The 896,492-nt window shown below is 67.0% G+C and carries 827 protein-coding genes, 7 tRNA genes, 3 rRNA genes, 1 other RNA gene, 17 pseudogenes and 2 riboswitches (2 of these 857 cut by a window edge); of the genes and pseudogenes, 459 read left to right on the forward strand and 396 right to left on the reverse strand.

From position 1 onward, the window contains the following. Window positions 1–169 carry the start of an Lrp/AsnC family transcriptional regulator gene (locus tag BCR55_RS08740; RefSeq protein ID WP_065494461.1) on the reverse strand. The gene continues 323 nt to the left of window position 1, outside the view, so the window shows 169 of its 492 coding nt (coding positions 1–169); its start codon is at window positions 167–169; the stop codon falls past the left edge of the window. Window positions 170–283: 114 nt separating this feature from the next. On the opposite strand from BCR55_RS08740, the gene BCR55_RS08745 reads away from it, so the two are divergent. Then, window positions 284–1,189 (forward strand): DMT family transporter, encoded by a 906-nt coding sequence (locus tag BCR55_RS08745; RefSeq protein WP_006407143.1) that lies wholly within the window; start codon window positions 284–286, stop codon window positions 1,187–1,189. A gap of 208 nt (window positions 1,190–1,397) precedes the next feature. On the opposite strand, the gene BCR55_RS08750 is transcribed toward BCR55_RS08745, so the two are convergent. The 5 genes from BCR55_RS08750 to BCR55_RS08770 are packed head-to-tail and all read right to left on the reverse strand — an operon-like array spanning window position 1,398 to window position 4,489. Continuing rightward, window positions 1,398–1,604, reverse strand: coding sequence for a DUF1289 domain-containing protein (locus BCR55_RS08750; protein WP_006407142.1), 207 nt, complete (start codon window positions 1,602–1,604; stop codon window positions 1,398–1,400). Next, on the reverse strand, window positions 1,601–2,107 hold the full coding sequence (locus BCR55_RS08755; RefSeq protein ID WP_006398069.1) for a YbaK/EbsC family protein: 507 nt from the start codon (window positions 2,105–2,107) through the stop codon (window positions 1,601–1,603). Before BCR55_RS08755 ends, BCR55_RS08750 begins: the two co-directional genes overlap by 4 nt. Window positions 2,108–2,140: 33 nt before the next feature. Beyond that, a complete protein-coding gene (locus BCR55_RS08760) occupies window positions 2,141–3,073 on the reverse strand; it encodes a hydroxymethylglutaryl-CoA lyase (RefSeq protein WP_065494462.1) in 933 nt (310 codons plus the stop codon). A 32-nt stretch (window positions 3,074–3,105) separates the two neighbouring features. Further along, the gene (locus tag BCR55_RS08765) at window positions 3,106–4,047 is read right to left on the reverse strand and encodes a glyoxylate/hydroxypyruvate reductase A (RefSeq protein WP_065494463.1); all 942 of its coding nucleotides are present in this window, start codon (window positions 4,045–4,047) and stop codon (window positions 3,106–3,108) included. Window positions 4,048–4,051: 4 nt separating this feature from the next. Continuing rightward, a complete protein-coding gene (locus BCR55_RS08770) occupies window positions 4,052–4,489 on the reverse strand; it encodes a VOC family protein (protein ID WP_006407139.1) in 438 nt (145 codons plus the stop codon). Window positions 4,490–4,698: 209 nt separating this feature from the next. Between BCR55_RS08770 and BCR55_RS08775 the strand changes: the two genes are divergently transcribed. Further along, a complete protein-coding gene (locus tag BCR55_RS08775; RefSeq protein ID WP_065494464.1) occupies window positions 4,699–5,322 on the forward strand; it encodes an alpha/beta hydrolase in 624 nt (207 codons plus the stop codon). 21 nt (window positions 5,323–5,343) lie between these two features. Here the strand turns inward: BCR55_RS08775 and BCR55_RS08780 are convergent, their stop codons facing one another. Continuing rightward, a complete protein-coding gene (locus tag BCR55_RS08780; RefSeq protein ID WP_053297765.1) occupies window positions 5,344–7,461 on the reverse strand; it encodes a phosphocholine-specific phospholipase C in 2,118 nt (705 codons plus the stop codon). 44 nt (window positions 7,462–7,505) lie between these two features. Further along, on the reverse strand, window positions 7,506–7,784 hold the full coding sequence (locus BCR55_RS08785; RefSeq protein WP_065494465.1) for a hypothetical protein: 279 nt from the start codon (window positions 7,782–7,784) through the stop codon (window positions 7,506–7,508). 531 nt (window positions 7,785–8,315) lie between these two features. Between BCR55_RS08785 and BCR55_RS08790 the strand changes: the two genes are divergently transcribed. Genes BCR55_RS08790 through BCR55_RS08800 form a run of 3 tightly spaced genes read left to right on the forward strand, consistent with a single transcriptional unit; the run spans window position 8,316 to window position 12,301 of the window. Further along, window positions 8,316–9,065, forward strand: a complete 750-nt coding sequence (locus BCR55_RS08790; RefSeq protein ID WP_065494466.1) for a (2Fe-2S)-binding protein — start codon at window positions 8,316–8,318, stop codon at window positions 9,063–9,065. A 15-nt stretch (window positions 9,066–9,080) separates the two neighbouring features. Further along, complete coding sequence (locus tag BCR55_RS08795; protein WP_065494467.1) at window positions 9,081–10,082, forward strand: xanthine dehydrogenase family protein subunit M; 1,002 nt, start codon at window positions 9,081–9,083, stop codon at window positions 10,080–10,082. Continuing rightward, window positions 10,079–12,301, forward strand: coding sequence for a xanthine dehydrogenase family protein molybdopterin-binding subunit (locus tag BCR55_RS08800; RefSeq protein WP_065494468.1), 2,223 nt, complete (start codon window positions 10,079–10,081; stop codon window positions 12,299–12,301). The genes BCR55_RS08795 and BCR55_RS08800 overlap by 4 nt, the downstream gene beginning before the upstream one ends. 8 nt (window positions 12,302–12,309) lie before the next feature. Here the strand turns inward: BCR55_RS08800 and BCR55_RS08805 are convergent, their stop codons facing one another. Next, window positions 12,310–13,230, reverse strand: coding sequence for a LysR substrate-binding domain-containing protein (locus BCR55_RS08805; protein ID WP_006407128.1), 921 nt, complete (start codon window positions 13,228–13,230; stop codon window positions 12,310–12,312). A gap of 112 nt (window positions 13,231–13,342) precedes the next feature. Here BCR55_RS08805 and BCR55_RS08810 point away from each other — a divergent pair, with 112 nt between their 5' ends. Together BCR55_RS08810 and BCR55_RS08815 are read left to right on the forward strand one after the other, a co-directional pair. Then, on the forward strand, window positions 13,343–13,981 hold the full coding sequence (locus BCR55_RS08810; RefSeq protein WP_065494469.1) for a glutathione S-transferase family protein: 639 nt from the start codon (window positions 13,343–13,345) through the stop codon (window positions 13,979–13,981). Between the two features lie 131 nt (window positions 13,982–14,112). Then, window positions 14,113–16,314 (forward strand): TonB-dependent siderophore receptor, encoded by a 2,202-nt coding sequence (locus tag BCR55_RS08815; protein ID WP_065494470.1) that lies wholly within the window; start codon window positions 14,113–14,115, stop codon window positions 16,312–16,314. Between the two features lie 9 nt (window positions 16,315–16,323). Here the strand turns inward: BCR55_RS08815 and BCR55_RS08820 are convergent, their stop codons facing one another. Beyond that, complete coding sequence (locus tag BCR55_RS08820) at window positions 16,324–17,577, reverse strand: MFS transporter (protein ID WP_065494471.1); 1,254 nt, start codon at window positions 17,575–17,577, stop codon at window positions 16,324–16,326. A gap of 97 nt (window positions 17,578–17,674) precedes the next feature. Between BCR55_RS08820 and BCR55_RS08825 the strand changes: the two genes are divergently transcribed. Continuing rightward, window positions 17,675–18,709 carry a LysR substrate-binding domain-containing protein gene (locus tag BCR55_RS08825; protein ID WP_065494472.1) on the forward strand — a complete coding sequence of 345 codons (1,035 nt, stop codon included), beginning with the start codon at window positions 17,675–17,677 and terminating at the stop codon, window positions 18,707–18,709. Window positions 18,710–18,764: 55 nt separating this feature from the next. On the opposite strand, the gene dapA is transcribed toward BCR55_RS08825, so the two are convergent. Further along, window positions 18,765–19,664 (reverse strand): 4-hydroxy-tetrahydrodipicolinate synthase, encoded by a 900-nt coding sequence (gene dapA, locus BCR55_RS08830; RefSeq protein WP_065494473.1) that lies wholly within the window; start codon window positions 19,662–19,664, stop codon window positions 18,765–18,767. A gap of 437 nt (window positions 19,665–20,101) precedes the next feature. On the opposite strand from dapA, the gene BCR55_RS08840 reads away from it, so the two are divergent. Then, on the forward strand, window positions 20,102–21,121 hold the full coding sequence (locus tag BCR55_RS08840) for a sulfate ABC transporter substrate-binding protein (protein WP_065494474.1): 1,020 nt from the start codon (window positions 20,102–20,104) through the stop codon (window positions 21,119–21,121). A gap of 117 nt (window positions 21,122–21,238) precedes the next feature. On the opposite strand, the gene BCR55_RS08845 is transcribed toward BCR55_RS08840, so the two are convergent. Next, window positions 21,239–21,853, reverse strand: a complete 615-nt coding sequence (locus BCR55_RS08845; protein WP_065494475.1) for a glutathione S-transferase family protein — start codon at window positions 21,851–21,853, stop codon at window positions 21,239–21,241. A gap of 2,498 nt (window positions 21,854–24,351) precedes the next feature. Between BCR55_RS08845 and BCR55_RS08850 the strand changes: the two genes are divergently transcribed. Continuing rightward, window positions 24,352–25,611: an IS256-like element IS1356 family transposase gene (locus BCR55_RS08850; RefSeq protein WP_065494115.1), complete on the forward strand. Its 1,260-nt coding sequence runs from the start codon at window positions 24,352–24,354 to the stop codon at window positions 25,609–25,611. A gap of 1,174 nt (window positions 25,612–26,785) precedes the next feature. Then, the gene (locus BCR55_RS08855; RefSeq protein ID WP_065494476.1) at window positions 26,786–30,358 is read left to right on the forward strand and encodes an indolepyruvate ferredoxin oxidoreductase family protein; all 3,573 of its coding nucleotides are present in this window, start codon (window positions 26,786–26,788) and stop codon (window positions 30,356–30,358) included. Between the two features lie 106 nt (window positions 30,359–30,464). On the opposite strand, the gene BCR55_RS08860 is transcribed toward BCR55_RS08855, so the two are convergent. Continuing rightward, on the reverse strand, window positions 30,465–32,132 hold the full coding sequence (locus BCR55_RS08860; protein WP_065494477.1) for a Na+/H+ antiporter: 1,668 nt from the start codon (window positions 32,130–32,132) through the stop codon (window positions 30,465–30,467). Between the two features lie 306 nt (window positions 32,133–32,438). Here BCR55_RS08860 and BCR55_RS08865 point away from each other — a divergent pair, with 306 nt between their 5' ends. Both BCR55_RS08865 and BCR55_RS08870 read left to right on the forward strand, forming a co-directional pair. Then, entirely contained in the window at window positions 32,439–33,710 is a 1,272-nt protein-coding gene (locus BCR55_RS08865) for an EAL domain-containing protein (RefSeq protein WP_065494930.1), read from the forward strand. 68 nt (window positions 33,711–33,778) lie between these two features. Beyond that, window positions 33,779–34,501: a copper homeostasis protein CutC gene (locus BCR55_RS08870; RefSeq protein WP_065494478.1), complete on the forward strand. Its 723-nt coding sequence runs from the start codon at window positions 33,779–33,781 to the stop codon at window positions 34,499–34,501. Window positions 34,502–34,539: 38 nt separating this feature from the next. On the opposite strand, the gene BCR55_RS08875 is transcribed toward BCR55_RS08870, so the two are convergent. Together BCR55_RS08875 and BCR55_RS08880 are read right to left on the reverse strand one after the other, a co-directional pair. Then, window positions 34,540–34,941 (reverse strand): hypothetical protein, encoded by a 402-nt coding sequence (locus tag BCR55_RS08875; protein WP_065494479.1) that lies wholly within the window; start codon window positions 34,939–34,941, stop codon window positions 34,540–34,542. Window positions 34,942–35,128: 187 nt separating this feature from the next. After that, window positions 35,129–35,458 (reverse strand): annotated as a pseudogene (locus BCR55_RS08880) (biotin synthase BioB); the annotation flags it as partial. Here BCR55_RS08880 and BCR55_RS30445 point away from each other — a divergent pair. Beyond that, window positions 35,458–35,583 (forward strand): annotated as a pseudogene (locus BCR55_RS30445) (copper homeostasis protein CutC); the annotation flags it as partial. The pseudogenes BCR55_RS08880 and BCR55_RS30445 sit on opposite strands and share 1 nt — an antisense overlap. 9 nt (window positions 35,584–35,592) lie before the next feature. On the opposite strand, the gene BCR55_RS08885 reads toward BCR55_RS30445, so the two are convergent. The 6 genes from BCR55_RS08885 to BCR55_RS08910 all read right to left on the reverse strand — a co-directional run bounded on the left by BCR55_RS08885 (window position 35,593) and on the right by BCR55_RS08910 (window position 41,579). Further along, window positions 35,593–36,948 (reverse strand): cytosine permease, encoded by a 1,356-nt coding sequence (locus BCR55_RS08885; protein WP_053296772.1) that lies wholly within the window; start codon window positions 36,946–36,948, stop codon window positions 35,593–35,595. A 236-nt stretch (window positions 36,949–37,184) separates the two neighbouring features. Next, on the reverse strand, window positions 37,185–38,180 hold the full coding sequence (locus BCR55_RS08890) for a biotin-dependent carboxyltransferase family protein (RefSeq protein ID WP_006407113.1): 996 nt from the start codon (window positions 38,178–38,180) through the stop codon (window positions 37,185–37,187). Next, window positions 38,170–39,045: an allophanate hydrolase subunit 1 gene (locus BCR55_RS08895; RefSeq protein WP_006407112.1), complete on the reverse strand. Its 876-nt coding sequence runs from the start codon at window positions 39,043–39,045 to the stop codon at window positions 38,170–38,172. Before BCR55_RS08895 ends, BCR55_RS08890 begins: the two co-directional genes overlap by 11 nt. After that, window positions 39,042–40,532: an acetyl-CoA carboxylase biotin carboxylase subunit gene (locus BCR55_RS08900; protein ID WP_065494481.1), complete on the reverse strand. Its 1,491-nt coding sequence runs from the start codon at window positions 40,530–40,532 to the stop codon at window positions 39,042–39,044. Before BCR55_RS08900 ends, BCR55_RS08895 begins: the two co-directional genes overlap by 4 nt. A gap of 4 nt (window positions 40,533–40,536) precedes the next feature. Next, window positions 40,537–40,779 (reverse strand): acetyl-CoA carboxylase, encoded by a 243-nt coding sequence (locus tag BCR55_RS08905; RefSeq protein ID WP_006407110.1) that lies wholly within the window; start codon window positions 40,777–40,779, stop codon window positions 40,537–40,539. 17 nt (window positions 40,780–40,796) lie between these two features. Next, window positions 40,797–41,579, reverse strand: coding sequence for a 5-oxoprolinase subunit PxpA (locus BCR55_RS08910; RefSeq protein ID WP_006407109.1), 783 nt, complete (start codon window positions 41,577–41,579; stop codon window positions 40,797–40,799). A gap of 256 nt (window positions 41,580–41,835) precedes the next feature. On the opposite strand from BCR55_RS08910, the gene BCR55_RS08915 reads away from it, so the two are divergent. Continuing rightward, window positions 41,836–42,753: a LysR family transcriptional regulator gene (locus tag BCR55_RS08915; protein WP_006407108.1), complete on the forward strand. Its 918-nt coding sequence runs from the start codon at window positions 41,836–41,838 to the stop codon at window positions 42,751–42,753. A gap of 103 nt (window positions 42,754–42,856) precedes the next feature. Here the strand turns inward: BCR55_RS08915 and bioB are convergent, their stop codons facing one another. From bioB to aceK, 9 genes are all read right to left on the reverse strand, one after another. Further along, the gene (gene bioB / locus BCR55_RS08920; protein ID WP_006407107.1) at window positions 42,857–43,876 is read right to left on the reverse strand and encodes a biotin synthase BioB; all 1,020 of its coding nucleotides are present in this window, start codon (window positions 43,874–43,876) and stop codon (window positions 42,857–42,859) included. A 40-nt stretch (window positions 43,877–43,916) separates the two neighbouring features. Beyond that, window positions 43,917–44,636 (reverse strand): dethiobiotin synthase, encoded by a 720-nt coding sequence (bioD, locus tag BCR55_RS08925; RefSeq protein WP_053296774.1) that lies wholly within the window; start codon window positions 44,634–44,636, stop codon window positions 43,917–43,919. Then, a complete protein-coding gene (bioF, locus tag BCR55_RS08930; RefSeq protein ID WP_053296775.1) occupies window positions 44,633–45,817 on the reverse strand; it encodes an 8-amino-7-oxononanoate synthase in 1,185 nt (394 codons plus the stop codon). The genes bioD and bioF overlap by 4 nt, the downstream gene beginning before the upstream one ends. Continuing rightward, on the reverse strand, window positions 45,814–47,160 hold the full coding sequence (gene bioA, locus BCR55_RS08935; RefSeq protein ID WP_065494482.1) for an adenosylmethionine--8-amino-7-oxononanoate transaminase: 1,347 nt from the start codon (window positions 47,158–47,160) through the stop codon (window positions 45,814–45,816). The genes bioF and bioA overlap by 4 nt, the downstream gene beginning before the upstream one ends. 514 nt (window positions 47,161–47,674) lie before the next feature. Next, complete coding sequence (locus BCR55_RS08940) at window positions 47,675–48,946, reverse strand: dienelactone hydrolase family protein (RefSeq protein WP_053296777.1); 1,272 nt, start codon at window positions 48,944–48,946, stop codon at window positions 47,675–47,677. 106 nt (window positions 48,947–49,052) lie between these two features. Then, on the reverse strand, window positions 49,053–49,490 hold the full coding sequence (locus tag BCR55_RS08945) for a YchJ family protein (protein ID WP_053296778.1): 438 nt from the start codon (window positions 49,488–49,490) through the stop codon (window positions 49,053–49,055). 39 nt (window positions 49,491–49,529) lie between these two features. Continuing rightward, the gene (locus BCR55_RS08950; RefSeq protein WP_053296779.1) at window positions 49,530–50,207 is read right to left on the reverse strand and encodes an SDR family oxidoreductase; all 678 of its coding nucleotides are present in this window, start codon (window positions 50,205–50,207) and stop codon (window positions 49,530–49,532) included. A 94-nt stretch (window positions 50,208–50,301) separates the two neighbouring features. Then, window positions 50,302–51,069, reverse strand: coding sequence for a carbonate dehydratase (gene can, locus BCR55_RS08955; protein ID WP_035488935.1), 768 nt, complete (start codon window positions 51,067–51,069; stop codon window positions 50,302–50,304). Between the two features lie 53 nt (window positions 51,070–51,122). Next, a complete protein-coding gene (gene aceK / locus BCR55_RS08960) occupies window positions 51,123–52,940 on the reverse strand; it encodes a bifunctional isocitrate dehydrogenase kinase/phosphatase (protein WP_012212617.1) in 1,818 nt (605 codons plus the stop codon). Between the two features lie 315 nt (window positions 52,941–53,255). Here aceK and BCR55_RS08965 point away from each other — a divergent pair, with 315 nt between their 5' ends. Beyond that, window positions 53,256–54,335 carry an MBL fold metallo-hydrolase gene (locus BCR55_RS08965; RefSeq protein ID WP_006410863.1) on the forward strand — a complete coding sequence of 360 codons (1,080 nt, stop codon included), beginning with the start codon at window positions 53,256–53,258 and terminating at the stop codon, window positions 54,333–54,335. A gap of 82 nt (window positions 54,336–54,417) precedes the next feature. Here the strand turns inward: BCR55_RS08965 and BCR55_RS08970 are convergent, their stop codons facing one another. The 5 genes from BCR55_RS08970 to argS all read right to left on the reverse strand — a co-directional run bounded on the left by BCR55_RS08970 (window position 54,418) and on the right by argS (window position 60,725). Then, window positions 54,418–56,013, reverse strand: coding sequence for an ABC transporter substrate-binding protein (locus BCR55_RS08970; protein ID WP_006407097.1), 1,596 nt, complete (start codon window positions 56,011–56,013; stop codon window positions 54,418–54,420). Between the two features lie 391 nt (window positions 56,014–56,404). Continuing rightward, the gene (locus BCR55_RS08975; RefSeq protein WP_006407096.1) at window positions 56,405–57,178 is read right to left on the reverse strand and encodes an SDR family oxidoreductase; all 774 of its coding nucleotides are present in this window, start codon (window positions 57,176–57,178) and stop codon (window positions 56,405–56,407) included. 19 nt (window positions 57,179–57,197) lie between these two features. Then, window positions 57,198–57,836, reverse strand: coding sequence for a thiol:disulfide interchange protein DsbA/DsbL (locus BCR55_RS08980; RefSeq protein WP_006398112.1), 639 nt, complete (start codon window positions 57,834–57,836; stop codon window positions 57,198–57,200). Window positions 57,837–57,905: 69 nt separating this feature from the next. Further along, window positions 57,906–58,790 (reverse strand): SPOR domain-containing protein, encoded by an 885-nt coding sequence (locus BCR55_RS08985; protein WP_035488825.1) that lies wholly within the window; start codon window positions 58,788–58,790, stop codon window positions 57,906–57,908. Window positions 58,791–58,928: 138 nt separating this feature from the next. After that, window positions 58,929–60,725 (reverse strand): arginine--tRNA ligase, encoded by a 1,797-nt coding sequence (argS, locus tag BCR55_RS08990; protein ID WP_006407094.1) that lies wholly within the window; start codon window positions 60,723–60,725, stop codon window positions 58,929–58,931. Between the two features lie 201 nt (window positions 60,726–60,926). Here argS and BCR55_RS08995 point away from each other — a divergent pair, with 201 nt between their 5' ends. Then, window positions 60,927–61,250: a DUF1840 domain-containing protein gene (locus BCR55_RS08995; RefSeq protein WP_006407093.1), complete on the forward strand. Its 324-nt coding sequence runs from the start codon at window positions 60,927–60,929 to the stop codon at window positions 61,248–61,250. A 106-nt stretch (window positions 61,251–61,356) separates the two neighbouring features. Here BCR55_RS08995 and metH read toward each other — a convergent pair whose 3' ends face one another. The 5 genes from metH to BCR55_RS09020 all read right to left on the reverse strand — a co-directional run bounded on the left by metH (window position 61,357) and on the right by BCR55_RS09020 (window position 68,287). Beyond that, the gene (metH, locus tag BCR55_RS09000; RefSeq protein ID WP_065494483.1) at window positions 61,357–64,074 is read right to left on the reverse strand and encodes a methionine synthase; all 2,718 of its coding nucleotides are present in this window, start codon (window positions 64,072–64,074) and stop codon (window positions 61,357–61,359) included. Window positions 64,075–64,120: 46 nt separating this feature from the next. Then, window positions 64,121–65,191 carry a homocysteine S-methyltransferase family protein gene (locus BCR55_RS09005; RefSeq protein ID WP_065494484.1) on the reverse strand — a complete coding sequence of 357 codons (1,071 nt, stop codon included), beginning with the start codon at window positions 65,189–65,191 and terminating at the stop codon, window positions 64,121–64,123. A gap of 383 nt (window positions 65,192–65,574) precedes the next feature. Next, window positions 65,575–65,832, reverse strand: coding sequence for a DUF3567 domain-containing protein (locus BCR55_RS09010; protein ID WP_006398119.1), 258 nt, complete (start codon window positions 65,830–65,832; stop codon window positions 65,575–65,577). Window positions 65,833–66,074: 242 nt separating this feature from the next. Next, on the reverse strand, window positions 66,075–67,328 hold the full coding sequence (locus tag BCR55_RS09015; RefSeq protein WP_172820304.1) for a DUF3108 domain-containing protein: 1,254 nt from the start codon (window positions 67,326–67,328) through the stop codon (window positions 66,075–66,077). A gap of 92 nt (window positions 67,329–67,420) precedes the next feature. After that, window positions 67,421–68,287, reverse strand: coding sequence for an IclR family transcriptional regulator (locus BCR55_RS09020; RefSeq protein WP_053296784.1), 867 nt, complete (start codon window positions 68,285–68,287; stop codon window positions 67,421–67,423). Between the two features lie 125 nt (window positions 68,288–68,412). Between BCR55_RS09020 and BCR55_RS09025 the strand changes: the two genes are divergently transcribed. The 6 genes from BCR55_RS09025 (at window position 68,413) to rfaE2 (ending at window position 74,618) form a co-directional block, all read left to right on the forward strand. After that, complete coding sequence (locus tag BCR55_RS09025; protein WP_053296785.1) at window positions 68,413–69,405, forward strand: fumarylacetoacetate hydrolase family protein; 993 nt, start codon at window positions 68,413–68,415, stop codon at window positions 69,403–69,405. Between the two features lie 118 nt (window positions 69,406–69,523). Continuing rightward, window positions 69,524–70,351 carry an enoyl-CoA hydratase/isomerase family protein gene (locus BCR55_RS09030; protein ID WP_053296786.1) on the forward strand — a complete coding sequence of 276 codons (828 nt, stop codon included), beginning with the start codon at window positions 69,524–69,526 and terminating at the stop codon, window positions 70,349–70,351. A gap of 75 nt (window positions 70,352–70,426) precedes the next feature. After that, a complete protein-coding gene (locus BCR55_RS09035; protein ID WP_045594286.1) occupies window positions 70,427–71,221 on the forward strand; it encodes a PhaM family polyhydroxyalkanoate granule multifunctional regulatory protein in 795 nt (264 codons plus the stop codon). Between the two features lie 21 nt (window positions 71,222–71,242). Then, window positions 71,243–72,634, forward strand: coding sequence for a patatin-like phospholipase family protein (locus BCR55_RS09040; protein WP_065494485.1), 1,392 nt, complete (start codon window positions 71,243–71,245; stop codon window positions 72,632–72,634). A 450-nt stretch (window positions 72,635–73,084) separates the two neighbouring features. Next, window positions 73,085–73,960 (forward strand): ferritin-like domain-containing protein, encoded by an 876-nt coding sequence (locus tag BCR55_RS09045; protein WP_012212630.1) that lies wholly within the window; start codon window positions 73,085–73,087, stop codon window positions 73,958–73,960. Window positions 73,961–74,135: 175 nt separating this feature from the next. Then, window positions 74,136–74,618 carry a D-glycero-beta-D-manno-heptose 1-phosphate adenylyltransferase gene (gene rfaE2 / locus BCR55_RS09050; RefSeq protein WP_006409907.1) on the forward strand — a complete coding sequence of 161 codons (483 nt, stop codon included), beginning with the start codon at window positions 74,136–74,138 and terminating at the stop codon, window positions 74,616–74,618. 10 nt (window positions 74,619–74,628) lie between these two features. Here rfaE2 and BCR55_RS09055 read toward each other — a convergent pair whose 3' ends face one another. The 3 genes from BCR55_RS09055 to BCR55_RS09065 form a co-directional block, all read right to left on the reverse strand. Next, the gene (locus BCR55_RS09055) at window positions 74,629–74,874 is read right to left on the reverse strand and encodes a hypothetical protein (protein ID WP_012212631.1); all 246 of its coding nucleotides are present in this window, start codon (window positions 74,872–74,874) and stop codon (window positions 74,629–74,631) included. 90 nt (window positions 74,875–74,964) lie between these two features. Then, window positions 74,965–75,753 (reverse strand): type III pantothenate kinase, encoded by a 789-nt coding sequence (locus BCR55_RS09060; RefSeq protein WP_053296789.1) that lies wholly within the window; start codon window positions 75,751–75,753, stop codon window positions 74,965–74,967. Beyond that, the gene (locus BCR55_RS09065) at window positions 75,750–76,673 is read right to left on the reverse strand and encodes a biotin--[acetyl-CoA-carboxylase] ligase (RefSeq protein WP_006409904.1); all 924 of its coding nucleotides are present in this window, start codon (window positions 76,671–76,673) and stop codon (window positions 75,750–75,752) included. Before BCR55_RS09065 ends, BCR55_RS09060 begins: the two co-directional genes overlap by 4 nt. 310 nt (window positions 76,674–76,983) lie before the next feature. On the opposite strand from BCR55_RS09065, the gene BCR55_RS30465 reads away from it, so the two are divergent. From BCR55_RS30465 to BCR55_RS09075, 4 genes are all read left to right on the forward strand, one after another. Beyond that, the gene (locus BCR55_RS30465; RefSeq protein WP_006407080.1) at window positions 76,984–77,172 is read left to right on the forward strand and encodes a hypothetical protein; all 189 of its coding nucleotides are present in this window, start codon (window positions 76,984–76,986) and stop codon (window positions 77,170–77,172) included. Continuing rightward, entirely contained in the window at window positions 77,169–77,762 is a 594-nt protein-coding gene (locus BCR55_RS33370) for a PAAR domain-containing protein (RefSeq protein ID WP_223852575.1), read from the forward strand. Before BCR55_RS30465 ends, BCR55_RS33370 begins: the two co-directional genes overlap by 4 nt. A gap of 111 nt (window positions 77,763–77,873) precedes the next feature. Then, a protein-coding gene (locus BCR55_RS30475) for an IS5-like element IS402 family transposase (RefSeq protein ID WP_085964347.1) occupies window positions 77,874–78,691 on the forward strand; the annotation gives its coding sequence in 2 pieces (ribosomal slippage) (window positions 77,874–78,222 and window positions 78,222–78,691; 819 coding nt in all). Next, window positions 78,688–79,296, forward strand: a complete 609-nt coding sequence (locus tag BCR55_RS09075; protein ID WP_065494486.1) for a type VI secretion system amidase effector protein Tae4 — start codon at window positions 78,688–78,690, stop codon at window positions 79,294–79,296. Before BCR55_RS30475 ends, BCR55_RS09075 begins: the two co-directional genes overlap by 4 nt. A gap of 509 nt (window positions 79,297–79,805) precedes the next feature. Here the strand turns inward: BCR55_RS09075 and BCR55_RS09085 are convergent. Beyond that, window positions 79,806–80,654, reverse strand: coding sequence for a tetratricopeptide repeat protein (locus BCR55_RS09085; RefSeq protein ID WP_053296790.1), 849 nt, complete (start codon window positions 80,652–80,654; stop codon window positions 79,806–79,808). Window positions 80,655–80,662: 8 nt separating this feature from the next. Then, window positions 80,663–82,732 (reverse strand): bifunctional 2',3'-cyclic-nucleotide 2'-phosphodiesterase/3'-nucleotidase, encoded by a 2,070-nt coding sequence (locus BCR55_RS09090; RefSeq protein WP_053296791.1) that lies wholly within the window; start codon window positions 82,730–82,732, stop codon window positions 80,663–80,665. A gap of 339 nt (window positions 82,733–83,071) precedes the next feature. On the opposite strand from BCR55_RS09090, the gene BCR55_RS09095 reads away from it, so the two are divergent. From BCR55_RS09095 to BCR55_RS09140, 10 genes are all read left to right on the forward strand, one after another. Further along, window positions 83,072–84,196: an ABC transporter permease gene (locus BCR55_RS09095; protein ID WP_012212635.1), complete on the forward strand. Its 1,125-nt coding sequence runs from the start codon at window positions 83,072–83,074 to the stop codon at window positions 84,194–84,196. Then, the gene (locus BCR55_RS09100; RefSeq protein ID WP_006408950.1) at window positions 84,193–85,071 is read left to right on the forward strand and encodes an ABC transporter ATP-binding protein; all 879 of its coding nucleotides are present in this window, start codon (window positions 84,193–84,195) and stop codon (window positions 85,069–85,071) included. The genes BCR55_RS09095 and BCR55_RS09100 overlap by 4 nt, the downstream gene beginning before the upstream one ends. Window positions 85,072–85,083: 12 nt before the next feature. Next, window positions 85,084–86,013, forward strand: a complete 930-nt coding sequence (locus tag BCR55_RS09105) for an MlaD family protein (protein WP_006408952.1) — start codon at window positions 85,084–85,086, stop codon at window positions 86,011–86,013. Window positions 86,014–86,068: 55 nt separating this feature from the next. Then, window positions 86,069–86,692: an ABC-type transport auxiliary lipoprotein family protein gene (locus BCR55_RS09110; protein WP_065494934.1), complete on the forward strand. Its 624-nt coding sequence runs from the start codon at window positions 86,069–86,071 to the stop codon at window positions 86,690–86,692. 19 nt (window positions 86,693–86,711) lie between these two features. Next, entirely contained in the window at window positions 86,712–87,863 is a 1,152-nt protein-coding gene (locus BCR55_RS09115) for a VanZ family protein (RefSeq protein ID WP_045594368.1), read from the forward strand. 188 nt (window positions 87,864–88,051) lie between these two features. Then, the gene (locus BCR55_RS09120) at window positions 88,052–88,369 is read left to right on the forward strand and encodes a ferredoxin (protein WP_006407072.1); all 318 of its coding nucleotides are present in this window, start codon (window positions 88,052–88,054) and stop codon (window positions 88,367–88,369) included. A 13-nt stretch (window positions 88,370–88,382) separates the two neighbouring features. After that, on the forward strand, window positions 88,383–89,027 hold the full coding sequence (locus BCR55_RS09125; RefSeq protein WP_006407071.1) for an alpha/beta hydrolase: 645 nt from the start codon (window positions 88,383–88,385) through the stop codon (window positions 89,025–89,027). A 609-nt stretch (window positions 89,028–89,636) separates the two neighbouring features. Then, window positions 89,637–90,953 (forward strand): D-alanyl-D-alanine carboxypeptidase family protein, encoded by a 1,317-nt coding sequence (locus BCR55_RS09130; protein ID WP_006407069.1) that lies wholly within the window; start codon window positions 89,637–89,639, stop codon window positions 90,951–90,953. A 49-nt stretch (window positions 90,954–91,002) separates the two neighbouring features. Continuing rightward, window positions 91,003–91,929: a D-amino acid aminotransferase gene (locus tag BCR55_RS09135; protein ID WP_006407068.1), complete on the forward strand. Its 927-nt coding sequence runs from the start codon at window positions 91,003–91,005 to the stop codon at window positions 91,927–91,929. After that, window positions 91,929–92,237 carry a YbeD family protein gene (locus BCR55_RS09140; protein WP_006398148.1) on the forward strand — a complete coding sequence of 103 codons (309 nt, stop codon included), beginning with the start codon at window positions 91,929–91,931 and terminating at the stop codon, window positions 92,235–92,237. The genes BCR55_RS09135 and BCR55_RS09140 overlap by 1 nt, the downstream gene beginning before the upstream one ends. Here BCR55_RS09140 and BCR55_RS09145 read toward each other — a convergent pair. Beyond that, complete coding sequence (locus BCR55_RS09145) at window positions 92,221–93,267, reverse strand: transcriptional regulator GcvA (RefSeq protein WP_006407067.1); 1,047 nt, start codon at window positions 93,265–93,267, stop codon at window positions 92,221–92,223. The two genes, BCR55_RS09140 and BCR55_RS09145, sit on opposite strands and share 17 nt — an antisense overlap. A 102-nt stretch (window positions 93,268–93,369) precedes the next feature. Here BCR55_RS09145 and BCR55_RS09150 point away from each other — a divergent pair, with 102 nt between their 5' ends. The 6 genes from BCR55_RS09150 to BCR55_RS09175 all read left to right on the forward strand — a co-directional run bounded on the left by BCR55_RS09150 (window position 93,370) and on the right by BCR55_RS09175 (window position 98,581). Then, entirely contained in the window at window positions 93,370–93,696 is a 327-nt protein-coding gene (locus BCR55_RS09150) for a DUF2917 domain-containing protein (RefSeq protein WP_012212640.1), read from the forward strand. An 84-nt stretch (window positions 93,697–93,780) separates the two neighbouring features. Next, the gene (gene lipB, locus BCR55_RS09155) at window positions 93,781–94,527 is read left to right on the forward strand and encodes a lipoyl(octanoyl) transferase LipB (protein WP_053296792.1); all 747 of its coding nucleotides are present in this window, start codon (window positions 93,781–93,783) and stop codon (window positions 94,525–94,527) included. Next, the gene (gene lipA / locus BCR55_RS09160) at window positions 94,520–95,512 is read left to right on the forward strand and encodes a lipoyl synthase (RefSeq protein ID WP_006407064.1); all 993 of its coding nucleotides are present in this window, start codon (window positions 94,520–94,522) and stop codon (window positions 95,510–95,512) included. The genes lipB and lipA overlap by 8 nt, the downstream gene beginning before the upstream one ends. A 255-nt stretch (window positions 95,513–95,767) precedes the next feature. Then, on the forward strand, window positions 95,768–96,784 hold the full coding sequence (gene tauA, locus BCR55_RS09165) for a taurine ABC transporter substrate-binding protein (RefSeq protein ID WP_006412685.1): 1,017 nt from the start codon (window positions 95,768–95,770) through the stop codon (window positions 96,782–96,784). Window positions 96,785–96,815: 31 nt separating this feature from the next. Further along, window positions 96,816–97,613 (forward strand): taurine ABC transporter ATP-binding protein, encoded by a 798-nt coding sequence (locus BCR55_RS09170; RefSeq protein ID WP_065494487.1) that lies wholly within the window; start codon window positions 96,816–96,818, stop codon window positions 97,611–97,613. Beyond that, window positions 97,613–98,581 (forward strand): ABC transporter permease subunit, encoded by a 969-nt coding sequence (locus BCR55_RS09175; RefSeq protein WP_065494488.1) that lies wholly within the window; start codon window positions 97,613–97,615, stop codon window positions 98,579–98,581. Before BCR55_RS09170 ends, BCR55_RS09175 begins: the two co-directional genes overlap by 1 nt. Before the next feature lie 21 nt (window positions 98,582–98,602). Here the strand turns inward: BCR55_RS09175 and ggt are convergent, their stop codons facing one another. Together ggt and BCR55_RS09185 are read right to left on the reverse strand one after the other, a co-directional pair. Beyond that, on the reverse strand, window positions 98,603–100,474 hold the full coding sequence (gene ggt / locus BCR55_RS09180) for a gamma-glutamyltransferase (protein WP_006411005.1): 1,872 nt from the start codon (window positions 100,472–100,474) through the stop codon (window positions 98,603–98,605). 78 nt (window positions 100,475–100,552) lie between these two features. Beyond that, window positions 100,553–101,479 carry a LysR family transcriptional regulator gene (locus tag BCR55_RS09185; RefSeq protein WP_006407059.1) on the reverse strand — a complete coding sequence of 309 codons (927 nt, stop codon included), beginning with the start codon at window positions 101,477–101,479 and terminating at the stop codon, window positions 100,553–100,555. A gap of 242 nt (window positions 101,480–101,721) precedes the next feature. On the opposite strand from BCR55_RS09185, the gene BCR55_RS09190 reads away from it, so the two are divergent. From BCR55_RS09190 to BCR55_RS09230, 9 genes are all read left to right on the forward strand, one after another. After that, complete coding sequence (locus BCR55_RS09190; protein ID WP_006411006.1) at window positions 101,722–103,854, forward strand: 3-hydroxyacyl-CoA dehydrogenase NAD-binding domain-containing protein; 2,133 nt, start codon at window positions 101,722–101,724, stop codon at window positions 103,852–103,854. A gap of 61 nt (window positions 103,855–103,915) precedes the next feature. Then, window positions 103,916–105,118, forward strand: a complete 1,203-nt coding sequence (locus tag BCR55_RS09195; protein ID WP_065494489.1) for an acyl-CoA dehydrogenase family protein — start codon at window positions 103,916–103,918, stop codon at window positions 105,116–105,118. A gap of 15 nt (window positions 105,119–105,133) precedes the next feature. Further along, window positions 105,134–106,270 carry an acyl-CoA dehydrogenase family protein gene (locus tag BCR55_RS09200; RefSeq protein WP_006407055.1) on the forward strand — a complete coding sequence of 379 codons (1,137 nt, stop codon included), beginning with the start codon at window positions 105,134–105,136 and terminating at the stop codon, window positions 106,268–106,270. Between the two features lie 28 nt (window positions 106,271–106,298). Then, a complete protein-coding gene (locus tag BCR55_RS09205; protein WP_053296801.1) occupies window positions 106,299–107,504 on the forward strand; it encodes a CaiB/BaiF CoA-transferase family protein in 1,206 nt (401 codons plus the stop codon). Window positions 107,505–107,591: 87 nt separating this feature from the next. Further along, window positions 107,592–107,897, forward strand: coding sequence for a DUF485 domain-containing protein (locus BCR55_RS09210; RefSeq protein WP_006398164.1), 306 nt, complete (start codon window positions 107,592–107,594; stop codon window positions 107,895–107,897). An 11-nt stretch (window positions 107,898–107,908) separates the two neighbouring features. Beyond that, window positions 107,909–109,594, forward strand: a complete 1,686-nt coding sequence (gene actP, locus BCR55_RS09215; RefSeq protein ID WP_053296796.1) for a cation/acetate symporter ActP — start codon at window positions 107,909–107,911, stop codon at window positions 109,592–109,594. Window positions 109,595–109,962: 368 nt separating this feature from the next. Continuing rightward, complete coding sequence (locus BCR55_RS09220; protein WP_006398167.1) at window positions 109,963–111,252, forward strand: dicarboxylate/amino acid:cation symporter; 1,290 nt, start codon at window positions 109,963–109,965, stop codon at window positions 111,250–111,252. Between the two features lie 4 nt (window positions 111,253–111,256). Next, on the forward strand, window positions 111,257–113,263 hold the full coding sequence (locus tag BCR55_RS09225) for an ATP-binding protein (protein WP_006411078.1): 2,007 nt from the start codon (window positions 111,257–111,259) through the stop codon (window positions 113,261–113,263). A gap of 91 nt (window positions 113,264–113,354) precedes the next feature. Then, a complete protein-coding gene (locus BCR55_RS09230) occupies window positions 113,355–114,707 on the forward strand; it encodes a sigma-54 dependent transcriptional regulator (protein WP_006407050.1) in 1,353 nt (450 codons plus the stop codon). Between the two features lie 91 nt (window positions 114,708–114,798). Here BCR55_RS09230 and BCR55_RS09235 read toward each other — a convergent pair whose 3' ends face one another. Continuing rightward, window positions 114,799–115,338 carry a TlpA disulfide reductase family protein gene (locus BCR55_RS09235; RefSeq protein ID WP_006407049.1) on the reverse strand — a complete coding sequence of 180 codons (540 nt, stop codon included), beginning with the start codon at window positions 115,336–115,338 and terminating at the stop codon, window positions 114,799–114,801. Between the two features lie 159 nt (window positions 115,339–115,497). On the opposite strand from BCR55_RS09235, the gene BCR55_RS09240 reads away from it, so the two are divergent. Next, entirely contained in the window at window positions 115,498–116,073 is a 576-nt protein-coding gene (locus BCR55_RS09240; protein WP_045594276.1) for a hypothetical protein, read from the forward strand. 322 nt (window positions 116,074–116,395) lie between these two features. On the opposite strand, the gene BCR55_RS09245 is transcribed toward BCR55_RS09240, so the two are convergent. Together BCR55_RS09245 and BCR55_RS09250 are read right to left on the reverse strand one after the other, a co-directional pair. After that, on the reverse strand, window positions 116,396–118,012 hold the full coding sequence (locus BCR55_RS09245; RefSeq protein WP_053296798.1) for a YifB family Mg chelatase-like AAA ATPase: 1,617 nt from the start codon (window positions 118,010–118,012) through the stop codon (window positions 116,396–116,398). A 221-nt stretch (window positions 118,013–118,233) separates the two neighbouring features. Then, window positions 118,234–118,485 (reverse strand): accessory factor UbiK family protein, encoded by a 252-nt coding sequence (locus BCR55_RS09250; RefSeq protein WP_006398174.1) that lies wholly within the window; start codon window positions 118,483–118,485, stop codon window positions 118,234–118,236. 353 nt (window positions 118,486–118,838) lie between these two features. Here BCR55_RS09250 and BCR55_RS09255 point away from each other — a divergent pair, with 353 nt between their 5' ends. The 7 genes from BCR55_RS09255 to ptsP (BCR55_RS09285) all read left to right on the forward strand — a co-directional run bounded on the left by BCR55_RS09255 (window position 118,839) and on the right by ptsP (BCR55_RS09285) (window position 126,248). Continuing rightward, on the forward strand, window positions 118,839–119,177 hold the full coding sequence (locus BCR55_RS09255) for a P-II family nitrogen regulator (RefSeq protein WP_006398175.1): 339 nt from the start codon (window positions 118,839–118,841) through the stop codon (window positions 119,175–119,177). A gap of 32 nt (window positions 119,178–119,209) precedes the next feature. Further along, window positions 119,210–120,712, forward strand: a complete 1,503-nt coding sequence (locus BCR55_RS09260) for an ammonium transporter (protein ID WP_006408625.1) — start codon at window positions 119,210–119,212, stop codon at window positions 120,710–120,712. Window positions 120,713–120,953: 241 nt separating this feature from the next. Beyond that, a complete protein-coding gene (gshA, locus tag BCR55_RS09265) occupies window positions 120,954–122,243 on the forward strand; it encodes a glutamate--cysteine ligase (protein WP_006398178.1) in 1,290 nt (429 codons plus the stop codon). Between the two features lie 27 nt (window positions 122,244–122,270). Then, window positions 122,271–123,227 (forward strand): glutathione synthase, encoded by a 957-nt coding sequence (gene gshB, locus BCR55_RS09270; protein WP_006407043.1) that lies wholly within the window; start codon window positions 122,271–122,273, stop codon window positions 123,225–123,227. Between the two features lie 230 nt (window positions 123,228–123,457). After that, window positions 123,458–123,928 (forward strand): PTS sugar transporter subunit IIA, encoded by a 471-nt coding sequence (locus tag BCR55_RS09275; RefSeq protein WP_006398180.1) that lies wholly within the window; start codon window positions 123,458–123,460, stop codon window positions 123,926–123,928. A 75-nt stretch (window positions 123,929–124,003) separates the two neighbouring features. Beyond that, window positions 124,004–124,273, forward strand: coding sequence for an HPr family phosphocarrier protein (locus BCR55_RS09280; protein ID WP_006398181.1), 270 nt, complete (start codon window positions 124,004–124,006; stop codon window positions 124,271–124,273). 202 nt (window positions 124,274–124,475) lie between these two features. After that, window positions 124,476–126,248 (forward strand): phosphoenolpyruvate--protein phosphotransferase, encoded by a 1,773-nt coding sequence (gene ptsP / locus BCR55_RS09285; RefSeq protein WP_006407042.1) that lies wholly within the window; start codon window positions 124,476–124,478, stop codon window positions 126,246–126,248. A 51-nt stretch (window positions 126,249–126,299) separates the two neighbouring features. On the opposite strand, the gene BCR55_RS09290 is transcribed toward ptsP (BCR55_RS09285), so the two are convergent. The 3 genes from BCR55_RS09290 to gpmA form a co-directional block, all read right to left on the reverse strand. Next, window positions 126,300–127,052: a molybdopterin-synthase adenylyltransferase MoeB gene (locus BCR55_RS09290; RefSeq protein WP_006411336.1), complete on the reverse strand. Its 753-nt coding sequence runs from the start codon at window positions 127,050–127,052 to the stop codon at window positions 126,300–126,302. A gap of 121 nt (window positions 127,053–127,173) precedes the next feature. Further along, window positions 127,174–128,721, reverse strand: a complete 1,548-nt coding sequence (locus BCR55_RS09295) for a S41 family peptidase (RefSeq protein WP_006411337.1) — start codon at window positions 128,719–128,721, stop codon at window positions 127,174–127,176. 257 nt (window positions 128,722–128,978) lie between these two features. Then, window positions 128,979–129,725, reverse strand: a complete 747-nt coding sequence (gpmA, locus tag BCR55_RS09300) for a 2,3-diphosphoglycerate-dependent phosphoglycerate mutase (RefSeq protein WP_006398185.1) — start codon at window positions 129,723–129,725, stop codon at window positions 128,979–128,981. Window positions 129,726–129,860: 135 nt separating this feature from the next. Here gpmA and BCR55_RS09305 point away from each other — a divergent pair, with 135 nt between their 5' ends. The 5 genes from BCR55_RS09305 to BCR55_RS09325 all read left to right on the forward strand — a co-directional run bounded on the left by BCR55_RS09305 (window position 129,861) and on the right by BCR55_RS09325 (window position 132,768). Continuing rightward, entirely contained in the window at window positions 129,861–130,283 is a 423-nt protein-coding gene (locus BCR55_RS09305) for a rhodanese-like domain-containing protein (RefSeq protein ID WP_006398187.1), read from the forward strand. Next, window positions 130,280–130,540: a glutaredoxin 3 gene (gene grxC, locus BCR55_RS09310; protein WP_006398188.1), complete on the forward strand. Its 261-nt coding sequence runs from the start codon at window positions 130,280–130,282 to the stop codon at window positions 130,538–130,540. Before BCR55_RS09305 ends, grxC begins: the two co-directional genes overlap by 4 nt. A gap of 101 nt (window positions 130,541–130,641) precedes the next feature. Continuing rightward, entirely contained in the window at window positions 130,642–131,124 is a 483-nt protein-coding gene (secB, locus tag BCR55_RS09315; RefSeq protein ID WP_006398189.1) for a protein-export chaperone SecB, read from the forward strand. A 26-nt stretch (window positions 131,125–131,150) separates the two neighbouring features. After that, the gene (locus BCR55_RS09320) at window positions 131,151–132,149 is read left to right on the forward strand and encodes an NAD(P)H-dependent glycerol-3-phosphate dehydrogenase (RefSeq protein WP_006398190.1); all 999 of its coding nucleotides are present in this window, start codon (window positions 131,151–131,153) and stop codon (window positions 132,147–132,149) included. 94 nt (window positions 132,150–132,243) lie between these two features. Beyond that, window positions 132,244–132,768: an O-acetyl-ADP-ribose deacetylase gene (locus tag BCR55_RS09325; protein WP_006398191.1), complete on the forward strand. Its 525-nt coding sequence runs from the start codon at window positions 132,244–132,246 to the stop codon at window positions 132,766–132,768. Between the two features lie 22 nt (window positions 132,769–132,790). On the opposite strand, the gene trmL is transcribed toward BCR55_RS09325, so the two are convergent. Both trmL and BCR55_RS09335 read right to left on the reverse strand, forming a co-directional pair. Then, window positions 132,791–133,261 carry a tRNA (uridine(34)/cytosine(34)/5-carboxymethylaminomethyluridine(34)-2'-O)-methyltransferase TrmL gene (trmL, locus tag BCR55_RS09330; RefSeq protein WP_006398192.1) on the reverse strand — a complete coding sequence of 157 codons (471 nt, stop codon included), beginning with the start codon at window positions 133,259–133,261 and terminating at the stop codon, window positions 132,791–132,793. A 110-nt stretch (window positions 133,262–133,371) separates the two neighbouring features. Then, entirely contained in the window at window positions 133,372–134,145 is a 774-nt protein-coding gene (locus tag BCR55_RS09335; RefSeq protein WP_053296804.1) for a ComF family protein, read from the reverse strand. Window positions 134,146–134,229: 84 nt separating this feature from the next. Between BCR55_RS09335 and BCR55_RS09340 the strand changes: the two genes are divergently transcribed. From BCR55_RS09340 to BCR55_RS09370, 8 genes are all read left to right on the forward strand, one after another. Next, entirely contained in the window at window positions 134,230–135,195 is a 966-nt protein-coding gene (locus tag BCR55_RS09340; RefSeq protein WP_035488836.1) for a methyltransferase domain-containing protein, read from the forward strand. 195 nt (window positions 135,196–135,390) lie between these two features. Further along, window positions 135,391–135,915, forward strand: a complete 525-nt coding sequence (locus BCR55_RS09345) for a DUF2244 domain-containing protein (protein ID WP_012467715.1) — start codon at window positions 135,391–135,393, stop codon at window positions 135,913–135,915. Window positions 135,916–135,969: 54 nt separating this feature from the next. Next, window positions 135,970–137,568 (forward strand): cytochrome c oxidase subunit II, encoded by a 1,599-nt coding sequence (coxB, locus tag BCR55_RS09350; RefSeq protein ID WP_053296805.1) that lies wholly within the window; start codon window positions 135,970–135,972, stop codon window positions 137,566–137,568. A gap of 43 nt (window positions 137,569–137,611) precedes the next feature. Further along, window positions 137,612–139,219, forward strand: coding sequence for a cytochrome c oxidase subunit I (gene ctaD, locus BCR55_RS09355; protein ID WP_006398198.1), 1,608 nt, complete (start codon window positions 137,612–137,614; stop codon window positions 139,217–139,219). 69 nt (window positions 139,220–139,288) lie between these two features. Beyond that, window positions 139,289–139,429 carry a cytochrome oxidase small assembly protein gene (locus BCR55_RS32995; RefSeq protein ID WP_006398199.1) on the forward strand — a complete coding sequence of 47 codons (141 nt, stop codon included), beginning with the start codon at window positions 139,289–139,291 and terminating at the stop codon, window positions 139,427–139,429. Window positions 139,430–139,464: 35 nt separating this feature from the next. Continuing rightward, a complete protein-coding gene (locus BCR55_RS09360; RefSeq protein WP_006407032.1) occupies window positions 139,465–140,076 on the forward strand; it encodes a cytochrome c oxidase assembly protein in 612 nt (203 codons plus the stop codon). Between the two features lie 16 nt (window positions 140,077–140,092). Beyond that, window positions 140,093–140,293, forward strand: a complete 201-nt coding sequence (locus tag BCR55_RS09365) for a DUF2970 domain-containing protein (RefSeq protein WP_006398201.1) — start codon at window positions 140,093–140,095, stop codon at window positions 140,291–140,293. 130 nt (window positions 140,294–140,423) lie between these two features. Next, complete coding sequence (locus BCR55_RS09370) at window positions 140,424–141,281, forward strand: cytochrome c oxidase subunit 3 (protein WP_006398202.1); 858 nt, start codon at window positions 140,424–140,426, stop codon at window positions 141,279–141,281. Between the two features lie 171 nt (window positions 141,282–141,452). Here BCR55_RS09370 and BCR55_RS09375 read toward each other — a convergent pair whose 3' ends face one another. Then, entirely contained in the window at window positions 141,453–141,662 is a 210-nt protein-coding gene (locus BCR55_RS09375; protein ID WP_006763330.1) for a twin transmembrane helix small protein, read from the reverse strand. Between the two features lie 84 nt (window positions 141,663–141,746). Here BCR55_RS09375 and BCR55_RS09380 point away from each other — a divergent pair, with 84 nt between their 5' ends. From BCR55_RS09380 to BCR55_RS09400, 5 genes are read left to right on the forward strand one after another with little or no spacing between them, the layout of a single operon-like run. Further along, a complete protein-coding gene (locus BCR55_RS09380) occupies window positions 141,747–142,457 on the forward strand; it encodes an SURF1 family protein (protein ID WP_053296829.1) in 711 nt (236 codons plus the stop codon). A 60-nt stretch (window positions 142,458–142,517) separates the two neighbouring features. Beyond that, on the forward strand, window positions 142,518–143,144 hold the full coding sequence (locus tag BCR55_RS09385; protein WP_170933546.1) for a cytochrome C oxidase subunit I: 627 nt from the start codon (window positions 142,518–142,520) through the stop codon (window positions 143,142–143,144). A 19-nt stretch (window positions 143,145–143,163) separates the two neighbouring features. Beyond that, the gene (locus BCR55_RS09390) at window positions 143,164–144,276 is read left to right on the forward strand and encodes a heme A synthase (protein ID WP_053296806.1); all 1,113 of its coding nucleotides are present in this window, start codon (window positions 143,164–143,166) and stop codon (window positions 144,274–144,276) included. A 7-nt stretch (window positions 144,277–144,283) separates the two neighbouring features. Beyond that, complete coding sequence (cyoE, locus tag BCR55_RS09395) at window positions 144,284–145,186, forward strand: heme o synthase (RefSeq protein WP_012212666.1); 903 nt, start codon at window positions 144,284–144,286, stop codon at window positions 145,184–145,186. A gap of 18 nt (window positions 145,187–145,204) precedes the next feature. Beyond that, window positions 145,205–145,822 carry an SCO family protein gene (locus BCR55_RS09400; protein ID WP_006412121.1) on the forward strand — a complete coding sequence of 206 codons (618 nt, stop codon included), beginning with the start codon at window positions 145,205–145,207 and terminating at the stop codon, window positions 145,820–145,822. Between the two features lie 178 nt (window positions 145,823–146,000). Here BCR55_RS09400 and BCR55_RS09405 read toward each other — a convergent pair whose 3' ends face one another. Next, on the reverse strand, window positions 146,001–146,291 hold the full coding sequence (locus BCR55_RS09405) for a YciI family protein (RefSeq protein WP_006398209.1): 291 nt from the start codon (window positions 146,289–146,291) through the stop codon (window positions 146,001–146,003). Between the two features lie 196 nt (window positions 146,292–146,487). Between BCR55_RS09405 and BCR55_RS09410 the strand changes: the two genes are divergently transcribed. Both BCR55_RS09410 and BCR55_RS09415 read left to right on the forward strand, forming a co-directional pair. Continuing rightward, on the forward strand, window positions 146,488–148,137 hold the full coding sequence (locus tag BCR55_RS09410) for a methyl-accepting chemotaxis protein (RefSeq protein ID WP_053296807.1): 1,650 nt from the start codon (window positions 146,488–146,490) through the stop codon (window positions 148,135–148,137). 254 nt (window positions 148,138–148,391) lie between these two features. Next, window positions 148,392–149,207, forward strand: coding sequence for a MetQ/NlpA family ABC transporter substrate-binding protein (locus BCR55_RS09415; protein ID WP_006407024.1), 816 nt, complete (start codon window positions 148,392–148,394; stop codon window positions 149,205–149,207). A 207-nt stretch (window positions 149,208–149,414) separates the two neighbouring features. Here the strand turns inward: BCR55_RS09415 and BCR55_RS09420 are convergent, their stop codons facing one another. Then, window positions 149,415–149,741, reverse strand: a complete 327-nt coding sequence (locus tag BCR55_RS09420) for a VF_A0006 family four-cysteine protein (RefSeq protein ID WP_053296808.1) — start codon at window positions 149,739–149,741, stop codon at window positions 149,415–149,417. Window positions 149,742–150,005: 264 nt separating this feature from the next. Between BCR55_RS09420 and BCR55_RS09425 the strand changes: the two genes are divergently transcribed. The 11 genes from BCR55_RS09425 to nagE all read left to right on the forward strand — a co-directional run bounded on the left by BCR55_RS09425 (window position 150,006) and on the right by nagE (window position 166,051). Then, complete coding sequence (locus tag BCR55_RS09425) at window positions 150,006–150,971, forward strand: ABC transporter substrate-binding protein (protein ID WP_006411769.1); 966 nt, start codon at window positions 150,006–150,008, stop codon at window positions 150,969–150,971. Between the two features lie 137 nt (window positions 150,972–151,108). Further along, window positions 151,109–152,005: an ABC transporter permease gene (locus tag BCR55_RS09430; protein ID WP_006398214.1), complete on the forward strand. Its 897-nt coding sequence runs from the start codon at window positions 151,109–151,111 to the stop codon at window positions 152,003–152,005. A gap of 1 nt (window position 152,006) precedes the next feature. Beyond that, a complete protein-coding gene (locus tag BCR55_RS09435; protein ID WP_053296809.1) occupies window positions 152,007–152,801 on the forward strand; it encodes an ABC transporter ATP-binding protein in 795 nt (264 codons plus the stop codon). 191 nt (window positions 152,802–152,992) lie between these two features. Further along, window positions 152,993–153,700 (forward strand): translesion DNA synthesis-associated protein ImuA, encoded by a 708-nt coding sequence (gene imuA, locus BCR55_RS09440; protein WP_035488950.1) that lies wholly within the window; start codon window positions 152,993–152,995, stop codon window positions 153,698–153,700. Next, window positions 153,633–155,120 (forward strand): DNA polymerase Y family protein, encoded by a 1,488-nt coding sequence (locus BCR55_RS09445; RefSeq protein WP_035488848.1) that lies wholly within the window; start codon window positions 153,633–153,635, stop codon window positions 155,118–155,120. Before imuA ends, BCR55_RS09445 begins: the two co-directional genes overlap by 68 nt. A 6-nt stretch (window positions 155,121–155,126) precedes the next feature. Beyond that, window positions 155,127–158,342, forward strand: a complete 3,216-nt coding sequence (locus BCR55_RS09450; protein WP_065494490.1) for an error-prone DNA polymerase — start codon at window positions 155,127–155,129, stop codon at window positions 158,340–158,342. A 319-nt stretch (window positions 158,343–158,661) separates the two neighbouring features. After that, window positions 158,662–159,396 (forward strand): GntR family transcriptional regulator, encoded by a 735-nt coding sequence (locus BCR55_RS09455; RefSeq protein ID WP_053296811.1) that lies wholly within the window; start codon window positions 158,662–158,664, stop codon window positions 159,394–159,396. Window positions 159,397–159,479: 83 nt separating this feature from the next. Next, on the forward strand, window positions 159,480–160,583 hold the full coding sequence (gene nagA / locus BCR55_RS09460) for an N-acetylglucosamine-6-phosphate deacetylase (RefSeq protein WP_053296830.1): 1,104 nt from the start codon (window positions 159,480–159,482) through the stop codon (window positions 160,581–160,583). Then, window positions 160,576–161,583: an SIS domain-containing protein gene (locus BCR55_RS09465; RefSeq protein ID WP_053296812.1), complete on the forward strand. Its 1,008-nt coding sequence runs from the start codon at window positions 160,576–160,578 to the stop codon at window positions 161,581–161,583. Before nagA ends, BCR55_RS09465 begins: the two co-directional genes overlap by 8 nt. 15 nt (window positions 161,584–161,598) lie before the next feature. Further along, a complete protein-coding gene (gene ptsP, locus BCR55_RS09470) occupies window positions 161,599–164,181 on the forward strand; it encodes a phosphoenolpyruvate--protein phosphotransferase (RefSeq protein ID WP_053296813.1) in 2,583 nt (860 codons plus the stop codon). Window positions 164,182–164,260: 79 nt separating this feature from the next. Then, complete coding sequence (nagE, locus tag BCR55_RS09475; RefSeq protein WP_053296814.1) at window positions 164,261–166,051, forward strand: N-acetylglucosamine-specific PTS transporter subunit IIBC; 1,791 nt, start codon at window positions 164,261–164,263, stop codon at window positions 166,049–166,051. A 139-nt stretch (window positions 166,052–166,190) separates the two neighbouring features. Here the strand turns inward: nagE and cydX are convergent, their stop codons facing one another. The 5 genes from cydX to rpoH all read right to left on the reverse strand — a co-directional run bounded on the left by cydX (window position 166,191) and on the right by rpoH (window position 170,612). Further along, window positions 166,191–166,313 carry a cytochrome bd-I oxidase subunit CydX gene (gene cydX, locus BCR55_RS09480; RefSeq protein ID WP_006406646.1) on the reverse strand — a complete coding sequence of 41 codons (123 nt, stop codon included), beginning with the start codon at window positions 166,311–166,313 and terminating at the stop codon, window positions 166,191–166,193. A 59-nt stretch (window positions 166,314–166,372) separates the two neighbouring features. Next, window positions 166,373–167,509 carry a cytochrome d ubiquinol oxidase subunit II gene (cydB, locus tag BCR55_RS09485; protein ID WP_053296815.1) on the reverse strand — a complete coding sequence of 379 codons (1,137 nt, stop codon included), beginning with the start codon at window positions 167,507–167,509 and terminating at the stop codon, window positions 166,373–166,375. A gap of 31 nt (window positions 167,510–167,540) precedes the next feature. Further along, entirely contained in the window at window positions 167,541–169,121 is a 1,581-nt protein-coding gene (locus BCR55_RS09490; protein WP_006406644.1) for a cytochrome ubiquinol oxidase subunit I, read from the reverse strand. Then, entirely contained in the window at window positions 169,111–169,368 is a 258-nt protein-coding gene (cydP, locus tag BCR55_RS09495) for a cytochrome oxidase putative small subunit CydP (RefSeq protein WP_053296816.1), read from the reverse strand. Before cydP ends, BCR55_RS09490 begins: the two co-directional genes overlap by 11 nt. 308 nt (window positions 169,369–169,676) lie before the next feature. Next, window positions 169,677–170,612, reverse strand: a complete 936-nt coding sequence (gene rpoH, locus BCR55_RS09500) for an RNA polymerase sigma factor RpoH (protein ID WP_006406641.1) — start codon at window positions 170,610–170,612, stop codon at window positions 169,677–169,679. 357 nt (window positions 170,613–170,969) lie between these two features. On the opposite strand from rpoH, the gene BCR55_RS09505 reads away from it, so the two are divergent. Both BCR55_RS09505 and BCR55_RS09510 read left to right on the forward strand, forming a co-directional pair. After that, complete coding sequence (locus BCR55_RS09505) at window positions 170,970–171,539, forward strand: acyloxyacyl hydrolase (RefSeq protein WP_006406639.1); 570 nt, start codon at window positions 170,970–170,972, stop codon at window positions 171,537–171,539. Window positions 171,540–171,584: 45 nt separating this feature from the next. Further along, window positions 171,585–171,968, forward strand: a complete 384-nt coding sequence (locus BCR55_RS09510; protein WP_006398232.1) for a nuclear transport factor 2 family protein — start codon at window positions 171,585–171,587, stop codon at window positions 171,966–171,968. Window positions 171,969–172,103: 135 nt separating this feature from the next. Here the strand turns inward: BCR55_RS09510 and leuA are convergent, their stop codons facing one another. Beyond that, window positions 172,104–173,750: a 2-isopropylmalate synthase gene (leuA, locus tag BCR55_RS09515; RefSeq protein ID WP_053296817.1), complete on the reverse strand. Its 1,647-nt coding sequence runs from the start codon at window positions 173,748–173,750 to the stop codon at window positions 172,104–172,106. A 391-nt stretch (window positions 173,751–174,141) separates the two neighbouring features. Next, complete coding sequence (ybiB, locus tag BCR55_RS09520) at window positions 174,142–175,113, reverse strand: DNA-binding protein YbiB (protein ID WP_053296818.1); 972 nt, start codon at window positions 175,111–175,113, stop codon at window positions 174,142–174,144. Window positions 175,114–175,285: 172 nt separating this feature from the next. Here ybiB and maiA point away from each other — a divergent pair, with 172 nt between their 5' ends. Then, window positions 175,286–175,930 (forward strand): maleylacetoacetate isomerase, encoded by a 645-nt coding sequence (gene maiA, locus BCR55_RS09525; RefSeq protein ID WP_053296819.1) that lies wholly within the window; start codon window positions 175,286–175,288, stop codon window positions 175,928–175,930. Between the two features lie 70 nt (window positions 175,931–176,000). Here maiA and ftsY read toward each other — a convergent pair whose 3' ends face one another. Next, window positions 176,001–177,143, reverse strand: a complete 1,143-nt coding sequence (ftsY, locus tag BCR55_RS09530) for a signal recognition particle-docking protein FtsY (RefSeq protein WP_006416170.1) — start codon at window positions 177,141–177,143, stop codon at window positions 176,001–176,003. Window positions 177,144–177,356: 213 nt separating this feature from the next. Here ftsY and rsmD point away from each other — a divergent pair, with 213 nt between their 5' ends. From rsmD to BCR55_RS09545, 3 genes are all read left to right on the forward strand, one after another. Next, window positions 177,357–177,971 carry a 16S rRNA (guanine(966)-N(2))-methyltransferase RsmD gene (rsmD, locus tag BCR55_RS09535; protein ID WP_053296820.1) on the forward strand — a complete coding sequence of 205 codons (615 nt, stop codon included), beginning with the start codon at window positions 177,357–177,359 and terminating at the stop codon, window positions 177,969–177,971. 111 nt (window positions 177,972–178,082) lie between these two features. Further along, entirely contained in the window at window positions 178,083–178,580 is a 498-nt protein-coding gene (gene coaD / locus BCR55_RS09540; protein WP_006398238.1) for a pantetheine-phosphate adenylyltransferase, read from the forward strand. A gap of 307 nt (window positions 178,581–178,887) precedes the next feature. Continuing rightward, on the forward strand, window positions 178,888–179,151 hold the full coding sequence (locus BCR55_RS09545; protein ID WP_006406632.1) for a YfhL family 4Fe-4S dicluster ferredoxin: 264 nt from the start codon (window positions 178,888–178,890) through the stop codon (window positions 179,149–179,151). 68 nt (window positions 179,152–179,219) lie between these two features. Here the strand turns inward: BCR55_RS09545 and hisC are convergent, their stop codons facing one another. The 8 genes from hisC to BCR55_RS09585 form a co-directional block, all read right to left on the reverse strand. Beyond that, complete coding sequence (gene hisC, locus BCR55_RS09550; RefSeq protein ID WP_006406631.1) at window positions 179,220–180,287, reverse strand: histidinol-phosphate transaminase; 1,068 nt, start codon at window positions 180,285–180,287, stop codon at window positions 179,220–179,222. Between the two features lie 111 nt (window positions 180,288–180,398). After that, window positions 180,399–180,998: an aminoacyl-tRNA hydrolase gene (gene pth, locus BCR55_RS09555; RefSeq protein ID WP_006406630.1), complete on the reverse strand. Its 600-nt coding sequence runs from the start codon at window positions 180,996–180,998 to the stop codon at window positions 180,399–180,401. A 108-nt stretch (window positions 180,999–181,106) separates the two neighbouring features. Next, window positions 181,107–181,712 (reverse strand): 50S ribosomal protein L25/general stress protein Ctc, encoded by a 606-nt coding sequence (locus BCR55_RS09560; RefSeq protein WP_012212698.1) that lies wholly within the window; start codon window positions 181,710–181,712, stop codon window positions 181,107–181,109. Window positions 181,713–181,873: 161 nt separating this feature from the next. Then, window positions 181,874–182,830, reverse strand: a complete 957-nt coding sequence (locus BCR55_RS09565) for a ribose-phosphate pyrophosphokinase (RefSeq protein WP_006398244.1) — start codon at window positions 182,828–182,830, stop codon at window positions 181,874–181,876. A gap of 44 nt (window positions 182,831–182,874) precedes the next feature. Next, window positions 182,875–182,951 (reverse strand) — tRNA-Gln (locus tag BCR55_RS09570). Window positions 182,952–183,003: 52 nt separating this feature from the next. Next, window positions 183,004–183,885, reverse strand: coding sequence for a 4-(cytidine 5'-diphospho)-2-C-methyl-D-erythritol kinase (ispE, locus tag BCR55_RS09575; RefSeq protein WP_053296821.1), 882 nt, complete (start codon window positions 183,883–183,885; stop codon window positions 183,004–183,006). 26 nt (window positions 183,886–183,911) lie between these two features. Next, the gene (gene lolB, locus BCR55_RS09580; protein ID WP_006398246.1) at window positions 183,912–184,532 is read right to left on the reverse strand and encodes a lipoprotein insertase outer membrane protein LolB; all 621 of its coding nucleotides are present in this window, start codon (window positions 184,530–184,532) and stop codon (window positions 183,912–183,914) included. After that, the gene (locus tag BCR55_RS09585) at window positions 184,532–186,355 is read right to left on the reverse strand and encodes a tetratricopeptide repeat protein (RefSeq protein ID WP_006398247.1); all 1,824 of its coding nucleotides are present in this window, start codon (window positions 186,353–186,355) and stop codon (window positions 184,532–184,534) included. Before BCR55_RS09585 ends, lolB begins: the two co-directional genes overlap by 1 nt. 88 nt (window positions 186,356–186,443) lie before the next feature. Here BCR55_RS09585 and mutM point away from each other — a divergent pair, with 88 nt between their 5' ends. Together mutM and mutY are read left to right on the forward strand one after the other, a co-directional pair. After that, complete coding sequence (mutM, locus tag BCR55_RS09590) at window positions 186,444–187,271, forward strand: bifunctional DNA-formamidopyrimidine glycosylase/DNA-(apurinic or apyrimidinic site) lyase (RefSeq protein ID WP_035488858.1); 828 nt, start codon at window positions 186,444–186,446, stop codon at window positions 187,269–187,271. Between the two features lie 25 nt (window positions 187,272–187,296). Continuing rightward, window positions 187,297–188,409, forward strand: coding sequence for an A/G-specific adenine glycosylase (mutY, locus tag BCR55_RS09595; protein WP_053296823.1), 1,113 nt, complete (start codon window positions 187,297–187,299; stop codon window positions 188,407–188,409). 30 nt (window positions 188,410–188,439) lie between these two features. Here the strand turns inward: mutY and BCR55_RS09600 are convergent, their stop codons facing one another. From BCR55_RS09600 to kdsD, 11 genes are all read right to left on the reverse strand, one after another. Further along, entirely contained in the window at window positions 188,440–189,075 is a 636-nt protein-coding gene (locus tag BCR55_RS09600) for an LON peptidase substrate-binding domain-containing protein (protein WP_053296824.1), read from the reverse strand. Window positions 189,076–189,102: 27 nt separating this feature from the next. Further along, the gene (rapZ, locus tag BCR55_RS09605) at window positions 189,103–190,011 is read right to left on the reverse strand and encodes an RNase adapter RapZ (protein WP_006409809.1); all 909 of its coding nucleotides are present in this window, start codon (window positions 190,009–190,011) and stop codon (window positions 189,103–189,105) included. A 78-nt stretch (window positions 190,012–190,089) separates the two neighbouring features. Beyond that, on the reverse strand, window positions 190,090–191,058 hold the full coding sequence (gene hprK, locus BCR55_RS09610; RefSeq protein WP_006398252.1) for an HPr(Ser) kinase/phosphatase: 969 nt from the start codon (window positions 191,056–191,058) through the stop codon (window positions 190,090–190,092). A 128-nt stretch (window positions 191,059–191,186) separates the two neighbouring features. Then, on the reverse strand, window positions 191,187–191,699 hold the full coding sequence (locus BCR55_RS09615; protein ID WP_035488861.1) for a PTS sugar transporter subunit IIA: 513 nt from the start codon (window positions 191,697–191,699) through the stop codon (window positions 191,187–191,189). A gap of 194 nt (window positions 191,700–191,893) precedes the next feature. After that, a complete protein-coding gene (gene hpf, locus BCR55_RS09620) occupies window positions 191,894–192,253 on the reverse strand; it encodes a ribosome hibernation-promoting factor, HPF/YfiA family (protein WP_006398254.1) in 360 nt (119 codons plus the stop codon). Between the two features lie 158 nt (window positions 192,254–192,411). Continuing rightward, window positions 192,412–193,917, reverse strand: coding sequence for an RNA polymerase factor sigma-54 (locus BCR55_RS09625; protein WP_006398255.1), 1,506 nt, complete (start codon window positions 193,915–193,917; stop codon window positions 192,412–192,414). Between the two features lie 152 nt (window positions 193,918–194,069). Next, the gene (gene lptB / locus BCR55_RS09630) at window positions 194,070–194,846 is read right to left on the reverse strand and encodes an LPS export ABC transporter ATP-binding protein (protein WP_006398256.1); all 777 of its coding nucleotides are present in this window, start codon (window positions 194,844–194,846) and stop codon (window positions 194,070–194,072) included. Then, window positions 194,843–195,508 carry a lipopolysaccharide transport periplasmic protein LptA gene (lptA, locus tag BCR55_RS09635; protein ID WP_006398257.1) on the reverse strand — a complete coding sequence of 222 codons (666 nt, stop codon included), beginning with the start codon at window positions 195,506–195,508 and terminating at the stop codon, window positions 194,843–194,845. Before lptA ends, lptB begins: the two co-directional genes overlap by 4 nt. A 20-nt stretch (window positions 195,509–195,528) precedes the next feature. Then, window positions 195,529–196,143, reverse strand: a complete 615-nt coding sequence (lptC, locus tag BCR55_RS09640) for an LPS export ABC transporter periplasmic protein LptC (protein ID WP_006398258.1) — start codon at window positions 196,141–196,143, stop codon at window positions 195,529–195,531. A 3-nt stretch (window positions 196,144–196,146) separates the two neighbouring features. Beyond that, window positions 196,147–196,683: an HAD family hydrolase gene (locus tag BCR55_RS09645; protein WP_006398259.1), complete on the reverse strand. Its 537-nt coding sequence runs from the start codon at window positions 196,681–196,683 to the stop codon at window positions 196,147–196,149. Then, window positions 196,683–197,666, reverse strand: a complete 984-nt coding sequence (gene kdsD / locus BCR55_RS09650) for an arabinose 5-phosphate isomerase KdsD (protein ID WP_006398260.1) — start codon at window positions 197,664–197,666, stop codon at window positions 196,683–196,685. Before kdsD ends, BCR55_RS09645 begins: the two co-directional genes overlap by 1 nt. A gap of 126 nt (window positions 197,667–197,792) precedes the next feature. Here kdsD and BCR55_RS09655 point away from each other — a divergent pair, with 126 nt between their 5' ends. The 5 genes from BCR55_RS09655 to purU all read left to right on the forward strand — a co-directional run bounded on the left by BCR55_RS09655 (window position 197,793) and on the right by purU (window position 202,898). Next, a complete protein-coding gene (locus BCR55_RS09655; RefSeq protein ID WP_006398261.1) occupies window positions 197,793–199,799 on the forward strand; it encodes a monovalent cation:proton antiporter family protein in 2,007 nt (668 codons plus the stop codon). A gap of 77 nt (window positions 199,800–199,876) precedes the next feature. Further along, entirely contained in the window at window positions 199,877–200,443 is a 567-nt protein-coding gene (locus BCR55_RS09660) for an adenine phosphoribosyltransferase (protein ID WP_012212706.1), read from the forward strand. 26 nt (window positions 200,444–200,469) lie between these two features. After that, window positions 200,470–201,084: a LysE family translocator gene (locus BCR55_RS09665; protein ID WP_065494491.1), complete on the forward strand. Its 615-nt coding sequence runs from the start codon at window positions 200,470–200,472 to the stop codon at window positions 201,082–201,084. Window positions 201,085–201,089: 5 nt separating this feature from the next. Then, complete coding sequence (locus tag BCR55_RS09670) at window positions 201,090–201,947, forward strand: NUDIX hydrolase family protein (RefSeq protein WP_065494492.1); 858 nt, start codon at window positions 201,090–201,092, stop codon at window positions 201,945–201,947. Window positions 201,948–202,013: 66 nt separating this feature from the next. Beyond that, window positions 202,014–202,898: a formyltetrahydrofolate deformylase gene (gene purU, locus BCR55_RS09675; RefSeq protein ID WP_006398265.1), complete on the forward strand. Its 885-nt coding sequence runs from the start codon at window positions 202,014–202,016 to the stop codon at window positions 202,896–202,898. 89 nt (window positions 202,899–202,987) lie between these two features. Here the strand turns inward: purU and BCR55_RS09680 are convergent, their stop codons facing one another. Together BCR55_RS09680 and uvrA are read right to left on the reverse strand one after the other, a co-directional pair. Next, complete coding sequence (locus BCR55_RS09680) at window positions 202,988–204,073, reverse strand: AI-2E family transporter (protein WP_006406616.1); 1,086 nt, start codon at window positions 204,071–204,073, stop codon at window positions 202,988–202,990. A gap of 260 nt (window positions 204,074–204,333) precedes the next feature. After that, the gene (gene uvrA, locus BCR55_RS09685) at window positions 204,334–207,219 is read right to left on the reverse strand and encodes an excinuclease ABC subunit UvrA (protein ID WP_065494493.1); all 2,886 of its coding nucleotides are present in this window, start codon (window positions 207,217–207,219) and stop codon (window positions 204,334–204,336) included. Window positions 207,220–207,484: 265 nt separating this feature from the next. On the opposite strand from uvrA, the gene BCR55_RS09690 reads away from it, so the two are divergent. The 13 genes and pseudogenes from BCR55_RS09690 (at window position 207,485) to BCR55_RS09745 (ending at window position 219,640) form a co-directional block, all read left to right on the forward strand. After that, entirely contained in the window at window positions 207,485–208,672 is a 1,188-nt protein-coding gene (locus BCR55_RS09690; protein WP_006406614.1) for an MFS transporter, read from the forward strand. Between the two features lie 102 nt (window positions 208,673–208,774). Beyond that, on the forward strand, window positions 208,775–209,317 hold the full coding sequence (locus BCR55_RS09695; RefSeq protein ID WP_065494494.1) for a single-stranded DNA-binding protein: 543 nt from the start codon (window positions 208,775–208,777) through the stop codon (window positions 209,315–209,317). A 290-nt stretch (window positions 209,318–209,607) separates the two neighbouring features. Further along, entirely contained in the window at window positions 209,608–209,832 is a 225-nt protein-coding gene (locus BCR55_RS32340) for a hypothetical protein (protein ID WP_139094028.1), read from the forward strand. Window positions 209,833–209,923: 91 nt separating this feature from the next. After that, window positions 209,924–210,205: a hypothetical protein gene (locus tag BCR55_RS09700; RefSeq protein WP_080560722.1), complete on the forward strand. Its 282-nt coding sequence runs from the start codon at window positions 209,924–209,926 to the stop codon at window positions 210,203–210,205. A 267-nt stretch (window positions 210,206–210,472) separates the two neighbouring features. Further along, window positions 210,473–211,099 carry a DNA-3-methyladenine glycosylase gene (locus BCR55_RS09705; protein WP_065494495.1) on the forward strand — a complete coding sequence of 209 codons (627 nt, stop codon included), beginning with the start codon at window positions 210,473–210,475 and terminating at the stop codon, window positions 211,097–211,099. A 260-nt stretch (window positions 211,100–211,359) separates the two neighbouring features. After that, window positions 211,360–212,124 carry a ParA family protein gene (locus BCR55_RS09710; RefSeq protein ID WP_065494496.1) on the forward strand — a complete coding sequence of 255 codons (765 nt, stop codon included), beginning with the start codon at window positions 211,360–211,362 and terminating at the stop codon, window positions 212,122–212,124. A gap of 457 nt (window positions 212,125–212,581) precedes the next feature. Next, window positions 212,582–213,175: a TIGR01841 family phasin gene (gene phaP / locus BCR55_RS09715; RefSeq protein ID WP_006406593.1), complete on the forward strand. Its 594-nt coding sequence runs from the start codon at window positions 212,582–212,584 to the stop codon at window positions 213,173–213,175. A 271-nt stretch (window positions 213,176–213,446) separates the two neighbouring features. Further along, window positions 213,447–214,628: an acetyl-CoA C-acetyltransferase gene (locus tag BCR55_RS09720; RefSeq protein ID WP_065494497.1), complete on the forward strand. Its 1,182-nt coding sequence runs from the start codon at window positions 213,447–213,449 to the stop codon at window positions 214,626–214,628. Between the two features lie 217 nt (window positions 214,629–214,845). Then, window positions 214,846–215,589 (forward strand): acetoacetyl-CoA reductase, encoded by a 744-nt coding sequence (gene phbB / locus BCR55_RS09725; protein WP_045594263.1) that lies wholly within the window; start codon window positions 214,846–214,848, stop codon window positions 215,587–215,589. An 89-nt stretch (window positions 215,590–215,678) separates the two neighbouring features. After that, a pseudogene (locus BCR55_RS09730) lies at window positions 215,679–215,873 on the forward strand (hypothetical protein); the annotation flags it as partial. A 162-nt stretch (window positions 215,874–216,035) separates the two neighbouring features. Continuing rightward, window positions 216,036–216,797 (forward strand): M48 family metalloprotease, encoded by a 762-nt coding sequence (locus tag BCR55_RS09735; protein ID WP_006406591.1) that lies wholly within the window; start codon window positions 216,036–216,038, stop codon window positions 216,795–216,797. A 264-nt stretch (window positions 216,798–217,061) separates the two neighbouring features. After that, a complete protein-coding gene (locus tag BCR55_RS09740) occupies window positions 217,062–218,711 on the forward strand; it encodes a phospholipase D family protein (RefSeq protein ID WP_065494937.1) in 1,650 nt (549 codons plus the stop codon). Window positions 218,712–218,866: 155 nt separating this feature from the next. Beyond that, complete coding sequence (locus BCR55_RS09745) at window positions 218,867–219,640, forward strand: class II aldolase/adducin family protein (protein WP_006406588.1); 774 nt, start codon at window positions 218,867–218,869, stop codon at window positions 219,638–219,640. Window positions 219,641–219,661: 21 nt separating this feature from the next. Here BCR55_RS09745 and BCR55_RS09750 read toward each other — a convergent pair whose 3' ends face one another. Then, window positions 219,662–220,663 (reverse strand): hypothetical protein, encoded by a 1,002-nt coding sequence (locus BCR55_RS09750; RefSeq protein ID WP_065494498.1) that lies wholly within the window; start codon window positions 220,661–220,663, stop codon window positions 219,662–219,664. A gap of 510 nt (window positions 220,664–221,173) precedes the next feature. Here BCR55_RS09750 and BCR55_RS09755 point away from each other — a divergent pair. Both BCR55_RS09755 and BCR55_RS09760 read left to right on the forward strand, forming a co-directional pair. Then, a complete protein-coding gene (locus BCR55_RS09755) occupies window positions 221,174–221,608 on the forward strand; it encodes a CHRD domain-containing protein (RefSeq protein WP_006406584.1) in 435 nt (144 codons plus the stop codon). A gap of 89 nt (window positions 221,609–221,697) precedes the next feature. Beyond that, complete coding sequence (locus BCR55_RS09760; protein ID WP_006398285.1) at window positions 221,698–222,666, forward strand: alpha/beta hydrolase; 969 nt, start codon at window positions 221,698–221,700, stop codon at window positions 222,664–222,666. Here BCR55_RS09760 and BCR55_RS09765 read toward each other — a convergent pair. After that, window positions 222,636–223,481 (reverse strand): EcsC family protein, encoded by an 846-nt coding sequence (locus BCR55_RS09765; protein WP_006398286.1) that lies wholly within the window; start codon window positions 223,479–223,481, stop codon window positions 222,636–222,638. The genes BCR55_RS09760 and BCR55_RS09765 overlap by 31 nt on opposite strands. A gap of 107 nt (window positions 223,482–223,588) precedes the next feature. On the opposite strand from BCR55_RS09765, the gene BCR55_RS09770 reads away from it, so the two are divergent. Beyond that, on the forward strand, window positions 223,589–225,184 hold the full coding sequence (locus BCR55_RS09770; protein WP_006406581.1) for an MDR family MFS transporter: 1,596 nt from the start codon (window positions 223,589–223,591) through the stop codon (window positions 225,182–225,184). A gap of 27 nt (window positions 225,185–225,211) precedes the next feature. After that, entirely contained in the window at window positions 225,212–225,658 is a 447-nt protein-coding gene (locus BCR55_RS09775) for a MarR family winged helix-turn-helix transcriptional regulator (protein ID WP_006406580.1), read from the forward strand. A 124-nt stretch (window positions 225,659–225,782) separates the two neighbouring features. Here the strand turns inward: BCR55_RS09775 and BCR55_RS09780 are convergent, their stop codons facing one another. Next, complete coding sequence (locus BCR55_RS09780) at window positions 225,783–226,364, reverse strand: DJ-1/PfpI family protein (protein ID WP_006398289.1); 582 nt, start codon at window positions 226,362–226,364, stop codon at window positions 225,783–225,785. 156 nt (window positions 226,365–226,520) lie between these two features. Then, window positions 226,521–227,801, reverse strand: coding sequence for an amino acid deaminase (locus tag BCR55_RS09785; protein ID WP_035948015.1), 1,281 nt, complete (start codon window positions 227,799–227,801; stop codon window positions 226,521–226,523). A gap of 119 nt (window positions 227,802–227,920) precedes the next feature. Between BCR55_RS09785 and BCR55_RS09790 the strand changes: the two genes are divergently transcribed. The 3 genes from BCR55_RS09790 (at window position 227,921) to BCR55_RS09800 (ending at window position 230,820) form a co-directional block, all read left to right on the forward strand. After that, window positions 227,921–228,862, forward strand: a complete 942-nt coding sequence (locus BCR55_RS09790) for a MurR/RpiR family transcriptional regulator (protein WP_006398291.1) — start codon at window positions 227,921–227,923, stop codon at window positions 228,860–228,862. 2 nt (window positions 228,863–228,864) lie between these two features. Further along, window positions 228,865–230,346: an amidohydrolase family protein gene (locus BCR55_RS09795; RefSeq protein ID WP_006410504.1), complete on the forward strand. Its 1,482-nt coding sequence runs from the start codon at window positions 228,865–228,867 to the stop codon at window positions 230,344–230,346. Window positions 230,347–230,433: 87 nt separating this feature from the next. Beyond that, entirely contained in the window at window positions 230,434–230,820 is a 387-nt protein-coding gene (locus BCR55_RS09800; RefSeq protein ID WP_006398293.1) for a RidA family protein, read from the forward strand. A gap of 96 nt (window positions 230,821–230,916) precedes the next feature. Here BCR55_RS09800 and queF read toward each other — a convergent pair whose 3' ends face one another. From queF to BCR55_RS33865, 3 genes are all read right to left on the reverse strand, one after another. Next, on the reverse strand, window positions 230,917–231,741 hold the full coding sequence (gene queF, locus BCR55_RS09805) for an NADPH-dependent 7-cyano-7-deazaguanine reductase QueF (RefSeq protein WP_006406576.1): 825 nt from the start codon (window positions 231,739–231,741) through the stop codon (window positions 230,917–230,919). A 10-nt stretch (window positions 231,742–231,751) separates the two neighbouring features. Beyond that, the gene (ilvA, locus tag BCR55_RS09810; protein ID WP_006398295.1) at window positions 231,752–233,275 is read right to left on the reverse strand and encodes a threonine ammonia-lyase, biosynthetic; all 1,524 of its coding nucleotides are present in this window, start codon (window positions 233,273–233,275) and stop codon (window positions 231,752–231,754) included. Window positions 233,276–233,413: 138 nt separating this feature from the next. Next, window positions 233,414–233,911 (reverse strand): hypothetical protein, encoded by a 498-nt coding sequence (locus BCR55_RS33865; protein WP_006398296.1) that lies wholly within the window; start codon window positions 233,909–233,911, stop codon window positions 233,414–233,416. On the opposite strand from BCR55_RS33865, the gene BCR55_RS09815 reads away from it, so the two are divergent. The 18 genes from BCR55_RS09815 to BCR55_RS09900 all read left to right on the forward strand — a co-directional run bounded on the left by BCR55_RS09815 (window position 233,897) and on the right by BCR55_RS09900 (window position 255,976). Then, window positions 233,897–237,931: a DUF3683 domain-containing protein gene (locus tag BCR55_RS09815; RefSeq protein WP_006410500.1), complete on the forward strand. Its 4,035-nt coding sequence runs from the start codon at window positions 233,897–233,899 to the stop codon at window positions 237,929–237,931. The genes BCR55_RS33865 and BCR55_RS09815 overlap by 15 nt on opposite strands. A gap of 85 nt (window positions 237,932–238,016) precedes the next feature. Next, complete coding sequence (locus BCR55_RS09820; RefSeq protein WP_006406573.1) at window positions 238,017–238,460, forward strand: HIT family protein; 444 nt, start codon at window positions 238,017–238,019, stop codon at window positions 238,458–238,460. After that, window positions 238,457–238,870, forward strand: a complete 414-nt coding sequence (locus BCR55_RS09825) for a gamma-butyrobetaine hydroxylase-like domain-containing protein (protein WP_006406572.1) — start codon at window positions 238,457–238,459, stop codon at window positions 238,868–238,870. The genes BCR55_RS09820 and BCR55_RS09825 overlap by 4 nt, the downstream gene beginning before the upstream one ends. Window positions 238,871–238,922: 52 nt before the next feature. Beyond that, window positions 238,923–239,654, forward strand: a complete 732-nt coding sequence (gene ubiE / locus BCR55_RS09830) for a bifunctional demethylmenaquinone methyltransferase/2-methoxy-6-polyprenyl-1,4-benzoquinol methylase UbiE (RefSeq protein ID WP_006398300.1) — start codon at window positions 238,923–238,925, stop codon at window positions 239,652–239,654. 41 nt (window positions 239,655–239,695) lie between these two features. Then, on the forward strand, window positions 239,696–240,718 hold the full coding sequence (locus BCR55_RS09835) for a Tim44 domain-containing protein (protein ID WP_065494499.1): 1,023 nt from the start codon (window positions 239,696–239,698) through the stop codon (window positions 240,716–240,718). Between the two features lie 132 nt (window positions 240,719–240,850). Continuing rightward, the gene (locus BCR55_RS09840) at window positions 240,851–241,477 is read left to right on the forward strand and encodes an SCP2 domain-containing protein (RefSeq protein ID WP_053296837.1); all 627 of its coding nucleotides are present in this window, start codon (window positions 240,851–240,853) and stop codon (window positions 241,475–241,477) included. 12 nt (window positions 241,478–241,489) lie between these two features. Continuing rightward, the gene (gene ubiB / locus BCR55_RS09845) at window positions 241,490–243,067 is read left to right on the forward strand and encodes a ubiquinone biosynthesis regulatory protein kinase UbiB (protein WP_006398303.1); all 1,578 of its coding nucleotides are present in this window, start codon (window positions 241,490–241,492) and stop codon (window positions 243,065–243,067) included. 17 nt (window positions 243,068–243,084) lie between these two features. Continuing rightward, the gene (locus BCR55_RS09850) at window positions 243,085–243,711 is read left to right on the forward strand and encodes a methyltransferase domain-containing protein (RefSeq protein WP_065494939.1); all 627 of its coding nucleotides are present in this window, start codon (window positions 243,085–243,087) and stop codon (window positions 243,709–243,711) included. Between the two features lie 95 nt (window positions 243,712–243,806). Then, window positions 243,807–244,130, forward strand: a complete 324-nt coding sequence (locus BCR55_RS09855; protein ID WP_006406567.1) for an FmdB family zinc ribbon protein — start codon at window positions 243,807–243,809, stop codon at window positions 244,128–244,130. A gap of 61 nt (window positions 244,131–244,191) precedes the next feature. Further along, on the forward strand, window positions 244,192–244,842 hold the full coding sequence (locus BCR55_RS09860) for a DUF502 domain-containing protein (protein ID WP_006398306.1): 651 nt from the start codon (window positions 244,192–244,194) through the stop codon (window positions 244,840–244,842). A gap of 67 nt (window positions 244,843–244,909) precedes the next feature. After that, complete coding sequence (gene aspS / locus BCR55_RS09865; RefSeq protein ID WP_006398307.1) at window positions 244,910–246,712, forward strand: aspartate--tRNA ligase; 1,803 nt, start codon at window positions 244,910–244,912, stop codon at window positions 246,710–246,712. A 166-nt stretch (window positions 246,713–246,878) separates the two neighbouring features. After that, window positions 246,879–247,373: a dihydroneopterin triphosphate diphosphatase gene (gene nudB, locus BCR55_RS09870; RefSeq protein ID WP_035488955.1), complete on the forward strand. Its 495-nt coding sequence runs from the start codon at window positions 246,879–246,881 to the stop codon at window positions 247,371–247,373. Next, window positions 247,370–248,644, forward strand: a complete 1,275-nt coding sequence (locus BCR55_RS09875; RefSeq protein WP_065494500.1) for a phosphatidylserine/phosphatidylglycerophosphate/cardiolipin synthase family protein — start codon at window positions 247,370–247,372, stop codon at window positions 248,642–248,644. The genes nudB and BCR55_RS09875 overlap by 4 nt, the downstream gene beginning before the upstream one ends. A gap of 254 nt (window positions 248,645–248,898) precedes the next feature. Further along, window positions 248,899–249,498 carry a TetR/AcrR family transcriptional regulator gene (locus BCR55_RS09880; RefSeq protein ID WP_006398311.1) on the forward strand — a complete coding sequence of 200 codons (600 nt, stop codon included), beginning with the start codon at window positions 248,899–248,901 and terminating at the stop codon, window positions 249,496–249,498. Window positions 249,499–249,555: 57 nt separating this feature from the next. Next, entirely contained in the window at window positions 249,556–251,343 is a 1,788-nt protein-coding gene (locus BCR55_RS09885) for an acyl-CoA dehydrogenase C-terminal domain-containing protein (protein WP_006398312.1), read from the forward strand. Window positions 251,344–251,455: 112 nt separating this feature from the next. Then, window positions 251,456–253,891, forward strand: a complete 2,436-nt coding sequence (locus BCR55_RS09890) for a 3-hydroxyacyl-CoA dehydrogenase/enoyl-CoA hydratase family protein (RefSeq protein WP_006406564.1) — start codon at window positions 251,456–251,458, stop codon at window positions 253,889–253,891. A gap of 26 nt (window positions 253,892–253,917) precedes the next feature. Next, the gene (locus tag BCR55_RS09895) at window positions 253,918–255,117 is read left to right on the forward strand and encodes an acetyl-CoA C-acyltransferase (RefSeq protein ID WP_006398314.1); all 1,200 of its coding nucleotides are present in this window, start codon (window positions 253,918–253,920) and stop codon (window positions 255,115–255,117) included. A 91-nt stretch (window positions 255,118–255,208) separates the two neighbouring features. After that, complete coding sequence (locus tag BCR55_RS09900; RefSeq protein ID WP_083211814.1) at window positions 255,209–255,976, forward strand: enoyl-CoA hydratase; 768 nt, start codon at window positions 255,209–255,211, stop codon at window positions 255,974–255,976. A 54-nt stretch (window positions 255,977–256,030) separates the two neighbouring features. Here BCR55_RS09900 and fdhD read toward each other — a convergent pair whose 3' ends face one another. Next, a complete protein-coding gene (gene fdhD / locus BCR55_RS09905; RefSeq protein ID WP_371089351.1) occupies window positions 256,031–256,861 on the reverse strand; it encodes a formate dehydrogenase accessory sulfurtransferase FdhD in 831 nt (276 codons plus the stop codon). 111 nt (window positions 256,862–256,972) lie between these two features. On the opposite strand from fdhD, the gene BCR55_RS09910 reads away from it, so the two are divergent. Then, window positions 256,973–257,455: a nitrate reductase associated protein gene (locus BCR55_RS09910; RefSeq protein WP_065494502.1), complete on the forward strand. Its 483-nt coding sequence runs from the start codon at window positions 256,973–256,975 to the stop codon at window positions 257,453–257,455. 38 nt (window positions 257,456–257,493) lie between these two features. On the opposite strand, the gene BCR55_RS09915 is transcribed toward BCR55_RS09910, so the two are convergent. Beyond that, window positions 257,494–257,889, reverse strand: coding sequence for an acyl-CoA thioesterase (locus BCR55_RS09915; protein ID WP_006398318.1), 396 nt, complete (start codon window positions 257,887–257,889; stop codon window positions 257,494–257,496). 172 nt (window positions 257,890–258,061) lie between these two features. On the opposite strand from BCR55_RS09915, the gene BCR55_RS09920 reads away from it, so the two are divergent. Next, window positions 258,062–259,933 (forward strand): ABC transporter ATP-binding protein/permease, encoded by a 1,872-nt coding sequence (locus tag BCR55_RS09920; RefSeq protein ID WP_065494503.1) that lies wholly within the window; start codon window positions 258,062–258,064, stop codon window positions 259,931–259,933. A gap of 50 nt (window positions 259,934–259,983) precedes the next feature. On the opposite strand, the gene murU is transcribed toward BCR55_RS09920, so the two are convergent. Beyond that, complete coding sequence (murU, locus tag BCR55_RS09925; RefSeq protein WP_065494504.1) at window positions 259,984–260,706, reverse strand: N-acetylmuramate alpha-1-phosphate uridylyltransferase MurU; 723 nt, start codon at window positions 260,704–260,706, stop codon at window positions 259,984–259,986. A gap of 25 nt (window positions 260,707–260,731) precedes the next feature. Further along, window positions 260,732–261,778 (reverse strand): aminoglycoside phosphotransferase family protein, encoded by a 1,047-nt coding sequence (locus BCR55_RS09930; RefSeq protein ID WP_065494505.1) that lies wholly within the window; start codon window positions 261,776–261,778, stop codon window positions 260,732–260,734. A 213-nt stretch (window positions 261,779–261,991) separates the two neighbouring features. On the opposite strand from BCR55_RS09930, the gene BCR55_RS09935 reads away from it, so the two are divergent. From BCR55_RS09935 to rsmA, 4 genes are all read left to right on the forward strand, one after another. Beyond that, window positions 261,992–264,352 carry an LPS-assembly protein LptD gene (locus BCR55_RS09935; protein ID WP_006409861.1) on the forward strand — a complete coding sequence of 787 codons (2,361 nt, stop codon included), beginning with the start codon at window positions 261,992–261,994 and terminating at the stop codon, window positions 264,350–264,352. A gap of 48 nt (window positions 264,353–264,400) precedes the next feature. Next, a complete protein-coding gene (locus BCR55_RS09940; protein WP_035488903.1) occupies window positions 264,401–265,756 on the forward strand; it encodes a peptidylprolyl isomerase in 1,356 nt (451 codons plus the stop codon). Between the two features lie 7 nt (window positions 265,757–265,763). Then, window positions 265,764–266,753, forward strand: coding sequence for a 4-hydroxythreonine-4-phosphate dehydrogenase PdxA (gene pdxA / locus BCR55_RS09945; RefSeq protein WP_065494506.1), 990 nt, complete (start codon window positions 265,764–265,766; stop codon window positions 266,751–266,753). A 95-nt stretch (window positions 266,754–266,848) separates the two neighbouring features. After that, a complete protein-coding gene (rsmA, locus tag BCR55_RS09950; protein ID WP_065494507.1) occupies window positions 266,849–267,676 on the forward strand; it encodes a 16S rRNA (adenine(1518)-N(6)/adenine(1519)-N(6))-dimethyltransferase RsmA in 828 nt (275 codons plus the stop codon). A gap of 90 nt (window positions 267,677–267,766) precedes the next feature. On the opposite strand, the gene BCR55_RS09955 is transcribed toward rsmA, so the two are convergent. After that, a complete protein-coding gene (locus BCR55_RS09955) occupies window positions 267,767–268,702 on the reverse strand; it encodes a DMT family transporter (protein WP_053296846.1) in 936 nt (311 codons plus the stop codon). Between the two features lie 343 nt (window positions 268,703–269,045). Between BCR55_RS09955 and gloA the strand changes: the two genes are divergently transcribed. Then, on the forward strand, window positions 269,046–269,435 hold the full coding sequence (gloA, locus tag BCR55_RS09960; protein ID WP_006398327.1) for a lactoylglutathione lyase: 390 nt from the start codon (window positions 269,046–269,048) through the stop codon (window positions 269,433–269,435). Window positions 269,436–269,532: 97 nt separating this feature from the next. On the opposite strand, the gene BCR55_RS09965 is transcribed toward gloA, so the two are convergent. Genes BCR55_RS09965 through glyQ form a run of 5 tightly spaced genes read right to left on the reverse strand, consistent with a single transcriptional unit; the run spans window position 269,533 to window position 274,993 of the window. Next, window positions 269,533–270,438 (reverse strand): M48 family metallopeptidase, encoded by a 906-nt coding sequence (locus BCR55_RS09965; RefSeq protein ID WP_006406552.1) that lies wholly within the window; start codon window positions 270,436–270,438, stop codon window positions 269,533–269,535. Window positions 270,439–270,484: 46 nt separating this feature from the next. Next, a complete protein-coding gene (locus BCR55_RS09970) occupies window positions 270,485–271,249 on the reverse strand; it encodes a 1-acyl-sn-glycerol-3-phosphate acyltransferase (RefSeq protein WP_053296847.1) in 765 nt (254 codons plus the stop codon). Window positions 271,250–271,292: 43 nt separating this feature from the next. Beyond that, entirely contained in the window at window positions 271,293–271,856 is a 564-nt protein-coding gene (gene gmhB, locus BCR55_RS09975; protein WP_006398330.1) for a D-glycero-beta-D-manno-heptose 1,7-bisphosphate 7-phosphatase, read from the reverse strand. A 10-nt stretch (window positions 271,857–271,866) separates the two neighbouring features. Further along, window positions 271,867–273,966, reverse strand: coding sequence for a glycine--tRNA ligase subunit beta (gene glyS / locus BCR55_RS09980; RefSeq protein WP_065494508.1), 2,100 nt, complete (start codon window positions 273,964–273,966; stop codon window positions 271,867–271,869). A gap of 22 nt (window positions 273,967–273,988) precedes the next feature. Further along, entirely contained in the window at window positions 273,989–274,993 is a 1,005-nt protein-coding gene (glyQ, locus tag BCR55_RS09985) for a glycine--tRNA ligase subunit alpha (protein ID WP_083211782.1), read from the reverse strand. A gap of 302 nt (window positions 274,994–275,295) precedes the next feature. On the opposite strand from glyQ, the gene BCR55_RS09995 reads away from it, so the two are divergent. Next, complete coding sequence (locus BCR55_RS09995) at window positions 275,296–276,945, forward strand: tetratricopeptide repeat protein (RefSeq protein WP_065494509.1); 1,650 nt, start codon at window positions 275,296–275,298, stop codon at window positions 276,943–276,945. Window positions 276,946–276,997: 52 nt separating this feature from the next. Here the strand turns inward: BCR55_RS09995 and lnt are convergent, their stop codons facing one another. The 8 genes from lnt to BCR55_RS10030 form a co-directional block, all read right to left on the reverse strand. Further along, entirely contained in the window at window positions 276,998–278,659 is a 1,662-nt protein-coding gene (gene lnt / locus BCR55_RS10000; protein WP_065494510.1) for an apolipoprotein N-acyltransferase, read from the reverse strand. A gap of 58 nt (window positions 278,660–278,717) precedes the next feature. Continuing rightward, complete coding sequence (locus tag BCR55_RS10005) at window positions 278,718–279,605, reverse strand: HlyC/CorC family transporter (RefSeq protein ID WP_006410267.1); 888 nt, start codon at window positions 279,603–279,605, stop codon at window positions 278,718–278,720. Window positions 279,606–279,943: 338 nt separating this feature from the next. Next, window positions 279,944–280,093, reverse strand: coding sequence for a hypothetical protein (locus tag BCR55_RS33000; protein WP_169330966.1), 150 nt, complete (start codon window positions 280,091–280,093; stop codon window positions 279,944–279,946). 116 nt (window positions 280,094–280,209) lie between these two features. Next, window positions 280,210–280,842: a gamma-glutamylcyclotransferase gene (locus BCR55_RS10010; RefSeq protein WP_065494511.1), complete on the reverse strand. Its 633-nt coding sequence runs from the start codon at window positions 280,840–280,842 to the stop codon at window positions 280,210–280,212. A 12-nt stretch (window positions 280,843–280,854) separates the two neighbouring features. Next, a complete protein-coding gene (ybeY, locus tag BCR55_RS10015; protein WP_065494512.1) occupies window positions 280,855–281,631 on the reverse strand; it encodes an rRNA maturation RNase YbeY in 777 nt (258 codons plus the stop codon). A 154-nt stretch (window positions 281,632–281,785) separates the two neighbouring features. Next, window positions 281,786–282,832, reverse strand: a complete 1,047-nt coding sequence (locus BCR55_RS10020) for a PhoH family protein (RefSeq protein ID WP_006398340.1) — start codon at window positions 282,830–282,832, stop codon at window positions 281,786–281,788. Between the two features lie 69 nt (window positions 282,833–282,901). Continuing rightward, window positions 282,902–284,275, reverse strand: coding sequence for a tRNA (N6-isopentenyl adenosine(37)-C2)-methylthiotransferase MiaB (gene miaB / locus BCR55_RS10025; protein WP_006406545.1), 1,374 nt, complete (start codon window positions 284,273–284,275; stop codon window positions 282,902–282,904). A gap of 221 nt (window positions 284,276–284,496) precedes the next feature. Next, a complete protein-coding gene (locus BCR55_RS10030) occupies window positions 284,497–285,429 on the reverse strand; it encodes a LysR family transcriptional regulator (protein WP_053296853.1) in 933 nt (310 codons plus the stop codon). 142 nt (window positions 285,430–285,571) lie between these two features. On the opposite strand from BCR55_RS10030, the gene BCR55_RS10035 reads away from it, so the two are divergent. The 3 genes from BCR55_RS10035 (at window position 285,572) to ribB (ending at window position 288,818) form a co-directional block, all read left to right on the forward strand. Then, window positions 285,572–286,747, forward strand: a complete 1,176-nt coding sequence (locus BCR55_RS10035) for an MFS transporter (RefSeq protein ID WP_006406543.1) — start codon at window positions 285,572–285,574, stop codon at window positions 286,745–286,747. A gap of 247 nt (window positions 286,748–286,994) precedes the next feature. Continuing rightward, window positions 286,995–287,678: a helix-turn-helix domain-containing protein gene (locus tag BCR55_RS10040; protein WP_006412517.1), complete on the forward strand. Its 684-nt coding sequence runs from the start codon at window positions 286,995–286,997 to the stop codon at window positions 287,676–287,678. Window positions 287,679–287,840: 162 nt separating this feature from the next. After that, window positions 287,841–287,989, forward strand: a riboswitch (FMN riboswitch). A 118-nt stretch (window positions 287,990–288,107) separates the two neighbouring features. Further along, window positions 288,108–288,818 (forward strand): 3,4-dihydroxy-2-butanone-4-phosphate synthase, encoded by a 711-nt coding sequence (gene ribB, locus BCR55_RS10045; RefSeq protein ID WP_006406542.1) that lies wholly within the window; start codon window positions 288,108–288,110, stop codon window positions 288,816–288,818. Between the two features lie 99 nt (window positions 288,819–288,917). Here ribB and BCR55_RS10050 read toward each other — a convergent pair whose 3' ends face one another. The 5 genes from BCR55_RS10050 to BCR55_RS10070 all read right to left on the reverse strand — a co-directional run bounded on the left by BCR55_RS10050 (window position 288,918) and on the right by BCR55_RS10070 (window position 293,859). Further along, window positions 288,918–289,604 (reverse strand): HAD family phosphatase, encoded by a 687-nt coding sequence (locus tag BCR55_RS10050; protein ID WP_006406541.1) that lies wholly within the window; start codon window positions 289,602–289,604, stop codon window positions 288,918–288,920. Between the two features lie 97 nt (window positions 289,605–289,701). Continuing rightward, the gene (gene iolG, locus BCR55_RS10055; protein ID WP_035946270.1) at window positions 289,702–290,688 is read right to left on the reverse strand and encodes an inositol 2-dehydrogenase; all 987 of its coding nucleotides are present in this window, start codon (window positions 290,686–290,688) and stop codon (window positions 289,702–289,704) included. Between the two features lie 46 nt (window positions 290,689–290,734). Beyond that, entirely contained in the window at window positions 290,735–291,562 is an 828-nt protein-coding gene (locus tag BCR55_RS10060; RefSeq protein ID WP_065494513.1) for a TIM barrel protein, read from the reverse strand. Next, window positions 291,559–292,635 (reverse strand): xylose isomerase, encoded by a 1,077-nt coding sequence (locus BCR55_RS10065; protein ID WP_232356611.1) that lies wholly within the window; start codon window positions 292,633–292,635, stop codon window positions 291,559–291,561. The genes BCR55_RS10060 and BCR55_RS10065 overlap by 4 nt, the downstream gene beginning before the upstream one ends. 162 nt (window positions 292,636–292,797) lie before the next feature. Then, on the reverse strand, window positions 292,798–293,859 hold the full coding sequence (locus tag BCR55_RS10070; protein WP_065494943.1) for a LacI family DNA-binding transcriptional regulator: 1,062 nt from the start codon (window positions 293,857–293,859) through the stop codon (window positions 292,798–292,800). A 143-nt stretch (window positions 293,860–294,002) separates the two neighbouring features. Here BCR55_RS10070 and BCR55_RS10075 point away from each other — a divergent pair, with 143 nt between their 5' ends. The 3 genes from BCR55_RS10075 to BCR55_RS10085 are packed head-to-tail and all read left to right on the forward strand — an operon-like array spanning window position 294,003 to window position 296,702. Further along, entirely contained in the window at window positions 294,003–295,118 is a 1,116-nt protein-coding gene (locus BCR55_RS10075; RefSeq protein WP_371493334.1) for a fatty acid desaturase family protein, read from the forward strand. 35 nt (window positions 295,119–295,153) lie between these two features. Then, window positions 295,154–295,462 carry a non-heme iron oxygenase ferredoxin subunit gene (locus BCR55_RS10080; RefSeq protein WP_006406535.1) on the forward strand — a complete coding sequence of 103 codons (309 nt, stop codon included), beginning with the start codon at window positions 295,154–295,156 and terminating at the stop codon, window positions 295,460–295,462. Window positions 295,463–295,466: 4 nt separating this feature from the next. After that, window positions 295,467–296,702: an NAD(P)/FAD-dependent oxidoreductase gene (locus BCR55_RS10085; protein WP_065494516.1), complete on the forward strand. Its 1,236-nt coding sequence runs from the start codon at window positions 295,467–295,469 to the stop codon at window positions 296,700–296,702. A gap of 108 nt (window positions 296,703–296,810) precedes the next feature. On the opposite strand, the gene BCR55_RS10090 is transcribed toward BCR55_RS10085, so the two are convergent. The 3 genes from BCR55_RS10090 to glpD all read right to left on the reverse strand — a co-directional run bounded on the left by BCR55_RS10090 (window position 296,811) and on the right by glpD (window position 300,733). After that, window positions 296,811–297,527 carry an MIP/aquaporin family protein gene (locus BCR55_RS10090; RefSeq protein ID WP_006398355.1) on the reverse strand — a complete coding sequence of 239 codons (717 nt, stop codon included), beginning with the start codon at window positions 297,525–297,527 and terminating at the stop codon, window positions 296,811–296,813. Window positions 297,528–297,608: 81 nt separating this feature from the next. Then, entirely contained in the window at window positions 297,609–299,111 is a 1,503-nt protein-coding gene (gene glpK, locus BCR55_RS10095) for a glycerol kinase GlpK (RefSeq protein WP_006406533.1), read from the reverse strand. Between the two features lie 98 nt (window positions 299,112–299,209). After that, window positions 299,210–300,733: a glycerol-3-phosphate dehydrogenase gene (gene glpD / locus BCR55_RS10100; RefSeq protein ID WP_053296860.1), complete on the reverse strand. Its 1,524-nt coding sequence runs from the start codon at window positions 300,731–300,733 to the stop codon at window positions 299,210–299,212. A gap of 181 nt (window positions 300,734–300,914) precedes the next feature. Between glpD and BCR55_RS10105 the strand changes: the two genes are divergently transcribed. Next, complete coding sequence (locus tag BCR55_RS10105) at window positions 300,915–301,271, forward strand: hypothetical protein (protein WP_006406531.1); 357 nt, start codon at window positions 300,915–300,917, stop codon at window positions 301,269–301,271. An 89-nt stretch (window positions 301,272–301,360) separates the two neighbouring features. Here BCR55_RS10105 and BCR55_RS10110 read toward each other — a convergent pair whose 3' ends face one another. Next, window positions 301,361–301,558, reverse strand: coding sequence for a phage tail assembly chaperone (locus BCR55_RS10110; RefSeq protein ID WP_006398360.1), 198 nt, complete (start codon window positions 301,556–301,558; stop codon window positions 301,361–301,363). 301 nt (window positions 301,559–301,859) lie between these two features. After that, window positions 301,860–302,639 (reverse strand): DeoR/GlpR family DNA-binding transcription regulator, encoded by a 780-nt coding sequence (locus BCR55_RS10115; RefSeq protein WP_006406529.1) that lies wholly within the window; start codon window positions 302,637–302,639, stop codon window positions 301,860–301,862. A gap of 202 nt (window positions 302,640–302,841) precedes the next feature. On the opposite strand from BCR55_RS10115, the gene BCR55_RS10120 reads away from it, so the two are divergent. From BCR55_RS10120 to BCR55_RS10130, 3 genes are all read left to right on the forward strand, one after another. Further along, window positions 302,842–304,482, forward strand: a complete 1,641-nt coding sequence (locus tag BCR55_RS10120) for a gamma-glutamyltransferase family protein (protein ID WP_065494517.1) — start codon at window positions 302,842–302,844, stop codon at window positions 304,480–304,482. Window positions 304,483–304,772: 290 nt separating this feature from the next. Further along, window positions 304,773–305,600, forward strand: a complete 828-nt coding sequence (locus BCR55_RS10125; protein ID WP_006398364.1) for a ferritin-like domain-containing protein — start codon at window positions 304,773–304,775, stop codon at window positions 305,598–305,600. A 67-nt stretch (window positions 305,601–305,667) separates the two neighbouring features. Beyond that, on the forward strand, window positions 305,668–306,174 hold the full coding sequence (locus BCR55_RS10130; protein WP_065494518.1) for a hypothetical protein: 507 nt from the start codon (window positions 305,668–305,670) through the stop codon (window positions 306,172–306,174). Here the strand turns inward: BCR55_RS10130 and BCR55_RS10135 are convergent. From BCR55_RS10135 to BCR55_RS10145, 3 genes are all read right to left on the reverse strand, one after another. Next, entirely contained in the window at window positions 306,168–307,610 is a 1,443-nt protein-coding gene (locus BCR55_RS10135; protein WP_039219966.1) for a DEAD/DEAH box helicase, read from the reverse strand. The genes BCR55_RS10130 and BCR55_RS10135 overlap by 7 nt on opposite strands. Before the next feature lie 132 nt (window positions 307,611–307,742). Beyond that, window positions 307,743–309,041: a cytochrome c gene (locus BCR55_RS10140; RefSeq protein WP_006398367.1), complete on the reverse strand. Its 1,299-nt coding sequence runs from the start codon at window positions 309,039–309,041 to the stop codon at window positions 307,743–307,745. A gap of 19 nt (window positions 309,042–309,060) precedes the next feature. After that, window positions 309,061–309,825, reverse strand: coding sequence for a cytochrome c (locus BCR55_RS10145; protein WP_012467697.1), 765 nt, complete (start codon window positions 309,823–309,825; stop codon window positions 309,061–309,063). Between the two features lie 387 nt (window positions 309,826–310,212). Between BCR55_RS10145 and BCR55_RS10150 the strand changes: the two genes are divergently transcribed. Beyond that, window positions 310,213–311,145: a CopD family protein gene (locus tag BCR55_RS10150; RefSeq protein ID WP_065494519.1), complete on the forward strand. Its 933-nt coding sequence runs from the start codon at window positions 310,213–310,215 to the stop codon at window positions 311,143–311,145. A 116-nt stretch (window positions 311,146–311,261) separates the two neighbouring features. On the opposite strand, the gene dgoD is transcribed toward BCR55_RS10150, so the two are convergent. After that, window positions 311,262–312,410 carry a galactonate dehydratase gene (dgoD, locus tag BCR55_RS10155; protein ID WP_006411652.1) on the reverse strand — a complete coding sequence of 383 codons (1,149 nt, stop codon included), beginning with the start codon at window positions 312,408–312,410 and terminating at the stop codon, window positions 311,262–311,264. 118 nt (window positions 312,411–312,528) lie between these two features. Between dgoD and BCR55_RS10160 the strand changes: the two genes are divergently transcribed. Further along, a complete protein-coding gene (locus tag BCR55_RS10160; RefSeq protein ID WP_006398371.1) occupies window positions 312,529–313,239 on the forward strand; it encodes a FadR/GntR family transcriptional regulator in 711 nt (236 codons plus the stop codon). Between the two features lie 166 nt (window positions 313,240–313,405). Here BCR55_RS10160 and BCR55_RS10165 read toward each other — a convergent pair whose 3' ends face one another. Further along, window positions 313,406–313,651, reverse strand: coding sequence for a DUF1272 domain-containing protein (locus BCR55_RS10165; RefSeq protein WP_006406521.1), 246 nt, complete (start codon window positions 313,649–313,651; stop codon window positions 313,406–313,408). A gap of 107 nt (window positions 313,652–313,758) precedes the next feature. Further along, window positions 313,759–315,144, reverse strand: a complete 1,386-nt coding sequence (locus tag BCR55_RS10170) for an MFS transporter (RefSeq protein ID WP_065494520.1) — start codon at window positions 315,142–315,144, stop codon at window positions 313,759–313,761. 309 nt (window positions 315,145–315,453) lie between these two features. Here BCR55_RS10170 and BCR55_RS10175 point away from each other — a divergent pair, with 309 nt between their 5' ends. Further along, a complete protein-coding gene (locus BCR55_RS10175) occupies window positions 315,454–315,801 on the forward strand; it encodes a GFA family protein (RefSeq protein WP_006406519.1) in 348 nt (115 codons plus the stop codon). Between the two features lie 24 nt (window positions 315,802–315,825). Here BCR55_RS10175 and BCR55_RS10180 read toward each other — a convergent pair whose 3' ends face one another. From BCR55_RS10180 to BCR55_RS10195, 4 genes are all read right to left on the reverse strand, one after another. Continuing rightward, complete coding sequence (locus BCR55_RS10180; protein WP_065494521.1) at window positions 315,826–318,933, reverse strand: transglycosylase domain-containing protein; 3,108 nt, start codon at window positions 318,931–318,933, stop codon at window positions 315,826–315,828. A gap of 84 nt (window positions 318,934–319,017) precedes the next feature. Continuing rightward, window positions 319,018–319,347: a hypothetical protein gene (locus tag BCR55_RS10185; RefSeq protein ID WP_065494522.1), complete on the reverse strand. Its 330-nt coding sequence runs from the start codon at window positions 319,345–319,347 to the stop codon at window positions 319,018–319,020. A gap of 27 nt (window positions 319,348–319,374) precedes the next feature. Then, window positions 319,375–319,686 (reverse strand): cupin domain-containing protein, encoded by a 312-nt coding sequence (locus tag BCR55_RS10190; RefSeq protein ID WP_006406516.1) that lies wholly within the window; start codon window positions 319,684–319,686, stop codon window positions 319,375–319,377. Between the two features lie 79 nt (window positions 319,687–319,765). Then, entirely contained in the window at window positions 319,766–320,449 is a 684-nt protein-coding gene (locus BCR55_RS10195) for a DJ-1/PfpI family protein (protein WP_065494523.1), read from the reverse strand. Between the two features lie 113 nt (window positions 320,450–320,562). Between BCR55_RS10195 and BCR55_RS10200 the strand changes: the two genes are divergently transcribed. Both BCR55_RS10200 and BCR55_RS10205 read left to right on the forward strand, forming a co-directional pair. Continuing rightward, entirely contained in the window at window positions 320,563–321,531 is a 969-nt protein-coding gene (locus BCR55_RS10200; protein ID WP_053296868.1) for a GlxA family transcriptional regulator, read from the forward strand. Window positions 321,532–321,681: 150 nt separating this feature from the next. Further along, window positions 321,682–322,650 carry a LysR family transcriptional regulator gene (locus tag BCR55_RS10205; RefSeq protein WP_059937311.1) on the forward strand — a complete coding sequence of 323 codons (969 nt, stop codon included), beginning with the start codon at window positions 321,682–321,684 and terminating at the stop codon, window positions 322,648–322,650. Between the two features lie 110 nt (window positions 322,651–322,760). Here BCR55_RS10205 and BCR55_RS10210 read toward each other — a convergent pair. From BCR55_RS10210 to BCR55_RS10225, 4 genes are all read right to left on the reverse strand, one after another. After that, a tRNA-Met gene (locus BCR55_RS10210) sits at window positions 322,761–322,837 on the reverse strand. A 157-nt stretch (window positions 322,838–322,994) separates the two neighbouring features. After that, window positions 322,995–324,653, reverse strand: a complete 1,659-nt coding sequence (locus BCR55_RS10215) for an MFS transporter (protein ID WP_035488914.1) — start codon at window positions 324,651–324,653, stop codon at window positions 322,995–322,997. Between the two features lie 226 nt (window positions 324,654–324,879). Next, window positions 324,880–326,424, reverse strand: a complete 1,545-nt coding sequence (locus BCR55_RS10220) for a sensor histidine kinase (protein WP_006406511.1) — start codon at window positions 326,422–326,424, stop codon at window positions 324,880–324,882. Between the two features lie 18 nt (window positions 326,425–326,442). Continuing rightward, window positions 326,443–327,201 (reverse strand): response regulator transcription factor, encoded by a 759-nt coding sequence (locus tag BCR55_RS10225; protein ID WP_006406510.1) that lies wholly within the window; start codon window positions 327,199–327,201, stop codon window positions 326,443–326,445. Between the two features lie 188 nt (window positions 327,202–327,389). On the opposite strand from BCR55_RS10225, the gene recA reads away from it, so the two are divergent. The 9 genes from recA (at window position 327,390) to BCR55_RS10275 (ending at window position 336,654) form a co-directional block, all read left to right on the forward strand. After that, window positions 327,390–328,463 carry a recombinase RecA gene (gene recA / locus BCR55_RS10230; RefSeq protein ID WP_006398386.1) on the forward strand — a complete coding sequence of 358 codons (1,074 nt, stop codon included), beginning with the start codon at window positions 327,390–327,392 and terminating at the stop codon, window positions 328,461–328,463. Then, entirely contained in the window at window positions 328,463–329,320 is an 858-nt protein-coding gene (recX, locus tag BCR55_RS10235; protein WP_006406509.1) for a recombination regulator RecX, read from the forward strand. Before recA ends, recX begins: the two co-directional genes overlap by 1 nt. A 146-nt stretch (window positions 329,321–329,466) precedes the next feature. Beyond that, window positions 329,467–330,066: a DUF2889 domain-containing protein gene (locus tag BCR55_RS10240; protein WP_035488916.1), complete on the forward strand. Its 600-nt coding sequence runs from the start codon at window positions 329,467–329,469 to the stop codon at window positions 330,064–330,066. Between the two features lie 68 nt (window positions 330,067–330,134). Further along, window positions 330,135–331,301, forward strand: a complete 1,167-nt coding sequence (gene sucC, locus BCR55_RS10245) for an ADP-forming succinate--CoA ligase subunit beta (RefSeq protein WP_006406507.1) — start codon at window positions 330,135–330,137, stop codon at window positions 331,299–331,301. A 64-nt stretch (window positions 331,302–331,365) separates the two neighbouring features. Then, window positions 331,366–332,247, forward strand: a complete 882-nt coding sequence (gene sucD / locus BCR55_RS10250; protein ID WP_006398391.1) for a succinate--CoA ligase subunit alpha — start codon at window positions 331,366–331,368, stop codon at window positions 332,245–332,247. Window positions 332,248–332,404: 157 nt separating this feature from the next. Then, window positions 332,405–333,109: a TerC family protein gene (locus tag BCR55_RS10255; protein WP_006398392.1), complete on the forward strand. Its 705-nt coding sequence runs from the start codon at window positions 332,405–332,407 to the stop codon at window positions 333,107–333,109. 101 nt (window positions 333,110–333,210) lie between these two features. Next, entirely contained in the window at window positions 333,211–333,810 is a 600-nt protein-coding gene (locus BCR55_RS10260) for a pilin (RefSeq protein WP_006411816.1), read from the forward strand. Window positions 333,811–333,933: 123 nt separating this feature from the next. Beyond that, entirely contained in the window at window positions 333,934–335,715 is a 1,782-nt protein-coding gene (locus tag BCR55_RS10265) for a Wzy polymerase domain-containing protein (RefSeq protein ID WP_065494524.1), read from the forward strand. 588 nt (window positions 335,716–336,303) lie between these two features. Then, window positions 336,304–336,654, forward strand: a complete 351-nt coding sequence (locus tag BCR55_RS10275; protein WP_006406502.1) for a TonB family protein — start codon at window positions 336,304–336,306, stop codon at window positions 336,652–336,654. Between the two features lie 118 nt (window positions 336,655–336,772). Here the strand turns inward: BCR55_RS10275 and moaC are convergent, their stop codons facing one another. Further along, window positions 336,773–337,252, reverse strand: a complete 480-nt coding sequence (gene moaC / locus BCR55_RS10280; protein WP_065494525.1) for a cyclic pyranopterin monophosphate synthase MoaC — start codon at window positions 337,250–337,252, stop codon at window positions 336,773–336,775. Between the two features lie 325 nt (window positions 337,253–337,577). On the opposite strand from moaC, the gene BCR55_RS10285 reads away from it, so the two are divergent. Next, the gene (locus BCR55_RS10285) at window positions 337,578–339,284 is read left to right on the forward strand and encodes a M48 family metalloprotease (protein ID WP_065494526.1); all 1,707 of its coding nucleotides are present in this window, start codon (window positions 337,578–337,580) and stop codon (window positions 339,282–339,284) included. A gap of 88 nt (window positions 339,285–339,372) precedes the next feature. On the opposite strand, the gene BCR55_RS10290 is transcribed toward BCR55_RS10285, so the two are convergent. The 6 genes from BCR55_RS10290 to BCR55_RS10315 all read right to left on the reverse strand — a co-directional run bounded on the left by BCR55_RS10290 (window position 339,373) and on the right by BCR55_RS10315 (window position 343,937). Then, on the reverse strand, window positions 339,373–339,969 hold the full coding sequence (locus BCR55_RS10290; RefSeq protein WP_006406497.1) for a DUF2946 family protein: 597 nt from the start codon (window positions 339,967–339,969) through the stop codon (window positions 339,373–339,375). Continuing rightward, a complete protein-coding gene (locus tag BCR55_RS10295) occupies window positions 339,962–341,002 on the reverse strand; it encodes a hydrolase (protein ID WP_065494527.1) in 1,041 nt (346 codons plus the stop codon). Before BCR55_RS10295 ends, BCR55_RS10290 begins: the two co-directional genes overlap by 8 nt. A gap of 27 nt (window positions 341,003–341,029) precedes the next feature. After that, window positions 341,030–341,476 (reverse strand): nuclear transport factor 2 family protein, encoded by a 447-nt coding sequence (locus BCR55_RS10300; RefSeq protein WP_006398400.1) that lies wholly within the window; start codon window positions 341,474–341,476, stop codon window positions 341,030–341,032. A 115-nt stretch (window positions 341,477–341,591) separates the two neighbouring features. Further along, window positions 341,592–342,629 (reverse strand): lipopolysaccharide heptosyltransferase II, encoded by a 1,038-nt coding sequence (gene waaF / locus BCR55_RS10305; RefSeq protein ID WP_053296876.1) that lies wholly within the window; start codon window positions 342,627–342,629, stop codon window positions 341,592–341,594. A 139-nt stretch (window positions 342,630–342,768) separates the two neighbouring features. Next, entirely contained in the window at window positions 342,769–342,963 is a 195-nt protein-coding gene (locus tag BCR55_RS10310; RefSeq protein WP_006398402.1) for a zinc-finger domain-containing protein, read from the reverse strand. Window positions 342,964–343,013: 50 nt separating this feature from the next. Continuing rightward, window positions 343,014–343,937 carry a branched-chain amino acid transaminase gene (locus BCR55_RS10315; protein ID WP_006398403.1) on the reverse strand — a complete coding sequence of 308 codons (924 nt, stop codon included), beginning with the start codon at window positions 343,935–343,937 and terminating at the stop codon, window positions 343,014–343,016. 191 nt (window positions 343,938–344,128) lie between these two features. Between BCR55_RS10315 and BCR55_RS10320 the strand changes: the two genes are divergently transcribed. The 3 genes from BCR55_RS10320 (at window position 344,129) to BCR55_RS10330 (ending at window position 346,679) form a co-directional block, all read left to right on the forward strand. Further along, window positions 344,129–344,884 carry an AzlC family ABC transporter permease gene (locus BCR55_RS10320; protein ID WP_006398404.1) on the forward strand — a complete coding sequence of 252 codons (756 nt, stop codon included), beginning with the start codon at window positions 344,129–344,131 and terminating at the stop codon, window positions 344,882–344,884. Beyond that, a complete protein-coding gene (locus BCR55_RS10325; protein ID WP_006398405.1) occupies window positions 344,881–345,204 on the forward strand; it encodes an AzlD domain-containing protein in 324 nt (107 codons plus the stop codon). Before BCR55_RS10320 ends, BCR55_RS10325 begins: the two co-directional genes overlap by 4 nt. A 278-nt stretch (window positions 345,205–345,482) precedes the next feature. After that, complete coding sequence (locus tag BCR55_RS10330; RefSeq protein ID WP_006406492.1) at window positions 345,483–346,679, forward strand: phosphoglycerate kinase; 1,197 nt, start codon at window positions 345,483–345,485, stop codon at window positions 346,677–346,679. 157 nt (window positions 346,680–346,836) lie between these two features. Here the strand turns inward: BCR55_RS10330 and BCR55_RS33765 are convergent, their stop codons facing one another. Beyond that, window positions 346,837–346,965, reverse strand: a complete 129-nt coding sequence (locus BCR55_RS33765; protein WP_254914405.1) for a hypothetical protein — start codon at window positions 346,963–346,965, stop codon at window positions 346,837–346,839. Here BCR55_RS33765 and pyk point away from each other — a divergent pair. The 6 genes from pyk (at window position 346,964) to BCR55_RS10360 (ending at window position 353,733) form a co-directional block, all read left to right on the forward strand. Next, window positions 346,964–348,400: a pyruvate kinase gene (pyk, locus tag BCR55_RS10335; RefSeq protein WP_006406491.1), complete on the forward strand. Its 1,437-nt coding sequence runs from the start codon at window positions 346,964–346,966 to the stop codon at window positions 348,398–348,400. The two genes, BCR55_RS33765 and pyk, sit on opposite strands and share 2 nt — an antisense overlap. A 299-nt stretch (window positions 348,401–348,699) precedes the next feature. Next, window positions 348,700–349,764: a class II fructose-bisphosphate aldolase gene (fba, locus tag BCR55_RS10340; RefSeq protein WP_006398409.1), complete on the forward strand. Its 1,065-nt coding sequence runs from the start codon at window positions 348,700–348,702 to the stop codon at window positions 349,762–349,764. Window positions 349,765–349,982: 218 nt separating this feature from the next. Beyond that, window positions 349,983–350,873: a phosphoribosylaminoimidazolesuccinocarboxamide synthase gene (locus BCR55_RS10345; RefSeq protein ID WP_006398410.1), complete on the forward strand. Its 891-nt coding sequence runs from the start codon at window positions 349,983–349,985 to the stop codon at window positions 350,871–350,873. A 16-nt stretch (window positions 350,874–350,889) separates the two neighbouring features. After that, window positions 350,890–351,411, forward strand: coding sequence for a 5-(carboxyamino)imidazole ribonucleotide mutase (gene purE / locus BCR55_RS10350; protein ID WP_006413303.1), 522 nt, complete (start codon window positions 350,890–350,892; stop codon window positions 351,409–351,411). Between the two features lie 85 nt (window positions 351,412–351,496). After that, entirely contained in the window at window positions 351,497–352,693 is a 1,197-nt protein-coding gene (locus tag BCR55_RS10355) for a 5-(carboxyamino)imidazole ribonucleotide synthase (protein ID WP_065494528.1), read from the forward strand. Window positions 352,694–352,704: 11 nt separating this feature from the next. Further along, window positions 352,705–353,733 (forward strand): L-threonylcarbamoyladenylate synthase, encoded by a 1,029-nt coding sequence (locus BCR55_RS10360; RefSeq protein ID WP_006406488.1) that lies wholly within the window; start codon window positions 352,705–352,707, stop codon window positions 353,731–353,733. Window positions 353,734–353,850: 117 nt separating this feature from the next. On the opposite strand, the gene BCR55_RS10365 is transcribed toward BCR55_RS10360, so the two are convergent. The 3 genes from BCR55_RS10365 to dacB all read right to left on the reverse strand — a co-directional run bounded on the left by BCR55_RS10365 (window position 353,851) and on the right by dacB (window position 357,717). After that, the gene (locus BCR55_RS10365) at window positions 353,851–354,978 is read right to left on the reverse strand and encodes an SGNH/GDSL hydrolase family protein (RefSeq protein WP_006406487.1); all 1,128 of its coding nucleotides are present in this window, start codon (window positions 354,976–354,978) and stop codon (window positions 353,851–353,853) included. An 87-nt stretch (window positions 354,979–355,065) separates the two neighbouring features. Then, window positions 355,066–355,980: a sterol desaturase family protein gene (locus BCR55_RS10370; RefSeq protein ID WP_065494529.1), complete on the reverse strand. Its 915-nt coding sequence runs from the start codon at window positions 355,978–355,980 to the stop codon at window positions 355,066–355,068. A gap of 204 nt (window positions 355,981–356,184) precedes the next feature. Further along, on the reverse strand, window positions 356,185–357,717 hold the full coding sequence (gene dacB, locus BCR55_RS10375) for a D-alanyl-D-alanine carboxypeptidase/D-alanyl-D-alanine-endopeptidase (RefSeq protein WP_035488964.1): 1,533 nt from the start codon (window positions 357,715–357,717) through the stop codon (window positions 356,185–356,187). 175 nt (window positions 357,718–357,892) lie between these two features. On the opposite strand from dacB, the gene BCR55_RS10380 reads away from it, so the two are divergent. From BCR55_RS10380 to BCR55_RS10405, 6 genes are all read left to right on the forward strand, one after another. Further along, a complete protein-coding gene (locus tag BCR55_RS10380) occupies window positions 357,893–358,555 on the forward strand; it encodes a response regulator (RefSeq protein WP_006398417.1) in 663 nt (220 codons plus the stop codon). A gap of 3 nt (window positions 358,556–358,558) precedes the next feature. Further along, entirely contained in the window at window positions 358,559–359,905 is a 1,347-nt protein-coding gene (locus BCR55_RS10385; protein WP_006406484.1) for an ATP-binding protein, read from the forward strand. A 98-nt stretch (window positions 359,906–360,003) separates the two neighbouring features. After that, a complete protein-coding gene (locus BCR55_RS10390; RefSeq protein ID WP_006406483.1) occupies window positions 360,004–361,488 on the forward strand; it encodes a DegQ family serine endoprotease in 1,485 nt (494 codons plus the stop codon). Between the two features lie 103 nt (window positions 361,489–361,591). After that, window positions 361,592–362,032, forward strand: coding sequence for a carboxypeptidase-like regulatory domain-containing protein (locus BCR55_RS10395; RefSeq protein ID WP_006406482.1), 441 nt, complete (start codon window positions 361,592–361,594; stop codon window positions 362,030–362,032). A gap of 127 nt (window positions 362,033–362,159) precedes the next feature. Beyond that, window positions 362,160–362,519 (forward strand): DUF427 domain-containing protein, encoded by a 360-nt coding sequence (locus BCR55_RS10400; RefSeq protein WP_006398422.1) that lies wholly within the window; start codon window positions 362,160–362,162, stop codon window positions 362,517–362,519. A 28-nt stretch (window positions 362,520–362,547) separates the two neighbouring features. After that, on the forward strand, window positions 362,548–363,255 hold the full coding sequence (locus BCR55_RS10405) for a CoxG family protein (protein ID WP_065494530.1): 708 nt from the start codon (window positions 362,548–362,550) through the stop codon (window positions 363,253–363,255). 37 nt (window positions 363,256–363,292) lie between these two features. Here the strand turns inward: BCR55_RS10405 and BCR55_RS10410 are convergent, their stop codons facing one another. Continuing rightward, entirely contained in the window at window positions 363,293–364,285 is a 993-nt protein-coding gene (locus tag BCR55_RS10410) for a helix-turn-helix domain-containing protein (protein ID WP_065494531.1), read from the reverse strand. 197 nt (window positions 364,286–364,482) lie between these two features. Then, a complete protein-coding gene (locus BCR55_RS10415; protein ID WP_006398425.1) occupies window positions 364,483–365,121 on the reverse strand; it encodes a TetR family transcriptional regulator in 639 nt (212 codons plus the stop codon). 399 nt (window positions 365,122–365,520) lie between these two features. Between BCR55_RS10415 and BCR55_RS10420 the strand changes: the two genes are divergently transcribed. From BCR55_RS10420 to BCR55_RS10430, 3 genes are read left to right on the forward strand one after another with little or no spacing between them, the layout of a single operon-like run. After that, window positions 365,521–366,801 carry an efflux RND transporter periplasmic adaptor subunit gene (locus BCR55_RS10420; protein WP_006406478.1) on the forward strand — a complete coding sequence of 427 codons (1,281 nt, stop codon included), beginning with the start codon at window positions 365,521–365,523 and terminating at the stop codon, window positions 366,799–366,801. A 15-nt stretch (window positions 366,802–366,816) separates the two neighbouring features. Then, window positions 366,817–370,017, forward strand: a complete 3,201-nt coding sequence (gene bpeB, locus BCR55_RS10425) for an efflux RND transporter permease BpeB (RefSeq protein WP_006406477.1) — start codon at window positions 366,817–366,819, stop codon at window positions 370,015–370,017. Beyond that, window positions 370,017–371,540 carry an efflux transporter outer membrane subunit gene (locus BCR55_RS10430; protein ID WP_006406476.1) on the forward strand — a complete coding sequence of 508 codons (1,524 nt, stop codon included), beginning with the start codon at window positions 370,017–370,019 and terminating at the stop codon, window positions 371,538–371,540. Before bpeB ends, BCR55_RS10430 begins: the two co-directional genes overlap by 1 nt. 415 nt (window positions 371,541–371,955) lie before the next feature. On the opposite strand, the gene BCR55_RS10435 is transcribed toward BCR55_RS10430, so the two are convergent. Continuing rightward, window positions 371,956–373,332: a nucleobase:cation symporter-2 family protein gene (locus BCR55_RS10435; protein ID WP_006398432.1), complete on the reverse strand. Its 1,377-nt coding sequence runs from the start codon at window positions 373,330–373,332 to the stop codon at window positions 371,956–371,958. A gap of 422 nt (window positions 373,333–373,754) precedes the next feature. On the opposite strand from BCR55_RS10435, the gene BCR55_RS10440 reads away from it, so the two are divergent. The 3 genes from BCR55_RS10440 to fghA all read left to right on the forward strand — a co-directional run bounded on the left by BCR55_RS10440 (window position 373,755) and on the right by fghA (window position 377,372). After that, window positions 373,755–375,191, forward strand: coding sequence for a xylulokinase (locus BCR55_RS10440; protein ID WP_065494532.1), 1,437 nt, complete (start codon window positions 373,755–373,757; stop codon window positions 375,189–375,191). A 209-nt stretch (window positions 375,192–375,400) separates the two neighbouring features. After that, the gene (locus BCR55_RS10445) at window positions 375,401–376,507 is read left to right on the forward strand and encodes an S-(hydroxymethyl)glutathione dehydrogenase/class III alcohol dehydrogenase (RefSeq protein ID WP_006406473.1); all 1,107 of its coding nucleotides are present in this window, start codon (window positions 375,401–375,403) and stop codon (window positions 376,505–376,507) included. A 16-nt stretch (window positions 376,508–376,523) separates the two neighbouring features. Beyond that, complete coding sequence (fghA, locus tag BCR55_RS10450; protein ID WP_053296887.1) at window positions 376,524–377,372, forward strand: S-formylglutathione hydrolase; 849 nt, start codon at window positions 376,524–376,526, stop codon at window positions 377,370–377,372. Between the two features lie 138 nt (window positions 377,373–377,510). On the opposite strand, the gene BCR55_RS10455 is transcribed toward fghA, so the two are convergent. Genes BCR55_RS10455 through BCR55_RS10470 form a run of 4 tightly spaced genes read right to left on the reverse strand, consistent with a single transcriptional unit; the run spans window position 377,511 to window position 380,618 of the window. After that, window positions 377,511–378,293, reverse strand: a complete 783-nt coding sequence (locus tag BCR55_RS10455; RefSeq protein ID WP_006406471.1) for a metal ABC transporter permease — start codon at window positions 378,291–378,293, stop codon at window positions 377,511–377,513. Then, entirely contained in the window at window positions 378,286–379,173 is an 888-nt protein-coding gene (locus BCR55_RS10460; protein ID WP_006410050.1) for an ABC transporter ATP-binding protein, read from the reverse strand. The genes BCR55_RS10455 and BCR55_RS10460 overlap by 8 nt, the downstream gene beginning before the upstream one ends. Then, a complete protein-coding gene (locus tag BCR55_RS10465) occupies window positions 379,170–380,111 on the reverse strand; it encodes a metal ABC transporter solute-binding protein (RefSeq protein ID WP_006406469.1) in 942 nt (313 codons plus the stop codon). Before BCR55_RS10465 ends, BCR55_RS10460 begins: the two co-directional genes overlap by 4 nt. A 45-nt stretch (window positions 380,112–380,156) precedes the next feature. Next, the gene (locus BCR55_RS10470; protein WP_006398440.1) at window positions 380,157–380,618 is read right to left on the reverse strand and encodes a Fur family transcriptional regulator; all 462 of its coding nucleotides are present in this window, start codon (window positions 380,616–380,618) and stop codon (window positions 380,157–380,159) included. A 341-nt stretch (window positions 380,619–380,959) separates the two neighbouring features. Between BCR55_RS10470 and BCR55_RS10475 the strand changes: the two genes are divergently transcribed. The 8 genes from BCR55_RS10475 (at window position 380,960) to BCR55_RS10510 (ending at window position 389,303) form a co-directional block, all read left to right on the forward strand. Beyond that, window positions 380,960–381,736, forward strand: coding sequence for an L-iditol 2-dehydrogenase (locus BCR55_RS10475; RefSeq protein WP_006406468.1), 777 nt, complete (start codon window positions 380,960–380,962; stop codon window positions 381,734–381,736). A gap of 93 nt (window positions 381,737–381,829) precedes the next feature. Then, window positions 381,830–382,786, forward strand: a complete 957-nt coding sequence (locus BCR55_RS10480; protein ID WP_065494946.1) for a sugar kinase — start codon at window positions 381,830–381,832, stop codon at window positions 382,784–382,786. Further along, on the forward strand, window positions 382,774–384,114 hold the full coding sequence (locus BCR55_RS10485; protein WP_065494533.1) for a D-tagatose-bisphosphate aldolase, class II, non-catalytic subunit: 1,341 nt from the start codon (window positions 382,774–382,776) through the stop codon (window positions 384,112–384,114). The genes BCR55_RS10480 and BCR55_RS10485 overlap by 13 nt, the downstream gene beginning before the upstream one ends. Before the next feature lie 62 nt (window positions 384,115–384,176). Beyond that, window positions 384,177–385,502, forward strand: coding sequence for a sugar ABC transporter substrate-binding protein (locus BCR55_RS10490; protein ID WP_006406465.1), 1,326 nt, complete (start codon window positions 384,177–384,179; stop codon window positions 385,500–385,502). Window positions 385,503–385,602: 100 nt separating this feature from the next. Beyond that, window positions 385,603–386,550 (forward strand): carbohydrate ABC transporter permease, encoded by a 948-nt coding sequence (locus tag BCR55_RS10495; RefSeq protein WP_065494534.1) that lies wholly within the window; start codon window positions 385,603–385,605, stop codon window positions 386,548–386,550. Next, window positions 386,547–387,398 carry a carbohydrate ABC transporter permease gene (locus tag BCR55_RS10500; protein ID WP_006406463.1) on the forward strand — a complete coding sequence of 284 codons (852 nt, stop codon included), beginning with the start codon at window positions 386,547–386,549 and terminating at the stop codon, window positions 387,396–387,398. Before BCR55_RS10495 ends, BCR55_RS10500 begins: the two co-directional genes overlap by 4 nt. Then, the gene (locus tag BCR55_RS10505) at window positions 387,395–388,138 is read left to right on the forward strand and encodes an HAD family hydrolase (RefSeq protein ID WP_371492864.1); all 744 of its coding nucleotides are present in this window, start codon (window positions 387,395–387,397) and stop codon (window positions 388,136–388,138) included. The genes BCR55_RS10500 and BCR55_RS10505 overlap by 4 nt, the downstream gene beginning before the upstream one ends. 55 nt (window positions 388,139–388,193) lie before the next feature. After that, window positions 388,194–389,303 carry an ABC transporter ATP-binding protein gene (locus tag BCR55_RS10510; protein WP_006406461.1) on the forward strand — a complete coding sequence of 370 codons (1,110 nt, stop codon included), beginning with the start codon at window positions 388,194–388,196 and terminating at the stop codon, window positions 389,301–389,303. A 13-nt stretch (window positions 389,304–389,316) separates the two neighbouring features. Here the strand turns inward: BCR55_RS10510 and BCR55_RS10515 are convergent, their stop codons facing one another. Beyond that, the gene (locus BCR55_RS10515) at window positions 389,317–390,201 is read right to left on the reverse strand and encodes a LysR family transcriptional regulator (RefSeq protein ID WP_053296896.1); all 885 of its coding nucleotides are present in this window, start codon (window positions 390,199–390,201) and stop codon (window positions 389,317–389,319) included. A 118-nt stretch (window positions 390,202–390,319) separates the two neighbouring features. Between BCR55_RS10515 and BCR55_RS10520 the strand changes: the two genes are divergently transcribed. Then, window positions 390,320–391,510: a serine hydrolase gene (locus BCR55_RS10520; RefSeq protein WP_059937345.1), complete on the forward strand. Its 1,191-nt coding sequence runs from the start codon at window positions 390,320–390,322 to the stop codon at window positions 391,508–391,510. Then, the gene (locus BCR55_RS10525; protein WP_059937348.1) at window positions 391,507–392,709 is read left to right on the forward strand and encodes an MFS transporter; all 1,203 of its coding nucleotides are present in this window, start codon (window positions 391,507–391,509) and stop codon (window positions 392,707–392,709) included. The genes BCR55_RS10520 and BCR55_RS10525 overlap by 4 nt, the downstream gene beginning before the upstream one ends. Window positions 392,710–392,734: 25 nt before the next feature. Here BCR55_RS10525 and BCR55_RS10530 read toward each other — a convergent pair whose 3' ends face one another. From BCR55_RS10530 to BCR55_RS10545, 4 genes are all read right to left on the reverse strand, one after another. Further along, entirely contained in the window at window positions 392,735–393,688 is a 954-nt protein-coding gene (locus BCR55_RS10530; protein ID WP_006406457.1) for a sugar-binding transcriptional regulator, read from the reverse strand. 103 nt (window positions 393,689–393,791) lie between these two features. Beyond that, the gene (gene xylB / locus BCR55_RS10535) at window positions 393,792–395,273 is read right to left on the reverse strand and encodes a xylulokinase (RefSeq protein ID WP_065494535.1); all 1,482 of its coding nucleotides are present in this window, start codon (window positions 395,271–395,273) and stop codon (window positions 393,792–393,794) included. Between the two features lie 119 nt (window positions 395,274–395,392). Then, complete coding sequence (gene dalD, locus BCR55_RS10540; protein ID WP_059937351.1) at window positions 395,393–396,787, reverse strand: D-arabinitol 4-dehydrogenase; 1,395 nt, start codon at window positions 396,785–396,787, stop codon at window positions 395,393–395,395. A gap of 512 nt (window positions 396,788–397,299) precedes the next feature. Next, window positions 397,300–398,211, reverse strand: a complete 912-nt coding sequence (locus BCR55_RS10545) for a LysR family transcriptional regulator (protein ID WP_006406453.1) — start codon at window positions 398,209–398,211, stop codon at window positions 397,300–397,302. 98 nt (window positions 398,212–398,309) lie between these two features. On the opposite strand from BCR55_RS10545, the gene mdlC reads away from it, so the two are divergent. The 4 genes from mdlC (at window position 398,310) to BCR55_RS10565 (ending at window position 403,993) form a co-directional block, all read left to right on the forward strand. Further along, window positions 398,310–399,920 (forward strand): benzoylformate decarboxylase, encoded by a 1,611-nt coding sequence (gene mdlC, locus BCR55_RS10550; RefSeq protein ID WP_006406451.1) that lies wholly within the window; start codon window positions 398,310–398,312, stop codon window positions 399,918–399,920. Window positions 399,921–399,949: 29 nt separating this feature from the next. Beyond that, window positions 399,950–401,401, forward strand: a complete 1,452-nt coding sequence (locus BCR55_RS10555) for an aldehyde dehydrogenase (protein ID WP_035488613.1) — start codon at window positions 399,950–399,952, stop codon at window positions 401,399–401,401. Between the two features lie 13 nt (window positions 401,402–401,414). Next, entirely contained in the window at window positions 401,415–402,347 is a 933-nt protein-coding gene (locus BCR55_RS10560) for a ketopantoate reductase family protein (protein ID WP_065494536.1), read from the forward strand. Window positions 402,348–402,595: 248 nt separating this feature from the next. Continuing rightward, on the forward strand, window positions 402,596–403,993 hold the full coding sequence (locus BCR55_RS10565) for an MFS transporter (RefSeq protein ID WP_065494947.1): 1,398 nt from the start codon (window positions 402,596–402,598) through the stop codon (window positions 403,991–403,993). Between the two features lie 93 nt (window positions 403,994–404,086). On the opposite strand, the gene kynA is transcribed toward BCR55_RS10565, so the two are convergent. From kynA to kynB, 3 genes are all read right to left on the reverse strand, one after another. Further along, a complete protein-coding gene (kynA, locus tag BCR55_RS10570; protein WP_006406446.1) occupies window positions 404,087–405,019 on the reverse strand; it encodes a tryptophan 2,3-dioxygenase in 933 nt (310 codons plus the stop codon). 83 nt (window positions 405,020–405,102) lie between these two features. Then, complete coding sequence (gene kynU / locus BCR55_RS10575; protein WP_232356621.1) at window positions 405,103–406,356, reverse strand: kynureninase; 1,254 nt, start codon at window positions 406,354–406,356, stop codon at window positions 405,103–405,105. A gap of 26 nt (window positions 406,357–406,382) precedes the next feature. Next, window positions 406,383–407,024 (reverse strand): arylformamidase, encoded by a 642-nt coding sequence (gene kynB, locus BCR55_RS10580; protein WP_006406444.1) that lies wholly within the window; start codon window positions 407,022–407,024, stop codon window positions 406,383–406,385. Window positions 407,025–407,154: 130 nt separating this feature from the next. Between kynB and BCR55_RS10585 the strand changes: the two genes are divergently transcribed. Continuing rightward, window positions 407,155–407,655: an Lrp/AsnC family transcriptional regulator gene (locus tag BCR55_RS10585; protein WP_006398465.1), complete on the forward strand. Its 501-nt coding sequence runs from the start codon at window positions 407,155–407,157 to the stop codon at window positions 407,653–407,655. Here the strand turns inward: BCR55_RS10585 and BCR55_RS10590 are convergent. The 3 genes from BCR55_RS10590 to BCR55_RS10600 all read right to left on the reverse strand — a co-directional run bounded on the left by BCR55_RS10590 (window position 407,642) and on the right by BCR55_RS10600 (window position 410,448). Next, the gene (locus tag BCR55_RS10590) at window positions 407,642–408,151 is read right to left on the reverse strand and encodes a flavin reductase family protein (protein ID WP_006398466.1); all 510 of its coding nucleotides are present in this window, start codon (window positions 408,149–408,151) and stop codon (window positions 407,642–407,644) included. The two genes, BCR55_RS10585 and BCR55_RS10590, sit on opposite strands and share 14 nt — an antisense overlap. Before the next feature lie 216 nt (window positions 408,152–408,367). Then, the gene (locus BCR55_RS10595) at window positions 408,368–409,045 is read right to left on the reverse strand and encodes a hypothetical protein (protein WP_053296902.1); all 678 of its coding nucleotides are present in this window, start codon (window positions 409,043–409,045) and stop codon (window positions 408,368–408,370) included. Beyond that, complete coding sequence (locus BCR55_RS10600; protein ID WP_053296914.1) at window positions 409,042–410,448, reverse strand: selenium-binding protein SBP56-related protein; 1,407 nt, start codon at window positions 410,446–410,448, stop codon at window positions 409,042–409,044. The genes BCR55_RS10595 and BCR55_RS10600 overlap by 4 nt, the downstream gene beginning before the upstream one ends. A gap of 357 nt (window positions 410,449–410,805) precedes the next feature. On the opposite strand from BCR55_RS10600, the gene msrA reads away from it, so the two are divergent. Next, window positions 410,806–411,366, forward strand: a complete 561-nt coding sequence (gene msrA / locus BCR55_RS10605) for a peptide-methionine (S)-S-oxide reductase MsrA (RefSeq protein ID WP_006411420.1) — start codon at window positions 410,806–410,808, stop codon at window positions 411,364–411,366. A gap of 37 nt (window positions 411,367–411,403) precedes the next feature. Here the strand turns inward: msrA and BCR55_RS10610 are convergent, their stop codons facing one another. The 3 genes from BCR55_RS10610 to pdxH form a co-directional block, all read right to left on the reverse strand. Further along, a complete protein-coding gene (locus tag BCR55_RS10610) occupies window positions 411,404–412,711 on the reverse strand; it encodes a DUF72 domain-containing protein (protein ID WP_053296903.1) in 1,308 nt (435 codons plus the stop codon). A 23-nt stretch (window positions 412,712–412,734) separates the two neighbouring features. Next, window positions 412,735–413,955, reverse strand: a complete 1,221-nt coding sequence (locus BCR55_RS10615) for a cyclopropane-fatty-acyl-phospholipid synthase family protein (protein WP_006410800.1) — start codon at window positions 413,953–413,955, stop codon at window positions 412,735–412,737. A gap of 117 nt (window positions 413,956–414,072) precedes the next feature. Next, on the reverse strand, window positions 414,073–414,717 hold the full coding sequence (gene pdxH, locus BCR55_RS10620; RefSeq protein ID WP_006406437.1) for a pyridoxamine 5'-phosphate oxidase: 645 nt from the start codon (window positions 414,715–414,717) through the stop codon (window positions 414,073–414,075). A gap of 126 nt (window positions 414,718–414,843) precedes the next feature. On the opposite strand from pdxH, the gene tcdA reads away from it, so the two are divergent. Further along, the gene (gene tcdA, locus BCR55_RS10625) at window positions 414,844–415,701 is read left to right on the forward strand and encodes a tRNA cyclic N6-threonylcarbamoyladenosine(37) synthase TcdA (protein ID WP_006410798.1); all 858 of its coding nucleotides are present in this window, start codon (window positions 414,844–414,846) and stop codon (window positions 415,699–415,701) included. Window positions 415,702–415,843: 142 nt separating this feature from the next. Here tcdA and trxA read toward each other — a convergent pair whose 3' ends face one another. Next, window positions 415,844–416,692, reverse strand: coding sequence for a thioredoxin (gene trxA / locus BCR55_RS10630; RefSeq protein ID WP_006406435.1), 849 nt, complete (start codon window positions 416,690–416,692; stop codon window positions 415,844–415,846). A 52-nt stretch (window positions 416,693–416,744) separates the two neighbouring features. Continuing rightward, the gene (locus BCR55_RS10635; protein WP_065494537.1) at window positions 416,745–417,626 is read right to left on the reverse strand and encodes a pirin family protein; all 882 of its coding nucleotides are present in this window, start codon (window positions 417,624–417,626) and stop codon (window positions 416,745–416,747) included. 177 nt (window positions 417,627–417,803) lie between these two features. On the opposite strand from BCR55_RS10635, the gene BCR55_RS10640 reads away from it, so the two are divergent. Next, complete coding sequence (locus BCR55_RS10640) at window positions 417,804–418,682, forward strand: EamA family transporter (RefSeq protein ID WP_175403825.1); 879 nt, start codon at window positions 417,804–417,806, stop codon at window positions 418,680–418,682. 43 nt (window positions 418,683–418,725) lie between these two features. Here BCR55_RS10640 and BCR55_RS10645 read toward each other — a convergent pair whose 3' ends face one another. Next, complete coding sequence (locus tag BCR55_RS10645; RefSeq protein WP_006406432.1) at window positions 418,726–420,243, reverse strand: N-acetylmuramoyl-L-alanine amidase; 1,518 nt, start codon at window positions 420,241–420,243, stop codon at window positions 418,726–418,728. Further along, window positions 420,225–420,779, reverse strand: a complete 555-nt coding sequence (tsaE, locus tag BCR55_RS10650) for a tRNA (adenosine(37)-N6)-threonylcarbamoyltransferase complex ATPase subunit type 1 TsaE (RefSeq protein ID WP_065494539.1) — start codon at window positions 420,777–420,779, stop codon at window positions 420,225–420,227. Before tsaE ends, BCR55_RS10645 begins: the two co-directional genes overlap by 19 nt. A gap of 17 nt (window positions 420,780–420,796) precedes the next feature. Between tsaE and queG the strand changes: the two genes are divergently transcribed. From queG to xerD, 3 genes are all read left to right on the forward strand, one after another. Then, complete coding sequence (queG, locus tag BCR55_RS10655) at window positions 420,797–422,011, forward strand: tRNA epoxyqueuosine(34) reductase QueG (RefSeq protein ID WP_065494540.1); 1,215 nt, start codon at window positions 420,797–420,799, stop codon at window positions 422,009–422,011. A gap of 104 nt (window positions 422,012–422,115) precedes the next feature. After that, window positions 422,116–422,586, forward strand: coding sequence for a methylated-DNA--[protein]-cysteine S-methyltransferase (locus BCR55_RS10660; protein WP_006406429.1), 471 nt, complete (start codon window positions 422,116–422,118; stop codon window positions 422,584–422,586). Next, complete coding sequence (gene xerD, locus BCR55_RS10665) at window positions 422,583–423,533, forward strand: site-specific tyrosine recombinase XerD (protein ID WP_065494541.1); 951 nt, start codon at window positions 422,583–422,585, stop codon at window positions 423,531–423,533. Before BCR55_RS10660 ends, xerD begins: the two co-directional genes overlap by 4 nt. A gap of 132 nt (window positions 423,534–423,665) precedes the next feature. Here the strand turns inward: xerD and BCR55_RS10670 are convergent, their stop codons facing one another. Next, complete coding sequence (locus BCR55_RS10670; RefSeq protein WP_065494542.1) at window positions 423,666–425,225, reverse strand: class I adenylate-forming enzyme family protein; 1,560 nt, start codon at window positions 425,223–425,225, stop codon at window positions 423,666–423,668. 230 nt (window positions 425,226–425,455) lie between these two features. On the opposite strand from BCR55_RS10670, the gene BCR55_RS10675 reads away from it, so the two are divergent. Together BCR55_RS10675 and plsY are read left to right on the forward strand one after the other, a co-directional pair. Beyond that, window positions 425,456–425,947 (forward strand): aminoacyl-tRNA deacylase, encoded by a 492-nt coding sequence (locus BCR55_RS10675; protein ID WP_039219817.1) that lies wholly within the window; start codon window positions 425,456–425,458, stop codon window positions 425,945–425,947. 172 nt (window positions 425,948–426,119) lie between these two features. Beyond that, the gene (gene plsY, locus BCR55_RS10680; protein WP_012212836.1) at window positions 426,120–426,758 is read left to right on the forward strand and encodes a glycerol-3-phosphate 1-O-acyltransferase PlsY; all 639 of its coding nucleotides are present in this window, start codon (window positions 426,120–426,122) and stop codon (window positions 426,756–426,758) included. A gap of 63 nt (window positions 426,759–426,821) precedes the next feature. On the opposite strand, the gene BCR55_RS10685 is transcribed toward plsY, so the two are convergent. Further along, the gene (locus tag BCR55_RS10685; protein WP_060113674.1) at window positions 426,822–427,307 is read right to left on the reverse strand and encodes a YajQ family cyclic di-GMP-binding protein; all 486 of its coding nucleotides are present in this window, start codon (window positions 427,305–427,307) and stop codon (window positions 426,822–426,824) included. A gap of 142 nt (window positions 427,308–427,449) precedes the next feature. Between BCR55_RS10685 and murB the strand changes: the two genes are divergently transcribed. Then, on the forward strand, window positions 427,450–428,499 hold the full coding sequence (gene murB, locus BCR55_RS10690) for a UDP-N-acetylmuramate dehydrogenase (RefSeq protein WP_065494543.1): 1,050 nt from the start codon (window positions 427,450–427,452) through the stop codon (window positions 428,497–428,499). Window positions 428,500–428,625: 126 nt separating this feature from the next. On the opposite strand, the gene argF is transcribed toward murB, so the two are convergent. Next, on the reverse strand, window positions 428,626–429,555 hold the full coding sequence (argF, locus tag BCR55_RS10695) for an ornithine carbamoyltransferase (RefSeq protein ID WP_012212838.1): 930 nt from the start codon (window positions 429,553–429,555) through the stop codon (window positions 428,626–428,628). A gap of 414 nt (window positions 429,556–429,969) precedes the next feature. Here argF and BCR55_RS10700 point away from each other — a divergent pair, with 414 nt between their 5' ends. Further along, window positions 429,970–430,290: a DUF3579 domain-containing protein gene (locus tag BCR55_RS10700; protein ID WP_035488618.1), complete on the forward strand. Its 321-nt coding sequence runs from the start codon at window positions 429,970–429,972 to the stop codon at window positions 430,288–430,290. Between the two features lie 95 nt (window positions 430,291–430,385). Here the strand turns inward: BCR55_RS10700 and BCR55_RS10705 are convergent, their stop codons facing one another. Together BCR55_RS10705 and rpsT are read right to left on the reverse strand one after the other, a co-directional pair. After that, window positions 430,386–431,708 carry an IS4 family transposase gene (locus BCR55_RS10705; RefSeq protein WP_065494898.1) on the reverse strand — a complete coding sequence of 441 codons (1,323 nt, stop codon included), beginning with the start codon at window positions 431,706–431,708 and terminating at the stop codon, window positions 430,386–430,388. Between the two features lie 159 nt (window positions 431,709–431,867). Next, on the reverse strand, window positions 431,868–432,140 hold the full coding sequence (rpsT, locus tag BCR55_RS10710; RefSeq protein WP_006398494.1) for a 30S ribosomal protein S20: 273 nt from the start codon (window positions 432,138–432,140) through the stop codon (window positions 431,868–431,870). Window positions 432,141–432,444: 304 nt separating this feature from the next. Between rpsT and murJ the strand changes: the two genes are divergently transcribed. After that, window positions 432,445–433,995, forward strand: coding sequence for a murein biosynthesis integral membrane protein MurJ (gene murJ / locus BCR55_RS10715; protein ID WP_059940164.1), 1,551 nt, complete (start codon window positions 432,445–432,447; stop codon window positions 433,993–433,995). 8 nt (window positions 433,996–434,003) lie between these two features. Further along, window positions 434,004–434,846, forward strand: coding sequence for a SirB1 family protein (locus tag BCR55_RS10720; protein ID WP_006406420.1), 843 nt, complete (start codon window positions 434,004–434,006; stop codon window positions 434,844–434,846). Between the two features lie 68 nt (window positions 434,847–434,914). Here BCR55_RS10720 and adk read toward each other — a convergent pair whose 3' ends face one another. The 5 genes from adk to BCR55_RS33005 form a co-directional block, all read right to left on the reverse strand. Continuing rightward, window positions 434,915–435,577 (reverse strand): adenylate kinase, encoded by a 663-nt coding sequence (adk, locus tag BCR55_RS10725; protein WP_006398497.1) that lies wholly within the window; start codon window positions 435,575–435,577, stop codon window positions 434,915–434,917. Window positions 435,578–435,784: 207 nt separating this feature from the next. Further along, complete coding sequence (kdsB, locus tag BCR55_RS10730; protein WP_065494544.1) at window positions 435,785–436,576, reverse strand: 3-deoxy-manno-octulosonate cytidylyltransferase; 792 nt, start codon at window positions 436,574–436,576, stop codon at window positions 435,785–435,787. Window positions 436,577–436,689: 113 nt separating this feature from the next. Next, window positions 436,690–436,884: a Trm112 family protein gene (locus BCR55_RS10735; RefSeq protein WP_006398499.1), complete on the reverse strand. Its 195-nt coding sequence runs from the start codon at window positions 436,882–436,884 to the stop codon at window positions 436,690–436,692. After that, a complete protein-coding gene (lpxK, locus tag BCR55_RS10740) occupies window positions 436,865–437,893 on the reverse strand; it encodes a tetraacyldisaccharide 4'-kinase (RefSeq protein ID WP_006406418.1) in 1,029 nt (342 codons plus the stop codon). Before lpxK ends, BCR55_RS10735 begins: the two co-directional genes overlap by 20 nt. Before the next feature lie 289 nt (window positions 437,894–438,182). Next, a complete protein-coding gene (locus tag BCR55_RS33005) occupies window positions 438,183–438,344 on the reverse strand; it encodes a hypothetical protein (RefSeq protein ID WP_006406417.1) in 162 nt (53 codons plus the stop codon). Between BCR55_RS33005 and xseA the strand changes: the two genes are divergently transcribed. Together xseA and sodB are read left to right on the forward strand one after the other, a co-directional pair. Further along, window positions 438,343–439,725 (forward strand): exodeoxyribonuclease VII large subunit, encoded by a 1,383-nt coding sequence (gene xseA / locus BCR55_RS10745; protein ID WP_045594234.1) that lies wholly within the window; start codon window positions 438,343–438,345, stop codon window positions 439,723–439,725. The two genes, BCR55_RS33005 and xseA, sit on opposite strands and share 2 nt — an antisense overlap. 243 nt (window positions 439,726–439,968) lie before the next feature. Then, a complete protein-coding gene (sodB, locus tag BCR55_RS10750; protein ID WP_006398503.1) occupies window positions 439,969–440,547 on the forward strand; it encodes a superoxide dismutase [Fe] in 579 nt (192 codons plus the stop codon). Between the two features lie 96 nt (window positions 440,548–440,643). Here the strand turns inward: sodB and chrA are convergent, their stop codons facing one another. Then, window positions 440,644–441,855: a chromate efflux transporter gene (gene chrA, locus BCR55_RS10755; protein ID WP_065494545.1), complete on the reverse strand. Its 1,212-nt coding sequence runs from the start codon at window positions 441,853–441,855 to the stop codon at window positions 440,644–440,646. A 110-nt stretch (window positions 441,856–441,965) separates the two neighbouring features. Further along, window positions 441,966–442,673, reverse strand: coding sequence for a Crp/Fnr family transcriptional regulator (locus tag BCR55_RS10760; protein ID WP_006411349.1), 708 nt, complete (start codon window positions 442,671–442,673; stop codon window positions 441,966–441,968). Window positions 442,674–442,753: 80 nt separating this feature from the next. Here BCR55_RS10760 and BCR55_RS10765 point away from each other — a divergent pair, with 80 nt between their 5' ends. Both BCR55_RS10765 and BCR55_RS10770 read left to right on the forward strand, forming a co-directional pair. Further along, on the forward strand, window positions 442,754–443,278 hold the full coding sequence (locus BCR55_RS10765; protein ID WP_006411348.1) for a DUF962 domain-containing protein: 525 nt from the start codon (window positions 442,754–442,756) through the stop codon (window positions 443,276–443,278). Between the two features lie 89 nt (window positions 443,279–443,367). Continuing rightward, the gene (locus tag BCR55_RS10770; protein ID WP_065494546.1) at window positions 443,368–443,973 is read left to right on the forward strand and encodes a bifunctional 2-polyprenyl-6-hydroxyphenol methylase/3-demethylubiquinol 3-O-methyltransferase UbiG; all 606 of its coding nucleotides are present in this window, start codon (window positions 443,368–443,370) and stop codon (window positions 443,971–443,973) included. Between the two features lie 9 nt (window positions 443,974–443,982). On the opposite strand, the gene BCR55_RS10775 is transcribed toward BCR55_RS10770, so the two are convergent. Continuing rightward, window positions 443,983–445,257 (reverse strand): EAL domain-containing protein, encoded by a 1,275-nt coding sequence (locus BCR55_RS10775; protein WP_006405907.1) that lies wholly within the window; start codon window positions 445,255–445,257, stop codon window positions 443,983–443,985. 136 nt (window positions 445,258–445,393) lie between these two features. After that, complete coding sequence (gene mdtD, locus BCR55_RS10780) at window positions 445,394–446,830, reverse strand: multidrug transporter subunit MdtD (RefSeq protein WP_006405905.1); 1,437 nt, start codon at window positions 446,828–446,830, stop codon at window positions 445,394–445,396. A gap of 198 nt (window positions 446,831–447,028) precedes the next feature. Between mdtD and BCR55_RS10785 the strand changes: the two genes are divergently transcribed. Further along, window positions 447,029–447,340 (forward strand): DUF2917 domain-containing protein, encoded by a 312-nt coding sequence (locus tag BCR55_RS10785; RefSeq protein ID WP_065494547.1) that lies wholly within the window; start codon window positions 447,029–447,031, stop codon window positions 447,338–447,340. On the opposite strand, the gene BCR55_RS10790 is transcribed toward BCR55_RS10785, so the two are convergent. Next, window positions 447,313–448,545, reverse strand: coding sequence for a citrate/2-methylcitrate synthase (locus tag BCR55_RS10790; RefSeq protein ID WP_065494548.1), 1,233 nt, complete (start codon window positions 448,543–448,545; stop codon window positions 447,313–447,315). The genes BCR55_RS10785 and BCR55_RS10790 overlap by 28 nt on opposite strands. A 139-nt stretch (window positions 448,546–448,684) precedes the next feature. Here BCR55_RS10790 and BCR55_RS10795 point away from each other — a divergent pair, with 139 nt between their 5' ends. Next, complete coding sequence (locus BCR55_RS10795; RefSeq protein WP_065494549.1) at window positions 448,685–450,076, forward strand: CoA transferase; 1,392 nt, start codon at window positions 448,685–448,687, stop codon at window positions 450,074–450,076. A gap of 25 nt (window positions 450,077–450,101) precedes the next feature. Here the strand turns inward: BCR55_RS10795 and BCR55_RS10800 are convergent, their stop codons facing one another. Further along, window positions 450,102–450,848, reverse strand: coding sequence for a GntR family transcriptional regulator (locus BCR55_RS10800; protein ID WP_006398515.1), 747 nt, complete (start codon window positions 450,846–450,848; stop codon window positions 450,102–450,104). Window positions 450,849–451,014: 166 nt separating this feature from the next. Between BCR55_RS10800 and BCR55_RS10805 the strand changes: the two genes are divergently transcribed. Further along, window positions 451,015–451,860: an aldo/keto reductase gene (locus BCR55_RS10805; protein ID WP_053296921.1), complete on the forward strand. Its 846-nt coding sequence runs from the start codon at window positions 451,015–451,017 to the stop codon at window positions 451,858–451,860. A 19-nt stretch (window positions 451,861–451,879) separates the two neighbouring features. On the opposite strand, the gene BCR55_RS10810 is transcribed toward BCR55_RS10805, so the two are convergent. From BCR55_RS10810 to BCR55_RS10825, 5 genes are all read right to left on the reverse strand, one after another. Then, window positions 451,880–452,893, reverse strand: a complete 1,014-nt coding sequence (locus BCR55_RS10810) for a HoxN/HupN/NixA family nickel/cobalt transporter (RefSeq protein WP_065494949.1) — start codon at window positions 452,891–452,893, stop codon at window positions 451,880–451,882. A gap of 159 nt (window positions 452,894–453,052) precedes the next feature. Next, window positions 453,053–455,158, reverse strand: coding sequence for an elongation factor G (gene fusA / locus BCR55_RS10815; protein WP_006398518.1), 2,106 nt, complete (start codon window positions 455,156–455,158; stop codon window positions 453,053–453,055). Between the two features lie 222 nt (window positions 455,159–455,380). Beyond that, complete coding sequence (locus tag BCR55_RS10820; protein WP_006405897.1) at window positions 455,381–455,881, reverse strand: DUF192 domain-containing protein; 501 nt, start codon at window positions 455,879–455,881, stop codon at window positions 455,381–455,383. A 158-nt stretch (window positions 455,882–456,039) separates the two neighbouring features. Next, the gene (locus tag BCR55_RS30540) at window positions 456,040–456,252 is read right to left on the reverse strand and encodes a hypothetical protein (RefSeq protein WP_006398520.1); all 213 of its coding nucleotides are present in this window, start codon (window positions 456,250–456,252) and stop codon (window positions 456,040–456,042) included. A 280-nt stretch (window positions 456,253–456,532) separates the two neighbouring features. Further along, a complete protein-coding gene (locus BCR55_RS10825; protein ID WP_006405896.1) occupies window positions 456,533–457,111 on the reverse strand; it encodes a pseudouridine synthase in 579 nt (192 codons plus the stop codon). 270 nt (window positions 457,112–457,381) lie between these two features. On the opposite strand from BCR55_RS10825, the gene icd reads away from it, so the two are divergent. Beyond that, the gene (gene icd, locus BCR55_RS10830; RefSeq protein WP_006398522.1) at window positions 457,382–458,638 is read left to right on the forward strand and encodes an NADP-dependent isocitrate dehydrogenase; all 1,257 of its coding nucleotides are present in this window, start codon (window positions 457,382–457,384) and stop codon (window positions 458,636–458,638) included. A gap of 276 nt (window positions 458,639–458,914) precedes the next feature. Continuing rightward, a complete protein-coding gene (locus BCR55_RS10835; RefSeq protein WP_053296923.1) occupies window positions 458,915–461,140 on the forward strand; it encodes an NADP-dependent isocitrate dehydrogenase in 2,226 nt (741 codons plus the stop codon). 125 nt (window positions 461,141–461,265) lie between these two features. Here BCR55_RS10835 and BCR55_RS10840 read toward each other — a convergent pair whose 3' ends face one another. Next, window positions 461,266–461,490 (reverse strand): hypothetical protein, encoded by a 225-nt coding sequence (locus BCR55_RS10840; RefSeq protein ID WP_035488625.1) that lies wholly within the window; start codon window positions 461,488–461,490, stop codon window positions 461,266–461,268. A 566-nt stretch (window positions 461,491–462,056) separates the two neighbouring features. Between BCR55_RS10840 and BCR55_RS10845 the strand changes: the two genes are divergently transcribed. Continuing rightward, the gene (locus BCR55_RS10845) at window positions 462,057–463,658 is read left to right on the forward strand and encodes a multicopper oxidase family protein (RefSeq protein WP_065494550.1); all 1,602 of its coding nucleotides are present in this window, start codon (window positions 462,057–462,059) and stop codon (window positions 463,656–463,658) included. Between the two features lie 486 nt (window positions 463,659–464,144). Further along, on the forward strand, window positions 464,145–465,977 hold the full coding sequence (locus BCR55_RS10850; protein ID WP_244104615.1) for a YadA-like family protein: 1,833 nt from the start codon (window positions 464,145–464,147) through the stop codon (window positions 465,975–465,977). Between the two features lie 249 nt (window positions 465,978–466,226). Here BCR55_RS10850 and BCR55_RS10855 read toward each other — a convergent pair whose 3' ends face one another. Then, window positions 466,227–466,430: a cold-shock protein gene (locus BCR55_RS10855; RefSeq protein WP_004196460.1), complete on the reverse strand. Its 204-nt coding sequence runs from the start codon at window positions 466,428–466,430 to the stop codon at window positions 466,227–466,229. A gap of 542 nt (window positions 466,431–466,972) precedes the next feature. Between BCR55_RS10855 and clpS the strand changes: the two genes are divergently transcribed. The 4 genes from clpS to BCR55_RS10875 all read left to right on the forward strand — a co-directional run bounded on the left by clpS (window position 466,973) and on the right by BCR55_RS10875 (window position 471,951). Next, window positions 466,973–467,287, forward strand: coding sequence for an ATP-dependent Clp protease adapter ClpS (gene clpS / locus BCR55_RS10860; protein ID WP_006398529.1), 315 nt, complete (start codon window positions 466,973–466,975; stop codon window positions 467,285–467,287). After that, window positions 467,284–469,584, forward strand: a complete 2,301-nt coding sequence (gene clpA, locus BCR55_RS10865; protein ID WP_006398530.1) for an ATP-dependent Clp protease ATP-binding subunit ClpA — start codon at window positions 467,284–467,286, stop codon at window positions 469,582–469,584. The genes clpS and clpA overlap by 4 nt, the downstream gene beginning before the upstream one ends. Window positions 469,585–469,686: 102 nt before the next feature. Further along, window positions 469,687–471,066, forward strand: a complete 1,380-nt coding sequence (locus BCR55_RS10870; RefSeq protein WP_065494552.1) for an amino acid permease — start codon at window positions 469,687–469,689, stop codon at window positions 471,064–471,066. 114 nt (window positions 471,067–471,180) lie between these two features. Next, entirely contained in the window at window positions 471,181–471,951 is a 771-nt protein-coding gene (locus BCR55_RS10875) for a hypothetical protein (RefSeq protein ID WP_059940199.1), read from the forward strand. Between the two features lie 71 nt (window positions 471,952–472,022). Here the strand turns inward: BCR55_RS10875 and dut are convergent, their stop codons facing one another. From dut to BCR55_RS10900, 5 genes are all read right to left on the reverse strand, one after another. Next, entirely contained in the window at window positions 472,023–472,469 is a 447-nt protein-coding gene (gene dut, locus BCR55_RS10880) for a dUTP diphosphatase (RefSeq protein WP_006410973.1), read from the reverse strand. A 53-nt stretch (window positions 472,470–472,522) separates the two neighbouring features. Continuing rightward, window positions 472,523–473,734 carry a bifunctional phosphopantothenoylcysteine decarboxylase/phosphopantothenate--cysteine ligase CoaBC gene (gene coaBC / locus BCR55_RS10885; protein ID WP_006405884.1) on the reverse strand — a complete coding sequence of 404 codons (1,212 nt, stop codon included), beginning with the start codon at window positions 473,732–473,734 and terminating at the stop codon, window positions 472,523–472,525. Window positions 473,735–473,802: 68 nt separating this feature from the next. Then, window positions 473,803–474,303, reverse strand: a complete 501-nt coding sequence (gene lspA / locus BCR55_RS10890; protein ID WP_006398534.1) for a signal peptidase II — start codon at window positions 474,301–474,303, stop codon at window positions 473,803–473,805. Window positions 474,304–474,305: 2 nt separating this feature from the next. Beyond that, window positions 474,306–477,143, reverse strand: coding sequence for an isoleucine--tRNA ligase (gene ileS / locus BCR55_RS10895; protein ID WP_053296927.1), 2,838 nt, complete (start codon window positions 477,141–477,143; stop codon window positions 474,306–474,308). 102 nt (window positions 477,144–477,245) lie between these two features. Next, window positions 477,246–478,238 (reverse strand): bifunctional riboflavin kinase/FAD synthetase, encoded by a 993-nt coding sequence (locus BCR55_RS10900; protein ID WP_006405882.1) that lies wholly within the window; start codon window positions 478,236–478,238, stop codon window positions 477,246–477,248. 121 nt (window positions 478,239–478,359) lie between these two features. Here BCR55_RS10900 and purN point away from each other — a divergent pair, with 121 nt between their 5' ends. The 6 genes from purN to nadC all read left to right on the forward strand — a co-directional run bounded on the left by purN (window position 478,360) and on the right by nadC (window position 485,300). After that, window positions 478,360–479,022, forward strand: coding sequence for a phosphoribosylglycinamide formyltransferase (gene purN, locus BCR55_RS10905; RefSeq protein WP_006405881.1), 663 nt, complete (start codon window positions 478,360–478,362; stop codon window positions 479,020–479,022). Next, entirely contained in the window at window positions 479,019–480,284 is a 1,266-nt protein-coding gene (locus tag BCR55_RS10910; protein ID WP_053296930.1) for an RsmB/NOP family class I SAM-dependent RNA methyltransferase, read from the forward strand. Before purN ends, BCR55_RS10910 begins: the two co-directional genes overlap by 4 nt. A gap of 18 nt (window positions 480,285–480,302) precedes the next feature. Beyond that, entirely contained in the window at window positions 480,303–481,691 is a 1,389-nt protein-coding gene (locus tag BCR55_RS10915) for a mechanosensitive ion channel family protein (protein WP_053296932.1), read from the forward strand. 197 nt (window positions 481,692–481,888) lie between these two features. After that, window positions 481,889–483,082, forward strand: a complete 1,194-nt coding sequence (locus BCR55_RS10920) for an acyl-CoA desaturase (RefSeq protein WP_006398540.1) — start codon at window positions 481,889–481,891, stop codon at window positions 483,080–483,082. A gap of 203 nt (window positions 483,083–483,285) precedes the next feature. After that, window positions 483,286–484,422, forward strand: a complete 1,137-nt coding sequence (nadA, locus tag BCR55_RS10925; protein ID WP_006398541.1) for a quinolinate synthase NadA — start codon at window positions 483,286–483,288, stop codon at window positions 484,420–484,422. After that, the gene (gene nadC / locus BCR55_RS10930; RefSeq protein WP_053296935.1) at window positions 484,419–485,300 is read left to right on the forward strand and encodes a carboxylating nicotinate-nucleotide diphosphorylase; all 882 of its coding nucleotides are present in this window, start codon (window positions 484,419–484,421) and stop codon (window positions 485,298–485,300) included. The genes nadA and nadC overlap by 4 nt, the downstream gene beginning before the upstream one ends. Before the next feature lie 86 nt (window positions 485,301–485,386). Here nadC and nadB read toward each other — a convergent pair whose 3' ends face one another. From nadB to radC, 4 genes are all read right to left on the reverse strand, one after another. Then, a complete protein-coding gene (gene nadB / locus BCR55_RS10935; RefSeq protein WP_053296937.1) occupies window positions 485,387–486,973 on the reverse strand; it encodes an L-aspartate oxidase in 1,587 nt (528 codons plus the stop codon). 161 nt (window positions 486,974–487,134) lie between these two features. Then, window positions 487,135–487,302 carry a 50S ribosomal protein L33 gene (gene rpmG, locus BCR55_RS10940; protein ID WP_004185395.1) on the reverse strand — a complete coding sequence of 56 codons (168 nt, stop codon included), beginning with the start codon at window positions 487,300–487,302 and terminating at the stop codon, window positions 487,135–487,137. Window positions 487,303–487,319: 17 nt separating this feature from the next. Beyond that, on the reverse strand, window positions 487,320–487,553 hold the full coding sequence (rpmB, locus tag BCR55_RS10945) for a 50S ribosomal protein L28 (protein WP_004186391.1): 234 nt from the start codon (window positions 487,551–487,553) through the stop codon (window positions 487,320–487,322). A gap of 238 nt (window positions 487,554–487,791) precedes the next feature. After that, window positions 487,792–488,562, reverse strand: a complete 771-nt coding sequence (radC, locus tag BCR55_RS10950; protein ID WP_053296938.1) for a DNA repair protein RadC — start codon at window positions 488,560–488,562, stop codon at window positions 487,792–487,794. A 134-nt stretch (window positions 488,563–488,696) separates the two neighbouring features. Here radC and BCR55_RS10955 point away from each other — a divergent pair, with 134 nt between their 5' ends. The 8 genes from BCR55_RS10955 to BCR55_RS10990 all read left to right on the forward strand — a co-directional run bounded on the left by BCR55_RS10955 (window position 488,697) and on the right by BCR55_RS10990 (window position 495,933). Next, complete coding sequence (locus BCR55_RS10955; protein ID WP_006405874.1) at window positions 488,697–489,152, forward strand: peptidylprolyl isomerase; 456 nt, start codon at window positions 488,697–488,699, stop codon at window positions 489,150–489,152. 2 nt (window positions 489,153–489,154) lie between these two features. Further along, on the forward strand, window positions 489,155–490,132 hold the full coding sequence (gene ispH / locus BCR55_RS10960) for a 4-hydroxy-3-methylbut-2-enyl diphosphate reductase (protein ID WP_006398548.1): 978 nt from the start codon (window positions 489,155–489,157) through the stop codon (window positions 490,130–490,132). Between the two features lie 227 nt (window positions 490,133–490,359). Beyond that, window positions 490,360–491,157, forward strand: coding sequence for a hypothetical protein (locus BCR55_RS10965; protein WP_053296939.1), 798 nt, complete (start codon window positions 490,360–490,362; stop codon window positions 491,155–491,157). A gap of 211 nt (window positions 491,158–491,368) precedes the next feature. Continuing rightward, window positions 491,369–492,319, forward strand: a complete 951-nt coding sequence (locus BCR55_RS10970) for a branched-chain amino acid ABC transporter permease (protein ID WP_006405872.1) — start codon at window positions 491,369–491,371, stop codon at window positions 492,317–492,319. An 18-nt stretch (window positions 492,320–492,337) separates the two neighbouring features. Beyond that, window positions 492,338–493,507, forward strand: a complete 1,170-nt coding sequence (locus BCR55_RS10975; protein ID WP_006398551.1) for an ABC transporter ATP-binding protein — start codon at window positions 492,338–492,340, stop codon at window positions 493,505–493,507. 23 nt (window positions 493,508–493,530) lie between these two features. Beyond that, window positions 493,531–494,307: an ABC transporter ATP-binding protein gene (locus BCR55_RS10980; protein WP_006398552.1), complete on the forward strand. Its 777-nt coding sequence runs from the start codon at window positions 493,531–493,533 to the stop codon at window positions 494,305–494,307. Then, window positions 494,307–495,023, forward strand: a complete 717-nt coding sequence (locus BCR55_RS10985) for an ABC transporter ATP-binding protein (RefSeq protein ID WP_012212865.1) — start codon at window positions 494,307–494,309, stop codon at window positions 495,021–495,023. Before BCR55_RS10980 ends, BCR55_RS10985 begins: the two co-directional genes overlap by 1 nt. A gap of 238 nt (window positions 495,024–495,261) precedes the next feature. Continuing rightward, the gene (locus tag BCR55_RS10990; RefSeq protein WP_053296940.1) at window positions 495,262–495,933 is read left to right on the forward strand and encodes a DUF2278 family protein; all 672 of its coding nucleotides are present in this window, start codon (window positions 495,262–495,264) and stop codon (window positions 495,931–495,933) included. Window positions 495,934–495,955: 22 nt separating this feature from the next. Here the strand turns inward: BCR55_RS10990 and BCR55_RS10995 are convergent, their stop codons facing one another. From BCR55_RS10995 to BCR55_RS11005, 3 genes are all read right to left on the reverse strand, one after another. Then, on the reverse strand, window positions 495,956–496,411 hold the full coding sequence (locus BCR55_RS10995; protein ID WP_006405869.1) for a GNAT family acetyltransferase: 456 nt from the start codon (window positions 496,409–496,411) through the stop codon (window positions 495,956–495,958). A gap of 13 nt (window positions 496,412–496,424) precedes the next feature. Continuing rightward, window positions 496,425–497,609 (reverse strand): acetylornithine transaminase, encoded by a 1,185-nt coding sequence (locus BCR55_RS11000; RefSeq protein ID WP_053296941.1) that lies wholly within the window; start codon window positions 497,607–497,609, stop codon window positions 496,425–496,427. A gap of 289 nt (window positions 497,610–497,898) precedes the next feature. Further along, entirely contained in the window at window positions 497,899–498,930 is a 1,032-nt protein-coding gene (locus BCR55_RS11005) for a CDP-6-deoxy-delta-3,4-glucoseen reductase (protein ID WP_053296942.1), read from the reverse strand. Window positions 498,931–499,036: 106 nt separating this feature from the next. Between BCR55_RS11005 and BCR55_RS11010 the strand changes: the two genes are divergently transcribed. After that, on the forward strand, window positions 499,037–500,068 hold the full coding sequence (locus BCR55_RS11010; RefSeq protein WP_006405866.1) for an NAD-dependent epimerase/dehydratase family protein: 1,032 nt from the start codon (window positions 499,037–499,039) through the stop codon (window positions 500,066–500,068). Here BCR55_RS11010 and BCR55_RS33010 read toward each other — a convergent pair. Then, a complete protein-coding gene (locus BCR55_RS33010) occupies window positions 500,051–500,227 on the reverse strand; it encodes a hypothetical protein (protein WP_035488641.1) in 177 nt (58 codons plus the stop codon). The genes BCR55_RS11010 and BCR55_RS33010 overlap by 18 nt on opposite strands. Before the next feature lie 105 nt (window positions 500,228–500,332). Then, a complete protein-coding gene (locus tag BCR55_RS11015; RefSeq protein WP_006405864.1) occupies window positions 500,333–501,049 on the reverse strand; it encodes a pseudouridine synthase in 717 nt (238 codons plus the stop codon). A 98-nt stretch (window positions 501,050–501,147) separates the two neighbouring features. Here BCR55_RS11015 and copC point away from each other — a divergent pair, with 98 nt between their 5' ends. The 4 genes from copC to BCR55_RS11035 all read left to right on the forward strand — a co-directional run bounded on the left by copC (window position 501,148) and on the right by BCR55_RS11035 (window position 504,096). After that, window positions 501,148–501,522, forward strand: a complete 375-nt coding sequence (gene copC / locus BCR55_RS11020; protein ID WP_006405863.1) for a copper homeostasis periplasmic binding protein CopC — start codon at window positions 501,148–501,150, stop codon at window positions 501,520–501,522. Window positions 501,523–501,578: 56 nt separating this feature from the next. Then, the gene (locus BCR55_RS11025; protein WP_053296943.1) at window positions 501,579–502,079 is read left to right on the forward strand and encodes a DinB family protein; all 501 of its coding nucleotides are present in this window, start codon (window positions 501,579–501,581) and stop codon (window positions 502,077–502,079) included. Window positions 502,080–502,253: 174 nt separating this feature from the next. Continuing rightward, entirely contained in the window at window positions 502,254–503,027 is a 774-nt protein-coding gene (locus tag BCR55_RS11030) for an SDR family oxidoreductase (protein ID WP_006398564.1), read from the forward strand. A gap of 139 nt (window positions 503,028–503,166) precedes the next feature. Beyond that, complete coding sequence (locus tag BCR55_RS11035) at window positions 503,167–504,096, forward strand: LysR family transcriptional regulator (protein ID WP_053296944.1); 930 nt, start codon at window positions 503,167–503,169, stop codon at window positions 504,094–504,096. Between the two features lie 79 nt (window positions 504,097–504,175). On the opposite strand, the gene BCR55_RS11040 is transcribed toward BCR55_RS11035, so the two are convergent. After that, a complete protein-coding gene (locus tag BCR55_RS11040) occupies window positions 504,176–505,072 on the reverse strand; it encodes a LysR family transcriptional regulator (protein ID WP_006405857.1) in 897 nt (298 codons plus the stop codon). A gap of 102 nt (window positions 505,073–505,174) precedes the next feature. Between BCR55_RS11040 and BCR55_RS11045 the strand changes: the two genes are divergently transcribed. Continuing rightward, window positions 505,175–506,065 (forward strand): alpha/beta fold hydrolase, encoded by an 891-nt coding sequence (locus tag BCR55_RS11045; protein WP_053296945.1) that lies wholly within the window; start codon window positions 505,175–505,177, stop codon window positions 506,063–506,065. Between the two features lie 10 nt (window positions 506,066–506,075). Here BCR55_RS11045 and BCR55_RS11050 read toward each other — a convergent pair whose 3' ends face one another. After that, window positions 506,076–506,813 (reverse strand): SDR family oxidoreductase, encoded by a 738-nt coding sequence (locus BCR55_RS11050; RefSeq protein WP_053296958.1) that lies wholly within the window; start codon window positions 506,811–506,813, stop codon window positions 506,076–506,078. A 116-nt stretch (window positions 506,814–506,929) separates the two neighbouring features. On the opposite strand from BCR55_RS11050, the gene BCR55_RS11055 reads away from it, so the two are divergent. Next, window positions 506,930–507,832 (forward strand): LysR family transcriptional regulator, encoded by a 903-nt coding sequence (locus BCR55_RS11055; RefSeq protein WP_006405854.1) that lies wholly within the window; start codon window positions 506,930–506,932, stop codon window positions 507,830–507,832. 148 nt (window positions 507,833–507,980) lie between these two features. Here the strand turns inward: BCR55_RS11055 and BCR55_RS11060 are convergent. From BCR55_RS11060 to BCR55_RS11070, 3 genes are all read right to left on the reverse strand, one after another. After that, window positions 507,981–508,065: transfer RNA gene (locus tag BCR55_RS11060), tRNA-Leu, on the reverse strand. An 87-nt stretch (window positions 508,066–508,152) separates the two neighbouring features. Further along, entirely contained in the window at window positions 508,153–509,310 is a 1,158-nt protein-coding gene (locus tag BCR55_RS11065) for an ABC transporter substrate-binding protein (protein WP_053296946.1), read from the reverse strand. Window positions 509,311–509,374: 64 nt separating this feature from the next. After that, the gene (locus tag BCR55_RS11070; RefSeq protein WP_006398571.1) at window positions 509,375–510,316 is read right to left on the reverse strand and encodes a CysB family HTH-type transcriptional regulator; all 942 of its coding nucleotides are present in this window, start codon (window positions 510,314–510,316) and stop codon (window positions 509,375–509,377) included. 213 nt (window positions 510,317–510,529) lie between these two features. Here BCR55_RS11070 and BCR55_RS11075 point away from each other — a divergent pair, with 213 nt between their 5' ends. From BCR55_RS11075 to cobA, 6 genes are all read left to right on the forward strand, one after another. Continuing rightward, on the forward strand, window positions 510,530–512,209 hold the full coding sequence (locus BCR55_RS11075) for a nitrite/sulfite reductase (protein WP_006405852.1): 1,680 nt from the start codon (window positions 510,530–510,532) through the stop codon (window positions 512,207–512,209). 25 nt (window positions 512,210–512,234) lie between these two features. After that, window positions 512,235–512,792: a DUF934 domain-containing protein gene (locus BCR55_RS11080; protein ID WP_006405851.1), complete on the forward strand. Its 558-nt coding sequence runs from the start codon at window positions 512,235–512,237 to the stop codon at window positions 512,790–512,792. Further along, window positions 512,789–513,532, forward strand: coding sequence for a phosphoadenylyl-sulfate reductase (locus BCR55_RS11085; RefSeq protein ID WP_006398574.1), 744 nt, complete (start codon window positions 512,789–512,791; stop codon window positions 513,530–513,532). Before BCR55_RS11080 ends, BCR55_RS11085 begins: the two co-directional genes overlap by 4 nt. 77 nt (window positions 513,533–513,609) lie before the next feature. Next, the gene (gene cysD / locus BCR55_RS11090; protein WP_006405850.1) at window positions 513,610–514,572 is read left to right on the forward strand and encodes a sulfate adenylyltransferase subunit CysD; all 963 of its coding nucleotides are present in this window, start codon (window positions 513,610–513,612) and stop codon (window positions 514,570–514,572) included. Window positions 514,573–514,594: 22 nt separating this feature from the next. Beyond that, a complete protein-coding gene (locus tag BCR55_RS11095) occupies window positions 514,595–515,911 on the forward strand; it encodes a sulfate adenylyltransferase subunit 1 (protein ID WP_006405849.1) in 1,317 nt (438 codons plus the stop codon). A gap of 71 nt (window positions 515,912–515,982) precedes the next feature. Further along, the gene (cobA, locus tag BCR55_RS11100) at window positions 515,983–516,735 is read left to right on the forward strand and encodes a uroporphyrinogen-III C-methyltransferase (protein ID WP_006409271.1); all 753 of its coding nucleotides are present in this window, start codon (window positions 515,983–515,985) and stop codon (window positions 516,733–516,735) included. Window positions 516,736–516,835: 100 nt separating this feature from the next. On the opposite strand, the gene BCR55_RS11105 is transcribed toward cobA, so the two are convergent. The 3 genes from BCR55_RS11105 to lptF are packed head-to-tail and all read right to left on the reverse strand — an operon-like array spanning window position 516,836 to window position 519,491. Then, on the reverse strand, window positions 516,836–517,216 hold the full coding sequence (locus BCR55_RS11105) for a sirohydrochlorin chelatase (RefSeq protein ID WP_006405847.1): 381 nt from the start codon (window positions 517,214–517,216) through the stop codon (window positions 516,836–516,838). Window positions 517,217–517,244: 28 nt separating this feature from the next. Next, window positions 517,245–518,393 (reverse strand): LPS export ABC transporter permease LptG, encoded by a 1,149-nt coding sequence (gene lptG / locus BCR55_RS11110; protein WP_006405846.1) that lies wholly within the window; start codon window positions 518,391–518,393, stop codon window positions 517,245–517,247. A 3-nt stretch (window positions 518,394–518,396) separates the two neighbouring features. Next, the gene (gene lptF, locus BCR55_RS11115; RefSeq protein ID WP_006398580.1) at window positions 518,397–519,491 is read right to left on the reverse strand and encodes an LPS export ABC transporter permease LptF; all 1,095 of its coding nucleotides are present in this window, start codon (window positions 519,489–519,491) and stop codon (window positions 518,397–518,399) included. A 122-nt stretch (window positions 519,492–519,613) separates the two neighbouring features. On the opposite strand from lptF, the gene BCR55_RS11120 reads away from it, so the two are divergent. From BCR55_RS11120 to BCR55_RS11130, 3 genes are read left to right on the forward strand one after another with little or no spacing between them, the layout of a single operon-like run. Continuing rightward, on the forward strand, window positions 519,614–521,125 hold the full coding sequence (locus BCR55_RS11120; protein ID WP_006398581.1) for a leucyl aminopeptidase: 1,512 nt from the start codon (window positions 519,614–519,616) through the stop codon (window positions 521,123–521,125). A 34-nt stretch (window positions 521,126–521,159) separates the two neighbouring features. Continuing rightward, window positions 521,160–521,576, forward strand: coding sequence for a DNA polymerase III subunit chi (locus BCR55_RS11125; protein WP_006398582.1), 417 nt, complete (start codon window positions 521,160–521,162; stop codon window positions 521,574–521,576). 25 nt (window positions 521,577–521,601) lie between these two features. Then, entirely contained in the window at window positions 521,602–522,384 is a 783-nt protein-coding gene (locus BCR55_RS11130) for a DUF2486 family protein (protein WP_065494553.1), read from the forward strand. An 88-nt stretch (window positions 522,385–522,472) separates the two neighbouring features. Here the strand turns inward: BCR55_RS11130 and BCR55_RS11135 are convergent, their stop codons facing one another. Together BCR55_RS11135 and ilvD are read right to left on the reverse strand one after the other, a co-directional pair. After that, window positions 522,473–522,799, reverse strand: a complete 327-nt coding sequence (locus tag BCR55_RS11135) for a c-type cytochrome (protein ID WP_035488727.1) — start codon at window positions 522,797–522,799, stop codon at window positions 522,473–522,475. 158 nt (window positions 522,800–522,957) lie between these two features. Beyond that, window positions 522,958–524,631 (reverse strand): dihydroxy-acid dehydratase, encoded by a 1,674-nt coding sequence (gene ilvD, locus BCR55_RS11140; RefSeq protein ID WP_065494554.1) that lies wholly within the window; start codon window positions 524,629–524,631, stop codon window positions 522,958–522,960. A 144-nt stretch (window positions 524,632–524,775) separates the two neighbouring features. Between ilvD and BCR55_RS11145 the strand changes: the two genes are divergently transcribed. Further along, on the forward strand, window positions 524,776–525,690 hold the full coding sequence (locus tag BCR55_RS11145) for a LysR substrate-binding domain-containing protein (protein WP_065494555.1): 915 nt from the start codon (window positions 524,776–524,778) through the stop codon (window positions 525,688–525,690). An 89-nt stretch (window positions 525,691–525,779) separates the two neighbouring features. Further along, window positions 525,780–526,673 carry a prolipoprotein diacylglyceryl transferase gene (gene lgt, locus BCR55_RS11150; protein WP_006398588.1) on the forward strand — a complete coding sequence of 298 codons (894 nt, stop codon included), beginning with the start codon at window positions 525,780–525,782 and terminating at the stop codon, window positions 526,671–526,673. A gap of 121 nt (window positions 526,674–526,794) precedes the next feature. Here lgt and BCR55_RS11155 read toward each other — a convergent pair whose 3' ends face one another. The 5 genes from BCR55_RS11155 to BCR55_RS11175 all read right to left on the reverse strand — a co-directional run bounded on the left by BCR55_RS11155 (window position 526,795) and on the right by BCR55_RS11175 (window position 529,249). Next, window positions 526,795–527,535: an SIMPL domain-containing protein gene (locus tag BCR55_RS11155; protein WP_006398589.1), complete on the reverse strand. Its 741-nt coding sequence runs from the start codon at window positions 527,533–527,535 to the stop codon at window positions 526,795–526,797. A 179-nt stretch (window positions 527,536–527,714) separates the two neighbouring features. Further along, the gene (locus tag BCR55_RS11160; protein WP_006405841.1) at window positions 527,715–528,176 is read right to left on the reverse strand and encodes an EVE domain-containing protein; all 462 of its coding nucleotides are present in this window, start codon (window positions 528,174–528,176) and stop codon (window positions 527,715–527,717) included. 147 nt (window positions 528,177–528,323) lie between these two features. Further along, window positions 528,324–528,505: non-coding RNA, 6S RNA (gene ssrS / locus BCR55_RS11165), on the reverse strand. A gap of 82 nt (window positions 528,506–528,587) precedes the next feature. Then, window positions 528,588–528,902: a cell division protein ZapA gene (locus BCR55_RS11170; RefSeq protein ID WP_006398591.1), complete on the reverse strand. Its 315-nt coding sequence runs from the start codon at window positions 528,900–528,902 to the stop codon at window positions 528,588–528,590. Further along, on the reverse strand, window positions 528,899–529,249 hold the full coding sequence (locus BCR55_RS11175) for a hypothetical protein (protein ID WP_006398592.1): 351 nt from the start codon (window positions 529,247–529,249) through the stop codon (window positions 528,899–528,901). The genes BCR55_RS11170 and BCR55_RS11175 overlap by 4 nt, the downstream gene beginning before the upstream one ends. Window positions 529,250–529,414: 165 nt before the next feature. After that, window positions 529,415–529,669: riboswitch (cobalamin riboswitch) on the forward strand. 506 nt (window positions 529,670–530,175) lie between these two features. On the opposite strand from BCR55_RS11175, the gene BCR55_RS11180 reads away from it, so the two are divergent. The 5 genes from BCR55_RS11180 to cobC are packed head-to-tail and all read left to right on the forward strand — an operon-like array spanning window position 530,176 to window position 534,447. Then, entirely contained in the window at window positions 530,176–531,189 is a 1,014-nt protein-coding gene (locus BCR55_RS11180) for an iron ABC transporter permease (protein WP_065494951.1), read from the forward strand. Then, complete coding sequence (locus BCR55_RS11185; RefSeq protein ID WP_006405838.1) at window positions 531,186–532,001, forward strand: ABC transporter ATP-binding protein; 816 nt, start codon at window positions 531,186–531,188, stop codon at window positions 531,999–532,001. The genes BCR55_RS11180 and BCR55_RS11185 overlap by 4 nt, the downstream gene beginning before the upstream one ends. 52 nt (window positions 532,002–532,053) lie before the next feature. Then, window positions 532,054–533,109 carry a nicotinate-nucleotide--dimethylbenzimidazole phosphoribosyltransferase gene (gene cobT, locus BCR55_RS11190; RefSeq protein ID WP_065494556.1) on the forward strand — a complete coding sequence of 352 codons (1,056 nt, stop codon included), beginning with the start codon at window positions 532,054–532,056 and terminating at the stop codon, window positions 533,107–533,109. Beyond that, window positions 533,102–533,875, forward strand: coding sequence for an adenosylcobinamide-GDP ribazoletransferase (locus BCR55_RS11195; protein ID WP_006409915.1), 774 nt, complete (start codon window positions 533,102–533,104; stop codon window positions 533,873–533,875). The genes cobT and BCR55_RS11195 overlap by 8 nt, the downstream gene beginning before the upstream one ends. Next, the gene (gene cobC / locus BCR55_RS11200; RefSeq protein WP_006409914.1) at window positions 533,860–534,447 is read left to right on the forward strand and encodes an alpha-ribazole phosphatase; all 588 of its coding nucleotides are present in this window, start codon (window positions 533,860–533,862) and stop codon (window positions 534,445–534,447) included. The genes BCR55_RS11195 and cobC overlap by 16 nt, the downstream gene beginning before the upstream one ends. 66 nt (window positions 534,448–534,513) lie before the next feature. Here cobC and BCR55_RS11205 read toward each other — a convergent pair whose 3' ends face one another. From BCR55_RS11205 to cobU, 4 genes are read right to left on the reverse strand one after another with little or no spacing between them, the layout of a single operon-like run. Continuing rightward, a complete protein-coding gene (locus tag BCR55_RS11205; protein WP_006405834.1) occupies window positions 534,514–535,431 on the reverse strand; it encodes a cobalamin-binding protein in 918 nt (305 codons plus the stop codon). Beyond that, window positions 535,428–536,447, reverse strand: a complete 1,020-nt coding sequence (cobD, locus tag BCR55_RS11210; protein ID WP_065494557.1) for a threonine-phosphate decarboxylase CobD — start codon at window positions 536,445–536,447, stop codon at window positions 535,428–535,430. Before cobD ends, BCR55_RS11205 begins: the two co-directional genes overlap by 4 nt. Further along, on the reverse strand, window positions 536,440–537,384 hold the full coding sequence (cbiB, locus tag BCR55_RS11215) for an adenosylcobinamide-phosphate synthase CbiB (RefSeq protein ID WP_065494558.1): 945 nt from the start codon (window positions 537,382–537,384) through the stop codon (window positions 536,440–536,442). Before cbiB ends, cobD begins: the two co-directional genes overlap by 8 nt. Next, window positions 537,378–537,938 carry a bifunctional adenosylcobinamide kinase/adenosylcobinamide-phosphate guanylyltransferase gene (gene cobU / locus BCR55_RS11220; protein ID WP_065494559.1) on the reverse strand — a complete coding sequence of 187 codons (561 nt, stop codon included), beginning with the start codon at window positions 537,936–537,938 and terminating at the stop codon, window positions 537,378–537,380. Before cobU ends, cbiB begins: the two co-directional genes overlap by 7 nt. Window positions 537,939–538,015: 77 nt before the next feature. Here cobU and BCR55_RS11225 point away from each other — a divergent pair, with 77 nt between their 5' ends. From BCR55_RS11225 to BCR55_RS11235, 3 genes are all read left to right on the forward strand, one after another. Continuing rightward, complete coding sequence (locus BCR55_RS11225) at window positions 538,016–539,521, forward strand: cobyric acid synthase (protein WP_065494560.1); 1,506 nt, start codon at window positions 538,016–538,018, stop codon at window positions 539,519–539,521. Window positions 539,522–540,015: 494 nt separating this feature from the next. After that, complete coding sequence (locus BCR55_RS11230; RefSeq protein WP_065494561.1) at window positions 540,016–540,429, forward strand: DoxX family protein; 414 nt, start codon at window positions 540,016–540,018, stop codon at window positions 540,427–540,429. Between the two features lie 153 nt (window positions 540,430–540,582). Next, on the forward strand, window positions 540,583–541,242 hold the full coding sequence (locus BCR55_RS11235) for a ParA family protein (protein ID WP_006398604.1): 660 nt from the start codon (window positions 540,583–540,585) through the stop codon (window positions 541,240–541,242). Window positions 541,243–541,350: 108 nt separating this feature from the next. Here the strand turns inward: BCR55_RS11235 and panD are convergent, their stop codons facing one another. The 4 genes from panD to BCR55_RS11255 form a co-directional block, all read right to left on the reverse strand. Next, the gene (gene panD / locus BCR55_RS11240) at window positions 541,351–541,737 is read right to left on the reverse strand and encodes an aspartate 1-decarboxylase (RefSeq protein WP_006398605.1); all 387 of its coding nucleotides are present in this window, start codon (window positions 541,735–541,737) and stop codon (window positions 541,351–541,353) included. A 41-nt stretch (window positions 541,738–541,778) separates the two neighbouring features. Then, a complete protein-coding gene (panC, locus tag BCR55_RS11245) occupies window positions 541,779–542,618 on the reverse strand; it encodes a pantoate--beta-alanine ligase (protein WP_006410543.1) in 840 nt (279 codons plus the stop codon). 185 nt (window positions 542,619–542,803) lie between these two features. Continuing rightward, complete coding sequence (locus BCR55_RS11250; RefSeq protein WP_006398607.1) at window positions 542,804–543,676, reverse strand: ScpA family protein; 873 nt, start codon at window positions 543,674–543,676, stop codon at window positions 542,804–542,806. A 4-nt stretch (window positions 543,677–543,680) separates the two neighbouring features. Next, entirely contained in the window at window positions 543,681–543,869 is a 189-nt protein-coding gene (locus BCR55_RS11255; protein ID WP_006398608.1) for a DUF3460 family protein, read from the reverse strand. 253 nt (window positions 543,870–544,122) lie between these two features. Between BCR55_RS11255 and BCR55_RS11260 the strand changes: the two genes are divergently transcribed. Continuing rightward, entirely contained in the window at window positions 544,123–545,940 is a 1,818-nt protein-coding gene (locus BCR55_RS11260; RefSeq protein WP_065494562.1) for an autotransporter assembly complex family protein, read from the forward strand. Between the two features lie 28 nt (window positions 545,941–545,968). Further along, on the forward strand, window positions 545,969–550,009 hold the full coding sequence (locus BCR55_RS11265) for a translocation/assembly module TamB domain-containing protein (protein ID WP_065494563.1): 4,041 nt from the start codon (window positions 545,969–545,971) through the stop codon (window positions 550,007–550,009). Between the two features lie 89 nt (window positions 550,010–550,098). Here the strand turns inward: BCR55_RS11265 and metG are convergent, their stop codons facing one another. Further along, a complete protein-coding gene (metG, locus tag BCR55_RS11270; protein ID WP_065494564.1) occupies window positions 550,099–552,282 on the reverse strand; it encodes a methionine--tRNA ligase in 2,184 nt (727 codons plus the stop codon). A gap of 365 nt (window positions 552,283–552,647) precedes the next feature. Further along, window positions 552,648–553,292 (reverse strand): OmpA family protein, encoded by a 645-nt coding sequence (locus BCR55_RS11275; protein ID WP_006398612.1) that lies wholly within the window; start codon window positions 553,290–553,292, stop codon window positions 552,648–552,650. A 334-nt stretch (window positions 553,293–553,626) separates the two neighbouring features. On the opposite strand from BCR55_RS11275, the gene apbC reads away from it, so the two are divergent. The 5 genes from apbC (at window position 553,627) to BCR55_RS11300 (ending at window position 559,235) form a co-directional block, all read left to right on the forward strand. Continuing rightward, on the forward strand, window positions 553,627–554,718 hold the full coding sequence (gene apbC, locus BCR55_RS11280; protein WP_006410263.1) for an iron-sulfur cluster carrier protein ApbC: 1,092 nt from the start codon (window positions 553,627–553,629) through the stop codon (window positions 554,716–554,718). A 134-nt stretch (window positions 554,719–554,852) separates the two neighbouring features. Next, window positions 554,853–555,389 (forward strand): superoxide dismutase family protein, encoded by a 537-nt coding sequence (locus BCR55_RS11285; RefSeq protein ID WP_006398614.1) that lies wholly within the window; start codon window positions 554,853–554,855, stop codon window positions 555,387–555,389. Between the two features lie 118 nt (window positions 555,390–555,507). Then, complete coding sequence (dcd, locus tag BCR55_RS11290) at window positions 555,508–556,077, forward strand: dCTP deaminase (RefSeq protein WP_006398615.1); 570 nt, start codon at window positions 555,508–555,510, stop codon at window positions 556,075–556,077. Between the two features lie 81 nt (window positions 556,078–556,158). Beyond that, the gene (locus BCR55_RS11295) at window positions 556,159–558,438 is read left to right on the forward strand and encodes an arginine/lysine/ornithine decarboxylase (RefSeq protein WP_006398616.1); all 2,280 of its coding nucleotides are present in this window, start codon (window positions 556,159–556,161) and stop codon (window positions 558,436–558,438) included. Then, window positions 558,438–559,235 (forward strand): lysozyme inhibitor LprI family protein, encoded by a 798-nt coding sequence (locus BCR55_RS11300; RefSeq protein WP_035488648.1) that lies wholly within the window; start codon window positions 558,438–558,440, stop codon window positions 559,233–559,235. Before BCR55_RS11295 ends, BCR55_RS11300 begins: the two co-directional genes overlap by 1 nt. A 121-nt stretch (window positions 559,236–559,356) precedes the next feature. Here BCR55_RS11300 and BCR55_RS11305 read toward each other — a convergent pair whose 3' ends face one another. From BCR55_RS11305 to BCR55_RS11315, 3 genes are all read right to left on the reverse strand, one after another. Beyond that, window positions 559,357–560,037, reverse strand: coding sequence for an HAD family phosphatase (locus BCR55_RS11305; RefSeq protein ID WP_065494953.1), 681 nt, complete (start codon window positions 560,035–560,037; stop codon window positions 559,357–559,359). Window positions 560,038–560,124: 87 nt separating this feature from the next. Next, window positions 560,125–561,534, reverse strand: coding sequence for an argininosuccinate lyase (argH, locus tag BCR55_RS11310; RefSeq protein ID WP_006405819.1), 1,410 nt, complete (start codon window positions 561,532–561,534; stop codon window positions 560,125–560,127). A 126-nt stretch (window positions 561,535–561,660) separates the two neighbouring features. Beyond that, window positions 561,661–562,470, reverse strand: coding sequence for a helix-turn-helix transcriptional regulator (locus BCR55_RS11315; protein ID WP_006398620.1), 810 nt, complete (start codon window positions 562,468–562,470; stop codon window positions 561,661–561,663). A gap of 221 nt (window positions 562,471–562,691) precedes the next feature. Here BCR55_RS11315 and BCR55_RS11320 point away from each other — a divergent pair, with 221 nt between their 5' ends. Next, window positions 562,692–563,444 (forward strand): class I SAM-dependent methyltransferase, encoded by a 753-nt coding sequence (locus BCR55_RS11320; RefSeq protein WP_006405817.1) that lies wholly within the window; start codon window positions 562,692–562,694, stop codon window positions 563,442–563,444. Between the two features lie 158 nt (window positions 563,445–563,602). Here BCR55_RS11320 and ppc read toward each other — a convergent pair whose 3' ends face one another. Then, window positions 563,603–566,617 carry a phosphoenolpyruvate carboxylase gene (ppc, locus tag BCR55_RS11325; RefSeq protein ID WP_006408797.1) on the reverse strand — a complete coding sequence of 1,005 codons (3,015 nt, stop codon included), beginning with the start codon at window positions 566,615–566,617 and terminating at the stop codon, window positions 563,603–563,605. Window positions 566,618–566,825: 208 nt separating this feature from the next. Between ppc and hemC the strand changes: the two genes are divergently transcribed. Genes hemC through BCR55_RS11340 form a run of 3 tightly spaced genes read left to right on the forward strand, consistent with a single transcriptional unit; the run spans window position 566,826 to window position 570,987 of the window. Further along, complete coding sequence (gene hemC, locus BCR55_RS11330) at window positions 566,826–567,827, forward strand: hydroxymethylbilane synthase (RefSeq protein ID WP_006408798.1); 1,002 nt, start codon at window positions 566,826–566,828, stop codon at window positions 567,825–567,827. After that, on the forward strand, window positions 567,827–569,797 hold the full coding sequence (gene hemDX / locus BCR55_RS11335; protein WP_006408800.1) for a fused uroporphyrinogen-III synthase HemD/membrane protein HemX: 1,971 nt from the start codon (window positions 567,827–567,829) through the stop codon (window positions 569,795–569,797). Before hemC ends, hemDX begins: the two co-directional genes overlap by 1 nt. 2 nt (window positions 569,798–569,799) lie before the next feature. After that, on the forward strand, window positions 569,800–570,987 hold the full coding sequence (locus BCR55_RS11340; RefSeq protein ID WP_006405813.1) for a heme biosynthesis protein HemY: 1,188 nt from the start codon (window positions 569,800–569,802) through the stop codon (window positions 570,985–570,987). Window positions 570,988–571,117: 130 nt separating this feature from the next. On the opposite strand, the gene BCR55_RS11345 is transcribed toward BCR55_RS11340, so the two are convergent. From BCR55_RS11345 to BCR55_RS11355, 3 genes are all read right to left on the reverse strand, one after another. Then, complete coding sequence (locus BCR55_RS11345) at window positions 571,118–572,422, reverse strand: MFS transporter (RefSeq protein ID WP_006405812.1); 1,305 nt, start codon at window positions 572,420–572,422, stop codon at window positions 571,118–571,120. A gap of 117 nt (window positions 572,423–572,539) precedes the next feature. Beyond that, on the reverse strand, window positions 572,540–573,298 hold the full coding sequence (locus BCR55_RS11350) for an SDR family oxidoreductase (RefSeq protein WP_035488651.1): 759 nt from the start codon (window positions 573,296–573,298) through the stop codon (window positions 572,540–572,542). Between the two features lie 106 nt (window positions 573,299–573,404). Next, the gene (locus tag BCR55_RS11355; RefSeq protein ID WP_065494565.1) at window positions 573,405–574,844 is read right to left on the reverse strand and encodes an aldehyde dehydrogenase family protein; all 1,440 of its coding nucleotides are present in this window, start codon (window positions 574,842–574,844) and stop codon (window positions 573,405–573,407) included. 273 nt (window positions 574,845–575,117) lie between these two features. Between BCR55_RS11355 and ppa the strand changes: the two genes are divergently transcribed. Then, window positions 575,118–575,645 (forward strand): inorganic diphosphatase, encoded by a 528-nt coding sequence (gene ppa / locus BCR55_RS11360; RefSeq protein ID WP_006398629.1) that lies wholly within the window; start codon window positions 575,118–575,120, stop codon window positions 575,643–575,645. Between the two features lie 55 nt (window positions 575,646–575,700). Here ppa and BCR55_RS11365 read toward each other — a convergent pair whose 3' ends face one another. Together BCR55_RS11365 and BCR55_RS11370 are read right to left on the reverse strand one after the other, a co-directional pair. Next, complete coding sequence (locus tag BCR55_RS11365; RefSeq protein WP_065494566.1) at window positions 575,701–576,405, reverse strand: GIY-YIG nuclease family protein; 705 nt, start codon at window positions 576,403–576,405, stop codon at window positions 575,701–575,703. Window positions 576,406–576,680: 275 nt separating this feature from the next. Continuing rightward, a complete protein-coding gene (locus tag BCR55_RS11370; RefSeq protein WP_065494567.1) occupies window positions 576,681–577,859 on the reverse strand; it encodes a GNAT family N-acetyltransferase in 1,179 nt (392 codons plus the stop codon). 100 nt (window positions 577,860–577,959) lie between these two features. Here BCR55_RS11370 and BCR55_RS11375 point away from each other — a divergent pair, with 100 nt between their 5' ends. Both BCR55_RS11375 and BCR55_RS11380 read left to right on the forward strand, forming a co-directional pair. Continuing rightward, window positions 577,960–579,672: an NAD+ synthase gene (locus BCR55_RS11375; RefSeq protein WP_065494568.1), complete on the forward strand. Its 1,713-nt coding sequence runs from the start codon at window positions 577,960–577,962 to the stop codon at window positions 579,670–579,672. Between the two features lie 75 nt (window positions 579,673–579,747). Next, window positions 579,748–580,086 carry a P-II family nitrogen regulator gene (locus tag BCR55_RS11380; RefSeq protein WP_006398637.1) on the forward strand — a complete coding sequence of 113 codons (339 nt, stop codon included), beginning with the start codon at window positions 579,748–579,750 and terminating at the stop codon, window positions 580,084–580,086. Window positions 580,087–580,231: 145 nt separating this feature from the next. Here BCR55_RS11380 and BCR55_RS11385 read toward each other — a convergent pair whose 3' ends face one another. Beyond that, window positions 580,232–581,311: a porin gene (locus tag BCR55_RS11385; RefSeq protein ID WP_065494955.1), complete on the reverse strand. Its 1,080-nt coding sequence runs from the start codon at window positions 581,309–581,311 to the stop codon at window positions 580,232–580,234. Between the two features lie 549 nt (window positions 581,312–581,860). Next, window positions 581,861–582,781: a LysR family transcriptional regulator gene (locus BCR55_RS11390; protein ID WP_065494957.1), complete on the reverse strand. Its 921-nt coding sequence runs from the start codon at window positions 582,779–582,781 to the stop codon at window positions 581,861–581,863. A gap of 133 nt (window positions 582,782–582,914) precedes the next feature. Here BCR55_RS11390 and BCR55_RS11395 point away from each other — a divergent pair, with 133 nt between their 5' ends. Then, complete coding sequence (locus BCR55_RS11395; protein WP_048805849.1) at window positions 582,915–583,412, forward strand: GNAT family N-acetyltransferase; 498 nt, start codon at window positions 582,915–582,917, stop codon at window positions 583,410–583,412. A 66-nt stretch (window positions 583,413–583,478) separates the two neighbouring features. Here BCR55_RS11395 and BCR55_RS11400 read toward each other — a convergent pair whose 3' ends face one another. The 4 genes from BCR55_RS11400 to BCR55_RS11415 all read right to left on the reverse strand — a co-directional run bounded on the left by BCR55_RS11400 (window position 583,479) and on the right by BCR55_RS11415 (window position 586,667). Continuing rightward, a complete protein-coding gene (locus tag BCR55_RS11400) occupies window positions 583,479–584,258 on the reverse strand; it encodes an ABC transporter ATP-binding protein (protein ID WP_006398641.1) in 780 nt (259 codons plus the stop codon). Between the two features lie 18 nt (window positions 584,259–584,276). Further along, a complete protein-coding gene (locus BCR55_RS11405; protein WP_006398642.1) occupies window positions 584,277–584,990 on the reverse strand; it encodes an ABC transporter permease in 714 nt (237 codons plus the stop codon). Continuing rightward, window positions 584,987–585,676 (reverse strand): ABC transporter permease, encoded by a 690-nt coding sequence (locus tag BCR55_RS11410; RefSeq protein ID WP_006398643.1) that lies wholly within the window; start codon window positions 585,674–585,676, stop codon window positions 584,987–584,989. Before BCR55_RS11410 ends, BCR55_RS11405 begins: the two co-directional genes overlap by 4 nt. Before the next feature lie 214 nt (window positions 585,677–585,890). After that, window positions 585,891–586,667, reverse strand: a complete 777-nt coding sequence (locus tag BCR55_RS11415) for an ABC transporter substrate-binding protein (protein WP_035947805.1) — start codon at window positions 586,665–586,667, stop codon at window positions 585,891–585,893. A gap of 358 nt (window positions 586,668–587,025) precedes the next feature. Between BCR55_RS11415 and BCR55_RS11420 the strand changes: the two genes are divergently transcribed. Further along, on the forward strand, window positions 587,026–587,733 hold the full coding sequence (locus tag BCR55_RS11420) for a pirin family protein (protein WP_006405800.1): 708 nt from the start codon (window positions 587,026–587,028) through the stop codon (window positions 587,731–587,733). A 70-nt stretch (window positions 587,734–587,803) separates the two neighbouring features. On the opposite strand, the gene BCR55_RS11425 is transcribed toward BCR55_RS11420, so the two are convergent. Beyond that, the gene (locus BCR55_RS11425; protein WP_006405799.1) at window positions 587,804–588,364 is read right to left on the reverse strand and encodes a periplasmic heavy metal sensor; all 561 of its coding nucleotides are present in this window, start codon (window positions 588,362–588,364) and stop codon (window positions 587,804–587,806) included. Between the two features lie 225 nt (window positions 588,365–588,589). On the opposite strand from BCR55_RS11425, the gene BCR55_RS11430 reads away from it, so the two are divergent. Both BCR55_RS11430 and BCR55_RS11435 read left to right on the forward strand, forming a co-directional pair. Beyond that, entirely contained in the window at window positions 588,590–589,315 is a 726-nt protein-coding gene (locus tag BCR55_RS11430) for a response regulator (RefSeq protein ID WP_006398647.1), read from the forward strand. Then, window positions 589,299–590,615, forward strand: a complete 1,317-nt coding sequence (locus tag BCR55_RS11435; RefSeq protein ID WP_006405798.1) for an ATP-binding protein — start codon at window positions 589,299–589,301, stop codon at window positions 590,613–590,615. Before BCR55_RS11430 ends, BCR55_RS11435 begins: the two co-directional genes overlap by 17 nt. 42 nt (window positions 590,616–590,657) lie before the next feature. Here BCR55_RS11435 and BCR55_RS11440 read toward each other — a convergent pair whose 3' ends face one another. Beyond that, window positions 590,658–590,924 carry a hypothetical protein gene (locus BCR55_RS11440; RefSeq protein ID WP_006398649.1) on the reverse strand — a complete coding sequence of 89 codons (267 nt, stop codon included), beginning with the start codon at window positions 590,922–590,924 and terminating at the stop codon, window positions 590,658–590,660. 466 nt (window positions 590,925–591,390) lie between these two features. On the opposite strand from BCR55_RS11440, the gene BCR55_RS11445 reads away from it, so the two are divergent. The 10 genes and pseudogenes from BCR55_RS11445 to BCR55_RS11480 form a co-directional block, all read left to right on the forward strand. Further along, window positions 591,391–593,145, forward strand: coding sequence for an ABC transporter permease subunit (locus tag BCR55_RS11445; RefSeq protein WP_006398650.1), 1,755 nt, complete (start codon window positions 591,391–591,393; stop codon window positions 593,143–593,145). Between the two features lie 22 nt (window positions 593,146–593,167). Further along, the gene (locus BCR55_RS11450; protein ID WP_006398651.1) at window positions 593,168–594,505 is read left to right on the forward strand and encodes an AAA-associated domain-containing protein; all 1,338 of its coding nucleotides are present in this window, start codon (window positions 593,168–593,170) and stop codon (window positions 594,503–594,505) included. A gap of 153 nt (window positions 594,506–594,658) precedes the next feature. After that, window positions 594,659–596,023 (forward strand): integrase family protein, encoded by a 1,365-nt coding sequence (locus tag BCR55_RS11455; protein ID WP_006482144.1) that lies wholly within the window; start codon window positions 594,659–594,661, stop codon window positions 596,021–596,023. 27 nt (window positions 596,024–596,050) lie between these two features. Continuing rightward, the gene (locus BCR55_RS32355) at window positions 596,051–596,992 is read left to right on the forward strand and encodes a hypothetical protein (protein WP_012492806.1); all 942 of its coding nucleotides are present in this window, start codon (window positions 596,051–596,053) and stop codon (window positions 596,990–596,992) included. A 615-nt stretch (window positions 596,993–597,607) separates the two neighbouring features. After that, on the forward strand, window positions 597,608–597,820 hold the full coding sequence (locus tag BCR55_RS11460; protein ID WP_006482147.1) for an AlpA family transcriptional regulator: 213 nt from the start codon (window positions 597,608–597,610) through the stop codon (window positions 597,818–597,820). A 63-nt stretch (window positions 597,821–597,883) separates the two neighbouring features. Then, window positions 597,884–598,231 carry a hypothetical protein gene (locus BCR55_RS30595; protein WP_006482143.1) on the forward strand — a complete coding sequence of 116 codons (348 nt, stop codon included), beginning with the start codon at window positions 597,884–597,886 and terminating at the stop codon, window positions 598,229–598,231. A 223-nt stretch (window positions 598,232–598,454) separates the two neighbouring features. Further along, window positions 598,455–599,924 carry a YfjI family protein gene (locus BCR55_RS11470; protein ID WP_006482148.1) on the forward strand — a complete coding sequence of 490 codons (1,470 nt, stop codon included), beginning with the start codon at window positions 598,455–598,457 and terminating at the stop codon, window positions 599,922–599,924. A gap of 1,496 nt (window positions 599,925–601,420) precedes the next feature. Then, the gene (locus tag BCR55_RS11475; protein ID WP_034178584.1) at window positions 601,421–602,566 is read left to right on the forward strand and encodes an inovirus-type Gp2 protein; all 1,146 of its coding nucleotides are present in this window, start codon (window positions 601,421–601,423) and stop codon (window positions 602,564–602,566) included. Window positions 602,567–602,749: 183 nt separating this feature from the next. After that, window positions 602,750–602,908: pseudogene (locus BCR55_RS33870) on the forward strand (transposase); the annotation flags it as partial. Then, a pseudogene (locus BCR55_RS11480) lies at window positions 602,894–603,462 on the forward strand (IS3-like element ISBam2 family transposase); the annotation flags it as partial. The pseudogenes BCR55_RS33870 and BCR55_RS11480, both read left to right, overlap by 15 nt. Before the next feature lie 44 nt (window positions 603,463–603,506). Here BCR55_RS11480 and BCR55_RS11485 read toward each other — a convergent pair. After that, a complete protein-coding gene (locus tag BCR55_RS11485) occupies window positions 603,507–604,889 on the reverse strand; it encodes an IS1182 family transposase (protein ID WP_006489043.1) in 1,383 nt (460 codons plus the stop codon). Window positions 604,890–605,046: 157 nt separating this feature from the next. Then, the gene (locus BCR55_RS11490; protein ID WP_012492805.1) at window positions 605,047–605,922 is read right to left on the reverse strand and encodes a transporter; all 876 of its coding nucleotides are present in this window, start codon (window positions 605,920–605,922) and stop codon (window positions 605,047–605,049) included. Window positions 605,923–606,150: 228 nt separating this feature from the next. Between BCR55_RS11490 and BCR55_RS11495 the strand changes: the two genes are divergently transcribed. Further along, a complete protein-coding gene (locus BCR55_RS11495) occupies window positions 606,151–607,104 on the forward strand; it encodes a helix-turn-helix domain-containing protein (RefSeq protein WP_006489036.1) in 954 nt (317 codons plus the stop codon). Window positions 607,105–607,155: 51 nt separating this feature from the next. Here the strand turns inward: BCR55_RS11495 and BCR55_RS11500 are convergent, their stop codons facing one another. Both BCR55_RS11500 and BCR55_RS11505 read right to left on the reverse strand, forming a co-directional pair. Continuing rightward, complete coding sequence (locus BCR55_RS11500; protein WP_012492804.1) at window positions 607,156–608,205, reverse strand: carbon-nitrogen hydrolase family protein; 1,050 nt, start codon at window positions 608,203–608,205, stop codon at window positions 607,156–607,158. 743 nt (window positions 608,206–608,948) lie between these two features. Further along, entirely contained in the window at window positions 608,949–609,740 is a 792-nt protein-coding gene (locus BCR55_RS11505; RefSeq protein WP_006489005.1) for an MBL fold metallo-hydrolase, read from the reverse strand. 160 nt (window positions 609,741–609,900) lie between these two features. Between BCR55_RS11505 and BCR55_RS33770 the strand changes: the two genes are divergently transcribed. The 4 genes and pseudogenes from BCR55_RS33770 to BCR55_RS11520 all read left to right on the forward strand — a co-directional run bounded on the left by BCR55_RS33770 (window position 609,901) and on the right by BCR55_RS11520 (window position 612,012). Continuing rightward, window positions 609,901–610,029: a hypothetical protein gene (locus BCR55_RS33770; protein WP_021033494.1), complete on the forward strand. Its 129-nt coding sequence runs from the start codon at window positions 609,901–609,903 to the stop codon at window positions 610,027–610,029. 64 nt (window positions 610,030–610,093) lie between these two features. Continuing rightward, window positions 610,094–611,216 (forward strand): annotated as a pseudogene (locus BCR55_RS11515) (IS3-like element IS407 family transposase). Between the two features lie 228 nt (window positions 611,217–611,444). Next, entirely contained in the window at window positions 611,445–611,567 is a 123-nt protein-coding gene (locus BCR55_RS33775; protein WP_006489040.1) for a hypothetical protein, read from the forward strand. Next, complete coding sequence (locus BCR55_RS11520; RefSeq protein ID WP_197535351.1) at window positions 611,527–612,012, forward strand: hypothetical protein; 486 nt, start codon at window positions 611,527–611,529, stop codon at window positions 612,010–612,012. Before BCR55_RS33775 ends, BCR55_RS11520 begins: the two co-directional genes overlap by 41 nt. Window positions 612,013–612,255: 243 nt before the next feature. Here the strand turns inward: BCR55_RS11520 and BCR55_RS30605 are convergent, their stop codons facing one another. Next, the gene (locus tag BCR55_RS30605) at window positions 612,256–613,173 is read right to left on the reverse strand and encodes a LysR family transcriptional regulator (protein WP_006405735.1); all 918 of its coding nucleotides are present in this window, start codon (window positions 613,171–613,173) and stop codon (window positions 612,256–612,258) included. Between the two features lie 160 nt (window positions 613,174–613,333). On the opposite strand from BCR55_RS30605, the gene BCR55_RS11525 reads away from it, so the two are divergent. Both BCR55_RS11525 and BCR55_RS11530 read left to right on the forward strand, forming a co-directional pair. Next, on the forward strand, window positions 613,334–614,137 hold the full coding sequence (locus BCR55_RS11525; RefSeq protein WP_006405734.1) for an alpha/beta fold hydrolase: 804 nt from the start codon (window positions 613,334–613,336) through the stop codon (window positions 614,135–614,137). Window positions 614,138–614,223: 86 nt separating this feature from the next. Further along, the gene (locus BCR55_RS11530; protein WP_006405733.1) at window positions 614,224–614,985 is read left to right on the forward strand and encodes a DJ-1/PfpI family protein; all 762 of its coding nucleotides are present in this window, start codon (window positions 614,224–614,226) and stop codon (window positions 614,983–614,985) included. 291 nt (window positions 614,986–615,276) lie between these two features. Here the strand turns inward: BCR55_RS11530 and BCR55_RS11535 are convergent, their stop codons facing one another. From BCR55_RS11535 to BCR55_RS33020, 7 genes and pseudogenes are all read right to left on the reverse strand, one after another. Continuing rightward, window positions 615,277–616,104: an ABC transporter permease gene (locus tag BCR55_RS11535; RefSeq protein WP_006488996.1), complete on the reverse strand. Its 828-nt coding sequence runs from the start codon at window positions 616,102–616,104 to the stop codon at window positions 615,277–615,279. Then, window positions 616,097–617,287 (reverse strand): annotated as a pseudogene (locus BCR55_RS11540) (ABC transporter substrate-binding protein). Before BCR55_RS11540 ends, BCR55_RS11535 begins: the two are co-directional and overlap by 8 nt. An 11-nt stretch (window positions 617,288–617,298) precedes the next feature. Beyond that, entirely contained in the window at window positions 617,299–618,093 is a 795-nt protein-coding gene (locus tag BCR55_RS11545; protein WP_006489020.1) for an ABC transporter ATP-binding protein, read from the reverse strand. Continuing rightward, window positions 618,090–619,205, reverse strand: coding sequence for an acyl-CoA dehydrogenase family protein (locus tag BCR55_RS11550; protein ID WP_006489046.1), 1,116 nt, complete (start codon window positions 619,203–619,205; stop codon window positions 618,090–618,092). The genes BCR55_RS11545 and BCR55_RS11550 overlap by 4 nt, the downstream gene beginning before the upstream one ends. Further along, window positions 619,178–619,744, reverse strand: coding sequence for a carboxymuconolactone decarboxylase family protein (locus BCR55_RS11555; RefSeq protein ID WP_006489008.1), 567 nt, complete (start codon window positions 619,742–619,744; stop codon window positions 619,178–619,180). Before BCR55_RS11555 ends, BCR55_RS11550 begins: the two co-directional genes overlap by 28 nt. A 122-nt stretch (window positions 619,745–619,866) precedes the next feature. After that, window positions 619,867–620,826 carry an AraC family transcriptional regulator gene (locus BCR55_RS11560; protein ID WP_006405727.1) on the reverse strand — a complete coding sequence of 320 codons (960 nt, stop codon included), beginning with the start codon at window positions 620,824–620,826 and terminating at the stop codon, window positions 619,867–619,869. A gap of 202 nt (window positions 620,827–621,028) precedes the next feature. Continuing rightward, entirely contained in the window at window positions 621,029–621,607 is a 579-nt protein-coding gene (locus BCR55_RS33020) for a hypothetical protein (RefSeq protein WP_034178583.1), read from the reverse strand. A gap of 437 nt (window positions 621,608–622,044) precedes the next feature. Here BCR55_RS33020 and BCR55_RS11570 point away from each other — a divergent pair, with 437 nt between their 5' ends. Continuing rightward, window positions 622,045–622,446, forward strand: a complete 402-nt coding sequence (locus BCR55_RS11570) for a DUF4113 domain-containing protein (RefSeq protein ID WP_006405725.1) — start codon at window positions 622,045–622,047, stop codon at window positions 622,444–622,446. 18 nt (window positions 622,447–622,464) lie between these two features. Here BCR55_RS11570 and BCR55_RS11575 read toward each other — a convergent pair whose 3' ends face one another. The 3 genes from BCR55_RS11575 to BCR55_RS11585 all read right to left on the reverse strand — a co-directional run bounded on the left by BCR55_RS11575 (window position 622,465) and on the right by BCR55_RS11585 (window position 624,685). Further along, window positions 622,465–623,253 carry a UPF0489 family protein gene (locus BCR55_RS11575; protein WP_006405724.1) on the reverse strand — a complete coding sequence of 263 codons (789 nt, stop codon included), beginning with the start codon at window positions 623,251–623,253 and terminating at the stop codon, window positions 622,465–622,467. A gap of 86 nt (window positions 623,254–623,339) precedes the next feature. Next, window positions 623,340–624,122, reverse strand: coding sequence for a UPF0489 family protein (locus BCR55_RS11580; RefSeq protein WP_006489001.1), 783 nt, complete (start codon window positions 624,120–624,122; stop codon window positions 623,340–623,342). A gap of 47 nt (window positions 624,123–624,169) precedes the next feature. Next, entirely contained in the window at window positions 624,170–624,685 is a 516-nt protein-coding gene (locus BCR55_RS11585; protein ID WP_012492801.1) for a hypothetical protein, read from the reverse strand. A 599-nt stretch (window positions 624,686–625,284) separates the two neighbouring features. Here BCR55_RS11585 and istA point away from each other — a divergent pair. The 3 genes and pseudogenes from istA to BCR55_RS11600 form a co-directional block, all read left to right on the forward strand. Beyond that, window positions 625,285–626,841 (forward strand): IS21-like element IS408 family transposase, encoded by a 1,557-nt coding sequence (istA, locus tag BCR55_RS11590; RefSeq protein ID WP_065494569.1) that lies wholly within the window; start codon window positions 625,285–625,287, stop codon window positions 626,839–626,841. Between the two features lie 16 nt (window positions 626,842–626,857). Continuing rightward, window positions 626,858–627,607 carry an IS21-like element IS408 family helper ATPase IstB gene (gene istB / locus BCR55_RS11595; protein WP_006397350.1) on the forward strand — a complete coding sequence of 250 codons (750 nt, stop codon included), beginning with the start codon at window positions 626,858–626,860 and terminating at the stop codon, window positions 627,605–627,607. A gap of 82 nt (window positions 627,608–627,689) precedes the next feature. Further along, window positions 627,690–628,172 (forward strand): annotated as a pseudogene (locus BCR55_RS11600) (integrase); the annotation flags it as partial. A 27-nt stretch (window positions 628,173–628,199) separates the two neighbouring features. Here the strand turns inward: BCR55_RS11600 and BCR55_RS11605 are convergent. Next, window positions 628,200–628,823: a LysR family substrate-binding domain-containing protein gene (locus BCR55_RS11605; protein ID WP_006489045.1), complete on the reverse strand. Its 624-nt coding sequence runs from the start codon at window positions 628,821–628,823 to the stop codon at window positions 628,200–628,202. Between the two features lie 104 nt (window positions 628,824–628,927). Here BCR55_RS11605 and BCR55_RS11610 point away from each other — a divergent pair, with 104 nt between their 5' ends. The 4 genes from BCR55_RS11610 to BCR55_RS11625 all read left to right on the forward strand — a co-directional run bounded on the left by BCR55_RS11610 (window position 628,928) and on the right by BCR55_RS11625 (window position 631,232). After that, the gene (locus BCR55_RS11610; protein ID WP_009618091.1) at window positions 628,928–629,227 is read left to right on the forward strand and encodes a helix-turn-helix domain-containing protein; all 300 of its coding nucleotides are present in this window, start codon (window positions 628,928–628,930) and stop codon (window positions 629,225–629,227) included. Window positions 629,228–629,347: 120 nt separating this feature from the next. Then, window positions 629,348–629,797 carry an Rrf2 family transcriptional regulator gene (locus tag BCR55_RS11615; protein ID WP_009618094.1) on the forward strand — a complete coding sequence of 150 codons (450 nt, stop codon included), beginning with the start codon at window positions 629,348–629,350 and terminating at the stop codon, window positions 629,795–629,797. Further along, on the forward strand, window positions 629,794–630,717 hold the full coding sequence (locus BCR55_RS11620; protein WP_006489015.1) for an NAD(P)/FAD-dependent oxidoreductase: 924 nt from the start codon (window positions 629,794–629,796) through the stop codon (window positions 630,715–630,717). The genes BCR55_RS11615 and BCR55_RS11620 overlap by 4 nt, the downstream gene beginning before the upstream one ends. Beyond that, window positions 630,714–631,232: a class I SAM-dependent methyltransferase gene (locus BCR55_RS11625; RefSeq protein ID WP_006489022.1), complete on the forward strand. Its 519-nt coding sequence runs from the start codon at window positions 630,714–630,716 to the stop codon at window positions 631,230–631,232. The genes BCR55_RS11620 and BCR55_RS11625 overlap by 4 nt, the downstream gene beginning before the upstream one ends. A gap of 64 nt (window positions 631,233–631,296) precedes the next feature. Here the strand turns inward: BCR55_RS11625 and mobH are convergent, their stop codons facing one another. Then, window positions 631,297–633,093: a MobH family relaxase gene (mobH, locus tag BCR55_RS11630; protein ID WP_006489004.1), complete on the reverse strand. Its 1,797-nt coding sequence runs from the start codon at window positions 633,091–633,093 to the stop codon at window positions 631,297–631,299. A 321-nt stretch (window positions 633,094–633,414) separates the two neighbouring features. On the opposite strand from mobH, the gene BCR55_RS11635 reads away from it, so the two are divergent. The 3 genes from BCR55_RS11635 to BCR55_RS30615 are packed head-to-tail and all read left to right on the forward strand — an operon-like array spanning window position 633,415 to window position 634,434. Next, complete coding sequence (locus BCR55_RS11635) at window positions 633,415–633,633, forward strand: AbrB/MazE/SpoVT family DNA-binding domain-containing protein (RefSeq protein WP_006489017.1); 219 nt, start codon at window positions 633,415–633,417, stop codon at window positions 633,631–633,633. Next, on the forward strand, window positions 633,633–634,046 hold the full coding sequence (locus BCR55_RS11640; RefSeq protein WP_006489018.1) for a putative toxin-antitoxin system toxin component, PIN family: 414 nt from the start codon (window positions 633,633–633,635) through the stop codon (window positions 634,044–634,046). Before BCR55_RS11635 ends, BCR55_RS11640 begins: the two co-directional genes overlap by 1 nt. A gap of 55 nt (window positions 634,047–634,101) precedes the next feature. Beyond that, a complete protein-coding gene (locus BCR55_RS30615) occupies window positions 634,102–634,434 on the forward strand; it encodes a DUF3742 family protein (RefSeq protein ID WP_254661822.1) in 333 nt (110 codons plus the stop codon). On the opposite strand, the gene BCR55_RS11650 is transcribed toward BCR55_RS30615, so the two are convergent. After that, window positions 634,404–635,663, reverse strand: a complete 1,260-nt coding sequence (locus BCR55_RS11650) for an IS256 family transposase (protein ID WP_065494571.1) — start codon at window positions 635,661–635,663, stop codon at window positions 634,404–634,406. The genes BCR55_RS30615 and BCR55_RS11650 overlap by 31 nt on opposite strands. Window positions 635,664–635,758: 95 nt before the next feature. Between BCR55_RS11650 and BCR55_RS33875 the strand changes: the two are divergent. Next, window positions 635,759–635,842, forward strand: a pseudogene (locus BCR55_RS33875) (DUF3742 domain-containing protein); the annotation flags it as partial. A gap of 17 nt (window positions 635,843–635,859) precedes the next feature. Here BCR55_RS33875 and BCR55_RS11655 read toward each other — a convergent pair. The 12 genes and pseudogenes from BCR55_RS11655 to BCR55_RS11705 all read right to left on the reverse strand — a co-directional run bounded on the left by BCR55_RS11655 (window position 635,860) and on the right by BCR55_RS11705 (window position 646,310). Further along, a complete protein-coding gene (locus tag BCR55_RS11655) occupies window positions 635,860–637,377 on the reverse strand; it encodes a conjugal transfer protein TraG N-terminal domain-containing protein (protein ID WP_006489021.1) in 1,518 nt (505 codons plus the stop codon). 13 nt (window positions 637,378–637,390) lie between these two features. Then, window positions 637,391–637,741 (reverse strand): hypothetical protein, encoded by a 351-nt coding sequence (locus tag BCR55_RS11660; protein ID WP_012492798.1) that lies wholly within the window; start codon window positions 637,739–637,741, stop codon window positions 637,391–637,393. After that, entirely contained in the window at window positions 637,738–639,135 is a 1,398-nt protein-coding gene (locus BCR55_RS11665; RefSeq protein WP_006488999.1) for an integrating conjugative element protein, read from the reverse strand. The genes BCR55_RS11660 and BCR55_RS11665 overlap by 4 nt, the downstream gene beginning before the upstream one ends. A gap of 11 nt (window positions 639,136–639,146) precedes the next feature. After that, window positions 639,147–640,050, reverse strand: a pseudogene (locus BCR55_RS11670) (TIGR03756 family integrating conjugative element protein). Next, complete coding sequence (locus tag BCR55_RS11675) at window positions 640,047–640,484, reverse strand: TIGR03757 family integrating conjugative element protein (RefSeq protein ID WP_012492797.1); 438 nt, start codon at window positions 640,482–640,484, stop codon at window positions 640,047–640,049. Before BCR55_RS11675 ends, BCR55_RS11670 begins: the two are co-directional and overlap by 4 nt. A gap of 294 nt (window positions 640,485–640,778) precedes the next feature. Continuing rightward, window positions 640,779–640,950 (reverse strand): annotated as a pseudogene (locus BCR55_RS33375) (type I methionyl aminopeptidase); the annotation flags it as partial. A 38-nt stretch (window positions 640,951–640,988) separates the two neighbouring features. Further along, entirely contained in the window at window positions 640,989–641,195 is a 207-nt protein-coding gene (locus tag BCR55_RS11680) for a hypothetical protein (RefSeq protein WP_006489029.1), read from the reverse strand. 23 nt (window positions 641,196–641,218) lie between these two features. Next, window positions 641,219–642,538, reverse strand: a complete 1,320-nt coding sequence (locus tag BCR55_RS11685) for an MFS transporter (protein ID WP_006489044.1) — start codon at window positions 642,536–642,538, stop codon at window positions 641,219–641,221. Between the two features lie 54 nt (window positions 642,539–642,592). Continuing rightward, on the reverse strand, window positions 642,593–643,219 hold the full coding sequence (locus tag BCR55_RS11690; protein WP_006489013.1) for a TetR/AcrR family transcriptional regulator: 627 nt from the start codon (window positions 643,217–643,219) through the stop codon (window positions 642,593–642,595). A 143-nt stretch (window positions 643,220–643,362) separates the two neighbouring features. Beyond that, window positions 643,363–643,998 (reverse strand): 3-isopropylmalate dehydratase small subunit, encoded by a 636-nt coding sequence (gene leuD / locus BCR55_RS11695; RefSeq protein ID WP_006489026.1) that lies wholly within the window; start codon window positions 643,996–643,998, stop codon window positions 643,363–643,365. After that, on the reverse strand, window positions 643,995–645,413 hold the full coding sequence (leuC, locus tag BCR55_RS11700; protein WP_006489039.1) for a 3-isopropylmalate dehydratase large subunit: 1,419 nt from the start codon (window positions 645,411–645,413) through the stop codon (window positions 643,995–643,997). The genes leuD and leuC overlap by 4 nt, the downstream gene beginning before the upstream one ends. Before the next feature lie 18 nt (window positions 645,414–645,431). After that, window positions 645,432–646,310, reverse strand: a complete 879-nt coding sequence (locus BCR55_RS11705) for an alpha/beta fold hydrolase (protein ID WP_012492794.1) — start codon at window positions 646,308–646,310, stop codon at window positions 645,432–645,434. 103 nt (window positions 646,311–646,413) lie between these two features. On the opposite strand from BCR55_RS11705, the gene BCR55_RS11710 reads away from it, so the two are divergent. The 3 genes from BCR55_RS11710 to BCR55_RS11720 all read left to right on the forward strand — a co-directional run bounded on the left by BCR55_RS11710 (window position 646,414) and on the right by BCR55_RS11720 (window position 649,183). Continuing rightward, window positions 646,414–647,307, forward strand: coding sequence for a LysR family transcriptional regulator (locus BCR55_RS11710; protein ID WP_006489030.1), 894 nt, complete (start codon window positions 646,414–646,416; stop codon window positions 647,305–647,307). A 531-nt stretch (window positions 647,308–647,838) separates the two neighbouring features. After that, window positions 647,839–648,522, forward strand: a complete 684-nt coding sequence (locus BCR55_RS11715) for a glutathione S-transferase (RefSeq protein WP_006489007.1) — start codon at window positions 647,839–647,841, stop codon at window positions 648,520–648,522. An 85-nt stretch (window positions 648,523–648,607) separates the two neighbouring features. Further along, window positions 648,608–649,183, forward strand: a complete 576-nt coding sequence (locus BCR55_RS11720; RefSeq protein ID WP_006489025.1) for a TetR/AcrR family transcriptional regulator — start codon at window positions 648,608–648,610, stop codon at window positions 649,181–649,183. 141 nt (window positions 649,184–649,324) lie between these two features. Here the strand turns inward: BCR55_RS11720 and BCR55_RS11725 are convergent, their stop codons facing one another. Then, window positions 649,325–650,251 (reverse strand): LysR family transcriptional regulator, encoded by a 927-nt coding sequence (locus tag BCR55_RS11725; RefSeq protein ID WP_006489014.1) that lies wholly within the window; start codon window positions 650,249–650,251, stop codon window positions 649,325–649,327. A gap of 129 nt (window positions 650,252–650,380) precedes the next feature. Between BCR55_RS11725 and BCR55_RS30630 the strand changes: the two genes are divergently transcribed. After that, window positions 650,381–651,169 (forward strand): alpha/beta fold hydrolase, encoded by a 789-nt coding sequence (locus tag BCR55_RS30630; RefSeq protein ID WP_083211785.1) that lies wholly within the window; start codon window positions 650,381–650,383, stop codon window positions 651,167–651,169. A gap of 472 nt (window positions 651,170–651,641) precedes the next feature. Here BCR55_RS30630 and map read toward each other — a convergent pair whose 3' ends face one another. The 3 genes from map to BCR55_RS11740 form a co-directional block, all read right to left on the reverse strand. Further along, complete coding sequence (map, locus tag BCR55_RS11730) at window positions 651,642–652,409, reverse strand: type I methionyl aminopeptidase (protein ID WP_006486504.1); 768 nt, start codon at window positions 652,407–652,409, stop codon at window positions 651,642–651,644. Further along, window positions 652,406–652,618 carry a ParD-like family protein gene (locus BCR55_RS11735; protein ID WP_001554376.1) on the reverse strand — a complete coding sequence of 71 codons (213 nt, stop codon included), beginning with the start codon at window positions 652,616–652,618 and terminating at the stop codon, window positions 652,406–652,408. The genes map and BCR55_RS11735 overlap by 4 nt, the downstream gene beginning before the upstream one ends. A gap of 242 nt (window positions 652,619–652,860) precedes the next feature. After that, window positions 652,861–653,253, reverse strand: coding sequence for a nuclear transport factor 2 family protein (locus BCR55_RS11740; RefSeq protein WP_001554375.1), 393 nt, complete (start codon window positions 653,251–653,253; stop codon window positions 652,861–652,863). A gap of 99 nt (window positions 653,254–653,352) precedes the next feature. On the opposite strand from BCR55_RS11740, the gene BCR55_RS11745 reads away from it, so the two are divergent. After that, a complete protein-coding gene (locus BCR55_RS11745) occupies window positions 653,353–654,252 on the forward strand; it encodes a LysR family transcriptional regulator (protein WP_012492791.1) in 900 nt (299 codons plus the stop codon). 306 nt (window positions 654,253–654,558) lie between these two features. Here BCR55_RS11745 and BCR55_RS11750 read toward each other — a convergent pair whose 3' ends face one another. Both BCR55_RS11750 and BCR55_RS11755 read right to left on the reverse strand, forming a co-directional pair. Continuing rightward, window positions 654,559–655,497, reverse strand: a complete 939-nt coding sequence (locus tag BCR55_RS11750) for an alpha/beta fold hydrolase (RefSeq protein WP_012492790.1) — start codon at window positions 655,495–655,497, stop codon at window positions 654,559–654,561. 22 nt (window positions 655,498–655,519) lie between these two features. Then, entirely contained in the window at window positions 655,520–656,428 is a 909-nt protein-coding gene (locus tag BCR55_RS11755) for an alpha/beta fold hydrolase (RefSeq protein WP_012492789.1), read from the reverse strand. A gap of 89 nt (window positions 656,429–656,517) precedes the next feature. On the opposite strand from BCR55_RS11755, the gene BCR55_RS11760 reads away from it, so the two are divergent. Continuing rightward, window positions 656,518–656,883 (forward strand): MerR family transcriptional regulator, encoded by a 366-nt coding sequence (locus BCR55_RS11760; protein ID WP_012492788.1) that lies wholly within the window; start codon window positions 656,518–656,520, stop codon window positions 656,881–656,883. A gap of 84 nt (window positions 656,884–656,967) precedes the next feature. On the opposite strand, the pseudogene BCR55_RS32375 reads toward BCR55_RS11760, so the two are convergent. Beyond that, a pseudogene (locus tag BCR55_RS32375) lies at window positions 656,968–657,162 on the reverse strand (IS3 family transposase); the annotation flags it as partial. 429 nt (window positions 657,163–657,591) lie between these two features. Between BCR55_RS32375 and BCR55_RS11765 the strand changes: the two are divergent. Continuing rightward, a pseudogene (locus BCR55_RS11765) lies at window positions 657,592–658,817 on the forward strand (MFS transporter). Between the two features lie 216 nt (window positions 658,818–659,033). On the opposite strand, the gene BCR55_RS30635 reads toward BCR55_RS11765, so the two are convergent. After that, window positions 659,034–660,035 (reverse strand): GlxA family transcriptional regulator, encoded by a 1,002-nt coding sequence (locus BCR55_RS30635; protein WP_077181384.1) that lies wholly within the window; start codon window positions 660,033–660,035, stop codon window positions 659,034–659,036. A gap of 157 nt (window positions 660,036–660,192) precedes the next feature. Here BCR55_RS30635 and BCR55_RS30640 point away from each other — a divergent pair, with 157 nt between their 5' ends. The 3 genes from BCR55_RS30640 to BCR55_RS11770 all read left to right on the forward strand — a co-directional run bounded on the left by BCR55_RS30640 (window position 660,193) and on the right by BCR55_RS11770 (window position 661,983). Next, complete coding sequence (locus tag BCR55_RS30640) at window positions 660,193–660,561, forward strand: DUF3817 domain-containing protein (protein WP_027350538.1); 369 nt, start codon at window positions 660,193–660,195, stop codon at window positions 660,559–660,561. Then, window positions 660,561–660,986 carry a CopD family protein gene (locus BCR55_RS30645; RefSeq protein WP_201267304.1) on the forward strand — a complete coding sequence of 142 codons (426 nt, stop codon included), beginning with the start codon at window positions 660,561–660,563 and terminating at the stop codon, window positions 660,984–660,986. Before BCR55_RS30640 ends, BCR55_RS30645 begins: the two co-directional genes overlap by 1 nt. A gap of 94 nt (window positions 660,987–661,080) precedes the next feature. Continuing rightward, window positions 661,081–661,983, forward strand: coding sequence for a LysR family transcriptional regulator (locus BCR55_RS11770; protein ID WP_012492785.1), 903 nt, complete (start codon window positions 661,081–661,083; stop codon window positions 661,981–661,983). Between the two features lie 567 nt (window positions 661,984–662,550). Here BCR55_RS11770 and BCR55_RS11780 read toward each other — a convergent pair. The 5 genes and pseudogenes from BCR55_RS11780 to BCR55_RS11800 form a co-directional block, all read right to left on the reverse strand. Next, window positions 662,551–663,342 (reverse strand): thioredoxin domain-containing protein, encoded by a 792-nt coding sequence (locus BCR55_RS11780; RefSeq protein WP_012492784.1) that lies wholly within the window; start codon window positions 663,340–663,342, stop codon window positions 662,551–662,553. Window positions 663,343–663,354: 12 nt separating this feature from the next. Next, window positions 663,355–665,310, reverse strand: a pseudogene (locus BCR55_RS11785) (conjugative transfer ATPase); the annotation flags it as partial. Then, window positions 665,205–665,510 (reverse strand): hypothetical protein, encoded by a 306-nt coding sequence (locus tag BCR55_RS33025; protein WP_063828757.1) that lies wholly within the window; start codon window positions 665,508–665,510, stop codon window positions 665,205–665,207. The pseudogene BCR55_RS11785 and the gene BCR55_RS33025, both read right to left, overlap by 106 nt. Before the next feature lie 117 nt (window positions 665,511–665,627). Continuing rightward, window positions 665,628–667,382, reverse strand: coding sequence for a hypothetical protein (locus tag BCR55_RS11795; RefSeq protein ID WP_012492783.1), 1,755 nt, complete (start codon window positions 667,380–667,382; stop codon window positions 665,628–665,630). A gap of 191 nt (window positions 667,383–667,573) precedes the next feature. Beyond that, on the reverse strand, window positions 667,574–669,583 hold the full coding sequence (locus BCR55_RS11800) for an acyltransferase family protein (RefSeq protein WP_006486546.1): 2,010 nt from the start codon (window positions 669,581–669,583) through the stop codon (window positions 667,574–667,576). Window positions 669,584–669,783: 200 nt separating this feature from the next. Between BCR55_RS11800 and BCR55_RS11805 the strand changes: the two genes are divergently transcribed. The 3 genes from BCR55_RS11805 (at window position 669,784) to BCR55_RS32385 (ending at window position 671,448) form a co-directional block, all read left to right on the forward strand. After that, window positions 669,784–670,113: a helix-turn-helix domain-containing protein gene (locus tag BCR55_RS11805; RefSeq protein ID WP_012492782.1), complete on the forward strand. Its 330-nt coding sequence runs from the start codon at window positions 669,784–669,786 to the stop codon at window positions 670,111–670,113. Between the two features lie 311 nt (window positions 670,114–670,424). Continuing rightward, window positions 670,425–670,976, forward strand: coding sequence for a hypothetical protein (locus tag BCR55_RS32380; RefSeq protein WP_012492781.1), 552 nt, complete (start codon window positions 670,425–670,427; stop codon window positions 670,974–670,976). A gap of 202 nt (window positions 670,977–671,178) precedes the next feature. Next, window positions 671,179–671,448: a hypothetical protein gene (locus tag BCR55_RS32385; RefSeq protein ID WP_127837584.1), complete on the forward strand. Its 270-nt coding sequence runs from the start codon at window positions 671,179–671,181 to the stop codon at window positions 671,446–671,448. 199 nt (window positions 671,449–671,647) lie between these two features. Here the strand turns inward: BCR55_RS32385 and BCR55_RS11810 are convergent, their stop codons facing one another. The 10 genes from BCR55_RS11810 to BCR55_RS33385 all read right to left on the reverse strand — a co-directional run bounded on the left by BCR55_RS11810 (window position 671,648) and on the right by BCR55_RS33385 (window position 678,992). Continuing rightward, window positions 671,648–672,286, reverse strand: coding sequence for a hypothetical protein (locus BCR55_RS11810; RefSeq protein ID WP_006486517.1), 639 nt, complete (start codon window positions 672,284–672,286; stop codon window positions 671,648–671,650). Between the two features lies 1 nt (window position 672,287). After that, window positions 672,288–672,587 carry a hypothetical protein gene (locus BCR55_RS11815; protein WP_012492779.1) on the reverse strand — a complete coding sequence of 100 codons (300 nt, stop codon included), beginning with the start codon at window positions 672,585–672,587 and terminating at the stop codon, window positions 672,288–672,290. Window positions 672,588–672,689: 102 nt separating this feature from the next. Continuing rightward, complete coding sequence (locus tag BCR55_RS11820) at window positions 672,690–673,496, reverse strand: DUF4942 domain-containing protein (RefSeq protein WP_006486559.1); 807 nt, start codon at window positions 673,494–673,496, stop codon at window positions 672,690–672,692. 65 nt (window positions 673,497–673,561) lie between these two features. Further along, entirely contained in the window at window positions 673,562–674,689 is a 1,128-nt protein-coding gene (locus tag BCR55_RS30655) for a hypothetical protein (protein ID WP_006486492.1), read from the reverse strand. After that, the gene (locus tag BCR55_RS11825) at window positions 674,686–675,600 is read right to left on the reverse strand and encodes a hypothetical protein (RefSeq protein ID WP_006486561.1); all 915 of its coding nucleotides are present in this window, start codon (window positions 675,598–675,600) and stop codon (window positions 674,686–674,688) included. The genes BCR55_RS30655 and BCR55_RS11825 overlap by 4 nt, the downstream gene beginning before the upstream one ends. Window positions 675,601–675,651: 51 nt before the next feature. Next, entirely contained in the window at window positions 675,652–675,867 is a 216-nt protein-coding gene (locus BCR55_RS11830) for a hypothetical protein (RefSeq protein ID WP_006486507.1), read from the reverse strand. Between the two features lie 11 nt (window positions 675,868–675,878). Next, entirely contained in the window at window positions 675,879–676,874 is a 996-nt protein-coding gene (locus BCR55_RS11835; RefSeq protein WP_006486515.1) for a YqaJ viral recombinase family protein, read from the reverse strand. A 70-nt stretch (window positions 676,875–676,944) separates the two neighbouring features. Then, on the reverse strand, window positions 676,945–677,145 hold the full coding sequence (locus BCR55_RS30660) for a hypothetical protein (RefSeq protein WP_041494520.1): 201 nt from the start codon (window positions 677,143–677,145) through the stop codon (window positions 676,945–676,947). After that, entirely contained in the window at window positions 677,142–678,110 is a 969-nt protein-coding gene (locus BCR55_RS11840) for a DUF932 domain-containing protein (protein WP_006486525.1), read from the reverse strand. Before BCR55_RS11840 ends, BCR55_RS30660 begins: the two co-directional genes overlap by 4 nt. 117 nt (window positions 678,111–678,227) lie before the next feature. Continuing rightward, window positions 678,228–678,992, reverse strand: coding sequence for a hypothetical protein (locus BCR55_RS33385; RefSeq protein WP_012492778.1), 765 nt, complete (start codon window positions 678,990–678,992; stop codon window positions 678,228–678,230). Between the two features lie 719 nt (window positions 678,993–679,711). Here BCR55_RS33385 and BCR55_RS11850 point away from each other — a divergent pair. From BCR55_RS11850 to BCR55_RS11885, 8 genes are all read left to right on the forward strand, one after another. Beyond that, the gene (locus BCR55_RS11850; RefSeq protein ID WP_371493342.1) at window positions 679,712–680,830 is read left to right on the forward strand and encodes an NAD(P)-binding domain-containing protein; all 1,119 of its coding nucleotides are present in this window, start codon (window positions 679,712–679,714) and stop codon (window positions 680,828–680,830) included. 303 nt (window positions 680,831–681,133) lie between these two features. After that, on the forward strand, window positions 681,134–682,045 hold the full coding sequence (locus tag BCR55_RS11855; RefSeq protein WP_006481906.1) for a LysR family transcriptional regulator: 912 nt from the start codon (window positions 681,134–681,136) through the stop codon (window positions 682,043–682,045). Window positions 682,046–682,414: 369 nt separating this feature from the next. Next, complete coding sequence (gene dld / locus BCR55_RS11860; RefSeq protein ID WP_012492768.1) at window positions 682,415–684,163, forward strand: D-lactate dehydrogenase; 1,749 nt, start codon at window positions 682,415–682,417, stop codon at window positions 684,161–684,163. Window positions 684,164–684,219: 56 nt separating this feature from the next. Beyond that, window positions 684,220–684,963 carry a (Fe-S)-binding protein gene (locus BCR55_RS11865; protein ID WP_006481907.1) on the forward strand — a complete coding sequence of 248 codons (744 nt, stop codon included), beginning with the start codon at window positions 684,220–684,222 and terminating at the stop codon, window positions 684,961–684,963. Continuing rightward, on the forward strand, window positions 684,960–686,333 hold the full coding sequence (locus tag BCR55_RS11870; protein WP_006481909.1) for a lactate utilization protein B: 1,374 nt from the start codon (window positions 684,960–684,962) through the stop codon (window positions 686,331–686,333). Before BCR55_RS11865 ends, BCR55_RS11870 begins: the two co-directional genes overlap by 4 nt. Next, window positions 686,330–686,929: an LUD domain-containing protein gene (locus BCR55_RS11875; protein ID WP_006481910.1), complete on the forward strand. Its 600-nt coding sequence runs from the start codon at window positions 686,330–686,332 to the stop codon at window positions 686,927–686,929. The genes BCR55_RS11870 and BCR55_RS11875 overlap by 4 nt, the downstream gene beginning before the upstream one ends. A gap of 16 nt (window positions 686,930–686,945) precedes the next feature. Continuing rightward, window positions 686,946–689,129, forward strand: coding sequence for an FUSC family protein (locus tag BCR55_RS11880; RefSeq protein ID WP_065494572.1), 2,184 nt, complete (start codon window positions 686,946–686,948; stop codon window positions 689,127–689,129). Then, complete coding sequence (locus BCR55_RS11885) at window positions 689,126–690,298, forward strand: porin (RefSeq protein ID WP_012492765.1); 1,173 nt, start codon at window positions 689,126–689,128, stop codon at window positions 690,296–690,298. Before BCR55_RS11880 ends, BCR55_RS11885 begins: the two co-directional genes overlap by 4 nt. 249 nt (window positions 690,299–690,547) lie before the next feature. Here BCR55_RS11885 and BCR55_RS11890 read toward each other — a convergent pair whose 3' ends face one another. Both BCR55_RS11890 and BCR55_RS30670 read right to left on the reverse strand, forming a co-directional pair. Beyond that, window positions 690,548–690,802 carry a XapX domain-containing protein gene (locus tag BCR55_RS11890; protein WP_065494573.1) on the reverse strand — a complete coding sequence of 85 codons (255 nt, stop codon included), beginning with the start codon at window positions 690,800–690,802 and terminating at the stop codon, window positions 690,548–690,550. 143 nt (window positions 690,803–690,945) lie between these two features. After that, a protein-coding gene (locus BCR55_RS30670; RefSeq protein ID WP_085964347.1) for an IS5-like element IS402 family transposase occupies window positions 690,946–691,763 on the reverse strand; the annotation gives its coding sequence in 2 pieces (ribosomal slippage) (window positions 690,946–691,415 and window positions 691,415–691,763; 819 coding nt in all). Between BCR55_RS30670 and BCR55_RS11895 the strand changes: the two genes are divergently transcribed. The 6 genes and pseudogenes from BCR55_RS11895 (at window position 691,756) to BCR55_RS11905 (ending at window position 696,292) form a co-directional block, all read left to right on the forward strand. Further along, entirely contained in the window at window positions 691,756–693,363 is a 1,608-nt protein-coding gene (locus tag BCR55_RS11895; protein ID WP_254661823.1) for an ATP-dependent helicase, read from the forward strand. The genes BCR55_RS30670 and BCR55_RS11895 overlap by 8 nt on opposite strands. Before the next feature lie 364 nt (window positions 693,364–693,727). Continuing rightward, a pseudogene (locus BCR55_RS11900) lies at window positions 693,728–693,874 on the forward strand (site-specific integrase); the annotation flags it as partial. A 97-nt stretch (window positions 693,875–693,971) separates the two neighbouring features. Continuing rightward, window positions 693,972–694,967: pseudogene (locus tag BCR55_RS33880) on the forward strand (muramidase); the annotation flags it as partial. Window positions 694,968–694,977: 10 nt separating this feature from the next. After that, window positions 694,978–695,505, forward strand: a complete 528-nt coding sequence (locus BCR55_RS30680; protein ID WP_230847181.1) for a hypothetical protein — start codon at window positions 694,978–694,980, stop codon at window positions 695,503–695,505. A gap of 28 nt (window positions 695,506–695,533) precedes the next feature. Next, window positions 695,534–695,785, forward strand: a complete 252-nt coding sequence (locus BCR55_RS30685) for a PAAR domain-containing protein (protein WP_012492761.1) — start codon at window positions 695,534–695,536, stop codon at window positions 695,783–695,785. A 72-nt stretch (window positions 695,786–695,857) separates the two neighbouring features. Further along, window positions 695,858–696,292 carry a hypothetical protein gene (locus tag BCR55_RS11905; protein WP_052288951.1) on the forward strand — a complete coding sequence of 145 codons (435 nt, stop codon included), beginning with the start codon at window positions 695,858–695,860 and terminating at the stop codon, window positions 696,290–696,292. A 538-nt stretch (window positions 696,293–696,830) separates the two neighbouring features. Here the strand turns inward: BCR55_RS11905 and BCR55_RS11910 are convergent. Both BCR55_RS11910 and BCR55_RS11915 read right to left on the reverse strand, forming a co-directional pair. Continuing rightward, window positions 696,831–697,325 (reverse strand): hypothetical protein, encoded by a 495-nt coding sequence (locus tag BCR55_RS11910; RefSeq protein ID WP_006405718.1) that lies wholly within the window; start codon window positions 697,323–697,325, stop codon window positions 696,831–696,833. After that, a complete protein-coding gene (locus BCR55_RS11915) occupies window positions 697,322–697,873 on the reverse strand; it encodes a hypothetical protein (RefSeq protein WP_006405717.1) in 552 nt (183 codons plus the stop codon). Before BCR55_RS11915 ends, BCR55_RS11910 begins: the two co-directional genes overlap by 4 nt. A gap of 355 nt (window positions 697,874–698,228) precedes the next feature. Here BCR55_RS11915 and BCR55_RS11920 point away from each other — a divergent pair, with 355 nt between their 5' ends. The 3 genes from BCR55_RS11920 (at window position 698,229) to BCR55_RS11930 (ending at window position 700,564) form a co-directional block, all read left to right on the forward strand. Then, window positions 698,229–698,426 carry a hypothetical protein gene (locus tag BCR55_RS11920; protein WP_006398655.1) on the forward strand — a complete coding sequence of 66 codons (198 nt, stop codon included), beginning with the start codon at window positions 698,229–698,231 and terminating at the stop codon, window positions 698,424–698,426. Between the two features lie 127 nt (window positions 698,427–698,553). Then, window positions 698,554–699,975, forward strand: coding sequence for an alpha,alpha-trehalose-phosphate synthase (UDP-forming) (otsA, locus tag BCR55_RS11925; RefSeq protein WP_006405715.1), 1,422 nt, complete (start codon window positions 698,554–698,556; stop codon window positions 699,973–699,975). Then, entirely contained in the window at window positions 699,968–700,564 is a 597-nt protein-coding gene (locus BCR55_RS11930; RefSeq protein WP_006409168.1) for an AAA family ATPase, read from the forward strand. The genes otsA and BCR55_RS11930 overlap by 8 nt, the downstream gene beginning before the upstream one ends. Before the next feature lie 24 nt (window positions 700,565–700,588). On the opposite strand, the gene BCR55_RS11935 is transcribed toward BCR55_RS11930, so the two are convergent. Continuing rightward, complete coding sequence (locus tag BCR55_RS11935) at window positions 700,589–701,956, reverse strand: MFS transporter (RefSeq protein WP_006398658.1); 1,368 nt, start codon at window positions 701,954–701,956, stop codon at window positions 700,589–700,591. A gap of 175 nt (window positions 701,957–702,131) precedes the next feature. Beyond that, on the reverse strand, window positions 702,132–702,512 hold the full coding sequence (locus BCR55_RS11940; RefSeq protein WP_006398659.1) for a DUF5594 family protein: 381 nt from the start codon (window positions 702,510–702,512) through the stop codon (window positions 702,132–702,134). A 155-nt stretch (window positions 702,513–702,667) separates the two neighbouring features. Here BCR55_RS11940 and BCR55_RS11945 point away from each other — a divergent pair, with 155 nt between their 5' ends. Further along, window positions 702,668–703,042, forward strand: coding sequence for a hypothetical protein (locus tag BCR55_RS11945; protein WP_065494574.1), 375 nt, complete (start codon window positions 702,668–702,670; stop codon window positions 703,040–703,042). A 132-nt stretch (window positions 703,043–703,174) separates the two neighbouring features. Here BCR55_RS11945 and BCR55_RS11950 read toward each other — a convergent pair whose 3' ends face one another. Next, window positions 703,175–703,519: a hypothetical protein gene (locus tag BCR55_RS11950; RefSeq protein WP_006398661.1), complete on the reverse strand. Its 345-nt coding sequence runs from the start codon at window positions 703,517–703,519 to the stop codon at window positions 703,175–703,177. Between the two features lie 143 nt (window positions 703,520–703,662). On the opposite strand from BCR55_RS11950, the gene eco reads away from it, so the two are divergent. Further along, window positions 703,663–704,160: a serine protease inhibitor ecotin gene (eco, locus tag BCR55_RS11955; protein ID WP_065494575.1), complete on the forward strand. Its 498-nt coding sequence runs from the start codon at window positions 703,663–703,665 to the stop codon at window positions 704,158–704,160. 28 nt (window positions 704,161–704,188) lie between these two features. Here the strand turns inward: eco and BCR55_RS11960 are convergent, their stop codons facing one another. Next, window positions 704,189–704,824 carry a TetR/AcrR family transcriptional regulator gene (locus BCR55_RS11960; protein WP_006405711.1) on the reverse strand — a complete coding sequence of 212 codons (636 nt, stop codon included), beginning with the start codon at window positions 704,822–704,824 and terminating at the stop codon, window positions 704,189–704,191. Between the two features lie 115 nt (window positions 704,825–704,939). On the opposite strand from BCR55_RS11960, the gene BCR55_RS11965 reads away from it, so the two are divergent. After that, window positions 704,940–705,680, forward strand: coding sequence for an SDR family NAD(P)-dependent oxidoreductase (locus tag BCR55_RS11965; protein ID WP_006405710.1), 741 nt, complete (start codon window positions 704,940–704,942; stop codon window positions 705,678–705,680). A gap of 125 nt (window positions 705,681–705,805) precedes the next feature. Here the strand turns inward: BCR55_RS11965 and BCR55_RS11970 are convergent, their stop codons facing one another. Continuing rightward, window positions 705,806–707,833 (reverse strand): protein-L-isoaspartate(D-aspartate) O-methyltransferase, encoded by a 2,028-nt coding sequence (locus BCR55_RS11970; RefSeq protein ID WP_065494576.1) that lies wholly within the window; start codon window positions 707,831–707,833, stop codon window positions 705,806–705,808. Between the two features lie 159 nt (window positions 707,834–707,992). Between BCR55_RS11970 and BCR55_RS11975 the strand changes: the two genes are divergently transcribed. Then, entirely contained in the window at window positions 707,993–708,763 is a 771-nt protein-coding gene (locus tag BCR55_RS11975; protein ID WP_065494577.1) for an SDR family NAD(P)-dependent oxidoreductase, read from the forward strand. Window positions 708,764–708,785: 22 nt separating this feature from the next. Here the strand turns inward: BCR55_RS11975 and BCR55_RS11980 are convergent, their stop codons facing one another. The 3 genes from BCR55_RS11980 to BCR55_RS11990 form a co-directional block, all read right to left on the reverse strand. Then, window positions 708,786–709,031 carry a hypothetical protein gene (locus BCR55_RS11980; protein ID WP_035488675.1) on the reverse strand — a complete coding sequence of 82 codons (246 nt, stop codon included), beginning with the start codon at window positions 709,029–709,031 and terminating at the stop codon, window positions 708,786–708,788. 339 nt (window positions 709,032–709,370) lie between these two features. Continuing rightward, window positions 709,371–709,445 (reverse strand) — tRNA-Arg (locus BCR55_RS11985). A gap of 148 nt (window positions 709,446–709,593) precedes the next feature. Next, window positions 709,594–709,776: a rubredoxin gene (locus BCR55_RS11990; RefSeq protein ID WP_006398668.1), complete on the reverse strand. Its 183-nt coding sequence runs from the start codon at window positions 709,774–709,776 to the stop codon at window positions 709,594–709,596. A gap of 199 nt (window positions 709,777–709,975) precedes the next feature. Here BCR55_RS11990 and BCR55_RS11995 point away from each other — a divergent pair, with 199 nt between their 5' ends. The 5 genes from BCR55_RS11995 to BCR55_RS12015 all read left to right on the forward strand — a co-directional run bounded on the left by BCR55_RS11995 (window position 709,976) and on the right by BCR55_RS12015 (window position 717,811). Beyond that, entirely contained in the window at window positions 709,976–710,380 is a 405-nt protein-coding gene (locus BCR55_RS11995) for a DUF4399 domain-containing protein (protein ID WP_065494578.1), read from the forward strand. 139 nt (window positions 710,381–710,519) lie between these two features. Further along, window positions 710,520–712,469, forward strand: a complete 1,950-nt coding sequence (locus tag BCR55_RS12000) for an ATP-binding cassette domain-containing protein (protein WP_065494579.1) — start codon at window positions 710,520–710,522, stop codon at window positions 712,467–712,469. A 266-nt stretch (window positions 712,470–712,735) separates the two neighbouring features. Next, complete coding sequence (parE, locus tag BCR55_RS12005) at window positions 712,736–714,718, forward strand: DNA topoisomerase IV subunit B (protein WP_006405650.1); 1,983 nt, start codon at window positions 712,736–712,738, stop codon at window positions 714,716–714,718. 67 nt (window positions 714,719–714,785) lie between these two features. Further along, window positions 714,786–717,107, forward strand: coding sequence for a DNA topoisomerase IV subunit A (parC, locus tag BCR55_RS12010; RefSeq protein ID WP_065494580.1), 2,322 nt, complete (start codon window positions 714,786–714,788; stop codon window positions 717,105–717,107). A gap of 245 nt (window positions 717,108–717,352) precedes the next feature. Then, window positions 717,353–717,811, forward strand: a complete 459-nt coding sequence (locus tag BCR55_RS12015; protein ID WP_006398674.1) for a CopD family protein — start codon at window positions 717,353–717,355, stop codon at window positions 717,809–717,811. A 37-nt stretch (window positions 717,812–717,848) separates the two neighbouring features. Here the strand turns inward: BCR55_RS12015 and BCR55_RS12020 are convergent, their stop codons facing one another. Continuing rightward, window positions 717,849–718,733: a LysR family transcriptional regulator gene (locus BCR55_RS12020; protein WP_006405648.1), complete on the reverse strand. Its 885-nt coding sequence runs from the start codon at window positions 718,731–718,733 to the stop codon at window positions 717,849–717,851. A gap of 114 nt (window positions 718,734–718,847) precedes the next feature. Between BCR55_RS12020 and BCR55_RS12025 the strand changes: the two genes are divergently transcribed. Continuing rightward, the gene (locus BCR55_RS12025) at window positions 718,848–719,294 is read left to right on the forward strand and encodes a multidrug/biocide efflux PACE transporter (RefSeq protein WP_053296990.1); all 447 of its coding nucleotides are present in this window, start codon (window positions 718,848–718,850) and stop codon (window positions 719,292–719,294) included. 48 nt (window positions 719,295–719,342) lie between these two features. On the opposite strand, the gene BCR55_RS12030 is transcribed toward BCR55_RS12025, so the two are convergent. The 7 genes from BCR55_RS12030 to BCR55_RS12060 all read right to left on the reverse strand — a co-directional run bounded on the left by BCR55_RS12030 (window position 719,343) and on the right by BCR55_RS12060 (window position 727,688). Continuing rightward, the gene (locus BCR55_RS12030; protein ID WP_006405646.1) at window positions 719,343–720,545 is read right to left on the reverse strand and encodes a chromate transporter; all 1,203 of its coding nucleotides are present in this window, start codon (window positions 720,543–720,545) and stop codon (window positions 719,343–719,345) included. A 223-nt stretch (window positions 720,546–720,768) separates the two neighbouring features. Further along, on the reverse strand, window positions 720,769–723,105 hold the full coding sequence (locus tag BCR55_RS12035) for an EAL domain-containing protein (protein ID WP_006405645.1): 2,337 nt from the start codon (window positions 723,103–723,105) through the stop codon (window positions 720,769–720,771). Between the two features lie 205 nt (window positions 723,106–723,310). Further along, the gene (locus BCR55_RS12040) at window positions 723,311–724,192 is read right to left on the reverse strand and encodes a PhzF family phenazine biosynthesis protein (protein WP_006405644.1); all 882 of its coding nucleotides are present in this window, start codon (window positions 724,190–724,192) and stop codon (window positions 723,311–723,313) included. 7 nt (window positions 724,193–724,199) lie between these two features. Continuing rightward, window positions 724,200–724,658 (reverse strand): RidA family protein, encoded by a 459-nt coding sequence (locus BCR55_RS12045; RefSeq protein ID WP_006398680.1) that lies wholly within the window; start codon window positions 724,656–724,658, stop codon window positions 724,200–724,202. A 43-nt stretch (window positions 724,659–724,701) separates the two neighbouring features. Further along, complete coding sequence (locus BCR55_RS12050) at window positions 724,702–725,883, reverse strand: PLP-dependent aminotransferase family protein (protein ID WP_006405643.1); 1,182 nt, start codon at window positions 725,881–725,883, stop codon at window positions 724,702–724,704. A 152-nt stretch (window positions 725,884–726,035) separates the two neighbouring features. Further along, window positions 726,036–726,944 carry a DMT family transporter gene (locus BCR55_RS12055; protein ID WP_065494581.1) on the reverse strand — a complete coding sequence of 303 codons (909 nt, stop codon included), beginning with the start codon at window positions 726,942–726,944 and terminating at the stop codon, window positions 726,036–726,038. 51 nt (window positions 726,945–726,995) lie between these two features. After that, window positions 726,996–727,688 carry a VOC family protein gene (locus BCR55_RS12060; RefSeq protein ID WP_065494582.1) on the reverse strand — a complete coding sequence of 231 codons (693 nt, stop codon included), beginning with the start codon at window positions 727,686–727,688 and terminating at the stop codon, window positions 726,996–726,998. Window positions 727,689–727,893: 205 nt separating this feature from the next. Between BCR55_RS12060 and BCR55_RS12065 the strand changes: the two genes are divergently transcribed. The 4 genes from BCR55_RS12065 to BCR55_RS12080 all read left to right on the forward strand — a co-directional run bounded on the left by BCR55_RS12065 (window position 727,894) and on the right by BCR55_RS12080 (window position 732,522). Then, on the forward strand, window positions 727,894–729,354 hold the full coding sequence (locus tag BCR55_RS12065) for a PLP-dependent aminotransferase family protein (protein ID WP_059940736.1): 1,461 nt from the start codon (window positions 727,894–727,896) through the stop codon (window positions 729,352–729,354). A gap of 158 nt (window positions 729,355–729,512) precedes the next feature. Next, window positions 729,513–731,411 (forward strand): molecular chaperone HtpG, encoded by a 1,899-nt coding sequence (gene htpG / locus BCR55_RS12070; protein ID WP_065494583.1) that lies wholly within the window; start codon window positions 729,513–729,515, stop codon window positions 731,409–731,411. 8 nt (window positions 731,412–731,419) lie between these two features. Continuing rightward, window positions 731,420–732,034, forward strand: coding sequence for a chorismate lyase (locus BCR55_RS12075; RefSeq protein ID WP_006398690.1), 615 nt, complete (start codon window positions 731,420–731,422; stop codon window positions 732,032–732,034). Then, complete coding sequence (locus BCR55_RS12080; protein ID WP_053296985.1) at window positions 732,031–732,522, forward strand: DNA-deoxyinosine glycosylase; 492 nt, start codon at window positions 732,031–732,033, stop codon at window positions 732,520–732,522. Before BCR55_RS12075 ends, BCR55_RS12080 begins: the two co-directional genes overlap by 4 nt. A 22-nt stretch (window positions 732,523–732,544) precedes the next feature. Here the strand turns inward: BCR55_RS12080 and BCR55_RS12085 are convergent, their stop codons facing one another. The 3 genes from BCR55_RS12085 to BCR55_RS12095 all read right to left on the reverse strand — a co-directional run bounded on the left by BCR55_RS12085 (window position 732,545) and on the right by BCR55_RS12095 (window position 734,030). After that, window positions 732,545–732,868, reverse strand: coding sequence for a helix-turn-helix domain-containing protein (locus BCR55_RS12085; protein ID WP_006405635.1), 324 nt, complete (start codon window positions 732,866–732,868; stop codon window positions 732,545–732,547). Further along, entirely contained in the window at window positions 732,868–733,245 is a 378-nt protein-coding gene (locus BCR55_RS12090) for a type II toxin-antitoxin system RelE/ParE family toxin (RefSeq protein ID WP_065494584.1), read from the reverse strand. Before BCR55_RS12090 ends, BCR55_RS12085 begins: the two co-directional genes overlap by 1 nt. Window positions 733,246–733,775: 530 nt before the next feature. Beyond that, window positions 733,776–734,030 carry a hypothetical protein gene (locus BCR55_RS12095; RefSeq protein WP_059940739.1) on the reverse strand — a complete coding sequence of 85 codons (255 nt, stop codon included), beginning with the start codon at window positions 734,028–734,030 and terminating at the stop codon, window positions 733,776–733,778. A 227-nt stretch (window positions 734,031–734,257) separates the two neighbouring features. On the opposite strand from BCR55_RS12095, the gene BCR55_RS12100 reads away from it, so the two are divergent. The 3 genes from BCR55_RS12100 to mctP all read left to right on the forward strand — a co-directional run bounded on the left by BCR55_RS12100 (window position 734,258) and on the right by mctP (window position 737,152). Then, window positions 734,258–735,175: a spermidine synthase gene (locus BCR55_RS12100; protein WP_053296988.1), complete on the forward strand. Its 918-nt coding sequence runs from the start codon at window positions 734,258–734,260 to the stop codon at window positions 735,173–735,175. A 196-nt stretch (window positions 735,176–735,371) separates the two neighbouring features. Continuing rightward, window positions 735,372–735,605 (forward strand): DUF3311 domain-containing protein, encoded by a 234-nt coding sequence (locus BCR55_RS12105; protein WP_006398697.1) that lies wholly within the window; start codon window positions 735,372–735,374, stop codon window positions 735,603–735,605. Next, the gene (mctP, locus tag BCR55_RS12110) at window positions 735,602–737,152 is read left to right on the forward strand and encodes a monocarboxylate uptake permease MctP (RefSeq protein WP_006398698.1); all 1,551 of its coding nucleotides are present in this window, start codon (window positions 735,602–735,604) and stop codon (window positions 737,150–737,152) included. The genes BCR55_RS12105 and mctP overlap by 4 nt, the downstream gene beginning before the upstream one ends. A gap of 103 nt (window positions 737,153–737,255) precedes the next feature. On the opposite strand, the gene BCR55_RS12115 is transcribed toward mctP, so the two are convergent. The 5 genes from BCR55_RS12115 to BCR55_RS12135 all read right to left on the reverse strand — a co-directional run bounded on the left by BCR55_RS12115 (window position 737,256) and on the right by BCR55_RS12135 (window position 742,358). Then, on the reverse strand, window positions 737,256–737,702 hold the full coding sequence (locus BCR55_RS12115; RefSeq protein ID WP_006405630.1) for a VOC family protein: 447 nt from the start codon (window positions 737,700–737,702) through the stop codon (window positions 737,256–737,258). 236 nt (window positions 737,703–737,938) lie between these two features. Continuing rightward, window positions 737,939–738,892 carry a transaldolase gene (gene tal, locus BCR55_RS12120; RefSeq protein ID WP_006398700.1) on the reverse strand — a complete coding sequence of 318 codons (954 nt, stop codon included), beginning with the start codon at window positions 738,890–738,892 and terminating at the stop codon, window positions 737,939–737,941. A 157-nt stretch (window positions 738,893–739,049) separates the two neighbouring features. Next, complete coding sequence (locus tag BCR55_RS12125; protein WP_065494585.1) at window positions 739,050–740,258, reverse strand: benzoate/H(+) symporter BenE family transporter; 1,209 nt, start codon at window positions 740,256–740,258, stop codon at window positions 739,050–739,052. Between the two features lie 57 nt (window positions 740,259–740,315). Then, window positions 740,316–741,491: a VWA domain-containing protein gene (locus BCR55_RS12130; RefSeq protein WP_006405627.1), complete on the reverse strand. Its 1,176-nt coding sequence runs from the start codon at window positions 741,489–741,491 to the stop codon at window positions 740,316–740,318. 24 nt (window positions 741,492–741,515) lie between these two features. Further along, entirely contained in the window at window positions 741,516–742,358 is an 843-nt protein-coding gene (locus BCR55_RS12135) for a MoxR family ATPase (protein WP_006405626.1), read from the reverse strand. A 246-nt stretch (window positions 742,359–742,604) separates the two neighbouring features. On the opposite strand from BCR55_RS12135, the gene BCR55_RS12140 reads away from it, so the two are divergent. Next, window positions 742,605–742,964, forward strand: coding sequence for a c-type cytochrome (locus tag BCR55_RS12140; protein WP_006398704.1), 360 nt, complete (start codon window positions 742,605–742,607; stop codon window positions 742,962–742,964). Window positions 742,965–743,004: 40 nt separating this feature from the next. Further along, window positions 743,005–743,364, forward strand: coding sequence for a c-type cytochrome (locus BCR55_RS12145; protein WP_006398705.1), 360 nt, complete (start codon window positions 743,005–743,007; stop codon window positions 743,362–743,364). A 166-nt stretch (window positions 743,365–743,530) separates the two neighbouring features. Here the strand turns inward: BCR55_RS12145 and BCR55_RS12150 are convergent, their stop codons facing one another. Next, window positions 743,531–743,965 carry a DUF1841 family protein gene (locus BCR55_RS12150; RefSeq protein WP_006398706.1) on the reverse strand — a complete coding sequence of 145 codons (435 nt, stop codon included), beginning with the start codon at window positions 743,963–743,965 and terminating at the stop codon, window positions 743,531–743,533. 279 nt (window positions 743,966–744,244) lie between these two features. Between BCR55_RS12150 and BCR55_RS12155 the strand changes: the two genes are divergently transcribed. After that, the gene (locus BCR55_RS12155) at window positions 744,245–745,174 is read left to right on the forward strand and encodes a DMT family transporter (protein WP_006405624.1); all 930 of its coding nucleotides are present in this window, start codon (window positions 744,245–744,247) and stop codon (window positions 745,172–745,174) included. A gap of 68 nt (window positions 745,175–745,242) precedes the next feature. Here the strand turns inward: BCR55_RS12155 and nth are convergent, their stop codons facing one another. Together nth and rsxB are read right to left on the reverse strand one after the other, a co-directional pair. Continuing rightward, window positions 745,243–745,887, reverse strand: coding sequence for an endonuclease III (nth, locus tag BCR55_RS12160; protein WP_006412000.1), 645 nt, complete (start codon window positions 745,885–745,887; stop codon window positions 745,243–745,245). Further along, window positions 745,884–746,846: an electron transport complex subunit RsxB gene (gene rsxB / locus BCR55_RS12165; RefSeq protein ID WP_035488695.1), complete on the reverse strand. Its 963-nt coding sequence runs from the start codon at window positions 746,844–746,846 to the stop codon at window positions 745,884–745,886. The genes nth and rsxB overlap by 4 nt, the downstream gene beginning before the upstream one ends. A 154-nt stretch (window positions 746,847–747,000) precedes the next feature. Here rsxB and BCR55_RS12170 point away from each other — a divergent pair, with 154 nt between their 5' ends. Beyond that, entirely contained in the window at window positions 747,001–747,633 is a 633-nt protein-coding gene (locus BCR55_RS12170; protein WP_006398710.1) for a TetR family transcriptional regulator, read from the forward strand. 85 nt (window positions 747,634–747,718) lie between these two features. Here BCR55_RS12170 and BCR55_RS12175 read toward each other — a convergent pair whose 3' ends face one another. Together BCR55_RS12175 and BCR55_RS12180 are read right to left on the reverse strand one after the other, a co-directional pair. Beyond that, window positions 747,719–749,215, reverse strand: coding sequence for a polyhydroxyalkanoate depolymerase (locus tag BCR55_RS12175; RefSeq protein WP_006411843.1), 1,497 nt, complete (start codon window positions 749,213–749,215; stop codon window positions 747,719–747,721). A 209-nt stretch (window positions 749,216–749,424) separates the two neighbouring features. Beyond that, window positions 749,425–751,254: a glycoside hydrolase family 15 protein gene (locus tag BCR55_RS12180; RefSeq protein WP_065494586.1), complete on the reverse strand. Its 1,830-nt coding sequence runs from the start codon at window positions 751,252–751,254 to the stop codon at window positions 749,425–749,427. A 233-nt stretch (window positions 751,255–751,487) separates the two neighbouring features. On the opposite strand from BCR55_RS12180, the gene BCR55_RS12185 reads away from it, so the two are divergent. Further along, window positions 751,488–752,660 (forward strand): lactonase family protein, encoded by a 1,173-nt coding sequence (locus BCR55_RS12185; protein WP_053296992.1) that lies wholly within the window; start codon window positions 751,488–751,490, stop codon window positions 752,658–752,660. A 96-nt stretch (window positions 752,661–752,756) separates the two neighbouring features. Here the strand turns inward: BCR55_RS12185 and BCR55_RS12190 are convergent, their stop codons facing one another. Next, on the reverse strand, window positions 752,757–756,977 hold the full coding sequence (locus BCR55_RS12190) for a DNA translocase FtsK (RefSeq protein ID WP_244104616.1): 4,221 nt from the start codon (window positions 756,975–756,977) through the stop codon (window positions 752,757–752,759). A gap of 247 nt (window positions 756,978–757,224) precedes the next feature. Between BCR55_RS12190 and BCR55_RS33390 the strand changes: the two genes are divergently transcribed. Further along, the gene (locus BCR55_RS33390) at window positions 757,225–757,416 is read left to right on the forward strand and encodes a hypothetical protein (protein ID WP_217086238.1); all 192 of its coding nucleotides are present in this window, start codon (window positions 757,225–757,227) and stop codon (window positions 757,414–757,416) included. A 35-nt stretch (window positions 757,417–757,451) separates the two neighbouring features. Beyond that, window positions 757,452–758,096, forward strand: coding sequence for a hypothetical protein (locus tag BCR55_RS33395; RefSeq protein ID WP_200053128.1), 645 nt, complete (start codon window positions 757,452–757,454; stop codon window positions 758,094–758,096). Here BCR55_RS33395 and BCR55_RS12195 read toward each other — a convergent pair. Continuing rightward, on the reverse strand, window positions 758,090–758,635 hold the full coding sequence (locus BCR55_RS12195) for an META domain-containing protein (protein WP_006409045.1): 546 nt from the start codon (window positions 758,633–758,635) through the stop codon (window positions 758,090–758,092). The two genes, BCR55_RS33395 and BCR55_RS12195, sit on opposite strands and share 7 nt — an antisense overlap. Before the next feature lie 201 nt (window positions 758,636–758,836). On the opposite strand from BCR55_RS12195, the gene purT reads away from it, so the two are divergent. The 4 genes from purT (at window position 758,837) to BCR55_RS12215 (ending at window position 762,573) form a co-directional block, all read left to right on the forward strand. After that, window positions 758,837–760,051: a formate-dependent phosphoribosylglycinamide formyltransferase gene (gene purT / locus BCR55_RS12200; protein WP_006409046.1), complete on the forward strand. Its 1,215-nt coding sequence runs from the start codon at window positions 758,837–758,839 to the stop codon at window positions 760,049–760,051. 17 nt (window positions 760,052–760,068) lie between these two features. Then, window positions 760,069–760,254, forward strand: a complete 186-nt coding sequence (locus BCR55_RS12205; protein WP_006398719.1) for a DUF6726 family protein — start codon at window positions 760,069–760,071, stop codon at window positions 760,252–760,254. Window positions 760,255–760,345: 91 nt separating this feature from the next. Then, complete coding sequence (locus BCR55_RS12210; protein ID WP_006405617.1) at window positions 760,346–760,729, forward strand: MliC family protein; 384 nt, start codon at window positions 760,346–760,348, stop codon at window positions 760,727–760,729. A gap of 380 nt (window positions 760,730–761,109) precedes the next feature. After that, window positions 761,110–762,573 (forward strand): DEAD/DEAH box helicase, encoded by a 1,464-nt coding sequence (locus BCR55_RS12215; protein WP_006409057.1) that lies wholly within the window; start codon window positions 761,110–761,112, stop codon window positions 762,571–762,573. 204 nt (window positions 762,574–762,777) lie between these two features. Here the strand turns inward: BCR55_RS12215 and gluQRS are convergent, their stop codons facing one another. Next, window positions 762,778–763,674 (reverse strand): tRNA glutamyl-Q(34) synthetase GluQRS, encoded by an 897-nt coding sequence (gene gluQRS, locus BCR55_RS12220; RefSeq protein ID WP_065494588.1) that lies wholly within the window; start codon window positions 763,672–763,674, stop codon window positions 762,778–762,780. A 22-nt stretch (window positions 763,675–763,696) separates the two neighbouring features. Next, window positions 763,697–764,554, reverse strand: coding sequence for a sulfurtransferase (locus tag BCR55_RS12225; RefSeq protein ID WP_006398724.1), 858 nt, complete (start codon window positions 764,552–764,554; stop codon window positions 763,697–763,699). Window positions 764,555–764,783: 229 nt separating this feature from the next. Here BCR55_RS12225 and dnaE point away from each other — a divergent pair, with 229 nt between their 5' ends. Continuing rightward, the gene (gene dnaE, locus BCR55_RS12230) at window positions 764,784–768,323 is read left to right on the forward strand and encodes a DNA polymerase III subunit alpha (protein ID WP_006405613.1); all 3,540 of its coding nucleotides are present in this window, start codon (window positions 764,784–764,786) and stop codon (window positions 768,321–768,323) included. Window positions 768,324–768,495: 172 nt separating this feature from the next. After that, window positions 768,496–769,674: a glycosyltransferase family 9 protein gene (locus BCR55_RS12235; protein WP_006409042.1), complete on the forward strand. Its 1,179-nt coding sequence runs from the start codon at window positions 768,496–768,498 to the stop codon at window positions 769,672–769,674. A gap of 104 nt (window positions 769,675–769,778) precedes the next feature. Here BCR55_RS12235 and BCR55_RS12240 read toward each other — a convergent pair whose 3' ends face one another. The 3 genes from BCR55_RS12240 to BCR55_RS12250 all read right to left on the reverse strand — a co-directional run bounded on the left by BCR55_RS12240 (window position 769,779) and on the right by BCR55_RS12250 (window position 772,872). Next, window positions 769,779–771,059 carry an O-antigen ligase gene (locus BCR55_RS12240; RefSeq protein WP_065494589.1) on the reverse strand — a complete coding sequence of 427 codons (1,281 nt, stop codon included), beginning with the start codon at window positions 771,057–771,059 and terminating at the stop codon, window positions 769,779–769,781. Between the two features lie 103 nt (window positions 771,060–771,162). Then, window positions 771,163–772,005 (reverse strand): glycosyltransferase family 2 protein, encoded by an 843-nt coding sequence (locus tag BCR55_RS12245; RefSeq protein ID WP_006409051.1) that lies wholly within the window; start codon window positions 772,003–772,005, stop codon window positions 771,163–771,165. Between the two features lie 114 nt (window positions 772,006–772,119). After that, window positions 772,120–772,872 carry a glycosyltransferase family 2 protein gene (locus tag BCR55_RS12250; RefSeq protein ID WP_035488749.1) on the reverse strand — a complete coding sequence of 251 codons (753 nt, stop codon included), beginning with the start codon at window positions 772,870–772,872 and terminating at the stop codon, window positions 772,120–772,122. A 224-nt stretch (window positions 772,873–773,096) separates the two neighbouring features. Here BCR55_RS12250 and msbA point away from each other — a divergent pair, with 224 nt between their 5' ends. Both msbA and BCR55_RS12260 read left to right on the forward strand, forming a co-directional pair. Beyond that, the gene (msbA, locus tag BCR55_RS12255) at window positions 773,097–774,848 is read left to right on the forward strand and encodes a lipid A export permease/ATP-binding protein MsbA (protein ID WP_035945889.1); all 1,752 of its coding nucleotides are present in this window, start codon (window positions 773,097–773,099) and stop codon (window positions 774,846–774,848) included. Between the two features lie 89 nt (window positions 774,849–774,937). Then, window positions 774,938–775,327, forward strand: a complete 390-nt coding sequence (locus BCR55_RS12260; RefSeq protein WP_006409050.1) for an RcnB family protein — start codon at window positions 774,938–774,940, stop codon at window positions 775,325–775,327. Between the two features lie 44 nt (window positions 775,328–775,371). Here the strand turns inward: BCR55_RS12260 and BCR55_RS12265 are convergent, their stop codons facing one another. From BCR55_RS12265 to upp, 13 genes are all read right to left on the reverse strand, one after another. Further along, on the reverse strand, window positions 775,372–775,941 hold the full coding sequence (locus BCR55_RS12265; RefSeq protein ID WP_006398733.1) for an aromatic acid exporter family protein: 570 nt from the start codon (window positions 775,939–775,941) through the stop codon (window positions 775,372–775,374). Window positions 775,942–775,981: 40 nt separating this feature from the next. Further along, on the reverse strand, window positions 775,982–777,244 hold the full coding sequence (locus BCR55_RS12270) for an MFS transporter (protein WP_006405606.1): 1,263 nt from the start codon (window positions 777,242–777,244) through the stop codon (window positions 775,982–775,984). Then, window positions 777,241–778,203, reverse strand: a complete 963-nt coding sequence (locus tag BCR55_RS12275; RefSeq protein ID WP_006409054.1) for a PRC-barrel domain-containing protein — start codon at window positions 778,201–778,203, stop codon at window positions 777,241–777,243. The genes BCR55_RS12270 and BCR55_RS12275 overlap by 4 nt, the downstream gene beginning before the upstream one ends. Before the next feature lie 328 nt (window positions 778,204–778,531). Beyond that, the gene (locus BCR55_RS12280) at window positions 778,532–778,867 is read right to left on the reverse strand and encodes a YggL family protein (protein ID WP_006405604.1); all 336 of its coding nucleotides are present in this window, start codon (window positions 778,865–778,867) and stop codon (window positions 778,532–778,534) included. A gap of 92 nt (window positions 778,868–778,959) precedes the next feature. Then, window positions 778,960–780,432 (reverse strand): ribonuclease G, encoded by a 1,473-nt coding sequence (gene rng / locus BCR55_RS12285; RefSeq protein ID WP_006398737.1) that lies wholly within the window; start codon window positions 780,430–780,432, stop codon window positions 778,960–778,962. 8 nt (window positions 780,433–780,440) lie between these two features. After that, a complete protein-coding gene (locus BCR55_RS12290) occupies window positions 780,441–781,073 on the reverse strand; it encodes a nucleoside triphosphate pyrophosphatase (protein ID WP_006398738.1) in 633 nt (210 codons plus the stop codon). Window positions 781,074–781,124: 51 nt separating this feature from the next. Continuing rightward, window positions 781,125–781,595, reverse strand: coding sequence for a 23S rRNA (pseudouridine(1915)-N(3))-methyltransferase RlmH (rlmH, locus tag BCR55_RS12295; protein ID WP_006415290.1), 471 nt, complete (start codon window positions 781,593–781,595; stop codon window positions 781,125–781,127). A 9-nt stretch (window positions 781,596–781,604) separates the two neighbouring features. Further along, window positions 781,605–782,054: a ribosome silencing factor gene (gene rsfS / locus BCR55_RS12300; RefSeq protein ID WP_006398740.1), complete on the reverse strand. Its 450-nt coding sequence runs from the start codon at window positions 782,052–782,054 to the stop codon at window positions 781,605–781,607. Window positions 782,055–782,058: 4 nt separating this feature from the next. After that, window positions 782,059–782,772 (reverse strand): nicotinate-nucleotide adenylyltransferase, encoded by a 714-nt coding sequence (locus BCR55_RS12305; RefSeq protein WP_080559081.1) that lies wholly within the window; start codon window positions 782,770–782,772, stop codon window positions 782,059–782,061. 36 nt (window positions 782,773–782,808) lie between these two features. Then, window positions 782,809–783,732: an oxygen-dependent coproporphyrinogen oxidase gene (gene hemF / locus BCR55_RS12310; RefSeq protein WP_012212983.1), complete on the reverse strand. Its 924-nt coding sequence runs from the start codon at window positions 783,730–783,732 to the stop codon at window positions 782,809–782,811. Between the two features lie 118 nt (window positions 783,733–783,850). Beyond that, a complete protein-coding gene (gene purD / locus BCR55_RS12315) occupies window positions 783,851–785,128 on the reverse strand; it encodes a phosphoribosylamine--glycine ligase (RefSeq protein WP_006405599.1) in 1,278 nt (425 codons plus the stop codon). Between the two features lie 104 nt (window positions 785,129–785,232). Then, window positions 785,233–785,961: a YebC/PmpR family DNA-binding transcriptional regulator gene (locus BCR55_RS12320; protein WP_006398745.1), complete on the reverse strand. Its 729-nt coding sequence runs from the start codon at window positions 785,959–785,961 to the stop codon at window positions 785,233–785,235. 217 nt (window positions 785,962–786,178) lie between these two features. Then, a complete protein-coding gene (gene upp, locus BCR55_RS12325; protein WP_006398746.1) occupies window positions 786,179–786,829 on the reverse strand; it encodes a uracil phosphoribosyltransferase in 651 nt (216 codons plus the stop codon). Window positions 786,830–787,045: 216 nt separating this feature from the next. Between upp and BCR55_RS12330 the strand changes: the two genes are divergently transcribed. The 16 genes from BCR55_RS12330 (at window position 787,046) to BCR55_RS12410 (ending at window position 804,451) form a co-directional block, all read left to right on the forward strand. Next, window positions 787,046–787,825, forward strand: coding sequence for an SDR family oxidoreductase (locus BCR55_RS12330; RefSeq protein ID WP_006398747.1), 780 nt, complete (start codon window positions 787,046–787,048; stop codon window positions 787,823–787,825). Window positions 787,826–787,884: 59 nt separating this feature from the next. Further along, window positions 787,885–788,277, forward strand: a complete 393-nt coding sequence (locus BCR55_RS12335) for a methylglyoxal synthase (protein ID WP_006398748.1) — start codon at window positions 787,885–787,887, stop codon at window positions 788,275–788,277. A gap of 349 nt (window positions 788,278–788,626) precedes the next feature. Next, window positions 788,627–789,601 carry a quinone oxidoreductase gene (locus BCR55_RS12345; protein WP_059940748.1) on the forward strand — a complete coding sequence of 325 codons (975 nt, stop codon included), beginning with the start codon at window positions 788,627–788,629 and terminating at the stop codon, window positions 789,599–789,601. Between the two features lie 343 nt (window positions 789,602–789,944). Beyond that, a complete protein-coding gene (kdpF, locus tag BCR55_RS12350; RefSeq protein WP_012212987.1) occupies window positions 789,945–790,037 on the forward strand; it encodes a K(+)-transporting ATPase subunit F in 93 nt (30 codons plus the stop codon). Continuing rightward, on the forward strand, window positions 790,034–791,839 hold the full coding sequence (kdpA, locus tag BCR55_RS12355; protein WP_065494591.1) for a potassium-transporting ATPase subunit KdpA: 1,806 nt from the start codon (window positions 790,034–790,036) through the stop codon (window positions 791,837–791,839). Before kdpF ends, kdpA begins: the two co-directional genes overlap by 4 nt. Window positions 791,840–791,876: 37 nt before the next feature. Beyond that, window positions 791,877–793,961 (forward strand): potassium-transporting ATPase subunit KdpB, encoded by a 2,085-nt coding sequence (gene kdpB / locus BCR55_RS12360; protein WP_065494592.1) that lies wholly within the window; start codon window positions 791,877–791,879, stop codon window positions 793,959–793,961. A gap of 22 nt (window positions 793,962–793,983) precedes the next feature. Continuing rightward, on the forward strand, window positions 793,984–794,565 hold the full coding sequence (gene kdpC, locus BCR55_RS12365) for a potassium-transporting ATPase subunit KdpC (protein ID WP_065494593.1): 582 nt from the start codon (window positions 793,984–793,986) through the stop codon (window positions 794,563–794,565). A gap of 151 nt (window positions 794,566–794,716) precedes the next feature. Continuing rightward, entirely contained in the window at window positions 794,717–797,572 is a 2,856-nt protein-coding gene (locus BCR55_RS12370; RefSeq protein ID WP_065494594.1) for a DUF4118 domain-containing protein, read from the forward strand. Continuing rightward, window positions 797,565–798,263: a two-component system response regulator KdpE gene (kdpE, locus tag BCR55_RS12375; protein WP_006398756.1), complete on the forward strand. Its 699-nt coding sequence runs from the start codon at window positions 797,565–797,567 to the stop codon at window positions 798,261–798,263. Before BCR55_RS12370 ends, kdpE begins: the two co-directional genes overlap by 8 nt. A gap of 145 nt (window positions 798,264–798,408) precedes the next feature. After that, the gene (locus tag BCR55_RS12380) at window positions 798,409–798,696 is read left to right on the forward strand and encodes a DUF333 domain-containing protein (protein ID WP_035488708.1); all 288 of its coding nucleotides are present in this window, start codon (window positions 798,409–798,411) and stop codon (window positions 798,694–798,696) included. A 112-nt stretch (window positions 798,697–798,808) separates the two neighbouring features. Beyond that, window positions 798,809–799,129, forward strand: a complete 321-nt coding sequence (sugE, locus tag BCR55_RS12385; RefSeq protein ID WP_006398760.1) for a quaternary ammonium compound efflux SMR transporter SugE — start codon at window positions 798,809–798,811, stop codon at window positions 799,127–799,129. Between the two features lie 214 nt (window positions 799,130–799,343). Beyond that, complete coding sequence (locus tag BCR55_RS12390) at window positions 799,344–799,961, forward strand: DUF4126 domain-containing protein (RefSeq protein WP_006411039.1); 618 nt, start codon at window positions 799,344–799,346, stop codon at window positions 799,959–799,961. 92 nt (window positions 799,962–800,053) lie between these two features. Continuing rightward, on the forward strand, window positions 800,054–802,549 hold the full coding sequence (locus BCR55_RS12395; protein ID WP_244104617.1) for an ABC transporter permease: 2,496 nt from the start codon (window positions 800,054–800,056) through the stop codon (window positions 802,547–802,549). A 43-nt stretch (window positions 802,550–802,592) separates the two neighbouring features. Then, the gene (locus BCR55_RS12400) at window positions 802,593–803,003 is read left to right on the forward strand and encodes a group II truncated hemoglobin (protein ID WP_006398765.1); all 411 of its coding nucleotides are present in this window, start codon (window positions 802,593–802,595) and stop codon (window positions 803,001–803,003) included. 102 nt (window positions 803,004–803,105) lie between these two features. Then, on the forward strand, window positions 803,106–803,837 hold the full coding sequence (locus tag BCR55_RS12405) for an alanyl-tRNA editing protein (protein ID WP_065494596.1): 732 nt from the start codon (window positions 803,106–803,108) through the stop codon (window positions 803,835–803,837). Next, a complete protein-coding gene (locus BCR55_RS12410) occupies window positions 803,834–804,451 on the forward strand; it encodes a DUF924 family protein (protein ID WP_065494597.1) in 618 nt (205 codons plus the stop codon). Before BCR55_RS12405 ends, BCR55_RS12410 begins: the two co-directional genes overlap by 4 nt. 22 nt (window positions 804,452–804,473) lie before the next feature. Here the strand turns inward: BCR55_RS12410 and BCR55_RS12415 are convergent, their stop codons facing one another. From BCR55_RS12415 to BCR55_RS12465, 11 genes are all read right to left on the reverse strand, one after another. Then, the gene (locus BCR55_RS12415; RefSeq protein ID WP_065494598.1) at window positions 804,474–806,375 is read right to left on the reverse strand and encodes a glycosyltransferase family 39 protein; all 1,902 of its coding nucleotides are present in this window, start codon (window positions 806,373–806,375) and stop codon (window positions 804,474–804,476) included. 242 nt (window positions 806,376–806,617) lie between these two features. Next, on the reverse strand, window positions 806,618–807,379 hold the full coding sequence (locus tag BCR55_RS12420; protein WP_006405584.1) for an SDR family oxidoreductase: 762 nt from the start codon (window positions 807,377–807,379) through the stop codon (window positions 806,618–806,620). Between the two features lie 25 nt (window positions 807,380–807,404). Further along, window positions 807,405–807,986 (reverse strand): TIGR00730 family Rossman fold protein, encoded by a 582-nt coding sequence (locus BCR55_RS12425; protein WP_006405583.1) that lies wholly within the window; start codon window positions 807,984–807,986, stop codon window positions 807,405–807,407. Further along, a complete protein-coding gene (locus BCR55_RS12430; protein WP_006411041.1) occupies window positions 807,983–808,717 on the reverse strand; it encodes a TetR/AcrR family transcriptional regulator in 735 nt (244 codons plus the stop codon). The genes BCR55_RS12425 and BCR55_RS12430 overlap by 4 nt, the downstream gene beginning before the upstream one ends. 190 nt (window positions 808,718–808,907) lie before the next feature. Beyond that, window positions 808,908–809,444, reverse strand: a complete 537-nt coding sequence (locus tag BCR55_RS12435) for a diacylglycerol kinase (protein ID WP_006398773.1) — start codon at window positions 809,442–809,444, stop codon at window positions 808,908–808,910. Beyond that, window positions 809,441–810,475, reverse strand: a complete 1,035-nt coding sequence (locus BCR55_RS12440; RefSeq protein ID WP_006405580.1) for a glycosyltransferase family 1 protein — start codon at window positions 810,473–810,475, stop codon at window positions 809,441–809,443. The genes BCR55_RS12435 and BCR55_RS12440 overlap by 4 nt, the downstream gene beginning before the upstream one ends. A gap of 29 nt (window positions 810,476–810,504) precedes the next feature. After that, window positions 810,505–811,443, reverse strand: coding sequence for a UDP-2,3-diacylglucosamine diphosphatase (locus BCR55_RS12445; RefSeq protein ID WP_006411031.1), 939 nt, complete (start codon window positions 811,441–811,443; stop codon window positions 810,505–810,507). A 222-nt stretch (window positions 811,444–811,665) separates the two neighbouring features. Further along, window positions 811,666–812,172 (reverse strand): RDD family protein, encoded by a 507-nt coding sequence (locus BCR55_RS12450; protein ID WP_006411042.1) that lies wholly within the window; start codon window positions 812,170–812,172, stop codon window positions 811,666–811,668. A gap of 6 nt (window positions 812,173–812,178) precedes the next feature. Further along, window positions 812,179–812,946 carry a DUF3106 domain-containing protein gene (locus BCR55_RS12455; RefSeq protein WP_006405577.1) on the reverse strand — a complete coding sequence of 256 codons (768 nt, stop codon included), beginning with the start codon at window positions 812,944–812,946 and terminating at the stop codon, window positions 812,179–812,181. Window positions 812,947–812,972: 26 nt separating this feature from the next. Further along, window positions 812,973–813,398, reverse strand: a complete 426-nt coding sequence (locus BCR55_RS12460; protein WP_006398778.1) for a DUF3619 family protein — start codon at window positions 813,396–813,398, stop codon at window positions 812,973–812,975. Next, window positions 813,395–813,958 carry an RNA polymerase sigma factor gene (locus tag BCR55_RS12465; protein ID WP_012213003.1) on the reverse strand — a complete coding sequence of 188 codons (564 nt, stop codon included), beginning with the start codon at window positions 813,956–813,958 and terminating at the stop codon, window positions 813,395–813,397. Before BCR55_RS12465 ends, BCR55_RS12460 begins: the two co-directional genes overlap by 4 nt. 354 nt (window positions 813,959–814,312) lie before the next feature. Here BCR55_RS12465 and BCR55_RS12470 point away from each other — a divergent pair, with 354 nt between their 5' ends. The 6 genes from BCR55_RS12470 to BCR55_RS12495 all read left to right on the forward strand — a co-directional run bounded on the left by BCR55_RS12470 (window position 814,313) and on the right by BCR55_RS12495 (window position 821,320). Next, complete coding sequence (locus BCR55_RS12470; protein WP_035488715.1) at window positions 814,313–816,076, forward strand: acetolactate synthase 3 catalytic subunit; 1,764 nt, start codon at window positions 814,313–814,315, stop codon at window positions 816,074–816,076. A gap of 111 nt (window positions 816,077–816,187) precedes the next feature. Next, window positions 816,188–816,679 carry an acetolactate synthase small subunit gene (ilvN, locus tag BCR55_RS12475; protein WP_006398781.1) on the forward strand — a complete coding sequence of 164 codons (492 nt, stop codon included), beginning with the start codon at window positions 816,188–816,190 and terminating at the stop codon, window positions 816,677–816,679. A gap of 106 nt (window positions 816,680–816,785) precedes the next feature. Further along, window positions 816,786–817,802, forward strand: a complete 1,017-nt coding sequence (gene ilvC, locus BCR55_RS12480) for a ketol-acid reductoisomerase (RefSeq protein ID WP_065494599.1) — start codon at window positions 816,786–816,788, stop codon at window positions 817,800–817,802. Between the two features lie 127 nt (window positions 817,803–817,929). Further along, on the forward strand, window positions 817,930–818,574 hold the full coding sequence (locus BCR55_RS12485; protein WP_059940759.1) for a phosphatidylserine decarboxylase: 645 nt from the start codon (window positions 817,930–817,932) through the stop codon (window positions 818,572–818,574). Between the two features lie 15 nt (window positions 818,575–818,589). Next, complete coding sequence (gene pssA / locus BCR55_RS12490; RefSeq protein WP_006398784.1) at window positions 818,590–819,462, forward strand: CDP-diacylglycerol--serine O-phosphatidyltransferase; 873 nt, start codon at window positions 818,590–818,592, stop codon at window positions 819,460–819,462. A 313-nt stretch (window positions 819,463–819,775) separates the two neighbouring features. Then, window positions 819,776–821,320: a 2-isopropylmalate synthase gene (locus BCR55_RS12495; protein WP_006405574.1), complete on the forward strand. Its 1,545-nt coding sequence runs from the start codon at window positions 819,776–819,778 to the stop codon at window positions 821,318–821,320. A 70-nt stretch (window positions 821,321–821,390) separates the two neighbouring features. On the opposite strand, the gene BCR55_RS12500 is transcribed toward BCR55_RS12495, so the two are convergent. The 3 genes from BCR55_RS12500 to BCR55_RS12510 all read right to left on the reverse strand — a co-directional run bounded on the left by BCR55_RS12500 (window position 821,391) and on the right by BCR55_RS12510 (window position 824,505). Beyond that, on the reverse strand, window positions 821,391–822,941 hold the full coding sequence (locus BCR55_RS12500) for a SulP family inorganic anion transporter (RefSeq protein ID WP_035488718.1): 1,551 nt from the start codon (window positions 822,939–822,941) through the stop codon (window positions 821,391–821,393). 32 nt (window positions 822,942–822,973) lie between these two features. Further along, window positions 822,974–823,615 (reverse strand): carbonic anhydrase, encoded by a 642-nt coding sequence (locus BCR55_RS12505; RefSeq protein ID WP_006405572.1) that lies wholly within the window; start codon window positions 823,613–823,615, stop codon window positions 822,974–822,976. 377 nt (window positions 823,616–823,992) lie between these two features. Further along, window positions 823,993–824,505, reverse strand: coding sequence for a hypothetical protein (locus BCR55_RS12510; protein ID WP_053297007.1), 513 nt, complete (start codon window positions 824,503–824,505; stop codon window positions 823,993–823,995). 175 nt (window positions 824,506–824,680) lie between these two features. On the opposite strand from BCR55_RS12510, the gene BCR55_RS12515 reads away from it, so the two are divergent. From BCR55_RS12515 to BCR55_RS12650, 28 genes are all read left to right on the forward strand, one after another. Further along, the gene (locus tag BCR55_RS12515) at window positions 824,681–825,940 is read left to right on the forward strand and encodes a branched-chain amino acid ABC transporter substrate-binding protein (protein WP_065494600.1); all 1,260 of its coding nucleotides are present in this window, start codon (window positions 824,681–824,683) and stop codon (window positions 825,938–825,940) included. Window positions 825,941–826,048: 108 nt separating this feature from the next. Then, on the forward strand, window positions 826,049–826,318 hold the full coding sequence (rpsO, locus tag BCR55_RS12520) for a 30S ribosomal protein S15 (RefSeq protein ID WP_006398792.1): 270 nt from the start codon (window positions 826,049–826,051) through the stop codon (window positions 826,316–826,318). A 292-nt stretch (window positions 826,319–826,610) separates the two neighbouring features. Further along, on the forward strand, window positions 826,611–828,758 hold the full coding sequence (pnp, locus tag BCR55_RS12525) for a polyribonucleotide nucleotidyltransferase (protein ID WP_006405567.1): 2,148 nt from the start codon (window positions 826,611–826,613) through the stop codon (window positions 828,756–828,758). Window positions 828,759–828,900: 142 nt separating this feature from the next. Beyond that, window positions 828,901–829,920: an NAD(P)H-quinone oxidoreductase gene (locus BCR55_RS12530; RefSeq protein WP_006410110.1), complete on the forward strand. Its 1,020-nt coding sequence runs from the start codon at window positions 828,901–828,903 to the stop codon at window positions 829,918–829,920. Between the two features lie 132 nt (window positions 829,921–830,052). Beyond that, entirely contained in the window at window positions 830,053–830,808 is a 756-nt protein-coding gene (tpiA, locus tag BCR55_RS12535) for a triose-phosphate isomerase (protein ID WP_035946806.1), read from the forward strand. A gap of 72 nt (window positions 830,809–830,880) precedes the next feature. Then, window positions 830,881–831,258, forward strand: a complete 378-nt coding sequence (gene secG / locus BCR55_RS12540; protein WP_006398797.1) for a preprotein translocase subunit SecG — start codon at window positions 830,881–830,883, stop codon at window positions 831,256–831,258. A 110-nt stretch (window positions 831,259–831,368) separates the two neighbouring features. Beyond that, a tRNA-Leu gene (locus BCR55_RS12545) sits at window positions 831,369–831,453 on the forward strand. A 154-nt stretch (window positions 831,454–831,607) separates the two neighbouring features. After that, a complete protein-coding gene (locus BCR55_RS12550; RefSeq protein ID WP_006398798.1) occupies window positions 831,608–831,967 on the forward strand; it encodes an NADH-quinone oxidoreductase subunit A in 360 nt (119 codons plus the stop codon). A 62-nt stretch (window positions 831,968–832,029) separates the two neighbouring features. After that, a complete protein-coding gene (locus BCR55_RS12555) occupies window positions 832,030–832,509 on the forward strand; it encodes an NADH-quinone oxidoreductase subunit B family protein (protein WP_006398799.1) in 480 nt (159 codons plus the stop codon). Between the two features lie 19 nt (window positions 832,510–832,528). After that, window positions 832,529–833,131, forward strand: coding sequence for an NADH-quinone oxidoreductase subunit C (locus BCR55_RS12560; RefSeq protein WP_006398800.1), 603 nt, complete (start codon window positions 832,529–832,531; stop codon window positions 833,129–833,131). A gap of 9 nt (window positions 833,132–833,140) precedes the next feature. Then, the gene (locus tag BCR55_RS12565) at window positions 833,141–834,394 is read left to right on the forward strand and encodes an NADH-quinone oxidoreductase subunit D (protein WP_006398801.1); all 1,254 of its coding nucleotides are present in this window, start codon (window positions 833,141–833,143) and stop codon (window positions 834,392–834,394) included. A 167-nt stretch (window positions 834,395–834,561) separates the two neighbouring features. Then, window positions 834,562–835,047, forward strand: coding sequence for an NADH-quinone oxidoreductase subunit NuoE (nuoE, locus tag BCR55_RS12570; protein ID WP_006398802.1), 486 nt, complete (start codon window positions 834,562–834,564; stop codon window positions 835,045–835,047). Continuing rightward, on the forward strand, window positions 835,044–836,354 hold the full coding sequence (gene nuoF / locus BCR55_RS12575; protein WP_006398803.1) for an NADH-quinone oxidoreductase subunit NuoF: 1,311 nt from the start codon (window positions 835,044–835,046) through the stop codon (window positions 836,352–836,354). The genes nuoE and nuoF overlap by 4 nt, the downstream gene beginning before the upstream one ends. A gap of 82 nt (window positions 836,355–836,436) precedes the next feature. After that, complete coding sequence (nuoG, locus tag BCR55_RS12580) at window positions 836,437–838,767, forward strand: NADH-quinone oxidoreductase subunit NuoG (protein WP_006405564.1); 2,331 nt, start codon at window positions 836,437–836,439, stop codon at window positions 838,765–838,767. Then, a complete protein-coding gene (nuoH, locus tag BCR55_RS12585; RefSeq protein ID WP_006398805.1) occupies window positions 838,768–839,835 on the forward strand; it encodes an NADH-quinone oxidoreductase subunit NuoH in 1,068 nt (355 codons plus the stop codon). A gap of 12 nt (window positions 839,836–839,847) precedes the next feature. Next, entirely contained in the window at window positions 839,848–840,336 is a 489-nt protein-coding gene (nuoI, locus tag BCR55_RS12590; protein ID WP_006398806.1) for an NADH-quinone oxidoreductase subunit NuoI, read from the forward strand. Window positions 840,337–840,458: 122 nt separating this feature from the next. Continuing rightward, window positions 840,459–841,109 (forward strand): NADH-quinone oxidoreductase subunit J, encoded by a 651-nt coding sequence (locus BCR55_RS12595; protein ID WP_006405563.1) that lies wholly within the window; start codon window positions 840,459–840,461, stop codon window positions 841,107–841,109. A gap of 18 nt (window positions 841,110–841,127) precedes the next feature. After that, complete coding sequence (gene nuoK / locus BCR55_RS12600) at window positions 841,128–841,433, forward strand: NADH-quinone oxidoreductase subunit NuoK (RefSeq protein WP_004185739.1); 306 nt, start codon at window positions 841,128–841,130, stop codon at window positions 841,431–841,433. 17 nt (window positions 841,434–841,450) lie between these two features. Next, window positions 841,451–843,505: an NADH-quinone oxidoreductase subunit L gene (nuoL, locus tag BCR55_RS12605; protein WP_006405562.1), complete on the forward strand. Its 2,055-nt coding sequence runs from the start codon at window positions 841,451–841,453 to the stop codon at window positions 843,503–843,505. A 16-nt stretch (window positions 843,506–843,521) separates the two neighbouring features. After that, on the forward strand, window positions 843,522–845,012 hold the full coding sequence (locus BCR55_RS12610; protein WP_006398809.1) for an NADH-quinone oxidoreductase subunit M: 1,491 nt from the start codon (window positions 843,522–843,524) through the stop codon (window positions 845,010–845,012). A gap of 36 nt (window positions 845,013–845,048) precedes the next feature. Then, window positions 845,049–846,512: an NADH-quinone oxidoreductase subunit NuoN gene (gene nuoN / locus BCR55_RS12615; RefSeq protein WP_006410118.1), complete on the forward strand. Its 1,464-nt coding sequence runs from the start codon at window positions 845,049–845,051 to the stop codon at window positions 846,510–846,512. Next, on the forward strand, window positions 846,512–846,808 hold the full coding sequence (locus tag BCR55_RS12620) for a DUF2818 family protein (protein ID WP_006398811.1): 297 nt from the start codon (window positions 846,512–846,514) through the stop codon (window positions 846,806–846,808). The genes nuoN and BCR55_RS12620 overlap by 1 nt, the downstream gene beginning before the upstream one ends. 142 nt (window positions 846,809–846,950) lie before the next feature. Further along, a complete protein-coding gene (locus BCR55_RS12625) occupies window positions 846,951–847,541 on the forward strand; it encodes an NUDIX domain-containing protein (RefSeq protein ID WP_006405558.1) in 591 nt (196 codons plus the stop codon). Between the two features lie 136 nt (window positions 847,542–847,677). After that, a complete protein-coding gene (locus BCR55_RS12630) occupies window positions 847,678–848,100 on the forward strand; it encodes a DUF1178 family protein (RefSeq protein ID WP_006410122.1) in 423 nt (140 codons plus the stop codon). A gap of 150 nt (window positions 848,101–848,250) precedes the next feature. Continuing rightward, a complete protein-coding gene (locus BCR55_RS12635) occupies window positions 848,251–849,447 on the forward strand; it encodes an acyl-CoA dehydrogenase family protein (protein ID WP_006410117.1) in 1,197 nt (398 codons plus the stop codon). 27 nt (window positions 849,448–849,474) lie between these two features. Then, window positions 849,475–850,608, forward strand: a complete 1,134-nt coding sequence (locus BCR55_RS12640; protein ID WP_065494601.1) for an acyl-CoA dehydrogenase family protein — start codon at window positions 849,475–849,477, stop codon at window positions 850,606–850,608. 40 nt (window positions 850,609–850,648) lie between these two features. Continuing rightward, on the forward strand, window positions 850,649–851,110 hold the full coding sequence (locus tag BCR55_RS12645) for a MaoC family dehydratase (RefSeq protein WP_006405555.1): 462 nt from the start codon (window positions 850,649–850,651) through the stop codon (window positions 851,108–851,110). Next, entirely contained in the window at window positions 851,107–851,583 is a 477-nt protein-coding gene (locus BCR55_RS12650) for a MaoC family dehydratase (protein ID WP_006405554.1), read from the forward strand. Before BCR55_RS12645 ends, BCR55_RS12650 begins: the two co-directional genes overlap by 4 nt. Before the next feature lie 50 nt (window positions 851,584–851,633). On the opposite strand, the gene BCR55_RS12655 is transcribed toward BCR55_RS12650, so the two are convergent. Then, window positions 851,634–852,326 carry a glutathione binding-like protein gene (locus BCR55_RS12655; RefSeq protein ID WP_065494602.1) on the reverse strand — a complete coding sequence of 231 codons (693 nt, stop codon included), beginning with the start codon at window positions 852,324–852,326 and terminating at the stop codon, window positions 851,634–851,636. Between the two features lie 140 nt (window positions 852,327–852,466). Then, a complete protein-coding gene (locus BCR55_RS12660) occupies window positions 852,467–853,258 on the reverse strand; it encodes an oxepin-CoA hydrolase, alternative type (RefSeq protein WP_065494603.1) in 792 nt (263 codons plus the stop codon). Window positions 853,259–853,455: 197 nt separating this feature from the next. On the opposite strand from BCR55_RS12660, the gene BCR55_RS12665 reads away from it, so the two are divergent. After that, window positions 853,456–854,112 carry a glutathione S-transferase gene (locus tag BCR55_RS12665; protein ID WP_065494604.1) on the forward strand — a complete coding sequence of 219 codons (657 nt, stop codon included), beginning with the start codon at window positions 853,456–853,458 and terminating at the stop codon, window positions 854,110–854,112. Between the two features lie 114 nt (window positions 854,113–854,226). Here BCR55_RS12665 and BCR55_RS12670 read toward each other — a convergent pair whose 3' ends face one another. Continuing rightward, entirely contained in the window at window positions 854,227–855,399 is a 1,173-nt protein-coding gene (locus BCR55_RS12670; RefSeq protein WP_053297014.1) for a pyridoxal phosphate-dependent aminotransferase, read from the reverse strand. A 31-nt stretch (window positions 855,400–855,430) separates the two neighbouring features. Continuing rightward, window positions 855,431–855,928, reverse strand: a complete 498-nt coding sequence (locus BCR55_RS12675) for a putative toxin-antitoxin system toxin component, PIN family (protein ID WP_006398822.1) — start codon at window positions 855,926–855,928, stop codon at window positions 855,431–855,433. Window positions 855,929–855,985: 57 nt separating this feature from the next. Between BCR55_RS12675 and yaaA the strand changes: the two genes are divergently transcribed. Beyond that, window positions 855,986–856,768 (forward strand): peroxide stress protein YaaA, encoded by a 783-nt coding sequence (yaaA, locus tag BCR55_RS12680; protein WP_065494605.1) that lies wholly within the window; start codon window positions 855,986–855,988, stop codon window positions 856,766–856,768. Window positions 856,769–856,856: 88 nt separating this feature from the next. Then, entirely contained in the window at window positions 856,857–858,011 is a 1,155-nt protein-coding gene (locus tag BCR55_RS12685) for a M14-type cytosolic carboxypeptidase (protein WP_006405547.1), read from the forward strand. An 81-nt stretch (window positions 858,012–858,092) separates the two neighbouring features. On the opposite strand, the gene BCR55_RS12690 is transcribed toward BCR55_RS12685, so the two are convergent. From BCR55_RS12690 to BCR55_RS12705, 4 genes are all read right to left on the reverse strand, one after another. Next, window positions 858,093–858,743 carry a BspC domain-containing protein gene (locus BCR55_RS12690; RefSeq protein ID WP_080559082.1) on the reverse strand — a complete coding sequence of 217 codons (651 nt, stop codon included), beginning with the start codon at window positions 858,741–858,743 and terminating at the stop codon, window positions 858,093–858,095. A 132-nt stretch (window positions 858,744–858,875) separates the two neighbouring features. After that, a complete protein-coding gene (locus BCR55_RS12695) occupies window positions 858,876–859,550 on the reverse strand; it encodes an energy-coupling factor ABC transporter permease (RefSeq protein ID WP_006405544.1) in 675 nt (224 codons plus the stop codon). Between the two features lie 75 nt (window positions 859,551–859,625). After that, the gene (locus BCR55_RS12700; RefSeq protein ID WP_065494606.1) at window positions 859,626–860,462 is read right to left on the reverse strand and encodes a response regulator transcription factor; all 837 of its coding nucleotides are present in this window, start codon (window positions 860,460–860,462) and stop codon (window positions 859,626–859,628) included. Between the two features lie 217 nt (window positions 860,463–860,679). Beyond that, the gene (locus BCR55_RS12705; RefSeq protein ID WP_006398828.1) at window positions 860,680–861,897 is read right to left on the reverse strand and encodes a DUF2863 family protein; all 1,218 of its coding nucleotides are present in this window, start codon (window positions 861,895–861,897) and stop codon (window positions 860,680–860,682) included. A gap of 568 nt (window positions 861,898–862,465) precedes the next feature. Here BCR55_RS12705 and BCR55_RS12710 point away from each other — a divergent pair. The 8 genes from BCR55_RS12710 to BCR55_RS12740 all read left to right on the forward strand — a co-directional run bounded on the left by BCR55_RS12710 (window position 862,466) and on the right by BCR55_RS12740 (window position 869,299). Beyond that, window positions 862,466–863,998 (forward strand): 16S ribosomal RNA (locus tag BCR55_RS12710). 61 nt (window positions 863,999–864,059) lie between these two features. Then, a tRNA-Ile gene (locus BCR55_RS12715) sits at window positions 864,060–864,136 on the forward strand. A 38-nt stretch (window positions 864,137–864,174) separates the two neighbouring features. Next, window positions 864,175–864,250 (forward strand) — tRNA-Ala (locus BCR55_RS12720). A 407-nt stretch (window positions 864,251–864,657) separates the two neighbouring features. Continuing rightward, a 23S ribosomal RNA gene (locus BCR55_RS12725) occupies window positions 864,658–867,538 on the forward strand. 152 nt (window positions 867,539–867,690) lie between these two features. Continuing rightward, window positions 867,691–867,803, forward strand: a 5S ribosomal RNA gene (gene rrf / locus BCR55_RS12730). Together the 16S, 23S and 5S rRNA genes with 2 tRNA genes alongside form the textbook arrangement of a ribosomal RNA operon. 230 nt (window positions 867,804–868,033) lie before the next feature. Continuing rightward, the gene (gene cueR / locus BCR55_RS12735; RefSeq protein WP_006415577.1) at window positions 868,034–868,438 is read left to right on the forward strand and encodes a Cu(I)-responsive transcriptional regulator; all 405 of its coding nucleotides are present in this window, start codon (window positions 868,034–868,036) and stop codon (window positions 868,436–868,438) included. A 215-nt stretch (window positions 868,439–868,653) separates the two neighbouring features. Further along, entirely contained in the window at window positions 868,654–868,800 is a 147-nt protein-coding gene (locus BCR55_RS30725) for a DUF3563 family protein (RefSeq protein WP_006402056.1), read from the forward strand. Window positions 868,801–868,945: 145 nt separating this feature from the next. Continuing rightward, window positions 868,946–869,299, forward strand: a complete 354-nt coding sequence (locus tag BCR55_RS12740) for a hypothetical protein (protein WP_043279850.1) — start codon at window positions 868,946–868,948, stop codon at window positions 869,297–869,299. A 6-nt stretch (window positions 869,300–869,305) separates the two neighbouring features. Here the strand turns inward: BCR55_RS12740 and BCR55_RS12745 are convergent, their stop codons facing one another. Then, window positions 869,306–870,151 carry a 23S rRNA (adenine(2030)-N(6))-methyltransferase RlmJ gene (locus BCR55_RS12745; protein WP_065494607.1) on the reverse strand — a complete coding sequence of 282 codons (846 nt, stop codon included), beginning with the start codon at window positions 870,149–870,151 and terminating at the stop codon, window positions 869,306–869,308. Between the two features lie 106 nt (window positions 870,152–870,257). After that, on the reverse strand, window positions 870,258–871,229 hold the full coding sequence (locus BCR55_RS12750; RefSeq protein WP_006407924.1) for an aldo/keto reductase: 972 nt from the start codon (window positions 871,227–871,229) through the stop codon (window positions 870,258–870,260). A 165-nt stretch (window positions 871,230–871,394) separates the two neighbouring features. Here BCR55_RS12750 and BCR55_RS12755 point away from each other — a divergent pair, with 165 nt between their 5' ends. Continuing rightward, the gene (locus BCR55_RS12755; RefSeq protein ID WP_065494608.1) at window positions 871,395–872,183 is read left to right on the forward strand and encodes a 3-hydroxybutyrate dehydrogenase; all 789 of its coding nucleotides are present in this window, start codon (window positions 871,395–871,397) and stop codon (window positions 872,181–872,183) included. 118 nt (window positions 872,184–872,301) lie between these two features. Here BCR55_RS12755 and BCR55_RS12760 read toward each other — a convergent pair whose 3' ends face one another. Next, window positions 872,302–873,501: an amino acid aminotransferase gene (locus tag BCR55_RS12760; protein WP_006407927.1), complete on the reverse strand. Its 1,200-nt coding sequence runs from the start codon at window positions 873,499–873,501 to the stop codon at window positions 872,302–872,304. A gap of 240 nt (window positions 873,502–873,741) precedes the next feature. Between BCR55_RS12760 and uvrB the strand changes: the two genes are divergently transcribed. From uvrB to BCR55_RS12785, 5 genes are all read left to right on the forward strand, one after another. Further along, window positions 873,742–875,832 (forward strand): excinuclease ABC subunit UvrB, encoded by a 2,091-nt coding sequence (uvrB, locus tag BCR55_RS12765; RefSeq protein WP_006402050.1) that lies wholly within the window; start codon window positions 873,742–873,744, stop codon window positions 875,830–875,832. Between the two features lie 220 nt (window positions 875,833–876,052). Further along, a complete protein-coding gene (locus tag BCR55_RS12770; RefSeq protein ID WP_006407929.1) occupies window positions 876,053–876,604 on the forward strand; it encodes an iron transporter in 552 nt (183 codons plus the stop codon). A gap of 51 nt (window positions 876,605–876,655) precedes the next feature. Continuing rightward, window positions 876,656–876,988 carry a cupredoxin domain-containing protein gene (locus BCR55_RS12775; RefSeq protein ID WP_006402048.1) on the forward strand — a complete coding sequence of 111 codons (333 nt, stop codon included), beginning with the start codon at window positions 876,656–876,658 and terminating at the stop codon, window positions 876,986–876,988. A 55-nt stretch (window positions 876,989–877,043) separates the two neighbouring features. Next, window positions 877,044–877,886, forward strand: coding sequence for an FTR1 family protein (locus BCR55_RS12780; protein ID WP_006409594.1), 843 nt, complete (start codon window positions 877,044–877,046; stop codon window positions 877,884–877,886). Then, complete coding sequence (locus BCR55_RS12785) at window positions 877,883–879,280, forward strand: 4Fe-4S binding protein (protein WP_065494609.1); 1,398 nt, start codon at window positions 877,883–877,885, stop codon at window positions 879,278–879,280. Before BCR55_RS12780 ends, BCR55_RS12785 begins: the two co-directional genes overlap by 4 nt. A gap of 297 nt (window positions 879,281–879,577) precedes the next feature. Here BCR55_RS12785 and hemP read toward each other — a convergent pair whose 3' ends face one another. The 3 genes from hemP to BCR55_RS12800 form a co-directional block, all read right to left on the reverse strand. Continuing rightward, window positions 879,578–879,823, reverse strand: a complete 246-nt coding sequence (gene hemP, locus BCR55_RS12790) for a hemin uptake protein HemP (protein WP_006402044.1) — start codon at window positions 879,821–879,823, stop codon at window positions 879,578–879,580. A 138-nt stretch (window positions 879,824–879,961) separates the two neighbouring features. Then, the gene (locus BCR55_RS12795) at window positions 879,962–880,444 is read right to left on the reverse strand and encodes an SRPBCC family protein (protein WP_006407933.1); all 483 of its coding nucleotides are present in this window, start codon (window positions 880,442–880,444) and stop codon (window positions 879,962–879,964) included. Between the two features lie 105 nt (window positions 880,445–880,549). Continuing rightward, window positions 880,550–881,422: a pirin family protein gene (locus tag BCR55_RS12800; protein ID WP_006407934.1), complete on the reverse strand. Its 873-nt coding sequence runs from the start codon at window positions 881,420–881,422 to the stop codon at window positions 880,550–880,552. Window positions 881,423–881,543: 121 nt separating this feature from the next. On the opposite strand from BCR55_RS12800, the gene BCR55_RS12805 reads away from it, so the two are divergent. Next, window positions 881,544–882,518, forward strand: a complete 975-nt coding sequence (locus BCR55_RS12805; protein WP_006407935.1) for a LysR family transcriptional regulator — start codon at window positions 881,544–881,546, stop codon at window positions 882,516–882,518. Between the two features lie 335 nt (window positions 882,519–882,853). On the opposite strand, the gene BCR55_RS12810 is transcribed toward BCR55_RS12805, so the two are convergent. The 9 genes from BCR55_RS12810 to BCR55_RS12850 all read right to left on the reverse strand — a co-directional run bounded on the left by BCR55_RS12810 (window position 882,854) and on the right by BCR55_RS12850 (window position 890,163). Next, complete coding sequence (locus tag BCR55_RS12810; RefSeq protein ID WP_006402040.1) at window positions 882,854–883,285, reverse strand: biopolymer transporter ExbD; 432 nt, start codon at window positions 883,283–883,285, stop codon at window positions 882,854–882,856. Between the two features lie 14 nt (window positions 883,286–883,299). Further along, window positions 883,300–884,031 carry a MotA/TolQ/ExbB proton channel family protein gene (locus BCR55_RS12815; RefSeq protein ID WP_006407936.1) on the reverse strand — a complete coding sequence of 244 codons (732 nt, stop codon included), beginning with the start codon at window positions 884,029–884,031 and terminating at the stop codon, window positions 883,300–883,302. Window positions 884,032–884,066: 35 nt separating this feature from the next. Continuing rightward, window positions 884,067–884,813 (reverse strand): energy transducer TonB, encoded by a 747-nt coding sequence (locus BCR55_RS12820; RefSeq protein WP_065494610.1) that lies wholly within the window; start codon window positions 884,811–884,813, stop codon window positions 884,067–884,069. A 216-nt stretch (window positions 884,814–885,029) separates the two neighbouring features. Continuing rightward, window positions 885,030–885,266, reverse strand: a complete 237-nt coding sequence (locus tag BCR55_RS12825; RefSeq protein ID WP_006402037.1) for a bacterioferritin-associated ferredoxin — start codon at window positions 885,264–885,266, stop codon at window positions 885,030–885,032. Between the two features lie 145 nt (window positions 885,267–885,411). Further along, complete coding sequence (gene murI / locus BCR55_RS12830) at window positions 885,412–886,290, reverse strand: glutamate racemase (RefSeq protein ID WP_065494611.1); 879 nt, start codon at window positions 886,288–886,290, stop codon at window positions 885,412–885,414. Between the two features lie 26 nt (window positions 886,291–886,316). Further along, window positions 886,317–886,793 carry a bacterioferritin gene (gene bfr / locus BCR55_RS12835; RefSeq protein WP_006402035.1) on the reverse strand — a complete coding sequence of 159 codons (477 nt, stop codon included), beginning with the start codon at window positions 886,791–886,793 and terminating at the stop codon, window positions 886,317–886,319. 210 nt (window positions 886,794–887,003) lie between these two features. Beyond that, window positions 887,004–888,527, reverse strand: a complete 1,524-nt coding sequence (locus BCR55_RS12840; protein ID WP_065494612.1) for a fumarate hydratase — start codon at window positions 888,525–888,527, stop codon at window positions 887,004–887,006. A gap of 43 nt (window positions 888,528–888,570) precedes the next feature. Continuing rightward, complete coding sequence (locus BCR55_RS12845) at window positions 888,571–889,155, reverse strand: TIGR00645 family protein (protein WP_006407941.1); 585 nt, start codon at window positions 889,153–889,155, stop codon at window positions 888,571–888,573. A gap of 108 nt (window positions 889,156–889,263) precedes the next feature. Next, the gene (locus tag BCR55_RS12850) at window positions 889,264–890,163 is read right to left on the reverse strand and encodes a DMT family transporter (protein WP_053297024.1); all 900 of its coding nucleotides are present in this window, start codon (window positions 890,161–890,163) and stop codon (window positions 889,264–889,266) included. Window positions 890,164–890,443: 280 nt separating this feature from the next. Here BCR55_RS12850 and acs point away from each other — a divergent pair, with 280 nt between their 5' ends. The 3 genes from acs (at window position 890,444) to BCR55_RS12865 (ending at window position 894,875) form a co-directional block, all read left to right on the forward strand. Then, window positions 890,444–892,426 (forward strand): acetate--CoA ligase, encoded by a 1,983-nt coding sequence (gene acs / locus BCR55_RS12855; protein WP_006407944.1) that lies wholly within the window; start codon window positions 890,444–890,446, stop codon window positions 892,424–892,426. Between the two features lie 85 nt (window positions 892,427–892,511). Continuing rightward, a complete protein-coding gene (locus BCR55_RS12860; RefSeq protein ID WP_065494613.1) occupies window positions 892,512–892,856 on the forward strand; it encodes a DUF4212 domain-containing protein in 345 nt (114 codons plus the stop codon). A gap of 3 nt (window positions 892,857–892,859) precedes the next feature. Then, window positions 892,860–894,875: a sodium:solute symporter family protein gene (locus tag BCR55_RS12865; protein WP_065494614.1), complete on the forward strand. Its 2,016-nt coding sequence runs from the start codon at window positions 892,860–892,862 to the stop codon at window positions 894,873–894,875. 170 nt (window positions 894,876–895,045) lie between these two features. Here the strand turns inward: BCR55_RS12865 and BCR55_RS12870 are convergent, their stop codons facing one another. Continuing rightward, window positions 895,046–896,299: an IS256-like element IS1356 family transposase gene (locus BCR55_RS12870; protein WP_065494615.1), complete on the reverse strand. Its 1,254-nt coding sequence runs from the start codon at window positions 896,297–896,299 to the stop codon at window positions 895,046–895,048. An 84-nt stretch (window positions 896,300–896,383) separates the two neighbouring features. On the opposite strand from BCR55_RS12870, the pseudogene BCR55_RS30745 reads away from it, so the two are divergent. Next, a pseudogene (locus BCR55_RS30745) lies at window positions 896,384–896,492 on the forward strand (transposase); its annotated part runs 134 nt beyond the window's last position; the annotation flags it as partial.

Consider the following 896,492-nt stretch of genomic DNA (forward strand, 5'->3'; position numbering starts at 1 on the left):
CCTGTGCCTCGAGGCGCCGCACGCGATCGGCCGTGGCCGGGGCCGATAGCCCGATCTGCCGCGCGAGCTCGCTCGTCGCGATGCGCGCGTCGTCGGCGAGCGCCGCAACGATCGCGCGGTCGATCGCGTCGAGCGACGCGACGGCCGGAGGGGAAAGGCGTTTCGGCATGATCGCTTTGCTTTCTAAGGTGAATCGTTGGATTCGCTTCAGTTTAGTCGTGGCCGGCGCGATTGCAAGTTTCTAGAATCGAAGTCATCCGATTCCGCTTAACGGAGTATCACGATGGTCTCGAATGAAATCCGCCGCGGCGCCGCCGAGATGGTCGTCGCGATGGTGATGTCCGGCTCGATCGGCTGGCTCGTGATGTCGTCGCAGCAGCCGCTCGCCAACGTCGTGTTCTTTCGCTGCGTGTTCGGCGCCGCGACGCTCGCGATCGTGTGCGCGGCGCTCGGCCTGTTGCGCCGCGCGCTGTTTTCGCCGCGCATGCTCATCCTCACGGCGCTCGGCAGCATCGCGATCGTCGCCAACTGGCTGCTGCTGTTCGCCGCGTACTCGCGTGCGTCGATCTCGATGGCGACGGCCGTCTACAACACGCAGCCGTTCATGCTCGTCGCGCTCGGCGCGATCGTGTTCCGCGAGCGGATCACGGCGTCGACGCTCGTCTGGCTCGCGCTCGCCTTCGTCGGGCTCGTGTGCGTCGTGCGTGTCGAGCCGGCCGTGCTCGCGGTGCCGGGCGAATATCTCGAAGGCGTCGCGCTCGCGCTCGGCGCGGCGTTTCTGTACGCGGTGTCGTCGATCATCACGAAGCACCTGAAGGGCACGCCGCCGCATCTGCTCGCGCTATTGCAGGTCGCGCTCGGGATCGTGCTGCTCGCGCCGTTCGCGCACTTCGACACGCCGCCCGCGACGCCCGCGCAGTGGGCCGATCTCGTCGTGCTCGGGATCGTGAACACCGGCGTGATGTACGTGCTGCTGTACGGCGCGATCCAGAAGCTGCCGACCGCGATGACGGGCGCGCTGTCGTTCGTCTATCCGATCGTCGCGATCGTCGTCGATCGAATCGCGTTCGGCCAGACGCTCGCATGGGCGCAAGTGTTCGGCGCGCTGCTGATCCTGCTCGCGGCGGCCGGCGTCAATCTCGGCTGGCGCATCGTGCCGACGCGCCGTCGCGCGCACGCCGGCAACTGAAACGGTCGTACGCTTTTCGTGCGCCGCGAGCGTGCGCGAACGGCCGTTCGCGGTGCCCGCACGCGTGCGCGGCAGCGCTGTAAGAAGTTGTAGGGAAACACCCGATGCGATGCCGGCGCGTCGCTCGTATCATCGCGGCTGTGACGTTGATCACGTTCACAGGATTCCGATCTCGACGCCGTTCGCCCGCAGGCTGAACGGCTTTTTTTTATTCGCCGCTTCGCGCAAGCATGCGCCGCCGCGCATCGAGCCGCGCGAGCACCACGCGTCGCGCGTCGTCGTCGGCGCTGCGCCATGCGCGGATCTCGTCGCGCGTGCGCAGGCAGCCCGCGCACCACTCGGTGCGCGGATCGATGCGGCATACGTCCGTGCAGGGCGAACCCACGACACCGACCGGCACCGGCACGTCGCTCATGCCGGGTCCCGCAGCGCGACGTCCGCGACCGGCGCGCCCGTCAGTGCGAGGAGCTCCTGCGGCGACAGGTTGAACACCGCATGCGGATGGCCGGCAGCTGCCCACAGGCTGTCGAGCGCGAGCAGATCGGCATCGATCAGCGTGACCGGTTCGACCAGATGACCGATCGGGCAAACGCCGCCGATCGCATAGCCGGTGTTGTCGCGCACGAACTTCGCATCCGCGCGGCCGACCGGGCCGACCTGCGCGGCGACCTTTCGTTCGTCGACGCGGTTCGCACCGCTCGCGACGACGAGCACCGGCGCGCCGTCCGCCTGCCGGCGAAACAGAATCGATTTCGCGATCTGCGCGACCGAGCAGCCGAGGCCGGCCGCGGCCTCCGCGGAAGTCTTGCCGGTTTCGGCGAGCATCACGATGTCCTTCGTGTGGCCGCGCTCGCGCAGCAGCAGCGCGACGCGGCGCGCGGAATCGGGGAGCGTGTCGAGTGAAGCGGGTGTCGTCATGTTCAGGAATCCATCCAGTCGTCGAATGTCGGGTCAGGTGCAGCTCGGCGCATCGGCCGCGCTCTGCGCTTTCGCGAGCAGCGCGCGCCCGGCGCGCGACACGTTCGCGCGGCCGATCGCGTTCGAGATGAAGTCGCCGGCGGCGACCACCTGCGCGAGATCGATGCCGGTGTCGATGCCGAGGCCCTGCATCAGGTACAGCACGTCCTCGGTCGCGACGTTGCCGGTCGCGCCCTTCGCGTACGGGCAGCCGCCGAGCCCCGCGACCGACGCGTGAAAGATCTCGATGCCTTCGAACAGCGCCGCATAGATGTTTGCGAGCGCCTGGCCGTACGTATCGTGGAAGTGGCCCGACAGCCGCTCGCGCGGGAACACGCGGGCGACCGCGTCGAGCACTTCGCGCGTGCGCTTCGGCGTGCCGACGCCGATCGTGTCGGCGATGTCGATCTCGTCGCAGCCGAGCGCCGCGAAGCGCTCGACGACGTCGACGACCGACGCGACCGGCACCTCGCCCTGGTACGGGCAGCCGAGCGCGCACGACACGCTGCCGCGCAGCCGCAGGCCCGCCTCCTTCGCGGCCTTCGCGACGGGCTCGAAGCGCGCGATGCTCTCGGCGATGCTGCAGTTGATGTTCCGCTGCGAGAACGCCTCGCTCGCCGCACCGAAGATCACGACTTCGTCGGCACGCGCGGCGAGCGCGTTCTCGAAGCCTTTCAGGTTCGGCGTGAGCACCGAGTAGACGGTGCCCGCGCGGCGCTCGATGCCGGCCATCACGTCGGCGCCGTCGGCCATCTGCGGCACCCATTTCGGCGACACGAACGATGCGGCTTCGATGTTGCGAAAGCCCGCGCGCGACAGCTTGTCGACGAGCGCGACCTTCACGTCGGTCGGCACGAAGGTCTTTTCGTTCTGCAGCCCGTCGCGCGGGCCGACTTCGACGATCTTGACGGCGGTGGGGAACGTCATGGTTGTCTCCTGGTTGCTTGGTATGGCGGGCGTCAGTAGCCGCGCGCGTAGTCGACGATGCCGCCGACCGGCTCGCCGCGCTCGAAGGCGCGGATCTTCGCGGCGATCTGCTCGACGGCTTCGTCGCGCAGCGTCTCGGCCGAGCTGTGCGGCGTGATCGTGATGCGCGGCGTGTGCCAGAACGGATGATCGGCGGGCAGCGGCTCGTGCTGGAACACGTCGAGCGTCGCCGCGGCGATCCGGCCGCTCGCGAGCGCGTCGAGCAGATCGGCTTCGACGAGATGCGCGCCGCGCGCGACGTTGATCAGATAGGCACCCGGCGCGAGCCGCGCGAACGTGCGCGCGCACAGCAGGCCGTCGGTGGCCGGCGTGCTCGGCAGCAGGTTCACGAGCACCTTCGCGCCGTCGAGGCAGGCGTCGAGCGCTTCGTCGCCCGCGAATGTCTCGATGCCGTCGATGCGTTTCGGGCTGCGGCTGTAGCCGCGCACCGGCAGGCCGAGCGCCGCGAGCGCACGTGCGACCTGCGTGCCGAGCACGCCGAGGCCGAGCACCGCGACGACGAAGCTCGCGCGCGGATGCGCGTCGAGCACCTGCCAGCGACGCTCGCGCTGCAAGGCGTCGTATTCGTCGAAACGGCGCAGGTAGCGCAGCACCGCGTGCGTCACGTATTCGATCATCTGCTGCGCCATGCCGGAATCTTCGAGCCGCACGAGCGGCACGTGCCGCGGCAGCGTGCCGGGGTGAGCGCGTTCGAGCGCGAGCAGCGCGTCGACGCCCGCGCCGAGATTGAAGATCGCGCGCAGTCCGTCGCGCGGCGCGAAGAACGCGGGCGGTGCGCGCCATACGAGCGCATAGTCGGCCGCGGCCGTATCGCCGGGCTGCCACGCGCGCAGTTCGGCCTCGGGCAGCACGCGCGCGAACGCGTCGCGCCACGCGGCGGCGTCCTGGTGCGGCGAATGGAACAGGATCTTCATGCGCTCACTTCGCGAACAGCTGGCCGATGTCGGCGAATGCCTTGAATTCGAGCGCATTGCCGCACGGATCGAGGAAGAACATCGTCGCCTGCTCGCCGACTTCGCCCTTGAAGCGCACGTGCGGCTCGATCACGAAGCGGATCTGCGCGGCGCGCAGCCGGTCGGCGAGCGCGTGCCATTCGTCCATCGACAGCACGACGCCGAAGTGGCGCACCGGCACGTCGTCGCCGTCGACCGCGTTCACCGCGCTCGCGCCGGTTTCGTCGGGCGCGAGGTGCGCGACGAGCTGATGGCCGAAGAAGTCGAAATCGACCCAGTGGTCGGCGCTGCGGCCTTCCGGGCAGCCGAGCAGGCCGCCGTAGAACGCGCGCGCGTCGGCGAGGCTCGATACGGGAAAGGCGAGATGGAAGGGGCGCAGCGCGCGGGAAGGCGTAGCGGACATCGGGCGTCTCCTGACGATCGGACGCGCGCGCGGCGGCGCGCGGTCCGGCTCCATGCATAGCTGACGGGAAGCCCACATTCTACGGTGTCGGCGCCTATCGCGCGCCGTCGCGCGGCGGCGTGCGCAAAAGCAAAGCACAAAATATTGGTTCGGCTGCCGCGCGCCGCACGCGACAATCGGCCTACCTGTACAAGCAAGCGAGGGCAATCATGCGCGGATGCAGCAAATCGGCGTGGCCGCCGCGGCTCGTGACGGTTCCGGGCCTGCACGGCAGCGAAGGCGCTCATTGGCAGACCTGGCTCGAACGGCAGTTTCCGCGCGCGCTGCGCGTCGAGCAGGACGACTGGGATGCACCCGATCTCGCGCGCTGGGCGCAGGCCGTGCGCGCCTTGCTCGAACGCGAGCGCGGGCCGTTCGTGCTCGCCGCGCATAGCTTCGGCTGCCTCGCGGCCGCGCATGCGCTCGCGCAGTGGCCGCTCGCCGCCGAAGTCGCGGGCGTGCTGCTCGTCGCGCCCGCGAGCCCGCGCAAATTCACGTTCGCCGGGCCGTTCGACGCACGCCGCCTGCCGGTGCCGTCGATCGTGATCGGCAGCGAAACCGATCCGTGGATGCCGCTCGCCGACGCGCGCACGCTCGCGCAACAGCTCGGCAGCGCGTTCGTCAATCTCGGCGATGCCGGTCACATCAACACGGCGGCCGGCTTCGGGCCGTGGCCGCGCGCGAAATACTTCGTCGATACGCTCGTGCACTGCGCGGCGCCGCTGCGTTTTCGCGAGGCGGAGCCGGAGGTGGCGGCCGCGCGCGTCGAACGCGCGCTCGCGCACGCGTTCTGATGCCGCGCGCGGCGCCGCTGGCTATGCCGCCACCGGCCGCACGGCCGCCGGATCCGAATAGCTCGGCCGGCCGTTCTCGACGTGTCCCGCGAAGCGGCGCGAGAACGTGCCGTTCGCGCCGTCGCTGACCGTCACGTCATACCACTGGTGGCTCGAGGCCAGCAGCCACTGCTCGACGCGCTCCTCGCCGCCGTGCAGCGTGACCTCGCGTGACGGTGCGCCGTACGCATTGTCGGTCAGCGTGAGCGTCACGCGCGCCGTGCCGTGGTTGTGCAGCTTCAGATACAGATTGCCGTTGGCGACGTCGTAGCCGGCCTTCACTTCGGGCTGCGCGTCGTTGCGCCGCCGCGCGGCCGCCGCCGATACGTCGCCCGCGAAGATCCGCACGAAGCCGTTCGGCCCGTACACCGAGAACGCATACGCGCCGTTCGTCACGGTCAGGTCGAATTCCGCATGCAGCACGCGGCGCGCGCCGACCGTATAGCGCCACGGGCCGTCGGTCCGGTTCGTCCCGTACACATAGAAGTGCGCGCCCTGATCGCCGCGGTTCGCGAACTCGATGCGCAGCGTGTGTGCGCCGCGCAGCGTCGCGTTCACGTGAAGCTCGTACGGCAGCGCGCGTGCGGGACGCACGCCGGGCTCCTGCGGATCGATCGGCGACGGCGTCGCGGGCACCGTCGGCGCCGGCTGCGACGTGCATTGCTGATCGGCGAGCGAGCGGTACTGGCTCGTGTCCGGCAACGGCGGGAACGTCGCGTCGGACGAGCGGAAGTCGAACGCCGACGTCAGATCGCCGCACACCGTGCGGCGCCACGGCGTGATGTTCGGCTCGTCGACGCCGAAGCGCGCGCCGATGAAGCGGATCACCGACGTGTGATCGAACACCTGCGAACAGACGAAGCCGCCCTTGGTCCATGGCGACACGATCGTCATCGGCACGCGCGGGCCGAGGCCGTATGGCAGGCCGTCGGCCGTGTAGCTGCCGCCGCGGCCCGGGTTCACGACCGTGTGCAGCTCGCCGTCGGTCGTCACCGTCGAGGCGCCCTGCGCGTCGGACGTCGGCGGTTGCGGCGGCACGATGTGGTCGAAGAAGCCGTCGTTCTCGTCGTACATGATGAACAGCACGGTCTTGCGCCAGACGTCCGGATTCGCAGTCAGCGCATCGAGGATCTGTGACGTGTAGTTCGCGCCGTACGCGGGCGTGTACTTCGGATGCTCGGAGAACGCGGCGGGCGGCAGCAGCCACGACACCTGCGGCAGCCGGCCCGCGAGCACGTCCGCCTTCAGGTCGTCGAGCGTGCGCACCGTCTGCGCGCGCTGGTACAGCGACGAGCCCGGCTGCGCGTTGATGAAGTTCGCGAAGTTCTGCAGGATGTTCGTCCCGTAGTTGCCGTTGTACGGATCGCTGCCGGTCGTTCCCTGCTGGTAGACCTGCCACGACACGCCGCGCGCCTCGAGCCGCTCGGGGAAAGTCGTCCACGACAGCAGCTGATAGGTGGGCGGGCCGTCGCCGTCGACGTAGTCGTTGTTGTCGAGCAGCGGGCCGCCGAACTTGCCGGTCGGATCGACCGTACCCGTCATCAGATACGCGCGGTTCGGGTGCGTCGGCCCCGGCAGCGAGCAGAAGTAGTGATCGCAGACGGTGAACGCGTCGGCGAGCGCGTAGTGGAACGGAATGTCCTCGCGCACGTGATAGCCCATCGTCATGTCGGTCTTGTTGGCCGGCCACTGGTCGTAGCGGCCGCCGTCGATCGCCGCGTGCGTCTTGTACCACGAGTGATCGAGATCGCCGACGCACTGCGCGCTCGTCGTCAGCGTGTTCAGCCGAAACGGCAGCACCGCGCGCGACGGATCGGCCTTCGACGGCTGATACCAGACCGGCTTGCCGTTCGGCAGCGGGATCGGGAAGCGGTCGTTGTAGCCGCGCACGCCGCGCAGGTGTCCGAAATAATGATCGAACGAGCGGTTTTCCTGCATGAACACGACGATGTGCTCGACGTCGCGGATCGTGCCGGTTCCGCGCGCGGCCGGAATCGCGAGCGCGCGACGGATCGATTCGGGAAACGCGTTGAGCGCGACGGCGGCGCCCGCGGATTGCGCGACGGTATGCAGGAAACGGCGGCGGCTGGATGACGTCATGTTGTTCACCTCGGTTCTGCGATGCGGGGAAGGGGACGGCGAAATCAGTGCGAGGGCGCGGCGGCGGCGTCCGATGCGCGTACATCCGTCGCGGCTTGCGCATCGTCGTCGTCGGGCGGGTAGTGCACGACCGGCGGCGCGAGCGGCGCGGCCGCCGACGCGGCGACGTTCGAAGGCGCGCCGCCGTTGAACGCGTTCGCGCTGCCGGCGGACGCGCCGGCCTGTTGCGATGCGTCGGCGGCCTGCGTGTCGTGCGGCGCGTCGTCGCTGCAGGCGGCCAGCGCGGCGACACAAAGAACGACGACGAACGCGACGCGATGCATGAGGACTCTCCTGGCGGGTCGATCGGGAACGTTTTCGAGTATGCCGTCGCGATGCGACGTTTCGGTGAATCGTTTGCGACGGCCGCGTGATCGCAAAACGCTTTCGTGCGGCTGACCGAACGCTTTCGCCACGCCGGATTTCCAACGTGCGGTAAATCGCGCATGCATCGGCATCGACGTTCGGCGCAACGCACGCACGTGTCGCTGCCTGTCGCGCGATCGCGCGACGCGCGCGGCAGTCGGTCGAGATGTCCGCAAACGGCGGCCGTACGTGCATTTTTTGCCGCATCGACCGTGCGGCGACCGTCGCGCGTCAGCGGCGCGTCATGTTCGCGTCAGGAACGGCGACGCGAGCCGCGCACGCATCGCCCAAGCGCTTGCGGTGCGCGAACCGCACGATGCGCGGCGCACGCGCGCCATGCGCGGCATCGCGATTGCTACGGCAGCCGATACGCGTGCTTCGTCCGCGTCGCCATTGCGCGAGCGGATGTCCACATCTGCGTCCCTCAATTCATGGAGCGAGCAGAAGTCATGTCCAGCGATCGACCTCTTTCCCCGTCATCCGCGCCGCGCGGCCCATGTTCGCCCGCGGCGCCTTGCCAGCACGGCGCGACGCCGCCCGTTCACGATACGCCGTCGAGCGCCGCGCGGCGCCGCTTCCTGCAATCGGCGGCGGCCGCCGCAACGGTCGGCGCGGCGCCGGCCATGCATGCGCAGCCACCGCATGCGAGCGCGGCGTCGGCCCCGCCGGCGCTCGCGACAGTGCCGGCGCGCCCCGTTCATCTCGACATCAACGGTCATGCCTATACGTTGCAGCTCGAACCGCGCGTCACGCTGCTCGACGCGCTGCGCGAATACGCAGGGCTCACTGGCACGAAGAAGGGTTGCGACCGCGGCCAGTGCGGCGCGTGCACGGTGCTCGTCGACGGACGGCGCATCAACGCGTGTCTGACGCTCGCGGTGATGCACGAAGGGCAGCGCATCACGACCGTCGAAGGGCTCGCGCGCGACGGCGTGCTGAGCCCGGTGCAGCGTGCGTTCGTCGAACACGATGCGTTCCAGTGCGGCTACTGCACGCCGGGCCAGCTGTGTTCGGCGACGGCGTTGCTCGACGAATTCGCATCGGGCGCGGCGAGCGCCGCCACGGCGGACGTGCGGCAGCGTCCGGCGCAGCTGTCGGACGACGAGATCCGCGAACGCATGAGCGGCAACCTGTGCCGCTGCGGCGCCTATTCGAACATCGTCGCCGCCGTGCGTGCCGCGCACGCGCGCAACGCGTAAGCGGAGGGCCGCGTCATGGAAGCGATCTCGTACGAACGCGCGACCGACGTCGCGGACGCCGTGCGCGCCGCGCAGCAGCCGGGCGCCGCGTTCATCGGCGGCGGCACGAACCTGCTCGATCTGATGAAGGGCGGCGTCGCGCGGCCCGTCATGCTGATCGACGTCACGCATATCGCGGGCCTCGACACGGTCGACGCGTTGCCGGACGGCGGGCTGAGGATCGGCGCGCTCGTGCGCAACAGCGACGCGGCCGATCATCCGCGCGTGCGCAGCGGTTATCCGCTGCTGTCGCAAGCGCTGCTGGCCGGCGCGTCCGCGCAGCTGCGCAACATGGCGACCGTCGGCGGCAACCTGATGCAACGCACGCGCTGCCCGTACTTCTACGATCCGGCGTTCGCGCAATGCAACAAGCGCGATCCGGGCAGCGGCTGCGCGGCGATCGGCGGCGACAACCGGATGCACGCGATTCTCGGCGCGAGTGCGCATTGCGTGGCCGTCAATCCGTCGGACATGAGCGTCGCGTTCGCGGCGCTCGACGCGGTCGTGCGCACGAGCGGCCCGCGCGGCGAGCGGCAGATTCCGTTCGCGTCGTTTCATCGGCTGCCCGGCGACCGCCCCGATCTCGACACGACGCTCGAGCCGGGCGAACTGATCACCGCGGTCGACCTGCCGCCGCCGCAGTTTGCCGATCATGCGCACTACGTGAAGGTGCGCGACCGCGCGAGCTATGCGTTCGCGCTGGTGTCGGTCGCCGCCGCGCTGCGGATGGACGGCGCACGGATCGAACACGCGCGCATCGCGCTCGGCGGCGTCGCGCACAAGCCGCTGCGCGCGACGGCCGCGGAGCAGCATCTCGCCGGTCGCGAGCCGACGGATGCGGCGTTGCGCGAAGCGGCCGCACTCGCGCTGCGCGATGCGCAGCCGCTCGACGGCAATGCATTCAAGGTCGCGCTCGCGCAGCGCGCGATCGTGCGCGCGGTGAAGACGGCCGCGCGATCGACGGGAGGACACGCATGAACACGCTGACCGGACAGCCGCTCGACCGCGTCGACGGCGTACTCAAGGTGACGGGCGGCGCACGCTACGCAGCCGAATTCGACGATGCGCGGCTCGCGCATGCGGTGCTCGTGACGAGCACGATCGCGAGCGGCCGCGTCGAGTCGATCGACACGGCGCGCGCCCGCGCGATGCCCGGCGTGCTGCTCGTGATCACGCACGAAAACGCGCTGCGCCTGCCGAACGCGGGCCGGCCGCCGCTGTCGCCGCCGGCCGGCCGCCGGCTCACGCTGCTGCAGGACGACGCGGTGCGCTACAGCAACGAGCCGGTCGCGGTAGTCGTCGCCGATACGCTCGAACATGCGACCGACGCCGCGCAGGCGGTGCGCGTGCGTTATCGCGCGAGCGAGGCGGCGCTCGATTTCGCGCGCGAGAAGGGCCGCGCGCGCGTGCCGCCGAAGCAGCAGGGGCGCGAGATGGACACGCAGCGCGGCGACGTCGAGGCAGGGTTGCGCGCGGGCGACGTGCACGTCGACGCGACGTACACGACGCCGATGCAGCATCACAACCCGATCGAGCCGCACGCGACGATGGCGCGCTGGGACGGACCGACGCTCACGCTGCACGACGCGACGCAGGGCGTGACCGGCACGCGCAACGCCGTGGCCGCCGTGTTCGGAATCGCGCCGGAGCACGTGCGCGTGATCTCGCCGTTTCTCGGCGGCGGGTTCGGCTGCAAGGGTTCGTCGTGGTCGCACGTGTCGCTGTGCGCGATGGCCGCGAAGCAGACCGGGCGACCGGTGCGGCTCGTGCTGACGCGGCCGCAGATGTTCGGCCCGGTCGGCGGACGGCCGCTGACCGAGCAGCGCGTCGTGCTGGCCGCGCGGCGCGACGGCACGCTGACCGCGATGCGCCACGATTCGATCGTCACGACGTCGACCTTCGAGGACTGGACCGAGATGTGCGGAATGCCGTCGCGGATCATGTATGCGGTGCCGAACCAGGCGACCACCCATCGGATCGTGTCGCTGAACGTCGGCACGCCGACGTTCATGCGTGCGCCCGGCGAAGCGTCCGGCTCGTTCGCGCTCGAATCGGCGATGGACGAGCTCGCGTGGCAGCTCGGCATGGATCCGGTCGCGCTGCGGCTCGCGAACTATGCGCAGGTCGATCCGGAGGACGGCAAGCCGTGGTCGAGCAATGCGCTGCGCGAGTGCTATCGCGTCGGCGCGCAGCGCTTCGGCTGGTCGCGCCGCACGCAGGCGCCGCGCACGCTGCGCGACGGCGATACGCTGATCGGCCTCGGGATGGCGGCCGCGACGTATCCGGGAAACCGCAGCGAGGCATCGGCGCGCGCGCGGATCCTGCCGGACGGCACGGCTGAAGTCGCGTCGGGCACGCAGGACATCGGCACCGGCACCTACACGGTGATGACGCAGGTCGCGGCCGACGCGCTCGGCTTTGCGCCGCAGAACGTGCGCTTCTCGCTCGGCGATTCGGGGCTGCCCGGTGCGCCCGTGTCGGGCGGCTCGCAGTCGGCGGCGAGCGTCGCGCCGGCCGTGCGCGAGGCGGCGCTGCAGGCGCGTGCGAAGCTGATCGCGATGGCGATCGCCGATGCGGGTTCACCGCTGCACGGCGCCGCGGCGGACGACGTGACGGTCGACGACGGCTGGGTCGTGCATCGCGCGGACCGATCGCGACGCGACCCGGCGGCCGCGGTGATCGCGCGCGCGGGCGGGCAACCGATCGAGGCGCTCGCGACGACGAAGCAGGGCGACGAGAAGCAGCGTTACGCGTTCCATTCGTTCGGCGCGGTGTTTGCGGAAGTGCACGTCGACGCGGAGCTCGGCACGATACGCGTGCCGCGCATCGTCGGCGTGTACAGCGTCGGCGCGCTGCTGAACGCGAAGACGGCGCGCAGCCAGCTGCTCGGCGGCATGGTGTGGGGGCTCGGCACCGCGCTCGAGGAGGGCTCGCATCTCGACCTGCGTGCCGGCCGCTTCACGAACGCGAATCTCGCCGAGTATCACGTGCCGGTGAATGCCGATATCGGCGAGCTGGACGTCACGTTCGTCGACGAGCGCGATGCGCATTTCAATCCGCTCGGTATCCGCGGGATCGGCGAGATCGGCATCACGGGCGTGCCGGCCGCGATCGCGAATGCGGTTTATCACGCGACCGGCGTGCGCGTGCGCGATCTGCCGATCACGCTCGACAAGGTGATGGCCGCCTCCGCTTGAGGCACGCGTCAGCGTCGCGGCGTGCGGCGCCGCACTTCGCTGCGCAGCCAGTCGAGCCAGGTGCGGATCGCCGCTTCGCGCGGATGGCCGGGGCGCCACACGACGTAGTGTGCGTAGACGTCGGTGATGCGCACCGTCGATACGCGCACGAGCGCGCCGCTCGCGAGTTCGCGCTCGATCAGCGAGCGGCGCGCGAGCGCGACGCCGCGTCCTTTCAGCACCGCGTCGATCAGCGCGTTCGCGTCCGCGAAGCGCGGCGCGCGCGCCGATTCGGTCAGATCGAGCCGCGCGGCCTGAAACCACGGTTCCCACGGCTGCGCGGGATGGCGCAGCAGCGTCGCGCGCACGAGATCGGCCGGCGCGCGCGGCGCGATGCCGTCGCGGTTGCGGTACGCGGGGCTCGCGACCGGAAACACGGTCTCGTTCATCAGCTTCTCGGCGACGACGCCCGGCCACGTGCCGGGCCCATAGCGCAGCGCGACGTCGATGCGGTCGCGCTTGCGAAGCGGCGCGAGCGCTGTGTCCGGATGCAGCACGATCGAGATCTGCGGGTGCGCGGCCGCGAAGCGCGGCAGCCGCGGCGCGAGCCAGCGCTCGGCCACGCTCGGCAGCACGCTGACGTTGAGCGTGACGTCGCAGGCGCGCGGCCGGGCGCGCACTGCGTGCGTCGGCTCGAACGCGCGCTCGAGCACGCTGAGCCCCTGGCGCACCTGCAGCGCGAGCGCATGCGCGGCGTGAGAAGGCGTTGCGCCGCCGCGTTCGCGCGTGAATAGCGGATAGCCGAGCTGCGCCTCGAGCGCGCGGATGTGCTGGCTCACGGCGCCTTGCGTGAGCGCGAGTTCGTCGGCTGCGCGCGTGAAGCTTTGCAGCCGGACGGCGGCCTCGAACGCACGCAAAGTCTGCAGCGGAGGGAGATGGATGCGTCGCATTGCGCATTAGTAACACTAATGTCCGAGCACGACAATTCATCGTTTGCGGCCGCGGGCGCGGCATTCCTACACTCGTGCTCGTCTTTCACAGGCCCGCCGGGGCAATGCCACCATGAACGCCTATCGTCTCTATCTTTCGCCGGGCGCGTGTTCGCTCGCCGCTCATATCGCGCTCGAAGAAACGGGCGCACCGTTCGACGTCGAGATCGTGCAGGTCCGCAAGCAGGAGAACCTCACCGACGGCTATCTCGCGATCAACCCGAAAGCGCGTGTGCCGGTGCTCGCGATTCCCGGCGAGTCGCGCGTGCTGACCGAAACGCCGGCGATCCTGACGTATCTCGCGCGCCGCCATCCGGATGCGCAGCTGCTGCCGCTCGACGATGCGCTGCGCGAAGCGCGGTGCCACGAATGGCTCGCCTGGCTCGTCGGCTGGGTGCACGGCGTCGGCTACGGCACGCTGTGGCGGCCCGGCCGCTTCGTCGGCGATCCGGCGCTGCACGGTGCGATCAGCGAGCATGGACGCAGCGTGATCGACGCGGCGAACGCGACGATCGAGGCGGCGCTCGCGGACGGACGCACGTGGGCGGAGCCGGGTGGCCATTCGATCGTCGATCCGTTCCTGCTGGTGCTGTACCGGTGGGGTGGCGCGATCGGCTTCGACATGACGCGGCATCGCGCCTGGAGCGCGCATGCGCAGCGCGAAGCCGAACGGCCGGCCGCGCGGCGCGCGCTCGCACGCGAGGCGGCCTGACGGCCTGACGCCGCTCGACGCGCCGAAGCGGCAGGCGCCGCTTCCACGGAAATTTCGTTTCCGTCCGATTGCCATGTCGCGCCCTTTTATTTTGAATGAGAACCATTCTCATTGATGAAGGGGAAGTGACCATGACGAGCCCGATCCAGTCGAGCGCGACGCCGCCGCGTCGCCCGGCTGTTTCCGTCGCATTCGCGATGATGACCTGCGCGGCCGCGCCGGCCGCTGCGGACGACACCGATCCGCGGCGCGCGCCGCACCTGAGCCCGATCGTCGTGCAGGGCGAGCGCGACACCGGCTCGCGCGTCGATCGTTCGGGCTCCGCGAAATACGCGACGCCGCTGCTCGACGTGCCGCAGACGATCACCGTCGTGCCGCGCGAGGTGCTCGACGAGCAGCAGGTCACGAGCCTGCGCGAAGCGCTGTCCAACGTCGCGGGCATCACGTTCAACGCGGGCGAGGGCGGCGGCGGGTCGGGCGACATGCTGCTCATCCGCGGCTTCAGCGCGCACGCGAACCTGCAGCTCGATGGGTTGCGCGACAGCGCGCAGAACAATCGCAGCGATCTGTTCAACATCGACGCCGTCGAGGTCATCAAGGGGCCGAATTCGGTGTTCGGCGGCGCGGGCACGACGGGCGGCTCGGTCAACCTGATCAGCAAGGCGCCGCAGCGCAAGGCGTTCATCGAGGCCGGCACGGTGCTCGGCACGTCCGGCTACCGGCGCGCGACGCTCGACGCGAACCGCCCGCTGCCCGGCAGCGACGGCAGTTCGGTGTTCCGGCTCAATGCGATGGCGCACGTGAACGACGTGCCCGGCCGCAACGACATCCGCAAGCGGCGCTGGGGCGTCGCACCGTCGCTCGGCTTCGGGCTCGGCACGCCGACGCGCGTGACGCTCGGCTATTTCCACCAGTACGACCACAACCTGCCCGACTACGGGCTGCCCGCGCGCAACGGCCAGGTGCTCGGCGGCGTCGCGCGCGATGCTTATTTCGGCTGGCGCAACCTCGACCGCGAGCGGATCGAGTCCAATACGTTCACCGTGAAGGCCGAGCACGACGTGTCGCCGCAGCTGAAGCTGCAGAACCTGAGCCGCTACGCGCATCTGAATCGCGACACGGTGGTTTCCGCGTCGCATGCGAACCTCGACGGGATGCCGCGCGGGCGCTACAAGCCGGCGGGGCCGCAGGGCTACGGGCGCGACGCGTCCACCGCGATGTGGATGAACCAGACGAACGCGACCGGCGAATTCAGCACGTTCGGCGTCGGCCATACGCTCGTCGCGGGCTTCGAGATCTCGCGCGAGACGTACGCGCGCAGCACCTACTCGCACGGGCTCGCGCGTCACTTCCCGAAGAACGGCTATGCGCTCGCCGCGCCGCCCGGCTACTGGTCGGGCCCCGCGCGCCGCGAGAACACCGCGCGCACCGATACGGCGCTCGACGTGAAGGCGCTGTACGCGTTCGATACGATCTCGTTCGGCCGCTACTGGGACCTCGACGTCGGGCTGCGTCACGACTGGATCGACGGCTGGGCGCGCAATACGCCGGCCGGCAAGCCGACCGAGCGCGCGGACACCGCGGACCGTCATCTGAGCACGCGCGCGGGGCTCGTGTTCAAGCCGACCGACAACGGTCGCATCTACGCGGCATACGGCACGTCGTTCAATCCGTCGGCGGAATTCCTCGTCACGACGGGCAGCGGCGTGAACCCGGCATCGGGCGGCCTCGCGCCCGAGAAGAACGAGAGCGTCGAACTTGGCGCGAAGTGGGAGGGGCTCGCCGGTCTCGCGGTGAACGGCGCGCTGTTCCAGACGTACAAGCACCACGCGCGCGAACGGATGTCCGACGGCAGCTACCTGCTCGCCGGCAAGCAGCGCGTGCGCGGCGTCGAGCTCGGCGCGGCTGGCAAGATCACGCCGAAGTGGGATCTGTTCGCGAACTACACGTATCTCGCGAGCGCGACGCTCGACTCGCCGTCGTCGCCGCGTCGCAACGGGAAGGCGCTCGGCAACACGCCGCGGCACGCGTTCAATCTGTGGACGACCTATCGGCTGCCGGCCGGCTGGACGATCGGCTATGGGTCGCATTTCGTCGGCCGGCGCAACGTGACGTCCGAAGGCGACGGGACGCTCGGCGCGTACTGGGTGCACAACCTGATGGCGAGCTACGACGTGAACCGGCGGCTGCGGTTTCAGCTGAACGTCGACAACCTGTTCGATCGCGCGTACGTGGAGCGCGTGCGGCAGCAGCCGGGCAACGCGTCGCGCTCGTCGGCCGTCGAGTTCGGCGACCGGCGCGCGGCGATGCTGTCGGCCGTCTACACGTTCTGAGTCCGTGCGCTACGCGGGCCGTTTCGGGAACAGCGGCAGCGTCGCGCACGCGCACGCGCCGGCCGCGAGCCACACGACGCTCCACGTGCTGGCCGCGAGCAGCGGCGGGATCGCGAGCGGCGTGACGAACAGCCCGACATAGACCATCGTGTTGGCCATGCCGAGCGCGGTGCCGGCATGGTCGGCGCCGGCCAGCGTCGCGAGTTCGGTGTAGGCGACGCCGTGCCAGGCCGATACGCAGATGCCCGCGAACACGAGAATCGCGACGATCGCCGCGACCGGCACCTGCGGGCTGCCGGCCGTCGCGGCCGCGAGCAGCGCGAACGAGGCGCCCGCCACGAGCACCGATCCGCGCAGATATGCGCGCCGGTTCCGATGGCGGTCGGTATGGCGGCCGCTCCATACGCGCATCGCCATCGCGCCGAGCTGCAGCGCGACCATCGCCGCGCTGATGCCGGCCACGCCGAGCCGGCCGAAATCGTGCAGGAACACCGTCGCGAATGTCAGCACCGCGAACTGCGGCACGCAGAGCACGCCGATACCGATCACGAGCCGCCAGACCGCGCGGTTCGCGAGCGGCGTCGTCGCGCGCGGGGCGGCCGGTTGCCGCGCGTGCGGCTGCGCGGCGTCTGCCGCGGCGGGCGGCTCGCGCAGCCAGCGCCACGTCAGCACGGCCGAGCCCGCGCACAACAGCATCAGCGTGCCGTACACGGCGCCGAAACCGGCATGCGACGCGAGCCACGGCAACAGTGCCGCGCCGACGCCGCCGCCCATCGGCACGGCCGTCTGCCGGATGCTCATCGCGAGCCCGCGTTCGCGCTCGCCGAACCAGCGCATCACCGCGCGCCCGCTCGACCCGTTCACGCTGCCGCCGAGCAGCCCGACGCCGCACATCATCGCGACGATGTGCGCGAGCGGCGGCACTGCGTCGGGCGTCGGCACGATCGCGACGGCCATCAGCGCGAGCATCGCGGCGGTCGCGATCAGCCCGGTCAACAGCACGCGGCGATCGCCGAAGCGGTCGGCGGCGATACCCCACGGCAACTCGGACAGCGCGACGCCGAACCCGAGCGCGCCGAGCACGAGGCCGAGCGAGCCGTTGTCGAGCCGATACGCGCTGCGCATCCAGACCGCGGTGGTCGGAATGCCGGCCGCGGCGGCCGAGAAACTCATGTTCGCGGCAACGCCGGCTGCGAGCACCAGCCAGCGGGCGGCGCAGCGGCGCTCGGCAGACGAACGGGAAAGGGCAAGCGAGCGTTCCATGGCGAAAGACCGGGACGGAAATTGACAGTCACAGTGTCGTCGCCTACATTCATCCTGAAAATCGGAAAGTTTTTGACGGATCGTTCGATAAAACAGGATGATCGACATGACCGAACACGAACACGCCCTTGAGCCGCGCGGCGACACGACGCTCGCGCAACCGAACTTCGACATCGCGGCCTTGCGCAGCCTGGTCGCGGGCGTCGATCTCGGCAGCTTCGCGAAGGCGGCTGACCGCGTCGCGCGCTCGACGTCGGCCGTCAGTGCGCAGATCCGCAAGCTCGAAGAGCAAGCGGGCACGCCGCTGTTCGTGAAGGCCGGCCGCGGGCTCGCGCTGACCGACGCGGGCGAGGCGATGCTGCGCTATGCGCGGCGGATCGTCGAGCTGAACGACGAGGCGGCCGCGGCCGTGCGCGGCGTGAACCTCGACGGCCGCGTGCGCGTGGGCCTGCAGGAGGATTTCGGCGAGGCGATCCTGCCGGACGTGCTCGGCCGCTTTGCGCGCGCGCATCCCAAGGTGCGGATCGACGCGCGCGTATCGCGCAATGCCGATCTGTTCGACCGGCTCGAGGCGAACCAGCTCGATCTCGCGCTCGTGTGGGGCGATCCGGCGTCGGCGGAGCGCGCGTCGCGGCCCGGAATCGACAGCGAGACGATCGCGCACGTCCCGATGCGGTGGATCGGCGCCGCCCATGCGAGTCAACCCGAGTTCGACGGCGGCGCGGTGCCAGGCGCGCAGGATCGAGCCGGCCCGCGTGCGATCGCGGCGACACCCGAACCGCTGCCGCTCGTGATGTTCGACCGGCCGTGCCGGTTCTTCGGCGCGGCGACCGATGCGCTCGACCGAGCGGGCGTGCCGTGGCGCGTCGCATTTACGACGCCGAGCCTCGCCGGGCTGTGGGCGGCCGCCGCGGCCGGCCTCGGGCTGACCGTGCGTTCGCACTACGGGCTGCCGGCGTCGGTGCGCGTGCTCGACGCCGCCGCATGCGGCCTGCCGGCGCTGCCGAGCGTACCGCTCGTGCTGCTGCGGCGCACGTCGTCGGCGACGCCGACCGTCGATCGGCTCGCGCGGATCGTCACGCAGGCCGTGCGCGAAGCGACACATTCGGCGGCGGCCGCACTCGCCGCGTAGCGCGCAGCGGCGCGCGCGCAAGACGTATCGCCGATTCGATGCGCGCCGCGCCGCGCTACGCCATCGCGCTCGCCGGCGCATGCGCGTCGAGTTCCGCGCACAGCGTGCGCAGCCGCGCGCGCAGCGCGTCGCTCGCCGGCACGAACGGCAGACGCAGGCCGTCGTCGCACCAGCCTTGCGCGGCCAGCACGGCCTTCACGGGCGCCGGATTCGGCTCCGCGAACAGCGCCGCGACGAGCGGCTGCAACGCGACCGCGATACGCCGCGCGTCGGCGAGACGGCCGTCGCGCAGCAGCGCGTGCATCCGCACATGCCATTCGGGCAGCACGTGTGCGCTGCTCGCGATCGTCCCGTGCGCGCCCGCGCAGAGCGCGGCGAAGTTCTGGTTGTCGTCGCCGGACAGCACCGCGAGCGGCGTCTCGTGCACGAGCCGGCTCATGCGCTCGAGCGTGCCGCCGCATTCCTTGATGCCGGCCACGCGCGCATCGCGCGCGAGCGCCTGCAGCGTGTCGAGTTCGACGTTCACGCCGGTGCGGTACGGGATGTTGTAGACGAGCACCGGCAGGTCGGCCGCCTCGACGATCGCTTCGACGTGGCGCCGAAGGCCGTCCTGCGTCGGCCGCACGTAGACGGGTGGCGTGACGAGCAGCCCGTCCGGGCGCAGCGCCGCGAGTTCGCGGGCGCGCGCGGCCGCGGCGTGCGTTGCGCTCGCGGTCAGCCCGACGACGATCGGCCGGTCCGGCACCGCGTCGCGCAGCGTCGCGAACACGGCGTCCTGCTCGCGTGCATCGAGCAGCACGCCTTCGCCGGTCGTCGCGCCCGCGACGAAGCCTGCGATGCCGGCGGCCGCATAGTGCCGCGCCAGGCGCGCGAGCGCGCGATGATCGACGTCGTCGCGGTGAAACGGCGTGACGATCGGCAGCCAGATACCTTCAAAACGGGGTGATGTGTGCATGCAAAGCCTCATGGTGAGAACGGGAGGGAGACAACCGTTCCGCCGGCGCTATGCCGGTGCGAGGCGTGCGAGCAAGGAAAAGAAACGACCTGCGGGCATCCCGTCCGGCATTCGCCTGACGGGACGCGACATCCCCGTCAGTCGAGGAGTCGTTTTTTCAGTTTCAGCCCGGCCGCGCGCGCGCCGGCCGCGAGGGCGGCGGAAATCGACGGCGAGCGGAGGATGGCGGACATGGATGAACCGTGCGTGGGCTGAGCGGCGATCTTAGCATTGCGGCGCGCGGGCGTGGGACGCTGCTTGCTTATGACGATTCGTGATTTGCTTTGCACGACAGATTGGAAGGCGCGCGGGGCGCGGCCGCTAGAATGCCCGCTTACGTTTCGATGACGGCGCAGCGCCGTCGCGCATCCACCACCAAGGAAACGGGGCATATCACGATGGCAAGCATCAAGGGGATCGGCCGCTGGCTGCATACGGGCGCGGCGGCGGCACTCGTCGCGGCGGCAACGGTCGCGCACGCGGACACGTCGATCCTGAACGTGTCGTACGACGTGACGCGCGAGCTCTACAAGGACATCAACGCGAGCTTCGCGGCCGCCTACAAGCAAAAGACCGGCGAGACCGTGACGATCAAGCAGTCGCACGGCGCGTCGAGCGCGCAGGCGCTGTCGGTGCTGCAAGGGCTGCAGGCCGACGTCGTCACGATGAACCAGCCGAACGACATCGACCTGCTCGCCGAGCGCGGCCTGTTGCTGCCGAAGGACTGGCGCGCCCGCTTTCCGGACAACAGCTCGCCGTACTCGACCACGATGGTGTTCCTCGTGCGCAAGGGCAATCCGAAGGCGATCAAGGACTGGAGCGATCTCGCGAAGCCGGGCGTGCAGGTGATCATCGCGAACCCGAAGACGTCGGGCAACGGCCGCTACGCGTATCTCGCCGCATGGGGCTATCAGAAGCAGAAGGGCGCGACCGATCAGCAGGCGCTCGAGTTCGAGAAGGCGATCTTCCGCAACGTGCCGGTGCTCGACTCCGGCGGCCGCGGCGCGACGACGACGTTCACGCAGCGCGGCATCGGCGACGTGCTCGTCACGTTCGAGAACGAAGTCGCGCTGATGGACACCGGTGCATCGGGTGCGCAGTTCGATGCCGTCTATCCGTCGGCGAGCATTCTCGCGGAGCCGCCGGTCGCCGTCGTCGACAAGGTCGTCGACAAGAAGGGCACGCGCAAGGTCGCGCAGGCGTATCTCGACTACCTGTACACGCCCGAGGCGCAGGAGATCATCGCGCAGCATCATCTGCGTCCGCGCGACGCGAACGTGCTGAAAAAGCATGCGGCCGAGTTCAAGCCGCTGAAGACGTTCAGCGTCGAGCAGATTTTCGGTAGCTGGGCGAACGCGCAGAAGACGCACTTCGCGGACGGCGGCACGTTCGATCGCGTGATCGTCGACCGGAAGTAACGGCGGCGCGTCGTCGAGCGCGCGAGACGAAACCGGCGGCCGAGGCCGCCGTTTTTCATGGGCAACGGGCGCGAGCCGGTGCGACGGCGAACCTGGCCGCCGGCGCGCCGCCGTGCATTACGCGTGCAGCAGCCGTGCCGATTCGCGCTGCTCGACCGCGACCGCGCGACGGTATCCGTCGCGGTCCTCGGCGCGCGCGACGTAGTCGCCGAGCACGCCTTCGTGCGGCAGCAGATGCGCGTCGAACGCGATCTTCAGCGTGCTCGCGAGCAGCAGATCGGCGGCGGTGAAGCGGTCGCCGACGAGCCATCGGCTATGCGCGAGCGTCTGCGCGAGCGCGCGCTGCACGCGCGTGATGTTGCCCCAGCCGAACGCGACCGGGTTGCCCGACGCGCCGGTGAATTTTTCCGCCATGGCCGGCTCGAGACAGGTGGGCGTGAAGAACATCCACTGCAGGAAGCGGCCGCGCTCCGGGTCGTCCGGCGCGATGCCGAGGCCCGCGTCGGGGCAGCGGTCGGCGAGGTAGAGCAGCACCGCGCCCGATTCGGCGAACGGCGCGCTGCCGTCGTCGAGCGCCGGTAGTTTCGCCATCGGGTTGACCTGCACGAACGCGTCGCTGCCCTGTTCGTGCGAGCGCAGGTCGATCGGCACCAGCTCGTAGACGGCGCCGATTTCCTCCAGCATCCACAACGCCCGGAACGCCCGGGTTTTCGGCCAGTAGTAGAGCTTCATCGCGCCTCCGTGCAGGGTGTCGAAATCGACGGATGCTCAAGCGTAACCGAGCGGTGCGGGTGGGCGGCGATTCCGCGGGGAAAAATGTCGGGGGTGGGGCTTTAGGGTTGGTGTGCTTGAATAACTAGTTATATACGAACTATGTGCGCAGATCGGGACGAGAGAGCGTAAGCGCGCGAGCGCCAGGCGCGTTTCGCGGTAGTATCCGTGCCCCGCGATTTGGCGGGGCTGTCGGCGTTTCGACGATGAATCGTGTTGGCGTGGGCGAGGACGTCGGCGGCGTGTGTGGATAGGTCGGCGTTGAAGGGACTCGAAGCGCTGTGCTTTTTGTCGGTGAGCGGCGGCGTCGAAGCGAAGCGGGACGCGGGCGCGCGGGAGATTGGGAGCCTTTGGGCACACTGGCGGGCGGCGCGGATTTTTCGCGCGATTGCGAGCACGAGGCCTTCCGCTTGTATACGGCTTTGACGTCGGCATGGCTGCCGCGAGGAGAGTCGGCTTGCTGTGCGTTCGACCGGTGAGCGCCAAAAGGTCGGTTCTCGGTTACGGTGCGTCCGACGTGGATATGTCGGCTGTACGGACACTCGGATCGCTGTGCGTTGCGACGGTGAGCGAGAGCAACCGCATCGCGAGGCACGGTTTACGGTGCGCAGATGTCGGCTGCGAAAAGGCTCGACTTTGTTGCGAAGCTGATCGGCGGCCGTCGGCTAACGATCCATCGAAGCGCGGTTCGGGATGTGGATAGGTCGGCGGCACAGGCACTCGGATCGCTGCGAATTTCGACGGTGAGTGCGAGGCGGTTGACCCGGCGAAGCAGGGTTTTCGGTTGTGGAGACGTCCGTTACGGAAAGGCTCGAGGCGTTGCGAACCTGAATAGCGAGTGCGGACGAGCGAATCCGTCCATATGGGCTCAGCGATGTGGATATGTCGACAGCGAAGAGACTCGAATCGCTGTGAATTTCGATGGTGAGGGTGAGACGATCGATTCGCCGAAGCGCGGATTTTTGTTGTGGAGACGGGCATCGCGTGGACGATCGAACCGCAAGGAACCGGAGCGCTGAGTGCCCGCGAGTCATCATCGAACTGCCGTTTATTCATGTGGATAGGTGAGCACGGGAGCGACTCCAATTGCTGTGAATTTCGATGGTGAGCGCCACAAAGCGATTCACCGAGGCGCGGTTTTTGTTGTGTAGATGGGCAGCGCGTGGTCGATCGAATCGCAGGAAGCCCGAGCGCTGAGTGCCGGCGAGTCATCGTTGAACTGCCGTTTATCCATGTGGATAGATGTGTCCCGGAGCGACTCGAATCGCTGTGAATTTTGATGGTGAGCGCAAGGCGGTCGATCTGCCGAGGCGCGGATTTTGTTGCTGAGATACGCGTCGTGTGGACCGTTGAATCGCCGTGAGCCTGAACGGTGAGTGTCGGCGAGTCATCATCGAAGCACCCTCTATCCATGTGGATAGGTCGGCCTCGGAGCGACTCGGACCGCTGTGAATTTCGATGGTGAGCGCCACAAAGCCGATTCGCCGAGGCGCAGATTTCGTTGTGGAGATGGGCATCGCGTGGACGATTCAATCACCGGGAGCCAGAGCGGTGAGTGTCTCCGACTCATCATCGAAGTGCCGTCTATCCATGTGGATAGGTGAGCCTCGGAGCGACTCCAATCACTGTGAATTTCGATGGTGAGTGTGAGGCGACCCATCCGCCGAAGCATGAGCTTGCCGCGAAAATGCGCGGCGTGTGGACGACCGATTCGCCGTGAGCCAGCACGGCGAGCGTCGGTGAATAATCATCGCCACGCTGCTGATCAGTGTGGACAGCTGGGCAACGAGGCGACTCGAATCCCTGTGCGTTTCAACGGTGAGTGTCGGCGACCCTGCGATCGCGGCACCGATTTTGATGTGGCGATGCCAGGTCGCGACTAGAATCGAGCCGCTGTGGATCCGAACGGTGAGCGCCGGCGCGCAATCCATCGAGGCGCGATCCGCGATGTGGATATGTCGGCAGCGAAGCGACTCGCATCGCTGTGAATCTTTACGGTGAGGGGAGGAAACGCCCCACCGCCGCGCGGCTTTCGATACGGCGATCTCCGTCGCGAGGTAACACGCGCTACGGTGAATCGCGAGCTATCAAGGCGCGATCCGCGATGTGGACATGTCCGCCGTAAAGCGACTCGGATCGCTGTGAATGTCAGAGGTGAGTGCGAGCGGCAAACCGGCCGACAGGAGGCATCCGATGTGGATATGTCGACCGCGAAGCGACTCGAATCCCTGTGCATTTCAATGGTGAGCACCGGCCGCCAATCGCTCGCAAAGCCTTTTCCCACGGTGCGATGCGTTCAATATCGCGATCGTTCGTCGCGGGTCGCCAGCGCGCGCCGTCGAGCGATTCCGACCGAATGCGGTCGCCACGATCGCGGACGCGCCGACGTTCCGCGGGCCAGCCGAGCCTATCCGAACTTTTGTGTGTGAGGCATAAACTGATGGCCAAGGAGCCACGTTATGCCACGCAAACGCAAGGAAGAAGTGCCGGTAGAACCGGGCAAGGGATTGAACCTGGACCCGGAACTGATCAAGCAACTGGTGCCCGGGACGCTGGATCGGGCGACGATCAACGAACAGCTCGCGGCGCTCAAGAAGGCAATCTTCGAGCGTGCACTGGGCGGCGAACTGACCCACCACCTGGGCTACGAGAAGGGCGATGCCAAGCCGGCGGGCCGCACGAACCATCGCAACGGCACCAGCCGCAAGCGCATCGCAACCGACAATGACCTGCTCGACGTCGAGATTCCGCGCGACCGCGAAGGCACGTTCGATCCGGTGCTGATCGCCAAGGGCGAGCGACGCTTCACAGGCTTCGACGACAAGATCATCGCGATGTATGCCCGCGGCATGAGCGTGCGGGAGATTCAGGGCTTCCTGCTGGACATGTATGGCATCGAGGTGTCGCCGGACTTCATCAGCACGGTGACTGATGCCGTGATCGACGAAGTGCGCGAATGGCAGCAGCGACCGCTCGAGCCGATGTACCCGGTCGTGTTCTTCGATGCCTTGCGAGTCAAGATCCGCGACGAAGGCGTGGTGCGCAACAAGGCGATCTACCTGGCGCTGGGCGTGCGCCGCGACGGCACACGCGACGTGCTCGGCCTTTGGATCGAGCAGACCGAGGGCGCCAAGTTCTGGCTGCGGGTGGTGAACGACCTGAAGCTGCGCGGCGTGCAGGACATCCTGATCGCCGTGGTCGACGGCCTGAAGGGCTTCCCCGAAGCGATCAACACGGTGTTCCCGGAAACGACGGTCCAGACCTGCATCGTGCATCTGATCCGGAACTCGCTGGACTTTGCCAGCTGGAAAGACAGGAAATCGGTCGCAGCGGCGCTCAAGGAGGTCTATCGGGCACCGTCGGCCGAAGCGGCCGCCGTGGCGCTGGACGCGTTCGATACGAGCCCGTGGGGTACGAAATACCCTCCGATTGCCGCGCTCTGGCGCCGGGCCTGGGATCAGGTGATTCCGTTCTACGCCTTCGCGCCTGACATCCGGAAAATTGTATATACGACCAACGCGATCGAGTCGCTGCACATGCAGCTTCGAAAGATCATCAAGGCGCGCGGCCACTTCCCGTCGGACGAGGCCGCGCTCAAACTGATCTGGCTGGCGCTGCGCAACGTCGTGGCCAAGTGGACCGGCTCTCGGCACGATTGGAAGAGCGCGATGACCCAGTTCGCGCTGCTTTACCCGGAACGATTCAACATTGGAATCTGAATCTCAACCCGCCTCACACACGGAATTCCGGATACCTCCGGCCAGCCCGGGATACGCATTGCCGCGGCGTAACTCGAATGAATCGGTGTTCGCGCGGTCAGTCCTTTCGATCCAGTTCCATTAGTCGCCCACGTCGTCGTTCTATCGCGTACACTCCGACGCCCGCGTGCAATATCGGTCAGCGACATGAACGATGCGGCGGACTCTGCGGGGCTGACGACGTTCCGGCGCGCAGTCGCTTCAAGCACTGAACAAGCGTAACGGCCGGCATATAGCCCGCGCGCCGACCGCGACGCTCACCGTCGAAATGCACAGTGATTCGAGTCCTTGGGTGTGCCGGTTGTCCACACCCGAACGGACGGTGGCATTCGCGCCGAAACGACCGATGTGGATATCCGGCCGACCAAACCACTCGCCGTACTGTGTATTTCAACGGTGAGCGCCGTCGGCGGCCCCGGCAAACGCCGCTGCCAGGCCCGCCGCAACACGCAGCAGCCAATCGCAGGCGCGTTTGCCGATCGCTTCACGACGCAAACGGGATGTGGACATCCTGCGCGTCAACTCACTCGAATGTCTGTGAATCCGAACGGTGAGCATCGGACGCATCCACTCGAATCGAGCGATCGCGATGTGGATATATGCCTCCACCGACGACTCGAAACCCTGTGCATTCGAACGGTGAGCCTCACCGCGCGCGGACGAAAAAACCGGTCGAAACGCTGTGCAACCGAACGGTGAGTGCGAATGCCGGCGTGACGTGGCGGGACAGCCGGGATGTGAATATCCCGCGCGCCACGCCAGTCGAAACGCTGTGCATTTCAACGGTGAGCGCACGCGCGAAAACCGCTAAAACCCGCGCCAGTCGGGCCACAGCCGCCCTTGAAGTCCGCCATTGCGCACGACCGCCGGCATCGCACGCACGGCACCGCCTATCGCACCGCGCACCCTGATCCGCCGGTCCGCCGTTTCCCCCAACGCCACCCGCCGAGCGAGAACTCTCTCAAAACCGCACCAAAACCTTCGCGGTTTTTCTCGCCATCGCCCACCCCGAGCACGATGAGAAAAAACATTCTCGTCGCTGCGAGAAAAAATAGAGCCATCCCGCTGCCGCCGGCCAGCGTCGCCCGACGCGCCCGTGCCGCAGCCCAGAACAGCACAATCAGGAGACGTCCCCATGACCGCCCGCCTGCCGATCGACGGCACGCCCGCCCTATCCGACTATCGTCTGACCGACAACCTGACCGCGACGCGCGGCCGGATCTTCCTGACCGGCACGCAGGCGCTGGTGCGCCTGCTGCTGATGCAGCGCGCGGCCGATAGCGCGCAGGGCCTGAACACGGCCGGCTTCGTCAGCGGCTATCGCGGCTCGCCGCTCGGCATGGTGGACCAGCAGCTGTGGAAGGCGAAGAAACTGCTCGACGCCAGCGGCGTGCGCTTCCTGCCCGCGATCAACGAGGAACTCGGCGGCACCGCGGTGCTCGGCACGCAGCGCGTCGAGGCCGATCCCGAGCGTACCGTCGACGGCGTCTATGCGATGTGGTACGGCAAGGGCCCAGGCGTCGATCGCGCGGGCGATGCGCTGAAGCACGGCAACGCGTACGGCTCGTCGCCGCACGGCGGCGTGCTCGTCGTGGCGGGAGACGATCACGGCTGCGTGTCGTCGTCGATGCCGCACCAGAGCGACTTCGCGATGATCGCTTGGCACATGCCGGTCGTGAACCCGTCGAACATCGCCGACATGCTCGAATTCGGCCTGTACGGCTGGGCGCTGTCGCGCTACTCGGGCGCCTGGGTCGGCTTCAAGGCGATTTCGGAGACGGTTGAATCGGGGTCGACCGTCGATCTCGACGCGCTGCAGACGCAATGGCCCGCACCGCAAGGCTTCACGCCGCCCGCAGGCGGTCTGCACAACCGCTGGCCCGATCTGCCGAGCCTCACGATCGAAGCGCGTCTCGCCGCGAAGCTCGACGCCGTGCGTCACTTCGCGCGCACGAACAGCATCGACAAGTGGATCGCGCCGTCCGCGCGTGCGAACGTCGGCATCGTCACGTGCGGCAAGGCGCATCTGGATCTGATGGAGGCGCTGCGCCGTCTCGATCTGACGGTCGACGATCTCGACGCGGCCGGCGTGCGGATCTACAAGGTCGGCCTCTCGTATCCGCTCGAGCTGACGCGCATCGACACGTTCGTCGACGGGCTCGACGAAGTGCTCGTCATCGAAGAAAAGGGCCCGGTGATCGAGCAGCAGATCAAGGATCACCTCTACAACCGCACGGAAGGCGCGCGCCCGCGCGTGCTCGGCAAGCACGACGCGGCCGGCGCGTGCCTGCTGTCGGAACTCGGCGAACTGCGTCCGTCGCGCATCCTGCCCGTGTTCGCGGAATGGCTCGCGCGTCACAAGCCGGCGCTCGATCGCCGCGAGCGCGTCGTCGATCTGGTCGCGCCGCAGATCCTGTCGAACGAGGCGGACGCCGTGAAGCGCACGCCGTATTTCTGCTCGGGCTGCCCGCACAACACGTCGACGAAGGTGCCGGAAGGCTCGATCGCGCAGGCGGGGATCGGCTGTCACTTCATGGCGTCGTGGATGGACCGCGACACGACCGGTCTGATCCAGATGGGCGGCGAGGGCGTCGACTGGGCCGCGCATGCCATGTTCACGAACACGAAGCACGTGTTCCAGAACCTCGGCGACGGCACCTATTTCCATTCGGGCATCCTCGCGATTCGCCAGGCGGTTGCCGCGAAGGCGAACATCACCTACAAGATCCTCTACAACGACGCGGTCGCGATGACGGGCGGCCAGCCCGTCGACGGCAGCATCTCGGTGCCGCAGATCGCGCGGCAGGTCGAGGCCGAAGGCGTATCGCGCTTCGTCGTCGTGTCCGACGAGCCGCAGAAGTACGACGGCCATCACGGGCTGTTCCCGGCCGGCACGACGTTCCATCACCGCAGCGAACTCGACGCCGTGCAGCGCGAGCTGCGCGAGACGCCGGGCGTCACCGTGCTGATCTACGACCAGACCTGCGCGGCCGAGAAGCGCCGCCGCCGCAAGAAGGGCGAATTCCCCGATCCGGACAAGCGGCTGTTCATCAACGACGCGGTTTGCGAAGGCTGCGGCGACTGCGGCGTGCAGTCGAACTGCCTGTCGGTCGAGCCGCTGGAAACGCCGCTCGGCCGCAAGCGCCGCATCGATCAATCGTCCTGCAACAAGGACTACTCGTGCGTGAACGGCTTTTGCCCGAGCTTCGTGACGGTCGAAGGCGCGGCGCTGAAGAAGGCGGCCGGCGCGGCATTCGACGAAGCGGCGCTCGCCGCGCGCGTCGACGCGCTGCCGGTGCCGGCCACGCATCTCGATGCGGCGCCGTACGACATGCTGGTGACGGGCGTCGGCGGCACGGGCGTCGTGACGGTCGGCGCGCTGATCAGCATGGCCGCGCATCTCGAAGGCAAGAGCGCGTCGGTGCTCGACTTCATGGGCTTCGCGCAGAAGGGCGGCTCGGTGCTGTCGTTCGTGCGGATCGCATCGAGCGACCGCTGGCTGAACCAGGTGCGCATCGACACGCAGCAGGCCGACGTGCTGCTCGCCTGCGACATGGTCGTCGGCGCGAGCGCCGAGGCGCTGCAGACGGTGCGTCGCGAGCGCACGCGGATCGTCGTCAACACGCACAGCATTCCGAACGCCTCGTTCGTGCAGAACCCGGACGCGAACCTGCACGCGGACGCGCTGCTCGCCAAGATGCGCCACGCGGCCGGCGACGGCTTCATGTCGAGCTGCGACGCGCAGGCGCTCGCGGCGAAGTTCCTCGGCGACACGATCGGCGCGAACATCCTGATGCTCGGCTACGCGTGGCAGCTCGGCCTCGTGCCGGTGTCGCTCGCCGCGATGATGCGCGCGATCGAGCTGAACAACGTCGCGGTGCCGATGAACAAGCTCGCGTTTTCGGTCGGCCGGATGGCGGCCGGCGATGCGCCGGGCCTCGATGCGTTGTGGAACGCGCGCCATGCGGTGGCCGTGCATGCCGCGCCGCAGACGCTCGACGAATTGATTGCCGATCGCGAAGCGCGCCTGCACGCCTACGGCGGCGCGCGCTACGTCGAGCGCTACCGTGCACTCGTGAGCGCCGCGCGCGCGAAGGGCGACGATGCGCTGACGCACGCGGTCGCGACGACGTTCTATCGGCTGCTCGCGGTCAAGGACGAATACGAAGTGGCGCGACTGTATGCAGACGACGCGTTCCGCGCATCGCTCGAAGCGCAGTTCGAAGGCGTGCCGGGGACGGACTATCGCGTGAAGTTCAACCTCGCGCCGCCGACGGTCGCGAAGGCCGGCAGTGACGGCAGCGCGCCGAAAAAGCGCGTGTTCGGCCAGTGGATGTGGCCGGTGCTCGGGATGCTCGCGCGTGTGCGCGGCCTGCGCGGTACGTGGCTCGATCCGTTCGGCCGCACGGTCGAGCGCCGCATGGAGCGCGCGCTCGCCGACGACTACGAAACGACGCTCACGCGTGCATTCGCGGCGATGACGGCCGACAACGCCGCGCGCGTCGTGCAGCTCGCGGATCTGCATGCGCGCGTACGCGGCTTCGGCCACGTGAAGCTGCGCAATCTTGCCGGCGTGAAGCGCGCGGAACGCGAACTCGCGCTGCAGCTCGGCATCGATGCGGCGACCAGCGCGGCCGTGCGCGAGGCGCTCGACGAGCTCAAGGGCGCCGGGATGCTGAAGGGCATTCCGGTCGTCGTCGCGAAGTAAGCGCGGCACGCGGCGCCGGCGCGCCGCAAACGAAAAACGGCGATGCGCGCGTGCGGCATCGCCGTTTTTTTTCATGGCGGGCGCGGCGCGTGCCGCGCGTCGCCGTTCAGACGATCCCTTTCTTGCGCGTCGACAGCGCGGTTTCCGACAGATCGATTTCGCGGATCAGCTTCGTCAGCGTCTCGTCGGAGATCTTGCTTTCGGTACGCAGCCGATACAGCATCGAGCGCTCCGCGCGCACGGCGGCGATCCGCATCTGCAGCTCCATCGTTTCCGCCTGCTTCGCTTCGGCGCGCGGCGTCGGGCCGTCCTCGGCGAGCGCGGCGAGCCGGCGCCGATACTGATCCATCACGCGCGCGGAGATGTCCGCGCAGCGCGCGGCGCCCGATTCGTCGAGTTCGGCCGAGATTGCGTCGTGCGACGCGTCGATCGCGCGGATCGCGGCTTGAGCGGCCGCGGCGCGCGCCGCGCGCTCCTCGCCGGCGAGCGGATTGCGCGTCGTGCGCACGCCGCGCAGCAGCAGCGGCAGGCCGACGACCGCGACGATCAGCGAACCGAGAATCACGGCCGACGCGATGAAGATCGCGGTATCGCGGCCCGGCAGCGGTGCGCCGCTCGACAGCGCGACCGGAATCGACAGCACGCCGGCGAGCGTGACCGCGCCGCGCACGCCGCCGACCGTCATCACCGCGATCGTGCGCACGCCGGCCATCGTGCCCGCGAGGCCCTGCCGTGCTGCGCGGCGGCTCGCGAACCAGCGCAGCAGCCATACCCACAGAAAGCGGATCGCATACAGCGAGAGCATCATCGCGCCCACGTTGAACAGCATGCGGCCGACCAGCGCGTCGCTCGTATGGTGCGCCTCGACGAGTGCGCGGCCGATGATGTGCGGCAACTGCAGCCCGAGCATGATGAACACCATGCCGTTGAACACGAACTCGATCATCGCCCACGTGCTTTCCGCGCGCACGCGCGACGCGACCGTGCTTTTGCGCGAGAAGCTCGTGTAATTCATCATCATTCCGGCCGACACGGCCGCGAGCACGCCGGACAGATCGAAGTGCTCGGCGAACAGGTACGCGGCGAACGGCACGAGCAGCGTCATCACGATGCCGGGCGCCGGATCGCCTTCCTGCTCTGCGTTGAGGAAGCGCGTCGACAGCGCGCTGAACAGCCAGGACACGGCCGCGCCCGTCGCGAGTCCGCCGGCCGCGACGACGACGAACGTCAACGACGCGTCGCGCAGCGAGAACACGCCGGTGAGCGCGGCGGCGATCGCGAACTTCAGCGCGACGAGGCCCGACGCGTCGTTCATCAGCGCCTCGCCTTCGAGGATGTGCATCAGTTGCGGCGGGATCCGGCCCTTTCCGGCGATGCCCGACAGCGCGACCGCATCGGTCGGCGACAGCACGGCCGCGAGCGCGAACGCGATCGGCAGCGGCAACTCGGGAATCAGCCAATGCGCGAAGTAGCCGACGGCGAGTACCGTCATGAACACGAGGCCGAACGCGAGCATCAGGATCGCGCGCCGCTGCAGATACAGCTCGCGTTTCGGAATCCGCCAGCCGTCTGCGAACAGCAGCGGCGGAATGAACAGCAGCATGAAGATTTCAGGGTCGAACGTCACATGGAGGTTCAGTTGCGGCCACGCGAGCGCGGCGCCGAAGGCGATCTGCATCAACGGCAGCGGCAGCCGCAACGGCAGTACGCGCGTGAGCGCGCCGGACAGCGCGACGGTGAGCAGCAGGATGAGGACGGTGAAGACGATTTCCATCGATACGGCAAAGGCGGGGAATGAAACGACCGTACGGAGTGTAGCGTGCTCGCGCGAGCGCTGCGCTCCGGTGCGCCGGTGCGGATGCACGCAAACGGTGCAACCGCGCTGCGCCGTGCTGGTGCAGCACCGCGTGCGCCGTGCGAAGCGCGCGTGATCGACGCTTGCACGGAGCTTGCTTGATGCTTGCTCGCCGTCCGGCGCAGGCCGGATAAACCGAGGGTTCATCGACATGGGCCGATGCCGCGCGCCGTCCGGTTCGTCAGCCGCCGCGTTGCCGATGCAGACCGATTTCAGGAGGAACGCATGACGACCGAGCAACAGGAGCGACCGGTTGTCGCGTCGCCGTACCGTTTCGAGCGGGAAGTGAGTTCCGGCTTCGAGCGGTTCGCGACGCGGCACCGCGAGCTGACGCTCACCACCGTGTTCCAGCCGATCTTCAGCCTCGCGCATCAGCGGGCAGTCGGCTACGAAGCGCTTTTGCGCGCACACGACACGCTCGATCGCGCGGTGTCGCCGCTCGACGTGTTCGGCGATGCCGCGCGCCACGGCGAACTGCTGCAGCTCGACCGGCTCGCGCAGGCGCTGCATCTCGAGAATTTCGCGCTGCTCGGCGCGTCGCGCGAGTGGCTGTTTCTGAACGTGCACCCCGGCGTGCTCACCGACCCGTTCCAGGCGGCCGCGCTGCTCGCGAACCTGAAGCGGCTCGGTATTCCACCGCGCCGGATCGTGCTCGAAGTGCTCGAACAGCGCGCGGACGACGTCGAGCGGCTTGCCGACGCGGTGCGCGCATGCCGCGCGCAGGGCTTCCTGATCGCGCTCGACGATTTCGGCGCCGGGCACGCGAACGTCGAGCGGATCTGGCAACTCGATCCCGACATCGTCAAGCTCGACCGGATCCTGCTGTCGCAGGCCGCGCATCGCACGGGGCCGACCGCGATCCTGCACGGGCTCGTCGCGCTGCTGCACGAAGCGGGCAAGCTCGTGCTCGTCGAAGGGATCGAAACGGAGCACGACGCGCAGGTCGCGCTCGCATGCGAAGCCGATTTCGTGCAGGGCTACTACTTCGGCCGGCCGGCGCCCGGCCTGCCCGATAGTGCCGCTGCGACCGGCTGCATCGGCGAGCTGACCGAGCGCTTTCGCGAGCAGGCCGATGCGCGCGAGCGGCGCGACGCGCAGCGGCTCGCGCCTTATCTGCGCGCATTCGAGCGCGCAGCCGAACGGCTTGCGGCCGGCGAGCCGCTCGACGACGTGTGCTGGAACTTCCTCGCGCTCGACGATGCGGCGCGCTGCTTCCTGCTCGATGCGCGTGGCCGGCAGGCCGGCCGCAACATCGTGCTGCGCGCCGATCGCGCGCCGCGCGAGACGCGTTTTTCGCCGCTGTCCGAGGCGCAGGGCGCGAACTGGCTGCGGCGGCCGTATTTCCGCACGGCGATCGCGGAGCCGGGGCGCGTGCACGTGACGCGGCCGTATCTGTCGATCAACGAGGCGCAGCCGTGCGTGACGCTGTCGATCGCGATCCGGATCGGCGATGCGCAGTGCGTGCTGTGCGGCGACATCGACTGGACAGAGGGCTGACGCGCAGGGTGGCGCACGGTACGCGGCTCGGCTAGGATGCGCGCATTGTCCCGACGAATCGCGCTGCCATGAACCGACCCGCTGCTGCTGCCGTGCTCCTCGAAGTGATCGCCACGACCGTCGCCGATGCGAAGGCCGCCGCGCGCGCCGGCGCCGACCGGCTCGAACTCGTGACCGCGATCGGCGAAGGCGGACTCACGCCGAGCATCGGGCTGATCGAAGCGGTCGTCGCCGCTGTGCCGATTCCGGTGAACGTGATCGTGCGTCCGCACAGCCGCGCGTTCGTCTACGATGCGGACGATCTGCGCGTGATCGAGCGCGACGTGCGCGCGGCCGTCGCGGCCGGTGCCAACGGCGTCGTGTTCGGTGCGCTCGACGCGCGCGGCGACGTCGATGTCGATGCGCTCGCGCGCGTGGCGGCGGCAGCGGACGGGCGCGATCTGACGTTCCACCGCGCATTCGACGTCGCGCGCGATCTGAATGCGGCGTTCGACACGCTGCTGCGCGTGCCGGCCGTCACGTCGGTGCTGACCTCGGGCGGCCATCCGTCGGTGCTCGATGCGACGGCGACGATCGCGCGCATGGTGCGGCACGCCGCGGGCACGACCTGCACGGTGCTCGCCGGATCGGGGCTGACCGTCGATGCGGTCGGAGAATTCGTGCGGACGACCGGCGTGCACGCCGTGCATTTCGGCTCCGGCGTGCGGCCGCGCGGCGAGGTGCTGGCGCCGGTCGACGAGCGGCTCGTTGCGAAAGTGCGGGCGGTACTGGATCGCGCGAAGCAGGCGTAAGCGTGTATCGGCCACATCGACGTCCGGCGCCGCGTGCGTCAGTCGTAGCGGATCTTCAGGTCCTTCAGGATGTCGACATTGCCCCACTTGAACGCGCAGCGGCGGCCGACCTCGACCGCGGTGCCGTCGCGTATTTCACTGACAGGCGTGCAGCCGCCGGCAATCGTCACCGTCGGCGTGCCTTGCCGTGACAGCGGGAACTCGATCGCCGCATCCTGCGGAATCGTATGCGTGAGCGCGACGTCTTCGATGTAGTCGTCGGGCAGCGTGAAGATCAGCGCGCGGTCGACCTTCAGCGTGTAGTAGTCGTGCTGGAACGGAATGCTGACCACGCAGAGCTCGGTGGTGTGGCCGTTCAGCGTCTGCGACGAACATTTCGGTTCGGCGGCATGTGCGGTAGCGGCGGCGATGCCGAGCACCGCGACGGCGATGTGCTTCATCGTTGGTTATCCCCGTAACGTGATGATGGAACCGCCGACGAGGCCGACGCGCGCAGCGTCCGGCGATCGCGGCGAAGCGCACATGTTAGTGCGGACGCGGCGCCGATGCACGCGCTTCGCCCCGCCGCGCCAATGAAAAAAGCCGGGACGTGTCCCGGCTTTCGTCATGCGGCGCAGCGTGCGACGCTCATTCGCGTTCCGCCAGGGCATCGGCCTCGCTCGCACGAATCCCGAGACGCTCGAACAGCGCGCGATCTTTCTGCGTCTGCGGGTTGCTCGTCGTGAGCAGCTGGTCGCCGTAGAACATCGAGTTCGCGCCGGCGAGGAAGCACAGCGCCTGCAGGCCGTCGTCGAGCTGTTCGCGGCCGGCCGACAGTCGCACGACCGCCTTCGGCATCGTGATGCGCGCCACCGCGATCGTGCGCACGAATTCGAACGGATCGAGCGGCGCGGTGCCGGCGAGCGGCGTGCCTTCGATCGCGACCAGATTGTTGATCGGCACCGATTCCGGATACGGAATTCGTGCGGACGACCGGCGTGCGCGCCGTGCATTTCGGCTCGGGCGTACGGCCGCGCGGCGAGGTGCTCGCGCCGGTCGACGAGCGGCTCGTTGCGAAAGAGGGGGCGGCGATCGATGGCGCGCCCGCGCCGTCACGTGTTCCGCACGAACCAGGTCCGCTTCGCGCTCGCGAGCAGCGCGCGATAGACGAGCCACGACACGGCGAAGGTTGCCGGCGCCGACAGCGACGCGGCAAACCCGCTCGCGTGGTTCAGTGCGAGCCCGGCGAACGCGCCCGCGAACCATGCCGCGAGCCCGCCCGGATTGAAGGTCGGCACATGCGCGTCGCGGCATTCGACGTCGTCGCCGACGAGCTCGCCGTAGCGCGCGGACAGGATATGTGCGAGCGCGACGCCGACCCACGCGACGACGAAGATGCCCTGATACGCGAGCGCCTGCAGGATCCGCGAGAAGACGTCGGCCATCATCAGCGCATAGACGACCGCACCCACCACGAGCGCCCATACGAATTTCGGCGCACGCAGGCCGGCCACCTTCTGGAAGAACGCCTGCATGTTGACCGTCGCGAGGTAGTAGTTCGCGGTGTTGATGCGCGACTGCGTGACCCAGACGAACAGCAGGCCCCACAACCCCATCAGCTTCAGCAGCGCGAGCACGACCGACACTTCGGATAGCGTACCGAGTCCCGGAATCGTGCCGACCAGATAAATGCCGGCCGCACCGTTCAGCAGGAACGTGACGAGGTAGAACGGCATCCCGAAGTTGAAGCGGCCGTGATAGCGCGCGTCCTGCCTGCGGCCGAAGCGCGCGTAGTCGAACGTGAACATCATCAGCACCCAGACGCCCATGTAGTAGACGAAGCAATGCCACCATCCGCCGGCCGGCGCGCCGCCGGCCGGGCCGATGTCGAGCCACGCGGCGTGATAGCCGTATTCGGCCGTCGCGAGCCCGACCGCCGCGAGCAGCCCGAGCAGGTAGAACGGCAGCAACACGCCGTTGAACTTGTCGAGCCAGTGCTGCACGCTGCCGAACACGAGCGGCACGCTGTAGCCGACGACGAGCAGCGCGGCCCATTTGTAGTCGAGCGCCGGAAACAGGTGATGCGCGGCAATCGCGATCACCGAGCCTTCGAACACCGCGTAGTAGATGGCCGTCGCGAAGAAGATCAGCGTCGCGAGCGCAGCGCCGGCGCTGCCGAACAGCACACGCGAGAATAGTGCGACCGACAGCCCGGTGCGGATCGCGTAGCGGCTGATGATCGTGTTGACGGCGCCGTACGACACCACCGACAGCGCCATGCCGATCAGCGCGTTGCGCGCGCCGTAGGTAAGCGCGAGCGTCGCGCCGACGACGATGTAGAACACCGCGCTGCACACGGCCCACCACGCCATCGTCAGCGAGAAGGGCGGCATGCGCGCGTGATCGGGAATGGCGAGCGTCGACAGGTCGAGATCCTCGTCGGTGCGGGCCTGAGCCAGGTTGGCCATGAGCGTGCTCCTTGGTGAGCGAAACGGCGAACGACGTCGCGGCTGCGGTGCATGCGCTCCGCAGGGTTGCCCCGACGTCGGGCGGGCAACCGGTCCGGCAGAAACGACGCGCAAGCGTCCCCGCCGCGCGCCGCGCGGTCGCGCGGGCGGGAAACGGAATACGTAGTCGGAAAATGAACCGCGCAGGCGGCCGTGCCGCGGCGCGGGGCCCGGTACGGCGGCCGGGCGTCCTGCGTTCAGTCCTGCAGCATGGCGCGCAGCAGCGCGAGGCGTCGCTGGTACTCGCGGCGCGCGGCGAGCGCGTCGGCCATCGTCACGCGCACGAAGCGCGCGCGATGGTTGGGCTGCATCTGGCCGATCAGGTCCATGTCGGCGCTGATCACGGTGCCGATCGTCGCGTAGCCGCCACCAGACACCGCGTCGCGATGCAGGATGATCGGCTCGAGCCCTGCCGGCACCTGGATCGAGCCGATCGGATAGCACGCGTCGACGATGTTCGACGGATCGGCGCCCGCGCCGAACGGCTGCTCGCGCGGCCGGAACTGCAGCGGGCGGCCGTTCTTGTAGCGATAGCCGATGCGGTCCGCCTCGGGCGCGACGGTCCATTCGTCGTCGAAGAACGTATGCGCCGATTCGTCGCTGAGACGGTAGTGGTAGAGGCCGGTCAGCACGCGCAGCTCGACCTGGCTGTCGAGCGGCCGGCACACGGCGGACGGCAGCTCGCGGCCTTCGCGGCCCGGCTCGCGCGCTGCGCCGACCGGCAGCCGGTCGCCTTTCTGCAGACGCCGGCCCGCGTGGCCGCCGATCGCGCCGAGCGCATACGTCGAGCGGCTGCCGAGCACGACCGGCACGTCGATGCCGCCCGCGACGGCGAGATACGCACGCGCGCCACCCTTCACGTAGTTGAACGACAGCACGCTGCCCGCGCGGATGCGCAGCGCCACGTTGCAGCGCTGGCCGACGCCGTCGATTTTCGGCGTCATTTCCGCGCCGGTCACGGCGATCAGCGCGTCGGTGTGGAACAGCAGCTCCGGGCCGAGCAGCGTGCATTCGAGCACGGCCGCCTGCTCGGGATTGCCGACCAGCAGGTTCGCCGCGCGCGATGCGTACTGGTCGAGCGAGCCCGACGGCGGAATGCCGACGTGGTAGTAGCCTTGCCGGCCCATATCCTGGACCGAGGTCGCGAGGCCGGGCTTCACGACCTCGATCAGCTTGTGCGCGTCAGCTTGCATGCAGCACCTCGACGAGAGAACGGTTGTATGCATCGGGATCGCGCCGGAATGCGTCGAGCGAGAATTTCACGGGGCGCACGCGCAGCGAGAACGTGCCCGCTTCGACGGCCGCGACGGCCGCGTCGTACGCGGCGCGATCGATCGGCTGGAACTTCACGATGTCGCCGGGGCGGAAGAACACCATGAAGTCGCGCAGATAGTCGAGCCGCTGTTCGGGGTCGAAGATCGGCGCCGGCGTCACGCCGAACATCTGGTAGCCGCCCGCGCCGCGCACCGAGTAGATGCAGCCGAAGCAGCCGCCATGGCCGACCGTCAGCTTCGGCGTGTCGGTGCGCGGCCGCAGGTATTTCGGCACTTCGAGCTGGCGTTCGCGTTCGACCATCTGGTACATGAACGGCAGGCCCGCGACGAAGCCGACCATCGACACGAACCACGGCGCGCCCGAGTGCGCGGCGATGAATTCGTCGACGTCGCGCTTGCCGTTGATGCGCGCCGCGTATTCGAGATCGGTCGACGACGGATCCTGATGACGCTCGCGGAACCGCATCATCGTCTCGTGCGTCCACGGATCGTTGTAGAGCACCGGCACCTCGACGATGCGCGTGTCGAGGTCGAGCGACGCTTCGCCGACGTCGGCTTCGATCGACTTCAGCAGCGCGACGAGCGCGTCGGGCGCGATCGTGTCCGGGTCGTAGCGCACCTGGTAGGACGCGTTGGCCGGGCAGATCTCGGTGATGCCGGGCACCGCGCGGCGCTGCAGCTCGCGCGTGATCGCGGTGCCCTTGAAGAAGGCGTCGAGCGACATCGCTTCGCTGATCTCGACGAACACGAACTCATCGCCGCCGAACGTATAGCGGGTCGTCACAGCGCCTCCCCGACGCGTGTCGCGTCTGCGTTTACGTTGAGGTTTGCGGATTCGGATTCGGACCGGCTCGCGGCGGCGGCCGCCGCGTCGAGCGCCGCACGCCATCGCGGCATCCACGCCTCGAGGAAATTCGTGTGATAGCGGCCGGCGCGGACGTCGGCGTCTGCGAGCAGCGCGGCGTGCAGCGGCGCGGTGGTCTTCATGCCGCCGACCTGCAGTTCGCCGAGCGCGCGCGACAGACGCTGCAGCGCCGCTGCCCGGCTCTCGTCGTGCACGATCAGCTTTGCGAGCAGCGAGTCGTAGAACGGCGGCACGACGCAGCCCGGATAGAGCAGCGAGTCGACACGCACGCCAGGGCCGGTCGGCCACACGAGCGCATCGATTCGGCCGGGATTCGGGCGGAAGTCCTGCAGCGGGTCTTCCGCATTGATCCGGCATTCGAGCGCCGCGCCGCGCATCGCGATGTCCTGCTGCGCGAAACGCAGCGGTTCGCCGTCGGCGATGCGCAGCGTTTCGCGTACGAGGTCGATGCCGGTGATCGCTTCGGTCACCGGATGCTCGACCTGGATGCGCGTGTTCATCTCGATGAAGTAGAACTCGCCGCGCGTGTCGTCGAACAGGTATTCGAGCGTGCCCGCACTGCGATAGCCGACTTCGCGCGCGAGACGCGTCGCCGATGCGCACAGCTCGGCGCGCAGCGCCGGCGTCAGCGAGGGCGACGGCGCTTCCTCGAGAATCTTCTGGCGGCGGCGCTGCAACGAGCATTCGCGTTCGAACAGATGGACGACGTCGCGCCCGTCGCCGAGCACCTGCACTTCGATGTGCCGCGCGCGCGCAATGAAGCGCTCCAGATAGACGCCGCCGTCGCCGAACGCGGCCTGCGCCTCGCGCTGCGCGAGCGGCAGCTCGGCCTCGAGTTGCGCCGCATCGTGCGCGACGCGAATGCCGCGCCCGCCGCCGCCGGCGGCCGCCTTGATCATGACCGGATAGCCGATGCGCGCGGCCACGTCGCGCGCGGCGTCGAGCGACTGCACGACGCCGTCGCTGCCGGGCACCGTCGGCACGTTCGCGCGCCGCGCGGTGTCGCGTGCACGCGCCTTGTCGCCCATCGTCGCGATCACCTGCGCGTCCGGGCCGACGAAGACGAGGCCGGCCGCTTCGACCTGCGCGGCGAATGCGGCGTTCTCGGAGAGGAAGCCGTAGCCCGGATGGATCGCATCCGCGCCGCATTGCCGTGCGGCGTCGAGGATCGCGGCCGGATTCAGGTAGCTCTTCGCGGCGTGCGATGAGCCGATGTGGATCGCTTCGTCGGCCATGCGCGCGGCGAGGCTGTCGCGGTCCGCATCGCTGACCACGGCGACCGCGCGCATCCCGAGCTCGTGCGCGGCGCGAATCACGCGCACCGCGATTTCGCCGCGGTTCGCGACCAGCACGGTGCGGATGCGCGACGGGCGATAGAACGCGTCGCAGGAAATTGCCCGATTCATCGCGTCACCCCTCGATCCGCATCAGCACCTGCCCCGCGTCGACGGGCTCGCCGTCTTCGACGAGCAGCTCGACGACGCGCCCCGGCACCTCCGACTCGATCTCGGTGAACTGCTTCATCACTTCGACGAGGCCGACGACCGCGCCGGCGGCCACCGTCGCATCGAGCGCGACGTAGTAGTCCGCATCGGGCGACGGGCGCCGGTAGAAGGTGCCCGGCAGCGGGCTGACGATGTCGTGCAATGCCATCTCTGTGTCTCCTTGAATCAGTGTTGGGCGGCGAGCGGCCGCGGGCCGGCGGTGCGGATGCCTTCGCGGGTCAGCGCGTCGCGCGTCTCGCGCACGAGCGCGAGTGCGCCCGGCGTATCGCTGTGGATGCAGACCGAATCGAAATCGATGTCGATGTCGTCGCCATCGACCGTGCGCACCTTGCCGTCGACGCAGGCGCGCAGCACCTTGTCGGCGACCTGGCGCGCATCGAGCCGGCCGACGCGGCGCGTAAAGACGATCGAGCCGCTGCGGTCGTAGTCGCGGTCCGCATAGAACTCGCGCACCACCGGCTGGCCGTATTCGGCGGCGACGCGGTACGTGGCCGACGCTTCCATGCAGTACAGCAACAGGCCCGGATCGATGCGCTGCAGCGTTTCGATCAGCAGCCGCGAGAACGTCTCGCTGGCGGCCGCGTGCATGTACAGCGCACCGTGCGGCTTCACGTGCTGCAGGCTCACGCCGTTCAGCCGCGCGAACTCGCGCAGCGCGCCGAGCTGATACACGATGTCGTTGACCAGTGCCTGCGGCGATTCGGCGATCGTGCGGCGACCGAAGCCGACCAGGTCGCGAAAGCCGGGGTGCGCGCCGATGCCGACGCCGGCGTCGCGCGCGAGCTGCACCGTGCGCGCCATGATGTTCGGGTCGCCGGCATGAAAGCCGGTGGCGATGTTCGCCGAGCTGATCAGCGGCATGATCTGCTCGTCGACGCCGTCGCCGATCGTCCACGGGCCGAAGCCTTCGCCCATGTCGGAATTCAGGTCGACGCTGTGCTTCCTCATACGGTGTGTTCCTCCAGGTTCTCCGGTTCGCCGGCGTCGGTACGCCTGTCGAAACCGTGTGACCCGAGGTTAGCCGCGCGCAGCGAGTCAAAATAGTTCTATTTTTATATGCCGGTGTATCGATTTTTTCGATATCGCCGAAAATGCGCCGTGAGGGCCGCCGCAGCGGGCGCGGCAGGGTTTTCACGGGGCCCGCTTCTGCGTCGCGGCACGGTTGATATGATGTTTATCGCGCTCCATCAGTTTTCCGTCGACCATGGCCCTGACCCTCAGACAGCTCAAGTACTTCGTCGCGACCGCCGAGCTCGGTCAGATCTCGCAGGCCGCGATCCAGCTGACGATCTCGCAGTCCGCGGTGACGAGCGCCATCAAGGAACTGGAGGACAGCCTCGGCACGCAGCTGTTCCTGCGCACGTCGGCAGGCGTCACGCTGACCGATACGGGGCGGCGCTTCCTGAATCACGCGTACGCGATCCTCTCGTCGGTCGACGAGGCGATGCGGATCCCGAACCTCGAGAGCACGCTGACGGGCACGCTCGCGATCGCCGCGAGCTACACGGTGCTCGGCTACTTCCTCCCGCATCACGTGCTGCGCCTGAACACGCTCTATCCGCGGTTGACGATCCATCTGCACGAGCTGAACCGCGAGTCGATCGAGGAAGGGCTGATCGCGGGCCGCTACGACATGGCCGTGCTGCTCACCTCGAACGTGTCGAACCCCGAGCTCGTACTCGAGCCGGTGATCCATTCGGTGCGCCGGCTGTGGGTCGGCGCGCACCATCCGCTGCTCAGGCGCGAGAGCGTCACGTTCGCCGAGGTTGCGCGCGAACCGTTCGTGATGCTGACGGTCGACGAGGCCGGGCAGACGGCGATGCGCTACTGGAACGAGACACCGTATCGGCCGAATGTGATCCTGCGCACGTCGTCGGTCGAGGCCGTGCGCAGCATGGTCGCGAACGGCACCGGCGTCGCCGTGCTGTCCGACATGGTATATCGGCCGTGGTCGCTGGAAGGGCGGCGCATCGAGACGATCCTGCTGCGCGACCCGGTACCGCCGATGAGCGTCGGCCTCGCATGGCGCAAGAACATCGAGCTGAGCCCCGCGATGCATGCGGTGCGCGATTATTTCCGGCACACCTTCATGGAGCCGAGGACGATCGGCGGCGGCGCGTGAGTGCCGCCGTGCCGTGCAGGTATGCGAACCGTACGGCAACGAAAAAGCCGGGACGCATCCCGGCTTTTTCATCGGGCGGGCGAACCCGCGGTGCGCGGCGCGCTTACGCGTCGGCCGACATCGCATCGGCCTCGCTCGCACGAATCCCGAGACGCTCGAACAGCGCGCGATCTTTCTGCGTCTGCGGGTTGCTCGTCGTGAGCAGCTGGTCGCCGTAGAACATCGAGTTCGCGCCGGCGAGGAAGCACAGCGCCTGCAGGCCGTCGTCGAGCTGTTCGCGGCCGGCCGACAGTCGCACGACCGCCTTCGGCATCGTGATGCGCGCCACCGCGATCGTGCGCACGAATTCGAACGGATCGAGCGGCGCGGTGCCGGCGAGCGGCGTGCCTTCGATCGCGACCAGATTGTTGATCGGCACCGATTCCGGATACGGATTCAGGTTCGCGAGCTGCGAGATCAGCCCCGCACGTTCGCGGCGCGATTCGCCCATTCCGATGATGCCGCCGCAGCACACGTTGATCCCCGCGTCGCGCACGCGGTCGAGCGTGTCGAGGCGGTCCTGGTACGTGCGCGTCGAGATCACCTGCCCGTAGAACTCCGGCGACGTGTCGAGGTTGTGGTTGTAGTAGTCGAGGCCCGCGTCGGCGAGCTGCTTCGCCTGCTCGTCCTCGAGCATCCCGAGCGTCATGCAGGTCTCGAGGCCGAGCGCCTTCACGCCGCGCACCATCTCGGTCAGCGCAGGCATGTGGCGCTCCTTCGGGTTGCGCCATGCGGCGCCCATGCAGAAGCGGCTCGCGCCGTTCGCCTTCGCGGCGCGCGCGGCGTCGAGCACCGCGTCGACGTCCATCAGCTTCTCGGCCTTCAGGCCCGTGTCGTGGTGCGCGGACTGCGAGCAATAGCCGCAGTCTTCCTCGCAGCCGCCGGTCTTGATCGACAACAGCGTCGACAGCTGCACGGCATTCGCGTCGAAGTGCTCGCGATGCACCTGCTGCGCACGGAAGATCAGATCGTTGAACGGCAGCTCGAACAGCGCGACGACGTCGGCGACGCGCCAGCGCTGCGGCGACGGCGCTGCCACGGGAATCGCGTCGGGTTGCGCGGCGGCGGTCTGGGCTTGGGTCATTTCGTTTTCCTGTCCTGACTGGAGGGGTGAGATCGGGGAGTCAACGCTGCGCGGCGCGCAGCGTGTCGACGAGCGCGGCGATGTCGAGCGTCGCCGCGGCGGATTCGGGGTCGGCCGGCGCCATGTGGGCGATGCGGCCGAGCAGCGGTGCGCGATGCTCGCGCGCGAGCCAGTCGCGAATCGTCGCGACGTTCTCGTCGGCGTAAGTCATCGCCGGATCGACGTGGTTCGCGACCCAGCCGGCAAGCGTGAGCCCGCGCGCCGCGATCGCGTCGGCCGTCAGCAGCGCATGGCTGATGCAGCCGAGCCGCATGCCGACCACGAGCACGACCGGCAGGCCGAGCGCGACCGCGAGATCGGCGGTGTCCTGCGTGTCGTTCAGCGGCACGCGAAAGCCGCCGACGCCTTCGACGACGACGATGTCCGCACGCGTCAGCGCGTCGCGATGGCACGCGACGATCGTGTCGATGTCGAGCGTCACGTGCTCGTGCGCGGCGACGATGTGCGGTGCGGCAGGCGCCTTCAGCAGGAACGGCGTGCGCAGCTCGGGCGGCAGCACGACATTCGCGGCCGCATCGAGCTGATCGGCGTCTTCGTTGCGCCACACGCCGTCGCGCTCATAGGCGCCGGCCGCGACCGGCTTCATCGCGGCCGCGCGTAGCCCGTGCCGCGCGAAGCCGTGCAGCAGCGCGGCCGACACGAAAGTCTTGCCGATCTCGGTGTCGGTGCCCGTGACGAACAGCGAAAGCGGTGTGCTCATGCGGCCTCCTCGCTTGCACGCAGCAGCGCGGTTTCGAGCCGCGCGAGATCGTCGAACGAATGCGCGGCCGACAGCGAGATGCGCAGCCGCGAGGTGCCGGCCGGCACCGTCGGCGGGCGGATCGCGGGCACCCACAGGCCGTGCGCGTCGAGCGCACGCATCGCGGCGAGCGTCGCCTCGTTGCTGCCGATCACGAGCGGCTGCACGGCCGTGTGCGAGTCGACCGGCTGCCAGCGCGTGCGGCGCAGCAGGGCGCGCGTGCGTTCGATCAGTGCGGCGAGGTGCGCGCGCCGCGCATCGCCTTCGTCGCCGGCGATCACCTTCAGGCTCGCCGACACCGCATGCGCGACGGCCGGCGGTGCGGCCGTCGTGAAGATGTAGCTGCGCGCGCGCTGGATCAGCCACTCGATCACCGTCTCGTGCGCGACGACGAATGCGCCCGCGACGCCGGCCGCCTTGCCGAGCGTGCCGACATAGACGAGATGCGGCGAACGCAGCGCGGCCGCCGCGAGCGCGCCGCGGCCTTGCGGGCCGAGCACGCCGAAGCCGTGCGCGTCGTCGACGACGAGCCATGCGCCGTGGCGTTCGGCAAGCGCGAGGAGTTCGGCGAGCGGCGCGATGTCGCCGTCCATGCTGAACACCGTATCGGTGACGATCAGCTTCGTCTGCGACGTGCACGCCTCGAGCAACGCGCCGAGCGCGGCCGTATCGGCATGCGGATAGACCTGCACGGTGGCGCGCGACAGCCGCGTGCCGTCGATCAGCGACGCGTGGTTCAGCGCGTCGGAGAAGATCGTCGCGTCCTTGCCGGCGAGCGCGGTGACCGCCGCGAGGTTCGCCATGTAGCCGGTGCTGAAGTACAGCGCGCGCGGCGCGTCGGAGAAGCCGCCCGCGAAGCCCGCGAGTTCGTCCTCGAGCTTCGCGTGCGCGCGCGAGTGACCGCCGAGCAGATGCGAGCCGCCGCTGCCGGAGCCGTAGCGCTGCGCGCCTTCGGCGAACGCGGCGACGAGCGCCGGATGCGCGGCGAGGCCGAGGTAGTCGTTGCTCGCAAACCCGACGATCTCGCGGCCGTTCACGATCATGTGCGCGTCGCAGGCGCTGTCGGCCGTGCGGCGCACACGGCGCAGCCCTTGCGCATCGAGATCGGCGAGGCCGCGCTGCAGCGTATCGAGCAGGTTCATCGTGCACTCTCCGCGAGCGTGGCCTCGAGCGTGTCGCGCGTGCGCTGCGCGAGCCAGGCGATGTCGTCGTCGCTCATCACGTACGGCGGCATCAGGTAGACGGTCGTGCCGATCGGCCGCAGCAGCAGTTCGCGCTCGAGTGCGCGCTCGAAGAAGCGCCGCGAGAAGCCGCGCGCCGCGTCGCCGTCGAGCGTGACGTCGAACGCGAACAGCGTGCCGCGCTCGCGCAGGTGGCGCACCTCCGGATGGGCGGCGAGCGGCGCGAGCGCGGCGCGCAGCGCGGCCGACTTGCGCGCGTTGCTCGCGAGCACGTCGTCGCGTGCAAACAGGTCGAGCGTCGCGACCGCCGCGCGGCATGCGAGCGGATTGCCGGTGTACGAGTGCGAGTGCAGGAAGCCGCGCGTCGTGTCGTCGTCGTAGAACGCGGCGAACACGTCGTCGCGCGTCAGCACGAGCGATAGCGGCAGATAGCCGCCGCTGATGCCTTTCGACAGGCACAGGAAGTCGGGCCACACGCCGGCCTGCTCGCACGCGAAGAACGTGCCGGTGCGACCGCAGCCAACCGCGATTTCGTCGGCGATCAGATGCACGTCGAATTCGTCGCAGAGCGCGCGCAGCCCGCGTACGTACGACGGATCGTGCATCGCCATCCCGGCCGCGCACTGCACGAGCGGCTCGACGATCAGCGCGGCGATTCGCTCGCCGCGTTCGATGAACAGGCGGCGCACGTCGGCGAGCGCGCGGCCCGCGACGTCGGCGGCCGTTTCGCCCGGCAGCGCGCCGCGCGCGTCGGGCGACGCGACGACGTGCGCGTGGCGGATCAGCGGATCGTACGCGTCCTTGAACAGCGCGACGTCGGTCACGCCGAGCGCGCCGATCGTTTCGCCGTGATAGCCGTTCGCGACGCACGCGAATTCGCGCTTATCGGCGCGGCCGCGGTTGCGCCACGCGTGAAAGCTCATCTTCAGCGCGATCTCGACGGCCGACGCGCCGTCCGATGCGAAGAACGCATGGCCGAGCGTGTTCGCAGTCAGCGCATGCAGTCGCTCGGCGAGCTCGATCGCGGGCTCGTGCGTGCAGCCGGCGAGCATCGCGTGTTCGAGCGTATCGAGCTGGTCCTTCAGTGCGGCGTTGATGTCGGGATTCGCATGGCCGAACAGATTGACCCACCACGAGCTGATCGCGTCGAAGTAGCGGCGCCCGTCGCGGTCGTACAGCCATACGCCCGCGCCGCGCGCGACGGGAACGAGCGGCAGGCGCTCGTGGTGCTTCATCTGGGTGCAGGGATGCCAGACCGCGCGCAGGCTGCGCGCGACCCAGTCGTCGGGGGCTGACGTACTCAAGGCGACTCCGGGAGTAAAACGGCGGCGCGCGGCATCGTCGGACGCGGCGCGCACACGGGGACAGCCATCGTGCGGCCGACGGCGCGCACGACACGAAAACGCGCAGAGATTAGCGTGTTCCGCGGCCCCTTGCACTAGCGGTTACAAACGCCGCAAAGCCTTGTGGGACGGGAGTTCGGCGCAGATCGGGACCGCTCGCGACGGTACGCTCGAGATCGCCCGAAATGGCCGCAGATGACGACGTTCGAGTGACACCGCCCGTCAGAAAAAAATCGTGGGTGGCGCGGTGCCGCGGCGTGCGGGAATAAGGGGAACGATTAGGAAACAGCGGTGGAAGCAGCGACGGTTATCGCGAGTGCGCGTCAAGCGACGGTGTGCGATCGAAGACGACGACGGTGAAGGCGACGACGCCGGACACGCGCGCGGCGCAGCACGGCGCGCCACGCCACGTACCGCGTACGCTGGCGCGCGCCGTCGAAAACGAAACGAAAGGGAAGGGGAAAGGAAGCGCGCGTCAGCGCGACGCGAGCGCGCGCGTATCGGCGCCGTGCGCGCCGGTATCGCCGTTGTCGGCCGTTTGCGTGTTCGCGTTCCATACGACGCGATCGTTCACCGCATACAGCCGGCACGGGCCGGCGCCCTGCTTGGCGCAGTTGTCGAGCGCGAGCGCCATCGGATCGTCGCCGCCTTCGGCCCACGACCATGCGCCTTCGGACGACACCGCGAACGCGCGGCTCGGATGCTGGTTCAGGAAGCGGCGATAGCCTTCGCGGCCCGCTTCGTCGACATAGGGCACCGCGTCGACGGCGTCGATCGACGCGTAGCCGGTCGCCTTCGGTTCATGCGGGCTCGCGACCGCATAGCGTACGGCGGTCGGCAGATTCAGTTCCGCGAGGAACGCATGCACGGCCGGCCACCAGACGGGCACGCCGTCGCGATCGACGATCAGCCGGTGCGCGTCGTCCTTGTAGCGGCCGAAATCGATGAACTGCGCCTGCGTGCCGTGCGCCACGTATGCATCGTGCATTTGCGACACGAGCGCGGGCGTCCACACCGAATCGTTGTCGCCGTACAGCCAGAGCGAACGCACGGCCGTGTGGGCGCCGTACTGATCGAACGCGTCGACGAGGTTCTTCTGCCAGCCGTCGCAGAGATCCTGGCGCAGCCCGCCGGAGAAGTTGATGATGCCGCGCACACCGGGCGCCGCTTCGGTGCCGTACGCGACCGACACGAGGCCGCCGTGCGACGTGCCCGCGACGACGATGCGCGATGCGTCGACGTACGACTGCTGCGACATGTAGCGGATCGTCGCGGCGACGTCGGCGGCCTGCGCGAGGCCGTTTTTCTCGACGTTGCAGCCTTCCTGCCGATAGGTGCCGCCGGAGCCGGCAAAGCCCTGGCGGTTCGGCGCGATCACCGCATAGCCGCGGCGCACGAATTCGCGCGCGAACGCGAGCGGGCGGCTGCGCGGCTGCTGATGGAGATCGCCGGTGTTCTTGCCGTGATTGAAGACGACGAGCGGGAACGGGCCGGGGCCGTCCGGCTTGAACAGCGTCGCTTCGAGCGTGACGGTGCCCGACGCGTCGGCCGGGATGCGCAGAATGCGCTCGTTGAGATCGGCCGCGACCTGCGGCAGGCCCGAGTCGCCGTAATCGAAGCGCTCGGCATGGGCGAGCGACTTGCCGGCCGCGCCCGCATCGGCATTTGCGTTCGGCAGCGTACCGGCCTGAGCGGCCGACAGCGCGCACGCCGCCATCCATCCCACCACTACCTTGCTGAACGCCATTCGTAAGCCCTGCCATGCAACAGACCCGATCGAAGGCCATCCTAGCCCGACAAATTCAGGTTGTGCAATGCAGGAATTACCCGGCGTCTGACACAGCAAGTATTTGTCAGCGCTCGCTTACATCGCCGTCGACATAGCGCCAGAAACCGTGTTCGTCGCGCGTGAAGCGGCTCGTCTCGTGCAGCCGGTACGCGCGGCCGCCCACCTTGTAGCGGGCCACGAATTCGACCTCGGCATGCGTTTCGTCGAGCGTCGCGTGGCGTTTGATCGCGAGCCCGAGCCAGCGCGGCGCGTCGGGCGCGTCGGGGTCGATGTCGAGATCCGGCGGGCAAGTGCGCGCGTCCCAGGTCGCGCGCAGGTAGTCGACGGCGCCGAGCACGTAGGCGGTATACCGCGAACGCATCAACTCGAGTGCGCTCGGCGCGGGCGCGCCGCCGTCGATGAAGCGGCCGCAGCAGTCCGCATAGCGCGGCGGCGTGGCTTTGCCGGACGTTGCGGGGGACGCGCCGCCGCACGGGCAGGCATCAGGTCGGTTCGGAATCATGCGTAACAGGAATTAACGACGAAGCGTTGTGAATGGCGCTCACCAGCTCAGCTCTACGCCGTCGTACTGGAAGAATCGGCCGTTCGACTGCGAGACGTCGGCGCCGGCCTCGGCAATGACGCGGCGCATGCCCGTCACGCTCGTCGCCGGATCGATTGCGGCCTGCGCGCCGCCCATGTCGGTGCGCACCCAGCCCGGGTGCAGCGAAATGCAGGCGGCATGGCGCGTCTGCAGCGACGCGATGCGCAGCACGTCGTTCAGTGCGGCCTTGCTCGCGCGATAGAGCCAGCCAGTCGTGCCGGTCGCCTCCGAGATGCTGCCCATCCGGCTCGACACGACGGCGAGTACGCCGCGCGCGTCCTCGACGAGCGGCAGCAGGATCGGCAGCAACTGCATCGGCCCGCGCACGTTCGTATGCATGACCGTATCGAAATCGTCGGAGGCGATCGTTTCGACGCCTTCGGTGCGCGGCCCGTAGATGCCCGATACGACGACGGCTACGTCGAGCCGTTCGCCGTCGAGCTGCCAGCCGAGCGCGGCGATCCGCTCGGGCTGCGTGATGTCGAGCGCATGCGCGTGCGCGCCGAGCGCGCGCAGCGCTGCGAGCGACGCGTCGTCGCGCGCGGTCGCGATCACGTTCCAGCCGTCGCGCCGGTATTGCCGGACGAACTCGCGGCCGAGGCCGCGCGATGCGCCGACGATCAGTACGGTTTTCATGTTCGCCGCTCCTTTTACGGTGCGATGCCGGCGCGTCGCGGGACGATCGCGGCGCGCGACGCGATGGGTGCGTCGCGACGCACGCGTTCGGCGCTCAGCAGTTGCCGTCGCCGTGCTTCAGCGTATCGGCGACCGACTGCGCGACCGCATCGAGCCGCGCGGCGTCGGCCGCGATGATGTCGTTGTCCGGCGCGTGTTCGCCGCGCGCGGTCAGCGACGCGACGCAGCGCCGATACGTCTCCTCGAGCGAATCGAAGTTCGACACGGCCATCCCGAGGTTGCGCATCCGGCCGTCGTGCACGCCGTACACGAGTGCATGCACGGTCAGCGACTGGCCGCGCGCCCATGCGTCGTTGACGATCGTCGTGCGGCAGACGTTGACGACCTGCTCGATCGCGTTCAGCTCGATCAGGCGGCGATAGCGCGCTTCGCCGACCGGCCATTCGTCGAGCAGCGCCGCGTGGCGCTCGCGCACGTCCTGCACGTGGTGCAGCCAGTTGTCGGCGAGGCCGACGCGGCGGTTGTGCAGGGCCGCGTTCACGCCCGAGCAGCCGTAGTGGCCGACCACCATGATGTGCTTCACGCGCAGGATGTCGACCGCGAACTGGATCACCGACAGGCAGTTCAGGTCGGTGTGAACGACGACGTTCGCGATGTTGCGGTGGACGAACACTTCGCCCGGCGGCAGGCCGATGATCTGGTTCGCCGGCACGCGCGAGTCGGAACAGCCGATCCACAGGTACTCCGGCGCCTGCTGATCGGCGAGGCGCGCGAAGAACTGCGGATCGTCGGCGAGTTGGCGCTTGACCCAGGCGTCGTTGTTGTCGAACAGGTGGGAGAGCGGGTGATCTTGGGTATTCATCGTGGTGGTGTCCGTCATCGTGAATCGTTCGATATCGGTTCGGGTGAAACACATCAGGCCGCACGCTGCGCGCCGCGCGCCGGCGCACGCTCGTCCGTCGCGCGAAAGCGCTCCGGATAGCGTACGCAGAAGCGCAGAGACGCATCGTACGGAAAGAAATCGGGCAGTTCGCCCTGCAGCAGCTTGTCCTTGCTCGCCTGCCACAGCGCCGGATCGAAGAAGTCGGCGTGATGCTTGAGGAACGCGGCGCGCACGCGCGGATCGCCGAGCAGGAACGGACCGTAGGTCTCCGGAAAGATATCGTGCGGGCCGACGGTATACCACGGTTCGCCGGACAGCTCGTCTTCTTCGTTGCGCGGCGGCGGCACGCGGCGCACGTTGCAGTCGGTCAGGTACTCGATCTCGTCGTAGTCGTAGAACACGACGCGGCCGTGGCGCGTGACGCCGAAATTCTTGTACAGCATGTCGCCGGGGAAGATGTTGGCCTTCATCAACTCCTTCACCGCGTTGCCGTATTCCTTCACGCCGTGCTCGACTTCCGCGTCGGTGCCGTTCTGCAAATAGAGGTTCAGCGGCGTCATCCGGCGCTCGATGTACAGATGCTTGATCACGAGATTGTCGCCCTCGTACTCGAGCAGCGACGGGACTTCCTTCTCGAGTTCGCGCACCAGCGCGTGATCGAGCCGCGCGAGCGGCAGCGCGACGCTCGAATATTCGAGCGTGTCGGCCATGCGTCCGAGCCGGTCGTGGCGCTTCACGAGCAGATACTTCTCCATGATCTGCCGGCGTGTCGTTTCCTTCGGCGGCGGGAAGTGATCCTTGATGATCTTGAACACGTACGGGAACGACGGCAGCGTGAACACGAGCATCACGAGGCCCTTGATCCCCGGCGCGACGATGAAGCGGTCGCTCGAATGCGACAGGTGATGCAGCAGGTCGCGGTAGAACAGGTTCTTGCCCTGCTTCTGCAGCCCGACCGACGTGTAGATCTCGGCCTTCGGCTTGCCGGGCATGATCGTGCAGAGGAAATCGACGTACGCGGACGGCACGTCCATGTCGACGAGGAAGTACGAGTGCGAGAAGCTGAAGATGATCTGCAGCAGGTCGCGGCGCAGCAGCACGGTGTCGAGCGCGAGCAGTCCGGGCCGCACGTGGCGGATCGGCACCGCGAACGGCAGCACGCGATCGGCGTTGATGATGCGGCCGACGATGTACGCGCTCTTGTTGCGGAAGAACAGCGACGACAGCACGTGGATCTGGAAATTCGGCGCTTCGTCGAAGCGGCCGAATTCGTCGTGGATCGCCTGCATCACGCACGCGATGTCGCGCGCGAGATCCTCGAACGGCGGCTCGAGCTGGAAGTTCGTGACGATCCGTTCGAGCGTGACCGCCAGCCCGTCGGTGCCCGGATAGTACGCGCGATACGTCGGCTTCGCGGCCGGCTCGTCGTTCTCGAGGTATTCGGTCGAGATCGCCGGGCGCACGAAGATGAAGTCGTTGTTGAAATACGACCGGTGCAGGATCTTGCAGCACACCGAATTGAAGAAGGTTTCCGCGCACTCGGGCTGGCGGTGCGACGTCAGCAGACCGATGTAATGGAGCTTGATCTGCTGCCAGACTTCGTCGTCGATGCTCTCAGCGTCGTATTCGTCCTGCAGCACCTCGACGCACTCCTGCACGCGCTCGTCGTACGACGTGATCCGCTCGCGCGCGAGCCGCTGCAGCCCATGCCAGTCGGCGCGCTCGAACAGCGCCTTCGCTTCGACGGCCGCTTCGCGGAAGATCCGGTAGTGGCGGTCGAAGTACTCGAGCATCGACTGTGCGACGTCGAAGCCGATCTGCGACGACAGCAGTTTGGGGAAGTGATTCATTGCGTGCAGGCTCGCTCAAAAGGGGCGGGGGACTGTTCGCTCCAGGCGCCATTTTAGCGCCCAAGTCGCCGTTTCCATGACACCCGGCGCGGCACGCCCGCGTGCGCGAATCGGCATGTTGGCGGCCGTTCGGCGCCGTTCGGAGCATCTTCGCGCAATGATGCCGCTACTGAGCCGATTCCGGCACGAACTTTTTTCGTGCGTCGGCGCCGCGCCCGCTACGGGTTTTGCGCCGCAGCGATAGAATCGACGCAACGCCCGCGGCGGCTTGGCCGTCCGCGCTTCGCACCGACATAACGACGAGACGCCCCACCGATGAACGCACTGGAACACCAACTCGACTATCCGTTCGCCGACACGCTGCCCGCTGCGGGCGACACGTTCGAGGTCGCGCCCGGCGTACGCTGGCTACGCATGCCGCTGCCGTTTTCGCTCGATCACATCAACCTGTGGCTGCTGCGTGACGAGATCGACGGGCAGGCGGGCTGGACCGTGGTCGACTGCGGGATCGCATCGGACGCGATCCGCACGCATTGGGAACAGATCTTCGACGCGCACCTCGACGGCCTGCCGGTGCTGCGCGTGATCGTCACGCACTGCCATCCCGATCACTTCGGTCTCGCGAACTGGCTCTGCGAAGGCGGCGACAAGCGGCGCTGGAACGTGCGGCTATGGATGACGCTCGGCGAATACATGTTCGGCTGCCTGATGGCGGCCGGCAACGGATCGAACGCAGGCGGCGCGGCTGCGGCCGACCATTTCGCGCGCCACGGGCTGACGGACGCCGCGTCGCTCGACAAGCTGCGCAACCGCCGCAGCTATTACTCGGACCTCGTGCCGGCCGTGCCGCCGCGCTACCGGCGCCTGCGCGACGGCGACGCCGTGACGATCGGCACGCGCACGTGGCGCGTCGTGACCGGCTACGGCCATTCGCCTGAACATTGCGCGCTGCACAGCGAAGCGGACGGCGTGCTGATTTCGGGCGACATGGTGCTGCCGCGGATCTCGACGAACGTGTCGGTGTTCGATCTGGAGCCGGAAGCGAACCCGCTCGCGCTCTATCTGCAGTCGCTCGGCCGCTACGAGACGATGGCGCCCGACACGCTCGTGCTGCCGTCGCACGGCAAGCCGTTTCGCGGCGTGCGCACGCGCATCGCGCAGCTGCGCGCGCATCACGACGCGCGGCTCGACGAAGTGCGCGTCGCGTGCGCGGAACGGCCGATGAGCGCGGCCGACATCGTGCCGATCATGTTCCGCCGCCGCGAGCTCGATATCCATCAGATGACGTTCGCGCTCGGCGAAGCGATCGCCCATCTGAACCTGCTGTGGCTGGCCGGCGAACTCGTACGCGAGCAGGGCGACGACGGCGTGCTGCGGTTCCGCATCGCGCGCTGAGCGCGCGCGCTTCTCGCCTCACGCGTGCACGGGCTGCATCGCGCCGCAGCGGCGCGAGCCGCTGCCCGCGCGTGCCGCGGCGTTACTGCACCGCGACCGTCGCGAAGTTCTGCCGTCCGAACGGACTCACGCGATAGCCGCTGACGTTCGCGCGCGTGAGGGCGGCGGCGGTCGGATAGCCGAGGGGAATCCACAGCGCCTGGTCGTGAATGATCTTCTGCGCGGATTCGTACAGTTTCGTGCGCTTGCCCTGATCGGCCGTCGCCTTGCCCTCGGCGATCAGCTTGTCGAGCTGCGCATCGCAGAAGCGCGCGAAGTTGATGCCCGACTTCACCGCGTTGCAGCTGAACAGCGGCGTCAGATAGTTGTCCGGATCGCCGTTGTCGCCGGCCCAGCCCATGAACAGCATGTCATGCTGGCCGAGCTTCGCCTGCTTGATCAGCTCACCCCATTCGATGACCTTCACGTCGGCCTTCACGCCGATCTTCGCGAGGTCGGCCTGCAGCAGCTCGGCGCCCGCCTTCGGGTTCGGGTTCAGCACGCTGCCGGTCGGACGCGTCCAGATCGTCGTCGAGAAGCCGTTCGGGAAGCCGGCCTGCGCGAGCAGCTGCTTCGCCTTCGCCGGATCGTACGGATACGGCGCGACGTCCTTCGCGTAGCTCCACGTGTTCGGCGGATACGGGTTGTTGGCGGCCGTCGCGGTGTTGTCGAACACGACCTTCAGGTAGGTCGCGCGATCGAACGCGAGGTTCAGCGCTTCGCGCACCTTCGCGTTGTCGAGCGGCTTCTTCTGCGTGTTCAGCGCGACGAACGCCGTCATGAACGCGGGCGTCTGCACGACCTTCAGCGCGCTTTCGCCCTTCGCGGCAAGTACGTCCTGCGGCTTCGGCGACAGCGCGATCTGGCATTCGCCGGCCTTCAGCTTCTGCAGGCGAACCGACGGATCGGGCGTGATCGCGTAAATCAGCCGGTCGACCTTCGGCTTTGCGCCCCAGTACGACGGATTCACGTCGTAGCGGATCAGCGCGTCCTTCGTGTAGCTCTTCAGCACGAACGGGCCGGTGCCGATCGGCTTCGCGTTCAGGTCGACCTGCTTGCCGGCCTTCAGCAGCTGGTCCGCGTATTCGGCCGAGTAGATCGACGCGAAGCCCATCGTCAGGATCGGCACGAAGGTCGCGTTCGGTTCGTTCAGCACGAACTTCACCGTGAGATCGTCGACCTTCGAGACCGACTTCACGAGCTTCGCGAGCCCCATCGACTGCGCGTGCGGGAAGCCGCTCGCGCCGGCGACCTTGTGCCACGGATTCGCGTCGTCGAGCATCCGGCTGAACGTGAACACGACATCGTCGGCGTTGAGCGGGCGGCTCGGCTTGAAGTAGTCGGTCGTCTGGAACGCAACGTTCGGACGCAGATGGAACGTGTACGTGAGGCCGTCCGCGCTCGCTTCCCACTTGTCGGCGAGCGCCGGCGCGACCTTCTTCGCGGCTTCGTCGTACGACACGAGCGTGTTGAAGATCACGTCGGCCGACGCATTGGTCGTGACGAGCGAGTTGTACTGGACGACGTCGAAGCCGTCCGGGCTCGACTCGGTGCAGACGGTGAGCGGCTTGGCCGCGACGAGGCCGGGGGCGGCGAGTGCGGCGGCGACGGCGGCCGCGGCGAACAGCTTGACCTGCATGGAATCTCCCTCGTGACTTGTGCGTTCTGCGGATGACGAATGGCCGGCGCGCGATCACGGCGGCGGGCCGGCGCGGCTGCCGGATAGCATACCGTCAAAGCGCGCGCGGCGTGAAAAAAGGCGACCGAACGCGGCGAATTGGCGGGAATACGGCTGCGTTGGCGCCGGAACGGCTGCCGGGGCGGCGAAAGAGCGGTGGGTAGCGGTGCGGACAGCGGAGCGAGTAGCGGCGGTGCAGGGCCGTTGCGAACAGCGGAAAAGCGATCACACGGCAGTGCGACGAGATGCGATTCGGCAGGAGGAGCGCAAGCGTGAGAGGGCAACACCGCCATTGCACGCCCGCGTTCGACGCGCGTTGGTCGACGGCGCGCACGCCGAGCGGCGGGGAAAGTCAGTGCGCGCGGGCTCTCGGCTTGCGCGGCGCCTTTTCGAACAGACGGTCGTACAGCCAGCGCGGCAGCACGTGCAGCACCTTCGCGACGACGCCCATCTGCCACGGAATCACGCGGAACGCGTGCTTGCGCGCGATCGCGCGGGCCGCTTGGGCGGCGAACCGGTCGGCGTCCATCAGGAACGGCATCGGGTAAGGGTTGTGCTCGGTCATTGGCGTGCGGATGTAGCCGGGCGCGATCGTCACGACCGCGACACCGGCCGGGCGCAGTTCCACGCGTAGTGCCTCGAGATACTTGATCGCCGCCGATTTCGACGCGCTGTACGCACCGGAGCCGGGCAGCCCGCGCACGCCGGCAACGCTCGCGACGCCGACCAGCGTGCCGTGGCGCGCGGCCGTCATCGGACCGACGAACGGCTCGAACGTCGCGACCATGCCGTAGTAGTTGATGTCCATCACGTCGCGGAACGCGGCGAGATCGCCCTGGCCCGTCACCGCGCCCTGGCTGATGCCGGCGTTCGCGATCACGACGTCCGGGCAGCCGTGCGCGGCGATGAACGACGCGGCCGCGGCGGCGAGCGCGTCGGCATCGCGCACGTCGGCGCGGTAGACGGAAACGGAGAGCTTCGGAAAGCGTCGCGCGAACGCATCGAGTGCGTCGGTGCGTCGCGCGACGAGGGCGAGGACGGCGCCCTGGCGGGCGTATTCCTCGGCCATCGCGAGGCCGAGGCCGCTCGACGCGCCGGTGATGAAGACCTTCAGCGGAGTAGTCATGCCGGCGCGCGGGCGGGGATCAGAGTTTCTTGTCCTGAACCTGCTTCACGAGGAAGTCGAGCACCTGCGCGGTACCCGGGATGCTGTTCGTGTAGGCGGGGCCCGTCTTGTACTTGCCCTGGACGACGATCGTCGGCACGCCGTCGATCGCGTAGTTCTTCAGCAGCTCGGCCGACTGCTTGACCTGGCCTTGCACGCTGAACGAGTTGTACGCATCCATGAACTGCTTCTTGTCGACGCCCTGCGTCGCGAGGAAGTCGGCCTGTGCCTGCGGCGTCAGCAGATAGTTCTTCTGCTTGTGGATCGCGTTGAAGATCGCCGGCGTGACCTTCTCGGCGATGCCGAGCGCGGACACCGCGTAATAGAGCCGCGAGTGCGGCACGAAATCGTCGCGGAACGCGACCGGCACGCGCTTGAACTCGATGTTGCCGCCTTGCTTCTTCACCCACGCTTCGATCGTCGGCTCGAACTCGTAGCAGTGCGGGCAGCCGTACCAGAAGAACTCGATCACTTCGACCTTGCCGGCCGGCGCGGACACCGGCTGCGGCGACTTCATCACCTCGAAGTCCTTGCCGGCGACGGGCGCCGCCGGCGACGCCTGCGCGAAGCCGGCCGCGAGGCCCAGGGACAGAAGAAGCGTGCTAAGCAGTTTTTTCATGTTGTGTACGTCGAATCGGTTGTTCGGGTTACGAAACGTAACGGGTTCTGCGTGGGCGCGGCCGGATGCTTACTGCTTCGTGAAACGGATCACTGCCGTGTCGACACCAGCGTCGGACAGGCGCTGACGGGCCGAGTTCATATCCTCGAACTTCGAGAACGGGCCGACACGCACGCGGAAATACGTGACGCCGCTCACGTCGCGCTTCGACACCTTCGATTCGAAGCCCTGGAAGCCGAGACGCGCACGCTGCTGCTCGGCGTCGCTTTCGGTCTTGTAAGCGCCGACCTGCAGGAAGTAGCCCGTGTTCGCATCGTTCGCGGTCGGCGGCTTCGCCGCAGCGGTGGTCGACGAGGTCGACGAGGTCGGCGACGTCGGCTTCGCCGTGTTCGCCGCCTGCTGTTGCTGCTGCTGTTGCTTCTGCGCGGCGGCCTGCTGCTGCGCCTGCTTTTGTGCGGCGAAACGTCCGAGGTCGTCGTCGGCCGCGGGCGGCTGCGGCTTCTTCGGCGGCGGATTGTCGGCGGTCTTCGGCGGGACCGCGACACCGTTGTTCGACCCGTTGTTCGACGCCGTCGTGCCGCTCGAACCGGTGCTGCCGGTGTTGCCCGACGGCGGCACTTCGACGATCTGCGGCTCGGGCAGCAACCCGCCTTGCGTCTGGTTCGCGGCCTGGCCCGGCGCGGTGTTCGGCGGTGCCGGCTGCGCGGCTTGCGGCACCGGCTGGCCGGGCGTCTTGCCTTGCAGCGCGCGGTTCGGATCGAACGGCTGCGCCTGGCTCGCGCCGTTGTCGGCGGGCGGCGGCGCGACCTTCGACACGAACGGCGACGGCGAACGCGTGATATAGAGCGCCACCACCACGGCGATCGCGAGGCCGACGATCAGGCCCAGCACGATGCCCAGAAATGTTCCTCCGGCTTGTTTCGATTGCTTCGACGTGCGGCGTGGTTGTGCCATTGCTTGAGTCACCTGCAAAAAGAATCGTGAAAAGGTCGCGGCACGCACACCTGCGCACGCGTGCCTGCCGGAGGCACGCATGCGGCGCGTGCGCGCCGCGGGCGCTGCCGCGGCCGTTCGCCGGCCGCGTCGGGCCGCTTACATCTTGGCGGGCGCGGACACGCCGAGCATCGCCAGCCCGTTCTCGAGCACCTGCCGCGTGGCCGCGAGCAGCGCGGCGCGCGCGTTGCGCGGCGCTTCGTCGTCGACCAGCACGCGCTCCGCATTGTAGAACGAGTGGAATTCGCCAGCGAGATCGCGCAGGTAGAACGCGACCGCATGCGGCGCGAGCTCGTTCGCCGCGTGCGTGAGCATGTCCGGATACTCGGCGAGCTTCTGCATCAGCGACGCGGCCTGCGGGCTCGTGAGCTGCGACAGGTCCGCCTGCGGCAGTTGCGCGAGCTCGCCGTTGTAGCGCGACTTCCACTCGTTGAGCACCGAGCAGATCCGCGCATGCGCGTACTGCACGTAGTAGACCGGGTTTTCGTCGTTCTGTTTCAGCGCGAGATCGATGTCGAACACGAACTCGGTATCGGCCTTGCGCGAGATCAGGAAGAAGCGCACCGCGTCGCGGCCGCGCGTGATGGTCGCTTCGTCGATCAGATCGGGCGCCGCCTCCTGGCCCGGCGCCGCGCCGCCCGACCATTCGATCAGGTCGCGCACCGTCACGTAGCTGCCCGCGCGCTTCGAGATCTTCACTTCCTGGCCGTCGCGCATCACGGTGACCATCTTGTGCAGCACGTAGTCGGGGTAGCCCTTCGGGATGCCGATGTGCAGCCCCTGCAGGCCGGCGCGCACGCGCGCGATCGTGCCGTGGTGGTCGGAGCCCTGGATGTTGATGACCTTCGTGAAGCCGCGCTCCCACTTCGTCACGTGATACGCGACGTCCGGCACGAAGTACGTATACGTGCCGTCGGACTTGCGCATCACGCGGTCCTTGTCGTCGCCTTCGTCGGTCGTGCGCAGCCACAGCGCGCCGTCCTGCTCGTAGGTCATGCCGGCCTTGATCAGCGCGTCGACCGTCTTCTCGACGCGGCCCTCGCTGTACAGCGACGATTCGAGATAGTACTGGTCGAACTTCACGCCGAACGCCTGCAGATCCATGTCCTGCTCGCGGCGCAGATACGCGACCGCAAACTTGCGGATCGCGTCGAGATCGTCGACGTCGCCGGCGCCCTTCACGGGCTCGCCGTCCTTCGCGGCGACCGTCTCGCCGTTCATGTAGTCGCGCGCGATGTCGGCGATGTATTCGCCGTTGTAGGCGGCTTCCGGCCAGCCGGCGTCGCCGGGCTTCAGCCCGCGCGCACGCGCCTGCGTCGAGATCGCGAGGTTGCCGATCTGCGCGCCCGCGTCGTTGTAGTAGAACTCGCGGTGCACCGCATAGCCCTGGCTCGCGATCACGTTCGCGAGCGCATCGCCGAGCGCTGCCTGACGGCCGTGGCCGACGTGCAGCGGGCCGGTCGGGTTCGCCGACACGAATTCGAGCAGCACGCGCTTGCCCTTTTCGCGATCCGACGTGCCGAACGCGCGGCCCTGCTCGAGCACCGCGCCGATCACGGCCTGCTTGGCCGCGGCGCTGAGCCGCAGGTTGATGAAGCCGGGACCGGCGATCTCGGCGCTCTCGACGAGGCCTTGCGCGCCCGGCTGCGCGGTCAACGCCGCGACGATTTTCTCGGCGAGCTGGCGCGGATTCGTGCCGAGCGGCTTCGCGAGCTGCATCGCGACGTTGCATGCGACGTCGCCGTGCGCGGCAACCTTCGGTCGCTCGAGCGTGATCGCGGGGGCGACGAACGCGACGCCGGCGTTTGCCGCGTCGGCGCCTTTCAGCGCGTGTGCGACCTGCTGAACGCTATCCGCGAGCAGGGCTTCGAGGGTCTGTTTTTGTGCTGGCAGCATGCTGATAGGAGGCTTCGTTGGTGGCGGACGGCCGGGCCGGCCCGCCGGCGCGCCGCAGCGGCGCGCGTTTCAGGGATCGCAGAATTTTAACAGGTGCTAATATGCCGCTCAGGCGCCCCGCGTCCGCGAGGCCGGACGCCGGTCTGCCGGCGTTCCGCAACGCGCGCCCCGCAGGCACAACAAGATGAAAAGGGAATTGTCATGATTACGTTCAAGAGCAAGGCGGCACAGGATCTCGACGTGCTGAAGGATTTCGCCGTGTATGTGCTGGGCCTCGTCGGCAAGCAACTCGGCGAACGCGGCGTGATTACGCACGACGAACTCGATCACGCGATCGCGAAGCTGGAAGACGCGGTCGCGCAGGCGAAGCAGGAGCGCGCCGAGCACGCCGGCCATTTCCATGAAGACGACGCCGACCACGCGCACCACGAAGTGCCGCCGAGCCTCGCGCAGCGCGTCGCGCCGTTCCTCGCGATGCTGCGCGAAGCGAAGGCCGCTCAGGCCGACGTGCACTGGGGCTTCTGAGCGCCACTGCGACCGCCGCCGTCCGCACGAGCCGCAACGAAGCAAAAAGCCCGCGTTCGCGCGGGCTTTTTTTGTCTGACGAAACGGCCGCGGCGCGCGGCCGCATTCAGAGCTGCGGCGCGAGCGCGCGGCGCGCGTCGTCGAGCGACAGCGCCATCCGGCGCGCGTAGTCCTCGAGCTGATCCTGACCGATTTTCCCGACCGAGAAGTAGCGGCTGTCCGGATGCGCGAGATAGAAACCCGACACGCTCGCGGCCGGCAGCATCGCGAGCGAATCGGTGACGCTCATGCCGATCTCGTCCGCGTGCAGCGCGGCAAACATGTCGCGTTTGACGAGGTGGTCCGGGCATGCCGGATAGCCGGGCGCGGGGCGGATGCCCGTGTACTTTTCGGCGATCAGTGCGTCGTTGTCGAGCGTCTCGTCGCTCGCATAGCCCCACAGCTCGCGGCGCACGCGCGCGTGCATCGCTTCGGCGAACGCTTCCGCGAAGCGGTCCGCGAGCGCCTTCAGCATAATCGCGCTGTAGTCGTCGTGATCGGCTTCGAACTGCTTTTCCTTCGCATCGACACCGAGGCCGGCCGTCACCGCGAACATCCCGATGTAGTCGGCGACGCCCGATTCCTTCGGCGCGATGAAGTCGGCGAGCGAGCGGTTCGGCCGCATCACGCCGTCGACGACGGGACGCACGCTCTGCTGGCGCAGGTTGCGCCACGTGAGCAGCACGTCGGTGCGCGATTCGTCGGTGTAGATCTCGATGTCGTCGTCGTTGACGCTATTCGCCGGCAGCAGCGCGATCACGCCGTTCGCGGTCAGCCAGCGACCCTGGATCAGCCGCGCGAGCATCGACTTCGCGTCGGAGAACACGCGGCGCGCCGATTCGCCGACGATCTCGTCGTTCAGGATCGCCGGGTACGGGCCCGCGAGATCCCAGGTCTGGAAGAACGGACCCCAGTCGATGAAGTTCGCGAGTTCGTTCAGGTCGTAGTTCCTGAATACGCGGCGGCCGATGAATTTCGGCTTCACCGGCGTGTAGTTCGCCCAGTCGATCTTCGTCTTGTTCGCGCGCGCCTCGGCGAGCGTCACCATCGGCTGCGCCTTGCGGTTCGCGTGCTGATCGCGGATCCGCTCGTAGTCGGCCTTCAGCTCGTCGAGGTACTTGGCCGCGCCTTCGTCGGACAGCAGGCTCGATGCGACCGACACCGAGCGCGACGCATCGGGCACGTAGACGACCGGGCCTTCGTAGTTCGGCGCGATCTTCACGGCCGTGTGCACGCGCGACGTCGTCGCGCCGCCGATCAGCAGCGGAATCTTCTTCACGCGGAAATAGTCGTCGCGCTGCATTTCGGACGCGACGTAGGCCATTTCCTCGAGGCTCGGCGTGATCAGGCCGGACAGCCCGATGATGTCCGCGCCTTCGACCTTCGCCTTCGCGAGGATCTCGTTGCACGGCACCATCACGCCCATGTTGACGACCTCGAAGTTGTTGCACTGGAGCACGACCGACACGATGTTCTTGCCGATGTCGTGCACGTCGCCCTTGACGGTCGCGATCACGATCTTGCCCTTCGCGCGCACGTCGCCGCCCGCTTCCGCGAGCAGCCGCTTTTCTTCCTCGATGAACGGGATCAGATGAGCGACCGCCTGCTTCATCACGCGCGCGGACTTCACGACCTGCGGCAGGAACATCTTGCCCTGGCCGAACAGGTCGCCGACGATGTTCATGCCGTCCATCAGCGGCCCTTCGATCACGTTGATCGGGCGGCCGCCGGCCGCGGCGATCTTCACGCGCGCTTCCTCGGTATCCTCGACGATGAAGTTCGTGATGCCGTGCACGAGCGCGTGCGCGAGCCGCTTCTCGACCGGCTGGTTGCGCCACTCGAGGTTCTCTTCCTTCTTCGCGGCGCCGGTCTTGAACTTGTCGGCGATCTCGAGCAGCCGGTCGGTGGAGTCGGGGCGGCGGTTCAGGATCACGTCCTCGACGCGCTCGCGCAGCTCCGGATCGAGATCCGCATACACGCCGAGCTGGCCTGCGTTGACGATCCCCATGTCCATCCCGGCCTGGATCGCGTGGTAGAGGAACACCGTGTGGATCGCCTCGCGCACCGGATCGTTGCCGCGGAACGAGAACGACACGTTCGACACGCCGCCGCTCACCTTCGCGTACGGCAGGTTCTGCTTGATCCAGCGCGTCGCTTCGATGAAGTCGACCGCGTAGTTGTTGTGCTCCTCGATGCCGGTCGCGACCGCGAAGATGTTCGGATCGAAGATGATGTCCTCGGGCGGAAAGCCGCAGCGGTTCACGAGCACGTCGTACGAACGCCGGCAGATCTCGGTCTTGCGCGCGAACGTGTCGGCCTGGCCCTGCTCGTCGAATGCCATCACGACGGCCGCCGCGCCGTAGCGGCGGATCAGCTTCGCGTGATGGAGGAACGCGTCCTCGCCTTCCTTCAGCGAGATCGAGTTCACGATCGCCTTGCCCTGCACGCACTTGAGACCGGCCTCGATCACGTCCCACTTCGACGAGTCGATCATGATCGGCACGCGCGCGATGTCCGGCTCCGACGCGATCAGGTTCAGGAAGCGCACCATCGCCGCCTTCGAATCGAGCATCGCCTCGTCCATGTTGACGTCGATCACCTGCGCGCCGTTTTCGACCTGCTGGCGCGCGACCGCGAGCGCCTCGTCGAACTGGCCGTTGAGGATCATCCGGGCGAACGCCTTCGAGCCGGTGACGTTGGTGCGTTCGCCGACGTTGATGAAGAGCGTTCCGGACGTGACGTTGAACGGCTCGAGGCCGGCAAGGCGCATCGTGTGATCGGTCATGGCGGTGCGAATTCGTGTAATGAGGGGCGTGCTTCGGGCAGTCGGATCAGGCGGCTTCGCTGTACTGGCTCGGCCAGCGGCGCGGCTTCACGTCGGCGAGCGCCTTTGCGATTTCGGCGATGTGCTCGGGCGTCGTGCCGCAGCAGCCGCCGGCGAGGTTCACGAGGCCGGCTTGCGCGAACTCGCGCAGCAGCCCCGACGTGACGTCGGGCGTCTCGTCGAAGCCGGTTTCGGCCATCGGGTTCGGCAGGCCCGCGTTCGGATAGCACGAGACGAACGTGTCGCAGAGCTTCGCGAGCTCGGCGATGTACGGGCGCATCAGCGCCGCGCCGAGTGCGCAGTTCAGGCCGAACGTGAGCGGCTTCGCGTGGCGCAGCGAATTCCAGAACGCCTCGACCGTCTGGCCCGACAAGATGCGGCCCGACGCGTCGGTCACGGTGCCCGAGATCATGATCGGCAGACGCTCGCCGGTGTCCTCGAACAGCTGGTCGAGCGCGAACAGCGCGGCCTTCGCGTTCAGCGTGTCGAAGATCGTCTCGACGAGGAACAGATCGACGCCGCCGTCGAGCAGCGCCTTCGCCTGCATGTAGTACGCTTCGCGCAGCTCGTCGAACGTCACGTTGCGCGCGCCCGGATCGTTGACGTCGGGCGAGATGCTCGCCGTCTTCGGCGTCGGCCCGATCGCGCCGGCGACGAAGCGCGGCTTGTCGGGCGTCGCGTACTGCGCGGCCGACGCGCGCGCGAGCTTCGCCGATTCGACGTTCATCTCGACGACGAGGTCTTCCATCCCGTAGTCGGCCTGCGCGACCGTCGTCGCGCCGAACGTATTGGTTTCGACGATGTCGGCGCCCGCCGCGAAGTACTGGTCGTGGATCTCGCGGATCACCTGCGGCTGCGTGATCGACAGCAGCTCGTTATTGCCCTTCACGTCGCGCGGGAAATCCTTGAAGCGCTCGCCGCGATACGCGGCTTCGTCGAGCTTGTAGCGCTGGATCATCGTGCCCATCGCGCCGTCGAGGATCAGGATCCGCGATTTCAGCAGCGCGGGCAGTTCGGCGCCGCGCGTGTAGGACGCGTCGAGCGGGGCGGCGGAAGCGGCGGTAGGAGTCGCGGACATGGCGAAAGAGCGGCGAAGACGGGAAACCGACATTGTAGCCGGTGCGCCGCGCGGCCGCCTGGCCTCGCGCGGCGCGGCGGGCGGTGCGTGGGCGCTGGGCGTATGGTGCGTGGTGCGTGACGTGGCGTGGCGTGGCGTGGCGTGGCGTGGCGTGACGCGCGACCGGCGCGGCTCAGGAGGCGGGGCGTGCCGCAGCTGCACGATCACGCGTTCGACGGCGGCGTGCGACGCGCGATGCGTTGCCCGCGCAACCGATGCGCGGCGCGGCCATCAAACGAAAAGCCCCGGCCCGGCGAACCGGGCTGGGGCATGATCGGAGTGCTCGCACGCCGCGCGATGCGCGGCAAATGGCCCGGTCGCGCGAAGCGCCGGGCCGTGAGCCGTCAGTGGAGAACGACGGGCATCATCATCAGGCTGTCGAACTGTCCGAGGAATTCGTCGACTTCATCGAGCGTCGGCTCTTCCTCGATCAGCTGCTTCACGTGCTCGCGGAACCGCTCGGCCAGTTCGCCGTCGATGAAAATCTCGCGCTGCGCGTTCTTGTCGACGATTTCGTATCCGCCGGCATTCATCAGATGGTGGCCGGCCTGCGGCGCAAATTCGACGACGCAGTAGTTGGGGCTGTTGTAGATCATTTGCATGGCGGCACTCCTCTTCGCAGTGGCATCTGGCCTTGTTGTCCCCTACGTGGGGCAGCCTTCGCCGGTTTCAAGGGGCTTGTGCTGCACACCCCGTTCCCGTGTTGCGGGGTGTCTCGGTTAGAAACCGATACTTATCAAACGTTTCCTATTGTCGGCCGGTGCACTGAAATAGTTGTTAAAGAATGTCATCGGCCATTTCACGACGATCTTTAATCGGTCGAAATTGCCGATTTCGCGTCGTTTTACGGCGTGCCGGGTGCCGATGCGACCGGCTCGGCCGGCGCGGGCGGCGGTTGCGCGGGCACCGATGCGGACGCGACAGGCGTCGATGCGTCGGCCGTCGCCGGCTCGGGCGGCGTCGCAGCCGCAGGCGCGTTCATTGCGGCGGCCGGTGCCGCGTCGGCGGGCTTGTCGGGCGGTGCGAGCGGGCCGTGCCACAGCAGTTCGATCTGCGCACCGTTCGGCTCGGTCTGCACGAGCCGCACCGGCAGCCACCCGACCGACGGCGCGAGCCACATGTCGATGCGTCGCGTGTCGCCGTCGCGGCGCGGCAGCCGCATGAAATGGCGCGCCTGCACGATGCCGCCCTGCGTCTGCACCGATTCGTCGCCGATCACCGCGATCGGCCAGTTCTCGCCGCTGTTGTTGTCGATCACGAAGAACTGTTGCGTGACGCCCGGCTTGTACGCGGACGGATTGCCGCGCACGAGGCTCGACAGCTGGATCAGCATGCTGAAGCGGTCCTGCACGCCGTCGGGCAGCGGCGCGTTGTTCGGCGTGCGCGTGAATACGACCTGATGCTGCTCGCGATTGAAGACCGCGATGTCCTCGGGCCGCCGGCCGCGCTTTTCGACGTAGCGGTCGGGCGCGAGGCCGAAGGCGTCGATGCGGCCCTCGCTGCGGTAGTCGAACGGCCCGATGAACGGCACGGGCATCGACACCGACAGATCGTACGTGCGTCCGTCGGTGCGCCAGTGGATCGTACCGATCATGTTTTGCATCCCGTTGTAGAACGTGTCGTATTGCAGGTCGCCGGACGGCGGCACCGCGAACTTCACGCCGTGCGTCGCGGGGCCGGGCGTGGCCGCGCCGCTAGCGCCGGCGGGCGCCGATGCGGGCTGCGCCGACGATGCGCCGGGCACGCCGCTCGCGGCCGACGCGGCGGCCGGCGGGGCGCCGTGCGCGTCGGTCTGCGTCGACGTCAAGACCTGCTCCTGCGCCGCCGCGGGCGCCGGCTTAGGCGCGGCCGGCCCAGGCGCGGCCGGCGCTGCATGCGCAGGCGGCTGCGGCGCGGGCGCACGCTCGATCGGCTGCGTTTTCAGCAATTCGGCCTGGACCGGCACGTCGGCCGGCGGCGTCGGTGTGAACGACTCGCGGTTGCGCACGAGCCACAGCGCGGCGAGCGCGTGCAGCACGAGCGCGACGACGAGCGCAACGCCCACGCGCCGCCAGCGGCGGAGCGAAGCGGGACGAGGACGGGTGTCGGCGTGCGGCATCGGCAGTCGGAACGGGGTTGGGACGCGCGACGCGCGCGTCATCGCACGTCGGACCGTCGGATGCGCCGCGCGTTCGCGGCGCGTCGCGCGCATCAGGCGTCGCGCGCGACCGGACTATAGCCGAGTTCGTACGACAGCTTGCGCGCGCATGCGCGCAGCGCGGTGTCGATTTCGCCGCCCCACGCGATGTCGAACGTGCCTTCGTGGCCGAGTGCGACGATCCCGAGCGCGAGTTCGCCGACCGCATCGAACACCGGCATGCAGAACGCGTGAATGGTCGGCAGCAGCATGCCTTCGACGCGCGCGGCCTCGTGCGCGCGCACGTCCGCGAGCATCGCTTCGACCTCGTCGAGCGTGCGCGGGCCGCCGTGATGCGGCGAGCGCCGCGTGTCGGCGAGTTCGCGTTCGAGCATCGCGGCGGTCTTGCTGCGCGGCAGATAGGCAGCGAACAGCAGGCCCGTCGCGGAGCCGAGCAGCGGCATCACGTCGCCGAGCTTCAGCGACGCCTTCGCCGGATGGCTCGATTCCATCCAGTGCACGATCGTCGGCCCCTGATTGCCCCATACGGCGATGCCGACCGTCTGGTCGAGCCGATCGCGGAATTCGGTCAGCGCGATACGCGCGAGCTTCACGCCGTCGACGCGCGCGAGCCGCGCGAGCCCCATCTGCAGCGCGAAGCCGCCGAGCTCGTAGCGCCCCGACACAGGGTCCTGCGACACGACGCCGAGCCGCAGGAAGCTCACGAGATAGCGGTGCGCCTTCGCAGGGCTCATGCCCGCGCGCTGCGCGAGATCGCGCAGCATCATCGCGCGCGGCTCGCTCGTCAGCACGTCGAGCAGCCGGAAGCCGACCTCGATCGACTGGATGCCCGAGCGCACCTTCTCGCCGTGCTCGCCGGCTGCGGCGTCGTCGGTGTCGGAATCGGCGAGATCGTCGTCGGGAAGCGTGCTGGCGGACATGGAAGCAGGGCGCGGAGCGCGGCAAGGATCGGGACGGAAGCGGCGCGCGAGAGACTCCCGCGCCGCGCGGATTCACCATCGTAAAATAGATTCCCTCCATCGTCACCACAACGGCAGATTCCCTTATGAAACTTGCTTCGCTGAAGGACGGCACGCGCGACGGCCAGTTGATCGTCGTGTCGCGCGACCTGCACACCGCGGCGATCGCCGACACGATCGCACCGACGCTGCAGCGCGTCCTCGACGACTGGGCGTTCTACGCGCCGCAGCTGCGCGAGCTGTACGACGCGCTGAATCACGGCCGCGCGCGCCGCGCGTTTCCGTTCGATCCCGCTCACTGCATGGCGCCGCTGCCGCGCGCGTTCCAGTGGGCGGACGGCTCCGCGTACGTGAACCACGTCGAGCTCGTGCGTCGCGCGCGCGGCGCCGAGATGCCGCCCGAGTTCTGGACCGATCCGCTGATGTACCAGGGCGGCAGCGACGATTTCCTCGGCGCGCGCGACGACATCGTGTGTCCGTCCGAAGCGTGGGGCATCGATTTCGAAGCGGAAGTCGCGGTGATCACGGGCGACGTGCCGATGAGCGCCTCGCCGGACGAGGCGTTGAAGGCCGTGCGGCTCGTCACGCTCGTGAACGACGTGTCGCTGCGCAACCTGATCCCGGCCGAGCTCGCGAAGGGATTCGGCTTCTTCCAGAGCAAGCCCGCGACCGCGTTCGCGCCGGTCGCGGTGACGCCGGACGAACTCGGCGACGCGTGGAGCGACGGCCGCGTGCACCGCCCGATGATCGTCCACTGGAACGGCAAGAAGGTCGGCCAGCCCGACGCGGGCACCGACATGGTGTTTCATTTCGGCCAGCTGATCGCGCACGCGGCGAAGACGCGCAATCTGCGCGCGGGCTCGATCGTCGGCTCCGGCACCGTATCGAACAAGGACGCGAAGCGCGGCTACTGCTGCATCGCCGAGAAGCGCTGCCTCGAGACGATCGAGCACGGCGCGCCGCAGACGGAATTCATGCGCTACGGCGACACCGTGCGCATCGAGATGTTCGATCCGGCCGGCAAGTCGATCTTCGGTGCGATCGAGCAGTCGGTCGCGCCGCCCGACGGCGTCGCGTGACGCGTGCGGTGTCCGGCGACGCACGGTCGCCGGGCCGGCCCGCGCCGGGTTTCGCCCGATGTTTGCGCGCGCGGGCTTGACTACACTCGATTCGACAGCCTCGACCCAGGAGCAGCGCATGGCCGATCTCGCCGCGTACGGCGGTTATCAAGCATTGAAGGTGACGCGCCGCGAACACGGCGTGCTCGACATCGTGATGAGCGGCGAGGGCGCGAACCGCAGCGGCCTCGCGACCGCGAACGCGCAGATGCATCGCGAGCTCGCGGACATCTGGCGCGACGTCGATCGCGATCCCGACACGCGCGTCGCCGTGATTCGCGGCGAAGGCAAGGGCTTCTCGGCGGGCGGCGATCTCGCGCTCGTCGAAGCGATGGCCAACGACTATGACGTGCGCGCCCGCGTATGGCGCGAAGCGCGCGACCTCGTCTACAACGTGATCAACTGCAGCAAGCCGATCGTGTCCGCGATGCACGGCCCGGCGGTCGGCGCGGGGCTCGTCGCGGGGCTGCTCGCCGACATCTCGATCGCCGCGAAGGATGCGCGGATCATCGACGGCCATACGCGGCTCGGCGTCGCCGCCGGCGATCACGCGGCGATCGTGTGGCCGCTGCTGTGCGGGATGGCGAAGGCGAAGTACTACCTGATGCTGTGCGAGCCGGTGAGCGGCGAAGAGGCGGAGCGCATCGGCCTCGTGTCGCTCGCGGTCGAGCCGGCCGATCTGGTGCCGAAGTCCTACGAGGTGGCCGAGCGGCTCGCGAACGGGTCGCAGTCGGCGATCCGCTGGACGAAGTACGCGCTCAACAACTGGCTGCGCACGGCCGGGCCGACCTTCGATACGTCGCTCGCGCTGGAATTCATGGGCTTTTCGGGGCCCGACGTGCAGGAGGGCCTTCGTTCGCTGCGCGAGCGGCGCCCGCCCGCGTTTCCCGGCGACGCGCCGTTCTGACGCGCGCTATGATCGAAACACGCGATCGTGCTCGGATGCCGGCCGCGTGCTCCCCAGTCCAATCAGGATGCCCGTATGACGACCGATGCCCCCGGCTCCAACCCCTTCGCCGGCTTTGCCGGCTTCAAGCCCGCCGACATGCTCGAGCGCATGTGGGACATGATGCGGATGTCGCCGTTCGGCGCGATGGCGCCGTTTCCGGGCGCCGCGTCCGGGCTGCCGCCGTCGCTGTCGAGCATGTCCGACATGATGGCGCCGCTCACGAACGTCGAGGAGCTCGACAAGCGGATCACCGATCTGCGCGCGGTCGAGCAATGGCTGAAGCTGAACCTCGGCATGCTGCAGTCCGCGATCCAGGCGCTCGAAGTGCAGCGCGCGACGCTCGCGACGCTGCGGGCGTTCGGCGCGTTCGCGCAGAGTTCGATGTCGGCGGCAGAGGATGCGGCCGTCGCGGCCGCCAAGGCCGCGACCGCGCCGCTCGGCGAGACCGCGCAGCCGAAGCCGCAGGCGGGCGACGCGTCGGCCGGCGCCGATGCGCCGCCGGAGCGCGACGCCGCGCAGCAGCCGAATCAGTCGTTCGATCCGGCCGGCTGGTGGAACCTGCTGCAGGCGCAGTTCAATCAGCTCGCGAGCCTCGCGATGGCGCAGCCCGGAATGGCGCCCGGCGCGGCGTCGCCCGATGGCGCGGCCGCCGCGGAAGGCGCCGAGGAGCCGGGCGACGCACCGGAGTCCACACCCGAGCCCGCACCCGCGGCCGCGGCCGCGCCGCGCAAGCCGGCGGCGAAGCGCGCGAAGCCGGCCGGCTCGGCGGCGGCGCGCGCGGCAGCCGCTTCGTCGCCCGAAACGCGTCCGCCGAAACGCGCGACGTGATGCGCGACTAGCAGCCCGATCATGCGACTCGCGCTCGTTCTGATGGGAGGCGGCGCGCGCGCCGCGTATCAGGTCGGCGTGCTGAAGGCACTGGCCGAGATCGCGCGCGAGGCCGATCCGCATCGGCATACGCTGCCGTTCGCGGTCGTCTGCGGATCGTCGGCCGGCGCGATCAACGCGACGTCGATCGCGAGCCACGCGGACGACTTTTCGCACGGCGTGCGGCGGTTGCTCGAGTTCTGGGAGCATCTGCGCGCCGACTACGTGTATCGCACCGACTGGCTCGGCATCGCGGCGGCCGGCGCACGCTGGCTCGCGACGATGACGTTCGGCTGGGCCGCGCGCCGCTCGCCGCGCGGGCTGCTCGACAACACGCCGCTCGCGCATCTGCTGCAGCGCGAGCTCAGCTTCCACCGGATCGAGCAGATGCTCGAAGCGCGCCTGCTGCATGCGCTCGCGGTGACGGCGCTCAGCTATTCGAGCGGCCGCCACCTGACCTTCTACCAGGCGGCCGAGCCGATCCAGGCATGGCGGCGCGCGCAGCGCACCGCGCGGCTCGTCGATCTGTCGGCGTCGCACCTGCTCGCCTCGTCGGCGATTCCGTTCGTGTTCCCCGCCGTGCCGCTCGTGCTCGACGGCCAGATCGAATACTTCGGCGACGGCTCGATCCGGCAGATCGCACCGCTGTCTCCTGCGATCCATTTCGGCGCGCAGCGCATCGTCGTCGTCGGCGCTGCCGATCCGCGCCCGGAAATCCCCGCCGCGAACGGTGCGGGCCGCGTGCGCGGCTATCCGACGCTCGCGCAAATCGGCCAGCAGGTGCTCGCGAGCGTGTTCCTCGACTCGATCGGCTCGGACATCGAACGGATCGAGCACATCAACCGGATGATCGAGCACCTGCCGCATCAGGTCGAAGTCGACAGCGGCTGGCGGCACGTCGACGTGCTCGCGATCGCGCCGTCCGAGCGTATCGAGCTGATCGCCGCGAAGCACCTGAAGCAGATGCCGGCGACGATGCGCGGGCTGCTCGGCGCGATCGGCGGCAGCCAGCCGGCCGGTGCGTCGTTCGCGAGCTATCTGCTGTTCGAGGAGCCGTTCACGCGCGAACTGATCGAGCTCGGCTACCGCGACGGGCGCGCGCAGCGCGACACGCTTGCGGCGTGGATCGCCGCGGCGGATGGCGGCGGAATGGGGAACGGCGGCATGGCGGGCGGTGCGATGGCGGGCGGCGGCTCGATGGTCGGCGGCTCTGCGGTCGGCGGCTCGACGGTCGGCAGCTCGGCGGTCGGCAGCTCGGCGGCTCGCGGCGATGCGCCCTCCGACGTGCCCGCCGCCGAAACGCGCGACGCCAGCGCAACGGCGCCCGATGCCCGCGTCGGCGACGATCGTGCGGCCGGCGAAATGCGGGTCTGACACGTCACGGTTGCGGATTCGCGACGCGCTACCGCGACCGATCGCCGCACCTGCACGCCGCTCGGCGCGGTGCCGTGCGCGTCGCGGAACGGTCATGCGTGCGTGCTATCATGGCCGCCGCCGAATACACCATATCGAGCAGCCCGCCGCGCCGGCAGCCGTACGGGGAGCCCGTTCGGGCGACCGGAACGGGCGCGGGTTCGCCAGCGAGCCGGCCAGCGCCGGCCCCCCAATTCAGGCACGCGCGGCCGGCTCCGTTCGAGCGGAGCGTGGCGGCGGCGTGTACCACGGCGGCACGCGGCCGCCCGGCTGCCGGACGCGCAAGCAGCGTCCGGGAGGCCGGTTTCCCGCGTAAAATTTGAGTCTTGGCTGCACAAGGCGCGCATGCGCCCGCGCGGCATCAGTCACGTTGAAAGAAGTCGCATTGCGCAGAACAGGGGTGGGACCATCATGAACACCATGCTTTATCCGGAACTTTACCGATCGCTCGAAGCTGTCCGCTGGGACATGGAGAAAGACATTCCGTGGGACAAGTTTGACGCTTCGCTGCTCACCGACGAGCAGGCGAAGACGATCAAGATGAATGCGATCACCGAGTGGTCGGCGCTGCCGGCGACGGAAATGTTCCTGCGCGACAACCAGCACGACAGCGATTTTTCCGCGTTCATGAGCGTGTGGTTCTTCGAGGAGCAGAAGCATTCGCTCGTGCTGATGGAATACCTGCGCCGCTTCAAGCCGGAGCTCGTGCCGACCGAGGAAGAACTGCACGCGGTGCGCTTCGAGTTCGACCCGGCGCCGCCGCTCGAGACGCTGATGCTGCACTTCTGCGGCGAAATCCGCCTGAACCACTGGTATCGCTGCGCGGCCGACTGGCACACCGAGCCCGTGATCAAGCACATCTACGAGACGATCTCGCGCGACGAAGCGCGTCACGGCGGCGCGTATCTGCGCTACATGAAGAAGGCGCTGAACAACTGCGGCGACGTCGCGCGCGCGGCGTTCGCGAAGATCGGCGTGCTGATGGCGTCGGCGCGCCGCACCGAGAAGCCGCTGCACCCGACGAACCTGCACGTGAACCAGGCGCTGTTCCCGCGCGACACCGTGCAGTCCCGCCTGCCCGATCCGGAATGGCTCGAGCGCTGGCTCGACGAGCAGATCCGCTTCGACGGCGAGTGGGAGAAGAAGGTCGTCGACCGCATCCTGCACAACCTGTCGATCCTGTTCGAGCGCACGTTCGCGACCGCGCAGGAACTGAACCGTTACCGCAAGGAAGTCACGAACCGTCTGCAGTCGGAAAGCGGTTCGTCGTCCGCGCAACCGGCCTGACGGCCGTCGCGGCGCGGCGGCGGGCGCATCCGCTCGGCCCGCGCGGCGCCCGCGATCCGAAGCCCGTCCGGCCTGCCCGACGGGCTTTTTCTCAGGCATCGCGCGGGCCGATTGCGCCTGCGGCGCGCAGGACGTCCCGCTCGATCCGTTTCATCCCATCCGCCCGACTTTCATCATGCCCGCTTCCTTCGAACGCAAGCTGATCACCCGCGACGCACTCGTCGCGCTGCGCGCATCGCTGCCGGCGCCCGTCGTCTTCACGAACGGCGTGTTCGACATCCTGCATCGCGGCCACGTCACCTATCTCGCCGATGCGAAGGCGCTCGGCGCGTGCCTGATCGTCGGCGTGAACAGCGACGCGTCGGTGCGCATGCTCGGCAAGGGCGACGACCGCCCGATCAACCGCGAAGACGACCGGATGGCGCTGCTCGCGGCGCTGGAAAGCGTCGATTGGGTCGTGAAGTTCGAGGAAAAGACGCCGGTGTCGCTGATCGAAGCGGTTCATCCGGACGTCCTCGTGAAGGGCGGCGACTACGATATGGACGCGCTACCCGAATCGGCGCTCGTGCGCGGCTGGGGCGGCCGCGCGCTCGCGATTCCGTTCGAGCACGATCGGTCGACGACCGCGCTGTTGAAGAAGGTGCGCGCGCAGCAGTAACGCCCGCGCGCTAGCGCGCCGACGACGCGGCCAGCGGCTCGGCCGCCACGGCCGGCGGCGCGATCGGCCCGCCGACGACCGGTTGATCGGTCGCTTGCGCGAGTGGCGTCGCGCGCAGCGCGTCGGCGCGTACCTGGCGCGCGACTACGCCCGGTTCGCGCGCGCCGGCGGCCGGCCGCGGCCCGACCATCTCGGTCGCGAGCGCGAACGCGATCAGGTTGGCGAGAAAGAGAACAGCGATCAGCCAGCGCAGCATCGTCGAAACTCCCTGTCGTCATTCAGTTGAAGCGGCCCCGTGCGGCCGGTTTTCGTCCGCGTCGCGGCTTCGGCACGCGTACGCGACCCGTCAGTCCTGCGCGCTCGCTTCGGCGGCAATCAGCGCGAGGCCGGACAGGATCAGCGCGTCGTGCCGCGTATGCGGCAGCGTCAGCGCGCGCGCGATCTCGTCGGCCGCGCCGCCGGCCAGCACGAGCCGCACCGGTGCCTGCCAGGCCGCCGCGAGATCGCGCCACGCGCGCTCGATCAGCCCCGCCTGCGCATAGAGGCAGCCGGCCGACAGCGAGCGCGGCGTGTCGACCTGGAACGGCTGCGCCTGTGTATCGGCGAGCAGGCCGCTCGCGATGTCGGTCGTCAGCGTCGGCAACTGCGCGGTATGCGTGCCGAGCGCGCGCATCATCAGCGCCCAGCCCGGCGCGATCAGTCCGCCGGTGAAACGGCCGTCCGCGCGCAGCGCCTCGAGCGTCGTCGCGGTGCCGAACGTCGCGATCAGCAGATGTTCGTCCGGAAACGCCGCGCGTGCGCCGATCAACCCGGCCCAGCGATCGCTGCCGAGCTGTTCCGGCGTCGTGTAGCCGTTCGTCACGCCGCATTGCGCGGGCCGCGACCGGATCGTCGTGCGCGGCAGCCCCGGCCAGCGTGCATCGAGCAGCGCGTCGAGCCGCGCGCCGACATCGGCGCCCGCCACGTTCGAGATCCATGCGCCGCGCGGACGCGGCAGGTCGGCCCAGTCGGGATCGGCGCCGCCGTCGCGCGTATGGCCGAACGCGCCGGTGCGCACCAGCGTGCGCTGCGCATCGGCGAGCGCCCATTTGATGCGGCTGTTGCCGGCATCGATCAGCAGCTGCGGTTCGCTCATTGCGCTTCGCGCAGCGACACGTCGCCCGCCGCGATCGCCTGAATGCCGTTCGGCGTGTCGAGCAGCAGCTGGCCGGCCGCATCGATGCCGGTCGCGATGCCGCGCGCGCGTTCGACGCCCTGTTCGAGCAGCACGACTTCGCGGCCCGCGTATGCGTGCAGCGCATGCCAGCGCGGCAGGAACGGCGCGAGCCCGTCGGTCGCGAACTGCGCGAGTGCGGGCGTGAGCGCGTTCAGCGACGCGGCGAGCGTATCGGTGAGATTCGCGCTTGCGCACGCCATCGACAGCGCGGCCGGCGGCAGTCCGCTCGCCAATGCGGCTTCGCGCGCGCGCAGCGCGTCGACCTGCGCCGCGACGGCTTCCGCGCCGCGCACGTTGATGCCGAAGCCGATCACGACGGCGGTGGCGTCGGCGGTGGTCCACACGGTTTCGATCAAAATCCCGGCGAGCTTGCCGACGATGCGCGACGTGCCGCCGTCGTCGGCGGCGGTCAGCAGCAGGTCGTTCGGCCATTTGAGCGCGACGCGCGAGCGTGCGTCGAGCGGCAGCGTCGCGAGGCCTTCCGCGAGCGCGACGCCGATCGCGATGCTGAGGCCGCCGAGCGCCTCGACGGGGCGCGGCACGATGCAGCCGACCGAACACAGCAGCGCGTTGCCCGGTTGCGCGAACCACGGCCGGCCTTGCCGGCCGCGGCCGGCCGTCTGCTCGAACGCGACGCGCACGAGCGGCGCGGGCAGTGCGTGCGCGGTGCGCGGCAGCGTCTTCAGGCGGGCGGCGAGGTCCGCGTTGGTCGAGCCGGTCGCGGCGACGATGTCGAGCGGCCACGCGCGCGGCGCGGCGTCCAGGTGCGCGTCGAGCCGGCTGCGCGCGATGTGTGCGCCGTCGGTGTCGGGCGTGTCGGGGGAGGTGGGGGTGTTCATGGCGCTTATTGTAGCGACAGGGGCGGTGCTCGGACGTTTGAGGAGAACGTCGTCGTCGCGAATCTTACTGAACAGCGAAAAGCGCAGCCGCTCCGAGCGGGCGGCGTGGTGTCCGGTGTAGTCGAACACAAGTGCCAGTCGCAACTGAGTTGGCCAGCTGCGTCTCGAACAGTGTGTCCGTTATTGCGTAACCGTACTGCAGCGGGCCTTATTGATAAGTATTTCGAATTCGTCTCATTGAGCTTCCTTTCTTGATTGCGCAAATTTGGGTGCGGCAACTTTCGCCGAGTCGTCGAGAAAGGAGATTCCGATGAATAACAAGTGGGCGGTGCCACCCCATCTTTTTGCCACCAACGGCGCGTTTACCGAACGCGTTGCTAGCGCACAGGATAACGGCGACACCTCTATGGACAGTCCGGACCGTAACGGTCCTATATCTGCCGAAACCTTCACGGTCGTGAAACGTGCGGCCGTGATTCGCCGAGGTGGCACAGAATGATTCGCTATTTTCTCGCTAAGGGTGATCGAGGCGGTAGCGCGGTGATTATCGAAGGGCTCGAGACTATGACCTATTCGAACCCGCCGCCGAGCGTGAATATCGCCACGCTTTATATGAAGACTTACTGCTCCGCCTGCAATCAGGAAGGGTTTATTTCACCGACAGGGGTACGCTGGCCAGGCACCGCGTCGAACGGCCAGCCATGGGCGCTGAGCGGCGATATCAATGTCTGTGGGTGCAATCCGCCGCCGGTTTTCTATGCCGAACGTAACATGATGATGGTCTTCGAATCGCACGAGAGAGCGATGCTGGAGGCAGCCAAAAGGGTCTCGGCTGCAAGTGTTGCGATGGTCGAAGAGGCGCCGGGGGCACAGGTCGATATATGCGCCAGTTTCGACGAACAGGTGCGTGTTGGCATCGGTACCACGATACCGCGGAGCTACCCATACCTGATCGAAATGAGTAACGGGCGTACCGTCGCGGGGCGCGTGAACAGCAATGGCCTGTTGCCGCGAATTCATTCGGAAAGAGCCGACAGTTACACAATTTATTGGGGCGAAGACGCCCTGCTGCACAAGGGGTGGACGTGATGCCAAACAGGCCGACAACGATAAGAGACGGTTTCAAAAAGGCCCGGTGGGGCTGTTAACTTGCGCGGCGAGCTGTTAACCTCAGGCATCGGAACAACTGAGACCGAGGAGATGGCCAAGCCGATCATTGACGACGAACTGTGGACATTGATCGAGCCGTTATTGCCGCCACCCAAGCCGCGGCGCGAGAAAAACCCAGGCCGCCTGCCTGTTTCGAATCGCGCCGCGCTGACCGGCATCCTGTTCGTTCTCAAGACCGGACTGCGCTGGCGCGACCTGCCCGCCGAGATGGGCTGCGGCTCGGGCGTGACTTGCTGGCGACGGCTACGCGATTGGCAGGCTGCGGGCGTATGGGATCGCCTGCACGAATTGCTGCTTGCGAAGCTGCGAGCAGCAGACCAAATCGATTTCTCGCGAGCCGCAGTCGATTCCTCATCGATTCGCGCCGTTGGGGCGGGCCAAAAACTGGGCCAAACCCCACCGATCGCGCGCGACCAGGTTCTAAGCACCACATCGTCACCGACGCCAATGGCACGCCGCTCGCGGCGATCCTGACCGGCGCGAACGTTCACGATGTCACGCAGCTGCTGCCGCTGATCGATGCGATTCCGCCAATTCGTGGGTTGCGCGGCCACCCACTGCAGAGACCGCGCGTGGTCTACGCCGATCGCGGTTACGACTCTGAGCGGCATCGACGCGCGTTGCGCGATCGCGGTATCGAGCCGGTTATCGCCAAGCGCCGCACCGAACATGGCAGCGGCCTTGGAAAATATCGCTGGGTCGTTGAACGCACGCATGCCTGGCTGCATCACTTCCGTCGTCTCCGCATTCGTTTCGAGCGCCGTGCAGACATTCACGGCGCGTTCCTCAAACTCGGTTGCTGCCTGATCTGCTGGAATACCCTTCGGCGGGCCGACCAGTCTTTATGAAACCGTCTCTAAGAACGAACACGACACCTGATTCCATCAAGGGCGTGCAACTGAGGGCGATAACATTCAAGGAACTGTGGGACGCCTATCCGTCGGGAAATCCCTATGAGAATCCCGCGTATACCAACCAATGTGCCATTCGCATGAGCGTTGCCTTTCATCGCGTCGGCATCGAAATGAAGTCTTTCTCGTCAAGGCTGATCAAACCGCTTGGGGGGCAGTCAAGCATCGGAAGGATCCTGCTCGATGGGAAAGCGACCGCCACGCGCGCCAACGAGCTCGGCGCGTGGTTGGAATTGCAGCCGTTCGCGGGGTTGGGGAGGAGCGAGGACATCACCGGGCGAGACTGGGAGACGAAAATTGAAGGTCGAACCGGTATTGTGATGTTCGACGGTTATTGGGCCCGAGCCGGTGAGCGCGCGGAAAACGCCAGTGGCGGGCATATCGATCTTTGGAACGGCGCGCGGCTGACCATAAGCGGTCCGCTCAACGCATTAGCCGTGATGGGGCGTCTGCTCGGCCGGCGATCGTTTCGGCCGGGAAGTGCAATGGGCTGGTCCGACTTGGGAAATGCGAATCGAATCCTGTTCTGGGAAGTACGATGAGGCGTCAGGGCGTTGCGATTATCTTCGGGATACTCGGACTGGTCAGTTGGTGGGGGTGGGCCGGTGTCGATATCGAGATCTGTCAGCGCTTCCCGCAGCACTGTATGACGCGTGGCTGCAAGGAAATTGGCGCGTGCCCGGTCGGTTTCTGGGAGGGGCTCGGGTTTCTCTCCTCCATTTTCGGTCCATCGGTCCTGTTTTATGTCGCAGCCGTATCGTTCGGAAGCAGGCGACGTAACGCGACTCAATGGGCAGTCTTGTTGAGCGCGCTCGTGGCCGCGCACTGGCTGACGATGCTGTCGATCAGGCTGATATAGGCGACGTTCGGGTAGCGTGTCCTATGTACTGCGGGGCTCGCCGGCCGGCGCGTTCGCGCATCGACCGGTATGTGCCCCGCACCCCGTGCATCGATCGCGCTCGAGGGCAATCGATGCGCAGGGCGTCAAGTCAGGTGCGGCGGGCTATCGCCGTGCGGCGGCCCGCGCCGGACGGGGCAGCTCGCTGAGCTATCACGGCCCCACTACCGGATGCTTCAACGCATGCGCGGTCTCGATCCACTGCGCATGGAACGCGTCCGCATCGGGCCGCAGCCCGAGTTCGCCGTTGCGATACGCCATCGCGAGCGTTTGCACGGCCTCCGGTAGCTCGTGCTCGGCCGCGCGCCGATAGAGCGCGAGCGCGCGCGCTTCGTCGCGCGGCACGCCGCTGCCGTCGCGGTAGGCGTTCGCGAGCATGAAATCCGCGGCCGGAATTTCCGCTTGCGACGCGATTTCGAACCAGCGCGCGGCCTGCACGGGATCGGCCGCCGTGCCGTAGCCGCTGCGATAGATCAGGCCGAGGTAGTACGCGGCGGCCGCGTCGCCGTGCTCGGCCGCGGCGCCGAGCAGCGCGCGGGCACGTGCATAGTTCTTCGGCATGTCGCCGCTGCCGAGCAGCAGTGCCTTGCCGAGCGCCAGCTGCGCGCGCCGCGCGGCCGGCGCGTTATCGGCGCCTTGCGCCTGCGCGGCCGTTTCCAGCCAGCCGCGCCCTTCGTCGCGCAGCCCCGGTTCGCGCGCGGCGACGAGCGCGATGCCGAGCGCCGCCTGCGCGGCGCCCGAGCCCGCGCGCGCGAGATCGCGCAAACGCGCGAGCGCATGCGGCTCGGCGGCCTGCGCGACCATCGCCTGCCATTCGTCGAGTTGCGCGGCGCTCGGCGTGAGGGCGGTCGTGCTGCGCCAGCCGGCGGCGGCGACGGCGATGGCGACGGTTGCCGCGGCCGCCGCGAGCAGCGCGGCGGGCGGCAGCTTCACGCGCAGCAGGCGACGCGCCGCGGCGGCGAAGCCGGTTTCGGCCGGCCGCATCGTCCGGATCGGTTGCATTGCATGCCTCATTGCGTCAGGTCGATCTCGTAGGTCGCGAGGTTCTTGCCGGAGCCGTCGTCGGCCGCGACCTGCGTGATGCCGGTCAGGCCGGCCGCGGTGGCGTCCGCGACGCGGTTCGGCGCCGATGCGAACCGCACGTGCGCGACCGAGCTCGCGAGCTTCGTGAAGCGCCAGCTGCGATGCGAGCCGTCGGTCGCGCGCGCGATCGTGCCGCGCTGCTTGATGTAGGCGATCAGCACGTCGCGGTTCGCGTCCGGCGACGCAAAGATCGTCTTGCTGCCGTCGAGGCCCGGGAAGTTGCCGCCGCCGCTCGCGCGGTAGTTGTTCGTCGCGACGATGAACTCGGCGTTCGGATCGATCGGCGCGCCCTTGTACGTCAGGTTCCGGATCCGGCTGCCGACCGGCTGCGTGACGTCGATCTCGTACTTGAGGTCCGTCGACGTGAACATGTCGAAGTTGTAGCCGGGGAAGCTGCTGACGAGCGGCTGCACGGTCGCCTTGGTCGGATCGATCGTGTTGAAGCGCTTCGCGGCCGTCTCGAGCCAGTTCTTCACGTCGGCGCCGTTCACCTTCACCGCATACACGGTGTTCGGATACAGGTAGAGGTCGGCCGCGTTGTTGATCGCGAGCGCGCCCGGCGCGACGTCCGTGTAGTCGCTGCCGCCGCCGAAGCCGCTCTTGAACGGCGCGCTGACCGACAGCACCGGCAGCGACGCGTATTGCGGCAGGTTCGCCTGCACGTAGCGCGCGACGTAGTCGGCCTGCGCGTCGTTGACGATCTGGATCGCGCCCGGATCGCCGACGTCCGCGAAATACGTGTTCATCCGGTAGTCGGTCGAGCCGATCGGCGTCTTCACGTAGTCGATGGTCGCCTGATGTTCGGCGGCGATCGCGGCCGCTACCGACGGATCGGCGGCGACGTAGCTCTTGTCCGCGTTCTGGATCGGGCGTGCCTCGACGGTCGTCTGCGACTTGTCGACGGTCCACGTCTTGCCGTCGAACTTCAGGCCGAGCTTGATCACGCCGAGGTGCTTGCCCCAGTAGTTCGCCATCACGGTCGGCACGCCGTTGACGGTGCCCTTGACCTTGTCGACGCCGGGCAGATTGAACTGCGGGACCGTGCTCGTTGCATCCGGGAACACCTGGTGCGAATGGCCGATCAGCATCGCGTCGATGCCGGGCACGGTCGACAGCCACCAGCTGCCGTTTTCCATCGTCGGCGAATAGGCGGAATTGTCGAGGCCGCCGTGCGAGATCGCGACGATCAGCTCGGCGCCCTTCGCGCGCATCTCGGGGATGTACTTCTGAGCGGCTTCCTTCAGCCCCGTGGTGTAGACCTTGCCGTCGAGCCAGCGCTTGTCCCAGTTCATGATCGCCGGCGGCGTGAAGCCGATGATGCCGACCTTCACCGGCGCGCTGACGGTCTTGCCGTCGGGCGTGGTCGCCGTCAGCGTGCGCGTGAGGATCGTGTACGGCGCGAACAGCGGCTCGCCGGTCTTCGCGCTGATCACGTTCGCGAGCACCTGCGGGAAGTTCGGCCCCGCGCATTTCTTCTGCTGCGCGGGGGCGGGGAGCCCGTCGACGTCGAACGTGCTGCCGGTCACCTGCGACAGATACGGCAGCCCGTAGTTGAATTCGTGATTGCCGATCCCGCCGCCGTCGAATTTGGCCGCGTTCATCACCTTGTAGATCGCCAGCGTCTGATCGCAGCCGATCGGCTTCACGAGCGCCTGATAGTCGGACAGCGCGGTACCCTGGATCGTGTCGCCGTTGTCGAGCAGCAGCGTGTTCGGATACTGCGCGCGCGCCTGCGCGATCAGCGTCGACACGCGCTCGAAGCCGAGCGAGTTGTCGGCGGCGAGCTTGAAGTAGTCGTACGACAGCACGTTGGTGTGCAGGTCGGTCGTCTCGAGCACGGCCAGCGTCGCGGTCGTGCCGGCCGGCGCCTGCGCCGGCTGCTGCGACGCGGGCGGCGACGTGACGTCGTCGCCGCCGCATGCGGCGAGGGTGAACGCGACGCTCGCGAGCGCGGCGGCGGCCGGCACGCGACGGCGGGGAAGCGCGGGGAATCGCATCGAATGTCCTGTTGGGTGTTTTATCGTGACGAGGTGCGCAACGAGATGGCGGCGCGGGCGCCGACGGCCTGAGGTGCGGCGCGTGAGAGTATCGAAAGCGAACGTGACGGCAGAATGAAAGGCGCCGTCGAATCGGCGCTCGAATCGGTGCCGCCGCCGCCGCCGCCGCCGCCGCCGTGCCGGAGCGCATTGCGCCGCGATGCGGCGGCCTCGGCCCGGCATCCCGCCCGCGCCGCCGCCGGCAGTCCGGGCGCGCGTCGGCGCGCGGAAATCCTCACGTCGCGGCGCCGGACGGTTCGCTACAATGGCCGCTGTCATTCATTTGCAAACAAACCGCCCTTGGACTTCGAGACCCCTCCCGGCCTGTCGGTCGACGCCGGCGGCCAGGGCCAGACCGTGCGCCTGACCGGCCAGTGGACCGCGCTCGCCCTCGCCCGCAATCGCGGTGCGGTGGTGCGCCGCGCCGAGAGCGTCGCCACAGGCAGCGTGAGCGAATGGGACTTGTCCGGCATCGGGCGGCTCGACCACGTCGGCGGCCAGGCGCTGTGGCGCGTATGGGGCCGCAAGCTGCCGCCGGGCATCGCGCTCACGGCCACGCAGCGCACGATCTTCGAGCGCATCGAACGGCTCGACAGCCAGCGCGAGGCGCCCGAGCGCATCGTGCGCGTCGGGCCCGTCACGCGGCTCGGGCTGATGCTGTTCGCGTTCGCCGAGCATCTGCACGGCGGCATCGCGATGTTCGGCCGTGTGATCCTCGACGCGCTGTCGGTGCTGCGCCGCCCGCAGACGATGCCGTGGAAGGAAACGTCGGCGAACATCTACAGCGCGGGCGCGCAGGCGCTGCCGATCACGGCGCTTGTCGCGTTCCTGATCGGCATCGTGCTCAGCTATCTGTCCGCGCAGCAGTTGCAGATGTTCGGCGCGAACCGCTACATCGTGAACATCCTCGGCCTCGCGGTGATTCGCGAGCTCGGCCCGGTGCTGTCGGCGATTCTCGTCGCGGGCCGCTCGGGCTCGGCGATTACCGCGCAGATCGGCGTGATGCGCGTGACCGAGGAGCTCGACGCGATGCGCGTGATGGGCATTCCGCACGGGCTGCGGCTGATCCTGCCGCGCGTGCTCGCGCTCGGTGTCGCGATGCCGCTGCTCGTGATGTGGACCAACATCGTCGCGCTGACGGGCGGCGCGCTCGCCGCGAAGATGGTGCTCGGCATCGACGTCAACTATTTCGTGCGCTCGCTGCCGGGCGTCGTGCCGATCGCGAACCTGTATATCGGTCTCGGCAAGGGCGTCGTGTTCGGGATGCTGATCGCGCTCGTCGCATGCCATTTCGGCTTCCGGATCAAGGCGAACTCGCAGAGCCTCGGCGAAGGCACGACGACCTCCGTGGTCACGTCGATCACGGTCGTGATCCTCGCGGACGCGGTGTTCGCGATCCTGTTCCAGAACGTGGGGCTCGGATGAGCGTATCGAACGAACCGGCTTCGCCTTCCGCCGTGGCCGACGCGCACGACGATCGCGTGATCGAGGTGCGCAACCTGACCAAGCGCTACGGGCGCAACATCGTTCACCAGAAGCTCGATTTCGACGTGCGGCGCGGCGAGATCGTGTCGATCGTCGGCGGCTCGGGCTCCGGCAAGACGACGCTCGTGCGGCAGATCCTGGGCCTCGAGCGGCCGACGTCGGGCACGATCAAGGTGTTCGGCCAGGACACGTCGACGATCGACGCGGCGAGCGCGCGGCTGATGCGCACGCGTTCCGGCATGCTGTTTCAGCACGGCGCGCTGTTCTCGTCGATGACGGTGTTCGACAACGTCGCGCAGCCGCTGCGCGAGCTCGGCCGCGTGCCGCCGGACCTGCTGCACGACATCGTGATGCTCAAGCTCGAGATGGTCGGGCTGCCGTGCAAGCACGCATCGAAGATGCCGGCGGCGCTGTCGGGCGGGATGGTCAAGCGCGTCGGCATCGCGCGCGCGATCGCGCTCGAGCCCGAGCTGCTGTTTCTCGACGAGCCGACCGCGGGCCTCGATCCGCAGGCATCCGACGAATTCGTCGAGCTGATCGCGACGCTGCACCGCACGCTCGGGCTGACCGTCGTGATGGTCACGCACGATCTCGACACGATGGTCGCGCTGTCGACGCGCGTCGCGGTGCTGGCCGATCGCAAGGTGCTGGTCGCCGCGCCGGTCGAGGAGGCCGCCAACGTCGATCATCCGTTCATCCACGAGTATTTCCTGGGGCTGCGCGGACGCCGCGCGCTGCAGGCCTTGCCGCCCGAGCGGCGCGCGAAGCTGCCGAAGGCGGCCCTCGAACCGGCGCTGTCGAGCGTCGAGCTGTAAAGGAACCCGCGAATGGAAAACAAATCACATGCGTTCTGGGCCGGCCTGTTCACGATCCTGCTGACGCTCGCGATCGTGGGGGCCGTGTTCTGGTTCAACGTCGACCGTACGGTACGCGTGCCGTACGACCTGATCGCGCGCACCAACGTCACGGGGCTGTTCCCGGACGCCGCCGTGCGCTTTCGCGGCCTCGACGTCGGCAAGGTGCAGTCGATCGGCTTCGACCGCTCGCATCCGGGGCAGATCCGGATCCGGATTCTCGTCGATCACGACGCGCCGATCACGCAGTCGACGTACGGCAGCCTTGGTTTTCAGGGCGTGACGGGCATCGCGTTCGTGCAGCTGGAGGACACGGGCCGCGATCTGTCGCCGCTGCCGTCGTCGCCGAAAGCGATCGCGCAGATCCCGATGCGTCCGAGCCTGTTCGACCAGCTCCAGTCGCGCGGCGACGTGCTGCTGCGGCAGCTCGAGCTCGCCGCGAAGAGCGTGAACGAGCTGATGTCGCCGGAGATGCGTGAGCAGCTGCGCGCCACCGCCGAGAGCCTGCAGCACGCGGCCGACGGCGTGACGACGCTGTCGAAGCAGCTCGGCCCGGCCGTGACCGCGCTGCCAGGCACGATGACCGAGGTGAACCGGACGATGGCGTCGGCGAACCGGCTGCTGCAGCCGAACGGGCCGCTCGTCGCGAATCTGAACAAGGCCGGCACGGCCGCCGAGCAGGTCGGCACCGCGCTGAACGACCTGAACGCGCGCGTGCAGTACGACACGCTGCCGCGCTTCAATGCGCTCGCGGGCAGCGTCGGCGATGCGTCGCGGCAATTGAAGGACGTCGCCGGTGAACTCGGCCGCAATCCGAGCAGTCTGCTGTTCGGTTCGCCCGGCCCCGCACCGGGCCCCGGCGAATCGGGCTTCGTGTGGCCCGGCGCGGCCGCCGGCCATTGACGCGCGGCCGTGCCGCGCTTTGCAACCGACCATTCGATTGATGCAGGAATACGCCATGTCCCGACTCCTTGATCGCGCGCTGCGCCCGGCCGCGACCGTGCTCGCGGTGCTGACGCTCGTGCTCGCCGCCGGCTGCGCGGCCGACCGCGCGGCACTGTCGAACATCCGCTACGACCTCGGGCCGGCCACGCCGGTCGGCACGGTCGGCAGCGGTCCCGCGCTGAAGGTGCTCGACGTGTCGGCGCCCGAAGCGTTCGACTCGGACAAGTTCGTCTATCGCCTTGCGTACGCGGATGCGCAGCGCATGGCCGTCTATCGCGACAGCCGCTGGATCGCGCCGCCCGCGCAACTGCTCACGCAGCGGCTGCGCGGCGCGCTGTCCGCGCGCGGCGCGGTGCTCGAAGGCTCGGACGGCGTGCGCGCGCCGACGCTGAAGGTCGACCTGAGCGAGTTCGAGCAGGTGTTCGACGGACAGTCGCAGAGCCACGGCGCCGTCACCGCGCGCGCGACGCTGATGCAGGACGGCAAGGTGCTCGGCCAGCGCACGTTCGTCGCGCGCGCGCCGTCGAGCACGCCCGATGCGGCGGGCGGCGCGCGTGCGCTCGCCGCCGCGAGCGACGAGCTCGTGTCGCAGATCGCCGCATGGGTCGGCGTGCAGGCCTACGCAGGCACGCCATGACGTGCGACGCGCGGCGGCGATGAACGCGCCCGGCACGCATCGCGCGTCGTCGCTCGCGCGGCAGGCATTTGCCGCGTATGCGGCGCTCGTCGTCTACGCGTCGCTGTACCCGTTCGAAGGCTGGGTGTCGTTCGGCATCGGTCCGTTCGACTATCTGTTCGCGCCGATGCAGCGCTACGTGACCGCCTTCGACGTGGTCACCAACGTGCTCGGCTACATGCCGTTCGGCGCACTCGCGGTGCTCGCGCTGCATCCACGGCATCGCGGCATCGCCGCGACGCTGATCGCGGGCGTGCTCGGCGTGCTGCTGTCGGGCGCGATGGAAGCGCTGCAAACCTATCTGCCGACGCGTGTCGCGTCGAATCTCGATCTCGGCGCCAATGCGCTCGGCGCGCTGCTGGGCGCGGCGCTCGTCGCGCCGGCTACGGGCGCGCTGCTCGACCGCGGCGCGCTGCGGCGGCTGCGCACCGCATGGTTCGAGGCCGACGGCGCGACGCCGCTGCTGCTCGCCGCGGTGTGGCCGTTCGCGATCCTGTTTCCGTCGCCGTTCCTGTTCGGTATCGGCGACTGGCCGGCCGCGCTGTGGGCGCGTGCGGATGCGTCGATGCAGGACGCGCTGCTCGCGTGGCTGCCCGCCGCGTGGCACGTCGGCGAATGGCCGGAGCGCGTCGACGGCTGGCTGTCCGACTCCGCGTGGGAGGCCGTGATCGGCGCGCTGATGCTGTTCGCCGCACTCGCCGTCGCATCGCTCGCGATGCGGGCGCAGGCGCCGCGGATCCGGCTGCTGGCCGCCTTCCTCGGCGCGGCGCTCGTGCTGAAGGCGGCCGCGACGTTCATGCAGTCGGCGACGGGGCTCGTCGTCGTCTGGGCGACGCCCGGCGCGCGGCTCGGCATCGAGCTCGGCTTCGCGGCGGCGCTCGTCGCGCTGCGCGTGCCGGCGACGTGGCGCGCGGCGCTCGCAGCCGTCGCGCTGCTCGCGGGCATCGCGCTCGTCAATCTGCTGCCCGTCAATCCGTTCTTCGATTTCACGCTGTCCGGCTGGCGGCAGGGGCGCTATGTGCACTTCAACAGCCTCGCGCGCTGGCTCGCGTGGATCTGGCCGTACGCGGCGCTGATCTGGCTCGGGCAGCGCGTCGAGCGCGCGTGGCTGCCGGCCTTCGCGCGCCGGTGACGGGCGGCGGGGGCGGGCAGCCTTCGTCGGTGGCGGGCAGCCTTCGTCGGTGGCGGGCAGTCGGGCGGACAGCGGTGCAGGCAGCGGCGCGCGCCGCTCGTTATAATCGTCCGCACCGTCCGAGCGCCGCGCAACGGCGTTCCGCCCACCATCCGTCCGGCATCGCCGGGCCGCTCGTCGTCATCACCATGGATTCCTACTACCAGCACCACGTCTTCTTCTGCCTGAATCAGCGCGAGCCCGGCGCCGACCGCCCGAGCTGCGCGCAATGCGACGCGCAGACGATGCAGGAATACGCGAAAAAGCGCGTGAAGGAACTGGGCCTCGCCGGCGCCGGCAAGGTCCGCATCAACAAGGCCGGCTGCCTCGACCGCTGCGAGGAAGGGCCGGTGATGGTCGTGTATCCGGAAGGCACGTGGTACACGTACGTCGACAAGGCCGACATCGACGAGATCGTCGAGTCGCATCTGCGCGACGGAAAGATCGTCGAGCGCCTGAAGATCTGAGCGGGCCGGCGTCATGAACGTACATACGCAGAAATCGCTGATTGCCGGCCCGGTCGGGCAGATCGAAATCGCGGTCGACATGCCCGACGCGGTGCGCGAAGGCAGCGCCGCGCCGCGCGGGATCGCGCTCGTCGCTCACCCGCATCCGCTGTTCGGCGGCACGATGGACAACAAGGTCGCGCAGACGCTCGCGCGCACGCTCGTGCAGCTCGACTATGTGGTCTACCGGTCGAACTTCCGCGGCGTCGGCGCGACCGAAGGCGTGCACGACAACGGCATCGGCGAGGCCGACGATCTGCTCGCGGTGCTCGCGCACATGCGCGCGCAGCCCGCGTATGCGGACCTGCCGCTCGTGCTCGCGGGCTTTTCGTTCGGCACCTTCGTGCTGTCGCATGTCGCGAAGCGGCTGCGCGACGCGGGCGAGGCGATCGAGCGGATGGTGTTCGTCGGCACGGCCGCGAGCCGCTGGCAAGTGGCCGACGTGCCGGAGAACACGCTCGTCATTCACGGCGAACTCGACGACACGGTGCCGATCGCGTCCGTGTACGACTGGGCGCGCCCGCAGGAACTGCCGGTCGTCGTGATTCCGGGCGCCGAGCATTTCTTCCATCGCAAGCTGCATGTGCTGAAGCGCATCGTCATCGATGCGTGGCGGTAGACGGTATAGCGGCCTGCATTCGAAACCGCGCCGTGCTTCGAGCGACATCGTGTCGCGCTCGAAGGCACGGCAGCCGAGCGAAGCGACGTGCTCGAGGCGGCGATTTCATTCCTTTTCCGATCGCTGTTCCATCTTTGTCGTGCCGTCCGTCACGCTCCATCTTCCGCTGCCGCCGTCCTGACGGGACAAGCTTCTGGCCGCGCGTGTGCGCCTATAAAAACCTGTACGCGCATTCATGGCGGCTTACTCGCGGGTCGGTCGAGTCGCATTGCAAATGGCATCTCCACCGAGTTGTCGCGCGATGCGGCCGCACGATGCCTGCCGGCCGCATGCACGGCCTTTCATCCTCCGCTTCGCGAAAACGCGTTTCGCGGCCACGTATAATGGCCGCATTTCGCGTCGCCCGCGGCCCGGCTGGGCCCATGCGGCGCTCGTTTCGCCGCCGCTTTGCCCGCTCGCGACGGCCGCGAACCGAACGCGTCCGCACGAGTCCAACCGGCGCGTTTCGCGTCGTCCGAGGTATCGGGCGAGTGCCCGAAACGCCTGCCGCCTTGCCGTTCAACCGTGCGCGTTTCGCGCCGCACTTTCTGCCATCAGCCTGAATCGATCATGCGTCTGTCTTCCCAAGGCCTCAAGTCCCTCGCTTCCTCCATCGCCTTCGGCACCGCCGCGCGCAACGTCGCGCTCGGCGTGATGCTGCCTGTCGCGCTCGCGTCGACGATCGTCGTCGCCGAGGCGAAGCCGGCCGCCAAGGCCAAGGCCGCGCATGCGGCGCCGGCCGCCGCCGAGCAGTCGACCGGCGCACCGGCGACTTTCATGCCGGGCGCAGTGCCGCCGCCGGGCGTGAACGCGCGCTCGTGGGTGCTCGTCGATGCGACGAGCAACACGGTGCTCGCCTCGGGCAATGCGGACGAGCGTGTGGAGCCGGCGTCGTTGACGAAGCTGATGACCGCGTACCTCGTGTTCGAAGCGCTCGACAAGAAGAAGATCTCGATGGAGCAGATCGTCACGCCGAGCGAGGCCGTGCGCCGTGTCGGCCGCGACGAGTCGCGGATGTTCATCGAGGCGAACAAGCCGGTGTCGGTGCACGACCTCGTGTACGGGATGATCATCCAGTCGGGCAACGACGCGGCGATCGCGCTGGCCGAACTGGTCGGCGGCAGCGAAGCGCAGTTCGTCACGATGATGAACGACGAGGCGCAGCGCCTCGGCATGAAGGGCACGCACTTCGCCGACGTGAACGGCATGCCTGACCCGAACCACTACACGACGGCCGGCGACCTCGCGAAGCTGTCCGCGCACCTGATCCGCGATTTTCCGCAGTACTACGGCATCTTCTCGGAGAAGGAATTCAAGTACAACAACATCCGCCAGGGCAACCGCAACCGTCTGCTGTGGCTCGATCCGACCGTCGACGGCCTGAAGACCGGCCACACGCAGGCAGCCGGCTTCTGCCTGATCTCGTCGGCGAAGCGCCCGATTCCGGGCGCTTCGGACGCACAGCGCCGTCTGGTCGCCGTGATGATGGGCGAGCCGAAGGAGAGCGACCGCACGCAGGACAGCATGAAGATGCTGAACTACGGCTATAGCGCGTTCGACGCGGTGCGCCTGTTCAAGGGCGGCCAGGCGATCTCGACGCCGCGTCTCTACAAGGGCAAGGAGAACACCGTGCAGGTCGGCGTCGCGAGCGACCAGTGGGTGACCGTGCCGCGCGGCCTCGGCGACAAGGTCAAGCCGGAAGTCGACGTCAACGCGCCGCTGATCGCGCCGCTCGCGCAAGGACAGCAGGTCGGCACCGTGAAGGTCGTCGCCGACGGCAAGACGCTGTCCGAATTCCCGGTCGTCGCGCTGCAGGCCGTGCCGGAAGCGGGTATCTTCGGCCGTATCTGGGACTCGATCCTGCTGATGTTCAGCAAGAAGAAGTAACGCGCGGCGGGTCTTTCTTTCGACGACTTCATCCCCATCTGGTATAGCCATGAGCCCAACCGAATTCGAACCGATCGTCTATCTGAGCGTAGCGTCTCAAGAAGAAATGGTGCCGCTGTCGCAAGCACGCGTGCCGGTGCTCGATCGCGGATTCATCTTCGGCGACGGCGTGTATGAAGTCGTCCCCGTCTATGCGCACGACGGCGCGCACGTGCCGTTCCGGATCGCACAGCATCTGGAGCGGCTCGAGCGCAGCCTGAAGAAGATCGGCATCGACAACCCGCACGACGCGGCGGGCTGGCGCGCGCTGATCGAGCGCCTCGTCGACGCGAATGCGCAGGCGCTGGGCGACAGCCACGCGCTCGTGTACCTGCAAGTGACGCGCGGCGTCGCGAAGCGCGGCCATGCGTTCCCGGCGAACGCGGTGCCGACCGTATTCGCGATGACGAGCCCGCTGCGGCTGCCGTCTGCGGAGGAGCGCGCGAAGGGTGTGCGCTGCGTGACGGCCGAAGATCGGCGCTGGCTGCATTGCGACATCAAGTCGACGTCGCTGCTCGGCAACGTGCTGATGGCACAGCATGCGGCCGAGCGCGACGCGTTCGAAACGGTGCAGCTGCGCGACGGCAACCTGACCGAAGGATCGTCGTCGAACGTCTGGGTCGTGAAGAACGGCGAGCTGTATGCGCCGCCGCGCAGCAACAAGATCCTCGAGGGGATCCGCTATGCGCTGCTCGAGGAGCTCGCCGACGAATGCGGCATCCGCTTCATCGCGCGCGAGATCAGCGAAAGCGAGCTGCGCGCCGCGGACGAAATCCTGATTACATCGGCGACGAAGGAAGTGCTGCCGGTGACGTCGCTCGACGATCTGCCCGTACAGGGCGGCAAGCCGGGCCCGGTATTCGCGGCGTTGTACGACGCGTACCAGCGCGCGAAAGCGCGCGAGTTTGAACAGTTTGACCTTTCCCGGAGGAAGTGATGAGCGAACCGACCAAAACCGTCGAGGTGACTGGCGCGATCGAAACGCCGAAGGAGTCGCTGCTGGAGTTCCCGTGCGACTTCCCGATCAAGATCATGGGCAAGGCGCACCCCGAGTTCAAGGACACCATCTTCAAGGTCGTGAGCGTTCACGACAACGAGATCGACCTCGAGAAGATCGAGGAGCGCGCGTCGAGCGGCGGCAACTATACGGGGCTGACCGTCACGGTGCGTGCGACGAGCCAGGAACAGCTCGACAACATCTACCGCGCGCTGACCGGCCATCCGATGGTCAAGGTCGTGCTGTAACGGCCGATGCCGCGTGCGTTTCGTCCTCCGTTCCGCCGGTGCCGGCGGAACGGGCGGCAATCCCCTTCCACCCGCCTTCTCGCGCACACTCCTGCGGACACTTGCCGGCCGCACGCCGCGCATCGAGTTCGTCGCAGAGCAGCTTGAACTGCGCGACTTCCTGAAGAATCCACGTCCTGAATGCCTGCACGCGCGGCGTACCGAGCAGCGGCGGCGGGCACACGAAGAAGTAGTGCCACGGGCTCGGCCCGTCGATGTCGAACAGCCGCACGAGCCGGCCGTCGAGCAGATCGTGCAGCGCGAGCGAGCGGCGCACGAGCGCGATGCCCTGACCCTCGATTGCGGCCTGCAGCAGATTCGACGAGTCCTGATAGAGAATGCCGCGCTTCGGTTCGGTCAGCGTATCGAGGCCCGCCGCGTCGAACCACGGGCGCCACAGCTCGTCGTCCGAGCGCAGCAGGTTGTAATGGACGAGATCGGCGGGCGTCTGTGGCAGCTTGCCGCCGTTCAGCGTCGGCGCGCACGCCGGAAAGAACGCCTCGTCGAGCAGCGGCTCGACATACAGCCCCGGATAACTGCCGAAGCCGAAGCGGATCGCGAGATCGACGTCGTCGCGTGCGAAGTCGGTCAGCGCATTCGTGGACTGCAACTCGACGTCGATTTCCGGATGGCGTTCGATGAACGTGCCGATCCGCGGCGTGACGAAGCGCGCGGCGAACGACGACAGCATCGACACGACGAGCCGGCGATCGCGGTCGCTCGCGCGCACCTGGCGCGTCGCGTCGGCGAGCATCATCAGCGCGGTGCGGACCTGCTGCGCGTAGCGCATCCCGGCGTCGGTCAGGCACAGACGCTTGCCGTTGCGCGTGAACAGCTTCACGCCGAGCTCGTCTTCGAGCGCGCGCACCTGATGGCTGACCGCGCCGTGCGTGACGAACAGTTCGTCGGCGGCGCGCGAGAAATTCTCGTGCCGGGCAGCGGCTTCGAACGCGCGAATCGCGTTCAGCGCGGGCAGCTGGCGCAGGTCCATTTGCTAATTTTCCTCACATCGACGTGAAAATTGGTCGTTTGGTCGGACGTGTCGCAATGACTACGATTGTAGCCATCGAAGCGTTTTTTGGCGGAGTCGATCATGCAAGAAATTTCCACAAGCGTCACGTTCGAGATTCCCCCCGGCGAAACGGTGCCGATGAAGGTGCAGCGCAGCACGCGGCTGACGGTCCAGTGCGGGCCGGTGTGGGCGACGCGCAGCAACGATGTCGACGACTACTTCCTCGTCGACGGCGAGACGCTGCGGCTGCGTCGCGGCGAGCGGCTGTGGCTCAGCGCGGAAGGCGGGCAGAGCGCGTGCGTCGCGTTTTCGGTGTCGCGGCCCGCGAAGGACGTCGCGCTCGGCGGACTCGCACGGCTGCGCGAACGCGTGAGCGCGCTGTTTCACGACGGCTGGCGAACCGTCTGACGCGCGCTTTCCTCGGACGGATCGCCGCGATCCGTCCCTTTCCGCGGCCGGCGAGACCCATGGGTTTTCGGTAAACTACCGCCCATGTCCGTTTCGCCGGTTGCCATTGTGTCCACGCCCGTCGCCGCTCCCGAATCGTCCGCCGCCGTCGCGGTCCCGCCGGTCGTCGTGCGCTGGCGCGGCGTCGAGCCGTACGAGACGAGCTTCGACGCGATGCGCGCATTCACCGACGCGCGCACGGCCGACACCGTCGACGAGATCTGGATCGTCGAACATCCGCCCGTCTACACGCTCGGCCAGGCCGGCGATCCGGCCCATCTGCTGGTGGCCGATAGCGGCATTCCGCTCGTGAAGGTCGACCGCGGCGGGCAGATCACCTATCACGGCCCCGGCCAGATCGTCGCCTACCTGCTGCTCGACTTGCGCCGGCGCAAGCTGATGGTGCGCAGCTTGGTGACGAAGATCGAGGAGGCCGTGATCGAAACCCTCGCGGCGTATAATCTCGCTTCGGTCCGCAAGGCGGGCGCGCCGGGGATCTACGTGGCATCCGGCGTGCACGAGGGCGCGAAGGTTGCCGCCCTCGGCCTGAAGATCCGCAACGGCTGCAGCTATCACGGGCTGAGCCTGAACGTGAAGATGGATCTGCGCCCGTTTCTCGCGATCAATCCGTGCGGCTATGCCGGACTGGAAACCGTCGACATGGCGAGCCTCGAGGTTGCCGCCGACTGGAACGACGTGGCCCGCACGCTGGTGCGGCGTCTGATCGCCAACCTCGACGGCGAATCCGCGGCCGCCGACACGCCGCACGCACTGGAACATTCGAATGACTGACGTTACCGCTTCTCCCGCACCGGCCGATTCGGCCGCGACCCCTGCGTACGACCCGACCGCCAAGCAGAAGGCGCAGGCGAAGACGGCGCGCATTCCGATCAAGGTCGTGCCGATCGAGAAGCTGAAGAAGCCCGAGTGGATCCGCGTGAAGGCGGCCACCGGCAGCTCGCGCTTCAACGAGATCAAGACGATCCTGCGCGAGCACAACCTGCACACCGTGTGCGAGGAAGCGAGCTGCCCGAACATCGGCGAATGCTTCGGCAAGGGCACGGCGACGTTCATGATCATGGGCGACAAGTGCACGCGCCGCTGCCCGTTCTGCGACGTCGGCCACGGCCGTCCCGATCCGCTCGACGCCGACGAACCGAAGAACCTCGCGCGCACGATCGCCGCGTTGAAGCTGAAGTACGTGGTGATCACGAGCGTCGACCGCGACGACCTGCGCGACGGCGGCGCGGCCCACTTCGTCGAGTGCATCCGCGAAGTGCGCGAGCAGTCGCCGGAAACGCGCATCGAAATCCTGACGCCGGACTTCCGCGGCCGCCTCGACCGCGCGCTGTCGATCCTGAACGCGGCGCCGCCCGACGTGATGAACCACAACCTCGAAACGGTGCCGCGCCTGTACAAGGAAGCGCGCCCCGGTTCGGACTATGCGCACTCGCTGAAGCTGCTGAAGGACTTCAAGGCGCTGCATCCGGACGTCGCGACGAAGTCGGGGCTGATGGTCGGCCTCGGCGAGACCGAAGAGGAAATCCTGCAGGTCATGCGCGATCTGCGCGCGCACGACGTCGACATGCTGACGATCGGCCAGTATCTGCAGCCGTCCGAGCACCACCTGCCGGTGCGGGCGTACGTGCATCCCGATACGTTCAAGATGTACGAGGAAGAGGCGTACAAGATGGGCTTCACGCACGCGGCCGTCGGCGCGATGGTGCGCTCGAGCTATCACGCCGATCTGCAGGCGCATGGGGCGGGGGTGGTTTGAGCGTCCGCGCTGCCTGTTCTGCATGAAGTCGTGCAACCGAAAAGCCCGCAGCGATGCGGGCTTTTTCATTGGTGCGGCCGCCAAGCGCGTATTCGCACGACAATCGCCACTCGACCGGACGCGCGATCCAATTCAGCGTGAAAAGCAAAGCTGAAACGCCGTCGATAGCTTCGCAGGATAAGTTCGCTCCCGCCGCGCGCAAACCTCCTATAGTCGGCTCTCCGCCGCAACACCCGCATTCCGAAGGAGAGCCGCATGTCCCGTTTCAGCTTCGTCCGCCGCGCCGTCGTCGCGCTGACCGCCTTCGCCGCGCTCGGCGCGGCACACGCCGAATCGCGCGAAGTCGTGATCGCGTATCAGGACATGGTCGTGCCGTGGCGCTATGCGCAGGCGAGCGGTGAAGTCGAAAAGGCGACCGGCTACAAAGTCACGTTCCGCAAGCTCGACAGCGGCGCCGACGTGATCCGCGCGCTCGCGTCGGGCTCGGTGCAACTCGGCGAGGCAGGTTCGAGCCCGATCGCGGCCGGCTTGTCGCAGGGGCTCGACATCTCGCTGTTCTGGGTGCTCGACAACATCAACGACGCGGAGGCGCTCGTCGCGCGCAACGGCTCCGGCGTGACCAGCATCGCGGCGCTCAAGGGCAAGAAGATCGGCGTGCCGTTCGTGTCGACCTCGCACTTCCATACGCTCGTCGCGCTGCAGGCCGCGGGCGTCAATCCGAACGACGTGAAGATCGTCAACCTGCGTCCGCCCGAAGTCGCGGCCGCATGGACGCGCGGCGACATCGATGCGACCTACATCTGGGATCCGGTGCTCGCGAAGGTCAAGCAGTCGGGCACGGTGCTGACGACGTCGGGCCAGGTCGCGAAGGAAAGCGGCAAGGCGACCTTCGACGGCTTCGTCGTGAACCGCAAGTTCGCGCGCGAGAATCCGGAGTTCGTCACGCGCTTCGTCAAGGTGCTCGCCGCGGCCGACGCCGACTACCGCGCGCATACGGCCGCATGGAAGGTCGGCTCGCCGCAGGTCGCGGCCGTCGCGAAGGTGTCGGGCGCGAATGCGCAGGACGTGCCGGCGAGCCTCGCGCTGTACGCGTTCCCGACGCCGGCCGAGCAGGCATCGTCGACCTGGCTCGGCGGCGGCGCGCAGTCGGGCGCCGCGAAATCGCTCGCGGCCACGGCCGCGTTCCTGAAATCGCAAGGCACGATCCAGACGGTGCTGTCCGACTATTCGGTCGGCGTCGATCCGCAGTTCGTGCAGAAGGCCGCGCGCTGAGCGCGGCGCCGATCGCGGAGCCGTCGACATCATGAGCACACTCGAAGTCCGTCAGCTGTCGGTCGCCTATCCGGGCGAGCGCGGGCGCGCATCGACGCAGGCGCTCGCGCACGTCGACCTGCGCATCGAATCCGGCGAATTCGTCGTCGCGCTCGGGGCGTCCGGTTGCGGAAAGACGACGCTGCTGAACTGCATGGCCGGTTTCGTCGCGCCGACGACGGGCGAGGTGTGCGTCGACGGCGTGCCGATCGAGGGGCCCGGCGCCGATCGCGGCGTCGTGTTCCAGAAATACGCGCTGCTGCCGTGGCTCGACGTGCTCGGCAACGTTGCGCTCGGGCTGCGCTTCGCGCGCGTGTCGAAGACCGAGCGCGAGGCACGTGCGCGCGACATGCTCGCGCTCGTCGGGCTCGAGCACCACGCGCATGCGCGTGTCTACGAACTGTCGGGCGGGATGCAGCAGCGCGTCGGCATCGCGCGTGCGCTCGCGAGCGATCCGCGCGTGCTGCTGATGGACGAGCCGATGGGCGCGCTCGATGCACTGACGCGCGGCACGATGCAGGCGCTCGTGCTCGACGTGTGGGCGCGCACCGGCAAGACGGTGTTCTTCATCACGCACGACGTCGAGGAGGCGCTGTTCCTCGCGACGCGCCTCGTCGTGATGACGCCCGGTCCCGGCCGGATCGCGGAAACCTTCGAGCTGCCGTTCGCGCGCCGCTATGTCGAATCGCGCGATGCGCGCGCGGTGAAGTCGTCGCCGGAATTCATCGCATGGCGTGAGCGCCTGATCGCCTATCTGCATCGCGACGAAACGCTCGGCGAGGTCGCGTGATGGGCGAGCTCGCACGGCACGGCGTGTCTGTCGGGCGTCGCCGGATCAGCACTTTGCACAGGCAGGACAGCATGAGCACACAGGATTCGTGGGCGGCCGATCGAACGGCCGCGCACTTCAAGCAGGATGACGGCGCGGCGCAACGCCACGAGGCATCACGTCGTCCGGCGCGCACATCGCACCGCTACCGGCTGCCGGGGCACGGCAACACGGCTGTACTCAGCGCGGCGACCGTCGCGGCGCTCGCCGTGCTCTGGTGGGTCGCAACGCATCGGCAGTGGCTGCCGCCGTTGTTCCTGCCTGCGCCCGAAGCCGTGTGGACTGCGCTCGTCGACGCATGGCACGGTCGCATCCAGGGCGGGCTGCCGCTGTCGGAGCATCTGCTATGGAGCGCCGCGCGCGTATTCGGGGCGTTCTTGCTCGCGACCGCGATCGGCGTACCGGTCGGCATCCTGATGGGCGTGAGCCGCATCGCGCGCGGCGTGCTCGATCCGCTGCTCGAGTTCTACCGGCCGCTGCCGCCGCTCGCGTATCTGCCGCTCGTCGTGATCTGGTTCGGCATCGACGAGACCGCGAAGCTCGTCGTGATCTTCCTCGCCTGCTTCGCGCCGATCGCGATGGCGGCGCGCGCCGGCGTGCGCGCGGCGACCGTCGAGCAGATCAATGCGGCGTATTCGCTCGGCGGTAGTTTCGCGCAGATCGTGCGCCACGTCGTGCTGCCGGCCGCGCTGCCGGAGATTCTCACGGGGCTGCGGATCGCGATCGGCTTCGGCTGGACGACGCTCGTCGCGGCCGAGATGGTCGCGGCGACGGCCGGGCTCGGGCAGATGGTGTTGAACGCGTCGAGCTTTCTGCGCACCGACATCGTCGTGATGGGCATCCTGATCATCGGCGCGATCGCGTGGCTGTTCGATCTCGCGATGCGCTGGATCGAGCGGCGCGTGGTGCCGTGGAAGGGGCGGGCGTAAGCGTCGCCGCTGCGCGGCCGCTCACTCGCCCATCGCAACGCCTTCCCGCCGCGGATCGGCGCCGCCGAACCACACCGTTTGCCCCTGCACGTTGAGCCGCTGAATGCCCTGCAGCCCCGAGTTCATCTGGACGATCTGCACGTCGTGCCCGCGGCCTTTGAGCCCTTCGACGAGCGCGTCCGACACGCGACCGCGTTCGAGCTGCGTCGGCCCGTTCATCGAGCCGAAATTCGGCAGTGCGATCGCCTGCTGCATCGTCATCCCCCAGTCGAGCACGCCGACCAGCGCCTTCGCGACGTGATTGATGATCGCGGGGCCGCCGGCCGAGCCGACGATCAGCGTCACCTGCTTCGTCTTCTTGTCGAACACGAGTTCGGGCGACATCGCCGAGCGCGGCCGCTTGCCGGGCTGCACGCGATTCGCAACCGGCCGGCCGTTCTCGGTCGACACGAACGAGAAGTCGGTGAGCTGGTTGTTGAGCAGGAAGCCGCGCACCATCAGCCGCGAGCCGAATGCATCTTCGATGCTCGTCGTCATCGATAGCGCGTGACCGTAGCGGTCGACGATCGCGATGTCGGACGTCGACGGCAGTTCCGGGCTGCGGTCGTCGGCCATCGCGAGCGTCGCGCCCTGCGGCGTGCCGGCCTGCGCGACGCCCATGCTGTTGTCGCCGATCAACTGCGCGCGCTGGGCGAGATAGGACTTGTCGATCAGACTCGCCCAGTTGCCGCCCGGCAGCGGCACGAAGTCGGGATCGGCGACATAGCGCGCGCGATCCGCATACGCGAGCCGCCCGGCTTCGCTGAACACGTGCGCGGCGAACGGCGTCGGCTCGTAGCCGACCTCGTTGCGCACCGGCTTCTGCGCGCCGATCTGCTGCCAGTCGGGCATCGCCTCGAGGATGCCGAGCATCTGCGCGATCGCGAGGCCGCCCGACGACGGCGGCGGCATCCCGCAGACGATCGAGCGCCGGTAGTCGGCGCACAGCGGCGCGCGCACCTTCGCCTTGTAGCGCGCGAGATCCTGCATCGACAGCAGCCCGGGATTGGTCGGGTGCTTGCGCACCTTCGCGACGATGTCGCGCGCGATCGCGCCGGTATAGAACGCGTTCGCGCCGCGATCGGCGACCTGCCGCAGCACGACCGCGAGCGCCGGGTTCTTCAGCACGGTGCCGGCCGCCTTCGGCGTGCCGTCCTTGTTGTAGAAGTACGCGCGCGCGGCCGGATCGTTCGCGAGATAGCGATCGTTCGCGATCAGCGTCGCGAGCCGCGGGCTGATCGTGAAGCCATGCTCGGCGAGCCGGATCGCCGGCTGGAACAGCCGCCGCCACGGCAGCTTGCCGTTCGCGCGATGCGCGGCCTCGAGCATGCGCAGCACACCGGGCGTGCCGACCGAGCGCCCGCCGACGACGCCTTCGTAGAAACTCATCGGCTGGCCGGTCGGGCCGTAGAACAGGCGGTCGGTCGCGGCGGCCGGCGCCGTTTCGCGGCCGTCGTACGCCTGCGTCGTCTTGCCGTCGAAGTACAGCATGAACGCGCCGCCGCCGATGCCGGACGACTGCGGCTCGACGAGCGCGAGCACCATCTGCGTCGCGATCGCCGCATCGACCGCAGTGCCGCCGGCCTTCAGCATCTCGTAGCCGGCCTGCGTCGCGAGCGGATTCGCGGCCGCGATCATGTAGCGCTGCGCGGTCCAGCCCGGCTTGTCGGTCCAGCCGGTCGCGAGTTCGGGCGCATGCATGCCGGGCAGCGGCGCGGCGGCGCCGGAGGCCTCAACGGGCACGACCGCGGCGGGCGGCGCGGCGGGCGACGTGCAGGCGGCATTGAACGCGACGAGCGCGATGGCGGCGATCAGCGTCCACGGACGCGAAGACGGACGAAGCCGGTCGAACATGGAACCCTCTGCAGCAATGAAGTCGAAGGAGGCGGCGGGCGCGCTATTGTCGCCGCGCGGCGCGCCGATTGTCATCCGTCAGGAACCCTGACGCAGCGCGTCGGGCCCGCGCCGGCCGGTCTTTCCGGCCTGTTCGAGGATGAACTCTATGAAGGTCGAGGTCGCGCGCGTGTGATGACGGTTCGGCATGTAGAGCATGTACATGTGCGTGCCGAAGATGCTGAGCCGATATGCGTCGAGCGACGTGACGATGGCGCCGCGCCGCATGTCGTCCTGCACGACGTAGTCGGGCACGATGCCGACGCCGATGCCGGCGAGGATCGCCTGCCGCAGGAACAGGAAGTTCTCCGATACCAGCGTCGGCTCGAGCAGCACCTCGTGACGTTCGTCGCCGAGATACGCGGCGATCCGTAACTGCCGGCCCATCACCGTCGCGGTGACGACCGGGCCGGCCGACAACGCGTCGAGGCTCGCCGGCATCCCGTGCTCGGCCGCGAACGCGGCCGACGCGCAGGCGACGTAGCGCACCGCGCCCATGTCGCGCGCGACGAGATTCGGCGGCGGCTCGGGCATCACGCGCACCGCGATGTCGATCTCGTCGCGCATCAGATCCTCGACGCGGTTCTCGAACACGACGTCGAGCACGATGCCCGGATGCAGCCGCTTGAACGCGAGCAGCCAGTCGGCCATCACCATCTGCCCGTAGCCGCTCGGTACCGACAACCGCACGCGGCCCTGCAGGTCCTGCCCGAGCGTCGTCACCGATTCCTGCGCGGCGAGCAGTTCGTTGCGGATGCGCCGGCCGTGCTCGTACAGCTTCAGCCCGATCTCGGTCGGCTCGATGCGTCGCGTCGTGCGCCGTACGAGCTGCTGACCGATCGAGCGCTCGAGCTGGTTCAGCCGATAGCTGACGTTCGCGCGGCTCATCTTCAGCCGCTGCGCGGCCTTGCTCAGATTGCCGGCGTCGAGGATCTCGACGAGCAGCGTCAGCGCGTTCAGGTCCATCCGGGCGTCTCCGTACCGGCTCGCACACGGGCCGGCAAACGTTCAATGTCAAGTCGGACTTGACAGCTTGTAAAAGCTCGCTGGAATTGTCAATGAATCTCGATCAATCGAGAATCGAGTCATGCCCCCGGCATGCCGCCGGATCTGTCCCGCCATCGCGTGATGCGCGGGATCGGAGCGGGCGTCCCGGCCCGGCCGCGCGCCGGCCGCCGCGACGCCGGCCGCCGCCTCAAGGAGACACGATGAACTCGCCCGCTTTTTCCGCCCCGTCCAACGGCACCGTCACGCGCGAACGGCGCGACAAGGTGCTCGTCGTCACGATCGATCATCCGCCCGTCAACGCGCTGTCGGCCGACGTGCGCCGCGGCCTCGCGGACGCGCTCGACGCCGCGCAGGCCGACGACGCGATCCGCGCCGTGCTGATCGTCGGCGCCGGCCGCAACTTCATCGCCGGCGCGGACATCCGCGAATTCGGCAAGCCGCCGGTGCCGCCGTCGCTGCCCGACGTGTGCGCACGCATCGAGTCGAGCGCGAAGCCCGTCGTCGTCGCGCTGCACGGCGCGACGCTCGGCGGCGGCCTCGAAGTCGCGCTCGCCGCGCATTACCGGCTCGCGGTGCCCGGCGCGAAGCTCGGGCTGCCCGAAGTCACGCTCGGGCTGCTGCCGGGCGCCGGCGGCACGCAGCGCACGCCGCGGCTGATCGGCGCGAAGGCGGCGCTCGACCTGATGCTGACAGGCCGCCACGCGAGCGCTGAGGAAGCGCTCGCGCTCGGCCTCGTCGATCGCCTCGCGCACAGCGACGACACGCTTGCCGAAGGGCTTGCCTACGCGCAGGAGCTGGTGTCGCTCGGCGCGCCGGCCCGGCGTACGCGCGACGCGCAGGCGCTGGCGGATCGCGCGGCCGCGCAGGCCGCGATCGACGCCGCTCGTGCCGAGCTGCCGAAGAAGTCGCGCGGGCTGTTCTCGCCGGCGAAGATCGTCGACGCGGTCGAAGCCGCGCTGGCGCAGCCGTTCGACGCGGGAATGAAACTCGAGCGCAGCCTGTTCCTGCAATGCATCGACAGCCCGCAGCGCGCGGGCCTCGTACACGCGTTCTTCGCCGAACGCGAAGCCGCGAAGGTGCCGGAGGCGCGCCGCGGCACCGCGCGGCCGATCGAGCGGATCGGCGTGGTCGGCGGCGGTACGATGGGGGCGGGGATCGCGATCGCGGCGCTCGACGCCGGGCTGCCGGTCACGATGATCGAGCGCGACGAAGCCGCGCTCGCACGCGGCCGCGCGCATGTCGAGAAGGTCTACGACGCGCTCGTCGCGAAAGGGCGGATGACGCCCGCCGCGCAGGCCGCACGCATCGCGCGGCTGAAGGGCAGCACGTCGTACGACGCGCTTGCGCAGGTCGACGTCGTGATCGAAGCCGTGTTCGAGGACATGGCCGTGAAGCAGGCCGTGTTCGCGGAACTCGCACGCGTGTGCAAGCCGGGCGCGGTGCTCGCGACCAACACGTCGTATCTCGACATCGACGCGCTCGCGGCCAGCATCGATCGCCCCGCCGACGTGATCGGCCTGCATTTCTTCTCGCCGGCCAACGTGATGAAGCTGCTCGAAATCGTCGTGCCGGCCCGCGCGAGCGCGGACGTCGTCGCGACCGCGTTCGCGCTCGCGCGCCAGCTGAAGAAGATGCCGGTGCGCGCGGGCGTCTGCGACGGCTTCATCGGCAACCGGATTCTCGCCGTGTATCGGACGGCGGCCGACTACCTGATGGAAGACGGCGCGTCGCCGTACCAGATCGATCGCGCGGTGCGCGAATTCGGCTTTCCGATGGGGCCGTTCCAGGTCGTCGACCTGGCCGGCGGCGACATCGGCTGGGCGACGCGCAAGCGCCGCGCGGCGACGCGCGACCCGCGCGCACGCTACGTCGAGATTTCAGACCGGCTCTGCGAGCGCGGCTGGTTCGGCCAGAAGACCGGCCGAGGCTACTACCTGTATCCGGACGGCGCACGCGTCGGCACGCCGGACCCGGAAGTCGAAGCGATCGTCGAGCAGGAGCGCGCGAAGAAGGGCATCGTGCCGCGCGCGTTCACCGACGACGAGATTCTGCGCCGCTATCTCGCCGCGATGATCAACGAAGGCGCGAACGTCGTGCACGAGAAGATCGCGCTGCGGCCGCTCGACGTCGACGCGGTATTCCTGCACGGCTACGGCTTTCCGCGCTATCGCGGCGGCCCGATGCACTACGCGGACACGGTGGGTCTCGCGAACGTGCTCGCCGACATCCGCGCGTTCGCCGAAGAAGATCCGCTGTTCTGGAAGCCGTCGCCGCTGCTCGTCGAGCTCGTCGAGCGCGGCGCCAATTTCGCGAGCCTGAACCGCATCGACTGAATGCTTTCGCACGCGTCCGTACCCGGACGCGCACACCCCTTGGATTGGACACGGATTCACGATGGACCTCAATTTCACGCCTGAAGAGGAAGCGTTTCGCGCGGACGTGCAGCGCTTCCTGCGAACCGCGCTGCCCGAGCGCACCGCGCACAAGGTGAAGCACGGCCTGCCGCTGACGCGCGACGACCTGCAGGAATGGCACGCGATCCTGAACGCGCGCGGCTGGCTCGCGAGCCACTGGCCGCGCGAATACGGCGGCCCCGGCTGGAGCGTCGCGCAGAAGTTCCTGTTCGACAACGAATGCGCGCTGGCCGGCGCGCCGCGCATCGTGCCGTTCGGCGTCAACATGCTCGGGCCCGTGCTGATCAAGTACGGCAGCGAAGCGCAGAAGCGCCACTGGTTGCCGCGCATCCTCGACGGTACCGACTGGTGGTGCCAGGGCTATTCGGAGCCCGGCGCGGGATCGGATCTCGCGTCGGTGAAGACGAGCGCCGTTCGCGTCGGCGATCACTACGTCGTGAACGGGCAGAAGACGTGGACCACGCTCGGCCACTACGCGAACATGATCTTCTGCCTCGTGCGTACGGCGACCGACGTGCGCAAGCAGGAAGGCATCAGCTTCCTGCTGATCGACATGAACACGCCGGGCGTCGAGGTGCGGCCGATCATCACGCTCGACGGCGAGCACGAAGTGAACGAGGTGTTCTTCACCGACGTGCGCGTGCCGGTCGAGAACCTCGTCGGCGAGGAGAACCACGGCTGGACCTACGCGAAATACCTGCTCACCTACGAGCGCACCAACATCGCGGGCGTCGGCTTTTCGACGGCCGCGCTCGACCGGCTGCGCGCGGTTGCCGCGAAAGTCGAGAAGAACGGCCGGCCGCTCGCCGACGATCCGTTCTTCGCGGCGCGCATCGCGCGCGTCGAGATCGAGCTCGAGAACATGCGCACGACGAATCTGCGCGTGCTGGCCGCGGTCGCCGGCGGCGGCGCGCCGGGCGCGGAAAGCTCGATGCTGAAGATCCGCGGCACGCAGATCCGCCAGGAAATCACGTCGCTGATGCGCCGCGCGATGGGGCCGTACGCGCAGCCGTTCGTCGACGACGCGCTCGACGCGGACGCCGGCGACGGCGCCGAGCCGATCGGCCCGGACGGTGCCGCGCGCGCCGCGCAGCAGTACTTCAACAACCGCAAGCTGTCGATCTTCGGCGGCTCGAACGAGATCCAGAAGAACATCATCGCGAAGATGATGCTCGGGCTGTAACGAGGGAACGCGACGATGGATTTCCAGCACACAGAAGACCGCCGGATGCTGGCGGACACGTTGAACCGCTTCATCGCCGAGCAGTATCCGTTCGCGGTGCGCGACCGCATCGCGCAGTCGGCCGACGGTTTCGACCGCACGATGTGGCGGCGCTTTGCCGAACTCGGTGCGGTCGGCGCGCTGTTTCCCGAAGCCGACGGCGGGTTCGGCGGCGCGGGCTTCGATATCGCGGTGGTATTCGAATGCCTCGGACGCGGGCTTGTCGTCGAGCCGTTTCTCGGCACGCTGCTCGCGGGGCGCGCACTGTCGCTCGCGGGCGGCGACGCGCATCGCACGATGCTGGCCGCGCTGATCGACGGCAGCGCGAGCGCCGCGTTCGCGCACGACGAGCCGGGCTCGCACTACGAACTGACGACGGTGCGCACGCGCGCCGAGCGCACGAGCGACGGCTGGGTATTGACGGGTGCAAAGGGCGTCGTCGACCAGGCCGCGCAGGCGGCGTTCTTCGTCGTCAGCGCGCGCGTCGCGGGCCGCGACGACGACGCGGCCGGCATCGGCCTGTTCGTCGTGCCGGCAAACGCGGCGGGCGTGTCGCTGCGCGACTATCGCAAGATCGACGGCGGCCGCGCGGCCGAGGTGCGCTTCGAGCGCGTCGTATTGCCGGCCGATGCGGCACTTGGCGAGCACGACGGCGAGCAGGGCGCGGCGCTGCTCGAGCGCGTGCTCGGGTACGGGCTGCTCGCGCTGTCCGCGGAAGCGCTCGGCGCGATGGACGTCGCGAAGGCGCACACGCTCGAGTATCTGCGCACGCGCAAGCAGTTCGGCATGCCGATCGGCAGCTTCCAGGCGCTGCAGCACCGGATGGCGGACCTGCTGCTCGAAGTCGAGCAGGCGCGCTCGGCCGTGATCAACGCGGCCGCGCAGCTCGACGCGCCGCGCGACCTGCGGGAGCGCGCGCTCGCCGCCGCGAAATACACGATCGGCCGGATCGGCACGCTCGTCGCGGAGGAGAGCATCCAGCTGCACGGCGGAATCGGGATGACGTGGGAGCTGCCGCTGTCGCACTACGCGAAGCGGCTCGTGATGATCGATCACCAGCTCGGCGACGAGGATCATCATCTCGCGCGCTATATCGCGCTGTCGAAACGATAACGCGCGATCGCAAATGGAGGAGACGAACATGACGAACGAACCGCGTGCGCTGCCGCTCGCCGGCGTCAAGGTGCTCGACGTGTCGCGCGTGCTCGCGGGCCCGTGGTGCGCGATGGTGCTCGCCGATTTCGGCGCGGAAGTCGTGAAGGTCGAGCATCCCGCGCGCGGCGACGATACGCGCGACTGGGGCATCCGGATCGGCGACACCGAAACCACGTACTTCAACAGCGTGAACCGCAGCAAGCGCTCGCTCTGCATCGACCTGCAGACGGAAGCGGGGCAGCGGATCGCGCAGGACCTCGCCGCGCAGGCCGACGTGCTGATTCACAACTTCAAGCTCGGCGGCGCGGAAAAGCTCGGGCTCGGCTATGACACGCTCGCCGAACGCAATCCGCGTCTCGTGCATTGCGCGATTTCGGGCTACGACCGCTCGGGGCCGGAAGCCGCTCGCCCCGGCTACGACCTGGTCGTGCAGGGCGAGGCGGGGCTGATGGCGCTGAACGGCGAAGCGGGCCAGCCGCCGCTGAAGTTCGGCGTCGCGGCAGTCGACCTGTTCACCGGCATGTATTCGGCGCAGGCGATTCTTGCCGCGCTGTACGAGCGTCACGCGACCGGGCGCGGCCGGCGCATCGAGATGGCGCTGTTCGACTGCGGGCTGATGATCACGGCGTACTACGGGCTCGACGCGCTGCTGATGGAGAAGGACCCGCCGCGTTACGGCAACGCGCATCCGTCGATCGTGCCGTACGGCGTGTTCGATGCGGCCGACGGCCCGCTCGTGATCACGGTCGGCAACAACACGCAGTTCGCGCGCTTTTGCGACGTGCTCGAACGGCCCGATCTCGCGGCCGATCCGCGCTATCGCACCAATCTCGGCCGCTCGGAGAATCGCGCGGACCTGCTGCCGGAACTGCGCCGCGAGCTGGCACGCCGGCCGCGCGCGGCGCTGCTCACCGCGCTCGCCGACGCCGGGATCCCCTGCGGAGAGGTGCTCGGGCTGCACGAGGCGCTCACGTCCGAGCGTGCGACGCGCGCGGGGCTCGTCACGCGGCAGCCGCATCCGGTCGCGGGCGGCGTGCACGTGCTCGCGCCGCCGTACCGCTTCGACGGCGCGCGATTGCCGGTGCGCGGTGCGCCGCCGGTGCTCGGCGCCGATACCGATGCGGTGCTCGGCAGCTGGCTCGGGCTGTCCGCCGACGACGTCGCGCGGTTGCGCGCGGACCGCGTCGTGTAACCGATCATGCCGCCGCGGCGCGGGCGGCTCGGTTCACGCGCCGGTCATCGACAAGACAGCGTCGCGAGACGACGCACAGGAGACACCATGGAGCTTTCCGTCATCGAATCGGTCACGGCGCGCCGTGACTATCAGCAGCTCGTGCGCGCGCGGCGCCGCTTCAGCTTCGCGCTGACGGCGCTGATGATCGCCACCTACTACGGTTTCATCCTGCTCGTCGCGCTCGCGCCGCAAGTGCTCGCCGCGCCGCTGTACCGCGGCGCGACGACGACGGTCGGCATTGCCGCCGGCGTCGCGATCATCGCGATCGCCGTCGCGCTGACCGCGTGCTACGTGCTGCGTGCGAACCGCGCGTTCGACCGCCGCGTCGACGCGCTGCTCGGCCGTTCGTGAGGGAGGCTGCGATGCGACGCTCATCGATCGCGCTCGGCGCGCTGTCCGTCTTCGTTTCGTCTGCCGCGCATGCGGTATCGGTCGCCGGCCCGATGCCGGACAAGGTCGAGCTGAACCCGGTCGCGATCGCGATGTTCTTCGCGTTCGTGTTCGCGACGCTCGCGCTCACGCGCTGGGCCGCGCGCCGCACACGCTCGACACGCGACTTCTACACGGCCGGCGGCGGCATCACGGGGCTGCAGAACGGCCTCGCGATCGCGGGCGACTACATGTCGGCCGCCTCGTTCCTCGGGTTGTCCGGCATGGTGTTCATGTTCGGCTTCGACGGGCTCATCTACTCGATCGGCTTTCTCGTCGGCTGGCCGTTCGTGATGTTCCTGATCGCCGAGCCGCTGCGCAATCTCGGCAAGTTCACGTTCGTCGACGTCGTCGCGTACCGCTTCGCGCAGCGCCCGATCCGGCTGCTGACGTCGGCGAACGCGCTGACGATCGTCGTGCTGTATCTGGTCGTGCAGATGGTCGGTGCGGGCAAGCTGATCCAGCTGCTGTTCGGGCTGTCGTACGGCAGCGCGGAGCTGATCGTCGGCGTGCTGATGGTCGTCTACGTGTTCTTCGGCGGAATGACCGCGACGACCTGGGTGCAGGTCATCAAGGCCGTGCTGCTGCTGGCCGGCGCGTCGCTGCTCGCGTGGCTCGCGCTTGCCGAATTCGGCTTCAGCGTCGACGAGATGTTCCGCCGCGCCGTGGCCGTGCATCCGGGCGCGCTCTCGATCATGGGGCCCGGCAAGCTGATCCGCGATCCGGCCAACGCGCTCTCGCTCGGCATCGCGCTGATGTTCGGCACGGCCGGCTTCCCGCATATCCTGATGCGCTTCTTCACGGTGCCGAACGCGAAAGAGGCGCGCAAGTCGGTGCTGTACGCGACCGGCTTCATCGGCTATTTCTACCTGCTGACCTTTGTGATCGGTTTCTCGGCGATCGTGCTGCTCGCGCAGCATCCCGAGTTCTTCCGCGTCGCCGCGAACGGCACGTTCAACCTCACGCACGACCTGCTCGGCGGCTCCAACATGGTGGCGGTGAAGCTTGCGCAGGCGGTGGGCGGCAACGTCTTCTACGGCTTCATCGCGGCCGTCACGTTCGCGACGATCCTCGCCGTCGTCGCGGGGCTCACGCTCGCCGGCGCGACGACGATCTCGCACGACCTGTACGCGCAGATGTGGGCGCGCGGCAAGCCCGACGAGCGGCTCGAGATGCGCATCTCGCGCGCGGCGACGATCGTGCTGTCGGCGCTCGCGATCGGGCTGTCGATTCTGTTCGAGCATGTCAACGTCGCGTTCATGGTCGGGCTCGTCGCGGCGGTCGCGGCGAGCGCGAATTTCCCGGTGCTCGCGATGTCGATCTTCTGGCGCGGAATGACGACGCGCGGCGCGGTGCTCGGCGGCGGCCTCGGCCTCGTGTCGGCCGTCGTGCTGACCGTGCTGTCGAAGTCGGTGTGGGTCGACGTGCTGCACCATGCGCACGCGCCGGTGTTCCTCGACAACCCGGCGCTCGTGTCGGTGCCGCTCGCGTTCGTGGCGATCGTCGTCGGCTCGCTCGCGGATCGCAGCGAGCGTGCGCGGCGCGAGCGCGAGGCGTTCACGCAGCAGGAGTTCTACGCGCAGACGGGCGTGCTGGCGGGCCCGGCCGTGCGCCATTGATTCGTCCGATGAATCGCCGCATCCGTCCGGATCGCCGGACGGATGCTTTCCGGATTTCCGGAATCCCGGATTCCGCGCGCCGCGCGCGGAGCGGGAAACTCAACGAAAACAACGGCTTGCAGGCTTGCGAAAGCCTGGCATCGACCTTGCAATAAAAAACGCACGGCCTTCCCCGGGCCCGACGATTAAACCAAGGAGACAATCGATGACCGACGCCTTCCTCCCCCTCCGGATGTCCTGAGGCATCGCTTGTTGCGGCATGGCAGCCGCGCGGGCGCGTGCCGCGGCGGGCATTGCCCTCCGTCCTCGTCCCTTGCCGCGCGCGTGACGCCGTGTCCCCCGGCTCATCTACTTCAGCAGGAACCATCGTGAAGAAGAAACCCTTCTACAAAGTGCTTTATGTGCAGGTGATCTTCGCCATCGTCGTCGGCGTGATCCTCGGTCACTACTATCCGTCGCTCGCCACCGAGATGAAACCGCTCGGCGACGGGTTCATCAAGCTGATCAAGATGGTGATCGGTCCGATCATCTTCTGTACGGTCGTCACCGGCATCGCCGGCATGGAGGACATGAAGAAGGTCGGCCGCGTCGGCGGCAAGGCGCTGCTGTACTTCGAGATCGTGTCGACGTTCGCGCTGGTGCTCGGTCTCGCGGCGACGCACATCCTGCGTCCGGGCGTCGGCTTCAACATCGATCCGGCGACGCTCGACGGCAAGGCCGTCGCGTCGTACGCGGCGAAGGCGCACGGCCAGTCGACGGTCGACTTCCTGATGCACATCATCCCGAACACGATGGTCGACGCGTTCGCGCAGGGCGAGATCCTGCAGATCCTGCTGATCGCGCTGCTGTTCGGCAGCGTGCTCGCGCACCTCGGCGAGCGCGGCAAGGTCGTCACGGACTTCATCGACGGCCTCACGCGCGTGCTGTTCGGCATCGTGCACATCGTCACGAAGCTCGCGCCGATCGGCGCGTTCGGCGCGATGGCGTTTACGATCGGCAAGTACGGCGTCGGCTCGCTGGTGCCGCTGCTGAAGCTGATCGGCACGTTCTACCTGACCTCGGTCGTGTTCGTGCTCGTCGTGCTCGGCGCGATCGCGCGCTTCACCGGCTTCTCGATCATCCGCTTCGTGTCCTACATCAAGGAAGAGCTGCTGATCGTGCTCGGCACGAGCTCGTCGGAAGCCGCGCTGCCGCAGCTGATGGAGAAGCTCGAGAAGGCCGGCTGCTCGCGCTCGGTCGTCGGCCTCGTCGTGCCGACCGGCTATTCGTTCAACCTCGACGGCACCAACATCTACATGACGATGGCCGTGCTGTTCATCGCGCAGGCCACCAACATCGAGCTGACCTGGATGCAGCAGCTCACGCTGCTTGCGGTCGCGATGCTGACCTCGAAGGGTGCGAGCGGCGTCACCGGCGCGGGCTTCATCACGCTCGCCGCGACGCTTGCCGTCGTGCCGACGATCCCGCTGTCGGGCATGGTGCTGATCCTCGGCATCGACCGCTTCATGAGCGAATGCCGCGCGCTGACGAACATCGTCGGCAACGGCGTCGCGACCGTCGTCGTGTCGGCATGGGAAAAGGAACTCGATCGTGCGAAGCTGCGCCAGGCGCTGAAGGGCGGCGGCGAAGTCGCGGCGACCGAGACGGCCGGCGTCTGATGCGATGAACGGGCAGGCGGCCGCGCCGTCCGCGCGCGCCGCGCCGCGCGGCGGCGATCGCGATCGGGACGCGTATGACACAATAGGCGATCCGCATCGCCAGGAAGTCTCGACCGTGAAGCGCCGCCTGCTCGTCCTCGCCGTGCTCGCCGCGATGCTCGCGGCAGCCTGCGCGCTGACGTGGACCGTCACGTGGCGGCGCGGCATCGCCGAGCTGCAGCGCAACGCGGCCGTGCGCGTCGACCGCACGACCAACGCACTGAAGAGCACGCTCGATCGCTACGAATCGCTGCCGTATCTGCTCGGCAGCCATCCGTACGTGCAGGAGCTGCTCGCCGCACCGAAGCGCGCCGATTACGTCGCGCGCACGAACCGCTACCTCGAAGACCTCAACGAACACGCGCATGCGACCGTCACCTACGTGATCGGCACGGACGGCCTCTGCGTCGCCGCGAGCAACTGGCGCGCGCCCGACAGCTTCGTCGGAATCGAATACCGCTTCCGTCCGTATTTCATCGACGCGATGCACGGCCGGGTCGGCCGCTTCTTCGGCATCGGCACGATCTCGCGCGACCCCGGCTACTACATCTCGCAGCCTGTCTGGCGCGACGGCGGGATCGCGGGCGTCGTCGTCGTGAAGCTCAATCTCGAATGGTTTCAGGGCGCCGACGCGTCCGAGCCGCTCGTCGTCGCGGACGAGCACGGCGTCGTGTTCCTGTCGTCGGTGCCTGCCTGGAAATACCACACGCTGAAGCCGCTGACGGAGCCCGTCGCCGCGTCGATCTTCGAGACGCGCCAGTACGCGCAGCAGCCCGTCACGCCGTTGCCGATGCGCGTCGAGCAGGTGCTCGGCGGCGATGCGGAGATCGTGCGCGTCGGTTCGGGCCGCCGTGCGCCGCGCTTTCTCGCGACGCGGCGCCGCATCGGCGAGCCCGACTGGCAGCTCGTCACGCTCGCGCCGATCGCGCCTGTCGACGCGGACGCGCGCAACGCGACGATCGTGACGGGCTTCGGCTTCGTGTCGGTCGCGCTGCTCGCGTTCTACTGGCGCATGCGCCGCGCGCGCGTGCGCGAGATGATCCGCAGCCGCGCGCTGCTGCAGCAGGCGTACGCGGAACTGAACCGGCGCGTCGAGGAACGCACGGCCGACCTGTCGGAGGCGAACGAGCAGCTGCAGAAGGAAGTCGGCGACCGGATCCGCGCGGAGCAGGAGCTGCGCGCCGCGCACGACGAACTGATCCAGGCGAGCAAGCTCGCGGCGCTCGGTCAGATGGCGGCCGGCATCACGCACGAGCTGAACCAGCCGCTCGCCGCGCTGCGCAGCTTCTCCGACAACACACGTGTGCTGCTCGACCGCGGCGAACAGGCGGCGGCGCGCGAGAACCTCGAGGCGATCGCCGCGCTGACCGAGCGCATGGGCAAGATCACAAACCAGCTGAAGCTGTTCGTCGGGCGCGCGCGTCCGCGCAACGAGCGCGCGCTCGTCGTGCGCGCACTGCGCGGCGTGCTCGCCCTGCTTGGCGAACGGCTGCGCGGCGTCGCGCTGACGCTCACGCTGCAGGACGCGACGGTCTCGCCCGCGCGCGACGCGCCGCTCGACATCGCGCACGACCATCCGGAACTCGTCGCGCGCTGCGAGGACCTGCGCCTCGAGCAGGTGCTGATCAACCTGCTCGGCAACGCGCTCGATGCGGTCGCCGCGGTCGCGGCGCCGGCGATCGAAGTAACGGTCGCGGTGTCGAGTGCGACCGTCGCGATCGAGGTGCGCGACAACGGCCCCGGCATCCCGCCCGAGCTGCTGCCGCGCCTGTTCGAGCCGTTTTTCACGACGAAGGAGATGGGCAGCGGCCTCGGCCTCGGCCTCGCGATCTCGTCGTCGATCGCGAGCGACGCGGGCGGCTCGCTGACCGCGCGCAATGCGCCCTCGGGCGGCGCGCTGTTCGTCTTGACGCTGCGGCGCGCGCACACGCATCATCCGGACTCCGTGTCCGAGCCGGCCGGCCTGCAGTGAGCGCACGCGCGACGCGCACGGCCGGCGCCCGGCGGCATCAACGACGCCGTGCGCGCGACGGCGCGTGCTGCGCGAGGAGTGAGTGAGTACGATGGCCAACCGGCTGCAAGTGATCTACATCGAAGACGACGCGCTCGTTCGCCGGGCGAGCGTGCAGAGCCTGCAACTCGCGGGCTTCGACGTCGCCGGCTTCGAATCGGCCGAGGCGGCCGACAAGGCGATCGTCGCCGACAACGCCGGCGTGATCGTCAGCGACATCCGGCTGCCCGGCGCGAGTGGGCTCGACCTGCTCGCGCAATGCCGCGCGCGCGTGCCCGACGTGCCGGTGATTCTCGTCACCGGTCACGGCGACATCTCGATGGCCGTGCAGGCGATGCGCGACGGCGCATACGACTTCATCGAGAAGCCGTTCGCGGCCGAGCGGCTGATCGAGACCGTGCGGCGCGCGCTCGAGCGGCGCGAGCTCGTGCTCGAGAATCACGCGCTGCGGCGCGAGCTGGCCGGCCAGAACGTCGTCGCGCCGCGCATCATCGGCCGCAGTCCGGCGATCGAGCAGGTGCGCAAGCTGATCGCCAACATCGCGCCGACCGACGCGTCGGTGCTGATCAACGGCGACACGGGCGCCGGCAAGGAGCTGATCGCACGCAGCCTGCACGAGCTGTCGCCGCGCCGCGACAAGCCGTTCATCGCGGTGAACTGCGGCGCGCTGCCCGAGCCGATGTTCGAGTCCGAGATGTTCGGCTACGAGCCCGGCGCGTTCACCGGCGCCGCGAAGCGCCGCATCGGCAAGCTCGAATACGCGTCCGGCGGCACGTTGTTTCTCGACGAAATCGAAAGCATGCCGCTCGCGCTGCAGGTGAAGCTGCTGCGCGTGCTGCAGGACGGCGTGCTCGAGCGGCTCGGCTCGAACCAGCCGATCCGCGTGAACTGCCGCGTCGTCGCGGCGGCGAAGGGCGACATGAGCGAGCTTGTCGCGGCCGGCACGTTCCGCCGCGACCTGCTGTATCGGCTGAACGTCGTGACGATCGCGCTGCCGCCGCTCGCCGAGCGCCGCGAGGACATCGTGCCGCTGTTCGAGCACTTCATGCTCGATGCGGCCGTGCGCTACGGCCGGCCCGCGCCGGTGCTGAGCGACCGGCAGCGCGCGAGCCTGATGCAGCGCGACTGGCCCGGCAACGTGCGCGAGCTGCGCAACGCGGCCGACCGCTTCGTGCTGGGCGTCGCGGAGATGCCGGCCGAGGCCGACGTGGCCGGCGATGCGGCGAGCGAGCAGACGCTGAAGGAGCGCGTCGAGCAATTCGAGCGTGCGGTGATCGCCGAGGCGCTGAACCAGACGGGCGGCGCCGTCGCGGCGACTGCCGACCGGCTGCACGTCGGCAAGGCGACGCTGTACGAGAAGATGAAGCGCTACGGGCTGTCCGCGAAAGGCGAATCGGAGCGCTGAAATGAAAACGGACCGCGGAACCGGCTGTGCCGGCGATGCGATCCGTGTGCGGCGCGGCGCGCGGCGAGGGTGCCGCGTCGGGCGGCGGCGCTTATGCCGCGTTGCCGTCGAGCGCCTTCTTCAGCAGCGCGTCGAGCTCCGCGAATTGCGGCGCGCCGACGTAGCGCTTCAGGATCTTGCCGTCCTTGTCGACGACGAACGTGGTCGGCGTGAGCTGCACGTTGCCGAACTGCTTGGCGACGCTGCCGTCGTCGAGCGCGACCTTGAACGGCAGCTGGCGCGTCTGCGCGTAGTTCGCGACGTACATCGGCGGATCGTAGTTCATCGCGACCGCGACGAATTCGAGCCCCTGTCCCTTGAAGCGGTTATAGGTCTCGACCATCTGCGGCATTTCCTGCATGCACGTCGCGCAGCTCGTCGCCCAGAAGTTGACCAGATAGACCTTGCCCTTCAGGTCGCCGGCCGTCGAAATCTTCTGGCCGGAGAGCAGCGTGAACGTCGCATCCGGCACGCTCGACTTGCCGTTGAACGCGAAAAAGCCCGCGACGGCGATCGCCGCGACGACGACGGCGGCGACGATGTAGCGGGCGGGGCCGGCGCGGCGGCGCGGCGCGGAAGGCGTGGTATTCATCTGCGGGCTCTCGGAGTCGGTCGGTCGCACCCGGCGGTGCGGGACGTCGAAATTCGGCGCTCATTTTAGCGCGAATGCGGGGCATGCATCGCCGGCCGCCGCGCATCCCGACCTTGCCGTTGGACGGATAATGGCGGTTTTACCGTGCCAACGTCCGCGATGCCGAAGCCTCTTGCCGACTCGTTTCGTCACCTTTTTCGCCCGCTGCGACACTTCGCCGCGCTGCTGTGCGCCAGCGCCGCGCTGGCCGCCTGTTCGCCGTCGTACGACTGGCGCACGCTGCACAACGATGCGGGCTACACGATCGATCTGCCTGCGAAGCCGACCGTCGACGAGCACGCGGTGGCCGTGGGCGGCACGCCGATGCCGATGCGGATGCAGGCCGCGCACGTCGACGGTGCGGTCTTCGCGGTCGGCACGCTGACGTTGCCGGACGACCGCGACGCTACGCGCCGCGCGGCGCTCGAGTTCCTGCGCGCCGGCCTGTCGCGCAATCTGGCCGGCGCGCCGCAGACTGCCGCGGTGCCGGTGCCGCTTGCGGCCGGCGGCGCGGTGAACGGCCTCGAGCTGCGCGTCGCGGGCACGGCGGCCGGCGGCGACGACACGGCGCGCAAGACGATCGTCGCGCGGCTCGTCGCGCGCGGGCGCCATGCATATCAGGCCGTCGTGATCGCCGACCGCCCGCTGCAGCAGGAGCAGCTCGACCAGTTTTTCGGGTCGTTCAAGCTCGACTGACGCAGCCGGCGAGGGCGCTTCAGACTGCCCTCGCCAACTGAAAGTTCATTCGCAGCTTTCTACGCTAATTGCCGGATTTTGCGGGGCTTTTTCGGCTATCCACAGCGGATGTGGATAACTTTGTTGAAAAGTTCGCCCGATTGCCCGCTCAGCCGCGCCGGACGGCCTTCCGGCCGATTTTGGTGCACGCCGGCGTTTTCGGAAAATTCAATAAAAACAATGACATACGAATCCGACGTCGCGCGCCTGCGCACGCAGCCTCGATCGGGGCTGGATGCGTGGAATTGTGCATAAGTCAAGTCTTGACACGCGGATTTTGTCCTCAGAGGGCGGCGAGCGCGCGCCGATAGCGGATCGCTTCCGCGATGTGGGAGGCGGTCGGCAGCGGCTCGCCGGCCAGATCGGCGATCGTGCGTGCGACCTTCAGCACGCGGTAGTAGGCGCGCGCCGACCATCCGAAGCGCTCGCCGGCCTCGCGCAACAGCCGCTCGCCTTCGTCCGTCGGCCGGCACAGGTCGTCGGTTTCGCGCCCGCTCAGCATGTGGTTCGTCTTGCCCTGCCGCGCGAGTTGCAGCGCGCGCGCCTGCGCGACGCGCGCGGCCACCGCGGCGCTCGGCTCGCCCGGCGTCGACGCGCGTGCGGCGAGTTCGGCCGGCGAGAGCGCCGGCAGGTCGATCTGGATGTCGATCCGGTCGAGCAGCGGCCCGGACAGCTTGCGCAGATAGCGTGCGGCGACGTCCGGCGAGCAGCGGCAGCGGCCGGACGGATCGCCGAGCCAGCCGCACGGGCACGGATTCATCGCGGCGATCAGCTGGCATGCGGCCGGGAAGTCCGCCTGCTGCGCGGCGCGCGAAATCGTGATGCGGCCCGCTTCGAGCGGCTCGCGCAGCATTTCGAGCACGTGGCGATCGAATTCGGGCAGTTCGTCGAGAAACAGCACACCGAGGTGCGCGAGCGTGATTTCGCCCGGCTGCGGCGGATTGCGTCCGCCGACCAGCGCGGCGGCGCTCGACGAATGGTGCGGCGACCGAAACGGCCGGCGGCGCCATTGCGCGGGCGAGAAGCCGATGCGGCTCGCCGACAGCAGCGCGGCCGAGGTCAGCGCCTCGTCGTCGGTGAGCGGCGGCAGCAGCCCCGGCAGCCGCGCGGCCAGCATCGACTTGCCGGCGCCCGGCGGGCCGACCATCAGCATGTGGTGCCCGCCCGCGGCCGCGACTTCGAGCGCGCGCCGCGCGGCGCGCTGACCGACGACGTCCGCGAGATCGGGCGCCGCGGGTGCCGGCAGGCCATCGAGGCACGGCGCATCGACGGGCGACAGCCGGCTGTCCGGCGCACCGGCAAGGTGCGCGCAGAGCGCCGGCAGGTCCGGCGCGCCGAACACGGTCACGCCGGGCACGAGCGCCGCCTCGGCCGCACTGGCAAGCGGCAGGTACAGCTCCGGCGTGCGCGATGCACCGGCCGCTGCGTACGCTGCGCGCGGCGCGGCGCCGCCGCCGGCCTGCGTGTCGTGAGCGATGTCGCCGTCCGCGCTGCCTGACTGCGCGTCGCGCGCGAGGCCGCACGCCATCGCGAATGCGCCGCGCATCGGCCGCAGCGCGCCGGTCAGCGACAGCTCGCCGGCGAATTCGCGGCCCGCCAGCGCATCGACGGGAATCTGCCCGTTGGCCGCGAGGATGCCGAGCGCGATCGGCAGATCGAAGCGGCCCGACTCTTTCGGCAGGTCGGCCGGCGCGAGATTGACGGTGATGCGTCGGACGGGGAATTCGAATCCGCAGTTCTGCAGCGCGGCGCGCACGCGCTCGCGGCTTTCACGGACTTCGAGATCGGGCAGGCCGACGATCGAGAACGACGGCAACCCGTTGGCGAGATGGACTTCGACGGTGACGTCCGGCGCACGGCCGGCCGCCGGCGCACGGCTGCGCACCACGGCGAGCGACATGGCGAGGCTCCTGTAAACGGTCGGGCGACGGCCGTACGGGGCCGCATGCCGCGGGAAACGGAACGATCGGAGCGCGCTTGCCGGCGTGGCGCGGGGAACAACGATATAAAAGCGGTGAAGACGGAACGACGGACTGCGACGAACGACGCGACGGCTTCGGGGCGGCGGGCGCGAGCCGCAGCGTGCGGCCCGCGCCCGGACCTGTCGGTCGGGGTGGGGTGTCAGGCCTGGGACGCGGCGAGCTTCTGCTCGAGTTCCGCGACGCGCTTTTCGAGCTCCTCGAGACGCACGCGGGTGCGGGCGAGCACCTGGGCCTGCGTGTCGAATTCTTCGCGCGTGACGAGATCGAGCTTCGAGAAGCCTTGCGACAGCATGGCCTTCACGTTGCGCTCGACGTCCTTGGCCGGCGAGTTTTTCAGCAGGTCGCTGACGCGCGACTGCAGATCGTTGAAAACGTCGCTGGGTTGCTTCATGTGATTCCCCTTCCTTGCACAAAAAATGTGCATCTTCAGTTGCGTACGTGCCCATGATGCACGCATGACCGGAATTGGTGCGCCGGTGGCGCGGATTCCGGGCATGGCGCCCGCATGGGTGAAAGCTCCGGCGAGCCGGAACGTGCCTGCACTCTAGCAACGATCCTTTCACGGCGCCAGCAAAGCCGGCCGATGTTGGCCGTTCGGCCGGGCTTTGCGCACCTTTCGCCGTCCGATACGACCCTCGTTTGAAACCGCCTGCGACGGCGTTCGCGTGCACATGGCATGCGAGTTGCTGAGGAGAACGCGCCAAGCATCCAAATCATTCGACGGGAAACCAGCGAGAGGACTTCATGAAACTCATTACCGCAATCATCAAGCCGTTCAAGCTCGATGAGACGCGCGAGGCGCTGTCGGCCCTCGGCGTCTCGGGCATCACGGTGACCGAGGTCAAGGGGTTCGGGCGCCAGAAGGGGCACACCGAGCTGTATCGCGGCGCCGAATACGTGGTCGATTTTCTGCCGAAGATGAAGATCGAGGCGGCCGTGTCCGACGATCTGGTCGACCAGGCCGTCGAGGCGATCGAGCGCGCGGCGCGCACCGGCAAGATCGGCGACGGGAAGATCTTCGTCACGCCGATCGAGCAGGTGATCCGGATTCGGACCGGGGAGACGGGCGCCGACGCGCTGTAACAAACAAGACGAGCGACAAGAGGAAACCTAAGATGCGCAAAGTTCTGATGTCCCTGCTGATGGCCGGTTCGCTGATCGCGGCCGGTGTCGGCCCCGCGCTCGCGGACGACGCGGCGTCCGCTGCGGCTGCGTCCGCGCCCGCCGCTTCGGCGCCCGACGCGTCGGCTGCCGCCGCACCCGCGGCCACGGCCTCCGCCGCGCCCGACGCGTCCGCCGCCGCAGCCGCGCCGGCTTCGGCCGCCGCTTCGGCTCCGGCCGATGCATCGGCCGCCGCCGCTCCCGCGGCGCCGAGCGCGCCGTTCTCGGTCGATTCGTCGAAGATCAGCGCGGGCGACACCGCGTGGATGCTGACCTCCACCGCACTCGTGCTGTTCATGACGATTCCCGGCCTCGCGCTGTTCTACGCGGGCATGGTGCGCAAGAAAAACGTGCTGGCGACCGTGATGCAGAGCTTCGCGATCACCGCGCTGATCACGGTGCTGTGGACCGTGATCGGCTACAGCCTCGCGTTCACGCCGGGCAACGGCTTCATCGGCGGCCTGTCGCGCGTGTTCCTGCACGGCATGAACTACATCAAGGGCGACAAGGCGACGACGCTGACCGTCAGCCACCTCGCGACGACGATTCCGGAATCGGTCTACTTCGTCTACCAGATGACCTTCGCGATCATCACGCCGGCGCTGATCTGCGGCGCGTTCGCCGACCGCATGAAGTTCTCGGCGATGCTCGTGTTCATGACGCTCTGGTCGCTGATCGTCTATGTGCCGATCGCGCACATGGTGTGGGAGCCGACCGGCTGGCTGTCGGCGGACGGCGTGCTCGACTTCGCGGGCGGCACCGTGGTGCACATCAACGCCGGTATCGCGGGCCTGATGTCGTGCCTCGTGCTCGGCAAGCGCGTCGGCTACGGCCGCGAATCGATGGCGCCGCACAACCTGGTGCTGACGATGATCGGCGGCTCGATGCTGTGGGTCGGCTGGTTCGGCTTCAACGCGGGCTCGGCGGTTGCCGCCGACGGCCGTGCCGGCTTCGCGATGCTGACGACGCAGGTCGCAACGGCTTGCGCGGCGCTCGGCTGGATGTTTGCCGAATGGATCGCGAAGGGTAAGCCTTCGGTGCTCGGCATCGTGTCGGGCGCGGTCGCGGGGCTCGTCGCGATCACGCCGGCCGCCGGCTTCGTCGGCGTCGCGGGTGCACTCGTGATCGGCATCGCCGCGGGCGTCGTCTGCTTCTGGTCGGCGACCTGGCTGAAGTCGAAGCTCGGCTACGACGATTCGCTCGACGCGTTCGGCGTGCACGGCGTGGGCGGGATTCTCGGCGCACTGCTGACGGGCGTGTTCGCGGTCAAGGACATCGGCGGCTTCGACGGCAGCCTGCTGCTGCAGGCGAAGGGCGTGCTGATCACGCTCGTCTACAGCGGCGTGCTGAGCTTCGTGCTGCTGAAGCTGATCGACCTGACGATCGGCCTGCGCGTGACCGAAGAGGAAGAGCGCGAAGGCCTCGACGTGATCCTGCACGGCGAACACGTCGAATAAGCGCTCCCAATCCGGCGGGGCGCCGCGACGGCGGCCCGCCGCACACGATGAGCGCAGCGACTTCGGCCCGCCTTCCGGCGGGCCTTTTTTCTCCCCACGGTCGAGAACGGGACCGATAACCCTTCACACTATCGGGTCAATAGCGACAAACTTTCTCCAAATCCTTGTGAAAGCGGGCGCAATCCCCAAATGGGCAAGGCAATTGCTCTACAATCTTCATTCTCCCGCTCGCGAGTGATTCATGGTTCCCCACCTCGTTACCGCGTTGAACGGTCCGCTGCTCGAGCTCGAGCAGAAGATCCTCGACGCGACGCCTGCGATCGAACGCTGGTTCAGGCTCGAATGGCAGGAACATACGCCGCCGTTCTATTGTTCGGTGGACCTGCGCAACGCCGGCTTCAAGCTGGCGCCCGTCGACGCGAACCTGTTCCCCGGCGCGTTCAACAATCTGCCGTCCGAAGTGCTGCCGCTTGCCGTGCAGGCGGCGATGGCCGCGATCGAGAAGATCTGCCCGGACGCGAAAAACCTGCTCGTGATTCCCGAGTTGCCGACGCGAAACGCCTTCTATCTGGAAAACGTCGCGCGGCTCGCCACCATCATGCGCCAGGCCGGCCTGAACGTGCGTTTCGGCTCGCTCGATCCGAGCATCACCGACATCACGCCGATCACGCTCGCCGACGGCCAGAAGATCGTGCTCGAACCGCTCGAGCGTTCGCAGCGCCGCCTCGGCCTGAAGAACTTCGATCCGTGCTCGATCCTGCTGAACAACGACCTGTCGGCCGGCATTCCGTCGGTGCTCGAAAACCTGCACGAGCAGTATCTGCTGCCGCCGCTGCATGCGGGCTGGGCCGTGCGCCGCAAGTCGACGCACTTCTCGTGCTACGACGACGTCGCGAAGAAGTTCGCGAAGATGGTCGGCGTCGATCCGTGGATGGTGAATCCGTATTTCGCGCACGTCGAAGGCGTCGACTGGCAGGCGCATGAAGGCGAGCAGGCGCTCGCCGACGCGATCGACGGCGTGCTGAAGAAGATCGCGCGCAAGTATCGCGAATACGGCATCAGCGAAAAGCCGTACGTCGTCGTGAAGGCCGATGCGGGCACTGCCGGGCGCGGCGTGATGACCGTGCACGATGCGGCCGAGATCGGCCGGATGTCGAAGGCCGAGCGCGCGCAGATGGCCGAGTCGAAGGCCGGCCTTGCCGTGCGCGACGTGATCGTGCAGGAAGGCGTGTATACGTTCGAGCGCGTCGGCGACGAAGTCGCGGAGCCGGTCGTCTACATGATCGACCGCTACGTCGTCGGCGGCTTCTATCGCACGCACGGCGGCCGCGAGCGCGACCAGAACCTGAACGCACCGGGCATGCACTACGTGCCGCTCGGCTTCGAGCACACCGCGCTGCCCGATGCCGGGGCGAAGCCCGGCGCCGCGCCGCCGAATCGCTTCTACATGTACGGCGTCGTCGCGCGCCTGTCGCTGATCGCATCGTCGATCGAACTCGAAAAGACCGATCCCGAAGCCATTCAGGTGTAACCGGGCTTCGCTACGTACAGGACCCGCATGGACATTCTCTTTATCGCCGACCCGCTCGAGCGCTTCAAGATCTACAAGGATTCGACCTACGCGATGATGGCCGAGGCCGCGCGCCGCGGCCATGCGATCTACGCGTGCGAGCCGCGCGAGCTCGCCTGGACGGGCTCGGCGGTCGAGGCCGACGTGCGGCGCATCACGTTCGTCGGCGAACTGGACGATCTGCATCGCGAGACCTGGTACGAGGCGGGGCCCGTCGACGCGCGGCGCCTCGAGTCGTTCGGCGCGGTCCTGATGCGCAAGGATCCGCCGTTCGACATGGAATACGTGACGTCGACGTGGCTGCTCGAACTGGCCGAGCGCGCGGGCGCGCGCGTGTTCAACCGCGCGCAGTCGATCCGCGACCATTCGGAAAAGCTCGCGATCGGCGAGTTCCCGCAGTTCGTCGCGCCGACGCTCGTCACGCGCGACGCGAAACGGCTGCGCGCATTCCATGCGGAGCACGGCGACGTGATCCTGAAGCCGCTCGACGGGATGGGCGGCATGGGCGTGTTCCGCGTGAAGCCGGACGGCATGAACCTCGGTTCGATCATCGAGATGCTGAGCCACGACGGCACGCGCTCGGTAATGGCGCAGAAGTTCATTCCCGAGATCAAGGCCGGCGACAAGCGCATTCTGCTGATCGGCGGCGAGCCGGTGCCGTATTCGCTGGCGCGGATTCCGCAGGGCAGCGAGGTGCGCGGCAATCTCGCGGCCGGCGGCCTTGGCGTCGCGCAGCCGCTGACGCCGCGCGACCGCGAGATCGCCGAGACGCTGGGCCCGGTGCTCGCCTCGCGCGGGCTGCTGCTGGTCGGCCTCGACGCGATCGGCGACTGGCTCACGGAGGTGAACGTGACGAGCCCGACATGCTTTCGCGAAATCATGGAGCAGACGGGCTTCGACGTCGCCGCGATGTTCATCGACGCGCTGGAGCGGGCGGCCGCATAGGCGCCCGCCGCGTCACACCGGCGGCGGCCGCGCAGGCCCGCCGCCGCCGGATCGGCATGACCGGCCTGCTACAATGCCCGCTCGTCCGGCGCCGCGATCGGCGCGCCGAAGGCCCGGCGGTCGGGCCGACACTGTTGCAAGGCTGAACATGAAACGATCCCCTCATTCGCTACGCCCGCTGCCCCGCCGCGGGCTGTCGGCCCGCCAGGGGCGGGCGGGAGCGGTCTGACATGGCCGGGATTCTGATCATCGCGCACGCCCCGCTCGCCACCGCGCTGCGGGACTGCATTGCGCACATCTACGGCGGCGTGCCCGCCCGCATCGGCTGCATCGACGTGCAGGCGGACAGCGATCCCGCCCAGGTGATGGCGTTCGCGCATGCGGAGCTTGCGCGCCTGAAGGAAGAGAACGGCGCGGTCGTGCTGACCGACATGTACGGCGCGACGCCGGCCAACATCGCGGGCCAGCTCGCGAAGATCGCCGACGTGCGCGTGCTCGCGGGCGTGAACCTGCCGATGCTGGTGCGCGCCGTATGCTATCGGACGATGCCGCTCGACAAGCTCGTCGACAAGGCGCTGTCCGGCGGCGCGAAGGGCGTGCACGAGGTGGCGGCCGGCACGCCGCCGCCGCCGTCGGAAGTCGGTTGCGGGCAGTGCGCGCCGATTCCGCCGGAGCCGCAGCCGCGCACCGAATCGCACTGACCGTTATCCGCTTTCGTTTTAGACCGTGCAGCCGGCGCGCGCCGCCGGCAGCCTCGACCGACCCGACCGATCATCATGCTTCAACAAGAAACCACCATCGTCAACAAACTGGGGCTCCATGCACGCGCATCGGCCAAGCTCACGCAACTGGCCGGCAATTTCCAGTCGGAAGTCTGGATGTCGCGCAACGGGCGCAAGATCAATGCGAAGAGCATCATGGGCGTGATGATGCTCGCGGCGGGCATCGGCAGCACGATCACGATCGAGACCGACGGCCCCGACGAGAAGGAAGCGATGGATGCGCTGCTGAAGCTGATCGCCGACAAGTTCGGCGAAGGTCAGTAAACCGACGCACGGAATCGTTGCCGATTCCAGTCAGAATGCCGCGGATTCCGCGGCTTTTTTTTCGCCGGCAGCATTGATGCGAAACGCGCAATGCTGCGCTGCATGCAGTCAGCGGACACGCGCGGAATTTATAATCGCTATCCGGGGTCATAAGCGCATCGCAGCAGTGTGCCGCGGCTTTTCATGTACAGAGGAGGTGCGCGTGTCCTTCACGCTGCATGGCATTCCCGTCTCACGTGGTATCGCGATCGGGCGAGCGTATCTGATCGCGCCGGCGGCGCTCGACGTCGCCCATTACCTGATCGAGGCGAACCGGATCGAGGCCGAGGTCGAGCGCTTCCGCGCGGCGCTCGACGCCGTGCATCGCGAGCTCGAAGCACTGCGCGCCGACCTGACCGACGACACGCCGTCCGAAGTCGGCGCATTCATCGACGTGCACGCGATGATCCTCGGCGACGCGATGCTCGTCCAGGAAACGATCGACCTGATCCGCACGCGTCGCTACAACGTCGAATGGGCGTTGACCGAACAGCTCGATCTGCTCACGCGCCACTTCGACGACATCGAAGACGAATATCTGCGCGAGCGCAAGGCCGACATCGAGCAGGTCGTCGAGCGCGTGCTGAAGGCGCTCGCGGGCGCACCGTCGGCCGCCCAGGCGCTCGACGGCGCGGCGGCGAACGGCACGAGCGAGATGATCGTCGTCGCGCACGACATCGCGCCGGCCGACATGATGCAGTTCAAGACGCAGTCGTTCCAGGCGTTCGTCACCGATCTCGGCGGCCGCACGTCGCATACGGCGATCGTCGCGCGCAGCCTCGGCATTCCGGCCGCCGTCGGCGTGCAGCATGCGAGCGCGCTGATCCGGCAGGACGATCTCATCATCGTCGACGGCGATCAGGGCATCGTGATCGTCGATCCGGCGCCGATCGTGCTCGAGGAATATTCGTACCGGCAGTCGGAGAAGCTGCTCGAGCAGCGCAAGCTGCAGCGCCTGAAGTTCTCGCCGACGCAGACCTTGTGCGGCACGCCGATCGCGCTGTACGCGAACATCGAGCTGCCCGACGACGCGAAGGCGGCGGTCGACGCGGGCGCGGTCGGCGTCGGGCTGTTTCGCTCCGAATTCCTGTTCATGCATCAGAAGGAGATGCCGGAAGAGGAGGAGCAGTTCGCCGCGTACAAGCGTGCGGTCGAGTGGATGAAGGGCATGCCCGTCACGATCCGCACGATCGACGTCGGCGCGGACAAGCCGCTCGAAGCGCTCGACGAAGGCTACGAAACCGCGCCGAACCCGGCGCTCGGGCTGCGCGCGATTCGCTGGAGCCTGTCCGAGCCGCAGATGTTTCTCACGCAGTTGCGCGCGATCCTGCGCGCGTCGGCGTTCGGTCAGGTGAAGATCCTGATCCCGATGCTCGCGCATGCGCAGGAGATCGACCAGACGCTCGACCTGATTCGCGAAGCGAAGCGCCAGCTCGACGACGCGGGGCTCGCGTACGATCCGAACGTGCGCGTCGGCGCGATGATCGAAATTCCGGCCGCCGCGATCGCGCTGCCGCTGTTTCTGAAGCGCTTCGATTTCCTGTCGATCGGCACGAACGACCTGATCCAGTACACGCTCGCGATCGACCGCGCCGACAACGCGGTCGCGCATCTGTACGACCCGCTGCATCCGGCCGTGCTGCACCTGATCGCCTATACGCTGCGCGAAGCGAAGCGCGCGGGCGTGCCGGTGTCGGTATGCGGCGAAATGGCTGGCGATCCGGCGCTCACGCGGCTGTTGCTCGGCATGGGGCTCACCGAATTCTCGATGCATCCGAGCCAGTTGCTCGTCGTGAAGCAGGAGATCCTGCGCGCGCATCTGAAGTCGCTCGAAAAGCCGACGGCGGACGTGCTCGCCGCATTCGAGCCCGAGGAAGTGCAGGCGGCGTTGAAGCGCCTCGCAGTCGCCGAACCGCGCGCGGACGCCGCCGCATAGTCGTCGGCGGCTAGTCCTCGACGATCATGACGATCGTTGTGCACATGCGCGTCAGTGCCGCTTGCCGCACACCGGGCAGTCGGGCTGGCGCGCGATCTTCATCGTCGTCCATTCCATGCGCAGCGAATCGAGCATCATCAGCCGGCCGTTCAGCGTCGTGCCGATCGCGCCGATCACGCGCAGCGCTTCGGCGGCCTGCATCGCGCCGATGATGCCGACCGTCGGCGCGAACACGCCCATCGTCGCGCACGCGACTTCCTCGAACGGCTGATCCTCCGGAAACACGCACGCGTAGCAGGGCGCGGCCGCGTCGCGGAAGTCGAACGTGCTGATCTGCCCGTCGAAGCGCAGCGCGGCGCCCGATACGAGCGGCACGCCGTGCGCGACGCAGGCGCGGTTGATCGCATGGCGCGTCGCGAAGTTGTCGGTGCAGTCGAGCACGACCGTCGCGCTCGGCACACGCGCGTCGAGCCATGCGTCGTCGACGCGCTGGGCGACCGCCTGCACGACGACGTCCGGGTTCAGCTGCGCGAGCGTGTCGCGTCCCGATTCGACCTTGCTGCGGCCGACCGACGCGGTGGCGTGCAGGATCTGCCGCTGCAGGTTCGTCAGGTCGACCGTGTCGGCGTCGACGAGCGTGATCGTGCCGACGCCCGACGCCGCCAGATACATCGCCGCCGGCGAGCCGAGGCCGCCGGCGCCCACGACGATCGCATGCGCGTCGAGAAAGCGCTGCTGCGCCTCGATGCCGATTTCGTCGACGAGGATGTGGCGGGAATAGCGAAGGAGTTGATCGTCGTTCATGGTGTGTCGTCAGCGATGCCGCCGCGCGAGCGGGCGCGGGCGTACCGGTCTATTCTAGGCGCGCATGAAAAACGGGCCATCGCGGTCTTCCCGCGATGGCCCGTCCGATGTCGGCCGACGCTTACTGCGGCGCGGACGCGGGCTTCGGTGCGGCGGCCGGCTTCGCGGCGGCGCCCGATGCCTTGGCTGCCGCAGCCGGCTTGCCTGCCGGGTTCTTCGTGCTCTCGGCGAGCAGCGACTTCGACTCCTGGACCGGCTTGCCTTCGAGCTTGTTGAGCGCCTGCTGCATCATGAAGTCGTCGGCGCTGCCGAACTCGATCGGCTTGCGATCGCGATCCTTCTGGCGCTGCTCCGGCGTCTTCTTGTCGTTCTGCTCCTCGAGGATGCGCAGCTGATCCATCCGGCGCTGCTCGCGCTCTTCCTGTTCCTTCTTCTCGTTCGGATCCTGCGTGTTCGCGAGGTGGTTCGTATAGTCGACTTCGCGCGTGACGAGCACGTCGTCCGGATCGCCGTCGGCGTACTGATCGACCGGCAGATCGGGCGTGATGCCCTTGTTCTGGATCGAACGGCCGCTCGGCGTGTAGTAGTACGCCGTGGTCAGGCGCAGCGCGGTGTCGGCCGTCATCGGGCGGACCGTCTGCACCGAGCCCTTGCCGAACGTCGTCTTGCCCATGATCAGCGCGCGCTTCGAATCCTGCAGCGCGCCGGCGACGATTTCCGACGCGGATGCCGAATACGCGTTCGTCAGCACGACCATCGGCACCGTCTTGAAGATCGGCGGCAGGCCCTTCAGCGGATCGCCGTCGAAGGACGGCAGCCGGTAGTTGTCGTAGGTGTCGCGATAGACCTGCTTCGAATCCGGAATCTGGCCGTTGGTCGACACGACGACGGAGTCGGGCGGCAGGAACGCGCCGGCGACGCCGACCGCGCTCTGCAGCAGGCCGCCGCCGTTGTTGCGCAGGTCGAGGATCAGGCCCTTCAGGTTCGGCTGCTGGCGCGCGATGTCCTGCAGCTTCGCGGCGAGATCGGGCGTCGTGCGCTCCTGGAAGCTCGTGATGCGGATGTACGCGTAACCCGGATCGAGCATCTTCATCTTGACGCTCTGAACCTTGATGATCGCGCGCGTGACCGTGACCGGGAACGTGCGGTCGTCGCTCTTGCGGAAGATCGTGAGCGTGACCTTCGTGCCCGGCTCGCCGCGCATCTGCTTGACGGCCTTGTCGAGCGTCATGCCGCGTACCGGCTTGTCGTTGATGCGCGTGATCAGGTCGCCCGGACGGATGCCGGCGCGGAATGCAGGCGTGTCTTCGATCGGCGAGATCACCTTGACGAGCCCGTCTTCCTGCGAGATCTCGATGCCGAGACCGGCGAAGCGGCCCTTCGTCTGCTCCTGCAGCTCGTCATAGTCGGTCTTGTCGAGGAACGACGAATGCGGGTCGAGGCTCGACACCATGCCCTTGATCGCCGCCGTCAGCAGCTTCTTGTCGTCGACCGGCTCGACGTACTCGCGCTTGATCTGGCCGAAGACTTCCGCGAACAGGCGGAGCTGGTCGAGGGGAAGCGGCGCCGTGACGGTCTGCTCGGCCGATGCGGAAATCTGCAGCGTGGCGAACACGCCAGTGGCGAGGCCCGCGGCAATCAGGCCGATGTTCTTCAATTTGATTCGCATAGAGAGTCTGGTGCGGTCGGGAAGCGCGTGGCGGTAGCGGGGATGTAGCGGACAAGTATAACTGTTCGTCCGACAGGTCAGGGGGAACGGCGCGAAACGGGCCGCGGCTCGGACGGCTGGCCGGGCCGCTCGCGCCGGCCGCGCGCACGGGCAGCGCGCGCGACGGCTTCGAAAGCGGATTCGACAGCGCGCGGCCCGCGAAGGTTCGCGCGGCCGTGACACGCCGCGCCGGGGAGGCCGGCGCGACGCGCCGGGCGTCAGCCCGCCTTGCCCTGCTTCGCGACCGCGGCTTGCGCCTTCGCGATCGCTTCCTGGTCGCCGAGGTAATAGTGCTTGATCGGCTTCAGGTTCTCGTCGAGTTCGTAGACGAGCGGCACGCCGTTCGGGATGTTCAGGCCGACGATGTCGCTGTCCGAGATGCCGTCGAGGTATTTGATGAGCGCGCGCAGCGAGTTGCCGTGCGCGGCGATCAGCACCTGCTTGCCCGCACGGATCGCCGGCGCGATCGACTCGTTCCAGAGCGGCAGCACGCGGGCGACCGTGTCCTTGAGGCACTCGGTGAGCGGCAGCTGCTCGCGCGGCACCTTCGCGTAGCGCGGATCGTTGTACGGCGCGCGCTCGTCGGTCGGTTCGAGCGCGGGCGGCGGCGTGTCGTAGCTGCGGCGCCAGACGAGCACTTGGTCGTCGCCGAACTTCGCGGCCGTTTCGGCCTTGTTCAGGCCCGACAGCGCACCGTAGTGGCGCTCGTTCAGCCGCCACGAATGGACGACCGGCAGATACATGAGATCCATCCGGTCCTGCACGTGCCACAGCGTGCGGATCGCGCGCTTGAGCACCGACGTATACGCGATGTCGAACGTGTAGCCGGCTTCCTTGAGCAGTTCGCCGGCCTGATAGGCCTCGTTGCGACCCTGTTCGGTGAGGTCGACGTCGACCCAGCCGGTGAAGCGGTTTTCCTTGTTCCACGTCGATTCGCCGTGGCGGATGAGAACGAGTTTGTACATGGATCTTGCGGTCGGTAGTGAAGGAAGCGGTGCGCGTCGCGCGGGGCCCGCAGCCGGGTCCGCCATCGCGCAAGACGGTTATTTTATAATGGCGGGATTGCCCTTTTCCGATTTCTCTTTTTTCGGCGGAATTCCGTGACGTTCTTTACCGATTACACGAACCTGGCCCTCATCGCGATCCTGCTCGTCTCGGGCGGCCTGCTCGCGTGGCCCGCGCTGCGCCGCGGCCGCGGCGGGGTGTCGGCTGCCGAGGCGACGCAGCTCATCAACCGCCGCAACGCGGTCGTGATCGACCTGCGCGCGCCGGCCGAATTCGCGGCGGGCCACCTGCCGTCCGCGCGCCAGGTCGCGGCCGGCGAGCTCGGCGCGAAAATTGCGCAAGTGGCGAAGAACAAGAGCACGCCGGTGCTGCTCGTCTGCCAGAACGGCCAGCAGTCGCAGAAGGCCGCGCGCGAAGTGCAGGCGGCGGGCTACGCCGAAGTGCATGTGCTCGACGGCGGCGTCGCCGCCTGGCAGCAGGCCGGCATGCCGGTCGTCAAACAAGGAGTGGCGAAGTGAACAAGGTTCTGATGTACAGCACGCAAGTGTGTCCGTATTGCATGCAGGCCGAGCGCCTGCTGAAACTGCGCGGCGTCGAGCAGATCGAGAAGGTGCTGATCGACCGCGATCCGGCGCGCCGCGAGGAAATGATGGCCCGCACGGGACGCCGCACGGTGCCGCAGATCTACATCGGCGAGACGCATGTCGGCGGTTACGACGATCTGTCGAAGCTCGACCGCGAAGGCGGCCTCGTGCCGCTTCTGCAAGCGGCCTGATTAGGGCAGAATGGCCGCCGGCTGCGCCGCGGCCCGCGCAGGATCCATCCGGGGCTGCCGGCATGCGCCGTGCGGCCCGTTACCACTTTTAGGGAAACACCATGTCCGACGTCGAAAACCAACCGTTCTTCAATATCCAGCGCGTCTACCTGAAGGATATGTCGCTCGAGCAGCCGAATTCGCCGGCGATCTTCCTCGAGCAGGACATGCCGTCCGTCGAAGTCGAAGTCGACGTGAAGGCCGAGCGCCTGGCGGAGAGCGTGTTCGAAGTCGTCGTGTCGGGTACCGTCACCGCGAAGGTGAAGGACAAGGTCGCGTTCCTGATCGAAGCGAAGCAGGCCGGCATTTTCGACATTCGCAACATCCCGGACGAACAGCTCGATCCGCTCGTCGGCATCGCCTGCCCGACGATCCTGTTCCCGTATCTGCGTTCGAACATCGCCGACGCGATCACGCGTGCGGGCTTCCCGCCGATCCATCTCGCGGAGATCAACTTCCAGGCGCTGTACGAGCAGCGTCTCGCCCAGCTTCAGCAGCAGCAGGCCGGCGCCGCAGGCGCACCGAACGGCACCGCGCTGAACTGACACGCCACGACCGACCGGTGCTGGGTATGAAAGTAGCCGTCCTCGGCGCCGGCGCCTGGGGCACCGCGCTCGCGGGCCATCTGGCCGCGCGGCACGACACGCTTCTCTGGGCGCGCGACGCCGCGCTGATCGCCGGGCTGCAGGCCCGGCACGAAAATTCCCGCTATCTGGACGGCATCGCGCTGCCCGACGCGCTGCGCTACGACGCCGATCTCGGCGCCGCGCTCGCGCACGGCGCCGCAGACGACGCGCTATGCGTGATCGCCGCGCCGGTCGCGGGGCTGCGCACGCTGTGCCGCGCGATGCGCGATGCCGGCTGCGTGCCGGCGCACATCGTGTGGGTGTGCAAGGGCTTCGAGGCCGACACGCATCTGCTGCCGCATCAGGTGATCGCGGCCGAACTGCCCGAGCAGCTCAGCAACGGCGTGCTGTCGGGGCCGAGCTTCGCGCGCGAGGTCGGGCAGGGGCTGCCGGTCGCGCTGACGGTCGCGAGTGCGTCGGCCGCGTGTCGCGACCGCACGCTGGCCGCGTTCCACCACGGCGCGATGCGTATCTATACAGGCGACGACGTGATCGGCGTCGAGGTCGGCGGCGCGGTGAAGAACGTGCTTGCGATCGCGACCGGCATCGCCGACGGCCTCGGTCTCGGGCTGAACGCGCGCGCGGCGCTGATCACGCGCGGCCTCGCCGAAATGTCGCGGCTCGGCGCGGCGCTCGGCGGGCGCACCGAAACCTTCACGGGGCTCACGGGCCTCGGCGACCTGATCCTGACCGCGACCGGCGACCTGTCGCGCAACCGCACGGTCGGGCTGCAGCTGGCCGCCGGGCGCTCGCTGAGCGACATCCTCGGTGCACTCGGCCACGTCGCCGAAGGCGTACGCTGCGCGCAGGCCGTGCTCGCGCTCGCGCGTGCGCAGTCGATCGAAATGCCGATCACCGAAGCCGTCTGCGGCGTGCTGTTCGACGGCGTCGCGCCGCGCGACGCGGTCAGCGGGCTGCTGCGGCGCGACGCGCGCGCCGAGTAATGTCTACGGCGCAACGCGCGCCGACGCGCATTCGCGCACGGCGCGCGAATGCGCACTACGCTTGAACCGTCTCCGGCGTTTTCGGGAGGGTGTCATGCTGCAGATCGGTTCCACCACGCTCGACGCGCAATGCGTCGACATCACGACGCTCGAGGTCGACGCGATCGTCAATGCCGCGAACGGCTCGCTGCTCGGTGGCGGCGGCGTCGACGGCGCCATCCATCGGGCGGCCGGCCCGGGCCTGCTCGCCGAATGCCGCACGCTCGGCGGCTGCGATACCGGCGACGCGAAACTCACGCGCGGACATCGGTTGCCGGCGCGCTACGTGATCCACGCGGTCGGGCCCGTATGGCACGGCGGCGATCGCGGCGAGCCGCGTCTGCTCGCATCGTGCTACCGGCGCGCGATCGAGCTGGCCGACGAAGCGGGCGCCACGTCGATCGCGTTTCCGGCGATCAGCTGCGGGATCTACCGCTATCCGGCGGACCGCGCGGTCGACATCGCGGTCGGCACGGTCGTCGAGATGCTGCCGCAGGCGCCCGGCATCACGCGCGTGATATTCGCGTGCTTTTCTCCCGACATTTACGACCTGTATCGCGCACGGCTCGCACGCGCGTAGCGGCGCCCGCGCGCGCGCCGTGTCATGCGCCGCCTTCGAAGCCGGCCTGGCGCCAAGCTTCGAACACGACCACGGCGACCGTATTCGACAGGTTCATGCTGCGGTTGCCCGGCCGCATCGGCAGCCGCACGCGCTGCTCGGCGGGGAAGCGCTCGAGCAGTTCGGCCGGCAGCCCGCGCGTTTCCGAACCGAACACGAACCAGTCGCCCGGCAGGAACGCGCGATCGTGGAAGCGGCTCGAGCCGCGCGTCGTGAACGCGAAGATCCGTGCGGGATCGGGCGATTCGGCTGCGACGAACGCGTCCCAGTCGCGGTGGACGCGCATCTGCGCGTATTCGTGATAGTCGAGCCCCGCGCGGCGCATTTTCGCGTCGTCGAGCGGGAAGCCGAGCGGCTCGATCAGATGCAGGCGCGCGCCCGTATTGGCGCACAGACGGATCACGTTGCCGGTGTTCGGCGGAATTTCGGGAGCGACGAGGACGACGTTGAACATGTTCGGGTTCGGCTGTGCCGTACGGCCCGGGCGCGTACGCCCGCGCCATACGGCCGGTTCATCACGGCCGCCCGCGCGTGAGGCGGGCGGCATTCGTATCTGCAATCCAGTCAATCTCGCGCCGTGCGCAACGCGACCAGATTCGTCACGCGCGCGGCGCCGGCGGCCTTCAGCGCGTGGGCGCTCGCCGCGAGCGTCGCGCCGGACGTCATCACGTCGTCGACGAGCGCGACGTGGCAGCCCGCGACATCGCCGCAGACCGCGAACGCGGCGGCGACATTGTCGCGCCGCGCGCGCCGGTCGAGCCGCGACTGCGGCGCGGTGTCGGCCACACGCACGAGCAGCGCGGCGTCGGCGCGCACGCCGAGCCGCCGCGCGAGCGGCCGCGCGATCGCCCAGGCCTGGTTGTAGCCGCGCCGCACGAGCCGGCTGCGCGACAGCGGCACCGGCGCGACGACGTCGATCGTGCCGGCGCCGGGCGTGTCGTCGATCAGCCGCGCGAGCCGCGCCGCGAATTCCGTGCCGAGCGCGAGCCGCGCATGGAACTTCAGATCGCGCGCGAGTCGGTCGAGCGGCGGCCGATAGTCGGCGAGCGCGAGCGTCGCATCGAACGGCGGCGCGGCATTGCGGCACGCGTCGCACCGATACGCGTGCGCGCCGCGCGAACGCGGCCGTCCGGCACCGAGCGGCATCGCGCAGACGGCGCAGCGCAGCCGCGCTTCGTTCCAGTACGCGGCGTCGCAGGCGACGCATATCACGGCATGTGACAAATTGCCGCACAGCGCGCAGCGGTTCGGCAGCGCAGCCGCGACGATGCGCGCGGCGAGCTGACCGACCTGCGACAAAACGACGCGCAGCGGATGCGGAACGGAACGGCGGACCATCGCGAACACTCCTTGCGGCCCCGGCTTCGCTGAAGCGTGCAGGGCGAGCGAGTATACTTCGGGCTCTTCGCCAGTGTGCCCGACATGTCCCCAGCTTCGACTCCAACCGGCCGTCCGGCCAATGACGCACGGCGCCTGCGGCGGATCTTCGATCGCCGTGCCGCCGCGTTCGACGCGGTTGCGTTCCTGCCGCGCGAGATCGCGCAGCGCATGTGCGAACGCCTCGAATACATCAAGGTGAATCCGACGGCCGTGCTCGACGCGGGCTGCGGCGCGGGCGACGACCTGCCGGCGCTGCGCGCGCGGTTCCCGGAGGCGCCGGTGTTCGGCGTCGACCTGTCGCACGCGATGCTCGCGCGCGCCGCGCAGCGCGAGCTCGAGCAGACGAGCTGGCGCCGCTGGCTGCCTGCATCGCTGGGCCGGGCGCTCGGACAGCGCGGGCCGCGCGTCGCGCAGGCCGATTTCTCGGCGCTGCCGTTCGCGGACGGCGGATTCGAGCTGGTCTGGTCGAATCTCGCGCTCCACTGGCATTCGCGTCCCGACACGGTGTTCCCCGAATGGCAGCGCGTGCTGCGCGTGAACGGCCTGCTGATGTTCAGCACGCTCGGCCCCGACACGCTGCGCGAACTGCGTGCCGCCTGCGCGGAGGCGGAAGCGGCGCTCGGCATCGCGCCGCCGGCCGCACGCGTGATCGATTTCGTCGACATGCACGATCTCGGCGACATGCTCGTCGAAAGCGGCTTCGAGATCCCCGTGATGGACCAGGAAGTGCTGACCGTCACGTACAAGTCTGCCGAATCGCTGCTCGCCGACGTGCGCCGCTGGGGCGCGTATCCGTTTGCGCGCACGGCGCCGCTGCACGCGTCGCGGCGCTTTCGCGACGCGCTCGCGAACGCGCTGGAAGCGCGCCGCCGCGCGGACGGCACGATCCCGCTGACGTTCGAAGTGATCTACGGCCACGCCTGGAAGGCGGTGCCGCGCACGACGCCGGAAGGGCACGGGATCGTGCGTATCGAAGACATCGGAAAGGGGCGTCCGAAGAATCGGTAAGGCGGTAAAGAGGGGTTTTGTTATGTCTGAAATTAGCGGCGTGAAGCGGGGTCGAATTGACGCCGGAAATGGCCGGAAAGCTTGTCGCGCTTGGCTCGCGGGCCGATAGGCGCTTGCTTGTGGATGCCATTGAACCCGCCTATAATGCGTCAGCTTGTCGTCCCGGGGTCCCCGCAATACGGGGCGGCAAGTCCGATGCAGGCATGCATCGCATGCCATTCGCGTGAGGCGGCGATGGAAGCAGCGAGGGTGTTGGCGGAGACGGCGAATGGCGAACCGGTCCTGAAGGACTGGCTCATGAAGCGCAACTGTTCGGTGTCGCCGCGCCAGTTCGTGCTGTTTTACGCGTCGCTCGCATGCTTCTCGCTGGCGATTGCGGCATTGCTGATGTGGCGTGGGGTATGGCTCGTCATGCCCTTCACCGGAATCGAGCTGCTGGTCGTGGGCGTCGCGTTTGCGATCTATGCCCGCCATGCGGTCGATTACGAGCGCATCAGGCTGTTTCCGCACCGGCTCGTGATCGAGCGGATGGATGCGGAGCGGTTCACGCAGATCGAATTCAACCCGCGCTGGGTGCGGGTCGAACCGGGCGCGACGCCACGCGATCCGATTCGGCTGGTGTCGCGCGGGCAGACCGTCGTAATCGGGCAGCATCTCGCGCAGTACAAGCGTGCGCAGTTCGCCGACGAACTGCGCGTAGCGCTCCGGCGCTGCGGCTGATGAAGCGCTCGCCGGGAGGCAACCGCAGGCGGCTTGCGACGGGGGAGGGTTTGAATGGAAATTTTGGGTAAGGATGCTATGAAAACAATCAAGCGAGCCCTCACGGGCGTGCTGGCATGCAGCGGATTGCTCTTTGCCGGTGCCGCTCTGGCGGTCGGTGACAGCCCGGGCGGCCCCCGCGTCAACGAGATCAACCTGCAGCCGCCCGTCACGAAGATCGCCGAGGAGCTCTACGATCTCCACACGATGATGCTGATCCTCTGTACGGTGATCTTCGTCGGCGTGTTCGGCGTGATGTTCTATTCGATCTTCGCGCACCGCAAATCCAAGGGCCACAAGGCCGCCAATTTCCATGAAAGCACGACCGTCGAAATCATCTGGACGATCGTGCCGTTCATCATCGTCGTGCTGATGGCGCTGCCGGCCACGAAGGCCGTCGTCGCGATGAAGGATACGACCAACGCCGACCTGACGATCAAGGTCACCGGTTATCAGTGGAAGTGGGGTTACGACTACGTGAAGGGCCCGGGCGAGGGCATCAGCTTCCTGTCGACGCTCACGACGCCGCGCGACGAAGTGATGGGCAAGAAGCCGATCACCGAAACCTATCTGCAGGAAGTCGACAACCCGCTCGTCGTGCCGGTCAACAAGAAGATCCGCATCATCACGACCGCGAACGACGTCGTGCACTCGTGGTACGTGCCCGCGTTCGGCGTGAAGCAGGACGCGATTCCGGGCTTCGTGCGCGACACCTGGTTCAAGGCCGACAAGGTCGGCACGTTCCGCGGCTTCTGTACCGAACTGTGCGGCAAGGAGCACGCGTACATGCCGGTCGTCGTCGAAGTGCTGTCGGACGACGACTACGCGAAGTGGGTCGGCGCGCAGAAGGCGAAGCTCGCCGGCGCGGCAGTCGATCCGAACAAGGTCTATACGATGGCCGAACTCGTCGCGCACGGCGAGGAAGTCTACAAGGCGAACTGCGCGGCATGCCACCAGGTGAACGGCAAGGGCCTCGGTGCCTTCCCGGCGATGGACGGCAGCCCGATCGTGAACGGCCCGATCGCCGGCCATCTCGAACGTGTGCTGCACGGCAAGGGCGCGATGCCGTCGTGGGCGTCGCTGTCGGATCTCGACATTGCGTCGGTCGTCACCTACGAGCGCAATTCGTGGGGTAACCACAAGAACGATCTGCTGCAGCCGAAGCAAGTGGCCGACGCGCGCAACGGCAAGATGCCGGAAGACACCGCGGGCGGCGCAGCGACCGCATCGGCACCGGCCGAAGCGGCTTCGGCGCCGGCGCAGGCCGCGTCGGGCGCGGCGCAACAGCCGGCGGCATCGGCTGCGCTGTCGACGATCTACTTCGAGACGGGCAAGAGCGCGCTGCCGGCCGACGCGAAAGCGGCGATCGCCGCAGCGGCCGACTATGCGAACGCGCATCCGGACGCGAAGCTCGCGCTGTCGGGCTTCACCGACAAGACGGGCTCGGCCGACGCGAACGCGGAACTGGCCAAGCATCGGGCGCAGGCCGTGCGCGACGCGCTGAAGGCGGCGGGCGTGGCGGAAGACCGCATCATTCTCAAAAAGCCGGAAACGATCACGGGCGGGGCGGACGCGAAGGAAGCCCGGCGGGTCGAGATCGGGCCGGCGGCTTGACGTGTCGCCGAGTTTGTCGACGTATTCGCATTAGGAGATTCTCATGTCTAGCATCGGGCACGACGTAGCCGCGGGCCACGCGCACGACGACCACGCGCACGAAACGCCGCACGGCTGGCGGCGCTGGCTGTTCGCCACCAACCACAAGGACATCGGTACGCTGTACCTGCTGTTCTCGTTCATCATGTTCCTGTCGGGCGGCGTGATGGCGCTCGGCATCCGTGCCGAGCTGTTCCAGCCCGGCCTGCAGATCATGCGTCCGGAGTTCTTCAACGAACTCACGACGATGCACGGCCTGATCATGGTGTTCGGCGCGATCATGCCGGCGTTCGTCGGCTTCGCGAACTGGATGATTCCGCTGCAGATCGGCGCGTCCGACATGGCGTTCGCGCGGATGAACAACTTCAGCTTCTGGCTGCTGCCGGTCGCGGCGGTGCTGCTGGTCGGCTCGTTCTTCGCGCCGGGCGGCGCGACGGCCGCCGGCTGGACGCTGTACGCGCCGCTGTCGACGCAGATGGGCCCGGGCATGGACTTCGCGATCTTCGCGGTGCACATCATGGGCGCGTCGTCGATCATGGGCGGCATCAACATCGTCGTGACGATCCTGAACATGCGCGCGCCGGGCATGACGCTGATGAAGATGCCGATGTTCGCGTGGACCTGGCTGATCACCGCGTACCTGCTGATCGCCGTGATGCCGGTGCTGGCAGGCGCGATCACGATGGTGCTGTTCGACCGTCACTTCGGCACGTCGTTCTTCAACGCGGCAGGCGGCGGCGACCCGGTCATGTACCAGCACATCTTCTGGTTCTTCGGCCACCCCGAGGTGTACATCATGATTCTGCCGGCGTTCGGGATCGTGTCGCAGGTGATCCCGGCGTTCTCGCGCAAGACGCTGTTCGGCTATAGCTCGATGGTGTACGCGACGGCCTCCATCGCGATCCTGTCGTTCATGGTCTGGGCGCACCACATGTTCGCGACCGGCATGCCGGTCACCGGCCAGCTGTTCTTCATGTACGCGACGATGCTGATCGCGGTGCCGACCGGCGTGAAGGTGTTCAACTGGCTCGCGACGATGTGGCGCGGTTCGATGACGTTCGAAACCCCGATGCTGTTCGCGATCGGCTTCCTGTTCGTGTTCACGTTCGGCGGCCTGACGGGCCTGATGCTCGCGATGGCGCCGCTCGACATCCAGTATCACGGCACCTACTTCGTGGTCGCGCACTTCCACTACGTGCTGGTCGCGGGTTCGCTGTTCGCGCTGTTCTCGGGCTGGTACTACTGGTCGCCGAAGTGGACGGGCTGGATGTACAACGAGACGCGCGGCAAGATCCACTTCTGGGCGTCGATGATCTTCTTCAACCTGACGTTCTTCCCGATGCACTTCGTCGGCCTCGCGGGCATGCCGCGCCGCTATGCGGACTACCCGGCGCAGTTCACGGACTTCAACCAGGTCGCGACGATCGGCGCATTCGGCTTCGGCCTCGCGCAGGTGTACTTCCTGTTCGCGGTCGTGCTGCCGGCCTACCGTGGCGGCGGCGAGCTGGAGAAGGCGTCGGACAAGCCGTGGGACGGCGCGACCGGCCTCGAATGGACGGTGCCGAGCCCGGCTCCGTTCCACACGTTCGAGCAACCGCCGCACGTCGAATAAGTTTCACCGCGCGTTCCGCCGCCGCCTGCCGCGCAGGCAGGCGCGGCGGACGCCGAACCGAAGTATCAGATGACCCGGAATCCACAACAAAGACGTACGCCCGAGCAGATCCGCGCGGGCAACAAGCGGCTCGGCCTGATCCTGCTCGTGATCGTCGCCGTCTTTTTTGTGGGTGTCGTGATCAAGCAGTGGTGGCTGTCCACTCACTGACGCAGAAACCGATGCAGTAGCGAGGAAGTTGTCGTATGTCGAAGCCGGAAGCGGGCGCCGCCGATCGCGCGTTCAACCGTTCGATGCTGGTGAAGCTGTTCGTCGTCGCCGCGCTGATGTTCGGGTTCGGCTTCGCACTGATTCCGATGTATCGCGCGATCTGTCAGGTCACGGGCATCAACAATCTGTTGCAGCGCGACGTCAGCGAGCGCGAGGCGAAGAACACGCAGGTCGACACCAGCCGGACGGTGTCGGTCGAGTTCGATGCGAATGCGCGCGGGCCGCTCGGCTTCAAGCCGGAGCACAACAGCCTCGACGTGCATCCGGGCGAGCTGACGACGATCGTGTACGACGTGACGAACGGGCAGGGCCGGCCGGTCGTCGCGCAGGCGATTCCGAGCTACGCGCCGAAGCAGGCGACGGAGTTCTTCAAGAAGATCGAGTGCTTTTGCTTCACGCAGCAGACGCTGGCCGCGAACGAGTCGCGCAAGATGCCGGTGGTGTTCGTGATCGATCCGAAGTTGCCGAAGGACGTGAAGACGATCACGTTGTCGTACACGTTCTTCGAACTGAATACGCCGGCAGTCGCAGCGCCGGCCGCGCCCGGAACGTCCGCGCAGCGTGCGGCGGCGAAGCCGGATGCATGACGACGGAGGCGGGACGATGACGGAGCCCACGCGCAGCGGCGGGTTCGGCCAGGCGCTCAGAGCGGTGCTGTGGTCGTTTTTCGGCGTGCGCAAGCGACGCGATCTCGAAGCCGACGCGACGCAGCTGAATCCGCTGCACGTGCTGATCGTCGCGCTGCTCGCCGCGGCCGCGTTCATCGGCGTGTTGATCCTGATCGTGCGCGCGGTGGTCGGCTGACGGACGGAACGATGCAATGCGCGGTGCCACGGCGCCGCGTGCAGGAAAGAGCGGCGGCGGTCGCGCCGCGCAAGAAATAAAGCCGGAGCGGTTTCCGGTACACAAATTGGACTGAAGTGGAGAATCAAGCATGAGCGGTCAAAACCAGACCCCGTACTATTTCGTGCCGCATCCGTCGCAGCATCCGATCAGCGCGGCCGTCGGCCTGCTGGTCATGCTCGGGTCGGTGGCGCTGTGGATCAACGGTCATGACTGGGCACCGTACACGGCGCTGCTCGGCCTGCTGTGGCTGCTCTTCACGCTGTACCACTGGTTCGGCGATTCGATCGCCGAGTCCGAAGGCGGGCACTACGGCAAGAACGTCGACAAGTCGTACCGCTGGAGCATGAGCTGGTTCATCTTCTCGGAAGTCATGTTCTTCGGCGCGTTCTTCGGCGCGCTGTTCTATGCGCGCGAAATCGCGCTGCATCAGCTCGGCAGCCTCGACTACAAGCTGATCTGGCCGGATTTCTCCGCCGTGTGGCCGAACGAAGGCCCGGCCGCGCTCGCCGGTCACTTCAAGACGATGGGCCCGTGGCCGATCCCGACGCTGAACACCGCGCTGCTGCTGTCGTCGGGCGCGACGCTGACGGTGTCGCACCACGCGCTGCGCGACGATCACCGCAAGAAGGCGATCGCATGGCTCGCGGCAACGCTCGTGCTCGGCGTCTGCTTCCTGTTCCTGCAGGGCTTCGAGTACTTCCACGCGTACAACGAACTGAACCTGACGCTCGGCTCGGGCATCTACGGCTCGACGTTCTTCCTGCTGACGGGCTTCCACGGCTTCCACGTGTTCCTCGGCGGCACGATGCTCGCGGTCGTGCTGGTGCGGATGATCCGCGGCCACTTCAAGCCCGATCATCATTTCGCGTTCGAAGGTGCCGCGTGGTACTGGCACTTCGTCGACGTCGTCTGGCTCGGCCTGTACGTCGTCGTCTACTGGCTGTAAATGGACGAACGGCCCGCGCAGCGATGCGCGGGCCGTTTTCATTGGTGCGGACGGGGCAGCGGCTGGCTGCCGGCGATCAGCACCGCCCCGGCGCCGCCGCGACTCAGTCAGGCGGCGCTTTTGCTTGGCGGCGCGGCGATGCGGCGAAATGCCACAGCGGCCACGGCGGCATCAACGTCCGATCGGCAGCCCGGTCGAATGGATCCAGCCCATCCAGTTCGCGAACAGGATGAACAGGAACAGCGAGATCGACAGCCCGACGCGGGTGGCGAGCGACCAGACCATGCGCTTCGTATGGCCGCGGTCGTGCATCATGAAATAGAGCGCCGAGCCCATGCTGGCAATGATGAGGACGAAGGCGATGGGAACGAGTATGTGCATGACACGAGCCGGACGACGGCAATTCGAAAGGAAGAGGATAATTATCGCACTTCGCTTTTGCGCGTGCGCCTCGCGGGCAGTGCGATGAAGATCCGCTGGCTGCCTGCGCTGCTGATTCTCGCCGTCGTCGCGGTCACGATCCGGCTCGGCTTCTGGCAGCGCGACCGCGCACACCAGAAGGAAGCGTTGCAGGCGAACATCGTGCGCTACGAGCACGCGGCGCCCGTCGACGTCGGCGCGCAGCCGATTCCGCTCGCGGAGATCGAGTTTCACCGCGTCCGCGCGAAGGGCCGCTTCATTCCCGAGCAAGCGGTGTTCCTCGACAATCGGCCGTATAACGACCAGCCGGGCTTTTACGTCGTGATGCCGTTTAAACTCACGGGCGGCGGCTACGTGCTGGTCAATCGCGGCTGGCTGCCGCGCAACATCGCGGATCGCACCGCGATCGAGCCGTTCGCCACGCCGGCCGGCGACATCGAGATCGAAGGCATCGCGCGCGCCGACGCAACGCGCGCGTTCGAACTCGGCGAAGGCGGTTCCGCGCCGCATCAGAAGATTCGGCAGAACCTGGACGTCGCCGCGTATGCGAAGGAAACCGGGCTGCCGCTGCAGCCGTTCGTGATCCAGCAGACGAGCGACGACGGCGACAAGCTCGTGCGCGACTGGCCGGCGGCGACGACCGGCGTCGAGCGCAATTACGGTTACATGTTTCAGTGGTGGGGCATGGCGGCGGCCGCGCTGGGTTTCGGCCTGTACGCGGCGCGGCGTGCGGCGAAGAAATCGGCCGGCGCGTGAGCGCGATGCCCGGACGCGGCGCCTGCGCCGCGCGTTCGTTTCGAGAGGTCTGATTTGTCGATCCAATCTTCCCGTCGGGATCCGGCGGCCACGCCGGTTTCGCCGGCGGCCCGCAAGCGCGGCCGCTGGATGCTCGTGCTGCTCGGGCTCGTTTGTGCGGCGCCGATGCTCGCGTCCTACTTCACCTACTACGTGATCAAGCCGAAGGGCGGCTCGACCAACTACGGCACGCTGATCGAGCCGCAGCGGCCGATTCCGGCGAACCTCGTCGTGACCGACGAGACCGGCAAGCAGGTGCCGCTCGCGTCGCTGCGCGGCGTGTGGCTGTTCGTGATGACCGACCGCAGCGCCTGCGACGAAGCGTGCGTGAAGAAGCTCTATTTCATGCGGCAGATCCGCGTCACGCAGGCGGGCGAGCGGCACCGGATCACGATGGTGTGGCTGCGCAGCGATGCGGGCGCGGTCCCGCAGAAGGTGCTCGACGCGTATCCGGATACACGGCGCCTCGTCGCCGATCCGGCTGCGGTCGCCGCGTGGCTGCCCGCCGATACCGGCACGCAGGATACCGACCATCTGTACCTGGTCGACCCGAACGGCAATCTGATGATGCGTTTCCCGAAAGACCCGAACCCCAGCAAGATCAAGACGGACGTCACGAAGCTGCTGAAGTGGTCGAGCATCGGTTAACTCGACACGACGAGGCACCATGTCCTATTTGCTGCAACTCGGCCTGATCGGCATCTGCATCGCGCTGCTGCCGCTGTCGCACGTGTGGGTGAAGGCCGACGACGACAAGTTCCGCAAGCTCGTGTGGGTCACCACCTTCCTGACGCTCGACCTCGTGATGTTCGGCGGCTTCACGCGGCTGACCGATTCGGGCCTCGGCTGCCCCGACTGGCCCGGCTGCTACGGCACGTCGTCGCCGTTCATCGCGCATGCGGCGATCACGGCAGCGCACCAGGCGATGCCGACCGGCCCCGTCAGCATGACCAAGGCGTGGATCGAGATGATCCACCGCTATTTCGCGATGGCGATCGGCGTGCTGATCATCGCGCAGGTCGTGATCGCGTGGTCCGCGAAGCTGCGCCGCCGCCCGCTGCACGTGTCGCCGTGGTGGCCGACGAGCCTGCTGCTGCTGATCGTCGTGCAGGGCATCTTCGGTGCGTGGACGGTCACGATGAAGCTGCAGCCGGTGATCGTCACGACGCACCTGCTGCTCGGCCTCACGCTGCTTGGCACGCTCGGCTGGCTCGCCGCGCGCCAGACGCCGCTGCCCGCGCACGACCCGGAAGCCGGCCGCTATCGTGCGGCCGCGCTCGCGGCGCTCGTGCTGCTCGTCGTGCAGATCGCGCTCGGCGGCTGGGTCAGCACGAACTACGCAGTGCTTGCCTGCACCGACTTCCCGACCTGCAACGGCCAGTGGATTCCGCCGATGAACTTCGAGCAGGGCTTCCATCTGTGGCGCGCGCTCGGGATGACGCGCGACGGCGAGGCGATCACGCAGGACGCGCTCGTCGCGATCCACTGGACGCACCGGACGTTCGCGTTCGTCGTCGTCGCGTATCTGATCGCGTTCGCGCTGAAGATGCGCCGCTTCGCGTCGCTGCGGCGGCCCGCGAACGGCGTGCTGCTGGTCGTCGTACTGCAGTTCGTGACCGGGCTGACCAACATCGTGCTGCAGTGGCCGCTGCCGGTCGCGGTCGCGCACAACGGCGGCGCCGCGATCCTGCTGCTGCTCGTCGTCATGTTAAACTTTCGCATCCTTTCAAGCCGCCCCGGCCGTGTCGTGCAGCCTGCGCGCGACGCCGCCGCGGCGTGACCGTCCCATGCAAAGCACCCTCTCCCAATCGCCCGGTAGCCGCTTTTCCCAGTACATGGCGCTGACGAAGCCGCGTGTCACGCAGCTTGCGGTGTTCTGCGCGGTGATCGGCATGTTCCTCGCGACGCCGGGCATGGTGCCGTGGCATGTGCTGATCGGCGGCACGGTCGGCATCTGGCTGCTGGCCGGCGCCGCGTTCGCGATCAACTGCCTCGTCGAACAGAAGGTCGACGCGATGATGCGCCGCACCGCGTGGCGCCCGTCCGCGCGCGGCGAGATCACGACGCCGCAGATCCTGCTGTTTTCGGCCGTGCTCGGCAGCCTCGGCGCATGGACGCTCTACACGTTCACGAACGCGCTGACGATGTGGCTGACGATCGCGACCTTCGTCGGCTACGCGGTGATCTACACGCTGCTGCTCAAGCCGATGACGCCGCAGAACATCGTGATCGGCGGCGCGTCGGGTGCGATGCCGCCGGCGCTCGGCTGGGCGGCGGTCACGGGCGCCGTGCCGGGCGACGCGTGGATCCTCGTGCTGATCATCTTCGTGTGGACGCCGCCGCATTTCTGGGTGCTCGCGCTGTATCGCCGCAAGGATTACGAAAACGCGGGCCTGCCGATGCTGCCCGTCACGCACGGCGAGAAGTTCACGCGGCTGCACATCCTGCTCTACACGGTGATCCTGTTCGCAGTCACGATGATGCCGTTCATCTCGGGGATGAGCGGCGCCGTCTACCTGACGAGCGCGGTGCTGCTCGGCGCGGTGTTCCTCGCGTATGCGTGGAAGATCTACCGCGATTATTCGGACGAACTCGCCCGCAAGGCCTTCCGTTATTCGATCGTCTATCTGTCGCTGCTGTTTGCCGCGCTGCTCGCCGATCACTACGCGCGCCCGCTGCTCGGCGTGTAACCGCACGGTTTGAACGCAATGCTCCACTCATGGTTCGGGCGCCGCACGCGCCAGCGCTGGGCGCTCGTCTGCGCATTCGCGGCGGCGCTGCTGCTCGCCGCCTGCGACAACGCGCCGAAATTCCAGAATCTCGACATCACCGGCAACACGCAGTTCGGCAGCGATTTCGCGTTGCCCGATACGACCGGCAAGGTGCGCACGCTCGCCGACTTCAAGGGCAAGGCCGTCGTGATGTTCTTCGGCTATACGCACTGCCCTGACGTGTGCCCGACGACGATGGCCGAATTGTCCGAAGCGCTGAAGCAGCTCGGGCCCGATGCCGCGAAGCGCGTGCAGGTGCTGTTCGTGACGGTCGATCCCGAGCGCGACACGCCCGCGCTGCTCGGCCAGTATGTGCCCGCGTTCGATCCGTCGTTCATCGGGCTGCGTCCGGCCGACGACGCGCAGCTGAAGAAGGTGACGAAGGATTTCCGCGTCTATTACGCGAAAGTGCCCGGCAAGACGCCGGGCAGCTACACGATGGATCACACGGCCGCGAGTTACGTGTTCGATCCGGACGGCAAGCTGCGCCTGTTCGTGCGCGACGGCCAGGGCCCCGGCCCGTGGGTGCACGACCTGAAGCTGCTGATCGGCTGATCGGCCGGCATGCCGTGCCTGTCCGGGCGTTCGACCCGGCAGGCGCGTGACGGCCGCGAGCCGCCGTCACGCATTCCTTCTGTTCCTTCTTTTTCTCCCGCCTTTTTGCTCATCGCCCTTGTCGGTGCATGCGCGCCGTACATGCAGGGCGGCGCCGGCGCGCATCGCCCGTATCGCGTTACGGCAGCGCCGGCACGTTGAAGCCGGTCGCCGCGCGCGTGATGCGGAATTCCGTCACGCGATAGGTCGCGAGCCCTTCGGTGACGAACGGATCGGTCTGCAGGATCGCTTCCAGCGCGTCGCGATCGATGCGCGCCGCGAGGATCACGCCGCCTGCGCGCGGCACCTTCGGCCCGGCCGCGATGAAGATGCCCTTGTCGAGCAGCGGCTGCAGATACGCGCGGTGGCGTTCGAGCGCGTCGTCGATGCGCTCGAGCGACGCGGTGTAGTGGATGTCGATGACGTACATGTCGAAATGGCCTCGGAGTGTCGCCGGCGCATTGCGCGCACCGGCCAGCGGACCTTTGTAGCACAGCGGGCGTTCGCTGTCGTGCCGGGCGCCCGCGTCGTATTCAAGTTGTAAGCGCCACTGCCGTAAATACGGGGGCAACCGTTTGCGCGCGGCGGCCTGCGCGCGCATCGACATCGACAACAGGGCACCTCCGATGAGCAGAATGAGTTTGAATCGCAAGCTATGGCTCGCGCTTGCGCTGGTATGGATCGGTCTGCTCGGCGTTGGCGCGTGGAGCGCGTACGAAACGCGCGCGACGATGCTGGCCGAGCGCAAGGAAGGGATCACGAATCTCGTCGACGCGGCGGCCGGCATCGTGAAGTCGTACTACGCGCTCGCGCAGAGCGGCACGCTGCCGGAGGCCGATGCGAAGCGCGACGCGCTCGCGAGCCTCGCCGCGATGCGCTACGGCGACGCGGGCTACGTCTTCGTGATGGATTCGAAGCCGGTCGTGCTGATGCATCCGACGCTGCCGAAACTCGTCGGCACGCAGGTCGGCGATTATCTCGACCCGGACGGCAAGCCGTTGTTCGTGACGATTTTGAATGCCGCGAAGGCGACCGGCAGCGGCTTCGCCGAATATCGCGGCCGGCTGCCGCACAGCGAGACCGCGGTGCCGAAGATCAGCTACGTCACGCGCTTCGCGCCGTGGGACTGGAACATCTCGAGCGGCGTGTTCGTGAAGGACATCGATACCGTCTACTACCGGACGCTCGCCGGCCACCTCGTCGTCGTGCTCGTGATCGGCGTCCTGATCAGCGCGGCGATGTTCGTGATCATCCGCAACGTGCGCGGCAGCCTCGGCGGCGAGCCCGATGCGGCGGCCGCGCTCGCGATGCGCATCGCGCAGGGCGACCTGACGCAGCCGGTGCCTGTGCGTACCGGCGACCGCACCAGCATGATGGCCGCGATGCGCGACATGCAGGCGCGGCTGCAGGCGACGATGCGCGGGATTCGGCAGTCGGCCGAGTCGATCGCGGCCGCGAGCCGCCAGATCGCGGCCGGCAACGACGATCTCTCGCAGCGTACCGAGGAGCAGGCCGCGTCGCTCGAGGAAACGGCCGCGAGCATGGAGCAGCTGACGGCGACCGTGAAGCAGAACGCGGACAACGCGCGGCAGGCGAGCGGACTCGCGAACAACGCATCGGAGATCGCGCGCACGGGCCACGACGTCGTGAGCCGCGTGATCGTCACGATGGGCGAGATCGACGACAGCTCGCACAAGATCGCCGACATCATCGGCGTGATCGAAGGGATCGCGTTCCAGACCAACATCCTCGCGCTGAACGCGGCCGTCGAGGCGGCGCGTGCGGGCGAGCAGGGGCGCGGCTTTGCGGTCGTCGCCGGCGAAGTGCGTTCGCTTGCGCAGCGCAGCGCGACGGCCGCGAAGGAAATCCGCGAACTGATCGTCGACTCGGTCGAGCGCGTGCGCAACGGATCGACGCTCGTCGGCCAGGCCGGCACGACGATGGGCGAGATCCTGCAGGCGGTCGCGCGCGTGACCGACATCATGGGCGAGATCGCCGCCGCGTCGGAGGAGCAGGCGAGCGGGATCACGCAGGTCGGACGCGCGGTCACGCAGATGGACCAGGTCACGCAGCAGAATGCGGCGCTCGTCGAGCAGGCGGCCGCGGCGGCCGCGTCGCTGCAGGAGCAGGCCGGGCGGCTGCGCGATGCGATCGGCGCGTTCCGTGTCGGCGATTCGGCCGAAGCGGCGCCGCGTGCGTCGCGTCCCGCGCGTCCGCACGCCGACGAACCGGCCATCGAGCGGCACGACGCCGACAGCGAGACGGTCGCCGCCTGACGCGCGGCGTGCCGCGCGCACCGGGACACGGCGACACGGCCCGGCCGGGCGGGGCGGAGCGGAGCGGCCGGGGCGGCGGCTCTGACGAAACGGCCGGCGCTGCGGCCCGCGCCGGCACCGTCGCGGTGCATACCCATATGAGCGGGATGTATTTCACTTCCCGCCGATCCTGTGACACCATTTGCCCCTTGCTGCGAGTCGGGGGATACCCGTATCGCGCCCCATTTCCAGTTTGCAAGAAAGCGAGAAACCAGATGAAGCGTCGCAGTCTCCTGAAAGTCTTTTCCGTGCTGGCCGCCGGTGCCGCGCTGACGATGTCGGCGGGCGCGCACGCCGAAGACAAGGTCATCAAGGTCGGCACGGTCGCCGGTCCGGATGCCGAGGTGTGGCAGGTCGTGCAGAAGGTGGCGAAGGAGAAGGAAGGCCTGAACGTGAAGGTCGTCGAGTTCAACGACTACGTGCAGCCGAACGCGGCGCTCGACGCGGGCGATCTCGACGCGAACAGCTTCCAGCACCAGCCTTATCTCGACAGCCAGGTGAAGCAGCGCGGCTACAAGATCGTGACGGTCGGTCTGACCTACATCTCGCCGATCGGCGTTTATTCGAAGAAGTTCAAGTCGCTGAAGGAGCTGCCGCAAGGCGCGAAGATCGCGGTGCCGAACGATCCGTCGAACGAGAACCGCGCGCTGCTGCTGCTGCAGGCGCAGGGCGCGATCAAGCTGAAGGCCGGCGCCGGCACGGGCGGCAACAACGCGACGGTGCTCGACATCGCCGACAATCCGAAGAAGCTGAAGATCTCCGAGCTCGACGCCGCGCAACTGCCGCGCGTGCTGCCGGACGTCGACGCGGCCGTGATCAACACGAACTACGCGCTCGCCGCGAACCTGCAGCCGACGAAAGACGCGATCGCGCTCGAGTCGCTGACGAGCCCGTACGCGAACGTGATCGCCGTGCGCACGAAGGACAAGGATCAGCCGTGGGTGAAGAAGCTGGTCAAGGCGTACCAGTCGCCGGAGGTGAAGGAATTCATCAAGAAGCAGTTCAAGGGTTCGATGGTCGCGTCGTTCTGAACGCGATCGGACGATCGAACGAAGGCCTGCCTGCGTGCAGGCCTTTTTTTCGTCCGGCGGCGGGCAGGGCGTGCCCGTCCGCTACGCATGATCGGGAGCGGCCGACAAGGCCCGAAGGGCCGCCGAAACGACAGGGCCTGCCTCGTGCAGCCGCCCTTTTCGCGAACGACAAGCGCCGCGCGGCCGGCCGTGTCTGCATGACGGCGCTCACATCTCGCCGCGCCGCGAGCAGATCGCCATGATCTGCTGGATCGCATAGTTGTCGCGCACGCCGGGCAGCGACTGCACGATGCACTCGTGATAGCGCCGCTCGCGCGGCAGCAGCATCGCGCTGTTGCGGTACAGCGCGTCGCACGAGCGCTGGATCAGTTGCGCCGCCGCGCCGTTGCGGCTCTCGCGCAGCGCCTGCAGCATGCACTGGTCGTATTGCGCGTCGCCGTCGGCGAGGCCGGATGCGGCGGCCGGCGGCGGCGACAGCGCGGCGGCGATCGAGATCGCGGCAACGGTCGCGATCGAGCGGAGATCCGGAGGCATGGGCGTCCCGATGACATGAAAGGGCCGCCGACAGCATAGCGTAAAGCGCTGCACGCGTCGGGCCGCGTCGGGCCGCGGCGGCGGCGCGGCGCACGAAAGCGCGGAGTCAGGCGGTGGTCTGCGGAAATGGTATGCTCGTGCGTTCGCCGCCGCGTGCCTTCCCGGGGCACGCACGCGGGCCGGCCGCCGCCGTTTCGCGCGGGCGGTGCCCGCCGCGGCGCGAAATCCATCATCCAGAACCGACAATACGGGGGAGACTCACCCATGAAGCGTTTCAAGACTTTCGCGATCCGTTCGATCACGGCCGGCGTGGCCGCACTCGCGCTCGCCGGCGCCGCGCACGCGCAAACCGTCAAGGTGCTGTCGATCGTCGATCACCCGGCACTCGATGCGATCCGCGACGGCGTGCGTGCCGAACTGAAGGCGGAAGGCTACGGCGACGACAAGCTCAAGTGGGAATACCAGAGCGCGCAGGGCAACACCGGCACGGCCGCGCAGATCGCGCGCAAGTTCGTCGGCGACCAGCCCGACGTGATCGTCGCGATCGCGACGCCGGCCGCGCAGGCGGTCGTCGCGGCCACCAAGAGCGTGCCGGTCGTCTATTCGGGCGTGACCGATCCGGTCGCAGCGCAGCTCGTGAAGGGCTGGGGTCCGTCGGGCACCAACGTGACGGGCGTGTCGGACAAGCTGCCGCTCGATCGCCAGGTCGCGCTGATCAAGCGCGTCGTGCCGAAGGCGAAGACGGTCGGCATGGTCTACAACCCGGGCGAGGCGAATTCGGTCGTCGTCGTGAAGGAGCTCAAGGAGATTCTCGCGAAGCAGGGCATGACGCTGAAGGAAGCGGCCGCGCCGCGCACCGTCGACATCGGCCCGGCCGCGAAGAGCCTGATCGGCAAGGTCGACGTGATCTACACGAATACCGACAACAACGTCGTGTCCGCGTACGAAGCGCTCGTGAAGGTCGCGAACGAGGCGAAGATTCCGCTCGTCGCCGGCGACACCGACAGCGTGAAACGCGGCGGCATCGCGGCGCTCGGCATCAACTACGGCGACCTCGGCCGGCAGACGGGCAAGGTCGTCGCGCGTATCCTGAAGGGCGAGAAGCCGGGCACGATCGCCTCCGAGACGAGCAGCAACCTCGAGCTGTTCGTGAACACGGGCGCGGCGGCGAAGCAGGGCGTGACGCTCTCGCCGGATCTCGTGAAGGAAGCGAAGACGGTCATCAAGTAAGCCGCAGCCTGCCGGCTGCGCCCGAAGGCCCGATCGGGGCCTGCTCGACACCGCCGGACGGGCGGCCCCCACCGGGGCCGCTCGTTCGCTTGGCCCGGCCGCACACGTCCGGCCGGGAGGCAACAGGATTTTCCATCATGTCTCTGTTCTCGTTTCTGGGTGCGCTGGAGATCGGCCTGATCTTCAGTCTCGTCGCCCTCGGGGTGCTGATCTCGTTTCGCATCCTCAATTTCCCCGACCTGACCGTCGACGGCAGCTTTCCGCTCGGCGGCGCGGTCGCCGCGACGCTGATCTCCGCCGGCTACGACCCGTTCACGTCGACCTGTCTCGCGATCGTCGCGGGCGCGCTCGCCGGGTTCGTGACGGGCTGGCTCAACGTGCGCCTGAAGATCATGGATCTGCTCGCCAGCATCCTGATGATGATCGCGCTCTATTCGGTGAACCTGCGGATCATGGGCCGTCCGAACGTGCCGCTGATCACCGAGCCGACCGTCTTCACGGTGCTGCAGCCCGACTGGCTGCCCGACTACGTGCTGCGTCCGGCGCTGCTCGCGCTCGTCGTCGTGGTCGCGAAGCTCGGCCTCGACTGGTTCTTCTCGTCGCAGCTCGGTCTCGCGATGCGCGCGACCGGCGCGAATCCGCGGATGGCGCGCGCGCAAGGCATCGCGACGGGCCGCGCGACGCTCGCCGGGATGGCGCTGTCGAACGCGCTCGTCGCGCTCGCCGGCGCGCTGTTCGCGCAGACGCAGGGCGGCGCCGACATCTCGATGGGGATCGGCACGATCGTGATCGGGCTCGCGGCGGTGATCATCGGCGAGACGCTGCTGCCCGCGCGCCGGCTCGTGCTGACGACGCTCGCGGTCGTGCTCGGCGCGATCGTCTATCGCTTCTTCATCGCGCTCGCGCTGAACAGCGAATTCATCGGCCTGAAGGCGCAGGACCTGAACCTCGTGACGGCTGCGCTCGTCACGATCGCGCTGGTGCTGCCGGCGACGCGCAAGAAGCTGTTCGCGCGCAAGAACGGAGGGGCATGACATGCTGTCCGCACAAGATCTCAAACTCACGTTCAATCCCGGCACGCCGATCGAGACGCGCGCGCTGCGCGGGCTGTCGCTCGAGATTCCCGACGGCCAGTTCGTCGCGGTGATCGGTTCGAACGGCGCCGGCAAGTCGACGTTCCTGAATGCGATCAGCGGCGACCAGCGCGTCGATTCGGGCCGCATCGCGATCGACGGCACGGACGTCACGCGCCAGCCCGCATGGGACCGTGCGCATCTCGTCGCGCGCGTGTTCCAGGATCCGATGGCCGGCACCTGCGAGGCGCTGACGATCGAGGAGAACATGGCGCTCGCGATGGCGCGCGGCGCGCGGCGCGGGTTTCGCGCGGCGCTCGATCGTCCGTCGCGCGAGCTGTTCCGCGACAAGCTGCGCCTGCTGAACCTCGGCCTCGAGAACCGGCTGACCGACCGGATCGGGCTGCTGTCGGGCGGCCAGCGTCAGGCGGTGAGCCTGCTGATGGCGTCGCTGCGACCGTCGCGGATCCTGCTGCTCGACGAGCACACGGCCGCGCTCGATCCGAAGACGGCCGCGTTCGTGCTGGAGTTGACCGCGCGCATCGTCGCCGACAGCAAGCTGACGACGATGATGGTCACGCACAGCATGCGGCAGGCGCTCGATTACGGCGATCGCACGGTGATGCTGCATCAGGGGCAGGTCGTGCTCGACGTGTCGGGCGACGCGCGTCGCGGGCTCGACGTGCCGGATCTGCTGCAGATGTTCGAGAAGGTGCGGCACGAGCAGCTCGACGACGACGCGCTGCTGCTGGGCTGAGCGCCCGCTCGGCCGATCGGGCCGCCGCGGCTGGCGCGCAGCGTGCGCGTCGCCGCGGCGGCCCGCGTCGTTTGCGGGCGCATAGCCGCCTGGGGGCGGCTCCGGCAATCTGCATGACCCTTTTTGTTGAGGCCTGACAGCGCCCAACGCGATCCTCTATACTGTATATCTATACAGCATCGAGTCGCATGATGTCCGCTTCATCCCTGTCCCCCGAATCCCTTCATCCGTCGCTCTGGCGCGGCTCGCAGCTCGCGCGCGGCGGTCCGCGCACGATCGACACGGGCTTCGCGCCGCTGTCCGCCGAACTGCCGGGCGGCGGCTGGCCGGTCGGCGGGCTGATCGAGCTGCTGGCCGCGCAGCCGGGCTGCGGCGAGATGCGGCTGCTCGCGCCCGCGCTCGCGCGCACCGTCAGCGCGCGGCGGCCGCTCGCGCTCGTCGCGCCGCCGCAATGGCCGCATGCGGCCGCGCTCGCCGCGCTCGGCGTGCCGCCGGAGTCGCTGCTGTGGCTGCGCGCCGGCAGCCGCATCGATGCGTTGTGGGCCGCCGAGCAGGCGCTCAAGACCGGCTGCTGCGGCGCGCTGCTGCTATGGCAGGATGCGCGGCCCGACGCGCTGCGGCGTCTGCATCTCGCGGCCGCGCGCACCGGCGACACGCTGTTCGTGATGCTGCGCCCGCTGTCGGCCGCGCGGCAGCCGTCGCCTGCGGTGCTGCGCGTCGCGCTGTATCCGGCGCCGGGCGGCGTGTCGCTCGACATCGTGAAGCGCCGCGGGCCCGCGCGCAGCGAGCCGCTCGAACTCGACCTGCCGTCGCCCATCGTGGAGAGCCGCTATGCGCGTCTTGCTCGGCATCCATCTGCCGCGCCTGCCGCTCGACGTGTGCGCCGCGCCGCCGTCTGACGGCGATGCGGGCGGCGCCGGCTGTGCGGTGCTCGAGCAGGGCGTCGTGCTGATCGCCGATGCGGCCGCGCGGCGGCAGGGCGTGCGCGCGGGCATGAAGCGCGGCGGCGTGCTGACGCTCGCACCCGACACGCAGCTCGTCGAACGCGATCCCGCGCGCGAAGCCGATGCGCTGCGCGCGGTCGCGCTCGCGCTGCTGCGCTTTTCGCCGAACGTCGCACTGGCCGACGAAGCGACGCTCGTCGTCGACGTCGGCCCGAGCCTGCGCCTGTTCGGCGGCTTGCCGTCGCTGTGCCGGCAAGTGCGCGCCACGCTCGCGGCGCTCGGCTATGCGGCACGCATGTCCGCCGCGCCGACCGCCGGCGGCGCGTGGCTGCTTGCGCGCGCGTCGGCCCGTATGCGCAGCCGGCGCCGCGTCGCGCGCCGCGCATCGCTCGTTCGCGCGCTCGACGCGCTGCCCTGCGTGCTGCTGCCCGACGCGCGTCCGTATGCGGGCTGGTTCGACGGCCTCGGCTGCCGCACGCTCGCCGATCTGCGCGGGCTGCCGCGCAAGGGGCTGCAGCGCCGTTGCGGGCCGGCGCTGCTGGCCGCGCTCGATCGCGCCTATGGCGAGGCGGTCGAGCCGCTGGCATGGATGGCGGTGCCGCCGGTGTTCGACGTGCGGCTCGAATTGGCGGAGCGCGTCGACTATGCGGAAGCCGTGCTGTTCGTCGCGCGGCGTCTCGTCGTGCAGTTGTGCGGCTGGCTCGCCGCGCGGCAGTTGTCGCTGGCTGCGATGACGTTCGATCTCGAGCACGAGCGCGGCCGTCAGGCCGTGCCGCCCACGTCGCTCGAACTCGCGTTTGCGGCGCCCGTGCGCGACGAAGCGCATTTCATGCGGCTGCTCGGCGAACGGCTTGCGCGCGTCGAATTGCCGGCCGCGGTGATCGCGGTGCGCCTGAAGGCCACGCGCGTCGAATCGGTCGCGCCGCCGGCCGACGATCTGTTTCCCGAGCCGGGCGGCACGAAGGAGACGCGCGCGCGGCTGCTCGAACTGCTGGTCGCGCGGCTCGGCGCCGAGAACGTGCTGTGCGCGGCGCCGGTGGCCGATCATCGGCCCGAAGCCGCGAATCGCTGGCTGCCGCTCGATGCGCAGGCCGGCAAGCCGCCGGGCGCGCCGCCGGCGGTGCCGCCGCGTCCCGTATGGCTGCTGCCCGAGCCGTTGCCGCTGCTGATGCGCGAGAACCGGCCGGTGTTCCATACGCCGCTCAGGCCGATGTCATCGCCCGAGCGGATCGAGGCAGGGTGGTTCGACGGTCAAACGATCGCGCGCGATTACTACGTGGCGCAAGACGAAGAGGGCGCGTGCTACTGGATATTCAGGGAACGAATGAGCAGTCAGGCAGACCCGCACTGGTTTCTGCACGGCCTGTTCGGGTGAGCGGCGATGGTTGCGGAATCCCGGTTGCTGCCCGCTTATGCGGAGTTGTTCTGCCGTTCGAACTTTTCGTTCCTGCATGGCGCATCGCATGCAGAGGAACTGGTCGCGCGCGCCGTGAAGCTCCGCTATCGCGGCATCGCGATCACCGACGAATGCTCGCTCGCGGGCGCACCGCGGATGCATGTCGCGGCGCGGGCCGCCGGCTTGCCGCTGATCATCGGTTCGTACTTCGAGGTCACGCCGGATGAGGCTCCGCCCGGTCACGACCCGGGGCCCGGCGCATTCGGGCTGGTGCTGCTCGCGCAGAATCGCGAAGGCTACGGCAACCTGTCCGAGCTGATTTCATGGCGACGGATGGCCGCGCCGAAAGGCACGTACAAGCTGACGCCGCGCATGCTGTCGAGGCCGCCCGAGGAATTCGCGCACCTGCGCGGGATGCCCGACTGTTTTGCGATTCTCGTGCCCGTGTATCCGGTGCGCGCAGATGTACTCGACGCGCAGGTCGCGTGGTTTCGCGCGACGTTCGGCGAGCGTGCGCGGCTCGGGCTCGTGCAGCTGCAACGCGCGCTGGACGGCCCGCAGCGCGACGAGATTCGTGCGGCCGGCGCGCGGCGCGGCGTGCGCGTCGTCGCGCTCGGCGACGTGACGATGCACCGGCGCTCGTGCAAGCCGCTGCAGGACGTGATGACGGCGATCCGGCTCGGGACGCCGGTGTCCGAGTGCGGCTATGCGCTCGCGCCGAATGCGGAGCAGCATCTGCGTTCGCTTGCGCGTATCGCGAAGCTGTTTTCGGCGGACGAGATCGCGCAGACGTGTGCGATTCTCGATGCGTGTCATTTCGAACTCGATACGCTGCGCTACGAGTATCCGGACGAGATCGTGCCTCCCGGACATACGCCGACCAGTTATCTGGAACAGGAGACCAAGGCCGGCGCGATTGAACGTTATCCGCAGGGTGTGCCGGAGAAAGTGGAACAGCAGATCCGGTATGAACTCGATCTGATCGCGAAGCTGAGCTACGAACCGTTCTTCCTGACTGTCTACGACATCGTCAAATACGCGCGCAGCCGGAACATCCTGTGCCAAGGGCGCGGTTCGGCGGCGAATTCGGCCGTCTGTTATTGCCTCGGCATCACCGAGGTGGATCCCGAGCAGAGCACGCTGCTGTTCGAACGCTTCATCAGCGAGAATCGCGGCGAGCCGCCCGACATCGACGTCGACTTCGAGCATCAGCGGCGCGAGGAAGTGATTCAGCACATCTACGAAAAATACGGCAAGCATCGCGCGGCGATCGCGGCGGCCGTCTCGACCTATCGGCCGCGCGGCGTGCTGCGCGAAACCGGCAAGGCGCTCGGTGTCGATCCGATGCTCGTCGATCGTGTCGCGAAAGGGCATCGATGGTTCGACGGCAGCCGCGATCTGCTGCAGCAGTTCGAGATGGTCGGGCTCGATCCCGCGACGCCGCTGATCCGCACCTGGGCGGAGCTCGCCGCGCGGCTGCTCAATTTTCCGCGCCATCTGTCGCAGCACTCGGGCGGTTTCGTGATCAGCCGCGGCAAGCTCACGCGGCTCGTGCCGGTCGAGAATGCCGCGATGGACGGGCGGCGCGTGATCCAGTGGGACAAGGACGATCTCGAAGCGCTCGGCTTGCTGAAGGTCGACGTGCTCGCGCTCGGGATGCTGTCGGCGCTGCATCGCGCATTCGACATGATCACCGCGTGGCGCGGCCTGCAGCCGGACGGGAAGCCGTTCGGGTTCGACCACATTCCGCGCCACGACGACGACACCTACGACATGATCTGCCGCGCCGACACGGTCGGCGTGTTCCAGATCGAGTCGCGCGCGCAGATGTCGATGCTGCCGCGCCTGAAGCCGCGCGAATACTACGACCTCGTGATCCAGGTATCGATCGTGCGGCCTGGGCCGATTCAGGGCGGCGCCGTGCATCCGTATCTGAAGCGGCGCAGGATCGTGGCCGGCGAAGAAGAGGGCGAGGTCACGTATCCGAGCGACGCGCTCAAGGCGGTGCTCGAACGCACGCTCGGCGTGCCGATCTTCCAGGAGCAGGTGATGCAGATCGCGATCGTCGCGGCGGGCTTCACGCCGGACGAGGCCGATGCGCTGCGGCGCGCGATGGCCGCATGGAAGCGCAAGGGCGATCTCGGCAAATATCACGACCAGATCGTCAACGGGATGCTCGAGCGCGGATACACGCGCGAGTTCGCCGAGCAGATCTTCGAGCAGATCAAGGGCTTCGGCGAATACGGCTTTCCCGAGAGCCACGCGGCGAGCTTCGCGAAACTCGCGTACGCGAGCAGCTGGCTCAAATGCCACGAACCGGCGATCTTCGTTGCCGCGCTGCTGAACAGCCAGCCGATGGGCTTCTATGCGCCCGCGCAGCTCGTGCAGGATGCGCGGCGTCACGGCGTGACCGTGTTTCCGGTCGACGTGACGAAAAGCAACTGGGAGACCTCGCTCGAAGCGCTGCCCGGCGCCGCCCCGCCGGAGGGCGATCCCGCGGTGCGGCTCGGGCTGTCGCTCGTGCGCGGCTTCGGCGAGGCGGCCGTGCGGCGCATCGAAGCCGCACGCGCGGCCGGCCCGTTCGAGAGCGTCGATGCGCTCGCGCGCCGCGCCCGGCTCGAGCGTCGCGACCTCGAAGCGCTGGCTGCCGCGAACGCGCTCGCGACGCTCGCCGGCCACCGCCGCGACGCGTTGTGGCAGGCCGTCGCCGCGGCGCCGGATCGCGATTTGCTCGCTGCCGCGCCGATCGACGAAGCGGAGCGGCCGGCGCTCGGCGCGCCGTCGGAAGCCGACGAGATTCTCGCCGACTACGACACGACCGGCCTCACGCTGAACCGTCATCCGGTCGCGCTGCTGCGGCCCGCGCTGCGCGCGCGGCGGCTGTCGTCCGCGGCCGAGCTGCGCGACCGTCCGGACGGCCGGCTCGCGCGCGCATGCGGCATCGTGATCGCGCGGCAGATGCCGGGCACCGCGAAAGGCGTGCTGTTCATGACGCTCGAGGACGAAACGGGCTGCGTGAACGTGATCGTGCGCCCCGAGCTGCTCGCGCGGCAACGTCGCGAAACGCTCGATTCGCGCTTGCTCGCCGCGTCGGGCGTCTGGCAGGTCGTCAGCGACGTGAGGCACCTCGTCGCGCAGCATTTCGAGGATCTGACGCCGCTGCTCGGCGGCCTGCGCACGTCGACGCGCGAGTTCCAGTGAGGCACCGAGCCGGCCGCCCGCCGGCATGCGTCGCCGGTGCATACCAGTTTCGCGAACTGGTTCTATTCTGGTCCCGTTTCTTGCGGCCTAAACGCGTCGTTCGAGCCACCGGAATGCGCGCGCAGGCAGACCGATGCGGGTAAATCCCTATCCAGAATCGCGTTGTAAACAAAGGCTTTGCGGCAACTAAACCGCTTGCCGGACAAGGCTCCCGGCGATTTTCGACGCGCTAATACCAGTTCGTTGACTGGTATTATGGTGGTTATATAATGCGTTCACTTTCGACGGCTCGCGGTCGTCGTCCGACACTCGGAGGCACATGGAAACCGGCTGGTCCGAACTGGCGCCCGATCCGCTCAGCGATACGCCGCTCTATCTGCAGCTCGCCCGCAAGCTGGCCGGCGCGATTCACGGCGGCACCTGGCGGGCCGGCGAGGCGCTGCCGTCAGAGCGCGCGCTGTCGGCGTCGGTCGGCGTCTCGCGGATCACGGCGCGACGTGCGCTCGCGCTGCTGGTCGAGCAGGGCCTCATCAGACGCTCGCGCGGCGCGGGCAGCTTCATCACGCCGCGCGTCGCCGATCCGCTGTCGCGGCTCGTCGGCTTCACCGCGAAGATGCGCCAGCGCGGCTTCATGCCCGATTCGGTCTGGCTCGAGCGCCGGCTGCGCGCGGCGACGCGCGCGGAGCTCACGCATCTCGGCCTCGCGCCGGGCGCGATGGTTGCGCGGCTCGAACGGCTGCGCCGCGCGGACGGCATCGTGATGGCCGTCGAGCATTCGACGCTGCCGGCCGCGGTCGTGCCCGATCCGCTCGCGCTCGGCGCGTCGCTGTACGAATACCTCGAAGCGCGCGGCATGAACGTGGTGCGCGCGCTGCAGCACTTTCGCGCGGTCAACGCGACGCGCGAGATCGCGAAGTGGATGGCCGTGAAGCCGGGCGCCGCGCTGCTCGTGATCACGCGCATCGGCTACGGTGCCGACCAGCGCGCGATCGAAGTGACCGAAACGTATTGCCGCGACGACTACTACGACTTCGTCGCCGAACTGAAACGCTGACGCGCGACACTGCGCGCCGACATGCAACCGATTCGCACATCACGACGCGGATGCCCGCGTCGCCCGATCCTCAAGAGAACGTCATGCTGACTGGCAACATCCTGACTCCCGACGGCTGGATTCACGGCTCGCTCGACAGCGAGAACGGCCGCATCACCACCCTCGACGGCACGCCCGCCGATCCCGCGAAGAACGACGCGCCGTACATCCTGCCCGGTTTCATCGATCTGCACGTGCACGGCGGCGGCGGCGCCGACGTGATGGAAGGCGGCGACGCGATCGAGACGATCGCGCGCACGCACGCGCAGTTCGGCACGACGAGCCTGCTCGCGACGACGATGACCGCGCCGCGCGACGAACTGATGGACGTCGTCGCGAACCTCGGCACCGCGGCGCGCACGCGCACGCCCGGCGGCGCACGCGTGCTCGGCGTCCATCTCGAAGGCCCGTACATCAATCCCGGCAAGCTCGGTGCGCAGCCGGACGCGGCCGTGTCGGCGGTGCTCGACGAAGTGCTGAAGTATCTGTCGATCGCGCCGATCCGCGTCGTCACGCTCGCGCCGGAAATCGCCGGCCATATCGAGATCATCGGCGAGATGGCCGCGCGCGGCGTGCGCGTGCAGCTCGGCCACTCGCTCGCGACGTACGAAGATGCCGTCGCAGCGCTCAAGCACGGCGCGTGCGGCTTCACGCACCTGTTCAACGCGATGTCGCCGCTCCATCACCGCAATCCCGGCCTCGTCGGCGCGGCGCTCGCGCACGCCGAATACGCGGAAATCATTCCCGATCTGCTGCACGTGCATCCGGGCGCGATCCGCGCGGCGCTGCGCGCGATTCCGCGACTGTACGTCGTGACCGACAGCACGTCGGCGACCGGCATGCCCGACGGCGAATACCGGCTCGGCAGCCAGCACGTGACGAAGTGCCTCGGCGGCGTGCGTCTCGCCGACGGCACGCTCGCCGGCAGCACGCTGACGATGGACCAGGCATTGCGCAACCTCGTGTCGCTCGGTCTGCCGATCGCCGACGTGTCGAACCGGATGTCGCGCTATGCGGCCGACTACCTCGGTCTCGCCGATCGCGGCCGCCTCGAGCGCGGCGCGTGGGCCGACCTCGTCGTGTTCGATCGCGACCTGAACCTCACCGCGACCTACGTCGAAGGAGAATCGATTGTCGAATATGCTTAACGAAGCGCGCGAGTCCGCCCGGGTCGTCGCCGCGCAGCTTGCCGATACGACGCGCGTCGAAGCGCTCGCCGGCCAGCTGATGGATCATCCGCCGGCCGTCGCGCTGACGGTCGCGCGCGGCAGCTCCGATCATGCCGCGAGCTATTTCGCGAGCCTGACGATGAGCCGCCTCGGCGTGCCGGTCGCGTCGCTGCCGATGTCGGTCGCGACGCTGCAGCAGGCGCCGCTGAAGGTGCAGGACCAGCTCGCGATCGCGTTCTCGCAGTCGGGCAAGAGTCCCGATCTCGTCAATACGATGACCGCGCTGCGCGAAGCCGGCGCGCGCACGGTGGCGGCCGTCAACGTGCTGCCGTCGCCGCTCGCCGACGCGTGCGAGCATCAGTTGCCGCTGTTGGCCGGCCCCGAGCTGTCGGTCGCGGCGACGAAGAGCTATATCGCGATGCTGTCGCTGTCCGCGCAGATCGTCGCGTTCTGGCAGCGCGACGCGGCACTGATGACGGCGCTGCGCGGGCTGCCCGACGTGCTCGCGCAGGCGGGCGCGCTCGACTGGTCGCCGGCCGTCGACGCGCTCGCCGGCGTCGAGCGGATGATCGTGATCGGCCGCGGCCTCGGCCTCGCGATCGCGCAGGAAGCCGCGCTGAAGCTGAAGGAAACGTCCGGCATCCAGGCCGAGGCGTTCTCGAGCGCGGAGGTGCGTCACGGCCCGATGGAACTGATCGACCGCGACTACCCGCTGCTCGTGTTCGCGCCGCCGGGCCCCGAGCAGACCGGCCTGCTGCAGCTCGCCGACGACATGCGTGCCCGCGGCGCGGCCGTGCTCGTCGCGGCGCCCGCCGCCACGCCGGGCGCGACGCTGCCGCTCGCATCGTCCGCCCATCCGGCGCTCGACCCGATCGCCGCCATTCTTTCGTTCTACGTGATGGCGGCCGAGCTTGCCGTCGCGCGCGGCCGCAATCCCGACACGCCGCGCCACCTGAACAAAGTCACCGAAACGCACTGATAGCCGAGACAGCCGATGAGACGCGCCGAGGAGTCCCAGTTGAAGAGTTCCACCCACGATCAGATCGTCCTGCTCGCCCCGCTGACGGGGCCGATCGTCGCACTGGCCGACGTGCCCGATCCGGTGTTCTCCGGCGGGATGTTCGGCGACGGCATCGGCATCGATCCGCTTGCCGGCAAGCTGGTCGCACCGTGCGCGGGCATCGTGTCGCATCTCGCGCGCACGGGGCACGCGGTGACGATCACGACGCCGCACGGCGCGGAAGTGCTGCTGCACATCGGCATCGACACCGTCGAGCTGAACGGGCAGGGCTTCACCGCGCGCGTCGAAGCCGGCGCGCGCGTCGAAGCGGGCGACCTGCTGATCGAGTTCGATCAGGACGCGGTCGCGCGCACTGCGCACTCGCTGGTATCGGTGATCGCGATCGCGAATTCCGATGCGTTCGACGTGATCGAGCGCGCGAGCGGTTTCGCGACGGCCGGCGAGACGCCGCTGCTCACGCTGCGCGGCAAGGGCGAGGCCGCCGCGCAAGCCGCGCAGGCGGGCGCAGCCGCGATGAACGAAGTGCGGCGCGAGCTCGTGCTCACGCAGCCCGGCGGCCTGCATGCGCGGCCGGCCGCGCGTGCGCGCGAAGCGGCGCGCGGGCACGACGCGCACGTCGAAGTGCATTTCGACGGCCGCAAGGCGCCGATCGAAAGCGTCGTCGGCCTGCTCGGTCTCGGCGCGGGCGAACGTGCAACGGTCGTGCTCGTCGGCCGCGGCGCGCATGCGCAGCAGGCCGTCGATGCGGTTGCCGCCGAGCTGCTGCGCGAAGCGCACGGCGAGGCCGAGGAAAAGCCGGCGCGGCTGACGTCGCCGGCGCCGCAGCCGGTCGCGAACCGCAACGGCGCGCCGCTCGCGCCCAACACGCTCGCCGGAGTCTGCGCGGCGCCCGGCATCGCGGTCGGCACGCTGGTGCGGCTCGACGACGCCGACATCGTGCCGCCCGAACAGGCCGCCGGCACGCCGGCCGCGGAAAGCCGCCGTCTCGATCAGGCGCTGAAGACGGTCGATGCGGAGCTCGACGGCACCGTGCGCAGCGCATCGGCGCGCGGCGCGGTCGGCGAAGCGGGCATCTTTGCGGTGCACCGCGTGCTGCTCGAGGATCCGACGCTGATCGACGCGGCGCGCGACCTGATCAGCCTCGGCAAGAGCGCGGGCTTCGCCTGGCGCGCGACGATCCGCACGCAGATCGACACGCTGTCGAAGCTCGACGACGCGCTGCTCGCCGAGCGCGCGGCTGACCTGCGCGACATCGAGAAGCGCGTGCTGCGCGCGCTCGGCCACACGAGCGGCGCGGTACGCGCGCTGCCCGACGAGGCCGTGCTCGCGGCCGAGGAATTCACGCCGTCCGATCTGTCGTCGCTCGATCGCGCGCGCGTGACCGCGCTCGTGATGGCGCGCGGCGGCGCGACCTCGCATGCGGCGATCATCGCGCGGCAGCTCGGCATTCCGGCGCTCGTCGCGGTCGGCGACGCGCTGTACGCGATTCCGGACGGCACGCAGGTCGTCGTCGATGCGAGCGCCGGGCGGCTCGAACATGCGCCGACCGCGCTCGACGTCGAACGCGCGCGCCACGAGCGCGAGCGTCTGGCCGGCGTGCGCGAAGCGAACCGCCGGATGGCCGGCGCGGCGGCCGCGACCGCCGACGGCCGCGCGATCGAAGTGGCCGCGAACATCGCGACGCTCGACGACGCGAACACCGCCGTCGACAACGGCGCGGATGCAGTCGGCCTGCTGCGCACCGAGCTGATGTTCATCCACCGGCAGGCCGCGCCGACGATGCTCGAACATCAGCAGAGCTATCAGGCGATCGTCGACGCGCTGCAGGGCCGCACCGCGATCATCCGCACGCTCGACGTCGGGGCCGACAAGGAGGTCGACTACCTGACGCTGCCGCCGGAACCGAATCCCGCGCTCGGACTGCGCGGCATTCGCCTCGCGCAGCTGCGTCCCGATCTGCTCGACGATCAGTTGCAGGGCCTGCTCGCGGTCAAGCCGTTCGGTGCGGTGCGCATCCTGCTGCCGATGGTCACCGATGCGGGCGAACTGGTGCGGCTGCGCAAGCGCATCGACGAATTCGCGCGCGCGCAGGGCCGCACCGAGCCGATCGAGGTCGGCGTGATGATCGAGGTGCCGTCGGCCGCGCTGCTCGCCGATCAGCTCGCGCAGCATGCAGATTTCCTGTCGATCGGCACCAACGATCTCACGCAGTACACGCTCGCGATGGACCGCTGCCAGCCCGATCTGGCCGCGCAGGCCGACGGGCTGCATCCGGCCGTGCTGCGCCTGATCGACCTCGCGGTGCGCGGCGCGGAAAAGCACGGCAAGTGGGTCGGCGTATGCGGTGCACTCGGCGGCGATCCGCTCGCGGTGCCGATCCTCGTCGGCCTCGGCGTGACCGAACTGTCGGTCGATCCGGTATCGGTGCCGGGCATCAAGGCGCGCGTGCGCCGTCTCGATTACGCGTTGTGCCGTCAGCGTGCGCAGGACCTGCTCGCGCTCGATTCGGCCCACGCGGTCAGGGCAGCAAGCCGCGAGATCTGGCCGCTCGACTGAGTCGTCGACGGCGGGCTCGCGGCCCGTTTTACTACGAAAGCAATCAAGTCAACGACGAGACAATGGACTGGAGGACTGAATGGACGGGAATCCGTTTCTGAAGATACAGAGCCTGGGACGGGCGCTGATGCTGCCGATCGCGGTGTTGCCGGTCGCCGGCATCCTGCTGCGGCTCGGGCAGCCGGACGTGTTCAACATCAAGATGATCGCCGATGCCGGCGGCGCGATCTTCGACAACCTGCCGCTCTTGTTCGCGATCGGCGTCGCGGTCGGCTTCGCGAAGGACAACAACGGCGTCGCGGCGCTCGCGGGCGCGATCGGCTATCTGATCGAAACCGCGATCATGAAGGACATCGACCCGAAGCTGAACATGGGTGTGCTGTCCGGCATCATCGCGGGTGTCGTGGCCGGCCTGCTGTACAACCGCTACAAGGACATCAAGCTGCCCGACTACCTCGCGTTCTTCGGCGGCAAGCGGTTCGTGCCCATCATCACAGGGCTCGTATGCGTGGTGCTCGGCATCGTGTTCGGCTACGTGTGGCAGCCGATCCAGCATGCGATCGATGCGGCCGGGCAGTGGCTGACGACGGCGGGCGCGATCGGTGCGTTCGTGTTCGGCTTCCTGAACCGGCTGCTGCTCGTCACGGGGCTGCACCACATCATCAACTCGCTCGCGTGGTTCGTGTTCGGCAACTTCACGCCGCCCGCCGGCGGCGAGATCGTGCACGGCGACCTGCATCGCTTCTTCGCGGGCGATCCGACCGCGGGCACCTTCATGGCCGGCTTCTTCCCGATCATGATGTTCGGCCTGCCGGCCGCATGTCTCGCGATGCTGCACGAAGCGCCGAAGGAGCGCCGCGCGATGGTCGGCGGCCTGCTGTTCTCGATGGCGCTCACGTCGTTCCTCACGGGCGTGACCGAGCCGATCGAATTCAGCTTCATGTTCCTCGCGCCGGTGCTGTACGTGATCCACGCGGTGCTGACGGGGCTGTCGCTCGCGATCTGCCAGATCCTCGGCGTGAAGCTCGGCTTCACGTTCTCGGCCGGCGCGATCGACTACGTGCTGAACTACGGGCTATCGACGAAGGGCTGGATCGCGATTCCGCTCGGCATTGCGTACGGCATCGCGTATTACGCACTGTTCCGCTTCTTCATCCGCACCTTCAACATGGCGACGCCGGGCCGCGAGCCGGCATCGGCCGATGCGGCGAGCGAATCGTATGCGTCCGGCGGCTTCGTCGCGCCGGCGGCCGGCGCTGCGGGCGCTGCGACGGCCGCGGCCGCCGCGCCGCGCGCGCAGCGCTATATCGCGGCGCTCGGCGGTGCGGGCAACCTGAGCGTCGTCGATGCATGCACGACGCGTCTGCGTCTGACCGTCGTCGATCCGGCCAAGGTATCGGAGCCGGAGCTCAAGTCGATCGGTGCGCGCGGCGTGCTCAAGCGCGGCGGCAACAGCGTGCAGGTCATCATCGGGCCCGAGGCCGACATCATCGCGGACGAGATGCGCGCGGCGATCGGCGGCGGCGCAGCAGGCGCGGCCGTGAACGCGACGGCGCCTGCGGGCGCCGTCGCGGAGCCCGCCGCAGGCGCGGCAGCCGGCCCGCTCGATCCGGAGCCCGCACGCTGGCTCGCGGTGTTCGGCGGCGCGACGAACGTCGTGTCGCTCGACGCGATCGCGACCACGCGTTTGCGCGTCGTCGTGCGCGATCCGTCGGCGGTCGATCGCGAGCGCCTCGGCACGCTCGACGTCGCGTGGGTGTCGTCGGACACGCTGCACATCGTCTGCGGCAACGCTGCTGCGCGCTACGCGCAGCAGCTCGGCGCACGCCTGCCGTCGGCCGGCGACGGCGCGGCCGCGCAGCCGGCCTGACGCGACGACGCCGGCCCGCATCCGCATAGCGGATCGGCGGCCGGCCGGCAAAACGGAAACGGCTTGCGATGCGATCGCAAGCCGTTTTGTTTTGGCACGGCGCGCGGCAGCGCCTGACCGCCGCCGCTGCTGTGCGACGTCACTTGCGCGCCACGCGCACCGACGCTTCCTGCTGCTTTTGGCGCGCCTCGAGCCACATCGCGTTGACGATCCCGAACGACAGCGCGACGCCGATCCCGAGAATCCAGCTGAAATACCACATGATCCGACTCCTTGCGAAACGGGGGAGCGGCGCGGCGCGCCTGCGCGCGCCGGCCGCGTTCAATACATCGAGTGCGTGTTCTCGTCGAGCACCTGACGCGTGACCTTGCCGCGCATCACGCGATAGACCCAGCTCGTATAGACTAGGATGATCGGCAGGAACACGATCACGGCGAACAGCATCACGAGCAGCGTCTTCTCGCTCGACGTCGAATCCCAGACGGTCAGGCTGCTCGTCGGGTCCAGCGACGACGGCATGATGAACGGGAACATCGAGAAGCCGGCCGTGAGGATCACGCCGACGATCATCAGGCCCGTGCAGAAGAACGCGGTCTTCTCGCGGCGCGAGCCGGCGAGCAGCGTCGCGAGCAGCCCGCCCGCGATGCCGACGACGGGCGCCGCGATCATCCACGGATAGTCGCGGTAGTTCGCGAGCCACAGCCCGGCGCCGGACGCGACCTCCTTCAGCAGCGGATTGGCGACCGTGTCGGCGGGCGCGGCACGCGTGATGTGAAAGCCGTCGACATAGGCGGCGACCAGCACGCCCGCGAGCGCGAACAGCACGACCGCGACGAACGACGACACGCGCAGCGCGACCGACGCACGGCGCGCGATCACGCCGTCGGTCTTCATCTTGATGAACGCGGCGCCGTGCGCGACGAGCATCGTCAGGCTGACGAGCCCGCAGAGCAGCGCGAACGGATTCAGCAGCGCCCAGAAGCTGCCGTGATAGCTGACGCGCAGATCGGTATCGAAGCGAAACGGCACGCCCTGCAGCAGATTGCCGAACGCGATGCCGAACACGAGCGCCGGCACGAAGCCGCCGATGAACAGGCCCCAGTCCCAGCCTGCGCGCCAGCGCGGGTCCGTGCGCTTGCTGCGATAGTCGAAGCCGACCGGCCGGAAGAACAGCGCGAACAGCACGAGCAGCATCGCGAAGTAGAAGCCGGAGAACGACGCGGCGTAGACGAGCGGCCACGCGGCGAACATTGCGCCGCCGGCCGTGATCAGCCATACCTGGTTGCCTTCCCACGTCGCGCCGACCGTGTTGACGATGATCCGGCGTTCGTCGTCGGTCTTGCCGAGGAACGGCAGCAGCGCGGTCGCGCCCATGTCGAAGCCGTCGGTGACGGCGAAGCCGATCAGCAGCACGCCGACGAGCAGCCACCAGATCAGCTTGAGCGTTGCATAGTCCATAGCGATTCCTTGTGTCGTTGCGGGGGCGTGCTCATGCGGCGGCGTGTTCGCGTGCGGCCGCCTGCTCGTGGTGATAGCGGCCGGTGTGCAGCGACGACGGGCCGAGGCGCGCGTACTTGAACATCAGCGTGATTTCGATCACGAACAGCGCGGTGTAGAACACGATGAACCCGGCCAGGCTCAGGTACAGGTCGGTCGGCGTGAGGCTCGACGCCGACAGATGCGTCGGCAGCACGCCCGCGATCGTCCACGGCTGGCGGCCGAGCTCGGCGACGACCCAGCCGAATTCCGCCGCGAGCCACGGCAGCGGGATCGCCCATACCGCGTAGCGCAGGAACCAGCGGCGGTTGTCCTGCAGCAGCTGGCGGCGCGCGCAGAACCAGAACGCGGCGATGAAGGTCGCGAGGAACAGGAAGCCGAGGAACACCATGATGCGGAACGAGAAGAACACGGGCGCGACCGGCGGAATCGTCTTCTTCGCCGCCGCTTCGATCTGCGCGGGCGTCGCGTCGGTCACGTTCGGCGTGAACTGCTTGAGCATCAGCCCGTAGCCGAGATACTGCTTGTGCTCGTCGAACAGCGCGCGCGTCGCGGCGCTCGTGTCGCCGGCCTTGATCTTCTGCAGCGCACCGTACGCGATCATGCCGCTCTGGATGTGCGCCTCGCTGCGCTTCGCGAGCTCGCGCAGGCCGATCACGGGCTCGTCGATCGAGCGCGTCGCGATCAGGCCGAGCGCATACGGAATCTTGATCGCGTAGTCGGTGCGCTGCGCTTCCTGGTTCGGGATACCGATCAGCGTGAACGACGCCGGCGCCGGCTGAGTTTCCCATTCCGATTCGATTGCGGCGAGCTTCATCTTCTGCACTTCGCCGGTCGTGTAGCCCGATTCGTCGCCGAGCACGATCACGCAGAGCGTGGAGGCGAGGCCGAAGCCGGCCGCGACCGCGAACGAGCGCAGCGCGAAGTCGACGTCGCGCTTTTTCAGCAGATACCACGACGACACGCCGAGCACGAACATCGCGGCCGTCACGTAGCCGGCCGACACCGTGTGCACGAACTTCACCTGCGCGACCGGGTTGAACAGCACGTCGAACAGGCTCGTCAGCTCCATGCGCATCGTCTGGTAGTTGAACTCGGCGCCGACCGGATTGTTCATCCAGCCGTTGGCGACGAGGATCCACAGCGCCGACAGATTCGAGCCGAGCGCGACGAGGAACGTGACGATCAGATGCTGCACTTTCGACAGGCGGTTCCAGCCGAAGAAGAACAGCCCGACGAACGTCGACTCGAGGAAGAACGCCATCAGGCCTTCGACGGCGAGCGGCACGCCGAAGATGTCGCCGACGTAGTGGGAGTAGTACGACCAGTTCGTGCCGAACTGGAATTCGAGCGTGATGCCGGTCGTCACGCCCATCGCGAAGTTGATGCCGAACAGCTTGCCCCAGAACTGCGTCATGTCCTTGTAGACCTGCTTGCCGGTCATCACGTAGACGGATTCCATGATGACGAGCAGCCAGGACAGGCCGAGCGTCAGCGGGACGAACAGGAAGTGGTAGAGCGCCGTGATGCCGAACTGCAGACGTGACAGATCGACGACTTCGCTACTTATCATGGTGGTCTCCCTCGGTAGAAGCGGGTGCCGGTACCGAGAGCAGCTTCTCGGCGACGGCGGCAGGCGGCAGCGACATGTGTTCAGCCTGCGGATGATTGAAGAATGCGTATTTGAGCGACATCAACAGGATCAGCTTGAAGATCAGCACGAGCGTGATGTCGCGGGCGAGGGTCGGGCCGTGCGCCCACGCGACGACGCGCGCGCGCCAGCCGCGCGGCCGGGCCGGTTCCTGATTGATCGAGATCAATGCCGTTTTCCCTGAAACGATTTAAAGCGGTTTTGGCGCGACTTTATGCGGAATATGTGACGGCTGTTAAGCTGTTTTAATCCTTTTGCGCGGGATATGCCAATTTTAAAAGCGCGCATTTGCAATGCCGAGTGCTGCGCTGCGGCAGACCGTCGCGAAGCCAGTGGAAAAACTTGAGGCAGATCAAGGTTTTGCGGAACATGCTCGAGAACGGGCAAATGCACGCGCAAAGCCGAAGCCGTGAATGGGCGAAAAAAAACCGCTGCCGGGTGGCAGCGGTTTTCGGTGATGCGTTCGGGATCGTCGGATTATGCGTATTCGGCGAGTGCCGTGCGCATCTTTTTCATTGCGCTCGCTTCGATCTGGCGGATACGCTCCGCGGAGACGCCGAATTCGGCCGCGAGATCGTGCAGCGTCGAGCCGCCCGAGCCGTCGTCGTCGACGTGCAGCCAGCGCGCCTCGATGATGCGGCGGCTGCGCGCGTCGAGCGCGTCGAGCGCCTGGGCGATGCCGTCCGTCTGCAGCATGTCGCGCTGGCGCGCAGCCAGCACGGCGGTCGGCTCGTTATGCGAATCGGCCAGATAGGCGATCGGCGCGTACGATTCCTCGCCGTCCTCGACTTGCCCTTCGAGCGCGATGTCGCCGCCCGACAGGCGCGTTTCCATCTCGGTCACCTCTTCGCGCTTCACGTTCAGTTCCTGCGCGAGACCGTCGATCTCCTCGGGCGTCATCGCCTGCATGCCTTTCTTGTGGCTGCGCAGGTTGAAGAACAGCTTGCGCTGCGCCTTCGTCGTCGCGACCTTCACCATCCGCCAGTTGCGCAGGATGTACTCGTGGATTTCGGCCTTGATCCAGTGAATCGCGTACGACACCAGGCGCACGTTTTGCGCCGGATCGAAACGCTTCACCGCTTTCATCAGACCGATGTTGCCTTCCTGGATCAGGTCGCCGTGCGGCAGCCCGTAGCCGAGATAGTTGCGCGCGATCGACACGACCAGGCGCAGGTGCGACAACACCAGGCGGCGCGCGGCCTCCAGGTTGTTGTTTTCGCGGTATTCGGTCGCGTACTGGCGTTCCTCTTCGGCGGTCAGCAGCGGAATGCGGTTGACGGCCTGGATGTACGCATCGATGTTGCCAAGCTGACCCGGCAACATCGAATGAGTTGCGAGCGCCAGCGAGCCTGCCGATTCGGCCTTGGCCGGCGTCGGGCTCAGGGTATTCGGGAGGGTCAGGGCGTTGCTCACTAAAAACTCCTTTGGAATCAGGGATGAACCCTGGTCTCGGGTTAGATTCCGAGGCCAATCTTAGCACTCCGTGGAGCCGAGTGCTAATACCTTAGAGGCCGTGCGGACATCGGAGTTCCCGGTTATCTATCAAAATAGTCGAGTCGATAGTCTAGGGTTCGACCGGAGGCGCAGTCGCGAGTTCCGATAGTGGCGGCCGGCGGCCCGAATCGGCAGACGGTTTCGATTTTTGTAGTTTTGGAAGCAAACAATTTCGCTTCGCGATGCCGATCGGAAAAGTCCTTTACCATACCATTCAGTTCGCTCGAGCACGGCCGCGCGGCCGGCTCCATTCAACCCACAAAGTTGGAGTGTCAGATGAACAAGAAGAAGAACCGCCGGCCGCGTAGCCGGATCGTCCTGCATGCCGCGGTCGCGGCCTCCCTGCTCGCCGGATCGGGGCTGGCTTTCGCCGACCGCTGGGGCATCCAGGCGGGCGGCGGCTTCTCGGATCGCCACGGTATCGACAAGGCCGATCTGGCCGTGGTGTGGGATCCCGGCTGGAACTGGTGGGAAATCGGCGGATGGCACTTCGCGTTCGTGCTGGAAGGCCATGTCGGTTACTGGCATACGGGCGGCAACATTCACGGCAATATCGGCGAATTCGGCGCGACGCCGATGTTCCGCTTCATCAAGAGCGCCGGCCAGGTCCGGCCGTTCATCGAGGCCGGCGCCGGCGTGCGGCTGCTCACGCACCCGACGATTTCCGACAACTTCTCGATGTCGACCGCCTTTCAGTTCGCGGACGTCGTCGGCGTCGGCGCGCAATTCGGCGAACGGCAGCAGTATCAGGTCGGCTACCGCTTCCAGCATGTGTCGAACGCGGGTATCAAAGAGCCGAATCCTGGGGTAAATTTCCACCAGTTCTACGTGCAGTACAACTTCTGATCCGCATGCCCGCGCACGGCGTGCGCGTTGCCGAGGAGTCAGGCGATGACGAAGGTGGTCGATGCGATCCGCGCGCTCGAGCGCGATCGGTTCCGGGCGATGGTCGACGGGGACGGCGAGGCGCTCGATGCGCTGCTGTCGGAGAAGGTCTTCTACGTGCACACGAACGGCAAGCGGGAAACGAAGCAGCAGTTCATCGACGCCATTGCCGCCGGCCGCCGCCGCTATCGCCAGATCGAGATTCAGTCGCAGGACGTGCTGCCCGTCGGCGACGGCACCTGCCTCGTCACGGGCCGTGCGCTGATCGAGATGGAAACGAACAACGGCGGCCTCGTGTTCCCGATCGCCTACACGGCGGTCCAGGCACAGGAGCAGGGCCGCTGGCGCCTGCTGGCCTGGCAGGCGACGCGGTGCGCAACCGACACATGAGCGCGCGTCGCGCCCATTTTCATGTATCGACCGAAGCGGCCTTCTGGGCCGCTTTTTGTTGCCCGTGCAGCGCGGATCGCGCGGCGCACGGGCGGTTGCGCACCGCTCGCGCCGAAGGCGAGCGGTCGTGTGCCTTCAGGCGGCCGCGCGCCGGTCCGCGTGCTGCCAGGTGGAGCGATTGATCGCGCTAACGACCGCATCGAGCGCCGCGCACGACGCGTCGGCATGGACGCCGACGCCGTGCCGCAGCGGCGCATCGCCGACGCGGCAGCCGACCGACACGGCGATGCGCCCGTCGGCCGTGCGCACGTGCTCGCACGATACGACGTCGATCGTCGCGCCGGCGGCCGCCGCGAACGCCGCGGCCGCGCGCTGCACGGCCGCTTCGGGCGCCGCGTCGGCCGCGAACGCGCCTGCGATCTCGCGATTCTGCCAGCGCGCGCCGTTGCCGTGCCGCGCGGCCGGGCCGTCGGTTTCGAGGAATTCGCGCGCAAAGAGCGCGCAGATCGCGTCCCCGGTGACTTCGGCGCCCGACGCATCGGCGAGCGTCTGCACCGCGTGGCTGAATTCGATCTGCACGCGGCGCGTCGGCGTAAAGCCCATCCCGCGCTCGAGCAGGTACGTCGCGCCGCCCTTGCCGGACTGGCTGTTCACGCGGATCACCGCGTCGTAGCTGCGGCCGAGATCGGCCGGGTCGATGGGCAGATACGGCACTTCCCACAGCGCGTCCGCGCGTTGCTGCGCGAAGCCCTTGCGGATCGCGTCCTGGTGCGAGCCGGAGAACGCGGTGAAGACGAGGTCGCCTGCGTACGGGTGACGCGGATGCACGGGAATCTGGTTGCAGCGTTCGACGACGCGGCGCACCGCGTCGATGTCGGAGAAGTCGAGGCCCGGATCGATGCCCTGCGTATACAGATTGAGCGCGAGCGTGACGAGATCGACGTTGCCGGTGCGCTCGCCGTTGCCGAACAGGCAGCCCTCGATGCGGTCCGCGCCGGCAAGCAGTGCGAGTTCGGCGGCCGCGACCGCGGTGCCGCGATCGTTGTGCGGATGGACGGACAGCACGATGCTGTCGCGATACGCGAGATTGCGGTCCATCCATTCGATCTGATCGGCGAACACGTTCGGCATCGCGGCTTCGACGGTCGCCGGCAGGTTGACGATCATCTTGTGGTCGCGGGTCGGACGCCACATTTGCGCGACCGCGTCGCACACTTCGCGCGCGAACGTCAGCTCGGTCATGCTGAAGGTTTCCGGCGAATACTGGTAGGTCCATTGCGTGTCCGGGCGTGCCACCGCGTGTTCCTTGATGAGCCGCGTGCCTTCGACCGCGAGCGCCTTCACGTCGTCCTTCGACATCCCGAACACGATGCGGCGGAACGACGGGCAGATCGCGTTGTACAGATGCACGATCGCGCGCGGCACGCCTTCGAGCGCCTCGAACGTGCGGGCGATCAGGTCCTCGCGCGACTGCACGAGCACTTCGATCGTCACGTCGTCGGGGATGCGTTTCTCGTCGATCAGCTTGCGCACGAAATCGAAGTCGGTTTGCGACGCCGACGGAAAACCGACTTCGATCTCCTTGAACCCGATCGCGACCAGCATCTCGAAGAACTCGAGCTTCTGCTCGATGCTCATCGGTTCGATCAGCGACTGGTTGCCGTCGCGCAAGTCGGTGCTCATCCACACCGGCGCCCGCTCGATCGTGCGGGTCGGCCATTTGCGGCCGTTGAGGCGGACGGGTTCGAACGCTCGGTACTTTTCTTGCGGGTTGCGCTTCATCTTCTTGACCTCGGGTCTCAAGTCGCGAGCGAAGACGGACGGCATGAGCGACGGTTGACGCTGCCTCGCACCGTGGCGCGCGATCGCGCTGCGGATGCGGATGATCTTCGCGATTCGACCGACGGATAGACGGACGAAAGCTGACGACTTCGGGTTGTAAAAACTGCGAGAAGGGTGCTGCGAGGAACTGCTGGGAGGGACCGTGCAGACGTCGCACGGCGCTACGACAGCCTTAGGCTAGTCGTAGCGATAGCGGCCGCGCTAGGCGGCCGGAGGTAATTCGGAGGGTGTTCGGGAAGGAACGCATGACGGCAACTCTATGCCAGGATGCGGGCGCGTGTCAAATGGGCGCGAGCGGGCCGGCGCGCCGCGGCAGCGCCGACGCCTTCGCTCAGCCCGCGGTGCGGGCGATCCGCACGATCGTCGCGACCTGGCGCGCGACCGTGTCGGGTACCGGAATCTCGCCTCGCAGGACGGCGTCGGTCCAGGCGGCCGTCGTTTCCGCGTCGCGCGATTCGGGCAGCGCGACGGGCGGCGCGTCGGCCGACGAGCGTTCCGGCTCGATGAGCGTGTCGCAGACGCCGTCGTGCAGCCAGTCGACCTGCACCTGGCGCCGCGTATCCGCGACGGCTTCGCCCTCGGTGCCGCGTGCGAGCAGCGCGCCGCCGAGCGCGGCGTCCGGATGCGCGGCGAACAGCTCGACGAGACTGTCGCGATACGGCGGATGCGTGTAGTTGACGAGCCGCAGCCCGGCCGGCGCGAACGGCTGCAGCAGCTTCACGAGCGTGTGCGTCGAATTGCGCACGCCGAGCACGGCGCGCATCGACAGCAGCCGCGCGATGCGCGGCGCGAGCGTGTCGATCGGCGCGAATGCGACGCGGCGCTCGGCGAGCGTATCCTCGATCGCGTCGTGCGACCTCGACGGAGCGATCGACAGCGCCGCGAAGATCTCCGCACTCGTCACGCGGCCCGGATCCTGCGCGACGCCGTGTACGAGCACCGGTACGCCTTCGCGCGCAAGCAGCAGCGCGAGCAGCGGCACGAGGTTCGGCTGCTTGCGTGCGCCGTTGTAGCTCGGGATCGAGACGGGCCGGAACGCCGCGTCCCGTACGTGCACGGGCTCGAACGACGCCTGTGCGGCGGCCAGCATCGCGGCCAGTTCGTCGGCGGTTTCGCCTTTCAGCCGATAGGCGATCAGGATCGCGCCGAGTTCGACGTCGGACACGCGCGCATCGAGCATCGCGCGATACAGCTCGAACGTGTCGGCGGCCGACAGCGCGCGCGCGCCGTGCGGGCCGCGGCCGATTTCCTTGATGAAGCGGGCGCAGGGGAACGGGGCGGCGGAGTCGTGGGCAGCGGTCATCGGGCATGGGGCGCGCGGCCGGCAGCGCGCCGCGCGGAATTCGTAACGGATGCACCGAGTATCGCACGGGCGCGCTCGCGTACGCACCGGCTGCGCACGGCGCTACACTCTGGTTCCCCGGCGGCGCGCCTGCGCATGCCTCGGCCGAATACGACATCAAGAGAGACGACCCATGAAGCTCTACAGCTATTTCCGCAGTTCCGCTTCGTACCGCGTGCGGATCGCGCTGAACCTGAAGCGGCTGCCGTACGACTACGTGCCCGTGCACATGCTGCGCGACGGCGGACAGCAACTGAAGGACGAGTATCGCGCGCTGAACCCCGACGCGCTCGTGCCGACGCTCGTCGACGGCGACGCGACGCTGCAGCAGTCGCTCGCGATCGTCGAGTATCTCGACGAAACGCATCCGGAGCCCGCGCTGCTGCCGAAGGCGCCCGTCGATCGAGCGTACGTGCGTGCGATCGCGCTGCAGATCGCATGCGAGATCCATCCGCTCGATAACCTGCGCGTGCTGAAGTACCTGAAGCACACGCTGCAGGTATCCGAGGACGCGAAGAACGCGTGGTACCGGCACTGGATCGAGTCGGGCTTCGCGTCGCTCGAAACGCGCCTCGCGAACGATCCGCGCACCGGCAAGCTCTGCTTCGGCGATACGCCGACGCTCGCCGACATCTGCCTCGTGCCGCAGGTGTTCAACGCGAACCGCTTCTCGATCGACACGACGCGCTATCCGACGATCCAGCGCATTGCCGATTACGCGTCGACGCTCGACGCGTTCAAGGCGGCCGAACCGGGCGTGCAGCCGGACGCCGAGTGACGCGCAGGCGCCGCACCAACGAAAAAGGCGCCCGAAGGCGCCTCGTGCGATGCGGTGCGGCGAACGACGATCAGCCGAGCAGCGCGTCCGCGAATTCCTCGGCGCTGAACGGCTGCAGATCCTCGACCTTTTCGCCGACGCCGATGAAGTACACGGGCACCGGCCGCTGCCGCGCGATCGCGGCGAGAATCCCGCCCTTCGCGGTGCCGTCGAGCTTCGTGACGATGAGGCCCGTCAGGCCGAGCGCATCGTCGAATGCCTTCACCTGCGTGAGCGCGTTCTGACCGGTGTTCGCATCGATCACGAGCAGCACTTCGTGCGGCGCGCCGTCGTGTGCCTTCGCGATCACGCGCTTCACCTTCTTCAGCTCTTCCATGAGGTGAAGCTGCGTCGGCAGGCGGCCGGCCGTGTCGGCCATCATCACGTCGATCTTGCGCGCGCGCGCGGCGCTGACCGCGTCGAAGATCACCGCGGCCGGGTCGCCGCTTTCCTGCTGCACGACGGTCACGTTGTTGCGTTCGCCCCAGACCGTCAGCTGTTCGCGCGCCGCGGCGCGGAACGTATCGCCCGCGGCGAGCAGCACCGACTGGTCGAAGCTCTGCAGATGCTTCGCGAGCTTGCCGATGCTGGTCGTCTTGCCGGCGCCGTTTACGCCCGCGATCATCATCACGAGCGGCTGCGCACGGCCGAGCACGAGCGACTTCTCGAGCGGCGTCAGCAGCTCGACGAGCAGGTCGCGCAGCGCGCTCTTCACCTGCTGCGGGTCGGTCAGGCGGCCCACCCGCACCTTTTCGCGCAGCGCGCCGAGCAGGTACTCGGTCGCGTCGACGCCCGCATCGGACATCAGCAGCGCGGTTTCGAGCTCCTCGTACAGCGCGTCGTCGATCTTCGTGTTCACGAATACGCCGGTGATGCTCGAGCCCGTTTTCGCGAGGCCCGTCTTCAGGCGCGCGAGCCATGATTTCTTCGCCGATGCATCCTGCACGGGCGGCGGCACGATTTCGACGGTCTCGACGACTTCGTCGCGGCCGTTGTCGCTCGGCGTGACCGTCATTACGACGGCGGGCGCGGCCGGTTCGGCAGGCGCAGGTGCAGGCGGAACGTCGGCGTCGTGCGCGTCGGACGGGGCGTCGGGTTGCGGCGCGTCGGCCGGCTGCGATTCCGCGGAGCCGGGCTCCTGCGTTTTCTTGAATCGTTTGAAGAAGCTGAACATGGTCTGACGTCGGGAAGAGGGCGGGCCGCCGCGAGCCGCGGGGCGCCGGGCAGCCGCCGGCGCTCGCGGAGCGCCGCGCAACGCGGCCGAAACGCCGCATTTTATCAGGCGCGGCGACGCGCTCGCGTCAGCACGCGCCGCCGCTGTGGTAACGTGCGCCTGTTTGCCGGCATGCCGGTGCGCATGCCCGTTCCCCCGTCCCGATATTCCTGTATGTCCCGTTCCTCTTCCGGCCGCTCCACGGCCTCGTCGGCTCGCGGCAAGCCGCATACGATCCGCATCATCGGCGGCGACTGGAAACGCACGCCGCTCGCGGTGCTCGACCTCGACGGCCTGCGTCCGACGCCCGATCGCGTGCGCGAGACACTGTTCAACTGGCTCGGCCAGGATCTCGAAGGCCAGCGCTGTCTGGACCTGTTCGCGGGCACCGGCGCGCTCGGTTTCGAAGCCGCGTCGCGCGGCGCGGCGAACGTCGTGATGGTCGAACGCCATCCGCGCGCGGCGCAGCAGCTGCGTGCGATCAAGGACAAGCTGGGCGCGCGCACGGTCGAGATTGCCGAGGCCGATGCGCTGCGGCTCGCGGCCGGCCTCGCGCCGCGCTCGTTCGACGTCGTGTTCCTCGATCCGCCGTTCGGCGATGCGGCCGCGCTCGCGCGCGCGATCGCGCTGACCGCGCCGCTCGTCGCCGACGGCGGCGCACTGTACGTCGAGTCCGGCGCCGAGCTCGACCTTTCCGCACACGACGCGCTCGCGGGCTGGCAGGTCGCGAAACACGGCAAGGCCGGCGCGGTCCACTATCATTTGCTGCGGCGCGAAAATGATGAATAATGCGCGTTCCAAAAGAGGCGGCGCGCCCGAACGGCGACGCACGTCCATCTGTGCAGTGGCGTGCACGTCGCACCGCTGCTTCCCCGTTTGCGTGATGACAGGAGGAGCGACATGGTAGTCGCCGTGTATCCCGGTACGTTCGATCCGCTGACGCGCGGCCACGAAGACCTCGTGCGGCGCGCGTCGAGCATTTTTGACACGCTGGTCGTCGGCGTCGCCGACAGTCGCGCGAAAAAGCCGTTCTTCTCGCTCGAAGAACGTCTGAAGATTGCGAACGAGGTGCTCGGCCATTACCCGAACGTGAAGGTGATGGGCTTCAAGGGCCTGCTGAAGGACTTCGTGCGCACGAACAACGCGCGCGTGATCGTGCGCGGGCTGCGCGCGGTGTCGGATTTCGAATACGAGTTCCAGATGGCCGGGATGAACCGCTATCTGCTGCCCGACGTCGAGACGATGTTCATGACGCCGTCCGATCAATATCAATTCATTTCGGGCACGATCGTGCGTGAAATCGCGCAGTTGGGCGGCGATGTCAGCAAGTTCGTGTTCCCGTCCGTCGAGAAGTGGCTGACCGAGAAGGTCGCCGCGATGGGCGGCCCCGCCGCTTGATGCAGGCTGGCCGATTTCGTCGCGAGATCGGCCGGTACTAACTGCCGCCGGCGCTGGTGCATTCGGCTCGGTGCATCGGCGTTTACAGCGTCATCCGGATGCCTTCAGGCCTGAGCGCCGCCCTATCGGACACTCGGCATCGTCGGCCGTCATGTCTTGTCATGCCGCGGCCGCCGACGCGATCGCTAATGCGCGAAGCGGCTCCATTTCCCCCTCGATGTCCCGCTCCCGTCGCGTCGCACGCGATCCCGGGCGGCCGGCCGAAAAGCTATAATGCATTGTTTTTTCTAGGAAAGCTGGTGGCAGTATGGCTTTGATGATTACCGACGAGTGCATCAATTGCGACGTTTGCGAGCCCGAGTGCCCGAACGGCGCGATTTCGATGGGCCCGGACATCTACGTGATCGATCCGAACAAATGCACCGAGTGCGTCGGCCATTTCGACGAACCGCAGTGCCAGCAGGTGTGTCCGGTCGAATGCATTCCGCGCGACCCGCAGCACGACGAGTCGCACGCACAACTGATGGCGAAGTATCACGCGCTGATCGCCGCGACCGGCGACGCGCAGTAAGCGCAGCAAGCGGCGCGCCGGTGCGCGCCGCGTTTTCCCGGGCGGCGTTGCCGTGCCGCCCGCGGTCTTCAGCCGAGCAGCTCGCGCAAGGCGGCCACGAGCGCTTCGCATTCGGCATCGGTGCCGACGGTGATGCGCAAGTGCTGGTCGATGCGCGGTAGCCGGAAATGCCGCACAAAAATTTCCCGTTCCTTCAGCTTGGCCGCGAGCGTGCCGGCGTCGTGCGTCGGATGGCGCGCGAACACGAAGTTCGCGGCCGACGGCACGACGTCGAAGCCGAGCGCGTCGAGTGCCTGCGTGAGCCGCGTGCGGCTGTCGACGACGCGCGCGCAGGTCGACACGAAGTACGCGTCATCTTCGTATGCGGCCTGCGCGGCCGCCTGCGCGAGTCGGTCGAGCGGGTACGAGTTGAAGCTGTCCTTCACGCGGTTCAGCGCTTCGATCAGCGCCGCGTCGCCGAACGCGAAGCCGACACGCATGCCCGCGAGCGAGCGCGCCTTCGACGTCGTATGCACGACGAGCAGGTTCGGATAGCGGTCGATCAGCGCAATCGCCGACTGCGCGCCGAAATCGACATACGCTTCGTCGATCACGACGACCGAGGACGGATTGGCCGCCGCGATCCGCTCGATGTCAGCGAGCGGCAGCGCGCGGCCGGTCGGCGCATTCGGGTTCGGGAACAGCACGCCGCCGCCGTCGTCGAGGTAGTCGTCGACGCGGATCGAGAAGTCGTCCGCGAGCGGCACGGTGCGCGTGTCGACGCCGTACAGCCGCGCATAGGTCGGATAGAAGCTGTACGTGATGTCGGGAAAGCGCAGCGGCCGGTCGTGCTTCAGCAGCGCCTGGAACGTATGCGCGAGTACTTCGTCGGAGCCGTTGCCGACGAACACCTGCTCGGGACGGAGGCGATGGTGCGCGGCGACCGTTTCGCGCAGCGCGCGGGCGAGCGGGTCGGGGTAGCGGCGCAGCGTGTCGCCGCTTGCGCCGAGTTCGCGCGCGATCGCCGCGACGACGCGCGGCGACGGCGGATAGGGATTCTCGTTGGTGTTCAGCTTGACGGGATGTGCGAGCGCGGGCTGCTCGCCCGGCACGTAAGGCACGAGTTGCTGAACGACATCGCTCCAGTAACGGCTCACCGCTTGGCTCCTGACGGGCAAAACAACGAGAGTACCGCATGTTGCACGCAGCGGCGCGCGTCGCCGGCGCGGGCGCGCATGTCGGCGGCCATGCCGGGGCGCGGCCGTGCGTCAGTTGCGATGCAGCTGCATCGTCGCGCGGTCGAGTTCGCCCTTGACGATCATCGGCATCACGGCGAGCGAGCGCTCGATTGCCGCGTCGATCACGTCCTGCTCTTCGCGGCGCGGCGGCTTCAGCACGAAGTTCGCGACGTCGGGTTTCGCGCCGGCGCGCGCGCTTTCCGGAATCAGATCGCGTGGATGGCCGATGCCGATCCGCAGGCGCCAGTACTGCTGCGACGACAGATGCGCGGAGATGTCCTTCAGCCCGTTGTGGCCGCCGCTGCCGCCGCCGAGCTTCAGCTTCACGGTGCCGGGCGGCAGGTCGAGCTCGTCGTGCGCGACGAGGATCTGGTCGGGCAGGATCTTGAAGAAATGGGCGAGCGCGACGACCGACTGGCCGGAGCGGTTCATGTAGGTTTGCGGCTCGAGCAGATGCACTTCTTCGCCGTAGAGGCGCGCTTTCGCATAGAAGCCGTGGAAGCGGCGCTCGTCGCGCAGCGTCGCACCGGCCTCGCGGGCGAGCTGGTCGATCAGCCAGAAGCCGGCATTGTGACGCGTCGCGGTGTATTCCGCCCCGGGATTGCCGAGGCCGACGATCAGTTTGATCATGACGTTTCGAAGGCGGCATCGGCCGCCTGGGCGCAGAAAAAGAAAAACCCGCCGGGCATGCCGCGGCGGGTTGCGTCGACCGTTTCGCGAAACGGATCGATGAGGCGCTTACGCAGCCGGCGTTTCGCCTTCTGCAGCGTCCGACACGGCACCGGCCGGGATCGTCGCCGATGCGATGACCGGGTTTTCCGCGTCGACGTGAGCCGTCAGCGCGACGCCCTTCGGCAGTGCGATGTCCTTCGCGTGGATCGATTGACCGGCTTCGATCTTCGACAGATCGACTTCGAGGAACTCCGGCAGCGCGGCCGGCAGGCACTCGACTTCGATTTCCGTCGCGACGTGCGACACGATCGCGCTCGACAGCTTCACGGCCGGGCTGACTTCGGCGTTCAGGAAGTGCAGCGGCACCTTCGTGTGCAGCTTCTTCTTCGCGTCGACGCGCTGGAAGTCCACGTGCAGCACGAGCTGCTTGAACGGGTGGTATTGCACGTCGCGCAGCAGAACTTGTTGCGACTGGCCAGCCACTTCGAGGTCGAGGATCGACGAGTGGAAGGCTTCCTTCTTCAGGGCGTGCCACAGGGCGTTGTGATCGAGTTCGATCATTTGCGGGGCAGCTTCGCCACCGTAGACGATACCCGTGGTCTTACCGGCGTTGCGCAGGCGGCGGCTCGCACCCGTACCTTGCTCTTTGCGCTCGAAAGCGACGACTTTCATGTGATTCTCCAATAGCTGCCCGCGACCAGGCAGTAAAACGGGGCCGACGACATGGCGGCCCCCGATGAAACGGACGGGGTTTCGTCTATCCCGTCCGATTGTGCAAAAAGCGAAGCGTTGCCGCTTCGCTTTTTACGCATGCTTCGTTTGTCGGTGCGCGATCAGGATTCCGCGAACAGCGACATCACCGAATCGCCGCGGCGGATCCGCGAGAACGTTTCGGCCAGCAGGCTCGCGCTCGTCAGCGAGCGGATCTTCGAGCAGGCCAGCGATTCGGCCGACAGCGGAATCGTGTCGGTGACGACGAGTTCGTCGAGCGCCGAGGCGGCGATGCGCTCGGCGGCGCCGCCGGACAGCACCGGATGCGTCGCGTACGCAAACACCTGCTTCGCGCCGCGCTCCTTCAGAACTTGCGCCGCCTTGCACAGCGTGCCGGCCGTATCGACCATGTCGTCCATGATCACGCAGGTGCGGCCTTCGACTTCACCGATGATGTTCATCACTTCGGAGACGTTCGCCTTCGGGCGACGCTTGTCGATGATCGCGAGATCGCAGTTGAGCTGCTTCGCGAGTGCCCGTGCACGCACCACGCCGCCGACGTCCGGCGACACGACGAGCAGATCCGGGTAGTTCTGCTTGCGCAGGTCGCCCAGCAGGATCGGCGTTGCGTAGATGTTGTCGACGGGAATGTCGAAGAAGCCCTGAATCTGGTCGGCGTGCAGATCCATCGTGATGATCCGCTCGACGCCGGCGATTTCCAGCATGTTCGCGACGACCTTCGCCGAGATCGCGACGCGCGCCGAACGCGGGCGGCGGTCCTGGCGGGCATAGCCGAAGTAGGGGATGGCGGCGGTGATCCGGCCGGCGGATGCGCGCTTCAGCGCATCGACCATGATCATCAGTTCCATCAGGTTGTCGTTCGTCGGCGCGCACGTGGATTGCAGGACGAAGACGTCCTTGCCGCGCACGTTTTCCTGGATCTCGACCTGGATCTCGCCGTCGGAGAAACGGCTGACCATTGCCTTGCCGAGGGGAATTCCAAGAATGTTGACGACTTCCTGAGCAAGCGCGGGATTGGCGTTGCCAGTAAAAACCATCAGGCCGTCATGGCTGCTCATCGTGCACCTGCTTCGGGCTTGGGCGGGAAATGCGGGAAAATTTTTGGCAGGGGAGGAAGGACTCGAACCCTCGCATGCCGGAATCAAAATCCGGTGCCTTAACCAACTTGGCGACTCCCCTACACTTAACTGATAACTTGGCCGGACGGTAGGTCATCCGACAAAGTAAAACTTCATGACGCGAAAGCGAAGAGCGGATGCTCGTTCAGGCTCTCGGCAACTGCGCCGTTCCAGCCGGCGGGCAACTGGGCTTTCGCCGCTTCTGCCTGCTGTTTGCTTTGAAACGCTGCAAACACGCTTGCTCCGGAGCCGGTCATCCTCGCGGGGGCCACATTATACAACCATTTGACCACCTGCGCAACTTCCGCGTACTTGCTTGTCACAACTTGCTGCATGTCGTTCCGGCCGAAACTGTCTGGCCATCTCGCATCGCTGCTTTGCTGTGCAAGAAAGTCCGTAATTGTGACTGGCTTCGAATCTCTTGTCAACAACTCATCTGAAAAAATTTCAGCGGTCGGGACATGAACGCGTGGCGTCACAACCAGGAACCAGCGAGTCGGCAATTGTACCTCAGCTAATTCTTCTCCGATACCCTCTGCGAATGCATTTTTTCCAAAAACGAAAAACGGCACGTCGGCGCCGAGTTTCACCGCGAGCGACTGCAATTCCGCGCGCGGCAGATCGAGCTGCCATAGACGGTTCAGCGCAAGCAGCGTCGTCGCGGCATCGGAGCTGCCGCCGCCGAGTCCGGCGCCCATCGGCAGGCATTTGTCGATCTCGATGTCGACGCCTGCGGCGGTGCCCGTGTGCGCTTTCAGCAGGTTCGCCGCGCGTACGACGAGATCGCTCTGCTCGGGCACGCCCGGCACGTCGGTCGCACGCGCGACCTTGCCGTCGTCGCGCCGCGTGAAGTGCAGCGTATCGCCCCAGTTCAGCAGCTGAAAGACGCTCTGCAGGTCGTGATAGCCGTTCGGCCGGCGGCCGGTGATATGCAGGAACAGGTTGAGTTTCGCGGGCGCAAGACAGTTGCGCAGCGAGCGGGTCGAATCGGTCATGCTGGTATCGAAACGGGTGCGCGTGCTCACTGATCGAGCACGAGCTTGATGTCGAGCGGCGGCGTCGCGCGCACGAGGTTGACGCGTCTGACGCCCGTGGCCGGTGCGTCCGCGTAGGCGAGGTAGTCGATCGTCCAGCCGTCCTGGCGGATCTGCTTCAGGCGCGTGCCATCGGCCGGATCGCGTTCGGTCTCGGCCGGCGTCGCGGGCGCGGGCGTCGGCAGCAGCCAGTAGCGCAGGCCCGCGAGCGGCAGCGAGAAGCCGAGCGTGTTCTGCATCAGCTCGCCGACGTCCGCCGCATATTGCGGCTGGCGGTTCGGCAGTTCGAGCGACGCTGCACGCGGCGTCGACTTCACGATCGCGAGCGTCTGGCCGAGCGGGCTGCGCAGCTCGAGCGACACGTCGTTGCCGTGCTCCTGCCAGTCGAAATTGCCGTACACGTTTTGCTGCTTGCCGAGCCGGTCGTAGTACTGCACCGCGAAGCGGCCGTGATAGGCGTGCGTCGCGGCCGTCTGAAGCGTGCCGCCGGCAGGCGCCTGCGCGGACGGCGGCGTGCTTGCGCAACCGGCGAGCGCGAGCGCCGCGCCGGCTGCCGCGAGCGCGCGACAGGCGCGCGAAGACAGGGAAAACATCGGGAACATCTGCATCAGAGACCGTTGATCTGGAAGCGTTTCAGCGTCTGTACGAGCGTTTCGTTGTCGGGCTCGAGCTTCTGCGCGGCGCGCCATGCGGAGCGTGCGTCGTCCTGCGCGCCGCTCTTCCACAGCACTTCGCCGAGGTGCGCGCCGATTTCGGCGTTCGGCTGCAGGTCGTACGCGCGGCGCAGGATCTTCGCGGCGCCGGCCGTATCGCCCATCCGGTACTTGACCCAGCCGAGGCTGTCCATGATGTACGCGTCGTTCGGCGCGAGCGACAGCGCCTTTTCGATCAGCTTGTTCGCTTCCGGCAGCCGCTGGTTGCGATCGGCAAGCGAATAGCCGAGCGCGTTGTATGCCTGCGGATTGTCGGGCTGCGTGCGGATCAGCTCGCGCAGCTGCTTTTCCATCGCCGCGTAGTGGCCCGTCTTCTCGGCCGCCATCGCGTAGTCGTAGCGCAGGTCGGGATCGTCGGGGAAATCGTCGACCGCGCGCGAGAGCCGCGCCTCCGCTTCCGCGTAGCGCTTCGCGGTGAACAGGATCGACGCGTCGGTGCGCGCGATCACGGCCGCGTCGCGCGGGTCGGTGACGGGCAGATCGTCGAGCACCTTGCGCGCCTCGTCGGTCTTGCCCTGCTTCTGCAGTAGCTGCGCACGCGTGATTTGCGCGGGCAGGTAATGCTGGCTCGTCTGGTCGACCTTGTCGAGCCATTGCGACGCCTGGGCCTCGTTGCCCTGTTCGATCGCGATCTGCGCGAGATAGATGTAACCCTGGCCGACGTCGAGATCCGGCTGCTTCGCACCGAGCTGCACGTACTGCTTCAGGTAGGCCGTCGCGTCGTCGAGCTTTTTCTGCTGGATCTTGATCAGCGCGAGCGCCATCAGCGGCGTCGGGTCCTTCGAATCGAGCTTGCGCATCGTTTCGAACTGCTTTTGCGCATCGTCGAGCCGATCGTCGGCCAGATACAGCTGCGACAGCGCGAGCCGCGCATCGCGCGACTTTGGATTCTGCTGAACGTATTTCTCGAACGACGCGATGCCGGCCGCACGCTCCGCCGGCCCCATCTGCGACAGCATCAGCGCGGCGGGCAGGTAGTCGGGGCGGATCTGCAGCGCGCGTCGCAGCGACTGCGCGGCGCCGTCCTTGTCGTCGACCGCGAGCTGCTGCCGCGCGATCGCGAGATGCGCCTCCGGCCGGTTCATGTCGTTCTTCAGCATGTCCTTCAGCACCGCGAGACCACCGACGCGGTCGGCGCCGCGCGCGAGCAGCGCCTGCAGCGCGAGGATCGCCGGGCCGCGCGTGTCGCCGGTTGCGCGCGCGAGTTCGCGGGCGAGCATCGGCTGCGCGTCGGCTGGCTTGCCGGCGAGCACGAGCAGCGCCGCGTCGACTTGCGATGCACGATTCGAATCGGGCGCGTACTGGCGCCACAGATTCGCGGCCGACAACGCGTCGGCCGGGCTCTGCGCGCCGAGCGCGATTTCGGTGGCGCGCTGCGCCATGCGCGGATCGCGCGTGTCGCGCGCGAGCGCGAGATAGGTCTGGTACGCGGGGGCCGGCTGATTGCGCTGAAGCGCGACCTCGGCCGCGAGCACCTGATAGACGATCTGGCTCGTGAGCGGGACGGCCGGCAGATCCTTCTTCTCGTCCGGCATCACGTGATCGAACGCACCCTGCGACTCCGCGTCGTCCGATGCCGGATCCTGTGCGTGAGCCGGAAAGGCGGTGAGGGTCCAGACGGCGAGCAAGGCCGCGCCAAGCGCGCGGCGGACCGGGAACGCGCGCGTGCCGCCCGCGGCGGCGGGGCGCTTCAGAAGCAGCTTCGAGGGCAGGGTCATGGAAATCCGTTCGATGTTTCAACCGATTGTATCGCGCTCGCTACAATACACGCACGATCGTGATCATCCAGCTTCAGACCCGCAAAACATGCCAGAGTTGCCAGAAGTCGAAGTCACGCGGCGGGGCATTGCGCCCTTTGTCGCGGGCCGCCGCGTCGAGCGTGTCGACGTCCGCACCGCGATGCTGCGCTGGCCCGTGCCGGCGGAGCTCGCGGAGCAATTGCGCGCGCGCGAGGTGCTCGCCGTCGAGCGTCGCGGCAAGTATCTGCTGTTCGAGGTCGATGCGGGCTGGTTCATCGTCCATCTCGGCATGACGGGCACGCTGCGCGTGCTGCCCGCAGGCGGCGTGCCCGTCGCCGCGAAGCACGATCACATCGACTGGATCTTCGACGAATTCGTGCTGCGCTTTCGCGATCCGCGCCGGTTCGGCGCCGTGCTGTGGCATCCGCGCGAAGCGGGCGACGTGCATGCGCATCCGCTGCTCGCGAGCCTTGGCGTCGAGCCGTTTTCGCCGGCGTTCGACGGCGCGCTGCTGCATCGGCGCACGCGCGGCCGCACGGTGTCCGTCAAGCAGGCGCTGCTCGCGGGCGACATCGTGGTCGGCGTCGGCAACATCTACGCGTCGGAGAGCCTGTTTCGCGCGGGCATCCGGCCGACGACGGCCGCCGGCAAAGTCTCGCTCCCGCGCTACGAACGGCTCGCCGACGCGGTGCGCGCCACGCTCGCGGACGCGATCGACCGCGGCGGCAGCACGCTGCGCGATTTCGTCGGCAGCAACGGCGAGAGCGGCTACTTCCAGCTCGACTGCTTCGTCTACGATCGCGCGGGCGAGCCGTGCCGCGTGTGCGGCACGCCGATCCGGCAGATCGTGCAGGGCCAGCGCTCGACTTACTTCTGTCCGACGTGCCAGCGTTGAACCTTCCTTTTCCCGATTCCAAAACTTGAAGCCGCCCCGCATCGCCCCCGCTCCTTTTCCCGTCACGCCGCTGCATCGCACGTTCGCGCCGCGCCTGATCGCGTGGCAGCGCCAGCACGGCCGCCACGACCTGCCGTGGCAGAACACGCGCGATCCGTACCGGATCTGGCTGTCGGAAATCATGCTGCAGCAGACGCAGGTGTCGACCGTCGTGCCGTATTACACGCGCTTTCTCGAACGCTATCCGGACGTCGCCGCGCTTGCGGCCGCGCCGATCGACGACGTGATGGCGCTGTGGGCCGGCCTCGGCTATTACTCGCGTGCGCGCAACCTGCATCGCTGCGCGCAGGTCGTCGTCGCCGAGCACGGCGGCGCATTTCCGGCCACGCCGGATGCGCTCGCCGAACTGCCGGGCATCGGCCGCTCGACGGCCGCGGCGATCGCATCGTTCGCCTACGGCGCACGCGCGACGATCCTCGACGGCAACGTGAAGCGCGTGCTCGCGCGCGTATTCGGCATCGAAGGGTTTCCCGGCGAGAAGCGCGTCGAAAACGACATGTGGGCGCTCGCCGAATCGCTGTTGCCCGACGCGGCGCATCCGGACGACGTGAGCGCGTACACACAAGGGTTGATGGATCTCGGCGCGACGCTCTGCGTGCGCGGCAAGCCCGACTGCACGCGTTGTCCGTTCGCGGGCGACTGCGTCGCGCAGTCGACCGGGCGGCAGCGCGAACTGCCGGCCGCGCGGCCGAAAAAGGCGGTGCCGACGCGCAAGACCTGGATGCTCGTGCTGCGCGACGGCGACGCCGTCCTGCTCGAGCGGCGTCCGCCGGCCGGCATCTGGGGCGGCTTGTGGAGTTTGCCGCAGGCCGACGGCGATGCCGAGCTCGCGGATCTCGCACGCCGTTTCGGCGGCGGCGGCCCGGTGCCGCTCGCGCCGCTGACGCATACGTTTACGCATTTCCGGCTCGAGATCGAACCGCGGCTCAGCGATGTCGCGAGCGAGGCGGCGGTCGTGCCGTTTGCTCAGGCGCAGGATGCCGATACTGCATGGGTGCCGCTGAGCGGACTCGATGCCTACGGCGTGCCGGCGCCGGTGCGCAAGCTGCTCGACGCGCTGAGCGGGCCGCTGCTGTAACGAACGAAGCCGGGCCGAGCGCGGCCGCGCTCAGAGCCAGCCGTGCCGGTCGAGCACGTGGTGGACCGCGTCGATGCGCGCGCCCACATCGGGAAACTCCATGAGCTTTTGCCGTGCGCGCAGGTCGAGCGGCAGCAGTTCCGCGAGGCGGTTCGACACCCAGCTCGGATCGTCGAGACGGAACGGTTCGGCGAATGGCAGGCGCCCGGGCTCCGATTTCTGCAGCGCGCTGATGATGCGCTCGAGCACTTCGGCGCACGAGCCGAACTGCGCGAGCGCCTGCTCGCCTTCGAGCGGGATGTCGTCGGGCAGCGGCTCCGCGATGCCGACCAGCAGCCCGTTCGATTCGACGCGATACGACAGCAGCTCGAAGCGCTGCGTGCCGATCGCCTGCAGATAGAGCATCCCGAATTCGCCCGTATCGCATTCGGCGATGCGCGCCATGCAGCCGATCGTCTCGGGCACCGACACCGCGCCGTCCTGCGCGACCTCCGGACCGCTTTTCAGCAGACACACGCCGAACGGCGCGTCGTCACGCAGGCAGGTGCGCGCCATGTCGAGATAGCGCGCCTCGAACACCTTCAGCGGCAGCAAGCCTCCGGGGAACAGCACCGTGTGCAGCGGAAACAGCGGCAGGTCGATCAGGGTGGTCGATAGGGAAGACATGGCGCGCCGACGGAGGAGCGGGCGTCGCTAAGGTCGGTCGACCTCGGTGACGAGCCGCGACGACGCGTCGACATCCACCGGCGCGTCACGATGCCGCACGATCACGTTTGCCGCGGACGCAAAGCGCGCGGCAAGCGTTTCCGCGATGAACACCGACCGGTGCTGGCCGCCCGTGCAGCCGATGGCGACGGTCAGATAGCTCCGGTTGTCTTCGCGGAAATGCGGCAGCCATTTCATCAGGAACGCATGGATGTCGTCGATCATCTGATGGACGATCGGCAGTGCGTCGAGGAAGGCGATGACCGGCTGGTCGAGCCCGGTGAGCGGGCGCAGCTCGTGGTCGTAATACGGATTCGGCAGCGCGCGCACGTCGAACATCAGGTCGGCGTCGAGCGGCACGCCGCGCTTGAAGCCGAACGATTCGAACATCAGCATCAGGTCGTTGCTGTTCTGCTCGATGAAGCGCTTGACCCACGTGCGCAATACGTTCGCACGCAACGTGCTGGTATCGATCTGATGGCCGAATTCGGCGAGCGGCGCAACGAGTTCGCGTTCGCGCTCGATCGCTTCCTCGAGCGACGACAGCAGCCCGACGTTCGCATCGTGCGACGGCGAACCGGACAGCGGATGGCGGCGCCGCGTTTCGGAGAAGCGCTGGATCAGCGCCTGCGTGCTCGCGTTCAGGAACAGCACGCGCAGGTCGTGCTCGCGCGACAGCGAGCGGATCAGGCCGGGCATTTCGTCGAGCGACGCGCTCGAACGCGCGTCGATCGCGACCGCGAGCCGGCGCTGACCGGCTTCGTCGAGGTAGCGGGCGAGCTCGGGCAGCACATGCGGCGGCAGGTTGTCGACGCAATAATAGCCGGCGTCTTCGAGCGCGTTCAGCGCGACGGACTTGCCGGAGCCGGAAATGCCGGTGATGAGGACGATGCGCATGGGAACCTGGGAAAACTGACGTTTCATCATAGCACCGGCTCGGCGCATCGCGGCGGTGTGCGGCGATGCGCGCCGACGCTAGACGAGCTTGCCGGGGAACTGACTTTCGGGATCCTGCATCGCCAGTCGTTGCCGATCCATGAAATCGCGCAACGTGTCGATGCCGCGCAGCTGCAGGATCGTATTGCGCACGGCGGCCTCGACGAGCACCGCGAGGTTGCGGCCGGCCGCCACCTGAATCGTCACCTTGCTGATCGGCAGGCCGAGCACGTCGACGGTCTGGCTTTCGAGCGGCAGGCGCTGGAATTCGCCGTCCGGGCGCCGCACGAGCTGCACGATCAGCTTCAGCTTCATCTTCCGCCGTACCGCGGTTTCGCCGAAGATCGTCTTGATGTCGAGCAAGCCGAGGCCGCGCACTTCCAGCAGGTTCTGCAGCAGCGGCGGGCAGCGGCCTTCGACGAAATCGGGGCCAAGTCTGACGAAATCGACGGCATCGTCGGCGACGAGCCCGTGACCGCGGCTGATCAGTTCGAGGCCGAGCTCGCTCTTGCCGAGGCCCGAGTCGCCCGTGAGCAGCACGCCCATCCCGAGGATGTCGAGAAACACGCCGTGCAGCGTCGCGCGCGGCGCGAGGATGCGCGACATGTAGAGACGCAGGCTGTCGATGACCGCCGCTGCGGACATCGGCGTCGTGAACAGCGGCGTGGAGGAACGCGTGCAGCGCAGCACCAGCTCGGGCGGCGCCGCGGCGCCGCCGGCGACGACGAGGAACGGCGGTTCGAGCGCGATCAGTTCGGCCATGTGCCGCGAACGGTCTTCGTCGGTCTGCCGCTGGTAATAGTCGATCTCGGCTTCGCCGAGCACCTGGATCCGGTTCGGGTGGATCAGGTTCAGGTGGCCGACGAGGTCGGCGCTCGACGTCGCGTTCGCGACGGTATCGGCGGAGAAGCCGCGCTCCCAGCCTTCATGCCCCGTCAGCCAGCTGAGCTTCAGCGTGGCCGCGTTGTCGTCGAAGATGCTCTGGGCGTTGATGCTGGACGTATCCATGACTGCGTCACTCCAATGAGCCGGTATCGATGCACGGCGACGGGCGTCGCGATGCCGGACCGGCGCCGGGTGGCCGTGCGCGGCGGCGCCGGCCGCGTCGTTCGGGAAAATATTCCGCCCGGATCAGTTCAAGGTTGCCACTGAGTGAGCAGGCGATGCAACTCGGCGGGATCCGTTTCGTTGTGCAGACGCTCGCGCGCGTCGCGATCGGACAGCAGCTGCGCGATTTCAGACAGGATCTCGAGGTGCTGCTGTGTGGCTTGCTCGGGAACGAGCAGGAAAATCAGGAGGGAAACCGGCTGGCCGTCGGGGGCCTCGAACGGGATCGCATCGGCGAGCCGCACGAATGCCGCGAGCGGATGCTTGAGGCCCTTGATGCGTCCGTGCGGAATCGCGACGCCTTCGCCGAGACCGGTCGAGCCGAGGCGCTCGCGCGCGAACAGATTGTCCGTGACGGTGCTGCGAGCGATGCCGTTCTGATTCTCGAAGATCAGCCCGGCTTGTTCGAAAACGCGTTTCTTGCTGGTGACGGAGAGGTCGATGACGACGTTCTCTATGGGCAGGATTTTGGCTAGGCGATTCATGTTGGCAGGCGATTGGACGGCCTGGGGTCTCCTTGCGGCGGCAGACTGATGGTCCATGTTCGACGATATCAAGGCGTTCGGCATCGGAAGCTTGCAACGCACGGCGACCGGATCAACGCCCCCCGGCGATAACCGGAGCATTATAGAACACAGCCGCGCGCGTGGTGCAGCGCGGCCGACCCTCGGCGCCGCTGCGCGGCACCGCAAAAAAAACGCCCGGCGAACCGGGCGGCGCTGTGTTGCGGTAACGGTTATTGCGGCGGCAGTTCGATCTGGTCGACGGCCGGCTGCAGCTTGATCGGATCGTGCGCGTGCGTTTGCAGGCGCTCCATGTGCTTGACGACCTGGCGGTCCAGCTTGTCGATCAGCAGATCGATCGCTGCATACAGGTTGCCGTTCGAACTTTCGACGAAGATGTCCTTGCCCTTCAGGTGCAGATTGATTTCCGCACGCTGCTGCTTGTCCTTTTCCTTGTGGTTGTCGACCGAGAGGATCACAGTGCCATCGATCACCTGATCGCTATGCCGTAGCACCCGGTCCAGCTTGGTGATCACGTATTCGCGAATCGCAGGCGTGACTTCGAGATGATGTCCACTGATCTTCAGGTTCATAGTGCTTCTCCAAGCGAGTGACCACCCGGCCGCATCGAGGCGGCGCTCCGGTCGACTTGCCCGTCCCGCACGAGGCGGCGAATCGCGGACAGGTCGCCCGGCCTGTTCCCCGTGTGCGCGGTGGCCGGAACACGCCTGCCGCCGGGCAGGCAGCAGGCTTAAAGAGACTTGCGCAGATTCACTGCCGGGATCCTGAGGGCTTCGCGATATTTCGCAACCGTGCGGCGCGCGACCACGAAGCCTTGTTCTGCCAGCAGCTCGGCAATGCGGCTGTCCGAAAGTGGCGATTTGGGGTCTTCGGCTCCTATCAGTTGCTTGATGAGGGCACGGATGGCGGTCGACGATGCGGCGCCACCGGTGTCGGTCGAGACGTGCGATCCGAAGAAGTACTTAAATTCAAGCGTCCCGAACGGGGTCAGCATGTACTTGCCCGTTGTCACACGGCTGACAGTCGACTCGTGTAGGCCCAGCGTATCAGCTATTTCCCGCAAAACCAAGGGGCGCATGGCAATTTCGCCGTGCGCAAAGAAATTCTTCTGACGTTCGACAATCGCCTGCGCGACGCGCAGGATCGTGTCGAACCGCTGCTGGATGTTCTTGATGAGCCAGCGCGCTTCCTGCAGCTGCTGCTTCAGCGAGCCGGCCGACGGATCGCCGCGGCTGTTGCGCAGGATGTTCGCGTACAGGTTGTTGATGCGCAGCTTCGGCACGACCTCGGGATTGAGTTCGGCCTGCCAGCCCTGGCCGACTTTCTTCACGATGATGTCGGGCACCACGTAGTCGGCTTCGGCCTTGCCGTAGGCCGCGCCGGGGAACGGCTCGAGCGAGCGGATCAGCGCGTGTGCGTCGCGCAGCGCGTCGTCGGTGGCCTTCAGATGCTTGCGCAACCGCGTGAAATCGCGCGCGGCGAGCAGTTCCAGATGTTGCGACACGATCTCGAGCGCGAGCGTGCGCGTCGGGGACGGATCGAGCCGCAGCAGCTGCAGCTTCAGGCATTCCGATGCCGAACGCGCGCCGACGCCGGCCGGATCGAAGCTGTGCAGCAGCGCGAGCGCCGCGTTCAGTTCGTCGCAGTCGACTTCGAGTTCGGGCGGCAGATCGGCGAGCACCTCGTCGAGCGATGCGGTCAGGTAGCCGTCGTCGTCGAGCGACTCGATCAGGAACATCACGAGCGCGCGATCGCGCGGGCTTGCCTGCGTGACGCGCAGCTGCGCGGACAGATGATCGCGCAGCGACGTCGCCGCTTCCTGTACCTGCAGCGGCGGCAGATCGTCGTCGTCGGAGGCGCCGCTCGCGCGGCCGAATTCGTCGAGGTTCCACTGCGGGCCGTCGCTCGCGTCGCCGGCCGCGTAGCCGTCGTATTCGTCGGCGCCGGCCGGTTCGTCGCGCTCCGCACGATCGCTCGACTGGCCGTTGCCGTTCGCGATGGCCGGCTCGCCGTTCGACACGGGCGGCGTCTGCGCGATCAGCGAGCCGTCCGCCGCAACGCGCAGCGGACTCGCGATCCATTCGTCGTCGTTCTCGAGCAGCGGGTTCTGGGCGACCGCCATCGCCACTTCCTGCTGCAATTCGAGCGTCGACAACTGCAGGAGCCGGATCGACTGCTGTAGCTGGGGCGTCAGCGCCAGATGTTGCGACAGGCGGAGTTGGAGGCTGGCTTTCATGGCAGAGAGGGAGTCATACCGGCAGTTTGCCACGACCCAGGCGCATTGAGCCATCCGCGATTACGCGTGGCGCGCCGCCCGGCCGGCGGCACGTCCGCGAGGCTGGGCGCGGCCCCGCGCGGCACGGCCGGGCGGGCGCTGCCAGCGGCGCGTTACATGCGGAAATGTTCGCCGAGATACACGCGGCGAACGCTTTCGTTCTCGATGATCTCGTTCGGTGCGCCGGCCGCAAGCACGGAGCCGTCGCTGATGATGTACGCGTGGTCGCAGATGCCGAGCGTTTCGCGCACGTTGTGATCGGTGATCAGCACGCCGATGTTGCGCTGTTTCAGGAACTTGACGATCTTCTGGATCTCGAGCACCGCGATCGGATCGACGCCCGCGAACGGTTCGTCGAGCAGGATGAAGCTCGGGTTCGTCGCGAGCGCGCGCGCGATTTCGACGCGGCGTCGCTCGCCGCCGGACAGCGACAGCGCCGGGTTCTCGCGCAGATGGCCGATCTGCAGCTCGTCGAGCAGCGCTTCGGTGCGCGACGCGATCGCGTCCTTCGACAGCCGCTTGCCGTCGTCGCCGTGCTGCAGCTCGAGCACCGCGCGGATGTTCTCCTCGACGGTCAGCTTGCGGAACACCGACGCTTCCTGCGGCAGATACGACAGGCCGAGCGACGCGCGCTTGTGGATCGGCAGCAGGCTGATCGAGCTGCCGTTCAACGAGATCTCGCCCGCGTCGAGCGGCACGAGGCCGACGATCATGTAGAACGAGGTCGTCTTGCCGGCGCCGTTCGGGCCGAGCAGGCCGACCACTTCGCCGCTCTTCACGTCGAGCGATACGTCCTTGACGACTGTGCGCGAGCCGTAGCGCTTCTTCAGGTTGCGTACGACGAGCGAACTCGTGGTGCCGGCCGGCTGGCGATTCGGGAGCGCGTTCATTGACCGGGCGCTCCCTGGATCGTGGTCGACGGCGACAGCTTCGCCGGCGCACCGTTCATCGGGCCCGGGCCGCCGTTTTTCGGCGACAGCATCGCGCGCACGCGACCGTTCGGATTGCCGGGCGCCGCGACGTCCTTGCCGCCCTTCGCGGTGTAGAAGTCGTGCTGGCCGTCGTACGTGATCACGCTGCCGTGCACGGTGTCGGCGATCGTCGACGTGCCCTGCAGGCGACGCACGGTGGCGGCGGTGGTCAGCGTGGTGAGATCCTGCTTGCCGTCGTAGTCGATGCGCTCGGCGTCGCCGTCGATGTATTCGTCGAGACCTTCGCGCTTCTGGCGGAACGTCGCGTGCTTCTTGCCGCTGCCGAACGACGTCGCGTACTGATAGCCCTCCGGATCCTGGCGCACTTCGACGCGATCGCCGGTGATCTTGATCGTGCCCTTCGTGATCACGACGTTGCCGGTGGCGACGGTGACCTGCTTCAGGTCGTCATAGGTCAGGTTGTCCGCCTCGACGTTGATCGGCTTGTTCTGGTCGGCCTTCTCGGCGTGGGCGAGCGGCGCCAGGCCGACGAGGGGCAGGGCGACGAGCGTCGCGGCGAGCGCGGCGCGGACGGCGCGCGCAGCGCCGCCGGAATTTTGTCGAGGGAACGGTTCGTTCATGCAGTCACGTGAGGGAAGCGTCACTTGGGTTGACCTTTCGAGCCGCCGGATGCGTCCGACGCGGCGATCGTGCCGCGCACGTTGCCGTAAAGCTCGATGACCCGGGTGACGTTGTTGTACTTCATGCCGTCGGTCGCGTTGACGAGCGACAGGCCGCGCTGAAGTTTAACCGGCTTTTCGGTCTGGATCACGTCGTCATTGACGAAGATACGGAAATGCTGCGAATCGGCCTGCATCTGCGGGTCGCCGCCGCCGGCCGCGCGCAGGATCCGCGCGTCGTCGTACAGATCGACGATCGACACGTCGCCGTTGACCGTGCCGCGCTTCGCGGTGGTCGTGACCACCGGCTTGCCGGGCTGGAACGCGCGCATCGCGGGCATCGTCAGGTCGCTCGACTCGGTGTCTTCGTAGTGGACGAGCTTCGCGGCCGTCAGCCGGTACTGCGTCGTGCCGGACTGGTCGAGCTCGGTGACCGAGAAGTTGTCCGCGAAATAGTCGGGCGTGTGGCGCTTCGGCTGCGCGACGCCTTCGCCGGGCGGCGGCAGCGTCGCCTGCAGCAGCCACCATGTAATGCCCGCGAGCGCCGCGACGGCAACGAGCGGGAGCAACTGGGTCCAGCGGAAATGCGGGTTCATCCGTCAGGCTCCGCACGCGGCTGCCAGCAGCGCGTCGTAGCGGCGCTGCGCGCGCAGTACCGTATCGCACACTTCGCGCACCGCGCCTTCGCCGCCGCGGGCTTCCGCGACCCAGTGCGCGCGCGCGATGACTTCCGGATGCGCGTTCGCCGGCGCAGCCGCGAAGCCGCAGCGCAGCATCACCGGCAGATCGGGCCAGTCGTCGCCCATGTAGCCGCACGCGTCCGGCGCGATGCCGAGCGACGCGATCAGATCGGTGAAGACGCTCAGCTTGTTCTCGACGCCCTGGAACAGGTGCGTGATCTTCATTTCCTTCGCGCGCGCCGCGACGATTTCCGAGCGGCGGCCCGTGATGATCGCGGTCGCGATGCCGGCTTCGCCGAGCAGCTTCACGCCGTGGCCGTCCAGCGAATTGAACGACTTCATCGCGTCGCCCGCGGCGGTAAACAGCAGGCCGCCGTCGGTCAGCACGCCGTCGACGTCGAAAATCATCAGCTTGACGCGGCTCGCGCGTTCGGCTGCAGTCAGCGCAGCGCTCATCAAATCACCTTCTTCGAAAACAGGTCGTGCATGTTCAGCGCGCCGATCAGCACGCCGTCGGCGTCGACGACCAGCATCTGGTTGATCCGGTGGCGCTCCATCAGTTCCACCGCTTCGACCGCCAGATGGTCGGCGCCGATCGTGCGCGGCTCGCGCGTCATCACGTCGGCGATCGGCAGGCGGCGGAAATCGCCGTCGCGCGCGAGCACGCGGCGCAGGTCGCCGTCGGTGAAGATGCCCGCGACCTTGCGGTTCGTGTCGACGACGGCCGTCATGCCCATCCGCTTCGCGGTGATCTGGAACAGCGCGTCCGAGAGCGTCGCGTCGAGCCCGACATACGGGACGTCGTCGCCCGTGCGCATCACGTCGCGCACGTAGGTCAGCAGGCGCCGGCCAAGCGCGCCGCCCGGATGCGAGCGCGCGAAATCTTCGGAGCCGAAGCCGCGCGCGTCGAGCACGGCGACGGCGAGCGCGTCGCCGAGCGCGAGCGCGGCGGTCGTGCTCGCGGTGGGCGCGAGATTCAGCGGGCACGCTTCCTTCGACACCGCCGCGTTCAGGTTCACGTCGGCGAGCGTGCCGAGGCTCGATTCCGCGCGGCCCGTGATCGCGATCAGCTTCGCGCCGATCCGCTTCACGAGCGGCAGGATCGCGACGAGTTCTTCCGACTCGCCGGAATAGGAAATGCCGATGAAGACGTCGTCCGCCGTGACCATGCCGAGGTCGCCGTGGCTCGCTTCCGCCGGATGGACGAAGAACGCGGGCGTGCCGGTGCTCGCGAGCGTGGCCGCGATCTTGCGGGCGATGTGCCCCGATTTGCCGATGCCGGAGACCACGACGCGGCCGCGGCAGCCGAGCAGCAGCGCGACGGCGTGGGCGAAGCTGCCGTCGAGCTGGTCGCGCAGCGCGCGCACGGCGTCCGCCTCGATGTCGAGCACGTCGCGGGCGAGCGCGAGCGCCCGATCATCATTGATTTTCGCTATCATGCGCGGAGTATAGCAAAGGCGTTTGTTCGCCGCGCCGGCCCATTCGGACGTGTCCGATGCCGCCGGTCCATCGCCACTTGCCGCGCCCGTCTTGCCGTGGCCCCGACGAACGAGGACGCTCCGCCCGTGATTTCCCCGCTCGAAATGACCCTGCTGCTGCTGCTGGCCTCGGTGGTAGGCGTCGTCGTATTTCGCTCGCTGAATCTGCCGCCGATGCTCGGCTACCTGACCGTCGGCATCCTGGTCGGCCCGCACGCGTTCGGCGTGGCGGGCGACCTCGAGCGCGCCGAGCATCTCGCCGAGTTCGGCGTCGTGTTCCTGATGTTCTCGATCGGCCTCGAGTTCTCGCTCGCGAAGCTGCGCGCGATGCAGCGGCTCGTGTTCGGCCTCGGGCTGATGCAGGTGGTCGCGACACTCGCGCTCGCGGTCGTGCTCGGCATGCTGTTCCAGCGCTGGGTCGACATCACGTGGCAGGGCAGCGTCGCGCTCGGCGGCGCGCTGGCGATGTCGTCGACGGCGATCGTCTCGAAGATGCTCGCCGAGCGGCTCGAGATCGAGACCGAGCACGGCCGCAACATCTTCGGCGTGCTGCTGTTCCAGGATCTCGCGGTGGTGCCGCTGCTGATCGTGATCGCCGCATTCGGCGCCGAGTCGTCGAAGGATCTCGCGCTGACGCTCGGCTTCGCGGCCGTCAAGATCGTGATCGCGCTCTCGCTGCTGCTCGTCATCGGCCAGCGCTTCATGACGCGATGGCTCAACGTCGTCGCGCGGCGCCGCTCGCAGGAGCTGTTCGTGCTGAACCTGCTGCTCGTCACGCTCGGCGCCGCGTTCATCACCGACCGCTTCGGGCTGTCGCTCGCGCTCGGCGCATTCATCGCCGGCATGCTGATCGCCGAGACGCCGTTCCGTCATCAGGTCGAGGAGGACATCAAGCCGTTTCGCGACGTGCTGCTCGGCCTGTTCTTCGTGACGACCGGGATGCTGCTCGACCCGCGCGTGATCTGGGAGCATCCGCTGCTCGTGGGCGGATTTTTCGTCGGCCAGATCCTGTTCAAGGCGACGATGATCGCGGGCCTCGCGCGCCTGTTCGGCGCGACGCCCGGCGTCGCGATGCGCACCGGTATCGGGCTTGCGCAGGCCGGCGAATTCGGCTTCGTGCTGCTGAACCTGATCCTCGATCGCCATCTCGTCGACGCGACGCTGCTGCAGGCGATTCTCGCGTCGATGCTGCTGTCGATGCTCGCCGCGCCGTTCCTGATTCAGAACGCCGATCGGATCGTGATGCGGCTGTCGTCGACCGAATGGATGCAGCAGTCGCTGCAGATGACGCGCATCGCGACGCAGAGCCTGAAGCAGCGCGGCCACGTGATCATCTGCGGCTACGGCCGCGCGGGCCAGAACCTTGCGCGGATGCTCGAACAGGAAGGCATCTCGTACGTCGCGCTCGACCTCGACCCCGATCGCGTGAGCGCGGCCGCGACGGCCGGCGAATCGGTCGTGTTCGGCGACGCCGCGCGCCGCGAGTCGCTGCTCGCGGCCGGCATCCATCGCGCGGCGGCCGTCGCCATCACGTACGCGAATACGCCGTCCGCGCTGCGCGTGCTGCACCACGTGCACGAACTCGAGCCGACATTGCCGGCGATCGTGCGCACCGTCGACGATGCCGATCTCGAGAAGCTGCTCGCGGCCGGCGCGACCGAGGTGATTCCGGAGATCGTCGAAGGCAGCCTGATGCTGGCGTCGCATACGCTGGTGCTGGTCGGCGTGCCGATGCGCAAGGTCGTGCGGCGCGTCGAGGAGATGCGCGACGAGCGCTACAGCCTGTTGCGCGGCTATTTCCACGGCGCCGACGATGCGGACGACGACGATCACGAGCAGGTACGGCTACAATCGGTGCCGGTCGACGCGCGTGCGGACGCGGTCGGGCGCTCGCTGGAGGAGCTCGGGCTCTACGCGCTCGGGCTCGAAGTCACCGCGATCCGCCGGCACGGCATTCGCGGCGTCGAACCCGATCCGCAGACGAAGCTGCGTGCGAGCGACATCGTCGTGCTGCGCGGGCTGCCCGAGGCGCTCGCGCTCGCGGAGGAGCGGCTGTCGCGCCATCGCCGCGATCCGCCGGCCGTCGCCGCGTGAGCCGCGATTCATTACCTGACCCGTATTTTTTCGAAACGGTGCCCGAGCTTCGCGCACCGTTTTTTTCGGAGAGTTTCATGTCGCATTCGTCATCGGGCGCGCCGCTCGATCCGGTCGCCTTCATTCACAGCCAGATCCGCACGGTGCCCGACTGGCCGCAGCCCGGCGTGATGTTCCGCGACATCACGACGCTGCTGCAAAGCCCCAAGGCGCTGCGCATTCTGGTCGACCTGTTCGTCGAGCGCTATGTCGACGCGAAGCTCGACTACGTCGCGGGGCTCGACGCGCGCGGCTTCATCATCGCGCCGATCGTGGCGTACGAGCTCAGCGTCGGCTTCGTGCCGATCCGCAAGGTCGGCAAGCTGCCGTACAAGACGCGTTCGGAATCGTACGAGCTCGAGTACGGCAGCGCGACCGTCGAGATTCACGAGGACGCGTGCAAGCCGGGCGACCGCGTGATCATCATGGACGACCTGATCGCGACCGGCGGCACGATGATGGCCGGACGCAACCTGCTGGAGCGGCTCGGCGCCGTCGTCGTCGAAGGCGCGGCGATCATCGATCTGCCCGATCTCGGCGGCTCGGCGCTGCTGCGCAATGCGGGGCTGCCCGTCTATACCGTCACCGAATTCGCCGGCCACTGAGCGCCGGCTCACGCAGCGAGCCCACGATGCCGAACTTCATGCTGTTTCTCGCCACGTCGGTCGCGATCACGTTCGCGCCGGGTCCCGACAACCTGCAGGTGCTCGCGCGCGGCATCTCGCAGGGCCGCGCGGCCGGCTTCGTCGCCGCGCTCGGCTTCACGGCCGGCATCCTGTTCCATACGACGCTCGCGGCGCTCGGCGTCGCGGCCGTGCTGCGTTCGTCGCCGATCGCGTTTCAGATCCTGAAGCTCGCGGGCGCCGCGTATCTCGTCTGGATCGGCATCAAGGCGCTGCGCAGCCACGGCCTCGCGAATGCGCATGCGCGGCCGCCGCAGCCGCTCGGCGCGATTTTCCGGCAGAGCGTGATCGGCAATCTGATGAACCCGAAGGTCACGCTGTTCTTCGTCGTGTTCCTGCCGCAGTTCGTCGATCCGCACGGCGTGCAGAGCGTGACGCTGCAGATGTTCGAGCTCGGTGCGCTCTTCATGCTGCAGACGGCCGCGATCTTCTCGCTGTTCGGCGTCGGCGCGGGCGCGATCGGCGCGTGGCTGAAGCGCCGTCCGAAGGCCGGCGTCTGGCTCGATCGTCTCGCCGGCGCGACCTTCATCGCGATCGGCATCCGCGTGGCGCTGAAGGACTGACGACGATGACCTTTCCGTGCATCGCGGCCGCGCGCCGCTTCGATCCGTCCGCGCACGTGCGCTTCGAAATCGCCGGGGCGGCGGTCGGCTGGATCCGCCGCCGCGACGTCGCGCGGCTCGCGCGCTGGCCCGACGTGTTCGAACTGTCCGACGCGCGCGTCGTGCTGTCCGATCGCTACGACACCGTCGACGCGCGCAGCATGGCGCTCGCGAGCGCGATCGGCGCGCTGGCGGCAGAAGGCGCGATTCCGGGCTGGCGCGACGAGATCTATGCGATTCGCAACCGCTTCGACGATCCGCCGCTCGCCTACATCGAGCGCGCGGCGTCGCGCTTCTTCGGCACGCAGACTTATGCGGTGCATGTGAACGGCATCGTAGAATATGCGGTTTCGCCCGGCGCGGCAGGCACGCCGCAGCTGTGGCTCGGCCGCCGCAGCGCGACGAAGGCGACCGACCCCGGCATGCTGGACAACGTGGTCGCCGGCGGCATCGGCTGGGGGCTCGGCGTGCGCGAGACGCTGGTGAAGGAATGCTGGGAAGAGGCCGGCATCCCGGCCGAACTCGCGGCGCGCGCGATCGCGGGCCGCGCGGTGCAGGTGCTGTGCTCGCTGCCGGAGGGCACGCAGTCCGAACTGATCTTCGTGTACGACCTGCCGTTGCCGCACGACTTCGCGCCGCACAACCAGGACGGCGAAGTGGCCGAACATCTGCTGGCCGGCGTGCCCGAGGTGATCGGCTGGCTGCGCGACGGGCACGCGACGATGGACGCGAGCCTCGCGACGCTCGACACGCTGCTGCGTCACGGCTGGCTGCCGGCCGCCGACGCGGCGGGCCTCGATGCGCTGCTCGCGCCGGCCGCCTGACGCGGCTCGCGGCCGCGCGGCCCACGCGAGCCATTTGACGAATACGGAAACGAAGGGAGTACGGTCATGTCGACCGATCACAGCTTTATCTTGAAACTGTCGTGCCCCGACCGGCACGGCATCGTCCACGCGGTCTCGGGCTTTCTGTTCGAGCGCAACAGCAACATTCTGGATTCCGCGCAGTTCGGCGACAGCCGCACCGGCGAGTTCTTCATGCGCGTGCATTTCGAACAGGACGGCGCGGGCCGGGATGCCGCCTCGGCGCTCGACACGCTGCGCGACGATTTCGCGCCGCTCGCCGAGCAGTTCGCGATGCGCTGGGAACTGCACGATGCGTCGGTGAAACCGCGCGTCGTGATCATGGTGTCGAAGATCGGCCATTGCCTGAACGACCTGCTGTTCCGCTATCGCACGGGCCAGCTGCCGATCGAGATTCCGGCGATCGTGTCGAACCACAAGGACTTCTACCAGCTCGCGGCGAGCTACGACATCCCGTTCCATCACTTCCCGCTGGTCGGCGGTTCGTCCGATGCCGCGAAGGCCGCGCAGGAAGCGCGCGTGCTCGACGTGATCGACGAGCATCAGGCCGACCTCGTCGTGCTCGCGCGCTACATGCAGATCCTGTCGCCGAACATGTGCGAGCGGCTCGCCGGGCGCGCGATCAACATCCATCACTCGTTCCTGCCGAGCTTCAAGGGCGCGAAGCCTTACTATCAGGCGTTCGACCGCGGCGTGAAGCTGATCGGCGCGACCGCGCACTACGTGACGACGGATCTCGACGAAGGTCCGATCATCGAACAGGAGGTCGAGCGCGTCGATCACAGCATGACGCCGGACCAGCTGACCGCGATCGGCCGCGACGTCGAATGCGTGACGCTCGCTCGGGCGGTGAAGTGGCACGTCGAGCACCGCATCGTGCTCAACGGTACGAAGACGGTCGTGTTCCGCTGAGCGGCCGCTTCGGCACGCGTCGCCCAAACGAGAAACGCCGCGCCCTCGACATTCGGGGGCGCGGCGTTTTTTTCGCGTGCGGCGCGGCGTCAGATCATCCGCAGCATCTGCAGTTCGCGCTTGATGTACGCATAGAAGATCGGCGCGGCGATGATGCCCGGCAGCCCGAACGCGGCTTCCATGATCAGCATCGCGAGCAGCAGCTCCCACGCGCGCGATTCGATCTGGCCGCCGATGATCTTCGCGTTGAGGAAATACTCGAGCTTGTGGATGATCACGAGGAACGCGAGCGACGCGATCGCGGTGCCCATGCTGACCGACAGCGACACGGCAACGATCAGCGTGTTCGACACGAGGTTGCCGATCACCGGCAGCAGCCCGACGATGAAGGTGAGGAGCACGAGCGTTTTCGACAGCGGCAGCCGCTCGTGGAAGATCGGCAGCGCGACGAGCAGGTAGAGGCCCGTGAACGCGGCATTGATCGCCGAGATCTTGATTTGCGCGAACACGATCCGGCGGAACGCGTCGGCGAAGCGCGACACGCGCGTGACGAGCGCGGTCGACAGCGGCCGGCGCACCTTGCCGTGCTCGACGCCGATCGCGATCATCGCGCCGATGATCATCCCGAACAGCACGTGGCCGAAGCCGCGCGCGACGTTCTTGCCGCTTTGCTGCAGTTGATCCATGTGCGCGGTCATCAGCACCGCGGCTTTCGCCTTCATCTGCTCGACGTCGACCGGCAGCACGTTCGCGATCCATGCGGGCGTGCGCGCGCGCGTCTGTTCGACGATCTGCATCAGCTGGCCGAGCAGCGCCTGCAGGTTCGGCACCGTGTGCTCGAAGTGCTCGACGACCGCGATCGACAGGCCCGTCAGCGCGCCGACGATCGCGATCGCGAGCAGCACGACCGCGACCCAGCGCGCGCGCATGCTCGTCGTGTGGCGCTCGATCACCGGCGCGATCGTATGGATCAGTTGATAGACGAGCAGCCCGGCGAGTAGCCCGCCGAGCAGCTTCAGATCGAGGACGAGCCACATCGCGGCCAGCGCGAACACGTAGCTGCCGATTTCGATCGCCGACAGCTTCGGCAGACTGAAGTCGCTCGTGAGCCGCACGCTGCGCAGGTGCGGCTCGCGGCTTTGCGCATCGCGCGCCGGCTCTTGTTGCTTCTCCATCGTCAATTCCTTGTCGGCAGGAGCGCGTGCGGGCTGCGCAGCGGCTCCGAGCCATCCCGGGCGGCCGATCGCCGCCGATGCACCGGCCTGGTGCGGATTACCAAGCTTACGGCCGTAAAGTATAGCCGCCATTATGGGCTCGAACGGGCCGTTTGGCGTGCGCGGAATGACACGAAGCGGAAATGACGACGGGCGGCGCGGCGGCCGCCCGTCGCGGCGCAAGCGTTGCCCGGCCGCTGCGCGGCGGGCGAGCGGGGCGATTAGCCTGCGGCGACCTTGCGCGTCGGGCGCTTGAGGAGCGGCGCGAGATACTTGCCGGTGAAGCTCGCTTTCGTCTTCGCGACCTGCTCGGGCGTGCCCTGCGCGATGATCTGGCCGCCGCCGGCGCCACCTTCGGGGCCGAGGTCGATCACCCAGTCGGCCGTCTTGATGACGTCGAGGTTGTGCTCGATGATCACGACCGTGTTGCCCTGGTCGCGCAGCCGATGGATCACTTCGAGCAGCAGCGCGATGTCGTGGAAATGCAGGCCCGTCGTCGGCTCGTCGAGGATGTACAGCGTGCGGCCCGTGTCGCGCTTCGACAGCTCGAGCGACAGCTTGACGCGCTGCGCTTCGCCGCCCGACAGCGTGGTGGCCGACTGGCCGAGGCGAATGTAGCCGAGGCCGACGTCGAGCAGCGTCTTGAGCTTGCGCGCGACGACCGGCACCGCGCTGAAGAACTCGTACGCATGCTCGACGGTCATGTCGAGCACTTCGCTGATGTTCTTGCCCTTGTACTGCACGTCGAGCGTCTCGCGGTTGTAGCGCTTGCCGTGGCAGACGTCGCACGGCACGTAGACGTCCGGCAGAAAGTGCATCTCGACCTTCAGCACGCCGTCGCCCTGGCACGCCTCGCAGCGGCCGCCCTTCACGTTGAACGAGAAGCGGCCCGGATCGTAGCCGCGCTCCTTCGCGGTCGGCACGCCCGCGAACAGCTCGCGGATCGGCGTGAACACGCCCGTGTAGGTAGCCGGGTTCGAGCGCGGCGTGCGGCCGATCGGCGACTGGTCGACGTTGATGACCTTGTCGAAATGCTCGAGCCCTTCGATCGCTTCGTGCGCGGCCGGCTCGGCGGACGAGCCGTACAGGTGCCGTGCGACCGCGTGATAGAGCGTGTCGTTGATCAGCGTCGACTTGCCGGAGCCCGACACGCCGGTGATGCAGGTCAGCAGACCGACCGGCAGATCGAGGTTCACGTGCTTCAGGTTGTTGCCGTGCGCGTCGACGATGCGCAGCATGCGCTCGGGATCGGGCGCGATGCGCTCGTCCGGATAGTCGATCGTGCGCGCGCCGACGAGATACTGGCCCGTCAGCGACTGCGGGTTCGCCTGCACCTGCTTCGGCGTGCCTTCGGCGACGACCACGCCGCCGTGCTCGCCCGCGCCCGGACCCATGTCGACGACGTAGTCGGCGGTGCGGATCATGTCCTCGTCGTGCTCGACGACGATCACCGAATTGCCGAGATCGCGCAGATGCTTGAGCGTCGCGATCAGCCGGTCGTTGTCGCGCTGGTGCAGACCGATCGACGGCTCGTCGAGCACGTACATCACGCCGGTCAGGCCGGAGCCGATCTGCGACGCGAGCCGGATGCGCTGCGCTTCGCCGCCCGACAGCGTTTCGGCGCTGCGCTCGAGCGACAGATAGTCGAGGCCGACGTTGTTCAGGAACGTCAGGCGCGCGACGATTTCCTTGATCACCTTGTCGGCGATTTCGCGCTTCGCGCCTTCGAGCGTCAGCCCGTCGAAATAGCCGAGCGCGTCGCGCAGCGGCCAGCCGCTGATCTCGTAGATCGCCCGCGCGTGGTCGCCCGTGCCGATCCGCACGAAGCGCGCCTCGCGACGCAGGCGCGTGCCGTCGCACGACGGGCACGGCTGGTTGTTCTGGTATTTCGACAGCTCTTCGCGCACGGCGACCGAATCGGTCTCGCGGTAGCGCCGCTCGAGGTTCGGGATGATCCCTTCGAAGACGTGCTCGCGCACCGTCGTGCGGCCGCGCTCGTTGATGTACGAGAACGGAATCGTCTGCTTGCCGGAGCCGAACAGCAGCACCTTGCGGATCTTCTCGGGCAGATCCTCGAACGCGGTGTCGATGTCGAACTCGTAGAACGCCGCGAGGTTCTGCAGCATCTGGAAGTAGAACTGGTTGCGGCGATCCCAGCCTTTCACCGCGCCGGCCGCGAGCGACAGCGACGGATGCGCGACGACGCGCTTCGGATCGAAGAACGTGATCTGGCCGAGGCCGTCGCATTCCGGGCACGCGCCCATCGGGTTGTTGAACGAGAACAGGCGCGGCTCGAGCTCCTGCAGCGAATACGAGCAGATCGGGCACGCGAACTTCGAGCTGAACAGGTGCTCGCGGTCGGTGTCCATTTCGAGCGCGATCGCGCGGCCGTCGGCAAGACGCAGCGCCGTCTCGAACGATTCGGCAAGACGCTGCTTCATGTCGGGGCGCACCTTCAGGCGATCGACGACGACGTCGATCGTGTGCTTGTCGTTCTTTTTCAGCTTCGGCAGCGAATCGACGTCGTAGATCTTCGCGACGCCTTCGTTCGCCGTGCCGCCGCCCGAGCGCACGCGAAAGCGCACGAAGCCCTGCGCCTGCATGTCCTCGAACAGCTCGGCGTGCTCGCCCTTGCGGTTCGCGACGACGGGCGCGAGGATCATCAGCTTGGTTTCCTCGGGCAGCGCGAGTGCCGCATCGACCATCTGCGACACGCTCTGCGCTTCGAGCGGAATGTCGTGATCGGGGCAGTACGGCGTGCCGACCCGTGCGTACAAAAGTCGCAGGTAGTCGTGGATTTCCGTGACCGTGCCGACGGTCGAACGCGGGTTGTGCGACGTCGCCTTCTGCTCGATCGAGATCGCGGGCGACAGCCCCTCGATCAGGTCGACGTCCGGTTTCTCCATCAACTGCAGGAACTGGCGGGCGTACGCGGACAGGCTTTCCACGTAGCGGCGCTGGCCTTCGGCATAAAGGGTGTCGAACGCGAGCGAGGACTTGCCCGAGCCGGACAACCCGGTAATCACGATCAGCTTGTGTCGCGGCAGGTCGAGATTGACGTTTTTCAGGTTGTGGGTGCGCGCCCCACGGATACGAATCTGTTCCATGAACCTGGCGAAAATGGAGGAAACCAAACCTGCTACTATAACGGCTTTTCGAGACCGTCGTCGGGGGCCTCCGGCCTTTGCAGCAGGTGGCAGCAAGGCGTTTTCCGCGTCGGGAAAGCAGCCGCGCGGTTCCGGCGGCGGGCGTTCCGGCGGCCGGCGCTCCGGCGGCCGGCACGCCGCGGCATCGCGCCCCGCCGATTGCCCGGCCCTGATCTTTCCGCCCCTGCCGCCGGGCGGACACTCCGATCATTCGAAATTCATTCAGATGTCCAATCCGTCCGCCACGTCTTCCCGCATGAGTGCGCCCGAACTGCGCGCGACCACGTCGCTCGCGGCGATCTTTGCGCTGCGCATGCTCGGGCTGTTCATGATCATGCCGGTGTTCTCGGTCTACGCAAAAACGATTCCGGGCGGCGACAACGTGGTGCTCGTCGGGATCGCGCTCGGCGCGTACGGCGTCACGCAATCGCTGCTGTACATCTTCTACGGGTGGGCGTCCGACCGGTTCGGCCGCAAGCCGGTGATCGCGACGGGGCTGCTGATCTTCGCGCTCGGCAGCTTCGTCGCCGCGTTCGCGCACGACATCACGTGGATCATCGTCGGCCGCGTGATTCAGGGGATGGGCGCCGTGTCGTCGGCGGTGCTTGCGTTCATTGCCGATCTGACCTCCGAGCAGAACCGCACGAAAGCGATGGCGATGGTCGGCGGCTCGATCGGCGTGTCGTTCGCGATCGCGATCGTCGGCGCGCCGATCGTGTTCCACTGGGTTGGCATGAGCGGGCTGTTCGCGATCGTCGGCGTGCTGTCGATTCTGGCGATCGGCGTCGTGCTGTGGGTCGTGCCCGACGCCGCGAAGCCCGTGCACGTGCCTGCGCCGTTCGCCGAGGTGCTGCACAACGTCGAGCTGCTGCGCCTGAACTTCGGCGTGCTCGTGCTGCATGCGACGCAGACGGCGCTGTTTCTCGTCGTACCGCGCCTGCTCGTCGACGGCGGGCTGCCCGTTGCGTCGCACTGGAAGGTCTATCTGCCCGTGATGGCGCTCGCGTTCGTGATGATGGTGCCGGCGATCATCGTCGCCGAAAAGCGGGGCAAGATGAAACCGGTGCTGCTCGGCGGCATCGTCGCTATCCTGATCGGCCAATTGCTGCTCGGCAGCGCGCCGCATACCATCCTGATTGTGGCGGCGATTCTGTTCGTGTACTTCCTGGGTTTCAACATCCTGGAAGCATCGCAGCCGTCGCTCGTGTCGAAGCTCGCGCCCGGTTCGCGCAAGGGCGCGGCCACGGGCGTGTACAACACCACGCAGTCGGTCGGGCTCGCGCTCGGCGGCATCGCGGGCGGCTGGCTGCTGAAGCACGGCGGCGCGGACACCGTCTTCTACGCGTGCTCGGGGCTCGTCGCAGCGTGGCTTATAATCGCGGCCAGCATGAAAGCACCGCCGCGCAAGGCCTGATCCTTCATCCGGGCGGGCACGGGCGGTGCTTGCCGGCGTGCCCGGCGGGCGCCCGCGACTGGATCCGCGGGCGGCCCGGCATCGAATCTATTGGAGAAACACATGGCATCCGTCAACAAGGTCATCCTCGTCGGCAATCTCGGCGCCGATCCTGAAGTCCGTTACCTGCCGAGCGGCGACGCGGTTGCGAACATCCGTCTCGCGACCACCGACCGCTACAAGGACAAGGCGAGCGGCGAGTTCAAGGAAATGACCGAGTGGCATCGCGTCGCGTTCTTCGGCCGTCTCGCCGAAATCGTCAGCGAATACCTGAAGAAGGGCTCGTCGGTCTACATCGAAGGCCGGATCCGCACGCGCAAGTGGCAAGGCCAGGACGGCCAGGATCGCTATTCGACCGAAATCGTCGCCGACCAGATGCAGATGCTCGGCGGCCGCGGCGGCTCGGGCGGTGGCGGTGACGAAGGCGGTTACGGCGGCGGCTACGGTGGTGGTGGCGGCGGCGGTCGCGGCGAGCAGATGGAGCGCGGCGGCGGTGGCGGTCGTGCAAGCGGCGCGGCGCGTGGCGGTGGCGGCGGTGGCCAGAGCCGTCCGAGCGCGCCGGCTGGCGGCGGCTTCGACGAGATGGATGACGATATTCCGTTCTGATTTCCCGCACGCGGAACCCGTGAAGATCAACCCCGCCTTTTGGCGGGGTTTTTCTTTTTGCGGCGGGGATTCCGAGCTTTCTGCCAGCAGCGTGTCGCGGCGGTCCGGGGCGTGTCGTCGACGGGGGGAGACCAGTTCGAAGGCCGCGCTTTACAGTCCGCCACAGTGCGGTCTCGCGTCATTTCCGTTGGGTGGGGGGCGGCGAGGGAGTTTCCTCGTAACCGTGAGGAAAGCCATATTTTTTGTCAGCGGATTTGCAGATAGAGTGAACCGTCGGCGCTGAATGCGAGGTGGAGACCGCCGACAATAATTCACTTTTTATGGAGACCGAATCAATGCGTGCGCTCAATCGAAATGAACTGCAACAAGTCGGCGGTGCCTTTTCCTGTCAGCTGAATCCAGCGCCCGTCAATTGGGCTGCGGTCGGAGGCGCAGCCCTGGTCGGCGCGGTCCGTGGGCCGCAATCTGCGTTGTTGAGCGGCGCAGGAGCCTTTCTCGGGCAAGCCTGGATCTGACTGATCGGCAATTTTTCGTTCTGCCGTGTGCGGGCATTTTGTACGCTCGCACACCGGTATTTTGCAATGGATTCAGGCGTCCGGAGCCCTCATGCGCTTTCGTCGTTCTCAAAGGCCGCTTGTGAAGTTTCTGAGGTATGGCATCTATCCCGATAGATTCAGCACTGAATATGGAGATGGATGGTTTGCCATCCTGCTCGGCGCCTTCGGCAGAACGCTGCCCATGTCGGTCGGGATAGCCGCACTGAGCTGCGTCGTTGCGCCCGGCGTGCTCACGACGGGAGGGCTGGCATTCACGACAGCGATTCTTTTCGCGTACAACGCGTTTTTGGAATGGCACTTGATTCGCCGATCCCGACGCGAAGAGCAATAGTCGGCCGGCACGTGCGCGGCATGCCGATTCCGCGTCACGAGGGGTGATACGATCGCGGTGCCTGACGACGGCCCACGAGCGTTGTCCGGCCTGTCCGGAACGTGACCGACACACTGCCCGACCTCATCGCCCCGCATCTCGACATGCTTTTCTCCAGAATCGATCCGCACATGACGGCCGCCGCGACGGGCCGCCACGTCGATCGACGCCTGTCTTATGCTTCGCATGGCGGCGCTCGGCGCTGCCGCTATCGACCGGAGTTGCCTCATGACGCGAAATAGGCGCACGCCGGGCTGGCCCGGCACCCTGCTGTCGCGTGCGTTCTTCGATCGCGCCGCGCCGACGGTCGCGCCGCTGCTGCTGAACAAGATTCTCGCGTCCGCGGACGGTCGCGCAGGGCGGATCGTCGAAGTGGAAGCCTATGCCGGCGCGATCGACCCGGCCGCGCATACCTATCGCGGCAAGACGCCGCGCAACGCGACGATGTTCGGGCCGCCCGGGCACATGTACGTGTATTTCACGTACGGGATGCACTGGTGCTGCAACTGCGTCTGCGGCCCGGACGGCGCCGGCACCGGCGTGCTGATCCGGGCGCTCGAACCGCTGTCCGGCATCGAGCGGATGCGCGCCGCGCGTCCGCCGCAGACGCGCGATCGCGACCTGTGTCGCGGCCCGGCTCGGCTCACGCAAGCGATGGGCATCGCCGGTGCGCAGGACGGCGCCGACCTCGTGCGCGCGTGCGACGGCTTCGCGATCGTCGACGACGGCACGGCACCGCCCGCGCACGCGAAAGGCGGCCCGCCCATCGGTATCCGCGTCGGCACGGATCTGCCGTGGCGATGGAGCGTGCCGGGCAATCCGTACGTATCGGGGCCGCGTGCGATCGAGCGGTAGGTGGGCACGCGGCGCGCATGCGCGCGCATCGGCGATGCGACTCGCATGCAGCGCGCACGTATAACATCGGAAATTGCAACATGACCGGCGCCGGGTTCATCAGCCTCGTCGGCGGCATCAGCCGCACCCGCACCCCGCACCCCGCACCCCGCACCCCGCACCCCGCACCCCGCACCCCGCACCCCGCACCGCGTTCACGCAATCGCCATAATCGCGTGCGTATGCTGTCCGTTTCGATAGCTCGATCGACAGGGGACACGATGCGGCGGGTCGTATTCAACCAGAAGGGCGGGGTGGGCAAGTCGACGATCGTCTGCAATCTCGCGGCAGTCAGCGCAAGCGAAGGGCTGCGCACGCTCGTCGTCGATCTCGACGCGCAGGCGAATTCGACACGCTACCTCCTCGGCGAACGAGCGACCGACGCGCATCCGGGCGTCGCGGACTTCTTCGACACCGCGCTCACGTTCAGCTTCCGGCCGGTCGACGTCGCGTCGTACATTCATCCCACGCCGTTCGCGCAGCTCGACGTCATGCCGGCGCATCCCGATCTCGACACGCTGCACGGCAAGCTCGAATCGCGCTACAAGATCTACAAGCTGCGCGACGCGCTGAACGAACTGCACGCGTACGACGCCGTCTACATCGACACGCCGCCGGCGCTGAATTTCTACACGCGCTCGGCGCTGATCGCGGTCGAGCGTTGCCTGATTCCGTTCGACTGCGACGACTTTTCACGCCGGGCGCTGTATACGCTGCTCGAGAACGTGAAGGAGATCCGGCAGGACCACAACGCGGCGCTCGAGGTGGAGGGGATCGTCATCAACCAGTTCCAGCCGCGCGCGAGCCTGCCTCAGCGGCTCGTCGACGAGCTCGTGGAAGAAGGGCTGCCGGTGCTTGCGTCGCGGCTGTCGTCGTCGGTGAAAATCCGTGAATCGCATCAGCAGTCGACTCCCCTCATCCATCTCGAACCGACTCACAAGCTCGCGCACGAATTTCGCGCGCTGCACCGCGAATTAGTCGGCTGAATAAACCGGTAAGTATTTGTCATTTGATCCGATCATTGAAACTTTCATTAATAAACGAGAAAACGGTTTCAATGTAAATTCCGAAAAAACGATTACATAAGCGACTGCTTCATCACTCGATGGCTGTACTTGTTTCTAATAGCGGAAATAATGACGGGGTAAGACTTGCTGAATGTTCATGCGATTGACCCAGTAAAAAGGTAACGGCGGCGCGCGTCGGCCCGTAGTGGCGCGGGCATAGGCCGGGAGCCGGAAGCCGGCGGCGACGGATCTCGATGAGCGGATAAGGGTTTATACCTATCATTAATGCCACTTAATCGACAATTAATCGATTTAGAATGCCTCCTCGAACTTCCGGTGCCCAATTAGCAGCGGTGGTTAAATAAAGGAGCCGGACCTCGATCTGGCTTCCATTTTCTTTTCCTCGCCTCTCGCATTGCCAACAGGAGCGTGTCCGATGTCTGTATTTGCCCCCGAAAAACTCGTTGCCGATTATCAATCCGGTGTCGCCGCCTGGTTTGCGATTGCCCGCCCGGCGATCCGCGGTTTCGAGGCCGTCGTCGAACTGAATCTGCAGGCGACCAAGACGGCGCTTGCGGAATACGAGGACAAGCTGAAGGACGCGCTCAACACGACGAACCCGATCGCGGGTTTCGCGCAGCGCGTCGCCGCGCCGCAGGAAGCGGCCGGCAAGGCGGTCGCGTACGGCCGCCATCTGTTCGACATCGCCGTGTCGACGCAGGTCGAATGGACGAAGGTCGCACATGAACAATACGAACAGGCCGACCTTCGGATGAAGGATGTGATCGGCGAGCTGACCAAGCATGCACCGGCCGGTTCGGCACCGGTCGTGGCCGTGCTGAATTCGGCGCTGTCCGCGGCGAGCGCAGCTGCGGAGTCGGTGCGCGCCGCCGCCGGGCAGGCGATGGAGGCCGCACAGAGCAGCTTCGAGACGGCTGGCGAGACGGCTGCCGAGACGGCCGCCCGCACCGGCAAGCAGGTTGCCGCGACCGCTCGCAAGGAAGCGGCCGGGCGCGAAACGGCGGCCTGAGCCCGCGTCGCGCGTTCGCGCGACGTGACCGAAACGGCGCCGGACGATTGCCCCCGCGTGTGCCACGCGGGTGCGAACCGTTCCGGCTGCCTCGATGACGCTGGCGCACGGCGCGACCGTGCGGGGAATCGCGCGCGCTCGCGCTGCGGTGTGTCGGCGCGCATCCGTACGTGGCGTATCGCGACGCGAGGCGGCGAGCGTGTGCAGTTTGCATCGTTTGCCGATCGCTCGTGCCGGCGCCGGACCAAACGATTTGATGCAGGGATTGAACATGACCGACGTAGTGATCGTATCGGCCGCGCGGACCGCGGTCGGCAAATTCGGCGGCTCGCTGGCGAAGGTGGCGGCGCCCGAACTGGGCGCGACGGTGATCCGCGCGGTGCTGGAGCGCGCGGGCGTGAAGCCGGAGCAGGTCAGCGAAGTGATCATGGGGCAGGTGCTGACGGCGGGTTCGGGCCAGAACCCGGCGCGCCAGTCGCTGATCAAGGCCGGACTGCCGAGCGCCGTGCCGGGGATGACGATCAACAAGGTGTGCGGCTCGGGGCTGAAGGCCGTGATGCTGGCCGCGAACGCGATCGTCGCGGGCGACGCGGAGATCGTCGTGGCGGGCGGGCAGGAGAACATGAGCGCGGCGCCGCACGTGCTGCCGGGCTCGCGCGACGGGTTCCGGATGGGCGACGCGAAGCTGGTCGACACGATGATCGTCGACGGCCTGTGGGACGTGTACAACCAGTACCACATGGGCATCACGGCGGAGAACGTCGCGAAGGAATACGGCATCACGCGCGAAGAGCAGGATGCGTTCGCGGCGCTGTCGCAGAACAAGGCCGAAGCGGCGCAGAAGGCGGGGCGCTTCAATGACGAGATCGTGCCGGTGTCGATTCCGCAGCGCAAGGGCGAGCCGCTGCAGTTCGCGACCGACGAGTTCGTGCGTCACGGCGTGACGGCGGAGTCGCTCGCGGGGCTGAAGCCGGCGTTCGCGAAGGACGGTACGGTGACGGCGGCCAACGCGTCGGGCATCAACGACGGCGCGGCGGCGGTGCTCGTGATGTCGGCGCAGAAGGCCCAGGCGCTGGGCCTGACGCCGCTCGCGCGGATCAAGGCCTATGCGAACGCGGGCGTGGATCCGAGCGTGATGGGCATGGGCCCGGTGCCGGCATCGCGTCGATGCCTGGAGCGCGCGGGCTGGACGCCGGGCGATCTGGATCTGATGGAGATCAACGAGGCGTTTGCGGCGCAGGCGCTGGCCGTGCACAAGCAGATGGGCTGGGACACGTCGAAGGTGAACGTGAACGGCGGGGCGATCGCGATCGGTCACCCGATCGGCGCGTCGGGCTGCCGGATCCTGGTGACGCTGCTGCACGAGATGGTCAAGCGCGATGCGAAGCGCGGGCTCGCGTCGCTCTGCATCGGCGGCGGGATGGGCGTCGCGCTGGCGGTCGAACGAGATTAGCAGGAGACCAGGCGCCGTCTTGCGTGCGCGGCGCGGTAGCGCGTCGCGAATGCAGGCAACGGCTTTGCGCGTCTGATCAATACAGAACAACAGGCGCGCATTCCGGCGCGCACGTCGCCCGATCATCGGGCGGCGGCGTGCCGAGGCGGCGGGCGGCGGCGTGTGCCACGTCGCGGTCCCGCCTCATCGATTACTTTTTTTGTTGGTGAATAATAGGATGACTAAGCGAATTGCAGTTGTGACAGGTGGGATGGGCGGTCTCGGCGAGGCGATCAGCATCAGGTTGCACGAAGCGGGCCACCGGGTTGTCGTCACGTATTCGCCGAACAACACGGGCGCGGATCGCTGGCTGACCGAAATGCAGGCGGCCGGCCGCGAGTTCGACGCTTATCCCGTCGACGTGGCCGATCACGACTCGTGCCAGCAGTGCGTCGAGAAGATCGTGCGCGACGTCGGCCCGATCGACATCCTGGTGAACAACGCGGGCATCACGCGCGACATGACGCTGCGCAAGCTCGACAAGGTCAACTGGGACGCAGTGATCCGCACGAACCTCGACTCGGTGTTCAACATGACGAAGCCGATCTGCGAAGGGATGATCGAGCGCGGCTGGGGACGCATCGTCAACATCTCGTCGGTCAACGGTTCGAAGGGATCGGTCGGCCAGACCAACTATGCGGCCGCGAAGGCCGGCATGCACGGCTTCACGAAGTCGCTCGCGCTCGAAGTCGCGCGCAAGGGCGTGACCGTCAACACGGTCTCGCCCGGCTATCTCGCGACGAAGATGGTGATGGCGATTCCGCAGGACATCCTCGACACGAAGGTCCTCCCGCAGATTCCGGCCGGGCGCCTCGGCAAGCCCGAGGAAGTCGCGGCGCTGGTCGCGTATCTGTGCTCGGAGGAAGCGGGCTTCGTGACGGGGTCGAACATCGCCATCAACGGCGGCCAGCACATGCACTGACGCGTGACGGCCCGCCGCGCGGGCCGTGTTCGTGCTGTATCCCGTGCCGGCGCCGTTCGTCGGCGCCGGCGTCGTGTTCCGGAGGACGCATGGGTGAAACCTGGATGGGACTCGCGATCGGCGGATCGGCGCTGACCGTCGCGCTGACGGTCGCGATCGCACTTCACTGGCTCGAGCGGCGCCGTGCGCGGCGGCTGCGGGATTTCGATCATCACGACTGCTGGCTCGTCGCGTACGGCAAATGCATCGTGCGCCGGCCGGCCACGCGCGCGCGGCGCGGGCGCGCACCGGCCGCGATCGCGCGATTGACGACGCGCTCGTCACCAATCGCCCCGTTCGTTTCGCGCGATCGGTAAGGAAAACGTCATTCGACGTAAACGTCTGGTAATTTTTGCCCGGATTCTGCACAATCGCCGGTCCCAACTACAACGAACGAGGGATCCGGGATGCAATTGAACAAAGCGGTGGCGGCGTGCGGCGTCGCGTTTTTGCTGAGCGCGTGCGGCGGGGTGCAGAATCTCGACGCGAACGGTCTGACGTCGGCCGGCACGAACCTGTTCAAGGCGGCCACGCTGTCGGACGCGGACATCGCCGCGCTGTCGAACGATGCGTGCAAGGCGAGCGACGCCGAGTCGAAGATCGCCGCGCCGAACAGCGCATACGCGAAGCGCCTGACGAAGGTGATGAAGGGCTTCGGCGACATGACGCTGAACGGCCGCAAGGTCGACTACAAGGTCTATCTGACGAAGGACGTCAACGCGTGGGCGATGGGCAACGGCTGCGTGCGCGTGTACAGCGGCCTGATGGACATGATGAACGACGACGAGCTGCGCGGCGTGATCGGCCATGAAATGGGCCACGTCGCCCTCGGTCATTCGAAGAAGGCGATGCAGACGGCCTATGCGGTCAGCGCGGCGCGCAGCGCGGCCGGCGCGGCATCGCCGGGCGTTGCGGCACTGACGAGCTCGCAGCTCGGCGACATCACCGAGAAGTTCATCAACGCGCAGTTCTCGCAATCTCAGGAAAGTGCGGCAGACGACTATTCGTTCGATCTGCTGAAGCAGAAGGGGATGAGCCAGAAGGGCCTCGTCACCGCGTTCCAGAAGCTCGCGCAGCTCGACGGCGGCAAGAGCTCGATGCTGAGCTCGCATCCGTCGTCGGCGAGCCGTGCGCAGCATATCGAGCAGCGCATCGCGAAGGGCAACTGATCGATCGCAGTCGCGCGCCGGCCGCGTGCATGCCGGCGTAGCGATCATGCACGCACCCCGCGTTCTCCGGAACGCGGGGTTTTCTTTTTGGCCGCAGGCCACCGCCAGCACGCCGCGGCCGGTGCGCCCGCGCGCCGTCGCCTCGCGGCACCGGGCGTGCGACATTGACCGCTTCGCCGGGCGCCAACTAGAATCGGCCGAAACCGCCCGTCAGCCGCGCGCCGCGGCGAGTGCGACCCATTGATCAGCCCGTCGAGGAAGCTCGTGCTCATCTCCCTTATCCGGCGCGCACCGGCCGCCGGTTCACCCGTCGGTGCATCGCCGGCCGTCCGTTGCGTGCGCACGCGCATCGCGCGCCTGCTGACCGTGTTCGCGCTGCTGCCGCTCGTCGCCGCATGCGCGACGCATCCGCCTGCGACCGCACTCGAACGTTCGGTGTCGCACGCGCTGCCGCAGAGCACCGCGACGCCGCTGCGCGACGCGCTCGCCGCGCCGGAGGCCGCGCATCCGGGCCAGTCGGGCTTCCGGCTCCTTGCCGACGGCGCCGAGGCGCTGCAGATGCGCATCGCGCTTGCGCGTGCGGCGACGAAGACGCTCGACATGCAGTACTACATCGCGACCGAGGACACGACCGGCAAGCTGCTGCTCGGCGCGGCGCTGTACGCGGCCGACCGCGGCGTGCGCGTGCGGATGCTCGTCGACGATCTGAACTTCCACGATATCGACCGCGTGATGGCCGCGCTGAACACGCACGAGAACATCGAGATCCGCGTGTTCAATCCGTTCGGCGCGTCGCGGCAGGGCGTCATGCAGCGCACGACCGACTTCCTCACGCGCATCGACAGCTTCACGCGCCGCATGCACAACAAGGCGATGATCGCCGACAACCAGATCGCGATCGTCGGCGGCCGCAACCTTGGCGACGAGTATTTCAGCGCGAGCGCGACGCTGCAGTTCCGCGATCTCGACGTGCTCGCGGCCGGGCCCGTGACCGACGACATCTCGCACAGCTTCGACACGTACTGGGCGAGCGCGAGCAGCTATCCGCTGCGCGCGCTGAATCACCAGACGTTCAAGCCGAAGGAGCTCGACGCGGTGCGCGACGAGCTGCGCGAGCACTGGCGCAAGAACGCCGATCCGTACAACGCGAAGCCGCTGAACGCGACGCCGCTGTCGCAGCAGATCGCGCGCGACGAGCTCGGGCTCGTATGGGCGCCGGCCGAGTTCAAGGTCGACGCGCCGGACAAGATCGCGCGGCCGAACGATCAGTATGTGAGCCCGCCGATGCAGCGTCTCGTCGAACTCACGCGCGCCGCGCAGCACGAATTCCTCGCGTTCTCGCCGTACTTCGTGCCGCACGATGCGGGCGTGAAGATTCTCGGCGATACGGCCACGCGCGGCGTACGCGTCGCGATCCTGACGAATTCGCTCGCCGCGACCGACGCGGTGGCCGTGCAGGCAGGCTACGCGCCGTATCGCGTGCCGCTGCTGCAGCGCGGCATCGAGCTGTACGAGTTCAAGGCGCAGCCGGATCAGCCGCGTGCGCGTCTGTTCGGCTCGCGTTCGCGCGCGAGCCTGCATGCGAAGGCTTACGTGATCGACCGCAAGATCCTCGTGATCGGCTCGCTGAACCTCGATCCGCGCTCCGCGCATCTGAACACCGAACTGGCGCTCGTGATCCACAGCCCGGCGCTCGCGCAGCAGACCGCCGCACTGTTCACGCGCGCGACGCAGCCGGACGAAAGCTACCGCGTGACGCTCGTGAAATCGGCCGGCGGCGGGCCGCCGTCGCTCGAATGGACGGGCGTCGACAACGGGCAGCCGAGCACCTATCACATCGATCCGCATGCAGGGCTGCTGCGCAACATCATGACGGGCATCTTCACGCTGCTGCCGGTCGACGACCAGCTTTAAAGGGGCGCGAGCGCGTCGGCACAAACCCGCGATACCGGCGCGCGAGAAACGGTGCTATGGTTGTGCGCGCAACGATGCGGGCGCCGCTGCGGCGGCCTCGTTCAGCCGCCGCGAAGCCGAACGCGCGGCGCTCGCGCACGCAACCGGAGCTCCCCATGCAACGTGTACCGAACCAGCCGTTTACGCGTCCCGCCCGTTTCTCCGAAGCCGAATGGCAAGCGCGCGTGCAGCTCGCGGCCGCTTACCGGATCTTCGATCATCTCGGCTGGACCGAGCTGATCTACAACCATATCTCGCTGCGCGTGCCGGGCGAGGACGGCCACTTCCTGATCAATCCGTTCGGACTCCATTACCGTGAGGTCTGCGCGTCGAATCTCGTGAAGGTCGACATCGACGGCAACGTGATCGGGCATTCCGACTGGCCGATCAATCCGGCCGGCTTCACATTCCACGCGGCGATCCATGCGGCGCTGCCCGACGCGCATTGCGTGATGCACGTGCATACGACGCCGACGATGGCCGTGTGCTGCTCGCGCGACGGCCTGTCGTTCTCCAATTTCTATTCGGCGCAGCTGTACGGAAAGATCGCGTATCACGACTTCGAAGGGATCACCGTGCGTCTCGACGAGGGGCGCCGGATCGTCGAGAGCGCGGGCGGGCGGCCGGTGCTGCTGCTGCGCAATCATGGCCCCGTGACGATCGGCGCGACGCTCGCGCAGACGTTCTCGCTGATGTGGCTGCTCAACCGCGCGTGCGAGGTGCAGATCGCGACGCATGCAATCGGCGACGCGCTGCCGATCGCGCCGCCGGTGCTCGAAGCCTGCGTGCGCGACTCGCTGAACTTCGATCCCAGGCACGGTGCGGGGCAGGATGCGTTCGACGCGCTGCAGCGCATCGTCGACCGGATCGATCCCGGCTACCGCGCGTAGGCGCGTGCTGCGCCGCGGCGCTTAGAACCGGTAGCCGAGACCGGCCTGAATCACGTCGGTGTCGCGGTTGTAGCGCGTGACCACGCGGTTCCAGGTCAGGCGCGTGAGCCAGCGGTCCGACAGGCGGTAGCTCGCGGAGATCGACACGATTCCGGACAGCCGGCCGTCGCCGGGCCCCGGCTGGCCGTCGCGATTGCGCTGGTTGACGGTGAAGTACGCGCCCGCGCCGGCCGCCAGCGTGACCTTGTCGTTCAGAAACGCGCGCGTGAGCCACAGTTGCGATGCGATCCCGTTGCGGCGGACCGCCTGCTTCGCGCCTTCGTACATCCACGTCGCGGTCCAGTCGACCGTGCGCGTGAGGCCGCGCCGGTATTCGAGACTGCCGCCGAGCGACGACGGCGAAGACCGGCTGTTCAGGATCGTTTCGCCGAGCATTGCGGTGATCTCGTTGTTCGTAACCTTGCGCGTGCGCGGTAGCGCGGTGTCGCGCGGACCCGGGGTGTCGGGCGCATCGAGCTGATAGCCGACGCCGAACATCACCGACGTCGTGTCGGGGCCGCTGAACACCTGCGCACGATTGAGCTGAAGCTGCGCAATCCAGCGATGCGACGTGTAGTACGCGGCGCGCACGCTCATCAGCACGCCCCAGCCGTGCGAGTTCGAGTAGCCGCGTCCGGCGGCGGCCGGCACGGTATCGAAGTAGCGATAGGGACCGACGCCGGCGGACACCACGAAGCGCCGCTCATCGAGCGGCACGCGGCCCCAGAACTGGATCGCCTGGCCGTCGCGGTGATGGTCCGGAATGTGGCCTTCGTTGTACCACGTGAAGCCGAGCGCTGTATGCGGGCTCAGTCCTTCCTGATAATCGAACGCCCACGCGTACGAGCGGTTGCCGGCACCCCATAGCGAGCCGGCGAACAGCGAGAATTCCTGCGCATCGGCAGGCGCGCCGTAGAGCGCGGCGACGGAACAGAGGCCTGCCAGCATCGGGCGGACACGGACAGATCGGTGCGGGAGGGACATCGGGAGGCGGGCCGGCACGGTTCTTTCAGGTCACGACGACAACGCGACATTGTCCCGCGCGACGCGCCGCATGTCGACGCGGCTTTGCACAACAGCCTATTACCGATCGTGACAACGATCGTCTGCGAGCGCGCGCACAGTATCGTTCCGGTCTTTGGTACGGCGGCCGTGCACGCGGCGTGCGCCGTGCGATTCGGCATACGTTTCAGGTCGCATGAAGCGGCTCGCTTCGCAGACGTCCGCGCGGCGACGCGACGACGAAAAAAAAAACGCGGCCGGGCGGCCGCGTGAATACTCGCAGACTCCTTCGGACGAAGGAAACAAGCAACTGTGGAACGAAGTGTAGCGAAAGGCCGCATGCGGATTCAGGTGCGGCGCTGCAAAGGTCTGTTCCTCGTTGCGGCAGGCTCGCGCCGCGTCGCGTAGAGGCGGCTGCCGAATCGTCGGCAATCGACTACCATCACGAAGCGCCGCGGCCGCGCGGTGCGCAACGTCGTTCGAGGAGGTTCCATGCCGAAGCTGCGTTTGCTCCAGGTCGCGTTACTCGCGGGCGCGTTCGTCGCCGGCGGCGCGGCTGCCGAAACGGTGCGTCTGTCCGCCAATCTCCAGCCGTCGAGCGAGGTGCCGCCGACGACGAGCCACGGCTCGGGCACGGTCGACGCGCGCTACGACACGGTGTCCCATACGCTGCGCTGGACGGTCACCTACGCGAACCTCACGGGCCCCGCGACGGCCGCCCACTTTCATGGGCCGGCGCCGGTCGGGCAGAACGCGGGCGTGCAAGTGCCGATTCCGAAGGACGCGCTTGCGAGCCCGATCAAGGGTTCGGCCGAGCTCACCGACGCGCAGGTCACCGACCTGATGGGCGGCAAATGGTATTTCAACGTTCATACGAGCGCGCATCCGTCGGGCGAGATCCGCGGGCAGATGCTGCCGGCGAACTGAACGCCGCCGTTTGATATAGAGCCTCCTGTCCAGCGACGCGCGAACGATCGCACGTACCATCGTCACACTACGATTGCGGAGTGTGTCTGATGAGTTGGCAAAGCAGAGTGGCGTGCTGGCTGTTGCGCTGGCAGTTCCGTCCCGAGACGCTGCGGCCGGTGCTCGACCCGGCCCGCGCGCGGCGCTTCACCGATCTGCGGATGCGGACGATCGTGCCGCGCCGTGCGCCGTCCGGCTATCGGCTGCGCGAATGCTACGGCGCCGGCGATGCGCCGCTGCGCGGCGAATGGCTCGAGCGCACCGACGTGCCGGCCGGTCGCGCGACGGGGCCGACGCTGCTGTACTTCCATGGCGGCGGTTATTACTTCTGTTCGACGAAGACGCATCGCGCGCTCGTGTTCGGGCTGACGAAGCGGGCGCGCGTGCGTTCGTTCTCGCTCGACTATCGGCTCGCGCCCGAGAATCGCTTTCCGGCCGCGCTCGACGATGCGCTCGCCGCATACCGTCGGCTGGTTGCGCTCGGCACGCGGCCCGAGTCGATCGTGCTCGGCGGCGATTCGGCCGGCGGCGGCCTCGCGCTCGCGACGCTCGTCGCGCTGCGCGACGCAGGTGAACCGCTGCCGGCCGGCGCGATCCTGTTTTCGCCGTGGACCGATCTCGCGGGCAGCGGCGACACGCTGCGCACGCACGACGGCATCGACCCGATGTTCGCCGGTGCGGCGCTGCCGAAGGCCGCGAAGCTCTATCTCGGCGACACGCCCGCGACGCACCCGTACGCATCGCCGCTCTACGCGGATTTCTCGGGCTTGCCGCCGCTCTACATCCAGGTCGGCAGTACCGAGGTGCTGCTCGACGACTCGCGTCGCGTCGCCGACAAGGCGAGGGCCGCCGGCGTGCCGGTCGAGATCGAGATCTGGCCCGGCATGCCGCACGTGTGGCAGCTGTACACGCCGATGTTGCCGGAGTCGCGCGACGCGCTCGATCGCGCGGCCGCGTTCCTGCGCCGCGTGGCGGTCGAGCGCGCGGTTCAGCGCGTCGGCGAGCCGTCGATCGCCTGATAGGCGGCCTGCACGGCCTCGGTCCCGTACTTGCGTTCGAGCCGGCGCACGGTGAAGTGGCCGTGCGCCATCTGCTGGAAGTGATCGATGAACAGCGTGTTGACGGTCGCGCCGAGCACCGCGCCGATCGCCGGCACCGATTTCGCCGCCATCTGCTCGGTCACCTGGACCGAGAAGCGCGACGCGACGGCCTGCACGAGCTTGAACACCGCCGCCGAGCTATGCGCGGCGAGCCCCTTCGTCGCGATGTCCTGCGACGCCTTCGAGATCGCCTGTGCGAGCGCGCCGCGCAGCACGAAGTAGCCGAGATCGGCGTCTTCGGCATCCTTGTCCGGATTGCCGCCCATCCCGAGCACCGCGAGGCACTGCAGCTGCGTATCGACGGACGTCAGATCCTCGCCCTCGCTGCGCGCAATGTCGCACACCGAGCGGAAGATCAGCGTGGTCGTCACCGGCAGTTCGACCGGCAGCGCGAGGAAGCCGAACGCGCCGCCCGCCGCGCCCGTCGTCGCGACCGCGAGCTTGTGCAGCAGGTTGCTCGGCTTGTCGGGCTCGGCGTCCGGCGCCGGCGGCTTGCCGAGCGTGCGCAGCGCGATGTTCAGACATTTGCGCAGCGCGAGCTGCGTCGCGTCGTTGATCTTGCCGGTCGCGAAATCCGGCAATTTGGCGATCATCTTCTCGACCGGCGCGCCGAGCACGCCGGTCAGCTTCATCGTCAGCGACGGGCTTTCCAGCACCTGTTTCGCGCGCCGCAGCGCGTCGCGATCCTGCGGTGAGAGCGGCGCCGCGTCGGGCGTGATTGAAATCGGTTCCATCATTCTCCTTGGCGGCCGGCGGAAAGGCGACCGTCGTCGGCCTAGGGTACTCCTGCGTGCTACAATTTCGAGATTGTTTGACCCGTCAAACGTTGCGCCAACAAAAAATGGCCGTCCATACTGCCGCCCACCATTCGAGCGGGCAAGTCCTGCCGTTTCGCGAGTCGCTGCTGGCGATGATCGGAATCTCGTTCGTCACGATGCTGGTCGCACTCGACCAGACGGTCGTCGGTACCGCGCTGCCGACCATCGTCGCCGAACTCAGAGGGTTCGACCTCTATGCGTGGGTCGCCACCTCGTATCTGCTCAGTTCCGTGATCACCGTGCCGATCTTCGGCCGCCTCGGCGACTACTACGGCCGCAAGCCGTTCGTCATCGCGTCGATCGTCGTGTTCACCGGCGCCTCCGTGCTGTGCGGCATGGCCAACGACATGCTCTACCTCGTGCTCGCGCGCGGGCTGCAGGGCATCGGCGGCGGGATGCTGGTCGGCACCGCGTTCGCGTGCATTCCGGACTTGTTTCCCGATTCCGTCGTGCGGCTGCGCTGGCAGGTGCTGATGAGCTCCGCATTCGGGATCGCGAACGCGGTCGGGCCGTCGCTCGGCGGCGTGCTGACGCAGACCTTCGGCTGGCGCTCGGTCTTCTACGTGAATCTGCCGGTCGGTCTGCTGTCGCTGGTCTTCGTGTGGCGCTACCTGCCGCATCTGCGCCAGGTCGAGCACGAGAGCAAGATGCGGCTCGACTGGCCCGGCGCACTGCTGATCGCGGCGTCGCTCGGCGCGCTGCAGCTGTTCGTCGAATGGCTGCCGAAATACGGAATCGCGAGCTGGGCGACGCTGCTGCTCGTCGTCGCGGTCGCGGCCGGTGTAGGCCTGTGGCATTGGGAAAAGCGCTGCGCGCAGCCGATTTTGCCGTTCGACATGTTCGCGAACCGTGCGTTGTCGGCGCTGTTCGTGCTCGCCATCCTCGCGGGTTTCGCGATGTTCTCGCTGCTGTTCTACGCGCCGCTGCTGTTCCAGGGCGGCTTCGGGATGTCGCCGAAGGAGGCGGGGCTCGTGATCACGCCCCTCGTCGTGTTCATCACGATCGGCAGCATCATGAACGGGCGCGTCGTCACGCGCATCCGCCAGCCGAACGCGATGCTGCACGTCGGCTTCGTGCTGTTCGCGATCGCGTGCGCGGGCATCGTCGTCTCGACGCACACCACGCCGACGTGGGTGCTGATGGCGCTGATGGTGGCCGGCGGCATCGGCCTCGGTTTCGTGCTGCCGAACCTCACTGTATTCGCGCAGCAGACGGCCGGCCGCCAGCATCTCGGGATCGCGACCGCGCTGCTGCAGTCGCTGCGCATGGTCGGCGGGATGATCGGTACGGCGCTGACAGGCACGCTCGTCAACCAGATGTATTCGAGCGGCGTGCACGATGCGCTCGCCGCCGATCACGCGCTGCAGTGGCATGCGCGGCTCGCCGATCCGCAGATCCTGATCGATCGCGCCGCGCAGGGCGGGCTGGTCGCGGAACTGACGCGCGCCGGGCATAATGGCGCGCTGCTGCTGGAAGCGGCCCGCGAATCGCTCGTCGGTGCGATTCATCTGGGCGTCGCGATGGCGGCCGTCGTCGCCGTGTATTCGGTGTGGCAGTGCCGCCGCGTGCCGCCCATCGCGTTGCGGCGCAAGATCGAGCCGCATGTCGCGGCCGATTGACCGATTGACCGGAAACGAATTCAGCGCATGGAAGAACAGGACCGCGTCGCGATCTTGCAGCAATTCGGACGCACGTATCGCGCGTTCATGACCGCATTCGAAACGCACGTCGGGCAGCCGATGCCGCGCTGGCGGATCATGGTCGCGCTGCACACGATGGGCGGCCATTCGTCGCAGAAGCGGCTCGTCGAAGTGCTGCGCATCGATCCGGGCGCGCTGACGCGTCAGCTGAAGTCGCTCGATGCGCTCGGCTGGATCGAGCGCGAAGCCGACGCGCGCGACAACCGCGTGACGAACGTGACGCTGACCGAGGCCGGCCGCGCGGCATTCGACGCGTGCCTGCCGCGCCGCAAGGCGTTTCTCGAGCGGACGATGGCGCAGGTGCCGGACGACGTGCTCAATGCGCTGTCGGGTGCGCTGGCCATGCTCGAGTCGAAGATCGCGGACGTCGGCTCGACGGTCGTGGAGCGCTGAACGCGCGCGTGCGGCGGCGACGTTGCCGCTACGGTCGACGGGCCGGCACGCCACGCCGGCAACTCGTCGCGCGCCGCCGCCGGCGGCGCTTTATTTCCTCGGATCTATCGGTTTGCGCGACCGCTTACAGCTCGATGCGCGTGCCCAGCAGCGCGAGGAACTGCGACAGCCAGGCCGGATGCGCGGGCCATGCGGGTGCGGTGACGAACGGCGCGTCGGTGACCGCCGCATCGACCGGAATGTCCGCATATTCGCCGCCGGCGAGCTTGACCTCGGGCGCGCAGGCCGGATAGGCCGAGATGCGCTTGCCGCGAATCACGTCGGCGGCCGCCAGCAGCTGCGCGGCGTGACAGATCGCGGCGATCGGCTTGCCGGCTTCGGCGAAGGCGCGCACGAGCGCAATCACGTTCGGATCGAGGCGCAGGTATTCCGGCGCGCGGCCGCCCGCGATCGCGAGCGCGTCGTAGCGCGACGCGTCGACGTCGTCGAACGTCGCATTCAGCGTGAACTGATGGCCGGGCTTCTCGGTGTAGGTCTGGTCGCCCTCGAAATCGTGGATCGCGGTCTTGACCTTGTCGCCGGCGCGCTTGCCCGGGCATACGGCGTCGACGTGATGGCCGACCGCCTGCAGCGCCTGGAACGGCACCATCGTTTCGTAGTCTTCGGCGAAATCGCCGGTCAGGAACAGGATCTTCTTCGCTGCCATGGCTTTCTCCATTGAAGAAACGTCGAGGCGCGCTCAAGCGGCCGCAAGCGGCCGCGAGGGCGAAAGCGCAGTGTACTCCGGCAGCTCGACGCGCGCGTGACAAGGGGGCGCGCGTCGGTACGCCCCGCATCGCGGCGGGGCGCATCGCGCGGTACGTCAGAAGAACGTTTCGATCACGCCCGTCACGCGGAATTGCGGATCGAGGACGAGCAGCTGACGCCACTTGTCGAAGGTCAGACACGGGTGCGAGATGTCGAACGCGACCATGTCGCCGACCTTCACGTCCGCGCCGGGCGGAATCTGCAGGTAGGCGTGCTGATCCATCATGCCCGTGACGGCCCAGCCTTCGCTCGCGGCGACGTCGCGCGGTGCGCTGTCGCGGCCAGGGCGGAAGTGGCGCGCCGGCTCGGGCAGCCCCGCGTCGAACGCGGCGTCGCGCTTGCCGAGCGCGACGATCGCGCGGTCGGGCTCCGGCACCGACTGCACGTATGCCCACAGCTGCAGCGCGGGAAGCAGCCCTTCGCCCATCTTGCGCGCGATCGGGTTGCGCGCGAACACGTCCGTCTGCGCCTTCTTGTAGATGCCGACGTCGTGCGTGAGGTAGCAGCCGGGCCGCAGCACGACTTCCGCGAAGCCTGCGTCGGAGGCCTTCGCGAATTCCTCGGCGACCACGTCGTACCACGCCGAGCCCGCGCCGGACAGGATCGCCGGCGTGCGCGCGAAGCGGCCGGCGGCCGCGAGCTCGCGCGTCAGCGCGACCGCGCCCTGCAGGAACGCGCGGATCTCGCCTTCCTCCTTCAGCACGCCTTCGTACAGTTCGATGCCGGCGAGCTTCAACGTATCGGGATAGCGCGCGAGCGCGTCGAGCACGGCCTTGCGCTGCGCGGCATCGCGTACGCCGGTGCGGCCGCCCGGCACGCCGAGCTCGAGCAGCACGTTCAGCGACTTGTTCGCGGCGCCGAAGAAGCGGCCGAGCTGATCGACGTTGTCGGCCGAATCGACGCAGCAGAAGAATTCGAAGTCGGGGTCGGACAACAGCGCCGCGATGATCGTCATGTTCTGGCGGCCGACCAGCTGGTTGGCGAGCAGCACGCGGCGCACGCCGCCGTGATAGGCGGCCTGCGTCTGGTGCGCGGTCGCGAGCGTGATGCCCCATGCGCCGGCGGCGAGCTGGCGACGGAACAGTTGCGGCGCCATCGTCGTCTTGCCGTGCGGCGCGAACTGCACGCCATACTGCTGGACAAACGCCTGCATCCAGTTCAGGTTGTGCTCGATGCGCTCCTCGTACAGCACCGCGGCCGGCAGGCTGATGTCTTCCGCAAGCAGATTCCATTCGAGGCGGCCGGCCTCGTCGAGCGGCACGCTCGCGCCCGGCAGGTTGCCGAGGCCCTTGCCGAAAGGATCGATCGTCGGTTCCTGATAGTTTGTAACTTTCATGTCATCCGGCTCCATCATCACTATGCATTGCACTGAAGTTGACAGTCAGATGGTACAGAAAGTAGCATCGGCGCGGTGATGTTATTTAGTAACATGAACCCTTATCCCCGTTTCCGCAGATGAATACGCGCGCTGTCCGTTCCGCGTCGCGCGCGGCCACGCCGGAATCGGCGTCGGTCGCGCAGCCCGTCCTCGACATCGTCGCGCGCATTGCCGAATGCGCGCCCGAGCTGCGCGATGCCGAGCGCAAGGTCGCCGAATTCATCCTCGCCGATCTCGCGCGCGCCGCGCATGCGAGCATCGGCGCGCTTGCGCGCGACACCGGCGTGAGCGTCGCGACGGTCACGCGCTTCGCGAAGGCGGTCGGCTGTCGCGACGTGCGCGAACTGAAGCTGCTCGTCGCGCAGGCGGCAGCCGTCGGCCGGCGCTTTCTCGTACCTGCCGAGCAGGTGCCAGCCGAAGAAGACGCGAACCCGGCGACGGTCGTCTACGACGAGATCCGCGTCGCGCTCGCGCACAACCACCAGTTGCTGCGCAACGCGTCGTTCGACGCCGCGGCCGACCGGCTCGTCGGCGCGAAGATGATCTACGTCTACGGGCAGGGCGGCGGCTCGACCGCGCTGGCCGACGAGCTGCGCTTTCGGCTCGTGCGTTTCGGGCGGCCGGTCGCGACGTATCAGGACAGCCTGCTGCAGCGGATGGTGTCGGCCACGTTGTCGCGCGACGCGGTCGTCGTCGCGCTGTCGGTGAGCGGCCGCGTGCCCGAGCTGCTCGAGAACTGCCGGCTCGCGAAACGCTACGGCGCGACACTGATTGCGATCACCGCGCCCGCGTCGCCGCTCGCGAAGCTGGCCGACCACCTGATTCCGGTCGTCGCCTTCGAGACCGATTTCATTTACAAGCCGTCGACGTCGCGCTACGCGATGATGATGGCGATCGACGTGCTCGTGACGGGGGTCGCGCTGCGGCTCGGCGATGCGGGCCGGGAATCGCTGCGCCGTATCAAGCATGCGCTCGACGCGCATCGCGGCGGCGGCGACCGTCAACCGGTAGGAGACTGACCATGCATTCGCATCCCGAAGCCGCCGATACGCTGATCGTCGGCGCGCAACTGTACGACGGGACCGGCGCGCCGCCCGTCACGCGCGACGTCGCGATCCGCAACGGCATGATCGCGGCGATCGGCAACCTGTCGAACTGGCTCGCGGAAACCGTCGTCGATGCGAACGGCCGTGCGCTCGCGCCGGGCTTCGTCGACGTTCACACGCACGACGACACGCACGTGATTCGCGCGCCGGAGATGCTGCCGAAGATTTCGCAGGGCGTGACGACCGTGATCGTCGGCAACTGCGGGATCAGCGCGTCGCCGGTGACGCTCGCGGGCGAGCCGCCCGATCCGATGAACCTGCTCGGCGATCGCGACGCGTTTCGCTATCCGACCTTCGCCGATTATGTCGCGGCCGTCAACGATGCACGGCCGGCGGTGAACGTCGCGGCGCTGATCGGGCATACGGCGCTGCGCAACAACCAGATGGACCGCCTCGATCGCGCGGCGACCGACACCGAGATTGCCGCGATGCGCACGCAGCTCGAGGAAGCGCTCGCGAACGGCGCGCTCGGATTGTCGTCGGGCCTCGCGTACGGCTCCGCGTTCGCGGCCCCGACCGAGGAAGTGATGGCGCTCGCCGAGCCGCTCGCGAATGCGGGCGCGCTGTACACGACGCACATGCGCACCGAGTTCGACGCGATCCTCGACGCGATGGACGAGGCCTACCAGGTCGGCCGCCATGCACGCGTGCCGGTCGTGATCTCGCATCTGAAATGCGCGGGCCCGTCGAACTGGGGGCGCAGCACCGAAGTGCTCGCGTCGCTCGAAGGCGCGCGCCGCTATCAGCCGGTCGGCTGCGACTGCTATCCGTACAGCCGCAGCTCGTCGACGCTCGACCTGAAGCAGGTGACGGGCGACATCGACATCACGATCACGTGGTCGGAGCCGCATCCGGAAGTCGCGGGCAAGCTGCTGAAGGCGATTGCTGCCGATTGGGGCGTCACCGAGCAGGAGGCCGCGCAGCGGATCCGCCCGGCGGGCGCCGTGTACCACAACATGTCCGAAGACGACGTGCGCCGGATCCTCTCGCATCCGGCGACGATGGTCGGCTCGGACGGGCTGCCGAACGATCCGCTGCCGCATCCGCGGCTGTGGGGCGCGTTCCCGCGCGTGCTCGGCCATTACGTGCGCGACACGAACCTGCTGCCGCTCGAGGAGGCGATCCGCAAGATGACGTCGCTGTCCGCGCGCCGCTTCGGGCTTGCGCGTCGCGGCGAGGTGCACGTCGGCTACCACGCGGATCTCGTGCTGTTCGATCCGGCGCGCGTGATCGACGCCGCGACGTTCGACAAGCCGCAACAGCCCGCGCACGGGATCGACGCGGTCTGGGTGAATGGCGTGCTGACCTATGAAAACGGCCGGCCGACCGGCGAACGCGCGGGCGGCTTCGTCGCGCGCGGAGAACGCGCGCAGGCGAGCGCGGATGCCGCGTTCTGAGCGCGGCGCCGGTGGCTGTCATTTCACGCGCGCCGTTCGCGGCGCGCGCATTTGCAACCGAAACGGAACTGAAACAGGAGTGAAACGATGAAGCGATATGGCGTAGGCGAGGCGAAGGGGACGGGCGGTCAGGTGATGCCGTTCGCGCGCGCGGTCGAGGCCGACGGCTGGCTGTACGTGTCGGGCCAGACGCCGATGGTGAACGGCGAAGTCGTCGAAGGCGGGATCGTCACGCAGTCGAAGCAGGCGATCGAGAACATGATCGCGATCCTGAAGGAAGCCGGCTACGGCCTCGAGCACGTCGTGCGCTGCGGCGTGTGGCTCGACGACGCGCGCGATTTCGCGTCGTTCAACAAGGTATTCATCTCGTACTTCGGCGAGCATCCGCCGGCACGCGCGTGCGTGCAGTCGAGCATGGTCATCGATTGCAAGGTCGAGGTCGACTGCATCGCGTACAAGGCGCCGGCGAAGTAAGGCGGCGGGCGGTTGTCGCAGTGAAATTTGTCGCGGTGAAATGAAAACAGCCCGGTCGATTCGACCGGGCTGTTTCGTTTGGCCCTTCACCGGCCCTTACTGCCGCGCCGTGCGCGCGTTGTCCGGCATCGGCTGGTTGTAGTTGGTCCGGAACGGATTGATGTCGAGCCCGCCGCGGCGCGTATACCGCGCATACACGGCCAGCTTCACCGGCTTGCAGCGATGCATGATGTCGAGAAAGATCCGCTCGACGCACTGCTCGTGAAAGCCCGTGTGATTGCGAAACGAGATGATGTAGCGCAGCAGCCCCGCGTGGTCGATCTGCGGCCCGACGTAGTGAATCTGTACGCTGCCCCAGTCCGGCTGGCCGGTGACCGGGCAGTTCGACTTCAGCAGATCCGACACGAGCGTCTCTTCGACCGGCGCTTCGTCCTCCGCCGCCGACAGCAGCGACGGATCGGGTTCGTACACGTCGGCATCGAGATCGAGCCGGTCGAGCGACAAGCCGTCGAGCTCGTCCATCTCGAGCTTGCCGAAGTCGTGCGGCGACACGAGCTGCACCGACACGCTCGCGCCGCACGCGGCCGACACGTCGCGCTTGAGCACGTCGCGCACCGCGTCCACGGAGTCGAACTTCGACTGCGCGAACGAGCCGAGATAGAGCTTGAACGATTTCGACTCGACGATGTTCGGCGATTCGGCCGGCACGTAGAACGTCGCGACCGCGACCTGCGGCTTGCCGCGCGCGTTCAGCCACGACAGTTCGTATGCGTTCCAGATGTCGGTGCCGAAGAACGGCAGCGCGGACGTAATGCCGATCTGCTCGCGCGCGCCCGCACGCGGGATCGGAAACAGCAGCGACGCGTCGTACTGCGATGCGTAGACGGTCGCTTTGCCGAGCGGGGAATGTTCGGGATTCATGGCAGTGCCTTTACGACAGGAAGAGGCGATACGCCGGATTGGCGCTCTCTTCGACATACGGATAGCCGAGCGCCGCGAGGAAGCGTTCGAACTCGGCATGATCGGCCTGCGGCACCTGCAGCCCGACGAGGATCGAGCTGTAGTCCGCGCCCTGGTTGCGGTAGTGGAACAGGCTGATGTTCCAGTCCGGCGCCATCGACGACAGGAACTTCATCAGCGCGCCCGGCCGTTCGGGAAATTCGAAGCGGAACAGCCGCTCGTCGAGCGCGAGCGGCGAGCGGCCGCCGACCATGTAGCGGATATGCTCCTTCGACAGCTCGTCGTGTGTGAGGTCGGCCGTCTTGAAGCCGTGCGACTCGAAGTTCGCGGCGATGTCGGCCGATTCGCCGCGGCGACGGATCTGCACGCCGACGAAGATGTGCGCGGACTGCGCATCGGCGATCCGGTAGTTGAACTCGGTCACGTTGCGGTCGCCGACGAGCGAGCAGAAGCGCTTGAAGCTGCCGCGCTCCTCGGGAATCGTGACGGCGAACACGGCCTCGCGCGCCTCGCCGACCTCCGCGCGTTCGGCGACGAAGCGCATCCGGTCGAAGTTCATGTTCGCGCCCGACGTGACCGCGACGAGCGTCTGGTTCTCGATGCCTTCGCGTTCCGCATACAGCTTCGCGCCGGCCACCGCGAGCGCGCCCGACGGCTCGAGCACGCTGCGCGTGTCCTGGAACACGTCCTTGATCGCCGCACAGAGCGCGTCGGTATCGACGGTCACGACGCCGTCGAGATATTCCTTGCAGAGCCGGAAAGTTTCCTCGCCGACGAGCTTCACCGCGGTGCCGTCCGCGAACAGGCCGACCTCGGCGAGCTCGACGCGCTTGCCGGCCTGCAGCGACTGCGCCATCGCGCACGAATCCTCGGCCTGCACGCCGATCACCTTGATCTCCGGACGCACGGCCTTCACGTACGCGGCGACGCCCGCCGCGAGCCCGCCGCCGCCGATCGGCACGAAGATCGCGTGGATCGGACCCTGGTGCTGGCGCAGGATCTCCATCGCGATCGTGCCCTGACCGGCGATCACGTACGGATCGTCGAACGGGTGCACGAACGTGAGGCCGCGTTCTTCCTGCACCTTGAGCGCGTGCGCGTACGCATCGCTGTACGATTCGCCGGCCTGGATCACCTCGACGCCCGGGCCGCCGTGCGCGCGCACCGCGTCGACCTTCACCTGCGGCGTCGTGACGGGCACGACGATCACGGCCTTCACGCCCATCCGGGCCGCCGAGAATGCGACGCCCTGCGCGTGATTGCCGGCCGATGCGGTAATCACGCCGCGCGCGAGCGCATCGGCGGGAATGTGCGCCATCTTGTTGTATGCGCCGCGCAGCTTGAACGAGAACACCGGCTGGTTGTCCTCGCGCTTCAGGTACACGGGGTTGCGCAGTCGCGCGGACAGGTTGCGGGCCGGTTCGAGTTCGGTCTCGAACGCGACGTCGTAGACGCGCGCGGTCAGGATTTTCTTCAGGTAATCGTGGGAGGCCATGGATGCTCGCGTGCGGTGCGGAAGCGGACGGTAAAGGGTCAATGATAGCGCCAAGGGTCCGCCTGCACGCAAACGCGGCGCCGGGCGTGCCCGATCGGCGCGGGTGGGCCGCGCGGTTTTTCGGCCCGACCGTCGTTTTTACCGATTTAACCGGGCGGTTACCGACCGGCCGGGCGGCGAATGGGCGTGCGAAATCGCGGCGAGCCACGTCCGGCGGGGGTTGCCGCGATATCCCCACGCGCTGTCCGGCGTGCCACGCGTCGCGCGATCATGGGTTAGAATTCCGTTTTGAATCAAGGATCGGAAGATGCAGAGGCACCCTCGGATCGCCCCGTTGAAGCCGACGCCGCGCGCAGCCAGCCCCGCGGCGGAACGGCATGCGCGCCGCGCGCGATCGTGCTGATGGCTCCGAGTGCCGCCAGGCCCGGTCGATCCGGCACCGCGCATCTGCGCGGGCACCGGTCCGACGCAGGGTGCCGGCCCGGGGCGGCGAGTCCCGACCCGTTCCGGCCCGCAGCGAGATCGTCGCGCGCCTGGCAATAGAACAGATTTCCCCAAGATTGCGCCCACGCGCTTGCCGACGCCCGTGCACGGTGTATCGGCCCTCCGAGTCGTCCGAACATGAACGCACCACAAGTTTTCGATCCGCATGGCGCGGCCGCCGCCGTCGCCGCCGACCCCGCGCCCCGTCTGCGCGAGATTCCCTATAACTACACGTCGTTCTCGGATCGCGAGATCGTGATCCGCCTGCTCGGCGAAGAGGCGTGGGCGGTGCTCGACGAGCTGCGCGCGGAACGCCGCACCGGCCGCTCGGCGCGCATGCTCTACGAAGTGCTCGGCGACATCTGGGTCGTGCGCCGCAACCCGTACCTGCAGGACGACCTGCTCGACAATCCGAAGCGCCGCGCGCTGCTGATCGAGGCGCTGAACCACCGTCTGACCGAAATCGGCAAACGCCGCCGCGCCGATCTGACCGAGCATCACGACGAAGCGGGCCGCGAACGGGCGGCGCGCGTCGAGATGCTCGAAGCCGCCGCGCAGCGCGCCGTCGACGAATTTGCAGACGAATTCGACAAGATGGCCGACCTGCGCCGCCGCGCGACCAAGACGCTCGGCCGCTGCACGCAGAAGGACAACATCCGCTTCGACGGGCTTTCGCGCGTATCGCACGTGACCGACGCGACCGACTGGCGCGTCGAATATCCGTTCGTCGTGCTGACGCCCGACACCGAAGCCGAAATCGCCGGTCTCGTGAAGGCCTGCTTTGAGCTCGGCCTGACCGTGATTCCGCGCGGCGGCGGCACCGGCTATACGGGCGGCGCGGTGCCGCTCACGCCGTTTTCCGCGGTGATCAACACCGAGAAGCTCGAGCAGCTCGGCGCGGTCGAGCTCACCGAGCTGCCGGGCGTGCCGCACAAGGTGCCGACGATCTTCTCCGGTGCGGGCGTCGTCACGCGCCGCGTGACCGAGGCAGCCGAGGCGGCCGGCTATGTGTTCGCCGTCGATCCGACCTCGCTCGACGCATCGTGCATCGGCGGCAACGTCGCGATGAACGCGGGCGGCAAGAAGGCCGTGCTGTGGGGCACCGCGCTCGACAACCTCGCGTGGTGGCGGATGGTCGACCCGGACGGCAACTGGCTCGAAGTCACGCGTCTCGAGCACAACCAGGGCAAGATCCACGACATCGCGGTCGCGCGCTTCGAGCTGAAGTGGTTCGACGGCGCGTACGCGCCGGGCGAGAAGCTGCTGCGCACCGAGATGCTCGAGATCGAAGGCCGCCGCTTCCGCAAGGAGGGGCTCGGCAAGGACGTGACGGACAAGTTCCTCGCCGGTCTGCCGGGCGTGCAGAAGGAAGGCTGCGACGGGCTCATCACGTCCGCGCGCTGGGTGCTGCACAAGATGCCCGCGCATACGCGCACCGTCTGCCTCGAGTTCTTCGGCCAGGCGCGCGAGGCGATCCCGAGCATCGTCGAGATCAAGGATTACCTGTTCGAAACGTCGAAGCAGGGCGGCGCGATCCTCGCCGGCCTCGAACACCTCGACGAACGCTATCTGCGCGCGGTCGGCTATGCGACCAAGAGCAAGCGCAACGCGTTCCCGAAGATGGTGCTGATCGGCGACATCGTCGGCGACGATGCCGATGCAGTCGCGCACGCGACGTCCGAAGTGATCCGGATGGCGAACGGCAAGAGCGGCGAGGGCTTCGTCGCGGTCAGCGCGGAGGCGCGCAAGCGCTTCTGGCTCGACCGCAGCCGCACGGCCGCGATCGCGAAGCACACGAACGCGTTCAAGATCAACGAAGACGTCGTGATCCCGCTGAACCGGATGGGCGAGTACACCGACGGCATCGAGCGGATCAACATCGAGCTGTCGCTGAAGAACAAGCTGCAGCTCGTCGACGCGCTCGAAGCGTTCTTCCGCGGCGGCAATTTGCCGCTCGGCAAGACAGACGACGCGAACGAGATCCCGAGCGCGGAGCTGCTGGAAGACCGCGTGCAGCAGGCGCTCGAGCTGCTCAGGCGCGTGCGCGCGCGCTGGGAGTTCGTGCGCGACCGGCTCGACCAGCCGCTGCGCGAGGCGCAGCACTATCTCGTGCAGCTCGGCTACGAAGCGCTCGCGGAGAAATTCGCGGATCGCGCGGACGAACAGCCGGGCGCGACGCTGTTCCACGTCACGCAGGATCGCACGGTGCGCATCTCGTGGAAGCAGGAGATCCGCGCGGAGCTGCGCGCGATCTTCAACGGCGGCGCATTCAAGCCGATCCTCGACGAGGCCCAGGCGATCCACAAGCGCGTGCTGCGCGGCCGCGTGTTCGTCGCGCTGCACATGCACGCGGGCGACGGCAACGTGCACACGAACATCCCGGTCAACTCCGACAACTACGAGATGCTGCAGGACGCGCACGCCGCGGTCGCGCGCATCATGACGCTCGCGCGTTCGCTCGACGGCGTGATTTCCGGCGAGCACGGCATCGGCATCACGAAGCTCGAGTTCCTGACCGACGACGAGATCGCCGAATTCCGCGCCTACAAGCAGCGCGTCGATCCGAACGGCCGCTTCAACAAGGGCAAGCTGCTCGACGGCGCCGATCTGCGCAACGCCTATACGCCGAGCTTCGGGCTGATGGGCTACGAGTCGCTGATCATGCAGCAGTCGGACATCGGCGCGATCGCCGATTCGGTGAAGGACTGCCTGCGCTGCGGCAAGTGCAAGCCGGTGTGCGCGACGCACGTGCCGCGCGCGAACCTGCTGTACAGCCCGCGCAACAAGATCCTCGCGACCTCGCTGCTCGTCGAGGCGTTCCTGTACGAAGAGCAGACGCGCCGCGGCGTCTCGATCAAGCACTGGGACGAGTTCAACGACGTGGCCGATCACTGCACGGTCTGCCACAAGTGCGCGACGCCGTGCCCGGTGAAGATCGACTTCGGCGACGTCACGATGAACATGCGCAATCTGCTGCGCAAGATGGGCAAGAAGAAGTTCAACCCGGGCCAGGCTGCGGGCATGTTCTTCCTGAACGCGACGAATCCGCAGACGATCAACGCCGCGCGCACCGTGATGATGGGCGTCGGCTACAAGGTGCAGCGCTTCGCGAACGACATGCTGAAGAAGGTCGTGACGAAACAGACGCAGCATCCGCCCGCGACGACCGGCAAGCCGCCCGCGGTCGAGCAGGTGATCCACTTCGTCAACAAGAAGATGCCGGGCAACCTGCCGAAGAAGACGGCGCGCGCACTGCTCGACATCGAAGACAACAAGATCGTGCCGATCATCCGCAACCCGAAGACGACGACCGTCGATTCGGAAGCGGTGTTCTACTTCCCGGGCTGCGGCTCCGAGCGCCTGTTCTCGCAGGTCGGTCTCGCGACGCAGGCGATGCTGTGGGAAGCCGGCGTGCAGACGGTGCTGCCGCCGGGCTACCTGTGCTGCGGCTATCCGCAGCGCGGCGCGGGCCAGTACGACAAGGCCGAGAAGATCGTCACCGACAACCGCGTCCTGTTCCACCGCGTCGCGAACACGCTGAACTACCTCGACATCAAGACGGTGGTCGTGTCGTGCGGCACCTGCTACGACCAGCTCGCAGGCTATGAATTCGACAAGATCTTCCCGGGCTGCCGCATCATCGACATCCACGAGTTCCTGCTCGAGAAGGGCATGAAGCTCGACGGCGTGACGGGCACGCGCTACATGTACCACGATCCGTGCCACACGCCGATCAAGACGATGGACCCGGTGAAGCTCGTCAACGAGCTGATGGGCTCGGAGAAGGACGGCTACAAGATCGAGAAGAACGACCGCTGCTGCGGCGAGTCGGGCACGCTGGCGGTTACGCGCCCCGACGTGTCGACGCAGGTCCGCTTCCGCAAGGAAGAGGAAATCCGCAAGGGCGCCGCGAAGCTGCGCAGCATTCCGGTCGTCGCGAGCGCGGCGGAACCGGCGGCGGCCGCCGTCGCCGCGCCGGCGAACGGCCCGGACGTGAAGATCCTGACGAGTTGCCCGTCCTGCCTGCAGGGGCTGTCGCGCTACAGCGAGGACGCAAACCTCGAAGCCGATTACATCGTCGTCGAGATCGCGCGCCAGGTGCTCGGCGAGAACTGGATGGTCGACTATGTCGCACGCGCGAACAATGGCGGGATCGAGCGCGTACTGGTCTAATGCGGGGATGACGACCGCCCGACCGGGCTTGGGATGAGCGGGCGCCGGCACGATCGTGCCGGCGTTCGCCCACATGGGAGCGACGATGGAATGCGTGTTTTGCCGTGAAGACGGCGGCGAAGTGCTGTGGCAGGACGAGCGGCTGCGCGTCGTCCTCGCGACGGGCGAGCACGACTACCCGGGCTTCTGCCGGGTGATCTGGGGCGCGCACGTCGCCGAGTTCTCGGATCTCGGCGACGACGAGCGGGCACATCTGATGCGCGTGGTCTACGCGGTCGAGCGCGCGGTGCGCCGCGTGATGCAGCCGAACAAGGTGAATCTCGCGAGCCTCGGCAACATGGTCCCGCACGTGCACTGGCACGTGATCCCGCGCTTCTCGAACGACGCGCACTATCCGCAGCCGGTCTGGGCGCCGCGCCAGCGCAGCGTGTCCGAGGCGCTGCTGCGCACGCGCGCGGCGCAGGCGTCGCTGCTGCACAATGCGGTGCGCGAGGAAATCCAACGAACGAACGATCCGAGGCAACCATGAGCGGTTTGACTTCCACGACGCCGATTCCGTCCGGCGTCGTCGTACACGCGGTGTCGCGTGTGCTCGAATTGCAGTACCCGAACGGAGAGAGCTACCGGATCCCGTTCGAGTTGATGCGCGTCTATTCGCCGTCGGCCGAGGTGCGCGGCCACGGGCCCGGCCAGGAGACGCTGCAGACGGGCAAGCGCGAGGTGACGATCACCGCGCTGGAGGGCGTGGGCAACTACGCGCTGCAGCCGACCTTCTCCGACGGCCATTCGACCGGCATCTATTCCTGGGATCTGCTGTACGAACTGGCGACGCAGCAGGATGCGCTGTGGCGCGACTATTTCGACAAACTGAAGGCGGCGGGCATCGATCGCGATGCGCCGATGCCGGCGGCGAGCGCGCCGCACGGCCACTGCCACTGAAATCGACGGCGCCCGTTCGGCGCCGTCTTGCCATTTACTGAGGATCAACGCGATGAGCAAAACCCACTTCGGCTTCGAAACCGTCGAGGAAACCGATAAAGCGAAGAAAGTGGCGGGCGTGTTCCATTCGGTCGCGAACAACTACGACCTGATGAACGATCTGATGTCGGCCGGCATGCACCGCGCGTGGAAGGCGTTCACGATCGCGCAGGCGAACGTGCGGCCCGGCTACAAGGTGCTCGACATCGCGGCCGGCACCGGCGACCTGACGAAGGCGTTCGCGAAGGCGGCCGGCCCGACGGGCGAAGTCTGGCACACGGACATCAACGAATCGATGCTGCGCGTCGGCCGCGACCGGCTGCTCGACAAGGGCATCGTGACGCCGTCGCTGCTTTGCGACGCGGAGAAAATTCCCTTTCCGGACAACTACTTCGACGTCGTCACGGTCGCGTTCGGGCTGCGCAACATGACGCACAAGGACGTCGCGCTGGCCGAGATGCGCCGCGTCGCGAAGCCGGGCGGCCGCGTGATGGTGCTGGAATTCTCGAAAGTGTGGGAGCCGCTGAAAAAAGCGTACGATTTGTATTCTTTCAAAGTATTACCGTGGCTTGGCGACAAGTTCGCGAAAGATGCCGACAGTTACAGGTATCTTGCCGAATCTATCCGGATGCACCCGGATCAGGACACGCTGAAGACGATGATGGAACAAGCGGGCCTCGATGCCGTCAAATATTACAATTTGTCAGGTGGCGTGGTAGCTTTACACCTCGGAACCAAGTACTAAGGGGTTCTTTCCATACATTTGTCTTACATCTGGAGAAGCTGATGTCCGAATCGCGATCGTTGTTCAACCGTAGCAAGCCGTCGAAGCCGTGGGCTCGACGGGTCGGCACGCTGCTGATGGTCGGCCTGCTCACGGCAGGCACGTTCGCATCGCTCGATGCGGAAGCGAAGCGCATGGGCGGCGGGCGCAGCTTCGGGCGCCAGAACTCCACCGTCACGCAGCGGCAGGCCACGCCGCCCGCGCAGCAGCCGATGCAGCAGGCCGCACCGGCGCAGGCGCAGCGCGCGAACCCGGCGGCGCCGGCGCCGGCCGCGCAGCCGAACCGCTCGCGCTGGCTCGGGCCGATCGCCGGCCTCGCGGCCGGTCTCGGCATCGCGGCGCTGCTGTCGCACTTCGGCCTCGGCGAGGCGTTCGCCGGGATGATGTCGAACCTCATCGTGATCGCCCTGCTCGCGATGATCGGCATCTGGCTGGTCCGCAAGTTCATGAATCGCCGTCGTCCGCAGGAGCCGGCGTACTCGGTCGGCAGCGCGCCGTCGTCGTCGGGCGGCTACGCGCAGAGCCCGTCGTTCCAGCCGGGCAGCACGAGCCAGTATTCGGGCAGCGGCAGCAACTATGCGAACGAAGCGCAGCGCGTGTTCAACGGCGGCGCGCCGGCCGCCGGCGCAGAGGCGGCCGCGCCGGTCCAGGTGCCGGCCGGCTTCGATACCGATGCGTTCCTGCGCAGCGCGAAGGTCTCGTTCGTGCGGCTGCAGGCCGCGTGGGACCAGGGCAACCTGGCCGACATCCGCGAGTTCACGACGCCCGAGATGTTCGCCGAGATCAAGATCGACCTCGACTCGCGCGGCAACGAGCCGAACCAGACCGACGTCGTGCAGCTCGATGCCGAACTGGTCGCGCTCGAGGATCGCGGTATCGAGCAGTCGGCAAGCGTGCGCTTCCACGGGCTGATCCGCGAGTCGGCGAACGCCGCGGCCGAGCCGTTCGACGAGGTGTGGAACCTCTCGAAGTCGGGCGGTCAGGGCTGGTTGCTCGCGGGCATTCAGCAACTGAACGCGCACTGAGCGCCGGCGGCGGTCGCGCTGCGACCGCTTGCCGCCGAGGCGTGCGGTCGGGCGCGGTCTGCCGACGATCCGACGTTACAATAGGAACCCGCGCGGGCGCCCGGCCTGCGCGGGTTTTTTCTTTCCCAGCCGATGACCTTTGCTGCCAAGCCTTTTGCTGCTGCCGTCAATCACCTGCTCGCACGCGAATCGTGGGCGCGCGATCGCCTGATCCCCTATGCGGGCAAGACTGCCCGTCTCGACGTGCCGCCCGTCACGCTTGTGCTGCTCGTGCAGCCGGACGGTTATCTGTCGGCGGTCGACGAGCACGATGCGCGACAGGTCGACGTATCGATCGCGCTGGCCGGCGACACGGTCGCCGCGTTTCTTCAGGGCGGCCAGGCGGCCGTGATGAAGCACGTGAAGATCGACGGCGACGCAGAGTTCGCGACGCAGATCGCCAAGCTCGCCGAGCATCTGCGCTGGGAGCCGGAAGAAGATCTCGCAAAGCTGGTCGGCGACGCCGCGGCGCACCGGATCGCGACGATCGTGCGCGACGCCGGCGCGCGCGCGCGCCGTACCGGCCGCAACGTGCTCGACTCGATCGCCGAGTACTGGCTTGACGAGAACCCGCAAGTCGTCCGGCGCGCGTCGCTCGGGGGATTCGACGCCGAACTGGCGCGCGCACGCGACGCGCTCGCACGCGTGGAGAAGCGGGTCGAGCGACTCGAACAAAAAATCGGCGCGCGCGCGGGTTCCGGCCCGCGCGGCGCGCACTGAGGGCCGCAGCGCATGCGCATTTTCCGTTTCATCAAGATTGTCTATACCGTCATCCGCTTCGGGCTCGACGAGGTCATGCTGTCCCGGATCGACGACCGCCGCGTGAAACTGCTGCTGCGGATCACGACGATCGGCCGCCGCTATTCCGATCCGCCCGCCGTGCGGCTGCGTCATGCGCTCGAAAGCCTCGGTCCGATTTTCGTGAAGTTCGGCCAGGTGCTGTCGACGCGGCGCGATCTGCTGTCGGTCGACTTCGCGAACGAGCTCGCGAAACTGCAGGATCAGGTGCCGCCGTTCGATTCGTCGGTCGCGATCGCGATCATCGAGAAGTCGCTCGGCGCGCCGGTCGACGAGCTGTTCGACGAATTCGAGCGCGAGCCCGTCGCGAGCGCGTCGATCGCGCAGGTGCACTTCGCGAAACTGAAGCAGGGCGTGCATGCCGGCAAGGCCGTGGCGGTCAAGGTGCTGCGTCCGAACATGCTGCCCGTGATCGATTCCGATCTCGCGCTGATGCGCGATATCGCGACGTGGACCGAGCGGATGTGGGCCGACGGACGCCGGCTGAAGCCGCGCGAGGTCGTGGCCGAATTCGACAAGTATCTGCACGACGAGCTCGACCTGATGCGCGAGGCCGCGAACGGCAGCCAGCTGCGCCGCAACTTCGCGGGCCTCGATCTGCTGCTCGTGCCGGAAATGTTCTGGGATTTCTCGACGTCGCACGTGCTCGTGATGGAGCGCATGTCGGGCGTGCCGATCAGCCAGGTCGAGACGCTGCGCGCGGCGGGCGTCGACATCAAGAAGCTTGCGCGCGAAGGCGTCGAGATTTTCTTCACGCAGGTGTTCCGCGACGGCTTCTTCCATGCGGACATGCATCCCGGCAACATTCAGGTGAGCCTCGATCCGAACACGTTCGGCCGCTATATCGCGCTCGACTTCGGGATCGTCGGCGCGTTGTCCGACTTCGACAAGAACTATCTCGCGCAGAACTTCCTCGCGTTCTTCAAGCGCGACTATCACCGCGTCGCGACGCTGCACCTCGAGTCCGGCTGGGTGCCGCCCGAAACGCGCGTCGAGGAACTCGAAAGCGCGATCCGCGCTGTCTGCGAGCCGTATTTCGACCGCGCGCTGAAGGACATTTCGCTCGGCCAGGTGCTGATGCGGCTGTTCTCGACGTCGCGCCGCTTCAACGTCGAAATCCAGCCGCAGCTCGTGCTGCTGCAGAAGACGATGCTGAACGTCGAAGGGCTCGGCCGTTCGCTCGACCCCGAGCTCGATCTGTGGAAAACGGCGAAGCCCTACCTGGAGCGCTGGATGACCGAGCAGATCGGTCTGCGCGGCTGGTACGAGCGCTTCAAGGTCGAAGCGCCGCAGTGGAGCAAGACGATGCCGCAACTGCCGCGCCTCATTCACCACGCGCTCGCGGCCCGGCACGATGCGCCGCGCGCGGCCAGCGAAGACCTGATGCGGCAGATCCTGATCGAGCAGAAGCGGACCAACCGGCTGCTGCAGGCGCTGCTGATCTTCGGTCTCGCGGTCGGCGTCGGCGCGCTCGTCGCCCGCGTGCTGCTCGCGCTCGCGTACGGCGCGTGACCGACAGGAGCGACGCGATGTCCGATCCGAAACACGCTGCCGCGCCGGCTGCCGCCTCGTTCGAAACGCGCGATCCGGGCGACGCATCGTTCTGGGACGAGCGTTTCGCGCGCGGGATGACGCCGTGGGAATTCGGCGGCGTGCCGGCCGGCTTTCGCGCGTTCGCGAGCGCGCGGCCGCCGTGCGCGGTGCTGATTCCGGGCTGCGGCAGCGCGCGCGAAGCCGGCTGGCTCGCGCAGGCCGGCTGGCCGGTGCGCGCGATCGATTTCTCCGCGCAGGCGGTGGCCGCTGCGAAGGCGCAGCTCGGCGCGCATGCGGACGTCGTCGAGCAGGCCGATTTCTTCGCGTACCGGCCGCCGTTCGACGTCCAGTGGATCTACGAGCGCGCGTTCCTGTGCGCGTTGCCGCCCGCGCGTCGCGCCGACTATGCGGCGACGATGGCCGCGCTGCTGCCCGCGCAAGGATTGCTCGCCGGCTACTTCTTCGTGGCCGACAAGCGGAAGGGCCCGCCGTTCGGCATCACGCGCGACGAACTGGACGCGTTGCTCGGCGCGCATTTCGAGCTGATCGACGACGCGCCGGTGAGCGATTCGCTGCCGGTGTTCGAAGGGCACGAGCGCTGGCTCGCATGGCGCCGCCGCTGACGCGCATGCGTCGCGGCGGTTGCCGGAGCGCGCCGGGGTTTCGGCTATAATTCAAGGTTTTGCAAGCCGTTTCCAGTTTCTGCGGGAAAAATATCATGCCGATCTACGCCTATCGATGCGAAGCGTGCGGTTTCGCGAAGGACGTGCTCCAGAAGATGAGCGACGCGCCGCTGTCGCAGTGTCCGGAATGCGGGAAGGATGCTTTCCGCAAGCAGGTGACCGCCGCGGGCTTCCAGCTGAAGGGCTCGGGCTGGTATGTCACCGATTTTCGCGGCGGCTCGGGCGGCGCCAGCGCGCCGGCGACGGCCGCGTCGTCGGGCGACGCGGCGCCGGCCGCACCCGCTGCGGCCGCGCCGGCCGCCGAAAGCACGACGACGAGCGCCGCCGCCCCGGCCGCGGCGCCCGCCGCCGGCAGTTGACCGCCGCGGCCCGGCCGGGCCGCGCTCACTCCGCGCCGCCGGCGCGGTTCATTGACGGCAGATGATGAAAAAGACGACCCTGAAATCGGTGTTTCTGACCGGCCTGCTGGTTCTCGTCCCGCTCGCGATTACGCTGTGGGTGCTCGGCCTCATCATCGGCACGATGGACCAGACGCTGCTGCTGCTGCCGGAATCGTGGCAGCCCGAGCGCATGCTCGGCTTCCACCTGCCGGGGATCGGCGCGGTGCTGACGCTCGCGTTCGTGTTCGTCGTCGGGCTCGCGACGCAGAACTTCATCGGCCAGAAGCTCGTCACGTGGTGGAACGCCGTCGTGCGGCACATCCCGGTGGTCGGGCCGATCTACACGAGCGTCAAGCAGGTGTCGGACACGCTGCTGTCGAGCAGCGGCAACGCATTCCGCAAGGCGCTCTTGATCGAATACCCGCGCCGCGGCTCATATACGATCGCGTTTCTGACCGGCACGCCCGGTGGCGACGTGGTCAACCATCTGACGGAAGAGTACGTGAGCGTGTACGTGCCAACGACGCCGAACCCGACGTCGGGCTTCTTCCTGATGCTGCCGAAGAGCGAAGTCATCGAACTCGACATGTCGGTCGATGCCGCGCTCAAGTACATCGTCTCGATGGGGGTCGTGGCGCCGCCGGCGCCGGTTCCGGTGCCCGCCCGCCGTCCCGTCGAGCCGCCGCTGTAAGCCAAGAATCATTGCCCGGGCCGCGCGTTGCGGCGCCCGTTGATCAAACCGAACGAAAGCAAACATCATGTCGATGCGTACTGAATACTGCGGTCTCGTGACCGAACACCTGCTGGGCCAAACCGTGTCGCTGTGCGGCTGGGTGCAGCGCCGCCGCGATCACGGCGGTGTGATCTTCATCGACCTGCGCGATCGTGAAGGCCTGGTGCAGGTCGTGTGCGACCCGGATCGCGCCGAGATGTTCGCGACCGCCGAAGGCGTGCGCAACGAATTCTGCGTGCAGGTGAAGGGCCTCGTGCGCAACCGTCCGGAAGGCACGGTGAACGCGGGCCTGAAGAGCGGCAAGATCGAGGTGCTCTGCCACGAGCTGAACGTGCTGAACCCGTCGATCACGCCGCCGTTCCAGCTCGACGACGACAACCTGTCGGAAACGACGCGCCTCACGCACCGCGTGCTCGACCTGCGCCGCCCGCAGATGCAGCACAACCTGCGCCTGCGCTACCGCGTCGCGATCGAAGCGCGCAAGTACCTCGACGAGCAGGGCTTCATCGACATCGAGACGCCGATGCTGACGAAGAGCACGCCGGAAGGCGCGCGCGACTACCTCGTGCCGTCGCGCGTGAACGCAGGCCAGTTCTTCGCGCTGCCGCAGTCGCCGCAGCTGTTCAAGCAGCTGCTGATGGTCGCGAACTTCGACCGCTACTACCAGATCACGAAGTGCTTCCGTGACGAAGACCTGCGCGCCGATCGCCAGCCGGAATTCACGCAGATCGACTGCGAGACGTCGTTCCTTGGCGAGCAGGAGATCCGCGACCTGTTCGAGGACATGATCCGTCACATCTTCAAGACGACGATCGACGTCGAGCTCGATGCGAAATTCCCGGTGATGCCGTACTCGGAAGCGATGGCGCGCTTCGGCTCCGACAAGCCCGACCTGCGCGTGAAGCTCGAGTTCACCGAGCTGACCGATGCGATGAAGGACGTCGACTTCAAGGTGTTCAGCACGCCGGCCAACGCGAAGGACGGCCGCGTCGCGGCGCTGCGCGTGCCGAAGGGCGCCGAGCTGTCGCGCGGCGATATCGACGGCTACACGGAATTCGTGCGCATCTACGGCGCGAAGGGTCTCGCGTGGATCAAGGTCAACGAGAAGGCGAAGGGGCGCGACGGCCTGCAGAGCCCGATCGTCAAGAACCTGCACGACGCGTCGATCGCCGCGATCCTCGAGCGCACGGGCGCGGAAGACGGTGACATCATCTTCTTCGCGGCCGATCGCGCGAAGGTCGTCAACGACAGCCTCGGCGCGCTGCGCCTGAAGATCGGTCATTCGGAGTTCGGCAAGGCGAACGGCCTCGTCGAGGCGGGCTGGAAGCCGCTGTGGGTCGTCGACTTCCCGATGTTCGAATACGACGACGAAGACGCACGCTACGTGGCCGCGCACCACCCGTTCACGAGCCCGAAGGACGAGCACCTCGAGTATCTCGAGAGCGATCCGGGCCGCTGCCTCGCGAAGGCATACGACATGGTGCTGAACGGCTGGGAAATCGGCGGCGGCTCGGTGCGTATCCACCGCGAGGACGTGCAGAGCAAGGTGTTCCGCGCGCTGAAGATCGGCGCGGAAGAAGCGCAGGCGAAGTTCGGCTTCCTGCTGGACGCGCTGCAATACGGCGCGCCGCCGCACGGCGGTATCGCGTTCGGTCTCGACCGCATCGTCACGATGATGGCCGGCGCCGATTCGATCCGCGACGTGATCGCGTTCCCGAAGACGCAGCGTGCGCAGGATCTGCTCACGCAGGCGCCGAGCCCGGTCGACGAGCGTCAGCTGCGCGAACTGCACATCCGTCTGCGTCAGCCGGAGCAGCCGGCGTCGTAATGCGCGAGCTGCATCGCGGCGTGTGCGGCCACGCGCACGCTCTCTGAAGAAAAAGGCGCCATCGTGCGCCTTTTTCGTTTTTTGCGGTACAGTCGCAGCACCTGCTGCGTGCTCGGGCGACGATGCTCGGCCGACGCGCGGCCGCCTCGCGCCGTATGAAACAAAGATGACGAAGCCGCCGAAAATTCCCGAATCCGTTCTCGTCGTGATCTACACGCCCGAACTCGACGTGCTGGTGATCAAACGTGCCGATCAGCCCGATTTCTGGCAATCGGTGACCGGGTCGAAGGACACGCTCGACGAGCCGCTCGCCGTCACGGCCGCGCGCGAGGTCGCGGAAGAGACGGGCATCGTGATCGGCGCGGCCGACGTGCCGGCCGCCGCGCTCGTCGACTGGCAGCACCGGATCGAATACACCATCTATCCGCAATACCTGCACCGCTATGCGCCGGGCGTCACGCGCAACACCGAGCACTGGTTCGGGCTTTGCGTACCGCGCCGCGTCGACGTCACGCTGTCGCCGCGCGAGCACGTCGACTATGCGTGGCTGCCGTATCGCGACGCGGCGGCGCGCTGCTTCTCGCCGTCGAACGCCGACGCGATCCTGCAGCTTCCGGTGCGCGCGTCGCTCGTGCACCTGCCGCACGGCTCGTCCGCATGAATGCGGAAGCCCGCAAGCGCTTCGCGCAGTTGCGGCAGATGTTCCTGCAGGAGCGCGGCTCCGCGTCGCGGCTCGCGTTCACGACCGGCAACACGGTGCGCTTGTGCGAAGGCGGCGGCGAGTTCTTCCGCGCGCTGATCGACCGCATCGACGCCGCGCGCGAGCAGGTCATGCTCGAAACCTACATCTTCTGCGACGACGCGGCCGGCCGGCCGGTGTCCGACGCGCTGATCCGCGCCGCGCTGCGTGGCGTGCGCGTGCGCGTGATCACCGACGGCGTCGGCACCGCGCGCCTGCCGCTGTTCGACGCGTGGACCGAGGCCGGCATCGAGCACTGCATCTACAACCGCTATCTGTTCGGCCGCTTCGGCTTTTCGCGCACGCATCGCAAGCTCGCGGTAATCGACCGGTCGGCCGCGTTCTGCGGCGGCATCAACATCGTCGACGATTACGAGCAGAACGGCGCGCCGCTGCAGTATCCGCGCTGGGACTTCGCGCTCGAGCTCGCGGGGCCGGCCGTCGCCGACGTACGCGCGGCATTCGAGCTGCAGTGGCACCGCATCCAGTTCGGCCACAAGCCGTACGCGCAGTACGCGGCCGGGCTGCACGGCGGCGAGCCGTTCCCCGAGATGTTCCGGCGCTGGATTCGCAGCCACCGCTGGATCAAGGCCGGCGCGCTGCGCGTCGTGACCGAGCCGAGCGTCGCGTTCGTCGCGCGCGACAACGTCGTGAACCGGCGCACGATCGAGAAGGCGTATCTCGCGGCGATCGGCCGCGCGCGCCATCAGATCCGGCTCGCGAATCCGTATTTCATGCCGGGCCGCAAGCTGCGCCGCGCGCTGACGGGCGCCGCCCGGCGCGGCGTCGACGTCCGGATTCTGGTCGGCCGCAAGGAATTCGCGGCGCTCGACACGGCCGTACCGTTCCTCTACCGCGCGCTGCTGCGCGCCGGCGTGCGCGTCGCCGAATACGACAAGACGATCCTGCACGGCAAGGTGGCGGTGATCGACGACAACTGGGCGACGGTCGGCTCGTCGAATCTGGACGCGCTGAGCCTGATGCTGAACAATGAGGCCAACGTGGTGCTCGTGCGCTACGACGCGGTCACGAACGAACTGCGCGATGCGATCGAGGCGGCATTCGCGGACGGCCGCGAGATCGATCCCGCCTGGTACGCGGCGCGGCCGCTCGGCGAACGCTTGCTGAGCTGGCTTGCCTATACGACCTACCGGATCGTCATGAAGGCGCTGACGGTAGGCGGTTACGACTAGGCGAGAGCGGCGCGGCGCCGGCGCCGGACCGCGTCGGGCGGCCGCGCAGCACGCGTCGTGCACGGGCGCATACCATTTCAAAACGTCCGCACGTTCGTGCGGAAAAGCCGCTCCGGCGCCGCCGGAATCGCGCAAAATAGCGGCTCGGTTAGACACCGGTTTCTAATAATTTCCTTGTTTCCGCGGGCGGTCGCACTCAATAATAGTACGGCCGTTCGATTTTATTTGAACCCCGAACGGTTACTGAAAAAGCTATGCGAAAAGGCGAACAGACGCGTGCCGCGATACTCGAAGCTGCTTTGGATCTTGCCAGCCGTGACGGGCTGGAAGGGCTGACGATCGGCCTGCTGGCCGAGCGCATGCAGATGAGCAAGAGCGGCGTGTTTGCGCACTTCGGATCGCGCGAGGACCTGCAGGTCGAGGTCGTGCGCGAGTATCACCATCGTTTCGAGAACGAGGTGTTCTTTCCGAGCCTGCGCGAGCCGCGCGGTCTGCCGCGTCTGCGGGCGATGCTGGCGCGCTGGATCGAGAAGCGCATCCAGGAGGTGACGACGGGATGCATCTACATCAGCGGCGCCGTCGAATACGACGACCGGCCGGACAGCCCCGTGCGCGAGCAGTTGATCGCGAGCGTGACGGCCTGGCGTGCCGCGTTGCTGCGTGCCATTTCGCAGGCGAAGGAAGAAGGTCATCTGCGTGCGGATTCCGATCCGGACCTGATGCTCTTCGAGTTGTACAGCTTCACGCTCGGCCTGCATCACGACGCGCGCTTCCTGCATTTGCCGGACGCGGTGCGCCTCACGTGGGCCGCGCTGGAAAAGACGATCGTTTCGTATCAGAGCGAGAGTCGCTAGCGGCGCGCGATCCGCCCGCCCGGCGCTCGAGCCGTTTGCCCACATTTGGAGAGAGTCATGGGACAGTACGCCGCGCCGCTGCGCGACATGCAATTCGTGTTGCACGAGCTTCTGAACGTCGAGGCCGAGCTCAAGCAGATGCCCAAGCATGCGGATCTCGATGCCGACACGATCAACCAGGTCCTCGAAGAGGCGGGCAAGTTCTGCGCCGAGGTGCTGTTCCCGCTGAACCAGGTCGGCGACCGTGAGGGCTGCAAGTACGTCGGCGACGGCGTCGTGACGACGCCGACCGGCTTCAAGGAAGCCTATCGCCAGTACGTCGAGGCCGGCTGGCCGGCGCTCGGCTGCGACCCCGAGTACGGCGGCCAGGGGCTGCCCGCGTTCGTGAATAACGCGCTGTACGAAATGCTGAACTCGGCGAACCAGGCATGGACGATGTATCCGGGCCTGTCGCACGGCGCATACGAATGCCTGCACGCGCACGGCTCGCCGGAACTGCAGAAGGCCTATCTGCCGAAGCTCGTGTCGGGTGAATGGACCGGCACGATGTGCCTGACCGAGCCGCACTGCGGCACCGACCTCGGCATCCTGCGTACGAAGGCCGAACCGAACGGCGACGGATCGTACTCGATCACCGGCACGAAGATCTTCATCTCGAGCGGCGAGCACGACATGGCGTCGAACATCGTCCACCTCGTGCTCGCGCGCCTGCCGGACGCACCGCAGGGCACGAAGGGAATCTCGCTGTTCATCGTCCCGAAGTTCATCCCCGATGCATCGGGCGAGCCGGGCGAGCGCAACGGCATCAAGTGCGGCTCGATCGAGCACAAGATGGGCATCCACGGCAACGCGACCTGCGTGATGAACCTCGACAACGCGAAGGGCTGGATGGTCGGCGAGCCGAACAAGGGCCTCAACGCGATGTTCGTGATGATGAACGCCGCGCGTCTTGGCGTCGGCATGCAGGGTCTCGGCCTGACCGAAGTTGCTTACCAGAACTCGCTCGCCTATGCGAAGGAGCGCCTGCAGATGCGCTCGCTGACGGGCCCGAAGGCGCCGGACAAGCCGGCCGATCCGATCATCGTGCATCCGGACGTGCGCCGCATGCTGCTGACGCAGAAGGCCTATGCCGAAGGCGCGCGCGCCTTCACGTACTGGTCGGCGCTGCAGATCGACAAGGAGCTGTCGCATGCCGACGAAGCGGTGCGCAAGGAAGCGGCCGATCTCGTCGCGCTGCTCACGCCGATCATCAAGGCGTTCCTGACCGACAACGCGTTCGAGTCGACCAACCATGCGATGCAGATCTACGGCGGCCACGGCTTCATCTCCGAGTGGGGCATGGAGCAGTACGTGCGCGATGCGCGGATCAACATGATCTACGAGGGCACGAACTCGATCCAGTCGCTCGACCTGCTCGGCCGCAAGGTGCTCGGCGACATGGGCGCGAAGCTGAAGAAGTTCGGCAAGATCGTGTCGGACTTCGTCGAAGCCGAAGGCGTGAAGCCGGAGATGGCCGAATTCGTCAACCCGCTCGCGGATATCGGCGAGAAGGTGCAGAAGCTGACGATGGAAATCGGCATGAAGGCGATGCAGAACCCGGACGAAGTCGGCGCCGCGGCCGTGCCGTACCTGCGCACGGTCGGCCATCTGGTGTTCTCGTACTTCTGGGCGCGCATGGCGCGCATCGCGCTCGACAATGAAGCGTCCGGAGATCCGTTCTACAAGTCGAAGCTGGCGACGGCACGTTTCTACTTCGCGCGCCTGCTGCCTGAGACGGCCGCGACGATCCGCGCTGCGCGCGCCGGTTCGAAGACGCTGATGGAAGTCGACGAATCGCTGTTCTGACGCGACGCCGGGCGGCGCGCGACCTGCGCCGCCCGGCCGCAACGGTTCCTGGTACTCGTTTCGCCGTGCAGCCGTTCCGATTCGCGCTGCACGACACTATCGGAGACATCCCGTGAGCAATTTCCTGATTCGCAAGGTAGCCGTGCTGGGCGCCGGCGTGATGGGCGCGCAGATCGCCGCGCATCTCGTCAACGCGCGCGTGCCCGTGCTGCTGTTCGACCTGCCGGCCAAGGAAGGCCCGAAAAACGCGATCGCGCTGAAGGCGATCGAGAACCTGAAGAAGCTGTCGCCCGCGCCGTTCGGCGTGAAGGACGACGCGAAGTACCTCGAAGCCGCGAACTACGACGACGACATCGCGAAGCTCGCCGAGTGCGACGTCGTGATCGAGGCGATCGCCGAGCGGATGGACTGGAAGCACGACCTCTACAAGAAGGTCGCGCCGCACATCGGCCCGAACGCGATCTTCGCGACGAACACGTCGGGCCTGTCGATCACGAAGCTGTCCGAAGGGTTTTCGGACGAACTGAAGGCACGCTTCTGCGGCGTGCACTTCTTCAATCCGCCGCGCTACATGCACCTCGTCGAGCTGATCCCGACGGCGCATACGCGTCCGGAGATTCTCGACCAGCTCGAGACGTTCCTGACGAGCGTCGTCGGCAAGGGCGTCGTGCGCGCGAAGGACACGCCGAACTTCATCGCGAACCGCGTCGGCATCTTCTCGATCCTCGCGGTGATCACCGAAGCCGCGAAGTTCGGGCTGCGTTTCGACGAAGTCGACGATCTGACGGGCAGCCGCCTCGGTCGCGCGAAGTCGGCGACGTTCCGCACCGCGGACGTGGTCGGTCTCGACACGATGGCGCACGTGATCAAGACGATGCAGGACAACCTCGCCGACGATCCGTTCTTCCCGGTTTACCAGACGCCGGCCGTACTCGCCGAGCTCGTGAAGCAGGGCGCGCTCGGCCAGAAGACGGGCGCCGGCTTCTACAAGAAGGAAGGCAAGGCGATCAAGGTGCTCGACGCGAAGACGGGCAGCTACGTCGATTCGGGCGCGAAGGCCGACGAAACCGTCGCGCGCATCCTGAAGCGTCCGCCGGCCGAGCGGCTGAAGCTGTTGCGCGAAACGAACCATCCGCATGCGCAGTTCCTCTGGTCGATCTTCCGCGACGTATTCCACTACATCGGCGTGCATCTCGAATCGATCGCCGACAACGCGCGCGACGTCGACCTCGCGATCCGCTGGGGCTTCGGCTGGAACGAAGGCCCGTTCGAAGGCTGGCAGGCGGCCGGCTGGAAGCAGGTCGCCGAGTGGGTGCAGGACGACATCGCGGCCGGCAAGGCGCTCGCCAACGTGCCGCTGCCCGCATGGGTGCTCGAAGGGCCGGTCGCGGAGAAGGGCGGCGTGCACACGGCCGAAGGCTCGTGGGCGCCGGCGTCGAAGCGCTTCGTGCCGCGTTCGGATCTGCCGGTGTACCGCAAGCAGGTGTTCCGCGCGCCGCTGCTCGGCGAAGCCGGCGCCGATCCGAAGACGTACGGCAAGACGCTGTTCGAGACCGACTCGGTGCGTGCGTGGGTCGACGATCGCGCGGGCGAGGACGACGTCGTGATCGTCTCGTTCAAGTCGAAGATGAACACGATCGGCCCGGGCGTGATCGACGGCCTCGTGCAGGCGATCGAGCTCGCCGAGAAGGACTACAAGGGCGTCGTGATCTGGCAGCCGACCTCGCTGAAGCTCGGCACGCCGGGTGGCCCCTTCTCGGCCGGCGCGAACCTCGAAGAGGCGATGCCCGCGTTCATGATGGGCGGCGCGAAGGGGATCGAGCCGTTCGTGAAGAAGTTCCAGGAAGGCATGCTGCGCGTGAAGTACGCGAACGTGCCGGTCGTCGCGGCCGTGTCGGGCATCGCGCTCGGCGGCGGGTGCGAGCTGATGCTGCATAGCGCGAAGCGCGTCGTGCACGTCGAGAGCTATATCGGCCTCGTCGAAGTGGGCGTCGGCCTCGTGCCGGCCGGTGGCGGGCTGAAGGAAGCGGCACTGCGCGCGGCAGACGCCGCCGCGGCCGCGAACGCCACCACCGATCTGCTGAAGTTCGTGACGAAGTCGTTCGAGAACGCGGCGATGGCGAAGGTGTCGTCGTCCGCGCACGATGCGCGCGCGATGGGCTACGTGAAGCCGTCCGACACGATCGTCTTCAACGTGTTCGAACTGCTCGACACCGCGAAGAAGGAGGCGCGCGCGCTCGCCGACACCGGCTATCGTGCGCCGCTGCGTGCGAAAGACGTGCCGGTCGCGGGCCGCTCGGCCATCGCGACGATCAAGGCGCAGCTCGTGAACATGCGCGACGGGCGCTTCATCAGCGACCACGACTTCCTGATCGCGAGCCGCATCGCGGAGGCGGTGTGCGGCGGCGACGTCGAGGCGGGCAGCCTCGTCGACGAGGAGTGGCTGCTGGCGCTCGAGCGTCGTGCGTTCGTCGAGCTGCTCGGCACGCAGAAGACGCAGGAACGGATCATGGGCATGTTGCAGACCGGCAAGCCGGTGCGTAACTGAGCGAGCGATAAGGCAAGGAGTTTCAAATGAGCAAACAACTGCAAGACGCATACATCGTCGCCGCCAGCCGCACGCCGATCGGCAAGGCCCCGCGCGGCGTCTTCAAGAACACGCGTCCGGACGAGCTGCTGGTGCACGCGATCAAGTCGACCGTCGCACAGGTGCCGGGCTTCGACACGAAGCTGATCGAGGACGCGATCATCGGTTGCGCGATTCCGGAAGCGGAGCAGGGCCTGAACGTCGCGCGCATGGGCGCGCTGCTCGCGGGCCTGCCGCAAACGGTCGGCGGCGTCACGGTCAACCGCTTCTGCGCATCGGGCATCACCGCGCTCGCGATGGCGGCCGACCGCATTCGCGTCGGCGAATCGGACGCGCTGCTCGCCGGCGGCTGCGAATCGATGAGCATGGTGCCGATGATGGGCAACAAGCCGTCGATGTCGCCGCACATCTTCGATCGCAACGAAGACATCGGCATCGCGTACGGGATGGGTCTGACGGCCGAACGTGTGGCCGACCAGTGGAAGGTGAGCCGCGAAGACCAGGACGCGTTCTCGGTCGAGTCGCACCGCAAGGCGCTCGCCGCGCAGCAGGCCGGCGAGTTCGCGGACGAAATCGCGCCGTACACGATCACCGAGCGCTTCCCGAATCTCGCGAGCGGCGAGATCGACGTGAAGACGCGCGAGATCGCGCTCGACGAAGGCCCGCGTGCCGATACGTCGCTCGAAGGCCTCGCGAAGCTGCGTGCGGTGTTCGCGAACAAGGGCTCGGTCACGGCCGGCAACAGCTCGCAGACGTCGGACGGCGCGGGCGCGCTGCTCGTCGTCTCCGAGAAGGTGCTCAAGCAGTTCAACCTGACGCCGCTCGCGCGCTTCGTGAGCTTCGCGGTGCGCGGCGTGCCGCCGGAAATCATGGGCATCGGCCCGAAGGAAGCGATTCCGGCCGCGCTGAAGGCCGCGGGCCTGAAGCAGGACGATCTCGACTGGATCGAGCTGAACGAGGCATTTGCCGCGCAGTCGCTCGCCGTGATCCGCGATCTCGGCCTCGATCCGTCGAAGGTGAACCCGCTCGGCGGCGCGATCGCGCTCGGCCACCCGCTCGGCGCGACCGGCGCGATTCGCGCGGCGACCGTCGTGCACGGGCTGCGCCGCCGCAACCTGAAGTACGGGATGGTCACGATGTGCGTCGGCACCGGCATGGGTGCGGCGGGCATCATCGAACGCCTGTAAGCGGGACCCGAGGAAACGCGACGACGGTGCGCGGGCGGCGAGCTCGCGCACCGTTTCTCATTCCGGTAGGGGCAAATCAAAGGAGACGATGGTGGCCGACATTCAAGTGGAACGCGCCGACGGCGTACTGACGATCACGATCGCGCGGCCGGCGAAGAAGAATGCGCTGACGGCGGCGATGTATCAGGCGATGGCCGATGCGCTCACCGATGCGCAGGAAGACAGCGCGGTCCGCGCTATCCTGCTGCGCGGCAGCGACGGCAATTTCAGCGCGGGTAACGATCTCGAGGATTTCCTGAAGGCGCCGCCGAAGGACGAGAACGCGCCGGTGTTTCAGTTTCTCGCGCGCATCAGCGGCGCGAGCAAGCCGATCGTCGCCGCGGTGCCGGGCATCGCGGTCGGCGTCGGCGTGACGATGCTGCTGCACTGCGATCTCGTCTACGCGGCCGATACCGCGACCTTCTCGCTGCCGTTCGTGCAACTCGGGCTGTGTCCCGAGGCCGCGTCGAGCATGCTGCTGCCGCGGCTTACCGGCCATCAGATCGCTGCGGAGAAGCTGCTGCTCGGCGAACCGTTCGACGCGCTCGAGGCGCACCGCATCGGCATCGTCAATCGCGTGCTGCCGGCCGCGGAGCTCGATGCGTTCGCCGCGAAGCAGGCCGCGAAGCTCGCGGCGCTGCCGGCCTCGTCGCTGCGCGTGACGAAGGCGCTGCTCAAGGATACGGGCGGCGTGACGGTGGCCGCACGGATGGCCGAAGAGGCCGGCCATTTCTCGGCGATGCTGCGCGCGCCCGAAGCGCGCGAGGCGATGACGGCATTCTTCGAGAAGCGCAAACCCGATTTCCGCCAGTTCGACTGACGCGCCGCGCGTGCCGGCCCGGCGACCGCGCCGCGGCCGGGCCGGCGCCGGCGGTCATGCGGTGCCGTAGTCGACGTAGCCGGTTTCGCGGCAGAAGCTGACGAGCCGCAGCCCGGCGGCCTTCGCGATCTCGATCGCGAGCGACGAGGGCGCGGAGATCGTCGCGACCATCGGGATGCCGACGCGTGCAGCCTTGCGCACGAGCTCGTAACTCGCGCGGCTCGACAGGAACACGAAGCCGTCGGTCGGCTCCGCGCGCGACAGCACGAGCGAGCCGATCAGCTTGTCGAGCGCATTGTGACGGCCGACATCCTCGAACGCCATGCGGATCGCGCCTGTTGCATCGCACCAGGCGGCCGCGTGCAGGCCGCCGGTCAGCTGCGTGAGCGTCTGGTGGGCCGGCAGCGCATGCGCGGCGCGCGCGAGCGCGTCGGGTGCAAGCCGTGCGAGAAAGCCGGTGTCGGGCACGCGTTCGGGCGCGAGATCGAGCAGATCGATGCTTTCGATGCCGCAGACGCCGCAGCCGGTGCGGCCGGCAAGCGCGCGGCGGCGGTCCTTCAGCGCGGCGAACGCTTGCTGGACGACGTCGAGGTGCACTTCCGCGTGCGGCAGCGGCGTGTCTGCATGCAGGATCACGTCGATGTCCTTGATGTCGCTGCCGCGCGCGACGATCCCTTCCGACATCGCAAAGCCCACCGCGAACGCTTCGAGATCGCGCGGCGTGCACATCATCACCGCGTGCGAGATGCCGTTGAACACGAGCGCGACCGGCCATTCCTGGCCGACGTAGTCTTGGGCGGTTTCGGCGACGCCACCGCGCATGCGGCGTACGGACAGTTCGATCGCGCCGCGCGGTTCGGCTGTTTCGGTCGGATTCACGAGCACTCCCGTTGATTCGAGGCGGCGGCGGCGATCGTCGCCGCCGGCCGCGCGCAGAGGTTCTAAAATACCCCAGGCAGGCCGGCCGCGCCGGCGTTCGCCACTCGGGTAACGACCATGGGACTCAGCGACGCACCGTTGCTACTCAATTTCGAACACGAATCGTCGGAAAACCTCACGTACATTCCGATGATCGTGCGTTTCAATCTCGACCGCTTCGGCTTGCGGATCTCGCTCGAGCAGTGGCAGCTGCTGCCGCTCGAGGATCGCCGGCTGCTCGCGCGCTTTCCGGCCGACGACGACACGGCGATCGAGCCCAACTTCGACCATGCGCTGTTCGAGATGCTGCGCACGCACGCGAATCTCGAGCCGTCGTGGTTTCAGCCGGAAGAGCAGCCGGCGTGGCGCACGACCGACGCGGTGCCCGATGCGCTCGCGCAGCAGTGCGCACTGGCCGGGCTGCCGGTGCCGGCCGTCGCGCAATGGCAGCAGCTCGCGCCGTTCCAGCGCTACGTGCTGATGAAGCTGTCGCGCAAGCCGACGCTCAATCACGACTTCGTGCCGGCGATGCGCGAGTTCGGGCTGACCGCCGCGCACTGAGCGTTCGCGCCCGGCGCCGGCGCGCCTGCCCGCGCGCGTTACAGCGCGGGCAGCGGCCGCGGCTTGCGGTCCGGGCCCGTCGCGACGTACGTGAGCGTCGCTTCCGTGACCTTCACGACTTCGCCCATCAGGCGCATGCGTTGCGCGTACACCTCGACATCCACCGTGACCGAGGTGTTGCCGGTGCGCGTGATCGTCGCGTAGAAGCTCAGCAGATCGCCGACGAACACCGGCTGCTTGAACACGAAGGAATTGACCGCGACCGTCGCGACGCGCCCGTTCGCGCGCTGGCTGGCCGGAATCGACCCGGCGATGTCGACCTGCGACATGATCCAGCCGCCGAATACGTCGCCGTGGACGTTCGCGTCGTGCGGTTGCGGGACGACACGCAGCGCCGGCTGCTTCTGCGGGAGTTCGAGGGTCGGTTCGGTCATGGCGGGGCTTTCATCCTGTAAGAAATAGGCCGCCCGCGCGCAGCCGGCCTGCGAGGCCGCCGGCAGCGGCGCGAAGCGGCTTCTGCGACAATACGACGTCCGCAAATTGTACGAGAAAGTGCGCGATCCGGCCGTCGCTCGGCGCCCGGCACCGCCGCCCGTTCCTTCCCCCATGCGCCGATATTCCGCTTCCGGCGAGCCCGCGCCGGCTCCGACCGGGCCCCGCAACGACTGGCAGACGATCCGTTCGCTGCTGCCGTATCTCGCGACCTACAAGCTGCGTGTCGCACTCGCGCTCGCGTGCCTGATCGGCGCGAAAGTCGCGAACCTCGGCGTGCCGATCGTGATGAAGCGCATCGTCGATCATCTCGCTTCCGTGCAGCAGCTGACCGCGCTCGGCCGCGCCGAGCAGTCGGCCGGCATCGTGCTCGCGGGCGGCGTCGGGCTGCTCGTGATCGCGTATGCGCTCGTGCGGCTGTCGACGTCGCTGTTCACCGAGCTGCGCGAAATCCTGTTCTCGAAAGTCACCGAAAGCGCGGTGCGTCGGCTCGCGCTGCAGGTGTTTCGTCATCTGCACGGACTGTCGCTGCGCTTTCACCTCGAGCGGCAGACGGGCGGCATGTCGCGCGACATCGAGCGCGGCACGCGCGGCATCCAGCAACTGATCTCGTATTCGCTGTACAGCATCCTGCCGACGCTCGTCGAGGTCGGGCTCGTGCTCGGCTTCTTCGTCGTCAAGTACGACGCGTATTACGCGTACGTGACGTTCGCCGCGCTGATCGCCTACATCGTGTTCACCATGAAGGTCACGAACTGGCGCACGCACTTTCGTCGCACGATGAACGAGCTCGATTCGCGGGCCAACTCGCGCGCGATCGATTCGCTGATCAACTACGAAACGGTCAAGTATTTCGGCAACGAGGAATGGGAGGCGCAGCGCTACGACGAGAACCTCAAGCGCTACCGCCAGGCCGCGATCCGCTCGCAGAACTCGCTGTCGCTGCTGAATTTCGGTCAGCAGGCGATCATCGGCACGGGGCTCGTGTTCATTCTCTGGCGCGCGACGCAGGGCGTGCTCGCCGGCAAGCTGACGCTCGGCGATCTCGTGCTGATCAACACGTTCATGCTGCAGCTGTACATTCCGCTGAACTTCCTCGGCGTCGTGTACCGCGAGCTGAAGCAGAGCCTCACCGACATGGATCGCATGTTCGGCCTGCTGTCGGCCGCGAAGGAGGTCGCCGATCGTCCCGACGCGCGGCCGCTCGCGGTGGCCGGCGCGCAGGTGCGCTTCGAGCACGTGAATTTCGCCTACGAGCCGGCGCGGCCGATCCTGCACGACGTCACGTTCACGATCGAGGCCGGCACGACGACCGCGGTGGTCGGGCACAGCGGGTCCGGCAAGTCGACGCTGTCCCGCCTGCTGTTCCGCTTCTACGATCTCGATCGCGCGTCGGGCGGCGCAATCCGCATCGACGGGCAGGATATCCGCGACGTCGCACAGGACTCGCTGCGCGCGTCGATCGGGATCGTGCCGCAGGACACGGTGCTGTTCAACGACTCGATCTACTACAACATCGCGTACGGCCGGCCGAGCGCGACGCGCGACGAGGTGATCGCGGCCGCGCGCGCCGCGCATATCCACGACTTCATCGAAAGCTTGCCGAACGGCTATGAGACGCCGGTCGGCGAGCGCGGGCTGAAGCTGTCGGGCGGCGAGAAGCAGCGTGTCGCGATCGCGCGCACGCTGCTGAAGAATCCGCCGATCCTGCTGTTCGACGAGGCGACGTCCGCGCTCGATTCGCGTTCGGAGCGCGCGATCCAGCATGAGCTCGAGCAGATCGCGCGGCATCGGACGACGCTCGTGATCGCGCACCGGCTGTCGACGGTCGTGCATGCGCAGCAGATTCTCGTCATGGATCACGGGCGGATCGTCGAGCGCGGCACGCACGACGAACTCGTGCGCGCGGACGGGCTCTATGCGCAGATGTGGGCGCTGCAGCAGCAGCGCGCGGCCGCCGGCGACGAGGCGGCGGAAGCGGCGTGATCGCCGCCGTGCGCGAGCGGTGAAGCGCGGCGCCGCGCGCGTGAGCGGGCTTAGCGGCCGGCGGAGCGCAGCCGCGCGTCGAGTTCGTGCAACTGCGCGGGCGTGCCGACGTTCTCCCAGATTCCCTCGTACAGCTCGCCGCTCGCGCGGCCGGCCTCGATGGCCGCGCGGTAGTAGGGCGTCAGCGCGCGGCGCGTGCCGCGCGCGAGATCGCGGAACATCCGCGTGTCGTACAGTCCGATGTTGCCGAACGTGAGGCGCGCGGCGCCGTCGAGCGTCAAGCGCCCGTCGTCGCCGAGCGCGAAATCGCCGGCCGGGTGGAACGGCGGGTTCGGCACCATCACGAGGTGCAGCGCGGGCGCGTCGAGCGCGGCCATCCGGGCGGCGCGCGGCGCGAGCGTGCGGTAGTCGAACGCGCAGAACACGTCGCCGCTGACGGCGACGAACACCGTCGGCCGGCCGTCGCGCTCGAGCAGCGGCAGCGCCTGCGCGATGCCGCCGGCCGTCTCGAGCGCTTCGCCCTCGGCCGAGTACACGAGCCGCACGCCCCAGCGCGCGCCGTCGCCGAGCGCCTGCTCGATCTGCGCGCCGAGCCATGCATGGTTGATCACGATCGTCTCGATGCCGGCCTGCGCGAGCCGCTCGATCTGCCAGACGATCAGCGGCTTGCCGCCCGCTTCGAGCAGCGGTTTCGGGCAGGTGTCGGTCAGCGGGCGCATGCGTTCGCCGCGTCCGGCGGCGAAGATCATCGCCGTGGTCAGGGAGGTGCTCATGTTCGGCAGCGTGGTGGTCGGGCGGTCAGAACGTATATGCGACGTCGTCGGTGCGGCCCTCGAGCTCGTCGAGCAGCTTCGCGAACGGCGCGAGCGGACGGTAGCGCAGCGCGACCTTGCGCGCGTAGCCGAGGAAGCGCGGCAGGTCGTTCAGATAGTGCGGCTTGCCGCCGCGATAGTTGATGCGCGCGAACAGCCCGAGCACCTTGATATGGCGCTGCAGGCCCATCCATTCGAGCTGGCGGTAGAACTCGCCGAAGTCGGGATCGACGGGCAGGCCGGCCTTCTTGGCCTTTTCCCAGTAGTAGGCGAAGCAGTCGAGCTCGAATTCCTCGTCCCAGCTGATGAACGCGTCGCGCAGCAGCGACACGACGTCGTAGGTCAGCGGCCCGTAGACGGCATCCTGGAAGTCGAGGATGCCCGGATTCGGCTCGCAGACCATCAGGTTGCGCGGCATGAAGTCGCGCAGCATGAAGCCCTGCGGCTGCGCGTGCGCGCTCGCGACCAGCAGCGCGAAGGTGCGCTCGAGCGTGCCGCGCATCGCGTCGGTGACGGGCTTGCCGAGATGGCGGCCGATGAACCATTCGGGCATCAGCTCCATTTCGCGGCGCAGGAACGCTTCGTCGAACGGCGGCAGCACGTCGGGCTTCGACGTGAGCTGGAAGCGGATCAGCGCGTCGAACGCATCGCGCATCAGCGGCCGCGCGGAGGCCGGATCGGCCGGGTCGAGCACCGAGATGTAGGACGTGCGGCCGAGATCGGTCACGAGCATGAAGCCGGCGTCGAAATCGTGCGCCAGCACGTCGGGTACATGGTCGCCGGCCGCCGCGAGCAGCTGCGCGACCTGCACGAACTCGCGGCATTTCTCGGGCGGCGGCGCGTCGACGGCGATCAGCGAGCCGCCGGCGCTCGCGGCCGACGCGACGCGGAAATAGCGGCGGAAACTGGCGTCGGACGATGCCGGCGCGAGCGTGGCGAGGTCGAGCGCGTAGCGATCGGCGAGCGGGCGCAGCCAGGCGGCGAGCGCATCGAGGCGGGCGTCGGGATGAGCGGCGGTGGATGGGGGCGTCATGAAACTCGGCGGAGGGGGGAACGTCTTGCCATATAATACCCCACGACTTTTTTGACGCGCCCCGCGTCAGCTTCCGCCGTGCAGGCCCGTCGCCTGTCGCGCCGTCCGCCCGATCGCCTCCCCGGTTTGCGCTCAGCCGCAGTCGCGGTTCGACGGCGCAGGCAGCCGTGCGTCGAAGGCGCCGTTGACAAGGGGCGATTCGCCAAACGATAGATGCCGCCCAAACCGCTATTCCCGAATGTCTTCCCCGCTGACGGGGCGCCGCGCAAACGGCGGCTCGCGCTTGCACTGCTGGCCGTGCCCGGCCTCGTGCCGGCCGTGTCGCACGCGCAGCTGACGGGCGCGGCCGCGCAGCCGCAGCCGCTCGATTCGCCGTGGGATCTGCGTCTCGCGCCGCAGCTCGAGGAACATCCGCTGAAGGACGGCGCGAAGCCCGCCGCGTTCGTGATCGCCGACCACACGAGCGGCACGGCCGAGCAGGACATGGCCGCGAAAGGCTCGGCCGAACTGCGGCGCGGCGACGCGGTCGTGAAAGCCGACGCGATCCACTACGATCAGGATACCGACATGGCCGACGCATACGGCCAGGTCAGGGTGATCAACGGCGGCACGTCGTTCGCGGGCCCCGAAGCGCACCTGAAGATCGAGGCGAGCCAGGGCTTCATGACGGCGCCGAAGTATCACTTCAACGTGACGGGCGGCTCCGGCAGCGCGGAGCGCGTCGACATGCTCGACAGCGAGCGCTCGGTGTTCGTGAACGGCACGTACACCGCATGCGCGTGTGCGACGCATCCCGCGTGGTACATCAAGGGCAGCCGCTTCGACTTCGACACGGGCGCCGACGAAGGCACCGCGCGCAACGGCGTGCTCTTCTTCCAGGGTGTGCCGATCTTCGCGAGCCCGTGGATGACGTTCCCGCTCTCGGGCGATCGCAGAAGCGGCCTGCTGCCGCCGACGTTCTCGATGAACTCGAACAACGGGTTCGAGCTGTCGCTGCCGTACTACTTCAACATCGCGCCGAACCGCGACCTGACGATCACGCCGCGCATCATCTCGCGGCGCGGCGTGCAGACCGAAGCGACGTTCCGCTATCTGTCGCCGAGCTATTCGGGCACGTTCACCGCGAACTACCTGCCGGACGACCGGCTCGCGCACCGCAACCGCTACGCGATCTACTGGCAGCACCAGCAGAACTTCGGCGGCGGCTTCGGCGGCTACGTCTACTACAACAAGGTCTCGGACAACACCTATCCCGAAGACCTTGGGTCGATGAACCAGTTCATCAACGGGACGCAGACGCTCTATCAGCAGGAAGCGGGCCTCACGTACAACAAGGGTCCGTGGTCGGTGCTCGCGCGCTACCAGCACTGGCAGACGCTGCCGCCGTCGATCGCGCCGTACAGCCGCGAGCCGCAGTTGAACGTGAAGTACACGAAGTACAACGTCGGCGGCTTCGACTTCGGCGCGGAAGCCGACTACTCGCGATTCCGCATCACGACCGCCGACTCGACGCAGGGCGACCGGATCGTCTTCAACCCGTACATCGCGTACGGCGTCTACGGACCCGGCTACTTCGTCGTGCCGAAGGTGCAGTACCACTTCGCGTCGTACGACCTGAACTACCTGTCGTCGAGCACGCCGAACAGCCCGAAGCGCTTTACCGAATCGATTCCGACCGTCAGCTTCGACACCGGGCTGATCTTCGACCGCTCGGTGCGCCTGTTCGGCCAGGACTTCATCCAGACGCTCGAGCCGCGGCTCTACTACGTGTATACGCCGTACCGCGACCAGTCGAACGCGCCGCTGTTCGATACCGCCGAATCCGACTTCGGCCTCGCGGAGATCTACCAGCCGAACACGTTCGTCGGCAACGACCGCGTCGCGGACGCGAACCGGATCACGGCCGGCCTGACCTCGCGCTTCATCGATCCGCGTACCGGCGACGAGCGCGCGCGCTTCGTGATCGCGCAGCAGTACTACTTCGCCGATCAGCGCGTGACGCTGAACACGGGGCAGTCCGCCGCGCAGGCGCGCCACTCCGACCTGATCGTCGGCGCTGCGCTGAAGCTCGGTTCGGGCTTCATGTCGGAAACGGCGTTCCAGTACAACCAGAACAACAACCAGCTCGTGAAGTCGAGCATCGGTTTCGGCTTCAGTCCCGGCGAGCGCAAGGTGATCAACGCCGCGTACCGCTACACGCGCGCAAGCACGACGCTCGACGGACAGCCGATCAACCAGTTCCTGGTGTCCGCGCAATGGCCGCTCACGCGGCGCCTGTACGCGGTCGGCCGCTTCAACTACGATCTGGCCGGCGACCGGCTTGTCGACGGTCTGCTCGGCTTACAATACGACGCGGATTGCTGGGCGCTCGGCGTCGGCGTGCAGCGGTTCGCCAACGGCGTGAATTCGTCCGGACAGCGGAACTCGTCGACGCGCTTCATGATGCAGCTCACGCTCAAGGGGCTGTCGACCGTCGACAACGGCCTCGTCGCGGCGTTCCGCGCCGGCGTGCCGGGCTACACGCCGCTGCCGTCGGCACCGCCGCCGATGTCCCGCTTCAGCAACTACGAGTAACGCGGCCTGTCTGACCGGTCAGCCGATTTCAATGGAGTATCAGTGGCAATGAAGAAAACCCTTCGTTTCGCGGCAGTCGTGTCCAGCCTCGCCGCGTCCGCCGCGCTGCTCGCCGCCGCGCCGGCCGCGGCGCAGGCGCTCGGTTCGCAAGGCGCGCAGCTCGCCGACGAAGTCGTCGCGGTCGTCAACAACGACGTGATCACGGGCCGCGAACTCGACCAGCGCGTCGGCCTGATCTCGCGTCGGCTGCAGCAGCAGAACGCGCCCGTGCCGCCGATCGACCAGCTGCGCGCGCAGGTGCTGAACCAGATGGTGCTCGAGCGCATCCAGGTGCAGAAGGCGAAGGACGACGGGATCCGCGTCGACGACGCGACGGTGCAGGCCACGCTGCAGCGCCTCGCGCAGGCGAACGGGATGACGCTCGACCAGTATCGCTCGCGTCTCGAAGCGCAAGGCGTGCCGTGGAGCATCTTCACGGCCGATGCGCGTACCGAACTGATGCTGTCGAAGCTGCGTGAGCGCGAGGTCGACAGCAAGATCACCGTGTCGGACGCCGAAGTCGCGAGCTACATCGCGAGCCAGCGCGGGCCGAACGCCTCGCAGCAGCAGGATCTGCGCTTCCAGCACATCTTCATCAAGGCGCCGACCAACGCGCCGCAGACGCAGATCGAAGCCGCGCAGAAGAAGGCCGAGGCACTGCTGCAGCAAGCGACGTCGGGTGCCGATTTCGAGAAGCTCGCGAAGAACAATTCGGAAGCCGACGATGCGAAGAAGGGCGGCGATCTCGGCTTCAAGTCGCCGAGCGCGCTGCCGGCCGACGTCGTCGACGCCGCGGCGAAGCTGCGTCCGGGGCAGGTCAACCCGACGCTGATCCGCGTGCCGGACGGCTTCGAGATCATCCGCCTCGTCGATCGCCGGCAGAGCCAGGGCGCGACGGCCGCGGCGCCGAAGATCGTGCAGACGCACGTGCGCCACATCCTGCTGCGCGTCGGCGAAGGCAAGTCCGAAGGGCAGGCGCGCCAGCAACTGATCGATATCCGCCGGCAGATCGAGGCCGGCGGCGACTTCGAGAAGTTCGCGCGTACCTATTCGCAGGACGGTTCCGCGTCGCAGGGCGGCGATCTCGGCTGGATCAGCCCCGGCGAGACGGTGCCCGAATTCGAGCGCGCGATGAACGCGCTGCAGGACGGCCAGATCAGCCAGCCCGTTCGTACGGAATACGGCTATCACCTGATCCAGGTCGTCGGCCGCCGCGAAGCGGAAGGCTCGGTGCAGCAGCAGATGGACATCGCGCGTCAGGCGATCGGCCAGCGCAAGGCCGAGCAGGCGTATGCGGACTGGCTGCGCGAACTGCGCGATTCGTCCTACGTGCAGTACAAGATCGGCGGCCTGCCGTCGAACTGAGCCGACGATGAGCGCGCGCGCCTTGCAGATCGCGATCACGACCGGCGAGCCGGCCGGCGTCGGTCCTGAGCTGACCGTGCAGGCGCTGCGCGACGCCGGCGAGCGCTGGCCCGATGCGCAGTTCACGGTGCTCGGCGACGCCGCGCTGCTCGAAGCGCGCGCGGCGGCCGTCGGCGCCGACTGGGCCGCGCTGGTCGGCGGTTCGCGCGTGTCGATCGCGCATCACGCGCTGGCGGCGCCCGCGCATGCGGGCCGGCTCGACGCGGCGAACGGCCGCTACGTCCTCGCGCTGCTCGATGCGGCGATCGACGGCGCGGTGGCCGGCCGCTACGACGCGATCGTCACCGCGCCGCTGCAGAAGAGCACGATCAACGATGCCGGCGTACCGTTCACCGGCCATACCGAATACCTGGCCGAGCGCACGCATACGGCGCGCGTCGTGATGATGCTCGCGGGCACCGGCGCAACGCCGCTGCGTGTCGCGCTCGCCACGACGCATCTGCCGCTGAAGGACGTGTCGGCCGCGCTGACGATCGACGGGCTCGTCGAGACGCTCGCAATCATCGACCGCGACCTGCGGCGCGACTTCGGGCTCGCCAGGCCGCGGATCCTCGTGACGGGTCTCAATCCGCATGCGGGCGAAAACGGCTATCTCGGCCGCGAGGAAATCGACGTGATCGCACCGGCGCTCGCGTGTGCCCAGGCGCAGCAGATCGACGCGCGCGGTCCGTATCCGGCCGACACGCTGTTCCAGCCGCGCTATCTCGCCGACGCCGACTGCGTGCTCGCGATGTTCCACGATCAGGGGCTGCCGGTACTGAAATACGCGACGTTCGGCGAAGGCATCAACGTGACGCTCGGGCTGCCGATCATCCGCACGTCGGTCGACCACGGCACCGCGCTCGACCTCGCCGGCACCGGCCGCGCCGATCCCGGCAGCATGATCGCGGCGCTCGATACGGCCGTGACGATGGCGCGGCATCGGCGCGCGGCCTGACGCGGCATGCCTGACCCGGCCCGGCCTGACGCGGCCAGCGTCGCTCGCGGCCGCCGCTTCCTTACTCATCGCATTTTTAGTTTTTTCTTCAGCCGATGTCGAACAGCAGACAGCATCAAGGCCACTTCGCGCGCAAGCGCTTCGGGCAGAACTTCCTCGTCGATCATGGCGTGATCGACTCGATCGTCGCGACGATCGCCCCCGCGCGCGGCCAGCGGATGGTCGAGATCGGCCCCGGGCTCGGTGCGCTGACCGAGCCGCTGATCGCGCGGCTTGCGACGCCTGAAACGCCGCTGCATGCAGTCGAGCTCGATCGCGACCTGATCGCGCGTCTGAAGCAGCGCTTCGACGCCCTGCTCGAACTGCATGCGGGCGATGCGCTCGCGTTCGACTTCCGCTCGCTCGCCGCGCCCGGCGATGCGCCGTCGCTGCGGATCGTCGGCAACCTGCCGTACAACATCTCGAGCCCGCTGCTGTTTCATCTGATGACGTTCGCGGACGTCGTCGTCGATCAGCACTTCATGCTGCAGAACGAAGTCGTCGAGCGGATGGTCGCGGAGCCCGGCACGAAGGCGTTCTCGCGGCTGTCGGTGATGCTGCAGTATCGCTACGTGATGGACAAGCTGATCGACGTGCCGCCCGAGTCGTTCCAGCCGCCGCCGAAGGTCGATTCGGCGATCGTCCGGATGATTCCGTACGCGCCGCACGAGCTGCCGGACGTCGATCCGGTGCTGCTCGGCGAAATCGTGACGGCAGCGTTCTCGCAGCGCCGCAAGATGCTGCGCAATACGCTCGGCGACTATCGCGAGACGATCGATTTCGACGCGCTCGGCTTCGATCTCGCGCGACGCGCGGAGGACGTCAGCGTTGCCGAATACGTCGGCGTCGCGCAGGCGCTCGCGGCCGCGCGCAACGCGCGGTGATGCGGTGACGGTGTGACGCGGCGATGCGCGTGCGGTGCTCCCGCACCGCATCGAACGGCGCGCGTGCTTCGATCCCGGCGTTGGGACTGATTACACGCGCCGGCGCGTCGGCGCATTGACGAGCGCGATGCCGGTCAGCACGAGCGCGGCCGCCGACATGAAGCGCCAGCCGACCGATTCGCCGAGCAGCAGCACGCCGAACGCGACGCCGAACAGCGGCGACAGGAACGTGAACACCGACAGTCGCGATGCGCTGTAGCGCGTGAGCAGCCAGAACCACGACAGATAGCTGACGAACGCGACGATCACCGATTGATACGCGAGGCTTGCCACAGCGACCGGCGTCACATGCGCGAACGATGCCTGGCCGAGCAGCACGGCGAGCGCGACGAGCACGACCGCCGACACCGCGAGCTGGTAGAACAGCGTCTTGCTGGCGCTCGCGCGGGCGAGCGACGTCGAGCGCACGACAACCGTCGTCGCGGCCCACATTGCGCCGCCGAGAATGCCGAGCGCGTCGCCGGCGAGCCCGGCCAGCACCGATGAGCCGGGTGCGAGCGGTTTCAGGAAGCCGTCGGCGAACGCGAGCGCGATGCCGGCGAACGCGATGCCGACGCCCGCCCACTGCACGCGCTGCAGCCGCTCGCCGGGCGCGAACAGATGCAGGCCGAGCGCGGTGAAGCACGGTGCGGTGTACAGGAAGATCGCCATATGCGACGCGCTCGTCAGCGTGAGCCCGAAGAACACGCAGATGAATTCGCCGGCGAACAGCGCGCCGGCTGCGAGACCGGCGCCGAACGTGCCGTCCGCGCGGAACAGCGGTGTGCCGCGCGAGCGCGCCCAGGCCCACAGCAGCAATGCGGCGATCACCGAGCGCAGCCCGGCCTGGAAGATCGGCGGGATCGCCGCGTTCGTGCTCTTGATCGCGACTTGCTGAAAACCCCAGATCGCGCACAGCAGCAGCATCAGGCCGACGGCGCGCGCATCGAGCGCGCGACGCGCGGGTGCGGCGGCAAGCGCGTTCATCGGCGCACCTCGGCAACGCGCATGCGCGGCTCGGGACGGGCAGGGCGGGCGGCGCGTCGTGCGCGCTCGAATCGACGGTATCGCACGGCGGTGTGAGCGGAGTGGGGATGATCGCGCGGTAAGGGCGCGGCCTGGATGTTTCGGTATCGAAAACCGCGCCCGCTTTTGGTGCGCGATGCTGCGATGTTACCCGATCGGTGCGTCGGGAGGCAGGGGCGCTTTCCCGATGAAACGGCGGATGGGCCGCGCCTCGCCGGCCGCGCCTAGCCGGCCGCACCCAACGCATTTCCTCCGACTCTGGTAGAGTTTCCGGTTCAGGAAAGTCCCCACAGGAGTACACCCCATGCGTTTGTTGCACACGATGCTGCGAGTCGGCGATCTCGACCGTTCGATCAAGTTCTACACCGAATTGCTCGGCATGAAGCTGCTGCGTCGCGAGGACTATCCGGAAGGCAAGTTCACGCTCGCGTTCGTCGGCTATGAAGCGGAAAGCACCGGCACCGTGATCGAGCTGACCCACAACTGGGACACGCCGTCCTACGATCTCGGCAACGGTTTCGGCCACCTGGCCATCGAAGTCGACGATGCATATGCGGCCTGCGAGAAGATCAAGGCGCAAGGCGGCAAGGTCACGCGCGAAGCGGGCCCGATGAAGCACGGCACGACCGTGATCGCGTTCGTCGAGGATCCGGACGGCTACAAGATCGAGTTCATCCAGAAGAAGACGCACTGAGCGTCGGACGAGCCGGGCCGCGACGCGTGTCGCGGCACACGAACGGGCGGTGCAGGGCGACCTGCATCGCCCGTTTTGCATCGCGCGCCGTGCCGCATCACAGCGACGGCAGCAGCTCCGGCGGGTGATGCTTGAGCGTATGCCGCGCTTCGCGGAACTCGGGGAAGATCGATTCGACCGTCTGCCAGAATGCCGGGCTGTGATTCATCTCGCGCAGATGCGACAGCTCGTGCGCGACGACGTAGTCGATGATCGACATCGGGAAATGGATCAGCCGCCAGTTCAGGCGGATCTTGCCGTCGCTCGAGCAACTGCCCCAGCGCGTCGCGGCCGACGACAGCGCGACCATCGAGTACGTGACGCCGAGCTTTTCCGCATACACCGCGAGGCGTTCGACGAAGATCCGTTTGGCTTCGCCCTGCAGCCAGCCCTGCACGCGATCCTTGATCTGCTGCGCGTCGGCCTGCGCGGGCAGCGGCAGCGACAGCCGCTGCGCGAGCGCGTCGAACGCGACTGCGCCCGCACCGAGTGCGATCGTGATCGTCTTGCCGAGATACGGCAGCTGCGCGCCGTCGCGCCAGTCGATCTGCGGCAGCGCGCGCTGTTCGGTGCGCGTCTTCCATTCCGCGAGCTTCGCGAAAATCCAGCGCTGCTTCTCCGCGATCGCGGCTTCGATGTCGGCGAGCGTGACCCAGCGCGGCGCGGTGATCGACAAGCCGCTGCCGTCGATCGTGAAGCCGATCGTGCGCCGTGCGGAGCGCTTCAGCCGGTATTCGAGGACGCGGCTGTCGAGCGCGAGCGTGCGGATGCGCGAGCGGTCGGGCGCGGGCGCCGTGTCGGGCGGCGCGAGCGGGGCGATCGGCGACGCGGGCGCAGCGTCGGGCGGCGCCGGCGGCGACACGGGTGCCGAAGGCGCAGCGGCCGGCCCGTCGAAGAGCGGCAGGTCGAGCTGGCGATGATCGAGTGCCACGACGGCGGGTCGTGGCCGCGGACGCTTCTTCATCAGTTCGCTTCGTTTTGTCGTACGCAACGGCGGCTGTCCGGACGAATCAGACACGTGCCGCGTCGCGCGTGTCGGCGTTGCCCGCCTGTCGATAGGCACCGGGATCGATGCGGCGCATTTCCGCTTCGATCCACGCTTCGACGCGCGAGTTCAATACGTCGGGCGTGAGACCGGTCACGTCGATCGGCTTGCCGATCGATACCGTGACGACGCCCGGATACTTCGTGAACGAGTTGCGCGGCCATACATGACCGGCATTGTGCGCGATCGGCACGACGGCGGTGCCCGTTTCGATCGCGAAGCGCGCGCCGCCCGTCTTGTACTTGCCCTGCTTGCCGACCGGCGTGCGTGTGCCTTCGGGGAACATGATCACCCACGCGCCTTCGGCCAGACGCTTCTTGCCCTGCCGGATCACCGAGTCGAACGCGTGTTTGCCTTCCTTGCGGTTGATGTGGACCATGTGCAGCATGCCGAGCGCCCAGCCGAAGAACGGCACGTACAGCAGCTCGCGCTTGAACACGTAGCAAAGCGGCTTCGGCATCAGCGCCGGAAACGCGAGCGTCTCCCACGCCGACTGGTGTTTGGACAGCAGCACGGCCGGCCCGTCCGGCAGGTTCTCGAACCCTTCGATCCGATAGCGGATGCCGTTCAGCCAGCGCACGACCCAGAGCGTCGACTTGCACCAGCCGGCCGCCATCCAGTAGCGCGCGTCGGGGCGCAGGAACGGGAACGCGATGAAGCATGCGGTCGCATACGGCACCGTGTACACGATGAAATAGATCAGCAGCAGCAGCGAACGGACGAAGCGCATCGGCGTGAGTGTAGCGTTGGGGAGGATGCGCGCGGCGGCCGCATCACTCGTAGTCGTGTGAAAGGAAATCGAGCGCGAACGCACGCAGGTCGTCGTGGACCTTCGTGCCGGGCGGCAGGCCGCCCGCGGCGAGCGTCTTCTTGCCCTTGCCGGTCAGCACGAGGTGCGGCTGGAAGCCGACCGCGACGCCGGCCAGCAGGTCGCGCAGCGTATCGCCGACGACGGGCGTGTGATCGGGATCGATCTCGAAACGCTCGGCGATCATCTGCATCATGCCGGGCTTCGGCTTGCGGCACTCGCAGTGATCCTCGGAGGTGTGCGGGCAGAAGAACACCGCGTCGATGCGCGCGCCGACCGCGGCCGCGGCGCGATGCATCTTCAGATGCATCGCGTTGAGCGCGGCCATGTCGAACAGCCCGCGGCCGATGCCGGACTGGTTGGTCGCGACGACCACGCGATAGCCGGCATGGTTCAGCCGTGCGATCGCCTCGAACGCGCCGGGCAGCGCGATCCATTCGTCGGGCGTCTTGATGAACGCGTCCGAATCGACGTTGATCACGCCGTCGCGATCGAGGACGACGAGCTTGCGGTTAGGGCTGGTCGGCATCGTGCGGCCCTTATGCGGCGAGCTTCGAGATGTCGGCGACGCAGTTCATCTGCTGATGCAGGGCGGACAGCAGCGCCAGACGGTTCGCGCGCAGCGCCGGATCGTCGGCGTTGACCATCACGTCGTTGAAGAACGTGTCGACCGGCGCGCGCAGCGCGGCGAGCGCCGACAGCGCGCCCGTGTACGCGCGCGCCTCGAGCTGCGACTGCACGTGCGGCGTCACGGCCGCGAGCTGTTCGTGCAGCGCCTTCTCGGCCGCCTCGACGAGCAGCGTCGGCTGCACCGCACCGTTCGCGCCGCCTTCCGATTTCTTCAGGATGTTCGAGATCCGCTTGTTCGCGGCCGCGAGCGCTTCGGCTTCCGCGAGACGCGTGAATTCGCGCACCGCGTCGAGGCGCGCGACGAGATCGTCGAGGCGCGTCGGGTTCAGGCTCAGCACCGCGTCGACTTCGCCGGCCGAGTAGCCGCGCTCGCGCAGCAGGCCGCGCAGGCGGTCCATGAAGAACGCGACGATCGCGTCGGTCGATTCCGCGACGCCCGGCACGCCTTCGAAGCGCGCGTACGCGGTGCGCAGCAGCGATACCAGATCGAGCGGCAGCTGCTTCTCGATCAGCAGGCGCAGCACGCCCAGCGCGTGGCGGCGCAGCGCGAACGGATCCTTCTCGCCGGTCGGCGCGAGGCCGATGCCCCAGATGCCGACGATCGTTTCGAGCTTGTCCGCGAGCGCGACGGCCGTCGACACCGGCGTGGTCGGCAGCGTGTCGCCCGAGAAGCGCGGCTGGTAGTGCTCGGCGCACGCGAGCGCGACGTCGTCGGGCTCGCCGTCGTGGCGCGCGTAGTACGTGCCCATCGTGCCCTGCAGTTCCGGGAACTCGCCGACCATGTCGGTCAGCAGGTCGGCCTTCGCGAGGCGCGCGGCGCGCTTCGCATGCGCGACGTCGGCGCCGATCGCGGGCGCGATCTCGCCGGCCAGCGCTTCGAGGCGCTCGACGCGCGCAAGCGCCGAGCCGAGCTTGTTGTGATAGACGACGTTCGCGAGCAGCGGCACGCGCGCGGCGAGCGGCTTCTTCTTGTCCTGCTCGAAGAAGAACTTCGCATCGGCGAGGCGCGGACGCACGACGCGCTCGTTGCCCTCGACGATTTCGCCGGGTGTCTTCGTCTCGATGTTCGACACGATCAGGAAGCGCGAGCGCAGCTTGCCGCCGATGTCGGTCAGCGCGAAGTACTTCTGGTTCGTCTGCATCGTGAGGATCAGGCACTCCTGCGGCACCTGCAGGAATTCGTCCTCGAAGCGGCACGGATAGACGACCGGCCATTCGACGAGCGACGTCACTTCGTCGAGCAGCGCATCGGGCATCACGACCGTGTCGCCGTTCGCATGCTCGTTCAGCTGCGTGCGGATCGTTTCCTTGCGATCGCCGAAATGCGCGATCACGCGGCCCTTGTCGCGCAGCGTCTCGGCGTACGCGCTCGCATGCTGGATCGCGACGAGTCCGTCGGACAGGAAGCGGTGGCCGAGCGTCGTGTCGCCGGCGTCGATGCCGAATGCGGCGACGGGCACGACGCGATCGTCATGCAGCACCGTCAGCCGATGTACGGGACGCACGAACTGCACGTCGGTGCCGTCCGGGCGCTGGTAGGTCATGACCTTCGGGATCGGCAGCTTCGCGAGCGTCTCGTCGAGCGCGGCCTGCAGCCCGTCGGCGAGCGTCGCGCCGGCAGCCGAATAGTTGATGAAGAACGCTTCGGCCTTGCCGTCCTGCGCGCGTTCGAGCTCGGCGATCGTCAGGTTCGGATGCCCGAGCGCCGCGAGCTTCTTCGCGAGCGGGGCGGTCGGATTGCCTTGCGCGTCGAGTGCGACCGACACCGGCAGCACCTTTTCGCGGACCTGGCGGTCCGGTGCGACCGCGCGCACGTTTTGCACGACGACCGCGAGGCGGCGCGGCGTCGCATAGCGTTCGAACGCGAGCTCGCCTTCGACGAGATCGCGTGCGGCGAGGCGTTGCGCGAGGCCTTCGGCAAATGCGTCGCCGAGGCGCGCGAGGGCCTTCGGCGGCAGCTCTTCGGTCAGCAGCTCGACGAGGAGGGGGGCGGGATGATTGTGCGTCATGATGTGAAGAAATCTCGTCTCGTCAGTCCTGATCGATCTTGCGTTCGACCTTCAGCGGCGGCGCCCACGCCGACTGCGCGGCATCCTGGGCATCGGTGGTGAGGCCCGGCACGCCCGGCGGGTTGCCGAGCATCGGGAAGCCGAGCTTCTCGCGCGAGTCGTAGTACGCCTGCGCGACGAGACGCGACAGCGCGCGGATGCGGCCGATGTACGCCGCGCGCTCGGTGACCGAGATCGCGCCGCGCGCATCGAGCAGGTTGAACGTGTGGCCGGCCTTCAGCACGAGCTCGTATGCGGGCAGCGCGAGCTGCGCTTCGATCATCCGCTTCGCTTCCGCTTCGTAGCTGTTGAAGAACGTGAACAGCAGATCGACGTTCGCGTACTCGAAGTTGTACGTCGACTGCTCGACTTCGTTCTGGTGATAGACGTCACCGTACGTGAGGCGGCGGATCTCGGGGCCGTTCGGGCCCTGTTCCTCCCACTCCGTCCAGATCAGGTCGTACACGTTCTCGACCTTCTGCAGGTACATCGCGAGGCGCTCCAGGCCGTACGTGATCTCGCCGAGCACCGGCTTGCAATCGAGGCCGCCGACCTGCTGGAAGTACGTGAACTGCGTGACTTCCATCCCGTTCAGCCACACTTCCCAGCCGAGGCCCCAAGCGCCGAGCGTCGGGTTTTCCCAGTCGTCCTCGACGAAGCGCACGTCGTTCTGCTTCAGATCGAAGCCGAGCGCTTCCAGCGAGCCGAGGTACAGGTCGAGGATGTTCTCCGGCGCCGGCTTGAGCACGACCTGATACTGGTAGTAGTGCTGCAGCCGGTTCGGGTTCTCGCCGTAGCGGCCGTCCTTCGGGCGGCGCGACGGCTGCACGTAAGCGGCGCGCCACGGCTCGGGGCCGACCGCGCGCAGGAACGTGTGGACGTGCGACGTGCCCGCGCCGACTTCCATGTCGATGGGCTGGAGCAGAGCGCAACCCTGCTTGTCCCAGTAGGACTGCAGCGTCAGGATGATTTGCTGAAACGTAAGCATGAAGAGCCTTCGTGGCGCTGGCGCTCCGTTGCGGGCGGCGTTCCGGGCGGGGCCCGGAGCGGCGGCTCGCGCGGCGGCGCGGCTTGTTAGTGTGCTGAAACGCGCAATTTTACCGGATCGGCGCGCCGATGCGGCCGGAACGCTGCCCGAGCGGGTCGGGCGGCCCGCGCACGCGGTGCCGCGCGCATCGTTCGCGATGGTGCGCGTGCGTCGCGCGGCAGCCGCGGGCCCATGCCGCGGGGACGTTAAGATGCGCGTATTGCGGGGCGCGCATCGCGCATCCGACCGGCGATTCCGACTGCATGAACGATTCGAACGACCTCCTGATTCCGCTGCTCCCGCCGCTAACGGCCCTGCTCGAACGGGCCGCGGATGCGCAGTCGCGCGGCGAGCACGACGCGCGCGCGCTGTGGCTCGCCGCTGCGGCGCACCTTCATCCGGTCGACTCGGCCGCGCTGTCGCAACTGACGTCGGCGCTCGTCGCGCGGCAGCGCACCGGCGACGCGGTCGCGCTCGCCGCATGCGCGGCGCGCGTGCATGCGGATGCCGCAGCGCACTTCAATTACGGTTATGCGCTGCAGATGGCCGGCCGCCATGCGGACGCCGTCGCGCCGTACCGCGCCGCGCTGGCCCTCGATCCCGACCGGCCGTCGCTGCGCAACAATCTGGCGATCGCGGTGCGGCTGTCGGGCGGCGATCGCGCGGAAGAAGTCGCACTGCTCGAGGCGGCCGTGCATGCCGATCCGTGCGACGTGCAGGCGTGGATCAATCTCGTCGTCGCGCAGCTCGCGATGCGCAATCTCGACCGCGCGCTCGTCTGCGCGGCGCGGCTCGTCGAACTGGCGCCGGACAATGCGCTCGCGATGAACAACGTCGCGATGGCGATGAAGGAGGCGCAGCGCTGGGACGACGCCGAGCGCTACGCGGCGCGCGCCGCGGAACTCGCGCCGGACGATCCGTCGTACCGTTTCAACCTCGCGATCATTCACCTCGTGCGCGGCAATTACGCGGCCGGCTGGCGTGGGCACGAAGCGCGATGGGACGGCGCGGGCGAACTGCGCGGCCGGCGCCCGGCGCTACCGGGTCCGCGCTGGCAGGGCGAACCGCTCAAGGGCAAGACGCTGTTGCTGTGGGGCGAGCAGGGCCTCGGCGACGTGCTGCAGTTCTGCCGCTTCGTCGCGCCGCTTGCCGAACGTGTGCACCGCGAGGGCGGCCGGCTCGTGTGGAACACCTTCCCGCTGCTCGGCACGCTGCTGCAACGCAGCCTCGGCGCGCATGCGGACGAATTCGGCGCGGGCGGCGACATCGCGGCGCTGCCGGCGTTCGACTACGAAGTGCCGCTGATCGGCCTGCCGCTGATGCTCGGGATCGAGCACGACACGCTCGCGTCGTCGGTGCCGTACCTGCGGGCCGATGCGCGCGCCATCGATGCGTGGCGCGCCCGCCTCGCGCGCGAGCGGCGGCTGAAAGTCGGCCTCGTGTGGACGGGTAGTGCCGGACATCAGCGCAATCCGTTTCGGCGCGTCGGCATCGAACGGTATGCGCATGCGTTTCGCGCGATCGACGGTGTCGCGTTCTATTCGCTGCAGCCGGGCGCGGATGCGGACGTCGCGGCCGCGCGCGCGAGCGGTTTCGCGATCGAGGACTGCACGTCCGAGCTGAAGAGTTTCGACGACACGGCCGCGTTCATCGGCGCGCTGGATCTCGTGATTACCGTCTGCACGTCGGTCGCGCATCTGGCCGGTGCGCTGGGCGCACGGACCTGGGTGCTGCTCGACGTGAATCCGCATTGGCCTTGGCTGCTCGAGCGCGGCGACAGTCCGTGGTATCCGACTGCGACGCTGTATCGGCAGCGCACGTTCGGCGACTGGCAACCGGTGATGGACGCGGTGGCGGGCGACTTGCAACAGCTGGCCGCGACGCAGTCGCACGCTAGCTCGCCCGCGCGCTGACACCTGCGCGTGGGCCGCCGCGCGTCGGACGATTGCGCGGCCTCGTTGCGGCCTACTTGCGTCGCCGCAACCCGGGCCCGAACGTGAAGCCGAACGCGAGCAGCACGAGCGACACCACGAGCACCGTGACGTTGCCGCTCGTCACGTACGGCGTGAAACCGCTCGTGCCTTCGATGCGCACGTCGAGCGAGCCGATCGTGAACGGCTTCAACTGCCCGAGCACACGACCGCGCGCGTCGATCGCGGCCGTCATCCCCGTATTGGTCGCGCGCAGCATCGGCCGGCCCGTTTCGAGCGCACGCATCCGCGCGATCTGCAGATGTTGGTCGAGCGCGATCGTGTCGCCGAACCAGGCGAGATTCGTCACGTTGACGAGCACGCCGGGCGGCTGCGGATTGTCGCGGATCGTCGCGGCGATTTCCTCGCCGAAGATGTCCTCGTAGCAGATGTCGGCCATCACGGGCTGATTGCGCACGAGGAACGGCTTCTGCACCGGTGCGCCGCGCGCGAAATCGCCGAGCGGCATCTTCATCAGATCGACGAACCAGCGGAAGCCCCACGGAATGAATTCGCCGAAAGGCACGAGGTGATGCTTGTCGTAGTGATAGATGTCGCGCGAATTCGGCGTCACGCCGTACAGGCTGTTCGTGTAGTCGACGTAGCGGCCGTCCTCGGTCACGGACGCGCCGACCGCGCCGAACAGCACCGCCGAGCCCGTCGTGTCGCTGAACTTGCGGATCGCGACGGCGAACGGTTCGGGCAGTTCCTGGATCATCACCGCGATCGCGGTCTCCGGCGTGACGATCAGGTCGGCCGGCTTCTCGGTGATCATCTGCTGATACATCTTGATCGCCGCGTCGATACCGGCTTGCTCGAACTTGATGTCCTGCTTCACGTTGCCCTGCAGCAGCCGCACGGTGAGCGGCGCGTTCGCCGGTACCGTCCACGTCGCCTGCGACAGCGCGACGCCGACCGCGACCAGCGCGATCGCGACGGCAGCCGGCGCGACGACCCGCACGCGCGCGCGCGGTGCGGCGCCGGCCGCCGGCGACTGCGCCGGCCGCGCGGCCGCGAGCGCCTGCACGATCAGCGCGGCGAACAGCGCAAGCACCCAGCCGATACCGTACACGCCGACGACCGGCGCGAAGCCCGCGAACGGCCCGTCGACCTGCGGATAGCCGCTCGCAAGCCACGGGAAGCCGGTAAACACGGTGCCGCGCAGCCACTCGCCGAGCGCCCACGCGCCGGCGAACGCGAACGCGCCGTGCCAGCTCGGCGAGAACGGCCGCGGATCGGGCGTGCGGCGATGCCATGCATGACCGGCGCAGAACGACCACAATCCGGCCGAGAACGCCGGATACAGCGACAGATACAGCGAGAACAGCACGAGCGCGCCGCCCGCGAGCGGCGCGGCCATCTCGCCGTACACGTGCATGCTGATGTAGAGCCACCAGATGCCGCTGATGAAGTTGCCGAAGCCGAACGCGCCGCCGGTCAGCGCGGCGCTGCGCCAGCTCGCGGTGCGCGTGAGCTGCGCGAAGAACCACACGAAGACGACGAGCTGCAGCCAGCCGCCGTGCGGCGTCGGTGCGAAGCAGAGCGTGTTCGCCGCGCCGGCGAGCAGCGCGACCGGATAGTGCCAGCGTGGCAACGCGCGGCCGGGCGCCGACGCGGGAATGCCGCCAGCCGGGCGGGACGGGATCGGATCGTCCATGTGAAGCGGAAGTGGGCGAAGCGGTTGGAAAGGGCGCGGCCGATGCGCGACGGTCGGATCAGTCCTCGTGCGAGGCTTCGGCGCGACGGCTCGCGAGCGGGTTGCGGCGCACCAGCAGCACGTGAATCTGGCGCGCGTCGCCGCGCTGGATCTCGAATACGAGGTTGCCGAGCTGCAGCTTTTCGCCGCGGTGCGGCACGCGGCCGAAATGATGGGTGATCAGCCCGCCGATCGTGTCGACCTCCTCGTCGGAGAAATCGGTGCCGAACACCTCGTTGAACTGCTCGATCTCGGTCAGCGCGCGCACGCGGTAGCGGCCGTCCGGCCCCGAGATGATGTTGCCGGCTTCCTCGTCGAAGTCGTATTCGTCCTCGATGTCGCCGACGATCTGCTCGAGCACGTCCTCGATCGTGATCAGGCCCGCGACGCCGCCGTACTCGTCGACGACGATCGCAAGGTGATTGCGGTTCACGCGGAAGTCATGCAGCAGCACGTTCAGGCGCTTCGATTCGGGAATGAACACGGCCGGGCGCAGCATCCCGCGCACGTCGAATTCCTCTTCCGCGTAGAACCGCAGCAGGTCCTTCGCGAGCAGCACGCCGATCACGTTGTCGCGGTTCTCCTCGTACACGGGGTAGCGCGAGTGCGCCTTTTCGAGGACGAACGGGATGAAATCCTCGGGCTTGTCGGCGATGTTGATCGCGTCCATCTGGGCGCGCGGCACCATGATGTCGCGTGCGCACAGGTCGGATACCTGGAATACGCCTTCAATCATCGACAGCGAATCGGCGTCGATCAGGTTGCGTTCGTGCGCGTCCTGGAGGATTTCGAGCAGCTCGCCGCGGGATTCGGGCTCGGGCGAGATGAAGTCGGTCAGGCGCTCGAGCAGCGAGCGCTTTTCTTGCGGTTTGTCGGTTGGCTTTCGACTGGGATACGAATCGTTCATGGTGGTGCGCCCGGGTCGTGCCGGGGCGCGCTGTCACGGAGTAGGCAAGGATACACCAAGGGGATGGCAGGTCCGTGTCGCGCCGGCCGTTCGGCCGATGCGCGCGGCCGCGCTGCTCCGCTCGGGAAACGGCCGCGCCGGGCGGGGCGGCGGCCTGCTTCCCATCCTATCTCAGAAAAGTGCGCCCGCGTAGCCCGCAGCGCCATGCGGCGACGGGCAATCGCGGAACGGGAGAAGCCGGCCAAAGGTGCAGGGCGGCGGCCGATGTGCCGCGCCGGATGCCGACCGGCTCGCGCCGGCGACATTCCGCCGCACGCGTGCGCCGTGCCGCGCACCGTTCAGAACCGCATGCCGGCCGAGCAGCCGCCGATGGCCGCGCCGTTGGTCGCGGCGCCGCCGCAGCCGAACACGCCGCAGCCCGACAGCGCGACGCTGGCGGCGGCGATCAGCGCGACGGTGCGCAGACGGAAAGCGAAACCGGCGCGCACTCGCCGCGAATTGAGGGCCGCAGCATCTGTCGACCCCGCACGGCGGCCGTCCGCGCGCAGCGGCGCGGCAGTGCGGGCGGGACGGGCAGCGCGAGCGGGACGCGCAGCGCGGCGCATCATCGGCATCGCGCGAGCAAGGTTTCGAGCGCGCGGTCCGGAATGCCGCTCGCGCGCAGCGCTTCGACGGTGCGGCTCACGTAATCGAGCGTGGTGCCGTAGCGGCCGGCCGCGCAGCCGAACACTTCCTTCACGACCGCATCGGGCAGCTTGCCCGTGTACGTCGGCGCGTCGCGACGCATCACGAACGCGAGCGCCGTCACGCGTTCACCGGTTTCGAGCGAGCACGGCAGCCACGCGGGCCGGTACGAGCCCATCGGCATTTCGCGCTTCCACAAGGTTTCGAGATGCGGCTGCGCGGTCGCGCCTGCGAGGCGGAACGCGATGCCGGCGCACGAGCCGCCGCGATCGAGCGCGAGCACGAGGCCCGGCCGCTCGGGCGTGCCGCGGTTCACGCGCGACCACAGATAGAGCCCGCGATGATAGCCGTGCACCTTCGCGCGCACGGCGGCGACCGTCGGCAGGCCGGGATTCCAGATCAGCGAGCCATAGCCGAACAGCCACAGATCCTGCCGGCCGTCCCAGTCGCGCATCGTCTGCGCCAGCGACGCCGCAAGCTCCTCTTCCGTCAGCAGACGGCCTTCGCCGATCGACGGCGGGTAGGCGGGCGGGAGCGTCGCGGCGTTCTGCATCGTTCGGCCGGATTACCGGTACGGGTTCGGAAAGCCCAGCTTCGCGAGAATGTCGACTTCGAGCGCTTCCATCTCGGCGGCGTCCTCGTCGCTCGTCTCGTGATCGTAGCCCTGCGCATGCAGCGCGCCGTGCACGAGCAGGTGCGCGTAGTGGGCCGCGAGCGGCTTGTCCTGCTCGCGCGCTTCCTTCTCGACGACGGGGCAGCACAGCACGAGATCGCCGATCACGGTGCCGTCCGGCGCCGGATCGTAGGCGAACGTCAGCACGTTGGTCGGATAGTCCTTGTGGCGATAGCCGGCGTTCAGCGTGCGGCCTTCCGTTTCGCCGACGAAGCGCACCGTGATCTGCGCGTTCGCGAACAGCGCCGGCTCGAGCCATTCGGCGATCAGCTTGCGCTTCGGCAGCGTCTTGCGCACCGCGCTCGTGATTTCGTCGCCGTATTGCACGGACAGGTCGAGTTCCTGCTCGCGCTGCTCGCCATCGTCGTCTTCGTCGCGCGGCGCCGGTTCGGCGCCGACGTGCAACGTGAGGCTGTCGTAATGCTCGGGCTGCAGCGCGAGCTTCGCGCGCATCGCCGGATCGTTGTGCTGCGCGACGATCGCGACGGCGGCGTCGCCCGAGCTGCCCGACAGGTCGAACATCAGGCTGCGGCCGTCCGGAAAGTCGATTCGCAGCCCCTGCGCCTTCACGGTGCGGGCCTTGCCCTTCGCATCGAACAGCGACACGCGGGTGGATTCGGACGCGGCGGACTCGGCGCGCCCCGACTTGCGAGAACGGGTGGATTTCATGACGCGTACGGCGATTGGAACGCGATGAGGATACACCAAACGGTCGATTGCGCCCGAATTCCGGCTGCCCGTGCGCGGACGAAAAAAGACCCGGCGCGCACCAGCGGGCCGGGTCCGGTCGCGCTTCGCGCGTTCGGCGTGTTCCCGCGTCCCGTCAGGCGTCCTTGTGCTGCGCGTGGAAATCGTCGTACGCCTCGACGATGCGCGCGACGAGCGGGTGACGCACGACGTCCGCGCTCGTGAAGCGCGTGAGCGCGATGCCGCGCACACCGCCGAGCACCTGCTGCGCCTCGACGAGGCCGCTCTTGTGGCCGCGCGGCAGATCGACCTGGCTCGTGTCGCCGGTCACGACGGCCTTCGAGCCGAAGCCGATCCGCGTGAGGAACATCTTCATCTGCTCGGGCGTCGTGTTCTGCGCTTCGTCGAGGATGATGAACGCATGGTTCAGCGTGCGGCCGCGCATGTACGCGAGCGGCGCGATCTCGATCATCTGGCGCTCGAACATCTTCGCGGTCTTGTCGAAGCCGAGCAGGTCGTACAGCGCGTCGTACAGCGGGCGCAGATACGGATCGACCTTCTGCGCGAGATCGCCCGGCAGGAAGCCGAGCCGCTCGCCGGCCTCGACGGCCGGACGCGTCAGCACGATGCGCTTGACCTGATCGCGCTCGAGCGCGTCGACCGCGCATGCGACCGCGAGATAGGTCTTGCCGGTACCGGCCGGCCCGATGCCGAACGTCACGTCGTGCGACAGGATCTGCTTCAGATACTCGCGCTGCGCCGGCGTGCGGCCGCGCAGATCGGCGCGCCGCGTGTAGAGCTTCGGCGCCGGCTCCTCGAGCGCCTCGTCGTCGTCGAGCTGGACGGTCGGCTCGTCGAACGGATGATCGGGGTCGCCGCGAAAGCGCACGTCGAGCGTATCCTGGCGGCCGTTGCCGCTCGTGTGGCGCACTTCGACGAGCGCGAGCTGGATGTCGTCGACCGACAGCGGATCGCGCGCGCGGTTGTAGAAGTTTTCGAGCGCGGCGAGTGCGAGCTTGGCGCCGCGCCCGCGGATCGCGATCCGGTGCCCGCGTCGCGCGAGCGTGACATCGAGCGCCTGTTCGATCTGCCGCAGGTTTTCGTCGAGCGGGCCGCAGAGATTCGCGAGGCGCGCGTTGTCGTCGCGCGGCGCGGTGAATTCCAGTGCTTGAGCGGGCTTCAAAGTGGCGTCGGGCTCCTGTTGGGCTGGCGGCCGGCGGCGCGGAAACGCATGCGTTTCCGCGCACCGGGCCTAGTGCGTGGCTGCGCTCGCGTCGTCGCTGACGAGCACGAGTTCGCCGCGCAGCGAGTGCGGATACGCGTGGTTGATCTTCACGTCGATCATCTGGCCGATCAGGCGCGGATGCGCGGCGAGCGGCGCCGGGAAGTTCACGACCCGGTTGTTCTCGGTGCGGCCCGCGAGTTCGTTCGGATCCTTGCGCGACGGCCCTTCAACGAGGATACGCTCGACCTTGCCGACCATCGACTGGCTGATGCGCGCGACGTTTTCCTCGATCGTCGCCTGCACGAGCTGCAGCCGCTTGAGCTTCACGTCGCGCGGCGTGTCGTCGTGCAGGTTCGCGGCCGGCGTGCCGGGGCGCGGGCTGTAGATGAACGAGAAGCTCGTGTCGTAGCGCATGTCGTGCACGAGTGCCATCATCTTGTCGAAATCCTCTTCCGTTTCGCCGGGGAAGCCGACGATCAGGTCGGTCGACAGCGACAGGTCGGGACGGATCGCGCGCAGCTTGCGGATCACCGACTTGTATTCGAGCACCGTGTAGCCGCGCTTCATCGCCATCAGGATACGGTCCGAACCGTGCTGCACCGGCAGGTGCAGATGGTTCACGAGCTTCGGCACCTTCGCGTACGTGTCGATCAGCCGCTGCGTGAATTCCTTCGGATGCGAGGTTGTATAGCGGATCCGTTCGATGCCCGGAATGTCGGCGACGTATTCGATCAGCGTCGCGAAATCGGCGACCTCCGACGAGCCGGCCGTCAGCGCGCCACGATACGCGTTCACATTCTGGCCGAGCAGCGTGACTTCGCGCACGCCCTGATCGGCGAGGCCCGCGACTTCGGTCAGCACGTCGTCGAGCGGGCGCGAGACTTCGTCGCCGCGCGTGTACGGCACGACGCAGTAGCTGCAGTACTTCGAGCAGCCTTCCATGATCGACACGAACGCGGTCGGCCCTTCGACGCGCGCGGGCGGCAGGTGATCGAACTTCTCGATTTCGGGGAACGTGATGTCGACCTGCGCGCGGCCGCTCGTGCGGCGTGCGTCGATCATCTGCGGCAGGCGGTGCAGCGTTTGCGGGCCGAACACGAGGTCGACGTACGGCGCGCGCGACACGATCGACGCGCCTTCCTGGCTCGCGACGCAGCCGCCGACGCCGATCAGCAGATCGGGCTTCGCTTCCTTCAGCTCGCGCACGCGGCCGAGATCGGAGAACACCTTTTCCTGCGCCTTTTCGCGCACCGAGCAGGTGTTGAACAGGATGATGTCCGCGTCTTCCGGGGAGTCGGTCTTCTCGAGGCCTTCGGCCGCATTCAGTACGTCCACCATCTTGTCCGAGTCGTACTCGTTCATCTGGCAGCCGAAGGTCTTTACGTAAACTTTCTTCGTCATGGGGTTCGCCGTTCGCAGTGGTTGACCTGGGGGCGTGTCAAAGGTGAATCGGGACGGCAGCGCGTCGCGGCGCCCGGTTGCGCAGGTCGCGCGTGGCGCAGGAAAAGCCGTCGGGAAAGCCTTCCATTATAGCTTTTCGCGCGGGCCGACGCGGCCGCCCGGTGGTGGCCCTGCGACACCCGCATTGGCGTTCCGACCCTTCGTGCGCTGAACGCGGGCCGTCACCGGCATGCGTTCAGCAGATCCTCGAGCGCCGCTTCCTCGCGCGCGAAGCGCTCGGCGAGAAAATCGAGCAGCACGCGCACGCGCGGCGCCATGTAGCGCTTGCTGTGATAGATCGCGTGCAGCGGCGCGTCCTGGTGGCGCCACTCCGGCAGCAGCACGCGCAAGCGGCCCGCGCGCACGTCGTCGGCGATGTCCCACAGCGACTTCAGCGCAATGCCGTGCCCGCGCAGCGTCCATTCGCGCGTGAGGCCGCCGTCGTTGGTCTCGAACGCGTTCGACATCGGCACCGTGTAGGTCTGCACCTCGTCGCCGCGCGTGAAGCGCCAGGTGTTCATCGGCCCGGATGCGATCGTGATCACGTTGCACGGAAATCGGGCTAGATCGTTCGGGTCGGCCGGCGTTCCGTAGCGTTCGACGAACGACGGCGCCGCGCACAGCACGCGCCGGTTTGCGGCGAGCCGCCGCGCGACCAGCGCGCCGTCGGGCGGCGCCGCGAAGCGGATCGCGAGGTCGATCTCGTCCTGCCAGAGATTCGACGACGAATCGGACGCCGTCAGCGAGAACGTGACGTCGGGATGCCGCGCGGTGAATTCGTCGAGCCAGTCGAGCAGCTGGTTGCGGCCGAAATCGGATGTCGACGACAGCCGCACCTTGCCGCCGACGACGTTGCGGCCTTCCTGCAGCATCGCGTCGGCGTCGTCGAGCGCCTGCAGCGCCTGCCGGCAGCAGTTGAGGTACAGCCGCCCTTCGTCGGTGAGCCGCAGCTGCCGCGTCGAACGCTCGAACAGCCGCGTCGCGACTTTCGCCTCGAGCTTCGCGAGCCGCGCGCTGGCCGCCGCCGGCGTCAGGTTCAGCTTGCGTCCGGCGGCCGACAGGCTGCCGAGTTCGGCCGCTTCCACGAACAGCCGGATGTCGCCGAGTCGATCCATGCGATTTTCCAGAATCTTTTGAAAATGGTTCAAACGCCGCGCCAATTATCAAATATCGGCGCGTTCGGGACAATGCGCGCACGAACTTGTGCGATGCGGCATCGGCCCCGGTGCCGCGTCCGCCCCTTACCGGAGAACCCTCATGCCCATTCCGTTGCTGGCGCTCGCGATCAGCGCCTTTGCCATCGGCACCACCGAATTCATCATCATGGGTCTGCTGCCCGAAGTCGCGCACGATCTGGCCGTGTCGCTGCCGTCGGCGGGCCTGCTCGTGACGGGCTACGCGCTCGGCGTCGCGGTCGGCGCGCCGCTGCTGGCCGTGCTGACGAGCCGCATGCCGCGCAAGGCCGCGCTGCAACTGCTGATGGCGATCTTCATCGTCGGCAACGTGCTGTGCGCAACCGCGTCCGGCTACACGATGCTGATGGTCGCGCGCGTCGTCACGTCGTTTGCGCACGGCTCGTTCTTCGGGATCGGCGCCGTGGTCGCCGCGTCGCTCGTGCCGGCCGACAAGCGGGCCAGCGCGATCGCGCTCATGTTCACGGGCCTCACGCTGTCGAACGTGCTCGGCGTGCCGTTCGGTACGTTCGTCGGGCAGCTGCTCGGCTGGCGCGCGTCGTTCTGGATCGTCGCCGCGCTCGGCGTGCTGTCGCTGGCCGGCATCGCGGCGCTCGTGCCGAACCGGCACGACAGCGGGCCCGTCGGGCTCGGCCACGAAGTGCGCGTGCTGAAGGAGCCGCAGGTGTGGCTCGCGCTGCTGATGACGGTGCTCGGCTTCGGCGGCGTGTTCGTCGTGTTCACGTATATCGCGCCGATCCTCGAGAGCGTGTCCGGCTATTCGCCGCGCGCAGTCGCGCTGATCCTCGTGCTGTTCGGTGCGGGGCTCACGGTCGGCAACACGCTCGGCGGCCGGCTCGCCGATCGCGCGCTGATGCCGTCGCTGATCGCGATCCTCGTCGCGCTGATGGCCGTGATGGCGGTGTTCGCGAAGACGAGCCATCTGCCCGTCGCGGCCGCCGTCACCGTATTCGTGTGGGGAATCGCCGCGTTCGCGACGGTGCCGCCGCTGCAGGCGCGCGTCGTCGAGAAGGCCGCGAGCGCGCCGCATCTCGCGTCGACGCTGAACATCGGCGCGTTCAACGTCGGCAATGCGGGCGGCGCGTGGCTCGGCGGACTGGCGCTCGATCACGGGCTCGCGCTCGATGCGCTGCCGTGGGTCGCTGTCGCCGTGACGTTCTCGGCGCTCGTCGTCACGTGGCTCGCGATGCGGCTCGACGCGCGCGGGCCGGCACGCGACTGCGCGGCAACGGCGCAATAGGGCGGCCGGCGAGGTGCGGCCGGCGAGGTGCGGCCGGCAAGGTGCGGCCCGCTCGGCCCGCGCCCGTTTCGCAGGCAAACCGACGCCGCCGAAACGCATTCCTCCGCGATGCTGATAACGGTGTGAAGATAACTTCGTTTGGCCGTGCGAAGCGCGGTGATAGCGTGTCGATACGCGTCCTGACGGGCGCCATGTCGATTCCGGCTTACCCTTTCGCAGGGCCGCGCCGCGGCCCGGAGGCAACGTTATGTCTTCACCCCTGGCGCTCGTGCGCGATGTGTCTTCCTTCGAGTCCGGCGCGGCGGCCGACGCGCAGACGTCCGCTTCGTTCGACGCGCTCGAGCGGATCGTCGGCGTGAATCTCGCGCGGCTGCGCGCCGAGCGGCAACTGTCGCTCGACGCGCTCGCGCGGCTGTCCGGCGTGTCGCGCGCGATGCTCGCGCAGATCGAGTCGGCGCGCAGCGTGCCGTCGATCAAGGTGCTGTGCAAAGTGGCGGCCGCGCTGAAAGTGTCGGTCGCCGCATTCTTGCGCCGTCACGCCGTGAACGGCTTCGAGCACTTGCCCGCCGAGCGCGCGTCGCGCGTGGTCAGCTCGAACGGACGCTTTTCGGCGCGCGCGCTCTATCCGGAAGGCGAGCCCGTCGCGGCCGAATTCCACGAACTGCGGATCGCGCCGCTGCATACCGAGCCCGGCGTGCGTCGCGCGCCCGGCACGATCGTGAACCTCGTCGTCAGCGAGGGGACGCTCGAAGTCGTCGTGCACGACCGGCGCCAGCTGCTCGCGACCGGCGACGCGATCGTGTTCGACGCCGATCAGCCGTACAGCCTGCGCAATCCGGGCGACAGCGATGCGCGCGCCTTCCGCGTGACGGTGAGCCCGGAGGTGCCGCCGCGCTGGCTCGTGCCGGACGCCGCACACGCTGCCGTTTGAGTGTCGTTGCGCGGAACGAGGCTCGATCGATCGGGCGGCGCGGTTAGACGTCGTCGGTAGGGTTTTGTCCGCGATTCGCTGCGCGGTGCGCGCGGCTGTTGTATGCTTGGCCCCGCCGGCCGCCGCCCGCCTCGTTCGAGCGCGGGCCGCAGCCGGCAATCAGTGCGTCTTCAGGGCGGGGCGAAATTCCCCACCGGCGGTAGGTCGGCGTCAGCCGACGAGCCCGCGAGCGCCCGTGCAACCGCGCGGGGTCAGCAGATCTGGTCGAATGCCAGAGCCGACGGTCACAGTCCGGATGAGAGAAGATGTGCAGATAGTCACGTCCGTCAGGGCCGCTTCGCGTCGCATGCGAAGCGGGTTGTCGTTCTGTCTGTTTGCAATGCCCTGAAACGTTTTTCGCCCAAATCGTATTTGCGAGGAGCGTTTCACATGTCCTTGATGTCCCTTTCGTCGGCACCGGCCGACGCCTTTGCCGATCTCCCGTTGCTGGATGCCGAACCGGTGCCGCCGCGCATCGCCGCCGCGCTCGACGCGTTGCGCGCAGGCCGCGCCGTCGTGCTGCAGGACGACCACGACCGCGAGAACGAGGCCGATCTGATCGTCGCGGCCGAGCGCATCACGCCCGAAACGATGGCGCTGTTGATCCGCGAATGCAGCGGGATCGTCTGCCTTTGCCTGACCGACGAGAAGGTGCGCGCGCTCGAGCTGCCGCCGATGGTGCAGACCAACGAGAGCCGCAACGGCACGGCCTTTACCGTATCGATCGAGGCGCGCGAAGGCGTGCATACGGGCGTGTCGGCCGCCGATCGTGTGACGACGATCCGCGCCGCGATCGCCGACGACGCCAAGCCGCACGACATCGTGCGGCCCGGCCACGTCTTTCCGTTGCGCGCGCAACCGGGCGGCGTGCTCGCGCGCCGCGGCCATACCGAAGGGACCGTCGACCTCGCGATTCTCGCGGGGCTGAAGCCGGCCGGCGTGCTCTGCGAGCTGATGAATCCGGACGGCACGATGACGCGCGGCGACGACGTCGAGCGCTTCGCCAAGCAGCATGGATTGCCGATGCTGACCATCGCGGAACTCGTCGAATTCCGGTCGGCGCTCGCAGCGGCACGCGAACGCTGCTGCGAACCGGCCTGAGGCGGGAACGGCACGCGCGTCGGCGCGCGCCCATCGAAACAGCCTGCGCCGACGGCGGCCGACCAACGCCGGCGTCTGTGCCGGCCGGCGCGCGCCCGATCAGGACTGCACGTCGCCGAATTCGCCGCGCATCCCGGCCTCGACGAGCGCCGGCAACTCGCGCATGTCGCGCATGATCCGCGTCATGCCCATGCCGCGCAGCACGTCCGCGTAATTGTCGGGGATGTGGCTCGCGCCGACGAACGCGATCGTCTTCATCCCGGCCGCACGTGCGGCATTCAGTCCCGACACGCTGTCCTCGACGACGATGCAGCGCTCCGGCGCGACGCCGAGCGTCTGCGCCGCGTACAGATACACGTCGGGGTACGGTTTCGGCCGCGCGACCTGTTCGGAGCTGAACACGCGATCGCCGAAGATCTCGGTGAGCGACGCGCGCTTCAGTGAATTGCGCACGCGCGCGAGCCGGCTGTTCGACACGACCGCGGCCGGCAGCGTGACCTTCAGCAACGCATCGCGGACGCCCGCGATCGGCGCGAGCGATTGCGCGAGCGCGACTTCGATGTTGTGCTCGATCGTTTCGAGGAAGTTCTCCGGCATCCGGATCGCGAAGCGCGCTTCGAGCCCGGCGAGGAAGCGCGACGTCTGCTGGCCGAACGCGGTTTTCGCGGCGGCTTCGAAATCGAGGTGGGGAAACGTGGCGGACAGCGTGTCGAGCAGCACGCGGTCGGCAATGACTTCGCTGTCGACGAGCACGCCGTCGCAGTCGCAGATGAGGTGATCGAGCATGATGGTGAAGAAGCGGGGGAGTCGGCGGCGCCGATCGTCCCGCACATGATACGTGCTTTCGCCGACGCGCCGTGAGCGCTTCCCCGCACTGCACACATCACAGGTCGATCGCGCGCCCCGTGCGCCACGACGTCGTCGCGGCTTCGGCGAGCTCGAGCGCCGCAAGCCCGTCGTCGATCGTCGTCCGAACCTGTGTGCCGTCGCGCAGCGCGTCGACGAAATGCGCGAGCTCAGCCGCGTAGGCATGCCGATAGCGTTCGAGGAAGAACGGCTCGGGTACGTCCGTCGCGATGCCCTGCGCGGACCACACGCTCACTTCGGTCGGCCGCACGTTGCCGGCCTGCAGCATCCCGCGGCTGCCGAGCAGTTCGAAGCGCTGGTCGTAGCCGTACGCGGCGCGACGCGACGTGTTGATCTGACACAGCAGCCCGCGTCGCGTGCGGATCGTCACGGCCGTCGAATCGATGTCGCCCGCATCGCGCACCGCAGGATCGGTCAGGCAGCTGCCGGTCGCATGCAACGTCTGCGCTTCGTCGCCGAGCATCCAGCGGAACACATCGAAGTCGTGGATCAGCATGTCCTTGAAGATGCCGCCCGAGCTGCGGATGTAGTCGGCCGGCGGCGCGCCCGGATCGCGGCTCGTGACGATCAGCATTTCCGGATCGCCGATCTCGCCGCGCTCGACGCGCGCCTTCAGCGCGGCGAAGGTCGGATCGAAGCGGCGCTGGAAGCCGATCATGCACGTGATGCCGCTTTGCCGAACGCGTTGCGCGCATTCGCGCGCTCGTTCGACGCCGAGGTCGACCGGCTTCTCGCAGAACACCGCCTTGCCGGCGTTCGCGGCCGCGACGATCAGGTCCGCATGCGTGTCGGTGCTCGACGCGATGACGACCGCGCCGACCGATGCGTCGCCGAGCGCGCGTTCGACGTCGGCGGCCTGCGCGCCGTGCGCGCGTGCGAGTGCGTCGGCCGACGGTGCGTGCCGGTCGACCACGTACTTCAGCGTCGCGCCGGGATGGCGCGCGAGGTTTGCGGCGTGGATCTTGCCGATTCGGCCGGCGCCGAACAGTGCGAATTCGATCATCGTGTTCTCTTGTCTTGTCTTGTCGGTTGCGCGCATGTGCGCATGCTCAGCGGCGCTCGAGTTCGCCCTGCACGTAGTCGATGCTCGCACGCAGCCGCGCGGCGATGTCGTGCGCCTGCGCGATCTCGGTGGCGAACGGCTCGAACGACAGCGCGCCGCGATAGCCGCGCGCAAGCAGCTCGCGCACTTGCCGCACGTTGCCGAGCCGGTCCGCGCGGCCGACGAGCACACGATGGCCGTCGCGCATCCGCTCGACCGGCAGGTCGTCGTCCTCGACGCCCGACAGATGAACGAGTCCCGTCAGATTCGGGAAGAAGATCGCTTCGCCGGCGAGGTGATGATGGAACGTGTCGTGCACGAGACGGAACACCGGTTCGCCGGCCGCCGCGTAGATCGCCTTGACCGCGTCCGACTTGCGGCGCAGCGCGCATTCTTCGAAGCCGAGCGGCTCGATGAAGCCGAGCAGCCCGCGCGCTTCGAGGATCGGCTTCAATGCGCGCAGCGCGTTCACGAGATCGGCATGTCGCGTCTCGGCATCGCGCGCATCGTCGCGGCTGTTGGTCGGACACAGCACCAGTGCGCGTGCGCCGCATTGCGCGGCGTAGTCGGCAAGCAGCGTCGCTTCGTCCGCGCGCGCTGCGTTCCACTGGTCGAAGCGCTGCAGCGCATTGATCGTCAGGATCGTCACGCCGGCGGCTTCGGCCGTCGCACGGATCGCGGCGGCCGGCGTGCCGTCGGCGAGCTCCGCGCCGTCGAGATCGTTGCGGATCTCGATCGCGTCGATGCCGAGCTGCCGGCACAGCGCGACATAGCGATCGAACGGGATGTGCGGCGCGCAGATCCGGTTCAGCGAGAAATGGAAGGCTTGCGTCATCGTGCGGTCCTCTGGTGTCGAACGGAAGCGTGAGCGAAACGGGTGACGTCGTGCGCGGGCGTATCGCCGTGCGTATCGGCCGGCGTCGCGGCGAGTGCGTGCCATGTGTCGCGCAGCCACTGCGCGCACGCGACGTTGTTGTCGAAGATCGAGTAGCGCGCGCCGCCGCCGTAGTCGGGAAACGGAATGAATTCGCAGCTGATCTGCTCGACTTGCACAGGCCGTGCGTGCACCTGCGACTGCAGCAGCGCGCGTAGCGCGGCCTTCCACGTGTCGAGCGCACCCGCATGCCAGGCATCGTGATAGGTGCCGGGCGCGGGTGCGACGAACGGATACTGGATGCCGCGTCCCGGCCGGCCGTCCGCACGGCGCATCGAGCGGTTGTCCGGATTGTTCGGGATCACGCTGCGCGCATGCGCATGCCGGACCCAGCCGCGCGCGATCCATTCGGTGTAGACGGCCGACGGCGACGCGGGGTCCAGCCTCTCGCGCATGCGCTCGGCCGTGCCGTGCAATCCCGATGCGTCGAGTTCCGCGCGATTGCCGATCTTGAACAGCAGGTGCGAATGGTCGAGCGTGAGCCGGAACGGCACGCCGGCCTGCTCGACGTGCCGCGCGACGCGTGCGATCCGCATGAAGCGTTCGCTCCACATGTCGACGTGCACTTCGAGGCACGGCAGGCAGCCGACGCGCTCGCCGCGTTCGTACGTGCGCAGGTAGAAGTCGGCGACTTCGCGGTCCGACAGCGGATGGCCGTCGGCGTGATGAGCATGCAGCTGGCAGTTGAGCACCGTGCTGCCGAAGCGCGCGCCCGCATCGACGATTTTGGCCACGTGCGCATCGTCGCGGCCCGCGCGCCAGATGCCGCCGATCACGCGAATCGGCAGCGCATGGCGCTCGACGAGCGCGAAGTACGGCGTCAGATCTTCGCCGCTCACCGGGTTCTTCTCGACGTAGTCGAACGCGCGCGCGTCGGCGATCATCCGGAACCGCTCGGCCGGCGTCGGCGGCGGCAAGCCGTCGTGCTCGAGCACGCCGTCGAGATTCACGCCGATGAGGATCGTGTCAGCCATCGTCTGCCGTCCGTCGTTGAGCCGGTGTCGAACCGTGTTGAACTGGATGGCTGCCAACTGTACGGCCGCGCGGCGCGCATTGCATGACGAACGTTGACGAAAAATCGCCAACGCGGCCGTCGATTTTTTCGCGCCCTGCATCACGCGCGCCGCGCGGCCGCGTCAGGCCGGCAGATACGCGCTCGTGCGCACGTTCGCGGCGCAGAACACGCGGAATTCGACGGGGTCGGCGGGCGGCCGCTGCTCGACGATGCCGCACGCGTGCAGCACGTGCTGCAGCGCGGCGATCGCTTGACCGTCCGGGTCCTGGTCGATCGCGATGTCCATCGAACCGGCCTCGATATACGCGCGGTGCTGATCGAGCATCTCGTGCCCGATCCAGACGACGCGGCCGGCCGCGCCCGCGTTGCGCAGCGCGGCTTCGATGCCGGCCGACCCGGCACCGCTGTTGTAGATTGCGGCGACCTCGTCGCCCGCGCGCAATGCGTTCGTGACCGCGCGGTAGCAGCGGTCGTCCTCGTCGAGCGTTTCGATCGGCGCGTCGCAGCGCAACGCGCCGAACGCTTCGCCGAGCTGATCCATGCAGCCGGCCATGCGCTGCGCGTGCGCGCGGTAAGCCATGCGGCCGCCGAGCAGCAGCACGCGCCCGGGCCGCGCGGCGAGCCGGCCGATGTAGTAGCCGGCCGTGCGTCCGGCGCGGTAGTTGTCGATGCCCGCATAGTGGACGCGAGCAATGCCGCCGATGTCCGTCACCATCGTCACGACGTGCTCGCCGCGCGCGATCGCGGCGGTCAGCGCGTCGCGCACGCGCGGCGTGTCGTGCGCGGTGACGATCAGCGCCGCGCGCCGGTATGCGGGACGTTCGATCAGCGCGGCGGCACGCGCGTCGTCGGCGGCGGCGACGATGGTTCGATGCACGACGACGCGCCGGTCGAGCATCTGCAGCGAGCGCTGCAGCGCCTGCTGCAGCCGGTGGAAGAACGGCGCGTCGGTGTCGGGCAATAGCACGTCGACGTGGACGAGCCCGTGCCGTGTGTCGGGCAGCTGGCGCGGCACGCCGAGCTGGCGCGCGGCCGCCACCACGCGTTCGCGCGCGCGGGCCGACACGCTGCCGCGCTCGTTCAGCACGCGGTCGACGGTCGTCGTGCTGACGCCCGCGAGCGCGGCGATCTCGTCGAAGCGCGCGGTGCGCTTGCGCCAGCGCGGACCGGAAGGGTCGGCCATGGTCGTCTCCATCGTTGTCGTCGCCAGCATCGCGTGGCGTTGTGCGCCAACGCTAAAGCGATGGCGAAATTTCGTCAACGTTTCGATTGAGCGGGGCAGGGCGGTCGCCTAATTTCGCTTCCATGCCGGTGCGCAAGGTGCGCATGCCGGCGAACGAGAATCGGGAGACACGCGTGACCCATACCGACGACGACCTGCACCGGCGCCCCGCGGCGGCACGCCGTCACGCATACCGCATGATCGGCGGCGCGGGCGAGCGCGCGCGTGCCGCCGGGCTGGTCAATGCCGAGTGGTACCGGTGCGCGGTGCCGCGGCCGCTGATGAAGCAGCTGATGCAGCGCAGCGATGCACGCGCGATACGCGACACGCTGACCTGGTACGCGTCGATCGTCGCGAGCGGCGTGCTCGCATGGTTCGCGTGGCGCGCGCATTCGGCGTGGGCGATTCCGGCGTTCTTCCTGTACGGCACGCTCTACTGCAGCCCGGCCGATTCGCGCTGGCACGAGTGCGGGCATGGCACCGCATTTCGCACGCGCTGGATGAACGACGTGCTCTATCAGGTCGCGTCGTTCCAGGTATTTCGCCGCGCAACCGTGTGGCGCTGGAGCCATGCACGCCATCACACGGACACGCTCGTCGTCGGCCGCGACCCGGAAATCGCCGCACCGAAGCCGACCGACTGGCTCGCGCTCGCGCTGAACGTGATCGCGCTCAAGCATGTCGCGAGCGAGCTGCGCAAGATGATCGCGGTCGCGTTCACGGGCCGGCTCGACGCCGAGGAGCAGACCTACGTGCCCGAATCGGAATGGCCGAAGGTCGTGCGCGAGGCGCGCATCCACCTCGCGATCCATGCGCTCGCGATCGGCGCGGCGCTGTATGCGCGAGCGATCCTGCCGCTGCTGTATGTCGGCTTGCCGAGCCTGTACGGCGCGTGGCTGTACCTCTACTTCGGGCTCACGCAGCACGCGGGCATGCCCGAGAACGTGCTCGATCATCGGCGCAACTGCCGGACCGTGATGATGAATCCGGTGTTCCGCTTTCTGTACTGGAACATGAACTACCACGTCGAACATCACATGTTTCCGATGGTGCCGTTCCACGCGCTGCCGAAGCTGCACGACGCCGTGAAGGCCGACATGCCGCCGCCGTATCCGAGCACGCTCGCGGCCTACGCGGAGATCGTGCCGGCGCTGATCCGGCAGACGCGCGAGCCGTCCCATCACGTCGTGCGGCCGGTGCCCGATGCGGCGCGCGCATGACGTTCATTCAACTGCCAACGAAGGAGACACGCATCATGACGCAATGGATCGACGCCGTCGGCTTCGACGACATCGACGACGAGGACGTCGTGCGCTTCGACCATGACGGCCGCACGTACGCGATCTACCGGATCGACGGACACGTGTACGCGAGCGACGGGATGTGCACGCACGAACGCGTGCATCTCGCGGACGGCCTCGTGATCGACCACGTGATCGAATGTCCGAAGCACAACGGCCGCTTCGACGTGCGCGACGGCCGCGCATTGTCGGCACCCGCATGCGAGCGCTTGCGCACGTATCGCGCGCGGATCGAGGACGGCCGTGTGCTGATCGAGGTATGACGGCATGACGAACGACCGCGTGATGGCGATCGTCGGCGCGGGCCACGCGGGCGGCCGTGCGGCGCAGGTGCTGCGCGAACACGGCTGGCGCGGGCGCATCGTGCTGATCGGTGCGGAACCGCATCTGCCCTACGAACGGCCGCCGCTGTCGAAAGGCGTGCTGACCGGCGAGCGCAGTGCCGCGCAATGCGCGCTGCGCGATCGCGACGCCTGGCGTGCGGACGCGATCGAGCCGATCGTCGCAACCGTCGAGCGGATCGATCCGGCGGCGCGCGAAATACGCGTGTCGGACGGCCGCGCGTTCGCGTACGACGCGCTGCTGCTGGCGACCGGCGCGCGCGCGCGGCGCCTCGCGATTCCCGGTGCCGATCTTGACGGCGTGCTCGCCTTGCGCACGCTCGACGACGCCGCGGCGCTCGGCGCGCGGCTCGTGCGCGATGCGCGCATCGTGCTGATCGGCGGCGGATTCATCGGGCTCGAAGTCGCGGCGTCGGCGCGCCAGCGCGGCTGTCGCGTGACCGTGCTCGACGCGGCGTCGCGCGTGCTCGGCCGCGCGGTGCCGGACACGATCGCGGCGCGCGTGCATGCGCTGCACGTTCGGCACGGCGTCGCGATCCGGCTCAATCGCGCGCCGGTCGCAATCGAGCGCACGGTGGGCGGCGCGCTCGCGGTCATGCTCGACGACGGCGACATGCTGATCGCCGATACGGTCGTCGTCGGGATCGGCATCGAGCCGGCGGACGAACTCGCCCGCGACGCGGGGCTCGCGGTCGATCGCGGGATCGTCGTCGACGAAAGGCTCGAGACGTCGGCGCGCGGCATTTACGCGGCCGGCGACGTCGCGGTGTTTCCTGGCGGCCGGTCGGCACGTCGCGTGCGGCAGGAGACGTGGCACGGCGCCGAGACGCAGGCGCGCGTCGCCGCGCGCAACATGCTGGGCGCCGGCGAACCGTATCGCGACGTGCGCTGGTTCTGGTCCGATCAGTACGACGCGCAACTGCAGGTCGTCGGCGAGCCCGCGCTCGGCGAGCGGACCGTCGCGCGCGTGCTCGACGACGACGCGGAAATCCGCTTCCATTTCGATGCGCAGGCGCGGCTCGTCGCGGCGAGCGGATTCGGCTGCGCGTCCGCGTGGGTGAAGGAGATGCGGGTCGCGAGGATGCTCGTCGAGCGCGCGGTGGACGTGACGCCGGCCGACGTCGCGGACACCGGCGTGAAGCTGAAATCGCTGCTGCGCTGAGATGAAGGAGCCGCGGCGCGTGCGGCGCCGGGCGCAGCGAAGGAGGGTGCGTGGCCGAAGCGCGCGGCCCCGAGTGTGCCGCGCGCTTCGACGCACGTACGACGTCGCTCAGACCGTCGTGTGCAGATGAAGATACAGTGCGGCGGCCGCGGCGCCGCCGAGCAGCGGGCCGATCACCGGCACCCATGCATAGCGCCAGTCGCTGTCGCGCTTGCCGGGGATCGGCAGCAGCGCGTGCATGATGCGCGGCGACAGGTCACGCGCGGGGCTCATCGCATAGCCGGTCGGGCCGCCGAGCGAGATGCCGATGCCGAGCACGAGCAGGCCGACCGGCAGCGCGTCGAGTGCACCGAGTCCGACCTGCGGCGACGCGAGATAGAGCACGCCGAGGATCAGCACGAAGGTACAGATCGCTTCGGTCAGCACGTTATGCGTGACGCTGCGGATCGCGGGCGCGGTGCAGAACACCGCGAGCTTCAGGTCCGCATCGGCTTCCTTCGCGAAGTGCTGGCGATACGCGAGCCAGACGAGCAGCGCGCCGGCCATCCCGCCGAGCATCTGCGCGAGCACGTAGCCGCCGACTTTCGCCCACGGGAACTTGCCGGCGAGCGCGAGACTGATCGTGACGATCGGGTTCAGATGCGCGCCGCTGAACGATGCGGTCACGTAGACGGCGACGAATACGGCCATCGCCCATCCCATCACGATCACGATCAGATCGGCGCCTTTGCCTTTGGTCTTCGCGAGCAGGACGTTCGCGACCGCGCCATTGCCGAGCAGCACGAGGATCGCCGTGCCGATGAATTCTGCGATATAGGGTGACATGTTTGTCTCTCGTAGATCGCGGCGGACTCGCGCAGTGCGCGGTCCGCCGGCGTTGTTGTTGTGTCGTTCGCGACGCGGCGCTTACTGTGCGTCGTCGGCCCAGGCCTTTGCCGCACGCACCGCGCGCTGCCAGCCGGCCATGCAGCGCTCGACCTGCTGCTTGGGCATCGACGGTGCGAAGCGGCGATCGAGCTGCCACTGGCTGCGCACTTCGTCGAGATTCTTCCAGTAGCCGATCGCGAGGCCCGCGAGATACGCGGCGCCGAGCGCCGTCGTTTCGGTGATCTGCGGACGCACCGCATCGACGCCGAGCAGGTCGGCCTGGAACTGCATCAGCAGGTTGTTCGCGCTCGCGCCGCCGTCGACGCGCAGCTCGCCGATGCTGATGCCCGAATCGGCTTCCATCGCGGCCAGCACGTCGAGCGATTGATACGCGATCGCATCGAGCGCCGCGCGCGCGAGATGCGCGTCGCGCGTGCCGCGCGTGACGCCGAACAGCGAGCCGCGTGCGCGCGCGTTCCAGTGCGGCGCGCCGAGGCCGGCGAACGCGGGCACCAGATAGACGCCGTCGCTGTGCGGCACGCTCGCGGCGAGCGCTTCGATCTCGGCGGCCGTCTTGATGATGCCGAGGCCGTCGCGCAGCCACTGCACGACCGCGCCCGCGATGAAGATGCTGCCTTCGAGCGCGTACTGCACGTCGTCGCCGATCTGCCAGGCGATCGTCGTCACGAGGTTGTTCTTCGACTCGATCGGCTTGTCGCCGGTATTCATCATCAGGAAGCAGCCGGTGCCGTACGTGTTCTTCACCATCCCGGACGTCGTGCACATCTGGCCGAACAGCGCCGCGTGCTGGTCGCCCGCGATGCCCGCGAGCGGAATCTTCGACGCGAACACGGTGGTTTTCGTATGGCCGTAGATCTCCGAGGACGCCTTCACCTCCGGCAGCATGCTGCGCGGGATGTCGAGCAGTTCGAGCAACTCGTCGTCCCACTGGCGCGTATGGATGTTGAACAGCATCGTGCGCGACGCGTTCGTCACGTCGGTCACGTGCAGCTCGTGCTTCGTGAAGTTCCACACGAGCCAGCTGTCCACCGTGCCGAACGCGAGCTTGCCCTGACGCGCCTTGTCGCGCGCGCCGGGCACGTTGTCGAGGATCCAGCGGATCTTCGTCGCGGAGAAGTACGAGTCGATCGGCAGGCCCGTTTTCGCGCGCACCTTCGCTTCGAGCCCCTGCTTTTTCAGCGAATCGCAGAAGTCGGCGGTGCGGCGGTCCTGCCAGACGATCGCGTTGTAGACGGGCTGGCCCGTTTCGCGATCCCAGACGATCGTCGTCTCGCGCTGGTTCGTGATGCCGATCGCGGCGATCGACGTGCCGTTCAGGCCGGTGCGCGTGACGGCTTCGGCGGCGACGCCCGCCTGCGTCGACCAGATTTCCTGCGGGTCGTGCTCGACCCAGCCGGGCTGCGGGTAGATTTGTTCGAACTCTTTCTGCGCGATCGACACGATATTGCCCTGCCGATCGAACAGCATCGCGCGGGAGCTCGTCGTGCCCTGGTCGAGCGCGAGGATGTACTGGTCCTGCATGTCTCTCATCTCCATCCGTGGATTAGTTGTGATGCGCGCCGTATGCCGCGGCGCGTCGGTGAATCAACGTCGGTCAAGCAAACTGCTCGGGCGATCGATCACGCGTGCGGCGCGTGCGCGGCCGCGAACCACGCATCGAGCGCGGCGCTCGCCGCGTCGAGCGTGCCCGGCGCGACGTGCAGCCCGAGCTTCGAGCGGCGCCACAGCACGTCCTGCGCGCAGGTCGCCCATTCGGTATCGCGCAGGTAGCGCAGCTCCGCCTCGAACAGGCCGGGCACGATCTCGGCGCCGAGATCGGCCAGCGACTGCGCATTGCCGACGACGCGCGCGGCACGCGTGCCGTACGCGCGCGCATACCGGCGCGCGAGCGGTGCGGGCAGCCAGCGATGGCGCTTCGCGAATGCGTCGGCGAACGCATCGAATTTGGCGTTCGCGATGTCGCCGCCCGGCAGCGGGGCGCCGGCGGTCCATGCCGGTGCGTCGCGGCCGAGCGCGCGGCACAGCATGTCGCCGGCTTCTTCGGCGAGCTTGCGGAACGTCGTGATCTTGCCGCCGAACACCGACAGCAGCGGTGCGCCTTCGCCGTCGTCCATCTCGAGCCGGTAGTCGCGCGTGACGGCCGACGCGTTCGCGGCGTTTTCGTCTTCGAGCAGCGGCCGCACGCCGGAATAGGTCCAGTGCACGTCGGCCGGCGAGATCTTGCGCTTGAAGTAGCGGTTGATCGAATCGCACAGATACTGCGTCTCGTCGCGATCGATCGCGACGCGCGCCGGATCGCTCGTGTATTCGACGTCGGTCGTGCCGATCAGCGTGAAGTCGCGCTCGTACGGGATCGCGAAGATGATCCGCTTGTCGGGGTTCTGGAAGATGTAGGCGTGATCGTGATCGAACAGCCGGCGCGTGACGATGTGGCTGCCTTTCACGAGCCGCACGCTATGATGCGCGCCGCGCCCGAGCGCACCGTGCAGCACGTCGCCGACCCACGGGCCGGCCGCGTTCGCGATCGCACGCGCACGCACGACGCGGATCGCGCCGTCCGGCTGCTGCAGCCGCGCTTCCCATTCGTCGCTGCGGCGCTCGGCCGACACGAGCTTCGTGCGCGTGAGGATCTCGGCGCCGCGCTCTTTCGCGTCGAGCGCGTTCAGCACGACGAGGCGCGCATCGTCGACCCAGCCGTCCGAATAGACGAAGCCGCGCCGGATCGAATCGACGAGCGGCGCGCCGGCCGCATGGCGGCGCATGTCGATGCCGCGCGAGCCGGGCAGCAGCTCGCGTTTCGCGAGGTGATCGTAGAGGAACAGGCCGATGCGGATCAACCAGGCCGGACGCAGGTTCGGCATGTGCGGCATCACGAAGCGCAGCGGCCACATGATGTGCGGCGCCGCGCGCAGCAGCGTCTCGCGCTCCTGCAGCGCCTTGCGCACGAGCCCGAATTCCTTGTACTCGAGATAGCGCAGACCGCCGTGAATCAGCTTCGTGCTGGCCGACGACGTGTGCGATGCGAGATCGTCCTGCTCGCAGAGCAAAACCGACAGGCCGCGGCCGGCCGCATCGCGCGCGATGCCCGCGCCGTTGATGCCGCCGCCGACGACGAGCAGATCGTAGCGATTCGGTTGATTCACCTGCTGTCCTTATCGTTCGAGAGTCGAGGTCATGGATCGAACACGAAATGTTCGAATTCGAAATTTAACGAACGAAATCGAAAAAGTAAAGTTCGAAAAAGAGGGGCGGGTGGCGCGCCGCGCGTTCCCGGACGATACTGGCGGGATCGACCGTTTCGCGAGGTGAATCATGCGTATTGGGATGGGGATCGGCGCGTGCGCCGTGGTGCTGGCGGCCTGCAGCGCAGGCACGCCGCCGCTCGCCGGCAACTGGCGGGCGCCGTCGTTCGTCGATCTACAGACGGCGTGCGGCGGCACCGCGCGCGACTGGGGCGCGGACGCGCAGCCGGTCTATTCGGCGATGTACGACGCGTACGTCGCGAAGCGCTATCGCGGGCTGTCCCAGGCGAACTACTGCGCGTTCGTAAACGAACTTTCCGCGCATTACGCGGCGCCGGACGCGCCGGGCCGCGCCGGCTGGGTCGCGTATCTGAACGGCGCGCGGGCGCAGGCCGTCAGCTGGCGCGCGGCGGTCGATCCGACGTTGCGCGGCGGTTGAAGCGAGCGGAGCGAAACAACGGGAGCGGTGGGCCTGAAAACGCGGCGCGGCCGGGAGGCCGGCCGCGGGCAGGTCACAAACGGCGGGACTTACGAATAGCGGTACTTGATCGACCGCAGCGTGGCGTCACCGGTTTCGGTCACGCAGTATTTTCGCCCCGATCCGAGCCCTTCGAGGCGGACGAGCTGTTGTTCGAGCAGCGCGTCGAGTTCTTCCCGATCCATGCTGGTCTGGTCGGGTGCGTCTTTCACAAGCAATAGCGTGGCGAATTCATGCGGACTCAGCATCGTTCTCTCCATGGCAACCGGTCTGCCCGCGCGGCCGGCATCGATGCCGGCGCACGTACCCCGCGGGGGATGGCTTGGGGGGAAAAGCTGCATTCGCCGGCCATGCGGTTCGCGCTCGCCCTGGCACAGGCAGAGCGGCAAACGGGCCGGGGAACTGGAGTCTAGTCGAGTGCGCAGGCAACGACAAATCGTGCCCCGTTAATTTTCCGTTTGACAGGCAGGCCATCCACAAGCGGTTCGGCCGCGCGGCCAACTTCTTGATTTCACTTGAAGTTGTCGGTGCGGCGCAGCATCGCGCCGATCATTCGGCGACGTACACCTGCGTGCCGGCCGCGGCGATCGTATCGGCCATGTCGGCCGGCAGCGGCTTGTCGGTGAACAGCGCGTGGACCTGGCTCAGATGGCCCTGGCGCACGAGCGCCGGCCGGCCGATCTTCGAATGATCGGCGACGAGGTAGACCGTACGCGCATGCTCGATGATCGCCTCCGCGACGCGCACCTCGCGCGTATCGAAGTCGCGCAGCGTGCCGTCGGCCTCGATTGCGGACGTGCCGACGATCGCGTAGTCGACCTTGAACTGCCGGATGAAGTCGATCGCGAGTTCGCCGACGATGCCCTTGTCCCACGGCCGCACGATGCCGCCGGTGATCAGCACCTCGCAGTCGGGGTAGCCGCTCATCATCGACGCGACGTTCAGGTTGTTCGTGATCACGCGCAGCCCGTGATGGCGATTCAGCGCGCGCGCGACTTCCTCGGTGGTCGTGCCGAGGTTGATGAAGAGCGACGCCTGATCGGGGATGTGCGACGCCGCGAGCGCCGCGATGCGCCGCTTCTCGTCGTGGAACATCCGCTGCCGCGCGGTGTACGACACGTTCTCGGAGCTGGTCGGCAGGCTCGCGCCGCCGTGATAGCGGCGCAGCAGGTTCAGGTCGGCGAGCCAGTTCACGTCGCGGCGGATCGTCTGCGGCGTGACGGCGAAATGCGCGGCGAGATCGTCGACGGTCACGAAGCCGTCGCGCTGCACCCATTCGAGCAATTCCTGCTGGCGCGCGTTCAGGGTGAGGCGGGGATCTCTGCTCATGTTCGACGGTCGGGGGCGTGAAAACGAAGCGGATATTGTAAGGGTGTCCGTCGCGCCGCCGGCACGCGGGCACACCCGATTCATGCGAATCACACATGGATTCATTTCACAAATGAATTTGTGCGATTACGCCGATCGCGATGCAATGGCGGATTCCCCGCGCGCGGGGACGCATTCCATTCGTTTTCGACGAGGTAGACCGATGACTGATTTCAACTGGCACAACCCGTATCCGACGCCCCGTATCCCGGTGTTCGCGCGCAACGTCGTATCGACGTCGCATCCGCTCGCCGCGCAGGCCGGGCTGCGGATGCTGTGGAAGGGCGGCAACGCGGTCGACGCGGCGCTCGCGGCGGCCGCCGCGATCACGGTCGTCGAGCCCGTATCGTGCGGGCTCGGCGGCGATGCGTTCGCGCTCGTCTGGGATGGCGGCAAGCTCCACGGCCTGAATGCGTCGGGCGTCGCGCCGGCCGCGTGGAGCGTCGACTATTTTCGTCGGCGCCACGGCGAGGACGCGCACGGCATCGCGCGCAAGCCGACGCGCGGCTGGGACACCGTCACGGTGCCCGGCGTGATCGCGGGCTGGGAAGCGCTGCACGCGAAGTTCGGCTCGCTGCCGTTCGCCGACCTGCTCGAGCCGGCGATCGACATCGCGCAGCGCGGCTATTCGGTGTCGCCGATCGTCGCGCACAAGTGGGCGGCCGCCGTGCCCGAGCTGCAGGGCCTGCCCGGCTTCGCGGAGACCTTCATGCCGCGCGGCCGCGCGCCGCTCGTCGGCGAGCGCATGTGCCTGCCCGGCCATGCGAAGACGCTGCGCACGCTCGCGAACGAAGGCGCGCGCGCCTTCTACGAAGGGGCGCTCGCCGAGCAGCTCGTCGCGTTCGCGCGCGAAGGCGGCGGCGCGCTGAGCGCGGAAGACTTGCGCGCCTATCGTCCCGAATGGGTCGAACCGATCGGCAAACGCTTCGGTCGCCATACGATTCACGAAATTCCGCCGAACGGACAGGGCATCGCCGCGCTGATCGCGCTCGGGATCGCCGAGCACGCGGGCGTGACGGACTGGCCCGTCGACTCGGCCGATTCGCAGCATCTGCAGATCGAGGCGATGAAGCTCGCGTTCGCGGACGTCTACCGCTACGTTGCCGATCCGCGCGCGATGGAAGTCACACCCGGGCAGATGCTCGACGACGCCTATCTGGCGGCGCGCGCGAAGCAAATCGACCGCACGCGCGCGACGCACTTCGAGGCCGGCCGCCCGCATTCGGGCGGCACGATCTATCTGTCGGCCGCGGACGAACGCGGGATGATGGTCAGCTTCATCCAGTCGAACTACATGGGCTTCGGCTCGGGCCTCGTCGTGCCCGGCGCGGGCATCGCGCTGCAGAACCGCGGGCACGGCTTCTCGATGGACCCGGCGTCGCCGAACGTGGTGGCCGGCGGCAAGCGGCCGTTCCACACGATCATCCCGGCGTTCGTGACCGAGGAGGCCGGCGGGCGCACGGAGGCCGTGATGAGCTTCGGCGTGATGGGCGGCGACATGCAGCCGCAGGGCCATCTGCAGACGATCGTCCGGATGCTCGGCTACGGGCAGCAGCCGCAGGCCGCGTGCTGCGCGCCGCGATGGAAGGTCAATCGCGACTTCACGCTCGACGTCGAGGCGACGATGGATCGCGCGACGGTCGAGGCGCTGGCCGCGCGCGGCCATACGATCAAGTCGATCGACGATCCTTACATGGATTTCGGCTCGGGCCAGTTCGTGTGGCGGCTCGATCCGGACGATCCCGATCGCGGCTACGTCGCCGCGAGCGACAGCCGCCGCGACGGTCTCGCCGCCGGTTTCTGACGGATTCCTTTCCGCTGTCGCGATGCGCGGGCGGCCGAACGGCCGCCCGTTTCGCTCGGTGCGCGCGATTCGAATGACGCGTCTAACATTCGGCAATGGATGCCGCGGAACTGCGTCAGGCGGGTATGGTCAGTGCTCTGAAGCACGAACTTCAAAGTCCGGCTAAGATGCCGTGATGATGGTTCGGCCGGACCAGCCTACTATAAACGCAAGCAAAACGCCGCCCGCGGTCGGTCGCCGTGCCGAAGGCACGGAGGGCCGCCCGGTGTGACGTCTGGGAGCGCACCACCATGCACACTGAAACGACGCATGTCATGCCGTGGCGAATCGAAGACATCGACCTCAACCGGATCGATCGTCAGCGCGCGGCCGCGAACGAGGACTTGCTGCTGCTGCTGTGCGCAGCGTCGTTCATCGAGAGCGGCTCCGATCTGTACACGAGCAATCTGAGCGAGTTCTTCAACGACGATCCCGAAGTGTCCGCGTGGCTCAACAATGCATGGGAGCACGAAGAATTGCAGCACGGCCGCGCGCTGAAGGCCTACATCGCGCACGTGTGGCCCGAGTTCGACTGGGATACGGCGTTCGCCAACTTCTTCGACGAGTATTCGAAGACGTGCTCGGTCGAAGCATTCGAGAAGACGCGCGCGCTCGAGATGGTCGCGCGCTGCGTCGTCGAGACGGGCACGGCCACGCTGTATCGCGCGATCAACGAGTGCTCGGATGAGCCGGTGCTGAAGGAAATCACCGACAACATCCGTACCGACGAAGTGCGCCACTACAAGCACTTCTTCAAATTTTTCAAGAAGTACAACCAGCTCGAAGGCAACGGCCGCCTCGCGGTGCTTGGCGCGCTGATGCGTCGCGTGATGGAAATCAAGAACGAGGATTCCGAGATCGCGCTGCGGCACGTGTTCGCGGTGCGGTATCCCGATCGCGTCGGCGACAGCGAATACAGCCGTGCGCGCGTCGCACGCATCAACTCGCTCGTGCGCCGCAATCTGTCGGCCGACATGTGCGTGAAGATGCTGCTCAAGCCGCTCGATCTGCCCGCGAAGATCCAGCCCGGCGTGCACTATCCGCTCACGAAGATCACGCAGCACGTGTTCTTCCGCTGATCGACAACGCGGGGCCGCGGCCGCTATGCTGCGGTTCCGCCGTTTACCGCCAGCCGGCTTCGCCACCATGACCGAATCCCATCGCCACGCGCTCGAACAATGGACGTTCGACGCGTGGCCGCCGGCCGTCGTCTCGCTGTTCGACGGCACCGCGCTCGAGCGTCACGCCGATTTCGCCGCGTCGCTGCTCGTCGCGACCGACGACGGACAATTGCGCACGACGCTGCTGAGCGTCGGCGAAATCTATGCGCGCGATCCGCGCACGCTGTTGCTCGCGCTATGGCCGCAGTCGCGTGCGGCGCGCGCGCTCGCGCAGCGGCGTGCAGCCGCGCTGGCGCTCGTCGCGGACGGCGCGTTCTATCAGGCGCAACTCGACGTCGCGCCGCTCGAAGGGTCGTTCGGCGGATTGGCCGGCTTCGCTGCGACGATCGCGCACGGCGATGCGCAGCGCGTCGGCTATGCGCGTCTCGCGACGGGTGTCACGTTTGCGCTGGAAGGGGAGCGCGCCGCGGTGCTCGCACGCTGGCAGCGCCAGGTGGAGCACCTGCGGCGCGCGGCTGCACGGCTTCAGTGACCGCGCTGGCCGCTGCGCGACGAACGGTTGCGGTTCGGGTGCGCGGCGTTGCCGTTTGCGGCACGTGCGCCGTTGCCGCCTGACGGGCGCGCGCCGTTGCCGTTGCCGCTGCCCTGCGGGCGCGGCTTGGCGGCCGCCTTCGGCTTCGGTGCCTGGCCGTCGCGCTTCGCGCCCGGCTGCTGGGCGGCGCCGCCGGCGCGCGGCGCACGATTGCCGCCACCGCCGCCGCCATTGCCGCCACCGCCGCGCGGCTGCTGGCCGCGACGCTGCTGGATCGGTTCCGGCTTCGCATTCGGATCGGGCTCGAAGCCTGCGATCACTTCACGCGGAATCTCGCGCTTGATCAGCCGTTCGATGTCGCGCAGCAGCTGCTTCTCGTCGACACACACGAGCGACACGGCTTCGCCGGTCGCGCCTGCGCGACCCGTGCGGCCGATGCGGTGCACGTAATCCTCGGGCACGTTCGGCAGATCGAAGTTGACGACGTGCGGCAACTGATCGATGTCGATCCCGCGCGCGGCGATGTCGGTTGCGACGAGCACCTGCAGCGTGTTGTTCTTGAACTCGGCGAGCGCGCGCGTGCGGGCCGACTGGCTCTTGTTGCCGTGGATCGCCATCGCGCTGATGCCGTCCTTGGTCAGCTGTTCGGCGAGCCGGTTCGCGCCGTGCTTCGTGCGCGTGAAGACGAGCACCTGGAACCAGTTGTGCTCGCGGATCAGATGCGTGAGCAGTTCGCGCTTGCGATCGCGGTCGACCGGATGGATCTTCTGCGCGACCGTCTCGGCGGTCGTGTTGCGGCGCGCGACCTCGATCAGCGCCGGCGAATCGAGCAGGCTGTCGGCGAGCGCCTTGATCTCGTCGGAGAACGTCGCGGAGAACAGCAGGTTCTGGCGCCGCGGCGGCAGCTTCGCGAGCACGCGCTTGATGTCGTGGATGAAGCCCATGTCGAGCATCCGGTCGGCTTCGTCGAGCACGAGGATGTCGAGATCCGACAGGTCGATCGTCTTTTGCTGCATGTGATCGAGCAGGCGGCCCGGCGTCGCGACGACGATGTCGACGCCGCGCTTGAGCGCATCGATCTGCGGATTGATGCTGACGCCGCCGAACATCACGGTCGAGCGCAGCTTCAGATACTTGCTGTACGCACGCACGCTTTCCTCGACCTGGGCGGCGAGTTCGCGCGTCGGCGTGAGGATCAGTGCGCGCACGGCGCGCTTTGCGCTGCGATGCTCGGTGTAGAAGGTATGCAGGCGCTGCAGGATCGGCAGCGTGAAGCCTGCGGTCTTGCCGGTGCCGGTCTGCGCGCCGGCGAGCAGATCGCCGCCGCCGAGGACCGCAGGAATGGCCTGCTGCTGGATCGGGGTCGGCGACGTGTAGCCGAGCTCGTTGACCGCCTTGACGAGCGGTTCGGCCAGGCCGAGAGATTCGAAAGACATAGATACCACGCTTGAGTTTTATGATCGGCGATGCGCGCCGCGCGGCCCGCGCGGGGAAAACCGGCATCGCCAAAAGCAAAAGGGCGCGGCCGCGGTTTCCCGCAGCCGCGCCCCGTTTGTGTGAGCCGCTTCTTAGTCGAGCGGTGCGGAACGCAGATCGCTGACCTGTTGCGGCGAGATCGGCGTACCGTTGTTACCCCACGACATCCGGATATACGTGACGACCGCCGCGACTTCCTGGTTCGACAGCGACTGCGCGAACGGCGGCATCCCATACGGACGCGGATTCTTGAACGTGCTCGGCGGATAGCCGCCATTCAGTACCATGCGGATCGGGTTGACTGCCGATTCCATCACGATCGAATGGTTGCCCGCGAGCGGCGGATACGCAGGCGGCTTGCCGGCGCCGTTCTCGGCGTGGCAGGTCGCGCAGTTGTCTGCGTAGATCTTCTTGCCCTGCTCGAACAATGCATTGCCGAACTGCTTCGACGGCTCGTACTGCATGTTCTTCGGCGCTTCGGCCTTCTGCGGGATCGACTTCAGATACGTCGACATCGCGCGCGTATCTTCGTCGGTCATGTACTGAAGGCTGTTGTGCACGACGTCGGCCATCGGCCCGAACACCGCACCCTTGTTCGACACGCCGGCCTGCAGCAGGTCGGACAGCTCCTGCACGTGCCAGTCGCCGAGACCGAGTTCCTTGTCGTTGGTCAGCGACGGCGCGTACCAGTTCTGCAGCGGGATCAGGCCGCCGGCGAATGCTGCCGAATTGACCGGGCCGCCCATCATGTTGATCGACGTGTGGCACATCGAGCAGTGGCCGAGGCCTTCGACGAGATAGGCGCCGCGGTTCCATTCGACCGACTTGGTCGGATCCGGCTTGTACTCGCCTTCCTTGAAGAACAGCGTGCGCCAGCCGATCAGCAGGTTGCGGTTGTTGAACGGGAACTTTAGTTCATGCGGACGGCTCGGCACCGAAACCGGCGCGACCGAGCGCAGGTAGGCGTAGATCGCGTCCGAATCCGCGCGCGTGACCTTCGTGTAGCTCGCGAACGGGAAGCCCGGGTACAGCAGGCTGCCGTCCTTCGAGCGGCCCGTGTGCATCGCGCGGTAGAAGTCGTCCGACGTCCACTTGCCGATACCGTTCTGGTCGTCCGGCGTGATGTTCGGCGTGTACATCGTGCCGAACGGCGTCGCCATCGGCAGGCCGCCCGCGAACGGCTTGCCGCCGCGCACGGTGTGGCACGCGATACAGTCGCCGACGCGCGCGAGGTATTCGCCCTTCTTGATCAGCGCGGCCTGATCGGCCGGCGTGGCCGCGACGGCGGAAGCGCCGTGCAGCGTGTCGTTGCCCGACCAGAGCACGGGCACGAGAGCCGCTGCCGCGACGATCGCGACAGCCGAGAGTGCAAACAGGGACTTGCGTTTCATTGTGTCTGTCTCCCTTGCCTTATTGCGGTTCGCTGCCGCAGGCGAGCGGAGTCTTCATCGAACGCGCCGGAGCCGGCACGGGGTTGGCGGGCGCCGGCTGCGCGGCGAGCCATGCCGTCACGGCCGTCACGTCTTCGTCGGAAAGCTTCGATGCGATGTCGTGCATGCAGTCCGGTGCCTTGGCGTGGCGGTTGCCCGAACGCCATGCGCCGAGCTGCGCGCTCAGGTAGTCGGCGTGCAGGCCGACGAGGCCCGGGATCGCCGGCTGCATGCCGGTCAGCGCGGCGCCGTGGCAGGCGACGCAAGCGGGCAGCTTGCGCGACGGATCGCCCTGCGTGACGAGCTGCTTGCCGCGCGCGAGCGTCGCGGCCGGCAGCGTCGGCTTCGCCGGCGTCGGGTACGGCGGGCGCTCGGCCGAGAAGTGCTCGGCGATCTCGCGCAGGTAATCGTCGCTCAGATACGTGAGCAGATAGTTCATCGGCGGATACTTGCGCCGGCCGTCGCGGAAGTTGACGAGCTGGTTGTACAGGTACTCGGCCGGCTTGCCTGCCAGACGCGGGAAGTAGTCGTTGTCCGTGCCCTGACCGTGGACGCCGTGGCATGCGGTACAGCCGCGCACACGCTCGGCCATCGTATCGGGTGCCTTGAGCGGCGCCTGCTGCGCGTGGGCTTGCTCCGTGGGCTTGGTCTGCGCTTGGGCAGCGCTCGTAAGGCCCGCTCCGCCGATCAACAGAACGGCGAGCAGCGGACGGATGAGGCGTCTTGAAGACACACGAGACTCCATGTTTATTCGTCGGGGACCTGTCCGGGCTACGATCGGCTCGGCATGACGGCAGGACAGCCGGGCTGCTGCGACGCGGCATTCTATCATCGATGGGTAATGACGGCTATTTGGCAAAAGGACATCGGTTCCTGTCTGTTTCCGACTTGCGACAATTTGACGCGCATCGTGCGCAGGCCGCGTGAACCGGCGTGCGTTTTGTCCATCGAAGACCGTACACTCGCGGGTCGCGCCGCGTCCGCGTGCCGCCGACCCAGTCATTTCTCCCGTTTTTCCGGATTTCTCGATGACGTTTCTTACCGTGCCGTTGCCCGTTTTTCGCTGTCCGTCCCGCCGCCCGTCCTGCGTTCGCCGTGCGGCGAACCTGCCGTTCGCGGGAGGGTGCGCACGATGAGGATCGACAGCTTGTGGATCGGGCAGGTCGCGCTTGCCGCGCTGATGGATGCGGCGTTTGCGATGGCGGTCGGCTCGGCGCTGCTGAAGGGCTGGCTCGGCAGGGACGGCGCACGGCCCGTCGTCGCGCCCTCGCATCCGGCGTGGGTGCGCGCGCAACATTCGCTCGTCGCGGCCGCGCTCGCGCTCGTGCTCGCGGATCTCGGCTGGCTCCTCTACGAAGCCGCGTCGATGAGCGGTGCGGGGCTCGGCGGCGCTTTTGCGGCGATGCCGACCGTGCTCGCGCAGACGCATGCGGGCTTCGCGTGGAGCGTCGCGTTCGGCGGTGCGGTCGTGCTCGCGATCGTCGCGCTGCTGAAGCCGGACGGCACGTTCGCGCACGCGCTGCTGTGGCTCGCGGTGATCGTGATCGCGGCCGGCAAGGCGTCGCTCGGCCATGCGGCCGATGTGGGTGCGCTGTCGGCCGCCGTGGGCGTGCAGACCGTGCATCTGCTCGCCACCGCCGTATGGGGCGGCGTCGTGCTCGCGGGCGGGCTCGCGGTGTTGCCGGTGCTCGGCTCGTCGGTTGCGCGCGGCGCGCTGATCCGCATCGGCCAGCAGATGTCGCGCACGTCGGTGATCGCGGTCGTGTTCGTGCTCGGCACCGGCGTGCTGAATGCGGTGCGCGGCCTCGGCGGTTCGTTCGCGCCGCTCGACGGCAGCACGTGGGGACGCGTGTTGCTGCTGAAGCTGCTGCTCGTCGCGCTCGCGCTCGTGCTCGGCGGGCTGAACCGCTTCTCGGCGCTGCCGCGGCTGCGTCGCACCGCGTCGACCGAGGATGCGCATACGTTCCGCAACATCCTGCATCTCGAGGCGCTGACGATGATCGGCGTGTTCGTGGCGGCGGCCGTGCTGTCGTTCAGCGTGCCGGGGTTCGCGGCGCTCGGATGACGGCGCGCGTGCGGCGCGCACAATGAAAAAGGCCGCCGGTCGTTCGACCGGCGGCCGCATCGCGTGCGACGCATCGCGCGGACTCGTTCGGCGCGCGATGCGCCTCGCATCTCATCTCACCACTCGGCGACGCTGCCGTCCGTGTGGCGCCACACGGGATTGCGCCAGCGATGGCCGGTCTTCGCCATCTCGCGCACCTTCTCCTCGTTCACGTCGATGCCGAGCCCCGGCCCTTGCGGAATCGCGACGAAGCCGTCGTCGTAGCGGAACACTTCCGGATTGCGCAGATAGTCGAGCAGATCGTTGCCCTGGTTGTAGTGGATGCCGAGACTCTGCTCCTGGATGAACGCGTTGTAGCTGACCGCGTCGAGCTGCAGGCACGCGGCGAGCGCGATCGGCCCGAGCGGGCAGTGCAGCGCGAGCGCGACGTCGTAGCTTTCGGCGAGCGTCGCGATCTTCCGGCATTCGGTGATGCCGCCCGCGTGCGATGCATCGGGCTGGATGATGTCGACGTAGCCGCCGGCGAGGATGTGCTTGAAGTCCCAGCGCGAGTAGAGCCGCTCGCCGAGCGCGATCGGCGTGTTGGTCTGATTCACGATGTCGCGCAGCGCCTCGGCGTTCTCCGACAGCACGGGCTCCTCGATGAACATCAGCTTGTACGGATCGAGTTCCTTCGCGAGCACCTTCGCCATCGGCTTGTGCACGCGGCCGTGGAAGTCGACGCCGATTCCGACGTGCGGGCCCACCGCGTCGCGCACGGCCGCGACGTTCGCGATCACCTGCTCGACCTTGTCGTAGGTATCGACGATCTGCAGCTCTTCCGAACCGTTCATCTTCACGGCCTTGAAGCCGCGCTCGACCACCGCGCGCGCGTTGTTCGCGACGTCGCTCGGCCGGTCGCCGCCGATCCACGAATAGACCTTGATGCGCTCGCGCACCTGGCCGCCGAGCAGCGCGTGCACGGGCACGCCGTGATGCTTGCCCTTGATGTCCCACAACGCCTGATCGACGCCCGCGATCGCGCTCATCATGATCGGGCCGCCGCGGTAGAAGCCCGCGCGGTACATCACCTGCCAGTGATCCTCGATCAGTCGCGGATCCTTGCCGACCAGGTAGTCGGCGAGTTCGTGCACGGCGGCTTCGACCGTGTGCGCGCGGCCTTCGACGACCGGCTCGCCCCAGCCGACGATGCCCTCGTCGGTTTCGATCTTGAGGAACAGCCAGCGCGGCGGAACGATGAAGGTTTCGAGGCGGGTGATTTTCATGTCGCGAGTCTCCAGGATTGACCGGCGTGCCCGATGGGCGCCACGCCGGCCGCATGCTTTCGCGTTATCCTAGCGTAGCGCGTTAAAAAATAGTATTAATAGCACTATTGCGCACATAGTGGGCAACCGCGCCCGACGGAGAACGATCATTCAACGCGATTTGCATGGACAAACGGCCTTCCGGCTCGCGACGGCGATCCTGCGCGGCGACTATCCGCCCGACTCGCTGCTGCCGCGCGAGCCCGACCTGATGGCGATGTTCGGCGTGAGCCGCACGGTGTTGCGCGAAGCGTTGCGCACGCTGACGTCGAAGGGGCTCGTCGAATCGCGGCCGAAGGTCGGCACGCGCGTGCGCCCGCGTCGCGCGTGGAATCTGCTCGATGCCGATCTGCTCGACTGGTATGCGCGCGTCGCGCCGGCGCTGTCGTTCGCGCTGAAGCTGCAGGAGATGCGCGAAATGATCGAGCCGCATGCGGCCGCGATGGCCGCACGCGTGCGGGCCGCGGATGCGATCGCGGCGATCGACGAAGCGTTGGGCGCGATGGCCGCCGCGCGCAACGTCGACGAATGGGTGCGCGCGGACCTGCGGTTTCATCTCAGCGTGCTCGAGGCGGGCGGCAACGAGTTGCTGGTGCCGCTCGGCGCGCTGATCGATCGCACGCTCGAGGCGCAGTTGCATCTGAATGCGCGGCGCGCGCACGTGTACAACGCGTCGCTGGCCGAGCACGCGGCGGTCGGCGATGCGATTCGCGCGGGCGACGCGGACGGCGCGCGTCGCGCCATGGCGGCGCTGCTCGCGGTGACGCGCGCGCGCATCGAGCAGTCGTGATGGGGGCGCCCCGCTAGGGGCGCCGGCGAGCGGTGCTCGGCGAGGGGCGCTCGGCTAAGGGCGCTCGGAGATCGGTGCGCGGAAAGGGCGCCCGGCTAGGGGCGCCCGGCTAGAAGCGCGCCGCTAACGGCGCCCGGCAACGGGCACTCGCCCTTCGCACCGTTCGCTACGCGTTCGCGCAGCCGCCCGGTTTGAGCACGCGCTGCGTCGACGCCGGATATTTCTCGAGCAGGGCGGCGGGCCGCCTCGGGCGCGCGACCAATTCGCCGCCGCAGTTCGGGCAGCGGCCTTTCAGGACGGTGTCGGCGCAGGTCGCGCAAAACGTGCATTCGAACGTACAGATGCGGGCATCCACCGAATCGGGCGGTAGATCCTTGTCGCAGCATTCGCAGCCGGGGCGCAGTTCGAGCATCGCGGTTTCCTTGGTCGGGACGGTCGGGGCCTGCGCCGCCGGGCGGCGCAGCTGCACGCTACTGTACGCGCGTGGCGCGGCGCGGCCAATGGCGGCCCAGGGCGAGTTCACGCCGCTGGCGCCTGTGCACGGCGGCGATCGTACTCGGTCTTGTCCACCGGCTCTGCATCGCGGCGGCCCAGCTCGCTCATCGCGATGCGATAGGTTTCGCGGGCGCTGAGCGCGGCCAGCGCGGCGATCACGGTGATGCCGAACGCGATCGCGCCGACGGTCAGCCAGATGTGCGTCCCGCCGGGCGGCGCGACGGCCGTAAACAGCGCCGGCAGCATCGCGGTGATCGCGGTGCCGACGTTCTGCGCGATCGCCATCGCCGAGACGCGCGTGCGCGTCGGAAACAGTTCGGGATAGAAGCTCGGGAACACTGCGTTGTAGCCCTGGTAGACCACGCCCCACATCAGCAGCGACATCGCGAAAGCGAGCGGGACGCTCTGGATGCTGATCGCATAGAGATAAGCGAATGCGAGCAGCCCCGAGAGCAGCGCGCCGAACACGATCGGCGGCTTGCGCCCGATCCGGTCGGACAAACTGCCGACGTACGGAATCACCAGCACCGCGACGATGTTGCCCGCGACGGGAATCCAGAGGTAGACGTCCTTCGCGAATCCGATGCCGTAGGCCGGCTGCACCGCATAGGCCGCGCCGAAGATCGTCGCGACGACCGGAATCACGTTCATCAGCGACATGCAGACCACACGCAGCATATCGGCCCAGTGGAACCTGAATGCCTCGACGACGGGCGAGCGCGCGCGCGTCTGCCGTGCTTCCTCACCCGTGAAGGCGGGCGTCTCCGTCACGTTGCGGCGGATCGCCCAGCCCGCGAAGATCACCACGACGCTCAGCAGGAACGGAATGCGCCAGCCCCAGCTGTTGAACTGCTCGGCCGGCATGTAGTGCGCGAGCGGCAGGAACACGGCCGCCGCAAGCACCTGGCCGGCCTGCACGCCCTGCAGCGTGAAGCTCGAAAAGAAGCCGCGCCGGCCGAACGGCGCGTGTTCGAGGATCATCGAGCTTGCGCCGGAGATTTCGCCGGCCACGGCAAAGCCCTGAATCAGCCGCAGGATCACGAGCAGGACCGGCGCCAGCAGGCCAATCTGATCGTAGGCCGGCAGCAGGCCGACGCCGATCGTCGCAAAGCCCATCAGGAACATGCACGAGAGCAGCACCGTCTTGCGACCGTGCGTGTCGCCGAGGTGGCCGAGCACGAATGCGCCGATCGGCCGCGCGACATAGCCGACGCCGTAGGTCGCGAGCGACGCGACGATCGCGGTGGTCGGATCGCCTTTCGGAAAGAAGATCTGCGGGAAGATCAGCGCTGCCGCCGTCGCGTAGATGAAGAAGTCGTAGTACTCGAGCGCCGAGCCGATCCAGCCGCTCGCGGCGGCCTTCTTCGGCTGGTGTCCGGGTTGGGGTTCGCGGGCCGCGCGTGCGGTCATGGCTATCTCCGGTTTCGTTGAGGTTCTCTGCACGAATCGACGCATCGATCGCGTTCATTACAAATTGAAAGGTTAGAGGTGGCGAGGCGGGCGCGACAAGCGCAGGCGGCGGGCGCGCGTTCGATCATCGCGCGTACGCGTTCGATGATCGGACGCTTCGAGGGTTTGTCCGGGCGGGCAGGTTGAGGGGATGCGCCGCTTCGCCGATGCCGCGGTCGGCCGATTGACGATGCGTGGGAGCGATGCGCATCATGGCGCGCAACCTATGACGGCACCGCCGAGGTGTGCCGAACCCACCGGGAGACGACCATGCTGTATCACGGAAGCTGTCACTGCGGCGACGTGAAGTTCGACGTCGAGGGCGACCTGCAGGGCGTGATGGCCTGCAACTGCTCGATCTGTCGGCGCAAGGGCGCGCTGATGTGGTTCGTGCCGCGCGACCGGATGACACTCGTCACGCCCGACGAACACCTCGCCACGTATACGTTCAACAAGCACGTGATCCGTCATCGCTTCTGCAAGCGCTGCGGCATTCATCCGTTCGGCGAGGGCGTCCATCCGAACGGCACCGCGATGGCCGCGATCAACGTGCGTTGTCTCGACGACGTCGACCTCGACGCACTGCCGGTCACGCATTTCGACGGCCGCTCGCACTGAGCGGCGCGCCGTCCGACGCGACGCTCACGACGGCTGCGTCGCGCCTCTGTTCTGCGCGGGCAGCTCCGCCTGCGGCGCCGGCCCGGCGGTGCGCACGCCGGCGTTGGCCGGGCGCTCGATCAGCGGCGCGAGCGCCGGTGCCATCGACTTCAGCAACTGCACGGCCATCGCGCTCGTGAAGTCGTAGCGTGCCGCATACGGTTCGTGAGCGGTCGCGGTCAGCACGCCGAAGAACCGGTCGCCGATCACGAATACGAACGTGCCGCTGCGATTCACCTTGCGCGATTCGATCAGCCGCGCACCGCGCGCATACACGTTGAAGCGCTGGTCGCCCGTACCGGTCTTGCCGTACACCGGCAGCGTCTTGCCGTCGGGCAACGTGAGCCCGCCCGCGAGACGCCGCGCGGTGCCGTTCAGCACGACGTCGCGCAGCAGCGTGCGTGCGACGTTGACGATTTCCGGCGACAGCACCGGCTGCGGCTGCGCGGGCGCGCGCACGAAGCGCGTTTCGTACGGCGTGCCCTTCGCGAAGTCCAGGCGCGTGATCGTTTCCGTCGGCGCCTTGTCGCCGCCGTTCGCGATCAGGCCGATCAGTTTCGCGAGCGCGTCCGGCTGATCGCCCGATGCGCCGATCGCCGCCGCGTACGACGGCGTGACCTCGGCAAACGGATAGCCGAGTGCACGCCAGGCCTTCGTGATCGCGCCGTAGGCGCGCAGTTCGACCATGCGACGGATGCGGCGGTCCTGCGTGGCGTGATAGCGCGTCTTGTACAGCCACGAATACGTATAGAAGCGCGCGTCGCGGCTGTCGCGCAGCACGTCGTCGAGCGGCGCATCCGGATGTGCGCGCAGATAGTTGAGCGTCCATAGTGCGAGCGGATGCACGCTCGCGATATAGCCCCGATCGTTCAGATTGAAGCGATCGATCGCGTACTTCGCATACAGCGCCGCAAGATCGTCGTCGGACAGCGCGGCCGCCGGCGTGCCCTTCAGTTGCTTACGCATTTGCGCCTCGAACCACGCGAGCGATTCGTTCGGCGCGACGCTGCGCAGCACGGTCGCGATCTTCGGCGGCGACTTGCGGACGTCCTGCAGCATCAGCGCAAGCGCGTCGTCGGGCGATTTCCCGGCATAGCGCGTGTAGTAGCGCCTCACGTACACCCTGCTTTCGCCGTCGACGAACTGCTGCAGATACTGCTTGCGCTGTTCCGGATCGCCGAGCCACGACGACGACGGGCCGGCCGTCTGCACCATTTCATAGTGGACGATGTCGCGCATCAGCCGCACGAACACGAGGTTCACCGAATGCTCGAACGCGGTATGCAGCGTCATGATGCGGCCGTTGTCGGACTTCTCGAAGTTCGAGAAGACCTGCGCGCCGCCGCCCGTATAGAACACGTCGGGGCTCGCCGAATACTTGCGTTCGACCGCCGCGTCGAGCATCGCCTGCAGCGAGCGGTCGCGCGTATGCGACAAGTAGTCGAGCGCCCAGCGCGAGAGTCCGTCGATCGGATCGGGCTTCACGCGCGCGAGCTCGGCATTCGACAGATGCCCGTAGCGCGCATGCAGATCGGCCACGATCTGCAGATAGGTGATCAGCGTGCGCAGCTTCGCGGTCGAGCCGAGGTTGATGCGGCCGCCGCGATTGACGTCGAACGGCTGGTTGACGCTGTCGGTCTGCACCCGCAGCAGGTTGGCGCCGTTGCGATGTTCGTACAGCGTGAAGCTGTACGTGAGGTGTGACGGGTCGTCCTTCGGCGCGAGCATCTCGAAGCCGTACAGGCCGGCCGCCTGTGCGCCGTCGCGCGTCGACGCCTGCGCGAGCCGCTCGGCGACCGCGCGCTGCACGCCGTTGTCGAGCGTGCTCGTCGCTTCGAGGTCGAGTTGGTCGAGCTGATAGAGATCGCTGATCCCGAGTGCCGCGAGCAGCGATGCGCGCGCCGACGTGATCGCCTTGCGCGACACGAACGACTGCACGCGGGCCGCAGCCGGCGGCGCACTGAGCTCGATGTGTGCGGCGAGCGCCGCATCGCGCAGCGCCGGCGAGATCACGCCGCCGTTCGCGAGCAGCCGCAGATAACTGTCGGTCAGCCGCTGCAGCGCCGGATAGCCGCGATTCAGGAAGTACGACGGCGCGCGCTGCGCGATGATCAGCGACAGCACCTGGCGGAACGTCTCGCCTTGTTCGTCGATGTTGTCGCCGGTCGTCGGCGCGGACAGGATGCGGTTCACCTCGTTGAAGTCGCGGCCGTACCACGCGGCGAGCCCGTCGCCGATGCCGGTGATTTCGCCGATATGCGGCCGCGCGGCGAGCGGCACCGAATTCAGATAGCGCACGACGATCGTGCGGCGCGCGAGCATCGTCTGCGGGCCGTCCAGATACGCGCGGATCGACGCGGATGCGATCTGCCGCAGCTTCTCCGGCGGCGTCGCGGTACGGCCGTCCGGCGAATGACGGAACTTTTCGATCTGCGTCGCGAGCGTGCTGCCGCCCGGGCGCGCCTGATGATGGTTGACCACGTGCAGCGCCTGATCGGCGAGCGCACGGCTGAAGCGTCCCCAGTCGATCGCCGGATTGCGGTTCGGTTCGTTTGCGTCGAGCAGATAGCGGTCTTCGATGAACAGCAGCGAGTCGACGACGACGCGCGGCACCGTATCGAAATCCGCGTAGACGCGCTGCGGCGACACCGACGCGAACAGCGGCGAGCCGGTCGAATCGAACAGCATCAGGCCCGTCTGATCCTTCTCGGCGTACGGGAGAAACAGCCCGTGCTCGGCGAGCGACATCATGCGCGCGGAGTCGCGCGCCTGCTTGCCGACGACGAAGCCGCGTGCGAGCAGCCGTTGCTGGAACTCGGGGATCAGCGCATAGCCGAGACGCCGGTCGTACGGGCCGTTCGCGGGAAAGCGGATGTGGTCGCTCGCGCCGGCCTCGACCGTGTAGCCGATGTCGCGCGTCAGCTCGGACAGGTAATGCGCCTGCAATCGCGACGTTTCGATTTCCGTCTGCACGACGCGTGCAACGATGGCGACCGCGATCAGCAACGCGGCCAACAGGGACCACTTGACCCACGTCCAGACCGATGCGGCTCCGGTCACGCGCGGCAGGATGCGATTCAGCGGCCGATTCATGGCGGCATCTCCCTGAGGGCGCGGGCTCCGGCCGCCACCCATTATCGATTAGTGTAGTCCGCAAAGGCGGTCTGCCAAGAGCGGTCATCTACGGAGATGCGCCGACGCAACGCGCATTCCCGCGGCTGCTTCGGGCGGCGCGGCGGCATGCGATGTACGGCGGTCGGACGGGAATTCGTGCCGGATCTGCGGCGCTTGTCGGCGGGCGCGGCAGGCTTTTTGAAAGCAGTCGCGGCGAGCGGGCGGCGCGCACGGATCGCACGCGTGCGACGCGTCGTGCGAGATCGGCGGGCAGATACCGATTGCATCCGCGCGCGCCCGGTGGACAGGCCGCGCGAGGCGCGGCGCAGCGGCTTCGTCGCCGAATGCGCGGCTGCGTACGACGTATTCGGGCGCCGCGTGCGTGCCCTTCATCGATCGCTGCGGATATGTAATCCGCGCTCAGACGCTGCCTTCCTTTTCAATGACGAGAATGCGCGCTTCGCCGAGCGGATGTGCGACGTGCTCGGTGCCGGCCGACGCGTGGAATACGTCGCCTGCCTCGAGTATCGCCGTGCGTTCGACGCCCGCTTCGCGATGACGCATCTCGACGCGGCCGTCGAGCACGGCGAACACTTCGTCGCCGTCGTTCACGTGCCATCGATATGGTTGGTCCGTCCAGTGCAGGCGGACGGTGATCCCGTCCAGATTCGCGATGTCGAGCGCGCCCCACGCGCGGTCGGCCGTGAATGCTTTGCTGCGGATGATCTGCATGGTCCTGATGTCCGTCGACGCGATGAGCGGCGGCAGCCGGGACGGCCGCGCGCCGTGTGGTGTCGGGTGCGGCGTGCGCTCAGCGCGCCATGGCCGCGAGCGCACGATCGATCGTTTGCGCGCGGTTGTCGAACCCGGCGGCCGTGCGCGCGCTCACGCGCGCGACGACCGATGCCGGTGCGGTGTCCGGCGAGCCGGCGTCGAACGGCGGCGCGGGCGCGTATTCGAGCTGCAGCTGGATCGCCTGCGCTTCTTCGTCGCCGACGAGTTCCGCGGCGATCGTCAGCGCGAAATCGATACCGGCCGTGACGCCGCCGCCGGTGATCAGGTTGCCGTCGCGCACGACGCGCTCGCGCACGGGCACCGCGCCGAGCCGTTCGAGCAGCGTGTGAAAGCGCCAGTGCGTGGTCGCGCGGCGGTCGCGCAGCAGGCCTGCGACACCGAGCAGCAGTGCACCGGTGCACACCGACGTCACGTAACGCGCATTCGCTGCGCGCTGCTGCACGAACGCGATCGTTTCCGCATCGAGCAGCAACGCGTTGATGCCGCTGCCGCCCGGAATGCAGATCACGTCGAGCGGCGGACAGTCGGCGAACGTGTGCGTCGGCGTCAGCGCGAGCCCGCTGCTCGACGCGACCGGTTCGCGCGATTTCCACACGAGATGCACGGCGGCGTCGGGCAGCGACGCGAGCACGTCGTGCGGGCCGGTGAGATCGAGCTGCTGGACGCCGGGAAAGACGAGAAAACCGATATGCAGGGTCATGCCGGGACTCCGTGAAGAGAAGGGCCACGCCGCGGCGCGGGATGGACAGAGCGATTCTAGGCGCGTAGTGTTTGGCGAAATTGCCATATCGCCCACGTTTTCCGCCAATCGCCATGTCGTCGCCGCGCCCGATCCTGATCCTCGCGTTTCCGCGCGCGCAATTGCTCGACGTATCGGGGCCGTTGCAGGTGTTCGCATCCGTCAACGAACTCGCACTCGAGCGCGGACGGCCGGCGCCCTATGTGCCGCGCATCGTCGCCGCCGACGCGGGGCCGGTCGAGACGTCGTCGGGCGTCGCGGTGGTTGCCGACTCGCTGCGCTCGGCCGCGCGCGGCATCGATACGCTGATCGTCGCCGGCGGCAAGGGCGTGCATGCGGCGTCGCGGGACGCGCGGCTCGTGCGTTGGGTGCGTCGGCAGGCGGACCGCGCACGACGCGTCGCATCGGTCTGCACCGGCGCATTCCTGCTCGCCGAAGCGGGGCTGCTCGACGGGCGTCGCGCCGTCACGCACTGGACGCGTTGCGACGAGCTTGCCGCGCGCTATCCGAACGTGCGCGTCGAAGCCGATCCGATCTTTATCCGCGAAGGCGCGCTGTGGACGTCGGCCGGCGTGACGGCCGGCATCGATCTTGCGCTGGCGCTCGTCGAAGAGGATCTCGGCCGCGCGGTGGCGCTCGACGTCGCGCGCGAGCTCGTCGTGTTCCTGAAGCGCCCCGGCGGCCAGGCGCAATTCAGCGCGATGTTGTCGATGCAGCGCACCGACGACCGGTTCGGCGAACTGCATGCATGGATCGCCGAACATCTGAGCGCCGATCTGTCGGTGCCGGCGCTTGCCGAGCGCGCGCGGATGAGCGAGCGCAGCTTCGTGCGCCACTATCGCGCGAGCACCGGCCGCACGCCGGCGCGCGCGGTCGAGCAGATCCGCGTCGAGGCGGCGCAGCGCCTGCTCGGCGAGACCGGCTGGCCGGTCAAGCGGATCGCCGCGCGCTGCGGGTTCGGGTCCGAGGAGACGCTCAGGCGCAGCTTCGTGCGCGTGCTCGGCGTGTCGCCGCAGGAATATCGCGAGCGGTTCGTGCGCTGAGCCGACGCGCGGCATCGAGCCGACGAAAATCGGCGGCGCGATGTGCGAAAGCGGCGCGACTATTCAGGAGAGGAGAACAATGGGGTGGGGCTTGTGCCGCGCCGTCCGGCGGCTCTATCCTGTCCCGTTGGCGATTCGAAGGGGAACGGCATGGACCGGATCCAGGCAATGGAAGTTTTCACGCGCGTGGTCGATGCGAACAGCTTCACGCGCGCCGCGGAGACGCTCGCGATGCCGCGCGCGTCGGTCACGACGATCATCCAGAATCTCGAGGCGCTGCTCGGCGTGCGCCTGATGCACCGTACGACGCGGCGGCTGTCGCTGACGCCGGAGGGCGCCGCGTACTACGAGCACTGCGTGAAGATTCTGTCGGAAATCGCGGAAGCGGACGCGAGTTTCCAGAAGGGCAAGCCGACCGGCGTGCTGCGCGTTCACATGCCGAGTTCGCTCGGACGGCGGCTCGTGATTCCGTCGCTGTCGCTGTTCCGGCAGCGCTATCCGGACATCACGCTCGATCTCGGGCTGTCCGATCGGCCGGTCGATCCGGTCGAGGAGGGGATCGACTGCATGATTCGCGTGGGGCCGCTCGAGGATTCGTCGATGGTCGCGCGCCGGATCGGGATGCTCAGACGCGTGACGTGCGCGGCGCCCGACTATCTGGCCCGTCACGGCGAGCCGCGCGAGATCGCCGATCTCGCCGGGCACTACGCCGTGAACTTCCGTGCGACGCAGGGCGGGCGCGCGGTGCCGTGGGTGTTCCTGATCGACGGCAAGCCGGTCGAGGTGCGGATGAATGCGAGCGTCACGGTCAACGATTCGGATGCGTACGTGAACTGCGGGCTGGAAGGGTTCGGGATGATTCAGCCGACGCTGTTCATGGTGGTGTCGAATCTGCTCGACGGGTCGCTGGTCGAGGTGCTGCCGGACTGCAATCCGAAGCCGAAGCCGATTTCGATCATGTATCCGCACAACCGGCATCTGTCGGCGAAGGTGCGCGTGTTCGCGGACTGGATCGCGGAGGTGTTCGAGTCGACGCCGGCGCTTGAAGGCGGGGAGAACTGGCGGCGGAATGTGCGGGGGAAGGTTGAGGGTGAGGCGGTAGGGTCGGTGGCGGCTTGAGTGGAACGGTGGCGGGTGTGTTGTCGGGCAGGGAGGGCGCGGCGGTGCGCTGGGCGCGCGATGCAATGAAAAAAGCCGCTGATCCTTTCGGAACAGCGGCTTTTCGCATTTGGTGGCGAATCAGGGACTCGAACCCCGGACCTGCGGATTATGATTCCGTCGCTCTAACCGACTGAGCTAATTCGCCGAAGACTTGAATTATGTAGATCGCCCGCCCCGCTGTCAACACCTTTTTTCATCCGGGCCGAAAAAAAAGTGCCGGGCAGCCGCACCACGGGTGCACAGGCGGGCAAATGGGGCGCCGGCCGATCCCGCCGGCACGGCGCCGTCCCCGTGCCTGACCGTCAATCCTGCGCGTAGATGTTCGAGTCCTTCGTCTCCTTGACGAACAGCAGCCCGATCACGAACGTAACCAGCGCGATCACGATCGGATACCACAGCCCCGAATAGATGTCGCCCTTCGCCGCGACGATCGCGAACGCGGTCGCCGGCAGGAACCCGCCGAACCAGCCGTTGCCGATGTGATAGGGCAGCGACATCGACGTATAGCGGATCCGCGTCGGGAACATCTCGACCAGCATCGCCGCGATCGGCCCGTAGACCATCGTCACGTAGATCACGAGGATCGTCAGGATCACGATCGTCATCGGCCAGTTCAGCTGCGCCGGATCGGCCTTCGCCGGATAGCCGGCCGCCTTCAGCGTCGACGCGAGCGTCTTGTCGAACGCCGCACCCTGCGCCTTCGCATCGGCCGCCTTGCCGTCATAGGCCGGGATCACCGTGTCGCCCACCTTGATCTGCGCGGTCGTGCCGGCCGGTGCCGCGACGTTCTCGTAGTTCAGACCGGCCTTCGCCAGCGCGCTCTTCGCGATGTCGCACGAGTTCGTGAACTTCGACGTGCCGACCGGGTTGAACTGGAACGAGCACGCCGCCGGATCGGCGACGACCGAGATCGGCGCCTTCTGCGTCGCGATCTCGAGCTGCGGGTTCGCGTAGTGCGTCAGCGCCTTGAACAGCGGGAAGTAGGTGAGCGCAGCAATCAGGCAGCCGGCGAGGATGATCGGCTTGCGACCGATCTTGTCCGACAGCGAACCGAAGAACAGGAAGAACGGCGTGCCGATCAGCAGCGCGATCGCGATCAGGATGTTCGCGCTCGCCCCGTCGACCTTCAGCGTCTGCGTCAGGAAGAACAGCGCGTAGAACTGGCCCGTGTACCACACGACGGCCTGGCCGGCCGTCAGGCCGACGAGCGCGAGAATCACGATCTTCAGGTTCTTCCACTGGCCGAACGCTTCGGTCAGCGGCGCCTTCGACGTCTTGCCTTCCGACTTGATGCGCAGGAACACCGGCGATTCGTTCAGCTGCATCCGGATCCAGACCGACACCGCGAGCAGCAGGATCGACGCGACGAACGGCACGCGCCAGCCCCATGCGCCGAACGCCTCTTCACCGATGAACGTGCGCACGCCGAGGATCACGAGCAGCGACAGGAACAGGCCGAGCGTCGCGGTCGTCTGGATCCACGCGGTGTAGAAGCCGCGGCGATTCGCCGGCGCATGTTCGGCGACGTAGGTCGCCGCGCCGCCGTACTCGCCGCCGAGCGCGAGGCCCTGCAGCAGCCGCATCGCGATGAAGATCACCGGCGCGGCGATGCCGATCGACGCGTAGCCGGGCAGGAAGCCGACCACGAATGTCGAGACGCCCATGATCACGATCGTCACGAGGAACGTGTGCTTGCGGCCGACGAGGTCGCCGAGCCGGCCGAACACGAGTGCGCCGAACGGCCGCACCGCGAAGCCGGCCGCGAAGCCGAGCAGCGTGAAGATGAAGGCCGCGGTCGGATTGACGCCGGAGAAGAAGCTCTTGCTGATGTAGGCCGCGAGCGACCCGGCCAGGTAGAAGTCGTACCACTCGAACACCGTACCGAGCGACGACGCGAAGATCACCTTCTTCTCTTCGGCCGTCATCGGCGAGTGTGCAATTTGCCCGCCTAACGTTGCCATGAATCGTCTCCAAGTCTCTTGATATAGATGTGCGGCCGCCTTGGATGGGCGGGCCTGTCGACGATTATTGGCACGGAAACTTACGGCGCACTGACTGGCGCGCGCAAAGCGACTGCACGTTAACCCGCGCCGAATCGCGCGCTTTGCACGCCGATCGTGTCGCGAACGGACGGTAAAGCGCCGATTCCGAAGTCGCGGCGGCGGCGTGTTCGGCCGCGCCTCAGGGTTAATCCGGGGCGACCGACAGCGGCAGGCTGACGCGCACGAGCGTGCCGGCAAGGCGCGGCGCCGTCTGGTACACGTGGTCGTCGATCGTCAGCGTGCCGCCGTGCTGCGTGGCGATCTCGCGCACGATCGCGAGCCCAAGCCCGCTGCCGTCGCCTTCGCGGCCGAGGATCCGGTAGAAGCGCTCGACGACGCGGCCGCGCTCGGCGGCCGGAATGCCGGGCCCCGTATCCTCGACTTCGAGATGCGCGAGCCGCGCGGTGCGGTCGGCGTGCACGCGCACGGTGATGCGCCCGCCTTCCGGCGTGTAGCGGATCGCGTTGTCGATCAGGTTGCCGAGCATTTCGCGCAGCATCACCGGATTGCCGTCGACGTCGATCGGCGCGTCGTCGGGCGGGCCTTCGTAGCCGAGATCCATCCGTTTCGCGAGTGCGGCCTGCACCCAGTCGCGCACCGCACGCCGCGCGAGCGCCGCGATCTCGACAGGCTCGAACATCAGCCCGCTCGCCCGGTTCTCCGCGCGCGCGAGCGCGAGCAGCTGCGTGACGAGCCGCGCGGCCTGCTCGGAACTCGTCGCGATCTGCTCGAGCGAGCGCTGCACGTCGGGCGGCACCGCGTGACGCAGCGCGAATTCGGCCTGCGTGCGCAGGCCGGCGAGCGGCGTCTTCATCTGATGCGCGGCATCGGCGATAAAGCGCTTCTGCAGCGCCATGCTCTGCTCGAGCCGCGCGAGCAGGTCGTTGAACGACGTGACGAGCGGCTCGATCTCGGGCGGCGCGCGTTGCGCCTCGACGGGCGACAGATCGTCGGGACGCCGCGCGCGGATGTGCGCCTGCAGCGCGTTGAGCGGCGCGAGCCCGCGCGACAGGCCGAACCACACGAGCAGGATCGCGAGCGGCAGGATCACGAACTGCGGCAGGATCACGCCCTTGATGATGTCGTTGGCGAGCGCGTTGCGCTTGTCGAGCGTCTCGCCGACCTGCACGAGCACCGGCTGCGTGCCGCTCGCGTCGGGCAGCGCGACGGTCGTATAGGCGACGCGCACGTCGTTGCCGCGCAGCAGATCGTCGCGGAACACGACGACGCCCGGCGGCGGGCGATCCTCGTCGCGCGGCAGCGGCATGTCGGCTTCGCCGGCGACCAGCTCGCCGCGCGTGCCGAGCACCTGGAAATACACGCTGTCGATGTTGTCCGCGCGCAGGAAGTCGCGCGTCTGCTGCGGCAGCGTCAGCTCGGCGACGCCGTTGACCGGATGAATCTGCCGTGCGAGCACGTACGCGTTGGTTTCGAGCGCGCGATCGAACGGCCCGTTCGCGATCGTCTTCGCGACGAGGTAGGTGACCGCGATGCTCATCGGCCACAGCAGCAGCAGCGGCGCGAGCATCCAGTCGAGGATTTCGCCGAACAGCGAGCGCGGACGCGCGGCTTCGGGCGTTTCGGTTTCGTCGGGCGGGGCGAACGGATTCGCGTAGCGCGCGTCGCGCGCCGCGTCCGCGGCCGACGACGGCTCGCCGGTCGGATGGCGGGAAGGGGCCGGCGTGGCCATCGCGGCGACGGCCGGGCGTCAGCGCAGCGGCGTGCCGGCTGTCGCGGGCTTCGGCGAAGCCGGATCGGCCGCGGCGGGCTGTGGCGCGGGCGCGTCGGCGGGCGCGGCCGGCACGACCTTCTCGAGACAGTAGCCGAGGCCGCGCACGGTGGCGATCCGCACGCCGCTCGGCTCGATCTTCTTGCGCAGCCGGTGCACGTACACTTCGATCGCGTTGTTGCTGACTTCCTCGCCCCATTCGCACAGATGGTCGACGAGCTGCTCCTTCGACACGAGGCGCCCGATCCGCTGCAGCAGCACTTCGAGCAGCCCGAGTTCGCGCGCGGACAAATCGAGCACGCGGTCGTTCGCATAGGCGATCCGGCCGACCTGGTCGAACGCGAGCGAGCCGTGCCGCACGACGGTCGGGCCGCCGCCGGCGCCGCGCCGCGTCAGCGCGCGCACGCGCGCCTCGAGCTCGTTCAGCGCGAACGGCTTGGCCATGTAGTCGTCGGCGCCGAGATCGAGCCCTTTCACGCGCTCGTCGACGCTGTCGGCGGCGGTCAGGATCAGGACCGGGAGATTGGAATTGCGCGCGCGCAGGCGCTTCAGCACGTCGAGCCCGGACATTTTGGGCAGGCCGAGATCGAGGATCAGCAGGTCGAAAGTCTGCATCGACAGCGCGGTATCGGCCTCGACGCCGCTCTTCACGTGGTCGACCGCATAGCCCGATTGGCGGAGTGACCGGGTGAGGCCGTCCGCGAGTATGCTGTCGTCTTCGGCGATGAGAATTCGCATGGTGCGTGACCGGTGACCGGCAGCGCGTTGGCGCCGGCACGGCTGTCTCCGAATATTCGTGTACAACGCAGCCTGATTGCGGGCTTGCACAAAACACTGTTTTTTTATACAGTGTCTGCATTCGTGGGCAGCGCTTGAAAGCGGGCGCGCCTGTTACAGACGCTGCTCATCATAGCAAAGGACGATTCATGGAAGAAAGCAAGAAGGGCTCCGGGATGACCGCCGAGAAGAGCAAGGCGCTGGCTGCCGCACTCGCGCAGATCGAGAAGCAGTTCGGCAAAGGGTCGATCATGCGCATGGGCGACGGCGAGGCGGCCGAGGACATCCAGGTCGTGTCCACGGGCTCGCTCGGGCTCGACATCGCACTGGGCGTCGGCGGCCTGCCGCGCGGCCGCGTGGTCGAGATCTACGGGCCGGAATCGTCCGGCAAGACCACGCTCACGCTGCAGGTCATCGCCGAGCTGCAGAAGCTGGGCGGTACCGCAGCGTTCATCGACGCCGAGCACGCGCTCGACGTCCAGTACGCGGCGAAGCTCGGCGTCAACGTGCCGGATCTGCTGATCTCTCAGCCGGACACCGGCGAGCAGGCGCTCGAAATCACCGACGCGCTGGTGCGCTCGGGCTCGATCGACATGATCGTCATCGACTCGGTCGCGGCGCTCGTGCCGAAGGCCGAAATCGAAGGCGAGATGGGCGATTCGCTGCCGGGCCTGCAGGCGCGCCTGATGTCGCAGGCGCTGCGCAAGCTGACGGGCACGATCAAGCGCACGAACTGCCTCGTGATCTTCATCAACCAGATCCGCATGAAGATCGGCGTGATGTTCGGCAACCCGGAAACCACGACGGGCGGCAACGCGCTGAAGTTCTATTCGTCGGTGCGTCTCGACATCCGCCGGATCGGCTCGATCAAGAAGAACGACGAAGTGATCGGCAACGAAACGCGCGTGAAGGTCGTCAAGAACAAGGTGTCGCCGCCGTTCCGCGAAGCGATCTTCGACATCCTGTACGGCGAGGGCATTTCGCGTCAGGGCGAGATCATCGATCTCGGCGTGCAGGCGAAGATCGTCGACAAGGCGGGCGCCTGGTACAGCTACAACGGCGAAAAGATCGGTCAGGGCAAGGACAACGCGCGTGAATTCCTGCGCGAGAATCCGGAAATCGCGCGCGAGATCGAGAACCGCATTCGTGAATCGCTCGGCGTTGCCGCCATGCCGGATGGCGCGGGCCACGACGAAGCCGAGGCGATGGACGAAGAAGAGTGATGGTCGGGCGCCGAGGCAAGCCTGCCGAGCCGGACGAGCGCGATACGCCGGAAGCGGCGCGCGCCGGCCGGCCAGCCGAATCCTCGGGCGCCGGCCGGCGGCTGCCGGGCAGTCATGCTGCCGCAAGCCGCACCGCGACGAGGGCATCCGACGATGCCCTCGTTTCGTTTGAGATCGCCGCACCGGACGATCCGTTCGACGACGACGAATCGTTCGATGCGCACGATCGTTCCCGCCGGCGCGTGTCCGGCCTCGGCCTTCCGCGCGATCGCGCAGCCGGCGGCACGGCATCGGCCGCGGAAGACGTCTATACACGCAGCAGTCAGCATCCGCGCCGCACGCGCCGCGCGGGCGGTGCCGCATCCGGCGACGCCGGAGACAGCAGCGAGCGCAAGTCGTCGAAGCCGCCGCGCTCGCTGAAGGGGCGCGCACTCGGCTATCTCTCGCGGCGCGAATACAGTCGTGCCGAACTCGCACGCAAGCTCGCGCCGTACGCGGCCGAGGACGAATCGGTCGAGCCCGTGCTCGACGCGCTCGAAAAGGACGGCTGGCTGTCCGACGCGCGCTTTGCGGAGAGTCTCGTGCATCGCCGTGCGTCGCGTGTCGGCGTGGCGCGCATCGTCAGCGAACTGAAGCGGCACGCGATCGGCGACGCGCTCGTCGACGAGCTCAACGCGCAGCTGCGCGAGACCGAATGGGCGCGCGCGCAGGCGGTCTGGCGCAAGAAATTCGGTGCACTGCCGCAAACGCCGGCCGAGCGCGCGAAGCAGGCGCGCTTTCTGGCCGCGCGCGGCTTCTCGAGCGCGACCATCGTGAAGTTGCTGAAAGTCGGCGACGATTTTCCGGTCGACGATTGACGCAGCCGAGCGCGCGCGTGGCGCGCGATTTTGCTGCAATGCGATCGTTCCCCGACAGGCGGGAATACCCGCCGTTGCGGCGGCCTGTCTCAAATACCCAGTATGCTAAAATCCACGGGTTTTCCTCTTCGGCCTCAACCTCCAGCATGCCGCTATCCGAGCCCGTGCCCCGTCAGTTGCGACATCGACGCGCAATCCGAGCGGACGCCTACGAGCGCGGCGACGGCTTGTGGGATATCGAAGCCTGCCTGACCGATCACAAGCCGCGCGACGTCGCGCTTGCATCGGGCATTCGGCCTCAGGGCCTGCCGATCCACGAACTCTGGCTGCGCGTGACCATCGATCGTGACCTCAACGTCGTCGACGCCGAAGCGTCGTCGGAATGGGTGCCATATCCGGGTCACTGTCAATCCGCTCCTCCCGCCTACCGGGCCCTGATCGGGCTCAACCTCTTCCGCAATTTCCGTCGCGACGCGAACCGGCTCCTGTCGGGCACCGCGGGCTGCTCGCACCTCACCGAACTGTGCGCCGTGCTGCCGACGGCGGCGATCCAGGCGTTCGCCGGTGACGTATGGAACGTGCGCGAGGCGGGCGGCGAAGGGCCGGAGCACGACGACGCGCACGACGAACCGCCTTTTCAGCTCGGCCGCTGCCGTGCGCTGCGGTTCGACGGCGAGGTCGTGCGGCAGTACTACCCGCGGTGGTACGGCGCGAGCCGGCCGGAGTCGGGCGGCACGAAGGAATGAACGGAAATCATTCAAAGAAGCGTCTTAAGCGACTTTTCATCCAACTCTCAGACTGAAGGGAATCACGCATGAAGATTCACGAGTACCAGGGTAAGGAAATCCTGCGGAAATTCGGAGTCGCGGTACCGCGCGGCAAGCCGGCGTTCTCGGTGGACGAGGCCGTCAAGGTGGCGGAAGAGCTCGGTGGCCCGGTGTGGGTCGTCAAGGCTCAGATTCACGCGGGTGGCCGCGGCAAGGGCGGCGGCGTGAAGGTCGCGAAGTCGCTCGAGCAGGTGCGCGAATACGCGAACCAGATCCTCGGCATGCAGCTGGTCACGCACCAGACGGGCCCGGAAGGCCAGAAGGTGAACCGCCTGCTGATCGAAGAAGGTGCCGACATCAAGCAGGAACTGTATGTCAGCCTCGTCGTCGACCGCATCTCGCAGAAGATCGTGCTGATGGGTTCGAGCGAAGGCGGCATGGACATCGAAGAAGTCGCCGAAAAGCATCCGGAACTGATCCACAAGGTCATCGTCGAGCCCTCGACGGGCCTGCTCGACGCGCAGGCAGACGACCTCGCCACGAAGATCGGCGTGCCCGCTGCTTCGATTCCGCAAGCACGCGCGATCCTGCAAGGCCTGTACAAGGCATTCTGGGAAACCGACGCATCGCTGGCTGAAATCAACCCGCTGAACGTTTCCGGCGACGGCAAGGTCATCGCACTCGACGCGAAGTTCAACTTCGACTCGAACGCGCTGTTCCGCCACCCGGAAATCGTCGCGTACCGCGATCTGGACGAAGAAGATCCGGCTGAAATCGAAGCGTCGAAGTTCGACCTCGCGTACATCTCGCTCGACGGCAACATCGGCTGCCTCGTGAACGGCGCGGGCCTCGCGATGGCGACGATGGACACCATCAAGCTGTTCGGCGGCGAACCGGCGAACTTCCTGGACGTCGGCGGTGGCGCGACGACCGAGAAGGTCACGGAAGCGTTCAAGCTGATGCTGAAGAACCCGGGCCTGAAGGCGATCCTCGTGAACATCTTCGGCGGCATCATGCGCTGCGACGTGATCGCGGAAGGCGTGATCGCCGGTTCGAAGGCCGTGAACCTGAACGTGCCGCTCGTCGTGCGCATGAAGGGCACGAACGAGGACCTGGGCAAGAAGATGCTGGCCGATTCCGGCCTGCCGATCATCTCGGCGGACAGCATGGAAGAGGCTGCGCAGAAGGTGGTCGCGGCTGCCGCAGGCAAGTAACGCTATCGAATACGCATGGCGGCGCGCTTCGCACGCGACGCCAATCGAACAGAGGTCAAAATACATGTCGATTCTGATCAACAAGGACACGAAGGTCATCACGCAGGGCATCACCGGCAAGACCGGTCAGTTCCACACGCGCGCCTGCCGTGAGTATGCAAACGGCCGCGAAGCATTCGTCGCGGGCGTGAACCCGAAGAAGGCCGGCGAAGATTTCGAAGGCATTCCGATCTACGCGAGCGTCAAGGAAGCGAAGGAAGAAACCGGCGCGACCGTGTCGGTCATCTACGTTCCGCCGGCAGGCGCCGCGGCCGCGATCTGGGAAGCGGTCGAAGCCGATCTCGATCTCGCGATCTGCATCACGGAAGGCATCCCCGTGCGCGACATGATCGAAGTGAAGGACCGCATGCGTCGCGAAGGCCGCAAGACGCTGCTGCTCGGGCCGAACTGCCCGGGCACGATCACGCCGGACGAGCTGAAGATCGGCATCATGCCGGGTCACATCCACCGCAAGGGCCGCATCGGCGTCGTGTCGCGTTCGGGCACGCTCACGTATGAAGCCGTTGCGCAGCTCACCGCGCTCGGCCTCGGCCAGTCGTCGGCAGTCGGTATCGGCGGCGACCCGATCAACGGTCTGAAGCACATCGACGTCATGAAGATGTTCAACGACGATCCGGATACGGATGCGGTCGTGATGATCGGCGAAATCGGCGGTCCGGACGAAGCGAACGCCGCGCAGTGGATCAAGGACAACATGAAGAAGCCGGTCGTCGGCTTCATCGCGGGCGTCACGGCGCCTCCGGGCAAGCGCATGGGCCACGCCGGCGCGCTGATCTCGGGCGGTGCGGATACGGCCGAAGCGAAGCTCGAAATCATGGAAGCCTGCGGCATCAAGGTCACGCGCAACCCGTCGGAAATGGGCCGCCTGCTGAAGGCAGCGCTGTAATTTCCGCGACGTGCGTCGTACAGAAAACGCCGGCCTAGCCGGCGTTTTTTGTTATCCTCGCGCAATCCGTTTGTAATCTCCGGGTACGTGCGATGCGCGTGCCGGTCTCCATTCTGGCCGCCCCGTCGGACGGCCAAGTCCTGCGAAACACATCGCCATGGTCGAATTTCTCACGTCGCTGCACTGGGGCGCGGTGCTCCAGATCGTCATCATCGACATCTTGCTTGGCGGCGACAACGCCGTCGTCATCGCGCTCGCATGCCGCAACCTGCCGGACAATCAGCGCTTGCGCGGCGTCGTGTGGGGCACGGCCGGCGCGATCCTGCTGCGCGTCGCGCTGATCGTGTTCGCGGTCGTGCTGCTCGACGTGCCGTTCCTGAAGCTCGGCGGCGGGCTGCTGCTGCTGTGGATCGGCATCAAGCTGATGGCGCCGGCGCCCGACGCGCACGACGACATCAAGCCGGCCAGCCGGTTGTGGGACGCCGTGAAGACGATCGTGATCGCCGACGCGGTGATGAGCCTCGACAACGTGATCGCGATCGCCGGCGCGGCCGAGCAGGCCGACCCGTCGCACCGGATCGCGCTCGTGATCTTCGGGCTCGTCGTCAGCGTGCCGATCATCGTCTGGGGCAGCACGCTGGTGCTGAAGCTGCTCGACCGTTTCCCGATCGTCGTCGCGTTCGGTGCAGGCCTGCTCGGCTGGATTGCCGGCGGGCTGATCGTGCACGACCCGGTCGGCGATCGCTGGCCGGTGCTCGACACGCCGGCCGCGGTCTACGGCGCGAGCATTGCCGGTGCGCTGCTCGTCGTCGCTGCGGGCTACGCGCTGCGCAGGCGGCGCAGCGTGACGCGCGCGCACTGACGCGACGTTGGCCGTCCGGCCGAGTGCCGGCCTCGCGGCCCGCTGGCTACGATCGAAACGCCTGCCGAACCGGCAGGCGTTTTTCGTTTCCGGAGCCCGTCATGTTCGAAGCCTTTTCCGTTTCCCTGTTCCGCCGTATGGCCGCCGATCTGCGGCGCGCGCGGCGGCCGGCCCCGCTGCGTGCGTGGCGCGCCGGTTTCACGCTGATCGAGCTGATGATCGTGCTGGCGATCGTCGGCGTCGTCGCCGCGTATGCGATCCCCGCGTACCAGGACTATCTCGCGCGCTCGCGTGTGGGCGAAGGGCTCGCGCTCGCCTCGTCCGCGCGGCTCGCGGTTGCCGACAATGCCGCGAGCGGCACGGGGCTCGACGGCGGCTATAGTGCGCCGGCCGCGACGCGCAACGTCGAATCGATCCGCATCGACGCGGAGACAGGCCAGATCACCGTGGCGTATACCGCGCGCGTCGCCGCGGCGGGCGCCAATACGCTGGTGCTCGTGCCGTCGGCGCCCGACAAGCCCGATACGCCGACGGGGCGCGTGCCGTTGAAGAAAGGCGAGATGCAGGCCGGCGCGATCGCATGGGAATGCTTTGCCGCAGGCAAGGATGCGTCATCGCTGCCGGCGCCCGGAGCGGGGCCGCTGCCCGGTACGGCCGCGACGTTGCCGGCCAAATATGCGCCGGCCGAATGCCGCGCGTAGCGCCGCGGCGGGGCAGGGCACGCGCAGCGCGCGGCTGCGCGTGCATCGCGTGCCGCGCGACGGCCCCGCACAGAGGGGGGAAAGTTTTGTATAGTGCGCCGGTTGCTGACATCCGGTTCGCTCATGCCTTCTACCTTTACCCGTTCGTTGCCGCTCATTGCACTGGCTGTCGCGCTGATCGTGCCGTATGCGATCACCACCCACACGTATCCGATTCCGACCTTCTATTCGGAATTTTCCGCGCTCGTGCTGTATCTGCTGCTCGGCCTGTCGGTCGTGCTGCTGGTGCGCGCGCAGCGCGCGGCCGAACCGTTTGCCGCACCGGCCGCGTTCGTCGCGCCGATCGGCTTCGCGCTCGTGCTGATCGCGCAGCTCGTGCTGCTGCCGCTGAAGGTGCCGTCGATGAACGGGCTCGCGCTCGGTTATCTCGCGGCCGCGCTGGTTGCGATGCAGGCCGGCTACGCGCTCGCGCGCGAGGGGCTCGGCGACGCGGTCGCGCGGATGATGGCGGGCGCACTGCTGATCGGCGGCGTGTTCGCGGTCGCGTGTCAGGTCGTGCAGTTGTTTCATCTGGAGTCGGCGGTGTCGCCGTTCGTCGTGATGTACAACATCGCGGTCGACCGGCGCCCTTACGGCAACATGGCGCAGGCGAACCATCTGGCGACCTACATCGCATTCGCGATGGCCGGTGCGCTGTATCTCGTGCAGACGCGCAGGCTCGCGGTGTGGGCCTGGCTCGCGCTCTCGGTCGTGCTGTCGGCTGGGCTCGCGCTGACGGTGTCGCGCGGTCCGTGGCTGCAGGTCGCGGTGATGGTCGTCGCGGGTTTCTGGATGGCGTGGGTCGAATCGCGCCGCACGCGCGGCGCCGCGCGCGCGTGGCTGCTGCCCGTCGTGCTCGTGGTCGCGTTCGTTGCGGTGAACGTCGCGGTGCGTTGGGCCAACGTCCACTATCAGCTGAATCTCGCCGAATCGGCGGCCGAGCGGATGCGCGACGCCGGGCAGATCGCGCCGCGCCTCGCGCTGTGGAAGTACGGGCTCGCGATGTTCCGCGAGCATCCGCTGCTCGGCGTCGGCTGGGGCGAGTTCCCGTCGCACCAGTTTGCGCTGGCGCGCGCGCTTGGCGGCGTCGAGATCGCGAACAACTCGCACGACATCTTCATCGACCTGCTCGCGAAGTCCGGCCTCGTCGGCCTCGGTGTGCTGGCCGTCGCGCTCGTGATGTGGTTTGTGCGGGCGGTGCGCGCACCGCAGTCGAGCTCGCGCGTGTTCGGCTTTGCGCTGATCGGCATCCTGCTGATGCACGCGCTCGTCGAGTATCCGCAGCAATACATGTTCTTCCTGCTGCCCGCGATGTTCGTGATCGGGCTGCTCGACGTGAAGCCGTTGCGCGTGCTGCCTGCGCGCGCGGCGTTTGCGCTGTTCGCGGTGCTGTCGTTCGCCGGGCTGCTCGCGACGATTCCCGTGCTGCGCGACTATCAGCGCGCCGAGGTGCTGTATTACGGCAGCAGTCCGGCCGCGCAGTATCGCGATGCGCCGTCGCTGCTGTTCCACGCGTGGGGCGATTACGGCGCGGCCACGCTGCTCACGATCTCGCCGGACGATCTGCCGGCGAAGCTCGCCGCGCACGAGCGCGCGATCGCGCTGCTGCCGGGCGAGACGGTGCTGCGCCGCTATGCGGTGCTGCAGGCGCTCGACGGGCGGGAAGCCGATGCGCTCGATACCGTCGCGCGGCTGCAGGTGTTCGCGAAGGAGCTGAAGGACTGGCCGGCGCAACTCGCGTTGCTCTACAAGCTGTGCGACGAGCATCCGTCGTTGAAGGCGTTCAAGGCGGCGATCGTCGCGAAATACGGCGAAGTGCCGTCCGATGCGGACGACGAGTCTGACGACGAGGACGATACGGAGTAAGAGACGCGGCGCAGCGGCCGACAAGCGGGATGCGCGCCGCCCGGTTCAGGCGATACGGCGATGGTCGGGCGAGCGCACTGCGCGGGCGCGATTCCCGAGACGCGCGGCGATTGCTTTGCGCATCGCACGGAGTCGCACAACGACGCCGGGCAAGTGGCGGCACGGTGCCGGATAAGCGGAATTCGCGCCGCTCGATACGGGCGATACAGCGGCGATCGTGCGGCAGCGCGGCACACGCGATTCCGCGCCGCGCGGCGATTGCTTCCCGGATCGCACGGAGTCGCGCCAAATCGGGCGCGATTCCCGTCAACCATTGTCAAATCGCTGCCATGCGCGCGACGGCGCGTGCACAATGCGCGAAAGCCTTCCGACGCGCGCTCGCGCACGTCGACGCAACGTTTCGGGCTCGAGGGCGCTCGACGTCGCGTCGGCTGGGTACGCAGCGGGATCGCGGCCGATCGTTCGAGAGGCCGCGTGGCCGTCACGGGGCGCCGGTCCGACGGCCGCGGCCAGCCGAGCGCGTGCGGGGAGCGATGCCGCCGTCACGCGGCGTTCGTCCGGAACAGACCTGAACAACGATATTCGACCATGGCTATTCGCTCGACCTACCTGATCCTGCCTGCCGTCGCGATGCTGTTTTCCGGCTGCGCGATGCTGTCGTCGTCGCAGGAAAGCAAGCTGACGTGCCATATTCCGCGTGCCGTCTATCCGGATACCGCCAAGCCGCTCACGCGGCCGGCGACCGTGCTCGTGCGCGCGTTGATGACGGCGTCCGGCGAGGCGCAGAACGTGACGGTGACGACGAGCAGCCGCAACGCCGCGGCCGACCGGGCGGCCGTCGAGGCGATGGCGCGCGCAACGTGCACGCAGACCGGCGCCGCCGCGAACCCCTTCCTGCTGACGCAGCCGTTCGTGTTCGAGCCGCAGCGCGGCCAGTGACGCGGAGCGGGGCGCTGTCGAACTGAAGCGATTCGAATCGCAGATCGCCGACGCGTGCGGCGAATCGACTATCGCGTGCGCCCGTCAAACGCCGACGGCGCCGCGATGGAACGATGGATCACGCCTGCGCCTTCCAATCGCCCGACTTACCGCCGCGCTTCTCGGTGACACTGACATCGCCGATCACCATCCCGCGATCGACGGCCTTGCACATGTCGTAGACGGTCAGCAGCCCGACTTGCACCGCGGTCAGCGCTTCCATCTCGACGCCCGTGCGGCCGAGCGTTTCCACCTGCGCGATGCAATGCACGCCCGGCAGCGCGTCGTCGAGTTCGAAATCGACGGCGACGCGCGTCAGCGCGAGCGGATGACAGAGCGGAATCAGATCCGCGGTGCGCTTTGCGCCTTGGATCGCGGCGATACGCGCCACGCCGAGCACGTCGCCTTTCTTCGCCTTGCCGTCGCGGATCAACTCGAAGGTGGCCGGCAGCATCCGGATCGTGCCGCGCGCGACCGCGATCCGCTGCGTTTCCTGCTTGCCGCCGACGTCCACCATGTGCGCGTGGCCGTCGGCATCGAAATGGGTGAGTCCAGACATGTGATGCTCCTGTCGATCGTCGTCCGCACGCGGACGTGTGTCGATCCTGATGCGTTGCGCTCGACCGGTATGCGGGACGCGGCCGCCGCTCGGCGTTCCGGCGCGCATGCACGGCGGAGCGCCTGCGGCAGCGCGCGCCGCGATCTCGCGCAGGGTTTCAACGGGCGCCTATCATAGCAGCGGCGTTCGCGCCGGCGCGCGTGCAGATCGCGCGTGCGCGGCGCAGGACAGTCGCGTTCGCGCCGGTACAATGGCCACGATATTCAGATCAGACCAAACGCCGCGATGCGCGCCCGGCGCGCGGGCGGCGTCGCTCCATCCTGCCATGCGTGTCAAACAGTTGCTTGCCGTGTCGTTGTCGGCTGCGCTCGCGCTGCCGGCGAACAGCTTCGCGCAGCGTACGACGCCGGCGCCGCTCGAATCGGCCAACGCCGCTTCGCCGTCGATCTCGACCGTGCCGCCGGGCATCGCGACCGGGGTGTTCGGCACGTACGGCGGCGCGGAGAGCCGTTTTTCGGGCGCAACGGGCATCGCCGACGATGCGTCCGCACCCGCCGCCAGCCTGCGCGCGCCGCTTCGGGCGTTCGAGTTGCCCGATCTCGGCGACGGATCCGGCGGCGCGCTGACGCCGCAGGCCGAGCGCAAGCTCGGCGAGCGCGTGATGCGCGACGTGCGGCGCGACCCCGACTATCTCGACGACTGGCTCGCCCGCGACTACCTGAATGCGGTGGCAAAACGTCTGGCGGCCGCGGCTTCCGCGCGGTACATCGGCGGCTATGCGCCGGACTTCGACCTGTTCGCCGTGCGCGATCCTCAGATCAACGCGTTCTCGATGCCGGGCGGCTTCATCGGCATCAACAGCGGGCTCGTCGTCGCGACGCAGACGGAATCGGAGCTCGCGTCGGTGATCGGTCACGAGATGGGGCACGTGCTGCAGCGGCACATCGCGCGCATGATCGGCGCGAACGAGAAAACCGGCTACACGGCGCTCGCGACGATGCTGCTCGGCGTGCTGGCCGGCGTGCTCGCGCGCAGCGGCGATCTCGGCAGCGCGATCGCGATGGGCGGACAGGCATTCGCGGTCGACAATCAGCTGCGCTTTTCGCGGACGGCCGAGCGCGAAGCCGACCGCGTCGGCTTCCAGCTGCTGGCGGGCGCCGGTTACGACCCGTACGGGATGCCGGGGTTCTTCGAACGCCTCGAACGTGCGTCGATGGGCGACGCCGGCGTACCGGCCTACGCGCGGACGCACCCGCTGACGGTCGAGCGGATCGCCGACATGGACGATCGCGCGCGGCGCGCGCCGTACCGTCAGCCGCGTCAGTCGCCGGAATACGGTTTCGTGCGCGCGCGGCTGCGGATCCTGCAGAACCGTGCGCCGAACGATATCGCGGCCGAAGCGCGGCGGATGCAGCTCGAGATCGACGATCGCACCGCGCCGAACGTCGCGGCGAACGCGTACGGCATCGCGCTGGCGAACGCGCTGCTCGGACAGTACGACGCGGCGGACCGCGCGCTCGCCACCGCGCGCGCAGCGTTCGATGCGCGCGAGCGCCGCGACGGCGATCCGGCCACGGGCTCGCCGAGCCTCGACGTGCTGGCCGCCGACATCGCGCGACGGGCGGGGCGTACCGACGACGCGGTGCGGCTCGCGGCGCTCGCGCAGCGGCGCTGGCCCGCGTCGCACGCGGCGATCGTCGTGCATCTGCAGACGCTGATCGCCGCGCGCCGCTTTGCCGAGGCGCAGACGCTCGCGCGGGCGCAGGCGAGCGCCGATCCCGATCAGCCGGACTGGTGGGACTATCTTGCGAAGGCGAGCGACGGCATGGGCGACGTGCTCGCGCGGCGCCGCGCGCTGGCGGAGAAGCTCGCGCTGGACGGCGCGTGGCCGTCGGCGATTCGCCAGTTGAAGGAGGCGCGCGATGCGAAGGACGTGTCGTTCTACGACCAGTCGATCATCGGCGCGCGACTGCTGGAATTCGAGGCGCGCTACAAGGAAGAGCGCGAAGACGACAAGAACGGGCGCGGCTAGCGGTTAGCGGCGAGCGCGTGCGCGATGTACGCGCCGCGAACGCCGGCCGCGCTGATGAACGCGACGACGAACGCAGCGACGATCGCGCTCAGCGCCCGGCCTCGCCCGCGTTGCCGGCTTCGCTCGCGCGTCGGGCCGGGCTCGTGACGAAGCCGAACCGAGCCGGCACGTCGGTGCCCGCGATCTGCCCGAGCGGCAGCAGCCGAGCGTCGCGCCAGCGCAGCACGGGTGGCGTCGCGTCGAGGTCCGCGCGATCGGCGAACAGCGCGAGGTCGTGGTCGTGCAGCGCGGCGACGCGCGGCCGCGTGCCGGCTTCGACGAACAGCACGCCGCCCGCATCGTCGAGCCATGCCTCGTCGGGCTCGAACGGCGCGCCGGTGTGATCGGTCAGCGACAGCTGTCCGTCGCGCTCGGCGAGCCGCACGATCCACGGCGTATACGCGAGCTCGACGTACACGCGCTGCGGCCCGTTCTGGAAAAACCACTGGCCGTGCGCGTCGCACTCGTAGTTGCGTCCGATGAAAGCGATCAGCGCGGCATGGCGGATCGGCGAACCGAGTTCGCCGGCAGCCTGCGCGGCCTCGTCGCGCAGCCGCCACGTGCCGCGCCGGTCGAGCAGCAGCCAGCCCGTGCAGTGCGGCACGTTCGGCCATTTCGCGAGCGCCTGCTTGACGATGTCATCCATGGTCGACGAATTTGGAGCAATAGCCGAACACGCGCGCCGACAGCCAGTCGAGGCGGCCGGGGAACGGACCGGTCATGAATCCCGCGTGGCCGCCGTGCGCGGGCTGGTCGAGCTCGACGGCCGGCGACACGTCGGCCGGGCCCGGCAGCGCCGATTCGGGCAGGAAAGGATCGTTGCGCGCATTGAGAATCAGCGTCGGCACGTCGATCGCGGGCAGCAGCGGGCGCGTGGTCGCCTGCGTCCAGTAGTCGTTCGCATTCGCGAAACCGTGCAGCGGCGCGGTCACGACCTCGTCGAAGTCGTACATCGTCACCGCGCGCAGCATCGCGTCGCGGTCGAACAGCCCCGGATACTGCTCGAGCTTCATGAGCGCCTTGCGTTTCAGCGTCTTCAGGAAGCTGCGCGTGTACACCATCGCGAAGCCCTGCGACAGCGCGCGGCCGCCCGCATGCACGTCGATCGGCGTCGAGATCGCGGCGGCGGCCCGTACGATCGACGTGTCGCTGCGATGCTCGCCGAGCCAGCGCAGCAGCACGTTGCCGCCGAGCGACACGCCGGCCGCGACGATCGGCCCGCGATGCTGCGCGGCGAGCCGGCGCAGGATCCAGTCGACTTCGGCGCTGTCGGCGAGATGATAGAAGCGTGGCTGCCGGTTCAGTTCGCCGCTGCAGCTGCGAAAGTGCGGCACGACGCCGTGCCAGCCCTTCGCGCGGGCGGCGGCCATCATCGCGAGCGCGTAATGGGAGCCCGAGCTGCCTTCGAGGCCGTGGAACAGCACGAACAGCGGCGCGTCCGGCGGCGGCGCGGCGCTATCGAGATGCGCGACCCAGTCGAGGTCGATGAAATCGTGATCGGGCGTTTCCCAGCGCTCGCGCCGGTACGCGACGACCGGCCGGCGCGCGAACAGCGCAGGCACGATCGTCTGCACGTGGCTGTTCGGCAGCCAGCGCGGTGCGCGATAGCGCAGCAGTTTGTCGTCGTCGGGGGCCTGCGGCCCGGTCAGCGGCGATGTGGGCGGTAAAGCCGTACTCATGATCGCCCCGCGTTCTTCGTTTATTCGTCAGTGCAGCGGGCCCTGCCCGTGACGGATCTTGGCGGCGAACTGCCCGGCCGCCTGCTCGGGAATCGGGCTCGCGTGGATATGCGCGATGCGCCACTCGCCGCGTTCGTGAATCATCACGTACGTCGCGAAAACCATGTCGGGATCGGCCGTCAGATCGGCCTGCTGATGCGCTTCGGCGATCGTGTAGACGACCGTGCCGAGGCTGTCGTAGACGCGGATGTCGAGCGGCTCGATCGTCACCGGACGCGTCGCGAGCCGCGTGCCGAGCCCGCTGCGGATCTGGTCGAGCCCATGCAGATGCTCGCCGTCGGCCCACACGCAGCTGGCGAAATCCTCGTCGATCCACAACGCCAGCAGCGCGTCGAGATTGGCATCGGCGACGGCCTGGTAGTAGGCGTTGAGCGTATCGGCGGCGGCTTCGAAAAGGCGGGCAAAACGTGGCATCGGGGTTATCTCTCGCGCGCGTCGCGCGCCGTATTCAGCGCGGCAGCCCGGGTGGGGCCGCCGCGCACCGGTGAATCGGATTGCCCGGCGCGCCGTGCGACGCCGCCGGTCAAGGTCAGCGCTGCCCGACGAGCATGCCGCGCAAATCGCCGAATACCTGTTCGGGGCCGAGTTCGCGCAGACAATTCAGGTGGCCGAGCGGGCACTCGCGCTCGAAACAGGGACTGCATTCGAGATGCAGCCATTGTACCTTCGCCAGGTCCGACAGCGGAGGAGTGTGGCGCGGATCGGTCGACCCGTACACCGCGACGAGCGGCCGGCGCAGCGCGGCGGCGACGTGCATCAGCCCCGAATCGTTCGTGACGACGGCATTCGCGCGTGCGATCAGCGCGCACGCCTCGGAGAGCGAGGTCTGCCCGCAGAGATTGCGCACGTTCGGCGCGTGATCGGCGATCGCCTGCGCGGCCGCCGCGTCCTTCTGCGAGCCGAGCGCGACGATCTGGGTATACGGGAACGACTGGTGGACGATCGTCGCGAGCGTCGCGAAATGCTCGGGCGGCCAGCGCTTGGCCGGCCCGTATTCCGCGCCCGGGCAGAACACGACGAGCGGCTTGCGCGTATCGAGATTGAAGCGCGCGGAGACGCGCGCCGTCTCGTTCAGGTCCGCGTCGAGGCGCGGCGGCGGCAGCGTCTTCATCGACTCGGGCAGCTTCGCGCCCGGCACGTACGCGAGCGCCGCGTAGTGCGTCGTCATCGGCGGCCGTTCGGCGGACTTGTCGGGGTTCGCGTGACGCACGTTCAAGAGCCCGTAGCGGTGCTCGCCCGTGTAGCCGATGCGCAGCGGAATGTTCGCGAGCCACGGAATCACCGCCGATTTCAGCGAATTCGGCAGCACGTAGGCGGCGTCGTAGCCGACGTCGCGCAGATCGCTCGCGAGCTGCCAGCGGCGCAGCAGCTGCAGCTTGCCGTGCGCGAGATCGGTCGCGTAGACATCGTGGATCTCGGGCATCCGTTCGAGCACCGGCGCGACCCAGGTGGGCGCGACGGCATCGATCGCGATGCGGGGATGGAGTTTCTTCAGCAGCGCAAAGAGCGGCTGCGCCATCAATGCGTCACCGATCCAGTTCGGTGCGATAACCAGCGCTCGACGCATCAGGTCGATTTCCGATGTCGTAATGAAACGCGCCGCGCGAGCGCCGCGTTCGGGTTGCCAGATAGGGAAACGGCGGCGTGCCGGAACAAGCCCGGCTGCGCCGCCTCGTGGATAGCGCGGGCCCGCAGGCCCGATGCGCTCAGTGGCCCTTGACCACCTCGCCGTCGCGCAGCTTGTAGCGCGTGCCGCAGTACGGGCAGCGCGCTTCGCCGTGCGACACGTCGATGAACACGCGCGGATGGGCGTTCCAGCGCGTCATGGCGGGATTCGGGCAGTAGGCGGGGAGGTCCTTCGCCGCCAGCTCGACCAGCGGCATTTCCTTGATTTCACTCATGAGACTTTCTCTTGTCACTCTTCTTGGTGGGGCGGTCGGGGCGTGCGCGCTCAGACCTTGGTCAGCCAGTGCGCGTACTTCGCGTTCTTGCCCGACACGATATCGAAAAACGCCGATTGCAGCTTTTCGGTGACGGGGCCGCGCGCGCCGCTGCCGATCGTGCGGTTGTCGAGTTCGCGGATCGGCGTGACTTCGGCGGCCGTGCCGGTGAAGAACGCTTCGTCGGCCGTATACACCTCGTCGCGCGTGATGCGCTTCTCGATGACTTCGATGCCGGCGTCCTTCGCGAGCGTGATGATCGTGTCGCGCGTGATGCCGTCGAGGCACGACGACAGATCGGGCGTGTACAGCTTGCCGCGGTTCACGAGGAAGAAGTTCTCGCCGGAGCCTTCGGACACGTAGCCGTCGACGTCGAGCAGCAGCGCTTCGTCGTAGCCGTCGGCCGTCGCTTCCTGGTTCGCGAGGATCGAGTTCACGTACCAGCCGGACGCCTTCGCGCGCACCATCGACACGTTCACGTGATGGCGCGTGAACGACGACGTCTTCACGCGGATGCCCTTCGCGAGGCCGTCCTCGCCGAGGTAGGCGCCCCACGGCCAGGCGGCGATCGCGACGTGGATCGTGTTGCCCTTCGCCGACACGCCGAGCTTTTCCGAGCCGACCCAGATGATCGGGCGCAGGTAGCACGACTCGAGCTTGTTCTCGCGCACGACTTCGCGCTGCGCGGCTTCCAGCGTTTCCTGGTCGAACGGCACGTCCATCTGGAAGATCTTCGCGGAATTCAGCAGACGTTTCGTGTGCTCGGGCAGACGGAAGATCGCGGTGCTGCCGTCGGCCGTCTTGTATGCGCGCACGCCCTCGAAGACGCCCATGCCGTAGTGCAGCGTGTGGGTCAGAACGTGGATCGTGGCGTCGCGCCAGTCGATCAGCTTGCCGTCCATCCAGATCTTGCCGTCGCGGTCGGCCATTGACATAGGATTCTCCTGGGATGCGGTTGTGTGCAGCGTTGAGCCGGAAAGACGCTTATTTTAGCGTCATTTGGGGGCGGGCCGGTCGGTCGGCGCAGGTGCGGCGCTATAATCGTCCGGCACCGATTCCAATAACGACGGGCCGTGCCGGCAGGAGGCGCCGGGGTCCGACGAACTGCCCGCCGCGGCCGCTTTCCATGCTCGCTCGATTGTCCCCGACCGACCGCTTCGCCCTGATCCAGGGTGCGCGCGACTATTCCCCGACGCTGATGGCGATCCTGTCCTGGGGGCTCGTCACCGGCATCGCGATGAGCCAGTCGGTCATGACGCTCGGGCAGGCGAGCGCGATGTCGCTGCTCGTCTACGCGGGCTCGTCGCAACTCGCCGTGCTGCCGCTGCTCGCCGCGAAGCTGCCGATCTGGACGGTGCTGCTCACCGCCGCGATGGTCAACATGCGCTTCGTGATCTTCAGCGCCGGTCTCGCTCCCCATTTTTCCTATCTGCCGCTGTGGCGCCGTCTCGCGATCGGCTATTTCAACGGCGACGTGATCTATCTGCTGTTCCAGAAGCAGGGCTTCGCGAACGGCCACGTGCCGGGCAAGGAAGCGTACTTCTGGGGGATGGCGCTCGCGAGCTGGGTGTCGTGGCAGGTGTCGTCGCTCGCCGGCATCCTGCTCGCGAGCTTCTTCCCCGCCAGCTGGGGGCTCGAACTCGCCGGCACGCTCGCGCTGATTCCGATCATGGTGTCGGCGGTCGCGAACCGCTCGACGCTCGCGGCGGTCGCCGTCGCCGGCATCGTGTCGCTCGTCGCGTTCGACCTGCCGTACCGGCTCGCCTTGCCCATCGCGGTGCTCGCCGCGCTCGCGGCCGGCTGCACGGCCGACTGGTTCGTCGAGCGCGCCGACTGGCGCCGCATCCGCACCGAGACGGTGCGCAACGAGGAGGTCGAATGAGCGCGGCGGAAATCTGGATCGTGATCGTCGGGATGACGATCGTCACGGCCGTCACGCGCGCGCTGTTCCTGATCGGCGGCGAGCGCACCGTCCTGCCCGAACGCGCGCAGCGCGCGCTGCGCTATGCGCCGGCCGCCGCACTCGTCGCGGTCGTGCTGCCCGACGTGCTCGAAACGCCGGCCGGCCTGTCGTTCGCGCTGTCGAATCATCCGTTCTACGCGGCGCTCGCCGGCCTCGGCTGGTTCCTCTGGCGGCGCAGCATGCTGGGTACGATCGTCGTCGGCATGGTCGTGTTCACGGTGCTGCGGCTCGTCGTCTGAGGGCCGCCCGGCGGGGTGGCGGCGTCGCAACGGCGGCCGCTGCTATCTATGATGCAGCGCAGTATCGCGCGTGTCGCGGCACGCGATCCCAAATAGGCGGAATTCGCCGCCGCACGAGCCAGTGTGCGGGGTGGATCGGCTAGAATGCCCGTTCGAGATTTTTTACCCGTGCGCGTCATGCGGAGCCGCCAGCCACGGCCGCATCCGGCGCCCTTTCGCGGCAGCCCGCGCACGTCCGGCGTACCCCTTTCCCCATCCACTACTTCAATCAGTCCAACATGAGCCAAGTCAAGCGTCTTACCGACCTGATCGCCGCCGGCCAGCTCGCCGGCAAGCGTGTGTTCATCCGCGCCGACCTGAACGTCCCGCAGGACGATCACGGCAACATCACCGAAGACACGCGCGTGCGCGCCTCGGTGCCGGCCATCAAGGCGGCGCTCGAGGCCGGCGCGGCGGTGATGGTCACGTCGCACCTCGGCCGTCCGACCGAAGGCGAGTTCAAGCCGGAAGACTCGCTCGCGCCGGTCGCGAAGCGCCTGTCCGAGCTGCTCGGCCGCGACGTGCCGCTCGTCGCGAACTGGGTCGAGAACGGCGTGAACGTCGCGCCGGGCGAGGTCGTGCTGCTCGAGAACTGCCGCGTCAACAAGGGCGAGAAGAAGAATTCGGACGAGCTCGCGCAAAAAATGGCGAAGCTCTGCGACGTGTACGTGAACGACGCGTTCGGCACCGCGCACCGCGCGGAGGCCACCACGCACGGGATCGCGAAATACGCGCCGGTTGCGTGCGCGGGCCCGCTGCTTGCTGCGGAACTCGACGCGCTCGGCAAGGCGCTCGGCAATCCGGCGCGGCCGCTCGTCGCGATCGTCGCGGGTTCGAAGGTGTCGACCAAGCTGACGATCCTGAAGTCGCTGGCCGAAAAGGTCGATCAGCTGATCGTCGGCGGCGGGATCGCGAATACGTTCATGCTCGCGGCCGGCCTGTCGATCGGCAAGTCGCTCGCCGAACCGGATCTCGTCGACGAGGCGAAGGCGATCATCGACGAAGCGCGCAAGCGCGGCGCGTCGGTGCCGATCCCGACCGACGTCGTGACCGCGAAGGAATTCTCGCCGACGGCCGCAGCGACCGTGAAGCCCGTCGCCGACATCGAAGCCGACGACATGATCCTCGACATCGGCCCGGACACGGCAAAGGCGCTCGCGAGCCAGCTCGAGAAGGCCGGCACGATCGTCTGGAACGGGCCGGTCGGCGTGTTCGAGTTCGACCAGTTCGGCAACGGCACGAAGACGCTTGCCGAAGCGATCGCGAAGTCGTCCGCGTTCTCGATCGCAGGCGGCGGCGACACGCTCGCGGCCATCGCGAAGTACGGCATCCACGACCAGGTCAGCTACATCTCGACGGGCGGCGGCGCCTTCCTCGAGTTCCTCGAAGGGAAGAAGCTGCCGGCAGTGGAAGTGCTCGAAACGCGGGCGGCCTGAGCGTGGCGGCGCGCGCAGGGGCGACGAAGGCCGCGCGCTCCGCGAAAGCGGAGCTGGCGGCCTGCGCGGGCAAGCGCAAACGCGCGCCCGCGCGGGCGAACCCCGCCCCGCGCGCAGCGGCGGCCGCCGGCGACGCGGCCGTGCAGCACCACGAGATTCAGAACAAAGCGATGCCGGGCCCAAGCACCGGCACGCCCCCCGGAGCGGCCGCCGCTGGGCCTGCCGCATCCGGCTCTCGCAGCGTTTCACCCAGCGCATCCACCTTGATCCAGATGAGGAGTTTCATGCAGCGCGCCACCAAGATAGTCGCCACGATCGGCCCGGCTTCCAGTTCGCCGGAGATTCTGCTGCAGATGATGCAGGCGGGCCTCGACGTCGTGCGGCTCAATTTTTCGCACGGCACGGCCGATGATCACCGCCAGCGCGCCGAAATGGTGCGCGAGGCCGCCCGCAAGGTCGGCCGCGAGATCGCGATCATGGCCGATCTCCAGGGGCCGAAGATCCGCGTCGGCAAGTTCGAGAACGGCAAGACGACGCTGACGCCGGGCCAGCCCTTCATCCTCGACGCGGCCTGCGAACTGGGCAACGACGACCGCGTCGGCCTCGACTACAAGGAACTGCCGCGCGACCTGAAGCCCGGCGACCTGCTGCTGCTGAACGACGGGCTGATCGTGCTGACCGTCGAGCGCGTGCTCGGCGACGAGATCCACACGATCGTCAAGGTGGGCGGCGAGCTGTCGAACAACAAGGGGATCAACCGCCAGGGCGGCGGGCTGTCGGCACCGGCGCTGACGGCGAAGGACATGGAGGACATCCGCACCGCGATGTCGCTCGGCGCGGATCTGGTCGCGGTGTCGTTCCCGAAGAACGCGACCGACATGGAAATGGCGCGCCAGCTCGCGAACATCGCGGGTGCGCCGTACGGCATCAAGCCGAAGATGATCGCGAAGATCGAGCGCGCGGAAGCGATTCCGGCGCTGCAAAGCATCCTCGACGCGTCGGACGGCATCATGGTCGCGCGCGGCGACCTCGCGGTCGAAGTGGGCAACGCGGCCGTGCCTGCGCTGCAGAAACGCATGATCCGGATGGCGCGCGAGTCGAACAAGCTCGTGATCACCGCGACGCAGATGATGGAATCGATGATCCACGCCCCGGTGCCGACGCGCGCGGAAGTGTCCGACGTCGCGAACGCGGTGCTCGACGGCACCGACGCGGTGATGCTGTCGGCCGAGACGGCCGCCGGCAAGTATCCGGTGCAGACGATCGAGGCGATGGCAGCCGTCTGCGTCGAAGCGGAAAAGTCCGAGCAGATCGAGCTCGACAAGGATTTCCTCGACCGCACGTTCACGCGCATCGACCAGTCGATCGCGATGGGCGCACTGTTTACGGCCTACCACCTCGGTGCGAAGGCGATCGTTGCGCTGACCGAATCGGGCGCGACCGCGCTGTGGATGTCGCGTCACTACACGCACGTGCCGATCTTCGCGCTGACGCCGCGCGTCGGCAGCGAGCGCGCGATGGCGCTGTTCCGCAACGTGACGCCGCTCCACGTCGACTTCAACAGCGACCGCGACAGCGCGCTGCAGGCGGCGCTCGAGACGATCGTCAAGCGCGGCTACGTCGCGCACGGCGACATGGTCGTGTTGACCGTCGGCGAGCCGATGGGGCAGGCGGGCGGAACCAACACGCTGAAGATCGTGCGCGTCGGCGAGCACTATTGAGCCGTCGCGGAAGACGCGCCGGCCGGGCGGCCGGCGGCCCGATTCGATCGGGCACCGTTTTTGCTCGGTAAAAGCCGCGCGGGGTGCAGGCCCTGCGCGGCTTTTTTCTTATTTTTGTGCCGATTGTGCGATGCGAACGTAACAAATTGCGAGGCGCGGGCGCCGCGCGGTCGGATTCCGGGGCGCTTCGCGATAAAATGCGGCTATTCGACGCTCAGCCGCGCCGAGCCGCCCGGTCCGACCGGCGCGCGCCGCGCAGGCGTCAGGGCGCACCGGTTTTCATTCCAAGGAGTTCCACAATGCCTCTCGTATCAATGCGTCAATTGCTGGACCACGCGGCAGAGCACGGCTACGGCCTGCCGGCCTTCAACGTGAACAACCTGGAGCAGGTCCAGGCGATCATGGCGGCCGCGGACCAGGTCGGCGCGCCCGTGATCATGCAGGCATCGGCCGGCGCGCGGAAGTATGCGGGCGAGCCGTTCCTGCGCCACCTGATCGAAGCGGCTGTCGAGTCGTATCCGCACATCCCGGTCGTGATGCACCAGGATCACGGCCAGTCGCCGGCGGTCTGCATGGCCGCGATCCGCAGCGGCTTCACGAGCGTGATGATGGACGGTTCGCTCGAAGCGGACGGCAAGACCGTCGCCTCGTACGAGTACAACGTCGACGTGTCGCGCAAGGTCGTCGAGATGGCGCACTCGATCGGCGTGACGGTCGAAGCGGAACTCGGCGTGCTCGGCTCGCTCGAGACGATGAAGGGCGACAAGGAAGACGGCCACGGCGCGGAAGGCACGATGACGCGCGAGCAGCTGCTGACCGATCCGGAGCAGGCCGCCGACTTCGTGAAGCTGACGCAGTGCGACGCGCTCGCGATCGCGATCGGTACGTCGCACGGCGCGTACAAGTTCACGAAGAAGCCGACGGGCGACATCCTGTCGATTCAGCGCATCAAGGAAATCCACGCACGCATTCCGAACACGCACCTCGTGATGCACGGTTCGTCGTCGGTGCCGCAGGAACTGCTCGCCGAGATCCGCGAATTCGGCGGCGACATGAAGGAAACCTACGGCGTGCCGGTCGAGGAAATCCAGGAAGGCATCAAGCACGGCGTGCGCAAGGTCAACATCGACACCGACCTGCGTCTCGCGATCACCGGCGCGATCCGCCGCTACATGTTCGAGAACCCGTCGAAGTTCGACCCGCGCGACTATCTGAAGCCCGCGCGCGAAGCGGCAAAGAAGGTCTGCGTCGACCGCTACCTCGCGTTCGGCTGCGAAGGCCAGGCCGCGAAGATCAAGCCGGTGCCGCTCGAGAAGATCGCCGAGAAGTACAAGTCCGGCGAGCTCGCGCAGGTCGTGCGCTGAGACTGTAGTACGATTTGCCCCGCCGCAAGGCAGGGGCGGGCCGCCCGGCCGGAGCGATTCCGGCGGCGGCCGTTCCGTCCGGCCGAACGAGGGCCGGCCGGCAACCGCGCGGGCGCAGCCGCCCGCCGGTTCGCCGACGTATCGCAAGGCCGCCGTTCCCGCCAGCCGCGGGGAACGGCGTTTCCCTTTTTGTTTGGCTCCTTATCTGCGAAGAGACGATGTCTACCCTTTACGAATCCACGCTCCGCTCGCTGCCGCTCCTCGGTCGCGGCAAGGTCCGCGACAACTATGCGGTCGGCAACGACAAGCTCCTGATCGTCACGACCGATCGTCTGTCGGCATTCGACGTGATCATGGGCGAGCCGATTCCGAACAAGGGCCGCGTGCTGAACCAGATGGCGAACTTCTGGTTCGACAAGCTCGCGCACATCGTGCCGAACCACCTGACCGGCGACGCACCCGAAGCCGTCGTCGCGGCGGACGAGGTCGAGCAGGTGAAGGGCCGCGCCGTGGTCGTCAAGCGTCTCGAGCCGATCCTGATCGAAGCGGTCGTGCGCGGCTATCTGGCCGGCAGCGGCTGGAAGGAATACCAGGCGACGGGCGCCGTGTGCGGCGTGCAGCTGCCGGCCGGTCTGCAGAATGCGCAGAAGCTGCCCGAGCCGATCTTCACGCCCGCGGCCAAGGCCGAGATGGGCGAACACGACGAGAACATCACGTTCGAGGAAACCGAGCGCCGCATCGGCACCGAGCTCGCCGCGACGATCCGCGACATCTCGATCAAGCTGTACAAGGAAGCGGCCGACTATGCGGCCACGCGCGGCATCATCATCGCCGACACGAAGTTCGAATTCGGCCTCGACAACCACGGCAAGCTGTATCTGATGGACGAAGTGCTGACGGCCGACTCGTCGCGCTTCTGGCCGGCCGACCAGTATCAGGTTGGCACGAACCCGCCGTCGTTCGACAAGCAGTTCGTGCGTGACTGGCTCGAGGCGCAGCCGTGGGGCAAGACCGCACCGGCGCCGGCGCTGCCGGCCGACGTCGTCGAGAAGACGGCCGCGAAGTACCAGGAAGCGCTCGAGCGCATCACGGGCCAGCCGCTCGCCTGACGGGGGAATGCACGAAATGAGCGAAGTCCAGACCGCCCACACGCACAGCGCGCCGCTCGTCGGCGTGCTGATGGGTTCGAGTTCCGACTGGGACGTGATGAAGCACGCGGTAGCGATCCTGCAGGAATTCGGCGTGCCGTACGAAGCGAAGGTCGTGTCCGCGCACCGGATGCCCGACGAGATGTTCGACTATGCGGAGAAGGCGCGCGAGCGCGGCCTGCGCGCGATCATCGCGGGCGCCGGCGGCGCCGCGCACCTGCCCGGCATGCTCGCGGCGAAGACGACGGTGCCCGTGCTCGGCGTGCCGGTCGCCAGCAAGTACCTGAAGGGCGTCGATTCGCTGCACTCGATCGTGCAGATGCCGAAGGGCGTGCCGGTCGCGACGTTCGCGATCGGCGAGGCCGGCGCAGCGAATGCCGCGCTGTTCGCGGTGTCGATCCTGTCCGGCACGTCGGTCGACTACGCGAACCGGCTTGCGGCGTTCCGCGTGCGCCAGAACGAAGCCGCGCACGCGATGGTGCTGCCGCCGCTCGAATGACGGGACGGCGCGCGCCGCACGGCACGCGCCGGATTTTCCCTGTGCGGCGGGCGCTTCCCGTTTCCCGTCGCGATCGATCACTGACATGACCGCAACTCCTGATTCCGTTTCCCCGATCCTGCCCGGCGCGTGGCTGGGCATGGTCGGCGGCGGCCAGCTCGGCCGCATGTTCTGTTTTGCCGCCCAGTCGATGGGCTACCGCGTCGCCGTGCTCGATCCCGATCCGGCGAGCCCCGCCGGCGCGGTCGCCGATCGCCACCTGCGCGCCGCGTATGACGACGAGGCCGCGCTGACCGAACTGGCCGCGCTGTGCGACGCGGTATCGACCGAATTCGAGAACGTGCCGGCCGCGAGCCTCGAGTTCCTCGCGCGCACGACGTTCGTCGCGCCTGCCGGCCGTTGCGTCGCGATCGCACAGGACCGGATCGCCGAAAAGCGCTTCATCGAGGCGTCGGGCGTGCCGGTCGCGCCGCACGTCGCGATCGAATCGGCCGCCGCGCTCGCAGCGCTCGACGATGCGGCGCTCGACGCGGTGCTGCCGGGCATTCTGAAGACCGCGCGGCTCGGCTACGACGGCAAGGGCCAGGTGCGTGTGCGCACCGCGCAGGAAGCGCGCGAGGCGTATGCGTCGCTCGGCGGCGTGCCCTGCGTGCTCGAGAAGCGGCTGCCGCTGAAATACGAGGTGTCCGCACTGATCGCGCGCGGCGCCGACGGCCGCTCGGCCGCGTTCCCGCTCGCGCAGAACGCGCACCACAACGGCATTCTCGCGCTGACCGTCGTGCCGGCGCCGGCCGCCGACGACGCGCTCGTCGCGCAGGCGCAGCAGGCCGCGGTGCGCATCGCCGATACGCTCGGCTACGTCGGCGTGCTGTGCGTCGAGTTCTTCGTGCTCGAAGACGGTTCGCTCGTGGCGAACGAGATGGCGCCGCGCCCGCACAATTCCGGACACTACACGGTCGATGCGTGCGCAACGAGCCAGTTCGAGCAGCAGGTGCGCGCAATGACGCGCATGCCGCTCGGCAATCCGCGCCAGCATTCGCCGGCCGCGATGCTGAACATTCTCGGCGACGTCTGGTTTCCGCAAGGCGCGGCAAGCGACGCCGTCACGCCGCCGTGGGACGCGGTCGCCGCGATGCCGACCGCGCATCTGCATCTGTACGGCAAGGAAGAGGCGCGCGTCGGCCGCAAGATGGGCCACGTGAATTTCACTGCCGCGACGCGCGACGAAGCGGTCGCCGCCGCGCATGCGTGCGCGCAGCTGCTGCGCGTGCCGCTCGACTGAGGCGCCGGCCGATGTCCATCGATCTCCCGAAGTCCGTGACGCCCGCGCAGATCGACGCGGCGGCCGCGCTGCTCGATGCGGGGCAGCTCGTCGCGTTTCCGACCGAAACCGTCTACGGGCTCGGCGGCGACGCGGCGAGCCCCGACGCCGTCGCGCGCATCTACGCGGCGAAGGGGCGGCCCGCGAACCATCCGGTGATCGTGCACTTGCCGCCCGGCGGCGATCCCGCGTACTGGGCGGCCGAGCTGCCGGCCGATGCGCAGAAGCTGATCGACGCATTCTGGCCGGGCCCGCTGACGCTGATCCTGAAGCGCCATCCGCGCATTCCGGACGCGGTGAGCGGCGGCCAGGACTCGGTCGGGCTGCGCTGCCCGTCGCATCCGGTCGCGCAGGCGCTGCTCGCTGCGTTCAGCGCGCGGCGCGGCGGTCACGGCGGGGTGGCTGCGCCGTCCGCGAACCGGTTCGGTCACGTGAGCCCGACGACCGCGCAGCACGTGCGCGACGAATTCGGCGACACGGTGCACGTGCTCGACGGCGGCGCGTCCGAAGTCGGGATCGAATCGACGATTCTCGATCTGTCGCGCGGCTTTCCGGCGCTGCTGCGTCCGGGCCACGTGACGCCGCAGCAGATCGCCGACGTGCTCGGTCGTGCGCCGCGGCTGCCGGACGGCAGCGACGCGACTGCGCCGCGCGCGTCGGGCACGCTGAAGGCGCACTACGCGCCGCGCACGCCGCTCGCGCTGCTGCCGTTCGATGCGCTGGAGCCGCTGCTCGCGGCGGCGCAGGCCGACGGCGAACGCGTCGCGCTGGTCGCGCGCGCATCGCGCGCGGGGCGCTGGGCGCAGGCCGACGGCGTGCATTTCGTCGCGGCCCCCGAAGATCCGCAAGCGTATGCGCGCGATCTGTACGGGATGCTGCGCGCGCTCGATCGCGCGCAGGTCGCGCGGATACTCGTCGAAAAGCTGCCCGAGACGGTCGAGTGGATCGCGGTCAACGATCGTCTCGGCCGCGCGGCCGCGGCGTTCGAAGCGAGCGATTGAATCGGGCCGGCCGCGTGCCGTGCGCGCACGTCGGCCCTGTCGTCGTCGCAATGAAAAACCGCCCGACCGGCGAACCGGTCGGGCGGTTTTCGTTGAAGCGTACCGATCGCGCGCCGCTTACTTGCCGACGCCCGATGCCGCGATCTGCTGCTCGACGTACTGCGCGAACAGCGCGTGCAGGCGCGTCGTCGGATGGACGGTGTCCGCGAACATGTACGTCTGGTCGGCGTTCGGCGCCGTGTACGTCTGCGGCGAGCAGAACAGCGACGAGCCGAATGCGCTCGGATCCGCCACGCCGTACTGCGTCGCCGCGGCCACCATCGCCTTCAGGTTGCAGGCCGTATCGGTGTTCGACACCGTGAAGCCGTTCGCCTGATACGCCGCGAGGATGCCGTCCTGCCATTTGAAGGTGTCGAGCAGCACGTACTTGCTCGTGTCGACCTTCAGCGCCTGCAGCGTCGCGGCGAGCGTGCCGTTGAACAGCATCGACAGCTGCGTGAGCGTCGTCTGCGTGCCGCCCTGGAGCGCGAGCGGCGTGCCGCCGATGTCGGGCACGTTCGACACGAACACGTGCGTCGCGCCGGCCGCGACGATCTGCTGCACGAGGCCCGCGAGCTGCTGCGCGGCGAGCCCGATGTTCTGCTGCAGCTGCGTCGGCGTGATCGCGCCGGCCTGCAATGCGGCCACCTGATAGAAGATGTCGTTCGCGCCGCCGTTCAGCAGCACGATCTGGTTCGCGTTGAAGCTGCCGTGCTGCTGCAGGTATTGCTGGATCTGCGCGGCGATCGGCGTCGTCGTCGCCTGCGCGTAGTCGGCGTTCGGCACGCTCGCGGCGGCGTGGCCGATGCCCGGCTGCTGCGTGACGCGCGAGCCGCCCTGCGCGTAGCCGAGGCCGCCCGTCGCCTGCAGCGGCACGCCGAAGCCGCCCTGGTTGGCCGGCTGCAGCGTGTCGCCGTAGTACTGCGCGACGTTCTGCGTCCAGACCTGACCGGGGTTCGTCGTGAAGCGGCCGCCGCCGAACCCGAGCTTGATCTGCGAGTAGGTGCCGACGTCGGACAGGCTGTCGCCGAACGAGACGACCTGCATCTTCACGCCGGAAGGCGGCGTGTTCGACGCGCTGCCGCCGTTGTCGTCGCCGCCGCCGCAGGCGGCGAGCAGCGCGAGCGCCGCGCCGGCGATCGCGACCTGCGCGCCGCGCAGCAAACGGTGGCGGGTGCGCGACGGAAAGTTTCGTTGTGTTTGCATCGATCGATCTCCTCGTAGATATGGCCTTGCATGTTTGCGCATGCCCGCTCAGGTTCGGGCTGCGCGACGGCCGTTGGCTGAAATGGATTATTCGTTGTGTACGCCGGCAAGCGGTGCGCGGCGCGGATCGCGATCGGCCGTGTCGCCGATCTGCGCATGATAAGCGCTCGCCCACTCGGGCGGGCCGACGATCGCGCGCAGTTTGTTGCGCCATCCCTCGACGCGCAGTGCGTCGGCCGCCATCGCGCGCCATTCGTGAAACGTCGCGACGAGCGGGTTGTTCGACTCGAGCCGCTCGACGATGCCGTACTGCGGCGGATCGTCGGGCGCCTCGTCGACATAGCTGCCGAACAGGCGATCCCAGATCACGAGCACGCCCGCGTAATTGCGGTCGATGTAGCGCGCGTTGCGCGCATGGTGCGCGCGATGGATCGACGGTGTGTTGAACACGTATTCGAGCCAGCCGAGCTTGCCGATCGCCTGCGTGTGCACGAAGAACTGGAACGCGAGATTGATCAGCACGATGCCGACGATCTGCTGCGGCGGAAAGCCGAGCACCGCGAGCGGCAGCCAGAACACCCACATGCCGGCGACCGGATACATGAGGCTCTGGCGAAACGCGGTCGAGAAGTTCATCCGCTCGGACGAGTGATGCACGACGTGCGCGGCCCACAGCCAGCGCACGCGATGGCTCGCGCGATGAAACACGTAGTAGAGGAAGTCCTGCGCGACGAACAGCACCGCGAACGACAGCCAGCCGTCGTGCCAGGTGAACAGGCGATAGCGGTCGTAGCAGTACGCGTAGACGGGGATCACGAACACCCACGCGAGCTTGTCGGCGCCCTGATGCATCAGCGCGAGCGCCGCATTGCAGAGCGTGTCGCGCCATGCGTACACGTGGTCCTGCGGACGCGTGCGTGCGAGGTACCACGCCTCCCAGCCGATGCAGAGCAGGAAGACGGGCGCCAGCGCGAGCAGAAGCCATTCGACGTCGAATCGCATGGGCGTGTCTCCTCCTTTCCCCTGCAAGCCGTGAGGCCGGGCGTGTCGCCCGTTGTAGATATCGGTCAGGCCAACAGCCTACGCAATCGCCACCGGCTAGGCGAGAGGGCAGCGTAGAGGGTTCCCTCTGAGGATAGGGTTTTCACCGAAGCCGCGCCGGGCGTGGGCGGGCGGTGCGGCCCCGTTTCGGCGAGGCCGCGTTCGTCAGTGCGCGCCCGCGTAGATCCACTCGAGCAGCGTGTCGTGCGCGGCACGTGCGGCTTCGGCATGATCGTCGTTGATGAAGCTGACGACCACGTAGCTCTGGCCGTCCGCGCCCGCGACGTAGCCGGCGATCGCGCGCACGTCGCGCAGCGTGCCGGTCTTGATATGCGCGTTGCCAAGCACGCCGGCGTTGGTCAGCCGGTTCTTCATCGTGCCGTCGATGCCGGCGATCGGCAGCGAGTCGATGAATGCCTGCGCGACCGGGCTCGCGTTCGCGGCCTGTAGCAGCGCGGCGAGCGACAGCGCGCTCACGTGTTCGTCGCGCGACAGCCCCGAGCCGTTGTCGAGCACGAGGTCGGGCATCGCGATGCCGTTCTTCTGCAGGAACGCGCGGATCACGCGGCTCGACTGCTCGGGCGTCGCGGGCGGCTTGCCGGCGACCGCGCCGATCGTCAGGAACAGATTGCGCGCCATCACGTTGTTGCTGAACTTGTTGATGTCGTACACGACGCTGCCGAGCACCGGGCCGTGATGTACGGCGATCGGCCGCGCGGCGCTCGGCACCTTGCCTTCGGCGACCGGCCCCGCGATCGTGCCGCCGTCCTGCTGCCAGAGCGCGAGGAAGCCGCGCGCGAAGAACGTCGTGTGATCGAGGATCGCGAGATTGGTCGTGCGCGCGCCGCAGCGCAGCGGGTAGTCGCCGGCGAACGACGCGGTCAGCATCGCGCCGTCGGCGTTCAGCGTGGGGCGTGCGGCGGCCGCCGCGCTCGCGCACGAGCCGCTGCCTTCGTACAGCTGGTTGTCGATCGACAGGTTCGCGAGCGGCGGCAGCACGTCGACGGCGACCTTGCCGTCTTCGCCCGGCGTGACGGTAAACGAGATCGCCTTGAACGCGTACAGCAGCGGGTCGGGGCCGACGTTGTACGGCGCGCTCACGTCGTCGTCGAACGACGGCAGGTCGCGCGTCGACGCGGCGAAATAGCTCTTGTCGAGCACGAGGCCGCCGGCGACGCGCTTGATGCCGGCCTTGCGGATCTTGTCGACGAGGTCGATCAGCTCCTCGGGCACGAGCTTCGGATCGCCGGTGCCCTTGATGTAGAGATTGCCCTGCAGCGTGCCGTCCGGATCGACCGGGCCGTCCGCATACGCGGTCGTGCGCCAGCGGAAGTCGGGGCCGAGGATCGACAGGCCCGCGAACGTCGTGACGAGCTTCATCGTCGATGCGGGCAGCATCGGCCGATTCGCGTTCCACGCGATCAGCGGCTGCGGATCGCCGACGCGCTCGACGACGACGCTCATCGCCGACGCCGGTACCTTCGCGCGCTGCAGTGCGACGAGCACGGACGCCGGCAGGCCGGCGTCGCGCGCGGCCGCCGAGACGACCGGCGCGCGTCGCGCGTCCTTGTGGGGTTTCTTGCGGGCGTGTGCGGCGGGCGCGAACGCGAGCGCCGTGCAGGTGGCGACGACGGCGGCCGCGCGCAGGCAGACGCGTGCGCGCGGGGCGAAGCGGGTGGAGAGAGCGGAAATCGGCATGGACGAATACGGGAAAAGCGGGAGCTCGGGCAAGGCGCGCGGCGCGCCGAAGCGCACATTGTAGAGACAAGTGCGACAAGTACGACGAAATCGCGGAGGGCGCGCGCGGTCGCGCGCAGGATTCGCGGCGCTACAATGGGCGGCATCTGTCACTCGTCCCATGGATGCGATTCCGATGCGGATTCTGCTTGTCGAAGACGACCGGATGATTGCCGAAGGCGTGCGCAAGGCGCTGCGCTCGGACGGCTTCGCGGTCGACTGGGTGCAGGACGGCGAGTCGGCGCTCACGGCGCTCGGCGGCGAGTCCTACGACCTGCTGCTGCTCGATCTCGGCCTGCCCAAGCGCGACGGCATCGACGTGCTGCGCACGCTGCGCGCGCGCGGGCTGTCGCTGCCGGTCCTGATCGTCACCGCGCGCGATGCGATCGCCGATCGCGTGAAGGGGCTCGACGCGGGTGCCGACGACTATCTGGTCAAGCCGTTCGATCTCGACGAACTCGGCGCGCGGATGCGCGCGCTGATCCGCCGGCAGGCCGGGCGCAGCGAGTCGCTGATCCGCCACGGCGCGCTGACGCTCGATCCGGCATCGCACCAGGTGACGCTCGACGGCGCGCCGGTCGCGCTGTCCGCGCGCGAGTTCGCGCTGCTCGAGGCGCTGCTCGCGCGGCCGGGCGCCGTGCTGTCGAAGAGCCAGCTCGAGGAGAAGATGTACGGCTGGGGCGAGGAAATCGGCAGCAACACGGTCGAGGTCTATATCCACGCGCTGCGCAAGAAGCTCGGTTCGGACCTGATCCGCAACGTGCGCGGGCTCGGCTACATGGTCGTCAAGGAAAGCTGACGCGTGAGGTCGATTCGTCATCAATTGCTGATCTGGCTGCTCGCGATCGTCGTCGCGGGCGTGAGCGTCGCGGGCTGGCTGATCTACCGGCAGGCGCTGGCCGAGGCGAACGAGCTGTTCGACTACCAGCTCCAGGAAATCGCCGCGGCGCTGCCGTCGGAGCCGTTCTCGCAGGTGTTCGGCTCGCGCACCAACGGCGACGAAGGAATCGTGATCCAGATCTGGAATCGCAACGGCGTGCTGATGTACTTCTCGCATCCGCGCGCGCCGATCGCGCCGCGCGCGGAGCTCGGCTTCTCGACAGAGCGCACCGATCGCGGCGAGTGGCGCGTGTACGGCGCGATCGTCGGCGACAACGTCGTGCAGCTCGCGCAGCCGCTGTCGGTGCGCAACCGGCTCGCGGCGAACGTCGCGCTGCGCACGCTCTGGCCGCTGATCGTGCTGCTGCCGTTCCTCGGCGCCGCCGTCTGGATGATCGTCGGCCGCGGGCTCGCGCCGCTCGGCCGCGTGACGCGCGCGGTCGAAACGCGCCGGCCCGAGGCGCTCGATCCGCTGCCCGACGCGCGGCTGCCGCTCGAGGTGCAGCCGCTCGTGCGCGCGCTGAACGGGCTGCTCGCGCGGCTGTCGGGTGCGCTCGACACGCAGAAGGCGTTCGTCGCCGATGCCGCGCACGAGCTGCGCACGCCGCTCGCGGCCGTGCAGATCCAGGCGCAGCTCGTCGCACGCGCGAAGGACGATGCCGCGCGCCGCGAGGCGCTCGACGATCTGCAGCACGGCGTCACGCGCGCGACGCGGCTCGCCGAGCAACTGCTCGCGCTCGCGCGCGCCGAACCCGACGCGGGCGCGGTGCGCGAACCGGTCGACCTGCAGACGCTGCTCGCCGAATGCGTGGCCGCGCACGCACCGCTCGCGCAGCGGCGCAACATCGACCTCGGCTTCGAGGAAACGCGCGCGGCGACCGTCGTCGCCGACGTCGGCGCGCTGCGCGTGATGTTCGGCAACCTGCTCGACAACGCCGTCAAGTACACGCCCGACGGCGGGCGCATCGACGTTTCGCTGACGCGCGACGCGGCCGGCCGCGCGTGCGTGCAGATCGGCGACAGCGGCCCCGGCATTCCGGCCGAAGAGCGCGAGCGCGTGTTCGACCGCTTCTATCGCGACAGCTCGGCGCGCGCGCGCACCGACGTGTCGGGCAGCGGGCTCGGTCTCGCGATCGTCAAGCGTGTTGCCGCGCAGCAGGGCGCGACCGTGTCGCTCGGCGATGCGGCGGCGGGCGGCCTGCTCGTCAGCGTCGTGTTCCGCGACGCCGAGATGCCCGCGCAGGCGCCGCAGCAGCCCGCGTCGGTGTAAGGCGCGCGGCAGGCGGCTTAAGTTGCGCTTAAGGCTGATTAAGCCTCCTTTAAGTCAGCATCGTTACGCTGCGACGTAACAAAAGAGGAGGTCCTACGATGAACACCCGATTCCTTGCGCGCAGCGCCGTCGCCGTCGCAGTGGCCGCCGCGCTGTCCGCCGGCTACGTCGCCGGCACGCGCCGCGCCGATCCGCAGATCATCGCGCCCGCGCACGCGGCGGCGATGATGCCGGCCGAAGCGGCCGCGAAGACCGGCATCCCCGACTTCTCCGGGCTGGTCGAGACTTACGGTCCGGCGGTCGTCAACATCAGCGCGAAGCACGTCGTGAAGCAGGTTGCGCGGCGCGTGCCGCAGCCGCAGCTGCCGATCGACCCGAGCGATCCGTTCTACCAGTTCTTCAAGCGCTTCTATGGACAGGTGCCGGGCATGGGCGGCGACGCGCAGCCGGACGATCAGCCGAGCGCGAGCCTCGGGTCGGGTTTCATCATCAGCCCGGACGGATACATCCTCACGAATGCGCACGTGATCGACGGCGCGAACGTCGTCACGGTGAAGCTGACCGACAAGCGCGAGTACAAGGCGAAGGTCGTCGGCTCCGACAAGCAGTCCGACGTCGCGGTGCTGAAGATCGACGCGACCGGCCTGCCGACCGTGAAGATCGGCGATCCGGCGCAGAGCAAGGTCGGCCAGTGGGTCGTCGCGATCGGCTCGCCGTACGGCTTCGACAACACGGTCACGTCGGGCATCATCAGCGCGAAGTCGCGCGCGCTGCCCGACGAGAACTACACGCCGTTCATCCAGACCGACGTGCCGGTCAACCCCGGCAACTCGGGCGGCCCGCTGTTCAACCTGCAGGGCGAGGTGATCGGGATCAACTCGATGATCTATTCGCAGACGGGCGGCTTCCAGGGCCTGTCGTTCGCGATTCCGATCAACGAAGCGATCAAGGTGAAGGACGAGCTCGTGAAGACCGGGCACGTAAGCCGCGGCCGGCTCGGCGTCGCGGTGCAGGGGCTGAACCAGACGCTCGCGAGCTCGTTCGGGCTCGCGAAGCCGGACGGTGCGCTCGTCAGCTCGGTCGATCCGAACGGCCCGGCCGCGAAGGCCGGCTTGCAGCCGGGTGACGTGATCCTGTCGGTCAACGGCACGCCGGTCGTCGATTCGACGACGCTGCCGTCGCAGATCGCGAACCTGAAGCCGGGCTCGAAGGCCGACCTGCAGATCTGGCGCGACAAGGCGAAGCAGTCCGTCACCGTCACGCTCGGCGCGATGACCGACGCGAAGCTCGCGTCGAACGACGGCGGCCCCGTCGAGCAGGGGCGCCTCGGCGTTGCGGTGCGGCCGCTGACGCCGCAGGAGCGCAGCGCCGATAACCTGTCGCACGGGCTGATCGTCCAGCAGGCCGGCGGCCCGGCCGCGAGCGCCGGCATTCAGCCGGGCGACGTGATCCTGGCCGTGAACGGCCGCCCCGTCACGAGCCCCGAGCAGCTGCGCGAAGCGGTCAAGAGCGCGGGCAACAGTCTTGCTCTGCTGATCCAGCGCGATAATGCACAAATCTTCGTGCCGGTCGATCTGAGCTGACCGTGCGCGCGCCGCGGGCCGGTTCGGCCGGCCGCGGCGCGCGCCGCCGACGTCCGCGCATCGCCGCGGCCCCCGTATGTGTTCCGACCCAAAGGAGAGAGCCATGCAATATCTACGCAACGTGTCCCGAATTGCCGTCGCCGTCGCGCTGAGCGCCGGCCTCGCAGCCGCCGCGACCGGCGCGTACGCGCAGTCGTCGGACGGCCTGCCCGAAGCGACCCAGCAGGGCGACATCAGCTTCGTGTCGGGCGGCATCGGCAAGGATCAGTCGACGGCGTTCGAGCGCAACGAATCGGCGTGGCCGCTCGCGCTGCGCTTCACGGGCAAGGGCGGCGAATATCTGGCCGACGTCCACGTGCGGATCGTCGACGGCAAGGGCAACGAGGTGCTGAAGACCGACGCGCGCGGGCCCTACATGCTCGTGAAGCTGCCGCCGGGACGCTACACGGTGCACGCGTCGTATCAGGGCAGCGACGAAACGCGCGCGGTCACGGTCGGCGCGAAAGGCGGCGCGAAGGCCGCGTTCCAGTGGAGTGCACAGTAACGCGGGCCGCGGCCCCGATCGCGCAATCGCACGAAGTTTCGCCCATAATGAAAGCCACGGCGTTCGCGCCGTGGCTTTTTCGTTTCCTGCGCGCGGGCCGCGCGCCGCTTCGCCCGAAGGAGAAACGATGTCCGATGCCGCCGCCCCTCGCCTCGAAATCGTGCTGAACCGCCATCGCGTGCGCGTGATCCATCGCGGCATCACGTACGCGGACTCGCACGGCGCACTGACCGTGCGCGAAGCCGGGCAGCCGGACGTCCACTATCTGCCGCGCGGCGACGTCAACATGAGCAGGCTCGTGCGCTCGGCCACGACGGCGACGTGTCCGGTGAAGGGCGCGGCCGTCTACTTCAATCTGCAAACGGAAGACGGCGTGATCGAGGACGCCGCATGGAGCTACGAGTCGCCGGCGGCAGCGGCGCTCGCGCTCGCGCAGTACGTCGCGTTCGACGTCGCGCGGATCGACAGTCTCGTCGAAACGTCGTGAAGCGTCGTGCGCGGATCGCGGAGGCGTCATGGAACTGAACGACACGTTATGCGTTGCGCTTGCGCCGGCCGTCGTGCGCGACGCGCTCGAGGACGTCGCGCTGCTGCGCGCGAGCGTCGACCATTGCGAATCGTTCGTGAAGCGGGCGCGCGACGAATTCGCGCTGACGATCACGGTGCCGCACGGCACGCTGCGCGGGCGCTATGAGGTGCGTGTGCACGTCGCGGCCGAGCACGGCGACGCGGAAGGGCGGCCGCGCCGGATGCTCGGTTTCCATGCACGCGCGGAGGGCCTCGGCGCGCTGCGCGGCCAGATCGACGTCGTGCTGGCGCCGGACGACGCCGGGGACGCGACCTGCATCGAGTACCGCGTATGGGCGACCGCGACGGGCCCGCTCGCCGAACTGCCGGCGCGGCAGATCGAGAACGCCTTGCGCGACTGCATCGACGACTTCTTCCGCGAATTCTGCGCGATCGTGCAGGCGAAGCACGGGCTCGCGCCGAACCGTGCCCGCGCGGCCGCGCCGCGCCGCGCGCACGTGTTCCTGCGTCCGGCCGCGCTGACGGCCGCGGCAAAGCGCCCCGCGTCGCCGCATCTGGCCGGCGCGTCGGGCGGCCGCGCTGCCGGCGCGCTTCATCATCGCCAGGCCGGGCCGGTGCCGCTGTGGGCGTGGGTCGCGATGATCGTGTTCGTCGCGCTGCTGCTCTACGTCGCGCGCTGGTTCAACGGCGGCTGATCACACTCGCGCGGCCTGCCCCGCGACGCGCTCGCCGTCACGGCCGCGCGTCGCTGCCGATGCCGCGAAACTGTTTCCGATACGCGGACGGCGACGTGCCGAGCGCACCCGCGAAATGCTGACGCAGCGACACGCTCGAGCCGTATCCGGCCGCCTGCGCGATGGCGTCGATCGACTGGCTGGTGGTTTCGAGCAGATGCTGCGCGCGTGCGAGGCGCTCGGCCTGCAGCCATGCGGTGACGGTCGTGCCGGTCGCCTGCCGGAAGTGGCGCGTGAACGTGCGCCGGCTCATCAGCACGCGCGCCGCGAGCGAATCGACGCTGTGCGCGGCGTCCAGGTTCGCGCGGACCCAGTCGAGCAGCGCGGCGAGGCGCGTATCGCGCGGATGCGCGGCGACCGGCTGCGGCACGTACTGCGCCTGGCCGCCCTGGCGGTGCGGCGGAATCACGAGACGGCGTGCGATCCGGTTCGCGGCGTCCGAGCCGAAGCGGCGCCGTACGACGTGCAGGCAGCAGTCGAGGCCCGCGGCCGTGCCGGCCGAGGTCATCAGGTTGCCGTCGTCGACGTAGAGCACGTCGGGATCGAGCTTCACGCGCGGAAAGCGTCGCGCGAAATCGTCGGCCCACGCCCAGTGCGTGGTGGCCGGGCGGCCGTCGAGCAGGCCGGCCGCGGCGAGGACGTATGCGCCGAGGCAGAGGCCGACCAGCTGGGCACCGCGTGCGGCGGCCGCGCGAACGGCGTCGAGCAGTTCGTCGGGCGGCATTTCGTCCTCGTCGCGCCAGCTCGGCACGATCACGATGTCCGCATCGAGCAGCCCGTCGAGCGTGTAGGGGGCGACGATCGTGAAGCCGCCCGTCGTCGCGAGCGGGCCGCGATCGGCGGAACACACGCGGAATTCGAACGCGGGCGAGTCGGCCGCATCGCGCTCCTTGCCGAACACGACCGACGGCACCGACAGATGAAACGGGCTGATGCCGTCGTACGCGACGACGGCGACGACGGTCGCGGCGGGCGACGAAGCGGTGGTCATGCGGGGCTCCGGAATGACGATGGCCCGATTCTAACGAAGAACGCGAATCGGGCCATGGAGTGGAAGCGGGTGTTGGGCGGCAAGCCAGGCCGGGACTGAAGCTGAAGCTCAAGCCGAGGCGAAGCGGAAGCCGAAGCCGAGCCGAAGCCGAAGCCGAAGCCGAGCCGAGCCGAGCCGAGCCGAGCCGGCCGCCCGCCTCAGTCGTCCTTCAGCATCGCCGGGCTGCAGCGCAGCATGTCGAAGCAGCCGTCGACCAGCTTCTCCGCATGCTTTTCCGCATCGATCTCGTCCGGCAGCATCAGCATGTCGCGCACGAAGCCGCTGACGAGCGTATGCAGCATCAGCGTCGCGCGCCACGTGTCGAGCCGCTCGGGCAGCAGCTCGAGCCGCACGGCCATCGCGAGATCGGCGTCGATCGCGTGCAGCGCCTCGCTCATCCCCGCGCGGTTGCGCAACAGCAGCGGCTCCATGTCGGCCACGTACTCGCACTTCATGAACAGGATGCTGAACACGCGGCGCAGCTGCGAATCGCGCTGCACGCCGAGCAGGCACCAGATCAGGATCTTGCGCACCTTCTCGAGCGGATTGCTGCCCGGCGCGTCCGCCGGCATCCGCTTCAACTCGTCGATCGGCAGCAGCACGCGGTCGAACATCGCGTCGAACAGGTCGCTCTTGTTCGCGAAGTGCCAGTAGATCGCACCGCGCGTCACGCCCGCGTGCTGCGCGATGTCCGCCAGCGACGTATGCGATACGCCTTTTTCGAAGAACACGTGCTCGGCGGCATCGAGAATGCGGTTGCGCGTCTCGAGTGCCTCCTCCTTGGTGCGTCTGACCATGTGCAGGCCTGAATCTGAATCGATGAGTGGTAAACCGGGGCCGGGCCCCTCGTCGCGCGCGCCCGAACGGGCTATGCTTGCGACTGGTAACAATTCGTAAGACTTCGCGCTTGGCACGGCGCGGATGGTCTTTTTACATACATCCATGAATGTATATACAATACCACCCTACGATCGAATGACCAAAGTGGCAATCAGTTAATATCCCACTCTGCTGATTCCCGCCTAAGTACCAGTCCGCAGTTTGCGGCGCCTTGCCGGCACGGAGGTTTCGTGCCGCTTGTTGTATCCAGCAGTCCAGTAATTCAGGTGTTCGATCTGCGCCGCGAGGCGCATCCGTGCCGTGCTCCGGGGTCGGGCGCCGCACTCATTCCATTGGTTATACACAGAGGTCGCTCCATGCGCGTCGAACGGGTTCCATACCGCTTACTCACTGTCGCGACGGCCGCCGTTTTCCTGGCCGCGTGCGGGAAAAAAGAATCGGCACCGCCGCCGCAAACGCCGGAAGTCGGCGTCGTCACGGTCCAGCCGCAAGCCGTACCGGTCTTCACCGAACTGCCTGGCCGCACCAGCGCCTTCCTCGTCGCGCAGGTGCGCGCACGGGTCGACGGCATCGTGCTGCGCCGTGAATTCACCGAAGGCAGCGACGTCAAGGCCGGTCAGCGCCTCTACAAGATCGACCCGGCACCGTATATCGCCGCGCTGAACAGCGCGAAGGCGACGCTCGCGAAGGCGCAGGCGAACCTCGCCACGCAGAACGCGCTCGTCGCGCGCTACAAGGTGCTGGTGGCCGCGAACGCGGTCAGCAAGCAGGACTACGACAACGCGGTGGCCGCGCAAGGGCAGGCCGCCGCCGACGTCGCGGCCGGCAAGGCGTCGGTCGAGACCGCGCAGATCAACCTCGGCTACACGGACGTCGTGTCGCCGATCACCGGCCGTGTCGGCATCTCGCAGGTGACGCCGGGCGCGTACGTGCAGGCGAGCCAGGCGACGCTGATGTCGACCGTGCAGCAGCTCGATCCGGTGTACGTCGACCTCACGCAGTCGAGCCTCGAGGGGCTGAAGCTGCGTCAGGACGTGCAGAGCGGCCGTCTGAAGACGACCGGCCCCGGTGCCGCGAAGGTGTCGCTGATCCTCGAGGACGGCCGTACCTATTCGCAGCCCGGCAAGCTGCAGTTCTCCGACGTGACGGTCGACCAGACGACCGGCTCGGTCACGATCCGTGCGGTGTTCCCGAACCCGGGCAAGGTCCTGCTGCCGGGGATGTTCGTGCGCGCGCGCATCGAGGAAGGCGTGAACGACAACGCGTACCTGGTGCCGCAGATCGGCGTCACGCACGACCAGAAGGGCCAGGCGGTCGCGATGGTCGTCAACGCGAACAACAAGGTCGAGCCGCGCACGCTGACCGCGACGCGCATCGAAGGTCAGAACTGGGTCGTCGAAAGCGGGCTGCAGCCCGGCGATCGCGTGATCGTTCAGGGTGTCGACAAGGTGCGTCCGGGCGCGACCGTGAAGGCCGTTCCGGCGCAGCTCGCGTCGGCGCCGAACGACGCGTCGGGTGCCGCCGCGCCGGCCGCCGCCGCACCGGCTTCGGCCGCCGCAGCATCGAGTGCCGGCGCGTCGGGCGCGCCGGCTAGCGCCGCCGCGGCGTCGTCCGCCGCCGCTTCGGGCGCGCAATAACAGGGAGCCTGTTTCATGGCAAAGTTTTTTATCGATCGCCCGATCTTCGCGTGGGTGATCGCCATCATCCTGATGCTGGCCGGGGTTGCGGCGATCTTCACGTTGCCGATCGCGCAGTACCCGACCATCGCGCCGCCGTCGATCCAGATCAGCGCGAACTATCCGGGTGCGTCCGCGAAGACGGTGGAAGACACGGTGACGCAGGTGATCGAGCAGCAGATGAGCGGGCTCGACAACTTCCTGTACATGTCGTCGACCAGTGACGACTCGGGCACCGCGACGATCACGCTGACCTTCGCGCCGGGCACCAACCCGGACATCGCGCAGGTCCAGGTGCAGAACAAGCTGTCGCTCGCGACGCCGATTCTGCCGCAGGTGGTTCAGCAGCTCGGTCTGAAGGTGACGAAGTCGAGCAGCAGCTTCCTGCTCGTGCTGGCGTTCAACTCCGAAGACGGCAGCATGAACCGCTACGACCTCGCGAACTATGTCGCGTCGCACGTGCAGGATCCGATCAGCCGTCTGAACGGCGTCGGTACCGTCACGCTGTTCGGCTCGCAGTACGCGATGCGCGTGTGGCTCGACCCGGTCAAGCTGACGAACTACGGGCTCACGCCGGTCGACGTGACGTCGGCGATCAGCGCGCAGAACGTGCAGGTCGCCGGCGGCCAGATCGGCGGCACGCCCGCGAAGCCCGGCACGCTGCTGCAGGCGACGATCACCGAGGCGACGCTGCTGCGCACGCCGGCCGAGTTCGGCAACATCCTGCTGAAGGTGAACCAGGACGGCTCGCAGGTGCGTCTGAAGGACGTCGCGCAGATCGGCCTCGGCGCCGAAAACTACAACTTCGATACGAAGTACAACGGCCAGCCGTCCGCGGCGCTCGGCATCCAACTCGCCACGAACGCGAACGCGCTCGCGACCGCGAAGGCCGTGCGCGCGAAGGTCGACGAGCTGTCGAAATACTTCCCGCACGGGCTCGTCGTCAAGTATCCGTACGACACGACGCCGTTCGTGAAGCTGTCGATCGAGGAAGTGGTCAAGACGCTGCTCGAAGGTATCGTGCTCGTGTTCCTCGTGATGTATCTGTTCCTGCAGAACCTGCGGGCGACGATCATCCCGACGATCGCGGTGCCGGTCGTGCTGCTCGGTACGTTCGCGATCATGTCGCTCGTCGGCTTCTCGATCAACACGCTGTCGATGTTCGGCCTCGTGCTCGCGATCGGTCTGCTCGTCGACGATGCGATCGTCGTGGTCGAGAACGTCGAGCGCGTGATGGCGGAAGAGGGGCTCGGGCCGAAGGAGGCGACACGCAAGGCGATGGGCCAGATCACCGGCGCACTCGTCGGCGTCGCGCTCGTGCTGTCCGCCGTGTTCGTGCCGGTCGCGTTCTCCGGCGGTTCGGTCGGCGCGATCTACCGGCAGTTCTCGCTGACGATCGTGTCCGCGATGGTGCTGTCCGTGCTCGTCGCGCTGATTCTGACGCCGGCGCTGTGCGCGACGATCCTGAAGCCGATCCCGCAAGGCCATCACGAAGAGAAGAAGGGCTTCTTCGGCTGGTTCAACCGCACGTTCAACGCGAGCCGCGACAAGTACCACGTCGGCGTGCACCACGTGATCAAGCGGTCCGGCCGCTGGCTGATCATCTATCTGGTCGTGATCGTCGCGGTCGGCCTGCTGTTCGTGCGGCTGCCGAAGTCGTTCCTGCCCGATGAAGACCAGGGCCTGATGTTCGTGATCGTGCAGACGCCGTCCGGCTCGACGCAGGAAACCACGGCGAAGACGCTCGCGAACATCACCGACTATCTGCTCAAGGACGAGAAGGACATCGTCGAATCGGCGTTCACGGTGAACGGCTTCAGCTTCGCGGGCCGCGGCCAGAACTCCGGTCTCGTGTTCGTGCGCCTGAAGGACTACGCGCAGCGTCAGCACGCGGACCAGAAGGTGCAGGCGCTGATCGGACGGATGTTCGGCCGCTACTCGGGCTACAAGGACGCGATCGTCATTCCGTTCAACCCGCCGTCGATTCCGGAACTCGGCACGGCCGCCGGCTTCGACTTCGAGCTGACGGACAACGCCGGTCTCGGCCACGACGCGCTGATGGCCGCACGCAACCAGCTGCTCGGCATGGCCGCGAAGGATCCGACGCTGCAGGGCGTGCGTCCGAACGGCCTGAACGATACGCCGCAGTACAAGGTCGACATCGATCGCGAGAAGGCGAACGCGCTCGGCGTGACGGCGGATGCGATCGACCAGACGTTCTCGATCGCGTGGGCGTCGAAGTACGTGAACAACTTCCTCGACACCGACGGCCGGATCAAGAAGGTGTACGTGCAGTCCGACGCGCCGTTCCGGATGACGCCGGAAGACCTGAACATCTGGTACGTGCGCAACGGCTCGGGCGGGATGGTGCCGTTCGGCGCGTTCGCGACCGGCCACTGGACGTACGGTTCGCCGAAGCTCGAGCGTTACAACGGCATTTCGGCGATGGAAATCCAGGGTCAGGCCGCACCGGGCAAGTCGACCGGTCAGGCAATGGCCGCGATGGAAGCGCTCGCGACGAAGCTGCCGACCGGCATCGGCTACTCGTGGACGGGTCTGTCGTTCCAGGAAATCCAGTCGGGCTCGCAGGCGCCGATCCTGTACGCGATCTCGATCCTCGTCGTGTTCCTGTGTCTGGCGGCGCTGTACGAGAGCTGGTCGATTCCGTTCTCGGTGATCATGGTCGTGCCGCTCGGCGTGATCGGCGCGCTGCTCGCCGCGACGCTGCGCGGTCTGGAAAACGACGTGTTCTTCCAGGTCGGCCTGCTGACGACGGTCGGTCTGTCCGCGAAGAACGCGATTCTGATCGTCGAGTTCGCGCGCGAACTGCAGATGACGGAGAAGATGGGGCCGATCGAGGCCGCGCTCGAAGCGGCGCGTCTGCGGCTGCGCCCGATCCTGATGACGTCGCTCGCGTTCATTCTCGGCGTGCTGCCGCTCGCGATCAGCAACGGCGCGGGTTCGGCGAGCCAGCACGCGATCGGTACGGGCGTGATCGGCGGGATGATCACCGCGACGTTCCTCGCGATCTTCATGATCCCGATGTTCTTCGTGAAGATCCGTGCGATCTTCAGCGGCGAGAAGGAAGACGTCGACGAGGCGCTGCGCCTGGCTCAGGAGCACTCGCACCACGAAGAGAAGCCGGGCAACGGCGACGAAGGCAACAAGGGACAGTGATGATGCAAAAACACGCTTTGACTGCAATCGCGGTCGCGCTCCTTGCCGCAGGCTGCACGTTGGCGCCGCACTACACGCGGCCCGACGCGCCCGTCGCGCAGGCGTTTCCGTCCGGCGGCGTCTATGCGACGCAGCCGGGCGCTGCCGGCGCGCGCAGCGCGAACGGCCAGGCGGCGACCGCCATCGGCTGGCGCGAATTCTTCGTCGATCCGCGCCTGCAGCGGCTGATCGAGATCGCGCTGAAGAACAACCGCGACCTGCGCGTGTCGGTGCTCAACATCGAGGCGGCGCGCGCGCAGTATCAGATCACGCGCGCGGGCCTGTTCCCGACGCTCGACGGTACGGGCACCGGCAATATCCAGCGCACGCCGCAGGGCGTGTCGCAAACGGGTGCGCCGTATATTTCGCGCGTCTACAACGTCGGCTTGTCGGCGTCGTGGGAGCTCGATCTGTTCGGCCGCGTGCAGAGCCTGAAGGACCAGGCGCTCGCGCAGTATCTGTCGACTGCGTATGCGCGGCAGGCCGCCGAGATCTCGCTCGTGTCGCAGGTCGCGGATCAGTATCTGACGCTGCTGTCGACCGACGACCTGCTGAAGGTCACGGAAGACACGCTGAAGACGGCGCAGGCCTCGTACGACCTGACGAAGCTGCAGTTCGACAACGGCACGGGCTCCGAGCTCGAGCTGCGTCAGGCGCAGACGGTCGTCGAGCAGGCGCTCGCGAACCAGCAGGCGCAGGCGCGCGCTCGTGCGCAGGCGCTCAACGCGCTGGTGCTGCTGATCGGCGAGCCGCTGCCGGACGATCTGCCGCCGGGGCTGCCGCTCGATGCGCAGAACCTGCTTGCCGACGTGCCGGCCGGGCTGCCGTCGGATCTGCTGACGCGCCGTCCGGACATCATGCAGGCCGAGCAGACGCTGCTCGCCGCGAACGCGAACATCGGCGCGGCGCGCGCGGCATTCTTCCCGCGCATCTCGCTGACGGGCGCGTTCGGCACCGCGAGCCCCACGCTCGGCGGGCTGTTCAAGGCCGGCACCGCGGCGTGGTCGTTCGCGCCGCAGATCACGATGCCGATCTTCGAAGGCGGGCAGAACATCGCGAACCTGAACCTCGCGAACGTGCAGAAGCGCATCGAGATCGCGAACTACGAGAAGGCGATCCAGAGCGCGTTCCGCGAAGTGGCCGACGGTCTGGCCGCGCGCGGCACGTACGATCAGCAGATCGCCGCGCTCGAGCGCAACACGCATGCGCAGCAGCGCCGCTTCGATCTGTCGGACCTGCGCTACAAGAACGGTGTCGACAGCTATCTGTCGGTGCTGACCGCGCAGACCGATCTGTACACCGCGCAGCAGGCGCTGATCAATGCGCGGCTCGCGCGCTGGACGAACCTCGTCGATCTGTATCGTGCGCTCGGCGGCGGCTGGATCGAGCGGGCCGGCGAGACGCCGCGCGCGCCCGATCAGACGGTCGATTACGACAAGGCCTCGGCGCCTGCGTCGGCGTCGGCTGCGGCGACGAACGGGTAAGCGTAAGAGCGGGCGGCGCGCGCCGCTCGCTTCACTTCGCTTCGACGAGACGCTGCCGGGTCGAGATCGCGGATCGCCGCGCCGGCAGTCGATGAAAACGCCACGGACGTGAGTTCGTGGCGTTTTTTTATGCGGCGTGTGCGGCGTGTGCGGCGTGTGCGGCGTGTGCGGCGTATGCGACGTTAGGCCGTGTGTGTGGTGCCCGTGCGCGCGTGCGCAAGCCGTGCCGGCACTCGTCGACGCGCGCGTCGTGTGCCCGGTGCCGCGCTCGCGCGCTTGCGCAATCCCACAATCGCGCGATCGCACGACCGCAGGCCGACGCCCGATCTTCATACTCCCAAACAAAAACGCCACGGTTTCACCCGTGGCGTCTGGGTCGATCGCGGCGCCGCGTCGCGGCGCATGCGTTGTTCGATCAGTGATGCGCGTCGACGGCCTGTCCGTCGAAGTCGTGGCCGGCGCGACGGATTTCGCATTTCGCGTCCTTCTCGCCCTTCACGCCGTTGAACACGAGGTTCAGGATCACGGCCGACGCGGATGCGAGCAGGATGCCGCTATGCAGGATCGGTGCGAGCGCCGGCGGCAGCTTCGAGAAGAAGTGCGGCGACACGACCGGCACGAGGCCCATGCCGATGCTGACCGCGACGATGAACAGGTTGTGGTGGTTCTTCACGAAGTCGACCTTCGACAGCACCTTGATGCCGTTGGCGGCGACCATCCCGAACATCACGATGCCGGCCCCGCCGAGCACGAACGGCGGCACCGAGGCGACGACCTGCGCCATCTTCGGGAACAGGCCGAGCAGCACGAGGATCACGCCGCCGGTCGCGCACACGAAGCGGCTCTTCACGCCCGTCACGCCGATCAGGCCGACGTTCTGCGAGAACGACGTATGCGGGAACGAGTTGAAGATTCCGCCGATCAGCGTGCCGAGGCCGTCCACGCGCAGCCCGCGCACGAGACGATCCTGATCGACCGGGCGCTCCACCATGTCGCCGACCGCGAGGAACATCCCGGTCGATTCGATGAACGTGACGAACATCACCGTGACCATCGTCGCGATCGACAGCGGGTCGAAGTGCGGCCAGCCGAAGTGGAACGGCATCACGAAACCGACCCACGGCGCGACCGATACGCCGTCGGTGTTCACGCGGCCGAGTGCGAACGCGATCACGAAGCCCGCGACGATCCCGAGCAGCACCGAGATGTTGGCGACGAAGCCGCGGCCGTACTTGTTGATCAGCAGGATCAGCGTGAGCACGAGCAGCGACAGGCCGAGGTAGACCGGGCTGCCGTATTCGGGGTTGCCGACGCCGCCTGCCGCCCAGTTGATTCCGACTTCCATCAGCGACAGCCCGATCACCGAGATCACGGTGCCGACGACGACGGGCGGGAAGAACCGCAGCAGCTTGCCGATCATCGGCGCGAGCACGATGCCGATGATGCCGGCTGCGATCGTCGAGCCGAAGATGTCGAGAATGCCGAGGCCGGGGTTCGTGCCGATCGCGATCATCGGGCCGACGGCCGCGAACGTGCAGCCCATGATCACGGGCAGGCGGATGCCGAAGATCCACAGGCCGAGCGTCTGAATCAGCGTGGCGATGCCGCACGAAAACAGATCGGCGCTGATCAGGAACGCGATCTGGTCTTTCGGCAGCTTGAGCGCGCCGCCGACGATAAGCGGCACGGCGACGGCGCCGGCGTACATGACGAGGACGTGCTGCAGGCCGAGCGTTACAAGCTTGCCGGTCGGCAACACCTCATCGCACGGATGGACCGTGTTCGATTGCATCTGTCTCACTCCATGATCTTGTTTTCGGGGTGATACGAAGTTATGCGGAATGCACCGGCGTCACAAGAGCACTGGGTTCTATTCCGTTCTTTGCTGGTTCGATATGCCAATTCGGCATGAGACGAGATGTCGATCATGGGGAAACGCCGCTGGAGTGAGGTTCTACGGTTTTATAGCTGTCCAAAATTGGGCGGCCCCCCATGTCAAATATCGGCAACCTTATGATGTGTATCGCGCGGTCCGCATAGTCCCGAAATCGCCTGCACGAAAAGCGCATCGGGTTAACCCGCGAACCGCCGTTTTGCCGCGCGGTGCAACCGATTGCTGCCCGCCGCCGCGCAGGCGACGCGCATCGCGAAAATCCGGGCGGCATCACGATCCCGCTATCATCGACATCCGTTCATTCGAATCCTGATCCCGTCATGCGTCTGCTCGGCATCGACCTCGGCACCGGCTCCGTCAAACTCGTCACGATCGATGCCGACGGCGTCGAACGCGCGGTCGCGAGCGAACCGTATCCGTTGTCGTCGCCGCGACCGGGCTGGGCCGAGATCGCGCCCGAGACGTGGTGGGACGCGCTGCTGCGCGCGGCCGCGCGTTTGCCGGCCGACGAACGCGCGCAGGTCGTTGCGATCGGCTTGTCGGGCCAGATGCACGGCGTCGTGCTGATGGACGCGGCCGCGCGTCCGGTGCGGCCGGCGCTGCTGTGGCCCGACACGCGCGCGGCGCGCGAAGCAGAGGCGGCGCGCTGGCCGGACGCGCCGAATCCGGTCGCGCCCGGAATGGCCGGCCCGCTGCTGTGCTGGCTTGCCGCGCACGAGCCGGACACATTGCGTGCCGCGCGCTGGGCCGTGCAGCCGAAAGACTGGCTGCGCGTCGCGCTCGGCGGCGAGGTCGCGGCCGATCCGAGCGATGCGTGCGCGACGGCGCTTGCGTCGCCCGACGGCGCGTGGGATCGCGCGCGGATCGAGGCGCTCGCGTTGCCGGCCGACCGCTTCGCGCCGGTACGCGCGTCGGCCGCGCGCTGCGGCGCACTCGACGCACGCGCCGCGGCCGCGCTCGGGCTGCCGGCCGGCGTGCCGCTCGCGACCGGCGCCGGCGATACCGCGTGCGCGGCGCTCGGCAGCGGGCTCGTCGCGTCCGGCGACGCGTTGCTGACGACGGGCAGCGGCGGCCAGATCGTCGTGCTCGCCGACGCGTTGCCGCCTGCGCGGCGCGGGCTGCATCGCTATCGTGCGGCGGCGGGCGGTGGCTATTACACGATGGCGGCGATGCAGAACGTGGGACTCGCGCTCGAAGCGGTGCGCGGCTGGCTTGGCTATCCCGACTGGGCCGCCGCCTACGACGACGCGTTCGCGCAGCCGCCGTCCGAGCGGCTCTGCTTCCTGCCGTATCTGACCGGCGAGCGCTCGCCGTGGATGAATCCCGATGCGCGCGGCGGCTGGCTCGGCCTCGCGCTCGGCGACACGCGTGGCGCGATGATGCGTGCCGCATTCGATGGCGTCGCGTTCGCGCTGCGCGCAGGGCTCGACGCGATCCGCGATGCGAACCGTGACGATCCCGTCGCGTCGTTGCGCGTCGCGGGCGGCGGCTCCGTCGATCCGCGCTGGCGGCAGCTGCTCGCCGATGCGCTCGGCGCGTCGCTCCACGCGCTCGAATGTCCGAATGCGGCGACGCGCGGCGCCGCGCTGCTCGCGGGTCTCGCGATCGGCCACTGGAGCGAATCGGCATTGCCCGCGCTCGCACCGGCCGCGTCGCCGGTTGCCGCGCCGCGCGACGATCGCGCGCTCGCCGCGCGGCACGCGCGCTTCGTCGATCTGTATGCGCGCACCGATGCGTGGTTCGCGACGGGCGTTTAAACTCGGGCACTTGTCGTTTTGCGCCACCGATGACGCATCGTGGCAAGCCGGCGACTGATTAGCGCACGCACGGCGCGCCGCGACGCGCGATCATGGCGAGCACCCGATTTTTCCGCAGGCCGGCGCGCGATGCCGCGCGGCGCGGAATGGAACCGGAGTCGACGCGGCGCCGCGCCGCGCCGGACCGACATTCAACAAGGAGTCACACGATGAAGACGAAAGCAGCGATTGCATGGAAGGCGGGCGCGCCGCTGACGATCGAGGAAGTCGATCTCGAAGGCCCGCGCGCGGGCGAAGTGCTGATCGAGGTGAAGGCGACCGGCATCTGCCACACCGACTACTACACGCTGTCGGGCGCCGATCCGGAAGGCATCTTCCCGGCGATCCTCGGCCATGAAGGCGCGGGCGTCGTCGTCGACGTCGGGCCGGGCGTCGGCACGGTGCGCAAGGGCGATCACGTGATTCCGCTCTACACGCCCGAATGCCGCGAGTGCAAGTTCTGCCTGTCGCGCAAGACCAACCTGTGCCAGAAGATCCGCGCGACGCAGGGCAAGGGCCTGATGCCCGACGCGACCTCGCGCTTCTCGCTCGACGGCAAGCCGCTGTTCCACTACATGGGCACCTCGACGTTCTCGAACTACATCGTCGTGCCGGAGATCGCGGTGGCGAAGGTGCGCGAGGATGCGCCGTTCGACAAGATCTGCTACATCGGCTGCGGCGTGACGACGGGCGTCGGCGCGGTGGTCTACTCGGCGAAGGTCGAGGCCGGCGCGAACGTCGTCGTGTTCGGTCTCGGCGGGATCGGGCTGAACGTGATCCAGGGTGCGAAGATGGTCGGCGCGGACAAGATCATCGGCGTCGACATCAATCCGAAGCGCGTCGAGCTCGCGAAGAAGTTCGGCATGACGCATTTCATCAACCCGAACGAAGTCGAGAACGTCGTCGACCATATCGTGCAGCTGACCGACGGCGGCGCCGACTACTCGTTCGAATGCGTCGGCAACGTGAAGCTGATGCGCCAGGCGCTCGAGTGCACGCACAAGGGCTGGGGCCAGTCGTTCATCATCGGCGTGGCCGCGGCCGGCGAAGAGATCAGTACGCGTCCGTTCCAGCTCGTGACGGGCCGCGAATGGAAGGGCTCCGCGTTCGGCGGCGCGCGCGGCCGCACCGACGTGCCGAAGATCGTCGACTGGTACATGGAAGGCAAGATCAACATCGACGACCTGATCACGCACACGCTGCCGCTCGAGCGGATCAACGAAGGCTTCGACCTGATGAAGAAGGGCGAGTCGATCCGCTCGGTCGTGCTGTACTGACCGACGGAGCGCGATCATGCTCGAACTCGTTTCATCGCATGCGTGCCACGGAGGCGAGCAGCGCTTCTATCGTCACGATTCGACGACGATCGGCCTGCCGATGAAGTTCTCCGTCTATTTGCCGCCGCAGGCCGCACACGGTCGCGTGCCGGCGCTGTTCTATCTCGCCGGGCTCACCTGCACGGAGGAGACGTTCGCGATCAAGGCCGGCGCGCAGCAGTATGCGGCGCAGCACGGTCTCGCGCTCGTCGCGCCCGACACGAGCCCGCGCGGTGCGGGCGTGCCGGGCGAAGCCGATGCGTGGGATTTCGGCGTCGGCGCAGGCTTCTACGTCGATGCGACCGAAGCGCCGTGGTCCACGCATTACCGGATGGAGACCTACGTGACGCGCGAGCTGCGCGAGATCGTCACGGCCGAGCTGCCGATCGACGGCGCGCGGCTCGGCATCTTCGGCCACTCGATGGGCGGGCACGGCGCGCTGACGCTCGCGCTGCGTCATCCGGACCTGTACCGGTCGGTGTCGGCGTTCGCGCCGATCGCGGCGCCGACGCGCTGCCCGTGGGGCGAGAAGGCGTTCTCGGGCTACCTCGGCGCGGATCGCGAAGCGTGGAAGCAGCACGACGCGAGCGAGCTCGTCGCGCGTGCGGATGCGCCGAAATTCGCGGACGGCATCCTCGTCGACCAGGGCCTCGCCGATCAGTTCCTCGCGAACCAGCTGAACCCCGACGTATTCGAAGCCGCGTGCGCGAAGGCCGGCCAGCCGCTCACGCTGCGCCGCCATCCCGGCTACGACCACGGGTATTACTTCATCTCCACGTTCATCGCCGATCACATCGCGCATCACGCACGTGTGCTGATGCGCTGAGCCGCGGCGTGTCACGTACGTGGCACGTCGCGTCGCGCGACGCGGCGCCGATAAAAAAACGCCGGCACTGCCTTCGGGCATGCCGGCGTTTTTTGTTTGTTTGCCTCGACGGGCCGCCGCCACGCAGGCCGGTGCAGTTCAGCGCCGCCGCAACAGGCTCGCGCCGTACACGAGCCCCGACAGCGCGGTGATCCAGAAGCTCGTCGGCCAGTCGGTGTGATACGCGAGCACGATGCCGAGCCACGCTTCGAGCAGCGCGAAGAGCGCGGCGAGCAGCACGCCGGTCGACAGGCGCGTCGACACGTTTTGCGCAGCGGCGGCCGGGCCGACGAGCAGCGTGAACACGAGCAGCACGCCGACGATCTGCGTCGCGGCAGCGACCGCGAGCGCGCACACCGCAAGGAACAGCACCGACACCGTGCGCAGCGACACGCCCTTCGCTTCGGCCAGCTCCGGCTGCAGCGACGCGAACAGCAGCGGCCGCGCGATCAGGGCGAGCGCGACGAGGCTCACCGCGCCGATGCCGGCGAGCACGGCGAGCGTGTCGTGGCTGACCGCGAGCACGTTGCCGAACAGCAGCGCCGTGACCTGCGTCGCGAACGACGTGTAGAAATGCAGGAACAGCAGGCCGAAGCCGAGCGCACCCGACAGGATCACGCCGATTGCGACGTCGCGGCCCGCGAGCCGCTCGCCGAGCGCGCCCATCGCGATGCCGGTCGCGAGCGTGAAGCCGACCATGCCCCAGATCGGCGAGATGCCGAACAGCACGGCGCCCGTCGCGCCGGTGAAGCCGACGTGCGACAGCGCGTGGCCGGCGAAGGTCTGCCCGCGCAGCACGAGGAAGTAGCCGACGATGCCCGCGAGCACCGCGACGATCCCCGACGCCGCGAAGGCGTTGATCATGAAATCGTATTCAAACATCGTGCGAATGCCCGGGGTGCGCGTGTCCGTGATGAGCGTGATGAGCGTGGCCGCTGCCGTGCGCATGGCCGCCGTCGTCCTCGTGTTCGTGGTCGTGCTTCTCGATCTCGACGTCGCCCGACATCACGAAGATCTTGCCGTTCACGCGCATCACGTCGATCGGCGATCCGTAGAGGCGCGACAGCACGGGCTTCGTGATCACCTCGTCGACGGTGCCGAGCGCCGCGACGCCGTTGCCGAGATACAGCACGCGGTCGAGCGCGTTGAGCAGCGGGTTCAGTTCGTGCGCAGAGAACAGCACGGTGATGCCGAGCTCGCGCTGGACCTTGCGCACGAGTTCGACGACGCCGCGCTGGTGGTTCGGATCGAGGCTGATCAGCGGCTCGTCGAGCAGCAGCAGCTTCGGATTGCCGAGCAGGCATTGCGCGAGCAGCAGGCGCTGGCGCTCGCCGCCCGACAGTTCCGACAGCGGCCGGTGCGACAGCGCGCGGCCGCCGACCAGATCGAGCACGCGGTCGACGTCGCGCCGCGTCGCGGCGCTCGTGTGCGGCAGCCCCCAGCGATGACCGTCGGCGGCCATCGCGACGAAGTCGTAGCCGCGCATCCGGCGGTTCGCGAGGCCGCTGCGGATCTGCGGCATATAGCCGATCGACGCGTTGCCGCGCGCGACCGGCAGGCCGCCGACCGACAGCGTGCCGCCGGCGACGGGCACGAGCCCGAGCACGGCGCGCATCAGCGTCGTCTTGCCCGCGCCGTTCGGCCCGAGCACGCCGACGAATTCGCCCGGTTCGATCGAGAAGCTGACATCGCGCAGGATCGTGCGTCCGCCCAGTTCGAGCGTGACGCGATCGAGCGCGAGTGCGTGGGGGGTCGGTGTCATGGCTTGCCGGTGGAAAGCGCATGGCCGAGCGCGTCGAGCTGCGCGGCCATCCATTGCTGGAAGGTCTTGCCGGCCGGCTGCGTCTCGGTGACGCTGACCGTCGGCACGCCGCTGTCGTGCGCGATCTTCAGCATCCGCTTGGTCATCGCTTCCTCGGCCTGGCTGTTGTAGATCAGCACGCGAACGCGCTTGTCGCGCAGATCCTTCTCGAATGCGGCGACGTCCTGTGCGCTCGCCTCGGTGTCGTTCATCGTCGCGAGCTGGAAGCGCTGGTTGCGCATCTCGAGGCCGATCGCGTCGGCCATGTAGCCGAACACGGGCTCGGTGGCCGTCACGGGCACGCCCTTGTACTGCGCGCGCAGCGCGGCGATCTTGTCGTCGACGGACTTCAGCGATGCGATGAACTTCTGCAGGTTCGCGTCGTAGTCGGCCTTGTTGGCCGGATCGACGCGGCCGAGCTCGGCCGCGATCGCGCGCGCGGCGGCCGGCATCGTCGCCGGGTCGTACCAGAGGTGCGGGTTGTCGCCGGCCTTCTTGCCGACCAGGTCGGCGACGACGATCGTCGCGCGCTTCGCTTGTTTCGATGCGCCGAGCAGCTTGCCCATCCACGGATCGTAGGCGGCGCCGTTGTAGATCACGAGCTGCGCGTGCTGCAGCGCGCGGGCCGTCTTCGGGCTTGCCTCGAACAGGTGCGGATCCTGATCGGGATTGCTGAGGATGCTCGTGACCGCGACGTGGCTGCCGCCGATCTGCGTGACGACGTCGCCGTAGAAATTCTCCGCGGCGACGACATTGACGGGCGCGGCCTGCGCGAGCGCGGGCGCCGCGAGCGACAGCGCGGCGACGCCGGCGGCGAGCCAGCGCAGCGCGCGCGACGCGGGGGAACGACGAACGGGCGACAGGGCGCGCAGCGGCGCGCGCTTCAGGGCAATAGACATGGAACTCCTCGTTGGAAGGGCGGCGCATGCGCCGCGCGATCGACGTCAGCGCTGGGCGGGCTTGCGCTTGCAGTGGCCGCACAGGCCGCTCAGCTCGACGACCTGGTGATGAACCTCGAAACCGTGCGCGGGCTCGGTCGACGACAGCTGCTTCGCGAGCTCGCCGCCGGGAATCTCGACGGTGTCGCCGCACGCGTCGCAGATCAGGAACTGGCCTTCGTGCGGCACGCCGATTTCGCAGCACGCGAAGAACGCGTTTTTCGACTCGATGCGATGGATGAAGCCGTGCTCGACGAGGAAGTCGAGCGCGCGGTAGACGGTCGTGGGCGGCACGCGGCCGCGCGTCGGCTCGAGTTCGGCGAGCAGATCGTATGCGCCGATCGGACGCTGCGCGGCGAGCACGCGCTCGTAGACCTGGCGGCGCAGCGGCGTCCAGGCGAGCCCGTGCTCGGCGGCGAATGCGTCGGCCCGGGACAGCCGGGCGGCGAGGGAGGAGGAGGTAGCCATGGCATCAAGCAGGCGATGAAACTGAGTATGGCGATGATATAACGTATCGCGCCGCCGTGCAGCGCCGATTTCCGCCCCGTTTCTGCTTCCGCGCGCCATCCGGCGTCGTTTCCGTCACGCCCGCCGCACCGCATCGACGCGTCACCCGCGTTATTCCGCCTCCATCGCCGTACCGCGGCCGCACACCGCCGTGCGGCGGCGCATCATCGAAAGCTGTCGTTCCGCCTTGACAGAGCGAATCGCGTATCCGATCATTCGACCACTAACAGAGCAATTGTTCGGGTCGCGAGCGTTCGCTCACTTCGCGGCCGTCGTACAGCAGAACGAACCGGAGACAACCCGTGAGACTGGAAGACAAGGTCGCGATCCTGACGGGCGCCGCCAGCGGCATCGGCGAAGCGGTCGCGCAACGCTATCTGGACGAAGGCGCGCGCTGCGTGCTCGTCGACGTGAAACCGGCCGGCGGCTCGCTCGCACGGCTCATCGAAGCGCATCCCGGCCGCGCGGCGGCCGTCACCGCGGACGTCACGCGCCGCGACGACATCGAGCGCATCGTCGCGACCGCGGTCGAGCGGTTCGGCGGCGTCGACATCCTGTTCAACAACGCGGCGCTGTTCGACATGCGCCCGCTCCTCGACGAATCGTGGGACGTGTTCGACCGGCTGTTCGCGGTCAACGTGAAGGGCATGTTCTTCCTGATGCAGGCGGTCGCGCAGCGGATGGTCGAGCAGGGGCGCGGCGGCAAGATCGTCAACATGTCGTCGCAGGCCGGCCGTCGCGGCGAGGCGCTCGTCTCGCACTACTGCGCGACGAAGGCGGCCGTGATCAGCTATACGCAGTCGGCCGCGCTCGCACTGGCGCCGCACCGGATCAACGTCAACGGCATCGCGCCGGGCGTCGTCGACACGCCGATGTGGGAGCAGGTCGACGCACTGTTCGCGCGCTACGAGAACCGGCCGCTCGGCGAAAAGAAGCGGCTCGTCGGCGAGGCGGTGCCGCTCGGCCGCATGGGCGTGCCGGCCGATCTGACCGGCGCCGCGCTGTTTCTCGCGTCGGCCGATGCCGACTACATCACCGCCCAGACGCTGAACGTCGACGGCGGCAACTGGATGAGCTGACATGAAGCCGCTCGCCTGCGCCGTCCGCCGGCCTGCTGCCGAACATCCGCGCAGCGCGCCGTGCGCGCGCGTCGCCGCACGAGGGCGCGGATGATGGCCGAGATCGTCGTCGCGGGAGAACTGCTCGCCGAATTCGTCGCCACCGAGCGCGGTCGGTCGTTCGATACGCCGGGGCTGTTCGCCGGGCCGTTCCCGAGCGGCGCGCCCGCCATCTTCGCCGATCAGGCCGCGCGCCTCGGTGCACGCGTCGCCTACGCGGGCTGCGTCGGGCGCGACGCCTTCGGCGACGCGATCGTCGCGCGGCTCGCGCACGACGGTGTCGACGTCGCGCGCATCCGCCGCGTCGCGCGTCCGACCGGCACCGCGTTCGTCGCGTATCGCGACGACGGCTCGCGCAGCTTCGTCTATACGCTGTCGACGAGCGCGGCCGCGTGCCTCGATGCGTCCGACGTCGACACGTCGATGTTCGACGGCTGCCGCTACTTTCATGTGATGGGCTCGTCGCTGACCGGCGAATCGGCGATCGCGGCCGTGCGGCGCGGCGTGATCGAGGCCGCGCGCGTGGGCGCGAAGGTGTCGTTCGATCCGAACGTGCGGCCCGAGATGCTGAGTTTCCGGCCGATGCGCGCGGCGCTCGACGAGATGCTGGCCGCATGCCATCTGTTCCTGCCGAGCGAAGCCGATCTGCCGTTCTTTTGCGGCCCGCAGCCGCCCGAACGCGCGATCGCCGCATTGCTCGCGACGCATCCGCTGCTCGAGCGCGTCGTGCTCAAGCGCGGCGCGGCCGGCAGCGTCGCGTTCGAGCGCGCGCATCGCGTCGAGGCGCCGGCGTACGCGGTCGACGAAGTCGATCCGACCGGCGCCGGCGACTGCTTCGGCGGCACGCTGGTCGCAAGCCTCGTCGCCGGCGTGCCGCTCGATGCGGCGCTGCGCCGCGCGAACGCGGCCGGCGCAATCGCCGTCACGCGGCGCGGGCCGATGGAAGGCAACAGCAACGCGGCCGAGATCGCGCGTTTTCTGACCGAGCGGGGTGTCGGATGTCCGGTATGACGACGACCGTCGAACGCGCGCACGCCGCGCACGCGCAGGCCGTGCTGCGCATGATCTTCGATGCGAATCGCGCGGATGCGCAGCGCGGCATCTATGCGGTCTGCAGCGCGCATCGTCTCGTGCTCGAAGCCGCGTGCGAGGCCGCGCGCGCGGACGGCTCGCCGCTGCTGATCGAAGCAACCTGCAACCAGGTGAACCACGTCGGCGGCTACACGGGCATGACGCCTGCGGATTTCCGCCGCGACGTCGACGCGATCGCCGCACAGTGCGGGCTCGCGCCGTCGGCGCTCGTGCTCGGCGGCGATCATCTGGGCCCGAACCCGTGGCGGCATCGGCGCGCGGCCGATGCGATGCGCGAGGCCGCCACGATGGTCGCCGCGTACGTCGAGGCCGGATTCGAAAAGATCCATCTCGACGCGAGCATGCCGTGCGCGGACGATCCGCCGTCGCTCGACGATCGCACGATCGCCGCGCGCGCCGTGCAGCTGTGCCGCGCGGCCGAAGAAGCCGGCGCGCGGGCGGGCGTCGCCCCCGTCTACGTGATCGGCACCGAGGTGCCGACGCCCGGCGGCGAATCGGGCGGCGACGCGATCGCACGCATCGCGGTCACGCGTGCGGACAGCGTGGCCGCGACGCTCGACGCGCATCGCGCGGCCTTCGCCGCGGCCGGTCTCGACGATGCGTGGATGCGCGTCGTCGCGATCGTCGCGCAGCCGGGCGTCGACTTCGACGATCGCCGCGTGCTCGACTACGACAGCGCGAAGGCCGCATCGCTCGGCGCGAGCATCCTGCGCACGCCGCGCCTCGTGTTCGAGGCGCACTCGACCGACTACCAGACCGAGCATGCGCTCGCGGCGCTCGTGCGCGACCACTTCGCGATCCTGAAGGTCGGGCCGGCGCTGACGTTCGCGCTGCGCGAGGCGCTGTTCGCGCTGAGCTTCATCGAGGACGCGCTGATCGACGACGCGGCGCAGCGCTCGCGCCTGCGAGACGTCGTCGACGACGCGATGCGCGCGCAGCCCGAGCACTGGGCGCCGTACTACCGTGGCGACGAAGCGGAGCAGCGCCTGGCGCGCCAGTTCAGCTACAGCGACCGCATCCGCTACTACTGGCTGCAGCCGACCGTTGCCGCGGCGGTCGAGCGGCTGTTCGGCAATCTCGCGCGGCAGCCGGTGCCGGAGACGCTCGTCGCGCAATGGCTGCCGGACGTCTACGCGGCATGCCGCGCGGGCGCGCTTGCACAGGAGCCGCGCGCGTGGGTGCGCCACCGGATACGCGACGTGATCGCGCACTATGCGCGCGCGTGCGGGATGCAGCGGCCGGCGTGACGGGCCGTGAAGGAAGCGACGCAACACCGACCTCGATAATCACAGACATAAGGAGACATGCCATGCAACGAAAGATGCTTGCCGCCGCCGTACGCCGTTTCGCCGGCGCCGCGTTCGCGACGGCCGCATGCGCCGCGTCCGCCGGCACGCTGACGATCGCGACGCTGAACAACCCCGACATGATCGAGTTGAAGAAGCTGTCGCCGGCCTTCGAGAAGGCGAACCCGGACATCAAGCTGAACTGGGTGATCCTCGAGGAGAACGTGCTGCGCCAGCGCGCGACGACCGACATCACGACCGGCAGCGGGCAGTTCGACGTGATGGCGATCGGCACCTACGAGACGCCGCAGTGGGGCAAGCGCGGCTGGCTCGCGCCGATCACCGGGCTGCCGGCCGACTACGACCTGAACGACATCGTGAAGACGGCGCGCGACAGCCTGTCGTACAACGGCCAGCTGTATGCGCTGCCGTTCTACGTCGAGAGCTCGATGACGTTCTACCGCAAGGACCTGTTCGCGGCGAAGGGGCTGAAGATGCCCGACCAGCCGACCTACGACCAGATCGCCGAATTCGCGGACAAGCTGACCGACAAGTCGAAGGGCATCTACGGGATCTGCCTGCGCGGCAAGGCCGGCTGGGGCGAGAACATGGCCTACGTGTCGACCGTCGTGAACACGTTCGGCGGCCGCTGGTTCGACGAGAAGTGGAACGCGCAGATCAACTCGCCGGAATGGAAGAAGGCCATCACGTTCTACGTGAACCTGCTGAAGAAGGACGGCCCGCCGGGGGCGAGCTCGAACGGCTTCAACGAGAACCTGACGCTGACCGCGTCCGGCAAGTGCGCGATGTGGATCGACGCGACGGTCGCGGCCGGCATGCTCTACAACAAGCAGCAGTCGCAGGTCGCCGACAAGATCGGCTTCGCGGCCGCGCCGGTCGCCGTCACGCCGAAGGGCTCGCACTGGCTGTGGGCGTGGGCGCTCGCGATCCCGAAGACGTCGAAGCAGCAGGACGCCGCGCGCAAGTTCGTCGCGTGGGCGACGTCGAAGCAGTACATCGAAATGGTCGGCAAGGACGAGGGCTGGGCGTCGGTGCCGCCGGGCACGCGCGCGTCGACCTATCAGCGCGCCGAATACAAGGCCGCCGCGCCGTTCTCCGATTTCGTGCTGAAGGCAATCGAGACGGCCGATCCGAACGATCCGTCGCTGAAGAAGGTGCCGTACACGGGCGTCCAGTACGTCGGGATTCCCGAGTTCCAGTCGTTCGGCACCGTGGTCGGCCAAGCGATCGCCGGCGCGGTCGCGGGGCAGATGACGGTCGACCAGGCGCTCGCCGCCGGGCAGGCCGCCGCGGACCGCGCCGTGCGGCAGGCCGGCTACAGGAAGTAACGCGACGCGCGCCGTGCGCGAATGCGTGCGGCGCGCCTCGCCGAAGCGGCAACGCGGGCCGGCCGTTCGCGCCCGCGTCTCAACCGGAGGGACTCCGATCATGCGTCATTTGCGTCTTCCCCTGAATCACGCGTCGTCGGTCGGCGACGCGTCGTCGTCGCCCGGCGCGGCGCGCCGTGCCGGCGGCGGCGCGCGCTGGCTCGTGTCGCCGTCCGTCGCGGTGCTGCTGCTGTGGATGTCGATTCCGCTCGCGATGACGATCTGGTATTCGTTCTCGCGCTACAACCTGCTGAATCCCGACGTGAAGGGCTTCGCCGGGTTCGACAACTACCGCTTCCTCGCGACCGATCCGTCGTTCCTGCCGGCGATCTGGCATACGCTCGTGCTGATCGGCGCGGTGCTCGCGATCACGGTGATCGGCGGCGTGCTGATGGCCGTACTGTTCGACCGCAAGTTCTACGGGCAGGGCATCGCGCGGCTGCTTGCGATCGCGCCGTTCTTCGTGATGCCGACGGTCTCCGCGCTGATCTGGAAGAACATGATCCTGCACCCCGTGTACGGGCTCGTCGCGAATGCGATGCGCGCGCTCGGCATGCAGCCGATCGACTGGTTCGCCGACTATCCGCTGACCGCCGTGATCATGATCGTCGCGTGGCAGTGGCTGCCGTTCGCATTCCTGATCCTGTTCACCGCGATCCAGTCGCTCGACCAGGAGCAGAAGGAAGCCGCGCGCATCGACGGCGCGGGCCCGATCGCGATGTTCTTCTACATCACGCTGCCGCATCTGAAGCGCGCGATCGCGGTCGTCGTGATGATGGAGACGATCTTCCTGCTGTCGATCTTCGCGGAGATCTACACGACGACGGGCGGCGGCCCCGGCGACGCGACCACGAACCTGTCGTACCTGATCTATGCGCTCGGCCTGCAGCAGTTCGACGTCGGCCTCGCGTCCGCAGGCGGGATCATCGCCGTGGTGGTCGCGAACATCGTGTCGTTCTTCCTCGTGCGGATGCTCGCGCGCAACCTGAAGGGGGAGTACGAGAAATGAGCGACCTGACTTTCGAAAACCGGCGCGCACCCGCCGTGTTCGACCTCGTGCGGCGCGCGCTGCCCGGCACGCTCGCGTGGCTGATCGCGCTGCTGCTGTTCTTCCCGATCTTCTGGATGGCGATCACCGCGTTCAAGACCGAGCAGCAGGCCTACGCGTCGACGCTGTTCTTCGTGCCGACGCTCGACAGCTTCCGCGAGGTATTCGCGCGCAGCAACTACTTCGCGTTCGCGTGGAACTCGGTGCTGATCTCGGCCGGCGTCACGCTGATCAGCCTGCTGTTCGCGGTGCCGGCCGCGTACGCGATGGCGTTCTTTCCGAACCGCCGCACGCAGAAGGTGCTGCTCTGGATGCTGTCGACGAAGATGATGCCGTCGGTCGGCGTGCTCGTGCCGATCTATCTGCTCTGGAAGAACGCGGGGCTGCTCGACACGGTGTCGGGCCTCGTGATCGTCTACACGCTGATCAATCTGCCGATCGCCGTGTGGATGACCTTCACGTACTTCAACGAGATTCCGAAGGACATTCTCGAAGCGGGGCGCATCGACGGCGCGTCGACCTGGCAGGAGATCGTCTATCTGCTGATGCCGATGGCGCTGCCCGGGCTGGCGTCGACCGCGCTGCTGCTCGTGATCCTGTCGTGGAACGAGGCGTTCTGGAGCATCAATCTGTCGAGCTCGAATGCGGCGCCGCTGACGGTATTCATCGCGTCGTACTCGAGCCCCGAGGGCCTGTTCTGGGCGAAGCTGTCCGCGGCATCGCTGCTCGCGGTCGCGCCGATCCTGATCGTCGGCTGGATCTCGCAGAAGCAGCTGGTGCGCGGGCTCACGTTCGGAGCGGTCAAGTGAGCGCGGCCGGCAGAGGTGCGGCCGGCAGAGGCGCGGCCGGCAGCGGCCTGGCCGACGAACGCGCAAGCGTGCTGATCTGCGACTGCGACGGCGTGCTGATCGACAGCGAGGCCGTCGCCGCCGACGTGCTCGTGCGCGAGCTCGAGGCGCGCTGGCCGGGCGTCGATGCGCGGCCGGCCGTGATGCCGCTGCTCGGGCTGCGCATCGAGCGCGTGCTGGCCGGCGCGAGCGAAGCGGTCGGCCGCACGCTGTCGGCGGACGACGTCGACGCGATTCGCCGCGCCGTCGAAGCGGCGGCCGTGCATGCGCCGATGGTCGAGGGCATCGACGCGGCGCTCGCGGCGATCGAGCTGCCGAAGGCCTGCGCGAGCAACAGCTATCGCGGCTACGTCGAAGCGGCGCTCGCGCGCACGGGCCTCGCGCGCTTCTTCGGCGACCGGCTGTTCTGCGCGGATGCGGTCGCGCGGCCGAAGCCCGCGCCCGACGTCTATCTCGCGGCCGCGCACGCGCTCGGTGTCGCGCCCGCGCAGTGCCTCGTCGTCGAGGACAGCGCGACCGGGATCACCGCGGCCGCCGCGGCCGGCATGACGGTGCTCGCGTTCGTCGGCGGCGGGCATGCGCCGGCCGCGCAGAGCGACGCGCTGCGCGGCATCGGCGCACGCCACGTATTCGACGACATGCACGAGCTGCCCGGCTACGTCGCGCGCTGGCAGGCGACGGGCGCGGTGCTGCCGAACTAGCAACGATCGCGCTGCGTTTCTGCGCGGCGCATCACGAACGAAACGGAGACAGACCATGGCAAGCGTGCTCCTGCGCAATATCGCGAAGCGCTACGACGACAACGAAGTGCTGCGCAACGTGAATCTCGACATCGCCAACGGCGAATTCGTCGTGTTCGTCGGCCCGAGCGGCTGCGGCAAGTCGACGCTGATGCGGATGATCGCCGGGCTCGAGGACATTTCGAGCGGCGACCTGCTGATCGACGGCGTGAAGGTCAACGATGTGCCGAGCGCGAAGCGCGGGATCGCGATGGTGTTCCAGTCGTATGCGCTGTATCCGCACATGACGCTGTACGACAACATGGCGTTCGGGCTGAAGCTCGCGGGCGCGAAGAAGCCCGAGATCGACCAGGCCGTGAAGCAGGCCGCGAAGATCCTGCACATCGACCATCTGCTCGACCGCAAGCCGAAGCAGCTGTCGGGCGGGCAGCGGCAGCGCGTCGCGATCGGCCGCGCGATCACGCGCAAGCCGAAGGTGTTCCTGTTCGACGAGCCGCTCTCGAACCTCGACGCCGCGCTGCGCGTGAAGATGCGGCTCGAGTTCGCGCGGCTGCACGACGAGCTGAAGACGACGATGATCTACGTGACGCACGATCAGGTCGAGGCGATGACGCTCGCGGACAAGATCGTCGTGCTGTCGGGCGGCGCGGTGCAGCAGGTCGGCACGCCGAACGCGCTGTATCACGCGCCGGCGAACCTGTTCGTCGCGGGCTTCATCGGCTCGCCGAAAATGAATTTCCTGAAGGGCACGGTCGAGGCCGCCGATGCGGGCGGCGTGCTCGTGCGCTTCGACAGCGGCGATACGCAGCGCGTCGCGGTCGACGCGACCGGCGTGCAGCGCGGCGCGCCGGTGACGGTCGGCGTGCGGCCGGAGCATCTGAAGGTCGGCGCGGCGGCTGACGGCGTCGCCGCGAAGACGATGACGGTCGAATCGCTCGGCGACGCCGCCTATCTGTACGCGGAATCGCCGGTCGCACCGGACGGGCTGATCGCGCGGATTCCGCCGCTCGACACGTACCGCACGGGTGAAGTGCTGCACATGCACGCCGACGCCGAGCACTGCCATCTGTTCGACGAGCAGGGCCACGCGTTCCGCCGGCTCGGCGTGCATGCGAAGGCGGCGTGACGCGCGGCGCGCGTCACAGCTGCAGATGCTCGACGAGGTAGTCGACGAACGCGCGCAGCTTCGGCGTGGGATGGCGGCCTGACGGCCACAGCACGTACACCGGCGTGCGGCTCGCGACGTAGTCGTCGAGCACCGTGCGCAGCGTGCCGGCGTCGATCGGCTCGCGCACGAAGAACTCGGGCAGGCACGCGATGCCGAGCCCGCGCAACGCGAAGCAGAGGCGCGTTTCCGCGTTGTTGCTGACCATCGACACGGGCACGTCCGGCGGCGTGTGCGAACGCGGCACTCGCAGCGGCCAGATCTCGAGCTTGCCGGTGGCCGGAAACCGGTAGTGCAGGCAGCGATGGCGAGCGAGATCGGCCGGCGTGCGCGGCGTGCCGTGCCGTTCGAGGTAATCGGGCGACGCGACCAGATGCTGGCGGAAATGGCCGAGCAGCCGCGACGAGAGCCGCGAATCGGCCGGGCGACCGGTGCGTACGACCGCATCGAAGCCTTCGTCGACGACATCGACGAGCCGGTCGCTGAAATCGAGATCCAGTTCGATCTCCGGATACGCGCTCATGAAGCCGGCGAGCACCGGCAGCATCAGCGTGCCGATCGTCGGCAGGCTCACGCGCAGCCGCCCGCGCGGCGCTTCGACGCTTTGCGTGAGCTCGCGCTCGGCCGCATCGATTTCGGCGATCACGCGCCGGCATCGTTCGAGAAAGCGCGCGCCTTCGGCCGTCAGCGTGACGCTGCGCGTGCTGCGATGAAAGAGCCGCACGTTGAGCCGCGCCTCGAGCCGCGCGATGCGTTTGCCGACCGCCGACGCGGAGATCCCGAGCGCGCGGCCGGCCGCGACGAAGCTGCGCGTTTCCGCGACTTGAACGAAGACGAAGAAGCCGCCCAGATTCTCCATGCAGGTTCCCGATTGCGGACGTCGATGTCCGGATTGTCCGGAACTCTAGCCCAGTTTTTCTTCGTTTGCCGGCTCCCTACGATGAGCGTTCGTTCATTGATTCATCGAGGTCATTGCCATGTCATCCCTGCCTGTGATTGCCCGCGACAGCGAGCCGGACGTCGCGCTGCACGCGCGGCTCGACGACGCGCTCGAGCGCGCGCTCGCGGACCAACGGATCGTCGGCGCGGTCGTAATGGTCGCGCGCGGCGGCGTGCTGCGCTACACGCGCGCGGCGGGCCTTGCCGACCGCGAGGCGCGCACGCCGATGCGCGAGGACACGCTGTTCCGGCTCGCATCGGTCACGAAGCCGATCGTGACGGCCGCCGCGATGCGGCTCGTCGCGGCCGGCCGCATCGCGCTCGACGAACCGGTCGCGCGCTGGCTGCCCGCGTTCCGGCCGACGCTGCGCGACGGCACGCCGGCCCGCATCACGTTGCGGCATCTGCTGTCGCATACGGCGGGCCTCGGCTATCGCTTTCTCGAACCCGACGACGACGGCCCGTATGCGCGAGCCGGCGTATCCGACGGCATGGATCGCACGCCCGTGTCGCTCGCGGAGAACGTGCGGCGCATCGCGAGCGTGCCGCTGCAATTCGCGCCCGGTACGTCGTGGTGCTATTCGCTCGCGACCGACGTGGTCGGCGCGCTGATCGAGGCCGTCCACGGCAGGCCGCTCGCCGAGGCGATCGCCGAACTCGTCACGACACCGCTCGGCATGACCGCGACCGCGTTCGTCGCGCCCGATGCCGCGCGCGTGGCGACACCGTACGTGAGTACGGCAGGCGCGCCGCGTCGGATGGCGGCCGTCGAGGTCGTACCGCCGCGCGACGGTACGGTCGGCATCCGCTTCGAACCGGCGCGCGCGTTCGATCGCGACGCATGGCCGTCGGGCGGCGCCGGCATGATCGGCTGCGCGGCGGACTGCGTCGCGCTACTCGACGCGCTGCGCACCGGCCGCGACGGCTGGCTCGCGCCCGAATGGATCGACGAGATGGCGCGCATCCAGCCGGGCGCACACGACGTGCCGGACGCCCCCGGCTTCGGCTTCGGGCTCGGCTTTTCGGTGCTGCGCGATCCCGTTGCCGCGCAGTCGCCGGAGTCGGTCGGCACGTGGCGCTGGGGCGGCGCGTACGGGCATGCGTGGTTCGTCGATCGCGCGGCCGGGCTCACGGTCGTCGCGCTGACGAACACGCTGTACGAGGGCGCGCACGGCCGATTCGTCACCGACGTGCGCGATGCGGTCTACGGCGCGGGGAGGGCGGCATGAGCGAATGCGTATCGATGTCCGCGACGGCGGCCGGCGACCGCGTGCGTCTGCCGGTCGCGAACCTGCTCGCGCTCGCGACGGCCGGCTTCATCACGGTCCTGACCGAAGCGCTGCCGGCCGGCCTGTTGCCGCTGATGAGCGCGGACCTGCGCGTGACCGAGGCACTGATCGGCCAGCTCGTGACCGTCTATGCGCTCGGCTCGATCGTCGCCGCGATTCCACTGGTTGCCGCGACGCGCGGGATCGCACGCCGCCGCTTGCTGATCGCCGCGCTGGCCGGCTTCGTCGTGTCGAACGCGCTGACGGCCGTGTCGCCGTACTACGCGCTCACGCTCGCCGCGCGCTTCGTCGCCGGCATGGCCGCCGGGCTGCTGTGGGCACTGCTTGCGGGCTACGCGAGCCGGATGGTCGACGAACACCTGCGTGGCCGCGCGATCGCGGTCGCAATGCTCGGCGTGCCGGTCGCGATGTCGATCGGCATTCCGGCCGGCACCGCGTTCGGTGCGGCAGTCGGCTGGCGCGTCGCGTTCGCGGGCATCACGCTCGCGGCGCTCGCGCTGATCGGATGGGTGCGACTGCGCCTGCCCGACTATCCGGGGCAGCCGGCCGGCTCGCGCGAGCCCGTGCTCGCGGTGCTGAAGATGCCGGGCGTGCGTGCGGTGCTGACGGTGATGTTCGCGTACGTGCTTGCGCACAACATGCTCTACACGTACATCGCGCCGTTTCTCGCGGGTGAACGGATGGGCACGCAGGTCGATGCGGTGCTGTTCGTGTTCGGCATCGCGTCGCTGGGCGGGCTCGGGCTGACGGGCGCGTGGATCGGCGCCGCGCAGCGGCGGCTCACGTTCGCGAGCATCGCGTTGTTCGCGCTCGCGGCGCTGATGCTCGGCGCCGGCAACGGGATGGTGATCGTCTATGCGGGCGTCGCGCTGTGGGGCATCGCGTTCGGCGGCGCACCGACGCTGTTCCAGACGGCCGCCGCGCAGGCGGCGGGCGACGCGGCCGACGTCGCGCAGTCGATGCTCGTCACGGTATGGAATCTGGCGATCGCCGGCGGCGGCATCGCGGGCGGCATGCTGCTCGACGCGGCGGGCGCCGGCCCGATTCCGTGGGTGCTCGTCGCGCTGCTGAGCGCAGCCGCGCTCGGCGCATGGCGTGCGCGCGGGCATGCGTTTGCGGCGGTGCAGCGCGCGGCATGACGGCTGCGGGCCGCGCGGCGCGGCGTCAGAGCGTCGCGTCGAGCGCCGCGCGCGCGCAGGTCTCGTCCGTCACGAGCCCCGACACCCAGCCGCCGCGCAGCGCGGCGATCACCGCGTCGCGCTTTTTCGGCCCGCCCGCGAACGCGATCGTCGGGCGCTTGGGCGGCGTCTCGAGCGGCACGCTCGTCACGCGCGCGCTCGTCGACACGTCGACGAGCCGGCCCTGAGCATCGATCGGTACACCGAGCAGTTCGGCGACCGCGCCGCGCGCGATCATCTCGTCGCGTTCCTGCTCGGTGATGAAGCCGTCTTCGTACAGCGGGCAGTGCGGGCCGATGTTGCCGACGCCGACGAACGCGACGTCGGCTTCCGCGGACAGCGCGTCGACGATCCGGTAGAGCCGGTGATTGCACCACTGCGCGCGCTCGGCGTCGCTGTCGGCGAACAGCGGGGCGGGCAGCAGGAAGTGCTTGCCGCCCGTCTTCTCGGAGATGTACTGCGCGACGTCGTAGCGGTTCGACGAGCCGTCGGCCGCGATCGCGCCGACCATCGACACGAGCCGGTGCTGCGGGCGATCGATCTGCGCGATCTGCGCGACGGCCGCCTTCAGCGTCCGGCCGCTGCTCACTGCGATCACCATCGGCCGCGTCTCGCTCAGATAGCGTTCCATGACCTGCGCACCGGCGACCGCGAGCTTGCGGTCGATCGCATCGGGCGCGTCCGCATCGACCGGCACGACTTCGCACATCGAGAGCCCGTAGCGCTTCGACAACTGCGCACCGAGATCGAGGCAGTCGGCCAATTGGTGATCGACGCGCACGCGAATCAGGTTCTTCTCGATCGCGAAGGCGACGAGGCGCTGCGCGACCGGGCGCGACACCTGCAGCTTCTCGGCGATTTCGTTTTGCGTGTCGCCCGCGACGTAATAGAGCCACGCGGCGCGCGTGGCGAGATCGAGTTTTTCTGAAGACTTGGACACGATAGCGATTCGGTTCGGAGCGGGCCGGCGGTGCGGCGCAACGGGATCCACTGTACCGCATGCGGCGCGGGCCGCCGTTCGGCATCCGCGCGGCAGCGGCCGCTCACGCGAGACGCGTGCGCGACGGTTCGTAAAGCGGACGCACGTGACGGTACAGCGCGCGAAACGCATCGAGGCGCTCGCGCAGCAGCGCGTGACGCGCGGCGTTCGGCGTGTAGTCCGCGCGCACCGGCGGCTTGGTCAGCACGGCCTCGGGATCGGCGCCGACCGCGAGCCAGCCGAGCCGTGCCGCGCCGAGCGCGGCGCCCGTCTCGCCGCCGCCGTGCCGGCGCGTGCGGACGTTGAGTGCATCGGCGATCAGCTGCGCCCAGAACGCGCTGCGCGCGCCGCCGCCGATCAGCGACAGCCGATCGGTTTCGACGCCGGCCGCGTGCAGTGCGTCGAGGCCGTCCGCGAGGCCGAGCGTCACGCCTTCGAGCACCGCGTAGCCGAGATGCGCGCGCTCGGTCGCATGCGTCATTCCGAAGAACACACCTTGCGCATACGGATCGTTGTGCGGCGTGCGCTCGCCGGACAGGTACGGCAGGAACAGCGGCGCGGTCGCGAGTGCGCCCGCGTCGAGCGCTTCGACTTCGGCGAGCAGCGTGGGCTCGTCGGTGCCGGTCAGCTTGCAGACCCAGCGCAGGCAGCTCGCGGCCGACAGCACGACGCTCATCAGCTGCCAGCGATCGGGGATCGCATGGCAGAACGCGTGCACGGCCGAGGCGGGATTCGGCATGAAGCGGTCGCCGACGACGCTCAGCACGCCCGACGTGCCGAGCGACACGAAGCCGTCGCCCGCATGGATCGCGCCGATGCCGAGCGCGCTCGTCGCGTTGTCGCCGCCGCCGCCCGCGACGACGACCGCCTCGGACAGCCCGAGCGCGCGTGCGACGTCCGCGCGCAGCGTGCCGGACGGCGCATTGCCTTCGACGATGCGCGGCATCTGGTCGCGCGTCATGTCGCACGCGGCGAGCAGCGCGTCGGACCAGTCGCGGCGCGCGACGTCGAGCCACAGCGTGCCGGCCGCGTCGGACGGATCGGACACCTTCGCGCCGGTCAGCCGGAATCGCAGGTAGTCCTTCGGCATCAGCACGCATGCCGTCGCCGCGAATACCTGCGGTTCGTGCTTCGCGACCCAGAGCAGCTTCGGCGCGGTGAATCCGGGCATCGCGAGATTGCCGGCGAGCGCATGCAGATCGGGGGCGCGCTCGGTGAGCAGCGCGCATTCGTCGGCGCTGCGCATGTCGTTCCAGAGGATCGCCGGACGCAGCACGCGATCGTCGCGCCCGAGCAGCACCGCGCCGTGCATCTGGCCGGACAGGCCGATGCCGCGCACCTGCACGAATGCGTCCGGATGCCGTTCGCGCAGCGTCGCGAGTGCCGCCAGCGTGCCTTGCCACCAGTCTTCCGGATGCTGCTCGGCCCAGCGCGGATGCGGCCGCGATACGGTGAACGGCGTGCCGGCCGTGCCGACGACCGAGCCGTCCGGGGCCAGCAGCAGCACTTTCACTTCCGAAGTGCCGAGGTCGATGCCGAGATACATAGATAGCGATCCGTTCCGTCAGTCAGGAGCCGCTACTTTAGCCCCGCGGCCGACCGCATGCCAACGGCGGTTCGCCCGCATCGCGCGCCGCGGCCGGCCGGCGCACGTGCGCTCGCGCATCAGCGCGCGGCGAGCCACGCGTCGACGCGCGCGAGCCCCGCGCGCAGCGCATCGGTCAGCGCTGCGCTGCCGGCCATCGAACCCCACAGCGCGCGGCTCGCGGCGAGCGCGGCGACCGGATCGGCGGCGCCGACGATCGCGCGCGCGGCGCCGTCGTCCATCACACCGTCCTGATAGGCGTACGGCAGCGCGCCGCGCGCCCAGCGTTCGAGAAAGCGCAGGAACAGCGCGGGCAGCACGGCCGTTGCGACCGGCGTTGCGCCGCGCGCGAACGATTCGGCGAGCGTGGGCGCGATGAAGCCGGGAATCTTCGAGAAGCCGTCTGCCGCGACGCGCTGGTTCGTGTCCAGCACGTACGGGTTGCCGAAGCGCTCGAGCACGACGTCGCGGTAGCGCGCGAGATCGAGCGGGCTCGGCGTGAGGCACGGGATCACGTCCTGCGTCACGTAGTCGTGCGCGAAGCGGCGGATCGACGCGTCGTGCGTGCCTTCGTGGATGTACGTGTGGCCTGCGAGCGTGCCGGCCCACGCGATGCAGCTGTGCGTCGCATTGAGAATGCGGATCTTCGCTTCCTCGTACGGATGCACGTCGTCGACCAGTTCGGCGCCGGCCAGCTCCCAGCGCGGCCGGCCGGCCGCGAAGCGGTCCTCGATGACCCACTGGATGAACGATTCGCCCATCACCGGGCATGCGTCGTCGATGCCGGTGGCCGCGCGCACGCGTTCGCGCACGTCGGCGGTCGGACGCGGCGTGATGCGATCGACCATCGCGCTCGGGCATGCGACGTTCGCATCGAACCACGCGAGCACGTCGGTCTGCCCGCGGCGTTCGAGAAACTCGCGCATGCCCGCGCGAAAGCGCGCGCCGTTGCTGCGCAGGTTGTCGCAGCTCTGCAGCGTGAGGGCACCCGCGCCGCGCCGCATGCGTTCGGCCAGCAGCGCGGCGAGCGCGCCGTAGAGCGTCGTGCGCGCGCCCTGCAGGTCGGCCGCGAGATCGGCGTTCGCGACGTCGAGCCGGTTGTGTTCGTCGAGGTAGTAGCCGCCTTCGGTGACGGTGAACGACACGATCCGGCAGGCCGGATCGGCGCCGGCGTCGATCAGCGCGGCGAGATCGATCGACCACGGCAGCACGCGCGCGATCGCGCGGATCGTTTCGTATTCGCGCTCGCCTTGCGGCGTGACGGTCTCGAGCGTGTAGACGCCGTGCTGCGCGGCGAGTGCGTCCATCGTGGCGCGCATGTCGTCGCGGATGTTGCCGACGACGAGCGACCAGCGCTGGTCGGCCGGCACGGCTTCGTTGACGCGATGCAGATACCACGCCTGATGTGCGCGGTGAAACGAGCCCGCGCCGATGTGCAGCAGCACGGGCGTGCGGGCGGAGGGCGATTCGGTCATCCGGTGTCTCCTGTCGGCCCCGGTTAGCGCTTCAGCGCTTACCGGGGCCCCATGCTTCGCGGTCGGCCCCGGTTAGCGCTTTAGCGCTTGCCGGAGCCCCATGCTTCGCGGTCGGCTCCGGTTAGCACTTCAGCGCTTGCCGGGGCTCCATGCTTCGCGGTCGGCCTTGGTTAGCGCTTCAGTGCTTGCCGGGGCTCCATGCTTCGCAGTCAGCCGCGGTTAGCACTTCAGCGCTTGCCGGACCTCATGCTTTGCGATCGGCCTCGGCTGGCGCTTCAGTGCTTCCCCAGGGCGTCGTTGCTATACGGACCGGCCGCGGTCCGCGCGTCGGCGCGCACGCCGCCGCGTTCGGCGTTGGCTCGGGGCGTCGCGGCGACGCGGTACGTCGACACGATCATTTGCTCGTTACGTGAGCGAATGATCGTATTCGGCCGAATGAAAGTCAAGGCGTTAACCTGGCATTTCGATGGTGCGCCGCACCGGAGGCCTCCGGCGCCGTGCGATGGCTCGGATCAGCCGCCTTCGCGCGTTAGCGCGACGAGTTCCTCGAGCAGCTTGGCCGCAGGCCCCGGCAGGATCCCGTGACGGCGCCGGAACGCGGTCAGCATGCGCCGCGCGAGCGCGTCGCGCACCGGCAGTACGTCGATCGTGCCCGCGCGCTGCTCGGCGCCGAACATCGGCTCCGGCATCCACGACAGGAAACCCGCATGCGCGACGAGGCTCTTCAGCGTCGTGACCGAACGCGTCTCGACCGCGATGTCGGGCAGCGGCAAGCCATGCGAATCGAAGGTCGTGCGTACCTGGTCGAACGGCGCGGTGCCGCGCGGCGGCAGCGCCCAGCGTGCGCGCAGCGTGTCGGCGAGCGTCGGCGGCCGGCCGAGCGCTCGCAGCGGATGGTGCGGCGCGGCAACGATATGGCTGCGATCGGTCCACCGGCATTCGGGAATCGCGACGATCTCGTCGGTGTCGGGCGCCTGCGCGGACAGCGCGAGGTCGATCTCGTGCTTGCAGAGCCCTTCGGCGAGCCGGTCCCATACGCCTTCGAGAATCTCGACGCGCAGGTTCGGCCAGCGATCGAGCACGCGGCCGATCGCGATCGGCAACACGAGGCTCGCGATGCTGCCGACCGCACCGACCTTGATCGTGCCCTTCGCCAGGCCGCGCATCGCGTCGAGCTCCTCGCGCGCGTGTTCGGCCTCGTGCTGCAGCAGCGTCGCATGCGGCAGCAGCGCTTCGCCGAACGCGGTGAGCTGCACGCCTTTCGAGTGGCGCTCGAACAGCGGCGCGCCGACCTGGTCCTCGAGACGCTTCAGGATGCGCGACAGCGCGGGCTGCGTGACGTGCAGCGCGTCGGCCGCGCGGCCGAGGCTGCCGCACGCGACGATCGTGGTGAAGGCGCGAAGCTGGCGGAGGTCGAAAGTCATGCGCAAACGGTATGGGTTTTCGCCAAAAATACAGTATCCGAGAATGGCCTGCACTTCGATACTGTGCGGACCCATCCGTTCTCGAGGAGACGCCCCGCATGTCCGGCCAACCGCACGCCGCCGCCACGCCCGCGACCACCGTTCGCGACGCCGTGATCCATCTGTTCCGCCAGTTCGGCATCGACCGCGTATTTGGCAATCCCGGCTCGACGGAGCTGCCGATGTTCCGCGATTTCCCGGACGATTTCCGCTATGTGCTCGGGCTGCAGGAGGCCGTCGTCGTCGGCATGGCCGACGGCTACGCGCAGGCGTCCGGCAATGCGGCGGTCGTCAATCTCCATTCGGCGGCCGGCGTCGGCAACGCGATGGGCAATCTCTTCACCGCGTACAAGAACCGCACGCCGTTGATCGTTACCGCCGGCCAGCAGGCGCGCGCGATTCTGCCGTTCGAGCCGTTCCTCGGCGCCGCGCAGGCCACCGAGCTGCCGAAGCCGTACGTGAAATGGAGCATCGAGCCGGCGCGCGCGCAGGACGTGCCGGCCGCGATCGCGCGCGCGTACCGGATCGCGATGCAGGAGCCGCGCGGGCCCGTGTTCGTGTCGATCCCGGTCGACGACTGGGACCAGCCGGCCGAACTGCTGCCGCCGCGCGACGTGAGCCAGGTCGTGCGGCCCGACCCCGACGCGCTCGCGCGGCTCGGCGACGCGCTCGACGCCGCGCAGCGTCCGGCGTTCGTCGTCGGCGCGGCGCTCGATCGTGCGGGCGCGTGGGACGAGGCCGTGCGGCTCGCCGAACGGCACCGCGCACGCGTGTACGTTGCGCCGATGTCGGGGCGCTGCAGCTTTCCCGAAGACCATCCGCTGTTCGCCGGCTTCCTGCCCGCGATTCGCGAGCAGATCGTCGCGCGGCTCGACGGGCACGATCTCGTGTTCGCGTTCGGCGCGCCCGCATTCACATACCACATCGAGGGTTTCGGCCCGCATGTGCCGCCCGGCGCGACGCTCGTGCAACTCGTCGACGATCCGGGCACGGCCGCGTGGACGCCGCAGGGCGACGCGGTCGTCGGCAATCTGAAGCTTGCGGCGCGCGATCTGCTCGCGCGGCCCGCGCCCGCCGAGCGGCCGATGCCGGCCGCGCGCGCACCGCGCCAGCGCGTCGCACCGCCGGTCGCCGGCGAGCGCATGTCGGCCGCCTTCGCGCTGCAGACGCTCGCCGACCTGCGCGATGTGCACGACATCGTCGTCGAGGAGGCGCCGAGCGCGCGGCCCATCATGCAGGAGCACCTGCCGTTCACGCGCAGCGGCACGTTCTACACGATGGACAGCGGCGGGCTGGGCTACGGGATGCCGGCCGCCGTCGGCGTCGCACTCGCGCAGCCGGAGCGGCGCGTGATCGCGCTGATCGGCGACGGCTCGAGCCTGTATTCGATCCAGGCGCTGTGGAGCGCCGCGCAGCTGGGACTACCGATCACGTTCGTGATTCTCAACAACCGCCGCTACGCGGCGCTGCAGGATTTCGCGCCGGTCTTCGGCTTCGGGCCCGACGATCCCGTGCAGGGCACCGATCTGCCCGATCTCGATTTCGTCGCGCTCGCGGCCGGGTTCGGCTGCCGCGGCGTGCGCGTCGGCGATCCGGCGCGCCTGCGCGACACGCTGGCCGACGCGCTGCGTGCGACCGCGCCGGTCGTCGTCGACGTCGAAATCGCCTGATGCGCGCCGCACGTCCTTCCGGAGAAACCATGCAGACTGTATCGATGCTGATCGGCGGCGAACGCCGCCAATCGTCCAACGGCGCGACTTTCGTGCGCCGCAATCCGCTCGACGCCGCGATCGCGTCCGAAGCGCCCGCGTGTACTGTCGACGATGCGCGCGCGGCGGCCGAGGCGGCCGGCCGTGCGTTTCCCGAATGGGCCGCGCTCGGCCCCGGCACGCGGCGTGCGCTGCTGCTGAAGGCGGCCGACGCACTCGACGCGAAGCGCGCGCAGTTCGTCGCGGCGATGGCCGCGGAGACGGGTGCATCGGCGCTGTGGGCCGAATTCAACGTGCAGCTCGCGGTGAGCGGGCTCGTCGAGGCCGCCTCGCTGACCACTCAGGTCGGCGGCGAGCTGATCCCGTCCGACGTGCCTGGCTCGCTCGCGATGGGCGTGCGGCAGCCGGCCGGCGTCGTGCTCGGGATCGCGCCGTGGAACGCGCCGGTGATTCTCGGCACGCGCGCGCTCGCGCTGCCACTCGCCTGCGGCAACACGGTCGTGCTGAAGGGCTCGGAGCTGTGCCCGGCGACGCACGGGCTGATCGTCGACGCGCTGCAGGAGGCCGGCTTGCCGCCGGGCGTCGTGAACTTCGTGACGAACGCGCCCGACGATGCCGGCGCGGTCGTCGCCGCACTGATCGCGCATCCGGCCGTGCGGCGCGTGAACTTCACCGGCTCGACGCGCGTCGGGCGCATCATCGCCGAAGCCTGCGCGCGGCATCTGAAGCCCGCCGTGCTGGAGCTCGGCGGCAAGGCGCCGTTCGTCGTGCTCGACGATGCCGATCTCGATGCGGCCGTCGACGCCGCCGCGTTCGGGGCGTTCGCGAATTCCGGCCAGATCTGCATGTCGACCGAGCGGATCGTCGTCGACACATCGATTGCCGATGCGTTCGTCGCAAAGCTCGCGGACAAGGCCGCGTCGCTGCCGCTCGGCGATCCGCGAAACGGGCCGGTCGTGCTCGGCTCGCTGATCGACGCGAAGGCCGTCGAACGCTGCAACGCGCTGATCGACGATGCGCTCGCGCACGGCGCGACGCTGCTGTGCGGCGGCAAGGCCGACAGCACGCTGTTCCCGGCGACGCTGCTCGACCACGTGACGCCCGCGATGCGCGTCTATGCGGAGGAATCGTTCGGTCCGGTCAAGGGCATCGTGCGCGTCGACGGCGAGGAGGCCGCGATCCGCTGCGCGAACGACAACGCGTTCGGCCTGTCGTCGGCCGTGTTCAGCCGCGACGTCGCGCGCGCGCTGCGCGTCGCCGCCCGCATCGAGTCGGGCATCTGTCACGTGAACGGCCCGACTGTGCACGACGAGGCGCAGATGCCGTTCGGCGGCGTGAAGGATAGCGGCTTCGGCCATTTCGGCGGCAAGGCCGGCATCGCGGCGTTCACGGACCTGCGCTGGATCACCGTGCAGACCGCGCCGCGTCACTATCCTTTCTGAGAGGCCGCCGACCATGAGAATCGCGATTCTGGGCGCGGGCGCGATGGGCTCGCTGTTCGGCGGCCTGCTCGCGGAAAGCGGCGAGGACGTCACGCTGATCGACGTCAACGACGCGCATCTCGACGCGATTCGTCGCGACGGGCTGCGCATCGACGACGACCGCGGCGAGCGCCGCGTCACGACGTTGCAGGCGCTGCGGCCCGAGGCCGCGAATGCGTCGGGCGACACACCGTTCGATCTGCTGATCGTCTTCACGAAGTCGCTGCATACGCGCGTCGCGCTCGACGGCGTGCGCGCACTGCTGACGCCGCGCACGCATGTGCTGACGCTGCAGAACGGGCTCGGCAATGTCGAGACGCTCAATGCGTTCGTGCCGCTCGAGCGGATCCTCGTCGGTGTCACGACCTGGCCGGCCGATCTGGCCGGGCCTGCGCACGTGCACTCGCACGGCGCGGGCACGATCCGCATGATGACGGCCGACGGCGCGGCGAGCCCGTTCGCGGCGGCGGTGGCCGACGCGCTGTCGCGCGCGGGGCTCGCCTGCACGCTCGATGCGGACGTGTGGGCCGCGATCTGGGAGAAGGTCGCGTTCAACGCGGCGCTCAACACGCTCTGCGCGGTGACGCGCTGCACCGTCGACCAGCTCGGCGAACATCACGACGGGCCGCGCCTCGCGCAGGCGATCGTCGCCGAGACGGCCGCCGTCGCGCGGGCGAAGGGCATCGCGGTCGATGCGGCGCGCATCGCGCGCAACGTCGATCACGCGATCCGCGAACATCGCGGCCATCGCCCGTCGATGCTGCAGGACGTACTCGCGGGGCGCCGCACCGAGATCGATGCGATCGGCGGCAAGGTGGTCGCCGCCGCGCGCGAGGTCGGGCTGGCGGTCCCGCATACCGAAACGATGCTGAGTCTGGTGCGCGTGATCGACGCGCAAGCGGGCTGAGCGTCACGCCGGCGGCCGGCTTGCGCCGCGCGACGAGACACAAGAGCGCCGGGCATGGCCACGGCGCCGGATCGTCATCTCGCCTGGCACGAACTGGCGTGCGAGGCACGGGGTCCGCATCGGCGCCGCGGCGCCGGCGCGGGCCGACTGGAAGCATCGGAGGGAGACAGGATGAAAGCACTCGATTGCCGCAGTTTCGACGCGCATGGCCTGCGCACGGTTGCGCCGCGCGCGGGATGGAGGCACGCATGAGCACGCGCGACGACGCTACCGCACCCGCCGTCGACATCGGCGCAACGCTCGACGACGGTCCTTTTACGACGATGCAGAAATGCGTGGTGCTGCTGGCCGCGCTCTCGATCGTGCTCGACGGCTTCGACGGCCAGCTGATCGGCTTTGCGATTCCGGTGCTGATCAAGGAATGGGGCATCACGCGCGGCGCATTTGCACCGGCCGTCGCGGCGGGGCTGATCGGGATGGGCATCGGCAGCGCCTGCGCGGGGCTCGTTGCCGACCGTTTCGGCCGGCGCGGCGCGGTGCTCGGCAGCGTGTTCCTGTTCGGCGCGGCGACCTGCGCGATCGGGCTCGCGCACAACGTCGAGACGATCGCCGCGCTGCGCTTCGTCGCCGGTCTCGGCATCGGCGGCGCCCTGCCGACCGCGACCACGATGACCGCCGAATACACGCCCGCGCGGCGCCGCACGATGATGGTCACCGCGACGATCGTCTGCGTGCCGCTCGGCGGCATGCTCGCCGGCCTGTTCGCCCACGAAGTGCTGCCGCGCTACGGGTGGCGCACGCTGTTCTTCGCGGGCGGCGCGCTGCCGCTCGTGCTCGGCTTCGTGCTGGCGGCGGCGTTGCCCGAATCGCCGCGCTACCTCGCGCGGCGTCCCGCACGCTGGGCCGAGCTCGGCGCGCTGCTGGCGCGCATGAAGCGTCCGGTCGCGGCGGGCACCGTGTTCACCGATTTGAGGGACGCGCAGGCGCAGGGCGGCAGCGGCGGGTTCCGCTCGCTGTTCGCGGGTGGCCAGGCGCGCGACACGATCGCGCTGTGGTGCGCGTTCTTCATGTGTCTGCTCGCCGTATATGCGGCCTTCAGCTGGCTGCCGACGATGCTCGCCGCGAGCGGGCTCAGCGTGTCGCTCGCAGGCGCGGGGCTCACCGCATACAACCTCGGCGGCGTGATCGGCGCGCTGCTGTGCGCATGGACGATCGCATGTGTCGGTTCGCGCTGGCCGCTCGTGCTGTGCAGCGTCGGCGGCGCGGCGAGCGCGCTGTGGCTGATGAGCGTCGATGCGGGCAGCCATACGCGCTGGCTGATCGTCGGGCTCGGCGCGCACGGCCTGTTCGTCAACGCGGTGCAGTCGACGATGTATGCGCTGTGCGCGTACATCTACCCGACGGCGGTGCGCGCGACCGGCACCGCGAGCGCGCTCGCGTTCGGCCGGCTCGGTGCCATCCTCAGCGCGTTCGCCGGTGCTTTCGTGATCACGACGGGCGGCGCGACCGCGTATCTGACGATGCTGGCCATCGCGATGGGCATCGTCTGCGTCGCGCTGCTGGTCGTGCGGCGGCATATCCCGAAGCTGTCGCGCGAGCCGGCGCAGCCGCGCGAGCGGGAGGAGCTGGTTCGCACGTCGCCGTGACGGCGGGCAGCGCGCATGCACTGCACATTCGCGCTGCTTGCCTGATGCCGCCGGGTGCCACCGGATGCTACCGGGCGGCGGGAGCGTCAGGCGTTACAGCGTCGTGCGCACGTGCCAGAGCTCGGGGAACAGCACGACGTCGAGCATCTTGCGCAGATACGGCGCGCCGCTCGTGCCGCCGGTGCCCTGCTTGAAGCCGATGATGCGCTCGACCGTCGTCACGTGCCGGAAGCGCCACTGGCGGAACGCGTCCTCGAGATCGACGAGTTCCTCGGCCATCTCGTACAGCTCCCAGTGCTGCTGCGGATGCCGGTACACCTCGAGCCACGCGGCCTCGACGGTTTCGTCGTGCTGCGTCGGCTGTCGCCAGTCGCGGTCGAGTCGCGACGGCGCGATCGGGAACCCGCGCCGCGCGAGTAGACGCACGACCTCGTCGTAGAACGACGGCGCGTCGAGTGTCGCGCGCACCTGTTCGAGGATGTCGGGCCGGTGCGCGTGCGGCTGCAGCATCTGCGCGTTCTTGTTGCCGAGCAGGAATTCGAGCTGCCGGTACTGATACGACTGGAAGCCCGACGACTGGCCGAGATACGGTCGCATCGCCGAGTACTCGGACGGCGTCATCGTCGACAGGACGTTCCACGCCTGCACGAGCTGCTCGAGGATCCGCGAGACGCGTGCGAGCATCTTGAACGCGGGCGGCAGCGCATCGCCGCGCACCGCATCGAGCGCGCCGCGCAGTTCGAACAGCGCGAGCTTCATCCACAGCTCGCTCGTCTGATGCTGGATGATGAACAGCATCTCGTTGTGATCGGGCGACAGCGGATGCTGCGCGTTCAGAATCGCATTCAGCGACAGGTAGTCGCCGTAGCTCATCGACTTCGAGAAATCGAGCTGTGCGTTGTGCCAGCCGGCTTGCTCGCCGGCGTCGCCCGGCACGTGCGGCGCCTCGTGCGCGGCTTGCGTACCTTGCGCGCGTGCGCCCGAGAACGGGCAGCCCGCCGGCGCATCGTTGCCGGGCGGCTGCATATGACCAGAATTCACGAGTGTCTCCACGATTGAATGACGGGGGCGCGGCGCGCACTGCTCGCGCGCCCGCGGCCGGCCGGCGATCAGGTCACCGCGCCGCGCTCGGCGTACTCGGGCGCCTTCCACGCGTCGGTGTCCAGAATCTCGCGCAGCGTTTCGACGGCATCCCACACGTCGACGAAGCGCGTATAGAGCGGCGTAAAGCCGAAGCGCAGCACGTACGGCTCGCGGTAGTCGCCGATCACGCCGCGCGCGATCAGCGCCTGCATCACTTCATAGCCGTGCGGATGCTCGAAGCTCGCCTGCGAACCGCGCTGATGGTGCGCGCGCGGCGTGACGAGCTTCAGCGAGCGGCCCGCGCAGCGCGCCTCGACGAGCGCGATGAACGCGTCGGTCAGCGCGAGCGACTTGCGGCGGATCGCCTGCATGTCGGTCTGCAGGAACACGTCGAGCCCGCATTCGACCATCGACATCGACACGATCGGCTGCGTGCCGCACAAGAAGCGCGCGATGCCGGGGTCGGGCGCGAAGCCGGGCTGCATCGCGAATGGCGCGCGATGGCCCCACCAGCCGGACAGCGGCTGCGAGAAATGCGCGTGGTGGCGCTGCGGCACCCACACGAATGCCGGCGAGCCGGGGCCGCCGTTCAGATACTTGTACGTGCAGCCGACCGCGCCGTCCGCATGCGCGCCGTTCAGGTCGACCGGAACCGCGCCGGCCGAATGCGCGAGGTCCCAGAGCATCAGCGCGCCCGCATCGTGCGCGAGCTGCGTGACGGCGGCCATGTCGTGCATGTAGCCGGTGCGGTAGTTCACGTGCGTGATCATCGCGACGGCGGTGTCCGCGCCGAGCGCGTCGGGCAGCTCGGCGGGATCGTCGATCAGGCGCAGTTCGTAGTCGCCGCCGAGCTGCTCGATGAGCCCTTGCGCGATATAGAGATCGGTCGGGAAGTTCGAACGCTCCGACACGATCACGCGGCGCTCGGGCGCGCGTTCGGCCTGGTGGCGCAGCATCGCCGACAGCAGCTTGAACAGGTTGATCGAAATCGTGTCGGTCACGACCGTTTCGCCGGGCGCGCCGCCGATCAGCGTCGCGAGCTTGTCGCCGAGCCGGCGCGGCAGCGCGAACCAGCCTGCGGTGTTCCAGCTGCGGATCAGGCCTTCGCCCCATTCGGCGCCGATCACCTGTTGCGCACGTGCGGCCGCCGCGCGAGGCTGCGCGCCGAGCGAGTTGCCGTCGAGGTAGATCACGCCGTCGGGCAGCGCGAACTGGCTGCGCAACGGGGCAAGCGGATCGTCGCGATCGAGCGCGAGCGCATCTTCACGGGTCTTGATCATCATGGTGGGTTCGTCGGTCGAAAGAATCAGGCGGCGCGCGCGGGCAGCGCGCGCAGGACGGCGCGCACCGGGCTCGCGTCGAGCGTCGCGAATTTGAGCGGCAGGGCGATCAATTCATAGTCGCCGGGCGGCACCTCGTCGAGCACGATGCCTTCGAGGATCGCCATCCGGTGGGCGCGCACGCGGTGGTGCGCGTCCATCGTCTTCGATTCCTGCGGATCGAGCGACGGCGTGTCGATGCCGATCAGCTTCACGCCGTGCGCGGCAAGCAGATCGACGGTGTCCGGTGCGACCGCGCAGAACGCGCTGTCCCAGTGCGCGGTCGGCGCATTCGCGTACGTGCGCAGCAGCACGCGCGGCGGTACGCCGTCGAGCGCGGTCGCGACGTCGGCCTGCCGCACGACCGGCGACGCGCCGATGCAGTGGATCACGCGGCACGGGCCGACATAGGTGTCGAGCGGCACGGCGCCGATCGCCGCGCCGTCCGCATCGTAGTGCAGCGGCGCGTCGCAGTGCGCGCCGGTATGCGGCGACAGCGTCAGCCGCGCGACGTTGACGGGCGAGCCGGTCTCGATCCGCCAGACGCGCTCGACCGACACCGGCGTGTCGCCCGGCCACACGGGCGTGGCGGCGCTGATGGGCGGGGAGATGTCCCAGAGTATGTCCATGGCATGACGAAGCGATGAATCGATCCTTCGAATGATAGGCGGACGCTTGCAGAAAGTGCTTGCGAAATAAACATGGACAATCCGCTCGATTGGCAGATAATTCGAATCAGAGGGAAAAGGGGGACCAAAAATGCACGCGATCACGCTGGACGCTACCGACTGCCGGATCCTGGCCGTGCTGCAGGAAGAGGGCAGAATCAGCAATCTCGATCTCGCGGAACGGATTTCGCTGTCGCCGTCCGCGTGCCTGCGACGGATGCGGCTGCTCGAGGAGCAGGGCGTCATCGAGCGCTACCGCGCGTGCCTGAGCCGCGAGAAGCTCGGCTTCGAGCTCGAGGCGTTCGTGCAGGTGTCGATGCGCAACGAGGAGAACCAGTGGCACGAACGGTTCGCGGAGGCGTTGCGCGAATGGCCGGAGGTGGTGGGCGCGTTCGTCGTGACGGGCGAGAGCCACTATCTGCTGCGCGTGCTCGCGCACAACCTGAAGCACTATTCCGATTTCGTGCTGAACCGGCTGTACAAGGCGCCGGGCGTGATGGACATCCGTTCGAACATCGTGCTGCAGACGCTGAAGGACGAAGCGGGTGCGCCGGTCGGGCTCGCGCGCACCGGCCCGATCAGAGCGGTGTGAGACCGTGAAAGCCGCCGCCGTGGAACACGAGCGGCGGTGTCGCGTTCTGCGGCGTGCGTACGCCGCAGCGTTCGACTTCGCCGACGAAGATCACGTGGTCGCCTTCGTCATAGCGGCTGCGGTTGTGGCATTCGAACCAGGCGAGCGCACCGTCGAGCACGGGCATGCCCGAGTTGCCGGCCGCGTGCGCGATGCCTTCGAAGCGGTCGCCCTTGTAGCTCGAAAAGCGCATGCACAGGTCGAGCTGCGCGGCCGCGAGCACGTTCACGACGTAATGGCTGTTGTTGCGGAACACCGGCATCGACGCCGATTTGTGCGCAAGGCTCCACAACACGAGCGGCGGGTCGAGCGACACCGAATTGAACGAGCTTGCGGTGATGCCGATCAGCTGGCCGGACGGCGCGCGCGTCGTGATGACGGTCACGCCGGTCGCGAACTGGCCGAGCGCCTGCCGGAAGGCGGCCGAATCGAAGTCCGGCGGATTGGCCCGGCTCATCGCGCCACCCTTCCGGACGAAGCGGACGGATGCGTCGCGCGGCAACGGCGGCAGGCGCGACGGACGAAAGGCGGCGAGGCGGTGGCATGGGAAGTGGTGCGCATGCCGCGATTTTAGCGGAATCGCGCCCGGCGGGCCGCGTCCGGCCGCGCATCGCGCCGCGAGCGTGACGTAGCGAACACAGCAAGCGGGCCCGCGGCGCAGGCCGCCGCTGCGTTACTGCGTCGCCGCAAATCCCAGCGACAGCGCGCCGATCACGATCAGGCTCGACGCCCATACCGCGTCGAGATTGAACCAGCTCTTCGACACGAACGCGAGCCCGACGTAGCGGTACACGAGCCACGCGAGCGCGCCGCCGGTGGCGATCATCGCGGCCGCGTGGACGGCCGCGACCGTAAGCGCCATCCCGACGTGCAGCGCCGCGAGCGCGGCGGCCGCACGATGACCGGGATCGTCATCGAGCCCGCAGAGTCCGAGATAGATCGGCACGAGCATCAGCCCGGCCCCATGCGCGATCGCGATGGCGAACGACCATAAACCGAGCCGCGCCGGCGCAATTCGCGCGAGCGCGCGCGGGTGTCGCCGCCGCATCAGCAGCGCGATGCCGAAGGCGATCACGACGGCGCTCGCACCGATGCGGATCGTCGCTTGCCAGGCGAGTAGCGCGGCAAGCAGTCCGAACGGCAGCATCACCGCGAAGACGGCAAGCGCATGCCCGAGTGCGAGGTAGCCGAGGGCCGCGACGAGCGCGCGGGCGCGTCGCGCCATCAGCGCGTTCGACACGGCGAGCGGCCATCCCATCGCGGGATTGAGCCCGTGATAGACGCCGCTTGCAGCGACGGCCGCCCACAGCGCGAGCTGCGGCGCGGCGTGCGGATCGAGCGCGCCGCTCAACGTCCGACCGACGGATAGCAGAACGAGTCGGTCGAACAGTCGCCGCCTTCGAGCCGGATCTGATGTGCGCGATAGCCGTCGGGGAATTCGACCCAGAAGTCGTCGGCCAGCGTCAGCCCGCCGTCCGGGCCCGCGTGGGCGAGCACTTGCGCGGCCGGCACGCCGTCCGGATAGAACTGGTCGTCCCACGTCGAGTAGAGCGAATTGGTCCAGTACACGCGCCGGCCGTCGCGGCTGATCTCAACCATCTGTGGGCCGCCCGCGAACGGGCGGCCGTTCGGATGCGGCGCGCGGCGCGCGATGCCGCCGATGCGCACCGAGCCCGCGAGCGTCGGATGGTGCGGATCGCACACGTCGTACTGACGCATCTCGCCGGTGCCCCAGCACGACACGTAGAGAAAGCGGTCGTCGAGCGACAGATCGATGTCGGTGACGAGCGGCGGCACCGCGCCGAACGGCTTCAGCAGCGGCGGCAATTCGTCGGCCGCGGCGGGCTCGGGCGCGATCGTCGCGGTCTTTTTCGCGTGGAACGTGCCGCCTTCGCGCCACCACGTCCAGATCGAGCCTTCGAGATTGGTCGTGTCGATCACGACGCCGACGAATCCGTATTCGCGCACCGGATCGTGCGCGGGACGCACTTCGAGCGCCATCTGATGATGCGCGCCGAGATCGATCGTCTGCACGTTGCGCCGCGCGCGCAGATCCCAGAAATGCAGCCGGTGTCCGTACCGGTTCGCGAGCAGGTCGTCGGGCACGATGCCATTCTCGAACTGCGGCGGCAGCGCCCATTCGCTCGACACCATGTAGTCGCGCGGCAGGTTCCACCAGAAGTCGTAATGCTTGTCCTGCGGCCCGCGATCGATCTCCCAGCGGCCGAGCACGTCGAACGTCTCGCAGTCCATGATGAAGATGCCGGGCGCGCCGTCGGTGCCGTCCTTGCCCGCGCCGCCGAGCGTGCTGACGTAGATGCCTTCCGGGCCGCAATGCACGGTATGTGGGCGCGAATAGCCGGTCTTGCGGAAGATCTCGTCGGGCTCGACGATCTTGTGGATGCGCGCCTGCGTCGGATGCGGTTTCGTGTCGATCACGTAGACGCGCGACGAACGCAGGCCGGGGATGATCAGATAGCGGCGCTCGAGAAACGCATGGCCCGTGAGCGGCGACAGCGCGGACGAGCATGCATTCCAGCCGAAGTGGTGAAACTCGTCGCCGGTATTCGGCATCGTGACCGTATGCACGATCTTGCCGTAGGTCGGCGAGCCGTGCTGCACGTCGATCACGGCGAGCGCGTCGGGTCTGGAAAAATCGGGACTCAGCAACAACGTATAGGCGAATGCTTCGGGCGGTGCCTGCATCGCGAGCTCGGGCGATGCGTGAAACGTCGGGTCAGGCCGCATGTTCATGAGAAGCCCCCTCGGTGATGCGCGCGCGTCGGCGCGGCAATTCGGCAATTCGGCGCTTCGGCAGGCAATCGCGCGATCGCGGCCGGCTGCTGCGCGCGCAGACGGAACGATGTTCAGGCAGACGTCGAACGTATCGTCGCGCACGCCGGCATGGCGGCACCGGGCGCGATGATGACGCGTGCCTAAGTGTAGTCGAGAAACGCGCGGCGAGCCGGGCGCGCGGCGGCGTGCCGGCTTCGCGTGCGAGTGCGATACTTGCCGCAGCGGCCGTTGCGGACGGAAAGGGTCCGGAACGGCGAAACCGATCGGACGAGCCGGCGCGCATGCCGGCTCCGTTCATTGACAGGAGTGGATTCGATGGCGAACGAGATGCTTGAAACGGCGACGCTCGGAGGCGGGTGCTTCTGGTGCACGGAGGCCGTGTTTCTCGACGTGGACGGCGTGACGGCCGTGCAGTCCGGTTATGCGGGCGGTCATACGCGCAATCCCGGCTATCGCGACGTCTGCGACGGCGACACCGGTCACGCGGAAGTCGTCAACGTGACGTTCGACCCGTCGCGTATCGGCTACCGCGAGATTCTGGAAATCTTCTTCGCGACGCACGATCCGACGCAGCTGAACCGGCAGGGCAACGATGTCGGTACGCAGTACCGCTCGGTCGTGTTCACGCATTCGGACGCGCAGCGCGACACCGCGCTCGACGTGATCCGCGAGCTCGAGCGCGAACAGGTGTTCGGGCAGCCGATCGTCACCGAAGTCGTGCCGCTCGACGGCAACTACTGGCCGGCCGAGGACTATCACCAGAACTATTACGCGCGCAATCCGGGGCAGGGCTATTGCGCAGTCGTGATCGGGCCGAAGCTCGCGAAGTTCCGCCAGAAATTCGCGCACCGGCTGAAGTCGCAGCGCGGCGCGTAAGCGGCGCTGCGTACCGTTGTCGCGTGGCGCGCTCGCGCTACGCGGCTTCGCTGCGCCAGCGCGCGCAGGCCGCCGCGATCTCCCGCGCGAGCGCGATGCACGACAGCGGCGCGGAGCCTTCGGCCTTGTTGTTGATCGTGATGATCACCGGCTGCCCGGCGAGCGCATAGCGGGCGGCCAGTTCGGCAAGCGCCGACCGCGTGGCCGGATCTTCGTCGACGAGCTTGTCGAACGGTTCGTACTTCGCTTTCGCCTGCTCGTACTTGAAGCCGCCGTGCAGGCTCCAGCGCACGATCAGCGGCCCCGGTGCGTCGCCGTCGAGCAGCGCGAGCGCGGCTGCCTGGCGCAGCGGATCGGGCATCCGCGCGTGCAGGCCCACGCAGTAGCGCACGCCGTGCGCGGCGAGCGTGCGGATGAAGCGCGGCGTGAGCAGGCTCGCGTCGCGGATCTCGATCGCGTAGCGCGGACCGTCTGCCTCGGGCGGCAACGGCGGCAGTGCCGCGAAGAACGCCGACAACCGCTCGATCAGCGCGGCCGGCTCGGCCAGCAACCGGTCGGGCAGCGGCGAGAACTGGAACACGAGCACGCCCGCCTTCTTGCCGAGTCCTTCGAGGCACGGACGCACGAACTCGTCGGCGGCGAGCGACGCATCGAGGAAGGTCGGATTCGGTCCGGACGGCTCGCCGCGATGGCCGCGCACGACCGCATCGGTGACCGACGCGGGCGCCTTCACGACGAAGCGGAAATCGTCGGGCACCTGCTGGGCGTAGCGCAGATAGTCGGCGACGGACAGCGGCGCGTAGAACGATCGGTCGAGGCTTACGCTTTTCAGGAGCGGATGCGCGCCGTACGCTTCGAGTCCTTCGCGCGACAGCTTCGTCTGCGCGAAATCGCCGTCGAAGACGATGCCGTTCCAGCCGGGGAAATACCACGACGACGTGCCGAGCCGCACGTTCGGCGGCAATGCGGCGGCCGCGGCGGCGACCTCGGGCGCGACCGGCGCAGGCGGCACGCCGCGTCGTCGCGCGCGCTTGCGCGGTTCGGGCGGCGGCGCGGGATCGTCCCAGAGCATGCCGGTAGACGGCGGTGCGGCCGCTTCGTCGTCGCGTGCGGCGTTGCCCGCGTCGGATGCGGCGCTCGGTCGGGCAGGCTTCGGCGCACGCGGCGCGCGCGTCGCGTGCGCCCGTGCATCGTCGGTATCGGCTGCGTCGTGTGACGACGCGTGCGCATCGTCCGGCGACGGCAGCGCGCCGAACAGATCGAACTGCCCGTCGGCGCGCGCGTCGTGCGCTTCGTCTTGCCGTCGCTGCGGCGTGCTGCTGCGCCGCGTGCTGCCGTCACCCATGCATGCCCTGTGTGAAGCGCCGCCTAGCGCGGCAGCGCATGTTCGTACATATAGCGCCGCGACCACGGCAGCGTTTTCGCGCTGCGTCCGGCCTTGCGGCACACGATCTGGAAGATCGACACGTCGTCGTGTTCGAAGGCATACGCGCAGCCGGCCAGATAGACGCGCCAGATGCGGAATTTTTCGTCGTCGACGAGCTTGCGCGCCTCGTCGGCCTTCGCTTCGAAGTTCTCGGTCCAGATCTCGAGCGTGCGCGCATAGTGTCGCCGCAGGCTTTCGATGTCAACGGCCTCGAGGCCGCCGCGCTGCGCCGCTTCGAGCGCGAGGCTGATGTGCGGCAGCTCGCCGTCCGGGAACACGTAGCGGTCGATGAATTCGCCGCCGCCGAGCGCCGTTTCGCCGCTTTCCGCGTCGGTCGACGTGATGCCGTGGTTCATCGCGATGCCGTCGTCGACGAGCAGTTCGCGGATCCGCGAGAAGTACAGCGGCAGGTTCTTGCGGCCGACGTGCTCGAACATCCCGACGCTCGTGATGCGATCGAACTGGCCTTCGATCTCGCGATAGTCCTGCAGGCGGATCTCGATGCGATCCTCCAGGCCGGCCGCCTTCACGCGTTCGGTTGCGAGATCGAACTGGTTCTGCGAGAGCGTGACGCCCACGCACTGCGCACCGAATTTCTGCGCGGCGCGCAGCACGAGCGCGCCCCAGCCGCAGCCGATGTCGAGCAGCCGCTGGCCGGGCTCGAGGCGGATCTTCGTCAGGATGTGGTCGATCTTCTTGATCTGCGCGGTGCCGAGATCCTCGTCGCCGTTCTCGAAGTACGCACACGAATACACCATGTTCTCGTCGAGCCACAGCTTGTAGAACTCGTTCGACACGTCGTAGTGGTACTGGATCGCCTTCTTGTCGGTGCTCTTCGTGTGATTGAAGTAGCGCTTCACGCGCGCGAGCTTGCTCGCGCTCGTGACGGTGCTGCGCGCGAGCGAATAGCCGATGTTGATGATGTCCGACAGCTTGCCTTCGATGTCGATCTTGCCCTTCACGTACGCCTCGCCGAGATTGTCGAGGCTCGGTTCGAGCAGCAGCGGCAGCGCCGACGCGTTGTTGACCTTCAGCGTGACCTGCGGCGCGCTGAAATTGCCGAAATCGAGTTGTTCGCCATTCCACAGCACGAGGCGCGCCGGTATGTTCGCCTTCGCCCGTACTTCGTCCGCCCACTGTGCCAGCTTCTTTTCCCAGAACATTTGGATTCTCCGTTTGTTCGTTGAATCGAATACAGCCAAGTATCTTGACCGGCGCGCCGCGCCGCGACGCGCCCGGATGCAACACGTGATGCGGCCGGCGGCACGCCGGCGCCGCGCTTACGGCGACAGTCGCGAGATCGTCCAGCCGTGCGGTGCCGCGGCATCGCGCGTGTAGACCAGACGATCGTGCAGCCGCGACGGGCGGCCCTGCCAGAATTCCAGCGTATCGGGCACGACGCGGTAGCCGCCCCAGTGCGGCGGGCGCGGCGGGTCGTCGCCGTAGCGCTCGCTGAATGCTTTCTCGCGCGCTTCGAGCGTCGCGCGGCTGTCGATCACGGCGCTCTGCTCGGACGCCCATGCACCGATGCGCGAGCCGACCGGACGCGAGGCGAAATAGCGATCGCTTTCGTCGGCGCTCGTCTTCTCGACGCGGCCTTCGATGCGCACCTGGCGCTCGAGCTCGATCCAGTAGAACAGCAGCGCCGCGTACGGATGCGCAGCGAGATCGCGGCCCTTGCGGCTTTCGTAGTTGGTGAAGAAGACGAACCCGCGCTCGTCGACGCCCTTGACGAGCACGATGCGCGCCGACGGCCGACCGTCGGCACCGACAGTCGCGAGCGTCATCGTGTTCGGCTCCGGAAGCTTGGCGGCGAGCGCCTCGTTGAACCAGCGGTCGAACTGGGCGAACGGATCGGGGGCGGCATCGGCTTCGTCGAGCGAAGCGCGCGAATAGTTGATGCGGAGATCGGCGAGAGTCGTCATGTTATGCAAACGCTTCAATCGGGGGCCAGTATAGCGAACGCGGAAGAATCGTGCGTGCACAGCGGCGCGTCGCGGCGGGGAGATCAGGCAAAATAGAGGCTGTACGACTTACGTTTTCCTTTCTTCATGTCAGCCGCCGACACCGTCCCGCCGAATTTCTCCGATCTTACCCCGAGCCCGACGATCCAGCTTGACGCGGATCGCGCGCGGCGCTTCGGCGGCATCGCGCGGCTGTACGGCGCACCGGCGCTCGCTGCGTTCGAGCGCGCGCATGTCGCGGTGATCGGCATCGGCGGCGTCGGCTCGTGGACGGCCGAGGCGCTCGCGCGCAGCGCGATCGGTACGCTGACGCTGATCGATCTCGACAACGTCGCGGAGAGCAATACCAACCGGCAGATCCACGCGCTCGACGGCAATTACGGCAAGCCGAAGGTCGATGCGATGGCCGAGCGCATCGCGCTGATCGATCGCGCCTGCCGCGTGAACCGCATCGAGGATTTCGCGGAACCGGACAACTTCGACGCGCTGCTCGGCGGCGGCTTCGACTACGTGATCGATGCGATCGACAGCGTGCGCACGAAGGTCGCGCTGATCGCATGGTGCGTCGCGAAAGGGCAGCCGCTCGTGACGGTCGGCGGGGCGGGCGGCCAGCTCGACCCGACGCGCATTCGCATCGACGATCTCGCGCTGACGATCCAGGATCCGCTGCTCTCGAAGGTGCGCGCGCAGCTGCGCAAGCAGCACGGCTTTCCGCGCGGGCCCAAGGCGCGCTTCAAGGTCAGCGCCGTTTATTCGGACGAGCCGCTGATCTATCCGGACGCGCCCGCGTGCGATATCGAGGACGGCGCGGAGCCGTCGACGGCCGCGCACGTGGCGGGGCTGAACTGCGCGGGATTCGGTTCGAGCGTCTGCGTGACGGCGAGCTTCGGGTTCGCGGCGGCCGCGCATGCGTTGCGCGCGATCGCAGCGCGCGCGGCGGGGTAGCAGGGGAGAGGGCGCCGGCGTTGCGCGCCGGCCGGGAGCGAGCACACGCCGCGCGACGGCGGTGCGTGCGAACAGCGCAGGAGCAGCGTGCGCGCAAGCAGAAGGTCGGCCGCTGCGGCGCCCGGCTTCCCGCCTGCCGCGCTCAGTTGAGCGCCATGCTCAGCTTGCGTCGCCACGCGGCGACGAGATCCGGCCGGTCGGCGGCCAGCTCGAACACCGAGATCATCGTGCGGCGGCCGAGGTCGTCGCCATACGTGCGGTCGCGCGTGACGATTTCCAGCAGCTGCTCGAGCGCGCCTTCGTATGCGCGCCGCGCGATCAGGCTTTGCGCGAGATCGAAACGCGCGTCGAGATCGCCGGGATTCGCCGCGATGCGCGCTTCGAGCGCGTCGGTCGGCGGCAGGTCGGCCGTTGCGTCGAGCGCGTCGAAACGGGTCTTGATGGCCTGATAGCGCGGATCGGCGCCCTGCACCGTTTGCGGCGACAGCCGCTCGGCTTCCGCGCGCGCGTCGTCGATCCGGTTGCTCGCGAGGAGCAATTCGATCAGGTCGAGCCGCGCATCGTCGAAACCGGGGTTCAGCGCGAGCGCCGCTTCGAGGTGCGCGAGCCCGTCGTCGAAGCGCGCTTCCGCGATCGCGATCTGCGCGGCGCGGCGCTCGGCTTCTTCGGGCGCCGGCAGCAGCCGGTCGAGGAACGCGCGCAACTGGCCTTCCGGCAGCACGCCAATGAACTGGTCGACGGGGCGACCATCGGCGAACGCGATCACGTGCGGAATGCTGCGCGTCTGGAAATGCGCGGCGAGTTCCTGGTTCTCGTCGACGTTCACCTTCACGAGCTTCCAGCGGCCCGCGTAATCGCGTTCGAGCTTTTCGAGGAGCGGGCCGAGCGTCTTGCACGGGCCGCACCACGGCGCCCAGAAGTCGACCAGCACGGGCGTGTCCAGCGACGCCTCGATGACGTCTCTTTCGAAAGTGGCTAGCGTGGTGTCCATGTCGTTCCCTGCGGTTCGGATGTCGTCAGATTGGGGGCAGCTTGCGCGCTTTTCAACGCGGCTTCGATTCCGGTAACGGAATCCATTCCGTTTCGCCCGGTACCTTGCCCATCTCCTGGCGCGTCCATGCGAGCTTCGCGCGCTCGATCGCGTCGCGGCTGCTCGCGACGAAGTTCCATTCGATGAAGCGTTCGCCGTCGATCCGGTCGCCGCCGAGCAGCATCGCGCGTGCGCCGCCGTCGCTCGTCAGCGTGACGTTTGCGCCCGGCGTGAGCACGGCCATCTGCTCGGCCGCAAGCGGCGTGCCGTCGATCGCGAGATCGCCGTCCACCACATACACCGCGCGCTCCTCGTGCGACGCGTCGAGCGCGAGGCGGCCGCCGGCCGCGAACTCGGCCGCGACGTAGAGCGTGCGCGAGAACGTCGTGACGGGCGAACGCAGCCCGAACGCGTCGCCGGCGATCACCGTCAGCGACACGCCGTTTTCGGTGCGCTTCGGCAGCGTGTCGGCCGCATGGTGCTCGAACGACGGCTCGACGGTTTCATGCGCGCGCGGCAGCGCGACCCAGGTCTGGATCCCGTGCAGGGTGTGGCCGCTCGCGCGCTGCGCGGCCGGCGTGCGTTCCGAGTGCACGATCCCGCGGCCGGCCGTCATCCAGTTCACGTCGCCCGGCACGATTTCCTGCAGCGAGCCGAGACTGTCGCGGTGCAGGATCGCGCCGTCGAACAGGTAGGTGACGGTCGCCAGGCCGATGTGCGGATGCGGCCGCACGTCGAGGCCGGTGCCGGGCGGCAGCGTGGCCGGCCCCATGTGATCGAAGAAGATGAACGGGCCGACGAGCCGCGCGGCGAGCGCGGGCAGCGTGCGGCGCACCTGCAGGTTGCCGACGTCGCGCACGTGCGGCTTCAGCAGGGCATGGATCGGGGCGGTCATGGCGAGTCCTGTGGGGCGGCGAAGATGCGGACCATTGTACCGGCCGGCGCCGATTCGCACGTCTTGCGCACCGATGCGATTCCACGCGCGCCACGCGGGTATCGGAGCGGGCCGCACGCGAACGCGGTTAGACTCGCCGTTTCGGAACGACATTCGACACGCGAGGAGACGCCGATGATGGCCCCGAAGGATTTGTTGCTGGCGTTGGTCGTGATCCTCGCATGGGGCGTGAACTTCGTCGTGATCAAGGTCGGCCTGCACGGGATGCCGCCGATGCTGCTCGGCGCGCTGCGCTTCACGCTCGCGGCCGTGCCGGCCGTGTTCTTCGTGCGCCGTCCGCAGATTCCGTGGCGGATGCTCGTGCTGTACGGCGCGACGATCCAGCTCGGCCAGTTCGTGTTTCTGTTCACCGGCATGTACGTCGGGATGCCGGCCGGCCTCGCGTCGCTCGTGCTGCAGTCGCAGGCGTTCTTCACGCTCGTGTTCGCGATGCTGTTTCTCGGCGAGCGCCTGCGCGTGCAGAACCTAATCGGTCTCGCGATCGCCGCCGCAGGGCTTGTCGTGATTGCATCGCAGGGCGGCCGCGCAATGACGCTCGCCGGTTTCCTGCTGACGATCGCGTCGGCGGCGATGTGGGCGTTCGGCAATATCGTCACGAAGAAGGTCGGCAACGCGAATCTCGTGTCGCTCGTCGTCTGGGCGAGCCTCGTGCCGCCCGTGCCGTTCTTCGTGCTGTCGCTGTGGTTCGAAGGGCCGCAGCGAATCGGCGCCGCGTTGGCCGCGCTCAACGTCTCGTCGATCTTCGCGGTCGTCTATCTGGCGTTCGTTGCGACGCTGCTCGGGTACGGGCTCTGGAGCCGTCTGATGTCGCGCTATCCGGCCGCGCAGGTCGCGCAGTTTTCGCTGCTGGTGCCGATCGTCGGGCTTGCATCGTCCGCGCTGCTGCTCGACGAGCACCTGACGTCTGCGCAGCTGATCGGCGCGGCGCTCGTGATGGGCGGGCTCGCGGTGAACGTCTTCGGCGGGAAGCTGATGCGCCGCTTCGCGGCGTCGTGAGGCGCGCCGGCACGCGCGTGACGTGCCGGCGGCGATGCGGCCGTCAGGCCATGCGGTTCTTCGCGAGCGGCGGATTCGCTGCGAAGTAGCGCTTGATGCCGCGGAAGATCGCGTCGGCCATCTGGTCGCGATAGCTGTCGTCGTTGAGCCGGCGCTCTTCGTCCGGGTTGCTGATGAACGCGGTCTCGACGAGGATCGACGGAATGTCGGGCGCCTTCAGCACCGCGAATCCCGCCTGCTCGACCGAGCCCTTGTGCAGCTTGTTGATGCTGCCGACTTCCTTCAGCACGTAGTTGCCGTAGCGCAGCGAATCGCGGATCTGCGCCGTGGTCGACATGTCGAACAGCGCGCGGCTCACCGCCGCGTCCTGCGTCTTGATGTTGATCCCGCCGATCAGATCGGACGCGTTCTCCTTGTTCGCGAGCCAGCGCGCGGCCGCGCTCGACGCGCCGTGATCCGACAGCGCGAACACCGACGAGCCGCGCGCGGACGGCGTCGTGAATGCGTCGGCGTGGATCGACACGAACAGATCGGCGCCGACGCGGCGCGCCTTTTGCACGCGCACGTTCAGCGGCACGAAGAAGTCGGCGTCGCGCGTCATCATCGCGCGCATGTTCGGCGCGGCATCGATCTTCGCGCGCAGCTTCTTCGCGATGTCGAGCGCGATGTGCTTCTCGTACGTGCCGGCGCCGCCGATCGCGCCCGGATCCTCGCCGCCGTGGCCCGGATCGATCGCGACGGTCAGCAGCCGCACGGTGCTGCCCTTGCCGGACTTCGGCGCGGTGAACTTGTAGGCATCGGCGTCGTCGTCGCCGTCGTCGCGGCGCGCGATCACGGGCGGCGGCTTGACGGCCGGCTTCGCGGGCGCCGAAGGCGCGGCCGGCGGCGTGTGCGGCGCAGCCGGCGTGTTCTGCGCGAAGCGCTGGAAGAACGCGTCGCTGTTGTCGCTCGGCGCGGGCGCGGCCGCCGGGCCGTTCAGCGCGGTCGGCGGCTGCATCTGCTGCGCGCGCGCCGCATCGTTCAACGCCTGCTCCTTGCGTTCGGTCTGCGCGATCAGGTCGGTCAGCGGATCGGGCGCGACGGCCGGATACAGATCGAACACGAGCCGGTACTTGTAGGTGCCGACCGGCGGCAGCGTGAACACCTGCGGCTTCACCGAGCCTTTCAGGTCGAACACCATGCGCACGACGTGCGGCTGATACTGGCCGACGCGCACCGATTGAATCTGCGGATCGTTCGGCGCGATCTTCGACACGAGGTCGCGCAGCGCCTGGTCGAGTTCGAGGCCGGTCAGGTCGACGACGAGCCGGTCGGGACCCTGCAGCAGCTGTTGGCTATTCTGCAGCGGCTGATCGGATTCGATCGTCACGCGCGTGTAATCGCGTGCGGGCCACACGCGCACGCCGAGCACCGACGACGCGTGCGCGAGCCGCGGCGCGACGAGGCCGAGCACCAGCGTGGAGGCGCCCGCGCAAAGAATCTGACGGCGCCGCCAGTTGTGCGTCGCGGTGGCCGCCGATTCGATCGAGCGGAACGGTTTGATCAACATCTTTCGAGACATGCGTTTCCTGAAGCGCTATACGCCCGGACGGTGAGGGCGCGGCCGTCGCCGTCCACGTCGAGCGAGAAGACCAGATCGGGCACGCCGAGCAGGGTGCCCGCCTGTTGCGGCCATTCGACGAGACAGATCGCGCTGGAATTGAAATATTCGCGAAAGCCTGCATCGGACCATTCGGCCGGATCGTTGAATCGATACAGATCGAAGTGATAGACCTCGAGTTCCCCGTCGTCGCGTTCGAGCGCGTACGGTTCGACGAGCGTATAGGTCGGGCTGCGCACGCGGCCGCGGTGGCCGAGGCCGCGCAGGATCGCGCGCACGAGGGTCGTCTTGCCGGCGCCGAGATCGCCGACGAGCTGGATCTGCAGCCCGTCGAACGCGTGGGCGCGTGCGAGTTCGCTGCGCGCCGCGTCGAGCGCGTGCGCGAAGCGGATGCCGAACGCCTCGGTCGCCGCTTCGTCGGCCAGCGCGATCACGCGCGCGGCGAGCGGGGCCGGCAGCGTGACGGCATGGGACGGATGGCTGGGCGTGGCTGGCATTCTCGTAAAATAGTGCGATGAACCGATTACCGGAACTCGCCGCATCCGACCGAACTTCGACTCGTGACGAAGGCGCGGCGTCGTGCGCGCTCGACGATGCGGCGTTGACTGCGCTCGCCGCGCGCATCAGGGCGTGGGGGCGCGAATTGGGTTTCGGGGCGATCGGGATTAGCGACACCGATCTCTCGGATGCCGAAGCAGGCCTCGCCGCCTGGCTGGAAGCCGGTTGCCACGGCGAGATGGATTATATGGCCAAACACGGGATGAAACGCGCGCGGCCGGCCGAACTTGTGGCCGGCACGCGACGCGTGATCTCCGCGCGGCTTGCCTATCTGCCGGCCGATACGCTGGCCGGCGACGCCTCCGGCGTGTCCGACTGGCGCGCACGCGAACGCGCGCGGCTCGACGATCCGCAGGCGGCCGTCGTGTCGATCTATGCGCGCGGCCGCGATTATCACAAGGTGTTGCGCAACCGGCTGCAGACGCTCGCCGAGCGCATCGAGCGCGAGATCGGCGCATTCGGCCATCGCGTCTTTACCGATTCGGCGCCGGTGCTCGAAGTCGAGCTCGCGCAGAAGGCCGGGGTCGGCTGGCGCGGCAAGCACACGCTGCTGCTGCAGCGCGATGCGGGTTCGCTGTTCTTCCTCGGCGAGATCTACGTCGACATTCCGCTGCCGACCGACGCACAGACGTCGCCGGACGCGGCGCCCGAGTCGCCCGGCGCGCATTGCGGCAGTTGCACGCGCTGCATCGACGCGTGTCCGACCGGCGCGATCGTCGAGCCGTATCGCGTCGACGCGCGCCGCTGCATTTCGTATCTGACGATCGAGCTGAAGGGCAGCATTCCCGAGCCGCTGCGGCCGCTGATCGGCAATCGCGTGTACGGCTGCGACGACTGTCAGCTCGTGTGTCCGTGGAACAAGTTCGCGCAGGCCGCGCCGGTGGCCGACTTCGATGTGCGGCACGGGCTCGATCGCGCGACGCTCGTCGAGCTGTTCGGCTGGGATGCCGGCGAATTCGACACGCGGATGCAGGGCAGCGCGATCCGCCGCATCGGCTACGAAAGCTGGCTGCGCAATCTCGCGGTCGGGCTCGGCAATGCGCTGCGCGCGCCCGCGCAGCGGCTCGCGCCCGAGGCGCGCGATGCGATCGTGGCCGCGCTGCGCGCGCGCGCCGACGATCCGTCGCCGATCGTGCGCGAACATGTCGAGTGGGCGCTGCGTGCCGCGTGAAGGCGGCGTAAAGTGTCGTCGGCGCGTGAGCGCGACGCGTGCGCGACGGCCTTGGCCGGCGGGATGCGCGTCGCATTGGCGCCGGCGACGGTGAGGAGAATGCCATGTTCAACGCAGTAATCGACGCGCCGTTCGGCAAGGTCGGCATCCGCACGGATGCGGCCGCGGTGCGCGAAATCGTCTATCTGCCCGAATCGGTGAAGTCCGTCGCGCCGGACACGCCGCTCGCGAAGCGCGCGGCCGAGCAGATCGAGCGGTATTTCGAGCGCGCGTCCGCCCGTTTCGACCTGCCGCTCGCACCGGTCGGCAGCGCATTCCAGCACCGCGTGTGGGACGTGATCAGCGATATTCCGCCTGGCACCGTGCTGACGTACGGGCAGGTCGCGAAGCGGATCGGCAGCGCGCCGCGCGCGGTCGGCCAGGCATGCGGCGCGAACTATTTTCCGCTGGTGATCCCGTGTCACCGCGTCGTCGCGGCGAGCGGGCTCGGCGGCTTCGCGAATCACGACGACGACGGCTATTACCTGAAAGTGAAGCGCTGGCTGCTGGCGCACGAGGGCGTGCCGTACCGATGAGCGAACCGCTGCTTTCTGCCGAAGCCGATGACGGTGCCGCCGCGCCGTCGCCCGCGCTGCTCGCGAGCCGCGCGTCGATCGACCTGTTCTGCGATGCGCTGTGGCTCGAGCACGGGCTCGCGCGCAACACGCTCGATGCGTACCGGCGCGACCTGACGCTGTTTTCGCAATGGCTCGCGGCCACGCACGACGCGGCGCTCGACGCGGCCGACGAAACGATGCTGACCGGCTATATCGCCGCCCGCAGCGACGGCAAGGCGACGTCGTCGAACCGGCGGCTGTCGGTGTTTCGCCGCTATTACGGCTGGGCCGTGCGCGAGCATCGCGCGAGCGCCGATCCGACGCTGCGCATCGCGTCCGCGAAGCAGGCGGCGCGATTCCCGTCGACACTGTCCGAGGCGCAGGTCGAAGCGTTGCTCGGCGCGCCCGACATCGCGACACCGCTCGGGCTGCGCGATCGCACGATGCTCGAGCTGATGTATGCGAGCGGGCTGCGCGTGAGTGAGCTCGTCACGCTGAAGACGGTCGAGGTCGGGCTCAACGAAGGCGTCGTGCGCGTGATGGGCAAGGGCTCGAAGGAGCGGCTCGTGCCGTTCGGCGAGGTCGCGCACGGCTGGATCGAACGCTACCTGCGCGAGGCGCGGCCCGCGCTGCTCGGCGCGCGCGCGGCCGACGCGCTGTTCGTGACGGCGCGCGGCGACGGCATGACGCGTCAGCAGTTCTGGAACATCATCAAGCGCCACGCGCAGCAGGCGGACGTGCGTGCGCATCTGTCGCCGCACACGCTGCGGCACGCGTTCGCGACGCATCTGCTGAACCACGGCGCGGACCTGCGCGTCGTGCAGCTGCTGCTCGGTCACGCGGACATCTCGACCACGCAGATCTATACGCACGTCGCTCGCGAGCGCCTGCGCACGCTGCACGCGCAGCATCATCCGCGCGGCTGAACGCAGGCTTGCGCTCGGGCTGGGGCTTGCACGCGGGCTCCCGCTCCGGCACCGGTGCGCACGGCGGGCGGCGGCCGTACGAGAAAGCCTGACGACCGCCCGCGCGCACCGTCGCGCGCGCATGCGCCCGCATCATGCGAGTTCGCGCAGCTTGTGTTTGAGCACCTTGCCGGTCGACGCGGCCGGCAGCGCATCGAGCACGCGGATGCGCGCAGGGCGCTTGTACGGCGCGAGCCGCTCCGCGCACCACGCGTGCAGCGTCGCGTCGGTTGCCGTCGCGCCCGGCGCCAGCTCGACGAACGCGAGCACTTCCTCGTTGCCTTCGACGGGGCGCCCGATCACTGCGGCCTGCACGACGTCCGGATGCGCGTTCAGCACCTGCTCGACTTCGACCGGATACACGTTGAAGCCCGAGCGGATGATCAGCTCCTTGCTGCGGCCGACGATCGTCACCGCGCCGTCGGCATCCTGCCGCGCGAGATCGCCGGTGCTCAGCCAGCCGTCCGGCGACACGGCCGCGCGCGTCGCATCGACGTTGCGGTAGTAGCCGAGCATCACGTTCGGCCCGCGCACGCGAATCTCGCCGACTTCGCCGCGCGGCACGTCGGCACCGTCGGGCCCGACGATGCGCATCTCGATGCCGGGAATCGGCATGCCGACCGAGCAGTCGGCGCGCGGCGCATCGAGTGGCGTCTGCGTGATCGTCGGGCTGCTTTCGGTCATGCCGTAGCCGTTGTGCAGCGGGATGCCGTAGACGCGCTCGACGCGCGCCTTCAGCGCCGCGTCGAGCGGCGAGCCGCCCGAATACGCGAAGCGCAGCCGCGGCGCATGCCACGCATGGCCGTGCGTGTGGAGGTGCTCGATCAGCTTCGCATGCATCGCGGGCACGCCCTGGAAGATCGTCACGCGCTCGTCCGCCAGTGCGACGCGCACGGCTTCGGGCGAAAAACGGGGCGCGAGCCGCAGTGTCGCGCCGGCATAGAGGCTGCCGAGACAGACCGACGCGAGCCCATACACGTGCGACACGGGCAGCACCGCGTAGACGATGTCGTCCGGCGACACGCGCCGCAGCGTGCTCGACATCGCCGCGATGAACAGCAGGTTGCGGTGCGATAGCATCACGCCTTTCGGTGTGCCGGTCGTGCCGGTCGTATAGATCAGCGCCGCGCACTGGGCGGCGCCGTCGGCGGCCACCGGTTCGCTGCCGGCGTGCGCGTCGAGCCGATACGACCACGCGCCGATGTCGACGGGCAGTGCATCGGCACGCGCGGCCTCGTGCCGCGCGGCATGCGCGCGAGCGTCGGGCGACGTGTCGGTGACGAACGCGGTCAGCTTCGGGCGCGCGTGCGCGGCGATTGCGTCGAGCTCGGCCGCCGACAGCCGCGCGTTCGACACGAGCGCCCACGCATCGATGCGCGCGGCCGCGAACAGCAGCACGACCTGCGCGACGCTGTTTTCCGCCACGATCATCACGCGGTCGCCACCGCGCACGCCGAGCGCCGCGAGCCGCGACGCGACGGCATCGATGGCCTGCGCGAGCTCGGCGTACGAGAGCCGGCGCGCGTCCTCGATCAGCGCGGGCCGCTCGGGCGCCTGGGCGGCCCAGCGCGCGGGCACGTCGGCGATGCGCGGCGGCAGCGCGGCGAGCAGCGCGTCGACGTCGGGCTCGGGTGAACGGATCGATGAAGTCATGGCGTCTCCGGAAAAGGGGCCGGCGGCATCGGCGCGGCGGCATGAGAATGCGAACGATCGTGCCATGACGGCGCGCGCGCCACAATCGGCCGTTCGGTCAATGGCGCTTCGCGCGATTCGCAACGATCATGAGCGGACCGATGCGTGCCGTGCGCCGCGCAGCGGGCCGCGAGTATAGCCCGGCGCGCGCCGGCGGTTCGTCGCGCGCCGTTCGCCATTAGAATGCCGCCATGAGCAAATCGAGACACGTATCAGAAACGCCGGCGACCCAGCTGCTGCGCCGGCACGGCGTCGCGTTCGGCGAGCATCCGTACGCATACGTCGAACACGGCGGCACCGGCGAATCGGCGCGGCAGCTCGGCGTCGACGAGCACATCGTCGTGAAGACGCTCGTGATGGAAGACGAGCATGCGAAGCCGCTGATCGTGCTGATGCACGGCGATCGCACGGTGTCGACGAAGAATCTCGCGCGCCAGATCGGCGCGAAGCGCGTCGAGCCCTGCAAGCCGGAGGTCGCGAACCGTCATTCCGGCTATCTGGTCGGCGGCACGTCGCCGTTCGGTACGCGCAAGCCGATGCCGGTCTACGTCGAGTCGACGATTCTCGACTTGCCGACGATCTACCTGAACGGCGGCCGCCGCGGCTATCTCGTGAGCATCGCGCCGTCGGTGCTGACGGCGCTGCTCGGCGCGAAGCCCGTGCAGTGCGCGAGCGTCGACTGAGGGTTTCACCTTCGTGGCAGGTCGCGCGCGTTCGGTAGAATGGGCGCCGTTTCGGCTCGCCGCGCCGCGTCGGCGCCGGCCGGCGGTCCGCACTGCTGCGCCTGCGTCGCATCGCGCGGCCGCCGCGCGCGAGCCGTCCCTTCACCGATACGTTGAAAGAAGAGTTTCCCGCATGCAGATCCTGCTCGCCGCCCTCATTGCCTACCTGATCGGCTCGGTGTCGTTTGCCGTCATCGTCAGCGCCGCGATGGGCCTCGCCGATCCCCGGTCGTACGGGTCCAAGAACCCCGGCGCGACCAACGTGCTGCGCAGCGGCAACAAGAAGGCCGCGATCCTGACGCTGATCGGCGATGCGTTCAAGGGCTGGATCGCCGTGTGGCTGGCGCGCCGTTACGGCCTGCCCGACGTCGCGATCGCGTGGGTCGCGATTGCGGTGTTCATCGGCCACCTGTATCCGGTGTTCTTCCGCTTCCAGGGCGGCAAGGGCGTCGCGACCGCAGCCGGCGTGCTGCTCGCCGTTCATCCGGTGCTCGGGCTCGCCACCGCGCTCACCTGGCTCATCATCGCGTTCTTCTTCCGCTATTCGTCGCTCGCCGCGCTGGTCGCGGCCGTGTTCGCGCCGCTGTTCGACGTGTTCCTGTTCGGCACGAATCACAATCCGATCGCATGGGCGGTGCTCGCGATGAGCGTGCTGCTCGTGTGGCGTCATCGCGGCAACATCGCGAAACTGCTGGCGGGGGAGGAGAGCCGGATCGGCGACAAGAAGAAGGCGGCCGCGAACGGCAACGCGCAGGACGGCGGGAAAGCGTAATGCAGCGGGAAGGGCGCCCGCGTGCTGCAGGCAGCAGCGTGCCGGCGCCCGTCTCGCGACCGGTCAGTCGCGGAAGTTGTTGAAGTCGAGCGGCGTATCGGTCACGTCCTTGCGCAGCATCGCGATCACGCTCTGCAGATCGTCGCGCTTCGCGCCGGACACGCGCACGGCGTCGCCCTGGATACTGGCCTGGACCTTGATCTTGCTGTCCTTCACGAGCCGCACGATCTTCTTCGCGAGGTCGCCCGTCACACCCTTCTTGACCGTGACGACCTGCTTGACCTTGTCGCCGCCGATCTTCTCGATCTTGCCGTAATCGAGGAAGCGCACGTCGACGTTGCGCTTGGCCATCTTGCCGATCAGCACGTCCTTCACCTGACCGAGCTTGAAATCGTCGTCGGCGAACAGCGTCAGCTCGCGGTCCTTCTGCTCGACGCGCGCGTCGGAGCCCTTGAAGTCGAAGCGCGTCGAGATTTCCTTGTTCGACTGCTCGATGGCGTTCTTCACTTCGATCATGTTCGCTTCGGAAACGACGTCGAACGATGGCATGGCATTCTCCCTTGAGACTTGAGGCACGGTGCCCGGCCGGCGCGCGGGCACTCGCTATAATTGCGGACTGTTTGCCATTTTACCGATGCCCTTCCGTTTGCCCAAGGCCGCGCCGTGCGGCCCGTCGGGCGGACGCGAGCGAATGCCGATGCCTCCTGACGAATCCGCCCTGTCGCTGCTCCCCGACCATCCGCTCGCCGCGCACAACACGTTCGGCATCGACGCGAGGGCGCGCTATGCCGCGCGCATCACACATCCCGCGCAGTTCGAGGCGCTGCATCGCGACGCGCGCGTCGCGACGCTGCCGCATCTCGTGCTCGGCGGCGGCAGCAATGTCGTGTTCACACGCGACTTCGACGGCCTCGTGCTGCTCGATGAAATCGCCGGGCGCCGGGTCGTGCGCGACGACGACGACGCGTGGTACGTCGAAGCAGGCGGCGGCGAGAACTGGCATGCGTTCGTCGGCTGGACGCTCGAGCAGGGCATGGCGGGCCTCGAGAACCTCGCACTGATCCCGGGCACCGTCGGCGCGGCGCCGATCCAGAACATCGGCGCGTACGGCCTCGAAATGAACGCGTATTTCGATTCACTCGTCGCGATCGAACTCGCGACGGGGCGCAGCGAGCGTTTCGACGCCGCGCGCTGCGCGTTCGGCTATCGCGACAGCTTTTTCAAGCGCGACGGGCGCGGGCGCTTCGCGATCGTATCGGTGACGTTCCGGCTGCCGAAACGCTGGACGCCGCGGCTCGGCTATGCGGACGTCACGCGCGAACTCGATGCGCGCGGCATCTCGCCGGACGCGGCGACGCCGCGCGACGTGTTCGATGCGGTCGTCGCGATCCGGCGCGCGAAGCTGCCCGATCCGCGCGAGCTCGGCAACGCGGGCAGCTTCTTCAAGAATCCGGTGATCGATCGCGCGCAGTTCGACGCGCTGCATGCGCGCGCGCCGGGCATCGTGTCGTATCCGCAGCCGGACGGCCGCGTGAAGCTCGCGGCGGGCTGGCTGATCGACCGCTGCGGATGGAAAGGGCGCGCGCTCGGCGCGGCGGCCGTGCACGAGCGGCAGGCGCTCGTGCTCGTCAATCGCGGCGGCGCGACGGGCGCGGACGTGCTCGCGCTCGCGCGCGCGATCCAGCACGACGTGCGCACGCAGTTCGGCGTCGAGCTCGAGCCCGAGCCGGTCTGCCTGTAGTGCGGACGGATCCCGGCCGACTGCGGCCGGCGCGCCGGTTTCCCGTGCCGTACAAAAGGAAACGCCGATCGGACGATCGGCGTTTTTCATGCGATGCGCGCGGCGCAGGCCGCGCAGCGGCTGCGTTCAGTGCTTGAGGCGGCCCAGCAGCAGGAACTCCATCAGCGCCTTCTGCACGTGCAGGCGGTTTTCCGCTTCGTCCCACACGACGCTCTGCGGGCCGTCGATCACGCCGGCCGTCACTTCCTCGCCGCGATGCGCGGGCAGGCAGTGCATGAACAGCGCGTCCGGATTCGCGTGGCCCATCATTTCCTCGTCGACGCACCAGTCGGCAAACGCCTTCATCCGTGCCTCGTTCTCGGCCTCGAAACCCATGCTCGTCCAGACGTCCGTCGTGACGAGATCGGCGCCCTTGCATGCTTCGTTCGGATCGTCGAACACCTCGTAGAACGGTGCGCTGTCGGGCGACACGAGCTTCATGTCGAGCGCGTAGCCGGGCGGCGTCGACAGGCGCAGCTTGAAGCCGAGGATCTGCGCGGCCTGAATCCACGTATAGAGCATGTTGTTCGCGTCGCCGACCCATGCGACCGTCTTGCCGGCGATCGGGCCGCGGTGCTCGTAGTACGTGAAGATGTCGGCGAGCACCTGGCACGGATGGTATTCGTTGGTCAGCCCGTTGATCACCGGCACGCGCGAGTTTTCCGCGAAGCGCTGGATGATGTCCTGCTCGAACGTGCGGATCATGATGATGTCGACCATCCGCGAGATGACCTGCGCGGAATCCTCGACCGGCTCGCCGCGGCCGAGCTGCGTGTCGCGCGTGCTCATGAATACCGCGTGGCCGCCGAGCTGGAAGATCCCCGCTTCGAACGACAGGCGCGTGCGCGTCGAGCTCTTCTCGAAGATCATCGCGAGCGTGCGGTCGTGCAGCGGATGGTAGGTCTCGTAGTTCTTGAACTTGCGCTTCAGGATACCCGTGCGTTCGAGCACGTACTCGTAGTCTTCCAGCGAGAAATCCTTGAACTGCAGGTAGTGACGAATGGTTTTGGCGGTCATGAAACGAAATACGGCGGGCTTCACCCGGCGGCGACGCCGGACGGCGCCGCCGTCGGATGTGAATAACTCAAAGCAGCATAAAGGATTTTCCGTGCTTTGACGAGCCGCGCAGGCGAACGGGGATCGATCGCGGCGCAGCGCGGCCCGCTGTCCGGCAGGGGCGGCGAAACGACGCGCGATGGCGCGCTGCGGTATAATTTCGAAGTTTTCTCCAGCCCGGCACGCAAGCCGTTTCGCGGTTCTGCCGGACACAAGCCGTGCGCTGCACAAATCCCGTGCGGCGTGCCGGCCGCACGTGTCGATCGCCCGTTTTTCGGCGCGCCGGCACGCGCGAGCGGCGTCGATTCCAGCTTTGTGTTCGCGTGCTCACGCACTGTCGCGTGGGTATCGCCGGGCCGTCACTTGGGTAACCACATGGCTGAAACCCCCCCGACCGAATACTTCATCCAGGGCGTCACGAAAGACGGGAAAAAGTTTCGCCCGAGCGACTGGTCGGAACGTCTGGCCGGCGTGATGTCCTGTTTCGGGCCAGGGGCGAGCGGGCCGAATGCGCGTCTCCAGTACTCGCTCTACGTGCGCCCGACGCTGCTCGGCGACACCAAATGCGTGATCCTCGACTCGCGGCTGCGCGATGTCGAGCCGATGGCCTTCGATTTCGTGATGAACTTCGCGAAGGACAACAATCTCGTCGTGACCGAGGCGTGCGAACTGCCGGACTATAACGAGAAGAAGTGAGGCGCACGGGCGCGCCGCGCCTGTTGCGGTATTGCATGACACCGCGCAGGTATGCAGCGCCCACGCAAAAAAGCCCGCCGAAGCGGTAATGCCGTTCAGTTAAGGTTCTTTCTGAGGAACCGGACGGCATAACGAGCAGGACGGGACTTGACGGCCCGATCGCATTTGCGATCAGGCCGTTTTACATTGATGAGCAGCTTGAGGTGTTCGCGAAGTCGCTTGAGCACGGCGGGCAGCTTGGCGAAGGCAGGCGTGCGTGCAGCCCACATCATCTCGTGCTGGATGAGATGGAACGAGCGAACGAAGCTCAGTTCGGTCGGTTCGCACTTGGCCTCGAAGGCGGCGCAAGCCATTTCGCGGCGAATCAGGTTGTAAGCGATCAGCGCACCCCAGATCTCTTGGTAGATGCCGTCGACGGTTCGGCTACGTAGGGTCAGTTCGCTACCGAGCATGGACTGCTTCAGTTCGCGATAGCTGGTCTCGATCTGCCAGCGCCGCTCGTAGCAAGCAACCAGATCGGCCAACTTGAAGCGGCGCCGATCGGTCAACGACGTCAGTAGTACACGTTCCCGCCCCTGTGCATCTTGAATGCGCACTGCACGCGCCGTCCACCACTCCGGCAGATCGGGGCATTTCTGCCGAGCCTGAGGCGAGACGCGCATGCGCACCAATGCATCGTCCGGTTTGCCCGACAGTACCTCCCAACGCGTATTGGACTTTGCCGGAATCAGGAAGTGGCGATTGCGTTCGCCCGAGCTCAGGCCGCACAGGATCTCGGCTGCCAGGAAGCCTTTGTCGAAGACCGTGAGCGAATGGTCGGGAATCTGCGCCAGCAGATTCTTGGCGTAGATCATCTCGTTGGTGTCGTAGCGGCCAAACGCAATGTTTGCTACCAGATGCGTCGGGATCGAGGTCAGCGTGACGGCCCGCACCTGCGGGTAGCTGGCCACCTTGCCGCTCGCGTAGCTTTGGGACCCGAAATGCTCCCGATTCGCGGCACTGTCCGGCGTGCGTAGCGTGGTGCCATCCATGGCCCACAAGCTAAGCCCTTTGAAGGCATGGCGCGCACCATCCTGCTTGCACCATGCTTGCGCGGTTTGCTCGAACAGCCAAGCTATCGGGGCGTGGCCTAAGCGCTGCCGGGCCTGGGTGACGGCGCTCTTGCTGACGAACGTGGTCTCGTTGGGCAGCACCAGTTCCAGACTGTCCACCACTTCGCTGACTGACCAATGACGATAGATCGCCAGCGCGATCACCAGCCAGACCACCTGTTCAGCCGGCAAGCGACGGCGACGAATGCTCGCCGTGCCTGTCGCTTCGATGGCCTGTTCGATCCATGCATGGGGAAGATGCTCCGCCAACCGGCTCAGGTCGGTAGGTTCGGCATCGAGCATGAAGGTCAGGTGGTCGGTCAGCATCGCGCCAAAAGTTAACATCTCAGAGCAGCGTTTACAACCACTCCTTCCCCAAAACAAAAATGCCGTTCAGTTGCTTAACTGAACGGCATTACCGCCGAAGCGGGCTTTTTTGCGATCGCAGGAAACAGGAGTGCCCGCACGAGGCGGGCACGCCGGAATTTACGCTGCTGCCTGCAGGCCCTTGACGGCTGCGGCGAGGCGGCTCTTGCTGCGAGCGGCCTTGTTCTTGTGAACGATCTTCTTGTCGGCGATCGTGTCGATCGTCTTGACGGCAGCCTTGAACAGCTCGGCAGCCTTTGCCTGGTCGCCGGCGTCGACGGCCTTGCGAACAGCCTTGATCGCGGTACGGAATTTCGAGCGCAGCGCCGAGTTGTGCGAGTTTGCCTTCGCGGCCTGGCGGGCGCGCTTGCGTGCTTGTGCGGAGTTAGCCATGACGGTTCCTTATCCTGTCCTGTTTCCAGAGCTTGGAGCCTGACGGCCAAGCGCTGCTTTTCGATCCGTCCCCTGAGAACGATTGCCCAGGGGCGCATAAAAAAACGGTGATTTTAACCGAGGCCGAGACATGGAAACGGCAGCCGCCGTGCATGTAACAGGCTCAGAAACCGGCGATTATAGCAACAAAATCAAGCGCGTGGCAAGTTCGGCGTAATCCCGCCGGACACGGGCGCCGGCGGCGCGGCGCGTTTTCGGCATCGCGCCGCGTCCGGTCGCGCAACGTCCGTATAATAAGCGCCCCATGAATCTATTCCGAGCCCTGCTGACGGTCAGCGGCTTCACGCTGCTGTCGCGCGTGACCGGACTGGCCCGCGAGACGCTGATCGCCCGTGCGTTCGGCGCCAGTCAATACACCGACGCGTTCTACGTCGCGTTCCGCATTCCGAACCTGCTGCGCCGGCTGTCCGCCGAAGGCGCGTTCTCGCAGGCGTTCGTGCCGATCCTCGCCGAGTTCAAGAACCAGCAGGGCCACGATGCGACGAAGGCGCTCGTCGACGCGATGTCGACCGTGCTCGCGTGGGCGCTCGCCGTGCTGTCGATCGTCGGGATCGCCGGCGCGTCGTGGGTCGTGTTCGCGGTCGCCTCGGGCCTGCGCACCGACGGCCAGGCGTTCCCGCTCGCGGTCACGATGACGCGCATCATGTTTCCGTACATCGTGTTCATTTCGCTGACGACACTCGCGTCCGGCGTGCTGAACACGTACAAGAGCTTCTCGCTGCCCGCGTTCGCGCCCGTGCTGCTCAACGTCGCGTTCATCGTCGCGGCGGTGTTCGTCGCGCCGCACCTGAAGGTGCCGGTGTTCGCGCTCGCGTGGGCCGTGATCGCCGGCGGCGTGCTGCAGTTCCTCGTGCAGTTGCCGGGCCTGAAGAAGATCGACATGGTCCCGCTGATCGGGCTGAACCCGTTGCGCGCGCTGCGTCACCGCGGCGTGAAGCGCGTGCTCGCGAAGATGGTGCCCGCGACCTTCGCCGTGTCGGTCGCGCAGCTGTCGCTGATCATCAACACGAACATCGCGTCGCGGCTCGGGCAGGGCGCCGTGTCGTGGATCAACTATGCGGACCGCCTGATGGAGTTCCCGACGGCGCTGCTCGGCGTCGCGCTCGGCACGATCCTGCTGCCGAGCCTGTCGAAGGCGCACGTCGACGCCGATGCGCACGAATATTCGGCGCTGCTCGACTGGGGGCTGCGCGTCACGTTCCTGCTTGCCGCGCCGAGCGCGCTCGCGCTGTTCTTCTTTGCGACGCCGCTGACGGCGACGCTGTTCAATTACGGGAAGTTCGACGCGCACACCGTGACGATGGTCGCGCGCGCGCTCGCGACGTACGGCATCGGGCTGATCGGCATCATCCTGATCAAGATTCTCGCGCCCGGCTTTTACGCGAAGCAGGACATCAAGACGCCGGTGAAGATCGCGGTCGGCGTGCTGATCGTCACGCAGCTGTCGAACTACGTGTTCGTGCCGCTGATCGGGCACGCGGGGCTTACGCTCAGCATCGGCGTCGGCGCGTGCCTGAACTCGCTGCTGCTGTTCTTCGGGCTGCGCCGCCGCGGGATCTACCAGCCGTCGCCGGGCTGGCTGCGCTTTTTCGTGCAGCTCGTCGGCGCGTCGCTGGTGCTGGCGGGGCTGATGCACTGGTTCTCGATCAGCTTCGACTGGACCGGCATGCGCACGCAGCCGCTCGAGCGCATCGTGCTGATGGGCGCGTGCCTCGTGCTGTTCGCTGCACTATATTTCGGTATGTTGTGGCTGATGGGCTTCAAATACGCTTACTTCAGAAGGCGCGCCAAGTGACGACCGCTATGACCCGCGTCCTCGACTACTTCAGCACGCTCGTGGCGGACGACGAGAGCCTGCCCGTCACGGAAGCCGCGCTGTCGCTGGCGCAGGACGCGTACCCCGACCTCGATCTGCAGGGCACGCTCGCCGAGATCGACATGCTCGCCGCGCGGCTGCGGCGCCGGCTCGCCGACGATGCGGATCTGAAGCACCGCGTCGTCGCGCTGAACGACTTCTTCTTTCGCGAACTCGGCTTCGCGTGCAATCACAACGACTACTACGACCCCGATAACAGCCACCTGAACGCGGTGCTGAAGCGGCGGCGCGGGATTCCGATCTCGCTGTCGGTGCTGTATCTGGAACTGGCCGAGCAGATCGGCGTGCCGGCGCGCGGCGTGTCGTTTCCCGGTCATTTCCTGCTGCGCGTGACGCTGCCGGACGGCGACCTCATCATCGATCCGACCAACGGCCATTCGCTGTCGGAAGCCGAGATGGTCGAGATGCTCGAGCCGTACGTCGCGCGTGCGGCGGGCGCCGTCGACAGCGCGTTGCGCGCGCTGCTGCAGCCGGCGACGAGCCGCGAGATCATCGCGCGGATGCTGCGCAACCTGAAGACGATCTATCTGCAGACGGAACGCTGGCAGCGGCTGCTCGCGGTCCAGCAGCGGCTCGTGATCCTGCTGCCCGATCATGTCGACGAGGTGCGCGATCGCGGCTTCGCGTATGCGCGGCTCGACTATCTGCGCCCCGCGCTCGAGGATCTCGAACAGTATCTCGGCGAGCGGCCGGACGCCGAAGACGCGACCGTCGTCGAGTCGCAGGTCAGCGAGTTGCGGCAGCGGATGCAGCGCGACGCCGAAGACTGATGCGGCACAAACGCGCAAAAAAAGCCGCCCGGAAGGGCGGCTTGCGTGGCGCAACGTATGCGCGCCGGTTACTTCAGCGCGTCGAATGCGCGCTCGCGGATTTCCTCGACGGTACCGAGACCGGAGATCTTGCGATACTGCGGCGCCTTCAGGCCGTTTTCCTCGCCGCGCTTCGCCCAGTCGCCGTAATACGTGATCAGCGGCTTGGTCTGCGCCTCGTACACCTCGAGGCGCTTCTTCACGGTTTCTTCCTTGTCGTCGTCGCGCTGGATCAGCGGCTCGCCCGTCACGTCGTCCTTGCCTTCGACCTTCGGCGGATTGAACTTCACGTGATACGTGCGGCCCGACGCCGGGTGCGTGCGGCGGCCGCTCATCCGTTCGATGATTTCCGAGAACGGCACGTCGATCTCGAGCACGTAGTCGATCGCGACGCCCGCTTCCTTCATCGCGTCGGCCTGCGCGATCGTGCGCGGAAAGCCGTCGAACAGATAGCCGTTCGCGCAGTCCGCTTCCTTCAGACGTTCCTTCACGAGGCCGATGATCAGCGCGTCCGGGACGAGCTTGCCGGCGTCCATGTAGCCCTTCGCTTCGACGCCGAGCGGCGTGCCGGCCTTGACGGCCGCGCGCAGCATGTCGCCGGTCGAGATCTGCGGGATGCCGAACTTTTCCTTGATGAAGTTTGCCTGGGTGCCCTTTCCCGCGCCGGGCGCGCCCAACAGGATCAAACGCATGATGATATCTCCGGTATGTAGATTCGTATGGCGAGACGCGACGGTGTCGGCGACAGCGTGCACGGCGCTTGCGCGGCGCGGCGGCGGACCGGTCTGACGCGGCGCGTCGATCGGGCGACGCGCGGCTGCCGGCAGGGGCCGCGGCGGGAGCAAGCGAGCACGCGCAGGTCGCAGACGGCTCGCACAATCGCCCGATTATGCCATGGGTTATTTTGAATCCGGCCGAAAAAGGGCCTGCACCCGCGCGAGGTCGGCCGGCGTATCGACGCCGGCCGCGGGCGCGCGCTCGGTGACGAGCACCGCGATGCGTTCGCCGTGCCACAGCGCGCGCAGCTGTTCGAGCTGCTCGGCCTGCTCGATCGGCGCCTGCGCGAGCGACGGATAGGTGCGCAGGAAACGCGCGCGATAGGCGTACAGGCCGATGTGCCGATAGACGGGCGCGGCCGGGGCCGGCATCGCGGCGACGTCGGGCCAGTGCGGCTGATAGGCGTCGCGGCTCCATGGAATCGGTGCGCGCGAGAAGTAGAGCGCGACGCTTTGCGCGTCGAGCGCGACTTTCACGATGTTGGGGTTGAACACGTCGGCCGCGTCGTGAATCGGGTGCGCGGCAGTCGCGATCGCGCAGGCCGGATGCGCGGCGAGATGCGACGCAACGTCGCGCACCAGCGCGGGATCGATCAGCGGCTCGTCGCCCTGCACGTTGACGACCACCGTGTCGTCGTGCCAGCCGCACGCGGCCGCGACTTCCGCGAGCCGGTCGGTGCCGGACGGATGATCGGCGCGCGTGAGCACCGCGTCGAAGCCGTGTTCGCACGCCGCGTCGAGCACGCTCTGAGCGTCGGACGCGACCAGCACCTGCTGCGCGCCCGCTTCGCGCGCGCGCTCGGCCACGCGCACGACCATCGGCTTGCCGCCGAGATCGGCGAGCGGCTTGTTCGGCAGGCGCGTCGACGCGAGCCGGGCAGGGATGACGGCGATGAAGGGTTGCGGATGAGTCATCGGAATCGGGCGGTGAGAGGAGGTCGGGACGGGCGCCGCCGTCGCGACGGCGGGGCGCCCGGCGGCCGCGGCGGCCGGGATGCGGCGCGCGGCCGCGTGGGGCGACGCGGCGCTCAGCGGCCGGACGGATCGACCGGCGTGCCTTCGACGGTCTGCCGCGCTTCGTCGACGAGCATCACCGGGATGCCGTCGCGAACCGGATAGGCGAGCTTGTCCGCGTTGCAGATCAGTTCCTGCGCGGCGCGGTCATAGTGGAGCGGGCCTTTGCAGATAGGGCACACAAGAATTTCAAGCAGGCGAGCGTCCACGGAGTTTCTCCACAACGAGGGCAATGAGGCGGGGATCGAGCGCGGCTTCGACGGGGACGACCCACAGCCGAGCGTCGCGCCAGGAAGCGCCCAATTTTACTGCATCCTTCTCGGTGATCAGGATCGCGTCGACGGCGTCGTCGACGAACGGGTTGTCCGCGAACGCGTAATGGTCGGGCAGCGCGCGCGTCGCCGGCGCGAGGCCGGCCGCCCGCAGCGTCGCGAAGAAGCGCTCCGGCGCGCCGATCCCGGCCGCCGCGAGCACGCGCTCGTCCGCGAACTGCGACAGCGGGCGGCGCAGCGTCGGCTGGTCGAGATGCCATGCGGCGCCCGGCGTCAGCGCGAGCGAATAGGTGTCGGGCCACGGCGGCAGCGCGCCGCTGTACGGGTCGTTCACGAGCGTCGCATCGCGGTGCCGCGACAGCGGCTCGCGCAGCGGCCCGGCCGGCAGCAGAAAGCCGTTGCCGCCGAGCCGGTGGTCGAACACGACGAGTTCGACCGTACGCGCGAGGCGGTAGTGCTGCAGGCCGTCGTCGCTGACGATCACGTCGACGTCCGGGTGCGCGGCACGCAGCGCCTGCGCGGCCGCGACGCGGTCCGGGCACACCCACACCGGTGCGCCGGTGCGGCGCGCGATCAGCAGCGGCTCGTCGCCGGCCGTGCCGGCACGCGAGGCGGGCGTGACGGCGGTCGGCGTTTTCACGTTCGCGCCGTAGCCGCGCGACACGACGCCCGGCGTGAAGCCGGCCGCGCGCAGCGCATCGACGAGCGCGATCACGGTGGGCGTCTTGCCGGTGCCGCCGACCGTCACGTTGCCGACCACGACGACCGGCACGCCGACGTCGACCGCCTGTTTCCAGCCGCGCGCGTACGCCGTGCGCCGCAGCGCCGCGCAGAGGCCGAAGGCGCACGCGAACGGCGTGAGCGCCCACGCGAACGCGCCGCGGCGCTGCCATTCGCGCGTCACGCGCGTTTCGAGCCGCGCGAGCAGGCCGTCGGCCGCGCTCATCGGGCCGGACGCGGCATCGCAGGCGCCGCAGCGTGGGACGGGTTCGTCAAGGCGGATTCTCCGTTGGGCGGCGCGTGCCGCAAGGGGTTCGGAAGGCGGCACTCTAGCGCGCCGGCCGCGCTCGCCGCAAGCGCGGGCCGACGCAGCGCGAGACGGGGACGGAACGCGCGAGCTTGTGGATAACTCTGTGAAAAACTTGCCTGCCATTGGCCGCAAAGGCCCGCCGGACGGGCCTCGAATCGGATGAGAATCATTTCGAAAGGTTTAAAAAGAGCTATAAATCAACGAGTTAAACCAAATAGTCAGGTTTTTTGCGCGATTTTTCAGCGGTTTTCGCCGGCGCTTGCCAGAGTGTGGACACTTCGGTGCATGGCAGCGGCGCGGCATGACGCTGGACGCCGCGCGGATGTCGGACTATCGTGTCGCCGCCAGCATTCAATCGACCTTCCATGCTCTCCGACTCTCCTTTTGCCGCACCCGGCGCGACGCGCGGCGGCGACGAAGTGATTCCCGTTTCGGCGCTGAACCGCGCGATTTCGACGACGCTCGAACGCTCGTTCCCGCTGCTGTGGATCTCGGGCGAAGTATCGAACTTCACGCGCGCGGCGAGCGGCCACTGGTATTTCTCGATCAAGGATCAGCAGGCGCAGATGCGCTGCGTGATGTTCCGCGGCCGCGCGCAATACGCGGAGTTCATGCCGCGCGAAGGCGACCGCATCGAAGTGCGCGCGGTCGTCACGATGTACGAGCCGCGCGGCGAGGTGCAGCTGAATGTCGAGGCCGTGCGGCGCACCGGACAGGGACGGCTCTACGAGGCGTTTCTGCGGCTGAAGGCGCAGCTCGAGGCCGAAGGGCTGTTCGCGCCCGAGCGCAAGCGGCCGCTGCCCGCGCACCCGCGCGCGATCGGCATCGTCACGTCGCTGCAGGCCGCCGCGCTGCGCGACGTGCTGACCACGCTCGCGCGTCGCGCGCCGCATGTCCCCGTGATCGTGTATCCGGCGCCCGTGCAGGGCGCCGGCGCGGCGGAGAAGCTCGTCGCGGCCGTGCAAACGGCGAACGCGCGGCGCGAAGTCGACGTGCTGCTCGTCTGTCGCGGCGGCGGCTCGATCGAAGATCTGTGGTCGTTCAACGACGAAGCGCTCGCGCGCGCGATTGCGGCGAGTGAACTGCCGGTCGTCTGCGGCGTCGGGCACGAAACCGATTTCACGATCGCCGATTTCGCGGCCGACGTGCGCGCGCCGACGCCGACCGGCGCGGCCGAGCTCGCGAGCCCGCAGCGCGCGCTGCTGCTGCGCGAACTGGCCGAGCGCGAACGGGCGCTTGCCCGCGCACTGGCGCGCGGGCTCGAGCAGCGCGCGCAGCAGCTCGACTGGCTCGCGCGCCGGCTCGTGAGCCCGGCCGAACGGCTGCAGCGGCAGCGCGCGCACGTCGGCCAGCTCGCGGTGCGGCTCGCGACCGCGGCCGCGCGCCCGGTGCGCGACGCACGCGCACGGTTTGCGCTCGCGCAGTTGCGCTGGCAGCGCGCGCGGCCCGATCCGGCGCATGCGCGCCACGTGCTCGCCGGGCTGTCGCAGCGTCTCGCGGTTGCGCTGCAGCGCCGTCACGAGCGCGATACCGCGCGCGTCGCCGCATGCGCGGCACGGCTCGAGGTGCTGAGCCCGCAGCGCACGCTCGAGCGCGGTTACGCGGCGCTGATCGATGCGCAGACGGGCCGCGCGGTGCGCGCGCCGAGCGCGCTGAAACCGCAGCGCCGGCTGACCGTGCATCTCGCCGAAGGCTCGGCCGACGTGTCGCTGGCCGACGTGCAGCCGCGGCTGACCGATACGATCTGACCTGACCTGCAACCCAACGCGCGAGCGCCGTCGAACGCGCCGCGCGGACGCCGGCGGCGCGGGCACGCGCGCTGCGCGTCTCGCCCGCGTGCCGCCCGCGTGCCGCCCGTTGCGCGAACGCCGCTTTTCCGCATACCGCGGATAAATGGCCCACGAGTTTGCGGGGTTATTCGTCCTCGCCTACAATCGGACGCTCGGCAGCATTCAACACAGCCTCCCTACATACTCAACGAAGGAATCGCCATGGCTCATACGCTCCCGCCGCTCCCGTACGCTGAAGACGCACTCGCGCCGACCATCTCGAAAGAGACGATCGAGTACCACTACGGCAAGCATCACCAGGCTTATGTGACGAACCTGAACAACCTGATTCCCGGCACCGAGTTCGAGAACATGCCGCTGGAAGAGATCGTGAAGAAGTCGTCGGGCGGCATCTTCAACAACGCCGCGCAAGTCTGGAACCACACGTTCTTCTGGAACAGCCTGTCGCCGAACGGCGGCGGCGCACCGTCGGGCGCGCTCGGCGACGCGATCAACGCGAAGTGGGGTTCGTTCGACGCGTTCAAGGAAGCGTTCACGAAGGCCGCAGTCGGCACGTTCGGCTCGGGCTGGGCATGGCTCGTGAAGAAGGCCGACGGTTCGCTCGACATCGTGTCGACGAGCAACGCCGCCACGCCGCTGACGACGGCCGACAAGCCGCTGCTGACGATCGACGTGTGGGAGCACGCGTACTACATCGACTACCGCAACGCACGTCCGAAGTTCGTCGAAGCGTTCTGGAACATCGCGAACTGGGACTTCGCCGCGAAGAACTTCGCGTAAGTCCCTGCGTCGCCGCGCCGTGCGGCGCGCGACGTCGACGAAAAGCCCTCGATTTCGAGGGCTTTTTTCTTTTCGGGCGCCGCGTTCGCGTTCGCCTCACGCGAGCGTCGTCGCCAGCCAGCCGAGCGCCGCGCTCGCGATCACGACGGCCCACGGCGGCACGCGCCAGAACGTCAGCGCGACGAACGCGACGAGCGCGGCGCCGAAGTCGCGCGGCGACACGATCGTGTCGGTCCAGACCGGGTGATAGAGCGCGGCGAGCAGCAGCCCGACCACGGCCGCGTTGACACCCGCGAGCGCGGCCTGCATCCGTGCGTTGCGCCGCATGCGCGCCCAGAACGGCGCGGTGCCGGCCACGAGCAGGAACGACGGCGCGAAGATCGACACGAGCGCGATCATGCCGCCGAGCCAGCCGTTCGGCTCGATGCGCAGCGACGCGCCGAGGAATGCCGAAAACGTGAACAGCGGCCCGGGCACCGCCTGTGCGACGCCGTAGCCGGCGAGGAAGGTCGAATCGTCGACCCAGCCCGGCGCGACGACGGCGGCCTGCAGCAGCGGCAGCACCACGTGACCGCCGCCGAACACGAGCGCGCCCGTGCGGAAGAAGGCGTCGACGATCGCGAGGCTGTCGGCATGCAAGGCGCTGGCGGCGAGCGGCAGCGCGACGACGAGCGCCGCGAACGACGCGAGCCACAGCACGCCGGCGCGCGGCGACACGTGCAGCGGCAGCGGATCGTGCGCATCGCGCGCCGCTTGCGGCAGCAGCACGACGCCCGCCGCACCGGCCGCCGCGATCACGGCGATCTGCGTCCATGCGGCCGGCGCGAGCAGCGCGACGCACGCGGCCGCGGCCATCAGCGTCGCGCGCCGCGCATCGGCGCACAGCGTGCGCGCCATGCCCCATACCGCCTGCGCGATCACCGCGACCGACACGATCCGCAGCCCGTGCAGCGCGCCCGCGCCGAGCGGCGCGCCGCCCGCGTGCATGCCGAGCGCCGCCAGCATCATCAGCACGGCCGACGGCAGCGTGAAGCCGAGCCAGGCGGCGCACATCCCCGCATAGCCGGCGCGCGACAGCCCGATCGCCATCCCGACCTGGCTGCTCGCCGGGCCCGGCAGGAACTGGCACAGGCCGACGAGATCCGCATAGGCGCGCTCGGTCAGCCAGCCGCGCCGCGTGACGAATTCGTCGCGGAAATAGCCGAGATGCGCGACGGGGCCGCCGAACGACGTGAGCCCGAGCCGCAGGAATGCGATGAACACGGGCCACGGGCTGCGGCCGGAGGCGGACAGCGTCGACGGGTTCAAGGCGGGGCGCACTGGCGGTTCACGTAGACGAATGGGACATGAGCGGCGATCGGCCGATCGGACGAGCCGCCACGATAGCGCAATGCGCGCGCGGCGGGGCGGCGGCGCGCTCAGCGCGGCCCGTCATGCAGCCCGCTCGCGCGGCGCAGCGCGTCGACGTCGACGATTTCGATCTCGCCGACATGCAGTCGCACGACGCCGTCCGCCTGCAGTGCATTCAGCAGCTGATTGGTCGTCTGGCGCGTCAGCGACAGCATCGCCGCGAGCTTCTCCTGCGACAGCCGCACGCGCGTGCGGCCCGCGCTGATCCCGCCGTAGCCGTCGGCGATCATCAGCAGACGCGCGGCGAGACGCTGCGCGGCCGACATCACGCTCATCGATTCGACGGTCAGGAAGCTCAGGCGCAGCTTCTGCGCCATCAGCAGCGCGAACTGCCGCCAGTATTGCGGCGTCGCGTCGAGCATCGCGAGCAGCGCGGGCTGCGGCACGTGCAGCAGCAGCGCGTCGTCGAGCGCGACCGCGTCGTGCGTGCGCGGCTGCCCGTCGAACAGCGCGATTTCGCCGAACCACGTGACGGGATCCGCCACCGTCAGCAGCGCTTCCTTGCCGTGCGCGTCCACCGCGCCGATCGTCAGCGAGCCGTCCAGCACCGCGTACAGCCCGCACGGCGGATCGCCGCGCCGGAACAGCGCGTGTCCGGCCGGCAGGCGGCGCAGTTCGGCGGCGGCGAGCAGTTGCGCGCGCAGCGCCGGCGGCAGCGCGGCGAACCACGGGTGCGCGTCGAGTTGCGGCAGGTACGGGGCGAGCGAGGCAGGCATGGGGCGCGATGTCGGGTAGCTGACAGAGGGACGCAGGCGTGACGGGCATCATAGCGCCAACGACCGTTTCAGGAGACGCGATGAAGACGCTCGAAGACCATCTGTCGCAATACGCGGCCTACCATCGCGATGCGCGCAATATCGCGACGCATCTGGTCGGCATTCCGCTGATCGTGTTCGCGGTCGAGGTGCTGCTGTCGCGGCCGGCGCTCGCGGTCGCGGCCGGCGTCGCGCTGTCGCCGGCGCTGCTGCTCGCGGTGGCGATCGCGGTGTTCTACGTGCGGCTCGACCTGCGCTTCGGGATCGCGATGGCCGCGTTGCTCGCGCTCGGACTGTGGGCCGCGCAGACGGTCGCGCGGCTGCCCACGGCGCAGTGGCTCGCGATCGGCGTCGGTGCGTTCGTGATCGGCTGGATCGTGCAGTTCGTCGGCCACTGGTTCGAAGGGCGCAAGCCCGCGTTCGTCGACGATCTGATCGGCCTGGCGATCGGGCCGCTGTTCGTCGTCGCCGAACTCGCCTTTTTCGCGGGGTGGCGCGACGACGTGCGGCGCGAAGTCGAGCGGCGCGCGGGGCCGGCGCACGGCGGCAGGCATTCGCACGTCTGAGCGGCGGGGAACGCGTGCCGCGCACGCGTCGTGCGCAACGACTAAGATGCGGAGCATGCGTCGCAAGACGCGCCTGCGGAGCAATCGCCATGGCGGATCGTCCCACTCTCGACGCTTACGACACGCACGCCGCGCAGTACGCGCAGGACTGGCTCGACCAGGCGCCGCCCGACGACATGTACGCGCTGCTCGAGCAGCATTTCGCGCCGGGCCCGACGGCGGACGTCGGCTGCGGCGCCGGGCGCGACACCGCGTGGCTTGCCGCGCGCGGCTTCGACGTGCGCGGCTACGACGCGAGCGCGGCGCTGCTCGACGAGGCGCGGCGCCATCATCCGTCGCTGCAGTTCGAAGTGGCTGCGCTGCCGGCGCTCACCGGCGTGCCGTCGCGCGCGTTTCGCAACGTGCTCTGCGAGACGGTCGTGATGCACCTCGAGCCGGCCGACGCGGCGGCCGCGGCCGCGCGGCTCGCCGATCTGCTGATGCCGGGCGGCACGCTGTACCTGAGCTGGCGCGTAGCCGGCAGCGGCCCGTCGCGCGACGAGCGCGGCCGGCTGTACGCGTCGCTCGATGCCGCGCGCATGCGCGCCGCGCTCGGCGCCGACATGCGGGTGATCGACGAACATGAAGTCGTCAGCGCGTCGTCGGGCAAGCGCGTGCATCGGCTGATCGCACGCAAGGCGGACGCGGCCGCGTAGCCGCGCGTGTCATTCGCGGTTCAGCGCCGCTTCCCAATTGATGTCGACGCACAGCACCTGCATGCCGGTCGCGCCCGGTGCGGCGATCGACGCCGTCACGCACAGGTGCGCCTCGTTGATCGACAGGTACGGCGAGGTCAGATGCACGCGTCCCGGCGTGCGCATCGCGTCGATGAAGTACGGGCGACGCTCCCAGCTCGCGCCTTCCGAATGCAGCAGCGGCCGGAAGCGCTTCGCGCGCTGCGAGACGCTGCCGCGCGCGAGCACGTTGTCGCCGATCTGCCGGCCCGACGCGTCGAGCAGGAAGCAGCGCGCGGTGTCCGGCAAGCCGAGCACGCCGGCGGCCGCCGCGATCAGCGTGTCGCCGGCGCCGAGCCGGGCGCTCGCTTCCTCGAGCGCGGCGACGTACGGCGCGAGCCGCTCGGCCTGCGTGCGCTCGCGTTGCGCGACGCGCAGCCGCAGCGCGGCCGACAGCGTGTCCATGCAGCCCGCGGCGGCCTGCGGCTGCACCGGATCGACGCTCGGCCCCGCGAAGTACTGGCCCTGCACGAAATCGACGTTGCATTCGAGCGCGATCAGCGCATCGCGCTCGGTCGCGAGGCCGCCCATCAGCACGAGCTGACCTGACTCGTGCAGCAGCGACACGAGCCCCGGCAGCACGCGCTCCAGATGCGAGTGCTCGCTCGCCTGCGCGAGGATGCCGCGATCGAGCGTGACGATGTCCGGATGCAGATGCCAGACGCGGTCGATGTTCGAATGCTTCGCGCCGAAGCCGCCGAGCGCGATCAGGAAGCCGGCCTTGCGCAGCCCGTCGACGATCGCCGCATAGCGCGGCGTTTCGCCGCCCGCCTGCTCGGGCACCTCGAGCACGACGCGGTGCGGCGGCAGTCCGAGCGTCTTCAGGTTCGCGAGCAGCGCGTCGCCGTACACGGTATCCATCAGCGCGGCCGGATGCAGGCTCAGGAAGAGCCATTCGTCGTGGCTGTCGAAGGCGTGGAAGTTGCCCAGATGCAGCGATTCGGCGAGGCGGCCGAGCTCGAGCAGATCGCCGCGCCGCGCGGCCTGCGTGAACACCTCGTGCGACGCGACCTGACGGTTTTCCTCGTCGTGTGCGCGCAGCGACGCGTGATAGCCGATCGCACGGCGGTGCGACACCGAGAAAACGGGCTGGAACACGCTGAACACGGTGTAGCCGCCGTACAGCACGGTGCGCCGGTTTCCGTCGTCGCCGGCGACCGGGCGGGGCGGCTGAAAGCCGGGAGGGTCGATGTCGAGCATGCTCATGATGTCGGCCGTGGGAAGCTGCCAGTTTACCTACAGAATAGGCCAGCAAGAAGCATGCACGGTTGCGACCCCGGCGCGCACGCGCTGCGCGGGCACGGGACGCGCCCGCTCGCACCGCGCTGGTGCGCGCTGCGCGTCATGTGCGCTCGGACGGATCGGTCTTGTGCGCGCGGCCGCGTACCTCGGGCGCGAGCTGGCCGAAAATCCATGCCGACGCGGCCGTGATCAGCCCGACGCAGATGAAGGTTGCGTGGAACGCGGGCAGCGTGTTGCTCGGCGTCACGGTGCGCAGCATCCCGGTGAAGGTCGCGAGCAGCGCGCCAGCGACGGTCACGCCGAGGCTCATCGACAGCATCTGCACGAGCGAGAACAGGCTGTTGCCGCTGCTCGCGCCGCCCGTGCCGAGATCCTTGAGCGTCAGCGTGTTCATCGCGGTGAACTGCATCGAGTTGAAGCCGCCGAACAGCGCGAGCTGCACGACCTTCAGCCAGACGGGCATCGTGTCGCGCATCAGCGCGAAGCTCGCCATCATCACGCCGACCATGATCGTGTTCGCGAGCAGCACCTTGCGGTAGCCGTACTTCATGATCAGCCGCGTGATGAGCCGCTTCGAGAACATGCCGGCCGCGGCGACGGGCAGCATCATCAGCCCGGCCTCGAACGCCGAATAGCCGAGGCTCACCTGCAGCAGTAGCGGGATCAGGTACGGCATCGCGCCGCTGCCGATCCGCGCGAACAGGTTGCCGAGCAGCCCGACGCTGAACGTATGGATCTTGAACAGTTCGAGCGAGAAGATCGGCTGCGGCGCGCGCACCGCGTACAGGCCGTATGCGACGAAGCAGGCGAGGCTCAGGATCAGCAGCACGAGCACGGCCGCGTGCTGCATCCCGAGATCGGCGAGCCCGTCGAGCGACAGCGAGATCGCGACCATGCCGATCGTCAGCAGCAGATAGCCCTTCACGTCGAAGCGGCCGACGGCCGCGTTGCGCGCGTCGGGCATCGAGAAGAACGTCGCGACGCAGCCGACGATGCCGACCGGCACGTTGATCAGGAAGATCCAGTGCCACGACGCGATCTTCACGAGCCAGCCGCCGAGCGTCGGCCCGATCAGCGGGCCGATCAACCCCGGAATCGCGACGAACGACAGCGCGGGCAGATAGCGCTCGGCCGGAAACGTGCGCAGCACGGCGAGCCGGCCGACCGGCAGCAGCATCGCGCCGCCGACGCCCTGGACGATGCGGAACGCGACCAGTTGCGGCAGCGTATGTGCGTTCGCGCACAGCAGCGAGCCGAGCGAAAACACGAGGATCGCGCTGAAGAAGACGCGGCGCGTGCCGAACGTGTCGGCGAGCCAGCCGGACACCGGAATCATCACGGCCATCGTCAGCGAATAGGCGATCACGACCGATTGCATCCGCAACGGCGATTCGCCGAGACTCGCTGCCATCGACGGCAGTGCGGTGTTCACGATCGTCGAATCGAGCGTCTGCATGAAGAAGCCCGTGGCGACGAGCCAGAGCATGACGGTGAGGTTCTTTTCGCCGGGGGCGGCGGCAGACGGGCGGTCGGACATGAGGCGAGGGCGGGGGCGCAGGACACCCGACATTGTAGGGAAAGCGCTCGCGCCGTGCAGACGGGCGTCACCTCGCGCGGCGCTGTCTCGTGCGCGCGGCAGTACAGTTCTGTCGAAAGTGTCTGCAGGCGTATCTGTCGGCGTGCCGCTGCCGTCCGAAATACTGACGTCATCGGACACAGGCGACCGGGAGGGGCGATGCGCGAATGGCGACTCTACGCGATGGACGGCGACGAGCCGGCCGGCCGGTGGCGGATCGTCGACCGTACCACGCTGCACGTGACGCACGGCGTGCTGTGGGTCACGATCGAAGGCCGGCTCGACGATCACTGGCTGCGCGCAGGCGATGCGCTGAGGTTCGCGCCCGGCATGCGCGTCTGGATCGGCGCGGAGCGCGGCGGTGCGACGTTCGCGTTCGGGCCGCGTCGCGCGCCCGTTGCGCGCGCCGCACCGGCGGTGCGGCACGCGCCCGACGGACGGCGTCACGCGGCCGCGTCGTTGCCGACGTAGCGTGCGCGCGGCCGGATCAGCTTGCCGTTCGCCGACTGTTCGAGCGCATGCGCGATCCAGCCGGCCGTGCGGCCTGCCGCAAACAGCGTGAAGGCCGCGCCGTCCGGCAGCGCGAGCGCGCGTTCGAGCGTCGCGAGCGCAAAGTCGATCGTCGGCTGCAGCCCGGTCGCCGCTTCGACGCGTGCGGCCAACGTGCGCGCCGCGCGCAGGGCCGGCCGCTGCGGCATCGCCGCGTGCAATGCGTCGAGCAGCGCCCGCGCGCGCGGATCGCCGTCCGGATACAGCGGGTGCCCGAAGCCGGCCAGCGCGGTGCGGCCGCCGTCCGCGCGTTCGTCGTGCGCGATCCGCAGCGCGAGGTAGCGGTCGAGATCGGCGGCGCGCGCCGCTTCGTCGAGCAGCGTCGCCGCGCGGAACGTCTCGCCGCCGTGGCGCGGTCCCGATAGCGCGGCGAGCCCGCCCGCGATCGCGCCGAACAGGTGCGTGCCGGTCGACGCGATGCAGCGCACCGCGAACGTCGACGGGTTCAGTTCGTGATCCGCGCAGAGCACGAGCGCGCGGCGCAGCAAGTCGGTGTGATCGCCTCGACGCACGCGCCAGGCAGCGGCGAGTTGCCGATGCACGGGCGCGTCGGACGGCGCACAGCCGGCGAGTGCGGCGGCCGCGACACGCAGCAGCAGGGCGGCCGAATCGAGCTGCGCGTCGCGCTCCTGCGCCCACAGTCGCGGCAGCGACGCGGCGGCGGCCGGCAGCAGCACGAGCGCGCGGTCGAGCGGGGCGAGATGCGCCCAGCGGCGCGCCCAGTCGTCCCATTGCGCGCGATCGAAGCCGCTCGCGTCGAGCGAGGCGGCGGCGAGCCGCGCCGGTGCGCAGTCCCAGAGCCGCGCGGCGGTCGCTTCGAGCGTCGCGTCGTTTGCGAGTGCGATCGCATCGGCGCCGCGGTAGCGCAGGCGGCCGTCGGCGATCTGCGTGATCCGCGATTCGAGCACCGGTACGCCCCAGTCGAGCGAACGCTCCGCGACCCCGCCTGCCCGTTTCGCATCGGCTCGCCGGCGCGCGAGCAGGCGCACTTCGTCGGCGTCGTAGCGACGCCGCTTGCCCGCGCCGTCCGGCAGCGAGCGCAGCAGCCCGCGGCTCACGTATGCGTAGAGCGTGCTCACGCTGATGCCGAGTCGATCGGCCGCTTCGGGCGCGCTGAGAGACGTCATGTCGATCGCTCCTGTCGGCGCGCATAAGACGCGCTCGCGCTACAACTATTCGTTATGTATTGATTCGCGCAATCAAGATTGATCGCGTGTGTGGCGAATTCTAGACTCGATTCCGTCTTCGCAACGACGGACTGCCGCCATGACACCCGAACACGCCCTGGCCCATTTGTGGCAACGCGCGCACGGCGACGCCGACGCGCTGTCGCGAGCGGCCGTGACCGGACACGATCCGGTCCTGCCCTCGACGTTTCGCATCGGTACGCTCGCGGCCGCGACGATTGCGGCGGCCGGCCTCGCGGCGGCCGAGTGCCATCGGTTGCGTACCGGCGTGGCGCAGCGTGTCGACGTGTCGGTGCGCGACGCGCTCATCGCGTTTCGCAGCGAACGCTATTTGCGCGTCGACGACGGACCGCCGCCCGAGCTGCGCCATCCGGTCACGGGCTTCTACGCGGCGCGCGACGGCCGCTGGATCCAACTGCACGCGAACTTTGCGCATCATCTGCACGGCATCCTCGACGTGCTCGATTGCGGCGAACGGCCGGCCGATGTCGCCGCGGCGATCCGCACCTGGGACGGCGCCGCGCTCGATACCGCGCTGGCCGACGCCGGGCTGTGCGCGGCGTTGATCAGAACGCCTGACGAGTGGGCCGCGCACGAACAGGCGCGCGCGATCGCGGCGCTGCCGCTGTTCGAGATCGAACGCATCGGCGACGCGCCGCCGGAGCCGATCGGCAGTGGCATCGCCGCGCGCCCGCTCGACGGCGTACGCGTGCTCGATCTGACGCGCATCATCGCGGGGCCGGTCGCGGGGCGCACGCTCGCTTCGCACGGCGCGCAGACGCTGCTCGTGAACGGGCCGCACCTGCCGAACATCGCGCCGCTCGTGATCGACAACGGTCGCGGCAAGCGCTCCGCGTGGCTCGATCTGCGCGAGACGGCGGGCGTCGACGCGCTGCGTGCACTCGTGCGCGACGCCGACATCTTCCTGCAGGCATATCGCCCGGGCGCGCTCGCCGCGCGCGGCTTCGGACCGGAGGCGCTGGCGGCATCGCGTCCGGGCATCGTCTGCGTATCGGTGTCGGCGTACGGGCATGCGGGCCCGTGGGCCGCACGGCGCGGCTTCGACAGTCTCGTGCAATCGGCGAGCGGCATCGCGTGGCGCGAGCAGCAGGCCGCGCACGCGGACGCACCGCGCCATCTGCCCTGCCAGGCGCTCGATCATGCGACCGGATACCTGGCCGCATTCGGCGCGATGATCGCGCTGATACGTCGCGCGCGCGAAGGAGGAAGCTGGCATGTGCGCGTGTCGCTCGCGCAGACCGGGCACTGGCTGCAATCGTTCGGCGCGGTGCCGGACGGCATGCAGGCGCGCGATCTCGCGCTCGATGACGTACGCGACCGGATCGAGCGCATCGCGTCGACGTTCGGCACGATCGATACGGTCCGGCCGGCCGAGCGGCTGTCGGCGACGCCGCCGTCGTTCGCGCGCCCGCCGGTGCCGCTCGGCAGCGACGACGCACGCTGGCTCTGAACGCCGCGCGCGAAGCGCGGCTGGCCTATTTGCGAAGTTCGACGACGAAGTCGTAGTAGTCGTTGCGGCAATACGTGTCGGTCAGCTCGATCGCGCGCTGATCGGCCGTATAGCCGATACGCGTGATCAGCAGCAGCGCGTCGTGCGGCGCGATGCCCATCTGCGCGGCGATCTCGTCGGTCGCGTTGACCGCGCGGAAGTGCTGCAGTGCGCGCACGATCGGCGTGCCGCGCGCTTCGAGATAGCTGTAGAGCGATCCGCCGATCGCTTCGGGATCGGGAATCAGCGTCGCGGGGAACGTCGAGTTCTCGACGGCCATCACGATGCCGTCCGCGAGCCGCAGCCGCTTCAGGCGCGTGACCGACGCGGCCGGCGACAGCCCGAGCTGAATCACCTCGTCGCGGTTCGCGGGCTGGATCTCGCGCGCGAGCCACTGCGAGCTCGGCTTGAAGCCGCGGCGCTCGAGCATTTCGCTGAAGCTCGACAGCCGCGACAGCGGATCTTCATAGCGCGGCCGGATGAAGTTGCCGGCGCCTTGCGTCCGACGGATCAGCCCTTGTTCGACCAGCAGCGCGATCGCCTTGCGCGCGGTGATCCGCGACACGCCGAGCGCCTCGGACAGCACACGTTCGGAAGGCAGCGCCTCGCCGGCCGCCCAGCGATTGTCGTGAATCGCATCGCCGAGCTTGCGTGCGAGTTGCAGATAGAGCGGCGTGTCGTTGTCGGGGTCGGGGCGCAGGTCCTGCCAGCGGTCGTCCGTGGGTGCCTTCATGGAATGGGTATCGATCAGGTTGCGGCCATTCTAAGTCATCATGCGGCGCCGTTATAGCCGGTTTTTGCGATCCTGCAGGTGCGTGTGGCGGCGATTGACTACACTGATACGTCGCATTCGATGCTTCGGCCGCGGTGCGCGGCCACGAATCCGCAGCGAGGAATTCATGACAGACACGATGGCCACGGTCGTCCTGCCCGACGGCGAGACGATCCCGAAGCTCGGGCAAGGCACCTGGGAAATGGGCGAACGGCCGGCGCGGCGCGCGGACGAGATCGCAGCGCTGCGCGAAGGCATCGCGCTCGGGATGACGCTGATCGATACCGCGGAAATGTACGGCGAAGGCGCGACCGAAGCGCTCGTCGGCGAAGCGCTGCACGGCTTGCGCGACGACGTGTTTCTCGTCAGCAAGGTCTACCCGCACCATGCGAGCCGGCGCGGCGTCGTCGCCGCGTGCGAGGCGAGCCTGAAGCGTCTGCGCACCGACCGTCTCGACCTGTATCTGCTGCACTGGCGCGGCTCGGTGCCGCTCGAGGAGACGGTCGAAGGCTTCGAGGCGTTACGGCGCGCCGGCAAGATACGCCACTGGGGCGTCAGCAACTTCGACACGGCCGACATGATCGAACTCGTCGACGAAGCGGGCGGCGCCGCGTGCGCGACCGACCAGATCCTCTACAACGTCGCGCGGCGCGGCCCCGAATTCGACCTGCTGCCGTGGCTTGCCGAGCACCGGATGCCGGCGATGGCGTACAGCCCGGTCGATCACGCACGGCTGCCGAAACGCTCGCCGCTCGACGAGATCGCGCGGCAACGCGGCGTGTCGGTGATGCGCGTCGCGCTGGCGTGGGTGCTCGCGCAGCCGGGTGTGTTCGCGATTCCGAAGGCGTCGCGGATCGAGCATGTGCGCGACAATCGCGCGGCGCTCGAGCTGGTGCTGACCGACGACGAGCACGCGCAACTCGACGCGTATTTCCGCGCGCCGCGCAGCAAGCGGCCGCTCGAGATGCTGTGAGCGGCGGCGCGCGCGGTGCTCAGCGCGCCGGCGCGCCTGCCGCGCGCTGCCAGCGGTGGAACAGGATCGACGCGATCCAGCAGACGATAAACAGCGCGATGATCGCGTAGCCGAGTGTGCCGAAGCGTTCGCCGAGCGCATCGAGCGCGTCGCGCACGGGGCCCGTGAGCGCGAGCTTGTCGGCGAGCAGCCCGGCCGCTTCGATGCCGCCGATCGCGAGCGCGACGATCGCCGACACGAGCGTGATGCTCGCGTTGTAGAGCAATTTGCGCTGCGGGTCGTCCATTGCCCACCCGTACGCATGGATCATCAGCACGTTGTCGGTCGAATCGATCAGCGTCATGCCGGCCGTGAACAGCGCGGGAAACAGCATCACCGTATAGATCGGCAAGCCCTGGCTCGCCTGCGCGGCCGCGATCGCGAGCAGGCCGATTTCGGTCGCGGTGTCGAAGCCGAGACCGAACAGCACGCCGATCGGATACATGTGCCAGCTCTTCGAGACGAAGCGGAACAGCGGGCGCAGCAGGCGCGACAGCAGGCCGTCTCGCCGATGCCGATGCGCGCCGTCGTGTGCGTGGGCCGGCGCGCGGCGGTAGCGTCGCCAGACGTCGCGCAGAATCATCAGGTTCACGCAGGCGAGCGCGAGCAGGAACGTCGCCGACACGGCCGTGCCGATCGTCCCGCCGATGTCGCGAAATGCATCGAAGTGTGTGCGCAGCGCGAACGCGGTGAGCGCGATACCGAGCGTCGCGGCGATCACGACCGTCGAGTGGCCGAGCGAGAACGCGAGGCCGACCGTCAGCGGGCGCCGGCCGTCGTGCATCAGCTTGCGCGTCGCGACGTCGATCGCCGCGATGTGGTCGGCGTCGACCGCATGACGCAGCCCGAGCCCGTAGGCGATCGCCGCGGTGCCGAGCAGCAGCGGATGCGCGCGCAGCACCGCGAGCGCCCATAGCCAGACGGCCGCATTGGCGGCGATCAGCCCCGCATAGAGGATCAGCAGGCGGCGCAGCGCAGGCGTGGCGGACAACATCGGCAGGTTCCATCGGACGATACGCCGGCCATTGTGGCACGCGAAAAAAATGCGCGGCGTGCGGACGGCGCGGCGCGCACGACGCGACGGCGGCCGGCGCGCGGAAAAAAGCCCGTCCGGAACCGGACGGGCTTTCATGCGTCGCGACGAACGTCGTGCTTACTTCGTCTTCGCGTTGATCACCGCTTCGGACACGTTCGTCGGCGTTTCCGCGTAGTGCTTGAACTCCATCGTATAGGTCGCGCGACCTTGCGTGGCCGAGCGCAGTGCCGTCGAATAGCCGAACATCTCCGCGAGCGGCACCTCGGCGCGCACGAGCTTGCCGCCGCCGCCGGCGATGTCCTCCATCCCTTGCACGATGCCGCGCCGGCTCGACAGGTCGCCCATCACGTTGCCCATGAAGTCCTCGGGCGTCTCGACCTCGACGGCCATCATCGGTTCGAGCAGCACCGGCTTCGCGCGGCGCATCGCTTCCTTGAAGGCCATCGAGCCGGCCATGCGGAACGCGTTTTCGTTCGAATCGACGTCGTGGTACGAACCGAACGTCAGATGCACCTTCACGTCGACGACCGGGTAGCCCGCGAGCACGCCGCTCTTCAGCGTTTCCTCGATGCCCTTGTTGACCGCCGGAATGAATTCGCGCGGAATCACGCCGCCCTTGATCTCGTCGAGGAATTCATAGCCCTTGCCGGGATTCGGCTCGAGCGTGATCACCGCGTGACCGTACTGGCCGCGCCCGCCCGACTGCTTGACGAACTTGCCCTCGACGTCGGCGGCCGTCGTGCGCACCGTCTCGCGATACGCGACCTGCGGCTTGCCGACCGTCGCCTCGACGCCGAATTCGCGCTTCATCCGGTCGACCAGAATTTCGAGGTGGAGCTCGCCCATCCCCGAGATGATCGTCTGCCCCGATTCCTCGTCGGTCTGCACGCGGAACGACGGATCTTCCTGCGCGAGGCGGTTCAGCGCGAGGCCCATCTTTTCCTGGTCGGCCTTCGTCTTCGGCTCGACGGCTTGCGAGATCACCGGCTCCGGGAATTCCATCTTCTCGAGGATGATCGGCTTGGCCGGGTCGCACAGCGTGTCGCCGGTCGTCGCTTCCTTCAGGCCGACGGCCGCCGCGATGTCGCCCGCGCGCACTTCCTTGATTTCCTTGCGCTCGTTCGCGTGCATCTGCAGGATCCGCCCGAGCCGCTCCTTCTTGTCCTTCGTCGCGTTCAGCACGGTGTCGCCCGAGTTGACGACGCCCGAGTACACGCGGAAGAAGATCAGCTGGCCGACGAACGGGTCGGTCATGATCTTGAACGCGAGCGCGGAGAACGGCTCGTCGTCGCTCGGATGGCGTTCCGCTTCCTGATCGTCGAGCGTATGGCCGAGGATCGCGGGCACGTCGACCGGCGACGGCAGATAGTCGATCACCGCGTCGAGCATCGCCTGCACGCCCTTGTTCTTGAACGCGCTGCCGCACAGCATCGGCACGATCTCGTTGGCGATCGTGCGCTGGCGCAGCGCGGCCTTGATCTCGTCCTCGGTCAGCGATTCGTGGTCGTGCAGATACTTCTCGAGCAATTCCTCGCTCGCCTCGGCGGCCGCCTCGACCATCTTCTCGCGCCACTCGTGTGCGAGATCGACGAGGTTCGCGGGAATGTCCTCGTACGTGAACTTCACGCCCTGGCTTTCGTCATCCCAGACGATCGCCTTCATCTTCACGAGATCGACGACGCCCTGGAAATGATCTTCCGCACCGATCGGAATCTGGATCGGCACCGCGACGCCTTTCAGCCGCTCGCCGATCTGCCGCTGCACGCGGAAGAAGTCCGCGCCGACGCGGTCCATCTTGTTGACGAACGCGATGCGCGGCACCTTGTACTTGTTCGCCTGGCGCCACACGGTTTCGGACTGGGGCTGCACGCCGCCGACCGAGTCGTAAACCATGCACGCGCCGTCGAGCACGCGCATCGAGCGCTCGACCTCGATCGTGAAGTCGACGTGCCCGGGCGTATCGATGATGTTGATCCGGTGTTCCGGATAGTTGCCGGCCATGCCTTTCCAGAAAGCGGTGGTCGCAGCCGACGTGATCGTGATGCCGCGTTCCTGCTCCTGCTCCATCCAGTCCATCGTGGCCGCACCGTCGTGCACTTCACCGATCTTGTGGCTCACGCCGGTGTAAAACAGGATGCGCTCGGTCGTCGTGGTCTTGCCGGCATCGATGTGAGCGCTGATCCCGATGTTGCGATAGCGCTCGATGGGGGTTTTGCGGGGCACGTGAACCTCCTGGTGGTTCGGATCGTAAGCGGGCCGGCTGCGCCGGTCCGGGCTTGGAAACAAGCGAGACTTCAAGGATAGCGCTTGCGCGCGGCTTTTGCAGATGCGGGCCGCGACCGCGGAATCAAGCCGGCGCCGCCGCCGGCGGACGAAAAAAAACCGGCGCGCGACGCAGCCGGTTTCGGGCGGGGCAGGGCGCGGCCCGCGCGCGGGCGCTGCGCGTTACTGCGGCTTCGGCAGCCCTTCGAGCTTCATGCCGGGCTTGATGCCCTTCGCGGCGAACCAGCCCTTGCTCATTTCGAGCGCATAGACGCCGTTGTTGCGCGGGCAGTGGTTGTCGGTCGTCTCGGCCTGCATCTCGTCGATGTCCGTGATCGTGCCGTCGGCGCGGATGAACGCGATCGACAGCGGGATCAGCGTGTTCTTCATCCAGAAGCAGTGCACGGCGTTCTCGTTGAACACGAACAGCATCCCTTCGTTCGGCGCGAGCTGCGAGCGGTACATCAGCCCCTGTTCGCGGTCGGCGTCGTTCGCGGCGACGGCCGCATCGATCACGTACATGCCGGCACGCAGCTTCACGCGCGGGAACTCGCTGGGCTGCTTCGCGCCGGGCGGTATTTGCGCGCCGGCGCTCTGCATGCCGAGCGCGAGCACGGCGAGTGCGGCGGGAAACACGGCGGCGCGCGCAAGGCGGCCGAGCGACGAGCGCAGGGAGAATCGCACAGCAGGGCTCCTATCTGGAAAACGAGACCGAATGGTACGCGATCCGCACCACCGGGCACAAAAAGAAAAAGGCAGATCGCCTCGCGGCGATCTGCCTTTCAACGCCGTAAGAACGGCACGAACGTGTGTTCTTGACTGCGTTATTACAACCAGCTTGCTTAGTTCGAAGCAGCTGCCGGGGCTTCGGCTTCGCTAGCAGCCTTCTTCGCTGCGTGGTGCTTCTTGGCGTGGTGCTTCTTCGCAGCCTTGTGCTTTGCCGGTGCCGAAGCAGCTGCCGGAGCAGCAGCCGAAGCAGCTTCCGGAGCCGAAGCTTGTGCGAAAGCAGCCGTTGCGAAGAGACCAGCGACCAGAGCGGCGATCAGTTTGTTCATGTTGTGTTCCTCAGCTTTAGTTAATTAACCAAATGACCCGGCATAGGAGTCATGACGTCTAACGGTGCCATCCACCTTTCGGTTGACAGACGCTCCGAGAAATTTCTCTTTGCGCTGCGGGCGCCGAATCGTATTCGACGAAAACGTCGGTTTCGTGACGCAAACGCGGATTCGGCCGCCAATGCCGGATAGCTCAGGGTGGCATCTGCGTCGTTTAACGCGCGATCTTCGCAGGCGGTTGACGAAAAAGATGAGGAAAAGTGCGCGCGCGTCGTGCCGCTCAGGTTTCGCGTGCGAAACCGTCCCACGGCGCGCGCGGCGGCAGCGCGATTGTTTCGCCGGGTGCAATGCCGAGCGCGAATATGTCGAGCGCGCCGATGCCGACGCGCACGAGGCGCAACGTCGGGAAGCCGACCGCCGCGGTCATCCTGCGCACCTGCCGGTTCTTGCCTTCGGTGATCGCGAGTTCGATCCAGGTCGTCGGGATCGCCGCGCGGTAGCGGATCGGCGGGTTGCGCGGCCATAGCGTCTCGGGCGGTTCGATGAATTCGGCGCGGCACGGGCGCGTCACGTAGTCGCCGAGATCGACGCCGCGCGCGAGCGCTTTCAGGTCGGCTGGGCCCGGCGCGCCCTCGACCTGCGCCCAGTAGCGTTTCACGAGCTTGTGGCGCGGCTCCGCGATGCGCGCCTGCAGCGCGCCGTCGTCGGTGAGCAGCAGCAGGCCTTCGCTGTCCGCGTCGAGGCGGCCGGCCGGATAGACGCCGGGCGCTTTTACCCAGTCGCCGAGCGACGGCCGCGTTTCGTGCGCGGAAAACTGGCAAATCGTGCCGAACGGCTTGTTGAGGGCGATCAGGGTCATGGGCGGCACGCAGGCCCGCGGCGCGCGGGGCGGCGGGCGCTCTATGGCAAATGGCGGAATCTTAATGCATAATACGGAACGGCAAGTCATCTGTCTTATATAAGACATAAGTGAAGACTTGATACGCAGCACCGCGCTTCGTGCCGCCGTGCCCGGTTGGGGCGCTAGAATAGCGGCTCGCTGTCGGCGCCGGGGAGCTCAGGCCTTGCTCCTGCGGCGCGCGCAGCTTCGACCAGCAACACCTGCTCAGCCACGTCACTGGAGTCGATCATGCCGTATCAGCACATCAAGGTTCCGGACGGCGGTGACAAGATCACCGTCAACCAGGATTTCACGCTCAACGTTTCCGATCAGCCGATCATTCCCTATATCGAAGGCGACGGGACGGGCTTCGACATCACGCCGGTCATGATCAAGGTGGTCGATGCGGCGGTCGAGGCGGCGTACAAGGGCAAGCGCAAGATCCACTGGATGGAGATCTACGCGGGCGAGAAGGCGACCAAGGTGTACGGTCCGGACGTGTGGCTGCCGGACGAGACGCTGCAGGTGCTGAAGGAATACGTCGTGTCGATCAAGGGGCCGCTGACGACGCCGGTCGGCGGCGGCATCCGTTCGCTGAACGTCGCGCTGCGCCAGGAGCTCGATCTGTACGTGTGCCTGCGGCCGGTGCGGTACTTCAAGGGCGTGCCGTCGCCGGTGCGCGAGCCGGAAAAGATCGACATGGTGATCTTCCGCGAGAACTCGGAAGACATCTACGCCGGCATAGAATGGCCGGCCGGTTCGGAGCAGGCGAAGAAGGTGATCGCGTTCCTGCGCGACGAGATGGGCGTGAAGAAGATCCGCTTCCCGGAAACGTCGGGGATCGGCGTGAAGCCCGTGTCGACGGAAGGCACCGAGCGGCTCGTGCGCAAGGCGATCCAGTACGCGATCGACAACGATCGCAAGTCGGTCACGCTGGTGCACAAGGGCAACATCATGAAGTTCACGGAAGGCCTGTTCCGTGACGCCGGCTACGCGCTCGCGCAGAAGGAATTCGGCGGCGAGCTGATCGACGGCGGCCCGTGGATGCGCGTGAAGAACCCGAAGACGGGCGGCGAGATCGTGATCAAGGATTCGATCGCCGACGCGTTCCTGCAGCAGATCCTGCTGCGCCCGGCCGAATACGACGTGATCGCGACGCTGAACCTGAACGGCGACTATATTTCGGACGCGCTGGCCGCGCAGGTCGGCGGCATCGGCATCGCGCCGGGCGCGAACCTGTCGGATTCGGTCGCGATGTTCGAAGCGACGCACGGCACGGCGCCGAAGTACGCGGGCAAGGATTACGTGAACCCCGGTTCCGAGATCCTGTCGGCCGAAATGATGCTGCGCCACCTCGGCTGGACGGAAGCGGCCGACACGATCATCGCCGCGATGGAGAAGTCGATCCTGCAGAAGCGCGTCACGTACGACTTCGCGCGCCTGATGGAAGGGGCGACGCAGGTGTCGTGCTCCGGTTTCGGCGAAGTGCTGATCGAGAACATGTAAGACCCCTTCCGGGGTGGGCCGGCGCGCAGCCGGCCGCCCCGGCGCCTGCTGCCGGCGCCGGGGCGTTTCGTGAATGGCAGCTTTGGCAGGGCGGCCCGGGCTCCGGGCCGCGGCGCCGCGAGGCGGCCCGCAAGCCCTGCAAGGTAGAACATGACGGCCCTCGCAACATTCCCGCCCGGCTAGCCGGCGCGCCCCTTTTCGCGACCGACCCGGTCGCTCCCCGCCGGTTACCGCCGGCGATCTTCAGTCCCACTTTCACGTAGCAACGCATCGACCATGTCCACTTCGCCCAAGATCATCTACACGCTCACCGACGAAGCGCCCGCGCTCGCGACCTATTCGCTGCTGCCGATCGTCAAGGCCTTCACGCGTTCGTCCGGCGTCGCCGTCGAAACGCGCGACATTTCGCTCGCGGGCCGCATCATCGCGGCATTTGCAGACATCCTGCCGCCCGAGCAGAAGGGTTCCGACGATCTGGCCGAGCTCGGCCAGCTCACGCTGAAGCCCGAGGCGAACATCATCAAGCTGCCGAACATCAGCGCGTCGGTGCCGCAGCTGAAGGCTGCGATCGCCGAGCTGCAGGCACAGGGCTACAAGCTGCCGGCCTATCCGGAAGAGCCGTCGACCGACGAAGAGAAGGCGATCAAGGCCCGTTACGACAAGATCAAGGGCAGCGCGGTAAACCCGGTGCTGCGCGAAGGCAACTCCGATCGCCGTGCGCCGCTGTCGGTGAAGAACTACGCACGCAAGCACCCGCACAAGATGGGCGCATGGCAGTCGAGCTCGAAGGCGCACGTCGCGCACATGACGGAAGGCGACTTCTACGGCAGCGAGAAGTCGGCGCTGATCGCCGAGCCGGGCAGCGTGAAGATCGAGCTGACCACGGCCGACGGCGTGAAGAAGGTCCTCAAGGAAAAGACGGCCGTGAAGGCCGGTGAAGTGATCGACGCGTCGGTGATGAGCCGCAAGGCGCTGCGCAGCTTCCTCGAAGCGCAGATCGCGGACGCGAAGGCGCAGGACGTGCTGTTCTCCGTGCACCTGAAGGCGACGATGATGAAGGTGTCCGATCCGATCCTGTTCGGTCAGGTCGTCTCGGTGTTCTATCGCGACGCGCTCGAGAAGCATGCGGACGTGCTGGCCAAGGCGGGCTTCAACCCGAACAACGGCATCGGCGATCTGTACGCGCGCCTGAAGGACCTGCCGGCCGACACGCGCGAAGCGATCGAAGCCGACATCAAGGCCGAGTACGCGGTGCGTCCGCGTCTCGCCATGGTGAACTCCGACAAGGGCATCACGAACCTGCACGTGCCGAGCGACGTGATCGTCGACGCATCGATGCCGGCGATGATCCGCGAGTCGGGCCGCATGTGGGGCCCGGACGGCGAACTGTACGACGCGAAGGCCGTGATTCCGGACCGTTGCTACGCGGGCGTCTACCAGGCCGTGATCGAGGACTGCAAGCAGCACGGCGCGTTCGATCCGGTCACGATGGGCAGCGTGCCGAACGTCGGCCTGATGGCGCAGGCGGCCGAGGAATACGGTTCGCACGACAAGACCTTCCAGATCCCGGCCGACGGTGTCGTGCGCGTGATCGACGAAGCGGGCAACGTGCTGCTCGAGCATGCGGTCGAGTCGGGCGACATCTGGCGTATGTGCCAGACGAAGGACGCGCCGGTGCAGGACTGGGTCAAGCTCGCGGTGAACCGCGCACGCGCGACCGGCGCGCCGGCCGTGTTCTGGCTCGATCCGGCGCGCGCGCACGACGCGCAGATCATCGCGAAGGTCGAGCGTTACCTGAAGGATCACGACACGAACGGTCTCGACATCCGCATCATGACGCCGGTCGAAGCGACGCGTTTCTCGCTCGAGCGCATCCGCGCGGGTAAGGACACGATCTCCGTCACCGGCAACGTGCTGCGCGACTACCTGACCGACCTGTTCCCGATCATGGAGCTCGGCACCAGCGCGAAGATGCTGTCGATCGTGCCGCTGATGGCGGGCGGCGGGATGTTCGAAACGGGCGCAGGCGGTTCGGCGCCGAAGCACGTGCAACAGTTCGTCGAGGAAGGCTTCCTGCGCTGGGATTCGCTCGGCGAATTCCTCGCGCTCGCGGCGTCGCTCGAACACCTCGGCAACGCGTACCAGAACCCGAAGGCGCTCGTGCTTGCGAAGACGCTCGATCAGGCGACCGGCAAGTTCCTCGACGAGAACAAGTCGCCGGCGCGCAAGGTGGGTGGCCTCGACAACCGCGGCAGCCACTTCTACCTGTGCCTCTACTGGGCGCAGGCGCTCGCCGCGCAGGACGAGGATGCGGCGCTGAAGGCGCAGTTCGAGGGTGTCGCGAAGGCGCTCGCCGACAACGAGGCGCGCATTCTCGAGGAACTGTCGGCCGCACAAGGCAAGCCGCAGAACATCGGCGGCTACTATCGCCCGAACGTCGAGCTGACGAGCCAGGCGATGCGCCCGAGCGCGACGCTCAACGCGATCGTCGACGCGCTCTGATCGCGACCGGCGCCGGCCGGCGGATGCGGCGGCGCTGACCGGCTGCCGCCCGACGGACGGCAGCCCGAGCGCAACGAGAAACGCCCCGGAGGTCCGGGGCGTTTTGCTTGGGCAGCCCGCGTCATTCAGACGTGGACGACTTCCCACTCGGCGATTTCGTGCGGCACTTCGAGCGTCGCGGTATCGAGGTCGGACAACTGCGGGCAGTCGCCGCGAGAGATGTGGTCTGCCGCGTGTTCCGGGCACGAGAATGCGCCGAGCACGGCGTTGCCGAACGTCGCTTCCCAGCCGCCCTTACCCGGCAGGATGTAGAACGACCCGAGCGCTGAACCAAAGCGAAATCCCATCATTTCCGTTCTCCCTTTCTGATCACAAGCGATTCTGTGCGTGCCGCCGGTTCGACCGGCCCTGGCTCGACTGGCTGCTTGCGTCCGGTCCGGTATCGACCATCCTCGCGAAGCGTCAGTGCATGGAACAAAGTCTACGTCCGGCGACGGTCCGGATGGTGCGCGTAGAACGGCGACTCGATAGAAAATTGTTCTTGTAAAAACAAAGAGATACGCGCTTCGTTTTGTATTGCGGAACGTTTTTCGGCATCGCGAAACGGCGAATTTGTGCCGTGCACCACGAATTTTTATAACGCAGTGATTCTTTCCGCATCGTGAAAAAACGGGCGGTTTGGCGATCGACGAGTATGCGGGCGCGCCCAATAGGTGGGAATCGCCATGCGCTGAGCGCAGAACCGGCGCGCGATGCGCAGGCTGCACTGCGACGTATCGCCGCTCGACCGGCGCTCGCGCGTCGCGGTACGGACGCGCGGTTATGATGGCGCGGGGCACGGCTTCGCATCGTGCCCGCGGTATGCGGCCCGTCCGCGTGGCGCCGCTGCCGCCGCACGAATAACGAGGAACGATTGATGATTCGAAGAACCTTTCTGTCGCGCGCGATCGGGGTCGCGGCGGCATCGCTCGTCGCACGCGGTGCATGGGCGCAACATGCGGGACATGCCGGTATGGCGGGCATGGACGACATGCGGGACATGCCGGGAATGGGCGGCATGTCCGGGCACGGGCAGCACGCTAACCGGCCCGCGCCTGCGGCGCTGGCGGCAGCCGATGCGCTGCCGGCCGGCGCGCCGCTGGCCGTCTTGCGCACGCTCGTCAACGAAAGTCGCGAGCCGGGCACGTTTCGCGCGACGCTGACCGCGCAGCCGGTCGCGCGGCCGCTGCTGCGCGGTGCGCGCCCGACGACGTTCTGGCAGTTCGGCGCCGGCGCCGACGGCCCCGTCGTCGGTCCGCTGATCGACGTGCGCGAGGGCGATACGGTCGAGATCCGGTTCGAGAACAAGCTGCCGCAGCCGTCGACGATTCACTGGCACGGCCTGCCGGTGCCGCCCGATCAGGACGGCAATCCGTCCGATGCCGTTGCGCCGGGCGCGTCGCGCGTCTACCGCTTCACGCTGCCGAAGGGCAGCGCGGGCACGTACTGGTATCACCCGCATCCGCACATGATGACGGCCGAACAGGTGTTCCGCGGGCTCGCGGGGCCGTTCGTCGTGCGTGCGGCCGACGATCCGCTCGCGGGCTGGCCCGAGCGCCACCTGTTCGTGTCCGATCTGAAGCTCGCGCGCGACGGGACGATTCCGCCGAACGACATGATGGACTGGATGAACGGTCGTGAAGGGCAGTTCGTGCTCGTCAACGGTGCGCGCCGGCCGCGGATCGAGGTCGCCGGCGACGAACGCTGGCGCGTGTGGAACGCGTGCAGCGCGCGCTACCTGCGCGTCGCGTTCGACGACGGCCGCGCGTTCGAGCATGTCGGCACCGACGGCGGCCTGTTCGGCGCACCGCGTCGCGTCACGTCGCTGCTGCTCGCACCGGGCGAGCGCGCGGAGATGCTGGTTCGGGCCGGCGACCGCGCGTCGCGCGCGGTGCTGCAGGCAGCCGAATACGACCGCGGCAAGATGGCGATGTCGCACGACGACGGCCACGGCAGCCTGCCGCCCGATCCCGCCCGCGCATTGGCCGACGTCGTGTTCGCGCCGGCAGCGCCGCGCGAGTTGCCCGCGACGCTGCGCACGGTGCCGCCGCTCGGCGAGCCGGTCGCGCACAAGGAGGTCGCGTTCGGCGAAGAGATGGACATGGACGCGATGATGAAGCCTGGCGCGCATGGTCGTCCGGCGGGCATGCGTTTCACGATCAACGGCGACACCTATGCGCCGGGGCGCATCACGCTGACGAGCCGCCGCGGCGACGTCGAACGCTGGACGATACGTAACGCCACCGACATGGATCATCCGTTCCATCTGCACGGCACGCAGTTCCAGGTGATCGAGCGCGCGACGGAAGGCGCGCGCACGGCCGAGCCGTTCCGCGCATGGCGCGACACCGTGAACGTCCGCAGCGGCGAGACCGTGACGATCCTGACGACGCAGGATATGGCCGGCGAACGCATGTTCCACTGCCACATTCTCGAACACGAAGACCTCGGCATGATGGGTACGCTGAAGGTCGTCTGACGTATCGGTCGTCCGGGTGTCGTCGACATCCGGCGTTCGCCGTTCTCGGGAAAGCAGGCCGCGCATCGTTGTCGATGCGCGGCTTTTTCTTTCTCTGGTGACACTGGAGCGCGCAACGTAATGATTTGTCTTGTCCTATCGGTCAAATGCGAATTGAGTTAGTTGTCCCATAAATATTGGTACGTGTCAGATATGTGTGACGTGTCGCCGTCCCTATACTCGATTTCCGCCGCCGGCTCGCACGCGAAGTCCTGAGCGTCGGGCGTCGGTGCGCTTCGCGGCGGTTCATGTGCGGCGCAAGTCGCTTCCAATTTCCGATGCGGATTCGACATGTGCCGAAGACCGAAAAATACGATTAGGAAAACGATGAAAAATACGAGAGACCGAGGCATCAACACGAACACCTTCAGTGCGAAAGACGAGTCGCGATGCGGGTGCTCCGCGCGGTCGCGCGCCCGCCGCGCGCTGGCATCCGGCGTGGCCGGCATGCTCGGATGGGCCGTTCCCGACGCATACGCGCAGCGGTATGCCGATGCGCCGCCGCTGTCGCGCAGCGTGTCCGCCGACACGATCCTGCGAGCCGACGCGAACGTGCTGGCACCCGGCGACGGCATCGCGATCGTCGTCGATGCGCGCAACGCGCGTGACATGAACGGCACGCGTGCACGCGCGCCGGGGCCGAACAGTTTCGCGACCGGCGGCAACGCGCTCGCTGCCGGCGCCGACAGCATCGCGCTCGGTCCGCAGGCGTGGGCGGCAGGCGATGCAAGCCTGGCCGCAGGTGTCGCGGCGGCGGCGCATCATGCGGATGCCGTTGCGGTCGGTGCCGGCGCGAAGGCGAAGGGAGAACAGAGCATGGCTGCCGGTACGCTGGCGCTGGCCGCCTCGTCGGGCAGTACGGCGGTGGGTGTGCAATCGAGTGCGACGGGTGCGGCGAGCACCGCGCTCGGCGCGGACGCGGCGGCGTTCGGCGACGGAAGCATCGCGCTCGGCAGCGGCGCAAGTGCGAACGAGTTCGACAGCATCGCGCTGGGGACGGCGGCGAACGCTTTCGCGGACGAGACGGTCGCGATCGGCGGCTCGGCGAGCGCGGAGGGCACGGGCAGCATCGCGCTCGGTGCGGAGGCATCGGCACTTGACGACGGCAGCGTCGCGGTGGGCCACGGCGCAAACGCGCAGGCATCGGGCGGTGTGGCGATGGGCGTCGCGGCGGACGCGTCGGCGGAGCACGGCATTGCGCTCGGTTCGAGCGCGAATGCGAGCGGGAGCGGTGCGGCGGCCGTCGGTGTGTCGTCGAACGCTGCGGGCGTCGACAGCGCGGCATTCGGCACGAACGCATCGGCGCTCGGCGACGGGAGCCTCGCGATCGGCGGCGGCGCCAACGCGTCGGCGTCGGATGGTGTCGCGATCGGCGTTGCCGCGAGCGCATCGGCGGAGCACGGCATCGCAGTCGGCGCGAACGCGAATGCGAACGGCGCGAACGGTGCCGCGATTGGCGCGGCGTCGCGCGCGGCAGGCGCGGACAGTGCCGCATTCGGCATCGACGCGTCGGCGCTCGGCGACGCGAGCCTCGCGATGGGCCGTCGCGCGATCGCGACGAGCGATGGCAACGTTGCGATCGGCGCCGATGCGCATGCGACGGCAAGCAGCGGCATCGCGATTGGCGTGGGCGCGCACGCGGAAGGCGCAGACAGCACCGTACTCGGCGCCGGTGCGCGCGTAGGTGGCACCGGCGGAGTCGCAGTCGGCGTAGCGGCGACCGCAACGGGCAACGACGGCCTCGCGACGGGCGCTCGCGCACAAGCTGCCGGCTTCCGAAGCACCGCGATCGGCGCCGACGCGACGGCGGTCGGCGATCGCAGCACGAGCGTCGGAAACGGCGCGTCGGCGACGGCCGCACACAGCATCGCGCTCGGTTCGGACGCCGTGGCGAGCGGCACGAATTCGGTCGCGCTCGGCCGCGCGTCGGTCGCGGATCGCGACGATACGGTGTCGGTCGGCGCAGCGGGGCGCGAGCGGAAGATCGTGCATGTCGCGGACGGCGTGCTGCCTTCGGATGCGGTCAACATGCGGCAGCTTCACTCGGTTGCACGGCGCGCATACGGCGGCGTCGCGGCGGCGACCGCGCTGTCGATGATTCCCGACGTCGACACGGGCAAGACGATCGCCGTCGGGATCGGTACGGGCGGCTACCTCGGCTATCAGGCCGTCGCGCTCGGCGCATCGGTGCGGTTCGGCGAGAACCTCAAGCTGCGTGCCGGCGCGAGCCTGAATGCCGCGACGACGACGTGGGGCGCGGGCGCCTCATACAGCTGGTAACGCCACGGCGACACATGCGCTCGATAAACGCGCATGTAAATATTGCGCGATGATGACGGCGCGCGCGATCGTGAATCGGTAAAACGGTCGCGCGCGTCGACAAAATCGATTTGCACGCCTATGCGGACAATCGCAAAGCTTGCGCCGCCATTGTGCAAACTCGCCGATCAATCGACATGGCGCACGTACGACGCACAAAAAAAGAAACCCGGCATCTCGCCGGGTTTCTTCGTCCGAAATCCGTTGCCCTCAGGCGGCCTGGATATTCGAAGCTTGCTTGCCCTTCGGTCCTTGGACGACTTCGAAGCTCACCTTCTGGCCTTCCTTCAGGGTCTTGAAACCCTGCATGTTGATCGCCGAGAAGTGCGCGAACAGGTCTTCACCGCCCTCGTCGGGAGTGATGAAACCGAAGCCCTTTGCGTCGTTGAACCATTTGACAATACCAGTTGCCATACCTACTTCCCCTGTCACACAGTCGCTACTTACCACGAGCACGCTCGAAAAGCTAAACGACCGGAAAACTGCAGCCGTTCCCCCCTCACAAGCTCACCTCGGCCTCTTTCATTTCGCCCGCAGGCAATTTGAAAAAAGTGCCAGCTTGATTGTTGGCGCTCTTTATTTGAGTGTCAAGGAAATTTTTAGACGGTTAGGGGGACGTTGTAAAGAACCCATTTTCAGGGTTTTTCCGGCTTTGCTTCGCAGCACGGCGGCAAGCGCGACAACTTGAAAAGTCGCATAATCGGCTCATATACCAGGCTCGAGTGACACGCGTTCGAGTCGTCCCGGCTTGTGGGATACTGGATGCGAACACGACGTTCCGGCGCGACACCCGGCGACGATTCGCGTTCCGCGCCACGCGTGAAAGCCGGCACCGCAGCCGGCTTTCGCATGGCGCGAAGACGATCGCGTGTTTCCGGGATACCGGGGAGGGCGCCGGCCGGTCGGTCGGGTAATGGCAGGATTGCGGGCCTGTCCGAGTTGTTTAGAATGGGTGTATGGCGATTATCCCGGACAAGCAGGACAGCACGGTCCTGGAACGCAAGCAACAGAAGCTGAAGCCACCTTCGATGTACAAGGTGGTGTTGCTGAACGACGACTTCACGCCGATGGAATTCGTCGTGATGGTCGTGCAGGAGTATTTCAAGAAGGATCGCGAGACGGCCACGCAGATCATGCTGAAGGTCCATCGCGAAGGGCGAGGGGTTTGTGGGGTCTATACGCGGGACATCGCGTCGACCAAAGTTGAGCAAGTCGTTACCCATGCGCGGCAGGCCGGGCATCCGCTGCAGTGCGTGATGGAGGAAGCATGATTGCCCAGGAATTGGAAGTCAGCCTGCACATGGCGTTCATGGAAGCACGCCAGGCGCGCCATGAGTTCATTACGGTCGAGCACCTGCTGCTCGCCCTGCTGGATAATCCGACGGCAGCCGAGGTGTTGCGCGCGTGCGCGGCCAACATCGAGGATCTGCGTCAGAACCTGCGCAATTTCATCCACGACAACACGCCTACCGTCCCCGGTACCGACGACGTCGATACCCAGCCGACGCTCGGCTTTCAGCGCGTGATTCAGCGCGCGATCATGCACGTCCAGTCGACGTCGAACGGCAAGAAGGAAGTGACCGGCGCGAACGTGCTGGTCGCGATCTTCGGCGAGAAGGATTCGCATGCCGTCTACTACCTGCAGCAGCAGGGCGTCACGCGTCTGGACGTCGTGAACTTCATCTCGCACGGCATCGCGAAGACCAACAGCGGCGAGGCCGCGAAGTCGGGCGATCCGAGCGCGGAAAGCGACGACGCGAACGCGCAGAAGGAAACGCCGCTCGCGCAGTTCACGCAGAACCTGAACCAGATGGCGAAGGACGGCCGCATCGATCCGCTGATCGGGCGCGAGCCCGAGGTCGAGCGCGTCGTGCAGGTGCTGTGCCGCCGTCGCAAGAACAATCCGCTGCTCGTCGGCGAGGCCGGCGTCGGCAAGACCGCGATCGCGGAAGGGCTCGCGTACCGCATCACGCGCGGCGAAGTGCCCGACATCCTCGCGAATGCGCAGGTCTATTCGCTCGACATGGGCGCGCTGCTCGCGGGCACCAAGTATCGCGGCGATTTCGAGCAGCGCCTGAAGACGGTGCTGAAGGAACTGAAGGAGCGCCCGCACGCGATCCTCTTCATCGACGAGATCCACACGCTGATCGGCGCGGGCGCCGCGTCGGGCGGCACGCTGGATGCGTCGAACCTGCTGAAGCCGGCGCTGTCGTCGGGCACGCTGAAGTGCATCGGCGCGACGACGTTCACCGAATATCGCGGGATCTTCGAGAAGGATGCAGCGCTGTCGCGGCGCTTCCAGAAGGTCGACGTGACGGAGCCGACCGTCGAGCAGACGGTCGCGATCCTGCGCGGGCTGAAGTCGCGCTTCGAGGAGCATCACGGCGTCAAGTATTCGTCGGGCGCGTTGTCGGCCGCCGCCGAACTGTCGGCGCGCTTCATCACCGACCGTCATCTGCCCGACAAGGCGATCGACGTGATCGACGAAGCGGGTGCCGCGCAGCGCATCCTGCCGAAGTCGAAGCAGAAGAAGACGATCGGCAAGAGCGAGATCGAGGAAATCATTTCGAAGATCGCGCGCGTGCCGGCGCAGAGCGTGTCGCAGGACGACCGCAGCAAGCTGCAGACGCTCGATCGCGATCTGAAGAGCGTCGTGTTCGGTCAGGATCCGGCGATCGACGCACTCGCGGCGTCGATCAAGATGGCGCGCGCGGGCCTCGGCAAGATGGACAAGCCGATCGGCGCGTTCCTGTTCTCGGGCCCGACGGGCGTCGGCAAGACCGAGGTCGCGCGTCAGCTCGCGTTCACGCTCGGCATCGAGCTGATCCGCTTCGACATGTCCGAATACATGGAGCGCCATGCGGTGAGCCGGCTGATCGGCGCGCCGCCGGGCTACGTCGGCTTCGATCAGGGCGGTCTGCTGACCGAAGCCGTCACGAAGAAGCCGCACTGCGTGCTGCTGCTCGACGAAATCGAGAAGGCGCACCCGGACATCTTCAACGTGCTGCTGCAGGTGATGGACCACGGCACGCTGACGGACAACAACGGCCGCAAGGCGGATTTCCGCAACGTCATCATCATCATGACGACGAACGCGGGCGCCGAGTCGATGCAGAAGGCGACGATCGGCTTCACGACGCGTCGCGAGACCGGCGACGAGATGGCCGACATCAAGCGTCTGTTCACGCCGGAGTTCCGCAACCGTCTCGATGCGATCATCAGCTTCCGCGCGCTCGATGAGGAAATCATCATGCGCGTGGTCGACAAGTTCCTGATCCAGCTCGAGGAACAGCTGCACGAGAAGAAGGTCGACGCGCTGTTCACCGACGCATTGCGCAAGCATCTGGCGAAGCACGGCTTCGATCCGCTGATGGGTGCGCGGCCGATGCAGCGGTTGATCCAGGACACGATCCGTCGTGCGCTGGCCGACGAGCTGCTGTTCGGCAAGCTGGTGAACGGCGGCCGCGTGACGGTCGACGTCGACGAAAACGACAAGGTGCAGCTCTCGTTCGACAAGCTGCCGAATCCGCCGCACAAGCCGAACGAAGAGACGGTCGAAGTCGAATAAGCGATAATTGCGGGTTCATCCGAACGGCGCGGGAAGTTCTCCGCGCCGTTTCGTTTTATCCGGCGCCGGCGGCGCGTTCGTAGGGCAGGGAGTGGCAACGCAGTGACACGACAACAGCAGTCGTTCGACAACATCGTCGAGCGCGAACAGGGGCTGCGCCACGCGCTGACGTCGGGGCAGATGGCGATGATCGCGATCGGCGGCGCGATCGGCACGGGACTCTTTCTCGGCAGCGGTTTCGCGATCGGGCTCGCCGGCCCGAGCGTGCTCGTGTCCTATGCGGTCGGCGCGCTGATCGCATTGCTGCTGATGGGCGCGCTGGCCGAAATGACGGTCGCGCATCCGACGGCCGGCTCGTTCGGCGCGTATGCCGAACATTACGTCGGCCCGCTCGCCGGCTTTCTGGTCCGTTACGCGTACTGGTTCGCGGTCGTATTCGCGATCGGCACGGAGATCAGCGCGATCGCCGTGTTCATGAAGTACTGGTTTCCGGCCGTGCCGGGCTGGTACTGGGTCATCGGCTTCTCCGCGCTGCTGATTGCGGTGAATCTCGCGAGCGTCACGCTGTACGGATCGGTCGAATATGCGTTCTCGCTGCTGAAGATCGCGGCGATCGTCGTATTCATCGTGCTCGGCGCGTACCTCGTGTGGTCCGCGCCGCCCGCATCCGGCATCGGCTTCGCGAACTACACCGCGCACGGCGGTTTCATGCCGAAGGGGCCGTGGGGGACCTGGGTCGCGGTGATCGTCGCGATCTTCAGCTACATGAGCATCGAGGCGGTCGCGATCGCGGCCGGCGAAGCGCGCGATCCGCAGCACGCGGTCACGCGCGCGTTCCGCTCGACCGTGTTTCGCCTCGTGCTGTTCTATCTGCTGACGCTGTCGCTGATGCTCGCGATCGTTCCGTGGACGCAGGCCGGCACCGACGAGAGTCCGTTCGTGAAGGTGATGGCCGCGACGCACGTGCCGTACGCGGCCGGCGTGATCAACTTCGTGCTGCTGATCGCGGCGCTATCGGCGATGAACAGCCAGCTGTACGTGACGACGCGGATGATGTTCAGCCTGTCGCGCGCACGTCTCGCGCCCGCGGTGTTCGGCCAGCTCGGCGCGAACGGCGTGCCGCGCGCGGCGCTGTGGATCTCGACGAGCGGCGTCGCGGTCGCGGCCGTGCTGGTCGCGCTGTCGCCCGATACGGCGTTTACCGTGATGATGGCGATCGCGATGTTCGGCGCGCTGTTCACGTGGCTGATGATCTTCGTCACGCATCTGCGTTTTCGTTCGAAATATCGTGGTCCTGCGCTCGCCTTCCGGATGTGGGCGCATCCGTTCGGCAGCCTGCTCGGCGCGGGGCTCGTCGCGGCGATCCTGCTGACGACCGCTTTTACGCGCGAATTCCGGATGACGATGGTGGTCGGCGTCGTGTTCGTCGTGCTGCTGACGCTTGCTTACGCGCTGCATTACCGGCATCAGCACGCACGCTGAGTTCCCGCGCGGCCGCTCGCTAAGGTTGCGTTAAGCTGGCGGCGGCTACATTCGATCCTGTCTGCAACGCGTTCCGGCTCGCCCGGTTCGCCGCTTTCCTGCAAAAGGGCTCGAATGAACAAACTTCCCGAAATCACGCTTGCGTTCTGGATCATGAAGATCTGCGCGACGACGCTCGGCGAAACCGGCGGCGACCTGCTGTCGATGACGCTGAACGTCGGCTATGCAGTGAGCTCGATCCTGCTGTTCGGTTTCTTCGTCGTTACGCTCGGCGCGCAGCTGCGCACCACGCGCTATCGGCCGGCGGTCTACTGGGCGGTGATCGTCGCGACCAGCACGGCCGGCACGACGATGTCCGACTTCATGGACCGCACGCTCGGGCTTGGCTACGCGCTCGGCACGTCGATTCTCGTCGCGATCCTGCTGTCGATCTTCGCGATCTGGCGGCTGAGCGGCGAATCGCTGTCGGTCGACCGGATCCGCACGCGCAAGGTCGAGATGCTGTACTGGATCGCGATCCTGTTCTCGAACACGCTCGGCACCGCGCTCGGCGACTTCCTCGCGGACAGCTCCGGCCTCGGCTTCGGCGGCGGCGCGCTGCTGATCGGCGGCCTGCTCGCGGCGATCGTCGTCGCGCACTATTTCACGCGAATCTCCGGCGTGCTGCTGTTCTGGGGCGCGTTCGTGCTCACGCGGCCGTTCGGTGCGACGGTCGGCGACTTGCTGACGAAGCCGACCGCCAAGGGCGGGCTCGCACTCGGCACGGTCGGATCGTCGGCGGTGCTGCTCGGCGTGCTCGTCGCGATGGTCGTCTACGCGATGCTCGCGCAGCAGCGGCAGCGCGACCTGACGGCCGCGCGGATCGCGCAGCGCGTCCAGGACTGATGCGGGGCGCGCGAGCGCCGATCGACAAAAAAGGGGCATGCGGCCCCTTTTTCGCGCATCCGACGCATCGTTCAGTGACGGCCGGTGCTGCCGAAGCCGCCCGCGCCGCGTTCGCTTTGCGCGAAGTCGTCGACGATGTTGAACTGCGCCTGCACGACCGGCACGATCACGAGCTGCGCGAGGCGCTCAAACGGGTTCAGCACGAATTCCGTTTGCCCGCGGTTCCAGGTCGATACCATCAGCTGGCCCTGGTAGTCGGAATCGATCAGCCCGACCAGATTGCCGAGCACGATCCCGTGCTTGTGGCCGAGACCCGAGCGCGGCAGGATCAGCGCCGCGTAGCCGGGGTCGGCCAGATGGATCGCGAGGCCCGTCGGCACGAGCGCCGTGTCGCCCGGTTTCAGCGTCAGCGGCGCGTCGAGGCACGCGCGCAGATCCAGGCCCGCGCTGCCGGCGGTTGCGTAGGCGGGCAGGTAGTCGCGCATACGCGCGTCGAGAATTTTCAGGTCGAGTTTCATGCGGTTCGAATCGGTCGGGAAGGGCGCGGCGGCGCGTGCCGCCGCGCGCGAGTTCAGATCAGGCTGTTGTCCGGCAGGCGCTTCGCGATTTCGTCGACGATCACGTGCGCGAGCTCGTCCTTCGGCGCGCGCGGCAGCCGCGTGAGGCCGCTTTCGTCGAACAGCACGACTTCGTTGTCGTCGCGGCCGAACGTCAGCGGGCCGAGATTGCCGACCAGCAGCGGCACGTTCTTGCGCTTGCGCTTTTCGTCGCCGTGCACGTCGAGGTCGCCGCTTTCGGCCGCGAAGCCGACGCAGAACGGCGGATCGGGCAGCGCCGCGACCGACGCGAGGATGTCGGGATTCTCGACGAATTCGAGCGGCGGCATCTTGCGGTCGGCCGTCTTCTTCATCTTGTGCTCGGCCGGCTGCGCGACGCGCCAGTCGGCCACCGCGGCAACCGCGATGAAGATGTCGGCATCGTTGATCGCGTTCATCACCGCGTCGTACATCTGCTGCGCAGTCTGGACGTCCTCGCGGTACACGCCCCACGGCGTGTCGAGCGCGACCGGGCCGGCGACGAGATGGACTTCGGCGCCTGCCTGCTGCGCGGCGCGCGCGAGCGCGAAACCCATCTTGCCGCTCGAGCGGTTCGTGAGGCCGCGCACCGGATCGAGCGGTTCGAAGGTCGGGCCGGCCGTGATCAGCACGCGCCGATGCGCGAGCCGCTTCGGCCGGAAGTGCGAGACGATCGCTTCGTAGATCGCTTCGGGTTCGAGCATGCGGCCGTCGCCGACTTCGCCGCACGCCTGCGCGCCGGAGTCGGGGCCGAGCACCGACACGCCGTCGGCGCGCAGTTGTGCGACGTTGCGCTGCGTAGCCGGGTTCTGCCACATCTGCCGGTTCATCGCGGGCACGACGAGCAGCGGACAGTCGCGCGCGACGCAGAGCGTCGACAGCAGATCGTCCGCGAAGCCATGTGCGAGCTTCGCGAGGAAATCGGTCGACGCCGGCGCGATCACGATTGCGTCGGCCTCGCGCGACAGGTCGATGTGCGCCATGTTGTTGTCGATGCGCGCATCCCACTGGCTCGTATAGACGGGACGGCCGGACAGCGCCTGCATCGTGACGGGCGTGATGAACTGCGTGGCGGCTTCCGTCATCGCGACCTGCACGGTCGCTCCGGCTTTCGTGAGCAGCCGGGTCAGCTCGGCGATCTTGTAGCAGGCGATGCCGCCGGTCAGGCCGAGAACGAGGTGTTTTCCTGCGAGTTCCGCGTGTGCCAACTCAGGCCTCCAAGGGTCGAACGAGACGGCCGGCACGCACGCCGGCCGTCGACGCAGAGTATGCGCGCTTAGCGCGCCCCGCGCACGCGACGCAGTTCGTCGTAGATCAGCAGCACGGCGCCGATCGTGATCGCGGAGTCGGCAAGGTTGAATGCCGGAAAGTGCCAGCCGCCGAGATGGAAATCGAGGAAGTCGATCACGTGGCCGTACACGAGCCGGTCGATCACGTTGCCGAGCGCGCCGCCGAGGATCAGCGCGAGCGACAGGCTGAACAGCCGCTGGTGGCCGTGGCGCTTCAGCAGGAAGCAGATCACGAGCGTCGCGCCGACGCCGAGCGCGGTGAACGCCCAGCGCTGCCAGCCGCTCGCGGTCGACAGGAAGCCGAACGCGGCGCCGCGGTTGTAGACGAGCACGAGGTTGAAGAACGACGTCAGCGCATGCTGCGCGCCGTAGGCAAACGTCTTCAGGATCGCGATTTTCGACAGCTGGTCGAACAGGATCACGATCAGCGAAATGCCCAGCCACGGCGCGAGTGCGCCGCTGGCCGGTTTCGACAGGGTTTTCGCCATATTTACGCAGCGCTCCGGGTTTCGCCGTTTTCAAACAGGTTCGAGAAGCAGCGGCCGCACAGCGTCGGATGATCGGCGTGCGCGCCGACGTCTTCACGATAGTGCCAGCAGCGTTCGCACTTCTGATACTTCGACGCGGCCACGTCGACGCCTTCCTGCGCTTCGTCGTCGACCTTGACGACCGTCGCGGCCGACGTGATCAGCACGAACTTCAGATCGTCGCCGAGGCTCGCGAGCGCGTCGTAACGCGCGCCGCTCGCGTGCACCGTCACTTCGGCCTGCAGCGACGAGCCGATGCGGTTCGCGGTGCGCGCTTCCTCGAGTGCCTTCGTCACGTTGCCGCGCACGTCGCGCAGCAGCGACCACTTGTCGATCAGCGCATCGGCGTTGGCGACGTCCGGATACGCGTAATACGTTTCGGTGAAGATCGTGTCGCTCGCCGGCTGGAACACCTTCCACGCTTCCTCGGCCGTAAACGACAGGAACGGGGCGAGCACGCGCAGCAGGCCCTGCGTCAGGTGGTACAGCGCTGTCTGTGCGGAGCGGCGCGCGCGCGAGTCGGGCGCGCTCGTGTACAGGCGGTCCTTCAGCACGTCGAGATAGAAGCCGCCGAGGTCTTCCGAGCAGTACGTCTGCAGCTTCGCGACGACCGGGTGGAACTCGTACTTCTCGTAGTATGCGAGCAGTTCGGTCTGCAGCTGCGCCGAGAACGCGACGGCATAGCGGTCGATCTCGAGCCACTCGTCGACCGGCACCGCATGCTGCGCGTAGTCGAAGTCGGACAGGTTCGCGAGCAGGAAGCGCAGCGTGTTGCGGATCCGGCGATAGCCTTCCGTCACGCGCTTCAGGATTTCCTCGGAGATCGCGAGCTCGCCCGAGTAGTCGGTCGATGCGATCCACAGGCGGATGATTTCCGCGCCGAGGCGATTCGCGACTTCATGCGGATCGACGCCGTTGCCGAGCGACTTGCTCATCTTGCGGCCTTCGCCGTCGACCGTGAAGCCGTGCGTCAGCAGCCCCTTGTACGGCGCGCGGCCGTCGAGCATCGACGCGGTCAGCAGCGACGAATGGAACCAGCCGCGATGCTGGTCCGAGCCTTCGAGGTAGAGGTCGGCCGGGAACTGCAGCTGATCCTTGTGCGAGCCGCGCAGCACGTGCCAGTGCGTCGTGCCCGAGTCGAACCACACGTCGAGCGTGTCGCGGTTCTTTTCGTACAGGTTCGCGTCGTCGCCGATCAGCTCGCGCGGATCGAGCGTTTGCCACGCCTCGATGCCCGACTTTTCGACACGCTTCGCGACTTCCTCGAGCAGCTCGAGCGTGCGCGGATGCAGCTCGCCGGTTTCCTTGTGCACGAAGAACGCCATCGGCACGCCCCACTGGCGCTGACGCGACAGCGTCCAGTCCGGCCGGTTCGCGATCATGCTGAAGAGGCGCTGCTTGCCCCACGACGGATAGAACGCCGTGGCTTCGACGCCTTCGAGCGCGGTCTCGCGCAGCGTCTTGCCGCCTTCGCGCGGCGTGACGTCCATCCCGGCGAACCATTGCGACGTCGCGCGGTAGATGATCGGCGTCTTGTGGCGCCAGCAGTGCATGTAGCTGTGCGTGTACTTCTCGCTGCGCAGCAGCGTGCCCGCGTCGCGCAGCGCGTCGACGACCTTCGGATTCGCATCCCAGATCGACAGCCCGCCGAACAGCGGCAGCGATTCGATGTAGCGGCCGTCGCCCATCACCGGATTGATGATGTCGGAGTCGGTCATGCCGTGCGTCTTGCAGGAGATGAAGTCTTCGACGCCGTACGCGGGCGACGAGTGCACGACGCCGGTGCCGGTGTCGGTCGTCACGTAGTCGCCCAGATAGACGGGCGCCGTGCGCTTGTAGCCGGGGTGGGCCGACGCGAGCGGATGGTGGAAGCGCAGGTTGACGAGCTTCACGCCCGGCGCGGTCGCGACGACGCGGCCGGTCAGCTTGAACTCTTCCATGCACGCGGCGACGCGCTCTTCGGCGACGATCAGCAGCCCGCGCTCGGTATCGACGAGCGCGTAGACGATTTCGGGATGCAGGTTCAGCGCCTGGTTCGCGGGGATCGTCCACGGCGTCGTGGTCCAGATCACGATGCCGCCTTCGGCGCGCGGCAGCGCGGGCAGCCCGAACGCCTGCGCGGTCTTTTCCGGTTCGGCGAACGGGAACATCACGTCGATCGTCGGATCGGTGCGGTCCTTGTACTCGACTTCCGCTTCAGCGAGCGCCGAGCCGCAGTCGAAGCACCAGTTCACGGGCTTCAGCCCGCGATAGACGTAACCCTTCTCGATGATCTTGCCGAGCGCGCGGATTTCTTCCGCTTCATTCACGAAGTTCATCGTCTTGTAGGGATCGGCCCAGTCGCCGAGCACGCCGAGGCGCTTGAAGCCGGCCTTCTGCTTCTCGATCTGCTCGGTCGCGTACGCACGCGCCTTGCTCATCACTTCGGCGGCCGGCAGCGACTTGCCGAACTGCTTCTCGATCTGGATTTCGATCGGCATCCCGTGGCAGTCCCAGCCCGGCACGTAGGGCGCATCGAAGCCGGCCATGTTGCGCGACTTCACGACGATGTCCTTCAGGATCTTGTTGACCGCGTGACCGAGGTGGATGTCGCCGTTCGCATACGGCGGGCCGTCGTGCAGGATGAACTTCGGCCGGCCCTTGCTGGCCGCGCGGATCTTCTCGTAGACGCCGCGCTCCTCCCACTCCTTGACCCACTGCGGCTCGCGCTTGGGCAGATCGCCGCGCATCGGGAACGGCGTGTCGAGCAGGTTGACCGGATACTTGGCCTGCGGTTTCGAATCGGCTTTCTTGTTGCTCATGATGGGATCGCTATCTAAATCGGGGGACGCACGTGCGTCGTGAATCGGGCGCGCGCGCAGCGCGGCGCGAGGTGTGCGGCGCGCTGCGCGCCGCCGGCCGGATCAGCTAATTCGGTCGGTCGCCGACGTCGAGAAGCCGGTCGCGCGGCTGCCCGGCGCACGGTCGCGCTCGATGAAGTACGCGCGCGCGTTCGCGACGTCCTGCGCGATCGCGCGGGACAGCGCCTCGAGATCGTCGAATTTCGCCTCGTCGCGCAGCTTTTTCAGGAATTCGACGCGCACGAGCTTGCCGTATGCGTCGCCGTGCCAGTCGAGCAGGTGCACCTCGAGCAGCACGCGGCCGGAATCGTCGACGGTCGGCCGCAGGCCGAGGCTCGCGACGCCGGGCAGCGGTGCGGGGCCGAGGCCGTGCACCTGCACGACGAAGATGCCCGACAGCGCAGGGCGCTTGTGCGCGATCGGCAGGTTCAGCGTCGGGAAGCCGAGGTCGCGGCCGAGCTTGAGCCCGTGTGCGACGTGGCCGCTGATCGCATAGCTGTGGCCGAGCGCGCTCGCGGCCGCCTCGAGATCGCCCGCGGCCAGCGCGGTGCGCACGCCGGAGCTCGAGATGCGCGTGCCGTCGCTGCCGGCGATCGTGCCCATCTGCTCGACTTCGAAGCCGTACTGCTCGCCGGCCGCCTTCAGCGTGTCGAAGGTGCCCGCGCGCTTCGCGCCGTAGCAGAAATCGTCGCCGACCATCATCCAGCGCGTGTGCAGCCCGTTGACCAGCGTGCGTTCGACGAACGCCTGCGGCGACTGGCTCGCGAACGTGTGATTGAAATGCTCGACCACCACGCGATCGACGCCGTGCTCGCGCAGCGCCTCGAGCTTGTCGCGCAGCATCGCGATGCGCGGCGGTGCGCCGGCCGGGTTGAAGAATTCGCGCGGATGCGGCTCGAACGTCATCACGCACACGGGCAGGCCGCGCGCGTCCGCTGCCGCGCGCACGCGCGCGAGCAGGGCCTGATGCCCGCGATGGACACCGTCGAAGTTGCCGATCGTCAGCGCGCAAGGCGCGCGGCTCTCGGCGTTGGGCAGGCCGCGGAAGACTTTCACGATAGCGGATGCAGCGTCGGGGATGGGCGGTGGGATGCCGCAAAGCAGAAGATTATAAACGTTCGGGCGGCGCGGCGGCTCAGGAGGCGGGAAACGCGGGGCCGAATGGTAAAATTCGCGGATGAAAAAACTCGTGATCCTGATTTCCGGTCGCGGCAGCAACATGGAGGCCATCGTCCGCGCATGCACGCACGAACGCTGGCCGGCCGAGGTCGCCGCCGTGATCGCCAACCGGCCCGACGCGGCCGGCCTCGCCTTTGCCGCATCGCACGGCATTGCGACCGCGGTGGTCGACCATCGGTCGTTCGACGGCCGCGACAGCTTCGATGCGGCGCTCGCCGCCGAGATCGACCGGTTCGCGCCCGATCTCGTCGTGCTCGCCGGCTTCATGCGCATCCTGACGCCCGAATTCGTCAGACGATATGAGGGCCGGCTGCTGAACATTCATCCGTCGCTGCTGCCGAGCTTCAAGGGCATCCGCACGCACCAGCAGGCGCTCGACGCGGGCGTCGCGCTGCACGGTGCGACGGTCCATTTCGTCATTCCGGAACTCGACAGCGGCGCGATCGTCGCGCAGGGCGCGGTGCCGGTGCGCGCGGGGGACGACGCCGCGGCGCTCGCGCAGCGCGTGCTGGCGGTCGAGCACGTGCTGTATCCGCGGGCGGTGCGCTGGTTCGTCGAAGGGCGCCTGCGCCTCGAAGGCGACCGTGCGGTCGTCGCGCCCGAGGAGGCGCGCTGGATTTTCGCGGATCAACCGCAAACCGAAACGAGCGAGGGTGTATGAAGCTGCACGGATTCCTGATCGGCCAGATCGAGACGCTGCTGGCCGAAGTGCTGAAATTTGCCGGTCCCGCCGACGCGACGACGAGCCGCTTTTTCCGCGCGCATCCGAAGCTCGGCCACGCGGAGCGCGGCGTGATCGCCGAAGCCGTGTTCGCGGTACTGCGCCGCAAGATGGAGTTCGCGCATCTGGCCGAGAGCGGCACGGGCAGCCCCGCGCGACGCCTGACGCTGCTCGGCCTGATGCAGACGATGGGCCGCAACGCGCTAAAGCCGTTCGTGTCGCCCGCCGAGGCGGCGTGGCTCGAGCATGTATCGAAGATCGATCCGGCGAGCCTGCCGTTGCGCATCCGCACGAACCTGCCGGACTGGATCCAGCAGGCGCTGTCCACGCGCTTCGATGCCGAGGAGCTCGCGCAGCTCGCGGCCGCGCTGAATTATCCCGCGCCGCTCGATCTGCGCGCGAACGTGCTGAAGGCCACGCGCGAGCAGGTGATCGACGCGCTGCGCGCGAACGGCATCGACGCGGGCGAGACGCCGTTCGCGCCGCACGGCGTGCGCGTGGTCGGCAAGCCGGCGCTCACGCGCCTGAAGCTCTTCGAGGAAGGGCAGATCGAGGTGCAGGACGAGGGCAGCCAGCTGCTGTGCTCGCTCGTCGCGCCGCGCCGCGGCGAGATGGTCGTCGACTTCTGCGCGGGCGCCGGCGGCAAGACGCTCGCGCTCGGCGCGATGATGCGCTCGACCGGCCGGCTGTATGCGTTCGACGTGTCGGAGAAGCGTCTCGCGAAGCTCAAGCCGCGCCTGGCGCGCAGCGGGCTGTCGAACGTGAACCCGGTGCTGATCGACAGCGAGCACGACGCGAAGATCAAGCGGCTCGCCGGCAAGATCGACCGCGTGCTCGTCGACGCGCCGTGCAGTGGTCTCGGCACGCTGCGCCGCAATCCCGACCTGAAGTGGCGCCAGACGCGCACGTCGGTCGACGAGCTCACGCCGAAGCAGGCGTCGATCCTCGCGAGCGCGGCGCGCCTCGTGAAGAAGGGCGGCCGCCTCGTCTACGCGACCTGCAGCGTGCTCGACGCCGAGAACGAGCGCATCGTCGAGCAGTTCCTCGCCGATCATCCGGACTTCGTGCTCGTGCCGGCGCAGAAGGTGCTCGCCGATCAGCGCATCGAGCTCGAGACGGGCGACTACCTCTCGCTGTGGCCGCACCGCCACGCGACCGACGGCTTCTTCGCGGCGGTGCTCGAGCGGCGCGCGGCGCAGTAACGCAGCAGGGCACGGACGATGGAGAACCGACTGCTGTCGCACCGGCTTGCGTCGGTGATCCGCGACTTCAACGAGCTGGTCATGATCTGGCAGGCCGCGATTCTCGTCGGCGCGCTTGCGTTTGCCTGGGTCGCCGCGCGCTTCATGCACGGCCGGATCGACGCACGCCGGCGGGCGGCCGGCCGCCTGCCGGGCGCGGGCGCGCAAAGCCTGAAACGCGCGCTCTTTCCGCTGTTCGGCGGGCTGTTCGTGCTGGCCGCGCAGCTGGCGTTCGAGCCGTTCATGTCGACATCGCTGTTGTCGCTCGCGCTGGTGCCGCTGTTCGGCATCGGGCTCATCTACGTGCTGTTTTTCTTCGCGCGGCGCGTGTTCGCGCGCGACGGCCACTCGCATGCGTGGCTCTCGATCGTCGAGAAGCTCGTGTCGGTGATCGTGTGGGCCGCGATGGTGCTGACCGTGCTCGGCATCCAGCGCGACGTGCTCGACTGGCTCGACAGCGTGCAGTTCCGCGTCGCGAACGCGCACCTGACGCTGCTGTCGCTGATCTCCGGCGCGCTGTGGGTCTGCGTGACGCTGATGGTTGCGATGTGGCTCGGCTCGGTGCTCGAGGACCGGCTCGCGCGCGCGAGCACGCTCGATGCGAACCTGCGCGTCGTGCTCTCGCGCGTCGGCCGCGCGCTGCTCGTGTTCGCGGCGGTGCTGATCGGGCTGTCGCTGGTCGGCATCGATGTCACGGTGCTCGGCGTGTTCGGCGGCGCGGTCGGCGTCGGCCTCGGCTTCGGGTTGCAGAAGATCGCGAGCAACTACGTGTCGGGCTTCATCATCCTGCTGGACCGCTCGCTGCGGCTCGGCGACGCGATCAGCGTCGGCGGGCTGCAGGGCGTCGTCACGCAGATCCGCACGCGCTACACGGTCGTACGCGGCCTCGACGGCAACGAGACGCTGATTCCGAACGAGAAGCTGATCACCGACGTCGTGCAGAACCAGTCGTCGTACCTGACGCGCGGCTATGCGAAGCTCGCGGTGCAGGTCGCGTACACGAACGACGTCGAGCAGGCACTCGCGTTGCTTGCCGAGGCCGCGCGCGGCGTGCCGCGCGTGCTCGACGAGCCGGCGCCCACGCCGTATCTCGTCGGCTTCGGCGCCGACGGGATCGACCTGGAGCTCGGCTTCTGGATCGCGGACGCGGCGACGGGCACCGGCAGCGTGCGCTCGAACGTGAACCGGAACATCTGGCGGCTGTTTCATGAGCACGGGATCTCGATTCCGTACCCGCAGCGCGAGGTGCGCGTGATCGGGCTGCCCGACGCGCTGGGCGGCACGGTGCGGGCGGCCAACGAGCCTCCCGTGGACGGCCGTGCGGCCGACGCGGCGCCCGCGTCGAGCGCGCAGCAGCCGGCCGCGTGACGTGCAGCGGCCGAAACGGGAGCGCGGCGGGCGCGGCGTCCGTCCGTGGACCGTTCCCGTTGCTTCTCGACAAGAAAATATTCATTTTTTACAAAGACTTGGAACGGTTGAAGTAAAATTTCGGTCTATTCGCGGTATGCTTTCATTTTTATGACGTCGGCCCGTTGCCGGCGTCGCACTCACCACAGGTAACTGCCTTGCTGAATTCCCTGCTCGATTTTCTTTCTCACGGGCTTCTGCGTTTTTCGTGGTGGCAGGTCGCGCTGTTCGCGCTGGCCGTCACGCACGTCACGATCATCGGCGTGACGGTCTATCTGCACCGCTGCCAGGCGCACCGCGCGCTGGAGCTGCACCCGATCGCCAGCCACTTCTTCCGCGCCTGGCTGTGGATGACGACCGGCATGCTCACCGGCCAGTGGGCGGCGATCCACCGCAAGCACCACGCGAAGTGCGAAACCGAGGAGGATCCGCACAGCCCGCAGACGCGCGGGATCTGGAAGGTGTTCCTCGAAGGCGCGGAGCTCTATCGCGCGGAAGCGAAGAACGAAGAGACGCTGCGCAAGTACAGTCACGGCACGCCGAACGACTGGATCGAGCGCAACGTCTATTCGAAATACCCGATCCTCGGCGTGAGCCTGATGATGGTGATCGACGTCGCGCTGTTCGGCGTGATCGGCCTCACCGTGTGGGCCGTGCAGATGGTCTGGATTCCGTTCTGGGCGGCCGGTGTCGTCAACGGTTTCGGCCACTTCTGGGGCTATCGCAACTTCAATTCGGCCGACGCGAGCACGAACCTCTTTCCGTGGGGCATCGTGATCGGCGGCGAAGAGCTGCACAACAATCACCACACGTTCGCGACGTCCGCGAAGCTGTCGAACAAGTGGTACGAATTCGACATCGGCTGGATGTATATCCGCATCATGTCGGCGTTCGGCCTCGCGAAGGTGAAGAAGGTCGCACCGACGCCGCGCCTGAACAAGCCGAAGACGGTGCTCGACCAGGAAACGCTGCAAGCCGTGCTGTCGAACCGCTACGAAGTGATGGCGCGTTACGGCAAGGCCGTGAAGCGTGCGTATCGTCAGGAGCTTGCCCATCTGAAGGCGCTCGGCGGCGAGAAGTATCAGCTGATGCGCGGTGCGCGCAAGTGGTTCCACAAGGACGCCGACGGGCTCGACGAGCCGCAGAAGAAGCTGCTGCCCGAGATCTTCGCGAACAGCCAGAAGCTGCACACGTATTTCCAGCTGCGCCAGGATCTGGCCGCGATCTGGGATCGTTCGACCGCGTCGCGCGAACAGCTTCTCGCACAATTGCAAGATTGGTGTCATCGCGCCGAACAAAGCGGCATCAAGGCATTGCAGGAATTTGCGATGCGCCTGCGCCGCTACGCCTGATTCGAAATCGATTAGAATCTCAGGACGTCACAAACCCCGCGCTGGCGGGGTTTTTTCATTTCGGCCGCCGGTTTTCGCGGTCGCGATGGGCGACGCTGAATGGTGTTTGGGGCCGGCACGCGCGGCGCGCGCACGCCGGCCGGTGCGAAGCATGGGGTCGCGGCATGCGCAAGCGCGTGCGGCGGCCGACAGGAGACTGTGAGATGCAATCGACGATCAAGTCCGTCGAATACGATCGGCCGCTCGCGGCAGGCGCCACGTGCGGCGTCGGGCAGGCGTGGGCGAAGGTGCCCGAGACGCCGTCCGCGGAGGAGCGTGCGGCGCTCAAAGCGCGCATCAAGGCGTTGCTCGTGCGTGAAAAGGCCGTGCTCGTCGCGCATTACTATGTCGACGCCGAATTGCAGGAGCTGGCCGACGAAACCGGCGGCTGCGTCGCCGATTCGCTCGAGATGGCGCGCTTCGGCCGCGATCACGACGCGCAGACGCTCGTCGTCGCCGGCGTGCGCTTCATGGGCGAAACGGCCAAGATCCTGAGCCCGCACAAGCGCATCCTGATGCCCGATCTCGACGCGACCTGCTCGCTCGATCTCGGTTGCCCCGTCGACGAGTTCTCCGCGTTCTGCGATGCGCATCCCGATCGCACCGTCGTCGTCTACGCGAACACGAGCGCAGCCGTGAAGGCGCGCGCGGACTGGATGGTCACATCCTCGATCGGTCTCGAGATCGTCGCCGATCTGCATGCGCGCGGCGAGAAGATCATCTGGGCGCCGGATCGCCATCTCGGCAGCTATATTCAGAAGAAAACCGGCGCGGACATGCTGATGTGGCAGGGCTCCTGTCTCGTTCACGACGAATTCAAGGGCATCGAGCTCGACCTGCTGCGCGCCGAATATCCGGACGCGAAGGTGCTCGTGCATCCGGAATCGCCGGAGAGCGTCGTCGCGCAGGCCGACGTCGTCGGCTCGACCACGCAGCTGATCGACGCGGCCGTGAAGTTCGACGCGACGCGTTTCATCGTCGCGACCGATCTCGGCATCCTGCACAAGATGCAGCTCGCGGCGCCCGGCAAGACCTTCATCGCCGCACCGACGGCCGGCAACAGCGCGACCTGCAAGAGCTGCGCGCATTGCCCGTGGATGGCGATGAACGGCCTCGCGAATCTCGCCGACGTGCTCGAACGCGGCCACAACGAAATCTTCGTCGATCCGGCGATCGGCGAACGCGCGCGTCTGCCGATCGACCGCATGCTCGCGTTCGCGGCCGCGCACAAGAAGCGCGTGCAGGCGAGCGGCGATCTGCAGCGCGACCAGCCACTGTTTGCGAACGTGGGGGCGGCATGACGAGCGCCGTTTCTCCGCTTTACGACGCGATCCGCGCGCAATACGGCGCGGCCTTCGACGACGCGATCGCGCGCAACGTCGCCGACGCAATTGCCGAAGACGTCGGCCCCGGCGATCAGACCGGGCGGCTCGTGCCGGCCGACGAGCGGCGTCGTGCGCGCATCATCGTGCGCGAGGAGGCCGTGCTGTGCGGCGTGCCGTGGTTCGACGCGGTGGTCGCGCAGATCGATCCGTCGATCGCCGTGCAGTGGCGCTACCGCGAAGGCGACCGGATGACGGCCGACTCGATCGTCTGCGAACTGGAAGGGCCGGCGCGCGCGCTGCTGACCGCCGAGCGCAATGCGCTGAATTTCCTGCAGCTGCTCTCGGGTGTCGCAACGGCGACGCGCCGCTACGTCGATCGCATCGAGGGCACGCGCGCGAAGATTCTCGATACGCGCAAGACCTTGCCGGGGCTGCGGCTCGCGCAGAAATACGCGGTGCGCGTCGGCGGCGGCGAGAACCAGCGTCTTGCGCTGTACGACGGCATTCTGATCAAGGAAAACCACATTGCGGCCGCAGGCGGCGTCGGCGAGGCGCTCGATGCGGCATTCGCGCTGGACGCGGGCGTGCCCGTGCAGATCGAGGTCGAGACGCTCGCGCAGCTCGACACGGCGCTCGCGCACGGCGCGCAGTCGGTGCTGCTCGACAACTTCACGCTCGACATGATGCGCGAAGCGGTGCGCGTAGCGGCCGGCAAGGCGGTGCTCGAAGTCTCGGGCGGCGTCAATTTCGACACGGTGCGCACGTTCGCCGAAACCGGCGTCGACCGCATCTCGATCGGCGCGCTGACGAAGGACGTGCGCGCGACCGATTATTCGATGCGCATCGTCGCCTGATCGCGCGACGCGCGGCAACGCAACGAAAAGGCCGCCGGTGCGTATGCGCCGGCGGCCTTTCTCTTTCCGGTCGACGCGTGCCTGGCTCAGCGACGCGAACGCGGCTGCAGCACGCTCGGCAGCGCCTTCGGCAGCGTGTTCGGCCAGTCGCGGCTGTAGTGCAGCCCGCGGCTTTCGCGGCGCGACTGCGCACTCTTCACGATCAGCGTCGCGACGTCGACGAGATTGCGCAGTTCGAGCAGATCGCGCGTCACACGGAAGTTCGCGTAGTACTCATGGATTTCGTCACGCAGCAGCGACAGCCGATGCTTCGCGCGCTCGAGGCGTTTGTCGGTACGCACGATGCCGACGTAGTTCCACATCAGCCGGCGCAGCTCGTCCCAGTTGTGCGCGACGACGACTTCTTCGTCGGCATCGGACACGCGGCTCTCGTCCCATGCGGGCAACGGACCCGTCGCTTCGACGTCGAAGCCGGCCGCTTCGATCGCCCCGGCCGCCGCACGGCCGATCACGAGGCATTCGAGCAGCGAATTGCTGGCGAGCCGGTTCGCGCCGTGCAGGCCCGTGTACGACGTTTCGCCGACCGCATACAGGCCGGCCAGATCGGTGCGTCCGGCAAGGTCGGTCACGACGCCGCCGCACGTGTAGTGCGCGGCCGGCACGACCGGGATCGGCTCCTTCGCGATGTCGATGCCGAATTCGAGGCAGCGCGCGTGGATCGTCGGGAAATGCTCGCGCAGGAACGCTTCGGGCTGGTGGCTGATGTCGAGATAGACGCAGTCGATCCCGCGCTTCTTGATCTCGAAGTCGATCGCGCGCGCGACGATGTCACGCGGCGCGAGCTCCGCGCGCGGATCGTGCGCGGGCATGAAGCGCGTGCCGTCCGGCAGCTTCAGCAGGCCGCCTTCGCCGCGCACGGCCTCGGAGATCAGGAACGATTTCGCGTACGGATGGAACAGGCAGGTCGGATGGAACTGGATGAATTCCATGTTCGCGACGCGGCAGCCCGCGCGCCACGCCATCGCGATGCCGTCGCCGGTCGCGGTGTCGGGGTTGGTCGTGTACAGGTAGACCTTGCCGGCGCCGCCCGTCGCGAGCACCGTGTGCGGCGCCTCGATCGTGATCGTGCGGTCGTGCTCGACGTCGAGCGCGTACAGGCCGTGACAGCGGCGGCCGGGCAGGCCGAGCCGGTCCGACGTGATCAGGTCGATTGCGTGATGGTTTTCGAAGAACGTGATGTTCGGATGCCGGCGCGCGCGCTCCGACAGCGTCGCGAGCACCGCATGACCGGTCGCGTCGGCCGCGTGGATGATTCGGCGATGACTGTGGCCGCCTTCGCGCGTCAGGTGAAAGCCGAGTTCGGCCGCGTCGTCCTTCGTGAACGGCACGCCCTGCGAGATCAGCCATTCGATCGCCTCGCGGCCGTGCTCGACGATGTAGCGCGTCGCAGCTTCGTCGCACAGGCCGCCGCCTGCGACGAGCGTATCGTCGACGTGGTTTTCGATGCTGTCCGCCGAATCGAGGACAGCGGCGATGCCGCCTTGTGCGTTATCGCTCGCGCCTTCCATCATCGAACGCTTCGCGATCAGCGCGACGCGTCGCGTGCTGGCCAGGTTGAGTGCGACCGACAGCCCTGCCAGGCCGCTGCCGACGATCGCCACGTCGAATTTCATGCTGCATCTCCATCGTTGTGCTGTGAGGCTCGTGCGTTCCGGCGGCCGCGCCGCGGGAAAGGGGAGAGCATACCGCGTCGGACGAAGCTGCGTACGCGCAAAACAAAAAGCCCCGCATGAGCGGGGCTTTTCGTGTCAACAGGCTGTGCAGGAAGCGGAGATTACTTGATCTTCGTTTCCTTGTATGCCACATGCTTGCGGGCGACGGGATCGAACTTCATGATCTCCATCTTTTCCGGCATGTTGCGCTTGTTCTTCGTGGTCGTGTAGAAGTGACCCGTACCAGCGGTCGACTCGAGCTTGATCTTGTCGCGTGCGCCTTTTGCCATGATTGTGCTCCTTGGGCTTAGGCTTCGCCGCGTGCGCGCAGGTCAGCGAGCACGGAATCGATGCCGTTCTTGTCGATCAGGCGCAGGCCGGCGTTCGAAACGCGCAGGCGCACCCAACGGTTTTCGCTTTCCACCCAGAACCGGCGGTTTTGCAGGTTCGGCAGGAAGCGGCGCTTGGTCTTGTTGTTCGCGTGGGAAACGTTGTTGCCGCTCATCGGCGCTTTCCCAGTTACTTGGCATACGCGTGCCATGAGAGCACTCCTAATACGCTAAATTCGGGGTTCGATCGCCGGTGAAGGTTCTCATCGCGCCGCCACGTGATCCATGGCCGCACTCCGAACGCACAAGCCCTTGCAGACAAGGCCCTTCGATGGCTAGAACTGGTTGGAAAAAAGACAGACGGCGATTCTAGCAGAAAAATATCAGGAAAATCAAACCTAATTTCGCATCGCCGTTGCGGCGCTCCGCGAAGGGGCGCCGCGCCACAGTCTACAGCCAACCGGCGCGCGCGAACGAGAATGTGTCGGCCTTGCCGACGACGACGTGGTCGAGCAGCCGCACGTCGACCAGCGCGAGCGCGTCGCGCAACATGCGCGTAAGCCGCCGATCTTCGGCACTCGGCTGCACCGCGCCCGACGGATGATTGTGTGCGACGATCAGCGCGGCCGCGTTCAGCCGCATCGCGCTGCGCACGATCTCGCGCGGATAGACGGCCATGCGCGTCAGCGAGCCGCGCGCATTTTCCTCCATGTCGATGAGCCCGTGCCGGGCATCCAGATACAGCGTGACGAAGACTTCGTACGGCCGCGTGCCGATCTTCAGCCGAAGATAGTCGTCGACGGCGGCCGGCGAGTCGATCGGCCGGCGCAGCAGCGCCTTTTCCGCGAGCGCGCGGCGCGAGAGCTCGGTGATCGCGCCGAGCAGCGCCGCGCGCGCCGGCCCGATGCCCGGACATGCGCCGAAATCGGCCGGCGTCGCGTCGAGCAGCCCGCGCAGCGAACCGAACCGCACCAGCAGCGCGCGGGCGCTCGCGAACACGCTGTGCCCGCGCACGCCGGAGCCGAGCAGGAGCGCGACGAGCTCGTCGTCGGTCAGCGCGGCCGGCCCGCGCTCGAGCAGCCGTTCGCGCGGCAAATTCGCCCGCCAGTTGCCGGGCCGGCGCCGGCGCGGCGCGCCGGGCTGCGCACGCGCGGGCGGGGCCGGCGGAACGTCGTGCGCGTCGCGGCATTCGACGGGCGGAAGAAGGCAGGATATGAGCATCGTCGAAACTCCATTGGCGGCGGCCGCACGTGCAACGTCGTCGCACTTTCAGCCTTGCGCGCTCAGGTGACTTACAATATTGGCTTTGCGCTGGGCCTCGCGGCCGTTTCGGGCGCCGACTGAACGAGTAATTCATGAGCCTCATCGATCTATCCGAAGTGAAGCCCGGTTCCCATGTCACGCTGCATTACCGGCTTGCACTGGCCGACGGCGCCGACATCGTCAACACCTTCGCCGACAAACCCGCGACGCTGCTGCTGGGCGCCGGGCAACTGGCGCCGTCGCTGGAACAGATTCTGCTGGGGCTCAAGGTCGGAGACCATTCGACTTTTCAGCTAACGCCAGAGCAAGGGTTCGGTCCCCGAAATCCCGACATGCTGCAGCGCGTGACGCTCGCGACGCTGCGCGAGAACGGCATGGTCGACGAGGACTTCACGCCGGGCGAACTGATCGAGTTCAACGCACCGGACGGCGGCCGATATGCAGGCGTGCTGAAGGAAGTCGGCGAAACCTCCGCGCTGTTCGATTTCAATCATCCGCTCGCGGGCCAAGCGCTCACGTTCGAAGTGAAAATCATCGGAATCCTGTAATCATGAGCACCACCGATACGCTGTCCGGACAGACCGTCGCCGCCGACGCCGAAATCCTGCTCGCGCAGCCGCGCGGGTTTTGCGCAGGCGTCGATCGCGCGATCGAGATCGTCGAACGCGCGATCGCGATGCACGGCGCACCGATCTACGTCCGTCACGAGATCGTCCACAACAAGTACGTGGTCGAGGATCTGAAGAAGAAAGGCGCGATCTTCGTCGAGGAGCTCGAGGAAGTGCCGGCCGGCAACACCGTGATCTTCAGCGCGCACGGCGTGTCGAAGGCCGTGCGCGACGAAGCCGGCGTGCGCGGGCTGCGCATCTACGATGCGACCTGCCCGCTCGTCACGAAGGTGCACGTCGAAGTCGCGAAGATGCGCCAGGACGGCGTCGACATCGTGATGATCGGCCACAAGGGCCATCCGGAAGTCGAAGGCACGATGGGCCAGGTCGAGCGCGGGATGCATCTGGTCGAGAGCGTCGAGGACGTGCAGAAGCTCGAACTCGCCGATCCGGAGCGCATCGCGCTCGTCACGCAAACCACGCTGTCCGTCGACGACGCGGCCGAGATCATCGCGGCGCTGAAGGCGAAGTACCCGAAGATCCGCGAACCGAAGAAGCAGGACATCTGCTACGCGACGCAGAACCGTCAGGACGCGGTGAAGTTCATGGCGCCGCAGTGCGACGTCGTGATCGTCGTCGGCAGCCCGAACAGTTCGAATTCGAGCCGTCTGCGCGAAGTGGCCGAGAAGCGCGGCGTCGCGGCCTACATGGTCGACGCACCCGAGCAGATCGACCCGGCATGGGTCGCCGGCAAGCGCCGCATCGGCGTGACGGCCGGCGCGTCGGCACCGGAGGTGCTCGCCCAGGCCGTGATCGCGCGGCTGCGCGAGCTCGGCGTACGCAACGTGCGCGCGCTCGAGGGGATCGAGGAGAACGTCTCGTTCCCGCTGCCGCGCGGGCTCAACCTGCCCGCCGCCTGATTGCCGCATTGCAATCGCGATGCACCGAAGCGCGCCTGACGGCGCGCTTTTTTTTTGTCCGTCGAATTCCCCACTCGCAACCATCGTTCCCCGGCATGGTGCAACCCGGTTGCTCCGTCCGTTCCAAACGGCCTCTCAAAATTGGTTGCAATGCAGGAAAACCCCATCGAATCAGGAATATTGGCGCGTTCTAAATGGAGTTACAATGCGCCCGTTTTGAGGCCGGAATGGCTTCGAAAGCAGGTTTTGGCAAGGCGCGGGAGACCTATTCGATGCATGTGAAGTTGGCTTACGCCGTGTCCGTCGCCGCACCGGTTGCAATGGTCGCCGGCTGCAGCAAAAAGAGCGACGACGAGGCGGGCAGGGAGGCTGCGGCGTGCGCGGCACCGCCGGCCAGCGACGTGCGCGTCGCCAGAACCGGTCGTGCGGCGTCGTGGGGGCGCCGTATCGCGCAACCGAGCAATGTAGACGGGACACGTTTGACGATCGAGGACATCCACGTAGCGGGCCGCACGCACGCCGGCTCGCCGCACGCATCCGTCGCGGCCTGCCGCGCGCGCGGCGCGACGGCGGGCACGCGGGTTGCCGCGCAATGCGCGCCGGCGGCGGATGGCGGCCGCGCGAGCGTCGCCGCGTCGCCGATCTCCGTGTCCGCTCATTCCGATTCGACGAAGCAGCGCGTAGCGACGGCCCGTCGCGCGATCGCGCGCGGCCTGCTTCGTCCGCTGAATTCCGACGCAGTCCCGACCGGGATCGGAGGCGCGCGCCGCGCGGCAACGCGTCGTGCGGTGCGCGCGTCCGGCGTCGGAGCACACACCCTTGGCGGCGGCAGCGCATGCGCCGGCAAGGCGGTCGAGCCCGCGCGCGGCGCGGTGCGCAACCTGATCGGGCGGGATACGGGGTTCGCCCCGGCCCGGACGGAACCAGGCGCGGCTTTCGGGAAACCGGACGCCGGCCGTTTCGGCATGCTGCCCTACGACTTCAAGGAGGCCCACACCACCGTCCTCGATGTCGTAACGATTTAGCGACGGGACTCACGACGGCACCGGAACAGTGCGGTGCCGTTTTTGTATCCGCTCCGGCGGCAGGTCCGGCCGTACAGGCCGGGCGGCGCGCGCCGGGACGATCAACCCTTACCGGTATCGACTAGTACCCGCAGTGTCGCCGAGAAGGCGCGATTCCTCGCTTACCCGCGGGGCGCAACGTCCTCCGGCCGCACGGGCCAAGGAGCTTTAAATGGATATTTTCGTCCAGCAGATCCTCAACGGGCTGGTGCTCGGCAGTGTGTACGCCATCATCGCGTTGGGCTACACGATGGTGTACGGCATTCTCGGCATCATCAACTTCGCGCACGGCGACGTGCTGATGATCGGCGCAATGGTCGCGCTGTCCGCCATCACCGTGCTGCAGAACCATTTCCCCGAACTCGGCAACATCGCGACGCTGACGATCGGCCTCGGCATCGCCGCGATCGTCTGCGCGTTCGTCGGCTTCACGATCGAGCGTGTCGCGTACCGGCCGCTGCGCCGCGCGCCGCGTCTCGCGCCGCTGATCACCGCGATCGGCGTGTCGATCCTGCTGCAGACGGCCGCGATGATCATCTGGTCGCGCAACCCGCTGCCGTTCCCGCAACTGCTGCCGACCGATCCGATCAACGTGATCAAGGCGACCGACACGACGCCCGGCGCCGTGATCTCGGTCACCGAAATCGTGATCATTGCCGTCGCGTTCATCGTGATGGGCGGCCTGCTGCTGCTCGTGCACAAGACGAAGCTCGGCCGCGCGATGCGTGCGATCGCCGAAAGCCCGAACACCGCGAGCCTGATGGGCGTGAACCCGAACTTCGTGATCTCGGCCACCTTCATGATCGGCTCCGCGCTCGCCGCGCTGGCCGGCGTGATGATCGCGTCCGAATACGGCAACGTGCACTTCTACATGGGCTTCATCCCCGGCATGAAGGCGTTCACCGCCGCCGTGCTCGGCGGGATCGGCAACCTCGGCGGTGCGATGGTCGGCGGCGTGCTGCTCGGCCTGATCGAGCAGCTCGGGGCCGGCTACATCGGCAATCTCACGGGTGGCGTGTTCGGCAGTAACTACCAGGACGTGTTCGCATTCATCGTGCTGATCATCGTGCTGGTGTTCCGTCCGTCGGGCCTGCTGGGCGAACGGGTCGCAGACCGCGCGTAACGGAAGGGAGCAAACAACATGACATCCATTCAACCGATCGAATCGTCGACGACGCTCGTCGAAGAGCGCAACACCGCGAAGACCGTCACCATCGGCATCCTGACCGCGGCGTTCGTGATCGCCGCCCCGCTCGTGATCGGCGCGGCCGGCGGCAACTACTGGGTCCGCGTGCTCGACTTCGCGATGCTCTACGTGATGCTCGCGCTCGGCCTGAACGTCGTGGTCGGCTTCGCCGGCCTGCTCGACCTCGGCTACATCGCGTTCTACGCGGTGGGCGCCTATACGGCGGCGCTGCTCAGCTCGCCGCACCTGACCTCGCAGTTCGAGTGGATCGCGGCGCTCGCGCCGAACGGGCTGCACGTGCCGTTCCTGATCATCGTGCCGATCGCGATGGCGCTCGCGGCGACGTTCGGCGTGCTGCTCGGTGCGCCGACGCTGCGGCTGCGCGGCGACTATCTGGCGATCGTCACGCTCGGCTTCGGTGAAATCGTCCGGATCTTCATGAACAACCTCGATCGTCCGGTCAACATCACGAACGGTCCGAAGGGGATCACGGGCATCGATCCGGTGCACGTCGGCGGCTTCAACCTGTCGCAGACGCACACGCTGTTCGGCTTCCAGCTGCCGTCCGTGTACATGTACTACTACCTGTTCGTGCTGTGCGCGCTGCTCGTGATCTGGGTCTGTACGCGCCTGCAGCACTCGCGTATCGGCCGTGCGTGGGCCGCGATCCGCGAAGACGAGATCGCCGCGAAGGCGATGGGCATCAACACCCGCAACGTGAAGCTGCTCGCGTTCGCGATGGGCGCGTCGTTCGGCGGGCTGTCGGGCGCGATGTTCGGTGCGTTCCAGGGCTTCGTGTCGCCGGAATCGTTCACGTTCTGGGAGTCGATCGTCGTGCTTGCGTGCGTCGTGCTCGGCGGCATGGGCCATATCCCCGGCGTGATCCTCGGTGCGGTGCTGCTCGCCGTGTTCCCGGAATTCCTGCGCTCGACGATGAGCCCGCTGCAGCACGCGCTGTTCGGCCACGACGTCGTCGATACCGAAGTGATCCGTCAGGCGCTGTACGGCCTCGCGATGGTCATCATCATGCTGTATCGCTCGGAAGGCCTGTGGCCCGCGCCGAAGCATGAGGACAAGATCGCGAAGCTGGCGAAGCGCAACGGCAAGAAGCCGGTGCGCGCGTAATCAACGGACAAGGGGATCCACACATGAGCGACAAGCAAATCCGACTGTCCGTGCAGGGCGTGAACAAGCGCTTCGGCGGGCTGCAGGCACTGTCCGACGTCGGGCTGCAGATCCGCGAAGGCGAGATCTACGGGCTGATCGGCCCGAACGGCGCCGGCAAGACGACGTTCTTCAACGTGATCACGGGCCTCTACACGCCGGACTCCGGCGAGTTCAAGCTCGACGGCCAGAACTACACGCCGACGGCCGTGCACCAGGTCGCGAAGGCCGGCATCGCGCGCACGTTCCAGAACATCCGCCTGTTCGGCGGGATGACCGCGCTCGAGAACGTGATGGTGGGCCGCCACGTGCGCACCAAGCACGGGCTGCTCGGCGCGGTGTTCCAGACGCCGGCCGAACGCCAGGAAGAGCGCGAGATCAAGGAACGCGCGATCGAGCTGCTCGAATACGTCGGCGTGCTGCAGTATGCCGACTACACCGCGCGCAACCTGTCGTACGGCCACCAGCGCCGGCTCGAGATCGCGCGCGCGCTCGCGACCGATCCGAAGCTGCTCGCGCTCGACGAGCCGGCGGCCGGGATGAACGCGACCGAGAAGGTCGAACTCACGCGTCTGCTCGACAAGATCCGCGCGGACGGCCGCACGATCCTGCTGATCGAGCACGACGTGAAGCTCGTAATGGGCCTGTGCAACCGGATGACGGTGCTCGATTACGGCAAGGTGATCGCCGAGGGTCTGCCGCAGGACGTGCAGAAGAATCCGAAGGTGATTGAGGCATATCTCGGCGCAGGGGTGCACTGATGGCAGCGGCAATGTTGAAAATCAAGGGCTTGCAGGTCAACTACGGCGGCATTCAGGCCGTCAAGGGCGTTGACATGGAAGTCCGTCAGGGCGAGCTCGTGACGCTGATCGGCGCGAACGGCGCAGGCAAGACCACGACGATGAAGGCCATCACGGGGCTGAAGCCGTACTCGGCCGGCGACATCGAATACGACGGCAAGTCGATCAAGGGCGTGCCGCCGCACGAGCTGCTCAAGCGCGGCCTCGCGATGGTGCCGGAAGGCCGCGGGATCTTCGCGCGGATGTCGATCGTCGAGAACATGCAGATGGGCGCGTATCTGCGCAGCGACAAGGAGCAGATCAAGAAGGACGTCGAGCGGATGTTCGGCTTCTTCCCGCGTCTGAAGGAGCGCGCGTCGCAGCTCGCGGGCACGCTGTCGGGCGGCGAGCAGCAGATGCTCGCGATGGCGCGCGCGATTCTCTCCAAGCCGAAGCTGCTGCTGCTCGACGAGCCGTCGATGGGGCTGTCGCCGATCATGGTCGAGAAGATCTTCGAAGTCGTGCGCGAGATCTCGAAGGAGGGCATCACGGTGCTGCTCGTCGAACAGAACGCGCGCCTCGCGCTGCAGGCGGCCGATCGTGGCTACGTGATGGATTCGGGCACGGTCACGATGGAAGGCGACGCGAAGCAGATGCTCGACGATCCGAAGGTGCGCGCCGCGTATCTGGGCGAATGAGCGAACACGTGGACGCGGCCGCCAGGCCGCGCCATGCGAGGGCTTTCGAAAGGCTGTCACGCGATGTCGTGACGGCCTTTTTTCATGTCGGGTGCCCGGCATCGAACTGTGTGCGCGATTCCGACTCCATTCGACGATCGTGCCGCGCATGCGGCACGGCAGGCGGCGCGCGGCTGTCGGCAAGCCGACACGCGCAGCGCGTAGCATGATGAGCCCCCTCGGCGCATGGAGAGCACGCATGAGTCTCGATTACGGTTTCGTAAAGGCGAAGGTGAAGGCCGTCGCAAGACTGAAGGGTTCACCGCACGGCGGCGAGACGCAGTATCACGTCCACCTGACGCTGGCCGTGCCCGGCGGCGACTGGGACGTCGCGATCAACGTCGGCACCAACGACGCGGACGATTTGCTGTATTACAAGCTCGTCTACGATTTCCATCATCCGGTCACGCAGACGCTCGCGGCCGCGCCGGAAGGCTATACCGATCTCACCGGGCAAAGCGCGCTGCCGGCGCTCGACTATCTGCGCAGCGACATCCTGAACGAAACGGGCACGTGGCGCGCGAGCGCGGTGATGGACGGCACCGAGCATCCCGAGCCGATCCCGTCGCTGCTGCGGCTCGTGAACGCCGCGCAGGCGGAGCAGTTCGACGTGGTCGTGTTCGGCCGCACGTATGCGCAGGGCAACGGGATACACGACACGCACATGAACCAGGGCTCGACGGGCCCGAACTACCTGCACCGCGCAGGCAACGACCATAACGATCACAACGACGTCTGGCAGGACGGCGCGCTGATCGTGCGCGTGAGCGATACGCAGTGGGCCGCCTATTTCGCCGCGTTCGAAAAGCAGGCCGTGCCGACCGACGCGCTCGGCAACCCGCTGCCGGACGCCGGGCCGATCACGCGCTGACGCGACGCTGCCGGCCGTCGCGTCAGGCCGCTGGCAGCGTCTTGCCGAACGAGATGCGCTCTTCGACGCGATAGCCGAGCGCCGCGTAGAAGCGGCATGCGTCGTCGTTGCCGGGCAGCACCTGCAGGTTGATCTTCGGGCAGCCGAGCGCGGCGAGCGCACGCTCGGCATGCGCGATCAGCGCGCGGCCGACGCCGAGCCGCCGCACGTCGTTGGCGACGCCGAACGAATAGAGCCAGCCGCGATGGCCGTCGAAGCCGGCCATCAGCGTGCCGACGACGCGCGTGCCGCAGACCGCGACGAAGAACAGCTCCGGCTGCGTCGCGAGCTTCAGCTCGATCGAGCGCTGCGGATCGCGGTGCGGCGGCGCGCCGGCCGCATCGTAATGCGGAAACGCGTCGCGCCACACCGCGAGCACGGCATCGGTGTCGGCGCGTTCGAACGGGCGGATAACGACGGCATCGGCGGCGGCATCCATCGGCGGGTTCTCCTCAGAGCGTGTCGAGCACCGACCGCAGCATCGCCATCATCTGGTCGATCTCGTCGGTCGTCACGTTCAGCGCGGGCATGAAGCGCAGCAAGTTCGGGCGCGCGGCGTTCAGCAGCAGCCCGTCGGGCTGCATGTCGCGCGCCTTCTCGACGATCTGCGGGCCGATGTCCTTGCCGAGCAGCAGCGCGCGCAGCAGCCCTTCGCCGCGTTCGCCTTCGAAGCCGCGCTCCTCCGACAGCTCGAGCAGCTTGCGCTTCAGGTATTCGCTGCGCGCACGCACGCCCTCGAGGAAGCCCGGCGCGACCAGTTGCGAGATCACCGAATGGCCGACCGCCGTCATCAGCGGATTGCCGTTGTACGTGCCGCCCTGATCGCCGGCTTCGAATACCGCGACGTCGGCCTTCGACAGCAGCGCGCCGAGCGGCACGCCGCCGCCGATGCCCTTGGCGAGCGTCATGATGTCCGGCTCGATGCCCGACAGCTCGTAGGCGAACAGCGTGCCCGCGCGGCCGCACCCGCTTTGCACTTCATCGACGATCAAGAGCAGGTTGTGCTGGCGCGTCAGCTCGCGCAGCGCGCGCATGAACTCGCGCGTCGCCGGAATCACGCCGCCTTCGCCCTGGATCGGTTCGAGCATCACCGCGACCGTCTTCTCGTTGATCAGCTTCTCGACCGACTCGATGTTGTTCAGCTCGGCCTTCGGGAAGCCCGGCACCTGCGGCGCGTACAGCGTGTCCCAGCCCGGCTTGCCGCTCGCCGACATCGTCGCGAGCGTGCGGCCGTGGAAGCTGTGATCGAACGTGATGATCTCGTACGCGCCGTTGCGGAACTTGCGGCCCCACTTGCGCGCGAGCTTGATCGCGCCTTCGTTCGCTTCGGCGCCGCTGTTCGTGAAGAACACCTTGTCGAACACGCTGTGCTGCGTGAGCAGATCGGCAAGCTTCGCCATCGGCTCGTTGTAGAACGCCGGCGACGGATTCAGCAGCTTCTCGGCCTGCGACTTCAGCGCTTCGACGATCCCTTCGTTGCAGTGCCCGAGGCTGTTGACGGCCCAGCCCTGGATGAAGTCGAGATAGCGCTTGCCCGTGTGATCGTAGAGCCAGGACCCCTTGCCGTGCGTAAACACGATGTCGGGGCGGTTCGTGATGTACATCAGCGAGTCGATCGGGTAATCGTTCAGGGGCATGGCAGCAGACTCCGGCGGACGTGGAAACGGAAACGGGCAATAAAAAAGCCACGGAATGCCGTGGCTGGTGGATCGAACAGCTTGTGCGTAACCGGTGAAGCGGGGCGGGTTACGCGCGAGTCCGTGACGAGCCGGCGGCATCCGGGCGGAGCGGCGAGCGGCGACGTCGGAGAGCGGACAGGAAGCGGTTCATGTGCGCAAGCATAAGGCATCCCGCGCCCGACTGTAAACCGCCGCGATGCCACGCATGTGACATCGCGACGCGCGGCGGCGCGGGCCGGCGCCGGACTCAGACCGGATGCGCGAGATCGGCGGCGCTCGTGAACGAGTCCGCGTAGAACTCGTCGGCGGGCAGGCCGTGGTGCTGCGTGAAGTCGCGCTGCGCGGACTCGACCATCACCGGCGCGCCGCACGCGTAGACCTGGTAGCCCGACAGGTCGGGCAGATCTTCGATCACCGCGCGGTGCACGAAGCCGGTGCGGCCCGTCCACTGATCGGCGTCGTCCGGCTCGGACAGCACGGGCACGTACTTGAAGTTCGGGATCTCGCGCGCCCACTGCTCGGCGAGCTCGCGGAGATAGATGTCCTTCTTGCGGCGTGCGCCCCAGTAGAGCGTCATCGGCCGCGTGATGCCGGCGTGCTTGACGTGCTCGATGATCGCCTTGATCGGCGCGAAGCCCGTGCCCGATGCGAGCAGCACGATCGGCTTGTCGGAGTCTTCGCGCAGGAAGAACGTGCCGAGCGGGCCTTCGAAGCGCAGGATGTCGCGCTCCTTCATCGCGCCGAACACGTGATCGGTGAACTTGCCGCCCGGCATGTGGCGGATGTGCAGCTCGACCGGGCCTTCCTCGTGCGGCGCATTGGCCATCGAGTAGCTGCGGCGCGAGCCGTCCTTCAGGATGAATTCGATGTACTGGCCCGCGAGATACTGCAGACGCTCGTTCGCCGGAAGCTGCAGCTTCACGACCATCACGTCGTCGGCCTTGCGTTCGAGCGCGGCGATCCGGCACGGCAGCTTCTTGACCTGCACGCCGTCGACGCCCGCGATCTCGCGCACGTCGATCTCGAGATCGCATTGCGCCGTCGCGCAGCAGAGCAGCGCGAGGCCGCGCGTGCGCTCGTCGTTCGACAGCGCCGACGCGGCATGCGGGCCCTGTTCGATCTGCCCCGACACGATCTGCCCCTTGCAGGAGCCGCACGCGCCGTTCTTGCAGCCGTACGGCAGATGGACGTTCTGGCGCAGCGCGGCCGCCAGCACGGTTTCGTCCGACTCGACCTGGAATTGCCGGCCGCTTTGCTTGAGAGTGACGTTGAATGCCATAGAACCAACTAGAACAAAATGTGGGGACCGTGCATGTCGCACACGGCAGCTACAATGCAAATCCGTTGCGCGCCGCGCAACGGTGGCTACTGATCTCGCAACCAACATGATCGCGACTCGAATCCTGCGCCGGCCGCGCGTGCTGGTCGTCGGCTGCGGCGACGTCGGACTGCGGTGCGTCGCGCAATGGCGCGCCACGCGCCGCGACCTGCGGATCGTCGCGCTGACGAGCCATCCGGCCCGCCGCGACGCGCTGCGCGCGGCCGGCGCGACGCCGATCGTCGGCGATCTCGACCGGCCGCGGACGCTGCGCCGGCTCCGCGGTCTCGCACGGACGATCCTGCACCTCGCGCCGCCGCAGCCCGACGGCCGCGACGATCGGCGCACGCGCGCGCTCGTCGCCGCATTGACCATGCCCGCGCGGCGGCGCCTGCCGCAGCCCGCGACGGGGCGGCTACGCCGGCTGCGCGCCGCGCAAGGCCCGCTGCAGGCGCCCGCGCGCAAAGCGCGTATTGTACCCGACGGCCTTCGCGCGCCGCGGCTCGTGTACGCGAGCACGACCGGCGTTTACGGCGATTGCGGCGGCGCGCGCATCGACGAAACGCAGCCGCTGCGCCCGGCGAATCCCCGCGCGTTCCGGCGCGTGTCGGCCGAGCGGCAACTGCGTGCGGCGACGGTGCGCGGCGTGCTGCTTGCATCGATCGTGCGGATTCCGGGCATCTATGCGGCGAACCGGCTGCCGCTCGCGCGGCTCGAACGCGGAACGCCCGCGCTCGAGCCCGCCGACGACGTCTACACGAACCACGTCCACGCCGACGATCTCGCGGCGATCCTGCGCCGCACGGCACAGCGCGGCCGGCCCGCGCGCGTCGTGCACGCGTCGGACGACAGCGAACTGCGGATGGGGGAGTATTTCGACCGCGTCGCGCACGCGTTCGGCCTGCCGCCGCCGCCGCGGATCAGTCGTGCGGACGCCGAGCGGCAGCTCGAACCGACGCTGCTGTCGTTCATGCGCGAGTCGCGGCGCCTGTCCAATGCGCGGCTCAAGGCCGAATTGTGCGTGAGCTTGCGCTATCCGACCGTAGACGATTTCCTTCAAACGCTGGCGCCGCGCGGCGCCTCACGTGAGCGCGGGTAGCGCCTCGATCAGCAGGAAGCACATCAGCGCGCCGAGCAGCGCGCCGATCAGGTTCGGGTGGTAGCGGTGCTTCGCGCGCATCGCGGCCAGCAATCCGCCGATTGCGACGGCGCCAAGGATCGCGAACGCGATCATCACGTATGACTGAGTGGTTTGCATGACGTCTCCCCTGCATCGCTGCTCGTACAGCTTGTGATTTCAGTATAGCGGGGGATCCGCCGCGCACGGTGGGGCGCAAGGGCGAACGGTCGTGCGGATTTTCCCTTACAGGGTTTTGACGGGATTGCGCAGCGCGGCGAGCTCGGCTTGGCCGAGCCAGCGCCATGCGCCGGGCGCGAGGTCGGCGGGCAGCGCGAGGCCGCCGACGCTTTCGCGGTGCAGCGCTTCCACGCGGTTGCTGGCCGCCGCGACCATGCGCTTCACCTGATGATATTTGCCTTCGAGGACGGTCAGCGCGAGCGTATGCGGATCGCGCGCGTCGGCGGCGACCGCCGCGACCGGCTTCGGCTCGCCGTGCAGCTGCACGCCGCCGCGCAGCGCGTCGAGCTGCGCGGCATCGAGCGCGTGGCGCACGGTCGCGACGTAGGTTTTCGGCACCTTGCGCTTCGGCGACGTGTACGCGTGCACGAACTGCCCGTCGTCGGAGAGCAGCAGCAGCCCGGTCGTGTCCTGGTCGAGCCGGCCGACGCACTGCACGCCGCGCGCGACCAGCGGCGCGGGCAGCAGGCTGAACACGCTCGGATGATGCTGCGGATCGCGCGAGCATTCGTAGCCCGCCGGCTTGTTCAGCACGACGTACGCGCGCGCATGGAACGGCCACGGCGTGCCGTCCACGGTGAAGACGAGGCCGTCGGTGTCGAGTTCGGCGTCCGGGTCGGTCGCCGGCGCGCCGCCGATCGCGACGCGGCCCGCTTCGATCAGCCCGCGGCACTGGCGGCGCGAGCCGAAGCCCTGCGTGTAGAGAATGCTTTCGAGATCCATAGCGCGCGCATTCTATCAAGCGGCACGCGCGCACCGGCATGAAGCCGTGCGCGCTGGTAAGCTGCGCATCACGTTCGTTCACTCCCGACCGAGAATCCATGCGTTTCGATCCCCGTCTGCTCGGCCGCCGCGCGGCCGCCGTCCTGTTTGCCGCAACCGTTTCCTCGGCTGCGTTCGCGCACGCGCACGTCGCGAAAAGCGATCCGGCCGCCAATGCCGTGCTTGCCGCCGCGCCGGCCGCCGTGACGATCGACTTCACCGAAACGCTGGAACCGGCGTTCAGCTCGATCGTCGTCGTGGACGGCGGCGGCAAGACGGTGTCGGACGGGCGTGCCCGCGTCGATGCGGGCGACCGCAAGCGGATGACCGTGCCGCTGAGCGCACTCGGCGCCGGCGCGTACACGGTGAAATGGGTGGCCGTCGCGACCGACGGACACCGCACGCAGGGAAGCTACGCTTTCAGCGTGAAATAGGAAGCGCGCGGCGCACCGCCGCGTTCGCCATCGTCTCGTCCGACCCGGAGGCTCGCATGAACCCGACGACGCTCGATGCACTTGCCGATTTCCCCCGTCTGCTCGAAGCCCACTTCGCGGCCGTGCCGGACGGCTATGCGCGCTGGACGCCGGACGACTGGACCGGCATCCCGAGCGAACGCTTCTCGCCGCTCGGCCAGCTGTGCCATGTGCGCGACATCGAGATCGACGGCTATCACGTGCGGCTGCAGCGCATGCTCGACGAAGACCGGCCGCTGCTCGTGTCGGTCGATGGCGATGCGCTCGCGATCGAGCGGCGCTACGACGCCGCGTACGCATCGGACGTGCTCGCGACGTTTCGCGACGCGCGCCGCACGACGCTCGAGATCGTGTCGCGTCTCACGCCGGAGCAGTTCGCGCGCACGGGCGAATTCGAAGGCTACGGCCCGCTCACCGTACGCGGGCTGCTGCATTACCTGTGCAGCCACGATCAGCAGCATCTCGCGGGCATGCAATGGCTGCTCGGCAAGATCGACGCGCAGCGTCACGCGCGCTGAGCGCAACGCCGTTTTTCCGCGCCGGTCGGTGCGATCGCGCACCGTTCGGCGCCGCCGCCGGCCGCCTGCTGCGATTGGGCGGCTTTTCTGGATAATCCATCCAGCCGCGGCCGGCTGACCGCGGCGGCGCGCATGCCTAAACTCGGAGCTTCTTCAACCGGAAAGGAGTCAACCGTGGCCACTCACACGCTCGCAGACAAGGTCGTCCTGATCGCAGGCGGCGCGAAGAACCTCGGCGGCCTGATCGCGCGGGATCTCGCGAGCCACGGCGCAAAGGCCGTGGCGATTCACTACAACAGCGCGGCGACGCGCGCGCAGGCCGACGAGACGGCCGCCGCGGTGCGCGCCGCCGGCGCGCAAGCCGACACGTTCCAGGCCGACCTGACGACGGCCGCCGCGGTCGCGAAGCTCTTCGACGACGTGAAGCAGCGCTTCGGCAAGATCGACATCGCGATCAACACGGTCGGCAAGGTGCTGAAGAAGCCGATCGTCGAGATCGACGAGGCCGAGTACGACGAGATGTTCGCCGTGAACAGCAAGTCGGCGTTCTTCTTCATCAAGGAAGCCGGCCGGCATCTCGAGGATCACGGCAAGCTCGTCACGCTCGTCACGTCGCTGCTCGGCGCGTTCACGCCGTTCTATGCGGCGTACGAAGGATCGAAGGCGCCCGTCGAGCACTTCACGCGTGCGGCCGCGAAGGAATACGGCGCGCGCGGGATCTCGGTGACGGCCGTCGGTCCGGGCCCGATGGATACGCCGTTCTTCTATCCGGCCGAAGGCGCCGATGCGGTCGCGTATCACAAGACGGCGGCCGCGCTGTCGCCGTTCAGCAAGACGGGGCTGACCGACATCGAGGACGTCGTGCCGTTCATCCGCCATCTCGTGACGGACGGCTGGTGGATCACGGGCCAGACGATCCTGATCAACGGCGGCTATACGACGAAGTAAGCGACGAAGTAGGCGACCAAGTACGCGCCGGATACCGCGCGGCCGCGCCATACTGGGCGGTTTGCGTGGACAATCGAGAGGCGTGCGGGCATGCCCGCGCGCCTTTTTCGTTTTCGGCGCCGGCGGCGCACGCAGCCACATGGACAAGCTCGATCAGGTCAGGATCTTCCTTCAGGTTGCCGAGATGGGCAGCTTCATCAAGGCGGCGCACGCGCTCGACGTGCCGCGCGCGACGGTGTCGGCGGCCGTCCAGCAGCTCGAGGCGGCGCTCGGCACGCGGCTGCTGCATCGCACGACGCGCCAGGTGCAGCTGACCGCCGACGGCACGGTGCTGCTCGAGCGCGGCCGGCGCCTGCTGGCCGAAGCCGACGAACTCGACCGGCTGTTCCGGCGCCGCGACCGCGACGTGATCGGCCGGCTGAATGTCGACGTGCCGAGCCGGATCGCGCGCCGCGTGATCGCGCCCGCCCTGCCGGCGCTGTTTCGCCGCCATCCGAAGCTGCAGCTGTCGCTCGGCTCGACCGACCGGTCGATCGATCTCGTGCAGGAGGGCGTCGACTGCGCGATTCGCGTCGGGCGGCTCGCGGACAGCAGCCTCGTCGTGCGCCCGCTCGGGCAGTTCGCGCTGATCAACTGCGCAAGCCCCGACTATCTGCGCGAGCACGGCGTGCCCGAGCACCCCGACGCGCTCGCGCACGGACACTGGGCGATCGGCTATGCATCGCCGACGACGGGGCGCGAGGTCGATTGGGAGTACGGTACGGACGCGGGCCGGCACACGCTGACGCTGCCGAGCCGCGTCGTCGTGAACAACGCGGAAACGTATATCGCGAGCTGCATCGCCGGGATGGGGCTGATCCAGATCCCGCGTTTCGACGTCGCGCATCTGCTCGAGAGCGGCGCGCTCGTCGAAGTGATGCGCGCGCATCGACCCGCGCCGATGGATGTCTCGGCCGTGTATCCGCATCGCCGCCATCGGTCGCGGCGGCTCAACGCGTTCGTCGAGTGGTTCGGCGAATTGATGGCCGATGCGCTGACGGAGCGTGTCGCCGACGCGGATCGCGACTGACGGCGCGGTACGGCACGATCCGGCGCAATACGACACGCGACGCGATGCCCGCGGCAACACGCGCACCGCATCACGCCATTCAGCGCGGCATGGCCGCGAACTGCCGCGTGCGACCGGTGTCCCGCACCGCATCGATCAGTGCCGCACCGACGCCGTTCGGTTTCGACGCGAATGCGTAAAACCGCGCGGCCGGCAACGCGGGCAGGCCGTCCGCCGGCCCGCATGTGCGCAGTCCGGCGCGCAGCTGGCTGCGTGCGAGTGCCGTGACCGCGAAGCCCGCGAGCGCGGCCGACACGCAGCCCGCCATGCTGCCGCTTTCGAACAGCACGCGAAACGGGCGCAGCGACGCGGCGAGCGCCGACACGGCCGCGTCGCGATACACGCACGGCTCGGGGAACAGCGCGAGCGGCACTTCGCGGTCGCGATCGAGCGTCGCGTCGGCCGCGAACGCCCATTCGAGCGGCTCTTCCCACAGCAGTTCGCCGGCCGCCTCGACCTGCCGGCACTGCTTGCCGAACACGACGTCGAGCCGGCCGAGCGCCTGCTCGCGCAGCAGCGACGCCGTGATCCCGACCTTCAGTTCGATCGATGCATACGGATCGCGATCGCGAAACGCGCGCAGCACCTGCGGCAGCCACGCGGCTGCGAAGTCCTCGGACGCGCCGACGCGCAGCCGCCCGTGTGCGGGCGCGCCGCGCAGGCGCGCGCGCACCTCGCGCTCCATGTCGACGATGTTGCGCGCATACGCGTACAGCGTGTCGCCGGCCGGCGTGAGCGCGATCCGCCGCGTGGTGCGTGCGAGCAGCACGGTACCGGCCGCCTGTTCGAGCCGCTTGATGTGGCCGCTGACCGCGGACGGCGTCAGCGCAAGCCGTTCGGCGGCCGGCGCGAAGCCGCGGCTGTCGACGACTTCGAGAAAGGTGCGCAGCAGCGCAATGTCGAGCGACGTCGACGCGGGATCGGTCAGCGGTTCCATCGGCCAATTCAACATGAAATGTGATGAGTGATCGATGATACTCCGTGAATCGTGACGAAATGCGGGCTTACCATCGAACGATCCGATCGACGGGGGCACACGATGACTGCCTACGCCCATGCGACCACTGCGTCGCTCGACATCGCCTATCTCGAATGGAATCCGCGCGGCCAACGTGCGGCCGTGCTGCTGCATGGCTGGCCGGACAGCGCCGTCGGCTGGACGCCGGTCGCCGAAGCGCTCGCCGCGCGCGGCTATCGCGTGCTCGCGCCCGCACTGCGCGGTTTTGCGCCGACGCGGTTTCGCGATGCGTCGGTGCCGCGCAGCGGGCAGCTCGCCGCGCTCGGCCGCGACGTGCTCGAGTTCGCCGATGCGCTCGGTATCGAGCGGCCGGTGCTGGTCGGGCACGACTGGGGCGCGCGGGCGGCCGCCAACGCGTGCGGGCTGCGCGACGGCGCCGCCTCGCATCTCGTGATGCTGTCGGTCGGATACGGCACCAACGATCCGCACCAGCCGCTGTCGCTGCAGCAGGCGCGCAACTACTGGTACCACTGGTTCCTCGCGACGGCCCGCGGCGAGCAGGCGCTGCGCGACGATCGCCGCGCGTTCGCGCGCCTGATGTGGGATACGTGGTCGCCGCCCGGCTGGTATCGGCCCGACGAGTTCGACGCGGCCGCCGTCGCTTTCGACGGACCGGACTGGATCGACGTCGTGCTGCACTCGTACCGGCATCGCTGGGGCTTCGTGCCCGGCACGCCGGCCTATGCGGACGACGACGCGCGGCTGAATCCGGCGCCCGTGCTGTCGGTGCCGACGCTCGTGCTGCATGGCGGCGCGGATACGTGCAATCACCCGGACAGCTCGGCGGGGCGCGAGCGGTTCTTCAGCAGTCGCTACGAGCGGCAGCTGCTCGACGGCGTCGGGCATTTTCCGCAGCGCGAGGCGCCCGCGGCCGTCGCGGATGCGATCCTCGCGTTCTGCGCGCAGCGTTGACGCGCCGCGATCAGCACATCCCGCCGTTCGCGCGCAGGATCTGACCGTTGATCCACGCACCGTCCGGGCCGGCGAGGAAGGCGACGACGCCCGCGATGTCGCCGGGCTGGCCGATCCGTTCGAGCGGATTCATCTTGGCGAGCCGCTCGATCTGCTCCGGGCCTTTGCCGCGCAGGAACAGCTCGGTCGCGACCGGTCCCGGCGCGACGGCGTTCACGCGAATCGCGCGCCCGCGCATCTCCTGCGCGAGCACCTGCGTGAGGCTTTCGACGGCCGCCTTGCTCGCGACGTAGACGCCGTAGGTCGGCAGGCGCGTGCCGATCACGCTCGTCGACAGATTCACGATGCGGCCGCCGTCGCGCACGCGCTTCGCCGCCTCGCGGCATACGTTGAACGTGCCTTTCAGGTTGATCGCGATCGTCTCGTCGAATGTGGCGTCGTCGAAGTCGGCGATCGGCGCGAGCTTCATCACGCCGGCGCTGTTGACGACGACGTCGATCCCGCCGAACGCGCGCGTCGCCGCGTCGAACAGTGCGGCAACCGCGTTCGCGTCCGCGACGTCGGCCTGCACGGCGAGCGCCTCGCCGCCGGCCGCTGCGATCGCGTCGACCACCTCGCGTGCGGCGTCGCCGTTGCCCGCGTAGTTGACGACGACCTTGAATCCGTCGGCCGCGAGACGGCGCGCGATTTCCGCGCCGATTCCGCGCGACGCACCCGTGACGACGGCGACCTGGTTCGATGTGTTCATGTCCTGCTCCTTGTTCGCGGATGCCGGCCGGGCCGGCGACAGGACCAATGTAAGCCGCCGCAGCCAATAAAAATAATGAATAATGCTCAGATCATGAATGACAAAAAGTACGTCTGATGCGATTCGACAGCAGGCTTTTGAGCGGAATCGGCGTGCTGTCGGCCGTGATCGAGGCCGGCAGCTTCGCGCGCGCGGGCGAAGCGATCGGCCTGACGCAGCCGGCGGTGAGCCGCGCGGTGGCGCGGCTCGAGGAGCGGATCGGGATCCGGATCTTCAACCGCACCGCGCGCGCGATCACGCTGACCGACGAAGGGCGACGCTTTTACGAAGCGGTCGCGCCGCTGCTGGCCGGCATCGAAGATGCCGCGCTCGACGCCGGCCGCGCGAAGGAGAAGGTGAGGGGGCGGCTGCGCGTGAACGTCGACGGCACCTTCGGCCACTACGTGCTCGCGCCGAAGCTGGCCGCGTTCCTCGAGCGCTTTCCGGATCTGTCCGTCGAGATCAGCGTGCGCGACCGGATGGGCGACCTCGTCGCCGACGGTTTCGACGTCGCGGTGCGCTTCGGCGTGCCGGAGCCGTCGTCGTACCGCGCACGGCTGCTGCTCGAGACGCGCGTGCTGACCTGCGCGTCGCCTGCGTACGTCGCTCGCCACGGCGAACCGCGGCATCCGCGCGACCTCGCGGATGGCCATCGCTGCGTGCTGATCCGCGATCCGGTCACGGGGCGGCCGTTCGAATGGGAATTCCATCGCGGCGGCGAGGTGGTGCCGTTCGCGGCGGCCGGCCGGCTGATGGTCAACGATACCGGTTCGCTGCTCGGTGCGTGTCTCGGCGGGGCGGGCGTCGCGCAGCTGCTCGAGCTGTACGCGCGCGACATCGTGTCGGAAGGGCGGCTGACGCTGCTGCTGCCGGACTGGACCGACGAGACCTTTCCGCTCTACGCGTACTACCACGCGTCGAACCTCGTGTCGGCGAAGGTGCGCGTGTTTCTCGATTTCGTCCGCGAGCTGACGAACTGAGCGCGGCCGCGCGCGGACGGCGCGGATAAAGAAAAAGCCCCGGTCGTCGACACGGGGCTCGATGCGGGTGCGTCGCGGTGCGAGCGCGTGGTGGAGGCAGCCGCCGCGCGCTGGTGTTGCGGCGGGGAGAAGCTGCGCTTCCGTTGTCTGGTGCCCAGGGCCGGAATCGAACCGGCACGCCTTGCGGCGGGGGATTTTGAGTCCCCTGCGTCTACCAATTTCACCACCTGGGCTTGTTCGGACCGCGCATGCGATCGTGCGCGGCGAAACGCGGATTATGGCCGAAAACCGCGCGCCGGGCAAGCCGCGCGGCCGCGCCGTCACTGGCTCAGATAGACGAACTGCCCGTGCCTGACGATCCCCATCACGCTCGCGCGCTGGTCGAGGCCTACGTGGTCCTTGTCGCTCGTATTCACGACGCCGTTCGGCACGACGAGCTCGTGCGCGCGCTCGAGCTCGCGCCGCAGCGCAGCCCGGAAGGCGGGCGTGCCGGGCTGCGCGAGCTTCACCGCGCGCCCGACCGCATCGGCGAGCCGTGGATAGACGCCGGCCGCATCGCCCGCGAACTGCGTGACCGTGCCGGTGCCGTACTTCGCCTCGTACGCGTCGACGAATGCGAGCGCGGCCTTGCGCGCCGGATGGTCGGCCGGCAGCGTGCGCGCGACGACGACCGGCTGCGTCGGAAACAGCGTGCCGTCGACGTCCTTGCCGCCGAGCTTGATGAACTCTGGCGTCGCGATCCCGTGCGTCTGGTAGATCGGCCCCTTGTAGCCGCGCTCGATCAGCGTGCGCTGCGGCAGCACGGCCGGCGTGCCCGAGCCCGCAATCAGGATCGCGTCGGGTTTCGCCGCGATCAGCTTCAGCGCCTGGCCGGTCACGCTCGCGTCGGTGCGGTTGAAGCGCTCGGTCGCGACCACGCGGATCTTGCGCAGCTCGGCGAAGCGCGTGAACTCGTTGAGCCAGCTGTCGCCGTAGCTGTCCGCGAAGCCGATGAAGCCGACCGTCTTCACGCCGTGGTTCGCCATGTAGCGCGTCATCACGTCGGCCATCGCGCGGTCGCTCTGCGCCATCTTGAACGCCCAGGTGCGCGCGCCTTCCTGCGGGTCGACGATCGCGCCCGAGCCGACCAGCGTGATCATCGGCGTCTGCCCGGCCGCGACCGCGTCGAGCGCCGCGAGGGCGGCCGGCGTGATGTTCGGCCCGACCACGACGTCGACGTGATCCTCGTCGACGAGCTTGCGGATATTGCGCACCGCGGCGCCCGGGTCGGACGCGTCGTCGAGCACCGTCACCTGCAGCGGCTGCCCCGCGATCGTCTTCGGCCACATCAGGATCGCGTTCTTGCTCGTGATGCCGATCGCGGCGGCGGGGCCGGTCGACGACAGGTCGACGCCGACCTTCAGGTCGGCATGCGCGGTCGCGCACGCGAGCACGAGGGCGGCGCCGGCGGCGCGGCGCAGCAGGGCGGAAAGCGTCATGCGGGATTCTCCGTCGAGCAACAAAAAGGGGCGCGATATGCGCCCCTGTCGTTATACACGCGGCTCAAAGCTCGTACGATTCGGATTCGCCCTTGAGCGCCTGCTCGATCAGCTTGCGGTTCAGCGTCGGCGACAGCAGTTCGACGAGCGTATACACATAGCTGCGCAGATACGCACCCTGTTTCAGCGCGACGCGCGTCACGTTGCTGCCGAACAGATGGCCGACCGGGATCAGCCGCAGGTTGCGGTCGCGCTCGGGATTGAAAGCGATGTCGGCCATGATCCCCACGCCGAGGCCGAGCTCGACGTAGGTCTTGATCACGTCCGCGTCGATCGCCTCGAGCACGATGTCCGGCGACAGCCCGCGCAGCGCGAACGCGTGATTGATCTTCTTGCGGCCCGCGAACGCGTCGTCGTACGTGATCAGCGGATACTGCGCGAGATCGTCGAGCGTGACCGGCTTGCGTTCGAGCAGCGGGTGATCGGGCGGCACGACGGCCGCGTGATGCCACTGAAAGCAGGGCAGCGACACGAGCTCCTTGTAGTCGGCGATCGCCTCGGTCGCGACCGCGAGATCGGCCTGGTCGTGGATCACCATCTCGGCGACCTGCGTCGGGCTGCCCTGCAGGATCGACAGATGCACCTTCGGGAAGCGCTTCTTGAACTCGGCGATCGCGGCCGGCAGCGAATAGCGCGCCTGCGTGTGCGTTGCCGCGATCGTCAGGTTGCCCTGATCCTGCGCGGCGTAATCTTTTCCGACCCTTTTAAGGCTTTCGACTTCCTGCAGAATCCGCTCGACCGACGCGAGGATGATGCGGCCCGGCTCGGTCAGCGAGCGCACGCGCTTGCCGTGGCGCGTGAAGATCTCGACGCCCAGTTCGTCTTCCAGCTCGATGATCGCCTTCGAGACCCCCGGCTGCGACGTGTACAGCGCCTTGGCGGCCTCGGTGAGGTTGAAATTCTGCCGGACGGCCTCGCGCACGAAGCGAAATTGGTGCAGGTTCATTTATAACCCTTCCGCATATCAACAGAATTTTTTAGTCGTTTGAAATATAAGGCGAGTTTATTACGATTCACCGGAGTTTTTCAAATATGGATATCTGTTTTCGTCATTAGCAATCCACCGGGCAGCGGAAGGCCGGCGGCAGGCGGAACGGAGATTCGGGCGCGACGTGGCTAGGACGTCGCGCGGTCACCACGAAAACCCTGGGGTCCCCGAATGTATCAGTACGACCAGTACGACCAGACGATCGTCGACGAGCGTGTCGCGCAGTACCGCGATCAGGTGCGCCGCCGGCTGTCGGGCGAATTGAGCGAAGACGAGTTCCGCCCGCTGCGCCTGCAGAACGGCCTGTACATGCAGCGCCACGCGTACATGCACCGCATCGCGATTCCGTACGGCAACCTGCGCAGCGACCAGCTGCGGATGCTGGCGCGCATCGCACGCGAGCACGATCGCGGCTACGGCCATTTCTCGACGCGTTCCAACATCCAGTTCAACTGGATCAAGCTGGAAGAAACGCCCGAGATCCTCGCGAAGCTCGCGTCGGTGCAGATGCACGCGATCCAGACGTCGGGCAACTGCATCCGCAACATCACGGCCGACCAGTTCGCCGGTGTGGCACAGGACGAAGAGATCGATCCGCGTCCGTGGGCCGAGATCCTGCGTCAGTGGTCGACGTTTCATCCGGAATTCGCGTGGCTGCCGCGCAAGTTCAAGATCGCGGTATCGGGCTCGAAGCACGACCGCGCGGCCGTGCAGATCCACGATCTCGGCGTGTATCTGAAGAAGAACGCGCAGGGCGAAGTGGTCGCGAGCATCCTCGCGGGCGGCGGCCTCGGCCGCACGCCGATCGTCGGCGCGGTGATCAAGGAAGACCTGCCGTGGCAGCACCTGCTCACGTACTGCGAAGCGGTGCTGCGCGTGTACAACCGCTACGGCCGCCGCGACAACCTGTACAAGGCGCGCATCAAGATCCTCGTCAAGGCGCTGTCGCCGGCGAAGTTCGCGCAGCAGGTCGAGGAAGAGTGGCAGCACCTGAAGGACGGCCCGTCGACGCTCACGCAGGCGGAAGTCGATCGCGTGTCGCAGTACTTCCGGCCGCCCGTCTACGAAAAGCTCGCGGACACCGATGCCTCGTTCGAACAGCATCTGCTCGAGAACAAGGCGTTCGCGCGCTGGGTCGAGCGCAACGTCGCGCCGCACAAGGTGCCGGGCTATGCGGCCGTCACGCTGTCGCTGAAGAATCACCGCGCGGCGCCCGGCGACGCGACGGCCGAGCAGATGGAGCAGGTGGCCGACTGGGCCGACGCCTATTCGTTCGGCGAGCTGCGCGTGTCGCACGAACAGAACCTGATCCTCGCGAACGTGAAGAAGCGCGACCTGTTCGCGATCTGGGAAAAGGCGAAGGCCGCCGGTTTCGCGACGCCGAACATCGGGCTGCTGACCGACATCATCGCGTGCCCGGGCGGCGATTTCTGCTCGCTCGCGAACGCGAAGTCGATCCCGATCGCGCTCGCGATCCAGCAGCGCTTCGACGATCTGGACTACGTGTACGACCTCGGCGACCTGTCGCTGAACATTTCCGGTTGCATGAACTCGTGCGGTCACCACCACGTCGGCAACATCGGCATCCTCGGCGTCGACAAGGACGGCGCCGAGTGGTACCAGGTGTCGCTCGGCGGCGAGCAGGGCACGGGCCAGAACGGCGCGCGCCTCGGCCGCGTGATCGGCCCGTCGTTCTCCGCCGAAGAAGTGCCCGACGTCGTGTCGACGCTGATCGACACGTTCGTCGAAGCGCGCATCGACGGCGAACGCTTCATCGACACGTACGATCGCATCGGCATCGCGCCGTTCAAGGAGCGCGTGTATGCCGCGCGCCAGGCCGTGAACGCGTAACCAACCGGGTAGAAGGAATTTGCAGATGGCTTCGATTATCAAGAACCGCGCAGTGATCGACGACGCATGGCAGGTCGTGCGCGCGGCGGAAGACGGTGCGCTGCCCGCGGTCGATGCGCTGCCGGCCGGCAAGGTGCTGGTGCCGTTCGCCCTGTGGCAGGCCGAGCGCGCGGCGCTCGTCGCCGCGAAGACGAAGGACGAACTGGGCGTGTGGCTCGCGCCGGACAGCGAACCGGCCGATCTCGCGCCGGACTTCGACGCGATCTCGCTGATCGCGGTGGACTTCCCGCGCTTCGCGGACGGCCGCGGCTACAGCATTGCGCGGCTGCTGCGCGAGCGCTACGGCTGGACCGGCGAGCTGCGCGCGATCGGCGACGTGCTGCGCGACCAGTTGCTGTACATGTCGCGTTGCGGCTTCGACGCGTTCGCGGTGCGCGCTGACAAGGACATCCACGATGCGCTGAACGCGTTCGGCGAATTCACGCAGCGCTATCAGGGCGCGTTCGACGAGCCGGCGCCGCTGTTCCGTCGCCGCGCAGCGACGGCCGACGTAGCGACGTCCGCTGCCAAGGTGAGCGCATGAGCAACGCGACCGCCACCGCGCTGACGCCCGAACTCGCCGCGAAGGTCGAGCGGCTCGATGCGCTGCTCGCGCAGATCGCCGCGCGTCATCCGAACGTGAAGCTCGCGAGCAGCCTCGCCGCGGAGGACATGCTGCTCACGCACGCGATCCTGTCGAAGGGTCTCGCGATCGGCATCTTCTCGCTGAACACGGGCCGCTTGCATGCCGAGACGCTCGGCATGATCGACCGCGTGCGCGAGCGCTACGGGTACGAGATCGAGCAGTTCCACCCGCAGCAGGATGCGGTCGATCGCTATGTCGCCGAGCACGGACTGAACGCATTCTACGAAAGCGTCGAGCTGCGGAAATCGTGCTGCCACATCCGCAAGGTCGAGCCGCTGAACCGTGCGCTCGCCGACGTCGATGCGTGGGTCACGGGCCAGCGCCGCGAGCAGTCGGTCACGCGTGCCGAGCTGCACGAGGAAGAGCAGGACGAGGCGCGCGGGATCGCGAAGTACAATCCGCTCGCCGACTGGACCGAGCGCGACGTGTGGGCGTACCTCGACGCATTCGGCGTGCCGGTCAACCCGCTGCATGCGCGCGGCTATCCGAGCATCGGCTGCGAGCCGTGTACGCGTGCGATCCGTCCCGGCGAGGACAGCCGCGCGGGCCGCTGGTGGTGGGAGTCGCGCGACACGAAGGAATGCGGTCTGCACATCGCGATCACGCCGATTCCCGCAAGCGCCGACGCATCGCACTGAAGCCCGAACGACAAGATCGAATATTGCGCCGCTCGCGACAGCGGGCGGCACGAACCCAGAAGAGAAGGACCGAAACCATGAGCACGACGCTCGAGCAATCCGCCTTTGCCCCGCCCACCGGCGCCGACAGCCGCATGGGCCATCTCGACTGGCTCGAAGCCGAGTCGATCCACATCCTGCGCGAGCTGGTCGCCGAATGCAGCAAGCCGGCGCTGTTGTTCTCGGGCGGCAAGGATTCGGTCGTCGTGCTGCACCTCGCGCTGAAGGCGTTCGGTCTCGGCGCGAACCGCAAGACCACGCTGCCGTTCCCGCTGGTCCATATCGACACGGGCCACAACTACGACGAAGTGATCGACTTCCGCGATCGCCGCGCGAAGGAGATCGGCGCCGAGCTGATCGTCGGTCACGTCGAGGACTCGATCAAGCGCGGCACGGTCGTGCTGCGCCGCGAGACCGATTCGCGCAATGCCGCGCAGGCCGTCACGCTGCTCGAGACGATCGACGCGCACGGCTTCACCGCGATGATCGGCGGTGCGCGCCGCGACGAGGAGAAGGCGCGCGCGAAGGAGCGCATCTTCTCGTTCCGCGACGAATTCGGCCAGTGGGATCCGAAGGCGCAGCGTCCGGAATTGTGGAGCCTGTACAACGCGCGCCTGCACAAGGGCGAGCATCTGCGCGTGTTCCCGATCTCGAACTGGACCGAGCTCGACGTGTGGCAGTACATCGCGCGCGAAAACCTCGAGCTGCCGTCGATCTACTACGCGCATCGCCGCGAGATCGTCCGCCGCAACGGGCTGCTCGTGCCGGTCACGCCGCTCACGCCGATGCGCGAGGGCGAGACGAGCGAGATCGCGCAGGTGCGGTTCCGCACGGTCGGCGACATTTCCTGCACCTGCCCGGTCGAGAGCGACGCCGACGACGTCGAGAAGATCATCGCCGAGACGGCGGTGACCGAGATCACCGAGCGCGGCGCGACGCGGATGGACGACCAGACGTCGGAAGCCGCGATGGAACAGCGCAAGAAGCAAGGCTATTTCTGAAGCACACGGGGACATTCACATCATGAGCATCATCGAGAACACCGAAGACCTCGGCGTGCTGCGCTTCATCACCGCGGGCAGCGTCGACGACGGCAAGAGCACGCTGATCGGCCGCCTGCTGTACGACAGCAAGGCCGTGCTGTCCGACCAGCTGTCCGCGCTGTCGCGGGCCAAGAACAAGCGCACGGTCGGCGACGAGCTCGACCTCGCGCTGCTGACCGACGGGCTGGAAGCCGAGCGCGAGCAGGGCATCACGATCGACGTCGCGTATCGCTATTTCGCGACGGCCAAGCGCAAGTTCATCATCGCCGACACGCCGGGCCACGAGCAGTACACGCGCAACATGGTGACGGGCGCGTCGACCGCGCATGCCGCGATCATCCTGATCGACGCGACGCGCGTGACGGTCGAGAACGGCGTTGCCGAACTGCTGCCGCAGACGAAGCGCCACAGCGCGATCGTGAAGCTGCTCGCGCTGCAGCACGTGATCGTCGCGATCAACAAGATGGACCTCGTCGACTACAGCGAAGCGCGCTTCAACGAGATCCGCGACGCGTACGTCGCGCTCGCGAAGCAGCTCGGGCTGACCGACGTGCGCTTCGTGCCGGTGTCGGCGCTCAAGGGCGACAACATCGTCGGCGCGAGCGAGCGCATGCCGTGGTATGCGGGCGAGCCGCTGCTCGACGTGCTCGAGTCGCTGCCGGTCGCGACGCAGGCGCACGATGCGCTGCGCTTCCCGGTGCAGTGGGTCGCGCGTCAGGACGGCAGCTCGGCCGACGACTTCCGCGGCTACATGGGCCGCATCGAGTCGGGCGAGGTGAAGGTCGGCGACGAGATCGTCGTGCTGCCGTCGAACCGTCCCGCGACGGTCGCCGAGATCATCGCGCCGGTGCCGGGCGGCACCGCGGCCGTGCCGCACGCGTTCGCGGGTCAGACGGTGACGATCCGTCTCGACCAGGACGTCGACGTGTCGCGCGGCGACATGTTCGTGACGGCCGCCGAGCCGGTCGCGCCCGCGAAGAAGCTCGAGGCGGACCTGTGCTGGTTCGACGAGACGCCGCTGTCGCCGCAGCGCAAGTACCTGCTGAAGCAGACGACGAGCACGGTGTTCGCGAAGATCGGCGGCGTCAAGCAGGTGCTCGACGTGCATACGCTGTCGCACGCGACCGACCGTCAGGACCTGAAGATGAACGACATCGGCCGCGTCGCGCTGACGCTGCAAAAACCGATCGTGTGCGACACGTACGACGCGCATCCGGGCACGGGCGCGTTCGTGCTGATCGACGAGGCGACCCATCATACGGTCGCCGCAGGGATGATCCGGGCGTTTTCGGCGTAACCGGCATCGCGCTGCCGCCACGCGGCGGCGCGCGCCGGTAGCGTCGCCCGCATGAAGGCGAAGCGACAAACATGGGCAAGGTGTATCTGATCGGCGCAGGGCCGGGCGCGGCGGACCTCATCACGGTGCGCGGCGCGCGGCTGCTCGCCGCGGCCGACGTCGTGCTGCACGACGCGCTCGTCGAGCCCGAGATGCTCGACTACGCGCCGAACGCACGCAGGATCGCGGTCGGCAAGCGCTGCGGGCAGCGCTCGACCGCGCAGCAGTTCATCAACAAGCAGATCGTCGACGCGGCGCGCGAACACGCATGCGTAGTGCGGCTCAAGGGCGGCGATCCGATGCTGTTCGGCCGCGCGGACGAGGAAATGCGTGCGCTCGAAGCGGCCGGCATCGACTACGAGGTCGTGCCGGGCATCACGGCGGCACTGGCGAGCGCGGCGACGCTGAAGCGCTCGCTGACGCTGCGCGGCGTCGCACGCAGCGTCGCGTTCGCGACGCACAGCCGCGCGCCGGGCAGCGACGAGATTCGCGAAGCGGCGCGTGCCGACTCGATCGTCTACTACATGGGGCGCGACAGCGCGCCGGGCATCGCGCAGGAGCTGATCGACGCGGGCCGTGCGCCGACGACGCCGGTCGCGATCGTCGAGGCGTGCAGCACCGCGCGCGAGCGTACGCTGACGCTCACGCTCGCCGAGATGGCAGCCGGCGCGGCGCAGGCGTGGCTCGATCCGGCGCAGCCGAGCCTGCTGATGATCGGCGATGCGCTCGCCGAGCGGCAGCCGCAACGCGGAGCGGAGGGCGGCCGGCTGCGCAACGCGGCCTGACGACGGCGCCGCATGCGACGGCTTCGCGCCGTCCCCCAAAATACGAACGCCGGCATCTGCCGGCGTTTGTCATGGTGCGCTATGCGCTGCGCATTGCCTTTCAGGCGTCGCGTTCGAGCTGGTCGATGCAGTAGCGCGCGATCGCGTCGAGCACGCCGTCGTCTTCGCCGACGGCCGTCGCGCAGCGGATCTCGACACCGGGATGGGCGGCACGGCACGCGTCGATCAGTTGCGGCAGATCGCGCCGCACGTGGCCGCCCTGGCCGAAGAACACCGGCACGACGGTCACGCGCGTGCAGCCGGCCGCAATCTGTGCGGCAACCGCGGCGTCGAGCGAAGGCGTCATCAGTTCGAGGAACGCGAGCGATACCTGCGCGGCGCTGCCGGCGGCGCGCAGCCGCGCGGCGAGCCGCTCGAACGGCTCGGCCCAGCGCGGATCGCGCGCGCCATGACCGAACAGGACGATGCCGTGCGCATTCATGTCGAATCCTCCGTCGGGCGCGCGGCGCTCAGTGCCGGTCGACCCATTTCAGTGCGAACAGCCCGAGCGCGAGATAGATCAGGCCCGGTGTGGCTGCGGTGAGCGGCGCGGGCCACGTGTTCAGCGTACCGATATGCGAGAACAGCGTATTGAGGAGCTGGAAGCTCATCCCGAGCATGATGCCGCCGAACACCTTCACGCCCACCACGCCCGCACGCGTATGCAGATACGCGAACGGCAGCGACAGCACGAGCATCACGAACACCGCGAACGGATAGAGCAGCTTGCGCCACAGCGCGATGTCGTAGCGCTGCGTGTCCTGATGGTTTTCGCGCAAGTGCTGGATATAGCGGAACAGGTTGATGATCGACATGCGCTCGGGCGACACGAGCAGCACGGACAGGATCTGCGGCGTGAGATCCGAGCGCAGCCGGTATTCGGGCAGCGACACCTGCTGCGACCGGTACACGGGGTTCAGCGCATCGGGCGCTTGCCCGGCGATCGGCCGGATCGGCGTCAGTTCCGTCTCGGTCACGCCCTTGAGCAGCCAGTGGCCGGGCGGCTCGTAGCGTCCCGTCTGCGCGATGCGCACGTTCTTCAGCTGGAATTTCGCGTCGAATTCGTAGATCCGCACGTTGCTGATCGTCGAATCGGGCGCGAGGCTGCCGACGTTCACGAAACGCGTGACCTGCTCGCCGTTCTCGCGCGCGGCGAGCGTGTCCTTCACCCATACGCCGGACTGGAAGTTCGACGACACCGATGCGCCGAGCGCCTGCAGCCGCACGCGCTCGGACAGCTGGTCGGCGTACGGGCCGACGAACTCGCCGATCAGGTAGGTGACGATCACGAGCGGCACGCCGATCTTCAGCAGCGAGCGCAGCGCCTGGTTGGTCGCGAGGCCCGAGACGCGGAAGATCGTGAACTCCGAGTTCGCGGCCATTTGCGCGAACACGTAGATCGCGCTGATCAGCGCGGCGACCGGGATGATTTCGTAGAAGCGCGACGGCGTCTGCAGCGCGACGCGCAGCACCGCGTAGCCGAACTTGTAGTTGCCGTGCCCGACCGAGTTCAGTTCGCTGATCAGGTCGAAGAAGAAGAACAGGCCCGAGAACGCGAACAGGATGAAGACGAACGTGACGTAGATCTGCCGCGCGAAGTACTTTTCATAGAGCCGCATCGATCATGCTCCCGAGCGGCCGAACAGCGCGCGTGTGAAAAGCGGGCGATTGCGCACCCGCAGCCAGAAGATGAACGCGACGATCGCCGCGACGACCACGTGCAGCGCGACGAGCCCGACGCCGAACGACATCTTGCCCTGCTCGATCTGCGCCTGCACGACGTTCAGCAGGTTCGAGTAGGTCAGATAGATCAGCACGGCCATCACGAGGTTGATCGTGCGGCTGCGGCGCGGGTTCTGATAGGCGAGCGGAATGCCGAGCACCATCAGGTTGATCGCGATCAGCGGCAGGCCGGCGCGCCACGCGAATTCCGCGAGGTTGTCGCGCGTCGGGTTACGCAGCAGCTCGGGCGTGGGCGTGCTGCTCGTGGTCGGCACGTTGACGACCGGCTTGCTCGTGATCTTCACGCCGTAGCGCTCGAACTCCATGATCTTGAAGTTCGGCTGGCCGGGCGTGCCGTCGTAGCGGCGGCCGTCCTCGAGCACGACGAAGCGGTCGCCGTCCTTCGTGGTTTCGGTGTGGCCCGTCTGCGACACGACGACGTTGACCTTGCCGTTCTCGGTGGACGTGACGAACACGTTCTGCACCTTGCTCTGGTCGGGCGTCATCTTCTCGATGAAGAACACGCGATGGTTCGACGCCGATTCGCGGAACTGGCCGGGCGCGAGCAGCGAGATCTCGTCGCGCTGCTGGAAGCGCGCCTTGATCAGCCGGCTCTGCTGGTTCGACCACGGCCAGCCGACGAACGCGAAGAACGTGATCAGCACGATGATGGGCGTCGCGAACACGCCGATCGGCTTGATGAGCCGCGTGAGGCTCACGCCCGACGCGAGCCAGACGACCATTTCGGAGTCCCGGTACCACCGGGTGAGCACGAACAGGATCGACACGAACAGCGTGACGACGAGCATCACCGCAAGATAGCCGATGACGGTCAGGCCGATCAGCACGAGGACGTCCTTCGGGTCGACTTCGCCGGACGCGGCATAGCCGACGATGCGGATCATCATCGTCGTGAGCATGATCGTGAGCAGCACCATGAACACGGCACCAGCCGTATACGCAAGCTCGCGCTGGAGGGAGCGTTCGAAGATCATTCTTGAAGAGAAGAGGGCGGGAGGCAGCGCCCGCGTGGTGCGGCGCTCGCGCCGCCACGGGAAAAATAGCGGATAATTGCGGCTTTCATCCTTAGCCCAGATTTTATCCGAGGACAAGCGCGATGGACTTTAGCATAAAAGGCTGTGATTGGAGCAAAGGCGAGGCGAAGGGGTTCCTGACCGGGAAGTCCGACTGCATCGTGCTCGGCATCTTCGAAGCGCAGACGCTGTCGGGCGCAGCGCTGGACATCGACACGGCCACCAAGGGACTGATTTCGCGCGTCGTGAAGGCCGGCGACATGGACGGCAAGCGCGGCAAGACGCTGTTCCTGCCGGAGGTGTCGGGCATCGGCGCGTCGCGCGTGCTGCTGGTCGGCCTCGGCAAGCAGGATGCTTTCAACCAGAAAGCCTACAACGACGCCGTCACGGCCGCATGGCGCGCGCTGCTCGCGACGAAGGTCGTCCAGGTCACGTTCACGCTCGCGCAGCTGCCGGTCGACGAGCGCGGCTCGGACTGGGGCGTGCGCGCGGCGATTCTCGCGCTGCGCAACGAGACCTACCGGTTCACGCAGATGAAGAGCAAGCCGGAACCGGTCTCGCATACGTTGAAGCGCGTGGTGTTCAGCGTCGAGCCGGCCGACGAGAAGGCCGCGAAGGTCGCGGTCAAGCAGGCCGTCGCGCTCGCGAACGGGATGGATCTGACCCGCGACCTCGGCAACCTGCCGGGCAACGTCTGCACGCCGACCTATCTTGCGAACACCGCGAAGCAGCTCGCGAAGGACTGGGGGATGAAGGCCGAGGTGCTCGGCCTGAAACAGATCCAGGCGCTGAAGATGGGCTCGTTCCTGTCGGTCGCGCGCGCGTCGGTCGAGCCGCCGCAGTTCATCGTGCTGCACTATCAGGGCGCCGCCGCGAAGGCCGCGCCGATCGTGCTGGTCGGCAAGGGCATCACCTTCGACACGGGCGGCATCTCGCTGAAGCCGGGCGAGGGCATGGACGAAATGAAGTACGACATGTGCGGCGCCGGCTCGGTGCTCGGCACGATTCGCGCGGTCGCCGAGATGGGGCTGAAGCTGAACGTCGTCGGCATCATCCCGACCTGCGAGAACATGCCGGGCGGCAACGCGACGAAGCCGGGCGACGTCGTGACGAGCATGAAGGGGCTGACGATCGAGGTGCTGAACACCGACGCCGAAGGCCGCCTGATCCTGTGCGACGCGCTCACGTACGCCGAGCGTTTCAAGCCGGCCGCGGTGATCGACATCGCGACGCTGACGGGCGCCTGCATCATCGCGCTCGGCCACCACAACAGCGGGCTGTTCTCGAAGGACGACGCGCTCGCGGGCGAACTGCTCGACGCGTCGCGCGAGGCGAACGATCCGGCATGGCGTTTGCCGCTCGACGACGAGTATCAAGATCAGCTGAAGTCGAACTTCGCGGATCTCGCCAACATCGGCGGGCGTCCGGCCGGCAGCGTGACGGCCGCCTGCTTCCTGTCGCGCTTCACCGAGAACTACCCGTGGGCGCACCTCGACATCGCGGGCACCGCGTGGAAGAGCGGGGCGGCGAAGGGCGCGACCGGCCGTCCGGTGCCGTTGCTCGCGCAGTTCCTGATCGACCGCGCCGGCCAGTAATGGCGCGAGCGACGACGATGCGGGTACGCGGGTCATGACGCGGATCGATTTCCATTCGAACGTCGGCGATTCGCTCGCGTATGCGTGCCGGCTGCTGCGCAAGGCCTACCAGGCGGGGCAGCCGGTCGTCGTGGTCGCGGAGCCCGCACGCCTGCGCGCGCTCGACGAGCGGCTGTGGACGTTTTCGCCGCTCGACTTCATTCCGCATTGCGGCGTCGACAGCGCGCACGCGGCCGGCACGCCGATCGTGCTCGCCGCCGACCTCGACAAGGCGCCGCATTACCACGTGCTGCTGAACCTCGGCGCGGCCGTGCCCGCGCAGTTCGCGCGCTTCGAGCGGCTGCTCGAAGTGGTCGGCAATGCGCCGGACGAACTGGCCGCAGGCCGTGAACGCTATCGTTTCTACCGCGATCGCGGCTATGCGCTGAACAATTACAAGCAGGGCGGCTAGCCGAAACCGTCGACGGAGTGCTCGCGTGACACAACCCGACCCATCCTCGATTCCGACGCTGACCGACGTACTCGTGCCGGGCCGGCCGGAACGCGCGCAGGCGCGCGAAGCCGATGTGCCGCCGCAGGCGCCGCAGCCGCCGCACTCGCTGCACGACGACGCGGCGCTGCCGCTACTGACCGATGTGCTCGTGCCGGGCGGCGCGGCCGCGGCGCCGGCTACCGCGTCGTCTACCGTGCCGGCCGCCGCGCCGGAAGCCGAAGCCGATCCCGAAGTCGTCGCCGTGCATCCGGTGCCGACACCCGACGTGCCGGCAGTCGAATGGCCGCTGGCCGCCGCGGCGGCGGCGCGCGATGCGGATGCGCCGGCCGAGCCGGGCGCCGCGCGGCAGGTCGTCGCGCAAGACGCGGCGATGGGCGCGCCGCTGTCATCGACATTGGCCGCCGACGTGCCGTTGGGGGACGCCGCCGCCAGTGCAGCCGCACGGTCGCCGGGCCGCCCCGTGGTCGACGACACGCTGCCTGAAGCCGTTGTGCCCGCCGCCGACGAGCCGGTGGCAGTGCTGACGGCCGAGGATGCGCAGCATGTCGCCGAGCGCCTGCGCAACCGTCTGACCGCTTATCTGACCGGCGCAGGGCGCGACGCGATCGAAGCGCGCTGCCGCGAGGCGCTGCACGACCATTCGGCGTGGCTGGTCGGCCAGATCACGCGCGAAGTGGCGCTGGCGCTCGAAACCGAGGTGATGGACTGGGTGCGCGACGCGGTCGACGAGGAAATCGCGCGGCGCCGCGGCACGCGTTCCGACTGAACGGCGAGCGGGCCACTCCGGCGCAGCGGCGCAGCGGCGATGCGGCCGCATGTCGAGCGCGCCGCAGCCGGTTTTCATCCGATTCGAATCAGTGCAGCGACATCACCCATTGCGCGAGCGTATGCGCTTCGGCGGTCGTCAGCTGCGTATTGGCCGGCATCGGCACGTTTCCCCACACGCCGACGCTGCCCTTTACGATCGACTGCGCGAGATAGTCGGCCGCATCGCCGCGCGGCGCATAGCGGCGCGCGATGTCGTGGAACGACGGGCCCATCAGCGGCTTGCCGACCGCATGGCAGGCCATGCAGTTCTTGCGTTGCGCGAGCGTCAGTCCGTCGGCCTGCTGCGCCGACGCGGCCGCCGCGCCGCCGGCCAGCAGCGTCGCGAGCAGCGCGCGCAATATCGTTTGTTTCATGCGGTTCTCCGCCGGCGGCACGGCCGGCTTCACGGTCCGCGCATTATAAGAGCAAAGAAGACGCCGGTTCGGCGCGCTGCCGATGGGGCGCGGCGGACGGACTGCCGCACCGCCGAGCCGCCGCACCGCCGAAAACAGCCCGCATGACGGGCCGCACGTCACCCCGTGACCGCGCCCCGATTCGCCGGCCGTGCGAGCGCGGCATACTTGGCGAGCACGCCGCTCGTATAGCGCGGCGCCGGCTGCTTCCATGCGGCGCGGCGGCGCGCGAGCTCCGCATCGTCGACGTTCAGCTGCAGCAGCAGCTTATGCGCGTCGATCGTGATCGAGTCGCCTTCCTGCACGAGCGCGATCGTGCCGCCGACGAAGGCCTCGGGCGCGACGTGGCCGACGACCATCCCCCACGTACCGCCGGAGAAGCGGCCATCGGTGATGAAGCCGACCGATTCGCCGAGCCCCTTGCCGATGATCGCCGACGTCGGCGCGAGCATTTCGGGCATGCCGGGGCCGCCTTGCGGGCCGAGATAGCGCAGCACGAGCACGTCGCCGGCGCGGATCTTGTCGCCTAGGATCGCGTCCATCGCGCTTTGCTCGTCGTCGAACACGCGCGCCGGGCCCGTGATCACCGGGTTCTTCAGCCCGGTGATCTTCGCGACCGCGCCGTCCTCGGCGAGATTGCCCTTCAGGATCGCGAGATGGCCTTCCTTGTATAGCGCGCGCTCGATCGGGAAGATCACCTGCTGGTCGGTGCGCGGCACGGACGGCACGTCCTTCAGCTCTTCGGCGAGCGTGCGGCCCGTGATCGTGACGCAGTCGCCGTGGAGCAGGCCCGCATCGAGCAGGATCTTCAGCACCTGCGGAATGCCGCCCGCACGGTGCAGGTCGGTCGCGACGTACTGGCCCGACGGCTTCAGGTCGCAGATCACCGGCACACGCTTGCGGATCCGCTCGAAGTCGTCGATCGTCCAGTCGACCTCGGCCGCATGCGCGATCGCGAGATAGTGCAGCACCGCATTGGTCGAGCCGCCGGTCGCCATGATCAGCGACACCGCGTTCTCGATCGACTGCTTCGTGATGATGTCGCGCGGCTTCAGGTCGCGCTTCACCGCTTCGACGAGCACACGCGCCGATTCGGCGGCCGAATCGGCCTTTTCCTGATCGGGGTTCGCCATCGTCGACGAATACATCAGCGACATGCCGAGCGCCTCGAACGACGAGCTCATCGTGTTCGCGGTGTACATGCCGCCGCACGAGCCCGACGTCGGGCACGCGTTGCGCTCGATGCCTTCGAAATCCTCGTCCGACATGCGCCCGGCCGTGAATTCGCCGACCGCCTCGAACGCCGAGACGATCGTCAGATCCTTGCCTTTCCAGTGGCCCGGGCGGATCGTCCCGCCGTACACGTAGATGCCCGGCACGTTCAGCCGCGCGAGCGCGATCATCCCGCCCGGCATGTTCTTGTCGCAGCCGCCGACCACCACGACGCCGTCCATCCATTGGCCCTGCACGCAGGTCTCGATGCAGTCGGCGATCACCTCGCGCGACACGAGCGAGTACTTCATCCCTTCGGTGCCCATCGACATGCCGTCCGAGATCGTGGGCGTGCCGAAGATCTGCGGATTCGCGCCGGCCGCCTTGATCGCCTCGACGGCCGCGTCGGACAGGCGCTGCAGCCCTGCGTTGCACGGCGTGATCGTCGAATGCCCGTTGGCGATGCCGATCATCGGCTTGTCGAAATCTTCCTTTTGATAGCCGAGGGCGTAATACATCGAACGGTTCGGCGAGCGGGCGACGCCTTGCGTGATGTGCTTCGAGCGACGGTTGTACGACATGGGGAGCTCCATCGATTGTTGTGGGGCCGGACCAATCGCGCGGGCGCGCCGTGCGGTGCGGCTCGAACAAGGATGGCGTTTCCGTATTCGCGTGTCCAATATATTATTTGTCGCTTATTAAGTCTTTTTGCGAATGAGTGAGCGATGACCGAACCGACGCCCGACCTGCGCCAGTGGCGCTATTTCGTGACCGTCGCCGACGAGCGGCATTTCGGCCGCGCCGCCGAGCGGCTGTCGATCACGCAGCCGCCGCTCTCGCAGGCGATCCGCGCGCTCGAGGACGCGCTCGGCGTCGCGCTGTTCGCCCGCACGAAACGCTCGGTCGCGCTGACGGCGGTCGGTGCGGCGCTGCTGCCCGACGTGCGGCGCCTCCTCGCGGCGGCCGATGCGCTGCCGCCGCTCGCGCGGCGCCTCGCGCGCGGCGAGGCCGGTTCGCTCGCGCTCGCGTTCGTCTCGACGGCCGACTACGGGCTGCTGCCGTCGCTGCTGCGCGCATTCGGCGCGCGCTATCCGCAGGTGCGCCTGCAGCTCGCGGAAGCGACGAGCGACGTGCAGATCGACGAGCTCGTCGCGGGCCGGATCGACGCGGGGCTCGTGATTCCGCCCGTGCCGCCGCGTCATGCGGCCGGGCTGTCGTATCTGCCGGTCGTGCGCGAGCCGCTCGTCGTCGCGATGCCGGCGGGCGCGTCCGACGCGCCGGAAGACACGCCCGTACACCTCGCCGAGATCGCCGCGCTGCCGCTCGTGATCTTTCCGCGCCGTTTGGCGCCCGGCTTTTATGACATCATTACGGGCTGCTACGGCGCGGCCGGCGCGATACCGCGCATCGGCCAGGAGGCGATCCAGATGCAGACGATCGTCAGCCTCGTGTCGGCCGGCATGGGCGTCGCACTGGTGCCGCAATCGCTGCGTAATCTGCGGCGCACCGGCGTGGTCTACCGGCCGCTCGCCGGCGACGCGCCCGTCGTCGAGACGGGCCTCGTCTGGCGCACCGGCGACGTAAGCCCCGTGCTGGCCGCGTTCATCGAGGTCGTGCGTGCGCAGGCGCCCGCCGCCTGACGTGAACGATGGCGCGCGTGTGCCGTCCAATGCGCGGTGCCGCGCGTCGGCCGGCGCCGTGCCGCATTCGAAAACTTCATCGCTAATCCATGATCATTCACCCGAATTTCGACCCCGTTGCGATCCACCTCGGGCCGCTGGCCGTGCGCTGGTACGGCCTCATGTATCTCGTCGGCTTCATCGCGGCGATCGTCGTCGGCCGGATCCGGCTGAAGCTGCCGCACGTCGCTGCGCAGGGCTGGACCGCGAAGGACATCGACGACATGCTGTTCTACGGCGTGCTCGGCACCGTGCTCGGCGGCCGGCTCGGCTACGTGCTGTTCTACAAGGCCGGCTTCTACCTGTCGCATCCGCTCGACGTGTTCAAGGTGTGGGAAGGCGGGATGTCGTTTCACGGCGGCTTTCTCGGCGTGACGCTCGCGATGGTGCTGTTCGCGTGGCAGCGCAAGCGCCACTGGCTGCAGGTGACCGACTTCGTCGCGCCGATGGTGCCGACGGGGCTCGCCGCGGGGCGACTCGGCAACTTCATCAACGGCGAGCTGTGGGGTCGCGTGACCGATCCGGGCGCGCCGTGGGCGATGCTGTTTCCCGGCGCGATGCGCGACGATGCGGCGTGGCTGCCGAAGCACCCGGAGCTCGTCGAGAAGTGGCATCTCGCCGACGTGTTCATGCAATACCAGATGCTGCCGCGTCATCCGTCGCAGCTCTACGAGATCGCGCTCGAAGGGATCGCGCTGTTCTTCGTGCTGTTCTTCTTCGCGCGCAAACCGCGGCCGATGGGCGCCGTTTCCGCGCTGTTTCTGATCGGCTACGGCCTCGCGCGCTTCACCGTCGAATTCGCGCGCGAGCCCGACGATTTCCTCGGTCTGCTTGCACTCGGGCTGTCGATGGGGCAGTGGCTGTCGCTGCCGATGATCGTCGCGGGCATCGCACTGATGGTGTGGGCGTATCGGCGCCGCCGCACGGCTGCGGCCGCCGCGTAATGCGAGCCGATGCGGGGCCGATGCGCGCAAGCGCGCGTATCGGCATCGCGCAACAAAAAACGCCGGCCTGCGGGCCGGCGTTTTTACATGCTGCTGGCGCGGCGCGACCCGCGCGCTACGGTTACTTCATCTGCACGGAACCGTTGACCGTCACCGACACGGTCGCCTTGCCGCCTTCGACCGCAATCGGTGCGCTCATCTTCGCGCTGTCCATCGGTGCGGCGGCCATCGCCATCATCCGCGGATACGGCTGCACGTTGCGGCCGCTGCCGACGTTGACGTCGCGGATCGTATAGCTGCTGTAGCCGAACGCTTTCGCCGCTTCGTCCGCGCGCGCACGGAACGACTTGATCGCTTCGGTCGTGAGCTTCTGCTCGGCCGCGCGCTGCGCTTCGGGCGACAGCGAGAACTCGACGTTCGCGACCTGCATGAGATTCGACAGCTGGCCCGCGAGCTTCGACGCCGCGGCGAAATCGCGCGATTCGAGCACGACTTCCGTGCGGCCGCGCCATGCGGAGATCTTGCCGTCGCGATCGGTGCTCGGATAGACGGAGAACGCGCCGGTGTGCGCGGATACGCCCGACACGCCCTTCGCCTGCGCGAGCGCGGCGTCGGCGCGCTGATTCAGCGCGGACGTCAGGCTGCCCGGATCCTTCGCCTGTTGCTCGTAGAACAGCGTGATGTGAATGATGTCCTGCGGCACGTCGGCGCTCGCCTGCGACGACAGCGACAGCACGCCGGCCGGTTCCGGGAAATGGGGGTTCACGGCCTGCGCGTGCGCGGCAGGCGACGCAAGCGTCAACGCGACGGGAACGGCGGCGGCGAGCGCGAGCGACAGCGCGACGGCGGACTTCTTGGTCATTGTTGGACTCTCCTTGTGCGAGGGCGCGCACGCGGTTCGCGCGTGCACGACGCGGGCTGGCCGCGCAACGAAAACGCTGCCGCACCCGATCGGTCCGGCAGCGGATGCTTAGGCTGCGCGAGCGCGTCGCGAGTTCCGCCGGGGCGGCGCGAGCTGACGGGATTTGACGTTCGACATCGTCACTTCATCAGCTTTTCGGTGATGAATTTCCATTCGGCGCGCGTGACGGGCGTGATCGACAGCCGATTGCCGCGCGCGAGCACGCGCATGTCGGCCAGCTCGTCGTGCTCGCGCAGCGCGGCGAGCGGCACGAGCGGCGTCTTCTTCACGAAGCGTACGTCGACGAGCAGCCAGCGCGGCGATTCCGGCGACGATTTCGGATCGTAGTACGGGCTCTTCGGATCAAATTGCGTGGGATCGGGGTAGGGCGTCGACGCGACTTCGGCGAGGCCCGCGATGCCCGGTTCGGGGCAGCTCGAGTGATAGAACAGCACGCCGTCGCCGATCTTCATCGTGTCGCGCATGAAATTGCGCGCCTGATAGTTGCGCACGCCGGTCCACGGCAGCGTGCGTTGCGGGGCGTGCGCGAGATCGTCGATGCTCGCTTCGTCCGGTTCGGACTTCATCAGCCAGAATTGCATGGATCGTAATCGACGCAAAAAGAGGCAGTGTGAGGGCGATCGCGATCGGCGCGTTCACGCGCGGCAGCGACAGCGTGCGTGCGCAGGCGATACGCAGACGGACCCTGAAAAAGGAAACGGCATCGGGACTCGCCCGATGCCGTTGGATAGGCCCCCGCCTTAGCCGCTAGGCCGGCATCCTGAACCTGAGGTTCAGAATTGGTCGCAGTTAGCAGCACTTCGGGTACATCAGACAGAGTGACGCGCGCGCCCGTGCTACAAATTTCCGCAACCGTGCACATGGCATTGGTTCAAGGAATATATGACCTTGGCGAACCAGGCAGGGAAGCTGACTGAACTGTGAATCGTTGCGCCAATTTGACCACCGTTGATCGTGGAGATCAAGGGGAATCGACGCATCGATTCGAAGATTTACTGCGTCTCGTGCTGTGCGAGCACCGCACCGAGTTGTTCGTTCATCTGGCGCATTGTACGCCGGATTTCCTCGGCCGGAAATGCTTCACCGTGCCGCACGCTCGTTTGCAGTCGCAGCAATTCCGATGCGAGCGACAGCGCGGCCATGACCGCGATGCGATCGGTGCCGCGCACCGAGCTGTTGGCGCGGATCTTCGACATTTCCGCGTCGACGCGCGCGACCGCTTCGAGCAGCGCCGCTTCCGTTTCGGCCGAGCAGGCGAGACGATAACTCTGACCGAGAATGGAGACTTCGATCTGCTTCGTGCTCATGCATGTTCTCCGTGGCTGGCCGCGTCGTCGCTATCGGTGCGCGCCTGCGCATCCAGCAGGTCGAGCTGATTGTCGGCTTGCTCCGCGCTCTTCGTGCGCGGCAGTTTTTCGAGGATCGCGTTCAGTTTGACTTGCGCGTCGTCGATCTTCGCCGACAGCGTGTCGCGTTCGGCCTCGAGCGCATTGCGTTCGTCGCGCAGCTGCGCGAGTTCCGCACGCACCGCTTCCGCTTCCGCGCGCAGTTGCGCGACCTGCTCCTCGAGCGCGAGCCGTTCCGAGTGATAGCGCTTGTTCAGCGAAATCAGCCGGCCAATATTTTGAGATAGGGTTTCGAGTTCGTTGAGCATCTGCTGCGTCCTCTAAAGACCCAGCATTTTAGCGCGGAATAACGCGCATTCCGACATCTGTAACGTTTCCAGTCGTAACACCCCTGCTTCTTGCCGCGAATCCGCGGATCGTGCGCGCGATTCGCGCTTGCCAGGCGCGATTCTTGACGCTCGGGCGGCCCGCTCCTAAACTGGCGCCGCCTCGGTGCTCGCGCGTGACACGCGCGGTTAAACGGGAAGCAGGAATGCGCGCGTTCGCCAGGACGCCGCTCACCTGCGCTGCCCCCGCAACGGTAAGCGGCCGCGTCGTTCGATGCAGGCCGGCTCGGGCGCGTTTCGCGTGCAATGCACGCAAGCGCGGGCCACTGCGCGTTCGTTCGCGCGGGAAGGCGAGCCGGTGCGCCGCCAGCCCGGATACCGGCCGAGGCGGGGAGCCCGTGCGGGCTTCGTGACGCGCGGCCTGCGGGGAGGCGGGACGCGCAGTGCTTCACGGGACTTTCTTCGATGCCGACCCCAATCGTCCGCCTGGCGCCGCGTGCCGCGTGCGGCTTCGCCGTTCGCTGCGGCGGCGTTCGTGCCCGCGTCTGCGTTTGCGCCGGTGCGTGTGCATGCGTGCGCGGCGGGCGCCATGGTGCGCGTCGCTCTGCGGGCGGCAGCCGCTCGCGCGCAGCGGCGCCGCAGCATCGACCTTGGCTCGCGCACGCCGCCACATGCTCGACCTGCGGCCGACGTCCGCGCGGCAGCGTCGATGCCGGCGCTTTCCTCTATATTGCGCAGATCGCGCGCGGCCGCCGCGCCGCGCACCTCGCTTCGCCAACCCGCCCGACCAGGACGATTCGTTTGCCGATCATCGTGACCTCCCGCGCCGCCGCGTCCGTGCCGGCTGCGGCCATCGCGCGCATTCGCGCACACACGCAGCGCGCGGCATGCCGTGCGCTGCGCGCCGTATGAACGCGCGTCGCGCCGCCGCGATGTGGGCCGCGCTCGCGGCCGCCGCCGCGCTGCTGCTCGTCGCGTCGCTGTCGATCGGCAGCGTGGCGATGTCGCCATGGCAGGCGCTCGCGGCGCTCGTGCCGCACGGCAGCGACGCGACGGGCGATGCCGCGCTGTTCGCCGACATCGTGCGCACGCTGCGGCTCCCGCGTGCGTTGGCCGGCTTCGCGTGCGGCGCGTTGCTCGCGCTCGCCGGCGCGCTGTTGCAGGTCCTGCTGCGCAATCCGCTCGCGGAGCCGTACGTGCTCGGCGTGTCGGGCGGCGCGGCCGGCTTCGCGCTCGTCGCGATGATTGCGGGCGGTGCGTGGTGGCTCGTCGATGCATCGGCGTTCGCCGGTGCGCTCGTGTCGATCGCGCTCGTGCTTGGCCTCGCACGTCGCGAACTGTGGCGCGGCGAATCGCGCGACGCATCGCCGCGGCTGCTGCTGACCGGCGTCGTGATCGCCGCCGGCTGGGGCGCGCTCGTCACGCTGCTGCTGTCGATCGCGCCCGATGCGCGGCTGCGCGGCATCCTGTTCTGGTTGACCGGCGATCTGAACGGCGCGAGCGCGCCATGGTTCGCGTGGGGTGCGCTGCTGCTCGCCGCGGTCGTCGCGCTGCCGGCCGCGCCGCAGCTGAACGTGCTGCTGCGCGGCGACGCGGCGGCGCTCGCGCTCGGCGTGCCGGTCGCGCGGCTGCGCGTGCGCGTCTATCTCGCCGCATCGCTCGCCGCCGCGGCCGCGGTCACGACGGCCGGCACGATCGGCTTCGTCGGCCTCGTCGTGCCGCACGCGCTGCGGCTCGCGTTCGGCAACGATCAGCGCATGCTGTTGCCCGCCGCGATGCTCGCGGGCGGCAGCGGCGTGATGGCGGCCGACCTGCTCGCGCGCAGCGCGATCGCGCCCGCGCAATTGCCGGTCGGCGTGATGACCGCGCTGATCGGCGTGCCGGTGTTCCTGTGGATGTTGCTGAGGAGGCCGACACGATGACCGCGGCCAGGTTCGATGCCGCAGAACAAGGCGCCTACGCAGCGCGCGACCTGACGCTGAAGGCCGGCGCACGCACGCTGCTCGCGGCGTTCACGCAGGCGTTCCGGCCCGGCGAAATCTGGTGCGTCGCGGGCCCGAACGGCGCCGGCAAGACGACGCTGCTCGCGACGCTCGCGGGACTGCGGCCGCCGGCCGGCGGCAGTGTCGAGATCGACGGCCGGCCGTTGTCCGCATGGCGGCCCGCGCAACTCGCGCAGCGCCGCGCGCTGATGCCGCAGCAACTGCACGACGCATTCAGCGCGACGGTGTTCGACACGGTGCTGCTCAACCGCTTTCCGTATCTCGCCGGCTGGGGCTGGGAGCGCGACGGCGACCGCGAGGCGGCGCGCGCCGCGCTCGCGACGTTCGGCCTGAGCGCGCTCGCCGGGCGCGACGTGCTGTCGCTGTCGGGCGGCGAGCGGCAGCGCGTCGCACTGGCCGCGACGCTGTGCCAGGACGCGCCGCTGATGCTGCTCGACGAGCCGCTCGCGCATCTGGATCTGCATCACCAGATCGACTGCCTGACCGCGCTGACCGACTGGGTTCACGCGCGCGCGCGCACCGTGCTGTTCTCGTGCCACGACCTGAATCTCGCGCGACGTTTCGCGACGCATGCGCTGCTGCTCGACGGCCGCGGCCGAGCATGGTCGGGGCCGGTATGCGACGTGCTCACGCCCGAACGGGCGAGCGACGCGTTCGGCTATCCGCTCGTGCTGATCCGTGAAAACGGCCGCGATGCATTGCTGCCCGCGTGGCCCGAGCGGCGCGCATGATTTCCATTGTTCCGGCGTACGGCGCAAGCCGCGCCGACGAGGCTTCCTTTCGATGACCACTCCGACCGAATTCCTTCCGCCGATCGCGCCGCTCGACGATGCGCTGCGCAAGCGCCTGCAGCACGTGATCGACCACAAGACGAAGCCGCCCGGCAGTCTCGGCCAGCTCGAGGCGCTCGCGTTGCAGATCGGGCTGATCCAGCGCACCGAGCAGCCGCGCGTGCAGCGCCCGGCGATGATCGTGTTCGCCGGCGATCACGGGATCGCGGTCGAAGGCGTGAGCCCGTATCCGCAAGCGGTGACCGCGCAGATGGTCGCCAACTTTCTCGCCGGCGGCGCGGCGATCAATGCGTTCTCGGGCGTCGCGCAAAGCGAGCTCGAGATCGTCGATGCGGGCGTCGCGTCGTCGTTGCCGGCGTCCGAGCGGCTCGTGTCGCTGCCGATCGGCCGCGGCACGCGCAATTTCGCGGTCGAGCCGGCGATGACGCGCGACGACGCGATGGCGGCGCTCGCGGCCGGCGCGGCGCGCGTGCGTCATCACGCGGCGCTCGGCACGAACGTGATCGGCTTCGGCGAGATGGGGATCGCGAACACGTCGGCGGCCGCGTGCCTGATGAGCCGGCTGCTCGATGTGCCGATCGACGCGTGCGTCGGCCGCGGCACGGGTCTCGACGATCAGGGTCTCGCGCACAAGCGCGCGGTACTTGCGCGTGCGCTCGCGCGGCACTCGCACGCGATTGCGCCGCTCGACGTGCTCGCGACGTTCGGCGGTTTCGAGATCGCGATGATGACGGGCGCGTACCTCGCGGCCGCGAGCGAGCGGATGACGATCCTCGTCGACGGCTTCATCTCGACGTCCGCGCTGCTCGTCGCCGAGCGGCTCGCGCCGGGCGTGCGCGACTACTGCGTGTTCTCGCACGCATCGCACGAGGCGGGCCACCGGCGGATGCTCGAGCATTTCGGCGCGAAGCCGCTGCTCGCGCTCGACCTGCGGCTCGGCGAAGGGACGGGTGCCGCGCTCGCGCTGCCGCTCGTGCGCGCGGCCGCCGCGTTTCTCGCCGAGATGGCGAGCTTCGAATCCGCGGGCGTCGACAATCGTGATGCGTGAGCCGGCCCGCGGCGTGCGCGCGGAAGTGCGGTACTTCTTCGTCGCGCTCGGCTATTTCACGCGCGTGCCGGTGCCGAAGGCGATCGGCTACGCGGCCGGCGATCTCGACCAGGCCGCGCGCTATTTCCCGCTCGTCGGCGCCTGCGTCGGCGCATGGGGTGCGCTCGTCTATCTCGCTGCGCTGCGCGTGCTGCCCGCGTCGATCGCCGTCGGGCTGTCGATGGCCGCGACCCTGCTCGCGACGGGCGCGTTTCACGAGGACGGTCTCGCCGACAGCTGCGACGCGTTCGGCGGCGGCTATACGCGCGACGACGTGCTGCGCATCATGCACGACTCGCGGATCGGCACGTTCGGCGCGGTCGCGCTGATCGTCGCGCTCGGCCTGAAGTGGCAGGCGCTGGCCGCGATGCCGCCGCTGCGCGCGGCGTGGACGATGATCGCCGCGCATGCGGCGAGCCGCGCGGCGGCCGTGAGCCTGCTGCTGTCGCTCGACTACGTGCGGCCCGAAGGCAAGGCGAAGCCGGTCGCGCAGCGGATGAACGCGCGCGCGGCGTGCATGGCGGCCGCATTCGGTCTGCCGTGGCTGTTCTGGCCGGACTGGCGCGCGGGCGTCGCGGCGCTCGTCGCACTCGCGCTCGTGCGCGCGTGTGCGGCGCGCTATTTCGTGAAGCGGATCGGCGGCTATACGGGCGACTGTCTCGGCTTCGCGCAGCAGGCGAGCGAGCTCGCGATCTATCTGGTGATGCTCGGATGGATGTCGTCCTGATCCGTCATCCGGCCGTCGCGGTCGCGTCGGGGGTCTGCTACGGACGCACCGACGTGCCGCTGGCCGGTTCTGCCGACGCGGCCGCGCGCCTGCTGCACGATCGGCTGACCGCGCTCGGCGCGCCGCTGCCCGCGTGCATCGGCACGAGTCCGCTCACGCGCTGCGCGACGGTCGCCGACCGGCTCGCGCACATGTGCGGCGTGCCGTGCGAACGCGACGCCGGCTGGCAGGAACTCGATTTCGGCGCGTGGGAAATGCAGCGCTGGAACGACATCGATCGTGCGGCGCTCGATGCATGGGCTGCCGATCTGATGCATGCGCGTGCGCACGGCGGCGAAAGCGTCGCGCAGTTTGCCGCACGCGTCGTGCAGCGCGCGGACGCGATCGCGCGGCTCGGCGTCCCGCAATGGATCGTCACGCATGCGGGCGTGATTCGCGCGTTCGCGGCCCATGTGCTGCGCGTGCCGCTCGACACGCTGCTCGCGCGGCCCGTGCCGACGGGCGGTGTCGTCTGGCTGCGAGCGGACGATGGCGGCGATGCGTGGGACGTCGTGCAATGGGACGACGCGTAGCGCGGTATCGGCACGGCATGCGCCGGTTCACGCGCCGGCGCGCAGAACGGCGGCCGCGATCGTCTTTCAGTGCGCCGGCCGGCGCGCGCGTGCAGCATCGAGGTCGGTACAGAGCGCGGCTGCGCCGTCCGCGATGCGCGGCGCGGGTCGCGTCAGCAGATCGCCGTCGATCGCGAACAGGTTGTTGCGCGCGACGGCCGTCATCGCGGGCCATGCACGCCAGCGTTCGAGGCTCGGCAGCGCCTGGTCCGAGCGCGTCGCGCCGCCGCTCGTCGTCACGATCGCTTCCGGATTCGCGGCAAGCACCGCTTCGTCGGTGACGGTCGGCACGAGCGGCTTCAACGACGCGAACACGTTGCGGCCGCCGCACAGCGCGATCACGTCGCTGATCAGATGCGTGCCGTTCAGCGTCATCAGAGGGCGGTCCCATGCCTGGAAGAACACCGTGACGGGCGCGCGCGCCGCGTAGCGTGCGCGCAGGGCCGCGATATCGCGCTCGAACGACGCGGCCGCCGCATCGGCGGCCGGCTGCGTGCCGAGCAGCGTGCCGAGCCGGCGCAGCGACGACGCGATGTCGTCCAGATGCTTCGGATCGCTGAAGAAGAGCGGAATGTGCAGTGCACGCAGCGCATCGGTCTGTCGCTCGGCATTGCCGTGCCGCCAGACGACGATCAGGTCCGGCCGCAGCGCGGCGATCCGCTCGAGGTCGAGCGCCTTGTTGTCGCCGACGCGCGGCACCGACTTCGCGGCCGGCGGGTAATCGCTGTACGTGACGGTGCCGACGAGCTTGGCGCCGCCGCCGGCCGCGTACAGGAGTTCGGTCACGTGCGGCGCGAGGCTGATCACGCGTTGCGCGGGCGCGGACAGCGTGACGGTCAGGCCGGCGTCGTCGCGTGCGCTGACGTCCGCGTGTGCGAGCGGCGCGTGGGCGAGCAGCGCGAGCATGGCTGCGGACAGCAGCGGGCGCAACGAGCGGGTGTTCATGCCGATGCGCGCTCCAGCGTCGGCACGCATTGCGCGAGCGCGTCGGCGATGCGCTGCCATTCGGCTTCGCTGCCCGGCAGCCCGATGCGCACGCTCGACGGTTGCGCGAAGTAGCGCGTCCAGATGCCGCGCGTCGCGAGCGCCGCATGCAGCGCCGCCGCGCGCGCGTCGTCGGTCCAGCTGTACAGCGGCGTCGCGCGCACCGCGAAGCCGTGCGCGCGCAGCAGCGCGGCGAGTCGTGCGCCGTCGGCCGCGAGCCGTTCGCGCGCGGCGGCCTGCCAGGCGCGATCGGCGAACGCGGCGGCGACCGCGTGGCGCGCGGGACCGCCGACCGTCCACGCGCCGAGCAGGGCGCGCAGCGCGCCGATTTGCGCGGGGTGTGCGAGCACGAAGCCCGCGCGGATGCCGGCGAGACCGAAGAACTTGCCGACCGAGCGCAGCACGACGAGACCGAGCCGATCGGTGTAGGGCGCGAGCGAATCGACCGCGCCGGTATCGGCAAACGCTTCGTCGACGATCAGCGTGCCGCCGCGCGCAGCGAGCTGCGCATGCCAGCCGAGCAGGCGCCCGACGGAAACCGATTCGGCGGTCGGATTGTTCGGGTTGCCGACGATCGCATGGCGCAGCGTGGCCGGCAGTGCGTCGGCGGCGATGTCGAGCGGCACGACGCGATGGCCGTGCCGCGCGAACGCGGGCGCATATTCGCCGTATGCGAGCGGTGCGACGCCGGCGTCGCCGGGCGGCAGCAGCGCAGGCAGCGCACGGATCGCGGCCTGGCTGCCGGCGACGGGCAGCACGTGCGCATCGTCGCGCACGCCGTAGTAGCGCGCGGCGCAGCCGGCGAGGCCATCGCCGTCGTCGGGCAGCCGCCGCCATGCGTCGGCCGGCACCGGCGGCACCGGGTAGCCGACCGGGTTGATGCCGGTCGACAGGTCGAGCCATGCCTCGTAGGGAATGCCGTAGCGGCGCGCGGCTTCGTGCAGATTGCCGCCGTGCGCGATCGGAGTATCAGACATGATGAGCGGCCATGACGAGCGCGGCGCTCGCGACGAGCAGCGCGAGCCACAGTGCGAGCGTGCGCGTGACGAGCGAGAGCGCGGCGACGACGTGCGCCGCCGTCGCGTGCGCGCCGGTACCGAGCGCGGGGCGATCCTCGAGCGCGCCGTGATAGACGGCCGGGCCGCCGAGCCGCACGTTCAGGCTGCCGGCGCCGGCCGCCATCACGGGGCCCGCGTTGGGGCTGTCCCAGCGGTGCGCCTGCGTGCGCCAGCAGCGCCACGCGGCGGCCGTGTCGCCGAGCAGCGCGTAGCTCGCCGCGGTCAGACGCGCGGGGATCCAGTTCAGCGCGTCGTCGATGCGGGCGGCGGCCCAGCCGAACGTGGCGAAGCGCGGCGTGCGGTAGCCCCACATCGCGTCGAGCGTGTTCGCGAGGCGGAACAGCAATGCGCCCGGGCCGCCGGCGACGACGAACCAGAACAGCGCGCCGAAGATCGCATCATTGCCGTTTTCGAGCGCCGATTCGACGGCCGCACGCGACAGCGCTTCTTCGTCGGCCGCACTCGTGTCGCGCGACACGATGCGCGCGGTCAGCGTGCGCGCCGCGTCGAGGTCGCGGCGCAGCAGCGCGGCGGCGATCGGCGCGACGTGTTCGGCGAGGCTCTTCGCGCCGAGCGCGAACCAGAGCAGCGCGACGTGCAGCGCGGCCGCGAGCGGCCACGGCAGTGCGGCCGCGAGCAGGACGGCGAGCGCGACCGGCGGCACGACGGCCGCCGCCCATGCGGCCACGCCGGCGATGCGGCCGCGCCGGCCGGTGTTCAGCGCGGCCTCGATGCGTGCCGCGAGCCGTCCGAACGCGACGAGCGGATGCCAGCCGGCCGGCTCGCCGAATACGCGGTCGACGAACGCGGCCGCGACCGCGAGCATCGCGACGATCGGCAGCGACAGCATCAGCATGTCGGCGCTCCCGGCTTGATGTCGAGCGGCAGGCCCGCGACGAGCAGCGTCACGCGCGTCGCGAGCGCCGCGATGCGCTGGTTCAGCCGCCCGAGTTCGTCGACGTAGCGGCGCGTGACCGAGCCGAGCGGTACGACGCCGAGGCCGATCTCGTTGCTGACCACGATCACCTTCGCGCGCGCGCCGCGCAGTGCCGCGTCGAGCGCATCGACGTGCGCCGCGTAGCGTGCCGCGTCGAGCGGTTCGCCGTCGGCCGGGCACAGCAGGTTCGCGAGCCACAGCGTCAGGCAGTCGACGAGCAGGCATGCGCGCGGATCGTCGAGTTGCGCGAGCGTCTCGGCGAGCGCGACCGGCGCATCGGCGAAGCCCCAGTCCGCGGGCCGGCGCGCGCGATGGTGCGCGATGCGGCTCGCGAATTCGGCATCGTCGTCCGTCGCGGCGGCCGTCGCGATGTAGGTGACGGGGCGGCCGCTGTCGGCGGCGAGCCGTTCGGCGTAGGCGCTCTTGCCCGAGCGCGCGCCGCCGAGAACGAAGGTGAGGTCGTGCGGAATCATCGCGTGATTGTAACGGCGCCGCGCGTCGCGACGCGGGCGATAATGCCGCCTTTGCGTCGCTCCGGATTTTTCTCACGATGAATGCACCCGACCTGCTGCCGCGCGGCACGCTGATGATCCAGGGCACGACGTCCGACGCGGGCAAGAGCACGCTCGTCGCGGGCCTGTGCCGCCTTGCGCGCCGCGCCGGCGTGCGCGTCGCGCCGTTCAAGCCGCAGAACATGGCGCTCAACAGCGCGGTCACGGCCGACGGCGGCGAGATCGGCCGCGCGCAGGCGCTGCAGGCGCTGGCCGCCGGCGTCGCGCCGCATACGGATTTCAATCCGGTGCTGCTGAAGCCGACCAGCGATCGCGGCGCGCAGGTAATCATCCACGGCAAGGCGCGCGCGAACCTGAACGCGCGCGCGTATCACGACTACAAGCCGGTCGCGTTCGATGCGGTGCTCGAATCGTACGCGCGGTTGCGCTCGCGTTACGACGCGGTGATCGTCGAAGGTGCCGGCAGCCCGGCCGAGATCAACCTGCGCGAAGGCGACATCGCGAACATGGGCTTTGCCGAGCGCGTCGACTGTCCGGTCGTGCTGGTCGCCGACATCGACCGCGGCGGCGTGTTCGCGCATCTCGTCGGCACGCTCGCATGCCTGTCGGACAGCGAGCGCGCGCGCGTGCGCGGCTTCGTGATCAACCGCTTCCGCGGCGATATCGCGCTGCTGGAGCCGGGCCTCGACTGGCTGCGCGCGCAGACGGGCAAGCCGGTGATCGGCGTGCTGCCGTATCTGCACGGGCTGCTGCTCGATGCTGAGGACATGCTGCCCGCGCAGGCGCGCAGCGCGGCCGCGCGCAGCGACGCGGGCGTGCTGCGCGTCGTCGTGCCGGCGCTGCCGCGCATCAGCAATCACACCGACTTCGATCCGCTGCGCGCGCATCCGCAGGTCGAATTCACGTACTGGAAAAGCGGCCCCGTGCCGAACGCCGACCTGCTGATCCTGCCCGGCTCGAAGAGCGTGCAGCGCGATCTCGCGTGGCTGCGCGAGGCGGGCTGGGAAGCGGTCATCCAGCGCCATCTGCGCTACGGCGGCAAGGTGATCGGCATCTGCGGCGGGATGCAGATGCTCGGCCGCACGCTCGACGATCCGCTCGGCCTCGAAGGCGCGCCCGGCAGCGTGCCGGGGCTTGGGCTGCTCGATTTCGCGACGACGCTGCAGCCCGACAAGACGCTGAAGAACGTGACCGGGCGCCTCGCGCTGCCGGGCGCCGCCGCGGTACACGGCTACGAAATCCATATGGGCGACACGCGCGGGCCCGCGCTCGCGTCGCCGGCCCTCGAGCTGGCGGAAGACGGCGCAGCGGCTGGTGGTATGCGTGCGGACGGCGCGCTGTCGGCGGACGGGCAGATTCTCGCGACCTACGTGCACGGGCTGTTCGACGCGCCGGACGCATGCACGGCGCTGCTCGCGTGGGCCGGGCTCGACCGCGCCGAACGGATCGATTATCCGGCGCTGCGCGAGGCGTCGCTGGAGCGGCTCGCGGACACGTTCGCCGCGCATCTGGACCTCGGCGCGCTGTACGCGGCGTTTCGCTGAGTCGCGCGGCGGCGGGCGGGAGTGGGGCTCGGAGCGGCCTAGCTTGGCTCGGTGCGGCTTGTCCCGGCTCGGCGTGGTTGGCTTGGCTCAGCCCCGCTCGGCTTGGCTTGGCTCGGCTTGGCTTGGCTTGGCTTGGCTTGGCTTGGCTTGGCTCGGCTTGGCTCGGCTTGGCTCGGCTCGGCTCGGCTCGGCTCGGCTCGGCTCGGCTCGGCTCGGCTCGGCTCGGCTTGGCTTGGCTTGGCTTGGCTTGGCCCGGCCCGGCCCGGCCTGGCCCCGCCCGGCGAGCCTCGGCGAGGCCCGGCGAGGCCCGGCGAGCGGCGGCTCGCGGCTCTGACTCGTGACTCACGGCTCATGGCTCATGGCTCATGCCCCGTGGCACCTGCCTCGATTAATTCCCATTGAGAACGAGTGAAAGCGAAACGGCGTGTTTATCCGAGAAATCGCTTCGAATAGAGTGCGATCCATTCGATCACTCACTCTCACAGGAACCCGCCATGAATTCCGATCGCCTGAACGATTTCGCCGCGACGCTGCTGCGTGTCGCACTCGGTGTGCTGTATCTCGCGCACGTCGCGCAAAAGGTATTCGTCTTCACGCTGCCCGGCACCGCGCAGTTTTTCGCGTCGATCGGCCTGCCGGGCTGGCTCGCCTATCTGACGACGCTCGTCGAGCTCGTGGGCGGCCTCGCGCTGCTCGCCGGCGTGCGCGTGCGGCTCGCCGCGCTCGTGCTGCTGCCGTTCATGCTCGGCGCGGTCTCGGCGCATCTGCCGAACGGCTGGAGTTTCGGCGCGCCGCACGGCGGCTGGGAATACCCGGCGTTCTGGGCGGTGACGCTCGTCGTGCAGGCGCTGCTCGGCGGCGGCGCGTTCGCGCTCGGCGCAGCGGGCGCCGAACCGCGACGCGCGTAAGCGACATAGGGAAGGCGTACCGGCCGCGCACGGCAGCGGATCGGTGCAACCCGTTTCGGCGATACCCGTTTTACCGATATCATCGCTCCCTGTATCCGCAATGAGCGGCGCCGGCCATGCAGCCGGCGCCGCGCGGCTTTTTCGGGGGAATTCATGACGGTCATCGTGGTGGCGAATCCGAAGGGCGGCGTCGGCAAGAGCACGCTGTCCACCAACCTTGCCGGTTATTTCGCGGCGCAGGGCGCGTGGGTCGCGCTGGCCGATCTCGACCGGCAGCAGTCCGCGCATGCGTGGCTCGACCTGCGGCCGGCCGGGCTGCCGACGATCGAGGCGTGGAATCTCGACCCGGACGCGCCGTCGAAGCCGCCGCGCGGCCTCGAATACGCGGTCATCGACACGCCGGCCGGCCTGCACGGCACGCGGCTGAACGTCGCGCTGCAGCTGGCCGACAAGGTCATCGTGCCGTTGCAGCCGTCGATGTTCGATATTCTCGCGACGCAGCAGTTTCTCGAACGCCTCGCGACCGAGAAGGCCGTACGCAAGGGCAGCGTCGAGGTCGGCATCGTCGGGATGCGCGTCGACGCGCGCACGCGTTCGTCCGACCAGCTGCACCGTTTCGTCGAGGGGCTCGGACTGCCGGTGCTCGGCTACCTGCGCGACACGCAGAACTACGTACAGATCGCCGCGCACGGCCTGACGCTCTGGGACGTCGCGAAAAGCCGCGTCGACAAGGATCTCGAGCAGTGGGGGCCGATCGTCGAATGGGCGGAGCGCAGCGCGGGGAAGGGGGCGAAGGTCGCGAAGGCGTCGTGAATGCCGGCCGGCGGCCCGAGCGCGCAGCGCCGGCCACGGCCAAAAATAAAAAGGGCTGGATGTCCGCGCGTGGCGGAGATCCAGCCCTTCGTCGTTGCGGCGGGCCGCTCAGGTCCAGGTTTGCGTCGGCACGTGATCGCGATGGCCCTTGATCTTGTTGCCTTCGTCGATGAACACGAGTTTCGGCTTCCAGCCGGCCTGCAGTTCGGCCTCCTCGACCATCGCGAACGCGGCGATGATGACCAGATCGCCGAGCTGCGCGCGGCGCGCAGCCGAGCCGTTCAGCGAGATCATCCCGCTGCCGCGCTCGCCCTTGATCGCGTACGTCGAGAACCGCTCGCCGTTGTTGATGTTCCAGATGTCGATCCGCTCGTTTTCGACGATGTTCGCCGCTTCGAGCAGGTCTTCGTCGATCGCGCACGAGCCTTCGTAGTGCAGCTCGCAGTGCGTGACGGCCGCGCGATGGATTTTCGATTTGAGCATGTGGCGCTGCATGATGTCTCCGTGATGCGTCGTGACGGGGCGCTCGGCGGCCGTCAGATTTCCAGGTTGTCGATGAGGCGCGTCGCGCCGAGCTTCGCGGCTGCGAGCACGACGAGCGGCTCGCCGGCGTCGAGTTCGGCGGCGTTCGGTGCGATCAGGTTCGCACGGCGGCGGATCGAGATGTAGTCGGGCGCCCAGCCGCGGTCCGCGAGATGGGTGCGCGCGTCGTGCTCGAGCTTGCCGAGGTCGCGTTCGCCGGCCAGCACGCGCTCGCGCACGCGCTGCAGCGTGCGCGCGAGTTCCGGCGCTTCGCTGCGCTCGGCGTCCGACAGATAGCGGTTGCGCGACGACAGCGCGAGGCCGTCCGTGTCGCGCACGGTCTCGGCTGCGACGATGTCGACCGGCAGCGCGAGTTGCTGGCACATGCGCCGCACGATCATCAGCTGCTGATAGTCCTTCTTGCCGAACACGGCCACGCGCGGCTGCACGCAGGCCATCAGCTTGGCGACGACCGTGCAGACGCCCGTGAAGAAGCCCGGCCGGAACTCGCCTTCGAGAATGCCGCCGAGATCGTCCGGCGGCTGCACGCGGTATTCCTGCGGTTCCGGATACATGTCGCGCTCGGTCGGCGCGAACAGCACGTAGACGTTTTCCTTCTGCAGCTTCTCGATGTCGTCCTGGAGCGTGCGCGGATACTTGTCGAAATCCTCGTTCGGACCGAACTGCAGGCGGTTGACGAAAATGCTCGCCACGACCGGATCGCCGTGCTGGCGCGCGAGGCGCATCAGCGACAGATGGCCTTCGTGCAGATTGCCCATCGTCGGCACGAACGCCGTGCGGTTCTGGCCGCGCAGCTGGTCGCGCAGTTCCTGGATCGAGCTGATGACTTTCATGATCGGGTAGCGAATTCCTCGCGCGTGCGCGCGTTGCCGCCGCGGCAGGCGGCGTCGGGGTCGGAGTGAAACGCGCCCGCGCGCAGACCACGCGGCGGGCGTCGGCGGATTGTAGTGGATTTGGCCGGCGGACGCACCGAAAAGGGAACGGTCGTTCTATTTCGCCGATCGCGGCCGGCCGCGCGTTATGCGGGCAGGTACGCGAGGCGCACGTAGATCGGCGCGAACGGCTCGGCCTGCGTGATTTCGACGAGCGATTCGCGCGCGAGCTCGAGCATCGCGATGAAGTTGACGACGACGACCGGCACGCCGCGCGACGTGTCGAACAGATCCGCGAACTCCATGAAGCGCGCGTTCTGCAGCCGGCGCAGGATCAGGCTCATGTGTTCGCGAACGGACAGTTCCTCGCGGGAAATCTTGTGATGCTGGACGAGCTTCGCGCGCTTGAGCACGTCGGCCCAGGCGGCGCGCAGGTCGTCCGCGTTCACGTCCGGGAAGCGCGGCGTGATGCTCTGCTCGATGTAGACCTCGGCGCGCAGGAAGTCGCGGCCGAGCTGCGGCAACTGGTCGAGGCGCTGCGCGGCGAGCTTCATCTGCTCGTACTCGAGCAGCCGGCGCACGAGCTCGGCGCGCGGATCTTCCGCTTCCTCGCCGGTATCGGCCTTCTTCACCGGCAGCAGCATGCGCGACTTGATCTCGATCAGCATCGCGGCCATCAGCAGATATTCGGCGGCCAGTTCGAGATTCGACGCGCGGATCTGGTCGACGTAGCCGAGATACTGCGCGGTGACCTGCGCCATCGGGATGTCGAGCACGTTGAAGTTCTGCTTGCGGATCAGGTACAGCAGCAGATCGAGCGGGCCTTCGAACGCTTCGAGGAACACCTCGAGCGCATCGGGCGGGATGTAGAGATCCTGCGGCAGCTTGAACAACGGCTCGCCGTACAGGCGAGCGAACGCCGCGACGCCGTCGACCGTGTCGGGCGTCGAATCGGCACCCGCGGGCGCGGCGACCGCGTCGTCCTCGCGAGCGGCGCTGGCCTCGTCGGCGGTGCTCACGTCGTCAGAAGTTCTGGTAGTAGACGTACGGCGTTTGCTTCACGCGCGACTGCTGCTGCTCGGCGCGCTCGTCGAGGTCGATCGGCTGCTTGTCCCACAGCAGCGCGCGGCCCTTGCGCTGCTCTTCTTCGAGCGTCGGCTTCTGCTGCTTGAGCTGGTTCAGGAATTGCGTGACGTCGGACTGGTACGGCATGGCTTGGCTTTCCGTTGGCATGGCGCACGACGCGCCGGGTTCTGCGATGGCGGGATTTTACCGCATCGCGGGGAACAGCCGGCGTCAATCGCGCGTCGAATCGGCGGGCCGGCGCCCGGTGCGCGGCGTCCGGCGGCGCGCACCGGGCGTTGCGCCCAAGCATCAAAGCGGCGTCCGCGCGGGCGCGGCCGCTACCCTGTGGTCAAATACAGGGTTTTCCATGAAATCGTGACAACCGAGGGCGAGGTCATATTTGGCGGGGCACGCGAACCAGCAACGACTTCCGGCGCATGACGCGGCCCGCCGCGCCTCGCGCGATCCGGCACCGCGCCGCGCCGGCGCAACCGCGCGCGCCGCGCTCGCAGGCTGTCTCGTCGCCTGTTTCGCGCTGCCGGCGCAGGCGAAGTACCAGGTCGACATCGACGCGCCGCGCGCCATCCGCAAGCTGCTGAGCGCGCATCTCGACATCGCGCGCTTCGCGAAGCGCGACGACATCACCGACGACCAGTTCGACTTCCTCGTCACCGCGACGCCGCAGCAGGTGCGCGACCTGACCGCGACGGCCGGCTATTTCTCGCCGGTCGTGCGCACCGACGTGCGCACGCGCGACGGCAAGCGCGACGTGCGCGTCGCCGTCGATCCGGGACCGCAGACGTTCGTGTCGTCGGTCGACCTGACGTTCAAGGGACCCGTCGACACCGAAGATCCGAAGCAGGAGGCCGCCACGCGTTTCGCGTTCTCGCTGAAGACGGGCGACCCGTTTACGCAGTCCGACTGGGACGGCGCCAAGAACGCGGCGCTGCGGCAGCTGCAGTCGCGCCGCTACCTCGGCGCGAAGATCGTGTCGTCCGAAGCGCGGATCGACCCGCGCACGCAGCGCGCGGCGCTCGCGGTCACGTTCGACAGCGGCCCGACGTTTACGATCGGCAAGGTCGACGTCGACGGCGTGCGCCGCTATCCGGAGCGGATCGTCACGAACGTGAATCCGCTGTCCGAAGGCGAGATCTACGACGTGCAGCGGATCAACGAACTGCAGCGGCAGCTGCAGAACACGCCGTACTACGCGAGCGTCGCGATCGACGTCGGCGACGACGTCAGCAAGCCCGAGCGCACGCCCGTACACGTGAAGGTCAGCGAGTTTCCGTACAACAGCATACGCGGCGGCGTCGGCTACGCGACCGATACGGGCCCGCACGTGCAGGGCTCGTACACATACCTCAACACGTTCGGCGCCGCGTGGCCGCTCACCGTATCGGGCCGGCTCGACCAGATCCAGCAGTACGGGCAGATCCAGCTGTCGATGCCGCCGGGAGAACGCGGCTGGACCAACAGCGTGCTCGCGTCGTACACGAACACCAACGTGTCGGACACGCGCATCTACAGTGCGCGCGTCGGTGCGCAGCGGACGCGTACCGGGCAGTTCATCGACTATGCGTACTCGCTGATGTTCTATCAGGACCGGCTCGACCAGAACAGCGCTGGCCCGACCACGAGCCGCGCGCTCGTGCCGCAGTGGGCATGGACGCGCCGCAACGTCGACGATCCGCTGTTTCCGCGCTCGGGCAACCTGATCCATGCGGAGGCCGGCTTCGCGATCAAGGGCGTGCTGACCGACCAGACCTTCATTCGCGGCTATGCGCGCGGCCAGCAGTACGTGCCGATCGGCAAGCGCGACCTGTTCGTGTTCCGCGCCGAGCTCGGCGGCGTATTCACGAGCGGCAGCTCGTCCCAGGTGCCGGCGTCGCTGCTGTTCCGCGCGGGCGGCTCGAACTCGGTGCGCGGCTACGGCTACCAGAGCATCGGCAATAGCGTCGACGGCTCGGTGCTGCCGACAAAGTACCTGATGACGGGCACCGCCGAATACCAGCACTGGTTCAACCGCGACTGGGGCGCCGCGACGTTCTTCGACATCGGCACCGCGACCGATGCGTGGGGCGAGAAGGTGTTCTATCCGGGCGTCGGCATCGGCGCGCGCTGGCGCAGCCCGGTCGGCCCGATCAACGTCGACGTCGCGTACGGGCTGCGCAACCGCAGCGTGCGTCCGTACCTGACGCTCGGCATCGCATTCTGAACGAACCGCTACACCGACGACGATCCGCATGACGAAGGACCCGAACGACACGCCGCCGCCCCACGATCCGGATTCGCCCGACGGCGCGCCGGCCGAACCGCCGCGCCCGCGGCGGCGCGGCCGTGCGCTGCGGGTGGCCGGCTGGACGCTCGTGGCGCTCGTGCTGCTCGTCGTGCTCGCACTCGCGCTCGTGTTCGCCGCGGCGACGACCGAGCGCGGCACGCGGCTTGCGTGGCAGACGGCCGTGCGCGTGCTCGGCGGCCGGCTCGCCGGCACGCTGGAGGGCGGCGCGCTCGCGACCGGCGTGCGGCTGCGCGACGTCGCGTGGACGAGCCCCGGCGGCGCGGGCACCGAAGTGCGCGTCGACCGCCTCGACGGCCGCTGGGCACTGACACGCGCGCCGCTGCGGCTGTCGATCGCGTACCTGCGCGCGGGGACGATCGACGTGCGGATCGCGCCGGGCCCGTCGACGCCGAGCGCGGCGCCGCAGGACCTGCGGCTGCCGCTGCAGCTGCGGATCGGCGATCTGCGGATCGATCATCTGGCGATCCACGAAGGCGCCTCGACGACGCAGCTCGATCGCATCGCGCTGAACGGCCGCAGCGACGGCCGCCATCACGAACTGGCGCTCGACAGCATCGATACGCCGTACGGCTCGCTGACCGCGCGTGCGAAGCTCGACGGCATGAAGCCGCTCGCGCTGACGGGCGACGCGACCTATGCGGGCAAGTTCGCCGACGAGCCGATCGATGCGCGCGCGCGCGTGTCGGGCTCGCTCGAGGCGCTGGTCGCCGACGTCGACGCGAGCGGGATGAAGCTCAACGGACGCGCGCACGTCGAGGCCGCGCCGTTCGGCACGGTGCCGCTCACGCGCGCGTCGCTCGCGTTCGATCACGTGAACCCGAAGGCGATTTCGCCGAGCGCGCCGGCCGCCGATCTCGCGGTGCGCGCCGCACTCGAGCCGGTGACGGCGCCGGCCGGTGCCGCACAGCCGCACGGCTTCGCCGTCACGGGGCCGGTGTCGATCGTGAACGCGAAGCCCGGCACGCTCGGCGATCATCTGCTGCCGATCGTCGACGCACACGCGACCGTGCATCTCGATGCGCACGCGCAGCGCATCGACGGACTCGCGCTGAAGCTGATCCGCGACGGGAGCGTGACGGGCGGCGGCACGCTGAGCGGCGGCAAGGGCCGGTTCGATCTGAAGGTCGCAAACCTCGATCTGAACGCGTTCGTCGCCGCGCTGCGGCCGATGCGGCTCGGCGGCCCGCTCGGCGTGACGCTTGCCGGCGACGCGACGACCGTCGATTTCGACCTGACCGATCCGAAGCTCGCGCTCGGCGCGCGCGCGAAGGTCGCGCTGACCGCGCAGCAGACGGTGATCAGCGAGGCGCGCGTGACGGCCGGCAAGGGACGCATCGACCTGACCGGCGCGTTCCGCCACGACGCGCATTCGAGCTACGACGCGAAGGCCACGCTGACCGCGTTCGATCCGCTGCTGCTCGCGGCGGCGAGCGCGCCGAAGGCGGGTGCCGGCACGGCGCCCGCGAAGGGCAAGGCGCCGGCCGGCCGCGGCGACACGCGCGTGAACGGCACGCTGACCGCATCGGGCGCGTTTGCGCCGCAACTGTCGACGAAGGCGACGTTCAAGCTCGGCGACAGCGTCTACGACGGCGTGCCGCTGACCGGCGCGGGCGTCGTGCAGCTCGCGGGCGCGCGCATCCTGCCGAGCAATGCGAATCTGTCGATCGCCGGCAACCGCGTCGATTTGCACGGCAGCTTCGGCGCGCCGGGCGACCGGCTCAATTTCGTCGTCGATGCGCCGCAGCTCGACCGGCTCGGCTTCGGCGTGCAGGGGCTCGTGCAGGCGCAGGGCGATCTGACGGGCAGCTTCGCGCACCCGAACGTGACGGCCACGTACAAGGCCGAGCACGTGGTCGTCGGGTCGAACCGGATCGGCGCCGCGCAGGGCCGCGCGGACATCCGCGACGGCGCGCACGGCGCGCTCGTGTTCACCGCGGACGCGAGCGACATCGCACTCGGCTCGCTGCAGCTGAAGTCGCTGCGCGCGAACCTCGAGGGCACGCGCGCGAAGCATACGTTCGACGCATCGGCGCTCGGCGCCGCCGGCGGCCGCGTGATCGACATGACGCTCGCGGCGAACGGCGGCGTGACCGAGGGCCGCGACGGCATGCGCTGGGACGGCACGGTCACGCGTCTCGCGAACCGCGGCACGCCGGCCGTCGCGCTGCAGACGCCGCTGACCGTGTCGGCCGGCACGGGCCGCGTGACGCTCGGTGCGGCGCGCCTCACGCTCGAAGGTGCGGCGATCGACCTGAAGTCGTTCGTGTTCGACCACGGCCAGATTCGTTCGGCCGGTGCGGTGAGCGGCGCATCGGTCGCGCGTTTCCTCGAAGTGCGCCAGGAACTGACGGGCGAGCGTCCGCCGGTGCGGACCGACGTCGTACTCGATGCCGACTGGGACTTTTCGCTCGGCGCGACCGCGACCGGCTATCTGCAGATGAAGCGTCGCGGCGGCGACGTGACGATCGAGACCGGCCGCGGGATCGCATCGCTCGGGCTGACCGATCTGTCGGCGCGCGCCGCGTTCGGCCCCGGCAACCGCGTGAACGTGACCGCGGCCGCGAAGGCGAACCGGATCGGCACGCTCGATGCGAACGTCGCGGTGCCGCTCGCGCCGCGCGACGGCGTGCTCGCGGTCGCCGACGACGGGCCGCTGTCGGGCCGCATCGACGCCGACATTCCGTCGCTGAAGGCGACCGGCAACCTGTTCGGCCCGAGCTACCTGCTCGGCGGGCGCGCCGCGCTGAAGCTGACGGTCGCCGGCACGCCGGCGAAGCCGAACGTGTCCGGGATGCTGACCGGCGACGATCTCTCGGCGACGCTCGTCGATCAGGGCGTGCAGCTGAAGGACGGCGTCGTGCGCGTGCGGCTCGCGGAAAACCTCGTCGAATTCCAGCAGGTCGAGTTCCACGGCGGCGACGGCACGCTGCGCGCGCTCGGTCGCGTGCGTCTGGACGGCGAAGCGCCGGACCTGACCGCGAGCATCGTCGCGGACAAGCTCGAACTGTTCGCGGCGCCGGACCGCAAGCTGTCGCTGTCCGGCAAGGCGACGGTCGCCAACGACGGGCCGCGCGGCGCGCTGTCGATCGACGGCAAGTTCGTCGTCGATCGCGCGTTGTTCGATCTGCCGGAAGAATCGGCACCGCATCTGTCGGACGACGTCGTGATCGTGCGGCCGGACGGCACGGTGCGCGGCGAAACGCAGACCGGCACCGCGGCCGCGAAGCCGCAAAAGGCCGCGGACAAGCCCGCGCCGTCGCTCGCGCCGCGCGCGAACATCGACATCGGCCTCGGCGACAACTTCCGCTTCAAAGGGCACGGCGCCGATCTCGGCCTGCGCGGCACGATCACCGTGATGAGCGCGCCGGGCGTGCCGCTGCGCGCGATCGGCAACGTGCGCGTGACGGAAGGGTCGACCTACACGTCGTTCGGCCGCAAGCTCGCGATCGAGAACGGCTTCTTCACGTTCAACGGCCCGGTATCGAATCCGGGCGTCAACATTCTCGCGATGCGGCGCAATCAGGAAGTCGAAGCGGGCGTGCAGGTGACGGGCACGATCCAGTCGCCGACGGTCAAGCTCGTGTCGGAGCCGAACGTGACCGACAACGAAAAGCTGTCGTGGCTGCTGTTCGGCCACGGCACCGACCAGGGCAACAACATCGGCCAGCAGAACACGATGACGGCCGCGCTCGCGCTGCTCGGCAGCGCGACCGGCAAGCGCGTCGCGCAGACCTTCGGGCTCGACGAATTCTCGATCGGCCGCAGCGACGTCGGGTTGACCGACCCGCAGGTCGTGCAGATCTCGAAGGCGATCAACGAACGCTTCGTGCTCGGCTACGAGCAGGGGCTGCAGTCGGCGAGCAACGCGTTCAAGGCGACGATCAACCTGACGCGTTTCTGGTCGGTGTCCGCGTACGGCGGCACGTTCCAGGGCGTCGATCTCAACTACACGCGGCGCTTCGACCGCTGGTTCGGGCGGCGCTGAGAACACGCTCGCCGGCCCGCGCTGCTGACCGACGAAAAAAAGCCCCGCACGGGCGGTGCGGGGCGGTTCGGGCGGGCGAGGCGCGCTGCTTACTTCACGCGCATGCCGGGCTTCGCGCCGCTGTGCGGCTCGAGGATATAGAGCCCCGGTTCGGCCTTCTCGTCGGCCGCCGAGGCCGCGAGCACCATCCCTTCGGACAGCCCGAACTTCATCTTGCGCGGCGCGAGGTTCGCGACCATGACCGTCAGCTTGCCGACGAGCTGCTCGGGCTGATACGCGGACTTGATCCCGGAGAACACGTTGCGCGTCTTCTCCTCGCCGACGTCGAGCGTCAGCTGCAGCAGCTTGTCCGATCCTTCGACGGCCTGGCACGCGACGATCTTCGCGATGCGCAGATCGATCTTCGCGAAATCGTCGATCGAGATCGTTGCGTCGTCGGCGCCGTTCGCGGCGGCCGGTTTCCCGGCGACCGGATTCCCGGCGACCGGTTTCGCATCGGCCTTCGCGGCTTTCGCACCTTTCGCGGCCGCGGCGCCCGCACCGCCGGCGGCCGTTGCGTCGGCCTGCAGCGAATCGCGGTTGGCGGCGAGCAGCGCTTCGATCTGCTTCGCGTCGACGCGCGTCATCAGGTGCTGGTAGGCCTTGATCGGCTGCGCGGACGACAGCGGCTTCGCGGCATCGGCCCACGCGAGCGGCGCGATGCCGAAGAACGCCTCGACCGCTTCCGCCACGCGCGGCAGCACGGGCTTGAGCGCGAGCGACAGCAGGCGGAACGCCTCGAGGCTCACGCTGCAGGTTTCGTGCAGCGCGACCGCGTTGGCCGGATCCTTCGCGAGCTCCCACGGCTTGGCGCCGTCGACGTAGGCGTTCACTTCGTCGGCGAGTTCCATCGTGTGGCGCAGCGCGCGGCCGTACTCGCGCGCCTCGTAGTGCGCGGCGATCTGCGGAATCGCTTCGCGCAGCTTCGCGACCAGCGGATGGTTCATCGCGCTGTCCTGCACACGGCCGTCGAAGCGCTTGAGCAGGAAGCCGGCCGCGCGGCTCGCGATGTTCACGTACTTGCCGACCAGGTCGCTGTTCACGCGCGCCTGGAAATCCTCGAGGTTCAGGTCGAGGTCTTCCATCGTTGCGTTCAGCTTCGCGGCGAAGTAGTAGCGCAGCCATTCGGGGTTCAGGCCGGTGTCGATATAGCTCTGCGCGGTGATGAACGTGCCGCGCGACTTCGACATCTTCGCGCCGTCGACGGTCAGGAAGCCGTGCGCGAACACGTTGGTGGGCGTGCGGTGGCCCGAGAACTGCAGCATCGCCGGCCAGAACAGCGTGTGGAAATACAGGATGTCCTTGCCGATGAAGTGGTACTGCTCGGCGCTCGAACCGGCGCGGATCCACGCATCGAAGTCGATGCCGTTGCGATCGCACAGATTCTTGAAGCTCGCGTAGTAGCCGACCGGCGCATCGAGCCACACGTAGAAGTACTTGCCCGGCGCGCCGGGGATCTCGAAGCCGAAATACGGCGCGTCGCGCGAGATGTCCCAGTCGGCGAGCTTGGCTTCGCCGGCGTCGCCGAGCCATTCGCGCATCTTGTTGGTCGCTTCCGGCTGCGCGAGGCCGCTTACCCATTCGCGCAGGAACGTCTCGCAGCGCGGGTCGGACAGGCGGAAGAAGTAGTGCTTCGACGTCTTGCGCACGGGCGTCGCGCCCGACACGACCGAATACGGGTTCAGCAGCTCGGTCGGCAGGTAGGTCGAGCCGCACACTTCGCAGCTGTCGCCGTACTGGTCCTTCGCGTGGCACTTCGGGCACTCGCCCTTGATGAAGCGGTCCGGCAGGAACATTTCCTTGACCGGGTCGTACGCCTGCTCGATCTCGCGCTCGGCGATCAGCCCGTTGTCCTTCAGCGCGAGGTAGATCTTCTCGCTCAGCTGGCGGTTTTCTTCGGAATCGGTCGAGTAGAAGTTGTCGAACGACACGCCGAAGCTGTCGAAGTCGCGCTTGTGCTCGGCCCACACGCGCTCGATCAGCTGCTTCGGGGTCAGGCCTTCCTTCTCGGCGCGCAGCATGACCGGCGTGCCGTGCGTGTCGTCGGCGCCGATGTAGTAGACCTCGTGCCCGTGCATTCGCAGCGTCCGCACCCAGATGTCGGTCTGGATGTACTCGACCAGGTGGCCGATATGGATCTGGCCGTTGGCATAGGGCAGGGCGGACGTAACGAGGATCTGGCGGCGGCCTTGCGGCGCCGCGGCCTGCACGGAAGTGAGGTCGGATGCGGACATAGGGTCTGTAGAGGAACAGCGGAAAACGACGGAAACTGCGATTCTAGCAGGGGCGCGGACCGGGCAGGCGCGGCGCCGGCGCGGGCGCGCGGCGGCTCGGCAGCCGGGCCGGCAGTGCGGTACGATGTTGCGTTGCAGCAGACGAGCGGCGGGCAAAAAAACCGGGGCGAATTCGGCCCCGGAGCAACAACGACAAGAGGAGAATGGTGACGCGCCGGTAACACCAGCCGCGTACCGTAAAGAAAGACCACGGACCGCGACAGAAGTTCGAAATTTTTTTCGATTTGTTACCGGCCGCCTCCAATCCCTTGTCCGGCGGGGCTGCGCGCGCATCCTGCGGCGCAGCCCCGCGCGTCGTGCGCGATTTACTGGTGCTGCGGCGCGCGCAGGTAGATCTCGACGCGGCGGTTCTGTGCGCGGCCGGCTTCGGTCGAGTTGTCGGCCACCGGGTTCGACGGGCCCATGCCCTGTGCCGACAGGCGGTTGCCCGCGACGCCGCGCTGCACCAGCGCGTTGACGACGCTTTGCGCGCGGTTCTGCGACAGCGTCTGGTTCAGCTGCGCGGAGCCCGTGCTGTCGGTGTAGCCGATCACCGACGCCGTCACTTGCGGGTTCTGGTTCAGCGTCGTTGCCAGGTCGTTCAGCAGCGGCGTGAAGGCCGGCGTGATCGCGTACTGGTTCGTCGCGAACGTGACCGAGCTCGGCACGTTCAGCTTCAGCGAGCCGTCCGGCTGCTCGGTGACCTGCGTGCCCGTCTGCGCAGCCGACGGCGCGAGCTTGTTCTTGATCGCTTGCCAGTTGTAACCCGTCACGCCGCCGACCAGCGCACCGACGCCCGCGCCGATCGCCGCACCCTTGCCGCCCCCGGCAAGCGCCCCGATGCCCGCGCCCAGCGCTGCACCCGTGCCCGTGCCGACGGCCGTGTTGGTGCCTTGCTGCGATGCGCAGCCCGCCAGCAGGGCGCCGGCGAGTGCGAAGACGGACAGGCGAGTCGCGATTTTCATGTTCATCTTGGATTCCTCTCTTGGTTGAACGAGTCGACAACAACAACAGTTACGGCTCCCTGCACGGCCGCCCGCAGGCCTGCGCCGGCGGCAGCCGCCGAGGCGGCCGCATGCCCTGTCCGCCAGCGTGGCTGTTCGGACAGCGCGACGCGTCAGCCTCTACAATATAGGCGGTTGGTGGCCGATTTGGCCCCATAGCGTGCCGCACGCGAAGAGTGCGCCGGCTCGCGCGTTCGCGCAATGGCATGCAACAGATTCTTTCACTTTTCTCGATATTCGCCGCGTTATTTGATATTTCTTGACGTTTGCGCGCGAAAAAAACGTTTTTGACGGAGTTTCGATGAGCATTGATCGGGCCCAAGTCGACGCCGCGCTGGCGGCTGTCGTCGACCCCAATACCGGCCGCCCGTACGCGGCGAACAAGGGCGTGCGCAACGTCGCGATCGACGGCGACGCCGTGACGGTCGACGTGGTGCTCGGCTACCCGGCGCGCAGCCAGTACGACGACGTGCGCGCGCGCATCGCGGCCGCGCTGACGGCCGTGCCGGGCGTACGCGACGCGCGCGTGGCGGTGTCGCAGGAGATCGTCGCGCACACGGTGCAGCGCGGCGTGAAGCTGCTGCCGAACGTGAAGAACATCGTCGCGGTCGCGTCGGGCAAGGGCGGCGTCGGCAAGAGCACGACGGCCGTGAATCTCGCGCTCGCGCTCGCGGCCGAAGGCGCGTCGGTCGGCATCCTCGATGCCGATATCTACGGCCCGTCGCTGCCGACGATGCTCGGCATCCACGGCCAGCGCCCCGAATCGCCGGACAACCAGTCGATGAACCCGCTCGTCGGCCACGGGCTGCAGGCGAACTCGATCGGCTTTCTGATCGAGGAAGACAACCCGATGGTGTGGCGCGGCCCGATGGCGACGTCCGCGCTCGAGCAGCTGCTGCGGCAGACGAACTGGCGCGAGCTCGACTACCTGATCGTCGACATGCCGCCCGGCACGGGCGACATCCAGCTCACGCTCGCGCAGCGCGTGCCGGTGACGGGCGCCGTGATCGTCACGACGCCGCAGGACATCGCGCTGCTCGACGCGAAGAAGGGGCTGAAGATGTTCGAGAAGGTGGGGATTCCGATCCTCGGGATCGTCGAGAACATGAGCATCCACATCTGCTCGAACTGCGGCCACGAGGAGCACATCTTCGGCGCCGGCGGCGCCGAGCGCATGGCGAAGGACTACGGCGTGACCGTGCTCGGCAGCCTGCCGCTCGACATCGCGATCCGCGAGCGCGCGGACAGCGGCACGCCGACCGTGGCGGCCGAGCCCGACGGCGCGCTCGCGCGGCGCTATCGCGACATCGCACGCGGCGTCGCGCTCGCGATTGCCGAGCGCGCGCGCGACATGACGTCGAAGTTCCCGTCGATCGTTGTTCAAAATACGTAAAACCCTTGCGGGGCGGGCCCTTCCGCTGTTTACGGCGCCGGAAGGCGCGGTATCATGGCGACTTTCCCCCGGGTCCCTTTACCCGCCCGGCACGGCTGCCGCATCGAACGGCCGCCGGCCGGCATGAGGATCGAATGAACGAACGACATCTCGGCGCGTACGCGGGCCGCGCGCGACGCGCGCTGCTGGCGGCCGCCGTGCTGGGCCTGCTGGCCGGCTGCACCTCCTTTTCCTCGTCGCACGAAAAACGCGCGGACGCGCAACTGCAGCCGACGGTCGGTTCGCAAACGCGCGGCACGGTGACGTTCGTCGAGCGCCCGGACGGCGTCCAGGTGACCTACAACCTCGTCGGCCTGCCGCCGAACAGCGATCATGCGCTGCAGGTGCACGAGCGCGGCGACTGCAATGCGGGCGACGGCTCGAGTGCGGGCCAGGTGTTCGCGCCCGCCGCCGATCGGCTGCGCGCGGGCGCGCGCGTCGCCGGCGATCTCGGCAACATCCACGCCGACGCGAACGGCGTCGCGGCCGGTTTCATCGTCGCGCCCGATCTGGCCCTCGACGGCGTGCGCTCGGCGCTGAACCGCTCGGCGCTGGTCCATCGCGACGCGAGCGACCCCGCGTTTCCGCAGCACGGCGCGGGGCCCGCGCTTGCCTGCGGCGTGATCCGGTGACGGCCGCCGCGTGCGCGCGCCGATGATCGCGTAAAATGTGCGCCTTCTGCGGCCGCCGCGTCGAACCGGCGGCCTTCGTTTTCGTTTACCGTCACGCAGCGTTTCCTGGCGCCCCGATATGAGCATCAAGTCCGACAAATGGATTCGGCGCATGGCCGAAGAGCACAAGATGATCGAGCCGTTCGTGCCCGATCAGGTCCGCGCGTCCGAGGACGGTCGCCGGATCGTCAGCTACGGCACGTCGAGCTACGGCTACGACATCCGCTGCGCGGACGAATTCAAGATCTTCACGAACATCAACTCGACGATCGTCGATCCGAAGAACTTCGACGAGGGCTCGTTTGTCGATTTCAAGGGCGACGTGTGCATCATCCCGCCGAACTCGTTCGCGCTGGCCCGCACCGTCGAATATTTCCGCATCCCGCGCACCGTGCTGACGGTCTGCCTCGGCAAGTCCACGTACGCGCGCTGCGGGATCATCGTCAACGTGACGCCGTTCGAACCCGAATGGGAAGGCTACGTCACGCTGGAATTCTCGAATACCACGCCGTTGCCCGCGAAGATCTACGCGAACGAAGGCGTCGCGCAGGTGCTCTTCTTCGAGAGCGACGAGGTGTGCGACGTGTCGTATGCCGATCGCGGCGGCAAGTATCAGGGGCAGCGCGGTGTCACGCTGCCGAAAACCTGATCTGCTTGCATAACGTCTCACCAGTTTCCGGGTGACCGCTGCGCGTGACGCGCCGCGGTCGTTCTTTTTGGAGAATCGCCCATGAAGTTTCGTTTCCCCGTCGTGATCATCGACGAAGATTTCCGCTCCGAGAACATCTCGGGCTCCGGCATCCGGGCGCTGGCCGAAGCGATCGAGAAGGAGGGCGTGGAAGTCCTCGGCCTCACGAGCTACGGCGATCTGACGTCGTTCGCGCAGCAGTCGAGCCGCGCCTCGTGCTTCATCCTGTCGATCGACGACGACGAACTCATGCTCGGCGAAATCGGCCCGGACGGCGAACTGCCCGAGCTCGCGACCGCGATCATCGAGCTGCGCGCGTTCGTCACCGAAGTGCGCCGCCGCAATGCGGACATCCCGATCTTCCTGTACGGCGAGACGCGCACGTCGCGCCATCTGCCGAACGACATCCTGCGCGAGCTGCACGGCTTCATCCACATGTTCGAGGACACGCCGGAGTTCGTCGCGCGCCACATCATCCGCGAGGCGAAGGTCTATCTCGACTCGCTCGCGCCGCCGTTCTTCAAGGAGCTCGTCAAGTACGCGGACGAAGGCTCGTATTCGTGGCACTGCCCCGGCCATTCGGGCGGCGTCGCGTTCCTGAAGAACCCGCTCGGCCAGATGTTCCATCAGTTCTTCGGCGAGAACATGCTGCGCGCGGACGTCTGCAACGCGGTCGACGAACTTGGCCAGCTGCTCGACCATACGGGCCCCGTCGCGGCGTCGGAGCGCAACGCGGCGCGCATCTTCAGCGCCGATCATCTGTTCTTCGTGACCAACGGCACGTCGACGTCGAACAAGATCGTCTGGCACGCGACCGTCGCGCCGGGCGACATCGTGCTCGTCGACCGCAACTGCCACAAGTCGATCCTGCACGCGATCACGATGACGGGCGCGATCCCCGTGTTCCTCACGCCGACGCGCAACCACTTCGGCATCATCGGCCCGATTCCGCGCGACGAGTTCAAGCCTGAGAACATCCGCAAGAAGATCGAGGCGAACCCGTTCGCGCGCGAAGCGCTGCGTCAGAACCCCGACCTGAAGCCGCGCATCCTGACGATCACGCAGAGCACCTACGACGGCGTCGTGTACAACGTCGAGATGATCAAGGACCTGCTCGGCGATCTGCTCGACACGCTGCACTTCGACGAAGCATGGCTGCCGCACGCGGCGTTCCATCCGTTCTATCGCGACATGCACGCGATCGGCGACGGCCGTCCGCGCACGGGCGCGCTCGTGTTCGCGACGCACTCGACGCACAAGCTGCTCGCCGGCATTTCGCAGGCATCGCAGATCGTCGTGCAGGATTCGGAGAACCGCACGTTCGACAAGCATCGCTTCAACGAGGCGTATCTGATGCATACGTCGACGAGCCCGCAGTACGCGATCATCGCGTCGTGCGACGTCGCGGCCGCGATGATGGAGCCGCCCGGCGGCACGGCGCTCGTCGAGGAATCGATCGCCGAGGCAATCGACTTCCGCCGCGCGATGCGCAAGGTCGACGCCGAATATGGCGACGACTGGTTCTTCAGCGTGTGGGGCCCGGAGGATCTGTCCGAAGAAGGGATCGGCTCGCGCGAGGCCTGGATGCTGAAGCCGAACGACCGCTGGCACGGCTTCGGCCCGCTCGCCGAAGGCTTCAACATGCTCGACCCGATCAAGGCGACGATCATCACGCCGGGGCTCGACGTCGACGGCGAGTTCGGCGAGACCGGCATTCCGGCCGCGATCGTCACCAAGTACCTGGCCGAGCACGGCATCATCGTCGAGAAGACGGGCCTGTACTCGTTCTTCATCATGTTCACGATCGGCATTACGAAGGGCCGCTGGAACTCGATGGTGACCGAGCTGCAGCAGTTCAAGGACGACTACGACAACAACCAGCCGCTCTGGCGCGTGCTGCCCGAATTCGTCGCGCAGCATCCGCGCTACGAGCGCGTCGGGCTGCGCGATCTCTGCACGCAGATCCACGACGTCTACCGCGCGAACGACATCGCGCGCCTGACGACCGAGATGTATCTGTCGGACATGGAGCCCGCGATGAAGCCGTCGGACGCGTTCGCGAAGCTCGCGCACCGCAAGATCGACCGCGTGCCGCTCGACGAGCTCGAAGGCCGCGTGACGAGCATCCTGCTGACGCCGTACCCGCCGGGCATTCCGCTGCTGATTCCGGGCGAGCGCTTCAACAAGACGATCGTGAACTACCTGCGGTTCGCGCGCGACTTCAACGAGCGCTTCCCGGGCTTCCATACCGACATCCACGGTCTCGTCGCGGAAGAGGTGAACGGCCGCGTCGAGTACTTCGTCGACTGCGTGCGCGACTGATGGCGGCGCAGGGACGAATCCGGGCGGTGCGCGCGGCGGCCGCCGCGCTCGCCGTCTGGGCGGTCTGCTCGGCGGCGCCTGGCCTCGCGCATGCCGAAGTCGCGGCGGCCGATCCGATCGACGTCGCGATGCGGCAGTGCCTCGCGCGGCGCGACCGGTCGTCGACGGCCGGCCAGATCCAGTGCATGAACGAAGCGCAGCAGCAGTGGCAGGCCGCGATGGACGACGCCTACGCGCGCCTGCTGAAGAATGCACCGGCCGACGCGAAGCGCGGCTGGCAGGAGAGCCAGCGGCGCTGGCTCACGTGGCGCAAGGACGAAGCGCATCTGCTGAAGGCCGTCTACGACACGACGAGCGGCACGATGTACACGATGGCGAGCGCCGACATGCAGCTGCAGCCCGTGCGCAGCCGCGCGCTCGCGCTGCGTGCGGCGGCCGAACGCTACGCGCCGCCTGCCGCGATACCGGCGGCGGTCGGAAGCGGCGCGCAGGCCGCTGCGGCACCGGCGAACGGCAAGCCGGCGAACGTCACGCGCGATGCGCCGGTCGGCCGCGTGCGGCCGTGCGACCAGGACGCCGCATGCGAGCACGCGGTGTTCGATCTGAACCGCTATTACCAGAAGCTGCGCCGCAAGATGCCCGCGCATTCGGCCGCGACGCTCGTGCGCGCGCAGCGCGCGTGGTTCGCGTTTCGCGATGCGACCGCGCCGCTCGTCGGCGAGGACGGACGCGTCGATCTGATCGGCGCACGCATCGCGACGATGAAGCGGCTGTCCGAGACGGCCGGCAACCGCTGACCGCCGCGGCTTTTTCCGGCGCGACGCGAAGCGGAACGCAAAACGAAACGCAAAACGAAACGGGCACCCTGCGGTGCCCGTTTTGCATGGCGCTCTCGCGTGCCGCGCGGTGAACCGGTGCCTACGCGAGCTGCGTATCGTGCCGGCCGAACCACGCCGGCACCAGCGCGATCGCATCGTCGAGCGACGCGAGCACGTGCAGGCTCAGCGCGACGACCTCGGGCGTCGGCGCCTTCAGATCGGGCACGGTGACGACCGACGCGCCTGCGCCGGCTGCCGACTGCACGCCGAAGTCGCTGTCCTCGAACGCGACGCACGCGTGAGCGGGCACGCCGAGGCGCTCGGCCGCGAGCCGGTACACGGCCGGGTCCGGCTTGCCGCGCGCGACCTCGGTGCCGCTCGCGATCGCCTGGAAGTACGGCAGCACGCCGACCGCGTCGAGCCGCGCGCGAATCACCTCCTGCGCGGACGACGACGCGACCGCGCACGGAATGCCGGCCTGTGCGAGCGTGTCGAGCAGCGCGAGTGCGCCGGGTTTCAGCGGGAACTTCGGATGCGGTTCGGGCGCGGCCAGCTGTTCGCGTACGCGCATGCGCACGGCGTCGAACGTGTCCGCGTCGCCGATCAGCCGCGCGAGGATCGTCTGTCCCTCGGCGAACGAGCGCCCGACGATCTGCAGGTAGTCGGCCACGGTCAGCGCGACGCCGTGCGCGTTCGACACGTCGATCCACGCGTTCATGATGGTCCGCTCCGAATCGACGAGCAGGCCGTCCATGTCGAAGAGCGCGGCGGAGAAGGTCATCGGGGGCATCCGGAAAAGGGCGGTGCGCGGCGGCGCATGCGAAAAAAAACGGACGCCGTGCAGGCGTCCGCGGTGAGGGTGCTGCGCTTACTTGCCGAGTGCGGCGCGCGCGGCCCGCGCGGCCGCACGCACCTGGTCGGGCGCGGTGCCGCCCGGGTGGTTGCGGCTCGCGACCGAGCCTTCGAGCGTCAGATAGTCGAACACGTCGTCGCCGATCAGGTGCGCGACGTTCGGCAGCTCGCGCTTCATCTCGTCGAGCGAGAGATCCGCGAGGTCGATGCCGCGGTCGTCGCAGATCTTCACGGCATGCGCGACCGCTTCGTGCGCGTCGCGGAACGGCAGCCCGCGCTTGACCAGATAGTCGGCGAGGTCGGTTGCGGTCGAGAAGCCCTGCAGCGCGGCCGCACGCATCGCGGCCGGCTTTACCGTGATGCCGGCGACCATCTCCGCGAAGATGCGCAGCGTGTCGGCGACGGTGTCGACCGTGTCGAACAGCGGCTCCTTGTCTTCCTGGTTGTCCTTGTTGTACGCGAGCGGCTGGCCCTTCATCAGCGTGAGCAGCGCCATCAGATGGCCGTTCACGCGGCCCGTCTTGCCGCGCGCGAGTTCGGGCACGTCCGGGTTCTTCTTCTGCGGCATGATCGAGCTGCCCGTGCAGAAGCGGTCGGCGATGTCGATGAAGCCGACGCGCGGGCTCATCCATAGCACGAGCTCTTCGGAGAAGCGCGACACGTGCGTCATTACGAGTGCGGCCGCGGCCGTGAATTCGATCGCGAAATCGCGGTCGGACACCGCGTCGAGCGAGTTCGCGCAGATGCCGTCGAAGCCGAGCGACTTCGCGACCGCATGACGGTCGATCGGATAGCTGGTGCCCGCGAGCGCGGCCGCGCCGAGCGGCAGACGGTTCACGCGCGTGCGGCAGTCGCGCATGCGCTCGGCGTCGCGCGAGAACATCTCGACGTACGCGAGCAGGTGATGGCCGAACGTGACGGGCTGTGCGACCTGCAGGTGCGTGAAGCCCGGCATGATCGTGTCCGCGTTTTGCTCGGCGAGGTCGATCAGCGCGCCGCGCAGATCGTTCAGCAGCCCGCCGATGCGGTCGATTTCGCCGCGCAGCCACAGACGGATGTCGGTCGCGACCTGGTCGTTGCGCGAGCGGCCCGTATGCAGGCGCTTGCCTGCGTCGCCGATCAGCGCGGTCAGGCGCGCCTCGATGTTCAGGTGGACGTCCTCGAGATCGAGCTGCCATTCGAATTCGCCACGCTCGATTTCGCCCTTGATCTGCGCCATCCCGCGCTCGATCGCGGCCAGATCGTCGGCGCTGATGATCTTCTGCGCCGCGAGCATGTTCGCGTGCGCGAGCGAGCCGGCGATGTCGACGAGCGCCAGGCGCTTGTCGAAAAACACCGACGACGTGTAGCGCTTGACCAGCTCCGACATCGGTTCCGAGAAGCGGGCCGACCAGGCCTCGCCCTTTTTGTGCAGTTGGGACGTCATGGCGATTCTTCGAGGGAGTTGGGCGGCTTGCGCCGCCGAGGAATCCCGCGATTCTAACATTCGCGCGCAGGGCCGCCGCCGCTGTCGCGGCTGCTGTCCGCCGCAGGCGCGCGTCGGTCGTTCGCGTCAGTCGCGCACCAGCACGACGAGTTTCAGATCCTCGCGATGCGCGGGCTTCAGCGTGATCTGCTGATAGACGAGCCGGCCGTCGGCCGGATGGTCGAATTCGCGCAGCCCGCCTTCGCGCTCGAATACGTCCTGCGACGCCCAGTACTGCGCGAACGCGTCGCTGCCGGCCGTCAGCGCGTCGATCAGAGCGCGCGTCGGCGCGTCGGTCAGATGACGGATCGAATCGGCGCGGAATTCGGCCGCGAGGCGCCGCGCGCGGGTTTCCCAATCGACGATCAGCGTGCGTGCGGCCGGCGACATGAACGTGAAGCGCAGCAGGTTGCGGTCGTGCTCGCCGTCGAGCCAGCCCGTAAACAGCGCGGCGGCCGGCGCGTTCCACGCGAGCGCGTTCCATTGGCGATCGAGCACGTACGCGGGCGTCGCGATCGCCGCGACGGTGGCGGCGAGCGTCGGCGGCAGGTCGCCGGCCGCGACGTCGGGCTCGGCCGGATCGCGCTGCGCGGCGAGCTCGAACAGATACGCGCGCTCGGCCTTCGACAGCTGCAGCGCGACCGCGATTCGTGCGAGCGCGTCGGCCGACGCCGACACCGGGCGCCCCTGCTCGATCCACGTGTACCAGGTCGGGCTGACGCCGCACAGCTGCGCGACTTCCTCGCGGCGCAGCCCCGGCGTGCGACGGCGCGGGCCGGGCGGCAGGCCGACTGCCTGCGGCGACAGGCGTTCGCGGTGCGCGCGAATGAATTCGCCCAGCGCGCGGGCGGGCGTCGCATCGAGCGGCGGGGTGGGAGCGGAGGACGGACGGTTCATGCGGGAAATGAGAAAAGGGGCGGCGTGCAACGTGCCGCGGGCCACGTGCGACGTACAACGGGCGCCGCACGACACGCACCGGACCGCAGCGTCACGACGATCAGACGGGTGTAACGAATACCAGAATAACTGCTTGACTTGTACTGGTACAAACGCCGCCCTATTGTAGCGATTCGCGCGCTGCGAGTCAGCGCCCGTCCCGCCCACGACAGGAGTGCACGATGAAACACCACGATCAGGTCGCCGACGCATTCGGCTCGACGGCCGCCGCCTATCTGACGAGCACCGTTCACGCGACGGGCGCCGATCTGCAGACGCTCGCCGATACCGTGCGCGCGACACCCGAGGCGGCCGTGCTCGATCTCGGCTGCGGCGCGGGCCACGCGAGCTTCGCGGTCGCGCCGCACGTGCGCGAGGTCGTCGCCTACGATCTCGCCGAGCCGATGCTCGTGACCGTCGATGCGGCCGCACGCGAGCGCGGGCTCGCGAACGTTCGCACGCGGCAGGGGCCGGCCGAGCGTCTGCCGTTCGACGCGGCGACCTTCGACTGGGTCGTCAGCCGGATGAGCGCGCACCACTGGCACGACGTGCGCGCGGCGCTCGCCGAAGTGCGGCGCGTGCTGAAGCCGGGCGGACGCGTGCTGATGATCGACATCGCCGGCAACGACCACCCGCTGCTCGACACGTATCTGCAGGCGGCCGAAGTGCTGCGCGACGCGTCGCACGTGCGCGACTATCGCGCCGACGAGTGGCTCGCGATGTTCCGCGACGCGGGCTTCGATGCGCAGGTGAAGAGCCGCTGGCGGCTGCCGATCGATTTCGATACGTGGGTCGCGCGGATCCGCACGCCGGCCGACAGCGTGACCGGCATTCGCGCGCTCTGGGCCCACGCGCCGGACGAAGTGCGCGCGTACTACGCGGTGCAGGGCGACGGATCGTTCGAACATGACGCGCTGCTGATCGACGCGCATTGAACGCGCGCGGCGTGTCGACGCGCGGCGCATCGACGCCCGACGTAGCGACGCCCGGCGCATCGACGCGCCGCGCATGAAAAAAGCCGCGACACGCGCATTCGCGTGTCGCGGCTTCGGCAGCGCAGCGCCCGCCATGCGGCGCGCGCGGCACGCGTGGGTCAGCCCGTATTGCGCAGCCCGGCCGCGATCCCGTTGATCGTCAGATGAATCCCGCGGCGCAGCCGCGCGTTCGTGTCGCCGGCGCGGTGGCGCTTGATCAGTTCGACCTGCAGGTGATTCAGCGGATCGAGATACGGGAAGCGGTTCTTGATCGAGCGCGCGAGCAGCGGATTCGTCGCGAGCCGTTCCTCGTGTCCGGTGATCTCCGCGAGCGCGTGCGACGTGCGCTCCCACTCGGCGACGATGCGTCCGAACACCGCGTTGCGCAGCTTGCGGTCCGGCACAAGTTCCGCGTAGCGCGACGCGACGGCGAGATCGGTCTTCGCGAGCACCATGTCCATGTTCGACAGCAGGTTCGCGAAGAACGGCCAGGTCTTGTTCATCTTCTTCAGCAACGCAAGCCGCTTGCTGCGTTCCGCTTCGTCGGCCGCGCCGTCCAGATACGTGGCGACCGCGCTGCCGAAGCCGTACCAGCCGGTCAGCAGCAGCCGGCACTGGCCCCACGAGAAGCCCCACGGAATCGCGCGCAGATCCTCGATCCTGCGGTTCTTCGGATCCTGCAGCTTGCGCGACGCCGGGCGGCTGCCGATGTTGAGCTCGGCGATTTCGGTGATCGGCGTCGACGCGAAGAAGTAGTCGGTGAAGCCCGGCGTTTCGTAGACGAGCGCGCGGTACGCGGCCATCGCGGTGTCGGACAGCGTCTGCATCGCGCCCTCGAACGCCGGCAGCTGCGCAGGCGCGTTCGACTGCGGCAGCAGCGACGCCTCGAGCGTCGCTGCGACGACCGTCTCGAGGTTGCGCCGGCCGATCTCGGGGTTCGCGAACTTGCTCGCAATCACTTCGCCCTGTTCGGTCAGGCGGATCTGGCCGTTTACGGTGCCCGGCGGCTGCGAGAGGATCGCCTGATAGGTCGGGCCGCCGCCGCGGCCGACCGTGCCGCCGCGGCCGTGGAACAGCCGCAGCGTGATCTTGCGCTCGCGGAACAGTTCGACGAGCGCGAGCTCGGCGCGATACAGCTCCCAGTTCGACGTCAGGAAGCCGCCGTCCTTGTTGCTGTCCGAGTAGCCGAGCATGACTTCCTGCTCGTCGCCCTGATGGTGGATCAACGCATCGACGCCCGGCAGCGCGAAATACTCGCGCATGATCCGCGACGCGTCGCGCAGGTCGGGAATCGTCTCGAACAGCGGGATCACCATCAGCGCATTCTTCGCATGGCCGTCCGGCGCGCCGAGTGCGCCTTCGAGCAGGCCGGTCTCCTTCTGCAGCAGCAGCACCTCGACGAGATCGCTGACCGTTTCCGTGTGCGAAATGATGTAGTTGCGCACCGCGCGCGCGCCGAACTGCGCACGCACTTCGCGGGCCTTTTCGAACACGCCGAGCTCGCTTTGCGCGAGCGCCGAGTATTCGATGTACGGCGAGCGCAGCGGACGCGGATCGGCCAGCGCGGCGAGCAGCACGCGCAGCTTGTCCGCCTCTTCGAGCGACGCGTAGTCGGCCACGACACCCGCGCGCGCGAACAGCTCCGCGACCACCGCTTCGTGAATGTCGGAGCTCTGGCGCAGGTCGATGCTCGCGAGGTGGAAGCCGAACACTTCGGCCGCGCGCATGAGCGGCGTGAGGCGCGGCGCGGCGAGCGACGCGCCGTGATGTTCGGCGAGCGATGCGGTCAGTACCTTCAGGTCCGCGACGAATTCGTCGGAATCCGCATACGGCGTTGCGCGCACGGGCGGGGCGCCGCGCCCTGCGCTGCGCACGGGCACCGTGCCTTCGCCGAGCCGCACGCGCGCACTTGCGGCAAGGCGCGTGTAGATGCCGATCAGCGCGCGCCGGTACGGCTCGTCGACGCGGTGCGGCGACTGGTCGGGCGACGCGGCCGCGAGCGCTTTCACCGCGTCGTTCGCGCCGACCAGCAGGTTCGACACCGACAACTCGGCGCCGAGCTTGTGCACCTGCTCGAGATAGTGCTCGAGGATCACCGCCGCCTGGCGATTGATCGCTTCGTCGAGCGTTGCGGCCGTCACGTTCGGATTGCCGTCGCGATCGCCGCCGATCCAGCTGCCCATCTGAAAGAACGCCGGCACGCGCGCCGCCAGCCCGTGCTCCGCGAGCGCGGCCTCGATGTCGCCGTACAGCGCGGGCAATTCCTCGAGGAACGTCGCGCGGTAGTAGGACAGCGCGTTCTCGATTTCGTCGCCGACCGTCAGGCGCGCGTCGCGCAGCATCCGCGTCTGCCACAGCGCGGTCACGCGCGCGCGCAGCATCGCTTCGTTGTGCTGGCGCTCGCGCGCGGTCAGTTCCTGATCGCGTTCGGCGAGCAGCCGCGCGATGTCGTGCTGCGCGTCGAGAATGCTCTTGCGCTGCACTTCGGTCGGGTGCGCGGTCAGTACCGGCACGATCAGCGCGTCGTCGAAGAAGCGCTGCAGCACGCGCTTCGATGCATTGCCGGTCGTCTTCAGCTTGTCGAGCGCGTGCGCGACCGTGCCCGGCTGCGGCGCCGAGCCCGCGAGCGCGTGGATGCGGCGGCGGCGGTTGTGGTGGCGATCCTCGGCGATGTTCGCGAGGTGCGAGAAATAGCTGAACGCGCGCACGACGCTGACCGTCTGCTCGGGCGTCAGCTTGCGCAGCTTCTTCTCGAGCGTCTGCGCGGCTTCGCGGTCGTCCTCGCGGCGGAACTTGACCGCGGTCTGACGAATCGTCTCGACGACGTCGAACACCGTGTCGCCTTCCTGCTCGCGCACGACGTCGCCGAGCAGGCGGCCGAGGAAACGGATGTCTTCGAACAGCGGACGATCCTTGTCTTCGCGCGTGCGCCCGCCCGACTTCGGCGTTGCTGCCGTGCGCGCGCTCGCCGTGCGCGTCGTGGCCGCACGTTTTGTCCGACGTATCGGGTCTTTCGGTTTCGTTGCCGGTTTCGCACGGCCGTTCGCGGCGGTGGCGACGGCGCTCGTCGGGGCGTCGGAGGAGGGCAGGGCAGCATTGCGGCGCGTCGCGCGCACCGATCCGGAAGACTTCACGATGGGTTTCCTTGGGAAAGCTCGAGTCAAAAGGAACTGCGGAAACTGCGGGAACTGCGGTCAAGCAACCAGCTACGTACGGCGCATCCGCGCATCCGCGCCGCAGGCCGCGCGAGGGCGCGGCGGCCGCGGGCGCCCGGCCCGGGCGGGCCGAAGCGTGCGTGCTACCATTGTTCGATCTTCAATCCCGTCCTTCGATGTTCCTGCAATGAATTCCGAGATTCTCGCGGCCGGGCCGCGACCGGCACAGCCGCCGGCGACGCTGACGATCGCTTCGCGCGAAAGCCGCCTGGCGATGTGGCAAGCCGAACATGTGCGTGATGCGCTGCGCAAATTATATCCAGCTTGTGACGTGAAAATCCTCGGGATGACGACGCGCGGCGATCAGATTCTCGATCGCACGCTGTCGAAGGTCGGCGGCAAGGGACTGTTCGTCAAGGAACTCGAGAGCGCGCTCGCCGACGGCCGCGCCGATCTCGCCGTGCACTCGCTGAAGGACGTGCCGATGATGCTGCCGGACGGCTTCGCGCTCGCCGCGATCATGCAGCGCGAGGATCCGCGCGACGCGTTCGTGTCGAACGACTACGCGTCGCTCGACGCGCTGCCGGCCGGCGCGGTCGTCGGCACGTCGAGCCTGCGCCGCGAAGCGATGCTGCGCGCGCGTTATCCGCACCTGCAGGTGCTGCCGCTGCGCGGCAATCTCGATACGCGGCTGTCGAAGCTCGATCGCGGCGATTACGCCGCGATCATTCTCGCCGCCGCGGGCCTGAAGCGGCTCGGTCTGGAGGCGCGGATTCGCGCGCTGCTCGACGTCGAGGACAGCCCGCCCGCAGCCGGTCAGGGCGCGCTCGGCATCGAGATCGCCGCACACCGCGCGGACGTCGCCGCGTGGCTCGAACCGCTGCACGACGCGCAGACGGCGCTCGCCGTCGAGGCCGAGCGGATGGTGTCGCGCGCGCTCGGCGGCAGCTGCGAGGTGCCGCTCGCCGCGCATGCCGTGTGGCGGGCCGGGGAGCTCTATCTGACGGGCCGCGTGTCGACGATCGACGGCTCACGCGTGCTGACGGCCGAGGAGTGCGCGTCCGTCGTGACGGTCGCCGATGCGCTCGCGCTCGGCCGCGCGGTTTCCGACGAACTCGAGGCGCAGGGCGCGCTCGAGATCGTCCGCGCACTGCTCGCCGGCTCGCAGGCCGGCAAGGGCGAGGCCTGATGGCGGGCGGCGCGCGCGCATTCACCGCCGTTCTCACGCGCCCCGACGGCCAGTCGGCCGGGCTCGCCGCGCAACTGGCCGACGCCGGTTGCGACGTGCTCGAATTTCCGCTGATCGACATCGCGCCGGTCGACGATCCGGCGCCGCTCGCGGCCGCGTTCGCCGCGCTGGCCGACTATGCGCTCGTGATCTTCGTGTCGCCGAACGCGATCGATCGTGCACTCGCGCAGTACGGCGCGATCTGGCCGAACGCTCTGCCGGTCGGCGTGGTCGGCCCCGGCAGCGTCGCCGCGCTCGAGCGTCACGGCATCGCGCCGCCCGCGTATCGCGTGATCGCGCCGCAGCCGGGCAGCGACGGCAGCGCACCGCACTACGATTCCGAAGGATTGTTCGCGAGCATCGAGGCCGCGTTCGGCGGCGCCTCGGCGCTCGCCGGCAAGGGCGTGCTGATCGTGCGCGGCGACGGCGGCCGCGAATGGCTCGCCGATCGACTGCGCGAAGCGGGCGCCGACGTGACGCTGGTCGCCGCCTACCGGCGCGTCGTGCCCGAGCCGCGCATCGGCACGTGGGAGCGCGTGCATGCGCTGCTCGGCGGCGAGCCGCACGCGTGGCTCGTCACGAGTTCGGAGGGCGTGCGCAACCTGCACGAACTCGCGCGCGCGCATCTGAACGACACCGAGATCGAAGCGCTGAAGCACGCGCCGCTCGTGACGCCGCATCCGCGGATTGAGCAGACCGCGCGCGCATTGGGTTTTGATAGGATTACGCTGACCGGCGCGGGCGATGAGCGCATCGTCCGCGCGTTTCGAACGATGGCCGACGAGGCCGTCCAACCGGCGACAGCCGCACCGGTGACTAAACGCATGACAGATACCAACGATTCCAAAAGCGTCGCTTCCCAGCCGGCCGCCGCTTCCGCGCCGCCGTCGCAACCTTCGTATACCGCGTCCGAACCGCCCGCGCGCCGCGGCGGCAGTGCGGTGCTGTGGTTCGTCGTCGTCGTGCTCGGCTGCGCGGCGGGTGTCGGCGGCTACGCGCTGAACCGCAAGATCGACCGGCTCGACGATGCGCTCGTCGCACGCCAGAAGACGCTCGACGCGCAGGTCGCCGAGACGCGCACGAAGACCGAGCAGGCGCTCGCGAGCACGCATCAGGTCGACACGCAGCTCGCGCAGCTCGACGGCAAGCTCGCCGATGCGCAAAGCGCGCAGCAGGCGCTGCAGCAGCAGTACCAGGATCTGTCGCGCAACCGCGATGCGTGGATGCTCGAGGAAGTCGATCAGATGCTGTCGAGCGCGAGCCAGCAGCTGCAGCTGACCGGCAATACGCAGCTCGCGCTGATTGCGCTGCAGAATGCCGATGCGCGGCTCGCGACGTCGCAGAGCGCGCAGGCCGTGACGGTGCGCAAGGCGCTCGCGCAGGACATCGAGAAGCTGAAGGCCGCACCGTCGGCCGATCTGACCGGGCTCGCGATCAAGCTCGACGACGCGATCGCGCGGATCGACGCGCTGCCGCTGTCCGGCGAGGCGATCGTGCCGCACGCGGCGCCGAAGGCCGCGCCTGCCGACACGGCATCGGCCGCCGCCGCAGGCGAACCGCGCTGGAAGACGTGGTGGCACGACTTCTCGTCGGGTCTGACGCAGCAGCTGAAGGGCCTCGTGCAGGTGCGCCGGATCGACAACGCGGACGCGATGCTCGCGTCGCCCGACCAGGGCTACTTCGTGCGCGAGAACGTGAAGCTGCGGCTGCTCGCCGCGCGGCTGTCGCTGCTCGCGCGCAACGAGAGCGCGATGAAGGCCGACCTGCACGCCGCGCAGGCGTCGGTCGGCAAGTATTTCGATCAGGCGTCGAAGGACACGCAGACGGTCGAGGATCTGCTCAAGCAGGTCGACGGCGCGTCGCTGACGGTCGCGGTGCCGAACCTGAACACGAGCCTGAACGCCGTTCAGCAGTTCAAGAGCCGGGGGTAACGATGACGCTTCGAGGAATCGTCTGGCTCGCGGTCCTGTTCGCGATCGCCGTCGCGCTCGCCACCGTCGGGCGTTTCGACGCCGGGCAGGTGCTGATCGTCTATCCGCCGTATCGCGTCGACGTGTCGCTGAACCTGTTCGTGATATCCGTCGTCGTGCTGTTCATCGTCGTGTATGCGTTGCTGCGCATCGTGCGCAACATCTGGCGGATGCCGCAGCGGGTCGCCGCCTATCGCGCGCGTACGCGCAACGAGAAGGCCCAGGCATCGCTGCGCGATGCGATCGCGAACCTGTACGCAGGCCGTTTCTCGCGTGCGGAGAAGGCCGCGCGCGAAGCGCTCGCCGTCGACGCGAACCAGGGCGCGGCGAGCCTCGTCGCGGCCACCGCCGCGCATCGGATGCACGAGTACACGCGCCGCGACGAGTGGCTGTCGAAGGTCGACGCGCCCGAATGGCAGGACGCGCGGCTGCTCGCGACGGCCGACATGCGTGCGGACGCGCGCGATGCCGACGGCGCGCTCGCCGCGCTCGCCGATCTGCAGGCGGGCGGCAAGCGCATTCATGCGCAGCAGGTCGCGCTGCGCGCGCAGCAGCAGCTGAAGAACTGGGCGGAAGTGCTGAAGCTCGCGAAGGCGCTCGAGAAGCGCGAGGCGCTGCATCCGGCGGCGGCCGTGCGGCTGCGGCAGCAGGCCGCCGAGAATCTGCTGCGCGAACGCCGTCACGATGCGGATGCGCTGCTCGAGATCTGGCAGTCGCTGTCGCCGGCCGAGCGGCAGTCGCCGCGCCTCGCCGATCTCGCGGCCGAGCTGCTGGTCGCGCTCGAGCGCCGTACCGAAGCGCGCCGCATCGTCGAGGATGCGCTCGCGCACAACTGGGACGCGCGTCTGCTGCGCCGCTATCCGGACACGGCCGGCGCCGATGCGCTGCCGCTGATCCAGAAGGCCGAAGGGTGGAAGAAGGATCATCCGGAGGATGCAGACCTGCTGTTCGCGCTCGGCCGCCTCTGCCAGCAGCAGCAGCTGTGGGGCAAGGCGCAGTCGTTCCTCGAGGCGGCGCTGAAGCTCGCCGACAACGAGGCGCTCAAGGTGCGCGCGCACCGCGCGCTCGCGCGGCTGTTCGAGCATCTCGGCGAAACCGACAAGGCCGCGAAGCACTACCGCGAAAGCGCGCTCGCGATCACCGTGGTGTGACGCGCGGCGTTTGCCGCTTGTGGCACGCGCAGCAAAAAACGATGCCCCGGACGCCTGACGGCTTTCGGGGCATTTTTCTTGTCGGTCGCGCGCGGCCAGGCCGCTTAGTCGCGGCTGCGGTACACCGGCATCATTTATCGACGAGCCGCTTCGGCACCGACAGCGCGAGCAGGCCGCCGAGCACGAGGAAGCCGGCCAGCATGTACATGCCCGCGTCGTTCGCGCCGGTCGCCTGCTTAAGCCAGCCCATCAGATAGGGGCTCAGGAAGCCCGCGAGGTTGCCGATCGAGTTGATCATCGCGATGCCCGCAGCGGCGGCCGCGCCGCCGAGGAACGCGGTCGGCAGGCTCCAGAACAGCGGCAGCGTCGTCAGGATGCCGATCGTCGCGAGCGTGAGGCCGAGCATCGCGAGCGCCGTCTCGTGTGCCCACACGACCGACAGCACGAGGCCGACCGCGCCGAGCGCGGCCGGAATCGCGAGGTGCCAGCGCCGTTCGCGATGCTTGTCCGCGCTGCGCGCGATCAGGATCATCGCGACGACCGCGGCCGCATACGGCACGGCCGACAGCAGGCCGATCGCGAGCGTGTCGGTCACGCCGGTCGCCTTGATGATGGTCGGCAGCCAGAAGCCGACGCCGTACAGCCCCATCACGAACGAGAAGTAGATCAGCGCCATCAGCCATACGCGCGGGCTCGCCATCACCGCGCCGAGCGGCAGGTCTTCCTTCGTCGCTTCCTCCGCGTCGACGTTGCGCGCGAGCAGCGCCTTTTCCTCGTCGGTGAGCCACGTCGCTTTCGCGATCCGGTCGTCGAGCGCGAAGAACACGAGCACGCCGGCGAGCACCGACGGAATGCCTTCGAGCAGGAACAGCCACTGCCAGCCGTGCCAGCCGCTGATGCCGTCGAACGCTTTCAGGATGAAGCCCGAGATCGGGCCGCCGATCACGCCCGACAGCGCGACGGCCGTCATGAAGAACGTCGTCATGCGCCCGCGCCGGTGCGCGGGATACCAGTAGGTCAGGTACAGGATCACGCCGGGAAAGAAGCCCGCTTCCGCGACGCCGAGCAGAAAGCGCATCACGTAGAACATCGCGGGCGTCGTCACGAACATCGTGAGGATCGAGATCACGCCCCACGTCGCCATGATCCGCGCGATCCAGACGCGCGCGCCCACCTTGTGCAGGATGATGTTGCTCGGCACCTCGAACAGGAAGTAGCCGAAGAAGAAGATACCCGCGCCGAGCCCGTACACGGTATCGCTGAGATTCAGGTCGCTCGCCATCTGCAGCTTCGCGAAGCCGACGTTGACGCGGTCGAGATACGCGACCACGTAGCAGAGCAGCAGCAGCGGCGTGAGCCGCCACGATACCTTCCGGTAGGTTGCTTCCTCGAATGCGCCGGACGAGCCCGGCAGCGACTGCGTCGATGTTGCCATGTTGTCTCCTGTCCTTGTCGTGAGCCGGCAGCGCACGGGTGCGGCGCCGGTTGTCGTGCTAGGCATTGCGGTGCAGCGATGCCGGCGCTCGCGCGCCGGGTCCGGAAGCGGCGGACGCTAGATGCAGCGGCCGCCGTCGACTTCGAGGCAGACGCCCGTGATGAATTCGGCTTCGTCGGACGCGAGATAGAGCGCCGCGTTCGCGATGTCCTGCGGCGTCGAGAAGCGGCCGAGCGGAATCGTCGCGAGGAAGCGGCGGCGATTCTCGGGCGTGTCTTCGCAGCCCATGAACTCGGTCATGAGCGCGGTCTCGCCGAGTACCGGGTTGATGCAGTTCACGCGGATGCGATCGGCGCCGAGCTCGGCCGCGAGCGACTTGCTCGCGGTGATCATCGCGCCTTTCGTGCTGTTGTACCAGACGAGGCCCGGGCGCGGCCGCACGCCGGCCGTCGAGGCGACGTTGACGAACACGCCGCCGCCCTGCGTGCGGAAATACGGCACGAAGGTCTGCACGCTCCAGAACAGGCTCTTCATGTTCACCGCGTACACGCGGTCGAACTCGGCTTCGGTCACGTCGAGCACGGGCTTGTTGCGATGCGTGGTGCCCGCGTTGTTCACGACGATCTGCACCGCGTGGAAATCGTCGAGCGCCGCCTGCAGCAGCGCGCGCCAGTCGTCGCTTTGCGACACGTCGCCCGCGACCGCGATCGCCTTGCCGCCCGCGAGCGCGATCTCGCTCGCGACACGCTCGGCCGCCGCGCCGTTCAGATCGTTGACGACGACGTTCGCGCCTTCGCGCGCATACGTCTTCGCGATGCCTTCGCCGAAGCCCGAGCCGCCGCCCGTGACGATCGCCGTCTTGCCGCTCAACCGCATGGTCTGTCTCCTGTATTCGATTCGTTGTCGTCGTATTGCTGCGCAGCCGATGCGCTGCACCGCGGCCGGCATGCACGGATGCGCGCGCCGCCGCCCGCGTGGCCGCTCAGCCGTGCCGGATCGCGATCGTCTTCAGCGCGGTGAAGCCGTACAGCGCCTCGAAGCCCTTTTCGCGACCGTGACCCGAATGCCCGGTGCCGCCGAACGGCAGCTCGACGCCGCCGCCGGCGCCGTAGTTGTTGATGAACACCTGGCCCGCGCGCACGCGCCGCGCGAGCCGCATCTGACGCGCGCCGTCGCGCGTCCAGATGCCGGCCACGAGCCCGTACGGCGTGCCGTTGGCGAGCGCGAGCGCTTCGTCTTCGTCGGCGAAGCGCATCGCGGCGAGCACGGGCCCGAACACTTCCTCCTGCGCGAGGCGATGCGACGGCGGCACGTCGCGCAGCAGCGCGGGCGCCTGGTAGAAGCCGGTTTCCGGCGCGTCCGCGACGACCTGCCCGTGCGCGGCCATCGGAATGCCGTCATGCTGCGCATCGGACAGGAAGTCCCACACGCGCTGCTGCTGCTTCGCGTTGATCAGCGGGCCGCAGTCGAGATCGGCGCGGCTCGGGCCGACGCGCAGCCCGTTGAATGCGGTCGCGAGCCGTTCGACGAGCGGCTCGTAGACTGCGCGCTCGATCAGCACGCGGCTGCCCGCCGAACAGGTCTGGCCGCCGTTCTGCACGATCGCCGACACGAGCACGGGCAGCGCCGCGTCGAGGTCGGCATCGGCGAACACGATCTGCGGCGACTTGCCGCCGAGCTCGAGCGTGACGGGCACGTGGTTCTCGGCGGCCATCTGCGCGACGAGCTTGCCGGTTGCCGGCGAGCCGGTAAACGAAATGTGGTCGATGCCCGGATGACGCGCGAGCGCGGCACCCGCCTCGTGGCCGTAACCGGTGACGATGTTCAGCGCGCCGGCCGGCAGCCCGGCTTCGGCCGCGAGCTGCGCGATGCGCAGCAGCGACAGACAGGCGTCCTCGGCCGGCTTCACGACGCACGCGTTGCCGGCCGCGAGCGCCGCGCCGACGCTGCGCCCGAAGATCTGCATCGGATAGTTCCACGGCACGATGTGGCCCGTCACGCCGTGCGGCTCGCGTATGGTCAGCACCGTGTAGCCGGCCTGATAGGGCAGCGTTTCGCCGTGCAGCTTGTCGGCGGCGCCCGCGTAGAACTCGAAGTAGCGCGCGAGCGCGGCTGCGTCGGCGCGTGCCTGCTTGAGCGGCTTGCCGGTGTCGCGCGCCTCGATCGCGGCCAGTTCGTCGAGATGATCGGCGACGCGCATCGAAAGCCGCATCAGCACGCGGCCGCGCTCGGCCGCGCTCGCGGCGCCCCACGCACCGGCGAACGCGTCGCGCGCGGCGGCGACGGCGCGCTCGATGTCCGGCGCGGTGCCGCGCGCGATCGTCGCGAACGGCTGGCCGTCGGACGGATCGATGACGGCGATCGTTTCCAGTTGCGCGGGCAACGTCCATTCGCCCGCGATGAAATGCTTTGCCTCTTCCATGCCTGCTCCTGTCGTGCCGGGCCACGTGGCGCCGGTGCCCGGCTGCGAGGCCGGTCGGTGGGTCGGAGTCGTGCTGTCGTGTCGCGGCGGCCGCGGCGGTGCCGCGCCGGATCGTGTCCGAGCGCCGGACATCGGGAACGATTATCGGCCGATCGTCGTCCGGACGCCACCGGTCGATTGGCTATAATGGCGCATTCCCTGCGGGGACGCCCGCGTCGCGCACCGGCCGCGGCGGCCCTGTCCCGACTTCCCATCGACCAACAGAGAGCGTTCATGAGCTTCAATCATGTTCCGGCCGGCAAGGACCTGCCGCAAGATTTCAACGTGATCATCGAGATTCCCGCGCAGAGCGATCCGGTGAAGTACGAGGCGGACAAGGAGTTGGGCCTCCTCGTCGTCGACCGCTTCATCGGCACCGGCATGCGCTATCCGGTGAACTACGGCTACATCCCGCAGACGCTGTCGGGCGACGGCGATCCGGTCGACGTGCTGGTGATCACGCCGTTCCCGCTGCTGGCCGGCTCGATCGTGCGTTCGCGCGCGCTCGGCATGCTGCAGATGACGGACGAGTCGGGCGTCGACGCGAAGCTGATCGCGGTGCCGCACGACAAGGTCTGCCCGATGACGGCGAACCTGAAGTCGATCGACGACGTGCCGGAGTACCTGAAGGACCAGATCAAGCACTTCTTCGAGCAATACAAGGCGCTCGAGAAGGGCAAGTGGGTGAAGGTCGAAGGCTGGGCCGGCATCGATGCCGCGCACAAGGAAATCACCGACGGCGTCGCCAACTACAAGAAGTAAGCGGCGCGCCGGCCCGGCGGCCGGTTCGCGGTGCAGGCAAACCGCGCGAGTCTCGTCACGAGGCCGCGCGGTTTTGTTTTGTGCGGACGGTTTTGCGTGGCGCGGCGGCGATGGAGCGCGCGGATGGCGGGCGCTTCGGTCCGGATGTCGGGGCTTTGGGGGCTGTTGCCGGTTGTGCGGCTTTTGCGGGCTTTGTGCTTTTTTCGGCGCGTGCCGGCGCCGGTACCTTCGTCGGCTTGGCCGTCCTTTTCGTCTTCGTCGCCTTCTCGACCTGCGGCGCTTTCGCGCTGCGGATGGCCGGGACAGGCGTTTCGGCCCCCGTGGCCTGCTGCGCGCGCGTCGCTGCGCGTGCGGCCTTCGATGGCCCGATCGCGTCGGCCGATTTCTCCACGGCAACCGATGCTTTCGCGCCACGTCGCCGGCCGGCACCCGTACGCGGAGGCTGGCCGGCCGCAACGCGCTCCACTTCGTCTTCGACCGCGAACAGCGCGGCCGGCAAGACCGACGCAAGCGTCCGGATACCGGCGGCCAGTTCGCGCTTTTGCGTGGCGGTCAGCCGTTTCACCCAGTATTCGGCCTTCGACGCGATCGACCGGTCGGGCAACGGAAACGACGCGAGCACGGCGCGCGGCTTGCGCGAGCGCGTGTAGCGCGCGCCCTTGCCGGCCGCGTGTTCGTCGAAGCGCGCGGCGACGTCGGTCGTGATGCCCGTGTAGACGCTGTCGTCGACGCATTCGATCAGATACAGAAACCAGGACATGACCAATCGGCGGAGTGCGGAACCGCAAGTGTCTCAGAAATGGCATGCGCGATCGCGGGCAAGCGGCGAAGGGTGCGAACGCGGCGCGCGCGGGGCGGGGCGACGAACGCGCGGAATCCGGCCGGGTCGCGACGTGATTGCCGATGCGTCGTTTCGTGCCACATCGCGAATCGCGGGCCTCCGTATCGCGCCGGCGCACCGATCGACCGCGCATCGACGACGTTCGCGTTGCCGCACGAACGTCGCGCCGAGACGTCGGGCGGGATGCGGCGACGCTAGCTTCGGCTGCGCCGAAACGGATCGTGCTCGCGCAATTCGTCGACGTACGCGTGGATATGCTCGGTCTCGCGTTCGAGAAAGTGCGCGACCGCGTCGGCGAAGGCCGGATGCGCGAGCCAGTGCGCGGAGTGCGTGACGGTCGGCAGAAAGCCGCGCGCGAGCTTGTGCTCGCCTTGCGCGCCGCCTTCGAACGTGTCGAGTTCCGCTTCGATGCAGAACTCGAGCAGCTGATAGTACGCCGTCTCGAAATGCAGGCAGGGCACGTGCTCGAGCGCCCCCCAGTAGCGGCCGTACAGCGTGCCGCCGCCATGCTCGCCGCGACGATAGACGGCCAGCGCGCTCGCGATCGGCTGCCCGTCGGCTTCGGCGATCACGAGCAGCAGGTTCTCGGGCATCGTCGCGCCGATCGCGCGGAAGAAGTCGAGATTCAGGTACGGGCTCGAATAGTGTTCGCGATAGGTCTGCCGGTAGCAGCGCGTGAAGAAGCGCCAGTCCGCATCGGTGATGCGCTCGCCGGTGAGCCGCCGGAACGTGACGCCCGCGTCGCGCACCTTGCGGCGCTCCGCGCGGATGTTCTTGCGCTTTTTCTGTTCGAGCGTGCCGAGGAAGTCGTCGAAGTGCCGGTAGCCGTCGTTGACCCAGTGGAACTGCACGCCTTCGCGCAGCATCATCCCCATCGATTCGAGCAGCCGCGCCTCGTCGCCGGTCGGGAACAGCACGTGCAGCGACGATGCGTCGCTCTGCTCGGCGAACGCGAGCAGCGTCGCGGCGAGACGGCGGCGCGCGTCGTCGTCGACGGCGAGCAGCCGCGTGCCCTGCACCGGCGTGAACGGTACCGCGCACAGCAGCTTCGGGTAGTACGACAGCCCGTTGCGCTGATAGGCGTCGGCCCAGGCCCAGTCGAACACGTATTCGCCGTACGAATGCTGCTTCGCATAGACGGGCGCGGCCGCCGCGAGCCGGCCCGTGCGCGCGTCGGTCAGCGTGACGAAGTGCGGCGACCAGCCGGTTTCGTCGACGGCGCAGCGCGCGACATGCAGCGCGTCGAGGAACTCGTGGCGCAGGAACGGCGTCGGCTGCGCGTCGCGCGCGAGCAGCGCGTTCCATTCGTCTGCCGCGACCTCGGCGGGGGACGACAGGATGCCCGTGCGATAATCGATGCGTTCGTGTTTCAAGCGTGAATCCGTACCGTTTGGATGTCGCCGGTTGCGTGCGCGCCCCGCGACGTTTTCGTCAGCCGTTCACCGCGCGCCGCCCGGCTGCGCCGCTCCCGTCATGAAGACCCGACTCGCTCTCGCCCAGATCAACGTCACCGTCGGCGACTTTGCCGGCAACGTCGCGCGCATCGTCGCGGCGGCCCGTGCCGCGCACGAAGATGGTGCGCACCTGATGATCGCGCCGGAACTCGCGCTGTCCGGCTATCCGCCGGAAGACCTGCTGCTGCGTCCCGCGTTCTACGCGGAAGCGGCCGCCGCGCTCGACGCGCTCGCCGATGCGCTCAAGCCGCTCGACGGGCTCGCGGTGCTGGTCGGTCATCCGCTGCGCGGTGCGCCAGGCGTCGATGGTAATGCAAACCGCCCGATCGAGCGCGGCGTGCCGCCGGTCGACACGTACAACGCGGCGTCGCTGATCGTCGGCGGCCGGATCGTCGGCACCTACCGCAAGCAGGATCTGCCGAACGCCGAGGTGTTCGACGAGAAGCGCTATTTCGCGACCGACGCCGAGCCGCTCGTCTTCGAGCTCAACGGCGTGAAATTCGGCGCGATCATCTGCGAGGATGCGTGGCACGCGTCGGCCGCGCAGATCGCGAAGGCGGCCGGCGCGCAGGTGCTGCTGATCCCGAACGGCTCGCCGTACCACATGAACAAGGAAGCGATGCGCGTCGACATCCTGCGCGCGCGGATCCGCGAGACGGGGCTGCCGATGGTGTACGTGAACCTCGTCGGCGGGCAGGACGAACTGGTGTTCGACGGCGGCTCGTTCGTGCTCGACGGGCAGGGCACGCTCGTCGCACAGATGCCGCAGTTCGACGAGGGGCACGCGATCGTCGAATTCGACGGCGCGCGGCCGCTGCCCGGCGCGATCGCGTCGCCGCTGCCGGTCGACGCGCAGGTCTATCGCGCGCTCGTGCTCGGCGTGCGCGACTACATCGGCAAGAACGGCTTTCCGGGCGTGCTGATCGGGCTGTCGGGCGGCGTCGATTCGGCGCTCGTGCTGGCCGTCGCGTGCGATGCGCTCGGGCCCGAGCGCGTGCGCGCCGTGATGATGCCGTCGCGCTACACGGCCGACATCTCGACGACGGACGCGGCCGACATGGCGCGGCGCGTCGGCGTGCGCTACGACGAGATCGCGATCGCGCCGATGTTCGACGCGTTCCGGGCGGCGCTCGCCGCCGAATTCGTGGGCCGCGCGGAAGACGCGACCGAGGAGAACATCCAGGCGCGCATCCGCGGCACGCTGCTGATGGCGCTGTCGAACAAGTTCGGCTCGATCGTGCTGACTACCGGCAACAAGAGCGAGATGGCGGTCGGCTACTGCACGCTGTACGGCGACATGGCGGGCGGCTTCGCGGTGCTGAAGGACATCGCCAAAACGCTGGTCTACCGGCTGTGCCGCTACCGGAACGCGACGTCCGACTACGGGCGGCGCGACATCATCCCCGAACGGATCCTCACGCGCGCGCCGTCGGCCGAACTGCGCGAGAACCAGACCGACCAGGACAGCCTGCCGCCTTACGACGTGCTCGACGCGATCATGCGGATGTACATGGAAGAGGACCGCCCGCTCGCCGAAATCGTCGCGGCCGGCTACGCGCCGGCCGACGTCGCGCGCGTGACGCGGCTCATCAAGCTCAACGAGTACAAGCGGCGCCAGGCGCCGATCGGGATTCGCGTCACGCACCGTGCGTTCGGGCGCGACTGGCGTTATCCCATCACGTCGCGCTTTGCCGAACGCCTTGGCGAACGCCTCGGCGAAGGCCTTGACTGAGCCGCGCGCGACGTCGGCGGCTTACAATCGGGATCGCGATTTTTCATTCCACACGAGCATTGAGGGACAACCATCATGAAACGCATCACTGCCATCATCAAGCCGTTCAAGCTGGACGAAGTCCGCGAAGCGCTCGCCGAAGTGGGGCTTACCGGGCTGACCGTGACCGAAGTGAAGGGCTTCGGCCGCCAGAAGGGGCATACCGAGCTGTATCGCGGCGCCGAATATGTCGTCGATTTCCTGCCGAAGATGAAGATCGAGGTGGTCGTCGCCGAAGCGCAGGTCGATCAGGTCATCGACGCGGTGATCGGTGCGGCGCGCACCGGCAAGATCGGCGACGGCAAGATCTTCGTGTCGGACGTCGAGCGCGTGATCCGCATCCGCACCGGCGAGGAGAACGAAGCGGCCGTCTGAGCGCCGCATCGCTTCACGGCATGGGCCGCGCAATCCGGCCCGCCAATAAAAAACGGTGCGGATACCCGATTGGGTACCGCACCGATACGCGCCTCTCGCAGCAGCGTGGAAAGCGTTGTCGAATCGTTCTTTGGACGGCGCCTGATCAGAACAGGTGCTGGATGCCGGCGTAGACGCCGGTCTGGCTGCCACCCGGATGCGGATTGCCGGTCGACACGGCCGTGCCGGCCGGGTTCGCGTTCAGGCCGAAGTTCGCCGTCGAGCTGTTGTGCACCGTCGCGACCTGCAGGTCGAACAGCGTGCGCTTCGAGATGTTGTACGAGCCGCCGACCGTATAGATGTTCGCGTTGCCGCCGCCGTGGTTCGCATTCACGTGATACACGGCTGCGATCAGTGCCGCGGCCGGCGTCGCCTGCCACGTCACGCCGCCCCAGACTTGCTGGGTGCCGGTCACGCCTGCGTTCGCTGCGGGGCCGCCGCTGCCGTCGGCGCGCGAGGCCTGGTAAGCAGCCTGCAGCTTGAACTGGCCGAGGAACACGTTCAGGCCCGCGAAATATTCGCGCGAGTAGTTGAACACGTCCGAGAAGCGGCCGTTGCTGTCGCGCGTTTCGTCATAGATGCCGCGCAACTGGAACAGCGAGTTCGTGTACGTGATCTGCGCGCCGGCTGCACGACCCGGCTGGCCGGCCGTCGTGTTGCCGTTGAAGCTGGTCGAGTTCGAGAACGAGAACTGGCCGTAGAAGTCGAGGCCGTAGAACTGCGGCGACTGATACGACACGTTGTTGCTGGTCTTGTTCCAGTTGCGGCCGCGCACGAGCGACGCGGTCGACCAGTTCGATTGGCCGAACGGGTCGAAGTCCCACACGCCGTTTGCGATCGCGAGTTCGCGACCGAGCAGCAGCGTACCGTAGCGGTCGTTGGAGATACCGACGGTCGCGAAACGATCCCAGATCGAGCCGCTGAAGCCGCCCGTCATCGTGTTGAACGCGCCTTCCAGGTGGAACAGGATCTTGTTGCCGCCGCCGATGTCTTCGGTGCCCTTCAAGCCCCACAGGCTCGTGCCCCAGTCGCCGCTTTCCGCGCGGAATTGGTGACCGTTTTGGAAGCCGTTCATGTATTCGAGGCCGGCATCCAGGCGACCGTACAGCGTCACGCTGCTCTGTGCATGCGCCGTCACCACCCCAGCAGCCATCAGCGCGGCCGCGACCAAAGCTTTCTTCATCATCTCCTCCATACCCTGTCAAAAAGTCAACCCAGACTGCACGAGATGCCCGACGCGGCGAGCGGCGGGCAAAAGCGGGATAACCAGGGAGACCTCGTGCAGGGCCGGGTCGGCGCAGCACGCGGGGCAAGCGGACGGGAGTGCCGTTGAGCGGTCCCGCGCGGCCGGGTGGGTCTGCGGGGTCTCCTTGTTGTGTCGTGAAGCTAAACTACATTTCACGCACTTCGTTTTGCTACTTTGGTTACTAATTTAGCAAAAATACAATTTTGTGGCGACGGAAATCGTTGTTTGACTAACACGTGTCGCCAAATTGCCATGCAACACGGCCCGCGACGGCCGTGCGCGCGCCGCCGATCGCCGGAAAACCCTTGTCCGACAAGGGAGACACGATTTCGGCGAATCGGGATCAAGGATTGCCAGTATTGACGTCGATAAAACGCCGGCGTAAGCGGGCAGAGCGCGGAATTGGTAAGTAATTCGTAATGATTTCCGCGGGTAAGGGATGCGCTCGCGCGTTCGGCAGCGATGTCTCGCCGCGCTCCGTGCGGCGCGCTAGGCGTGCGGCCGCGCCTCCAGCAGGCGCGCGCGAATCCAGCGGTGCGCGTCGGTGCGCGCATGCTTCGCGTGCGAGTAGACCTTCAGCGTGTAGCGCGGAATCTCGAACGGCGCGGGAAAGAGGCGGATCGGCGCGGCGTGCCGCAGCGTCTGCGCGGCGCGGTTCGGCACGGTCATCAGCAGCGCGGATTGCGCGATCATGAATGGCGCGGCCAGCACGGTCGGCAGTTGCACCGCGACGTCGCGCGCGAGGCCGAGCCGGTCCAGCACGTAATCGATCACGCCGCGCGATTCGTTCCACGGCGTGACGACCACGTGGCGCGCCGCCAGATACTGGTCGAGCGTCAGGCGTCGGCGGATCGTCGGGTGGGCGGCACTCGCGATCACGACATAGTCGTCCGAGAACCAGTCGAAGTCTTCGATACCCGGCGCATCGGCGACCGCTTCCTCGTGATAGCCGAGCGCGAAATCGATACGGCCGGCGGCCAGTTCGTCGACGGCGATCTTCCGGTCGGAATGGACGACGCGGATCCGCAGTCGCGGCGCCGCCTCCTGGATCTGCGCGACGAACGCCGGCAGCACAGCGAACGCCGTGTAGTCGGTCGCCGCGAACACGAAGGTGCGGTCGCTGTGCGCCGGATCGAAGCGCCGCGCCCGCGCGAGCCCTTTCGACATCGCGTCGAGCGCGTCGCCGGCCCAGGTCGCGATGTCCTCCGCGCGCACGGTCGGCTGCATCTCGTTGCCGAGGCGCACGAACAGCGCGTCGCCGATTGCGTCGCGCAGCCGTGCGAGCGCGTGGCTCAGCGCGGACGGACTCATCGCGAGCTCGTGTGCGGCCGCGGCCACCGAGCGGTGGCGGTACAGCGCGTCGAAGACGAGCAGCAGGTTCAGGTCGAGACGGCGCAAATCGTGATGCATGGCGTTCAGATCGGAATGAAAAAACTGCACTTCCTGCAGGCGCCACGCGAACGTAGCATGTCGGTTCGACGAGCGCCAGCGCGAATCGCGGCGCTCTCTCCGTTTTCGTCCGGGCCGAAGGAGGGCTCCTGCCGTGCAAATCGACATCCGCCGCGCGACCGTCGCCGACGTGCCGCTGATCCTGCGTTTCATTACCGAGCTGGCCGTCTACGAGAAAGCCGAGCACGAGGTCGTCGCGACGCCTGCATCGCTCGAGCGCAGCCTGTTCGGCGACGCGTCGCCCGCGCATGCGCTGATCTGCGAAGTCGACGGCGAGCCGGCCGGCTTCGCCGTGTATTTTTTCTCGTATTCGACCTGGCTCGGCCGGCAGGGGCTGTATCTGGAGGATCTGTACGTCTCGCCGCGCTTTCGCGGCGCGGGCGCCGGCCTGCGGCTCCTGAAGACGCTCGCGCGGATCGCCGTCGAGTCGGGCTGCGGCCGTTTCGAATGGAGCGTGCTCGACTGGAACGAACCGGCGATCCGCTTCTACGAAAGCGTCGGCGCGGCGCCGCAGAGCGAGTGGGTGCGCTACCGGCTGGCCGGCGACGCCTTGCGCGCATTCGCCGCCGACGCGCCGGTCGACGCCGCGTAAACGCAAAACGAGCGCCGCGCGGCGAACCGCGGGGCGCTCGTTTTGCGCGGCGGGACGCGCGGCGCGTTACTTGAGGCTGCCCGACAGGAACTGCTTCAGGCGCTCGCTCTTCGGGTTCGCGAACACGTCGGCCGGCACGCCTTCTTCCTCGACGCGCCCCTGGTGCAGGAACATCACGTGGTTCGAGACGTTGCGCGCGAAACCCATCTCATGCGTGACGACGATCATCGTGCGACCTTCCTCGGCGAGCTTCTGCATCACCTTCAGCACTTCGCCGACGAGTTCCGGATCGAGCGCGGAAGTCGGCTCGTCGAACAGCATCACGTCCGGATGCATCGCCAGCGCGCGCGCGATCGCGACGCGCTGCTGCTGGCCGCCCGACAGGTGCGACGGATACTGCTTCTCGACGCGCGGCGCGAGCCCGACCTTCTCGAGATACTCGCGCGCGCGCTCCTCGGCTTCCTTCTTCGAAATGCCGAGCACGTGCACGGGCGCTTCCATCACGTTCTCGATCACGTTCATGTGCGACCACAGATTGAAGTGCTGGAACACCATCGCGAGCTTCGTGCGTACGCGCTGCAGCTGCTTCGGATCGGCGGCGCGCAGTGCGCCCGTCTTGTCGGCCGCGGTGCGCACTTCCTCGCGGTCGACGAAGATGCGGCCCGCATTCGGCTGCTCGAGGAAGTTGATACAGCGCAGCATCGTGCTTTTGCCGGAGCCGGACGAGCCGATCACGCTGATCACGTCGCCGGCGTTCGCCTTCAGCGACACGCCCTTGAGCACCTCGTTGCTGCCGTACCGCTTGTGAAGATCGTCGACGAAAAGCTTCTGGGTCTGGGAATTCATGAATAGTCCTGCGGAAACTTACTTGCCTTGCGGGCGCAGATACGCGAGCCAGCGGCGCTCGGCGCGGCGGAACAGCCAGACGAGCGTGAAGGAGATCACGAGATAGAGCAGGGCGGCGATCCCGAATGCGTGGAACGACATGTAGGTCGCCGAGTTGACGTCGCGCGCGATCTTCAGGATGTCGGGCACGGTCGCGGTGAACGCGACGGTCGTGGCGTGCAGCATCAGGATCACTTCGTTGCTGTAGAGCGGCAGCGAGCGGCGCAGCGCGGACGGCAGGATCACGCGGCGGTACATCGTGAACGTCGACATCCCGTACGCGCGCGCGGCTTCGATCTCGCCGTACGACGTCGCCTTGATCGCGCCCGCGAAGATCTCGGTGGTATACGCGCAGGTGTTCAGCGTGAACGCGAGCAGCGTGCAGTTCATGCCTTCGCGGAAGAACGCATCGAGCATCGGCGTGCCGCGCACGACCTGCAGGCTGTACAGGCCCGTATAGCAGAGCAGCAGCTGCACGTAGAGCGGCGTGCCGCGGAACACGTAGGTATAGAGCCATACCGCGCGCGACAGCCATTTGCGCTTCGACACGCGCGCGACCGCGAGCGGCACCGACAGGCAGAACCCGAGCCCGATCGACACGACGAGCAGCCACAGCGTGATCGCGACGCCCGTGATCCGGTAGCCGTCGGTGTACAGATAGTTGCGCCAGTATTCTTGGATGAGTTCGATCATAGGTCTGCCTTGCGGACGCCGGTCGAGTAGCGCTTTTCAAGCCACATCAGCACGAAGTTCGAGATCGTCGTGATGGCGAGGTAGATCGCGCCGGCGATCAGCGTGAAGAAGAAGAACCGCAGCGTGCCCTTGCCGGCATCCTGCGACGCCTTCACGACGTCGGCGAGACCGATGATCGACACGAGCGCGGTGGACTTCACGAGCACCTGCCAGTTGTTGCCGATGCCCGGCAGCGCGAAGCGCATCATCTGCGGGAACATGATCCGCGTGAACACCTGCCAGTTCGTCATGCCGTACGCGCTGCCCGCTTCGAGCTGGCCGCGCGGCACCGACAGGAACGCGCCGCGGAACGTTTCGGTGAAGTACGCGCCGTAGATGAAGCCGAGCACGAGCACGCCGGCGAGGAACGGGTCGATGTCGATCTGATCCCAGCCGAGCGCGTCGGTCGCCATGTTCAGCCAGATCTGGATGCTGTAGAACAGCAGCAGCATCAGCACGAGATCGGGCACGCCGCGGATCAGCGTCGTATAGACGGTGCCGACGCCGTTCGCGATGCGGTTGCGGGACAGTTTGGCGGCCGCGCCGACGAGACCCAGCAGGAACGACAGCGCGAGCGAAAGCACCGCCAGTTTGACGGTTTGCCAGGTGCCTGCGAGGATCAGCGGGCCGTAACCTTGTAGAAACATATGTGGTCCCTGACGGCGCATCGGCTGCGCCGCGAAAGACGCGCCCGCCAAGCTGCGCGGAACGCCCCGTACGTATCATGCCGTCCGCCCCGGCATCGGAGCCGGGCGCGCCCGCGATACAAGCGGCGGGCGAGGAGGCGGGCGGCGCGTGGTTGACTGCCTGTACTGCGCGGGGGCGGGGCCGCCCCCGCATCCGCTGCGCCCGTCGCGGCGCTCAGCGCGCCGAGTAGACGCTGAACGAGAAATACTTGTGCGACAGACGGTCGTACGTGCCGTCCTTGTGCATGTCGGCCAGCGCCTTGTTGATGCGGATCTTCAGGTCCGTATCTTCCTTGCGCAGCCCGATCGCGGTGCCGTCCCCGATCGTCTTCGGATCCTTCACCTCGGGGCCCGCGAACGCGAAGCCCTTGCCGCGGGGCGTGCGCAGGAAGCCGTAGTCGGCCTGCAGTTCGTCCTGCAGCGTCGCGTCGAGGCGGCCCGAGCCGAGATCGGCATAGACCTGGTCCTGGTTCTGGTAAGGAACGATCGTGACGCCCTGCGGTTCCCAGTACGTCTTCGCGTAGGTTTCCTGCGTCGAGCCCTGCTCGACGCCGACGCGCTTGCCTTTCAGCGACGCGACCGTCGGCTGCAGCGGCGAGCCGGCCTTCGCGATCATCCGCGCCGGCGCGTCGTAGACCTTGTCGGAAAAGTCGATCTGCTCGCGGCGCTTGTCGGTGACCGTCAGCGACGACACGATGATGTCGTACTTCTTCGCCTTCAGCGCCGGGATGATGCCGTCGAGATCCTGCGCGACCCATACGCACTTGACGCCGATGCGCTTGCAGATTTCCTTCGTGAGATCGACATCGAAACCGACGATCTCGCCGCTCGGCGCGGTCGATTCGAACGGCGGGTAGCTCGCGTCGACGCCGATCCGCACGGTCTTCCACTCCTTCGCGAAGGCGCTGCCCGCCACGAGGGCGAGGGCGGCGCACAGGGCGGCCTTCTTCATTTCCATCCTTCTGTTGCTGACGTTCCGGGCGCGCACGCGGCCGGTCGGGCCGGGCGTCGCGGCGTATTCTAGACGGCCAAAATTCGCCGTTCGGCGCTTTGGCGGCGGCGGCCGCCGGATCGGCGGACGCCAAAAGGGCGGTATTTTACCCGAACGCGATACCCGGAAAACGGCAATCGGGCCGGCCGCGCGATTCTTTGCTTCGGCTGTTGCGGTAATCGTTCTATTGGCAACGGTCATTGCGTCGATTGCGTGCGCGAATGCAACGATGCGGTGCGTGCGCGCGGATTGTTGCCGAATCGGCGCGCCCCTACAGTGCAGCCTATCCAGAAAAACAGGTTTCACGGAGTGTCGCCTCATGTTCCAGATCCGCCGCGCCGTCGATCGCGATCAGCGCAGCTACGGCTGGCACGAATCCCGTCACAGTTTTCCGTGCGACGGCGCGGGCCGCGTGCCGCCGCGTTACGGCGCGCTGCTCGAGCTCACCGAAGCGTGCATCGCGCCGACGCGCGGGTTCGGGATGCAGCCGTACCGCGACGTCGAGATTCTGACGATCGTGCTCGACGGCGCGCTCGGCTATCGCGACACGCTCGGTAACGGCGCGATCGTGCGCGCCGGCGGCGTGCAGCGCACACGCGCGGGCGCCGGCATCATGGTCAGCGAAGCCAACGCGTCGCATGAGCGGCCGGTGCGGCTGTTGCGGATCCGGCTCGCGCCGGACGCGCGCGGCGGCGCGCCCGACTACGCGCATCGCTATTTCGCCGAGGAGGACAAGCGCGGCCGGCTGCAGCCGATCGCGTCGCCGGACGCGCGCGACGGGGCGCTGCGCGTCGACGCCGATGCACGCATCTTCGCGGCACTGATCGACGGCGACGAGCGTGTCGTCCACGCCGTGCCGGCCGGGCGCCGGGTCTACGCGCACGTCGTGCGCGGCGACGTCGAGATCGGCGGTCATCCGCTGGGTGCGGGCGACGGCGTGCGGATCGCCGGCGTCGATACCGTTGCGCTGACACAGGGGCGCGAGGCCGAGGTTCTGCTGTTCGACGTGGCCGGCCACGACGCCTGAAACGAAACAGGGGACGCCGGCCGCAAGGCCGCGTCCCCCGCGCCGCCGCGCGCGGCGGCGAGCCGGGCGCTTACTGCGCCGGCGCCGAAGCGGCCTTCGCCGCCTTCGCGGCTTCGCGATGCTGCTGCCAGCGCGCCTTCATCTGCTCGTGGCGCTGTTCCATGCGTGCGAACTGCTGCTTGAGCGCGGTGCTGACCGTGGCCTTCTGCTGGTCGTTCAGCCCGTTGTAGAACGCGAGCCATGCGGCCGACGTCTGCTCGCGCAGCTGTGCGTTCTGCTGCTCGGCCTGCTGGCGCGCCGTGTGCATCGCGTTCAGGTCGAGGATCGGCTGGTTCTGCTGCGCCTTGAATTGCTCGCGCATCTGTTCGTGGCTCTTGCGCATCGCTTCGCGGTTCTGCTTCATCGTGTTGAGCGCGGTCTGCCACTGCTGTTCCTGCGACGCGTTCAACTTCAGCTGATCGTGCAGCTTCAGCATCACGCCGAACGGGCCGCCGTCGTGATCGTGCATGTGGTGCATGCCGGGGCCGCGTTGCGGCGGCGCGTCGGCGGACTGGGCGGCATGCGCGGTGCCGAATGCGAGGGCGAGCACGGTGGCGGCCGCCATGGCCACGCGGGAAGTCTTCTTATACATTTCAGAAACTCCTTGTATTCAGAGGGTCCGGCGATGCGGCCGCGGGGCGACCCGGCTGCCGCATCCGGTAAGACGCAGGTTAGCGGCGCAGGCGCCGGCCGATGTTACGCGGGGTGGCGGCCGGGTTACCGCCCATTACAGTTCGCTTGCACGGTAACCCGCAGTAACCCTTTCGTCCCTTTGTTTCGTTCTTCGACGCCGCCCGTGCGCGGTAAACTTCGAGCCATGACTACCCAGATCCTCATCGTCGACGACGACCAAGAACTCCGCGACCTGCTGCGCGACTATCTCGTGCGCCAGGGGATGGAAGTGTCCGTGCTGCACGACGCGGCAACGCTCGAAAAGCGCCTCGAGCGCGAGCGCCCCGACCTCATCGTGCTCGACCTCATGATGCCGGGCGTGGACGGCCTCACCGCGCTGCGTCAGCTGCGCGCGTCGGGCGACGACATCCCGGTGATCATGCTGACCGCGCGCGCGGACGACGTAGACCGCATCGTCGGGCTCGAGCTCGGCGCGGACGATTACCTCGGCAAGCCGTTCAATCCGCGCGAGCTGCTCGCACGCGTGCAGGCCGTGCTGCGCCGCCGCCGCGCGACGCCGTCCGCCGCCGCCCCGGAGCAGCGCGAGCCGTTCGCATTCGGCCGCTTCGTGCTCGACTTCCAGGCGCGCACGCTGTCGATCGACGGCAAGCCGGCGACGCTGTCGAGCAGCGAATTCGCGCTGCTGAAGATTTTCGTGAACCACGCGCTGCGCACGCTCACGCGCGAGCGGCTGCTCGAGCTGCTGCACGGGCCCGAGTACGACGGTACCGACCGCGGCATCGACGTCCAGGTGTGGCGCCTGCGCCGCATCCTCGAGACCGATCCGTCGACGCCGCGCTTCATCCAGACGGTCCGCGGGCGCGGCTACGTGTTCGTGCCCGACGGCGAGGCCCATGCGCAAACCCATTGATTCGCTGTTCGGCCGGCTCGCGCTGCTTGTCGTCGGCGTGCTGCTGCTGTCGCACTTCGCGTGGTATTTCGCGATGCGGCTCGAACGCAATCAGATGCAGACGCGTTACGCGGTCGAGGAGGCCGCGTTCCTCGTCGACGCCGTGCGCCAGCACGTCGCGCGTTCGCCCGATCAGCCGCTGCCGTCGCGCGTGCGGCTCGTCGCGCCGGACAGCCCCGACGTGCCGAAGGACGACGACCCGCCGCTGCCGGCGCCGCTCAAGCGCTTTCGCGACGACGTCGGCGAGCGGATGCCGCCCGGCACGCAGGTGCGGATCGGCGCGCCGGGCCGGCCGCCCGTGCTATGGGTGAAGGAGCCGAGCGACCGTAGCTGGATCGTCGTGCCGGTGCAGCCGCTGCGGCCGCCGCGCTCGCTCGACCGGATGCTGCTGTGGCTCGGCACGATTTTCTCGGCCGGCGTGATCGCCGCGTTGTTCGCGGCATGGCAGCTGCAGCAGCCGCTGCGGTCGCTCGCACGCGCGGTCGCGCGCTTCGGCCGCGGGCAGCCTGTGCCGCCGCTGCGCGAGCGCGGCCCGCGCGAACTGCGCCAGCTCACGCACGGTTTCAATCAGATGGTCGAGCAGGTGTCGCAGGCCGAAAACGACCGCGCGGTGATGCTGGCGGGTGTCGCGCACGACCTGCGTACGCCGCTTGCGCGGATGCGGCTGCGCGCCGAAATGATGGACGATGCGCGTCTGCGCGACGGCGTCGTGCGCGATGTCGACTCGATGACGCATATCGTCGACCAGTTCCTCGTGTTCGCGCACGGCGGCGCCGACCGCAGCGAGCCGGTGCCGGTCGACCAGGCCTGCGAGCGGATCGCGCGCACCTATCGCGCGGTCGCGCCGAACGCGCCGACGGTGCAGACGCGGCTCGCCGCCGATCCCGGCTTCTGTCTGCCGACCGCGACGCTCGACCGCATCCTGTCGAACCTGCTCGACAACGCGCATGCGTACGGCGCGCCGCCCGTGCTCGTCGAAACCGCGCGCACGCCGGCCGGCTACGTGCTGGCCGTCAGCGACCATGGCAGCGGGATCGCGCCGCGCGATTTGGCGGCCGCGACGCGGCCGTTCGTACGCCTCGATCCGGCGCGCGGCGGCAACGGCCACAGCGGGCTCGGGCTCGCGATCGTCGAGCGGCTGGTGCTCAGGCTGGGCGGGACGTGCGACATCGGCAACCGTCCGGAAGGCGGGCTGCGCGTCGCGATGACGTTCCCGTTCGACGCGGTGCCGAAGGGCGAGCCGCACGCGCAGGCGGCGTAAGCGGCCGAAACGGCGCCCGGGCGGGCGCCGCGCCGCGCGGCGTCACTCGCCGAACAGCGTGCCGAGCGTCTCGGCGGCGTTGCTGTCGATCGTGTTGTAGGTCACGCTGGTGGCCTCGAAGATATAGACGGTCGTATAGCGGCCGAGGCGTTCGAGGATCTCGTCCTGCAACGATTCCGGCACGACGTTCATGTTCAGATACCATGCCGTCGACGACAGCCGCGTCTGAAACGACCCGTATTCCTGCATCAGCTCGTAGAACGCATCGGCGTCCTGATCGCGACAGACGATTACCAAGTTTCCTGCCATTCCCTTCCTCCTGCGCGTCGATCGACCCCGATGGGGCAAGCCCCGATCATACCCGCTTCGCCGTGTCCGCTTGCTGACGCCGCACACGGTTTGCGCGCGGGCCGGATCGGGCGGGTTCACGGCCGGGCCGGATCACGGCATAATTCGGGGCCTGCATGCCGGCCGGGACTGCGGCCGGGCTGCCCGACCCCGCGCGCCTGCCCGTCCGGCCGCGCGCCGGGTACGCTCCGTGCGCCGCCGCGGCGCCGCCTGCCGCCCGCAGGACGGTTGGACCTGACATACGGGTTGGTGTAGTGTCGTGCCGTCGCGGGCCGACTCGGCCGGAGCACGCGCGGCGGCGCAGCTTGCACGCAGCGCGCCGCGCCTGCGTGAGATCGTGAGTCAACCGAATTACCGCGCCCGTGCGCTTAGCCATGAATCAACATCGTCTGCCGGCTTCGTTCGGCCTAACCGGAGAGGGCGCCTGATGGACGTCGGATTCGATCCGAACCGGACCGCCAACGCGTCCGCGTGGCGCGTCCTGCCGAACCGGTGGGACTTTATCGCGTTTCCGCTGATCATCTGCCTGATCGCGATGGCCGTTGTCGGCTTCCACGAGACGATGGCGCCGATCGGCACGCTGCAGTCGCAGAAGATCTCGCTCGATCCGTCGAACCTGCCCGAATATGCGCTGCGCACGACGCTGCGGATGCTTGCCGCGATGGTCGCGTCGCTCGCGTTCACGCTCGTGTACGGCACGCTCGCCGCGAAAAGCCGCCGCGCCGGCATGGTGCTGATCCCGATCCTCGACATCCTGCAGTCGGTGCCGGTGCTCGGCTATATCTCGTTTACGGTCACGTTCTTCCTCGCGCTGTTCCCGAGCCGCGTGCTCGGCGCCGAACTCGCGGCGATCTTCGCGATCTTCACGAGCCAGGCGTGGAACATGACGTTCAGCTTCTACCAGTCGCTGCGCACGGTGCCGCGCGATCTCGACGAGGTGTCACGCGGCTTTCACCTGACCGGCTGGCAGCGCTTCTGGAAGCTCGAGGTGCCGTTCTCGATGCCGGGGCTGGTCTGGAACATGATGATGTCGATGTCGGGCGGCTGGTTCTTCGTCGTCGCGTCGGAGGCGATCACGGTCGGCAACCACACGATCACGCTGCCGGGCATCGGCGCGTACCTCGCGGAGGCGATCGTCGAGCGCAATCTCGGCGCGGTCGGCTGGGTGATTCTCGCGATGACGGTCGTGATCCTCGCCTACGACCAGCTGCTGTTCCGGCCGCTCGTCGCGTGGGCCGACAAGTTCCGCATGGAGAACACGAGCTCGGGCAACGCGCCGGAATCGTGGCTGCTCGATCTCGTGCGCCGCACGCGGCTGATCCATCAGCTGCTCGTGCCGGCCGGCTGGCTGTTCGCGAAGGCCGCGCGCATTCCGCTGCGCCTTTCGCCGACGCGCGCGATGCGCTTCACGCTGCCGCGCGTCGAGAAGAAGGCGTCGCGCGTCGCGGACGTCACATGGGCCGTCGTCGTGCTGCTCGCGACTGCCTACGTGCTGTGGCGCGTGATGAGCTTCGTCGCGACCGGCGTGACGATGGACGAGGTCGGCCATGTGTTCGTGCTCGGGCTGATCACGCTGTTGCGCGTGGTCGTGCTGATCGCGATCGCATCGGTGGTGTGGGTGCCGATCGGCGTATGGATCGGGCTGCGTCCGGCGCTCGCCGAGAAGATGCAGCCGCTCGCGCAGTTTCTCGCCGCGTTTCCGGCGAACCTGCTGTTCCCGGTGTTCGTGATCGTGATCGCGCGCTTTCACCTGAACGCGGACATCTGGCTGTCGCCGCTGATCGTGCTCGGCACGCAGTGGTATATCCTGTTCAACGTGATCGCCGGCGCGACGTCCTATCCGAACGACTATCGCGAGGCGGCGACGAACTTCCGGATTCGCGGCTGGCAATGGTGGCGGCAGGCGATTCTTCCGGGCATCTTCCCTTACTACGTGACGGGCGCGATCACGGCGTCGGGCGGCGCGTGGAACGCGAGCATCGTGTCGGAAGCCGTGCAGTGGGGCGACACGAAAGTCGTTGCGCACGGCCTCGGCGCGTATATCGCGCAAATGACCGCGGCCGGCGATTTCCCGAAGATCATCCTCGGCATCGCCGTGATGTCGCTGTTCGTCACGCTGTTCAACCGCCTGCTGTGGCGCCCGCTGTATGCCTTCGCCGAAGCGAAGCTGCGGCTCGACTGAGACTGATTGAGAGCGAAACGCGATGCACAATCCGAATGCTGTAAACGCCCCCGTTCAGACGCCCCAGCCGCCGCGCATCGGCGAAGAAATCCTGCGCGTCGAGCACGTTTGCCGCGGCTTCAACAAGACGCAGGGCGAACTGCTCGTGCTCGACGACGCGAACCTGTCGCTGCGCGAAGGCGAAATTGTCGGGCTGCTCGGCCGTTCCGGTTCCGGCAAGTCGACGCTGCTGCGCATCATCGCGGGGCTGATCGAGCCGACCGGCGGCGAAGTCACGTATCTCGGCAAGCCGTTGCGCGGGCCGGCCGAAGGCGTCGCGATGGTGTTCCAGACGTTCGCGCTGTTCCCGTGGCTCACCGTGCTGCAGAACGTCGAGGCCGGCCTCGAGGCGCTCGGCGTCGGCGCCCGCGAGCGGCGCGAGCGCGCACTCGCCGCGATCGACCTGATCGGCCTCGACGGCTTCGAGAACGCGTATCCGCGCGAGCTGTCGGGCGGCATGCGCCAGCGCGTGGGCTTTGCGCGCGCGCTCGTCGTCGATCCGACGATCCTGCTGATGGACGAGCCGTTCTCCGCGCTCGACGTGCTGACGGCCGAGACGCTGCGTACCGATCTGCTCGATCTGTGGACGCAGGGCCGCATGCCGATCAAGTCGGTGCTGATCGTCACGCACAACATCGAGGAAGCGGTGTTCATGTGCGACCGGATTCTGGTGCTGTCGTCGAATCCGGGGCGCGTGATCGCCGAGATCAAGGTGCCGTTCAAGCATCCGCGCAACCGGCTGGATCCGGCATTCCGCAAGCTCGTCGACGACATCTACGCGAAGATGACCGCGCGCCAGATCGGCGAGGCGACGAAGAAGGGGCTCGAGCTGGGCAGCTGGCTGCCGCAGGTGTCGACGAACCTGATGGCGGGCCTGATCGAAACGCTCGCGATGGCGCCGTATCACGGCCGCGCCGATATGCCCGAGATCGCGCGCTCGCTGCATCTGGAGGTGGACGATCTGTTCCCGATCGCGGAAGTGCTGCAGCATCTGGGCTTTGCCGACGTGCGCGAAGGCGACGTGTTCCTGACGCCGCCGGGGCGCGTGTTCGCGGAATTCGGCACGCAGGAGCGCAAGCTGATGTTCGCGGACCATCTGCTCAAGCACGTGCCGCTGGCCGCGCGGATCAAGAAGGTGCTGAACGAGCGCCCGGGCCATCGCGCGCCGCGTGTGCGCTTCGAGCAGGAGCTGGAGGATTTCCTGTCGGACGGCGCGGCGGAGGAAACGCTCGACGCGGTGATCGACTGGGGGCGGTACGGCGAGATCTTCTCGTATAACGATCAGACGGAGATCTTCAGTCTCGAGGACGTCGAGTCCTGAAGACTGCGGATGGATGAATATGGAGCGGCATCCATGTAAGCGAAAAAATCAATAGAAAACAATGTCTAACGTGACGGCGTCCCGATTTTTACGTTGACTTAGATACCTTTATGTTCGCACAATTTGCCTACATGGTGCCTACTTGGGGCTGGAATGGCAAAGCAAAGTTTTACAGCGGCACGGGTTGAGGGCTTCGGGTGTGAGCCAGGAAAGCAGCAGACAATCCATTGGGACGCAAGGACGCCTGGCCTAGGCTTGCGCGTTACTGCGGCTGGCACGCGGGCCTACGTTTTTGAGTCTAGGCTGTTCGGCAAAACAGTCCGAGTGACCATCGGCGATGCTCGAGCTTGGGATCTCGGTAAGGCTCGCATCGAGGCCAGCAAGTTGAAAACGCTGGTTGACGAGGGCAAAGATCCCAGGGAAGTGAGGGCTGACCAGCGGGCGGCTCATGAAGCTCGGCGGGCAGAGGCTCGGAGGAAGGACGTAACGTTTGGTGAAGCGTGGGACGATTACGTCGAAACGCGTAAGTCCTTTTGGGGTGCGCTGCATTACCGTGATCACCTCCAACACGGCGGCGTTGGTGGCCAACCTCGAAAGAGCGGCATGGGCACAAGAAAGGCGGGACCGCTTGCGCCGTTGCGTCCGGTCAAGCTTTCTGACCTGACGGGAAAGTGCGTGAGCCAGTGGCTCGCGGCACAGTCATCGGAGCGTCCTACCGTATCCGCCCTCTCCTTTCGTCTATTGCGAGGGTTTATTCGATGGGCGGCGGACACACCGGCCTACGCTGGAATCATTCCGGCGGATGCCTATTCGTCGCGAGCAGTGAAGGAGGTGGTGCCGCGCGTCAAAGCGAAGGAGGGCGATTCTCTGCAGCGCGAACAACTCAAGACCTGGTTCTGTGCTGTACGGGACATCGAGAATCCGGTCATCAGTGCCTATCTGCAAGGCCTTCTGATAACTGGTGCGCGGCGCGAGGAATGGGCGTCACTTCGCTGGGAAGATGTCGATTTCCAGTGGCGAAGTCTTGTCCTTGACGACAAGGTCGAGGGCTCTGGCGGCCGGACAATACCCCTGACTCCGTACTTGGCGAGCCTTCTTCTGAACCTGAAGCGATTGAACGAGACGCCGCCGAGTAGCCAAAAAGTCGCCCGGCTGGCAGCGAAGGGGGAGCAGTGGAGTCCTTCGCAATGGGTCTTTTCGAGTGCCAAAGCGGCCGATGGCAAGATTGCAGATCCCGGTGTTGCGCACCGTAAAGCATTGGCGGTCGCAGGCCTACCCCATGTGACATTGCACGGACTTCGTCGCTCATTCGGTACGCTGTCGGAGTGGGTCGAGGTGCCGGTCGGTGTTGTTGCGCAGATCCAGGGGCACAAGCCCTCCGCCATCGCCGAGAAGCATTATCGGCGGCGCCCGCTTGATCTGCTTCGGATGTGGCACGATAAGATTGAAGCGTGGCTGTTGGTGCAAGCAAATATCGACGTCAAGCCAACCACAACACAGCCACAGTCACCGAAATAGTCCCCGAACAACGCGGGGCGAGCGAAAATGGCCAGAATCATTAGCGAACACCTTGACGAAGAAACAGTGGTTCAGTGGTTGAACAAAAGGGAATGGACGCCATTGGCCGCTGCGTGCCTTGTTTATGGCGTCAAGCCAATAGATGTTCCCGACAAGGAACTGTTGGCCGAATGGGATACATTGAGTTTCCTATCCAGGCGGGTCCGCGATGCGCTTCGGCTTTTTGCGTACTGGAAGAGTCATCTAATGTCATCCGGTCTAGTTCAGCCGCCCCTTTTTCTTGCTTGGTGCAGGTTCAAGAACGTTGATATAAGTGAATTTCTGGCGTCCGTGAACCAATTTGCACCGGATCTCTACAAGCGGCTCGATCCATCGCAATACGGCGATCGCGAGGCGATCGGGCACCTTTATAGCACATATGCCGGGCTATTTTCGGCCGACGAGTGGGGGTATCAGAGACCGGGGCGTGCTACCGAAGGACCTTGGGACTCTGCTCCTAAGCCGCGGTCACGGACCAAAGCAGATACTTCGGCTGGCGATAGCAGCATGTTGCCTCAGGCGGTTGATGCTGTTCCCCAGCCAGGGACCGAATCGGATACTTCGTCTCGTGACGGCAGCATGTCGGGTGCTGCGGATGGTCAACCGTGGAAAGGCATTCAAACCAGAGTCATCGTCAATCTATTCGCAAAAAAAACGCTGTCGGAGGAGGAGCAACGCAAATGGAACAGAACCTTTTCCAACCCGCCTCAAGGGCTAAAAGAGTCTGCGCGTATAGAGAAGAAGCCCGCTCAAGGCGTTGAGGCGCATTGGAACCCTGTCGCGGTTGCAAGCTGGCTGCACACGGTTCGAAAGCGTCGGCTTCGCGAATTGGACGAGATCTTTCTTAAGAAACAAGACCTCGAGGCGTGGCGGTCGGATTGGGAAAAGGAATCCGATCGTCTGCGCAATCGGTCAGGATTTATTGGTTGAGTTTTGGTCGGTGTCGCGCCCATGCTTCCTGCTTGATCGGATTCATCCTCCCGGCCATAGTCTATCGCCGGGCGCTGATGTCCTCAGCGCCCGTCCCAGCGTAAAGTCTGGTCGCTGAGGACGCCCGCCATTTTCGTATCCAATCCAGTAGCTGAGCCATTATGCCGCTCGCTGCGCGGCGTACCAGTTTCGTGCGATCCGTGCTGACGCCTTCGCGATCTACGTCGTGGCTTGATCTTCACCCGCACCAGTTCTGCTCGAAGCCGAGCAATCCCCATCTGTTCGGGCGACACCTTTACGTCAGCGCGATTCGACTTGCGCGCCGTGTCGGCCTTGCCCCAGTTGTGCAACTCTGCACCCGTATATCCAGAGAATCTTCCACCGCCGCTATGCTCCGCGGCCCGTGCGAACTATCCGAACTTCACGCCGAACTTCACAACCACTTCCCGTCCTGAACCACGTGAACTCGCGCCAATGCTAGGTGGAACCTCCCATGGTAAGAGGGGATGTTCCTATATCGAGCGAAACTACGATCCACATCGCGACGTTGATCCTCGAAGAAAGGTGGGGATTTGTACGGTGTGTACGTCAACGCTCATCACTACAGGAGGCGATATGGGCAACATCCACCAAGTAATAACGTTCGGTGGTCGCACGTTTCTGACGACCGAAGAACTGGCAACGGCGCTTTCCCTGAGCGCGCAATCGATCCGCAAGCGCTACGCACAGACCGGGAGCTACTTCGAACTCCGCCCCGTCAAATTGCCGAACCGCCGTCTGCTCTGGCCGGCCGACGCGCTCGCGCAGCTGATCAATCGCCAAGCATAGGTGTTTCGATTTTGGAGCCTATATTGCGGCGTCAGGCCGCGAACTATTCAATCAAGGTTAAGAATGAATACGAACGACGACAATAAACTCCCCAGCACATCCTCCGATGCGCAGCGCCTCGTCGAATCGCTCGACGCTTTGCAGCCCAGCAAACAACAGCAAAAGGTTCTACTGTTCGAGAAGGCGTATCTGGCCATCGAGCGCGCCATCGGGCGCGAAGTTCCACAGAAGCAAATTGTCGAAGAATTGGAGAAATCGGGATTGCGGCTCTCCATGGGAGGTTTCCGTTCGCTGCTGGAAGCTGAACGCAAGCAGCGCAAGGAAACCGGAGAGCGTGTGCGCTGCGAGCGCTGCGGTTCGAATCTCCCGCATGTCAATGACGAAGGTTCGCAAACAAACGCGACCACGTAAACGTCAGTGTAAGGCCGGCCGGGCCGGAATCATGTTCGGTCATCAGTGGTGTAGATAAGATCGACATAAGTTTAGAAGATTTCAAATCGTAGAATTTAGGAATGCAGATGAAAAAAACGAAACTTCCCATGCTGAGCGTCGCTGCCCTGTCGCATGGGCTACGCCGAGAACGCCTGGCGAGTGGCAGCCAAGGCAATCACGTGACGAACACGCCGGAGGTCGTATGAGTTTTGATCTTACGTCGCCGCGGCGGTATCCGATTGATGCGTTTTACCTGATCATCAGGGATGCGATCAACGAAGTTTGGACAAATACGCAGGCACCGGACGCTTTGATCGCCATGGAGTTTCTGACAGACATGGCGGTCTCAGCACAAGGCATTTACGAGGTGCGGTTGCCAACAGGACAGGTACGCCCGCTGTCCTTGAATTTACTCGTAGTGGCGGAGTCCGGTGAGCGCAAAACACGCGTGCACAATTTGGTCGCGAAACCGCTCTACGAGTTCGATACAAGTCGTATGAAGAAGTACAAGGACGATCTTGCAAAGTACGAACAGGAGCACCGCATCTGGAAGTCGGAGGGGGCGGGTCTTCATCGACGGATCACGAAGCTGACGCAGGAGGGCGAGTCGATCGAAGAACCGCGTATTCAACTGTCCGACCACAATGCGCGTAAGCCGATCAAGCCTCGGGCGCGCCGTATCATGCGACAGAACGTGACCGAACGGGCACTGATGGACGCTCTCGAGGGCGACGGTGAATCGATTGCATTCGTCTCGGACGAGGGGGAGGTCATCATCAAAGGCGGCGCGTTGAATCAAACGGGGGTGCTTAACAAGGCATGGGACGGTGCGCCGATGTTGACGTTGGACCGCCGCGATGGCGTCAGTGTCGTGGTGCGCAATCCACGTGTATCGGTTTCGTACATGGTCCAGCCCAAGGTGTTCAAGGAAATGGTCGACCGACGGGGTGACGTCATGCGGGGTTCAGGGCATTTGGCGCGTTATCTAATCGGTTGCCCAGTTTCGACTCAGGGAGTGCGCTTTACGTACAGTCTCAACGATGAATGGATCCATTTGCCGAAATTCCACGAGCGTATGCACGAGCTGCTCGACGAATTCGGGCGGCGTGTCGACGCCGGTGAGGTGGCACGCACGACGTTGGAGTTTTCGGACGACGCTGTGGCTCGCTGGATCGTGATCGCGAATCATATCGAACAGATGCTGCAACCCAACGCATACATGCACGACATCAAGGACTTCGGGTCGAAGGCGTTGGAGATTACAGGGCGCATTGCCGCGCTGCTACACGTGTTTTCCAGGCAGGAAGGGAAGATCTCGGTTGATTCGTTGAACCGTGCAAACGCAATTGTTGAATGGCACCTGCATGAGTTCAAGCGCATCTTTTCACCGCAGAGCGTGGTGTCGCAGATTCAGACCGATGCGCAGACGCTTGAAAATTACCTGCATTCCCAGTACAGGTGCCGTGGCTTCACGGCAGCACCAAAGAATGCAGTGCTCCGGAATGGCCCGTTGCGACCTCGACAGCGACTCGATGCTGCGCTCGATTATCTGTGCGCTATGAACCGCGTGTGGATCGTGGTCGATGCGAAACGCAAGCGCTACATCCAATTCAATTTCACTATGTGCGATTCGCTAACGACCTCCTACAGAGCAAACCGGTGGGACGTTTGAGGTGCGGTAAGGAAGCGGATCAGCGCAGGTCGGCCGGCATCTACCAGGGGAGCGGCGCATCGTAGTCGTCGACGGTGCTCGCCACCGGGAGATATTGGAACCGCCAGTGAGATTGCGATGCGGATCGATGCCGTTGTAGTCAATCTCGAAATCAGTGTGTTGCAAGAGCCACGGCCAGATCACGCCGAGAAAGGCAATCGAAATGCGAAGCGGGGCGCGCGGGTGCCGCTTTGCATCAGCTTTGTTTGCGGGCTGTACCGACCGATGCCAGGCTAAAGATGGGTGTGAGTGAGGCAAGTCAGCACCACGCAGTACCATTGCGTGTACGAAATCCGGCTCGAATCAAATCAAAGCCAACGGATGTCGCATCAACACGCTGCGGTGAAAATCGTCATGGACTGAGCGTGTCGATGGATTGGGATCAGTGGAGCCACATCGGGATTGGTCAGCAGAGGTTGAAGCAGGCTGGCATCGCAATACCTGCTGCGCAGGAATTTTCGGCAGACCGTCGGAATTAGTGCGATTCATGCGACTAGTCGCAAAAATCGCATGGTCTTGAGGCAATATGGTGACGCACTGTTAGATTTCAGTGTTGTGTCTTCGGACGGCTGGCATGAGGATGCGACGACATCCGATTCCGGGCAAGGATCTCGCTAAGCCCGAGGGGCCGTGGTCCGTCGACCGGCTGTTGCCTTTCATGTCGATGGTCGCTTCTGCTGAGAAATCGTCGAATTGATGCTGAGGTTTGCGGAAGTGCGACAACGTCGAATAGGAAATTGCTGACCTGGTCGTCGGTAGTGCGCGCAGTAGATGCTCGTTTGAGTCGTGGCGACGATGTACTTCGGCTGCACATGAGCTTGGATGCGTTTGACATTGGCCTGATTCCTCACTGTCGGGCCAATGCAACGCATCGTTTGGCTGGTGATGTCCTCCGTGTGCCCGTGCACGCGGTTGGTCTGAATCTGCCTGAATGGACCGTATCTACCGGAAGCCGATGGTTGTGCTGCTTTACTTATGCCTCTCTACTGCGTGCGTATGTATGTATATGAGGGGCGTCATGAATAACCGCGCTTCTCTTGGTTGTCGATGATCGAATTTCCGTGATTAACGCGTGATTGAGCGATGCTTGGATATTGCTTCATATGGAATGCCAAAGGATAATAAGCGATAGGAAATTCCAGCCTGTTGAATTCAATGTAATACTAAAGGCAAAATGTTGCTCTCGTTAGAGCCAAGTGTATCAGTGGTCGAGACGATGTGGCCTTGTATTCATGGGTGAGAGGGATGAGTGACAAGTCAATGTCATACCCTATTTGTATCAAGGAGGAGAGAAGATCAATCCACAATGATCGTTGCTACGGTCAATCGAAAGCGAAAGGACGGTCTCGTACTCATTATTGGCTGACATGGCTTGCAGGCAGTTCAGCTATACGTGAGATCAAGAGACTCGGCATCAACAACGTTGCCATGCTGTAACGACATACCATTATCAGGTCATGGAAACTGAGGACCAGGAGGCATTGGAGGTAATTGCTCGTCTTGATGAGCGTACGAACATCGAGGAAACTGACATAGATGGCGAGAGGCGAGTCTTCATTCACAAGGGCTACGCGTCACGACACCTGTTCGAGATAGAGAAGTTTGTTAAGGCTGTTGAGAAGGGATGGGGTGGGTTCGTTGATGAAATCACGCGCTACAGTCGAGTGCGAGTGATTCGCGAACTCTTTCTAGGAAAGCGCTATTACCGGTTCATGAACGACTGGCTGAAACGTTATTCAGACGTCTATCACTACTCGGCAAGAGTAGAGGTGTTCTACGATGTCTGCAAGGAGCTTGGACTGATTGGTCATCAGTATCCGTTTGCACTCGGTCAGCCTGATGAAGTGATTCGAACTGATGGCATGCGATGCATGGATGCGTTCAATATCCTGATCGAGCAGATTCGTGAGCGTTGCCAGTCGCGTGCATTCAAGGAGCGTGAACGACTAAGAGAGGCAAACGCAAGGAAGAATAAGACAAATGTACTCGCGTTGGAGGAGGCCATGTTCTCGAAGGAGACGGGTAGATCGCGTTGGTTGGTGCTGTCATTGACGTTGCGCTACAAACCTCAGTTTCGTCGCTGGATTACGCCGGAAGTGATCCAGCAGCATCGTGACCGCTTCTTCGCCGCTCGTCGGTTTAATACGTTGATGTCAGGTATTGCGAACTACGTATGGGCTATCGAACAAGGCGAGGACACGGGCTTGCATTTGCATGTGATCTTGTTCTACTCGGCAGAGCACAACCACGACGAGCATATTGCCAAGCAGATCAGTGAGTATTGGGTGAACGTAGTCACTGAAGGCAAGGGCGATTACTGGAACAGCAATGCCGCGTGGTTGAAGAGAAGCTATGAGAAGCGCGGCCACGGTGTTGGTGTGGGGCAGATCGACTGGAAGGACACGAAGAAGCGAGAAGCGCTGCGTAAGAACCTCGTGTATCTCGCCAAGTCGGAGCAGTACCTGATGCTCAAGAGTGCCAATCGTATCCGAACGTTCGACATGGGCCAGGTGCCGAAGAAAGGGAAGACGGGACGTCCGCGTGTTGAGGCTGAAATGAACGAGACGAGTAGCGACTTGTCCCGTGTATGTACTGTCCGATGAGGTGGATGTAAATGCAACTAAGTTCGATATTGGTCAGAGTGACTAGATCGAGCGAGAACGACATGAAGCATCGGCCACGACGGGGAATATAGATGTATTTTCCGCCGTGGCTTTTAATCTGCTATTGGAGCGGCCCCACGTATCTGAGGACACGAGGACTCTCTTAAAATAAGGGATAGTCTTGTGCCTATCAGTAAGCCTGGTCATTACGTGGAAAGCATCGAAATTCTGACCGAGCCGGAGCGCCGTCGGCGGCGCACGGCGCAAGAAAAAATCGCCATCGTGCAGGAAACATTGGAGCCGGGAGCATCGGTGTCGGCCGTTGCACGTCGGCACGGCGTAATGATTGAGCGCGAGCAACTGGCATTGCCAGGCGCACCCAACGAGGTGTGGTCAATCGATTTCGTGATGGATGCGCTTTCCAACGGCCGGCGCGTGAAGTGCCTGACCGTCGTCGACGATTTCACGAAAGAGGCTGTCGACATCGTCGTCGACCATGGTATCTCAGGTTTATATGTCGCTCGGGAGCATTGGACCGTGCAGCTCGCTTCCGTGGCTATCCCAAGGCGGTGCGAACAGACCAGGGACCCGAATTTACGAGCCGCGCGCTTGACCAGTGGGCATATGCGAACGGCGTCACTCTGAAGTTGATTCAGGCGGGCAAGCCAACGCAGAATGCGTACATCGAATCGTTCAACGGCAAATTCCGCGACGAATGCCTTAACGAGCACTGGTTCACGACGCTCGCGCACGCTCGGGCTGTCATCGCGGCATGGCGTCAGGACTACAACGAGCAACGGCCGCACAGTGCACTGAACTACCTTGCGCCGTCAGAGTTTGCGGCGAAACATCGGGCAACCGCGGATGCTCCTGCCGCTTTCCAGGAGCTGGTTTAAAGGGACTTTGCTAGAAGCCCATTGGCCCTATTGAAGGGGGCAGGTCAGAGGTTGTAAGCCAACACCTGAAGGCTCATTTCGGTACTCACCGGTCCAAGCTTGCGGGTCAGGAAGTGTGTGGCACCCATCCAGTGCTTGAGCGTGCCGAAGACGTGCTCGACAGTACTTCTGCGGATGGTCATTGCGTCTGGCTTGCGGTCCAGCCGCCGCTGCATGGATTCCAGTATATGTTCGTGCTCCCATCGTCGGATGCGGCGATAGTCACTCGGCGAGCAGCGCTCCTTGAGATGGCAACGCGGGCAGGCGCTGGGCCAGTACACCCGCAGATTCATGTCATGCTCAACAGTCGTGAATCGATGAACGGCACGCTCACCAGCTGGGCATCGATAGACATCGTCTTTGGCGATGTAGATGAAGTCGCGTTTTGTAAAGAGACCTTTCTTCCTGGAGGCCGACGTGAGTGGCTTGGGGACATACGCCTTGATGCCGGCCAGTTCGCACGCGCGGATATCAGGGCCGCTAAAGTAGCCCCGATCGGCTAGCACCTTCAGTCCAGACTTGCCCATCGCCTCCCTTGCTGCCAGGGCCATCCTGCTGAGTTGTCCATGATCGCCTCCGACATTGGTCACCTCGTGTTCGACGATCAGGTGGTGCTTCGTGTCCACGGCGGCCTGTACGTTGTAGCCTACCGTTCCGGTTCTTTTGCCGCCGCTGGTCATGGAACGGGAATCCGGATCGGTAAGGGATAGCTGTTTGTCCGGTTGCGTCTTCAGTTGCTCGCGGATCTGCTCGAGTTCACGCATCTGCTGGCGCAGGAGGGCAATCTTCTCGTACAGGCGCACGGTCTTGACATCGAAGCCTGTCGGGCTCGTCCGGTCCGCGGTATCAATCGCGTCGAGGTATCGCTGAACGCTTTCCTCAATCTGTTGCTGACGCTTGTCGATCTTGCCTGCTGTGTAGTTCCTGTCGCGGCTGTTCACGGCCTTGAACTTGCTGCCGTCGATGGCCACCATGTCGCTGGAGAGCAGCTTCAGTCCACGGCATAGTTCGACAAAGCGCCGGCATACGTTACGAATCGCCGCACCGTTATCGCGCCGGAAGTCAGCGATCGTCTTGAAGTCCGGTGCCAGCCGTCCTGTTAGCCACATCATTTCGACGTTACGCTGGCATTCGCGCTCAAGACGCCGGCTCGACGGTACACGGTTCAGATATCCGTAGATATAGACCTTGAGCATTACGCCCGGGTGGTACGACGGGCGGCCCGTGAGTGCAGGCGTAGCGCCGTTGAAACCGAGTTCCGCAAGATTCAGTTCATCGACGAACACGTCTATGATCCTGACGGGATTGTCCGGGCCGATGTAATCATCGACGCATTCGGGAAGTAGTGCGACCTGCTTGCGGTCATCGCCTTCAACGAATCGCTTCATGAGTCACCCGATCTGAATGCGTTGATTCAGTTTAGGCGATCAGTGCGTTTTCACACAGGCTCGGCCATGAGACGTCGAAGTCACAACTGGTCGACCATTCGAGATGGACTGCCGGCGCCGTCATCAATTCACCTCTGCCGTAACGGCCAGTGATCGGTCAGAACGCCTTGGCCATTCGCAGGTTCAACCTCAGTTTGTTTTTGGGCCCGTTGGATACGTGGATGTCCTGCCCGGCCTGAAGCTGTACCTGAAACGTCGGAGTGAGGAAGCGAGCGAACGTAACGAGATAGGTGTCGGTGGACAGGCTGCCGCTGGCGCCATTGCCGTCAAGCTCAGTGCGCCCGCCCGCCGTATGGTAGTAGCTGAAGGCGACCCGCGTGCGGCTATCGATCTCGTAGCGCAGGTGCGTTTGTAAGTCGAACGTCGGTGCTTGCCAGTAGCGTTGCCCAGCGTAGTCGTGATTTGTCGAATAAAACGCGAATTCCCCCGTTACGTCAAGAAAAAGCGGACCGTATACGCGTTGTGAATAGTTCAGATGGGTGACTTCTGACCAACGATGTGCCCCGATGTTGAGGCCGCCCTGGTTCGCGTCGTATGTCCCGAGAGGAAGCGACACAAATGCCGCAAGACTCAGGTAACGCTGCGAAGCCGGATCATTGATCAGCCATATCGCAGAACCCACGAACGGATCGCCAATGCCGTTCGATCGCAAACTGGCCGGCTCACTCATCCGTACGCTGCCGAATGGCAAGATGATTTGAGGGGTTACTGTGAACCCGAATAGTTTTCCATAGTGGATGAAGCGGGCGATGCCGATATCCGACTGAACGTGGAAGGGCTGATCGACGCGGTTGCCGCTTGAGTATGCGGCCGTGCTGTTGGCATGCTGGTAGTAGAGCAACGCTAAATTGACACCCTGGGGCAGCGCCACATAGTCTGCGGGATCTGTCTCCAGCACCACCGCGCTTGCGGGGCGGATTAGTGTGATGGTTGTAACAAGAAGAATTGCTACCTTTGCCGCAAACCCTTTCATGATTCGTTCTCCAAACAATATATTTCTCGTAAAAGACGTATGAAGGTATCCTTCCTTCAATGCTGTTTTGGATTGTCGGGAGACAATATTCCTTGCGAATTGGATCAACTTCGCATCAAGATTGACTGAGCTTTTCAGCTTGACACCGGTGTCCGAACATTCGCATAATGAGAGGCACGAAGGTGCAGCCGAATCTCGGTCTGGCTCTATCTCGATGAAGCGTCTGCCATGAAGCATTTCAGTACCGACGAAGCACCCGCCGCAGAGCAAGCCGACTATTGGTCGGCGGCCTTGGCAAGTTCCTTCGTCAAGCTCGACTTCGAACCGACTACCTCCCGGTCCGGCCGCCCCTTTACGGGCCATATCGATCAAGGATCCTTGGCATACGTCGACGTCGCGGTCGTCAATTCGCGTGCTCAGGAAGTGCATCGGACGAGCAGGCTGGTGCGGCAAGAAGATGCGGACTTGTTTCTGATCAGCGTCCAGGTAGCGGGGCGGGGAGAGCTGGAACAGGATGGCCGTCAAGCCGTCCTTTCAGCTGGTGATTGTTCGCTTTACGATACGACGCGCCCATATCATCTCAGCTTCCGGGACGACTTCGAACAGCTCGTATTGTCGATCCCGCGCGACCGCTTAAGGATACGAATCCCCGCTGCGGATCGTCTCACGGCCATCCCCATACGAGGGGTCAACGGTCTTGGATCGCTGTTTTTTGATTTGGTGACCAGTATCCCGCGAAATCTCGAGTCCATGACGGCGCAGGTTCGCGAGTCCGTCTCGAACAGCGTCCTTGATCTGGTTGCCACGGCACTCGCTGGCCTGCCGTCTCCGATCCCCGCGCCAGCGTCCAATTTGAAGCAGTTTCATCTCAATCGGATCAAATCGTATGTGATTGAGAACCTCTCGGACGCGGAGCTGGACATCGCACGAATCGCACAGACCTTGGGGATGTCCGTGAGTTCGCTCTATCGTGCATTTGCATCCGAGGGGTGTCCATTGTCGCAGTGGATCTGGGATCAGCGCCTGCATGCTTGTCGAAAGGCGCTGCTGGACGAATCGTGCGCCAACCTGAGCGCCAAGCAGATCGCAATGAGCTGGGGATTTAACGACCCGGCGCACTTCAGCCGGGCTTTTCGACGGAAATTCGGCGAGAGTCCGAACGCGTTGCGCACGCGGAAATAATCTGACTCCCGCACCGGCCATCCGGTGATGCGGGAGCAAGGCGCCTTCGTTTTAAGCGGGTGTGACGCGCTCGAGCGGCTCGGTTGGCTGATCGACTTGAACAACTGCAGTTGCCGGTTGCATTTCAGGCGCTGCCGGTTCCGCCCGGACATGGACTACACGAGATTTGGGCGTGGGGTCTAGCAGCAATCTGGTGACGTCGGGTCGCGAATAGTGGCCGGCAGGGTCCGCCGCAGCCTTGGCGAGGCTGATCACGCTCAGATCGATTTCCGCATAGAGAATGCCCTCGACATTCTCCGGTATGGGTTCGGCCAGCGAGCGGCCATCCGGCCCGAAGATGCGTGCATGGCCGCCGCCCGCTTGCAGCAGCGCGTGGTGCTCAGGCGTCGAGCACAGAAGCTCGATCATCTGTTCGGACACGACAGCGCTGGGTGCTACGACGAAGCACTGGCCCTCGACAGCATAGATCTGGCTGACGGCCGTATTGACTTCCGGGCCGAGCGTATAGGCTGCGCCGGCATAGAGGGAGAAACTGGGCCACGCGCCGATGTGCACCTGTTCATTCTGCGCGAACATCGCGTACCGAGTAAGCGGTTGCAGATGTTCCCAGCAGCATAGTGCGCCTACACGGCCCAGCTCCGTTTCGTGAACAGAGAGGTCACTCCCGTCCCCTTCGCCGAACACGGTCCTTTCGACATGGGTCGGCTTCAGCTTGCGGCGCGTGGAAATCGTGATCCCTTCGCTGTTGATGATCGATTGGGAGATGTACAACGAGCCGGCGTCACGCTCACTGAATCCCAGCACCACCATGATCTTGTTGCGAGCTGCTGCTTGTTCGATGAGACGGTATTGCTCGCTGTTGATGACAAGCGAATTGTCATGATAGCGCTGAAAAAACTGCAGACTCCAAGCCGGCGAGCCGAGCCAGGAAAACAACGGGTATCCGGGAATCCAGGTTTCCGGAAAGGCAATCAAGGTGGCACCGTTGCGGGCGGCTTCCTCGATGAGCTCGATGGTCTTAGTGACCGTTGCTTCGAGGTCCAGGAACACGGGGGCCGCCTGAACGGCAGCCACCACATAGCGCGGGTGATTGATGGTCATAACTGTTCTCCAATCAGGGGTGGTGAAGAAGATGGTACGAATCCACAAATCCACCATGTTGACCGTAGTTCCCGTTCAGATTGACTCTTCTGCCCGGATTGTGCAGTCACGTACGAGTACTTTGCGAAGCTGTCCGGTCCACTAACCTCGACGCAATGGGTTGGCGGAAAGGTCACTTGAGCTTGCTCTGTGATAGCTTTCCGTTCGCGCGCCGCAAACCCCTGCTCGTTCATATAACGACCTCCGTTCTCGACGTTTACGAATGCGAACGGGACTGGCGCTATTACTCAGCGCACGAGACCGGTCTCACATCGACCACGATAAGGCTAGTGCAAGGCGCCAACCTGAGTTGGAAAGGCAGGACGCCGCGATATCGCGTCGGCGGTATTGCGTCGTCGCGAACGTGTCGATTGCTCCGACACCTATCGTCACTCTTCCAAGTTAGACGTGTCGTCGATCAATTGATAGATCGGTTGTCCTGAGTTATTCGAAAACGACAGCCGGTCGCCTCACTCGCATGAACAACCTGCTCCAGCGCGTAGACGGTCGCTCTGTATCGAATGCGGAGAGAATGTCGACACCGGCACGCATACCGTTGCATCGTCCGGCGGGCCTTGACCTCGCGCACCAAAAATCAACACCTGAACGAGTGGGGCGGCTCTTGCACTCTCTGGCAGCTCGTCGAAAAGTCGTTGGCGGTGAGCGTCATCGGCAGAAACGGGGCCGCACTGTGACCTGTACTGTCAGTCAGCAATCAGCGCTACCTTGCGCTTCGAGCAGGAGCACCCGACGGGCTGCATCCCGTAGCGGGGCCCCGGCGCCAATTGCTGCAGCGATTTGGCGTGCCGGCGTACCTCTTCGGCGCCAAGCGGTCCGCCATGGCCCATGTGGAACCGTTTCATCCCGGTGTTGACCATGCCCAACAGCTCCACGGTGACAGCTTGCGGATCTTCTTCGAAAGGCGGACGCATCGCGTGGCCGGTGCGCATCATGCCGCCGATGAGGATGCCCGAAGCGAGCAAATCCCCGACCAGCGCTTCACCGCTCACCAGTTCGACCGACACAGAGCCATCAGTATGTCCGGGAGTGTGCCGCACCACGCCGTCGAGACCATAGGGGCTGAGATCGACACTCGCATCGTCTTGCAGCAAGATGTCGGGCGTGAATGCGGTGTACGGCTCTCCGGGCAGCCCCGACCGCAGAAACAGCGGACCCCACCAATGGGCCACGCAGTACGTCATCTCCTTACGTCGCTCGTAGTAGTCGAGGTCTCCAGCGTGCGCCAGAATCGGTGCTCCACTCAGTTGGCGCACTTGCGCTGCCGAACCGGCGTGGTCAGTGTGAGCATGGGTGATGATGATCAAATTAATGTCGCGAAAGCTGCGACCGTGCTTCTTGAGCACGCGCCCAATTTTGTCAACCGAGCCGGGAATGCCCGTGTCGACTAACACGCAGCCCTTGGAGCTGATGACCAGGTGGCAATGAACCATCCCAAATGGAAGGATTGAGATAGTAATGATCTGAGGTTTGTCCATGATTTCGATCCGTGTCGGTTTGCTTGTTCGAGGGTGCCAACGTCGAGCGAGGCACACCAACCCATGTAACCGATTATCGTCCCGGTCATCGACGTGGGTGTATGTCAATATTGACTATAATTAGGTGAAAATGGTCACTCGATGCGTTTTCAGGAAGCCCATGAAGAACGTGCGGATTGCGGTCCTTGCCTATGACGGATGCATGCCAACGCAGCTCTTTGGTATCGCCGACGTATTCCGCATCGCCGGCGACATTGACGGCAGTATTGGAAGAAAGCGACGCGTCTGACCTGCCCCCTGCAAACAGGGCCAGCTGGAGTCTAGTAAAGTTCGTTTTCGGAGAGAAGACGAACATGAAGAAGCGCTTTACGGAACAGCAAATCATCGGGTTTCTGAAGGAAGCCGAGGCCGGTATGCCGGTCAAGGAACTGTGCAGGAAGCACGGGTTCAGTGACGCGTCGTTCTACACCTGGCGCGCGAAGTTTGGCGGCATGGAGGTCTCGGAAGCCCGCCGGCTCAAGGACCTCGAGGTGGAGAATGCCCGGCTGAAGAAACTGCTGGCCGAAGCAATGCTCGATATGGAAGCGTTGAAGGTCGTCGTCAAGGGAAAGCCCTGAGCCCGCAAGCCAAACGCGAGGCAGTGTCGGCGATTCGGGAGAAGGTCAACCTCTCCGAGCGCCGCGCCTGCCGGCTTGTCGGGCTTTCTCGCAGCGTGCTGCATTACGACGCGAAGCCGGACCATGAGAATGATGTGCTAGCGGCGCGTCTGGTGGAGTTGGCGCACGAACGTCGTCGATTCGGTTACCGCCGACTGCATGCCCTGGTGGAGCGCGAAGGCACGCACGCCAATCACAAGCGCATCTATCGCCTGTACCGTGACGCAGGGCTGGCTGTGCGGCGCCGTCGCAAGCGCCACGGCGTAATGATTGAGCGCGAGCAACTGGCATTGCCAGGCGCACCCAACGAGGTGTGGTCAATCGATTTCGTGATGGATGCGCTTTCCAACGGCCGGCGCGTGAAGTGCCTGACCGTCGTCGACGATTTCACGAAAGAGGCTGTCGACATCGTCGTCGACCATGGTATCTCAGGTTTATATGTCGCCCGGGAGCATTGGACCGTGCAGCTCGCTTCCGTGGCTATCCCAAGGCGGTGCGAACAGACCAGGGACCCGAATTTACGAGCCGCGCGCTTGACCAGTGGGCATATGCGAACGGCGTCACTCTGAAGTTGATTCAGGCGGGCAAGCCAACGCAGAATGCGTACATCGAATCGTTCAACGGCAAATTCCGCGACGAATGCCTTAACGAGCACTGGTTCACGACGCTCGCGCACGCTCGGGCTGTCATCGCGGCATGGCGTCAGGACTACAACGAGCAACGGCCGCACAGTGCACTGAACTACCTTGCGCCGTCAGAGTTTGCGGCGAAACATCGGGCAACCGCGGATGCTCCTGCCGCTTTCCAGGAGCTGGTTTAAAGGGACTTTGCTAGAAGCCCATTGGCCCTATTGAAGGGGGCAGGTCAACTATGATGGGTAGCATAGTGCATGCTACTATGACGACCATCATAATCGCCCAAGGGGACTTCCACGATGCTTACACGTCGCTCTGTTCTCGTTATCTTGGCGCTCCTGTCGCCCGTGTTCACCGCCTGCTCAACGCTTCCTAATTCCGCGTCATCATCTGCTTCACAAGGAGTTGCACCGATGTCACTCGAACAGACGCAGCAAGCAGTGCTTGGTGAATGGACCAGCATCGCACCGGAAGTCCGCCCAAGCGCCCAAAAGAATGCCGACGGCACGATCAAACCGTTTTATCTCCGCGCGTGACTTCAAAGCGTTGCCGGATAACCGGTTTGAGTTAACCGTTGTGACCTTTGCGGATCCTTATGGAAAGGCACCCCTTGCGCGGATGCAGATCAAGGGTCACATGCTTTGGCGCGGCGAGCACCCGATTGCGCCGGGCGCGCAGAAGGTGGATTTCATTGCTGATGAGGCCTATTCGGTGACACCCTTGATGCAAGGGTTTGCGAACGTGCTGAATACGGTCGCTTCTCATGGTTACGCGAAATGGGAGATCGGGCAGACTCAGAGCGTCTTCGACAAGGACTTTGTCCCTCTCGGTCTGTCAGCCGGAAAGTATTTTAAGGAATACGATCTGGTTTACCTTTCGCACGGGATGATGTTCTGGGGTGCTCGAAACATAGATGGTCGGGGCTTCGATACCGAACTCAACCGACCGACTAATCTGCAGATTCCGATGGTCCGGAAGTAAGGTAACAGGAGTCGATCCATCGGAGTTGAGCGCCCGTGAGAAACGGGCTCGCGGCAAAGGCGTCATTTGAGCTTGGCGCCTTTTCCTGGTGGATACCACAATGCAAAAATCACTGGTGCGACGTCGAGCGGCTTCACCACAGCTAGAAGTCGCGTCCAAGTGTGATTGAATCGCCGACGCCTGGGGCGATGATCAATTCACCGTTCTCGGGTGAACCCTTTGGCGTTTCGCCGCAGTCTCGTGTCACACCTGACGCCAATTGTCCCAGGATGGTTCGTCTCCAAACGACTCGACGAGATCATCAATGAATTCGCGAACTTTGAGTGGGACATGGCGCGTGCTGGGATAGACAGCCTGAATCGTCAATTCCGTCGTGCGGTACGTGGGCAATAAGGCAACCAGTTCGCCACGCGCAACGTACTTACCGAAAACAAACGTCGGGCCGTAAGCTATACCTGCGCCAGCAAGCGTTGAGGCAAGTAGCATCTGCATGTTATTTGCCGACATACGACAGGTTCCATCGATGACATGGGGCCGGTCTTTCTCGTCCCTGAGCGTCCAGTCCCCGCTCGAAACAGCCTCGCTGAAAGTAAGGCGTTGTGCTTGTCCTAATTCCTCCGGCGTATGCGGTGTGCCGTGACGTTTCAAGTACGCTGGAGATGCACACACAATCATGCGGCAGGGAGCAATCTTCCGCGCGACCATGCTGGAGTCGGCAAGCGTTCCAATTCGGATTGCAAGGTCCGCTCCCGTTTCTAGCAGATTCACATAACGATCGCTCAGCGAAACGTCGACATTGACATGAGGGTGGCGCTCCATGTAGCGCGCAACCACATTGCCCAAATGCAACGCGCCAAACGTGACAGGCGCCGCAATTCGCAGGACTCCGCGTGCAATGGTCTGAGAGTCACTTGCCTCGCGGTTTGCTTCGGCAAGGGCATCCAGAATTTGTACACATCGGTCGTAGTAGGCTCGGCCGACATCGGTCAGGTTTAAACGTCGGGTGGTGCGTTGAAGAAGTCTCGCATTTAGCGTGGACTCCAGTTCGCTGACGTACTTGCCGGCCATAGCTGCGGAAAAACCGAAGCGCCGCGCCGCCGCAGCGAGGCTACCTTCGTCAACTGCGGCCACAAAGACATTGATGCATGTGAATTGATCCATGAGCGTCTCGCCGATTCGATACCTACATTATCGACTGCATATCTCGAAACGTGAATTGTCTCTAGGGGCACCAACTTTTACGATGCCGCTACGGATTCAACGCTGGCGCAGTCAGCGTGGGTCGTGTCGCAATCGGTAGTGGACATGGAGTGCAGCAAGGATGGCAACGGATATTCAATCAAACGGCGTACGAATTCGCGTCGCCGACAAGGGGCATGGCGACGTGGCAGTGGTCTTCCTCCACTACTGGGGCGGATCGTCGCGCACGTGGAGTATGGTTACGGACGACTTGTCGAACGAGTTCCGGACCGTCGCGACCGATCATCGCGGCTGGGGGAACTCGGAGGCGCCCAAGGCAGGCTACTCGATCTCGCATCTGGCTGATGACGCGCAGGGTGTAATCGAGGGTCTGGGGCTGTCGCGCTACATTCTCGTGGGCCATTCGATGGGGGGAAAGGTCGCGCAGCTCATTGCGTCGCGTCGCCTCAAGGGTTTGGAGGGACTGGTGCTGGTCGCACCGTCGCCGCCGTCCCCGATGGCGCTGTCCGAGGAGCAACGTACGACAATGACGGGCGCTTACGATTCACGGGAGTCGATCAGCTGGGTGCTCGACAACGTGTTGACGGGTAGTCAGCTTGCTGCCGAGCTTCGTGAACAGGTCATCGAGGATAGTCTCCGCGGAGCACCGAATGCGAAGTTTGCATGGCCGAACATCGCAATGAAGGAAGACATTACCGCCGACGTCGCAGCGATCGATATCCCTGTCCTGGTGATCGCCGGCGAACGAGACCAGGTCGACCGTGTCGAGACACTTCAAGCAGAACTTCTGCCCCGTGTTGCGCACGCTCGGCTCGAAATTCTCCCCGGGGTCGGCCATCTGTCGCCTCTTGAGGCGCCGACCGAGATCTCTGCCCGCATTCGGAAGTTCGCTAACGAGCTTGGGGAAGGTCGCACGCGACACTGATCTGCCGAAGGGGCGTCGAGCGGTGCGACTTGAGTAGCCGGCCGGCGACGACGCTTTGTCTGGATTGAATTCGAAAAGGAAGAAGGATGAAAGACAATTTGCCGAGAGAGACGGACCTCCCGTCGGTCAGAGCTCTGCGGGAAGATCTTGCAGCGCGGGCGGAGAGACCATTTCGGGTTGCCATCGTAGTCGGACCGGGATTTATCCCGATGGATATGGTGGGCGTACAGACGGTGTTCGGGTTGATGCCCGGGGCCGAAATCCTATTGGTTTGGAAGAACTATGACCTCGTTGAAGGTTTCCCGTCGTGGTGGACCAAGCCGAACGAGACGTTTTCAACATGCCCGGATGTGGACGTGCTCGCGGTACCAATGCTTCCGCCTGAAATTCAGAACGATCCCGAGGTTGTCAATTTCGTCGCGGACAAGGCGAAGGACGCGAAATACGTTATCGGTATCTGCAACGGAGTAGTGCTTCTCGGCGCCGCGGGCCTGCTCAAAGGTAAGCGAGTGACGTCGAGCTACAACTCGCTATCGATCGTCGAGAGTCTGGGGGCGTCCGAGGTCGTTCGCGAGGGCGGCGGCACGGTCGTCGACGGGAACCTCTACACCGCTGGGCCAGGGATCGGCAGTTTCGAGGCGTCGCTGCTCGTCGCGGCGAAGGCGTTCGGCGAGCCGGCCGCACAGTTAGCGGAACTGATCATCGAGTATGACCCGCATCCGCCTTACAAGACTGGGACGCCACAGAGTGCTGGGCCTCAACTGGTCTCCGCGTTCGAGGGCATGATGGAAACGATGGTTCGTTCCTATCGCGACGGCGCAATGGCTCACTATAACGCTCTGCCTTAATAGGCTATTCGTGCATCGTGGGTCGAATAGATCTCCCGGGAACCGTGCTGGCCGACTGCATGATTAATCCCCGGCGTTGAGATTCACGAGGCAGGACACCTTTAGTTTCAAGCCGTTGATGTAGCCGATAACCCGAGCTTCGCGAGATACCTTTCGAGTTGGACTCGGGCACACATTTGCTAGAGCGAAGAATCGTACCCGACGTACGGTTACGATCTTCGCTTCCCACTACACATCTGAAGACGCTCGTCCGTTGGTGCGCGTCGCCTTCGGGATTTATCTTTGACCGTACTAGTGTCCCGGTGCAAGCAAAGCGCGGGCTAGCAACCGAGTGATGCCATCGAGTACGAAACCCAGCGCGCCGATGACGACGATCACCGCGGTCAGCTCCGCGTACGCGAGCCGGTCGCGCGTATCGAGGATCAGGTAGCCGAGGCCCGCGTTGACGCCGAGCATCTCGGCCGGCACCAGCACGATCCACAGGATGCCGATCGCGAGCCGGGTGCCGTTGAGCAGCGGCCCCGCGATCGCGGGCAGCACGATATGGACCAGCAGCTCGCGGCGGGTGGCCGCGAGGCTTGCGCCGAGTTGCAGCCAGCGCCGGTCGATCTGCTTGACGCCGGCCGCCGTGCTCATCAGCACCGGCCACAACGCGGCGAACCCGAGCAGGAAGTAGATCGCGCGGTCGCCGATGCCGAACGACATGACCGCAAGCGGCATCCACGACAACGGCGACACCATGCGCAGGAACTGGAACGTCGGCGACAGCATCCGCTCGACCCATTGCACGCGGCCGAGCAACAAGCCGAGCGGGACGCCGGCCAGCAGCGCCGCGCCGAGCCCGACGCCGATGCGTCGCAGGCTGACGAGCGCGTGTTCGAGCAGATGATCGTCTGCGCATAGCGAGCGCAGGCTGACGAGCGCGCTGTCCGGCGCGAACTGCCGGCCGAGCGAGCCAGGCTCGGTCAACGCATGGATCGCGGCCCACCAGACCACGACCGTCGCCACGAGCCCGGCCACGCCGAGCCATCCCGCGGCCGCATGTGCCGGGGAACGGGCGCCGCCGGTCCGGCGCGTGCCGGGTGCGGACGAGCGGCGGGTAGCAAGCGCATCAGACAACGACGATCTCCTCGCGGCGGAACCCGCCCGATTGACCGAACGCGGTCAGCCCGCCCACCGCGTCGATGCTCTTGCGCACGAACCGGTCGTCGACCAGGTCGCGGGCCGCGAACGCCGGATCGAGCGACGCGAGGAATGCGCTGTCGCCGTCGACCACCGTCCGCTTCAGCCGCTGCACCAGCGCCTCGGTATAGCTCGGGAACGGATACGGCTGGAAGTCGATCCGCTTCGCGTGCCAGTCGGCGTGGCGGATCGCGCCGCTCGCCCGATAGGTATCGGCCAGCGACGCCGACGGCACCAGCACGCGATCGAGCGACGCGAGCGTGTGCGGCGAATAGCGGTGCGTGCCGTCCTTCGACAGCAGTTGCGCGGTTTCCTGCGGATGCGAGCGCGCCCACAGCTGCGCCTTCACGATCGCGTTGACGACCTTTTGCGACCACGCGGGGCGCTGCGTCAGATCGTGCTCGTGCATGAACACGACGCAGCACGCATGGTTCTTCCAGACATCGCCGGTGAAACGCAGGATCTTGCCGATCTTCATCAATTCCGCGGTCGCGTTGAACGGCTCCGCGACGATATACCCGGAGATCTAGCGCGCGGCGAGCGCGGGCAGCATGTCCGACGGCGCCATGACGACGAGGTTGACCTCGTTCGCCGCGGGCGTGCCGCGCCGCTTGAGCACGGGGACGAGCCCCTGCTCGCGCAGCATGTCCTGCAGCACGACGTTGTGAATCGAGTACCAGAACGGAATCGCGACGGTCTTGCCGCCGAGATCGCGCAGCGAATCGATGTCGGGCGCGACCGTCAGCCCGGAGCCGTTCACATGGTTCCATGCGACCACCTTCGCCGGCGCGCGGCTGCCGTAGCGTGCCCACAGCGTCATCGGCGACAGCAGGTGCACGACGTTGACCTGGCCGGACAGGAACGCCTCGACGAGTTGCGCCCAGCTGCGCAGCAGCTTGGGTTGCTCGACCGTCAGCCCTTCGGACGCGAAATAGCCGTTGTTGTGGGCGACCAGCAGCGGGGCCGCGTCGGTGATCGGCAGATAGCCGATGCGAACCGGCGCATCCGGTTCGGCCGCGGCGTGCGCGTTCGCCATCGACAGCAACGGGGCGGCGCCCGTCGCGGTGAACAGGGCCGCGAGCTTCAGCCATTCGCGGCGCGACATCGGAATCTGGCACATGGATAGGGAGGTCAGTTCAAGGGATGGGGTTCGGACGCGTGCGGGCGCTTCATGCCGGCCTGCAACGCCTTCAGGATGTCGATGCGCATCGTGCCGAGTTCGCTGACGAACGCGTCGCGCGGATGCGGGAAATCGACCTGCCACGCGTCGATGAAGCGGCCCTGCGTGCCGAGCAGCACGATGCGATCGGCCACCAGCAGCGCCTCGTCGATATCGTGGGTCACGAGCACCGTCGCGCAGCGCGTCGTCGCGACGATGTTCAGCAGCAACTGCTGCATCGCGGCGCGCGTGACTTCGTCGAGCGCCGAAAAGGGCTCGTCGAGCAGCAGCGCGTGCGGCTGACGCGCCAGTGCGCGCGCCAGCGCCGCACGCTGCGCCATCCCGCCGGAAAGCTGAGCCGGGCGCAGCGACGCGGCGGCGTCGAGCCCGACTGCGCGCAGCGCCGAGCGGACGCGTTCGCGTTGCTGATCGCGCGTGAGGCGTTCCTGATGCGCGAAGGCAAGCCCGAACGCGACGTTTCTTTCGGTCGACAGCCACGGCAACAGGCACGGGTCCTGGAACGCGATCGCGATCCTCGGGTGCGGGCCCTGCAGCAGCGCGCCGTCGACGGACACGGTGCCGGATTGCGGCCGCTCCAGCCCGGCCAGCGCGCGCAGGAGGCTCGACTTGCCGGTCCCGCTCGGGCCGATCAACGCGACGATTTCGCCGCACTCGACCGACAGCGACACGTCGGCAAGCACGGTCGTGCGCGGCTCGTCGCCGTAGCCGAGCGTCAGGTGACGGACGTCCAGCAGCGGGGGCGTCATGCGGCGATGCTCCGCGTCCGCGCGGCGAGTTGCGCCTTCAACTGCACCACGCTCGGCGTGACGATCGGAATGAACGCCGCTTCGCGCCAGCGTCGCTCGAAGCCGAGCCCCGCATCGCGCAGATAGCCGCGGCCGCCGCTCGCCTCGAGTTCGAGGTTCACGGCGGTGGCCACTAGCGTCGCGAGCGCGATGCGCAGCTCGAACAGGCGGTTCGGATGCAGGCGCAGGCTGCCGTCGGCGATGCCGGCCGACAACTGCGCGCACGCGGCGGCCAGTTCGGCCGCGCACGATTCGACTTCGGGGCCGAGAATGCCGCGCGTCGTCTCCGCCGCGCGCCGCGCTTCGGCCAGCGAGCGCCGCGCGAGCCCGATCGAGAGCCCGCACTGCAAGCCGAGGAATGCCGGTCGTACCGCGGGCAGGAAGGTTTGCGCATCCGGATGGATCAGCCATGCGGCGTCGCTCGGCACGTCGTCGAGATGCAGCGCGGCGGTGTTGCTGCCGCGCAGCGCGATCAGGTCGAGATCCGTGCTGCGGGCCAGGCCGCGCGCGTCATCCGGAATCGCGACGATCGCGGACGGCCGGCCATCGTCGAACGCGACGGCTGCCGCCACCACGAACCGTTCGGCGCGCAGGTTCGTCACCCACGCCATCCTGCCCGTCAGCCGCCAGTCGTCGGCGCTGTCCGCGTGCCGCGTCGCGTCGATCTGAAGCGACTCGATGCCGCACAGATACTTCATCGCGTTCGACAGCCCGCTGGCGCCGGCGCAACGGCCGTCGAGCAGCGCCGGCAGCCGGCGCGCGCGCAGTGCGGCGTTCGGGCTTTGCAACAGGTACTCGATGAAGCTGCGCTGGCCCCACAGCACGAATGCCGCGGTCAGCGAATGCTCGGCCACCGCGGCGATGCCGGCAATGGCGTCCGCGGTGGTGCCGCCGGCGCCGCCGAGGCCCGCCGGCACGCCGATCCGGAACAGTCCGGCCGCCGCGAGGCGCGGCACGACTTCCGCTTTCAGCGCGGCGCGCGTGTCGAGCGACGTGGCGTTCGCGTCGAGCCAGTCGACCAGCGACGCGTCGAGTTCGGGCGCCGTCAGGCGGCCTGTGTCCGGGGTTCCCATCGGTATGCCGCCAGTTCGGGGTTGAGTTCGTTGCGCGACAGGTTGTTCGCGAAGTTGCACAGCGTCGCGAGGCTCACGCCCAGCACCACTTCGAGCGCGTTCGCCTCGGTGAAGCCGGCGGCCAGGAACGCGTCGAGCGCGTCGTCGGGCACGCCGCCGCGCGTCGCGATCACGGCGCGCGTGAATGCGGCGACGGCGTCGAGCCGCGGATCGGCGACCGGTTCGCCGTCGCGCAATGCATCGACGTCGGCGTGGTCGACGTGGGCCTTTTTCAGCGCCGCCGCGGTGTGTCCGGCCACGCAGAACGCACAGCCGTGGACGGCGGCCGCGGTGATCTGCACGGCTTCGCGCTCGGCGAACGTGAGGCCCGCGCGGCTGTTGATCTCCGCGACGGTCAGATAGGTTTCGAGCGCGACCGGCGCGTTCGCGAGCGAGCGCACGAGGTTCGGCAGGAAACCATTCGCGCGCTGCGACTTTTCCAGGAATGGCTGGCTGGGCGCGGGGGCGGTTTCGATGGTGGGCAAGGGCAGGCGGCTCACAGGATTCTCCGGAAAGGCAGTGAGATCATTGTCGAGGCGGCGTCACCGCCGGACAATGCGCGAACATCCGCGATTCCTGTGCGTTCGTCCCGCGCCACGCGTCCCGACGTCGCGCCGCCCGGCTAGTGCTGGCGCGCCGCCGATTGCGACGCGTTGTCACGGTCCCGGCGCCATGCGCCGGGCTGCATGCCCATCGTGCGCTTGAACGCATGCGCGAACGCCGACTCGGACTGATAGCCGACGAGTTCGCCCGCACGCGAAATCGGCAGCCCCTGCTGCAACAGGTCTGCCGCGAGCCGCATTCGGACCATCGTGACGAACTGCATCGGCGGATGGCCGGACGCTTCGCTGAAGTGCTTGCAGAACGCGGTGCGCGACATGTTCGCGAATGCGGCCATCGAGTCCGTGGTCCATGCGTCGGCCGGCGCGTCGATGATCGCGGCGATGAGCGTGCCGAAACCGGTCCGCTGCATCAGCGACGCGAGCCCGCTGGCCACGGTATCGTGCCCTGCGGCGTCCCGCACCGCATAGAACAGCAGCAGTTCGACCAGCTTGTCGATCAGCGGGGAAGGCGCGTCGACGCCGTAACGGCCTTCGGCGCGAATCAGGTCGAACAGCCCGTGGATGCCGCGATAGGCGTCGTCGCCGCGCCGCACGATCAGGTACTCGGGAAAGAGCGACACGATCGCGCGCGACACGGTGGAGTGGAATTCGATGAAGCCGCAGGCGAGCCCGACGCTGCCGTCGACCGACGGGTCGAGCGGTTGCATCGACCCGCGTCGCTCGAGCGGGTGGCCGCCCGCGACGGCGCAGACCTGCGGGTTGACCGGGCTCGGCGATAGCCCGTGCGGCACGTCACGCAGCAGAAAGACGGCTTCACCGGCGGCGACCGGGATGCTGTCGCGCCCGTCGGCGAAGTGCAGCCACGCCGATCCATGCAGGATCACGTGGAAGCTCGCTTTCGCACGGCCGGCGGTGGACGCCTGCCAGTCGCCGCAATACTGGCCGACATGAAAAAGCTGGCTTCTCGGCTCCAGGCTGGACAGCAGCCAATGGACGACCTTGTCTGTTTGCGCGGACATTCCGATGCTGGAGGACGGGTGACGCGCCCATGCTACGGGCTGCGCCGCGCCGCTCAAACCAACGAATCGTACATTGCATTTTCTCAATGCGACTATGCATCGTTGAGCGCTCATCGACGGCGGAGGGATGCATGTACTGAGCTCAAAAAATCCCAGCTTTTCGCTTATAGCGTTGGTGAATATCGAAGAACGGCTTGGCCCCTCAGTGAGCGACATGCTCCTTCATTACCGCCTCGCGATACACCTTCGCCACGAGCATCCCGGTCCTCTCGATGTGTCGCCCGGCTGCCGCTTCCTCGATGCAATGCAGTGCATCGAGCGCGCCTTCGCCGCAGACATCGCCGTCTCGCCGCGCGAAATCGAGTTCCTCCATCTTTCCTTTCCTGGCCAGTTGAGCGGAAAGCCACTCGAACGCGGTGGCTCCGTCCGTCGGTCGCATGTGGACCGGCAACGCCCTCAGCATTTCGGCATTCGCTTCGTCGAACGCGTTGACGCGCACGTATTCCTCGACATCCGCGAGCAGCCTGGTCGCGCCGCCTGAGGCATGACCAGCGCGATTAATGGCGGCGCGCCAATCGGGAACACACAGAGTGAGCGCCCGGACAAGGAATGCAATGTTGAAGTCCCGCCAGAAGCGCGGGTGAGGCTGGTAGACGTACTCAAGTGCGAGCGAAACGGTCGCGGCCGTCAAGCCTGAGGCGCAGAACCGGCAGTCATCCATGAAGGATACCAGTGCGTCGACGGTTCCAGCGTGAGCTTCTCGAGTTGCTTTGGATTGCATTGGGCATGTCCATGAGTGGTCTTTGCACGTATATGCCGGCCCACATCTGTAGGCCATGCAGCCCATGCACGACGGGGGCTCCCGCAGTCGTAGGCCATGGAAGCCGGGGCAGAATTCACGCAACGGCATCTCTGCGCCTCGAGGCCTCGGACAGAGATCTCTACCCGCTACAATACGGTCTCGGGCAGCCCTCATCGGGCTCATCCTGATGAATATGGCGATGAGTCGCCAGGAGTCGAGCGAGTTTGGCGACCAACTTATCGACGCCGCTTTGCGCAGTACACAGCCTGCCCAAGTTGCCGATAGCGTCCCAACTGCCCCGCCCACGGCCATACCTGCTCAACCCGTGTCGGCGCCGGCTGTTGCAACGCCAGCCGCGGCTTTTACCGTAGGACAATGGACTGGGACGGGCGGCCTTTCTCGATAGCCATTGGCATGTGCTGACGCCGCCCGCCGATGCTCGTCCGGATACGACCTACCTGAACTACGAAGGCACGAGTGACGTCGCGGTGACCGTGCCGACGTCGGACACGCTTCGCTTGGTCGCCGCGGCGCTGTACGGGTTGAAGCGCATCTACAAACCGGGGTTCAAGTATGCGAAGGCCCGCTTCATGCTGACCGAGTTGCAGGCGCAAGGCGTCGAGCAGGGAGATCTGTTCGCGCCCGAGGCGAGCAAGCGAGACCGCCTGATGGCCGAGCTCGATGCTGTTAACGACCGATTCGGACGGAACACGTTGCGCGTTGGCAATGTGGAGGGGCACCAAGCGTGGCACATGGCGCAGAACGCCAAGACCCCGTCTTACACCACCGACTGGGGCGACCTGCCGGTGGCGCGTTGAGGCGACGCCCGGCAACGCTCAGGTCAGGGCGGTCCGGAGATGCTGCTCCATTCGCGCGAGCAGCGTTTTGCCTGTGATCTTCGACCCAGGCCAGCGAAGGGCCTTGACGCACCCCGGCTCAGTGGCGATCGTGATGGCGAGAGCGTTTTGCACGAGCCGGTAGAAGGTCTCTGGGTCGTCTGGTTCGATCGCCTTCTCGGAATGGAAGTAGTCGAGATCGATGTCCAGGATGTAAGGTTGCGCCGTGACGGCCGGCGCGCCGCCCCCTTGCGCCATGCTGTCCAAACTCGCCAGCACATGGTCGAGATACATCGATTCGAGGACCCGATCGATTCGCTCCTTTTCGATGAGAGGATCGGTATTTGGCCGTGTGCAGCCGATTTCATCGTAGTCAGCGCGAACCCCGTAGACTTCCTCGTCCGCGATGTACTCGCTTTCTAGGTTCACCACGAACGCGCGCGACAGGATTCCGGCTTGGACCGCGGTGCGGATGTGCTCGTCGTGCTTGAGCTTGTCGATCGCCGCCTCCACTGTTGCCTCGATATTCCAGTCAATCGCCGCGATCATCCCAGGCAACAGCGCTTTCTTCGCCGCGGCGTTTTGATCGGTCATCCGTTGATGGGTCGCGTAGAAGCGATGGTCGTCGAACGGCTCCTCCAAGTCGGTGTGGTGGTCGAGCGTGAGAAGCGCCGGCGGCGGCGAAGACGGTTGACTCCGCCGCACCTCCGCCCAGCCTCGCAGGACGTGGTGATGCGACTCGACGACGAAGATGTTCTTGCCGCCGATGTTGAAGGTATCGTGGAACATGCCTGCTGCCCTGCTGATGCGATGGTGAGCCCACCAGGATACAACCCCTCCCGTCCCGTGGTCCCCTGTCGCCCGACGACCGCCGGTCAGGCGATGGCCGCGGCGATGTGCTGCTTCATGCGTTCGAGGAGTGATTCGCCCGTGACGTCAGATCCATCGTCCCGGCAGTCCTCGACGTACTCGGGCTCTGTGGCGATCGTGACCGCGATCGCGTTGCGCACCAGGCGGTAGAAGGTCGCGGGGTCATCCGGGGCGATAGACCTCTCGGAATGAAAGTAGTCGAGGTCGATGTCCAATACGTAGGGTTCGGCCTCCGGCGCCGGCACGCCGTCGTCTCCGGCCATCGTGCTGAGGACATTAAGTTCGCGGTCGAGGTAGACCGACTCCAGCACCTGCGCGGAACGGACCGACGTGCACGCGTCGTCGTGCGACGCCTTTGCGCAACCCACGGCGCACATGGACCCCGCCTCGTAGAGTACGCCCGCCTGGCTGCATGTCTCGTAGGAGAGGTTGATGACAAAGGCGCGGGACAGAATCCCTGCCGCGATCGCGGTTGTGATGTGCTCGTCGTTGCTGAGCTTGCCGATGGCGTTCAGCACAGACGCCTCGTCGTCGAAGCGTAGGGCTGCGATCAAGCCAGGCAACAACGCCTCCATGGCTGTAGCCCGAGCCTCACCCGACTGCCGGCGCGTGGCGTCGAACAAGTGCCGGTAGAACGGTTCGTAGGTGTCGGTGTGATGATCGAGCGTGAGGAGTACCGGTGCGGCCGACAAGGCCCGACGGATTTCCCCCCACGATTGCAAGACGTGATGGTGCGATTCGACGATGTAGACGTCCTTGCCAGCAATGTTGGTCTTCGTGTGCGCCATGGTGGGTTACTCGCGTAATGTCTCACACCGTCCCGTCGCAAGCCGGTTCAGCTTGCAGCGGACTTTATCAAATACTCTGCTTCTTCCTGCACGACCGGCCATCCCTCTCGCAGCATCCGCACGACTTCGTCGACAACGTCGTAGCTCAGTCCGCAGCTATCGATATCTGTGACGCCCATGAGCGCGAGGTCGGAGGCCGATGCCTCTCCAAAGGAAATTCTGCAAAACAGGGAATCCGCCATAGCGCCGGTATCATCCGTTTCGCCGCTCAGGATTTCGTCGGCCAACATGCCAGCCATGCCGACGAGCATCTTCCAGTTCGCAGGTAGCTTGGGAGCGGCAAACCCATGGTTCAGCGCCGCCTTGCGCATCAGCTCGGGACAGGTACGGGGACGGAACTGGCCCAGCCATGCGCTCTCGTCTGGATTGCCGTTCTCGTTTTTCCACACGACTGCGTCGCCAGCGCCGCCGAAGCGCTCGTAAAGCATCTTGTGACCCGCTTCGTGGCACGCGGTGTTTCGGAGCTCTCTGGCAGCTATCTGCTCTTCCGCAAAATCAATCATGTTCGTCGAATGTAGTCGGTGCGGCTATTCGAGCGCGGCGCTCTCGGCAATGCTCATCGCCTGCCAACATTTGTTGTATGCAGCGCAAGATGCTCGGGCCGCGCTATTCCAGGGGAGGGCGAGTCCGGCCGATCAGCCACTCGCACAGGCGTGCGTTGCCTGCATATGAGTGTAGGTTTGCCGAAGAGGCATGAGTTGCTCGAATTGATCAGAGCTCGTGTCGGCGAGGCTCGAACGCGGTTACGACATGGCGGGACACTATATTGTGGCGGGCTGGGGGCTGGCCGCTAACGGTCCTGTCTGACACACGATCAAGCAATTGAATGGAATGTGTTTGCGTATTCCGGCGAACGTGATCACGCATTTCGGCGGATCGTGATCATGGATTCCGAATGATCGTGATCACCCGTTTCGGTTGATCGTGATCGCTGATCACAGGTTTCCGAAACGCGTGATCACGATGCCGGAATGAGCGATCACGGGACCGAAACGGGTGATCACGTAACCGGAACGTAATCCGGGTTTGAGTCTGGCGGTGGCGTTGCGCATGTATTCACCGACGGCGTTAGCCTGCTCCCTTTTTTGCGGGAGAAGTGCCGATGCCGACACCTCGGATGAGCATGCGCAAATTGAAGGAAGTCCTGCGACTAAAGTGGGCGTGTGGCCTGACGCATCGGCAGATCAGCCGGGCTATCGGCATCAGCGTCGGTGCCGTCTCGAAGTTCGCGGCCCAAGCCAGCCAGGCGGGACTCGATTGGGCGGCAGCCGAAGCAATGTCCGACGACGAACTGGACGCGCGCCTGAGGCCTGCGGCAACCAATGCCGCGGCGACGACGACGCGACGCATCGAGCCCGACTACACGGCATTGCATCGCGAGCTGCGCCGCAAGGGCGTGACGCTGCAACTGCTGTGGGAAGAATACGCTGAAGCGAACCCCGGCCAGCGGACGTACCGCTACACGCAGTTCTGCCAGAAGTACAAGGACTGGGCGAAGTCGATCAAGCGCTCGATGCGTCAGCAGCACCGCGCCGGCGAGAAGCTGTTCGCGGACTTCGCGGGTCCCACCGTGCCGGTCCTGGCGAGCGATGGCGGCGTCGAGTTCGAGGCGCACGTGTTCGTTGCCGTGCTCGGCGCATCCAACAACACGTTCGCGTGCGCGACGCGCACCGAGACGATGGCGGACTGGATCGGCAGCCTGTGCGATGCGCTAGAGTTCATTGGCGGCGTGCCCGAGCTGCTCGTGCCCGACAACCCGAAGGCGCTGATCGCGCGACCCGACCGTTACGAACCCGGACTCGGCACGACCACGCAGGACTTCGTGAACCACTACGGCACCGCGATGCTGCCGGCGCGTCCGCGCAAACCGCAGGACAAGGCCAAGGTCGAAGTCGGCGTGCAGATCGTCGAGCGCTGGGTGCTGCCCCGACTGCGCCACTATCGCTTCTACAGTCTGGCTGAACTCAACAAGGCGATTGCAGAACTGATCGCCGACCTAAACCAGCGCCCGTTCAAGCGGCTCGAAGGCAACCGGCGTGAATGGTTCGAACGGCTGGACCAACCCGTCCTGCGCCCGTTGCCCGTGCGTCGCTACGAGATCGCCACCTTCCAGAAGTGCCGTGTGAACATCGATTACCACGTCGATGTCGGCGGCCACTATTACAGCGTCCCGCATAGCCTCGCACGGCAGGAGGTCTGGGCGCGTATCACACGCCACGGCGTAGAGATCCTGCATGGCGGCAAGCGTGTCGCTGCGCACGCTCGCTCGCGCCTCAAAGGCAAACACACGACCATCGCCGAACACATGCCGGCTGCGCATCGCGCGCACATGGAATGGACGCCTGGGCGCCTGCTCAACTGGGGCGCATCCGTCGGCCCCGGCGCCGAGGCTGTCGTGCGGCATCTGCTGACCAACAAACCTCACCCCGAGATGGGCTATCGCGCCTGTCTCGGTCTTCTCTCGCTCGCGCGCAAGTACGGCAAACACCGCCTCGAGGCCGCATGCCAGCGTGCATTGAAGATCGGCTCGCCCACGCGTCGCTCCGTGCTGTCAATCCTGGAAGCGGGACTTGACCTGCAGCCCTCGCTCCCGACCACGCCCGCCGAATGGCGCTCGCCCGAGCACGAGAACGTGCGCGGCCCCGACTACTACCACTGACCCGAAGGAGGTCACGATGTTGATGCAGCACACCCTTACCCAGCTAAAGGCGCTCAAACTGGACGGCATGGCTCGCGCGTTCGAGGAGCAGTCAACGCTCACGGCAAGCACCAGCCTGTCATTCGAGGAACGCGTGGGCATGCTCGTAGATCGCGAGCTGGCCTGGCGTGATACGCGACGACTCGAACGTTTGCTGCGCGCCGCGAAGCTCAAGAACCCACAGGCCTGCGTCGAAGACATTGAATACCGGCAAACCCGTGGGCTGGACCAGCGCATCGTCGCCACGCTCGCCGGCTGCGACTGGGTGCGCAATGCTCAGAACCTGATCCTGACCGGCCCCACCGGCGCGGGCAAGACGTGGCTCGCTTGCGCGTTCGGCCAGCAGGCGTGCCGGCAGGGCTTCTCCGTGTTCTATGTGCGCGTCGCGCGGCTGTTCGAAGAGCTGAAAATCGCGCACGGCGACGGCAGCTTCACACGTCGGCTTGCGCAACTCGCGAAGATTGATGTGCTGATCCTCGACGATTGGGGCTTGCAGGATCTCGACCAGGCGGCGCGCAATGATCTGCTTGAGGTACTTGATGATCGTGTCGGTACGCGCTCGACTGTGATCACCAGCCAGTTGCCGCTCGAACACTGGCACGCGTGGCTGCAGGACCCCACGCTCGCCGATGCGATTCTCGATCGGCTCGTGCATCAGGCCCACAAGCTTCCGGTCAAGGGCGATTCGATGAGAAAGAAAACGAAATCCGAGTCCGCTGACGCCTGATCGTGATCACCGTCGCTATAATCCATTGACCGCGCAACACCACCTTCCAGACTGATCACGTTCGCCGAAACGATTGATCACCATCGCCGAAATCCGCAACGAGCCGGTGCTGGAGATCTTCGAGGCGCCGCACAACCTCTCGGTGGCGGACTACGCCAGGCTCGCGGGCAAGTCGCGCCGCTGGATCACCTACGAGATCCAGGCCGGCAACCTGCTGTCGATCCACATGGGGCATCGCGGGCAGCGAGTGCCAGACTGGCAACTCGATCCGCTCAAGCGCAGGCTGGTCCAGTCCGTCCTGAAGCAACTGCCACGGGGCATCGACACCTGGGACATCTACCACGCTCTCCTGCGCTCATATGAGGCCCTCGGGACACGGCCGGCCATCGAAGCCGTCAACCCAACGAACCTGCACCTTGCCGCGCGGCTGGTGGCCGCACAGTGCATGCAGGCGAGCGAGCCAGTCGTGACGACCGAGTTTCCTGAGCAGGTCCGGCAAAGCGTGCAGCGGCTGGTGCGCGAAGCCGTCGCTGCCGATGTCGCCGAAGCGACGCCCGGAGACTGATCAAGCCAGGGTCGCGCCGAAGTTCGGTCAGGCGCTTGCCTGGAGCGATTGGAAGAACCGCTCCAGGTGGGTGCTGTCCGTATTTCGACGGCTCAGGAAGTAGGTGGTGAGCGTCAGCGCGCCCTCTTGCAAGGGACGCTGGACAACGCCAAGGGAACGATGGCCCTCGATGCGGGCGGCGGGTGCCAGGCAGACGCCGTAGCCGGCGGCCACCAGGGTCATCATCAACCCGAACGATGTGGCCGTCGTGACGTCCGAGGGGAAGACGCCGGCCGCCGTCAGCAGCGTGTCGATCTGCCCGCAGTAGCCCACACAGTCGCGGGCATCCAGGGCGATCCAAGGGTGGTCGGCGGCCTGCTCCAGGGACACTGACGCGAAGGCCAGCAAGGGGTGATGGGCAGACACGGCCAGTGCCAGCGCATCGCGCCAGACGGGGCGGACATCGATGCCTTCAGGGGCTGCGGGCGACTGGCAGAGGCCCGCCTCGAAAGCCCCCGCGAGCAGTCCTCGATGCAGGTCCTCCAGGCGTTCTTTATGAAGGCGAATGGGGTGGTCCGGATGGCGCCGGCGATGTTCCGCCATCGGCACCGACAACCGGGGATAGGCCAGGCAGTCCGACAGGGCAATGTTCAAGGGCTCGGAAGCGATCATCGTGTCACCTGTACAACGCCGACACTGGAAAAAACCGGGCGCAACCGGTTGATGAGATAAGTTTAACGTGGTTTAAATTCGCTTGGCGCGTGACGCTTCTGTTGATGCAGAAGCGATCGGTGCAACGCGGCAGACCCGCAGGGACAAGAACCTATGAAAGCGAGCCAGCGCGCGCTTTCGGCGTTGCCGTGCGCGAGGCACGGACCGCGCAGGGGCTGGCCCAGGAGGTGCTCGCGGAACAGGCGGGCATCGCCCGGTCGCACATGGGCAAGATCGAGCGCGGCGAGCACATGCCCACGCTGGTGTTGATCCTGCGGATCGCGAAGGGGCTGGGGTGCTCGGCCGCGGCACTGATGGCCGCGACCGAGGCGCAACTGTCCGAGGAAGAGAACGACGCCGAATAGCCATGCCGTCATGGCGGTGAGGCGTCAACAACGTTCTTGTACGTCAAGGTTGTGACTTGCCAGGCGTTCATTGCCACCTCGCATTTGACACGCGACCTTTTTCGTAACATCATTTGTTTCATGAAAAGAGACAGCCGCCTCTCGTCTGTCCTGCATGCGCTGCTGCACATGGCCGAGCAGGATGGACCCGTTACCTCAGAAACCTTGGCGCTATGCCTGGGAACCAACCCGGTCGTCGTTCGGCGCACGATGGGATACCTGCGGCAAGCGGGGATCGTCACCTCCGAACGAGGTCACTCAGGAGGATGGCGTATCCACGCCGACCTTGGCAGCGTCACCCTGCGTCAGTTGCACGAAGCCCTGGGCGAGCCGGCGACGTTTGCCATCGGCAACCGCAACGAGACACCGGAGTGTCTGGTCGAGCAGACGGTCAATGCGGCACTCGAAGGCACGTTTGCCGAAGCCGAGGCGCTGCTGCTGAAGCGGTTCTCGGAAATCACCCTTGCCGATCTGGCCTCTGACTTCGCACGCCGGCATGCGGCTTTACGACATTCAAGGAATCAATCATGAATCACGATGTGATCGTCGTCGGCGGAAGCTACTCAGGAATGGCCGCGACCCTGCAACTGGTGCGCGCACGCAGGTCAGTGCTGGTGATCGATGCGGGCCAGCGGCGCAACCGCTTCGCCAGCCATTCACACGGATTTCTCGGCCAGGATGGTGTGCCGCCAGGTGAAATCGCTGCAAACGCACGCCGCCAGCTTCAAGCCTATCCAACGCTGACCTGGCTTGAAGGTCGGGTGGAAGCTGTCGCCGGGCAGGCGGATGAATTCACCGTCACGACGGCTGATGGCGAGTCGCACCTGGGGCGACGCATTCTGTTGGCGACGGGGGTGACCGACCAGCTTCCAGCCATCGACGGGCTCGCGCAACGCTGGGGGAAGACGGTTTTTCACTGCCCGTACTGCCATGGCTATGAACTTGGACAAGGCCGCATCGGCATCGTCGGTGCCAGCCCGATGTCCATCCATCAGGCTGAACTGCTCACGGATTGGGGGGATGTCACCTTGTTCGTCAACGGTGCATTGGAACTCAATGAGGAAATCAGGTCCACTTTGGAACGCCGAGGCGTGGTCATCGAAGAGGCGCGCATCGACAAAATCGAGGGGCATGCCGACGTGACATTGGTGGACGGAAGGCGACTGAGCTTTGCGGGCCTGTTTGTTGCAACGCGAACCGTTCCCTCCGACCCTTTGGCCAGGACAATCGGCTGTGCACTGGAAGAAACGCCCATGGGCATCCAGATCCGCACGGATGCCGAGAGCAAGACCTCGGTGCCTGGGATCTTTGCCTGCGGCGATGTCGCGCGGGCACCGCATTCGGTGTCGCTGGCCGTGGGCAACGGTGCCATGACCGGCGCCCAGATTCACCGATCACTGCTTTGGCCCGAGACGATCGAGCCAGCGCAAGCGGAAGGCCGCGCTCGATGACGTCGTTCTCCGACCCGACGGCGGTATCGGGTTATGCGGAAAGAACCGCGAGGATCGTGCCGGGCCTGCGCGACCTGCACCGGATGGCGGGCGTGCTGCTGGCCGAACGCGCGCCGGCCGACGCGCGCATCTATATCGACAGCGCCCCCAAGGGGCCCTTCGATGGCGCGACCTGCCTGCTGACACTGCATTTCCTGCCGCCAGCCGAGCGGCTGAAGACGCTGCAGCAAATACACCTGCGACTCAAGCCCGGTGCGTCCCTTGTCGTCACGCATCACAGTTTTCCCGGCGACGATCCCGTCAGGGACAGATGGCTCTCGCGCAATGCGGCGTTTGCGGCTGCTTCCGGCGTACCAGTGCGTCAAGCCGAAGGCAGCATCGCGGCGATCAAGGAACGGCTGCCCGTGCTTTCGCCCGCGCAGGATGTCGATCTGCTCCGCGAGGCTGGATTCACGGACATCGACCTTTTCTATTGCGCGTTCACCTTCAAGGGTTGGGTCGCCCATCGAGCATGAGGGGGATCGACGATGCAAGACATAGGGTCGGCAGGTGCGTTGCCCGTGTGTAGCGAGGAGACTCTTAGCCACGCACCAGGGACAGGTAGGGGTTGTCCGGCGGGACTTCCGCGAACAATGCCGAAGGCGCCATCAACAGATAGCCGTGCAACCGCCGCGACTTGCGCGGCCCGGTGACTTCGCAGGTCCAGATGTTCAGGCCGCTGTCCTGATTGCGGTGCAGTCCCAGCTTCTCGAAGCGCTTCTGCACCCATTGCCAGTCGTGCAGATTGTCCTGCCGGGCCAGCACCTGGATCTCCGGATGTTCCTGCGCGTAGCGCTGGAAAACACCGGGGCTGACCAGGTACGCCGTGCCATCGACGGTATGCACCAGTGCCTTCGCGTCGTTGATGATGAGCTTGCGCGACTCGATGCCTTGCCTGAGCCAGGCGATGAAGGCTTCCCCGAACGGCGTGGCCTTCGCGGGAGCCGGCATGGTGGCAGGACTGGTCGGCGCCAAATGGGTCACTGTCGCAGGTGCGGCGGTGGATGGTGATGGCGGTTCCGCGCTGGCGGACGATGCACTGGTGGTGGCTGCGTCGGACGCATCGAGCATCGACAGCAGATCGGAGACCGGGTCCGCGATCCCTGCCGGGCAATCCGCTACCCCAGGGGACGGTGAGGTGGCCGGGATACCGGAGGGGGTCGACGCGTCATCTTCGCCAGGGAGGGGCTCTTCCGTCGTGACCGTGCCAGCGAACGATGTGGGACGCTCTCCCGACTCCCAGATCAAGGCCGGCGACAGGCGCAGGAAGGTAAAGCTGTGCGACCAGCCTGTGCCGCTCGTGACGGTCGCCCGCCAGATCGCCTTCCCATCCGGGGCGGGCTGCACGATGCCATGGTCCTGGAGCACCGTGAAGACGGCAGTGTTGTTCGATGGAATGCCTTCGATGCCCTGCGACAGGAGGTGCGCGCGCAGCTTGTCGCTGACCGTCTTGCTGACGAGCCAGAGTGCGTCCTGGGTCAGCCATCCATCCGACGGGCCGCCGGGCTGGTTCAGCTTGAATTCCTCGCGCAGCAGGTAGCGCAGGCCATCGAGCAGCTTGCGCTGCAGCGCATGCTTCGGCGCCGCCATGGCCCTGGCCGGATCACCGCCGAGCGCCAGGGCCACCGATGCCTGGTCGGCCTTGATGACCAGTTCGCCCAGCGTGCCGGCATGCTCGTATTGGCCCGCCAGCACGTACAGCAGCGCCGACCACAGGTCTTGGTAGTCGCTCAGCCAGTCGAGGATGCCGGCATCGAGCACACGGGTGTAGAGCAGCCCCGTGGCGGCGCCATGCAGCCGGTACTCGCGATCCGTCCGGTAACGAAAGCGGTACGGCTGGCGCAGCGGCCCGTGCCAGGGGTGCCAGACCAGGCCATCGGCCTGCTCGACGTGCAGATCGACCGCGATCTTGCCAATGTCGTGCAGCAACGCGGCGTAGGCGGTCCCGGCGGTCCAGGCCTCGGCTTGCGCGGCCTGGGCCTCGGGCGAGGCGCCGGCCGGGAGCAAGTGGGACTGCCTCAGCTTGAGCGCGTAGGCCACGATCTCCAGGCCGTGGTCCAGCATGCCGCCCGGCCAGGCATGGTGATGCGCCTCCGAGGCCGGGAACTGCTGGACCAGCTCGGCGTAGCGTTCCAGCGGCGCCAGGTACAGCGAGCGGAACTGCCGACGCGACAGCGAGGTGCGCTGCCAGATGTGTTCCAGCAGCCGCTGCCGGCGCGGCTCCGCCAGCAGCGATGTGGCCGACTGCGGTGGCGTCAGCCCTTTGGCGGGCTCGACGGGAGGTGGCGCGGCGGCTGTGGTCAGCGGCACCCGTTTGCGCTGGAACAGCGAAAGCATGGCGACATCCTGGTGATGGGCTGGCCGGAGGAGCCTTTTGGCCTTTTCGGGTAGGGCGAGGCCATTCCCTTGCCCCTTCCCCAGCCCTTCGGCCTTCGACAAGCCCTTTGGTATAGGGGCAGTCGGCTTCCTGTGCCGCAATCAATGCGGATCTCGTGCGCTCCAGGATCGGACGGAACAGGCACTGTGTTTTCACCGGACCAGGCCGCTTCAACCGGCGCTGGAAGCGCAGCAGGCCCTGAAACCCCTACGCCCAAAGACATGCTTGTCGAGAATGGAGTAAGGAAGTAAGATTTCCTTTGTAACTGACGGAGGTCTCCCATGCTTGCCAAGCTCACCTCTAAAAATCAGATCACGCTGCCCAAGGCGGCCGTGTCCGGCGTGGATGCGGCGGAGTACTTCGACGTGACCGTCGAGGGCGGCCGGATCGTCCTGACGCCGGTGCGGGTCCAGAAGGCCCAGGCCGTGCGCGAGAAGCTGGAGCAACTCGGGATCACCGAACAGGACGTCGAGGATGCCGTGGCCTGGGCACGGCGCTGATGCACAGGGTCGTGCTCGACACCAACATCGTGCTGTCGGCGCTGATCTTCAATGCCGGACGCCTGGCCTGGATACGCCAAGCCTGGCAGCAACAGCAGTTGCAGCCGCTGGTCTGCCGGGAGACGGCCAGTGAACTCCTGCGCGTCCTGGCCTATCCCAAGTTCAAGCTGTCTACCTTGGAACAGCAGGAGTTGCTGGCGGACTTCCTGCCCTACGCCGATGTGGTGGAACTTCCGGCACCATGGCCAGACCTGCCGGTCTGCCGCGACGAGAAGGACCAGGTGTTCCTGGTGCTCGCGCATGTCGGCAAGGCGGATGCGTTGATCACGGGCGATGCGGACATTCTCGCCATGCGAGAGGACTTTCCCGGCCTGATCATGACCGCCGAAGCATTCGCGGCGCGGCAGGGATGAAGGAGACCGGCACCGCCTTGCCCAGCGGCCGTGGAACGACCATGAGGTAGCCACCATGAAGCAGACCGCAGGCATGACCACTGCAGCGCGACTCGGCCGCTGGCTGGGCAGCGTATGGGGTGGTTACCTGCGCGCGGAGCGTCGAGTGCATCGATGGCTGATGGCGCAGGGACTGCCGGCAGGCGGTGCAAGGGTGCTGATCTGGGTGGTCAAGCTGGCGATCCTCGGGGTGTTGCTGTACGTCGCATTCTGGGTGGCGCTGATGCTGGTCGCTCTCGCTGTGGCAGCAAGGATGGCGGAGCAGACGTCGGGGGGCGAGGCGGTATCCGGAATTCCGTGTGTGAGGCGGGTTGAGATTCAGACTCCAATGTTGAATCGTTCCGGGTAAAGCAGTGCGAACTGCGTCATCGCGCTCTTCCAATCGTGCCGGGAGCCGGTCCACTTGGCCACGACGTTGCGCAGCGCCAGCCAGATCAGTTTGAGCGCGGCCTCGTCCGACGGGAAGTGGCCGCGCGCCTTGATGATCTTCCGAAGCTGCATGTGCAGCGACTCGATCGCGTTGGTCGTATATACAATTTTCCGGATGTCAGGCGCGAAGGCGTAGAACGGAATCACCTGATCCCAGGCTCGGCGCCAGAGCGCGGCGATCGGAGGGTATTTCGCACCCCACGGGCTCGTATCGAACGCGTCCAGCGCCACGGCGGCCGCTTCGGCCGACGGTGCCCGATAGACCTCCTTGAGCGCCGCTGCGACCGATTTCCTGTCTTTCCAGCTGGCGAAGTCCAGTGAGTTCCGGATCAGATGCACGATGCAGGTCTGGACCGTCGTTTCCGGGAACACCGTGTTGATCGCTTCCGGGAAGCCCTTCAGGCCGTCGACCACGGCGATCAGGATATCCTGCACGCCGCGCAGCTTAAGGTCGTTCACTACCCTCAGCCAGAACTTGGCCCCCTCGGTCTGCTCGATCCAAAGGCCCAACACGTCGCGTGTGCCGTCGCGGCGCACGCCCAGCGCCAGGTAGATCGCTTTGTTGCGCACGACGCCTTCGTCGCGGATCTTGACTCGCAAGGCGTCGAAGAACACGACCGGGTACATCGGCTCGAGCGGCCGCTGCTGCCATTCGCGCACTTCGTCGATTACGGAATCGGTCACCGTACTGATGAAGTCCGGCGACACCTCGATGCCGTACATCTCCAGCAGGAAACCCTGAATCTCCCGCACGCTCATGCCGCGTGCGTACATCGCGATGATCTTGTCGTCAAAGCCGGTGAAGCGTCGCTCGCCCTTGGCGATCAGCACCGGATCGAAGGTGCCTTCGCGGTCGCGCGGAATCTCGACGTCGAGCAGGTCGTCGTCGGTCGTGATGCGCTTGCGGCTGGTGCCGTTGCGGTGGTTCGTGCGGCCTGCCGGCTTGGCATCGCCCTTCTCGTAGCCGAGGTGGTGGGTCAGTTCGCCGGCCAGCGCGCGTTCGAAGATTGCCTTCTTGAGCGCCGCAAGCTGCTCGTTGATCGTCGCCCGGTCCAGCGTCCCGGGCACCAGTTGCTTGATCAGCTCCGGGTCCAGGTTCAAGCCCTTGCCCGGTTCTATCGTCACTTCTTCCTTGCGTTTGCGTGGCATAAAGTGGCTCCTTGGCCATCAGTTTATGCCTCACACACAAACATTCGGATAGGCTCGGGGGCGACGACGATTTTGACCTGCAATTTCCTGCGAGTCTGGATGAACTACGTCAAACGCCTGGCTACGATCCAAACCTTTACAACGACACCTCTCACGAGATGTACAGCGAAGACGATTGAAGCCGTTCATCGCTGAGTCATTTCAGCTTCCTCGACATGACGCCTGGCCCCTTGCCGCCTGCGTTGCCCGCGTCCTTGGTGCCTGCCGAGAAAGCATTTGCGACAGTTCCGGCCCGAATCCCAGCCCAAGTCAATGCGCCAATCCAGAATGCCGGGAGCACCAGGAACATCGTGGCCATCACGAAGTTTAGCAGCATGTCTCCGAAGGTGTTGTTGAGGCCCACCAGCGGATCGAAGTTCGTGTGCGGCCGGTTCCAGCCCCACCCCCAGCCGTAGAGCGCATCGAGGATCGTCGAGTCGATCCAGCGGGCGAGCTGAAACCAGAATTCGGTGAAGAACAGCGCGAACTGCACCACGCTCACCGTGACCACGGTCTTGAGGTCATAGGTGCCGATCAGCAGCACCAGCGGGATGCAGATGACCAGCGCCATCTTGAGCAGGGACAGCACCATCGGCAGCGCCTGCCGCACCACGTCCATCGCCGGGAAATAGCCCAGTGATCCGACGGTCAGCCCCACGTCGCTAGCAGCGCGGGTGACGATGTTGGGCAGCGTCATGTCGATCTGGCCACCGTAGTCGGTGTAGACCGCCCCCTGGTTGAGCTTCTGCTGGCGAGGGCTGGCGACGGCGCGGATCACCGAGTCGTTGACCTCGGCCTGGCTCAGGAAGCCCGCCCAGCCGGCCAGTCGCGCCAGCAGGTTGGGATCGACCTGGGCCAGCAATCGTGCCCGCAGGCCGTGGCCGCCGTCGGACCACCACTGCCGGCAGGTCGGGTAGCCGCCTCCGCCGGGCACTTGGGCCAGGCCGGCGTCGCGCGTGGCGTCGAACGGCCAGGCATCGCGCGGTGTCCTGGAGCGGTAGCTGTCGTAGAAGCCGGCAGTGCCGACGAAGTAGCTGGAGCCGATCCAGGTGACGTCGTGCATCTGCTCCTCGCTCAGGCTGGGCCGGGTCATGAACAGCTTGGCGCGGGCGGGGCCATAGCAGTCGCGGGTGAAGTCGCTGACCTCCTGGGCCAGCACCGGGTCGTCGATGCGGGTCGCGTCGATGTCCATGCGGATCTGCCGCAGGTCGGTGCCGCAGGGAATGGCCGCGACAGAGGCGCCGGTGATCGCGCGCGAGATCTCGTGCATGGCGAACCACCACACCGGCACCTTGGCCGACTGGTTGTTGATCGTGCTGAACGATTGCGACCAGCCCGTATCGGTCGGCTCCGGGACATTCACTTGGCATTGGGTCGAACGCGAACGGTCGTACTTGATGGTGTTGAGATCGACGTCGATGAAGGGGATGCCCGCGAACATGATCACCACGATGGCGACGAAGACGCGGTTCTCGATGCGAGCCGAGGACAGCACGCCCTTGTTGCCCTCGTCCGCGCCTTCCGCGCGGGCCTTCAGCCATTCCTGGATGACGATCGCCAGGAACGGGACGGCGAACATGCCGCTGGCGACCAGCACCGACCAGATGCCGTTGTGGACCACCCAGGACACCAGCGTCAGGTAGTACTCCAGGTAGTCGGTCGTGAACAGCGTCATGGCGAACCCTGCGCTACCGTGCCTGCATCAGCAAGCTGGCTTCCAGCACGATCACGGCGACGATGGCCGCAACCTCCGCGCGCAGCAGCCGCTGCCCGGCAGCGCGCTCCGGTTCCCGCGCGCGCAGGCGATGGTGCATCCAGAGCCAACCCCAGGCGGTGACGGCGTACAGCAACAACCGCCAGGCCAGGAGGGCCCCGGATTGCGCCGCCATCCAGCGCTGCCAGCCCTCGATGCCGCCCGCGATGCGGATGCCGACCACATTGACGGCGGTCGCGGCGATCAGCAGCGACACCGCCCATACCAGCACCAGGATGGCACGCCGGCTGGACAGCCAGCGCAGGCACCGCCCCACGGTATTCATGGATGGCTTCCGCCGGACGGCGGCCGCTGCAGTTCATCGATCCGATTGCGTACCGGGTCGCCCTCGTAGATGCCACGCGCACCGGCGGCACGGGTGCTGTGGCGCTGGATGATCGCCATCGGCGAGTTGCTGGCCAGTTCGCGGCGCAGTTCCAGCTCCGCCTTCAGGTTGTGAATCTCGCGATCGAGGATGTCGCTTTCGTGGGTGACGGCCTTCTGGGCCAGTTCGTTGGCGGCCACGTTGGGCTCCTTGCGCCCGGTCAGCAGCGTGCGTTGCAGCAGCAGTGCCTTCTCCAGCACGCTGGCCAGCGCGACCTCCGAGGCCAGGCGCCGAGCCAGGATGTCCTGGTCCGTCTCGTCGCGAAGGGCCTCGACCACGCCACGGGTGATGGGCAGCGACGCGCTGCTCGCAGCCTGCAGGTTCTGCGCCGTGGTTGGACGGCTGCCGGCGACCAGTTCCTGCAGGGCCTGCAGCTTGTCCTCGTATTCCTCCTGGATCAGTGGGGTCAGGCCAACGCCCGGCGTGGTGACGGTCTTGGTGCATGCGTCGCAGGTGCGCTGCTCCTGCTCGCCCAGCACGCGAACTGCCCAGGCCGCGGCGGCATCGGGCGAACTCCAGGTCTGGCATGCCAGGTTGCCGCCGCAACTGGCTTGCGGAATCGAACTGGTGTCGCCGACGCCACGGCCGTTGAGCAGGTTGTAGCCGGCGCGGGTCACGTCGCCGACCACGCGCACCGGACGTTGGCCCGCGCCGCCGGCGTTGTCTCCGCCGACCCACGGAACGCCATTGTTGCCACGGTTCGCCTCGGCGTCGTCGATCGCCGAGACCGCATCGGTGCTCGCGACGGCCTGCTTCAGCGCCATGCCTTCGGCGAGTTGGTCCCAACCGAGTTGCCCACCCGCCATGTCGGCCATGCGGTTGGCGATGGCACGGCAGGTCAGCTTGCTGCGATCGAAATCCAGCCTGGCTTGCAGCACCCCATTGGTCAGCAGGTTGTACAGCCCTGGATCGGCGCGCTGGATGATCAACGCGGGCAGCGACGCCACGGCAGCGGTGGCGTTCTGGATCACCGAGGACATGATGGCCTGGAAGCCGTTGGTGATGCCGTTCAACTGGTTCTGCAGCGTGGTGGTGATGCTCATGTCGCCACAGATCAGGTTGCTGTTCCAGCCGACGCCAACACCGATGGAGTGCATGTTGGCCGCACCGCTCATGGACACCGCGCGGCCGCCTCCAATGCTGTAGAGCACGTCATCGCCGATCACGCTGCCCTGATGCTGGACGCCGTACTCGTTGACGCTGGTCTGTGCCCCGGCGCTGGAGCAGCACAGCGCTGCGACAACGGCCAATGCGACGTGCAGAAATCGACGGGCGTTCGGAAATGAATTCGTCATGGCATCGGGCCTCACAGGAAATCGACGCTGCCGAGGAATATCTGGCCGCGGCGCTGGCAGCAGCTATAAGGACGCCACAATGCCCAGGCGTAGTCGCCTTGCCGGGCCTGCACCTTGGCATTGCCGTGGGGGAATACCGCGCAACTGCTGGACAGCGTGGGGGTCAGCTCCTGCCACTTGCCCGTGGCGGCATCGGTTTCCATCAGGGCGCCGGCTGGCCAGTAGCCATCGCGCGAACTGGCGAGCAGCGGCTGGTACACGTGGATCTGGTTGCGGCGCGTCACGATGTCACCCGCGCGCTGGGCGACCACGGCTGCGGCCTTGTGGTCATCGACCTGATGCAGGAAGCCGCCTCGCGGATAGACGTTGCCCCAGAGATTCATGTCCGTACGCGTGCCGATCTCGCGCCGGCCGGGAATCAGTGCTTCCGGATACAGCGCCTCGGGGATGTTGGGCGGTGCCGGCGCCCTCGCAGGTGTAGCCGGACGCGCTGGCGAACTGGCTGAACACATGGCCACCGGGATGGCCGATGACGTCGGCGTTCTTGAACTTCGCCAGGTTGTTCTCGTGATCCTCGTTGGTGGTGCCGTCGCCGCCGGCCTTCGCGGTCGGGTTCGGCAGGATCATCGCCCGCACCTCGACCCAGGGGTTCTCGCCGGTGTTCGAGTAGCTCGACACCACAGCATCGGGGATGTAGTGGCGCACCTTGACCGAGGTGCGCACGGTGCAGCCCGTCCAGGTGCAATAGAGCCAGTAGCAGATGCCGGTGACGCGGTATTCCAGGCAATCCGGCGACAGAGTGGAGGCCACGATAGTGGCAGTGTTCAGTGCGAAGGACGATGCGGAACACCCCAGCAGCAGCGCTGCGATGGCCAACCGCTGGCGTCGCGATGGCGCGGACAGACGCCTCGTCACGGCTGCGTCCTCCGGTATTGGTCGATGCGGGCAACCGCACGGGCCACGTCCGTCTCGCCATAGACCACGTATCGGCGATCCACCACGATGGCCGGAACTTTGGTGACGCCAAGGCTCCAGGCATCGACGATGCCCTGGTAAGCGATGCCGATCCGGCGCTGCATGTCTGCACCGCCCAGCTTCAGGCGTTGCTGGACGATGGCGCTGGCGCGTTCTTGATCGGTGGGCAAGTTGGCGGCCAGTTCCGCTTCGAGCACCGCGCCCGCGTCCAGGACGACGTGTCGGTCAGCCTGGCCAAGGACCGGATGATGCGAGTCAGTGACGAGCCATACTTCCGCAGCGGCGGCGCGCGTCGCCAGCGCCAGAAAGGCAATGCCCGCAGCAAACCATGCTGGGCGAGCGCGAGCGGCATGAGGAACAGCGCGAGAGTCCATGAGACAACACCGGAGGGAAGCCAATCCGGTGACAGTCGAACCGAAACCAGGCCTCGACGCGACAAACAAAGCGGAGACGACCTCGCCCCGTTTTCGCCATCCCTGTCCGCCCCGACTCGCTGATCGGACCTGCGCGCTTGCCATAGGCTGACTGTGTGCAGTGGATGGGTATGAGCCGATCCGGCCCCGTGGCCCAAGCTGTTCACATCGGACGCCGATGTGGCTTGATTGCTGACTGAGATTGATATCGGCGATGACAACAACCACGCATTTGGCTTTTGCGACTTGGGCCTAGACGATGTCCCCGTCCTGCAGGATGTCCTCGGAGAAAGGAACACCGTGGCAAACCACATGGTTGCGGGAGGCGTTGAGCGCGTAGACGTACCCGTACTGTCCTTTACTGGCCGGACACGCTTTGAGTTCATGGACGATGGGGCCATCGACCAAGATCATTGACCTGCGTCGTGGGCTAGTGAATACCTGTCACTAGGCACTCCAATGTGATCAGCCCGATCTGCTTGGGTGGAAAATTGACCACCACCACCAACTATCTACCAGTCTGTCCGGCGTGTAGAGCCCGGCGATCTGCGGGCTGGACTTGCGCTGCCCGACCTCCTGGCCGAAATCCATCAGCAGTTTATAGGCCGACTTGCGTGCTTCGGCAACGCCTGAGCCTTGATGATTGCGGACCACGCGCAATGTCATCTTCATGAAGCCGTTCCATGCAATCGTCGTTATCGACATGCTCCGTTGGTTGTGACTTGTTGGAATCGCCCCAGACGTTTCTCCGTCGTCCAATACGCCAGGGCCGCCACCGGCAGTGCGGCACCCAGACCGGAGGTCCACGTCCAGCCGCCGTGGGCATAGGCCCATGCACCAAACGCCGAGCCGAGCGAGCCGCCCAGGAAGAACGCCGCCATATAGAGGCCATTGAGTCGACCACGCATGTTCGCGTCCAGCGTGAAGATGGCGCGCTGACCCAGCGTCAGATTGGCCGCGACGCCAAAATCCAGCACGATTGCGGCTAGCATCAGCAGGCCCAGCGCCCAGCCGGAACCGGGTTGCGCTAGGTGCGTCAAGGGGAACGCCAGCGCCACCATGCCCATCGCCAGTGCGGTGGCCCTGTGGCTGTGACCCAGGTCGGCAATGCGCCCGGCCAGTGGCGTGGCGACCGCGCCTGCGGCCCCTGCCAAAGAGAACAGCGCGATGCCGCTTTGCGACAGCCCGAACGCCGGGCCGGCCAGCAGTAGCGGCACTGTCGTCCAGAACACGCTGAACGCCGCGAACAGCGCGGCATGGTAGAGTGCGCGTCGGCGCAGCACCGGGGTATCGCGCAGCAGATGTCCCATGGAAGCGAGCAGGCCACCGTAGCGCAGGCCGAGGCTGGGCTGGCGAGCCGGCAGCGTGCGGGCCAACACTACGATCAGCACCAGCATAGCGGCTGCCGCCAGCAGGAACATGGCATGCCACGAGGCCAGATCAGCGATGAAACTGGCGACCGGCCTCGCCAGCATGATGCCGAGCATCAGTCCGCTCATCACGTTGCCCACTGCCCGGCCGCGCGACGCTTCGGGCGCCAGGTGCGCAGCATAGGGCACCAGCACCTGCACAGCTACAGTGCCCAGGCCGATGCCCAGCGCCGCCGCCAAGAACGGCAATGGCTGGCGTGCCAGCGCTGCACCCAGCAGTGCCATTGCCGCCAGCCCCAGCAAACCAAGCGTAAGCCGGCGGTTCTCGATCAGGTCGCCGAGCGGCACGAGCAACAGCAGGCCCAGCCCGTAGCCAAGCTGGGTGAGTGTCACGCTCAGGCCGGCTGCCTGCGGCGACAGTCCCAGCGCCACGGCGATCGGGCCGGCCAGCGGCTGCACGTAGTACAAATTGGCGGCGGCCAGGCCGCAGGCCACTGCCAGCAGCAGCGTCAGGCCTGCCGATGCAGTTGGGGCATGGTCTTCCCCCGTCACGTCTGTCCGGCCCGGCGCACTGGGCTGCGCGATAACGCTGCCCAGTACAGATGGCTCTCGCCGTGCGCGAGGCTTTCGAAAAGCGATCTTCATGAAGTTTCTCTCTGATTCAATAGGAATTGATCGTTTCCTAAATTGGCAAAAAAATCAGGCCAGCGCCTTGAGCGCGGTCGCCACGACGGCCTGCATCTGTGCACGGCTGCGCCCGGTCTTACCGACCACTCGCATGCCTTGCGTCAGGCATAGCAGCATCTGCGCCGTGACTTCGGCATCGACATGGTTCTTGATCGAGCCGTCCGCCTGCCCTTGGCGGATCAGGTGAGCCAGCATGGCCTCGTTGCAGGCCAGCGCAGCGGCGACCCGATCACCTACAGATTGGTCGAACGTCGAAAGCTCCACCGTACTGGCGACGACCAGACAGCCTTGCCGTCCTGTGGCGCCGTGGGCGGATTCGGCGTAGAAGGTCAGCGCGGCGCGCAGGCGCTCTAGGCCTGTGCCGCCGTCGTCAATGGTCCGGCGCAGATTTTGCGTTCGCTGGGCGCGGTAACGATCCAACGCCGCCAGGAAAAGCGATTGCTTGTCCTTGAACGCTTTGTAGAGGCTACCCTGGGCCAGCCGCATGGCGCGGGTCAGGTCGGTGATAGACGTACCGGCATAGCCGCGCTCGCTAAAGACGCGTACCGCTTGGTCAAGCACCTTGTCGGCGTCGAATTCGCGGGGACGGCCCCGGCTGCGTGGAGGCGATGAGGAAGATTGGACAACCATGCTGGCCATTATATGGAATCGATCGCTTCCTAATATAGCACTTCACCGGAGGTTTGGGCGAGCCGTCATCACTGCTGAAGAGGAATGTCACTTCCAATGTGCGCGGGACGTTGAGCTGGCGGCCGCTCGTGCGACCTGGGAGGCGTACCGTTTTATCTTTCCCGCACCTGGGTGAGGTCGATCCTGCACCAAGGAGATACCTGCCAATGCTCAGCTTCGAACCGGTCGATGGCTGCTGCATCGCGCAAGGTCATGCCGATCATGTCCAAGCCATCGACCAGCATCCGCTTCTGCCTGGGTTGCAAATCGAAGGGATATTCATCGCCCTGCGGCGTGGAAACGATTTGCTTCTCCACGTCGATGGTCAGGCGCTTTTCCTGGCCATGCGCCACGCTGTCCATCAACGCCTGGACCTGCTCCGGCGGCAAGGTGACAAGCAGCAGGCGATTGTTCATCGCATTGAAATAGAAGATCTCTCCGTAACTCGGCGCGACGACAGCATCGAACCCGGCCTGCTGCAATCCCCATACCGCGTGCTCCCGGCTCGATCCGCAGCCGAAGTTCGCCCCGCCCAACAGAATGCGCGCGCCGCGATATTCCGGACGGTTGAGCACGAAGTCCGGGCGAAGCCGCCCTTCGGTGTCGAAACGCAGGTCATGCAGCAGTCCGTCTGCCAATCCGCTCTTGTCGATCCCCAGCAGGAACTGCTTGGGCATGATCTGGTCGGTGTCCAGGTTGCCGATTGGCAATGGCGCCGCCACGCCTGTGATACGGTGCGTTTCGCTCATGCGCGGAACTCCTTGCGAATGTCCACGATGCGTCCGGTAATCGCGGCAGCGGCAGCCATGGCCGGACTCATCAGATGCGTGCGGCTGCCCCGGCCCTGACGGCCCTCGAAGTTGCGATTGGTCGTGGAGGCGCACCGCTCGCCCGGCGCGAGTACGTCGTCGTTCATCGCCAGGCACATCGAACAGCCCGGTTGCCGCCATTCGAATCCCGCCTCGACCAGCACCTGTGCGGTCCCTTCGCGTTCGGCCTGGTCACGGACCAGCCCGGAGCCAGGCACCACCATCGCCCGCACGCCCGGGGCAACCTTGCGCCCCCGCACCACCCGAGCTGCCTCGCGCAGGTCTTCGATGCGGGCGTTGGTACACGAACCGATGAACACGCGGTCGATCGGAATACCTTCGATCGGCGTGCCGGGCGCCAAGCCGATGTAATCCAGTGCCTTACGCCAAGTCGCCCTCTCGATGTCACCCGCGGCATCGCTCAACGGCGGCACGGTGCCGTCTACCGGCACCGCCTGGTCGGGACTGGTACCCCAGGTGACATAGGGAGCGACCTCGGAAGCATCGAATCGATGCTCGGCATCGAAACGCGCCGATGCGTCCGTGCGGAGTTGCTTCCATGCCGTGTGCGCGGCCGCCAGCGCAGCGTCGTCCATATCGCAGATCCGCTCGGACACGTAGTCGGATGTGATCGCGTCAGGCGCGATCAGCGCCGCGCGGGCACCGGCTTCCACGGTCATGTTGCACAAGGTCATGCGCGCCTCGGCGGACAGTGCGGCGATAGCTTCGCCGACATACTCGACCGCATAGCCACGCGCGCCTTGTGCTCCGATCTTGGCGATGATGTGCAAGATCAGGTCCTTGGACGTCGTCCCCAGAGGCAGTCGACCATCGACTTGGATTCGCATGTCCTTGGCCACGCGATACACCAGAGTCTGCGTGGCAAGCACATGCTCCACTTCCGACGTGCCGATCCCGAACCCGAGTGCCCCGAGGGCACCGTAGGTCGTGGTATGGCTGTCGCCGCACAACACGACCATGCCGGGACGGATCAGGCCAAGTTCCGGCGCGACGACATGCTCGATTCCTTGCATCGGATCACGCACGTCGAACAGCTCGATCCCCTGCTCAGCGCAGTTGGCGGCAAAGTTCGCCGCTTGCCGTGCGGCGGGGGCGATGTCGATCGTACGCGCCGCGATCGGCACCGGGCGCGTGGGGATGACGTGATCGACCACGCCCATTTGCTGGTGTGGGCGCCGCACCCGCAATCCACGTTGCGCCAGTCCTGCAAAAGCTTGTGGGCTGGTGTATTCGTTCATGATGTGCAGGTCGACATATAGCAGCACGTTGTCGACATCCAGGCGTTCGACGGTGTGCGAATCGACCAGTTTTCGGTAAAGCGTCGTCGCTGGCATGGGCAGGCTCGAGGACATTCATGAAGGCAGGAAGGCGAGGACGTGATCGAGCAACACCTCGGGTGCTTCCTCCGGGATGTAGTGGCCGCAGGGCAGCGCCATACCCTTTACGCCGGGATTCCAGCGGCGCCACTCGGCCAGAGGGTCGAAGCACCGTTCGATCACGCCATCGCGTCCCCACAATGCCAGGAAGGGACATTGGATCTGCTTGCCCGCGGCAAGATCGGCCTGATCGTGTTCGAGGTCGATACCTACCGAGGCACGGTAGTCCTCGCAGATGCCATGTGCGGTTGCCGGATCGGACAGGCAACGCAGATAGGCAGCATAGGCCTCCGGCGCGAAAGGCTTCAGGCCGGCACTGCGGGCTCCCATGGTCTGCTTCAGGTAGAGATCCGGGTCGGCCCGGATCAACGTCTCTGGGAAAGGCGACGGTCGCACGAGGAAGAACCAGTGCCAGTAGGCGCGCGCGAATTCGAATGAGGTCTGCTGGTACATCGCCAGCGTGGGTGCCACATCCAGCGTGACCAGGCGGGATACCACATCTGGATGATCCAGCGCCATCCGCGCCGCGACCCGACCACCCCGGTCATGACCGATCACCGCGAACGTCGGCAGGCCCAGCGCCTGCATTAATCGCACTTGGTCCAAGGCCATCCGACGCTTGGCATAGTTGGCGTGGTCTGGCTCGCCTGGCGGCTTCCCGCTGTCGCCATAGCCGCGCAGGTCCGCAACGACAATCGTGAATTGCCGCGCCAGCGTCGGAGCCACCTTGTGCCAGATCGCGTGTGTCTGAGGGTGTCCATGCAGCAGAAGCAGCGCCGGCCCGGCGCCGGCCATCAACGCATGAATCTTGATGCCATCGACCGTGGCGGATACGTCGGAAAAGCCTTCGAACATCCCTTGCCTCCATGTTCCGACGGCCATTCTATTCCTGCATCAGAACGGCGTTATTGAATTATAATTATTCAATTAATAACTTATAAGAACGAATTGGAGCATCATGTCCGAGTTCTCCGACATCCGCCTTTTCACCCTAGTGGCGCGCCATCGCAGCTTGGCTGCGGCCGCGCGCGAACTTGGCGTCACCCCGCCAGCGGTCAGCAAGCGCCTGGCGCATTTGGAAAAGCGGCTCGGCGTGCGCCTGACCCATCGCACGACACGACGCCTGACACTCACGCCGGAGGGCGAACGCTACCTGGCCGAGGGATCACGCCTGCTCGGGGAATTGCAGGAACTTGAGCAAGTGCTGATCCGCGGCCATGCCGAACCGGCCGGACTGCTCCGTGTCAATGCCTCATACGGTTTCGGTCGTGTACGGGTGGCACCGGCCATTTCGGCGTTCGTTGCCCGCTATCCCGCCATACGGGTGCAACTGCAATTGACCGACCAGCCCTTGAACCTGCGCGAACACGGCTATGACATCGGCATCCGCTTCGGCGATCCTCCCAGCACCCGGATCAACGCAAGGTTGCTGCAGCGCAATCACCGCCTTGTATGCGCCTCGCCGGCCTATGTCGCCCGGAACGGCAGACCGGCCGTTCCGCATGATTTGGTGCGTCACGCCTGCTTGATCGTTCGGGAAAACGATGCGGCCTACGGCGCTTGGCATTTCCGTCGCGGAAAGTCCACGGAGACGGTCAAAGTCGACAGTGTGCTATCGAGCAACGATGGCAACGCCGTGCTGCGCTGGACGCTGGACGGCCATGGCATCGCCATCCGCTCAGCGTGGGAAATCGCGCCCTACCTGGCCCGGGGCGAACTGATCCCATTGCTGGGTGACTGGAAGCTACCCAACGCTGACATCTACGCGACCTACCTGGAGCGCAGCGAGGTGTCGTCCGCCAAAGTGCGCGCGTTCGTTGATTTCATAGCAGAATATTTGACGATGAGTTGAAACGCTATCAAAAGGTAGCAATAAGCATTATGGGAGTCATCGTGACGCCAAGGGCGATTACGCGCTCAATCGGCGTTGCCGATGTGGATGCAGTCGTCATCCAGGGGCCGATGCCGGCAGATAACACATCGACGTTGTTGCAATGCCCCATCGCCAACGCCGACTCCACCATCTCCGGCAGCAGACTGCGCTGGATGAGATCGCGCTTGAGCCCTCCTCGCCAAGGGTGCGCCGCCAGAGTCCAGCAACAGCCGCGGCAACGGACTTCAAGGCTTCGTTTGTGATGCGCACAATCTTGTTGACGCTCCCTCATCCTGGTACGCGTGGTCACGCAAGCATGCAACCCAGCGGTCGGAAGCGAATGAGGTATCACGGAGGAGCGCAAACGATTGCATGGCTTGAGCGGCAGTTGCGACGGCAAAGCACAGTTGACATTGGCATTGCTACCCAATAGCATTCCACCTAACGATCGTTAGGTGGCATGAAATTGCTGCCTCATTGATACGAAATCGTCGCGTGGAGAGCCCTTAAATGAATACTGTTGCAATGGCGGTTGATGGTGAGCCAGCAATGAAGATCTATGACTTCCCCAAAGGACCCTATCCGACCCGTGTCCGGATCGCTCTGGCGGAAAAGAGCCTCCAGTCGCGCGTGGAATTCGTGATGGTCGATCTGCGTAAAGGGGAACACAAGGATCCAGAATTCATTGCGGGGAAAAACTACTCTGGCACGGTTCCGGTACTTGAGCTTGCGGATGGAACTTGCATTGCCGAGTGCACTGCCATCACAGAGTATCTCGATACGCTCGTCGGGGAGCCTGTCTTGACGGGCTCCACTGCGCTTGAGAAGGGGATGATTCACATGATGAGCAAACGTGCCGAACTCGAGTTGCTCGACGCCATCAGTGTTTACTTCCACCATGGGACGCCGGGCCTGGGTCCGCTGGTGGAGCGATACCAGAACCCGGAATGGGGGTTCAGGCAGCGTGACAAGGCCTTGCGTGGCATGCATTATTTCGACGACTTGCTTCGCAAGCAAGCTTATGTTGCCGGCGACGCGTTCTCCATGGCCGACATTACGGTCATCGCCGGACTGGTATTCGCTGATATTGTCGACTTGACAGTACCAGCCGAATGCACGGCACTCTTGGCATGGTACGAAAGGATGAAAATGCGCCCCAGCGTAAAGAGCCAACCCGCATTTGCTCGCAGATAGGCCGTTCGACGATCATTGCAACCGGGTGTTTGAATAATAAAAATGCCGCCGCGGAACATCCTCAAACAAATCGAAGGCAACGGCTGTGGAGAGTCAGAGAAACACGAACTCCAGTGACAAGATCTTGTCCATTGCAACACGAATCGCCCAGGCGCACGGTTACGGTGGCTTGAGCGTTCGCCGCTTGGCCGAAGAAGTCGGTGTCAAACCTGCAAGTCTTTACCATCATTTCCCGAGCAAGGCGGCTCTTGCTGCTGCAGTTGCCAGACGATACTGGAACAATTCGGCGACGCAATTGGAAGAACTGTTGAATCGGTTTCCGGACCCCACAGATTGCTTGCGCAGATATCCCGATATGTTCAGGAAGGCGCTGGAGAACGACAACCGCATCTGCCTGTGCAGTTTCATGACGGCTGAATACGATGACCTTCCCGAGAATGTGAGGCAAGAAGTTCGAACATTCTCTGATGTGCATATCACATGGCTGGCTAAGGTTTTGGCGAGCGCCGGGATTGTCAATCCGAATATCGCGAAAGAACGCGCGCAGGCCATCTATGCTGCAATCACAGGAGCGCAGCTGATGGCACGTGGGCGTTTCGACTTAAGTCTTTTCGATACGTTGATCACGAGCTACAGGGCAACCGGGCTTCTGCCGGCATAGAGGCAAGGCCGGCGGATGCACCACGAAGACAAGCGCTCGACTGCTGTTTGAGCAAGGCAACTGCCACGTTACGTTTGGGGCGCGTCCAACGCCCGGCATTCTCAGGGCTGGGGCTATGCATTCCAGGGCTCAGGGGCAACCTCAAGCCGTAGTGCTCCTATGCATGAGATCCCATGGCTGCATGTCGCCGAAGCTCATGCTCAGATGCTCGATGAAGCGGCGAACTTTCAACGACACATGCCGCTTGCTCGGATAGATGGCATGAATCGCCAAATCAGTTGTTTTGTGGTCGGGCAGCAGGACACGAAGCGCACCGCTGGCGATGGACTGCTCGAACACGAAGCTGGGGCCGTAGACCACTCCCGCCCCTGTCAGCGCTGCCGCTAGCAGCATCTGCATGTTGTTTGCAGCGAGCCGGATCGCACCATCAATGTGATGGGTCTGGCCGTTAGCATCCGTGACGCTCCAGTCTCCGGCTGAAACTGCCTGGGAGAAAGCGAGCCGAGGTGCCTGGCGGAGCTGTTCGACGGTTTTCGGCTCGCCATGTCGTGCCAAAAAAGATGGCGCTGCGCAGAACATCATGCGACACGAGGCGAGCCGCCGAGCAACGAGGTCGGAGTCTTGCAGACGGCCGATGCGGATAGCAACGTCGATGCCATCTGCCAGTAGATCGACATAGCGATCGCTCAGCGTGGTCTCGATCGAGACATCGGGGTATTCAGCCAGATAACTCGATACAACACGACCAAGATGCAGTGCCCCAAAGGTTGTCGGCGCAGCCACGCGCAAAATACCATGCACACTCTGTTGCGCGTCCTGGGCTTCGCGGTTCGCGTCCTCGTATTCTTCCAGTAAGCGCTTGCATCGCGTGTAGTAGGACCTTCCTACATCCGTTAGCGTCAACTTGCGCGTACTGCGTTGAAGCAACCGAACTTTCAACTGCTCCTCGATCGCGGAAACGTGCTTGCCCGCCATCGAGGGTGACAGGCCAAACCGTCGAGCGGCGCTTACCAAGCTACCTTCTTCGACTGCGGAGACGAACACCGCCATGCTGAGCAATCTATCCATACCACCTCATTCGATATCCTGATTATCAGGTGGTAATAAATCTAGGCCAATTATCGGCCGAACGGAATGGGTCTAGCCTAGCACTGTAGCCAGCCGATCCCCGGTGGGCTTTAGCAAAAGGATGTTCCAATGAAGGTCGAATCGAACGGCATAGAGATCCATGTCGAGGAACAAGGGCAAGGCGATCCGTCACTCGTTTTTCTGCATTACTGGGGCGGCTCGTCCCGCACTTGGAAGCACGTCTGCTCCGGGCTGGCGCCGAACTTCCATACGCTTGCTCTCGATCATCGCGGCTGGGGTCGATCCGACGCGCCTTCGATGGGCTACGGGCTGGCAGACCTTGCAGCCGATGCGGAGGGCGTGATCGCAGCGCTGCACCCGAAGCGCTACGTTCTGATCGGTCACTCTATGGGAGGCAAGGTTGCTCAGCTTATGGCGTCGCGGCGGCCTGTCGGACTGGCCGGGCTGGTTCTCGTCGCTCCTTCACCGCCATCGCCAATGATCTTGCCGAAAGAGGCACGCGAAATGATGGCAGGAGCCTACGCAAATCGCGAAACAGTGGAGGCGACTATCGACAACGTGCTGACGGCCCTCCCACTGTCAGCGGAGGATCGCGAACAAGTGATCGCGGACAGCTTGCGTGGCGCGCCAGCGGCTAAGCTAGCTTGGCCCAGAGCGACCAGCTTGGAAGACATCACTGGACAGGTAGGTGCCATCGACGTACCTACGCTTGTTATTACGGGCGAGCGGGATCGCGTGGATTCGCCCGAGGTACTGAGGAAAGAATTACTTCCTCGCGTATCGCAAGCCGTCATGACCGTAGTACCAGGTGCAGGGCATTTGCCTATGTTAGAAACACCGGATGCATTGACTCCATTGATTGAGAATTTCTGCCGTTCACTGCCTGGGAAGGGGTGAAGCGGACATCGCGGCGGTGCGCAATCGAAGCGCCTCGCAGCTAATACGCGGCGAAAAGCTCGCCCCCCGAAGGGCGTTGCACGGACATGGGCGGCGCAGTTCGTGCACTGGTACAACCACGAGCACCTGCACAGCGGGCTGCGCTTCGTGGCCCCGGCCGTTCGCCATGCCGGTCAGGATGAGGTCCAGTTGCAGGCACGCAGATAGGTATACGAGCTTGCCCGCCAGCGCCATCCGCAGCGCTGGACCGGACCGACCCGCAACTGGAGCCGCGTTGGCGCCGTCACCCTCAATCCCGACCGCGATGCGGGCGCGCCGAGGCAAAGCCGACAGCATGAAAGTAACCGATTAGCTGCATGAGATCAGGCGACAACTACCTTGACACGCACCGAGAGCACGCCGGCAACGGCGTGTTCTTATCCGAAGGCAAAGTCAGGTCCTGAGCGAAAGTCCGTATCGCTACCACACTGGATCAGTGCAACGCTTTTTCGCCCGGGCGCAGTGTCAAGACACGCACGCCGCTCCCGGTGACGGCAACGGTATGCTCGAACTGAGCCGACAGTTGCCCGTCGCGCGTGACGACCGTCCAGCCGTCGTCCTCAGTTCGAATGGCACGTCGTCCTTGGTTCACCATCGGCTCTATGGTGAAAACCATGCCTTCGCGCAGTACTAGCCCCGTTCGCGGCTTGCCCCAATGCAACACCTGCGGCGGCTCGTGCATCTCCCGGCCGATGCCGTGCCCGCAGTATTCCCTAACGATTGAATAGCCATTCCTGCGGGCATGCCGCTCGATGGCGTGGCCCACGTCGCCGAGCGTGGCACCTGGGCGGACAGCCTGGATGCCTTTCCACATCGCTTCATAAGCCACTTGCACGAGCCGCCGTGCCGGCTGCGACACCTGGCCCACCAGATAGGTCTTGCTGGAATCGGCGATGTAGCCATTCTTCTCCAGCGTGATGTCGAAATTGACGATGTCCCCGTCCTGCAGGATGTCCTCGGCGGAAGGAACGCCGTGGCAGACCACATGGTTGCGGGAGGCGTTTAGCGCGTAGGCGTAACCGTATTGCCCTTTGCTGGCCGGGCGTGCGTTGAATTCATGGACGATGAGGTCATCGACCAGATCATTGACCTGCATCGTGGACATGCCAATCAGATTCAGCCGATCAAGATGGCTGAACACCTGTGCCAAAAGCTGGCCTGACTCCGCCATCAGCGCGATTTCTTCTGGCCGTTTGGTCATGACGCCCCCATCTTGATGGGTTGCGCCACAACGCCCGCGGCTCGCAGTTCACGAGCAACGATATCGTTGAAGCTTTGCGTTGGATTCATTTCACACAGCATGCCGATCCTGATCCAGAAGGCTGCCTGTGCGTTGATCGACCGGCACGATACTGCGCTGGCCTTGCGCAGTTGGTCATGCAGATCGTCGTCGATGTTCACGATGCCCATGTATCTAGTCGTATATGAGACATATACGAATCATATAGTCGTCTTGGCCGTAGCGCAAGTGAACTGCGCTGACGTGACCAAGTCGACGCCATGATGGTTTCCTAGGAGCCGGTAGCGCAGGCCTGACTCGGCGCGATAGCAATGGCGGGCCGAGTTCGCCGATCGGGCTATGACGGCATGGGCATCGGCAAGCTCGGCCAAGCTCCACTCTCGACCGAGGGCGTCGCCTTGACCTCGAACCTTCAGTCCCTGGCAAAAAAGGCATTCATGCCCGGCAGGTCGGACAGGTAGGTCTCGATAGCAGCGATCTTGCCATCGCGCAAGGTGCAGACCGTAGCCAGATGCTCGTCCAGTACGAGGTCATTCCGGCGTGCAGTGTTATGCAGCGAGAGCGCGACATTATCCCGGCTTACCAGAATGTGCTTGAGCTCGAAATTCAGGCCGAAGCTGGCAATTAGCTCAGCTCTGGCAACGACTGCTTCCGCACCGACCGCTGGACCAGAGATCTGATTGTCTCCGGGCAGAACCCAGGTGGCATCGTCGGTAAGAAGCTTACGGATCGCCTGCCAGTCGCGGCGGGTCAGTGCGGCATGAAACTGCTTGGCCAAAGCAAGCTTTGTTTCGTAGGTATGCATGACTATTCTCCTGTAGCAGGGTGTACAGCGAGATTAGACAGCGCCAGGAATGGATCTGTAAAATTGATATTTGATAGTAGCTAGCAATAGATTAAAGTTATGAAGAAGCACGACATGGGTCTACTGGTGTCGTTGGATGTTCTGCTTGAAGAGGCCAACGTCACTCGTGCAGCACGACGCTTAGCCATCAGCCAGCCTGCACTCTCAGCCCAACTGGCCCGCTTGCGGCAGGTGCTTGATGATCCTTTGCTGGTGCCGGCCGAGCGCGGCCGAGGTATGCGGTTGACGCCACGTGCAGCGCAGCTGAAATCACCCCTGCATGAGTTGCTGACACGGCTTGAGGATCTTGTCGAGGCGCCCTACGCTTTCGATCCCAGCACGGCCAAGCGCGATTTCACGATCGCCCTCAATGACAATGCCGCGATGACGATTGGACTGGATCTCATCGAGTGCATTCGGAAGCAGTCGTATGCAGGCATTAGATTGGCCATGCTCCAGATACCCCGGGATGAGGTCCTGGATCTTGCAGCTCGCGGCCGCATCGACCTGGTGATCGGCACCCGAGCCTTCATGCCCCCTGGTTTGCGCACCCATGATCTGGTCTACGACAGGTTTCAGGTGGCCCAACGCAAAGGGCATCCTCGCGGCACGGCTGCAATGACGCTGGAGCAATACTGCGCTTATGAGCATGTGCTGGTGTCTACCAATGGCAGTTATCACAGTGGGATCGATGATTTTCTTGCAGAGCTGGGGCATTATCGACACACCACGGTATCCGTGCAGTACTACACAGCGGTGCCACCGATACTTGAGCGCACGAACTGCCTGGCGACGTTGCCTGAGCGCTTCCTACACCGCTTTGATCACATGATCGACCGCTTCGACCTCCCATTCGCATTCGATCCGTTCCAGCTGCAGGTCGGTTGGCATCCGCGCTTTGACGAAGATTTAGGACATCAGTGGCTGCGTGAACAGCTGATTGCGGTGAGGCCCTTCTAACGCATGAAATGACGGGTACTCAAGGGGCTCGAAGCCCACGGGTAGTTGAGTTTCGCATCGGCCGAGTTTGCAGGCAGGAAACCGTGACCCGATGGAAAGCATTCCTGGGGCGTATGCAGGAAATTGTGCCGTGGAAGCTGCTGGCGAGTGTGATCGAGCCGTTCCAACGGAGGGCTGTTGAGTTCCATGCAGGGCATCATCCCATTGGCTGGAGCGGATGCTTCTCATGGGCGCAACTACGTCCACCGCAGTCAATTCTTGCCGGAATAATAGCCGGAGGCAGTCGCGTGCAAGTTAGTCGAATTCTTAGGCTGACGAGTCTGCGATCGGCATGCCGGAAGCCCCTGTGCCCATAAGAAATGGAAGCATCGCTGCCAATACCTCTTCTGGCGACTCCTCCGGTTGAAGGTGGCCGCCCCGGATGGGTACGCCTTGGACGTTGTTGGCCCATCGGCACCAGATGTCGATGGGGGACGGGCCTTCCCACCCTTGTGGCCAAAGCACAAGCACGGGGCAGGACAGCTTCCTGCCTACGGCACGGTCGGCCGCATCGCAGGCGCGGTCCTCCTGCGCTGCTGCCCGATAGTCCTCGCAGATGGCGTGCCGAACATCGGGATCTTGGAACGCACGCCGATAGGCCTCGAGAGCGAACGGCTCGACATTGCCCAGCCCGCCCGCCATACGGGCCAGCGCAGCATCGATGAATGCCTGCGGGTCGGCGGACAGCAGCTTTTCCGGGAGCCCGAATGGCTGGGCCAGGAAGAACCAATGGAAATTGGTGCGTCCAAATCGTTCGTCCACCAGATCCCATGCATCCAGGGTCGGAATCACGGCCAGCGAGGCGAAGTGCGTCACATGCCCCGGGTAATCGAGCGCAAGGCGGTATCCGGCGCGTGCCCCCCGGTCGTGTCCCACAACGGCAAACCGGCGGTGTCCAAGTTTGGCCATCAAGGCAATCAAGGCGTTGGCCACGCGGCGCTTGGTCCAGCGCGGCCGATCCGAGTCAGCCCGACTGCTACCGTAGCCGGGCAGGTCCGGCGCCACGACCGTAAACGACTGTGCCAGCCGTGGCGCGACATGACGCCATGCAAGATGGGTTTGTGGGTAGCCGTGTAGCAGCAGCACGGGCGGTCCTCCGGAGCCGCCAGTGACGCCGCGGAACGCCACGCCGCCCGCCTCGATGTGCAACTCTGAGAATCCAGCAAATGAGTTCCACGATGCAATGCCGTCGATACCCGACATCATCAACTCCGTACGGTATGGATCGCTAGCGTGAAAGAGCCATGCGAACGAAATCCGACAGGTCCCGGTTGAAGCGCTCCGGTTCTTCGAGGAATGGCGCGTGTCCCGAATCGGCATACAGCTCGCTGCGGATTCGTGGGTTGAGGCTCTTGGCCCTGGCGATACTGGGCTTGGCCTTCACGAGCGCGTCCTGGGCGCCGTAGAGCAGCAGGAGCGGAACCTCGGCCTTGCTCAATCCTTTGGCTGCCTCGACCGTCATCGACCGCACGGCACGTTGCATGTCCCACGATGCCAGCGCGGCGTTGGCCAGCAGCAAGGAGAACGTGGTCGCGTCGGGCTGGCGGTGGAAGCACAGCCTCAGGAAAGCGCGCTCGCCGTCCAAGTGGGTTTGCAAGTCCGAAGCGATCATGTCGCGATAGACTTCTGGGTGCGCCACGATCTGGTCGGGCTTCAGTTCGATCACTCCGTCGACATAGACGGCGCCGGCGATACCTTTGTCGCCATAGGCCGCCAGGTAGTTCGATATCACGGCACCGCCCAGCGACCATCCCACGAGCACCGGCTTGCGCGCGTGTGTCGATTCGATGATCGCGGCCAGGTCATCGGCCCAGCGGCGTCCGTCGGTGTAGGAGCTGGCCTCGGCCGGCTTGCCCGACAGGCCGTGCCCGCGCAGGTCGTAAGTGATCAATCGGTAATGCTGGAGTCGAGGGTCCTGTAATTGCTTACTCCAGTTCAGCCGGCTACCCAGCAGGCCATGAATGAAAATGATGGGAGAACCCTCGGGATCACCAGCTTCCTGGACGGCCAGCACCACTCCATCGGGGGCAGTGACGGTGTAATCCCGGGCTGCGGCGAACGTAGCCGGTGCGGCGGCTAGTAGCGCGAATGTCGCTATCAGTGCGCCGAGTGCACCACGAAGCTTCGACAAAGACATAGACACGTACTCCTCGGTTCCTAGAACACGCCTAGTCTCAAGCCTCACATTGATGTGAGTGTCAAGCGGGGAAATGGTACAGTGGGCCCATGTCCAAGCCTCAAAGCCCCATGACCATTGGCGAGCTCGCCCACAAGACAGGAGCAAGCCGGCGCTCGATCCGGCATTACGACGACAACGGACTGCTAGCTTCCGTACGCGCGGAAAACGGCTATCGGATGTTTCTCCCAGTCGCCGTCACTCAGGTCCGTCAGATCCAGAGATTGATCGCCACAGGCTTCAGCTTGGCGGAAATCCGCGGATTTCCCGATTGCATGCGCATGATCGAAGGCGCTGCAGCGTGTCCTGAAACGAGTGAAGTGCAACGCCGGAGACTCGCTTCCATAGAGCGGCAGATCGCGGACCTTGAACAGCGACGCGCACGGCTGCGCCAGATGCTGGTAGAAGAGGCCTAGCAGGCTTCTGAAGTACCCCTATCCTCGATAGTCGACCGACGTCAGTGAACCGTCCCGAGATTTCCGGAGACTTGTTGGTGTGAGTCACGCCGCCATGGCGATCTCACGCGTCTGTTGATAGTAGTTTGCTTCGGCGGCGGCCGGCGGGATGTCGTCGATCGGCCCAAGCAGCCGCTTGTGGTTGAACCAGGCTACCCACTCCAGGGGGGGCAACTCGACGTTATACAGGTTCCGCCAGGACCGCCGGTGGATGACCTCGGCCTTGTACAGGCCGTTGATCGCAGTCGTGTCGAATCATGTGTAGGCACAGATCCATTCCGGCTCACGCGCCTGGGACACCGTGGCCCCGGGGAACGTGCAGTAACCGTTGCCGGCACGCGCGGAGGGCAACAGGACGTGCTCTCGTAGTGGTGGATTGAGCGCGACGCTGGCGTCGCTGCAGCACGCCAGTTCGCCGATGGAGAGGAGCGCGTGGGGGCCCGGTTCATGGGGCATGGATACGCCGTTTCACCCGCTTGACTCTCACATTGGTGTGAGGGTCGAGACTATCGGCATGTAGCCAGCGGAGTCGCTCCACGGTCCGGCCATCTGCGTCGGGGCTGTGGCGGCCCTCCGGTCCGATCAGGCTTGTTGCGAAGCAGCATGCCCCCCTCATTCCGGAACATTCCGTTGCCGAGACGCTGACCTCCCCTTGCAGAGAACGACGACATGATCGAGTCCAGCCATCCCGCGCAGCCAGGCCACGCCACGCCCGCGCCCCCGCAGAAGGCGGCCTGGGGTGCCGTATTCGCCCTGGCCCTGGGCGTGTTCGGCCTGGTCACAGCGGAGTTCCTACCGGCCAGCCTGCTGACCCCGATGGCCGCCAGCCTCGGCGTGACCGAGGGCATGGCCGGCCAGGCCGTGACCACCACCGCGGCGCTGGCCCTGGCCACCAGCCTGGTGATCGCGGCGGCGACCCGCGGCATCGACCGGCGCTGGGTGCTGCTGGCCTTCTCGGCGATGTTGATCGGCTCGAACCTGCTAGTTGCCTTCGCCCCCGGCCTCGGTGCCGTGTTGCTGGGACGTGGGCTGCTGGGCATCGCCCTGGGCGGCTTCTGGACCATGGCCGCGGCCACGGCGATGCGCCTGGTGCCGGAGCAGGACGTGCCGCGAGCGCTGTCGATCGTGTTCAGCGGTGTCTCCGTCGCCACCATCGCGGCGGCGCCGCTGGGCAGCTACCTGGGCGATGCCGTGGGATGGCGCAACGTGTTCCTGATGGCGGCGGCGATCGGCGTGCTGGCCCTGGCCTGGCAGTGGCGTACCCTGCCCAGAATGGCGCCCAGCGGCTCGGCCAGCCTGGGCACGCTACTGGAAGTGATGCGGCGGCCGCAGATGGCGCGCGGCATGATGGCGGTGCTGCTGGTGTTCGTCGGCCACTTCACCTTCTTCACCTACCTGCGGCCGTTCCTCGAGCACGTGGCCGGAGTGGGCGTGAACGGGTTGTCGGCGATCCTGCTGGGCTTCGGCGTGGCCAACTTCGCGGGCACATCGCTGGCCGGCGCACTGCTGCAGCGGAACCTGCGGCTGACCCTGCTGCTGATGCCATTGGCAATGGGGCTGATGGGGCTGGCCTTCGTCGCCCTAGGCCAGGCGCCGCTGGCGGACGGGCTGCTGGTGGCGCTGTGGGGCATGGCCTTCGGCACAGTGCCGGTGACCTGGTCCACCTGGATCACAGTCACCGTGCCGGACGAAGCCGAGAGCGGCGGCGGCCTGCTGGTAGCGATAATTCAACTGTCGATCGCGGTGGGTGCGGCGGCGGGTGGCGCAGTGTTCGACGCGAGCGGGGCGCGTGGCGTGTGTCTCGCCGCGACGATGTACTGCTGGTGGCCGCGCTGACCATTTTCACCGGACTGCGTACCCATCGAAGCGATAGAGGACACAGCAAGGCGGCTTGATGAGCTGGCGATAGCGCGACCGCCCAAGTTCCTGCGGTTGGCTGCCGCTTTCCGAGTGATCGGCCAACTGCTCGACGTGTCCGAAGACGCGTCCGATCGGGTTCACCCCCGATATCACGGACACTTACAAGGAGGCCGATGAAGGCCCTGAGGAGTGTTCATGTCGAAGCGAAGGAAGTTCAGTGCGGAGTTCAAGTGAGAACTCGTCCAGACAGTTCAGCGCACAGGATTAAAGGATTTTCGATAGGCCGTTGGGCTGACTCCCACGATCCGGCCGAAATGTTCCCGCAGGGAGGTGGGGCTTCCAAAGCCCACTGCACTAGCGATGTGCTCAACGGGTAGGTTTGTCGTTTCTAGCAAAGTCTGCGCACGCCTGACACGCGCCCTTAGAAGCCACTGGAGAGGGCTAGTGTTCAGTTGTTCCTGAAACCGTCGATTCAAGGTGCGGCTACTCATCGCAGCCCGCCCAGCCATGTCCTTCAGGGTTAAATCTTGATCTAGCCGCTCTTCGATCCATTGCAGCAATGGGCTGAGATTGGAAGATGCGTCTGGGGGATCGTAAGCGATGAACTGCGCCTGCCCGCCATCTCGTGCAAGAGGCATGACGGCACATCGTGCTGTGTCTGCTGCAACGGCATTGCCGCAGTCTTGTCGAATCATGTGTAGGCACAGATCCATTCCGGCGCACGCGCCTGCCGAGGTGAGTATCCGACCGTTGTCCACGAAAAGAACATTGGGGTCGACTGTGACCTGTGGGAAGAGATCTGCCAGAAGTTGTACACCACGCCAGTGGGTGGTGGCACGCATGCCATCTAGCAGCCCCGTGCGTGCCAGGATGAAGGCGCCACTGCACAACGATGCGATCCTCGCACCATTCTTTTCCGCTGCTCGGATGGCTTCCAGCAGGGTGTTGGGGATAGGGGAAAGGACATCGTCGAGCCCCGGAATGATGACAGTCTGGGCATTCACGGCATGGCTCAAGCCCCAGCGGATACGCATGTCGAACAACTTTGTTCGAATACGATTCGACTGGGCGCATACGAGAACCTCGTATGGGATCTTCCCCGGCGGGAGGGGCGCGCGCCCGAACATCTCGCAGGCCATCGTCAGGTCAAACGGCACAACGCCATCAAACGCCAGGATGGCTACCCTGTGTACTGCACTTTGCTTCACAGAACTCGCTCCCTTGATTGGCGAGAATCCTTCGATAGATGGCATTCTAGCCAATTGGCGAACTTCCGACATGTCGACATACTTGCGCTTCCGGCGAGAGGAAAGTCGCTGAAAACATAACCATTGAACAAGGTCGAGGCATGCCTGCATCAATCAGGCGCCTGGATTGTTCTGACATATTGAGCCACCCAGCGGATGAGTCATGACCACAAGCGCACAGGCAGAAAAGAACTCACTCGATCAAATCAGAAGTATTGAATCCAAACAACTGAGGCGCCTGGAGAAGGCGTCGATCGTCGAGGCGACAACTCTGATCCTGCTAGTGTTCGTTGCGGCACCTCTCAGGCATTTCGGGGATTGGCCGTATGGCTCGAAGCTACTTGGGCCAATACATGGGATCGCATTCTTGGCGTACCTATGGACTGCCTTGCAAACTGTAGCCGGCGGCGGCTGGCATAAACGTGAAATGCTTCGATTGTTCGCAGTTGCGTTCCTGCCATTCGGCGGCTATCTCAATATCCGGTGGCTACGTGAACGGGCGAGAATATTCAACGATATCGGACAGGCCTGATGATGATTGCGGCGCTCTATCCCTATTTGGTGGCGACGCACGTGACAGCGGTGGTGTTTCTGGTAGGCGGCTTGCTTGCGCAAGAAAGGATAGTAAATGCCATTTCGCAGTCCCCACCGGAAGAACAAGCAGGGATGCTGGCTGCATTGCAGCGCTTTGATCTCCTTGTCACGACACCTGCATTGTTGTTGACCTGGATCTTCGGGTTATCACTAGCGCTCAGCGCAGGATGGCTGTCGTCACGATGGTTGCTGGTCAAGCTGGCTTTCGTCGTCGCGCTCTCGGCTTTGCATGGGTTCCGTTCCGGGCGAATACGTCATTGCATTCGAACTGGAGCAGCTATAAGAAGAATTCCCGGTGCTGATCTCGGCATCGTGATTGCGATGCTAACCATAGCTGTGTTGGCATTTGTGAAGCCGGTCTAGCACGATAGCGGAAAGTCCTTCATGTCCCCGGACGTGCGAACCTGCCTGCCGGCACGGGCCAGCAGGACGCGGGGCGAGATTCCGGAGCGTAACGATGCTGATGCGCCATATCCGGTATTTCATCGCCGTGGCGGAGGAACTTAGCTTTACCCGTGCTGCGGAGCGACTTCACATCGAACAGTCGCCTCTGTCGCGATCCATCCGCCAATTGGAGGATGATCTTGGCGTCCGGCTCTTCGAGCGTAACAGCCATGGCACCCGGCTCACCTGGGCTGGACAAGTCTTCCTTGAGGAGGCACGGCGCGTACTGGCAGCGGTCGAGCAGGCCCGTGCCGGCGCAAGGGCCGCCGCGACCGGATACCGCGGGCTCCTGAGAATCGCGCTGTCCGACGGCATCTCGCCATCGCACTTGAGCAACCTGCTGGCTCGCTGCCGCGAAGAGTCGCCCGAGGTCGAGATCAGCCTGTTCGAAGTGACACTCGCACAGCAGCTGAAAGGCCTGAGAGAGGGCGACTACGACGCGGGGTTCGCGAAGGCGGAGCATCCGGGGGAAGGATTGCTGGCCACGCCGGCGTGGAGCGAGCCTCTGGTCGTCGCGGTGCCGGCGCGGCATCCCGCCTTGATCCATCCCGAGCTTTCCCTGATGGAGCTGCTTTCCCATCCACTGGTGCTGTGTGACCCGAACGCGTGCGCAGGATGCAGCCGGCAACTCGACAGGCTGTTGCGTGCCGCGGAATGCGAGGTCAGGATTGCCGAAAGGGTGGCATCCCATGACCTGCTGATGGCGCTGGTCGCGGCGGGCTACGGCCTCGGGATCACCACCCGCACGCATCTGTCCCTGTGGCGGCACCCGGATGTCGTCTCGCGTCCGTTGGCCGGTGAAGTCCCCCCGTTGACGACCTACCTGTTGCGCCGGGATGCCGAAGACTCGGTGCAGTTGCGGAGCTTCGTCGAACGATTGCGAGAAACCACGATGCCTAACCTCGAAAAGGCGTAGGTAGGTGCGAGGGAGTAGGACGAGGTCCGGGACAAGACGGCAAGCTTGTTCACTTGTCTTCATGTAGTGGCGACCCCAATGCGGAGCATGGAAAGAGGCCATGATGGGTGCGCTGATCAAGCCTGTGAGTGTCCCGACAGCAGCGGATACAGGGACATCACGAGCAGCACGGCCATCGCGATGTTGAAGATGCGCAGGCGGCGCCGGTCCGTTGACAACGGCGTAGAGGGCCGCGATGGCCATCACCTCCAGCGCGCCGCCCTCGGTGGCTGAGTAGGTGGCAATGGCCCCGATGGCCATGGTGGCACGCCTTGGGATTGCCCCACTGGAAGGCGGCAGCCTTCCAGAAGCCGAATGGCCGATCTGGGGCGGCCGTCTCCCGCAACGGTTGTGAGGTATCAATCTTCCAGCATCAGGGTTAAACCTCAGGTCAACTTGAGGTCAAGCGAGGTTTCAGGCAGTGCGAATCGGCTGTTGGCGATCGGCCGCCCCCTCGCTAAGCGACCTTCTCGCGCGGACCCATGGCAAGGCCTGGACAGGCCGCGAACTCGGGTACGGGTGACGACATCACCGGATGGTCGTTATTGCGGGGGTGCGGGTGTCTCCGCTGAGTGCCGCGTCGGCGGCATGGGTGGGTCCTGGAGCGCGCGATGCATCGCTGGCGACCAGATCGAGTGCCGACAGAAGCGCATCACCGTCGATCGGCCCATGCAGCAGCAGTGATCCTCCCGTCAGGCTGTCTTCCAGCCGCACGGTGGGCGTGGCGTTGATACCGCTGCGCAGGGCCTCGTCGGCCTGCGCGCGAACGATAGCTGCGGAACGATCGCTGTCCAGGCATGCCTGGATGGCGGTCGTCAGGCCTGGCCAGGTCAGGTCAGCCGGCAGCCCCTGGCCATCGCCGCGGGTATTTTGGTAGAGCCATGCGATGGCACCAAAGAAGGCCTCGTGGCCCTGTGCTTCGCCTGCGCACTCGGCCATGCGGGCCAGCCGACTCGCCTCGGGATCGTGCATCGCCAGCGGCAGGTGATGCCACCGCAGGCTGGCGTCGGGATGGGCATCGATCCAGGCCATCAGGGTCGGGTAGTAGGCCTTGCAGAACGGACACTCCAGGTCGGCGTACAGCGTCAGCGTGAAGCGAGCATCGGCTGGGCCGTGACGCCAGGGTGGGCCGGCCGGATGCGCCTGCGCGGCCTCAGGCCCCGTGCGTGGTGCCGGCGCACCGGGCGTGCGGTACAGGAGCCAGCCCAGCAGGCCCGCAACCAGGATGCCAGCCACCATCCAGTGCAGCCGTGGCAGGCGCCCGGCGCGCTTGCGAAGGGCCTGGACCCGGCCCGGCAAGGTGGTTTGCTTCGAGGACATGACGCGCTCCGGTCATTTCGGCAGGGACAGCGGCGGTGATGCGATGCCACGCGCCTGGTCGATCTTTTCGGCCACCTTGAAGGCGGCATCCAGTTCGCCGATGCCGTACTGGCGCATGAGCTGGTAGCGCTCGGCTTTTTCTTCCGGTTCGGTCTGCGCAAGGGCCAGATAGAGGCTGGGCGGCACGGCGCGGAACAGCACTTCCATCGACTTGGACAGGATGACGCCCTCGCTGAACTTGCCCGCCTCCTTGCGCGCGGAAAGCATCAGCGCCTTCTGCGCGGGCGAAAGTTCGCGGAACCGGGCGATCTTCTCCACCTCGTCGGGCGGCATCGACAGGCAGATCCACCACTCGATCATGTTGAGCATGGGCTCGGCGGCCTTGGGCAGGTCGTCGATGTTCTGCGTCGCCAGCCAGTACCACGCACCGAGCTTGCGCCACATCTTGGTGATCTTGACCACGTAGGGCGCGAGCAGAGGGTTCCTGGTGATGATGTGGCCTTCGTCGGTGACGTTGATGATCGGCCGGCCCAGGAACTGGTCGCGCTCGGCGATATTGTTCACCGTGTTGATCAGCGAGATGTAGGCAATGGAGAGCTGCGCGTTGTAGCCCTCGCGCGCGAAGGTGGCCAGATCCACGATGGTGATGTCCGCCTCGGGCCAGGGCGTGCCCGGACGGTCGAACATCTCGCCGTCTGCGCCCTGGCAGAGCATGTCCATCGCATCGGCCATCTCCAGCAGCCGCGCGCGCCGGGCATCCGGCAGGTTGGCGTCGCGAGCGCGTTCGCGCAGCGCGTCGCGCACGTCGCGGGTCAGCACCGTGCGCGCCTGTGCCACGCAGCGCTGGGCGGCGCCCAGGATGCACTGGCGAATCAGGCTGCGGTCGGCGCGCGTCATGCGCGCTTCCTCCTTGTCCTCGCCGCCGGTGATCATCAGCCGGGCGGTGATTTCGAGTTCGCCGAGCACGTCGCGCTGGTCATCCCCGTCGTCGGCCGGATGGGTGTCGCCGTCCTCGTCCAGAGCGTCGGCATCCAGCGTCTGCACCTGGCCCGGTGTATCGACCAGTCGCCAGGCATCGGCGAATGGCGCCAGGCTCACGCCCGCGCCGGGTGCCAGCTTCACGCGATGCACGCTCAGGCCCAGCCGAGCGGCGAAGTCACCGAACAGGCCAAAGCTGTTGCCGGCCTCGACGATGAACAACCTGGGCCGGTAGATCGCCGTGACCTGGTTGAGGATGTTGTTCAGCGTGGCGCTCTTGCCGGAGCCGGTGGGGCCGAAGAGGAACAGGTGGGCGTTCATCTGCCGGTCGAGCCGGTTCAGCGGATCGAAGGTGATCGTGCCGCCGCCCCGGTTGAAGAAGGTGATGCCTGGATGGCCGGTGCCCTGGCTGCGCCCCCACACCGGCGCCAGATTGGCCGCGTGCTGCGCGAACATCAGTTGCGTGTACCACTGCCGCTTGTCCGCCGCCGGGTCGAACAGACAGGGCAGCCAGCGCAGGTAGGTGTTGAGCGGGGCCACCTCGTCCTCTTCGCGCACCGGCTGCAGGCCCGCATTGAGCATGACATTGACCAGTTGCAGGCTGCGGGCGTCGAGCTGCGCCATGTCGCGGCCGCGCAGGTAGAACGCCAGCGTGCCCCGGTACAGCTTGTGCGCGCTGCCGATGAGGCCGCGGGCCTGCTGCACGTCCTGGCGTGTTTGTTCGCTGGCGAGCGTCTCGCCAACCGCCTTGCGGGCCAGGTGGTTGAGGTGCGCCTCCAGCACATCCTGCGGCGTGGCGACCAGAGTCAGGCACATCACCGTGTCCTCAGGCATCTGGTCGAACAGCGCGTTCATCGCATCGCCGCCCTTGCGCGTCTCGCCGGTCACGTGTCCGGTCGCGGGCGGCGAGCGCAGGCGGTCCATGACGATGGCCCGGTGCGGCATGCCGTCGAAGAACCACAGGCCGCGGGCGACATCCGAGCGCGGTTGATCACGGCAATGATCATCACCAGGACGATGACGCCGAGCACGCTGCCAAGGAAGGGAAACAGAATCGTGGGCCAGAACAGCCCCCGGCCGAGGTTGTACGCAAAACCCCGGTAGCCGGTCTCACCGAACTGCCAGCCATACAGGGCGAAGAGGATGCCGATCGCAAGATAAGCGCTGATGAGTTTCTGTTTGTTCGTCATATATCAGTTAATCGCAGATGTAAAAAAGCCGACCGAACTGGTCGGCAAACGAGGGTTCCGGCGATCCGAGGGGAAGATGCCGGAACCCAAGCCAAAGTGGTGAGGTGCTGAGAGCAGTTATCGAGCGGTGATCACCGCGTTGAGCGCCGTCATGAGCGAAGCGGGCAGACCGCTCGCGAATTGAAGCGATGTCTCGGTGTATGTCGACGGGTACAGCCAGCCCACCTGCAAGCGGCCGGCGCGCAGCGCAAGGATCAACTTCGCGCCCTGGACGAGCGGTTGCATCCGGCCGTTGTTAGCCGCCAGTGCCGAGAGGTCGGTCGGCGCGAAGTCGAACACCAGCACGTTCGGATTGTTGGCGTAGACCGACCAGGTGCCCGGTTGGTCGTCGACCGTTGCATGATGATCGGCAGACAACTGAATGGAGCCCAACCCGACATTCAGCGCGGCCAGCTCCGCGCCGATTGCTTGCTGAATCGAAGTGTAGGCCGTGTTCGAGTTGCCGGCGGTCATAACGATCGTACTGCCGTCCATGTAGGCGGGAACTCCACCGCAGACCACACCGCTCTGTACTACGGCGTTATCGCAATATGGCACAGACACCGGCAGTACGATGCGGTCGGCCGAATAGGCCTGGATGCCGAGGTAGGCGCGGGTGCCGCGCGGAAATGTGGTGCCTGTCAACTGCGACGCATGGGAGAAGTCGTAAAGGCCCGGCACGGCAGGCGCGGCGAGCGACAGCGGTTTGCCAGACAGATCAACCGAACGTGCCTCGTACGTGAACCCGATACCCGATGCTGGGTCGGTGCCGAAGAGCGTCGTGCCGATACGGGAAAGCGGCTGCGGGACAAGTCGCTGAGTCTCCGAAACGAGATCCGACCATGTCCCATCTGCCTTTAGCACGTACTCGCCAGCCAGCCCGTCGTATTTTCCGCCGTTGTAGGCTCCGAGCCCAACCGTGGTCCACGAGTCACTTCCGGCCGGCAGATTTTCCTGTTGATCGACTTGCAGTGCGCCATTGACGATCTGGCGGACATCGCGGACCAAAGCTTGATTGGTTGAGCCTGGCGTTTGGTTGTATCCGCCGAAGAACGAGACTAGGTAGTCCACGAAACTGTAGGTCGGCATGGAAAGCACCTGTGATGCATCCGCGACCTGATAAACCGGTTTGTCCGCCTGAGCAGCGAGATCGTCCTGCGTGATCGCCGTCACGCTGCCCTTGGCCACCATCGCGTTGAGCACGTTACGAAGCGTCGCGGCATCGACCGTGCCATTCGCCGCAAACGTGCCGAGCGTGTCGACGACTTGTGCCGCGAGTGTTTGCGTCGCCGTGTCGTGATTTACCAAGTAGTCGGCGTTGGGATCGACCTGACTGCCGACCAACTGCTGCACGGCGGCGATCGCCTGCGTACGACCCAAACCGGTCTGCATTTGAGCGGAGACAAGCGTTGTGAGCGGGCTGACGACCTGGGACGAGGCGGGCTGCACGATCTGCGATAGAGTGAACGAGGCCGGGAACTGGAAGCCAGCCGGACGGGAAAGATCCTTGGTTGCCGACGTAACCTGGACCAGCAGCGTTTTACCCGTAGCATCGCCGCTGTATGAAATCGAGAATTGGCCGGTTGCGTCGGTGATGGCGCTCGGCTCCCCGGCATCGCAGACCCCATTGTTGTTCAGATCGAGGCAGACGGTTGCGCCTGCCAGATAGCCGTCGATGGCTTTGCCCGTGATGGTGGGCGCGGGCGTCGTTGGCGTGGTGCCGCCTGCTGACGGCTGACCGGAATCACCACCACCGCCGCACGCAGCGAGCGATGCCGCGATTGATACGCCGAGAATGTGCTTGGCGAACCCCGTATGGTTTTTGACTTTCATTGTTGGCACCTTGCTTAAAAGGACCCGTTGCGGGCCGGAAGTGAAGAGCAGAAAGAGGCCGGCCGTAGCCGGCCCACCGAATAAAAAGCGCCGACCGGCGAACCGGCCGACGAAATGGTTCTGGCAATCCGAGGCTGATGTGTGCCAGAACCCAGGCAACGAACTGGACGAGCGTGAAACTGCATGCGCACTCACTGACGCAGCAGGGGCAGGAACTGCCGGGCGACGAGTCCGTTTCCGTAGTCGGACAGGTGATCGCCGTAGCTGTAGAGGTAGTGGCGGTCCTTTGTCATTGGACACACGTCGCGGCTGCTGTCGCACAGGGCATTTGCCGGGTCGGAGACCAGCAGCGCGGGATGGCGACGCCTCAGCGCGTCAACGAGCGCCGTGAACGGTGCCATGCGGGCAACGTGCTCGCGGTAGCCGATCGCGCAGCGTTGCGCTGCGCTCATGTCGGTGACACCGAGTGCATGCCGAACGAACGGCCACGCGAGTGGGCGTCGATCCATGCACTGTCGCGGATCGCGCAGGCGTGGATTGTCGAGCACCAACGCGACGCGCCGGCCAGCCCGCTCGAGCACCGTCACGGCCTGATCAAGCCCGTCGAGCGCGGCGGATTCACGGGGTGTGGTCTGGTCGCGATCGGCGAAAGTCTGTCCGATTACGTCGCGATCGGTCATGACGAGCACGACGGTCTTGAGCTCGGGCGTGTCCAGCAGCATGCGCAGCGCCGTGATGTTGGCGTCGCGACACAGCGCCGGATCGTCGCCCGCGTTCGACGACGTGCGCCAGACGCCCGCCATTGGCGCGCAGCTCGGACGCGCGATCAGCGTCCAGCCTTCGCCGGGAGCCGATTCACGCACAAGTCCCCAATACAGCGCGTCGGCTTTGCTGTCTCCCCATACGGCGAAATGGGAGCGCACGCGCTTGTCGGTCGCGCAGAACGGAAACAGCCGTTGCTCGTCCGGCGACACGCCGCACGTGAGATTGACGAACTCGTGACCCGCACCGAGCTTCGCGGTCGTCACATCGGCATCCGGGCTGTAGCCCTTGCGGAACCCGAGGCCGCCGCGCGCGTACGTCATCCCGCCGAGATAGATGATGCCGATCATCAGCAGACACGGCGCGACGAGCTTCCAGCGCTTCGCCACCCCAAAACGGATCGGCCGCTCGATGATGGCGGTCGTCAACCACGCCAGTACGACGGCAATGACCAGCAACGCGCCTCGCACGACCGACGAGGGCGTCCGACCTGCCACGATGAACGCAAATGACAGCAACGGCCAGTGCCACAGGTACAGCGCGTAACTGATCTTGCCGAGCCAGACAGATACGGGATGCGCGAGCACGTGCCTGTTGATCCAGCCGTCTCGACCAGCCGCGACGAGTGCGACTGTGCCGACGACCGGTAACACCGCCCACCAGCCCGGAAAAGCGTCACGCGCGGTGAGCAGCGCAAAGGAGGCGACGCACAGCATCGCACCGCCGGCCGACCACGCATTCGCGCGGTTGCCCGTGATCGGTCGACCCGCGCCCGCGCTTATCGCGAACGCGGCGCCCGCCAGCAGTTCCCACGTACGCGTGACTGGCCAGTAGAAGGCAGCGGACGCGTGGTGACTGATGAGGATGACGTTGGTGGCAAACGAGGCGAGACCGACGATGGCGCACACCCATCCGGTGAGTCGGAGCCGGTATGCGGCCCACAGCACGAGTGGCCAGACGATGTAGAACTGTTCCTCGACGCCGAGCGACCACAGGTGCAGCAGCGGCTTGGCTTCGGCCGCTTGGTCGAAATACCCGGCTTCGGTCCACGACGCCCAGTTCGAGACAAATCCAGCGCCAGCAACGATGTGCTTGCCGAGCTCGCGATACTCGTCTCCGTACAGGCTGAACCAGCCCATCCCGTAGGTCGCGAGCAGCACGACGACCAGTGCCGGGAAGATCCGACGAATCCGCCGTGCGTAGAAACGGCCGAAGGAGAATCGGTCTGTCCCTAGATCGGCGAGCAGGATGCCGGTGATCAGGTAGCCGGAGATGACGAAGAAGACGTCGACGCCAACGAAGCCGCCCGGTAGCACGGACGGAAATGCATGGAAGACGACGACGGCGAGCACCGCGAAGGCGCGCAGGCCGTCAATGTCGGGCCGGTAGACGAGCGTGCCGGCTGCCGCCGTGGCCGGTACAGAAAGGGTTTTGGTCATGATTGTTCTTGTCAGCTGCTGTGTGCGATTTGTAGTGTTTACTCGACAATATGGGGCGCGATGATGCGCTCGGCCATGAGTGACAGAGGACGATCCGGCATCCCGGCGATCAATTGCGAGGGAATTGTAGAGTAAACACGACTGATAGCGATGTGTATACTACGTCGTGAATCAGTCGACGGCGCGGCATCCTGCACGCCATGACTGTGAAGCGCTCATCCCCGTCCGTTAGCCGACCGGCTCCGATCTCGATTGCCTTGGGCAAACGGATCAAGGAGTGTCGGCATGCGGCTGAGAAATCCCAGGAAACGCTTGCCTTCGAAGCGCTCGTCGACCGTACCTATATCTCGGCGATCGAGCGCGGTATCGCGAATCCGTCTATCGAGACGCTCGCGAACATCTGTTATTCGCTGAACGTGACGCTGGCGGAACTGTTTGGGCCGCTGGAAGGAGTGTCATTGAAGCCGACGGGCGAGCGCCGCGCGAACGCCGCGACGCCGCCCGAGGTCAAGCGCAGACGGTTACGGTGACGATGGCTTGAAGTGCTCGGCCTGTACTTTTGGCGCCGCAATGTCCTGCATTCGTTGTCGCCACTTCGAAGAGCGGAGCCGCCGCGACATTTCAGGAAGCGCCGTCCGCGACGAACGTTTGAGAAGGCGGCATCTTGCGCCGACGCTGCGAGATGTCAAGGTAGTAACGTAATAGTTGGACAGTCAGCACACGGCGACCATTAGCATTCGTGGGAAACGGCTACTGTGTCGGGCAAGTGGCGATACACGGGCGATGCTGCGGTGCTAACATGCCTACTGATACTGTTTAGTACTTCCACGGGGAAAGCGCGATGTCACTCAGCCACTTAATCCAAAAGCACAAGAAGGACGTTGAGCAGCAAAGCGTCGATTGGTCGGCAAGGCTTGAGCGTTGGAAGAGCGAACTGAACGGTTTGTATGCACTCATCAACCGTGCACTTCTTGACGCGGGCTTGGACTCCGACGACGTCTCGTATGAACCAAAAACGATCCGGGAAGATTTCATCGGCTCCTATAGCGTCGAGCGCATGACCGTGCATTTGGGAGCGGCAACAGTCATGTTTGACCCAATCGCAACGCTTATCATAGGCGGCTTCGGGCGCGTGGACGTTACGAGTCTGACAAACCGAGTACGGTTGATTGCGATCGACGCGAGTGAGAAGGATAACGAAGATATTCCCGTTTCTTCTCGAAAATGGCAATGGGTCATCACCGATCCCAATCGGCCGCTTCATTTCGAAGGTTTCTCCAAGGAAAAAAATCGAATATCTGTTCGACACGGTATTAAAATAACATGGCGGCCCGTAAAGAGATCGAAAATACGGCGGACTGGTATCGGACGGTCGCCGACGGTTTTCAATTAATGGAGAGGCAGGTTTTGAAAAATCGATTCCAGGCTGGAAAGCCAGGGGATCGATTTTTTGGCTATACGTCGCAAGAGGTTGTTGACGAATTTCGAAGCATGAGAGACCGGAGCGATCGCTTCGCGTTACTGGCGCTCTACGCGACGTGCGAGGGCGGTATCCGTGCCGACGCCCATTGCGCGGAAAGGGGAGCAATGGGCAGTTGTATCAAGCCCAGTTCAAAGCCTTTGCGGAAAATCAAGTGGGTACGTTTGCAAAGCTGAGCACCATCCTGAATCGATGGCGGACGGCGCAGGGGCAAGCTTGGTTCAAGGATTATTTAAACGATCTTCAAGGGCAATTTGTAATCCGGAATAGGCTTGCTCATGGCAATGACGATGGTGTTGTCGCGGATTTCACTGCGGTTTACCAGCGTTTACTATCGATTCGAAAAAAGTGGCACAGTGCTGTCGGAGACTTTCGAGGATTCTGAGCGCAGGCAGTGAAATTAAGCCTCAGTATTTTGATCGCGGCGCGGCGTATCGCGGCTGAGCTTGTCCTTCGGGTATTTCCAGCGGCAACTTCGGGTTGATTGCGGTCGTTTTCGAGGCGGCTCTATCGTTTTTTTAGCACGCATTTTTCAGCATGATTGATGGCGGAGAGGCGCCGCGAGAACGCGGCGCTGCCGAAGATCACGTGTCAGCAGTCGTGCCGATCACGTCGCGGATCGCCACACCGCCCATCAATTTCACGGCGCGTGCAGCAGCAGGCGTGCGGTAGCGGAATAGATCGCTGCCGTGCCTGTCGAGACGTGCATTGAATCCGGCGAGCCCTGGCTCGTTGCCTGCCGGATCGATCAGCAATATGGCGTGCGGCTCAAACGCGCCGTCACTCTGATGACCTTCGATACCGACGACAAGAGCGGCTCGCCATTTGACGACATGGCGCTGATGCCAGCCGATGATGACTGGCCAGCCCGCAAGCAATTCGTCGTAGATGAAGCGAAGGAAATCGATACCGGAGGCGGCAGATTTTGCTGCACGAACGCCAAGACTTAGGTCGGTGACGAAGTTGGCGAGCTCATCCATCGTCATTCCGCTCAGGTAATGTGGCCATGCGTCGTCCCACACGACTTGTTCCGGGCCGGATACGTGATACGGGAGATAGATCGGATCGGCGAGCTTGCCGAGTAACGCGAGCCCCATCGCCACACCGTGCAACGTACTGCCGCCGTCCCAATGTCCTTGACGACTGAAAATCGGATTGCCCGATGCTGCGACGACGGGCTGTCGGCCGAGCCGGAGACCCGGATGAAATTTCTGGATCAACATGTCAATAATCTCCCGGCAACAGGAACGTGGTTGAGGACCGATCCCATTCGGTGATGACCCAGACGGTTTGACCGCCGGGCAAAACGTAGCTGGACAGCAGACGCAGCCCTGCATCAATCGACAACTCGTTCTGCTGGCGGTCGGATTCGGAGAGGTCGCCCCAGTCGCCGCGTACATGGCGGATCAACAGGTCGATGATCGACACGTGCGCGTCGGCGATGGCTTCCAGCGCGGCGGGCGTGGCGAAGATCCGGCCGAGCTTGAAGCGCGGTCCGGCGTGAACGGTGGATGGCAAATTCACGAAATTCTCCAGGTGATGGACGAACACGAGCCTCCGGATAAGCCGGATACCGAATTCGCTGAATGGATAAGGGAAAGACGAGACGCAGGACGCGTCCCGGAACTACCGGGCTTCGGACGCGAGGGCGTTCGGATAGTGCTTCGCGAGAATCAGGTTCATTCTGTCGACCAGATCAGCGCGTTTGAACGTCAGGTGGCCGTTGCCGTTCTTGAACCAGCGCAGGTGGAAATAGCCGTGCTCGGCTTCTGTCTTCCGTTGACGTTGTGCGTCCGAAATGAGTGTCGACATGCCATGCCGATGATCCGGCTCCGGCTTGCCATCGAGCACACTGAACACCCGCATCAGATCGTCCAGTTCATTCGTGACGTGATAGTTCGAGCTACCTTGCGAGAGGAGATACCGAACGATGATGCGTTGGCCGAACTTGAAGGGTTGATTGCTCTTGTAGTCCCACGACAGCCGCTGGAAGCACTGGAGCACGCCGCGCTCGAACATGTCGCCGCGCGCGCCATAGAGCTGGGCGAAGGTCGCTTCGATGTTGGCGGCAGTTAGTTCGGGCACGTCGCCTTCGGCGATCTGGTTGCTCCACTGATCACGAGCCTTGGCATCCATGAAGGTGCGCAGGCCCGACTCTGACAGCAGGTAGTCCCAACCGCGTACGTCGACGATGCGCACCATAGCGGCTTCGGCTTCGTCGCGCTTCGCATACTCTCCAGTGATGCTGGGTCGACCGCGACAGCCGTAGCTTTCATCTAGCACGAGCCGAGGAAAGCCGAGATGTGCAGCCTTGGCGAGTTGCTGAGCTTCGCCGAGCAGGTCGAGCGCGGCGCGCACGCGTTCGACAACGGCGACGCGCTGGTTGGCGAGGTTGGCGATACTGACGCTGGGAACGAGATTGTGTTGGTCCATTTTTCATGTCGATGTGGAAGTGGAAAAAGGACGACAAGAAAAAGCCGGGCACGTGGCCCGGCTGTTTATGCCGTTATGTTAAGGTCGGCAAACTGGCGGCGTAGCTCGGCTGCCCGTGCCTGAGAGCAACCCAGGTGGCGGCGAATGTCGGCAACGGTCGGACGGACGAGACCCGCTGTAACATCTCGAACAAGCTGCGACAGGTGGTCGTCGATGGGAGATACGGCCGATAACGGGGTAATCGGATCGTCGCGCGGCGCATGACTGTCGGTCGTATGATCGTGACTCGGTGTTACGGAATTGCGACTAACGGTCTGGTCGTCGTGACTGGCCGCGACTGACATGACTACAGGCCGAGTCATGCCGACCGCATCCGTGACTGTCGTGACTACGGGTTCAGTCACGTTTGGCGCGTCCGTGACTGGCATGACGACTGGCTGAGTCACGGAGGACGTCACTGTGACTGCTGTCGACGCAACGCCAGTCACGACCGGTAGCGGCGTCCGTCGCGGTGATCGAAGCGCGACGGTCCACAACAGGCATGCGACGCCTTCGAGTACCGCAGCGAAGGTCAGACCAGTCAGCAGGTCGACACGCCCCGCCGTGATCCCGACTAACGCGGCGAGTCGTAACGTGACTGGATCGACGAGTAATGTGTCACGTTGAGCCGTGACTCGATCCACTGTGGCCCGCTGGCGTCTCACGTCATCGGCTTCGGCGTTCAGCGCATCCAGTCGTGCGGCAAGCGTAACGCGACGGGATTTGAGCGTCGTACAGTTTCCGATGCAGTTACGCGCCCGCGCGACCGCGAGTTGCGCCGTCACCGTCGCGCGTTCTGCCATGACGGTCGTGAGACTACGAGTAGTCTCCGATACCGAGATCGTCTGTACCGTTGCCGCCCGCAGCTCACCGGCATGCTGCTGGGCTAAAGTGAAGAACACTGCGTGACCGAAGCATGCCGCCAGCAGGCAAGCGCCCCATAACACGCTACCTACACCTCGAATAGCGATCGGCATCTCGCGGATCAGCGCCGGCAACAGGTGCGCGCTCGTGACGAGCACCATGCCGATGGCGATCCAGATGAGCCGTTCCGGTAATGTGCCGCCGCGCTGCCAACCGGCGAGTACCGACAGACAGAGCGCCGTGGTGGTTGCGGCGACCGCCAGGACGAACGCCCAGCGACGCGCGCTCATGCTGCCTTGCCGCCGAGCAGCACGGCCTTGCGTTCGAGCTTGTCGCGCAGGGTCGACGTCGGCGTTCCGGTCGTCTCGTCGGTGCGACCGTCCCCGGTATCGGGGTTGGTCGTACCTGGATAGAACTCTTCCGCGACAGCCGCCGTTTCATCCGGACTGTCCTCGAACGCGCCGTTGGCGAACCCTGCACGCGCAGCGGCATCGAGCGCGGCCTGATCGAAGCCGGTGGCGCGGCGGCGCGCATCCAGTTCCTTCGCCTCGATCAGCGCCTGTTCGAGCGTATTGCCCGAACGCACGCCGAGGTCAACGTAGTAGATCGCCGACCGGTAGCTCTGCGTGGTCGACTTGCCGCGCAGCTTCAACTCCAGCGGCAAGCAGGCGAGCAGGTTGCCCGATACGGCACGAAAGTAGTGCAGCCGTGCAGCCAGCGTACGAATCGAGTTATAGGACGTAGTGCGGAAGATGAACGAACCCATCTCATCGTCATCACCGACGATTACGTTCAAGCGCCCGTAAGGCTTGCAATTGCCTTGACGACCGAATGTGCAGCCATCCGGAGACGGGCAGGGGAGGGTTTCGATACCGGCATCTGTCACACGTCGGCACTGTTCGCCGTTGCCGACGCACACGGGGCGGCCGGTATCGCGATCGAACAGGGAATATTCGGCGCGCAGGTTCAAGTCCGGATCACTGAACAGCACACGCACGGGAATCGCGCGCAGCTTGCCGGCCGTTGCCTTGCGCAGCGTTTCGTTCAATGGGTGGAGCATCCACTCACCGCGCTGTTGCACCTGGGTGGTGAGGGTGAACTGGTCATCCTTTTCGGGAACGCGCTTGCCATTCTTCTCGACAATGCGGCCGATGGAGATTCGCCCGACAACGGGCGGCGTGATGGCGAGACCTTTGAGCATGGTGGTCCTCAAAATAGAAATTGGGGGGAAGAGAACTGCGAGCGATGCGGACTATCGGGAAAAATGCGCTTCGAGCTTGGCGTGGATTTCCAAGGCGACGCCCTGCCAGGCACGAGCACTGACCATTGGGTTGACTTGCAACTGATCGGGTGGTGTTGTCGCAACGCGCTCCGCGTACTGGCTGAGCGCATCCATCACGAACGCCTGTGCGAGCGCGCCGTATCGCGAGAACGTCATGATGTCCGTGAGACATTCGAGGTTGGTCATGGGGATTGGAATCAGGTGGAAACGAGAAAACGCCGGGAACCCGGCTTGGAGATGGCGTACTGCGTTTCGAACTCGGGGTGGTCGGCCAGCAGACGAGCCAGATCGACGCCAGACGAATCCTTGCTGCGCTTGAACGACACGGCGCCGGTCTGGAATACGGCCCGGTTTGCGTCACCCATCGCCTGCTGGATCGTCTGCTTGAACTGCGCTTCGAGCTGTTGGCGCGTCTCGATCTCGGCACGTACGGCAACCAGATCAGCGAACACGGCCGACAGGCGCGGATCGTCCGTAAAATCCACAATGCCGCCGTTGCCGGGATACAGGTGTCGCAGCGCACGGTCGGCCGACTCCGACCCGTCAGCCGGCGGAGGCGTATCGGTTTCCACGAACCGCCAGAAGCGTGCTTCGAGTTCGACCAGGCGCCCGATCAGCGCATCGTCGCGTTCGATCCGATGCACTTCGAGCGCCTGACCACAGAGCAGCACGGCGACGTGCGCCGCTGTCTTGCCGGTCACGGCCAACTGGTGCTGCACCTGGATCTGCACGTACTCGGGCACGCCTTCTCGCCAGAGCCGCGCACCGAACTCGCCGGCCGTTTTACATTCCAGAATCTGTACGTCCGGAACGCCGACGATCTCGCGATCAATGTTCGCCAACATGAACGGGATCGAGGGATGCCGCAGCACGGCGTTCACGCGTCGAACCCGGTTGCCGGTCTGTTTCGTGTACGAGGCGGCGACGATGGGTTCGAGCAGCGTGCCCCAGTACGTGGGCGACGTCGTATCGTCTGGATCGGGGCGGGGCAGGCCGTCCGCACGGCCAGTCTTGTCGAGCCACAATTCCAACGCGCTCATGTAGGGGTTCAGGCCGACCGCAGCAGCGGCATCCGATCCGCCGATGCCGGTTCGGCGCACGGCGAGCCAGTCGTCGCGACTCAGTTCTTGCGTCTTGACGAGCTTCAGTGCGGGCTTACGTGCACGGGGTGGTTCAGGGTGAGGTGTCGTCATGGTTTGCTCCGAAAACAAAAAAGCCCGGCAGAGCAAATCTGGCCGGGCGAGAGGTGACGGGATGGGTGGGCTATCCGGAACCGATACGGCGAAAGGCGTCCTGCAATGCGTCGTGCGCGAACGTCACGAGCTTGCCGTTTCCGAGATGGACAGTCGTACCCTGAGGTTTGATTTGCAGGATCGTGGCGTAACGGCCGCCGAATCGTAGCCCTGCTCCGCGCGGAATCTGAATGCGCATGTCGACGGCAAGGGGGGGTATGGGCTTCGTCATGCGACAAGCTTCATCGCCTCGTCCCAGGCTTTCTGCTTCAATGTCGCGCCTGCGCCGAACCAGGCGGCGTCGAGGCGGTGATCGTCAGTGCGTGCGCGGCGATGGTGATCGACATACTCCGTGACTGCGTTCAGAAGGCCCCACGCCGTACCCGACGCCGAAGCCAAATCCGAGCCTTTTCCATGTCCGGCATAGAGCTGGCCGACCGCCTTGATCGCGCGCTCGTTGACAGCCACTGCTTCACGATCGGGAAGATTGGTCGTCGAGTAGGTCAAGACGCGCCGCAGGAATGCATCGGCCGCCGAGTCGGTCACCTTGCGTTCGGACAACGCCTTGGCTCGGACCATGAACGCGTCCCACGTGGAGACGGCGATGCCGAGCTGGCGTTTGACAGCCGCCGCGTCGAACTGCGAGCGGTGCGAGACTTTGATTGCGCCAGCGCTGTTGCCCAGTGCGATCTGCAAGGTATTGTTGCAGACGACGCGCACCGACGTGAATTGCGCGGTAGTGGCCAACGTCCCGTCGCAGGCCGTGGCCAACAGCAGGTAGCCATTGACCTGATCCTTGCCCTTGAGGGTGCCCGACTGCCCCGTGCGTGCCAGCGCCCAGAGCTTGCGGCCTTCCTTCAACACGCCGGCCGTCTCGAGCTGGAAACCGCCGATCTCCGTGAGGTCTCGATAAAACTCCAAAATCTCTTCGGGTTGCACGACCTGATAGCGCGCGGAGACGACGGACAACGGCGCCTTGTTGTCCGAGCGGTACAGCACTTTCTGTTCGGGAAACGCGTGGATCGAGCCGAGATTGCGTTCGCCGGCGGCGACGAAGCGCACTTCGGCTTCTTCGATTCGCCAGTCCATGCCGGCGGCGCGCGCCCAGACTTCGAGCGGTTGTCTGGGGGCGAGCTTGTTGCCAAGACCGTGCCAGGGTTCGGCACCGACGTAGGCCATGGTTTGGACGAGATGCATTGAAGACTCCTGTTCGAAAAAGAAGGCATAACGCCCGGCACACGCCGGGCAGGTCGGATTGAAGGAATGACGATCGGACGACGCGCAGCGTCGCGACGAAGGCGGCGAGCGCAACGATCAGCCGTGTTGTGTGCCGAAGGCGTGTCCGCATGATCGGCACCGGTAGTTGTCGAGAACGGCGTCATCGATGGCAGAACCGACGGCGGAGCCGGCCGCGCAGCCAGCGGCACTGCCGAGCAGGCCGGCGATTACCGCGCCGGCCAATCCACCGAACACTGAGCCGATCGGTCCGCCAATCGCGCCGACCGCCGCACCGGCTTCGGCTCCAGACAGCGCCATCGCCATGCCGCCGGTGGCGCCGGCGACGCTGCCAATCGTGCCGCCCGCCTTGCGCGCGACGTTGAGCGTTTCGACGCGCGGTGAACGGCAGTGTGGGCAGTGCGGCGCACTCTCGTCCGACGTCGGCGTATGTAAATCGGGTGCGGTGTCCGGCGCAAACGAAAAGCAATCGGGATCGTGCGGCGTGTGTCGGTCGGCGCGACGAAAGGGTGGGGATTCGTCCAGGTCGAACGGCTCGACGTCATCGAACTCGAATGACTCGCGCGGGCGAGTCCGTGTGTCGAACGAGGGCGCATGTCGAGACGCGGCCCCCTCCGGCCGGATGGCGTGCAGCGCATGATCGGGATAGGGCGCGTGCGCTTCCCATTCGTCATCGAACGGATAGCGTACCGGCGGCGCGGAGAGAACCGGCGCTGCTGCGCCGGCCGGTGGGACACTGGGTGGCGTAACGCGGTATCTGCGGCGCCAGATGAAGAAGGCGACCGCGATACCCAGTGAGAGAAATGCCGCCATGATGGCGGCAAATGCATAGGGGGAAGACATGAAACCTCCGAGCGAAGTGCGCCAGGGCGGGAATGCCCTGGCGGAGCGGCCTTAGCTGACCGTGCTCTGGAAGGTGATATGTGACTGAAAGATTTTTGAATGCATCGGTCGATGCCTTCTCGATCGCCACGGACATCGGGCGCGGCCGTGTACAGGAGCCAGCGTTGCCCGGTGTCGTAGAGTCGGCCTAATATGCGGGTTCGGGATGACGTCTGACGAATGGTTTGCTGTGTTTGGGAATTCGGATGAAGCTCGAAGTGGAACCTGCCAACCGCTACACCTACTTTGATCCCCGCGCGATTGTCGCCGCGCTGTTGCAAGGGGCAATCCAAAAAACGATAGAGGCCGACGATCCGCTCTACGCGCGTCTACCGCCGCCGGTGCGCTACCGGGCCACCGGTGCGATCGAGGCGTGGAAGCGCGTCATGCAGGAAGGGCACAAGACGGGCGATGCGGATTTTTTGGATGGCATGCGCAGGTTTCCGCTTGCGGTGCTGTACAAGGAGTTTCCGCGTTTTCTGAAGGGGTGGGCTCACTCGCTTCCGCTCGGCTTGAACGAGGAGTCGGCGCAGCTTGCGCACCGCAGCCTGGTGTGGCAAATCTACTTCGCGAGCGACGGCGCGATGTACGAGCCCACCGCCGCGCTGCATCGATTGCTCGACGGCGCGTACATCGCAGACGACGTGCCGATCGGCATGATCGAACTACCCGCTGCGGCGATGTGCATCATTCCCAATCCCGAGTGGCAAGGCTACAAGCAGGGTATTCGCGCGATTGCACTGTTTCATCGTCACGGCCGAGATTCCGCAGTGCCGGACGAGCGGCTGTCGTTGGTATCGTGGCAGGAGTTCGGCAACGACCACGGGCTCATCTACGAGAAGAACGCCGATGCTGAACTGGCTCGTCGAACATACCGAGGCAGCCGGGCCGCTGCACAGTGCCTCGTGAACGCGCGTGTGCGCAAGGAGAGTCGAATGGAAATCGGCATCATCGGGATGGGTTCGATGGGGCGCGAGATGGCCCGCAATCTGGTCGCCGCCGGCCATGCGGTGACGGCGTGGAATCGGTCGGGCGGCGCCGTCGACGGCGTGCGCATGGTCGCCGCGCCGGTGCATGCGCTGCAGGCCGACGTTGCGTTGACGATGCTGTCCGACGACGCGGCGATCCGCGCCGTGCTGCTCGATGCGAAGCTGTTGCAGCAGGCGCGGCCGGGGCTCGTGCATGTGGTCGCATCGACGATCTCGGTCGCGTTCGCGCACGAGCTGGTCGCGCTTCATCGCGCGGCGGGCGTCGCTTATGTGGCCGCGCCGGTGCTCGGGCGCCCCGACGTCGCGGCGCAGGGCGAGCTGAACGTGCTGGCCGCGGGCGCGCCGGCGGCGCTCGCGCGCGTCATGCCGGCGCTCGACGCCATCGGCAAGCAGGTGTGGGACCTGGGCGAAGCGCCGCCCGCCGCTTATGCCGCGAAACTCGCGTGCAACATGATGATCACGATGGCGATCGAGGCGATGGCCGAAGCGGTCGTGCTCACCGAGGCGAACGGGCTTTCGCGCACGCGGTTCTTCGAGTTGATCCTCGGCACGCTGTTCGGCAGCCGTCCGTATCGGACCTATTCGCGCAATATCGTCGAGAACGCGTATCGGCCCGGCTTCAAGGCGTCGCTCGGATTGAAGGATCTGCGCCTCGCAGGCGACGCCGCCGCGCAGGCGGGCCGCACGTTGCCGATGCTCGCCGTGGTGCGGGACCGAATGGCGGAAGCCGTCGAGGCGGGCATGGGCGATTGCGATTGGTCGGTGTTTGCGGGGTTGACGGTGGAGCAGGGTGGGTTTCGGGTGGGGTAAGCGTTGGGCGGGGAAGGCGACGAGGCTGTCCGCATGAGCCGCGCCTCGCGACGACGAATGCGGCATCGAAACGTGCGAGCCACCGCGGACGACGACTCGCACGGCGTCGGCTTCTTGCGCGGTGGTCTCGCCGCTGCCGGATCGACCGCATTGGTCACGCGATCTCGGCGCCGGTCCAGGTAGCGAACTCTGTCCGAGCGTCCCATACCGCGCCAAAACGCACCCCCCGCTCGCCCGAGTTAAAATCGCCCCCCAAGCCTTCCCCCGGCCCCGAGCCCCACGCTTTCCCGACCCGACACCCGCATGGAATTCCGTCAGCTACGCTACTTCCTCGCGGTGGCCGAGTATCTGCATTTCACCGAGGCCGCCGAGTTTCTCGGCATCGCGCAGCCGCCGCTGAGTCAGCAGATCCTGAAGCTCGAGCGCGAGATCGGCACACGCCTGTTCATCCGCCATCCGCGGCGCGTCGAACTGACCGACGCCGGCCGCCTGTTCCGCGAGCGCGCGAAGCATATCGTCGAAGAAGCCGAACTCGCGCTCGCCGAAGCGCAGAACGCCGGGCGCGGCCTGAGCGGCCGGCTCGTGCTGGGCTTCGCCGGCTCGATCGTGTTCCATCCGTTCGTCGCGTCGCTGATGCAACGCTTCCGGCGCGACTATCCGGACGTCCTGATCCACTGCGAGGAGAGCAACAGCCCGGCGCTGATCGACAAGGTGCTCGAGGCGCGCGTCGATGCGGCGCTGGTGCGCCTGCCGCTCGACTGCCGCGGCCTGGCCGTGCAGCCGCTGGTCGAAGAGCGCTTTCTGGCCGTGCTGCCGTCCGGCCACCGCCACGGCGCGGAGCCGGTGCTCGCGCTGCACGCGCTGTCCGACGACCCGCTGGTGTTGTTCCCGCGCGCGATCGGCCCCGCGTTGTACGACGCGATCGTCGGCGCATGCTGGGCAGCCGGCTTCACGCCGACCGTCGAAATGGAGTCGCCGCAGATCCCCGCGTCGGTGAACCTCGTCGCGGCCGGCTTCGGCGTGACGCTGATCCCCGAGTCGGTGCGCCAGGCGCCGACGGATCGCGTCACCTACCACGGCTTGCAGGGCGAGCCGCTGCGCTCGCCGATCGTGCTCGTGCACCGCCCGCGCGAAAAATCGCCGGTGATTCAGAATCTCGTGCGCGCCGTCCGCACGCTCGCGCGCGAAACGGCCGACGGCCCCGCGACGCCGTGAAAGCCATGACCGCCTGCGCCCACGGGCGCCGTTATCGGCATCGGCCCGTCGATTCGACGCGGCACGCCGCGCGGGAGCAGAAAACCGCGGGGAATCCGCAGGCAAACCGCTCGCAAACCACCCGCCTTCCACCCCGCACCAAGCCCCGCACCAAGCCCCGCACCAAGCCCCAATCGCCGCCGCCGCGCGACCGGCCGCGCCGCCTGCACGCCCGCCCACGCGGCCAGCGATATGCATTTCGTCTTGAAATCGCGTCCACGCGATATTGGACTTCACCGCCCCGCACGCCTAGCCTTACGGCATTCCGATCGGACGCCGCTGCGGCGCCGTTCAATTCATTTTTCGCGCTCGGCCAACAGGAGAATTCACGTGTCAACCGTATCAGGCGAATCGTCTTCGCCGCTTGCGCCGCCCACCGGGCGGCATGAGGCGTTCATCCGTTCGCTGACAGAAATCGTCGGCCAGCAGGACGTGCTGACGAACGAGCGGGACACGCGGCGCTACCGGACCGGCTTCCGGTTCGGCGAAGGCCGGACGCTCGCGGTGGTGCGGCCCGGCACGCTGCTCCAGCAATGGAAGGTGCTGCAGGCCTGCGTGGCCGCGAACGTGATCGTGATCTGCCAGGCGTCGAACACGGGCCTCACCGGCGGCTCGACGCCCGACGGCGACGACTACGACCGCGACATCGTGATCGTCAGCACCGCGCGGATCCGCAAGGTGCACGTCATCAAGAGCGGCAAGCAGGTGATCTGCCTGCCGGGCGCGACGCTCGATCAGCTCGAGCAGACGCTGAAACCGCTCGGGCGCGAGCCGCACTCGGTGATCGGCTCGTCGTGCATCGGCGCATCGGTGATCGGCGGCGTCTGCAACAACTCCGGCGGCGCGCTGGTGCAGCGCGGGCCGGCTTATACGGAGATGTCGGTGTTCGCCCAGGTCGGTGCGGACGGGCGCCTGAAGCTCGTGAACCATCTCGACGTGCGCCTGGGCGCGGTGCCGGAGGAAATCCTCGCGCGCCTCGACAACGGCGACTTCTCGGAGCGCGACATCGTCGACGGCGATGCGTCCGGTTCCGATCACCACTACGCCGAGCACGTGCGCGACGTCGATGCCGACACGCCCGCGCGCTACAACGCCGATCCGCTGCGGTTGCACGAAGCATCGGGCTCGGCCGGCAAGGTGATGGTGTTCGCGGTGCGCCTCGACACGTTTCCGATCGAAGCCGGTGCGAAGGTGTTCTACATCGGCACCAACGACATCGACGAGCTGACCGACATCCGCCGCCACGCGCTCACGCAGTTCAAGCGCCTGCCGATCGCGGGTGAATACCTGCACCGCGACGCGTTCGACATCGCGCAGAAGTACGGCAAGGACACGTTCCTGATGATCCGCCACTTCGGCACGAAGCGCATGCCGATGCTGTTCGGCTTCAAGAGCAAATGCGACGCGTGGTTCGACCGGCTCGGCTTCCTGCCGCGGCATCTGAGCGATCGCGTGATGCAGGCCGTCAGCAACCTGTTTCCGAATCACCTGCCGCCGCGCATTCGCGACTACGGCAAGCGCTACGAACATCATCTGATGCTGAAGGTATCGGCCGATACCGCGGACGAAGCGCGCAGCTTCCTGACCTCGTTCTTCGCGAAGCGCACGGGCGCGTTCTTCGAATGCACGCCGGCGGAAGGCGACAAGGCGTTCCTGCACCGGTTCGCGGCGGCCGGCGCGGCGATCCGCTACCGCAACGTGCATACGCGCGACGTGGAGGACATCGTCGCGCTCGACATCGCGCTTCGCCGCAACGATCGCGACTGGTTCGAGACGCTGCCGCCCGACATCGACGCGCCGATCGCGATCAAGCTGTATTACGGCCACTTCCTGTGCCACGTGTTCCACCAGGACTACATCGTCAAGAAGGGCAACGACTGCCTCGCGCTCGAACACGCGATGTGGAAGCTGCTCGACGCGCGCCGCGCCGAATATCCGGCCGAGCACAACGTCGGGCACCTGTACCACGCGAAGCCGGCGCTCAAGGCGTTCTACGAAGGGCTCGACCCGTGCAACTGCTTCAACCCGGGGATCGGCCAGACGTCGAAGTTCGCGAAGTACCGCGAAGCGCACGACTGATCCGCCGCGGCCGCGCCGTACCCCGAACCAGCAAACCGTTTTCAGGAGCCGCTGCATTGAAAGTAGCCTTGTTCATCCCGTGCTTCATCGACGCGTTCTTTCCCGACGTGGGCGTCGCGACGCTCGAACTGCTCGAGCGCCTCGGCTGCGAGGTCGACTATCCGCTCGACCAGACCTGCTGCGGGCAGCCGATGGGAAACAGCGGCTGTGAAAAGCAGGCCGCGGCCACCGAGAACCTGTTCGTGCGCAACTTCGCCGGCTACGACTACATCGTCGCGCCGAGCGGCAGCTGCGTGCATCACGTGCGCGACCATCTGAGCGCGGCCGATCAGACGCCCGACGCGCTCGCGGTCCGCCGCAACACCTACGAGCTGGTCGAGTTCATTCACGACGTGCTGCAGGTGCGCGACTTTCCGTGGGCGGAATTTCCGCACAAGGTCGGCCTGCACAACAGCTGCGGCACGCTGCGCGGCCTGAAGACCGCCAGCATGTCCGAAATCGGCGGCCCGTTCTTCTCGAAGCCGCTGACGCTGCTCAAGGGCGTGAAGGGCATCGAGTTCATCGAGCCCGACCGTCCCGACGAATGCTGCGGCTTCGGCGGCACGTTCTGCGTCTCGGAGGAGCCGGTATCCGCGCGGATGGGCGCCGACAAGGTGCGCGATCACGCGCGCAACGGCGCCGAGTACGTCGTGTCGGCCGATTCGTCGTGCCTGATGCACCAGAAGGGCTGCTCGGAGCGCCTCGGACTCGGCCTGAAGTTCATCCACATCGCGAGCATCCTGAACGGAGCACGAGCATGAAACGCGTCGACCACGTCGGTTACTCGAAGAAGTTCATCGCCGACGAGAAACACGTCGAGTTCCACGACAAGCGCCTCTGGGGGCTGCGCACCGCGCGCGACGAGGCCGTGCATGCGATCCCCGAATGGGAAACGATGCGCGCGCTCGCGTCCGCGGTCAAAGAGCACACGCTCACGCATCTGCCCGACTATCTCGAGCAGTTCGAGCGCAATGCGACCGCGAACGGCGTGGTCGTGCATTGGGCGAAGGATGCGGAAGAGCACAACCGGATCGTCTACGACATCCTGCAGGGCCGCAACGTGCGCACGCTGGTCAAGAGCAAGTCGATGCTGACCGAGGAGTGCGAGATGCGCCCGTACCTCGAGGCGCGCGGCATCGCGGTGGTCGAGACCGATCTCGGCGAGCGGATTCAGCAGCTCGACGACGAGATGCCGTCGCATATCGTCGTGCCGGCCGTACACAAGCTCGCGACGGACGTGGCGCAGACCTTCGCGGCCTCGTTCGGCACCGATCCGGCCGAAAGCAGCATTCCGCGGCTGGCCGAGGCGCAGCGGCAGGCCACGCGCCCGCACTTCCTCGCCGCGGAAGCGGGCATGACGGGCTGCAACTTCGCGGTGGCGGAGACGGGCGGCATCACCGTCTGCACGAACGAAGGCAATGCCGACCTCAGCGCGAACCTGCCGCCGCTGCACATCGCGTCGATCGGCATCGAGAAGCTGATTCCCAAGCTCGAGCACCTCGGGCTCTTCATCCGCATGCTGTCGCGCAACGCGCTCGGCTCGCCGATCACGCAGTACACGTCGCATTTCCGCGGGCCGCGCGACGGCGGCGAAATGCACTTCGTGCTGGTCGACAACGGCCGCTCCGAGCGGCTCGCGATGGACGACTTCTGGTATTCGCTGAAGTGCATCCGCTGCGGCGCGTGCATGAACACGTGCCCGGTCTACCGGCGCAGCAGCGGGCTGAGCTACGGCGGCGTCTACTCCGGTCCGATCGGCGCGATCATCAACCCGACCTACGACTTCAAGAAATACAGCTCGCTGCCGTTCGCGTCGACGATGAACGGCAGCTGCACGAACGTGTGCCCGGTCAAGATCAACATCCACGAGCAGATCTACAAGTGGCGGCAGATCATCGCCGAGCGGCACGCGCTGCCGTTCGTCAAGCGCGAAGCGATGACGGTCGCCGGCAAGGTGCTGTCCCGGCCGAAGCTCTATCGCGCGGCGATCAAGGGCGCCGCCGGCGCGATCTCGACGCTGCCGCGCGCGGTGCTGTACAACCCGCTCAACGAGTGGGGCAAGCAGCGCGAACTGCCGGAGCCGCCGGCCGAAACTTTCCGTGACTGGTATCTGAAGAGGAACAAGAAATGAGCAGCCGCGACCTGATCCTTTCCCGCCTGCGCGCGGCCGGCCGGACGCCGGCGCCGCTGCCGGCGGTGCCGTTGTTCGATCAGGATCTGCCGCCCGCGCTCGACGCGTTCAAGCAGGCGCTCGCGCGGGTCGGCGGCATCTGGTGCGAGCCGCCGGCGGACGGCGACCTCGACGCGCTGCTCCGCGCGCGCTTTCCGGATGCGCGGGTGGTCTGTTCGGCGGTGCCCGAGGTGGCCGGCACGCGGCGCATCGAAGCCGTCGAGCGGCCGCACGAGCTGAACGACGTCGACGTCGGGATCGTGCGGCCGGCGTTCGCGGTCGCGGAAACCGGCTCGCTCTATCTGAGCGAGCGCGAGTATCGCGTGAACGCGCTCGGCTACCTGTCGCAACATCTGGTCGCGCTGCTCGACCCGGCGCAGATCGTCGGCAACCTGCATCACGCGTATCACCGCCCCGAATTCTTCGCGGCGCGCTACGCGTGCCTGATGAGCGGGCCGTCCGCGACGGCCGACATCGAAGGCGTGCTGATCCGCGGTGCGCAGGGCATCCGGTCGCTGACCGTGATTCCGGTCCCGCTCGCAGGCGACGCACGTTGAGCGCGCAGGATCGACGATGGGTCTAGTCTCAACCGCTCGCGACCGATTGCGGCGCTTCGTCAATCTCGGCGGACACTACCTGCCGCTCGCCGAAGCGCTGCGCGGCGGGCTGATCTGTGTCGTGCCGGCCGTCGCCGCGGCGCGGCTGCATATGCCGATGCTGTGCTGGTCCGCGATCGCCGCGTTCTGGACCTGCCTCGCCGACGAGTCCGAGCGCCCGGCCGCCGGCCGCCTCGCCACCGGCCTGTCGTTCGGGATGCTGGGCGGCCTGGCGTCCGCCAGCGCGATCGCGACGCATGCGCTGCCGCCGCTGTCGATCGTCATCGTCGGGGCCGTCGCGTATCTGGGCGCGTCGGCGCGCAAGTGGGGCGGCGCGGCCGGCACGCGCGGCATTCTGACCGCGACCGCATGCGCCGTCTCTGCATGCTTTCCGGTCCATGGCGGCGCGTCGGCCGTGCAGTACGCGCTGTTCTACTTCGGCGGCAGCGTCTGGGCGACGCTGGCCGGCATCGTCCTGTGGCAGATCGACGGCAGCGCACGCGCGCGGATGGCGACGATGGCGTTCCTGCATGCGATGGCGAACTTCGTCGAACGGCTCGCACGGGCCGCGAACGGCGATTCCGCCTCGCTCGAGCGCGGCCGCGCGGCATTGCGCGCGCGCCTCGACGCAATGATCGCCGTGTCGATGCACCCGCGCGGCGGTGATTCACCGCTTGCGCGGAAGTGGCGCGCCGATGCGGAGCGCGCGATGGCGCTGCTCGCCGGCCTCGAGTCGCACATCGCCGCGGCCGGCGTCGGCGAGCGGCGCGAAGCCGCCGCGCTGCTCGCGCCCGTGCTCGCGCAACTGGCGCGGCTGGTGGAAGCGTGTCCGCGCGCCGTCGGCCGCGACGGCGCGGCCGCCGACGCGGCGCAGTCGCTCGCGAACGACCTCGCCGGACTGCGCGCGACGCTCGCCGGCCGCGTCGCCGAGTTTCGTGTTGCGCATCGCGACGACGCGGGGCTGACGTGGTTGCGCGCGTGCGAAACGCTGATCGCGCGATACGCGGCAGTGCTGCTTCATCCGGCGGTGGAGTCGCCTTCTACCGCGACCGTTCCTGCGGCGCTCACCGCGCCGGCACCGGGCAAGCCCCCGCGCGGCGCGGGCCGGCTCGCCGCGCTGCGCCGCGAGATCGTCGCGCCGAATCCGTTTCATCGATATGCATCGCGTCTTGCCGTGGCCGCGATGATCGCCGTCGCGCTCGCGCGCAGCTCGGGCGTGCAGCAGGGATACTGGCTCGCGCTGACGACGATGTTCATCATGCAGCCGACGCTGTCGCAGACGGTGAAGCTGTCCGGGCTGCGCATCGGCGGCACGCTGCTCGGTGCGGTGCTCGCGTCGGCCGTGTCGCTGCTGGTTCACGATCCGTTGCTGCTGGCGCTCGCGGTGCTGCCGCTCGCCACCGGCACGCTCGCGACGCGCAGCGTGAGCTACGTGTCGTACATCCTGTTCCTGACGTCGCATTTCATTCTGGTCGCGCATGTCGGGACGCCGATCGGGCCGTCATGGATGCTGGCCGCGCTGCGGGTCGGCAACAGTTTTGCCGGGGTGCTGGTCGGCGTGGTCATCAGCCTGCTCGCATGGCCGGACCGCGAGCATCACCGGATCGGCGAGGTGGCCGATCTCGCGATGGCGGCTACCGCGACCTACCTGCGCGCGGTCGGCGACGACGCGCCCGCGCACGCGCGTGTGCGCCGCGAATCGCTGACCGTGCTGCGCCGCCAGGCGTGCGTTGCGATCGACCGACTCGATGCGACCATCGCGGCGACGCGCTTCGAGTCGATTGCGTCCGACCCGCGCACCGCGAGTGCAACCGTCGCGATGCAGCAGATGAAGGCGCTGGTCGGCGCGCTCGCGCCGGTCGAGTATCTCGACGATACGCTCGACGCGCTGGACCGGGCGACGATTGCCGCCGCCGCGCGCGACGCCGCGCGCCTGATCGCCGACGCCGCGCCCGCGCACGCGCACGCGATGCGGCCGGAAAGCCCGCGCGACGTCGATCACGCGTCAGGCCACGCGCGCGAAATTCAGCGGGAAGTGGCCGAGCGCGCGTGGATCGTCCATGCGCTGCGTTCGCGCATCTCGGCCGTGCAGCGCGCGCCGTTGCGCCGTGCGGAAGCGGCGTCCGGCAAGCCGTCGAGCGCATCGCGGCAGCGCGTATGAACCCACGGATTCGGGCCGCCGTGCGCGGCTGCATCGTCGCGCTGTTCATTCCGGCCGTCGCGCGTGCGCAGGGCACGGTCGCGATTTCCGGCCTGATCGACGGCGGGATCGCGTTCGTCGACGACATCGGCAGCCACCGCGGCGACGCGCATGCGTTCCAGGCGAAATCCGGCGACGCCAACGTGAGCCGCTTGACGCTCTCCGGCAACGAGCCGCTCGGCGCCGATCTGAACGCATTGTTTCTGCTCGCGACGGGTTTTGCGGTCACCAGCGGCGCGCTCGGGCAGCAAGGGCGGCTGTTCGGCTTCCAGTCTTACGTGGGGCTCGCGTCCGGCCGGTACGGCACGGTGACGGTCGGCCGCCAGTTCGATTCGACGCTGCAACTGGTCCAGCCGTTCGCATTGGCCGGCACGCCGTTCGGCGGCGTCGCGTTCGCGCATCCGTTCGACAACGACAACCTCGCGAACTACACGCGCACCAACAACTCGCTGAAGTACACGAGCCCGCTGCTCGGCGGCTTCCGGTTCGGCGCGACCTACGGGTTCTCGAACGAGGCCGGCGGCTTCGGCGACAACCGCGGCTACGCGTTCGCGGCCTCCTACGAGCACGGGCCGTTTTCGGCCGGCGCGAGCTACCTCGCATTCGACCGCGAAGGCAATCTGCCGCCCGCCAATGCCGATGGCGCGGAGCCGGCCGGCGCGCCGTTCAACGCGGCGCGGCAGCGCACCGTCAGCGCGGCGGCCGCTTATACGTGGGACCGGCTGCGGGTGTCCGCGATCGCGACGCGCACGCGGCTCGACGCGGTCACGTCGATCAACAACGTCGCCGATGCGCCGATCGTGCTGCACGGCGCGAACCTCACGTTCCACAACGCGGAGATCAACGCACGCTACGCGCTGACGCGCAAATGGACCGTCGCGGCCGACTACGTGTTCACCGTCGCGTCGTTCGACGGTGCGGCGGGCGCGGCGCGGCCGCGATGGCAGCAAGCGGGCGTCATCGCGATCGATGCGCTGTCGCCGCGCACCGACGTTTATACGGAAGCGCTGTTCCAGCATGCGAACGGACTGGCCGGAACGGGCATTGCCGGTGCGCAGATCTCGAATTTCTCGCGCGCATCCGGCGCGAACCAGCTGGTGATGGCGGTCGGGATCCGGCATCGGTTCTGACGCGCATGCGGCGGCGGGGGGCGTGCTCTGGCAGCCGCGTACGACCGACGCGAGCCTGGCCGCGCAGAACGTGACGTCGTGACGGTGTGCGCCGCGACATCGTCGAGGCGCGTCGATCGTCAATCGTCCGCTTCGTGCAAAAGCCACCGGGCTCTCCGCTCAGAGCCGCATGCGGCAACGCCTCACGTCCAAATCCGACGGTCGTCTGCAGACCTCGCCGGGATCTCACGCAAGCCGGCTGTCCTGCCATCAGTCGCGCTTCACCCGAGCATCCGCCGCATGACCGCCCGGCAGCGCACCGAACATATGCTGACTGCACTTCGCCTCGCGCCACGCGGTCCCGAGCCGAATGCCGCCGATCATCCGCCGCGCGACGGGAAGAATCTGCTCGCCCGCCAGAATGCCCAGCAAGCCGGCCAGCGCGATGGTGGGCGGCGCCGGAGACGGCACGCCGATCAGCGCGTAGACGACGCCGGCGAGAAGTGAAGCAACGTAGGGTTTCATGGCAATGGAACGTGACGGACAGCGTGTTGAAATGGCGATCGCGACCGGTTCGGCGGCGATCCGAAAGTCTCGAATCAGCCTATCAGGTCTTCGCGTTCGTCCCATGTGCTTTCATTGAAATTCAGATCTTTTAAGAGACGGTTTCATAAAGACTGGTCGGCCCGCCGAAGGGTATTCCAGCAGATCAGGCAGCAACCGAGTTTGAGGAACGCGCCGTGAATGTCTGCACGGCGCTCGAAACGAATGCGGAGACGACGGAAGTGATGCAGCCAGGCATGCGTGCGTTCAACGACCCAGCGATATTTTCCAAGGCCGCTGCCATGTTCGGTGCGGCGCTTGGCGATAACCGGCTCGATACCGCGATCGCGCAACGCGCGTCGATGCCGCTCAGAGTCGTAACCGCGATCGGCGTAGACCACGCGCGGTCTCTGCAGTGGGTGGCCGCGCAACCCACGAATTGGCGGAATCGCATCGATCAGCGGCAGCAGCTGCGTGACATCGTGAACGTTCGCGCCGGTCAGGATCGCCGCGAGCGGCGTGCCATTGGCGTCGGTGACGATGTGGTGCTTAGAACCTGGTCGCGCGCGATCGGTGGGGTTTGGCCCAGTTTTTGGCCCGCCCCAACGGCGCGAATCGATGAGGAATCGACTGCGGCTCGCGAGAAATCGATTTGGTCTGCTGCTCGCAGCTTCGCAAGCAGCAATTCGTGCAGGCGATCCCATACGCCCGCAGCCTGCCAATCGCGTAGCCGTCGCCAGCAAGTCACGCCCGAGCCGCAGCCCATCTCGGCGGGCAGGTCGCGCCAGCGCAGTCCGGTCTTGAGAACGAACAGGATGCCGGTCAGCGCGGCGCGATTCGAAACAGGCAGGCGGCCTGGGTTTTTCTCGCGCCGCGGCTTGGGTGGCGGCAATAACGGCTCGATCAATGTCCACAGTTCGTCGTCAATGATCGGCTTGGCCATCTCCTCGGTCTCAGTTGTTCCGATGCCTGAGGTTAACAGCTCGCCGCGCAAGTTAACAGCCCCACCGGGCCTTTTTGAAACCGTCTCTAAGGACCGGAAGGAAATTTTGTTGGAGGCGATTCGGCAGGACCCTGTTCTTGACGAGGAGGTCAATCAGATCGTCGATCGCAAAGAGCGCAATCGGCGAGTCGACAACTGGCTTCAAATGATCTCGCGCGTCAAGGCGCACCCCATCACTTGCGCCGTGCTCAGTGATGAGCTTGACAAGCGGGTCCTGGATGCCTATGACGCCGGGTTGCGTGCTTGTGGTGCTTACGACTTCGACGATCTTTTGCTGCTTGGTTACCGGCTGCTGACGAACAATCCCAAGCTGGCGGATTTTTATCGGAGGCTTTACAGGTTCGTGTGCGTTGACGAAGCGCAGGATCTTAACGAAGCGCAATACGCTCTGCTTTGTGCGCTCTGCGGAGATTCGTATAAAAACGTCATGATGGTGGGGGATCCAAAACAGTCGATATATGGATTCAACACCTCGAGCCCGGAATACATGGAGAAGTTCCGGTTCGAGTTCGCAGCGAAACTGATCGAGCTGACCGAGAACTTTCGATCTTCGCAGGCAGTGGTGAACGTTGCTCGGTCCATCGATCCGAATTACTTGGTTGACGCCCAGCTTCCGATCAAGGGCGACGCTCGCGTGTTCGTTGGAGACGACGAAGAGCACGAGGCGCGGTTGATAGTTGACGAGCTTGAACTGCTGTTTGCCCAAGGACACCCCGATGTTGAGGGCGGTGTTGAGCCGTCGAAATGTGCGATTCTGGGGCGGACCCGTTTCGCTTTGCTCGCAATAGAGAACGAACTGCGCCGGCGCAACGTTCCCTTCTACAAGCGATTGACCGCTAATCATGAAAACGAGTCCGACCTCGTCGACGAGTTCCACTTGTCGTTGCGCATCTTGGCGAACCCGAGGGACCGGCTCCATTTGGCGGCGTTGGCAACGAAGTGGGTGACGCAGCCGCCTGAAACGGCAACGGACGCCATGGTTGCGCTGTCGCAGATGGCGCGGAGTGCGGCCGAGCAGCGAGCCAAGACCGTGGCGGAAGCGGTCGCTTCGATTGTTCAGAACACGGCACGCCTAGACCTTATGCCGGCGTTCAAGCTATTGAGGGGTTATGCCGACTCCCTGGACGAGAATTCTAGGCGCGCGATCTATGAGGACGTAGCCGTCTTTCAGCAAGAATGGGACCAATACCTTCGCTCCGACGGCACGTCGCGCACCTTGTCCGGTTTTATGAGCAGCAAGGCGTTGGGGGCCACCCAAAAGGCCCATCGCGACGGCGTTGCCCTGCTGACCGTTCACTCGTCCAAAGGGCTGGAATTTGACGCCGTGTTTATTGCAGGGATGGCGGAAGGAACGTTCCCCGACTATCGGGCCGTTGGCAAAGTGCGCGAGATGGCTGAGGAAAGTCGCAACGCGTTTGTCGCGGTCACGCGATCAAAGCGCTTACTTTACCTCACCTATCCCCGGGTCAAACTCATGCCGTGGGGCGATTATAAGGCTCAGCAGGCTTCTCGATTCGTATCCATGTCTGGGATTAGTTAATCGGCGCGAGCCGCGTGCTCTAGGGGTAGTGGCGTGGGCGGATTAGTTTGAGGTCGCCTGTCTAGCATCGTCCGGGACGCTACAATAGCATCCAGCTGTGCGACGTTGCCGCCGGCCCTATTGGATCGTTGAAGCTGAGTGGGCAATCGAACCAGAATGCTCCTGAAAATTGGGGGGCACTTCTGGGGGCATGATGAATTGGTCGGATGACTAGAAACCTTATGCAAAAAGGGTTTTGGTCATTAATTCCATTCCTGCAGCCCACCAGTAAAATCAAGGGGTTACGTGAATTTCACGTAACCCCTTGTGCTTTCTGGGCGTTGAAAAGTACATTTTCGGTACAGTCAGCTCTCAGAACAGGTACATGGCGACCATCGTTAAGACGCCTTCCGGCACGTGGAAGGCAGTCATCCGCAAGATCGGTTGGCCGACTACGGCCAAGACTTTCCGCACCAAACGTGACGCCGAGGACTGGGCGCGCCGGACCGAAGATGAAATGGTTCGGGGCGTCTAGTCGTCAGGAGCCGATTAAGGCCCACTGACGACCATGACAAAGTCGACTAGCTAACACCTCGTGGATTCGTTCTGAGCCGATTTAATCGCTATGAGACATGTTCAAACGTTACATCCACGTCGGAGAGCAATTTCTTGCCGATGAGAGCAAGACGGAATTCGAAACAAGCGCGGCAACGGTCAATTCGAGCCCGCTTATCGCAAAGCTTGAGAAGGCCCTCGATGCAAACCATGATGGCAAGGTGACTGCACAAGAATTGAAACATGCGCAAGAAGTAGATTGGTCGTTGAAAGCGCTTTCCCACCTCATCGTGCGTTGTGAAAGTGAATGGGGCGGAGGCTTGGGAAAATGGGAGGAGTTATCGCCATTAATGAAGAAGCTACTGTGGTTGTGGAAGGCCGAAATCGAGCGCATCGGGAAGCTTCAATGGTGGGAGGCGGTTGCTGCGAAAAAAGTGGACGGATTTCCTGATGATCCAAATCCGTGGCATTTTCATCCGATTGGGATTATCGGTAACTTCTGCGGTCTGAGCGGGATTGGTATTACTCTAGAAGAAGCCAGGGTGCGTGCGTTTTTACGAATGCTTCGAGTCGGCGAAGGCACCGAGGGGCCAGAAGGATATGAGGGGCTATATGGCGGACAGTCTTTCATCAAAGATTATCATCGAGATTTTAGCGACCATCCGAAGATATTTGTCACGCGAGAACATAACGGAAAGAGCATAACCTCGTCGGCTGCAGGCGCATATCAGATCATGGGATATAACTGGTTCCCGGAAGAGGGGCAAACCTACAGAAGATTGGCAAAGGTCAAAGATTTCTCGCCAATTTCTCAAGATAGGTATATTGTTGCGATCATGAAATACAAACGAAATTGTCTCGATGATGTGAAAAATGCTGACTTGGAACGAGCGATTTTCACGCATCATGCCAATAATGAGTGGGCCAGTCTGCCAGGCGATCAGTATGGTCAAGGTGGCGTCAACATGAAATCAGTGAAGGAGCATTTTGAAAAATATGTGGCGGACGAGCTCGCGGGAAATAGTGATCTTGCAGTTCCTGTTGGTGGTCTTGATGATTTGATTAAATAAAAAGCGAACAATGAAGAGTGATATTTTACTGAAATTTGCCATTGTGGTTACAGCAATGAGCCATGCCTTGTGCTGGGGGCAGGATATCGATTTCGCAAATCATCCTTCCGCTCTTTATCGAGGTTCTCTGCATATACCAAAGTACTACAAAAAAACCGATTCCGGCTGGCGAGATGATGATGGCAAGCTAGTGGAGCCTCCTGTAATAAATTTCGCGGGAAAATATCACATCGGGGTCCATAGTTGTGGCATGGAGTGTCGTTATTACACTTTATCAGATCTTTCAACGGGAAAGGATTTAAACTCCCTGGATATGTTTTCGTCAAATGGCAAGGCGCCTAACAAAATTCAGGATGGTAGATCATATATCACCGAATTGCTAAGCAAGGCAGACAGCAAGATGCTTGTCGCGAAATACTATATCGACGCATCGAACGGAAAGCCTGCGGAGTGCCGGGAGCGTAAATTCATTCTCGACGATAATCTTAAGATGGTCGCCATCCCCAATTCATTCTCTTCTTGCAAAACAGAAAATTAGGATAATTTTTTTGTCAAGACGAAATATCATGATAAATTTAATCCGCCTTCACGATGACACTGACCACAAAGGCAAGGTGATTACGGCCTCTTCGACAATGTCTTTTGACGGCCGCTACGTCGCACGAAAAGGCGACTATGTGTCGTGCCCTCAGCATCCTGAAGTATCACCCAACGTCATCGAAGAGGGCGACGCATCGATGATGGATGACGGCCTTCCAATCGCGCGTCACGGCCATCGCGCCACATGTGGCTGTCACCTGATATCGAGTCTCGTATGATCGGATCAAGACACTGTATTTGCTCGCACGCATGTGGCTGGCACCGACCCTTCAGCAACGGAAAAGTTCGCCGTGAAGTTGCCCCTGATCATCCTGTCGTGCGTGGTGATGTTGATGCTCTCGGATGGAGCGCGGGCCCAAGCCGCCGATGGCACGGATCCGGATGCGCCCATCGTGGCGAAATTCCATCACATCCGGCCGTACGAAATCACGGATGACACTCCCATCGCTGTTGGCTTGGAAACGGGTGATCCCGGAATTGGCGGCATGATGATCGGCATCGTGTCGCTCAACGTCTATGACCGTTTTGGCAACGTTGCCATTCCGAAGGGAAGCAAGCTGATCGGACAAACGATCAGGCAGGTGAACGACCGCCGTGAGGTTCAGTGGAGCGGCTTGCAGCTGCCTGGCACAGCTACTTTGCAGTTTGATCCGCCGCTTGAGGGGTTGTATGCCGGATGGTTCGGCCGGTATCACTGTCTCAGCTCTTCGACAGCCTGGCTCTAGTGTCGCAGCCCTCGTGACAAAGGCTTTCATCGTTCCGCACTGAACGGATACGTGAAGTCCCTTTCATTTCTTGGCTAACAGGCGTGTTTGATGGTTAATGGACCGCTGGCAAGCGATAGGCTATTTCTAACTCGCCACACCGAGGCCCAAAATTGACCATCCCGACCATTGAGAGTCAGGACTTGACGATAGCTGGCGTTCTGCAAAGCTTTTACGTTGTTCCCGACTAGCGTCGCATGGTCATGGACCTCGGCCGGTACGGCAAGCAGGTCAAAACTCGATTCAATTTGATCATGTCCTATTTGTCGACATGGACTTACATGGATTGATGGAGAATCGAAATGCCTACATAGTGCCTACAAGACACTATAAACAGCCGAGCTCTCTGCTGGCGGGTTTTTGTAACGCTATGATAGTTTTGGGTTTTATGCGTGAGCAAGTATTGAGACGCTAGGACGTCGAGTCCTGAAGCACGCCGGCCGGAACGCCGCCCCGGCCCGCTGCGCCGCGCATCGGCGGCGGTGCATGGACACCGCCGTTACTGCAGATTGCCCCAGCGATCGACCGCCGGCTCGGCCGACGCCCATTTCCAGCGCGTGCCTTGCTGGCACGCATTCGCAAAATACCAGTCGGCCTTGTCGCCGTCCTTCACCGAGAACGCGAACTCCTTGCAGAGCGCGAGGGCAGTCGAATAGGCGCGCGTCACGCGCACTTCGCCTTCGCCGTTGTCGAGCGGAATCGTGTTCTTGACCTTCCACGGCTTCACTTCGCCGACGGCGAGGCTGCCCGCCGCCTGCGCGATCGCATCCTGCTGGTTCTGATGGAGCTGCTTCATCGTGCGGTTCACGGCTTCGTCCGTCGCGGCCTGCACCGCGATGCCGACCCCGACGCCGACCGCCGGATTCGCGGTCACGAGGCCGGTCGCCGCGCCCGCGAGCGCACCGCTCGCCGCGCCGACCGATCCGCAACCCGACAGCGCGACGGCCGTCGCGCACAGCGCGCCGAGCGCCGCGATACGGATCGCGACGCTCATTGCAGCGCGCCCCAGCGTTCCGTCGCGGGTTCGGCGGAGGCCCATTTCCAGACCGGGCCGTCGCGGCAGATCGTGGCGACGTAGAACGCCGATTGCGCAGGCTTGTCGGGCTTCGCCGGCGTATCGACCGCGAACACGATTTCCTTGCAGTCGAGCGGGCCGACGCTGATCATCCGGCTGACCGTCACGCGGCCGTGCTCGTCGTCCTCGATCGGAAACGAATGATTCGTCGACCACGGCGCGACGCCACCGACGTCCAGCGGGCCCGCGGCCTTCGCGATCTGTTCCTGCGTATAACGGTGCGCGACGCGCTGCGTGTACTGCACGCCCGCGCGTGCGCCGGCGACCGCGCCAAGGCCGATGCCCGTCGCGACGGCGGCGTTGTTCGTAACCTTGGAGGCGATCGCGGCGCCGGCGATACCGGCGCCGGCCGTCGCACCTTCGCTGTACAGCGAATTGCAGCCGGACAGCAATGCGGCCGCAGCGGTGACTGCCAGCGCGATGCGCACCGGCATGGCCCGGTACGGCGATTCGAAACGAGTGTTCATCCCTGAGTGCAAATCCTGTCTGGGGAAGCGGCGGCGCGTGCGCGGCACGCGCCGTGTCATTGTTTCGCAATCGTCACAGGAAAACTGCAAAGCTTTGACAAATGGGGCGGCTGGCCACTGCGGCCGGTAGGCGCTTCCTGCATCGGCACGCCTTGCATCGACGAACCCCGCCAGCCGCTCCGGCCCGCGCGCACGCGCGCCGCCATTGTGGGCGAGTTGACGAGGCAGGGGTCGAAGCGTTACAAATTGAAGGGTTTTGTTACCGTTGCGCAAAACGAAGCTGCCTACACTGTTTTGTCATCACTTGTTTCAACGACGGCCTCGTGCCGCATCGCATGCTATGAGACATCCCGTCATGCGTCGTTCGAAACGGTTCTCGCACCGGCCGCCCGACGCAGGCAACGACCGCTCGCGTCCACCGACCGACGCACCATCCGCACCGCCTGCCGGCGCGCCCGGCGAAACGCCGTCCGACGGCGATCACAACCAGGGCGGTGCGCGCCCGGAAGGGCTCGAGTATCAGCGCGACCTCGGGCAGGAGCAGGACGCCTGAGTCCCGCCGCGGTCGCCTTTCATCGCATCTCTGACGTCTGAACCGCCGCGCGGCAGCGTTTGCGCCGCCGCGCCCGTCATGGCGTGCACCGCACGCCATTCAATCGAAATCGAGGAGGGGAAGCCGAATGAGCAGATTGATCGTGGTATCGAACCGTGTCGCCATCGGCGAGGACACACGCCCGAGCGCAGGCGGCCTCGCGGTCGGCGTGATGGACGCGCTGCGGGAAACGGGCGGCGTCTGGTTCGGCTGGAACGGCGAGATCGTCGGGACGCCGGACGCGGCGCCGGCGATCCGGCGCGACGGCAACGTGACTTATGCGACGGTCGGACTGACGCGCCGCGACTACGATCAGTACTATCGCGGGTTTTCGAATGCGACGCTGTGGCCCGTGTTCCACTATCGCGGCGATCTCGCGCGCTTCGACCGACAGGAGTACGCCGGCTATCTGCGCGTCAACGCGATGCTCGCGAAGCAGCTCGCCGCGCTGCTGCGCCCGGACGATCTGATCTGGGTGCACGACTACCATCTACTGCCGTTCGCGCACGCGCTGCGCGAGCTCGGCGTGAAGAATCCGATCGGCTTTTTCCTGCACATTCCGTTTCCGTCGCCGGACGTGCTGCGGCTCGTACCGCCGCACGACGAGCTCGTGAAGTTCATGTGCGCGTATGACGTGACGGGCTTCCAGACCGATGCCGACAAGCAGGCGTTCACCGACTACATCGAGCGGCGCGGGATCGGCACCGCAAGCGAGGACGGCATGCTGCATGCACACGGCCGCGTCGTGAAGGTGGCCGCGTATCCGATCGGCGTGTATCCGGACGCGATCGCGCAGGCGGCCGTCCAGTACGGCGCGCGCAAGCCGGTGAAGATGCTGCGCGACGCACTGGGCGGCCGCAAGCTCGTGATGAGCGTCGATCGTCTCGACTATTCGAAGGGGCTCGTCGAACGCTTCCAGGCGTTCGAGCGCATGCTCGCGAATGCGCCGGGCTGGCAGGGGCGCGTGTCGCTCGTGCAGATCGCGCCGCCGACGCGTTCCGACGTGCAGACGTACCAGCGGATCCGCGAAACGCTCGAAGGCGAGGCGGGTCGCATCAACGGACGGTTTTCGCAGCTCGACTGGACGCCGATTCAATATCTGAACCGCAAGTACGAGCGCAATCTGCTGATGGCGTTCTTCCGGATGTCGCAGGTCGGCTACGTGACGCCGCTGCGCGACGGGATGAACCTCGTCGCGAAGGAATACGTCGCGTCGCAGGATCCGGCCGATCCGGGCGTGCTCGTGCTGTCCGAATTTGCGGGCGCCGCGGCGGAGCTGACGGGCGCGCTGCTCGTCAATCCGTACGACCTGTCCCAGATGGCCGACGCGCTCGAGCGCGCGCTGTCGATGCCGCTCGCGGAACGGCAGGCGCGTCACGAGGAGAACCTCGCGCGGCTGCGCGCGAACGATCTGTCGGTGTGGCGCGATACCTTCGTCGCCGATCTGCGCAGCGTCGCGGCGGCGGCCTCGGTCACGCAGCGTGCGGGCCGGCGCATCGCGCATGCGTGAGCACGCGAGCGCGTCCGGCGCCGCCCGGTGCGCGCCGGACGGCGATGCGCTCGATCGTTTTTTCGTCGTCACGGGCGGGCCCGGTTCGGGCAAGAGCACGCTGCTCGACGCACTCGAACGGGCGGGCTTCGCGCGTTCCGCCGAAGCCGGGCGCGGCGTGATCCGCGATCAGATGGCGATCGGCGGCCGCGCGCTGCCGTGGGACGATCGCGCCGCGTTCGCGGAGCTGATGCTGAGCTGGGAGATGCGCTCGTACGATCTCGCGCGGCACGCGCGCGGGCCGGTGTTCTTCGATCGCGGCGTGCCGGACGTGATCGGCTATCTGCAACTGACCGGCATCGCGGTACCCCCGCATGCGGAGACGGCCGCGCGGCATTTCCGTTATCACCGTCGCGTGTTCATCGCGCCGCCGTGGCGCGACATCTATGCGCAGGATGCCGAGCGGCGACAGGATTTCGACGAGGCCGTGCGCACGTACGACGCGATGGTCGCCTGCTATACGCGTTACGGTTACCGCCTGATCGAACTGCCGCGCGCGAGCGTGAAAGCGCGCGTGCGCTTCGTACTGGACGCGCTCGACACGGCCTGAACGGCGCGTCGGCGCGCGCCGCGTTCAGGCCGACGCATCGGGCTGCGGCGAGGCGATGCGCAGCATGCTGACGACGGCCGCCGTCGCCGCGAACGCGGTGGCGACATAGAGCGCGATGGTCGGCCCGCGGTCGGGCGCGAGCCCGAAGATCAGCGCGACGAGCGCGGCGCCGAGCGTCTGGCCGGTGAGCCGCGCGGTGCTCAGCATGCCGCCCGCCCCGCCGCTGCGCGCGCGTGGCGCGGACGACAGCATCGCGCGATTGTTCGGCGACTGGAACAGCCCGAAGCCCGCGCCGCACAGCGCCATCCGCCAGACGATGTCGAGGGTGCCCGGATGCGCGCCGATCGTCGCGAGCGACAGCAGCCCGGCCGCGAACAGCGCGAGCCCGATGCCGCCGAGGATGCCGGCCGAGTAGCGGTCCGACAGCACGCCCGCGAGCGGCGCGGCGAACACGATGACGAGCGGCCACGGTGTCATGTAGAGCCCCGTTTCGACCTGCGAGAAACCGAGCGAATTCTGCAGCCAGAACGGCAGCGCGACGAACGCGAGCATCTGCGACGTAAACGATGCGACCGACGTGCAGATCGACAGTGCGAACATCGGGATGCGCATCAGGTCGACCGGCAGCAGCGGCGCCGGCTGCGACAACTGGCGCTTCACGAAGAAGTAGCCGACGACGAGCGCGACGATCAGTTCGGCCGCGACATACAGGCGGCCTTCGCCGTGGCCGAAACCATCGACGGCCATGATCAGCAGCCCGAACACGCACGCGTTCATCAGCGCGCTCGGGATGTCGTACGGCGCGTCGTGCAGCGGGTTCGTCGGCAGCGCGCGCACGCTGCCGAGCACGGCCGCGATGCCGATCGGCACGTTCACCGCGAACAGCCACGGCCACGATGCGAACGACAGGATCGCGGACGCCACCGTCGGCCCGATCGCCGACGACAGCGCGACGACCATCGCATTGATCGACAGCCCGCGCCCGAGCATCGACGACGGGTAGATCATCCGCACGAGCGCCGCGTTCACGCTCATGATGCCGGCCGCACCGAAGCCCTGGATCACGCGCATCACGGCTAGCGTCGGCAGCGAGCCGGCCAGCGCGCAGCCGAGCGAGGCAGCGGTGAACAACGCGAGGCCGGCGATGTAGACGCGGCGGTAGCCGATCCGTTCGCCGAGCGACGCGAGCGGCAGCAGCGTGATCGTGACCGCGAGCTGATACGCGTTGACGATCCAGATCGATCCGGCATCGGAGGCGTGCAGGTCGCGCGCGATCGTCGGCAGCGCGACGTTCGCGATCGCGCCGTCGAGCACGGCAAGCGTGATGCCGAGGGCGACGCAGACGATCGCCCAGTAGCGTTGCGGAAGCGGCAGGCCGGTATCGGCGTTCATGGCGGGAGTGAAAGCAGGTTGTCCGGCAGCGGCGCCCGGTTGCGTACGCAACGATGAAGACGGGCGATGACGGCGATGCGTCCGGCCCGGCGCAATGTCGCCGGAAGCGGACCGGCCGAGTGTATCACCGGCCCGCGTCGCGCGTATCGGACACGCGATGCCGGGCGGCGCCCCCTCAGCCTTCGAAGTCGAGGCCGCCGAGCCGCACCAGCGGATCGGCCTGCGTGCGCGACGCGAGATCGATGTCGCGCGCGCCCTGCCACGCATTCAGCTTCTTCGGCAGCGCGGCCAAGTAGTGCTCGAAGCGCTGCGCGCCGTCCGCTTCCATCAGCCGCTCGATTTCGTCGGTATCCCACGTGAGCTCGAGGTTCAGCGGATGCGCGAAGCCGCTCACGTGCTCGTGCGGTGCGCTGCGGATGCGAACGCGTGTGGGGTGCCCGTGGCCGCCGTACGGCACGACGTCGGTCGACACGTGATCGGCGAAGAAGGCGGCGATCGCCTGCGCGATGCGCGGCGCGAACTCGGTATCGAAACGGCGGGCGGTTTCGGGCTGCATGAGCGTCTCCTGAGTGCCGAAAATCGTAGCACGGCGGTGCCGCGTTTCGGCATGCCGCGCCGCCGTAATCGCGCGTTACCACTTGCTGCATCTATTACCGCCGCATGCGCCCACAATGCATCGCATCTCGTACCACTTCGCGTGGGAGCCTCACCATGAAAAAAATCGCTGTAGTCTGTGTTCTCGCCGGTTCGCTTGCGGTAGCCGGCCCGGCGTCCGCGCATGGCCGCGACGGCGGCGCGGTGATCGGCGCGCTGATCGGCGCGCTGATCGGCGGCGCCGTGCTCGGCGCGATCGTCACGTCCGCGCTGAATCCGCCCGTCGCGTATCAGGCGCCCGTGTACCAGGCGCCAGCCTATCAGCCGCCGACTTACTATCAGGCGCCCGCGTATCAGCCGCCTGCGTATCCGGCCTATCAGCAGGCCCAGTATCAGGACGACGGCCCGCGCTATTGCTACGACCGCTATCAGCGTGCGTACGTGTGCGGTGCGCCCGTGTCGGGCGGCTATGCGCAGCCGGCCGGCTGGTAAGCGGCGCCTGCCGATACGTGGAGTTCGAATGACAAAAGGCCCTCGCGTCGTGCGAGGGCCTTTTTGCTGGCTGTGCCGTGCGTCGGTCGCGCTCGATGCGCCGGTGCGCGGATACAAACGGTTGCAAATCCGTCAGTGGCGATGCCCGCCACCGTCGCCGCGGCCGTGCCCGCCGCCTCCGCCGCCGTCGTTCCAGTCGCCGCGGCGGCCGCCGCGGCCCCAGCCGCCCCAGCCGTGATCGCCGCGGTCGCGGTCCCAGCGGCGATAGTCGCGATGGCCGCGATCCCAGTCGCGTCCGCCGCCTCCGCCGCCCCAGATGTTGACCGTGCCGTAGACGGGCGAGGGCGCGTAAGCGGGGCCGTACGCGTAGCCCGGATCCGAGTAGTACGACTGCCCGTAGCCGTATCCGGCGTCCGGTCCGACGACGCAGCCGGCCAGCAGTGTGGCGGCGCCCGCGGCAGCAATGAGCTTCAGCATGATGTTCTCCGTTGGTTCCGCTATAAATACCGCGCGCGAGCGTTGCCGGCTGTTCGCAATTGTGTCGCGAAATTACAGCGGCGTAAGGTGTTGCGGGGAAAGTGTTAGCATCCCGGGCTCTTTTGTTTGCAAGGAGCACATCGATGAAATTCGCGATCCGGGCCGCGCTGGCCGCGTTCTGCGTGACGACTGCCGCGTGCGCGGCTACGCCTGCGTCGGCGCCGGCCGTATCGGCCGAGTCGATCAAGATGTTTCCGCAACCGGCAGCCGGCCAGCAGCGCTTCGTGATCGCGCTGCCCGCGCTCGAGAACGAAGGCGATGCGCGCGTCGAGTTGATGATCGGCAAGACGCTCGAGACCGACTGCAACCAGCACTGGTTCGGCGGCGAGCTCACTGCCGAGGACGTGAAGGGTTGGGGCTATCCGTACTATCGGCTGACCGACGTGAAAGGGCCGGCAGCGACGATGATGGCCTGCCCAGGGCAGACGCCGCAGCAGCGCTTCGTGCAGGTGCGCACCGACGGGCAGCTGCTGCGCTACAACAGCCGCTTGCCGCTCGTCGTATACGTGCCGGACGGTTTCGACGTGCGCTATCGCGTATGGCACGCGTCGACGGACGTGCAGCAGGCAGTCGGCCGCTAACGCATTCGCCGGGCGCGGCGCCGCGCGATCACGACTGCGCGGGCGGCGCGGCGCCCGCGCCCGTGCCCGTCAGCGCCGGCCATGCGGCCAGCGCGGCGTGCGCGACCGCTTCCAGATCGCGGCGGCTCGCGCCGTCGCGCGCCTGGATCGACATGCCCTGCTGAACCGTCACGTAGTAACGCGCGATCGCATCCACATTCGCTTGCGCGGCGATCTCGCCGGCCGCCGCCGCTTCGCGCAGACGCGCGCGCAACGCCTCGACCGTCTGCTCGCGCATCTCGATCAGCGTCTGTCGCACCGTGTCCGACCGCTCGGCCGGATGCAGGGCCGACAGCACGATCAGGCAGCCGGCCGGCTTCGAGCGCCGTGTGAACACGCGCGCGGTCTGCATCAGATAGTTCCGTATCGCGTCGTAGGCCGTGTCGGCTCGTTCGACGCCGTCCCAGATCTCGCGCCCCTCCGTCTCGCGGTAGTGCTCGAGCGCCTGCCGGAACAGCGCTTCCTTGCTGCCGAACGCCGCATACAGGCTCGGCGACGCAATCCCCATCGCGGACGTCAGGTCCGCCATCGACGCGCCTTCGTAGCCGAGGCGCCAGAACACCTGCATCGCGCGTTCCAGCGCGGCGTCCTTGTCGAAGCTTCTCGGTCGGCCCCGTTCGGCCATGGCATATGCTCCATCGTCAATTTCTGTATCGATCGATAAAATAATTCAATTGACAGCGCCGCGCAACTTGCCACATTCTGTGTCGACCGTTACATAAATTGTGAAAGGAGCTTTCATGAACCGGCTTCAAGGCAAGCGTGCACTCGTTACCGGCGGCAGCCGCGGCATCGGCGCCGCCATCGCGAAACGGCTCGCGGCGGACGGCGCGGACGTCGCGATTACGTACGAAAAATCGGCGGAGCGGGCGCAGGCCGTCGTCGCCGAGATCGAGACGCTCGGGCGGCGCGCCGTCGCGATCCAGGCCGACAGCGCCGATCCGGCTGCCGTTCGCGCGGCCGTCGATCGTGCGGCCGACACGCTCGGCGGTCTCGACATCCTCGTGAACAACGCGGGCATCTTCCGCGCGGGCTCGCTCGACGCGCTCACGCTCGACGACATCGACGCGACGCTGAACGTCAACGTGCGCGCGGTGATCGTCGCGTCGCAGGCGGCGGCGCGCCATCTCCGCGAAGGAGGCAGCATCGTGTCGACCGGCAGCTGCCTCGCGACGCGCGTGCCCGATGCGGGGATGAGCCTCTATGCGGCAAGCAAGGCCGCGCTGATCGGCTGGACGCAGGGTCTCGCGCGCGATCTCGGCCCGCGCGGGATCACGGTCAACATCGTGCATCCGGGCTCGACCGATACCGACATGAACCCGGCCGACGGCGAGCACGCCGATGCGCAGCTCGCGCGCATGGCGATTCCGCGCTACGGCAAGGCGGACGACGTCGCGGCGCTGGTCGCGTTCGTCGTCGGGCCGGAAGGGCGGTCGATCAACGGGACCGGGCTGACGATCGACGGCGGCGCGAACGCGTGAGCCCGCTGCCCGGCTCCGTGCGGGCCGGGCAGATCATGTGCGACGGCGGCGGCGACGGATTGCGTGCGAGTGGCGTTCTCCGTGCCGAATCGGTGCTTTTCTACAATCGCGTTTTACCGACGCCGTCACACGCCGAACGGATACAGATCGACCGAACGCTCGGTCGCGCGCGTCGACAGCGGCGTGATCGCGTGCGTGTTGTCGAACCATACATAGCCGTCGAACTGCCCGGACAGCCGCGCTTCGGCGTAGTGACTGTGCCGCTCCGAATCGGGGCGGTAGATCACGCCGATGAAGCGCTCGAGCCGCGGCTCGCGCAGCGATTCGACGAGCGCGCGATCGCCGTCGGCCGACAGATCGGCGAAACAGCGCGGCAGCCCCGACTCGTGAAACGCATGCTCGTAGCTGTCGTCGCGCGACGGAAGAACGCGCATGACTTCGAGCGGGCCGCCCCAGTCGGTCGCTGCGGCGACCGTGCCCGCATGCGTGCCGAAACCGATCAGCGCGGCGTCGTCGCCGAAGCGCTCACGGCACAACTGCCCGACGTTGAGCTCGTCGCGGATGTCGCCCATTTCGGTCGCGGCCGCGTTGCCGATATGCGAGTTGTGCGCCCACACCACCGCGCGGCCGCCGTCGCCCTTCGCCGCGAGCAGGTTTTCGAGCGTCTCGAACATGTGCGTGTCGCGTAGGTTCCAGCTTTGCGCGGCGCTGCGGTACATCGTCCGGTAATAGCGCTCGGCCGAGGCGACGAGCCGCGCGTTCTGCGTCGCGTCGAAATGCAGGTCGTCGTCGCCTGCGCGCGCGATGCGCCCGCGCAGCATGTCCTGCAGCTGCGCGATCACGGCGTCCTCGCAATTCTCGAATTCGGATGACATCGCGGCGCGCCCGTACACGAGCGGATCCTTCTGCCACGGTGTCAGGCAGCCGTAGCGCTCGCGCGCGATGCGCGCCGCGTTCGGGTCCGAGCGATCGAGATAGTCGAGCACGGCCTCGACCGACGCGGATAGGCTGTACATGTCCAGACCATGAAAGCCGCAGCGCGCATCGCGTCGCGTGCGGCCGTTGTGCGCGCGCAGCCATTCGACGAACGCGGCGAATTCCTCGTTGCGCCACATCCATGTCGGAAAGCGCTGGAACGGCGGATCGGCGTCGCGCCGCTCGTCGAGCATCACGTAGCGATGCACGATTGCCGCGTCCGGCCAGTCCGCTTCGACCGCGACGATGTTGAAGCCGTGCCGCTCGACGAGCCGCCGCGTGATTGCCGCGCGCGCCCGATAGAACTCCGACGTGCCGTGACTGCATTCGCCGAGCAGCACGACGCGCTTGTCGGCGAGATGATCGAACGCATCCGCGAACGTCGGATCCTCCGGCTCGGGAAGCGGTCGCGCCGCGCGTGCGATCGTGCGCGCGAGCGGTGTCGGCGGCGCTGCGACGTATCGGGCCTGCGCGTCGTGCTGTACGTCGTGCGCGGCTTGCGCGGTGTCGTCGTCGCGGACGGGATCTTGCTCGGGCCAGCCCTGTTCCCCGATCAGCGGCACGAAGCGTACCGCGCCGAGATCTTCGTGCTCGAACTGCGTCGCGCCGGTGCGCGTGATCCGCACGAGCCGCTGCGCGTCGCGCTCGTCGCCGATCGGCATCACGATGCGCCCGCCGATCGCGAGTTGCTCGCGCCATGCGCGTGGCACGTCCGGCCCGCCCGCGGCCGCGACGATCGCATCGAACGGGGCATGCGCCGGCCAGCCGAGCGTGCCGTCCGCGTGATGGACATCGACGTTGGCGAAGCCGTTCTCCGCGAGCGTGCGCTGTGCGGACGCGGCGAGCGACGCATGCCGCTCGATGCTGTCGACGTGCGCGACGATGCGCGATGCGACCGCCGCCGCATATCCGGAACCGGTGCCGACATCGAGCACGCGATCGGTCGGCGAGAGCGTCGCGGCTTCCAGCATGCGTGCGACGACGATCGGTTGCGAGATCGTCTGGTCGTCGGCAAGCGGAAGCGGCGTGTCGCTGTATGCGAATTCCACGAGTTCCGCGGGAACGAACCGATGGCGAGCGACGGTGCGCATCGCGTCGAGTACGTGCGGATCGCGCACGCCGCGCGCCGCGATTTGCCGTTCCACCATCTGCTCGCGTGCTTCGTCGAATGGGTTCATGGTGTTCGATCGCTGTCGTGAGTGTCGAGTCGCGCAGCATCGTGCGTGCCGCGGGAAGGAACGGCGCATGCGCCGGCTGATGTCGCGCATGGTGCGCGCTGCGCTCGATGGTGCCGCGGCGCGTTGACCGCAACTCGACTTGCCAGGAGGGACAGGTACATGAAACTGCAAGGCATTCGCGCGCTCGTTACGGGCGCGGACTCCGGAATCGGCCAGGCGATCGCGACGCTGTTCGCGCAGGAAGGCGCGGACGTCGCGATCGTCTACCACACGGACCATGACGGCGCTCAGGAAACGGTGCGGCGCATTCAGGCAGTGGGCCGGCGCGCGTGCGCGATCCAGGGCGATGTGGGCGACCCGCGGTCGGTCGACGCGTTCTTCGCGGAAGCGATGAATACGCTCCGTGGACTCGAGGTGTTGGTGAACAATGCGGGCGTCGGTGCGCCGGGTGCGGCCGTCGCCGATCTCGAGGATGCGCAGATCGATACCGTACTGCGGACCGATCTGCTGGGGCCGTTGTACTGTTGCCGCGCGTTCGTCCGGCAGCGTCGCGCCTTGGGCGGCGGCGGGCGGATCGTGAACATTTCGTCGGTCGCGCAGCATCTGCCGACACCGGAAAGCGCGCCGTACGGGATGGCGAAGGCGGGGCTCGGCTCGCTTGCGCGCAGTTTGTCGCGCGAAGTAGCCGAGGACCGGATCAACGTGAACAACATCGCGCCGGGCCTGATCGACACGCCGATGACGCGCGATCGCCTCAACGACCCGCAGCAGCGCGATGCGTCGATGTCGGTGATTCCGTGGCATCGGCCCGGGCAACCGGAAGAGATCGCGCGTGTCGCGCTGTTTCTCGCGTCCGACGACGGCGACTACGTGACGGGGCAGACGTGGACCATCGACGGCGGGCTCACGATGCAGTGGGGCGGCGCGTAGCGCGGCGTGCGATCGGCTGGCGTCACGCGGACAGGTCGCCGCCGCTAGGCGGCTCGACGTCTTTCGGGTTGTCGAGGTGTCCGGGCGGCGGCTCGTAGGGGCCTTTGTCGGGCTCCGGCTTCTGCGGGATCATCGTTTCGTCCATGCTGCCGTGGCCCTTTTGATGCACGTTGCCTTTGCGGTCGGTGCTGACTTCGTCGGTTTGGGGCGGTGGGGTTTGGTTGGCCGGGTCGGATGGGTCGGCGGGGGTGGGGGTGCGGGCGGTCATTGGGGTTCTCCTTCCAGGGCAGGTGCGGTCATGTGGCGCGTCATTTCTGCCTCGTCGTGGTGAGGCGGCGCCGCGGTGGATGCGGGCGAGCATTGGGTGTGCCTGGAAGGCCGGGATTGCGGCCTGCGGTGGTTTGGGCAGCCTCGTCGGTCAACGAAGCTGCGATCTCGAACCGGGCCGATGCAATTTGCGGCCGCCGGCCGTTATCGGTATCGGCTGAAACCGACGGATAGCACTAACACTTTCGGGTTGCTCCGGGCAACGTCACATCGCGATGGGCGCTAGACGTGTGTTCGGGATTAAAGCAGGAAGGTCTCGGGGAGGGTTTGGAAGCTCGGCTGGTCCCCCCGACAGGAATCGAACCTGTATCTAGCGCTTAGGAGGCGCTTGTTCTATCCATTGAACTACGGGGAGAGCCATGTCCGGCAGACATCGCGCGAGCGCGCGAGCCGGACGGCGGTGTGGACAGCGCGCAGAGTATAGCAAACGCGCGACGCATCGGCGGACGGAATGCGCGCCGATGCGCGGGTCAAGCGGCCGTCGCAATCAGAAGATCGGAAGATCAGAAGTCGACGACGACGAAATCTTCCTTGCCCACGTCGCACAGCGGGCAGCGCCAGTCGGCGGGAATGTCCGCGAAACGCGTGCCGGGCGCGATGCCCTCGTCCGGCAGCCCTTCCGCTTCGTTGTAGACCCACCCGCAAATCAGGCAGACCCAGCTCTGGTATTCGGTTACTTCGCTCATGACGCGCTCGAAAGATGAAAGTCCGTGTAATGCCGTCCGCGGCGCGGCCGCCGGACGAAAGGCGCAATGGTACCGGAATTTCGCCGATCTCTGCGCCAACGTCGTGTTAAACGTGCGCATCGCGAACAGCGCGCCTCGTCGCCAGCGATCGCCGCGCAGTGTATGCTTCGTGAGCCTGTCAATCTGAAAGGAGTCAACGATGCTCAACAAAAAGTGGATCGCGGGTGCGGTATGCGTCGCGGCATTCGCCGTGTCGACGCTCGCGCGCGCCGAAGCGCGCGTGTTCTTCGTCGAGCCGAAGGACGGCGCGACGGTGTCGAACCCCGTGCACGTCAAGTTCGGCCTCGAAGGAATGGAGCTGAAGCCGGCCGGCGACATGACGCCGGACACCGGCCATCACCATCTGCTGATCGACGGCAAGCCGGTGCCGAAGGGCGACGTGATCCCCGCCACCGAACATTCGCTGCATTTCGGCAAGGCGCAGACCGAAACCGACGTCACGCTGCCGCCCGGCCAGCACACGCTCACACTCCAGCTCGGCGACGGCGCACACCGCTCGTACGGTCCCGAATTGAGCTCGACGATCACCGTCAACGTGAAGTAACCGCCATTGCGCGGCGCGCGCGATGCGCGCCGCTTCGCCGCGGCGTGCTCCGCCGCGGCACTCGTCCATCCGGCCATACGGTCGGCGACGCGCGCCACCGGTACAATGGGCGCTTCCGATTTCTCTTCGCCGTTTCCCCATGTCGCTTTATTCCATTACCGGCGCGCAACTCGCGTTCGGTCACGTCGCGTTGCTCGATCACGCGGATTTCTCGCTGGAAGCCGGCGAGCGCGTCGGTCTGATCGGCCGCAACGGCGCGGGCAAGTCGTCGCTGCTGAAGATCGTCGCGGGGCTCGCGAAGCCCGACGACGGCCTCGTCACGCGGCAGCAGGAACTCGTGACGGTCTACGTGCCGCAGGAGCCGGAGTTCGAGCCCGGTGCGACGGTGTTCGACGCGGTCGCGTCGGGGCTCACGCACACGCGCGAACTGCTCGACGAATACGACGCGATCGCGCATCGCCTCGCCGAGACGCCGGAAGGCGCCGAGCACGATGCGCTGCTCGCGCGGATGAACGCGCTGCAGTCGTCGCTCGATGCGCACGACGCGTGGAACTGGCGCACGCGCGTGTCGATGACGCTCGCGCAGATCGGGCTGCAGGACGGCGACGCGCGCGTCGACGCGCTGTCGGGCGGCATGCAGAAGCGCGTCGCGCTCGCGCGTGCGCTGGTGCTGCAGCCGGACGTGCTGCTGCTCGACGAACCGACGAACCACCTCGACTTCGACGGTATCCGTTGGCTCGAAGAACTGCTCGTCGCGCAGCGCGCGGGCCTGCTGTTCATTACGCACGATCGCGCGTTCCTCGATCGCGTCGCAACGCGCATCGTCGAACTCGATCGCGGCCGCTTGCTGTCGTATCCGGGCAATTTCTCCGCGTACCAGACGCGCAAGGCGCAGCAGCTCGAAGTGGAGCGCGTCGAGAACGAGAAATTCGACAAGCTGCTCGCGCAGGAAGAAGTGTGGATCCGCAAGGGCGTCGAGGCGCGTCGCACGCGCAGCGTCGGCCGCATCGCGCGGCTCGAGCAGATGCGCCGCGAGCGTGCGGAGCGCCGCAACGCGCAGGGCAACGTGAAGCTCGACGTCGCGCAGGGCGAGAAGTCCGGCAAGATCGTCGCGGAACTGACCGACGTGACGAAGCGCTACGGCGGCCGCACGATCGTCGACCGCTTCACGGCAACGGTGATGCGCGGCGACAAGATCGGCTTCGTCGGCCCCAACGGTGCGGGGAAAACCACGCTGCTCAAGCTGATCCTCGGCGAACTGAAGCCGGACGAAGGCACGGTGCGCACGGGCACGAACCTGCAGGTCGCGTATTTCGACCAGATGCGCGCGCAGCTCGATCAGGAGAAGAGCCTCGCGGATACGATCAGCCCAGGCAGCGAGTGGGTCGAGATCGGCGGCGTGCGCAAGCACGTAATGAGCTATCTCGGCGACTTCCTGTTCGCGCCGGAGCGCGCGCGTTCGCCGGTCAAGTCGCTGTCGGGCGGCGAGCGCAACCGCCTGCTGCTCGCGCGCCTGTTCGCGCGTCCGGCCAACGTGCTGGTGCTCGACGAACCGACCAACGACCTCGACATCCCGACGCTCGAACTGCTCGAAGAACTGCTGACGGATTACGACGGCACCGTGCTGCTCGTCAGCCACGATCGCGCGTTTCTCGACAACGTCGTGACGTCGGTGATCGCATCCGAAGGCGACGGCAAGTGGCGCGAGTACGTCGGCGGCTTCACCGACTGGCAGATCCAGAGCGAGCGCGCCGAGCAGCTCGCGCAGCAGGAAGCCGCGAAGCGCGCGGTCAAGGAAGCGGCGCCGGTCAAGGACGAGCCGGCGAAAAGCGCGGCGGGCCGCAACGCACAGCGCACGGTGAAGCTGTCGTTCAACGAGCAGCGCGAACTCGATGCGCTGCCGGAGAAGATCGCCGCACTCGAGGCCGAGCAAAAGACGATCGGCGCGCAGCTCGAGGACGGTTCGATCTTCGCGAAGGACCCGCAGGAAGGCGCGCGCCTCACCGAGCGGTTCTCGGCGATCGACGACGAACTGCTCGCGGCGCTCGAACGCTGGGAAACGCTCGAAGCGAAACGCAAGCCGGTATGACGCGCGGCGCGCGTCGGCAGCCTGCGGCTCGCGCGCGCGGCCGGCGTGCCGGCGCCGCGCGCGCCTTGTCGCGACGGCGCGCGACGCGGAACCAGTAAAATACCGCGCGTCCCGGGCCGCGCCGCGCATGCGGCGCGCCCGCTTTCGGAGCAGTCCAAGCACACCGTTGTTTCGATTCGCTTTTTTACGGAACTCAACGTTTTGTCCACGACGTTATCCACACGAGATGTGGACAACGCCCGGACGCATGACGATATTCAGCGCCTATGTCAACGAAGAAGCCCAGCGCGGCCTATAGCGAAGCATCGATCAAGGTGCTCAAGGGTCTCGAGCCGGTCAAGCAGCGGCCCGGCATGTATACCCGCACCGAGAATCCGCTGCACATCATCCAGGAAGTCATCGACAACGCGTCCGACGAGGCGCTCGGCGGTTACGGCAAGCAGATCACGGTCACGCTGCACGCGGACCAGTCGGTCTCCGTCGAGGACGACGGCCGCGGCATTCCGTTCGGCCTGCATCCCGACGAAGGCGTGCCGGTCGTCGAAATCGTGTTCACGCGCCTGCATGCGGGCGGCAAGTTCGACAAGGCGGCGGGCGGCGCATACACGTTCTCGGGCGGCTTGCATGGCGTCGGCGTGTCGGTGACGAACGCGCTCGCGACGCGGCTCGACGTGACCGTCTGGCGCGACGGCAAGATCGCGGAGCTCGGTTTCGCCGACGGCGACGTCGTCAAGCCGCTGTCCACGCAGCCGGCCGGCCGCGGCGAGAAGAAGTCGGGCACGCGCGTGCGCGTATGGCCGAATCCGAAGTACTTCGACTCGGCAAACCTGCCGCTCGGCGAACTGCAGCGCCTGCTGCGCTCGAAAGCCGTGCTGCTGCCGGGCGTCGAGGTCGTGCTCGTCAACGAGAAGAGCGGCGAGCGCCAGAGCTGGAAATACGAGGACGGCCTGCGCGGCTATCTGCTCGACGAGATGAACGGCAGCGAACTGCTGATTCCGCTGTTCGAGGGCGAACGCTTCGCCGATTCGCGTTCGGGCGACGACACGTTCGCCGAAGGCGAGGGCGCGTCGTGGGTCGTCGCCTGGAGCGAGGAAGGCTCGCTCGTACGCGAGTCGTACGTCAACCTGATCCCGACGCCGGCCGGCGGCACGCACGAATCCGGCCTGCGCGACGGTCTCTATCAGGCGGTGAAGAGTTTCGTCGAACTGCACAACCTGCAGCCGAAGGGCGTGAAGCTGCTCGCCGAAGACGTGTTCGCGCGCGTGTCGTTCGTGCTGTCCGCGAAGGTGCTCGATCCGCAGTTCCAAGGGCAGATCAAGGAACGGCTGAACAGCCGCGACGCGGTGAAGCTCGTGTCGTCGTTCTCGCGTCCGGCGCTCGAGCTGTGGCTGAACCAGCACGTCGAGCACGGCAAGAAGCTCGCGGAGCTCGTGATCAAGCAGGCGCAGGCGCGCACGCGCGCGGGCCAGAAGGTCGAGAAGCGCAAGAGCTCGGGCGTCGCGGTGCTGCCGGGCAAGCTGACCGACTGCGAGACGGAAGACATCGCGCGCAACGAGCTGTTCCTCGTCGAAGGCGACTCGGCGGGCGGTTCCGCGAAGATGGGCCGCGACAAGGAATACCAGGCGATCCTGCCGCTGCGCGGCAAGGTGCTGAACACGTGGGAAACCGAGCGCGACCGTCTGTTCGCGAACAACGAAGTGCACGACATTTCGGTCGCGATCGGCGTCGATCCGCACGGCCCGGACGACAGCGTCGATCTGTCGAACCTGCGCTACGGCAAGATCTGCATCCTGTCGGACGCGGACGTCGACGGCTCGCACATCCAGGTGCTGCTGCTCACGCTGTTCTTCAAGCATTTCCCGCAGCTGATCGAGCGCGGCCACGTGTATGTCGCGCGGCCGCCGCTGTTCCGCGTCGACGCGCCGGCGCGCGGCAAGAAGCCCGCGCAGAAGCTCTACGCGCTCGACGAAGGCGAACTGGAGGCGATCCTCGACAAGCTGCGCAAGGACGGCGTGCGCGAAACGCAATGGAGCATCAGCCGCTTCAAGGGTCTCGGCGAAATGAGCGCGGAGCAGCTGTGGGACACGACGATGAACCCCGATACGCGCCGCCTGATGCCGGTGAAGCTCGGCGAGCTCGACTACGAGACGACCGTCGCGCGGATGACGATGCTGATGGGCAAGGGCGAGGCGGCCGCACGGCGCGGCTGGCTCGAGGAAAAGGGCAACGACGTCGAAGCGGATATCTAAGCGCCCCGAGCGCGGCCGCGCATGATGCGCGGCGCGCCCTCACGCCACTTACGAATACGGAATTCAGATGGACGACAACACCTCCGATCTCTTTGCCGGGTCCGACTCGCCCGAGGCCGATGCGCTGACGCTCGGCAATTACGCGGAGCAGGCGTATCTCAGCTATGCGGTCAGCGTCGTGAAGAGCCGCGCGCTGCCCGACGTCTGCGACGGCCAGAAGCCGGTGCAGCGCCGCATTCTCTATGCGATGAACGAAATGGGCCTCGGCCCGGACGCCAAGCCGGTGAAATCGGCGCGCGTGGTCGGCGACGTGCTCGGCAAGTACCACCCGCACGGCGATCAGTCGGCGTACGACGCGCTCGTACGTCTCGCGCAGGACTTCTCGCTGCGCTACCCGCTGATCGACGGTCAGGGCAACTTCGGCTCGCGCGACGGCGACGGCGCGGCGGCGATGCGCTACACCGAAGCGCGGCTCACGCCGATCTCGAAGCTGCTGCTCGACGAGATCGACCAGGGCACGGTCGACTTCATGCCGAACTACGACGGCTCGTTCGAGGAGCCGAAGACGCTGCCGAGCCGCATGCCGTTCGTGCTGCTGAACGGCGCATCGGGCATCGCGGTCGGTCTCGCGACCGAAATTCCGTCGCACAACCTGCGCGAGGTCGCGGCCGCCGCGGTCGCGCTGATCCGCAACCCGAAGCTCACGCACGAAGAGCTCATGACGCTGATCCCGGGCCCCGATTTCCCGGGCGGCGGGCAGATCATTTCGAGCGACGCCGAAATCGCGTCGGCCTACGAGACGGGCCGCGGCAGCCTGAAGGTGCGCGCGCGCTGGAAGATCGAGGATCTCGCGCGCGGCCAGTGGCAGCTCGTCGTCACCGAGCTGCCGCCGAACACGTCGTGCCAGAAGGTGCTCGAGGAAATCGAGGAGCTGACGAACCCGAAGCTCAAGCTCGGCAAGAAGACGCTGACGCCCGAACAGCTGAACACGAAGAAGGCGATGCTCGATCTGCTCGACGCGGTGCGCGACGAGTCGGGCAAGGAAGCGGCGGTGCGGCTCGTGTTCGAGCCGAAGTCGCGCACGATCGACCAGACGGAATTCGTCAACTCGCTGCTCGCGCATACGAGCCTCGAATCGAACGCGACGCTGAACCTCGTGATGATCGGCGCCGACGGCCGGCCGGGCCAGAAGGGGCTGCTGACGATCCTCGACGAATGGGTGAAGTTCCGCCAGATGACGATGACGCGCCGCTGCCGCCATCGTCTCGGCAAGGTCGACGATCGCATCCACATCCTCGAAGGGCGGATGATCGTCTTCCTGAATCTCGACGAGGTGATCCGCATCATCCGCGAGTCGGACGAGCCGAAGGCCGCGCTGGTGAGTGCATTCGGACTCACGGACCGTCAGGCCGAGGACATCCTCGAAATCCGGCTGCGTCAGCTCGCGCGGCTCGAGAAGATCAAGATCGAGAAGGAGCTCGAATCGCTGCGCGACGAGAAGGCGAAGCTGGAAGAACTGCTCGCGAACGACAGCGCGATGAAGCGGCTGATGATCAAGGAGATCGAGGCCGACGCGAAGCAGTACGGCGACGATCGCCGCACGCTGATCCAGCAGGAGAAGCGCGCGACGTTCGAGGCGAAGGTCGTCGACGAACCGGTGACGGTCGTCGTGTCGCAGAAGGGCTGGGTGCGCGCACTGAAGGGCCACGGGCTCGATCCGGCGGGCTTCTCGTTCAAGGCCGGCGACAGCCTGTATGCGGCGTTCCAGTGCCGCACGCCGGATCGGCTGATCGCGTGGGGCAGCAGCGGCCGCGTGTACTCGGTCGACGTGTCGGTGCTGCCGGGCGGCCGCGGCGACGGCGTGCCGGTCACGTCGCTGATCGAGCTCGAAACGGGCTCGCATCTGATGCATTACTACGCGGCGTCGGCCGACCAGCCGCTGCTGCTCGCCTCGAGCAACGGCTTCGGCTTCATCGCGAAGGTCGGCGACATGGTGAGCCGCGTGAAGGCCGGCAAGTCGTTCATGACGATCGATCCGGGCGCGGTGCCGCTCGCGCCGATGCCGGTGCTGCCGAACGCGACGCAGGTCGCGTGTCTGTCGAGCGGCGGGCGGCTGCTGGTGTTCGGCATCGACGAGATGAAGACGCTGTCGGGCGGTGGACGCGGCGTGACGCTGATGGCGCTCGACGACAAGGAAACCCTCGTGCAGGCGCTCGCGATCGATCCGGCCGGCGTCGTGCTGATCGGCACGGGCCGTGGCGGCAAGGTGCAGGACGAGACGCTGTCGTATGCGGGTCTCGCGCCGCATATCGGCAAGCGCGCGCGCAAGGGGCGCGCACCCGACACGAAGCTGAAGGTCGTGACCGAGCTGCGTCCGCTGCTCGGCTGACAGGCCGCGCGCCCGGCATCCCAAAGCCGCACGTTCCGCTTCGGCGGGCGTGCGGCTTTTTTGCTGGGCACGGGTGCCGCGCCGCGCATCGTCGCGCGTAACATGCAAAATAGTGTGAAATCGGGCGCGGCGCCTGAACCGCGCGGCGGCGCGCCGGTCGAACGTCGCTTGATGCCGCGTGCGTCGCGTCGTACGGCGCGCACCGGCTCGCGTTCCCACATTCAACCCGTCACAGGATCGTCGCCATGTCTCATGCCGTTACCGTCGCGCTGTTTCTTCATCTGCTGGCCGTCGCCGTGTGGGTGGGCGGGATGGTATTTGCGCATTTCTGCCTGCGGCCCGCGCTGTCGGATCTCGCGCCGCAGCTTCGGCTGCCGCTGATCGAAGGCGTGTTCGGCCGCTTCTTCAACTGGGTCGCGGGCGCGGTGATCGTGATCCTGCTGTCCGGCGGCTTCCTGTTGATGCAGTTCGGCGGCGCGCATGCGACCTGGCCGCTGCACGCGATGGCGGGCCTCGGCGTCGTGATGATGCTGATCTTCGGCCATATCCGCTTCGCGCTGTTTCCGCGCATCCGCCGCGCGGTGCAGGCGCAGAACTGGCCGGACGGCGCGCGCGCGGTCAACGGCGTGCGCCTGCTCGTCATCGTCAATCTCGTGCTCGGCGTCGTGACGATCGGCGCCGCCGTGCTGTCGCGCGGCTTCTGAACGCCTCTCGCGCAGGCCGGCCTCGCGCGACGCCGCGTTATGCGGCGAGCATCGCGTCGAGCAGCCACGAGCCGGCCGGCCCGAGCGGCCGGTTGCGCGACCACACCGCATCGACGCGCACGCGCCGCGGCCAGCCGCGCGCACGCAGTTCGCACAGCCGGTCGCGCGCGAAATGCTCGACCATCCAGCGCGGCAGTTCGGCCCAGCCGAATCCCAGCACCGCCATTTCCAGCAGCATCAGATAGCTCGGCGCGAGCCAGCGCTGCGTGCCGACGACGATCCGGTGATCGCTGCTGCGACCTTCGGGCATCACGTACGTATTGAGCCGCAGCTCGCGTGCATCGCGTAGCGCCGCATGCGGCACTTCGGCATCGCGGTAGTCGGCGAGCGGATGCGTGCGGCCGACGAACAGTCCGATTTCCGATTCCTCCGCCACCGTTGCCGCGCCGATGTCGGGCGGGTAGCTCGCGCGCGCGGCCATCAGCCCGAGTTGCGCGCGCCCTTGCTGAATCAGGTCCAGCACGTCGTCGTGCTCGGCGATCTGGCATTCGAGTTCGAGCGCCGGAAACCGCTGTTCGAGCGCGGTGAGCGTTTCTTCGTAGCGCTTCGACTGATACGTGTCGGAGACGACGAGCGTCAGCCGCGCTTCCTCTCCGCGCGCGAGCCGCGCGGCGACGCGATCGATCGCGGCGCCGGCCTCGAGTGTGCGCTGCACGTGCGGCAGCAGCGCGCGGCCGGCGTCGGTCAGCGTCGGCGAGCGCGTCGAGCGGTCGAACAGCTGCACGCCGAGATCGATCTCGAGGTTGGCGATCGCCTCGGACACCGTCGACTGCCGCTTGCCGAGCTTCTTCGCGGCGGCCGTGAACGAGCCGAGCTGCGCCGCTTCGGCGAACGCGACGAGGGCTTCGGGCGGATGGCGCATCGGGTTGTCCTGTCGTTGATATATCGGTAAAACCGATGATAACAAACTGGATGTATCCGTATCGACCGATCAAAATGCACTCCATCGACGAAACACACTCAGATGGAGCGAATCATGAAACAGACGAACAAGACGGTGATGGAGCGGCTCGTCCACGCGCTGACGTTCGAGCTCGTCGCGATCGCGCTGTGCGCGCCGATCGGTGCGTGGCTGCTCGACATGCCGGTGGCGCACGTCGGCGTGCTGACGGTGATGGTGTCGCTGATCGCGATGGCGTGGAACATGATCTTCAACACGCTGTTCGACCGCTTCGAGCGCCGCGCGGGGCTGTCGCGCACGATCGGCGTGCGTATCGCGCATGCGGTCGGTTTCGAGGCGGGCCTCGTCGCGATGGTGGTGCCGCTCGCCGCGTGGTGGCTCAACGTGAGCCTGATCGAGGCGTTGCTGCTGGACCTCGGCATCGTACTGTTCTTCCTGCCGTACACGTTCTGCTTCAATCTCGCGTACGACGCGCTGCGCGCACGCTGGATCGCGCGCCGCGTCGCGGTGCAGGCAGGCTGATCGGCGAAGCGACGGGCGCGGCCGCCTACGTGCGGCGGCGCCCGTCGTTCAATGTGCGGCGAGCAGCCAGGCGCCGCAGGCCATTGCGACCGCGCCGTACACCGCATACACGGGCACCTTGAAGCGCGCGAAGCAGAGCGCGGCGAACGCGCCGGTCAGCCAGTAGGCCGGGTTGGCCGGCTCACGATGCAGGATCTTCACGACCGCGACGACGAGAAAGCCCGTCGTCGCCGCGCGCAGCAGCCGCATGCCGTGCTCGAAGCGCGAATGGCGGCGCAGCCGCTGCAGATGGCGTTGCGCGAACACGACCAGGCAGCCGGACGGAATGAACAGCGCCGCGGTCGCGAGCAGTGCGCCGACCCAGCCGTCGGTCAGATAGCCGAGAAACGGCACGACGTTCAGCAGCGGCCCGGGCGATACGGGCGACAGCGCGAACGCGAGCGTGAAGTCGTGTTCCGAGATGCCGGTCGCCGGCGTGACGAACAGTGTCTTTAGCACCGGCAGCGCGGAAAAGCCGCCGCCGAACAGCGTCATCCCGGCGCCGGCGAGGCGCGGCCAGAGCAGCGTCGCCTGGTAATGGCCGGGCAGCGGCAGCGCGAACAGCGCGACGAGGATCGCGAGCAGCACGAGCAGGTTGCGGTCGCGTCGCGACAACGCGAAGCCGACCGCGTCCTCCTGCTGCGGCCCACTCAACCAACCGGCGGCAAACGCCGCGAAAAGAATCCCGACGAAAGCCGCCGGACTATGCGCGAACGCAAGCAGAATCGTCGACAGCGCGGCGATCGCCTGCTCGCGCCGCGTGCGCGCGAGCGTACGCAGCTGCTTGACCCACGTGACGCCGATCAGCGCGGCGAGCACCATCCCGAAATGATTGAGCAGCATCGGCGCGGCGAGCGAGCGGACGAGCGGCGTGCGGTAGAACACCGCGAACAGCGTCATCAGCGCGAAGAACGGCAGCACGCTCGCGATGCCGGCAATCCATGCGCCGGCGCGGCCGTGCAGCGTCTGGCCGACCTGCACCGCGACGTTGCAGCCGACGGGGCCCGGCACGAGCCAGGCGAGCGACACGAGATCGGCGAACGTCTGCGCGTCGATGCGCTGCACGCGATGCACGTAGTGGCGTTCGAGCTGCGCCATCATCGACAGGCCGCCCCACGACACCGCGGAAATGCCAAGCACGACCTTGAACAAGGTCAACAGCGATGCGCGGTCGATGCGCTCGGGCGTTTCGATTTCGACGGTGGTCGTCATGGTTGTAGTCGGCCGGCAGGCCGGATCTCTCGCGCGTGTCAGGTGCCGGCGGCCCGCCGGCACGAAAGGCCTTCCGATTGTCCGCCGCGGATCGTGACACTTCCATGCGCGAAAACGCTAGTAAACGAATGGCGCAATTGGCGCGGAAATTGAACCAATCGATGCGGCCGCATCGGTCGGCGTGCCGGTGCACGGGGAGGGAAGGGCGCGGCGGCTTGTGCGATCAGGCACTCGTGCCGCCGGCCGCGCGGTGCGGTACGACGTTCGGATGGTCGCCGCGCACGCCGAAGCGCGCGATCAGCGCGGGGATCGCATCGGCCGGCACCGGCCGCGAGAACAGGAAGCCCTGTGCCTCGATCTCGCCGAGCGCGGACAGCCACGCGATCTGCTCGTCGGTCTCGGTGCCTTCGACGACGACGGTCAACCCGAGCGAGCGCGCGAGATGCACGATCGACGCGACCATCACGCATACGCTGCGATCGTGCGGAATCGCCTGCACGAACGAGCGGTCGACCTTCAGCGTGTCGACCGAGAAGCGGTGCAGGTACGACAGCGACGAATAGCCGGTGCCGAAGTCGTCGAGCGCGATCCGGATGCCGAGCTTCTTCAGCGCGACGATCTTCTCGGACACGAGCTCCGGATATTCCATCATCGCGGTCTCGGTGATCTCGATCTCGAGGCGGTTCGCGTCGATGCCGGTTTCGCGCAGCGCGCCCGAGATCGTCTCGATCAGGTCGCCGCGCCAGAACTGCACGGGCGAGATATTGACGGCGAGCGTCAGCGTGTCGTGGCCTTCCTCGCGCCAGCGCGCAATCTGCCGGCACGCGGTGCGGATCACGAAATCGCCGATCGGCACGATCAGCCCGGTCGATTCGGCAATCGAAATGAACTCGTTCGCGGAGATGATCCCGTGCTCGGGGTGATCCCAGCGCGCGAGCGCCTCGAAGCCCGTGATCGTGCGGTGCGCGAGATCGATTTTCGGCTGGTACGCGAGGAACAGCTGCCCTTCGGCGAGCGCGACGCGCAGCTGCTGCTCCCAGCGCATCAGGTGATCGGCACGGTGCGACAGATGCGGCGCATAGAACTGGTAGCAGTTCTTGCCCGCGTCCTTCGCGCTGTACATCGCGAGGTCGGCCTTCTTCAGCAGGTCGATCTCGCTTTCGTTCGCGACCGTGTGCAGCGCGATGCCGATGCTGGCGTGCAGCACGAACGAGCTGCCGCGCACGTCGAACGGCTCGGCGAACATCCGGATGATCGCCTCGGCAAGCCGTACCGCGCGCCGCTCGACGTCGTCGCCCTTCATCACGACGACGAACTCGTCGCCGCCGATGCGCGCGAGCGTGCCTTCGTCGCCGACGGCATCCGACAGGCGCGATGCCGTCATCTGTAGCACGATGTCGCCGGCGTTGTGGCCGAGCGTGTCGTTGACGGTCTTGAAGTTGTCGAGATCGATGAACAGCAGCCCGAGCCGCGACAGGCTCGACGGCATCGACACGTCGTTGCGCAGCCCGCGCAGCGTCGCGTAGCGGTTCGCGAGGCCCGTCAGCAGGTCGTATTCGGCGAGCTGCGTCATCTCGCGCTCGCGGCCGAGCAGCTTGCCGATCAGGCCTGTGGCGACGCCGAAGAACGCGAGCATCGCGAGCGTGATGAAGCTCGTCATCAGCAGATAGACGTTGCGCGTGTGGTAGTAGTCCGCGAACTCTTCCGCCTGCGACAGCCCGACCATCACCGCGAGCGGATAGCCGTCGAGGTGACGGTACGACACGATGCGCGTGACGCCGTCGATCGGATCGGCGATCGTCCCCGTCACGCGCTCGGCGATCGGATAGACGCCCGATGCGGAGAACGCGCCGGGCGCATTGCTGACCGAACCGGTGCGGCGCGCGAGCACGGCGCCGGTGTCGGAGACGACCGCGATCACGCCTTCCTTGCCGATCGCCGCGTTGTTGTAGAAGTCGTTCGTGAAGTAGCTCGGGTCTTCCGATACGACGACGATGCCCGCGAAACTGCCGTCCGGATTGTTCAGCCGCCGCGTCATCTGCAGCGTCCAGTGGCCCGATACGCGGCCGAGCACGGGCTTGCTGATGTAGAGACGGTCGTCGTTGTGCGCGAGATGCACCTGGAAGTGCTCGCGATCGGACAGGTTGATCGCTTGCGGGCGCGTCTCGGCCGTATTCGCGAACAGCATGCCCTTCGCGTTGACGAGCGAGACCTGGATCAGCGTGTCGCTCGGCACGACGCCTTTCTCGACCGCGCTCGCGAGATTGAAGTGCGCGGGCGACTTCTCGAACTCGAACTTGACGAAGCGCGTGATCTGGTCGACCTGGTGGATCGCCTTGACCGTGTGCTGTTCGAGCGCGGACGACAGGATCGCCGCCGACGCGGCCGCCTCCTTGTACGCGCTGTCCTTCTCGACCGACAGCCGCGCGATGATCACGGCCCACAGCAGCGCCAGCGCGAGCATCCCGAGCAGCGGGATCGCGAATAGCGCCCGGCGCCTCGACTTGCGCGGCGTGCGCAGCCGCGGCGGCGGCGGGTGGGATGACCGGGCGAAGCTCATCGAAGGGCGGCGTCCTGCTCTCGCGTACGCCATCGTCGGGGGATGGCCGGCTGGTGGGATCGCAGCGGCGTCCGCCGGTTCGCGGCGAGCGAATACCGGGCAAACGTCCGAAGCAACGGATTAGGCCCGATATTACTGGCTGGTGCGGTTTTGCGATAGCGGGGGGAAGGGCGCCGCGGACGGGCGCGCTCCGGACGGGAAACCGTCAGGCGGGAAGACGGAACGTGCCGTCGACGACGGTGATCGTGCTGCCGCCGATCCACGTCGTGCCGTCGGCGTCGTAGTGGACCGACACGCGGCCGTCGCGGCCGATCGCGGTGCCCTGGCGGGCCGTATAGGACGGGCCCGGGCGCCGTTGCTGGCGCGCGAGCAACCCGGCCAGCGCGGCGTTCGCGCTGCCGGTGACCGGATCTTCCCCGAGGCCGAAGCTGCCGCCCGTCATCAGGCAGCGGATTTCGAACGTCGCGGGGCCGCCGGCCGCATGCGGCGCATAGGCGGCGAGCCCGTGCGTGCCGTAGCGATGCGTGATCGCTTCGAGCGCGGCCGGATCGGGCGCGAGGCCGATGCACGCGTCGGCCGACGTCAGGCGCACGACGAGCCAGGGCGCGCCGTTGTCGACCGCGCACGGTTCGGCATCCGGATCGATCGCGTCGGAGCGCAGCGCGGCGGCGAGCGCCGCGTAATCCGAACGATCGACCGGCGTGAAGCGCGCCGGCGGCGCGGCGAATGCCCAGCCGTCGCCCTGTTCGCGTAGCACGACGCGGCCCACGCCGCATTGCTGAACGAGCCGGCCCGCCGTGCGCGGCCGCGCGCCGCTCGCGAGGAACGCGTGCGCGGTGCCGAGCGTCGGGTGGCCGGCGAACGGCAGCTCGCCGGCCGGCGTGAAGATCCGCACGCGATAGTCGGCGCCCGGATCGCTCGGCGCGCAGACGAACGTCGTTTCCGACAGGTTCGTCCAGCGGGCGATCGCGAGCATCGCGTCGTCGTCGAGCGAATCGGCGTCGAATACGACCGCCAGCGGATTGCCCTTGAACGGCACCGACGTGAACACGTCGACCTGCGCGAAGCGAACGAGGCGGCCGGACATCGGCGTATTACGCGACTTCGGCGATCAGTTCGATCTCGACGCAGGCGCCGAGCGGAATCTGCGCGACGCCGAACGCCGAGCGTGCATGCTTGCCCGCATCGCCGAACACTTCCGCGATCAGTTCCGATGCGCCGTTCGTCACGATGTGCTGCTCGGTGAAGTCGAGCGTCGAGTTCACGAGGCTCATCAGCTTCACGATGCGCGTGACCTTGTTCAGGTCGCCGGTGTGCGCGTGCAGCGTCGCGAGCAGGTCGATCGCGATCGCGCGCGCGGCCGCCTTGCCGTCTTCGGTCGTCAGATCGGCGCCGAGCTTGCCGGCCCATACCTTGCCGTCCTTCTTCGCGATGTGGCCCGACAGGTAGACCGTGTTGCCGCTTTGCGCGCTCATCACGTAGGCGGCAGCCGGTGCGCCGGCGCTCGGCAGTTCGATGCCCAGCGATTTCAGTTTGTCGTAGACGTTAGCCATGCGTTCGTTCCTCGTAGTGAGTCTTGACAGGAAAAAGGGCGGATCAGAGGCGCTCGCGGATCAGCTTGCCGAGCCGCGCGACGCCTTCCTCGATCTTCTCGGGCGGCACCGTCACGAACGACAGGCGCAGCGTATTTTGCTGCGCGTCGTTCGCGAAGAACGGCGCGCCCGGCACGAAGGCGACGTGATTCTCGACCGCCGTCGCGAGCAGCGCCATGCTGTCGATCTGCTTCGGCAGGTTCACCCAGATGAACATCCCGCCTTCCGGGCGGTTCCACGTGACGCCTTCCGGCATGTGACGCGCGAGCGCGCCGAGCATCGCTTCGCACTGCGCGCCGTACAGCTGGCGGATCGTCGGGATGTGCTCGTCGAGGAAGCCGTCCTTGATCACCTCGTGTGCGATGCGCTGCGTGAGCGTCGGCGTGTGCAGGTCAGTGGCCTGCTTCGCCTGCACGAGCTTGAAGTGCAGTTCCTCGGGCGCAATGATGTAGCCGATCCGCAGGCCAGGCGCGAGCACCTTCGAGAACGTGCCGAGGTGCACGATGTGGTCGGGCGCCATCGACAGCATCGTCGGCAGCGGCTCGCCCTGATAGTTCAGCGCGCCGTACGGATCGTCTTCGAGCACCGGGAACGGGCTCGTCTGCGCGAATGCGGCCAGCGCGCGGCGGCGCTCGACCGGCAGGCGGCGGCCCGTCGGATTCTGGAAGTTCGGCTGCGCGTACAGCAGGCGCGCGCCCTGCGTGAGCGCGGGCGTCAGGCCGTCGGGCAGCAGGCCCTGTTCGTCGGTCGGCACCTGCACGTAGCGCGGCTCGTACAGCGAGAACGACTGCAGCGCGCCGAGGTAGGTCGGCGTTTCGACGAGGATCGGGCTGCCCGGATCGACGAGCGCCTTGCCGAGCAGGTCGAGCGCCTGCTGCGAGCCGGTCGTGACCAGCACTTGCGACACGCGCACGCGATAGCGCTCGGCGATCCACTCGCGCAGCGGCAGATAGCCTTCGGTCGCGCTGTACTGTAGCGCCGCGGCCGGCGCGTCGCGCAGCACGCGGTCGGCGGCCGCGCGCATGCGCTCGGCCGGGAACGTCGCGGGGGCGGGCAGGCCGCCGGCGAACGAGATGACCTCGGGGCGTTCCGTGACCTTCAGGATCTCGCGGATCGCCGAGCTCGTCAGCTTGCGGGCGCGTTCGGAAAGCTGCCAGTGCGGCGGGTGCAGGTCGCTCGGATTCATAGTCTCCTCGTTCGGATATCGTGGTCAGTCAAGAAAGGTCGATCGGGCCGATCGCGTCGACGCAGCCGGGTGAGCATGCGCGAGCGCGTGCGTGCCGTCGCGGCCGGGTGGGCAGAACCGTTCAGGCAAAGCGGACATTATGGCGTACCTCATCAGCCGGCGCGAGCGGGACGCGGCGCCGTGGCGACCGCCGAGCGCCGGCCGAGCATCACGGTCGCGATCACGGCGGCGGCGAACAGCCACGTGGAGGGCGTGACCGTTTCGGCGAACAGCAGCGCGGAAAACGCGATCGTGAAGAAGATCTGCAGCAGTTGCACCTGGCCCACGCGCGCGGTGCCGCCGATCGCCAGCCCTGCATACCACGCGAAAAAGCCGATGAATTGCGAAAAGAGGGTCACGTAGCCGAACGCGAGCCACGTGCGCGGCGCGAGCGGGCCCGGATGGGCGGCGTGCTGCAGCCACGCGAGCCAGCCGACCGGCAGCACGAGGAACGGCGCGGACACGACGAGCGCCCAGCAGATCACCTGCCAGCCGCCGATCTGGCGCGCGAGGCGCGCGCCTTCCGCGTAGCCGAGCGCGCCGATGCCCACCGCGACGAGCATCAGCGCGTCGCCGGGCTGCACGGTGCCGCCGCCGTCGCGCAGCGCGAACGCGATCACGAGCGCGCTGCCCGTGACCGCGCTGACCCAGAACGCCTTCGACGGGCGTTCGTGCGACAGCCAGGCCGCATACAGCGCGACGAACAGCGGCTGCAGCCCGTTGACGACCGCGCCGTGCGACGCGGGCACGGTCTTCATCGCCCACGCGGAGAACACCGGATACGCGACGATCACGCCGGCCGACACGACGGCCAGGCTTTTCAGCTGCGTGCGCGTCGGCAGCGGCTCGCGGCGCCACCACAGCAGCAGGCCGGCCGGCACCGCGGCCGCGAGCGCGCGGCCGAGCCCGTTGAGCAGCGGATGGAGCTCGGCGACGACGATGCGCGTCATCGGCAGCGTCAGGCTGAAGATCATCACGCCGATCAGGCCGAGCAGCATGCCCCGGGTTTCGCGCGAATTCATGTCGAGGGTGTCTCCGTATCGTGGGGTTCGGGCACGCGGCGCGGCGTGCGTTCAGCGCAGCGCGCGCGGGCCGTGCGGCGTGTCGAATTCGGCGATCAGCGCGGGCGGGCCGTCGGCCGCCTCGAGGTCGAGCAGATGGGCGGCGCCGAGCCAGTCGAGCTGCTCGCCGATCAGGTCCGCACGCGGATGGCGGCCCTTGAGCGCCGTCAGCGCGACGCCGTCGTGCGGCAGCGAATCGGCCGGGTGGCGCGGGCCGTCCCACTGGATCAGCGACGGCACGAGGCCGTCGCCGGCCTGCTGCCACGCGGGGAACGCGCCGTCGTCGGGCACCGTCAGGCCCCACGTCAGATCGCCGCGCTGCATCGCGACGACGGGCGGAATGCGGTCCGGGTACTGGCTTTGCCACAGCGCGAGCCGGCGCGGGCGCTCGACGCGCGCGACCCAATGCGCGAGGAACGGACCCTGCGCGACGCGTGCCTGCATTGCCGGATCGTCGAGCGCGAACAGCCGCGCGCGCGGCGGCGCGCCGCCCGTCGCGTCGTCGCGTGCGTCCGGATCGATCGCGATGACTTCGAGATACGCGCCGCCCCAGAGGCCGAACAGCGCATTATGAGTGCGCATCAGCGGATGGCGGCCACCGCCGGCCGGGGCGACGCCGAGCGCGTCGGCGACATGGCGCACGCCTTCGTCGAGCGTGCGCGCGGCAATCACGAGATGGTCGAGGGTCAGGGAGCGGGTAGGCATCGGCGTCGGTCGGGAAGCGGAACTGTCATGGCCAACCGGCCGCTCGCGAGCGGCCGCCGGTGCAGCCGCGCCGCTCGGTGGCGGCGCGCGGGCGCGCGGCGGCCGGTCGCGAACGGCCGGTTGTCGATCAACTGTAATCGTGCGCACCGGCACAGTAACGGTACAATCGGCGCGATACCCTTCGGTACAGTTGGAGCCGCCGCCCATGTCGTCCGTTCCGCTCGCACAGATTCCCGCCCCGCACGACACCGCCACGCTGACGCTCGTCGACCAGCTCGTCCAGTGGGCGCGCCGCCGCATCGATGAGCGCGTGTTCCGCCCCGGCATGCGCATGCCGTCGATCCGCAAGCTCGCGCTCGACAAGAGCGTGTCGCGCTTTACCGTCGTCGAAGCGTACGAGCGCCTCGTCGCGCAGGGCTATCTCGATTCGCGGCGCGGCTCGGGCTTCTACGTGCGCGAGCGCACGGTCGGCCCGCAGCCCGTCGCCGACGGCGCGATGCGCGGCGCCGAAGCGACGCCCGTGCACAACACGATCGACGTCGTCTGGCTGCTGCGCAACATGCTGCATACGGTCAGCCCGGAAAAGGGGCCCGGTCTCGGCTACCTGCCGGGACGCTGGCTCGACGGCGAGCTGATCACCGGCGCGCTACGCGCGCTCGGGCGCCAGTCGGGCGCGCAGATGCTCGGCTTCGGTACCGCGCAGGGCTTCCTGCCGCTGCGTCAACAGCTGCAGACGCGGCTCGCGGAAGTCGAGATCGGCGCGACGCCCGAGCAGATCGTGATGGTCTCGGGCATCACGCAGGCGATCGACCTGATCGCGCGGATCTACGTGCGGCCCGGCGACGCGGTGATCGTCGGCGATCCCGCGTGGTTCCAGATGTTCGGCCGCTTTGCGTCGCAGGGCGCGCAGCTCGTCGGGATGCCCTATACGCCCGACGGTCCGGACCTCGACGCGCTCGAGACGCTCGTGCAGATGTGGCGCCCGAAGATGCTCGTGATCAATTCGGTGCTGCAGAACCCGACCGGCACGTCGCTGTCGGCCGCGCAGGCATTCCGGATCCTGAAACTCGCGGAGCAGTACGACTTCCTCGTCGTCGAGGACGACGTGTACGGCGACCTGTGCCCGCCGAGCTATCCGGCCACGCGGCTCGCGAGCCTCGATCAGTTGAAGCGCGTGATCTATCTCGGCAGCTATTCGAAGACGCTTGCCGCGAACCTGCGCGTCGGCTACGTCGCGTGCGCGCCGGAAATCGCGAAGGCGATCACCGATCAGAAGATGCTGGTCGGCATGACGACGCCCGAGCTGAACGAGCGCGTGCTGTACAAGATCCTGACCGAAGGCCACTACCGGCGGCACGTCGAGCGGCTGCGCGCGCGGCTCGACGGCGTGCGCGACAAGACCGCGCGGATGCTCGAGCGCACCGGCCTGAAGCTGTTCGCGATGCCGGCGGCCGGCATGTTCCTGTGGGCCGACACGGGTGTCGACTCGGACGCGCTCGCGGCCGCCGCGCACGAGGAAGGCTTTCTGCTGACGCCGGGCAGCCTGTTCTCGCCGCAGCAGTCGCCGTCGACGTGGACGCGCTTCAACGTCGCGAACTGCGGCGATCCGGCGCTGCCGGGTTTTCTCGCGCGCTATATCGAATCGGCGACGCGGCGCGCGTCGTGACGCGGCGGCCGTGCCGGCTCTTGAAATCGGCGCGGCCGTCCCCATCTGCGCGCGCAAACCGCTTGCGCCAGGCGGTTGTCCCTAGACGGGCCGGCCGGCATCGCGCGCCGGACGCCTGCGCCACACCACTCAAGTTCAAGTAAGAGGAAACAGCATCCATGGCACACGAAACGATGAGCTTTCAGGCAGAGGTCAAGCAGCTCCTCCACCTGATGATTCATTCGCTCTACAGCAACAAGGAAATCTTCCTGCGCGAACTGGTGTCGAACGCGTCCGACGCGGCCGACAAGCTGCGTTTCGAGGCGCTCGCGGACAACGCGCTCTACGAGGACGATCCGAACCTGCGCATCCGCATCGGCTACGACAAGGCTGCGCGCACGATCACGATCGACGACAACGGGATCGGGATGAGCCGCGACGAGGCGATCGCGAACCTCGGCACGATCGCACGCTCGGGCACGAAGGAATTCTTCTCGAAGCTGTCGGGCGACCAGCAGAAGGATGCGGCGCTGATCGGCCAGTTCGGCGTGGGCTTCTACTCGGGCTTCATCGTCGCGGACAAGATCACCGTCGAGACGCGCCGCGCGGGCCTGCCCGCGACCGAAGGCGTGCGCTGGGAAAGCGCGGGCGAGGGCGATTTCACGATCGACGCGATCGAGCGCGCGCAGCGCGGCACGACCATCACGCTGCATCTGCGCGAAGGCGAGGACGAACTGCTGTCCTCGTACCGGCTGAAGTCGATCATCCAGAAGTATTCCGACCACATCGCGCTGCCGATCCTGATGAAGAAGGAAGAATGGGATCAGGAGAAGGGCGAGATGGTCGTCAAGGACGACGACGAAACCGTCAACCACGCGAGCGCGCTGTGGACGCGGCCGAAAAGCGACATCGCCGACGAGCAGTACAAGCAGTTCTATCAGCACATCGCGCACGATCACCAGGATCCGCTCACGTGGACGCACAACCGCGTCGAAGGTCGCAGCGAATACACGCAGCTGCTGTACGTGCCGTCGCAGGCGCCGTTCGACCTGTGGAACCGCGACTATCGCGGCGGCCTGAAGCTGTACGTGAAGCGCGTGTTCATCATGGACGACGCCGAGCAGCTGCTGCCGCAATACCTGCGCTTCGTGAAGGGCGTCGTCGATTCGGCCGATCTGCCGCTGAACGTATCGCGTGAAATCCTGCAGGAGAGCCGCGACGTCAAGGCGATCCGCGAAGGCGTGACCAAGCGCGCGCTGTCGATGCTCGAAGAGCTCGCGAATGCGGAAGACGATGCCGGCAAGGAGAAGTACAAGACGTTCTGGCGCGCGTTCGGCCAGGTGCTGAAGGAAGGCGTCGGCGAGGATCACGCGAACCGCGAGCGCATCGCCAAGCTGCTGCGCTTCGCGTCGACGCACGGCGACACCGATGCGCAGGACGTGTCGCTCGCCGACTACGTCGCGCGCATGAAGCCGGAGCAGACGAAGATCTACTACGTGACGGCCGATACGTGGCAGGCCGCGAAGAACAGCCCGCATCTCGAGGTGTTCCGCAAGAAGGGCGTCGAGGTGCTGCTGCTGACCGATCGCGTGGACGAATGGATGCTGTCGTTCCTGCACGAGTTCGACGGCAAGCCGCTCGCGAGCGTCGCGCGCGGCGATCTCGATCTCGGCGCGCTGAACGACGAGGAGAAGAAGGCGCAGGAAGAGGCCGGCGAAGCGATCAAGCCGGTCGTCGAGAAGATGAAGGAAGCGCTCGGGGACAAGGTGAAGGACGTGCGCGTCACGTTCCGTCTGACCGATTCGCCGTCGTGCCTCGTCGCGGACGACAACGACATGAGCGGCTACTTGCAGCGGATGCTGAAGGCGGCCGGCCAGAAGGCGCCGTCGTTCCAGCCGATTCTCGAGATCAACCCCGAGCATGCGCTCGTGAAGCAGCTGAAGGCCGACAGCGCCGATTTCGGCGACTGGTGCCATCTGCTGTTCGATCAGGCGCTGCTTGCCGAAGGCGGGATGCTCGACGATCCGGCGAGCTTCGTGAAGCGGACCAACGCGCTGCTGCTGTCGCGCGCCGCGTGAGTGCGCGGATGCGATTCGACGGCGCGCTTGCGGGCTGGCGCGACACGCCGCGGCCCGGATGCACGCCGGACCAGCGCGACTGGCTCACGCGCGGCGGTTCGCTGACCGCGCACCTCGCGCGGCTCGGGCGCGTGAGCGTGCGTGTCACGCGTGAAGCCGTCGATCGACCGTGGTTCGACGAACACGCGGCGCTCGCCAGCGCGCCGCGTGCGCCGATGTGGGTGCGCGAGGTGATTCTGTCGGTCGACGGCACGCCGTATGTGGCCGCGCACAGCATCGCGCCGCTCGCCGCGAGCAAGGGCGTATGGCAGGCGATGCGGCGGCTACGCACGCGGCCGCTCGCCGAGCTGCTGTACAGCGATCCGCAGGTCGAGCGCTCGGCGCTGGTGAGCCGGCGCGTGATCGCCGGCCATCCGCTTTATGCGCTCGCAAGCCATGCGCTCGGCGGCGCGCGTGCGCCGCATGCGTTTGTGGCGCGACGGTCGGTGTTCCAGCGTCACGGCGCACCGTTGATGGTCACCGAGTGCATGCTGCCGGCGCTGTGGCGGCATCTCGATGCGCATGGCGATGGGCCGCGCACGGGTGGGCCCGATGTCGCAACGGGAGCGTCGATCGCGAAATGAACAAGCGTTGTTTTCCGCCAGTCGTTGATGCAAACACGCGGATCTTGATTCTCGGCAGCCTGCCGGGCGAGCGATCGTTGGCGCTTCGCCAATACTACGGACATCCGCAAAACAAGTTCTGGTCGCTGGTCGGCGACGTGATAGAGCGCGATCTCGTCGGCATGAGCTATCCGGCGCGTCTCGATACGTTGCTCGAACATCGCATCGGATTGTGGGACGTCGTGGCCCAGGCGAATCGTATCGGCAGCCTCGATAGCCGCATACGCGATCACGCGAGCAACGATCTGATCGCGCTGATCGAGACGTTGCCGAATCTGACGACCATCGCCTTTAACGGCGGAACGGCCGCCAAAATCGGCATGACGGCGCTCGGTGAAGAGGGCGCCCGGTATCGGCTGCTGCGCCTGCCGTCGAGCAGTCCCGCCTATGCTTCGATCCCGTATGCGGAAAAACTGGCCGCGTGGCGGCAGCTGCGGCCATTGAATTGAGCTGCCCGAACCTGCCGTGCCGTCAGGCAGCGAACACGACCTCGATGTGTCCTTCGGTTTCCGAATGACGGTCCGGTCCTACGACGATCTGTACATCGCGCCCGAGCTTGGCGAGACAGTCGAGCATCTTCGCTTCGCTTACACCGCGAAACTGCCCGCGCAGCATGTTCGATAACTTCGGTTGCGTCATGCCGAGCAATCGTGCCGCGTGCTGCTGCGTCCATTTGCGGGTCTTGATGATTTCCGCGATCTTGGCGGCGAGTTGAGCCTTGACGCGCATTTCTTCGGCGTCGGGCGTGCCAAGATCCGCGTAGACGTTGCCGCTGCCCCGTTCGATTTCGATCATCACTTTTCTCCATTTGCGTGTGCTTCGGCGGCGCTCAGGCGCGCGCGAACCAGTTCGATGTCCGGCTTCGGCGTAGCGATACCGCGGCACGATTTCTTCTGGAAACAGTGCAGCACATAGACGGCGCCACCGAGTTTCACCGTATAGACCGCCCGGTACGTGCCGCTGTCCTCCGACTCCACGACCTCGAGCACGCCGGCCGATCCGAAGCCCCTCAACGGCTTGGCCTGATCGTGCTTTCCTCCCGTCTGGGCCAGATACAGCGCATAGCCGAACGTGTCCTGTACCGCTTCGGGCATCGCTTTCAAGTCCTTGCGTGCCGAGCCGAGCCAGTAGTGCGGTTTGGTGTACGGAACCATCGATGAATTTATACCCATTTGTGTATATTTGCAACCGTGACGCGCAGAAAAAACAGTTCGGTCGCGCGGGCCGAATGCGGTGGGTCACGCCGTATGCCGAACGATTCGGCACGGGCATTTTTGTCGTCGGCCAAGAGCCGGAACAAGTCGGCCGTTCGGCAGATGTCGATATGGGTTCGAGTGAGCGGCCGCGACGGTTTCAGGGACGATGAGACGCAGCGCGCTGAAAACGAGCGGCCTGCGACGGCCCATAACCGGTTGAGTCGGGCGACGCGTTGTGTTTCGGCCAGGCCGCTCTTTCAAGGCGATTCAAGCCACGTTGAATGCCGGCGCGGCAAAGATCTGCCGGGCCAGGTCAACGCCGCGACGTGAACCATCGTTCGGGTTCCCAAACAGACAGGTTGAAATGGGTTGCAGTGCGCGGGAGAGAAGGGCGATGCCGAACGAGCACCTCGGCGTGTCGGATTAACCGAAACCTCAATCCGTTCCGATTGCTGCGCGGCGCGTTGCTTGGACAGCCCGAATTGCACGCGTCGGCGTACGACGCGTCACTTGTCGTTCCCCCATCGCCATTTCGGCTTTTCGCCTCTCGCGTAACAGACGATCGTGAGCGCGAGCACCAAGCCCACGACGCATGCTGCGAACGCGAACGGCGCTTGTGCCGGCGGGAAGCGGCGTGAACTCGCGACGAGGCCGAGCGTAAACAGCAACAGGACTACCCATCCCTGCCACGCGATGGGCAGCCCCCATCCCCATCCGTAGCGTTTCGCCGGGAACCAGATTTTCCTGTCGGTGGAGGTCATGTGCGCTCCGGGTCAGTGATAGCCGCTTTCTCGCCGGTGACGTATCGCAAGAATCGTCACGGTATGGCTGTCGTCGATGGATCGCCGGTGCGATGCATTGTCGACCACGATGCCCTCGCTCGCAAGTCGGCCGATCGGCGTGACGCAATCCGTTCGGCGCCGGCGATTGCCGCGCCAATGCTATCCTCTCGTCCGCCAAAACCAGCTTCATCGAGCGAGATTCATCCATGACCCGACTGATCAAGCGCGCATCCGCCGAGGCGCGCGCGTTCAAGCGCAACCAGCCGTCCGCCTACAACGGCTCCGAGAAACTGCAGCCGCCGCGCGTGAAGCGCCGCACCGACCTCGACGAGCACGACGACGTGCCCGTGCTCGACGCGCCGCGCAAGCCGCGCTTCGCACCGGTGACGTTCTCGGAGGAGCGCGGCGTGCGCTACCTGCATTTCGGTACCGAATGGGTACAGGGCGCGATGCGGATCTCGAAGCCGCTCGCAATCGAACTCGAATACGCGCAGCAGATGATGGCGTGGCTGCTGTTTCTCGAAACGCCGGAACGCATCGTGCAGCTCGGGCTCGGTACCGGCGCGCTGACGAAGTTCGCGCACCGCTTCCTGCCGCGCGCGAAGGTCGAGGCGGTCGAACTGAACCCGGCCGTGATCGTCGCGGCCCGCACGATGTTCGCGCTGCCGCCGGACGACGCGCGTCTTGTCGTGCACGAAGCGGACGCGTGGGATTTCGTCAACGATCCGGCGAATCGCGGCACGACGGGCGCGATCCAGATCGACCTGTACGATGCGACCGCGCGCGGCCCGGTGCTCGACAGCGTCGCGTTCTACCGCGCGGTGCGCGGCTGCCTGACCGATGCGGGGATCGCGACGATCAACCTGTTCGGCGATCACCCGAGCTTCGTGCGCAACATGAAGCACCTGAACGCCGCCTTCGATCACCGCGTGATCGCGCTGCCGGAAGTGCACGACGGCAACCGGATCGCGATCGCGTTCTCCGGCCCCGCGCTCGACGTGCCGTTCGCGCAGCTCGACGCGCGCGCGAAGCTGATCGAGGACACGCTGAAACTGCCCGCCCGCAAGTGGGTGAAAGGTTTGAAAGAAACGATCGGCGCACGCGGCGCGTCGTTCACGATCTGACGCCCATGCGCGGCCCGCATGCCGGTGCAACCGCGCGTCAGGGGGCGGATCACCTCGGGTTCGCCCCCGCTTGACCGGATGCTTGCGACTCCTATACTGGCGCGAAGCCAGGGGAGCCGCAGCTTACCCGTTTTGCCGCTCCTCTCGCCGCCGTACCCGCTCACAAGATCGATAACCGGGAAGATGAGGAGACGTCATGGCTCACGATGCCGACGCCAATCGGGCCGCCAAGCGCTGGCTCTGGCTGCTGGTACTGCCGCTGATCGCGATGGTCTGGGTGCCGTCGTACAGCAAGATCGAACCGCAATGGCTGGGTTTTCCGTTTTTCTACTGGTACCAGCTGCTCTGGGTGTTCATTAGCGCGGTGATCACCGCCTTCGTGTACTACAAGACCAAGAACGCGTGGAAAACGCCGGGAGGTGTGCAATGAATCTCGGCGCGACTTTCGTCTTCGTTCTCCTTTTCATCGGCGTCACGATCATGGGCTTCCTCGCCGCCAACTGGCGGCGCGGCGACCTCGCCCATCTCGACGAGTGGGGGCTCGGCGGCCGGCGCTTCGGCACGATCGTCACCTGGTTCCTGCTCGGCGGCGACCTGTACACGGCGTACACGTTCGTCGCGGTGCCCGCGCTCGTGTTCGGTGCCGGCGCGATGGGCTTCTTCGCGCTGCCGTACACGATCCTCATCTATCCGTTCGCGTTCGTCGTCTTTCCCAAACTGTGGAGCATCGCGAAGCGGCACGGCTACGTGACGGCCGCCGACTTCGTCAACGCCCGCTACGGCAGCCGCATGCTCGCGCTCGCGATCGCCGTGACGGGCATCGTCGCGACGATGCCGTACATCGCGCTGCAACTGGTCGGCATCGAGGTCGTGATCGGCGCGCTCGGTTTCGACACGACGGGCTTCGTCGGCGATCTGCCGCTGATCATCGCGTTCGCGATCCTCGCCGCGTACACGTACACGTCGGGGCTGCGCGCGCCCGCGATGATCGCGATCGTGAAGGACGTGCTGATCTACATCACGATCGCCGCCGCGATCATCGTGATTCCCGCGAAGCTCGGCGGCTTCGGGCATATCTTCGCGAGCGTGCCGCCCGCGAAGCTGCTGCTGAAGGCGCCCGACGCGACGAGCCTGAACGGCTACAGCGCCTACGCGACGCTCGCGATCGGCTCGGCGCTCGCGTTGTTCCTCTATCCGCATTCGGTCACCGCGATCCTCTCGTCGTCGTCGGGCAACACGATTCGTCGCAACATGGCGATGCTGCCGGCTTATTCGTTCGTGCTCGGCCTGCTCGCGCTGCTCGGCTACATGGCGCTCGCGTCGGGCGTGAAGGACATGCCACAGTACGCGCCGTACTTCAAGGCGTTCGGCCCGAACTTCGCGGTGCCCGCGCTGTTCCTGAACTACTTCCCTTCGTGGTTCGTCGGCGTCGCGTTCGCGGCGATCGGGATCGGCGCGCTGGTGCCGGCGGCGATCATGTCGATCGCGGCCGCGAACCTGTACACGCGCAACATCCACCGCGAGTTCGTGAACCGCAACATGACGCACGACCAGGAAACGCACGTCGCGAAGCTCGTGTCGCTGATCGTGAAGATTGGCGCGGTGGCATTCATTCTCGGGCTGCCGCTCACGTATGCGATCCAGCTGCAGCTGCTCGGCGGGATCTGGATCATCCAGACGCTGCCGGCGATCGTGCTCGGACTCTACACGCGCGTGCTCGATCATCGCGGGCTGCTGGTCGGCTGGGCGGCCGGCATCGTTTGCGGCACGTGGATGGCGATCTCGCTGAAGCTGGCCGGCTCGATCTTCACGATTCACCTGTTCGGCCTCGCGATTCCCGGCTACGCGGCGGTGTGGTCGCTGATCGTCAACCTCGTCGTGTCGATCGTGGTCAGCGTGCTCGTGCGCGTGATGGGGATGGCGCATGCGGAAGATCGCACGCGGCCGGAAGACTATCTCGACGTCGTCGAAAGCTGAATGCGCCGGCGCGGCCGCGCGTCGCACGTCGAGCATGCCGCAATGAAAACGCCCGTCGCTGCGAAGCGGCGGGCGTTTCAGGTTGTATCGGCGTGTATCGGCGCTACGCGCGATTGGGGATGTGCTCGCGCTGCGACAGATCCTCGACGTTGATCATCCAGTGCACGCCGAAGCGATCCTTCACCATGCCGAAGCCGAGTGCCCAGAACGTCTTCTGGAACGGCATCGTCACTTCGCCGCCCTCGGCGAGCGCATCGAACAGCTTTTTGCCTTCGTCGACGCTCGCCGGATTCAGCGACAGCGAATACCCGGCGTGCTGGCGGTCGGCCGCGTGGCAGTTGCCGTCCGAGCACATGATCGACGATTCGCCGATCGTGAAATTCGCGTGCATCACCTTGTCGGCCATCTCCGGCGAGATCGGCTGATCGGGATTCGGCGGCGCGTCGCGGAAGTAGATCTTGAACTGCGTCTTTGCACCGAGCGCCTTCTCGTAGAAGCGAAGCGCCTCGTCGGCCTGACCGTAGAAGGTCAGGTACGGTTGGACTTGCATCGTTGCCTCCTTGGGCACGCGTCGCCGGACCTGCCCTGGGGCGGCGTCATGCGAGGTTGTGACGGGAAAGGGCGTGTCGGGAAGCGGCCGGCGCACCCGTGTCGTGGATTGTAGTGCGCGCGTCGGGCAGCGGAATGAAAAATAAAACGGCCGCGAACGAAGTCGTTCGCGGCCGCTCGCGGCGTTCGGCGCCGGCATCGCGCGGCCGGCCCGCTGCGGGCCGCCGCGCGCGCCGCTCAGCGCAGCGCCTCGATCAGCTTCTCGAGCTTCACCGCGTCGGCGGCGAACACGCGGATGCCTTCCGCGAGCTTTTCGGTCGCCATCGCTTCGTCGTTCAGCTGGAAGCGGAACGATGCCTCGTCGATCGCGACGCGCTCGGTCGGCTTGTCGTGCAGCGCATCGGGCGACAGCTTGCGCGTGACCGTTTCGTTGCTGTCGTGCAGCTTCTGCAGCAAATCGGGACTGATGGTCAGCAGGTCGCAGCCCGCGAGTTCGACGATCTGGCTCGTCGTACGGAAGCTCGCGCCCATCACTTCGGTCTTGTAGCCGAACGTCTTGTAGTACGTGTAGATGCGACGCACCGACTGCACGCCCGGATCGTTCGCGCCGCCGTTCTTCGCTTCGTCCCAGTCGGCGCCGGCCTGCTTCTTGTACCAGTCGTAGATGCGGCCGACGAACGGCGAGATCAGCTGCGCGCCGGCTTCGGCACACGCGGCGGCCTGCACGAGCGAGAAAAGCAGGGTCATGTTGCACTTGATCCCTTCCTTCTGCAGCGTCTCGGCCGCGCGGATGCCTTCCCACGTCGATGCGAGCTTGATCAGGATGCGGTCGCGCTCGATGCCGGCTGCTTCGTAGAGCTTGATCAGCTCGTGCGCCTTGTCGACCGAGCGCTTGGCGTCGAACGACAGGCGCGCGTCGACTTCGGTCGACACGCGGCCGGGAATGAGCTTCAGGATTTCGGTGCCGAATGCGATCAGCAGCCGGTCGATGATGAAATCGGTGCTTTCGTTGCGGTGGTCGCGGACGGTCTTCTCGAGGATCGGCTTGTACGCGTCCTTCTGCACGGCCTTCAGGATCAGCGACGGATTCGTGGTCGCATCCTGCGGCTGGTATTGCGCGAGCTGCTGGAAATCGCCCGTGTCGGCGACGACGGTCGTGTACTGCTTGAGCTGGTCGAGTGCGGTAGTCATGGCGATTCGGGAGGAGGGCGCACAGGCGCCGGGTTCTCACGGGCCGCGCGAACGCGGCGGCGAAGCGAGGCGGCGCCATGCGCCGCCTTCGATCCACTATTTTAGGCCCGATTCGTGTCGAGCACCTTTTCGCGCATCGCGCATGCGCGGCGCCGCGTCACGGCGCGCGGCGCGCGTTGAGGATCGCCTGCGTGACGATCCCGGCGACGAGCCCCCAGAACGCGGAGCCGATCGACAGCAGCGTGAGGCCCGACGCGGTCACCATGAACGTGACGAGCGCGGCCTCGCGCTGCTTCGCGTCCTGCATCGCGTTGGCGAGCCCGCTCATGATCGAGCCGAACAGCGCGAGCGCGGCGACCGACACGACGAGCGCCTTCGGCAGCGCGGCGAACAGCGCGGCGATCGTCGCGCCGAAGATGCCTGCGATCAGGTAGAACGTGCCGCACCACACGGCGGCCGTGTAGCGTTTCGCGCGGTCTTCGTGCGCTTCGGGGCCGGTGCAGATCGCCGCGGTGATCGCCGCGAGATTCACGCCGTGCGAGCCGAACGGCGCGAGCAGCAGCGACGCGAGGCCGGTCGTCGCGATCAGCGGCGACGACGGCGTCTGATAGCCGTCCGCGCGCAGCACCGCGATGCCAGGCACGTTCTGCGACGCCATCGCGACGACGAACAGCGGAATGCCGATGCTGACGATCGACGCGATCGAGAACGCGGGCATCGTGAAGACCGGCTGCGCGAGCGCGATATGGAACCGGCTGAAGTCGAGCAGCCCGAGCGCGCCGGCCACCGCCGTGCCGACGATCAGCGTCGTCACGATCGCGTAGCGCGGCGCGAGCCGCTTGACGATCAGATACGTGAAGAACATCGCGAGCACGAGCGCGGTGCGGTATTGCGCCGCGCGGAAGATCTCGATGCCGATCTCGAACAGGATCCCGGCGAGCAGCGCGGCCGCGATGCCGGACGGAATGCGGCGCATCAGCGTGTCGAACAGCCCGCTCACGCCGACGGCCGTCAGCAGCAGCGCGCACACGACGAACGCGCCGATTGCCTCGGCGTACGGGACGCCGGGCAGCGATGCGATCAGCAGCGCCGCGCCGGGCGTCGACCATGCGACGACGATCGGCGCGCGAAAGCGCAGCGACAGGCCGATCGTCGTCAGCGCCATGCCGATCGACAGCGCCCAGATCCACGACGAGATCTGCGCGTCGCTGAGGTGCGCGGCGCGGCCGGCCTGGAACATCAGCACGAGCGAACTCGTATAGCCGGTCATCATCGCGACGAAGCCGGCGACGAGTGCCGAGACGGACGTATCGGACAAAAAGCGGCCGCCGGCGCGGCCCGCGCTCGCGGTGGGCGAAGGGTTCATGCTATCTCCGGAACGGGCCGCTCGACGGCGGCCTCGTATCTGCTGGTTTGGGATTCGTTACTTGCTCAGTGCGCGCATCGCGGTTTCGAGCCCCGCGAGCGTGAGCGGATACATGCGGTGGCCGAGCAGGTCGCGAATGATCGCGACCGACTGCCGGTATTCCCATAGGCGCTCGGGTTCCGGGTTCAGCCAGGCATGATGGGGGAACTGATCGGCGAGCCGGCGCAGCCACACGGCGCCGGCTTCCGGGTTGTTGTATTCGACCGAGCCGCCGGGCTGCAGCACCTCGTACGGGCTCATCGTCGCGTCGCCGACGAAGATCAGCTTGTAGTCGGGCGTGAACTTGTGGAGCACGTCCCACGTCGCGGTGCGCTCCGAATGACGACGGCGGTTGTTCTTCCACAGATGGTCGTACACGCAGTTGTGGAAGTAGAAGAATTCCAGATGCTTGAACTCGGCCTTCGCGGCCGAAAACAGCTCTTCGGTGCGCTTGATGTGATCGTCCATCGAGCCGCCGACGTCGAGCAGCATCAGCACCTTCACGTTGTTGTGGCGCTCCGGCACCATCCGCAGATCGAGCCAGCCCGCGTTCGCGGCCGTGCTGCGGATCGTGCCGGGCAGATCGAGCTCCTCGGCCGCGCCTTCGCGCGCGAAACGGCGCAGCCGCCGCAGCGCGACCTTGATGTTGCGCGTGCCGATCTCGACCGAATCGTCGTAGTCGCGGTAGGCGCGCGCTTCCCACACCTTCACCGCCGTGCGATTGCCGTTCGACGGACCGCCGATGCGCACGCCTTCGGGGTTGTAGCCGCCGTGCCCGAACGGCGATGTGCCGCCGGTGCCGATCCACTTGTTGCCGCCTTCGTGCCGCTCCTTCTGCTCGTCGAGCAGCTCCTTCAGGCGCGCCATCAGCTTGTCGAGCCCGCCCATCGCTTCGATCTGCGCCTTCTCCTCGGCCGACAGCTCGCGCTCGAGGCGCTTCTCGAGCCAGTCGAGCGGAATGTCGAACGCGTCGGAGGGCAGCGCCGACACGCCGTGGAAATACGCGCCGAAAGCCTGATCGAACTTGTCGAAGTACTGCTCGTCCTTCACGAGCGTCATGCGCGCGAGGAAGTAGAACGCGTCGATCGACGGCGCGATGAGCCCGGCCTTCAGCGACTCGAGCAGAGTCAGGTATTCCTTCACCGAGACGGGCAGCTTGGCTGCGCGCAGCGCGTAGAAGAAATTGAGCAGCATGGCCGGGCCTTTGCGAACGGAGGGTTACCGGTTGTGCCGGTTCATGAAGACGAGCCGCTCGAGCAGGCTGAGATCCTGTTCGTTCTTCAGCAGTGCGCCGGCAAGCGGCGGCACGATCTGCTTCGCGTCGGCGCCGCGCAGTGCGTCGGCGGGGATGTTCTCGGCCAGCAGCAGCTTCAGCCAGTCGAGCAGTTCGGACGTCGACGGCTTCTTCTTCAGGCCCGACACGCCGCGCAGCTCGAAAAAGCTTTCGAGCGCCGCATGCAGCAGTTCCTCGCGGATGTTCGGGAAATGGACCGCGACGATCTTCTGCATCGTCGCCGCGTCGGGAAACTGGATGTAGTGGAAGAAGCAGCGGCGCAGGAACGCGTCGGGCAGCTCCTTCTCGTTGTTCGACGTGATGATGACGAGCGGACGATGCTTCGCGCGCACCGTTTCGCGCGTTTCGTACACGTGGAACTCCATCCGGTCGAGCTCGCGCAGCAGATCGTTCGGGAACTCGATGTCGGCCTTGTCGATCTCGTCGATCAGCAGCACGGTCGGGCGCTCGGCCTCGAACGCCTGCCACAGCACGCCCTTGACGATATAGTTCGCGATGTCCTTCACGCGCTCGTCGCCGAGCTGCGAGTCGCGCAGCCGCGAGACCGCGTCGTATTCGTACAGCCCCTGCTGCGCCTTGGTCGTCGACTTGATGTGCCACTGCAGCAGCGGCATGTCGAGCGCGGCGGCGACTTCCTCCGCGAGCATCGTCTTGCCGGTGCCAGGCTCGCCCTTGATCAGCAGCGGGCGTTGCAGCGTCAGCGCGGCGTTGACCGCGAGTTTCAGATCGTCGGTGGCGACGTAGTGCGAGGACCCTTCGAAACGCATGGCGGCGGTCTTCTCTGGCGGGGAAAAATCCCAGTATAAGTCAGAAGGGCTGTCGGGTTGGGCGCCGGCCGCGTATCGTTGCGGGGCTGCGGCGGGGCGCACCGGGGCGCCGATATGGACGCATTCCCCGCCGACGCGGTACAATCTGGCCGTTTTTTTTGGCCTGCGTGGCGATCCGAGAAGCAAAACGGCGCGGGCCGTTGCCGCTTCGGCGCCAGTTTCCCCTCAAGCTAGGTTACAAGAGCTATGAACAAATTCGTCGGCAAACACGTCGTTGTCGCAGCGCTCGTGGCGCTCGCGGGCAGCGCGCAGGCGGCCGGTGTGGTCGGCAACCCGAAGGACGGGGCAAGCAAGGCCGCCATGTGCATCGGTTGCCACGGCATCCAGGATTACCGCGCGGCATACCCGGAGGTCTACCGGGTTCCCGTCCTCGGCGGCCAGAACCAGCAATACCTCGAGAACGCGCTGAAGTCCTACCGCAAGAAGGATCGTCATTTCCCGTCGATGAACGCGATCGCCGGTTCGCTGACGGATCAGGACATCGCCGATCTGGCGGCCTACTACGCCGCGCAGAAGGTCGACTCGAAGGACAATCCCTACAAGTAAAGCGCGCGCCGCTGATCTCAGCAGCGGGACAGGAGCATTCATGAACAACGCATTCAAGACGGCGGCGGCGATCGCATTCGCGGCCGGCCTCGCGATCGGTACCGCACACGCGGCCGACCTCTCGAAGGGCAAGGATCTGGTCGAATCGCACAACTGCGCGGCCTGCCACGGCGCGAAGCTGAACCAGCCGATCAACGCCGAGTACCCGCGCCTCGCCGGCCAGCACGCCGACTATCTCGTGTGGGCGATGCGCCAGTACCAGATGGGCCTGACGAACCCGCTGCTCGGTCGCAACAACGCGATCATGCAGGCGCAGGTGCAGAACCTGTCGGTCAACGACATGAAGGACATCGCTGCCTACATCGAGTCGCTGAAGGGCGACCTGGTGTTCAAGAAGTAAGCGCGACGGGCCGTGTGCCCGGCAGGCCAGGATACCCCGCCGAGGCGGGGTATTTTTTTGTCCGCAGTCGGCGCATTACGGTGGGCGGCATGCGACGAACGGCGCCGATGCGGCGCGCGGCCGGCCGTTGCGACGGCGTCGCGCTCAGTCGCGCTTCAGTTGCGTTTCAGTCGCGCGATGCGCGGCGCAGGATGCGCTGCAGGTACGCGTCCGTGTCGGGCGGCGTGTTCGTGCGTTGCGCTTCCCAGATCGTCTCGCCGAGGCACTCCATGATCGCGTGCTGCGCGTCGTGCGTCGAATCGAGCTTCGCCGCGAGCTTGTCGTGCGCGGCGCGGATGCCGGGCGGCTGGTCGATCGACAGCTGCTCGCTGATCGCCAGATGCATCGACAGATGCAGGAACGGATTCGTGCGGCCTTCCTCGGGCGTGTAGTTGCGCGCGGCCGCGCCGTCCGCGTCCTCGAGTTCCGCGTGGTATTCGGGGTGTTCGACGATCCAGTCGGCGGCCATCGCTTCCAGCGGCGTCAGGATCTCGCCGGCGCGTTGCTTGCGCCAGGTTTCGGTGAAAAAGCGACGGACTTCGTCGCGGCTCGGATTGAACATGGTGGGGAGCGTCGTGATGCGCGGCGTCGTGCCGCGTCGCGCATTGTACGCCGGGTCGGCGTGCGCCGCAGGCCGCGGCCGCGACGGTGCGCGACGGCCGGGGGAGAGCGGGGCGGTGGCGGCACGGCCGGCGCTCCGCCCATGCGGGGCTGCGTGTCGAATTCCGCGTAGCCGCGCGGGTCGCTTGTAACGGGTAAGCCTGAGCTAGGCTCGCGGTCCGCGAGTCGCTACACTCCTACGGTCCCCGTTTTCGCGCCGCTACCCACCGCCCGCTTCGCCATGATCGCCGCCGTTCGTTCCTCGTCCGCCGCGCTGCAAGGTGCGCTCTACGTCGCGTTGTCCGCCGCAGCGTTCGGCGCGATGGCGATTTTCGGCCGCTACGCGTATGCAGGCGGCGTCGACGTGCTCGGCCTGCTGATCGTGCGTTTCGCGATCGGCGGCACCGTGCTCGCGGCGATCGCGTGGCGGCGCGGCGTCGTCTGGCCGCGTGGCCGCGCGCTGATGCCGCTCGTCGCGATGGGCGCGCTCGGCTACGTCGGCCAGTCGTTCTGCTATTTCACGGCGCTGCGGCATGCGCAGGCGAGCCTCGTCGCACTGCTGCTCTATCTGTATCCGGCCTTCGTGACGCTGCTCGCCGCGTGGTGGCTCGGCGAGCGGCTCACGCGCGCAAAGGGCGTCGCGCTCGTGCTGTGCGTCGCGGGCTCCGCGCTGATGGTCGGCGGCGGCCACGGCGAGCCGTTCGGCATCGCGCTTGCGCTCGGCGCGGCGGTCGTCTATTCGCTGTACATCGTCGGCGGCACGAAGGCGACGCGCGGCGTCGATCCGCTCGCGACCACCGCGATCATCTGCGTATCGGCGACGGCCGCGCTCGTGCTGATCGCGCTGGTGCGGACCGTCGCCTTCGATGCGCCGCCGCGCTGGCCCGCGACGGCCGGCGGATGGGCCGCGATGCTCGCGATCGCGCTGGTGTCGACCGTGGCCGCGATGCTCGCGTTCTTCGCAGGGCTCGAGCGGCTCGGCGCCGCGCGCACGTCGATGCTGTCGACGCTCGAACCGGTCGTCACGGTCGCGCTCGCCGCGCTGCTGTTCGGCGAGGCGCTGTCGCCGCTGCAGTGGGCGGGCGGCGTCGCGATTCTGGCGGCCGTGCTCGCGCTCGTGCGCGCCGGCGGCGCGGCCGCCGACGACACGACGGCGACGTCGAACGCGTAGCAGCCGCGCAGCGCCTGCACGCCGGTCAGGCGCTGCGGCGCTGCGGCGTTGCGGCGTTGCGGTGCGCGTCAGTCGTTCGGCGGCGGCGTTTTCGGCCGGTATTCGCAGAGCGGCTCGATCGCGCAGTGCCAGCATTCGGGCTTGCGCGCCTTGCAGACGTAGCGGCCGTGCAGGATCAGCCAGTGATGTGCGTCGTGCAGGAATTCCTTCGGCGTGAACTTTTCGAGTGCGGCTTCGACGGCTTTGACGTCCTTGCCGGGCGCAAGCCCCGTGCGATTCGCGACGCGGAAGATGTGCGTGTCGACCGCGATCGTCGGCTGGCCGAACGCGGTGTTGAGCACGACGTTCGCCGTCTTGCGGCCGACGCCGGGCAGGCTTTCGAGCGCTTCGCGGTCGGCCGGCACTTCGCCGCCGTAGCGTTCGAGCAGGATCCGGCACGCGGCGACGACGTTCTTCGCCTTGGTCCGGTAGAGCCCGATCGTCTTGATGTACTCGGCGACGCCTTCCTCGCCGAGCGCGACGATCTGTTGCGGCGTGTTGGCGACCGGGAACATCTTGCGCATCGCCTTGTTCACCGACACGTCGGTCGCCTGCGCGGACAGCATCACCGCGATCAGCAGCTCGAACGGCGTCGAGTATTCGAGTTCGGTGGTCGGATGCGGGTTGAGGCTTTGCAGCGTTTCGTAGATCGCGCGTCGTTTGCTGGCGTTCATGGCGCTTGGTCGTCGGGCGGCGCGGACGGGCCGCCGGTATCGTCTCGATCGGCATCGTCGGCCTGCGCATCGCGCGCGGCCTGTTGTTCGGCGAGCCGCTTGCGGCGCGCCTCGGCTGCGTCGATCTGCGCCTGGACGGCCGCGCTCACGCCTTCGGTATTCTTCGGAGCCGCACCCTGCGCGGCGAGTTCTTCCTTCTTCTTGCGCGCGCGTTCGAGCGCGGCGGCGATGATCGCGCGTTTTTTCGCGTCGGCATCGTCGGCGGCGGGCGGTGCGGCGGCCGGCGCTGTGGCGGGTTGCGTCGCGGTGGCGCTCGCCGCGCGGCGTGCGGCGGCGCGCGCCTCGGCCGCGTCGCGCTCGCGGCGCTGGCGCGCGAGCCGGCGATCGTGCCGCTCGCGCGCGGCGTCGGCCTGCTCTTGCGTCCATGCGTCCCAGCCCGTGCGCTCGCCCGTGACGGGCACCATCGCGATACAGTCGACCGGGCACGGCGGCACGCAGAGGTCGCAGCCGGTGCAGAGCGACGCCACGATCGTGTGCATCTGCTTCGGCGCGCCGACGATCGCGTCGACCGGGCACGCCTGCATGCACAGCGTGCAGCCGATGCACAGGTTTTCGTCGATGAACGCGACCGCACGCGGGTGCTCGGTGCCGTTTACGGGATTCAGCGGAATCACCGGCTTGCCGAGCAGGTTCGCGAGGCGCGCGATGCCTTCGGCGCCGCCGGGTGGGCACTGGTTGTAGTTCGCGTCGCCGGCGGCGATCGCCTCGGCGTACGGGCGGCAGCCGTTATAGCCGCACTTCGTGCATTGCGTCTGGGGAAGCAGATCTTCGATGCGATCCGCGAGTGTCTTGGAATCGGTCACGGTGACAACGGGCGCAATCGCGCCGAATGGCTCTCGGCCGCGTCGGACGCGGCCGGAAAGGTTTGCCAAACCCCGATTATCGCCGATTTCCCGCATTGCGCTGGACGCCTTCTGTGCGCATAATCGAACCGCTTTTTTGCAGGAGCGCAGCAGGAGGGCGACTGTACGCGGTACGCCCGTTCCAAGGCGGCCGGCGCCGATGCGGTGGGGTGCCGGTCCGGATCACGCGGCTCACACAGCAAAACGCCACATGAATCAGCCAAAAATCAAAAGAGATCCTGAAGGCACGCGCCGTCGCATCCTGATGGCGGCAGCCGAAGAGTTCGCGAGTGGAGGGCTGTTCGGCGCGCGCGTCGATCAGATCGCGCGGCGCGCCGAGACCAACGAGCGCATGCTCTATTACTACTTCGGCAGCAAGGAGCAGCTCTTCACCGCGGTGCTCGAACATGCGTTTTCCGCGCTGACCGAAGCCGAACGCGTGCTCGACCTCGATGGCGTGCCGCCCGTCGAAGCGGTCACGCGGCTCGCGCATTTCGTTTGGGACTACTACCGCGACCATCCCGAACTGCTGCGGCTCATCAACAACGAAAACCTCCACGAAGCGCGCTATCTGCACAAGTCGACGCGCATCCGCGAGATGATGTCGCCGATCGTCGCGATGCTCGGCAACGTACTGATGCGCGGCCAGAAGGCCGGGCTGTTCCGCGGCGACGTCGATCCGCTGCGCTTCTACGTGACGCTGTCGGGGCTCGGCTACTACATCGTGTCGAACCGCTTCACGCTGGCCGCGACGCTCGGCCGCGATTTCAGCGAAGCCGACGAGCGCGCGGAGATGGTCCGGATGAACACCGAAGTGCTGCTCGCGTATCTGCTACGGCGCTGAACGAGCGCCCGCGCGATCGGCTTGTCGACAAAAAAGCGCCGCCGTGCTTGCGCAGGGCGGCGCTTTTCTGTGAACGAGCCGCGCGTCAGGCGGCCTTGCGCGCGCGTACCGGCTTCGCGCGTGCGCCGCTCGCGCGCTTGGCCGCCGGTGCGGCCTTCGGCGACAGCGCGCCCGACGATTTCGCGCGCGCGCGTTTTGCGAGCGTGGCCGCAGCCTTCGCGGTTTCGCGCTGCGCCTGGCCGGCCGGGACGGCCGCGAGCGCGGGCGCCGATGCGGCCGGCGTGTCGGACGTGCCGGCCGTTGCGTCCGGGCGATCCTTCGCGCTGCCGTTCTTCGGCTCCGGCGCATGCTCGCGGATGAAGTCGCGCAATTGCGGGTAAATGATCGTGCGCCAGCGGCGGCCGGAGAAGATCCCGTAATGGCCGCACTTCTCGGCGGTCAGGCTGCGGCGCTGATCCTGCGGAATGCCCGTGCACAGCTCGTGCGCGACGTGCGTCTGGCCGCTGCCCGAGATGTCGTCGAGCTCGCCTTCGATCGTCATCAGCGCGGTGTGCTTGATGTCCTGCGGGCGCACGCGTTCGCCATTGACGTCCCACGTGCCTTCCGCGAGGCGGAATTCCTGGAACACGACGCGGATCGTCTCGAGGTAGTACTCGGCGGCCATGTCGAGCACGGCGTTGTATTCGTCGTAGAAGCGGCGGTGCGCTTCGGCGTCTTCCTCGTCGCCGCGCAGCAGGCTCTGATAGAAGTCCCAGTGCGATTGCGCGTGGCGCTCCGGATTCATCGCGACGAAGCCCGTGTGCTGCAGGAAGCCCGGATACACCTGACGGCCTTCGCCCGGATAGTTCGCCGGCACCGTATGGATCACGTTGTTCTCGAACCACGCGAGCGAATGCTGCGTCGCGAGCGAGTTCACCGAAGTGGGGCTGCGGCGCGCGTCGATCGGGCCGCCCATCATCGTCATCGTGAGCGGCGTGTCCTCGCCGCGGCTCGCCATCAGCGAGATCGCCGCGAGCACGGGCACCGTCGGCTGACAGACCGACACGACGTGCAGATTGCGTGCACCGATGTGGCGGATGAATTCCTGGATGTATTCGACGTAGTCGTGCAGATGGAACGGGCCGACCTCGACCGGCACCATCCGCGCGTCGATCCAGTCGGTGATGTAGACCTTGTGATCCTGCAGCAGCGTGCGCACGGTGTCGCGCAGCAGCGTCGAGTGGTGGCCCGACAGCGGCGCGCAGACCAGCACGACCGGTTCGTCCTTCAGCTGCGTGACCGCATCGGCATCGTCCGAATAGCGCTTGAAGCGCAGCAGCCGGCAGAACGGCTTCTCGACGATCGTCTGCTCGACGATCGGGATGTTGTGGCCATCCTTGACGATCTGATGAATGTTGAATTCGGGCTTCTCGTAATCCTTGCCGAGCCGGTACAGCAGCTCGTACGCGGCCGCCATGCGCGGCGCGCCGGGGATCAGCGAAAACGGACTCGACGGATTGGCGAAGGACTTCGACGCGGCCTGGGCCCAAGCCGTGAGCGGGCTCAGCATCGCCCGCTGGAATTCGTGCAGTTGGTAAAGCATGCAGACTACTCCCGCGTGGGGGACGGTGCGCAAGGGCGGCGTGGGGCGTCGCGGCGTGCCGTGTGGGTCATCGTCCGGCAATGTTGCAGTGCAGCCGGACAGTCGTGTCGATCATATCGGACAACGATCCGTGGTGCAATGCAACATTTCCCGGATTTTTCATCAAATTTTTGCGATTTGACGTTCTCTTACCATAGCACCGGCCGCGATCAGCGGCCCGTCGCGGCGGCCGGCGCCGGCTGTCCGGCCGCGCGCGCCATCGCCTCTTCGTGGTGCATCAGGTTCATCGCGGTATGCACCAGCGCGACGTGCGAGAACGCCTGCGGGAAATTGCCGACAAGCCGCCCCTCGACCGGGTCGTACTCTTCCGCGAGCAGCCCGAGGTCGTTCGACAGCGCGAGCAGGCGGCTGAACAGCCGATGCGCGTCGTCGATCCGGCCGAGCAGCGCGTAGTTGTCGACGAGCCAGAAACTGCACGCGAGAAACGTGCCTTCGCCGGGTGGCAGGCCGTCGTCGTACTCGGTCGTGCGGTAGCGCATCACGAGCCCGTCGTGCAGCAATTCCCGCTCGATCGCCTCCACCGTGCCGACGATGCGCGGATCCTCGGGCGGCAGGAAGCCGAGCAGCGGCATCAGCAGCACGCTCGCGTCGAGTTCGTCGCTGCCGTAGCTTTGCGCGAACGCCTGCTTGCCGTCGTGCCAGGCCTTCTCGCAGACGTCCGCATGGATGCGGTCGCGCAGCGCGCGCCAGCGCTCGAGCGAGCCCGGCAGGCGGAACATCTCCGCGGACTTGATCGCGCGGTCGAACGCGACCCATGCCATCACCTTCGAGAACGTGAAATGACGGCGGCCGCCGCGCGTTTCCCAGATTCCTTCGTCGGGTTCCTGCCAGATCTTCTCGAGATGATCGAGCAGCGCGCACTGCACCGACCACACCGTATCGTCGGCCTGCAGGCCGCCCACGCGCGCGAGATGCAGCGCGGCCATCACTTCGCCGAACACGTCGAGCTGCAGCTGGTTTGCGGCGCCGTTGCCGACGCGCACCGGCTTCGAATCCTGATAGCCGGGCAGCCAGTCGAGCTCCATCTCGGGCAACCGGCGCTCGCCCGCGATCCCGTACATGATTTGAATCTGCTCGGGCGATCCGGCCATCACGCGGCCGAGCCACGTGCGCCACGCACGCGCTTCGTCGTAGTAGCCGCCGCGCATCAGCGCGAGCAGCGTGATCGTCGCGTCGCGCAGCCAGCAGTAGCGGTAGTCCCAGTTGCGGTTGCCGCCGATCTTCTCGGGCAGCGACGTGGTGGGCGCGGCGACGATGCCGCCGGTCGGCTCGTACGCGAGCGCCTTCAGCGTGATCAGCGAACGGCGCACGGCGGCCGCATAGCGGCCGCGCACCTGGCAGCGGCCCGACCATTCGAGCCAGTAGTTCTCGGTGCGCGCGAGCATCGACAGCGGATCGCGCGCGGGCGGCAGCCGCAGATGCGAGGGCGCATAGCCGAGCGAGAACGGCACGCGCTCGTCGGCGCTTACCGTGAATTCCGCGAGCGTATGCAGGTTCTTGCCGGTGAGCGGTACCGGCGTGCGCAGCACGACCGTGTCGGGGCCGGCGATCGCCTTCATTCCGTCTTCGCGCGTGAGCTGCGTGACCCACGGGATCGAGAAGCCATAGTCGAAGCGCAGCACGAGTTCCATCCGCATCTTCATCGTGCCGCGCCGGCCGACGACGATGCGCACGAGCTCGGACCAGCCGTTGCCGGGCGGCATGAAATCGACGACGGTCACGGCGCCGTCCGCGCTTTCGTAATCGGTTTCGAGAATCAGCGTGTCGCCGCGATAGCGGCGTGTCGTATGCGTAATCGCGACGTCGGCGGCCGGCCCGATCAGCCAGCGACCGTGCTCGGGTGTGCCGACGAGCGCCGCGAAGCAGGCGCCCGAGTCGAACCGGGGCCAGCACAGCCAGTCGACGGAGCCGTCTTTTGCGATCAGCGCGGCCGTGTGGCCGTCGCCGACGAGGGCATAGTCTTCGATCAGGGCGGGCATGGGCGGGCAAATCCTTGTTTCGGGTTCACAATGCGGGCCGCGGACGGACAGCTTCACGCGCTGGCGCCGCGCCCCGTATACTCGATCGAAGGCGGAGCGCATGACGGCCGGCGTTTCGTCCTATCTCAACACTTGAAGCGACTCGATGCAAGGAGGATTCAATGCCCAACCGTTTACGCGAGCGTGACGCACACGCTTCGACACGAGGGTTCCCGCTTAGGCTCGCTCACTGGATGAAAGGTTTCGCGTTCGTGCTTTCCCTGTCCGCGACCCATGCATTCGCGCAGCAATCGCCGGCACCGGCCGACGGCGTCTACAACCTGCTCGTCGGCACCTACACCGACACCGGCAGCGACGGCATCTACGTGTACCGCTTCGATACGAGCACCGGTAGTGTCGCACCGGTATCGTCGGCGAAGACGGTGAACCCGTCGTATCTGTTGCCGAGCCGCGACGGTCGCGTCGTCTATGCGGTCAACGAACTGCCCGGCGATAACGGGCCCGCGACGCAGCGCGGCGGCATCAGCGCCTTCCGTTTCGATGCGAAGACGGGTGCGCTCACGTTCATCGACCGCGTTTCGTCAGAGGGGAACGATCCTTGCTATTTGAGTCTGTCGCCCGACGGCAAGTATCTGGTGACGGCCAACTATTCGGTCGCGGCCGATCCGGGCGGCAGCTTCGCGCTGTTTCCGGTCCGCGACGACGGCGGCGTCGCGCCGGCCGTGCTCAGCGTGCACCACGAAGGGAAGGGGCCCGTCAGAGGGCGGCAGGACAACGCGCACGTCCACTCGACGGTGTTCTCGCCCGACGGCCGCTATCTGTTCGTGCAGGATCTCGGTCTCGACAAGATCTACGGCTATCGCTACACGGTCGACGGCAGCCGCGGGCTGATCAGCCCGACCGACACGCGCTATACGCCGCTGAAGGCCGGCGCGGGGCCGCGCCATCTCGTATTCAGTGCCGACGGCCGGTTCGCGTACGTGACGAGCGAGCTGAACGCGTCGGTCGAGGTGTTCGGCTATCACGACGGGAAGCTCACGCCGATCGAGACCGTGTCGATGATCGCGCCCGGCTTCAAGGGCAAGGTCGGCGGCGGCGCGATCCACCTGTCGCCGGACGGCCGCTTCCTGTACGTGAGCAACCGCGGCGACGCGAACGAGATCGTGATCTACGCGGTGAACCAGGCCGACGGCCGGCTGAAGACCGTCGGTCGCCAGTCGAGCCTCGGCCGGACGCCGCGCGAATTCCTGATCGATCCGACCGGCAAATGGCTGATCGTCGGCAACCAGGACAGCGACACGTTCTACGTGTTCGGCCGCGACGTCGGCAGCGGGCAACTCGCTGCGAATCCGCGCAAGGTGGCGGTCGGCAAGCCGGTCGATTTCAAGCTCGTACCGGTGCAGTAACAACGAACAAGGGCGCTCGCGGCGCCCTTGTTGCTTTCGTGCGGCCGGCCGCGCACCTGGCACGCGCGGCGCAGCCGGCGGTTGCGGCCGAAACGGTCAGTCGGCCGCGGCCGGCACCAGTACCTCGCGGCTGCCGTTGATGCCCATCGCCGACACGAGCCCGGCCGCTTCCATCTGCTCGACGAGCCGCGCCGCGCGGTTGTAGCCGATGCGCAGCTGACGCTGCACCGACGAGATCGACGCGCGCCGCGTGCGCACGACGAACGCGACCGCTTCGTCGTAGAGCGGATCGGCTTCCGCATCGGGCGCTTCGCCGAACAGGTCCTGCGTCGCGCCGTCGGCGGCCGGGCCGTCGAGAATCCCTTCCTCGTACTGCGGCTCGCCGAACTGCTTCAGATATTCGACGATCCGGTGCACTTCCTCGTCGGCGACGAACGCGCCGTGCACGCGTTGCGGATAGCCGGTGCCGGGCGGCAGGAACAGCATGTCGCCCTGACCGAGCAGCGATTCGGCGCCCATCTGGTCGAGGATCGTGCGCGAGTCGATCTTCGACGAGACCTGGAACGCGACGCGCGTCGGGATGTTCGCCTTGATCAGCCCGGTGATCACGTCGACGGACGGACGCTGCGTCGCGAGAATCAGATGGATGCCGGCCGCGCGCGCCTTCTGCGCGAGACGCGCGATCAGCTCCTCGATCTTCTTGCCGGCCACCATCATCAGGTCGGCGAGCTCGTCGATCACGACGACGATCAGCGGCAGCGTCGACAACGGTTCGGGATCGTCCGGCGTCAGCGAGAACGGGTTGCCGATCTTCTTTTCCTTCGCCTCGGCGTCGCGGATCTTCTGGTTGAAGCCCGCGAGATTGCGCACGCCGACCGCCGACATCAGCCGATAGCGCTTCTCCATTTCGCCGACGCACCAGTTCAGCGCGTTCGCGGCGAGCTTCATGTCGGTGACGACCGGCGCGAGCAGGTGCGGGATGCCTTCGTAGACCGACAGTTCGAGCATCTTCGGATCGATCATGATCAGCCGCACGTCGTCGGGTGTCGCCTTGTACAGCAGCGACAGGATCATCGCGTTGATCGCGACCGACTTGCCCGAACCGGTGGTGCCCGCAACGAGCATGTGCGGCGCCTTCGCGAGATCCGTGACGACCGGATGGCCGGTGATGTCCTTGCCCATCGCGATCGTCAGCTGCGACGTCGAGTGCTGGTACTGGCGCGACTCGAGAATCTCGGACAGGCGGATCATCTGGCGCTTCGCGTTCGGCAGTTCGAGACCCATGCAGGTCTTGCCGGGGATCGTCTCGACGACGCGGATCGACGTCAGGCCGAGGCCGCGCGACAGATCCTTCATCAGGCCGACGATCTGGCTGCCGCGCACGCCGAGCGCGGGCTCGATCTCGAAGCGCGTGATCACCGGGCCCGCCGACGCGCCGACGACCGTGACCGGCACCTTGAATTCCTGCAGCCGCTGTTCGATCACCTGGCCCGTCTGCGCGAGATGTTCGTCGGTGATCGGTTCGATCTCGTCGGATGCCGGTTCGAGCAGGTCGAGCGTCGGCAGTTCGACGCTGAACGACGCGGGCGCGTGGAATTCGAACGCGTTCGGACGCGGCTGGCGGGCGGGCGCGGTCGTAGCCGGTTGCGCGGCGGTATCGGCGGCCGGGGCGGCCGGTTCTGCGGCGGGCGCGGCGCCGGATGTGGGCCACGATGGCGGCGCGGAGGCGACGCTCGGCGGGACCGTCGCGATGCCGGAAACCGTCGCGGCAGGGGCGGCCGGCGGGGTTGCCGCGGTAGCGGGTGTGGCCGGCGCCGTGGTCGTGGCCGAAATCATCGCGGCCGGTGTGGTTGCGGTTGGCTGCTGTGACGTCGAGGACGGTGCGGACGACGGAGCCGCGGTGCTCGTGGCGGTCCAGTTCGTCTGGGGCGTCGGATTCGTCGTGGCCGGCGCGTTCGTCGGGTTCGGCGACGGCGCAGTTACGCCGACCGTGGTCGCGAACGTCGTCGGTGCAGACGGTGCCGTGACGGTGGCAAGCGTCGACGGCGTTGCCGGTGCGGTTGCCGGCGCATTCGCGGCAAACGCCGCGAATGCAGCGGTCGTGGGCGGTGCGGCGGTGGTGGCAGCAGCAGAAGACGAAATCGACGCGGCCGGCATGCGCGGCGATGCCGGTTCGGCGATGCTCGCGGTGTCCGCGGCGGCGCCGCCGACAGCAACGCGCGTGTTGCCAATGCCGAAAGCGGGTGCCGGTGCGGGCATCGGCGCAGACGGGCTCGCGCTAGTCGTTACCGATGCGGCACCCGCCGGCGGCGTAGCTGACACAGACGTCGGAGCGGACGGGCTTGCCGTCGTCGTGACCGATGCGGCAGCGGCGGATGGCGTAGCCGGCACAGGCGTCGGAGCGGACGCGCTCGCCGTAGTCGTCAACGATGCGGCGGCGCCGGACGGGATAACGGACGCAGGCGTCGCAGTGGACGGGCTCGCGGTAGTCATCCCCGATGCAGTAGTGGCGGACGGCATAGCCGACACGGGCACCGGAGCGGAAGGGCTCGCGGTAGTGGTCACCGGTACGGCACCGGCAGACGGCGTAGCCGACGCAGGCACCGGAGCGGAAGGGCTCGCCGTAGTCGTCACCGATGCGGCACTAGCGGACGACATAGCCGCAGCAGCCGTCGGTGCGACGGACGGCGTGCCCTCGACGGCAGCCGTTGTTGCCGCGGGTGCGGGTGTCGTCGTGACGGCGGCCGGCATGTCGAAGCGGCTGCTCGACGGTGCGGTCGCGGCCAGTGAGGCGATCGGACTCTGCGGAGCGGCTGCGGCCGACGCGGTTCTGCCAAACTGCTCGCTCTGCTGTGCCGTAGCGGCACGCGACAACGACTGCGTGATCGGGGGCTGAGATGCGGTCGGGCTCGACGTTGCGGGCGTTGTCGATGTCGCAGACGGTGCCGACACCGCGGCCGACGCGAACGGCTTCATCGGCGTCGATGCAAGCGGTGCGCTCGGAACCGGTTGAGCGGCGGTTGCCGAGCCGATCTGTGTGGGTATCGGCACCGACGTCGGCGCAACCGCATCTTCCGCATTGACCGCCGTGCTGGTCGCGGCCTCGACGTCGTTCAATGCCGAAGTCGCGACGACGGCAGAAGCGGCCGTTTGCGCATCATCATGCGGCACGACGACCGGTGCGGATGCAACGGGCGCGGTGCCGGACACGATATCGCCAGACGGCGGCAACGAAGCGGATGCAGGCGTTGCCGCCGCGGTCGACGCAGGTTTCGCCGCGACGGTTGCCGCCGCCTCCCGCGGAGCGCTTGCGGGGCCGACCGTCGAAGCGGCTGCCGTTACCGGCACCGTCGCCGCGACCGCTTGTGGATCGAGCGTCACCGGCGGCGATGCTGCATTGCTCGCGGAAGCGGGAAGGGGAGCGCTCGGTTCGGCATCATGCTGCGCGGCGGCGGCGCCCGAGGGCGCAATTGACGCTTGCACCGCGCCAACTTGCGGTGCGGACTGCGTTTCGGCCGTGCTCTTGTCGTCGATCGCCGAAGTCGATGCAGAGACCGTATCGACGCGGGCCGTGTCGCTTGCCGGCGCGGCGGCAAGCGCGGATGTCTGCGGCTCGGTCGCGGCGATTGTGCCGATCCCGTCTGCGACGCCGGGCGCCAGAGCCGCCGAGCTGCCGATCGACGTACCGACGGCCGCAGCCCGCTGTGCAACGAAATCTTCCCACGGCGCGAGTTCGATCGGCGCGTCTTCCGGCCGGGCAGACGCGCTAGCGATTGCCGAAGCGACCTGCGCGGCCTCGATCTGCGGCGTTTCATCGTCCGCATGCGGCGCCGCGGACGCACGAGCGTCGCTCGTGTGGTTTGCGGACGCGTCGTACCCGGCTTCTGCGCGCGCTTCGACGTCGGTATCGTCCGTGGAAGCGAGGGGAGCCGGCGCGACATCGACAAATGCGGGCAGTACGATTGGCGCGTTGTCGTCGTGTGCGGTTGCCGCCGTGTCGTGCTCGATGGCAGGGGCGACCAGCGGCGCGACGTCGTCCGTCACCGTCGATGTACCGGCACCCGATGCGGCCGACGGCCCAGGCGCAGCAACGCCCGCGGCCGCGCTTGCGTTGGCAACCCCAATCACTCCCGCCGCAGTCGCCGCCGTGCGCGCAGCATCTGCCGACGCCGCGGCGCCGGCCAGCGTCGCCCACTGCGCGGTGCTGGCTTCGATCGAGCGCAGCGTTTCATGCACGCTCGGAGCCGGCGTGATCGGCGCGGCCGGCTTGTCGGCCCACGCATAGAGCGGCGCGCGTTTCTGCGGCGGCGCCGCCACGCGACGGCGCGACGCATCCGCGGACGCGCCGATGCCCGCGGTTCCGCCGGCGGGACGCGCGAGCGGACGCGCCGGCGCGGGCGCGGCAGCGCGCGGCGCGACGGTTGCACGCGGCGCGGCCGGCTGACGGAGTGCGGCGGCCGGGCGCACGGCCGTCGGACGCGGCCGCATCGGCTCGAAGCCGGCCGGCAGCGGTGCCGGGTCAGGACGCGGCTGCGCATTCGCGGCGGCGCGCGCGAGGCTCGCGGTGCTGCCGATCGTCGGCGGCGGCATTGCGCCGGGCGCCGGCGGCGCGGGCGGCACCGGCATCCGCGTGCCGGACGCGGGCTTCAGCCAGCCCGACGGCGCGACGGGCTCCACCGGCGGGCGCGGCACCGGCTTGCTGCGCGGTTTCGGCCGCGCCTGCGGGTCGGGCTTCCACAGCGTCGGACGCGCATAGCGGCCGTTCTGCCGCGGCGCCATCGGATTGACGGTATGCGCGGTGGTCGGCTGCACGATGTCGTCGTCGCGATACAGCGCGCTGCGCGGCAGGTCCGCGATGCCGTGCGCATCGTCGTCGCCGGTGTCGCGCGCCAGCTTCACGCCGAACGACGTGTCGACCCAGGCGGCGAACCGGCGCCAGCCGATGCCGGTGAGCCACGGCAGCCCGGCGAACAGCAGCACGACCATCGCGACCGGCGTGCCGATCGGGCCGAGCACGTGCGCGAAGCCGCCCGCGAACGCATGGCCGAGCGCGTTCGTGTCGGGACCGGACAGCGCGCTCGTCAGCGTGCAGCTCGCGACGAATACGGCCGCAAAGCCGAGCCACAGGCGAATCGAGCCGGGGCCGGCGAGGCCGCCGCCGCCAGGCAGCATCGCCTGCACGAGACGCCAGAAGAGGAGGAGGAACCAGACGGCGGAGATGCCGAACCAGCCGAAAACAACCGTGTGCATGCTTTGAAACGAAGTAAGGCGGGGAGCGCGATGCGCGACCCGCCGAGTTTAACCGGCCGACGACCCGGACAAGGACCAACAGGACACCCGGACAGCGCGGCGCGAATCCGCCGCGCGACCGGTCATGCGGACGATGCGCGCGGAGAAAGGCGGCCGGTCGGCCATCTCCGCGCGCGACGTCATTGACCGCGGCGCGTGAACGTCAGCGTGTCGCCGGCTTCGGTCACGATCTGCAACTGCTGCGGCGCGCGCATCAGCACGCCGGTCTTCGCGATGTGCGCGAGCGCATCGAGGTACGCGCGTTCGAGCTGGCCGCCGAGCGTGTTCGGACAGGCCATCCGCGTACCGGCGAGCGGCCCGAAGCTCAGCAGCCCGTTCTTCACGTTGTACGGACCCATGTAGCGGTTGCAGCCCGAAAACCCGCTCGCATGCCGAACGCCCGATTGCGTCGACAGCTGAAGCTTGATCGGCTCGCCGTTGTCGCCGTGCGGAATCGCGCGCGGCGTGCCGTCCGCGTTCTGCCAGCGCGTCAGCTCCCAGCTCGTGTCGTCGAGCAGCTGGACCGCGGCGGGGTTGTACGGATCGGGTGCGGGGGCGGCGGAATCGGGGTGGGTCGGCATCGCGCAGGCGGCGAGAAGCGTGGCAAGGGTCAACGCGCAGAGCGGCGCGCGCAGCGGGCGAAGCAGGCCGGCGCGTGCGCGTGCGGTGGCGGACGGGTGGAACATGGGCCTCGTGCCTCATCGGATTCTGAACAAGGCGTAAGAGTAACGCACCCGCGCCGCGCGAGGCGAGCCGACACGCGGCGCGCGAAAACGTTCGCGGCCCGGCCGCGCGCCGCATCCGACGGCGGCGAAGCGCGCGAACCGGCCCGGCCCGCGTGTTAACATCGGAGCCGTTTTCGTCCTCCACCAGAAGCGGGAAATCACATGCAGATCGGTCAGCGGCTCGGTACGCCGCTTTCGCCGTCGGCCACGCGCGTCATGCTGCTCGGCGCCGGCGAGCTTGGCAAGGAAGTCGTCATCGCGTTGCAGCGACTCGGCGTCGAAGTCATCGCGGTCGACCGTTACCCGGATGCGCCGGGCCATCAGGTCGCGCACCGCGCCCACGTGATCGACATGACGGACGGCGCCGCGCTGCGCGCGCTCGTCGAGGCCGAGCGTCCGCACCTGATCGTGCCGGAGATCGAGGCGATCGCGACCGACGCGCTCGCGCAGATCGAGGCGGCCGGGCTTGCCGAAGTGATCCCGACCGCGCGCGCGACGCAATTGACGATGAATCGCGAAGGCATTCGCCGGCTCGCGGCCGAAACGCTCGGGCTGCCGACGTCGCCGTATGCATTCGCCGAGTCGTTCGACGAGTTCGCGGCCGCGGTCGCGCAGATCGGCATGCCGTGCGTCGTGAAGCCCGTGATGTCGTCGTCGGGCAAGGGGCAGTCGGTCGTACGGACCGAAGCCGACGTGAAGCCCGCGTGGGACTACGCGATGGCGGGCGGTCGCGTGAATCACGGTCGCGTGATCGTCGAGGGCTTCATCGACTTCGAATACGAAATCACGCAGCTGACCGTGCGCGCGATCGATCCTGTCACGCTCGACACGCGCACGTGGTTCTGCGAGCCGATCGGCCATGTGCAGGTCGCGGGCGATTACGTCGAATCGTGGCAGCCGCAGCCGATGCGCGCGGCGGCGCTCGAGAAATCGCGCGAGATCGCGCACAAGGTCACCGAGGCGCTCGGCGGGCGCGGGCTGTTCGGCGTCGAGCTGTTCGTGCGCGGCGACGAAGTGTGGTTCTCGGAAGTGAGCCCGCGGCCGCACGATACGGGGCTCGTCACGCTCGCATCGCAGCGCCAGTCGGAGTTCGAATTGCACGCGCGCGCGATTCTCGGGCTGCCGGTCGACGCGACGCTCGGTTCGCCGGCCGCATCGGCCGTGATCTACGGCGGGCTCGACGCGCGCGGGATTGCCTTCGAAGGCGTGCGCGACGCGCTCGCGGTGCCGGGCGCCGATCTGCGGCTGTTCGGCAAGCCGGAAAGCTTCACGAAACGGCGCATGGGCGTCGCGCTCGCGACGGGCGCGAACGTCGACGAAGCGCGCGAGCGCGCCAAACGTGCGGCCGCGGCCGTCCGGCCCGTAGCGGGCAACTGATCAACCGGGAGTGCGCCATGGCGCCGATCTGGATGCGTATCGCAAAACTGGCCGCCGCAGCGGCGCTTGCGGCGGGCCTTGCCGGCTGCGGGCTGGCCGCCGCGCCGTGCCGCATCGCCTCGGCCGGGCTCAAGATCGTACCGGTCGTCGGCCACGTCGCCGCGGCGCCGACCGACGCATGCGCCGACGTGATCGATCCGTGACCCGTGCAGACAGCGCACTGCCCATAACCGACAACGACAAGCCGCGCGCCGGCGAGGCGCGCATTTTCATTCGTCTTCCGAGAGGACCTGCATGATTCGTCAAACCGTCGCCGCGCTCGCGCTGGCCGGCCTTACCGTTTCCGTCGCGCATGCGGCGCAGCTGACCATCGAGGAAATCGACGCCGATGCGCGCCAGACGGTCGCGTATCAGTGCGCGAACCAGCCGCAGCCGGTGCGCGTGTCGTACTGGCTCGCGGGCAACGGCCAGAGCTTCGCGCTCGTGCCCGTGAACGGACAGCGGCTGCTGTTCGTCGATACCGTGTCGGCGTCGGGCGTGCGCTATCAGGCCGGCCGCTATACGTGGTGGACGAAGGGCAAGGAAGCGACGCTGCGCGACGAAATCGCCGACGAGAAATCGCCGCCGCTGCTCGCGGACTGCGTGCAGGTCGACAAGAAGAAAAAGCGCAAGGGCTGAGCGGCGACCGAGCGGCGCGAAAGCGCGCCGGGTCCGGCCGGATTGCGACTCAATCAGGGCTCGAACGCTGCGCCGGACGCGGGTCGCCCTCCGTCTGCGAAGCCGCCACAGGCATGCGGCGAACCGCCGTGGCGGCCGTTCGCGGCGTTGTCACGGACAGACGGCCGCACGGTGCTACAATACGGCCCTTTCCGCCGGCATTCGCGCCGAACGGAGTCCGCACGGCCTGGCGTCCGACGTTCGCATCGAACCGGTCCCAAGCGCCAGAGCGGCGCCGCGCGGCGCGCCGCGGCTCCGTCTACTTCCGAAATGTGATGAGCGCAGGCCCGGCCGGCCTGACGCGCGATGTCCCCGCCGCGCCTTTTGAGCGAAACGCCACCATGTCCGATTCTGTCGCCAAGCCTGTCGACGCCACCTTCGATCAATTCGGCCTTGCCGCCGATATCCTGAAAGCCATTGCGGAGCAGGGCTATACGACGCCGACGCCGATCCAGGCGCAGGCCATTCCGGTCGTGCTCGCCGGCCGCGACGTCATGGGCGCCGCGCAAACGGGCACCGGCAAGACCGCGAGCTTCTCGCTGCCGATCATCCAGCGTCTGCTGCCGCAGGCGAACACGAGCGCGTCGCCCGCGCGCCACCCCGTGCGTGCGCTGATCCTCACGCCGACGCGCGAACTCGCCGACCAGGTCGCCGCGAACGTGCACGCATACGCCAAGCACACGCCGCTGCGCAGCGCGGTCGTGTTCGGCGGCGTCGACATGAACCCGCAGATGGCGGAACTGCGCCGCGGCGTCGAGATCCTGATCGCGACGCCGGGCCGTCTGCTCGACCACGTGCAGCAAAAGACCGCGAACCTCGGCCAGGTACAGATTCTCGTGCTCGATGAAGCGGACCGGATGCTCGACATGGGCTTTCTGCCCGACCTGCAGCGCATCCTGAACCTGCTGCCGAAGGAGCGTCAGACGCTGCTGTTCTCGGCGACGTTCTCGCCCGAAATCAAGAAGCTTGCGTCGACGTACCTGCGCAACCCGCAGACGATCGAAGTCGCGCGCAGCAACTCGACGAACGCGAACGTCACGCAGATCGTCTACGACGTCGCCGAAGGCGACAAGCAGGCGGCGGTCGTGCAACTGCTGCGCGATCGCGGCCTCAAGCAGGTGATCGTATTCTGCAACAGCAAGATCGGCGCGAGCCGGCTCGCGCGTCAGCTCGAACGCGACGGCGTGGTCGCATCGGCGATCCACGGCGACAAGTCGCAGCTCGAGCGGATGCAGGCGCTCGACGCGTTCAAGCGCGGCGAGATCGAGGCGCTCGTCGCGACCGACGTGGCCGCGCGCGGTCTCGACATCGCGGAACTGCCGGCCGTGATCAACTTCGATCTGCCGTTCAACGCGGAAGACTACGTGCACCGGATCGGCCGCACGGGCCGTGCGGGCGCGACCGGCGACGCGCTGTCGCTGTGCAGCCCGAACGAGCGCAAGCAGCTCGCCGATATCGAGAAGCTGATCAAGCGTCCGCTCGAGATGCAGACGCTCGTGCTCGACAAGCCGGCGCGCCATCGTCATGAAGAGCGCGGCGGTGAACGCGGCGGCGAGCGCGGCGGGCGGCGCGATCGCGACGAGCATCGCGGCGCGTCGGGCCGCCGGTCGCCCGGTGCGGAGCGTGGGCATCATCGCCGCCACGAGCCGCCGGTCGACGATTTCTTCCTCAAGCCGTACGAGCCGTCGGCGCCGGCCAAGCAGGCCGAAGACGCGAAGCCGGCGCAGCCCGAGAAGAAGACGCCGAAGCGTCAGGTTGCCGCGTTGCTCGGCGGGTTCGGCATGCCGCGCAAGCCGACGAGCTGAAGCACGCGCTGAAGCGGTGCGCCGGTCGCGGATCGGCGCAGCGTGTGGAACGGAACCCCGGCGGGCGCATGCGACTTGGCATGCGCCCGTTTTTGTTGGGCATTCGGGGCTGGAGCGGCACGCGCGGCGGTGCGATGCCGTGCCGCGTGGCGTATAGGCTTGCGCGTCGCAAGCGCGCCGGGCGCTCGCTCGGCGTAGCGACCGTTATTGCGCGCGCGGCCCGAACCGGCGCGCCCATGCGTCGGTCGCTGCTGCGTAGAACGCATCGAGCGTCGTACCGGGCAGCGGGCGATCGGGCGTGCCGAGCCCGAGATGCGTGGCAGCCGCCTGCAGTGGCGGCAGCGGATCGTCGCGTTCGAGCGCTGCAGCGCCCGTTTGCTTGCTGAGCTTTTCGCCGTTCGCGTCGACGACGACCGGAACGTGCAGGTACGCGGGTGTCGGCACGCCGAGACAGCGCTGCAGATAGATCTGCCGGGCCGTCGAATCGAGCAGGTCGGCGCCGCGCACGACATGCGTGATGCCGGCGTCGGCATCGTCGACGACGACCGCCAGCTGATACGCCCATTGCCCGTCCGCGCGCTTCAGCACGAAATCGCCGACTTCGGTCGCGAGGTTCTGCGATTGCGCACGTTGCCAGCGATCGTCGAACGCGACGATCGCGGCATCGCCGTCCGGCACGCGCAGGCGCCAGGCGCGCGCCGGCTTGCCGCGCAGGCCCGTGCGGCACGTGCCGGGATACGCGAGCGTCGTGTGGCGCTCGTGCGCGGCGCGCAGCGAATCGGCGATTTCCTTGCGCGTGCAGCCGCACGGATAGACGAGGCCGGCGGCGACGAGCCGCTCGAACGCGGCCGCATACGCGGCTTCGCGCGTGCTCTGCCACACGGGCGGCTCGTCCGGCGTCATCCCGAAATGCGCGAGCGTCGCGAGGATGTCGTCAGCCGCGCCGGGGACCGTGCGCGGCCCGTCGATGTCCTCGATCCGCACGAGCCACGCGCCGCCGTGCGCGCGCGCATCGAGCCAGCTCGCGAGCGCGCCGACGAGCGAGCCGAAATGCAGCGGACCGGTGGGCGACGGCGCGAAGCGGCCGCGATAGCCGTTCATCGGCAGTGCGCGTGGCGCGCGCTTACGCCGCCGCGTCGGCCGTGTGCGCGCAGGCCGGGCACGACTTGCCGGGCACGTAGCTCGGCGACTGCTGCGCCTCGGGTGTGACCACGGCGCGGCACGCGAAGCAGGTGACGTCGCCGGCCGGCTGCAGTTCCGGCGTCAGCGCGGTGCGATAGTCGAACACGAAGCAGTCGCCGTGATAGTGCGCGCCGCCGACTTCCTCGAAGTACTTCAGGATGCCGCCTTCGAGCTGATACACGTTGTCGATGCCGATTTCCTTCATGTGGATCGCGGCCTTCTCGCAACGGATGCCGCCGGTGCAGAACGACACGACCGTCTTGCCTTCGAGGTCGGCGCGGTGCGCGTCGATCACGTCGGGAAACTCGCTGAACTTGCCGATCCGGTAGTCGAGCGCGCCGTCGAACGTGCCGACGTCGACTTCGAACGCGTTGCGCGTGTCGAGCATCACGACCGGCCGGCCGTTGTCGTCGTGACCGCGATCGAGCCACGTCTTCAGCGTGCGCGCGTCGACCGACGGCGCGCGGCCGAGCTCCGGCTTGATCGCGGGCTTCTTCATCGTGATGATTTCGCGCTTCAGGCGCACGAGCATCCGGCGGAACGGCTGCGAGTCGGACAGGCTTTCCTTGAACTGCAGCGTCGCGAACTTCCCTTCGAACAGCGGATCGTGGCGGATGTAGTCGATGAACGCGTCGGTCGCTTCGCGCGTGCCGGCGACGAACAGGTTGATGCCCTCCGGGGCGAGCAGGATCGTGCCGCGCAGGCCGAGTTCGTTGCAGCGCGCGGTGACGAGCGGACGCCATTGCTCGTTCGCGTCGAGCGACACGAAGTGATAGGCGGCGAGGTTGACGATGGTCATGGTGGTCGGACGGTAAAACGGCCGCGACCGTGCGAGCGCACGGTGGCCCGCAAAAAAGGGTGCGAAGCCGGGCGGAGATTCGAAAACCCGTATTATCCCGCAAACCGCGTCGTCGCCGACACCCGGCCGAACGGCCAGGCCGCGACGGCGCGCCGCAGGCATCGGCCGAACGGCCGGCACGGGGGATTTTTTGGGCAGCCTGCGCGGCGACGCGGCTACAATAGCGCCCATGTCAGATCCTCGCTTCGTCCATCTCCGCGTTCACTCCGAATTCTCGATTGCCGACGGCATCGTGCGTCTCGACGACATCGTCAAGGCGGCGGCCGCCGACGGTCAGGGCGCGCTCGCGCTGACCGATCTCGGCAACGCATTCGGTCTCGTCCGTTTTTACAAGGAAGCCCGCAGCAAGGGCGTGAAGCCGATTGCCGGCTGCGATGTCTGGATCACGAATCCGGACGATCGCGACAAACCGTCGCGCCTGCTGCTGCTCGTGAAGAACAAGCGCGGCTACCTGAATCTGTGCGAGCTGCTGTCGAAGGCGTGGCTCACGAACCAGTACCGCGGCCGCGCGGAGCTCGACGCGAGCTGGCTCGAGGGCGAGCTGTCCGAAGGGCTGCTCGCGCTGTCGGGCGCGCAGCAGGGCGACATCGGCCTCGCGCTCGCGGCCGGCAACGAGGAAGCCGCGCGCCGCCATGCGCAGCGCTGGGCCAAGGTGTTCCCCGGCGGCTTCTATATCGAACTGCAGCGCTACGGGCAGCCGGGCGCGGAGGCGTACATCCAGCAGGCCGCGACGCTCGCCGCGTCGCTGAAGCTGCCGGTCGTCGCGACGCATCCGACGCAGTTCATGACCGACGACGATTTCACCGCGCACGAGGCGCGCGTGTGCATTTCGGAAGGCGACATCCTCGCGAACCCGCGCCGCCAGAAGCGTTTCACGACCGAGCAGTATTTCCGCACGCAGGACGAAATGGTCGCGCTGTTCGCCGATCTGCCGTCCGCGATCGCGAACACGGTCGAGATCGCGAAGCGCTGCAACCTGACGCTCGAGCTCGGCAAGCCGAAGCTGCCGCTGTTCCCGACGCCGGACGGCATGTCGCTCGACGACTACCTGATCCAGCTGTCGAAGGAGGGGCTCGAAAAGCGTCTCGTGCAGCTGTATCCGGACGAGGCGGAGCGCGACGCGCAGCGCGACACGTATTACAAGCGGCTCGAATTCGAGTGCGGGACCATCACGAAGATGGGCTTTCCCGGCTACTTCCTGATCGTTGCGGACTTCATCAACTGGGCGAAGAACAACGGCGTGCCGGTCGGCCCCGGCCGCGGTTCGGGCGCCGGTTCGCTGGTGGCCTACGCGCTCGGCATTACCGATCTCGATCCGCTGCGCTACAACCTGCTGTTCGAGCGTTTCCTGAACCCCGAGCGCGTGTCGATGCCCGACTTCGACATCGACTTCTGCCAGCACGGGCGCGATCGCGTGATCCAGTACGTGAAGGACAAGTACGGCGCGGACGCCGTGTCGCAGATCGCCACCTTCGGCACGATGGCCGCGAAGGCGGCCGTGCGCGACATCGGCCGCGTGCTCGACCTCGGCTACATGTTCACCGACGGCGTCGCGAAGCTGATTCCGTTCAAGCCCGGCAAGCACGTGACGATTGCCGACGCGATGAAGGAAGAGCCGCAGCTGCAGGAGCGCTACGACAACGAGGACGAGGTGCACCAGCTGCTCGACCTCGCGCAGCGCGTCGAGGGCCTGACGCGCAACGTCGGGATGCACGCGGGCGGCGTGCTGATCGCGCCCGGCAAGCTGACCGATTTCTGTCCGCTCTACACGCAGGGCGACGACGGCGGCGTCGTGAGCCAGTACGACAAGGACGACGTCGAAGCCGTCGGCCTCGTGAAGTTCGACTTTCTGGGCCTCACCACGCTGACGATTCTCGACTGGGCCGAGCGCTACATCCGCCGTCTCGACCCGTCGAAGGCCGACTGGTCGCTGTCGCAGGTGCCGCTCGACGATCCCGCTTCGTTCCAGATCCTCAAGAAGGCGAACACGGTCGCCGTGTTCCAGCTGGAAAGCCGCGGCATGCAGGGGATGCTGAAGGATGCGCAGCCCGACCGCTTCGAGGACATCATCGCGCTCGTGTCGTTGTACCGTCCGGGCCCGATGGATCTGATTCCGAGCTTCTGCGCGCGCAAGCACGGGCGCGAGAAGGTCGACTATCCGGATCCGCGCGTCGAACCCGTCCTGAAAGAGACCTACGGGATCATGGTCTATCAGGAGCAGGTGATGCAGATGGCGCAGATCATCGGCGGCTACTCGCTCGGCGGCGCGGACTTGCTGCGTCGTGCGATGGGCAAGAAGAAGCCCGAGGAGATGGTCAAGCACCGCGAGATCTTCGCCGAAGGTGCGGCGAAGAACGGGCTGTCGCGCGAGAAGTCCGACGAGATCTTCGACCTGATGGAGAAGTTCGCGGGCTACGGCTTCAACAAGTCGCACGCGGCCGCGTACGCGCTGCTCGCGTATTACACCGCGTGGCTGAAGGCGCACCATCCGGCCGAATTCATGGCGGCCAACATGACGCTCGCGATGGACGACACCGACAAGGTGAAGATCCTGTTCGACGACTGCATCATGAACAACCTCGTCGTGCTGCCGCCCGACATCAACCAGTCGCACTACCGGTTCGAGCCCGTCGCGGAGCCCGACGGCAAGCGTTCGCGCACGATCCGCTACGGTCTCGGCGCGGTGAAGGGCAGCGGCCAGAACGCGATCGAGGAGATCCTGCGTGCGCGCGAAGAAAAGCCGTTTACCGACCTGTTCGATTTCTGCGAGCGCATCGATCGCCGGATCGTGAACCGTCGCACGGTCGAGGCGCTGATCCGCGCCGGCGCGTTCGATTCGCTGAACGCGAATCGCGCGCAGCTGCTCGCGTCGGTGCCGCTCGCGATGGAAGCCGCCGAACAGGCCGAGGCGAACGCGCTGCAGGCCGGGCTGTTCGACATGGGCGCCGAATCGCCGCATGCGCACGCGCTCGTCGACGAGCCCGCATGGGACGACAAGCGCCGGCTGCAGGAAGAAAAGGGCGCGCTCGGCTTCTATCTGTCCGGCCACCTGTTCGACGCGTATCGCGACGAGGTGCGCCGCTTCGTGCGGCAGAAGATCGGCGATCTGAAGGAGGGGCGCGACAAGCTCGTCGCCGGGATCATCGCGTCGCTCCGTACGCAGATGACTCAGCGCGGCAAGATGCTGATCGCGCTGCTCGACGATGGCACGGGCCAGTGCGAAATCACGATCTTCAACGAGCAGTTCGAAGCGAACAAGGCGCTGTTCAAGGAAGACGAACTGTTGATCGTGCAGGGGCAGGCGCGCAACGACGCGTTCACCGGCGGGATCCGCTTCACGGCCGATACGGTGATGGATCTCGAACGCGCGCGCAGCCGCTATGCGCAGGCCGTGCGGCTGACGATGAACGGCAATGCCGACGCGGCCGCGCTGCGCCGCGTGCTGGAGCCGCATGTGTCGAAGCACGACCCGGCGGCCGCGAACGCGATCGACGCGCCTGCGCCGTCGCGCGGCGGCCGTGATCGAGAAGGCGGGCGTCGCCAGGCGGCGCCGCTGCCGAACGGGCTTGCGGTGCAGATCCACTACAGCAACGCGCGCGCGCAGGGCGAGATGCGGCTCGGCGATGCGTGGCGCGTGAAGCCGAGCGATGCGCTGCTCGCGGAACTGCGCGCGACGTTCGGCGGTGGCGCCGTCGAGATCGCGTACTGACCGCGATTCCTGACGATCGTCGCGAGGTGTGGCCCGCGTATCGCAGCGTGCGGTACGACGGGCCGTGTTTGTATGGGCTGCCGCTTGCGCCGCACGACCGGTAAACACGCCGGCTGCCGCAAAATCCTGTACATTGCCAGCCTTGTTTAGCCAGCCTGACGGACCGATTGACGTGGCCCTGTTTTCCTCCGCCCGACCGCCCAGAACCATTCTCGTCGCCGCGCCGCGCCGGATCGGCGACGTGCTGCTGACGACGCCGCTCGTGCGTTCGCTGAAGGCCCGCTGGCCGGACGCGCAGATCGACATGCTGGTGTTTCGCGGGACCGAAGGCGTGCTCGAGCACAATCCCGACGTCCGGCGCGTGATCGTCGTCGCGCAGCGGGCCGGGTTTCGCGAGCGGCTGCGCGACGCGTTGTCGATGTGGCGCCGCTACGATCTCGCGTGCGCGGCGCTGAGCTCCGATCGGCCGCGCTTTTACAGCTGGTTCGCGGGCCGCAAGCGCGTCGGGCTCGTCGATCCCGAGCGCCTCACGTGGCTCACGCGCCTGATGCTGAACGGCATCGCGATCAATCATCACCAGTCCGCGCATACGGTCGTCAGCACGCTCGCGCTCGCGCCCGTGATCGGCATCGATCCGGTGTCCGAGGTCGTGGCGCCGGGTATCGGCGACGATCCCGAGCGCCGCGCCCGCTTCGACGCATGGCTCGCCGAATCGCCGGCCGTGCGCGCAGGCAAGCCGCTCGTCGTACTGCATCCGTATCCGATGTTCCGCTACAAACAATGGCGGCTCGACGGCTGGGTCGAGATGATCGGCTGGCTGCGCGCTCGCGGTTTCGCGGTCGCGTTGTCGGGCGGTCCCGCCGATCGCGAGCGCGAGTATGCCGAGCAGGTCGCCGCCGAAGCGGGCGGCGACGTGCTGAATCTCGTCGGGCGGCTGACGTTCGGGGAAAGCGCCGAACTCGTGCGACGCGCACGGCTCTTCATCGGGCCCGACACGGGCGCCACGCACGTCGCGGCCGCGACCGGCACCGCTACGATCGCGCTGTTCGGACCGTCCGACCCGGTGCGCTGGGGGCCCTGGCCGCAGCACTGGCCGGCCACTGAGAACCCGTGGCCGCTGCGTGGCTCGGGGCGGCACGGTAACGTGTGGCTGCTGCAGGGCGACGGCGATTGCGTGCCGTGTCGGCATGAGGGCTGCGACCGCCACGTCGACAGCCGTAGCGACTGTCTGGAGAATCTCGACGCGCAGCGCGTGAAGAGGGCGGCCGCGGAGATGCTCGGCCTCGCGCGCCCGGACCCGACCGAAGCGGTCGTCGATACGTCGCGGCTGCATCGCGCGGGCCGCGCCTGATCTGCGCCGCCGCGCTCCTTTCACGATTCACGAACGCGCGAGCGCCGCTCGAGTCACGCGGCGGCGCGGGCCATCTCGCGCGATGGAACGCGCGTGTGCCCGAATTACGCGCTGTGCCGAATCGCCGACGTCTCGCGCGGCGGCGCTTCCTTGCGCTCGCGGCAGCCGAGCAGAATGCCGGCGAGCAGCATCGTCAGATGCCCTTCGGCGAAATCGAGCAGCAGCGAATTGGCGAGACTGCCGATCGTGAAGATCACCAGCCAGCCAAGCAGCAAATGACGCGAGCGCGGGTCGAGCGTGGCGCTGCCGCGCGCGATCTGCACGATCAGGTTCACGAGCAGCAGCACGCCGACCGTGCCGAGCTGCACGGCCATCAGCATGTATTCGTTGTGCGGGTTCGATGTCAGCTGCCCTTCGGCGGCCGTCTTGCCGGCCGCGAGCTTCTGGAATTCGAACTCGAGGCCGCCGGCGCCATAGCCGATGGCCGGGCGCGCCAGATACAGCTGCAGTCCCTTCTTGTACCACTCGAGGCGCAGGCCGGCCGACGTCGCCGCATCGCTTTGCCGATACTGCTGAACTTCGGACACGATCTGCGCGAGGCGGCCGCCGTGGATCGTGGAGGCCGCAACCACGAGCGCCGCAGCCGCGAGCAACAGCGCACCGGCGGCCAACCCCGCCCGCAACGCCGACTGCCGGCGCAGCAGCAGGACGAAACGCACGGCGACGACGAGCATCAGCAGCAGCGCGACGATCTGACCGGTGCGCCCCTGCAGCATCACGAACACGTTGACGAGCGCCCACGCGGCGACGGCCGCATAAGCCGTGCGCGACAGCGCGGTGCGCGCGGCCAGCGCAAGATCGGCTGCCTGGTAGAACAGCAGCGCGCCGAACATGCCGGCCGCGATATGGTTCTTGAAGACCCACGCGCGCGACACCGGCAACGAAAACGGATGGGCCGGGCCGATCGCCGTCAAGCCGAGATAATTCGTCGTAGACAGCAGCAGGATCACGCACAGCGTGCCGAACCAGCAGCGCCGCACGATCGGGGCCCAGCCCGAATGACGAAACGCGAGCATCGCGAACGGCAGCAGCAGCAGCTTGTCGTATTTCGCGACCCAGTTCCACGCCTTGTCGTGCGGCGCGACCGTGTACGCGACGCTCAACGCGAGCGCGGCCAGGATCAGCAGTGCGGCGAGCGACGCGGGTTCGGTGACGAGCGTGCGCAGGTTGCGCCAGAACTCGGGCGAGACGATCAGCGCGACGGCGAACAGCGCGCAGAACACGTTGGTCAGCGCGGTCGACACGGGGACCATGCACAGTGCGATGACGGCGAAGGCGCGGGCCGCGGTCAGGCGCCGCGAGGCGGGGGTGGAGAACGAAAGCATCGGAACCTGTCGATTGGGGCGAAGGCAGCGTCGAGCGCGGTGACCCGAAGCGCGCAGTATACGCGAACCGGTTCCCCCGTCCCGTCCAGCCGCCTGGCGCGGATCAGCTGAACGCCCGTTTGATCCGCGAGCGCAGCAGGGCGCGCTTGAGGCGCCCTTCGACGGCCGGCGTGTCGAGCGCGAGGCGCGTGCCGGCCGGTTCGCCGCGATGCAGGTAGTAGCGGTCGAACGTCGCCTGCGTCATGCCCCATTTGTTCAGGAACTGGCGGCGTCCGTCGTTCTTGACGATCTTGCCGGTGCTCTTCTGCTGGAAGTGATAGACGAGACTGTCGCCGACGCCGAGGAAGATCCGGCAGCCGGCGTCCCAGAATTTCATCGAGAAGTCGTTGTCGCTGCTCATCCCGGGCGACAGTTCGCTGCTGTAGCCGCCGATCCGGTTCCACCAGTCGCGGTGCACGAGCGTCGGCGGCCACGTGGAGCCGAGCCAGTCCGCGCGCGCGAGCCGCGGTGCGGCGGCGACGAGCGCAGCCGCGTCGAAGTGTTCGGCATCGCGGCCGAAGTCCGCGACGACGACGCACGGATTGCGCGTATCGACCGGCTCGACCATCGTGCCCGACAGCATGAACAGATCGGTCGGCATCTGCTCGATGCGCCGTGCCAGCGCGGCATCCCAGCCGGGACAGCAGAACATGTCGTCGTTCATGTAGACGACGTAGTCGCGCGTCGCGCGCGCGGCTGCGAGATTCACCGCGTGGCAGATGCCGATGTTGCCGGGCGACGCCGTATGCTCGAGACGCTCGCTGCGCACCCAGTCGAGCGAGCCGTCCGAGCCGTCGTTCACGTGCACGATGATCTGATGCTCGTAGGCAGAATGGCGGCGCAGGCTGTCGACGACGAGCTTGAGGTACGGCAGGTTGTTCCAGGTCGGGATGATGATGGAGAACATGGCGGTCGGATTCGGTGGTCGTCGTGTCGGACGGACGGCGATTGCGCGGCGGCTCGCAGGGCGCGGCCGCGCGGGGCAGCCTGGCATTGTAACGCTGCGGCCGGCGGCGGCCGATCAGCGGGCCGGCGGGTGGCCGAGTTTCAGGAAGCGGTAATAGACGGTTTCGGCGTTGAAGACGGCGATCATGAAGCCCGCGCGGCCGTCGAGAAACCCGCGCCGCAGCACGTAAGTGCGGACGAACGCCCAGGCGCCGCGCGCGAGCGCCTTGCCGAAGCCGCCGCGCTGTCCGGCCGCGCGGCGCTGGCGGGCGCCGGCCGTCGAATAGGCGTCGAGCTTGCGCACGACCGTTTCGAAGTCCTCGTAGGAGTAGTGCATCAGCTTGCCGGACAGCCGCTGTGCCGGCGTGTCGAACACGAGGCGTTCGTGCACGAGATCGTCGGAGAAGCGCGCGGTCCCGCGCCGGAACAGGCGCGGCACCCAGTCCGGATACCAGCCGCTGTGGTGGATCCAGCGTCCGCAGAAGCTCGACAGCCGGTCGAGCGCATAGACGTCGGCGGCCGGCGTGCGGATCGCGTCGCGGATCGACTGCGCAAGTTCGGGGCTGACCACTTCGTCGGTGTCGAGCGACAGGATCCAGTCGGTATCGAGCGCGTCGAGCGCGCGGTTCTTCTGCGGGCCGAAGCCCGGCCAGTCGCGCTCGACGATCACGCGCGCACCGTGCGCCTGGGCGATCGCGACCGTGTCGTCGGTGCTGCCGCCGTCGATGACGACGATGTCGTCCGCGAACGTCAGCGCATCGAGGCACTGCGCGAGCCGCGCGGACGCATTGAGGGCGATGAGAGCGACGCCGAGGGTGGGTTCAGCCATGAAAATCGTCGGAAAGGCGAAGAAAACGTGAGCGGCAGTATACCCGCCGGCCCGCATCGTGCCCGCGGCGTCGGCCGCGGGGCGCGACGGGGCGGTGCGGCTATAATGTTGGGCCATTTTCGGCGCCGGCCCGACGGGCAGGATCCCGGGCGGGCGCGCGCCGCGCGCCGCGCCGCGGCTCAAGAAGGATCGCCTTGGAAACCCAGAACACACTTCGCAAACCGATGAACGGCACGGGCACGTCGCCGGTCACGGTCTTCAAGCGCCTGTGGCCGTATATCCGGCCGCTCGTCGGCATCGTGCTGCTCGCCATCGTCACGATGGGGATCGTGGCGGGGACCGAAGCCGGCATTCCGGCGCTGCTCAAGCCGCTCCTCGACCACGGCTTCGGTTCGCACGGCAGCGACCGCGCGAAATGGTACGTGCCGATCGCGGTGATCGGCCTCGCGCTCATCCGCGGCGTATCGCAGTACGCGTCGAATTACCTGCTCAACTACGTCTCGAACCGCATCCTGCTGCAGCTGCGTCTCGAGATGTTCCAGCGCATGATCCATACCGGCGCGTCGTTCTTCCAGCGCGAAACGGCGAGCACGGTGATCAATGCGATCGTGTTCGAGGTCAACCAGATCCTGTCGGTGCTGACCGGCGTGATGGTCACGCTCGTGCGCGATTCGCTGACGGTCGTGTTCCTGCTCGGCTATCTGTTCTACCTGAACTGGCGGCTGACGCTGATCGTCGCGGTGATCCTGCCGGGCATCGGCTGGCTGGTCAGCAAGATCAACCGGCGTTTGCGCCGCCTGAACCGCGAGCACCAGACGCTCACGAACGAGCTGTCGTACATCGTCGAAGAGACGGTCGGCGGCTACAAGGTGGTCAAGGTGCACAACGGCGAATCGTACGAGATCGACCGTTTCACGGCGATGAGCAAGCGGCTGCGCGGCTACGCGATGCGGATGACGATCTCGGGCGGGCTCGCGCAGCCGCTCACGCAGTTCCTCGCGTCGATCGCGCTCGCCGTCGTGATCACGATCGCGGTCGTGCAGTCGTCGAACGATCAGACGACGGTCGGCGGCTTCGTCGCGTTCGTCACGTCGATGCTGCTCGTGATTTCGCCGCTGAAGCACCTGATCGACGTGAATCAGCCGCTGCAGCGCGGGATGACCGCCGCCGAACTGATCTTCGGGCTGATCGACGAGCCTGCCGAACCGCAGGGCGGCGGCCGGCCGCTCGCGCGCGCACGCGGCGAAATCGAGTTCCGCGACGTGTCGTTCGATTACGGCGCGACCGAGCGGCCGACGCTCGACCGCATCTCGTTCAACGTCGCGCCGGGCGAGATGATCGCGCTTGCCGGGCCGTCCGGCAGCGGCAAGACGACGCTCGTGAACCTGCTGCCGCGTTTCTTCGATCCGACCGGCGGCGCGATTCTGCTCGACGGCGTGCCGATCGCCGAGTTCGACCTCCATGCGCTGCGCGGCCAGATGGCGATGGTGAGCCAGGACGTCGTGCTGTTCAATGACACGATCGCAGCCAACGTCGCATACGGGCAAACGCCCGACCGCGCGCGCGTGCAGGCCGCACTCGAGGCCGCGAACCTCGCCGACGCGGTCGCCGCGATGCCGGACGGGCTCGATACGGTGGTCGGCGGCAACGGGATGCGGCTGTCGGGCGGCCAGCGCCAGCGGCTGGCGATCGCGCGCGCGATCTACAAGGATGCGCCGATCCTGATCCTCGACGAAGCGACGTCCGCGCTCGACTCCGAATCGGAGCGCCACGTGCAGGCGGCGCTCGAGCGGCTGATGGAAGGCCGCACGACGCTCGTGATCGCGCATCGACTCTCGACGATCGAGCGTGCGGACCGCATTCTCGTGCTCGAAGCGGGCAAGATCGTCGAATCGGGCAGCCATGACGAGCTGCTGCGCCACGGCGGTCTCTATGCGCACCTTCATCGGATCCAGTATCAGCAGCAGGCGGCGTGATGTGCGCAGGCTTGTCCCGCCGATATGCTAGTCTTCCCCGCGCAGTCCCGCTGTTTCCGATTCGACGTGACAACACGGAGGGAACGACAATGAAGAAGACGCACCGGATGGCGCTCGCTGCGCTGATCGCGGCCGGGTTCGCCGCACAGGGAGCCTTCGCGCAGGATCACGGCAACCACGACAATCACGGCGGCCCCGGCATGCAGCGCGGCCATGGTCCGAAGCACGTACCGCCGGGCCAGGCCAAGCGTCGCGGCGACGACCACGACGTGCCGCCGCGCTGGGCCGACCAGCCGCGCCGCGACTGGCACAAGGGCGACCGGCTGCCGCCCGAGTTCCGCGAGCGCCAGTACGTGGTCGACGACTGGCGCGGCTATCATCTGAGCCCGCCGCCGCGCGGTTATCAGTGGGTCGGCATCGGCGGCGACTATCTGCTCGTGCAGATCGGCTCGGGCCTCGTGCTGCGCGTCGGCCCGTAACGGCGCGATTCCCATGCGGCTGCCGCGTGCGCGCGGCAGCCGCGTCACTTTCCGGCCGCCGCGCGCCGGAACCAGCGCCGTTCGACGCGCGACATCACCCAGCACACGCCGAGCGCGCACAGCGTGCCGAGCGCGACTTCACCGAGCCGCATCAGCGGAATGTCCCAGAGCGGGCCGTTGCCCGGAAACAGCAGTACGATCGTCGCGGTGACGCCGCCGAGCCGTGCCGCGCTGCCGACATTCAGACACCAGCAGCAGACGATCACGACCGCGACCGTCAGCGCATAGGCGAGCATCCGGTCGCCGCCGAGCGCCGCGCCCGCGAAGCCGAGCACGCCGCCGACCATCGCGCCGATGAACTGGTCGCGCGACAGCGACATCGTGTCCGAGTAATTGTGCTGCGTCACGGCGATCGCGGTGATCGCGGCCCACACGGCCTGCTCGGTGTGTAGCGCGCGGCCGATCGCATACGCGAGGCAGGCGCCGCACACGGCCTGGAACGCCATCAGGCCGCCTTGCGCGAGCCGCTCGCCGAACGTCAGGCCCTTGAACAGATCGAAGATCGACTGCTGGATCTGCTGGCGTGCTTCGTTGAGTGTCCGGATCGTATCCATCGTGCGTCGGTCAAGAAACGGAGGACGGCGTGTGCCGCGTTCAGTGCGCCTGTTCCGGCGATGCGGCCGCTGGTTCGTCGGCCGGCGAATCGCCGTTCTCGACGCGTGTCTCCGGCATCCCCAGCCATACCAGCAGCACGGCGAGCGCGCCCGCGCCCGCGAGCCCGAAGAAGCTGACCGCATTGCCGAAATGATCGGCGACGTAGCCGGCCGCCGCGGTGCTGAGCGTCGCGCCGATCCCGGCCGCGAGACCGAACAGGCCGATGCAGAGGTTGTAGCGCCCCTTGCCGCCCGCGACGTCGGCCGCGATGAGCGGCAGCATCACGCCGAACACGGCCGCGCTGATGCCGTCGAGCATCTGCACCGGCACGAGCAGGTAAGGGCTGCTGACGCCGGCGAACAGCAGCGCACGCACGGGCAGTGCCGAGAAGCCGAGCAGCAGGATCGGCCGGCGGCCCCAGCGCTGTGCGGAACGGCCGACCCACGGCGAGAGCATCGCGACGATTGCCTGCGGCACGATGATGCATGCCGCGATCACGAGCTGCACGTTTTCGCCCATCCCGGCCGTCACTTCGCCTGCCGCGAGGTTCAGCATCGCCGCGTTCGACAGGTGGAACAGCACGACGCACGCCGCGAAGATCAGCATCCGGCGGTCGCGCAGCAGTTCGAGCAGCGTTTCGCGCTCTTCGCTTTCATCGCTCGCATCGCGTTTCGACGACGATTGCGGGATCACCTCGTGCGTCGGCTGGATCATCGCGAGCGCGAACAGCGCGGGCAAGGCGAGCACCGCGGTCAGCCAGAACACCGCGCGCGCGGAGAAATATTCGCCGGTGAGCCCCATCAGGCCGGCGGCGACCGCGCTGCCGATCGAGGCCCAGCGCGCGTTGCGGCCGAGCCGGTCGCCGAGATCGGCGCGACCGACGAGCGAGAACGAGATCGCGGCCATCGCCGGCACGAGCATGCAGCTCGCGAAGCCGTGGAACACCTCGGCAGCGATCACCGGCACGATCGTCGGGCTCGACGCGAGCAGCACGGCGGACAGGATGATCGCCGCGATCGCCCAGGCGGCCGCGCCTTTTTTGTTCTTGAGCGCGTCGACGGCGGCGCCGCCCGGCACCTGGCTCACCATCGCGCTGATCGTGCCGATCGACAGCACCATCCCGATCTCGCCCTGCGTCCACTTGTGCGACGCGAGGTACGACGCGATGAACGGACCGAACCCGGTTTGAACGTTTGCCACGAAGAAGTTGAGCCAGTCGAGAGCGCGCAGACTGCGGACGCTGACGGAATGCTTGATCGTCATCGGGCAGTACTCGCAGACGAAGCCGGTGCCGGTGCAACGGGCGGGTAGACCGCGACGATCGGCTTGTCGGCCGCGTAGGGCGGCGCGGCCTTGATCTGTGCGTCGTTCAGGTCGAGCTGCGGATGCAGCGCCTTGTCGCGCGTGACGAAGCGCAGCGCGCCCCAGCTCGCGGCAATCGAACGGCGGTCGGTATTGACGAGGCCGCCGAGGTCGAGCACGACGGCCTGCGGCTGGGCGGCGCGGTCGATCAGCACGTCGACGACGCGGCCGATCTTCGTGCCGTTCGGGCGCTCGACGTCGCTGTCGAGCATCGGCAGCCGCGTCGTCGGCGAGGCGGCTGCCGAACCCGACAGCGGCACGGGCTTCGGCCGCGCGGCCGGCGGCAGGTCGCCCGACGGCACATCGAGCACGATCGGCTCCTGTTTGCCGCCCGGCGTGAAGCGGAACACGTTCCACGGGAAGATGACCTTGCGGTCGCCCACGCCCATGAAGCCCTGCAGGTTGACGACCATCTCGCGCGGCTTGCCGCCCGCGTCGACCACCATGTCGACCGCGCGGCCGATCACCTTGCCGTTGCGTCGTGCGACTTCGCTGTCGAGCAGCGCATGGATCTGGGTGCGATCGAGCGGGCGCGTCGCGACGATCGGCGGGGGCGGAGGCGGCGGCGGTGTCGGCGATTCGGTGCGCTGCACGGGTTTCGGGCGCGCGACCTCGTGGTGCTGTTTCTTCGGCGCTTCCGGCTCCTCCGGGCGCGTCGGCGCGGGCACGGGCGGCATCGTCAGCGGCTCGCCGGCGGTTTCCTCGACCGGCTCGACCAGCGCCTCGCTGATCGGCGCGGGCGGGTTCTGGACCGGCAGCAGCCCGCAGCCGGACAGCAGCGCGGCGGCGGCGAGAATCAGGAAGACCGTCGACGACGGCAACGACATGCGGGATGCGGGAAACGGAAGTCCGCCGCTCATTGACACTCACTCCAAGGGTCGGGGCGGGCCCGGAGGCACGCGGCTGGCGATGGATGGCGGGTGCGGGCGGCGCACCACGCGAGGTGAGAGTTTAACGTGTCTTCCTTTCAGGACCGATTTCGGTTGCGACACGGCGGCGGTTCGCCGCAGCGGTGCGCCGATCGCCGCGCGGCCGGAGGCCGCGCGAAGGGTCGCGAAACGGGCGGCGGGCCGCGTCGCGCAGCGGTTCTGCGCGCGACGGGCGGGGGAGAGGAGGCGAAGACGGGGCGTCGCCGTCAGCCGCGCGTGCGGACGACGACGCATGCAGACGCGCGCACGCGCGCGGCGTTTACGCGAGCGGATACCACGCGTCGGTGAATTCGCTGACTTCGACGTCGGTCAGCTCGGGGCGCGCGGCGAGCCATGCGCGTACCGCTTCACGGTCCGCCTCGGTGGTCGTGCCGCGCGGCGCGCCGGAAATCACGTACGCGCCGATTCCGTCGTCGGCGGACGCGACGGTCAGCAGCCCGTTCGCTTCGACGAAATCGATGAACGCATCGATCAGCTGACCGCGCTCGAGGTCGCTCAGCTCGCCGCGATATTGCGCGGTCGCGTTGAACGCGAGTTCCTGGAATTCGCCGATGTGGAGTTTCTTGCGCTGACGGCGGTTGTGGCGTTGGCTCATGATGCGGGATGAATGAGAGTGGGGAACGGAATGCGCCGCGCGCCGCACGATGCGGCGCCGCGGCGCTTGCGCGCACGGATTGCGCGCGGCTGCTACATCAGCACGATATCGTACTGCTCCTGGCTCAGGTTCGATTCGACCTGCAGCGACACCGGCTTGCCGATGAAGTCGATCAGCATTGCGAGATGCTGCGACTCCTCGTCGAGAAACAGGTCGATCACCTGCTGCGCGGCGATCACGCGGAATTCGCGCGGATTGAACTGGCGCGATTCGCGCAGGATCTCGCGCAGGATGTCGTAGCAGACGGTACGCGACGTCTTCACCTGGCCCTTGCCCTGGCACGTCGGACACGGCTCGCACAGCACGTGCGCGAGCGATTCGCGCGTGCGCTTGCGCGTCATCTCGACGAGCCCGAGCTGCGAGAAGCCGTTGACCGTCACGCGCGTGCGGTCGCGCGACAGCGCCTTCTTCAGCTCGGACAGCACCGCGTCGCGATGCTCGGCGTTCTCCATGTCGATGAAGTCGATGATGATGATCCCGCCGAGATTGCGCAGCCGCAGCTGCCGCGCGATCGTGTGCGCGGCCTCGAGGTTGGTCTTGAAGATCGTGTCGTCGAAGTTGCGCGCGCCGACGTAGCCGCCGGTGTTCACGTCGATCGTCGTCATCGCCTCGGTCTGGTCGATCATCAGATAGCCGCCCGATTTCAGATCGACGCGACGCGACAGCGCACGCTGGATCTCCGTTTCGATGTTGTAGAGGTCGAACAGCGGCCGCTCGCCGGTGTAGTGGTGCAGCTTCGGGCTCACGGCCGGCGTGAACTCGGCCGCGAATTCCGCGAGGCGCTGATACGTTTCGCGCGAATCGACCTGGATGCGCGTCGTGTCGTCGTTCGCGAAATCGCGCAGCACGCGCTGCGCGAGATCGAGATCCTGATAGAGCAGGCTCGTCGCCGGCAGCCGCTGCGCCTGCGCGACGATCGTCGCCCAGGTCTTGCGCAGATAGGCGACGTCGGCCGCCAGTTCTTCGGACGTCGCGTCTTCGGCGATCGTGCGCACGATATAGCCGCCTTTCTCGTCCGGCGGAATCACGGCCGTCAGGCGCGCGCGCACGGCTTCGCGCTCGGCCTCGCTCTCGATCTTCTGCGAGATGCCGATGTGCGGCTCCTGCGGCAGATAGACGAGCGTGCGGCCCGCGATGCTGACCTGCGTCGACAGCCGTGCGCCCTTCGTGCCGATCGGATCCTTGATCACCTGGACCATCAGCGTCTGGCCCTCGAACACGGTTTTCTCGATCGGCTGGTGGTGGGCCGCGCCCGACGGCGGCTCGCCGGCGATGCGCGGCTGCCAGATGTCGGCGACGTGCAGGAACGCCGCGCGTTCGAGGCCGATGTCGATGAACGCCGACTGCATGCCGGGCAGCACGCGCACGACCTTGCCGAGATAGATGTTGCCGACGCGTCCGCGCGACAGCGTGCGCTCGACGTGAAGCTCCTGCACCGCGCCTTGCTGCACGAGTGCGACGCGCGTTTCCTGCGGCGTGAGGTTGATCAGGATTTCTTCGTTCATGGTGCGGTTCAGAAGGCGACGCGCGCGGCGCGCAGCAGCGCGGCTGTCTCAAAAAGGGGCAGACCCATGATACCCGAATGGGAGCCGTCGATTCGCTCCACGAACTCGGCCGCGCGCCCCTGGATCGCGTATGCGCCGGCCTTGCCGAACGGTTCCCCGGTATCCACGTAGCGCATCAGCGCATCGCGCGGCGCGGCCGCGAAGCGCACCGACGAGCGCGACAGCGCGGGCGGCAGCAGCGCGCCGTCCGCGCCGATCACCGCGACGGCGGTCAGCACCTCGTGCGCGCGGCCCGCGAGACGCGTCAGCATCGCGAGCGCATCGTCGGCGTCGGCCGGCTTGCCGAGAATCGCGCCGTCGATCGTCACCGTCGTGTCGGCGACCAGTACCGGCGCGGCCGGCTTGCCGCTCGCGACGAGCCGCGCACGTGCGGCCTCCGCTTTCGCGACGGTCACGCGCCGCACGTATGTGTCGGCGGCTTCGCCGGGCAGCTCGGCTTCGAGCGCCTCGGCGTCTTCGTCGGCGCGCGGCAGCAGCAGTTCGAAACGCACGCCGATCTGCTGCAGCAGTTCCTGGCGGCGTGGGCTTTGCGAAGCGAGGTAAAGGGTCGGGAAAAGGGCGGGGGACAGGCTGGACGGCATGGTGTCGTTATCTCGTTGAGCGCGCGGGCCGCGCGTCGCGAGGACGACGCGTCATGCGCGGTGATAAGGGTGATTCTGCGTGATGCTCCACGCCCGGTAAAGCTGTTCGGCGAGCAGCACGCGCACCATCCCGTGCGGCAGCGTCATGCTCGAGATGCGCAGCAGCAGGTCGGCGCGCGCTTTCAGTTCCGGATCGAGACCGTCGGCGCCGCCGATCACGAACGCGACGTCACGGCCGTCCTGCTGCCAGCCGGGCAGCGCCTGCGCGAGCTGCATCGTGGTCCAGTCGCGGCCGCGCTCGTCGAGCGCGACGATGCGCGCTCCCTTCGGCAGCGCGGCGTCGATCTTCTGCCGCTCGGCCGCCATGACGCTTTCGGCGCTGCGGCCGCCGGATCGTAATTCGGGCTTGATCTCGCGCAGTTCGATGCGCAACTCGGGCGGCATCCGTTTCGCGTATTCGTCGAAGCCGGACGCGATCCAGCCGGGCATCTTGTGGCCGACCGCGAGGATGAAGAGCTTCATCGGCGACGCTTAGCGACGGCGCGCGGGGGCCTTGCGTGCGGGACGGGCGGGTGCGTCGCCGGCTTCGTCTTCGTCCTCGTCGTCGGCGGCCGTCGCGCCGTTCGGGCCCTTGCCGCCGCCGAGCTTCATCCGCACCGGCTTGTCGCCCCAGATTTCCTCGAGGTTGTAGTACTGGCGCAGCGCCGGTTGCAGGATGTGCACGACGGCGTCGCCGCAGTCGACCAGCACCCATTCGCCGGTGTCTTCGCCCTCGGAGCTGACGACGTCGCCGCCGGCTTCCTTGACCTTCTCGCGCACGTTCGACGCGAGCGCCTTGGTCTGGCGGTTCGACGTGCCCGATGCGACGACCACGCGGTCGAACAGCTCGGTCAGGTGGCTGGTGTTGAACACCTTGATGTCTTGCGCCTTGACGTCTTCGAGGGCGTCGACGATCACGCGCTGCAGTTTGCGGATATCCATGGAGTCAGGAATGGTAGAGACGATGTTGAAGAATATAGGCCCATACGGCGGCCGGCACATGTTCGGCCGGCGCGTCGGGCATGTGCGCGTGCCGCGCGATGCATGCGCGCAGATGCGCGCGGATGTCGGTCGCGGCGATGTCGAACGCGAGCGTCGTGTCGATCAGCAGATGGCCGCTCGGCGTGGCCTTCAGCACGTCGGCGCCGGCTTTACGCGCGGCGATCTCGCGCGCGACGGCCGGCGATGCGGTGCCGAGGTCGAAACCGGGCCGCGTCGCCGCGCACACGTGCGCGTAGTCGAACAGCTTGCGCCAGTCGCGCCACGTGTCGAGGCGCACGAGCTGATCCGCACCGATCAGCAGCGACAGCGACGCGTCGGGACCGATCCGTTCCCGCCAGCGCGCGAGCGTCTCGACCGTGTAGGTCGGGCCGTCGTGCTCGATCTCGTCGGTCGCGACCTCGACGCGCACGCCGGGCAGCACAAGCGAGCCGGCCGCGGCGCGCGTCATCGCGAGCCGGTGCTCGGCGGCCGACACGTCGCGCTTCTGGTACGGCTGCCCGGCGGGCAGCAGCACGAGCTCGGTCAGGCCGAGCACGTCGGCGAAGCGCCGCGCGAGCGCGAGATGGCCGTCGTGAATCGGGTCGAACGTGCCGCCCAGCAGGCCGATGCGACGCGATAGCGGGCGCGGCTGCGGGGCGGGGCGGGCGGTGGTGTTCAGAAACGCGTCCTCTCGTAGGGGCGGCCGGCGACGGGCTCAGACCCAGTCGCGCGGCACGATGAAGTCGCTGTACAGGCGCGCTTCCGGCGAGCCGGGCTCGGGCTGCCAGTTGTAGCGCCAGTTCGCGACGGGCGGCATCGACATCAGGATCGACTCGGTCCGGCCGCCGCTTTGCAGGCCGAATAGCGTGCCGCGGTCGAACACGAGGTTGAATTCGACGTAGCGGCCGCGGCGGTACGCCTGGAAATCGCGCTCGCGCTCGCCGTACGGCAGCGCCGCGCGGCGCTCGACGATCGGCAGATACGCGGGCAGGAAGGCGTCGCCGACGCTCTGCATCATTTCAAACGAACGTTCGAAGCCGGGCTCGGAGAAATCGTCGAAGAAGATCCCGCCGACGCCGCGCATCTCGTTGCGGTGCTTGAGGAAGAAATACTCGTCGCACCACTTCTTGAAGCGCGGATACAGCTCGGCGCCGAACGGATCGAGCGCGTCCTTGCAGGTGCGATGGAAGTGCCGCGCGTCGTCCTCGAAGCCGTAAACCGGTGTCAGATCCATGCCGCCGCCGAACCAGAAGATCGGCGCTTCGCCGGGCTTCGTCGCGATCAGCATCCGCACGTTCATGTGCACGGTCGGGCAGTACGGATTGCGCGGATGCAGTACCAGCGACACGCCGAGCGCCTCGAACCCGCGCCCCGCGAGCTGCGGCCGCGCGGCGCTCGCGGACGGCGGCAGCGCGTCGCCCGCCACGTCGGAGAAGCCGATCCCCGCGCGTTCGAACACGCGGCCGCCTTCGAGGATCCGCGTGCAGCCGCCGCCGCGCAGCCGCTCGGCGGGGCCGCGCTGCCAGATGTCGGTCGCAAGCGGCGTGCCGTCGAGCGCGCCGAGCGCATCGGCGATGCGTGTCTGCAGGCCCTGGAGATACGTGCGCACGCGCGCCACGTCGTAGGTCGAATCGGTCATGTCTGAACTGAACGCCCCCGCGCGCGGCGGGGGCCGTAAAAAAGGCTTCTGCCGCGCATTCTAGCGAACCGCGGCAGCCGGCACGACGCACCGCGCGGCGGTGCGCCGGCCGCCGGCGTCATGCGCTCTTGCGGCTGAGTGCGCGGTGGCCGATGTCGCGGCGATACTGCATGCCTTCGAAATTGATCTGGTTGATCGTGTCGTACGCATGCTGCTGCGCTTCGCGCACCGAATCGGCGAGGCCGACCACGCACAGCACGCGGCCGCCCGACGTGACGAGCTTGTCGCCGTCGAGCGTCGTGCCCGCATGGAAGGTCACGGCCTGTTCGGTTTCCGCCGGGATGCCGTTGATGCGGTCGCCCTTGCGCGGCGCGTCGGGGTAGCCGTGCGCGGCAAGCACGACGCCGAGCGCGGTGCGGCGATCCCAGTCGAGCTCGACCGTATCGAGCGTGCCCGCGATCGCCTGCTCGACGACCTTCGAGAAATCGCTCTTCAGGCGCGCCATGATCGGCTGCGTCTCCGGATCGCCCATCCGGCAGTTGAATTCGAGCGTGCGCGGATTGCCTTCCTTGTCGATCATCAGGCCGGCGTACAGGAAGCCCGTGAAGCGGATGCCGTCCTTCTCCATCCCGCGCACGGTCGGCATGATGATCTCGCGCATCACGCGCGCATGCATCTGCGGCGTGACGATCGGCGCCGGCGAATACGCGCCCATGCCGCCGGTGTTCGGGCCGCGATCCTCGTCGAGCAGACGCTTGTGGTCCTGGCTCGACGCGAGCGCGAGCGCGTGCTTGCCGTCGACCATGACGATGAAGCTCGCTTCCTCGCCGTCGAGAAATTCCTCGATCACGACGCGTGCGCCTGCGTCGCCGAGCTTGTTGCCCGACAGCATCATGTCGACCGCTTCGTGCGCTTCCTCGAGCGTCATCGCGACGACCACGCCCTTGCCGGCCGCGAGGCCGTCGGCCTTCACGACGATCGGCGCGCCTTTCGCGTCGATGTAGGCATGCGCGGCGGCCGCGTCCGAGAAGGTCTCGTAGTCGGCGGTCGGAATGCCGTGCCGCTTCATGAACGCCTTCGCGAAATCCTTCGAGCTCTCGAGCTGCGCGGCTTCGCGCGTCGGCCCGAAGATCTTCAGGCCGCGCGCGCGGAACAGGTTGACGATGCCGGCCGCGAGCGGCGCTTCGGGCCCGACGAGCGTGAATGCGACGCCTTCGCGTTCCGCGAAGTCGGCGAGCGCGTCGAGCGACGTGATGTCGACGTTCTTCAGACGCTCGTCCTGCGCCGTGCCGCCATTGCCGGGCGCGACATAGACCATCTGAACGCGCGGCGATTGCGCGAGCTTCCACGCGAGCGCATGTTCGCGGCCACCGGAACCGACGACGAGTAGTTTCATGGGATTCCCCGCAGACTAGAAAACAGGGCGGCCGGCACGCTCAGGCGCGCCGGCCGCGAAACCGGGCGGGCCGCCGCTGCGACGTGCGCGCGGCGGCCGGCATCTCATTCCTCGACGATGACGGCGTTCGTGTACACCTCCTGCACGTCGTCGAGGTTCTCGAGTGCGTCCAGGAGCTTCTGCATCTTCACCGCATCGTCGCCGGTGAACTCGACTTCGTTTTGCGGCTTCATCGTCACTTCGGCGAGTTCGGCCTTGAAGCCGGCGGCTTCGAGGGCGTCCTTCACCTTCGAGAATTCCTGCCAGTCGCACAGCACTTCGATCGAGCCGTCCTCGTTCGTGCTGACGTCGTCCGCGCCGGCTTCGAGCGCCGCTTCCATCAGCGCGTCTTCCGACGTGCCCGGTGCGAACAGGAACTGGCCGACGTGATCGAACATGAATGCGACCGAACCGTCGGTGCCCATGTTGCCGCCGAACTTCGAGAATGCATGACGCACTTCGGCGACCGTGCGCGTGCGGTTGTCGGTCAGCGTGTCGACGATGATGGCCGCGCCGCCGATGCCGTAGCCTTCGTAGCGGATTTCCTCGTAGTTCGCGCCGTCCGCGCCGCCGACGCCGCGATCGATCGCGCGCTTCACGTTGTCCTTCGGCATGTTCGCGTCGGCCGCCTTGTCGACCGCGAGACGCAGGCGCGGGTTCGAGCTCACGTCCCCGCCGCCGAGACGGGCCGCGACCTGGATTTCCTTGATCAGGCGCGTCCAGATCTTGCCGCGCTTCGCGTCGGCCGCTGCTTTCTTATGCTTGATGTTGGCCCATTTCGAGTGACCAGCCATACGTTTCTCCGTGCCCGGGCGCGCTCGCGCGGGCGATAGTGCCAATGTGTCGTTGAATCGGCGGCCGTGGTGGCGGGCGTGAAGCCGCGGGCCGCGCGTGTCGAGTGGAGCGTGATTTTATCACGCGGCGACCGCCCGAACGGCGCGCCGCGCCTGGCCGAACGGCCGGGCCGGCCGCGCCGCGCGGCATGCGCGCGGGCGGCCGGCCGCCGCTGCGTCAGTTCTTGGTGCCGAACAGGCGGTCGCCCGCATCGCCGAGGCCCGGCACGATGTAGGCGTGTTCGTTCAGGTGCGAGTCGAGCGACGCGACAAACAGCTTGACGTCGGGGTGCGCGTCCTGGAACACCTGAACGCCCTCGGGCGCGGCGACGAGCGCGACGAACATGATGTTCGCGGCCGGCACGTTGCGGCGCTTGAGCACGTCGACGGCGTGCACGGCCGAATAGCCGGTCGCGACCATCGGGTCGCACAGGATGAAGATGCGGTCGTCGAGATCGGGCAGCCGCACGAGATATTCGACCGGCCGATGATCGTCCGCACGATAGACGCCGATATGGCCGACGCGCGCGGACGGGATCAGGTCGAGCAGGCCGTCCGACATCCCGACGCCCGCGCGCAGCACGGGCACGATCGCGAGCTTCTTGCCCGCGATCACCGGCGCGTCGATCTCGACGAGCGGGGTTTCGACCCGCTTCGTCGTGATCGGCAGATTGCGGGTGATCTCGTAGCCCATCAGCAGCGTGATCTCGCGCAGCAGTTCGCGGAACGTGCGCGTCGACGTGTCCTTGTCGCGCATGTGCGTGAGCTTGTGCTGGATCAGCGGGTGATCGAGGATGAAGAGATTCGGGAAACGGCTGTCCTGTTTCATGACGGGGGAGCGCCTTGCGGCAAAAGGGGATCGGGAGGGCGGCGGCAGGCGCAAGCCGGTCGCGCGCGCATGGTCGCAATTTTACCAAGGCGCGCCGCGCGATCCGGATATTATCGACGTCTCACGACAACCCGCGCGCCGCGCGCGTCCGTGCGGCCGGTGCGCGGCGCGACGGAATCCGTGCCGGCGCGCGTCGCAACCCTGGGGAAATCGACGATGGATCTCGGCATCGAAGGAAAGACCGCGCTCGTGTGCGCGGCGAGCAAGGGACTCGGGCGCGGCTGCGCGCAGGCGCTGGCCGCCGAAGGCGTGAATCTCGTGATCGTCGCGCGCACGCGCGCGACGCTCGAGGAAACCGCGGAGGAAATTCGCGCGGCATCGAACGTGTCGGTCACGGCCGTCGCGTGCGACATCACGACGCCCGAGGGTCGAGCTGCCGCGCTGGCCGCGTGCCCGCAGCCCGACATTCTCGTGACGAATGCGGGCGGCCCGCCGCCCGGCGACTTCCGCGATTTCTCGCACGACGACTGGATCCGCGCGCTCGAAGCGAACATGCTCACGCCGATCGAGCTGATCCGCGCAACCGTCGACGGCATGATCGCGCGGCGCTTCGGCCGGATCGTCAACATCACGAGCTCGGCCGTGAAGGCGCCGATCGACGTGCTGGCGCTGTCGAACGGCGCGCGCTCGGGGCTGACCGGCTTCGTCGCGGGGCTCGCGCGCAAGGTCGCGCCGCACGGCGTGACGATCAACAACCTGCTGCCGGGTCTGTTCGATACCGACCGCATCGCGACGACGCTCGCCGCAGCCGCGAAGGCGCAAGGCGTGACGGTCGACGAATTGCGTGCGCGGCGCGCGAAGGAAATCCCGGCCGGCCGTCTCGGCACGCGCGAAGAGTTCGGCGCCGCGTGCGCGTTCCTCTGCAGCGTGCATGCCGCGTATATCACCGGCCAGAACTGGCTGCTCGACGGCGGCGCGTACCCCGGCACGTTCTGACGCTGCGCGCGCCTTACCGTCAACGACAATCACAACCCTGAAGGACGAAGGATCTGGAGATGAGCAAACCCCGCATCGCACTGATTGCGCACGACGCGAAGAAGGACGAGATCGTCGCACTCGCGGGCCAATACCGCGCGGTACTCGCGCAATGCCGGCTGGTCGCCACCGGCACGACCGGCGGCCGGATCGCGGCCGCGCACGGGCTCGAGGTCGAGCGCAAGCTGTCGGGGCCGCTCGGCGGCGACCTGCAGATCGGCGCGGAACTGGCGGACGGGCGCGTCGACGTCGTCGTGTTCCTGCGCGATCCGATGACCGCGCAGCCGCACGATCCCGACATCACCGCGCTCGTGCGCGCGTGCGACGTGCATAACGTGCCGGTCGCGACCAACGTCGCGACCGCGCGGATGCTGCTCGACGATCTGGCGCGGACGATGCAGGACGTCTGTTAGGTCGACGTGAAGGGCGCCGCGACGGCCGCGCTCGCCGGTGCCGCAGCCGTGACGTGCCGGCGCGGCTGTCGCGCAGGCATGCGAGCCGCGGCCCGACGGCGCACCGGTTCGGGCATCGCGGCGCAGCGCAGCCGGCGAAAGCCGGGCGTCAGCCGCGCGTCGCGCGAAGCGTTCGGCAGTCTGCGCGATGCCCCTGCGCGCATGTAGGGATTGCGAAGACGCGCTGCGAAATCGCGCACGACGCGCGAGAATCGCGCGGTGCGTGCGCGCGTCCGAACGAAGGCGTCGCCGTCCGGCCGACGCCGACGCGCCAGCTGCACTGCATTCCCACCCAACGAGGAGCGAAACGATGCCGAAAGCAATCCGATACGACCAGCCCGGCGGCCCGGACGTGATGAAGTGGGTCGACGTCGAGGTCGGCGCGCCGCAGGCGGGCGAAGTCCGCATCAAGCAGCATGCGGTCGGGCTCAACTACATCGACGTGTACTTCCGTACCGGCCTCTATCCGCAGCCGCTGCCCGGCGGCCTCGGCATGGAGGCGGCCGGCGAGGTGACGGCCGTCGGCCAAGGCGTCGGCGCGCTGAAAGTCGGCGACCGCGTTGCGTACGTCGCGCAGCCGCCCGGCGCCTATGCGCAGGAACGCGTGCTGTCGGCCGAGCGCGTCGTGAAGCTGCCCGACGGGATCGGCTACGACGACGCGGCGTCGGTGATGCTGCAGGGTCTAACTGCCCATTACCTGCTGCGCCGCACGTATCCGGTGAAGGCCGGCGATACGATCCTGATCCACGCGGCTGCCGGCGGCGTGGGGCTGCTCGTGTGCCAGTGGGCGAAGGCGCTCGGCGCGACCGTTATCGGCACGGTCGGCTCCGACGAGAAGGCCGAGCTCGCGAAGGCGCACGGCTGCGATCATCCGATCGTCTATACGCGCGAGAACTTCACGCAGCGCGTGAAGGAGATCACGAACGGCGCGGGCGTGCCCGTCGTCTACGATTCGATCGGCAAGGACACCTACATCGGCTCGCTCGACTGTCTCGCACCGCTCGGTTATTTCGTCAGCTTCGGCAACGCGTCGGGCCCGCTGCCGCCGATCGACTCGAAGGAATTCTCGTCGCGCGGCTCGCTGTTCTTCACGCGGCCGACGCTGTTCTCGTACATCGCGAAGCGCGCCGATCTCGAATCGGCGGCCGCCGAGCTGTTCGACGTGATCCTGTCGGGCAAGGTGAAGACGAGCATCAATCAGCGCTATCCGCTCGCGGAAGTCGGCCGCGCGCATGCCGATCTCGAAGCGCGCAAGACGACCGGCTCGACGATTCTCGTTCCTTGACCGCCGCTTTTGCCTAGTGCGTGCCGGCGCCGCGCCGGCACGCGTCCTCGCGCGCGGCAGTCGCACTGCCGCCCGTCCTGCCCGCCGTTTTCCAGTTTCCCACCGTTTCGCATCGCCTCGCGTTCGCCGCGTCGCGCGTTTACGCGTTTTTTATATCCACCCGATCACCTTTGATCCGTTCTTTACGCGCCTTCCCATAATGTTCGAGTCGTCCGATTTCGACGACGGAGAACACAAAAATGGATGGGGTTTTCATCGGCGCACTGGCGGTCTTCACCGCGCTGATCCTCGGCTTGATCGCCGGTTGCGAGAAGCTCGCGCAATACGGCCGCGGGGGGCGCGCATGACCTGGATGCTGTGGCTCGCGGGGATGTCCGCCGCGCTGTTGTTCGCGTATCTCGTCTATGCGCTGCTGCGCGCGGAGGACATCGAATGAACGCGAACAACCTGTTTCAGACGCTGCTGTTCATCGTCGTGCTGCTCGCGGCCGCCGTACCGGTCGCGCGCTATCTGACGGCCGTGATGGACGGCAGTTCGCGCGTCGTGCGCGTGTTCGCGCCGCTCGAACGCGTGCTGTATCGCATTGCGGGCGTCGACGCCGGCACCGAGATGAACTGGAAGCAGTATGCGATCGCGACGATCGCGTTCAACGCGCTCGGTGCGCTGTTCCTCTATGCGCTGCTGCGCGTGCAGGGCATGCTGCCCGGCAACCCGCAGCAGTTCGGCGCGATGACCGTCGACGGCGCGTTCAACACGGCCGTCAGCTTCGTCACCAACACGAACTGGCAGGACTACACGCCCGAGCAGACGGTCAGCTACCTGACGCAGATGCTCGGCCTGACCGTGCAGAACTTCCTGTCGGCGGCGACCGGCATCGTCGTCGTGATCGCGCTGATCCGCGGCTTCGCGCGCCACACCGCCCAGACGATCGGCAACTTCTGGGTCGACCTGACGCGCGTGACGCTGTATGTGCTGGTGCCGATGGCGGCGATCGTCGCCGCGCTGCTGATGAGCCAGGGCGTGATCCAGAACCTGAAGACGTACCAGGACGTGCCGGTGCTGCAGGCGAGCACCTATGCGGCGCCGAAGCTCGACGCGCAGGGCAACCCGGTGAAGGACGACAAGGGCAATGCGGTGACGGTGCCCACGCCGCTCACGAAGCAGACGCTCGCGATGGGCCCGGTCGCGTCGCAGGAAGCGATCAAGATGCTCGGCACCAACGGCGGCGGCTTCTTCAACGCGAACTCCGCGCATCCGTTCGAGAACCCGACGCCGTTCGCGAACTTCCTGCAGATCTTCGCGATCCTGATCATCCCGGCCGCGCTGTGTCTCGTGTTCGGCCGCATGATCGACGATCGCCGGCAGGGCGTCGCGGTGCTCGCCGCGATGACGGTCGCCTTCGCGGTGGCGATCGGCGTCGAGGTGAGCGCCGAGCAGGCCGGCAATCCGACGCTCGCTGCACTTCACGTCGACCAGTCGACCAGCGTGCTGCAGCCGGGCGGCAACATGGAAGGCAAGGAAACGCGCTTCGGCATCGCGCAGACCGGCATCTTCACGGTCGCGACCACGGCCGCGTCGTGCGGCGCGGTCGACACGATGCACGATTCGCTGACGCCGCTCGGCGGCCTCGTACCGATGCTGCTGATGCAGCTTGGCGAGGTGGTGTTCGGCGGTGTCGGCTCGGGGCTCTACGGGATGCTCGTGTTCGCGCTGCTTGCGGTGTTCGTCGCGGGGCTGATGATCGGCCGCACGCCCGAATATGTCGGCAAGAAGATCGAGTCGTACGAGATGAAGATGGTGTCGATCGTCGTGCTGCTCACGCCGCTGCTCGTGCTGGTCGGCACGTCGATCGCCGTGCTCGTCGATGCGGGCAGGGCCGGCATCGCGAACGCCGGCCCGCACGGCTTTTCGGAAATCCTCTACGCGTTCAGCTCGGCCGCGAACAACAACGGCAGCGCGTTTGCGGGCCTGACGGTCGGCACGCCGTTCTACAACTGGATGACCGCGATCGCGATGTGGTTCGGCCGCTTCGGCACGATCGTGCCGGTGCTCGCGATCGCCGGCTCGCTCGCGTCGAAAAAGCGCATCGCCGCGACGAGCGGCACGCTGCCGACGCACGGCCCGCTGTTCGTCGTGCTGCTGCTCGGCACGGTGCTGCTGGTCGGCGCGCTGACCTACGTGCCGGCGCTCGCGCTCGGCCCGGGCGTCGAGCATCTGATGATGTGGCTGGGCGCATGACGCGCGGCCGAAACGACAAGGCATCGAAGAGATCGCAATGACTCAACATTCCGCTACCCGCTCCATGTTCGACCCGGCGCTCGTGCGTCCGGCGATCGTGGCGTCTTTCAAGAAACTCACGCCGCGTACGCAGTTCCGCAACCCGGTGATGTTCTGCGTGTACGTCGGCAGCATCCTGACGACGGTGCTATGGATCGCCGCGCTCACGGGGCAGGCCGACGCGCCGGCCGGCTTCATCCTCGCGATCGCGCTGTGGCTGTGGTTCACGGTCCTGTTCGCGAACTTCGCGGAGGCGCTCGCCGAAGGGCGCTCGAAGGCGCAGGCCGCGTCGCTGCGCAGCGCGAAGAAAGACGTGATGGCGAAGAAGCTCAACGAGCCGCATCCGAAGTCGCCGATCCGCATCACGACCGCGTCCGACCTGCGCAAAGGCGACGTCGTGCTGGTCGAGGCCGGCGACGTGATTCCGGCCGACGGCGAGGTCGTCGACGGCGTCGCGTCGGTCGACGAATCGGCGATCACCGGCGAATCGGCGCCGGTGATCCGCGAGTCGGGCGGCGACTTCTCGTCGGTGACGGGCGGCACGCGCGTGCTGTCCGACTGGATCGTCGTGAAGGTGACGGCGAACCCCGGCGAGGCGTTCCTCGACCGGATGATCGCGATGGTCGAAGGCGCGAAGCGCAAGAAGACGCCGAACGAGGTCGCGCTGACGATCCTGCTCGTCGCGCTGACGATCGTGATGCTGCTCGCGACCGCGACGCTGCTGCCGTTCTCGATGTTCTCGGTCGACGCGATGAAAGCCGGCCACGTGGTGACGATCACGGCGCTCGTCGCGCTACTCGTCTGTCTGATCCCGACGACGATCGGCGGCCTGCTGTCTGCGATCGGCGTGGCCGGGATGAGCCGGATGATGCAGGCGAACGTGATCGCGACGTCGGGCCGTGCGGTCGAGGCGGCCGGCGACGTCGACGTGCTGCTGCTCGACAAGACCGGCACGATCACGCTCGGCAATCGCCAGGCGTCGCTGTTCGTGCCGGCGCCCGGCGTGACGGAGGAGGCGCTGGCCGACGCCGCGCAGCTCTCGTCGCTCGCCGACGAGACGCCCGAAGGCCGCAGCATCGTCGTGCTCGCGAAGGAGCGCTTCAACATCCGCCAGCGCGACATGGCGCAGCTGCATGCGACGTTCCTCGGCTTCTCCGCGCAGACGCGCATGAGCGGCGTCGACCTGCCGGGGCGCGAGATCCGCAAGGGCGCGGCCGACGCGATCAAGCGCTATGTCGAGACGCACGGCAGCCGCTTTCCCGACGAAGTGCGGCGCGCGGTCGACGACGTCGCGCGCCGCGGCAGCACGCCGCTCGTCGTGGCCGAGCTGCAGCAGGGCGCGGCGCGCGTGCTCGGCGTGATCGAGCTGAAGGACATCGTGAAGGGCGGCATCAAGGAGCGCTTCGCGGAGCTGCGCAAGATGGGCATCAAGACCGTGATGGTGACGGGCGACAACCGGCTGACGGCCGCGGCGATCGCGGCGGAGGCGGGCGTCGACGACTTCCTCGCGGAAGCGACGCCGGAAACGAAGCTCGCGACGATCCGCGAGCATCAGGCGGCCGGACGCCTCGTCGCGATGACGGGCGACGGCACCAACGACGCGCCGGCGCTCGCGCAGGCCGACGTCGCGGTCGCGATGAACACCGGCACGCAGGCCGCGAAGGAAGCGGGCAACATGGTCGACCTCGATTCCAACCCGACCAAGCTGATCGAGATCGTCGAGATCGGCAAGCAGATGCTGATGACGCGCGGCTCGCTGACGACGTTCTCGATCGCGAACGACATCGCCAAGTATTTCGCAATCATCCCCGCCGCGTTCGTGACCACCTATCCGCAGCTGAAGGTGCTCGACATCATGCATCTGAGCTCGCCCGCGTCGGCGATCCTGTCGGCCGTGATCTTCAACGCGCTGATCATCGTCGCGCTGATTCCGCTCGCGCTGAAGGGCGTCGCGTACCGGCCGCTCGGCGCCGCGTCGCTGCTGCGCCGCAACCTGCTCGTGTACGGCCTCGGCGGCGTGCTACTGCCGTTCCCGTTCATCAAGCTGATCGACATGACGCTCGCCGCGCTCGGCTGGGTCTGATGCGCCACTCGAAGGAAACATCATGAAATCGTTGATTCGTCCGCTCGTCGTGATTTTTGTCGTGCTGACCGCCGTCACGGGGCTCGCGTATCCCGCGGTGCTGACCGCGTTCGGCCAGGCCGTGTTCCCGTGGCAAGCAAACGGCAGCCTGATCGAGCGCAACGGCCAGGTCGTCGGCTCCGCGCTGATCGGCCAGTCGTTCGATGCGCCGAAGTATTTCTGGGGCCGGCTCTCGGCCACCTCGCCGATGCCGTACAACGCGGCCGGCTCGGGCGGCTCGAACTTCGGCCCGCTGAACCCGTCGCTCGCCGAGCAGGTGAAGGCGCGCATCGCCGCGCTGCGCGATGCGGGCACCGACCTGTCGAAACCGGTGCCGGTCGATCTCGTGACGGCGTCGGCGAGCGGCCTCGATCCGGAGATCACGCCGGCCGCTGCCGCCTACCAGATCGAACGCGTCGCCAACGCGCGCCATCTCGCGCGCGAGACGGTCGCGCAGCTCGTCGCCGCGAACACGACGGGGCGCCAGTTCGGCGTGCTCGGCGAGCCGCGCGTGAACGTGCTGAAGCTGAACCTCGCGCTCGACGCGGCGCAGGCCGCACACTGAGCATGCGGCGCGGCACGTGCCGTCCGGTGCGACACGTGCCGCGCCGGATGCGGGTTTTTCGACGGCGCGCGCGCCGTCTTTGCCTTTTGCGGCGATTTGGACCGACAATGCCTTCACTTGCGCGCTCCCGGGCGCTCCGCCTTCCGCCAGCATGAACCGCCCCGATCCCGATCAACTGCTCGACAAGCTGCAACGCGACGAGGAAAAGCAGCGGCGCGGCCGGCTCAAGATCTTCTTCGGCGCGTCGGCCGGCGTCGGCAAGACCTACGCGATGCTGCAGGCCGCGCGCCAGCGCAGGCAGGACGGCGTCGATGTGGTGGTCGGCATCGTCGAGACGCACGGCCGTGGCGAAACCGCCGCGCTGCTCGACGGCCTCGACGTGCTGCCGCTCGCGCGCATCGACTATCGCGGCCGCACGCTGGCCGAATTCGATCTCGACGCCGCGCTCGCACGCGCGCCGCAGCTGATCCTCGTCGACGAGCTCGCGCATTCGAACGTGCAGGGCGCGCGGCACCTGAAGCGCTGGCAGGACGTGTACGAGCTGCTCGACGCGGGGATCGACGTCTATACGACCGTCAACGTCCAGCATCTCGAAAGCCTGAACGACGTGGTCGGCGCGATTACCGGCATCCGCGTCTGGGAGACGGTGCCCGACCGCGTGTTCGACGCGGCCGACGAAGTCACGCTGGTCGACCTGCCGGCCGAGGAATTGCTCGCGCGGATGCGCGACGGCAAGGTCTATCTCGCGCAGCAGGCCGAGCGTGCGGTGCGCAACTTCTTCCGCAAGGGCAACCTGATCGCGCTGCGCGAACTGGCGTTGCGGCGCACCGCCGATCGCGTCGACGCGCAGATGCGCGAATACCGTGCGGACCGTTCGATCCAGCGCATCTGGCAGGCGCGCGAACGCTTGCTCGTCTGCGTCGGCCCGGGCCCCGAGGCGCCGACGCTGGTGCGCGCGGCCGCGCGGCTCGCGGCGAGCCTGAAGGCCGACTGGATTGCCGTGTATGTCGAGACGCCGCGCCTGCAGCGGCTGCCCGATGCCGAGCGGCAGCGCACGCTCGACGCACTGAAGCTCGCGGCCGAACTCGGCGCGGAGACGGCCACGCTCGCCGGCGGCGATGCGGTCGCCGCGCTGATCGGCTATGCGAAGGTGCGCAACGTGTCGAAGCTCGTCGCGGGCGGCTCGCAGAAGACCGGCCTCGCGCGCTGGTTCGCACGCCCGTTCGGCGACCAGCTTGCCGAGCGCGCCGGCGACGTCGACCTGATGCTGATCCGTGCGTCGGCGAGCGACGAGGTGCGCGCGGCGCCGCTCGACGCGCGCGTGCGCGACTGGCGCGACGCGTTCGCGCGGCTCGGCGGCCGTCGTTCGCCGCCGCGCCACTATGCGTACGCGGCCGCGATCTGCGCGGCGATCACGGTCGTCGCGAGCGTCGTCGCCGAGCGGCTCGACCTGACCAATCTCGTGATGCTGTACCTGCTCGGCGTCGTGTTCTCCGCGGTGCGGCTCGGACGCGGCCCGGGCGTGCTGCAGTCGTTCCTGTCGGTGGCCGCGTTCGATTTCTTCTTCGTGCCGCCGCGCATGTCGCTGTCGGTCAGCGATACGCAGTACCTGCTGACCTTCTTCGGGATGCTGCTGACGTCGCTCGTGATCAGCCACCTGACGTCGAGCCTCACGCGCGAGGCCGACCTCGCGCAGCGCCGCGAACGCCGTACCGGCGCGATCTATGCGATGGCGCGCGAGCTGGGCGCGGCGCTGACCACCGAGCAGATCGTCGAGATCGGCAGCCGCCATGTGGCCGAGGTGTTCCGCGCGCGCGTCGCGATCCTGCTGCCGGACAGCGCGGACCAGGTGCAGCAGAAGATCGAGGATCCCGACGCGACCGTCACGCTGACCGGCGCCGATCTCGACAGCGACGTCGGCCAGTGGGTATACGACCAGCAGAAGCCGGCCGGCCGCGGCACCGACACGCTGCCCGCGACGATCGCGCTGTACTTGCCGCTGAAGGCGCCGATGCGCACGCGCGGCGTGCTCGCGGTTGCGTCGAACGAGCCGCGCGAGCTCGAAGTGCCCGAGCAGCGGCGGATGCTCGACGCGTTCGCCGCGCAGATCGCACTCGCGCTCGAGCGCGTGCATTACGTCGACATCGCGCGCGACGCGCTCGTCAGCATGGAATCCGAGCGGCTGCGCAACTCGCTGCTGTCGGCGATCTCGCACGACCTGCGCACGCCGCTCACGACGATCGTCGGCTTCTCCTCGATGCTCGCGAACGCTCGCGCCGCTGCACCGGCGGGCGACGCGGCCGCTGCCGCGCGCATCGCGCAGCGCGAAGGCGAACTCGTCGACGCGATCCACGACGAAGCGCTGCGCATGACCGGCATCGTCACGAACCTGCTCGACATGGCGCGGCTGCAGGCCGGCAGCCTGCAGCTCAAGCGCCAGTGGTCGCTGCTCGAGGAGACGGTCGGCGCGGCGCTGGCCGCCTGCAAGCGCGTGCTCGCGCGCCATCCGGTGCGCGTCGCGCTGCCGCCCGACCTGCCGCTGCTGCAGATGGACGCGGTACTGATGGAGCGCCTGTTCACCAACCTGTTCGAGAACGCGGCGAAGTACACGCCGCCCGACACGCCGATCGAGATCCGCGCGGAGCGCGTGACCGACGACGGCGCGCCCGACGCAAGACCGTTCGTGCGCGTGCATGTCGACGATCGCGGCCCCGGCCTGCCGGCCGGCATGGAAACGCGGATCTTCGACAAGTTCACGCGCGGCGAGAAGGAATCGGCGACGCCCGGCATCGGGCTCGGCCTCGCGATCTGCCGCGCGATCGTCGAAGCGCACGGCGGTAGAATCGGCGCACTCAACCGCACCGCGCCCGACGGCCGCGTGACGGGCGCGCGCTTCTGGTTCACGCTGCCGGTCGACACGCCGCCGGACACGCCCGCCGCGCCCGACGACGAACCCGACGCGCTGCCCGCGCCATCCTCCTCCGAATCATCGCCCGACCATGAGTGAACCGAGCCTGACCGTCGTTCTGATCGAGGACGAAAAGCAGATCCGCCGCTTCGTGCGCGCCGCGCTCGAAGAGGAGGACATCGCCGTGTTCGAGGCCGAGACGGGCAAGCAGGGGCTGATCGATGCGGCGACGCGCCAGCCCGATCTCGTGATCGTCGATCTCGGCTTGCCCGACACCGACGGGCTCGACGTGATCCGCGAACTGCGCGGCTGGTCCGAGGTGCCGGTGATCGTACTGTCCGCGCGCACGCAGGAAGAGGAGAAGGTCGCCGCGCTCGACGCGGGCGCGGACGACTACCTGACCAAGCCGTTCGGCGTGTCCGAGCTGCGCGCGCGGATCCGTGCGCAACTGCGCCGGCGCAACCAGGGCGGCGCGAACGAATCGCCGAAGGTCAGTTTCGGCACCGTGAGCGTCGATCTCGCGCTGCGCCAGGTGTGGCGCGACGGCGAGATCGTCCACCTGACGCCGCTCGAATACCGGCTGCTCGCGACGCTCGTGCGGCACGCGGGGCGCGTGCTCACGCACCGTCAGCTGCTGCGCGACGTGTGGGGACCGTCGCATGTCGAGAGCCATCACTACCTGCGCATCTACATGGCGCACCTGCGGCAGAAGCTCGAGCGCGATCCCGCGCAGCCCGAGCATATCGTCACCGAAACCGGCGTCGGTTACCGGCTGGTCGGCGCCGCGTGAAAGCGGCCCGCGCTGCGTCACGGCGCGGCTTTCGTATGACTTCCGCGGCATCGTGTCCGCCGCGCATCGACACGCGCGGATCCGCACAGCGCCGCCCATTCCCCGTTATGCTCACCGTTCCGGAACAATAAACGAGGAGCGTGCCATGCTCGTCCGTTTCGCTGTCTCCTGCGCCCTGGCATTTGCCGTGTCCGACGCGCTCGCGCAACCGCTGCCGCCCGGGCAGCAGCCGGCGCAGACGTCCCGGCCGGCGCTGGCCAACCCCGCATCGGTCAACTGCGAAAAGCTCGGCGGCCGGCACGTGATCCGCAGCCTGCCGCGCGGGCAGGTCGGCATGTGCGTGTTCAAGGACGGTCGCGTGTGCGAGGAATGGACGCTGTACCGCGACGATCGCTGCGTCGGCGGCGTCGTGCCGAAGCGCGTCGCGCAGTAACGGGGCGGCCGACGCGCATACCGGCGGCTTGCTATACTCGGCGCCGCCCGGGGACGACCCCGGGTCATTCGCTTCAACGGGGACGGCCCCATCCGATACGGAGTGCGTCGAGATGGCGTGGGTATTGTTGTTGATCGCCGGTTTGCTGGAAGTCGCGTGGGCGGCCGGCATGAAGTCGTCGGAAGGTTTCACGAAGCTCGGCCCGTCGGTGTTTACGATCGTCACGGCGCTGGCCAGCTTCGGGCTGCTCGCGGTCGCGATGCGTCAACTGCCGCTTGGCACCGCCTATGCGGTCTGGACGGGCATCGGCGCCGTCGGCGCGTTCGTGTTCGGCATCGTGATGATGGGCGAGGCGCTGACCGTCGCGCGCGTCGCGAGCGCCGCGCTGATCGTCGTCGGGCTGATCGGCCTGAAGCTGTCGTCGGCCGCGTGAGGCCTGCGCCGGCCGCCGCGCCTTGCGCCGCATGGGGGAATTGCGGCGGCCGGACCGATACGCTGTCTATAATGGAACGCATTCGGGTCTGAAAGCCGTTTCGCCGCCGTTCGAGGGCGCGGCGGCATCCTCGGCCGCCACGCGCCGCGCGGCCGCATATATCGATTCGACCCGGCCGATCGGCAAAGGCACGGCACGTGCAAGGGAGAGGGCCATGATCGAAGCCATTTCGCTCGGCGCGGGGCTCGCTTGGGCGAGCGGCCTGCGCCTGTACCTCACCGTGCTGATCGCCGGCGTGCTGGCACGCGTCGGCTGGCTGCATCTGCCCGATACGCTTGCCGTGCTGACCTCGCCGTGGGTGATCGGCGCCGCCGCCGTGCTGGCCGTCACCGAATTCCTCGCCGACAAGATCCCCGCATTCGATTCGCTGTGGGATGCCGTGCATACGTTCATCCGCATCCCGGCCGGCGCCGTGCTCGCGGCCGGCGCGCTCGGCCACGCCGATCCGACGGTGCTGGCGGTCGCGGGCCTCGCGGGCGGCTCGCTCGCCGGCGCCGCGCATGTCGCGAAGGCCGGCACGCGCGCGCTGATCAACCTGTCTCCGGAACCGATCTCGAACTGGGTCGCATCGTCGACCGAGGACGGCCTCGTGTTCGGCGGGCTCGCGCTCGCGTTCTTCGTGCCGCTCGTGTTCCTCGTGCTGCTCATCGCGTTCATCGCGTGCTCGGCTTGGGCGTTGCCGCGGCTGTGGCGCGGTGTGTCGGGCGGCTTTCGCGGGATGGCGACGCACATGGTGTCGCGGCTGAACTCGATCGGAGGCAAGCGCGATTGACCGAGCCGTCGACGCCCGCGCGCACTGATCTGCGCCCGACTGCACCAGCCGGCCGCTTCGGCCGGCGCGACCTGATCCGCCAGGCCGCGCGGATGACGGCGCGCGACTGGCGCGCCGGCGAGTTGACGCTGCTCGTGCTCGCACTGGTCCTCGCCGTTGCCGCGCTGACGAGCGTCGGCTTTCTCGCCGACCGGCTGCGCCAGGGGCTCGAGCGCGATGCGCGGCAAATGCTCGGCGCCGACTTCGTCGTCCGCGCCGATCATCCGGTCGATCCGTCGTTCGATCGCGAAGCGCGTGCGCTGGGACTGCGCACCGCGACGACGGCCATCTTCCCGAGCATGATCGCGTCGACGTCGGGCGGCGACGCGGCGCCCGCGCGTCTCGCGGCCGTGAAGGCCGTGTCGCCGGCGTATCCGCTGCGCGGCGCGGTCGAGATCGTGCCGGCCGGTGCGACGGCGGCGCGCAAGGCGACCGCCATTCCGGCGCCCGGCACCGTGTGGGCCGACCCGGCGCTGCTCGACGCGCTGCATCTGAAACCCGGCGACGCCGTGCGCGTCGGGCAGCGTACCTTCACGGTGGCCGCCTCGATTTCCCGCGAACTCGATCGCGGATTCTCGTTCGTCAATTTCTCGCCGCGGCTGATGATGCGTGCGGACGAACTGGCCGCGACGGGGCTGGCCGGCTACGGCAGCCGCGTCACGTACCGGCTGCTCGTCGCGGGCGCACCGGAGGCCGTCGTGCGCTTCGAAGCCTATGCGCACGCGCGCGTCGACGGCGGCAAGCTGCGCGGCGTCGGGCTCGAATCGCTGCAGGAAGGCCAGCCGCAGGTGCGGCAGACGCTCGATCGCGCGCGCCATTTCCTGACGCTCGTCGCGCTTTTGACCGCGCTGCTCGCGGCGGTCGCGATCGCGATGGCGGCGCAGCGCTATATGCGACGCCACCTCGACGGTTGCGCGACGATGCGCTGCCTCGGCGTGAGCCGCCGTACGCTCGGCGCGCTGTTCGCGCTCGAATTCGCGGGCGTCGGCGTCGTGTCGGGCCTCGCGGGCGCGGCGCTCGGCTACGGCGGCCACTGGGTGCTGCTCGCCGCATTGGGCGGGCTGATCGACGTCGTGCTGCCGGCGCCGACGCCGTGGCCCGCGCTCGTCGGCATCGGCGCCGCGCTGGTGCTGCTGCTCGGTTTCGCGCTGCCACCGCTCGCGCCGCTCACACGCGTGCCGCCCGTGCGCGTGCTGCGCCGCGACTGGGGCGACGCGTCGCGTACCGCGTGGGCCGCCTATGCGCTCGGCGTCGTGCTGTTTGCCGGGCTGCTGATCGCCGCGGCCGGCAACCTGACGCTCGGCCTGATCGTCGCGGGCGGCTTCGCCGGTGCGCTGGTCGGTTTTGCGCTGATCGCGCGGCTCGCGCTGTTCGCGGCCGCGCGCGCGGTGCGCAACGCGCGTGTGAGCGCGGGCGTCGGCTGGCGCTATGCGCTCGCGTCGCTGCATCGGCGCGGAACCGCGAGCGCGCTGCAGATCACCGCACTCGCGCTCGGGCTGATGTGCCTCTTGCTGATCGCGATCACGCGCAACGATCTGGTCGCCGGCTGGCGCGCGTCGATGCCGCCCGATGCGCCGAACCAGTTTCTGATCGACATCCAGCCCGACCAGCGCGACGACGTCGCGGCCTATCTCGCCGCGCACGGCGTGCGCGACGCGGTGCCGGCGCCGATGGTGCGCGGCCGGCTCGTCGCGATCAACGGCAAGCCGGTGAACCCCGACGCCTATCGGTCCGACGAAGCACGCCGGCTCGTCGATCGCGAGTTCAACCTGTCGTATACGACCGTGCTGCCGTCCGACAACCGGATCGTCGAAGGCGACTGGTTCGGCAGCGCGTCGACGCCGCAGATTTCGATCGAGGCCGGCCTCGCGAAGACGCTGAACGTGAAGCGCGGCGACGTGCTGCGCTTCGACGTGACGGGCCTGACCGTCGATGCGCCGGTCACGAGCGTGCGCAAGCTCGACTGGGGCACGTTCCGCGTCAACTTCTTCGTGCTGATGCCGCCCGCGGTGCTGAAGGATTTCCCGACCGTCTATCTGACGAGCTTCCATCTGCCGGCGTCCGACGCGGCGTTGCTGGACCCGCTGATCGCACGCTATCCGAACCTGACCGCGATCGACGTCGCGCCGATCCTCGCGCAGCTGCAGCGCATGATGCTGCAGGTGGTCGGCGCGGTGCAGTTCCTGTTCGCGTTCACGCTCGCGGCCGGCGTGCTCGTGCTGTACACCGCGCTTGCCGGCTCGCGCGACGAACGTGTGCGCGAGGCCGCGCTGCTGCGCGCGCTCGGCGCGTCGCGCGCGCAGGTCAACGCGGTGCAGCGCGCGGAGTTCGTGGTCGTCGGCGCGCTCGCCGGCGTGCTCGCAGCGGCCGGCGCGATCGCGGTCGGCTGGGTGCTCGCGTCGCGCGTGTTCGACTTCCAGCTCGCCGTCGATCCGTGGCTCGTACCGGCCGGCATCGCGGCCGGCGTCGCATGCGCCGGTGCGGCCGGCTGGCTGAGCCTGCATAATGTGCTGCGGCGCCCCGCGCTGCAGTCGCTGCGCGACGCGTGAGCGTGGCCGGCGGCTTCCGACGATCCTGATTCAGACTATCCGTATGACCGATGTGAATGACGATGCGCCGTCGCAGCCGACGGCGTTCGAGCTCGTGGGCGGCGAAGCCCGCGTGCGCGAAATGGTGGACCGCTTCTACGACCTGATGGACCTCGAGCCCGAGTTCGCGCAGATCCGCGCGCTGCATCCGGCATCGCTCGACGGCTCGCGCGACAAGCTGTTCTGGTTCCTGTGCGGCTGGCTCGGCGGGCCCGACCACTACATCAGCCGGTTCGGCCATCCGCGGCTGCGCGCGCGCCATCTGCCGTTCCCGATCGCGTCGGTCGAGCGCGACCAGTGGCTGCGCTGCATGGCGTGGGCCATGGAGGACGTCGGGCTGCCCGAGCCGCTGCGCGAGCGGCTCATGCATTCGTTCTACGACACGGCCGACTGGATGCGCAACCGGCCCGGTTGATCGACCGGTACGCCGCCGTTCTCGCGTGCGGCGATCGGCGCTGGGCCGAGGCGCGCCGCGGCGCGACACTGTCCGCTTTCCCTTCGATACGAGATCTGCCCGATGACGACACAAGCGCTATTTCGCGACGACGCCTATCTTGCGCACTGCGAGGCGATCGTCGAGGCCGTCGGCGACGACGGCATCCGGCTCGACCGCACGGTGTTCTATCCGCTCGGCGGCGGCCAGGCCGGCGACGCCGGCACGTTGACGCTGCCGGACGGCGGCACGATCGCGATCGCCGACACGCGCAAGGCGAAGTTCGACGGCGCGACGCCCGACGATGCGGTGCACGTGCCCGCGTCGGGGCAGGACGCAGATGTCGCGGCGCTCGCGCCGGGCACGCGCGTGGTCGCGACGATCGACTGGGTGCGCCGCTACCGACACATGCGGCTGCATACGGCCGCGCATCTGATGTGCGCGGTGCTGCCGTACGCGGTCGACGGCTGCAGTGTGACGGCCGACTACGTGCGGCTCGACTTCGCGACGTCCGATGCGATCGATCGCGACGACGTCGAGCGGCGCCTCGCGGAGCTCGTGCGCGGCGCGCATCCCGTCACGACCGAATGGATCACCGACGAAGAGATGGCCGCGCGGCCGGAGCTCGTGCGCACGATGAGCGTGAAGCCGCCGATGGGGCTCGGCCGCGTGCGGCTGCTGCGCATCGACGGTGTCGATCTGCAGCCGTGCGGCGGCACGCACGTGCGCAACACGTCGGAGATCGGCGCACTGCGCGTTGCGAAACTGGAAAAGAAGAGTGCGCGCACGCGGCGCCTAGTGCTGGAGTTCGCATGACGCGCGACGCAGCGGCGAACGACACGGCGGCACTCGATCCGCGCGCGCGCGAGGTGCTCGACTTCTGGTTCGGCGAGCCGGGCTCGGCCGAATTCGGCCACGCGCGCAAGATCTGGTTCAAGGGCGGCGCGGCGTTCGACGACGTGCTGCGTGCGCGCTTCGGCGCGCTGCACGATGCCGCCTGCGAAGGCGCGTGCGATCACTGGGCCGCGACGCCGCTCGGCGCGCTCGCGCTGATCATCGTGCTCGATCAGTTCTCGCGCAACATGCATCGCGGCACACCGCGCGCGTTCGCGGCCGACAAGAAGGCGCTCGCGCTCGCGCGCCGGGTCGTGTCGGCAGGGTGGGATGCGCAGTTGCCGAGCGGCCATCATCGCGCGTTCGCGTATCTGCCGTTCGAGCACGACGAGGCAGACGAGAGTCAGCGCGAGGCCGTGCGGCTATGCGCGGGCATCCGCGACGAGGCAGGCTGCGCCGGCTATCACGACTTTGCGCTGCGGCATGCGGCCGTGATCGCGCGGTTCGGGCACTTTCCGCATCGGAACGCGATTCTCGGCCGCGCGTCGACCGACGAAGAGGCGGCGTTTCTGCGGCAGCCCGGTTCGTCGTTCTGACGGCCGGCGGCGCCGGCGCCGATCACGGCTCGTACTGCTCCTCCGGCGTGCGCACGTACACGCGCAGCAACTCGGCGTCGTCGCCGGGCCGCGCGCCGGACCAGAACAGTTTCCATTCGCTGCCGGGCGCCGGATCGACGGCCCGCACGCCCTGCACGATCATCCACGTGCAGCGCGTCGCCTTCGCGTCGTCGGTCGGGATGTGCTCGATGCCGGAGAAGTAATAGAGCATCGGCGCTTCCGATTCGCCGAGCCCGTGCAGGCTCGCCATGCAGTCGCCGTCGTTCCATTCGAGCGCGAGATGCGCGTTCAGATCGTCGAACACCGACCGGTAGCTCTTCGCGACGTCGAGCCACGGCAGCAGCAGCGTATAGACGAGCCCCCACGCGACGAGCGCACCGGCGGCCCACGACAGCACGCCGCGCCAGCGGCCGGTCGCGCGCAGCAGCGGCAGGACCGACAGCCAGCCGAGCGTCAGCGCGAGCGCGCCGGCGACGAGCGCGGGCTCGACCGGGATCGTCCAGTCGAGCGGCAGCCAGCGGCCGAGCGGCGCGAGCCGTTCGCGCGACGCGGACGAATCGGCCATGATCGACCAGATCGCCCACGCGAGCCCGACCACGGTGCCGAACAGCACGCGGCTTAGATAGTCCCACGCGGTATGCAGCCGGTACGGCAGCCGCTCGACGGCCAGCGCGGCGACCAGCGCGAGCGGCGCACAGAACGGCAGGATATAGAGCTGGCGCGACGTCGCGGAGATCTGCAGCACCGTGAGGCCGATGCCGGCGAACAGCAGCGGCAGCGCGATGCGCGGCGCGCGCCAGTCGCGCCATGCGCCGCGCGCGACGGCCACGAGCGCGAGCGCGAGCGGCGCGACCGGGAAGCCGACCGTCAGGAAGGCACGCACGATGAAGAGCGGCTTGTCGTTTTCCGCCCCGAGCTCGGGCACCGAGAAGCCGAAGAAGCGGCCGACGTTGTTGTCCCAGAACCAGGCGGCGAACAGCGTCTCGGAGCGCATCAGCAGCGCGATCGGCCACACGAGCGCGAACGGCGCGAACACGATCGCGGCCACGCCGAGCGCACGTGCGAACGCGCGCGACCGGCAGGCAGGGTAGAGCGCGAGCACCGCGACGAGCGTCGCGGCGAACACGAGCGGCACGAACAGCCCCTTCGCCATCAGCGCGATGCCGACGCCCGCGCCGAACAACGGCGCGGCCCAGCGGTTCGCGCGCCGCGCGGGCAGTCCATGCCGGACGCGGCGCGCGTCGGCGGTATGTGCGATCACGAGTTCGAGCAGTCCGCAGAAGCCCATCGCGGTGCCGGCCAGCAGCGCGACGTCGGTCATCATGTCGTGGACGTGCTTGATCACGACGAGCGTGCTCGCGCAGAGCGCGACCGTGCCGATCACGCGCAGGTCGAATACGCTGTCCGCGCGATGGGCGACGCGCGCCGCGCGCGCGACGAATGCGAACGCGAGCGCGACGAACAGCGCACTCGCGAGCCGCGCCGCATCGTGCAGCGGCATCACGCGCTGCAGCAGCCACGCGAGGCTCGTCGCGACCCACGCGTAGAGCGGCGGCTTTTCCATGAACGGCTGGCCCGCATTGGTCGGCACGACGAGATCGCCGGTCTCCAGCATGTGCTGGATGATGCCGAATGTATAGGTCTCGTCCTGCTTCCACGGGTCGTGGTCGAGCACGCCCGGCAGCGCGTACGCACAGAACACGATCGCGGCCAGCAGCCAGGCGCGCCAGCCGAGCCGCGCGAGGCTGCCGCTGCGCACCGCATCGGTCGTGGCGTGTGCGGTCGCGGCGCCGGCGTCGTGCGTGTCGGCGAGGTCGGCGCCGGCGGTGCCGGCCGAACGGACGTGCTGAGCCGGGGCGGACACGGACGTGCGTCGCCGGCTGGACGTGGCGGTTCCAGACATGGAAAGGGATCTCGGGTCGATCGTGCCGGTCCTGCAGCGGACGGGGACCGGCAAAGGGCCGCATCGGTGCGGCGAAGGACGGACGGCGCGGCCGTCTGTCTGACTGGCCGCTAGTAGAGCACGAAATTGTTACGGATGTTTACAGGAACTGTCACGGAATTGTGGAGATTTGTGGTGTCGTGACGGATCCGGGCCGCAACGCACGGCGCGGTTATCGGGCGCGGTACGACGGGCAAGCGCGCCTACCGGCCGCCGCCGACGTCGAGCAGTGTGCCGGTCGTGTACGACGCGGCGTCGCTGAGCAGCCAGACGATCGCTTCGGCGACTTCATGCGCTTCGCCGGCGCGCCCGAGCGGCGATTGCGCGCCGAGGCGCGCGGCGCGGCCGGGCTGGCCGCCGCTCGCGTGGATGTCGGTCTCGATCAGGCCCGGACGCACCGCATTGACGCGCACGCCGTGCGGGCCGAGTTCCTTGGCGAGGCCGACGGTCAGCGTGTCGACGGCGCCTTTCGAGCCAGCGTAGTCGACGTATTCGTTCGGCGAACCGAGCCGCGCGGCGATCGACGACACGTTGACGATCGCGCCGCCGCGGCCGCCGCGATCGGTCGACAGGCGGCGCGCGGCTTCGCGCGCGCACAGATACGCCCCGAGCACGTTCGTGTCGAACATCCGCGTGAGCCGGTCGAGCGGCATGTCGGCGAGCGGCATCGACGGCGCGACGATGCCCGCATTGTTGACGAGCGCGTCGAGCCGGCCGAACGCGGCCGCGACCGCGTCGAACATCGCGACGACATCGGCTTCGTTCGCGACGTCGCCGGCGACGACGCACGCGCGTCCGCCCGCATCGCGCACGGCCTGCGCGGTGTGTTCGGCCGCTGCCGCGTCGCGCGCATAGTTGATGCCGACGTCCCAGCCGCGTGCGGCCGCGAGCACGGCCGTCGCGCGGCCGATGCCGCGGCTCGCGCCGGTGATGAGAACGGCCTTGCGGTCGGACGGTGCGGTCATCGCGTGCGGCTCCGGGCGGAACGGGTTATTTCGCGGCGTCCTGCGCCCACTTGTCGCGGGCGGGCGGCTGATAGCGGCGCAGCCGGTCGATCAGCCCGGCCGGCTGCGAGTCGATGCAGAGCGCGTCGAAATAGGTCGCGCGCATGAAGCCTTCGTCGACCGTATGACGCAGCAGCGCGATCAGCGGATCGTAGAACGAATCGATGTTGTACAGCGCGACCGGCTTGCGGTGATAGCCGAGCTGCGCCCACGTATAGACCTCGAAGAACTCCTCGAGCGTACCGGCGCCGCCCGGCATCGCGACGAACGCATCGGCGAGGTCGGCCATCATCTTCTTGCGGTGATGCATGTCGGGCACGACGTGCAGCTCGGACAGCCCCGTGTGGCCGACTTCCTTGTCGACGAGCAGTTCCGGAATCACGCCGACCGCACGGCCGCCGGCCGCCATCACTTCGTCGGCGATCACGCCCATCAGTCCCACGCGGCCGCCGCCGTAGACGAGCGTGAGGCCCGCGTCGACGAGCGCGCGGCCGAATGCGCGTGCCGCTTCGGTATAGACGGGACGCGCGCCGGGCGCGGACCCGCAGTAAACGCAAACAGCCTTCATTGCTTCGTGTCCTTCGCGGCCGCCGCCGCACGCGGCGAACCGTCGCGCGGCGGCAGGTAGTCGGTGAATTCGCGCTTCGGCAGCTTGCCGGACACGAGATCGTCGAACAGCTGGCGCGAGCGCCCGCGCAGATACGGCGCCATCACCGAGATCACATGCATGCTGACCTGGTGCAGCTCCTCGCGGATCGCGTCCTGGTCGTTGTACTTGCGCGGATGCATGACGTACTGATACGACAGCCAGTACGTCGAGATCACGGCCATGTTGGTTGCGATCACTTCGATTTCGGCGGGCGTCGCGACCATCTCCGCATCGGACACGAGCAGTTCGCACATCTCGCGCGCGAAGCGCACCTTGTGGCTGATGATCTGCTTGAAGTGCGTCTCGAGCGTGCGGTTGCGGGCGAGCAGGTCGTTCAGGTCGCGATACAGGAACCGGTAGGTCCACATGAAATCGGCCATGTACTGCAGATACGACCAGGTTTCGTCGATCGTCGGACGGTGATCTTCGGGGAAGCGCAGACGCCGTTCGATCTGCTGCTCGAACTGCGCGAAGATGCTGTTGATGATGTCGTCCTTGTTGCGGAAATGGTAGTACAGGTTGCCTGGACTGATTTCCATTTCCTCGGCGATCGTCGTCGTCGTGACGTTCGGTTCGCCGATCTCGTTGAAGAGTTTCAACGACAACTCGAGAATCCGTTCGCGGGTGCGGCGGGGAGGTTTCGCTTCCATGTCGTCCGGCCCTGTGTGTGCCGGACTGGCGGGCGCTGCAGATGCTGCGGATTCGTCCGGCGCGGGTTGCTGTGCTCAATCTAGCGGACGATTATAAACCGGGGTTTCGCGACACCGCGCGCATTTCGTGATTCGGTGCGCAGCGCGCGGATGGTGCAGCGCCGCACGCGCAGAGTGCGCAGGTGCGCGCCTAGAAGCCGAGCCAGCGCGCGACGACCGGCCCGAGCACGAAGCCCCACGTCGTCACGCAGGCGAACAGCGCGACCGTCACGGCCGCGCTGCCGAGGTCCTTCGCGCGTTTGGACAGCTCGTGGCGCTCGAGCGAGATGCGATCGATCGCGGCTTCGACGCTCGAATTCAGCAGCTCGACGATCAGCACGAGCAGCACCGAGCCGATCAGCAGCGCGCGCGACGCGGCCGGCACCGGTGCGAATGCACCGATCGGCAGCATCAGTGCCGCCAGCGTGAGCTCCTGACGAAACGCGCTTTCTTCGCGGATCGCGACGCGAAAGCCATTCAGCGAATGCTTGAGCGCGTACCACGCGCGCGTGATCCCGCGGTGGCGCTTGTACGGATTCGGCGGCAGCGGCGACAGCGGATCGTCGGGCCCGAGCGGTTCGTGCGCATGCGCGTCCGTGTCGGCATGCGCGTCGTCCTCGTCGAACGGCCCGTGCCGCGTCGGCATCGCGGCGGGCAGCGCGGTCTTGTCGTGCAGATCTCGTTTCAAACGGCGGCACCTTCGGCAGGCGAGTACGCGGTCTTCGGCAGCGGCTTCAGGTGCGACGCGAACTGCTCGGACGCCGCGCGCCAAGAGAAGCGCTCGGCCCACGCACGCGCGGTCGAGCGTTCGATCTTCAGCGCTTCGAGGCAGGCTTCCTGCAGATCCTCGTGCATCGCGCCGGCGCCGCCGTCGCCGAGCACGTCGATCGGGCCCGTCACCGGATAGGCGGCGACCGGCGTGCCGCAGGCGAGCGCCTCGAGCAGCACGAGGCCGAACGTGTCGGTGCGACTCGGGAACACGAACACGTCGGCCGCAGCATACACCTTCGCGAGCTCGGCCTGCGACAACACGCCGAGATAGTTCGCCTCCGGATAGCGCGACTTCAGCTCGGCGAGCGCCGGACCTTCGCCCGCGACCCACTTCGAGCCCGGCAGATCGAGACGCAGGAACGCTTCGACGTTCTTCTCGATCGCGACGCGCCCGACGTACAGGAAGATCGGCCGCGCGGTATTGAGCACCTTCGACTCCATCGGCCGGAAGATGTCGAGGTCGACGCCGCGCGTCCACAGCACGACGTTCGTGAACCCGTACTTTTCGAGATCCTCCCGAACCACGGGCGTCGGCGCCATCACCGCGAGCGACGGGCCGTGGAACCAGCGCAGGAAGCGGTAGGTCGCCGCGAGCGGAATTCCGAAGCGCGCCTGCACGTATTCGGGAAAGCGCGTGTGATAGGCGGTCGTGAACGGCAGCTTGCGTGCGCGCGCGTAACGGCGCGCGGCGAGGCCGAGCGGACCTTCGGTCGCGATGTGCAGTGCGTCGGGTGCGAATGCGTCGATCCGTTCGCGCAGCTTGCGATACGGCAGGATCGACAGGCGGATTTCGGGATAGGTCGGGCAGGGCACCGTGCGGAATTCGAGCGGCGTCAGCAGTTCGACGCGGTGGCCGAGCGCGGTGAGCTCGCGCGACGTGCTCTTCAGCGTGCGCACGACGCCGTTGACCTGCGGTTCCCACGCGTCGGTGACGATCATGATCTTCATCGCGGCATGTGTCCTGTAAGAGGTGGAGGTCAGGCCGCGGCGCGCGTCTTGCGCGCCGGGGCGGCGGACGGTGCGGTGCGCATCACCGTCCAGTAGACGATCTTCAGTTCGCCTTCCAGCGTTTCGACGAGCGCGGACAGGCTCTCGACCCAGTCGCCGTCGTTGCAATACAGCACGCCGTCGATGTCGCGGATCTCGGCCTTGTGGATGTGTCCGCACACGACGCCGTCGCAGCCGCGCCGGCGCGCTTCGTCGGTCATCACGCTCTCGAACTGCGAGATGAAGTTGACCGCGTTCTTGACCTGATGCTTCAGGTACTGCGACAGCGACCAGTACTGGAAGCCGAGCCGGCTGCGGATCCGGTTGAACCAGCGGTTCAGCACGAGGATCAGCGTGTAGAGCGTGTCGCCGAGATACGCGAGCCATTTCGCGTGCTGGATCACGCCGTCGAACAGGTCGCCGTGCACGATCCACAAACGTTTGCCTGCGAGCGTCGTATGGAACGCTTCGCCGCGCACCTGGATGTCGCCGAACGCGAGGTCGCAGAACTGCCGCGCGCCCTCGTCGTGATTGCCGGGGATGTAGACGACCTGCGTGCCCTTGCGCGCCTTGCGCAGGATCTTCTGCACGACGTCGTTGTGCGCCTGCGGCCAGTACCAGCCCTTCTTCAGTTGCCAGCCGTCGATGATGTCGCCGACCAGATACAGGTATTCCGACTCGTTGTGGCGCAGGAAGTCGAGCAGGTACGACGCCTGGCAGCCGCTCGAGCCGAGATGGATGTCGGACAGCCAGATCGTGCGGTAGCGGTGCGCGGGCGGCGCCGGATCGTCGTGTCGCGAGACGGGCTCGGCGGGCGCCGCGTCGCGCGACGGCGTGTCGGTCGCGGCGGCGCCGGACAGGAACGCGGTGGCGGCGCGGGCGCCGAAAGGGTGACGGAACAGGGAGGTCGCGGACGTTTTCTGGCCCATGCATGACTCGCGCCGGTTGACATGACAGGCATTGCGCCATGCGGGCGTGACTGCGCCATGACAGTCACAAGACGTTCTTATTACGTCCCGTGCGGTATGTTTAGCAGTGAATGTCGCGCTGTTGCGCGGCGTGCGTTGGACGTGGGCGAGGCCGGCGCGGCCAGGCAGGCCGGCGTTTTCGTCGGACGGATGAGCGCGGCGCGAACGATGTCGCGCGCAGCGTCAGTGCGGCATCGCGACGATGCGCGTGCGCGCGAGCCGGTCGTGCGGAAACTGGCGATCCGCGTGCAGCCGGGCCGCGCCGGCCCAGACGACGATCCACGCGGCCGCGAGCGCGAGCGTGACGGGCACGGACAGCCCGAGCAGCGGGTGCAGCGCGAGCGGCGGCAGGAACCACAGCCAGCCGAGCGCATAGCGGACGATCGCGTGACCCGCGCTCAGCGGCCGGCCGTTCGCGGCTTCGAGCCGCAGCCGCCAGGTCTTCATCGGCAGCGTCTGGCCGCCGTGCGTCCAGAACCAGACGAAATACGCCCCGACGACGAGCGCGATCCAGGCGGCAAGCAGGTTGTGATGGACGAGGCCGTTGCGTTGCTGCGTCGCCAGGCCGAACGCGAGGCCCGCGAAGAATACGACGCCGAACAGCAGCACGGCCTCGTAGAGCATCGCGGCGAGCCGCCGGCGGACGGACGGCACGTCGGCCGCGGCGGGAAGGGCGGACGTGTCGGCCACGGCCGCTCAGGAGCCTTTGAAGAGCGACGGCGCGTCCGCCGGCGACACCGGCGTCACGGTCGCGGGGACGGACGTCGTACCGGCGCCGGACGACGCGACGGCCGGCGGCGTCGCGGTGCCGGCCGAGGCCGACGCCGGCGCCGGCACGACCGCCGGGCTGCTGGCCGGCTGCACACGCCCGTTGACGATCCGGCGCACGTCGCGATCGGCGCCGGTCGGCGGCGCGCTGACCACGCTCGGCCGGCGACGGCGCTCGGCGGCCGCCAGGCGTTCCTTCTGTTCCGGCGGCAGCTGCTGATACGCCTTCCACGCGCGTTCGCGTGCCTGCGCGGACAGCGCCTTCGCGCTCTGGTAGTTCTCGCGCGCGACGCGGCGCTGCTCGGGCGTCATCCGCACCCATTCGGACATGCGGGCCTGCAGGCGTTTCTGTGCTTCAGGCGTCATTTTCTGGAAACGTGACGCGATCTTCAGCCATTTGCGCTTGCGTGCTTCGCTGAAGCCGTCCCACTGATCGGCGAACGGCGCGAGCGCCTCGCGCTGCGCCGCGCTCAGGCGCGCCCACGACAGCGGGCCGTTGGCGACCGGCAGCGGAAGCGGCAGCGGCGCGAGATCGGCGCCGAGCGCGGTCGCCGCCGACGACGGCGCGGGCGTGCTGGTTGCCGCGGCGGTGGTCGCGGCGGGTGTCGGGTGGAATCGCGGATACGTGGCCACGTACGACACGGCGACTGCGATCACGCATCCGAAAAATACGGCCAGGCCGCGCTTCTGACTCACCCGTGCGATCCCCTCGTTGTTGTCTGTTAGCGTGCGTGCGAAAGATACGCGTTGAACCCGTGGTCGAGATAGGCGTTGAGCGGCAGGTCGTCGCTGAGCATGGCCGCGTCGATGTCGGCGAGCTCGGCGGTGCGCTGCATGTCTTCCCAGTACGCGATGCCGACGAGCCCGGCCAGCAGCAGCGCGAGCGGCCATGCGCGCAGCAGGCGGCGCGCGAACGACGCCTGCGGACGGTTCGCGCGGACGGGCGCATGCGCGCCGGCCGCGCCGGCGAAGGCGGGCACGAACACCGGCGCGGTGGCCGCTTCGGGTTTCTTGCGCGCGAGCGCGGCGCGGCGGGCCGCGGCCAGCCGCTCGGTGGTGGCGCCGGGCAGCGCGGCCGCGCGCTCGTCGAGCGCGCGACGCACCTTCAGCGCGAATTCGAGTTCTCGGTTTGCGGGAGCGGAGCTCATAGCGTGATTCCTTTGGCCTTGAGCGCTAGCGCCAGGGCGTGGGTGGCTCGCGAGCAATGCGTCTTGACGCTGCCTTCGGAGCATCCCATCGCGGCTGCAGTCTCGGCGACATCCATATCTTCCCAGTAACGCATCAGGAACGCTTCCCGTTGACGCGCCGGCAATTTCTGGATCTCTTCGTCGATCAGGGCCAGAACCTGTTCGCGCTCGAGGCGATGCTCGCTGCTCTCCACGCCGGGATTGTCGTCCGCGGTCTCGAGCGTTTCGAGCGGGTCGAAATCGTCGTCGTCGGTGGTATTGAGCGACGAGAACAGCGTGACCCACGTGTTGCGGACCTTCTGCCGGCGAAACCAGTCGTGGATCGCGTTCTGCAGAATCCGCTGGAACAGCAGCGGCAGCTCGGCCGCCGGCCGGTCGCCGTATTTCTCCGCCAGCTTGATCATCGCGTCCTGCACGATGTCCAGCGACGCATCGTCGTCACGCACCGCGTACGCAGCCTGCTTGAACGCGCGCCTTTCGACGCCCGCCAGAAAGTCGGCGAGTTCCTTGTCTGATGCCATTCCGTGAAGGTATGCGCTGCGGACCGCTGCGTGGTGTGAAAGGTCGAAAAATTTCGTAAAACCCGCGGATGCTAACAAATTTTCGCGCCGCTTGGCACCGACGCGCGGCGTACGCGTTGTGCGCGAGCCGCGCCGGTCGTGCGTGTCCGGCCGCGCATGATGCGCTGCGGGATATTTTGCTTGACGGCGCATCGGCGAGCCGCTATCGTCGGCGATTCGCAACATGAAGTGATGGTCTCATTTGAGGCTGGCCCATGAAGCCCGCCCTTCAACTGGACGCGCCGCTTGAACCCGAGCCACAAGCCCGGCAGAGAGCACCCGATCAATTTTTTGCCGAAAATTCGAAAGGTCAAAATGAACATGCCCAGCGCGGAATTCTCCACGTCGGAACCCCTTTCCCCTCCCGATAGCGACTCCATCGGCGCCACCGTGCTCATGAAGGCACTGGCCGACGAAAACGTCGAATTCATCTGGGGCTATCCCGGCGGCTCGGTTCTCTATATCTACGACGAGCTTTACAAGCAGGACAAGATTCAGCACGTGCTGGTGCGCCACGAACAGGCGGCCGTGCACGCAGCCGATGCCTATGCGCGCTCCACCGGCAAGGTCGGCGTGTGCCTCGTGACGTCGGGCCCCGGCGTGACGAACGCGGTCACCGGCATCGCGACGGCCTACATGGATTCGATCCCGATGGTCGTGATCAGCGGCCAGGTGCCCACCGCAGCGATCGGCCAGGACGCGTTCCAGGAATGCGATACGGTCGGCATCACGCGCCCGTGCGTGAAGCACAACTTCCTCGTGAAGGACGTGCGCGACCTCGCGGAGACCGTCAAGAAGGCGTTCTACATCGCGCGCACCGGCCGTCCGGGCCCGGTGCTGATCGACATCCCGAAGGACATCTCGAAGACGCCGTGCCAGTACGAGCCCGTCAAGAGCGTGTCGCTGCGCTCGTACAACCCGGTCACGAAGGGCCACTCGGGCCAGATCCGCAAGGCCGTGTCGCTGCTGCTGTCGGCCAAGCGTCCGTACATCTATACGGGCGGCGGCATCATCCTCGCCGATGCGTCGCGCGAGCTGAACCAGTTCGCGGATCTGCTCGGCTATCCGGTCACGAACACGCTGATGGGCCTCGGCGGCTATCGCGCGTCGGACAAGAAATTCCTCGGCATGCTCGGCATGCACGGCACGTACGAAGCCAACATGGCGATGCAGCACTGCGACGTGCTGATCGCGATCGGCGCACGCTTCGACGATCGCGTGATCGGCGATCCGGCGCACTTCGCATCGCGTCCGCGCAAGATCATCCACATCGACATCGACCCGTCGTCGATCTCGAAGCGCGTGAAGGTCGACATCCCGATCGTCGGCGACGTGAAGGAAGTGCTGAAGGAGCTGATCGAGCAGCTGCAGACGGCCGAGCACGGCCCCGATACCGAAGCGCTCGCGCAATGGTGGAAGGACATCGAGAGCTGGCGCGCGAAGGACTGCCTGAAGTACGACCGCGAGAGCGAGATCATCAAGCCGCAGTACGTGGTCGAGAAGGCGTGGGAACTGACGGACGGCAACGCGTTCGTGTGCTCCGACGTCGGTCAGCACCAGATGTGGGCTGCGCAGTTCTACCGTTTCAACAAGCCGCGCCGCTGGATCAATTCCGGCGGGCTCGGCACGATGGGCTTCGGCCTGCCGGCGGCGATGGGCGTCAAGATGGCGCACCCGGACGACGACGTGCTGTGCATCACGGGCGAAGGCTCGATCCAGATGTGCATCCAGGAACTGTCGACCTGCCTGCAGTACGACACGCCCGTGAAGATCATTTCGCTGAACAACCGCTACCTCGGCATGGTTCGCCAGTGGCAGCAGATCGAATACAGCAAGCGCTATTCGCATTCGTACATGGATGCGCTGCCCGATTTCGTGAAGCTTGCCGAAGCGTACGGCCATGTCGGCATGCGGATCGAAAAGACTTCGGATGTGGAGCCGGCGCTGAAGGAGGCGCTGCGCCTGAAGGACCGCACCGTGTTTCTCGACTTCCAGACCGATCCGACCGAAAACGTCTGGCCGATGGTCCAGGCCGGCAAGGGCATCACCGAGATGCTGCTCGGATCGGAAGATCTGTAACGGCGCGACGCGCGCAGCGCGCGGGGCCGCCGCCTTCACGAAGGGCGGTGCGGCACCGGGCGGCGCGCGGCGCGAGTGAATCGACACGGACACATTCTGGAAGAAGCGAACATGAGACACATCATTTCCGTCCTGCTGGAAAACGAACCGGGTGCGCTGTCGCGCGTGGTCGGTCTGTTTTCCGCACGCGGCTACAACATCGAAACCTTGACGGTGGCGCCGACCGAAGACCAATCGCTGTCGCGGCTCACCATCGTATCCATTGGCTCCGACGACGTGATCGAACAGATCACGAAGCATCTGAACCGCCTGATCGAGGTGGTGAAAGTGGTGGACCTGACCGACGGTGCACACATCGAACGCGAGCTGATGCTGATCAAGGTCCGTGCAGTGGGCAAGGAGCGCGAAGAAATGAAGCGGATGTCGGATATTTTCCGCGGCCGCATCATCGACGTGACCGAGAAGACCTACACGATCGAATTGACGGGCGCGAGCGACAAGCTCGACGCATTCATCCAGGGGCTGGACGCGGGTGCGATCCTCGAGACCGTGCGCACCGGCAGCTCCGGCATCGGACGGGGCGAGCGCATCCTGAAGGTGTGATGCCGAGCGGTACGCCGCACGGCACGCCGGGTGCGCCGTCAGGTCCCGGCCCGCAGTACTCCATTTGAACGAATCGTTGAATTTTTGAATTAGCGAAGGAACCACCATGAACGTTTTCTACGACAAAGACGCCGACCTCTCCCTCATCAAGGGCAAGCAAGTCACGATCATCGGCTACGGCTCGCAAGGCCACGCACACGCGCTGAACCTGAAGGACAGCGGCGTGAACGTGACGGTCGGTCTGCGCAACGGTGGCGCGTCGTGGAGCAAGGCCGAGAACGCGGGCCTCGCGGTGAAGGAAATCGCGGAAGCGGTGAAGGGCGCCGACGTCGTGATGATGCTGCTGCCGGACGAGCAGATCGCCGACGTCTACGCGAAGGAAGTGCACGCGAACATCAAGCAGGGCGCGGCACTCGCATTCGCGCACGGCTTCAACGTCCACTACGGCCAGGTGATCCCGCGCGCCGACCTCGACGTGATCATGATCGCGCCGAAGGCACCGGGCCACACCGTGCGCGGCACGTACTCGCAGGGCGGCGGCGTGCCGCACCTGATCGCCGTGGCGCAGAACAAGTCGGGCGCGGCGCGCGACATCGCGCTGTCGTACGCGGCAGCGAACGGCGGCGGCCGTGCCGGCATCATCGAGACGAACTTCCGTGAAGAGACCGAAACCGACCTGTTCGGCGAGCAGGCCGTGCTGTGCGGCGGTACCGTCGAGCTGATCAAGGCCGGCTTCGAAACGCTGGTCGAAGCGGGCTACGCGCCGGAAATGGCGTACTTCGAGTGCCTGCACGAACTGAAGCTGATCGTCGACCTGATCTACGAAGGCGGCATCGCGAACATGAACTACTCGATCTCGAACAACGCCGAGTACGGCGAATACGTGACGGGCCCGCGCGTCGTCACGGAAGAGACGAAGAAGGCGATGAAGCAATGCCTGACCGACATCCAGACCGGCGAATACGCGAAGAGCTTCATTCTGGAAAACAAGGCGGGCGCGCCGACGCTGCAGTCGCGTCGCCGCCTGACGGCCGAGCACCAGATCGAGCAGGTCGGCGCGAAGCTGCGCGCGATGATGCCGTGGATCGCGAAGAACAAGCTCGTCGACCAGACGAAGAACTAAGCACCGCGTGCTGTTCCGGCCCTTCGAACGGAGGGTCGGTGTCAAAAAGCCGCCCGAAGGCAGCAGTGCCCCGGGCGGCTTTTGCTATGCTACGTGCTTTGCAATTCACCGAACACAGAACGAATCCATGAACTATCCTCATCCGATCATCGCGCGCGAAGGCTGGCCGTTCATCGCGATTGCAGCCGTCATCGCGCTGTTGATCCACGCCGTCGGGGGCTTCGGCTTCGCGTGGCCGTTCTGGCTCCTGCTCGTTTTCGTCGTCCAGTTCTTCCGCGATCCGCAGCGCCCGATTCCGGCGCAGCCGAATGCGGTGCTGTGCCCGGCGGACGGCCGCATCGTCGCGGTCGAGACCGCGCACGATCCGTATGCGAATCGCGAAGCGCTGAAAATCAGCGTGTTCATGAATGTCTTCAACGTGCACTCGCAGCGTTCGCCCGTCGACGGCGCGATCACCAAGGTCGAATACTTCCCGGGCGCATTCCTGAACGCGGCGATCGACAAGGCGTCGACCGAAAACGAGCGCAACGCGGTCGTGATCCAGACGGCAAGCGGCAAGACCGTGACCTCCGTGCAGATCGCCGGCCTCATCGCGCGCCGGATTCTCTGCTACGTGCGTGCCGGCGAGCCGCTGTCGCGCGGTCAGCGCTACGGTTTCATCCGCTTCGGTTCGCGCGTCGACGTGTATCTGCCGCTCGGCAGCCGCGCGAAGGTGTCGATCGGCGAGAAGGTGTACGCGTCGTCGACGCTCCTCGCCGAGCTCGAACAGTAAGCGGCGAGGCGCACGATGGCCGCATTCAAACCGCGCCGCCCGCGCAACGGCGTCAACCAGCCGCCGCGCTCGTTCCGCCGCAACAAGGCGCTCACGCCCGAGCCGGCACCGATCGAGAGCCGCCGCGCCGCGCGCCAGCGGTTCCTGAAGACCCGCGGCATTTATCTGCTGCCGAACGCGTTCACGACGGCCGCGCTGTTCTGCGGCTTCTTCGCGGTCGTGCAGGCGATGAACGTGCGGTTCGAAATCGCCGCGATCGCGATCTTCGTCGCGATGGTGCTCGACGGAATGGACGGCCGCGTCGCGCGGATGACGCACACGCAGAGCGCCTTCGGCGAGCAATTCGACAGCCTGTCGGACATGGTGTCGTTCGGCGTCGCGCCGGCGCTCGTGATGTACGAGTGGGTGCTGAAGGATCTCGGCCGCTGGGGCTGGCTCGCCGCATTCGTCTACTGCTCGGGCGCCGCGCTGCGTCTCGCGCGTTTCAACACGAATATCGGCGTCGTCGACAAGCGTTTCTTCCAGGGCCTGCCGAGCCCGGCCGCCGCCGCGCTGATCGCCGGCTTCGTCTGGCTCGCGACCGACAACCGCGTGCCGATGAAGCTCGGCTGGCTGCCGTGGGTCGCGTTCGCGCTGACGATCTACGCAGGCGTGACGATGGTGTCGAACGCGCCGTTCTACAGCGGCAAGGCGCTCGACGTCCGCCACCGCGTGCCGTTCGCGGCAATCCTGCTCGTCGTCGTCGCGTTCGTGCTGGTGTCGTCCGATCCGCCGCTGATGCTGTTCTGCCTGTTCGTGCTGTACGGGCTGTCCGGCTACGTGTTCTGGGCCTACATGGCCGTGCGCGGACGCGCGAATCCCGCGCGCTCGTCGCAGCGCGATCATTGACGCATCGCTCTGCATGCAACGGCGGCCTCGAGGCCGCCGTTTTTATTTGTCCCTGTTTCGCTGGCGCGTGCGTCGCGCTTCGGGCGCCGTCCGATTGCGTACGTTGCGGAATGCCGCTATAGTCTCCGGCATGACTGCGTTCTCCCGCCTCTCCCTCCTTCTAGCCGGTGCGCCGCTACGCGCGCTAGCTTCGGCGCGCCTGCCGCGCTGACCGTTCTCGCCCTCCGTCAAGCCTCGTCTGTTGTTGAGCGTCGCCAGCGGTGGCGCGATCTCATTACGTTGACTTCCGTATAAAGAGCCCTGGAGCCTCCCCATGACAGACAAGCTGATCATTTTCGATACGACCTTGCGTGACGGCGAACAATCGCCCGGTGCGTCGATGACGAAGGAAGAGAAAATCCGCATCGCGAAGCATCTGGAGCGCATGAAGGTCGACGTGATCGAAGCGGGCTTCGCGGCCAGCTCGAACGGCGACTTCGACGCGATCCATACGATCGCCGGTCTCGTGAAGGACAGCACGATCTGCTCGCTGGCACGCGCGAACGACAAGGACATCCAGCGTGCGGCCGATGCGCTGAAGCCGGCCGAGAGCTTCCGGATCCACACGTTCATCGCGACGTCGCCGCTGCATATGGAGAAGAAGCTGCGGATGACGCCCGACCAGGTGTTCGAGCAGGCGCGTCTCGCGGTGCGCTTCGCGCGCAAGTTCACCGACAACGTCGAATTCTCGCCGGAAGACGGCAGCCGCTCCGACATGGACTTCCTGTGCCGCGTGCTGGAAGCGGTGATCGCCGAGGGCGCAACGACGATCAACATCGCCGACACGGTCGGTTACGGCGTGCCCGAGCTGTACGGCAACCTCGTGAAGACGCTGCGCGAGCGCATTCCGAACTCGGACAAGGCGGTCTTCTCGGTGCACTGCCACAACGATCTCGGGATGGCGGTCGCGAACTCGCTGGCCGGCGTGAAGATCGGTGGCGCGCGTCAGGTCGAGTGCACGATCAACGGTCTCGGCGAGCGCGCGGGCAACACGTCGCTCGAAGAAATCGTGATGGCCGTGAAGACGCGCAAGGACTATTTCGGTCTGGACGTCGGCCTCGACACCACGCAGATCGTGCCGACCTCGAAGCTCGTGTCGCAGATCACCGGTTTCGTCGTCCAGCCGAACAAGGCTGTGGTCGGTGCAAACGCGTTCGCGCATGCGTCCGGCATTCACCAGGACGGCGTGCTGAAGGCGCGCGACACGTACGAGATCATGCGTGCGGAAGACGTGGGCTGGACCGCGAACAAGATCGTGCTCGGCAAGCTGTCGGGCCGCAACGCGTTCAAGCAGCGTCTGCAGGAGCTCGGCGTGTCGCTCGACAGCGAAGCCGAACTGAACGCCGCGTTCATGCGCTTCAAGGATCTCGCCGATCGCAAGTCGGAAATCTTCGACGAGGACATCATCGCGATCGTGTCGCAGGAATCGGCGCTCGCGCAGGAGCAGGAACACTTCAAGTTCGTGTCGCTGTCGCAGCATTCGGAAACGGGCGAGCAGCCGCACGCGAAGGTCGTATTCTCGGTCGACGGCAAGGAAGTGGCGGGCGAGGCTCGCGGCAACGGCCCGGTCGACGCGACGCTGAACGCGATCGAGAGCGAGGTGGGCAGCGGCTCCGAGCTGCTGCTGTACTCGGTGAACGCGATCACGACCGGCACGCAGGCGCAGGGCGAAGTGACCGTGCGGCTGTCGAAGAGCGGCCGGATCGTCAACGGCGTCGGCACCGATCCCGACATCGTCGCCGCCTCGGCGAAGGCGTACATCGCCGCGCTGAACAAGCTGCATTCGAAGGACGACAAGCTGAACCCGCAGCGCTCCTGAGCCTCGCGTCGAGCGCATGCCGAAACGCCCCGAGCGGCCTCGTGCCGCCGGGGCGTTTTTTATGCGCGCGTCATTCCGCGGCCGGCGCGCGGAACCCCCAGCGTCGCGGTGCGCTGCCCGGCTGCGCGTGCGGGCGGCGGAACTCGACGGCGATCCCGCGTCGCGGCGCATCGGCGATGAACGCGTCGAGCAGTTCGAGCACGTCGTGATCGATGTAGTCGGCGCGCGTCGCGTCGACGATCACGGCCGCGCGGTCCGGAATGTGCCGCAGATGGTGCTTGACCTGAACCTTGCCGAGGAACGATACGTCCTTGCGGAACGACAGCAGGAAGTGGTCGTCGTGCTGCGCGAGCGTGACCGGGCTTTTCAGGTTCGCGACCGCGACCGTCAGCACGCTGCACGCGAGACCGGCGGCGATGCCGAACAGCAGATCGACGGCCAGCACGCCGGCGATCGTGGCCGCGAACGGGACGAACGCGGCCGGCCCCTGCTTGAGCACGGCACGAAACAGTGCCGGCTTCGCGAGCTTGAGGCCCGTATGGATCAGGATCGCGGCGAGACTCGCGAGCGGAATCAGGTTGATCAGGCCGGTCAGCGCGAACACGCTCACGAGCAGCAGCACGCCATGCACGACGGCCGACACGCGGCTTTGCGCGCCCGCATTGACGTTGACCGAGCTGCGCACGATCACCGAGGTGATCGGCAGGCCGCCGACCGCACCGGCGACCAGATTGCCGACGCCTTGCGCCTTCAGTTCGCGATCGGGCTGCACGGGCCGGCGCTTCGGATCGATCTGCTCGACCGCTTCGAGGCACAGCAGCGTTTCGAGGCTCGCGACGACGGCCAGCGTGATCGCGACGCGCCACACGTCGGGATTGGCGAGCTGCGCGAAGTTCGGGCCCAGCTCCGCGTGCTTCAGCGACGCGGCGAACGCCGCGAACGATTCGAGTTCCGGCAGCGCGACGCGTTGCGCGGCGCCCGGCGCGACGGACGGTGCGACTGCGCCGAGCACGAGCGTCGCGCCGATGCCGAGCACGACGACCGCGAGCGGGGCCGGCACCGCGCGCGCCCATGCGAAGCGGCGCAGCACGCTCGAATCCCATGCGACCAGCAGCGCGAGCGACACGACGGCGATCGCGGTCGCGGCCCAGGCGGCAGGCTGAGCGGACCACGACGCAAACGATTGCGCGGACGCGCCGCCGATGCCGAGCGCGAACGGAATCTGCTTGACGATCAGCAGCACGCCGATCGCGGCGAGCATGCCCTTGATGACGGATGACGGCACGTACGCGGCGAAGCGCCCGGCGCGCAGCATGCCGAACACGAACTGCAGTACGCCGGACAGCAGCACGGCGAGCAGGAACGCGGAGAAGCTGCCGAGCTGCGCGATGCCGTCGACGACGATCACGACGAGGCCGGCCGCCGGCCCGCTGACGGACAGCGACGAGCCGCTCAGCAGCGCGACGACGATGCCGCCGACGATGCCCGACATCAGTCCGGCGAACGGTTCGACGCCGGAGGCATTCGCGATGCCGAGGCAGAGCGGCAGCGCGACGAGGAATACGACAATGCCGGCGACGATGTCGCGCGGCACGGTGGAGAGACGCTCGTTGAGTTTCATGATGGGCGATGTTGAGGGCGAGGAAAGGGGCATCAGCCGAGCGCGTCGGCCATCGCGGCCGGGGCGGCGGCGGGATCGGCGGCGGCGGCCGCATATCCGGAATCGAGCTCCTTGAGGCGGCCGTCGGCGAGCGAGAAGATCCAGCCGTGCACGAGCGGCGGCCGTTCGCGCTCGCGCACGATCGGCGACGCGCGCAGCAGCCGCACCTGCTCGAGCACGTTCAGCTCCGCGAGGCGATCGGCGGCGGCCGCATCGTCGAGCCCGTCGAGCTCGTGACGATGGCGCCGCGCGAGCGAGCAGAGCGGTGCGATCCGGCGCGCGACGTGCGGCAGATCGGCGGGCGGCGGCAGCAGCGATGCGCGTACGCCGCCGCATCCGTAGTGACCGCAGACGATCACGTGATCGACTGCGAGCACGCGCACCGCGTATTCGAGCACGCTCGCGGCGTTGTCGTCGTCCGGATGGAACAGGTTCGCGATGTTGCGATGAACGAACAGTTCGCCGGGCGCGCAATGCGTGATCGTCTCGGCCGGCACGCGGCTGTCCGCGCAGCCGATCCACAGCACGCGCGGGTTCTGCCCGCGCGCGAGCGCGTCGAAGAAGCCGGGCGTGCGTTCGCGCGTTTCGCGGGCCCAGGCGATGTTGGCAACCAGCATGCTCTTGGGGCGGTTCATCAGGACTCCTTTTATATCGAGACAGAGAAATATCGCTCAAAGCGACGCATCGACATGCTTTCTGAATTGAAAGGTTGGTTTCGACTGATATTAGGGGTATGCCCTAGCGCTTCGGGTGAGGAGAAACAAATTGTTTCAAATTGACGTATCGAGGTGCATCGGCGCACCAAAGCAACGCATGCAATCGCGGCGACGGCGGTCGGCGCGGAAGCCCGCCATACAAAGCGGCGCGGCCGAACGTGCGGCCGCGACGACGCGAAAGCTGCGACGCGCGATTGAATCGAGCGGTGAAATAAGCAAATGGCCATTCACGATCGCTTGTGAATGGCCATTTCGAAAAAGCGGCGGAAAATCGTCCGGAAATGAATCGGCGCGATTCAGAACAGATTGCGGCGATCGGGGTCGTGCAACGGATCGGGCGTCTTCTGCGTCATGCGCAGAATGCCCTGCGGGTCGAAATAGAAGCTGTACATCAGGTACCAGACGTTGTCCTCGAGATACCGGTACGTCCACACCTCGCGCTTCATCAACGGGAAATACGACGTCTCGACCGGGCGGCCGAAGTTGACGAGCACGTCCGTCTTCGTCCACTTGCCGATCTCGGCGCGATAGAACTCGCTCGGCTGCAGCACCTGGCGGACGTTGAGGATCTTGCCCGCCGCGTCGACGTCGGCCGCGACGGTGATTTCGCCCATCGGCTGCGTCGGCCACATTAGCCGCTTGCCGCCGCCGGGCAGATCGTAGATCTCGCGCGGCGGGCCCATGCGGGCGACGATCGCCGACGAGTCCTGACCGGCCTGGTATTGCTGCCACGGTTGCGCGCAACCGGCCAGCAGCGCCGCCGCACAGGCGAGCAGGACCGGCAGGCGCGCGGGAATGCGAATGCGCATCGGGATTCTCCAGTACACGGGAAAACAGTCCAGTTGTATCACGGACGGCGCACGCCGGCGCGCGGCGTTGGAAAAAATCGGTGCGGATCGGCAGCGCGGCGGACCGCTTGCCGGCGTGCGGGCAGCGGGCCTATGATTCGGCGCTTCTCGGAACGGATCGAAGGGCGGAAGACCGATGCAGGGATGGAAGCGTTGCGCGCTCGCATGGAGCGCCGGATGGATGATCGCGGTGTCCGCGTTCGCGGGCGGCGAGCCGGTGCGGATCGCGCTGATCGAAGGGATGTCCGGGCCGTTCGCGAATGCGGGGGCGGCGGTCGAGCGCAACCTGCGGTTCGGCGTCGAGCAGGTCAACGCGGCGGGCGGCGTGAAGCTGCGCGACGGCGCGCATCCGCTCGAGCTCGTCGTACTCGACAGCAAGGGCAGCCCCGAAGAGGCGCTGATGCAACTGCGCGCGGCCGCCGACCGGCACATCGGCTTCGTGGCGCAGGGCAACAGCTCGGCCGTCGCGGCCGCGCTCGTGGCGGCGCTCGACAAGCAGAATGCACGCGATCCCGACAACCGGATGCTGTTCCTGAACTATTCGGCCGACGATCCGGCGCTGACCGGCGCACGCTGCAGCTTCTGGCACTTTCGCTTCGACGCGCACGCGGGCATGCGGATGGCCGCGCTGGCCGACGTGATGGCGCGCGACCCGGCGCTGCGTAACGTGTACCTGCTGAACCAGGACTACAGCTTCGGGCGCGACGTCAGCGCGCTCGCGCGGCAGACGCTCGCGGCGCGCCGTGCGGACGTGCGCATCGTCGGCGACGAGTTCCATCCGATCGGCCGCATCAAGGACTTTTCGCCGTATGTCGCGAAGATTCGCGCGAGCGGTGCCGACGCGGTCGTCACCGGCAACTGGGGCAACGACCTGACGCTGCTCGTGAAGGCGGCGCGCGAGCAGGGGCTGAACGCGAAGTTCTACACGTTCTACGGCAACAGTCTCGGTGCGCCGGCCGCGCTCGGCGACGCGGGCGTCGCGCGCGTGGTGGCGGTCGCCGACTGGCATCCGAACGTCGGCGGCGCGAAGTCCGACGCGTTCTACCGCGCGTTCCGCGCCCGTTTTCCGGCAGCGCAGGACGACTACCCGGTGCGGCGCATGAGCGAGATGATCGAAATGCTCGCCGCCGCGATCGACCGTGCGGGTTCGGCCGACCCCGTCGCCGTCGCGCGTGCGCTGGAGGGGCTGTCGTTCGACGACGGCTTTCACCCGGCGCGGATGCGCGCGCAGGATCACCAGTTGATCCAGCCCCTTTACGTGATGGAAATGGACAAGGCGGGCACGCCGGGCGTGCGCTTCGACAACGAAGGCTCCGGGTACGGGTTCCGGACCGTGCTCGCGGTGCCGGCGGCGCGCACGGAGGCGCCGTCGACCTGCTCGATGAAGCGCCCGTGACCGCAAGCGCTTAGGCGCGACGCGGAGTTGTGCTACAATGCGCGCCGGTTGTAAGTCACGGCACGGCCATTCTTCCGTGTCCGCCTGTTTAGTTTGAAAGGAAATCACATGTCTGTTGCAGATATCAAGAAGTCGGAAGTCGTTGCTCAGTTCGCCCGCGGTACCAACGACACGGGTTCGCCCGAAGTCCAGGTCGCACTGCTGACCGCACGTATCGTCGAACTGACGGGTCACTTCAAGACCCACGCGAAGGATCACCACAGCCGCCGCGGCCTGCTGCGCATGGTGAGCCGTCGCCGCAAGCTGCTCGACTACCTCAAGGGCAAGGATGCCGACCGTTACCGCGCGCTGATCGAGAAGCTGGGTCTGCGTAAGTAATCGCGGGGCGATTGCCGCCAGCAAGATGCCTGTGTCAGTCCGCTGATGCAGGCATTTTGTTTTTGCGCGGTGCGTAGCGTCACGCGCACCGCAGGCAGTCCGGCCGTTCTCGGCGGGCTGCCGCAACGATCGATACCGGGGTCGGGATTTGTGTCATTCCAGCGCGCCGCTTTGCGAGCGCCGCGCTGGAATGGCATAAAAAACACACCTTGCTCCGGGTGATTCGGTCGGGACGCCGCCGCGCGGGATGACCGGCGCGGCGAACGAAATGCATGAATACAAAGGAGCAACCATGTCCATGTTCAACAAGGTCGTGAAGGAATTCCAGTGGGGCCAGCACAAGGTGCGCCTCGAAACCGGTGAAATCGCGCGCCAGGCGAGCGGCGCGGTGATCGTCGACGTCGAGGACACCGTCGTGCTCGCGACCGTCGTCGGCGCGAAGTCGGCGAAGCCGGGCCAGGACTTCTTCCCGCTGACCGTCGACTACATCGAAAAGACCTATTCGGCCGGCAAGATCCCGGGCGGCTTCTTCCGTCGCGAAGGCCGTCCGTCGGAACACGAAACGCTGACGTCGCGCCTGATCGACCGTCCGCTGCGCCCGCTGTTCCCGGAAGGCTTCTACAACGAAGTGCAGGTCGTGATCCACGTGCTGTCGGTGAACCCGGAAATCCCGGCCGACATCCCCGCGCTGATCGGCGCATCGGCCGCGCTCGCCGTGTCCGGCCTGCCGTTCAACGGCCCGGTCGGTGCTGCGCGCGTCGCGTACGTGAACGACCAGTACGTGCTGAACCCGACCCGCGAGCAGCTCAAGTCCTCGCGTCTCGACCTCGTCGTCGCCGGCACCGAGCGTGCGGTGCTGATGGTCGAATCGGAAGCCGATCAACTGTCGGAAGAAGTGATGCTCGGCGCGGTCGTGTTCGGCCACGAGCAGATGCAAACCGCGATCGACGCAATCCACGAACTCGTGCGCGACGGCGGCAAGCCCGAGTGGGACTGGCAGCCGGCGCCGAAGGACGAGGCGCTGATCGCCCGCGTGACCGAAATCGCGCAGCCGGAACTGCTCGCCGCGTACCAGATCCGCGACAAGCAGGCCCGCTCGGCGAAGCTGAAGGAAGTGTACGCAGCGACGTCCGCGAAGCTGGAAGAGGATGCGCTGGCGGCCGGCACGGTCGCGGCCGACAAGGCCACGGTCGGCAACATCCTGTTCGATCTCGAAGCGAAGATCGTCCGCGGCCAGATCCTGAACGGCGAGCCGCGTATCGACGGCCGCGACACGCGCACGGTGCGTCCGATCGAGATCCGCACGGGCGTGCTGCCGCGCACGCACGGCTCCGCGCTGTTCACGCGCGGCGAGACGCAGGCGCTCGTCGTCGCGACGCTCGGCACGAAGGGTGACGAGCAGATCATCGACGCGCTCGAAGGCGAATACCGCGAGCGCTTCATGCTCCACTACAACATGCCGCCGTTCGCGACCGGCGAAACGGGCCGCGTCGGCTCGCCGAAGCGCCGCGAGATCGGTCACGGCCGCCTCGCGAAGCGCGCGCTCGTCGCGTGCCTGCCGAGCGCCGAAGAGTTCGGCTACTCGATTCGCGTCGTGTCGGAAATCACCGAGTCGAACGGTTCGTCGTCGATGGCATCGGTGTGCGGCGGCTGCCTCGCGCTGATGGACGCCGGCGTGCCGATGAAGGCGCACGTCGCGGGCATCGCGATGGGCCTGATCCTCGAAGGCAACAAGTTCGCGGTGCTGACCGACATCCTCGGCGACGAAGATCACCTCGGCGACATGGACTTCAAGGTCGCGGGCACCGCGCAGGGCGTGACGGCGCTGCAGATGGACATCAAGATCCAGGGCATCACGAAGGAAATCATGCAGGTCGCGCTCGCGCAGGCGAAGGAAGGCCGCATGCACATCCTCGGCAAGATGACGGAAGCGGTGGCCGGCGCGAACACGCAGCTGTCCGAATTCGCACCGCGCATGATCACGATCAAGATCAACCCGGAAAAGATCCGCGACGTGATCGGCAAGGGCGGCTCGGTGATCCGCGCGCTGACCGAAGAAACGGGCACGACGATCGACATCTCCGACGACGGCGTCGTGACGATCGCGAGCACGAGCAGCGAAGGCATGGCCGAAGCGAAGAAGCGCATCGAGAACATCACGGCCGAGATCGAAGTCGGCCAGGTGTACGAAGGCACGGTGCTGAAGCTGCTCGATTTCGGCGCGATCGTGAACCTGCTGCCGGGCAAGGACGGCCTGCTGCACATCTCGGAAATCGTCAACGAGCGCGTGAAGGACATCAACGACTACCTGAAGGAAGGTCAGCAGGTGAAGGTCAAGGTGATCCAGACGGACGAGAAGGGTCGCGTGCGTCTGTCGGCGAAGGCGCTGCTGAACGAAGCAGCGGCTGCGGCGCAGTCGGATACGCCGCCGCAGCAGTAAGCGGAACGGCGAACGAACGGCCGGCTGCGCGAAAGCGGGCCGGCCGTTTTTTCTGTAGCATCGTTGTGCGGCGCAGCAGCGCCGGCCATGCGTCCGCGCGCGGCGGACGCGCATCCGATCCCGACCCAGGAGCGACGAAACCATGAAAGCGATCGAAATCACCGAATTCGGCGCCCCCGACGTGCTGAAGCTGACGGAGCGCCCGCGCCCCGAGCCGCAGCGCGGCGAAGTGCTGATCAAGGTGGCGGCGTCCGGCGTGAACCGGCCCGACGTGTTCCAGCGCAAGGGCGCGTATGCGCCGCCGCCGGGCGCGTCCGATCTGCCGGGTCTCGAGATCGCGGGCGAAATCGTCGGCGGCGATCTGTCCGACGCCGCGTTGAATCCGTTCGGGCTGAAGCTCGGCGACCGCGTGTGCGCGCTGCTCGCGGGCGGCGGCTATGCCGAATACGCGACCGTGCCGCTGCTGCAGTGTCTGCCGGTGCCGCGCGGCCTCACCGACATCGAAGCGGCGTCGCTGCCCGAGACGTTCTTTACCGTGTGGAGCAACGTGTTCGATCGCGCGCAGCTCGGCGCGGGCGAGGGCGGCGAGCAGGAAACGCTGCTCGTGCAGGGCGGTTCGAGCGGCATCGGCGTGACGGCGATCCAGATCGCGCATGCGCTCGGCTTTCGCGTGTTCGCGACGGCGGGCACGGCGGAGAAGTGCCGTGCGTGCGAGGCGCTAGGCGCGGAGCGCGCGATCGACTACAAGACCGAGGACTTCGTCGAAGTCGTGAAGTCGCTGACCAACGATCGCGGCGTCGACGTGATTCTCGACATGGTCGCGGGCTCCTACGTGCCGCGCGAACTCTCCGCGCTGGCCGACGGCGGGCGGCTCGTGATCATCGCGCTGCTCGGCGGCGCCAAGGCAGAAGTCAATCTCGGCGAGATCCTGCGCCGCCGGCTGACGATCACGGGCTCGACGCTGCGTCCGCGGCCCGTCGAGTTCAAGGCGCAGATCGCGGCGCAGCTCAAGGCGCGCGTGTGGCCGCTGATCGAGGACGGCCGCATCAAGCCCGTCATCTATCGCGTGCTGCCTGCGGCCGAGGCCGCGCAGGCGCATGCGCTGATGGAAAGCAGCGAGCACATCGGCAAGATCGTGCTCGATTGGGGTACGAGCGCGTAACGGCCGCGGCTGCCGGACTTGACATGCGCGGTTTGACCGGTTCAAGCCGCGCGCAGTAAAATCGCGGGTTTGCTTCGCCAGATCAAACCTGACGGCCGGCTCGCACGGCACGTCGATGACGAGACAGACACGATGTCGAAACAGAGAACAAAGCGGGTGATCGGCAACTGGAAGATGCACGGCCGGCTGGCCGGCAACCAGGCGTTGCTGAACGAAGTGGTGCAGGGTGCGGGCGCCGTGGCGGCCGACACCGCGATCGGCGTGTGCGTGCCGTTCCCGTATCTCGCGCAGGTTCAGGCGCAGCTCGGCGGCAGCCGTATCGCGTGGGGCGCGCAGGACGTGTCGGCACACGAGCAGGGTGCGTTCACCGGCGAAGTCGCGGCGGCGATGGTCGCCGAATTCGGCGCGTGCTACGCGATCGTCGGCCACTCGGAGCGCCGCGCGTATCACGGCGAGCGCAACGAGACGGTCGCGGCGAAGACGCAGCGCGCACTCGCCGCGGGGCTGACGCCCGTCGTCTGCGTCGGCGAGACGCTCGAGCAGCGCGAATCGGGCGCGACCGAGCAGGTCGTCGGCGCGCAGCTCGATGCAGTGCTCGCGGTGTTGAGCGCGGACGAAGCCGCGCGCATCGTCGTCGCGTACGAACCGGTGTGGGCGATCGGCACCGGCAAGAGCGCGACGTCCGCGCAGGCGCAGGACGTGCACGCATTCCTGCGCGCGCGGCTCGCGGCCAAGGGTGCGGCCGACGTATCGGTGCTGTACGGCGGCAGCGTGAAGCCGGACAACGCGGAAGAACTGTTCGCACAGCCGGACATCGACGGCGGCCTGATCGGCGGCGCGTCGCTGAAGGCGGAAGATTTTCTGGCGATCTGCCGGGCCGCGCGTTGAGCGGTCGGCGATCGAATTGAACCATGACGGCGGCCGGCGAGTCCGGTCGCCCGATCCAATCGGGTGGATGTGATGCTGTTATTCAAGACGCTGATTATTGTCGTGCAAGTGCTGTCTGCACTGGGTGTGATCGGACTCGTGCTGCTGCAGCACGGCAAGGGTGCCGACATGGGCGCCGCGTTCGGCAGCGGTGCCTCGGGCAGTCTGTTCGGCGCGACCGGTTCGGCGAACTTCCTGTCGCGCACGACCGCCGTGCTCGCAACGGTCTTTTTCGTCGCGACGCTCGCGCTGACGTACATTGGCTCGTACAAGTCGACGCCGTCGGCCGGCGTGCTCGGCGGCGTGGCGACCGCGCCGGCGCCCGTTTCGGCGGCATCGACGCCGGCTGCGCCCGCGTCCGCTGCGGCCGCCTCGACGGCGAGCGCGCCGGGCCAGGACGTCCCGAAATAAAAAATTAAAATTTTTCCGTTTGTGCGTTGAACAATTCTGGAAGTCAGGTTAGAATTTAATTCTTGAAGCGATTCGCGGGTAACAGCAGTCAAACCCGGGTTGCATGCAGTGCCGACGTGGTGAAATTGGTAGACACGCTATCTTGAGGGGGTAGTGGCGAAAGCTGTGCGAGTTCGAGTCTCGCCGTCGGCACCAAAGTTACTCAATGCCAGCCGCTTCTCGTGGCTGGCATTTTTCATTTGTGGGGTGCGCTTTCGGATGTCTTGCGATCGCATGCACTCCGAAATGATCCCTTCCGCCGGATGGTGGTATTCTCCGGACGCTCAGAACCAACCGATAGAGGATTGCCTTGAACCTCGCAGCCTATTACCCCGTCTTGTTGTTCCTTCTCGTGGGCACTGGTTTAGGTATAGCGCTGGTCAGCATCGGCAAGCTCCTGGGTCCCAACAAGCCGGACGTCGAGAAGAACGCACCGTACGAGTGCGGCTTCGAAGCCTTCGAAGACGCCCGGATGAAATTCGACGTCCGGTACTACCTCGTCGCCATCCTGTTCATCATCTTCGATCTCGAAACCGCATTCCTGTTTCCGTGGGGCGTCGCGCTCCGCGACATCGGCTGGCCCGGTTTCATCGCAATGATGATTTTTCTGCTCGAATTCCTGCTGGGCTTTGCCTATATCTGGAAGAAAGGCGGCCTCGACTGGGAGTGATGGGTTAATCGCCGGTTTGCATGGGTGGCCGCGCCCGGTCGCCCGTCTGGAGTGGAAAGCAAATGAGTATCGAAGGGGTCTTGAAGGAAGGGTTTGTCACCACCACGGCTGACAAGCTGATCAACTGGACGCGTACCGGCTCGCTGTGGCCGATGACGTTCGGGCTCGCGTGTTGCGCCGTCGAGATGATGCATGCGGGCGCGGCCCGTTACGATCTGGACCGGTTCGGCGTCGTGTTTCGTCCGAGCCCGCGTCAGTCCGACGTGATGATCGTCGCCGGCACGCTGTGCAACAAGATGGCACCCGCGCTGCGCCGCGTGTACGACCAGATGGCCGAGCCGCGCTGGGTGATCTCGATGGGGTCGTGCGCGAACGGCGGCGGCTACTACCACTACTCGTACTCGGTGGTTCGCGGCTGCGACCGGATCGTGCCGGTCGACGTCTACGTGCCGGGCTGCCCGCCGACGGCCGAGGCGCTGGTCTACGGCGTGATCCAGCTTCAGGCGAAGATCCGCCGCACCAACACCATCGCCCGTCAATAAGCCCCGAGCGTCCCCCAATATGGCAAGCAAAATCGAGACCCTCAAGGCCAACCTCGAAGCCGCGCTCGGCGCGCGCGTGGTGAGCCTTACCGAAGCGATCGGTGAACTGACGCTCGTCGTGAAGGCGAGCGATTACCTCGACGTCGCGACGACGCTGCGCGACGATCCGAAGCTGCGCTTCGAGCAACTGATCGACCTGTGCGGCGTCGACTACCAGACCTACGGCGACGGCGCCTACGACGGCCCGCGCTTCGCGGCCGTCACGCACCTGCTGTCGGTCACGAACAACTGGCGTCTGCGCCTGCGCGTGTTCGCACCGGACGACGATCTGCCGATCGTTCCGTCGCTCGTCGACATCTGGAATTCCGCGAACTGGTACGAGCGCGAGGCGTTCGACCTGTACGGCATCGTGTTTGAAGGCCACCCCGACCTGCGCCGCATCCTCACCGACTACGGCTTCATCGGCCATCCGTTCCGCAAGGACTTCCCGGTGTCGGGCTACGTCGAAATGCGTTACGACCCGGAAGAGAAGCGCGTCGTGTACCAGCCGGTGACGATCGAGCCGCGCGAAATCACGCCGCGCGTGATCCGCGAGGATCGCTATGGCGGTCTGAAACATTAAGGGGGCGTCATGGCAGAAATCAAGAACTACACGCTCAACTTCGGCCCGCAGCACCCGGCAGCGCACGGCGTGCTGCGCCTCGTGCTCGAGCTCGACGGCGAAGTCATCCAGCGCGCCGATCCGCATATCGGCCTGCTGCACCGCGCGACCGAAAAGCTCGCGGAAAACAAGACCTTCATCCAGTCCGTGCCGTACATGGACCGTCTCGACTACGTGTCGATGATGGTCAACGAGCACGGCTACGTGCTCGCGATCGAGAAGCTGCTCGGCATCGCGGTGCCGGAACGCGCGCAGTATATCCGCGTGCTGTTCGACGAAATCACGCGCGTGCTGAACCACCTGATGTGGATCGGCGCGCACGCACTCGACGTCGGCGCGATGGCGGTGTTCCTGTACGCCTTCCGCGAGCGCGAAGACCTGATGGACGTGTATGAAGCGGTGTCCGGCGCACGGATGCACGCGGCGTACTATCGTCCGGGCGGCGTCTATCGCGACCTGCCGGACGCGATGCCGCAATACAAGGCGTCGAAGATCCGCAACGAGAAGGCGCTCGCGAAGATGAACGAAGCGCGCAGCGGCTCGGTGCTCGACTTCATCGACGACTTCTTCACGCGCTTCCCGAAGTGCATCGACGAGTACGAAACGCTGCTGACCGACAACCGGATCTGGAAACAGCGTCTGGTCGGCATCGGCGTCGTGAGCCCGGAACGTGCGCTGCAGATGGGGCTCACCGGCCCGATGCTGCGCGGCTCGGGCATCGCGTGGGATCTGCGCAAGAAGCAGCCGTACGAAGTGTACGACCGCATGGATTTCGACGTGCCGGTCGGCGTGAACGGCGATTGCTACGACCGCTATCTGGTGCGCGTCGAGGAAATGCGCCAGTCGGTCCGCATCGCGAAACAGTGTATTGAGTGGCTCCGCAAGAATCCGGGCCCCGTGATGACGGACAATCACAAGGTTGCGCCGCCGTCGCGCGTCGGCATGAAGACCAACATGGAAGACTTGATTCACCACTTCAAGCTCTTCACCGAAGGTTTCCATGTGCCGGAAGGCGAAGCGTACGCGGCGGTCGAGCATCCGAAGGGCGAGTTCGGCATCTATCTCGTGTCCGACGGTGCCAACAAGCCGTATCGTCTCAAGATTCGCGCACCGGGCTTCGCGCACCTGGCGTCGCTCGACGAAATGGCGCGCGGTCACATGATCGCCGACGCCGTCACCATCATCGGTACGCAGGACATCGTGTTCGGCGAAATCGATCGCTAATGGTCGCGCCGCCTGCGCGAGCGGGCGGCGAGCAGTAAGTCACACGCGATGCGCGCTGAACCGGCGCGGCTTCGCAAGCTGTCAACAGTGAGCGCCAGGTCTGCCGTCCACGCACGCCGTGCGGCAGGTTGTTCGTTCGGTAGGAATTGAAAGAGTCGTGTCTGAAAATGATCTCAGCTGAAGGCCTGAAGGAAATCGATCGAGCGTTGACGAAGTATCCCGCCGATCAGAAGCAGTCCGCCGTGATGTCGGCGTTGGCCGTCGCTCAGGAAGAGCATGGCTGGCTGTCGCCCGAACTGATGCAGTTCGTTGCGGACTATCTCGGCATGCCGGCCGTCGCCGTGCAGGAAGTCGCGACGTTCTACACGATGTACGAGCTGAAGCCGGTCGGCAAGCACAAGATCACGCTCTGCACGAACCTGCCGTGCCAGCTCGGACCGCACGGCGGCGCGGAGGCGACGGCCGACTACCTGAAACAGAAGCTCGGCATCGACTTCGGCGAGACCACGCCGGACGGCAAGTTCACGCTGAAGGAAGGCGAGTGCTTCGGTGCGTGCGGCGACGCGCCGGTGCTGCTGGTGAACAACCACAAAATGTGCAGCTTCATGAGCCGCGAGAAGATCGACCAGCTGCTTGAGGAGCTCTCGAAATGACGTCCCTTCACGACCGTCACATCAAACCGCTGATCCTCGCTGGTCTGAACGGCGAGAACTGGCATCTCGAAGACTACGTTGCGCGCGGCGGCTACAAGCAGCTGCGCCGCATTCTCGAAGAAAAGATTCCGCCCGAGCAGGTGATCGCCGACGTCAAGGCGTCGGGCCTGCGCGGCCGCGGCGGTGCGGGCTTCCCGACCGGCCTGAAGTGGAGCTTCATGCCGCGTCAGTTCCCGGGGCAGAAGTACCTCGTCTGCAACTCGGACGAAGGCGAGCCGGGCACGTTCAAGGATCGCGACATCCTGCGCTGGAATCCGCATGCGCTGATCGAAGGGATGGCCATCGGCGCCTACGCGATGGGCATCACGGTCGGCTACAACTACATCCACGGCGAGATCTTCGAAGTGTATCGACGCTTCGAGGCGGCGCTGGAAGAGGCACGCGCGGCCGGTTTCCTCGGCGACAACATCATGGGCTCGGAATTCTCGTTCCAGCTCCATGCGCACCACGGCTACGGTGCGTACATCTGCGGCGAGGAAACGGCGCTGCTCGAATCGCTCGAAGGCAAGAAGGGCCAGCCGCGCTTCAAGCCGCCGTTCCCGGCGAGCTTCGGCGTGTACGGCAAGCCGACCACGATCAACAACACCGAGACGTTCGCCGCGGTGCCGTTCCTGCTCGCCGTCGGCCCGCAGAATTATCTCGAGCTCGGCAAGCCGAACAACGGCGGCACGAAGATTTTCTCGGTGTCGGGCGACGTCGAGCGTCCGGGCAACTATGAAGTGCCGCTCGGCACGCCGTTCGCGACGCTGATGGAGCTCGCCGGCGGGATGCGCGGCGGCAAGAAGATCAAGGCCGTGATTCCGGGCGGCTCGTCCGCACCGGTGGTGCCGGGCGACATCATGATGCAGACCGACATGGACTACGACTCGATCGCGAAGGTCGGCTCGATGCTCGGTTCGGGCGCGGTAATCGTGATGGACGAGACGCGCTGCATGGTGCGCTCGCTGCTGCGCCTGTCGTACTTCTACTACGAGGAATCGTGCGGTCAGTGCACGCCGTGCCGCGAAGGTACCGGCTGGCTGTATCGCGTCGTCAACCGCATCGAGCACGGCGAAGGCCGCCAGGAAGACCTGGATCTGCTCAATTCGGTCGCCGAGAACATCATGGGGCGCACGATCTGCGCGCTGGGCGACGCGGCTGCGATGCCGGTGCGCGGGATGCTCAAGCACTACTGGGACGAATTCGCGTACCACGTCGAGCACAAGCGCTGCATGGTCGGCGGTCACGCGCACGCGGCGGCGGCCTGACGCGAAACCGGTTGCGGAATTTGAGCGCACGGTCGGGCGAATGCGCGAACGGGCGGAAATAGGTTAAGGACCATTCACCATCATGGTTGAACTTGAAATAGACGGCAAGAAGGTCGAGGTGCCCGAAGGCAGCATGGTGATCCAGGCTGCGCACAAGGCGGATACGTACATTCCTCACTTCTGCTATCACAAGAAACTGTCGGTCGCGGCCAACTGCCGGATGTGTCTCGTCGAAGTCGAGAAGATGCCGAAGGCCGTGCCTGCCTGCGCGACGCCCGTGTCGGCCGGCATGATCGTGCGCACGCAGTCCGACAAGGCCGTGAAGGCGCAGCAGTCGGTGATGGAATTCCTCCTCATCAACCACCCGCTCGACTGCCCGATCTGCGATCAGGGCGGCGAATGCCAGCTGCAGGATCTGGCGGTCGGCTACGGCAAGTCGTCGTCGCGCTACTCGGAAGAGAAGCGCGTGGTGTTCCACAAGAACGTGGGCCCGCTGATCTCGATGGAAGAGATGTCGCGCTGCATTCACTGCACGCGCTGCGTCCGCTTCGGCCAGGAAATCGCCGGCGTGATGGAGTTCGGCATGCTCGGCCGCGGCGAACATTCGGAAATCACGACCTTCGTCGGCAAGACTGTCGATTCCGAGCTGTCGGGCAACATGATCGACCTGTGCCCGGTCGGCGCGCTGACCAGCAAGCCGTTCCGCTACAGCGCACGTACCTGGGAACTGTCGCGCCGCAAGTCGGTGAGCCCGCACGATTCCGTCGGCGCGAACCTCGTCGTGCAGGTGAAGAACAACCGCGTGATGCGCGTGCTGCCGTTCGAGAACGAAGCGATCAACGAGTGCTGGATCTCGGACAAGGATCGTTTCTCGTACGAAGGCCTGAACAGCGAAGAGCGCCTGACCAAGCCGATGCTCAAGCAGGGCGGCCAGTGGATCGAGACCGACTGGCAGACCGCGCTCGAGTACGTCGCGAAGGGCCTGAAGGGTATCGCGGCCGATCACGGCGCGAATGCGCTGGCGATGCTGTCGAGCGCGCACAGCACCGCTGAAGAACTGTTCCTGCTGAAACAGCTCGCAGACGAACTGAAGACGCCGAACGTCGATTTCCGTCTGCGTCAGCTCGATTTCTCGGCGCCCGTCGACGGCGCGCCGTGGCTCGGCATGCCGATCGCCGATCTGTCGAACGTGAACGCCGCGTTCGTCGTCGGTTCGGATCTGCGCCGCGATCACCCGCTGTTCGCAGCGCGCCTGCGTCAGGCCGCGAAGAACGGCGCGAAGGTGCATTTCCTGCACGCGACCGGCGACGACGCCCTGATCCCGACCGCGCAGCGCATCGTCGCCGCGCCGTCCGCCTGGCTCGACGAACTCGCCGGCATCGCCGCGGCGGTCGCGCAACTGCGCAGCGTCGCGCTGCCGGACACGCTCGCGGGCGTCACGGCGTCGGCGGCCGCGCAGGCTGTCGCACAGTCGCTCGCGAACGGCGAGCGTCGCGTGCTGCTGCTCGGCAACGCGGCCGTCCGTCATCCGGAATTCGCGAAGCTGCACGCCGTCGCGCAGTGGATCGCCGACAACACCGGCGCAACCTTCGGCTTCCTGACCGAAGCGGCGAACACGGTCGGCGCGCACGTCGTCGGCGCACTGCCGGGCCACGGCGGGCTGAATGCGCGCGAAGCGTTCGCGCAGCCGCGCAAGGGCTACGTGCTGCTGAACGTCGAGCCGGAATTCGACACGGCCGATCCGGTGCAGGCGCTCGCCGCGCTGAACCAGGCCGAGATGGTCGTCGTGATGTCGCCGTTCAAGCACGGTCTCGACTATGCGGACGTGCTGCTGCCGATCGCGCCGTTCACCGAAACGGCCGGCACGTTCGTCAACGCGGAAGGCACCGTGCAGAGCTTCAACGGCGTCGTGCGCCCGCTCGGCGAAACGCGTCCGGCGTGGAAGGTGCTGCGCGTGCTCGGCAGCCTGCTCGGCCTGCCGAACTTCGAATACGAAACGGCGGAAGAAGTGCGCCTCGCCGCACTTGGCGAAGCAGGCGTCGCGAGCCGTCTGTCGAACAAGACGTCGGTCGCGCCGGCGCGCGTCGCGGCGAAGGCCGCGAACGGCAGCCTCGAGCGCCTCGCCGACGTGCCGATCTATCACGCCGACGCACTCGTGCGCCGTGCGGGTGCGCTGCACCTGACGGCGGCCGCGAAGGCGGCGAACACCGTCGGCCTGCCGGCCGCGCTGTTCGACAAGCTGGGCTTGAAGGAAGGCGACGCGGTGCGCGTGCGCCAGGGCGAGCGTGCGGTGCAGTTGCCGGCCGTGCGCGACGCGAATCTTGCGGAGACGGTCGTTCGCGTGTCGGCGGCGACGCCTGCCGGCGCAGCGCTCGGCAGCCTGTCCGGTGAACTGGTGGTGGAGAAGGCGTAAATGAGCTTGTTCGATACGATCAACGCGGGCGGAGCCCAGCTTCTCGGCGTCGCATGGCCGACGGTGTGGGCGCTCGTGCGCATCCTCGTCGTCGCCGTCGTGATCCTGCTGTGCGTCGCGTACCTGATTCTGTGGGAGCGCAAGCTGATCGGCTGGATGCACGTGCGTCTCGGCCCGAACCGCGTCGGCCCGGCCGGCCTGCTGCAGCCGATCGCCGACGTGCTGAAGCTGCTTCTGAAAGAGGTGATTCAGCCGACCGCCGCCAGCCGCTGGCTGTACCTGATCGCGCCGATCATGACCGTCGTGCCGGCGTTCGCGGTGTGGGCGGTGATCCCGTTCCAGGCCGAAGCGGTGCTCGCGAACGTGAACGCGGGCCTGCTCTACGCGATGGCGATCTCGTCGATCGGCGTGTACGCGGTGATTCTCGCCGGCTGGGCGTCGAACTCGAAGTACGCGTTCCTCGGCGCGATGCGCGCCGCGGCCCAGATGGTGTCGTACGAAATCTCGATGGGCTTCGCGCTCGTGCTCGTGCTGATGACGGCCGGCAGCCTGAACCTCTCGGAAATCGTCAATTCGCAGCAGCACGGCTTCTTCGCCGGCCACGGCGTGAACTTCCTGTCGTGGAACTGGCTGCCGCTGCTGCCGGCCTTCGTCGTCTACTTCATCTCGGGCATCGCCGAAACGAACCGTCACCCGTTCGACGTGGTGGAAGGGGAGTCGGAAATCGTCGCCGGTCACATGATCGACTACTCGGGCATGGCGTTCGCGCTGTTCTTCCTCGCCGAGTACATCAACATGATCGTGATCTCGGCACTGGCCGCGACGCTGTTCCTCGGCGGCTGGGACGCACCGTTCGAATTCCTGTCGTTCATCCCGGGCATCTTCTGGCTGGTGCTGAAGGTATTCGCGCTGCTGTCGGTGTTCATCTGGGTGCGCGCGACGTTCCCGCGCTTCCGTTACGACCAGATCATGCGCCTCGGCTGGAAGGTGTTCCTGCCCGTCACGGTGATCTGGGTGGTCGTGGTCGGCTTCTGGATGATGTCGCCGCTCAACATCTGGGTGAAGTAATCGGACGAAATCATGACGGCAATCCAACACTTCTTTAAGACCTTCTTCCTGACCGAACTGCTGAAGGGGCTCGCGCTGACCGGCCGTTACACGTTCCGGCGCAAGTTCACCGTGCAGTTCCCGGAAGAGAAGACGCCGATTTCGCCGCGTTTTCGCGGGCTGCACGCGCTGCGCCGCTACGAGAACGGTGAAGAGCGCTGCATCGCATGCAAGCTGTGCGAGGCCGTGTGCCCGGCGCTCGCCATCACGATCGAATCGGAAACGCGCGCGGACAACACGCGCCGCACGACGCGCTACGACATCGACCTGACCAAGTGCATCTTCTGCGGTTTCTGCGAAGAAAGCTGCCCGGTCGATTCGATCGTCGAGACGCAGATTCTCGAGTACCACGGCGAAAAGCGCGGCGACCTGTATTTCACGAAGGAAATGCTGCTCGCGGTGGGCGATCGCTACGAGAAGGACATCGCCGCGGCGAAGGCTGCCGACGCGCCGTATCGTTGATTGTGTTTGCAGTGCCGGCCCGCGCATCGGCGATGTACGGGCTGTGCCGCCGCGACGGGTGCGGCACGCGAGAGCGTCCCGCAAGCCGCGCCTGACTATGGCCTAACGATGAACCGGTAATCATGGAATTCACGACCGTACTGTTCTACATCTTCGCGCTGCTCCTGGTGGTATCAGGGCTGAAGGTGATCACTTCGCGCAACCCGGTGGCGTCTGCGCTTTTCCTTGTGCTGGCGTTCTTCAACGCCGCCGCGATCTGGATGCTGCTCGAAGCGGAGTTCCTCGCGATCCTGCTGGTGCTGGTCTACGTGGGCGCCGTGATGGTGCTGTTCCTGTTCGTCGTGATGATGCTGGACATCAACATCGACTTCCTGCGACGCGACTTCAAGCGCTTCGTGCCGATGGCGACCGTCGTCGGCGCGATCATCGTGATCGAAACGGCGCTGATCCTGTGGCGCGGCTACGGCGACACGCATGCCGTGCACGCGATGACGTCGGGTGCGACCGAAGGCTGGTCGAACACGCGCCTGATCGGCAAGGTGATCTACACCGACTACATCTTCGCGTTCGAAATCGCCGGCCTCGTGCTGCTGGTCGCGATCATCGCCGCGATCGGGCTGACCTCGCACAAGGGCAAGGACAGCAAGCGCCAGCGCGTGTCGGATCAGGTCAAGGTGCGTCGCGACGATCGCGTGCGCCTCGTGAAGATGGAAGCGGACAAGCCGCAGCCGGAAACGGCGCAGAGCGAAGCCGGTACGGGCGCGAACGGCTAAGCGGAGGAAAAGAAAACCATGTTGACTCTTGCTCACTACCTCGTGCTCGGCGCGATCCTGTTCGCGATCGCGATCGTCGGGATTTTCCTGAACCGCCGCAACATCATCATCATCCTGATGGCGATCGAACTGATGTTGCTCGCGGTGAACACCAACTTCGTCGCGTTCTCGCACTACCTCGGCGACGTGCACGGCCAGATCTTCGTGTTCTTCGTGCTGACCGTCGCCGCAGCGGAAGCCGCGATCGGTCTCGCGATTCTGGTGACCCTGTTCCGTAAGCTCGACACGATCAATGTCGAGGATCTCGATCAGCTCAAAGGTTAATTTCAGGCAACGCTGTTATGTCAACGACACTCAATGAAAACCTGCTGCTGGCGATTCCGCTCGCTCCGCTGGCCGGCTCGCTGATTGCGGGGCTGTTCGGGAACGCAGTCGGGCGCAAGGGCGCACACCGGATCACGATCCTCGGCGTATTGATCGCGTTCCTGCTGTCGGCGAAAGTCTTCGTCGACGTGATGGGCGGCGCAAGCTTCAACGCGACCGTCTACGAATGGATGCACGTCGGCTCGCTGAAGCTCGAAGTCGGCTTCCTCGTCGATTCGCTGACGGCGATGATGATGGTCGTCGTGACCTTCGTGTCGCTGATGGTGCACATTTACACGATCGGCTACATGTCGGAAGAGGACGGCTACCAGCGCTTCTTCTCGTACATCTCGCTGTTCACGTTCTCGATGCTGATGCTCGTGATGAGCAACAACTTCCTGCAGCTGTTCTTCGGCTGGGAAGCGGTGGGTCTGGTGTCGTACCTGCTGATCGGCTTCTACTTCACGCGTGAGAGCGCGATCTACGCGAACATGAAGGCGTTCCTCGTGAACCGCGTGGGCGACTTCGGCTTCCTGCTCGGCATCGGCCTGCTGCTCGCGTTCGCCGGCTCGATGAACTACGGCGAAGTGTTCGCGAAGCGCGCGGAGCTCGCGAGCCTGCATTTCCCGGGCACCGACTGGGGCCTGCTGACGGTCGCCTGCATCTGCCTGTTCATCGGCGCGATGGGCAAGTCGGCGCAGTTCCCGCTGCACGTCTGGCTGCCTGACTCGATGGAAGGCCCGACGCCGATCTCCGCGCTGATTCACGCGGCGACGATGGTGACGGCCGGCATCTTCATGGTGTCGCGCATGTCGCCGCTGTTCGAGCTGTCGGATACCGCGCTGTCGTTCATCACGGTGATCGGCGCGATCACGGCGCTGTTCATGGGCTTCCTCGGGATCGTCCAGAACGACATCAAGCGTGTCGTCGCTTACTCGACGCTGTCGCAGCTCGGCTACATGACGGTCGCGCTCGGCGTGTCCGCCTATCCGGTGGCGGTGTTCCACCTGATGACGCACGCGTTCTTCAAGGCGCTGCTGTTCCTCGGCGCCGGCTCGGTGATCATCGGCATGCATCACGATCAGGACATGCGCAACATGGGCGGCCTGCGCAAGTACATGCCGATCACCTGGATCACGTCGCTGATCGGTTCGCTTGCGCTGATCGGTACGCCGTTCTTCTCGGGCTTCTACTCGAAGGACTCGATCATCGACGCGGTGAAGCTGTCGCACCTGCCGGGTTCGGGCTTCGCGTACTTCGCGGTCGTCGCGAGCGTGTTCGTCACGGCGCTGTACTCGTTCCGCATGTACTTCCTCGTGTTCCACGGCGAAGAGCGCTTCCGCCATCCGAAGCATCCCGAGTCGCCGATGGGCATGGCGGCCGCGCACGGCCACGACGATCACGGCCATGGCCACGGTCATGACGATCACGCACACGAGCCGCACGAGACCCCGTGGGTCGTCTGGGTGCCGCTGGTCCTGCTGGCGATCCCGTCGGTGATCATCGGCGCGATCGCGATCGGCCCGATGCTGTTCGGCGATTTCTTCCAGCACGGCGTCGCGTTCGACAAGGTGATCTTCATCGGCGAAAACCATCCGGCGCTGGCCGAGATGGCCGAGGAGTTCCACGGCTGGGTCGGCATGGGCCTGCATTCCGTGTCGGGCCTGCCGGTGTGGCTGGCGCTGGCCGGTGTCGTCGTCGCATGGTTCCTGTATCTGAAGCGTCCGGATCTGCCGGCGTCGATCCGCCGCGCGTTCGGTCCGATCTATACGCTGCTGGATAACAAGTACTACATGGACAAGATCAACGAAGTGGTGTTCGCCCGCGGTTCGGTGGCGATCGGCCGCGGCCTGTGGAAGGAGGGCGACGTCGTGGTGATCGACGGCCTCGTCAACGGCAGCGCCAAGTTCATCGGCTGGTTCGCCAGCGTGATCCGCTTCCTCCAATCCGGTTACATCTATCACTACGCGTTCGCCATGATCATCGGCATGCTGGGGCTCCTGACCCTGTTTGTAACGCTCGGCGGCAAATAAGGCGGGGGGACAACTAATGCACGCTTTTCCGATTCTCAGTACCGCGATCTGGCTGCCGATCGTTTTCGGCCTCCTCGTGCTCGCGGTCGGTAACGACAAGAACCCGGGGCCGGCACGCTGGATCGCGCTGATCGGCTCGCTGCTCGGTCTCGCCGTCACGATCCCGCTGATCACGGGCTTCGATGCGAGCACCGCTGCGCTGCAGTTCGTCGAGCAATCGACGTGGATCGAACGCTTCCAGATCTCGTATCACCTCGGCGTCGACGGCATCTCGATGTGGTTCGTGGTGCTGACCGCGCTGATCACGGTGATCGTCGTGATCGCTGCGTGGGAAGTGATCACCGAGAACGTCGCGCAGTACCTCGCCGCGTTCCTGATCCTGTCCGGGATCATGATCGGCGTGTTCTCGGCGGCCGACGGCCTGCTGTTCTACGTGTTCTTCGAGGCGACGCTGATCCCGATGTACATCATCATCGGCGTGTGGGGCGGCCCGAACCGCGTGTACGCGGCGTTCAAGTTCTTCCTGTACACGCTGGCCGGCTCGCTGCTGATGCTGGTCGCGCTGATCTACCTGTACACCGAGACGCACTCGTTCGACCTCGCGACGTGGCAGAACGCGAAGATCGCCATGACGCCGCAGATCCTGCTGTTCATCGCCTTCTTCCTCGCGTTCGCGGTGAAGGTGCCGATGTGGCCGGTCCACACCTGGCTGCCGGATGCGCACGTGGAAGCGCCGACGGGCGGCTCGGTCGTGCTGGCGGCGATCATGCTGAAGCTCGGCGCATACGGTTTCCTGCGTTTCTCGCTGCCGATCACGCCTGACGCAAGCCACTTCCTCGCACCGGTCGTGATCACGCTGTCGCTGATCGCGGTGATCTACATCGGCCTCGTCGCGATGGTGCAGGCCGACATGAAGAAGCTCGTCGCTTATTCGTCGATCGCGCACATGGGCTTCGTGACGCTCGGCTTCTTCATCTTCAACCAGCTCGGCGTCGAAGGCGCGATCGTGCAGATGATCTCGCACGGTTTCGTGTCGGGCGCGATGTTCCTCTGCATCGGCGTGCTGTACGACCGCGTGCACTCGCGCCAGATCGCCGACTACGGCGGCGTCGTCAACGTGATGCCGAAGTTCGCGGCGTTCGCGATGCTGTTCTCGATGGCGAACTGCGGCCTGCCGGGCACGTCCGGTTTCGTCGGCGAGTTCATGGTGATTCTCGCGGCCGTCCAGTACAACTTCTGGATCGCCTTCGGCGCGGCGTTCACGCTGATCCTCGGCGCGGCCTACACGCTGTGGATGTACAAGCGCGTCTACTTCGGCGCGGTCGCGAACGATCACGTTGCGAAGCTGAAGGACATCGGCCGCCGCGAATTCCTGATGCTCGCCGTGCTTGCCGCGTTCACGCTGCTGATGGGCCTGTATCCGAAGCCCTTCACCGACGTGATGCACGTTTCCGTGGAAAACCTCCTCTCCCATGTCGCGCAGTCGAAGCTGCCGCTGGCCCAGTAATCGCGAGCGGAGGAAATCAAGATCATGAACGCTCCTATGAATGTCCTGTTGCCTGACGCGCTGGTGATGGCCGCCATCATCGTCGCTTGGCTGAACGACACCTTTACCGGTGCATCCGGCCGCCGCCTCACATATCTGATCGCGGTGGTCTCGTCGGTGGTCGCCGGCGTCTGGTTTGCGGTGCAGGCGCTCGATCCGCAGCATTACTACTTCTTCTCGCGGATGGTCGTCGTCGATGCGTTCGCGAGCGCGATGAAGGCGGTCGTGTCGCTCGGTTTCGCCGTGTCGCTGATCTATTCGCGCAAGTACCTCGAAGATCGCGACATGTTCCGCGGCGACGTGTTCCTGCTCGGCATGTTCTCGCTGCTCGGTCAGCTCGTGATGATCTCGGGCAACAACTTCCTGACGCTGTACCTCGGCCTCGAGCTGATGTCGCTGTCGCTGTACGCGGTGATTGCACTGCGTCGCGACGGTGCGGTGTCGAGCGAAGCCGCGATGAAGTACTACGTGCTGGGCGCGCTCGCTTCGGGCTTCGTGCTGTACGGGATCTCGATGCTGTACGGCGCGACGGGCGGCTCGCTCGATCTCGCCGACGTGTACAAGGCCGTGAGCAGCGGCGGCACCGAAGACGCGGTGCTGATGTTCGGCGTGATCTTCATCGTGGCCGGTATCGCGTTCAAGCTCGGCGCCGTGCCGTTCCACATGTGGGTGCCGGACGTCTATCAGGGCGCGCCGACCGCGATGACGCTGTTCGTCGGCGGCGGTCCGAAGGTCGCGGCGTTCGCCTGGGGGCTGCGTTTCCTGGTGATGGGCCTGCTGCCGCTCGCGCAGAACTGGCAGACCGCGCTCGTGATCCTCGCCGCGCTGTCGCTGATCGTCGGCAACATCACCGGTATCGTCCAGCGCAACATCAAGCGGATGCTCGCGTACTCGGCGATCTCGAACATGGGCTTCGTGCTGCTCGGCCTGCTCGCCGGCATCGTGAAGGGCGACGCGGCCGCACCGGCAAACGCGTACAGCTCGGCGATGTTCTACGCGATCGTCTATCTGATCACGACGCTCGGCTCGTTCGGCGTGGTGATGCTGCTCGCGCGCCGCGACTTCGAAGCGGAAACGATCGACGACTTCAAGGGCCTCAACAAGCGCAGCCCGGTGTTCGCGTTCGTGATGATGGTGATGATGTTCTCGCTGGCCGGCATTCCGCCGACCGTCGGCTTCTACGCGAAGCTCGCGGTGCTCGAGGCGACCGTCAACGCGGGCCTCACGTGGCTGGCCGTGCTGGCCGTGATCACGTCGCTGTTCGGCGCGTTCTACTACCTGCGCATCGTCAAGCTGATCTACTTCGACGCACCGCAAGACTCGACACCGATCGCCGGCGATTTCTGCAAGCGCACGATCCTGGTGCTCAACGGCATCGCGGTCGTCGTGCTCGGCCTGATCCCGAGCCCGCTGCTGACGGTGTGCCTGGACGCACTCCGTCACTCGCTGCCGACGCTGTAATGTCGGCCGCGGGCTGGTTTATCGTGCTGTTGGCGCTCGCGGGCGCCAACCTGCCGTTTCTGAACCAGCGTCTGTTCGCCGTCGTGCCGATCGGCGCGGCGAAGAAGGGCGCGTGGATCCGGATCGGCGAACTGATCGTGCTGTATTTCGTTGTCGGCGCGCTCGGCTTCTGGCTCGAATCGCGCGCCGGCAACCGCTTCGAACAAGGCTGGCAGTTTTACGCGATCACGTTCAGTCTGTTCGTCGTGTTCGCGTTTCCCGGCTTCACGTTCCAGTATCTCGTCAAACGACGCTGACAACGTCCCGGCCGCGCTCGTCGCGGCTTCGCACACGCGTGCGGCCGGGCGCAGTCCTTGCGCCCGGTTCGCATGACGGCCGGCGCAAGCACGTTTCCGGCGTGCCGGCCCTTCGTCGTCACGCCTCATCACGGAGCCGCCGATGGCCGAATTGCCCAATCACGACGCCGCACTCACCGAAACCTGCCTCGAAAGCGAATCGATTTTCGAAGGCGCGTTCCTGAAACTGAAGCGCGATACCGTCAGTCTGCCCGACGGCAAGCGCGCAACGCGCGAATACGTCCAGCACCCGGGCGCGGTGATGGTGATCCCGCTGTTCGACGACGGCCGCGTGCTGATGGAAAGCCAGTACCGCTACCCGATCGGCAAGGTGATGGCCGAATTTCCGGCCGGCAAGCTCGATCCGGACGAAGGCGCACTCGCGTGCGCCGTACGCGAACTGCGCGAGGAAACGGGCTATACGGCCCGCGAATACGTGTTCCTCACGCGGATTCATCCGATCATTTCCTACTCGACCGAATTCATCGACCTGTATCTCGCGCGCGGGCTCACCGCCGGCGAGCGCAAGCTCGACGACGGCGAATTCCTCGAAACCTTCACGGCGACGCTGCCCGACCTGCTCGAATGGGTGCGCACGGGCCAGATCAGCGACGTGAAAACGATCATCGGCACGATGTGGCTGGAGCGCGTGCTGTCCGGCACATGGCCGCTCGGCGCCGTTCTGACGCCTTGAACGCAGCGTCAGCGGCGCGCGGAGCGGCGCGTTACAATCCGGTCACATGCGCGTCATCACGCGCCCGATCGTGATTTAGCACGACCGTTCACAAAACCGTTTTTTGCGCTACACTCGTCAGACGCCCTGATTCAGCATGAAGGTCCTCGATTTACAGTGCCCGCATGGTCATCGGTTCGAAGGCTGGTTCGCTTCGGCCGATGAATTCGAATCGCAGTTGTCCCGCAAGCTGGTCGAATGTCCGGTGTGCGGGACGACCGAGGTCAGCCGTATGCCGTCCGCGCCGCGCCTGAATCTGTCGGGGGCGACGCAGGCGCAGCCGATCGATCCGCGTGCGCTGCAGGCGCAGGTGATGCGTGCGTTGCGTGAGGTGCTGGCGAAGACCGAGAACGTGGGCGAGCGCTTCGCCGAGGAAGCGCGGCGCATCCATTACAACGAAGCGCCGGCGCGCAGCATTCGTGGCGTCACGACGCCGGAAGATGCGCAAGCCTTGGTCGAAGAAGGCATCGATGTGATGCCGCTGCCGATTCCTGCCGCGCTGAAAGAACCGCTGCAATAACGTACGCAGTGTGTCCTTGCCCGGCCGGACGGCCGCGGCAAGCCTTGCCCGGGCCCGGTCGGCGCGTATCGCCGCATCGGGTGGATCGCGAAGCATGGGCCAGCGCAGTGCCGCCTCCGGTACGCGCGCTGGCGACAGGAGACACTGCGCATGGATCTGGATTATTCCCCCGCCGACGACGCATTCCGCGCCGACATCCGCGCGTGGCTCGAGGCGAACCTGCCTCGAACGCTGCGTGCGAAGGTTCTCGATCACAAACGACTCGATCGCGAAGACTACGCGAGCTGGCACCGCATTCTCGGTCGGCGCGGCTGGTCCGCGCCCTCATGGCCGGCCGAATACGGCGGGCCGGGGTGGAACGCGACGCAGCGACACATCTGGGATGAAGAGTGCGCGCGCATCGGTGCGCCGACCGTGCTGCCGTTCGGCGTATCGATGGTCGCGCCCGTGCTGATGAAATACGGCAGCGAGGCGCAGAAGCGCCATTACCTGCCGCGCATCCTCGACGGCACCGACTGGTGGTGCCAGGGCTACTCGGAGCCGGGTTCCGGGTCGGATCTCGCGTCGCTGCGCACGCGCGCCGAACGTCGCGGCGATCATTACGTCGTGAACGGCCAGAAGACGTGGACGACGCTCGGCCAGTATGCGGACATGATGTTCTGCCTCGTGCGCACCGATCCGTCCGCGAAAAAGCAGGAAGGCATTTCGTTCCTGCTGATCGACATGAAGACGCCCGGCATCACGGTGCGGCCGATCATCACGCTCGACGAAGATCACGAAGTCAACGAGGTGTTCTTCGAGGACGTGAAGGTGCCGGTCGAGAATCTCGTCGGCGACGAGAACCGCGGCTGGACCTACGCGAAATACCTGCTCGGCCACGAGCGTACGGGGATCGCGCGCGTCGGCGCATCGAAGCGCGAACTCGCGTTCCTCAAGCGCATCGCATCGAACCAGCGCAAGAACGGCAAGCCGCTGCTCGCCGATCCGGTGTTCGCCGCAAAGGTCGCGGCGCTCGAAGTCGAGCTGATGGCGCTCGAGGTCACGGTGCTGCGCGTCGTGAGCCGCGAGACGAGCGGCAAGGGGCCGGGGCCGGAAGCGTCGATGCTGAAGATCAAGGGCACCGAGGTGCAGCAGGCGCTTACCGAGCTCATGTTTGAAGCGATCGGACCGCTTGCCGCGCCGTTCGACGTGCCGTTTCTCGAAGGCGAGCGCGAGCACAGCATTGCGAATGACGATGACGCGGCGCCGCTTGCCGCGTACTACTTCAATTACCGGAAGACGTCGATCTACGGCGGCTCGAACGAAATTCAGAAAAACATCATCGCGCAGATGATTCTCGGGCTCTGAGCCGGGCTCACGCGATCGGAGACAACGATGGATTTCACCTTTACCGATGAGCAGCAGCAGTTCGCCGAGGCGCTTCGCCGTTATCTCGGCGAGCAGTACGGCTTCGATGCGCGTCAGGCGATCGTGCGCAGCGACGCGGGCGTGTCGGAAACGCAATGGCAGGCATTCGCGGAACTCGGGCTGACCGCGTTGCCGGTGCCCGAGGCGCAAGGCGGCTTCGGCGGCGGCGCAGTCGACATGCTGGTCGCGATGCAGGAGCTTGGGCGTGCGCTCGTGGTCGAGCCTTACTGGGCGACCGCGGTCGGCGTCGAAGCGCTGCGCATCGCAGGTTCCGGCACCGGCGACGACGCGGCGCTGCTGGAAGCGGTCGCGCAGGGCCGCAAGCGTCTTGCCATGGCATTTCACGAGCCGCATGCACGCTACGACCTGTTCGAGCTCGCGACGCGCGCGCACGAGCAGGGCGGCACGGTGCGGCTGTCCGGCACGAAGTCGGTCGTGCAGCACGGTGCGCAGGCGCATGCGTGGATCGTTCCCGCGCGTCTCGACGACGGCGCGATTGCGCTGTTCGTCGTCGACCGCGAGACGGCCGGCGCGAAAGTCGTCGACTATCGGACCATCGACGGCCAGCGTGCAGCGACGATCGTATTCGACGATACGCCTGCGCGGCGGCTGACGGGCGGCGCGCGCGACGCGGCCGCACTCGAGCAGATCGCCGATTACGCGACGTTCCTGCTGTGTGCGGAAGCGGTCGGCGCGCTCGACGAGCTCAACCGTGCGACGGTCGACTACACGAAGACGCGCGAACAGTTCGGCATGCCGATCGCGCGTTTCCAGGTGTTGCAGCACCGGATGGTCGACATGCTGATCCACGCGGAGCAGGCGCGTTCGCTCACGTATCTCGCGGCCGTGCGTTATGCGAGCAGCGATGCCGATGCGCGACGCAAGGCCATCTCGGCCGCGAAGGCGCGTGTCGGTGCGGCCGCGCGGTTCGTCGGCCAGCAGGCCGTTCAGCTGCATGGCGGAATGGGCGTGACGAACGAAGTGGCGGCCGCGCATCTGTTCAAGCGGCTGTCGATCATCGAAACGACGCTCGGCGATACCGATCATCATCTTGCGCGCATCGCGGCGCTGCCCGACTTCGCGCAGACCGACGCGGCATGACGTCGGCGCGCCGGGCGCGCCAATCACCAGGAGACCCGCAGTGGGCATCAGCTACGAAGATCTCGAAGTCGGCAGTACCGTCGAAATCGGCCGCTACACGTTCGAAGCCGACGACATCAAGACATTCGCCTCGCGCTACGATCCGCAGCCGTTCCACGTCGACGAAACGGCCGCCCAGGCTTCGCCGTTCGGCGGCCTCGTCGCGAGCGGCTGGCATACGTGTTCGGTCTTCATGGGCCTGCTCGTCCGACATCTCGGCACCGATTCGACCAGCATGGGCTCGCCCGGCATCGACGAGATCCGCTGGATCAAGCCCGTGCGCGCCGGCGACACGATCACGATGCATCAGAAGATCCTCGACAAGCGCGTGTCGGCGAGCAAGCCCGATCGCGGCATCGTGTCGACGGAATGGATCGGCGTGAACGGCAGCGGCGAGACCGTGATCACCGTGCGCTCGAAGGTGATCTTCGGGCTGCGTCATCCGGGAGGTGAGCAGGGATGACCGACGTCACGTTGCCGCTGATCGCGTCGGCGCAGGCGCTGCGCGCGCGGGTCGGCGAAGCGCCGCTCGTGAGCGGCTGGATCGAGATCGACCAGCGACGCGTCGACGGTTTCGCCGACGCGACCGGCGATCATCAATGGATTCACGTCGACCCGGAACGCGCGCGACGCGAGTCGCCGTTCGGCGGCCCGATCGCGCATGGGTTTCTGACGCTGTCGCTGATTCCGGCGCTGATGATCGACGCGATGCGCTTCGAACAGAAGATGGGCGTGAACTACGGGCTGAACCGCGTGCGGTTCCTGAAGCCGGTGCCGGTCGGCGCGCGCGTGCGCGCGTCGTTCGCGGTGAAGGAAGCGGCCGACGCGGCGCGAGGCGGCGTGCAGGTCACATGGTCGGTCTCGATCGAAGCGCAGCGGCCCGACGGACCGCTCCCGGTCTGTGCGGCGGAATTCATCACGCTGCATTACTTCTGACGTCCTGACGCCGCGCATGGCCGCTGCCGAGCCGTACGGCGGCGTACCGCTCAGCGCTTCGCGTACTGCGTCGCGCCGAACAGCACCTCGCGCGCCTTGTCGTCCTGCAGCGCCTTGCGCAGCGACGCGAGCACCTCGACGCCGCGCTGCACGGCAGGGCGTGCGGCGATCGCTTCGTGCCAGCGCTTGACGTTCGGAAATGCGTCGAGCTCGATGCCCTGGTTCTGCCACGAACGCGTCCACGGGAACGTCGCGATGTCCGCGATCGTGTACGCGTCGCCGGCCAGATACTCGGATTCGCCGAGGCGCTTTTCCATCACGTTGTACAGCCGCTTCGCCTCGTTCGTGTAGCGGTTGATCGCGTACTCGATCTTTTCCGGCGCATAGATGCGGAAGTGATGCGTCTGGCCGAGCATCGGCCCGACGCCGCCCATCTGGAACATCAGCCATTCGAGCGTTGCATAGCGCGCAGCGGGATCGGTCGGCAGGAATTGGCCGGTTTTCTCCGCGAGATAGATCAGGATCGCGCCCGATTCGAACAGCGAGATCGGCCGCCCGCCCGGGCCTTCATCGTCGACGATCGCGGGGATCTTGTTGTTCGGACTGATCTTCAGGAACTCGGCGTTGAACTGGTCGCCTGCGCCGATATCGATCGGATGCGCGCGATACGCGAGGCCGGTTTCCTCGAGCATGATGTGCACCTTGTGACCGTTCGGGGTCGCCCAGCTGTAGACGTCGATCATCGTCAAACTCCTTCGGTTCATCAACGGAAGCGGAAGCGGCGCGCGCGCCGCGGCAGGCGGTCATTACAGCACGGATCGATGCGCGCTGCAGGGCATGCCTCTACACGCGGAGGGGCGCCGCGCGCGCAGGCGGCGTGGCGTCAGCGCTTGTAGTGCGGCTGACGCTTGTCGAGAAACGCGGTGATGCCTTCGAGCGCGTCCGGATGATGCAGCGACGCGACGAAATGATCGCGCTCCGTGCCGAGGTGCGACTCGAGCGGCTGCGCGAGCGCATCGTCGAGCAGCGTCTTGATGCGCGTCAGCGCATTCGGCGAGATGCCGGCGAGCGTGTCGGCCCACGCGAGCGCATCGCTCAGCGCGGCGCCCGGTGTCGCGAGCCGGTTGACGACGCCAAGCGCGTGCAGGCGTTCCGCGGCGACCGGCTTGCCTTCGAGCAGAATCTCGGCCGCCAGCGCGCGCGGCAACGCACGGGCGAGGAACCATGAACCGCCGCCGTCGGGCGTCAGGCCCACCCGCGCGTACGACATCGCGAACTTCGCATCGTGCGCCGCAACGATCAGGTCGCACGCGAGTGCGAGCGAGAAGCCCGCGCCGGCCGCCGCGCCTTCGACCGCGGCGATCACCGGTTTCGTCGACGCGCGGATCGCGGCCACCCACGCCGCGAGCTGATCGATGCTCGCCGCCTGGAACGACGGGTCCTTCGATCGATTGTCGAGCAGCCGGTTCAGGTTGCCGCCGGCGCAGAAGAAACGATCGGCGCCCGTGAGCACGACCGCACGAATGCTCGGGTCGCGCTCGGCGGTCGCGAGCGCTTCGATGCCGGCCGCGTACATGTCGGGATGCAGCGCGTTGCGTGCGCCGGGATTCGAGATCGTGAGGACGAGCGTCGATTCGCTCTCGGGCGGGCGCGTGGCCAGCAGTTCGGCACTCATGCGAGCGTGTCTCCATCGGATGGCGAGGCGGCCGCGCCGCGTTCGGTGCGGCGGCAGACGAAGCGGCTGCTTCGGCGGATGCAATGTTGTCGTGACGGCGTGAAACTGCTTTAGACTAGCACGAACGTGCTTTTTCAGCGCGACATCCCCGGCGCGGCGAATCGTGTGCGACCGTGCCGACAACGAAGGAGACTCCGATGCTACAGCTGTGCGGTATTCCGTTGTCGAACTACTACAACAAGGTGAAGTTCGTGCTGCTCGAGCACGATATTCCGTTCGAGGAATGCGCATGCAGTCTGCCGATCACGGATCCGGCGCAGCTCGCCGATTCGCCGCTCGGCAAGATTCCGTTTCTGAAAACCGAAGAAGGCGCGCTGTTCGAGTCACAGGCGATCGTCGAGTATCTGGCGGCGCGCTATCCGGAGAAGCCGATTTTTCCGTCGGGCGCATTCGCGGCCGCGAAGGTGCGTGAACTCGTCCAGACGCTCGAGCTGTATATCGAGTGGACCACACGCGAGGTCTATGCGGAAGCGTTCTTCGGCGGCAAGGTCAGCGACGGCACGAAAGCGCACGTCGAGAAGCGGCTGCCGCGCGCGATCGACGCGTTCAAGCGGATGACGCAGTTCTCGCCGTACGTGCTCGGCGAGTCGTTCGGTCTTGCCGACATCGCGGCATCGATCCATTTGCCGATCGTCGCGATGGCGACGAAGACGATCTTCGGCCGCGACTTCGTGCTCGATGCGGGCATCGACTGGAAGGCGCATGCGAAGAAGGTCGGCGAGCGACCGGCCGCGCAGCGCGTCGCGGCGGACCGCAAGGCCTACATGGAGGCTGCGAGCGCCGCGCGCGCGTAAGCGGCGCTCGAGCGATGCCGGCGGCCGCGTCGCGTGCGGGCGAGGTGCATTACCCACGCGAGCGCGGCATCGCCGGGCACCGCGCGTCGGCCAGCGCCGCGCCCGGCCAGCGCGTTACAGCCGCGCGAGCCGCTCGAGCGCGGTCGCGAGCGTGCTCTCCTGCTTCGCGAAGCAGAAGCGCACGACGCCCGACTCGTGCGGCTCGTGATAGAACGCCGACACCGGAATCGCGGCCACGCCGATTTCCGACGTCAGCCACTTCGAGAATTCCGCTTCCGGCAGGTCGCTGATCGCCGAATAGTCGACGCACTGGAAGTACGTACCCGAGCACGGCAGCAGCTTGAAGCGCGTGCGTTCGAGGCCCGCGCGGAAAAAGTCGCGCTTGTTCTGATAGAAGCCCGCGAGCGCCAGGTACGGCGCCGGATCGCGCAGATAGTCGGCGAGGCCGATCTGCATCGGCGTATTGACCGTAAACACGTTGAACTGATGGACCTTGCGGAACTCGGCAGTCAGCGCGGCCGGTGCCGCGACGTAGCCGACCTTCCAGCCCGTCACGTGATACGTCTTGCCGAAGCTCGACACGATGAAGCTGCGTGCGGCGAGCTCCGGATAGCGCGCGACGCTTTCGTGACGCTCGCCGTCGTAGACCATGTGCTCGTACACCTCGTCCGACAGGATCAGCACGTTGGTGCCGCGCACGATGTCCTCGAGCTTGCGCATGTCCGCTTCGCGCCATACGGTGCCGGTCGGGTTGTGCGGCGTGTTGATCAGGATCATCCGCGTGTTCGGCGTGATCGCGGCCGCGAGACGGTCGAACGGAATCGCGTAGTCCGGCGCTTCCAGCGTGACGAAGACGGGCTTGCCGCCGGCGAGTTCGATCGACGGCAGATAGCTGTCGTAGGTCGGCTCGACGACGATCACTTCGTCGCCCGGATGCACGGCGCACAGGATGGCCGTCAGCAGCGCCTGCGTCGCGCCGGCCGTCACGGTGATTTCGGTGCTGGCATCGTAGCGGCGGCCGTAGAGCTGCGCGATCTTGTCCGCGATCGCTTCGCGCAGCGGCGCGACGCCCGCCATCGGCGGGTACTGGTTGTGGCCCCTGCGCATCGCGGCCGCGACCGCGTCGACGATGCGCGGGTCGCAGTCGAAATCCGGAAAGCCCTGCCCGAGATTCACCGCGCCTTTTTCGGCGGCGAGCGCGCTCATGACCGTGAAGATCGTCGTGCCGACGTTCGGCAGGCGCGACGGGAAAACGGGGGACGTTGGCATGTCGGAAGGAGCGTTCATCGGTACGGTCGAAGTGGTGATGCCGGCAGCGTCAGGCCGGCGTGACAGTGGCGGCCGTTGCGGCGGCGAGCGCGCAGGCCTCGGTAAACGGTGCGGGTTGCGCGATGCGGAAGCCGAAATCGCGCGCTGTGCGCTTCGCGAGCTTCAGTAGCGCGCGGTCTTTCGACACGAGCCACTCGGCCTGTGCGGCGCGGGCGAGCTCGAGAAATTTCTGGTCGTCGCGGTCCTTGCATTTCGGCAGCGGCGGCGCGTCTGCGTCGGCCGGCGCCGGCTCGACGACGTGCGCGAGGCGCGCGACCGTCGCGAGCGCGGCCGCCTTGTCGATCGCGCGCGCGCGAAACTGCGGATAGTCGAGCACATGCTCGAGCTCCGTCAGGCACCGGCCGTCGATGACGGCCGCGAGCGTGCCGCATTCCAGCGCGGCGAGAATCGGCCGCGTGGCCGGATCGTCGAATACGAGGATGTCGATCCACACGTTCGAGTCGAGCACGACGCGGCGGGCGGCGGGCGGGGCGAGGGAGCTGGGCATTCGTTACAATCGGTGGTTTTCGTCTGACCGCACGGCACGGCGTGCCAGCGAGCCTCTATGATAATCGTTCTCTCTCCCGCCAAATCCCTCGACTACGAGACGCCCGCCCACGTGCAGTCTTACACGCAGCCTGCATTCGTCGACGACGCGTCGGAACTGATCGCGGGCCTGCGCAAGCTGTCGCCGCAGGACATCGCGACGCTGATGGACATCTCCGATCCGCTCGCGCGGCTGAACTACCAGCGCTACGCGGACTGGTCGCCGATCTTCACGCCCGCCAATTCGAAGCAGGCCGTGCTGGCGTTCAACGGCGACGTGTACGAAGGATTCGACGCGAAATCGCTGTCGGCCGCCGATCTCGACTACGCGCAGCAACACGTGCGCGTGCTGTCGGGCTTGTATGGCCTGCTGCGTCCGCTGGACCTGCTGCAGCCGTACCGGCTCGAGATGGGCACGCGCTTCGCGAATACGCGCGGCAAGGACCTCTACGCGTTCTGGGGCGACCGCATCACGCGCGCGCTGAACGAGCAGCTCGAGACGCGCCGCGGCGCATCGCGCGTGCTGATCAACTGCGCGTCGACCGAATACTTCAAGTCGATCAAGCCGAAGCTGCTGGCCGCGCCGGTCATTACGCCGGTCTTCGAGGACTGGAAGGGCGGCCGCTACAAGATCATCAGCTTCCACGCGAAGCGCGCGCGCGGGCTGATGGCGCGTTATGTCGTCGAGAACCGCATCGCCGAGCCGAAGGCGCTGCAGGCATTCGCGATGGAAGGCTATGCATTCGACGCGGCCGCGTCGAACGACTCGACTTACGTATATCGCCGGCGTGTCGGCGAGTGACCCTGCCGGCCGTTCACGAGACGGCCGGCGCATGCATGAGGCGCGGCGCGCGGCACACCGCGCGTGACGGCCGCTCAAGGAGAAACGGATGGCTCTTTCGATCACCAGCAACTTCGACGCGGGCGCAATCGACGTCGTGTCCTGCGACAGCGCGGACGCGATCCGGCTGCGCGTGCGCGGCGACAATCGCTCGGAATTCGCGCAGTGGTTCTATTTCCGCCTGACGGGCGCGCGCGGCGAGCGCTGCGTGATGACGTTCGAGAACGCCGCGCAGTGTGCGTATCCGTCGGGTTGGCGCGACTACCGCGCGGTCGCGAGCTACGATCGCGTCGACTGGTTCCGCGTGCCGACGACGTTCGACGGCCGCACGATGACGATCGACCATACGCCCGAATTCGACAGCATCTATTACGCGTACTTCGAACCGTATTCGGAAGAGCGCCACGCCGCGTTTCTCGGTGCGGTCCAGCAGTTGCCGCAGGCGAGCGTCGTCGAACTCGGCCGTACGGTGGAAGGCCGTCCGATGTCGCTGCTGACGCTCGGTACGCCGGAAACCGATGGCGCGCCGAAGAAGAAGGTGTGGATCATCGCGCGGCAGCATCCGGGCGAGACGATGGCCGAATGGTTCGTCGAAGGGCTCGTGAAGCGGCTGGCGGGATGGGGCGACTGGGCCGGCGATCCGGTTGCGCGCAAGCTCTACGATCGCGCGATCTTTCATATCGTGCCGAACATGAATCCCGACGGCAGCGTGCACGGCAATCTGCGCACCAATGCGGCCGGCGCGAACCTGAATCGCGAATGGATGGCGCCCGATGCCGAGCGCAGCCCCGAGGTGCTCGCGGTGCGCGATGCGATTCATGCGATTGGCTGCGACATGTTTTTCGACATCCACGGCGACGAGGATCTGCCGTACGTGTTCGTCGCCGGCTCGGAGATGTTGCCGAGCTTTACCGAGCAGCAGCGCAAGGAGCAGGACGCCTTCATCGAAGCGTTCAAGGTCGCGAGCCCCGACTTCCAGACCGAGCACGGCTATGCGGCTAGCAAGTACAAGGAGGACGCGCTGAAGCTCGCGTCGAAGTACGTCGGACACCGGTTCGGCTGTCTGTCGCTGACGCTCGAGATGCCGTTCAAGGACAACGCGAATCTGCCGGACGAGCGCGTCGGCTGGAACGGCGAACGTAGCGCGGCGCTTGGCGCGGCGATGCTGGCGGCGATCCTCAAGCAGATCGAGACGTTCGCGTAAACGCATTGTCGGTAACGAAAAAGCCGGCCGCATCGAACGATGCGCCGGCTTTTTCGCTTCTGACGTTGCCGCTGCGTCGCGTCAGGACTTCTTCGCGGTCTTTTTCTTGACGGTTTTTTTCGTCGCGGTCGATTTTTTCGTGACGGCCTTTTTCGCGGGACGCCCGGTCGCCTTGGCCTTCACCTTGCCCTTGTGCGATTTGCCCTTGAATTTCTTCGTCGACGGTGCCGGGCGCTCGACGCGCGGCTTGAGCGGCGGAACGGGATCGTTCCAGCTGAACGCGAGCATCTGCTGACCGACATAGCCGCAGCGAAACTTCAGCGGTTCGGGATCGCCGCCGTTCGTTCGAATGCCGAGCCCGTCGACGGTGACGATGTTGTCGACCTTCACGCGCTGCTTGCCTTGATCGAACGAATCGTTCCACGGCGTGATCGTCGCGTTGCCGTTTTCGAATGCATTCGGCGCAAACTCGACGCGGTCGAAGGCAGTCGACGTGCTCGCGATGAAGCTGCCGTGCGCGGCGCAGTCGGCGACGAGCGGATCGGCGTGCATTTCGTTGACGAATTTATTGATCAGCTCGGAACGCTGGTCGAGAAGGTCGGCGAAGACCGGTGCCGGAAGTGCAAGCGACAAGCCCGCGACACAGGCCGCCAGCTTGCCGAGCGTCCGGACGATCCGGAGCGAGGCAGTTGAGCTGTCCATCTGGTTATTGGTGAGGAGCGAATGAGGCATCGGGCAGGTATAGAGGCCCGATGAAGAACAGGAGTTCAATCTTAGCGTAAAAAAGTAGCGCGGCAGTAGACGGCCGACTCGCCTGCGCTGCGCAAGCGGTACGCGCCGGCGCCGCGCGGGGGCGCAGCACGTTCAAGCGCGCGGGCCACCCAGACGATAACGGCGGACGTCGAACGTGGTGACCCACGCGGGACGATAGACGGCGATTAGCGCGGTCGTCATGCCGGTGAACCACGCTTCGCCGAGCGCGAGCAGTACCGTGTTGAACAGGTAGCCGCCCGGAATTACGACAGGCGCGCCGTTGGCAAGCGCGAGCTGCACGCCGGCCGCCGCGGCCGCAGCTGCAACGATCGCGACGGCCGGCGACACGAAACCCTGCCCCGCGATGAACGACAGCAGATTGTGCGGCAGCCATGCGATTGCCGCGCGCTGCAGCAATGCCGATACCGCGACGGGCAGCGCGCCGTAGACGAGGTAGGTCAGGCCGACCCCTTGCCACGATGCATCGAAGATAATCGCGGCGATCGCCGTGACGGCGCCCATCGCGACCAGCGCGAGCGTCCAGTCGAACAGCGTGACGAGCAGCGTCGCGCCGAGCAGATGCATGACGACACCGTCCTCCAGCCATGCGTTGGACGCCCAGAGAACGGTGATGGCCGTCACGAGTGCGAGCCAGACGTGCTGCAGCGTCGCATCGTGCAGGCGGACGAACGGGCGCTTCCAGAACGCGAGCGCGAGCAGCGCCGCGGCGGCGATCCAGCCACCGATGCCAACCCAGAGCGGAAGCGGTGTGAAAAGAAAACCCATGCGTCCATATTACTCGTTGAGCATCAAAGGTGGGAATCCGCACACGTCGACCGTCGCAATATCGAGACTGTTCGTCTAGTGGCTGCGCCGGAAACGGGGCAGCGCCTCGGGGGCGAGCGGCAGTTCCGGATCGTCGACGGTCGCGCTCGGCAGCGGATACGGGCGCGTGTTCCGTTGTGCGCGCAGCGGGACCGGGCCGCGTTCGCCGAGTACGGGCTTGCGCGCGCGATCGCGGTCCGCGAGCAGCACCTCGAGATGCGGCGACAGCCAGCCGTTGTAGATGGCGACCGCGGCGGCGCGGTTCGCGGCGCCGAGCTGCTGGAAGATGCTCGCGAGATGGATCTTCACGGTGCCTTCGCTGATGCCGAGCGTGCGCGCGATCATCTTGTTCGTGCTGCCCATGTGGACGAAGCGCATGATCTGCGCTTGTCGCGGCGACAGCAGACCGGCCGGCGAGCGGCGCGGCAATGCGTTCGCGAGCGTCTGGAAACGCGCATCGTGACGGGTGACGGCGGCGGAAGGCAGCAGCCGCAGGGCGATCGGCGGAATATAGTGACCGCCGAGCAGCACCATCTCGAGCGCGCGAACCAGCAGATGCGGACGCGTGGCATGTGGAATCACGCCCGCGACGCCATAGTCGAAGAAGTTCTGAACCGCTTCCGGGGTCGTGTCGCCGATCAGCATCGCGACGGGCGTCGGCGAACAGGCCGTGCACAGCGCCTGGAGTTCGCTGACCTTTCCGACGTCCAGCCAGTCGATCGCGACGAGATCGAAGCGCTGCGTGCGCAGCAGGCGACGCGCCTGGAAACCGTCGGGCGCGTCGTTGATACGCGCGTGACGGTCGATCTGCCGCAACAGGGCCTTGAGCCCGTCACGCCGCTCGGCATCCGAATTGACCACCAGGAACCGCATATTCAGCCTCCTTACGAATGTGTCGTTGATCTGTCGGCAAGTATGTCGAGTGCCGATCATGACAAATACCTTACACGTTGTCTGCTTGGCTGAATGGCTTAGGAGAAGTTCGAAATTTGGCGGCAAAGGAGGCAGACAAGAAAAAAGCCGCTTCCGCACGGGGCGGAAGCGGCTTACGCGATGGCTCGTTGCGGGTCGTGGCGGCCCGTGCCGGCGATCAGTGGAAATGCGGCTGCGCAGGCGACGCGTCTTCCGGCATCTCGGCATGGACGATTTCGCCGAGCGGATCGGCATAGAGCGGCACGCCGCAATCGTCGCAGTATTCCGGCTCGAAACGCCCGGCGTGCCGGCGGATGTCCGTGACGCCGCATTCCTTCAGCAGGCTCACGATTTCCTCGAGCGGGCCGTCGATCGGCGCTTCGCCCTCGAGCGTCGCGCTGTCGATCGACACGTCGCCGTTCTCGCGGCCGTACAGCGGCCAGACGACGCCATAGATCACGTCGTTGCTGCCGCGCCGCGTGAAGCCCACGCGATATTCGTCGATGCGTCGGTCGCCGAAGCCGGCGACGACCGCGCGCAGTTCCTGCGGCGCTGCACCAAGTGTGTCGAAAAGATAACGAATCGCGGTACGGACCGTGTGAGGACGTATGCGTTCGTCCGCATCGCGGCATGCCGAATAGTACGCGTCCGGAAGCAGGCACTCGAACTCGCAGCCGGGCAGTGCGAGCGACAGGTTCGGGCCGCCCTGGGCCGTCCATTGCTCGAGACACTGGCCGCGCTCGATGCGGTTGCCGTGCTCTTCTTCCTGCCAGCGGAACAGCGGTGCGCCGGCGGGCGCGGCGACGACCGCGAGCAGGAAGCGCGGGTCGGCCAGGATCGGGGACGTTTCCGGCAGGTCGCCGAAATTGAGCTTGGCCGCATGCTGGCCGAGGGCCGCATGCGCGAGCTGCTGCGCGAGCCGGTAGGTTTCGACGTGGTGCCGCGGCAGTTGATCGATGCTGTACATGAACGGCGCGAGCCCGACCAGCGTACCGTTGGCGAGCACGTGAGCCTGCAGGTGCGCACGCAGCGCGTCGGCGATGTCGCTCTTGAGCGGACCCGACGGAATCACATAGCGCGTCCAGGCGAGCACGGGCACCGCGACGAGCAGTGCGTCGTACGGTTGGCCGTCGTGCTCGATCACCATCGACTCGCTGTGCGTTTCTGCCATGTCGGCGAGCGCACCGTACGCGTCGGGATGATTCTGTTGCAGATGGTCGAGCGCTGCGTCGAGCGTGGTCTGGTTGCCGTTGCGAACGATCTTGGCAAGCAGGGCATCGAGCTTCGCTTCCCAGAAGCGATCTTCGATGCGGCTGCCCGAAGCGAAGAGCGCAAGCGACAGGCCGACGAGCTTGTCGGCATCGGGGGGAAGACGTTTGGCGATTCGCTGGCGCATATTAAATACGTATAGAAAGAGGCGAAGAACCTCACATTCTAGTCCGTTCTGCGCGCCATAAGCGCTGTCGTGCTACTCGGGGGTCTCGCTGCGATGAAATCGCGGGGATCAAAAAAAGTGCGTCGACCCCCTTGCGCATCCTGCGCGAGCTGCATAGAATCACGCCTCTTTCGCGCTAACGGAAACGCGGCGCGAGAGGGGAAGCGAAGTCGGACGTGTGCTGCAGCATAGAGCGCCCGGCCGACGAAGGAAGAAGAACCCCGCAGTCGCAACGATGTAGTGAAAAAAGTTGTTGACGAGCTGCGAAACGGTGTTCATAATCTCGCTTCTCTGCTGCTGACAACGCAGCGCTGCTGAGCAAGACGATCTGCTCGCAGACATGTTCTTTAAAAACTAACAGCCGATAAGTGTGGGCGCTTGATGTGAGCGAGGCCTGATCTTCGGATCGGGATAGCAAAAGTATCAAGAGTCTCACACTAAAGTAAGTCAGGTTTATGAAGCAATTCATATGACCTGTCAGCTTTGAGTGAGCGACCGGTTCGAGAGAACCGAAAACAGTAACAGGTTTGAACTGAAGAGTTTGATCCTGGCTCAGATTGAACGCTGGCGGCATGCCTTACACATGCAAGTCGAACGGCAGCACGGGTGCTTGCACCTGGTGGCGAGTGGCGAACGGGTGAGTAATACATCGGAACATGTCCTGTAGTGGGGGATAGCCCGGCGAAAGCCGGATTAATACCGCATACGATCCACGGATGAAAGCGGGGGACCTTCGGGCCTCGCGCTATAGGGTTGGCCGATGGCTGATTAGCTAGTTGGTGGGGTAAAGGCCTACCAAGGCGACGATCAGTAGCTGGTCTGAGAGGACGACCAGCCACACTGGGACTGAGACACGGCCCAGACTCCTACGGGAGGCAGCAGTGGGGAATTTTGGACAATGGGCGAAAGCCTGATCCAGCAATGCCGCGTGTGTGAAGAAGGCCTTCGGGTTGTAAAGCACTTTTGTCCGGAAAGAAATCCCTGGCTCTAATACAGTCGGGGGATGACGGTACCGGAAGAATAAGCACCGGCTAACTACGTGCCAGCAGCCGCGGTAATACGTAGGGTGCGAGCGTTAATCGGAATTACTGGGCGTAAAGCGTGCGCAGGCGGTCTGTTAAGACAGATGTGAAATCCCCGGGCTCAACCTGGGAACTGCATTTGTGACTGGCAGGCTAGAGTATGGCAGAGGGGGGTAGAATTCCACGTGTAGCAGTGAAATGCGTAGAGATGTGGAGGAATACCGATGGCGAAGGCAGCCCCCTGGGCCAATACTGACGCTCATGCACGAAAGCGTGGGGAGCAAACAGGATTAGATACCCTGGTAGTCCACGCCCTAAACGATGTCAACTAGTTGTTGGGGATTCATTTCCTTAGTAACGTAGCTAACGCGTGAAGTTGACCGCCTGGGGAGTACGGTCGCAAGATTAAAACTCAAAGGAATTGACGGGGACCCGCACAAGCGGTGGATGATGTGGATTAATTCGATGCAACGCGAAAAACCTTACCTACCCTTGACATGGTCGGAATCCTGAAGAGATTCGGGAGTGCTCGAAAGAGAACCGGCGCACAGGTGCTGCATGGCTGTCGTCAGCTCGTGTCGTGAGATGTTGGGTTAAGTCCCGCAACGAGCGCAACCCTTGTCCTTAGTTGCTACGCAAGAGCACTCTAAGGAGACTGCCGGTGACAAACCGGAGGAAGGTGGGGATGACGTCAAGTCCTCATGGCCCTTATGGGTAGGGCTTCACACGTCATACAATGGTCGGAACAGAGGGTTGCCAACCCGCGAGGGGGAGCTAATCCCAGAAAACCGATCGTAGTCCGGATTGCACTCTGCAACTCGAGTGCATGAAGCTGGAATCGCTAGTAATCGCGGATCAGCATGCCGCGGTGAATACGTTCCCGGGTCTTGTACACACCGCCCGTCACACCATGGGAGTGGGTTTTACCAGAAGTGGCTAGTCTAACCGCAAGGAGGACGGTCACCACGGTAGGATTCATGACTGGGGTGAAGTCGTAACAAGGTAGCCGTATCGGAAGGTGCGGCTGGATCACCTCCTTTCCAGAGCTATCTCGCGAAGTTGAGCGCTCACGCTTATCGGCTGTAATCAAGACAGACTCAGGGGTCTGTAGCTCAGTCGGTTAGAGCACCGTCTTGATAAGGCGGGGGTCGTTGGTTCGAATCCAACCAGACCCACCAAGTTGTCTGGCGAGAAGAAACCTGGGTAGTCTCTGTATGGGGGCATAGCTCAGCTGGGAGAGCACCTGCTTTGCAAGCAGGGGGTCGTCGGTTCGATCCCGTCTGCCTCCACCAATCTTCAATGGGAAGCGTTTGACTCACACGAAAGTGACATGTGAGACGAGCATTTGCCATTGGCGATTGAGCCAGTCAGAGTGATGCAGGAAACTGTATCGGCTGTCGTTCTTTAACAATCAGGAAGAAGTAAGTAATTTGGATAGCGGAAGCGTCTTATGAGATGGACGTGGAAACTATCCGGGTTGTGATTGTATCGATGTATCTCAAGATGATTCGAACTTCATGTTCGGCTCTAATTGGAATACGGCACACACGTAGTGTGGGCTCCGCGTAAGTGCTAAAGCACTAACGCTGAGCGACACGCGAGAACTCAACCTGTAACGACTGTCGTCCCCATGCGGGGATGGGGCCATCGTAAGCGCTGAAGCGCTAACGATGGCCGACATGAGACAGACTCGTTATAGGGTCAAGCGAACAAGTGCATGTGGTGGATGCCTTGGCGATCACAGGCGATGAAGGACGCGGTAGCCTGCGAAAAGCCCCGGGGAGCTGGCAAACAAGCTTTGATCCGGGGATGTCCGAATGGGGAAACCCACTCCTTATGGAGTATCCATGACTGAATACATAGGTCATGTGAAGCGAACGCGGTGAACTGAAACATCTAAGTAACCGCAGGAAAAGAAATCAACCGAGATTCCCAAAGTAGTGGCGAGCGAAATGGGATGAGCCTTGTACTCTTTATTTGTATTGTTAGCCGAACGCTCTGGAAAGTGCGGCCATAGCAGGTGATAGCCCTGTAGGCGAAAACAGTATGAAAGAACTAGGTGTACGACAAGTAGGGCGGGACACGTGAAATCCTGTCTGAAGATGGGGGGACCATCCTCCAAGGCTAAATACTCGTGATCGACCGATAGTGAACCAGTACCGTGAGGGAAAGGCGAAAAGAACCCCGGGAGGGGAGTGAAATAGATCCTGAAACCGCATGCATACAAACAGTCGGAGCCTCGTAAGGGGTGACGGCGTACCTTTTGTATAATGGGTCAGCGACTTACGTTCAGTAGCAAGCTTAACCGTATAGGGCAGGCGTAGCGAAAGCGAGTCCGAATAGGGCGTTCAGTTGCTGGGCGTAGACCCGAAACCAGGTGATCTATCCATGGCCAGGATGAAGGTGCGGTAACACGTACTGGAGGTCCGAACCCACTAACGTTGAAAAGTTAGGGGATGAGCTGTGGATAGGGGTGAAAGGCTAAACAAACCTGGAAATAGCTGGTTCTCTCCGAAAACTATTTAGGTAGTGCCTCGTGTCTCACCTTCGGGGGTAGAGCACTGTCATGGTTGGGGGGTCTATTGCAGATTACCCCGCCATAGCAAACTCCGAATACCGAAGAGTGCAATCACGGGAGACAGACATCGGGTGCTAACGTCCGGTGTCAAGAGGGAAACAACCCAGACCGCCAGCTAAGGTCCCCAAATATGGCTAAGTGGGAAACGAAGTGGGAAGGCTAAAACAGTCAGGAGGTTGGCTTAGAAGCAGCCACCCTTTAAAGAAAGCGTAATAGCTCACTGATCGAGTCGTCCTGCGCGGAAGATGTAACGGGGCTAAGCCATATACCGAAGCTGCGGATGCGAGCTTGCTCGCATGGTAGGAGAGCGTTCCGTAAGCCTGCGAAGGTGCCTTGTAAAGGGTGCTGGAGGTATCGGAAGTGCGAATGCTGACATGAGTAGCGATAAAGGGGGTGAAAGGCCCCCTCGCCGTAAGCCCAAGGTTTCCTACGCAACGTTCATCGGCGTAGGGTGAGTCGGCCCCTAAGGCGAGGCAGAAATGCGTAGCTGATGGGAAGCAGGTCAATATTCCTGCACCGTCGTTAGATGCGATGGGGGGACGGATCGCGGAAGGTTGTCCGGGTGTTGGACGTCCCGGTCGCTGCATTGGAGAAGGCGCTTAGGCAAATCCGGGCGCAGGATTCAAGGGTGTGGCGCGAGCGACTTCGGTCGCGAAGCAATTGGAAGTGGTTCCAAGAAAAGCCTCTAAGCTTCAGTCTAACGATGACCGTACCGCAAACCGACACAGGTGGGCGAGATGAGTATTCTAAGGCGCTTGAGAGAACTCGGGAGAAGGAACTCGGCAAATTGGTACCGTAACTTCGGGATAAGGTACGCCCTTGTAGCTTGACCAGCCTGCGCTGGAAGGGTGAAGGGGTTGCAATAAACTGGTGGCTGCGACTGTTTAATAAAAACACAGCACTCTGCAAACACGAAAGTGGACGTATAGGGTGTGACGCCTGCCCGGTGCCGGAAGATTAAATGATGGGGTGCAAGCTCTTGATTGAAGTCCCGGTAAACGGCGGCCGTAACTATAACGGTCCTAAGGTAGCGAAATTCCTTGTCGGGTAAGTTCCGACCTGCACGAATGGCGTAACGATGGCCACACTGTCTCCTCCCGAGACTCAGCGAAGTTGAAGTGTTTGTGATGATGCAATCTACCCGCGGCTAGACGGAAAGACCCCATGAACCTTTACTGTAGCTTTGCATTGGACTTTGAACCGATCTGTGTAGGATAGGTGGGAGGCTATGAAACCGGAACGCTAGTTTCGGTGGAGCCGTCCTTGAAATACCACCCTGGTTTGTTTGAGGTTCTAACCTTGGTCCGTGATCCGGATCGGGGACAGTGCATGGTAGGCAGTTTGACTGGGGCGGTCTCCTCCCAAAGGGTAACGGAGGAGTACGAAGGTACGCTAGGTACGGTCGGAAATCGTGCTGATAGTGCAATGGCATAAGCGTGCTTAACTGCGAGACCGACAAGTCGAGCAGGTGCGAAAGCAGGTCATAGTGATCCGGTGGTTCTGTATGGAAGGGCCATCGCTCAACGGATAAAAGGTACTCTGGGGATAACAGGCTGATACCGCCCAAGAGTTCATATCGACGGCGGTGTTTGGCACCTCGATGTCGGCTCATCTCATCCTGGGGCTGTAGCCGGTCCCAAGGGTATGGCTGTTCGCCATTTAAAGAGGTACGTGAGCTGGGTTTAAAACGTCGTGAGACAGTTTGGTCCCTATCTGCCGTGGGCGTTGGATATTTGAAGGGGGCTGCTCCTAGTACGAGAGGACCGGAGTGGACGAACCTCTGGTGTACCGGTTGTGACGCCAGTCGCATCGCCGGGTAGCTATGTTCGGAAGAGATAACCGCTGAAAGCATCTAAGCGGGAAACTCGCCTTAAGATGAGATATCCCTGGAGGCTTGACCTCCTTGAAGGGTCGTTCGAGACCAGGACGTTGATAGGTCGGGTGTGTAAGCGCAGTAATGCGTTCAGCTAACCGATACTAATTGCCCGTAAGGCTTGATCCTATAACAAGTCTGCCTTGTAGATCGGCGCCGTGCGACAGCACCGGCTGCGATCCAAAGCGACATGTTGGATTCTCGTGTGCGATACGCACAACCCAAAATTACTGCTTCTTCCCGATTGGTTGCGCTGCGAAGCGGCGCAACAACCCTCTTTGCCTGATGACCATAGCGAGTCGGTCCCACCCCTTCCCATCCCGAACAGGACCGTGAAACGACTCTACGCCGATGATAGTGCGGATTCCCGTGTGAAAGTAGGTAATCGTCAGGCTCCCTAAGCCAGAAACCCCCGCCCGAGCAGGCGGGGGTTTTTGCATTTGCGGCGGCCGAAATGCGCTCTCGCGTCGCGCTCGACGACGCAGCACAGCCGACGCCCCCGACATTCGATCGAACTCCACCCCTTTCCATGTCGAACGGCAGCCGAAAGCCGAACCCCACGATTTGATACGATCGAGATCTGTCGGACAGTCATCCGAACGAGATCGCGAAAGAGGGCATGGAATGAATATCGGCGACGCATCGCGCGCATCCGGCGTCAGCGCAAAAATGATCCGGTACTACGAGCAGGTCGGTCTGCTGACGCCAAGCAAGCGCAGCGACGCCGGCTATCGGATCTACGGTCCGGACGAAATCCATACGCTGCGGTTTATCCGCCAGGCGCGTCGACTCGGCTTTCTCGTCGAGGACATTCGAAAACTGCTGACGCTATGGCAAGACCGGTCGCGCGCCAGTGCCGAAGTGAAGTCGATCGCGCTCGGCCATGTCGCCGAGCTCGACAAACGAATCGCCGAACTCACCGATATGCGCAACACGCTGATGGACCTCGCCGCGCACTGTCACGGTGACGCGCGTCCCGAATGCCCGATTTTGGCGCGACTTGCCGAGCCCGTCGGTGAACCACATTAGTGCGCGCGCTCGACACGTCGAGCCGAGGTTTTACGTCACCCCTTTAAAAATCAAGGGGTTACAAACGGACGGCAGCGCATCATTCCAAAACGGAATGGCTGCCATGCAAGCATTTCACTAGCATCGCGGTCTGGGATCGCTATAATTCGGGATAACCCTATACGGGAAATCCCTGAATCTCGCTTCGCCAGGGTTCCCCTTCCTTGGAGAACATCATGATCGCCTACATCGTCGAAAAGCTGAGCAACTGGTTCGAATCCGCAGAGCGCGAGCGCCGTGAGGCTTATCTCGCCACGTCGTCGGACATCGTCCAGCTCGAGCAACGTATCCGTTCGCTCGAAACCAACGGCTACTCGCGGTAATTGCCGTGAACGCCAGGTGCCGCGCGGCACCGGTCCAAAAGCAAGCCCCGTATTGACGGGGCTTTGTTTTTTGTGCGGCGAAACTGGAGAAATTCGCCGTATGGCGCTATGGTATGGGCCTGTTTTTCAATCAGGGGGCACGATCATGCGCTTGCGTTTCACGGGGCGCCGCGCTGCGCGCGCGCACGCCATTGCGGGTGCCGCGATACTGCTTCACGGCATCGTCGCCGCGGCTGCGACGTCGTCGAAGCCGTTGATCCTCGATACTCAGCGCGGCATCCAGGACGGCCGCGGCGGACTGGTTCTGCAGACGGCACCGCTATCGTCGGAGCCGATTGTCGAGCCGGCAGGCATGCGCGCGCCGGCAGGGCAGACCGGCACTTCGTCGATTCCGCTGTTCGTCGCGCCGTACATCGACGTGCCGGCAGCAGGGGCATCGCGAACCGGCTCGCCGGCCGTCATCACGCCGCGCCCGCGCCCGCGACCGCTGCAGCCGTAACGCCGATCAATTGCCGCGGTGCTCGACCTGGCATCGCGAGCCGCTGTCCTGTCCGAGCGTCTCGACCAGATAGGGCAGCGCGTCGTTCATGCTTTGGGCAAGCGTGTACGGCGGGTTCAGAATGAACATGCCGCTTCCGTAGAGGCCGAGCCCGTCTGCGGGCGGATTCGACACCGTCAGCGTCGCGTGCAGCCAGTTGTCCGGCTGCAGGCGCTTCAGCTGTTCCGCAAAACGCTGCGATTCGGGCCGCGTTACTTGCGGATACCAGATCGCATAGCAGCCCGTCGCGAAGCGCTTCAGGCACTCGGTCACGCAAGTGATTGTGCGCGCGTAATCCTTCTTGTCCTCGTACGACGGATCGATCAACACGAGCGCGCGTCGCGGCGGCGGCGGCAGCAGCGCCTTGATGCCTTCGAAGCCGTCTCCGGCGAAGATCATGGCGCGTCGTCCGGCATCGCGAAAATTGTGGCGCAGCACGTCGATTTCGGTCGTGTGCATTTCGAACAGGCGCATCCGGTCCTGTTCGCGCATCAAGCGCCACGCCAGATACGGCGAGCCCGGGTAGTAACGCAGTTCGCCGTCGTCGTTCAGCGCGCGCACTTCGTCGACATACTCGCCGAGCGCCGGCGGCAGATTCTTGTCGTTCCACAGTCGGCCGATGCCGGTATCGTATTCGGCCGTCTTCGCCGCATAGCCGTCGCGCAGCGAATACACGCCTGCGCCGGCATGCGTATCGATGTACCAGTACGACTTGTCCTTCTTGTTCAGATAGCGCAGCAGTTGAACGACGACGGCGTGCTTGAGCACGTCCGCGTGGTTGCCTGCGTGAAAACCGTGACGATAGCTGAGCATGGCGGGCGGCCTGGAACGAATGGTGAATCGGGAAAAGCGGCAATCGGGCGCGCTCGGGCGCCGATGCGGCCGCGTATTGTACGCGAGGTACGCGCGTCGTCGCGCCTTACTCGTACGCGTCGCCGATCACCGCTTCGACGCGTTGCTTCACGTCCGGCGCGAGCCGCGCGACGACGTCGAGCGCACGCATGTTGTCGCCGATCTGCTCGATCCGCGAGGCGCCGGTGATCACCGAGCTCACGCGCGGATTCGCGAGCACCCACGCGATCGCGAGCTGGCCGGTCGTACAGCCGAGCTCGGCCGCGATGTCGCCGAGCTGCGCGACGATCGCGTTGCTTGCGGGATCGGTGAGGCGATCGCGCAGCCAGTCATAGCCCTGCACCTGCGCGCGACTGCCGGGCGGGACGCCGTTGCGATACTTGCCGGTCAGCAGGCCCGACGCGAGCGGGCTCCATGTGGTCAGGCCGAGGCCGTAATCGTCGTAGAGCCGCGCATATTCCTGCTCGACGCGCGTGCGGTGGAACAGGTTGTACTGCGGCTGCTCGACGATCGGCTTATGCAGATGATGCCGTTCGGCGATGTCGTATGCGGCGCGGATCTCGTCTGCGCTCCACTCGGAAGTACCCCAGTACAGTGCCTTGCCGCGCGCGATCATGTCGCTCATCGCCCATACGGTTTCTTCGATGGGCGTATGCGGATCGGGGCGATGGCAGTAGACGAGGTCGACATAGTCGAGTTGCAGCCGCCGCAACGAGCCGTCGATGGCGTTCAGCAGATATTTGCGGTTCAGCGTGTGGTACTGGTTCGGCGCTTCGGCCAGCCCCCAGAAAAACTTCGTCGACACGATGTAGCTGACGCGCGGCCAGCCGAGCGACTTCAGCGCCTGGCCCATGATTTCTTCGGACCTGCCGCCTGCGTAGACCTCGGCGTTGTCGAAGAAATTGACGCCGGCGTCCCGCGCGGCGGCGAGACATTCGCGCGCGACCCGCTGGTCGACCTGATTGCCGTACGTGACCCAGGAACCGAGCGAAAGCGCGCTGATCTGCAGGCCGGAGCGGCCAAGGCGCCGATAGTGCATGCGACTCTCCTGCGTGGACTCGATCGACCTTAAGCTTAGACGTTTTGCGCGCGGCCGGCAGCGCCGATCGTGCACAATAGCGGCTGGTTCGCCGGTGCGGCCGCTGGGTGGAGACGGGCGCGGCGCAGGCAGGCTTTATCGATCCGATAACAGAAGGAGACGGACATGGCAGCAGATCTGAGCGGCAAGACCGCAGTCATCACGGGCGCCGCGAGCGGCATCGGCAAGGAAATCGCGCTGGAGCTGGCGAAGGCGGGTGCGGCCGTCGCGATCGCCGATCTGAACCTGGACGGTGCGAACGCGGTCGCCGACGAGATCAACAAGGCCGGCGGCAAGGCGATCGGCGTCGCGATGGACGTGACCAACGAGGAAGCGGTCAACACCGGCATCGACAAGGTCGCGGAGACGTTCGGCTCGGTCGACATTCTCGTGTCGAATGCCGGCATCCAGATCGTGAACCCGATCGAAAACTATTCGTTCGCCGACTGGAAGAAGATGCAGGCGATCCACGTAGACGGCGCGTTCCTGACGACCAAGGCCGCGCTCAAGCACATGTACAAGGACGATCGCGGCGGCGTCGTGATCTACATGGGCTCGGTGCACTCGCACGAGGCGTCGCCGCTGAAGTCGGCGTACGTGACGGCCAAGCACGGGCTGCTCGGTCTCGCACGCGTGCTCGCGAAGGAAGGCGCGAAGCACAACGTGCGCTCGCATGTCGTGTGTCCGGGTTTCGTGCGCACGCCGCTCGTCGACAAGCAGATCCCCGAGCAGGCCAAGGAGCTCGGCATCAGCGAAGAGGAAGTCGTGAAGAAGGTGATGCTCGGCAATACGGTCGACGGCGTGTTCACGACCGTGCAGGACGTCGCGCAGACGGTGCTGTTCCTGTCGGCGTTCCCGAGCGCGGCGCTGACCGGTCAGTCGGTGGTCGTCAGCCACGGCTGGTATATGCAGTAAAGCCCGCGCTGCTGCGCGCATCGCCGCTTACGCGACAGCGAATGGCATAAAAAAACGCGCTCCGGAGAGCGCGTTTTTCGTTTCGGCCGAGCGGCGGGCAGCGACGACCGCTGCCGCTTTACTTCAGCACGGCCGCGACGGCGTTCGCGACGACGTCGAGGTTGCGCGTGTTCAGCGCCGCGACGCAGATCCGGCCCGTTGCGACGGCGTAAATGCCGAACTCTTCGCGCAGACGATCGACTTGCGCGGCGGTCAGACCCGAATACGAGAACATCCCGCGCTGTGCGTTGATGAAGCTGAAGTCGCGATCGACGCCGCTCGCCTTCAGGCGCTCGACGAGACCATTGCGCATCGCGCGGATGCGATCGCGCATTTCGCCGAGTTCCTGCACCCACGCAGCATGCAGTTCCGGCGACGCGAGCACTGCAGCAACCACGGCACCGCCATGCGTCGGCGGGTTCGAATAGTTCGTGCGGATCACGCGCTTGAGCTGCGACAGCACGCGCGCGGCTTCGTCCTTGCTCGACGTGATGATCGACAGCGCGCCGACGCGCTCGCCGTACAGCGAGAACGACTTCGAGAACGACGACGAGACGAACGCGTTCAGATCGGCTGCCGCGAACAGACGCACGGCCGCGGCATCGGCCTCGATGCTTTCGCCGAAGCCCTGATACGCGATGTCGAGGAACGGCACGAGGTTGCGCGCCTTGACGACGTCGACGACCTGCTGCCATTGCGCTTCGGTCAGATCCACGCCGGTCGGGTTGTGGCAGCACGCGTGCAGCACGACGATCGTGCCCGGCGCATAGCCGTTCAGCGCCGACAGCATGCCTTCGAAGTTCACGCCGTTGGTGGCCGCGTCGTAGTACGGATACGCGACGACCTCGAAACCGGCCGCTTCGAACAGCGCACGGTGGTTTTCCCAGCTCGGATCGCTGATCGCGACCTTCACGTTCGGGTTCACGGTGCGCAGGAAATCGGCGCCGATCTTCAGTGCGCCCGTGCCGCCCAGCGCCTGCGCGGTGACCACGCGGCCCGCGGCGATCAGCGGCGAATCGTTGCCAAGCAGCAGCTTCTGCACGGCCGCGTCGTACGCGGCGATGCCGTCGATCGGCAGATAGCCGCGCGGCAGGCCGGCGTCGACGCGTGCCTTTTCCGCTTCACGAACCGCGCGCAGCAGCGGAATCTTGCCGTCTTCGTTCGTGTAGACGCCGACGCCGAGATTGACCTTGGTCGGACGCGTATCGGCGTTGAAGGCTTCGTTCAGGCCCAGGATCGGGTCGCGGGGAGCAAGCTGGACAGCGGAGAAGAGCGACATGATGATTCGGCAGTAGTAAAAAGAGGGTCAGGCTTTCAACCGGCAAGGCGGACGCTGCAGCGCCCGCACGGGCAGGCACGACGCCGGGAAGCGCAGCAGCCTGACATTGTAGCGAATTCGCGCCGGAGCGACGTACCCGATCGCGATGTCGGCCGGCCGCGGCGTGTCGGGAGGCGGCAGCAGATCGCGCCGTCGCGAAGCGCTAGAATAGTTTTTTTGCCTCCGCACCGGCTGCACTCCATGTCAGAACACCATGCCGAAATCGGCGACACGCTCGACGAATCCAAATTCGTGACGTTCGAAGGGTCGCCGTTCCAGCTCTATCAGCCGTATCCGCCCGCAGGCGACCAGCCGACCGCCATCGACACGCTCGTCGAAGGCGTGCAGGACGGTCTCGCATTCCAGACGCTGCTCGGCGTGACGGGCTCGGGCAAGACCTTCACGATGGCGAATACGATCGCGCGGCTCGGCCGCCCGGCAATCGTGTTCGCGCCGAACAAGACGCTCGCCGCGCAACTCTACGCGGAGTTCCGCGAGTTCTTCCCGCGCAACGCGGTCGAGTATTTCGTGTCGTACTACGATTACTACCAGCCGGAAGCGTACGTGCCGCAGCGCGACCTGTTCATCGAGAAGGACTCGTCGATCAACGAGCACATCGAGCAGATGCGGCTGTCGGCGACGAAGAGCCTGATGGAGCGCCGCGACGTCGTGATCGTCGCGACGGTGTCGGCGATCTACGGTATCGGCAATCCGTCCGAATACCACCAGATGATCCTGACGCTGCGCACCGGCGACAAGCTCGGCCAGCGCGACGTGATCGCGCGGCTGATCGCGATGCAGTACACGCGCAACGAGCAGGACTTCCAGCGCGGCACGTTCCGCGTGCGCGGCGACACGATCGACATCTTCCCGGCCGAACACGCGGAAATGGCCGTGCGCGTCGAGCTGTTCGACGACGAGGTCGAGACGCTGCAGCTGTTCGACCCGCTGACGGGGCGCGTGCGGCAGAAGATTCCGCGCTTCACCGTGTATCCGTCGTCGCACTACGTGACGCCGCGCGACACCGTGATGCGCGCGGTCGAGACGATCAAGGAGGAGCTGCGCGAGCGGCTCGAATTCTTCCACCGCGAAGGCAAGCTCGTCGAAGCGCAGCGTCTCGAGCAGCGCACGCGTTTCGACCTCGAGATGCTGCAGGAGCTCGGCTTCTGCAAGGGCATCGAGAACTACTCGCGGCATTTTTCGGGCGCGGCGCCCGGCGAGCCGCCGCCGACGCTCGTCGACTACCTGCCGCCCGACGCGCTGATGCTGCTCGACGAATCGCACGTGCTGATCGGCCAGCTGAACGGCATGTACAACGGCGACCGCGCGCGCAAGGAAAACCTCGTGAATTACGGGTTCCGGCTGCCGTCGGCGCTCGACAACCGCCCGCTGAAGTTCCACGAGTTCGAGCGCAAGATGCGCCAGGTCGTGTTCGTGTCGGCGACGCCGGCCGACTACGAGCAGCGCGTGACGGGGCAGATCGCGGAGCAGGTCGTGCGGCCGACCGGGCTCGTCGATCCGGAAATCGAGGTGCGGCCCGCGAGTTCGCAGGTCGACGACGTGCTGACCGAAATCAACGCACGCGTGAAGGCCGGCGAGCGTGTGCTGATCACCGTGCTGACGAAGCGGATGGCCGAGCAGCTGACCGAGTTCCTCGCCGATCACGGCATCAAGGTGCGCTATCTGCACAGCGACATCGACACGGTCGAGCGCGTGGAAATCATCCGCGACCTGCGGCTCGGCACGTTCGACGTGCTGGTCGGGATCAACCTGCTGCGCGAAGGGCTCGACATTCCCGAGGTGTCGCTCGTCGCGATCCTCGACGCGGACAAGGAGGGCTTCCTGCGCGCCGAGCGTTCGCTGATCCAGACGATCGGGCGCGCGGCGCGCAACGTGAACGGCAAGGCGATCCTGTACGCGGACACGATGACCGAGTCGATGAAGCGCGCGATCGGCGAGACCGAGCGGCGCCGCGCGAAGCAGATCGCGTACAACGAGAAGATGGGCATCACGCCGCGCGGCGTGGTCAAGCGCATCAAGGACATCATCGACGGCGTCTACAACGCGGACGACGCGCGCGCCGAACTGAAGGAAGCGCAGCAGCGCGCGAAATTCGAGGACATGTCGGAGAAGCAGCTCGCGAAGGAAATCAAGCGCCTCGAGAAGCAGATGGCCGATTACGCGAAGAACCTCGAATTCGAAAAGGCGGCCGCGACGCGCGATCAGCTTGCGCTGCTGCGTGAGCGCGTGTTCGGCGCGAATGTCGGCGATCACGTGAGCGGCGGCCGGTAAATCTTTCCCAACACTGCTGAAACCTGCCGGTAACGGCCGTGTAAGCCTTGTCGCATCAGGGGTTTGCCGCCGTTCCGGTTTGTTCGGAAACCGGTTCGGTGCTACACTGCGCAATTATTGAGAATTGTTCGCATTAACGTTCTTCGTTGCGTTAGTGTTTCCAGCGAGCCGTCCGGCCGGGCGTTTCGCACGTGTTGTCAGACAAAAACAAGGAGTGTCCATGTTGGGTTCTTCGTTTATCCGCACGTCGGTGGCGGTGGCGGCGGCACTGGCCGCGATGTCGGTTTGCGCTGCGGAATATCCGATCGGCAAGCAGCAGATTCAGGGCGGCATGGAAATCGGCGCCGTCTATCTGCAGCCGATCACGATGGATCCGGAAGGGATGATGCGCAAGGCGTCCGATTCCGACATCCATCTGGAAGCCGACATCCACGCGGTGAAGAACAACCCGACCGGCTTCGCGGAAGGCGACTGGATGCCGTATCTGCAGGTGTCGTACAAGCTGACGAAGCAGGGCGACACGAAGTGGAAGGCCGAGGGCGACCTGATGGGCATGGTTGCGAGCGACGGCCCGCACTACGGCGACAACGTGAAGCTGAACGGCCCGGGCAAGTACCACCTCACGTTGATGGTGAAGCCGCCGATGCAGTCGGGCCACATGGCGTTCGGCCGCCACGTCGACAAGGAAACCGGTGTCGGCCCGTGGTTCAAGCCGATCACGCTCGAATACGACTTCCCGTTCGCCGGCATCGGCAAGAAGGGCGGGTATTGATCGGTCACGGACGGCGCGCTTCGGGCGCGCCGTCGGCGTAGAGAACCCACGATGAAATTTCCCCAGAAAATCGTCGCCGCCGCTGCCGCGATGTGGCTTGCCGGCGCGGCGTACGCAGCTGACTTGCCGACGTTCAAGCTCGAGATGGCGGACGGCAAGCTGAATCCGGCCCGGATCGAAGTCCCGGCCGGCCAGCGTTTCAAGATCGAGATCAAGAACACCGGCAAGGGCGCCGCCGAATTCGAGAGCGTGCAGCTGCGCAAGGAGAAGGTGCTTGCGCCGGGTGCCGATTCGTTCGTGGTCGTCGCCCCGCTGTCGCCGGGCGAATACAAGTTTTTCGACGATTTCCACCAGCAGGCGCAGGGCGTGATCGTCGCGAAGTAACGTTTTGTCTGCGTGCTGGCGCGCGGATGCGCCGCTCGCACGTCAGGAGGTATCGATGGGTCAGATCTTGTTCATCGTCTGGCGGGAGAGCGTCGAAGCGCTGCTCGTCGTCGGCATTCTGTATGCATGGCTGAAGAACGGCGACGCCGACGCGCGCCGCGGCCTGCCTTTCCTGTGGACCGGCGTCGTCGTGGGCCTGCTGATGGCGGTCGGCCTCGGCGCCGCGCTCGTCGGGTTCACCGAAGTGCTGTCGGGCGACGCGCAGGACTATTTCCAGACCGCGATGGTGCTGATCGCCTGCGTGCTGATCGTGCAGATGGTGTTGTGGATGCGCCGGCACGGACGCACGCTGAAGCGCGACATGGAGCAGTCGCTCCAGCAAAGCACGCGCGATTCGAACTGGTGGGGCGTCGCGGTGCTGGTCGCGCTTGCGATTGCCCGTGAAGGCAGCGAGACGGTGATCTTCCTGTACGGCCTCGGCTTCGGCCAGTCCGGCCATGTCGACGGCAGCCAGATGCTCGCGGTCGTGATCGGCCTGGGCCTCGCGTTCCTGACCTTCTACCTGCTGCAGCTCGGCGGCAAGTACTTCTCGTGGCGGCACTTCTTCCGCGTGACCGAAGTGATGCTGCTGTTCCTCGGCGCGGGCCTGTTCGAGACCGGCGTCGACAAGCTGATCGACAAGGAAATCCTGCCGCTCGGCATCTCGCAGGTGTGGGATACGTCGGCGATCCTCGACGATTCCGGCACGTTCGGCTCGCTCGTCGCGACGCTGACCGGTTATCGCGCGCACCCGGCGCTGACGAACCTGATCGCCTATGCGCTGTACTGGGCGGTGGTCTGGCTGCTGATGAAGCGTGCGAGCCGTCGCCCGGCCGTCGCAGCGGGTCGCGCGGCATGAGCGTCGTCGCAGCAGCAAAGCCGGGCCGGCTCGCGCAGGCCGGCCACTGGATGCAGCGCCACGGGGCGCTGATTCGCGGCATCCAGTGGGTCGTCGTCGCCGTCTATGCGTTCCTGATCATCGTGCCGGCGATCACGCCGCTGCCGGACGATTCCGCGCATCTCTGGAGCAACCTGACGCTCGCTGCGGAATTCGTGTTCTGGGGCATCTGGTGGCCGTTCGTGCTGCTGTCGATGGTGATGCTCGGCCGCGTCTGGTGCGGCGTGCTGTGTCCCGAGGGCGCGCTGGCCGAGTATGCAAGCCGCTTCGGCCGCGGGCGCGCCATCCCGCGCTGGATGCGGTGGGGCGGCTGGCCGTTCGTCGCGTTCGGGATCACGACGATCTACGGCCAGATGGTCAGCGTGTATCAGTATCCGCTTGCCGTGCTGCTCGTCCTCGGCGGCTCGACGGCCGCCGCCATCGTGATCGGGCTGCTATACGGTCGCGAGAAGCGCGTGTGGTGCAAATACCTGTGCCCCGTCAACGGCGTGTTCGGGCTGCTCGCTCGGCTCGCGCCGATGCGCTACAAGGTCGACGAGGAAGCGTGGCGCCGCTCGTACAAGAACGGCGAGCACGGGCACCGCGTGATTCCGATCAACTGCGCGCCGCTCGTGCCGCTGCGCAACATGAAGGGCGCCGCCGCCTGTCACATGTGCGGCCGCTGCAGCGGGCATCGCGACGCGATCGCGTTGTCGTGGCGCTCGCCGTCCGATGAAGTCGTCAATCTCGGCGCGCAGCAGGCGAATCCTTGGGATACCGCGCTGATCCTCTACGGTCTGCTCGGCGTTGCGATCGGTGCGTTCCACTGGACGGTCAGTCCGTGGTTCGTGCAGATCAAGCAGTGGCTTGCCGGTTGGCTGATCGACCACGACATCACGTGGCCGCTCGAGACCAACGCGCCGTGGTTCCTGCTGACGCACTATCCGGACCGCAACGACGTGTTCTCGTGGCTCGACGGCGGGCTGATCGTCGGCTATATCGTCGGCACGGGCCTCGTATACGGTACGGCGCTGCTCGTGCTGCTGGCCGGCGCGACGCTGATGCTCGGCCGCTTCGATCGCGTCCGGCTCCATCATCTCGCGCAGGCGTTGATTCCGATCGCGGGTGCGGGCGTGTTCCTCGGGTTGTCGGCGACAACGTTGTCGCTGCTGCGCGCCGAACATGTGCCGCTCGGCTGGGCGGCCGACGTGCGGATTGCGATTCTGATCGGCGCCAACGCGTGGAGCGCCTGGCTCGCATGGAAGGTGACGGGCCGCTACGCGACGTGGCCGCGCCGGCTCGCGGCTTTCGCGTGGTTTGCCGCCGCGTTGGCGGTGATCGATAGCGCGTGGTGGCTGATGTTCTGGGGTTTCTGAGCGGCTGCGCGAATCGCGTCGGCCACAGCGGCCGATCGTCGAACGGCGCTTGGTCTGCCTTCATGGATTTTCCATTCCCGCGCGAGCGCGAGCGCATCCGAGAGCACAAATAAAAAGCGACACGTCGAAGGACGTGTCGCTTTTTTGTTGCCGCGTGAGAACCAAAAAAGTGGCTTGGCTTGCTGCAACGGCTGCTTGAGTGTGTTTGCACGAAGGGGTCTAGATCTCGCGTGCAAGCCGTTGCGCTGGCTAATGCCCAACACCTCTCAGGGAGGTGGTCCCCACAATACTCTGTCGTTACTTCGTCAGGATCAGCTTGCCGAGCCGCGTTGCGCGCAACTGATACGTTTCGCCGTTGTGCGCAATGCTGATGTGGCTGTGACCTTGCAGCAGCGCGTCGCTGCTGACGACCCGTGTGCCGCTGTCGCGGTTGCCGGCAGGCTTCGCCGGAGCGGTAACCGCCGCCGTCTTCTGACGGCTGCCGCCTGCAGTGCCCGCAGTGCGGCGCAAGGTCAGCGTAGTCGGGCGCATGGTGTCGGTCATTCGGTTTGATCGGTGACTGTCGATACGATGGAATGAATTCTAAATGATAACTATTCCCATTTACAAAAACTCTTTATTGATCGGGGAAGCGGGGTCGATAGCTTGAAGCAAACGGCGGCGAGCACGCCGCCGCCCGTGTCAGTGCAGCGGATCCGGGTCCTTGCGTCCCTGCGCGTATTCGCGGATCAGGCGCACCGTATCGATGTCCGAGGTGCGATACGCTTCCTTCACGATGCCGTGCGTCTGCCGCGCTTCCTCGCTGTCGTCGGTGACGGTCAGCGTCGTCCGGTATTCGAAACGCAGGAACAGCTCATGATCGTCGCGTTCCTCGATCGTCATCGTCAGCGAGCCGCCGATTTCGCCGTCGGCCGCGTGAATGTCGTAGCGGACCTGCTGATTCGGCGTGAAAGTCACGCGGTCGCGCACGACCGCGTGACCGTAATGCAGTTCGCGCTCCAGCGTGGTCGCGGTGCGCTCGCGAACGACGCAGCTATCGAGGCCGATCACGAACAGCTGCGGCTGCTCCGCGCGCAGCACGAGGCCCTCCCACAGCTGGTCGCGCGTGAGGGTCGGGATGGCCGGATCGTCGGTGTTGATCTGGATCAGGTGTTCGAAGTTCAAGGGGACGGTTTCCTTCTTGTGGCGGGACGCCGTGTGGTTCAAGTCAGGAAGTCATTGTGACGCAAAACGCGCGGCTTCGCGGCACCCGCGTCCCATCCGTACGCATCACGCTTCGATGCGTCCCATGCGACCGGTCTGATAATCGACGACGGCTTGCCGAATCTCTTCTTCGGTATTCATCACGAACGGGCCGTAGCGCACGATCGGCTCGTTCAGCGGTGTACCGCCGATCAGCAGCAGGTCGAGCGACGTGTCGCCGGCGGCGAACGTGACCGTATCGCCGTCGTCGCCGAACACGATCATGTGACGGGCGTCGACAGCTTGCGCCTCAGGCCCGTAGCGGCCCGTTCCTTCGATCGGATAGGCGAACACGCGATAGCCGGCCGGCACCGCTTGCGTGACCGTCGCGCCGGGTTGAAGCGTGAAGTGCTGGTACAGGATCGGCGTGCGCGTCTCGATCGCCGCACGCGCACCGAACGCTTCGCCGGCAATCACGCGCACGTGTGCGCGCCCGTCCGGCGACGTCGCGATCGGAATGCGGTCGGCCGGCATTTCCTGGTAGCGAGGCGCGATCAGCTTGTCGCGGCGCGGCAGGTTGACCCACAGCTGAAAGCCGTGAGAGCGGCCGCCGCTTCGCGCGAACTCGGGGTCCGGCATCTCGCTGTGCACGACGCCCGAGCCGGCCGTCATCCATTGCACGTCGCCGGGCCCGAGCGTGCCGGCATGGCCGGCCGAGTCGCGATGACGGAACCGCCCCTCGAGCACGTACGTGACGGTTTCGAAGCCGCGGTGCGGATGGTCGGGCGCGCCTTTCGCCTCGCCGGGCGCGTAGTCGACGGGGCCCATTTCGTCGAGCAGCAGGAATGGATCGAAGTCCATCAGCTGACGCGTCGGGAACGGGCGGTGAACCACGAAGCCGCCGCCTTCGGTCGTCCGAACGGCGGGGTAGATGCGGTCAAGCGAACGAGCGGTCGTCATGGGGAAGCCCTCGAATCAACGGAATAGCATTATTTTTGAAACACTACGCTATTATATGGACCGATTTGCCTGGGAATTTGCGGTGACCCGCAATGGATTGTTCTGAAATTGGAACGATGACATGAACATCGATGCACATAACCTGAACGACCTGATGTACTTTTCGCAGGTCGTCGAGCACGGCGGTTTTTCTGCGGCGGAGCGCGTCCTCGGCATCTCGAAATCGCGGCTGTCGCGGCGTCTGACGGAACTCGAGGGCGCGCTCGGCGTGCGGCTGCTGCAGCGTTCGACGCGCAAGCTCGCGCTCACCGAGGCCGGCGAGCTGTTCTACCAGCACTGCCAGGCGATGCTGGCCGAGGCGCAGGCGGCGATGAACGCAGTGCAACAGCTGCGTGCGTCGCCGCGCGGATCCGTGCGCGTCAGCGTACCGGTCACGCTGTCGCAGACGATGCTGTCGCGGATCCTGCCGGAATTCCTGCATCGTTATCCCGAAGTGAAGGTGCACATCCGTGTGACGAATCGCGTGATCGACCTGTTCGAGGATTCGATCGACGTCGCGCTGCGCGTTCGGTCCGAGCCGCCGCAGAACGCGAACATCGTCGTGCGGCCGCTTTGGCGTACCGAGCAGATGCTGGTCGGCGCGCCGAGCCTGTTGAGCCAGAATGCGCCGCCGCTCGTGCCGGAAGATCTCGCGCATTTCGAAACGCTCGATACGCCGAGCGTCGACGGGCGGCACGTGTTCAACCTGATCGCGCCGGACGGCACGCGTCACGTGCACGAACACGATCCGCGCCTCGTGACGGCCGACCTGATGACGATTCGCGAGGCGGTGCTCGACGGTCTCGGCATCGCGGCGCTGCCGGAGATGATGTACGGCAATGCGTTGCGCGCCGGCCAATTGTCGCCGGTGATGCCCGGTTGGACGTTGCCGGTCCCGCAGCTGTACGCGGTGTTCGTATCGCGACAGGGGATGCCGCCTGCGGTGCGCGCATTCGTCGACTACCTGGTGGAGAAGCTCGATCACGGCGAATACAAGCAGCCCAGCTGCCCCGAGCGCGCGAAGAAGGATGCGGCCGCGGACGTTGCGGCGAGCTGAGCCTCGCACGCGCAAGGCGGCGGATTTGTTTTGTCATTGAAGCGTCGCCGGCAATCGCAAGTTTCAATCGACAGGCACTTGAATGCCGATGCGGGCAGGCCTATATTGAAATCCCATTTCGCGAAGGAAGTTCTGAGCGGAATCAGGTGGCCGCATATGTTGCGAGCCAGATAGGGCAGAACGCGCAACCCGTGCAGACCACGGTAGTCGCATTTGCGTTGCTCGAGGCGCAACCGATACCGCCGAAGAGCCCGCCGCCCGAAGGCGCCCGCGTGCGCATGAAAAAAGGCCTTCATCTGGCGATGAAGGCCTTTTACTTTGTGCGGCGCGCTTCGTTACTTCTTCACTTTCGCGCCCGGTTCCGTCACGAAGCCGAGCTTCGTCAGGCCGCCTGCCTGCGCGTCGGACATCACCTCGGCCACGCGCTCGTATGCGACCTTGCGGTCCGCACGCAGATGCAGTTCCGGTTGCGGTTGATGCTGCGCCGCTTCCGCGATGCGCGCCTGCAACTGGTCGCGCGTAACCGTATGGTCGTTCCACAGGATCGTGCCGTCGCCCTGGATCGCGACGTCGACCGTCTGCGGTTTCTCGTCGACGGGCTGACTGCTTGCGCGCGGCAGATCGATCTTCACCGCATGCTGCATGGCCGGAATCGTCACGAGGAAAATGATCAGCAGGACCAGCATGACGTCGACGAGCGGCGTCATGTTGATCTCGCTCATCACGCCGTCGTCGTCATCGTCGCCGAAGCCGGTATTCATTGCCATGGTTCGCCCCCGCTTCAGCTGGCGCGCGCGGCGAGACGCAGGCCGCTGCGATCCGACGACGATGCGAGACGCTCGCCCGTCACGAAATAGGCGTGCAGGCCGTGCGCGAAGCGGCGCAGCTTGCTGACGATGCCCTTGTTCGCACGCGTGAGCGCGTTATAGCCGAGCACGGCCGGGATCGCGACGAACAGGCCGAATGCCGTCATGATCAGCGATTCGCCGACCGGGCCCGCGACCTGATCGATCGACGTCTGGCCCGTCATGCCGATCGCGAGCAGTGCGTGATAGATGCCCCAGACCGTACCGAACAGGCCGACGAACGGCGCCGTGCTACCGATCGATGCGAGGATGGCGAGGCCGCTCTGCATGCGGGCGATGCCTTCGTCCATCGTGTCCTTCAGGCAGCGCGTGACCCAGTCGGACACGTCCATGCGGTCATGCAGATGCGGCTGCGTCTGATGGTGGTGATCGGCCGCTTCCTTGCCCGACAGCGCAAGCGCGAGGAACGGATTGTCGGCCGGCGTCGACGCAGCAAGGCCGAGCTTCTTGATGCCGTCCTCGAAGTCGTCCGAATGCCAGAAGCCTTGCTCCGCATTTTTCGTCAGGCGGTTCAGCCGCACCACGTTCCAGCCCTTCACGACGATCACGATCCACGACAGGATCGACATCACGAGCAGCGTGATCGCAATGGCGCGCGTCACAAAATCACCTTGCGCCCAGACGTGCGCGATACCGTAGCTTTGCATTTTTGTTTCCCTTGAATCTTTCCGGATAAGGCTGGTTAATCGGTGAGCCCGAAGTTGTAGGGCTGCGTGCGAGCGGCGCGGATCGCCTGGCCGTTTTCGATATACGGACGGCAGGTGGTCGCACGCATCGCGTCGAGCGCGGCTTCGTCGAGACGCGGATAGCCGCTGCTCTTCTGCAATTCGATGCTTTCGATCTTCCCCGTCACGCCGACGACGAAGTGCACGTACGCGGTGCCCGTTTCGCCACGACGGCGCGACATCGCCGGGTAGTCGGGCTTCACGAACGAGCACTGCAGCGTAGGCACGTTCTTCGGCGCGCTGACCTGCATCGTTTCGCGGGCGGGGCCCGGCGCCGGTGCGGGGGCGGGCGCTGCCGCGGCCGGCGCGGCGGGCGAGGGCTCGGCGGCGGCCGGTGCGGGCGTCGGCGACGGTTCGGGCGACGGCGCGACCGGCTGCGGCGTCGGCTTCGCGACCTTCGGCACCGGCTTCGGCTCGACCTTCGGCTTGACGCGCGGGACCGGCTTCGGCGGTGCCGGCTGCGGGATCGATTCGGCCGCGACTTGCTGCGCGACCGGCGCGGGCGGCGCGGGCGGCGCGATCAGCTGCGCAGTGATCGACTGGACCTCGACGGATTTCGGCGGCAGCGCGCTGCGATGGAGCCATGCGGCCGTCAGCATGATCGCGTGTGCGGCCAGCACACCGACCGCGACGGCGACGACTCGGAGATTCATACGTGGAACAGCCGGCAAGGCGCCGGCAGAAGCGGAATGCGATGGCTGCATGTTAGCTTGAAAGAACGACGTCGCACCCGGGGCGCGGCGGGTGAAACGGCATCACTTGCGGAAGATCAGCAGCGAGATGCATACGGTGGTTACAAAACCGATCAGCAGTTCCATGTCCAGCTCCTTCGCGAATAAACCGCTGGCTTGCGCAGACGATGGCTTGCTGACGGAAAAACAAAAAATGCGGCCGGGGCCGCATACGCACGCTCGGCCCGCTCAGGCCGCCTTGCGTTCGTAGAACGTCACCGGAATCGGATGAGCGTGATGCTCGACACCGCACCGGCTCGCGCACACGCCGTGCTCGGCCATCAGGTCGCGTACCGACTCCTCGCATTTGCCGCAGCAGGTCGCCACGCCAAGCTCGAACTGAAGCTCGTCGAACGAGTCCACGCCCTCCGCGAGGGACGCGCGAATCTTCCGATCGGAAACAGACTTGCATACGCAGACGATCATGATGAGTGCGATAGCTAACGTTAATGCGAATTATTATCATTAAATTCTGCGGCGTTGACAAGCGCGGGTTCGCTTTTTTTAAAGGCCATCGGACCCTGATAGCGGCGAGCGGTCGTACCTTGCGATGCGCGGCGAAGGGGGCGGGTCAGACGGACGCGCAAGCGCGCGCGTTCGGCGATGCGATGGTGACGGCTTCGACCGGCGCGTCGAGGTCGAGCAGCGTCGATGCGAGCGCCTGCAACGGACGCCCGTCGCCCGTCGAGCAGAAGCGGGGAGCGGCCGCAGGCATGCCGGCGGGCGTACGCAGCCCGTGCTGTTCCAGCACGCGGGCCAGCTGGCGCGCGATCGCGTCGCTCGTATCGACGATCGTCATGCGCTCGCCGATCAGGCCGCGAATCGCGGTGGTGAGAAACGGATAGTGCGTGCAGCCGAGCACGATCGTGTCGGCACCTGCGTCGAGCATCGGCTTCAGATAGCCGTCGAGAAGCGCGCGCAGCGCGGGCGAGCCGGTGTCGCCGCGCTCGACGGCCTGCACGAGGCCGTGACCGGGCTGGCAGATGAAACGACACCCGGCGCCGTGACGTTCGAGCAGCGCCTGGAAACGCGCGCTGCGCAGCGTGGCTTGCGTGGCCAGCACGCCGACGACGCCGCTCGCCGATTGCTCGACCGCCGGCTTGATGCCGGGCTCGACGCCGACGAGCGGAATCGCGAGACGTTCGCGTACCGCCGCGATCGATTGGGCGGTTGCCGTGTTGCACGCGACGACGAGCGCCTTGGCGCGTTGCTCGACGAGCCACTCGCCGATCGCGAGCGTGCGTTCGGTAATGAACGCGTCGTCGCGCTCGCCGTACGGCGCATGGCGCGTGTCGGCGACATAGACGAACGACTCGCCGGGCAGCCGCGCACGAACCGCACGCAGCACCGACAGGCCGCCTAGCCCGGAATCGAAGATCCCGATCGGTGCGGCGGCAGCGGTAGCGGTGCGGTGCGCTTCGGCGGCGCTCGGGGAAATCGTCATCGTCATGCGAACGGCGAGCGGGCGGGGGGCGCTTACTCCGGCGAACCCATCATCGACTGCTGATAGTTCTGCAGGCCGACCTTGCCGATCAGGTCGATCTGCGTTTCCAGCCAGTCGATGTGCTCTTCGGTGTCGTCGAGGATCTTTTCGAAGATCTCGCGCGACACGTAGTCGCGCACCGATTCGCAATAGGCGATCGCTTCCTTGCAGGTGGCCTGGGAGATCTGCTCGAGCTTCAGGTCGCACTTCAGGATTTCTTCGGTCTCCTCGCCGACGAGCAGCTTGTGCAGATCCTGCAGGTTCGGCAGGCCGTCGAGCATGAACACGCGCTCGATCAGCCAGTCCGCGTGTTTCATTTCGCCGATCGACTCGTCGTATTCGTGCTTGCCGAGCTTGTCGAGGCCCCAGTGCTTGTACATGCGGGCATGCAGGAAGTACTGGTTGATCGCCGTGAGTTCGTTCTTCAGCTGGGCGTTCAGGTATTCGATGACTTTCTTGTCGCCTTGCATGGCTTTTCCTTCTTCAGTAGCGCTTCAGAAACCGAACGATAATCGCTGGAACACGAAATGCCAAGCGCCGAAGCCTTGTCCGATCGGCTTGTCGGCCGTAATGAGAATCAACCGCGAACGGTCCGCAAGGAACGATTCGCGATACGCGCGAATGCATACCGGAATGAAAAAGGCCGGACAGGGTCTGTCCGGCCTTTCGCGTCGTTGCGCTTAAGCGGTCGCGACCGGGATCTTGCCGATCTTCGCCTGCCATTCCTTCGGACCGGTCTGGTGCACCGACGTGCCCGAAGAATCGACAGCAACTGTTACAGGCATGTCCTTCACGTCGAATTCGTAGATCGCTTCCATCCCGAGATCTTCGAATGCGATCACCTTCGCGTCGCGGATCGCCTTCGACACGAGGTACGCGGCGCCGCCGACCGCCATCAGATAGGCCGCCTTGTGCTTCTTGATCGCCTCGATCGCGACCGGCCCGCGCTCGGCCTTGCCGATCATCGAGATCAGGCCCGTCTGCGCGAGCATCGTCTCGGTGAACTTGTCCATCCGCGTGGCGGTCGTCGGGCCGGCCGGGCCGACCACTTCGTCGCGCACCGGATCGACGGGGCCGACGTAGTAGATCACGCGGTTCGTGAAGTCGACCGGCAGCTTCTCGCCCTTCGCGAGCATGTCGGCGATGCGCTTGTGCGCAGCGTCGCGGCCCGTCAGCATCTTGCCCGACAGCAGCAGCGTCTGGCCCGGCTTCCAGCTCGCGACTTCTTCCGGCGTCAGCGTGTTCAGGTCGACGCGCTTGCTCGTTTCGGTGTTCGGCTCCCAGTTGACCTTCGGCCATGCGTCGAGCGACGGCGCCTCGAGCTTCGCGGGGCCCGAGCCGTCGAGCACGAAATGCGCGTGGCGCGTGGCCGCGCAGTTCGGGATCAGCGCGACCGGCTTCGATGCCGCGTGCGTCGGCGCCGCCATGATCTTCACGTCGAGCACGGTCGACAGGCCGCCGAGACCTTGCGCGCCGATGCCGAGCGCGTTCACCTTCTCGTGCAGTTCGACGCGCAGTTCCTCGATCCAGTCCTGCGGGCCGCGCGTGATGATTTCCTGGATGTCGATCGGATCCATCAGCGATTCCTTCGCCATCAGCATCGCCTTCTCCGCGGTGCCGCCGATGCCGATCCCGAGCATGCCGGGCGGGCACCAGCCCGCTCCCATCGTCGGCACCGTCTTCAGCACCCAGTCGACGATCGAGTCGGACGGATTGAGCATCACGAACTTCGACTTGTTCTCGGAGCCGCCGCCCTTGGCCGCGACCTGCACGTCGACCTTGTCGCCCGGCACGATCTCGTAGTGGATCACCGCCGGCGTATTGTCCTTCGTGTTCTTGCGCGCGCCTTCCGGCGGATTCACGATCGATGCGCGCAGCACGTTGTCCGGATGCGTGTAGCCGCGGCGCACGCCTTCGTTGATCATGTCGGTCACGCTCATCGTCGCGCCGTCCCAGCGCACGTCCATGCCGACCTTCACGAAGATCGTCACGATCCCGGTGTCCTGGCAGATCGGACGGCGGCCTTCCGCACACATGCGGCTGTTGGTGAGGATCTGCGCGATCGCGTCCTTCGCGGCCGGGCTCTCTTCGAGCTCGTATGCGCGGCCGAGCGCCTGGATGTAGTCGAGCGGATGGTAGTAGCTGATGTATTGCAGCGAATCCGCGATGCTCTGGATCAGGTCTTCCTGTTTGATGACGGTCATGGCTGAGGCTCTGTGGGGACAGTAGGAATGCTGGGCCGGCCGTTCAGGCCGGCGTGCGCGACGCAGCGGCTGTCTGCGTCTCGTGGAAATGGGCCGGATGCGTGTGCGTCGTGAGGCGGTCGACCCACGCCATCACGAGCGCCGACACGAGGAACGACACGTGGATGATCACCTGCCACATGATCGCGTGCATCGTGTGCTGATCGGGGTTGATGAAGGTTTTCAGCAGATGGATCGACGAAATGCTGATCAGCGCCATCGACAGCTTGACCTTCAGCACGCCCGCATTCACGTGGTCGAGCCATTCGGGCTCGTCGGGATGGCCTTCGATGCCGAGACGCGACACGAACGTCTCGTAACCGCCGACGATCACCATGATCAGCAAGTTCGAGATCATCACCACGTCGATCAGGCCGAGCACCGCGAGCATCACGCTGATTTCGTCGAGGCTCGTTGCGTGCGACAGCAGATGCCAGACTTCTTTCAGAAACAGGAACACGTAAATCGCCTGCGCGACGATCAGCCCGAGATAGAGCGGAACCTGGAGCCAGCGGCTCATGAAGATCAGCGCGGGCAAAGGGCGCAACGGACGAGCGGCGGGACGGCCGGGCGAGTGCGGGGCGGACATGGTGAATGTGCTGCGGTGGGTGGGTATCGTGGGTAACTTAAAGGGCGCGCTATTGTAACGCGTCGGCCGGCGCGCCTGCAGCGACGCGCTGATGTGCCGGGGGACGGATCAGGAGGCGGCGGCGTCCGCCGATTTGATGCGCAGGCTTGCGAGCACGATCCCGCCGACCACGCACGCGAGCGCGATGCCATGCGCGAACGTCGGCCGCTCGCCGAGGAACGCGATCCCGTAGACGGCTGCCGCGACCGGCAGCACCGCGCTGAACACGCCGGCGAGGCTGCCCGGCACGTGGCGGATACCCTTCATCCACAGCCAGAACGAGAAGATGCTCGCCGACAGCCCGTACCACACGACGAGCGCCCACGTGCCGGCCGGCACGCTCGCATAGTCGAAGCGCCACAACGCGCCGGCGCCGAGCGGCAGCATCAGCAGCAGGCCGAACAGGTGCGTGTAGGCGCAGATGTCGATCGGCGCGAGCGTCTGCGTCAGGCGGCGCGACAGGATCACGTAGATCGATTCGCAGCACACGGCGCCGAGGATCAGCAGGTTGCCGGTCAGCGAACCGGCCGGCGCGCCCTGTGCGGACGCATTGCCGCTCGCGAGGTTGATCGTCACGACGCCGGCGATCGCGAGCACGATCGACACGAGCGCACGGCCGTTCGGCTTTTCTCCGAGGAACAGCCAGGCGAACAGCGCGACGATCGCGGGGATCGTGCTCGTGATCACGCCGGCCGCGACGGCGCTCGTGCGCTGTACGCCGTTGAGCATCAGCAGCGTGAACATGAACGTGCCGAAGAACGCCTGCAGAAACAGGTTCAGCCATTCCGCGCGCCGCACCGCGCGCATCTTGGCGGGATTGAACAGCGGCCACAGCACGGCGATCGCGATCACGAAACGCAGGGTAGCGAGCAGGGCAACGGGAACGAAGGCGACGATCGATTTGCCGATGCCGACGTTGACGCCGACGAAGAGCATCGACAGGACGAGACAGAATGCGTAGCGATTCAAGCTGGAATCCGGAAGGCGAGTTCAGTTAGGATTGTAGGGTCGCGGCCGGCGGCGCGCCAAGCGCCGGCCGCCGCGTAAGTGACGGGTAAGTTGAAGCGCTTATCTTGAAACAGCCGGACCGCCGACCGCCTTCGTGTGCGTGACGCGGTGCAGCATCGTGCGCGACCTGCCGGGTCGCGCGCGGGTGAGTGGGAGACAGCGGCGCCGAGGCGCCGGCCAAGACGCGGCGCGCACGATCGCGCCGCCATGCAGAGGATTCATGTTCACCAAGGGGTAGTCGATGTCTGCGATTGAATCGGTTCTTCACGAAAGCCGCCAGTTTGCGCCTCCCGCGGCGCTCGAGAAGGCGGCGACCATTTCCGGCATGGAAGCCTATCGCGCACTGGCCGCCGAGGCCGAGCGCGATTACGAAGGGTTCTGGGCGCGCCTCGCGCGCGAGGGCCTCGCGTGGCACAAGCCGTTTACGAAGGTGCTCGACGAGTCCGATGCGCCGTTCTACAAGTGGTTCGACGACGGCGAACTGAATGCGTCGTACAACTGCCTCGACCGCCACGTCGAAGCCGGCAACGGCGAGCGCGTCGCGGTGATCTTCGAGGCCGACGACGGCACCGTCACGCGCGTCACCTATGCCGACCTGCTCGCGCGCGTCTCGCGCTTCGCCAATGCGCTGAAGAAACGCGGCATCGGCAAGGGCGACCGTGTCGTCATCTACATGCCGATGTCGATCGAAGGCATCGTCGCGATGCAGGCCTGCGCGCGCATCGGCGCGACGCACTCGGTCGTGTTCGGCGGCTTCTCCGCGAAATCGCTGAACGAACGGCTCGTCGACGTCGGCGCAGTCGCGCTGATCACCGCCGACGAACAGGTGCGCGGCGGCAAGACGCTGCCGCTGAAGAACATCGCCGACGAAGCGATCGCGATGGGCGGCTGCGATGCGGTGAAGAGCGTGATCGTCTATCGCCGCACGGGCGGCAAGATCGACTGGCATACCGATCGCGACCTGTGGATGCACGAACTGGCCGACGGCGAATCCGACACCTGCGCGCCCGAATGGGTCGGCGCCGAGCATCCGCTGTTCATCCTCTACACGTCCGGTTCGACCGGCAAGCCGAAGGGCGTGCAGCACAGCACGGGCGGCTACCTGCTGTGGGCCGCGCAGACGATGAAGTGGACCTTCGACTGGAAGCCCGCCGACGTGTTCTGGTGCACGGCCGACATCGGCTGGGTCACGGGCCATACCTACATCACGTACGGACCGCTCGCGTGCGGCGGCACGCAGGTCGTGTTCGAAGGCGTGCCGACGTATCCCGATGCGGGCCGCTTCTGGAAGATGATCGGCGATCACAAGGTCAGCGTGTTCTATACCGCGCCGACCGCGATCCGCTCGCTGATCAAGGCCGCCGAGGCCGACGAGAAAGTGCATCCGAAGAGCTATGACCTGTCGAGCCTGCGCATCATCGGCACGGTCGGCGAGCCGATCAATCCGGAGGCGTGGATGTGGTACCACAAGCACGTCGGCCAGGAGCGCTGCCCGATCGTCGATACGTGGTGGCAGACCGAAACCGGCGGCCACATGATCACGCCGCTGCCGGGCGCGACGCCGACGGTGCCCGGTTCGTGCACGCTGCCGCTGCCGGGCATCATGGCCGCGGTCGTCGACGAGACGGGCCAGGACGTGCCGAACGGTCAGGGCGGCATTCTCGTTGTCAAGCGGCCGTGGCCGTCGATGATCCGCACGATCTGGGGCGACCCGGAGCGCTTCAAGAAGAGCTACTACCCGGAGGAACTCGGCGGCAGGCTATATCTGGCCGGCGACGGCACCGTGCGCGACAAGGAGACCGGCTACTTCACGATCATGGGCCGCATCGACGACGTGCTGAACGTGTCCGGTCACCGGCTCGGCACGATGGAGATCGAGTCGGCGCTCGTCGCGCACGAGCTGGTAGCCGAAGCCGCGGTGGTCGGCCGTCCCGACGACACGACGGGCGAAGCGGTGGTCGCGTTCGTGGTGCTCAAGCGTGCGCGGCCCGAAGGCGAAGAAGCCGCGGCGCTCGCGAAGGCGCTGCGCGACTGGGTCGGCAAGCAGATCGGCCCGATCGCGAAGCCGAAGGACATCCGCTTCGGCGACAACCTGCCGAAGACGCGCTCGGGCAAGATCATGCGGCGCCTGCTGCGCTCGCTCGCGAAGGGCGAGGCCATCACGCAGGATACGTCCACGCTCGAGAATCCGGCGATTCTCGAGCAGCTGACCGAAGCGCGCTGATCGTCCCCGTCGCGCGCGTCGCGCGCATGAGCCCCTGCGCGGCCGTCCGGATTGTCCGCGCGGGGGCTTTTTGTCAAACAACGGCATGACCGTTCGCACCCGCCCGGCGCCCGTCGCGCCGCCGCCCGTTCCCGAGCCGCTCGCGCGCGCCCATGCGCGCTATTGGCGTTTCAACGTCGTGCTGATCGTCGTGCTGATGGCGATCGGCTTTTCGGTATCGTTCGTCGTGCCGTTCTTCGCGCCCGCGCTCGCGCACCTGCGTTTTGCCGGCTTCAGCCTGCCGTTCTACGTCGGCGCGCAAGGCGCGATTCTCGTCTACCTCGTGCTGATCGCCGTCTATATCGGGCTGATGCAGCGCGCCGATCGCACGCTGCGCCGCAGGTACGATCTCTACGCGACGCGCGCGGACGACCCGCGCGGCGGCCGCTGATTCATGCTCACGCATCGACTCATTCGCGCGTACGCGCTCTACACGCTCGGCTTTCTCGGCTTCGTGCTGCTGCTGTGGCGCATCGAGCGCGCGACCGGCTCCGGCGTCTGGATCGGCTACGTGTTCCTGTTCGTGCCGATTGCCGTCTATGCGGTGATCGGGCTTTTGTCGCGCACGTCCGATCTCGTCGAATACTACGTGGCGGGGCGGCGCGTGCCGTCGGCGTTCAACGGGATGGCGACCGCGGCCGACTGGTTGTCGGCCGCCTCGTTCATCGGCCTCGCCGGATCGCTCTATGCGACCGGCTACGATGCGCTGGCATACGTGATGGGCTGGACCGGCGGCTTCTGTCTCGTCGCGTTTCTGCTCGCCCCGTACGTGCGCAAGCTCGCGCGCTATACGATTCCCGATTTTCTCGGCACGCGCTTTTCCAGCACGGCAGTGCGCGCGCTCGCGGCTGGCGCGGCGATTCTCTGTTCGTTCGTCTATCTGGTCGCGCAGATTCAGGGCATCGGGTTGATCGCGACACGCTTCATCGGCGTCGATTTCGCGATCGGCATCTTCTGCGGCCTCGCGGGGATTCTCGTCTGTTCGTTTCTCGGCGGCATGCGCGCCGTCACGTGGACGCAGGTCGCGCAGTACATCATCCTGATCAGCGCGATCCTGATACCGGTGTCGCTGATCGCGATGAAGAACGGGCTCGGCCCCGTGCCGCAGTTCACGTACGGCAAGCTGATGGAGCGCGTCGCCGAGTACGAGGCGCGCGTGCGCGATGGGGCCGAAGAGCAGCAGGTGCGCGACGCGTACCGGCGGCGTGCGGCGCAGATTCAGACGCAGCTCGACCGGCTGCCGGGCTCGTATGCCGATGCGCGCCGACAGCTCGCCGATCAGCTCGCCGACCTGCGGCGTCACAACGGGCCGCTGCGCGAGATCACGCTGCGCGAGCGCGAACTCGCGGAGTTTCCCCGCGACCCGGCGGCAGCGCGCGTCGTCTGGACGCAGATGCGCGACGAACTGCTCGCGCGCGCCGAACCGCCGGTGCCGATGCACGAGCCGTTTCCGGCCGCAAGCGATGCCGAGCGCAAGCCGCGCGAACGCAATTTCCTCGCATTGCTGCTGTGCCTGTCGCTCGGCACCGCGAGCCTGCCGCACATCCTGACGCGCTACAACACGACGACGTCGGTCGCATCGGCGCGGCGCTCGGTCGGCTGGACGCTGTTCTTCATCGCGCTGTTCTATCTGAGCGTGCCGGTGCTCGCGGTGATGATCAAGTACGAGATCCTCGCGAATCTCGTCGGGCGGCCGTTTGCGGAATTGCCCGCGTGGGTTACGCAGTGGCATCACTTCGAGCCCGACCTGATCAGCGTGATCGACGAGATCCGCGACGGCATCGTGCATGGGGCGGAGATCCAGATGCAGCCGGACATGGTCGTGCTCGCCGCACCGGAAATCGCGGGGCTCCCGTATGTCGTGTCCGGGCTCGTTGCGGCCGGTGCGCTGGCCGCCGCGTTGTCGACCGCGGACGGACTGCTGCTGACGATCACGAATGCGTTGTCGCACGACGTCTACTACTGCATGGTCGCGCCCGACGCGACGAGTCAGCGGCGCGTCACGATCTCGAAGGTGCTGCTGCTCGGCGTCGCGTTGTTTGCTTCGTACGTCGCGTCGCTCAATACCGGGAAGATCCTGTTTCTGGTCGGCGCGGCGTTTTCGCTCGCGGCGTCGAGCTTTTTTCCGGTGCTCGTGCTCGGCGTGTTCTGGAAGCGCACGACGACGCGCGGCGCGATCGCCGGGATGGTGACGGGGCTGGCGGTGTGCGTCTATTACATCGTGTCGACGTATCCGTTCTTCACGCAACTGACGGGCTTTGCCGGGCCGACGTGGTTCGGGATCGAGCCGATCAGTTCGGGCGTGTTCGGCGTGCCGGCCGGGTTTGCGGTGGCGATCGTCGTGAGCCTGCTCGATCGGCGGCCCGACGACTATACGCGGGCGCTCGTCGACTATATTCGGCACCCTTGAATGCGCGAGGCGGGGGCTGCGTACGCCGGAAAGAGAAATGCCCGCTTGCGCGGGCATTTCGGATCTGGCGGAGAGAGGGTCCGTCTGCGTTGAATTCATCGGCGTTCATCAAAAATCACATGACATCGCTGGGAGGTATCCGGAATTCCGTGTGTGAGGCGGGTTGAGATTCAGATTCCAATGTTGAATCGTTCGGGGTAAAGCAGCGCGAACTGGGTCATCGCGCTCTTCCAATCGTGCCGAGAGCCGGTCCACTTGGCCACGACGTTGCGCAGCGCCAGCCAGATCAGTTTGAGCGCGGCCTCGTCCGACGGGAAGTGGCCGCGCGCCTTGATGATCTTTCGAAGCTGCATGTGCAGCGACTCGATCGCGTTGGTCGTATATATAATTTTCCGGATGTCAGGCGCGAAGGCGTAGAACGGAATCACCTGATCCCAGGCCCGGCGCCAGAGCGCGGCAATCGGTGGGTATTTCGTACCCCACGGGCTCGTATCGAACGCGTCCAGCGCCACGGCGGCCGCTTCGGCCGACGGTGCCCGATAGACTTCTTTGAGCGCCGCCGCGACCGATTTCCGGTCCTTCCAACTGGCGAAGTCCAGCGAGTTCCGGATCAGATGCACGATGCAGGTCTGGACCGTCGTTTCCGGGAACACCGTGTTGATCGCTTCCGGGAAGCCCTTCAGGCCGTCGACCACGGCGATCAGAATGTCCTGCACGCCGCGCAGCTTCAGGTCGTTGACCACCCGCAGCCAGAACTTGGCGCCCTCGGTCTGCTCGATCCAGAGGCCGAGCACGTCACGTGTGCCGTCGCGGCGCACGCCCAGCGCCAGGTAGATCGCCTTGTTGCGCACCACGCCTTCGTCGCGGATCTTGACTCGCAAGGCGTCGAAGAACACGACCGGGTACATCGGCTCGAGCGGTCGCTGCTGCCACTCGCGTACCTCGTCGATCACGGCGTCGGTCACCGTGCTGATGAATTCCGGCGACACCTCGATGCCGTACATCTCCAGCAAGAAACCCTGAATCTCCCGCACGCTCATGCCGCGTGCGTACATCGCAATGATCTTGTCGTCGAAGCCCGTGAAGCGTCGCTCGCCCTTGGCGATCAGCACCGGATCGAACGTGCCTTCGCGGTCGCGCGGAATCTCGACGTCGAGCAGATCATCGTCGGTCGCGATGCGCTTACGGCTGGTGCCGTTGCGATGGTTCGTGCGGCCCGCCGGCTTGGCATCGCCCTTCTCGTAGCCCAGGTGGTGGGTCAGTTCGCCGCCCAGCGCGCGCTCGAATATCGCCTTCTTCAGGGCCGCGAATTGCTCGTTGATCGAAGCCCGATCCAGCGTTCCGGGCACCAGTTGCTTGATGAGTTCCAGGTTCAAGCCCTTGCCCGGTTCTACCGGCACTTCTTCCTTGCGTTTGCGTGGCATAACGTGGCTCCTTGGCCATCAGTTTATGCCTCACACACAAAAGTTCGGATAGGCTCGCTGCGAGACGCTGCAATCGGTCCGGCCTTCATCGCGCCCGGCAGTCCGTGGCAAAACGGATTCGTCGAAAGCTTCAACGGTAAGCTGCGTGACGAATTGCTTAACCGCGAATGGTTCCGCAGCCGCGCCGAGGCCA

The sequence above is a fragment of the Burkholderia sp. CCA53 genome, assembly GCF_001685525.1.
Lineage (GTDB): Bacteria > Pseudomonadota > Gammaproteobacteria > Burkholderiales > Burkholderiaceae > Burkholderia > Burkholderia multivorans.

Excerpts from the sequence above, each read along its gene's own strand:
- BCR55_RS08745 (WP_006407143.1), top strand. The coding sequence starts at position 284 with ATGGTCTCGAATGAAATCCGCCGCGGCGCCGCCGAGATGGTCGTCGCG.
- BCR55_RS08750 (WP_006407142.1), bottom strand. The coding sequence starts at position 1,604 with ATGAGCGACGTGCCGGTGCCGGTCGGTGTCGTGGGTTCGCCCTGCACG.
- BCR55_RS08755 (WP_006398069.1), bottom strand. The coding sequence starts at position 2,107 with ATGACGACACCCGCTTCACTCGACACGCTCCCCGATTCCGCGCGCCGC.
- BCR55_RS08760 (WP_065494462.1), bottom strand. The coding sequence starts at position 3,073 with ATGACGTTCCCCACCGCCGTCAAGATCGTCGAAGTCGGCCCGCGCGAC.
- BCR55_RS08765 (WP_065494463.1), bottom strand. The coding sequence starts at position 4,047 with ATGAAGATCCTGTTCCATTCGCCGCACCAGGACGCCGCCGCGTGGCGC.
- BCR55_RS08770 (WP_006407139.1), bottom strand. The coding sequence starts at position 4,489 with ATGTCCGCTACGCCTTCCCGCGCGCTGCGCCCCTTCCATCTCGCCTTT.
- BCR55_RS08775 (WP_065494464.1), top strand. The coding sequence starts at position 4,699 with ATGCGCGGATGCAGCAAATCGGCGTGGCCGCCGCGGCTCGTGACGGTT.
- BCR55_RS08780 (WP_053297765.1), bottom strand. The coding sequence starts at position 7,461 with ATGACGTCATCCAGCCGCCGCCGTTTCCTGCATACCGTCGCGCAATCC.
- BCR55_RS08785 (WP_065494465.1), bottom strand. The coding sequence starts at position 7,784 with ATGCATCGCGTCGCGTTCGTCGTCGTTCTTTGTGTCGCCGCGCTGGCC.
- BCR55_RS08790 (WP_065494466.1), top strand. The coding sequence starts at position 8,316 with ATGTCCAGCGATCGACCTCTTTCCCCGTCATCCGCGCCGCGCGGCCCA.
- BCR55_RS08795 (WP_065494467.1), top strand. The coding sequence starts at position 9,081 with ATGGAAGCGATCTCGTACGAACGCGCGACCGACGTCGCGGACGCCGTG.
- BCR55_RS08800 (WP_065494468.1), top strand. The coding sequence starts at position 10,079 with ATGAACACGCTGACCGGACAGCCGCTCGACCGCGTCGACGGCGTACTC.
- BCR55_RS08805 (WP_006407128.1), bottom strand. The coding sequence starts at position 13,230 with ATGCGACGCATCCATCTCCCTCCGCTGCAGACTTTGCGTGCGTTCGAG.
- BCR55_RS08810 (WP_065494469.1), top strand. The coding sequence starts at position 13,343 with ATGAACGCCTATCGTCTCTATCTTTCGCCGGGCGCGTGTTCGCTCGCC.
- BCR55_RS08815 (WP_065494470.1), top strand. The coding sequence starts at position 14,113 with ATGACGAGCCCGATCCAGTCGAGCGCGACGCCGCCGCGTCGCCCGGCT.
- BCR55_RS08820 (WP_065494471.1), bottom strand. The coding sequence starts at position 17,577 with ATGGAACGCTCGCTTGCCCTTTCCCGTTCGTCTGCCGAGCGCCGCTGC.
- BCR55_RS08825 (WP_065494472.1), top strand. The coding sequence starts at position 17,675 with ATGATCGACATGACCGAACACGAACACGCCCTTGAGCCGCGCGGCGAC.
- dapA (WP_065494473.1), bottom strand. The coding sequence starts at position 19,664 with ATGCACACATCACCCCGTTTTGAAGGTATCTGGCTGCCGATCGTCACG.
- BCR55_RS08840 (WP_065494474.1), top strand. The coding sequence starts at position 20,102 with ATGGCAAGCATCAAGGGGATCGGCCGCTGGCTGCATACGGGCGCGGCG.
- BCR55_RS08845 (WP_065494475.1), bottom strand. The coding sequence starts at position 21,853 with ATGAAGCTCTACTACTGGCCGAAAACCCGGGCGTTCCGGGCGTTGTGG.
- BCR55_RS08850 (WP_065494115.1), top strand. The coding sequence starts at position 24,352 with ATGCCACGCAAACGCAAGGAAGAAGTGCCGGTAGAACCGGGCAAGGGA.
- BCR55_RS08855 (WP_065494476.1), top strand. The coding sequence starts at position 26,786 with ATGACCGCCCGCCTGCCGATCGACGGCACGCCCGCCCTATCCGACTAT.
- BCR55_RS08860 (WP_065494477.1), bottom strand. The coding sequence starts at position 32,132 with ATGGAAATCGTCTTCACCGTCCTCATCCTGCTGCTCACCGTCGCGCTG.
- BCR55_RS08865 (WP_065494930.1), top strand. The coding sequence starts at position 32,439 with ATGACGACCGAGCAACAGGAGCGACCGGTTGTCGCGTCGCCGTACCGT.
- BCR55_RS08870 (WP_065494478.1), top strand. The coding sequence starts at position 33,779 with ATGAACCGACCCGCTGCTGCTGCCGTGCTCCTCGAAGTGATCGCCACG.
- BCR55_RS08875 (WP_065494479.1), bottom strand. The coding sequence starts at position 34,941 with ATGAAGCACATCGCCGTCGCGGTGCTCGGCATCGCCGCCGCTACCGCA.
- BCR55_RS08885 (WP_053296772.1), bottom strand. The coding sequence starts at position 36,948 with ATGGCCAACCTGGCTCAGGCCCGCACCGACGAGGATCTCGACCTGTCG.
- BCR55_RS08890 (WP_006407113.1), bottom strand. The coding sequence starts at position 38,180 with ATGCAAGCTGACGCGCACAAGCTGATCGAGGTCGTGAAGCCCGGCCTC.
- BCR55_RS08900 (WP_065494481.1), bottom strand. The coding sequence starts at position 40,532 with ATGAATCGGGCAATTTCCTGCGACGCGTTCTATCGCCCGTCGCGCATC.
- BCR55_RS08905 (WP_006407110.1), bottom strand. The coding sequence starts at position 40,779 with ATGGCATTGCACGACATCGTCAGCCCGCTGCCGGGCACCTTCTACCGG.
- BCR55_RS08910 (WP_006407109.1), bottom strand. The coding sequence starts at position 41,579 with ATGAGGAAGCACAGCGTCGACCTGAATTCCGACATGGGCGAAGGCTTC.
- BCR55_RS08915 (WP_006407108.1), top strand. The coding sequence starts at position 41,836 with ATGGCCCTGACCCTCAGACAGCTCAAGTACTTCGTCGCGACCGCCGAG.
- bioB (WP_006407107.1), bottom strand. The coding sequence starts at position 43,876 with ATGACCCAAGCCCAGACCGCCGCCGCGCAACCCGACGCGATTCCCGTG.
- bioD (WP_053296774.1), bottom strand. The coding sequence starts at position 44,636 with ATGAGCACACCGCTTTCGCTGTTCGTCACGGGCACCGACACCGAGATC.
- bioF (WP_053296775.1), bottom strand. The coding sequence starts at position 45,817 with ATGAACCTGCTCGATACGCTGCAGCGCGGCCTCGCCGATCTCGATGCG.
- BCR55_RS08940 (WP_053296777.1), bottom strand. The coding sequence starts at position 48,946 with ATGGCGTTCAGCAAGGTAGTGGTGGGATGGATGGCGGCGTGCGCGCTG.
- BCR55_RS08945 (WP_053296778.1), bottom strand. The coding sequence starts at position 49,490 with ATGATTCCGAACCGACCTGATGCCTGCCCGTGCGGCGGCGCGTCCCCC.
- BCR55_RS08950 (WP_053296779.1), bottom strand. The coding sequence starts at position 50,207 with ATGAAAACCGTACTGATCGTCGGCGCATCGCGCGGCCTCGGCCGCGAG.
- can (WP_035488935.1), bottom strand. The coding sequence starts at position 51,069 with ATGAATACCCAAGATCACCCGCTCTCCCACCTGTTCGACAACAACGAC.
- aceK (WP_012212617.1), bottom strand. The coding sequence starts at position 52,940 with ATGAATCACTTCCCCAAACTGCTGTCGTCGCAGATCGGCTTCGACGTC.
- BCR55_RS08965 (WP_006410863.1), top strand. The coding sequence starts at position 53,256 with ATGAACGCACTGGAACACCAACTCGACTATCCGTTCGCCGACACGCTG.
- BCR55_RS08970 (WP_006407097.1), bottom strand. The coding sequence starts at position 56,013 with ATGCAGGTCAAGCTGTTCGCCGCGGCCGCCGTCGCCGCCGCACTCGCC.
- BCR55_RS08975 (WP_006407096.1), bottom strand. The coding sequence starts at position 57,178 with ATGACTACTCCGCTGAAGGTCTTCATCACCGGCGCGTCGAGCGGCCTC.
- BCR55_RS08980 (WP_006398112.1), bottom strand. The coding sequence starts at position 57,836 with ATGAAAAAACTGCTTAGCACGCTTCTTCTGTCCCTGGGCCTCGCGGCC.
- BCR55_RS08985 (WP_035488825.1), bottom strand. The coding sequence starts at position 58,790 with ATGGCACAACCACGCCGCACGTCGAAGCAATCGAAACAAGCCGGAGGA.
- argS (WP_006407094.1), bottom strand. The coding sequence starts at position 60,725 with ATGCTGCCAGCACAAAAACAGACCCTCGAAGCCCTGCTCGCGGATAGC.
- BCR55_RS08995 (WP_006407093.1), top strand. The coding sequence starts at position 60,927 with ATGATTACGTTCAAGAGCAAGGCGGCACAGGATCTCGACGTGCTGAAG.
- metH (WP_065494483.1), bottom strand. The coding sequence starts at position 64,074 with ATGACCGATCACACGATGCGCCTTGCCGGCCTCGAGCCGTTCAACGTC.
- BCR55_RS09005 (WP_065494484.1), bottom strand. The coding sequence starts at position 65,191 with ATGTCCGCGACTCCTACCGCCGCTTCCGCCGCCCCGCTCGACGCGTCC.
- BCR55_RS09010 (WP_006398119.1), bottom strand. The coding sequence starts at position 65,832 with ATGCAAATGATCTACAACAGCCCCAACTACTGCGTCGTCGAATTTGCG.
- BCR55_RS09015 (WP_172820304.1), bottom strand. The coding sequence starts at position 67,328 with ATGCCGCACGCCGACACCCGTCCTCGTCCCGCTTCGCTCCGCCGCTGG.
- BCR55_RS09020 (WP_053296784.1), bottom strand. The coding sequence starts at position 68,287 with ATGTCCGCCAGCACGCTTCCCGACGACGATCTCGCCGATTCCGACACC.
- BCR55_RS09025 (WP_053296785.1), top strand. The coding sequence starts at position 68,413 with ATGAAACTTGCTTCGCTGAAGGACGGCACGCGCGACGGCCAGTTGATC.
- BCR55_RS09030 (WP_053296786.1), top strand. The coding sequence starts at position 69,524 with ATGGCCGATCTCGCCGCGTACGGCGGTTATCAAGCATTGAAGGTGACG.
- BCR55_RS09035 (WP_045594286.1), top strand. The coding sequence starts at position 70,427 with ATGACGACCGATGCCCCCGGCTCCAACCCCTTCGCCGGCTTTGCCGGC.
- BCR55_RS09040 (WP_065494485.1), top strand. The coding sequence starts at position 71,243 with ATGCGACTCGCGCTCGTTCTGATGGGAGGCGGCGCGCGCGCCGCGTAT.
- BCR55_RS09045 (WP_012212630.1), top strand. The coding sequence starts at position 73,085 with ATGAACACCATGCTTTATCCGGAACTTTACCGATCGCTCGAAGCTGTC.
- rfaE2 (WP_006409907.1), top strand. The coding sequence starts at position 74,136 with ATGCCCGCTTCCTTCGAACGCAAGCTGATCACCCGCGACGCACTCGTC.
- BCR55_RS09055 (WP_012212631.1), bottom strand. The coding sequence starts at position 74,874 with ATGCTGCGCTGGCTGATCGCTGTTCTCTTTCTCGCCAACCTGATCGCG.
- BCR55_RS09060 (WP_053296789.1), bottom strand. The coding sequence starts at position 75,753 with ATGAGCGAACCGCAGCTGCTGATCGATGCCGGCAACAGCCGCATCAAA.
- BCR55_RS09065 (WP_006409904.1), bottom strand. The coding sequence starts at position 76,673 with ATGAACACCCCCACCTCCCCCGACACGCCCGACACCGACGGCGCACAC.
- BCR55_RS30465 (WP_006407080.1), top strand. The coding sequence starts at position 76,984 with ATGAATAACAAGTGGGCGGTGCCACCCCATCTTTTTGCCACCAACGGC.
- BCR55_RS33370 (WP_223852575.1), top strand. The coding sequence starts at position 77,169 with ATGATTCGCTATTTTCTCGCTAAGGGTGATCGAGGCGGTAGCGCGGTG.
- BCR55_RS09075 (WP_065494486.1), top strand. The coding sequence starts at position 78,688 with ATGAAACCGTCTCTAAGAACGAACACGACACCTGATTCCATCAAGGGC.
- BCR55_RS09085 (WP_053296790.1), bottom strand. The coding sequence starts at position 80,654 with ATGCAACCGATCCGGACGATGCGGCCGGCCGAAACCGGCTTCGCCGCC.
- BCR55_RS09090 (WP_053296791.1), bottom strand. The coding sequence starts at position 82,732 with ATGCGATTCCCCGCGCTTCCCCGCCGTCGCGTGCCGGCCGCCGCCGCG.
- BCR55_RS09100 (WP_006408950.1), top strand. The coding sequence starts at position 84,193 with ATGAGCGTATCGAACGAACCGGCTTCGCCTTCCGCCGTGGCCGACGCG.
- BCR55_RS09105 (WP_006408952.1), top strand. The coding sequence starts at position 85,084 with ATGGAAAACAAATCACATGCGTTCTGGGCCGGCCTGTTCACGATCCTG.
- BCR55_RS09110 (WP_065494934.1), top strand. The coding sequence starts at position 86,069 with ATGTCCCGACTCCTTGATCGCGCGCTGCGCCCGGCCGCGACCGTGCTC.
- BCR55_RS09115 (WP_045594368.1), top strand. The coding sequence starts at position 86,712 with ATGAACGCGCCCGGCACGCATCGCGCGTCGTCGCTCGCGCGGCAGGCA.
- BCR55_RS09120 (WP_006407072.1), top strand. The coding sequence starts at position 88,052 with ATGGATTCCTACTACCAGCACCACGTCTTCTTCTGCCTGAATCAGCGC.
- BCR55_RS09125 (WP_006407071.1), top strand. The coding sequence starts at position 88,383 with ATGAACGTACATACGCAGAAATCGCTGATTGCCGGCCCGGTCGGGCAG.
- BCR55_RS09130 (WP_006407069.1), top strand. The coding sequence starts at position 89,637 with ATGCGTCTGTCTTCCCAAGGCCTCAAGTCCCTCGCTTCCTCCATCGCC.
- BCR55_RS09135 (WP_006407068.1), top strand. The coding sequence starts at position 91,003 with ATGAGCCCAACCGAATTCGAACCGATCGTCTATCTGAGCGTAGCGTCT.
- BCR55_RS09140 (WP_006398148.1), top strand. The coding sequence starts at position 91,929 with ATGAGCGAACCGACCAAAACCGTCGAGGTGACTGGCGCGATCGAAACG.
- BCR55_RS09145 (WP_006407067.1), bottom strand. The coding sequence starts at position 93,267 with ATGGACCTGCGCCAGCTGCCCGCGCTGAACGCGATTCGCGCGTTCGAA.
- BCR55_RS09150 (WP_012212640.1), top strand. The coding sequence starts at position 93,370 with ATGCAAGAAATTTCCACAAGCGTCACGTTCGAGATTCCCCCCGGCGAA.
- lipB (WP_053296792.1), top strand. The coding sequence starts at position 93,781 with ATGTCCGTTTCGCCGGTTGCCATTGTGTCCACGCCCGTCGCCGCTCCC.
- lipA (WP_006407064.1), top strand. The coding sequence starts at position 94,520 with ATGACTGACGTTACCGCTTCTCCCGCACCGGCCGATTCGGCCGCGACC.
- tauA (WP_006412685.1), top strand. The coding sequence starts at position 95,768 with ATGTCCCGTTTCAGCTTCGTCCGCCGCGCCGTCGTCGCGCTGACCGCC.
- BCR55_RS09170 (WP_065494487.1), top strand. The coding sequence starts at position 96,816 with ATGAGCACACTCGAAGTCCGTCAGCTGTCGGTCGCCTATCCGGGCGAG.
- BCR55_RS09175 (WP_065494488.1), top strand. The coding sequence starts at position 97,613 with ATGGGCGAGCTCGCACGGCACGGCGTGTCTGTCGGGCGTCGCCGGATC.
- ggt (WP_006411005.1), bottom strand. The coding sequence starts at position 100,474 with ATGTTCGACCGGCTTCGTCCGTCTTCGCGTCCGTGGACGCTGATCGCC.
- BCR55_RS09185 (WP_006407059.1), bottom strand. The coding sequence starts at position 101,479 with ATGGACCTGAACGCGCTGACGCTGCTCGTCGAGATCCTCGACGCCGGC.
- BCR55_RS09190 (WP_006411006.1), top strand. The coding sequence starts at position 101,722 with ATGAACTCGCCCGCTTTTTCCGCCCCGTCCAACGGCACCGTCACGCGC.
- BCR55_RS09195 (WP_065494489.1), top strand. The coding sequence starts at position 103,916 with ATGGACCTCAATTTCACGCCTGAAGAGGAAGCGTTTCGCGCGGACGTG.
- BCR55_RS09200 (WP_006407055.1), top strand. The coding sequence starts at position 105,134 with ATGGATTTCCAGCACACAGAAGACCGCCGGATGCTGGCGGACACGTTG.
- BCR55_RS09205 (WP_053296801.1), top strand. The coding sequence starts at position 106,299 with ATGACGAACGAACCGCGTGCGCTGCCGCTCGCCGGCGTCAAGGTGCTC.
- BCR55_RS09210 (WP_006398164.1), top strand. The coding sequence starts at position 107,592 with ATGGAGCTTTCCGTCATCGAATCGGTCACGGCGCGCCGTGACTATCAG.
- actP (WP_053296796.1), top strand. The coding sequence starts at position 107,909 with ATGCGACGCTCATCGATCGCGCTCGGCGCGCTGTCCGTCTTCGTTTCG.
- BCR55_RS09225 (WP_006411078.1), top strand. The coding sequence starts at position 111,257 with ATGAACGGGCAGGCGGCCGCGCCGTCCGCGCGCGCCGCGCCGCGCGGC.
- BCR55_RS09230 (WP_006407050.1), top strand. The coding sequence starts at position 113,355 with ATGGCCAACCGGCTGCAAGTGATCTACATCGAAGACGACGCGCTCGTT.
- BCR55_RS09235 (WP_006407049.1), bottom strand. The coding sequence starts at position 115,338 with ATGAATACCACGCCTTCCGCGCCGCGCCGCCGCGCCGGCCCCGCCCGC.
- BCR55_RS09240 (WP_045594276.1), top strand. The coding sequence starts at position 115,498 with ATGCCGAAGCCTCTTGCCGACTCGTTTCGTCACCTTTTTCGCCCGCTG.
- BCR55_RS09245 (WP_053296798.1), bottom strand. The coding sequence starts at position 118,012 with ATGTCGCTCGCCGTGGTGCGCAGCCGTGCGCCGGCGGCCGGCCGTGCG.
- BCR55_RS09250 (WP_006398174.1), bottom strand. The coding sequence starts at position 118,485 with ATGAAGCAACCCAGCGACGTTTTCAACGATCTGCAGTCGCGCGTCAGC.
- BCR55_RS09255 (WP_006398175.1), top strand. The coding sequence starts at position 118,839 with ATGAAACTCATTACCGCAATCATCAAGCCGTTCAAGCTCGATGAGACG.
- BCR55_RS09260 (WP_006408625.1), top strand. The coding sequence starts at position 119,210 with ATGCGCAAAGTTCTGATGTCCCTGCTGATGGCCGGTTCGCTGATCGCG.
- gshA (WP_006398178.1), top strand. The coding sequence starts at position 120,954 with ATGGTTCCCCACCTCGTTACCGCGTTGAACGGTCCGCTGCTCGAGCTC.
- gshB (WP_006407043.1), top strand. The coding sequence starts at position 122,271 with ATGGACATTCTCTTTATCGCCGACCCGCTCGAGCGCTTCAAGATCTAC.
- BCR55_RS09275 (WP_006398180.1), top strand. The coding sequence starts at position 123,458 with ATGGCCGGGATTCTGATCATCGCGCACGCCCCGCTCGCCACCGCGCTG.
- BCR55_RS09280 (WP_006398181.1), top strand. The coding sequence starts at position 124,004 with ATGCTTCAACAAGAAACCACCATCGTCAACAAACTGGGGCTCCATGCA.
- BCR55_RS09290 (WP_006411336.1), bottom strand. The coding sequence starts at position 127,052 with ATGAACGACGATCAACTCCTTCGCTATTCCCGCCACATCCTCGTCGAC.
- BCR55_RS09295 (WP_006411337.1), bottom strand. The coding sequence starts at position 128,721 with ATGCGAATCAAATTGAAGAACATCGGCCTGATTGCCGCGGGCCTCGCC.
- gpmA (WP_006398185.1), bottom strand. The coding sequence starts at position 129,725 with ATGTACAAACTCGTTCTCATCCGCCACGGCGAATCGACGTGGAACAAG.
- secB (WP_006398189.1), top strand. The coding sequence starts at position 130,642 with ATGTCCGACGTCGAAAACCAACCGTTCTTCAATATCCAGCGCGTCTAC.
- BCR55_RS09320 (WP_006398190.1), top strand. The coding sequence starts at position 131,151 with ATGAAAGTAGCCGTCCTCGGCGCCGGCGCCTGGGGCACCGCGCTCGCG.
- BCR55_RS09325 (WP_006398191.1), top strand. The coding sequence starts at position 132,244 with ATGCTGCAGATCGGTTCCACCACGCTCGACGCGCAATGCGTCGACATC.
- trmL (WP_006398192.1), bottom strand. The coding sequence starts at position 133,261 with ATGTTCAACGTCGTCCTCGTCGCTCCCGAAATTCCGCCGAACACCGGC.
- BCR55_RS09335 (WP_053296804.1), bottom strand. The coding sequence starts at position 134,145 with ATGGTCCGCCGTTCCGTTCCGCATCCGCTGCGCGTCGTTTTGTCGCAG.
- BCR55_RS09340 (WP_035488836.1), top strand. The coding sequence starts at position 134,230 with ATGTCCCCAGCTTCGACTCCAACCGGCCGTCCGGCCAATGACGCACGG.
- BCR55_RS09345 (WP_012467715.1), top strand. The coding sequence starts at position 135,391 with ATGCAGGCATGCATCGCATGCCATTCGCGTGAGGCGGCGATGGAAGCA.
- coxB (WP_053296805.1), top strand. The coding sequence starts at position 135,970 with ATGGAAATTTTGGGTAAGGATGCTATGAAAACAATCAAGCGAGCCCTC.
- ctaD (WP_006398198.1), top strand. The coding sequence starts at position 137,612 with ATGTCTAGCATCGGGCACGACGTAGCCGCGGGCCACGCGCACGACGAC.
- BCR55_RS32995 (WP_006398199.1), top strand. The coding sequence starts at position 139,289 with ATGACCCGGAATCCACAACAAAGACGTACGCCCGAGCAGATCCGCGCG.
- BCR55_RS09360 (WP_006407032.1), top strand. The coding sequence starts at position 139,465 with ATGTCGAAGCCGGAAGCGGGCGCCGCCGATCGCGCGTTCAACCGTTCG.
- BCR55_RS09365 (WP_006398201.1), top strand. The coding sequence starts at position 140,093 with ATGACGGAGCCCACGCGCAGCGGCGGGTTCGGCCAGGCGCTCAGAGCG.
- BCR55_RS09370 (WP_006398202.1), top strand. The coding sequence starts at position 140,424 with ATGAGCGGTCAAAACCAGACCCCGTACTATTTCGTGCCGCATCCGTCG.
- BCR55_RS09375 (WP_006763330.1), bottom strand. The coding sequence starts at position 141,662 with ATGCACATACTCGTTCCCATCGCCTTCGTCCTCATCATTGCCAGCATG.
- BCR55_RS09380 (WP_053296829.1), top strand. The coding sequence starts at position 141,747 with ATGAAGATCCGCTGGCTGCCTGCGCTGCTGATTCTCGCCGTCGTCGCG.
- BCR55_RS09390 (WP_053296806.1), top strand. The coding sequence starts at position 143,164 with ATGTCCTATTTGCTGCAACTCGGCCTGATCGGCATCTGCATCGCGCTG.
- cyoE (WP_012212666.1), top strand. The coding sequence starts at position 144,284 with ATGCAAAGCACCCTCTCCCAATCGCCCGGTAGCCGCTTTTCCCAGTAC.
- BCR55_RS09400 (WP_006412121.1), top strand. The coding sequence starts at position 145,205 with ATGCTCCACTCATGGTTCGGGCGCCGCACGCGCCAGCGCTGGGCGCTC.
- BCR55_RS09405 (WP_006398209.1), bottom strand. The coding sequence starts at position 146,291 with ATGTACGTCATCGACATCCACTACACCGCGTCGCTCGAGCGCATCGAC.
- BCR55_RS09410 (WP_053296807.1), top strand. The coding sequence starts at position 146,488 with ATGAGCAGAATGAGTTTGAATCGCAAGCTATGGCTCGCGCTTGCGCTG.
- BCR55_RS09415 (WP_006407024.1), top strand. The coding sequence starts at position 148,392 with ATGAAGCGTCGCAGTCTCCTGAAAGTCTTTTCCGTGCTGGCCGCCGGT.
- BCR55_RS09420 (WP_053296808.1), bottom strand. The coding sequence starts at position 149,741 with ATGCCTCCGGATCTCCGCTCGATCGCGACCGTTGCCGCGATCTCGATC.
- BCR55_RS09425 (WP_006411769.1), top strand. The coding sequence starts at position 150,006 with ATGAAGCGTTTCAAGACTTTCGCGATCCGTTCGATCACGGCCGGCGTG.
- BCR55_RS09430 (WP_006398214.1), top strand. The coding sequence starts at position 151,109 with ATGTCTCTGTTCTCGTTTCTGGGTGCGCTGGAGATCGGCCTGATCTTC.
- BCR55_RS09435 (WP_053296809.1), top strand. The coding sequence starts at position 152,007 with ATGCTGTCCGCACAAGATCTCAAACTCACGTTCAATCCCGGCACGCCG.
- imuA (WP_035488950.1), top strand. The coding sequence starts at position 152,993 with ATGTCCGCTTCATCCCTGTCCCCCGAATCCCTTCATCCGTCGCTCTGG.
- BCR55_RS09445 (WP_035488848.1), top strand. The coding sequence starts at position 153,633 with ATGCGCGTCTTGCTCGGCATCCATCTGCCGCGCCTGCCGCTCGACGTG.
- BCR55_RS09450 (WP_065494490.1), top strand. The coding sequence starts at position 155,127 with ATGGTTGCGGAATCCCGGTTGCTGCCCGCTTATGCGGAGTTGTTCTGC.
- BCR55_RS09455 (WP_053296811.1), top strand. The coding sequence starts at position 158,662 with ATGGAAACCGGCTGGTCCGAACTGGCGCCCGATCCGCTCAGCGATACG.
- nagA (WP_053296830.1), top strand. The coding sequence starts at position 159,480 with ATGCTGACTGGCAACATCCTGACTCCCGACGGCTGGATTCACGGCTCG.
- BCR55_RS09465 (WP_053296812.1), top strand. The coding sequence starts at position 160,576 with ATGCTTAACGAAGCGCGCGAGTCCGCCCGGGTCGTCGCCGCGCAGCTT.
- ptsP (WP_053296813.1), top strand. The coding sequence starts at position 161,599 with ATGAGACGCGCCGAGGAGTCCCAGTTGAAGAGTTCCACCCACGATCAG.
- nagE (WP_053296814.1), top strand. The coding sequence starts at position 164,261 with ATGGACGGGAATCCGTTTCTGAAGATACAGAGCCTGGGACGGGCGCTG.
- cydX (WP_006406646.1), bottom strand. The coding sequence starts at position 166,313 with ATGTGGTATTTCAGCTGGATTCTCGGGATCGGCGTCGCGCTGTCGTTC.
- cydB (WP_053296815.1), bottom strand. The coding sequence starts at position 167,509 with ATGGACTATGCAACGCTCAAGCTGATCTGGTGGCTGCTCGTCGGCGTG.
- BCR55_RS09490 (WP_006406644.1), bottom strand. The coding sequence starts at position 169,121 with ATGATAAGTAGCGAAGTCGTCGATCTGTCACGTCTGCAGTTCGGCATC.
- BCR55_RS09505 (WP_006406639.1), top strand. The coding sequence starts at position 170,970 with ATGAACAAGAAGAAGAACCGCCGGCCGCGTAGCCGGATCGTCCTGCAT.
- BCR55_RS09510 (WP_006398232.1), top strand. The coding sequence starts at position 171,585 with ATGACGAAGGTGGTCGATGCGATCCGCGCGCTCGAGCGCGATCGGTTC.
- leuA (WP_053296817.1), bottom strand. The coding sequence starts at position 173,750 with ATGAAGCGCAACCCGCAAGAAAAGTACCGAGCGTTCGAACCCGTCCGC.
- ybiB (WP_053296818.1), bottom strand. The coding sequence starts at position 175,113 with ATGACCGCTGCCCACGACTCCGCCGCCCCGTTCCCCTGCGCCCGCTTC.
- maiA (WP_053296819.1), top strand. The coding sequence starts at position 175,286 with ATGAAGCTCTACAGCTATTTCCGCAGTTCCGCTTCGTACCGCGTGCGG.
- ftsY (WP_006416170.1), bottom strand. The coding sequence starts at position 177,143 with ATGTTCAGCTTCTTCAAACGATTCAAGAAAACGCAGGAGCCCGGCTCC.
- rsmD (WP_053296820.1), top strand. The coding sequence starts at position 177,357 with ATGTCCCGTTCCTCTTCCGGCCGCTCCACGGCCTCGTCGGCTCGCGGC.
- coaD (WP_006398238.1), top strand. The coding sequence starts at position 178,083 with ATGGTAGTCGCCGTGTATCCCGGTACGTTCGATCCGCTGACGCGCGGC.
- BCR55_RS09545 (WP_006406632.1), top strand. The coding sequence starts at position 178,888 with ATGGCTTTGATGATTACCGACGAGTGCATCAATTGCGACGTTTGCGAG.
- pth (WP_006406630.1), bottom strand. The coding sequence starts at position 180,998 with ATGATCAAACTGATCGTCGGCCTCGGCAATCCCGGGGCGGAATACACC.
- BCR55_RS09560 (WP_012212698.1), bottom strand. The coding sequence starts at position 181,712 with ATGAAAGTCGTCGCTTTCGAGCGCAAAGAGCAAGGTACGGGTGCGAGC.
- BCR55_RS09565 (WP_006398244.1), bottom strand. The coding sequence starts at position 182,830 with ATGAGCAGCCATGACGGCCTGATGGTTTTTACTGGCAACGCCAATCCC.
- ispE (WP_053296821.1), bottom strand. The coding sequence starts at position 183,885 with ATGACCGATTCGACCCGCTCGCTGCGCAACTGTCTTGCGCCCGCGAAA.
- lolB (WP_006398246.1), bottom strand. The coding sequence starts at position 184,532 with ATGCAGATGTTCCCGATGTTTTCCCTGTCTTCGCGCGCCTGTCGCGCG.
- BCR55_RS09585 (WP_006398247.1), bottom strand. The coding sequence starts at position 186,355 with ATGACCCTGCCCTCGAAGCTGCTTCTGAAGCGCCCCGCCGCCGCGGGC.
- mutM (WP_035488858.1), top strand. The coding sequence starts at position 186,444 with ATGCCAGAGTTGCCAGAAGTCGAAGTCACGCGGCGGGGCATTGCGCCC.
- BCR55_RS09600 (WP_053296824.1), bottom strand. The coding sequence starts at position 189,075 with ATGTCTTCCCTATCGACCACCCTGATCGACCTGCCGCTGTTTCCGCTG.
- rapZ (WP_006409809.1), bottom strand. The coding sequence starts at position 190,011 with ATGCGCATCGTCCTCATCACCGGCATTTCCGGCTCCGGCAAGTCCGTC.
- hprK (WP_006398252.1), bottom strand. The coding sequence starts at position 191,058 with ATGGATACGTCCAGCATCAACGCCCAGAGCATCTTCGACGACAACGCG.
- BCR55_RS09615 (WP_035488861.1), bottom strand. The coding sequence starts at position 191,699 with ATGGACCATCAGTCTGCCGCCGCAAGGAGACCCCAGGCCGTCCAATCG.
- hpf (WP_006398254.1), bottom strand. The coding sequence starts at position 192,253 with ATGAACCTGAAGATCAGTGGACATCATCTCGAAGTCACGCCTGCGATT.
- BCR55_RS09625 (WP_006398255.1), bottom strand. The coding sequence starts at position 193,917 with ATGAAAGCCAGCCTCCAACTCCGCCTGTCGCAACATCTGGCGCTGACG.
- lptB (WP_006398256.1), bottom strand. The coding sequence starts at position 194,846 with ATGAACGCGCTCCCGAATCGCCAGCCGGCCGGCACCACGAGTTCGCTC.
- lptA (WP_006398257.1), bottom strand. The coding sequence starts at position 195,508 with ATGAACGAACCGTTCCCTCGACAAAATTCCGGCGGCGCTGCGCGCGCC.
- lptC (WP_006398258.1), bottom strand. The coding sequence starts at position 196,143 with ATGAACCCGCATTTCCGCTGGACCCAGTTGCTCCCGCTCGTTGCCGTC.
- BCR55_RS09645 (WP_006398259.1), bottom strand. The coding sequence starts at position 196,683 with ATGAGCGCTGCGCTGACTGCAGCCGAACGCGCGAGCCGCGTCAAGCTG.
- kdsD (WP_006398260.1), bottom strand. The coding sequence starts at position 197,666 with ATGATAGCGAAAATCAATGATGATCGGGCGCTCGCGCTCGCCCGCGAC.
- BCR55_RS09660 (WP_012212706.1), top strand. The coding sequence starts at position 199,877 with ATGTCGCATTCGTCATCGGGCGCGCCGCTCGATCCGGTCGCCTTCATT.
- BCR55_RS09665 (WP_065494491.1), top strand. The coding sequence starts at position 200,470 with ATGCCGAACTTCATGCTGTTTCTCGCCACGTCGGTCGCGATCACGTTC.
- BCR55_RS09670 (WP_065494492.1), top strand. The coding sequence starts at position 201,090 with ATGACCTTTCCGTGCATCGCGGCCGCGCGCCGCTTCGATCCGTCCGCG.
- purU (WP_006398265.1), top strand. The coding sequence starts at position 202,014 with ATGTCGACCGATCACAGCTTTATCTTGAAACTGTCGTGCCCCGACCGG.
- BCR55_RS09680 (WP_006406616.1), bottom strand. The coding sequence starts at position 204,073 with ATGGAGAAGCAACAAGAGCCGGCGCGCGATGCGCAAAGCCGCGAGCCG.
- uvrA (WP_065494493.1), bottom strand. The coding sequence starts at position 207,219 with ATGGAACAGATTCGTATCCGTGGGGCGCGCACCCACAACCTGAAAAAC.
- BCR55_RS09690 (WP_006406614.1), top strand. The coding sequence starts at position 207,485 with ATGTCCAATCCGTCCGCCACGTCTTCCCGCATGAGTGCGCCCGAACTG.
- BCR55_RS09695 (WP_065494494.1), top strand. The coding sequence starts at position 208,775 with ATGGCATCCGTCAACAAGGTCATCCTCGTCGGCAATCTCGGCGCCGAT.
- BCR55_RS09700 (WP_080560722.1), top strand. The coding sequence starts at position 209,924 with ATGCGCTTTCGTCGTTCTCAAAGGCCGCTTGTGAAGTTTCTGAGGTAT.
- BCR55_RS09705 (WP_065494495.1), top strand. The coding sequence starts at position 210,473 with ATGACGCGAAATAGGCGCACGCCGGGCTGGCCCGGCACCCTGCTGTCG.
- BCR55_RS09710 (WP_065494496.1), top strand. The coding sequence starts at position 211,360 with ATGCGGCGGGTCGTATTCAACCAGAAGGGCGGGGTGGGCAAGTCGACG.
- phaP (WP_006406593.1), top strand. The coding sequence starts at position 212,582 with ATGTCTGTATTTGCCCCCGAAAAACTCGTTGCCGATTATCAATCCGGT.
- BCR55_RS09720 (WP_065494497.1), top strand. The coding sequence starts at position 213,447 with ATGACCGACGTAGTGATCGTATCGGCCGCGCGGACCGCGGTCGGCAAA.
- phbB (WP_045594263.1), top strand. The coding sequence starts at position 214,846 with ATGACTAAGCGAATTGCAGTTGTGACAGGTGGGATGGGCGGTCTCGGC.
- BCR55_RS09735 (WP_006406591.1), top strand. The coding sequence starts at position 216,036 with ATGCAATTGAACAAAGCGGTGGCGGCGTGCGGCGTCGCGTTTTTGCTG.
- BCR55_RS09745 (WP_006406588.1), top strand. The coding sequence starts at position 218,867 with ATGCAACGTGTACCGAACCAGCCGTTTACGCGTCCCGCCCGTTTCTCC.
- BCR55_RS09750 (WP_065494498.1), bottom strand. The coding sequence starts at position 220,663 with ATGTCCCTCCCGCACCGATCTGTCCGTGTCCGCCCGATGCTGGCAGGC.
- BCR55_RS09755 (WP_006406584.1), top strand. The coding sequence starts at position 221,174 with ATGCCGAAGCTGCGTTTGCTCCAGGTCGCGTTACTCGCGGGCGCGTTC.
- BCR55_RS09760 (WP_006398285.1), top strand. The coding sequence starts at position 221,698 with ATGAGTTGGCAAAGCAGAGTGGCGTGCTGGCTGTTGCGCTGGCAGTTC.
- BCR55_RS09765 (WP_006398286.1), bottom strand. The coding sequence starts at position 223,481 with ATGGAACCGATTTCAATCACGCCCGACGCGGCGCCGCTCTCACCGCAG.
- BCR55_RS09770 (WP_006406581.1), top strand. The coding sequence starts at position 223,589 with ATGGCCGTCCATACTGCCGCCCACCATTCGAGCGGGCAAGTCCTGCCG.
- BCR55_RS09775 (WP_006406580.1), top strand. The coding sequence starts at position 225,212 with ATGGAAGAACAGGACCGCGTCGCGATCTTGCAGCAATTCGGACGCACG.
- BCR55_RS09780 (WP_006398289.1), bottom strand. The coding sequence starts at position 226,364 with ATGGCAGCGAAGAAGATCCTGTTCCTGACCGGCGATTTCGCCGAAGAC.
- BCR55_RS09785 (WP_035948015.1), bottom strand. The coding sequence starts at position 227,801 with ATGAAAGTTACAAACTATCAGGAACCGACGATCGATCCTTTCGGCAAG.
- BCR55_RS09790 (WP_006398291.1), top strand. The coding sequence starts at position 227,921 with ATGAATACGCGCGCTGTCCGTTCCGCGTCGCGCGCGGCCACGCCGGAA.
- BCR55_RS09795 (WP_006410504.1), top strand. The coding sequence starts at position 228,865 with ATGCATTCGCATCCCGAAGCCGCCGATACGCTGATCGTCGGCGCGCAA.
- BCR55_RS09800 (WP_006398293.1), top strand. The coding sequence starts at position 230,434 with ATGAAGCGATATGGCGTAGGCGAGGCGAAGGGGACGGGCGGTCAGGTG.
- queF (WP_006406576.1), bottom strand. The coding sequence starts at position 231,741 with ATGAATCCCGAACATTCCCCGCTCGGCAAAGCGACCGTCTACGCATCG.
- ilvA (WP_006398295.1), bottom strand. The coding sequence starts at position 233,275 with ATGGCCTCCCACGATTACCTGAAGAAAATCCTGACCGCGCGCGTCTAC.
- BCR55_RS09815 (WP_006410500.1), top strand. The coding sequence starts at position 233,897 with ATGAACGCACCACAAGTTTTCGATCCGCATGGCGCGGCCGCCGCCGTC.
- BCR55_RS09820 (WP_006406573.1), top strand. The coding sequence starts at position 238,017 with ATGGAATGCGTGTTTTGCCGTGAAGACGGCGGCGAAGTGCTGTGGCAG.
- BCR55_RS09825 (WP_006406572.1), top strand. The coding sequence starts at position 238,457 with ATGAGCGGTTTGACTTCCACGACGCCGATTCCGTCCGGCGTCGTCGTA.
- ubiE (WP_006398300.1), top strand. The coding sequence starts at position 238,923 with ATGAGCAAAACCCACTTCGGCTTCGAAACCGTCGAGGAAACCGATAAA.
- BCR55_RS09835 (WP_065494499.1), top strand. The coding sequence starts at position 239,696 with ATGTCCGAATCGCGATCGTTGTTCAACCGTAGCAAGCCGTCGAAGCCG.
- BCR55_RS09840 (WP_053296837.1), top strand. The coding sequence starts at position 240,851 with ATGACCTTTGCTGCCAAGCCTTTTGCTGCTGCCGTCAATCACCTGCTC.
- ubiB (WP_006398303.1), top strand. The coding sequence starts at position 241,490 with ATGCGCATTTTCCGTTTCATCAAGATTGTCTATACCGTCATCCGCTTC.
- BCR55_RS09850 (WP_065494939.1), top strand. The coding sequence starts at position 243,085 with ATGTCCGATCCGAAACACGCTGCCGCGCCGGCTGCCGCCTCGTTCGAA.
- BCR55_RS09855 (WP_006406567.1), top strand. The coding sequence starts at position 243,807 with ATGCCGATCTACGCCTATCGATGCGAAGCGTGCGGTTTCGCGAAGGAC.
- BCR55_RS09860 (WP_006398306.1), top strand. The coding sequence starts at position 244,192 with ATGATGAAAAAGACGACCCTGAAATCGGTGTTTCTGACCGGCCTGCTG.
- aspS (WP_006398307.1), top strand. The coding sequence starts at position 244,910 with ATGTCGATGCGTACTGAATACTGCGGTCTCGTGACCGAACACCTGCTG.
- nudB (WP_035488955.1), top strand. The coding sequence starts at position 246,879 with ATGACGAAGCCGCCGAAAATTCCCGAATCCGTTCTCGTCGTGATCTAC.
- BCR55_RS09875 (WP_065494500.1), top strand. The coding sequence starts at position 247,370 with ATGAATGCGGAAGCCCGCAAGCGCTTCGCGCAGTTGCGGCAGATGTTC.
- BCR55_RS09880 (WP_006398311.1), top strand. The coding sequence starts at position 248,899 with ATGCGAAAAGGCGAACAGACGCGTGCCGCGATACTCGAAGCTGCTTTG.
- BCR55_RS09885 (WP_006398312.1), top strand. The coding sequence starts at position 249,556 with ATGGGACAGTACGCCGCGCCGCTGCGCGACATGCAATTCGTGTTGCAC.
- BCR55_RS09895 (WP_006398314.1), top strand. The coding sequence starts at position 253,918 with ATGAGCAAACAACTGCAAGACGCATACATCGTCGCCGCCAGCCGCACG.
- BCR55_RS09910 (WP_065494502.1), top strand. The coding sequence starts at position 256,973 with ATGGGACTCAGCGACGCACCGTTGCTACTCAATTTCGAACACGAATCG.
- BCR55_RS09915 (WP_006398318.1), bottom strand. The coding sequence starts at position 257,889 with ATGACCGAACCGACCCTCGAACTCCCGCAGAAGCAGCCGGCGCTGCGT.
- BCR55_RS09920 (WP_065494503.1), top strand. The coding sequence starts at position 258,062 with ATGCGCCGATATTCCGCTTCCGGCGAGCCCGCGCCGGCTCCGACCGGG.
- murU (WP_065494504.1), bottom strand. The coding sequence starts at position 260,706 with ATGAGCACCTCCCTGACCACGGCGATGATCTTCGCCGCCGGACGCGGC.
- BCR55_RS09930 (WP_065494505.1), bottom strand. The coding sequence starts at position 261,778 with ATGACGCCCCCATCCACCGCCGCTCATCCCGACGCCCGCCTCGATGCG.
- BCR55_RS09935 (WP_006409861.1), top strand. The coding sequence starts at position 261,992 with ATGCCGCCCAAACCGCTATTCCCGAATGTCTTCCCCGCTGACGGGGCG.
- BCR55_RS09940 (WP_035488903.1), top strand. The coding sequence starts at position 264,401 with ATGAAGAAAACCCTTCGTTTCGCGGCAGTCGTGTCCAGCCTCGCCGCG.
- pdxA (WP_065494506.1), top strand. The coding sequence starts at position 265,764 with ATGAGCGCGCGCGCCTTGCAGATCGCGATCACGACCGGCGAGCCGGCC.
- rsmA (WP_065494507.1), top strand. The coding sequence starts at position 266,849 with ATGTCGAACAGCAGACAGCATCAAGGCCACTTCGCGCGCAAGCGCTTC.
- BCR55_RS09955 (WP_053296846.1), bottom strand. The coding sequence starts at position 268,702 with ATGAACGCGCTTGCCGCCGCACCCGCGCGTCGCGCGCTCGATGCGCGC.
- gloA (WP_006398327.1), top strand. The coding sequence starts at position 269,046 with ATGCGTTTGTTGCACACGATGCTGCGAGTCGGCGATCTCGACCGTTCG.
- BCR55_RS09965 (WP_006406552.1), bottom strand. The coding sequence starts at position 270,438 with ATGAAGAAGCGTCCGCGGCCACGACCCGCCGTCGTGGCACTCGATCAT.
- BCR55_RS09970 (WP_053296847.1), bottom strand. The coding sequence starts at position 271,249 with ATGCGCTTCGTCCGTTCGCTGCTGCTGCTGATCTATTTCATCGTGTAC.
- gmhB (WP_006398330.1), bottom strand. The coding sequence starts at position 271,856 with ATGCCGACCAGCCCTAACCGCAAGCTCGTCGTCCTCGATCGCGACGGC.
- glyS (WP_065494508.1), bottom strand. The coding sequence starts at position 273,966 with ATGACGCACAATCATCCCGCCCCCCTCCTCGTCGAGCTGCTGACCGAA.
- glyQ (WP_083211782.1), bottom strand. The coding sequence starts at position 274,993 with ATGCTTACGTTTCAGCAAATCATCCTGACGCTGCAGTCCTACTGGGAC.
- BCR55_RS09995 (WP_065494509.1), top strand. The coding sequence starts at position 275,296 with ATGAACGATTCGAACGACCTCCTGATTCCGCTGCTCCCGCCGCTAACG.
- lnt (WP_065494510.1), bottom strand. The coding sequence starts at position 278,659 with ATGGACGATCCGATCCCGTCCCGCCCGGCTGGCGGCATTCCCGCGTCG.
- BCR55_RS10005 (WP_006410267.1), bottom strand. The coding sequence starts at position 279,605 with ATGAACGATTCGTATCCCAGTCGAAAGCCAACCGACAAACCGCAAGAA.
- BCR55_RS10010 (WP_065494511.1), bottom strand. The coding sequence starts at position 280,842 with ATGCAGAACGCCGCGACGCTCCCGCCCGCCTACCCGCCGTCGATCGGC.
- ybeY (WP_065494512.1), bottom strand. The coding sequence starts at position 281,631 with ATGAAATCCACCCGTTCTCGCAAGTCGGGGCGCGCCGAGTCCGCCGCG.
- miaB (WP_006406545.1), bottom strand. The coding sequence starts at position 284,275 with ATGACGAAGAAAGTTTACGTAAAGACCTTCGGCTGCCAGATGAACGAG.
- BCR55_RS10030 (WP_053296853.1), bottom strand. The coding sequence starts at position 285,429 with ATGGATCGACTCGGCGACATCCGGCTGTTCGTGGAAGCGGCCGAACTC.
- BCR55_RS10035 (WP_006406543.1), top strand. The coding sequence starts at position 285,572 with ATGCCCATTCCGTTGCTGGCGCTCGCGATCAGCGCCTTTGCCATCGGC.
- BCR55_RS10040 (WP_006412517.1), top strand. The coding sequence starts at position 286,995 with ATGTCTTCACCCCTGGCGCTCGTGCGCGATGTGTCTTCCTTCGAGTCC.
- ribB (WP_006406542.1), top strand. The coding sequence starts at position 288,108 with ATGTCCTTGATGTCCCTTTCGTCGGCACCGGCCGACGCCTTTGCCGAT.
- BCR55_RS10050 (WP_006406541.1), bottom strand. The coding sequence starts at position 289,604 with ATGCTCGATCACCTCATCTGCGACTGCGACGGCGTGCTCGTCGACAGC.
- iolG (WP_035946270.1), bottom strand. The coding sequence starts at position 290,688 with ATGATCGAATTCGCACTGTTCGGCGCCGGCCGAATCGGCAAGATCCAC.
- BCR55_RS10060 (WP_065494513.1), bottom strand. The coding sequence starts at position 291,562 with ATGACGCAAGCCTTCCATTTCTCGCTGAACCGGATCTGCGCGCCGCAC.
- BCR55_RS10065 (WP_232356611.1), bottom strand. The coding sequence starts at position 292,635 with ATGGCTGACACGATCCTCATCGGCGTGAATCTCGACGGCGTGCTCGAG.
- BCR55_RS10070 (WP_065494943.1), bottom strand. The coding sequence starts at position 293,859 with ATGGCCGACCCTTCCGGTCCGCGCTGGCGCAAGCGCACCGCGCGCTTC.
- BCR55_RS10075 (WP_371493334.1), top strand. The coding sequence starts at position 294,003 with ATGCCGGCGAACGAGAATCGGGAGACACGCGTGACCCATACCGACGAC.
- BCR55_RS10080 (WP_006406535.1), top strand. The coding sequence starts at position 295,154 with ATGACGCAATGGATCGACGCCGTCGGCTTCGACGACATCGACGACGAG.
- BCR55_RS10085 (WP_065494516.1), top strand. The coding sequence starts at position 295,467 with ATGACGAACGACCGCGTGATGGCGATCGTCGGCGCGGGCCACGCGGGC.
- BCR55_RS10090 (WP_006398355.1), bottom strand. The coding sequence starts at position 297,527 with ATGTCACCCTATATCGCAGAATTCATCGGCACGGCGATCCTCGTGCTG.
- glpK (WP_006406533.1), bottom strand. The coding sequence starts at position 299,111 with ATGCAGGACCAGTACATCCTCGCGCTCGACCAGGGCACGACGAGCTCC.
- BCR55_RS10105 (WP_006406531.1), top strand. The coding sequence starts at position 300,915 with ATGGGGATCGGCGCGTGCGCCGTGGTGCTGGCGGCCTGCAGCGCAGGC.
- BCR55_RS10110 (WP_006398360.1), bottom strand. The coding sequence starts at position 301,558 with ATGCTGAGTCCGCATGAATTCGCCACGCTATTGCTTGTGAAAGACGCA.
- BCR55_RS10115 (WP_006406529.1), bottom strand. The coding sequence starts at position 302,639 with ATGAGCAGAGATCCCCGCCTCACCCTGAACGCGCGCCAGCAGGAATTG.
- BCR55_RS10120 (WP_065494517.1), top strand. The coding sequence starts at position 302,842 with ATGACTGATTTCAACTGGCACAACCCGTATCCGACGCCCCGTATCCCG.
- BCR55_RS10125 (WP_006398364.1), top strand. The coding sequence starts at position 304,773 with ATGCACACTGAAACGACGCATGTCATGCCGTGGCGAATCGAAGACATC.
- BCR55_RS10130 (WP_065494518.1), top strand. The coding sequence starts at position 305,668 with ATGACCGAATCCCATCGCCACGCGCTCGAACAATGGACGTTCGACGCG.
- BCR55_RS10135 (WP_039219966.1), bottom strand. The coding sequence starts at position 307,610 with ATGTCTTTCGAATCTCTCGGCCTGGCCGAACCGCTCGTCAAGGCGGTC.
- BCR55_RS10140 (WP_006398367.1), bottom strand. The coding sequence starts at position 309,041 with ATGAAACGCAAGTCCCTGTTTGCACTCTCGGCTGTCGCGATCGTCGCG.
- BCR55_RS10145 (WP_012467697.1), bottom strand. The coding sequence starts at position 309,825 with ATGGAGTCTCGTGTGTCTTCAAGACGCCTCATCCGTCCGCTGCTCGCC.
- BCR55_RS10150 (WP_065494519.1), top strand. The coding sequence starts at position 310,213 with ATGAGGATCGACAGCTTGTGGATCGGGCAGGTCGCGCTTGCCGCGCTG.
- dgoD (WP_006411652.1), bottom strand. The coding sequence starts at position 312,410 with ATGAAAATCACCCGCCTCGAAACCTTCATCGTTCCGCCGCGCTGGCTG.
- BCR55_RS10165 (WP_006406521.1), bottom strand. The coding sequence starts at position 313,651 with ATGCTCGAACTGCGCCCCGGCTGCGAATGCTGCGACAAGGATCTACCG.
- BCR55_RS10170 (WP_065494520.1), bottom strand. The coding sequence starts at position 315,144 with ATGACCGCACGCGCGGCCCGCGAACCCCAACCCGGACACCAGCCGAAG.
- BCR55_RS10175 (WP_006406519.1), top strand. The coding sequence starts at position 315,454 with ATGCTGTATCACGGAAGCTGTCACTGCGGCGACGTGAAGTTCGACGTC.
- BCR55_RS10180 (WP_065494521.1), bottom strand. The coding sequence starts at position 318,933 with ATGAATCGGCCGCTGAATCGCATCCTGCCGCGCGTGACCGGAGCCGCA.
- BCR55_RS10185 (WP_065494522.1), bottom strand. The coding sequence starts at position 319,347 with ATGAAGGGCACGCACGCGGCGCCCGAATACGTCGTACGCAGCCGCGCA.
- BCR55_RS10190 (WP_006406516.1), bottom strand. The coding sequence starts at position 319,686 with ATGCAGATCATCCGCAGCAAAGCATTCACGGCCGACCGCGCGTGGGGC.
- BCR55_RS10195 (WP_065494523.1), bottom strand. The coding sequence starts at position 320,449 with ATGACCCTGCATATCGGTTTTCTCGTCTTTCCCGGCGTCCAGCAGCTC.
- BCR55_RS10200 (WP_053296868.1), top strand. The coding sequence starts at position 320,563 with ATGTCGTCGCCGCGCCCGATCCTGATCCTCGCGTTTCCGCGCGCGCAA.
- BCR55_RS10205 (WP_059937311.1), top strand. The coding sequence starts at position 321,682 with ATGGACCGGATCCAGGCAATGGAAGTTTTCACGCGCGTGGTCGATGCG.
- BCR55_RS10215 (WP_035488914.1), bottom strand. The coding sequence starts at position 324,653 with ATGGCAACGTTAGGCGGGCAAATTGCACACTCGCCGATGACGGCCGAA.
- BCR55_RS10220 (WP_006406511.1), bottom strand. The coding sequence starts at position 326,424 with ATGGCCACGCCGGCCCCTTCCCGCCATCCGACCGGCGAGCCGTCGTCG.
- BCR55_RS10225 (WP_006406510.1), bottom strand. The coding sequence starts at position 327,201 with ATGCGAATTCTCATCGCCGAAGACGACAGCATACTCGCGGACGGCCTC.
- recA (WP_006398386.1), top strand. The coding sequence starts at position 327,390 with ATGGAAGAAAGCAAGAAGGGCTCCGGGATGACCGCCGAGAAGAGCAAG.
- recX (WP_006406509.1), top strand. The coding sequence starts at position 328,463 with ATGGTCGGGCGCCGAGGCAAGCCTGCCGAGCCGGACGAGCGCGATACG.
- BCR55_RS10240 (WP_035488916.1), top strand. The coding sequence starts at position 329,467 with ATGCCGCTATCCGAGCCCGTGCCCCGTCAGTTGCGACATCGACGCGCA.
- sucC (WP_006406507.1), top strand. The coding sequence starts at position 330,135 with ATGAAGATTCACGAGTACCAGGGTAAGGAAATCCTGCGGAAATTCGGA.
- sucD (WP_006398391.1), top strand. The coding sequence starts at position 331,366 with ATGTCGATTCTGATCAACAAGGACACGAAGGTCATCACGCAGGGCATC.
- BCR55_RS10255 (WP_006398392.1), top strand. The coding sequence starts at position 332,405 with ATGGTCGAATTTCTCACGTCGCTGCACTGGGGCGCGGTGCTCCAGATC.
- BCR55_RS10260 (WP_006411816.1), top strand. The coding sequence starts at position 333,211 with ATGTTCGAAGCCTTTTCCGTTTCCCTGTTCCGCCGTATGGCCGCCGAT.
- BCR55_RS10265 (WP_065494524.1), top strand. The coding sequence starts at position 333,934 with ATGCCTTCTACCTTTACCCGTTCGTTGCCGCTCATTGCACTGGCTGTC.
- BCR55_RS10275 (WP_006406502.1), top strand. The coding sequence starts at position 336,304 with ATGGCTATTCGCTCGACCTACCTGATCCTGCCTGCCGTCGCGATGCTG.
- moaC (WP_065494525.1), bottom strand. The coding sequence starts at position 337,252 with ATGTCTGGACTCACCCATTTCGATGCCGACGGCCACGCGCACATGGTG.
- BCR55_RS10285 (WP_065494526.1), top strand. The coding sequence starts at position 337,578 with ATGCGTGTCAAACAGTTGCTTGCCGTGTCGTTGTCGGCTGCGCTCGCG.
- BCR55_RS10290 (WP_006406497.1), bottom strand. The coding sequence starts at position 339,969 with ATGGATGACATCGTCAAGCAGGCGCTCGCGAAATGGCCGAACGTGCCG.
- BCR55_RS10295 (WP_065494527.1), bottom strand. The coding sequence starts at position 341,002 with ATGAGTACGGCTTTACCGCCCACATCGCCGCTGACCGGGCCGCAGGCC.
- BCR55_RS10300 (WP_006398400.1), bottom strand. The coding sequence starts at position 341,476 with ATGCCACGTTTTGCCCGCCTTTTCGAAGCCGCCGCCGATACGCTCAAC.
- waaF (WP_053296876.1), bottom strand. The coding sequence starts at position 342,629 with ATGCGTCGAGCGCTGGTTATCGCACCGAACTGGATCGGTGACGCATTG.
- BCR55_RS10310 (WP_006398402.1), bottom strand. The coding sequence starts at position 342,963 with ATGAGTGAAATCAAGGAAATGCCGCTGGTCGAGCTGGCGGCGAAGGAC.
- BCR55_RS10315 (WP_006398403.1), bottom strand. The coding sequence starts at position 343,937 with ATGTCAATGGCCGACCGCGACGGCAAGATCTGGATGGACGGCAAGCTG.
- BCR55_RS10320 (WP_006398404.1), top strand. The coding sequence starts at position 344,129 with ATGCTCGCTCGATTGTCCCCGACCGACCGCTTCGCCCTGATCCAGGGT.
- BCR55_RS10325 (WP_006398405.1), top strand. The coding sequence starts at position 344,881 with ATGAGCGCGGCGGAAATCTGGATCGTGATCGTCGGGATGACGATCGTC.
- BCR55_RS10330 (WP_006406492.1), top strand. The coding sequence starts at position 345,483 with ATGAGCCAAGTCAAGCGTCTTACCGACCTGATCGCCGCCGGCCAGCTC.
- pyk (WP_006406491.1), top strand. The coding sequence starts at position 346,964 with ATGCAGCGCGCCACCAAGATAGTCGCCACGATCGGCCCGGCTTCCAGT.
- BCR55_RS33765 (WP_254914405.1), bottom strand. The coding sequence starts at position 346,965 with ATGAAACTCCTCATCTGGATCAAGGTGGATGCGCTGGGTGAAACGCTG.
- fba (WP_006398409.1), top strand. The coding sequence starts at position 348,700 with ATGCCTCTCGTATCAATGCGTCAATTGCTGGACCACGCGGCAGAGCAC.
- BCR55_RS10345 (WP_006398410.1), top strand. The coding sequence starts at position 349,983 with ATGTCTACCCTTTACGAATCCACGCTCCGCTCGCTGCCGCTCCTCGGT.
- purE (WP_006413303.1), top strand. The coding sequence starts at position 350,890 with ATGAGCGAAGTCCAGACCGCCCACACGCACAGCGCGCCGCTCGTCGGC.
- BCR55_RS10355 (WP_065494528.1), top strand. The coding sequence starts at position 351,497 with ATGACCGCAACTCCTGATTCCGTTTCCCCGATCCTGCCCGGCGCGTGG.
- BCR55_RS10360 (WP_006406488.1), top strand. The coding sequence starts at position 352,705 with ATGTCCATCGATCTCCCGAAGTCCGTGACGCCCGCGCAGATCGACGCG.
- BCR55_RS10365 (WP_006406487.1), bottom strand. The coding sequence starts at position 354,978 with ATGCAAACACAACGAAACTTTCCGTCGCGCACCCGCCACCGTTTGCTG.
- BCR55_RS10370 (WP_065494529.1), bottom strand. The coding sequence starts at position 355,980 with ATGCGATTCGACGTCGAATGGCTTCTGCTCGCGCTGGCGCCCGTCTTC.
- dacB (WP_035488964.1), bottom strand. The coding sequence starts at position 357,717 with ATGCCGATTTCCGCTCTCTCCACCCGCTTCGCCCCGCGCGCACGCGTC.
- BCR55_RS10380 (WP_006398417.1), top strand. The coding sequence starts at position 357,893 with ATGCGGATTCTGCTTGTCGAAGACGACCGGATGATTGCCGAAGGCGTG.
- BCR55_RS10390 (WP_006406483.1), top strand. The coding sequence starts at position 360,004 with ATGAACACCCGATTCCTTGCGCGCAGCGCCGTCGCCGTCGCAGTGGCC.
- BCR55_RS10395 (WP_006406482.1), top strand. The coding sequence starts at position 361,592 with ATGCAATATCTACGCAACGTGTCCCGAATTGCCGTCGCCGTCGCGCTG.
- BCR55_RS10400 (WP_006398422.1), top strand. The coding sequence starts at position 362,160 with ATGTCCGATGCCGCCGCCCCTCGCCTCGAAATCGTGCTGAACCGCCAT.
- BCR55_RS10405 (WP_065494530.1), top strand. The coding sequence starts at position 362,548 with ATGGAACTGAACGACACGTTATGCGTTGCGCTTGCGCCGGCCGTCGTG.
- BCR55_RS10410 (WP_065494531.1), bottom strand. The coding sequence starts at position 364,285 with ATGACCACCGCTTCGTCGCCCGCCGCGACCGTCGTCGCCGTCGTCGCG.
- BCR55_RS10415 (WP_006398425.1), bottom strand. The coding sequence starts at position 365,121 with ATGGTCAGACGCACCAAGGAGGAGGCACTCGAGACGCGCAACCGCATT.
- BCR55_RS10420 (WP_006406478.1), top strand. The coding sequence starts at position 365,521 with ATGCGCGTCGAACGGGTTCCATACCGCTTACTCACTGTCGCGACGGCC.
- bpeB (WP_006406477.1), top strand. The coding sequence starts at position 366,817 with ATGGCAAAGTTTTTTATCGATCGCCCGATCTTCGCGTGGGTGATCGCC.
- BCR55_RS10430 (WP_006406476.1), top strand. The coding sequence starts at position 370,017 with ATGATGCAAAAACACGCTTTGACTGCAATCGCGGTCGCGCTCCTTGCC.
- BCR55_RS10435 (WP_006398432.1), bottom strand. The coding sequence starts at position 373,332 with ATGCAATCGAACACGGTCCATCCGTGCGATGAGGTGTTGCCGACCGGC.
- BCR55_RS10440 (WP_065494532.1), top strand. The coding sequence starts at position 373,755 with ATGCGTCTGCTCGGCATCGACCTCGGCACCGGCTCCGTCAAACTCGTC.
- BCR55_RS10445 (WP_006406473.1), top strand. The coding sequence starts at position 375,401 with ATGAAGACGAAAGCAGCGATTGCATGGAAGGCGGGCGCGCCGCTGACG.
- fghA (WP_053296887.1), top strand. The coding sequence starts at position 376,524 with ATGCTCGAACTCGTTTCATCGCATGCGTGCCACGGAGGCGAGCAGCGC.
- BCR55_RS10455 (WP_006406471.1), bottom strand. The coding sequence starts at position 378,293 with ATGTTTGAATACGATTTCATGATCAACGCCTTCGCGGCGTCGGGGATC.
- BCR55_RS10460 (WP_006410050.1), bottom strand. The coding sequence starts at position 379,173 with ATGACACCGACCCCCCACGCACTCGCGCTCGATCGCGTCACGCTCGAA.
- BCR55_RS10465 (WP_006406469.1), bottom strand. The coding sequence starts at position 380,111 with ATGTCTATTGCCCTGAAGCGCGCGCCGCTGCGCGCCCTGTCGCCCGTT.
- BCR55_RS10470 (WP_006398440.1), bottom strand. The coding sequence starts at position 380,618 with ATGGCTACCTCCTCCTCCCTCGCCGCCCGGCTGTCCCGGGCCGACGCA.
- BCR55_RS10480 (WP_065494946.1), top strand. The coding sequence starts at position 381,830 with ATGGCCGAGATCGTCGTCGCGGGAGAACTGCTCGCCGAATTCGTCGCC.
- BCR55_RS10485 (WP_065494533.1), top strand. The coding sequence starts at position 382,774 with ATGTCCGGTATGACGACGACCGTCGAACGCGCGCACGCCGCGCACGCG.
- BCR55_RS10490 (WP_006406465.1), top strand. The coding sequence starts at position 384,177 with ATGCAACGAAAGATGCTTGCCGCCGCCGTACGCCGTTTCGCCGGCGCC.
- BCR55_RS10495 (WP_065494534.1), top strand. The coding sequence starts at position 385,603 with ATGCGTCATTTGCGTCTTCCCCTGAATCACGCGTCGTCGGTCGGCGAC.
- BCR55_RS10500 (WP_006406463.1), top strand. The coding sequence starts at position 386,547 with ATGAGCGACCTGACTTTCGAAAACCGGCGCGCACCCGCCGTGTTCGAC.
- BCR55_RS10510 (WP_006406461.1), top strand. The coding sequence starts at position 388,194 with ATGGCAAGCGTGCTCCTGCGCAATATCGCGAAGCGCTACGACGACAAC.
- BCR55_RS10515 (WP_053296896.1), bottom strand. The coding sequence starts at position 390,201 with ATGGAGAATCTGGGCGGCTTCTTCGTCTTCGTTCAAGTCGCGGAAACG.
- BCR55_RS10520 (WP_059937345.1), top strand. The coding sequence starts at position 390,320 with ATGTCATCCCTGCCTGTGATTGCCCGCGACAGCGAGCCGGACGTCGCG.
- BCR55_RS10525 (WP_059937348.1), top strand. The coding sequence starts at position 391,507 with ATGAGCGAATGCGTATCGATGTCCGCGACGGCGGCCGGCGACCGCGTG.
- xylB (WP_065494535.1), bottom strand. The coding sequence starts at position 395,273 with ATGTATCTCGGCATCGACCTCGGCACTTCGGAAGTGAAAGTGCTGCTG.
- dalD (WP_059937351.1), bottom strand. The coding sequence starts at position 396,787 with ATGACCGAATCGCCCTCCGCCCGCACGCCCGTGCTGCTGCACATCGGC.
- BCR55_RS10545 (WP_006406453.1), bottom strand. The coding sequence starts at position 398,211 with ATGACTTTCGACCTCCGCCAGCTTCGCGCCTTCACCACGATCGTCGCG.
- mdlC (WP_006406451.1), top strand. The coding sequence starts at position 398,310 with ATGTCCGGCCAACCGCACGCCGCCGCCACGCCCGCGACCACCGTTCGC.
- BCR55_RS10555 (WP_035488613.1), top strand. The coding sequence starts at position 399,950 with ATGCAGACTGTATCGATGCTGATCGGCGGCGAACGCCGCCAATCGTCC.
- BCR55_RS10560 (WP_065494536.1), top strand. The coding sequence starts at position 401,415 with ATGAGAATCGCGATTCTGGGCGCGGGCGCGATGGGCTCGCTGTTCGGC.
- BCR55_RS10565 (WP_065494947.1), top strand. The coding sequence starts at position 402,596 with ATGAGCACGCGCGACGACGCTACCGCACCCGCCGTCGACATCGGCGCA.
- kynA (WP_006406446.1), bottom strand. The coding sequence starts at position 405,019 with ATGCAGCCGCCCGGCAACGATGCGCCGGCGGGCTGCCCGTTCTCGGGC.
- kynU (WP_232356621.1), bottom strand. The coding sequence starts at position 406,356 with ATGATCAAGACCCGTGAAGATGCGCTCGCGCTCGATCGCGACGATCCG.
- kynB (WP_006406444.1), bottom strand. The coding sequence starts at position 407,024 with ATGGACATACTCTGGGACATCTCCCCGCCCATCAGCGCCGCCACGCCC.
- BCR55_RS10585 (WP_006398465.1), top strand. The coding sequence starts at position 407,155 with ATGCACGCGATCACGCTGGACGCTACCGACTGCCGGATCCTGGCCGTG.
- BCR55_RS10590 (WP_006398466.1), bottom strand. The coding sequence starts at position 408,151 with ATGAGCCGGGCCAATCCGCCGGACTTCGATTCGGCCGCCTTCCGGCAG.
- BCR55_RS10600 (WP_053296914.1), bottom strand. The coding sequence starts at position 410,448 with ATGAACATGCGGCCTGACCCGACGTTTCACGCATCGCCCGAGCTCGCG.
- msrA (WP_006411420.1), top strand. The coding sequence starts at position 410,806 with ATGGCGAACGAGATGCTTGAAACGGCGACGCTCGGAGGCGGGTGCTTC.
- BCR55_RS10610 (WP_053296903.1), bottom strand. The coding sequence starts at position 412,711 with ATGGGTGACGGCAGCACGCGGCGCAGCAGCACGCCGCAGCGACGGCAA.
- BCR55_RS10615 (WP_006410800.1), bottom strand. The coding sequence starts at position 413,955 with ATGTTCTGGGAAAAGAAGCTGGCACAGTGGGCGGACGAAGTACGGGCG.
- pdxH (WP_006406437.1), bottom strand. The coding sequence starts at position 414,717 with ATGACGACTCTCGCCGATCTCCGCATCAACTATTCGCGCGCTTCGCTC.
- tcdA (WP_006410798.1), top strand. The coding sequence starts at position 414,844 with ATGTCAGCCGCCGACACCGTCCCGCCGAATTTCTCCGATCTTACCCCG.
- trxA (WP_006406435.1), bottom strand. The coding sequence starts at position 416,692 with ATGGACACCACGCTAGCCACTTTCGAAAGAGACGTCATCGAGGCGTCG.
- BCR55_RS10635 (WP_065494537.1), bottom strand. The coding sequence starts at position 417,626 with ATGACCGCCCCGATCCATGCCCTGCTGAAGCCGCACGTGCGCGACGTC.
- BCR55_RS10640 (WP_175403825.1), top strand. The coding sequence starts at position 417,804 with ATGGCCCCGAAGGATTTGTTGCTGGCGTTGGTCGTGATCCTCGCATGG.
- BCR55_RS10645 (WP_006406432.1), bottom strand. The coding sequence starts at position 420,243 with ATGTCTCGAAAGATGTTGATCAAACCGTTCCGCTCGATCGAATCGGCG.
- tsaE (WP_065494539.1), bottom strand. The coding sequence starts at position 420,779 with ATGCCAGCCACGCCCAGCCATCCGTCCCATGCCGTCACGCTGCCGGCC.
- queG (WP_065494540.1), top strand. The coding sequence starts at position 420,797 with ATGAACCGATTACCGGAACTCGCCGCATCCGACCGAACTTCGACTCGT.
- BCR55_RS10660 (WP_006406429.1), top strand. The coding sequence starts at position 422,116 with ATGTTCAACGCAGTAATCGACGCGCCGTTCGGCAAGGTCGGCATCCGC.
- xerD (WP_065494541.1), top strand. The coding sequence starts at position 422,583 with ATGAGCGAACCGCTGCTTTCTGCCGAAGCCGATGACGGTGCCGCCGCG.
- BCR55_RS10670 (WP_065494542.1), bottom strand. The coding sequence starts at position 425,225 with ATGACTTCATCGATCCGTTCACCCGAGCCCGACGTCGACGCGCTGCTC.
- BCR55_RS10675 (WP_039219817.1), top strand. The coding sequence starts at position 425,456 with ATGAGCAAATCGAGACACGTATCAGAAACGCCGGCGACCCAGCTGCTG.
- plsY (WP_012212836.1), top strand. The coding sequence starts at position 426,120 with ATGCAGATCCTGCTCGCCGCCCTCATTGCCTACCTGATCGGCTCGGTG.
- BCR55_RS10685 (WP_060113674.1), bottom strand. The coding sequence starts at position 427,307 with ATGCCATCGTTCGACGTCGTTTCCGAAGCGAACATGATCGAAGTGAAG.
- murB (WP_065494543.1), top strand. The coding sequence starts at position 427,450 with ATGCCGATGCCTCCTGACGAATCCGCCCTGTCGCTGCTCCCCGACCAT.
- argF (WP_012212838.1), bottom strand. The coding sequence starts at position 429,555 with ATGACCGCCAAAACCATTCGTCACTACCTGCAGTTCAAGGATTTCTCG.
- BCR55_RS10700 (WP_035488618.1), top strand. The coding sequence starts at position 429,970 with ATGGCTGAAACCCCCCCGACCGAATACTTCATCCAGGGCGTCACGAAA.
- BCR55_RS10705 (WP_065494898.1), bottom strand. The coding sequence starts at position 431,708 with ATGCTGACCGACCACCTGACCTTCATGCTCGATGCCGAACCTACCGAC.
- rpsT (WP_006398494.1), bottom strand. The coding sequence starts at position 432,140 with ATGGCTAACTCCGCACAAGCACGCAAGCGCGCCCGCCAGGCCGCGAAG.
- murJ (WP_059940164.1), top strand. The coding sequence starts at position 432,445 with ATGAATCTATTCCGAGCCCTGCTGACGGTCAGCGGCTTCACGCTGCTG.
- BCR55_RS10720 (WP_006406420.1), top strand. The coding sequence starts at position 434,004 with ATGACCCGCGTCCTCGACTACTTCAGCACGCTCGTGGCGGACGACGAG.
- adk (WP_006398497.1), bottom strand. The coding sequence starts at position 435,577 with ATGCGTTTGATCCTGTTGGGCGCGCCCGGCGCGGGAAAGGGCACCCAG.
- kdsB (WP_065494544.1), bottom strand. The coding sequence starts at position 436,576 with ATGACTCATCCGCAACCCTTCATCGCCGTCATCCCTGCCCGGCTCGCG.
- lpxK (WP_006406418.1), bottom strand. The coding sequence starts at position 437,893 with ATGAGCGCGGCCGACGGCCTGCTCGCGCGGCTCGAAACGCGCGTGACG.
- xseA (WP_045594234.1), top strand. The coding sequence starts at position 438,343 with ATGCTCTCCGACTCTCCTTTTGCCGCACCCGGCGCGACGCGCGGCGGC.
- BCR55_RS33005 (WP_006406417.1), bottom strand. The coding sequence starts at position 438,344 with ATGGAAGGTCGATTGAATGCTGGCGGCGACACGATAGTCCGACATCCG.
- sodB (WP_006398503.1), top strand. The coding sequence starts at position 439,969 with ATGGCTCATACGCTCCCGCCGCTCCCGTACGCTGAAGACGCACTCGCG.
- BCR55_RS10760 (WP_006411349.1), bottom strand. The coding sequence starts at position 442,673 with ATGCCTGCCTCGCTCGCCCCGTACCTGCCGCAACTCGACGCGCACCCG.
- BCR55_RS10765 (WP_006411348.1), top strand. The coding sequence starts at position 442,754 with ATGAAGACGCTCGAAGACCATCTGTCGCAATACGCGGCCTACCATCGC.
- BCR55_RS10770 (WP_065494546.1), top strand. The coding sequence starts at position 443,368 with ATGGCGGATCGTCCCACTCTCGACGCTTACGACACGCACGCCGCGCAG.
- BCR55_RS10775 (WP_006405907.1), bottom strand. The coding sequence starts at position 445,257 with ATGAGCATGCTCGACATCGACCCTCCCGGCTTTCAGCCGCCCCGCCCG.
- mdtD (WP_006405905.1), bottom strand. The coding sequence starts at position 446,830 with ATGTCCGACCGCCCGTCTGCCGCCGCCCCCGGCGAAAAGAACCTCACC.
- BCR55_RS10785 (WP_065494547.1), top strand. The coding sequence starts at position 447,029 with ATGCGCGAATGGCGACTCTACGCGATGGACGGCGACGAGCCGGCCGGC.
- BCR55_RS10790 (WP_065494548.1), bottom strand. The coding sequence starts at position 448,545 with ATGACGTCTCTCAGCGCGCCCGAAGCGGCCGATCGACTCGGCATCAGC.
- BCR55_RS10795 (WP_065494549.1), top strand. The coding sequence starts at position 448,685 with ATGACACCCGAACACGCCCTGGCCCATTTGTGGCAACGCGCGCACGGC.
- BCR55_RS10800 (WP_006398515.1), bottom strand. The coding sequence starts at position 450,848 with ATGAAGGCACCCACGGACGACCGCTGGCAGGACCTGCGCCCCGACCCC.
- BCR55_RS10805 (WP_053296921.1), top strand. The coding sequence starts at position 451,015 with ATGACAGACACGATGGCCACGGTCGTCCTGCCCGACGGCGAGACGATC.
- BCR55_RS10810 (WP_065494949.1), bottom strand. The coding sequence starts at position 452,893 with ATGTTGTCCGCCACGCCTGCGCTGCGCCGCCTGCTGATCCTCTATGCG.
- BCR55_RS30540 (WP_006398520.1), bottom strand. The coding sequence starts at position 456,252 with ATGAACAAACTGATCGCCGCTCTGGTCGCTGGTCTCTTCGCAACGGCT.
- BCR55_RS10825 (WP_006405896.1), bottom strand. The coding sequence starts at position 457,111 with ATGACCCTGATCGCCCTCAACAAGCCGTTCGGCACGATTTGCCAGTTT.
- icd (WP_006398522.1), top strand. The coding sequence starts at position 457,382 with ATGCCGTATCAGCACATCAAGGTTCCGGACGGCGGTGACAAGATCACC.
- BCR55_RS10835 (WP_053296923.1), top strand. The coding sequence starts at position 458,915 with ATGTCCACTTCGCCCAAGATCATCTACACGCTCACCGACGAAGCGCCC.
- BCR55_RS10840 (WP_035488625.1), bottom strand. The coding sequence starts at position 461,490 with ATGATGGGATTTCGCTTTGGTTCAGCGCTCGGGTCGTTCTACATCCTG.
- BCR55_RS10845 (WP_065494550.1), top strand. The coding sequence starts at position 462,057 with ATGATTCGAAGAACCTTTCTGTCGCGCGCGATCGGGGTCGCGGCGGCA.
- BCR55_RS10850 (WP_244104615.1), top strand. The coding sequence starts at position 464,145 with ATGCTCGGATGGGCCGTTCCCGACGCATACGCGCAGCGGTATGCCGAT.
- BCR55_RS10855 (WP_004196460.1), bottom strand. The coding sequence starts at position 466,430 with ATGGCAACTGGTATTGTCAAATGGTTCAACGACGCAAAGGGCTTCGGT.
- clpS (WP_006398529.1), top strand. The coding sequence starts at position 466,973 with ATGGCGATTATCCCGGACAAGCAGGACAGCACGGTCCTGGAACGCAAG.
- clpA (WP_006398530.1), top strand. The coding sequence starts at position 467,284 with ATGATTGCCCAGGAATTGGAAGTCAGCCTGCACATGGCGTTCATGGAA.
- BCR55_RS10875 (WP_059940199.1), top strand. The coding sequence starts at position 471,181 with ATGAACAAACTTCCCGAAATCACGCTTGCGTTCTGGATCATGAAGATC.
- dut (WP_006410973.1), bottom strand. The coding sequence starts at position 472,469 with ATGAAACTCGACCTGAAAATTCTCGACGCGCGTATGCGCGACTACCTG.
- lspA (WP_006398534.1), bottom strand. The coding sequence starts at position 474,303 with ATGGCGAAAACCCTGTCGAAACCGGCCAGCGGCGCACTCGCGCCGTGG.
- ileS (WP_053296927.1), bottom strand. The coding sequence starts at position 477,143 with ATGAGCAACAAGAAAGCCGATTCGAAACCGCAGGCCAAGTATCCGGTC.
- purN (WP_006405881.1), top strand. The coding sequence starts at position 478,360 with ATGAAAAAACTCGTGATCCTGATTTCCGGTCGCGGCAGCAACATGGAG.
- BCR55_RS10910 (WP_053296930.1), top strand. The coding sequence starts at position 479,019 with ATGAAGCTGCACGGATTCCTGATCGGCCAGATCGAGACGCTGCTGGCC.
- BCR55_RS10915 (WP_053296932.1), top strand. The coding sequence starts at position 480,303 with ATGGAGAACCGACTGCTGTCGCACCGGCTTGCGTCGGTGATCCGCGAC.
- nadA (WP_006398541.1), top strand. The coding sequence starts at position 483,286 with ATGCAATCGACGATCAAGTCCGTCGAATACGATCGGCCGCTCGCGGCA.
- nadC (WP_053296935.1), top strand. The coding sequence starts at position 484,419 with ATGACGAGCGCCGTTTCTCCGCTTTACGACGCGATCCGCGCGCAATAC.
- nadB (WP_053296937.1), bottom strand. The coding sequence starts at position 486,973 with ATGAAATTCGACGTGGCGATCGTCGGCAGCGGCCTGGCAGGGCTGTCG.
- rpmG (WP_004185395.1), bottom strand. The coding sequence starts at position 487,302 with ATGGCAAAAGGCGCACGCGACAAGATCAAGCTCGAGTCGACCGCTGGT.
- rpmB (WP_004186391.1), bottom strand. The coding sequence starts at position 487,553 with ATGGCACGCGTATGCCAAGTAACTGGGAAAGCGCCGATGAGCGGCAAC.
- radC (WP_053296938.1), bottom strand. The coding sequence starts at position 488,562 with ATGCTCATATCCTGCCTTCTTCCGCCCGTCGAATGCCGCGACGCGCAC.
- BCR55_RS10955 (WP_006405874.1), top strand. The coding sequence starts at position 488,697 with ATGAGCCTCATCGATCTATCCGAAGTGAAGCCCGGTTCCCATGTCACG.
- ispH (WP_006398548.1), top strand. The coding sequence starts at position 489,155 with ATGAGCACCACCGATACGCTGTCCGGACAGACCGTCGCCGCCGACGCC.
- BCR55_RS10965 (WP_053296939.1), top strand. The coding sequence starts at position 490,360 with ATGGCTTCGAAAGCAGGTTTTGGCAAGGCGCGGGAGACCTATTCGATG.
- BCR55_RS10970 (WP_006405872.1), top strand. The coding sequence starts at position 491,369 with ATGGATATTTTCGTCCAGCAGATCCTCAACGGGCTGGTGCTCGGCAGT.
- BCR55_RS10975 (WP_006398551.1), top strand. The coding sequence starts at position 492,338 with ATGACATCCATTCAACCGATCGAATCGTCGACGACGCTCGTCGAAGAG.
- BCR55_RS10980 (WP_006398552.1), top strand. The coding sequence starts at position 493,531 with ATGAGCGACAAGCAAATCCGACTGTCCGTGCAGGGCGTGAACAAGCGC.
- BCR55_RS10985 (WP_012212865.1), top strand. The coding sequence starts at position 494,307 with ATGGCAGCGGCAATGTTGAAAATCAAGGGCTTGCAGGTCAACTACGGC.
- BCR55_RS10990 (WP_053296940.1), top strand. The coding sequence starts at position 495,262 with ATGAGTCTCGATTACGGTTTCGTAAAGGCGAAGGTGAAGGCCGTCGCA.
- BCR55_RS10995 (WP_006405869.1), bottom strand. The coding sequence starts at position 496,411 with ATGGATGCCGCCGCCGATGCCGTCGTTATCCGCCCGTTCGAACGCGCC.
- BCR55_RS11000 (WP_053296941.1), bottom strand. The coding sequence starts at position 497,609 with ATGCCCCTGAACGATTACCCGATCGACTCGCTGATGTACATCACGAAC.
- BCR55_RS11005 (WP_053296942.1), bottom strand. The coding sequence starts at position 498,930 with ATGGCATTCAACGTCACTCTCAAGCAAAGCGGCCGGCAATTCCAGGTC.
- BCR55_RS11010 (WP_006405866.1), top strand. The coding sequence starts at position 499,037 with ATGATCGCGACTCGAATCCTGCGCCGGCCGCGCGTGCTGGTCGTCGGC.
- BCR55_RS33010 (WP_035488641.1), bottom strand. The coding sequence starts at position 500,227 with ATGCAAACCACTCAGTCATACGTGATGATCGCGTTCGCGATCCTTGGC.
- BCR55_RS11015 (WP_006405864.1), bottom strand. The coding sequence starts at position 501,049 with ATGGATCTCGAAAGCATTCTCTACACGCAGGGCTTCGGCTCGCGCCGC.
- copC (WP_006405863.1), top strand. The coding sequence starts at position 501,148 with ATGCGTTTCGATCCCCGTCTGCTCGGCCGCCGCGCGGCCGCCGTCCTG.
- BCR55_RS11025 (WP_053296943.1), top strand. The coding sequence starts at position 501,579 with ATGAACCCGACGACGCTCGATGCACTTGCCGATTTCCCCCGTCTGCTC.
- BCR55_RS11035 (WP_053296944.1), top strand. The coding sequence starts at position 503,167 with ATGGACAAGCTCGATCAGGTCAGGATCTTCCTTCAGGTTGCCGAGATG.
- BCR55_RS11040 (WP_006405857.1), bottom strand. The coding sequence starts at position 505,072 with ATGGAACCGCTGACCGATCCCGCGTCGACGTCGCTCGACATTGCGCTG.
- BCR55_RS11045 (WP_053296945.1), top strand. The coding sequence starts at position 505,175 with ATGACTGCCTACGCCCATGCGACCACTGCGTCGCTCGACATCGCCTAT.
- BCR55_RS11050 (WP_053296958.1), bottom strand. The coding sequence starts at position 506,813 with ATGAACACATCGAACCAGGTCGCCGTCGTCACGGGTGCGTCGCGCGGA.
- BCR55_RS11055 (WP_006405854.1), top strand. The coding sequence starts at position 506,930 with ATGCGATTCGACAGCAGGCTTTTGAGCGGAATCGGCGTGCTGTCGGCC.
- BCR55_RS11065 (WP_053296946.1), bottom strand. The coding sequence starts at position 509,310 with ATGACGCTTTCCGCCCTGCTGCGCCGCGCCGCCGGCGCCGCCCTCGTG.
- BCR55_RS11070 (WP_006398571.1), bottom strand. The coding sequence starts at position 510,316 with ATGAACCTGCACCAATTTCGCTTCGTGCGCGAGGCCGTCCGGCAGAAT.
- BCR55_RS11075 (WP_006405852.1), top strand. The coding sequence starts at position 510,530 with ATGTATCAGTACGACCAGTACGACCAGACGATCGTCGACGAGCGTGTC.
- BCR55_RS11080 (WP_006405851.1), top strand. The coding sequence starts at position 512,235 with ATGGCTTCGATTATCAAGAACCGCGCAGTGATCGACGACGCATGGCAG.
- BCR55_RS11085 (WP_006398574.1), top strand. The coding sequence starts at position 512,789 with ATGAGCAACGCGACCGCCACCGCGCTGACGCCCGAACTCGCCGCGAAG.
- cysD (WP_006405850.1), top strand. The coding sequence starts at position 513,610 with ATGAGCACGACGCTCGAGCAATCCGCCTTTGCCCCGCCCACCGGCGCC.
- BCR55_RS11095 (WP_006405849.1), top strand. The coding sequence starts at position 514,595 with ATGAGCATCATCGAGAACACCGAAGACCTCGGCGTGCTGCGCTTCATC.
- cobA (WP_006409271.1), top strand. The coding sequence starts at position 515,983 with ATGGGCAAGGTGTATCTGATCGGCGCAGGGCCGGGCGCGGCGGACCTC.
- BCR55_RS11105 (WP_006405847.1), bottom strand. The coding sequence starts at position 517,216 with ATGAATGCGCACGGCATCGTCCTGTTCGGTCATGGCGCGCGCGATCCG.
- lptG (WP_006405846.1), bottom strand. The coding sequence starts at position 518,393 with ATGCGGCTCTATGAAAAGTACTTCGCGCGGCAGATCTACGTCACGTTC.
- lptF (WP_006398580.1), bottom strand. The coding sequence starts at position 519,491 with ATGATCTTCGAACGCTCCCTCCAGCGCGAGCTTGCGTATACGGCTGGT.
- BCR55_RS11120 (WP_006398581.1), top strand. The coding sequence starts at position 519,614 with ATGGACTTTAGCATAAAAGGCTGTGATTGGAGCAAAGGCGAGGCGAAG.
- BCR55_RS11125 (WP_006398582.1), top strand. The coding sequence starts at position 521,160 with ATGACGCGGATCGATTTCCATTCGAACGTCGGCGATTCGCTCGCGTAT.
- BCR55_RS11135 (WP_035488727.1), bottom strand. The coding sequence starts at position 522,799 with ATGAAACAAACGATATTGCGCGCGCTGCTCGCGACGCTGCTGGCCGGC.
- ilvD (WP_065494554.1), bottom strand. The coding sequence starts at position 524,631 with ATGTCGTACAACCGTCGCTCGAAGCACATCACGCAAGGCGTCGCCCGC.
- BCR55_RS11145 (WP_065494555.1), top strand. The coding sequence starts at position 524,776 with ATGACCGAACCGACGCCCGACCTGCGCCAGTGGCGCTATTTCGTGACC.
- lgt (WP_006398588.1), top strand. The coding sequence starts at position 525,780 with ATGATCATTCACCCGAATTTCGACCCCGTTGCGATCCACCTCGGGCCG.
- BCR55_RS11155 (WP_006398589.1), bottom strand. The coding sequence starts at position 527,535 with ATGACCAAGAAGTCCGCCGTCGCGCTGTCGCTCGCGCTCGCCGCCGCC.
- BCR55_RS11160 (WP_006405841.1), bottom strand. The coding sequence starts at position 528,176 with ATGCAATTCTGGCTGATGAAGTCCGAACCGGACGAAGCGAGCATCGAC.
- BCR55_RS11170 (WP_006398591.1), bottom strand. The coding sequence starts at position 528,902 with ATGAGCACGAAGCAGATCGAAGTCTCCATTCTCGGTCAGAGTTATCGT.
- BCR55_RS11175 (WP_006398592.1), bottom strand. The coding sequence starts at position 529,249 with ATGCTCAACGAACTCGAAACCCTATCTCAAAATATTGGCCGGCTGATT.
- BCR55_RS11180 (WP_065494951.1), top strand. The coding sequence starts at position 530,176 with ATGAACGCGCGTCGCGCCGCCGCGATGTGGGCCGCGCTCGCGGCCGCC.
- BCR55_RS11185 (WP_006405838.1), top strand. The coding sequence starts at position 531,186 with ATGACCGCGGCCAGGTTCGATGCCGCAGAACAAGGCGCCTACGCAGCG.
- cobT (WP_065494556.1), top strand. The coding sequence starts at position 532,054 with ATGACCACTCCGACCGAATTCCTTCCGCCGATCGCGCCGCTCGACGAT.
- BCR55_RS11195 (WP_006409915.1), top strand. The coding sequence starts at position 533,102 with ATGCGTGAGCCGGCCCGCGGCGTGCGCGCGGAAGTGCGGTACTTCTTC.
- cobC (WP_006409914.1), top strand. The coding sequence starts at position 533,860 with ATGGATGTCGTCCTGATCCGTCATCCGGCCGTCGCGGTCGCGTCGGGG.
- BCR55_RS11205 (WP_006405834.1), bottom strand. The coding sequence starts at position 535,431 with ATGAACACCCGCTCGTTGCGCCCGCTGCTGTCCGCAGCCATGCTCGCG.
- cobD (WP_065494557.1), bottom strand. The coding sequence starts at position 536,447 with ATGTCTGATACTCCGATCGCGCACGGCGGCAATCTGCACGAAGCCGCG.
- cbiB (WP_065494558.1), bottom strand. The coding sequence starts at position 537,384 with ATGCTGATGCTGTCGCTGCCGATCGTCGCGATGCTCGCGGTCGCGGCC.
- cobU (WP_065494559.1), bottom strand. The coding sequence starts at position 537,938 with ATGATTCCGCACGACCTCACCTTCGTTCTCGGCGGCGCGCGCTCGGGC.
- BCR55_RS11225 (WP_065494560.1), top strand. The coding sequence starts at position 538,016 with ATGAATGCACCCGACCTGCTGCCGCGCGGCACGCTGATGATCCAGGGC.
- BCR55_RS11230 (WP_065494561.1), top strand. The coding sequence starts at position 540,016 with ATGAATTCCGATCGCCTGAACGATTTCGCCGCGACGCTGCTGCGTGTC.
- BCR55_RS11235 (WP_006398604.1), top strand. The coding sequence starts at position 540,583 with ATGACGGTCATCGTGGTGGCGAATCCGAAGGGCGGCGTCGGCAAGAGC.
- panD (WP_006398605.1), bottom strand. The coding sequence starts at position 541,737 with ATGCAGCGCCACATGCTCAAATCGAAAATCCATCGCGCGGCCGTCACG.
- panC (WP_006410543.1), bottom strand. The coding sequence starts at position 542,618 with ATGAAAGTCATCAGCTCGATCCAGGAACTGCGCGACCAGCTGCGCGGC.
- BCR55_RS11255 (WP_006398608.1), bottom strand. The coding sequence starts at position 543,869 with ATGCCGTACCAGTCCGACGTCACGCAATTCCTGAACCAGCTCAAGCAG.
- BCR55_RS11265 (WP_065494563.1), top strand. The coding sequence starts at position 545,969 with ATGACGAAGGACCCGAACGACACGCCGCCGCCCCACGATCCGGATTCG.
- metG (WP_065494564.1), bottom strand. The coding sequence starts at position 552,282 with ATGTCCGCATCCGACCTCACTTCCGTGCAGGCCGCGGCGCCGCAAGGC.
- BCR55_RS11275 (WP_006398612.1), bottom strand. The coding sequence starts at position 553,292 with ATGAACATGAAAATCGCGACTCGCCTGTCCGTCTTCGCACTCGCCGGC.
- apbC (WP_006410263.1), top strand. The coding sequence starts at position 553,627 with ATGAGCATTGATCGGGCCCAAGTCGACGCCGCGCTGGCGGCTGTCGTC.
- BCR55_RS11285 (WP_006398614.1), top strand. The coding sequence starts at position 554,853 with ATGAACGAACGACATCTCGGCGCGTACGCGGGCCGCGCGCGACGCGCG.
- dcd (WP_006398615.1), top strand. The coding sequence starts at position 555,508 with ATGAGCATCAAGTCCGACAAATGGATTCGGCGCATGGCCGAAGAGCAC.
- BCR55_RS11295 (WP_006398616.1), top strand. The coding sequence starts at position 556,159 with ATGAAGTTTCGTTTCCCCGTCGTGATCATCGACGAAGATTTCCGCTCC.
- BCR55_RS11300 (WP_035488648.1), top strand. The coding sequence starts at position 558,438 with ATGGCGGCGCAGGGACGAATCCGGGCGGTGCGCGCGGCGGCCGCCGCG.
- BCR55_RS11305 (WP_065494953.1), bottom strand. The coding sequence starts at position 560,037 with ATGACCTTCTCCGCCGCGCTCTTCGACATGGACGGCCTGCTCGTCGAT.
- argH (WP_006405819.1), bottom strand. The coding sequence starts at position 561,534 with ATGACGTCCCAACTGCACAAAAAGGGCGAGGCCTGGTCGGCCCGCTTC.
- BCR55_RS11315 (WP_006398620.1), bottom strand. The coding sequence starts at position 562,470 with ATGAACCGTCCGTCCTCCGCTCCCACCCCGCCGCTCGATGCGACGCCC.
- BCR55_RS11320 (WP_006405817.1), top strand. The coding sequence starts at position 562,692 with ATGAAACACCACGATCAGGTCGCCGACGCATTCGGCTCGACGGCCGCC.
- hemC (WP_006408798.1), top strand. The coding sequence starts at position 566,826 with ATGAATTCCGAGATTCTCGCGGCCGGGCCGCGACCGGCACAGCCGCCG.
- hemDX (WP_006408800.1), top strand. The coding sequence starts at position 567,827 with ATGGCGGGCGGCGCGCGCGCATTCACCGCCGTTCTCACGCGCCCCGAC.
- BCR55_RS11340 (WP_006405813.1), top strand. The coding sequence starts at position 569,800 with ATGACGCTTCGAGGAATCGTCTGGCTCGCGGTCCTGTTCGCGATCGCC.
- BCR55_RS11345 (WP_006405812.1), bottom strand. The coding sequence starts at position 572,422 with ATGGCAACATCGACGCAGTCGCTGCCGGGCTCGTCCGGCGCATTCGAG.
- BCR55_RS11350 (WP_035488651.1), bottom strand. The coding sequence starts at position 573,298 with ATGCGGTTGAGCGGCAAGACGGCGATCGTCACGGGCGGCGGCTCGGGC.
- BCR55_RS11355 (WP_065494565.1), bottom strand. The coding sequence starts at position 574,844 with ATGGAAGAGGCAAAGCATTTCATCGCGGGCGAATGGACGTTGCCCGCG.
- ppa (WP_006398629.1), top strand. The coding sequence starts at position 575,118 with ATGAGCTTCAATCATGTTCCGGCCGGCAAGGACCTGCCGCAAGATTTC.
- BCR55_RS11365 (WP_065494566.1), bottom strand. The coding sequence starts at position 576,405 with ATGTCCTGGTTTCTGTATCTGATCGAATGCGTCGACGACAGCGTCTAC.
- BCR55_RS11375 (WP_065494568.1), top strand. The coding sequence starts at position 577,960 with ATGAAGACCCGACTCGCTCTCGCCCAGATCAACGTCACCGTCGGCGAC.
- BCR55_RS11380 (WP_006398637.1), top strand. The coding sequence starts at position 579,748 with ATGAAACGCATCACTGCCATCATCAAGCCGTTCAAGCTGGACGAAGTC.
- BCR55_RS11385 (WP_065494955.1), bottom strand. The coding sequence starts at position 581,311 with ATGATGAAGAAAGCTTTGGTCGCGGCCGCGCTGATGGCTGCTGGGGTG.
- BCR55_RS11390 (WP_065494957.1), bottom strand. The coding sequence starts at position 582,781 with ATGCATCACGATTTGCGCCGTCTCGACCTGAACCTGCTGCTCGTCTTC.
- BCR55_RS11400 (WP_006398641.1), bottom strand. The coding sequence starts at position 584,258 with ATGAATTCCCAGACCCAGAAGCTTTTCGTCGACGATCTTCACAAGCGG.
- BCR55_RS11405 (WP_006398642.1), bottom strand. The coding sequence starts at position 584,990 with ATGATCGAACTCATCCAAGAATACTGGCGCAACTATCTGTACACCGAC.
- BCR55_RS11410 (WP_006398643.1), bottom strand. The coding sequence starts at position 585,676 with ATGTTTCTACAAGGTTACGGCCCGCTGATCCTCGCAGGCACCTGGCAA.
- BCR55_RS11415 (WP_035947805.1), bottom strand. The coding sequence starts at position 586,667 with ATGAAGAAGGCCGCCCTGTGCGCCGCCCTCGCCCTCGTGGCGGGCAGC.
- BCR55_RS11420 (WP_006405800.1), top strand. The coding sequence starts at position 587,026 with ATGTTCCAGATCCGCCGCGCCGTCGATCGCGATCAGCGCAGCTACGGC.
- BCR55_RS11425 (WP_006405799.1), bottom strand. The coding sequence starts at position 588,364 with ATGTATAAGAAGACTTCCCGCGTGGCCATGGCGGCCGCCACCGTGCTC.
- BCR55_RS11430 (WP_006398647.1), top strand. The coding sequence starts at position 588,590 with ATGACTACCCAGATCCTCATCGTCGACGACGACCAAGAACTCCGCGAC.
- BCR55_RS11435 (WP_006405798.1), top strand. The coding sequence starts at position 589,299 with ATGCGCAAACCCATTGATTCGCTGTTCGGCCGGCTCGCGCTGCTTGTC.
- BCR55_RS11440 (WP_006398649.1), bottom strand. The coding sequence starts at position 590,924 with ATGGCAGGAAACTTGGTAATCGTCTGTCGCGATCAGGACGCCGATGCG.
- BCR55_RS11445 (WP_006398650.1), top strand. The coding sequence starts at position 591,391 with ATGGACGTCGGATTCGATCCGAACCGGACCGCCAACGCGTCCGCGTGG.
- BCR55_RS11450 (WP_006398651.1), top strand. The coding sequence starts at position 593,168 with ATGCACAATCCGAATGCTGTAAACGCCCCCGTTCAGACGCCCCAGCCG.
- BCR55_RS11455 (WP_006482144.1), top strand. The coding sequence starts at position 594,659 with ATGGCAAAGCAAAGTTTTACAGCGGCACGGGTTGAGGGCTTCGGGTGT.
- BCR55_RS32355 (WP_012492806.1), top strand. The coding sequence starts at position 596,051 with ATGGCCAGAATCATTAGCGAACACCTTGACGAAGAAACAGTGGTTCAG.
- BCR55_RS11460 (WP_006482147.1), top strand. The coding sequence starts at position 597,608 with ATGGGCAACATCCACCAAGTAATAACGTTCGGTGGTCGCACGTTTCTG.
- BCR55_RS30595 (WP_006482143.1), top strand. The coding sequence starts at position 597,884 with ATGAATACGAACGACGACAATAAACTCCCCAGCACATCCTCCGATGCG.
- BCR55_RS11470 (WP_006482148.1), top strand. The coding sequence starts at position 598,455 with ATGAGTTTTGATCTTACGTCGCCGCGGCGGTATCCGATTGATGCGTTT.
- BCR55_RS11475 (WP_034178584.1), top strand. The coding sequence starts at position 601,421 with ATGGAAACTGAGGACCAGGAGGCATTGGAGGTAATTGCTCGTCTTGAT.
- BCR55_RS11485 (WP_006489043.1), bottom strand. The coding sequence starts at position 604,889 with ATGAAGCGATTCGTTGAAGGCGATGACCGCAAGCAGGTCGCACTACTT.
- BCR55_RS11490 (WP_012492805.1), bottom strand. The coding sequence starts at position 605,922 with ATGAAAGGGTTTGCGGCAAAGGTAGCAATTCTTCTTGTTACAACCATC.
- BCR55_RS11495 (WP_006489036.1), top strand. The coding sequence starts at position 606,151 with ATGAAGCATTTCAGTACCGACGAAGCACCCGCCGCAGAGCAAGCCGAC.
- BCR55_RS11500 (WP_012492804.1), bottom strand. The coding sequence starts at position 608,205 with ATGACCATCAATCACCCGCGCTATGTGGTGGCTGCCGTTCAGGCGGCC.
- BCR55_RS11505 (WP_006489005.1), bottom strand. The coding sequence starts at position 609,740 with ATGGACAAACCTCAGATCATTACTATCTCAATCCTTCCATTTGGGATG.
- BCR55_RS33770 (WP_021033494.1), top strand. The coding sequence starts at position 609,901 with ATGAAGAACGTGCGGATTGCGGTCCTTGCCTATGACGGATGCATGCCA.
- BCR55_RS33775 (WP_006489040.1), top strand. The coding sequence starts at position 611,445 with ATGTCACTCGAACAGACGCAGCAAGCAGTGCTTGGTGAATGGACCAGC.
- BCR55_RS11520 (WP_197535351.1), top strand. The coding sequence starts at position 611,527 with ATGCCGACGGCACGATCAAACCGTTTTATCTCCGCGCGTGACTTCAAA.
- BCR55_RS30605 (WP_006405735.1), bottom strand. The coding sequence starts at position 613,173 with ATGGATCAATTCACATGCATCAATGTCTTTGTGGCCGCAGTTGACGAA.
- BCR55_RS11525 (WP_006405734.1), top strand. The coding sequence starts at position 613,334 with ATGGCAACGGATATTCAATCAAACGGCGTACGAATTCGCGTCGCCGAC.
- BCR55_RS11530 (WP_006405733.1), top strand. The coding sequence starts at position 614,224 with ATGAAAGACAATTTGCCGAGAGAGACGGACCTCCCGTCGGTCAGAGCT.
- BCR55_RS11545 (WP_006489020.1), bottom strand. The coding sequence starts at position 618,093 with ATGACGCCCCCGCTGCTGGACGTCCGTCACCTGACGCTCGGCTACGGC.
- BCR55_RS11550 (WP_006489046.1), bottom strand. The coding sequence starts at position 619,205 with ATGGGAACCCCGGACACAGGCCGCCTGACGGCGCCCGAACTCGACGCG.
- BCR55_RS11560 (WP_006405727.1), bottom strand. The coding sequence starts at position 620,826 with ATGTCCGCGCAAACAGACAAGGTCGTCCATTGGCTGCTGTCCAGCCTG.
- BCR55_RS33020 (WP_034178583.1), bottom strand. The coding sequence starts at position 621,607 with ATGCAATCCAAAGCAACTCGAGAAGCTCACGCTGGAACCGTCGACGCA.
- BCR55_RS11575 (WP_006405724.1), bottom strand. The coding sequence starts at position 623,253 with ATGTTCCACGATACCTTCAACATCGGCGGCAAGAACATCTTCGTCGTC.
- BCR55_RS11580 (WP_006489001.1), bottom strand. The coding sequence starts at position 624,122 with ATGGCGCACACGAAGACCAACATTGCTGGCAAGGACGTCTACATCGTC.
- BCR55_RS11585 (WP_012492801.1), bottom strand. The coding sequence starts at position 624,685 with ATGATTGATTTTGCGGAAGAGCAGATAGCTGCCAGAGAGCTCCGAAAC.
- istA (WP_065494569.1), top strand. The coding sequence starts at position 625,285 with ATGCCGACACCTCGGATGAGCATGCGCAAATTGAAGGAAGTCCTGCGA.
- istB (WP_006397350.1), top strand. The coding sequence starts at position 626,858 with ATGTTGATGCAGCACACCCTTACCCAGCTAAAGGCGCTCAAACTGGAC.
- BCR55_RS11605 (WP_006489045.1), bottom strand. The coding sequence starts at position 628,823 with ATGATCGCTTCCGAGCCCTTGAACATTGCCCTGTCGGACTGCCTGGCC.
- BCR55_RS11610 (WP_009618091.1), top strand. The coding sequence starts at position 628,928 with ATGCAGAAGCGATCGGTGCAACGCGGCAGACCCGCAGGGACAAGAACC.
- BCR55_RS11615 (WP_009618094.1), top strand. The coding sequence starts at position 629,348 with ATGAAAAGAGACAGCCGCCTCTCGTCTGTCCTGCATGCGCTGCTGCAC.
- BCR55_RS11620 (WP_006489015.1), top strand. The coding sequence starts at position 629,794 with ATGAATCACGATGTGATCGTCGTCGGCGGAAGCTACTCAGGAATGGCC.
- BCR55_RS11625 (WP_006489022.1), top strand. The coding sequence starts at position 630,714 with ATGACGTCGTTCTCCGACCCGACGGCGGTATCGGGTTATGCGGAAAGA.
- mobH (WP_006489004.1), bottom strand. The coding sequence starts at position 633,093 with ATGCTTTCGCTGTTCCAGCGCAAACGGGTGCCGCTGACCACAGCCGCC.
- BCR55_RS11635 (WP_006489017.1), top strand. The coding sequence starts at position 633,415 with ATGCTTGCCAAGCTCACCTCTAAAAATCAGATCACGCTGCCCAAGGCG.
- BCR55_RS11640 (WP_006489018.1), top strand. The coding sequence starts at position 633,633 with ATGCACAGGGTCGTGCTCGACACCAACATCGTGCTGTCGGCGCTGATC.
- BCR55_RS30615 (WP_254661822.1), top strand. The coding sequence starts at position 634,102 with ATGAAGCAGACCGCAGGCATGACCACTGCAGCGCGACTCGGCCGCTGG.
- BCR55_RS11650 (WP_065494571.1), bottom strand. The coding sequence starts at position 635,663 with ATGCCACGCAAACGCAAGGAAGAAGTGACGATAGAACCGGGCAAGGGC.
- BCR55_RS11655 (WP_006489021.1), bottom strand. The coding sequence starts at position 637,377 with ATGACGCTGTTCACGACCGACTACCTGGAGTACTACCTGACGCTGGTG.
- BCR55_RS11660 (WP_012492798.1), bottom strand. The coding sequence starts at position 637,741 with ATGAATACCGTGGGGCGGTGCCTGCGCTGGCTGTCCAGCCGGCGTGCC.
- BCR55_RS11665 (WP_006488999.1), bottom strand. The coding sequence starts at position 639,135 with ATGACGAATTCATTTCCGAACGCCCGTCGATTTCTGCACGTCGCATTG.
- BCR55_RS11675 (WP_012492797.1), bottom strand. The coding sequence starts at position 640,484 with ATGGACTCTCGCGCTGTTCCTCATGCCGCTCGCGCTCGCCCAGCATGG.
- BCR55_RS11680 (WP_006489029.1), bottom strand. The coding sequence starts at position 641,195 with ATGAAGATGACATTGCGCGTGGTCCGCAATCATCAAGGCTCAGGCGTT.
- BCR55_RS11685 (WP_006489044.1), bottom strand. The coding sequence starts at position 642,538 with ATGAAGATCGCTTTTCGAAAGCCTCGCGCACGGCGAGAGCCATCTGTA.
- BCR55_RS11690 (WP_006489013.1), bottom strand. The coding sequence starts at position 643,219 with ATGGCCAGCATGGTTGTCCAATCTTCCTCATCGCCTCCACGCAGCCGG.
- leuD (WP_006489026.1), bottom strand. The coding sequence starts at position 643,998 with ATGAGCGAAACGCACCGTATCACAGGCGTGGCGGCGCCATTGCCAATC.
- leuC (WP_006489039.1), bottom strand. The coding sequence starts at position 645,413 with ATGCCAGCGACGACGCTTTACCGAAAACTGGTCGATTCGCACACCGTC.
- BCR55_RS11705 (WP_012492794.1), bottom strand. The coding sequence starts at position 646,310 with ATGTTCGAAGGCTTTTCCGACGTATCCGCCACGGTCGATGGCATCAAG.
- BCR55_RS11710 (WP_006489030.1), top strand. The coding sequence starts at position 646,414 with ATGTCCGAGTTCTCCGACATCCGCCTTTTCACCCTAGTGGCGCGCCAT.
- BCR55_RS11715 (WP_006489007.1), top strand. The coding sequence starts at position 647,839 with ATGAATACTGTTGCAATGGCGGTTGATGGTGAGCCAGCAATGAAGATC.
- BCR55_RS11725 (WP_006489014.1), bottom strand. The coding sequence starts at position 650,251 with ATGGATAGATTGCTCAGCATGGCGGTGTTCGTCTCCGCAGTCGAAGAA.
- BCR55_RS30630 (WP_083211785.1), top strand. The coding sequence starts at position 650,381 with ATGAAGGTCGAATCGAACGGCATAGAGATCCATGTCGAGGAACAAGGG.
- map (WP_006486504.1), bottom strand. The coding sequence starts at position 652,409 with ATGACCAAACGGCCAGAAGAAATCGCGCTGATGGCGGAGTCAGGCCAG.
- BCR55_RS11735 (WP_001554376.1), bottom strand. The coding sequence starts at position 652,618 with ATGGGCATCGTGAACATCGACGACGATCTGCATGACCAACTGCGCAAG.
- BCR55_RS11740 (WP_001554375.1), bottom strand. The coding sequence starts at position 653,253 with ATGCATACCTACGAAACAAAGCTTGCTTTGGCCAAGCAGTTTCATGCC.
- BCR55_RS11745 (WP_012492791.1), top strand. The coding sequence starts at position 653,353 with ATGAAGAAGCACGACATGGGTCTACTGGTGTCGTTGGATGTTCTGCTT.
- BCR55_RS11750 (WP_012492790.1), bottom strand. The coding sequence starts at position 655,497 with ATGATGTCGGGTATCGACGGCATTGCATCGTGGAACTCATTTGCTGGA.
- BCR55_RS11755 (WP_012492789.1), bottom strand. The coding sequence starts at position 656,428 with ATGTCTTTGTCGAAGCTTCGTGGTGCACTCGGCGCACTGATAGCGACA.
- BCR55_RS11760 (WP_012492788.1), top strand. The coding sequence starts at position 656,518 with ATGTCCAAGCCTCAAAGCCCCATGACCATTGGCGAGCTCGCCCACAAG.
- BCR55_RS30635 (WP_077181384.1), bottom strand. The coding sequence starts at position 660,035 with ATGCCATCTATCGAAGGATTCTCGCCAATCAAGGGAGCGAGTTCTGTG.
- BCR55_RS30640 (WP_027350538.1), top strand. The coding sequence starts at position 660,193 with ATGACCACAAGCGCACAGGCAGAAAAGAACTCACTCGATCAAATCAGA.
- BCR55_RS30645 (WP_201267304.1), top strand. The coding sequence starts at position 660,561 with ATGATGATTGCGGCGCTCTATCCCTATTTGGTGGCGACGCACGTGACA.
- BCR55_RS11770 (WP_012492785.1), top strand. The coding sequence starts at position 661,081 with ATGCTGATGCGCCATATCCGGTATTTCATCGCCGTGGCGGAGGAACTT.
- BCR55_RS11780 (WP_012492784.1), bottom strand. The coding sequence starts at position 663,342 with ATGTCCTCGAAGCAAACCACCTTGCCGGGCCGGGTCCAGGCCCTTCGC.
- BCR55_RS33025 (WP_063828757.1), bottom strand. The coding sequence starts at position 665,510 with ATGACGAACAAACAGAAACTCATCAGCGCTTATCTTGCGATCGGCATC.
- BCR55_RS11795 (WP_012492783.1), bottom strand. The coding sequence starts at position 667,382 with ATGAAAGTCAAAAACCATACGGGGTTCGCCAAGCACATTCTCGGCGTA.
- BCR55_RS11800 (WP_006486546.1), bottom strand. The coding sequence starts at position 669,583 with ATGACCAAAACCCTTTCTGTACCGGCCACGGCGGCAGCCGGCACGCTC.
- BCR55_RS11805 (WP_012492782.1), top strand. The coding sequence starts at position 669,784 with ATGACTGTGAAGCGCTCATCCCCGTCCGTTAGCCGACCGGCTCCGATC.
- BCR55_RS32380 (WP_012492781.1), top strand. The coding sequence starts at position 670,425 with ATGTCACTCAGCCACTTAATCCAAAAGCACAAGAAGGACGTTGAGCAG.
- BCR55_RS11810 (WP_006486517.1), bottom strand. The coding sequence starts at position 672,286 with ATGTTGATCCAGAAATTTCATCCGGGTCTCCGGCTCGGCCGACAGCCC.
- BCR55_RS11820 (WP_006486559.1), bottom strand. The coding sequence starts at position 673,496 with ATGGACCAACACAATCTCGTTCCCAGCGTCAGTATCGCCAACCTCGCC.
- BCR55_RS30655 (WP_006486492.1), bottom strand. The coding sequence starts at position 674,689 with ATGAGCGCGCGTCGCTGGGCGTTCGTCCTGGCGGTCGCCGCAACCACC.
- BCR55_RS11825 (WP_006486561.1), bottom strand. The coding sequence starts at position 675,600 with ATGCTCAAAGGTCTCGCCATCACGCCGCCCGTTGTCGGGCGAATCTCC.
- BCR55_RS11830 (WP_006486507.1), bottom strand. The coding sequence starts at position 675,867 with ATGACCAACCTCGAATGTCTCACGGACATCATGACGTTCTCGCGATAC.
- BCR55_RS11835 (WP_006486515.1), bottom strand. The coding sequence starts at position 676,874 with ATGACGACACCTCACCCTGAACCACCCCGTGCACGTAAGCCCGCACTG.
- BCR55_RS30660 (WP_041494520.1), bottom strand. The coding sequence starts at position 677,145 with ATGACGAAGCCCATACCCCCCCTTGCCGTCGACATGCGCATTCAGATT.
- BCR55_RS11840 (WP_006486525.1), bottom strand. The coding sequence starts at position 678,110 with ATGCATCTCGTCCAAACCATGGCCTACGTCGGTGCCGAACCCTGGCAC.
- BCR55_RS33385 (WP_012492778.1), bottom strand. The coding sequence starts at position 678,992 with ATGTCTTCCCCCTATGCATTTGCCGCCATCATGGCGGCATTTCTCTCA.
- BCR55_RS11850 (WP_371493342.1), top strand. The coding sequence starts at position 679,712 with ATGTGCATCATTCCCAATCCCGAGTGGCAAGGCTACAAGCAGGGTATT.
- BCR55_RS11855 (WP_006481906.1), top strand. The coding sequence starts at position 681,134 with ATGGAATTCCGTCAGCTACGCTACTTCCTCGCGGTGGCCGAGTATCTG.
- BCR55_RS11870 (WP_006481909.1), top strand. The coding sequence starts at position 684,960 with ATGAAACGCGTCGACCACGTCGGTTACTCGAAGAAGTTCATCGCCGAC.
- BCR55_RS11875 (WP_006481910.1), top strand. The coding sequence starts at position 686,330 with ATGAGCAGCCGCGACCTGATCCTTTCCCGCCTGCGCGCGGCCGGCCGG.
- BCR55_RS11880 (WP_065494572.1), top strand. The coding sequence starts at position 686,946 with ATGGGTCTAGTCTCAACCGCTCGCGACCGATTGCGGCGCTTCGTCAAT.
- BCR55_RS11885 (WP_012492765.1), top strand. The coding sequence starts at position 689,126 with ATGAACCCACGGATTCGGGCCGCCGTGCGCGGCTGCATCGTCGCGCTG.
- BCR55_RS11890 (WP_065494573.1), bottom strand. The coding sequence starts at position 690,802 with ATGAAACCCTACGTTGCTTCACTTCTCGCCGGCGTCGTCTACGCGCTG.
- BCR55_RS30680 (WP_230847181.1), top strand. The coding sequence starts at position 694,978 with ATGAAGAGTGATATTTTACTGAAATTTGCCATTGTGGTTACAGCAATG.
- BCR55_RS30685 (WP_012492761.1), top strand. The coding sequence starts at position 695,534 with ATGATAAATTTAATCCGCCTTCACGATGACACTGACCACAAAGGCAAG.
- BCR55_RS11910 (WP_006405718.1), bottom strand. The coding sequence starts at position 697,325 with ATGAGCGTCGCGATCCGTATCGCGGCGCTCGGCGCGCTGTGCGCGACG.
- BCR55_RS11915 (WP_006405717.1), bottom strand. The coding sequence starts at position 697,873 with ATGAACACTCGTTTCGAATCGCCGTACCGGGCCATGCCGGTGCGCATC.
- BCR55_RS11920 (WP_006398655.1), top strand. The coding sequence starts at position 698,229 with ATGCGTCGTTCGAAACGGTTCTCGCACCGGCCGCCCGACGCAGGCAAC.
- otsA (WP_006405715.1), top strand. The coding sequence starts at position 698,554 with ATGAGCAGATTGATCGTGGTATCGAACCGTGTCGCCATCGGCGAGGAC.
- BCR55_RS11930 (WP_006409168.1), top strand. The coding sequence starts at position 699,968 with ATGCGTGAGCACGCGAGCGCGTCCGGCGCCGCCCGGTGCGCGCCGGAC.
- BCR55_RS11935 (WP_006398658.1), bottom strand. The coding sequence starts at position 701,956 with ATGAACGCCGATACCGGCCTGCCGCTTCCGCAACGCTACTGGGCGATC.
- BCR55_RS11940 (WP_006398659.1), bottom strand. The coding sequence starts at position 702,512 with ATGCAGCCCGAAACCGCCCGCCGTTTCGATACCGAGTTCGCGCCGCGC.
- BCR55_RS11945 (WP_065494574.1), top strand. The coding sequence starts at position 702,668 with ATGAAAAAAATCGCTGTAGTCTGTGTTCTCGCCGGTTCGCTTGCGGTA.
- BCR55_RS11950 (WP_006398661.1), bottom strand. The coding sequence starts at position 703,519 with ATGCTGAAGCTCATTGCTGCCGCGGGCGCCGCCACACTGCTGGCCGGC.
- eco (WP_065494575.1), top strand. The coding sequence starts at position 703,663 with ATGAAATTCGCGATCCGGGCCGCGCTGGCCGCGTTCTGCGTGACGACT.
- BCR55_RS11960 (WP_006405711.1), bottom strand. The coding sequence starts at position 704,824 with ATGGCCGAACGGGGCCGACCGAGAAGCTTCGACAAGGACGCCGCGCTG.
- BCR55_RS11965 (WP_006405710.1), top strand. The coding sequence starts at position 704,940 with ATGAACCGGCTTCAAGGCAAGCGTGCACTCGTTACCGGCGGCAGCCGC.
- BCR55_RS11970 (WP_065494576.1), bottom strand. The coding sequence starts at position 707,833 with ATGAACCCATTCGACGAAGCACGCGAGCAGATGGTGGAACGGCAAATC.
- BCR55_RS11975 (WP_065494577.1), top strand. The coding sequence starts at position 707,993 with ATGAAACTGCAAGGCATTCGCGCGCTCGTTACGGGCGCGGACTCCGGA.
- BCR55_RS11980 (WP_035488675.1), bottom strand. The coding sequence starts at position 709,031 with ATGACCGCCCGCACCCCCACCCCCGCCGACCCATCCGACCCGGCCAAC.
- BCR55_RS11990 (WP_006398668.1), bottom strand. The coding sequence starts at position 709,776 with ATGAGCGAAGTAACCGAATACCAGAGCTGGGTCTGCCTGATTTGCGGG.
- BCR55_RS11995 (WP_065494578.1), top strand. The coding sequence starts at position 709,976 with ATGCTCAACAAAAAGTGGATCGCGGGTGCGGTATGCGTCGCGGCATTC.
- BCR55_RS12000 (WP_065494579.1), top strand. The coding sequence starts at position 710,520 with ATGTCGCTTTATTCCATTACCGGCGCGCAACTCGCGTTCGGTCACGTC.
- parE (WP_006405650.1), top strand. The coding sequence starts at position 712,736 with ATGTCAACGAAGAAGCCCAGCGCGGCCTATAGCGAAGCATCGATCAAG.
- parC (WP_065494580.1), top strand. The coding sequence starts at position 714,786 with ATGGACGACAACACCTCCGATCTCTTTGCCGGGTCCGACTCGCCCGAG.
- BCR55_RS12015 (WP_006398674.1), top strand. The coding sequence starts at position 717,353 with ATGTCTCATGCCGTTACCGTCGCGCTGTTTCTTCATCTGCTGGCCGTC.
- BCR55_RS12020 (WP_006405648.1), bottom strand. The coding sequence starts at position 718,733 with ATGCGCCATCCGCCCGAAGCCCTCGTCGCGTTCGCCGAAGCGGCGCAG.
- BCR55_RS12025 (WP_053296990.1), top strand. The coding sequence starts at position 718,848 with ATGAAACAGACGAACAAGACGGTGATGGAGCGGCTCGTCCACGCGCTG.
- BCR55_RS12030 (WP_006405646.1), bottom strand. The coding sequence starts at position 720,545 with ATGACGACCACCGTCGAAATCGAAACGCCCGAGCGCATCGACCGCGCA.
- BCR55_RS12035 (WP_006405645.1), bottom strand. The coding sequence starts at position 723,105 with ATGAGCTTCGCCCGGTCATCCCACCCGCCGCCGCCGCGGCTGCGCACG.
- BCR55_RS12040 (WP_006405644.1), bottom strand. The coding sequence starts at position 724,192 with ATGTCCGGCCGCCTCGTTCGCTTCGCGCAGGTCGACGTGTTCACGTCG.
- BCR55_RS12045 (WP_006398680.1), bottom strand. The coding sequence starts at position 724,658 with ATGGCTAACGTCTACGACAAACTGAAATCGCTGGGCATCGAACTGCCG.
- BCR55_RS12050 (WP_006405643.1), bottom strand. The coding sequence starts at position 725,883 with ATGAATCCGAGCGACCTGCACCCGCCGCACTGGCAGCTTTCCGAACGC.
- BCR55_RS12055 (WP_065494581.1), bottom strand. The coding sequence starts at position 726,944 with ATGAATTCGCGCGAAACCCGGGGCATGCTGCTCGGCCTGATCGGCGTG.
- BCR55_RS12060 (WP_065494582.1), bottom strand. The coding sequence starts at position 727,688 with ATGCCTACCCGCTCCCTGACCCTCGACCATCTCGTGATTGCCGCGCGC.
- BCR55_RS12065 (WP_059940736.1), top strand. The coding sequence starts at position 727,894 with ATGTCGTCCGTTCCGCTCGCACAGATTCCCGCCCCGCACGACACCGCC.
- htpG (WP_065494583.1), top strand. The coding sequence starts at position 729,513 with ATGGCACACGAAACGATGAGCTTTCAGGCAGAGGTCAAGCAGCTCCTC.
- BCR55_RS12075 (WP_006398690.1), top strand. The coding sequence starts at position 731,420 with ATGCGATTCGACGGCGCGCTTGCGGGCTGGCGCGACACGCCGCGGCCC.
- BCR55_RS12080 (WP_053296985.1), top strand. The coding sequence starts at position 732,031 with ATGAACAAGCGTTGTTTTCCGCCAGTCGTTGATGCAAACACGCGGATC.
- BCR55_RS12085 (WP_006405635.1), bottom strand. The coding sequence starts at position 732,868 with ATGATCGAAATCGAACGGGGCAGCGGCAACGTCTACGCGGATCTTGGC.
- BCR55_RS12090 (WP_065494584.1), bottom strand. The coding sequence starts at position 733,245 with ATGGGTATAAATTCATCGATGGTTCCGTACACCAAACCGCACTACTGG.
- BCR55_RS12095 (WP_059940739.1), bottom strand. The coding sequence starts at position 734,030 with ATGACCTCCACCGACAGGAAAATCTGGTTCCCGGCGAAACGCTACGGA.
- BCR55_RS12100 (WP_053296988.1), top strand. The coding sequence starts at position 734,258 with ATGACCCGACTGATCAAGCGCGCATCCGCCGAGGCGCGCGCGTTCAAG.
- BCR55_RS12105 (WP_006398697.1), top strand. The coding sequence starts at position 735,372 with ATGGCTCACGATGCCGACGCCAATCGGGCCGCCAAGCGCTGGCTCTGG.
- mctP (WP_006398698.1), top strand. The coding sequence starts at position 735,602 with ATGAATCTCGGCGCGACTTTCGTCTTCGTTCTCCTTTTCATCGGCGTC.
- BCR55_RS12115 (WP_006405630.1), bottom strand. The coding sequence starts at position 737,702 with ATGCAAGTCCAACCGTACCTGACCTTCTACGGTCAGGCCGACGAGGCG.
- tal (WP_006398700.1), bottom strand. The coding sequence starts at position 738,892 with ATGACTACCGCACTCGACCAGCTCAAGCAGTACACGACCGTCGTCGCC.
- BCR55_RS12125 (WP_065494585.1), bottom strand. The coding sequence starts at position 740,258 with ATGAACCCTTCGCCCACCGCGAGCGCGGGCCGCGCCGGCGGCCGCTTT.
- BCR55_RS12130 (WP_006405627.1), bottom strand. The coding sequence starts at position 741,491 with ATGCTGCTCAATTTCTTCTACGCGCTGCGCGCAGCCAAGCTGCCCGTC.
- BCR55_RS12135 (WP_006405626.1), bottom strand. The coding sequence starts at position 742,358 with ATGCGTTTCGAAGGGTCCTCGCACTACGTCGCCACCGACGATCTGAAA.
- BCR55_RS12140 (WP_006398704.1), top strand. The coding sequence starts at position 742,605 with ATGAACAAATTCGTCGGCAAACACGTCGTTGTCGCAGCGCTCGTGGCG.
- BCR55_RS12145 (WP_006398705.1), top strand. The coding sequence starts at position 743,005 with ATGAACAACGCATTCAAGACGGCGGCGGCGATCGCATTCGCGGCCGGC.
- BCR55_RS12150 (WP_006398706.1), bottom strand. The coding sequence starts at position 743,965 with ATGTTCAATCCGAGCCGCGACGAAGTCCGTCGCTTTTTCACCGAAACC.
- BCR55_RS12155 (WP_006405624.1), top strand. The coding sequence starts at position 744,245 with ATGATCGCCGCCGTTCGTTCCTCGTCCGCCGCGCTGCAAGGTGCGCTC.
- nth (WP_006412000.1), bottom strand. The coding sequence starts at position 745,887 with ATGAACGCCAGCAAACGACGCGCGATCTACGAAACGCTGCAAAGCCTC.
- rsxB (WP_035488695.1), bottom strand. The coding sequence starts at position 746,846 with ATGCGGGAAATCGGCGATAATCGGGGTTTGGCAAACCTTTCCGGCCGC.
- BCR55_RS12170 (WP_006398710.1), top strand. The coding sequence starts at position 747,001 with ATGAATCAGCCAAAAATCAAAAGAGATCCTGAAGGCACGCGCCGTCGC.
- BCR55_RS12175 (WP_006411843.1), bottom strand. The coding sequence starts at position 749,215 with ATGCTTTACCAACTGCACGAATTCCAGCGGGCGATGCTGAGCCCGCTC.
- BCR55_RS12180 (WP_065494586.1), bottom strand. The coding sequence starts at position 751,254 with ATGCCCGCCCTGATCGAAGACTATGCCCTCGTCGGCGACGGCCACACG.
- BCR55_RS12185 (WP_053296992.1), top strand. The coding sequence starts at position 751,488 with ATGAAAGGTTTCGCGTTCGTGCTTTCCCTGTCCGCGACCCATGCATTC.
- BCR55_RS33395 (WP_200053128.1), top strand. The coding sequence starts at position 757,452 with ATGCGCGGTGGTCGGCTGCACGATGTCGTCGTCGCGATACAGCGCGCT.
- BCR55_RS12195 (WP_006409045.1), bottom strand. The coding sequence starts at position 758,635 with ATGTTCCACCCGTCCGCCACCGCACGCGCACGCGCCGGCCTGCTTCGC.
- purT (WP_006409046.1), top strand. The coding sequence starts at position 758,837 with ATGCAGATCGGTCAGCGGCTCGGTACGCCGCTTTCGCCGTCGGCCACG.
- BCR55_RS12205 (WP_006398719.1), top strand. The coding sequence starts at position 760,069 with ATGGCGCCGATCTGGATGCGTATCGCAAAACTGGCCGCCGCAGCGGCG.
- BCR55_RS12210 (WP_006405617.1), top strand. The coding sequence starts at position 760,346 with ATGATTCGTCAAACCGTCGCCGCGCTCGCGCTGGCCGGCCTTACCGTT.
- BCR55_RS12215 (WP_006409057.1), top strand. The coding sequence starts at position 761,110 with ATGTCCGATTCTGTCGCCAAGCCTGTCGACGCCACCTTCGATCAATTC.
- gluQRS (WP_065494588.1), bottom strand. The coding sequence starts at position 763,674 with ATGAACGGCTATCGCGGCCGCTTCGCGCCGTCGCCCACCGGTCCGCTG.
- BCR55_RS12225 (WP_006398724.1), bottom strand. The coding sequence starts at position 764,554 with ATGACCATCGTCAACCTCGCCGCCTATCACTTCGTGTCGCTCGACGCG.
- dnaE (WP_006405613.1), top strand. The coding sequence starts at position 764,784 with ATGTCAGATCCTCGCTTCGTCCATCTCCGCGTTCACTCCGAATTCTCG.
- BCR55_RS12240 (WP_065494589.1), bottom strand. The coding sequence starts at position 771,059 with ATGCTTTCGTTCTCCACCCCCGCCTCGCGGCGCCTGACCGCGGCCCGC.
- BCR55_RS12245 (WP_006409051.1), bottom strand. The coding sequence starts at position 772,005 with ATGTTCTCCATCATCATCCCGACCTGGAACAACCTGCCGTACCTCAAG.
- BCR55_RS12250 (WP_035488749.1), bottom strand. The coding sequence starts at position 772,872 with ATGGCTGAACCCACCCTCGGCGTCGCTCTCATCGCCCTCAATGCGTCC.
- msbA (WP_035945889.1), top strand. The coding sequence starts at position 773,097 with ATGAACGGCACGGGCACGTCGCCGGTCACGGTCTTCAAGCGCCTGTGG.
- BCR55_RS12260 (WP_006409050.1), top strand. The coding sequence starts at position 774,938 with ATGAAGAAGACGCACCGGATGGCGCTCGCTGCGCTGATCGCGGCCGGG.
- BCR55_RS12265 (WP_006398733.1), bottom strand. The coding sequence starts at position 775,941 with ATGGATACGATCCGGACACTCAACGAAGCACGCCAGCAGATCCAGCAG.
- BCR55_RS12270 (WP_006405606.1), bottom strand. The coding sequence starts at position 777,244 with ATGACGATCAAGCATTCCGTCAGCGTCCGCAGTCTGCGCGCTCTCGAC.
- BCR55_RS12275 (WP_006409054.1), bottom strand. The coding sequence starts at position 778,203 with ATGAGCGGCGGACTTCCGTTTCCCGCATCCCGCATGTCGTTGCCGTCG.
- BCR55_RS12280 (WP_006405604.1), bottom strand. The coding sequence starts at position 778,867 with ATGAGCCAACGCCACAACCGCCGTCAGCGCAAGAAACTCCACATCGGC.
- rng (WP_006398737.1), bottom strand. The coding sequence starts at position 780,432 with ATGAACGAAGAAATCCTGATCAACCTCACGCCGCAGGAAACGCGCGTC.
- BCR55_RS12290 (WP_006398738.1), bottom strand. The coding sequence starts at position 781,073 with ATGCCGTCCAGCCTGTCCCCCGCCCTTTTCCCGACCCTTTACCTCGCT.
- rlmH (WP_006415290.1), bottom strand. The coding sequence starts at position 781,595 with ATGAAGCTCTTCATCCTCGCGGTCGGCCACAAGATGCCCGGCTGGATC.
- rsfS (WP_006398740.1), bottom strand. The coding sequence starts at position 782,054 with ATGGATATCCGCAAACTGCAGCGCGTGATCGTCGACGCCCTCGAAGAC.
- hemF (WP_012212983.1), bottom strand. The coding sequence starts at position 783,732 with ATGACCGATTCGACCTACGACGTGGCGCGCGTGCGCACGTATCTCCAG.
- purD (WP_006405599.1), bottom strand. The coding sequence starts at position 785,128 with ATGAAACTACTCGTCGTCGGTTCCGGTGGCCGCGAACATGCGCTCGCG.
- BCR55_RS12320 (WP_006398745.1), bottom strand. The coding sequence starts at position 785,961 with ATGGCTGGTCACTCGAAATGGGCCAACATCAAGCATAAGAAAGCAGCG.
- upp (WP_006398746.1), bottom strand. The coding sequence starts at position 786,829 with ATGAAACAGGACAGCCGTTTCCCGAATCTCTTCATCCTCGATCACCCG.
- BCR55_RS12330 (WP_006398747.1), top strand. The coding sequence starts at position 787,046 with ATGGATCTCGGCATCGAAGGAAAGACCGCGCTCGTGTGCGCGGCGAGC.
- BCR55_RS12335 (WP_006398748.1), top strand. The coding sequence starts at position 787,885 with ATGAGCAAACCCCGCATCGCACTGATTGCGCACGACGCGAAGAAGGAC.
- BCR55_RS12345 (WP_059940748.1), top strand. The coding sequence starts at position 788,627 with ATGCCGAAAGCAATCCGATACGACCAGCCCGGCGGCCCGGACGTGATG.
- kdpF (WP_012212987.1), top strand. The coding sequence starts at position 789,945 with ATGACCTGGATGCTGTGGCTCGCGGGGATGTCCGCCGCGCTGTTGTTC.
- kdpA (WP_065494591.1), top strand. The coding sequence starts at position 790,034 with ATGAACGCGAACAACCTGTTTCAGACGCTGCTGTTCATCGTCGTGCTG.
- kdpB (WP_065494592.1), top strand. The coding sequence starts at position 791,877 with ATGACTCAACATTCCGCTACCCGCTCCATGTTCGACCCGGCGCTCGTG.
- kdpC (WP_065494593.1), top strand. The coding sequence starts at position 793,984 with ATGAAATCGTTGATTCGTCCGCTCGTCGTGATTTTTGTCGTGCTGACC.
- BCR55_RS12370 (WP_065494594.1), top strand. The coding sequence starts at position 794,717 with ATGAACCGCCCCGATCCCGATCAACTGCTCGACAAGCTGCAACGCGAC.
- kdpE (WP_006398756.1), top strand. The coding sequence starts at position 797,565 with ATGAGTGAACCGAGCCTGACCGTCGTTCTGATCGAGGACGAAAAGCAG.
- BCR55_RS12380 (WP_035488708.1), top strand. The coding sequence starts at position 798,409 with ATGCTCGTCCGTTTCGCTGTCTCCTGCGCCCTGGCATTTGCCGTGTCC.
- sugE (WP_006398760.1), top strand. The coding sequence starts at position 798,809 with ATGGCGTGGGTATTGTTGTTGATCGCCGGTTTGCTGGAAGTCGCGTGG.
- BCR55_RS12390 (WP_006411039.1), top strand. The coding sequence starts at position 799,344 with ATGATCGAAGCCATTTCGCTCGGCGCGGGGCTCGCTTGGGCGAGCGGC.
- BCR55_RS12395 (WP_244104617.1), top strand. The coding sequence starts at position 800,054 with ATGACGGCGCGCGACTGGCGCGCCGGCGAGTTGACGCTGCTCGTGCTC.
- BCR55_RS12400 (WP_006398765.1), top strand. The coding sequence starts at position 802,593 with ATGACCGATGTGAATGACGATGCGCCGTCGCAGCCGACGGCGTTCGAG.
- BCR55_RS12405 (WP_065494596.1), top strand. The coding sequence starts at position 803,106 with ATGACGACACAAGCGCTATTTCGCGACGACGCCTATCTTGCGCACTGC.
- BCR55_RS12410 (WP_065494597.1), top strand. The coding sequence starts at position 803,834 with ATGACGCGCGACGCAGCGGCGAACGACACGGCGGCACTCGATCCGCGC.
- BCR55_RS12415 (WP_065494598.1), bottom strand. The coding sequence starts at position 806,375 with ATGTCTGGAACCGCCACGTCCAGCCGGCGACGCACGTCCGTGTCCGCC.
- BCR55_RS12420 (WP_006405584.1), bottom strand. The coding sequence starts at position 807,379 with ATGACCGCACCGTCCGACCGCAAGGCCGTTCTCATCACCGGCGCGAGC.
- BCR55_RS12425 (WP_006405583.1), bottom strand. The coding sequence starts at position 807,986 with ATGAAGGCTGTTTGCGTTTACTGCGGGTCCGCGCCCGGCGCGCGTCCC.
- BCR55_RS12430 (WP_006411041.1), bottom strand. The coding sequence starts at position 808,717 with ATGGAAGCGAAACCTCCCCGCCGCACCCGCGAACGGATTCTCGAGTTG.
- BCR55_RS12440 (WP_006405580.1), bottom strand. The coding sequence starts at position 810,475 with ATGAAGATCATGATCGTCACCGACGCGTGGGAACCGCAGGTCAACGGC.
- BCR55_RS12445 (WP_006411031.1), bottom strand. The coding sequence starts at position 811,443 with ATGGGCCAGAAAACGTCCGCGACCTCCCTGTTCCGTCACCCTTTCGGC.
- BCR55_RS12460 (WP_006398778.1), bottom strand. The coding sequence starts at position 813,398 with ATGAGCTCCGCTCCCGCAAACCGAGAACTCGAATTCGCGCTGAAGGTG.
- BCR55_RS12465 (WP_012213003.1), bottom strand. The coding sequence starts at position 813,958 with ATGGCATCAGACAAGGAACTCGCCGACTTTCTGGCGGGCGTCGAAAGG.
- BCR55_RS12470 (WP_035488715.1), top strand. The coding sequence starts at position 814,313 with ATGAACATGCCCAGCGCGGAATTCTCCACGTCGGAACCCCTTTCCCCT.
- ilvN (WP_006398781.1), top strand. The coding sequence starts at position 816,188 with ATGAGACACATCATTTCCGTCCTGCTGGAAAACGAACCGGGTGCGCTG.
- ilvC (WP_065494599.1), top strand. The coding sequence starts at position 816,786 with ATGAACGTTTTCTACGACAAAGACGCCGACCTCTCCCTCATCAAGGGC.
- BCR55_RS12485 (WP_059940759.1), top strand. The coding sequence starts at position 817,930 with ATGAACTATCCTCATCCGATCATCGCGCGCGAAGGCTGGCCGTTCATC.
- pssA (WP_006398784.1), top strand. The coding sequence starts at position 818,590 with ATGGCCGCATTCAAACCGCGCCGCCCGCGCAACGGCGTCAACCAGCCG.
- BCR55_RS12495 (WP_006405574.1), top strand. The coding sequence starts at position 819,776 with ATGACAGACAAGCTGATCATTTTCGATACGACCTTGCGTGACGGCGAA.
- BCR55_RS12500 (WP_035488718.1), bottom strand. The coding sequence starts at position 822,941 with ATGAAACTCAACGAGCGTCTCTCCACCGTGCCGCGCGACATCGTCGCC.
- BCR55_RS12505 (WP_006405572.1), bottom strand. The coding sequence starts at position 823,615 with ATGAACCGCCCCAAGAGCATGCTGGTTGCCAACATCGCCTGGGCCCGC.
- BCR55_RS12510 (WP_053297007.1), bottom strand. The coding sequence starts at position 824,505 with ATGCGCATTCGCATTCCCGCGCGCCTGCCGGTCCTGCTCGCCTGTGCG.
- BCR55_RS12515 (WP_065494600.1), top strand. The coding sequence starts at position 824,681 with ATGCAGGGATGGAAGCGTTGCGCGCTCGCATGGAGCGCCGGATGGATG.
- rpsO (WP_006398792.1), top strand. The coding sequence starts at position 826,049 with ATGTCTGTTGCAGATATCAAGAAGTCGGAAGTCGTTGCTCAGTTCGCC.
- pnp (WP_006405567.1), top strand. The coding sequence starts at position 826,611 with ATGTCCATGTTCAACAAGGTCGTGAAGGAATTCCAGTGGGGCCAGCAC.
- BCR55_RS12530 (WP_006410110.1), top strand. The coding sequence starts at position 828,901 with ATGAAAGCGATCGAAATCACCGAATTCGGCGCCCCCGACGTGCTGAAG.
- tpiA (WP_035946806.1), top strand. The coding sequence starts at position 830,053 with ATGTCGAAACAGAGAACAAAGCGGGTGATCGGCAACTGGAAGATGCAC.
- secG (WP_006398797.1), top strand. The coding sequence starts at position 830,881 with ATGCTGTTATTCAAGACGCTGATTATTGTCGTGCAAGTGCTGTCTGCA.
- BCR55_RS12555 (WP_006398799.1), top strand. The coding sequence starts at position 832,030 with ATGAGTATCGAAGGGGTCTTGAAGGAAGGGTTTGTCACCACCACGGCT.
- BCR55_RS12560 (WP_006398800.1), top strand. The coding sequence starts at position 832,529 with ATGGCAAGCAAAATCGAGACCCTCAAGGCCAACCTCGAAGCCGCGCTC.
- BCR55_RS12565 (WP_006398801.1), top strand. The coding sequence starts at position 833,141 with ATGGCAGAAATCAAGAACTACACGCTCAACTTCGGCCCGCAGCACCCG.
- nuoE (WP_006398802.1), top strand. The coding sequence starts at position 834,562 with ATGATCTCAGCTGAAGGCCTGAAGGAAATCGATCGAGCGTTGACGAAG.
- nuoF (WP_006398803.1), top strand. The coding sequence starts at position 835,044 with ATGACGTCCCTTCACGACCGTCACATCAAACCGCTGATCCTCGCTGGT.
- nuoG (WP_006405564.1), top strand. The coding sequence starts at position 836,437 with ATGGTTGAACTTGAAATAGACGGCAAGAAGGTCGAGGTGCCCGAAGGC.
- nuoH (WP_006398805.1), top strand. The coding sequence starts at position 838,768 with ATGAGCTTGTTCGATACGATCAACGCGGGCGGAGCCCAGCTTCTCGGC.
- nuoI (WP_006398806.1), top strand. The coding sequence starts at position 839,848 with ATGACGGCAATCCAACACTTCTTTAAGACCTTCTTCCTGACCGAACTG.
- BCR55_RS12595 (WP_006405563.1), top strand. The coding sequence starts at position 840,459 with ATGGAATTCACGACCGTACTGTTCTACATCTTCGCGCTGCTCCTGGTG.
- nuoK (WP_004185739.1), top strand. The coding sequence starts at position 841,128 with ATGTTGACTCTTGCTCACTACCTCGTGCTCGGCGCGATCCTGTTCGCG.
- nuoL (WP_006405562.1), top strand. The coding sequence starts at position 841,451 with ATGTCAACGACACTCAATGAAAACCTGCTGCTGGCGATTCCGCTCGCT.
- BCR55_RS12610 (WP_006398809.1), top strand. The coding sequence starts at position 843,522 with ATGCACGCTTTTCCGATTCTCAGTACCGCGATCTGGCTGCCGATCGTT.
- nuoN (WP_006410118.1), top strand. The coding sequence starts at position 845,049 with ATGAATGTCCTGTTGCCTGACGCGCTGGTGATGGCCGCCATCATCGTC.
- BCR55_RS12620 (WP_006398811.1), top strand. The coding sequence starts at position 846,512 with ATGTCGGCCGCGGGCTGGTTTATCGTGCTGTTGGCGCTCGCGGGCGCC.
- BCR55_RS12625 (WP_006405558.1), top strand. The coding sequence starts at position 846,951 with ATGGCCGAATTGCCCAATCACGACGCCGCACTCACCGAAACCTGCCTC.
- BCR55_RS12630 (WP_006410122.1), top strand. The coding sequence starts at position 847,678 with ATGAAGGTCCTCGATTTACAGTGCCCGCATGGTCATCGGTTCGAAGGC.
- BCR55_RS12635 (WP_006410117.1), top strand. The coding sequence starts at position 848,251 with ATGGATCTGGATTATTCCCCCGCCGACGACGCATTCCGCGCCGACATC.
- BCR55_RS12640 (WP_065494601.1), top strand. The coding sequence starts at position 849,475 with ATGGATTTCACCTTTACCGATGAGCAGCAGCAGTTCGCCGAGGCGCTT.
- BCR55_RS12650 (WP_006405554.1), top strand. The coding sequence starts at position 851,107 with ATGACCGACGTCACGTTGCCGCTGATCGCGTCGGCGCAGGCGCTGCGC.
- BCR55_RS12655 (WP_065494602.1), bottom strand. The coding sequence starts at position 852,326 with ATGATCGACGTCTACAGCTGGGCGACCCCGAACGGTCACAAGGTGCAC.
- BCR55_RS12660 (WP_065494603.1), bottom strand. The coding sequence starts at position 853,258 with ATGAGTGCCGAACTGCTGGCCACGCGCCCGCCCGAGAGCGAATCGACG.
- BCR55_RS12665 (WP_065494604.1), top strand. The coding sequence starts at position 853,456 with ATGCTACAGCTGTGCGGTATTCCGTTGTCGAACTACTACAACAAGGTG.
- BCR55_RS12670 (WP_053297014.1), bottom strand. The coding sequence starts at position 855,399 with ATGAACGCTCCTTCCGACATGCCAACGTCCCCCGTTTTCCCGTCGCGC.
- BCR55_RS12675 (WP_006398822.1), bottom strand. The coding sequence starts at position 855,928 with ATGCCCAGCTCCCTCGCCCCGCCCGCCGCCCGCCGCGTCGTGCTCGAC.
- yaaA (WP_065494605.1), top strand. The coding sequence starts at position 855,986 with ATGATAATCGTTCTCTCTCCCGCCAAATCCCTCGACTACGAGACGCCC.
- BCR55_RS12685 (WP_006405547.1), top strand. The coding sequence starts at position 856,857 with ATGGCTCTTTCGATCACCAGCAACTTCGACGCGGGCGCAATCGACGTC.
- BCR55_RS12690 (WP_080559082.1), bottom strand. The coding sequence starts at position 858,743 with ATGCCTCATTCGCTCCTCACCAATAACCAGATGGACAGCTCAACTGCC.
- BCR55_RS12695 (WP_006405544.1), bottom strand. The coding sequence starts at position 859,550 with ATGGGTTTTCTTTTCACACCGCTTCCGCTCTGGGTTGGCATCGGTGGC.
- BCR55_RS12700 (WP_065494606.1), bottom strand. The coding sequence starts at position 860,462 with ATGCGGTTCCTGGTGGTCAATTCGGATGCCGAGCGGCGTGACGGGCTC.
- BCR55_RS12705 (WP_006398828.1), bottom strand. The coding sequence starts at position 861,897 with ATGCGCCAGCGAATCGCCAAACGTCTTCCCCCCGATGCCGACAAGCTC.
- cueR (WP_006415577.1), top strand. The coding sequence starts at position 868,034 with ATGAATATCGGCGACGCATCGCGCGCATCCGGCGTCAGCGCAAAAATG.
- BCR55_RS30725 (WP_006402056.1), top strand. The coding sequence starts at position 868,654 with ATGATCGCCTACATCGTCGAAAAGCTGAGCAACTGGTTCGAATCCGCA.
- BCR55_RS12740 (WP_043279850.1), top strand. The coding sequence starts at position 868,946 with ATGCGCTTGCGTTTCACGGGGCGCCGCGCTGCGCGCGCGCACGCCATT.
- BCR55_RS12745 (WP_065494607.1), bottom strand. The coding sequence starts at position 870,151 with ATGCTCAGCTATCGTCACGGTTTTCACGCAGGCAACCACGCGGACGTG.
- BCR55_RS12750 (WP_006407924.1), bottom strand. The coding sequence starts at position 871,229 with ATGCACTATCGGCGCCTTGGCCGCTCCGGCCTGCAGATCAGCGCGCTT.
- BCR55_RS12755 (WP_065494608.1), top strand. The coding sequence starts at position 871,395 with ATGGCAGCAGATCTGAGCGGCAAGACCGCAGTCATCACGGGCGCCGCG.
- BCR55_RS12760 (WP_006407927.1), bottom strand. The coding sequence starts at position 873,501 with ATGTCGCTCTTCTCCGCTGTCCAGCTTGCTCCCCGCGACCCGATCCTG.
- uvrB (WP_006402050.1), top strand. The coding sequence starts at position 873,742 with ATGTCAGAACACCATGCCGAAATCGGCGACACGCTCGACGAATCCAAA.
- BCR55_RS12770 (WP_006407929.1), top strand. The coding sequence starts at position 876,053 with ATGTTGGGTTCTTCGTTTATCCGCACGTCGGTGGCGGTGGCGGCGGCA.
- BCR55_RS12775 (WP_006402048.1), top strand. The coding sequence starts at position 876,656 with ATGAAATTTCCCCAGAAAATCGTCGCCGCCGCTGCCGCGATGTGGCTT.
- BCR55_RS12780 (WP_006409594.1), top strand. The coding sequence starts at position 877,044 with ATGGGTCAGATCTTGTTCATCGTCTGGCGGGAGAGCGTCGAAGCGCTG.
- BCR55_RS12785 (WP_065494609.1), top strand. The coding sequence starts at position 877,883 with ATGAGCGTCGTCGCAGCAGCAAAGCCGGGCCGGCTCGCGCAGGCCGGC.
- hemP (WP_006402044.1), bottom strand. The coding sequence starts at position 879,823 with ATGACCGACACCATGCGCCCGACTACGCTGACCTTGCGCCGCACTGCG.
- BCR55_RS12800 (WP_006407934.1), bottom strand. The coding sequence starts at position 881,422 with ATGACGACCGCTCGTTCGCTTGACCGCATCTACCCCGCCGTTCGGACG.
- BCR55_RS12805 (WP_006407935.1), top strand. The coding sequence starts at position 881,544 with ATGAACATCGATGCACATAACCTGAACGACCTGATGTACTTTTCGCAG.
- BCR55_RS12810 (WP_006402040.1), bottom strand. The coding sequence starts at position 883,285 with ATGGCAATGAATACCGGCTTCGGCGACGATGACGACGACGGCGTGATG.
- BCR55_RS12815 (WP_006407936.1), bottom strand. The coding sequence starts at position 884,031 with ATGCAAAGCTACGGTATCGCGCACGTCTGGGCGCAAGGTGATTTTGTG.
- BCR55_RS12820 (WP_065494610.1), bottom strand. The coding sequence starts at position 884,813 with ATGCAGCCATCGCATTCCGCTTCTGCCGGCGCCTTGCCGGCTGTTCCA.
- BCR55_RS12825 (WP_006402037.1), bottom strand. The coding sequence starts at position 885,266 with ATGATCGTCTGCGTATGCAAGTCTGTTTCCGATCGGAAGATTCGCGCG.
- murI (WP_065494611.1), bottom strand. The coding sequence starts at position 886,290 with ATGACGATGACGATTTCCCCGAGCGCCGCCGAAGCGCACCGCACCGCT.
- bfr (WP_006402035.1), bottom strand. The coding sequence starts at position 886,793 with ATGCAAGGCGACAAGAAAGTCATCGAATACCTGAACGCCCAGCTGAAG.
- BCR55_RS12840 (WP_065494612.1), bottom strand. The coding sequence starts at position 888,527 with ATGACCGTCATCAAACAGGAAGACCTGATCCAGAGCATCGCGGATTCG.
- BCR55_RS12845 (WP_006407941.1), bottom strand. The coding sequence starts at position 889,155 with ATGTCCGCCCCGCACTCGCCCGGCCGTCCCGCCGCTCGTCCGTTGCGC.
- acs (WP_006407944.1), top strand. The coding sequence starts at position 890,444 with ATGTCTGCGATTGAATCGGTTCTTCACGAAAGCCGCCAGTTTGCGCCT.
- BCR55_RS12860 (WP_065494613.1), top strand. The coding sequence starts at position 892,512 with ATGACCGTTCGCACCCGCCCGGCGCCCGTCGCGCCGCCGCCCGTTCCC.
- BCR55_RS12865 (WP_065494614.1), top strand. The coding sequence starts at position 892,860 with ATGCTCACGCATCGACTCATTCGCGCGTACGCGCTCTACACGCTCGGC.
- BCR55_RS12870 (WP_065494615.1), bottom strand. The coding sequence starts at position 896,299 with ATGCCACGCAAACGCAAGGAAGAAGTGCCGGTAGAACCGGGCAAGGGC.